At 63.8% G+C, this 897518-nt stretch carries 888 protein-coding genes, 13 tRNA genes, 1 other RNA gene and 1 pseudogene (2 of these 903 only partly in view); 475 read left to right on the top strand and 428 right to left on the bottom strand.

What is annotated here, in order from left to right; all coding sequences use genetic code 11:
* Together RVU70_RS14970 and RVU70_RS14965 are read right to left on the bottom strand one after the other, a co-directional pair.
* Positions 1-648 carry the 5' portion of an alpha/beta fold hydrolase gene (locus RVU70_RS14970; RefSeq protein WP_363347664.1) on the bottom strand. 225 nt of this gene lie to the left of the window's left edge, so the window shows 648 of its 873 coding nt (coding positions 1-648); the start codon lies at positions 646-648; its stop codon lies off the left edge, out of view.
* Positions 645-869, bottom strand: coding sequence for a zinc ribbon domain-containing protein (locus RVU70_RS14965; protein WP_363347662.1), 225 nt, complete (start codon positions 867-869; stop codon positions 645-647). Before RVU70_RS14965 ends, RVU70_RS14970 begins: the two co-directional genes overlap by 4 nt.
* A 138-nt stretch (positions 870-1007) precedes the next feature.
* Here RVU70_RS14965 and RVU70_RS14960 point away from each other — a divergent pair, with 138 nt between their 5' ends.
* Positions 1008-2741: an acyl-CoA dehydrogenase gene (locus RVU70_RS14960; RefSeq protein ID WP_363347660.1), complete on the top strand. Its 1734-nt coding sequence runs from the start codon at positions 1008-1010 to the stop codon at positions 2739-2741.
* A 24-nt stretch (positions 2742-2765) separates the two neighbouring features.
* Here the strand turns inward: RVU70_RS14960 and glpD are convergent, their stop codons facing one another.
* Positions 2766-4223, bottom strand: a complete 1458-nt coding sequence (glpD, locus tag RVU70_RS14955) for a glycerol-3-phosphate dehydrogenase (protein ID WP_363347658.1) — start codon at positions 4221-4223, stop codon at positions 2766-2768.
* A 187-nt stretch (positions 4224-4410) separates the two neighbouring features.
* Here glpD and RVU70_RS14950 point away from each other — a divergent pair, with 187 nt between their 5' ends.
* Positions 4411-4680 (top strand): hypothetical protein, encoded by a 270-nt coding sequence (locus tag RVU70_RS14950; protein WP_363347656.1) that lies wholly within the window; start codon positions 4411-4413, stop codon positions 4678-4680.
* Positions 4681-4783: 103 nt separating this feature from the next.
* Here the strand turns inward: RVU70_RS14950 and RVU70_RS14945 are convergent, their stop codons facing one another.
* The gene (locus tag RVU70_RS14945; RefSeq protein WP_363347654.1) at positions 4784-6130 is read right to left on the bottom strand and encodes a DEAD/DEAH box helicase; all 1347 of its coding nucleotides are present in this window, start codon (positions 6128-6130) and stop codon (positions 4784-4786) included.
* A gap of 368 nt (positions 6131-6498) precedes the next feature.
* Here RVU70_RS14945 and RVU70_RS14940 point away from each other — a divergent pair, with 368 nt between their 5' ends.
* Complete coding sequence (locus tag RVU70_RS14940) at positions 6499-6870, top strand: hypothetical protein (protein ID WP_363347652.1); 372 nt, start codon at positions 6499-6501, stop codon at positions 6868-6870.
* Positions 6871-6939: 69 nt separating this feature from the next.
* On the opposite strand, the gene RVU70_RS14935 is transcribed toward RVU70_RS14940, so the two are convergent.
* Positions 6940-8868 (bottom strand): porin, encoded by a 1929-nt coding sequence (locus tag RVU70_RS14935; RefSeq protein WP_363347650.1) that lies wholly within the window; start codon positions 8866-8868, stop codon positions 6940-6942.
* Between the two features lie 310 nt (positions 8869-9178).
* On the opposite strand from RVU70_RS14935, the gene RVU70_RS14930 reads away from it, so the two are divergent.
* A complete protein-coding gene (locus RVU70_RS14930; protein WP_363347648.1) occupies positions 9179-9373 on the top strand; it encodes a hypothetical protein in 195 nt (64 codons plus the stop codon).
* A gap of 171 nt (positions 9374-9544) precedes the next feature.
* Here RVU70_RS14930 and RVU70_RS14925 read toward each other — a convergent pair whose 3' ends face one another.
* Together RVU70_RS14925 and RVU70_RS14920 are read right to left on the bottom strand one after the other, a co-directional pair.
* Positions 9545-10264 (bottom strand): tetratricopeptide repeat protein, encoded by a 720-nt coding sequence (locus RVU70_RS14925; protein WP_363347646.1) that lies wholly within the window; start codon positions 10262-10264, stop codon positions 9545-9547.
* 86 nt (positions 10265-10350) lie between these two features.
* Positions 10351-11967: a porin gene (locus RVU70_RS14920; protein ID WP_363347644.1), complete on the bottom strand. Its 1617-nt coding sequence runs from the start codon at positions 11965-11967 to the stop codon at positions 10351-10353.
* Positions 11968-12310: 343 nt separating this feature from the next.
* Here RVU70_RS14920 and RVU70_RS14915 point away from each other — a divergent pair, with 343 nt between their 5' ends.
* The 4 genes from RVU70_RS14915 (at position 12311) to RVU70_RS14900 (ending at position 16164) form a co-directional block, all read left to right on the top strand.
* Complete coding sequence (locus RVU70_RS14915) at positions 12311-13567, top strand: TCR/Tet family MFS transporter (protein WP_363347642.1); 1257 nt, start codon at positions 12311-12313, stop codon at positions 13565-13567.
* A gap of 54 nt (positions 13568-13621) precedes the next feature.
* Positions 13622-14986: a hypothetical protein gene (locus tag RVU70_RS14910; RefSeq protein WP_363347640.1), complete on the top strand. Its 1365-nt coding sequence runs from the start codon at positions 13622-13624 to the stop codon at positions 14984-14986.
* 59 nt (positions 14987-15045) lie between these two features.
* On the top strand, positions 15046-15879 hold the full coding sequence (locus RVU70_RS14905; protein WP_363347638.1) for an RNA methyltransferase: 834 nt from the start codon (positions 15046-15048) through the stop codon (positions 15877-15879).
* 69 nt (positions 15880-15948) lie between these two features.
* Entirely contained in the window at positions 15949-16164 is a 216-nt protein-coding gene (locus tag RVU70_RS14900; protein ID WP_363347636.1) for a hypothetical protein, read from the top strand.
* A 12-nt stretch (positions 16165-16176) separates the two neighbouring features.
* Here RVU70_RS14900 and RVU70_RS14895 read toward each other — a convergent pair whose 3' ends face one another.
* Complete coding sequence (locus RVU70_RS14895; protein ID WP_363347634.1) at positions 16177-16572, bottom strand: nuclear transport factor 2 family protein; 396 nt, start codon at positions 16570-16572, stop codon at positions 16177-16179.
* 65 nt (positions 16573-16637) lie between these two features.
* On the opposite strand from RVU70_RS14895, the gene RVU70_RS14890 reads away from it, so the two are divergent.
* The 18 genes from RVU70_RS14890 to RVU70_RS14805 all read left to right on the top strand — a co-directional run bounded on the left by RVU70_RS14890 (position 16638) and on the right by RVU70_RS14805 (position 32386).
* The gene (locus RVU70_RS14890) at positions 16638-16865 is read left to right on the top strand and encodes a hypothetical protein (RefSeq protein ID WP_363347632.1); all 228 of its coding nucleotides are present in this window, start codon (positions 16638-16640) and stop codon (positions 16863-16865) included.
* Between the two features lie 96 nt (positions 16866-16961).
* Positions 16962-17522, top strand: coding sequence for a NifU family protein (locus tag RVU70_RS14885; RefSeq protein WP_363347630.1), 561 nt, complete (start codon positions 16962-16964; stop codon positions 17520-17522).
* 65 nt (positions 17523-17587) lie between these two features.
* Positions 17588-18358 (top strand): tRNA (adenosine(37)-N6)-threonylcarbamoyltransferase complex dimerization subunit type 1 TsaB, encoded by a 771-nt coding sequence (tsaB, locus tag RVU70_RS14880; protein ID WP_363347628.1) that lies wholly within the window; start codon positions 17588-17590, stop codon positions 18356-18358.
* A 10-nt stretch (positions 18359-18368) separates the two neighbouring features.
* Positions 18369-18857, top strand: a complete 489-nt coding sequence (locus RVU70_RS14875) for a GNAT family N-acetyltransferase (RefSeq protein WP_363347626.1) — start codon at positions 18369-18371, stop codon at positions 18855-18857.
* A 214-nt stretch (positions 18858-19071) separates the two neighbouring features.
* Entirely contained in the window at positions 19072-20475 is a 1404-nt protein-coding gene (gene miaB, locus RVU70_RS14870) for a tRNA (N6-isopentenyl adenosine(37)-C2)-methylthiotransferase MiaB (RefSeq protein ID WP_363347624.1), read from the top strand.
* Complete coding sequence (locus tag RVU70_RS14865; RefSeq protein WP_363347622.1) at positions 20472-21512, top strand: PhoH family protein; 1041 nt, start codon at positions 20472-20474, stop codon at positions 21510-21512. Before miaB ends, RVU70_RS14865 begins: the two co-directional genes overlap by 4 nt.
* The gene (gene ybeY, locus RVU70_RS14860) at positions 21509-22009 is read left to right on the top strand and encodes an rRNA maturation RNase YbeY (RefSeq protein ID WP_363347620.1); all 501 of its coding nucleotides are present in this window, start codon (positions 21509-21511) and stop codon (positions 22007-22009) included. Before RVU70_RS14865 ends, ybeY begins: the two co-directional genes overlap by 4 nt.
* Before the next feature lie 9 nt (positions 22010-22018).
* Entirely contained in the window at positions 22019-22951 is a 933-nt protein-coding gene (locus RVU70_RS14855) for a hemolysin family protein (RefSeq protein WP_363347618.1), read from the top strand.
* A gap of 79 nt (positions 22952-23030) precedes the next feature.
* Positions 23031-24665 (top strand): apolipoprotein N-acyltransferase, encoded by a 1635-nt coding sequence (gene lnt, locus RVU70_RS14850; protein ID WP_363347616.1) that lies wholly within the window; start codon positions 23031-23033, stop codon positions 24663-24665.
* 278 nt (positions 24666-24943) lie between these two features.
* Positions 24944-25306, top strand: coding sequence for a helix-turn-helix transcriptional regulator (locus tag RVU70_RS14845; RefSeq protein WP_363351354.1), 363 nt, complete (start codon positions 24944-24946; stop codon positions 25304-25306).
* Positions 25307-25453: 147 nt separating this feature from the next.
* The gene (gene metK / locus RVU70_RS14840; RefSeq protein WP_363347614.1) at positions 25454-26644 is read left to right on the top strand and encodes a methionine adenosyltransferase; all 1191 of its coding nucleotides are present in this window, start codon (positions 25454-25456) and stop codon (positions 26642-26644) included.
* A gap of 71 nt (positions 26645-26715) precedes the next feature.
* Positions 26716-27396 (top strand): tRNA (guanosine(46)-N7)-methyltransferase TrmB, encoded by a 681-nt coding sequence (gene trmB / locus RVU70_RS14835; RefSeq protein ID WP_363347612.1) that lies wholly within the window; start codon positions 26716-26718, stop codon positions 27394-27396.
* 20 nt (positions 27397-27416) lie between these two features.
* Positions 27417-28310, top strand: a complete 894-nt coding sequence (locus RVU70_RS14830) for a co-chaperone YbbN (protein ID WP_363347610.1) — start codon at positions 27417-27419, stop codon at positions 28308-28310.
* Positions 28311-28336: 26 nt separating this feature from the next.
* Entirely contained in the window at positions 28337-29002 is a 666-nt protein-coding gene (locus RVU70_RS14825; RefSeq protein WP_363347608.1) for an LON peptidase substrate-binding domain-containing protein, read from the top strand.
* A 21-nt stretch (positions 29003-29023) separates the two neighbouring features.
* The gene (locus RVU70_RS14820) at positions 29024-29251 is read left to right on the top strand and encodes a Trm112 family protein (RefSeq protein WP_363347606.1); all 228 of its coding nucleotides are present in this window, start codon (positions 29024-29026) and stop codon (positions 29249-29251) included.
* Positions 29252-29352: 101 nt separating this feature from the next.
* The gene (locus tag RVU70_RS14815; protein WP_363347604.1) at positions 29353-30216 is read left to right on the top strand and encodes an acyl-CoA thioesterase II; all 864 of its coding nucleotides are present in this window, start codon (positions 29353-29355) and stop codon (positions 30214-30216) included.
* A 324-nt stretch (positions 30217-30540) separates the two neighbouring features.
* Positions 30541-30879: a P-II family nitrogen regulator gene (locus tag RVU70_RS14810; protein ID WP_363347602.1), complete on the top strand. Its 339-nt coding sequence runs from the start codon at positions 30541-30543 to the stop codon at positions 30877-30879.
* Between the two features lie 34 nt (positions 30880-30913).
* Entirely contained in the window at positions 30914-32386 is a 1473-nt protein-coding gene (locus RVU70_RS14805; protein ID WP_363347600.1) for an ammonium transporter, read from the top strand.
* A gap of 707 nt (positions 32387-33093) precedes the next feature.
* On the opposite strand, the gene RVU70_RS14800 is transcribed toward RVU70_RS14805, so the two are convergent.
* Positions 33094-34317, bottom strand: coding sequence for a penicillin-binding protein activator (locus RVU70_RS14800; RefSeq protein ID WP_363347598.1), 1224 nt, complete (start codon positions 34315-34317; stop codon positions 33094-33096).
* Between the two features lie 193 nt (positions 34318-34510).
* Between RVU70_RS14800 and rsmI the strand changes: the two genes are divergently transcribed.
* The 4 genes from rsmI (at position 34511) to RVU70_RS14780 (ending at position 37735) form a co-directional block, all read left to right on the top strand.
* Positions 34511-35425, top strand: coding sequence for a 16S rRNA (cytidine(1402)-2'-O)-methyltransferase (gene rsmI, locus RVU70_RS14795; RefSeq protein ID WP_363347596.1), 915 nt, complete (start codon positions 34511-34513; stop codon positions 35423-35425).
* 71 nt (positions 35426-35496) lie between these two features.
* A complete protein-coding gene (locus RVU70_RS14790) occupies positions 35497-35877 on the top strand; it encodes a YraN family protein (protein WP_363347594.1) in 381 nt (126 codons plus the stop codon).
* Between the two features lie 51 nt (positions 35878-35928).
* A complete protein-coding gene (locus RVU70_RS14785) occupies positions 35929-36759 on the top strand; it encodes a transketolase (protein ID WP_363347591.1) in 831 nt (276 codons plus the stop codon).
* Positions 36752-37735, top strand: coding sequence for a transketolase C-terminal domain-containing protein (locus tag RVU70_RS14780; RefSeq protein WP_363347588.1), 984 nt, complete (start codon positions 36752-36754; stop codon positions 37733-37735). Before RVU70_RS14785 ends, RVU70_RS14780 begins: the two co-directional genes overlap by 8 nt.
* On the opposite strand, the gene RVU70_RS14775 is transcribed toward RVU70_RS14780, so the two are convergent.
* Positions 37732-38490: a metallophosphoesterase family protein gene (locus RVU70_RS14775; protein WP_363347586.1), complete on the bottom strand. Its 759-nt coding sequence runs from the start codon at positions 38488-38490 to the stop codon at positions 37732-37734. The two genes, RVU70_RS14780 and RVU70_RS14775, sit on opposite strands and share 4 nt — an antisense overlap.
* A 153-nt stretch (positions 38491-38643) precedes the next feature.
* Between RVU70_RS14775 and RVU70_RS14770 the strand changes: the two genes are divergently transcribed.
* Positions 38644-40356 carry a multiheme c-type cytochrome gene (locus RVU70_RS14770; protein WP_363347584.1) on the top strand — a complete coding sequence of 571 codons (1713 nt, stop codon included), beginning with the start codon at positions 38644-38646 and terminating at the stop codon, positions 40354-40356.
* Between the two features lie 124 nt (positions 40357-40480).
* Positions 40481-41446 carry a hydroxylamine oxidation protein HaoB gene (gene haoB, locus RVU70_RS14765; RefSeq protein WP_363347582.1) on the top strand — a complete coding sequence of 322 codons (966 nt, stop codon included), beginning with the start codon at positions 40481-40483 and terminating at the stop codon, positions 41444-41446.
* Between the two features lie 108 nt (positions 41447-41554).
* Here haoB and RVU70_RS14760 read toward each other — a convergent pair whose 3' ends face one another.
* Positions 41555-43084 (bottom strand): PLP-dependent aminotransferase family protein, encoded by a 1530-nt coding sequence (locus RVU70_RS14760; RefSeq protein WP_363347580.1) that lies wholly within the window; start codon positions 43082-43084, stop codon positions 41555-41557.
* Positions 43085-43378: 294 nt separating this feature from the next.
* On the opposite strand from RVU70_RS14760, the gene RVU70_RS14755 reads away from it, so the two are divergent.
* Positions 43379-43585 (top strand): hypothetical protein, encoded by a 207-nt coding sequence (locus RVU70_RS14755; protein ID WP_363347578.1) that lies wholly within the window; start codon positions 43379-43381, stop codon positions 43583-43585.
* 281 nt (positions 43586-43866) lie between these two features.
* Here RVU70_RS14755 and RVU70_RS14750 read toward each other — a convergent pair whose 3' ends face one another.
* Complete coding sequence (locus tag RVU70_RS14750; protein WP_363347576.1) at positions 43867-44961, bottom strand: alpha/beta hydrolase; 1095 nt, start codon at positions 44959-44961, stop codon at positions 43867-43869.
* A 748-nt stretch (positions 44962-45709) separates the two neighbouring features.
* On the opposite strand from RVU70_RS14750, the gene RVU70_RS14745 reads away from it, so the two are divergent.
* On the top strand, positions 45710-46513 hold the full coding sequence (locus RVU70_RS14745; RefSeq protein ID WP_363347574.1) for a hypothetical protein: 804 nt from the start codon (positions 45710-45712) through the stop codon (positions 46511-46513).
* Here RVU70_RS14745 and RVU70_RS14740 read toward each other — a convergent pair whose 3' ends face one another.
* On the bottom strand, positions 46514-46768 hold the full coding sequence (locus RVU70_RS14740) for a hypothetical protein (RefSeq protein WP_363347572.1): 255 nt from the start codon (positions 46766-46768) through the stop codon (positions 46514-46516).
* A 254-nt stretch (positions 46769-47022) separates the two neighbouring features.
* Here RVU70_RS14740 and RVU70_RS14735 point away from each other — a divergent pair, with 254 nt between their 5' ends.
* Positions 47023-47262, top strand: coding sequence for a hypothetical protein (locus RVU70_RS14735; protein WP_363347570.1), 240 nt, complete (start codon positions 47023-47025; stop codon positions 47260-47262).
* A gap of 11 nt (positions 47263-47273) precedes the next feature.
* Entirely contained in the window at positions 47274-47516 is a 243-nt protein-coding gene (locus RVU70_RS14730; RefSeq protein ID WP_363347568.1) for a hypothetical protein, read from the top strand.
* Here RVU70_RS14730 and RVU70_RS14725 read toward each other — a convergent pair.
* Positions 47495-47569: transfer RNA gene (locus RVU70_RS14725), tRNA-Val, on the bottom strand. The genes RVU70_RS14730 and RVU70_RS14725 overlap by 22 nt on opposite strands.
* A gap of 286 nt (positions 47570-47855) precedes the next feature.
* Here RVU70_RS14725 and RVU70_RS14720 point away from each other — a divergent pair.
* The 4 genes from RVU70_RS14720 (at position 47856) to RVU70_RS14705 (ending at position 50224) form a co-directional block, all read left to right on the top strand.
* Positions 47856-48035 (top strand): DUF465 domain-containing protein, encoded by a 180-nt coding sequence (locus tag RVU70_RS14720; RefSeq protein ID WP_363351352.1) that lies wholly within the window; start codon positions 47856-47858, stop codon positions 48033-48035.
* A 126-nt stretch (positions 48036-48161) separates the two neighbouring features.
* Positions 48162-49589 (top strand): protein adenylyltransferase SelO, encoded by a 1428-nt coding sequence (locus RVU70_RS14715; RefSeq protein ID WP_363347566.1) that lies wholly within the window; start codon positions 48162-48164, stop codon positions 49587-49589.
* Positions 49590-49671: 82 nt separating this feature from the next.
* The gene (locus RVU70_RS14710) at positions 49672-49890 is read left to right on the top strand and encodes a DUF465 domain-containing protein (protein ID WP_363347564.1); all 219 of its coding nucleotides are present in this window, start codon (positions 49672-49674) and stop codon (positions 49888-49890) included.
* 94 nt (positions 49891-49984) lie between these two features.
* Positions 49985-50224, top strand: a complete 240-nt coding sequence (locus RVU70_RS14705; RefSeq protein WP_363347562.1) for a hypothetical protein — start codon at positions 49985-49987, stop codon at positions 50222-50224.
* Here RVU70_RS14705 and RVU70_RS14700 read toward each other — a convergent pair.
* Complete coding sequence (locus RVU70_RS14700) at positions 50218-51420, bottom strand: sodium:proton antiporter (RefSeq protein ID WP_363347560.1); 1203 nt, start codon at positions 51418-51420, stop codon at positions 50218-50220. The two genes, RVU70_RS14705 and RVU70_RS14700, sit on opposite strands and share 7 nt — an antisense overlap.
* Before the next feature lie 157 nt (positions 51421-51577).
* On the opposite strand from RVU70_RS14700, the gene crcB reads away from it, so the two are divergent.
* Together crcB and RVU70_RS14690 are read left to right on the top strand one after the other, a co-directional pair.
* Positions 51578-52009 carry a fluoride efflux transporter CrcB gene (gene crcB, locus RVU70_RS14695; RefSeq protein ID WP_363347558.1) on the top strand — a complete coding sequence of 144 codons (432 nt, stop codon included), beginning with the start codon at positions 51578-51580 and terminating at the stop codon, positions 52007-52009.
* A gap of 45 nt (positions 52010-52054) precedes the next feature.
* On the top strand, positions 52055-53404 hold the full coding sequence (locus RVU70_RS14690) for a 4Fe-4S dicluster domain-containing protein (RefSeq protein ID WP_363347556.1): 1350 nt from the start codon (positions 52055-52057) through the stop codon (positions 53402-53404).
* A gap of 9 nt (positions 53405-53413) precedes the next feature.
* Here RVU70_RS14690 and RVU70_RS14685 read toward each other — a convergent pair whose 3' ends face one another.
* Positions 53414-54400, bottom strand: coding sequence for a helix-turn-helix domain-containing protein (locus RVU70_RS14685; protein WP_363347554.1), 987 nt, complete (start codon positions 54398-54400; stop codon positions 53414-53416).
* Positions 54401-54561: 161 nt separating this feature from the next.
* Here RVU70_RS14685 and amoC (RVU70_RS14680) point away from each other — a divergent pair, with 161 nt between their 5' ends.
* From amoC (RVU70_RS14680) to RVU70_RS14670, 3 genes are all read left to right on the top strand, one after another.
* A complete protein-coding gene (gene amoC, locus RVU70_RS14680) occupies positions 54562-55332 on the top strand; it encodes a bacterial ammonia monooxygenase, subunit AmoC (RefSeq protein ID WP_363347552.1) in 771 nt (256 codons plus the stop codon).
* Between the two features lie 225 nt (positions 55333-55557).
* Positions 55558-56022: a 5-(carboxyamino)imidazole ribonucleotide mutase gene (gene purE / locus RVU70_RS14675; RefSeq protein WP_363351350.1), complete on the top strand. Its 465-nt coding sequence runs from the start codon at positions 55558-55560 to the stop codon at positions 56020-56022.
* Between the two features lie 2 nt (positions 56023-56024).
* Complete coding sequence (locus RVU70_RS14670) at positions 56025-57098, top strand: 5-(carboxyamino)imidazole ribonucleotide synthase (RefSeq protein WP_363347550.1); 1074 nt, start codon at positions 56025-56027, stop codon at positions 57096-57098.
* On the opposite strand, the gene nhaR is transcribed toward RVU70_RS14670, so the two are convergent.
* Complete coding sequence (nhaR, locus tag RVU70_RS14665) at positions 57095-58030, bottom strand: transcriptional activator NhaR (RefSeq protein ID WP_363347548.1); 936 nt, start codon at positions 58028-58030, stop codon at positions 57095-57097. The two genes, RVU70_RS14670 and nhaR, sit on opposite strands and share 4 nt — an antisense overlap.
* Before the next feature lie 478 nt (positions 58031-58508).
* Between nhaR and RVU70_RS14660 the strand changes: the two genes are divergently transcribed.
* From RVU70_RS14660 to RVU70_RS14650, 3 genes are read left to right on the top strand one after another with little or no spacing between them, the layout of a single operon-like run.
* On the top strand, positions 58509-60107 hold the full coding sequence (locus RVU70_RS14660) for an MFS transporter (RefSeq protein WP_363347546.1): 1599 nt from the start codon (positions 58509-58511) through the stop codon (positions 60105-60107).
* Positions 60108-60118: 11 nt separating this feature from the next.
* Positions 60119-61693, top strand: coding sequence for an efflux transporter outer membrane subunit (locus RVU70_RS14655; RefSeq protein ID WP_363347544.1), 1575 nt, complete (start codon positions 60119-60121; stop codon positions 61691-61693).
* A 2-nt stretch (positions 61694-61695) separates the two neighbouring features.
* Positions 61696-62937, top strand: a complete 1242-nt coding sequence (locus RVU70_RS14650) for an HlyD family efflux transporter periplasmic adaptor subunit (RefSeq protein ID WP_363347542.1) — start codon at positions 61696-61698, stop codon at positions 62935-62937.
* Here the strand turns inward: RVU70_RS14650 and RVU70_RS14645 are convergent.
* The 5 genes from RVU70_RS14645 to RVU70_RS14625 all read right to left on the bottom strand — a co-directional run bounded on the left by RVU70_RS14645 (position 62934) and on the right by RVU70_RS14625 (position 67710).
* Positions 62934-63089 (bottom strand): hypothetical protein, encoded by a 156-nt coding sequence (locus RVU70_RS14645; protein ID WP_363347540.1) that lies wholly within the window; start codon positions 63087-63089, stop codon positions 62934-62936. The genes RVU70_RS14650 and RVU70_RS14645 overlap by 4 nt on opposite strands.
* A gap of 262 nt (positions 63090-63351) precedes the next feature.
* Positions 63352-65361 carry an acetyl/propionyl/methylcrotonyl-CoA carboxylase subunit alpha gene (locus RVU70_RS14640; RefSeq protein ID WP_363347538.1) on the bottom strand — a complete coding sequence of 670 codons (2010 nt, stop codon included), beginning with the start codon at positions 65359-65361 and terminating at the stop codon, positions 63352-63354.
* Between the two features lie 90 nt (positions 65362-65451).
* A complete protein-coding gene (gene clpP / locus RVU70_RS14635) occupies positions 65452-66084 on the bottom strand; it encodes an ATP-dependent Clp endopeptidase proteolytic subunit ClpP (RefSeq protein WP_363347536.1) in 633 nt (210 codons plus the stop codon).
* A gap of 109 nt (positions 66085-66193) precedes the next feature.
* Complete coding sequence (gene tig / locus RVU70_RS14630) at positions 66194-67543, bottom strand: trigger factor (protein ID WP_363347534.1); 1350 nt, start codon at positions 67541-67543, stop codon at positions 66194-66196.
* 82 nt (positions 67544-67625) lie between these two features.
* Positions 67626-67710: transfer RNA gene (locus tag RVU70_RS14625), tRNA-Leu, on the bottom strand.
* Positions 67711-68025: 315 nt separating this feature from the next.
* On the opposite strand from RVU70_RS14625, the gene RVU70_RS14620 reads away from it, so the two are divergent.
* Positions 68026-69360, top strand: coding sequence for a multicopper oxidase domain-containing protein (locus tag RVU70_RS14620; RefSeq protein ID WP_363347532.1), 1335 nt, complete (start codon positions 68026-68028; stop codon positions 69358-69360).
* 324 nt (positions 69361-69684) lie between these two features.
* The gene (locus RVU70_RS14615; protein ID WP_363347530.1) at positions 69685-70254 is read left to right on the top strand and encodes a hypothetical protein; all 570 of its coding nucleotides are present in this window, start codon (positions 69685-69687) and stop codon (positions 70252-70254) included.
* A gap of 79 nt (positions 70255-70333) precedes the next feature.
* Here the strand turns inward: RVU70_RS14615 and RVU70_RS14610 are convergent, their stop codons facing one another.
* The 4 genes from RVU70_RS14610 to RVU70_RS14595 form a co-directional block, all read right to left on the bottom strand.
* Positions 70334-71017: an ABC transporter ATP-binding protein gene (locus RVU70_RS14610; RefSeq protein WP_363347528.1), complete on the bottom strand. Its 684-nt coding sequence runs from the start codon at positions 71015-71017 to the stop codon at positions 70334-70336.
* Between the two features lie 17 nt (positions 71018-71034).
* The gene (locus RVU70_RS14605) at positions 71035-72324 is read right to left on the bottom strand and encodes a lipoprotein-releasing ABC transporter permease subunit (protein WP_363347526.1); all 1290 of its coding nucleotides are present in this window, start codon (positions 72322-72324) and stop codon (positions 71035-71037) included.
* Entirely contained in the window at positions 72321-73664 is a 1344-nt protein-coding gene (gene proS / locus RVU70_RS14600) for a proline--tRNA ligase (protein WP_363347524.1), read from the bottom strand. The genes RVU70_RS14605 and proS overlap by 4 nt, the downstream gene beginning before the upstream one ends.
* Positions 73665-73813: 149 nt before the next feature.
* Positions 73814-74395, bottom strand: coding sequence for a hypothetical protein (locus tag RVU70_RS14595; protein WP_363347522.1), 582 nt, complete (start codon positions 74393-74395; stop codon positions 73814-73816).
* Between the two features lie 201 nt (positions 74396-74596).
* Here RVU70_RS14595 and RVU70_RS14590 point away from each other — a divergent pair, with 201 nt between their 5' ends.
* Positions 74597-75676, top strand: a complete 1080-nt coding sequence (locus tag RVU70_RS14590; protein ID WP_363347520.1) for a polyamine ABC transporter substrate-binding protein — start codon at positions 74597-74599, stop codon at positions 75674-75676.
* A gap of 121 nt (positions 75677-75797) precedes the next feature.
* On the opposite strand, the gene dnaA is transcribed toward RVU70_RS14590, so the two are convergent.
* The 6 genes from dnaA to coaBC form a co-directional block, all read right to left on the bottom strand.
* Positions 75798-77291: a chromosomal replication initiator protein DnaA gene (dnaA, locus tag RVU70_RS14585; protein ID WP_363347518.1), complete on the bottom strand. Its 1494-nt coding sequence runs from the start codon at positions 77289-77291 to the stop codon at positions 75798-75800.
* A gap of 934 nt (positions 77292-78225) precedes the next feature.
* Positions 78226-78495 (bottom strand): 30S ribosomal protein S20, encoded by a 270-nt coding sequence (gene rpsT, locus RVU70_RS14580; RefSeq protein ID WP_363347516.1) that lies wholly within the window; start codon positions 78493-78495, stop codon positions 78226-78228.
* A 138-nt stretch (positions 78496-78633) separates the two neighbouring features.
* Positions 78634-79407 (bottom strand): enoyl-CoA hydratase, encoded by a 774-nt coding sequence (locus tag RVU70_RS14575; protein ID WP_363347514.1) that lies wholly within the window; start codon positions 79405-79407, stop codon positions 78634-78636.
* Positions 79408-79434: 27 nt separating this feature from the next.
* Positions 79435-79872, bottom strand: a complete 438-nt coding sequence (locus RVU70_RS14570; protein WP_363347511.1) for an Rrf2 family transcriptional regulator — start codon at positions 79870-79872, stop codon at positions 79435-79437.
* A complete protein-coding gene (gene dut / locus RVU70_RS14565; protein WP_363347509.1) occupies positions 79869-80330 on the bottom strand; it encodes a dUTP diphosphatase in 462 nt (153 codons plus the stop codon). Before dut ends, RVU70_RS14570 begins: the two co-directional genes overlap by 4 nt.
* Entirely contained in the window at positions 80327-81577 is a 1251-nt protein-coding gene (gene coaBC / locus RVU70_RS14560) for a bifunctional phosphopantothenoylcysteine decarboxylase/phosphopantothenate--cysteine ligase CoaBC (protein ID WP_363347507.1), read from the bottom strand. The genes dut and coaBC overlap by 4 nt, the downstream gene beginning before the upstream one ends.
* A 222-nt stretch (positions 81578-81799) precedes the next feature.
* Between coaBC and RVU70_RS14555 the strand changes: the two genes are divergently transcribed.
* Genes RVU70_RS14555 through RVU70_RS14545 form a run of 3 tightly spaced genes read left to right on the top strand, consistent with a single transcriptional unit; the run spans position 81800 to position 83655 of the window.
* Positions 81800-82315 (top strand): DUF3124 domain-containing protein, encoded by a 516-nt coding sequence (locus tag RVU70_RS14555; RefSeq protein WP_363347505.1) that lies wholly within the window; start codon positions 81800-81802, stop codon positions 82313-82315.
* Between the two features lie 12 nt (positions 82316-82327).
* The gene (recF, locus tag RVU70_RS14550; protein WP_363347503.1) at positions 82328-83443 is read left to right on the top strand and encodes a DNA replication/repair protein RecF; all 1116 of its coding nucleotides are present in this window, start codon (positions 82328-82330) and stop codon (positions 83441-83443) included.
* A 23-nt stretch (positions 83444-83466) separates the two neighbouring features.
* Positions 83467-83655 carry a hypothetical protein gene (locus RVU70_RS14545; protein ID WP_363347501.1) on the top strand — a complete coding sequence of 63 codons (189 nt, stop codon included), beginning with the start codon at positions 83467-83469 and terminating at the stop codon, positions 83653-83655.
* Here RVU70_RS14545 and RVU70_RS14540 read toward each other — a convergent pair whose 3' ends face one another.
* Positions 83656-84825, bottom strand: a complete 1170-nt coding sequence (locus RVU70_RS14540) for a zinc-dependent alcohol dehydrogenase (RefSeq protein ID WP_363347499.1) — start codon at positions 84823-84825, stop codon at positions 83656-83658. It lies immediately after the preceding gene.
* Positions 84826-84950: 125 nt separating this feature from the next.
* Between RVU70_RS14540 and recQ the strand changes: the two genes are divergently transcribed.
* The 6 genes from recQ to RVU70_RS14510 all read left to right on the top strand — a co-directional run bounded on the left by recQ (position 84951) and on the right by RVU70_RS14510 (position 92461).
* Positions 84951-86750 carry a DNA helicase RecQ gene (gene recQ, locus RVU70_RS14535; protein ID WP_363347497.1) on the top strand — a complete coding sequence of 600 codons (1800 nt, stop codon included), beginning with the start codon at positions 84951-84953 and terminating at the stop codon, positions 86748-86750.
* Positions 86751-86806: 56 nt separating this feature from the next.
* On the top strand, positions 86807-87412 hold the full coding sequence (locus tag RVU70_RS14530) for a glutathione S-transferase N-terminal domain-containing protein (protein WP_363347495.1): 606 nt from the start codon (positions 86807-86809) through the stop codon (positions 87410-87412).
* 192 nt (positions 87413-87604) lie between these two features.
* Positions 87605-90037, top strand: a complete 2433-nt coding sequence (gyrB, locus tag RVU70_RS14525) for a DNA topoisomerase (ATP-hydrolyzing) subunit B (RefSeq protein ID WP_363347493.1) — start codon at positions 87605-87607, stop codon at positions 90035-90037.
* 28 nt (positions 90038-90065) lie between these two features.
* On the top strand, positions 90066-90860 hold the full coding sequence (locus RVU70_RS14520; protein ID WP_363347491.1) for a HEAT repeat domain-containing protein: 795 nt from the start codon (positions 90066-90068) through the stop codon (positions 90858-90860).
* Positions 90851-91144, top strand: a complete 294-nt coding sequence (locus RVU70_RS14515; RefSeq protein ID WP_363347489.1) for a (2Fe-2S) ferredoxin domain-containing protein — start codon at positions 90851-90853, stop codon at positions 91142-91144. The genes RVU70_RS14520 and RVU70_RS14515 overlap by 10 nt, the downstream gene beginning before the upstream one ends.
* A gap of 84 nt (positions 91145-91228) precedes the next feature.
* Positions 91229-92461, top strand: a complete 1233-nt coding sequence (locus RVU70_RS14510) for a L,D-transpeptidase family protein (protein ID WP_363347487.1) — start codon at positions 91229-91231, stop codon at positions 92459-92461.
* A 46-nt stretch (positions 92462-92507) separates the two neighbouring features.
* On the opposite strand, the gene RVU70_RS14505 is transcribed toward RVU70_RS14510, so the two are convergent.
* Both RVU70_RS14505 and RVU70_RS14500 read right to left on the bottom strand, forming a co-directional pair.
* Entirely contained in the window at positions 92508-92975 is a 468-nt protein-coding gene (locus RVU70_RS14505; RefSeq protein ID WP_363347485.1) for a DUF2269 domain-containing protein, read from the bottom strand.
* Entirely contained in the window at positions 92976-94229 is a 1254-nt protein-coding gene (locus RVU70_RS14500; protein ID WP_363347483.1) for an SDR family oxidoreductase, read from the bottom strand.
* A gap of 91 nt (positions 94230-94320) precedes the next feature.
* On the opposite strand from RVU70_RS14500, the gene hemW reads away from it, so the two are divergent.
* Positions 94321-95487 carry a radical SAM family heme chaperone HemW gene (gene hemW, locus RVU70_RS14495; protein WP_363347481.1) on the top strand — a complete coding sequence of 389 codons (1167 nt, stop codon included), beginning with the start codon at positions 94321-94323 and terminating at the stop codon, positions 95485-95487.
* A 68-nt stretch (positions 95488-95555) separates the two neighbouring features.
* Positions 95556-95846: a hypothetical protein gene (locus tag RVU70_RS14490; protein WP_363347479.1), complete on the top strand. Its 291-nt coding sequence runs from the start codon at positions 95556-95558 to the stop codon at positions 95844-95846.
* Between the two features lie 2 nt (positions 95847-95848).
* Here RVU70_RS14490 and ligD read toward each other — a convergent pair whose 3' ends face one another.
* From ligD to RVU70_RS14450, 8 genes are all read right to left on the bottom strand, one after another.
* Positions 95849-98311 (bottom strand): DNA ligase D, encoded by a 2463-nt coding sequence (gene ligD, locus RVU70_RS14485; protein WP_363347477.1) that lies wholly within the window; start codon positions 98309-98311, stop codon positions 95849-95851.
* A gap of 3 nt (positions 98312-98314) precedes the next feature.
* The gene (locus RVU70_RS14480) at positions 98315-99244 is read right to left on the bottom strand and encodes a Ku protein (RefSeq protein ID WP_363347475.1); all 930 of its coding nucleotides are present in this window, start codon (positions 99242-99244) and stop codon (positions 98315-98317) included.
* 116 nt (positions 99245-99360) lie between these two features.
* On the bottom strand, positions 99361-100314 hold the full coding sequence (locus tag RVU70_RS14475) for a tyrosine recombinase (RefSeq protein WP_363347473.1): 954 nt from the start codon (positions 100312-100314) through the stop codon (positions 99361-99363).
* A 10-nt stretch (positions 100315-100324) separates the two neighbouring features.
* Positions 100325-100468: an oxidoreductase gene (locus RVU70_RS14470; protein ID WP_363347471.1), complete on the bottom strand. Its 144-nt coding sequence runs from the start codon at positions 100466-100468 to the stop codon at positions 100325-100327.
* 73 nt (positions 100469-100541) lie between these two features.
* Complete coding sequence (locus tag RVU70_RS14465) at positions 100542-101270, bottom strand: L,D-transpeptidase (protein ID WP_363347469.1); 729 nt, start codon at positions 101268-101270, stop codon at positions 100542-100544.
* Positions 101271-101430: 160 nt separating this feature from the next.
* Positions 101431-102057, bottom strand: coding sequence for a septation protein A (locus RVU70_RS14460; protein WP_363347467.1), 627 nt, complete (start codon positions 102055-102057; stop codon positions 101431-101433).
* A gap of 3 nt (positions 102058-102060) precedes the next feature.
* Positions 102061-103134 carry a signal recognition particle-docking protein FtsY gene (gene ftsY / locus RVU70_RS14455; RefSeq protein ID WP_363347465.1) on the bottom strand — a complete coding sequence of 358 codons (1074 nt, stop codon included), beginning with the start codon at positions 103132-103134 and terminating at the stop codon, positions 102061-102063.
* Between the two features lie 230 nt (positions 103135-103364).
* Positions 103365-104348 carry a beta-ketoacyl-ACP synthase III gene (locus RVU70_RS14450; protein ID WP_363347463.1) on the bottom strand — a complete coding sequence of 328 codons (984 nt, stop codon included), beginning with the start codon at positions 104346-104348 and terminating at the stop codon, positions 103365-103367.
* A 475-nt stretch (positions 104349-104823) separates the two neighbouring features.
* Between RVU70_RS14450 and rimO the strand changes: the two genes are divergently transcribed.
* From rimO to RVU70_RS14435, 3 genes are all read left to right on the top strand, one after another.
* Entirely contained in the window at positions 104824-106170 is a 1347-nt protein-coding gene (rimO, locus tag RVU70_RS14445; protein WP_363347461.1) for a 30S ribosomal protein S12 methylthiotransferase RimO, read from the top strand.
* Positions 106171-106269: 99 nt separating this feature from the next.
* Positions 106270-106587: a hypothetical protein gene (locus RVU70_RS14440; protein WP_363347459.1), complete on the top strand. Its 318-nt coding sequence runs from the start codon at positions 106270-106272 to the stop codon at positions 106585-106587.
* 104 nt (positions 106588-106691) lie between these two features.
* Positions 106692-106985, top strand: coding sequence for a hypothetical protein (locus RVU70_RS14435; RefSeq protein ID WP_363347457.1), 294 nt, complete (start codon positions 106692-106694; stop codon positions 106983-106985).
* On the opposite strand, the gene RVU70_RS14430 is transcribed toward RVU70_RS14435, so the two are convergent.
* Both RVU70_RS14430 and RVU70_RS14425 read right to left on the bottom strand, forming a co-directional pair.
* Positions 106986-107591 (bottom strand): nicotinate-nucleotide adenylyltransferase, encoded by a 606-nt coding sequence (locus RVU70_RS14430; RefSeq protein WP_363347455.1) that lies wholly within the window; start codon positions 107589-107591, stop codon positions 106986-106988. It abuts the gene before it with no gap.
* Positions 107592-107620: 29 nt separating this feature from the next.
* Entirely contained in the window at positions 107621-108916 is a 1296-nt protein-coding gene (locus RVU70_RS14425) for a glutamate-5-semialdehyde dehydrogenase (protein WP_363347453.1), read from the bottom strand.
* Positions 108917-109032: 116 nt separating this feature from the next.
* Here RVU70_RS14425 and RVU70_RS14420 point away from each other — a divergent pair.
* Both RVU70_RS14420 and RVU70_RS14415 read left to right on the top strand, forming a co-directional pair.
* Positions 109033-109108: transfer RNA gene (locus tag RVU70_RS14420), tRNA-Glu, on the top strand.
* Positions 109109-109375: 267 nt separating this feature from the next.
* A complete protein-coding gene (locus RVU70_RS14415; protein WP_363347451.1) occupies positions 109376-109585 on the top strand; it encodes a TOBE domain-containing protein in 210 nt (69 codons plus the stop codon).
* Positions 109586-109968: 383 nt separating this feature from the next.
* On the opposite strand, the gene RVU70_RS14410 is transcribed toward RVU70_RS14415, so the two are convergent.
* From RVU70_RS14410 to RVU70_RS14400, 3 genes are all read right to left on the bottom strand, one after another.
* Positions 109969-110748, bottom strand: coding sequence for a hypothetical protein (locus RVU70_RS14410; RefSeq protein ID WP_363347449.1), 780 nt, complete (start codon positions 110746-110748; stop codon positions 109969-109971).
* A gap of 872 nt (positions 110749-111620) precedes the next feature.
* Positions 111621-112283, bottom strand: a complete 663-nt coding sequence (locus tag RVU70_RS14405; protein WP_363347447.1) for a hypothetical protein — start codon at positions 112281-112283, stop codon at positions 111621-111623.
* A 313-nt stretch (positions 112284-112596) separates the two neighbouring features.
* Positions 112597-112824, bottom strand: a complete 228-nt coding sequence (locus tag RVU70_RS14400; RefSeq protein ID WP_363351348.1) for a NepR family anti-sigma factor — start codon at positions 112822-112824, stop codon at positions 112597-112599.
* Positions 112825-113082: 258 nt separating this feature from the next.
* Here RVU70_RS14400 and RVU70_RS14395 point away from each other — a divergent pair, with 258 nt between their 5' ends.
* Complete coding sequence (locus RVU70_RS14395) at positions 113083-113565, top strand: hypothetical protein (protein WP_363347445.1); 483 nt, start codon at positions 113083-113085, stop codon at positions 113563-113565.
* 966 nt (positions 113566-114531) lie between these two features.
* Here RVU70_RS14395 and RVU70_RS14390 read toward each other — a convergent pair.
* Positions 114532-114741 carry a hypothetical protein gene (locus RVU70_RS14390; RefSeq protein ID WP_363347443.1) on the bottom strand — a complete coding sequence of 70 codons (210 nt, stop codon included), beginning with the start codon at positions 114739-114741 and terminating at the stop codon, positions 114532-114534.
* On the opposite strand from RVU70_RS14390, the gene RVU70_RS14385 reads away from it, so the two are divergent.
* Complete coding sequence (locus tag RVU70_RS14385) at positions 114740-115150, top strand: hypothetical protein (protein WP_363347441.1); 411 nt, start codon at positions 114740-114742, stop codon at positions 115148-115150. The genes RVU70_RS14390 and RVU70_RS14385 overlap by 2 nt on opposite strands.
* 839 nt (positions 115151-115989) lie before the next feature.
* Here the strand turns inward: RVU70_RS14385 and RVU70_RS14380 are convergent.
* From RVU70_RS14380 to RVU70_RS14330, 11 genes are all read right to left on the bottom strand, one after another.
* Positions 115990-116325: a hypothetical protein gene (locus RVU70_RS14380; protein ID WP_363347439.1), complete on the bottom strand. Its 336-nt coding sequence runs from the start codon at positions 116323-116325 to the stop codon at positions 115990-115992.
* Positions 116326-116441: 116 nt separating this feature from the next.
* Complete coding sequence (locus tag RVU70_RS14375; protein WP_363347437.1) at positions 116442-116741, bottom strand: hypothetical protein; 300 nt, start codon at positions 116739-116741, stop codon at positions 116442-116444.
* 565 nt (positions 116742-117306) lie between these two features.
* Positions 117307-118113 carry a hypothetical protein gene (locus RVU70_RS14370; RefSeq protein ID WP_363347435.1) on the bottom strand — a complete coding sequence of 269 codons (807 nt, stop codon included), beginning with the start codon at positions 118111-118113 and terminating at the stop codon, positions 117307-117309.
* 53 nt (positions 118114-118166) lie between these two features.
* Complete coding sequence (locus RVU70_RS14365; RefSeq protein WP_363347433.1) at positions 118167-118745, bottom strand: hypothetical protein; 579 nt, start codon at positions 118743-118745, stop codon at positions 118167-118169.
* 31 nt (positions 118746-118776) lie between these two features.
* Positions 118777-120237 carry a hypothetical protein gene (locus RVU70_RS14360; RefSeq protein WP_363347431.1) on the bottom strand — a complete coding sequence of 487 codons (1461 nt, stop codon included), beginning with the start codon at positions 120235-120237 and terminating at the stop codon, positions 118777-118779.
* Positions 120234-120695, bottom strand: coding sequence for a hypothetical protein (locus RVU70_RS14355; RefSeq protein ID WP_363347429.1), 462 nt, complete (start codon positions 120693-120695; stop codon positions 120234-120236). The genes RVU70_RS14360 and RVU70_RS14355 overlap by 4 nt, the downstream gene beginning before the upstream one ends.
* 741 nt (positions 120696-121436) lie before the next feature.
* Positions 121437-124226, bottom strand: a complete 2790-nt coding sequence (locus RVU70_RS14350; protein WP_363347427.1) for a toprim domain-containing protein — start codon at positions 124224-124226, stop codon at positions 121437-121439.
* A gap of 143 nt (positions 124227-124369) precedes the next feature.
* The gene (locus RVU70_RS14345; RefSeq protein WP_363347425.1) at positions 124370-124558 is read right to left on the bottom strand and encodes a hypothetical protein; all 189 of its coding nucleotides are present in this window, start codon (positions 124556-124558) and stop codon (positions 124370-124372) included.
* A gap of 280 nt (positions 124559-124838) precedes the next feature.
* Positions 124839-125723: a hypothetical protein gene (locus RVU70_RS14340; protein WP_363347423.1), complete on the bottom strand. Its 885-nt coding sequence runs from the start codon at positions 125721-125723 to the stop codon at positions 124839-124841.
* Positions 125724-126143: 420 nt separating this feature from the next.
* Positions 126144-126650: a hypothetical protein gene (locus tag RVU70_RS14335; protein ID WP_363347421.1), complete on the bottom strand. Its 507-nt coding sequence runs from the start codon at positions 126648-126650 to the stop codon at positions 126144-126146.
* Positions 126647-127909: a site-specific integrase gene (locus RVU70_RS14330; protein WP_363347419.1), complete on the bottom strand. Its 1263-nt coding sequence runs from the start codon at positions 127907-127909 to the stop codon at positions 126647-126649. Before RVU70_RS14330 ends, RVU70_RS14335 begins: the two co-directional genes overlap by 4 nt.
* Before the next feature lie 127 nt (positions 127910-128036).
* Between RVU70_RS14330 and RVU70_RS14325 the strand changes: the two genes are divergently transcribed.
* The 6 genes from RVU70_RS14325 to RVU70_RS14300 all read left to right on the top strand — a co-directional run bounded on the left by RVU70_RS14325 (position 128037) and on the right by RVU70_RS14300 (position 132465).
* A tRNA-Glu gene (locus RVU70_RS14325) sits at positions 128037-128106 on the top strand.
* A gap of 471 nt (positions 128107-128577) precedes the next feature.
* On the top strand, positions 128578-129873 hold the full coding sequence (locus tag RVU70_RS14320; RefSeq protein ID WP_363347417.1) for an FAD-dependent oxidoreductase: 1296 nt from the start codon (positions 128578-128580) through the stop codon (positions 129871-129873).
* Positions 129874-129916: 43 nt separating this feature from the next.
* Positions 129917-130819, top strand: a complete 903-nt coding sequence (locus tag RVU70_RS14315) for a glycosyltransferase family 2 protein (RefSeq protein ID WP_363347415.1) — start codon at positions 129917-129919, stop codon at positions 130817-130819.
* A gap of 253 nt (positions 130820-131072) precedes the next feature.
* Positions 131073-131372 carry a hypothetical protein gene (locus tag RVU70_RS14310; protein ID WP_363347413.1) on the top strand — a complete coding sequence of 100 codons (300 nt, stop codon included), beginning with the start codon at positions 131073-131075 and terminating at the stop codon, positions 131370-131372.
* A 123-nt stretch (positions 131373-131495) separates the two neighbouring features.
* Positions 131496-131834 (top strand): hypothetical protein, encoded by a 339-nt coding sequence (locus RVU70_RS14305; RefSeq protein WP_363347411.1) that lies wholly within the window; start codon positions 131496-131498, stop codon positions 131832-131834.
* A 220-nt stretch (positions 131835-132054) separates the two neighbouring features.
* Positions 132055-132465, top strand: coding sequence for a hypothetical protein (locus RVU70_RS14300; RefSeq protein WP_363347409.1), 411 nt, complete (start codon positions 132055-132057; stop codon positions 132463-132465).
* A 98-nt stretch (positions 132466-132563) separates the two neighbouring features.
* On the opposite strand, the gene RVU70_RS14295 is transcribed toward RVU70_RS14300, so the two are convergent.
* From RVU70_RS14295 to RVU70_RS14270, 7 genes are all read right to left on the bottom strand, one after another.
* Entirely contained in the window at positions 132564-133244 is a 681-nt protein-coding gene (locus RVU70_RS14295) for a response regulator transcription factor (protein ID WP_363347407.1), read from the bottom strand.
* Complete coding sequence (locus RVU70_RS14290) at positions 133241-135919, bottom strand: sensor histidine kinase KdpD (protein WP_363347405.1); 2679 nt, start codon at positions 135917-135919, stop codon at positions 133241-133243. The genes RVU70_RS14295 and RVU70_RS14290 overlap by 4 nt, the downstream gene beginning before the upstream one ends.
* A 19-nt stretch (positions 135920-135938) precedes the next feature.
* Positions 135939-136538, bottom strand: coding sequence for a potassium-transporting ATPase subunit KdpC (kdpC, locus tag RVU70_RS14285; protein WP_363347403.1), 600 nt, complete (start codon positions 136536-136538; stop codon positions 135939-135941).
* Positions 136539-136549: 11 nt separating this feature from the next.
* On the bottom strand, positions 136550-138598 hold the full coding sequence (kdpB, locus tag RVU70_RS14280; protein WP_363347400.1) for a potassium-transporting ATPase subunit KdpB: 2049 nt from the start codon (positions 138596-138598) through the stop codon (positions 136550-136552).
* A 10-nt stretch (positions 138599-138608) separates the two neighbouring features.
* Positions 138609-140318 (bottom strand): potassium-transporting ATPase subunit KdpA, encoded by a 1710-nt coding sequence (gene kdpA / locus RVU70_RS14275; RefSeq protein ID WP_363347398.1) that lies wholly within the window; start codon positions 140316-140318, stop codon positions 138609-138611.
* A gap of 30 nt (positions 140319-140348) precedes the next feature.
* On the bottom strand, positions 140349-140435 hold the full coding sequence (kdpF, locus tag RVU70_RS21605; protein WP_405044885.1) for a K(+)-transporting ATPase subunit F: 87 nt from the start codon (positions 140433-140435) through the stop codon (positions 140349-140351).
* A gap of 693 nt (positions 140436-141128) precedes the next feature.
* Positions 141129-141350, bottom strand: coding sequence for a hypothetical protein (locus RVU70_RS14270; protein ID WP_363347396.1), 222 nt, complete (start codon positions 141348-141350; stop codon positions 141129-141131).
* A gap of 162 nt (positions 141351-141512) precedes the next feature.
* On the opposite strand from RVU70_RS14270, the gene RVU70_RS14265 reads away from it, so the two are divergent.
* The 3 genes from RVU70_RS14265 to RVU70_RS14255 all read left to right on the top strand — a co-directional run bounded on the left by RVU70_RS14265 (position 141513) and on the right by RVU70_RS14255 (position 142466).
* The gene (locus RVU70_RS14265) at positions 141513-141779 is read left to right on the top strand and encodes a hypothetical protein (RefSeq protein WP_363347394.1); all 267 of its coding nucleotides are present in this window, start codon (positions 141513-141515) and stop codon (positions 141777-141779) included.
* A gap of 150 nt (positions 141780-141929) precedes the next feature.
* Positions 141930-142061 carry a hypothetical protein gene (locus tag RVU70_RS14260; RefSeq protein WP_363347392.1) on the top strand — a complete coding sequence of 44 codons (132 nt, stop codon included), beginning with the start codon at positions 141930-141932 and terminating at the stop codon, positions 142059-142061.
* 150 nt (positions 142062-142211) lie between these two features.
* Entirely contained in the window at positions 142212-142466 is a 255-nt protein-coding gene (locus RVU70_RS14255) for a hypothetical protein (protein WP_363347390.1), read from the top strand.
* 225 nt (positions 142467-142691) lie between these two features.
* On the opposite strand, the gene RVU70_RS14250 is transcribed toward RVU70_RS14255, so the two are convergent.
* Both RVU70_RS14250 and RVU70_RS14245 read right to left on the bottom strand, forming a co-directional pair.
* Positions 142692-142916 (bottom strand): hypothetical protein, encoded by a 225-nt coding sequence (locus RVU70_RS14250; RefSeq protein ID WP_363347388.1) that lies wholly within the window; start codon positions 142914-142916, stop codon positions 142692-142694.
* 389 nt (positions 142917-143305) lie between these two features.
* Positions 143306-143761, bottom strand: coding sequence for a hypothetical protein (locus RVU70_RS14245; RefSeq protein WP_363347386.1), 456 nt, complete (start codon positions 143759-143761; stop codon positions 143306-143308).
* Here RVU70_RS14245 and RVU70_RS14240 point away from each other — a divergent pair.
* A complete protein-coding gene (locus RVU70_RS14240; protein WP_363347385.1) occupies positions 143761-143994 on the top strand; it encodes a hypothetical protein in 234 nt (77 codons plus the stop codon). The genes RVU70_RS14245 and RVU70_RS14240 overlap by 1 nt on opposite strands.
* On the opposite strand, the gene RVU70_RS14235 is transcribed toward RVU70_RS14240, so the two are convergent.
* Entirely contained in the window at positions 143984-144187 is a 204-nt protein-coding gene (locus tag RVU70_RS14235; RefSeq protein WP_363347383.1) for a hypothetical protein, read from the bottom strand. The genes RVU70_RS14240 and RVU70_RS14235 overlap by 11 nt on opposite strands.
* Positions 144188-144309: 122 nt before the next feature.
* Positions 144310-145806, bottom strand: coding sequence for a S10 family serine carboxypeptidase-like protein (locus RVU70_RS14230; RefSeq protein ID WP_363347381.1), 1497 nt, complete (start codon positions 145804-145806; stop codon positions 144310-144312).
* A gap of 334 nt (positions 145807-146140) precedes the next feature.
* On the opposite strand from RVU70_RS14230, the gene RVU70_RS14225 reads away from it, so the two are divergent.
* The gene (locus RVU70_RS14225; RefSeq protein ID WP_363347379.1) at positions 146141-146878 is read left to right on the top strand and encodes a DUF1614 domain-containing protein; all 738 of its coding nucleotides are present in this window, start codon (positions 146141-146143) and stop codon (positions 146876-146878) included.
* Positions 146879-146928: 50 nt separating this feature from the next.
* Positions 146929-147180, top strand: coding sequence for a hypothetical protein (locus RVU70_RS14220; protein WP_363347377.1), 252 nt, complete (start codon positions 146929-146931; stop codon positions 147178-147180).
* A 7-nt stretch (positions 147181-147187) separates the two neighbouring features.
* On the opposite strand, the gene RVU70_RS14215 is transcribed toward RVU70_RS14220, so the two are convergent.
* Together RVU70_RS14215 and RVU70_RS14210 are read right to left on the bottom strand one after the other, a co-directional pair.
* Positions 147188-147982, bottom strand: coding sequence for a DUF1217 domain-containing protein (locus RVU70_RS14215; RefSeq protein WP_363347375.1), 795 nt, complete (start codon positions 147980-147982; stop codon positions 147188-147190).
* 116 nt (positions 147983-148098) lie between these two features.
* The gene (locus tag RVU70_RS14210; RefSeq protein WP_363347373.1) at positions 148099-148917 is read right to left on the bottom strand and encodes a cell envelope integrity EipB family protein; all 819 of its coding nucleotides are present in this window, start codon (positions 148915-148917) and stop codon (positions 148099-148101) included.
* 104 nt (positions 148918-149021) lie between these two features.
* Here RVU70_RS14210 and RVU70_RS14205 point away from each other — a divergent pair, with 104 nt between their 5' ends.
* A complete protein-coding gene (locus RVU70_RS14205; protein ID WP_363347371.1) occupies positions 149022-149504 on the top strand; it encodes a RidA family protein in 483 nt (160 codons plus the stop codon).
* Positions 149501-150271: a glycerophosphodiester phosphodiesterase family protein gene (locus RVU70_RS14200; RefSeq protein ID WP_363347369.1), complete on the top strand. Its 771-nt coding sequence runs from the start codon at positions 149501-149503 to the stop codon at positions 150269-150271. Before RVU70_RS14205 ends, RVU70_RS14200 begins: the two co-directional genes overlap by 4 nt.
* Before the next feature lie 92 nt (positions 150272-150363).
* Here RVU70_RS14200 and RVU70_RS14195 read toward each other — a convergent pair whose 3' ends face one another.
* The 3 genes from RVU70_RS14195 to RVU70_RS14185 form a co-directional block, all read right to left on the bottom strand.
* Complete coding sequence (locus RVU70_RS14195) at positions 150364-151926, bottom strand: SulP family inorganic anion transporter (protein WP_363347367.1); 1563 nt, start codon at positions 151924-151926, stop codon at positions 150364-150366.
* A gap of 34 nt (positions 151927-151960) precedes the next feature.
* Positions 151961-152596: a carbonic anhydrase gene (locus RVU70_RS14190; RefSeq protein WP_363347365.1), complete on the bottom strand. Its 636-nt coding sequence runs from the start codon at positions 152594-152596 to the stop codon at positions 151961-151963.
* Positions 152597-152791: 195 nt separating this feature from the next.
* Positions 152792-154330: an NAD(P)H-hydrate dehydratase gene (locus RVU70_RS14185; protein WP_363347363.1), complete on the bottom strand. Its 1539-nt coding sequence runs from the start codon at positions 154328-154330 to the stop codon at positions 152792-152794.
* Positions 154331-154453: 123 nt separating this feature from the next.
* On the opposite strand from RVU70_RS14185, the gene RVU70_RS14180 reads away from it, so the two are divergent.
* Positions 154454-154969: a transposase gene (locus tag RVU70_RS14180; RefSeq protein WP_363347361.1), complete on the top strand. Its 516-nt coding sequence runs from the start codon at positions 154454-154456 to the stop codon at positions 154967-154969.
* A 4-nt stretch (positions 154970-154973) separates the two neighbouring features.
* Here RVU70_RS14180 and RVU70_RS14175 read toward each other — a convergent pair whose 3' ends face one another.
* Together RVU70_RS14175 and RVU70_RS14170 are read right to left on the bottom strand one after the other, a co-directional pair.
* The gene (locus RVU70_RS14175) at positions 154974-155858 is read right to left on the bottom strand and encodes a neutral zinc metallopeptidase (RefSeq protein WP_363347359.1); all 885 of its coding nucleotides are present in this window, start codon (positions 155856-155858) and stop codon (positions 154974-154976) included.
* A 67-nt stretch (positions 155859-155925) separates the two neighbouring features.
* On the bottom strand, positions 155926-156750 hold the full coding sequence (locus tag RVU70_RS14170; protein WP_363351346.1) for a TIGR00282 family metallophosphoesterase: 825 nt from the start codon (positions 156748-156750) through the stop codon (positions 155926-155928).
* Positions 156751-156918: 168 nt separating this feature from the next.
* Here RVU70_RS14170 and RVU70_RS14165 point away from each other — a divergent pair, with 168 nt between their 5' ends.
* From RVU70_RS14165 to RVU70_RS14155, 3 genes are all read left to right on the top strand, one after another.
* Entirely contained in the window at positions 156919-158103 is a 1185-nt protein-coding gene (locus RVU70_RS14165; RefSeq protein WP_363347357.1) for an aminodeoxychorismate synthase component I, read from the top strand.
* On the top strand, positions 158052-158807 hold the full coding sequence (locus RVU70_RS14160; RefSeq protein ID WP_363347355.1) for an aminotransferase class IV: 756 nt from the start codon (positions 158052-158054) through the stop codon (positions 158805-158807). The genes RVU70_RS14165 and RVU70_RS14160 overlap by 52 nt, the downstream gene beginning before the upstream one ends.
* Positions 158808-158907: 100 nt before the next feature.
* The gene (locus tag RVU70_RS14155) at positions 158908-159057 is read left to right on the top strand and encodes a hypothetical protein (protein WP_363347353.1); all 150 of its coding nucleotides are present in this window, start codon (positions 158908-158910) and stop codon (positions 159055-159057) included.
* On the opposite strand, the gene RVU70_RS14150 is transcribed toward RVU70_RS14155, so the two are convergent.
* A complete protein-coding gene (locus tag RVU70_RS14150) occupies positions 159030-160379 on the bottom strand; it encodes a cell wall hydrolase (protein ID WP_405044807.1) in 1350 nt (449 codons plus the stop codon). The genes RVU70_RS14155 and RVU70_RS14150 overlap by 28 nt on opposite strands.
* Before the next feature lie 191 nt (positions 160380-160570).
* Entirely contained in the window at positions 160571-160987 is a 417-nt protein-coding gene (locus RVU70_RS14145; protein ID WP_363347351.1) for a secondary thiamine-phosphate synthase enzyme YjbQ, read from the bottom strand.
* 111 nt (positions 160988-161098) lie between these two features.
* On the opposite strand from RVU70_RS14145, the gene RVU70_RS14140 reads away from it, so the two are divergent.
* Complete coding sequence (locus RVU70_RS14140; protein ID WP_363347349.1) at positions 161099-161773, top strand: cyclic nucleotide-binding domain-containing protein; 675 nt, start codon at positions 161099-161101, stop codon at positions 161771-161773.
* 139 nt (positions 161774-161912) lie between these two features.
* Here the strand turns inward: RVU70_RS14140 and ppdK are convergent, their stop codons facing one another.
* Both ppdK and RVU70_RS14130 read right to left on the bottom strand, forming a co-directional pair.
* Positions 161913-164591 (bottom strand): pyruvate, phosphate dikinase, encoded by a 2679-nt coding sequence (gene ppdK, locus RVU70_RS14135; protein WP_363347347.1) that lies wholly within the window; start codon positions 164589-164591, stop codon positions 161913-161915.
* A 149-nt stretch (positions 164592-164740) separates the two neighbouring features.
* Entirely contained in the window at positions 164741-165244 is a 504-nt protein-coding gene (locus tag RVU70_RS14130) for a hypothetical protein (RefSeq protein WP_363347345.1), read from the bottom strand.
* A 118-nt stretch (positions 165245-165362) separates the two neighbouring features.
* On the opposite strand from RVU70_RS14130, the gene RVU70_RS14125 reads away from it, so the two are divergent.
* Together RVU70_RS14125 and aspS are read left to right on the top strand one after the other, a co-directional pair.
* Positions 165363-165548 carry a DUF1192 domain-containing protein gene (locus RVU70_RS14125; RefSeq protein ID WP_363347343.1) on the top strand — a complete coding sequence of 62 codons (186 nt, stop codon included), beginning with the start codon at positions 165363-165365 and terminating at the stop codon, positions 165546-165548.
* A gap of 120 nt (positions 165549-165668) precedes the next feature.
* Complete coding sequence (gene aspS / locus RVU70_RS14120) at positions 165669-167450, top strand: aspartate--tRNA ligase (protein WP_363347341.1); 1782 nt, start codon at positions 165669-165671, stop codon at positions 167448-167450.
* 835 nt (positions 167451-168285) lie between these two features.
* On the opposite strand, the gene RVU70_RS14115 is transcribed toward aspS, so the two are convergent.
* The 6 genes from RVU70_RS14115 to rpmI form a co-directional block, all read right to left on the bottom strand.
* Positions 168286-168843, bottom strand: a complete 558-nt coding sequence (locus RVU70_RS14115) for a peroxiredoxin (RefSeq protein ID WP_363347339.1) — start codon at positions 168841-168843, stop codon at positions 168286-168288.
* A gap of 4 nt (positions 168844-168847) precedes the next feature.
* Positions 168848-169402, bottom strand: coding sequence for a hypothetical protein (locus RVU70_RS14110; RefSeq protein ID WP_363347337.1), 555 nt, complete (start codon positions 169400-169402; stop codon positions 168848-168850).
* A 78-nt stretch (positions 169403-169480) separates the two neighbouring features.
* Positions 169481-170917 carry a dihydrolipoyl dehydrogenase gene (lpdA, locus tag RVU70_RS14105; protein ID WP_363347335.1) on the bottom strand — a complete coding sequence of 479 codons (1437 nt, stop codon included), beginning with the start codon at positions 170915-170917 and terminating at the stop codon, positions 169481-169483.
* A 235-nt stretch (positions 170918-171152) separates the two neighbouring features.
* The gene (locus tag RVU70_RS14100) at positions 171153-171296 is read right to left on the bottom strand and encodes a hypothetical protein (protein ID WP_363347333.1); all 144 of its coding nucleotides are present in this window, start codon (positions 171294-171296) and stop codon (positions 171153-171155) included.
* A 139-nt stretch (positions 171297-171435) separates the two neighbouring features.
* Entirely contained in the window at positions 171436-171801 is a 366-nt protein-coding gene (rplT, locus tag RVU70_RS14095; RefSeq protein ID WP_363347331.1) for a 50S ribosomal protein L20, read from the bottom strand.
* Positions 171802-171841: 40 nt separating this feature from the next.
* Positions 171842-172042: a 50S ribosomal protein L35 gene (gene rpmI, locus RVU70_RS14090; protein WP_363347329.1), complete on the bottom strand. Its 201-nt coding sequence runs from the start codon at positions 172040-172042 to the stop codon at positions 171842-171844.
* A 258-nt stretch (positions 172043-172300) separates the two neighbouring features.
* Between rpmI and RVU70_RS14085 the strand changes: the two genes are divergently transcribed.
* The gene (locus RVU70_RS14085) at positions 172301-173413 is read left to right on the top strand and encodes an amidinotransferase (protein ID WP_363347327.1); all 1113 of its coding nucleotides are present in this window, start codon (positions 172301-172303) and stop codon (positions 173411-173413) included.
* On the opposite strand, the gene RVU70_RS14080 is transcribed toward RVU70_RS14085, so the two are convergent.
* On the bottom strand, positions 173410-173730 hold the full coding sequence (locus RVU70_RS14080) for a multidrug efflux SMR transporter (protein ID WP_363347325.1): 321 nt from the start codon (positions 173728-173730) through the stop codon (positions 173410-173412). The genes RVU70_RS14085 and RVU70_RS14080 overlap by 4 nt on opposite strands.
* 142 nt (positions 173731-173872) lie before the next feature.
* Here RVU70_RS14080 and RVU70_RS14075 point away from each other — a divergent pair, with 142 nt between their 5' ends.
* The gene (locus RVU70_RS14075; protein ID WP_363347323.1) at positions 173873-174763 is read left to right on the top strand and encodes a pirin family protein; all 891 of its coding nucleotides are present in this window, start codon (positions 173873-173875) and stop codon (positions 174761-174763) included.
* Here RVU70_RS14075 and RVU70_RS14070 read toward each other — a convergent pair.
* Positions 174706-176445 carry an ATP-binding protein gene (locus tag RVU70_RS14070; protein ID WP_363347321.1) on the bottom strand — a complete coding sequence of 580 codons (1740 nt, stop codon included), beginning with the start codon at positions 176443-176445 and terminating at the stop codon, positions 174706-174708. The two genes, RVU70_RS14075 and RVU70_RS14070, sit on opposite strands and share 58 nt — an antisense overlap.
* Complete coding sequence (locus RVU70_RS14065; RefSeq protein ID WP_363347319.1) at positions 176442-177980, bottom strand: YifB family Mg chelatase-like AAA ATPase; 1539 nt, start codon at positions 177978-177980, stop codon at positions 176442-176444. The genes RVU70_RS14070 and RVU70_RS14065 overlap by 4 nt, the downstream gene beginning before the upstream one ends.
* A 170-nt stretch (positions 177981-178150) precedes the next feature.
* On the opposite strand from RVU70_RS14065, the gene RVU70_RS14060 reads away from it, so the two are divergent.
* Positions 178151-178945: a lytic murein transglycosylase gene (locus tag RVU70_RS14060; protein ID WP_363347317.1), complete on the top strand. Its 795-nt coding sequence runs from the start codon at positions 178151-178153 to the stop codon at positions 178943-178945.
* A 53-nt stretch (positions 178946-178998) separates the two neighbouring features.
* On the opposite strand, the gene RVU70_RS14055 is transcribed toward RVU70_RS14060, so the two are convergent.
* Entirely contained in the window at positions 178999-179787 is a 789-nt protein-coding gene (locus tag RVU70_RS14055) for a hypothetical protein (RefSeq protein ID WP_363347315.1), read from the bottom strand.
* 493 nt (positions 179788-180280) lie between these two features.
* Between RVU70_RS14055 and RVU70_RS14050 the strand changes: the two genes are divergently transcribed.
* Positions 180281-181051 carry a Bax inhibitor-1/YccA family protein gene (locus tag RVU70_RS14050; protein ID WP_363347313.1) on the top strand — a complete coding sequence of 257 codons (771 nt, stop codon included), beginning with the start codon at positions 180281-180283 and terminating at the stop codon, positions 181049-181051.
* A gap of 69 nt (positions 181052-181120) precedes the next feature.
* On the opposite strand, the gene RVU70_RS14045 is transcribed toward RVU70_RS14050, so the two are convergent.
* Complete coding sequence (locus RVU70_RS14045) at positions 181121-181537, bottom strand: DUF2794 domain-containing protein (RefSeq protein ID WP_363347311.1); 417 nt, start codon at positions 181535-181537, stop codon at positions 181121-181123.
* A gap of 440 nt (positions 181538-181977) precedes the next feature.
* On the opposite strand from RVU70_RS14045, the gene htpG reads away from it, so the two are divergent.
* From htpG to RVU70_RS14030, 3 genes are all read left to right on the top strand, one after another.
* On the top strand, positions 181978-183876 hold the full coding sequence (gene htpG / locus RVU70_RS14040) for a molecular chaperone HtpG (RefSeq protein WP_363347309.1): 1899 nt from the start codon (positions 181978-181980) through the stop codon (positions 183874-183876).
* 6 nt (positions 183877-183882) lie between these two features.
* Positions 183883-184782: a peptide chain release factor N(5)-glutamine methyltransferase gene (prmC, locus tag RVU70_RS14035; RefSeq protein ID WP_363347307.1), complete on the top strand. Its 900-nt coding sequence runs from the start codon at positions 183883-183885 to the stop codon at positions 184780-184782.
* Positions 184783-185287: 505 nt separating this feature from the next.
* Positions 185288-186169, top strand: a complete 882-nt coding sequence (locus RVU70_RS14030; RefSeq protein ID WP_363347305.1) for a DUF4167 domain-containing protein — start codon at positions 185288-185290, stop codon at positions 186167-186169.
* Positions 186170-186214: 45 nt separating this feature from the next.
* Here RVU70_RS14030 and RVU70_RS14025 read toward each other — a convergent pair whose 3' ends face one another.
* The gene (locus tag RVU70_RS14025; RefSeq protein WP_363347303.1) at positions 186215-186970 is read right to left on the bottom strand and encodes an MOSC domain-containing protein; all 756 of its coding nucleotides are present in this window, start codon (positions 186968-186970) and stop codon (positions 186215-186217) included.
* 343 nt (positions 186971-187313) lie between these two features.
* Here RVU70_RS14025 and RVU70_RS14020 point away from each other — a divergent pair, with 343 nt between their 5' ends.
* A complete protein-coding gene (locus RVU70_RS14020) occupies positions 187314-188006 on the top strand; it encodes a toll/interleukin-1 receptor domain-containing protein (protein WP_363347301.1) in 693 nt (230 codons plus the stop codon).
* Positions 188007-188339: 333 nt separating this feature from the next.
* Positions 188340-190967, top strand: a complete 2628-nt coding sequence (gene clpB / locus RVU70_RS14015) for an ATP-dependent chaperone ClpB (protein WP_363347299.1) — start codon at positions 188340-188342, stop codon at positions 190965-190967.
* Between the two features lie 133 nt (positions 190968-191100).
* Here the strand turns inward: clpB and coaA are convergent, their stop codons facing one another.
* The 7 genes from coaA to hisB form a co-directional block, all read right to left on the bottom strand.
* A complete protein-coding gene (gene coaA / locus RVU70_RS14010) occupies positions 191101-192060 on the bottom strand; it encodes a type I pantothenate kinase (protein ID WP_363347297.1) in 960 nt (319 codons plus the stop codon).
* A complete protein-coding gene (locus tag RVU70_RS14005; protein ID WP_363347295.1) occupies positions 192057-192380 on the bottom strand; it encodes a phosphoribosyl-ATP diphosphatase in 324 nt (107 codons plus the stop codon). Before RVU70_RS14005 ends, coaA begins: the two co-directional genes overlap by 4 nt.
* Positions 192381-192519: 139 nt before the next feature.
* Complete coding sequence (gene hisF, locus RVU70_RS14000) at positions 192520-193299, bottom strand: imidazole glycerol phosphate synthase subunit HisF (RefSeq protein WP_363347293.1); 780 nt, start codon at positions 193297-193299, stop codon at positions 192520-192522.
* Complete coding sequence (gene hisA, locus RVU70_RS13995; RefSeq protein WP_363347291.1) at positions 193299-194048, bottom strand: 1-(5-phosphoribosyl)-5-[(5-phosphoribosylamino)methylideneamino]imidazole-4-carboxamide isomerase; 750 nt, start codon at positions 194046-194048, stop codon at positions 193299-193301. The genes hisF and hisA overlap by 1 nt, the downstream gene beginning before the upstream one ends.
* A complete protein-coding gene (gene hisH / locus RVU70_RS13990) occupies positions 194045-194695 on the bottom strand; it encodes an imidazole glycerol phosphate synthase subunit HisH (protein WP_363347289.1) in 651 nt (216 codons plus the stop codon). Before hisH ends, hisA begins: the two co-directional genes overlap by 4 nt.
* Positions 194692-195111 carry a DUF2628 domain-containing protein gene (locus tag RVU70_RS13985; RefSeq protein ID WP_363347287.1) on the bottom strand — a complete coding sequence of 140 codons (420 nt, stop codon included), beginning with the start codon at positions 195109-195111 and terminating at the stop codon, positions 194692-194694. Before RVU70_RS13985 ends, hisH begins: the two co-directional genes overlap by 4 nt.
* 44 nt (positions 195112-195155) lie before the next feature.
* Entirely contained in the window at positions 195156-195752 is a 597-nt protein-coding gene (gene hisB, locus RVU70_RS13980; protein ID WP_363351342.1) for an imidazoleglycerol-phosphate dehydratase HisB, read from the bottom strand.
* A 174-nt stretch (positions 195753-195926) separates the two neighbouring features.
* Here hisB and RVU70_RS13975 point away from each other — a divergent pair, with 174 nt between their 5' ends.
* The 4 genes from RVU70_RS13975 to trpS all read left to right on the top strand — a co-directional run bounded on the left by RVU70_RS13975 (position 195927) and on the right by trpS (position 200003).
* Entirely contained in the window at positions 195927-196841 is a 915-nt protein-coding gene (locus tag RVU70_RS13975) for a hypothetical protein (protein ID WP_363347285.1), read from the top strand.
* Positions 196842-196986: 145 nt separating this feature from the next.
* Entirely contained in the window at positions 196987-197550 is a 564-nt protein-coding gene (gene hslV, locus RVU70_RS13970; protein WP_363347283.1) for an ATP-dependent protease subunit HslV, read from the top strand.
* On the top strand, positions 197550-198857 hold the full coding sequence (gene hslU / locus RVU70_RS13965; protein ID WP_363347281.1) for an ATP-dependent protease ATPase subunit HslU: 1308 nt from the start codon (positions 197550-197552) through the stop codon (positions 198855-198857). The genes hslV and hslU overlap by 1 nt, the downstream gene beginning before the upstream one ends.
* A gap of 111 nt (positions 198858-198968) precedes the next feature.
* Entirely contained in the window at positions 198969-200003 is a 1035-nt protein-coding gene (trpS, locus tag RVU70_RS13960) for a tryptophan--tRNA ligase (protein ID WP_363347279.1), read from the top strand.
* 106 nt (positions 200004-200109) lie between these two features.
* Here the strand turns inward: trpS and glcF are convergent, their stop codons facing one another.
* The 3 genes from glcF to RVU70_RS13945 are packed head-to-tail and all read right to left on the bottom strand — an operon-like array spanning position 200110 to position 204115.
* Complete coding sequence (gene glcF, locus RVU70_RS13955; protein WP_363347277.1) at positions 200110-201399, bottom strand: glycolate oxidase subunit GlcF; 1290 nt, start codon at positions 201397-201399, stop codon at positions 200110-200112.
* 1 nt (position 201400) lies between these two features.
* Positions 201401-202618, bottom strand: a complete 1218-nt coding sequence (gene glcE / locus RVU70_RS13950) for a glycolate oxidase subunit GlcE (RefSeq protein WP_363347275.1) — start codon at positions 202616-202618, stop codon at positions 201401-201403.
* 3 nt (positions 202619-202621) lie between these two features.
* On the bottom strand, positions 202622-204115 hold the full coding sequence (locus RVU70_RS13945; RefSeq protein ID WP_363351340.1) for an FAD-linked oxidase C-terminal domain-containing protein: 1494 nt from the start codon (positions 204113-204115) through the stop codon (positions 202622-202624).
* A gap of 144 nt (positions 204116-204259) precedes the next feature.
* Here RVU70_RS13945 and RVU70_RS13940 point away from each other — a divergent pair, with 144 nt between their 5' ends.
* Positions 204260-204670 (top strand): heme-binding protein, encoded by a 411-nt coding sequence (locus RVU70_RS13940; protein ID WP_363347273.1) that lies wholly within the window; start codon positions 204260-204262, stop codon positions 204668-204670.
* A gap of 6 nt (positions 204671-204676) precedes the next feature.
* On the opposite strand, the gene RVU70_RS13935 is transcribed toward RVU70_RS13940, so the two are convergent.
* Complete coding sequence (locus RVU70_RS13935) at positions 204677-204970, bottom strand: DUF3572 family protein (RefSeq protein ID WP_363347271.1); 294 nt, start codon at positions 204968-204970, stop codon at positions 204677-204679.
* Between the two features lie 94 nt (positions 204971-205064).
* Between RVU70_RS13935 and RVU70_RS13930 the strand changes: the two genes are divergently transcribed.
* The 5 genes from RVU70_RS13930 (at position 205065) to RVU70_RS13910 (ending at position 208699) form a co-directional block, all read left to right on the top strand.
* Positions 205065-205439, top strand: a complete 375-nt coding sequence (locus RVU70_RS13930) for a response regulator (RefSeq protein ID WP_363347269.1) — start codon at positions 205065-205067, stop codon at positions 205437-205439.
* Between the two features lie 9 nt (positions 205440-205448).
* Complete coding sequence (locus RVU70_RS13925) at positions 205449-206810, top strand: PleD family two-component system response regulator (protein ID WP_363347267.1); 1362 nt, start codon at positions 205449-205451, stop codon at positions 206808-206810.
* A 126-nt stretch (positions 206811-206936) separates the two neighbouring features.
* Positions 206937-207012: transfer RNA gene (locus RVU70_RS13920), tRNA-Ala, on the top strand.
* Positions 207013-207095: 83 nt separating this feature from the next.
* Complete coding sequence (locus tag RVU70_RS13915) at positions 207096-208100, top strand: site-specific integrase (RefSeq protein WP_363347265.1); 1005 nt, start codon at positions 207096-207098, stop codon at positions 208098-208100.
* A 362-nt stretch (positions 208101-208462) separates the two neighbouring features.
* Positions 208463-208699, top strand: coding sequence for a hypothetical protein (locus RVU70_RS13910; protein WP_363347263.1), 237 nt, complete (start codon positions 208463-208465; stop codon positions 208697-208699).
* Between the two features lie 70 nt (positions 208700-208769).
* Here RVU70_RS13910 and RVU70_RS13905 read toward each other — a convergent pair whose 3' ends face one another.
* Positions 208770-210443 carry a DUF4435 domain-containing protein gene (locus RVU70_RS13905; RefSeq protein ID WP_363347261.1) on the bottom strand — a complete coding sequence of 558 codons (1674 nt, stop codon included), beginning with the start codon at positions 210441-210443 and terminating at the stop codon, positions 208770-208772.
* 490 nt (positions 210444-210933) lie between these two features.
* Positions 210934-211776 carry a UPF0489 family protein gene (locus RVU70_RS13900; RefSeq protein WP_363347259.1) on the bottom strand — a complete coding sequence of 281 codons (843 nt, stop codon included), beginning with the start codon at positions 211774-211776 and terminating at the stop codon, positions 210934-210936.
* A gap of 152 nt (positions 211777-211928) precedes the next feature.
* Here RVU70_RS13900 and RVU70_RS13895 point away from each other — a divergent pair, with 152 nt between their 5' ends.
* Positions 211929-212501 carry a recombinase family protein gene (locus tag RVU70_RS13895; RefSeq protein WP_363347257.1) on the top strand — a complete coding sequence of 191 codons (573 nt, stop codon included), beginning with the start codon at positions 211929-211931 and terminating at the stop codon, positions 212499-212501.
* Between the two features lie 304 nt (positions 212502-212805).
* Here the strand turns inward: RVU70_RS13895 and RVU70_RS13890 are convergent, their stop codons facing one another.
* Positions 212806-213066 (bottom strand): hypothetical protein, encoded by a 261-nt coding sequence (locus RVU70_RS13890; protein ID WP_363347255.1) that lies wholly within the window; start codon positions 213064-213066, stop codon positions 212806-212808.
* Positions 213063-214201 (bottom strand): IS3 family transposase gene (locus RVU70_RS13885; protein ID WP_363347253.1). Its coding sequence is split into 2 segments (ribosomal slippage): positions 213063-213940 and positions 213940-214201, totalling 1140 coding nucleotides; the frame shifts between segments, so codons are not numbered across the junction. The genes RVU70_RS13890 and RVU70_RS13885 overlap by 4 nt, the downstream gene beginning before the upstream one ends.
* 1551 nt (positions 214202-215752) lie before the next feature.
* Here RVU70_RS13885 and RVU70_RS13880 point away from each other — a divergent pair.
* Complete coding sequence (locus tag RVU70_RS13880) at positions 215753-217039, top strand: DEAD/DEAH box helicase family protein (RefSeq protein WP_363347251.1); 1287 nt, start codon at positions 215753-215755, stop codon at positions 217037-217039.
* Between the two features lie 161 nt (positions 217040-217200).
* Positions 217201-218205 (top strand): HNH endonuclease, encoded by a 1005-nt coding sequence (locus tag RVU70_RS13875; RefSeq protein WP_363347249.1) that lies wholly within the window; start codon positions 217201-217203, stop codon positions 218203-218205.
* A 697-nt stretch (positions 218206-218902) separates the two neighbouring features.
* Here the strand turns inward: RVU70_RS13875 and RVU70_RS13870 are convergent.
* The 4 genes from RVU70_RS13870 to RVU70_RS13855 form a co-directional block, all read right to left on the bottom strand.
* Positions 218903-221374, bottom strand: coding sequence for a fimbria/pilus outer membrane usher protein (locus RVU70_RS13870; protein ID WP_363347247.1), 2472 nt, complete (start codon positions 221372-221374; stop codon positions 218903-218905).
* The gene (locus RVU70_RS13865) at positions 221349-222476 is read right to left on the bottom strand and encodes a spore coat protein U domain-containing protein (RefSeq protein WP_363347245.1); all 1128 of its coding nucleotides are present in this window, start codon (positions 222474-222476) and stop codon (positions 221349-221351) included. Before RVU70_RS13865 ends, RVU70_RS13870 begins: the two co-directional genes overlap by 26 nt.
* 180 nt (positions 222477-222656) lie before the next feature.
* On the bottom strand, positions 222657-223595 hold the full coding sequence (locus tag RVU70_RS13860; RefSeq protein ID WP_363347242.1) for a spore coat protein U domain-containing protein: 939 nt from the start codon (positions 223593-223595) through the stop codon (positions 222657-222659).
* Positions 223596-224077: 482 nt separating this feature from the next.
* The gene (locus RVU70_RS13855; RefSeq protein ID WP_363347240.1) at positions 224078-224521 is read right to left on the bottom strand and encodes a hypothetical protein; all 444 of its coding nucleotides are present in this window, start codon (positions 224519-224521) and stop codon (positions 224078-224080) included.
* A 250-nt stretch (positions 224522-224771) separates the two neighbouring features.
* Here RVU70_RS13855 and RVU70_RS13850 point away from each other — a divergent pair, with 250 nt between their 5' ends.
* The 3 genes from RVU70_RS13850 to RVU70_RS13840 all read left to right on the top strand — a co-directional run bounded on the left by RVU70_RS13850 (position 224772) and on the right by RVU70_RS13840 (position 228012).
* Entirely contained in the window at positions 224772-225113 is a 342-nt protein-coding gene (locus tag RVU70_RS13850) for a hypothetical protein (protein WP_363347238.1), read from the top strand.
* Positions 225114-225412: 299 nt separating this feature from the next.
* Positions 225413-226729 carry a family 1 glycosylhydrolase gene (locus RVU70_RS13845; protein WP_363347236.1) on the top strand — a complete coding sequence of 439 codons (1317 nt, stop codon included), beginning with the start codon at positions 225413-225415 and terminating at the stop codon, positions 226727-226729.
* 47 nt (positions 226730-226776) lie between these two features.
* On the top strand, positions 226777-228012 hold the full coding sequence (locus RVU70_RS13840; protein ID WP_363347234.1) for a glycoside hydrolase: 1236 nt from the start codon (positions 226777-226779) through the stop codon (positions 228010-228012).
* 308 nt (positions 228013-228320) lie between these two features.
* Here the strand turns inward: RVU70_RS13840 and RVU70_RS13835 are convergent, their stop codons facing one another.
* Both RVU70_RS13835 and RVU70_RS13830 read right to left on the bottom strand, forming a co-directional pair.
* The gene (locus RVU70_RS13835) at positions 228321-228812 is read right to left on the bottom strand and encodes an ABC transporter permease (protein WP_363347232.1); all 492 of its coding nucleotides are present in this window, start codon (positions 228810-228812) and stop codon (positions 228321-228323) included.
* A gap of 247 nt (positions 228813-229059) precedes the next feature.
* Positions 229060-229863, bottom strand: coding sequence for a sterol desaturase family protein (locus tag RVU70_RS13830; protein WP_363347230.1), 804 nt, complete (start codon positions 229861-229863; stop codon positions 229060-229062).
* A gap of 208 nt (positions 229864-230071) precedes the next feature.
* Between RVU70_RS13830 and RVU70_RS13825 the strand changes: the two genes are divergently transcribed.
* Positions 230072-230545, top strand: a complete 474-nt coding sequence (locus RVU70_RS13825; RefSeq protein WP_363347227.1) for an SRPBCC family protein — start codon at positions 230072-230074, stop codon at positions 230543-230545.
* Between the two features lie 29 nt (positions 230546-230574).
* Positions 230575-231027: a PAS domain-containing protein gene (locus tag RVU70_RS13820; RefSeq protein ID WP_363347225.1), complete on the top strand. Its 453-nt coding sequence runs from the start codon at positions 230575-230577 to the stop codon at positions 231025-231027.
* Between the two features lie 133 nt (positions 231028-231160).
* Here the strand turns inward: RVU70_RS13820 and RVU70_RS13815 are convergent, their stop codons facing one another.
* Both RVU70_RS13815 and RVU70_RS13810 read right to left on the bottom strand, forming a co-directional pair.
* Positions 231161-231910: a molybdopterin-dependent oxidoreductase gene (locus RVU70_RS13815; protein ID WP_363347223.1), complete on the bottom strand. Its 750-nt coding sequence runs from the start codon at positions 231908-231910 to the stop codon at positions 231161-231163.
* Complete coding sequence (locus RVU70_RS13810; RefSeq protein ID WP_363347221.1) at positions 231907-232551, bottom strand: cytochrome b/b6 domain-containing protein; 645 nt, start codon at positions 232549-232551, stop codon at positions 231907-231909. The genes RVU70_RS13815 and RVU70_RS13810 overlap by 4 nt, the downstream gene beginning before the upstream one ends.
* 196 nt (positions 232552-232747) lie before the next feature.
* Here RVU70_RS13810 and RVU70_RS13805 point away from each other — a divergent pair, with 196 nt between their 5' ends.
* The 3 genes from RVU70_RS13805 (at position 232748) to RVU70_RS13795 (ending at position 237065) form a co-directional block, all read left to right on the top strand.
* Positions 232748-233053, top strand: coding sequence for a c-type cytochrome (locus RVU70_RS13805; RefSeq protein ID WP_363347219.1), 306 nt, complete (start codon positions 232748-232750; stop codon positions 233051-233053).
* 130 nt (positions 233054-233183) lie between these two features.
* On the top strand, positions 233184-236030 hold the full coding sequence (locus tag RVU70_RS13800; RefSeq protein ID WP_363347217.1) for an AMP-binding protein: 2847 nt from the start codon (positions 233184-233186) through the stop codon (positions 236028-236030).
* Between the two features lie 24 nt (positions 236031-236054).
* Positions 236055-237065 (top strand): MBL fold metallo-hydrolase, encoded by a 1011-nt coding sequence (locus RVU70_RS13795; RefSeq protein WP_363347215.1) that lies wholly within the window; start codon positions 236055-236057, stop codon positions 237063-237065.
* Positions 237066-237086: 21 nt separating this feature from the next.
* Here RVU70_RS13795 and RVU70_RS13790 read toward each other — a convergent pair whose 3' ends face one another.
* Both RVU70_RS13790 and lldD read right to left on the bottom strand, forming a co-directional pair.
* A complete protein-coding gene (locus RVU70_RS13790) occupies positions 237087-238730 on the bottom strand; it encodes an adenylate/guanylate cyclase domain-containing protein (RefSeq protein WP_363347213.1) in 1644 nt (547 codons plus the stop codon).
* Positions 238731-238821: 91 nt separating this feature from the next.
* Positions 238822-239970, bottom strand: coding sequence for an FMN-dependent L-lactate dehydrogenase LldD (lldD, locus tag RVU70_RS13785; RefSeq protein ID WP_363347210.1), 1149 nt, complete (start codon positions 239968-239970; stop codon positions 238822-238824).
* A 265-nt stretch (positions 239971-240235) separates the two neighbouring features.
* On the opposite strand from lldD, the gene RVU70_RS13780 reads away from it, so the two are divergent.
* Entirely contained in the window at positions 240236-240991 is a 756-nt protein-coding gene (locus RVU70_RS13780) for a response regulator transcription factor (RefSeq protein ID WP_363347208.1), read from the top strand.
* Positions 240992-241041: 50 nt separating this feature from the next.
* Here RVU70_RS13780 and RVU70_RS13775 read toward each other — a convergent pair whose 3' ends face one another.
* A complete protein-coding gene (locus RVU70_RS13775) occupies positions 241042-244605 on the bottom strand; it encodes an outer membrane beta-barrel protein (RefSeq protein WP_363347206.1) in 3564 nt (1187 codons plus the stop codon).
* A gap of 323 nt (positions 244606-244928) precedes the next feature.
* Here RVU70_RS13775 and RVU70_RS13770 point away from each other — a divergent pair, with 323 nt between their 5' ends.
* Positions 244929-245228, top strand: coding sequence for a hypothetical protein (locus RVU70_RS13770; protein ID WP_363347204.1), 300 nt, complete (start codon positions 244929-244931; stop codon positions 245226-245228).
* Between the two features lie 19 nt (positions 245229-245247).
* The gene (locus tag RVU70_RS13765; protein WP_363347202.1) at positions 245248-245622 is read left to right on the top strand and encodes a hypothetical protein; all 375 of its coding nucleotides are present in this window, start codon (positions 245248-245250) and stop codon (positions 245620-245622) included.
* Between the two features lie 76 nt (positions 245623-245698).
* Here RVU70_RS13765 and RVU70_RS13760 read toward each other — a convergent pair whose 3' ends face one another.
* Positions 245699-246235 carry a hypothetical protein gene (locus tag RVU70_RS13760; protein ID WP_363347201.1) on the bottom strand — a complete coding sequence of 179 codons (537 nt, stop codon included), beginning with the start codon at positions 246233-246235 and terminating at the stop codon, positions 245699-245701.
* A gap of 276 nt (positions 246236-246511) precedes the next feature.
* Between RVU70_RS13760 and RVU70_RS13755 the strand changes: the two genes are divergently transcribed.
* The 4 genes from RVU70_RS13755 to RVU70_RS13740 all read left to right on the top strand — a co-directional run bounded on the left by RVU70_RS13755 (position 246512) and on the right by RVU70_RS13740 (position 249792).
* Positions 246512-247207 (top strand): response regulator transcription factor, encoded by a 696-nt coding sequence (locus RVU70_RS13755; protein WP_363347199.1) that lies wholly within the window; start codon positions 246512-246514, stop codon positions 247205-247207.
* Positions 247208-247448: 241 nt separating this feature from the next.
* Positions 247449-248423, top strand: a complete 975-nt coding sequence (locus RVU70_RS13750) for an outer membrane beta-barrel protein (protein WP_363347197.1) — start codon at positions 247449-247451, stop codon at positions 248421-248423.
* 124 nt (positions 248424-248547) lie between these two features.
* Positions 248548-248859 carry a hypothetical protein gene (locus RVU70_RS13745; RefSeq protein ID WP_363347195.1) on the top strand — a complete coding sequence of 104 codons (312 nt, stop codon included), beginning with the start codon at positions 248548-248550 and terminating at the stop codon, positions 248857-248859.
* A gap of 132 nt (positions 248860-248991) precedes the next feature.
* Positions 248992-249792, top strand: coding sequence for a cyclase family protein (locus RVU70_RS13740; RefSeq protein WP_363347193.1), 801 nt, complete (start codon positions 248992-248994; stop codon positions 249790-249792).
* Between the two features lie 10 nt (positions 249793-249802).
* Here RVU70_RS13740 and RVU70_RS13735 read toward each other — a convergent pair whose 3' ends face one another.
* The gene (locus tag RVU70_RS13735) at positions 249803-250573 is read right to left on the bottom strand and encodes a hypothetical protein (RefSeq protein ID WP_363347191.1); all 771 of its coding nucleotides are present in this window, start codon (positions 250571-250573) and stop codon (positions 249803-249805) included.
* A gap of 185 nt (positions 250574-250758) precedes the next feature.
* On the opposite strand from RVU70_RS13735, the gene RVU70_RS13730 reads away from it, so the two are divergent.
* On the top strand, positions 250759-251076 hold the full coding sequence (locus RVU70_RS13730) for a NepR family anti-sigma factor (protein ID WP_363347189.1): 318 nt from the start codon (positions 250759-250761) through the stop codon (positions 251074-251076).
* Between the two features lie 2 nt (positions 251077-251078).
* Here the strand turns inward: RVU70_RS13730 and RVU70_RS13725 are convergent, their stop codons facing one another.
* Positions 251079-251777, bottom strand: a complete 699-nt coding sequence (locus tag RVU70_RS13725; RefSeq protein ID WP_363347187.1) for a L,D-transpeptidase — start codon at positions 251775-251777, stop codon at positions 251079-251081.
* A 480-nt stretch (positions 251778-252257) separates the two neighbouring features.
* Between RVU70_RS13725 and RVU70_RS13720 the strand changes: the two genes are divergently transcribed.
* The 5 genes from RVU70_RS13720 to RVU70_RS13700 all read left to right on the top strand — a co-directional run bounded on the left by RVU70_RS13720 (position 252258) and on the right by RVU70_RS13700 (position 255251).
* Positions 252258-252971 carry a response regulator transcription factor gene (locus RVU70_RS13720; protein WP_363347185.1) on the top strand — a complete coding sequence of 238 codons (714 nt, stop codon included), beginning with the start codon at positions 252258-252260 and terminating at the stop codon, positions 252969-252971.
* Between the two features lie 317 nt (positions 252972-253288).
* Complete coding sequence (locus tag RVU70_RS13715; RefSeq protein WP_363347183.1) at positions 253289-253588, top strand: hypothetical protein; 300 nt, start codon at positions 253289-253291, stop codon at positions 253586-253588.
* A 40-nt stretch (positions 253589-253628) separates the two neighbouring features.
* Entirely contained in the window at positions 253629-254219 is a 591-nt protein-coding gene (locus RVU70_RS13710) for a hypothetical protein (protein WP_363347181.1), read from the top strand.
* Positions 254220-254335: 116 nt separating this feature from the next.
* Entirely contained in the window at positions 254336-254671 is a 336-nt protein-coding gene (locus RVU70_RS13705; RefSeq protein WP_363347179.1) for a hypothetical protein, read from the top strand.
* A gap of 145 nt (positions 254672-254816) precedes the next feature.
* Positions 254817-255251, top strand: coding sequence for a hypothetical protein (locus tag RVU70_RS13700; RefSeq protein WP_363347177.1), 435 nt, complete (start codon positions 254817-254819; stop codon positions 255249-255251).
* A 92-nt stretch (positions 255252-255343) separates the two neighbouring features.
* Here the strand turns inward: RVU70_RS13700 and RVU70_RS13695 are convergent, their stop codons facing one another.
* From RVU70_RS13695 to RVU70_RS13680, 4 genes are all read right to left on the bottom strand, one after another.
* The gene (locus RVU70_RS13695; RefSeq protein WP_363347175.1) at positions 255344-256042 is read right to left on the bottom strand and encodes a response regulator transcription factor; all 699 of its coding nucleotides are present in this window, start codon (positions 256040-256042) and stop codon (positions 255344-255346) included.
* A 222-nt stretch (positions 256043-256264) separates the two neighbouring features.
* Entirely contained in the window at positions 256265-256510 is a 246-nt protein-coding gene (locus RVU70_RS13690) for a hypothetical protein (RefSeq protein WP_363347173.1), read from the bottom strand.
* Between the two features lie 75 nt (positions 256511-256585).
* Positions 256586-256720: a hypothetical protein gene (locus RVU70_RS13685; RefSeq protein ID WP_363347172.1), complete on the bottom strand. Its 135-nt coding sequence runs from the start codon at positions 256718-256720 to the stop codon at positions 256586-256588.
* A 133-nt stretch (positions 256721-256853) separates the two neighbouring features.
* Positions 256854-257855 (bottom strand): glycosyltransferase family 2 protein, encoded by a 1002-nt coding sequence (locus RVU70_RS13680; protein WP_363347170.1) that lies wholly within the window; start codon positions 257853-257855, stop codon positions 256854-256856.
* Between the two features lie 772 nt (positions 257856-258627).
* Between RVU70_RS13680 and RVU70_RS13675 the strand changes: the two genes are divergently transcribed.
* From RVU70_RS13675 to RVU70_RS13615, 13 genes are all read left to right on the top strand, one after another.
* Positions 258628-259944, top strand: a complete 1317-nt coding sequence (locus RVU70_RS13675; protein ID WP_363347168.1) for a site-specific integrase — start codon at positions 258628-258630, stop codon at positions 259942-259944.
* A 106-nt stretch (positions 259945-260050) separates the two neighbouring features.
* Positions 260051-260638, top strand: coding sequence for a hypothetical protein (locus tag RVU70_RS13670; protein WP_363347166.1), 588 nt, complete (start codon positions 260051-260053; stop codon positions 260636-260638).
* 15 nt (positions 260639-260653) lie between these two features.
* Entirely contained in the window at positions 260654-260860 is a 207-nt protein-coding gene (locus RVU70_RS13665; protein ID WP_363347164.1) for a hypothetical protein, read from the top strand.
* Positions 260853-260996 (top strand): hypothetical protein, encoded by a 144-nt coding sequence (locus tag RVU70_RS13660; protein ID WP_363347162.1) that lies wholly within the window; start codon positions 260853-260855, stop codon positions 260994-260996. Before RVU70_RS13665 ends, RVU70_RS13660 begins: the two co-directional genes overlap by 8 nt.
* Before the next feature lie 154 nt (positions 260997-261150).
* Positions 261151-261498, top strand: a complete 348-nt coding sequence (locus tag RVU70_RS13655) for a hypothetical protein (RefSeq protein WP_363347160.1) — start codon at positions 261151-261153, stop codon at positions 261496-261498.
* Between the two features lie 97 nt (positions 261499-261595).
* Positions 261596-262306 (top strand): hypothetical protein, encoded by a 711-nt coding sequence (locus RVU70_RS13650; RefSeq protein ID WP_363347158.1) that lies wholly within the window; start codon positions 261596-261598, stop codon positions 262304-262306.
* 69 nt (positions 262307-262375) lie between these two features.
* Positions 262376-262606, top strand: coding sequence for a helix-turn-helix domain-containing protein (locus RVU70_RS13645; RefSeq protein ID WP_363347156.1), 231 nt, complete (start codon positions 262376-262378; stop codon positions 262604-262606).
* 4 nt (positions 262607-262610) lie between these two features.
* Positions 262611-262883 carry a hypothetical protein gene (locus tag RVU70_RS13640; protein ID WP_363347154.1) on the top strand — a complete coding sequence of 91 codons (273 nt, stop codon included), beginning with the start codon at positions 262611-262613 and terminating at the stop codon, positions 262881-262883.
* Complete coding sequence (locus tag RVU70_RS13635; protein WP_363347152.1) at positions 262880-263113, top strand: hypothetical protein; 234 nt, start codon at positions 262880-262882, stop codon at positions 263111-263113. Before RVU70_RS13640 ends, RVU70_RS13635 begins: the two co-directional genes overlap by 4 nt.
* Complete coding sequence (locus tag RVU70_RS13630; RefSeq protein WP_363347150.1) at positions 263110-263325, top strand: hypothetical protein; 216 nt, start codon at positions 263110-263112, stop codon at positions 263323-263325. The genes RVU70_RS13635 and RVU70_RS13630 overlap by 4 nt, the downstream gene beginning before the upstream one ends.
* On the top strand, positions 263318-265033 hold the full coding sequence (locus RVU70_RS13625) for a DUF3631 domain-containing protein (RefSeq protein WP_363347147.1): 1716 nt from the start codon (positions 263318-263320) through the stop codon (positions 265031-265033). Before RVU70_RS13630 ends, RVU70_RS13625 begins: the two co-directional genes overlap by 8 nt.
* Positions 265030-265314, top strand: coding sequence for a hypothetical protein (locus RVU70_RS13620; protein WP_363347145.1), 285 nt, complete (start codon positions 265030-265032; stop codon positions 265312-265314). The genes RVU70_RS13625 and RVU70_RS13620 overlap by 4 nt, the downstream gene beginning before the upstream one ends.
* Positions 265311-265808, top strand: a complete 498-nt coding sequence (locus RVU70_RS13615) for a hypothetical protein (protein WP_363347144.1) — start codon at positions 265311-265313, stop codon at positions 265806-265808. Before RVU70_RS13620 ends, RVU70_RS13615 begins: the two co-directional genes overlap by 4 nt.
* 273 nt (positions 265809-266081) lie before the next feature.
* On the opposite strand, the gene RVU70_RS13605 is transcribed toward RVU70_RS13615, so the two are convergent.
* A complete protein-coding gene (locus RVU70_RS13605) occupies positions 266082-266420 on the bottom strand; it encodes a hypothetical protein (RefSeq protein ID WP_363347140.1) in 339 nt (112 codons plus the stop codon).
* A 371-nt stretch (positions 266421-266791) separates the two neighbouring features.
* On the opposite strand from RVU70_RS13605, the gene RVU70_RS13600 reads away from it, so the two are divergent.
* The 8 genes from RVU70_RS13600 to RVU70_RS13565 all read left to right on the top strand — a co-directional run bounded on the left by RVU70_RS13600 (position 266792) and on the right by RVU70_RS13565 (position 273247).
* On the top strand, positions 266792-267010 hold the full coding sequence (locus RVU70_RS13600) for a hypothetical protein (protein ID WP_363347138.1): 219 nt from the start codon (positions 266792-266794) through the stop codon (positions 267008-267010).
* Complete coding sequence (locus tag RVU70_RS13595; RefSeq protein ID WP_363347136.1) at positions 267007-267456, top strand: hypothetical protein; 450 nt, start codon at positions 267007-267009, stop codon at positions 267454-267456. The genes RVU70_RS13600 and RVU70_RS13595 overlap by 4 nt, the downstream gene beginning before the upstream one ends.
* Positions 267456-268079, top strand: a complete 624-nt coding sequence (locus RVU70_RS13590; RefSeq protein WP_363347134.1) for a terminase small subunit — start codon at positions 267456-267458, stop codon at positions 268077-268079. Before RVU70_RS13595 ends, RVU70_RS13590 begins: the two co-directional genes overlap by 1 nt.
* Entirely contained in the window at positions 268069-268734 is a 666-nt protein-coding gene (locus tag RVU70_RS13585) for a hypothetical protein (protein ID WP_363347132.1), read from the top strand. Before RVU70_RS13590 ends, RVU70_RS13585 begins: the two co-directional genes overlap by 11 nt.
* On the top strand, positions 268734-268976 hold the full coding sequence (locus RVU70_RS13580) for a hypothetical protein (protein ID WP_363347130.1): 243 nt from the start codon (positions 268734-268736) through the stop codon (positions 268974-268976). The genes RVU70_RS13585 and RVU70_RS13580 overlap by 1 nt, the downstream gene beginning before the upstream one ends.
* 165 nt (positions 268977-269141) lie before the next feature.
* A complete protein-coding gene (locus tag RVU70_RS13575) occupies positions 269142-269339 on the top strand; it encodes a hypothetical protein (RefSeq protein ID WP_363347127.1) in 198 nt (65 codons plus the stop codon).
* 863 nt (positions 269340-270202) lie between these two features.
* The gene (locus RVU70_RS13570) at positions 270203-270586 is read left to right on the top strand and encodes a hypothetical protein (RefSeq protein ID WP_363347125.1); all 384 of its coding nucleotides are present in this window, start codon (positions 270203-270205) and stop codon (positions 270584-270586) included.
* Positions 270587-272923: 2337 nt separating this feature from the next.
* A complete protein-coding gene (locus tag RVU70_RS13565) occupies positions 272924-273247 on the top strand; it encodes a DUF5132 domain-containing protein (RefSeq protein WP_363347123.1) in 324 nt (107 codons plus the stop codon).
* A 416-nt stretch (positions 273248-273663) separates the two neighbouring features.
* Here RVU70_RS13565 and RVU70_RS13560 read toward each other — a convergent pair whose 3' ends face one another.
* A complete protein-coding gene (locus RVU70_RS13560; RefSeq protein WP_363347121.1) occupies positions 273664-273888 on the bottom strand; it encodes a hypothetical protein in 225 nt (74 codons plus the stop codon).
* 152 nt (positions 273889-274040) lie between these two features.
* A complete protein-coding gene (locus tag RVU70_RS13555; protein WP_363347119.1) occupies positions 274041-274172 on the bottom strand; it encodes a hypothetical protein in 132 nt (43 codons plus the stop codon).
* Between the two features lie 305 nt (positions 274173-274477).
* Here RVU70_RS13555 and RVU70_RS13550 point away from each other — a divergent pair, with 305 nt between their 5' ends.
* Positions 274478-274714 carry a hypothetical protein gene (locus tag RVU70_RS13550; RefSeq protein WP_363347117.1) on the top strand — a complete coding sequence of 79 codons (237 nt, stop codon included), beginning with the start codon at positions 274478-274480 and terminating at the stop codon, positions 274712-274714.
* A gap of 39 nt (positions 274715-274753) precedes the next feature.
* Here RVU70_RS13550 and RVU70_RS13545 read toward each other — a convergent pair whose 3' ends face one another.
* Positions 274754-275185: a hypothetical protein gene (locus RVU70_RS13545; RefSeq protein ID WP_363347115.1), complete on the bottom strand. Its 432-nt coding sequence runs from the start codon at positions 275183-275185 to the stop codon at positions 274754-274756.
* A 241-nt stretch (positions 275186-275426) separates the two neighbouring features.
* Between RVU70_RS13545 and RVU70_RS13540 the strand changes: the two genes are divergently transcribed.
* Together RVU70_RS13540 and RVU70_RS13535 are read left to right on the top strand one after the other, a co-directional pair.
* A complete protein-coding gene (locus RVU70_RS13540) occupies positions 275427-275708 on the top strand; it encodes a hypothetical protein (protein ID WP_363347113.1) in 282 nt (93 codons plus the stop codon).
* On the top strand, positions 275705-275896 hold the full coding sequence (locus RVU70_RS13535) for a hypothetical protein (RefSeq protein WP_363347111.1): 192 nt from the start codon (positions 275705-275707) through the stop codon (positions 275894-275896). Before RVU70_RS13540 ends, RVU70_RS13535 begins: the two co-directional genes overlap by 4 nt.
* 47 nt (positions 275897-275943) lie before the next feature.
* Here RVU70_RS13535 and RVU70_RS13530 read toward each other — a convergent pair whose 3' ends face one another.
* From RVU70_RS13530 to RVU70_RS13515, 4 genes are all read right to left on the bottom strand, one after another.
* Entirely contained in the window at positions 275944-276204 is a 261-nt protein-coding gene (locus RVU70_RS13530; protein WP_363347109.1) for a hypothetical protein, read from the bottom strand.
* A gap of 855 nt (positions 276205-277059) precedes the next feature.
* Positions 277060-277323 carry a hypothetical protein gene (locus RVU70_RS13525; RefSeq protein ID WP_363347107.1) on the bottom strand — a complete coding sequence of 88 codons (264 nt, stop codon included), beginning with the start codon at positions 277321-277323 and terminating at the stop codon, positions 277060-277062.
* A gap of 1273 nt (positions 277324-278596) precedes the next feature.
* A tRNA-Glu gene (locus RVU70_RS13520) sits at positions 278597-278672 on the bottom strand.
* 114 nt (positions 278673-278786) lie between these two features.
* A complete protein-coding gene (locus RVU70_RS13515) occupies positions 278787-278909 on the bottom strand; it encodes a hypothetical protein (RefSeq protein WP_363347105.1) in 123 nt (40 codons plus the stop codon).
* 204 nt (positions 278910-279113) lie between these two features.
* Between RVU70_RS13515 and RVU70_RS13510 the strand changes: the two genes are divergently transcribed.
* The gene (locus RVU70_RS13510; protein WP_363347103.1) at positions 279114-280961 is read left to right on the top strand and encodes an ABC-F family ATP-binding cassette domain-containing protein; all 1848 of its coding nucleotides are present in this window, start codon (positions 279114-279116) and stop codon (positions 280959-280961) included.
* Between the two features lie 68 nt (positions 280962-281029).
* On the opposite strand, the gene RVU70_RS13505 is transcribed toward RVU70_RS13510, so the two are convergent.
* Together RVU70_RS13505 and RVU70_RS13500 are read right to left on the bottom strand one after the other, a co-directional pair.
* Complete coding sequence (locus tag RVU70_RS13505) at positions 281030-281314, bottom strand: GNAT family N-acetyltransferase (RefSeq protein ID WP_363347101.1); 285 nt, start codon at positions 281312-281314, stop codon at positions 281030-281032.
* Between the two features lie 88 nt (positions 281315-281402).
* Positions 281403-281558 carry a hypothetical protein gene (locus RVU70_RS13500; RefSeq protein WP_363347099.1) on the bottom strand — a complete coding sequence of 52 codons (156 nt, stop codon included), beginning with the start codon at positions 281556-281558 and terminating at the stop codon, positions 281403-281405.
* A 177-nt stretch (positions 281559-281735) separates the two neighbouring features.
* Here RVU70_RS13500 and RVU70_RS13495 point away from each other — a divergent pair, with 177 nt between their 5' ends.
* The 3 genes from RVU70_RS13495 to RVU70_RS13485 all read left to right on the top strand — a co-directional run bounded on the left by RVU70_RS13495 (position 281736) and on the right by RVU70_RS13485 (position 283456).
* Positions 281736-282008, top strand: a complete 273-nt coding sequence (locus RVU70_RS13495) for a hypothetical protein (protein ID WP_363347096.1) — start codon at positions 281736-281738, stop codon at positions 282006-282008.
* A gap of 139 nt (positions 282009-282147) precedes the next feature.
* Positions 282148-282573, top strand: coding sequence for a hypothetical protein (locus RVU70_RS13490; RefSeq protein ID WP_363347094.1), 426 nt, complete (start codon positions 282148-282150; stop codon positions 282571-282573).
* 139 nt (positions 282574-282712) lie between these two features.
* Positions 282713-283456 carry a class I SAM-dependent methyltransferase gene (locus tag RVU70_RS13485; protein ID WP_363347092.1) on the top strand — a complete coding sequence of 248 codons (744 nt, stop codon included), beginning with the start codon at positions 282713-282715 and terminating at the stop codon, positions 283454-283456.
* Between the two features lie 19 nt (positions 283457-283475).
* Here the strand turns inward: RVU70_RS13485 and RVU70_RS13480 are convergent, their stop codons facing one another.
* Positions 283476-283904, bottom strand: a complete 429-nt coding sequence (locus RVU70_RS13480; RefSeq protein WP_363347090.1) for a metallopeptidase family protein — start codon at positions 283902-283904, stop codon at positions 283476-283478.
* 148 nt (positions 283905-284052) lie between these two features.
* Positions 284053-285471 (bottom strand): 3-isopropylmalate dehydratase large subunit, encoded by a 1419-nt coding sequence (leuC, locus tag RVU70_RS13475; protein WP_363347088.1) that lies wholly within the window; start codon positions 285469-285471, stop codon positions 284053-284055.
* Positions 285472-285666: 195 nt separating this feature from the next.
* On the opposite strand from leuC, the gene RVU70_RS13470 reads away from it, so the two are divergent.
* Together RVU70_RS13470 and RVU70_RS13465 are read left to right on the top strand one after the other, a co-directional pair.
* Positions 285667-286665 (top strand): small ribosomal subunit Rsm22 family protein, encoded by a 999-nt coding sequence (locus RVU70_RS13470; protein ID WP_363347086.1) that lies wholly within the window; start codon positions 285667-285669, stop codon positions 286663-286665.
* Complete coding sequence (locus tag RVU70_RS13465; RefSeq protein WP_363347084.1) at positions 286662-287069, top strand: glyoxalase/bleomycin resistance/extradiol dioxygenase family protein; 408 nt, start codon at positions 286662-286664, stop codon at positions 287067-287069. The genes RVU70_RS13470 and RVU70_RS13465 overlap by 4 nt, the downstream gene beginning before the upstream one ends.
* Positions 287070-287169: 100 nt before the next feature.
* Here the strand turns inward: RVU70_RS13465 and rplS are convergent, their stop codons facing one another.
* A complete protein-coding gene (rplS, locus tag RVU70_RS13460) occupies positions 287170-287553 on the bottom strand; it encodes a 50S ribosomal protein L19 (RefSeq protein ID WP_363347082.1) in 384 nt (127 codons plus the stop codon).
* 226 nt (positions 287554-287779) lie between these two features.
* On the opposite strand from rplS, the gene RVU70_RS13455 reads away from it, so the two are divergent.
* Entirely contained in the window at positions 287780-288169 is a 390-nt protein-coding gene (locus RVU70_RS13455; RefSeq protein ID WP_363347081.1) for a hypothetical protein, read from the top strand.
* A 63-nt stretch (positions 288170-288232) separates the two neighbouring features.
* Here the strand turns inward: RVU70_RS13455 and RVU70_RS13450 are convergent, their stop codons facing one another.
* On the bottom strand, positions 288233-288454 hold the full coding sequence (locus RVU70_RS13450; protein WP_363347079.1) for a dodecin: 222 nt from the start codon (positions 288452-288454) through the stop codon (positions 288233-288235).
* Positions 288455-288536: 82 nt separating this feature from the next.
* Positions 288537-290267 (bottom strand): nif-specific transcriptional activator NifA, encoded by a 1731-nt coding sequence (gene nifA, locus RVU70_RS13445; RefSeq protein WP_363347077.1) that lies wholly within the window; start codon positions 290265-290267, stop codon positions 288537-288539.
* A gap of 453 nt (positions 290268-290720) precedes the next feature.
* Here nifA and nifB point away from each other — a divergent pair, with 453 nt between their 5' ends.
* The 14 genes from nifB to RVU70_RS13375 are packed head-to-tail and all read left to right on the top strand — an operon-like array spanning position 290721 to position 298255.
* Positions 290721-292289 carry a nitrogenase cofactor biosynthesis protein NifB gene (gene nifB / locus RVU70_RS13440; protein WP_405044804.1) on the top strand — a complete coding sequence of 523 codons (1569 nt, stop codon included), beginning with the start codon at positions 290721-290723 and terminating at the stop codon, positions 292287-292289.
* 24 nt (positions 292290-292313) lie between these two features.
* The gene (locus RVU70_RS13435; RefSeq protein ID WP_363347075.1) at positions 292314-292538 is read left to right on the top strand and encodes a 4Fe-4S dicluster domain-containing protein; all 225 of its coding nucleotides are present in this window, start codon (positions 292314-292316) and stop codon (positions 292536-292538) included.
* The gene (locus tag RVU70_RS13430; RefSeq protein ID WP_363347073.1) at positions 292539-292880 is read left to right on the top strand and encodes an iron-sulfur cluster assembly accessory protein; all 342 of its coding nucleotides are present in this window, start codon (positions 292539-292541) and stop codon (positions 292878-292880) included.
* A gap of 11 nt (positions 292881-292891) precedes the next feature.
* The gene (locus tag RVU70_RS13425; RefSeq protein ID WP_363347071.1) at positions 292892-293428 is read left to right on the top strand and encodes a hypothetical protein; all 537 of its coding nucleotides are present in this window, start codon (positions 292892-292894) and stop codon (positions 293426-293428) included.
* Positions 293418-294218 carry a 4Fe4S-binding leucine-rich repeat protein gene (locus RVU70_RS13420; RefSeq protein WP_363347069.1) on the top strand — a complete coding sequence of 267 codons (801 nt, stop codon included), beginning with the start codon at positions 293418-293420 and terminating at the stop codon, positions 294216-294218. The genes RVU70_RS13425 and RVU70_RS13420 overlap by 11 nt, the downstream gene beginning before the upstream one ends.
* Positions 294215-294508, top strand: a complete 294-nt coding sequence (locus RVU70_RS13415; RefSeq protein ID WP_363347067.1) for a nitrogen fixation protein NifZ — start codon at positions 294215-294217, stop codon at positions 294506-294508. The genes RVU70_RS13420 and RVU70_RS13415 overlap by 4 nt, the downstream gene beginning before the upstream one ends.
* Positions 294508-294741 (top strand): nitrogen fixation protein NifZ, encoded by a 234-nt coding sequence (locus RVU70_RS13410; RefSeq protein WP_363347065.1) that lies wholly within the window; start codon positions 294508-294510, stop codon positions 294739-294741. The genes RVU70_RS13415 and RVU70_RS13410 overlap by 1 nt, the downstream gene beginning before the upstream one ends.
* 42 nt (positions 294742-294783) lie before the next feature.
* Entirely contained in the window at positions 294784-294981 is a 198-nt protein-coding gene (gene nifT, locus RVU70_RS13405; protein ID WP_363351336.1) for a putative nitrogen fixation protein NifT, read from the top strand.
* 8 nt (positions 294982-294989) lie between these two features.
* Complete coding sequence (locus RVU70_RS13400) at positions 294990-295262, top strand: hypothetical protein (RefSeq protein ID WP_363347063.1); 273 nt, start codon at positions 294990-294992, stop codon at positions 295260-295262.
* Positions 295259-296410, top strand: a complete 1152-nt coding sequence (locus tag RVU70_RS13395) for a DegT/DnrJ/EryC1/StrS family aminotransferase (protein WP_363347061.1) — start codon at positions 295259-295261, stop codon at positions 296408-296410. The genes RVU70_RS13400 and RVU70_RS13395 overlap by 4 nt, the downstream gene beginning before the upstream one ends.
* A 35-nt stretch (positions 296411-296445) precedes the next feature.
* Positions 296446-296751: a 2Fe-2S iron-sulfur cluster-binding protein gene (locus RVU70_RS13390; protein WP_363347059.1), complete on the top strand. Its 306-nt coding sequence runs from the start codon at positions 296446-296448 to the stop codon at positions 296749-296751.
* Between the two features lie 19 nt (positions 296752-296770).
* A complete protein-coding gene (locus RVU70_RS13385; protein ID WP_363347057.1) occupies positions 296771-296983 on the top strand; it encodes a hypothetical protein in 213 nt (70 codons plus the stop codon).
* A 45-nt stretch (positions 296984-297028) separates the two neighbouring features.
* Complete coding sequence (locus RVU70_RS13380) at positions 297029-297913, top strand: SIR2 family protein (RefSeq protein ID WP_363347055.1); 885 nt, start codon at positions 297029-297031, stop codon at positions 297911-297913.
* Between the two features lie 9 nt (positions 297914-297922).
* Positions 297923-298255, top strand: a complete 333-nt coding sequence (locus tag RVU70_RS13375) for a (2Fe-2S) ferredoxin domain-containing protein (protein WP_363347053.1) — start codon at positions 297923-297925, stop codon at positions 298253-298255.
* A gap of 158 nt (positions 298256-298413) precedes the next feature.
* Here the strand turns inward: RVU70_RS13375 and RVU70_RS13370 are convergent, their stop codons facing one another.
* On the bottom strand, positions 298414-298830 hold the full coding sequence (locus RVU70_RS13370) for a group III truncated hemoglobin (RefSeq protein WP_363347052.1): 417 nt from the start codon (positions 298828-298830) through the stop codon (positions 298414-298416).
* Between the two features lie 15 nt (positions 298831-298845).
* Positions 298846-299334, bottom strand: coding sequence for a response regulator (locus tag RVU70_RS13365; RefSeq protein WP_363347050.1), 489 nt, complete (start codon positions 299332-299334; stop codon positions 298846-298848).
* A 303-nt stretch (positions 299335-299637) separates the two neighbouring features.
* Between RVU70_RS13365 and nifH the strand changes: the two genes are divergently transcribed.
* From nifH to RVU70_RS13260, 21 genes are all read left to right on the top strand, one after another.
* Positions 299638-300519, top strand: a complete 882-nt coding sequence (gene nifH, locus RVU70_RS13360; protein ID WP_363347048.1) for a nitrogenase iron protein — start codon at positions 299638-299640, stop codon at positions 300517-300519.
* Between the two features lie 63 nt (positions 300520-300582).
* On the top strand, positions 300583-302049 hold the full coding sequence (gene nifD, locus RVU70_RS13355; RefSeq protein WP_363347046.1) for a nitrogenase molybdenum-iron protein alpha chain: 1467 nt from the start codon (positions 300583-300585) through the stop codon (positions 302047-302049).
* A 69-nt stretch (positions 302050-302118) separates the two neighbouring features.
* Positions 302119-303678: a nitrogenase molybdenum-iron protein subunit beta gene (gene nifK, locus RVU70_RS13350; RefSeq protein ID WP_363347044.1), complete on the top strand. Its 1560-nt coding sequence runs from the start codon at positions 302119-302121 to the stop codon at positions 303676-303678.
* Between the two features lie 84 nt (positions 303679-303762).
* Positions 303763-305430, top strand: coding sequence for a nitrogenase iron-molybdenum cofactor biosynthesis protein NifE (gene nifE / locus RVU70_RS13345; RefSeq protein ID WP_363347042.1), 1668 nt, complete (start codon positions 303763-303765; stop codon positions 305428-305430).
* 7 nt (positions 305431-305437) lie between these two features.
* Entirely contained in the window at positions 305438-306832 is a 1395-nt protein-coding gene (nifN, locus tag RVU70_RS13340) for a nitrogenase iron-molybdenum cofactor biosynthesis protein NifN (RefSeq protein WP_363347040.1), read from the top strand.
* Positions 306833-306848: 16 nt separating this feature from the next.
* Positions 306849-307259: a nitrogen fixation protein NifX gene (gene nifX / locus RVU70_RS13335; RefSeq protein ID WP_363347038.1), complete on the top strand. Its 411-nt coding sequence runs from the start codon at positions 306849-306851 to the stop codon at positions 307257-307259.
* Positions 307252-307719: a NifX-associated nitrogen fixation protein gene (locus RVU70_RS13330; protein WP_363347036.1), complete on the top strand. Its 468-nt coding sequence runs from the start codon at positions 307252-307254 to the stop codon at positions 307717-307719. The genes nifX and RVU70_RS13330 overlap by 8 nt, the downstream gene beginning before the upstream one ends.
* 12 nt (positions 307720-307731) lie before the next feature.
* Positions 307732-307932, top strand: coding sequence for a CCE_0567 family metalloprotein (locus RVU70_RS13325; protein ID WP_363347033.1), 201 nt, complete (start codon positions 307732-307734; stop codon positions 307930-307932).
* A complete protein-coding gene (fdxB, locus tag RVU70_RS13320) occupies positions 307932-308249 on the top strand; it encodes a ferredoxin III, nif-specific (protein WP_363347031.1) in 318 nt (105 codons plus the stop codon). The genes RVU70_RS13325 and fdxB overlap by 1 nt, the downstream gene beginning before the upstream one ends.
* 5 nt (positions 308250-308254) lie before the next feature.
* Positions 308255-308917: a nitrogen fixation protein NifQ gene (locus tag RVU70_RS13315; protein WP_363351334.1), complete on the top strand. Its 663-nt coding sequence runs from the start codon at positions 308255-308257 to the stop codon at positions 308915-308917.
* A 161-nt stretch (positions 308918-309078) separates the two neighbouring features.
* Entirely contained in the window at positions 309079-309399 is a 321-nt protein-coding gene (locus tag RVU70_RS13310; RefSeq protein WP_363347029.1) for an iron-sulfur cluster assembly accessory protein, read from the top strand.
* A gap of 16 nt (positions 309400-309415) precedes the next feature.
* Positions 309416-310396 carry a Fe-S cluster assembly protein NifU gene (gene nifU / locus RVU70_RS13305; RefSeq protein WP_363347027.1) on the top strand — a complete coding sequence of 327 codons (981 nt, stop codon included), beginning with the start codon at positions 309416-309418 and terminating at the stop codon, positions 310394-310396.
* Between the two features lie 10 nt (positions 310397-310406).
* Complete coding sequence (nifS, locus tag RVU70_RS13300) at positions 310407-311609, top strand: cysteine desulfurase NifS (protein ID WP_363347025.1); 1203 nt, start codon at positions 310407-310409, stop codon at positions 311607-311609.
* Between the two features lie 9 nt (positions 311610-311618).
* Positions 311619-312758, top strand: coding sequence for a homocitrate synthase (nifV, locus tag RVU70_RS13295; RefSeq protein ID WP_363347023.1), 1140 nt, complete (start codon positions 311619-311621; stop codon positions 312756-312758).
* A complete protein-coding gene (gene cysE, locus RVU70_RS13290) occupies positions 312755-313504 on the top strand; it encodes a serine O-acetyltransferase (protein WP_363347021.1) in 750 nt (249 codons plus the stop codon). Before nifV ends, cysE begins: the two co-directional genes overlap by 4 nt.
* Positions 313501-313836: a nitrogenase stabilizing/protective protein NifW gene (gene nifW / locus RVU70_RS13285; protein ID WP_363347018.1), complete on the top strand. Its 336-nt coding sequence runs from the start codon at positions 313501-313503 to the stop codon at positions 313834-313836. Before cysE ends, nifW begins: the two co-directional genes overlap by 4 nt.
* Positions 313837-313851: 15 nt before the next feature.
* Positions 313852-314703 carry an electron transfer flavoprotein subunit beta/FixA family protein gene (locus RVU70_RS13280; RefSeq protein WP_363347017.1) on the top strand — a complete coding sequence of 284 codons (852 nt, stop codon included), beginning with the start codon at positions 313852-313854 and terminating at the stop codon, positions 314701-314703.
* Positions 314704-314716: 13 nt separating this feature from the next.
* Positions 314717-315811 (top strand): electron transfer flavoprotein subunit alpha/FixB family protein, encoded by a 1095-nt coding sequence (locus RVU70_RS13275; protein ID WP_363347014.1) that lies wholly within the window; start codon positions 314717-314719, stop codon positions 315809-315811.
* 55 nt (positions 315812-315866) lie between these two features.
* A complete protein-coding gene (locus tag RVU70_RS13270) occupies positions 315867-317174 on the top strand; it encodes an FAD-dependent oxidoreductase (RefSeq protein WP_363347012.1) in 1308 nt (435 codons plus the stop codon).
* 76 nt (positions 317175-317250) lie between these two features.
* Entirely contained in the window at positions 317251-317541 is a 291-nt protein-coding gene (locus tag RVU70_RS13265) for a ferredoxin family protein (RefSeq protein WP_363347010.1), read from the top strand.
* Between the two features lie 9 nt (positions 317542-317550).
* Positions 317551-317916: a 2Fe-2S iron-sulfur cluster-binding protein gene (locus tag RVU70_RS13260; protein ID WP_363347008.1), complete on the top strand. Its 366-nt coding sequence runs from the start codon at positions 317551-317553 to the stop codon at positions 317914-317916.
* A 93-nt stretch (positions 317917-318009) separates the two neighbouring features.
* On the opposite strand, the gene RVU70_RS13255 is transcribed toward RVU70_RS13260, so the two are convergent.
* The 6 genes from RVU70_RS13255 to RVU70_RS13230 all read right to left on the bottom strand — a co-directional run bounded on the left by RVU70_RS13255 (position 318010) and on the right by RVU70_RS13230 (position 326754).
* Complete coding sequence (locus RVU70_RS13255) at positions 318010-319539, bottom strand: YcjX family protein (RefSeq protein ID WP_363347006.1); 1530 nt, start codon at positions 319537-319539, stop codon at positions 318010-318012.
* A 70-nt stretch (positions 319540-319609) separates the two neighbouring features.
* Positions 319610-320896 carry a citrate synthase gene (locus RVU70_RS13250; RefSeq protein WP_363347004.1) on the bottom strand — a complete coding sequence of 429 codons (1287 nt, stop codon included), beginning with the start codon at positions 320894-320896 and terminating at the stop codon, positions 319610-319612.
* A 225-nt stretch (positions 320897-321121) separates the two neighbouring features.
* Positions 321122-322540, bottom strand: coding sequence for a glutamate--tRNA ligase (gene gltX / locus RVU70_RS13245; protein ID WP_363347002.1), 1419 nt, complete (start codon positions 322538-322540; stop codon positions 321122-321124).
* A gap of 133 nt (positions 322541-322673) precedes the next feature.
* A complete protein-coding gene (locus tag RVU70_RS13240) occupies positions 322674-322979 on the bottom strand; it encodes a hypothetical protein (protein ID WP_363347000.1) in 306 nt (101 codons plus the stop codon).
* A complete protein-coding gene (locus RVU70_RS13235) occupies positions 322976-325663 on the bottom strand; it encodes a DUF3772 domain-containing protein (protein WP_363346998.1) in 2688 nt (895 codons plus the stop codon). The genes RVU70_RS13240 and RVU70_RS13235 overlap by 4 nt, the downstream gene beginning before the upstream one ends.
* A gap of 41 nt (positions 325664-325704) precedes the next feature.
* Entirely contained in the window at positions 325705-326754 is a 1050-nt protein-coding gene (locus tag RVU70_RS13230) for a lysine-2,3-aminomutase-like protein (protein ID WP_363346996.1), read from the bottom strand.
* Positions 326755-326937: 183 nt separating this feature from the next.
* Between RVU70_RS13230 and RVU70_RS13225 the strand changes: the two genes are divergently transcribed.
* Positions 326938-327141: a hypothetical protein gene (locus RVU70_RS13225; RefSeq protein ID WP_363346994.1), complete on the top strand. Its 204-nt coding sequence runs from the start codon at positions 326938-326940 to the stop codon at positions 327139-327141.
* A gap of 3 nt (positions 327142-327144) precedes the next feature.
* Here the strand turns inward: RVU70_RS13225 and epmA are convergent, their stop codons facing one another.
* Positions 327145-328182, bottom strand: a complete 1038-nt coding sequence (epmA, locus tag RVU70_RS13220; protein ID WP_363346992.1) for an EF-P lysine aminoacylase EpmA — start codon at positions 328180-328182, stop codon at positions 327145-327147.
* Between the two features lie 168 nt (positions 328183-328350).
* On the opposite strand from epmA, the gene efp reads away from it, so the two are divergent.
* Entirely contained in the window at positions 328351-328920 is a 570-nt protein-coding gene (efp, locus tag RVU70_RS13215) for an elongation factor P (RefSeq protein ID WP_363346990.1), read from the top strand.
* A gap of 58 nt (positions 328921-328978) precedes the next feature.
* On the opposite strand, the gene RVU70_RS13210 is transcribed toward efp, so the two are convergent.
* From RVU70_RS13210 to RVU70_RS13110, 21 genes are all read right to left on the bottom strand, one after another.
* Positions 328979-329284, bottom strand: coding sequence for a hypothetical protein (locus RVU70_RS13210; protein WP_363346988.1), 306 nt, complete (start codon positions 329282-329284; stop codon positions 328979-328981).
* Positions 329285-329401: 117 nt separating this feature from the next.
* The gene (locus RVU70_RS13205) at positions 329402-329812 is read right to left on the bottom strand and encodes a very short patch repair endonuclease (RefSeq protein WP_363346986.1); all 411 of its coding nucleotides are present in this window, start codon (positions 329810-329812) and stop codon (positions 329402-329404) included.
* 15 nt (positions 329813-329827) lie between these two features.
* Positions 329828-330973 carry a DNA cytosine methyltransferase gene (locus RVU70_RS13200; protein ID WP_363346984.1) on the bottom strand — a complete coding sequence of 382 codons (1146 nt, stop codon included), beginning with the start codon at positions 330971-330973 and terminating at the stop codon, positions 329828-329830.
* A gap of 63 nt (positions 330974-331036) precedes the next feature.
* On the bottom strand, positions 331037-332710 hold the full coding sequence (locus tag RVU70_RS13195) for a ribonuclease J (RefSeq protein WP_363346982.1): 1674 nt from the start codon (positions 332708-332710) through the stop codon (positions 331037-331039).
* Entirely contained in the window at positions 332707-333483 is a 777-nt protein-coding gene (locus tag RVU70_RS13190; RefSeq protein WP_363346980.1) for a biotin--[acetyl-CoA-carboxylase] ligase, read from the bottom strand. The genes RVU70_RS13195 and RVU70_RS13190 overlap by 4 nt, the downstream gene beginning before the upstream one ends.
* Before the next feature lie 13 nt (positions 333484-333496).
* Positions 333497-334933, bottom strand: coding sequence for an NADH-quinone oxidoreductase subunit NuoN (nuoN, locus tag RVU70_RS13185; RefSeq protein ID WP_363346978.1), 1437 nt, complete (start codon positions 334931-334933; stop codon positions 333497-333499).
* Between the two features lie 13 nt (positions 334934-334946).
* Entirely contained in the window at positions 334947-336455 is a 1509-nt protein-coding gene (locus RVU70_RS13180) for an NADH-quinone oxidoreductase subunit M (RefSeq protein WP_363346976.1), read from the bottom strand.
* Positions 336455-338539, bottom strand: a complete 2085-nt coding sequence (nuoL, locus tag RVU70_RS13175; RefSeq protein ID WP_363346974.1) for an NADH-quinone oxidoreductase subunit L — start codon at positions 338537-338539, stop codon at positions 336455-336457. The genes RVU70_RS13180 and nuoL overlap by 1 nt, the downstream gene beginning before the upstream one ends.
* Before the next feature lie 9 nt (positions 338540-338548).
* On the bottom strand, positions 338549-338857 hold the full coding sequence (gene nuoK, locus RVU70_RS13170) for an NADH-quinone oxidoreductase subunit NuoK (RefSeq protein ID WP_036287502.1): 309 nt from the start codon (positions 338855-338857) through the stop codon (positions 338549-338551).
* A 13-nt stretch (positions 338858-338870) separates the two neighbouring features.
* Positions 338871-339473 carry an NADH-quinone oxidoreductase subunit J gene (locus RVU70_RS13165; protein ID WP_363346971.1) on the bottom strand — a complete coding sequence of 201 codons (603 nt, stop codon included), beginning with the start codon at positions 339471-339473 and terminating at the stop codon, positions 338871-338873.
* 55 nt (positions 339474-339528) lie between these two features.
* Positions 339529-340017 carry an NADH-quinone oxidoreductase subunit NuoI gene (nuoI, locus tag RVU70_RS13160; protein ID WP_363346970.1) on the bottom strand — a complete coding sequence of 163 codons (489 nt, stop codon included), beginning with the start codon at positions 340015-340017 and terminating at the stop codon, positions 339529-339531.
* Positions 340018-340026: 9 nt separating this feature from the next.
* The gene (nuoH, locus tag RVU70_RS13155; RefSeq protein ID WP_405044884.1) at positions 340027-341049 is read right to left on the bottom strand and encodes an NADH-quinone oxidoreductase subunit NuoH; all 1023 of its coding nucleotides are present in this window, start codon (positions 341047-341049) and stop codon (positions 340027-340029) included.
* Between the two features lie 31 nt (positions 341050-341080).
* Positions 341081-343141 (bottom strand): NADH-quinone oxidoreductase subunit NuoG, encoded by a 2061-nt coding sequence (gene nuoG / locus RVU70_RS13150; protein ID WP_363346966.1) that lies wholly within the window; start codon positions 343139-343141, stop codon positions 341081-341083.
* Between the two features lie 37 nt (positions 343142-343178).
* Positions 343179-344483, bottom strand: coding sequence for an NADH-quinone oxidoreductase subunit NuoF (nuoF, locus tag RVU70_RS13145; RefSeq protein ID WP_363346964.1), 1305 nt, complete (start codon positions 344481-344483; stop codon positions 343179-343181).
* Between the two features lie 18 nt (positions 344484-344501).
* A complete protein-coding gene (gene nuoE, locus RVU70_RS13140) occupies positions 344502-345110 on the bottom strand; it encodes an NADH-quinone oxidoreductase subunit NuoE (RefSeq protein WP_363346962.1) in 609 nt (202 codons plus the stop codon).
* Positions 345110-346330, bottom strand: a complete 1221-nt coding sequence (locus tag RVU70_RS13135) for an NADH-quinone oxidoreductase subunit D (RefSeq protein WP_363351332.1) — start codon at positions 346328-346330, stop codon at positions 345110-345112. Before RVU70_RS13135 ends, nuoE begins: the two co-directional genes overlap by 1 nt.
* Before the next feature lie 11 nt (positions 346331-346341).
* Positions 346342-346944 carry an NADH-quinone oxidoreductase subunit C gene (locus RVU70_RS13130; RefSeq protein ID WP_363346961.1) on the bottom strand — a complete coding sequence of 201 codons (603 nt, stop codon included), beginning with the start codon at positions 346942-346944 and terminating at the stop codon, positions 346342-346344.
* Between the two features lie 68 nt (positions 346945-347012).
* Entirely contained in the window at positions 347013-347597 is a 585-nt protein-coding gene (locus tag RVU70_RS13125) for an NADH-quinone oxidoreductase subunit B family protein (RefSeq protein ID WP_363346959.1), read from the bottom strand.
* Positions 347588-347953, bottom strand: a complete 366-nt coding sequence (locus tag RVU70_RS13120; RefSeq protein WP_363346957.1) for an NADH-quinone oxidoreductase subunit A — start codon at positions 347951-347953, stop codon at positions 347588-347590. Before RVU70_RS13120 ends, RVU70_RS13125 begins: the two co-directional genes overlap by 10 nt.
* A 183-nt stretch (positions 347954-348136) precedes the next feature.
* A complete protein-coding gene (locus tag RVU70_RS13115) occupies positions 348137-348958 on the bottom strand; it encodes an ATP12 family protein (RefSeq protein WP_363346955.1) in 822 nt (273 codons plus the stop codon).
* Positions 348959-349075: 117 nt separating this feature from the next.
* Positions 349076-350134 carry an RluA family pseudouridine synthase gene (locus tag RVU70_RS13110; RefSeq protein ID WP_363346953.1) on the bottom strand — a complete coding sequence of 353 codons (1059 nt, stop codon included), beginning with the start codon at positions 350132-350134 and terminating at the stop codon, positions 349076-349078.
* 85 nt (positions 350135-350219) lie between these two features.
* Between RVU70_RS13110 and RVU70_RS13105 the strand changes: the two genes are divergently transcribed.
* From RVU70_RS13105 to RVU70_RS13080, 6 genes are all read left to right on the top strand, one after another.
* Positions 350220-350426 (top strand): hypothetical protein, encoded by a 207-nt coding sequence (locus tag RVU70_RS13105; RefSeq protein ID WP_363346952.1) that lies wholly within the window; start codon positions 350220-350222, stop codon positions 350424-350426.
* 77 nt (positions 350427-350503) lie between these two features.
* Positions 350504-352279, top strand: coding sequence for a sodium:solute symporter (locus RVU70_RS13100; protein ID WP_363346950.1), 1776 nt, complete (start codon positions 350504-350506; stop codon positions 352277-352279).
* A 172-nt stretch (positions 352280-352451) separates the two neighbouring features.
* On the top strand, positions 352452-352721 hold the full coding sequence (gene rpsO, locus RVU70_RS13095) for a 30S ribosomal protein S15 (protein ID WP_363346948.1): 270 nt from the start codon (positions 352452-352454) through the stop codon (positions 352719-352721).
* Between the two features lie 204 nt (positions 352722-352925).
* The gene (pnp, locus tag RVU70_RS13090) at positions 352926-355082 is read left to right on the top strand and encodes a polyribonucleotide nucleotidyltransferase (RefSeq protein ID WP_363346946.1); all 2157 of its coding nucleotides are present in this window, start codon (positions 352926-352928) and stop codon (positions 355080-355082) included.
* A 72-nt stretch (positions 355083-355154) separates the two neighbouring features.
* Positions 355155-355721, top strand: coding sequence for a hypothetical protein (locus RVU70_RS13085; protein ID WP_363346944.1), 567 nt, complete (start codon positions 355155-355157; stop codon positions 355719-355721).
* 60 nt (positions 355722-355781) lie between these two features.
* On the top strand, positions 355782-356855 hold the full coding sequence (locus tag RVU70_RS13080) for an AI-2E family transporter (protein WP_363346942.1): 1074 nt from the start codon (positions 355782-355784) through the stop codon (positions 356853-356855).
* Position 356856: 1 nt separating this feature from the next.
* On the opposite strand, the gene addA is transcribed toward RVU70_RS13080, so the two are convergent.
* The 8 genes from addA to RVU70_RS13040 all read right to left on the bottom strand — a co-directional run bounded on the left by addA (position 356857) and on the right by RVU70_RS13040 (position 374048).
* Complete coding sequence (gene addA / locus RVU70_RS13075; RefSeq protein ID WP_363346940.1) at positions 356857-360288, bottom strand: double-strand break repair helicase AddA; 3432 nt, start codon at positions 360286-360288, stop codon at positions 356857-356859.
* Positions 360285-363392 carry a double-strand break repair protein AddB gene (gene addB / locus RVU70_RS13070; protein WP_363346938.1) on the bottom strand — a complete coding sequence of 1036 codons (3108 nt, stop codon included), beginning with the start codon at positions 363390-363392 and terminating at the stop codon, positions 360285-360287. The genes addA and addB overlap by 4 nt, the downstream gene beginning before the upstream one ends.
* Positions 363393-363395: 3 nt before the next feature.
* Positions 363396-364088 carry a nucleotidyltransferase family protein gene (locus RVU70_RS13065; RefSeq protein WP_363351330.1) on the bottom strand — a complete coding sequence of 231 codons (693 nt, stop codon included), beginning with the start codon at positions 364086-364088 and terminating at the stop codon, positions 363396-363398.
* A 28-nt stretch (positions 364089-364116) separates the two neighbouring features.
* Positions 364117-365655 carry a tRNA (adenosine(37)-N6)-threonylcarbamoyltransferase complex ATPase subunit type 1 TsaE gene (gene tsaE / locus RVU70_RS13060; protein ID WP_363346936.1) on the bottom strand — a complete coding sequence of 513 codons (1539 nt, stop codon included), beginning with the start codon at positions 365653-365655 and terminating at the stop codon, positions 364117-364119.
* On the bottom strand, positions 365652-368168 hold the full coding sequence (locus tag RVU70_RS13055) for an ATP-binding protein (RefSeq protein WP_405044803.1): 2517 nt from the start codon (positions 368166-368168) through the stop codon (positions 365652-365654). Before RVU70_RS13055 ends, tsaE begins: the two co-directional genes overlap by 4 nt.
* 378 nt (positions 368169-368546) lie before the next feature.
* Complete coding sequence (ahcY, locus tag RVU70_RS13050; protein ID WP_363346933.1) at positions 368547-369953, bottom strand: adenosylhomocysteinase; 1407 nt, start codon at positions 369951-369953, stop codon at positions 368547-368549.
* Positions 369954-370123: 170 nt separating this feature from the next.
* Positions 370124-372034, bottom strand: coding sequence for a methyl-accepting chemotaxis protein (locus RVU70_RS13045; RefSeq protein ID WP_363346931.1), 1911 nt, complete (start codon positions 372032-372034; stop codon positions 370124-370126).
* 295 nt (positions 372035-372329) lie between these two features.
* On the bottom strand, positions 372330-374048 hold the full coding sequence (locus RVU70_RS13040) for a SulP family inorganic anion transporter (protein ID WP_363346929.1): 1719 nt from the start codon (positions 374046-374048) through the stop codon (positions 372330-372332).
* A gap of 183 nt (positions 374049-374231) precedes the next feature.
* Here RVU70_RS13040 and RVU70_RS13035 point away from each other — a divergent pair, with 183 nt between their 5' ends.
* Entirely contained in the window at positions 374232-374726 is a 495-nt protein-coding gene (locus RVU70_RS13035; protein ID WP_363346927.1) for a TerB family tellurite resistance protein, read from the top strand.
* Between the two features lie 9 nt (positions 374727-374735).
* The gene (locus RVU70_RS13030) at positions 374736-375539 is read left to right on the top strand and encodes an SDR family oxidoreductase (protein WP_363346925.1); all 804 of its coding nucleotides are present in this window, start codon (positions 374736-374738) and stop codon (positions 375537-375539) included.
* Positions 375540-375601: 62 nt separating this feature from the next.
* Here RVU70_RS13030 and rpmF read toward each other — a convergent pair whose 3' ends face one another.
* Entirely contained in the window at positions 375602-375790 is a 189-nt protein-coding gene (gene rpmF / locus RVU70_RS13025; protein WP_363346923.1) for a 50S ribosomal protein L32, read from the bottom strand.
* 226 nt (positions 375791-376016) lie between these two features.
* Between rpmF and RVU70_RS13020 the strand changes: the two genes are divergently transcribed.
* On the top strand, positions 376017-376757 hold the full coding sequence (locus tag RVU70_RS13020) for a DUF2628 domain-containing protein (RefSeq protein WP_363346922.1): 741 nt from the start codon (positions 376017-376019) through the stop codon (positions 376755-376757).
* Between the two features lie 29 nt (positions 376758-376786).
* On the opposite strand, the gene RVU70_RS13015 is transcribed toward RVU70_RS13020, so the two are convergent.
* Positions 376787-377818: a GH25 family lysozyme gene (locus RVU70_RS13015; protein WP_363346920.1), complete on the bottom strand. Its 1032-nt coding sequence runs from the start codon at positions 377816-377818 to the stop codon at positions 376787-376789.
* Positions 377819-377871: 53 nt separating this feature from the next.
* Entirely contained in the window at positions 377872-379281 is a 1410-nt protein-coding gene (gene mgtE, locus RVU70_RS13010; RefSeq protein ID WP_363346918.1) for a magnesium transporter, read from the bottom strand.
* A gap of 69 nt (positions 379282-379350) precedes the next feature.
* On the opposite strand from mgtE, the gene RVU70_RS13005 reads away from it, so the two are divergent.
* Entirely contained in the window at positions 379351-380235 is an 885-nt protein-coding gene (locus tag RVU70_RS13005) for a polysaccharide deacetylase family protein (RefSeq protein ID WP_363346916.1), read from the top strand.
* Positions 380236-380241: 6 nt separating this feature from the next.
* Here the strand turns inward: RVU70_RS13005 and RVU70_RS13000 are convergent, their stop codons facing one another.
* Positions 380242-381198, bottom strand: coding sequence for a hypothetical protein (locus tag RVU70_RS13000; protein WP_363346914.1), 957 nt, complete (start codon positions 381196-381198; stop codon positions 380242-380244).
* 576 nt (positions 381199-381774) lie between these two features.
* Positions 381775-381859, bottom strand: a tRNA-Leu gene (locus RVU70_RS12995).
* Positions 381860-382265: 406 nt separating this feature from the next.
* Here RVU70_RS12995 and lipB point away from each other — a divergent pair.
* Positions 382266-382994, top strand: coding sequence for a lipoyl(octanoyl) transferase LipB (gene lipB / locus RVU70_RS12990; RefSeq protein WP_363346912.1), 729 nt, complete (start codon positions 382266-382268; stop codon positions 382992-382994).
* Between the two features lie 437 nt (positions 382995-383431).
* Here lipB and RVU70_RS12985 read toward each other — a convergent pair whose 3' ends face one another.
* On the bottom strand, positions 383432-383689 hold the full coding sequence (locus RVU70_RS12985) for a hypothetical protein (RefSeq protein WP_363346910.1): 258 nt from the start codon (positions 383687-383689) through the stop codon (positions 383432-383434).
* Positions 383690-384105: 416 nt separating this feature from the next.
* On the opposite strand from RVU70_RS12985, the gene RVU70_RS12980 reads away from it, so the two are divergent.
* Complete coding sequence (locus RVU70_RS12980) at positions 384106-384591, top strand: restriction endonuclease (RefSeq protein ID WP_363346908.1); 486 nt, start codon at positions 384106-384108, stop codon at positions 384589-384591.
* A gap of 680 nt (positions 384592-385271) precedes the next feature.
* Here the strand turns inward: RVU70_RS12980 and RVU70_RS12975 are convergent.
* From RVU70_RS12975 to RVU70_RS12925, 11 genes are all read right to left on the bottom strand, one after another.
* Complete coding sequence (locus RVU70_RS12975) at positions 385272-385631, bottom strand: hypothetical protein (protein WP_363346906.1); 360 nt, start codon at positions 385629-385631, stop codon at positions 385272-385274.
* Positions 385632-385679: 48 nt separating this feature from the next.
* On the bottom strand, positions 385680-386222 hold the full coding sequence (locus RVU70_RS12970) for a chemotaxis protein CheD (protein ID WP_405044802.1): 543 nt from the start codon (positions 386220-386222) through the stop codon (positions 385680-385682).
* Positions 386222-386608, bottom strand: coding sequence for a response regulator (locus RVU70_RS12965; RefSeq protein WP_363346904.1), 387 nt, complete (start codon positions 386606-386608; stop codon positions 386222-386224). Before RVU70_RS12965 ends, RVU70_RS12970 begins: the two co-directional genes overlap by 1 nt.
* A 1-nt stretch (position 386609) precedes the next feature.
* Complete coding sequence (locus RVU70_RS12960; protein ID WP_363346902.1) at positions 386610-387641, bottom strand: chemotaxis response regulator protein-glutamate methylesterase; 1032 nt, start codon at positions 387639-387641, stop codon at positions 386610-386612.
* Entirely contained in the window at positions 387638-388474 is an 837-nt protein-coding gene (locus RVU70_RS12955) for a protein-glutamate O-methyltransferase (RefSeq protein WP_363351328.1), read from the bottom strand. The genes RVU70_RS12960 and RVU70_RS12955 overlap by 4 nt, the downstream gene beginning before the upstream one ends.
* A 79-nt stretch (positions 388475-388553) precedes the next feature.
* Complete coding sequence (locus tag RVU70_RS12950; RefSeq protein ID WP_363346900.1) at positions 388554-390728, bottom strand: chemotaxis protein CheA; 2175 nt, start codon at positions 390726-390728, stop codon at positions 388554-388556.
* Positions 390729-390743: 15 nt separating this feature from the next.
* Positions 390744-391109, bottom strand: coding sequence for a response regulator (locus RVU70_RS12945; RefSeq protein WP_363346898.1), 366 nt, complete (start codon positions 391107-391109; stop codon positions 390744-390746).
* Positions 391106-391411: an STAS domain-containing protein gene (locus RVU70_RS12940; RefSeq protein WP_363346896.1), complete on the bottom strand. Its 306-nt coding sequence runs from the start codon at positions 391409-391411 to the stop codon at positions 391106-391108. The genes RVU70_RS12945 and RVU70_RS12940 overlap by 4 nt, the downstream gene beginning before the upstream one ends.
* A 32-nt stretch (positions 391412-391443) precedes the next feature.
* Entirely contained in the window at positions 391444-391917 is a 474-nt protein-coding gene (locus RVU70_RS12935; RefSeq protein WP_363346894.1) for a chemotaxis protein CheW, read from the bottom strand.
* A 2-nt stretch (positions 391918-391919) separates the two neighbouring features.
* Entirely contained in the window at positions 391920-393377 is a 1458-nt protein-coding gene (locus RVU70_RS12930) for a methyl-accepting chemotaxis protein (RefSeq protein ID WP_363346892.1), read from the bottom strand.
* A gap of 272 nt (positions 393378-393649) precedes the next feature.
* Positions 393650-395179: a methyl-accepting chemotaxis protein gene (locus tag RVU70_RS12925; RefSeq protein ID WP_363346890.1), complete on the bottom strand. Its 1530-nt coding sequence runs from the start codon at positions 395177-395179 to the stop codon at positions 393650-393652.
* 360 nt (positions 395180-395539) lie between these two features.
* Here RVU70_RS12925 and RVU70_RS12920 point away from each other — a divergent pair, with 360 nt between their 5' ends.
* On the top strand, positions 395540-396448 hold the full coding sequence (locus RVU70_RS12920; RefSeq protein ID WP_363346888.1) for an isoaspartyl peptidase/L-asparaginase family protein: 909 nt from the start codon (positions 395540-395542) through the stop codon (positions 396446-396448).
* A gap of 49 nt (positions 396449-396497) precedes the next feature.
* On the opposite strand, the gene RVU70_RS12915 is transcribed toward RVU70_RS12920, so the two are convergent.
* Positions 396498-396788 (bottom strand): hypothetical protein, encoded by a 291-nt coding sequence (locus tag RVU70_RS12915; RefSeq protein WP_363346886.1) that lies wholly within the window; start codon positions 396786-396788, stop codon positions 396498-396500.
* Positions 396789-397053: 265 nt separating this feature from the next.
* On the opposite strand from RVU70_RS12915, the gene RVU70_RS12910 reads away from it, so the two are divergent.
* From RVU70_RS12910 to RVU70_RS12900, 3 genes are read left to right on the top strand one after another with little or no spacing between them, the layout of a single operon-like run.
* Positions 397054-397986, top strand: a complete 933-nt coding sequence (locus tag RVU70_RS12910; RefSeq protein ID WP_363346884.1) for a polyprenyl synthetase family protein — start codon at positions 397054-397056, stop codon at positions 397984-397986.
* Between the two features lie 11 nt (positions 397987-397997).
* Positions 397998-398750 carry a DUF1345 domain-containing protein gene (locus RVU70_RS12905; RefSeq protein WP_363346882.1) on the top strand — a complete coding sequence of 251 codons (753 nt, stop codon included), beginning with the start codon at positions 397998-398000 and terminating at the stop codon, positions 398748-398750.
* 1 nt (position 398751) lies between these two features.
* Positions 398752-400044 (top strand): MFS transporter, encoded by a 1293-nt coding sequence (locus RVU70_RS12900; RefSeq protein WP_363346880.1) that lies wholly within the window; start codon positions 398752-398754, stop codon positions 400042-400044.
* A 32-nt stretch (positions 400045-400076) separates the two neighbouring features.
* On the opposite strand, the gene RVU70_RS12895 is transcribed toward RVU70_RS12900, so the two are convergent.
* The 5 genes from RVU70_RS12895 to nikR form a co-directional block, all read right to left on the bottom strand.
* Positions 400077-400256: a hypothetical protein gene (locus RVU70_RS12895; protein ID WP_363346878.1), complete on the bottom strand. Its 180-nt coding sequence runs from the start codon at positions 400254-400256 to the stop codon at positions 400077-400079.
* Positions 400257-400300: 44 nt separating this feature from the next.
* The gene (locus tag RVU70_RS12890) at positions 400301-400444 is read right to left on the bottom strand and encodes a hypothetical protein (protein ID WP_363346876.1); all 144 of its coding nucleotides are present in this window, start codon (positions 400442-400444) and stop codon (positions 400301-400303) included.
* Between the two features lie 39 nt (positions 400445-400483).
* Positions 400484-402496, bottom strand: a complete 2013-nt coding sequence (gene rpoD, locus RVU70_RS12885; protein WP_363346874.1) for an RNA polymerase sigma factor RpoD — start codon at positions 402494-402496, stop codon at positions 400484-400486.
* Between the two features lie 199 nt (positions 402497-402695).
* On the bottom strand, positions 402696-404603 hold the full coding sequence (dnaG, locus tag RVU70_RS12880) for a DNA primase (RefSeq protein ID WP_363346872.1): 1908 nt from the start codon (positions 404601-404603) through the stop codon (positions 402696-402698).
* Positions 404604-404752: 149 nt separating this feature from the next.
* Positions 404753-405214 (bottom strand): nickel-responsive transcriptional regulator NikR, encoded by a 462-nt coding sequence (gene nikR, locus RVU70_RS12875; RefSeq protein ID WP_363346871.1) that lies wholly within the window; start codon positions 405212-405214, stop codon positions 404753-404755.
* A gap of 155 nt (positions 405215-405369) precedes the next feature.
* Here nikR and RVU70_RS12870 point away from each other — a divergent pair, with 155 nt between their 5' ends.
* Entirely contained in the window at positions 405370-406479 is a 1110-nt protein-coding gene (locus RVU70_RS12870) for a HupE/UreJ family protein (protein WP_363346869.1), read from the top strand.
* 63 nt (positions 406480-406542) lie between these two features.
* Here the strand turns inward: RVU70_RS12870 and RVU70_RS12865 are convergent, their stop codons facing one another.
* Together RVU70_RS12865 and RVU70_RS12860 are read right to left on the bottom strand one after the other, a co-directional pair.
* Complete coding sequence (locus RVU70_RS12865) at positions 406543-407136, bottom strand: hypothetical protein (protein ID WP_363346867.1); 594 nt, start codon at positions 407134-407136, stop codon at positions 406543-406545.
* A 184-nt stretch (positions 407137-407320) separates the two neighbouring features.
* On the bottom strand, positions 407321-407596 hold the full coding sequence (locus RVU70_RS12860) for a hypothetical protein (protein ID WP_363346865.1): 276 nt from the start codon (positions 407594-407596) through the stop codon (positions 407321-407323).
* A 229-nt stretch (positions 407597-407825) separates the two neighbouring features.
* Between RVU70_RS12860 and RVU70_RS12855 the strand changes: the two genes are divergently transcribed.
* The 3 genes from RVU70_RS12855 to RVU70_RS12845 are packed head-to-tail and all read left to right on the top strand — an operon-like array spanning position 407826 to position 410814.
* Entirely contained in the window at positions 407826-409664 is a 1839-nt protein-coding gene (locus RVU70_RS12855) for a HAMP domain-containing sensor histidine kinase (protein WP_363346863.1), read from the top strand.
* Complete coding sequence (locus tag RVU70_RS12850; protein ID WP_363346861.1) at positions 409657-410427, top strand: peptidoglycan-binding domain-containing protein; 771 nt, start codon at positions 409657-409659, stop codon at positions 410425-410427. Before RVU70_RS12855 ends, RVU70_RS12850 begins: the two co-directional genes overlap by 8 nt.
* 45 nt (positions 410428-410472) lie before the next feature.
* On the top strand, positions 410473-410814 hold the full coding sequence (locus RVU70_RS12845) for a DUF1491 family protein (protein ID WP_363346859.1): 342 nt from the start codon (positions 410473-410475) through the stop codon (positions 410812-410814).
* A gap of 3 nt (positions 410815-410817) precedes the next feature.
* On the opposite strand, the gene RVU70_RS12840 is transcribed toward RVU70_RS12845, so the two are convergent.
* A complete protein-coding gene (locus tag RVU70_RS12840; protein WP_363346857.1) occupies positions 410818-411879 on the bottom strand; it encodes a DUF2336 domain-containing protein in 1062 nt (353 codons plus the stop codon).
* Positions 411880-412022: 143 nt separating this feature from the next.
* Here RVU70_RS12840 and RVU70_RS12835 point away from each other — a divergent pair, with 143 nt between their 5' ends.
* Positions 412023-412211 (top strand): hypothetical protein, encoded by a 189-nt coding sequence (locus RVU70_RS12835; protein ID WP_363346855.1) that lies wholly within the window; start codon positions 412023-412025, stop codon positions 412209-412211.
* Positions 412212-412268: 57 nt separating this feature from the next.
* Positions 412269-414524, top strand: coding sequence for a ComEC/Rec2 family competence protein (locus RVU70_RS12830; RefSeq protein ID WP_363346853.1), 2256 nt, complete (start codon positions 412269-412271; stop codon positions 414522-414524).
* 118 nt (positions 414525-414642) lie between these two features.
* Here the strand turns inward: RVU70_RS12830 and lexA are convergent, their stop codons facing one another.
* The 3 genes from lexA to RVU70_RS12815 form a co-directional block, all read right to left on the bottom strand.
* Positions 414643-415353 carry a transcriptional repressor LexA gene (gene lexA, locus RVU70_RS12825; protein ID WP_363346851.1) on the bottom strand — a complete coding sequence of 237 codons (711 nt, stop codon included), beginning with the start codon at positions 415351-415353 and terminating at the stop codon, positions 414643-414645.
* A gap of 464 nt (positions 415354-415817) precedes the next feature.
* Positions 415818-416987: a murein L,D-transpeptidase family protein gene (locus RVU70_RS12820; protein ID WP_363346849.1), complete on the bottom strand. Its 1170-nt coding sequence runs from the start codon at positions 416985-416987 to the stop codon at positions 415818-415820.
* A 195-nt stretch (positions 416988-417182) separates the two neighbouring features.
* Positions 417183-418148 (bottom strand): acetyl-CoA carboxylase carboxyltransferase subunit alpha, encoded by a 966-nt coding sequence (locus RVU70_RS12815; RefSeq protein ID WP_363346847.1) that lies wholly within the window; start codon positions 418146-418148, stop codon positions 417183-417185.
* A gap of 169 nt (positions 418149-418317) precedes the next feature.
* Between RVU70_RS12815 and RVU70_RS12810 the strand changes: the two genes are divergently transcribed.
* Positions 418318-419184, top strand: a complete 867-nt coding sequence (locus RVU70_RS12810) for an alpha/beta hydrolase (protein WP_363346845.1) — start codon at positions 418318-418320, stop codon at positions 419182-419184.
* On the opposite strand, the gene RVU70_RS12805 is transcribed toward RVU70_RS12810, so the two are convergent.
* From RVU70_RS12805 to RVU70_RS12795, 3 genes are read right to left on the bottom strand one after another with little or no spacing between them, the layout of a single operon-like run.
* Positions 419185-420486 (bottom strand): TolC family protein, encoded by a 1302-nt coding sequence (locus RVU70_RS12805; protein ID WP_363346843.1) that lies wholly within the window; start codon positions 420484-420486, stop codon positions 419185-419187. It lies immediately after the preceding gene.
* On the bottom strand, positions 420483-423596 hold the full coding sequence (locus RVU70_RS12800; protein ID WP_363346841.1) for a CusA/CzcA family heavy metal efflux RND transporter: 3114 nt from the start codon (positions 423594-423596) through the stop codon (positions 420483-420485). Before RVU70_RS12800 ends, RVU70_RS12805 begins: the two co-directional genes overlap by 4 nt.
* Positions 423597-423605: 9 nt before the next feature.
* Positions 423606-424760, bottom strand: coding sequence for an efflux RND transporter periplasmic adaptor subunit (locus tag RVU70_RS12795; protein WP_363346840.1), 1155 nt, complete (start codon positions 424758-424760; stop codon positions 423606-423608).
* A 260-nt stretch (positions 424761-425020) separates the two neighbouring features.
* Here RVU70_RS12795 and pepN point away from each other — a divergent pair, with 260 nt between their 5' ends.
* Positions 425021-427672 carry an aminopeptidase N gene (pepN, locus tag RVU70_RS12790; RefSeq protein ID WP_363346838.1) on the top strand — a complete coding sequence of 884 codons (2652 nt, stop codon included), beginning with the start codon at positions 425021-425023 and terminating at the stop codon, positions 427670-427672.
* A 135-nt stretch (positions 427673-427807) separates the two neighbouring features.
* Positions 427808-430246, top strand: a complete 2439-nt coding sequence (locus RVU70_RS12785) for an ATP-binding protein (RefSeq protein ID WP_363346836.1) — start codon at positions 427808-427810, stop codon at positions 430244-430246.
* Here the strand turns inward: RVU70_RS12785 and RVU70_RS12780 are convergent.
* Entirely contained in the window at positions 430144-431556 is a 1413-nt protein-coding gene (locus tag RVU70_RS12780) for a HAMP domain-containing sensor histidine kinase (RefSeq protein ID WP_363346834.1), read from the bottom strand. The genes RVU70_RS12785 and RVU70_RS12780 overlap by 103 nt on opposite strands.
* A 162-nt stretch (positions 431557-431718) precedes the next feature.
* On the opposite strand from RVU70_RS12780, the gene RVU70_RS12775 reads away from it, so the two are divergent.
* Positions 431719-432225 (top strand): hypothetical protein, encoded by a 507-nt coding sequence (locus RVU70_RS12775; RefSeq protein WP_363346832.1) that lies wholly within the window; start codon positions 431719-431721, stop codon positions 432223-432225.
* A 34-nt stretch (positions 432226-432259) separates the two neighbouring features.
* Here RVU70_RS12775 and RVU70_RS12770 read toward each other — a convergent pair whose 3' ends face one another.
* From RVU70_RS12770 to RVU70_RS12755, 4 genes are all read right to left on the bottom strand, one after another.
* Positions 432260-432943 (bottom strand): response regulator transcription factor, encoded by a 684-nt coding sequence (locus RVU70_RS12770; RefSeq protein ID WP_363351326.1) that lies wholly within the window; start codon positions 432941-432943, stop codon positions 432260-432262.
* Between the two features lie 206 nt (positions 432944-433149).
* Positions 433150-434661: a Do family serine endopeptidase gene (locus tag RVU70_RS12765; protein WP_363346830.1), complete on the bottom strand. Its 1512-nt coding sequence runs from the start codon at positions 434659-434661 to the stop codon at positions 433150-433152.
* A gap of 143 nt (positions 434662-434804) precedes the next feature.
* A complete protein-coding gene (locus RVU70_RS12760; RefSeq protein WP_363346828.1) occupies positions 434805-435371 on the bottom strand; it encodes a nucleoside 2-deoxyribosyltransferase in 567 nt (188 codons plus the stop codon).
* 2 nt (positions 435372-435373) lie between these two features.
* Positions 435374-436135, bottom strand: coding sequence for a hypothetical protein (locus RVU70_RS12755; protein WP_363346826.1), 762 nt, complete (start codon positions 436133-436135; stop codon positions 435374-435376).
* Between the two features lie 166 nt (positions 436136-436301).
* On the opposite strand from RVU70_RS12755, the gene RVU70_RS12750 reads away from it, so the two are divergent.
* On the top strand, positions 436302-436592 hold the full coding sequence (locus RVU70_RS12750; RefSeq protein WP_363346824.1) for a hypothetical protein: 291 nt from the start codon (positions 436302-436304) through the stop codon (positions 436590-436592).
* A gap of 63 nt (positions 436593-436655) precedes the next feature.
* Complete coding sequence (locus RVU70_RS12745) at positions 436656-437624, top strand: hypothetical protein (RefSeq protein WP_363346822.1); 969 nt, start codon at positions 436656-436658, stop codon at positions 437622-437624.
* A 7-nt stretch (positions 437625-437631) separates the two neighbouring features.
* Here RVU70_RS12745 and corA read toward each other — a convergent pair whose 3' ends face one another.
* From corA to RVU70_RS12720, 5 genes are all read right to left on the bottom strand, one after another.
* Positions 437632-438621: a magnesium/cobalt transporter CorA gene (corA, locus tag RVU70_RS12740; RefSeq protein WP_363346820.1), complete on the bottom strand. Its 990-nt coding sequence runs from the start codon at positions 438619-438621 to the stop codon at positions 437632-437634.
* A gap of 30 nt (positions 438622-438651) precedes the next feature.
* Positions 438652-439257: a nucleotide exchange factor GrpE gene (gene grpE, locus RVU70_RS12735; RefSeq protein WP_363351324.1), complete on the bottom strand. Its 606-nt coding sequence runs from the start codon at positions 439255-439257 to the stop codon at positions 438652-438654.
* A 69-nt stretch (positions 439258-439326) separates the two neighbouring features.
* On the bottom strand, positions 439327-442140 hold the full coding sequence (locus tag RVU70_RS12730; RefSeq protein WP_363346818.1) for a [protein-PII] uridylyltransferase: 2814 nt from the start codon (positions 442138-442140) through the stop codon (positions 439327-439329).
* A gap of 6 nt (positions 442141-442146) precedes the next feature.
* A complete protein-coding gene (gshB, locus tag RVU70_RS12725; RefSeq protein ID WP_363346816.1) occupies positions 442147-443103 on the bottom strand; it encodes a glutathione synthase in 957 nt (318 codons plus the stop codon).
* Positions 443104-443226: 123 nt separating this feature from the next.
* On the bottom strand, positions 443227-444951 hold the full coding sequence (locus RVU70_RS12720; RefSeq protein ID WP_363346814.1) for a hypothetical protein: 1725 nt from the start codon (positions 444949-444951) through the stop codon (positions 443227-443229).
* A gap of 154 nt (positions 444952-445105) precedes the next feature.
* On the opposite strand from RVU70_RS12720, the gene RVU70_RS12715 reads away from it, so the two are divergent.
* Entirely contained in the window at positions 445106-445642 is a 537-nt protein-coding gene (locus RVU70_RS12715) for a histidine phosphatase family protein (protein ID WP_363346812.1), read from the top strand.
* 27 nt (positions 445643-445669) lie between these two features.
* Positions 445670-446809, top strand: coding sequence for a hypothetical protein (locus tag RVU70_RS12710; RefSeq protein ID WP_363346810.1), 1140 nt, complete (start codon positions 445670-445672; stop codon positions 446807-446809).
* Here the strand turns inward: RVU70_RS12710 and RVU70_RS12705 are convergent.
* Positions 446794-447048 (bottom strand): hypothetical protein, encoded by a 255-nt coding sequence (locus RVU70_RS12705; RefSeq protein ID WP_363346808.1) that lies wholly within the window; start codon positions 447046-447048, stop codon positions 446794-446796. The two genes, RVU70_RS12710 and RVU70_RS12705, sit on opposite strands and share 16 nt — an antisense overlap.
* A 109-nt stretch (positions 447049-447157) precedes the next feature.
* Between RVU70_RS12705 and aroC the strand changes: the two genes are divergently transcribed.
* Together aroC and RVU70_RS12695 are read left to right on the top strand one after the other, a co-directional pair.
* Complete coding sequence (gene aroC / locus RVU70_RS12700; protein WP_363346806.1) at positions 447158-448234, top strand: chorismate synthase; 1077 nt, start codon at positions 447158-447160, stop codon at positions 448232-448234.
* 202 nt (positions 448235-448436) lie between these two features.
* Positions 448437-449432, top strand: a complete 996-nt coding sequence (locus tag RVU70_RS12695) for a histone deacetylase family protein (RefSeq protein WP_363351322.1) — start codon at positions 448437-448439, stop codon at positions 449430-449432.
* 172 nt (positions 449433-449604) lie between these two features.
* Here RVU70_RS12695 and RVU70_RS12690 read toward each other — a convergent pair whose 3' ends face one another.
* Together RVU70_RS12690 and RVU70_RS12685 are read right to left on the bottom strand one after the other, a co-directional pair.
* Positions 449605-449733 (bottom strand): hypothetical protein, encoded by a 129-nt coding sequence (locus RVU70_RS12690; protein WP_363346804.1) that lies wholly within the window; start codon positions 449731-449733, stop codon positions 449605-449607.
* A complete protein-coding gene (locus RVU70_RS12685) occupies positions 449730-450476 on the bottom strand; it encodes a phosphodiester glycosidase family protein (protein ID WP_363346802.1) in 747 nt (248 codons plus the stop codon). The genes RVU70_RS12690 and RVU70_RS12685 overlap by 4 nt, the downstream gene beginning before the upstream one ends.
* 133 nt (positions 450477-450609) lie before the next feature.
* Between RVU70_RS12685 and ribB the strand changes: the two genes are divergently transcribed.
* Entirely contained in the window at positions 450610-451692 is a 1083-nt protein-coding gene (ribB, locus tag RVU70_RS12680; RefSeq protein ID WP_363346800.1) for a 3,4-dihydroxy-2-butanone-4-phosphate synthase, read from the top strand.
* Here ribB and RVU70_RS12675 read toward each other — a convergent pair whose 3' ends face one another.
* Together RVU70_RS12675 and RVU70_RS12670 are read right to left on the bottom strand one after the other, a co-directional pair.
* Complete coding sequence (locus RVU70_RS12675) at positions 451693-452676, bottom strand: tyrosine recombinase XerC (RefSeq protein ID WP_363346798.1); 984 nt, start codon at positions 452674-452676, stop codon at positions 451693-451695.
* Between the two features lie 153 nt (positions 452677-452829).
* Positions 452830-453153 (bottom strand): DUF1476 domain-containing protein, encoded by a 324-nt coding sequence (locus RVU70_RS12670; RefSeq protein WP_363346796.1) that lies wholly within the window; start codon positions 453151-453153, stop codon positions 452830-452832.
* A 341-nt stretch (positions 453154-453494) separates the two neighbouring features.
* Here RVU70_RS12670 and purC point away from each other — a divergent pair, with 341 nt between their 5' ends.
* From purC to purQ, 5 genes are all read left to right on the top strand, one after another.
* Positions 453495-454289: a phosphoribosylaminoimidazolesuccinocarboxamide synthase gene (purC, locus tag RVU70_RS12665; protein ID WP_363346794.1), complete on the top strand. Its 795-nt coding sequence runs from the start codon at positions 453495-453497 to the stop codon at positions 454287-454289.
* 51 nt (positions 454290-454340) lie between these two features.
* Positions 454341-454877 carry a Uma2 family endonuclease gene (locus RVU70_RS12660; RefSeq protein WP_363346792.1) on the top strand — a complete coding sequence of 179 codons (537 nt, stop codon included), beginning with the start codon at positions 454341-454343 and terminating at the stop codon, positions 454875-454877.
* 89 nt (positions 454878-454966) lie between these two features.
* On the top strand, positions 454967-455413 hold the full coding sequence (locus tag RVU70_RS12655; protein WP_363346790.1) for a DUF3429 domain-containing protein: 447 nt from the start codon (positions 454967-454969) through the stop codon (positions 455411-455413).
* 75 nt (positions 455414-455488) lie between these two features.
* On the top strand, positions 455489-455725 hold the full coding sequence (gene purS, locus RVU70_RS12650; protein WP_363346788.1) for a phosphoribosylformylglycinamidine synthase subunit PurS: 237 nt from the start codon (positions 455489-455491) through the stop codon (positions 455723-455725).
* Positions 455726-455734: 9 nt separating this feature from the next.
* Positions 455735-456424 (top strand): phosphoribosylformylglycinamidine synthase subunit PurQ, encoded by a 690-nt coding sequence (gene purQ, locus RVU70_RS12645; RefSeq protein ID WP_363346786.1) that lies wholly within the window; start codon positions 455735-455737, stop codon positions 456422-456424.
* A 54-nt stretch (positions 456425-456478) separates the two neighbouring features.
* On the opposite strand, the gene holA is transcribed toward purQ, so the two are convergent.
* The 5 genes from holA to RVU70_RS12620 form a co-directional block, all read right to left on the bottom strand.
* Positions 456479-457501: a DNA polymerase III subunit delta gene (gene holA / locus RVU70_RS12640; protein ID WP_363346784.1), complete on the bottom strand. Its 1023-nt coding sequence runs from the start codon at positions 457499-457501 to the stop codon at positions 456479-456481.
* A gap of 30 nt (positions 457502-457531) precedes the next feature.
* Complete coding sequence (locus RVU70_RS12635) at positions 457532-458065, bottom strand: LPS assembly lipoprotein LptE (RefSeq protein WP_363346782.1); 534 nt, start codon at positions 458063-458065, stop codon at positions 457532-457534.
* Positions 458066-458120: 55 nt separating this feature from the next.
* Positions 458121-460757, bottom strand: coding sequence for a leucine--tRNA ligase (gene leuS / locus RVU70_RS12630; protein WP_363346780.1), 2637 nt, complete (start codon positions 460755-460757; stop codon positions 458121-458123).
* Positions 460758-460843: 86 nt separating this feature from the next.
* Positions 460844-462607 carry an AIPR family protein gene (locus RVU70_RS12625; RefSeq protein ID WP_363346778.1) on the bottom strand — a complete coding sequence of 588 codons (1764 nt, stop codon included), beginning with the start codon at positions 462605-462607 and terminating at the stop codon, positions 460844-460846.
* Between the two features lie 61 nt (positions 462608-462668).
* Positions 462669-463256 (bottom strand): HdeD family acid-resistance protein, encoded by a 588-nt coding sequence (locus tag RVU70_RS12620; RefSeq protein WP_363346776.1) that lies wholly within the window; start codon positions 463254-463256, stop codon positions 462669-462671.
* A 160-nt stretch (positions 463257-463416) separates the two neighbouring features.
* On the opposite strand from RVU70_RS12620, the gene RVU70_RS12615 reads away from it, so the two are divergent.
* A complete protein-coding gene (locus RVU70_RS12615) occupies positions 463417-464091 on the top strand; it encodes a YggS family pyridoxal phosphate-dependent enzyme (protein ID WP_363346774.1) in 675 nt (224 codons plus the stop codon).
* A gap of 6 nt (positions 464092-464097) precedes the next feature.
* Here RVU70_RS12615 and RVU70_RS12610 read toward each other — a convergent pair whose 3' ends face one another.
* The gene (locus RVU70_RS12610) at positions 464098-464628 is read right to left on the bottom strand and encodes a L,D-transpeptidase family protein (protein WP_363346772.1); all 531 of its coding nucleotides are present in this window, start codon (positions 464626-464628) and stop codon (positions 464098-464100) included.
* Between the two features lie 57 nt (positions 464629-464685).
* On the opposite strand from RVU70_RS12610, the gene RVU70_RS12605 reads away from it, so the two are divergent.
* The 5 genes from RVU70_RS12605 (at position 464686) to RVU70_RS12585 (ending at position 469432) form a co-directional block, all read left to right on the top strand.
* Positions 464686-465270 carry a helix-turn-helix domain-containing protein gene (locus tag RVU70_RS12605; RefSeq protein WP_363346770.1) on the top strand — a complete coding sequence of 195 codons (585 nt, stop codon included), beginning with the start codon at positions 464686-464688 and terminating at the stop codon, positions 465268-465270.
* A 72-nt stretch (positions 465271-465342) separates the two neighbouring features.
* Positions 465343-465789, top strand: coding sequence for a cyclic nucleotide-binding domain-containing protein (locus RVU70_RS12600; RefSeq protein WP_363346768.1), 447 nt, complete (start codon positions 465343-465345; stop codon positions 465787-465789).
* Positions 465790-465931: 142 nt separating this feature from the next.
* Complete coding sequence (locus tag RVU70_RS12595; protein ID WP_363346766.1) at positions 465932-466318, top strand: hypothetical protein; 387 nt, start codon at positions 465932-465934, stop codon at positions 466316-466318.
* 109 nt (positions 466319-466427) lie between these two features.
* On the top strand, positions 466428-468056 hold the full coding sequence (locus RVU70_RS12590) for an alpha-D-glucose phosphate-specific phosphoglucomutase (RefSeq protein ID WP_363346764.1): 1629 nt from the start codon (positions 466428-466430) through the stop codon (positions 468054-468056).
* Positions 468057-468115: 59 nt separating this feature from the next.
* Positions 468116-469432: a DUF3422 domain-containing protein gene (locus tag RVU70_RS12585; protein ID WP_363346762.1), complete on the top strand. Its 1317-nt coding sequence runs from the start codon at positions 468116-468118 to the stop codon at positions 469430-469432.
* On the opposite strand, the gene RVU70_RS12580 is transcribed toward RVU70_RS12585, so the two are convergent.
* Together RVU70_RS12580 and RVU70_RS12575 are read right to left on the bottom strand one after the other, a co-directional pair.
* A complete protein-coding gene (locus RVU70_RS12580; protein ID WP_363346760.1) occupies positions 469433-469693 on the bottom strand; it encodes an exodeoxyribonuclease VII small subunit in 261 nt (86 codons plus the stop codon). It abuts the gene before it with no gap.
* A 56-nt stretch (positions 469694-469749) separates the two neighbouring features.
* A complete protein-coding gene (locus RVU70_RS12575; RefSeq protein ID WP_363346758.1) occupies positions 469750-471150 on the bottom strand; it encodes a cation-efflux pump in 1401 nt (466 codons plus the stop codon).
* Between the two features lie 108 nt (positions 471151-471258).
* Here RVU70_RS12575 and RVU70_RS12570 point away from each other — a divergent pair, with 108 nt between their 5' ends.
* The 3 genes from RVU70_RS12570 (at position 471259) to RVU70_RS12560 (ending at position 473213) form a co-directional block, all read left to right on the top strand.
* Positions 471259-471699: a VOC family protein gene (locus RVU70_RS12570; RefSeq protein WP_363346756.1), complete on the top strand. Its 441-nt coding sequence runs from the start codon at positions 471259-471261 to the stop codon at positions 471697-471699.
* A 284-nt stretch (positions 471700-471983) separates the two neighbouring features.
* The gene (locus tag RVU70_RS12565; RefSeq protein ID WP_363346754.1) at positions 471984-472451 is read left to right on the top strand and encodes a hypothetical protein; all 468 of its coding nucleotides are present in this window, start codon (positions 471984-471986) and stop codon (positions 472449-472451) included.
* A 108-nt stretch (positions 472452-472559) separates the two neighbouring features.
* Positions 472560-473213, top strand: coding sequence for a DedA family protein (locus RVU70_RS12560; protein WP_363346752.1), 654 nt, complete (start codon positions 472560-472562; stop codon positions 473211-473213).
* On the opposite strand, the gene RVU70_RS12555 is transcribed toward RVU70_RS12560, so the two are convergent.
* Positions 473206-473697 (bottom strand): DUF2244 domain-containing protein, encoded by a 492-nt coding sequence (locus tag RVU70_RS12555; protein WP_363346750.1) that lies wholly within the window; start codon positions 473695-473697, stop codon positions 473206-473208. The genes RVU70_RS12560 and RVU70_RS12555 overlap by 8 nt on opposite strands.
* 49 nt (positions 473698-473746) lie before the next feature.
* Here RVU70_RS12555 and nth point away from each other — a divergent pair, with 49 nt between their 5' ends.
* Positions 473747-474445, top strand: a complete 699-nt coding sequence (nth, locus tag RVU70_RS12550) for an endonuclease III (RefSeq protein WP_363346748.1) — start codon at positions 473747-473749, stop codon at positions 474443-474445.
* Positions 474446-474457: 12 nt separating this feature from the next.
* On the opposite strand, the gene recN is transcribed toward nth, so the two are convergent.
* On the bottom strand, positions 474458-476143 hold the full coding sequence (gene recN / locus RVU70_RS12545; protein ID WP_363346746.1) for a DNA repair protein RecN: 1686 nt from the start codon (positions 476141-476143) through the stop codon (positions 474458-474460).
* 97 nt (positions 476144-476240) lie between these two features.
* On the opposite strand from recN, the gene RVU70_RS12540 reads away from it, so the two are divergent.
* Positions 476241-477128: an alpha/beta hydrolase gene (locus RVU70_RS12540; protein ID WP_363346744.1), complete on the top strand. Its 888-nt coding sequence runs from the start codon at positions 476241-476243 to the stop codon at positions 477126-477128.
* Here the strand turns inward: RVU70_RS12540 and RVU70_RS12535 are convergent.
* The 19 genes from RVU70_RS12535 to rnpB all read right to left on the bottom strand — a co-directional run bounded on the left by RVU70_RS12535 (position 477125) and on the right by rnpB (position 500003).
* Complete coding sequence (locus tag RVU70_RS12535) at positions 477125-478012, bottom strand: outer membrane protein assembly factor BamD (RefSeq protein WP_363346742.1); 888 nt, start codon at positions 478010-478012, stop codon at positions 477125-477127. The genes RVU70_RS12540 and RVU70_RS12535 overlap by 4 nt on opposite strands.
* Positions 478013-478180: 168 nt before the next feature.
* Complete coding sequence (gene lpxC / locus RVU70_RS12530) at positions 478181-479095, bottom strand: UDP-3-O-acyl-N-acetylglucosamine deacetylase (RefSeq protein WP_363346740.1); 915 nt, start codon at positions 479093-479095, stop codon at positions 478181-478183.
* Between the two features lie 191 nt (positions 479096-479286).
* A complete protein-coding gene (gene ftsZ / locus RVU70_RS12525; protein ID WP_363346738.1) occupies positions 479287-480993 on the bottom strand; it encodes a cell division protein FtsZ in 1707 nt (568 codons plus the stop codon).
* Between the two features lie 156 nt (positions 480994-481149).
* Positions 481150-482463, bottom strand: coding sequence for a cell division protein FtsA (gene ftsA, locus RVU70_RS12520; RefSeq protein ID WP_363351320.1), 1314 nt, complete (start codon positions 482461-482463; stop codon positions 481150-481152).
* Positions 482464-482467: 4 nt separating this feature from the next.
* On the bottom strand, positions 482468-483457 hold the full coding sequence (locus tag RVU70_RS12515) for an FtsQ-type POTRA domain-containing protein (protein WP_363346736.1): 990 nt from the start codon (positions 483455-483457) through the stop codon (positions 482468-482470).
* The gene (locus RVU70_RS12510) at positions 483424-484347 is read right to left on the bottom strand and encodes a D-alanine--D-alanine ligase (RefSeq protein WP_363346734.1); all 924 of its coding nucleotides are present in this window, start codon (positions 484345-484347) and stop codon (positions 483424-483426) included. Before RVU70_RS12510 ends, RVU70_RS12515 begins: the two co-directional genes overlap by 34 nt.
* Before the next feature lie 152 nt (positions 484348-484499).
* Entirely contained in the window at positions 484500-486053 is a 1554-nt protein-coding gene (locus RVU70_RS12505; RefSeq protein WP_363346732.1) for a hypothetical protein, read from the bottom strand.
* Entirely contained in the window at positions 486054-486971 is a 918-nt protein-coding gene (gene murB, locus RVU70_RS12500; protein WP_363346730.1) for a UDP-N-acetylmuramate dehydrogenase, read from the bottom strand.
* 9 nt (positions 486972-486980) lie between these two features.
* The gene (gene murC / locus RVU70_RS12495) at positions 486981-488390 is read right to left on the bottom strand and encodes a UDP-N-acetylmuramate--L-alanine ligase (protein WP_363346728.1); all 1410 of its coding nucleotides are present in this window, start codon (positions 488388-488390) and stop codon (positions 486981-486983) included.
* Between the two features lie 11 nt (positions 488391-488401).
* Positions 488402-489499 carry an undecaprenyldiphospho-muramoylpentapeptide beta-N-acetylglucosaminyltransferase gene (gene murG, locus RVU70_RS12490; RefSeq protein ID WP_363346726.1) on the bottom strand — a complete coding sequence of 366 codons (1098 nt, stop codon included), beginning with the start codon at positions 489497-489499 and terminating at the stop codon, positions 488402-488404.
* Position 489500: 1 nt separating this feature from the next.
* Entirely contained in the window at positions 489501-490661 is a 1161-nt protein-coding gene (locus RVU70_RS12485) for a putative peptidoglycan glycosyltransferase FtsW (RefSeq protein ID WP_363346724.1), read from the bottom strand.
* Positions 490662-492083: a UDP-N-acetylmuramoyl-L-alanine--D-glutamate ligase gene (gene murD / locus RVU70_RS12480; RefSeq protein ID WP_363351318.1), complete on the bottom strand. Its 1422-nt coding sequence runs from the start codon at positions 492081-492083 to the stop codon at positions 490662-490664.
* A 2-nt stretch (positions 492084-492085) separates the two neighbouring features.
* The gene (mraY, locus tag RVU70_RS12475) at positions 492086-493168 is read right to left on the bottom strand and encodes a phospho-N-acetylmuramoyl-pentapeptide-transferase (protein WP_363346722.1); all 1083 of its coding nucleotides are present in this window, start codon (positions 493166-493168) and stop codon (positions 492086-492088) included.
* A gap of 13 nt (positions 493169-493181) precedes the next feature.
* Complete coding sequence (locus tag RVU70_RS12470; protein WP_363346721.1) at positions 493182-494600, bottom strand: UDP-N-acetylmuramoylalanyl-D-glutamyl-2,6-diaminopimelate--D-alanyl-D-alanine ligase; 1419 nt, start codon at positions 494598-494600, stop codon at positions 493182-493184.
* The gene (locus RVU70_RS12465) at positions 494597-496051 is read right to left on the bottom strand and encodes a UDP-N-acetylmuramoyl-L-alanyl-D-glutamate--2,6-diaminopimelate ligase (protein WP_363346719.1); all 1455 of its coding nucleotides are present in this window, start codon (positions 496049-496051) and stop codon (positions 494597-494599) included. The genes RVU70_RS12470 and RVU70_RS12465 overlap by 4 nt, the downstream gene beginning before the upstream one ends.
* On the bottom strand, positions 496051-497844 hold the full coding sequence (locus RVU70_RS12460) for a peptidoglycan D,D-transpeptidase FtsI family protein (protein ID WP_405044801.1): 1794 nt from the start codon (positions 497842-497844) through the stop codon (positions 496051-496053). The genes RVU70_RS12465 and RVU70_RS12460 overlap by 1 nt, the downstream gene beginning before the upstream one ends.
* A complete protein-coding gene (locus RVU70_RS12455; protein WP_363346717.1) occupies positions 497841-498317 on the bottom strand; it encodes a hypothetical protein in 477 nt (158 codons plus the stop codon). Before RVU70_RS12455 ends, RVU70_RS12460 begins: the two co-directional genes overlap by 4 nt.
* Entirely contained in the window at positions 498318-499358 is a 1041-nt protein-coding gene (gene rsmH, locus RVU70_RS12450) for a 16S rRNA (cytosine(1402)-N(4))-methyltransferase RsmH (protein ID WP_363346715.1), read from the bottom strand.
* A gap of 255 nt (positions 499359-499613) precedes the next feature.
* Positions 499614-500003, bottom strand: an RNA gene (gene rnpB / locus RVU70_RS12445) — RNase P RNA component class A.
* A 135-nt stretch (positions 500004-500138) separates the two neighbouring features.
* Between rnpB and RVU70_RS12440 the strand changes: the two genes are divergently transcribed.
* Positions 500139-500540: a hypothetical protein gene (locus tag RVU70_RS12440; RefSeq protein WP_363346713.1), complete on the top strand. Its 402-nt coding sequence runs from the start codon at positions 500139-500141 to the stop codon at positions 500538-500540.
* Here the strand turns inward: RVU70_RS12440 and RVU70_RS12435 are convergent.
* Entirely contained in the window at positions 500537-501079 is a 543-nt protein-coding gene (locus tag RVU70_RS12435) for a hypothetical protein (protein ID WP_363346711.1), read from the bottom strand. The two genes, RVU70_RS12440 and RVU70_RS12435, sit on opposite strands and share 4 nt — an antisense overlap.
* A gap of 98 nt (positions 501080-501177) precedes the next feature.
* On the opposite strand from RVU70_RS12435, the gene RVU70_RS12430 reads away from it, so the two are divergent.
* Together RVU70_RS12430 and RVU70_RS12425 are read left to right on the top strand one after the other, a co-directional pair.
* Positions 501178-503424 carry a primosomal protein N' gene (locus tag RVU70_RS12430; protein ID WP_363346709.1) on the top strand — a complete coding sequence of 749 codons (2247 nt, stop codon included), beginning with the start codon at positions 501178-501180 and terminating at the stop codon, positions 503422-503424.
* Between the two features lie 146 nt (positions 503425-503570).
* A complete protein-coding gene (locus RVU70_RS12425; protein ID WP_363346707.1) occupies positions 503571-504152 on the top strand; it encodes a hypothetical protein in 582 nt (193 codons plus the stop codon).
* 24 nt (positions 504153-504176) lie between these two features.
* On the opposite strand, the gene RVU70_RS12420 is transcribed toward RVU70_RS12425, so the two are convergent.
* Entirely contained in the window at positions 504177-504848 is a 672-nt protein-coding gene (locus tag RVU70_RS12420) for a DUF6496 domain-containing protein (protein WP_363346705.1), read from the bottom strand.
* On the opposite strand from RVU70_RS12420, the gene RVU70_RS12415 reads away from it, so the two are divergent.
* From RVU70_RS12415 to RVU70_RS12405, 3 genes are all read left to right on the top strand, one after another.
* Entirely contained in the window at positions 504729-505508 is a 780-nt protein-coding gene (locus RVU70_RS12415; protein WP_363351314.1) for a tryptophan 2,3-dioxygenase family protein, read from the top strand. The genes RVU70_RS12420 and RVU70_RS12415 overlap by 120 nt on opposite strands.
* Positions 505505-506707: an aminotransferase class V-fold PLP-dependent enzyme gene (locus RVU70_RS12410; protein WP_363346703.1), complete on the top strand. Its 1203-nt coding sequence runs from the start codon at positions 505505-505507 to the stop codon at positions 506705-506707. Before RVU70_RS12415 ends, RVU70_RS12410 begins: the two co-directional genes overlap by 4 nt.
* 95 nt (positions 506708-506802) lie before the next feature.
* Positions 506803-507369 carry an HPF/RaiA family ribosome-associated protein gene (locus tag RVU70_RS12405; protein ID WP_363346701.1) on the top strand — a complete coding sequence of 189 codons (567 nt, stop codon included), beginning with the start codon at positions 506803-506805 and terminating at the stop codon, positions 507367-507369.
* Between the two features lie 52 nt (positions 507370-507421).
* On the opposite strand, the gene RVU70_RS12400 is transcribed toward RVU70_RS12405, so the two are convergent.
* Genes RVU70_RS12400 through RVU70_RS12390 form a run of 3 tightly spaced genes read right to left on the bottom strand, consistent with a single transcriptional unit; the run spans position 507422 to position 510874 of the window.
* On the bottom strand, positions 507422-508189 hold the full coding sequence (locus tag RVU70_RS12400) for a glucose 1-dehydrogenase (RefSeq protein WP_363346699.1): 768 nt from the start codon (positions 508187-508189) through the stop codon (positions 507422-507424).
* Between the two features lie 22 nt (positions 508190-508211).
* The gene (locus tag RVU70_RS12395; RefSeq protein ID WP_363346697.1) at positions 508212-509783 is read right to left on the bottom strand and encodes an FAD-dependent oxidoreductase; all 1572 of its coding nucleotides are present in this window, start codon (positions 509781-509783) and stop codon (positions 508212-508214) included.
* 14 nt (positions 509784-509797) lie between these two features.
* Positions 509798-510874: a LuxR C-terminal-related transcriptional regulator gene (locus RVU70_RS12390; protein WP_363346695.1), complete on the bottom strand. Its 1077-nt coding sequence runs from the start codon at positions 510872-510874 to the stop codon at positions 509798-509800.
* 126 nt (positions 510875-511000) lie between these two features.
* Here RVU70_RS12390 and RVU70_RS12385 point away from each other — a divergent pair, with 126 nt between their 5' ends.
* From RVU70_RS12385 to RVU70_RS12335, 11 genes are all read left to right on the top strand, one after another.
* Complete coding sequence (locus RVU70_RS12385; protein WP_363346693.1) at positions 511001-511807, top strand: alpha/beta fold hydrolase; 807 nt, start codon at positions 511001-511003, stop codon at positions 511805-511807.
* Between the two features lie 218 nt (positions 511808-512025).
* Positions 512026-513156 carry a cobalamin-independent methionine synthase II family protein gene (locus RVU70_RS12380; RefSeq protein WP_363346691.1) on the top strand — a complete coding sequence of 377 codons (1131 nt, stop codon included), beginning with the start codon at positions 512026-512028 and terminating at the stop codon, positions 513154-513156.
* A gap of 318 nt (positions 513157-513474) precedes the next feature.
* On the top strand, positions 513475-515067 hold the full coding sequence (locus RVU70_RS12375; protein WP_363346689.1) for a GMC family oxidoreductase N-terminal domain-containing protein: 1593 nt from the start codon (positions 513475-513477) through the stop codon (positions 515065-515067).
* Complete coding sequence (locus RVU70_RS12370; protein ID WP_363346687.1) at positions 515067-516026, top strand: CoA-transferase; 960 nt, start codon at positions 515067-515069, stop codon at positions 516024-516026. Before RVU70_RS12375 ends, RVU70_RS12370 begins: the two co-directional genes overlap by 1 nt.
* Positions 516023-516880 carry a CoA-transferase gene (locus RVU70_RS12365; protein ID WP_363346685.1) on the top strand — a complete coding sequence of 286 codons (858 nt, stop codon included), beginning with the start codon at positions 516023-516025 and terminating at the stop codon, positions 516878-516880. The genes RVU70_RS12370 and RVU70_RS12365 overlap by 4 nt, the downstream gene beginning before the upstream one ends.
* Positions 516877-517803, top strand: a complete 927-nt coding sequence (locus tag RVU70_RS12360) for a hypothetical protein (protein WP_363346683.1) — start codon at positions 516877-516879, stop codon at positions 517801-517803. Before RVU70_RS12365 ends, RVU70_RS12360 begins: the two co-directional genes overlap by 4 nt.
* On the top strand, positions 517800-518681 hold the full coding sequence (locus RVU70_RS12355) for a phosphosulfolactate synthase (protein ID WP_363346681.1): 882 nt from the start codon (positions 517800-517802) through the stop codon (positions 518679-518681). The genes RVU70_RS12360 and RVU70_RS12355 overlap by 4 nt, the downstream gene beginning before the upstream one ends.
* Positions 518678-520192: a lyase family protein gene (locus RVU70_RS12350; protein WP_363346679.1), complete on the top strand. Its 1515-nt coding sequence runs from the start codon at positions 518678-518680 to the stop codon at positions 520190-520192. Before RVU70_RS12355 ends, RVU70_RS12350 begins: the two co-directional genes overlap by 4 nt.
* Positions 520189-521550: an adenylosuccinate lyase family protein gene (locus RVU70_RS12345; RefSeq protein ID WP_363346677.1), complete on the top strand. Its 1362-nt coding sequence runs from the start codon at positions 520189-520191 to the stop codon at positions 521548-521550. The genes RVU70_RS12350 and RVU70_RS12345 overlap by 4 nt, the downstream gene beginning before the upstream one ends.
* Entirely contained in the window at positions 521547-522551 is a 1005-nt protein-coding gene (locus RVU70_RS12340) for a pyridoxal-phosphate dependent enzyme (protein ID WP_363346675.1), read from the top strand. Before RVU70_RS12345 ends, RVU70_RS12340 begins: the two co-directional genes overlap by 4 nt.
* The gene (locus RVU70_RS12335; RefSeq protein ID WP_363346673.1) at positions 522548-524617 is read left to right on the top strand and encodes an acetate--CoA ligase family protein; all 2070 of its coding nucleotides are present in this window, start codon (positions 522548-522550) and stop codon (positions 524615-524617) included. The genes RVU70_RS12340 and RVU70_RS12335 overlap by 4 nt, the downstream gene beginning before the upstream one ends.
* A gap of 4 nt (positions 524618-524621) precedes the next feature.
* Here the strand turns inward: RVU70_RS12335 and minE are convergent, their stop codons facing one another.
* The 3 genes from minE to minC are packed head-to-tail and all read right to left on the bottom strand — an operon-like array spanning position 524622 to position 526543.
* A complete protein-coding gene (gene minE / locus RVU70_RS12330) occupies positions 524622-524909 on the bottom strand; it encodes a cell division topological specificity factor MinE (RefSeq protein ID WP_363346671.1) in 288 nt (95 codons plus the stop codon).
* Positions 524906-525721: a septum site-determining protein MinD gene (gene minD / locus RVU70_RS12325; RefSeq protein ID WP_363346669.1), complete on the bottom strand. Its 816-nt coding sequence runs from the start codon at positions 525719-525721 to the stop codon at positions 524906-524908. The genes minE and minD overlap by 4 nt, the downstream gene beginning before the upstream one ends.
* A 15-nt stretch (positions 525722-525736) precedes the next feature.
* A complete protein-coding gene (minC, locus tag RVU70_RS12320; protein WP_363346667.1) occupies positions 525737-526543 on the bottom strand; it encodes a septum site-determining protein MinC in 807 nt (268 codons plus the stop codon).
* Positions 526544-526748: 205 nt separating this feature from the next.
* Between minC and RVU70_RS12315 the strand changes: the two genes are divergently transcribed.
* On the top strand, positions 526749-526991 hold the full coding sequence (locus RVU70_RS12315; RefSeq protein WP_363346665.1) for a hypothetical protein: 243 nt from the start codon (positions 526749-526751) through the stop codon (positions 526989-526991).
* Here the strand turns inward: RVU70_RS12315 and phaC are convergent.
* The gene (gene phaC, locus RVU70_RS12310) at positions 526988-529000 is read right to left on the bottom strand and encodes a class I poly(R)-hydroxyalkanoic acid synthase (protein WP_363346663.1); all 2013 of its coding nucleotides are present in this window, start codon (positions 528998-529000) and stop codon (positions 526988-526990) included. The two genes, RVU70_RS12315 and phaC, sit on opposite strands and share 4 nt — an antisense overlap.
* 281 nt (positions 529001-529281) lie before the next feature.
* On the opposite strand from phaC, the gene RVU70_RS12305 reads away from it, so the two are divergent.
* The gene (locus RVU70_RS12305) at positions 529282-529635 is read left to right on the top strand and encodes a hypothetical protein (protein ID WP_363346661.1); all 354 of its coding nucleotides are present in this window, start codon (positions 529282-529284) and stop codon (positions 529633-529635) included.
* A gap of 113 nt (positions 529636-529748) precedes the next feature.
* Entirely contained in the window at positions 529749-530087 is a 339-nt protein-coding gene (locus RVU70_RS12300; protein WP_363346659.1) for a hypothetical protein, read from the top strand.
* A 7-nt stretch (positions 530088-530094) separates the two neighbouring features.
* Here the strand turns inward: RVU70_RS12300 and RVU70_RS12295 are convergent, their stop codons facing one another.
* Positions 530095-530508, bottom strand: coding sequence for a PilZ domain-containing protein (locus RVU70_RS12295; RefSeq protein WP_363346657.1), 414 nt, complete (start codon positions 530506-530508; stop codon positions 530095-530097).
* 142 nt (positions 530509-530650) lie between these two features.
* Here RVU70_RS12295 and RVU70_RS12290 point away from each other — a divergent pair, with 142 nt between their 5' ends.
* The 13 genes from RVU70_RS12290 to RVU70_RS12230 are packed head-to-tail and all read left to right on the top strand — an operon-like array spanning position 530651 to position 540462.
* Complete coding sequence (locus RVU70_RS12290) at positions 530651-531883, top strand: flagellar hook protein FlgE (RefSeq protein ID WP_363346655.1); 1233 nt, start codon at positions 530651-530653, stop codon at positions 531881-531883.
* Positions 531884-531895: 12 nt separating this feature from the next.
* The gene (flgK, locus tag RVU70_RS12285) at positions 531896-533368 is read left to right on the top strand and encodes a flagellar hook-associated protein FlgK (RefSeq protein WP_363346653.1); all 1473 of its coding nucleotides are present in this window, start codon (positions 531896-531898) and stop codon (positions 533366-533368) included.
* Between the two features lie 7 nt (positions 533369-533375).
* On the top strand, positions 533376-534422 hold the full coding sequence (locus tag RVU70_RS12280) for a flagellar hook-associated family protein (protein ID WP_363346651.1): 1047 nt from the start codon (positions 533376-533378) through the stop codon (positions 534420-534422).
* Positions 534423-534433: 11 nt separating this feature from the next.
* Positions 534434-534781, top strand: coding sequence for a flagellar biosynthesis regulator FlaF (gene flaF, locus RVU70_RS12275; protein WP_363346649.1), 348 nt, complete (start codon positions 534434-534436; stop codon positions 534779-534781).
* Between the two features lies 1 nt (position 534782).
* Positions 534783-535193, top strand: coding sequence for a flagellar biosynthesis repressor FlbT (gene flbT, locus RVU70_RS12270; protein WP_363346647.1), 411 nt, complete (start codon positions 534783-534785; stop codon positions 535191-535193).
* A 10-nt stretch (positions 535194-535203) separates the two neighbouring features.
* Positions 535204-535605 (top strand): flagellar hook assembly protein FlgD, encoded by a 402-nt coding sequence (gene flgD, locus RVU70_RS12265; RefSeq protein ID WP_363346645.1) that lies wholly within the window; start codon positions 535204-535206, stop codon positions 535603-535605.
* A 2-nt stretch (positions 535606-535607) separates the two neighbouring features.
* Positions 535608-535874 (top strand): flagellar biosynthetic protein FliQ, encoded by a 267-nt coding sequence (locus RVU70_RS12260; RefSeq protein WP_363346643.1) that lies wholly within the window; start codon positions 535608-535610, stop codon positions 535872-535874.
* A 25-nt stretch (positions 535875-535899) separates the two neighbouring features.
* Positions 535900-537990, top strand: a complete 2091-nt coding sequence (gene flhA, locus RVU70_RS12255) for a flagellar biosynthesis protein FlhA (RefSeq protein ID WP_363346641.1) — start codon at positions 535900-535902, stop codon at positions 537988-537990.
* The gene (locus tag RVU70_RS12250; protein ID WP_363346639.1) at positions 537987-538739 is read left to right on the top strand and encodes a flagellar biosynthetic protein FliR; all 753 of its coding nucleotides are present in this window, start codon (positions 537987-537989) and stop codon (positions 538737-538739) included. Before flhA ends, RVU70_RS12250 begins: the two co-directional genes overlap by 4 nt.
* Before the next feature lie 2 nt (positions 538740-538741).
* On the top strand, positions 538742-539116 hold the full coding sequence (locus tag RVU70_RS12245) for a hypothetical protein (protein ID WP_363346637.1): 375 nt from the start codon (positions 538742-538744) through the stop codon (positions 539114-539116).
* 40 nt (positions 539117-539156) lie between these two features.
* Positions 539157-539603 carry a hypothetical protein gene (locus RVU70_RS12240; protein ID WP_363346635.1) on the top strand — a complete coding sequence of 149 codons (447 nt, stop codon included), beginning with the start codon at positions 539157-539159 and terminating at the stop codon, positions 539601-539603.
* Between the two features lie 8 nt (positions 539604-539611).
* Entirely contained in the window at positions 539612-540019 is a 408-nt protein-coding gene (locus RVU70_RS12235) for a hypothetical protein (RefSeq protein ID WP_363346633.1), read from the top strand.
* Entirely contained in the window at positions 540016-540462 is a 447-nt protein-coding gene (locus RVU70_RS12230; protein ID WP_363346631.1) for a flagellar basal body-associated protein FliL, read from the top strand. The genes RVU70_RS12235 and RVU70_RS12230 overlap by 4 nt, the downstream gene beginning before the upstream one ends.
* A 36-nt stretch (positions 540463-540498) precedes the next feature.
* Here RVU70_RS12230 and RVU70_RS12225 read toward each other — a convergent pair whose 3' ends face one another.
* Positions 540499-540768, bottom strand: a complete 270-nt coding sequence (locus tag RVU70_RS12225; RefSeq protein ID WP_363346629.1) for a hypothetical protein — start codon at positions 540766-540768, stop codon at positions 540499-540501.
* Positions 540769-540932: 164 nt separating this feature from the next.
* On the opposite strand from RVU70_RS12225, the gene RVU70_RS12220 reads away from it, so the two are divergent.
* A complete protein-coding gene (locus RVU70_RS12220) occupies positions 540933-541376 on the top strand; it encodes a hypothetical protein (protein ID WP_363346627.1) in 444 nt (147 codons plus the stop codon).
* On the opposite strand, the gene RVU70_RS12215 is transcribed toward RVU70_RS12220, so the two are convergent.
* The 3 genes from RVU70_RS12215 to ald form a co-directional block, all read right to left on the bottom strand.
* Positions 541357-541755 (bottom strand): hypothetical protein, encoded by a 399-nt coding sequence (locus tag RVU70_RS12215; protein ID WP_363346625.1) that lies wholly within the window; start codon positions 541753-541755, stop codon positions 541357-541359. The two genes, RVU70_RS12220 and RVU70_RS12215, sit on opposite strands and share 20 nt — an antisense overlap.
* A 76-nt stretch (positions 541756-541831) precedes the next feature.
* Entirely contained in the window at positions 541832-542539 is a 708-nt protein-coding gene (locus RVU70_RS12210) for a response regulator transcription factor (protein WP_363346623.1), read from the bottom strand.
* Positions 542540-542711: 172 nt separating this feature from the next.
* Positions 542712-543824 (bottom strand): alanine dehydrogenase, encoded by a 1113-nt coding sequence (gene ald / locus RVU70_RS12205; RefSeq protein ID WP_363346621.1) that lies wholly within the window; start codon positions 543822-543824, stop codon positions 542712-542714.
* A gap of 123 nt (positions 543825-543947) precedes the next feature.
* Between ald and RVU70_RS12200 the strand changes: the two genes are divergently transcribed.
* The 3 genes from RVU70_RS12200 (at position 543948) to RVU70_RS12190 (ending at position 546282) form a co-directional block, all read left to right on the top strand.
* Entirely contained in the window at positions 543948-544349 is a 402-nt protein-coding gene (locus RVU70_RS12200; RefSeq protein WP_363346619.1) for a DUF3775 domain-containing protein, read from the top strand.
* 79 nt (positions 544350-544428) lie between these two features.
* On the top strand, positions 544429-544767 hold the full coding sequence (gene smbP / locus RVU70_RS12195) for a small metal-binding protein SmbP (protein ID WP_363346617.1): 339 nt from the start codon (positions 544429-544431) through the stop codon (positions 544765-544767).
* Between the two features lie 96 nt (positions 544768-544863).
* The gene (locus RVU70_RS12190; protein ID WP_363346615.1) at positions 544864-546282 is read left to right on the top strand and encodes an amino acid permease; all 1419 of its coding nucleotides are present in this window, start codon (positions 544864-544866) and stop codon (positions 546280-546282) included.
* Between the two features lie 12 nt (positions 546283-546294).
* Here RVU70_RS12190 and RVU70_RS12185 read toward each other — a convergent pair whose 3' ends face one another.
* The 4 genes from RVU70_RS12185 to RVU70_RS12170 all read right to left on the bottom strand — a co-directional run bounded on the left by RVU70_RS12185 (position 546295) and on the right by RVU70_RS12170 (position 548696).
* Positions 546295-546489 (bottom strand): hypothetical protein, encoded by a 195-nt coding sequence (locus tag RVU70_RS12185; RefSeq protein WP_363346613.1) that lies wholly within the window; start codon positions 546487-546489, stop codon positions 546295-546297.
* Between the two features lie 131 nt (positions 546490-546620).
* Positions 546621-546893, bottom strand: coding sequence for a hypothetical protein (locus RVU70_RS12180; RefSeq protein ID WP_363346611.1), 273 nt, complete (start codon positions 546891-546893; stop codon positions 546621-546623).
* A gap of 516 nt (positions 546894-547409) precedes the next feature.
* A complete protein-coding gene (gene gpt / locus RVU70_RS12175; protein ID WP_363346609.1) occupies positions 547410-547925 on the bottom strand; it encodes a xanthine phosphoribosyltransferase in 516 nt (171 codons plus the stop codon).
* An 18-nt stretch (positions 547926-547943) separates the two neighbouring features.
* Positions 547944-548696: a molybdopterin-binding protein gene (locus tag RVU70_RS12170; protein ID WP_363346607.1), complete on the bottom strand. Its 753-nt coding sequence runs from the start codon at positions 548694-548696 to the stop codon at positions 547944-547946.
* Positions 548697-548941: 245 nt separating this feature from the next.
* Between RVU70_RS12170 and map the strand changes: the two genes are divergently transcribed.
* Genes map through RVU70_RS12155 form a run of 3 tightly spaced genes read left to right on the top strand, consistent with a single transcriptional unit; the run spans position 548942 to position 551948 of the window.
* A complete protein-coding gene (gene map / locus RVU70_RS12165; RefSeq protein WP_363346606.1) occupies positions 548942-549781 on the top strand; it encodes a type I methionyl aminopeptidase in 840 nt (279 codons plus the stop codon).
* Entirely contained in the window at positions 549778-550509 is a 732-nt protein-coding gene (radC, locus tag RVU70_RS12160) for a DNA repair protein RadC (RefSeq protein WP_363346604.1), read from the top strand. Before map ends, radC begins: the two co-directional genes overlap by 4 nt.
* Positions 550506-551948, top strand: a complete 1443-nt coding sequence (locus RVU70_RS12155; protein WP_363346602.1) for a DHA2 family efflux MFS transporter permease subunit — start codon at positions 550506-550508, stop codon at positions 551946-551948. Before radC ends, RVU70_RS12155 begins: the two co-directional genes overlap by 4 nt.
* A 50-nt stretch (positions 551949-551998) precedes the next feature.
* Here the strand turns inward: RVU70_RS12155 and RVU70_RS12150 are convergent, their stop codons facing one another.
* Positions 551999-552454: an MgtC/SapB family protein gene (locus tag RVU70_RS12150; RefSeq protein WP_363346600.1), complete on the bottom strand. Its 456-nt coding sequence runs from the start codon at positions 552452-552454 to the stop codon at positions 551999-552001.
* A 149-nt stretch (positions 552455-552603) separates the two neighbouring features.
* Here RVU70_RS12150 and RVU70_RS12145 point away from each other — a divergent pair, with 149 nt between their 5' ends.
* Entirely contained in the window at positions 552604-553623 is a 1020-nt protein-coding gene (locus RVU70_RS12145; RefSeq protein ID WP_363346598.1) for an adenosine deaminase, read from the top strand.
* Here the strand turns inward: RVU70_RS12145 and RVU70_RS12140 are convergent.
* From RVU70_RS12140 to RVU70_RS12110, 7 genes are all read right to left on the bottom strand, one after another.
* Positions 553599-554321 (bottom strand): RlmE family RNA methyltransferase, encoded by a 723-nt coding sequence (locus tag RVU70_RS12140; RefSeq protein ID WP_363346596.1) that lies wholly within the window; start codon positions 554319-554321, stop codon positions 553599-553601. The two genes, RVU70_RS12145 and RVU70_RS12140, sit on opposite strands and share 25 nt — an antisense overlap.
* The gene (locus RVU70_RS12135; protein WP_363346594.1) at positions 554318-556417 is read right to left on the bottom strand and encodes an ABC transporter ATP-binding protein/permease; all 2100 of its coding nucleotides are present in this window, start codon (positions 556415-556417) and stop codon (positions 554318-554320) included. The genes RVU70_RS12140 and RVU70_RS12135 overlap by 4 nt, the downstream gene beginning before the upstream one ends.
* A gap of 88 nt (positions 556418-556505) precedes the next feature.
* Complete coding sequence (locus RVU70_RS12130) at positions 556506-556841, bottom strand: integration host factor subunit alpha (protein WP_363351312.1); 336 nt, start codon at positions 556839-556841, stop codon at positions 556506-556508.
* A 221-nt stretch (positions 556842-557062) separates the two neighbouring features.
* Positions 557063-557887: a carbon-nitrogen hydrolase family protein gene (locus RVU70_RS12125; RefSeq protein ID WP_363346592.1), complete on the bottom strand. Its 825-nt coding sequence runs from the start codon at positions 557885-557887 to the stop codon at positions 557063-557065.
* Positions 557888-558012: 125 nt separating this feature from the next.
* Positions 558013-558627, bottom strand: a complete 615-nt coding sequence (locus RVU70_RS12120; protein WP_363346590.1) for a TetR family transcriptional regulator — start codon at positions 558625-558627, stop codon at positions 558013-558015.
* The gene (locus RVU70_RS12115; protein ID WP_363346588.1) at positions 558624-561743 is read right to left on the bottom strand and encodes an efflux RND transporter permease subunit; all 3120 of its coding nucleotides are present in this window, start codon (positions 561741-561743) and stop codon (positions 558624-558626) included. Before RVU70_RS12115 ends, RVU70_RS12120 begins: the two co-directional genes overlap by 4 nt.
* A 15-nt stretch (positions 561744-561758) precedes the next feature.
* A complete protein-coding gene (locus RVU70_RS12110) occupies positions 561759-562862 on the bottom strand; it encodes an efflux RND transporter periplasmic adaptor subunit (protein ID WP_363346586.1) in 1104 nt (367 codons plus the stop codon).
* Positions 562863-563181: 319 nt separating this feature from the next.
* Here RVU70_RS12110 and dnaK point away from each other — a divergent pair, with 319 nt between their 5' ends.
* The 5 genes from dnaK to pyrF all read left to right on the top strand — a co-directional run bounded on the left by dnaK (position 563182) and on the right by pyrF (position 568110).
* Positions 563182-565074 (top strand): molecular chaperone DnaK, encoded by a 1893-nt coding sequence (dnaK, locus tag RVU70_RS12105; protein ID WP_363346584.1) that lies wholly within the window; start codon positions 563182-563184, stop codon positions 565072-565074.
* Between the two features lie 126 nt (positions 565075-565200).
* Positions 565201-566322, top strand: coding sequence for a molecular chaperone DnaJ (gene dnaJ, locus RVU70_RS12100; RefSeq protein WP_363346583.1), 1122 nt, complete (start codon positions 565201-565203; stop codon positions 566320-566322).
* An 11-nt stretch (positions 566323-566333) separates the two neighbouring features.
* On the top strand, positions 566334-566627 hold the full coding sequence (locus RVU70_RS12095; protein ID WP_363346582.1) for an HNH endonuclease: 294 nt from the start codon (positions 566334-566336) through the stop codon (positions 566625-566627).
* A gap of 182 nt (positions 566628-566809) precedes the next feature.
* On the top strand, positions 566810-567421 hold the full coding sequence (locus RVU70_RS12090) for an rRNA adenine N-6-methyltransferase family protein (RefSeq protein ID WP_363346580.1): 612 nt from the start codon (positions 566810-566812) through the stop codon (positions 567419-567421).
* Complete coding sequence (pyrF, locus tag RVU70_RS12085; RefSeq protein WP_363346578.1) at positions 567421-568110, top strand: orotidine-5'-phosphate decarboxylase; 690 nt, start codon at positions 567421-567423, stop codon at positions 568108-568110. Before RVU70_RS12090 ends, pyrF begins: the two co-directional genes overlap by 1 nt.
* Here pyrF and RVU70_RS12080 read toward each other — a convergent pair.
* On the bottom strand, positions 568107-568247 hold the full coding sequence (locus RVU70_RS12080; RefSeq protein ID WP_363346576.1) for a hypothetical protein: 141 nt from the start codon (positions 568245-568247) through the stop codon (positions 568107-568109). The two genes, pyrF and RVU70_RS12080, sit on opposite strands and share 4 nt — an antisense overlap.
* A gap of 90 nt (positions 568248-568337) precedes the next feature.
* On the opposite strand from RVU70_RS12080, the gene RVU70_RS12075 reads away from it, so the two are divergent.
* The 6 genes from RVU70_RS12075 (at position 568338) to RVU70_RS12050 (ending at position 573389) form a co-directional block, all read left to right on the top strand.
* Positions 568338-568550 carry a ChaB family protein gene (locus RVU70_RS12075; protein ID WP_363346574.1) on the top strand — a complete coding sequence of 71 codons (213 nt, stop codon included), beginning with the start codon at positions 568338-568340 and terminating at the stop codon, positions 568548-568550.
* Positions 568551-568640: 90 nt separating this feature from the next.
* Positions 568641-569795, top strand: a complete 1155-nt coding sequence (locus tag RVU70_RS12070) for a glycosyltransferase (protein WP_363346572.1) — start codon at positions 568641-568643, stop codon at positions 569793-569795.
* Positions 569796-569852: 57 nt separating this feature from the next.
* On the top strand, positions 569853-570731 hold the full coding sequence (hpnC, locus tag RVU70_RS12065; protein ID WP_363346570.1) for a squalene synthase HpnC: 879 nt from the start codon (positions 569853-569855) through the stop codon (positions 570729-570731).
* Positions 570728-571594 (top strand): presqualene diphosphate synthase HpnD, encoded by an 867-nt coding sequence (hpnD, locus tag RVU70_RS12060; RefSeq protein WP_363346568.1) that lies wholly within the window; start codon positions 570728-570730, stop codon positions 571592-571594. Before hpnC ends, hpnD begins: the two co-directional genes overlap by 4 nt.
* A complete protein-coding gene (hpnE, locus tag RVU70_RS12055; RefSeq protein ID WP_363346566.1) occupies positions 571591-572835 on the top strand; it encodes a hydroxysqualene dehydroxylase HpnE in 1245 nt (414 codons plus the stop codon). The genes hpnD and hpnE overlap by 4 nt, the downstream gene beginning before the upstream one ends.
* A 101-nt stretch (positions 572836-572936) precedes the next feature.
* On the top strand, positions 572937-573389 hold the full coding sequence (locus RVU70_RS12050; RefSeq protein ID WP_363346564.1) for a VOC family protein: 453 nt from the start codon (positions 572937-572939) through the stop codon (positions 573387-573389).
* A 58-nt stretch (positions 573390-573447) separates the two neighbouring features.
* On the opposite strand, the gene RVU70_RS12045 is transcribed toward RVU70_RS12050, so the two are convergent.
* Both RVU70_RS12045 and RVU70_RS12040 read right to left on the bottom strand, forming a co-directional pair.
* Positions 573448-574200 (bottom strand): hypothetical protein, encoded by a 753-nt coding sequence (locus RVU70_RS12045; protein ID WP_363346562.1) that lies wholly within the window; start codon positions 574198-574200, stop codon positions 573448-573450.
* A 10-nt stretch (positions 574201-574210) separates the two neighbouring features.
* The gene (locus RVU70_RS12040) at positions 574211-574582 is read right to left on the bottom strand and encodes a Rieske (2Fe-2S) protein (protein ID WP_363346560.1); all 372 of its coding nucleotides are present in this window, start codon (positions 574580-574582) and stop codon (positions 574211-574213) included.
* A 175-nt stretch (positions 574583-574757) separates the two neighbouring features.
* Between RVU70_RS12040 and RVU70_RS12035 the strand changes: the two genes are divergently transcribed.
* From RVU70_RS12035 to RVU70_RS12025, 3 genes are all read left to right on the top strand, one after another.
* Positions 574758-575048 (top strand): helix-turn-helix transcriptional regulator, encoded by a 291-nt coding sequence (locus RVU70_RS12035; RefSeq protein WP_363346558.1) that lies wholly within the window; start codon positions 574758-574760, stop codon positions 575046-575048.
* Positions 575049-575080: 32 nt separating this feature from the next.
* On the top strand, positions 575081-577054 hold the full coding sequence (gene shc, locus RVU70_RS12030; protein WP_363346556.1) for a squalene--hopene cyclase: 1974 nt from the start codon (positions 575081-575083) through the stop codon (positions 577052-577054).
* 183 nt (positions 577055-577237) lie between these two features.
* Positions 577238-577972: a phosphorylase gene (locus tag RVU70_RS12025; RefSeq protein WP_363346554.1), complete on the top strand. Its 735-nt coding sequence runs from the start codon at positions 577238-577240 to the stop codon at positions 577970-577972.
* Here the strand turns inward: RVU70_RS12025 and hpnH are convergent.
* The gene (hpnH, locus tag RVU70_RS12020) at positions 577913-579064 is read right to left on the bottom strand and encodes an adenosyl-hopene transferase HpnH (protein ID WP_363346552.1); all 1152 of its coding nucleotides are present in this window, start codon (positions 579062-579064) and stop codon (positions 577913-577915) included. The two genes, RVU70_RS12025 and hpnH, sit on opposite strands and share 60 nt — an antisense overlap.
* Before the next feature lie 263 nt (positions 579065-579327).
* Between hpnH and RVU70_RS12015 the strand changes: the two genes are divergently transcribed.
* Entirely contained in the window at positions 579328-581529 is a 2202-nt protein-coding gene (locus RVU70_RS12015; RefSeq protein WP_363346550.1) for a hypothetical protein, read from the top strand.
* Positions 581530-581657: 128 nt separating this feature from the next.
* Here the strand turns inward: RVU70_RS12015 and RVU70_RS12010 are convergent, their stop codons facing one another.
* Positions 581658-582581: a 50S ribosomal protein L11 methyltransferase gene (locus RVU70_RS12010; RefSeq protein WP_363346548.1), complete on the bottom strand. Its 924-nt coding sequence runs from the start codon at positions 582579-582581 to the stop codon at positions 581658-581660.
* Between the two features lie 108 nt (positions 582582-582689).
* Between RVU70_RS12010 and RVU70_RS12005 the strand changes: the two genes are divergently transcribed.
* From RVU70_RS12005 to RVU70_RS11990, 4 genes are all read left to right on the top strand, one after another.
* Positions 582690-583685 carry a hypothetical protein gene (locus tag RVU70_RS12005; protein ID WP_363346547.1) on the top strand — a complete coding sequence of 332 codons (996 nt, stop codon included), beginning with the start codon at positions 582690-582692 and terminating at the stop codon, positions 583683-583685.
* Between the two features lie 39 nt (positions 583686-583724).
* The gene (locus tag RVU70_RS12000) at positions 583725-584525 is read left to right on the top strand and encodes a hypothetical protein (RefSeq protein ID WP_363346545.1); all 801 of its coding nucleotides are present in this window, start codon (positions 583725-583727) and stop codon (positions 584523-584525) included.
* A gap of 38 nt (positions 584526-584563) precedes the next feature.
* Positions 584564-586378 carry an aminopeptidase P family protein gene (locus RVU70_RS11995; RefSeq protein ID WP_363346543.1) on the top strand — a complete coding sequence of 605 codons (1815 nt, stop codon included), beginning with the start codon at positions 584564-584566 and terminating at the stop codon, positions 586376-586378.
* A 114-nt stretch (positions 586379-586492) separates the two neighbouring features.
* Positions 586493-587098, top strand: coding sequence for a phosphatase PAP2 family protein (locus RVU70_RS11990; protein ID WP_363346541.1), 606 nt, complete (start codon positions 586493-586495; stop codon positions 587096-587098).
* Between the two features lie 51 nt (positions 587099-587149).
* Here the strand turns inward: RVU70_RS11990 and RVU70_RS11985 are convergent, their stop codons facing one another.
* Both RVU70_RS11985 and RVU70_RS11980 read right to left on the bottom strand, forming a co-directional pair.
* A complete protein-coding gene (locus RVU70_RS11985; RefSeq protein WP_363346539.1) occupies positions 587150-587734 on the bottom strand; it encodes an N-acetyltransferase in 585 nt (194 codons plus the stop codon).
* Positions 587735-587861: 127 nt separating this feature from the next.
* The gene (locus RVU70_RS11980) at positions 587862-589007 is read right to left on the bottom strand and encodes a type III PLP-dependent enzyme (RefSeq protein WP_363346537.1); all 1146 of its coding nucleotides are present in this window, start codon (positions 589005-589007) and stop codon (positions 587862-587864) included.
* Between the two features lie 702 nt (positions 589008-589709).
* On the opposite strand from RVU70_RS11980, the gene RVU70_RS11975 reads away from it, so the two are divergent.
* On the top strand, positions 589710-591281 hold the full coding sequence (locus tag RVU70_RS11975) for a glucan biosynthesis protein (RefSeq protein ID WP_363346535.1): 1572 nt from the start codon (positions 589710-589712) through the stop codon (positions 591279-591281).
* Here the strand turns inward: RVU70_RS11975 and RVU70_RS11970 are convergent.
* The 4 genes from RVU70_RS11970 to RVU70_RS11955 all read right to left on the bottom strand — a co-directional run bounded on the left by RVU70_RS11970 (position 591278) and on the right by RVU70_RS11955 (position 593880).
* The gene (locus RVU70_RS11970; protein ID WP_363346533.1) at positions 591278-591526 is read right to left on the bottom strand and encodes a hypothetical protein; all 249 of its coding nucleotides are present in this window, start codon (positions 591524-591526) and stop codon (positions 591278-591280) included. The two genes, RVU70_RS11975 and RVU70_RS11970, sit on opposite strands and share 4 nt — an antisense overlap.
* A 123-nt stretch (positions 591527-591649) precedes the next feature.
* On the bottom strand, positions 591650-592489 hold the full coding sequence (locus RVU70_RS11965) for a hypothetical protein (protein WP_363346531.1): 840 nt from the start codon (positions 592487-592489) through the stop codon (positions 591650-591652).
* Between the two features lie 65 nt (positions 592490-592554).
* Complete coding sequence (locus RVU70_RS11960; RefSeq protein ID WP_363346529.1) at positions 592555-593352, bottom strand: creatininase family protein; 798 nt, start codon at positions 593350-593352, stop codon at positions 592555-592557.
* Positions 593353-593382: 30 nt separating this feature from the next.
* Positions 593383-593880 (bottom strand): Spy/CpxP family protein refolding chaperone, encoded by a 498-nt coding sequence (locus tag RVU70_RS11955; protein ID WP_363346527.1) that lies wholly within the window; start codon positions 593878-593880, stop codon positions 593383-593385.
* Between the two features lie 178 nt (positions 593881-594058).
* Here RVU70_RS11955 and RVU70_RS11950 point away from each other — a divergent pair, with 178 nt between their 5' ends.
* Positions 594059-594532 carry a DUF411 domain-containing protein gene (locus tag RVU70_RS11950; protein WP_363346525.1) on the top strand — a complete coding sequence of 158 codons (474 nt, stop codon included), beginning with the start codon at positions 594059-594061 and terminating at the stop codon, positions 594530-594532.
* Here RVU70_RS11950 and RVU70_RS11945 read toward each other — a convergent pair.
* Positions 594460-595833 (bottom strand): TIGR03862 family flavoprotein, encoded by a 1374-nt coding sequence (locus tag RVU70_RS11945; protein ID WP_363346523.1) that lies wholly within the window; start codon positions 595831-595833, stop codon positions 594460-594462. The two genes, RVU70_RS11950 and RVU70_RS11945, sit on opposite strands and share 73 nt — an antisense overlap.
* A gap of 82 nt (positions 595834-595915) precedes the next feature.
* On the opposite strand from RVU70_RS11945, the gene RVU70_RS11940 reads away from it, so the two are divergent.
* Both RVU70_RS11940 and RVU70_RS11935 read left to right on the top strand, forming a co-directional pair.
* A complete protein-coding gene (locus tag RVU70_RS11940; RefSeq protein WP_363346521.1) occupies positions 595916-596938 on the top strand; it encodes an RluA family pseudouridine synthase in 1023 nt (340 codons plus the stop codon).
* Between the two features lie 79 nt (positions 596939-597017).
* Positions 597018-597278: a hypothetical protein gene (locus RVU70_RS11935; protein ID WP_363346519.1), complete on the top strand. Its 261-nt coding sequence runs from the start codon at positions 597018-597020 to the stop codon at positions 597276-597278.
* 587 nt (positions 597279-597865) lie between these two features.
* Here the strand turns inward: RVU70_RS11935 and typA are convergent.
* From typA to RVU70_RS11910, 5 genes are all read right to left on the bottom strand, one after another.
* A complete protein-coding gene (gene typA, locus RVU70_RS11930) occupies positions 597866-599686 on the bottom strand; it encodes a translational GTPase TypA (protein WP_363346517.1) in 1821 nt (606 codons plus the stop codon).
* Positions 599687-599862: 176 nt separating this feature from the next.
* Positions 599863-600471 (bottom strand): TPM domain-containing protein, encoded by a 609-nt coding sequence (locus RVU70_RS11925; RefSeq protein WP_363346515.1) that lies wholly within the window; start codon positions 600469-600471, stop codon positions 599863-599865.
* On the bottom strand, positions 600471-601292 hold the full coding sequence (locus RVU70_RS11920) for a TPM domain-containing protein (protein WP_363346513.1): 822 nt from the start codon (positions 601290-601292) through the stop codon (positions 600471-600473). The genes RVU70_RS11925 and RVU70_RS11920 overlap by 1 nt, the downstream gene beginning before the upstream one ends.
* Before the next feature lie 3 nt (positions 601293-601295).
* Entirely contained in the window at positions 601296-601718 is a 423-nt protein-coding gene (locus RVU70_RS11915; protein ID WP_363346511.1) for a transcriptional repressor, read from the bottom strand.
* Between the two features lie 45 nt (positions 601719-601763).
* Entirely contained in the window at positions 601764-602261 is a 498-nt protein-coding gene (locus RVU70_RS11910; protein ID WP_363346509.1) for a hypothetical protein, read from the bottom strand.
* A gap of 140 nt (positions 602262-602401) precedes the next feature.
* On the opposite strand from RVU70_RS11910, the gene RVU70_RS11905 reads away from it, so the two are divergent.
* Positions 602402-603640, top strand: coding sequence for an argininosuccinate synthase (locus RVU70_RS11905; protein WP_363346507.1), 1239 nt, complete (start codon positions 602402-602404; stop codon positions 603638-603640).
* 269 nt (positions 603641-603909) lie between these two features.
* Here RVU70_RS11905 and purD read toward each other — a convergent pair whose 3' ends face one another.
* Complete coding sequence (gene purD / locus RVU70_RS11900; RefSeq protein WP_363346505.1) at positions 603910-605187, bottom strand: phosphoribosylamine--glycine ligase; 1278 nt, start codon at positions 605185-605187, stop codon at positions 603910-603912.
* 143 nt (positions 605188-605330) lie between these two features.
* Here purD and ettA point away from each other — a divergent pair, with 143 nt between their 5' ends.
* Together ettA and RVU70_RS11890 are read left to right on the top strand one after the other, a co-directional pair.
* Positions 605331-606983 (top strand): energy-dependent translational throttle protein EttA, encoded by a 1653-nt coding sequence (ettA, locus tag RVU70_RS11895; RefSeq protein WP_363346503.1) that lies wholly within the window; start codon positions 605331-605333, stop codon positions 606981-606983.
* 136 nt (positions 606984-607119) lie between these two features.
* Positions 607120-610836 carry a DNA methyltransferase gene (locus RVU70_RS11890; RefSeq protein ID WP_363346501.1) on the top strand — a complete coding sequence of 1239 codons (3717 nt, stop codon included), beginning with the start codon at positions 607120-607122 and terminating at the stop codon, positions 610834-610836.
* Here RVU70_RS11890 and RVU70_RS11885 read toward each other — a convergent pair.
* Positions 610743-611030, bottom strand: coding sequence for a DUF3175 domain-containing protein (locus RVU70_RS11885; protein WP_363346499.1), 288 nt, complete (start codon positions 611028-611030; stop codon positions 610743-610745). The genes RVU70_RS11890 and RVU70_RS11885 overlap by 94 nt on opposite strands.
* A gap of 286 nt (positions 611031-611316) precedes the next feature.
* On the opposite strand from RVU70_RS11885, the gene RVU70_RS11880 reads away from it, so the two are divergent.
* Entirely contained in the window at positions 611317-611814 is a 498-nt protein-coding gene (locus RVU70_RS11880; RefSeq protein WP_363346497.1) for a lytic transglycosylase domain-containing protein, read from the top strand.
* 33 nt (positions 611815-611847) lie between these two features.
* Here RVU70_RS11880 and lptA read toward each other — a convergent pair whose 3' ends face one another.
* From lptA to RVU70_RS11860, 4 genes are all read right to left on the bottom strand, one after another.
* Positions 611848-612372, bottom strand: coding sequence for a lipopolysaccharide transport periplasmic protein LptA (gene lptA, locus RVU70_RS11875; protein ID WP_363346495.1), 525 nt, complete (start codon positions 612370-612372; stop codon positions 611848-611850).
* Between the two features lie 7 nt (positions 612373-612379).
* Complete coding sequence (gene lptC, locus RVU70_RS11870) at positions 612380-613150, bottom strand: LPS export ABC transporter periplasmic protein LptC (RefSeq protein ID WP_363346493.1); 771 nt, start codon at positions 613148-613150, stop codon at positions 612380-612382.
* Between the two features lie 66 nt (positions 613151-613216).
* Complete coding sequence (locus RVU70_RS11865) at positions 613217-613831, bottom strand: ribonuclease D (protein WP_363346491.1); 615 nt, start codon at positions 613829-613831, stop codon at positions 613217-613219.
* Positions 613832-613897: 66 nt separating this feature from the next.
* On the bottom strand, positions 613898-614149 hold the full coding sequence (locus tag RVU70_RS11860) for a hypothetical protein (RefSeq protein WP_363346489.1): 252 nt from the start codon (positions 614147-614149) through the stop codon (positions 613898-613900).
* A 276-nt stretch (positions 614150-614425) separates the two neighbouring features.
* Between RVU70_RS11860 and RVU70_RS11855 the strand changes: the two genes are divergently transcribed.
* A complete protein-coding gene (locus RVU70_RS11855; RefSeq protein WP_363346487.1) occupies positions 614426-615574 on the top strand; it encodes an AI-2E family transporter in 1149 nt (382 codons plus the stop codon).
* Between the two features lie 7 nt (positions 615575-615581).
* On the opposite strand, the gene RVU70_RS11850 is transcribed toward RVU70_RS11855, so the two are convergent.
* The 4 genes from RVU70_RS11850 to RVU70_RS11835 form a co-directional block, all read right to left on the bottom strand.
* Positions 615582-616757, bottom strand: coding sequence for a lytic murein transglycosylase (locus tag RVU70_RS11850; RefSeq protein ID WP_363346485.1), 1176 nt, complete (start codon positions 616755-616757; stop codon positions 615582-615584).
* 130 nt (positions 616758-616887) lie between these two features.
* Positions 616888-617478, bottom strand: coding sequence for a hypothetical protein (locus RVU70_RS11845; protein ID WP_363346483.1), 591 nt, complete (start codon positions 617476-617478; stop codon positions 616888-616890).
* 135 nt (positions 617479-617613) lie between these two features.
* The gene (locus tag RVU70_RS11840) at positions 617614-617895 is read right to left on the bottom strand and encodes a hypothetical protein (protein ID WP_363346481.1); all 282 of its coding nucleotides are present in this window, start codon (positions 617893-617895) and stop codon (positions 617614-617616) included.
* 122 nt (positions 617896-618017) lie between these two features.
* Entirely contained in the window at positions 618018-622253 is a 4236-nt protein-coding gene (locus tag RVU70_RS11835) for a peptidoglycan-binding protein (protein WP_363346479.1), read from the bottom strand.
* 389 nt (positions 622254-622642) lie between these two features.
* On the opposite strand from RVU70_RS11835, the gene RVU70_RS11830 reads away from it, so the two are divergent.
* The 6 genes from RVU70_RS11830 (at position 622643) to RVU70_RS11805 (ending at position 630990) form a co-directional block, all read left to right on the top strand.
* Entirely contained in the window at positions 622643-624436 is a 1794-nt protein-coding gene (locus tag RVU70_RS11830) for an acyl-CoA dehydrogenase C-terminal domain-containing protein (protein ID WP_363346477.1), read from the top strand.
* A gap of 151 nt (positions 624437-624587) precedes the next feature.
* The gene (locus RVU70_RS11825; protein ID WP_363346475.1) at positions 624588-625796 is read left to right on the top strand and encodes an acetyl-CoA C-acetyltransferase; all 1209 of its coding nucleotides are present in this window, start codon (positions 624588-624590) and stop codon (positions 625794-625796) included.
* A gap of 106 nt (positions 625797-625902) precedes the next feature.
* Positions 625903-628110 (top strand): 3-hydroxyacyl-CoA dehydrogenase NAD-binding domain-containing protein, encoded by a 2208-nt coding sequence (locus RVU70_RS11820; RefSeq protein WP_363351310.1) that lies wholly within the window; start codon positions 625903-625905, stop codon positions 628108-628110.
* A 187-nt stretch (positions 628111-628297) separates the two neighbouring features.
* Complete coding sequence (gene lgt / locus RVU70_RS11815) at positions 628298-629122, top strand: prolipoprotein diacylglyceryl transferase (protein ID WP_363346473.1); 825 nt, start codon at positions 628298-628300, stop codon at positions 629120-629122.
* Positions 629119-630198 carry a class I SAM-dependent methyltransferase gene (locus RVU70_RS11810; protein ID WP_363346471.1) on the top strand — a complete coding sequence of 360 codons (1080 nt, stop codon included), beginning with the start codon at positions 629119-629121 and terminating at the stop codon, positions 630196-630198. Before lgt ends, RVU70_RS11810 begins: the two co-directional genes overlap by 4 nt.
* Before the next feature lie 12 nt (positions 630199-630210).
* Positions 630211-630990 (top strand): polyphenol oxidase family protein, encoded by a 780-nt coding sequence (locus tag RVU70_RS11805; RefSeq protein WP_363346469.1) that lies wholly within the window; start codon positions 630211-630213, stop codon positions 630988-630990.
* A 12-nt stretch (positions 630991-631002) separates the two neighbouring features.
* On the opposite strand, the gene RVU70_RS11800 is transcribed toward RVU70_RS11805, so the two are convergent.
* On the bottom strand, positions 631003-632031 hold the full coding sequence (locus tag RVU70_RS11800; protein WP_363346467.1) for a TonB family protein: 1029 nt from the start codon (positions 632029-632031) through the stop codon (positions 631003-631005).
* A gap of 230 nt (positions 632032-632261) precedes the next feature.
* Between RVU70_RS11800 and RVU70_RS11795 the strand changes: the two genes are divergently transcribed.
* Positions 632262-633923 (top strand): multicopper oxidase domain-containing protein, encoded by a 1662-nt coding sequence (locus RVU70_RS11795; RefSeq protein ID WP_363346465.1) that lies wholly within the window; start codon positions 632262-632264, stop codon positions 633921-633923.
* A 219-nt stretch (positions 633924-634142) separates the two neighbouring features.
* Here the strand turns inward: RVU70_RS11795 and RVU70_RS11790 are convergent, their stop codons facing one another.
* The 3 genes from RVU70_RS11790 to RVU70_RS11780 all read right to left on the bottom strand — a co-directional run bounded on the left by RVU70_RS11790 (position 634143) and on the right by RVU70_RS11780 (position 638995).
* Complete coding sequence (locus RVU70_RS11790) at positions 634143-635036, bottom strand: Spy/CpxP family protein refolding chaperone (RefSeq protein WP_363346463.1); 894 nt, start codon at positions 635034-635036, stop codon at positions 634143-634145.
* A gap of 135 nt (positions 635037-635171) precedes the next feature.
* Positions 635172-638726 (bottom strand): transcription-repair coupling factor, encoded by a 3555-nt coding sequence (mfd, locus tag RVU70_RS11785; RefSeq protein ID WP_363346461.1) that lies wholly within the window; start codon positions 638724-638726, stop codon positions 635172-635174.
* On the bottom strand, positions 638723-638995 hold the full coding sequence (locus RVU70_RS11780) for a succinate dehydrogenase assembly factor 2 (protein WP_363346459.1): 273 nt from the start codon (positions 638993-638995) through the stop codon (positions 638723-638725). Before RVU70_RS11780 ends, mfd begins: the two co-directional genes overlap by 4 nt.
* A gap of 355 nt (positions 638996-639350) precedes the next feature.
* On the opposite strand from RVU70_RS11780, the gene RVU70_RS11775 reads away from it, so the two are divergent.
* Positions 639351-639427, top strand: a tRNA-Asp gene (locus RVU70_RS11775).
* A gap of 203 nt (positions 639428-639630) precedes the next feature.
* On the opposite strand, the gene RVU70_RS11770 is transcribed toward RVU70_RS11775, so the two are convergent.
* Complete coding sequence (locus tag RVU70_RS11770) at positions 639631-640653, bottom strand: class I SAM-dependent methyltransferase (RefSeq protein ID WP_363346457.1); 1023 nt, start codon at positions 640651-640653, stop codon at positions 639631-639633.
* Between RVU70_RS11770 and RVU70_RS11765 the strand changes: the two genes are divergently transcribed.
* Both RVU70_RS11765 and RVU70_RS11760 read left to right on the top strand, forming a co-directional pair.
* Positions 640646-641056, top strand: a complete 411-nt coding sequence (locus tag RVU70_RS11765; protein ID WP_363351402.1) for a hypothetical protein — start codon at positions 640646-640648, stop codon at positions 641054-641056. The two genes, RVU70_RS11770 and RVU70_RS11765, sit on opposite strands and share 8 nt — an antisense overlap.
* 351 nt (positions 641057-641407) lie before the next feature.
* Complete coding sequence (locus RVU70_RS11760) at positions 641408-642658, top strand: amidohydrolase family protein (protein WP_363346455.1); 1251 nt, start codon at positions 641408-641410, stop codon at positions 642656-642658.
* Positions 642659-642684: 26 nt separating this feature from the next.
* Here the strand turns inward: RVU70_RS11760 and RVU70_RS11755 are convergent, their stop codons facing one another.
* Positions 642685-645177, bottom strand: a complete 2493-nt coding sequence (locus RVU70_RS11755; protein ID WP_363346453.1) for a TonB-dependent receptor domain-containing protein — start codon at positions 645175-645177, stop codon at positions 642685-642687.
* Positions 645178-645837: 660 nt separating this feature from the next.
* Between RVU70_RS11755 and RVU70_RS11750 the strand changes: the two genes are divergently transcribed.
* On the top strand, positions 645838-646518 hold the full coding sequence (locus RVU70_RS11750; protein WP_363346451.1) for a TetR/AcrR family transcriptional regulator: 681 nt from the start codon (positions 645838-645840) through the stop codon (positions 646516-646518).
* A 100-nt stretch (positions 646519-646618) separates the two neighbouring features.
* Here the strand turns inward: RVU70_RS11750 and RVU70_RS11745 are convergent, their stop codons facing one another.
* The 4 genes from RVU70_RS11745 to RVU70_RS11730 all read right to left on the bottom strand — a co-directional run bounded on the left by RVU70_RS11745 (position 646619) and on the right by RVU70_RS11730 (position 650755).
* A complete protein-coding gene (locus RVU70_RS11745; protein WP_363346449.1) occupies positions 646619-649084 on the bottom strand; it encodes a TonB-dependent receptor domain-containing protein in 2466 nt (821 codons plus the stop codon).
* 77 nt (positions 649085-649161) lie between these two features.
* Positions 649162-649548: a hypothetical protein gene (locus tag RVU70_RS11740; RefSeq protein WP_363346447.1), complete on the bottom strand. Its 387-nt coding sequence runs from the start codon at positions 649546-649548 to the stop codon at positions 649162-649164.
* A 172-nt stretch (positions 649549-649720) separates the two neighbouring features.
* Positions 649721-649909, bottom strand: a complete 189-nt coding sequence (locus RVU70_RS11735) for a hypothetical protein (RefSeq protein WP_363346445.1) — start codon at positions 649907-649909, stop codon at positions 649721-649723.
* A 465-nt stretch (positions 649910-650374) separates the two neighbouring features.
* A complete protein-coding gene (locus RVU70_RS11730; RefSeq protein ID WP_363346443.1) occupies positions 650375-650755 on the bottom strand; it encodes a response regulator in 381 nt (126 codons plus the stop codon).
* A 475-nt stretch (positions 650756-651230) separates the two neighbouring features.
* On the opposite strand from RVU70_RS11730, the gene RVU70_RS11725 reads away from it, so the two are divergent.
* The 5 genes from RVU70_RS11725 to RVU70_RS11705 all read left to right on the top strand — a co-directional run bounded on the left by RVU70_RS11725 (position 651231) and on the right by RVU70_RS11705 (position 655712).
* Complete coding sequence (locus tag RVU70_RS11725; RefSeq protein ID WP_363346441.1) at positions 651231-652073, top strand: histidine kinase dimerization/phospho-acceptor domain-containing protein; 843 nt, start codon at positions 651231-651233, stop codon at positions 652071-652073.
* Positions 652070-652699: a response regulator FixJ gene (fixJ, locus tag RVU70_RS11720; RefSeq protein ID WP_363346439.1), complete on the top strand. Its 630-nt coding sequence runs from the start codon at positions 652070-652072 to the stop codon at positions 652697-652699. Before RVU70_RS11725 ends, fixJ begins: the two co-directional genes overlap by 4 nt.
* A gap of 127 nt (positions 652700-652826) precedes the next feature.
* Positions 652827-653612: an SDR family NAD(P)-dependent oxidoreductase gene (locus tag RVU70_RS11715; protein ID WP_363346437.1), complete on the top strand. Its 786-nt coding sequence runs from the start codon at positions 652827-652829 to the stop codon at positions 653610-653612.
* Between the two features lie 11 nt (positions 653613-653623).
* Positions 653624-655144: an FAD-dependent oxidoreductase gene (locus RVU70_RS11710; protein ID WP_363346435.1), complete on the top strand. Its 1521-nt coding sequence runs from the start codon at positions 653624-653626 to the stop codon at positions 655142-655144.
* A 1-nt stretch (position 655145) separates the two neighbouring features.
* Positions 655146-655712 (top strand): diguanylate cyclase, encoded by a 567-nt coding sequence (locus RVU70_RS11705; protein ID WP_363346433.1) that lies wholly within the window; start codon positions 655146-655148, stop codon positions 655710-655712.
* Positions 655713-655751: 39 nt separating this feature from the next.
* Here RVU70_RS11705 and RVU70_RS11700 read toward each other — a convergent pair whose 3' ends face one another.
* From RVU70_RS11700 to pdhA, 6 genes are all read right to left on the bottom strand, one after another.
* Positions 655752-656627, bottom strand: a complete 876-nt coding sequence (locus RVU70_RS11700; RefSeq protein ID WP_363346431.1) for a manganese catalase family protein — start codon at positions 656625-656627, stop codon at positions 655752-655754.
* A gap of 74 nt (positions 656628-656701) precedes the next feature.
* Positions 656702-657838: a UDP-galactopyranose mutase gene (glf, locus tag RVU70_RS11695; RefSeq protein WP_363346429.1), complete on the bottom strand. Its 1137-nt coding sequence runs from the start codon at positions 657836-657838 to the stop codon at positions 656702-656704.
* Positions 657831-658901, bottom strand: coding sequence for a glycosyltransferase (locus RVU70_RS11690; protein WP_363346427.1), 1071 nt, complete (start codon positions 658899-658901; stop codon positions 657831-657833). Before RVU70_RS11690 ends, glf (RVU70_RS11695) begins: the two co-directional genes overlap by 8 nt.
* A gap of 223 nt (positions 658902-659124) precedes the next feature.
* Complete coding sequence (locus tag RVU70_RS11685) at positions 659125-660225, bottom strand: dihydrolipoamide acetyltransferase family protein (RefSeq protein ID WP_363346425.1); 1101 nt, start codon at positions 660223-660225, stop codon at positions 659125-659127.
* On the bottom strand, positions 660222-661202 hold the full coding sequence (locus RVU70_RS11680) for an alpha-ketoacid dehydrogenase subunit beta (protein WP_363346423.1): 981 nt from the start codon (positions 661200-661202) through the stop codon (positions 660222-660224). The genes RVU70_RS11685 and RVU70_RS11680 overlap by 4 nt, the downstream gene beginning before the upstream one ends.
* A gap of 10 nt (positions 661203-661212) precedes the next feature.
* The gene (gene pdhA / locus RVU70_RS11675; protein WP_363346421.1) at positions 661213-662289 is read right to left on the bottom strand and encodes a pyruvate dehydrogenase (acetyl-transferring) E1 component subunit alpha; all 1077 of its coding nucleotides are present in this window, start codon (positions 662287-662289) and stop codon (positions 661213-661215) included.
* A 190-nt stretch (positions 662290-662479) separates the two neighbouring features.
* Here pdhA and RVU70_RS11670 point away from each other — a divergent pair, with 190 nt between their 5' ends.
* Complete coding sequence (locus RVU70_RS11670) at positions 662480-663601, top strand: Glu/Leu/Phe/Val dehydrogenase (RefSeq protein WP_363346419.1); 1122 nt, start codon at positions 662480-662482, stop codon at positions 663599-663601.
* On the opposite strand, the gene RVU70_RS11665 is transcribed toward RVU70_RS11670, so the two are convergent.
* From RVU70_RS11665 to maiA, 9 genes are all read right to left on the bottom strand, one after another.
* Positions 663598-664782, bottom strand: a complete 1185-nt coding sequence (locus RVU70_RS11665; RefSeq protein ID WP_363346417.1) for an acetyl-CoA C-acyltransferase — start codon at positions 664780-664782, stop codon at positions 663598-663600. The genes RVU70_RS11670 and RVU70_RS11665 overlap by 4 nt on opposite strands.
* Before the next feature lie 65 nt (positions 664783-664847).
* On the bottom strand, positions 664848-665906 hold the full coding sequence (locus tag RVU70_RS11660; protein WP_363346416.1) for an enoyl-CoA hydratase/isomerase family protein: 1059 nt from the start codon (positions 665904-665906) through the stop codon (positions 664848-664850).
* Entirely contained in the window at positions 665903-667072 is a 1170-nt protein-coding gene (locus RVU70_RS11655) for an acyl-CoA dehydrogenase family protein (RefSeq protein WP_363346414.1), read from the bottom strand. The genes RVU70_RS11660 and RVU70_RS11655 overlap by 4 nt, the downstream gene beginning before the upstream one ends.
* Positions 667073-667080: 8 nt before the next feature.
* Positions 667081-668016, bottom strand: coding sequence for a hydroxymethylglutaryl-CoA lyase (locus RVU70_RS11650; protein ID WP_363346412.1), 936 nt, complete (start codon positions 668014-668016; stop codon positions 667081-667083).
* On the bottom strand, positions 668013-670010 hold the full coding sequence (locus tag RVU70_RS11645) for a biotin carboxylase N-terminal domain-containing protein (RefSeq protein ID WP_363346410.1): 1998 nt from the start codon (positions 670008-670010) through the stop codon (positions 668013-668015). Before RVU70_RS11645 ends, RVU70_RS11650 begins: the two co-directional genes overlap by 4 nt.
* A gap of 1 nt (position 670011) precedes the next feature.
* Positions 670012-670803 carry an enoyl-CoA hydratase-related protein gene (locus tag RVU70_RS11640; RefSeq protein ID WP_363346408.1) on the bottom strand — a complete coding sequence of 264 codons (792 nt, stop codon included), beginning with the start codon at positions 670801-670803 and terminating at the stop codon, positions 670012-670014.
* 7 nt (positions 670804-670810) lie between these two features.
* Positions 670811-672418, bottom strand: a complete 1608-nt coding sequence (locus RVU70_RS11635; protein ID WP_363346406.1) for a carboxyl transferase domain-containing protein — start codon at positions 672416-672418, stop codon at positions 670811-670813.
* 16 nt (positions 672419-672434) lie between these two features.
* Positions 672435-673604: an isovaleryl-CoA dehydrogenase gene (locus RVU70_RS11630; RefSeq protein ID WP_363346404.1), complete on the bottom strand. Its 1170-nt coding sequence runs from the start codon at positions 673602-673604 to the stop codon at positions 672435-672437.
* Between the two features lie 63 nt (positions 673605-673667).
* On the bottom strand, positions 673668-674321 hold the full coding sequence (gene maiA, locus RVU70_RS11625) for a maleylacetoacetate isomerase (protein WP_363346402.1): 654 nt from the start codon (positions 674319-674321) through the stop codon (positions 673668-673670).
* A 103-nt stretch (positions 674322-674424) separates the two neighbouring features.
* Here maiA and hppD point away from each other — a divergent pair, with 103 nt between their 5' ends.
* From hppD to RVU70_RS11610, 3 genes are read left to right on the top strand one after another with little or no spacing between them, the layout of a single operon-like run.
* Positions 674425-675528 carry a 4-hydroxyphenylpyruvate dioxygenase gene (hppD, locus tag RVU70_RS11620; RefSeq protein ID WP_363346400.1) on the top strand — a complete coding sequence of 368 codons (1104 nt, stop codon included), beginning with the start codon at positions 674425-674427 and terminating at the stop codon, positions 675526-675528.
* Position 675529: 1 nt separating this feature from the next.
* On the top strand, positions 675530-676837 hold the full coding sequence (gene hmgA, locus RVU70_RS11615; RefSeq protein WP_363346398.1) for a homogentisate 1,2-dioxygenase: 1308 nt from the start codon (positions 675530-675532) through the stop codon (positions 676835-676837).
* Complete coding sequence (locus RVU70_RS11610; RefSeq protein WP_363346396.1) at positions 676834-677841, top strand: fumarylacetoacetate hydrolase family protein; 1008 nt, start codon at positions 676834-676836, stop codon at positions 677839-677841. The genes hmgA and RVU70_RS11610 overlap by 4 nt, the downstream gene beginning before the upstream one ends.
* Before the next feature lie 3 nt (positions 677842-677844).
* On the opposite strand, the gene phhA is transcribed toward RVU70_RS11610, so the two are convergent.
* On the bottom strand, positions 677845-678717 hold the full coding sequence (gene phhA / locus RVU70_RS11605) for a phenylalanine 4-monooxygenase (RefSeq protein WP_363346394.1): 873 nt from the start codon (positions 678715-678717) through the stop codon (positions 677845-677847).
* 186 nt (positions 678718-678903) lie between these two features.
* Between phhA and RVU70_RS11600 the strand changes: the two genes are divergently transcribed.
* The gene (locus RVU70_RS11600; RefSeq protein WP_363346392.1) at positions 678904-680397 is read left to right on the top strand and encodes a CoA-acylating methylmalonate-semialdehyde dehydrogenase; all 1494 of its coding nucleotides are present in this window, start codon (positions 678904-678906) and stop codon (positions 680395-680397) included.
* A 17-nt stretch (positions 680398-680414) separates the two neighbouring features.
* Positions 680415-681341 (top strand): 3-hydroxyisobutyrate dehydrogenase, encoded by a 927-nt coding sequence (gene mmsB / locus RVU70_RS11595; protein ID WP_363346390.1) that lies wholly within the window; start codon positions 680415-680417, stop codon positions 681339-681341.
* On the opposite strand, the gene RVU70_RS11590 is transcribed toward mmsB, so the two are convergent.
* The 5 genes from RVU70_RS11590 to RVU70_RS11570 form a co-directional block, all read right to left on the bottom strand.
* Positions 681338-681604 (bottom strand): hypothetical protein, encoded by a 267-nt coding sequence (locus tag RVU70_RS11590; RefSeq protein ID WP_363346388.1) that lies wholly within the window; start codon positions 681602-681604, stop codon positions 681338-681340. The genes mmsB and RVU70_RS11590 overlap by 4 nt on opposite strands.
* A 350-nt stretch (positions 681605-681954) precedes the next feature.
* Positions 681955-682185 carry a hypothetical protein gene (locus RVU70_RS11585; protein ID WP_363346386.1) on the bottom strand — a complete coding sequence of 77 codons (231 nt, stop codon included), beginning with the start codon at positions 682183-682185 and terminating at the stop codon, positions 681955-681957.
* 80 nt (positions 682186-682265) lie between these two features.
* Positions 682266-682496: a hypothetical protein gene (locus RVU70_RS11580; RefSeq protein ID WP_363346384.1), complete on the bottom strand. Its 231-nt coding sequence runs from the start codon at positions 682494-682496 to the stop codon at positions 682266-682268.
* Positions 682497-682600: 104 nt separating this feature from the next.
* Entirely contained in the window at positions 682601-683428 is an 828-nt protein-coding gene (locus tag RVU70_RS11575) for a ParA family protein (protein WP_363346382.1), read from the bottom strand.
* 245 nt (positions 683429-683673) lie between these two features.
* Complete coding sequence (locus RVU70_RS11570) at positions 683674-684252, bottom strand: DUF308 domain-containing protein (protein WP_363346380.1); 579 nt, start codon at positions 684250-684252, stop codon at positions 683674-683676.
* Positions 684253-684533: 281 nt separating this feature from the next.
* On the opposite strand from RVU70_RS11570, the gene RVU70_RS11565 reads away from it, so the two are divergent.
* Positions 684534-684932 carry a hypothetical protein gene (locus RVU70_RS11565; RefSeq protein ID WP_363346378.1) on the top strand — a complete coding sequence of 133 codons (399 nt, stop codon included), beginning with the start codon at positions 684534-684536 and terminating at the stop codon, positions 684930-684932.
* 478 nt (positions 684933-685410) lie between these two features.
* Positions 685411-686106 carry an extensin family protein gene (locus RVU70_RS11560; protein ID WP_363346376.1) on the top strand — a complete coding sequence of 232 codons (696 nt, stop codon included), beginning with the start codon at positions 685411-685413 and terminating at the stop codon, positions 686104-686106.
* Here RVU70_RS11560 and RVU70_RS11555 read toward each other — a convergent pair.
* Positions 686100-687287: an acetate/propionate family kinase gene (locus RVU70_RS11555; RefSeq protein WP_363346374.1), complete on the bottom strand. Its 1188-nt coding sequence runs from the start codon at positions 687285-687287 to the stop codon at positions 686100-686102. The genes RVU70_RS11560 and RVU70_RS11555 overlap by 7 nt on opposite strands.
* A 247-nt stretch (positions 687288-687534) precedes the next feature.
* On the opposite strand from RVU70_RS11555, the gene RVU70_RS11550 reads away from it, so the two are divergent.
* Positions 687535-687741: a hypothetical protein gene (locus RVU70_RS11550; RefSeq protein ID WP_363346372.1), complete on the top strand. Its 207-nt coding sequence runs from the start codon at positions 687535-687537 to the stop codon at positions 687739-687741.
* A 26-nt stretch (positions 687742-687767) separates the two neighbouring features.
* Here the strand turns inward: RVU70_RS11550 and RVU70_RS11545 are convergent, their stop codons facing one another.
* A complete protein-coding gene (locus tag RVU70_RS11545; protein ID WP_363346370.1) occupies positions 687768-688295 on the bottom strand; it encodes a hypothetical protein in 528 nt (175 codons plus the stop codon).
* A 165-nt stretch (positions 688296-688460) separates the two neighbouring features.
* On the bottom strand, positions 688461-688859 hold the full coding sequence (locus RVU70_RS11540) for a hypothetical protein (protein WP_363346369.1): 399 nt from the start codon (positions 688857-688859) through the stop codon (positions 688461-688463).
* A 443-nt stretch (positions 688860-689302) separates the two neighbouring features.
* Here RVU70_RS11540 and RVU70_RS11535 point away from each other — a divergent pair, with 443 nt between their 5' ends.
* From RVU70_RS11535 to RVU70_RS11515, 5 genes are all read left to right on the top strand, one after another.
* On the top strand, positions 689303-689605 hold the full coding sequence (locus tag RVU70_RS11535; protein WP_363346367.1) for a hypothetical protein: 303 nt from the start codon (positions 689303-689305) through the stop codon (positions 689603-689605).
* 112 nt (positions 689606-689717) lie between these two features.
* Positions 689718-690062, top strand: coding sequence for a hypothetical protein (locus RVU70_RS11530; protein WP_363346365.1), 345 nt, complete (start codon positions 689718-689720; stop codon positions 690060-690062).
* A 214-nt stretch (positions 690063-690276) separates the two neighbouring features.
* Positions 690277-690522, top strand: coding sequence for a hypothetical protein (locus RVU70_RS11525; protein ID WP_363346363.1), 246 nt, complete (start codon positions 690277-690279; stop codon positions 690520-690522).
* Positions 690523-691513: 991 nt separating this feature from the next.
* On the top strand, positions 691514-691813 hold the full coding sequence (locus RVU70_RS11520) for an antibiotic biosynthesis monooxygenase (RefSeq protein WP_363351308.1): 300 nt from the start codon (positions 691514-691516) through the stop codon (positions 691811-691813).
* Between the two features lie 157 nt (positions 691814-691970).
* Positions 691971-692492, top strand: coding sequence for a cupin domain-containing protein (locus tag RVU70_RS11515; RefSeq protein WP_363346361.1), 522 nt, complete (start codon positions 691971-691973; stop codon positions 692490-692492).
* A gap of 292 nt (positions 692493-692784) precedes the next feature.
* Here the strand turns inward: RVU70_RS11515 and RVU70_RS11510 are convergent, their stop codons facing one another.
* On the bottom strand, positions 692785-693288 hold the full coding sequence (locus RVU70_RS11510) for a hypothetical protein (protein WP_363346359.1): 504 nt from the start codon (positions 693286-693288) through the stop codon (positions 692785-692787).
* A 533-nt stretch (positions 693289-693821) separates the two neighbouring features.
* Positions 693822-694016 carry a hypothetical protein gene (locus tag RVU70_RS11505; RefSeq protein ID WP_363346357.1) on the bottom strand — a complete coding sequence of 65 codons (195 nt, stop codon included), beginning with the start codon at positions 694014-694016 and terminating at the stop codon, positions 693822-693824.
* Between RVU70_RS11505 and RVU70_RS11500 the strand changes: the two genes are divergently transcribed.
* Positions 693996-694964, top strand: a complete 969-nt coding sequence (locus RVU70_RS11500) for a hypothetical protein (protein WP_363346355.1) — start codon at positions 693996-693998, stop codon at positions 694962-694964. The two genes, RVU70_RS11505 and RVU70_RS11500, sit on opposite strands and share 21 nt — an antisense overlap.
* Before the next feature lie 658 nt (positions 694965-695622).
* On the opposite strand, the gene RVU70_RS11495 is transcribed toward RVU70_RS11500, so the two are convergent.
* On the bottom strand, positions 695623-695841 hold the full coding sequence (locus RVU70_RS11495; protein ID WP_363346353.1) for a hypothetical protein: 219 nt from the start codon (positions 695839-695841) through the stop codon (positions 695623-695625).
* Positions 695842-696180: 339 nt separating this feature from the next.
* On the opposite strand from RVU70_RS11495, the gene RVU70_RS11490 reads away from it, so the two are divergent.
* On the top strand, positions 696181-696612 hold the full coding sequence (locus RVU70_RS11490; RefSeq protein WP_363346351.1) for a hypothetical protein: 432 nt from the start codon (positions 696181-696183) through the stop codon (positions 696610-696612).
* Between the two features lie 91 nt (positions 696613-696703).
* Here RVU70_RS11490 and RVU70_RS11485 read toward each other — a convergent pair whose 3' ends face one another.
* The 16 genes and pseudogenes from RVU70_RS11485 to RVU70_RS11410 all read right to left on the bottom strand — a co-directional run bounded on the left by RVU70_RS11485 (position 696704) and on the right by RVU70_RS11410 (position 711763).
* The gene (locus tag RVU70_RS11485; protein WP_363346349.1) at positions 696704-696949 is read right to left on the bottom strand and encodes a NepR family anti-sigma factor; all 246 of its coding nucleotides are present in this window, start codon (positions 696947-696949) and stop codon (positions 696704-696706) included.
* A 1867-nt stretch (positions 696950-698816) separates the two neighbouring features.
* Positions 698817-699224, bottom strand: a complete 408-nt coding sequence (locus RVU70_RS11480; RefSeq protein ID WP_363346347.1) for a hypothetical protein — start codon at positions 699222-699224, stop codon at positions 698817-698819.
* A 13-nt stretch (positions 699225-699237) separates the two neighbouring features.
* Positions 699238-699840, bottom strand: a complete 603-nt coding sequence (locus RVU70_RS11475; protein WP_363346346.1) for a hypothetical protein — start codon at positions 699838-699840, stop codon at positions 699238-699240.
* A 146-nt stretch (positions 699841-699986) separates the two neighbouring features.
* Complete coding sequence (locus RVU70_RS11470; RefSeq protein WP_363346344.1) at positions 699987-700976, bottom strand: site-specific integrase; 990 nt, start codon at positions 700974-700976, stop codon at positions 699987-699989.
* A 20-nt stretch (positions 700977-700996) separates the two neighbouring features.
* Positions 700997-701122: pseudogene (locus tag RVU70_RS11465) on the bottom strand (helix-turn-helix domain-containing protein); the annotation flags it as partial.
* A gap of 70 nt (positions 701123-701192) precedes the next feature.
* Positions 701193-701459: a hypothetical protein gene (locus RVU70_RS11460; protein WP_363346342.1), complete on the bottom strand. Its 267-nt coding sequence runs from the start codon at positions 701457-701459 to the stop codon at positions 701193-701195.
* Positions 701460-701495: 36 nt separating this feature from the next.
* Positions 701496-702005, bottom strand: coding sequence for a single-stranded DNA-binding protein (ssb, locus tag RVU70_RS11455; protein ID WP_363346340.1), 510 nt, complete (start codon positions 702003-702005; stop codon positions 701496-701498).
* A 10-nt stretch (positions 702006-702015) separates the two neighbouring features.
* Entirely contained in the window at positions 702016-704199 is a 2184-nt protein-coding gene (locus RVU70_RS11450; RefSeq protein WP_363346338.1) for a ParB N-terminal domain-containing protein, read from the bottom strand.
* A 239-nt stretch (positions 704200-704438) separates the two neighbouring features.
* On the bottom strand, positions 704439-704705 hold the full coding sequence (locus RVU70_RS11445) for a hypothetical protein (protein ID WP_363346336.1): 267 nt from the start codon (positions 704703-704705) through the stop codon (positions 704439-704441).
* Between the two features lie 23 nt (positions 704706-704728).
* The gene (locus RVU70_RS11440) at positions 704729-704890 is read right to left on the bottom strand and encodes a hypothetical protein (RefSeq protein WP_363346334.1); all 162 of its coding nucleotides are present in this window, start codon (positions 704888-704890) and stop codon (positions 704729-704731) included.
* 9 nt (positions 704891-704899) lie between these two features.
* On the bottom strand, positions 704900-705136 hold the full coding sequence (locus tag RVU70_RS11435) for a hypothetical protein (RefSeq protein ID WP_363346332.1): 237 nt from the start codon (positions 705134-705136) through the stop codon (positions 704900-704902).
* Positions 705137-706067: 931 nt separating this feature from the next.
* Positions 706068-707254 (bottom strand): IS3 family transposase gene (locus tag RVU70_RS11430; RefSeq protein ID WP_363346330.1). Its coding sequence is split into 2 segments (ribosomal slippage): positions 706068-707002 and positions 707002-707254, totalling 1188 coding nucleotides; the frame shifts between segments, so codons are not numbered across the junction.
* A 217-nt stretch (positions 707255-707471) separates the two neighbouring features.
* Positions 707472-707726, bottom strand: coding sequence for a hypothetical protein (locus RVU70_RS11425; protein WP_363346328.1), 255 nt, complete (start codon positions 707724-707726; stop codon positions 707472-707474).
* A 355-nt stretch (positions 707727-708081) separates the two neighbouring features.
* Entirely contained in the window at positions 708082-709218 is a 1137-nt protein-coding gene (locus RVU70_RS11420; RefSeq protein WP_363346326.1) for a hypothetical protein, read from the bottom strand.
* A gap of 205 nt (positions 709219-709423) precedes the next feature.
* Positions 709424-710902 (bottom strand): exonuclease domain-containing protein, encoded by a 1479-nt coding sequence (locus RVU70_RS11415; RefSeq protein WP_363346324.1) that lies wholly within the window; start codon positions 710900-710902, stop codon positions 709424-709426.
* 12 nt (positions 710903-710914) lie between these two features.
* Positions 710915-711763: a S24 family peptidase gene (locus tag RVU70_RS11410; RefSeq protein WP_363346322.1), complete on the bottom strand. Its 849-nt coding sequence runs from the start codon at positions 711761-711763 to the stop codon at positions 710915-710917.
* Between RVU70_RS11410 and RVU70_RS11405 the strand changes: the two genes are divergently transcribed.
* The 32 genes from RVU70_RS11405 to RVU70_RS11250 all read left to right on the top strand — a co-directional run bounded on the left by RVU70_RS11405 (position 711653) and on the right by RVU70_RS11250 (position 737809).
* The gene (locus RVU70_RS11405) at positions 711653-711973 is read left to right on the top strand and encodes a helix-turn-helix transcriptional regulator (RefSeq protein WP_363346320.1); all 321 of its coding nucleotides are present in this window, start codon (positions 711653-711655) and stop codon (positions 711971-711973) included. The two genes, RVU70_RS11410 and RVU70_RS11405, sit on opposite strands and share 111 nt — an antisense overlap.
* Positions 711974-712284: 311 nt before the next feature.
* A complete protein-coding gene (locus RVU70_RS11400; protein ID WP_363346318.1) occupies positions 712285-712674 on the top strand; it encodes a hypothetical protein in 390 nt (129 codons plus the stop codon).
* Between the two features lie 21 nt (positions 712675-712695).
* Positions 712696-713118 (top strand): winged helix-turn-helix domain-containing protein, encoded by a 423-nt coding sequence (locus RVU70_RS11395; protein ID WP_363346316.1) that lies wholly within the window; start codon positions 712696-712698, stop codon positions 713116-713118.
* 624 nt (positions 713119-713742) lie between these two features.
* Positions 713743-714957, top strand: coding sequence for a DNA primase (locus RVU70_RS11390; protein ID WP_363346314.1), 1215 nt, complete (start codon positions 713743-713745; stop codon positions 714955-714957).
* On the top strand, positions 714954-716567 hold the full coding sequence (locus tag RVU70_RS11385; protein WP_363346313.1) for a primase-helicase family protein: 1614 nt from the start codon (positions 714954-714956) through the stop codon (positions 716565-716567). The genes RVU70_RS11390 and RVU70_RS11385 overlap by 4 nt, the downstream gene beginning before the upstream one ends.
* 378 nt (positions 716568-716945) lie before the next feature.
* Complete coding sequence (locus tag RVU70_RS11380) at positions 716946-717527, top strand: transcription termination/antitermination protein NusG (RefSeq protein ID WP_363346311.1); 582 nt, start codon at positions 716946-716948, stop codon at positions 717525-717527.
* 254 nt (positions 717528-717781) lie between these two features.
* Positions 717782-718381 carry a hypothetical protein gene (locus RVU70_RS11375; protein WP_363346309.1) on the top strand — a complete coding sequence of 200 codons (600 nt, stop codon included), beginning with the start codon at positions 717782-717784 and terminating at the stop codon, positions 718379-718381.
* A 15-nt stretch (positions 718382-718396) separates the two neighbouring features.
* The gene (locus RVU70_RS11370) at positions 718397-720436 is read left to right on the top strand and encodes a terminase gpA endonuclease subunit (protein WP_363346307.1); all 2040 of its coding nucleotides are present in this window, start codon (positions 718397-718399) and stop codon (positions 720434-720436) included.
* The gene (locus RVU70_RS11365; protein WP_363346305.1) at positions 720427-720657 is read left to right on the top strand and encodes a phage head-tail joining protein; all 231 of its coding nucleotides are present in this window, start codon (positions 720427-720429) and stop codon (positions 720655-720657) included. The genes RVU70_RS11370 and RVU70_RS11365 overlap by 10 nt, the downstream gene beginning before the upstream one ends.
* Positions 720657-722186 carry a phage portal protein gene (locus RVU70_RS11360; RefSeq protein ID WP_363346303.1) on the top strand — a complete coding sequence of 510 codons (1530 nt, stop codon included), beginning with the start codon at positions 720657-720659 and terminating at the stop codon, positions 722184-722186. Before RVU70_RS11365 ends, RVU70_RS11360 begins: the two co-directional genes overlap by 1 nt.
* Before the next feature lie 14 nt (positions 722187-722200).
* On the top strand, positions 722201-724276 hold the full coding sequence (locus RVU70_RS11355) for a prohead protease/major capsid protein fusion protein (protein ID WP_363346301.1): 2076 nt from the start codon (positions 722201-722203) through the stop codon (positions 724274-724276).
* An 81-nt stretch (positions 724277-724357) separates the two neighbouring features.
* Complete coding sequence (locus RVU70_RS11350) at positions 724358-724978, top strand: DUF2190 family protein (RefSeq protein ID WP_363346299.1); 621 nt, start codon at positions 724358-724360, stop codon at positions 724976-724978.
* Between the two features lie 9 nt (positions 724979-724987).
* On the top strand, positions 724988-725344 hold the full coding sequence (locus RVU70_RS11345; RefSeq protein ID WP_363346297.1) for a hypothetical protein: 357 nt from the start codon (positions 724988-724990) through the stop codon (positions 725342-725344).
* The gene (locus RVU70_RS11340) at positions 725326-725985 is read left to right on the top strand and encodes a DUF6441 family protein (protein ID WP_363346296.1); all 660 of its coding nucleotides are present in this window, start codon (positions 725326-725328) and stop codon (positions 725983-725985) included. The genes RVU70_RS11345 and RVU70_RS11340 overlap by 19 nt, the downstream gene beginning before the upstream one ends.
* A complete protein-coding gene (locus tag RVU70_RS11335; protein ID WP_363346294.1) occupies positions 725982-726446 on the top strand; it encodes a hypothetical protein in 465 nt (154 codons plus the stop codon). The genes RVU70_RS11340 and RVU70_RS11335 overlap by 4 nt, the downstream gene beginning before the upstream one ends.
* Positions 726446-726652: a hypothetical protein gene (locus RVU70_RS11330; RefSeq protein ID WP_363346292.1), complete on the top strand. Its 207-nt coding sequence runs from the start codon at positions 726446-726448 to the stop codon at positions 726650-726652. Before RVU70_RS11335 ends, RVU70_RS11330 begins: the two co-directional genes overlap by 1 nt.
* A gap of 16 nt (positions 726653-726668) precedes the next feature.
* On the top strand, positions 726669-727640 hold the full coding sequence (locus RVU70_RS11325) for a phage tail tube protein (RefSeq protein WP_363346290.1): 972 nt from the start codon (positions 726669-726671) through the stop codon (positions 727638-727640).
* A gap of 29 nt (positions 727641-727669) precedes the next feature.
* Entirely contained in the window at positions 727670-728188 is a 519-nt protein-coding gene (locus tag RVU70_RS11320; RefSeq protein WP_363346288.1) for a hypothetical protein, read from the top strand.
* Positions 728185-728406 carry a hypothetical protein gene (locus RVU70_RS11315; RefSeq protein WP_363346286.1) on the top strand — a complete coding sequence of 74 codons (222 nt, stop codon included), beginning with the start codon at positions 728185-728187 and terminating at the stop codon, positions 728404-728406. Before RVU70_RS11320 ends, RVU70_RS11315 begins: the two co-directional genes overlap by 4 nt.
* The gene (locus tag RVU70_RS11310) at positions 728387-730828 is read left to right on the top strand and encodes a phage tail length tape measure family protein (RefSeq protein WP_363346285.1); all 2442 of its coding nucleotides are present in this window, start codon (positions 728387-728389) and stop codon (positions 730826-730828) included. The genes RVU70_RS11315 and RVU70_RS11310 overlap by 20 nt, the downstream gene beginning before the upstream one ends.
* Entirely contained in the window at positions 730825-731493 is a 669-nt protein-coding gene (locus tag RVU70_RS11305; protein ID WP_363346283.1) for a hypothetical protein, read from the top strand. The genes RVU70_RS11310 and RVU70_RS11305 overlap by 4 nt, the downstream gene beginning before the upstream one ends.
* Entirely contained in the window at positions 731494-732090 is a 597-nt protein-coding gene (locus tag RVU70_RS11300; protein ID WP_363346281.1) for a hypothetical protein, read from the top strand.
* On the top strand, positions 732087-732440 hold the full coding sequence (locus tag RVU70_RS11295; RefSeq protein WP_363346279.1) for a hypothetical protein: 354 nt from the start codon (positions 732087-732089) through the stop codon (positions 732438-732440). The genes RVU70_RS11300 and RVU70_RS11295 overlap by 4 nt, the downstream gene beginning before the upstream one ends.
* On the top strand, positions 732433-734388 hold the full coding sequence (locus tag RVU70_RS11290; protein ID WP_363346277.1) for a phage tail protein: 1956 nt from the start codon (positions 732433-732435) through the stop codon (positions 734386-734388). Before RVU70_RS11295 ends, RVU70_RS11290 begins: the two co-directional genes overlap by 8 nt.
* A 19-nt stretch (positions 734389-734407) precedes the next feature.
* Positions 734408-735244 (top strand): hypothetical protein, encoded by an 837-nt coding sequence (locus RVU70_RS11285; RefSeq protein ID WP_363346275.1) that lies wholly within the window; start codon positions 734408-734410, stop codon positions 735242-735244.
* A 3-nt stretch (positions 735245-735247) separates the two neighbouring features.
* Positions 735248-735442, top strand: a complete 195-nt coding sequence (locus RVU70_RS11280; protein ID WP_363346273.1) for a hypothetical protein — start codon at positions 735248-735250, stop codon at positions 735440-735442.
* Positions 735443-735485: 43 nt separating this feature from the next.
* On the top strand, positions 735486-736304 hold the full coding sequence (locus RVU70_RS11275) for a lysozyme (RefSeq protein WP_363346271.1): 819 nt from the start codon (positions 735486-735488) through the stop codon (positions 736302-736304).
* The gene (locus tag RVU70_RS11270) at positions 736305-736739 is read left to right on the top strand and encodes a hypothetical protein (RefSeq protein WP_363346269.1); all 435 of its coding nucleotides are present in this window, start codon (positions 736305-736307) and stop codon (positions 736737-736739) included.
* Entirely contained in the window at positions 736696-736923 is a 228-nt protein-coding gene (locus tag RVU70_RS11265; protein ID WP_363346267.1) for a hypothetical protein, read from the top strand. Before RVU70_RS11270 ends, RVU70_RS11265 begins: the two co-directional genes overlap by 44 nt.
* A 137-nt stretch (positions 736924-737060) precedes the next feature.
* The gene (locus RVU70_RS11260) at positions 737061-737291 is read left to right on the top strand and encodes a hypothetical protein (protein WP_363346265.1); all 231 of its coding nucleotides are present in this window, start codon (positions 737061-737063) and stop codon (positions 737289-737291) included.
* Positions 737288-737425 (top strand): hypothetical protein, encoded by a 138-nt coding sequence (locus RVU70_RS11255; protein WP_363346263.1) that lies wholly within the window; start codon positions 737288-737290, stop codon positions 737423-737425. Before RVU70_RS11260 ends, RVU70_RS11255 begins: the two co-directional genes overlap by 4 nt.
* A gap of 132 nt (positions 737426-737557) precedes the next feature.
* Positions 737558-737809, top strand: coding sequence for a hypothetical protein (locus tag RVU70_RS11250; protein WP_363346261.1), 252 nt, complete (start codon positions 737558-737560; stop codon positions 737807-737809).
* A gap of 118 nt (positions 737810-737927) precedes the next feature.
* On the opposite strand, the gene RVU70_RS11245 is transcribed toward RVU70_RS11250, so the two are convergent.
* Positions 737928-739952, bottom strand: a complete 2025-nt coding sequence (locus RVU70_RS11245; RefSeq protein WP_363346259.1) for a hypothetical protein — start codon at positions 739950-739952, stop codon at positions 737928-737930.
* A 1352-nt stretch (positions 739953-741304) separates the two neighbouring features.
* On the opposite strand from RVU70_RS11245, the gene RVU70_RS11240 reads away from it, so the two are divergent.
* Positions 741305-743050, top strand: a complete 1746-nt coding sequence (locus RVU70_RS11240; RefSeq protein ID WP_363346257.1) for a hypothetical protein — start codon at positions 741305-741307, stop codon at positions 743048-743050.
* Between the two features lie 387 nt (positions 743051-743437).
* Here RVU70_RS11240 and RVU70_RS11235 read toward each other — a convergent pair whose 3' ends face one another.
* Positions 743438-743839: a hypothetical protein gene (locus tag RVU70_RS11235; protein ID WP_363346255.1), complete on the bottom strand. Its 402-nt coding sequence runs from the start codon at positions 743837-743839 to the stop codon at positions 743438-743440.
* Between the two features lie 458 nt (positions 743840-744297).
* Between RVU70_RS11235 and RVU70_RS11230 the strand changes: the two genes are divergently transcribed.
* Positions 744298-744792 carry a YqhA family protein gene (locus tag RVU70_RS11230; protein ID WP_363346253.1) on the top strand — a complete coding sequence of 165 codons (495 nt, stop codon included), beginning with the start codon at positions 744298-744300 and terminating at the stop codon, positions 744790-744792.
* A gap of 419 nt (positions 744793-745211) precedes the next feature.
* Here the strand turns inward: RVU70_RS11230 and RVU70_RS11225 are convergent.
* Both RVU70_RS11225 and RVU70_RS11220 read right to left on the bottom strand, forming a co-directional pair.
* Positions 745212-745286 (bottom strand) — tRNA-Val (locus RVU70_RS11225).
* Positions 745287-745336: 50 nt separating this feature from the next.
* Complete coding sequence (locus tag RVU70_RS11220; RefSeq protein WP_363346251.1) at positions 745337-746032, bottom strand: HAD family hydrolase; 696 nt, start codon at positions 746030-746032, stop codon at positions 745337-745339.
* Between the two features lie 118 nt (positions 746033-746150).
* On the opposite strand from RVU70_RS11220, the gene RVU70_RS11215 reads away from it, so the two are divergent.
* From RVU70_RS11215 to RVU70_RS11195, 5 genes are all read left to right on the top strand, one after another.
* Positions 746151-746546, top strand: a complete 396-nt coding sequence (locus RVU70_RS11215; protein ID WP_363346249.1) for a hypothetical protein — start codon at positions 746151-746153, stop codon at positions 746544-746546.
* Between the two features lie 41 nt (positions 746547-746587).
* The gene (rpiA, locus tag RVU70_RS11210; protein ID WP_363351306.1) at positions 746588-747286 is read left to right on the top strand and encodes a ribose-5-phosphate isomerase RpiA; all 699 of its coding nucleotides are present in this window, start codon (positions 746588-746590) and stop codon (positions 747284-747286) included.
* The gene (gor, locus tag RVU70_RS11205) at positions 747283-748659 is read left to right on the top strand and encodes a glutathione-disulfide reductase (RefSeq protein WP_363346247.1); all 1377 of its coding nucleotides are present in this window, start codon (positions 747283-747285) and stop codon (positions 748657-748659) included. The genes rpiA and gor overlap by 4 nt, the downstream gene beginning before the upstream one ends.
* 175 nt (positions 748660-748834) lie before the next feature.
* Complete coding sequence (locus RVU70_RS11200) at positions 748835-750214, top strand: class II 3-deoxy-7-phosphoheptulonate synthase (protein WP_363346245.1); 1380 nt, start codon at positions 748835-748837, stop codon at positions 750212-750214.
* Positions 750215-750287: 73 nt separating this feature from the next.
* Positions 750288-750725, top strand: a complete 438-nt coding sequence (locus tag RVU70_RS11195) for a DUF1810 domain-containing protein (RefSeq protein ID WP_363346243.1) — start codon at positions 750288-750290, stop codon at positions 750723-750725.
* 173 nt (positions 750726-750898) lie between these two features.
* Here the strand turns inward: RVU70_RS11195 and RVU70_RS11190 are convergent, their stop codons facing one another.
* Positions 750899-752041, bottom strand: coding sequence for a ceramide glucosyltransferase (locus RVU70_RS11190; RefSeq protein WP_363346242.1), 1143 nt, complete (start codon positions 752039-752041; stop codon positions 750899-750901).
* A gap of 209 nt (positions 752042-752250) precedes the next feature.
* On the opposite strand from RVU70_RS11190, the gene gltX (RVU70_RS11185) reads away from it, so the two are divergent.
* A complete protein-coding gene (gene gltX / locus RVU70_RS11185) occupies positions 752251-753609 on the top strand; it encodes a glutamate--tRNA ligase (RefSeq protein ID WP_363346240.1) in 1359 nt (452 codons plus the stop codon).
* Between the two features lie 41 nt (positions 753610-753650).
* Positions 753651-754958, top strand: coding sequence for a chromate efflux transporter (gene chrA, locus RVU70_RS11180; RefSeq protein ID WP_363351304.1), 1308 nt, complete (start codon positions 753651-753653; stop codon positions 754956-754958).
* A 1-nt stretch (position 754959) separates the two neighbouring features.
* Here chrA and RVU70_RS11175 read toward each other — a convergent pair whose 3' ends face one another.
* Positions 754960-755535 carry an NnrU family protein gene (locus RVU70_RS11175; protein ID WP_363346238.1) on the bottom strand — a complete coding sequence of 192 codons (576 nt, stop codon included), beginning with the start codon at positions 755533-755535 and terminating at the stop codon, positions 754960-754962.
* A 91-nt stretch (positions 755536-755626) separates the two neighbouring features.
* A complete protein-coding gene (locus RVU70_RS11170) occupies positions 755627-755959 on the bottom strand; it encodes a hypothetical protein (RefSeq protein WP_363346236.1) in 333 nt (110 codons plus the stop codon).
* 161 nt (positions 755960-756120) lie between these two features.
* On the opposite strand from RVU70_RS11170, the gene RVU70_RS11165 reads away from it, so the two are divergent.
* From RVU70_RS11165 to RVU70_RS11145, 5 genes are all read left to right on the top strand, one after another.
* Positions 756121-756702, top strand: coding sequence for a hypothetical protein (locus RVU70_RS11165; protein ID WP_363346234.1), 582 nt, complete (start codon positions 756121-756123; stop codon positions 756700-756702).
* A 133-nt stretch (positions 756703-756835) separates the two neighbouring features.
* Complete coding sequence (locus RVU70_RS11160) at positions 756836-758140, top strand: winged helix-turn-helix domain-containing protein (RefSeq protein ID WP_363346232.1); 1305 nt, start codon at positions 756836-756838, stop codon at positions 758138-758140.
* A 71-nt stretch (positions 758141-758211) separates the two neighbouring features.
* Positions 758212-758616: a methylmalonyl-CoA epimerase gene (gene mce, locus RVU70_RS11155; protein WP_363346231.1), complete on the top strand. Its 405-nt coding sequence runs from the start codon at positions 758212-758214 to the stop codon at positions 758614-758616.
* 4 nt (positions 758617-758620) lie between these two features.
* The gene (locus RVU70_RS11150; RefSeq protein ID WP_363346229.1) at positions 758621-758860 is read left to right on the top strand and encodes a DUF1467 family protein; all 240 of its coding nucleotides are present in this window, start codon (positions 758621-758623) and stop codon (positions 758858-758860) included.
* A gap of 134 nt (positions 758861-758994) precedes the next feature.
* Positions 758995-759070, top strand: a tRNA-Lys gene (locus RVU70_RS11145).
* A gap of 78 nt (positions 759071-759148) precedes the next feature.
* On the opposite strand, the gene RVU70_RS11140 is transcribed toward RVU70_RS11145, so the two are convergent.
* On the bottom strand, positions 759149-759865 hold the full coding sequence (locus RVU70_RS11140; RefSeq protein ID WP_363346227.1) for a glutathione S-transferase: 717 nt from the start codon (positions 759863-759865) through the stop codon (positions 759149-759151).
* A 301-nt stretch (positions 759866-760166) separates the two neighbouring features.
* On the opposite strand from RVU70_RS11140, the gene RVU70_RS11135 reads away from it, so the two are divergent.
* Entirely contained in the window at positions 760167-761537 is a 1371-nt protein-coding gene (locus RVU70_RS11135) for an ATP-binding protein (protein ID WP_363346225.1), read from the top strand.
* Between the two features lie 45 nt (positions 761538-761582).
* On the opposite strand, the gene RVU70_RS11130 is transcribed toward RVU70_RS11135, so the two are convergent.
* Positions 761583-762389: a methyltransferase domain-containing protein gene (locus RVU70_RS11130; RefSeq protein WP_363346223.1), complete on the bottom strand. Its 807-nt coding sequence runs from the start codon at positions 762387-762389 to the stop codon at positions 761583-761585.
* Complete coding sequence (locus RVU70_RS11125; protein WP_363346222.1) at positions 762386-762619, bottom strand: hypothetical protein; 234 nt, start codon at positions 762617-762619, stop codon at positions 762386-762388. Before RVU70_RS11125 ends, RVU70_RS11130 begins: the two co-directional genes overlap by 4 nt.
* Positions 762620-763401: 782 nt before the next feature.
* Here RVU70_RS11125 and RVU70_RS11120 point away from each other — a divergent pair.
* Positions 763402-763845, top strand: a complete 444-nt coding sequence (locus RVU70_RS11120) for an SRPBCC family protein (protein ID WP_363346220.1) — start codon at positions 763402-763404, stop codon at positions 763843-763845.
* A gap of 236 nt (positions 763846-764081) precedes the next feature.
* Complete coding sequence (locus tag RVU70_RS11115) at positions 764082-764315, top strand: hypothetical protein (RefSeq protein ID WP_363346218.1); 234 nt, start codon at positions 764082-764084, stop codon at positions 764313-764315.
* A 104-nt stretch (positions 764316-764419) separates the two neighbouring features.
* Here the strand turns inward: RVU70_RS11115 and RVU70_RS11110 are convergent, their stop codons facing one another.
* The 5 genes from RVU70_RS11110 to RVU70_RS11090 form a co-directional block, all read right to left on the bottom strand.
* Complete coding sequence (locus RVU70_RS11110) at positions 764420-766903, bottom strand: TonB-dependent receptor (RefSeq protein ID WP_363346217.1); 2484 nt, start codon at positions 766901-766903, stop codon at positions 764420-764422.
* Between the two features lie 314 nt (positions 766904-767217).
* Positions 767218-767934, bottom strand: a complete 717-nt coding sequence (locus RVU70_RS11105; protein ID WP_363346215.1) for a response regulator transcription factor — start codon at positions 767932-767934, stop codon at positions 767218-767220.
* 20 nt (positions 767935-767954) lie between these two features.
* Positions 767955-768101, bottom strand: a complete 147-nt coding sequence (locus tag RVU70_RS11100) for a hypothetical protein (RefSeq protein WP_363346213.1) — start codon at positions 768099-768101, stop codon at positions 767955-767957.
* Positions 768102-768218: 117 nt separating this feature from the next.
* Entirely contained in the window at positions 768219-768515 is a 297-nt protein-coding gene (locus tag RVU70_RS11095) for a hypothetical protein (protein ID WP_363346211.1), read from the bottom strand.
* A 248-nt stretch (positions 768516-768763) separates the two neighbouring features.
* Positions 768764-768937: a hypothetical protein gene (locus RVU70_RS11090; protein WP_363346209.1), complete on the bottom strand. Its 174-nt coding sequence runs from the start codon at positions 768935-768937 to the stop codon at positions 768764-768766.
* Positions 768938-769065: 128 nt separating this feature from the next.
* Here RVU70_RS11090 and RVU70_RS11085 point away from each other — a divergent pair, with 128 nt between their 5' ends.
* On the top strand, positions 769066-769296 hold the full coding sequence (locus tag RVU70_RS11085) for a hypothetical protein (protein WP_363346207.1): 231 nt from the start codon (positions 769066-769068) through the stop codon (positions 769294-769296).
* Here the strand turns inward: RVU70_RS11085 and RVU70_RS11080 are convergent.
* Both RVU70_RS11080 and RVU70_RS11075 read right to left on the bottom strand, forming a co-directional pair.
* The gene (locus RVU70_RS11080; RefSeq protein ID WP_363346205.1) at positions 769286-770707 is read right to left on the bottom strand and encodes a hypothetical protein; all 1422 of its coding nucleotides are present in this window, start codon (positions 770705-770707) and stop codon (positions 769286-769288) included. The genes RVU70_RS11085 and RVU70_RS11080 overlap by 11 nt on opposite strands.
* 272 nt (positions 770708-770979) lie before the next feature.
* Complete coding sequence (locus RVU70_RS11075; RefSeq protein ID WP_363346204.1) at positions 770980-771726, bottom strand: L,D-transpeptidase; 747 nt, start codon at positions 771724-771726, stop codon at positions 770980-770982.
* A 232-nt stretch (positions 771727-771958) separates the two neighbouring features.
* Between RVU70_RS11075 and RVU70_RS11070 the strand changes: the two genes are divergently transcribed.
* The 3 genes from RVU70_RS11070 to RVU70_RS11060 all read left to right on the top strand — a co-directional run bounded on the left by RVU70_RS11070 (position 771959) and on the right by RVU70_RS11060 (position 773871).
* The gene (locus RVU70_RS11070) at positions 771959-772357 is read left to right on the top strand and encodes a carboxymuconolactone decarboxylase family protein (protein WP_363346202.1); all 399 of its coding nucleotides are present in this window, start codon (positions 771959-771961) and stop codon (positions 772355-772357) included.
* 92 nt (positions 772358-772449) lie between these two features.
* A complete protein-coding gene (locus RVU70_RS11065; RefSeq protein ID WP_363346200.1) occupies positions 772450-772986 on the top strand; it encodes a hypothetical protein in 537 nt (178 codons plus the stop codon).
* Between the two features lie 243 nt (positions 772987-773229).
* A complete protein-coding gene (locus RVU70_RS11060) occupies positions 773230-773871 on the top strand; it encodes an alpha/beta hydrolase (RefSeq protein ID WP_363346198.1) in 642 nt (213 codons plus the stop codon).
* A gap of 13 nt (positions 773872-773884) precedes the next feature.
* Here RVU70_RS11060 and kdsA read toward each other — a convergent pair whose 3' ends face one another.
* Positions 773885-774721: a 3-deoxy-8-phosphooctulonate synthase gene (kdsA, locus tag RVU70_RS11055; protein ID WP_363346196.1), complete on the bottom strand. Its 837-nt coding sequence runs from the start codon at positions 774719-774721 to the stop codon at positions 773885-773887.
* Positions 774722-775064: 343 nt separating this feature from the next.
* Here kdsA and rfbB point away from each other — a divergent pair, with 343 nt between their 5' ends.
* The 8 genes from rfbB (at position 775065) to RVU70_RS11015 (ending at position 783591) form a co-directional block, all read left to right on the top strand.
* Complete coding sequence (gene rfbB, locus RVU70_RS11050; RefSeq protein ID WP_363346194.1) at positions 775065-776117, top strand: dTDP-glucose 4,6-dehydratase; 1053 nt, start codon at positions 775065-775067, stop codon at positions 776115-776117.
* A gap of 27 nt (positions 776118-776144) precedes the next feature.
* Entirely contained in the window at positions 776145-776699 is a 555-nt protein-coding gene (rfbC, locus tag RVU70_RS11045) for a dTDP-4-dehydrorhamnose 3,5-epimerase (RefSeq protein WP_363346192.1), read from the top strand.
* Between the two features lie 68 nt (positions 776700-776767).
* Positions 776768-777640, top strand: a complete 873-nt coding sequence (rfbA, locus tag RVU70_RS11040) for a glucose-1-phosphate thymidylyltransferase RfbA (RefSeq protein ID WP_363346190.1) — start codon at positions 776768-776770, stop codon at positions 777638-777640.
* A gap of 131 nt (positions 777641-777771) precedes the next feature.
* Positions 777772-778053 carry a hypothetical protein gene (locus tag RVU70_RS11035; RefSeq protein ID WP_363346188.1) on the top strand — a complete coding sequence of 94 codons (282 nt, stop codon included), beginning with the start codon at positions 777772-777774 and terminating at the stop codon, positions 778051-778053.
* 242 nt (positions 778054-778295) lie between these two features.
* The gene (locus RVU70_RS11030) at positions 778296-780239 is read left to right on the top strand and encodes a PrkA family serine protein kinase (RefSeq protein ID WP_363346186.1); all 1944 of its coding nucleotides are present in this window, start codon (positions 778296-778298) and stop codon (positions 780237-780239) included.
* Between the two features lie 40 nt (positions 780240-780279).
* Entirely contained in the window at positions 780280-781572 is a 1293-nt protein-coding gene (locus RVU70_RS11025) for a YeaH/YhbH family protein (RefSeq protein WP_363346184.1), read from the top strand.
* Positions 781569-783086: a SpoVR family protein gene (locus RVU70_RS11020; protein WP_363346182.1), complete on the top strand. Its 1518-nt coding sequence runs from the start codon at positions 781569-781571 to the stop codon at positions 783084-783086. The genes RVU70_RS11025 and RVU70_RS11020 overlap by 4 nt, the downstream gene beginning before the upstream one ends.
* Before the next feature lie 22 nt (positions 783087-783108).
* Entirely contained in the window at positions 783109-783591 is a 483-nt protein-coding gene (locus tag RVU70_RS11015; RefSeq protein WP_363346180.1) for an MEKHLA domain-containing protein, read from the top strand.
* Here the strand turns inward: RVU70_RS11015 and RVU70_RS11010 are convergent, their stop codons facing one another.
* Genes RVU70_RS11010 through RVU70_RS11000 form a run of 3 tightly spaced genes read right to left on the bottom strand, consistent with a single transcriptional unit; the run spans position 783592 to position 786991 of the window.
* Positions 783592-784185, bottom strand: a complete 594-nt coding sequence (locus RVU70_RS11010) for a hypothetical protein (RefSeq protein ID WP_363346178.1) — start codon at positions 784183-784185, stop codon at positions 783592-783594.
* Positions 784176-784772, bottom strand: coding sequence for a DUF1214 domain-containing protein (locus tag RVU70_RS11005; protein ID WP_363346176.1), 597 nt, complete (start codon positions 784770-784772; stop codon positions 784176-784178). The genes RVU70_RS11010 and RVU70_RS11005 overlap by 10 nt, the downstream gene beginning before the upstream one ends.
* A 2-nt stretch (positions 784773-784774) precedes the next feature.
* Entirely contained in the window at positions 784775-786991 is a 2217-nt protein-coding gene (locus RVU70_RS11000; RefSeq protein WP_363346174.1) for a PBP1A family penicillin-binding protein, read from the bottom strand.
* Positions 786992-787126: 135 nt separating this feature from the next.
* Between RVU70_RS11000 and RVU70_RS10995 the strand changes: the two genes are divergently transcribed.
* From RVU70_RS10995 to RVU70_RS10860, 28 genes are all read left to right on the top strand, one after another.
* On the top strand, positions 787127-787615 hold the full coding sequence (locus RVU70_RS10995; RefSeq protein WP_363346172.1) for a YcgN family cysteine cluster protein: 489 nt from the start codon (positions 787127-787129) through the stop codon (positions 787613-787615).
* Between the two features lie 236 nt (positions 787616-787851).
* Positions 787852-788382, top strand: coding sequence for a hypothetical protein (locus RVU70_RS10990; RefSeq protein ID WP_363346170.1), 531 nt, complete (start codon positions 787852-787854; stop codon positions 788380-788382).
* Positions 788348-789667, top strand: coding sequence for a terminase large subunit domain-containing protein (locus RVU70_RS10985; protein ID WP_363346168.1), 1320 nt, complete (start codon positions 788348-788350; stop codon positions 789665-789667). The genes RVU70_RS10990 and RVU70_RS10985 overlap by 35 nt, the downstream gene beginning before the upstream one ends.
* A gap of 78 nt (positions 789668-789745) precedes the next feature.
* Complete coding sequence (locus RVU70_RS10980) at positions 789746-791032, top strand: phage portal protein (RefSeq protein WP_363346166.1); 1287 nt, start codon at positions 789746-789748, stop codon at positions 791030-791032.
* Positions 791033-791542: 510 nt separating this feature from the next.
* Positions 791543-791827 carry a contact-dependent growth inhibition system immunity protein gene (locus tag RVU70_RS10975; protein WP_363346164.1) on the top strand — a complete coding sequence of 95 codons (285 nt, stop codon included), beginning with the start codon at positions 791543-791545 and terminating at the stop codon, positions 791825-791827.
* A 435-nt stretch (positions 791828-792262) separates the two neighbouring features.
* Positions 792263-792607: a hypothetical protein gene (locus tag RVU70_RS10970; RefSeq protein WP_363346162.1), complete on the top strand. Its 345-nt coding sequence runs from the start codon at positions 792263-792265 to the stop codon at positions 792605-792607.
* A 243-nt stretch (positions 792608-792850) separates the two neighbouring features.
* Positions 792851-793132, top strand: coding sequence for a hypothetical protein (locus RVU70_RS10965; RefSeq protein WP_363346160.1), 282 nt, complete (start codon positions 792851-792853; stop codon positions 793130-793132).
* Between the two features lie 715 nt (positions 793133-793847).
* Positions 793848-794432 (top strand): HK97 family phage prohead protease, encoded by a 585-nt coding sequence (locus tag RVU70_RS10960; protein WP_363346158.1) that lies wholly within the window; start codon positions 793848-793850, stop codon positions 794430-794432.
* A gap of 132 nt (positions 794433-794564) precedes the next feature.
* A complete protein-coding gene (locus RVU70_RS10955; RefSeq protein WP_363346156.1) occupies positions 794565-795791 on the top strand; it encodes a phage major capsid protein in 1227 nt (408 codons plus the stop codon).
* Between the two features lie 60 nt (positions 795792-795851).
* Positions 795852-796418 carry a hypothetical protein gene (locus RVU70_RS10950; protein WP_363346154.1) on the top strand — a complete coding sequence of 189 codons (567 nt, stop codon included), beginning with the start codon at positions 795852-795854 and terminating at the stop codon, positions 796416-796418.
* Entirely contained in the window at positions 796415-796744 is a 330-nt protein-coding gene (locus tag RVU70_RS10945; RefSeq protein WP_363346152.1) for a phage head closure protein, read from the top strand. The genes RVU70_RS10950 and RVU70_RS10945 overlap by 4 nt, the downstream gene beginning before the upstream one ends.
* 10 nt (positions 796745-796754) lie before the next feature.
* A complete protein-coding gene (locus RVU70_RS10940) occupies positions 796755-797165 on the top strand; it encodes a DUF3168 domain-containing protein (protein WP_363346150.1) in 411 nt (136 codons plus the stop codon).
* Positions 797166-797184: 19 nt separating this feature from the next.
* Positions 797185-797595 (top strand): phage major tail protein, TP901-1 family, encoded by a 411-nt coding sequence (locus RVU70_RS10935; RefSeq protein WP_363346148.1) that lies wholly within the window; start codon positions 797185-797187, stop codon positions 797593-797595.
* A gap of 11 nt (positions 797596-797606) precedes the next feature.
* Complete coding sequence (locus RVU70_RS10930) at positions 797607-797960, top strand: gene transfer agent family protein (protein WP_363346146.1); 354 nt, start codon at positions 797607-797609, stop codon at positions 797958-797960.
* On the top strand, positions 797957-798181 hold the full coding sequence (locus RVU70_RS10925) for a rcc01693 family protein (protein WP_405044883.1): 225 nt from the start codon (positions 797957-797959) through the stop codon (positions 798179-798181). The genes RVU70_RS10930 and RVU70_RS10925 overlap by 4 nt, the downstream gene beginning before the upstream one ends.
* A 19-nt stretch (positions 798182-798200) precedes the next feature.
* Positions 798201-798782, top strand: a complete 582-nt coding sequence (locus tag RVU70_RS10920; protein ID WP_363346145.1) for a phage tail tape measure protein — start codon at positions 798201-798203, stop codon at positions 798780-798782.
* A 14-nt stretch (positions 798783-798796) separates the two neighbouring features.
* Positions 798797-799435, top strand: coding sequence for a DUF2460 domain-containing protein (locus tag RVU70_RS10915; RefSeq protein WP_363346143.1), 639 nt, complete (start codon positions 798797-798799; stop codon positions 799433-799435).
* Between the two features lie 11 nt (positions 799436-799446).
* Positions 799447-800334: a DUF2163 domain-containing protein gene (locus tag RVU70_RS10910; RefSeq protein WP_363346141.1), complete on the top strand. Its 888-nt coding sequence runs from the start codon at positions 799447-799449 to the stop codon at positions 800332-800334.
* Positions 800331-800765 carry an NlpC/P60 family protein gene (locus tag RVU70_RS10905; protein WP_363346139.1) on the top strand — a complete coding sequence of 145 codons (435 nt, stop codon included), beginning with the start codon at positions 800331-800333 and terminating at the stop codon, positions 800763-800765. Before RVU70_RS10910 ends, RVU70_RS10905 begins: the two co-directional genes overlap by 4 nt.
* Positions 800766-800793: 28 nt before the next feature.
* Positions 800794-804660 carry a glycoside hydrolase/phage tail family protein gene (locus RVU70_RS10900; RefSeq protein ID WP_363346137.1) on the top strand — a complete coding sequence of 1289 codons (3867 nt, stop codon included), beginning with the start codon at positions 800794-800796 and terminating at the stop codon, positions 804658-804660.
* Positions 804661-804667: 7 nt separating this feature from the next.
* Entirely contained in the window at positions 804668-806260 is a 1593-nt protein-coding gene (locus RVU70_RS10895; RefSeq protein ID WP_363346135.1) for a DUF2793 domain-containing protein, read from the top strand.
* A 33-nt stretch (positions 806261-806293) separates the two neighbouring features.
* Positions 806294-806788 carry a M15 family metallopeptidase gene (locus tag RVU70_RS10890; RefSeq protein ID WP_363346133.1) on the top strand — a complete coding sequence of 165 codons (495 nt, stop codon included), beginning with the start codon at positions 806294-806296 and terminating at the stop codon, positions 806786-806788.
* Between the two features lie 39 nt (positions 806789-806827).
* Positions 806828-807049, top strand: a complete 222-nt coding sequence (locus RVU70_RS10885; RefSeq protein WP_363346131.1) for a hypothetical protein — start codon at positions 806828-806830, stop codon at positions 807047-807049.
* Positions 807050-807064: 15 nt separating this feature from the next.
* Positions 807065-807265 (top strand): hypothetical protein, encoded by a 201-nt coding sequence (locus RVU70_RS10880; protein WP_363346129.1) that lies wholly within the window; start codon positions 807065-807067, stop codon positions 807263-807265.
* A gap of 107 nt (positions 807266-807372) precedes the next feature.
* The gene (locus RVU70_RS10875; RefSeq protein ID WP_363346127.1) at positions 807373-807738 is read left to right on the top strand and encodes a hypothetical protein; all 366 of its coding nucleotides are present in this window, start codon (positions 807373-807375) and stop codon (positions 807736-807738) included.
* Between the two features lie 35 nt (positions 807739-807773).
* Positions 807774-808457, top strand: a complete 684-nt coding sequence (locus tag RVU70_RS10870) for a response regulator transcription factor (protein WP_363346125.1) — start codon at positions 807774-807776, stop codon at positions 808455-808457.
* A 5-nt stretch (positions 808458-808462) separates the two neighbouring features.
* Entirely contained in the window at positions 808463-809848 is a 1386-nt protein-coding gene (locus tag RVU70_RS10865; protein WP_363346123.1) for an ATP-binding protein, read from the top strand.
* A 168-nt stretch (positions 809849-810016) separates the two neighbouring features.
* On the top strand, positions 810017-810646 hold the full coding sequence (locus tag RVU70_RS10860) for a hypothetical protein (RefSeq protein WP_363346121.1): 630 nt from the start codon (positions 810017-810019) through the stop codon (positions 810644-810646).
* A gap of 7 nt (positions 810647-810653) precedes the next feature.
* Here the strand turns inward: RVU70_RS10860 and RVU70_RS10855 are convergent, their stop codons facing one another.
* Positions 810654-811049, bottom strand: coding sequence for a DUF3126 family protein (locus RVU70_RS10855; RefSeq protein ID WP_363346119.1), 396 nt, complete (start codon positions 811047-811049; stop codon positions 810654-810656).
* A 126-nt stretch (positions 811050-811175) separates the two neighbouring features.
* Positions 811176-811721 carry a hypothetical protein gene (locus RVU70_RS10850; protein ID WP_363346117.1) on the bottom strand — a complete coding sequence of 182 codons (546 nt, stop codon included), beginning with the start codon at positions 811719-811721 and terminating at the stop codon, positions 811176-811178.
* Between the two features lie 230 nt (positions 811722-811951).
* Here RVU70_RS10850 and RVU70_RS10845 point away from each other — a divergent pair, with 230 nt between their 5' ends.
* From RVU70_RS10845 to RVU70_RS10820, 6 genes are all read left to right on the top strand, one after another.
* Complete coding sequence (locus RVU70_RS10845; protein WP_363346115.1) at positions 811952-812536, top strand: DNA-3-methyladenine glycosylase I; 585 nt, start codon at positions 811952-811954, stop codon at positions 812534-812536.
* Positions 812533-813159, top strand: a complete 627-nt coding sequence (locus tag RVU70_RS10840; protein ID WP_363346113.1) for an HD family hydrolase — start codon at positions 812533-812535, stop codon at positions 813157-813159. The genes RVU70_RS10845 and RVU70_RS10840 overlap by 4 nt, the downstream gene beginning before the upstream one ends.
* Positions 813160-813180: 21 nt before the next feature.
* Entirely contained in the window at positions 813181-813699 is a 519-nt protein-coding gene (locus tag RVU70_RS10835; protein ID WP_363346111.1) for a protein tyrosine phosphatase, read from the top strand.
* An 8-nt stretch (positions 813700-813707) separates the two neighbouring features.
* Positions 813708-814691, top strand: a complete 984-nt coding sequence (locus tag RVU70_RS10830) for an NrtR DNA-binding winged helix domain-containing protein (protein ID WP_363351300.1) — start codon at positions 813708-813710, stop codon at positions 814689-814691.
* A gap of 80 nt (positions 814692-814771) precedes the next feature.
* Complete coding sequence (locus tag RVU70_RS10825; protein ID WP_363346109.1) at positions 814772-815557, top strand: hypothetical protein; 786 nt, start codon at positions 814772-814774, stop codon at positions 815555-815557.
* Between the two features lie 373 nt (positions 815558-815930).
* Positions 815931-817583: a DUF882 domain-containing protein gene (locus RVU70_RS10820; RefSeq protein ID WP_363346107.1), complete on the top strand. Its 1653-nt coding sequence runs from the start codon at positions 815931-815933 to the stop codon at positions 817581-817583.
* Between the two features lie 230 nt (positions 817584-817813).
* Here RVU70_RS10820 and RVU70_RS10815 read toward each other — a convergent pair.
* Positions 817814-817898 (bottom strand) — tRNA-Tyr (locus RVU70_RS10815).
* A 367-nt stretch (positions 817899-818265) separates the two neighbouring features.
* Between RVU70_RS10815 and RVU70_RS10810 the strand changes: the two genes are divergently transcribed.
* Entirely contained in the window at positions 818266-819861 is a 1596-nt protein-coding gene (locus RVU70_RS10810) for a phosphoenolpyruvate carboxykinase (protein WP_363346105.1), read from the top strand.
* 3 nt (positions 819862-819864) lie between these two features.
* Here the strand turns inward: RVU70_RS10810 and RVU70_RS10805 are convergent, their stop codons facing one another.
* The gene (locus RVU70_RS10805) at positions 819865-822594 is read right to left on the bottom strand and encodes a sugar-binding domain-containing protein (protein ID WP_363346103.1); all 2730 of its coding nucleotides are present in this window, start codon (positions 822592-822594) and stop codon (positions 819865-819867) included.
* Positions 822595-822799: 205 nt separating this feature from the next.
* Between RVU70_RS10805 and galK the strand changes: the two genes are divergently transcribed.
* Positions 822800-823960, top strand: coding sequence for a galactokinase (galK, locus tag RVU70_RS10800; protein ID WP_363346101.1), 1161 nt, complete (start codon positions 822800-822802; stop codon positions 823958-823960).
* Positions 823961-823972: 12 nt separating this feature from the next.
* On the top strand, positions 823973-825001 hold the full coding sequence (locus RVU70_RS10795) for a UDP-glucose--hexose-1-phosphate uridylyltransferase (protein WP_363346099.1): 1029 nt from the start codon (positions 823973-823975) through the stop codon (positions 824999-825001).
* Here the strand turns inward: RVU70_RS10795 and RVU70_RS10790 are convergent.
* The 7 genes from RVU70_RS10790 to RVU70_RS10760 form a co-directional block, all read right to left on the bottom strand.
* Positions 824980-825477 (bottom strand): hydrogenase maturation protease, encoded by a 498-nt coding sequence (locus RVU70_RS10790; RefSeq protein WP_363346098.1) that lies wholly within the window; start codon positions 825475-825477, stop codon positions 824980-824982. The two genes, RVU70_RS10795 and RVU70_RS10790, sit on opposite strands and share 22 nt — an antisense overlap.
* A gap of 6 nt (positions 825478-825483) precedes the next feature.
* Positions 825484-826776, bottom strand: a complete 1293-nt coding sequence (locus tag RVU70_RS10785) for a Ni/Fe hydrogenase subunit alpha (RefSeq protein ID WP_363346096.1) — start codon at positions 826774-826776, stop codon at positions 825484-825486.
* Positions 826751-827542, bottom strand: coding sequence for an oxidoreductase (locus RVU70_RS10780; protein ID WP_363346094.1), 792 nt, complete (start codon positions 827540-827542; stop codon positions 826751-826753). The genes RVU70_RS10785 and RVU70_RS10780 overlap by 26 nt, the downstream gene beginning before the upstream one ends.
* A gap of 1 nt (position 827543) precedes the next feature.
* Positions 827544-828401: an FAD/NAD(P)-binding protein gene (locus RVU70_RS10775; protein ID WP_363346092.1), complete on the bottom strand. Its 858-nt coding sequence runs from the start codon at positions 828399-828401 to the stop codon at positions 827544-827546.
* Positions 828394-828855 (bottom strand): cyclic nucleotide-binding domain-containing protein, encoded by a 462-nt coding sequence (locus RVU70_RS10770; RefSeq protein ID WP_363346090.1) that lies wholly within the window; start codon positions 828853-828855, stop codon positions 828394-828396. The genes RVU70_RS10775 and RVU70_RS10770 overlap by 8 nt, the downstream gene beginning before the upstream one ends.
* A complete protein-coding gene (locus RVU70_RS10765) occupies positions 828842-829999 on the bottom strand; it encodes a 4Fe-4S dicluster domain-containing protein (RefSeq protein WP_363346088.1) in 1158 nt (385 codons plus the stop codon). Before RVU70_RS10765 ends, RVU70_RS10770 begins: the two co-directional genes overlap by 14 nt.
* Positions 830000-830227: 228 nt before the next feature.
* The gene (locus tag RVU70_RS10760; RefSeq protein ID WP_363346086.1) at positions 830228-830617 is read right to left on the bottom strand and encodes an HU family DNA-binding protein; all 390 of its coding nucleotides are present in this window, start codon (positions 830615-830617) and stop codon (positions 830228-830230) included.
* A 277-nt stretch (positions 830618-830894) separates the two neighbouring features.
* Here RVU70_RS10760 and RVU70_RS10755 point away from each other — a divergent pair, with 277 nt between their 5' ends.
* Positions 830895-831344, top strand: a complete 450-nt coding sequence (locus RVU70_RS10755; RefSeq protein WP_363346084.1) for a (2Fe-2S)-binding protein — start codon at positions 830895-830897, stop codon at positions 831342-831344.
* A gap of 11 nt (positions 831345-831355) precedes the next feature.
* Entirely contained in the window at positions 831356-833521 is a 2166-nt protein-coding gene (locus RVU70_RS10750) for a molybdopterin cofactor-binding domain-containing protein (protein WP_363346082.1), read from the top strand.
* Here the strand turns inward: RVU70_RS10750 and RVU70_RS10745 are convergent.
* The 6 genes from RVU70_RS10745 to RVU70_RS10720 all read right to left on the bottom strand — a co-directional run bounded on the left by RVU70_RS10745 (position 833508) and on the right by RVU70_RS10720 (position 837568).
* Positions 833508-834116 carry a nucleotidyltransferase family protein gene (locus RVU70_RS10745; RefSeq protein ID WP_363346080.1) on the bottom strand — a complete coding sequence of 203 codons (609 nt, stop codon included), beginning with the start codon at positions 834114-834116 and terminating at the stop codon, positions 833508-833510. The genes RVU70_RS10750 and RVU70_RS10745 overlap by 14 nt on opposite strands.
* On the bottom strand, positions 834113-835192 hold the full coding sequence (locus RVU70_RS10740) for an XdhC/CoxI family protein (protein WP_363346078.1): 1080 nt from the start codon (positions 835190-835192) through the stop codon (positions 834113-834115). Before RVU70_RS10740 ends, RVU70_RS10745 begins: the two co-directional genes overlap by 4 nt.
* A 72-nt stretch (positions 835193-835264) precedes the next feature.
* On the bottom strand, positions 835265-836086 hold the full coding sequence (locus RVU70_RS10735; protein ID WP_363346076.1) for a DNA-binding domain-containing protein: 822 nt from the start codon (positions 836084-836086) through the stop codon (positions 835265-835267).
* Positions 836083-836928: a DUF692 domain-containing protein gene (locus tag RVU70_RS10730; protein ID WP_363346074.1), complete on the bottom strand. Its 846-nt coding sequence runs from the start codon at positions 836926-836928 to the stop codon at positions 836083-836085. The genes RVU70_RS10735 and RVU70_RS10730 overlap by 4 nt, the downstream gene beginning before the upstream one ends.
* An 84-nt stretch (positions 836929-837012) precedes the next feature.
* Entirely contained in the window at positions 837013-837240 is a 228-nt protein-coding gene (locus tag RVU70_RS10725; RefSeq protein ID WP_363346072.1) for a hypothetical protein, read from the bottom strand.
* 85 nt (positions 837241-837325) lie between these two features.
* Positions 837326-837568: a hypothetical protein gene (locus RVU70_RS10720; RefSeq protein ID WP_363346070.1), complete on the bottom strand. Its 243-nt coding sequence runs from the start codon at positions 837566-837568 to the stop codon at positions 837326-837328.
* 405 nt (positions 837569-837973) lie between these two features.
* Between RVU70_RS10720 and rpsA the strand changes: the two genes are divergently transcribed.
* From rpsA to rpsD, 4 genes are all read left to right on the top strand, one after another.
* Complete coding sequence (gene rpsA, locus RVU70_RS10715; RefSeq protein WP_363346068.1) at positions 837974-839719, top strand: 30S ribosomal protein S1; 1746 nt, start codon at positions 837974-837976, stop codon at positions 839717-839719.
* Positions 839720-839911: 192 nt separating this feature from the next.
* Positions 839912-840850, top strand: coding sequence for a hypothetical protein (locus tag RVU70_RS10710; RefSeq protein WP_363346066.1), 939 nt, complete (start codon positions 839912-839914; stop codon positions 840848-840850).
* Positions 840851-840929: 79 nt separating this feature from the next.
* Positions 840930-841292, top strand: a complete 363-nt coding sequence (locus RVU70_RS10705) for a hypothetical protein (RefSeq protein ID WP_363346064.1) — start codon at positions 840930-840932, stop codon at positions 841290-841292.
* Positions 841293-841573: 281 nt separating this feature from the next.
* Positions 841574-842191 carry a 30S ribosomal protein S4 gene (gene rpsD, locus RVU70_RS10700; protein ID WP_363346062.1) on the top strand — a complete coding sequence of 206 codons (618 nt, stop codon included), beginning with the start codon at positions 841574-841576 and terminating at the stop codon, positions 842189-842191.
* Between the two features lie 79 nt (positions 842192-842270).
* Here rpsD and RVU70_RS10695 read toward each other — a convergent pair whose 3' ends face one another.
* From RVU70_RS10695 to RVU70_RS10670, 6 genes are all read right to left on the bottom strand, one after another.
* Entirely contained in the window at positions 842271-843638 is a 1368-nt protein-coding gene (locus RVU70_RS10695) for an ATP-binding protein (protein ID WP_363346060.1), read from the bottom strand.
* 11 nt (positions 843639-843649) lie between these two features.
* Positions 843650-844369 (bottom strand): response regulator transcription factor, encoded by a 720-nt coding sequence (locus RVU70_RS10690; protein ID WP_363346058.1) that lies wholly within the window; start codon positions 844367-844369, stop codon positions 843650-843652.
* Positions 844370-844475: 106 nt separating this feature from the next.
* A complete protein-coding gene (locus tag RVU70_RS10685; protein ID WP_363351298.1) occupies positions 844476-846011 on the bottom strand; it encodes an efflux transporter outer membrane subunit in 1536 nt (511 codons plus the stop codon).
* Positions 846012-846043: 32 nt separating this feature from the next.
* On the bottom strand, positions 846044-849217 hold the full coding sequence (locus RVU70_RS10680; protein ID WP_363346056.1) for a CusA/CzcA family heavy metal efflux RND transporter: 3174 nt from the start codon (positions 849215-849217) through the stop codon (positions 846044-846046).
* On the bottom strand, positions 849210-850238 hold the full coding sequence (locus RVU70_RS10675; RefSeq protein WP_363346054.1) for an efflux RND transporter periplasmic adaptor subunit: 1029 nt from the start codon (positions 850236-850238) through the stop codon (positions 849210-849212). Before RVU70_RS10675 ends, RVU70_RS10680 begins: the two co-directional genes overlap by 8 nt.
* A gap of 479 nt (positions 850239-850717) precedes the next feature.
* The gene (locus tag RVU70_RS10670) at positions 850718-851101 is read right to left on the bottom strand and encodes a hypothetical protein (protein WP_363346052.1); all 384 of its coding nucleotides are present in this window, start codon (positions 851099-851101) and stop codon (positions 850718-850720) included.
* A gap of 195 nt (positions 851102-851296) precedes the next feature.
* Between RVU70_RS10670 and RVU70_RS10665 the strand changes: the two genes are divergently transcribed.
* From RVU70_RS10665 to RVU70_RS10620, 10 genes are all read left to right on the top strand, one after another.
* The gene (locus RVU70_RS10665) at positions 851297-853150 is read left to right on the top strand and encodes a PQQ-dependent dehydrogenase, methanol/ethanol family (protein WP_363346050.1); all 1854 of its coding nucleotides are present in this window, start codon (positions 851297-851299) and stop codon (positions 853148-853150) included.
* 10 nt (positions 853151-853160) lie between these two features.
* Positions 853161-853985: a substrate-binding domain-containing protein gene (locus RVU70_RS10660; protein ID WP_363346048.1), complete on the top strand. Its 825-nt coding sequence runs from the start codon at positions 853161-853163 to the stop codon at positions 853983-853985.
* A gap of 17 nt (positions 853986-854002) precedes the next feature.
* Positions 854003-854707, top strand: coding sequence for a c-type cytochrome (locus RVU70_RS10655; protein WP_363346047.1), 705 nt, complete (start codon positions 854003-854005; stop codon positions 854705-854707).
* Positions 854707-855675, top strand: a complete 969-nt coding sequence (coxB, locus tag RVU70_RS10650; protein WP_363346045.1) for a cytochrome c oxidase subunit II — start codon at positions 854707-854709, stop codon at positions 855673-855675. The genes RVU70_RS10655 and coxB overlap by 1 nt, the downstream gene beginning before the upstream one ends.
* Before the next feature lie 10 nt (positions 855676-855685).
* Positions 855686-857629, top strand: a complete 1944-nt coding sequence (gene ctaD, locus RVU70_RS10645; protein WP_363346043.1) for a cytochrome c oxidase subunit I — start codon at positions 855686-855688, stop codon at positions 857627-857629.
* Complete coding sequence (locus tag RVU70_RS10640; RefSeq protein ID WP_363346041.1) at positions 857622-858212, top strand: cytochrome c oxidase subunit 3; 591 nt, start codon at positions 857622-857624, stop codon at positions 858210-858212. Before ctaD ends, RVU70_RS10640 begins: the two co-directional genes overlap by 8 nt.
* Before the next feature lie 4 nt (positions 858213-858216).
* Positions 858217-858663 carry a hypothetical protein gene (locus RVU70_RS10635; RefSeq protein ID WP_363346039.1) on the top strand — a complete coding sequence of 149 codons (447 nt, stop codon included), beginning with the start codon at positions 858217-858219 and terminating at the stop codon, positions 858661-858663.
* On the top strand, positions 858651-859919 hold the full coding sequence (locus RVU70_RS10630) for a cytochrome c oxidase assembly protein (RefSeq protein WP_363346037.1): 1269 nt from the start codon (positions 858651-858653) through the stop codon (positions 859917-859919). The genes RVU70_RS10635 and RVU70_RS10630 overlap by 13 nt, the downstream gene beginning before the upstream one ends.
* Before the next feature lie 61 nt (positions 859920-859980).
* Entirely contained in the window at positions 859981-860268 is a 288-nt protein-coding gene (locus RVU70_RS10625) for a hypothetical protein (protein ID WP_363346035.1), read from the top strand.
* On the top strand, positions 860265-860540 hold the full coding sequence (locus tag RVU70_RS10620; protein WP_363346033.1) for a hypothetical protein: 276 nt from the start codon (positions 860265-860267) through the stop codon (positions 860538-860540). The genes RVU70_RS10625 and RVU70_RS10620 overlap by 4 nt, the downstream gene beginning before the upstream one ends.
* Here the strand turns inward: RVU70_RS10620 and RVU70_RS10615 are convergent.
* The 6 genes from RVU70_RS10615 to RVU70_RS10590 form a co-directional block, all read right to left on the bottom strand.
* Positions 860476-862173, bottom strand: coding sequence for an amidase (locus tag RVU70_RS10615; RefSeq protein ID WP_363346031.1), 1698 nt, complete (start codon positions 862171-862173; stop codon positions 860476-860478). The two genes, RVU70_RS10620 and RVU70_RS10615, sit on opposite strands and share 65 nt — an antisense overlap.
* Before the next feature lie 9 nt (positions 862174-862182).
* Positions 862183-863613, bottom strand: a complete 1431-nt coding sequence (locus RVU70_RS10610; RefSeq protein WP_363346029.1) for a SagB family peptide dehydrogenase — start codon at positions 863611-863613, stop codon at positions 862183-862185.
* Between the two features lie 2 nt (positions 863614-863615).
* A complete protein-coding gene (locus RVU70_RS10605; protein WP_363346027.1) occupies positions 863616-865868 on the bottom strand; it encodes a TOMM precursor leader peptide-binding protein in 2253 nt (750 codons plus the stop codon).
* 210 nt (positions 865869-866078) lie between these two features.
* A complete protein-coding gene (locus RVU70_RS10600; protein WP_363346025.1) occupies positions 866079-866444 on the bottom strand; it encodes a hypothetical protein in 366 nt (121 codons plus the stop codon).
* A gap of 162 nt (positions 866445-866606) precedes the next feature.
* Positions 866607-868286 (bottom strand): carbamoyltransferase C-terminal domain-containing protein, encoded by a 1680-nt coding sequence (locus tag RVU70_RS10595; protein WP_363346023.1) that lies wholly within the window; start codon positions 868284-868286, stop codon positions 866607-866609.
* A gap of 210 nt (positions 868287-868496) precedes the next feature.
* A tRNA-Ser gene (locus RVU70_RS10590) sits at positions 868497-868586 on the bottom strand.
* A gap of 207 nt (positions 868587-868793) precedes the next feature.
* Between RVU70_RS10590 and RVU70_RS10585 the strand changes: the two genes are divergently transcribed.
* Positions 868794-868883: transfer RNA gene (locus tag RVU70_RS10585), tRNA-Ser, on the top strand.
* Between the two features lie 6 nt (positions 868884-868889).
* Here RVU70_RS10585 and RVU70_RS10580 read toward each other — a convergent pair.
* The 7 genes from RVU70_RS10580 to RVU70_RS10550 form a co-directional block, all read right to left on the bottom strand.
* Positions 868890-869045 (bottom strand): hypothetical protein, encoded by a 156-nt coding sequence (locus RVU70_RS10580; protein WP_363346021.1) that lies wholly within the window; start codon positions 869043-869045, stop codon positions 868890-868892.
* A 118-nt stretch (positions 869046-869163) separates the two neighbouring features.
* A complete protein-coding gene (locus RVU70_RS10575) occupies positions 869164-869505 on the bottom strand; it encodes a response regulator (RefSeq protein WP_363346019.1) in 342 nt (113 codons plus the stop codon).
* Positions 869493-870530, bottom strand: a complete 1038-nt coding sequence (locus tag RVU70_RS10570; RefSeq protein WP_363346017.1) for a PAS domain S-box protein — start codon at positions 870528-870530, stop codon at positions 869493-869495. Before RVU70_RS10570 ends, RVU70_RS10575 begins: the two co-directional genes overlap by 13 nt.
* A gap of 202 nt (positions 870531-870732) precedes the next feature.
* Entirely contained in the window at positions 870733-871158 is a 426-nt protein-coding gene (locus tag RVU70_RS10565; RefSeq protein WP_363346015.1) for a hypothetical protein, read from the bottom strand.
* Positions 871159-871273: 115 nt separating this feature from the next.
* On the bottom strand, positions 871274-872611 hold the full coding sequence (locus RVU70_RS10560; RefSeq protein WP_363346013.1) for a hypothetical protein: 1338 nt from the start codon (positions 872609-872611) through the stop codon (positions 871274-871276).
* A 41-nt stretch (positions 872612-872652) separates the two neighbouring features.
* Positions 872653-874689 (bottom strand): glycosyl transferase, encoded by a 2037-nt coding sequence (locus RVU70_RS10555; RefSeq protein ID WP_363346011.1) that lies wholly within the window; start codon positions 874687-874689, stop codon positions 872653-872655.
* A 107-nt stretch (positions 874690-874796) separates the two neighbouring features.
* Complete coding sequence (locus tag RVU70_RS10550) at positions 874797-879209, bottom strand: hypothetical protein (RefSeq protein ID WP_363346009.1); 4413 nt, start codon at positions 879207-879209, stop codon at positions 874797-874799.
* Between the two features lie 523 nt (positions 879210-879732).
* Between RVU70_RS10550 and glf (RVU70_RS10545) the strand changes: the two genes are divergently transcribed.
* Complete coding sequence (gene glf, locus RVU70_RS10545; RefSeq protein ID WP_363346007.1) at positions 879733-880884, top strand: UDP-galactopyranose mutase; 1152 nt, start codon at positions 879733-879735, stop codon at positions 880882-880884.
* A 27-nt stretch (positions 880885-880911) separates the two neighbouring features.
* Here the strand turns inward: glf (RVU70_RS10545) and ftsH are convergent, their stop codons facing one another.
* The 3 genes from ftsH to RVU70_RS10530 all read right to left on the bottom strand — a co-directional run bounded on the left by ftsH (position 880912) and on the right by RVU70_RS10530 (position 884389).
* On the bottom strand, positions 880912-882765 hold the full coding sequence (gene ftsH, locus RVU70_RS10540) for an ATP-dependent zinc metalloprotease FtsH (RefSeq protein WP_363346006.1): 1854 nt from the start codon (positions 882763-882765) through the stop codon (positions 880912-880914).
* Positions 882766-882966: 201 nt separating this feature from the next.
* Positions 882967-883983, bottom strand: a complete 1017-nt coding sequence (locus RVU70_RS10535) for a fatty acid desaturase (RefSeq protein WP_363346004.1) — start codon at positions 883981-883983, stop codon at positions 882967-882969.
* Positions 883940-884389 carry a hypothetical protein gene (locus RVU70_RS10530; protein ID WP_363346002.1) on the bottom strand — a complete coding sequence of 150 codons (450 nt, stop codon included), beginning with the start codon at positions 884387-884389 and terminating at the stop codon, positions 883940-883942. The genes RVU70_RS10535 and RVU70_RS10530 overlap by 44 nt, the downstream gene beginning before the upstream one ends.
* Before the next feature lie 256 nt (positions 884390-884645).
* On the opposite strand from RVU70_RS10530, the gene RVU70_RS10525 reads away from it, so the two are divergent.
* Positions 884646-885950 (top strand): UDP-glucose/GDP-mannose dehydrogenase family protein, encoded by a 1305-nt coding sequence (locus RVU70_RS10525; protein ID WP_363346000.1) that lies wholly within the window; start codon positions 884646-884648, stop codon positions 885948-885950.
* A gap of 31 nt (positions 885951-885981) precedes the next feature.
* On the top strand, positions 885982-886620 hold the full coding sequence (locus RVU70_RS10520) for a YdcF family protein (protein WP_363345998.1): 639 nt from the start codon (positions 885982-885984) through the stop codon (positions 886618-886620).
* 57 nt (positions 886621-886677) lie between these two features.
* On the opposite strand, the gene RVU70_RS10515 is transcribed toward RVU70_RS10520, so the two are convergent.
* Positions 886678-887553 (bottom strand): FecR domain-containing protein, encoded by an 876-nt coding sequence (locus RVU70_RS10515; RefSeq protein ID WP_363345996.1) that lies wholly within the window; start codon positions 887551-887553, stop codon positions 886678-886680.
* 282 nt (positions 887554-887835) lie between these two features.
* On the opposite strand from RVU70_RS10515, the gene flgF reads away from it, so the two are divergent.
* From flgF to fliP, 6 genes are all read left to right on the top strand, one after another.
* Positions 887836-888558 (top strand): flagellar basal-body rod protein FlgF, encoded by a 723-nt coding sequence (gene flgF, locus RVU70_RS10510; protein ID WP_363345994.1) that lies wholly within the window; start codon positions 887836-887838, stop codon positions 888556-888558.
* Between the two features lie 6 nt (positions 888559-888564).
* Entirely contained in the window at positions 888565-889884 is a 1320-nt protein-coding gene (locus tag RVU70_RS10505) for a FliI/YscN family ATPase (protein ID WP_363345992.1), read from the top strand.
* Between the two features lie 89 nt (positions 889885-889973).
* Positions 889974-890474, top strand: coding sequence for a hypothetical protein (locus tag RVU70_RS10500; protein WP_363345990.1), 501 nt, complete (start codon positions 889974-889976; stop codon positions 890472-890474).
* A complete protein-coding gene (locus RVU70_RS10495) occupies positions 890471-891199 on the top strand; it encodes a flagellar basal body L-ring protein FlgH (RefSeq protein WP_363345988.1) in 729 nt (242 codons plus the stop codon). Before RVU70_RS10500 ends, RVU70_RS10495 begins: the two co-directional genes overlap by 4 nt.
* Before the next feature lie 14 nt (positions 891200-891213).
* Entirely contained in the window at positions 891214-891819 is a 606-nt protein-coding gene (locus RVU70_RS10490) for a flagellar basal body-associated FliL family protein (RefSeq protein ID WP_363345986.1), read from the top strand.
* Positions 891816-892544 carry a flagellar type III secretion system pore protein FliP gene (fliP, locus tag RVU70_RS10485; protein WP_363345984.1) on the top strand — a complete coding sequence of 243 codons (729 nt, stop codon included), beginning with the start codon at positions 891816-891818 and terminating at the stop codon, positions 892542-892544. The genes RVU70_RS10490 and fliP overlap by 4 nt, the downstream gene beginning before the upstream one ends.
* A gap of 309 nt (positions 892545-892853) precedes the next feature.
* On the opposite strand, the gene amoB is transcribed toward fliP, so the two are convergent.
* The 5 genes from amoB to folP all read right to left on the bottom strand — a co-directional run.
* Positions 892854-894113 carry a bacterial ammonia monooxygenase, subunit AmoB gene (amoB, locus tag RVU70_RS10480; protein ID WP_363345982.1) on the bottom strand — a complete coding sequence of 420 codons (1260 nt, stop codon included), beginning with the start codon at positions 894111-894113 and terminating at the stop codon, positions 892854-892856.
* Between the two features lie 166 nt (positions 894114-894279).
* Entirely contained in the window at positions 894280-895038 is a 759-nt protein-coding gene (gene amoA / locus RVU70_RS10475; RefSeq protein ID WP_363345981.1) for a bacterial ammonia monooxygenase, subunit AmoA, read from the bottom strand.
* Positions 895039-895369: 331 nt separating this feature from the next.
* Positions 895370-896137: a bacterial ammonia monooxygenase, subunit AmoC gene (gene amoC, locus RVU70_RS10470; RefSeq protein ID WP_363345979.1), complete on the bottom strand. Its 768-nt coding sequence runs from the start codon at positions 896135-896137 to the stop codon at positions 895370-895372.
* 562 nt (positions 896138-896699) lie between these two features.
* Positions 896700-897179 carry a 2-amino-4-hydroxy-6-hydroxymethyldihydropteridine diphosphokinase gene (gene folK / locus RVU70_RS10465; protein ID WP_363345977.1) on the bottom strand — a complete coding sequence of 160 codons (480 nt, stop codon included), beginning with the start codon at positions 897177-897179 and terminating at the stop codon, positions 896700-896702.
* Positions 897180-897182: 3 nt separating this feature from the next.
* Positions 897183-897518, bottom strand: the 3' portion of a protein-coding gene (gene folP, locus RVU70_RS10460; protein ID WP_363345975.1) for a dihydropteroate synthase. It continues 519 nt past the right edge of the window; 336 of the gene's 855 nt are visible here — the last part of the coding sequence; the start codon falls outside the window, past its right edge; its stop codon occupies positions 897183-897185.

Here is an 897518-nt window from a genome sequence, read left to right as displayed (position 1 = left end):
GCGATACCAGTTGAGCATGGCGGTCGCGCCGCCGGGGGCGGCGGCGTTATCGCGGTAAAGCGCCAGCACTTTCGGCGGAATCGCTTCGGCGCGGCGGGCCGCGACGCGGACGAGAAGCCCCGTCAGATAACCCTGTCCGGCGGAGAGCAGCCAGTCGGGCAGAACGGGAATCTGGAAGAAAGCGGCGTAGGCGGATTTCAGCTTCTGCCGAAAGCCCCGCAGCGCGGCCCGGAAACAGAGCGGATGCGGAATATTGATGACGACAAGCCGGTCTAGCGGCCGCAGCTTGCGGATCGCCACGACCCAGGCGACCATGCCGCCCCAGTCGTGGCCGATGAGCGTAACCGACGGCGCCCCAGAGGCGTCGATCAGCGCCGCGACGTCGCCCGTGAGCGCGGCCAGTGCATAGTCTTCGCGACTGCGCGGCCGGGTGGTGGCGCCATAGCCGCGCTGATTGACGGCCCAGACCCGGTAACCCTTGGCGACGAGCGGCGCGACGAGATGGCGCCACATCACGGCTGTTTCGGGAAAGCCGTGCAGCAGCAGCGCCAGCCGCTCCCCCTCCCCCGCCTCGAAGACCTCGAAGGTCAGCCCATTGGCGGAAACGAGGATGCGGCGCGCGCCAAGCAGGCTCTCCGCGTCCGTCAACCGGCGAGCGCCGGACAGCTCGGACAGGGCGCGCCCCCGCTCATGGCGGCGCAGCTCTCGCCGGGTCCGGCGTCACCGCCAGCGGCGGGCTTGGCGATCAGCGACAGCTGGCGCTCGACATGGGTCGCGCCGCAGGCCGGGCAGGCCGGGGTCTCCTCGAAACGCGCCAGCGTTTCAAATTCATGAGCGCAGTCCTGACAACGAAAAGCGTAGAGCGGCATGCAAGCGGCCTCGAAGCGTTGACGAAGTCTCGCACTTTACCGCGCCGACGCCGTCCGAAAAAGCCGGGGCGCCGCCGCAGGCGCGCGCAGGGCGCCGGCGCCCTAAATTCACCGCATGATTCGCTTCGAGAGGCAGGAATGACTTACCGCGCGCCGCTTCAGGACCTCATCTTTTCCCTGCGCCTCGCCGCCGGCCGGGAGGCGCTGCAAGCGGACGGGCTCTACGCCGACATTTCCGGCGGCGTCGCCGAACAGACGCTTGCCGAGGCGGCGAAATTCGCCGAGGGACAATTACTGCCGCTCGACCGCGCCGGCGACCGGATCGGCGCACGCTTTTCGGACGGAGTCGTCACGACAGCGCCCGGCTGGCGCGAGGCCTATGCGCAATGGCGGGAGGGCGGCTGGAACGCCATCGCCGCGGCGCCGGACCATGGCGGGATGGGGCTCCCCGCCCTCCTCAACGCCGCCTGCACGGAAATCTGGAACGGCGCCAACATCTCCTTCGCGCTCTGCCCGCTGCTCAGCCATGGCGCCATCGAGGCGCTCGAGGCGCACGCCAGCGCCGCGCTCAAAGAGGCCTATCTGCGCAAGATCGTCAGCGGCGAATGGACCGGGACGATGAATTTGACCGAGCCGCAGGCCGGCTCCGATCTCGCGCTGTTGCGCACGCGCGCCGAGCGCAACGGCGACGGCTCCTACCGCCTCACCGGCGAGAAGATCTACATCACTTATGGCGAGCACGATCTCGTCGACAACATCATCCACCTCGTGCTGGCTCGGCTGCCCGATGCGCCCGCCGGCGTGAAAGGCATTTCGCTCTTTCTGGTTCCGAAATTCCTTCCCGAGGCGAGCGGCGCCTTCACGCGGCGTAACGCGTTGCGCTGCGCCGGCGTCGAGCACAAACTCGGGATTCATGGCTCGCCAACCTGCACCATGCTCTATGAGGACGCGACCGGCTTCCTTATCGGCGAGGAGCACAATGGCCTCGCCTGCATGTTCACGATGATGAACAACGCCCGCCTGTCGGTCGGTCTGCAGGGCGTCGCCCTCGCTGAGCGCGCGAGTCAGGCGGCCCTCGCTTACGCCCGCGAGCGCCGGCAGGGTCGCGCGCCGGGCGCCAGGGAGACGAGCGCCATCGTCGATCACCCCGACGTCGCGCGCATGCTCCTGACCATGGCGAGCCTGACGGCGGCCGCACGTGCGATCTGTTTCGAGACTACGGCCGCGCAGGACCGCGCCCATCGCGACGACGACCCCGCGCGCGCCAAGGAAGCCGACGAGCGCGCGAGTCTGCTGACCCCCGTCGCCAAGGCGTTTTCCACCGACATCGGCGACGAAGCGACGTCGCTTGCCGTACAGGTCTTCGGCGGCATGGGCTATATCGAAGAGACGGGCGTCGCCCAGCTCATGCGCGACGCCCGCATTTGCGCGATCTACGAAGGCACGAACGGCATTCAGGCGATTGACCTCGTCGGCCGAAAACTCGCCATGTCGGGCGGCGCCGCCGTGCGTCGGGAGATCGAGGACATGCGCGCCCTTGCGCGGGAGAGCGATTACGCCAATGTCGCCGAAGCTGTGGAGTCCTTCGCGCAGGCAAGCGACTACATGGCGCAGGCGATGAAAGCGTCGCCTGCGGAAGGACTGGCCGGCGCGACGCCCTATCTCCGACTTTTCGCGCTCGCGCGCGGCGCGACGCTTCTGGAGAAAGGGGCGAAACGCGCCCGCCGCGAGAACGACCCCAACGCCGAGCGCTACGAAGCGCTTTCGCATTTTTTCGCCAAGAACGTCGCCGTCGCCGCGCCGGGACTGGCCCGCAGCGTGACGGAAGGCGGCGCTTCCGTGACGACTGCGGCTGGAATGTTGAAGGGTTAACGCTGCGAAGAGCGCGCGCTCGAATTACGCGGCCATGAACGTCCGCAACGCCGCCTGCTGGCCCTCGCCCAAATGTAAGCCGAGCTTCGAGCGCCGCCATAACACGTCCTCGGCCTTGCGCGCCCATTCGTTTTCGACGAGGTAACGCACTTCGGCTTCGGTAAGGCCGCAGCCGAAATCGCGGCCGAGATCCTCCATCGACCGCGCATGTTTGAGAAAACGCTCGGCGCGCGTCCCATAGGCGCGCGCGAGGCGCCGGGCGAGCGCATGTCCGAGAAACGGCTTCTCAGCCGACAAATGCGCGAGGAACTCGTCGAAGGCCACGTCGCCGCCGGGAAAGACGCCGCGTTCCGTCCACGCTCCGCCATGCGGCGGCAGAAAGGCCGCAAGATCGTCGAGCGCATGTTCGGCGAGGCGTCGCGACGTCGTGATCTTGCCGCCGAAAATCGACAGCGCCGGCGGCGCGCCCTCGGGAGCGTCGAGATCGAAGGCGTAGTCGCGCGTCACGACCGAGGCGTTGAGCGAGCCGTCGTCGTAAAGCGGCCGAAGCCCCGAATAGCTCCAGACGATGTCGTCGCGGTTCAGCGGCCGGCGCAGAAAGTGATTGATGGCGGCGATGAGGTAATCGGTTTCCGACGCGCTGATGTCGACCTGCCCTGGCGCCCCGTCAAAAGCGACGTCGGTCGTGCCGACAAGCGTGAAGTCCTGCTCATAGGGAATTGCGAAAACAATGCGCCCGTCGGGATTTTGCAGAATATAGGCGTGGTCGCCCTCGTAGAGTCTTCGCGTAACGAGATGCGAGCCTTTAACGAGCCGCACATGCTTGCGCGAGCGCAGATGCAGGGCGCCGTCGATCACCTGCGACACCCAGGGTCCGGCGGCGTTGACGAGGACGCGCGCTTCCACTCTCACGCCGTTGTCGAGGGCCGCGGTCCAATGTCCGTTCTCTCGCCTGGCGTCGATCAGCCGCTCGCCCACGCTGATCGTTGCGCCGCGTTCCTTGGCGTCGAGCGCATTGAGCACGACGAGGCGGGAGTCGTCGACCCAGCAGTCGGCGTAAGTGAAACCAACAGAATAAGCGTCGCGCAGCGGCGCGCCGAGTTCGTTGCCTTTGAGCGACACCATGTGCGAGCCCTCGAGCCGCTTGCGCCGCGCGAGATGATCGTAAAGAAACAGGCCGACCCGCAGCATCCATACGGGACGCAGGCCCTTCTCGTACGGCAGAACGAACTTGAGCGGCCAAATGACATGCGGCGCGGCGGCCAGCAAAAGTTCGCGCTCGGCAAGCGCTTCGTGCACGAGTCGGAACTCGTAGAGTTCCAGATATCGCAGGCCGCCGTGGATCAGTTTGGTCGAGGCGGATGACGTGCCGCTCGCGAGATCGTTCTGCTCGACCAGTCGTACAGAAAGCCCCCGCCCCGCCGCGTCGCGCGCGATGGCGCAGCCGTTGACGCCGCCGCCGATGATGAGAAGGTCGTACATGCGCCCGCCGCTCTTTTATGTCTCAGGCTCAATCTAAGGCGGTTGGCGGCTTGTGCAAGAAAACGCTCTCGAGACGACAAGCCTGCGTTTTATCGGAATAATCGATAAGCTAGATTTTTGCCCTCTATTGGACAAGGGATCGTCGCCGTCCCATCCTCGTAGTTATCGAAGCTGGGAGGATGCCGACATGCGATCTAAATTGATGCTTGCCCTTGTCGTGGTGGCGAGCCCCTTGTTTGTCATCAGCGCCGCTCAGGCGGATTTCGGCGATGATCTGTCGCCCCCGCTTCCGTGGCTGCAAGACGATCAGCCTGCCGCCGAACGTCCAATCTCAAAAAGGCCGAGAGTCGCCGTCGACGCCGATCGTCCTCGGGACAGGATGCACCGCGGCGTCCATCGAAAGGTCTATGATCACCACTCTTACCGACATGGCCCCGATTTTCATGAATACGACTGAAACGGGCGATGCGCTCCCCTCGCGCCGAGACGCCGACTTCGGCGGTCCTTGGCGCGAGGGGCTCATTATGCGTTGATGGAAGCCGTTGTATGGCTCCCGCTCCTCACCCCTGCGTGGGGTGCGGACGATGGGTACCGCCCTGCGCGCGGCGCTTCTGACCGGCGCCGGAGCGCGGCGGGCGGCGGCCTTCGGCGCGCGGGCCATCGCGATGCGGCCCCTCGCGGCGAGGATGTTTCTGCGCATGGCGCGCGCCGCCGTTGGCCTTGGGGGCGCCGCCGCGCGCGCCGCGGCGAGCCGGGGCGGTCTCATCATGGCGCTCGCCGTCGCTGCGGCGGTCGGTCACGGGCAGCGACTGGCGGGTGAGTTTCTCGATCTGGCGCAGCAGCGGCCGCTCGCCGTTGTCGCAAAGCGAAATCGCACGGCCCGAGGCGCCGGCCCGCGCCGTGCGGCCGATGCGATGGACATAAGCTTCCGGCGTCTCCGGAAGTTCGAAATTCACCACATGCGTCACGCCGTCGACATCGATGCCGCGGGCGGCGATGTCCGTTGCGACGAGCACGCGCGTACGGCCCTTGCGGAAACCGTCGAGGGCGCGAATGCGCTGGCTCTGGCTCTTGTTGCCGTGGATCGCCTCCGCGCCGACGCCGGCGGCGTCGAGATGCTGCGCCACGCGATCCGCGCCACGCTTGGTGCGCGTGAAGACGATGGCGCGCGAGATGTCGACGTCATTCATCAATTCGAGAAGCACGTCCCGCTTCGCCCCGCCGTCGACGAGGAACACATGCTGCGCGACGCGCTCCGCCGTCGTCGCGACGGGCGTCACGGCGACCTGGGCGGGATCGTTCAGCATGTCCTGCGCGAGGCCGGCGATCTCCTTCGGCATGGTGGCGGAGAACAACAGCGTCTGGCGCTTCTTGGGAAGCTTGGCGACAATCTGGCGGATCGGGATGATGAAACCGAGATCCAGCATGTGATCGGCTTCATCCAGAACCAGCACTTCGGTCTGCGCCAGCTTCATGCGGCCGCTGGCGACATGATCGAGCAAACGGCCCGGCGTCGCGACGAGCACGTCCAGCCCGCGCGCCAGCATGTCGATTTGGGGACGATGCGACACGCCGCCGACGATGACGCCGACGCTCGGCCGCAGAAATTGGCCGTAGGAACGGAAGCTGTCGGCGATCTGCGCGGCGAGTTCGCGCGTCGGGGCCAGCACCAGCGCCCGCGCGGTAAAGGGCGCCGGCCGGCGCCGGTCGGCGATCAAGCGTTCCAGAATCGGCAGGGCGAAGGCCGCCGTCTTGCCGGTGCCGGTCTGGGCGATGCCGAGGAGATCGCGGCCCTGCAGAAGATAAGGAATCGCCTGGGCCTGAATGGAAGTCGGGGTCTCATAGCCTTCGCGAGCGAGGGCGCGAAGCAGAATCTCGGCAAGGCCAAGATCGGAAAAATTGGTCACTGAGCGTCTTTCATAAGGGAATCGCGCCGCGGCGGGCGTTCAAGCGCGCGGTGGGGTCGATCCGGTAAAAGGGAGACCTGCCCCGCGTATCGGGCCGTCGTCTGGGAATGTGAAGGAGGCTCGACAGCTGGTCGGACGCCCGAAGGCGTTTGTCCGATCTACGCGGCTGGAGCAGCCTCATGCTGCGGCGCAGCGGTTTGTTGCTACAGGAAGCGCGCGCCGCGGTCAACGGTTTTCGCCAAGGTCGACTTTTGTGGCCTTAGATCAGTCCATCGGCGCTTCATCGCTTCTGAGGGGCGCGAAAGGGAGATAATGTGGCCTCATCTCAACCCCCTTGGCTGTCCGGCGCAACAATCCGGAGTGAGCGTATGAAAAAACTCGGGCTGCTGACATGTGCTGTGTTTATCGCTTTCGCCTGCCCTGGCGTCAGGGCCCAATCTGCTCAGCAAAAGCCGGCCGATGAGCCGATTGCAGGTTGCGTCGATCGCGCCAAAGCGGAGAAATATATTTCCGACCACAATTACGCGGAGCTGCTGCGGGGAACGAGTTCGGATGGAAGAACCCATGGGGTCTGGACCAACGGCCGACAGGTCATGATCATCGATTACGCCAGACCTGCCGATGACAGAATGGACCAGCTCAAAACCATTTGCGTCAGCGGGATTGTCTCCAACGTCAGCTTCAATCTCTATGTCATCGAGAAGCTGGTGAGCTCCGCCGCGTCCTCGGACAACAAATAAGCAACCGCCATTGAGGTTGAAAAACTGCGCCCCCCGGGAGGGGGGCGCAGGTTTCGGGGACAAGGACGACTAGAAGTACACCTTGGCGCGCATTTCGAGGAAGGTCGGATGCGAGCCGCCCTCATAGGATGATTGCGGGTTCCAGTTCAGCGGCGACTTCAGCGACAGCACGTGCGTGGCGTTGAACTGGAAGGCGACGCCATTATCCGGATACCAGTTCACGCCAGCCGTGATGTTTTGCTGATAGCCGCCGTAGATGCCGGAATTGGCGATGGCGTTTTGCAGAAGCGTCGCATTGGCGATCTGCGCGGGGGTCCCCGGCAGAGGGCCGAACAAGCCGAAGCCGTTGTTCGCGACGAACAGGGCGTTGTTGATATTGCCTCCAGAGAACGGACCGTTGTTCAGGTTGAGAACGCTCCACCGGCCGACCAGACCCCAGGCGCCCCATCCGCCCATGGAGAAGGGGTTTTTGATCTTCAGCTGACCGAAGGTCACGCCGTTCTTGTCTTTCAGATCATACGACCGAGATTTTTCTTCGCCGGTGATCCACCACTCGCCCTGGACATAGCCGCCGCTCGCGATGTAGCGCGAATTGCCAGGCGAGAGGTAGATTCCTTGGGCTGGCGAGGCCGCACCCAGCTGAGTCAACTGAGCTTGCGCGAACTCAGCCGCCGCAAAGGTGTTGCGGTTGTAGTTTGCGAGCAACCATTCGCCCTGGACGAAGAAATTATTGTAGGACAGGGCGGCCTCGAGGTCGAGCTTTTCGATATTGTTAATGCAGTTTCCAGCGGCGTTATACTGGTTCCAGACCGTGCCGGCGGTCTGGAAGACGGTCGGCTGAAGGAAGCGGCCGCAGGAAAGATCGGGCGTTCCAAGGAAGTTGCTCCCGAGAACGTTGGCTTCCGACCCGAGCCGATTCCCCGGCGCCGAGTTACGGTCATCACTGTAAGCGGTGGCGCTATTCGGCTGATGATAGCTTCCAGCCACGCCAATATGAACGAGCCGATGTTCATCGAAGATCGGCGCCCAGGTTACGCGGCCGGTGGCCTCCCAATAAGCGCCGCCGCCCCAGGGCTGATACCAGTTGGCGTTTCTGACGCCGTAGCCGCTGTAGGCCGGCACATAGACGCCGACGTTTCCTGACGACGTATTGACGGGGCGCGCATTCAGATCCTGGAAGCTCAGCGAATATATGCCGAAATGAGCCGTCCAATTGTCCTTGCCGATCATGCCGGCGGCTATGCCGATGTGACGAAAGGGCGCAATCGCGTCAACGGCCAGCGGCCGCTCGATGGTGTCGCGATATTTCGACGACGCCAGGGCCTCCAGGCTGAATGACTCGTACTGGCTGCCAATCTTGAAATAGACCGGTTCGGCGAGCCAAGGCGCGGACAACCGCGGATCTTGCAGACCGACATAGGCGTCACGCCATCCGCCCCAAAGGAAGTTGCGGTCGGTAACATAGTTGCGCGACCAGAACGCCAGTCCGCCGACAGTGTTTGCGTTCGGTAGATTGGTATTCCAAAGCTGAGTCGTGGGGTTCGCGAAATCGAATTGAAGCTTGTAGAACCAGGGCTTCATACGACCTTCGACTTCAAGTCGCGCCTGACCAAAGCCGACGTTCGACTGCCATGCGTTACCCGGCGACCCAGCGGTGCCGCCGCCATCGACAAACAGGCGACCGCCGATCTTGAAGGCGTACGCCTTGTCTTCCGTCTCGACGAGAAGGCCGCTCTTCAGGCTGACGAAGACGGGCGGTGGCGGCGGGGGCCCATTGTCGCCCTTCACATGCGCGGCGTTGGCGACATTGGTCGCCTTCGAGGCGGCGGCGGCGGCCTGCGCCTTCGCTTCCTTCGCCTCCTTGCGCAATTTTGCAATTTCCGCCTCGAGCGCGCGCAGGCGTGCATCGATGGCGTTGACGTCGACGGCCTGAGCGCTCGTCGCCACGAGCAAGGCGCCAAGCGCCACGCCGCCAATTGCCCACTTTGCAGTCAACATTTCAATCTCCAGCCTGAGAATTCAGGAATGCCTATTTTTTAGGCTACACTTATACAATCGACCCGACCTCCACGACAAACACGTGACAAACTACGTCTTCGCAGGCGCTGCCGAAGTACAAGTCTCACTCCGTTGTACAAATGCAACATTGACACAAGGTCAAATAATAGATTCTGATAATTTTTCTCTTTTGTTTCTAGTATTTCTGACCTATATATACATAATCTGTACAGAAATACACTGGAGACATTAGCTGAAAATTGCCATTTTTTCCACGTTATGCATATAACTCAAAAATGAAACCGCTCTAATGGAAAAACTTCTGAAACAAACGCCACTCAAGGTGCCGATTGCGCTCTGGGTTTTCCAGGCGCCGCCAGGCCAATTTAACGGGGGAAAACTCTCGGAGTTGGCCGGCCAGCCTTGGATCCGGCCCGCCGTCCAGTGGCTTGATGAACGGGCGCAAGGCTTATCACCTGAGGGGCGTGGTGGCGGACTTGGCTGAACGGGGCTGAAACAACCCTCGTCGATCAGCCCCTCGCAAGAAATGAGAGCTTGCGAGCGCTCCCGTGAGCGACAGATCGGGAGGGTCCATATAGTGAAAAAAGAAAACGCCCCCGGAGACGTCCGGGGGCGTTTCTAACTGAGGCCGTTGTGGGGGCGCAGGCCCCCTCGATCAGTCGCAGTCTTTAAACTTCGACTCTCTGCACTTCTTCGCCATCGCCTCGGCCTTGGGAAGCTCCTCCGCCGATAAGGTCTTGGCGGAGAGGTCGTGCACGGATTTCTTCTCGCTTTCGGTCATGCCGAGCGCCGGCTGCTCGATCGCCAGATGCGTCCACATGTAGCCGCGCAGGAAATCCTGGGCGACGCCCTGGCCCTGGGCGTACATCGTGCCCAGGTTCAACTGCGCCTCCGGGTCGCCCTGCGCCGCCGCGAGCCGCACCCACTTCGCCGCCTCCCCATAATCCTGCTGAACCCCGGCGCCTTCATAATACATGCTGGCGACGTTCATTTGCGCCGCCGCAACGCCCTGACCGGCGGCGAGAAGGCTCCACTTCATGGCTTCTTTGTAATCGCGCGCGACCAACTGCCCTTCGAGATACATGGTGCCGAGGTTGTATTGAGCGGCGGCGTTGCCGCGCTCGGCGGCGAGCTTTGTCCACTTGATCGCTTCCCGGGGATCGCGCGGCGCGCCCTTGCCGATCATATACATGGCGGCGAGTTCGGTCTGCGCGCGGGCGTCGCCCTTCTCGGCGAGGGGCTTCAGCAACTTGAACGCCGCGGCGTAATCGCCCTTGCGGGTCGCCTCGGTCGCCGCCGCGTAATCATCCGCGCTGGCGAGCCCCGCTGGCAGGAGCGCGAGGAAGAGGACGAGACACCGGACCCAATTCAGCATGAGAGACGCCTTTCTACCCTGCAAACGGTAATGAGCGCCCCCGGGAGACCCGGGGACGCTCGGAGCCAAACCTGATCTACTTTAGATCAGTAGTTCCACTGCAGCTGCATGCGGAGCAGATCGCCCTGCCACTGCCGGTACGGCGCGAGCGCCAGGTTCGTTCGGTTCATATGCGCATAGGCGGCGGTGAACTCGACCTCCGGAAGCGGTTGCCATTCGACGCCCACCTCCAGTTCGTTGACCCTGTTGTACGGCGCGTTGACCTCGGTCTTCGCGCCGCCCCGATACTGCTGCCACTGGACATAGGGGAAGAAGGTGCCGAGACCGAATTCCTTGTCGTCGTATTTGTAGGTCACGATGACGTAGCCGCCGTTCAGCTTGCCGTCCTTGACGACCAGCTGGTACGGATCGAGCACCGGGCCGCGGCCCCAGTTCCATTCCGCGAAGACGCCGAAGGGCTGCGGATAGATGATGCCGGTGACGGCGACGCGCTCGTCCTTGACGCCGACGCAGCCGTTGACGCAGGACGGGTTCCAGACGCCCGCGAGCGGCGTCGGGTAATAGGTCGTGTTGAAGTTGCCCGGGTTGTTGTAACCGGGCGCATTGACGAAAGGCGCCACCGCGCCGGTAAAGGGCGAGGCGTTCCATGGATACTGGTTCGGCCGGTAGCCCGCCCAGTTCGTCGCCATGCCGAGCGAGGGAATGATCGCCGAGGTCGCCGGCACGAAGCGGCCCGTATAGCCCTGGATCGACGCTTCGACGACCTGGCCGTTTTCGAAGACGTACGGATAGGTGAAGCGTGTGACGAGATGAACGCCCTTGTTCAGCTCGACGCGGTTTGCGCCCTGACCATTGTAGACGCCGAAGGCGAACATGCCGTAATCGCCCGAACCCTTCAGGTTGTTCTTGACGAGATCCCGGAAGAGATGACGCATGTGCTCGGGCGTATAGTAAAAGAAGATGCCGAGGTCGCGCTCGTCCTTACAGCAGGTGTTGAGCCCGTCGGGGCGGTCGAGCGTCAGACGATTCTGCGACGACTGCATGTTGGTGAAGCCGTAGGGAATCTTCGACTGACCGACGCGGAAGCGGAATTCCTTCTTGTCGTCGACCGAAATGTCGGCGTAGGCGTCGCGCAACTGCGCGAAATTGCCGGCGTTCAGGTTATACGTGCCGACCTGGTAGTTGTAATACCCGTAATAAGGAACGCCGGAGACGACGGAGGACGGCGAACTGCTGAACGTGCCGGAAGGCGATGAGGCGAAGTCCGGCTGCAGGTAGAGATAGAGGTGGTCGGAGATGTCGCCGCTGAAGATCAGGCGGATGCGGCGAAGGAAGAAGTTCTGACGCGGGCCGACCGAGCGGTCGCCATAGGCGTAAGCGTCATTGAAGTTGTGGGCGGACAGGATGTCGTTGTAGCGCATCTGCGTATAGCCGCGGATGCTGATCTTCTCGTACCAGTGCTTCGGCGCCGGCGGCGCGCCGGCGATCACGACCGGAGCGGGATGGGCGGCCGCGGCCGCCGCCTGCGCCGCGGCGGCCTTCGCCGCGCGCCTAGCCTCGGCCTCCTGCGCTTCGAGTTTGTTGAGGCGCGCCTTCAGCGCGCGGATTTCATCGGCGGTGTCCGCCGCCGCAGGAGCGGCGAAGGCCACCCAGACACCCAGCGCCGTCAAGGCGAGGAGCCGATGCCCAAAAGACGATTTCATTTGTGGACCTTCCCCGAACGTTAAGTTCCGGGAGCGAGAGAATCCGCCGCCGCATGACAGAGCCGTGACAAAAGCGTCGTGACCGGCCCGGAGTTCGATTGTGACGATGAACTCCCCGGCAGCTGTGTCTCCGTTGCCACAGTTTATCCCGCTATGGCGTTGATTCGGGCGGCCAATCCAAGATGGTCGGGTTCAACGGCGATGGGGCTCCGGGAACGCGGTGGATGGCGGCGACTCATTTTGGAGCGCTTGCGCCGCGCCACGTCATTTGCGCCCGGCCTTCTTGCGGGGCCGGGACTTTGCGGCTATCGCAACCGCGACAAACTCCAGTCCAGGTAGGGTCATGACATCAGCGCCTCAGCCTCGAAGAGAGGCGGCGTTTCTCTTCATTCTCGTCACCGTCGTGCTCGACATGCTGGCGCTCGGCGTCATCATTCCGGTGCTGCCCAAGCTTATCGTTCAGTTCGAGGGCGGCGACCTGCCGTCGGCGGCCCGCGTCGTCGGCGTCTTCGGCGTCGCCTGGGCGGCGATGCAGTTTCTCTTCCAGCCGGTCCTCGGGGCGCTTTCCGACCATTACGGCCGCCGGCCCGTGGTGCTCGCCTCGAATTTCGGGCTCGGGATCGACTATATATTCATGGCGTTGGCCCCCTCCCTGCCCTTTCTCTTCGTGGGCAGGCTCATCTCCGGCGCGACCGCAGCGAGCGTCGCCACCGCCAACGCCTACATCAGCGACATTACCCCGCCCGAGAAGCGCGCAGGGCGCTTCGGCATGATCGGCGCGGCCTTTGGCCTGGGTTTCATCCTTGGGCCGGCGATCGGCGGCGCGCTCGGCGCCTATGACCTTCGCTTGCCGTTCTGGGCGGCGGCCGCCTTCAGCCTCGCCAATTTCCTCTACGGCTACTTCATCCTGCCGGAGTCGCTCGCCCCCGAGAAACGCACCCCGAACGTCGTCTGGCGCAGCGCCAATGTGCTGGGCTCGCTCGACTTCCTGCGCCGGCGGCTGGCGTTGACGCTCCTCGCGGCGGCGCTCTTTCTCTCCTATCTCGCGCATGAATCGCTCCCGGCGCTGTTCGTTCTCTATACGCAGCAGCGCTACAACTGGGACGCGAGCACGACCGGCTGGGCGCTCGCGATCGTCGGCGTATCGCAGACCATCGTGTCGGGCGCGCTGGTGCGCCCCGCCGTGGCGCGGCTCGGGGAGAAAACGACGCTGACCATCGCGCTCGCTTGCGGGGCTCTCGGCTTCGTCGCTTACGCCGTCGCGCCCACAGGCGCGGCCTTCATGGCGGCGCCGCCCCTCATCGCCATGTGGGGCATGGCGAACCCGTCCTTTCAGGGTCTCGCGACGCGGCTCGCCGGGGCCTCTGAACAGGGCCGCCTCCAGGGGGCCCTGGGCAGCCTGCGCGGCGTCTCGGGGATGATCGGACCGCTGATTTTTACGCAGATCTTCGCGTTCTCGCTTGCCGTCGACGTGTTCGCGGGCGCGGGCTTCTTCGTGGCGGGGCTCATGCTCGCGACAAGCCTCGCGATCGCTCTGGCGGCGATCAGGCGCGAGAAGGGCCAAAACGTCCCTGCGGAGGCTGGCCCGGATCGCCGTTAATGTCAGATTGATGGCTCACTGTTAAGCTGAGGGCGTCCTGCCTGGAAACCTAACATGCTCGACAGCGCCTCCGGCTTTCTCGCCCAATCCGTTCCGGCTCTTCTATGGTTCTTGCTCTTCTCGGTCCCTCCCTTCGCCGGGTGGTGGCTGCTTTTCCGATTGCCGCTCGGACGCCGGCGCTTCGCCTGCCGGATAACGGTCGACGCTCCGGCGGCGTTGATCTGGCGCCTTTTGGACCCACGCGGACCGAAAGGCGGCTTCAACCTTCTCCACGAGACGCGGGATAAGCGCCGCGCGCCTCATAGCGAGAAGCCTTTCGTCCGCCTCGTAGAGGAGCGGGAGGCAGGCGAGGGTAAGGGGCGGATCGTGTGCGAAGCGGCCGGCGCGCGCGTCGTAGCGGACGTCGACGGGACGGGCGACAGGACGCAGCTTACCGTCCTTTACGAAAAGCCAGTGACCGGACTGCTCGATTACGAACTGACGCGCCTCGCCCTGACGCGCGAGCTCACCGCGCTCGGAGACGCCGCGCTCGGCCACGGCGTCGAGACCGCCCCCCTGTTTCGCTTCGCGGGCTGGCGCCTCGCCCTGCTCGGCGTCGTCACCGGTCTCGCAATGGCCGCGCTTCTCCTGGCGCCGGCTTTTTATCTGGCGTTGAACGCCCTGGGCGTTTCGATGGACGCGCTTCTCGCGACCCCGGAGGCGCTGGCGCTCATCCTGCAGCTCGCAGGGGTCGCGACGCTGCTCTTGTTCGGTCTGCTCCTCGCCGTGACGCTCATACACGAGTTCGGTCATGCGCTGGCGCTCGCGGCCTTCGGCCATCGGGAAATCGTGATCAGCCTCGCGCCCTTCGGCGGCGGCGTTTCGATCGGCGCTCACGACCACGCCGACGCTTTCGAAGCGGGGGTCGTGGGCCTCGCCGGCCCGGCGCTGTCGGCGCTCGCGGCCTTCGTCGTGCAGCCTGCTCCTTCGGAGCTTTCCGAGTTGGCGCGCGGCCTCGCAAGCGCCGAGCCCGACTACGCCGCCGCGCTCGTCGGCGTCGCCAGACAAGCCTTCGTGCTGCTGACGCTCCTCTACAATATCCCCAACCTTCTGCCCTGGGCCGGCTCAGACGGGGCGCGGGCCGTCGCCGCGTTATGCAGGCCGGGCCGTGCGCAGCAGGTCGCGGCGGGGCTGCTTACAGCGCTGCTCGCGCTGCTTTTCGCACGGGCCGACGATCTCGTGGCTTTCGGGCTGATGTTTCTCGCCTTGGAATGGTTCAATCGCAGACCCGCGCTCGCCATGGACTCGCCCGACAGCCCTGGCCGGCGCCGTCTCGCCGTCGCGGCGGGGCTCGCCCTCGTCGTCGGCCTCTACGCGCATGAAGCGGCGCTGCTGCGACAGATCGACTTGCCCGCCGCGCTTTCCGTCACGCGCGCGTAACCCCTTCCCCCGCGCGCCGCTTCCGCCTAATTAGCGATCCTTGGCGAAAGGACGCGACAGTGGTCGGAGCGGGGACGGATCATACCAAGACGGCGCTCACCGGCGGGCCAGCCATTATTCTGGTGCGGCCGCAGCTCGCCGTGAACATCGGCATGTGCGCCCGCGCCATGGCGAATTTCGGCCTCTCCGACCTACGGCTGGTGTCGCCCCGCGAAGGCTGGCCGCGCACCGGCGCCTATCGCAAGGGCGCTTACGCCGCCGCCGCCGGGGCGACGCATCTGCTCGAGAGCGCGAAGCTTTACGATAGTGTCCGCGCGGCGATCGCCGACCTCAATTTCGTCTACGCGACAACGGCGCGTGGACGCGGTCAGATGAAGCCCGTCGTCACCCCGGCGAAAGCGCTCGGCGATACCGCGGCGCGCCTGGCTGTGGGCGAAGCGCATGGCTTTCTTTTCGGCCCCGAGCGCACCGGGCTCGACAATGACGACGTGGCGCTCGCCGACGCCATTCTCACCTTCCCCGTCAATCCGGCCTATGCCTCGCTCAATCTGGCGCAATCCGTGCTGCTCGTCGGCTATGAGTGGTTTCGCGCCGCGCATGGCGACGCCGTCCCTTACGAGATCGAGGAGCGCTCGCCGCCGGCGACGCGGGAGATGACGCTGGCCTTTTTCGATTTTCTCGAAGAGGAGTTGGACAAGCGCGGATTTTTCCGGCCGCTCGACAAAAAGCCTGTGATGTCCCGCAATCTGCGCAATATGTTCCACCGCATGGGCCTCACGCAGCAGGATGTGCGCACGCTCTGGGGCATGGTGGTGAGACTGGTGGAAGGCCCGCGCCGCGACCCGAAGAAAGTCTGGCGGCGGAAGAAATTGACGGAAGACGGGCAGAGCTGAGGGGGCGGTTGCCGCGCCGACCGCGCCGAAATCTGCTAGGCTGCGCCGTCACCCCAAGGGAGACGCCAAATGCGCTATGTGCCTACGATCATCCTATTGTGCGCCCTCGCCGCGCCGGCCGCCCAGGCCGTGCCGGCCCCCCGCTTGTTTGAGCCGTCCGTCTCCAAGGCCAGTCGGATCGTCACGATCGCCAAGCGCAGCAAAGCGTCGGCTCAGCGACAGAGTCGCGGCGGCGGCGGCGGGACCGGCGGCATCCATCCGCTGGTCGGAAGCGGCGGCTACTAATAAAAGGCCCGGTCAGTGGAATGAGGGCTTCACGCCCCGCTGCGCCGGCGGCGGCGGGGAGAGCGGGCTCGCCTGATGGTGCAGCAATCGCCAGCGTCCCTCGACGAGCCGAAACCAATTGGTCGCCAGCAGAAGCCCGCCGCCGACTTCCTCCACGCAAAACACCCGGCCGTCGGCGCCGTCGACGACGAGCTTTTCCTCGCGCGCCGTCACCGCCTCCTGCGACGGATTGCGAAAAATGTCGCGATAGGACCCGAGGATTGGCGCGCGGCCGATGAGTACCGGCCATCCCGGGTGCACGCAGGTGACGTCGGCCTCGGCCCACAGCGCCTCCATGGCGGCGAAGTCGCGCGCGGCGAAAGCGCGATAATAGGCGGCGTTGGCGGCGAGAAGGGCGTCTTCGTCCATGGCCCGAAGAACTTGGGGCATTTGCGCTGGTATGGCAAATGCAACGTCAGCTTCGGTGAAGGAAAATGGACGCTCTGACCCTCTTCGGCCTTTTCGCCGTCAGCGCCATGCTCGCGACTTACGCTCTGGAAGACCGCAGTCCGTGGTTCGTGCTGGGCTTCGCGGCCTCCTGCGCGCTCGGCTCGGCCTATGGGTTTCTGCAGGGCGCCTGGCCCTTTGGCCTCGTCGAAGCGATCTGGGCCCTCGTGGCGCTGCGCCGATGGCGCGAGCGGGCCTTTCGAGGACAGGATTGAATGCCCATCTAAAAAGACGTTCCATATCGCCCAGACCGAAACCGTGCTAAGCACGCGCCAATTCCCCGGCCTTGAACCGGGCGCAGGAGGCCAACCATGTTCATCCAGACCGAAGCCACCCCCAACCCTTCGACGCTGAAGTTCCTTCCCGGCCAGACCGTCCTCGGCCAGGGCGCCATGGAGTTCCGCTCCCCAGAGGCGGCGGCCAACGCCCCGCTCGCGCAGGCGCTGCTCGCCATCGACGGCGTCGAGGCGGTGATGTACGGCGGCGACTTCGTCTCCGTGACCAAGAACGGCGCCGACTGGGCGCATTTGAAGCCCGCAATCCTCGGCACGATCATGGAGCATTTCGCCTCCGGCGCGCCGCTGTTCACCGAGGGCGGCGCCGTGGCGCAGGACCAGGGCGGCGAGTTCTATGATCCCGCCGACGCCGAGACGGTGGCGACGATCAAGGAGCTCATCGAAACGCGCGTGCGCCCCGCGGTCGCCGGCGACGGCGGCGACATCGTGTTCCGGGGCTTCCGGGATGGAGTCGTCTATCTCGCGATGAAAGGCGCCTGCTCGGGCTGCCCCTCCTCCACGGCGACGCTGCGCAACGGCATCGAGAACCTGCTCCGGCACTTTCTGCCGCAGGTCAGAGCCGTAGAGCCGGCCTGAGCCGCGGGCCTTGGCGCTTCGCCCTTTGTTGCTTGGGCGCTCAAAAGGGTCATATTCTGGCGACCATGCGAATCCTTGCGATTGACACCGCCCTGCCCGCCGTCTCGGCCTGCGTCCTCGACAGCGACGCGGAGGAGCCCATCTCCGCCGAGTCCATTGACATGGAGCGCGGCCATGCGGAGGCGATCATGCCGCTCATCGAGCGGGTCATGAGCAAGGTCGAGGGCGGCTTCTCCACCATCGACCGGGTCGCCGTGGCGGTCGGACCGGGGTCGTTCACCGGCATCCGTATCGGCCTCGCGGCGGGTCAGGCCATCGGACTCGCCTGCAAGGCGGACGTTGTGGGCGTCTCGACGCTCGCGGCGCTCGCCGCTCCGCTCATCCTCGAGGAGTTCGACGGCGTCGTCGCCGCGGCGATCGACGCGCGTCACGGCAAGGTCTATGTCGCCGCCTTCGGCCCGGACGGCCGCGCGCTGTTGACCCCCCGCCGCGCCGGCGCCCATGAGGCGCTGCGGGCGCTCGGCGACGGGCCGTTTCTGCTCATCGGCTCGGGCGCCGACCTTCTCGCCAAGGAAGCGCGCGCGAACGGCCTGGCCCACAGGATCGTCAGCGATCGGGCGTCCCCGGACATCGCCTATGTCGCGCGCCTCGGTCTCGCGGCGAAGCCGGAAAGCGCCCCGGCCCGGCCGCTCTACCTCAAAGAACCCGACGTGACGGTTTCGGGCAAGCCGCCGCAGGAGGCCGCCCCCGCGCCCTCGGGCGACGCCGCCCGCGCAGAGGCCTTGCCGGACAGCCCCGCGACTGCGCCGCTCGCCTCCGAGCCCGCGCAGGCTTAAGTTTCCTGTCATGAGCCTTCTGACGAGTTTTTTCGCGAAGCCGAGCTTCATCGTGCAGCCCATCGGCGCCGAACGCGCCGAGGAGTGCGAGGCGCTGCATGGCGCCTCCTTCGCCTTCGGCTGGTCGAAGATCGACTTCGAGAGCTATCTCACCGACCCCCATGTCATCGCCGACGGCGCCGTGACCGAAGGGGCCAAGGGCAGGCTCGGCGGCTTCATCCTGTCGCGCCTGTTGCCGCCAGACGCCGAAGTGCTGACCTTCGCCGTCGACCCGGCCCGGCGCGGCGCCGGGCTCGGCTGGATGCTTTTGGACAAGCATATCGAGAATCTCGAACGCGGCGGCGCGCGGCTCGTCTTCCTCGAGGTCGCGGACGACAATGAGGCTGCGCTGAAGCTTTATTCCCGCGCCGGGTTCCGGGAGATTGGCCGGCGCGAAAACTATTATCAGCGCGCCGACGGGACGAAGCGCGCGGCGGTGAATATGCGGCTGGAAATGTAAGCGACGCTCGCCTGCACAGTCGCGCCGGCGCGGATGACCGGGCCGGACGACGGGGAGGTTGCGTTGTCCTGCTCAATTCGCCGTTCCGCCGAAAGAAATGGATTCGGCCCGACGGCTAAATGCCCCTATAATGGCGATCAGACTGTGAGCGCCGCCGAGTCGGGCGCTCCAGCGTGAGGGAGCAGACACGATTTCCAACCCGGTTTTGAATGCGGTGGCGACGCTCGACGACGCGCCCGAGGGCGCGCCTGCGCGGGGCGGCAAGGTTCTGGTCAAGTCCTATGGCTGCCAGATGAACGTCTATGACGCGACGCGCATGGCGGATTTGCTCGGCCGCGAGGGCTACGCCGAGACCGCCGAGGAAGCCGACGCCGACCTCGTAATCCTGAACACCTGCCACATCCGCGAGAAGGCGGCCGAAAAGATCTATTCCGAACTCGGGAAGCTGGCGCTCGAAAAGCGCGCGCGCGAGGCGCAAGGGCGCGAGATGAAGATTGTCGTCGCCGGCTGCGTCGCGCAGGCCGAGGGCGAGCAAGTGCTGAAGCGCCAGCGCGCCGTCGATCTGGTCGTCGGTCCGCAAAGCTATCACCGCCTGCCCGACCTTTTGCAACAAGCCAGGCATGGCCGCCGCCTCACCGACACCGAGTTTGCCGTCGAGGACAAATTCGACGCCCTCCCGCAGCCCAGCCGCGCGCAGATCCGCGCCCGCGGCGTCTCCGCCTTCGTCACCGTGCAGGAAGGCTGCGACAAATTCTGCTCCTTCTGCGTCGTACCCTATACGCGCGGCGCGGAGGTCTCGCGGCCCGTCGCCGACGTGCTCGCCGAGACGCAGCGTCTCGTCGAGGCGGGGGTGCGGGAGATCACGCTCATCGGCCAGAACGTCAACGCCTATCGCGGCGCGGACGACGAGGGCCGTGACTGGAGCCTCGCCCGCCTGCTCGCCGAGATGGGGCAGATCGAGGGGATCGACAGGCTGCGCTACACGACCAGTCATCCTGTCGACATGGCTCAGGACTTGATTGACGTGCATGAGTCGATCGAAAAGCTCATGCCCTATGTCCACCTTCCCGTGCAGTCGGGCTCGGACCGCGTGCTCAAGGCGATGAACCGCAAGCACACGGCCGCCGACTACCTCGACATCATCGCCCGCCTGCGCAAGGCGCGGCCGGACATGGCGTTGTCGTCCGATTTCATCGTCGGCTTTCCGGGCGAGACGGATGAAGATTTCGAGGACACGATGGCGCTGGCGCGCGCCGTCGGCTTCGCCTCCAGCTTCTCCTTCAAATATTCGCCCCGCCCCGGAACGCCGGGCGCCGAGCGCGACGACCAGATCGACGAAGAGGTCAAGCGCGCGCGCCTCGCCGCCCTGCAGGCGCTGCTCGAAGAGCAACGCCAGGCGTTCAACGCCGCCACGGTCAGCAAGACGGTCGACGTGCTGTTTGAAAAACCCGGCCGCCACGAGGGTCAAATCGCGGGGAAAAGTCCCTATATGCAGGCTGTGCATGTCAGCGGCGCCGCAGACAGGGTGGGGCGCGTGGCGCGCGTCGAAATAGTCGCGGCCGGCTCCAATTCGCTGGCGGGGCGGCTCATGGACGAGGGCGAGGAGGCGAAGGCTTGACGACGATTGACGACCTGCGGATCGGACGCCGGGACGAGGCGGCCGAACCCGACGCGGAAATCACCCTGGCCTTCGAAAACAACCGATATGCGTCCCTCGTCTTTGGCCATTACGACCAGAACCTCGCCAAGATCGAGCGCCGGCTGAAGATCGCCTCTTTCGCAAACGGCAATCACGTCACTCTGAAAGGCAAATCGGAGGCCTGCGAACACGCGAGGCGCGTGCTCGAAGCGCTTTACGAACGCATCTCAAAAGGGCAAACCGTCGCGCTCGGCGACGTCGACGGCGCCATCGAAGAGACGGCGCGCCAGCGCAGTCTTTTTCCCGACGCCGAGCCGGCGCGCGGCGCCTTCGAGCAGCTCATCACCCGCAAGCGCGGCCTCGTGCGCGCACGCAACGCCGCGCAGGACCAATACCTGCGCGCGCTGAAACGCTACGAACTCGTTTTCGGCGAAGGTCCCGCCGGCACCGGCAAGACCTGGCTCGCCGTCGGCCACGCCGTGCAACTCATGGAACAGGGCGCGGTGGAGCGGCTGATCCTGTCGCGCCCCGCGGTGGAGGCGGGCGAGCGGCTCGGCTTCCTGCCCGGCGACATGCGCGAGAAGGTCGACCCCTATCTGCGCCCGATCTACGACGCGCTGCACGATTTCATGGATTCGCGCATGGTGGAGCGCGGCATGCAGACCGGCATCATCGAGGTGGCGCCGCTCGCGTTCATGCGCGGCCGCACGCTCACCCGCGCCTGCATCCTGCTCGACGAGGCGCAGAACGCGACTTCGATGCAAATGAAGATGTTCCTCACCCGCCTCGGCGAAGGGTCGCGCATGATCGTCACCGGCGACCCCTCGCAGACGGACCTTCCGCCCGGCCAGACCTCGGGCTTGTCGGAAGCGGTTGCGCTGCTTTCCGAAATCGACAGCGTCGGACGGGTGCGCTTCTCGGAGGGCGACGTCGTGCGTCACGATCTCGTGCGCCAGATCGTGGGCGCCTATGACCGCGCCGCCCGCGCCAAGAGCAAGGCGCGCAGCGACGCATGAGTCTCGAGATCGACATGATCGTCGCCGCCGCGCCCTGGGACGGCCTCGACGGATTGGAGCGGCTTACGCGCGCCTGCGTCGACGCGAGCCTTGCCGAGAGCGGCGCCAGGCTCGTCGACGACTGCGAGATGAGCGTGACCTTTTGTGACGACGCCGAAATCCGGGTTCTCAACGCGCAGTGGCGCGGCAAGGACAAGCCGACGAATGTCCTGTCCTTCCCGACCCCGGGCCCGCTCGACGCCCGCCCGCTTCTGGGCGACATCGTCATTGCCTATGAAACCGTCGCGCGCGAAGCGGCGGAGCAGGAGAAAACCCTCAGCGATCACGCCGCTCACATGGTCATCCATGGATTTCTGCATCTGATCGGCTATGATCACGAGACTGCCGCCGAGGCCGAAGAGATGGAGGGCCTCGAAAGACGGATCGCGTTGCGGTTGGGCTTGCGCGACCCTTACGCCGGAGAAGCAGCCGACGAAGTGGACGAGCGGGCGAACTGAACGAAAGTCATGTCGATACGATCTGAAAACGAGGAGCCGTTAAGACGCAGCCACGAGGCGCGCGGCAACCTTCTCGACCGGCTGCGCGGATTGCTCGGCCTCGCCCCCGCCTCCGTGCGCGAAGACATCGAAGACGCGCTCGAGGAAGCCGCCGGCGACGTGACGCCGCATGAGCGCGCCCTGCTCAAGAACGTGCTCGGACTGCACGATCTGCGCGTCGAGGACGCGATGATTCCGCGCGCCGACATCGTGGCGATCTCGCAGGACGCGACGCTGCGCGAAGCGCTCGCTTTGTTCCGCGACGCCGGCCATTCGCGTCTGCCGGTCTATGTCGATACGCTCGACGATCCGCGCGGCATGGTGCACATCCGCGACTTCGTGAATCACATCGCTTTATGCGAGGACCAGCGCGAGGCCGCCGACGGGGCGGCGACGCACAAGATCATCGATTTCGACGCGCCGCTTTCGCAGGCGGAGCTGTTGAAGCCCGTGCTGTTCGTGCCGCGCTCCATGCCGGCGCTCGACTTGCTGATCCGCATGCAGACGACGCGCACCCATCTCGCCCTGGTGATCGACGAATATGGCGGCACCGACGGCCTCGTCACCATCGAGGACATTATGGAGATGATCGTCGGCGACATCGAAGACGAACACGACGTCGCGGAGCCGCCGGAGATCGTCGAACTCGAAAACGGCGATTTTCTCGTCGACGCCCGCGCCGATCTCGACGAGGTGACCGCGCGGCTCGGCGTCGATTTCCGCCTCGAGGACACCCCGGCGGAGGTGACCACCATCGGCGGCCTGGTGGCCTGGCTCGCCGGCCGCGTGCCGATGCGCGGCGAGATCATCGCCACGCCGGTCGAGGCCTATGAGTTCGAGATTGTCGAGGCCGATCCACGCCGGGTCGGCAAGCTGCGCGTGCGCGCGCGTCGACATCCCTAGCCGGCCCCAACGCGCTCCCCGCCTTAACCGTGACAAGCGGAGGCCGCTAAAGTCGGTCCGCTGATTCGCAGGGGCGCCCATGGCTCAACTTTCGCAATCGACCGCCGCGCGGGGGGGACTGACCTCTCTCCCCGAGCGCATCATTTTGGCCGACGGCTGGACGCGGCGCCTGGTCGCCTTCACGGCCGGCGCCGTCGGGGCGCTGGCGCTGCCGCCCTTCGACTTCGCGCCGGCCATGGTCGCGCCGCTCACGACGGCGGTCTGGCTGCTCGACGGCGCGGCCGGGCGCGGCGCGGGCCTGCGCGGCGGCGCTTTCCTGTCCGCCGCCGGCGCAGGCTGGTGGCTCGGATTCGGCTATTTCCTCGCCGGCCTCTGGTGGCTCGGGGCCGCCATGCTCGTGGAGGCGGACCAGTTCGCCTGGGCCCTGCCGCTCGCCGTGCTGGGACTGCCGGCCGCGCTCGCCCTCTTCCCGGCGCTGGGATTCGTCCTCGCCCGCGCCCTCTGGTCCTCGGGAAGCCTGCGCATTTTCGCGCTCGCCGCCGGCCTCGGCGCCGCCGAATGGCTGCGCGGCCACATGCTCACCGGCTTTCCCTGGAACGACTTCGGCATGGCGCTCGCGCAGGCGGGTCCGCTCGGACAGGGCGCGGCGCTGATCGGTCTGCATGGCCTCGACCTCGCGGCGATTTTGATCTTCGCGGCGCCGGCGACCATCGTCGACCGGGGGCCGGGCGAGCGTTTTCTCTCCAACGGAGCGGCGCGGACGGCCGCGGCGCTGCTCGTGGCCCTGACCGCCTATGGGACCTTGCGCCTCGCCGCGCATCCGACTGAATATGTCGACGGGGTGAAACTGCGGCTGATGCAGCCCAATCTGCCCCAGGACGCGAAATTCCGCCCTGACAACGGCCCGCAGATTCTGCATGACTATCTTGGCCTGTCCGACCGCGCGACGGCGCCGGACCGCACCGGAATCGCCGACGTCACCCATCTGATCTGGCCGGAATCGGCCTTTCCCTACATCCTCTCGCGCGAACCTCAGGCGCTTTCGGCGATCGCGCGGGCGCTTCAGGGCAAAATCCTTATTACCGGCGCCGCGCGCGTCGAAGGCGACGGCGACGGACGTCGCGGGAAAATCTTCAATTCGATCGAGGTTTTGCAAGGCGCCCGCCTCCTCGCCTTCTATGACAAGGCGCATCTTGTGCCCTTCGGCGAATATCTTCCGCTCGAGGGCCTGTTGCGGCCGCTCGGCGTCTCGCACCTTGTTCCGGGTATTTGGGATCAGGGCCAAGGGCCGCGCGCCCTCGTCGCGCCGGGCCTGCCTCGGATCGCGCCGCTGATCTGCTACGAGGCGATCTTCTCCGGGGAAGCCGCGCCAATCGACAAGGACGGGAAGCGGCCCGAGCTTTTGCTCAATCTCACCAACGACGGCTGGTTCGGGCGAACGCCGGGGCCGTATCAGCACTTCGCTCAGGCGCGGCTGCGCGCCATCGAGGAGGGTCTGCCGCTCGTCCGCGTCGCAAATACTGGAATTTCGGCCATAATTGACGGTTACGGACGAGTTCTGGAGTCGCTCCCGCTCGGCGAGAAGGGCGTCGTCGACGGGCGTCTGCCGACCGCCGCCGCGGAGACGTTTTTCGCGCGGCTTGGCGGCTTTGTTTTTCCCATCCTGTTGGCCCTGATTCTGGCCCTTGCCGCCAGAGGATGGTGGCGGGGGTAAAATGTTTTTAGCTACCTTGAGTTTAAGAAGCGCAGCCGTTCAGCGGTTTCAAAATAACGAGACTGGCTAATCCTGGATGAACGCCAAAAACATAAGCGGTCCGGCCGCCGCTATGTTTCGTTTCTACTGGAGGAATAAGAACTTTTTGCGGTTTTGGCCAGTAAACGATTAATTCTGTTTGCATTTGAACCATGTTAGGCTAAAACGTGGCAGGAGGGTGGTTGAACGTGAAGAAGACGCCAGATCCGATCGACCGTCACGTGGGCAGCCGTGTACGCATGCAACGCATCCTGATGAAAATGAGTCAGGAGAAGCTTGGCGAGGCCCTGGGCCTCACCTTTCAGCAGGTCCAGAAATACGAGAAAGGCCTGAACCGCATCGGCGCCAGCCGGCTCCAGCAGATCTCCAAGACCCTGAATGTTCCGCCGTCGTTTTTCTTCGAGGGCGCGCCGAGCCTGACGCCGGTGGACGGCGTCGGCTTCGCCGAGGAGTCGTCGTCGCAATATGTCGTCGATTTCCTCTCGACGGCCGAGGGCCTGCATCTCAACCGCGCCTTCGCCCGGATCAAGGATCCCAAAGTCCGAAAGCGAATCCTCGACCTGGTGACGACGCTCTCGGAGCAGGAGGAGAGCGAAGTCTAACGACTTCGCCTCAGCGACGGAGTTCTCTATAACGAACGCTTTGCGCCCTTCTGGCTTGACGGAACGAACGGCGGCTGGCACATCAACCAGCCGCACCATCGCAAAAACGTGCGAAATTCGTCGCCGGCGGCCATTGGGAGATTCGAAGTGACCCGGAAAAATTATCTGTTCACCAGCGAGTCAGTTTCAGAAGGCCATCCTGATAAGGTTTGTGATCGTATTTCAGACGAGATTGTCGACGAGTTCTTCCGTGAGGGCGCCAAGGCGGGGATCGACCCCTACGCCATCCGCGTCGCCGCCGAGACCCTCGCCACCACGAACCGCGTCGTCATCGCCGGCGAAGTCCGCGGGCCGCATATCTCCTTCGACCGGATCATCCAGATCGCCCGCAACGCGATTCGCGCCATCGGCTACGAGCAGCGCGGCTTCCATTGGAACACCGCCAATATCGAGGTGCTGCTGCACGAGCAGTCCGTCGACATCGCGCAGGGCGTCGACGCCAGCGGCAATAAGGACGAGGGCGCCGGCGATCAGGGCATCATGTTCGGCTACGCGACGAACGAAACGCCCGACCTGATGCCGGCCCCGCTGTATTATTCGCACAAGATTCTGGAGCTGCTCGCCCAGGCGCGCCATTCCGGCGAGGAAAAGGGACTGGGTCCCGACGCCAAGAGCCAGGTCACGGTCCGCTATGAGAACGGCAAGCCGGTCGAGGCGACGCAGATCGTGCTGTCACATCAGCATGTCGACGAGAGCCTGACCCCGGCCGACATTCGCCGCATCGCCGAGCCCTACATTCGCCGGGCGCTCCCGGAGGGCTGGATCACCAGCAACACGGTCTGGCACGTCAATCCGACCGGCAAGTTCTTCATCGGCGGCCCGGATGGCGACACCGGACTTACGGGCCGCAAGATCATCGTCGACACCTATGGCGGCGCGGCGCCGCATGGCGGCGGCGCCTTCTCGGGCAAGGACCCCACCAAGGTCGACCGTTCCGCCGCCTATGCCGCCCGCTATCTCGCCAAGAATGTCGTCGCCGCCGGCCTCGCCGACCGCTGCACGCTCCAGCTCGCCTACGCCATCGGCGTCGCCGAGCCGCTGTCGATCTATGTCGATCTGCATGGCACGGGACAGGTTCCGGAGGACAAGCTCGAGGCGGTCCTGCCGCAACTGGTGCGCCTCACGCCGCGCGGCCTTCGTGAACATCTCCAGCTCAACCGCCCGATCTATGCGCGCACCTCCGCCTATGGCCATTTTGGCCGCGCGCCGGAAGCGGACGGCGGGTTCTCCTGGGAAAAGACCGACCTCGTCGATCAGCTGCGGTCGCATTTCCGCTGACGCCAGTTGGCGCCATTGACACCGCAATGGCCGGGCGCGTCCCGGCCATTGGCTTTCATTGACGACTGAGCATGACCGAAGAGGCTCATCCGCCGCGGCGCCGGCTCTATGGCCGCTCCAAGGGCAAGGCCCTGCGCCCGCATCAGACCGATCTGATCGCGACGTTGCTGCCGAGGCTCGCGCTTGATCTGTCGCAGCCCCTGCCGCTGCGTCCGGACCATGAAACGCGACTTGAAATCGGCTTCGGCGGCGGCGAGCATCTGATCGAGGCGGCGGCGCGCGAGCCGCAGGTCGATTTTCTCGGCTGCGAGCCTTTCGTCAACGGCATGGCCAAGCTGCTCTCCCGCATCGCGGCGCGCGGGGTCGACAATATCCGGCTCTACCAGGGCGACGCCGCCGAGGCGCTGGACCGCCTGCCGGACGCGTGTCTCTCGAAGGTCTACCTTTTCTACCCCGATCCCTGGCCCAAGCGGCGCCATCGCAAGCGACGTTTCGTCTCGGAAGAGAATTTGGCGCGGCTGGCGCGGGTCTTGCGGCCGGGCGGCGAACTGCGCTTTGCAACCGACATCGACGACTACGCCGCCTGGACGCTGGCGCGGCTGCGCGCTTGCGACGCATTCCGCTGGCGCGCGCAATCGGCCGAAGATTGGCGCACGCCTTGGGAGGGCTGGACGCAAACCAAATATGAGGCCAAAGCGATGGCGGCGGGTCGCCGCCCGGTCTATCTGACATTCATCAGAAAGGCCGACTGATCAGGCAAGGGAGCGGCAGGATGGTCGATTTGGCGAATACGGCGGTCGGTTCGACGAAAGTCGTCGAGACGACGGTGGAGCGTTTTCGCGCGGATGTGCTCGAACCCTCCATGCGCGCTGTCGTGCTGGTTGATTTCTGGGCTCCCTGGTGCGGCCCCTGCAAACAGCTCGCGCCCGTGCTCGAACGGGTCGTCGCTGCGACGGGCGGCAAGGCCCTGCTCGTCAAGATGAACATCGACAACGAGCCGGAGATCGCCGGCCAGCTCGGCATCAAGTCGATCCCGGCCGTGGTCGCCTTTCAGCGCGGGCGGCCCGTCGACGGCTTCGTCGGCGCCTTGCCGGAGAGCCAGATCAAAGGCTTTCTGGAGCGCATCGTCGGACCGATCGAGGACGCGACGGACGCGCTCGAGGCGGCGCAGGCGCTGATCGAGGCCGGCGACGTCGCCGCTGCGCACGAGCTTTTGTCGCAACTCGCGAATGAGGAGCCGCTCAACCCCAAGGCCGTGGCGATGCTGGCGCGCCTTTATGTCGGCGCCGGGCAGCTCGACCCGGCGCGCGCGCTGCTCGATCGCCTGCCCGAATCGGCCCGTAAAGACACCGACGTCGCGGCCGCCCTGGCGGCGATCGAAAACGCCGCGGCCGCGCAGGATCTCGGCGAAATCGAGGACCTGAAGACGCGGATCGCTTTTGATCCCAATGACTTGCAGGCCTATTTCGATCTTGCGCTCGCGCTCAACGCCAAGGACCGGCGCGATGAAGCGGCCAATGCGCTTCTTGAAATCATCCGGCGGGACCGTAGTTGGAACGATGACGGGGCGAGAAAGCAGCTCGTCCAGTTTTTCGAGGCGTGGGGACCGATGGACAAGGCCGCGATTGCAGCGCGGCGTCGCCTCTCCACGATGCTCTTCGCTTGAGAGGGAGCGGCGTTACGCCTGCCCACATGAGCCTGAATTGCCCCTACACGGACATCAGGGAGTTGCCGGAAATCCTTCCGGTCTTTCCGCTCGCGGGAGCGGTGCTCCTGCCGCGCGGCGAACTCCCGCTCAACGTTTTCGAGCCGCGTTACGTCGCGATGATCGACGCCGCCATCTCGGATGAGCGGCTCATTGGCATGATCCAACCGCTCCAGAGCGGCAATGGCGCCACGCCGCCGCAGCTCTTCCAGATCGGCTGCGCCGGCCGCATCACCCGCTTCGCGGAGACGGGCGACGGGCGGTATCTCATCACGCTCACGGGCGTTGCGCGCTTCCGCATCGGCGAAGAAGTCACCGAGCACACGCCCTATCGGCGCTTCAAAGTCAATTACGAGGGTTTTCAGCCGGACTTATTGCCCGGCGCCGGCGAAAACGCCGTAGATCGCGAAAGCATGGTGGCCATGTTGCGCAGCTTCGCCGAATCTTCGAAACTCGAGATCGATTGGGCCAGCATCGACGCCGCGCCCACGGAAACATTGGTCAATGCGCTGGCGATGATGTCTCCGTTCGGCGCCAATGAAAAGCAGGCGCTGGTCGAGGCTATCGATTTGAAGACCCGTGCGGAAACCCTCGTCGCCCTCGCCAAGCTCGATCTGGCGCAACGCGAAGGCGAAGGGCAACAATGGCATTGACCACAACAAAAGGACTCTACGATGAACTATAGCATCCCGGCCGGCGACGAGGCCGCGGAGAACAAAGCCCCCGAGGGGACGAAAGTCGACCCGCGGCTGCTGGAGATTCTCGTCTGCCCGTTGACAAAGACGTCGCTGGATTATGACCGCAATCGGCAGGAGCTGATTTCGCGCTCCGCCCGGCTCGCCTACCCGATCCGCGACGGCATCCCAATCATGCTGCCCGAAGAGGCGCGCCAGATTGACTAGAGCTTTGCGACCGAGCAGGATCAGAGCCGCGTAAGGAAAGGCGTCAAACCGGAAAGCGTGCTCCGAGCGGGCGCTTGCGGCTCGGAGAAAGGCGGATCGGCATGGGTGACGCGCCTGCGCGCGAGCTTCTCGCGCTTTTGGACCTCGAAACTCTCGGCGCGGACCGCTTTCGAGGCCATAGTCCGGCCTCGGCGGGCCATCACCTTTACGGCGGACAGGTTGTGGCGCAGGCGCTTGTCGCCGCGACGCGGACCGTGCCCGCCGACCGTCCGGCGCATTCGCTGCACGCCTATTTCGTGCTCGCCGGCGATCCCCAAATTCCGATAGATTATACCGTCGAGCGCATCCGCGACGGACGCAGCTTTACCACGCGGCGCTGCGTGGCCGCGCAGCGCGGACGTACGATCTTCTCGCTCGAAGCCTCCTTTCAACTGCGCGAGCCGGGTCTCGCCCACGCCGCTGAGATGCCGCAGGCGCCCACGCCTGAAAGTCTCGAGCCGATCAACGAGCTGGTGGAGCGCTTTCGCGCCTTTCTGCCGACGCCCTCCGAGCCCTGGATGCAACGGGCGAGCGCGCTCGACATGCGCGTCGTCGCGCCGGAAACGCTGCTGTCGGCCAGCCGCGCCGGGCAGTTGATCTGGTTCCGGGTGCGGGGCCCGTTGCCCGAGGACGAGCCGGTTCACGCGGCGCTGCTTGCCTTTCTTTCAGACATGACGCTGCTCAATACGGCGCTCGCCGTCCACGGCCGCAATATTTTCGATCCCTTGATTCAGGTCGCGAGCCTGGATCACGCGCTCTGGATTCACGAGGCCCCGCGCGTCGACGGCTGGCTGCTGTATGTGCAGGAAAGTCCGGCCGCCGCTCATGCTCGCGGCCTAACCTTCGGGAAGATCTATGCGCGCGACGGGCGCTTGCTCGCCTCTGTGGCCCAGGAAGGCCTCATTCGCCTGCGCACTAAACTTTAGGCGCCTGCTTAAATCCTAGGCGCAAAAAGTAAACAGCCAGGCCCCGCCTATTTCCAAAGCAAGCACAGTGGCGAGGGCAATGACTCGCCTGATGATTTCGACGCTCACGCCCGGGCCGGGAGGCCCGTGTCGAGTTCCCCCTCTCGACGCTCAATGACCGCAAATCCGTTGGTTTTCCAGCGGGGAAGACGGGTGGCATGGCATTTGAAGGCGAAGGGCGCGAGCACGTGACGTGCTCTCTCCAACGACCGCGCCGCTGCGGCGTCCCGCTTTGCGCAGAAGCGGCGCCCGTCCAAGGGGTCGATAACAAAACAGGATTGGCAGATGAAAATCGTGACAGCGATCATCAAGCCGTTCAAGCTCGATGAGGTCCGCGACGCGCTGACGAATATCGGCGTGCACGGCCTCACCGTGACGGAAGTCAAGGGCTACGGACGGCAGAAGGGGCACACGGAAATCTATCGCGGGGCTGAATACGCCATTAGTTTCTTGCCGAAGCTCAAGATCGAGGTCGCGGTGGGCGCCAGTGTCGTCGACAAGGTCGTCGAAACGATCACCGCCACGGCCCGCACGGGACAAATCGGCGACGGCAAGATCTTCGTGAGCCCCCTCGAGCGGGCCATTCGCATCCGCACCGGCGAATCCGACGCCGACGCGCTCTGATCCGCCCCCTCCCCGTCCATTCTGGAGCCTCCACATGAAACTTCTCATGCCTCGAAGCGCGTCTGCGGCTTCGATCCTCGCGGGAGCGGCGCTGATCGCGCTGGCGGGGCCGGCTTTCGCCGGCAACGATCCCACGCCGCACCCGGGCGACGTCGCCTGGATGCTGACGTCGACCCTGCTCGTGCTGATGATGTCCGTTCCCGGTCTGGCGCTGTTCTACGGCGGCCTGGTGCGCACGAAGAACATGCTGTCGATCCTGACGCAGACCTTCGCCATCGTCTGCCTCGTCGGCATCATCTGGTCGATCTACGGCTATTCGCTCGCCTTCGGCGACGGCGGCGGACTGAACCATTACATCGGCGGCTTCAACAAGCTGTTCCTGAAGGGCGTCACCGCCTCCAGCAACTCGCCGACGTTCACGCCCGGCAAGGTCATTCCGGAATATGTCTATTTCGCCTTCCAGATGACCTTCGCGATGATCACGCCGGCGCTGATCGTCGGCGCCTTCGCCGAGCGGATCAAATTCTCGGCGGTTCTGCTCTTCGTGGCGCTCTGGGTCACCTTCATTTACTTCCCGATCGCCCATTGGGTGTGGGGCGTGGCCGATCCCAACGCGCTCGTCGACGCGGCGACGCAGCTCGCCGCCGCGGGCGATGAGACCGCCAAGGCCGCCGCGCAGGCGAAGATCGACGAGATCGCCGGCAACGTCGGCTGGCTCGCCGGCAAGGGCGCGCTGGACTTCGCGGGCGGCACGGTCGTCCACATCAATGCGGGCATCGCGGGCCTCGTCGGCGCCATCATGGTCGGCAAGCGCATCGGCTACGGTAGGGAAATCCTGGCGCCTCACTCGCTGACGCTGTCGATGGTCGGCGCCTCGCTGCTGTGGGTCGGCTGGTTCGGCTTCAACGCCGGCTCCAACCTCGAAGCCAATGGCGTGACTGGCCTCGCCTTCGTCAACACCATGGTCGCCACCGCCGCGGCGGGCCTCTCCTGGATGCTCACGGAGTGGCTGGTCAAGGGCAAGCCCTCGCTGCTCGGCCTGATCACCGGCGCGGTCGCCGGCCTCGTCGCCGTCACGCCCGCCTCGGGCTACGCCGGCCCGATGGGCTCGATCATCCTCGGCCTCGCGGTTTCGCCGATCTGCCTGTTCTTCGTCGAGTTCGTTAAGCACAAGCTCGGCTATGACGACGCGCTCGACGTGTTTGGCGTGCACTGCATTGGCGGCATCACCGGCGCGCTGGCGACCGGCCTGCTCGTCAACCCCGCCTTCGGCGGCGTCGGCATCACCGACTATACGAACCTCGAGAGCTTCGTGGGCACATATGACATGGCGGCCCAGATGAAGGCGCAGGCCACCGCGGTCGTCGCGACCCTGCTCTTCTCCGGGATCGGTTCCGCGATCCTCTACAAGGTCGTGGATATCATCGTCGGTCTGCGCCCGGCCCCCGAACAGGAGCGCGAAGGCCTCGACATCGCGGACCACGGCGAGCGCGCTTACAACTACTGAGGAACTGGTCTTCTCCCGGACCGAGACCGGAAGCGGCGCCCACGGGCGCCGTTTCTTTTTGGCGGCCGAAACGGTCGGGCGACGAAATCCCGGGACTCGACTCTCCTCCACTCCGGGAAGATGGCTACCGCTCCCTGTCGCCTGAAGCAGGAGGTGGTCCTGGCCCCCTTCTCCCTCTCCCCGCAAGCGGGGAGAGGGTTGGGGTGAGGGGCGCGGGGCGTGACGACACGCGGACCCCGCGACATGCCTGACGCGGGCCGCGGGACCGCGAAGAGGCCGGACATCCGTCTAACGTCGCGGCTCAGCCTCCCGGCCCCTCACCCTGCCCTCTCCCCGCGAGCGGGGAGAGGGTTCTGCTCCCGCAAAGTGAAAAAGGTCCTGGCCGGCTTCTCCCTCTCCCCGCAAGCGGGGAGAGGGTTGGGGTGAGGGGCGCGGGGCGTGACGACACCCGGACCCCGCGACATCCCTGACGCGGACCGCGGGGCAGCTAAGAGGCCGGACATCCGTCTAACGTCGCGGCTCAGCCTCCCGGCCCCTCACCCTGCCCTCTCCCCGCGAGCGGGGAGAGGGTTCTGCTCACCCGAAGTGGAGAAGGTTCTGGCCGGCCTTCTCCCTCTCCCCGCAAGCGGGGAGAGGGTTGGGGTGAGGGGCGCGGGGCGTGACGACACCCGGACCCCGCAGAGAGGAAAGCTACAGATCGCGGCCGATCAAGCGCCGTTCCCGGTGAAATTCCGCGGCGCCGGCGAGATGATCTTGGCCGAGCCGCCGCCGATCTCCAGAATGGACAGGCCGCGCTCATTGGTGCCGTCGGGCTTGAAACGGAAAACGCCGTCGGCGCCGTTGAAGCCGGAAGGGTTGGTCAGCACGTTCTCGGAATAGCGCTGCGATCCCTGCGAACGCGACAGCGCGATGGCGAGCGACACGGCGTCATAGGCAAGGGTGGCGATACGCGCCGGCTCCGAGCCGAATTTCGCCTTGTAGCGCTGCGCGAAAGCGTTGAAGCCGGCGTTCTCGGGCGCCGTGAACCAGGCCCCCTGCAGGGCCTGCAGGCCCAAGGTGCGCGAATCATTCCACAGGCCCGTGCCGATGATCTGCACTTTCTTCGAATCGAGCCCGTTCGCGGCGAGATCCTTCGACAGGGCGGTCATGGCGTCGGCCTGCTCGGGAATAAACAGCGCGTCGAACTGGTCGCGGGCGGCCGCCAGGCGCTGAACGGATTCGCCAGCCGCTCCCGGCTTATAGCGCTCGATCAGCGGCACGCGCAGGCCTGCGTTGGCGGCGCTCTGCTGGAACTGAGCCATGGCGAGCGTGCCATAGTCGTTCTCCGGCACCAGCGCCGCGACGGATTTCTTGCCCTTCTGGGCCGCGTAGGCGAGGCCGCGGTCGACATGCCCCTCGACGAGGAAGGACAGCAGATAATTGCCGCGCCCGGCCGCCGAGGTGTCGGTCGAAAAGGCGATGACGGGCTTGCCCGCCCCGCGCGCGACGCGTCCGACCTCCCGCACGTCCGGCGCGAAGACCGGGCCGAGAATGATCTCCGCCCCCTCGTTGATCGCCGCCTGCGCGGCCGCGGCGGCGCCCGCCGGGGTGGAGTTGTCGTCCTTTACCAGAATAGTGACGTCGCTCGTCCCGCTGTCGGCGTAGGCGAGCTTCGCCGCGTTGCGCAACGACGCGCCGACTGCTGACGGCCCGTTCGGCCCGGTGAGCGGCACGATGAGCGCGACCTTGACGGCCCCGTCGCCGATCCGCTCGCTGGCGTCGGCGACGGCGACCTGACCGGCGGAGCCCGGCGCCCCGACATTCAGATTCTTCGCGCCCCGCATGCCGGCGGGATTGCAGGCCGCGAGCGCCAGCGCCGCAACGCCAGCCAGGAGGCCCCAGTTGCGGATGCGCTTAAAGACGCCAGAAAGGCCTGCCGGGTAAATATTCATCCAGATTAACCCCCTCCGCGCGCGCCAAACGAGCCTCGGCGCGCGTTAAGCTACGCATAGGGTCCGTTTCCAGAACCGAAAGTCAATAGACCCTTTCTGGGCAAAAATTTGAGGCCTTGCCGGGGCGGCTCTGTCTGTTCCATATTCCGAACGATCGATCGACAAAACGAACGACACAAGGAGCGATCTATCCATGGCCAGCGAAGAGGCCCCCTTGCCCGCCGCGGGCTACACGGCCTTCGGCTTGCGCGCCGAGGCGGAAAGACTGGAGCCGGGACTTCACGTCGTGGCGACGCCCATCGGCAATTTGAAGGACATCTCTTTCCGCGCGCTCGCGACGCTCGCCGCCGCCGACGCCGTGATCGCCGAGGATACGCGCGTCACCAAGACGCTTCTCGCCCATTACGGCATAGCGACGCCGCTCGTCGCCTACCACGAGCACAACGCCCGGCTGATTCGCCCCCACCTGCTCGCGCGGCTCGAGTCGGGGGCGACGCTGGCGCTCGTCTCCGACGCCGGCACGCCGCTCGTTTCCGATCCCGGCTTCAAGCTGGTGCAGGAGGCCCTGGAGAAGGGCGTGCACGTGACCTCGGTGCCCGGCCCTTCAGCCGTTCTGGCGGCGCTCGTCGTCGCCGGCCTGCCGACCGACCGGTTCTTTTTCGAGGGCTTCCTGCCCCATAAAAGCGGGCCCCGCCGCGCTCGGCTTGCGGAACTTGCGCCGGTGCCGGGCACGCTGGTGTTTTTCGAAAGTCCCCGCCGCCTCGCCGAGACGCTGGCCGACTGCGTCGCCGTGCTCGGCCCACGCGACGCCGCCATCGCCCGCGAACTCACCAAGATGTACGAGTCGGTGCGCCGGGGACGCCTCGACGAGTTGTCGGAGGCGCTCGCACATGAGGAGCCGCCGAGAGGCGAGATCGTCCTGCTCGTCGCGCCTCCCGAGGAAGGCGCGACCGCCCTGGCCGAGGCCGATCTCGACGCCAGGATCGGCGAGGCGCTTGGCTCCTATTCCGTGAAAGACGCGGCCAGCGTCGTCTCGGCGGCGACCGGCCAGCCACGCCGGCAGGTCTATGCGCGGGCCCTGCAACTGGCGGCGGAGAAGGGGAAATAAAGCCCCTTCCTCCCCCGCTTTGTGCGAGAGGGCCTTAGACGGCGGGACGCGTCAGGGTTAAGCTTGGGCGCATGGACAGACGCCGCGCCGCCTACGCCTATGGCCTCCGAGCCGAGACCCTCGCGACCCTGTGGCTGCGCGCGCGCCTCTATAAGATACTCGATCGCAATTACCGCGTGCACGGCGGCGAGATCGACATCGTCGCGCAGCGCGGGCGAACGATCGCCTTCGTTGAAGTGAAGGCGCGCGGGGCGTTCGAAGACGCCGCGATCGCCATCACGCCGCAAAAGCAGCGGCGCTTCCGCCGCGCCGCGAATCGCTGGCGCGCGACCCACCCCTGGGCGGCCGGCTATACGCTGCGCGCCGACGCGATCTTCATCGCGCCCGGCGGATTGCCGCGCCATGTCGAAAACGCCTTCGCGCTCGAAGGCGACATGGCTAACGCTTTCTAAACAAGCTTGAGCGAGACTTTTCTTTCGTACGATTCCAAGCGCGGAGACCCTATGCCTTTGCCCCGAAACTTCGACACGGTCGCGCTCGCCAAGCGCATCCGCCTCGACGTCGTCCGGATGACCAGTCGCGGGAGAAGCTCGCATGTCGGCTCTGCGCTCTCCATCGCCGACATTGTGGCGACGCTGTATGGCGCGGCTCTCGATGTCGATCCCGCACATCCAAAAAAGCCCGACCGCGATCGCTTCGTGCTTTCCAAGGGCCACGCGGGCGCGGCGGTCTATGCGGCGCTGGCGGAAACAGGCTTCTTCGACCCCTCGCTTCTCGATCAGCACTACCAAAATGGCTCGATCTTCTCCGGCCATGTCTCGCACAAGGGCGTGCCGGGCGTGGAGCTTTCGACCGGCGCGCTCGGGCATGGGCTGAACGTCGCGACCGGCATGGCGCTGGCGGCGAAGCGCGCGGGCGAGAGGTGGCGCGCCGTCGCCCTCCTCTCGGACGGCGAATGCGACGAGGGCTCGACCTGGGAAGCCGCGATGTTTGCGGCGCATCACAAGCTCGACAACCTCGTCGCCGTCATCGACTACAACAAGCTGCAAAGCCTCGCCTCCGTCGCCGAGACGCTGGCGCTCGAGCCCTTTGCCGACAAATGGCGGGCCTTCGGCTGGTCGATCGCAGAAGTCGACGGGCATGACCACCCGCAACTTCTCGCCGCCTTCGACCGCCTGCCGTTTGCTCAGGGACGGCCGAGCCTCGTCATCGCCCATACGACGAAGGGCAAGGGGGTTTCCTTCATGGAGAACGAGGTGGCCTGGCATTATCGCGCCCCGCTCGGCGCGCAATTCGAGGCGGCGATCGCCGAGCTGGAGAGCCCCGATGCGTGACGCCTTCATCGAGACCTTGACGGAGATCGCCGCGGATGATCCGCGCGTCATGCTCATTACTGGCGATCTGGGTTTCGGCGTCATCGACAGATTCGCCGCGCGTTTCCCCAGCCAATTTCTCAACGCCGGCGTCGCCGAGCAGAACATGACGTCCATCGCCTGCGGCATGGCGCTGTCGGGCTGGCGCGTCTACACTTATTCGATCGCCAATTTCCCGACTTTGCGCTGCCTCGAACAGGTGCGAAACGACGTCTGCTACCATAATTGCGACGTGACGATCGTCGCGGTCGGCGGCGGCTTTTCTTACGGGCCGCTCGGGATGTCGCATTTCGCGACCGAAGACCTCGCCATCATGCGCGCGCTGCCGAATATGCGCGTCGTGGCGCCGACCGAGACATGGGAGGCGCAGGACCTCGTCCGCGATATCGCCCGGACGAAGGGTCCCGCCTATCTGCGCATCGACAAGGACGCCGGGGGCGTCGCGCGGCGCGACGGCGAGCGCGCGCATCTGGGCAAGGCGCGCCGCGTGCGCGACGGCGCCGACGTCACCCTCATCGCGACAGGCGCGATCCTGCGGGAGGCGCTTGTCGCCGCCGAGCGTCTTGCCGCGCAGGGCGTCGACTGCCGGATCGAGGCCATGCATACGGTCAAGCCGCTCGACGAGGCGGCGATCCTCGCGGCGGCGCGCGAAACCGGCGGCATTGTGACGATCGAAGAACACAGCCGCATCGGCGGGCTCAAAGGGGCCGTCGCCGAAACGCTGATCACGGCCGGCGTGCGCGCAAGCTTCTTCAGAAGCATTGCGCTCTGCGACGCATTTCCGACGATCGTCGGCGATCAGGCCTATTTACGGGGACGCTATGGGATGGACGCCAAAGCGGTGGAGGCGGCGATCGTCGCGGCGCTCGCCGAAGGCGCGCCTTTGGCGAGATTGGCTGCGCAGGCGAAGTGGGAGACCGCTGGAGAGGGCGCCTAATGCGCGGTGTTGATGAAACGCCGCTCCTCGCCCTCGAGCGCGACGGCCGTCAGCACGCCGCTCTTGAAAGCATGCGTGTCCAGATTGATCCGGTTCTCGAGGCTTTCCGGCTTCATATGCGGCGTATGGCCGTGGACGATCACTTTGCCGAAATCGCCCTTGTATTGAAGAAACTCGTAGCGAATCCACATCAGATCGCCGGGGTCCTGCCGCTCGAGCGGCACATGCGGCCGCACGCCGGCGTGGCAGAAGAAATAATCTCCATATTCCGCCGAATAAGCCGTCTCTTCCAGAAAGCGGCGATGTGAGTCGGGAAACCGCGCGAGAAAAGCCGCCTGAACCCCCCGCGCCCCGCCGCGCCGCATTTCATCGCCGGGATCGAGGCCGTAGGAGACGAGCGTCATCAGCCCGCCGAAACTGACCCATTGCGGCAATGACGGCGCGTCGTCGAGGAAGCGCAGCATGGCGTCCTCGTGATTGCCGCGCAGCGTCACGATGCGCGTCGGAAAATCCGCCCGAGCCAGACGCTCGACCACGCCGCGCGAGTCGAGGCCGCGATCGACATAGTCGCCGACAAAGACGGTCAGCGCGTCCCGGACCGGACGCGCCGATAGATCGGCGTCGATCCGCTGCGCCAGTCGGGCGAGAAGATCGGCGCGGCCATGGATGTCGCCGATGGCGTATATCCTCGTGCCCTCGGGCGCTTTTGCTTTCGACATGCTGCGTTCCGTCTCGACCGCGGGCCACTCTCTCATTTATTCTCCAAATCGGCTGGCGGCGAGCGGCGCAGCGCTGGAAGACGGGAGCTCGAGTGGCGCCATTTGCGTCCGAAGCTGTGGTCCTTCCCTCTGGATGCTCCGCTATTCGACAATGCGGCCACAGGGGGATTCTCGCGCGCCGAGGGGAATATGTTGAATTTTGGAGCGGTTATCCGCCGTCGCTTTGGCGTCGGCCTTTTTGCGCTTGTCGGCGCGATCATGGCTGCGCTTGCGCCAGCCTTGGCGGAAACGCCTGACGAAACCTACAAGGCGCTGGGCCTCTCCAAAACAGCCACGCCCAAGGAACTCTATGACGCGCTGGAGAAGCGCTATCACGACGAGGCCCAAGGCGCCGGGAAGGGCTCGCTCTCCAAATATTGGGAGCCCATTCCGATATCGAAATACCTAAACCCACAGAGCTTCTACAAGCCGCCGCAGACAATCGACGTCGACGCCTCGCGCGCGCAATGCGTCGAGTGTCACCAGCAGACGACGCCCGGCTGGGCGCATAGCTGGCAAAAGAGCGTCCACGGCAATCTCGACGAAATCCGCAAGCTGCCGGACACGGATTCGCGCGCCTATAAAAAAGAGATGATCAAGGAGGTCGAGGCGAACCTCCACTCGATGGGCGCGCTCAAGGCCGGCGAAAACTTGAAGGAGGTGGGCTGCATCGACTGCCACATTGGCGTCGGCAAGGATCACGGAAGCCATAAGGCCGAACTGAAAATGCCGGATGCGGCCGCTTGCGGGCAGTGCCATGTGCAGCAGTTCGCCGAACGCGAGTCGGAACGCGACACCTTCACCTGGCCGCAGGATCAGTGGAAACCCGGCCATCCCTCGCACGCGCTCTCCTACAAGGCCAATGTCGAGAACGCAATCTGGGCGGCGATGGAGCAGCGCGAAGTCGCGGAAGGATGCACCTTCTGTCACACGCCGCAGACGACCTGCAACTCTTGCCATACGCGCCATGAGTTCTCGGCCGTCGAAGCCCGCAAGCCGCAGGCCTGCGCGCAATGCCACAATGGCGTCGATCACAATGAATTTGAGGGCTATATGCTCTCGAAGCACGGCACGGTCTATCAGGCGCGCGGCGATCAATGGGACTGGAACGCCCGCCTCGCCGACGCGCTCGAGAAGGGCAATATGAACGCCCCGACCTGCCAGTTCTGCCACATGGAATATCAGGGCAAGTTCACGCACAATATGGTGCGCAAGGCGCGCTGGGCCTTCATGCCGATGCCCAAGATCGCCGACAATCTGAACCATCCCTGGTTTACGCAGCGCAAGGAGTCCTGGGTCTCCACCTGCTCCAACTGTCACTCAGACAGTTTCGCCCGCGCCTATCTCGACGGCATGGACAAGGGCGTGATTTCGGGCCTCGAGATCACCGAGAAATCGCGCAGCGTTCTCGTGAAGCTCTTCAACGACAAGCTGCTGCCCGGCCAGACGACCAACCGCCCCGCGCCGCCGGCGCCGGAGAAAGACGAGGCCGGCGGCTTCTTCCAGCTGTTCTGGCAGAAGGGCAACAACCCCTCGGCTGTGGAGTATGAATTCGCCGAGATGTGGGAGCACCATCAGATCAAGCACTATAAGGCGCTCGCCCATATGAACCCCGGCGGCTACACCTATTCCGAAGGCTGGTCGCAGCTCATCAAGAGCGCCGCGCGCATCAATGACGAGGACACGCGTCTGCGCGAGGCGGCGGCGATCCGCGCCGAACTCAAGCGCATCTCCGGGACGAAGCATGGCGAGCTTTATGATCTCGACTCGCCGGCGCGCCGCGCCTGGGCCGCGGGTCTGGGCGTGCTTGCCGTGCTCGTCGGCGGCGGCCTGCTCATGAAGCGCGATCGGAAGAAGGCGTGACTTTGCCCCCTCTCTGTCCCTCCCCCGCTGACGCGGGAGAGGGAACGCTTGCGATCTACGTTGCTAGAAAAGGCCACGCTCTGCTCCGTCTCCCGCGAGGCGGTGCAGGGTTGGGAAGGGGGTTATGAGGAACATCATTGGCGCGGCGCTGCTCGTCGCGGGCCTCGGCCTCCTCGGCTGGGCCGGCTATTCCGCCTTGCGGCCGGCTTCGCATTACGCCTTGACCCTCGCCCCTGCCCCGACGGAAGACGCGAAAGAAATCGGGGCTCTCAACCTGCCTCCCGCAGCGCTGCAACGCATCGAGATTACGAGCCCCGAAGAGCGCCGCCCGGTCGCACAAGGTCTCGTAGCGCGTGATGGCGAACGGCTGGCTCCGATCGTTTGGCGCAACGAAGTAACCGAGCCGATCCTCTTCGCCGACGTCTCCGCCTCGGACGCCACGAAAGTGTTGACTGCGATCGCCGCGCATGTGCCCGAGGGCGCCGTCGTGCTCGCCTGGTGGGATCTCTCGCGCGGCATTCGCGCCGCGGCCAAGAAGGATGCGCCGCTCGACGATCCGCAAGCGAGGGGTCTTCTCATTCCGCGATCTTGGACGGAAGGCGCCGCCGCCGAACGCCAGCGCTGGGGCGCCGGAGCGGCGCCGCAGGCGGCGGAGAGCTTCGGCCAATTCATCGACGCGCTTCTTTCCGACGAGCAGCAGGGCGCCGCGGCGCTGGCGAAGCTGGCGCAAGGCAGGCCGGCCTATGTCGCCGTGCATATTTCCGATGTTTGGAAGGCGGCCGCCGCGCGACCGGAGCGCCTATCGGTCGCTTATAAGGATTTCCCCTCCGCCGGCGTATCGCATGGCGTCATCAAAACGGCGACGCAGTGGATGCGGGAACAGAAGATCGACGGCGGCTTCGCGGTCGAGCCGATCGGCGGCGCGACAAGGCTGCATTATTTTCAGCGGAAGGGCGACAGCGACACGCTGCTGGCGAAGCTCCTGCCCTTCTCGACCTCGAATCCGATGCAGTTGGAAAAACTGGAGCTCGTCTATCAGCACAAGGGCTGGTGGGTTTACCGTTTGAAGCAGGATGGCGGTTTGAATTAACGCTCCGGCGAACCCCACCGGGCGCCGGCCGCCCTCCCCCCGTCAATGGGACAGGGGCGACCCTTCTTGCGGAAGGGTCTTCGCCTTCAAGCTGCGGACGGGTCCGCCTTACCCCTTCAACGCCCCTGCGAGCCGCGCAATGCCGTCCTCGATCTCCTTCTCGGAGAGCGCGACGAAGCCCAGCATCAGCAAACGGTCGGCCCCGTCGTTCTTATCGAAGCGCAGAGCGGAGCCCGTCGCGAGGGAACAGACGCCGACGCCAGCGGCAAGGCCCTTCGCCTCGACCTCCTCGGCGCTGGGAAAGCCCTCCGGCAATTTCCAGACGAGATGCATGCCGGCCTGCTCGCCATAGACTTCGCATTCGCCGAAATGCTTGTGCAAAGCGCCGAGCAGCGCGTCGCGGCGTTCGCGGTAGAGCTGGCGGATGCGGCGCAGATGGCGGCCGAACTCGCCGCTCGCCATGAAATCCGCCATGGCCGCCTGCTCCAGCCAGCTCTGGCCGTTGTTCATCAACATTTTCATGCGGCGGAAGCTCTCGACGAGGCGGCGCGGCGCCACCACATAGCCGAGCCGCAGCCCCGGCCCCATGCATTTGGAGAAGGTGCCGAGATAGATGACGCGCTCGTTGCGATCGAGACCCTTGAGCGCGGTCAGCGGCGAGCCCACGAAGCGGAAGTCGCTGTCGTAGTCGTCCTCCATGATGTAGGCGTCATATTGCGTCGCCCAGGACAGAAGCTCGATGCGCCGCTGCAGGCTCATCGTCACGCCGACCGGATATTGATGCGAGGGCGTGACATAAGCGACCGCGCCGTTCACATGCGGCAATTGCGTGACGTCGAGCCCGTCCCTGTCGATCGGCACGGGATGCAGCTTGGCGCCAAGACTTTCCAAAACGAAAGCCGCGCCCTGATAGCAGGGGCTCTCGACGACGGCCGTGGAGCCCGGATGCACAAGAAGCCGCCCGACGAGATTGAAACCATCCTGGCAGCCGCCGACAATGATGATCTGTTCCGGATCGCAAACCACGCCGCGCGCGGGCGCAAGATGTTTGGCGATGGCCTGACGCAGCTCGAGCAGGCCCGCAGGATCGCTGTAACTCGTCAACTTGGATCCTGCGGACTTGAGCCGCGCCTTGATGTGTTGCGACCACGCCTTCATCGGGAAAGTGCGGGCGTCGGGACGGCCGACCCAGAAATCCGCGGCGAGCCGGCGGCGGTTCGGGTCCGCGAGCCGATGCGTGCGCAGATGCGGCGCCTCCTCGCCGGCGCCTGACCCGTCCGTCACCTGCATCGGCGGGGGCGTCGCCGTCGTCTCGCCGGCGGAGAGGAACGCCGTGTCCGGAAGATCGGGCGACACAAAGGTCCCGACATAGGGCTTGGTGCGAATATAGCCTTCGGCGATCAGCCGCTCATAGGCGAGCACGGCCGTGTTGCGGGAGACGCCAAGCTGCACGCTCAATTCGCGCGTGGTTGGCAAGGGATCGTCGCCCCGCAGCTGGCCGTTGAGAATCATGGTGCGGATCTGATCGAAAATCTGCGTCTGCAGCGTCGATTTCTCTGACTCTCTCAAGATGATCGACAGCTGCACATGGCCGCTTCTGATGACCGGAGACGTACGACCGAGTGTGGCGATGCTCATCATGTGCTTTGTTCGTCCATGGTTAACGCAAGCGATCTGGACTGCCGTGACTGCAGGGTTAAGGCGGCCTAACGCAACCGCATAGAGCCACGACGCATGGTTCCAGTGGAACCACAACCGCAAAGACCGCGACCAAAAAGCGCAACCAACGGCTGAATGCGCGAAATCGTCAAAAAATCGCTAATCCCCCCACTGGCTCCACCAACAGGCGCGCGGCTGGCGCTTTCCAAAGCCGCCGTCCTGCGAAAAGCTGCGAACCACATAAGAACCCGAACAAACGCCGGGGAGGGGACAGTGTCGCTCGCAAAATCGAAAATCGTGCCGACGGCCTTCTGGGTCGGCTTTCTCGCCCTCGGCTTTGTCACGAGCGTCGGCGCTCCCGCCAAGCATCGCGTCGAACACGCCTCGCGCGCAGTAAAGGCCCTCCAGGCCGACGAGGCGGTCGTTGCGCAGTCCGAGAAGCCGTCGCAGCTCGAGCTCAAGGCGGCGGCGCGAGATTGACCCGGGCGTGGCCAGCGCATGGCGGCCACTGAAGCCCCGATCCAGCAAGCGCGTCGCAGGCTGCTTGTCAGCCGCCGCGCGACTCCCTATTTCTGCAAAACGGGCGAGCCTTCAGGGTCGCCGGAACGAGCGGCCCGAGCGCGGATGGAGCGACGGGCCGTTTTGCTGAGAGGGAGAGGGCCAATGCCCGACGGGCTTTTCAGAGTTGTTCTTATCGGCTTCATCGGCTTCTTCATCGGGGCTGTGCTCGTCGGCTGGATGTACGGCTGACCGGTCGGAGGTCACTGCCCCAGCCGCGCGTCGAAAAAGCGCGCGATTTCTTCGAAGATCTCGCGGGACTCAGGCACATCCGGGCCGGCGAATTGTCCGTGGCTCATGCCTTCATAGACATTGAGATCGGCGAAGACGCCGGCGCGGCGCATATTACGATGGACGCGCACGGTATTGGATAAGAACAGATCGCGGGTCCCAGCGGTCAGGATCGTCGGCGGGAAGTTTTTGAAATCGCCATAAACAGGCGAAAGATAGGGATCCTTCAGGTCGTGGCCGTTGGCGTAGAGCTGCGCCGAGGCGGCAAGCCATCCGTCCCACGTCACCAGCATGTTGTCGACATATTCGTTGGCGTAATAGCTGTCGCCCACCTTGTTGAGGTCCGACCAGGGCGTCAACGCGGCAACAGCCGCCGGCAGCGGCAGGCCCTCGTCCTTGGCGCGCAAGACCGTCGCGAGCGCCAGCCCGCCCCCGGCCGACGCCCCGAAGATCGCCATATTCTGCGGCTTCACCGTCTGCGCGAGGGCCTCCCAGACGGTCAGCGCGTCGTCCAGAGCAGCTGGAAACGGCGCCTGCGGCGGCATGCGATAATCGATTGAAATGACCCGGAAGCCGCCGATCCCGGCCATCACGATCGCTTCCGTGGTCGCCGCTTCGCCGCCGCCCGCGACAAAGCCGCCGCCATGCAGATGAACGAGCAGCCGATTGCGGTTGCTGGAGGGCAAAGCGGCGGGCGTCACGATATAGGCTTTCACGCCCGCAATTGTCGCCGGCTCGACGCTGACCTTGAGCGACTTGCGCAACTCGGCGAGCGTCTTCGACCAATCCATATTGAATTGCTTGTCTAGCGCCGCCCACGCTTCATTTGTATTCGGCGGCGGCGTCAGCACATTTGCGGGATAAGGCGCGCGGATGAGGGCCTGCAATTGCTTGCTCACGTCGCCCGGCACAGGAAGGACGCGGGCGGGAACCCGACGCGGCCCGGCCACGGCGTTGTCGGCGGCGGCGGATTGGGTCGCCCCCGAGGGCAAAAGAATTTTGCCCCACGCGACGGGCGCGAGCGCGATTAGGCCGCACAGCAAGAGGGAAACGGGGATGGTCTTCACGCCCGATCCTAACAGTCTATCGACCACCATACGCGGCCCTTGCAGAACCCCGCGCGGCCGTCCGGAACCCTACGACGATCTGCGGCAAATCTGCGCCAAGCGAACAAAGTGGCAGCGCAATCAAAGATGTAGCGCCAAGCAACCTCATGATTCCATGTCCAATTCCACCTTATCCTAAACCTTAACGGAAGGTTGACGCTTGGTACGCGCAAGGTCCCTCGCTATAGTCAAGCTCAAGCCGCTCGATTCTCTGCCCGTTTCGAGTGGTCAGGTCCGGCGCGTGGGCCCCCCATGCGCCGGACCGCGCCTCGCCTGCCGCGCAGGCGCGCTTTTCTTCCCTGCCCTGCAAAATGATGACTTGCGGCCCTTTTGCAATGGGCTCGCGATGGTTCTTGGAACGCGGTTCGAAACCAAGGCCTGTTTTCGACTCTCAGCGTAGCGGGAGGTCCGGCTTCCGCCGGGGCGACCGATCGGCCGTCTCTCTCCTGGGGGGCCGAAATTCCCCTTGTCTGGCGCTGATCGGGCGGGCATCCTTCCGCCTGCGGCGTGGGGGAGAACGCCTATGCATTCCGATCCGCGTTTCTGGGCCGTGTTTGTGGCGATCTTTATGGGCCTCGGGCTGGCCGTCATCAACATCGCTGTAAAAGTGCACATGTTTCTCGACCTCACGAGCGTCGAGTAGCCTGGCCATGGCGGCGTTGGCTGCGCGGCGATAAAGTTCCGGCCATAGAGGTTGGGGCATAGAGACATGTTCGAAGACGCGCCGCTTTGGGCCATCTTTTTGCTGAGCGTCGCGCTCTTCGGGATTGCTTCTGAAACCGGCCACTGGCTTGCCCTGGGCAGTCGGCGGGAAGCCAACATCGCCACGATCGAAGCCTCGATCCTGGGCCTTCTCGCGCTGATGCTGAGCTTCTCCTTCGCCATGGCCGTCACGCGCTTCGACGAGCGGCGCGCGGCGACGCTCAAGGAGGCCAACGCCATCGGCACGGCCGCCCTCCGCGCGCGGCTTCTGCCTTCCCCCTATGCCGCCGAGAGTCTCGACCTGCTGCGGGACTATGTCGCCATACGATCCGACGCCGCGAATGTCGCGTCGACGCCCACCGAGGCCGCGATAGCGCGATCGAATGAGCTGCAGGAGCGCCTTTGGCGCGTTGTCCGGGCCGCGGCGGCCAGGGACAACGCCATGGTTCCGACGGGGCTCTATATTCAGGCGCTCAACGACATGGTCGACGCCCACGAAGGCCGGCTCACCGCCTTCCGCCACCGGGTGCCGCACGTCATCATCGTTGCGCTCTACGGCATGGCCGCCCTCGCCATCGGCTTCACGGGATATGCGAGCGGCCTGGAGCGGAAGCGCTGGCGGCTTCCGGTCTATCTCGTCACGATCCTCGTCGCCGCGGTGATCCTGCTCATTCAGGACATCGACCGGCCGGACTCCGGGTCGGTTCGGGTCAGCGCGGAGCCGCTGTCTAACGCAGCCGCGTCGATCGCCGGCTACGCCAGGGCCGCCGCTGGGGCGCCGGAGCGGGTCCCGCCCCTCCCGGCGCGCTGATCAGCTCACGCGTCTTTCGTCCGAGGATTGCGAGCCCGACCCGCGGGAGCGCTCGGCTTCATACTGCTCCAGCATATCGTCGAGCTCTTCCATATGGAGCTTCAAACGGGAGAGCGTCGCAGCGGTGACGTCCGCCCACCCATGGCCGCGGTCCTCTCCGAGCCGGCACCGCCCCGTTTCCAGCGAGACGATCAGCTTTCGCGCCCGCTGCCGCTCCTGGCGGCACCACTCTACGATTTCCAGCAATGCGTTCATGGCCTTTCTCCAAATTGGAGCCAAGAACGACATAGAGCCGCGCTCGCGAAGGTCTAACTTTTTGGTCTAGTGGGACGACTGGACGCCGCTGACAGAAACGCCAACGCCCCGGCTCAGAACGCCATGCACGCGGTAGGGAAACGACGTCACCCCCATCTCGATTATGGCGATCGACGCCAAAACGTTCCTCTTCGACCCCGGAACAGGGAAACGCCCCGGGCGGTTTTTCGATCGGGGAACAGGGAGGATTGGTCGTGTTCCGTAAGTGTCTGATGATCATTGCCGCGACGGCGGCTTTGGCGGTCTCTTTTTCGGCCTCGGCCCAGCCGGTCGACGAATGGTATGTCGTGCAGGACCCACGCACGAAACGGTGCTCGGTGGTGGAAAGGAGGCCGACGACTGAAAGCATGGTTGTGGTCGGCCCCCACGGCTATCCGAGCCGCGTGGAAGCCGAGACTGGCATGAAAACCGTAACCGTCTGCGAGACTCGCTGAGGCGGTCGCCTGTGAGCGGATGGGATCTGTTTTTCTCGCCTCCGGGCGGAACAATCCTGATGCTCGACGGTTCTGCTTTTGACCAGCGTCAGCAACTGGTTCCTTATCTCCAAACTAACCCGGCGCCCGTCGCCGGGTTTTTTGTGTCTCGCAGACGCAGCGGCGCGATGGCGCGCAACAGACTCGCGACGAGCGAGCTTGCGTTCAGATGGCGGTGCATTTTGATTGCTGATGGTGGGCGCGACAGGGATTGAACCTGTGACCCCTACGATGTCAACGTAGTGCTCTCCCGCTGAGCTACGCGCCCCCTGCCGGGGTCCGCCTCGGCGGCGGTTCGGGTGGCGTGTGTATAGTGGCGGACGCGGCGGGGCGCAAGCGCCTTTGTGATGAAAAATCATTCGGCCGACGGGGCGCCCGAGAGCGGCTTCCAGCCCGTCTCGTCCAAGGCGGGCTCACCAATTGTTAAGCGTCTGTGGCGCCGCAGCGAAAGTTTTGTGACGCCCGCGACAATTCATGCCTTGCAGGCGGCTCCGGATGTGTCATGCTTGACCGTGCCGCCCCTCGCAGGAGGGGGGCTAAAGAGGAGGTTCCGCATGTCCTTACAGGGTCATATCGTCGAACTCCAACGCCGCCACGAGGCGCTCGAAAAGGAAATCGAAAAAGAGCAGCTGCATCCAAACGCCGACGACGCGAAGATCATCGAATTGAAGCGAAAAAAGCTGCAGATCAAAGACGAATTGGCCAAGCTGGAGATTAGCGAAACGCGCCATTAGCGGGCGTTCCCGCTCTCGCAGCCTCTCAGGATAAGGGTATCTCGATATAGGCGGAGGGGTCCCTCCGCCTTAATTTTTTGGCGCGCCCCTTGCTCGCGGGCCACGACGCCCCTACGAGACCCTCCCATGCCCCTCACCGAGACCTATTGTCCAGAGACTCTTCACGAGAGCCTGGGCGACCCCTTCTTCGACCGGGTTGAAGCCGCCCAATTCCCCAAGACCCTGCTGCGCTACCGAAACCAGCGCTGGGCGGCGCGCGTCGGCCTCGACGGCCTGACCGACCCCGAATGGATTGCGCATTTCGGGCGCTTCGAGCCGCTGCCGGGCAGTCTGCCCCAGCCGCTCGCCCTGCGCTACCACGGCCACCAGTTTCGCGTTTACAATCCGGAACTCGGCGACGGCCGCGGCTTTCTCTTCGCCCAGCTGCGCGACTGCGCCGATGGTCGGCTGCTGGACCTCGGCACCAAGGGCAGCGGCCAGACTCCCTGGTCGCGGCGCGGCGACGGACGGCTTACCCTGAAGGGTGGCGTTCGCGAAATTTTGGCGACGGAAATGCTGGAGGCGCTCGGCGTCGACACCTCCAAGACCTTCAGCCTGATCGAGACGGGCGAGGCGCTGCTCCGCGGCGACGAGCCCTCACCCACGCGCTCGAGCGTGATGGTGCGCCTGTCGCATTCGCATATTCGCATCGGCACCTTCCAGCGCCTTGCCTTCCATGACGACAAGGCGGCGATCGACCGGCTGCTCGAGTATGTCTGTCGTCATTACTTCCCCGCGCTCGCCCCCCTCCCGCCGCCGGAGCGGGCGCGCGCCTTTCTGGAGGAGGTCGCCGAGCGCGTGGCGCGGCTCGGCGCCGGCTACATGGCGGCGGGCTTCGTCCACGGGGTGCTCAATTCGGACAACATCAACGTCACCGGCGAGAGTTTCGATTACGGCCCCTGGCGCTTCGCGCCCACTTATGATCCGCAATTCACCGCCGCCTATTTCGACGAGAGCGGCCTCTACGCCTTCGGTCGCCAGCCGAGCGCGCTGGCCTGGAACCTCGCGCGGCTCGCCGAATGCCTGCTGCATTTGACGGGACTGGAGGCGGCGCAACGGACGCTCGACGGCTTCGCCGTCGCAATCCAAAAGGCGTTTCGCGTCGTCCTGCTCCGCCGCCTGGGCCTCGTCTCGGCTGGGGAAGAGGCCGACGCCCGCCTGTCCAAGGCCTTCACCGATTTTCTCATGTCGACCCGGGCCCCCTTCGAACAGGCCTTCTTCGACTGGCGCGGCGGCCTCGCCAGCGCCGGGCGCGCCAAGGCCAGCGCCTCCGCCGCCTTCTATGAGACGCCGGAATTCGTCCCCGTGCGCGACGCCTTCGCCGAGCATGAGACCGCCGCCGACGCGCGGCTGGATCACCCCTATTTCCGCCGGTCCGCGCCCTGCTCCATGCTCATCGACGAGGTCGAGGCGATCTGGAGCCCGATCGCCGAGGCGGACGACTGGTCGGCGCTGACGAGGAAGCTCACGGAGATTGCAGACATGCGCGAAGCCTATGGCTTTGCTTCGAGCTGAGGCGTTTTCCGCTTGAACCAGGCTGGGCCCCGGCGCGATAATCGAGACACTGATTCTGGACGCCTTCGGCGGTAGTTGCGGCATGAACGACAATCCCAGCGAGGCCGATCAGGACGCCATCCGCGCCGAAGTGGAGCGTCTGAGGCTGGAGCATCACGATCTCGAGGCGGCGATCGAGGCGCTTATCGCCGTCGGCGCGCCGGACCAACTGCAAATCCAGCGGCTGAAAAAGCGCAAACTCGTTCTGCGCGACCGCATCGTCTTCCTCGAAGACCAGATTACCCCCGACATCATCGCCTGACGGCACGCGGCTTGAAGCCTGTGACCGAGAGCGGTCCGAATGTCCCCATCCGGGACAGAGCGGCCCCGCTCCGGTTCAAAAGCGGGAAACAGCCATGCCGAGTTTCAACCTTTCGCTCCACTCCGGCTTCAACAATGCGCCTGGCCCGCGTCGCCGCCCGCCGGGGGGTTCCGCCGATCGCTTCGAGACCCGTCTGGGAAGGATCGCCGGCCACAGACACGCCGGCGCGGCGGCGGAGGGCGCTCGCACATTTTTGGTCGTGAGAGCGCTGCTCGGCGTTGCAAGCGTCGCGTCGACCCTGACGATCTTACGGTTCTTTCTCTTCCGTCACTGAACGGGGCCGGGCATGAAGCCCAGCGCGCGCAGCAGCAGCGGCATGGTGAGGCCCTGCACGACGATGGAGAAGGCGACGACCGCAAAGGTCGATACGACGATCATGTCGCGCAGCGGCAGCGTGTCCGGAAGGGACAGCGCGAGCGCGAGGCCAAGCGCCCCGCGCAATCCGCCCCACCACAGCACATGCTGCTCGGGGAAGCTGATCCGCCAGCGCGAGAACAGGAACAGCGCGCTCAGCGGGTAGACGGTCAGCGCGCGGGCGGCGAGCACGATGGCGATCACCGAAAAGATGAGCGGCGCTCCGTAATTCAGGAACGGAGTTGAGGCGACGTCGACGCCGATCATGAGAAAAACCATGGAGTTCGCCAGGAAGGCCGCGAACTCCCAGAAGCCGTGCACGAATTCGCGCCCCTTGTAGGAGAGATAGCTGCGATTGTCCTCCCGCAAGAGGCCGAGATTGCCCATAATTAGCCCCGCCGTCACCGTGGCGAGCACGCCCGAGACATGAAGGCGCTCGGCGATCAGGAACGAACCGAAGGCGGCGATGGTCGTGAGCGCCGCCTCGATCATATGCTCGGCGGTGCCCATGGCGATGAGGATCGCGGCGCCCCCGGTGAGCGCGCCGACGGCGACCCCGCCCAGCACGATGCGCCCCAAGGTCAGCGCAATATCTCCGGCCCCCTCGCCGGCGCCGTGGCCCTCGGCCCAGGCCAGCGCCATCACGAACAGCACGGCGGCGGCGCCGTCGTTGAGCAGACTCTCGCTTTCGACCAGGAGCCGCAGCCGCCCCTTCACGCCATTGTCCTTGAACATGGCGATGATGGCCACGGGATCGGTCGCCGCAATCAGCGCGCCGAAGACGAGGGCGGACGGCAAGGGCCAATGCAGCAGCGCTACGCTGGCCCAGGCGACGAAAGCCGCCGAGATCACGGTGCCAAGACCGGCGAGCGTCAGCAGCGGCAGAGAGTCGCGCAAGAGCTCCCGCCAGGAAAGCGACAGGGCGGCCTCGAAGAGGAGCGGCGGCAAGATGAGATCGAAGATGACCTCATGCGTCAGATGCGGGCCGAAGTCGGGCCTTGACAACGTCAAGACGGCGCCGACGATCACGAGGCCGACCGTATAGGGAAGCTTTACGCGCCGCGCCGCAATGGCGACGATCATCGCCACCGCCAGCGTGGCGACGGCTTGGGTCAATTGCTCGTCCATAGGCGAAAAATCTGCCTCAGAGAATAGGAGAGGCGGTTCTAGCGCGAGCCAGACGTCGCCGCGATGAAAATCGGCGCAGATCGGCCGCGCCGGTCGAACGGGGCGAGGGCGCAAGAGGTTTCACCATCTCCGTTGCGAGGCGCGGATGTCGCTTGTCACCTGTCTCCTGATCATGCTCGGCGGCGCCGTAGGCGCGTTGGCGCGCTACGCGCTGGCGCTGTGGATGCTTCCGATCAGCGAGACGCTGCCGCTCGGAACGATCCTCGTTAATGTGACAGGCTCCTTCGTCATCGGCTTTTTCGGGACGCTCACCCTCTCGGAGGGACGCTTCCCCGTGTCGGAGGATCTCCGCCTGTTCGTGATGATCGGGCTCTGCGGCGGCTTCACCACTTTCTCCTCCTTCAGCTTGCAGACGCTGGACTTCCTGCGCAGCGGCGCCGTCATTCGGGCCGCGATCAACGTGGCTGCCTCTGTGCTGCTCTGCGTCGCCGCCGTCGCCGTCGGGCATTACGTGGCCGCTTGCTTCAACGGCGGGGCGGTCAAGATCGCTCAGATCGCGATCGAAGAGGAAGGATAAGAGGGCGCAGATTTTGCTTCGCCGCGGGCGGAGACCGGACCCCGCATGAAAACCTTCCTCGATTGGTCGGCTTACGACACCTACGGCGTGGGCGACGCTTATTCCGGCATCCCCGCGACGGGCGGCAATTACGCCAAGGCCGTGGCGGTCTGCATGCACAGCCGCGATTGTCAGAAAACCGGCAAGGGCGTGATGTGCCCGAGCTATCGCATCACCGGGGATCGCGCGCATTCGACCGAGGCCCGGGTCGCGGCCTTCAAGGCGGCCTTGAATGACGGCGCCGACGCGCGCGCTTTCGCCGACCCGCGGCTCGATGAAGCGATGGATCTCTGCGTCTCCTGCAAAGCCTGCAAGAAGGAATGCCCCAGCGCCGTCGACATGACGCTGATCAAGACCGAATATCTCGCCCAGCGCCACGAGATCCGGGGCGTCCCGCTGCGCACGCGCCTTTTCGGCGGCGTGCCGGAATTGACGGGACGCCATCGTGAACTGTTGCGCCTCGCGATCCGCTTGCGCAACCGCTTCCGTCCTCTCGCCAAATTCGCGGAGACATGGCTTGGCGTCACCGCCAGCCGTCCCCTGCCCGAGCTGCCGAAGAAGCCCTTCGCGCCAACCGCGCCGACGACTGGCGCAACGGGAGCACGCGGCGAGGTCATCCTGTTCGTCGACACGTTCTGCCACCATTTCGAGCCCGACGTCGCCGAAGCGGCGACGGAGGTGCTGCTCCACGCGGGCTACAGCGTGCGCATCGCCAAGCCCGCGCCGACCGACGCCGAGCCCGACCGGCCGCTCTGCTGCGGGCGCACCTATCTGACGACCGGCATGGTGGAAAAGGCGCGCGGCGAGGCCAAGCGCGTGCTCGCCGCCTTCCAGGACGCCATCGCCGCCCGCACGCCGATCATCGGGCTCGAGCCCTCGTGCCTCTTATCGCTGCGCGACGAACTATACAGTCTCGGGCTTGGCCCGCAGGTCGGCGAACTCGGTAAGCAGCTCTATCTTTTCGAGGAGTTCCTCGCCCGCGAGCATCAGAACAAGGGCCTGCGCCTCACGCTGAAACCTCTGAACCTGCCCAAGGCGCTGGTGCACGGCCATTGCCACCAGAAGGCCTTCGGCGTGATGAAGGCGACCCGCAGGGTCTTGAGCTGGATTCCGGGCTTCTCCTTCGATGTCGTGGAGTCGAGCTGCTGCGGCATGGCCGGCAGTTTCGGACTCGAGGCGGAGCATTACGACGCCTCCATGCAGATGGCGGAACTCTCGCTGTTGCCCGCCGTCCGCGCGGCGGCGCCCGACACGCCGGTGATCGCCAATGGCTTCTCTTGCCGCCACCAGATCGAACACGGCGGCGGCCGCCCCGCCCGACATCTGGCGCTCGTGCTGCGCGACGCGCTGGCCTGACAGTCGGCTTCAGGCCTTCACGCCGCGCCGCGCTTGCGACCAGGAGCGATAGGCGCCGGGCGTCATGCCGGCATAGCGCCGAAACGCCCGCCTGAAACTCGTCTCGTCCGCATAGCCGGAGGCCGAGGCCAATTGCTTGACCGAGCTGTTCGTGGTTTCGAGCAGCATGCGCGCCGCCTCGAAGCGCACGCGGTCGATGAAATGCTTGGGGGTTTCTCCCGTCGCGTCCTTCAATCTGCGGTGCAACGTCCGTTCGGAAAGGCCGAGCGCCCGCGCGAGCTGCGCCGAGGTGAGCGCGCCGTCGCCCGCGCCCCGCACGACATGTTCCGCCTCCAAAAGGAAGGAGTTGGAAGCAGTCAGATAGCCCGGCGGGATATAGATCGTTTGAGTCGCCGGAACGGTGTCGACGACGGTGAAGTCGGCCGCCTTCTTGGCCGCCTCGGGACCGCACAGCGCGCGGATGACGTTGAAGGAGAGGTCGATCCATGACATCGGCCCGCCGGCGGTGACGACTCGCCCATCCTCGATCAGGGACGCGCCCCGCGCGGCGTCGGCGCGCGGATAGCGGGCCTTCAATTCGTCGTGCCGCCACCAGGTCGTCGTGCAGCGGCGCCCGTCGAGAAGCCCCGCTTCGCCGAGGAGAAAAACCCCGTTGCAGGACGCGGCCAGAATGGCGCCGAGCGCGTGCTGGCGCCTGAGCCACCCTGCGGCGGCGCTGATCGCCGGCGTCGGCGGCATGACGTGCTCGCCGTCGCAGAAGAAGGGCGGCACGATCACGGCGGCGCAGTTGTCGAGGGACGCAAAGGAGGCGTCGACCGCATGGCTGCGTCCGAACCCGTCGCGAATGGGCGCGCCGTCATAGCTGACCGTCACAACCCGATACGGCTCTGGCGCATCCTTCTTTTTCAACATGCGGCGCGAGAGGAGCAGAAGGTCCGCCGCGCCGATGAAGCCGAGGCCCAAGCAGTCGTCGTAGCCCAGAATGGCGATATCCATGACGGCCCTCGTGGCAGAAATTGCCTGGAAATTGGCAATACCATTGTCTGACTTTGCCACAGTAATGGCAAATCCGCCAGGCTTGCAAGCGCGCAGCGCTCTTTATCCTCGCCGTGGCTGGCGACGTTCTGGCGTCGCGGTCAAAATGAAAGGGATACAAAATGAGCGTATCAGCACATACGGCGGCAGGCGCCGTCGCGGTCGACAAACCCATCGTCGATCTCAGGGGCATGTGGATCGGGCTCGCCCTGCTCAACGGCTTCTACCTGATCGTGCGCATCTACGAGCAGATCTACGGCTGGCGCGCCGGCCTCGATTCCTTCGCGCCGGAGTTCCAGACCTATTGGATGTCGATCCTCTGGTCGGAGATTCCACTGGAGCTCATCTCGGGCCTGGCGCTCGCCGGCTATCTCTGGAAGACCCGCGTGCGCGACATGTCGACCGTGACCCCGCGTCAGGAAATGCGCGCCATCGTGGACAATGTGAAATGGCTCGTCTGCTATGCGGCGGCGATCTACTGGGGCGCGTCCTTCTTCACCGAGCAGGACGGCACCTGGCATATGACGGTGATCCGCGACACGGATTTCACCCCGTCGCATATCATCGAGTTCTACATGAGCTATCCGATCTACTCGATCCTGGCGGCGGGGTGCTTCTTCCACGCGAAGACGCGCATTCCCTATTTCTCCAAGGGCTATTCGCTCGCCTATCTGATCGTCTCGATCGGCCCCTTCATGATCATCCCGAACGTCGGCCTCAATGAATGGGGTCATACCTTCTGGTTCATGGAGGAGCTGTTCGTCGCGCCGCTGCACTGGGGCTTCGTCTTCTTCGGCTGGATGGCGCTCGGCGTCTTTGGCGTCGTGCTGCAGCTCCTGCTGAACGTCCATCGTCTGCTCGGCAAGGACGGTGTCGCTCTCCTGACCGAATAAGTCGGGCTGCGGCTGCGCCAGAGGCCAAGCCCCCTTCCCGCTCTGTCGTTGAAGCGCGCGCCTCCCGATCCCAGTCGGGGGGCGCGTCTGGCTGTTTGCAACCCCTGCCCGATGGGGCTGCGCGGCTATTGCATCCCGCCCCCCCTTCGTCTATGCGGCATGGCTTCCCACGCTCGAGCCGATGGATATCAAGTGGCGAAGCCGAAAACCCCCGTCGCGGTCATCATGGGGTCGCAGTCCGACTGGGCGACCATGCGCCACGCCGTCGAGACGCTGGCCGCGCTCGAGGTCGGCTGCGCGGCGCGGATCGTCTCGGCCCATCGCACGCCCGACCGGCTCGTGGCCTTCGCCAAGGGGGCGGAGTCCGAGGGCTTCGACGTGATCATCGCCGGGGCCGGCGGGGCGGCGCATCTGCCCGGCATGACGGCCTCCATGACCAATCTGCCGGTGCTCGGCGTGCCGATCGAGTCCGCCGCGCTCAAGGGGATGGATTCGCTTTTGTCGATCGTGCAGATGCCGGGCGGCGTGCCGGTCGGGACGCTGGCCATCGGCAAAGCGGGGGCGATCAACGCAGCGATCTTGGCCGCGAGCATTCTCGCGCGTTCGGACAAGGCGCTCGCGGCGCGACTCGCGGCCTTTCGCAAGCAACAGACGGAGAGCGTGGCGGAGACGCCGCGCGACGAGGCGTGACCATGCTGAAACCCGGCGCAACCATCGGCATTCTCGGCGGCGGGCAGCTCGCGCGCATGCTGGCGCTGGCCGGCGCGCGGCTGGGGCTGAAGTCACACGTTTTCTCCCCTGTTGCCGACGATCCGGCCTTCGACGTCTGCGCGGCCCATACGAAAGCGTATTTTCTCGACGAGGCGGCCCTCGCCGCTTTCGCCGAGTCGGTCGACGTCGTGACGTACGAGTTCGAGAATGTTCCTGCCCGCACCGCGGAAGTTCTGGAAGCGCATCGGCCCGTGCGACCCAATCCGAAGGTTCTCGCGCTCACCCAGGACCGGCTGATCGAGAAGGAATTCGTGCGCGGGCTGGGCGTCGCGACCGCCGATTTCGCCGATGTGACGAACGCAGAGAGCCTGGCGCGCGCCGTGGCGCGGCTCGGACGGCCCTCGATCCTCAAGACGCGCCGGTTCGGCTATGACGGCAAGGGCCAGACGCAAATCCGCGAGGGGGTCGATCTCGCCGAGGCCTTCGCCGCGCTCGGCGGCGCACCCTGCATTCTCGAAGGCTTCGTGCCTTTCTCCAAGGAGGTTTCGGTCGTGGCCGCGCGCGGGCTAGACGGAGAGTTTCGCGCCTATGACGTCTGCGAGAATGTGCACGAGCGTCATATTCTCGCTGTGACGACCGCGCCCGCCGCGATGAGCGAGGCGACGGCGCGCGCGGCGGTCGAGATGGCCCGGAAGATTGCCGAAGCCGCGGATTACGTTGGCGTCATCGCGGTGGAGATGTTCGTCGTCGCCGACGGGTCCGGGGAGCGGCTCGTCGTCAATGAAATTGCGCCGCGCGTGCATAATTCCGGGCACTGGACGCTCGACGGCGCCGTGACCTCGCAATTCGAGCAGCATATGCGCGCCGTTGCGGGCATGCCGCTCGGCGCCACGACCCGCCATGGGCGGCAGGTGACGATGCAAAATCTCATCGGCGCCGACGTCGACAGATGGGCCGACATTCTCCGCGAAGACGGCGCCTGCCTGCACCTCTATGGCAAGACGGAGTCGCGCCCTGGCCGCAAGATGGGCCATGTCACCCGGGTGAAGCGCTAAGGGGTGACGAGCCAGTCCCGCGCGTTCTCCAATATGGTCGTGATCGCCGGATGATCCACTTTTCGGCGCAGGGTGATCGCGTAGAAACTTTCCGTCACCCCGTCGAGCTCGCCAATATTCACCACGCCATATTGACGCTCGATCGCCTCCGTGACGGCGACGGGCGCGACGAAAAGCCCTGCGCCGGCTGCGGCGAACGTTTTCAACAACGCGCTGTCCTCGATCTCCGCCCGTACTGCGGGCGCAATGCGCCTCTGCTCGAACCACAGATCGAGCGACCGGCGCAGCGCCGTGGCAGGCGTCGGGAACAGGAAAGGCGCGCCCTCGAGCGAATTCGGGAAGTTTTCGCAATATCGGGCGGCAAGCTGCGGCGCGGAGAAGACGGCCACGCCGCATTCCCCGAGCAAATGGTTGAAGACGCGCCCGCCGATTGCGGTGGTCGCCGGCGTGTCGGCCAGCACGAGATCGACGCCATGCAGCGTGAGTTCCGCGAGCAGCCGCTCGACCTTGTCCTCATGGCAAACAATTTGAGTCTGCTGCTCCTGGTTGAGCGCCGGCTCGATCAAGCGATAGACGATGAGTTTTGGCAGCGCATCGGCGATGCCGACGCTCAATCTCATGCCCATGGCCCCGGCATGGCCCTTCAGCGTATTGGTGAGTTCGCGCCCTAAAGCGAAAATTTCATCCGCATAGTGATAGACCGTGCGGCCTTTTTCGGTAAGCGTCAGTTTGCGGCCTTCCTTTCGCAGGAGCTGCGCGCCGATCGCGTCCTCGAAGACCGCGAGCTGGCCACTGATCGTCGGCTGCGCCAGTCGCAACTTCTCGCTGGCCCGCGTCACGCTGCCTTCGCGAGCCACGTTCCAGAAGTAGAAGAGATGCTGGTAATTGAGCCGGTCCATGCTGAGCCCATCGGAAATACCTATGCTTTGCACAGAAATATTCTATTTTTAAAATAGCGCAACGTCTGGATAATAAAATTTGCTTTGCCTCCCGACCCCCACACTGGCAAATGACGGGACGGGAAGCGTCGAGAGGTCCGAGAGCTGCATGTATCCTGTATCGCCCAGCGGGCGAAAGTGGTCTCGCGTCTCATCAATCCGCCGACGCTTCCCGGTTCTTCGCGCCGCCTGCGGCGTCTCCTGCGCGCGTGGCGCATCCGTAAAACCTCTCGATCATATTTGTTCTGGCTATTTCCCCTCGGCAAAGCCTCTCTCTATGTTCGGGAAAGTCGCACGGAATTTACGTTGAACGCATGGCCGAGACGCTTGTCCCGAAGTCACTCTCTGGCCTGACATTCCGCGCGCTTCGCCTTTGGGAGGAGACGAAGCCGGCCGAGCAATCCAGCGCTATGTCGTCGGGCGGGGGCCGCTTTGCTGCGCCTGAGACGGTGCGCAGGCTTTCAGCGGCGCCATGACGGCCTCATTCGACCGGCTGACCGGCGGCAGGCTTCTGCTGCTCCTCCTCGCGCTCGGCGTGGGATATGTCGACGTCTTGTCCAATGTCTCGGGCCACAGCGTCCTCACCCCCTATTCGGCGGGCTCGCTCGAGGGCGTAACGCCGAGTTACGCCGCCTGGGGAACGACCTTCTACCTCATCGGCGTCGCGCTCGGCGTGCCGTTGGCGCGCATCCTCTCGGGCCGTTACGGCGACTATCGCGTTCTCACTCTTGGCTATCTCGGCTACGCGATCACCTCGCTGATCTGCGTCTCGAGCTTTTCGGTCTTCATGTATGCGCCGACGCGTTTCGTCTTTGGCGTCTTCGGCGGCTTCCTCGCCGTCGTCAGCCAGGCGGCGGCGCTCGGCGAACTGCCCGAGAAGCAATACCGGATCGGCCTCGGCTATTGGGCCGCGCTCGGCATTCTGCCCTATACGCTCGCCGTTTTTCTGGGTGGCTTCTGGGCCGAATATTTTTCCTGGCGCTGGCTCTTTTACGCCAATGCGACAATCGGCTTTCTGATCTCGGCCACTGTCGGCGCGCTGCTCTATGGCCGCAGCTACGAGCGCAAGATCGTGCGTTTCGACGCCGTCGGCTTTGCGCTGCTCGCCGTCATATTGATCTGCGTGCAGATGATCTTCAGTCTGGGCAACGACTTCGACTGGCTCGACTCGTCGCTTTTGTCGGCGGACGCTATTCTCGTCGCCGTCGCAATTCCGGCTTTCGTCGTCTGGGAATGGGGCGAGCGTCATCCGATCATCGACGTGCGCCTGTTCGCGCGGTCGAGTTACGCCATGGGAGTGCTTTCGGGCTTCTTCGGCTTCCTGACCATTCAGGGGCTGATGTCGCTTCTTTCCGTACAGATGCAGATCCTGCTCGGCTACACATCGTCGATCGCCGGCCACGTCTATCTGACCATGATGATCGCCGGCCTGCCGCTGGCGGCGGTCATGTATGAAATCTCCAAGAAGATCGACGTTCGGCTCGTCATCTGCCTCATGTGCATGTGTTCATCGGTGGTGTTGACCTGGCTCGGCCTCTTCGACAAGCACGCCTCGTTCGACGCGCTGGTCATCCCGGTCATTTTCCTCGGCTTTTGCGTCGCCGCGCTCTCAGCCCCGACGTCGACGCTCGCGACCTATGGGCTCACCGGCAAGACCTACAAACGCGCCGCCGAGGAGTTTCTGCTGTTTCGCCTCGTCGGCGGCGCCATCGGCATCGCCTTTCAAAGCGTGGTTTATTTTCGCCGCACGCCATGGCATCAACTCAATTTGTCGGAATATCTCGGCGGCCGGCGTTACGCGTCTCTGGACACGCTCTCCGCCCTGACCCAACAATTACAGTCGCTGGGCATGTCCGAATCGGTCGCCCGCCGGCAGATTGCGCGATTGATCCGCCAGCAGGCGGGCATTCTCGCCTTAAACGACGCCTTCCTTCTCGGCGCCTGTATCATGTTCCTGTTGGGCGTCCTGGTCTGGTTCGCCCGGCTCAAAAAGGAGCCTTCGGCCTATGCCGCGCAAGCGACGGCCAAAACGAAGATCGAGAGCAGAGCGGCCGTGACGGCGGACCACTGATGCGCGCGCGCATGCGACTTTATCAACCACGACGCCCGTTGGCGCGGCGCGGGGCCCTTGCCGCCGCGCCGCTGGCGCTCGCGCTCGCCGGCTGCATGCCGACCGCCCAGGACCAGCGCGCGGAATTCATGGAGGTCCCCTCCATGAGCCGCACCATCGCGGCCTCCGGCGTGAAAAGCGTCAGCAGCGAAAAAGGCTGGCCCGGCCAGCAGTGGTGGCGGGCTTTCCGCAGCGCGGACCTCGACCGCATCATGGAAAAGGCGCTCATCGACAATCAGAACCTTCGCAAAGCCGCCGACACGCTCAAAGAGGCCGAGGCCGCCGTCGACATCGCGAGTTCGCGTTTAACGCCCTATGTCGAGGCCGATCTCACCTACAAGCAATATCGCTACGCCGAGCGCGGCGTCGCGGCCGGGCTCAATCCCCGCCAGGGCGGACTCGAGAAATCGGCGGCTTTCCTCAACCCCATTTCGGCGAAATGGGAGCTGGATTTCTGGGGCAAGAACCGCGCCTTGCTCGACGCCGCAATCGGCGACGCGCTGGCGCAGGCGGGCGAATTGGAGCAGACCCGGCTGCTGCTCACGACGAGCGTCGCGCGGGCCTATCTGCGTGGATTCGTGCTCGCCGAACAGCTCAAGCTCGCAAAGGAGCTGACCGGCCTGCGGCGCGAACTGCGCCAGCTCGCCGAGACGCGCTACGCGACCGGCATCGAGGCGCTCGACTTCGTCCAGATCGCCCGCAGCAACGAGGAAGCCGCGGTGCGGCGCGAAGCGGCGCTGACAGCGGCCATTTCCATTCAGGAGAACGCCCTCGCCCGACTGATGGGCGAAGGCCCGGACGTCGCGCGCGGCCTCTTCGAGGCCAGGAAGAAGGTCGCCCCGGTGCAGCCGGCGCTGCCCCAGCGTCTGCCGATCGAGCTTCTTGCGCATCGCCCGGATCTGATGGCGGCGCTGCGGCGCGCAGAGGCCTGGGCCGATCGCATTCATGCGGCCAAGGCGCTGTTTCTGCCCTCAATCGACCTTTCCGTGTCGGCGGGGCTCGAAGCCTCGGTCACGTCGACCCAATTCGCCAAGCTCGGCGGCTACCTCTTTAACCCGGGCGCCATGGTCTATAGCGTCACGCCCGGCCTGCATCTGCCGATCTTCCAGGGCGGCAAGCTGACCGGAAATCTCGAAGTGCAGCGGGCGGATTACGATCAGGCCGTGGACACCTATAACGAGACGCTTCTAACGGCCGCGCAGCAGGTCGCCGACGCGCTGGTCAATCTCAAACGCTTCAAATCCGAATACGAGTCGCAGTCGCGGTTCATCAAGGCCCGTCGCGCCGAAGTCGAGCTGGCGCGCATCAGGCTGCGCGACGGGCTGCGCGACCGGCGCGAATATGTGCAGGAATACGCCGACATGCTCGACGCCGTCTTTATCCAGCGCGGCCTCGAGGGCGACAAATTCGTCTCGACGGTGGACCTTTTCCAGGCGCTCGGCGGCGGCTATGACGCGGGACCGCAGGCCTATGAGCCCAGACCCGCGCCGGAGACCGATCCGATCACACCGGTCGTCGACGCCGTGCAATCGCTCGGGGGAGGCTGAATTTGGCTTCAGAAGAGACAGACGCGCCGCGGGCGATTGGAAGCGCCCCGCCCCTGTCGCGCAAGACCATCCGCGCACGGCGCGCTTTCCTGCTCAAGGCGCTGGCCGTCGGCGTCGGCATCGGGGTTTTGGTCACGGCCTTTCGCTGGTTCACTTATGACCGCGACTGGGTGACGACCGACAACGCCTTCGTCTCCGGCAACATCATTCCCGTGCAGGCGGACGCGACCGGCGTCGTCGCCAAGGTGCTCGCGGAGGAAACGCAGCTCGTCAAGAAAGGCGACGTGTTGATCCAGCTCGACGCCCAACGTGCGCGGGCCGCGCTGGGCCAGGCCGAGGCCGAGCTTGCCCGCGCCGTGCGCAATGTCGGCGCGCTCTACGCCAACCGCCGTCAGGTCTGTCAGAAGATCGGCGCGCGCGCCGCGGTCCGCGAGCGGACGCGCCACGATCTCGCGCGGTATCGCAAGGCCGCGACGAGCGGCGCCGCTTCGGGACAAATTCTGCAGAACACCGAGGATACGCTCGCTGCGCAAGAAGCGGATCTGCGCGAGGCGCGCGCCGAATATCAGGCGATCGAATCGCGCGTCGGCGGCGTAGAGCTCGTCAAACACCCGGACATCGAACTCGCCAAGGCGCGCTTCAATGACGCCTATATTGAATATTTGCGCCAAAACATTCGCGCTCCGGCGACGGGTTATGTCGCCAAGCGGCGCGTGCAGGTCGGCCAGCGCGTGCGCCCCGGCGACCAGATCATGAATATCGTGCCGCTCGACCACCTCTGGGTCGAAGCCAATCTGTGGGAAAACCGCATGGAGCGGATTCGCCCCGGCCAGCCAGCGCTGATCAAGGTCGATCTCTACGGATCGAGCGCGCTGTTCCATGGCACGGTCGAGGGTCTCGTGCCCGGCTCGGGCAGCGTCTTCGCGACCCTGCCCCCGGACAACGCCACCGGCAATTTCATCCGCATCGTGCAGCGGGTGCCGGTGCGCATCGCCATCGATCCCGAGGAGCTGAAGAAAACCCCATTGCGGCCGGGGCTTTCGACGGTCACCTCGATTAATGTGAGCGCCGAACCCAAGACGATGAACGAGTCCATCGTGAAGACGGCCGCCGGCGAATATGCAACCGAGGTCTTCGACAAGGACCTCGAAGAGGCGCGCGCGCGCGCGCAAAAGATCGTGCGGGAAAATCTCGTCGGCGGGGCTAACGCCGGCGACGGCGCATGCGCGGCGGCGGCGGATTAATCCGCAGCCCTGCCGCTTCTCGGCTCGGTTTCGGCGACAACGTCACGCGGCGACGCCGGCTGCTTGCTCGGACCGCCGAGGCTGGTCACGAAGCCGAGCGCCAGGAAGCAAATCCAAAACGCGATCGGCACGATCTTCGAAAAAGGAACCACATCGCCCCCCTGTCAATTTTTTTGTCCACTAATCTTATAGACTAAAAAGAATGTCTTTGAAAGGCGCCCGCAACCGTCCTGGCGGCCGACCTGGCGGAAGCCTCAGGTGGTCTGCGCCGGTGACTGTCCGGTATATGGCGCGTTCATTTCGACGGTTCGCGTCGCGTGGATGACGCTCGCCCCGCTGACGGAATCGGTGATGGACCGCTGACAAATCGCAACAGACGCCCTCGTGCTTCGAGACGCCTGCCGCGCAGCCGCCTCAGGCGAATTCCATGATCACCGCGTCGACGGCGAGACTGTCGCCGGGCTTGGCGAGGATCTTCTTGATGGTCACGTCGCGCTCGGCGCGCAGCACGTTCTCCATCTTCATCGCCTCAACCATGCAAAGCGCCTCGCCCGCCTTGACCTCCTGCCCTTCCGTTACATCCACGGTCTTGACCAGACCCGGCATGGGGCAAAGCAGATGCTTGGAGGCGCCGGCGTCCTTTTTCTTGGGCATGAGCGCGGCAAGCTCCGCCTCGCGCTGCGTATAGACGCGGGCCGGAACGCTGACGCCCTGATGAGACAGTTCGTAGCCGTTGAGGATCGCCCGCGCCTGCACATAGACCGTGTGGCCGTCGACGTCGCCGACGAACAGCTCGTGGCCCGGCCGCCACTGCGACGAAATACGATGGGCGCGACTGTCGCCGTCGGCGAAGCGAACGACGAGGGCCTCGCCCTGCTCCTCGAGCTGCACGTCGAAGCGGGCCTCGCCCAACATGCAGACGCGGTCACGGGTAAATTCGACCGGCCGGCCGTTCATCAGCTGGCCGCTGATCTGACGCTTGCGCGCGTTGCCGATGTGATCCATCAGCGTCGCCACGGCGGCGAGCGTCCAGGCGACGTCGCCGATCGGGGCCGGCGCCGAGAAGCCCTCGGGATATTCCTCGGCGATGAAGCCCGTCGACAGATTTCCCGAGCGCCAGCGCGCGCTCTGCATCAGCGACGACAGGAACGGAATATTGTGGCGGATGCCGTCGATCACGAAACGATCGAGCGCGTCGGCCTGCGCCACGATGGCGCGCAGACGATCCGGCGCGTGAGTCACGAGCTTTGCGATCATCGGATCGTAATGGATCGAAATCTCGCGGCCCTCGGTGACGCCGGTGTCGTTGCGCACCGTGATTCCGCCGTCCTTGCGCTCTTCCGGCGGGCGATACTTCACAAGTCGGCCGATCGAGGGCAGGAAGTTGCGCGTCGGGTCTTCGGCGTAAATGCGGCTCTCCACCGCCCAGCCGTTGATCTTGACGTTCTCCTGCTTGATCTGCAGCGGCTCTCCGGCCGCGACGCGGATCATCTGCTCGACGAGGTCGATGCCGGTGATGAGCTCGGTGACCGGATGCTCCACCTGCAGGCGGGTGTTCATCTCGAGGAAGTAGAAGCTCTTGTCCTGGCCCGCGACGAATTCGACCGTGCCGGCCGAGTCGTAATCCACCGCCTTGGCGAGCGCGACGGCCTGGGCGCCCATTTCGGCGCGGGTCGCTTCGTCGAGCAGCGGCGACGGCGCTTCTTCAATAACTTTCTGGTTGCGGCGCTGAATCGAGCATTCACGCTCATTCAAGTGAATGACGTTGCCGTGCTTGTCGCCGAGCACCTGGATTTCGATGTGGCGCGGATTGACGATGAATTTCTCGACGAAGACTCGGTCGTCGCCGAAGGAGGACGCCGCCTCCGAGCGCGCGCGCGTGAAGCCCTCGACGACCTCGGCGTCGTTGAAGGCGATGCGCATGCCCTTGCCGCCGCCGCCGGCGGACGCCTTCAGCATCACCGGATAGCCGATGTCCTTGGCGATCCGCACGGCTTCTTCGGGCGTTTCGATCACGCCGAGATAGCCCGGCACGACGCTCACCTTGGCGGCGGAGGCGAATTTCTTCGATTCGATCTTGTCGCCCATCGCCTCGATGGCGCGCGGATTGGGGCCGATGAAGACGATCCCCGCCTCTTTCAGCGCATTGGCGAAAGCCGCGCGCTCGGAGAGAAAGCCATAGCCCGGATGAACAGCCTCGGCGCCGGTCTGTTTGCAAGCGGCGACGATCTTGTCGATCAGGAGATAGGACTGCGCGGCGGGCGGGGGGCCGAGATGGATCGCCTCGTCCGCCATTTCGACGTGGAGCGCGTCAGCGTCGGCGTCCGAATAGACGGCGACCGTGGCGATGCCCATCTTCTTCGCGGTCTTGATGATGCGGCAGGCGATTTCGCCACGGTTGGCGATCAAAATTTTGCGAAACATGCGAGCCCCAATTGCCCTTTCGATCCTCGGACGCTCCGGCGCGGCGGCTATTCTGATCGATAGCGGTTCCGCGCCTCTCCCTTTTGAATTTTACTTGGCTTCTGTCTCGCTCTCGGCGCGCTTCTCCTGCACGCTGTCGACAATGCCGAACGCCTTGGCCTCCTCCGCCGACATGAAATGATCGCGGTCGAGCGTGCGCTCGATCAGGTCATAGTCCTTGCCGGTGTGGCGGACGTAGATGTCATTCAACCGCTTCTTGACCTTGAGGATGTCCTCTGCGTGGCGCTGAATGTCGGAGGCCTGGCCCTGAAAGCCGCCAGACGGCTGATGCAGCATCACGCGGGCGTTCGGCAGCGCGAAGCGCAGCCCCGCCTCGCCGGCGCAGAGCAGCAGCGAGCCCATCGACGCCGCCTGCCCGACGCAGAGCGTCGAAACCTTGGGCTTGATGAACTGCATCGTATCGTAGATGGCGAGGCCCGCCGTCACCACGCCGCCCGGCGAGTTGATGTAGAGCGAGATTTCCTTCTTCGGATTTTCCGATTCCAGGAACAAGAGCTGCGCGATGATCACCGAAGCCATATGGTCTTCGACCGGCCCGGTAAGAAAGATGATCCGCTCGCGCAGAAGACGCGAATAGATGTCGAACCCGCGCTCGCCTCGCGACGTGTTTTCGATCACCTGGGGAATGAGATACTGGTTGTAGACCTCGATCGGATCACGCATCGCATCGCCTTCCTAAGACCGCCGCACGGCCTTGCCGGCGGAGGCCGCCCCCCGCCGTCCATATCATTGTCCCGTCATATGCCGGAGCGCGACGGGACGCAAACGAAGCTTACGCTTCATCCTCTTCCTTGAAGAGCTCGTCCTTGGTCACGGGCTTGTCCGTGATCTTGATCAGCTTGGAGATGTGATCGACGACGCGCTCTTCATAGATCGGCGCGCGCAGCTGAGCGAGCGCCTGCTCGTTGTTGCGGTAGAAATCCCAGACCTGCTTTTCCTGGCCCGGGAACATTCGGGCGCGCTCGACCAGCGCCTCGGTCAGATCCTTGTCCTCGACCTTCACGCCGGCGTTCTGGCCGATTTCAGCAAGAACGAGGCCAAGGCGCACGCGACGCTCGGCGATCTTGCGGAACTCGGCGCGCGTCTCTTCTTCGGTCTTGCCTTCCTCAGCGAGCGGCTGGCCGCTGCGGCGGGCCTCGGCCTCATGCTGCTGCCAGATGTTGTTGAACTCCTGCTCGACGAGCGTTTCGGGCAGTTCGAAAGAATAACGGCCGTCGAGCGCGTCCAGCAGGGCGCGCTTCAGGCGGTCGCGCGAGACCTTGTGGAAGTCCGCTTCGAGATTGCCCTTCACGGCGGTTTTCATCGCCTCGAAATTCTCGAAGCCGTATTTCTTGGCCAGGTCCTCGCCGATCTCCATCGCCTTCGGCGCGGCGACGCCCTTGACCGTCACGTCGAACTCCGCGTCCTTGCCGGCGAGATGGGCGGCCGAATAGTCGTCGGGGAACTTGACCTTGACGAGCCGCTGGTCGCCGACGCCGGCGCCCTCGAGCTGCTCCTCGAAACCCGGAATAAAGGTGCCTGAGCCGAGCACGATGTCGATGTCGCCGCCCGTGCCCCCTTCGAAGGGCACGCCGTCGAGCCTGCCGGTGAAGTCGATCGTGAGCTTGTCGCCCTTTTCGGCCTTGGAGCCTTCGGCGCGCGGCTCGAACTCCTGAACCCGGTCCGCGAGATTCTTGAGAGCGGCGTCAACGTCGTCATCGCCGACCTCGGCGACGGGGCGCTCGAGCGCAATGTCGTCGAGCGCGCCGACTTCGAACTTCGGCAGGGTCTCGAAGGTGACGGTGAAGGCGAAATCGCCCTCGGCGGCCAGCGCGCGCTCCACCTCGTCCTGTCCGCCGGGGAAATCGAGCTTGGGTTCGACCGCGATTCGCAGCCCGTTATCCTCGACGATCTTGCGGTTGGCCTCGTTGACCGCCTCCTGCAGCACCTCGCCCATGATGCTCTTGCCATAGAGCTTCTTGAGATGGCCGATCGGCGCTTTGCCGGGACGGAAGCCCTTGATCTGGGCCTTGGCCTGCACCTCGGCGAGTTGCGCCCCGAGCTTGGCCGCGAGGTCCGCCGCCGGCAGCACGACCTTGAATTCCTGCTTCAAACCCTGCGAGGAGGTTTGCGTCACTTGCATTGTCGATCGCCTTCTACAACTTCAATGCCGCCGGCGCGCGCCCGGGCGGTTATGTCGATAATTTCCGCGAAACTGCGGCCTTTGGTGCGGGCGGAGGGAGTCGAACCCCCACGACTTTCGTCACCGGAACCTAAATCCGGCGCGTCTACCAGTTCCGCCACGCCCGCGAGAGCGGCCCCATTCGGACCCGCCGCGAAACCCGAACGCCCGCGAGCGCGGGCGCCGCTCTATAGCATGGTCGGCGCAGGATGCTCGAAAAAAATACGAGGCGTTTCGGGGTCTGGCCGCTAAAGTCCGCGCTGGCCGACCGGCGCGGCGCGGAAGCGGGGCGAAGCTGAATTCCGGACGACGAACACGCAAGCGATTCTCGGTTTGCCGGGCAAGCGGAGGCTGGCCTGCGCGCTCCTGGAAGCGCGGTTAGGTTGCCCCCTCTCATTTCGTCGGTCATAGGGAAATCCCGCCAAGATACGGAAGAACCGCCCATGCCCTCGCTCGATCGCCGCGCCTTCCTCTCCGGCGCCGCCGCCACCGTCCTGGCGCTCCCGGCCGGGGCCACGGCGCCGCTCGGCCCCCGGGCGCTCGAGGCGCGGCCGGGAATGGCGGCGCTGGCGCCAGCCGGGGAGACCGACATTCTCGGCTTCGACGGCGTCTCGCCCGGGCCCGTGCTCCGCTACAAGCAGGGACAGGAGCTGAACGTCCACTTCGTCAACAAGCTCGATCTCCCCGCCTCGATCCACTGGCACGGCCTGCGCGGGGAGAACGCCATGGATGGCGTCGCCCCCCTGACTCAGCCCGCCGTCGCGCCGGGCGGCTCCTTCGACTACCGGCGCAAGCTTACGGAGCCCGGCCTCTTCTGCTACCGGCCGAGCGTCTACGGCAAGACGCCCGAATTGATGGGCCGCGGCCTCAAGGGCCTGTTGATCGTCGATGAGCCGGAGCCCCTGCCCGCCGACCATGACCTGCTGCTCGTCCTCGACGACTGGCGGCTCGACGCCAAGGGGAAGATCGAAGGGGCCTTCGGCGATGCGGCGGCCGCGCAGGGCGCGGGGCGCATCGGCCCGCTCCTCGCCGTCAACGGCAAGGCGGCGCCGGCGACCTACGACTTTCCAGCCAATTCCCGCGTGCGGCTGCGCCTCGCCAATCTCGCCAACGCCCGCATCATGATTTTGACCTTCGATGGGGTGCAGCCCTTCGTCGTCGCGATCGACAGCCAGCCGTGCGACGCTTTCGAGCCGGTGCGCCGAAGCATTCCGGTCGCGCCCGGCGCGCGCTTCGAACTCATCTTCGACATGCCGCCGACGGAAGGCGCCAAGGCGCGCGTCATGTTGCGCGGCGGGGGCGGCGCGGACAGCGACTTGCTCGTGGCGACGGCCAAGGGAGCCAAGGCCGAACGGCGCGGCCTCATTTATTCCTTGCCGCAAAATCCGACGCTGCCGCCGGAAATCAAGCTCAACAACGCCAAGAAGGTCGACCTCGCCATCGACGTCGGCGCCGGCGGCTGGACGATCAACGGCGCCGCAACCAAGGGCTACGAGGGGCCGCCGCTGTTCCGGGTGAAACCCGGAACGCCCGTCACGCTCGGCTATGTCAACAAATCCAAGGTTCCGCTCGCTATGCATGTGCACGGGCATGCGATGCGGCTTCTTCACGATCTCGACGACGGCTGGGAGCCGTACTGGCGCAACGGCGTCATCATTCCCGCAGGAAAGACGAAGCATGTCTCCTTCATCGCCGACGCCCCAGGCAAATGGGCGATCCACGACGACATATTGGAGCATGAAGCCGCGGGACTCGCGACCTGGTTCGACGTCGGCTGACGCCGTTTGGTGTGGCGAAAGCCCGACTTGACCTTTACATTAAGGCTTCGCGTTGGTCCACTGGGCGAAACGTCTGCTGCGGGGCTTTGCGTTGCGTATAAGAACCCGCCGCCGCTTTTACCCTTTTGGCGCATTCGTGTGTGGCTGAAGGTCGCAAGACAGGCGCCCTTGAATTGATATATGCTAACCACAAGCTGCTAATCAGGCGGCTCCCCGCCCGCCCGGGCAAGGGGTCGTCCTGCGGTTCGTCCCGTGGCGACGATCACGTAAAGGAGCGCCCGCTGGCCAAGAAGCGGCAAATAATTGGTAAGGGAGAAAACTAAGATGAAAATGCGCTTTCTCGTCGCCATGACGTTGGCGACGGTCGGTTGGGTGGCTCAGGCGCACGCTCACGGCGACGTCGGCTCCAACCAGGGGCAGTGCCTGATGAAAATCGGGCCGGACACGATGAGCTTCACGGGCTATCAGCCGCTCAAGTCGCGCGAGCAGTTCTGTGACGACATCCCCGATGCGGGCCCGACCATCATCACCCTCGACGCGCAGCAGGACGAATTGCGTGATATGAACCTCGAGATGCGCGTGTTGCGCGACGTCGGCCAAAAGGACGACAACGAGAACCTCGAGGCGAATACCGAATATTATTCTCCGCCGAAGAAGTACAAGACCGGCACGCTGACCTTCGACCACAATTTCGTGAACGAAGGCAAATATATCGGCATCGTCAAGGCGAAGAGCGACGACGGCAGCAAAGAATATGTCGCCCGCTTCCCCTTCTCCGTCGGCCTCACCGCCAACAAGGAGTTGATGACCTTCCTCGTGCTCGGCGCCGCGGCCGCGGTGGGCTTCGGCTTGTGGTACAAGCACTTCATCCACGACAAGAAGAAGGCCGCCTGATCGGCAGGCCCCCCCGCTGAGGAGCCGCCACGGCGGCGCCTCCACCGCGAGGGGGTCGACCGCGCAGCTGGCAGAGGCCTTACGTCAGTTCTTCGATGCGACCGTCGCGTAGCGTTACGCGGCGGTCCATTTGTTTGGCGAGGTCGAGATTATGGGTCGCGATGAGCGCGGCGAGTCCGGAGTGGCGGGCGAGAGTCATCAGCGTCGCGAAGACATGTTCCGCCGTGCGCGGGTCGAGATTGCCGGTCGGCTCGTCGGCAAGGAGAAGATGCGGCGCATTGGCGACCGCGCGGGCGATGGCGACGCGCTGCTGCTCGCCGCCCGACAACTCGGACGGCCGATGCGAGGCGCGCGGCCCAAGCCGCAGATACTCCAGCAACTGCTGCGCGCGGGCCTCCGCCTCCTTGCGGGCGAGACCGCAGATCATCTGCGGCACGACGATATTCTCCAGCGCCGTGAATTCCGGCAGCAGATGATGGAACTGGTAGATGAAGCCGATGGCGTCCCGGCGCAGCCTCGTGCGATCATTGTCGCTCATGCTGGAGGTCGGCGCCGAATTGATCAGGGTTTCGCCGCTGTCTTGCCGCTCGAGCAGGCCGGCGATATGGAGCAGCGTCGATTTTCCCGCGCCCGAGGGCGCGACGAGGGCCACCGTCTCGCCGGGATAGATGGCGAGATTGGCGTCGACCAGAATGTCGAGACGCGCCTCGCCCTCGCGGTAATGCCGGGCGATGTTGCGCAATTCGAGAACGGCGTCGCTCATGCCTTGGCCTTCTGCGCTCATTCGTGCCGGAGCGCTTCGATCGGATCGAGCGAGGCGGCCTTCCAGGCGGGATAGATCGAGGCGAGAACGGCGAGCGCCAGAGTCATCGCGACGATCATCGTCACCTCCCGCATGTCGACGATCGCCGGCAGCCGCGACAGGAAATAGAATTCCGCCGGGAAAAGATTGGCGTCGAAAGCCTTGTTCAGCGCCACCCGGATCGTGTCGAGATTCTTGGCGATCAGCAGGCCGAGCAGGAAGCCCGCGAGGGCGCCCATGACGCCGATCGACGCGCCGATGATGAGGAAAACGCGCAGCACCGCGCCGCGCGACGCCCCCATGGTGCGCAGAATGGCGATGTCCTGCGTCTTGTCCTTCACCAGCATGGTCAGGCCGGAGATAATGTTGAAGGCGGCGACGATGACGATGAGCGTGAGGATGATGAAGAGGATGTTTTTCTCGACCTGCAGCGTGTCGAAGAAGGTCTTGTTGCGCTGACGCCAGTCCGTGACGATGAGCGGCCGCGCGACCGCCTTGTCGAGGCGCGCGCGAAAGAGGTCCATCTCGTCGGGATCGTCGACGAAAGCCTCGACGACCGTCGCCTCCTTGGCCTTGTTGAAGAAGAGCTGCGCCTCGGCGAGCGGCATGTAGACGAACACATTGTCGAATTCCGACATGCCGATCGAAAAGATCGCCGCCACCGTATAGGCCTTGATGCGCGGCGCGACGCCGAAGGGCGTCTGCGCGCCCTTGGCGACAAGCAGGCTCACCTTGTCGCCAACGGAGACGCCGAGCGTCTCGGCGAGACGCTGGCCGATGGCGACGCCCTCGCCCTTGTCAAATCCTTTGAGAGCGCCGCTTTTCACATTGCCGGCGATGCCCGGCAGGCGGGAAAGATCGTTTTCTCGCACGCCCCGCACCAAGACGCCCGACTGGCCGAACTGCGTCGAAATGCCGGCCGCGCCCTCGACCATCGGAACGGCGAGCTTGACGCCCTGCACGGCCGAGGTCTTCGCGGCGACCTCTGACCAGTCGGTGAAGGGCGTCTCGACGGCCTGCAGAAAGGCGTGGCCGTTGACGCCCATGATCTTGTCCATGAGCTCGCGGTGAAATCCATTCATCACCGAGGTGACGACGATCAGCGTCGCGACGCCGAGCATGATGCCGAGGAAGGAAAATCCGGCGATGACGGAGACGAAGCCGTCCGCGCGGCGGGCCCGCAGATAGCGCAGCGCCACCATCCATTCGAAAGGCGAGAAGGCCCTGGCGCCGTCCTGCGGCGTCGGGGCGGCTCCGCTCTCGCTCATGCGCCCGCCTGCTTGACCGCGGCGACGACTCGCGCCGCCGCCTCTGCGGGCGACAGCAGCTCACGCTCGCCGGTGCGCCGGTTCTTCACCTCGACGCGGCCGTCGGCGAGCCCCTTGGGGCCGACGAGAATCTGCCATGGCAGACCGATGAGATCGAGCGTGGCGAACTTCCCGCCCGGCCGCTCGTCGCGATCGTCATGGAGCACGTCGAGCCCGGCGTTTTCGAGCTGCTCGACCAGTTCGGCGCAGACCTTTCCGGTCGTCGGGTCTCCGACCTTCAGATCGGCCACGCCGACATGGAAGGGCGCGACCGTTTCCGGCCAGATGACGCCCGCGTCGTCGTGATTGGCCTCGATGATCGCGGCGACGAGACGCGAAGGGCCGATGCCGTAGGAACCCATCTGCACGACGACCTCCTTGCCGTCGGGGCCGTTGACCACGGCCTTCATGGGTTCGGAATATTTGGTCCCGAAGTAGAAAATATGGCCGACTTCGATTCCGCGCGCAGAAACTTGCGACTCCGCCGGCACGGCGGCGAAGGCGCCCGCGTCATGCATCTCGCTCGTCGCGGCGTAGCGGCTCGTCCATTGGCCGACGATCCCTTCGAGCGCCGTAACATCGTCGAAATCGATGTTTGCGGGCGGCGGCGGGAAGGACAGGAAATCCTTGTGGCAGAACACCTCGCTCTCGCCGGTCTCGGCGAGAATGATGAATTCGTGGCTCAGATTGCCGCCGATCGGGCCGGATTCCGCGGCCATCGGAATGGCGGTGAGCCCCATGCGCCCGAACGTGCGCAGGTAGGCCACGAACATCTTATTGTAGGAATGGCGGCCGGCTTCGGCGGTGAGGTCGAAGGAGTAAGCGTCCTTCATGAGGAATTCGCGCGAGCGCATGACGCCGAAGCGCGGGCGCACCTCGTCGCGGAACTTCCACTGGATATGGTAAAGATTGAGCGGGAGATCCTTGTAGGAGCGCACATAGGCGCGGAAAATCTCCGTGATCATCTCCTCGTTGGTCGGGCCGAACAGCATTTCCCGGTCATGCCGGTCGGCGATGCGCAGCATCTCCTTGCCATAGGCGTCGTAGCGGCCGGATTCGCGCCACAGATCGGCCGACTGGATCGTCGGCATCAGCAATTCGACGGCGCCCGCCCGGTTCTGCTCCTCGCGGATGATGCGGTTGATGTTGTTCAGCACTTTGAGGCCCAGCGGCAGCCAGGCGTAAATGCCGGCCGACTCCTGCCGGATCATGCCCGCCCGCAGCATCAGCCGATGCGAGACGATCTCGGCCTCCTTGGGCGTCTCGCGCAGGATGGGCAGGAAGTAACGGGACAGGCGCATGGGAGCTTCCACTCAACGATTCGGACGGGTTGGCGAGCATAACGGCCGCTCGCGGGCGGTTGAAGCGCCTAACCACGCAAAAGGCAAGCGCCTCGGGCGTGGCCGGCAGGTCGACGGGGGAGCAATTCAAGCGGGAGCTTGGCCGCCTGCTAGGTGAGGGCGCTCTCTGCGTCCGGAATTTTCTCTACGTCCGTCTCATATTTGCTGAACCAATATCCCTCCGGCGCCTTATCGCCGTGCCTGTTGAAGCACCGGCATGGGAGGTCTTTGATGGTCTTCAGCTCGCGCGCCGCCTCGTCGCCGAGGGCGTCGGCGAAGGCGCGCTCGATTTCTTCCTTTATCTTCTTTGCGGCGGCATAGCGGTCCCTATAGGTTTCCGCGCCCCCGCCCTTGACGAAGATAAACCCGCATTTCTGCATTTCCTTCATGCATAGAATATACTCGACGTAGTTCTCCTTCATGTTCTGGATTGTCGCGGGGTCGTTTTGGTGCTTCAGGCTCAGATATTTGAACCACGACCGGATCAGATGAAGATAAATGTAGAGGTCTCTCCCCGAAAAGGCGGTCGAGTCGTTCTTGCTGTCCTCGATATGCCGTTGAAACTCGACGACCGCGCGTTCGAAAGGGTCGCCAATCGTCGGCTCGCGCCTGTCGGAAAGCGGCGGGGCTGCGCTGCGCGCCCCGCCCGGAAGTAAAGAACTGAAGTAAATGAGCTTGGCTATTACTGACATCTTTTCGTCCTTATGGACGTCCTTTCGAAGGCTTCAGCAAAACTGCAATTTATTAAAATAGTTTGAGTCGTTGTTTACATTGCGGGAAGCGCGTCCGGGTCCAGAAACGGCATGCCTGCGCCCGTCGCCAAGCCCTTGGCGGGCGTGATAATCTCTCTCGATCGTCCAGCGGCGCGAGCCGCCTCAACAAGCCGCCGCCTCATGAAGAAGTTTTTCGCCGCTCTGCTTTTCGCCCTCGCCTGCGCGCCCGCCTCCGGGGCCGAGCGCGTCGTCAATATTTTCAACTGGAGCGACTATATCGATCCGGGCGTGCTGGAGAATTTCACCCGCGAGACGGGGATCAAGGTCGTCTACGACACCTACGACTCCAATGAGATGCTCGAGTCGCGGCTTCTCGCCGGCGCCACCGGATATGACATCGTCGTGCCCTCGGCGACCTTCCTGGAGCGTCAGATCAAGGCGGGCGTGCTGCAGCCGATCGATCGCAAACGGCTCGCAAACGCGGCGAATATCTGGAGCGAGATCGACGGCCGGCTGTCGCGTTACGACCCCGGCAACGCGCATGCCGTAAACTACATGTGGTACACGACCGGCGTCGCCTATAATGTCGCCAAGATCACGCAGCGCCTCGGCAAGCCGATCACCAGCTGGGACCAGGTGCTGCGGCCGGAAGCCTTGAAGAAACTCGCCGACTGCGGCGTCTATGTGCTCGATAGTCCCGAGGACGTTTTCGCGATCACGCTCAATTATCTCAAGCTCGATCCCAATTCGAAGCGCGAGGCCGATTTGAAGCGCGCGGCCGACCATCTTTCGGGACTGCGCCGTTACATCAAGAAATTCCACTCTTCGGAATATATCAACGCGCTCGCCAATGGCGACATTTGCCTCGCCATCGGCTGGGCGGGCGACAGCCTGCAGGCGCGCAACCGCGCGCGCGAGGCCGGCGCCGACGTCGATATCGCCTACGTCATCCCGACGGAAGGCACGCTGATGTCAATGGACAATTTCGCCATCCCCATCGACGCGCCACATGTCAAGGAGGCTTATCAGTTCATCGATTACATGCTGCGGCCGGACGTCGCGGCGCGCAACACCAAGGCGACCAATTTCGCCAATGGCGTCGGCCCCTCGCGCCCGCTCATCGACAGATCCATCGCCGACGATCCGGGCGTCTATCCGCCGGAATCGACCATGCGCCGCCTCTTCACCGTGACGACGCCCAATCAGCCCGAGCAGAAATTCATCACGCGCCTCTGGACGACGGTGAAGACCGGCAAATAGCCGCAACGCCAGAAGCGCTGTCGATAACTGGCGCGGCCGGCCCCGTCCGGCCGTCAACGCCGGGACGCAGATGCTTCAGAGTCCTACGCTTTTCCTTGCGGGCGGGACGAACGCCTGCGCATTACTGCTCGCTCAGAATCCGCTTCAACAAATCGACGACTTCGGCGAGGCTCTTGTCCTTGGAGACAAGCTCTTCGATCTTGCGCACCGCATGTAGCACGGTCGTATGGTCGCGGCCGCCGAAGCGCCGGCCGATCTCGGGCAGCGAGCGCAGCGTCAACACTTTCGACAGATACATGGCGATCTGCCGCGGGCGCACGACATTCGCGGTGCGACGCGAGGAAAGAATGTCGGCGCGCGAGATATTGTAATGCGACGCGACGAGCTTCTGAATGTCGTCGATCTTGACGCGCTTGGGCTCCTGCGTGCGCACGAGATCACGGATCGCCGTTTCGGCCGTGTCGACCGTCAAGGGCGCGCCATTGAGCGTCACATGCGCGAGTAGGCGGTTAACCGCGCCTTCGAGATCGCGGCCGTTTGTGATGATGGTGCGCGCGACGTAAGAGACGACCTCCGGCGGCACGTGGAAACCGGGATTAGCCTCCTGCGCGGCAAAAATGCGCGCCGATAAAATCTTGACGCGCAGCGCCTCGTCGAGCGGTCCGATATCGACGCAGAGCCCGCCCTTGAATCGCGAGAGAACCCGCTCATCGAGCGTCTCCAGGTCGGACGGCGGACGGTCCGCCGCAACCACCACCTGGCGGCCGGCGTCGATCAGCGCGTTGAGCGTGTGACAGAACTCCTGCTGAATGGACTTGCCCTGCAGAAACTGCACGTCATCGATGATCAGCATGTCGATCGCGCGCAGTCTTTCCTTGAAGGCGATCGAGGTCTGTGAATTGAGCGACGCTACGAAGCCGCTCATGAAACGCTCCGCCGTCAAATAGACCGCCCGGCGGCGATTGTCGTTGGTCGCGTGGGCGAGCGCCTGCAGCAGATGGGTCTTGCCGAGCCCCACCGCGGCGTGCGCGTAAAGCGGGTTGAACATCGGCGTGTCGCCCGGACGCGCCTCCGCTACGCGGCAGGCGGCGGCGTAGGCGAGTTGATTGGAGGGTCCGACCAGGAAGGTCGAAAAAGACAAACGCCGATCGAGCGGAGAGCCGATCAGCGCGTCGCCGTCGGCCCTGGCGGGCGCGCGCATCGTGCGGCGCGGCGCCATGACGACGTCAGCCGCCTCGGCGCCGTTCGCCTGCGCAGGCGTCTTTTCAAAAATAAGCGTCGGCGCGTCGGGCTCGCGCTCCGCCGCCGCCTCTCGCAACTTCGGCTTGCGCGCTGTCGACCGGACGTCGATCACGACACGTTCGATCTTGTCGAATTCATTGGCCGCGCGCGCCTTGATTCGCGACGCATAGTGGGACTGCACCCAGCTCTTCAAGAATTTGGTCGGCACCGAAAGGTGCAAGGCGCCGCTCTCGACGCGATCGAGTTCGAGGCGCGTGAACCAGGAATTATAGACAGCGTCGCCGAGTTCGGCGCGAAGTCGCTGGCGAACGCGTTCCCATCGATTTTGGTGCTCCGCGGGGATTTCGTCAGCCCGCATCTCTCGGTTCGACATTGTGCTTTCCAAAAATTGCGCACGGCGCCAAATCCCCGCGTCACAAAACGCGAGCAGCGCCCTTTCCTGAAGTCAGATACGTGTCGCCGCGGCGGAACGCCGGGTGTTGGAAAAAGCTAGCGCGGCGGTCCCACCGCGCACCCCACGCCGCTGGCGTTTGGCTTGGAGTCGTCTTTACTGAAACCAACGCAAAAAACGGAAGCAACACAAAGTCGCGCGACGCCATCGCGCTCGGTACGCAGCACGCCAATCACATTGGTTCGCCGCAGTTCCGTCATGACAAAGCCCCCGGTTCCCGGGATCGAACAGAACCCGGATTTGCACTAGATTACACACAGAGCGCACGCGCCCTGAACTCAGACTGTTTGAATCAGGTCGAACGGGAAGGGAGACGATCAGACGCCTGAAGCCTTGGCTCTTTGAGGCAGGATACCGACACGACGTCGCTCCTTTGATGCGCTCAGCCGAAAGCTGATCTGGTCAGGCGTCGATCTCTTTCGTTCGACACAAAAGAACCTACACGCGAGGCTGTCTTCTCGCAACGACCCCGGCGCCCCAGCGTCGCGCTTTTGCCGCGTCTTTGGCGCCATCCTGCGCGCGCCTTCGACTAATGTCTTTCTAAATTTATGATTCGACGCGTGTACGATCGAAACGTCGCAGGCGGCGCGATCGCGCGCTTAAGCGGCGCAATTTCGCCGGGGAGGCCTGTCAAGAGGGGCGCTGACGACGCCCTCTCGGGGTCTTGGTTGCAACAGATTGAATCATGGCGAATTTGCCTGATCACAACTTTCCCGTGAAAAAAATTATACGGCTTGTGTCTTTCCTGCTGCAGGCGCGAGACGAATAAAAAAAGGCCCGGCTGAGCCGGGCCTTTTTTGTGGGCTTTGTAACCGCGAACGAGGCATTTTGCGCGCTAAACTTGCACAATGCCCGCCTACTTGGCGGCAAGCGCCTTAACGCGGGCGCTGAGGCGAGACACCTTCCGCGACGCCGTGTTCTTGTGAAGGACGCCCTTCTGCGCGGCGCGCATCATTTCCGGAACGGCGCTCTGCAGGGCGGCGGCGGCGACCGACGCGTCGCCCGAGGCGATCGCCTCTTCGACCTTGCGCACGAAGGTGCGCATGCGGCTGCGGCGCGCGCGGTTTACCGCCGTGCGGCGCTCGATCTTGCGAACGGCTTTTTTGGCCGAAGCAGTATTGGCCATGTTCTATCTGTCCTCGAAGCTGTGGGCGGCCGCGATGGCGGCCAAAAACCGTTGCGGCCGCGAAATCGCGGCCACGTCGCGCGCCTTATAAGCGGGAGGCCTCATTTCGTCAATGGCGGCCGCCCGCCTCCGCGTCCCTTACCGGTGGCGAAAGCCGGCTTTGCGCTTTTCCACGAATGCGGCCATGCCCTCTTTCTGATCCTCCGTGGCGAAGAGAGAGTAGAACAGCCGCCGCTCGAATCGCACGCCCTCGGTCAAAGTGGTCTCGAAGGCGGCGTTCACCGCCTCCTTGGCCATCAGCGCCGCCGGCAGCGACATGGCGGCGACGGCCGCGCCCGCCTTGAGCGCCTCGGAAAGGAGGTCGGCGGCGGGGACCACCCGCGCCACGAGCCCCGCGCGCTCGGCCTCCTCCGCCCCCATCATCCGCCCTGTAAGAACAAGGTCCATCGCCTTGGCTTTGCCCACGGCGCGGGTCAGCCGCTGCGTGCCCCCGGCGCCGGGAATGACCCCGAGCTTGATCTCGGGCTGGCCGAACTGGGCCGTATCGGCGGCGATGATGAAGTCGCACATCATGGCGAGCTCGCAGCCCCCGCCGAGCGCAAAGCCCGCTACGGCGGCGATGGTCGGCTTGCGGAAGCGCGCCAACGTGTCCCAGCGGCCGATGAAGTCGCTCAAGAAGGCGTCGGCGAAACTCTTGTCGGCCATTTCCTTGATGTCGGCGCCGGCGGCGAAGGCCTTCTCCGAGCCGGTGATGACGACGCAGCCGACGCCCTCGTCCGCCGCGAAGCCGGCAAGCGCGCAATCGAGTTCGCTGATGAGCAGCGCATTCAGCGCATTGAGCGCCTGCGGCCGGTTGAGCCGCACCAGGGCGACGCGGCCGTGCGACTCCAGTTCAATCGTCTCATAGGTCATGCGGGCCTCCTCATGCGCCGGGGCGCTTTAAATCTCGAAATCGCTCGTCGGCTGTTTTTCGCCGAAGCCCTGGGCGACGGCGCGGGCGTAAAGGTCTTCGAGCGTGATGTCGTCGAGCCGGGCGAGCGTCGCCTCCTCGGTTTCGGCAATCAGCGGCTCGAGCACCGCGACGAGCAGCGCCGGCGCCTCGTCGGCTTCCTCCTCGGCGCGCAAGGCGACGCGCACGATCTCGCCGACGCAAAGGCGGCGCCGCTCGCGGGCGAGTTCATAGCCGCCGGCGGGGCCGCGGACGCTCTTCAAGATCCCCGCGCGCACCAGCGCCTGCAGCAGCGTCTCCAGACGCCGCGGCGGCAGATCGTGGCGCGCCGCGAGCTCTTTGGACGAGACCGGCCGGCCGCGCGCATGGAGCGCGACGTCGAGCGTCGCCATGAGGGCGAATCGCGCGGGCCGCGGCAGAAGCTTCATTCCCCGCGCTCTCCGAGCCCGGTCGAGCCGAAGCCGCCCGCGCCGCGGGCGGTCTCCTCGAGCTCTTCACATTCGACCAGGGCCGCATGCGCGACCGGGGCGATCACGAGCTGGGCGATGCGCATGCCGCGCGTGATCTCGAAGGGCTGGCCGCCGTGATTGATGAGCAGCGCCTTCACCTCGCCGCGGTAATCGCTGTCGATCGTGCCCGGCGCATTGAGCACCGTCACGCCAAATTCGACGGCCAGTCCCGAGCGCGGCCGCAGTTGCGCCTCGAAGCCGGCGGGCAGCGCAATCTGCACGCCGGTTGGAATCAGGTCGCGGGCTCCCGGCTCGAGCACGAGTTTCTGTCCGGCGGGCAAGGCCGCATAGAGATCGAGTCCGGCGGCGCCGTCGCTCGCATAGGCCGGTAGCGGCAAGCCCTCGCCATTGGTCAGACGGCGGATGGAGAGTTTCATTCGGGGGCCTCGCTGTCGGCGATGATTTCAGCAATGCGCCCGACAAGGCGCGCGGCGACCGCCTCCTTGCTCATGCGCGGCCAGCTCTCGACGCCGCCGCTGGAGACGAGATGCGCTTCATTGGCGTCGCCGCCGAAAACGCCAGACCCCTCGGAGACGTCGTTGGCGACGATGAGATCGCAGCCCTTGCGGTTCAGCTTCTGTCGCGCGTGGGCGATCACGTCGCGAGTCTCGGCGGCGAAGCCGACGACGAGGCGCGGGCGTCGCGACGCGCGCGCGACGCTTGCGAGAATGTCGGGGTTCTCGACCAGAGAGAAAGCCGGCGCCGAAGCCCCCTGCTCTTTCTTGATCTTGTGAGCGGCGGCCTCGACACGCCAGTCGGCGACCGCCGCCGCCCCAATGAACACATCGGCCGGCAGCGCGTCGTTGACCGCGGCGAACATTTCGCGCGCGCTTTCGACGCGCACGACCGCGCAGCCTTTTGGATCGGGCAGCGTCACCGGCCCGGACACGAGCGTCACCCGCGCGCCGGCGGCGGCCGCCGCCGCGGCGATCGCGTGGCCCTGCTTGCCGGAGGAACGGTTGGCGATATAGCGCACTGGATCAATCGCCTCATGGGTCGGGCCCGAGGTCACGATCACGTGGCGGCCCGAGAGCGGGCCTGCCTTGACGAGCGGCAGCGGCAGACGCGCGTCGCCTTGGAGCGCGGCCTCGACCGCGGCAGCGATGTCCAACGGTTCGCTCATGCGGCCGGGCCCATACTCGCCACAGGCCATATCGCCCTCCTCCGGCCCGACGAACAGGGCGCCATCCTGTTTCAGCGTCGCGACGTTGCGCTGCGTCGCCGCCGCGAGCCACATGCGCAGATTCATCGCGGGCGCGTAGAGCGCGCGCTTGTCGGTGGCGAGCAGAAGCGTGGTGGCGAGATCGTCGCAAAGCCCCTGCGCCGCGCGGGCGAGAAGATGCGCCGTCGCCGGCGCGACGACGATCAGATCGGCCGCGCGCGAGAGCTGGATATGGCCCATCTCCTGTTCGTCGGTCGGCGAGAAAAGGTTCTCGTGAACCCTCTCGTTCGTCAGGCTGGCGAAGGCGAACGGCGTGACGAATTCCTTGGCGGCGGCGGTCATGACGACCCGCACCCGCGCGCCGCGCTCGCGCAGCCGGCGCACGAGATCGAGCGACTTATAGGCCGCGATCCCGCCGCCAACGATCAGCAGAATCGTCTTGCCATCAAGGCTTTGCCTCAAGTTAAACCCCGCCGAGCGCGCAAATTTCCTCTCCCGTAGGGCGCGGAGAATACAGATTTTGGGCGCGGCGCCAAAGCGGCGATAGGGGACGTCGTCAAAGCGGGGGTTTGGCGTTGGACCTTTGGCGTCGACGCGTTTAGGTTTACGCGCGTTTGGCGCCACGACCTGCCTTCAGGCCTTTCCTCAATGATGTACATGACAGTTTCAGAAAGAAGCCGGCGCTTGCTCGCTCTCGGCGCGGCCCTCGCCGCGCTTTTTGCCGCCGACGCTGTCTCTTCACGCGACCGGGACCAATCCGCGGTCATCGTCAGCCCCGAAGCGACCGCGCCCGCGCCGGAGCAGAAGCTTTCCAACCTCGGACGCAGCTTCGTGCCGCTGCACTCGACCCTCATCGGACAAGGCGGCGTGACGCGGCTCAATTTCTCGGCGACGCTCTCGATCCACAATGCGTCGGCGACTCACGTGCTCGCCGTGCAGCAAATCGACTATCGCAGCGGGTCGGGCCAGCTTGTCGAGAGCTATCTTCCCGCGCCGATCTATCTGAAGCCCTATGCCTCCCTGCAGGTCATCATCGCCCAGGACGACGTGCGCGCCGGCGTCGGCGCCAGCTTCACCGTCGACTGGGGCGCCGCAGCGGGCGCTGACGAGCCCGTGGTCGACGCGCTCATGGCGTCCTTCGTCGGAACGCGCAGCTATAGCTTCCTCTCGCCGGGCCGGCGCGTGTCGCGCCCGCAATGACGCGCTGACGCGATGACTCTGCCCGCGCCGCGCCTGCGGCGCCTGTCGCTTTCCGATTATCGTTCCTATGCGCAGGCGCGCTGCGAGATCGACGCGCAGCTTGTGGCGCTTGTCGGGGAAAACGGCGCCGGCAAGACCAATGTGCTCGAGGCTTTATCGCTGTTCTCGCCCGGCCGGGGCCTGCGTCGCGCCGAGCTCGGCGACTGCGCGAGGCGCGGCGGCGCCGGCGGCTTTGCGGTCTCGATCGAGATGGAAACCGATGGCGCGGCCACGCAGCTCGGACATGGCCTGACGCCTGAAGGGGAGCGGCAATTCCGCATCGATCGCGCCCCCGTCGGCTCTGCGCGCGCCTTCGCCGACCATCTGCGCGTCCTATGGCTGACGCCCGCGATGGACGGATTGTTCAATGGCCCCGCCGGCGAGCGTCGGCGTTTCCTCGACCGCCTCGCGCTGGGCGTCGACGCGGATCACGGCGCGCGCGTCAACAAGCTCGAGCGCGCTTTGCGCAATCGCAACCGCCTGCTGGAGGACGGCGTCTCCGACCGCCGCTGGCTCGATGCGACGGAACAGGAAATCGTCGCGCTCGGCGTCGCCGTCGCCGCCGCGCGCCGCGAGACCGTCACCCGTCTTACCGCCTTGATCGTGACCCGAGAAAGCGCCTTTCCCTGGGCCGAGGCGTCGATCGACGGCGAGATCGAGAACATGCTGGCCGAAGCGCCCGCGCTTGCCGTCGAAGAGCATTTCCGCCAGACGCTTTCAGCGACCCGCCGCCGGGACGCCGCCGCGGGCCGAACGCTCACGGGGCCGCAAACCAGCGACCTCCTCGTCCGCCATGGCCCGAAGCAAGAGGCCGCGCGCGACTGTTCGACTGGCGAGCAAAAGGCGCTGTTGATGGGGTTGACGCTGGCGCATGCGCGTCTCGTCGGCGAAATGACCGGCAAGGCGCCATGGCTCCTTCTCGACGAAGTCGCCGCGCATTTCGATCCGAAGCGGCGCGAGGCTTTGTTCACCGAATTGGAGGCGCTCGGCGGGCAAGTATGGATGAGCGGCGCCGATCCGCTGCTCTTCGCTTCGCTGAGGGGCCGCGCGGAAATATTTCAAGTGACGCCGGGAAAGCTTACGCGCTAGCCGGAGCCAGGACAGGAGACGCCATGCATTGGTACGTTTATGCAATCATCGCCGGCGTTGCGGCGCCTTGGATCATCCTCGGCAAAAGCCTGCGCAACACCTTCAAGGAAGGCGGCGTCGTGACCGGCCTCTCGGTCTGGGCCGGCATGTCGGTCTTCACGACGCTCGTCGCGCTGCTAATCGGCTGGATCGCCGCCAAGCTTATCGGCTGACTACGGCTGCAGCATCACCTTGATGCAGCCGTCTTTATGATTGCGGAAAGTCTTGTACATCTCCGGCCCTTCCTCGAGCGCGGCGCGATGCGTGACGATGAAGGAGGGATCGATGTCTCCCCGCTCGATGCGCTCCAGAAGACGCGGCAGATAGCGCTGCACCGGCGTTTGCGCCATGCGGAACGTCAGGCCGCGATTGATCGCCGATCCCATGGGGAATTTGTCGATAAAGCCGCCATAAACCCCGACGACGGAGACCGTACCGAAGTTGCGGCAGCAGTGAATCGCTTGCCGCAAGACATGCGGCTGATCGGTGCCGAGGAAGGTCGCGACCTTGACGCGATCGATCATCGAATCGATGCTGGCGGTTGGATCGGGCTCGGTGCCGACCGCGTCGATGCAGGCGTCGGCGCCGCGGCCATTGGTCATGCTCTGGATGGCGTCGTAGATATCGGCTTTTGAGAAATCGAGCGTCTCCGCGCCGGCCTTTTCCGCGAGCGCCAACCGCTCCGGCACGTTGTCGATGGCGATGACGCGTTCAGCTCCGAGCATGAAGGCGCTGCGGATGGCGAACTGCCCGACGGGGCCGCAGCCCCATATGGCGATGGTGTCGCCGGGTTTGATGTCGCAGAACTCGGCCGCCATGTAGCCCGTGGGGAAAATATCCGAGAGGAACAGCGCCTGATCGTCGGCAAGCGACTCCGGCACCTTGATCGGCCCCGAGTCAGCGAAGGGCACGCGCAAATATTCCGCCTGGCCGCCGCGATAGCCGCCGAGCAGATGCGAATAGCCGTAAAGGCCCGCGGGCGAGTGGCCCCAGAGAGTCTCGGCCTTCTTATGGTCGGGATTGGTGCGCTCACACGCGGAATAATAGCCATGCTGGCAGAACCAGCAGTCGCCACAGGAGATGGTGAAGGGAACGACGACGCGATCGCCGACCTTCAAATTCTTGACGGACGAGCCGACTTCCACGACTTCGCCCATGGTTTCGTGGCCCAAGACGTCGCCGTCATGCATCTGCGGGATGACCCCGTCATAGATGTGCAGATCGGAGCCGCAGATCGCGCAGGCGGTGACCTTGATCACGACGTCGCGGGGATCTTCGATCCCAGGGTCCGGGATGCTCTCGCAGCGAATGTCTCCTTTGCCGTGAAAGGTGAGCGCTTTCATGTGCGAAGCTCCGATTCGGCCAGATGGCCGCGCGCCAACGCGCGCCCCCCGTGGTCAACGTATCCGGATGGCGATCGTTCCAGGGCCCGGTATGGCGCGGTCCACGCCTGTGCTATTGCACGCACATGCCCCAGCTTCCCCCGCAGGCGCGCGCGCTTCTCAAATCCGTCTTCGGCTACGACGACTTCCGGCCTGGCCAGGCGGAGATCATCGCCGCCGTGCTCGAGGGCGGCCCGGTGCTCGCCGTCATGCCGACCGGCAGCGGCAAATCCATGTGCTACCAGCTTCCGGCGATCATCGAGGAAGCGCTGACCGTCGTGGTCTCGCCGCTCATCGCGCTGATGCGCGATCAGGTGCGGCAGATGCGGGCGCTCGGCGTCGCCGCGGCGACGCTCAATTCGACGAACAGCGCCGAAGAGAACGAGGACGCGCGCCGCGCCATGCGCGCGGGCGATCTGCGCCTGCTCTTCGTCTCGCCGGAGCGTCTGCTGATGGACGGACTCATCGCCGATCTGCGCCGCGCGCGGCCGCGCCGCCTCGCCATCGACGAAGCGCATTGCGTCTCGGAGTGGGGCCACGACTTCCGCCCCGAATATCGCGACATCGGCCGCGCCGCGGAAGCGCTCGGCAAATTGCAGGTCATCGGCCTCACCGCCACCGCCGACGCCGCGACGCGCGCGGACATCGCCGCGCGTCTCTTCCCGTCGTCGCCGCAACTCTTCCTGCACAGCTTCGACCGGCCCAACATTGCGTTGAACTTCGCCGTAAAGGACCAGCCGCGGCGGCAATTGTCGCGCTTTCTGGAACGCCACAAGGGCGAGAGCGGCATTATCTATTGTTCGTCACGCCAGCGCACGGAAGACCTTGCGCGTTACTTCGCCGATCAGGGCCATGACGCCCTCGCCTATCACGCCGGCCTCGATCAGGAGACGCGCAACCGCAACCAGGACCGTTTCCTTCGCGAAGACGGCGTGATCGCGGTCGCGACCATCGCCTTCGGCATGGGCGTCAACAAGCCGGACGTGCGCTTTGTCGCCCATGCCGACATGCCAGGCTCCGTCGAAGCCTATTATCAGGAGATCGGCCGCGCCGGCCGTGACGGGCTGCCCGCAGATACGCTGACGCTCTACAGTCTCGACGATATGGCGTTCCGCCGCCGCCGGATCGACGAGAAGGAAATCGGCGAAGAGCGGCGACGCATCGAGCATGAGCGTTTCTCCGCGCTGGCCATGCTCTGCGAGACGCCGCGCTGCCGGCGCCAGACGCTGCTCGCCTATTTCGCCGAGGAAGCGTCGCCCTGCGGGCGCTGCGACCTGTGCGAGGGCAAGGTTGCGGTTTTCGACGGGGTCATCCCCTCGCAAAAAGCGCTGTCCGCGGTCTATCGCACCGGGCAACGCTTCGGCGCCGGCCATATCGCCGAGGTGCTGAGAGGCGAGCCGACCGAGGCGGTGCGCCGCCATGGACATGACGCAATCAAGACCTTCGGCGCCGGCAGGGAACATTCAAAACCGGAATGGGCCTCGATTCTGCGCCAGCTTTTCGCCGTCGGGGCGCTGCAATCGGCGAGCGCGGAACACGGCGGCTTCGCGCTGACGTCGAAGGGCGAGGACATTCTCTTCGGCCGCGAGACAATCCTTCTACGCAGCGACCCGCTGACGCCGCGCGATCGCCGCCGCCGCAAAGAGGCGCCGAGCCTCGACGAAGCAACTGACCGCATTCTCGCCGCGCTGAAACGCAAGCGGCGCGAACTCGCGCAGGAGGAAGGCGTCCCGGCTTACGTCATCTTTGCCGACCGCACGCTGATCGACATGGCGGAAAAGCGTCCGGCGACGCTCGACGAGATGCTGAGCGTTCATGGCGTCGGCGAGAGAAAACTCGCGCGCTACGGCGACGCTTTTCTGGAGGCGCTGAACGAGGCGCTGTGAAGCACGATTCTCTGGCGCCACTGTTGCAAAACGGGCGCAACAGAAAGGCTGCTTGCATGAAATTCTACATGACCCCCGGCTCCTGCTCGACGGGCGTTCACATCCTGCTCGAAGAGATCGGCGTCGTTTTCGAAGCCTATGTGCTCAACCTGCCGCGCGGCGATCATCTCAAGCCCGACTATCTCGCCATCAATCCGCACGGGACGATCCCGACGCTGGTGCGCGACGACGGCGTGGCGCTCACGGACTTCGTCAGCATTGCGACATGGCTGGCCGAAACCTATCCGCGCCGCAAGCTCATGCCGGACGATCCGGCGCTGGCGGAGGAGGCCCGCGCCATGCTCGAATTCTGCACGCGCCACATTCATGGCGAAGGCTTTCGCCGCGTCTTCACGCCCGAACGTTATGGCGGCGACCGCGAGACGACGATCGCGGAAGGCCAGGCCATCGCGACCTCCGCCTTCGACGCCGTCAACAGCGCGCTCGCGGGCCGGGATTATGTCGCCGGCGGCTTTTCCATCGCCGATGCGGCGCTGTTCTATGTCGAGTTCTGGGCGGCGAAGACCGGCATGACTCTGCCGCCCAATTGCCTGGCGCATTACGCGCGCATGAAATCGCGACCCGCGGTTGTCCAGGTGCTGGCGGAAGAAGGCTATCGCTGAGAGCGGGAAACAAAAGCCTCGCAAGTCAACGGCGGCCCCTGTAGAAACGCGTGGAGGACCCAGAAACCACGTTTACAATCAATCGTTTGTAAACATCGAAAATCGCTTTTTCCGGCGTGCATTTGGCTTGCAAAACAGCGTAAAATGCGCTCTACGAATCATGAGAGGCCAAGCCTCCGGAAAAGCGGGCAGATGAGCGAGAACGACCAGATCAGAGACCCTTCGGAATATGGCGCTGAATCCATCAAGGTGCTGCGCGGCCTCGACGCCGTCCGCAAGCGTCCGGGCATGTATATCGGCGACACGGATGACGGCACCGGCCTTCATCACATGGTCTATGAGGTCGTCGACAACGCCATCGACGAGGCGCTCGCCGGCCACGCCACGCGCGTCACGGTCACGCTGAACGCCGACGGCTCCTGCACCGTCACCGACAATGGCCGCGGTATTCCGACCGACATCCACCCCGAAGAAGGCGTGTCGGCGGCCGAAGTCATCATGACCCAGCTCCATGCGGGCGGCAAATTCGACCAGAACTCCTACAAGGTTTCGGGCGGCTTGCACGGCGTCGGCGTTTCGGTCGTCAACGCCCTCTCGGTCTGGCTGAAGCTGCGCATCTGGCGCGGCGGCAAAGAACATTTCATGGAGTTTGCGAACGGCGACGCCGTGGGCAAGCTCGAGATCGTCGGAGACGCCCCCATCGAGGACGGCGCGCCCAAGCGCGGCACGGAAGTCACCTTCCTGCCCTCGTCCGCGACCTTCACCATGGTGGATTTCGATTATGCGACCATCGAGCACAGGTTGCGCGAACTCGCCTTCCTGAACTCCGGCGTCCGCATCATCCTCACCGACGCCCGCCACGCCGAGGTGAAGCGCGAGGAGCTTTTCTACGAAGGCGGGCTCGAAGCTTTCGTGCGCTGGCTCGACCGCGCCAAGCAGCCGCTGGTCTCTTCGCCCATCCTCATCAAGGGCCAGCGCGAGCACATCAACGTCGAAGTCGCGCTGTGGTGGAACGACAGCTACCACGAGAATGTGCTGGCCTTCACCAACAACATTCCGCAGCGCGACGGCGGCACGCATCTCGCGGGGTTCCGTGCGGCGCTGACCCGCCAGATCACGGGCTATGCGGATTCATCCGGCCTCACCAAGCGCGAGAAGGTCGATCTCTCCGGCGACGACTGCCGCGAGGGGCTCACCTGCGTCCTGTCCGTCAAGGTCCCCGACCCCAAGTTTTCGTCGCAAACGAAAGACAAGCTGGTCTCCTCCGAAGTGCGTCCGGCGGTCGAAAACGTCGTGAACGAACTTCTCGGCCAGTGGCTCGAGGAGCATCCGGCAGAGGCGAAAAACGTCGTCTCCAAGGTCGTCGAGGCGGCGGCCGCGCGCGAAGCGGCGCGCAAGGCGCGCGAACTCACGCGCCGCAAGGGCGCGCTCGACGTCGCAAATCTGCCCGGCAAGCTCGCCGACTGTCAGGAGCGCGATCCGGCCAAAGCGGAACTCTTCATCGTCGAGGGCGACTCGGCCGGCGGCACCGCCAAACAGGGGCGCGACCGCGCCTTCCAGGCCGTCCTGCCGCTGCGCGGCAAGATCCTCAACGTCGAGCGCGCGCGCTTCGACAAAATGCTGTCCTCGGAACAGATCGGCACGCTGATCACAGCGCTCGGCACCGGCGTCGGACGCGACGAATTCAACGCCGACAAGCTGCGCTATCACAAAATCATCATCATGACGGACGCCGACGTCGACGGCGCCCATATTCGCACGCTGATCCTCACCTTCTTCTACCGGCAAATGCCGGAGCTGATCGAGCGCGGCCACGTCTTCATCGCCCAGGCGCCCCTCTACAAGGTGACCAAGGGCAAATCGACGCAATATCTCAAAGACGAGCGCGCGTTGGAAGATTATCTCATCGACAGCCTGCTCGACGGCGCGGTGCTGCGCACGGGGACGGAAGACCGCGCCGGCTCCGATCTGCGCAAGGTGCTCGAGGATGCGCGGGCCTTCCGCACCATCATGGGCGCCCTGCACTCGCGCTATGATCGCAACGTCGTGGAGCAGGCGGCGATGGCCGGCGCCCTCGCGCCGCAGACCGACGAGGCGGAGGCCACGCGACTCGCGACGCTCGTGGCGCAGCGTCTCGACGCCATCGCCGAGGAGACGGAACGCGGCTGGAGCGGCGAGGTCCGCGACGGCGGCTATGTCTTCCGCCGCACGTTGCGCGGCGTGGCGCAAGCGGTCGTTCTCGACGCGGCGATGCTCAATTCCTCCGAAGCGCGCAAGCTGCATGAACGGACCGAGAGTCTGCGCGACGTCTTCTCGGCGCCGGCGACGTTGATCCGCCGGGGCGACGAGGCGCCGCTGTCCGGTCCGATTGCGCTCTATGACGCCATGGCCCAGATCGGCCGCAAGGGCCTCACGGTCCAGCGCTACAAAGGTCTCGGCGAGATGAACGCCGAGCAGCTCTGGGAAACGACGCTCGACCGCGAAGCGCGCTCGCTGCTTCAGGTGCGCGTGAAGGAAGCGGCCGAGGCCGACGATATCTTTGTGAAGCTCATGGGCGACGTCGTCGAGCCCCGACGCGAATTCATCCACGAGAATGCTTTGAATGTCGCCAATCTAGACGTGTAGCGGGGCTTCGGCCCCCGAGTATTGAGTTATGAAAAAGCAAGACCTTGTTACGCTCTTCGAGCGCACGCTCGCCTGCGATTACGACGACGACAGCGCATGGGAGGCGGTCAATGCGCTCAGAAAGAGGGGCGGTCGAGAGGTCTTCGGCACAGCGGCGCAATGGCTCAAATCCCCGCGACCCTTGGAGCGCGCGCGCGGGGCCGATATTCTGGGCCAGATCGGGGTCGGTCCCGGACGCCCGCACGAATCGCCAGCGGAAGCCTGCGAACTGCTCATCGAACTGTTGCTCAACGAGCAGCACCCGCGCGTGGCGGCTTCGGCGCTCATCGCGCTCGGCCATATCGAGGATTCGCGGGCGTTGCCCGTGATCTACAGGTTTATCGGGCATGAAGACGCGGTGTTGCGGCACGCCGTCGCCTTTGCGCTGGGCTGCTTCGTCAAAGACCCGGCCAGCCATCCCGGGCTCATGCTGCTCATGATCGACGCCGACCAAGATGTGCGTGACTGGGCGACTTTCAGCCTTGGCGATCTGGGCGATCTCGATTCGCCGCGCGTGCGTGAAGCGCTCGCCGCGCGGCTCGACGACGCCTTCGAAAGCGTCCGGATCGAAGCCATCGCCGGCCTGGCGAAACGTCACGACCTTCGGGTGCTTTCAGTGCTGATCGAAACGCTCGAGTCGCAAGAAGATCCCGAGCAGAAGCTCATCGACGCCGCCTGCGCCCTGCTGGGGCTCGGCAGAGAGCCCGCCGGCTGGACGGGCCTCGATTACGCCGAGGCCCTGCGCGCGCGCTTCAACGGCGAGGCCACGCCAAAGTGGCAATAGCGGCCGCAAGTCAAACCATCCGCCTTCTTATTTGCGTCGGGCCGCGCTGTGACGCCGAGGGACGCGGGCGCGCGCTGCTCGACAAGGCGCAGGCTTCTCTGAACGAGCGCTTCGCGGAGGCGTTTGCAGAGGGGCGGCTCGCGATCGCCACGCGCGACTGCCTTCGGCTCTGCACCCGCGATCCTGTCGTGCGGCTCGAGCCTTCGGGCGAGGCGTTCTCCAGCCCCGATTTGGAAGATCTCTTGCGCGACGTGACGTGCGCGCTGGAGGCGACGCAAAAATAACCCGCGCCGCCGCTTCCGCCTTTCGTGCGGGCGCTAAATAGAACGGCGACAGTCGGCGCAAGTGGCGCCGGCGGAGCGCCTCCCATGAGAATGAAGTCTTACGCCGCAGCCATTGGGCTGCTGGCCGCCGCAATTTTCTCCATGCCCCTGGCCCCGGTCTGGGCTGAGCCCGCCGAAGGGCCGCCCGCGGATGCGCGCGAGGCGGAAAGACCAACGCAGGCGCTTCCGAGCTACGGGCCCGAAACCGAAAGCGCGACGCTTCAGGCCGCGCGGCGATATGCGGATATCGCGGCGTCCGGCGGCTGGCCGCGCATCCTGCGCCCGGTCGGCCCGGACTCCCATGGCAAGCCCGTCGCCGATCTTCGCAGGAGGCTTGCGCTCGAAGGCTATCTGCCTGAGGCCCAAGCCCGGGACGGCGACGAGAACTGGGACGACGAACTCAGCGACGCCGTGAGGCGCTTCCAGGCGCATGTTGGACTTGAACAAACCGGAGAGGCGTCGCGTCAGACCCTGCGCCAGCTCAACGTTGCGCCTGCAGCGCGCGCCCGCGCCCTCTCTGCGACGGCCGCGCGGCTCTCAAAAATGCGATTCCGCTTCCCCGAACGTTACGTGGCCGTCAATCTTCCCGCCGCCTCCGTCGAGGCGGTTGAAAACGACGAAATGCAGGCGCGCTATGACGCCATCGTTGGCGGCAAGCGCAACCGCTCGCCGCAGATCACGGCGCGGATCGTCTCGGTCGACATCAATCCGACCTGGACCGTCCCGGCCTCGATCATCCGCAAGGAGCTGGCGCCGAAACTGCGGCGCAACCCGAAATATTTCGAGCGCGAGAACATCAAGGTGCTCGATGGCCGCGGCCGTGAAGTCGACCTGCAGCGGCTGCGGCGCCTCTCAGCCGCGCGCGCGGCGAATTTTACCTTCCGCCAGGAGCCCGGCCCCAAGAATGCGCTCGGCTCGCTGAGGCTGTTCATGCCGAATAAGGAGCAGGTGTTCATGCACGACACGCCCAGGAAGGATTTGTTCGACAAGAACTATCGCTTCCTCTCGCATGGCTGCGTGCGCGTGGAGGGCGTTTACGACCTCGCCGCCTGGCTTCTCGACGACGGCTCGCAGCAATGGGACGAAGCGGCGTTGCGCGACAAAGTCGACGAGGGCGATAGCGAAAAGATCGACCTCAACGAACCAACCGCCGTGGCGTGGGTCTATATGACCGGCTGGGCCACGGACGACGGCCCGGCTCATTTCCGCCGGGACATCTATAACCTCGACAAGGGCGCAAAGCCGCCGCCGCGCGGGAAGGCCTTCGCGAGCCGATGAGGGCTCCCCGTCTTGGCCGGGCTCGTTCCGGCCATCCACGCCTTGGTCAGAACTGCGGCTTCGCGACCATCAGCCAGAAAATAACCAGCATGGAGATGAAGGCGGGCCAGCCGAGCGCGAACCACCACCAGAAGTAACGCTTGTATTCCCGCGGCAACGGCGCGCCTGTCTCTAAGCAGGCCTCGGCGATCTTCGCCATGCGCATCTGCAGCCACACGACCGGCAGCCAGCAGGCGCCGACGAAGATGTAGAGCGCAATCGACGCCAATATCCAATGGCTGTCGAGCGGCCAGCCCTCCTGGAGCGCGAGCGCGACGCCGGTCGCGGGCTGGACGATGACGGCCGGAGTCGTGAAGATCCAGTCGGCCAGCACCACGTTCTTGTTGCCGACGACAATGGCGCGCAGATCGCCGCGAAGATTGCTCGCGAGCCCGTGAAAAGCCGTGCCCAGCCCGGTGCCGAACAGCACCGTGGAGCTGATGATGTGAATCAATTTTAGTAAGTCGATATCCATTCAACCCGCCTCCATCGCGATCATCACGAGGATCGCCGCCGCGATTGGCAAATTCTTCACAATCGGCGCGAACGGATGCAGCCAGTAATCGGCGGGAAGGCCGAACGCGAGCAAAGTGAAGGCCGCCATGCTCGCCAGCATCAGCCAGCCGATGAGCGCCGGGCGCCAGCCGCGCAGCAGGAGCAGCCCAAGCAAAAGATCGAGCGCCGCGCCGCCATAAAGCGACAGCGATGCGACAAGCCCCGTAAGGCCAAGCGTCGCGAGCATCTCGTAGCTCTTCTCCACGGGATAAAGGCCAAAGGACAACAGGCCGGTGACGATCCACAGGATCGCCAGGCTCCAGCGCAACACGGGCTTGAGAAGGAAGAGGCGCGCCGCCAAGCGATCGGCGTCGGACGCCGGCTCCATGGCGAGCGCAGTTCGGATGCTCCTTGGCGGACGCCCCAGCGCCGCCGTCAGTCCCGCCGGATCCGAGACATTTCCGCCCGCCAGCATTTTCATCACATCTGGATTGAGCGGGCCGCTGGTGAAGCGGCCGCCGATCGTGGTCGCCATCTCGAACAGGCGGTCGGGAATGCGCACGGAGCCCGTCGGGCGCAGGCGCAGCCAATTCCGCAAAATCCGGGTCAGTTCATAGGCCGTCATGGGCTCTGGCCCCACGACGTCGATCATCCGTTGCGAGCTGGCGCCTTCGGCGAGCCGCATCACGAGCTCGGCGAGATCATCGACATGGACCGGCTGGAACTTCCAGTCCTCGCGTCCGATGCGCGGCAGGACTGGCAAGGCGGCGGCGGCGAGAAGCCAGGTCGTGCTCGCCCCGCCCCGCCCCACCACGACGGAGGGGCGCAGCACGCGCCAGTCGAGGCGTTCGCCATCTGGATCGGCGTCCATGAAAAAGGCCTCGGACGTGCCTTTGCTGCGCTGATAATCGGTCTCGCCCTGCGGGGCCGCGCCCAGCGCTGAAAGGTGGATGAAGCGCACGACGCCCGCGCCGATACAGGCAGAAAAGAGGCGCATGGCGCCTTCCGCGTGCACGGCGTCCATGGTATTGCCGCCAACGTCCCGCACGAGGCCGGCGCAGTTGACGACGACGTCGAAGCCCGCGACCTTGGCCTGAAGACGGGCGGCGTCGTCGCGGGCGAGGTCGACGTCGCCGCGTCCGGCGGCCATGACCGAATGGCCCGCGGCTGCAAGCCGCCCGGCGATATGGCGGCCGATGAAGCCGGTCCCGCCAACGATGAGAATCCGGGCCAAGCTCTCCTCCCGCACGGCGCCACCGGCGGACATATAGGCGTTCCGCCGGCTGCGCCCTGCGTTTAGGGCGATTTCATGCGATAAGGGGACTATGGCGACGATTCGGAATGCTTTCGACCCTGGCTTCGGCGTTTATGTCCACTGGCCGTTCTGCCTGTCGAAATGCCCCTATTGCGACTTCAACAGCCACGTCCGCCGCGGCGACGTGGATGAGGACCGCTTTGTCGAGGCCTTCGCGGTCGAGCTCGCCCATCGCGCGCGGCTCGCGCCGGGGCGCGAGGTGCGTTCTGTGTTTTTCGGCGGCGGCACGCCCTCGCTGATGTCGCCCTCGACGGCCGAAGCGATCCTGGCGCAGATCGCCAGCCACTGGACCCTGGCCAAGGATGTCGAGATCACGCTCGAAGCCAATCCGACGAGCGTGGAGGCGTCCCGCTTCAGGGGCTTCAAGGCGGCCGGGATCAATCGCGTCTCGCTCGGCGTCCAGGCCTTAAACGACATCGACCTCAAGGCGCTCGGCCGCCAGCATTCCGTCGCCGAGGCGCTGATGGCGGTGGATATCGCCAATTCGGTCTTTGACCGCACCTCTTTCGATCTGATCTACGGCCGCTCGGGCCAGACGCCGGCGGCCTGGCGCAAAGAGCTCGACCTCGCGCTCGCCCGCGCGCCCGAGCATGTGTCGCTCTACCAATTGACCATCGAGCCCGACACCATGTTCGAGCGCATGGTCAACACCGGCAAGATGGCGATTCCCGACGCCGACACGCAGCGCGCGCTGTGGGACGTGACGCAGGAGATCACCGCGCGCCACGGCCTGCCGGCCTACGAAGTCTCGAACCACGCGCGCCCGGGCGCCGAGTGCCGGCACAATCTCGTTTATTGGCGCTACGGCGAATATGTGGGGGTCGGACCCGGCGCGCATGGCCGCATCGTCACCCCGCGCGGACGGCGCGCGCAGGCCTGCGAACGCCATCCCGAGATGTGGCTCACCTGCGTCGAGACCGAGGGGCATGGCCTCGTCGAAGACGAATTGCTCAACGCCGAGCAGGAAGGCGACGAGTTTCTGCTGATGGGGCTGCGCCTGCGCGAGGGGATCGATCCGCAGCGCTATTTCCTGCTGACCGGCAAGAAGCTCGCCCAGTCGCGCATCAGCGAACTGGTCGGCGACGGCCTCGTCGAGGTCACGCGCGAAAACCGGCTTCGGGTGAGTTCGGAAGGCTTCCCCGTGCTCGACGCCGTCGTCGCCGATCTCGCCGCCTAGCAACGGAACCAAAGCTCGGACTGAGGAATTATCCTTTGTGGATGATGACTTGGTCTGGAGCTTTCTCAATGTCGATTACCGATATTCTCATTCAGGTCGTCGCCGGCGCGCTCGGCGGCAAGGCGGCTGGCAAGGCGACGAAGAGCGATAATGCGCTGGGCGATCTGATCAGCGGCGCGCTCGGCGGCGGCATTGGCGGCCAGATCCTCGCCGCCATCATCCCCTCGCTCGCGAGCGCCGCGAGCGGCGGCGGCGCTTTCGATCTCGGCGTGCTTCTCGGACAGGCGGCCGGCGGCGGCGTGACGGGCGCCGTCGTGACATTGGCCTATAACGTCCTCAAGAAGCGCTTCTTCGGATAGGGTCAGAGCGCATTCTCGCGCATGAAGGCGAGCGCGCCGGGTGCGATGGTCTGGCTTGTCTTGAAGAAGCCATTCCAAGCGTCTTTGACCTTGAGCGCGCTGCGAATGTCGAAGGCGCTGGCGCTCTCGACCGATTGCAGCGCTTCCCATGACAAGGGCGTCGCCACGGTGGCGCCGCGCCGGGCGCGCAGCGACCAGGGCAGAATGGCCGTCGCGGTTTTCTTGTTGCGCAGCCAGTCGATGAAAATGCGCCCCACGCGCCGGCGCTTGCTCATAGTGGCGACGAATCGATTGGGCTCCTGCTGCGCCAGACCGCGCGCAAAGCCCGCGGCGAAGACTTCCGTCTGGGCGTAGGCAAGCGAGCGGTCGAGCGGCAAGACGACATGTATGCCCTTGCCGCCCGTGACCATTGGCCAGCTCTTGAGGCCGATCGCCTTCAGATAGTCGCGAATGTCGGCGGCCGCTTTGCAGACCTCCCTGAACGGCAGCTCCTCGTCCGGATCGAGGTCGAAGACCATCCGGTCCGGCCGGTCGAGATCGGCTGCGAGCGACATCCAGCCATGAATCTCGATGGCCCCGAACTGCGCCGCCGTATGCAGGCCGAGCGCGCCGTCGAGCGCGATATAAGGTTCGCCGCCTTCGTCCTCGACCTTGAGAATCCCTTTCGTCATCCCCTTGAGCGGATGTCGCTGGAAAAAGAGGTCGCCGATATTTTCCGGCGCCCGCAGCAGGCTGATCGGGCGGTCGGCGAGATGCGGGGCCATACGGGGCGCAACAGCGTCGTAATAGGCGGCGATCTCGCCCTTGGTGACGCCATCGTCGGGGAAAACCACGCGGCTCGCATGGGTGATGCGCGCCAGCTTCGGCGGCTCTTTCGACTGCGAGGCCGCGGCATTTGGCTTTACGTCTTCGCGCACGCCCAGGAACCGCGCCTGCCGCATCTGTCCGTCCATGGTCCAGCCTCCGAACCGCACTTCCGCCGGAAAGGGGTTTTCGAGAAAGACTATGCCTCTTGGAATTAGGTTCGCGGCGGCGATCGGTTGGGGCGGCTTGGCGCCGGCGCGCTTGGCGAGCAAAGGTTCGAGCGCGCGGCGCGTCGGCCCGCCATAGCCGGTTCCAATTCGGCCAACATAGCGCAGCCCCTCCGGCGTCTCCTTGGCGGCGACGAGCGACGCGAAGCTCTCCCCCTTGTCCGAAGGCCGATAGCCGATGATGACCACGTCCTCGCGGAAATCGCCCTTGATTTTCAGCCAGTCCGAGAAGCGCCCGCTGCGGTAGGGCGCGTCGCCGCGCTTGGCGATGATCCCTTCGGCCCCGGCCTGCGTCGCCTGTCGAAAGACCGCGGCGCCGTCGCCCTCGATGTAATCGCCGTAACGCAGCGGGCCGGAGGCGCCGGAGAGAAGCTTCTTCAGCATCGCCTTGCGCTCGCGCAAAGGCTGGCGCCGCAAATCCTTCTCGTCGAGCATGAGCAGGTCGAAGGCGACGAACTCCACCCGCTCGCTGCGGCCGGCCTCGAGCGCCGAGACGAGCATGGCGAAATCGGAAAGGCCCTTCTCGTCGAAGACCACCGCCTCGCCGTCGAGAAGCGCATTGCGGCAGGGAAGCGCGAAGGCGGCGCGGGCGAGCCCCGGAAAACGATTGGTCCAGTCGAGCCCCGAGCGCGTATAGACCACCGCCCCATCGGCGCCGGTCGCCAGCTCCAGACGGTAGCCGTCGTATTTCAGCTCGAAAATCCAGTCGGCGCCCGCTGGCGGCGTCTCGGATGTTTCGCAAAGCTGCGGGGCGACGAATTTCGGCGTGGGCGCGCTCGCGAGCGGCTTATCCGACCAATAAGCGGCTTTGGCGCGGGCGGCGGGAGCTCTCTTTCGCCTGGCCTTGGCGCCGCGTTCAATCTCCTCGCGCGTGCGGCCAGTGGCGACGCTCGTCGTAAAATGCTCGGCAAGGTCTTCATCCGGGTCGGCAAATTCGTCGCGCTCTTTTATCAGCAGCCAGTTCTCGTGCTTGTCGCGCGTTTTCATGCGCACGAGCACATAGCCGCCCTGCATTCTCTCGCCATTTACGCGGAACTTGACCTCGCCCTTGTCGAGCGCCGCGAGCGGATCGCCGTTCGTCGGCGCATAGGTCGTGTCTTCCCAGAGCATCACCGTGCCGCCGCCATATTCGCCCTTGGGAATCAGGCCTTCGAAATCGCCATAATCGAGCGGATGGTCCTCGGTGCGCACGGCGAGGCGTCGATCGGCGGGATTGGCGGAGGGGCCGCGGGTCACGGCCCAGCTTTTCAGCACGCCGTCCATTTCGAGGCGCAGGTCGAAATGCTCCCGCCGGGCGAAGTGGCGCTGCACGACCAGTCGCGGCGCTCGTCCGCGCGAGGCGCCGCCCTGCGGCTCCGGCGTGACGGAGAAGTCGCGTTTCGCGCGATAGGCGGCGAGCGCGCTCTCGTCCGTGCCTCGCGCGCGCGCCGGCATGGATCAGGCTCGCCGGCGCGTGGGCGCCTTGGCCGATTTGGGCTTGGCGGATTTCGTCGGCGGCGGCTTTTTCGCCGGCGCCCGGCCTTTCTTCGGCGGCTCGCCCTTGCGGGGAGGCTCTGGCGGCGCCTCGCCGCCACCGCTCGCCGCGACCGAGCGTTTCAGCGCCTCCATAAAGTCGAGAACCTTGGCGCCGCCCGGTTCGGCCTGCTCTTCGACCGGCACGGTCTCGCCGCGCCCGAGCTTCGCCTTCACCAGATCGCGCAGCGCCTCGGCGTAATGATTGCGGAATTTCGCGGCGTCGAAAGGCTCGCTACGCCGCTCGATCAAATCCTCCGCCATCTGCACCATATCTTCGCGCGGCCTCTCGCGCCCGATGCCGGAAAAGATATCGTCGGCCGCTTTGAGCTCGGTTTCGTAGCGCAGCGTATCGAGCGCGAGCCCCTGCCCTTCTCCCGTCGGGTAAAGCGCGACGAGATGCTCGCGTCCGCGCAACGTGAGCTGGCCGATGCCGACCTTATGCTTCGCCCAGAGCGCGTCGCGCAACACGCGATAGCCTTCCTCGGCGACCTCGCCGTCCGGCAGAACGAAATAGGGCCTGTTGTAATAGACCGGCTCAATTTCGTCGGCGTCGACGAACTGGGACAGTTCGATGGTGTGGCGAGACGAGAGCTTGAGCGAGTCGAGCTCCTCGTCCTCCATGAAAACATAATTGCCGGGCTCGACCTCGTATCCCAGCACAATGTCTTCCTTCGCCACCTCGCCCTTGCCGGGCGCAACCTTGAGATAGCGGATGCGCTGCTTCGAATTGCGGTCCACCTGATGAAAGCGGATCTCGGATTCGGCCTTCTCCGCCGCGACCAGACGCACGGGGATCGAAACGAGGGCCAGACGCAAGTGGCCCTTCCAGAAAGTGCGCGCCGACTCGGCCATTACTCGCTCCTGCACGCGCGGTGGGAATTCGTTTTTAGATAAGGCGCGGCAAATGGCGCACAGCCCCCGGCCACGAAAAAGGCTGCGGCCGCGAAAGAACCGGCCTTCGACGAACTCTACTCGCCTTTTGCGGGCGGGTCGGAGAGCGGATGCAGGTCGCGCACCATGGCGCGCATCCGCTCGTCGAGGACATGCGTGTAAATCTGAGTCGTGGCGATATCGGCGTGGCCAAGCAGCTCCTGCACCACGCGCAGATCGGCCCCGTTCTGCAGAAGATGGCTCGCGAAAGCGTGGCGTAACGCATGGGGATGAACTTGGGCTGCCGAGAGACCGGCGGCGACGCCGAGGGTTTTCAGTTCACGAGCGAAAGCCTGGCGGGTGAGGTGGCCGCTATCGCTGTCAGCGGGAAAAAGAAAGGGGCCTTCGGCAAGCGCTGGCGTCACCGCTTCGAGAAGGTCGCGATAATCAGCGAGCGCGCGCTTGGCCCGGCCGGTCAGCGGCGCCAGCCGCTCGCGGCCGCCCTTGCCCTTGATCGTGACGAAAGGATCGCGCGCCCGCGCCGCGCTTTTTGGCAGGGAAACAAGCTCCGAGACGCGCAGGCCGGTCGCATAAAGCGTTTCGAGCAGCGCGTGAAGGCGCGCGGCGCGCAGCCGTTCGCGCAAGGGGCGCTTCTCGTCGTCGAGCCCCTCGCGCGCCGTGGCGAGCAGACGATCGACCTCCGCGATCGACATGACGCCCGGCGCGCTTCGCCTGAGCCTGGGCCCCTCGAGGGCGGCGGCCGGGTCGTCGGCGCGATGGCGGTCGACATAGAGGAATTTGTGGAACTGCCGCAGCGCCGAGAGCCGCCGCGCAACCGTCGCGGCGGACATGCCGCGCGCGTCGAGCGCGGCGAGATAGGCGCGTAGATCTTCTGTCGCGGCGTTGCCGGGATCGCGCCCCTGGCGGGCGAGAAAGTCGACGTAATCGGAAAGATCGCGGCGATAGGCGTCCTGCGTATTATGCGCCGCGCCGCGCTCCGCCGCCAGCATGTCGAGGAAGGCGTCGAGCTGGCGGGCGGCGCGCGCCTTCATGGCCATCGCCTCACTTGTTGAGGCGCTGGGCCGGGATCGTATAGGTCATTTCGCGCGGCTGCGGCGTCACGTAGGAGACGACCGCGACCATCGCGCCGTAAACGAGCGCAACGATTGCCGCCACGATGGCGAGGAAACGAAGAAGACTCGGCAAGGAAAGAGCTCGTCAGCAAGAATCCTTCTCAAGTCTATCGCGCGAAGCGCGGCCGAATGCAACCGACGGGAGTCTAGCGAACGACGACCCTCGTCCCCACGGGCGCGCGATCATAGAGGTCGATCACGTCCTCATTCATCATGCGGATACAGCCCGAGGAGACATTTTGGCCGATGGTGCCGGGCTCATTGGTGCCGTGGATGCGATAGAGAGATGAACCCAAATAAAGCGCCCGGGCGCCGAGCGGATTGGCGGGGCCGCCGTCCATGTGCCGCGGCAGGTCGGGGCGCCGCGCCAGCATTTCGGCAGGGGGCGTCCAGTCCGGCCATTCCGCCTTGCGGCTCACCGTCTTCACGCCCGACCACTCGAACCCTGGCCGGCCGACGCCGACGCCGTAGCGGGTCGCCCGGCCGCGACCGTTGATGAAGTAGAGAAATTTGCTCGGCGTATCGACGACGATTGTGCCCGGCGCCTCGGGGCCATCGTAGGCCACATCGGTCCGCGCATAGCTTGGATCGAGCGCGCGCTGCGGCTGCTGCAGGGGCGCCGCCGGCGCATAAGCCGCGACATGTGCGCCCGGCGGCGGCGCGGCGGAGCGCACCCGCGGCGCGCCGGCCCCCACGAGCGCCTCGATCAACCCGCCGCCGAGCGCGCTCTGCTGGGGGTAATAGGCCTCGGGATAGGGCGGCGCGGCGGTGAGCGCCGGATTGGCGCCGGCCGGGTCGGCATAGGCGGCCCCAAGCAAAAGCACCAGGAAAGCCGCCGGCGCGGCGCGGCGAAAGAAAGCGGATCGGTCAGCCATGTTGGAAACCATTGACAGGCGCGCGGCCCTCTGCGGGCTTGTGCGAATGACGATGGCGACCACTCTGCTATGCTTAAGCTATACCGTAAACGCGCGTCTAGTTACATGGTTACGCGCAAGTGTCGCTTAACCATGAATCGTTTCTTGCGCTTCCGCCGGCTCAGAAATGCGACTCCGTGTCTTCCTCCTCCGGCGCGATCTCGTGGCGCATGATCAAGGGCGCCTGGGCGACGGCGAAGAGGATCGTCAGCGGCAAAATGCCGAACACCTTGAAGTTCACCCAGGAGTCTGTCGAGACCATGTGGCGGACGACTTCATTGAGCCCGGCGAGGAAGAAGAAGAACAAGCCCCAGCGCCAGGTGAGCTTGCGCCAGCCGGCGTCGTCGATATGGATCGCCATGTCGAAGACGATCGGCAACAATAGCTTGTTGAAATAGAGCGCGCCGATGAGCGCCGCGCCGAACATGGAATAGAGGATCGTCACCTTCAGTTTGATGAAATCCTCGTTTTGCAAAAAGACGGTGAGCCCGCCGAAGACGAGCACGAGGATCGCCGTGACGACCGGCATCGCCGGCAGATGTTTCGTGATCGCCCAGGACACGGCGAGCGTCAGCAGCACGCCGGCCATCAGCACGCCGGTCGCGTAGAAGATGCCGAACTTGCTGTTGACGACGAAGAAGACGATCAGCGGCCCGAGTTCGAGCGCGATTTTCAGTCCGGGGTTGAGTTTTTTCTTTTGCCTCGCCGCCGGCGCGGTCTTGATCGAGGTCGTCGTTTCCTGGGTCATTGCTTAGCTTTCCGGCGCCGCCTCCGGCGCGTCTTCTTCGTCGAGGCCGGCGATCGCACGGGCGAAGTCACGGGCGGTGAAGGGCTCCAGATCCTCGGCGCCCTCGCCGACGCCGATGAAGTGGATCGGCAGGCCATAGGCTTCCGCGATCGCGACCAGAATGCCGCCGCGCGCCGTGCCGTCGAGCTTGGTCATGACGAGTCCGGTGACGCCGGCCGTGCGCCCGAAAATCTCGACCTGCTGCAAGGCATTCTGGCCGACTGTGGCGTCCAGGACAAGCAGCACCGCATGCGGCGCCTCGCCCTCCGCCTTCTTCATGACGCGCACGATTTTCTCGAGCTCGGCCATGAGTTCGGCGCGGTTCTGCAGACGTCCGGCCGTGTCCATCAACAGAATGTCGGCGTCAGTCTCGCGGGCGCGCTTGATGGCGTCGAAGGCGAGGCCGGCGGCGTCCGCCCCTTCATTGCCCGAAACCACTTCGGCCCCAAGCCGGGAGCCCCAAATTTTCAGCTGATCGACTGCGGCGGCGCGGAAGGTGTCGCCCGCGGCCAGCACCACCTTCTTGCCCTCGCCGGTCCATTTGGAGGCGAGCTTGGCGATGGTCGTCGTCTTGCCGGAGCCATTGACGCCCACAACCAGAATGATGAACGGCTTCTTGGCCTCGTCGAGTTCGAAAGGCGTCGCGACGGGCGTCAGCACGGCCTCGACTTCGCGGGCGAGAATGGCGCGGACTTCCTCGGGAGCGATGTCTTTTTCGTAGCGCGCCTTGCCCACCGCCTGGGTGATGCGCGTCGCGGCGCCGACGCCAAGGTCCGCGCGCAGCAGCACATCCTCGAGTTCCTCGAGCGTCAGGGCGTCGAGCTTGCGCTTGGTGAAGATGTCGGCGACGCCCTGGGTGATCGCCTGCGAGGTGCGGGCGAGGCCGCCGGACAGCCGGCTCCACCAGGAGCGTTTGGGCGCTTCCGGCTCTACAGCGGCTTCGGGCGCCGCAGGCTCCTCGGCCTCCGGCTCCCCGCCCCTGCCGAACAGGCGCGAGAACATGCCGCGCTTCTTAGACCCGTTTGCGTCCGTGCTCATGCATCCCTCTTGCGGCGGCATGCCTACACTAGTCGCGCATAAAGGGCCAGCGCATCTCCCGGGGAGGCCGCCCTTTTGGGCTGGAAGCTGCGATGAATCGCCGCGCCGCGCTTCTCTGGAGGGCGCGGGACCCTACCTCCCTGGCGAGGGATCGCGTTGCGGCGGCGTAGAGTCGTATTGATCCCCACAAGGGCGAGCGGCCACAGCGGCTCGCCCTTTCGGCGCGGGCGTCACCAGCGCAGCACCGCCCCGCCCCAGGTCATGCCGGCCCCGATGGCCATCATGGCGATGACGTCGCCTCTTTTGAGCTTGCCGGCGCGATGGGCCTCGTCGAGCGAGATCGGCATGGAGGCGCTCGACGTATTGCCGTAGCGGTCGATGTTGATCCAGCACCTCTCGCGCGGGACGCCCAAGGAATCCAGGGCCGACTCGATGATGCGCTGGTTGGCCTGATGGCAGATGACGTGATCGACGTCGTCGGGCGACAGCCCTGCCTTCGCCAGCGTGTCGGCCACAACCTCGGGCAGCAGCCGGGTCGCCACTTTATAGACCTCGCGGCCGCGCATTTTGATTTTATTGCCATTGTCCGCGAGCATTTCCGACGAAACCGGGCGGCGGCTGCCGCCGCCGAAAATGCCGAGAATGCCCGTCATCGAGCCGTCGGTGCGCAAGGTGGCGGCGAGCAGCCCGTGCCCTTCCTCCTCCGTCCCGCCGAGCAGGATCGCCCCGGCGGCGTCGCCGAACAATACGCAGGTCTCGCGATTGGTCCAGTCGACGAAGCGGCTCAAGGTCTCCGCGCCGATGACCAGCGCGCGCTTGACCATCCCCGAGCGGATGAACTGGTCGGCGATGGTAAGCCCGTAGATCGATCCGGCGCAGGCGGCGGCGACGTCGAAGCAGAAGGCGTTCCGGGCGCCGATCAATTCCTGCACATAGGCCGCGCAGGAGGGCGTCGGCGTGTCGCCGGTGACCGTGCCGACGACGATCATGTCGACCTCGGCGGCCGAGACGCCGGCGTTCGCAAGCGCCTGCCGCGCCGCAGCGGCGGCGAGGTCCGAGGTCGCCTCGCCGTCGGCCGCGACATGGCGCTCCATGATGCCGGTGCGGCTGACGATCCACTCGCTGTTGGTGGCGACGATTTTCTCGAGATCGGCGTTGGTGAGAATGCGCTCAGGCGCATAGGAACCGGTTCCGAGAACGATCGAATTCGGCAAGGCAGGGTCTTTCTGAAAAAGCCGCCGTCCAACGCGGCGTTAACGAGCGCCAGCGCCTCGAGGCGCCCGGCGGGCTCCGGCGCGGCTATTCATATCGGCGCGGGCAGGAAGCGCAAACGGTTTTTGCGGCGCAAGATAATCATCTGATTTCAAAAAGCCTTCTAACCGGCCCAGTCGTGCGCGGGAGAATCGGCGTCCGGATTTCGCACAGTCCGGCGCAGCGCCGCGCAAGCATTCCTTAAGAGGGTTCATTTATTAACGGGAGCCAAGGCATAGGCCGTCGCCTCGCCTTACCTCGTCGTCATTTGTCCTTGCTTCGTGACGGGCCGCCGCCCGCCGCAATAGGAGATTTTGCCCGTGATCCACGCCTTGATCTTTGCCGCTGTGGCGCTCTACGCCCTCGTCGGCGCGCTGACCGCCTGACTTTTCTGCGGTTTCGATTGCCTTCCGCGTCGCGCCGTGGCAATCGGGCGCGATGCAGGAAGACCTGAAGCGCACCGGCCCGCGCGTTTCCTTCGTTTCGCTCGGCTGCCCCAAGGCGCTCGTCGACAGCGAGCGCATCGTCACGAGATTACGCGCCGAGGGCTATGAGCTCGCCCGCCATCATGCCGGCGCCGACGTCGTCGTCGTGAACACCTGCGGCTTTCTCGACAGCGCCAAGGCCGAGTCGCTCGACGCCATTGGCGCGGCCCTCGCCGAAAACGGCAAGGTCATCGTCACCGGCTGCATGGGCGCCGAGCCCGAGGCGATCAGCGCGCGCTTTCCCGACGTTCTGGCGATCACCGGCCCGCAGCAGTATGAAAGCGTGGTCGAGGCCGTGCACCGCGCCGCCGCGCCGGCGCATGACCCCTTCCTCGATCTCGTGCCCGAGCAGGGGGTGAAGCTCACCCCGCGCCATTACGCCTATCTGAAAATCTCGGAGGGATGCGACAATAGCTGCTCCTTCTGCATCATCCCGCATCTGCGCGGGCCGCTCGTGTCGCGCCCAGCCGCCGACGTGCTGCGCGAGGGGGAGAAGCTCGCCCGCGCCGGCGTGAAGGAATTGCTCGTCATCTCCCAGGACACGAGCGCCTACGGCCGCGACCTGCGCTACGCCGAAAGCCAGTTCGGCGACCGCGTCATTCGCACGCGCTTCCTCGATCTCGCGCGTGAACTCGGCGACCTCGGCCTCTGGGTGCGCCTCCACTACGTCTACCCCTACCCTCACGTCGACGAGGTCATCGGCCTGATGGCGGACGGCAAGGTCCTTCCCTATCTCGACATCCCCTTCCAGCACGCGGCTCCCAATGTGCTGAAGGCGATGAAGCGCCCGGCCAATGAGGAAAAGACGCTGGCGCGGATCAAGGCCTGGCGCGCCGCCTGCCCCGACCTTACCTTGCGCTCGACCTTCATCGTCGGCTTCCCCGGCGAGACGGACGCGGATTTCGAGACGCTGCTCGACTGGCTCGACGAGGCCGAGATCGACCGCGCCGGCGCCTTCAAATACGAGCCTGTCGCCGGCGCCCCGGCGAATGACCTCGGCCTCGCGCTGGTTCCGGACGAGGTGAAGGAGACGCGCTGGAAGCGATTCATGGAGAAGCAGCAGGCGGTGAGCGCCCGGCTGATGAAGCGAAAGATCGGCAAGAGGCTCCAGGTCATCATCGACGAGCCCGGCGGCGGCCCGTCCGGCGCGCTCGCCAAGGGCCGCACCAAGGCCGACGCCCCCGAGATCGACGGCTCGGCCTTCGTCTCGTCGCGCCGCCCGCTGCGGGCGGGCGACGTCGTGACCATCAAGGTCGACCGCGCCGACGCTTATGACGTTTACGGCGGCGCCGCCGGTTAGCCGCCCATCTTGGCGGATATCCGTTCCGGTTTGGCGGACACCGCCGCTTCCCTGCCGGCCTCGCGTCCGTATCATCCGCGAACAACGCGAGGAAACGTCATGTTAGAGAACGAAAGCCAGCAAAACAAGCTCACGTCGCAGCGCCGCCGCGGGGAGGAGCCTCAGTTCATTTTCCCCGTGCCGAAGAACATGGTCTATGGGACGGTCGCGGTGGTGGTCGCCTCGCTGCTGGTGACCTTCTTCGTGCGCAACCCCTATACGCAGGCGACCACGGAAGGCAGCCTCTACTACGAGCGCGGCATGGAGACCAATATGGCCCTCTGGGTCGTGATCTTCATTGGAATTCCGGCAAGCTTCCTCGCCTATAAGCACTGGCTCCTGCCAATGCTCGAGCGCCGGGCGAAGGCGCGGCGGTAGGCCTTTCGGCACGTTGCGGAGCGGGGCGCGGGGACGCTCTATGGCGCGGGCTTTCGGTCTGATCCATATTAGACGCCGAAAGCCACGCCTTGAGGAGCGACCCCATGACCGACGACCGCAACGACCGCCGCGAGCCACCGCAAAAGCAGAAGCCGGGGCAGCCGGTCATGCTGATCCCGAAAAGCTTCATCTATATCGTCGGCGCAATCGTCGTCGGCTCCTTTCTGCTCACGCTGTTCGTGCGTAACCCCTACACCCAGTCTGTGCACGAGGGCGGCACCTTCTATGAGAACGGCGTCGACAACTCGGCCCTGATGTGGGTCGCCATCTTCATCGGCATTCCGGCGAGCTTCTGGGCCTATAAGCGCTGGATTCTGCCGCTGTTCGAGAAGAAGTGATCAAGGCGCTTTCCGCCGCAGCGCCGTCGAAGACGAGGCGCTGCGCGGGCCATGCAGATACACCAAGGCCGGGGGCGCAGCCGTTGGAAGGAGACGCGCGTCTCTCTCGTCGAGGCGCGCGCGCGGAAACCGTTGCATCGCCTTGGCGCTTGCGGCCTTGGCTGTCGCGCCGGGTCGGTCGATGATCGCGACCGGCGTCGTGCGCATGATCTCCTCCCAGTCGCGCCAGCGGTGGAATTGAAGCAGATTATCCGCGCCCATGATCCAGACGAAATGGACCCCCGGGCAGCGCTTGCGCAAAAAGCGCAGCGTGTCCGCGGTATAGCGCGCGCCGACGTCGGCCTCTAATCCCGTCACCACGATGCGCGGATCTTGAGCGATCCGGCGCGCGGCGGCGATCCGCGACGCGAGCGGCGGCAAGGCGCGCGTGTCCTTCAGCGGATTGCCGGGCGTCACGAGCCACCACAGCCGGTCGAGTCCAAGCCGGGTGAACGCCAGGCGCGCGACGAGCGCATGGCCTTCATGCGGCGGATTGAAGGAGCCGCCAAAGAGCCCGATGCGCATGCCGGGCGCATGCGGCGGCAGGCGGACCGGCTGCGCCGTCATTCACGCGCCGCCTGCATTCAAAGCCGCGCTCACCCCCGCACCTGTCCGGCGCCACGCACGCGATATTTGAAGGAGGTGAGTTGCTCGACCCCCACCGGCCCGCGCGCATGCATGCGACCGGTCGCGATGCCGATTTCGGCGCCGAAGCCGAATTCGCCGCCATCCGCGAACTGCGTCGAGGCGTTGTGCAGCACGATCGCCGAGTCGACTTCGTTCATGAACCTCTGGGCGACCGCGTCGTCGCGGGTGATGATGCAATCGGTATGGTGCGAGCCATAGGTCTCGATGTGCTCGATCGCCGCGTCGACGCCGTCGACCACCTTCGCCGCAATGATGGCGTCGAGATATTCCGCGCGCCAGTCGTCTTCGGCTGCGGGCTTTACGCGCGCGTCCGCCACCTGAGTCGCCGCGTCGCCGCGCACCTCGCAGCCCGCGTCGATGAGCATGGAGACGAGCGGCGCGAGATGCGTCGCCGCGCAGGCCTTGTCGACGAGCAGCGTCTCGGCCGCGCCGCAAATGCCGGTGCGCCGCATCTTGGCGTTGAGCAGAACGCGTTTCGCCATGTCGAGATCGGCGTCCTCGTGCACGAAGACATGCACTATACCTTCGAGATGCGCGAACACCGGCACGCGCGCCTCGTGCTGGACGCGCGCGACGAGGCTTTTGCCGCCCCGCGGCACGATGACGTCGATGGCGCCGTCGAGGCCGGCGAGCATGGCGCCGACGGCGGCGCGGTCGGGCGTGTCGATCAGCGCGATCGCGGCTTCCGGCAGGCCTGCGGCCTCGAGCCCCGTGACGAGGCAGGCGTGGATGGCGCGCGACGAGCGCAGGCTTTCTGAGCCCCCGCGCAGAATGGCGGCGTTCCCGGCCTTGAGGCAGAGCGCTCCGGCGTCGGCCGTAACATTGGGACGACTCTCGTAGATCACGCCGATGACCCCGAGCGGGGTCGCGACGCGCTCGATGACGAGCCCGTTCGGCCGCTCGAAGCGCGCCAGCACTTTTCCAACGGGATCGGGCAGATCGGCGATCTCCTCGACGCCCCGCGCAATGGCCTCTACCCGACCCGGATCGAGCGTGAGCCGATCGATGAAGGAGCCAGCCGTGCCGCGCGCTTCAGCGTCGGCGACGTCGAGCGCGTTCGCTGCGAGAATCGCCCCGCTCTGGCGGCGTATCTCCGCGGCCGCGACCCGCAGCGCCTTGTTCCTGACCTCCGCCGGCGCGAGCGCGACAGCCCGCGCCGCTTTGCGCGCGGCGCGCCCGAGAGCGACAAGCGAAGCCTCGAGGCGCGCTGCCTCCGGCGTATTGTTGATGAGCGGCTGCGTCATGATCGTTAGGTCCAAGACAGGAAGGACATCCGCTATCACGCCGCAGGCAGGCGCGAAAGTCGCCCCGCCGGGGCCTTGCGAAGCCGACCCGGCCAGTCTATAGAACCGCAGCGCCCGCTCCCTTCGTCTAGCGGTCTAGGACGTCGCCCTCTCACGGCGAAAACAGGGGTTCGAGTCCCCTAGGGAGCGCCAATCTTTTCAATGCATTACGAAATTGCTGCACGGATTTGTGTAAATCTGTGTAATATACGCCCGTGGAAGCGGATGGATTTTGATGGGCGGGAGTGGATGTTTGCGCCCCCTGCCCCCGCGTCAACGGGCGTCGGTCATGGCTTGGCGCTTCGCCCAAAGGTCAGGCACGCGTGCGGCTCGCTGTCCCTTTTCTTTTCTTCTTCGGGCGATTAGCTGAGCGCTATTCCAAAGTGACAACCGCTTTGGCTTTCAGCGGAGGAGGCGCATATGAAGAAAATTTCAGCCCGCAACGTGCTCGAAGGCACCATCAAAGAAATTAAAAAAGGCGCGACCACTTCGCACGTTCTGCTCGACGTGAAGGGTGCCACCATCACAGCATCGATTACTAATGAATCCGTGGATGAACTTGACCTTCAGGTTGGAAAGAAGGCTTACGCAGTCATTAAATCTTCCGAAGTCATGGTTGCGGTCGATTAAAGAAGCCAACGCCCCGTGCGTCTATCAGGCGTCGGGGCGTTTCTGCGCGCCCTTCCCGCGTCCAAAACCAAACGTCGCACATGCCCCGGCGCTCGCCCCGATGCGGACTGGCGCGCTTCGCTTGACGGTTGAGTTTTGGCTTTGGTTGATTGGAGGGCGAGTCCCTCGCTCATGCCCGGCGCTGACCCTTGGCGGTCCCCGGCTTAAAGCTCGCCCTCGGGCTTGGTGGTGGCCGCTTGGTGAGGTATTTATTCCTCGACGCGGGCGTGTGATCCCAGCACCCCGAAACGCCCCGACCGTGGATGTATCGGCGGGGGGCGTTCTTCGCGCTTACGACGCAATGCGGCGATGCCGAAAATGCCACACCCGGCAGTTTTGCCGTATTAGGCATCGCCTTTCTGCTTTAGCTCAACGCTCAAGTTCGCCGCGTTCTCGGCGATGCGGTCGTAAACTAGAGGCAATCCGAGTATCCCAAATGCAATGTCGTGGACGAAGACCAAAATTGCATAAACTCCGACGAGGTAGGAAAGCCAAGTAAATTTTGATGGGTCATTGAAAATCGTGTATATAGCATAGCTGATTAAACCAAGTTGTATAGAGATCGCGGCCATACCAAGAATAGCAATTACACACATCAGAGTGACACCCGAAAAAACTTGCATTAATATCGTAAAAATGGTCGGGGTAAATTGATCGTCTGTCTTTTTCATAAATACAATGGCGAATGGCATGTAAATATAAGCCGCTCTAAACAGGTGGAAGCTATCCTGATTCAACCTTGACTTATAGCGACTGTCCAAGATCGAGATTAAAGTCATTCTGTATCTGTATAAATATGAAATCAGAAGACATGCGTTCAGGAAGAAAAAGAAAATCACGTCTCTTATAACCTTGTCTGATTTACTAAATGACAATCCACCAATACTGAAGCTTATCTCCTCATTTATAAAAACCAGAAACATGACCAGTCCAATGACGATTGTCGACAAATAAATGCTAGTAAGCTTCCCTGTTACCTTATCAAGTTGAGTTTCGATCCGGGCGAAGTATGATTCGCTGAATAAATCGCGATTTGACTCGTCCCCTAAGAGCTGCTCTATCCGATCGGAGCTTTCCATAAAGATCGAACGTCGAACTGTGCTGGTCGGTGATTTCAGATTCATGTAGTTCGCTCGATTCGACTGATGTTGTGTATTATTTGGCAGGCTCATTCGTATAAAGTCTTCCGCAAGAGAAATTACATGATCTCCACTGGGTCCAACTGTAGGAAATAATCATTTTTGGCGCGGCGGGTGGGGTCGTGACTTCCGACATTTAGAGTTGTCCCCGATTACGAATCATATACGGCACGCCGAGATTCTTTTTTTCTCGGCAAGCTCGCAATCAAAAGCTTTTGAGATTCACAAGGCAGGACAAACGGCGAAGGTCGCCTGCCTGCCGCCCCTGCCGCCGGGCAGGGCGCAAGGGGCAAAATCTGGGGGCACGGACTACCGGCCGGTTCGCTTTCGCGCACGTAGGGGGCCTTAGTATTGCAGCGGTCCGCAGTCAAGTTAGCGTATCAGAGTCCGACGCTGGACCTATGCGGGAGAAAATTGGACATAAGGCGTCGCCGGGGTTCAAAACCAAATCGTCGCCCATGCCCCGGCGCTGATCCTTTGTGCGAAGCGGCGGGCGTCAGGGTGATGCGCGATCTTGGTGCGAGCCCTGAATTCAGCAGAGGCGGCTCGTCGGAGAGCTAGGCCAACGAGCCGCCAGCCGGGTGCGGGAAGTCGGCGGACCCGCACACTCTCGGCGGCGCTATTAGACGCAAGGTGACGCGGCGACATTGCGGCGTGCCCGCTCCGGCCAGTAAGACCAAGCCAAAGAACTTTGTTCATATGCGCGGAACGGGTGGGGGCGGTAGGTAAGCGCCCCCCCCGATTCAGCGAGCGCCCCCTGCCCCGCGTCCCTCAACGCATGTCGATCATGTTCGGGCGCTTGGCCTATTGCGCGATCAGGTGACTCTCTCTGGCGGAACCAGCCTCTCTCGACTGATCTACTGCGCCAACTCCAGCTCGTGCAAGGCCGCAAGGGCGTGTTTCGTCACGGCTTCCAAATGACCCAGTTTCTGCTGCTGAAGAATTTTCTGTAGGTGATCGGCTGCGTTTGCCGCGTGAGGGCTGATCCTCGCCCTGTCGGCTGCTTCGGTATCCGCCAGCGCGAGATCGGCGTGAAAGGAAAGGATCCTGAAGAGCTTTGACAACTCTTGTGCCATTGGCTCAAAAGCCCGAAGCGCGGCAAGCGCCTCGTCATGGGCTTTCTCAGACTTACTGTAGGCGAGCCTGCGATTTCTCTCGGCGCTTTCAGCCGTTGCATCCAGCGCATTTCCCGCAGCGGCGTCATACATTTCCTGCGCACCTCGCAGCCTAGTTTCCTGGGCATCAACCGCCGCCGAGGCAATGCGCTGGACGCTTTCACTGCCATGCGCGAGAGACTCCACGAACGCACTTTCCGCCTGCGCGAGCCCGTCAATCGCTTGCGCCAGGTTAATGCGCGACTCCTCCTTTGCCGATTCGAGAGCGGGCGTGTCTAGAGCAGCTCTTATTATGTCGCGGAGCGCATCCTTTTTTTCGCACGGCGGTCCTTCAGGCGGGCCTAAGAAATCAAGGACCATTTCCGCGGCCTCCCGACTGATGCTCACGTCCCAATTTTCTTTCATTTCATCCTCTTCTTCGTTCCAAAATAGGGCGAGAGGACCAAATTGAAACGGCTACGCGGTAAACCGCCGATGTTTGGCAAAGTCTGAATGTCGAACACTCATCGAACTGGCGGCCCGTAGCCGAAGGTTCGCACCGCCAGTCCGACACTCTGCTCGCGCAGAAGGGCCGACCCTAACGGCCAACAATGCCAAAACAATGAGGGAAAATACGCATTTGCGCTTTGGCAGGCACGGGCTACCGTGCTTGTGTTTCAAGAGAGCTTTTCACGGGCAATTGGATGGCTCGCCTTGGAAGCACCTCCGGGCGAGCCGTCTATTTCCGACACACACAAAACACGACGTTAACCACACAGCCCGGAAGGCCCGTCCTCGTCGCGTCCCCGCAACGCGCCTCCGTCTCTTCCAACTGCTTTAGCAGCGCCTCGAATTCAGCCGGTAGAGGCTCACGAGCGACCGGGCCGTAGTATGAGCGAAGACCGTTCTCGATTTCGCGTTCAATGAGCGCTTTGTCCTCTCGAGCAAGTTGAGTGGTGCGTGACATTGCGAGGGGAAAACCAGTTGTAGTCTTTCGAGCAACGCACGCCGTTCGAGCCGTGATCCAACAAAATTCCTGAAAATATTTCTCAGGGCTCACCCTAACGCTCTGCCGCCTGCTCCTTCTCTTCTTTGTCCAGCAAGCGATGAAGGTTAGCGTTCTAGCAACGCTGGAAATCAGCTAAGCAACGCTACCTAACGGCGCTAATGGGATCGGACCGAAGGGCCTTTCTACATGCTTTCCCTGTCAATCAGGAGCGAGTTTATGATGAAGCTGCCAGCTACCATCAATCGACACATCGTCGGTGCTTCCGCACTATTGGCCGCTCTCGCGGTATTGGGCTACGCCACTACCGCAGCAACGCCGCGTCGTGTGGCAAGCCTTCCAGAAGAAGGCTTCGCGATTGCGCAACAAGCGCCAGCCCCGAACGCTTCGATCTGGAATATGATGGATCAACCTAAGCAAATCCCTCAAAATGCGTATGGATCGGCGCGAGGTTCTGAACAGTCAATCGGCGAGAAGATAACGAGCGGCATCAAGGCAGTCCTGCCTTCCATCGGTTCGAAGTCGGCCAAGACGGACGCGAAAAATTGGAGCGATGAAGATTGGCGCATTGCCGAACAGGCAGTCGCCGAAAGTCGGCGCGGTTCGAAGAACGCCAACAGCTCCAGCGCCAACGCACACTTGGATACCGTTTGGCAACCGCCGGAGGAAATTGCGGGACGCCCCGCGAACCAATCGCGCTAAGCCGGGTGACGCTCAGAACCGGCCATCCCTCCACTGGCCAAGGGTAGGCGCTTTTCTAGGGCCTACGCGGCGGTCTGAGCGACAAGCGGCCCGGCCGATGAATTCATGGTCGGGCCGCGAAGCCAGAAGCGAACGCGACTCCCTTCGTCCTCTTTGGCAAAAGCCACAAGTCCAAGACGGTAAGCCTCTATTAACGGATTGAACGTCGCATGTTCCCGCAACGTCGGGGAATTTCATCCGCCAGCGTCAGCACCCTTGGCGAAACCAAGCTTGGCGTTGCACGAGCCCCGTCTGAACATTACTGGCGTGCGGCGAATCACAGTCAAGCTGCACCCCGCCATATCGGCGCTCATCGGACTGGCAGCCCGTAGCCAAAGGTTCGCGCCGCCAGCCCGACTCGTCTGCTTGCGCAGAAGTGACCGAATCTATCGGCGATAAAATGCACCGGCAAATAAGGGAAAATACGCATTTGCGCTCTGGCAGGCGCGGGCTACCGTGGTTGTGTTTTCAAGAGGTTTCTTTGAGAGGCGACGGCTCGCCCACAGCGCTTGGGTGGGCCGCCTGTTCTGTTTGAGAAGAACCAAAACTTGGCGGGCGCGCTTTCAAAGGCGGTGCATCGCAGCCCATGCCTTTTTATCCATGGCGCAGCGCCTTTCTCTCGCTGCAAGCTTATCAAGAAGCACCCTTATTTGCGGCGGCAATGGCTCACAAATGATCGGGCTAAAGAATGATCGAAGGGCGCTCCCCAATTCGCGCTCAATGAGCGCCGTATCTTCAACGCCGGGAGTAGACATAGCGCCACCCTTTTTGTTTGCTCTCGGACCTTTCAATTAACGCGTGAGGAAAATGGTTTCTGTGCGGCAATTTTTCACGCCAACCACAAAGGGGGGCGGTTGCACGGAACGAAGAACGAAAAGCGGATCAGAGGGTCTTTGGTCAACGGCGAAAGAAGGGGTGCGCCCCCGTTTACTTTTGTCCCCCGCCTTCGTCCTCCGGCGTGCTTTTGACAACTTCGGCCAGCGCCAGCCGCATCAGCAACAGCGCGAAATCGCGAGGCAGTGCCTCTTCGGCAATCCTCGCGTGTGAAAACCGTAAAGCGACGCCAAGCGCGTGCTGAATTACCAGAGCGTCACTCGACTCGGTCTGTGCCACAAGGCTGAGTTTCGGGGACGGCATGATTATACCTTTATTTTTGCTTTACGTGCTTAACTTGCCGCTCGACATAATCGTTCGCGCCGACTGCAATTTTTCGCGTCCCCCACAAAGACAAGCGGAAGCGAAAACAAAGTCCAATGGCGTGAATCATATTAATGCCGTTCACAAGTTTCTCTCTGTGCTGTGCGTGCCCGCACATACGGGCTTCGTAGCGATCAGGAGACATGCCACGGTCTTTAAAGCCCCCCTGCCATACGCGCCGACACGAAGCCGCCGGAGTCTTGAAACCCCTCTCGGCGGCTTCACCTTCGTTTTCTCGGAAGCGCAGTCGGAAGGCCGCCCGCCCGATGGCTTTTGGAAGATCGAGCCGCCCCCCGCCGGGTTCCCTCCTCCTGTTCACAATATCGTCGCGCGCTCAAACGCGGTGTAGCAGAATTCTCGGCATTGGCGATGGCATTGGCGTAGCAAAACGAAGCCCGGGAGTGATCTTGCCGCCCCTCCCGTGCTGTTCATGGATTCCTCGCCGCAGCGGCGGGCGCTGGCGCAGGGGTGAAATATGGGAGGGTTAACCTATGCCTCGTCCGTTTCGCGTACCACGGGGCTTCCCATCTGGTAACTCGGCAGAAGAAGAGTTAAAGCTGACCGTCGCCTTTAACATGACGGTGAGGGGCTGCGGAAGCCCGCGCGGCTTACGACTTGTGCCGCCGCGAGGGCCGGAACGTCGCCCTACGCCCGCAACATGCTCCCGGTCAATTGCTCTGGGAACGTCATGAGCTCACTACCGAATTATAGCTCGAGTACAATAGGAAGCCTCTCGCGTCGCGCTCTCGCGACGCCCTCACTTGAACGCCCTAGCGGGAAAGGCTCAAGTTGTTGCGGCGCGCCAAAAAAGGCGCAAACCTCGGGCGGAACTACTCTGAGCTTTTCATTGAGTGCTGATATCGCGAGGGAGACAACTTCCGCGATGTTAAGCCCAGGAAATTCACCCCAGCCCACCCCCAGACAGGCCGAAAGCTGTTCAAGTTCGTTGGCCGCGGAGTCGGTCGGTTCTAATCGAATGTTCTGCGCCGAAACGCCCAGAGCCCGGGCGAGGGCGTCCAGCGGCGACTCCCCCTCGCGCCAGCCTCCGACGTGATAGGCTAGAATAGCGCGTTTACAGTTGCGCCATTCGTGGTCGATATGAGGCCAATCTGATGCAAACATGGCCCACCCCCACACGCCATCGTCAGCGATATTTCCTGCGCCCCGTTTATTGGACCGCCGCGCCAACTAGGGTTGACCGGATGGCAAAGGAGGCAACGACTCAATGTGCTGGCCAACGCCCGCGTAGCTTTGTTTCCCGACTTGAGTGACCGTCGTATCGTTACTGAGGGAGCTGCCTGCCTTGCCAATGGCGACTTGTTGGACGCCGTAGAAATTAACGCGGCTGGTCTGGGTGGTGTTGTCGGTGTTGTGTTGGCCCAGCGACACCCCGGCCTTGGCGCTCAAAAGCGGGTTGTTTCCGAAGTTGACGCCGATGAAGCTCGGCTTGACGCTGATGAAATCGCCCGCGTGCGCCTGGCCGACGCCGATGCAAGCAAGAACGGGAATAAGCCAATATTTCATTTTCTATTCCCCCGCTTTCGTCGTCGATGGCGATGACAGATCGCCATTCAATCGCTTTTGGAGGTGAGATCGCGGCCATATTGACCGCGATCTACTTCAAGACCGCAGAGCTATTCTCACGGAGCGCCGAAGTTCAGCGGAACCTGAGCCTGGATCACGGTCGCCTTGTTGATGGCATCGCCACCCTTGGAGGTGTCGCCAATCGACTGTTTGACGCTCGCCTTCTGCGAAAGATCGCCATTGTATTGGTTCACCGGGACCTGTGCCTGCACGACGAACGCCTTGTTAAGCGCGAAGCCGCCCTTCGAGGTGTCGCCAATCGACTGTTTGACGCTCGCCCACTGGCTCAGATCGAGCGCAAAGGCGAAGCTCGTTGAAAGGGCCAGAATGGTGGGAATGAGAAGGAGCTTCCTCATGAGCAAATACTCCATGGTTTGTACGAAGCTGCCTTTCGGCGCTTCAGGTCAGGAAATAAGGCGGTACGAAGGCGCTGCCAGGCGCCTTTTAGGATGGGTGTTCAAGAGGATTAAGTATCTTTAGGATTAAGTATCTTTACTGATTCCCTGTCATGTTCACGCCTATCGTGGCGGCGGCGCTCTTCTTTGCCGTGGCGATATCGTGATCGCTTTGAACTGGCGATGAGGGGCAATCTTATTTGTTACTAGGAAGAACGGCTAAGCGAGCTCCGCGTCGTTCGTTCACCAAGTGATAGGGCGAGCCCCGCGCAATCTAATGGATCACGCGGAATTCTGGGCGACGCGATAGAGATACTGGCAACCATGTCCGCGCCGCTGTTCAAATATGTGGGAATCGCAGAGCGCCGCATCCCGAGACGCCCCACGTCTCCCAGCTCGCGCAGGGATGCAAGACAGGAAGGCTTGCGTTCCGCGCGTCCGTTGGGAAAAGCGCGAAAGCCCAACGGGACCGAATTGGAATACGACGCTTTCCGTATCGTGGATACGTGAGATAGACAGCGGCCAGTTATCCCGCGCCTGAAACGTCGGAAGCGTCGGATACATTGGACCGAACGCGAGACAGAAACAGCCCCTCTTTTGTCTCCGCGCTGAGAGTCGCATTCGGATCATTTCGCAACGCGCCCCACCATTCCGAGACGGCGGCGGCGATTTCATTCTTGCGGGCGGGAGGCGTCTTTCGATCGAAGTTTCCCATTATGGGCTCGGCGACAGCTTCGAGGACGCTCGGAGGCATGGGAATCGTGGTGCTTCCGCCCCCATAGTATGGACCGTCAGAACGTTGCACGGCTGGATTGCGTTTCATCGGGCGGTTCGCCATCGCCGCCAAGCGGATGCTTGCAAGCCGCAGGTCGTGAAGGCGCTCGTGGAATTCGATGGCGAGCTTTTCGGCCTCATAAGCGAACACGGCGGCGCGGGCTTGATCCAAATGGAAGTCGGCCATTTCAGCCGCTTTGCGCGCTTCGATCAGTTCTGATTCCAGCGTCGGCAGGCTGGCTTCGACCGCCTGAATCTTTTCGTCTAGTTGCTCACGCGCGATCTTCGCAGCGGCGAAGCCTTGCGGCTCTTGCGTCAATAGGTGCGCCTCTTCATCGCCCCCTTCGAGAACGCGCTTCAAGTTGGCGGCGCGCGCCGACGCAATGGAGTTGTCGAGATTCGTAAACGCGTCCGCCTTCTGCGCCAGTAGCCCGCAATGCAGGTCGCGCGCCTTTTGCAGGGTTAGCTCCACACTGTGCATGGCGGCGAGCGCCTCGGCGTTGATTTCGATGGCCGCTGCAAGAGTTTTACGCGGGTTTTGGATTAATGTTGTGCCCATGGGGGCGCTCCGGGGTTTTGGCTTACAATCGCCCGATTGTAAGCCAGCCTTTGTCAACGATGAATCTGTGCACTGCGCTCTTTCATGGCGGCGGCGATGCGTTCGTTCCGGGCATATTGCTCGGCGGTAAAACGCTTGGCGTCAGCGGTCATCTGTTTGCGTTTTTCGGCAAGGCGCACGGCGAGTGCTTTATCGGCGGCGTGAGTCTGCGGCTCGAAACGCCCCTTGGTCGCGTTCTCGCGTTCATGCGAACGCGCTGAGCCCTTGGCGAATTCCTCGCCCGCCACTTGACGATACGGCGCTTCGCCCGCTTCTGTGGTGATCTTACTGGTATCGTCGCGGCGCTTCTCTTCGCGGCCGGGGTTGTGCCAGCCCTCGAAGTTCGTTTCGATGGTCACATGCTCGCCTTCGTCGGTTACGGACACATGCTTACTGCCCCCGTTCAAATCGACGATTTCCATCTTTCCATCCGCGCCCCAAAGCAAAGCGATTCCGCTCTTGTGGCCGCGAGCGATGGCGTCATACACTCTGGCGCAGTCGCGGGTGTAAGCGCCTGCGTCGCGGAGTTGGGATTCGAGCGCCATACTCGTTTCCTGCATTGCACGAACGTGTTTGAGCGTGTCGAGAGTCATTGCATTTACCTTTCAATTTTGGGAAGCTGCGTTATCGTTCTCCTGCTTCCCATCTTCGGACGATGTCGTCTGTTCCATATGCGCGGACATATTCATCGAGATTGAAGTCGTCGGCCCAACCGCCAGCCAACGCCAATGCCCCACAAGCGGCGTTCGCCGCGTCGTCATGCCCCGAAGGCGGATGGTCGATTGATTGACGCCCGCCGCGAGAGCATTTGCGTTCAAGCGACGAGAGCTGCGAGATAAGCTTCTGTGAGTCGAGCAACTCACAACGCTGGCCCATGAGAAGAGGGAGCGCCTGCACATAAATCTCATTCTTGGTTTTCTCGGAATGAACGTAGTTGATCCCATGCGCGCTGAAACGCTGTGAAGGCCATTCGCCGCCATAGCGGTCGCCTAGCACAGACATGCAGCCATAAGCTTTTAGGATTTGGGCAAACTCGTATGTCGCCTCGTCGGGATTGAACGGCGGTTTGATCGTGCGCAGAACGTCGAGGACCACGACATTGTTTTCACGGTGCGCGATGGCGAGCGCCATATCGTCGCCACTGCCGCCGCTCGGGTCGCAGAACGCGTGGTAATATGCCAATGGCGTCTTCGGCAGTTCGAAACGATTGGGGATGACGCAAGCTTCGACAACTTCGCGCGAAATGAAGGCTTCAACATCCTGCCTCCACTGGCCCAACCATTCGCTTTGCGCTGCTGCCGGATCATCCTTGATGGCGCGGTCGATTTCGCGTTGTGGGATCGTGCTGTTGAAGTCGAGGGTCGCACCATTGGCGACGAGAACCTGCGGGTCTTCGCCGTGCGGACCGAAATGCTTGCGCCATGTGTTATAGCCGAAGCCAGTCTTGCTGTAGGGGCTTCCAATCGTGATTAGCTGCCCGCCGGTCGTGATCAGACCGGGGCGCACGGCGATGATGATTTCCTCTGCCGGGTTGCTGCTGTAGTCGCTGCGCCAGTGACAGATTTCGTCGCCGATAGCGCAAATGAGCGTGAGGCCGCGCAGCCCGCGAAAGTCAGCTGATCTAACTTCAATGTCGATACGATTATTGAGCGACAAGCTCGTTTGGGTGCGACCGACGATCAGCTTCGAGAGCGCGGGCGAGCTATCGAAAATGCCGACGATGTAGTTAAGCAGGATCTTGGCTTGCTTCTGATTTTCGGCGATCAGCAAGACGACGCCGCGCTCGCCGGGAGACAGGCGGTCGCTGTAATCGCAGAGAGCAGCCGCGTAGACGGCAAGCGCCGCGCAGCCGGAGCTTTTGCCCGACCGCCTGCCTGCGAAAATGTGAAGCTCGGAAACCGGCTCGGTCGGCGAGGCGTCGCGTGACGTCAGTTTGCGGTAGTGCTCGCCTTCGGATTCCGTCAGTTCTTCGCCTTGTGACGCGAGTAGCACGGCGCGCATTGCCTCGCGGGAAACGCCGCCCATAACGCGGCCAAGTAGATGCTCGCTTTCGAGCGCAAAGCGTAGATCGACAAGCGGCGTCATTTCCCTGCCTCCGCAATGGGCTCAGGAGCGCCGTGGAGCGCCTGGGCCGGTTCCGCCTCAATGACGGTAGCGGGTTGTCTCGGCGCACAAGCGGCCTTTCTGGCGGCGTTGTGATGTGGGTTGGCCGAGTTGGCGACGATATCGGCGAGCGAGGGCGTTACGTCTTTTACGGCGCGGTCGAGACCGAGCGTTTCGGCGACGCGGCGCACGTGGCCGATGAGGCGGCCCAATAAATCAAGATCCACTTCGCGGCCTTCCGCGATATCGGTTTCGAGCCTCTCGCAAGAGAGCATCAGGGTCGCGGCCCGGCGGATCAGACCGAGCTTCAATTCGGTTAGGCCCGCCATGCCCCCAAGGTCGTCGATCAGGAGCGCCACAAGGTCCTTGTAGCGGCGCGCCCATGCCGTGCGGCCGTCCGTTTCCATCAAGAGGGCGCGCGAACCAATGCGCGGGCGCATACGCGCATTCGTGATCTTTGAGCGTTGCGACGCTGTTGGTGCGATGGCAGTTTGAAAATCCGACATGCATCTGCCCGATATGCTGGGATGAAATGGTATCTAATTACCACAAGGCTCGACGGCAAGGCGGCCAGTTTTGTGAGGTAACAAATCACCACATCGAGGGTTGGAAACGGGTAGGTTTTGGGTAGGTTTTTAGGCGCTACTAAGTGATAATGAGAGTCAACCAGCGGCAAGCACTTTATGATTCAAGGCGTTACCGGGATTAGTTATGTCCGATAAGCGGGTGTTATCGGACATGGACGCCGCGCTCATTGCCGCGCTCATCAATGTGGGCCAATTGGCCCGCGCGGTAGTCTCGCCGGGTATCAGCTGACACCGCGAAGCCTACTCAGCTTTCGTCTTTCGACGACTCGCGCGCAGGTGGCGGCGGGCGGCTCGGCGAGAGCGAGAAAAAACCATAAGGCGAGCGTCTCTGTTTGCTCGCGATCTGATGCGACGACACACCCGAGATAACGCTGAAAGCCAATTGGGGGGATGGGGCGATTTGGGGTGGTGTTACGCCCCTGCTACCCTAAGTTTATGCTGCACTGCAGTATGTTTTTTCTCGCGGGGCGGGTAGGGCGTCCCCCTAAATCTACCCATCCCCCCAAGCGACAAGCTCCAGTCTTTTTTGGCTGAGTCGGCAAAAAACAAACGCCAAAGGTCGTGCTTCCTGCCTCCCCCCTCCCCCCCCCCGGATCACATAAGGCCATCATGGCCCCCATATCCGTGAGCGCGAATCTCATCCTCCTCCTTAATCGTGACCAAGTGATACACCTTGCCGCTGCCCTTATGTTTCCCTTGCGGCGGTGAATAAAAACGAAGGTCGCCAATCACCACGCCGACATTCTTCTTCAACCATTTCCCAAACGAGACGGGACTGACACCGCCGCGTGTGCCTGCCGCCACTTCTGATATTGCAGCAAGGAATTCTCCATTGGCTTCGCGAACGGTCTCCCTGCTCCCGCCTTCGTCCTTATATTCGCCTTTCGCCATATCCTCGGCATATTTGATCGCGTCCGCTGCGGTCTTTGGACTTATGCCGAAAGCCTTATGCCAGTGCTCCATAATTGTTTCCAAACTGCCTCTCTGCGGATCACTCTCTCTGATGGCTTTCATCGACTCACATGGATCAGCGCGATTGAGCCATGCAAGCCCAGCGCGCACGAACTTGCTCCACTCCTCGAAGCCGCCGACAGGTGAAAGTTCATCTGACTTCGGATAACCGGCGAGCGCATGGGCCCGTAGGACTGTAAGGCAGAGGCGCACATATTTCGCCCGATCGGCGCGGACGACTTCAACCGGATCGAAATCAAACTTGCGTTCGCCGGGGAATTCCATCTTGGCGTCGAGGCGGCACAGGCATGTGCGCTCAGTCATGTCAGCGCCGACCCCAATATTATTGCCGTTCGCGACAACAGTTGCGATGTTAGGCAGGACAATCATCTTGTCGTTTGTGCAGAATGCTCGGACCTCGACGCGTTCCTGCGTCAGCATTTGGCACAGTAGCTCACTCTCTAACGCTTCGCCGTTCGGCAGATTATCGAGCGTTATGGTTTGAGAGCCGCCCCTAAGCGCAGAGACAAGCTGCTTTGCGCGCTCATCCTTATCATCTGTGGCGCTGATCACTGGCGCTTCATGCCCAGAAATGATCATGCTGGCGATATCATTCAGCTTGCTCTTGCCTGTGCGCGGTGCAGGCGCATCATACAAAAACATCATCGCGACCTTCATGGCGCTGCGCGCCACTCCTGTGAGGATGCGCGCGAGCGCCACGGATCGAGACGCTTCATCCTTGAACGGGAAGTCTTTGATCAGCACCTCTAGCTTCTGCAAAGCGGTTTCGGCGTCCGCCATGGTGGCGTCATGGGGCATGTCGCCGAAGTCGATCCCTTTCGGATCGTAGTATATGCCGGTCGCCGGATCATAGCCGGGCTTGTCCAATATGGTGCCATCGGCGCGGATGATTGGAATGCTCGTCAGACCGCGCAAGATCGGAAAATGCCCGATCAGCGGCGAACACTTCGCCAGCGCCGCCGCCAAATTCAGGGGCGGATAACATTTGACATAAAAGCCTTTCTTGCCGAGCCGATAAAAGTCGGCCGCCGCCGCCAGCACGACGCGCAGGCTTTCGGTGCAATGGGTAATAATCGCATCGTCGTGCAACTCTGCTCCGGTGTGGCTCTTCCCTTTAATGATACCCCGCATGACGAGAGATCCGCCGCGTTGGAAGATTTCCACTCGACGTGATTCAATCAGCGCCTTGGCGCAGGCGATAAGATCTACATCCATGTCGGCGCTGATATAGATGGTCGCCTTGCCGTCTGGATCGTCAGGCGGCGTCTGATCGCCAGGAGGGGGAGGCGGAGCGTCATCAGGCGGCGGCGGAAGCAGATCGCGCGGCGGAGGCGGCGGCGCGGGCGGCGGATCATCCTCGCGATGCTGCTTCGCCTCTTCGACCGTCTGCCGGAAGATCTCGGCGAGCTTATCCTTGCCGATCAGCGTCGCTAGATCATTCCAGTCGCTCGGCTCGTCGCCGTCCTTAGCGCGGTCGAAGGGCGGGAAAACCGCCACGCCGCCAACGGCTTTGGCGGCTGCTTTCGCGCTTTCCACGCCGGTGTTATTCCTAAGTTTAAGTTCGGTTTTGTAATCATCGTCGCCCGCGATGATTATCAACGCGTTCGGATATTTCGCTGCGATCTTCTTCGCTACGGCTTCGAGGTTTCCCGCATTGAACGCAACGATCACAGGAAGACCGCTCGTTTCATGGATCGTCGCGCCGGTCGCGTAGCCTTCGACAACCACAATCAAGTTTCTATTCGGTGATTGCCGTAAGCCAATCTCGAACCAGCAACCTTTGATTTTGCCATCTGGAAGAAAGCGTTTGTCGCCTGTGGCCGTTATATATTGCAGCGAGACTAGAGTCGTGCGAGCATCTTCGTGATCATAGATTGGGATCGCGATTTTGTTCACGTCAATTTGAGCGACTCCACTGTGCGCTTGCACATTTTTCCTTCTGAAATATGGGAATTTGGCGAAAAGCGCGTCGCCGTAATACTCCTGCCCCTTGCGATGAATCTTTTCAGCCTCGCGCGCCGCCGCGCGTTGCTTCTTAGCCTCTTCGCTATTGCGCTCGGCGCGCTGCCTATCACGCTCCGCGCGTTCCTCTGGCGTCAGCGGGCGCGTCTCTTGCCCGCGCCATGGGTATTTCTCGCCCGTGCGCCAGTCACCGAACATGCCAAAGGGCTGCGGATCGTCGGCGTGGAGGACATACCAGCCGGGTTGTTTGCCCCATTCGCCGCTCTCGCCAAAACGATGGATTTCGCCATCCGCAATGATTTCGTCCGGCCCATATTCCAATTTAGCTTCAATCGCGGCGGCGAAGGCTTCCTCAACCGATAGCGTCGTGTGGCCATTGCCAGTGCCGCCGTATCCACTCTCCTTGTGCGGCTCATCCTGCGGGTGCTCTGGGTGCAGTTCCTCAGTCATCTTTTGATCCTGTCCGCCGCTCGCCGAATTGCGAAGGGCGCGTGCTTGTTCTCGATACGGCGCTATGCGCCGGGGCGATTTTTGGGGGCTCTCACATCGGCGCTGCTCCGCGACGGTCTGAGTCGCTCGTCGAAAAGCGCACGTCACTTCCGCGCATTCGAGAGCGCGGTTGCAAGCGACGAGCAGAACGCCCGCGCCAGCGCGATGGCGTCGTCGATTTCTTTTTGGCTGTTGAAGCGTTCCACGATCAGCGCCGCGAACTTATCAATCGCGAAGCGCGGCGGCGGTCGCTTGGTCTCGGTCCGTGTCGTTTTGGTTGGCGTGTCCAACATTGCTCTCTCCCCTGTTACGCGGCGTCGTCCGGCGGCGCGACGCGGCGCACGCCTGGACATTCGACCGCCATGCGCCGCTCGAACCCGGCGAGAACCTCGTCTCGTGGGAGCGGCTCGCAACCGTCGCAGACGGCGCGCCAATACCAACGGCCGTGGCGCGGGTGTCGAAGCCGATGATCCACCTTGAACAGAAGCAGTCCTGGCGAGAGGCGTGCAAAGCATGCACGGCGACGGCCTCGCGCCGGGCCTGGCGAACTTATCGGGCTAGCTTGATAAACGGTCATTCCTCCGCATTCCCGGCAAGCATGGCGGCGAGTTCCATGAAGTGCTCCCGCTCACTCTCTTCAGCGGCTTTGAGGACTGCCAGTTCATCGGCGGGAAGGTGCCGTTCGATAGCCTCGCGAACAAGCTCGCGCAGCATATTCGGATCAATGGCGTCAAGTTCGACGCTGATGTCACCATGGCGCTTGGCGCGCGTGTCTGTCATCTTCGTCGGGCGCGTGGGAAGGTTCCAATCACGGATTTGATCAGGTGTGACAGCTAGGCGCTCGAAGTAAATGTCGGCGTCAGGCGCAAGCTCGCGGAGAGTTTGTTCGATCTTTTCGCCTGCGTTGACGCCAGACGGGTCATAGTCGCCAAGGTGATAGATGTATGCCGGAATATCTAGGTCGGCGATTTGCTCGGCGGCGCTATGGAGGAACGAAAGGCTGGCATAGCCACGTGCGACCATGAGCGGCACATCATACTCGGCGGTCACTGGTAAAATGACACCGGACAGGGCGTCCTTTTCGAGCCAGATTTCAGCGTAGCAGTCAGCACTTGACCACAGACTCTTGCGATAGAGGCGCGCCGTCTCGACCAACGCGTCGGCCACAGAGTCGAAGGTCTTAGGACGGCGCTGCCAGCGGGTATTATCGGCGAGCCAGTTATAAGGGAGGCGACCCGCGCGTCGCATGATGGTGAGATCGGTCTGGACCTTCTGATATCCGGCCTCGGTCTTCTCAATGAAACCCTGGACAGTCGCCTGATAGAAGACTTGGCGGACGGTCATCGGTCGCCCGTCGCGGACGATCTCATAGAGGCGGTCGCGACGGGTCTCTACCTCGTCTTTCGTGGCTCGATGGCGCTTTATAGGGCTAGGGTGATAAATGCCGTTGGGGGTCATTTGCCACCCCCCCTGACCGCGTGAGCCATAGCAGCTTTGCTGTCGTCTGCACGGCGCTCCATGGCCTTTCGCCAATCGGCGGCGCTCTCAACGGTAATCAGCACACGGCTGCCGACGCGCATTTCGCGCGGGGCAAGTCCTTGAGCGGCTAAGTTGTAGAAAGTGCCCCTACTAATCCCGTGCGCCTTGCAGAATTGGGCAATGGAAAAGGCGCATAGCAGCTCTGTCATTTTGGTCCTCGTGGGTTCGGTTGAACGTCACTGGACCTTCCTAGTAGACACAATTTTTAGGCGTCGAAACCGCCAAGAAAAGAAGGTTATGTGGGCGGCAGAGGCACAACTGAAAATCACGGCGCTCAGCGTAAAGAGAGCCGCCCAAAGGGCGGCTCCTCATTACAACGCGTGGTGCGCTGAGACGCTTTTATGAGGACATCTTCCGCCGTTTAAGGCGCGCTCTCATCCGTTGCATTGCGCCAAGCTTGCCCTTGTAAGCCGCAGTCATAGTCTCAGCACTCAGGTCTCTTTGTTTCGCTACAAGATCAATAGCCTCATCGGCGTTCATTCCGTCTTCAACCAATTCTTTCACCTCATCGCATGCCAGCAAGAGTGAAACTTCTTTATAGGTCAGCTCATAGAGTGGCGTGCGGCGCTTATCTCCTCGGACGCCGCTAATCAATCCATGCCGTTCGAAAAGGTCCCGCACATACGGCATGGCTGCCGCAGGAACCTGTCGCCCCGATTGCAGAAGTTCAAGTAGCGGCTGGAAGTCGCGCCCGATGTCAACGGCTATGCACATTTCCAGCCACGGGGCGCATTCTGGACTTTCGACGTTTTCGAGATGACCGAACGAATATAGGCTATTCAAGATTTGACTGGGCGACGCGAATTCGTCTTCATCGTAGATAATCGGCAACTGGCGCTTAGTCATGATGCGCCCTCTTGGTCTTCTCTGTTGAAGCCGAACGTCGGTAGCTTTTCCCGAACTGTCTCAGCAATGTAATCGTCGGACAAATGCGCGTAGTGCCGCGTGGTCATGCGCACGTTGGCGTGCCCCAGCTGGGCCGCGATGACACCCAACGGCGCGCCAGATTGAGCCAAAGCAGAAGCGTAAGTGTGACGTAAAATGTGGAACGTGGCCGGAGGATCAATCATAGCGCGCTCGCATGCGCGAGCCAGCGGACGGGCTTGGTGAGACGCTCCCCAAGGCGCGCCATTCGGCCGCAGGAACATCACATCTCGTAGCGGCCGCCCTGCGGCCAGCTGAGAGAAGAAAGACCGGCCCTCACCGGTCAGCGCGACGTGGCGCGGCTTGCCCGATTTAGATTTGCCAACCGTCAGCCGGTTCGCAGTGGGGGTAAAATCGCCGCAGCGCAGCCTCGTCAGTTCGCCGTATCGCAGGCCGGTCAGAAGAGCGCCTTGCACAAGCTCGGCGAAGCCCGGTTCGCAAGCCGCTACGAGGCGCGCAGCTTCCTCGGGCGTGAGGAAATGGACTTTGGCGGTGTCGGCTTCCCGAAACGGCTTTACTGCGCGCCAGGCCGTGTCGTTGGCGACGCGCCCTTCGGCAAACGCATAGTTGAGCGCCGCTTTTAAAATCGTGAGTGTTCGGTTCGCGGTGGACCGCCGCCGCCGTATCTCTTCTTCAGTTTCTGGGCAGGCCAAGGCGCGGGCGGGTTGGCCTTTTTTGCCTCTCGTCAGCCGCGGACGGGCGGCGAGCGCCGAGAGCCAGTCTCGCAAATCTTTTGCGGTCAAGCTGTCTACCCGGCGATGGCCGAGCGGCGGAACGATGTCGTTCTTCGCCCGGTTGCGGGCGGTAGCGGCGCTTTTGCGGTGGGCTTCGAGGAATTTAAGGTAATCCTCGACCGCCTGCGCCACGGATAACGGCGCGCCCGGTTCTGCCGCAAAGGCGTCGTCGCCGCCTGCCCACCGCCGGGCGGCGTCTTGCGCCTCTGTCCAGCTTAGGATTGTTTTTCCGTTGGCCGGGTGAATGTCGTCGGCGTCGGCGAGGGTCTCGCCCATATACTTTCCAGCAACGCGACGCCGTGCAACCCAAACCCCGCCTTTCGTGCCCTTTCGATAGCCGAGATGCAGGTCCCGCCCTATCGAGGCGTAATAGGGCACGCCGCGCGGCGCGAGCTTAGCGCGCTCGCTTTTGCTGTCGAGGCGCACGGCCTTCGTCTTGTTCGCCACTGTAGCGGGCTCCGCTGTGTAATTTTGTGTAATATACGCACCTACACAGCCCTAAACAAGGGCGGGCGGGATTGGAGCCATCACGAATATATCGAAGTAACATCAATGTCTTATATTGCATAAGGATGGATCTCAATGGACGCCGACAACGCCCTCTCACGGCGAAAACAGGGGTTCGAGTCCCCTAGGGAGCGCCAGTAAAATCAGCCCTTTGCCGCCTTCGCCGCACGAATTCCGGCTCCCCATACGGAGAATTTACGGAAAAGGCGTTGTTGGACAGGCGCGCACAGGGCCCACTCTTGCGCCGTCAGCTGAGCAGCCTTACCCGCCGTTACGCCCCGCCAGTCCCTCGCCCTGTGTTGCGGCCAGGCCGCACGCCCTTCGAAGGCAGGCGTCCTCAATCCGCGTAAAGCTACCGCTCCCGCTTATCTCCAGTGAACGCAACGCTTATGGCCGAAACCGTCCGATGGGTGATAACGACGCGTCCACTTGATGCATTCCTTGCTCGGAGGGGCATATAAAGCCTCGCCTCTTGGACAAGCGACCGCATCCTGCCGCGACGGCGCACTTGGCCCGCCTGATAGCCCCGCGCATTGGCGACGTTCTTCGATGAGAGCGTTCTCAGCGTCGTAGTTCAACTGGTTCGCTTCGTTTACAAGTGCTAGGAGATGCAAAGCAAGAAGTTGCAGCGAGGCCTCTCGCTACCTGTGACTGACCGCAATTTAGAAAGCTCTAGCATGAGGTCTACTGAGGGAGGAGGGCGCCGGGTTGCTATCCTTGGCGCAGGAATTATGGGCGCAAGTCTAGCGCTCTTTTTGGCCAGGCACGGTTTTAGAGTATCTCTTTTCGATAGGGAGAACGTGCCGCTTGCGGGGGCCAGCCGGTGGAACGAAGGAAAAATCCACCTCGGCTATTTGTACGGCGCTGACCCCTCCTTGGATACGGCTCGCCGCGTCATTCCAGGGGGCTTAAATTTCGGACCGTTGATTTCGAAGCTTATCGGCGCCGATATTTCCCCTGCAATCACGGAGCAGGACGACATTTATCTTATACATCGCGACTCGGTCGCCACTCCGGAAGCAGTCGCGGCAACCTTCGAGGGCGTTAGCGCGCTCCTTAGAGAACATCCAGATTCTCGCCGGTATCTGGTCGACGTGTCGCGCGCCAATTTCCGCCGCATGTCTCGCAAGGAGGTGGGCAATGTTGCGAATGATGACCTGCTGACCGCGGGCTTTGTCACGCCAGAGCGCTCCGTGGATACGCGATGGATTGCGGATCGCCTTTGCGATGCACTTTTGAATGAGTCTCGCATTTCTTTTTGCCCCGGCATCGCCATTAAAGCGGCTACTCCGGTGGATTCGGTAAACGGTCCTTGGCGCGTTCGAGGAACGCCGGATGTCGATGACCGCTTCGATATTGTAGTGAATGCGCTGTGGCATGGTCGGCTGGAAATTGATCTGACGGCAGGGGCGCCGGCTCCAGACCAATGGTCAAATCGGTTTCGACATTCCCTTTTCATCCAGACCCCAAATGATCTCGACCTTCCTAGCGTCGTAGTCGCTTTCGGCCCCTTCGGAGACGTTAAGAACTATAACGGACGCGATTTTTACGCTTCATGGTATCCTGCCGGTCTTATTTTTGAATCTAACGAGATCAGCCCGCCGGCGCTGCAGCCCTGGACCACCTCGCAACAGAAGGAGTTGATTGCGAAGGTGCGGGCAGCCTTGGGAGAGCTTTTGCCCTGGACGAGCAAGATTTTCGATTCCGCTGAAACGATCGTCGTTCAAGGAGGCTTCGTTTTTGCTCAGGGCCGGGGTTCGCTTGCAGACCCGCGGTCAACGCTGCATAGGCGAGACCGGTTCGGTATATTGAGGCGCGGGCGCTACTACTCGGTAGACACTGGAAAATATTCGACAGCGCCTTGGCTGGCTTGGAATTTGGCGCAGGAGCTTATAGGAAATTGACGCGCAACCAGGCGCGCCAATCGACAGATTGAGGGGGTGACTATTGACTGATGGCGGCAATGCGCCTGGCCCTGTCGGCGAGATGGAGTGGCGCCCGAAGGTTACGGCGCTCGTCCCGTGTTACAATGCAGAGGACTTCATCCAGCGCACCCTTGACAGCCTAGCCGCCCAAACTTGGCCGAACCTCGAAATCCTCATCGGCGACGATTGTTCGACTGACTCGACGCTGAAAATCGTCGAGCGCTTTGCCGCCACACGAGCGAACGTGCGCGTCGCGCCTCGCGACTCGAACTTGGGGTGGTTGCGGAACTCCAACGACCTGATGGCGCAAGCCCACGGCGAGCTGATGTTCTTTGCTTTTCACGACGATGTTGTCGCGCCCACATATGTCGAGCGACTGGCGCATGAGCTATCCGCCCGGCCGAACGCGATCATTGCGTTTAGCGACGTAGAGGTAATAGACCTTGACGGCTCTTCCAGCATCTATGCTTTCACCAGCTTGACCAACGTGACTGGCGCAATCAGGCGAGCAGCCGCGTTTCTGACAGGCGCGAACTGGTGGGTCCCGAATCGTGGCCTTTTCCGCGCTGAGGCTTTCCATCGCATTGGCGGCATCATGCCAAACGATTGCGGGGAGTACTCTGCTGACCATACTTGGCTTCTTCATATGGCGCTTTTGGGAGACTTTGTCCGTACGCCAGAAGTTCTTTGCTGGAAATTCTTCAAGAGAGGCAGCTTAAGCAAGCGGTGGGCTTGCGGCTCAGAACAAAATGCTGCGATTCGAAAAGCTACGATGAGAGAGATCAGGCGAAGCGACCTGCCCCGATATCAAAAATGGCTTATCGCTTCTATTATCACAGTGTACCACCGCTTGCCACAGAACACGCGATCTACGCTTAAGTCCGCAGCATTACGTCTGTTATCTGCCGGCGATCCTAAACCCTGAAATTCCCCTTTGAGCGCCTGCGAGTGACGCGATCTGCGCGATCCGCGGAAAGCGCCTTTGAACTCGCGTTCCTCTTGATATGCGGACGCGACGATCTCTTGAGCCTCGCAGGGTCTACCGCAGAGATTGTAAGTAATAGCACTTAACCCCTATGGACACCTATCCAAAGAGGCGCCTGTGCGTGTGCTTGCCACGGCCTACTTCCTCACCTGAAGCGCCAAAAGGCAGCTTCAATTAAGTATGGAGAATACTCATGAGGAAGCTCCTTCTTATTCCTGCGGCTCTGGTTCTTTCCACTAGCTTCGCATTTGCTCTCGATCTGACCCAGTCGCTCACGCTGAATCAGTCGATCGGCAACACCTCGAAGGGCGGCTTTGCGCTCAACAAGGCTTTCGTCGTGCAAGCGCAGGTCCCGGTCAACCAGTGGCATGGCGATCTGTCGCAGTCAGCGACCATCAATCAGTCGATTGGCAACACTTCGAAGGGCGGCGACGCCATCAACAAGGCGACCGTTATCCAGGCGCAGGTTCCGCTGAACTTCGGCGCTCCATGAGACGTCGCTGCTCTCCTGGCTTGAAAAGGATCGCGGCCAACGGCGGCCGCGGTCTTCTCTTCGAGGGAGCGCGCGTCCTGCCTGTCGCAATCGGCGTATCAGCGGAAAATCGAGGAGCAGAAGATGAGATATTTCACAATTGCCGTTCTTGTCTCGATCGCAGCCGCTCAGGCGCAAGCGCAAAATTTCATCAGCGTCAAGCCGAGCTTCATCGGCGTCAACTTCGGCAACAATCCCCTTCTGAGCGCCAAAGCCGGTGTGTCGTTTGGTCAGAACAACGTAGATAGCACCACGCAGAACAGCGCCGTGGACTTTTACGGGGTGCAACAAGTCGCCATCGGGAAGGCAGGCAGCAATCTGAGTAATAGCGCGACGGTCAACCAACAGGGCGCGTCGACTTATGCAGGTGTTGGCCAGGCGATTCGATCCTTGCCCCCCATGCCGTCCTTGGGCGGGCCTTAATCGGTTTTCGGCTCACATAAACAGCGCGATCGGCTGCGCTTAGTTACCTTCCAGGCTGAGCGCGGCCCCTTGAGGATCGCTGTGACGCGCCGAAGATGACGTCGCCCTTCCGAAGGTCATTTTCGAATCTTGGCTGCAACTCAAAATCAATGGAATCGACAGCTAGTCGCCGATAAAGTCTTCCAAGGGCGAACCAAGATCTGAGATAGGCAGGCTCGCTATGCAGACGCGCTGGTGCTTGGACCAAATCAGACCAACTCCCAACATCGACAGCGAGTGGAGCGCCTCGAAGCACGCAATTATAGCTCATTACGTTGGGAGATGGCGCAAAGGCGAGTCGCCGCTCGACGCCCTCGCACGCGCGCTGGGTATCCCCTCTGCAGACCTTCTGGCGGAGCTACTCACTCATAAAGCCAAGCACGACGAACTCGACTTGCTTTCTGAGTGCTTGGGAGCTGGATGGGTTGAACTGCCGGGGCTTGATGTCAGGGGCAGCGTCACCCAAGCGATCACCCTCGTTAACGAAAAACTTGCGCGTGTTCCGCCCGAGGTTCGTGGTTACTTTGGCGCGCCGAAGAAGCTTTCCGCCGCCGGCGTCGACTGGCTGCCCGGGATTCCCGCACCGCACTGAGCACCAGTTGCGCCTTGCCGTAGCTTTCGGAACTCTTTCACCTCGGCGCCCAAGCAAAGCCGATGCTTGAGCGGGGGTCATGACCCGTCGACTCCAGCTTAGCCTGCGAACCGATATCCCACACCCGGTTCCGTTGTCAGAAGGCGCGGATGCGCTGGGTCGTCCTCGATCTTTCCTCTCAGCTGTCCCACGAAGACGCGCAAATACTGGCCGTCGTTTTCATGAGCGGGTCCCCAGACGGCTTTCAGGATTTCTCGCTGCGACACGGCTCGTCCGGCGCGTCTAGCAAGGAAGATCAGCAGATCGAATTCTTTCGGCGTGAGCTTTATCGTCCTGCCTTTCTTGAGGACGAGGCGCTTGCCGACATCGATCACGAGCTCCTCGACGTTGATTTGCTCGGGCTCGACGTCGCTGCGGGCGCGCCGGAGCGCCGTGCGCATGCGGGCCAGCAATTCGTCCATGCCGAAAGGCTTTTCGACATAGTCGTCGGCGCCAAAGTCGAGGGCCATGACCTTTTCCGTCTCCCGGTCGCGCGCGGACAGCACGATGATGGGCGTATTGGTCAATATGCGCATTTTCCGAAGCGCTTCCTTTCCATCCATGTCGGGAAGACCCAGGTCGAGGATGACGATGTCCGGCATGCCGTCGCGCAATGCGGCGAAGGCTTCCGCAGCCGTGGCGGCGCCGACGACCTGGTAGCCCGAGGCGATCAATGCCGGGCGCAGCACGCGCAGAATTTGCGGCTCGTCGTCTACGACGAGAACCCTCTCGCCGCTCATGGCCTTGCTCCGCCCGGGGCTTCTTCGACGGCCGGGAAACGCATGACAATTCTCGTTCCGCGCCTGCGGATCGCGGGACTCTGGGCGACGATCTCTCCGCCCATCGCCTGCACGAGCCCGCGACAAATGGAGAGGCCGAGGCCCGTGCCGGCCTTGCGCCCGTCTGTGCGCCCGCCGCGGTAGAATTTCTCGAAGATGCGTTCGAGATCCGCGGGCTTCACGCCGGGCCCTTCATCCGTGACGGTAATGACCACATCCGCCCCTTCCCGACGCGCATGTACGATTACGCCCCTTGGACCGCCATATTTGTGCGCATTATCCAGAAGGTTGAAAAGGACTTGTCCCAGAAGGCTGGCGTCGCCGCGTATTGGAGGCAGGTCGGGAGAGACGCTGATCGCCGTTTTCTGCTCCGGATAGGCTTTCCGGACGCGCTCGACGGCGGTGCGAACCGCAGCCGCGACATTGACGAGATCGCGGGTGGGTGCGAGGCCCCCCGCTTCTATGCGCGTCATGTCGAGCAAATTGGCGATGAAGCCGCCGAGCCGCGCGGCCTCCTCCTCGATCGACGCCATGAGGTCCCGGCGGTCGTCGGAGGGCAGCTTCTCTCCGAGGCTCCGAAGGCTCGTGATCGCGGCGGTGATCGAGGCGAGGGGCGTGCGAAGATCGTGCGAAAGCGACGCGAGCAGGGTGGTGCGCAATCGTTCATTCTCTGCCAGCGCCGCCGCCTTTATCGAGCCGTCGACGAGGCGTGATCTGTCAATAGCAATCGCGGTCTGTTCGAGAAGCGCGGTCAGCATGCGCTCTTCCTGCCCGGTGAAGGCCTCGTCTCGTCGCTTGGGTTCGACGCCGCAGACGGCGACGACGCCTCGCGGGGTTGCGAGCGGACGAAACTGGAAGCGTACGTTGGGCAGGGTGCCGGTTCGCCAACCGGCCGCCTCCCCCTTTTCCAGCGCCCATCTGGCCGCGCCTTCCTCGCCCGCGTCGAGTTGGTCGAACGGGGGCCATGACGCAGAGATCGCAAGCTCGCCGTCGTCGGGCGCGAGGAGAACGACGCGCGGGGCCTCCAGCGCCTTCTGGACCTGGGTCATCGTCGCCCACAAAATATCTTCTTCACTGGTCGCGGCCGACAGTTTTCTCGAGAAATCGAAGAGGGATTGCGCTGTTTCGGCTCTGCGCAGCATGGCGTGGGATTGCTCGCGCATGCGGCTCGCGAGCATCCCTGTGGCTGTCGCGACCGCAAGCGAAACCAGAAGTTCGATGAACTCCTGCGGCTTCGACACGGCGAAACCATAGCGCGGCTCCACAAAGAAGAAGTCGCAGGCGAAGAACGACAGGACGGCGGCGGCGATCGCGGACGAAAGGCCGAGCCAAATGGCGCAGACCATCACCGGCAGCAGAAAGATCACCGCTATGTTCGGGATCGGAAGCCAGTGATCGAGCAAGACGCCAAAGCCGACGGTAAGGAGAACGGCCCCTGCGGCGGCGGCGAAGTCCGCCGAGAGCTGAGAAGGCTTGGGCGGCTTCCATTCGAACTGCGCCGGGGCGCCTTCGCCGACGCCGGCGAGAAGCACGGCGATGTCCTTCGCGCGCCGAGCAATCTCGTCCGGCAGCGAGCGTCTGAAAAGCTTGCCCAGAAAACCCGTGCGGGATCGGCCGAGGACGATCTGCGTGATGTTTTCCTGACGCGCGAATTTCAGAATTTCCCCCGCGAGATCGTCGCCGGAAAGCCGCGCGATCTCGGCGCCCAGTCTTTCCGCCAGACGCAGGGCGTCATCCACTTTCCGAACGGCTTCGGCGGTTTGCGCTTCATGCCCCGTTCGTTCGACAAAGGCTGCGACCCAGGAGGCGTTGAGCGCGCTCGCGAGGCGGGCGGCCTCCCGCACCACGCCCTCAGACCCTTCGGCCCCGACGCAAACGAGGAGCCGCTCGGCGGTCGCCCAGGGCCCCTCAATGGCCCCTTGCCGCAGGAACGCAACCATCTGATCGTCGACGCGCTCGGCGGTACGTCGCAGCGCGAGTTCGCGCAGGGCCGTCAGATTTCGTGGGGTGAAGAAATTCTGCGTCGCCCGTCGTGCGGTTTCGGGAACATAGACCTTCCCCTCCCGCAATCGCTGGAGAAGCTCGTCCGGCGTGATGTCGACGACGATGACGTCGGCGCCTTGCAGGATGCGGTCGGGCACGGTCTCGCGAACCGCGACGCCGGTGATCCGCGAAACGACGTCTGCGAGACTTTCCAGATGCTGAATGTTGAGCGCGGTCCAGACATCGACGCCGGCGTCCAGAAGCTCTTCGACGTCCTGCCAGCGTTTGGGATGCCGGCTGTCCGGCGCATTGGTATGAGCGAGTTCGTCGACGACGATGAGCTGCGGCTTGCGCGCCAGAGCCGCGTCGATGTCGAATTCATCGATAAGGCGACCGCGATAGGCGATCTTTCGCCTCGGCAGAATTTCGAGGCCCTCGACCAAAGCCTCTGTCTCTTTGCGGCCGTGGGTTTCGACAAGCCCGATGACGACGTCCTGCCCGTTGGCGCGCGCCGCGCTGGCGCGCGCGAGCATCGCATAGGTCTTGCCCACGCCTGGCGCGGCGCCAAGAAAAACGCGAAGCTTTCCCTGTCCGTCCTTGCCGGTCAGGGCAAGGAGCGCGTCAGGATCGGGGCGGCGCTCTCCGAGGCTCAAGCTCGACGCTTCTCCGATGTTATCTCAGCGTGTCCAGCGCCATGTTCAGCTTTAGGACATTCACGCGCGGCTCTCCGAAGACGCCGAAGATGCGGTTGTCAGAATGCGCTTCGACAAGGGCCTGGACACGATCCTCGGCAAGGCCGCGTGCCTTTGCGACGGCGGCGACTTGCGCCAGAGCGTATTGCGGCGAGATGTCCGGGTCGAGACCCGAGGCGGAGGTCGTGGCCGCGTCCGCCGCAACCATGCCAATTCGCCCTGCGGCGAATTCGGCTTCGATCGCCCCATTCACGCGATCCACAAGCTTCTTCGATGTCGGCCCGAGATTGGAGCCCATGGAATTTGCCGCATTATACGGCGCTTCGACCATCTTGGCTGGATCTGCGGGATCGCTCCCGAGCGTGGCGGAAGGGCGTCCGTGAAAATACCGGTCGCTGACGAAGTTCTGCCCGATGAGCGCCGAGCCGACGACCTTGCCGTCGCGCTCGATCAGCCCGCCATTGGCCTGGACCGCGAATGCGAGCTGGGCGATGGCGGCGATCGCCAGGGGATAAGCGAGGCCGGTGAAGGCGGTGAACAGCAGGATCATGAAGATCGCGGGACGAAATTGCGACAACATGGGTAGCCTCCTCAGGCGAGATGAAGCGCGGACACGATCAGGTCGATCGCCTTGATCCCGACGAAGGGGACCACGAGTCCGCCGAGCCCGTAGACGAGCAGATTGCGGCGTAAGAGCGCGGCCGCGCCGACGGGACGGTATTCGACGCCCCTCAAGGCGAGCGGTATCAGGGCGACGATAACGAGCGCATTGAAGATGACGGCGGAGAGGATCGCCGACTGGGGCGAGGCCAGCTTCATGAGGTTGAGCGCGTCGAGTTCTGGAAATGCGACCACGAACAGGGCCGGAATGATCGCAAAATATTTCGCGACGTCGTTGGCGATCGAAAAGGTGGTCAGCGAGCCGCGCGTCATGAGCAATTGCTTGCCGATCTGAACGATCTCGATGAGCTTCGTCGGATCGCTGTCGAGGTCGACCATATTGCCCGCTTCCCGCGCCGCCTGCGTGCCCGTCTGCATCGCGACGCCGACATCGGCCTGCGCCAGCGCGGGCGCGTCATTGGCGCCGTCGCCGCACATGGCGATGAGACGCCCGCCCTGCTGTTCCTTGCGGATATAGGCGAGCTTGTCCTCAGGCTTCGCTTGCGCAATGAAATCGTCGACGCCTGCTTCGCCGGCGATGGCGGCCGCGGTGATCGGATTGTCGCCCGTCACCATCACCGTCTTGATTCCCATCGCCCGCAGCGCAGCGAAGCGGGCCTTGATGTCCGGCTTAATAATGTCCTTGAGATGGATCACGCCGAGCAGGCGCCCGTTCTCGGCGACCGCCAGGGGCGTTCCGCCCGAGCGTGAAATGCGCTCGACCGCCCGTTCGAAATCAACGGGGACAGACGCAGCCTGCCCGACGATTGCGTCCACCGCCCCCTTGCGCAGCGAACGGCGAGGCAAATCGACGCCGGAAACGCGTGTGTGCGCCGAGAAGGGAACGATCGTCGCCTCCGCGCCGAGCGGCGGAGCCGCTACGCCGTAACTCGACGTCGCGAGCGAGACGATGGAACGCCCTTCCGGCGTCTCGTCCGCAAGAGAGGCGAGCAGCACCACCTCCGCCAGGGCCTGATCGGTCGCGCCGCCGACGGGGACGAACTCGTTTGCCATGCGATTGCCGAAGGTGATGGTGCCGGTCTTGTCGAGCAGCAGCGTGTCGACGTCGCCCGCAGCCTCTACGGCGCGTCCGGAAGTGGCGACGACGTTGAAGCGGACGAGACGGTCCATGCCGGCGATACCGATCGCCGACAGCAAGCCGCCGATGGTCGTAGGGATCAGGCAGACGAGCAGCGCGATCAGGACCGTGATCGACAGGGTCGTTCCCGAATAGAGCGCCAACGGCCACAGCGTGACGCAGACGATCAGGAATACGATGGTCAGGCCCGCCAGCAGGATCGACAGAGCAAGCTCGTTCGGCGTCTTCTGCCGTTGCGCGCCTTCCACGAGCGCAATCATCTGGTCAATGAAAGTGGAGCCCGGCGCCGCCGTGATCCTGACCCTGATCCAGTCGGATAGAACGGTTGTGCCGCCCGTCACCGCCGACCGGTCGCCGCCAGCCTCGCGGATGACGGGCGCGGACTCGCCGGTGATCGCCGATTCATTGACCGAGGCGCAGCCTTCGACGACTTCGCCGTCGCCTGGAACAAGGTCTCCCGCTTCGACGAGAACCATGTCGCCGATCTTCAATTCGAGAGCGGAGACTCCCTGATAGACTTTCTTCATCCCGGCGGCGCCCTCCGGGTCGATCAGCCGTTTTGCGTGGGTGTCGGAGCGCGTTTTTCGCAGCGCGTCCGCCTGCGCCTTGCCACGTCCTTCCGCGACCGCCTCGGCGAAATTCGCGAAGAGAACGGTGAACCACAGCCAGGCCGCAATCTGGCCTGAGAAAAAGGCGACGCCATTGTGGGCGAGGAGATCGCGGACGAAGAAGCCCGTCACGACGAAGGACACGATCTCGGTGACGAAGATGACGGGATTGCGCGAAAGCTTTCTCGGGTCGAGTTTGATGAAGGCGTCGATGCAGGCGCGCTTGACGACGTCGGGATCGAACAGGCCGGGAGCGGCGACTTTTGGAGACATGATCGGCTCCTTAGAAGCTCTTGCCGGCGTGCATGAGAAAATGCTCGACGATGGGGCCGAGCGCGAGCGCCGGGAAATATTGCAGCAGGTAGAGGATGACGATGACGCCGAGCAGCAGGCCGACGAAGAGCGGCCCATGCGTCGGAAACGTGCCGACCGAAGCGTGCGCCTTCTTCTTGGCGGCGAAGGAGCCTGCAAGCGCCAGAACCGGCACGACGAAGAAGAAGCGCCCGACGAACATGGCGACGCCGAGCGTCGTATTGTACCATGGCGTATTGCCGGCGAGGCCCGCGAAGGCCGAGCCGTTATTCGCGTTGGTCGAGGCGAAGGCGTACAGGACTTCCGAAAGCCCGTGCGGTCCGGCGTTGCCGAGGCTGTCGAGGCCGGTCTTCAGCATAAGCGACGCGGCGGTGAAACCGAGCACCGTGAGCGGGTAGATCAGCACAGCAAGCATGGCGAGCTTCATCTCCCGCGTCTCGATCTTCTTGCCGAGATATTCCGGCGTCCGGCCGACCATCAGCCCGGCGACGAAAACGGCAATCACGGCGAGAACGAGGAATCCGTAGAGCCCGGCGCCGTCGCCGCCCGGCGAGATGCAGCCCAGCAAGATGTTGAAGAGCGGAACGAGGCCGCCGAGCGGCGTGAAGCTGTCATGCATCGCGTTGACCGAGCCCGTGCTCGTGCCCGTCGTCGCCGCCGCGAACAGCGCGCTGGTTGCGACGCCGAAACGCACTTCCTTGCCCTCCATGTTTCCAGGCGACGGATCGACGCCGATCTCGGTAAGAAGCGGATTGCCGGCGGCTTCCGCCCAATAGGCGATCAGCGCGCCGGCGACGAGCACGATACCCATCGTGACCGCGATCGCGCGTCCCTGCCTTGGATCCAGGACGGTCTTGCCGAAGGCGAAGACCGAAGCGAAGGGAACAAGAAGCAGCGCGAAGATCTCCAGCATGTTGGACAGGGCGTTGGGGTTCTCGAAAGGATGCGCCGCATTTGCGTTGAAGAAGCCGCCGCCATTCGTGCCAAGCTCCTTGATCGCCTCCTGACTGGCGACGGGCCCGATCGATATGATCTGCTTCGCCCCTTCGAGGGTGGTCGCTTCGACGGAGCCCGCAAGAGTCTGCGGCACGCCAAGCGAGACGAGGACGAGCGCAAAGACAATGGAGAGCGGCAGCAGCACGTAAAGCGTCGCGCGCGTGAGATCGACCCAGAAATTGCCGACGGTCGCGGATTCGGAGCGCGCGAATCCGCGCACGAGCGCGAAAGCCACGGCGAGGCCCGTCGCGGCCGAGACAAAGTTATGAACCGTCAGGCCGAGCATTTGCGTGAGATGACTCATCGTCGTCTCGCCGCCGTAGTTCTGCCAGTTGGTGTTGGTGATGAAGCTCAGAGACGTATTGAAGGCGAGGTCGGCTGGGACGCCGGCGAAGCCCTGCGGATTGAGCGGCAGAACGCCCTGCAGCCGTTGCAGGGCGTATAGCGAGACGAAGCCGATGATGCTGAAGGCCAGCATGGCGAGCGTGTAGGCGAACCAGCCTTGCTCCTGCGCGGGATCGACGCCGGCGATGCGGTAAAAGACTCTCTCCACCGGGATCAGTGGGGAAGACAGCAACGTTCTTTCGCCCGCAAGAACGCGAGCGAGATAGCCGCCAAGCGGAATTGCGGCCATGATGGCGGCAATAAGGACAATGGTGATCTGGGCCAATCCGATCAGAGTCATGGCGTCAGCCGGACGCTGCCGGCCCTTCGATTAGAGTTTTTCGGGGCAAAGTAGCGTGTAGAGGAGATAGCAGCCGAGCAGCACGGCGACGATCAGGCCGATGACGGGTTCCGACATTGGCGAGCCTCCTCTAGAACCGCGCGCAAGCGCGCGCATAAACGGCGACGAGGCCGAAGAGGAGCAAGCCGAGTCCAAGAAAAGCGAGGTCGTCCATGAGCGCGATCTCCAATTGGATGTCGGCCGGGACAATGCACGCGTTCGATGTAAAGGCTCTATTCGGATTTTTTGAAAGTCGATCGAGGGGGATCGCCTGCGGGCCGCTTCCTCTCACTCAAACGGGGAGAAAAGCTTAGACGGCGCTTCGCCTTGCCCTTGAAATCAGCCACTAATTTGTGCGGCCACGCGGACGGTTGAAAGTCCTTTCTGTAGCTGCGCAACGCTTTGCTCCAAAATCAGGTCAGCGCCTCTACAAAGGTTTTGTGACGGCCATATAACCATCCGGTCGGTGTGCTCTCACACCGCGTCTTGCCGGGAGGATGGCGTGTCCAGGACTCTCCTTTTTGCGTGCTCGTTCGCCTTGCTTTGCGGGGCTCAGCCTTCTCTCGCGCATGGTTACCGTTGCTCTTACGGTCAGCCGCCACTCGCGTGCGCGCCTCCCCCCTACTACGCTCGCGGCTATGTTGTTTTGCCCCGGTGGGCGTCGGCCCTGCCCTTCGCGTATCCGCAAGATCCGTCAGGCAACATTGTTCTCGAGGGCGCCGCTGGCGCGGGCGCCCCCCACGGCGATTGAGCGGGCGAATCTGGGGAGAGTTAAAAGGGCCTGCGTCCCCGCCGGGGCGCAGTCGGCCCAATGCCTTTGCCCAATAGCTCCAGGGCGTCCTCCGCGATTTCCTCGGGCTCGCCTTGAGCGTCCCCTTCCCCGGCGACGGCGCGCACGGCGCGCATGAGCGCGTCGTCAGAAACGTTCATGTTGCGATCCGTCGCCATTCGCGTCGCGGCGCGGAAGGCCTCGTCGATCAATTCTTGATTCATTCGGGCTCCTTGCGCGCCGTCTCCGCACTGCCTTGTTCCATCGCCGCCGAATAAGCAAGACGCGGCGTCGCGTCTTTCGTGTGCCCGACCGCACATTCAGGGCGCTCGCTCCCCTGTAGCTTCCTCTCATCGACAAGGAAACAGCGTTCCATGGAGGGAGCAATGACCAACTTCGGCAAGATCTTCACAGGCTCGATTGTGGCTCTGGCGCTGGCCAGCACGATTGCGGCGACCCCGGTGTCAGCGGGCGGCTACTACTACCGCTCCGGTCCGAATGCGGGCGCCGTGGCTGGCGCCGCCATCGCTGGCATGGCGATGGGCGCGATGATCGGCGCGGCGGCGAGCCAGCCGCATTACTACGGCTATCGCTATCCGGCCTATGGCTACGGCCCGGCTTACGGATATCGCGGCGGCTATTACGGCTGGTGAACCGGATCGGCCGCGCGAACGTCGCCAAAACTGCGTGACGCGCAATCCTGCAAGCGCTTCGCCGATCATGTGCGCCATCGCACCTACGACCCGAGGCGCATGGTCTAACGTCTGACCATCGAAACGGAACACGAACCGAGGGAGCTGAACATGAGGAAATCCGCCGCCATCATCGCCGCCATTGCGATCGCCCTGAGCATCGGCTTCGCCAGCGCAGCTTCTGCGGCTCCCGAAGGCTTCAACAACTTCGACGGCGGCGCCTGCTACTGCATGGACCCGTGATTTGACTTTCTGCGGGGGCGGAAAACCGGAAAGGGGGCGCGTTCATGCGCTCCCTTTTTTCGTCTCCCTCTCATGCGACGGGCGCCCACTCGCCTGCGCCGGTCGGCGCGCTAAATAGTGGCGCTGCGGCGTAGATAAGAGGGGGTCGACATGACTCACGACGACTCGAAAAAGCCGGACGCCCGCACTTCAGGCAAAGAGGTTGATAAATATGGGGGCATGGTCGAGTTCGACATGGCCTTGACGCCGAGCGTCATCATCTGCGGCGTCGCCGGCGCCGTCCTCGGCGCGATCCTCGCCATGTGGGGAACGACGGAAATTCCGATCATAATCGCGACAGTCATCGTCTTTGCCGTGCTGTCCGGCATCTTCGGCTTTTTCGTGCCCTGGTATAAGCCTCGGTGAAATCGTCGCACGCGCAGCGACTGCGTTAACGCTCTTCGAGGAAAGCGGCGGCGAAGCTAAGGATATCACTGGCTACGAAAAAACAATTCGGGCACGATGAACGCGTTTAAGGACGGATTTTCATCTTGTGCACGCGCGTGACGGCGCGGCTTCATTCATAGAGCCCGATCCTGAGCGCCTACTGGAGCGAGGCCAACGCCTCGCTCTTCTTTTTCGCACTTGAACCTAAAAGAAAATCGAGGTCAGGCGCGCTGTAAGGACGATGCAGGCGCCAGTGAGGACCAAGCCGATCCTTGTCGCCTCCCAGTCGCCATCCCTTGCAACCCTATAGGTCGAGAAGGCGAGGAGAAGGCTCGAGAGTTGCGAACAAACGCCAAAGAGCAAGGCGCACATGCCGAGGGCGACGATGCCCGCGGCGGCGAAGAATTGGTGGATCAGGGACAAAGTCATGGGTGACCCCGCGACAGGCGCCGCGCGCATCCGCGCCGTGGCGGCCGGACAGCACGAGGGTGGTTGAAAAAGCATCTACGCGCAAACGGCCTCTTTTACGTTTTGGTTGCCCGCCACGACTTTTCCAGCCTTCCGGCACAAAAATAGGCAAGCTTCCGAGGCGCGTCGGGTTGGCGGGCGCAGTTTCAACTGATCCCGCGATCCGAGACGTTCACGCAACGACTACGTAGTTTCCACAATGCGCACCGGGATAAGCAAGTCAAGCTTGACCATTGCGGGGCGCGAAAATTCAGCCGCGCTACGGCTCTGCCGTCACGGGCGAGGAGGGCAATGGGCTTTTCGCGCGCGACCGCGGAGAAGAGATTAACGGGAGCTCGACAGCGATTGGCTTAAACGTGATCTTTCAACGCTCTCACGAACTTCACAATTCGTTTCATTTCACGTTGCCACTCGTGGGAATATTGGGTCCGGATGACGGGCTGTCCGTCTCTCACGGCCACCCGCCATTCGTCGCGCGGGCCTTTCTCCAGCAGGCCCCTGCTCCCGAGCTGGTGAAGTTTCCGTCGAACTGTTTCACGCGGCAGGCGGGTGGATTCGGCGACTTTCGAAGCTGTCAGGCCGCCACGCTGATCGACATCGTCCTCGTCGGGCGACAGGCCGAATCGCTCGTCCCGCAAATAATGGCGGGATATGGCCGTGTAGACCAAAAGGGAATCCAAGTCGTTTCCGAATATGGGCCGCTCATCGACGAGGACGCCGAACAAAAGCTCCAGGAACTCGTGTTTGAACTGCGCATAATTTCCCGACATGACGGTTTGAGGAAACTTTGCCTGCGCCTGGGACATTGTTTCTCCTGCAAGAAAACTTCGCCGCCGCAACCATCCCCGCCGATTCACGCGCGCTCGGCAATCGCGGGTCTTCGCACAACGATCAAGCGGGACAGATGTTGCTTTGCGTGCCTCCTGATCGCCTCGCCGTCAATCCCGTTCAGCGCATTCTCAAAGATTTAGCCCGCGCGGAGCTGAAAGAGCTCCCGCGCGAGGCGCTAAGAAAAGGAATAGGGTTTCTTAAAAACTGAACAGACCGAAAAGGCTCTTCGATTTGCGCTCGAGCTTCTTCACGTCGTTCTGCAGGCGCCGCACCTGCGAACGAAGCTCGAGAAACTGCTCGTCGGGGATGCTGAAATCCATCGCCGCGAGCCCCATCTGGCGACGCGCGTCCTCGAATCGCGCCTGCTCATGTTGCAAGAGGGATTTCTGCTTGGCACCCATGCTTCCGGCTCCAGTCCTCGAGCGCGAGATCGCGTCGATCCAAAAGTCAGCCGCGCGAGCGGCTCCCTTGCAATCTACTCAAAGAACCTGCCGCGCTGCAACATGACATGCGCGGGATCCGCTCAGCGCGTCTCCAGCCACGCCTTTGCGGCGTCGCGCATGGCTTTACGGGACTCCTCGTAGAGATAGGGCATATGGCCGCCCTTGAGCACGATCAGCCGCGCCCGCGAAGCATCGCCGAAATCCGGCAACTGATCGAGCATGAGCTTGGTTGCAAAATAGGGGGTCGTGAGATCGTAGAGGCCGTGCACGACGAGCAGCTTCGCTTTTGGATCCAGCGCGAGCGCCTCGCGCAAACCAGAGATTACTTCGGCGTTGGCGCGTCCTTCGTCGCCATAGCGCCATTGATGCGAAATCTGGCTGCTCAAGACAGAATAGCGCGCTTCGCCAATGGGCCAGCCGAGCTTCTCGATCGTCAAGCGCGTCATCGCGGCGCCGAGCGGCGCGCGCCAGGACTCGAGCAAAGGATCGGCCCAGTCGCTATCCGGGGCGAAGGGCTGCGGATCGTAACCCGAGATCTCGGCGTCATAGACGCTGAGGACACGGCCCGCGTCCCGCGCGCGTTCACGAGAGAAACTCCTTGCGTCGATGCGAGCGCCGAGGCGCGACACGAACTCCCGGTCGAGCCCCGTGAACCGCGCAACGGCGGCGCTCATGCGCGCTAGCGCGGGCGCATCTCTCGCGCCCTTGAGCAGATCGGTCACATACTCTCCGGCGGCGTAAGCCTCTGCGTCCGTGACATCCGCGCGGTCTTTCGCGTGACGGGCGACCGCTGCGAAAGACGGCAGCAACGCGGCCCGCGCGAGCGGGTTGCCGCCAGCGAGCAGCCAGCTGAAGTCGAGCGCCGGCGAGACCAGAAAGAGCCCCTCGACGCCGATGTTTTCATGCTCTCTCAGCGAATTCGCAAGCTTCACGCCACGAAAGCCGCCGTAACTCTCGCCCACGAGGAATTTCGGCGAGGCGAGGCGCCCGTGTGCGGTCAGCCATTTGCGGATGACGACGGCGAGCGCGTCGGCGTCGCCCTGAGCGGAATAGAAGCGCTTTTTCACCTCATCGCTATCAGAGAGGATTTTGCTGAAGCCCGTTCCCGGCGGATCGATAAACACGAGATCGGCGAAGGGTATCCAGCTTTCCGCGTTCTCCACGAGCGCCGGCGGCGTCGAAGGAGAGACTGTCTCGGGCGAAAAGCGCAGCCGCCAAGGCGACAAGGCCCCGAGCGCGAGCCAAGCGGAGGCCGCCCCCGGGCCGCCATTGAACACGAACAATATCGGCCGCGTCGTCTGATCGACGCCGGCGCGTTCATACGAAATACAAGCGACCTCCGCCTGCGGCGCCTCGGTTTGGGCGTCACGCAGACGCACGGAGCCAGCGCGGGCGGTGAAGCTGATTTTCTCGCCCTGCAAGGTGACGACGTGGTTGGTGACGCTCTCCACGGGAAGGCCGCGCGCTTGTTCGTCGGGGCCTTTACGATTGGGCGGGGTCTCTTCAGCGACGCCGGGGTGCGCGAAGGCGCTCATCGACAGGATCAGCGCAGCGAGCGCCGTATGCAAAGAGTTCATCAGTGTCTTTCGCTTATTGGAAAACGCCAGCCTTCCTGGCTGCTCGACTGAATATAGGGCTGCGGCCGGAACGCGTACATGTTAACGGCCCGCCCCTCTTTTGGAGGGGACGGGCCGTTTGCGGTTGTCAGCGGATCGCGAATTAACGCTTTCCTCGAACCGCACCAATAAAACTGCCAGATCAAAGACCTGTTCCCCCGTGGTGAAACTTTTTTGACGTTCTTTTGACGCGCCGCGATCGGCTCGAGCTTTGCGAAGCCTGCGGCTGCTGGGCAATTGTGGACGATCGCCCCTCGCCGCCCCATTTCCCGACAGAACGCCAGGGGAAGAGCCCATGCATTTCGGCGATACCCAATATCTGCCTGTCGCGCCGCCCTTCTTCATGCTGCTCGTCGGCATTGTCGCGGTTCTCGCAGTCCTGATCCAGTTGCGCATTCTGCAGTACGTCTATGTGCAACTTGGCGTCAGCCCCGGGACCGCAGTTTACCTCCTCCTCGCCTCGCTGATCGGCAGCTACATCAATATCCCGCTCGGGACGCTCGGCAGCGAAAGATATCTGCGGCAAGAAGAGATCATCTATTACTTCGGCGTTCCTTATGTCGCGCCGAGAATTTCGGCTGCGCCGGAAGTCATCCTCGCGGTGAATGTCGGCGGCGCGGTCATCCCGACGGTGCTGTCCATCTATCTTCTGTCGAAAAACAAGCTATGGGGGCGCGGCCTCATCGCCGCCGCCTGCGTTGCGGCGGTTTGCTACGCCTATGCGGAGCCCGTGCGCGGCATCGGCATTGCCCTGCCGATCTTCGTCGGACCGCTGGCTGCGACCCTCGTCGCCTTGCTGATATCCTGGCGACATGCGGCGCCGCTGGCCTATGCCGGCGGAAGCCTCGGCGTCCTGATCGGCGCTGATCTGATGAATTTCGACAAGCTCACGCGCCTCGGCGCGCCCGTGCTGTCGATCGGCGGCGCAGGAACCTTCGACGGCATTTTCATGACCGGCGTTCTCTCCGTACTGCTTGCAAGCCTGATCGGCGGTCTGCTCGGAAGGCGCCATGAAAGCGTCAGCGCGGGCTGAAGCGCGCAGCGCCGCTTGCGCATCGCGCTCAGCAATGGCAGGAAGGGCGAATGACCATTGAGCCGCGCATGGGACGCCTGCCGGTAACCCTCCTGACCATTCTCGCGATGGCGCTCGCCGCGCCCATCGCGGCGGCGGGACGCGAGCCTGCGGCGAAAGCCGCAACCGCGAAAAAGACCCACGGCGGCGCGTTCATCCAGAAGCCGATCGAGCCCGCGCCCGAGCGTGAGGAAAAGCCCCGCGGCGGGTGGAACGGCTTTTACGGCGGCTTGAACGGAGGCGGCGCCTCCGGCGATCGCTGAGCGCGCCCTAAAAGCCCCGCGCGGCATTCTGACGCCGCAAGAGCAAGGACACATCCACGCCGACCGGCTGGTCCAGGAACGAAGCGCCGTAGAGGATGGCGTTGGCGTTCGCGGACGCCGCCGTTCCGGCGCCAGGATTGTTGAGATCGTACATCGCCGCGAAGCGCGCAATGAATTTCTCGAGCTTCTTGGGGTCCTTGAAGTCCTCGACATTCAGCTTCGCCTTGAGGAGGCGCGCCTGCGTGTCGATCGGCTGCGCCGCCGACGCGGCGGGAATGTTGAGCGTCGTCTGCACGACTTCGAGAAGGTTCTTGTCGGCGAGCACGCCATAGACGCTCGAAAGCTGCGGCGCGCGCGCCTTGAAATAGAGCGCCCGCTCCACGCCAGGGTTTGTCTCCCCCTGCTGGGCCTGTAAGGCCTGCTCGACATAGCGCCCCGTGATTGTCTTGACGAAATCGCCAGACGTCACATCTGCTTTGCCTCCCGCATAGTCGAAGGCTTCGGCGAAGGCGAGGATATTGGCGTTGCTGAGCGTACGGGCCAGATCCCTCGAATTGTCGACGCCCTGCTCCAGCACCTTTCGCATCATGCCGAGGGCGTTGGTTCGGTCGCCGAGTCCGAAGGCCTTCATGGCGTAATTGAACAGCCGGCGGTCCTTGAGCAGCGCGTCGATCGACGTCGCCCTGCCAATATTGGCCTTGAAATATTTCGTCTCCAGCGCAACCGTCGGCTTGTTCGCGGCGATGGCGCGCCAGCGGTCGAGATTTCTGGATACCGACAGATAGGCGCCGGCCGTCGTCATCGCAGCTTCCTTTCACGACAGGCGCGCGGCGCGCTCATCGTCACGGAAACATGCTACACGAGGTTTGCCGCAGGCTGTCCCCTTTGCCCGGACATCCGTGCGTCGACATTAACAGGCTATTTCTTGCAGGCCGTCGCGGGCTGCAGCGCAAGCTCCTTCATCTCGCCCTTGAGAACAAAATCGCCGTAGTCGAGCGACAGCGCGCGGGAGATTCCATTCTCGTAGAGATCGAAGGAGAGAACGTAGATCGGCTGGCCGTCGCGCTTGCCGGTCTCGAAATAAGACACGGCGACCCGCCACCGCTTCAGGCCCTTGAGCGACTCCGTCGCCTTTTCCGAAGCTGGCGTTTCAATGGCCTTGCTGATGACGGTCAACGTATCGAAGCTCTTGTCGCCGCGGCCGGTGCCGTCGTAAACGCGCGCCTCCAGGAGTTGCTGTCCCGCGCGCGCCGCCTCGATGATGTGAATGAGATGTTCGCTGGGGAAGAAAACCTGCCCCTCGAGATCGACATGCGCGCGCTTTGGCTTGGTGAGATCGATGAGGATCTTTCCGTCCTTCTCTCGGCGCGCTTTGCCGTCGGTTGCTTCGCTGACGCGATTGTCGACCTTGGTCTCGACCTTGAACCTCATGTCGCTCGCATCCAATGATTCGAATGTCGCGGAGATCATGTCGGACAGCTTGGTCGCGCCTTCGGCCGGCTGAAGCTCGGTTATCTGCCGGAAATTCTGCACATAGCCCTCGCAGGAGGCTGCAAATTCGAAAACGATGCGGCCACGCGCCTGCGCCGGCGCCTTCGAGCCGGAGGCCTTGTCGAGGGTGAGTTCGTAGATTGCGCGGTGGCTCGCGAGCGGCGGTTCGCCTTGGGCGAAAGCTGGAGCGGCGGGGGTCAGAGGGGCGGCGAGAATGGCGGCGAAAAGCGCGCGCGTCGAATTCATGAGACCCTTTCACCGTCTGGACAGCGCCGCCATTGCGTCGCGGGACGGCTGAAATTAGGGTCAGGGTGGCGCCGGAGCAATTCTTTTCTCGGGGAAGCACGAACATGACGAATCCAACCGACGGGACTCCTGACGCGCGTCTCGCCGCCCTCGGTCTCGCGTTGCCGGCGGCCGCCGCGCCGGTCGCCAATTACGTCCCCTTCGTCCGCACAGGCGCGCTGCTCTTCATTTCCGGCCAATTGCCGATGGGCGCCACCGGGATCGATCCGGCGCACAAGGGCAAGCTCGGCGCGGAGGTCTCGCTCGAAAACGGGCAGGCCGCGGCGCGGCAGGCGGCGTTGAACGTCTTGGCGCAGGCGCGGGCGGCGGTGGGCGATCTCGCTTTGCTCAGGGCCGTGCGGATCGGCGGCTACGTCAACGCGCGCCCCGACTTCGGCCAAGTGCCCCAGGTCGTGAACGGCGCCTCGGACCTCTTCGCCGCCGTGCTCGGCGAAAACGGCAAACATGCGCGCTTCGCGGTCGGCGTCGCGCAATTGCCGCTCGACGCCGCGGTCGAGGTCGAAGCGATATTCGAGATCTTCGGATGACCATCCGCGCGCTCGATTGGCTGATCGCACGGCCGATCGCGCATCGGGGCCTGCATCAGGCGGCGGCCGGCGTCATCGAGAATTCGGTGGGCGCCGCCCGCGCCGCCATCGCCAGCCGCTATGGCGTCGAATGCGACGTACAGGCGACGCGCGACGGGGACCTCGTCGTCTTCCACGATGACACGCTGGAGCGCCTAACAGCCGCGAGCGGCCGGGTCGACGCTCTCGACGCGCAAGCGCTCTCGCGCTTGGTGCTGAAAGGCTCGAAGGAGACGATCCCCACCTTCGCCGAATTTCTTCACGCCATCGCCGGCCGCACGCCCCTGGTCGTCGAACTTAAAAGCAATTTCGACGGCGATCTGACAGTAGCGAAGCGCGCCGCGGCGCTTCTTGGCCCCTATTCGGGTCCCGTTGTCATCGAGAGCTTCGACCCGACGCCCATCGCCTTTCTGCGCGCCAATGCGCAGGCTCTCGGCGTCGCCCATATTCCCCTCGGCATCGTCGGCGAGGCGACTTATGGCGACAAAGACTGGCCGATGCTGAGCCCGGCGCAACGCGCGGAGATGACGGAGTTTCTGCATTTCCCGCGCACCCGGCCAGATTTCCTGTCATGGCGCGTCGCCGATCTGCCGCATGCGATCCCCTTTCTTGCGCGGCAGGCGTTGCAGTTACCCGTGACGGCTTGGACCGTGCGTTCGCCCGCGCAGGCCGAAGCGGCGGCGCCATGGGCGGATCAGATCGTCTTCGAAAATTTTACGCCGACCTAGCAAACAGCCAGCGAAGCGAAGCGATCAGGGCGAGCCATGGCCGCCCTGATTCGCTTGGTTACGCCGATGCAGGGGGCGCGAAAATCGCCCCCTCAGGCCGCGACCATCACAGGCGCTGGCGCAAGGCCGCGAACATTTTTCAGCTCGACGCGGATATTATTGTCGCCCGCAGCTTTCATGAAGTCCTCGAGGGTCTCCATGATGTCGTGATCGATGAAGGTCGCGCGCGTGCCGTCGATGACGACATAGCTGTCTTCCTCGATGTCGGCGAGCAAGTTGCGCAAGGGCGCCCTGTTGAGGAAGGACACGTCCTTCTGCAGACGGAGCAGGTAATTCTTGTTGTCGCGCGTGAGCGTGAAAGCGGAATGGTAATTGCCGTAGAGCACGAAGAACAGGCCCACCGCCATGCCGATGGCCATGCCCTTCAACAGGTCCGTCAACAGGATCGCCGCGATGGTGACGGCAAAGGGCGCGAACTGGGCGAAGCCTTTCTCGAACTGCTCGATGACGAGTTTCGGCTTCGCGAGCTTGTAGCCGGTGAGCAGCAGCACGGCGGCGAGACAAGCGAGCGGGATCATGTTCAGCACGGCGGCGAGGAACATCACGCTCAACAGCAGCAGCACGCCATGCACGATGCACGCGACCTTGGTGTGCGCGCCGGCGTTGATGTTGGCCGAGCTGCGGACGATCACCGCGGTGATCGGCAGGCCGCCCATCATGCCGCTGATGAAATTGCCGACGCCTTGCGCCTTGAGCTCCTGATTGGTGGGCGCAGTGCGCTTGAGCGGGTCGAGCTTGTCCACGGCCTCGAGGCTCAGCAATGTCTCGAGACTGCCGACGAGAGCGAGCGTCGCCGCCGTGACGTAGATATGGTAGTTGGTCAGCAACCCGAAATCTGGGAACCGGATTTCCGCCGCAAATTGCATGGGACCGAAGATCTGCGGCAAAGTAACGAGATGTTGCGGCGCAATGCCAAGGGCGGGCGCCAGGCTCTGGGCCAAAACATTGAAGAGAACGCCGAAGACGACGGCCACGAGCGGCCCGGGAACGAGCGAAAGAAACCTGTTTTCCTTCACCCTCTCCGTTTCCCAAAACAGCAGGATCGCAAGCGACGCCAGCGCCACGATCGTCGCGCCGGGCGAGATCGAGCTCATCGACGACCAGACGAAGGAAAAGGTCGCGTTGTTGTCGTCCTCGAGGAACGAGAGGTCGCTTTCGGCGTCCGCGTCATAGCCGACCGCATGCGGCAACTGCTTCATGATCAGGATGAGGCCGATCGCGGCGAGCATGCCCTTGATGACGGCCGAAGGGAAATAGGCGCCGATCACGCCGGCGCGGGCGTAGCCCATGCCGATCTGGATGAGGCCGGCGAGCGCGACGGCGAGCAGCATGCCGCCGAGGCCGTGTTTGTCCACGGCGGCCGCCACGATGACGGTGAGGCCGGCCGCCGGGCCGGAGACGCTCAGCTGCGAGCCGCTGACGACGGAGATGACGAGCCCGCCGACAATCCCCGCGATGACGCCGGAGAAGGGCGGCGCGCCCGAGGCGACGGCGATGCCGAGACACAGCGGCAGCGCCACGAGAAACACCACGATCCCGGCCGGGATGTCGTGGTCGAGATAGCGCATGTAATAGTCGAGATGCTTGCGCAGCACGGCTTGACGTCTCCTGTTCAACCGCTTGGGGGGATCAAGCGTCCCACTCGTAGATTCTGTCGACCTGGCTTTCGGGTCCCAGGGTGACGAGCTGCTTCAAGAGGCCGTCGTCGAGCGCATACACCCAACCATGCACGAGGGGACGTTGTTCGCTTTTCCAGGCGTTCTGCACGATGGATGTATAGGATAGATGATTGACTTGTTCGATGACGTTGAGCTCGACGAGGCGGTTTACCTTGTCGTCTAAGGAATTGATGGCGTCCAACTCGTCCCGGTGGAGTCGATAGACGTCCTTGACGTGCAGCAGCCATTTGTTCAGCAGCGTGTAGTCCGAACGCTGATGGGACAGCGCAGCCTTGACGCCGCCGCAATTGTAATGGCCGCAAACGATGATGTGCTTCACCTTCAAGACCTGAACGGCGTATTGCACGACGCTGAGGCAGTTGAAGTCCGTCGCAATGACCTGATTGGCGATGTTTCGATGCGCGAAGATGAGACCCGGCTCGGCGTTGACGATGATGTCCGCTGGCACGCGGCTGTCTGCGCAGCCGATCCATAAGAACTCCGGCTGCTGGCCATGGGCGAGGCGTTCGAAATAATCGGGCTCCCGATGCTTTTTTTCGTCGGCCCAGGCTTTGTTTTCGAGCAGAAGCTTCTCGTGTGACCGCATTCGACGCCTGTCTTTATCGTCCCGAGATTGGCGCGGGAGCTTCGCCATAAACCGCGTCCGCGCGGGACTCTCTGCAGTCTAGTCACGCGTGACTGCCCGCACAAGGCGCAGCGGCCGCAAGCTATAGTTCCACAGCAAGTTTCTTTTCTGACGCCAGCTTAATCACTGTTTTGTGACGGGCCGGCCCACCCGCGGTCAATCGCTGGCGCCGCAGAGTTCGCGCCACACCTGCGGCAGCGTAGCGATAATGTCGTCAGCGATAAGGCCGGGGCCGAAAATCTCAGCCGCGCGCGCATGCATCCAGACAGCGCAGGACGCGGCGAGAAATCCGTCCATCCGTTGCGCCAGCAGCCCCGCGACGACTCCAGTCAGCACGTCGCCAGAGCCGGCCGTGGCCAGCCACGGACTCGCCCAGCTCTGGATCGAGACGCGGCCGTCAGGCGCGGCGACGACCGTGTCCGGGCCCTTGTAGAGCACAACGGCCCCGCTCACCCGCGCCGCGTCGCGCGCCTTGTCGAGTTTGGAGCGATTGGCGCGATCATTGTCGCATTCGGCGAACAGCCGCCCGAATTCGCCCGCGTGCGGCGTCATGACAACCGGCCCCGGCGCGGCGCGGGTGGCGCGCCACAGGCGGAAGGGATCGCTCTCGAAGCTCGTCAGCGCGTCGGCGTCGAGCACGGCGGCGCGCCGATAGGCCTGCGGCGTCAACGCCGCCTCGACCTGCTCGCAGCTCGCTTCGCTCACGCCGAGGCCAGGGCCCAGCGCCACCGCGTTCTTGCGCTCGTCGGCGAGCACGGCGGCGAGGCCTTTGGCGCCGTCGGCGGGGCGCACCATCACTGAGGTGAGCGCGCTGGCGTTGACGAGCAGCGCGTCGCTGGGGCTCGCGAGGGTCACGAGTCCGGCGCCCGATCGCAGCGCCGCCGCCGCCGAGAGCCGCGCCGCGCCGGTGAAAGAGGCGCCGCCGGAGACGACCAGCGCATGGCCGCGCGTGTATTTGTGGCCCTCCACCTTGGGCCGTGGCAGCGCCGAGAGCCACAGCGCCGGCGCGTTGACGAAGGTCCTTACGCCGAGCGTTTCGAGCGTGCTCGAGCGGATGCCGATATGGGCGCAGGTCAGCCGCCCGCAGCGCGATCGTCCGGGCAGCAGCAAATGGCCCGTCTTCACCCGGAAGAACGTGACGGTTTCGTCAGCTTCGACCGCCGCGCCGCGAATCGCGCCCGTCGTGCCGTCGACGCCGCTGGGGATGTCGACGCTGACGACATTCTGTTTGGTTTCGCGCCGCCATTGGTTGAGGCGGTTGACCAGCGTCTGCGCGGTGGGATCGAGATCGCGCGCCAGCCCCGTCCCGAAGAGCGCGTCGATCACGAGGTCGACGCCGTGAAAATCGCACTCCTGCGCCGGCAGCAGCGTTCCGGTCCATCCCGCCGCCGCGCGCGCCGCGTCGCCGCGCAGCTGGTCGGGCGGCACGAGCGAGGCGACGCGCACCTTGTAACGCTGCGCGCGCAGAAGCCGCGCCGCCACATAGCCGTCGCCGCCGTTGTTTCCGGGCCCGCACAGCACGAGCACCCGCCGTCCGCTGGTGCGCTGAAGAATGCGGCTCGCCACGCGCGCGATCGCCACGGCCGCGCTCTCCATCAGCTCAATGCTCGGCACGCCGCTCTCGATCGTCATTCGATCGGCGCGGGCCATTTGCTGGGTCGTGAGCAGTTCGAGCGGGAAAGGGCTGAGCGGCATGGCGGCCGGATGGTGACCGATGGCGGCTGTCCGCGCAATGGCCGGCGCCCGGTCCTTAGCTCCGACGCCTCAATATTTGGCGCCGCATTCCGCCGCAGCGCGCTTTCGGCTATGTGATGCGCAATGCTGACCGCTCTTCTCCTCGCCCATGGACCGTCCGCCGCGCCGCTGCGGCGCGACGCGATCGCGCGCAGTCTCGCCTCTCTCGTCGAATCATGCGTGCAGGGCCTCGTGGCGGACGCCGTGCTGATCGGCGCGCCCCAACGCGGCCTCGAGACCATCGCCGACGAAGCCGGCTGCGCGCTCGTCGAGACCGCGTCGGCGGAGGAAGGGCTTGCGCAGGGCCTCGACGTCGCGCGCCGCGACCACATCCTGCTGCTCTCGGCGGGAAGCGCGGTCGAGCGCGGCTTCGTCGACGAAATCGACGACGTGTTCGCCTATGGCGCACGAGACCGCGCGCTCGTGCTCCGCCTCGCGCCGCATTCATTCTGGACGCGGCTGGCGCCGGGCTTTTCTGAGCCGGTCGGCATTATCGCGACGAAAAGCGCGCTCCGCGCGGCGGCGACGGCCGATCTCGCGCGCCTCGCTAAGAAGCTCGGCTGCGCGGAACTCGCCTGTCGCGCCCGTCGGACCTTTTAGACCTTTACCGGCCGAAGGTGTTGCAATCGTCGATTCGGCCGCTCTTCAGGCCGCGCAACAGCCATTCGGTGCGTTGCGCCGACGAGCCGTGCGTGAAGCTGTCGGGGACCACCATGCCGCGCTGCGCGCGCTGAAGGCGGTCGTCGCCGATCGCCTGGGCCGAGGCGACCGCCTTTTCGAGATCGCCCTCCTCCAGGAAATTCTGGCTTCTGTTGCCGTTGTTGGCCCAGACGCCGGCGAGACAATCGGCCATCAGCTCGACGCGGACCGAAAGCGAATTGGCCTCGGCGCGGCTGCCCGCGCGCGCCTGGGCGCGCTGCACCTTGGGCAAAAGGCCGAGAAGATTTTGGATGTGATGCCCCATCTCATGGGAGATGACGTAGGCATAGGCGAAGTCGCCGCCGCCGCCGAAGCGCTGCTTCATGTCGCGGAAGAACGAGGTGTCGAGATAGATGCGTTGGTCGAGCGGGCAGTAAAACGGCCCCATCGCCGACTGCGCGGTTCCACAACGGGAGCTCGTCGCGCCGTCGAACAGCACGAGCCGCGGCGCCCGGAAGGCCACGCCCTCCTGCTGCGGCAGGATCTGCGACCAGACCTGCTCGTTGGAGCCCACGACCTTGGCGACGAATCGCCCGAGCTGGTCGGTCGGCTGCGACGTGTCGCGTGTGCGATCCTCCCGCTCGATTCGATGGCCGCCGCCCATACGGCTCAGCATGTCGGCGCCGCCGATCAGCAGCGACGGATTGATGCCGAGCGCCCAGCCGATGATGCCGAGAACGACTATGGTGCCGAGGCCGATGCCACCGCCGCCAACCGGTCCGCCGAACCCGCCGCCCTCGCCCCGGCGATCCTCGATGTTTTCAGAGGTCTGCAGATCTTCCCATTTCATCTGTCGCGCTCCGCCGTCCCGTTCCGCCTTATCTAATGGACGCAAGCGCGGCTGAACAGAGATGAAATCAGGGCGCGCCCCATTCCTGGGGCCACTCCTGCCGCAGCCGGCCCCCGAGCCGCACCGGGGCGATCATGCCGGCAAGCCCGTCCTGCCCCACCTCGACGGCCACGCCGCACAGCGTCGCCTCGCCATTGGCCGGCTCGTAGCGCGAGCCCGGCGTCTTGCGGATGAAGCGGCGCACCGGCTCTTCCTTGTCCATGCCGATGACGGAATCATAGTCGCCGGTCATGCCGGCGTCGGTGAGATAGCCGGTGCCGCCCGGCAAAATCTGCGCGTCGGCCGTCGGCACATGGGTATGGGTGCCGACGACGAGCGACGCCTTGCCGTCGACGAAATGGCCCATCGCCATTTTCTCGCTCGAGGTTTCGGCGTGCATATCGACCACGACGGCGTCGCAGCCCACGCCCAGCGGACACGCGCCGAGCTCCCGCTCCATGGCGGCGAAGGGGTCGTCGATGGCGTCCATGAAGACCCGGCCCATGGGATTGACGACCAAAATCTGCTGGCCGCGCGCCGCGGTGAAAAGATTGGCGCCCCGCCCCGGCGTGCCGGGCGGATAGTTGATCGGCCGCAGGAGGCGCGGCTGGCGCTCGATGAAAACCAGCGTTTCGCGCTGATCGAAGGCGTGGTTGCCGAGCGTGACGCAATCCACCCCGGCCCCGAGCATTTCCTCGCAGATCGCCTCGGTGATGCCGAATCCCCCGGCCGCGTTCTCGCCGTTGCAGACCACGAAATCGAGCGCCCATTTTTCACGCAGGCGCGGCACATAACGGGTCACCGCCGCACGGCCGGACCGGCCGAGCACGTCGCCGATAAAGAGAAGGCGCAGCGGCTGCGCGGGTTGCGAGGCGGTTGACATGGCTCTCCATAGCTCGCGCCGCCCCCAAGATCAAAACCTGTATCGCGCCCGGCGGAAATCGAGATTGCGCAATTGCCCCGCCTTTCATAGGTGAGGGCGGTTGTTGTAACATCCCGCGTGAAACGAGCCCCGCCCCAGATGCCAGACGCCGCCGCCCGCACCGACGCCCCGACGCAGACCGACGCGCCGGCGCGGCCCTACATCGTGTTCGAGGACGGGCGCGACGGCGGCCGGGCGCAGCTCTTCGACGCGCCGGAGGAGATCATCGTCGCCCGGGAAGCCGCCGACGTCGGGGACGCTTTCGCCCGCATGGAGGCCGCGTCGCGGCGGGGTCTCTATCTCGCCGGCTACGCCAGCTATGAGCTGGGCTATGCGCTGGAGCCGAAATTCTGGACCCAGACGACGCCGCGCTCGCGCACGCCGCTGCTGCTCTTCGGCGCCTTCCGCGCGGCCCGCCCCTGGACCCTGCCGCCGGCCGAAGGCCCCGCCCCGCGCGTGACGCTGACGCCCGCCTGGAGCGAGAGCGAGTATGCCGAGCGTTTCCGCGCGTGTCGGGACTATATTTTCGCCGGCGACGTCTATCAGATCAATCTGACCTTCCCGCTTTACGGGCGCTATGACGGCGATCCGCTGGCGCTCTACCGCGCGCTGCGCAAGCGCCAGCCCGTCGCTTATGGGGGCGTCGTGGCGCTCGGCGAGGAGACGGTCGTCTCTCTCTCGCCGGAGGTTTTCTTCGAGGCGCAGGGCCGCGCCATCCGCGCCCGGCCGATGAAGGGGACGGCTCAGCGCGGCGTCATGCCGACCGAGGACATGGCGCGCGCCCAATATCTCGTCGAGGACGAGAAGTCGCGCGCCGAAAATCTCATGATCGTCGATCTTCTGCGCAACGATCTTTCCAGGCTCTCGGAGGTCGGCTCGGTGAAGGTCACCGACCTCTTCACGATCGAGACCTATCCGACGCTGCATCAGATGACGTCGGGGATCGAGGCCAAACTGCGCGACGACGTCTCGCTCGCCGATCTCTTCACCGGCCTCTTCCCCTGCGGCTCGGTGACCGGCGCGCCGAAGATCCGCGCCATGGAAATCATCCGCGACCTCGAATGCGCGCCGCGCGGCGTCTATTGCGGCTCGCTCGGCGTCATCGCGCCCAGCGGCGACATCCGCTTCAATGTCGCAATCCGGACGTTGACCATTTTCCCGGACCACGAACTCGTCTGCAATGTCGGCTCGGCTGTCGTCGCCGACTCGCGCGCCCGCGAAGAGTATGAGGAATGTCTGATCAAGGCCCGGTTCCTGACCGGCGCGCCGACGACTTCGGGCTGATCGAAACGCTGCTGTGGACGCGTGCGGGCGGGTTCGACCTCCTGCCCGAACATCTCGCCCGCCTCGCAGCGTCGAGCGCCGCTCTGGGGTTTCGCTACGACGAAGCGAAGGTCTGCGCTGCGCTGGCCTCGGCAACCTCTGCCGTTACGCCGATCATCGCTCCCCCTTGCGGGGAGGGATTAGATGGCCCCAAGATCCGCGAGTCCGACGGTTTGCAGGAAAGCGAGCAGCGCGTCGCCCTCCCTGAGAGGCTCAGGGTACGGCTGGTGTTGTCGCGCGACGGCGCGATCGAGACGAGCGCGACCCCCATTGTCCCCGTTCCGCCCGAGACAATCTGGCGGGTCGCCATTGCGGCGCGCCGCTTTTCCTCATCCGATCCGCTGCTGCGCCACAAGACGACGCGCCGCGCGCTTTACGAGGACACGCTTGCCGCGGCCATGAAAACGCGAGGCGCCGAGGAGGTTCTCTTCCTCAACGAGCGCGACGAACTCTGCGAGAGCGCGCGTTGCAATCTCTTCGTCCCGCAAGGGGACGTCCTGCTGACCCCGCCGCTTTCCTGCGGATTGCTGCCCGGAACGCTGCGCGCAAAGCTCATCGCCGCGGGCCGGGCGCGTGAGGCGATCCTGCGTCTCCAAGAGCTGCCGCGCGACTTCTATCTCGGCAATTCCGTGCGGGGCCTCGTCCGCGCGCGGCTGATCGACTGATTAACCACGCCGGCAGGCGCGCGACGCGCGCTCGCGATTTGTTAAGTCCTCTCTCTGGACGCTTGCCTCACGCGCGACGGCGACGCGAGGAGGACGACAGGTGGACTTTCTTTCCGAATGGACGGCCGCGCATCCGATTGTTTCGACCTGGGCCGCGCTGGCGATCTGGACCCTGCTCATCACGCGCAAGGCGACGAGCGACTGGCGCGCCCTCTGCGCGCGTTACGTCTGGCCGGGCTTCAGCCGATAGAAGATGTGACGGCCAATCATGTCCATGCGGGTCAGCGCCCGCGCCCAGCGCGGCTTGACGTAGGTCGCGTGGTAATGCGTCGAGCGGCCGACGTCGGTGATATAGGTGCGCCCGTCCATGACCTCATTGGCGATGCGCACGGCGGTCGCCCATGACTCCGTTTCGGTGATGCGCAGCGACTTTCCTTCGCAGGCGAAGGAGAACTGGCACGCCTTGTAGTGACTGCGGTTTTGGTACACGACGCCACAGACGCTCGATGGGTAAAGCCCGCTCTGAACGCGATTGAGAACGACTTGCGCCACGGCCGCCTGCCCCGCCTCCGGCTCGCTGCGGGACTCGAAATAAACGGCCTCGGCGAGGCAGCGTCTTTCACGGTCCATATTGTCGCGGCTGGCGAGCGCCCCGTAATCGGGTCGCGCATCCTTGCCGAGCGCCAGCGTGGCGCGCGGGAAGGACGAGACCTCGATCGGCAGCGCGTCCGGCTGCGCGGGCGTCGATGAGCTCAGCGCCACGGCGCGCGCGACGGCGGGCGTCGCGCCATGCAGGACTCGCTCGGCAAGATCCTTGGGGCCTGTGTCGCGGGGCGTTTCGCTCGCGCTTTTCGTCACCGGCTTGTCGGCGCTTGGCTCGGCCGCAGCCGGGGTTTCGTTTGACAGCGATGGCGGCGTTGAGGTCGAGGCGTTCTGCGCCGGCGAGGCGGCGGCGGTCGATTTCTGCGTCTGCGTCGTCGTCAGCGCCTCGGCGCGCGCGGCCTCGGCCTCGTAGATCGCCTCGTCGCCGGGCACGGGACCGCGGGGCGCAAGCGCGAGATTGGCGCGAGCGCCATGCTTGCCCTTTATGCTGAAGGTCAATTGGGCCGGCTCGGCGAGGCCGAGCGCAGCGGGATTGATGACCCGCGTCTCGAAGCCGGGCCGCATGGCGACGATGGGGTCGCCCTTATGCGTGCGGTCGACCTCGGGGAAGTTTCTCACATCGGGCTTCAGATCGACATGCGGCTCGCTCTCGTCGGGGATGGAGCGCAAATCGTCCGGCGCGCCGACCATCAGGCGGGCGCTCTGAACCAGCGCCCGGCTCTGGCCGGAAAGCCCCAGATCGCCCGACGCCGCTTCGCCGAAAGAGGCGAGCTGAAAGGTCGCGGGCTTGGCGGCGGCGCGGGCGCGGGCGGTCAACGGCGAGACGTTCCAGTCGCCGACGGGGTCTTGCCCTGCGCTCGCCGTGAACGAGACCAGAACCCCGACGCCGAGCGCCCAGGGCGCCATGACGCTCAACGCCCAGGGCGCCCTGGCGTCCCCACTCCGGCGTCTTTTCGACTGTCGACGCATAAGCGAACCCAAATCCCACGGGGCGCGGACAGGGACGCGGAGTTGCCGCGCGCCCACACGCAAAGACTTTTGCTGATCGTGATTATCGACCCGTTATGCTTGCAGAAGCGTTGCAGCTCAGCTCGAGGTCGCGTGTCAGAATGAGGCGCCCCGCAGTCCTCCCCCGCTTCGCACAATGAGGAGCGGACCCGTCACTCCCCCATCAGATGCAGGGCGATTTCGCGCCGGTGCGGGCGGCGGCGGTGTTCGAAGAGATAGACGCCCTGCCAGGTTCCGAGCGCGAGCGCGCCGCCGATGACGGGAATGGAGAGCTGCGTTTGCGTCAGCGCGGCGCGAATATGCGCCGGCATGTCGTCTGGGCCTTCCGTGTCATGGGCATAGGCCGCCCCCTCCGGCGCGAGCCGCGAGAACACGGACTCGAGATCCCGCAGGACGCTCGGATCGGCGTTCTCCTGAATGAGCAGCGAGGCCGAGGTGTGCCGGCAAAAGACCGTGAGCAGCCCCTCGCCCATGCGCGCGCCGCGCAGAAAATCGGCAAGCGTCGCCGTGACGTCGTAGAAGCCCCGTCCGCCGGTCTCGACCCTGATGATTCTTGTCGTCTGTCGCATGGAGCTCCAATGTGCGCGGACGCGCATGAATGTCGAGCGTCGCGGGCTCTTATAAAAACGCTGGAGCGGGCTTAAGGAAGCAGCGGGCTCCAAATTTGCAGAGGAGAAACGATGACTGAAACCCTGATCGACGCTGTGACCAGTTGGGCCGCGTCGGAAAGCGGAAAATATGTCGGGGCCACGGCCCTCGCAGCGCTCGCCTGGTCCGAGGCCGCGGCGATCGTAGGATCCACCTATTTCAAGCGGATGATCCCGCTGCGCGCGGCCGCGATGGTCGCCAATGTGCTCGGCGTCACCCTTGGGCTCGTGACCGGCAATCTGCCGACGATCACCAAACACGCCATCAATTTTCCGCTCAATTTCAGCCGCTTGCGGGAAATGCGCCGGCTGATCGCCAGCGTGCGCGAGGCGAGCGTGACCGATTTCAATTTCGAGTGGCTCAAGCCCTTCATGCATCCCGAAAGCTTCCGCGCGACCGACTTCGTCTTCGAGAAGGGGGCGGTCGCCAAAAAGGCTTATCTGGTGGTCGAAGGAAAAATCGAAATTTCGGAGCGCGGCGTCATTCTCGAGCCTGGCGCAATTTTCGGCGAGATGGCGCTGTTCACCAAGAGCGGCAAGCGCACGGCCTCGGCGAAATGCCTCACCGACGTAAGCCTTCTCGCCATCACCTACGAGCAGTTCGAGCAGCTTTACTTCCAGAACCCCGAGTTCGGCCTCTATCTCGTCCGCCTGATGGTGCGCCGCTTCGAAGCCAATCATCTCGGCGAGGAATTGGAAAGCGCGTGAAAAAACACGTGGCGACGCCTCTCGTGCTTCGAGACGCCGCCCAGGCGGCTCCTCAGCATGAGGGGCTTTCTGCATCCTCACCCTGACGAGCGCGCGAAGCGCGCGTCTCGAAGGGCGAGGCCGCTTCGCAATGAGACCCTTACGCCGTCCCGTCCGCCTTGCGCCCCAGAACCGCCTGAGCGGCAGCGAGGCGCGCAATCGGCACGCGGAAAGGCGAGCAGGAGACGTAATCGATGCCGATCGTCTCGAAAAAGGCCACCGACGCCGGATCGCCGCCGTGCTCGCCGCAGACGCCGAGCGCAATGTCCGGGCGCGCGGCGCGGGCGCGCTGGCAGCCGAGCGCGACGAGTTCGCCGACGCCCTCCTGGTCGATCGAGACGAAGGGATCATGCGGCAGCACGCCCTGTTCGACATAGGCCCCCAGGAAGGAGCCGGCGTCGTCGCGCGAGATGCCAAGCGTCGTCTGGGTGAGATCATTGGTGCCGAAGGAAAAGAAATCGGCGGAGGGCGCGATCTCGTCGGCGCGCAGCGCAGCGCGCGGCAGTTCGATCATCGTGCCGACTTCGAAGCGCGGGCGAACGCCCGTCTCCTGCTCGACCAGCGCCGCCATCGCCTCGATGCGCGCTTTCACGAGATCAAGCTCGGCGCGGGCGAAGACCAGCGGGGCCATGATTTCGATGCGGGCGGGCTCACCGGTCGACAGGCTCGCCTCAATGGCGGCTTCAAAAATCGCGCGCGCTTGCATATCGACGATCTCGGGAAAGACCACCGCGAGGCGCACGCCGCGAAAACCCAGCATGGGGTTGAACTCGGAAAGCTGTAGCGCACGGCGCCTCAGCTTCACAGGATCGGCCCCCATGGCGCGGGCGACCGCCGCAAGCTCTGTGTCGTTATGCGGCAGAAACTCGTGAAGCGGCGGATCGAGCAGGCGGATCGTCACCGGAAGGCCCGCCATGATCTCGAAGAGATGTTTGAAGTCCTCGCGCTGGATCGGCAGCAGCTTGGCGAGCGCCGCGCGGCGCCCCTCGGCGTCGTCGGCGAGGATCATCTCGCGAACCGCGACGATGCGTTCGCCCTCGAAGAACATGTGCTCGGTGCGCGCAAGGCCGATGCCCTCCGCGCCGAAGCGGCGCGCGGCGCGCGCGTCGGCGGGCGTCTCGGCGTTGGCGCGCACCTTGAGCCGCCGGATCTTGTCCGCCCAGCCCATCAGCACCGCGAATTCGCCCGTCAGCTCCGGGCGTTGCATCTTAACTTCGCCGAAGATCACATGGCCGGCCGAGCCGTCGATCGTCAATTTGTCGCCCTTGACGAAACGCTTGCCGGCGACTGTGAAGCTTTGATCCTCGTAGTCGATGCGCAGCGCGCCGGCGCCCGTGACGCAAGGCTTCCCCATGCCGCGGGCGACGACCGCCGCATGCGAGGTCATGCCGCCGCGCGCGGTCAGAATCCCCTCGGCGGCGTGCATGCCGTGGATGTCCTCGGGGCTCGTCTCGGTGCGCACGAGAATGACCTTGCGGCCCGACGCCGCGAGCGTCTCCGCCTCTTCCGGGTTGAACACGATCTCGCCGAAGGCGGCGCCGGGCGAGGCCGGCAGCCCCGTCGCCAGAATGTCGCGCTTCGCCGCCGGATCGATGGTCGGATGGAGCAACTGATCGAGCGACGTCGGCTCGACGCGCAGCAACGCCTCCTCGCGCGTAATGAGCCCCTCATTGGCCATGTCGACGGCGAGCTTCAACGCCGCGCGCGCGGTGCGCTTGCCGTTCCTCGTCTGCAGCATCCATAATTTGCCTCGCTCGACGGTGAACTCCATGTCCTGCATGTCGCGGTAATGGCGCTCGAGCTTGTCCGCGACCTGCGTGAACTCCGCGAAAATCTTCGGCATGGCCGCTTCGAGCGAGATTTTCTCGCCGGGCGAGGCGCGGCTCGCGACCTCGGTGAGCGGCTGCGGCGTGCGCAGCCCCGCGACGACGTCCTCGCCTTGCGCATTGATGAGATATTCGCCGTAAAGCTCCTTGACCCCCGTCGACGGATTGCGCGTGAAGGCGACGCCGGTCGCGGAATTGGCGTCCATATTGCCGAACACCATCGCCTGCACATTGACCGCAGTGCCCCAGCTCTCGGGAATATTGTGCAGATGGCGGTAGACGATGGCGCGGTGGTTCATCCAGGAGGCGAAGACCGCGCGGATCGCCCCCCAGAGCTGCGCGCGCGGCTCCTGCGGAAAGCTCACGCCGGCGTTAGCTTCGACGATCGCCTTGAAGCGCGCCACGGCCGCGCGCCAGTCGTCGGCGCAAAGCTGCGTGTCGAGCGTGAGGCCCTTCGCCTCTTTGATCTCCTCGAGCGCCTCCTCGAAAATGTGGTGCTCGACCCCGAGCACGACCGAGGAATACATCTCGATGAAACGCCGGTAGCAGTCCCAGGCGAAGCGGGCGTCGCCCGAATAGCGGGCGAGGGCCTCGACCGTCTTGTCGTTGAGGCCGAGATTGAGCACCGTGTCCATCATGCCGGGCATGGAGGCGCGGGCGCCCGACCGGACCGAGACTAAGAGCGGCCATTTGGGATCGTTGAAGGCGTGGCCCGCGATCCGGCCGATCTCCTCCATGGCGGCGTCGACCTCGGCCTCGAGGCCCTTTGGAAAGGCGTGGCCGTTGGCGTAGAAATGGGCGCAGACTTCGGTGGTGATGGTGAAGCCTGGCGGAACGGGAAGGCCCAGCGCGGCCATTTCGGCGAGATTGGCGCCTTTTCCGCCCAACAAGTCCCGCATGGCGGCCGATCCCTCCGACCGGCCGGCGCTGAAACGATAAACCCACTTTGTCATTGCACCTATCTTCCCGCCACGCCGGGTGAGCCCTCTGCGGCCGAACCCGGTTCGGGTTCGCGGGCGCACAATAGCAGATAGGCGGGACAATTGTGGCGGCGAGGGCTCTTTTTTCAGGCGCGTGACGCGGGGCGCGCCTGGCAGGCCGGTCACCTGCTTCGGTGGATGACGGCTTCCCGGCGGGCGGAGGCCCTGTTCTTCGTGGTCGAAGCGTCCTCCAGGATAGGGACGACAGCGATCCTGGCGACGCTCGCCGCGCAGGCGCCGCCCAGCAGGAGCATGAAGCCGACGCCCGCCGCAAAGCAGATCGCGGCGACGCTAACAGGCCCTTCTGCAGGCACGAGCGACACCCAGCCAAGGGCGACCGCCCCGACCTCGAGCAGGCTGACAAAGCCCTTCGAGACGATCCCCCGGTCGGCGAATTGCGGCGCCGAGACGACCGCCCCCAGAATGGCCAGGCTCGACGTCGTCAAGCCGAGGAGAACAAAGCGCGTTGAGTCAAACCCGACGGCGTCGGCCGACTGCATCATTGCATAGGCTGCGCCTCTGATCCGACCCTGCACCGTCAAGGCGAAGGGGCTCGACAGCAGGCTCGACAACCTCTCGACGGACAGGATCGGCAGAAGCGGGACAAACCAAAGCATGAGCCTCATGACCGTACTCCTTCCAATCCAAGTCATCGCATCCGGTCAGAAGCGCATTAGACTCAATTGAAGCGAACTTTGACAATCAACTTGACCTCGAGAGGTAAAGCATTCGTAGGAGAAATACATGAGCGACGAGGATCCTCCCCGCCCCCGCCCGGCCGGGCAACTCAGCCAGCCGCTTGACCTTCTTTCGATCGCGGAGCTCGAGGAGCGCATCGCGGCGTTGAAGGCGGAGATCGCCCGGCTCGAGCAGGCCGCGCAGGCCAAACGCGCCGCGACCGCCGCCGCCGAGGCCTTTTTTCGGAAATGACCCGTCGCGCCGAGGCAGAGGCCGGCTCGGCTTGACAGCGGGGAGGCCATTGCGCTTCTTGGCGCAAATCCGCCGGTCGTCCCGGCGATTTCCGAGGCTTTTCCAAACCGAAAGCGGCCCATGCATCGCTACCGTTCGCATAATTGTGGAGAGCCCAACGAGGCGCTCGCGGGTCAGAAAATCCGCCTCTCCGGCTGGTGCCACCGCATCCGCGACCACGGCGGCGTGCTGTTTATCGACCTGCGCGACCATTATGGCCTCACCCAATGCGTCGTGGACCCCGATTCGCCGGCCTTCGCCCAGGCCGAGAAACTGCGGTCGGAGTGGGTCGTGCGCCTCGACGGCGAGGTCCGCCGCCGTCCGGCCGGCACCGAGAACCCCGACATGCCGACAGGCCAAGTCGAGGTCTATGTGAGCGAGATCGAGGTCTTGGGGCCCGCGGGGGAATTGCCGCTTCCCGTCTTCGGCGACCAGAACTACCCCGAGGACACGCGCCTCAAATATCGGTTCCTCGACCTGCGCCGGGAAAAGCTGCACGCCAACATCATGCTGCGCGGGAGGATCATCGATTCGATCCGAACGCGCATGAAGCAGGGCGGCTTCTTCGAATTCCAGACGCCGATCCTGACCGCGTCGAGCCCTGAGGGCGCGCGCGACTTTCTGGTGCCGTCGCGTCTGCACCCAGGCAAATTCTATGCGCTGCCGCAGGCGCCGCAGCAGTTCAAGCAGCTGCTCATGGTCGCGGGCTTCGACCGCTATTTCCAGATCGCGCCCTGCTTCCGCGACGAGGACGCCCGCGCCGACCGCTCGCCCGGCGAATTCTATCAGCTCGACGTCGAGATGAGCTTCGTTACGCAGGAGGACGTGTTCGAGGCGATCGAGCCCGTGTTGCGCGGCGTCTTCGAAGAGTTCTCGAACGGCAAGCCGGTCACGCAAAGCTTCCCGCGCATCCCCTATCGCGAGGCCATGCTGAAATATGGCTCCGACAAGCCGGATCTGCGCAATCCGCTCGTGATCGTCGACCTCTCGGCGGAGTTCGAGGGCGAGAGCGTCTCCTTCAAGGCGTTCCGCGGCAAGACCGTGCGCGCCATACCGGCGCCCGGCGCCGCGAGCCAACCGCGCAGCTTCTTCGACAAGCTCAACGACTGGGCGCGCTCCGAAGGCGCGCCGGGGCTCGGCTATATCATCTTCGAAGCGGAAGCCGGCGCGCTCGTCGGCAAGGGGCCAATCGCCAAGTTCATCCCCGCCGACGTGCAGGCGATGATCGCCGCCAAGGCGGGCGTCAAGGCGGGCGACGCGGTCTTCTTCTCGGCGGGAGAGGAAGCCGCCGCCGCCAAGCTCGCGGGCATGGCGCGCCTGCGCATCGGCCATGAACTCGGCCTGTCAAAGCCCGACGTTTTCGAATTCTGCTGGATCGTCGATTTCCCCATGTACGAGTGGAACGACGAAGACAAGAAGATCGACTTCTCGCACAATCCCTTCTCAATGCCGCAAGGCGGCATGGAGGCCTTGGAGACGAAAGACCCGCTCGACATTCTCGCCTATCAATACGACATCGTCTGCAACGGCGTGGAGCTGTCGTCGGGGGCGATCCGCAACCATCGCCCAGAGATCATGAAGAAGGCCTTCGAGATCGCCGGCTATGGCGAGGACGTGCTGATCGAGAAATTCGGCGGCATGTATCGCGCTTTCCAATATGGCGCGCCCCCGCATGGCGGCATTGCGCCGGGCGTCGACCGCATCGTCATGCTGCTCGCGGAGGAAGAAAATCTTCGCGAGGTGACGCTCTTCCCGATGAATCAGCGCGCCGAGGATCTGCTGATGGGCGCGCCGTCCGAAGCGACGATGAAGCAGCTGCGCGAACTGCATATCCGGCTGAACCTGCCGGAGAAGACGGCATAGGCCAGCCGTATGCAGGAGGATCTCCTCATCCTGAGGGCGCGCAGCGCGCGTCTCGAGGGACGAGGAAATCCGATAGTCCCAAGCGGCCCATCCTTCGAGACGGCCCTCCGGGCCTCCTCAGGATGAGGGGGAAGAGACCGCCAACGGCTCTAAGCGCAGGCGAACAACCGTCCCAACGCTGGCAGGAGGATTTCCTCATCCTGAGGGCGCGCGAAGCGCGCGTCTCGAAGGACGAGGAAATCTGTCAGTCACGTCTTGCCGGCCGATCCTTCGAGACGGCCCTTCGGGCCTCCTCAGGATGAGGGGGCTCTCGGGGCGAGGCGCCAAGCAAGAACGCCCGCGAGCGCAGTCCGCGCAGGAGGATTTCCTCATCCTGAGGGCGCGCGAAGCGCGCGTCTCGAAGGACGATGAAGTCCGTCAGTCACGTCTTGCCAGCCGATCCTTCGAGACGGCCCTTCGGGCCTCCTCAGGATGAGGGGGCTCTCGGGGCGTCGCTCCAAGCAAGCGCGCTGCGAGCGCAGTCCGCGCAGGAGGATTTCCTCATCCTGAGGGCGCGCGAAGCGCGCGTCTCGAAGGACGAGGAAATCCGTCAGTCACGTCCCGCCAGCCGACCCTTCGAGACGGCCCTTCGGGCCTCCTCAGGATGAGGGGGCTCTCGGGGCGAGGCGCCAAGCAAGAACGCCCGCGAGCGCGGTCCGCGCAGGAGGATTTCCTCATCCTGAGGGCGCGCGAAGCGCGTCTCGAAGGACGAGGAAATCCGTCAGTCACCTCTTGCCAGCCGACCCTTCGAGACGCCCCTTCGGGCCTCCTCAGGATGAGGGGGCTCTGGCGAGCGCTACTTTTGACCAGCCTTCCACTTCTTCACGGTCTCTAGCGCGCTTTCAATGTGCTTCGTCGCGCCAGAGTCGGACACCGCCGACAAGATCTTTCCCTCAGGCGAGATCACGTAAGAAATACGGTTCGCGAACACCGACCCCGCGATCGGCAGGCTGAACGACGCGTCATAGGCCTTGATGACGTTGAACTGCGGGTCCGCCCCGACAGGAAATTTGTCGCGGCACTCCTTCGTGGAAAACTCGCGCTGCGTCTCGATCCCGTCCCCCGACACGCCGATGACCGACGCGTTCATGGATGCAAATTGATCCATGGTTTCCGCGAATTCATGCGCCTCCTCGGTGCAAACGCTGGTGAAGGACTTGGGGTAGAAATAAAGCACCACCGGCCCCTTCTTCAGCGCCTCCTGCAACGAGAAAGTGAAGTCCTTCCCGCCTTGCGCCGCCTTGATGGAAAAGTCGGGCGCGTCGGCGCCCGGCTTCAGCGCGGCGAGCGCCGCGGTGGCCACGAAGCACAAGGCCAGAGAAAGAAGCGCGCGTTTCGCGGGAGGATAGGTCATCGGATCAAAGCCCGCCTTCATTCGTTTGCGACATGACGTCCGCGACGACGCCGCGCTTCACCAGACAGCGCCACGGCGCGCGCTCGGGGCCAACGCCGATCGTCACAGTATTGTTCGCTTCCGAGGAAATGGCGTCGACCACCGTCACTTTCGGGTTGTTGGTTTTCTTCTTGACCGCGCGCAGGCAGGCGCCTTTGTCCCGCGCAGGCACGCCGTCATCTGCCCTGGCGGGCGCCGGCGCCGCGCTCTCGAGCGTCTCTTGTTCCGTGACCTGGCAAACGCCGTTTGCCCCGTGAGCGCCTGTGTAGGTCACGATGAGCGAGCCTGCGTCACGCGCCACGCTGATGGTGACGCCGGCGCCCCTCACTTCAAAATAGTTTGCGTTTTTCGAACGCACCGACGCCTTTTTCCCGCTGACGTAGGCCCGGCCAGCGCGATCGGTTTCGACAACGATGTCCATCGGGCACTTGGCGGCGAAGGGGGGAACCTTCGCCAAAGCCGGCGCCGCCGTTGCGATGACGGTCGACGACGCCAGAACGGCGAGAACAAAAAGTTTCATTTTTGAAACCTCCGACGAAGGCTATCTTCGCCTCCATGCTAACCAGCTCAACGAGCAAACGCCAAGGTCAAGCGGCCGTCATACATGGATCGCCCGCCCATAGGCGTCGAGCACGCTCTCGTGCATCGTCTCGGACAGCGTCGGATGCGGGAAGATGGTTTTCATCAGTTCCTCCTCGGTCGTCTCGAGATTCATGGCGATGACGAAGCCCTGAATGAGCTCCGTCGCCTCCGCTCCCACGAGATGCGCGCCGAGCAGGCGCCCCGTCTTCTTGTCGAAAATCGTCTTGACGAGACCCTCTGGCTCGCCGAGCGCGATCGCCTTGCCATTGCCGAGATAGGGGAAGCGGCCGACCCGGATCTCGAAGCCGGCGGCCTTCGCCTTCTCCTCCGTGAGCCCGACAGAAGCGACTTGCGGATGGCAATAGGTGCAGCCGGGAATGAGCGCTCTGTCGAGTGGATGCGCCGGCAGGCCGGCGATCGCCTCGACGCAGGAACCCCCCTCATGTTCGGCCTTGTGCGCCAACATCGGCCCGCCCGCGACGTCGCCAATGGCGTAGACGCCCGGCGCCGACGTCCGGCCGAGGCCGTCGATTTTGATCACGCCCTTTTCCAGCGCCACGCCGGCCGCCTCGAGCCCGAGATTTTCGACATTGGCCACCACGCCCGCCGCGGACAGGACGCGCTCGACCTCCAGCGTCTCCGTCGCGCCATCGGGACCTTTCAGAGTGGCGACGACGCTGTCCGCCTTCCTCTCGAGCCCAGCGACCATCGTCGCCGTCCGTATGGCGACGCCCTGCTTCTCGAAGCTCTTGCGCGCGAGCGCGGCGATTTCCGCATCCTCCGCGGGGAGGATCTGCGGCAGCGCCTCGACCAGCGCGACCTCGACGCCGAAGGTCCGGAAGAAGGAGGCGAATTCCACGCCGATCGCGCCAGCGCCGACGACGAGCAGCGACTTCGGAAAGCGGTCCGGCTTCAATGATTCGAAATAGGTCCAGACCAAGCGCCCGTCCGGTTCGAGGCCGGGCAGGACGCGCGGGCGCGCGCCGGTGGCGATGATGATGTGCTTGGCCTGATAGACGCCCTCCCCCAGCGTCGTCTTGGGGGCCGGGAGTTGCGGCGTGACGGGCGGTTTGGTCGGGGCGCCGACCTTGACGTCGCCCTTGCCGAGAAGCCGCGCCTCGCCCCAGATGACGTCGACCTTGTTCTTCTTCAACAGGAAACCGACCCCGGCGTTGAGCCGCGCCGCCGCCTCGCGCGAACGCGCCACGATGCGCGCGGCGTCAAAGCTCAGGCCGGCGCCCGTGACGCCGAAATGCGCGCCCTCTTTGGCCAGTCGGTAGACTTCCGCCGATCGAAGCAGCGCCTTGGTGGGAATGCACCCCCAATTGAGACAGATGCCGCCGAGGTGCTCGCGTTCGACCACTGCGGTCTTCAGGCCGAGTTGGGCGGCGCGAATCGCCGCGACATAGCCCCCCGGCCCGCCGCCGATGACCAGAACGTCGTAAGCGCCCATCGATGCCTCGCCTGTTGCCGCCGCACGCTGCCGCAGTGTTAGCCGCGCGCACGCGCCTCGTCGAGGCCGCCCTCGCCATTGGGTTCAGAGTCGGGAGCAGAAGGCGGCGCGCCGCCGCCAGCCTTCAAAGTGTGGGGAAGACGCCTGCGTCGGCCGGTGAGTGGGTCTTCGCGAGAGTCGTGAAGACAAGGCGACGCCGGCGCAGGCGCGAGAGGTGTATGAAAAGGGACATGTCCTAATACGGGCGCGGGATGGTGGGCCGGCGCACCGGGACCGGAACCGGCCTCAACACGGGGGCAGGTCCGGGGAGAGCGCGCACGGCGTCCAACACCTTGCCGAGCGCGGCGGCGACCATGCCGCTTTTCTGTTTGCCTTTCATGAGCGTTACTCCTGTCGACCTCCTCTGACAGGTGCAACACTCCAGCCGCTTCTTTTGATCCGCCAAAAATTGGAATAAATCAAAAAAGCGCCCGCCGGGACTCGGCGGACGCTTTCAAAAATCTATTTGTTTCAGCGTGTTACGCAGCCGCCGGCAAGGCCGCCTTGGCCTGCGCGACGATCGCCGCAAAGGCCTCCGGCTGCTCGATAGCAAGCTGGGACAGAACCTTGCGGTCGACGCCGACGCCCGCCTTGGCGAGGCCGTCGATGAAGCGCGAATAGGTCAGGCCGTGCTCGCGCACGGCGGCGTTGAGGCGCTGGATCCACAGAGCGCGGAAGGTGCGCTTCTTGGCCTTGCGATCGCGCGTGGCGTATTGCATCGCGCGGTCGACTGCGGCCTTGGCGGTGCGAATCGTATTCTTGCGGCGGCCATAAAAGCCCTTGGCGGCCTTCAGCGTCTTTTTGTGCTTGGCGTGGGACGTAACGCCCCGTTTCACGCGAGCCATGACGAAACTCCTCGAAATTCTGCGTTAGATTGCGGGACGATCAGCCGTTCGGCAGGAAATATTTCTTGACGTTGTCGCCGTCCGTCTTGAACAGAACATTCGTCCCGCGCAGATTTCGGATCTGCTTGTTCGTGCGCTTGATCATGCCGTGGCGCTTGCCCCGGTGGGCATAGACCACTTTCCCGGTTCCGGTGATCTTGAAGCGCTTCTTGGCGCCGGATTTCGTCTTCAGCTTGGGCATTTTGCTCTCCTGGGCCGCTGGCCCCGTTGTTTTTGACGCGCCCTGGCCTCTGATGGACCTTGCGGGCGCTTTTCGCGCGAGCGAAAAGAACCGCCACGGCAGCCCATCACTGGCCGGGCGGTTCAGAAGCGCCGCATATAGAGGGAAAGCCGCGGCAATTGCAAGAGGCGGTGGACAGACGCCGTTTCGGAGACATATTCAAGTCGACCCCGGCCGGCTGAAGCCGGGCAAGAGGAGCATGACCGAGGGCTTTTTACGATGAATGTCTACGCGCCATTGCCTGCTTCCGTCACGGCCGAATGTCCCGTCAACTCTCACAATGAGTGGGACCCACTCGAGGAAATCATCGTGGGCCGGCTCGAAGGCTCGACGATCCCCTCCGACCATCCCGTCGTGACCTGCAATATTCCCGGCATGGCGGCGCGCGCGCAGGCGCTGGCCGCGGGCTTTCGTTTTCCCAAGTTCATGATCGAGCCGGCCCAGGAAGAGCTCGACAATTTCATCAAGGTTCTCGAATCACTGGGGGTGAAGGTCACCCGGCCGGAGCCCTTCAATCACAAGGCGAAATTTTCGACCCCTTACTGGTCGTCGCGCGGCTTTTGCAATTCCTGCCCGCGCGATTCGATGCTGGTGATCGGCGACGAAATTCTCGAAACGCCGATGGCCTGGCCCTGCCGCTATTTCGAGACCCACTCTTATCGGCCGATTCTGAAGGAGTATTTTCGCCGTGGCGCGCGCTGGACTTCCGCCCCCAAGCCGCAACTGACCGACGAGCTTTTCGACCCGAATTTCAAGCTGCCCGAAAAGGGCGAGCCGATTCGCTACATCCTGACCGAGTTCGAGCCGGTCTTCGACGCGGCCGACTTCTTCCGCTGCGGTCGGGATATTTTCGTCACCCGCTCGAATGTGACCAACGCCATGGGCGTCGACTGGCTGCGGCGCCATCTCGGCGACGGCTATCGCATTCACGAGATCAAGAGCCGCTGCCCCAACCCCATGCATATCGACACGACCATCCTGCCGCTGGGCCCGGGCAAAATCCTGATCAATCCGGAATACATCGATCCGGACGAACTGCCCGACATCTTGAAAAAGTGGGACATTCTCGTCGCGCCGGAGCCAGACCCGATCGAGGACCGCATCCTCAAGATCACCTCCATGTGCGGCAAATGGCTGAGCATGAACATTCTGATGGTCGACGAGAAACGCATGATCGTCGACCCGCATCACACCAAGATGATGCGGCAGGTGGAGAAATGGGGCTTCGAGCCGATCCCGGTCCCCTTCCTGCATTACGCCGCCTTCGGCGGCGCCTTCCATTGCGCGACTCTGGACGTGCGCCGCCGGGGGACGCTTGAGCGCTATTTCTAATTCACGCCGCTCAATCTGAGGCCGATCATCCCGGTGACGATCAGGGCGATCGACGCCAGACGCATCGGGGTGGCCGGCTCGTTGAAAAGATAGACGCCGACGACGGTCACGGCGGCGACGCTGCCGCCCGTCCAGACGGCGTAGGCCGTTCCGGCCGGAATATATTTCACCGCGATCCCGAGACAGCCGACGCTGGCGATCATGAAGAACAGCATGATCACGGTCGGCCACAGCCGCGTAAAGCCTTCGGCGTATTTCATGCCGACGAGCCAGCCGACTTCGCACAGGCTGCCGATCAGAAGAATGATCCAGGCCATTGTAGAAAATCCCCGACGAAACGCTCCCTTGAGGCCTTGTTCGTGTTCCCGCGCTCCGCGTCAAGGCTCTCCGGGCCGCCGGCGCAGGCGCGGCGTTTGAATTTCGCGTGCGCGGACCAAAATAAGCTTTGAGGAGTCGCGCATGAGGAAAATCATTGGCGTCTATCCGCCGCCAGAGACGATGCACTGGGTCGGCGACGGCTTCCCCGTCCATCGGCTGTTCTCCCACGCCGAGCATGGCGCGCGGGTGAGTCCCTTCATTCTCCTGGATTACGCCGGGCCCATGGATTTTGCGCCCACAGACCACAGGCGGGGCGTCGGCCAGCATCCGCATCGAGGTTTCGAGACCGTGACCATCGTCCTCGACGGCGAGGTGGCGCACCGCGATTCAACCGGCGCTGGCGGATTGGTCGGCCCGGGCGACGTCCAGTGGATGACGGCCGGCTCGGGCGTGCTGCACGAGGAATATCATTCGGAGGCCTTCTCACGGCGGGGCGGGCGGCTCGAAATCCTGCAGCTCTGGGTCAATCTGCCGGCGCGGCTGAAAATGGCGGCCCCGCGCTATCAGACCCTCAAAGACTTGGACATTCCGCGCGTCGATCTGCGCAACGACAGCGGGCTCGTCCGGGTGATCGCCGGAGAGTTCGAGGGCGTCAGGGGTCCGGCGCAGACGTCGACGCCGATGAACATCTGGGATGTCCGCCTCGACGCCGGAAAGACAGCCGCCTTCGTTATGCCAGAAGGGCACAATTTGGTCCTCGCGGTGCTCGACGGCCCCGTCGTGATCAACGGCGAGGGCCACGCCCGTTCGGGCGAAACGGTCGTGTTCGACCGCTATGGCGGCGAGGCGATCTTGTCGGCGCAGGCCGACGCCAAGGCGCTCCTGCTCAGCGGCGCGCCGATCGACGAGCCTGTCGAGCAGCAAGGCCCCTTCGTGATGAACACCAAGGAAGAAATCCGGCAGGCGGTCGAAGATTACCGGTCCGGCGGCTTCGGCGCCATCGCCCCCGCGGGCGCGCAAGCGACGGGTTGAATGCTGGCGTTGACGCAGGGCGTGAGCCTGAGCTCCTCGACGGTCGCGGCGAGCGCCGCGAGTTCGACAGGCTTCGTCAGATAGGCGTCGACGCCGGCGCGCCGCGCCGCGCGCGAATCGTCTTCCTGAGCGCTCGCGGTCAGCATGATGATCGGGGTGCGGGAGGCCCGCGCGCGGAACTCGGCGTCCCGTATGCGGCGTGCGGCCTCGCGGCCGTCCAGCTCCGGCATGAACAGATCCATAACAATGAGGTCGTAAGCTTCCGCGCCGCCATCGATGGCGTGCAAGGCCATGGCCAGCGCTTCCGCCCCGTCTCGCGCGCGCGCCGCCCGGGCGCCGAGCTTTTCCAGGCTGCGCGTCAGGATCAGCGCGTTGACGTCGTTGTCCTCCGCGACCAGCACGCTCAGACCGTCGAGCATGGCGATAGGCTCGACCGTTTGGATGGGGGCCTGTTGGCGAACCGTGGCGCGCGCCAGTCGCGCCGCCAGGGAAGCGCGACGCACCGGCTTGACCAGCCAGCCGTCGAAATCACGCAGCGCCGCTTCGCCGAAAGCGCGCCGCTCCAATGGCGAGAAGAGCAGGAAAAGCCGGCCCGCGCCTGCGGCGCGCGCCGCCCTGGCGAGACTGGCGACCGAGTCCGCCCCGAGCGCACAATCGATGATCACGGCGTCGAAAGGTTCCTTTTTCGACAGGCGCAGGCCTGCGTCGGGCGCCGTGGCGACGGTCGCTGAGGCGCCCGACGCCTGGAGCGTCTCGGCGATATAGGGCGCCTCGAACCGGCTTCCGCCCACGATCAGCGCGCTTTGGCCCTGCAAGGGGCGCGAGGCCCCGGTTGCGAGACCGAGGCGCGGCGCCGGCAAGGCGACCGAGAAGGTCGACCCCTCGCTCGACGATTTTGCAAGGAGAAGGGAGCCGCCCATCAGCGCGACGAGCCGCCGTGAGATCGCGAGGCCGAGCCCGGTTCCGCCCTGCCGGCGCGTCGCGGAGGGATCCACCTGCGTGAAATCCTCGAAGATGGCCTCCCGCGCCGCCGCGGGCACGCCCGGGCCCGTGTCGCGCACGTCGATCCGCAGCGTCTCGCCGTCGCGCCACAGCCGCACGCCGACGCCGCCTCGCTCGGTGTAATTCACGGCGTTGCCGACAAGATTGATCAGAACCTGACGCAAACGCGCCGGATCGCCCGTGATCTCGCGCGGGGCATCGGGCGCGACGACGCTCGCGATTTCCAGTCCCTTCGCCTGGGCGCGTGGGGCCAGTAATTCGACGACGCTTTCGACGAGCCCGGCGGGCGCGAAGCTGTCGCGACGCAAGGCGACCCTGCCGGCCTCCAATTTCGAATAATCGAGAATGTCGTCGATCAGTTGAGCGAGCGCCCTGCTCGAGTCGCCGATCGCTTCGACGTAACTCGCCTGCTCGGCGTCGAGCCGGGTCATGCCGAGGAGCTGGGCCAACCCCATGACGCCGTTGAGCGGCGTCCGGATTTCATGACTTACGACCGCAAGAAAGCGCGACTTGGCGACAGTCGCCGCCTCCGCCTTCCTGCGCGCCGCCGCCGCCGCGCGCAACTCCGCGACTTCGATGTCGAGCGCGACGCTGCGCCGATGGGCGCGGAAAGCCACGAACGCGGCGGCCGTCAACAGGACGCCGGCACTGAAGAGGAGAAGGAGGGCCAAAGCGGTCACGCCGCGATTCGTCCCGACGAGAGTCCCGAACGATAGGCGAGCGCCTCGGCAAGATGGGGGCGCGACACTTGGTCTGCGCCGTCGAGATCGGCGATCGTGCGGGCGAGTTTCAAGACCCGATGGAAGCCCCGCGCGGTGAGCGCGAAGCGGTCGGAGGCCTCGCGGATGAGCGCCGCCCCCGGGGCGTCCAGCTCGGCGACGCGTTCGATGACCGCGGCCGGCGCGGCGGCGTTGGTCGTAACGCCCGGGAGGCCCAGCGCGTCAAATCGATCTCGCTGTACGGCGCGGGCATGGGCGACGCGCGCGCCCGCCTCTCTCGATCCCTCGGCGGGCGGCGGCAGGACGAGATCGGCGGCGCTGACGGCCGGCACTTCGATCTGCAGGTCGAAGCGGTCGAGCAGCGGACCCGACAGGCGCGCCTGATACTGGGCGACGCAGCGCTCGTTGGGCTGGCGCCGGCAGGCGTAGCCCGGGTCCCGCCCATGCCCGCAGCGGCAGGGGTTCATCGCCGCGACGAGCTGGAAACGAGCCGGATAGACGGCGCGATGATTGACCCGCGAGACGGCGACTTCTCCCGTCTCGAGCGGCTGTCGCAGACTGTCGAGAACCTGCGGCTGGAACTCCGGCAATTCGTCGAGGAATAGAACGCCGTGGTGGGCAAGCGAGATTTCGCCCGGCCGGGCGTGCGTCCCGCCGCCGACGAGCGCCGCCATCGAGGCCGAATGATGCGGGGAGCGAAAGGGCCGCCGATCGGTCAATTCGCCACCGGCGATCTGCCCCGCCACCGAATGGATCATCGAGACTTCGAGCAGCTCGCGGGGGGTGAGCGGCGGCAGGATCGAGGGCAGCCGGGCCGCCAGCATGGACTTTCCCGCGCCCGGCGGACCACTCATCAAAAGATTGTGTCCGCCCGCGGCGGCAATCTCCAGCGCGCGCTTGGCGCTCTCCTGTCCCTTGATGTCGGCAAGGTCCGGCATGTCGACGGCGCGGGCGCGAATGGCGGGCTCCGGGCGCGCCAGGGCCTGGACGCCCTTGACGTGATTGACGAGTTGAATGAGCGAGCGCGGGGCGAGAACGTCCATGTCGCGCGACGCCCAAGCCGCCTCCGGGCCGCATTCCTTCGGACAGATCAGCCCCTGCCCCCGTGCGTTCGCCGCCACCGCCGCCGGCAGGACGCCAGCGACGGGCGTGAGCGTCCCGTCGAGCGCGAGCTCGCCCAGGACCACGAAGCCCTCGAGCGCATCAGAGGGAATCGCGCCGATCGCCGCCATGACGCCCAATGCGATAGGCAGATCGTAATGACTGCCCTCCTTGGGCATGTCGGCCGGCGCCAGATTGACGGTGATGCGCTTGGCGGGCAATGCGAGGCCGGAGGCGATCAGCGCCGCGCGCACGCGCTCCCGCGACTCGGCCACCGCCTTGTCGCCCAGCCCCACGACGTTGAAGACGACGGCCCCAGGCGAAATCTGCACCTGCACATCGACGGGTCGCGCCTCCACCCCTTCGAAGGCGACCGTCGCCACCCGCACCGCCATGACCGCGCGCTCCTGGAACTGTCGAAAGACGATAGCTTGACCTTAGCCTGAGGCTCTCCCCTCGGCAAGAACAATATGCGAACATAAACCAGCCTGTTCGCCGAGCAGTTGCCGCCGGGACAAAATTGGTTAGGCTCGCGGCATGTCGAACGAGCCCCGGAGGAGGCCCGATGAAAAGGTTTTTCTTGAGCGCCGCGGCGCTGGCTTTCGCCGCGGGCGCGGCTGGCGGGGCGGCGCAGGCGGCGCAATGCGGCAATGGCCCGGGCGGCTTTGAAAACTGGAAGCAAAATTTTGCGCAAGAAGCGCAGGGGCGCGTCGGCCAGGCCGGCATCGCCGCATTGATGAACACGCATTACAACGCCGCGACCATTTCGGCCGACCGGGGTCAGAAGAGCTTCCGACTGTCGCTCGACCAGTTCATGTCGAAACGCGGCGCCTCCGCCATCGTCGCGCGCGGCCGTCAGCTGAAGCGCTCTCAGGGGGCGTTATTTTCGTCGATCCAGCAGCGGTACGGCGTGCCGCCGGGACCGCTCATCGCCATCTGGGGCATGGAGACGGGATTTGGCGCAGTGCACGGCAATCAGCACGCGCTCTCGGCCGTCGCGACCCTCGCCTATGACTGCCGCCGTTCAGATTATTTCACCGATCAGCTCTACGCCGCCCTCAAGCTGATCGACAACGGGACGCTGTCCCCGAACGCGCGCGGCTCCATGCACGGCGAGATCGGCCAGACCCAATTCCTGCCGAAGAACATCCTGAACTATGGCGGCGGCGGCAATCTCGACAACGCCGGGGCGGCGCTGGTCGCGACGGCGAATTTCCTGCATGCCCATGGTTGGCGTCCCGGCGCAGGCTATCAGCCCGGGGAACCCAATTTCGAGGCGATTCAGGCCTGGAACGCCGCCTCGGTCTACCAGCGCGCCATCGCCATTATCGGCCGCCAGATCGACGGCGGAGACGACTAAGAAAAAGAGGCGGTCCCGCTGTGTGACCGCCTCGCCTTCCTTAAAGGAGCGCCTTACTCCGCCGCCGTCCTGTATTTATCCGTATCGTCGTGGTCGTCGTCGCCTTTGCCAGCGGCAGCCTCGTCCTTGGGTTCGCCGGCCGCCTCGCCCTCGTCCGGCGCCGGCGCGTCGGGGTCGTCCGGCAGGTCGAACGTCTGCTGAGGCGACTTGAACGCCGCGGCGGCCGTCGAAATTTGCGGCGGCGGAGTCCGGCGGCGATGGATCAGGTAGATCACAAAGGCCGCGATGACTCCCAGACCCATGGTCAGATAGACGGGAAGGTCGCGGAAAAAGGTCCGGTCCACCGAGAAGGGGAAGCGGGACACCCAGCGCTCGCCGTGGTCGCCCGTGACGGTCACGATGCCGACGAAATAGCCGCCCTCTTTGAAGTTGTGCTCGAAATTAACCGTCCCGGTCGGGTAGCTCTTGGGCGGCTGGTAGGCCACGGTGACCGCCTCGAGGTTCTCGCTCTCCTTGTCCTCGCCGCCGACGTCCTTGACGATTCGCAACTCGATTTTCATGTCGCGCAGTTCGTCCTGCTCGGCGTCGAGCACCATGATCATCGGTCCCGTGGAGGGAATGTCCTCGCAGAACTCGTTCTTCGAGGCCTCCGGCAGATAACCGGTGAAGTTCATGGTGTCCGGCCCGATGAACAGGCGGCAGCGCCCCTCGGCCGCACCGAGCCGGCCATGCGCCTGGGCCGGGACCGCCGAAAAACCGGCGACGGCGGCGAGCGCCGCGGCGATTGCCAAGCGCTTGAGGGGCCTCATGTAAAGCAACAAAGTTGAACCGTCGCCACTCATGCTGTCCTCCTGGTCTCCGTGTGACAAGGACACGCGACTCTCAGGATAAATTGGTTGAGCGCCGCCCGTCCGCGGAGCGCGCGACGCCATTTGGTCGATGTTAGCGTATTCCCCTCGTACAGCAAGGGTGCGACAATCGGTCATCTATGCGGCTTTGCAGCATGCCGCGCAGTCGCCGTGGCGGCTCCAGAGGGGCTGTGGGTCGGCCTCATCGAGCGACGCACGGGCGCCCGCCGCGAGGTCGAAACGCCCTTCGCAACTGCGAAAAGCCGCAAGCCGAAAGCGTGACCTCGGCGCGCCGCGGGCCGCCGACCCGCCGCAGGGACGTCTTTTTCCCGCCGTTAAGCAAGGCGCCACCTTAACAAGAGTTCATCCGCGCCCGCCTTGCCACCCAATTCGGGCCAAGCCATATTGCTGGAAGCCATAATGGTTGAGGCCACGAGCGAGGGCGAGTCCGCACGCGCGTAAGGCCTCGGAGATCGAGAGGATCGCTATGTCTCACTACGACCGCAACTCGAGCTTCGGCTACGGCCGCGGGGTCGCCCGGTCGACCACGGCCGAGATCGACGAGGGCCTGCGCGCTTACATGCTCGGCGTCTATAATTACATGACGCTCGGCCTCGCCGTGACGGGCCTTGTCGCGCTCGGCACCTTCATGCTGGCGAATCCGCAGTTCGTCGGCGGCAAGCTGGTGGCGCTGTCGCCCTTCGGGCAGATGCTCTACACTACGCCGCTGCGCTGGCTCGTCATCCTGTCGCCCCTCGCCTTCGTCTTCATGATCGGCGCGCGCGCCAACACCATGTCGGCGGCGACGGCGCGGAACCTGTTTCTCGCCTTTTCGGCGGTGATGGGCCTGTCGATGTCCTCGCTGTTGCTGGTGTTCACCGGCGCCTCGATCGCCCGCGTGTTCTTCATCACGGCGGCGGCCTTCGGGGGCCTGAGCCTCTACGGCTATATGACGAAGCGCGATCTGTCGGCTTTCGGCTCCTTCCTCGTGATGGGCGTCTGGGGTCTCGTCATCGCCGGCCTGGTCAATCTGTTCCTGCAGTCGAGCGGCCTCCAGTTCGCCCTCTCCATCCTGTCGGTTCTGATCTTCTCGGGCCTCACCGCCTGGGATACGCAGAACATCAAAGACATGTATTACGAGGGCGACGGCTACGAAGTTGCGCAGAAGAAGAGCGTCTTCGGCGCGCTTTCGCTCTATCTGGACTTCATCAACATGTTCCAGTCGCTGCTGTTCCTGTTCGGTCAGCGCAACGACTAAGGGCGCAACGACTAAGCGTCATCGTCGAAGCTTGGAAAAAGCCCCGCCCCGCGGGGCTTTTTTTGTCGCCTATTCGGCGCCGACGAGCCTCAGGCCGCGGTCGAGCGCGCGCAGGACGCGCGACAGATCATGACCGCGCCGCATGACGAGGCCGGAGGCGGCGACGACGGCATAGGCTCCCTGTTTGCGCGCGAGCTCGGGATCTTTCTCGACCCGGTAGAGCGGCGCCTCGCTGGAGCGCCGAAAAATCGAAAAAACCGCTTTGGCCGGCGTGAAATCCAGGGCGTAATCCCGCCATTCGCCGGCGGCGACCTTGGCGCCGTAGAGGTTGAACAAAAGGTTCAGCTCGCGGCGGTCGAAGGAGACCGGAGCGGCCACCCGGGCTTGTGACCTCGCTTGATCGCCCTGCCCTGCATGGCCCGAGCCGGCCACGACAACGAAGGCTGGGCGAGAACGACTCGGCTCCGTCGTCTCCGACTCCGCCATGAAGCATCTCCCGCTGTGTTCTGTCATGTTTGCGCGATGACGGCCTCAGGGCAAGCCCCCTTTGTCAGGAGAGCGTCACAATATGCCGCTTAGCGCGCATAAGCTTGGCTGTAACAATGAAAATTCACAATTCCGCCTGCATTGGGCCCCTTGCATGTCAAACGCCTTGGACAATATTTTCTCTCATTGCCGCGACAGGTCTGGACGCGCTTTTCCGGTTTTCGTCAGCCCCCCAGCCCCCCGGGATCGTGCGGTTCAGACCATAAAATGTCGTAGCGATGGACGGGTCGGCCGGGAGAAATCCCGAGCCGACCTTGTCTTTTGGGGGCTCTTGTATTTCGCCGGCGAATGACGAACTTGGAAAGCGCGGCTGCACGGCCGCTCCCATTCGCAATTTGATCGAAGGCTCCACGGGAGCCGATTCGCATTTTGGAGACCTCATGACGAACGACGCTGCCACCGAAGCGCCGCAAGCCGCCCAATTCGGCTTTGAAGCGGATGTCGCGCAGCTTCTGGAACTGATGACGCACTCCGTCTATTCGGAGCGCGAGGTGTTTTTGCGCGAGTTGATTTCGAACGCCGCGGACGCCTGCGAAAAGCTGCGCTATGAGTCGCTCTCGAACGAAAAGCTCGCCGCTGACGCCGGCGCGCCCCTCATCATCCTTACGCTCGACAAGGAGAAGCGGCGGCTGACGGTTGCCGATAATGGCGTCGGCATGTCCCGCGAGGAGCTCATCAGCGCCTTGGGCGCCATCGCCAATTCGGGCACCCGCGCCTTTCTCGAGAGGCTCGGCAAAGACGGGGCGGCGGAGGGTTCGTCGCTGATCGGTCGCTTTGGCGTCGGCTTCTATTCCGTGTTCATGGTCGCCGATCTCGTCGAGGTGGAGACGCGCCGGGCCGGCGAGAGCGAAGCCTGGCTGTGGTCCTCGCCGGGCAAGGGAACCTATTCGATCGCGCCGCTGCCGCTTTCGGACGCGCCGCAGGTCGGGTCGCGCGTCACGCTCCATCTCAACGCCGAGAGCGACGAATTTCTCGAGCCCTGGCGAATCGAAAGCGTCGTTCGCGAGCACTCGGGCGCCGTCTCGACTCCGATCGACCTCATCGAGGAGCCGGGCAAGGAGCCGCGGCGCATCGCCGATGGCGTGGCGCTCTGGACCAAGCCCAAGTCCGAGATCACGAACGAGCAATATACGGACTTCTACCGGCAGCTCGCCGGCGCCTTCGACGAGCCGGCGCTCGTCGCGCATTGGCGCGCGGAAGGGCGCATGGAATATACGGTGCTCGCCTTCGTGCCGGGCGCGCGGCCTTTCGACCTGTTCGAGCCGAGCCGCAAGAGCATGTCGAAGCTCTACGTGCGCCGCGTGCTGATCTCGCGTGACGTCGAACTCCTGCCGGCGTGGCTGCGATTCGTGCGGCTCGTCGTCGACAGCGCCGACATTCCGCTCAATGTCTCGCGCGAGATGGTGCAAAAAAGCCCCGTCCTCGCCGCGATCGGCAAGGCGGTCGCGACGCGACTGCTGCAGGACCTCGGCAAGCTCGCCGAGAACGAGCCCGAGAAATTCGCCTCCGTCTGGGAGAATTTCGGCGCGGTCATCAAGGAAGGCCTGCACGAGGACCCGAGCCGCCGCGACGGCATTTTCGAGATCGCGCGGTTTGCTTCGACCAAGGCTGAGGGCAAGACGCGCACGCTCAAGGACTATGTCGCTGATCTGCGCGAAAATCAGACGGCCATTTATTACATCACCGGCGACGACGCCAAGCGCCTCGCCACGAGCCCGCAGCTCGAAGGCTTCCGCGCAAGGAGCGTCGAAGTGCTGTTGCTCGACGACGCGGTCGACGCCTTCTGGGTGACGAGCGCGCTCGGTTTCGACGGCAAGCCGTTCAAATCGGTGACGCAGGGACAGGCGGACATTGATCTCATCCCGCTCGCCGAAGAGGCGAGGACGGACGAGGCGCCGCAGGCCGAAAACATCGGCGATCTGGTCGGGGCGCTCAAGGAGACGCTCACGGACGAGGTCGAGGACGTGCGCATCTCGACGCGCCTGACCGAAAGCGCCGCCTGTCTCGTCGCTTCCGAGAAGGGGCTCGACCGGCAACTGGCGCGGATTCTCGCGGAAAGCGGGCAGAAGTCCATGCTCGGCAAGCCCATACTGGAGATCAACGCCAAGCATCCGGCCGTCGCCGCGCTCGCCGCGAGCTTGCGCGAGACGGGCCGCGACGGCGCCGCGGACGGGATGCATCTGCTGTTCGATCTGGCGCGCGTCGCCGACGGCGAACCGCCGGTCGACCCGGCCGCCTTCGCCCGCCGCCTGAGCGCCCTCATCGCCAGGAGCGCGTAAGCGAAAGTGACCGCCGCCCCCGCAAAGGCCCAGACCCGCTCTCCTTCCCGCGCCGACGCGCTTGCGCGCGTCGCCGCCGCTCTCGTCGAGAGCGGGGTAGAGGCGGCGCAGGCGCAGGAGGAGTCACGGCTCCTGCTGCGCGCGGCCGCCGGATTGACGAGGCTCGAGCTGACGATGTCGCCGGATGCGCCGCTGACCGACGAGCAATCGCAACGGCTCTCCTCTTACGCAGCCCGCCGGGCGGCGCGGGAGCCGGTCTCGCGCATTTTGGGCGCGCGGGGGTTCTGGACGCTCGATCTCGCCGTCGCCCCCAATGTGCTCGATCCACGCCCGGACACGGAGACGCTGGTCGAGACGACGCTCGCGCTGATCGAGAATCGCGACGCGCCGTTCTCGATCTTGGATCTCGGCGCCGGCTCGGGCGCAATTCTCTGCGCGCTGCTCAGCGAAATGCCGGGCGCGTTCGGCGTCGCCGTCGACCTTTCGCCGGACGCCTGCGCCGCCACGCGCGCGAATCTGACGCGCTGCGGCTTGAATGCGCGGGCGCAGGTGGTGCGCGGCCGCTGGGGCGCTGCGCTGAACGGGCCCTTCGACGTCATTGTCTCGAACCCGCCCTATATTCGCGCCGGCGATCTCGCGACGCTCGACCCGGAGGTGCGCCTCCACGATCCCGCGCTCGCGCTCGATGGCGGCGCCGACGGTCTTGCCTGTTATCGCGACATTGTCGCCGACCTCGGGCGCCTGCTGGCCCCTGACGGCCTCGTCGCCTTCGAAGTCGGCTTCGATCAGGCGGCGAGCGTCGCCGCCCTGCTCGGCGCCTCGGGTTTCGCCGTCGCCCGCATCGCGCGGGACGCCGGCGGCCATCAGCGCGTCGTGGCGGCCAGGCCCGTGCAGCCGAGGTCGTGACATATTCGCTACAGTGCTCGGTTTTTCTCCGCATCAATGCGACGCCGCACTTGGCGCAGGGGGGTCAAGCCACTATAGTCTTTGTAAATACAGCTGACCGACATTCGAGATGAGGATCTCGATTATTTGCGGGTCCGCCTCGCAAGCGGAAACCCCGGCAAGGCCGGCAAGGGCTGGCGTGTAAGCTGCATGATCCCGGTGGATTAAGGCGACGGTGATTGTCGTCGCGCGCGTCCCTTGAAGATGCGCGACCGTTGAAATCCGCCGGCTGCATCGGACGATCGAGTCGAGGCGATGTCGAACGTCGACTGATGAGAATCGCGCAGCCAAAGACGGCAGATTTGAACGGGCGCGGCCAGGCGCCCTTGTAAGCAATCCGTCCGAGTGCGCGGCCGCGAATGGCCGCCGGCCGGGCGATTATCCTTCGGCGGGAAGGAGCGGCGCGTCGCGGACGCGGCCTTAGCGTCATTTGCGCCTGTAGCGCGCGAAGCTTTCGGGGGAGTGGATGAGACCAGGACAGAACAAGCGCATGCGGGGGCGCAGCGGCCGCAAGGGCCCGAACCCGCTCACCCGTTCTTATGAGTCGAATGGTCCTGACGTAAAGATTCGCGGCACGGCCCAGCACATCGCCGAGAAGTATCTGCAGCTCGCCCGCGACGCGCAGTCGTCCGGCGACACGATCATGGCGGAAAGCCTGCTTCAGCACGCCGAGCATTATTTCCGCCTCATCGCTGCGGCTCAGCAGGCGCAGCAGCAGGCGAACGGCTTCGGCCGCCCGCCGGTCGAGGCGGAGATCGAGGTGGAGGAGGACGACGATTTCGCCGCCCTGCCCGATCGCTTCGCGCCGCTCTCGGAGCGCTTGCCCCAGCCGGTCTATCAGCCGCAGCCCTATAATCAGCCGCAGCCTCAGCCGCATTTCGCGCAGCCGCAACCCCAGCCGCAGCCCTATGAGGAGCGGCCCATCGGCGAAATGCGCGGGGAGCGGCCCGAACGCATGGAGCGGCCGGAGCGCGGCGAACGCCCGCCGCGGCCGGAGCGGCCTCCCTTCCGTGAGCGCGGCGGCGAAGGCGAGCAGCAGCCGCGCCGCGGCTTCCGCGAGCGCCGCTTTCAGCGGCCGGAGACGAGCGACGAGCCGGCGCCGACATTGCCGTCCTTTATCACCGCCCCGCCCGCGCGCGGCGCGGCCGGCCCCGGCGAGACGGAGGCCGTCGACGTGGCCTTCGCTCCCGCCGAGCGCCCGCAGGCCCGCGAGCACGAGGGGGTGAATTTCCACCTGAGTTCGCGCCGTCGGCGCCGCCCGCGCCAGCAGGTCGAGGAAGCGGCCGGCGAGGTCCGGGAGGAGGCGCCGCAGGCGACCGAGCTTCCCTTCGAGCCGGATCGTTTCTGATAGATAAAATCGATGAGAGCCGCCCCTTGGGGCGGCTCTTTCGTTTCAGAGCAGCGTCAGCGCGTCGCCTTGGGCGATGCGGCCGCCGGTCTCGATTCGCGCGTAGACGCCGCAATCGATGTGGCCGAAGGTCTTGCGCAGCGTCTGCACCAGATCCATGTCGCGCCGGCCCGTGCCCGGCTCGACGCCCGTCGCGGCGCAGCGATCGGTCATCTTCAGGACGGCGAGGGTCACGCCGCCGATCTGCAGCCGGCGACCGGGCCACTCGGCTTCCGCCCAAGGCTCCGCCCCCTCGACGTAAAGATTGCCGCGAAAGCGCAGCGGATCGACCGGCGCGCCCTGCGCCGCTTCGATCGCGGCGACGCTCGACAGATTGATGAGCGAGACGAAGCCCGAGGCCGAATCGGTGAAGCGGAAGCCCTCGGGCGCTTCGAGGAGTTTGACCGGGCCGCGAATGTCCGCCCCGAGATAATCGGTCAGGAAAGCCTCGATCACGGCGCGGCCCTCGGGCCGCCGCAGATCGCCCCGCGCGACGTCGCGCCCATCCTGTTCGATGGTCAACACGCCGGAAGCCTCATCGTATCGAGTCGCAAGTCCGGCGAGCGCGCCTTGCCTCATGAGCATGAGAAACTTGATTTTGGGCTGATGCGCCGGCGCGGTCGGATCAAAGCCCGAGGGTCCGTTCTCCAGCGCGAACAGCCGGTCGCAGGGGAAGTAGCCGCCGGTCGGAAGATCGGCCGACGGGAGCGGCTCGGGCGAGAGGCCCTTAACGGGATAACGGTAGAGACGAGCGAGGCGCATGGCGGCTCCAAGGGCTGCGACAGCTGGCGCCTCATGGCCGGTAGCGGACGCTATTTGTCAAGCCGGCTAGCGTGTGGTTTGCCGATGCGCCATCCCGCCTGATCCATTTCAACGGTTAGCGGATTTTGGGGCCTTTAGTGAACCGTCTCCCGTCACCGCCTCGTGACCCCTGCTAGGGGCCCTGGCATAATGGCCCACCACTCCCTTTCTTCAGGCTCCGGTGCGGTGCGCAGCGGCGGGCTGGACGTTCGGCCCCCTCTCAGGGGATGTAAGTTCTGCATCTTTGACGACGGCCGCGCCTGCGGCTGTTGCCAATTTGTTCCGACTCAGCTAGTCATAGTAAATGGCAAGATGCACAGCACCAGTAGAAGGCCATCGCTCAGCGAGCGCTGCAGCGGCCTGCCCTGCATGCCGTGGCCGCTATGGCCGCTACAGCGGCTACGGGTCGTACTCGCCCCCTTCCTATTCTGCAACGGCGATCAGCGGGGGCGGCCGGAGCAGCGGCGGCGGATCCAGCGGCAGCGCAAAGCCGCGCTGGTCGCGACCCGGTTCGTCCGTGGTGTACACGGTTGCCGAGGTGCGAGCGCTCTCGCCGGTCCGCGAGGGAGTCGAGAAGCGAGCGTCCCTTGACCTTCGGGACATCTTTCTCTGCCATGCGTGGGACGACCGGCAGGGGCCCGCCAAGGAGCTGCACGATCTGCTTGAGTCGCTCGGGGTCAAGGTTTGGTTCAGCGAGAAGGACGTTGGCCTTGGTACCCCGTTGCTCCGCGCCATCGACAAGGGCTTGGCCAATTCGCGGATTGGGATCGTGCTGGTGACCCCTGCGCTGCTGCGCCGCCTCCCAACCGAAGGCATCGCCGACAAAGAACTTTCGGCGCTCCTCGCGGGTGAGCGGCTCGTTCCCATCGTGCATAACACTACGTATGAAGCTCTTCGCGAGGTCAGCCCTCTGCTGGCCTCGCGGAGCGGCCTGAGCACCGCAGAACAGCCGATGGCAGAAGTCGCGAGCAAGCTCGCCGAGCTAGTCACCCTCTAGCTCTATTGCCGGGGTGGCCGGCCCAACGACGCACAAGCTGGTGAATAATTCTTGATGCACCATGCAAATACCCTGGCACGGCGACCCGGTGATTGCCCCCGCGTCGGCGACTCGGACCCGCCCGCCGGGCAGCGGCTGAAGCGATTGCCGCGCAAGCCTGGGCCACGCCGCTTTGTCGCGGCCTTTTGTCCCAGCCACGCTCCGGCGCGCCGCCCTCTTTAACGCCATCGAAGCCTCCCCATATCGGACCCGAGGGCCGCCGCAAGGGGCCGAGATTCCATGACTGAGGCGCGCTGCTTTATTGGGCCCGCCTCAAGGTCGAGAGGGGAACCTATGAATTTCGAAAAATACACCGAACGCGCGCGCGGATTCGTGCAGAGCGCGCAATCCCTCGCCACCCGCGAGGGGCATCAGCAGTTCACGCCCGAGCATATTCTCAAGGTGCTGCTCGACGACGAGCAGGGCCTGTCGGCCGGTCTCATCGACCGCGCGGGCGGCAATTCGCGGGAGGCGTTGGCGAAGACCGAGGCCGCCCTCGCCAAGCTCCCCAAGGTCGCGGGCGCCGGCGCCGGGCAACTTTACCTCGCGCCCGCCACGGCCCGGCTGTTCGCCAACGCCGAACAGATCGCCCAGAAGGCCGGCGATTCTTACGTCACCGTCGAGCGGCTGCTGCTGGCGTTGGCGCTGGAGAAGGATTCCGACGCCGCCAAGATTTTGCGCGACGCCGGCGTGACGCCGCAGACGCTCAACGCGGCGATCGAAGATCTGCGCAAGGGCCGCACCGCCGATACGGCGTCCGCCGAAAATCAGTATGACGCGCTCAAGAAATACGCCCGCGACCTCACCGAAGCGGCGCGCGAGGGCAAGCTCGATCCGGTGATCGGCCGCGACGAAGAGATTCGCCGCACCGTGCAGGTGCTGTCCCGGCGCACGAAGAACAATCCCGTGCTGATCGGCGAACCCGGCGTCGGCAAGACGGCGATCGTCGAGGGGCTTGCGCTGCGCATCGTCAACGGCGACGTGCCGGAATCGCTCGAGGACAAGAAACTCCTCGCGCTCGACATGGGCGCGCTGATCGCCGGCGCGAAGTATCGCGGCGAATTCGAGGAGCGCCTGAAGGGGGTGCTCAACGAAGTGACTGCGGCCGAGGGCAAGATCATCCTCTTCATCGACGAGATGCACACGCTCGTCGGGGCCGGCAAGGCGGATGGCGCGATGGACGCGTCCAACCTCCTCAAGCCGGCGCTCGCGCGCGGCGAATTGCATTGCGTCGGCGCGACGACGCTGGACGAATACAGGAAGCACGTCGAGAAGGACGCGGCGCTGGCGCGTCGCTTCCAGCCCGTCTTCGTCGACGAGCCGACGGTCGAGGACACGATCTCGATCCTGCGCGGTCTGAAAGAGAAGTATGAGCTGCACCACGGCGTGCGCATCACCGACTCGGCGATCGTCGCGGCGGCGACTTTGTCGAACCGCTACATCTCGGACCGCTTCCTGCCCGACAAGGCCATCGACCTCGTCGACGAAGCCTCGTCGCGCCTGCGCATGCAGATCGATTCCAAGCCCGAGGAACTGGACGAACTCGACCGCCGCATCATCCAGCTCAAGATCGAGCAGGAGGCCCTGAAGAAGGAAACCGACGCGGCGTCGAAGGATCGGCTGGCGAAGCTCGAAGGCGAACTCGCCGATCTCGAGGAGAAATCCGCTGCGCTGACCGCGCGCTGGAAGGCGGAGAAGGACAAGCTCGGCAGCGCCCAGAAAATCAAGGAGCAGTTGGAGACGGCGCGCAATGAACTCGCCCAGGCGCAGCGCCGCGGCGAATATCAGCGCGCGGGCGAGCTCACTTATGGCGTAATCCCCGACCTCGAGAAGAAGCTCTCCGAAGTGGAGGCGAGCGAGGCCAAGGGCGCGCTGATAGAGGAGGCCGTGACGGCGAACGACATTGCGCAAGTGGTGTCGCGCTGGACGGGCGTGCCGGTCGACAAGATGCTCGAAGGCGAGCGCGAGAAGCTGCTTCATATGGAGGACGAACTCGCCAAGCGCGTCGTGGGGCAGCGCGAGGCGGTGGAGGCGGTCTCGACCGCCGTGCGCCGCGCCCGCGCCGGCCTGCAGGACCCGAACCGGCCGATCGGCAGCTTCATCTTCCTGGGCCCGACGGGCGTCGGCAAGACGGAGCTGACCAAGGCGCTCGCCGCTTTCCTCTTCGACGACGAGACGGCGATGGTCCGGCTCGACATGTCGGAATATATGGAGAAGCACTCGGTCGCCCGCCTGATCGGCGCGCCGCCCGGCTATGTCGGTTATGAGGAAGGCGGCGCGCTGACCGAAGCGGTTCGCCGCCGCCCCTATCAGGTCGTGCTGTTCGACGAGATCGAGAAGGCGCATCCGGACGTGTTCAACGTGCTGTTGCAGGTGCTCGACGACGGGCGTCTGACCGACGGACAGGGCCGCACGGTCGACTTCAAGAACACGCTCATCATCATGACGTCGAATCTCGGCGCCGAATTCCTGGTCATGCAGCAGGAGGGCGAAGACTCGACCGCCGTGCATGACGAGGTGATGCAGGTCGTGCGCGCGCACTTCCGGCCGGAGTTCTTAAACCGCGTCGACGAGATCATCCTGTTTCACCGCCTGCGGCGCGAAGACATGGGCGCGATCGTCGACATCCAGATCAAGCGCCTGCAGAAGCTGTTGGAGGATCGCAAGATCACCCTGCATCTCGACGCCAAGGCGCGCGAGTGGCTGGCGGCGAAGGGCTACGATCCCGCCTATGGCGCACGGCCCTTGAAGCGCGTGATGCAAAAAGAACTGCAGGACGCGCTCGCGGAACGGCTGCTCGCCGGCGAGATCGTCGACGGCGCGACGGTGGCAATTTCCGCCGAGGGCGGCGTGCTGACGATCGACGGCAAGCCGACCCATGGGCCGGCGCGGCCGGTGTTGCGAACGGTGGGGAACGCGTAAGGCGCGTTGCGCAGGCGGCGCCGCGCCCTCGCCCAAGTAAAGGTGATATGATGCAAAAGCCCCTCATGCTGAGGAGCCTGCGCAGCAGGCGTCTCGAAGCACGAGGGGCGGAGCACCCGCGCCCCCAACCTCGTCACAGCTTCCGCAGCGCCACTTCCTCGATCTTGTGATCCGCGCCCTTGGTTAGGATCAGGCTCGCGCGTGGGCGCGTGGGGGCGATATTCTGGCGCAGGTTTTCGAGATTGATGCGCGTCCAGATGTCTTTTGCGACGCGCACCGTCTCCTCGTCGGAGAGGTCGGCGTATTTCCCGAAATACGAACGCGGATCGCGGAACGCCGTTTCCCGTAGCCTCAAGAAGCGGTCGACGTACCAGCGTTCGAGCAGTTCCTCGCTCGCGTCGAGGTAAACCGAGAAGTCGAAGAAATCCGAGACGAAGGGAATTTCCTTCGGCTGACGCGAGGTGCGCGCCGCGAGCACATTGACGCCTTCGACGATGAGAATGTCGGGACCGTCGACGCAAGTCGTCTCACCCGGCAGCACGTCATAGACGAGATGCGAATAGACCGGCGCGCAGACATGACGCTGTCCGGCCTTGACCGCGGAGAGGAAGCGCAGCAGCGTCTTGTTGTCGTAGCTCTCCGGAAAGCCTTTCTTCTCCATCAGACCGTCGCGTTCGAGCACGGCGTTGGGCAGCAGAAAGCCGTCCGTGGTGATCAGTTCGACTTTCGGCGTATTGGGCCAGCGCGAGAGCAGCGCGCGCAGGATGCGGGCTGTCGTGGATTTACCCACGGCGACCGAGCCGGCGACGCCGATGATGTAGGGAACCTTGCCGTCCTCGGCGCCGAGGAAGCGCTGCGTCGCCTTGAACAGGCCCTGCGTCGCGGCGACGTAAAGCGCCAGCAGGCGCGATAGCGGCAGATAAATCTCGATGACTTCTTCGAGCGAAATCGGGTCGCCCACGGATTTCAACCGGGTCAGATCGTCGAGCGTCAGAGTCAGCGGGGTGTCGGCGCGAAGCGACGCCCATTCGGCGCGCGAGAAATGGCGGTATGGCGAGATCGCCGCGTCATTTTCGGCGCCGGGTAAGGTCATTGTGCCGCTCCGCGCGAAGCCTTCTCGGCTAGTCCCGATTGCGCCGTGCGGCGGCCGAGTTCGGCGAGCACCTCGCTGAGCGCCACGTCGCGCGCTTCGAGCAAGACCAGCAAATGGTAGAGAACATCCGCCGCTTCGCTGGTCAGCGATTTGTTGTCGCCCTCCATTGCGGCGATGACCGCTTCGAACGCCTCCTCGCCGAACTTCTTCGAGATACGCGGCACGCCGGCGTCGAACAGGCTCTTGGTGTAAGAGGTCGAGGCGTCGTCCGCTCGACGCGACTTGATGAGCGCAGCGAGATCGTCGAGGGTGAAGGTCATCACAATCTCCCGAGATCGCACGTCACGGCCGCGCGCGTCGCGGCCATCCACGGCGGAAGGATCCGGCGAATGGCTAGGCGCGGACGCCCGGGACAGGCCCGGCCATGACGCGCCTGAGTGATGTTGGGAAGGAGCCCCCTCACCCCACCGCCTCCAATCCATCGAGCCGCACCGGCAGCCCCGCCGCCGCCATGTGCCGCTTGGCCTGCGGGATCGTATATTCGCCGAAGTGGAAGATCGACGCCGCGAGCACCGCGGTGGCGTGGCCGTCCCGAATACCCGCGACCAGATGATCGAGATTGCCGACGCCGCCCGAAGCGATGACGGGAACCGAAACTGCGTCCGCCACCGCGCGCGTCAAGGCGATGTCGAAACCGATCTTGGCGCCGTCGCGATCCATGGAGGTCAGCAGGATTTCCCCCGCCCCGAGCGCGGTAACCTCGCGCGCGAAATCCACGGCGTCGACGCCGGTCGGACGACGACCGCCATGCGTGAAAATCTCCCATTTGCCGGGGCCGACCTGCTTGGCGTCGATGGCGACGACGATGCATTGCGCGCCGAACTTCTCGGCAGCTTCGCGCACGAACTGCCGGTTGGCGACGGCGGCGGTGTTGATCGAGGCCTTGTCGGCGCCGGCGAGCAGCAGCTTGCGGATGTCGTCGAGCGTGCGCACGCCGCCGCCGACGGTCAAGGGCATGAAACAGGCTTCCGCCGTGCGCTGCACGACGTCGAGGAGAATGCCGCGGTTCTCGTGACTTGCGGTGATGTCGAGGAAACAGAGTTCGTCGGCGCCGGCCGCGTCATAGGCGATCGCGCATTCGACCGGATCGCCGGCGTCGCGCAGATCGACGAAATTGACGCCCTTGACGACGCGGCCTTCCTTCACGTCCAGACAGGGGATGACGCGGGCTTTCAGCATCAGGCCTTCTCAACCTTTCCCCGCGCCTCGCGAATCAGCGCCAGCGCCGCCTTCGGATCGAGCCGGCCGTCATAGAGCGCGCGGCCGGTGATGGCGCCGGCGAGCCTGGCGCAATCGGGCTGCAACAGGCGCTCGATATCGGCGAGCGAGGCGAGGCCGCCGGAGGCGATGACCGGAATTGTCAGCGCATGGGCGAGCGCCAGCGTCTGTTCGATGTTGAGGCCCGTGAGAACGCCGTCTCGCGCGATGTCCGTATAGATGATGGCGGAGACGCCGGCGTCCTCGAAGCTCTTGCCGAGATCGAGCGCCGACATGCGCGTCGTGCGCGCCCAGCCCTCGACGGCGACCATGCCGTCCTTGGCGTCGATGCCGACTGCGACGCGGCCGGGATAAACCCGCGCTGCCTCGCGCACGAAGGACGGATCTTTCACCGCCGCCGTGCCGATGATGACGCGCGTCACGCCCTTGTCCAGCCAGCCGGAGAGCGTGCGCATGTCGCGAATGCCGCCGCCGAGCTGCACCGGAATGGTCAGCGTCGAAAGGATGGCCTCGACGGCCGCGGCGTTGCGCGGCGCGCCGGCGAAGGCGCCGTCGAGGTCGACGACATGGAGATATTCGAACCCCTGCGCTTCAAAGGCGCGCGCCTGCTCCGCCGGATCGTCGTTGAAGACCGTGGCGCGATCCATGTCGCCCTGCGCGAGGCGGACGCACTGGCCTTCCTTCAGATCGATTGCCGGAAACAGAATCACGGGCGCCACCTCAGGAAATTGGCGATGAGCGCGAGGCCGAGCCTCTGGCTCTTCTCGGGATGGAACTGAACGCCGACCAGATTGTCGCGCGCGACGGCGGCGGTGAGCGGGGCGCCGTAATCCGTCGTCGCCAGCACATGACGGGGGTCCGCCGGCGTCAGGTGATAGGAATGCACGAAATAGGCGTGAAGCCCCCTCTCGCCCGTCGCTATGCCGGAAAAGACCGGATGGTTACGAGAGAGCGTCAGCGTATTCCAGCCCATGTGCGGGATTTTGAGGGACGGGTCGCCCGGCTCGATGGCGACCACGTCGCCGCCGACCCAGTCGAGGCCGGGCGTCTCGCCATGTTCGAGGCCGCGCGCCGCCATGAGCTGCATGCCGACGCAAATCCCCAGGAAAGGCCGGCCGCGCTCGATCACGGCCTCCTGAAGCGCCTCATAGAGGCCCGGCAGCGCGAGCAGTCCGCGCCGGCAATCGGCGAAGGCGCCGACGCCCGGCAAGACGATGCGCGCGGCGCGGCGCACGGCCTCGGGGTCGTTCGTCACGGCGATCTCGCCCGTCTCCCCGGACTCGCGCGCCGCGCGCTCGAACGCCTTCTGCGCCGAGTGCAGATTGCCGGAACCGTAGTCGATGATCGCCGTCGTCAATTAACTTTCTCCACGGCGGGGGGCGTCGTTTCGTTGCGCGCCTGCAGGCGGCCGAAATAGACCGCCTCGGCGTCGTCTTCATTGTCGCCGATCACGACATCGCTCTCGACATAGCCGCGCCGCTGCAAGGACCATGCGAGGATGCGGACGCCCTCGAAGCCGAGGAAGAGCGAGACGGCGAAGCCCGCGAGACTCATGGCGTCGGCCGGGATTTTAAAGAGCGCCCCCGCCCCGGCGACGGCCGCGAGCAGCAGCGCCCACAGGACAGCCGGCAGCCAGGCGCGCTTCCACGCGAACCAGAGCGGCCCGAAGACGAAAGCGGCGGTCGAAAAGCCGTCGCGCAGAAAGATGATCTTTTCCGCCGCGGGCTCTCGGCCCGGCGCGGCAGGGGGCACATGAACTGTAAATGACGTCATCGGCCCTCCCTCCTCCTTGCAAGGCCCTTCTCGCGCGCCGCCCTTCAGGCGGTGAGCGTGCCCTTGGTGGAGGGCGCCTCGCCTTGCGCCCGGCGGGGGTCGAGCGACACGGCCTTGCCAAAGGCGCGGGCGAAACCCTTGAACGCGCTTTCGGCGATATGATGGCTGTTGACGCCCTTGAGGCGATCAATGTGCAGCCCGATGCGCGCCTGCACGGCGAAAGCCTGAAAAAACTCCCGCATCAACTCGGTGTCGAAAGCGCCGATGCGTTCCGCCGGGAACGTCACGTCATAGACCAGAAACGGCCGCCCGGACACATCCACCACGACGCGGGTCAGCGCCTCGTCGAGCGGCACGTGAGCGTCGCCATAGCGAGCGATTCCCTTCCGGTCGCCGAGCGCGCGATCCACCGCCTGGCCCAGGGCCAGGCCGACGTCCTCGACGGTATGGTGCCCGTCGATATGGAGATCGCCCTTGGCCAGCACCGTCAGATCGAGGGGCGCGTGGCGCGCAATCTGGTCGAGCATATGGTCGAAAAAGCCGATTCCCGTCGAAATGTCAGACTTTCCCGCGCCATCGAGATCGACGGCGACGGTGATCGTCGTTTCCTTGGTTTTGCGCTCGATCGTGGCGCTGCGCATCGAGAAAAGGCCTTCCGGAAAGACGCAGCCGGAAATCCCCGGCCGCGAGCGGCCAGCTTGTAGCAATTTCGTCGCCCGTTCGCCACCGATTCCGCCCGGCTGGCGGATTGGCGCGCGCGAGCTTAATCTTGACGCCTGCTGCGATCGTCGCAACCGGATTTTGGAGGGCTTTCCATGAGACCAGCGCCACTCGCCCTGCCGCTGCTGTTTGTCGCGTTCTGCGCCGTGCGGGCGGCCACGCCGGAGGAAGAGTATATTTCAGCGCGCGACGACGCCATCGCGAAAGTGAAGAAGTTCGAGGCGAAGAACCCGTCCGCCGACCCTGGCAAGATCGAGAACAAAGCGCTCGCCGAGCTCAACGGGCGGCTCCAGGCGATGATCGGCCCGCTCTCGGCAAAGCCGTACCCCGCAACCGGAAAGATCGCGCTCGAGACCCTCTCCGAAAACAACGTCGGCTTCGGCGCGCTCGACGCGTTGCGCTTCGCCGAGGACGGCGGCGGCGCGCAGGCGGCCGACGGTCCGCAGGTCTATGTCACGACCGACGGCCTTTTTTCCCACTGGGTGAGCAAACCCCAGGAATGGTGGACGAAAACCCGGAAAACGCCGCCCGGCTTCGAGGAGGCGCTCGCCAACCCGGAATTCTACACCTTCGCCCTGGGGCTGGACGCCGCGCTCGATAAGACGATCAACCTGCCGATCAAGAAACCGGCGGGCGTAACCTACGCCTATGCGGCGCTCGGCGGCTGGGCGCAGGATGTCGGCCCCCACCCCGAGCAGGACATCATCGTGGCGCTGCGCCGGGACGGAAAGGTCTATATCGCACGGGAGGCGGCGAAGAAATTCTCGCCGATTCCCGCTTGCGAGGCGATCTGGACCGCAGCGGAGCGCAAGGTGGAGGCGGCCGTCGAGGAGTCAGCCAAGGCCAGCGCCGCCAAGAGCGCGCAGATCGCGAAGGAGACCGAAGCCGTTCAGCAAAAGGCTGATAAGGATTACCACGCCTGTTACGCCGAACGGACGCCGAAGGCGGCCTTTTTCCCAGCGCTGGCGAATGAGGCGCAGGCGATCGCGGATCGGTTCGCCGGACAGTAAAGCGACTGTCGGGGCGGCGATCGGCAGCGCCCCAGCCTGTCGCCTCAACTCCCTCCCCATGGAGGAAGCGGCTCGCGGCCCCGCCCTTGCTCGAACCGCGCAAAGTTCCTACATGCGCCTAACCTGTTGCGCGGGAAGGCTTGGAATGGAAAGCGAACGAGAGAAGTCGCCGCAAATGCATGCGACCACAATCATATTGGTGAAGAAAAGGGGCGAGACCGTCATCGCCGGCGACGGGCAGGTGAGCCTCGGCCAGACAATCATGAAAGGCAATGCGCGAAAGGTGCGACGCCTCGGCAAGGGCGACGTGATCTCGGGTTTCGCCGGCGCGACGGCCGACGCCTTCACCCTGTTCGAGCGACTCGAGACGAAGCTCGAACAATACCCCGGCCAATTGATGCGCGCCTGCGTCGAGCTCGCCAAGGACTGGCGCATGGACCGCTATCTGCGCCGCCTCGAGGCCATGATGCTCGTCGCGGATAAAAACGTCGGCTTGGTGCTGACGGGGTCGGGCGACGTGCTCGAGCCGGAAGCGACTGACGGCGGCGCCGTCGCGGCCATCGGGTCGGGCGGCAATTATGCGCTGGCCGCCGGCCGCGCGCTCATCGACACCGAAGCCGACGCCGAAACGATTGCGCGACGCGCGATGAACATCGCCGCGGACATCTGTGTCTACACCAACCACAACATCGTGGTGGAGAAAATCTAATGGCTGATTTCTCGCCGCGCGAGATCGTCTCGGAACTGGACCGCTATATCGTGGGCCAGAACGACGCCAAGCGCGCCGTCGCCATCGCCCTGCGAAACCGCTGGCGCCGTCTGCAATTGCAAGGGCAGATGCGCGAAGAGGTGATGCCCAAGAACATCCTCATGATCGGTCCGACGGGCTGCGGCAAGACCGAGATCGCGCGGCGCCTCGCCCGCCTCGCCAACGCCCCTTTTCTCAAGGTCGAGGCGACGAAATTTACCGAGGTCGGCTATGTCGGCCGCGACGTTGAGCAGATCGTCCGCGATCTGATGGAGGTCGCGATCGTCATGGTGAAGGAGCGCCGCCGCAAGGAAGTCGAGGCGCGCGCCGAAAAGGCCGCCGAAGAACGCGTGCTCGACGCCCTCGTCGGCCCCGCCGCCTCGCCCGCGACGCGCGAGACCTTCCGCAAGCGGCTGCGCGACGGCGAACTCGACGACAAGGAAGTCGAAGTCGAACTGCAGCAGACGGGCGGCGGCATGCCAATGTTCGAATTGCCCAACATGCCGGGGGGCGGAAGCGTCTCGGCCTTCTCGCTCGGCGATCTCTTCGGCAAGGCGATGCAGCGCGGCAAATCCCGCAAGCTCAGCGTGAAGGAGGCGCGCGGCCCGCTGCTCGCGGAGGAAAGCGACAAGCTCATCGATCAGGAGGCGAGCGTTCGCGAAGCGATTCACGAGGTCGAAAACAACGGCATCGTGTTCATCGACGAGATGGACAAGATCTGCGCCCGCGAAGGCCGCAGCGGCGCTGACGTATCGCGCGAGGGCGTGCAGCGCGACCTCTTGCCTCTCATCGAGGGCACGACGGTCGCCACCAAGCACGGGTCGGTGAAGACGGACCATGTGCTGTTCATCGCCTCGGGCGCCTTCCATGTCGCCAAGCCTTCCGATCTGCTCCCGGAACTTCAGGGCCGCCTGCCGATCCGCGTCGAGCTCGCCTCGCTCAATGAAGAGGATTTCCGGCGCATTCTCACCGAGACCGAAGCCTGTTTGACCAAGCAATATGTGGCGCTCTTGGGCACGGAAGGCGTGACGCTGGAATTTGCGCCGACGGCCATCGACGCCATCGCCAAGGTGGCCGTCGCGGTGAACACGTCGGTTGAGAACATCGGCGCCCGCCGGCTGCAAACGGTCATGGAGCGCGTGCTCGACGACATCAGCTTCTCGGCCTCGGACCGCGCCGGCGACAAGATTGTGATCGACGGCGACTATGTCGAAAAGCACATCGGCGATCTGGCGAAGAACCGCGATTTGAGCCGGTTTATTCTCTGATCGCAGCCTCGCCCTCTCCCTGAACCGGGAGAGGGCCTCCACACTGCACTTGCGCCCGCGCCCGCGCATTGTCATAAGTCCGGCCAAAGTCCTTCAACCTTTGGCGTGACCATGTCGACCTTCCCCCAGCGCGTCTTCTCGGGCGTGCAGTCCACCGGCAATCTGCACCTCGGCAACTATCTTGGCGCGATCGTCAAATTCGTCGAGCTGCAGAAAAGCTTCGACTGCCTCTATTGCGTCGTCGACCTGCACGCCATCACCGTCCCGCAGGACCCGATCGAACTGCGCAACAACACGCGCGAGATCGCGGCGGCCTTCATCGCCTGCGGCATCGATCCCAAGAAGAACATCGTCTTCAATCAGAGCCAGGTGCCGGAGCACGCGGAGCTCGCATGGGTCTTGAATTGCGTCGCCCGCATTGGCTGGCTCAATCGCATGACCCAGTTCAAGGACAAGGCCGGCAAGGATCGCGAGAACGCCTCCGTCGGCCTGCTCGACTATCCCGTGCTCATGGCGGCCGACATTCTCATCTATCGCGCCACGCATGTGCCGGTCGGCGACGATCAGAAGCAGCATCTGGAGCTGGCGCGCGACATCGCGCAAAAGTTCAACAATGATTTCGGGTCGTCGATCGAGCGCAACGGGTTCGGGGGCGCTTTCTTCCCGCTGCCGGAGCCGCTGATTTCCGGCCCCGCGACCCGTGTGATGAGCCTGCGCGACGGCACGAAGAAAATGTCGAAATCCGACGCGTCGGATTATTCGCGCATCAATCTTTCGGACGACGCCGACCAGATCGCGCAGAAGGTGAAGAAAGCCAAGACGGACCCCGAGCCGTTGCCGTCGGAAGAAAAAGGCCTCGAAGGGCGCCCCGAGGCGGACAATCTCGTCGGGATCTTCGCCGCGCTCTCCGGACGCGCCAAGCCGGATGTGCTGAGCGAATTCGGCGGCGCCAATTTCTCGACGTTCAAGAGCGCGCTCGTCGATCTCGCCGTCGCCAAGCTCTCGCCGATCACGGCGCAGATGCGCCGTATTCGCGAGGATGAAAGCTATATCGACACGGTGCTGCGCGACGGCTCGGAACGCGCCCGCGCCATCGCCCGCGAGAATATGAACGCGGTGAAGGATATCGTGGGGTTTTTGAGGTAAAAGCCTTACCTTCCGTTCTGCCGGTCGTTTGCGATTACACCCCGACATGAATGAGATCCACGCCCCAAGAGGCGTGGATCAAACGTTTGCAATGGGGATGATCTTTTCAGGCCACAAGGCCCTCCGGCCTCCGTCCGCCCGTCGCCCAGTCCAATAGCTCCACCGTATGGACGACCGGGATCGAAGTCCCGACTCGAATCTGCGCCATGCAGCCGAGGTTGCCCGCCGCGATCGCGTGGGGCTGCACGCTCTCGATATTGGCGACCTTTCGCGCCCGAAGCGCGTCGGCGAGCTCCGGCTGCAAAAGATTGTAAGTCCCCGCCGAGCCGCAGCAGATGTGGCCCTCCGGAACGGCACGAACCTCGAAGCCCACGCGCGCCAGAGCCGCCACGGGCTCTCGGGTGATCTTTTGGCCGTGCTGGAGTGAGCAGGCGGCGTGATAGGCAACGCGCAGAGGCGGCGCGGCGCCTGTCGGGGCCAACGGCAATTTGTCGGCGAGCTCGCTCACGTCACAGGCGATCGCCGAGACGCGCGCGGCCTTCTGCGCCAGCGCCGCGTCGTTACGGAACATGAAGCCATAATCCTTCACGCTGGTCCCGCAGCCCGAGGTATTGATGACGATATGGTCGAGCCCGCCGCTCTCGATCTCACGCGTCCAGGCCTCGATGTTGCGGCGCGCCAATGCATGCGACTGGGCGGCCTTGCCGAGATGATGCGGGAGCGCGCCGCAGCAACCTGCACCCTGCGCGACGACCACCTCGACGCCATGGCGGGTGAGCAGGCGCACCGTGGCTTCATTGATGCGGGTGTCGAGAACCGTCTGCACGCAGCCGTTCAGCAGCGCGACGCGCATCCGCTGGCGGCCCGATGCGGGAAAGACCTGCGGCCGGTCCACCTCCGAGGGCGCCGGCGCCTGATCGGGCGCGAGCGTCAGCAGCGGACGCAGAGACGCCCGCAAATGGCCCGCCAGCGGCTTCATCCGCGCCGCGGCGCGCAGCGCCAGGCGGAACAAAGCGGGCCGCGTGAGCACGAAGGCGAGCAGCGCGCGCAGCGCACGGTCTGCGAAGGGGCGGCGATACGTCTTCTCGATATGGGCGCGCGCATGATCGACGAGATGCATGTAATGCACGCTCGACGGACAGGTCGTCATGCAGGAAAGGCAGGAGAGACAGCGGTCGACGTGCCGCGCGGTGCGCGCATCCGCGGCGCGATCGTTCTCCAGCATCTCCTTGATGAGATAGATGCGCCCGCGCGGGGAATCGAGTTCGTCGCCGGTGAGCAGAAAGGTCGGGCAGGTCGCGTTGCAAAATCCGCAATGCACGCAGGCGCGCAGGATTTTTTCGCAGGACGCCGTGTCTGGATCGGCGAGCGCGGTGAGCGAGAAATGCGTCTGCATCTCAATACTCCGCCCGCATGCGGCCCCGCTCCAGAACATGCGCCGGATCGAAGCTCTCCTTCACCCGACGCGTCAGCGCGGCGAGCGGCGAGGGCTGGGGATGGAAGACGTCGACCTTGGCGCGCGTCTCGTCGGCGGCGCGGATCAGCGTCGCATGGCCGCCATAGCTGTCGACGGCGGCGCGCACGGCGGCGGCATGCGCGTCCGGCGCCGGCTCGAGGCAGAGCCAGACGAGCCCGCCGCACCAATCGTAGAAATAAGCAAGGATCGGCGCGCCGGCTTTGCGCAGCGCCTCCACCGCCTTGCCCCCGTCGGTCGGCGCCAGCGACAGACGCCAGACCTGGCCCGAGTGGCCCGCGATTGGCGTGGCGTCGCGCAACGAGGCCCAGAGCGCCGCCGAATCTTCCTGCGTAAGCGTCTCGAACTCAGCGCCGCTGTCGGCAAGCTCGGTGATGAGCGCGTCGCGCCGGGTCGCCACCGAAACCTCCGGTCCTTCCAGTCGCAGCGCCGCGACATTGCCATCGTAACCAAGCGGTTCGGCGCCGGCCGGCAGCATGGCGAAAGCCGACGCCTCGTGCGGCGTCCCCGAAGCGCGGCGCAGTTGCGCGAGGCTTTGCGCCTCATCGAGGCCGATGACGAGCAGCGTCTGCTCCGTCTCCGCCTTGGGCAAGACTTTCAGCGTCACTTCCGTGAGCAGCGCAAGGGTTCCATATGAGCCGCAAATGAGCTTCGAGAGATCGTAGCCCGTGACGTTCTTCATGACGCGGCCGCCGGATTTCACCTTCTCGCCGCGCCCGGTGACACATTGGAAACCGAGAAGATGGTCGCGCGCCCCGCCGGCCTTGATGCGGCGTGGCCCTGAAGCGTTGACGGCGATCACGCCGCCGATCGTGGCGCTGCGCGTCGCGCCGCCGAAGAGCGGCGCATAGTCCATCGGCTCGAAGGCGAACTGCTGGCGATGCGCGTCGAGCAACGCCTCGATCTCGCGCAGCGGCGTGCCGGCGCCGGCCGAGAGCACCAGCTCCTCGGGCTCATAGAGGGTCACGCCGGCGAGGGCGCGCGTCGACAATTCGCGCGACGCCGGCGCGTGTCGGCCAAGACGCTTTTTCGATCCCGCGCCGACGATGGCGAGCGGCTGATTGCGCGCAGCGGCGCCGCGCAGCGCCTCGATGGCGTCGGCGGCGTCACGAACGTCCAGCGAGTCGAACGTCGCGTCCATCCTTTAAAACCTCGGCAGGTCGGGGAATGGCGCCTTGCCGCCCGAAACATGCATCATGCCGAATTCGGCGCAGCGATGCAGGGTCGGAAACACCTTGCCGGGGTTCAAGCGGTTCATCGGATCGAAGGCGCATTTCACCCGCATCTGCTGCTCGAGATCAGTTTCAGTAAACATCTCGCCCATCAGATCGCGCTTTTCGACGCCGACGCCATGCTCGCCGGTAAGCACGCCGCCGACGGCGACGCACAGGCGCAGAATGTCGAAGCCGACTTTTTCGGCGCGTTCGACGTCGCCTTCGATGGCGGCGTCGTAAAGGATCAGCGGATGCAGATTGCCGTCGCCGGCGTGAAAGACATTGGCGACCTGAAGGCCCTGCGCCTTTGCGATCTCGTCCATGCCCGCGAGCACCTCGGGCAGGCGCGCGCGCGGAATCGTGCCGTCCATGCACAGATAATCGGGCTTGATGCAGGAGACCGCGGGGAAGGCGTTCTTGCGGCCGGCCCAGAATTGCAGGCGTTCCGCCTCGCTGATCGAAATCTTCGTCGTGGTCGCGCCCTCGTCGCGCGCGATCCCCTCGACGACGCGAACGAGATGATCGACTTCCGCCTGCGTGCCGTCCAGCTCGACGATGACCAGCGCCTCGGCGTCGAGCGGGTAGCCGCAGGGCTGGAAGCGCTCGACCGCGTGAATGGTCGCCTTGTCCATCATCTCCATGCCGCCGGGTATGACGCCGCCCGCAATGACCGCCCCGACGAAGCGCGCGCCGGCGGCGACGCTCGGAAAACCGACGAGAAGACAGCGCGCGACCGCGGGCTTTTGCAGAATGCGGACGGTGACTTCAGTCACTACGCCCAAGAGCCCTTCAGAGCCGGTCATGAGGCCCAGCAGGTCGTAAGCCTCGCTGTCGAGATGCTTGCCGCCGAGCCGCAGGATCTCGCCGCCCATCAGCACGACTTCGAGGCCCAGAATATTATTGGTCGTCAGCCCGTATTTGAGACAATGCACGCCGCCGGCGTTTTCGGCGACATTGCCGCCGATGGAACAGGCGATCTGCGAGGAGGGATCGGGCGCGTAATAGAAGCCCCTGCCCTCTACGGCCCGCGTGATCGCCAGATTTTGGACGCCGGGCTGCACGCGCGCGCAGCGGTTTTCGTAGTCGATCTCGAGAACGCGGTTGAACTTCGACATGCCAAGCAGAATGCCGTCTTCGAGCGGCATGGAGCCGCCCGAAAGCGACGTTCCGGCGCCGCGCGGCACGATCTTGACGTTCATTTCCGCCGCCAGCGCCATGATCGCGCTCACCTGAGCCACGGTCTCCGGCAGCGCCACGACGAGCGGCAGCGCCCGATACATGGTGAAGCCGTCGCATTCATAGGCGCGGCGCGCCGTCTCGTCGACGATGAGACCGGGCTCCGGGAGAATGGCGCGCAGCCGCTGGATCAATAGCTCGCGGCGGGCCAGAATCTCGGGCTCCGGCGCGGGCATGATGAGCGTCATGGCGAGCGCCTCCTTGCGCCGTTGTTGAAGGCGGCGCGCCATTGCGCCCGTCGCCTCGTCATGGGATTTCCCTAAGGATTTTGCCCGGCTTTGGGAAGTCCCAAGCCCGGCGGAACGGCCTGTGACGACAAAAGAGGAGCGCCCATGAAAATGAAATTCGCCCTGACCCTCGCCGACGCCAAGCGCGTCGCGGCCGCCGCCGCGGAAGAAGCCCGCCGCAACGATTGGGCCGTGGTGATCGCCATCGTCGACGACGCCGGCCTGCTCGTCTACCTCGAGCGTCTCGACGACGTGCAGCCGGCCTCCTGCGACATCGCACAAGCGAAGGCCCGGGCCGCGGCGCTGTTTCGCCGCCCGACCAAGGCTCTCGAGGAAACTGTGGCCGGCGGCCGCGTGGCGCTCCTCAGCCTGCCGCACATCACCCCGGTCGAAGGCGGGCTGCCGCTCATGCATGAAGGGCAGGTCGTCGGGGCCATCGGCGTCTCCGGCGTGCAATCCTTCGAGGACGGCGCCGTCGCCAAGGCTGGGGCGGAGGCGCTCGGGGCGGAGGGTTGAGAACCCCTAAACCTCCCCGCCCCCGAGCGCGCGCCGGGCTCGGCCCACAGCCTCGGGCGGCAGGGATTTTTCCGCGACGAAGTCCATCAGCAGGGTTTCGTCGCCGGCGAGATGATCGAGGACGGCGAGCTGGAAGCCGCGATCGCCGAGAAGCCCGGCGACATCGCCCGCATCGAGCCCGGTGAGGGCGAGGAAGCGGGCAACCCGATCCTCGTCCCCGGCGAGATAAGCCAAAGCCAGCAGCGCCAATTCGGCGGCCGCCGGGCCTTCGCCCTCGGGGTTGCGGCGACCGGGTGACATGAAACCGGCTTTCATTAAGATTCCCGTGCTAATTTACGGATTCAACGGCCTTCTGCGAAGCCTATCCGAGGCGCGGCCGATCGAGAGTCGCCCCATGAAGAAAACCGTCCTCATCGTAGAGGATAACGAACTCAATATGAAGCTCTTCAACGATCTGTTGGAGGCGAACGGATATGCGACGCTGCGCACCAAGAGCGGCGTCGAGGCGGTGGCGCTCGCCCGCGAGCACCGGCCGGACCTCATCCTCATGGACATTCAGCTTCCCGAGGTCAGCGGCCTCGAAGTGACGCGATGGCTGAAAGACGACGAAGAGTTGCGCGACATCCCGATCATCGCCGTCACCGCCTTCGCCATGAAGGGCGACGAAGAGAAGATCCGTCAGGGCGGCTGCGAAGCCTATCTGTCCAAGCCCATCTCTGTCGCGAAGTTTCTGGAGACCGTGAATTCCTTCCTCGCGGAAAAGGCCTAGGAAGCGCAGATGACCGCCCGCGTCCTCATCGTCGATGATCTCCTGCCCAACGTCAAACTGCTCGAAGTCCGCCTGACGGCTGAATATTTTGACGTCGTCTCCGCCACCAACGGCCCGCAGGCCCTTGAGCTCTGCCGCAGCGGCGCCTGCGATATCGTGCTGCTCGACGTCATGATGCCGGGCATGGACGGTTTCGAGGTCTGCACGCGGCTCAAGGCGGACCCTGCCACAATGCATCTCCCCGTCGTGATGGTGACGGCGCTGGATCAGCCGGCCGACCGCGTCCGCGGCCTGCAATGCGGCGCCGACGACTTCCTCACCAAGCCGGTGGATGAACTCGCGCTGATCGCCCGCGTTCGATCGCTGACGCGCCTGAAGATCATGCTCGACGAATTGCGGGCCCGCGCCAGCACCTCGGCCAATCTCGGTCTCGCCTCGCGCGAGCCCAACGACGGCGCGCGCAGCCGCATCCTGCTCGTCGAAGACCGCGCAAGCTCGGCCGACCGAATCACCGCCACGCTGCGCGACTATCATGACGTGGACATCGAGGCGCAGCCCCAGGAGGCGCTGTTCCGGGCGGCGGAAAACACTTACGAACTCGTCGTCGTCAGCCTGAATCTCGCCGATTTCGATTCTTTGCGTCTATGCAGCCAGTTGCGCTCGCTCGAACGCACCCGAGCGATCCCGATCCTGCTGCTCGCCGAGGCCGAAGACCGGCCGCGCATCCTGCGCGGGCTCGACCTTGGCGTCAACGACTACATCGTGCGGCCCATCGACCGCAACGAACTGCTGGCCCGCGTGCGCACGCAGCTGCGTCGCAAGCGCTACGCCGATTCGCTGCGCGAGAACGTCCAGGCGGCGATTGAGCTCGCGGTGGTCGACGCGTTGACCGGGCTCAACAACAGGCGCTTCCTGGAGACGCATCTCGCGCAGGCTCTCGACAAGGCCGCGCACAAGGGCCGGCCGCTGTCGCTGATGATCCTCGACATCGACCATTTCAAGTCGGTGAACGACACCCATGGCCACGACGCCGGCGACGAGGTGCTCAAGGTCTTCGCCCGGCGCATCAAGCGCGTCCTGCGCGGCGCCGATCTCGTCTGCCGGCTGGGCGGCGAGGAATTCGTGGTCGTCATGCCCGATACGCCGCTGGCCATGGCCGAACGGGTGGCCGAGCGCGTGCGCGCGGCCGTTGAAAGCGAGCCCTTCCCCATCGACCCCAAGGGCAGCCGGACGATTGCAATCACGACCTCGATCGGCCTCGCCGAGCGTGGCGCCGACGCCAACGCCGACGCCCTTCTGCGCCGCTCGGACAAGGCGCTCTACGCCTCGAAAACCGCCGGCAGAAACCGCGTGACGGCGGTCGCAGCGTGACGCCCGCGCGGGCGGATGCATAAAATTTCCAGGCGGGCTTGCAGGGCGCGCCCGGCTGAACTATACAGCGCCCGTCGACGCCGCGCGTCGGCCGAAGCCTCCCCCCAAGAGGCCCGTAACAAAGCTGGGGCCATAGCTCAGTTGGGAGAGCGCTTCAATGGCATTGAAGAGGTCGTCGGTTCGATTCCGTCTGGCTCCACCAATCAAAACAACGGGTTAAGCAACCCGTCTCCTCCCTGAAAACCAATCTATCACACCGCTTGTCACAGCAAGCGAGTGAAGGCTATGGCTACGTTCAGGAAGCGGGGAGATAAGTGGCAGGCTCAGGTCAGGCTCAAAGATCAGGCTCCTATCAGCCGATCATTTGACCGCAAGAGCGATGCTGAGGCATGGGCAAAGCGAACCGAAGTCGCATTGCAATGCCAGCCTAAGCGTGAGACTAGCATAGCCAAGCTCACCCTGTTCGACCTGCTAGACAGATACGAGCGGGAGGTAACGCCCAATAAGCGAGGCCACTCAGCCGAACGATATATGCTGAGGACGCTCAAGTCTCATCGGATAGCGTCGCTCGTAATTGATAAGCTGACCCCTGTTCAGGTCGCCGCCTACAGGGACGACAGGCTTGCGAAAGTGAAGGGTTCCTCGGTCAGGCGTGAGTTGGCCATCCTCCAACATTGCCTGCACATTGCAGCCTCCGAGTGGGGCATTGCGTCCCTTCTGAACAAGAACCCTGTCGCAGGAATCGCCAAGCCCTCATCAGGTAGAGCTAGAGACAGGCGTTTGACGGATGAGGACGCTCGCAAGATTGCCGAGGGTCTACAAGCCACTCGAAACCCTTACGTCAAACACGCCATCACGTTCGCCATCGCTACAGGGATGCGCCGTGGGGAGCTTCTCTCGCTCACTTGGGTCAACGTCGATTTGACGAACCGAGTGGCGTTCCTGCCTATGACCAAGAACGGTGAAGCTAGAGCAGTCCCCTTGTCTTCCCTCGCAATCAGCGTCCTTACTGACCTGCGGGGAATGAGGGTTGAGAGAGATACCCCTGCCCACGTCTTCCCGCTGTCTGCGAACGCCCTCAGGCTTGCGTGGGAACGAATGAAGCGTAGAGCGGGAATAGAAGACCTCCGCTTCCACGATCTAAGGCACGAAGCCATAAGTAGGTTCTTCGAGGTTGGTCTATCAGTTCCAGAGGTAAGGCTGATAAGCGGCCATAAAGATGTAAGGATGTTATTCCGATACACTCACCTTAAGGCCGAGGATGTGGCTAAGAAGCTAAGCCAGATGTAATACTTGCACTAACGCCTACCAAGCAGATCGTCAGTATTGCGTATCTCTGTTCAATCTCACCAAGAAACTAAGAAGGTTACTACAAGTGGCGAACGGGTATCTGACTGTTGAAGAATACGTGAAGGCTTATGAACCTCAGTATGCCGATGAGATTGAGATACAGGCTGCTGACCTTGAGCCGTGGATGCAGGAACGGGAGCGGGAGTTAGACCTGTTGCCTGCTTATAACGATGCAGGGCAGAGGGTTTATCAGAAGGGTTTAGTCGCGTGGGCGTTCAGTAGGTAATGACGTGAGGCTGGCAGGGCGTGGTCTTGATCACTCCTTGCTTACTTCAAGCATTGATAAATAAGGAAATCTATCCATGAAGAAGTTCAAAGCCGCCACAGTAGCAGTAGTGATGTTGGCCTCGTTCCCGGCAATGGCAGAACCTGTGTTCGGCACGTCGGAACCACGCGCTCCTACTCCTTACCGTAGCTCTGGCCTCTATGACGATTGCGAGTCGTGTCAGGCTTCGGAGAAGATGGAACGTCAAAGGTTTGACCGGGAGTATGAGCGGTATTACGACTACCAGACCTACGGGCGTAAAATTCAGGAATAAGGTGTATGGCAGGGCGTGGAGTTCTTCCTACGCCCTTGCTAGCCGTTGTTTGATGTTACCTGCGACTTACTCAAGCGATGGTCGGCAAAACCGCATTGATTGCTGCTTTAATCGGCGCATCATTCCGAGCTAGTAAACGGCTCAATAGGTCAGCCAGCTCCTCACGACTTTTGTATCCCAAAACTTGCGCAGCGATACTGAGCAGCCCTTTGTTGTCGTAAAGCAATAGGACTTTTTCGAGTTCCTTCGACTGGATGGCGGTCGAGAGGCGAGCCTTATAATCGTTCGCTAACGCTGCGGGATCAAGTGACTGGACACTCGCCTGGAACTTTTGGCTCAACTCAGCAATGGTCTTTGCGGCCGGAGCGAGTTTCTTGAGTTCGGCATCCAACTTGCGAACTGCGAAACGAACGGAAGCCTTTTCCAAGTCTTTTGTTGCTTCCTCCATCACGGCAATTGTCAGCTTTGCGAGCAAATCCCCTGCTTCCAAGTCTGAAAAATGTAAGGCTAATGCTAGCTCTTTGAAGACGCTTGGCAAAAGCAGCAGATTTTCAACTTCCGCAACGGGCAGAATGAAGACCCCTCGTCCCTTGAGGTAAGCGATTTGATCCTCGCTACGTCCGTCTGCATCGACAATCCCCTGAGCAGATACCCGGTGCAAACTTGGGTTGGTCCGAAAGGAAGTTACTGCGTGCAATACCGCCTCGCATGGGCCGATTGGCTCGACTGTATAATGCGGGAACACGCTCTGATAGATCGTAGTATCCAAGCTGCCCCGCCTTCCTTCAACGAAAAGGATAGGCTGTCTGCTTCCCACCAACTCTGACAAAACCCGTTCGGGCAGGCCGGTGTCATTAGGCAGACTCTCAATCTGCCAGCGAGGCTCCGCAGAGTAAGCGGTAACGAGGAGCTTTGTTGCGGTAGGTCGGCTGACTAGAAAATCCAAATCGTGCGTAATGTATACAAACGAGCAGTCGTTTCGCTCTGCTTCGATGGCGTCCCACAGACGACCAAGGATTGCTTTGTGAATGTGCAGTTCTGGTTCGTCAACAATGATTATTGAACCGGGCGCGATTAGCAAGCACTGTCCCAGCATATAGAAGATTACCCGCTCTCCATCACTCATTTCTGAGCCAGGGTATTCTGAGGTCGAGTCAGAAGTTGAAGCAGCGTCGGGGACGACTAAGATACCAAGCTCTTGCAGACGGAGCTTGCGATGAGGAAGCAATCTTTCCCAGATGGTTTTCAATCTCCACAATACTGTTTCCGGCGGAGGTTCGTTTGGGCTGGTCCTGCGAGACTCAAGGTGCTGGATTGCGACTCGGCTGGTCTCAGCAAAAAGAGCCTGTAACAGAAATTCGAAATCATTAAGCAGTGCAACAGCGGGCTTATTCTGCCAACGATGGCCTGTCCGATGACCCGCTTCGCCGTCAATGTATCCAAACTGCAACCCCTTCATAGCTCGGTCGAGGCTGATCGCTGAGATTTTGTCAGATAGAACTAACGACCTGTGGGCGGCGATACGCCTAACCTTATCAGCGGGGCAAGCTGCTTCTAAAAACACGCCAAGCCTAGTTTTTCCTGCACCATTTGCTCCGGCCAAGACGATCGAATTACCCGCCTTTAACTCAAGCGGGAACTTGCCGGTGGGATTAGGAATGTCGACTTTTGCAATCACTTCGTTTCCGCTGGGCATGTCAAAGCTTCCCGCAAGTTCCCAATCAGTCGAGACTAAGACGTTCATTTTTTGCTACAAAATGTGAAACCTCAACGCTATTGCCGAAGGCAAATTTTACCCCCCTGCCGCCGGGCCGATCCATCGTATGCGAAGGGGACGGCTCTCCCAATCTGGTTAGGTGGCGAGCGGATACAAGCCAGCGATACCAATGCTTCTTATTTGTAAAAGCGCTCGTCATCAGGGTGCGGTGTGCTGTCCCATATCGACAAGCTTTTCGAGTTTGACTCCTGGCATTTCGTAGGGTTTGCGGCCTTGCGGCAGATGACATACGCCCAAGATACGGCTCTAACCCCAAAGCGATAGCACAGGTCTAGTTCTTGTTGACTGGCAAAGAGGCGACCGCATGTTTCGAGTTTGTAAGCTCTATGCCTGTTTCCCTCCCCACATACTTCCTTTTCGTGGGGAGTTACCGCGTATCGTTCGCAGTCTGTTTGAGCGTTAGCGCAGTCAAGCATTACCAGAAACGTGGAAGCCGCTATTAAAACCTTCAGCGTTTTCATTGCGGACTAACTCTCATTGCTAGTTCAATATGTCCAAGTAGTTTCTCTAACAGATAGTCGGCCTTCAAGGGCTCTAAGCTGGTGCCATCTTCCTGCTCAACGATCTTTGTTTCCCTAGCTATTGTTATTGCTCTTGCTCCTCTGATCAGGTCGTAGAACGTCGCAGGGTCGCTCGGGGAAATTGATTTAGCGGTTGAAAAAACATCCAGGTCAACATCGAGGATGTAATCAAAGGTTCCGATGGCACCTCGCTCCGCCTCGATCCGATTAATTTTTAACGAAAGCTTCCCACTCTCAATCACTGCATCGGCTCGCTCACGTTCACAGTCGCCATCGGGGGGAAACTTTTCAAAGCTTACGAGACGCGGTTCAAAGCTGAGGACAGTTGCTTGAGGGTGCCGCCCGACAGCACTTGTGTATCCCAGCACGACATAAGCATGTTCAAAAATTCCAGCCTTGATTGCCAGATCAATATGCTCATCGTGCTGGAGCATTCCGACCGCCGCACGAGCCGATTGTAGGTTGTCAGGATTAAACTCAGCAACCAACTCTCTTTGCTTTCGCGTCGCTTCCGTCTCGTCAACGGGGGAGCCAAAACTACGGGAGGCGCTCTGATGCGAGTGACGGAGAAACGCCGCTTGTAAATCTGTGTGATGGTCCAACGTGATCAGAACTCGTCCACTCAGGCCGTTTAAGCGACACGCGACCCAAGCCTCAATCACTTCTTGATGCTTCTCTACGATAAAAACCGGCTTACCTCCGTAAGATACTTTTTGCACGAGCTTGGCCCTTACCCAGTTTGACTTTCCTGCTGTTTGTAGGGGCAACGAGGCGCTCAAGTCACCATCTGTCCTCTGCCGTCTACTATGACTCTTGACCATTGGAGTCGAAGCGTCTACTAATTCATTATGAACCCACGGTAGACGCTTTTAGGACTCTGAGTAGACACATACCAAGGGTGAACCCAGAGTGGACACAGAGAGACAGGACGATGACGGTTATCGGCTATGCGAGGGTCAGCACCAATGACCAGAAGACGGACACTCAGGTTGACCGATTGAAAGCGGCAGGGTGCGAGGTCATTCGGCAAGAGAAAGTCTCAGGGCGATCCAGAGAGGGTCGCAGCGAGCTTGAGACAATCTTGGACTTCGTTAGGCCGGGCGACCAGTTGGTTGTGGTCAAGCTGGATAGGTTGGGGAGGTCTACGAGAGACGTTCTCAATCTGGTTCACGAACTAGAACAGAAAGGCGCAAGCCTGAGGGTGCTAGAGCCTGAGGTGAATACGGCTGGCCCGATGGGGCGCATGGTCCTCACGGTCCTCGGCATGGTGGCCGAAATGGAACTCGGATTTATCAAGGAACGCCAGAGGGCCGGGATCGAGAAGGCGAAGGCCGAAGGCGTCTACAAGGGACGACCGGCAAAACTTGACCACGCCCTGATCCGAAAGCTCAAAGCTGAGGGTGTTGGTGCGACTGAGATTGCAAAGCAGGTCGGTTGTGGAAGGGCTATGGTTTATAAGGTGCTGAACGCTACCGTTTGTATAAGTGCAGCCAGACATGATTAGTAACGTCCCAGATCACCACGAATTAAGGTCGCTGGCCGTGCGAGCCTATTTCGTGGCCTGGAAGGAAGCTTCCTCACTTTTTGAATCGATTGAGCATACTGGTGTCATAAGGTTCGAGGTAAGAGACGAGAAACTTGTCCCTGTCGCTGGTCCAGACAACGAACCTACCCTCCAAGAAAGTAGGGAAAACCTCTCGAAATATGAAAAAATTATGCAGCCAAGGTTGCAACTAATTTACTCGCTAATTCAGCACAGCCAGGAGTTGGCGCTCAAGAGCTATATCTGTGAGGAAAGCCCGTTTCTTCTACTTCTTGGTTCGGACGTAAAGACCTGGACGCGAGAGAATGTCGATTTTATGGATTGCAAAACTATCGACGCGAGCGATCTGGTGAAGGTAGTCACTGCGATCGGCAATAGAGCTGGCCCCGGTTATCTGGACAGCTCCCCGCGGATTTTGAGTGGATCTCTGCCGGGGTTTGCTGAACGCGGGGCGTTTCGATTTTGCCGCGGCGTCGGGAGGGCGTAGCCCGACCAGAGCTGCGGCAAAATCGACGGCGACGGTCATGCGGCCATCGCCGTTTCCTTAATGTCGAAGTAGGCCTCGTCGGGCGTGCGCCCGTCAAGGCTCGAATGCGGGCGCCGCTCGTTGTAAAAGGCCAGATACCGGCCGATCGAGGCGCGAGCTTCCGACACGCTGTCGTAGGCGCGCAAATAGACCTCCTCGTATTTCACACTGCGCCACAGCCGCTCGACAAAGACATTGTCTCGCCAAGCGCCTTTCCCGTCCATGCTGATCAAGACCTTCGCATTGATAAGCACCCCGGTGAAGTCAAGACTGGTGAACTGGCTGCCCTGATCCGTGTTGAAAATCTCCGGCTTGTCGTGTTTCGCCAGCGCTTCTTTCAAGGCTTCGACGCAGATCTCCGCTTCCATCGCGATCGACACGCGATGCGAAAGAACGCGCCGCGTGAAGACGTCGACGACCGCCACGAGATAGACGAAGCCGCGCCGCATCGGGATGTAGCTGATATCCGTCGCCCAGACCTGGTTTGGTCGCTCGATCTTCACCCCGCGCAGCAGATACGGATAAACCTTGTGTCCCGGCGCGGGCTTGCTCGTGTTCGGCCGACGATAGATCGCCTCGATCCCCATCCGCTTCATCAGCGTCGTGACATGCCGGCGGCCCACGGCGACGCCCTCGCGCCGCAACAGATCGCGCAGCATCCGCGCGCCCGCAAAGGGATGTTCGAGATGCAACTCGTCAATGCGGCGCATCAGCTTCAGATCCTCGGCCGAAACCGGCCGCGGCTTGTAGTAGACGGAGCTGCGGGCAACCCCCAGCGCCTTCGTCTGCCTGGCGATTGGAAGATCATGATCGCGGTCGATCATCTTTTTGCGCTCAGCAATCCCGCTTTTGTGAGCGCGCCGGACAAAAAATCGTTCTCCAGCGTCAGTTCGCCGATCTTCGCGTGAAGCCCCTTCAAGTCAACGGCGGCTTCCTTTGGCTCCGTCTTCTCCTTCTCCTGCCCGAAAACGCCGGCCGCGCCTTCAAGCAACTGACTTTTCCACGTCGTGATCTGGTTCGGGTGGACGTCGAATTGCTGCGCCAGTTCGGCCAGCGTCTTCTCGCCCTTGATCGCGGCCAAAGCCACTTTTGCCTTTAGGGCCGGAGAATGCGTCCGGCGGCTCCGTTTCGTCATCGAATGCTCCTGATTCGCAGCAAGAATCCTCGCCGCTGTCAGGCAGAAAATCCACTCAAGCTACTGTCCGAATTTCCGGGGCCAGCTCTAATTTAAAAATTAGCGATGATTTCAAAAGAAAGATTGAAGACGTTCGCCGAGGACGCAATACGATACAGCACCTCGGCAAACACCACGATATAGAACTTTTGGAACCAATCCGCATTCTAACGAGGCAATATGTCGAGCTTTTTCCCGGTCGAAACTGGCTGCGAGACCTAGATGGGATAGAAGATGATGGATTGGCTAATATATTTCATTTTAGCGAGGGGACACGTTCGCTGGTTCTGCATGAGCTTTCGATGCTCCATCGCCTGACGAATAAACGCCTAGCAAAACGGGTTCTTGGCATGGAGCCGTCGTCAACTATCTATGAATGCCTTGAATGTATTTCCGCGTCTGACCACGATCATCAGGGGACTAGCGTAGCATCCATTGAGCGAAAGAAAGGGACGCTAAGCGGACACTGCCATCTGTGCCAGACCACGTTCAAGATGCATCGCCAAAAGTGCATGAGTTGCGGCTGCGATGTGGTTTTCGCGACCGGAGAGCATGAAGGTCATTGTTGTGGGTGCGGAGAACTGCATTCCAAGCGTTAGATTTGCTCGCTTCCTGGTAGCTGAAATGATTAGCAAGCGGACTAAAGCCGCTAAAGCGAGAGGCGTGAAGCTTGGCGGGGATGGAGGCAAACTTAACAGCAAGCACCGCTCGAAAGGCACAGCCGCTAGCATCGTGGCGAGGAACGCCAAGGCTGATAATCGGGCCAGAGACCTAGCGCCTATCCTGTGGGAGCTTGCGGGATTGAGCTATTGCCAAGACGCTCGCAGCGGTCAGCAACGACCGATAGCGAGAGGTAATGAGGCTCAATGGCCGAGGCGCTACCATGTTACACACCAGGTAATAGGGACGCTTTCCCGCCTGTAAGCATCCGGTCAGGCATCGGTTGACGTGACCAGGCCAAGACCCACCTCTTGAGCGCCCCTGGATCGACCTGCGAGACTCGCCAACACGCCCCTTCCGCTCGCCCGCTACCCCACTAGCGGAAATCCATCTCGTTTAGGGAAGACCCATTTCTGTCCGTTTAAACGGCGTTGCACATCCCCCTAACGCTGCGAGGGCTTTCGACGCCTGCTCAACGGCACCGGATGCCGACAAACAGGATACCTCGACTCGAACTTCCAAGAGTTTGGGTAGGGGCTATCAGGTCGTTCGCCCTCGCCAGCACGCGATGTTGCACACACCCCTGACTGATGTTCGCAAGACACCCCCCGAACCGCTCAGAGACCTCTGACGGAGCCATTCAAGTGTGTTTAGCAAAGAGCAATCAGGATCAAGCCCCTCGCTAGGGGGCTACTCATGAGTGTGCGGAAAAAGCACCCAAAGAAATTTCCGCATCACTCTCTAAAACCCTTGTTTTACAAGGCTTCTAGCTCGTCTCCCTTAAAGAGAGAGGAGGTTAGAAGAGGCGTGAGACAACCACCTTAAAATCCCTAAACAGGAACACTCCCTAACATGACAACTATCACTGTCCTCGACTCCATCATGGGGTCGGGTAAGACCACCTATGTCATCAACATGATTAACACTCAGCATACTAAGGATTTGGCTCAGTCTTTCGCTAACGCAGACCACGAACCAACTAGGTTTCTGGTGGTGGTTCCCCTACTAAGTGAGGTTGATAGGTTCACTCACTCATGCCCTGACTTAAGATTTAAAGACCCTCAGCCTGTTCACTCAAGAAAGCTCTATCACCTTGAACGCCTGATTGATGACGGTGAGAACGTCGTCACGACTCATGCTCTTTTCAGGATGCTTGACCGAACCATATACGGGAAGCTCAAGAGTAAAGGCTATAAGCTCATAGTCGATGAGGCTCTTGAGTGCGTGGAAATGTTTGACAAGCTATCAGAAAAGGACCGCAAACTCCTATTCGACAATAACATGGTCTACGTCGATAAGGATACGAGACGCCTTCGCTGGAACTATGAAACTCACCCTGATTACTCAGGTAGGTTCACCGACTTCAAGCATCTGTGTGACATTGGAAGCTTGGTCTTCATCAAGGATAAAATCCTCCTATGGGAGTTTCCGTCTGAGTTCCTTACCTGCTTCAACGAGGTGCTTGTCTGCACCTACTTATTCAAGGGGTCTCCATTCTATGCTTACCTGCAAGCAGAAGGGTTCGACATTCACATGAATACTATCATGGATGGGTCTCTGTGTGAGTGGGATGAGGGCAGAGGCGATGAGAAAATAAGGTCTCAGCTAAGGTCTCTGATAACCATCTACGAGGGTCCAATGAACCGCAGAGGGGATGCTAATGGACTAAGCAATCCCTTATCATCGACGTGGTTCGGTAAGGCCTCTCCTGAGGAGCTAAAGGGACTAAGGTCGTCTACTGAGACTTTCTTCGCTAGGGTCGCTAAGTCTCCTTCTAAGGTGAATGGTTGGACCACCTTTGCAAAGGTCAAAGCTAAGCTCGCGGGTAAGGGCTACACAAGGGGCTGGATACCTAACAATGCCAAGGGAACCAACGACTATGTCGATAAGCAAGCTATGGCCTACTTGTGCAACTGGTTCTATCATCCGGTCATCAAGGGCTATTTCCATGAGCGAGGTATAACGGTTGATGAGGACATGTATGCGCTGTCAGCTATGATCCAGTGGATTTGGAGAAGCCGTATACGGCGGGGCGAACCGATCCATGTCTTCATTCCTTCGGAGCGAATGAGAGGGCTTCTTCGTGAATGGCTAAACCCAGTTGTCTATCATAGCAACTCGTTCAAGCGGGCTGCATGACCTCTGCAATGACTGAGTGACGCAAAGAAAGATCACTCCCACCTTTCAGTGACCAACGAAGCTCGACGCAATAGCAGAGCAACAACGGGAGCGGCGGATTGACTGCCTCTCCCTCATGCCTTCTTATGTCCCATTGCTGAGGTATTTTTTTCGAGGGCATTATGGGGCTGCGTGATTTGACACGGCAAGCGGTAGAAGCGGCGATCACGGAGTTCGACTCCTTAGGGCGCTCAACGTTCCTCAAACGCTATGGGTTCGGAGAGGCGAAGACTTTCTACATCAAGTGGAACGACAACCTTTACGACAGCAAAGCAATTGCAGGGGCGGCACATGGAAAACTTCCAGGCCAACTACCGCTCCGTTCGGATGAGTTCTCGGGCGGCGAGAATACTGTGAAGCGAGCATTGGAGAACTTAGGGTTCATCGTGGTTGACGAACGTAGTGCCTCGGCCCGCAACCCTACATGGGCCAGAGACGAGCTTATCCTGGCCCTCGACCTCTATGTGCAGTTCAAAGGCAACCCGCCAGGAAAGGGCAGCTCAGAGATTGTCGAGCTTTCCACCTTACTCAACAAGATGGGGTCACAGTTTGCGGGTGTCACCAGAGAGTTTCGCAACGCCAACGGCGTCTACATGAAGATAATGAACTTCCGCCGCTTCGACCCCGCGTATTCGGCGCAGGGTAAGGTCGGCCTCCAAAGAGGCGGGAAGGACGAAGAGTTTGTATGGAACCAATTCGCCCAACATCCGGTAGAGCTTCATGCAGCGGCAAAAGCAATCCGCTCACACATCGGGGGTGGCTCAGCCCCGTCGATCGACGAAGAGAGCGACATTGCAGAAGCCCCAGAAGGGCGACTTCTAACCCGACAGCATCAGATCAGGGAACGAAGCCGGGCGATCATCGAGGCTAAGAAGCGAAAAGTCTTACAGTTGAGAGGCAAGTTAACCTGCGAAGCCTGCGGGTTCGACTTCGAGGAGCATTATGGGGAACGAGGGAGAGGCTTTATCGAGGTGCATCATGTCAAGCCAGTTCACACGTTGACAACTGGAAGCAAGACCAACCTGGAAGACCTCTCCCTGCTCTGCTCGAACTGCCACAGGATGATCCACGTAAGGTCACCTTGGCTGACGGTCGCTCAGATTGCTGGGATGTATAAGCGGCAATGACCAAGGAGGAAGTTAGGGAGTTAGGGAGGGGGTAAAAAGAAGCCGACCTCCCCCTGTGTAAGGAAGGCCGGCGAGTGCGGGAGGAAAGTATGTCAGGAGGATTTCGCGGGGGTTTAACCATGTCCTACGTAGTTTCCGCGAGTTGACAATTCGTCGCAGACGGCTGTGGGGCTGACTGACGAAGGCGGAGGTTTGGAGGCTCAGAGAGAGCCATGGAAGGCTGTAGAGGCGTCTAAGAGTGTTGGTGGTCGCAAGAGCCGTCCTGCCGGTAAGGCCAATGAGTGGCCTTGCCAGCCCTAGAAATATACGTGGCAAGCTCTGTCTAGACCTCGCCTATAGCAGGCTTTCTGTCACACCGCTTGTCACACTGAAAGGCCGAAAACGCCTCTTGAACCTCCCCCTGCCCTGCCTGTAGGTTCAGAGGGTCAACGGATCAAGCAGTGTGTAAAAGGCTGGAATTGCAGGGAAATAGGTAGGCGTTGGGAGGTAGTTCAAACAGGATGCAAACGACACTCTTAAGCCTTGCGCTTCAATGGCATTGAAGAGGTCGTCGGTTCGATTCCGTCTGGCTCCACCAATCAAAACAATAAATTAGCTGTGCGCTCGCCACATCGTGGCGTTCGGCGAAGCTGCGCTGTTCCCCTCTCACGCATCGAGGGCCGCCACTTCGCTGTTGGCGAATTCGAGCAAAACAGGCTCACTCGCACGCCACCGGCCCGATCGCGCGGCCATTCTCCGGCGCGTAAGTGAAACTTGCCCGGCACTCCTTAGCGTCGAGCGAAACGACGACCTCATTTTCCGCCTGCGGCTCCGGCACATAGAGACGCCCGTCATAGCCGACGACGGCGGCGTCGCCTGCGCCGCTGAGGACGGCGCGCGAGCCGGGCGGGAGGAAGGCGCCGCTGGCGTCTTTCATGATCACCGTGACGCCGGCCTGACGCCGCTTGCCGACGAAATCCACCGCCACGCCGGCATTGCGCGCGGGCCGCACGAGGCGTTCTGTCTGCGCGATCGAACGATCGAGCGGCAGGGTCTCGACGTTGAGCGACAGACGATTCATTTCATAAGCGCGTAAGTTGGGCGCGACGATAGTTCCAAACATGTTCGTGCGCCCGATTGGGCGATTTTCCGCAAGAACCTCCACGCCCGGCGCGCCGGCGTTGACCATGGCGAAAGAGTCGCTGATCGGATTGCCAAGACCAACGCCCGCGTTCCGGATCGCCGCCACCGACCCTTCCGCAGCTGCGTAGCCGCCCAAGTTTCGGCCCATTTGCGAGGCCCCGAGGTCGATGCGGCCGTATTCGTGCCGATAGCCGACGGACGCTTCGCGATAGGCGGCCTGGCCGGTCAAGCCAGTGTTGCGCACCCGCCAGCCCCAAGAGCCCGGCTCCTGCCCGACCATGCGCCCCACGTCCGCCGTCACCGACGACGCCGTGTTTTGTGGCGAGAAGGACGTCGACATCACGGTTTCGCCGCCGAGCGGGATGGACAGGCCGGCGAAAACGCCGCGCTGGTCGGCGTTGGCGAAATCATAGGTGGCCGCGAGATAGGCGGTTACGTCGTCGAAGAAGGTGCGGGTGAGGCCGAGCGTGAGCATGCGCGAATTGTTCACTCCTCCGCTCCGCGTCACATTGGCGAAGGTAAGATTGACGGCGGTTTTCTCATCAAAGGGCGCGGGGAAGCTGAAGGAGACGCGATCGAGCGCCCGCGACGGACGCAAGCCGTCGTAATAAGTCCGGTAGAAAGCGGCGGCGGCGCCTGGGATCCACGGAGAACTGTAGAGTGCGGACGCGAGCGGCTGATTGTAGGCGTTGGTGGTCGGCGCGGTCACGGTGGCGAGATCGTTGAACAACCCGAACGCGCGCTGCGACGACGCCGACACCGACACGCCGAAGAGACGCGTCTCCAGGCTCGCATAGACGAGGCCGCCGACCTCGCCGCGCCAATAGCTTCCGCCCCCCGCCAACGTCGCCACGGCGCGATCGAGAATGCGGAAGCTCGCGCCCGCGCTCGCATTGGCGAAGCGAGAAGAAGAAGTCTCGCCATGGGCCTGGAGAGTCAGCCAGTCCGTCAGCCCGCCGCGCATCGAGCCGGAGGCGACCGCGACGTGCGCATATTGGTTCGACTGGATCGCGTAATACTGGCGCGGCAGGCCGGCCTCGAACGACCAGTCGAAAGCCCCCTGCTTCAATATTTTGCTGCTGACCATGAACGGCGTTGAGGTCTCGATCACCCGGCCCGTCGCGTCGCGCGTCAGAACGCGCGTCGTGCCGTCGCCCGCGACCGGAATGGCGTCGATGCGATAAGGCCCCGCGTCGACAGGCTGCGAAATTGTCAGATTGTTGTTGACGTAGACGTCGACGGTGGATGGCACCGCCGCCGAGCCCGAGACCGAGGGAAGCGCCGCCGTGACGAGGTCGGGGCGCAAGCCGAAGTTGCGCTGGATCTGCACGCCGGCGAGCCGGATCGACCGCGACCAGGCCGGCCCCGGGGCGATCGTGTCGCCGACCACGTAGTTCATCAGGCGGCTGTCGTCGGCGTAAGTGTAATTGGTGTCGAGGCGCACCTGAGTGAAACGGTTGGCGACCGTGGAGCCGACGATCGCGCCGGATTTCACCACGCCGTAATCCGAGAAAACGCGCGCGTCAAAGTTCGCCGACGCGCCCTGATAGTCGAAACCGCCACGGGGATCGCGCATCACCGAGCTGCGCAGGTGATAATTGAGGAGACCGCCGAAGGAGGACTCGAGCGGCGACTCCTGTGTTTTGTCGCTCCCCGGCGTCGCCTTGTAAACGCGCTCGGCCATCGCCTGGGGCGCGAGCGTCAGGCGGATTTGTTGCTTCGCGACGTCATATTCGTAAGAGAGGCCAGGGATGGCGTCGAGCGCGACCTCCTCTTCCTCCGAGCCGCCTTCCTTGGGCGTCCGCACGCCGATCTCCGAGAGTTCGGACGACGGCGACGCGAGGCGGCCATCCGCGCGCTCGCTGAATTTGGCGATAAGATTGCGGGGATGGCCGTTGACGAAAACCTCGAGTTGCAGCGACCGCGCGGCGTCGCGCGCCTCTTGAGCGGCGAGGGCGTGAGGGACGAGCGCCGCAAGCCCCCCGATCAAGCGCAGGATCGCAACGACGCGGATGCACGCGTCAGCGTTCCGCCGTCGCCTCGCCATCGATCGGTCCCTGGTCGCTCACAGCGCTCAAGGCGACCGTGTCGCCGGCAAGCCCCTTCGCGGGCTGCGACGTCCATTGGGCCTCCGAGTGCGCAAGCGCGTAGCCGATCAGGCCATTGCCAAACGAAACCACGGCGCCGGAGCGGTCTTTCAGCTTGAGACCCGATATGCGCACGTGGCGCCCGCCGTCGTTGCGCAGCGTCACGACGATGCGGCCATTGGCTTTACGAAAGCGCCAAGTGAGCTTGGGCGGCTCTGCGTCGGGGGCGTAGAAAAAGACGGGGATTGAATAGCGCAATTGGAGATTGACGGATTTCGACCCCGCGGCGGCGGCGGACGGCAGTTCGTCGACGATCAGACGGTAGCTCTCCTCCTCGACGACGGGAGACTGGTCGGCGCGCACGATCCGCACCGTGTAGCTCTGATTTCCGGAAAGTTCGGCCAGCGGCGGACTGGCGACGACGGCTTCGGTCGGCTGGTAATCGTCCTCGCCTTCGACCTGGCGCCAGCGGACTACGCGCAATTGCGCCGTCAACGGGCGGTCGCCGCCGTTTTTCAACGTGACAGTGGTCGTCGCGCCCGGCGGCGGAATTTCGAGCGTCACCGGCGCCACCTGAAGGTTGGCGGCAAGGACCGGAGCCGCGGCGAAAGCAAGGAAAAGACTCGAGAGAGCGCCAGTGGCGTAGTTCATGTGTCGTCCGCTGCCCGTGCCGGTCAGCGTGTCCGTGCCAATCGTATTGCCCCACACCTGGGTGCGGGCCGGGTCGCGATACATCGTGTAATCGATGGTCGGCGCGCCGGCGCCCGTGCCGTTCCTCATCTTGCGGATGGCGACAGTCCCGCCGCCGCTTCCCACATCGAGACCGACGTTATACGGCGTGCCGGACGTGCACTGGACGTTGAACACCTGCGCCGCGTCAACGTTGCTGCTCAAATTGCCCGACACGGGGAAGGCCAAGGAGGGGTTGGGCGTCGTGATGGCGCATGTCGACTGGATCGTCATCGACACGCTCAATGTGGCGGTGCTGGTCGCCGCCCCGGCGACGTCGACGCTCCCGGCCACGATCCCGGCCGCAAGAACCAAACGAAAAAAGCTCTTCATCTTCAACTCCTGTGTCCGACGCCGTCATAGCGTCGGTCAGGAATAGTCAAGTTCAAGTATTAAAATGTTGTTAACCAAGAAATAAGTTGTGTCGCCCAGTTTATACAACTCAGCTTGCGCAGAGCTTGACATCCGCTCCAAGATCAACGTGGCCGACGTCGTCCTGGGACGCCGCGCGGCTCAATAGGTCAAAGTGACGATGATCGTATCCGTGTAGAGGCCGGGCGCGCCCATCGCCTGCGCAGGCGCCAGACCATAGACGGTCAACGTCTGCGCCCCGCCGGCGCCGACGCCCGACAGTTTGAAGCCGGCGGCGTCGCCCCACGGCAGCGCATGGGCGGGGTCGCGATAGAGATTGTATCCGATCGTTCTGCCTTCCGGTCCGGTCATCTTTCGCGCGGTCGCCGTCGCGCCGGCGCCCATGCCGGCCGAGAGGCCGACCTCATAGGGCGTATCCTTCGTGCAGACGACGGCGAGCCTCGACGTGGCTTGCGCCGACGCAGCGGGAGACGCGGCGCTGGCAAAGACCATGTTGCTCGCGCTGATCGTGCAGGAGGCCTGCAGCGTCACTGCGACGGTAAGCAACGGCGCATCGCTGGACAGCAGACCACTCAGGCACGCATTGGAGACGCCGTCGTAACCGCTGTCGGCGACGATCGCCGCTCCGGAGATATCGTCCGTGTAGGTCCCCGCCGGCAGGCCGGCGGTTGCGGAAAGGATTTTCGCATAGACCGTTCCCTGCACGCTGGCGCCGCTGTTCGTGTCGTATGGCGTCGACAGAAACACCGTTTCGGACTCCCCGAGCCAGGGGACGGTCATCTGCGGATCATGATAGAGACCATAGGCGATCGAGTTTCCGGCGCCGTCATTCATCGCCCTGTTGAACTCGCCGCCGCCGGCCGCGCTTTTTCCGAACCTGGCGCACACCCCGATCTGATCGGTCTGCAGTCCGGGCAGGCAGGATTCGCTGAACCGACCCGTCGTCGTGGCGCCCTGCAGATTTGAAACCCCCAGCCTCCCAAACGAAAGGGTTATCGGGCGTGGAGAGAAGGAGCAGAAGGCGCCGGCGCGCGCCACGTCAGGAAACGAAGCGGCCAGCGCGAGAAATGCGGCAAGCAAAGGAACCGGGCCTCGCCGACTGTCGCGACCACTGTCGCCTCGGCGGAGGGCCGAGCCTTTTCGCCGGCGCCTAAATGACAAATGTGCTCCTCGGCCGCCCCTCGTCACCGCTGCGAAGGCGCAACGGGACAGCCTAAGCTAAAGCTTAGACCGTGTAATTCAAGCGACAAATTTTCGGAGGGAAGCGCGGCCGCCGGAGCTCTGCTTTTGACTGGCTCCAATCGCTCGGCAGGAACGCTCTCAGCCCGCAAGCGGAGCGATCAGAACCGCCCAGCAAACGCCCATCATCGCGACGGCCATCACGGTCGCCACAGTCGCTTCATCGTCGAAGTTTTTCATCGCTCCCTCCCCGTTACTGGTGAAAAAGATACCGGCGAGAGGCCGAAGGCGATGTGTGTGAACGCACGGGTCGTCACAGGGAGGCTTGAGCGCGAGCGAGGACTTAAGGCGGCCCTGTCGCGCAGGGCGAAATTGGCCGCGCGTCAGGAATCCAGGCTTCGAGCAACCTTTTTCAGTCGCTCCAGAATGCTGGGCGGTTCGGGTCGCTTTTGGCTGCCGCGCCGCCTGCGATGCTTCTTCTCGACGTCCTGGTCCGGCGTGGCGGAAGATAACGATTGCACGCTCGCTGACGCAGACGAGGCCGCGCTCCTGGAGAGACTCTGCCGATGCCGCCGCGCCCATTTTTCCAAAATCTCCGGGGGAACTCGCTGTGGCGTCGAAGCTTGCGGCGCAGCCTCCGGTTCGTCCCGAGCTTCCTCCGGCTCGGAAGCGACTGTGGTTTGCGGGCTGCGAAATCTCCAAAGGAGGAGAAAGGCCGCCACGCCGAACGGAGCGCCGATGTAGGCCTGTGGACCGTAGCCGAACATCTCGGCGAAGACGTCGATTGCAAAAATCACCGACAAAAACAGACCGATGTAAAACAGCATGCTTTGCTCAGGGGGCTCGTGGGGACTCAAGTTTATAGAACAAAAGACCGGCCCCGTCGCGAAAATCAGCGCTGCGTGAAGCCTTCATCAGGCTCAGCCATAGAAGAAGAAAGGGCTGGCGCGCTCAAGATCTCGTCTATGTCCATCTCAGCCCGACGGGAATGCTTTCGATACGGCGATTAGCAGATTGCCAAACGCAGGGAATCACAGCAAACCCGTGTTTGCCTTCCTGTCGTCGAAAGGATTACCCATGAAGCGCGTTCTGATCGCCGCCGTCGTACTCGGCGCCGTTGCTTACGCTGTATACGCCGGCTGGCTCCGGAAACCTGAATCCGTGGACAGCGCCGGCAACGCGCCGACCTCTTCCGAAGCGCCCGCCACAACCCCGGCGTCCACCGCCGTTCCAGAAGCGACGCCGGCCGCCGAAGCCGCTCCGCCGGCCGCCTCCGCGCCGGAGCCTGCGCCCGCCGCGGCGCCGGCCGCCAGTCCCGCGCCTGAAAAGGCCGCTGAAACGGCCCCCGCGTCCGCTGCGCCGAAGCCTGCCCCGGCGCATCACGCGCCCCATGCAAAGAAGCCCGCGAAGCAGCACTGACGACCGCAAGCGCCCCGCTCAATCGCGGGGCGCTTCGCTTCTGCGAGGCAAAGGCATAAGCCAGCGCACTCGGAAGGCCGGCGCGCGAGCGAGCGTTCGGGCTTCGAGAGGTCCAAGCGCCGGCGAGAGCTCGACGGCGAGACAGGCTCGAGAGGAACCGCGCCCGCTCATCAGGGTTATCTCTGCTCGATGTTTTGATCCCGTCCTGCAGAGACGGAGGCGCCCTTGCGGATGAGTGCGAAAAGACGGCTCCCGATGCCTGGCCACTCCCCGCCCGCCAGGTCCCGCGCGCGTGGCCCGTGAGCGCCCTCCCCTCCGCCTCGGACCTTGGGCGGCTGGCGGCGCCCGACGCCTTTCTGTGGGCCGTCGGCATCGAGGACACCTTCATCACGGCGCCGCATCCGCGAACCGGCCGCACACTCGACGAATATGAACTGACGGGACACTACGATCGGTGGCGCGAGGACCTGGCGCTCATCGCCCAGCTGGGGACGCCCTGCGCGCGCTATGGCGTGCCCTGGCATCGCGTGCAGCCTGCGCCGAACGTCTGGGCCTGGGGCTTTGTCGACGCCGCGCTGGAGCGCATGCTCGCGCTGAAGATCGACCCCATCGTCGACCTCGTGCATTACGGGCTGCCGCCGTGGATCGAGCGCGCCTTCCTCAACCCCGATTACCCCTATTACGTCGCCGAATATGCGGCGCGGCTGGCGGAGCGATTTCGCGGACGCGTGCGATGGTATACGCCGCTCAACGAACCGCGCATCACCGCCTGGTATTGCGGACGGCTCGGCTGGTGGCCGCCCTATGAGAGAAGCTGGCGCGGCTTCGTCGCGCTTATGATCGCCATCTGCCAGGGCATTGTCGAGACCGTGCGCGCGCTGCAACAGGTGGATGCGGAAATCGTTCCGTTCCACGTCGATGCAACTGATATGTTCGACACGGACGATCCGACGCTCGTGGCGGAGGCGCGCCGCCGCCAGGAAATCGTCTTTCTCGCGCTGGACCTGATCAGCGGTCGCGTCGACCGGAACCATGCGCTTTGGGACTGGCTCATCAGCGAAGGCGCAGATGAAGACGTTCTCGAGAACTTCCTCGACCAGCCGCTGGACCTGCCCATCATCGGCGTCAATCTCTATCCGATCTTCACGAGCAAGAGACTTTTGCGCGACGCCGCGGGACGTCTGCGGATCAGAATGCCGCACGCGTCGGGCGATCTGGTCGAAAAGATCGGGCGCATGTATTTCGACCGCTATGGCGCGCCGCTGATGGTTTCCGAGACCGCCGACAAAGGCTCGGCGGCGCGACGGTTGGACTGGTTGCGCCAGTCGGTCGCCGCCGTGAGACGCTTGCGCGTCGACGGCGTGCCGATGCTGGGTTACACTTGGTGGCCGATGTTTGCGCTGGTGACATGGGCCTATCGCCAGGGTCGCCGCCCGCTGCACGATCATCTGCTGCAAATGGGCCTGTGGGACCTCGACCCTGATCCGAACGGACAGCTTGCCCGCCTGGAGACGCCGCTGGTCGGCGCCTATCGCGATCTGGTTCGCGGCGGGTCTCAGTCGGTCGGTCCGCTGGCGGCGAGCGGCGCTCCCCGCAGCCCGATGCGCGCGGGATAGACGACGCTTTCTTTTTTCGCCCTTCAGACGATGCGAGAGGAACAGGCATGTTTCGCAGTTTCTTTTTTGCCGGCTTCGAAGGCTCGACCGGCTATAACCGACACGGGGAATGGTTCGACCAGGTTGCGGCGACCGGCCACGACAGGACGCTCGACCAGGACTATCGTGAGATTGCGGGTCTCGGCCTGCACGCCGCGCGCGAAACGATACGCTGGCCGCTCGTCGACCAGAGAGGCCGGCATGACTTTTCGACTGTGACCCCCTTCATCGAGGCGGCGAAGCGCCACCGCGTCGATGTCATCTGGGACCTGTTCCACTACGGGTTTCCCAGAGACGTGGATCTCTGGTCGAGGGGCTTTCCGACCCGTTTCGCGGACTACTGCCACGCCGTGGCGCGCTTCATCATGTCCCGCTCGGAAGGGCCGTTTTTCTTCACGCCCGTCAATGAGCCTTCCTTCATGTCCTACGCTGCAGGCGAAAAAGGGCTTTTCGCTCCTCACGCCACGGGGCGCGGCTGGGAGCTCAAGGTCGCGCTCGCGCGCGCGGCCATCGCCGGGATCGACGCCATCCGCGCCGCCTGCCCGCGCGCGCGCTTCGTCAACGTCGATCCGTTGTGCCGCGTCGTCGCGCCTCGCGATAGGCCCGATCTTGCGGAGGAGGCCCGGGATTTCAACGAACGGCTGGTTTTTCAGTCGTGGGACATGCTGTCCGGCCGTCTGCTGCCGGAACTCGGCGGAAGTCCAGACCATCTCGATATCGTCGGGATCAATTACTACTGGACCAATCAGTGGGAGCTCAACGGTCGCCCGAACGGCCATGGCGTTATTCCCCCGCTCGCCGACGACGACGCGCGCCGCGCGCCGCTGGCCGACCTCGTCCGGTCCGTCTGCAAACGCTATGGACGGGAGGCGATGATTACCGAGACGAGCCACATTGGCCACAACCGCGGGCCATGGCTTCGCGAAGTCGTGGGGATGGCGGAGGCGTTGCTCAGCGAGGGCGAACCCCTCAGGGGCGTCTGCCTCTATCCGATCCTCGGCATGCCAGAGTGGCACGACCGCGACATCTGGACCCCAATGGGCTTGTGGGACCCTCTGTGCCATCGGGACCCTTCCGCCGGCCGTCTCGTCTGCACGCCGATGCTCGACGCGCTTCGTTCGGCCGAGAAGGTGGAGGCGCTCCACCGGAGAGCGCTGTCGAGACTCGTGAAGGCTGCGCCAATTCGGCTGAGCGCCAGCGAAACGCCGCGGGCCGCTATGCGAAACGCGTCGCGTCGGCGCTAGGCCGTGACGGCGCGAAAAACAAACCCGGCTCGAGGCCGGGTTTGAAGTTGGTCGTCTCGTGTCGTCGGCAAGACAACCTTCATCTTGGCTATAGGAAGCGCGCCGTTGACGGAACCCACTTTCCCGCCCTTCCACGGACTGTTTTCGCCAATGGCTCTCGCGGTCGAAAATAAGCCCGAGTCCTAAGGGACCCGGGCAAGTTGGAAGGGGAACCGACTGTCGAAAAACTACACGCGGCTCCCACGGCTCTGTCCCGCAAACGCCGCCATTCTGCGCGCATTAATCGCCATCTTCCCCGAAGGGGCCCTTTAGCCGCCGCTGACAGAAAATTCGCGGCGAATAGCCTCGACGATTCTCTGAATGGACCCCTCGGAGTCGGTCCCGCGCTGTTCTGCGTTGACGGCGCGATTCTCCGTTGCGGCGAGTTCGGCCTCTTTGGCGCCGATGTAGGACTGCAGGAGCTCGATGTCCTTGTGAGCCTGGGCGACTCTCGCCGTCAGCTCGGCGAGTTCGTTTTCGGCCTGGCGGAGGACCGCTTCCGCGCGTTCAGCGCGGGCCTCGGCGCTTTGCAGCTGCTGCTTCACGGCTTTCGCCGCATTGTGGGCGCGCGCCACGGCGTTCGTCGCCTGTTGTTCCCGTTGCCGTATCGACGCCGCCGCCTCTGAGACCAACTCCAACACGGAGGTCGCGCCCTCCTCGCTCTGACCGAGCCGGCGCTTCGACCCCGGCAGCGGCCGGGGACTTGAATGATCCTTTTGAACCAACCTGTTGACGACTTGGTCGAGGTCCAGCGTGCCCACGACTCCCCCCGGGTTTCTGCAAAAATCAGATTCTGTTACGAGACTCGAAACTTTAAGCATTTGGCAAGAAAAGCGGAAAAATCTCAACCCGGACGCGAGGTTAGCGTTGCCTCGGCCGCTGGTCTGCGCGGCAAAGGCCTATAAGATCATTCAGTTGCGCACATTGTGGATAAATCCGCCCGCGGCGGTTCACCTCTGGCGTAACAAGGTTGCGTCAGGGCGTCCGCGAATCGCGGCCAAAGGGAGCCTAGTTCCGCCGGCGCGGCACGAGGTGCAGGAGCCGCGCCAGCCGCCGCTCCGTGAGAAAGGCGAGGCTGAACAATTGGACGAGATTCTCCGCCTCGATCAGCTCCAAGCCGATGGAGGCTGGCGTGAGGTCCTTCCTCGTCCCGAAGATCATATCCCAGACCGAGAGGACGATGCCGTAATTACTGTCGTGCTCCGCCCGAAGCGTCGAATGATGGGCGCGGTGCAGTTGCGGCGTGATGATGACGTACGACAGCAGCCGCTCGCCGGGGAAAGTGAAATTCCCGTGATGGAACAGCACAAAAAACATCCGCACGATCTCGCAGACGACCACGATGCTGGCGGGGACCCCGAACAACACCACGCAGGCGCATTTGACCAGCACTTCGAGAAACTGGTCCAAAACGTGAAACCTCAGTCCCGTGGTGACGTGGTAGCTCTTGTCGCTGTGATGGATTTTGTGGAAACGCCACAAAAACTCGGACTTATGGCCGAGGTAGTGCCACACGTAGACCGCGAAATCGAACAGGACGAAACTCAAAATCCACTTCGCGGGTCCGTCCTGCATTTTCCCCAATAGGCCATAATGGGCGTAATTGGAGGCGACGAGCAGCAGACTGGAAATAGAGAATGCGCTCATAATCAAATTATTGGCCAGGAACGCGCCCGTGTTCGTCGCAAAAGACTTCTTCAACTCATGTTTTGGAACCTTCACGTAAGGAAACTTCTTCTCCAGGACGAGAAGGGTGGCGAACAGCAGCCCGGCGACTCCAAAAAGGTAGCCTTCGATCCCCGACGCGCTCATTGCCCACTCCAAATTCGCAAGACCGTCCCGGATGGCGATCGCATGATCATGGGTTTTCACAATCAGGGGTTTTCACACCGCCCCGGACCGCTGCGGCTTCGTTCGCAAACCGTCCGGAGATTGGCCAGGATTGATCGGTCACGACCATGCATCGATGAACTATATGAGATCATAGTTTGCGGCGATCAAGATCGTCAGGAGGGGTGATATGCTCGGGATCGGGGCGTCAAAACCGGTCGCCGGTCGATCGGAGGAGATCGTCGAATGCCCCGTCAGGAGGGCATACTCTTTTATTGGCGACGCGTTTTTCGAGAACTATCCGAAGTGGTGTCCTCAGGTCGTCGAACTCGAGGAACTCTCGCCGCCGCCCGTCCATGCGGGAACGAAAGGGCGGCAGGTGACAAGGGACCGAGGCATCGACAGTGAATCGACATTTCAGATCGCCACCTTCTCTCCCGCCAGCGTGCTTGAAATCGAAGGGCTCTCGGAGCCTTTCCGATCGTCTTACGAGTTCCAGCCGGAAGGCGAAGGAACGACGCGCATCGTCTTCACTTTCGAGCTGAAAGAACTGGATCTCGTGATGCGGCCCTTTCAGAAACTCATTCGTACCGCTTTACAGGAAGGAGCCGAGCAAACCGTCGAAAACATCAAACGCCTGCTCGAGGACGGCGCTCCGTCCTAAGAAGGCGACACAAAAAGCGGAAAGGGGAAATGATGTTCATCGTGCAAAAAGACAAGGGGGTCATCCCGCATGTGCTCACGCAGATATTAGACTCTTGCGTCAACGGCGTTACGCTCAGCGATCCGGACCTGGAGGACTCCCCCATCGTCTACGCCAACAAGGCGTTCGAAAACATCTGCGGCTATCCGCAGGATGAGATCATCGGCCGCAACTGCAGGTTTCTGCAGGGGACCGATCGAGACCAGGCTGAGCTCGATCGCCTGCGCGCGGCGATCAAGAAAGGCGAGCCGGTCGAAGTGACGCTCCGCAATTATCGGAAAGATGGCGCGCTCTTCCACAATCGACTGGTCGTCAAGCCGCTCTTCGATGAGCGCGGCAATGTCGTCTATTTCCTGGGGGTGCAATATGACATTACCGACCAGGTCAAAGCGCAGGAAGAGATCAAGACCTTGAACGAGAAACTCACGCTCTCGGGCGTGTAAACGCCGGTCTCATCAGGCCGAGCCGGTCGCGCATTCCAATGCAGCGGGGTTCTGAAAAGCCGGCTGCAGCGATCTTCGAGACTCGGGTCAACTTTGCATGCGCTGCGCGGCGACGCCCGGCGCGGCCTCCAAGCTACGTGCCGCTAAACCAGTTGTAACCCTGCTTTTCCCAATAACCGCCCGGATTATCGTTTGTGACGAAGATCTCGGTCACGAACTTCGGATTCTTGAAGCCGAGTTTCGTCGGCATGCGAATTCTGACCGGATAGCCGTATTTCGTCTCGGGGAAATCCAGCACGAGGAGGGTCTGCGGGTGGAGCGCCGTGGGCATATCGATGCTCGTCCAATATTTATCGGCGCACTGAAAGCCCACATATTTCGCGGTGAGGTCAGCGCCGATGCGCTCCAGAAACGTCCTGAACGGCGCGCCGGTCCATTTGCCAACCGCACTCCAGCCCTCGACGCAAACGAGGCGGGTGATCTGCGTGGTCTGGGGCAGCGCGCGAAGCTCCTGAAGCGTCCAGCCGCGCTTATCCTCGACGAGCCCGGAAAGATGCAATCTGTAAGTCGTCCCGTCGACGACGGGCGCGAGCGCCTCCTCATAATAGGCGTTGAACGGAAATGGCGTTACGACGTCGGCTTCGGAATAGCTCGGGGCGAGCTTGTCGGGATTGAACAAGGCGGCCTGGACGCGATCGTTCCATCTGGACATCGCCCACAGCAGCCGATCGACCGCATCGTCATCCTTCAAGGTGCACCCCGACAAAAGCGTCAGGGCGCCGAGCGAGAGACCCTGCTTGAGAAAGAGCCGGCGCTCCATGCGCTCCAGCTGGGGCTTGAAGTCAGTGAGCGACGCGCCGCCAAGAGCTTTTCGGGTTTTCATCGGCTCTGCCGCTCCTTTGCATACGCCTTGGTTAAGCGTCCCGTCACCATGGATGCGATCGTCCCCTTCACGGCAAGAGCGACGCCGCCGTGGATCACGATGAACGACGCGAGGATCGCCATGCCGGCAAAATGGATATGGCGCGCCTGATCATAGCCGCCGAGGAGTTTAGTCAGTTCGTGCAACTGAACCGGCTTCCAAAGGGCCAGCCCCGAGAAGAAAAGCAGTAACATGTCGCCGATCGCGAGGACATAGAGAACGCGCTGCACGATATTGTAGTCGCCGGTTCCATGGAGCAGAAGATGTTTCATCTCCAGTTTGACGTTGCGGTACGCGGCGATGGGCCGGACGTCGAGGATTCTGCGCAGGAAGTGGCCAGAAAAGACCCCATAGCCAAGATAGGCGAACCCGTTGAGAAGCAAGAGCCACATCGCAGCGAAATGCCATGCGAGCGCGCCGGCCAGCCAGCCCCCGAGCGTCAATTCGCCTGGAAAGCGCACCTCATACAGCGGGGCCGCGTTGTAAATCCGCAAGCCGCTCATCAGCATGGCGATCGCGGCAAAGGCGTTGATCCAATGCGTCACGCGCACGAAGAGCGGATGAACGAGCTTCCCTCTCCTTGTTGACGCCTTCCGCAACATCGCGCTCCTCTTGAGAATATTTACCAGAAGCGCTACCGTGCCGGCGCAGTTCTTCGGCCAAAATGGCCGTGAATTTCGCCAGGATACGATGGCCGGCAAAGGCGATGCTGCGTTGCAATAGCGCGTCGGACCGCCCGTGACTGTGTTGAAATTTGAATCGGCGCGACTGCAGCGCCAGCCTTGACAGCGGCCTAAAATGAAACGTCTCGCGCGCCTATCCGTCCTGGTCCCGATCGCCATGTCCCCGGCCTTCGCCGGCGACAACGAAAGCCTCGCCGGGCTGCGGATGGAGTGCGACACCTGCCACGGCGTCGACGGCGTTTCGGTCGTCCCGGATCAGACGCCGACGATCGCCGGCAAAAGCGAAGCATATCTGTTTCGTCAGCTCCAGGCCTTCGAGACCGGCAAGCGACGGCACGAAACAATGCTGATGATGGGCCAGAAACTATCGGACCAGGAGATGAAAGCGCTCGCCCGCTATTATTCCCGCGTAAAGCGTTAAAGCCTCGCCGTCCGGGCATGCGCCGCCTCCCCGGCTGTCTGCGGCCCGATGTTGAATTAAATAGAAAGGGCGCAGCTTTTTCGGCGGCGTCGGCCTGCCCGTTCAAGACAGGCCCGGAGCCGAGCGTCACATGGATGATAAGGCGAGAGATCACGGGCCTGAGAAGCCGCAGGAGGGCGCCTCGAGCGCAGGCGCCCTTGTCGCGCTGGTGCAGGCGCTGTTGCGCGACTTGCGGCCGAGCCAGGGTCAGGCGGTCGACATTTCTCTTGCCAGCCGCCTCGAACAGGATCTTGGCGTCGACAGTCTGGCGCGCACCGAGCTGACCGCCCGCATCGAACGGACGTTCCACCTGCGTCTGCCGCTGGACCGCGTCAGCCAAGCTGAAACTGTCGGCGATCTCCTTGCCGCGATCGAACATGCGCGCCCTCGCGACACAGGCGTGCGCTACCGCGCCCCGACGGCGCAGCCGCTGCCGCCGGCTCAGGCGCCCGGCGACGCGCAAACTCTGGTCGAGACCCTCGAGTGGCATGTCGCGCGTCACCCGGACAGGCTTCATCTGACGGCGCTGGAAGACGACCGCACGGAGATCGGCGCCCTCACCTATGGGGAGCTGGCGGAGCGCGCCCGCGGCGTCGCGGCCGGACTCATTGCGCGCGACGTCGCGCCTGGCGACAGGGTTGCGATCATGTTGCCGACCGGACTTGAATTTTTCGCCGTCTTTTTTGGAATTCTTTATACCGGCGCCGCCCCCGTGCCGATCTATCCGCCTTTGCGGCTCGCCCAGATCGAGGACCATCTGCGCCGCCAGGCCGGGATCCTGCGAAACGCCGGCGCGCGGATACTGGTCACCATGCCGGAAGGTCTTGCGCTCGCTGCGCTGCTGCGGGCCCAGGTCGAGACGCTCGAGTCCGTGGAAAGCGTGGCGACCCTGCAGTCGAAGACGGACGTCGCCCCGTCGGGCGTTCGCGACGCGTCGCAGACCGCATTGATCCAATACACCTCGGGGAGCACCGGCGACCCCAAGGGCGTCGTGTTGACCCACGCCAATCTCCTCGCCAATGTGCGCGCCATGGGAGAAGCGATCAACGCCAGCTCTTCCGACGTCTTCGTGAGCTGGCTGCCGCTTTATCACGACATGGGCCTCATCGGCGCCTGGCTGGGCAGCCTGTATTTCGCCGCCCCGCTTTACGTGATGTCGCCGGTGAGTTTCCTCACACGCCCGGCAAATTGGCTGTGGGCCATCCACCGCTTCCGCGCGACGCTGAGCGCCGCGCCGAATTTCGGCTTCGAACTCTGCGTCAACAAGATCGACGCGGCGAGCCTCGAAGGGCTGGACCTTGCGTCGCTGCGCATGGTCGCCAATGGCGCGGAGCCGGTAAGCGTCTATACGCTGCGCCGCTTCATCGAGAAATTCGGCCGATATGGCTTCAGGCCCGAGGCGATGGCCCCGGTGTATGGCCTTGCCGAAAACGCCGTGGGTCTCGCCTTCCCGCCGCCCGGCAGGGCGCCCGTGATCGATCGCGTCGATCGGGAGGCCTTGACGCTCAAGGGCCTGGCGCAGCGCGCCCGCGCCAATGACGCGAGGGCCATGGAATTCGTCGCCAGCGGACAGCCCCTGCCCCGGCACGAAATCCGTATCGTCGACGCCAATGGCCGCGAACTCGCCGAACGCCGCGAAGGGCGGCTGGAGTTTCGCGGCCCCTCCGCGACCGCCGGCTATTTCCGTAACGAAGCGAAGACACGCGAGCTTATTCACAACGGCTGGCTCGACAGCGGCGACCGCGCCTACATGGCCAACGGCGACATTTTCATCACCGGCCGGATAAAGGACATTATCATTCGCGCCGGACGCCACCTCTATCCGCAGGAGATCGAGGAGGCCGTCGGCCTCATCCCCGGCATTCGCAAGGGCTGCGTCGCGGTCTTCGGCACGCTCGATCCGCGCTCGGCCACCGAGCGCGTCGTGGTCGTCGCCGAAACTGCCGAGACTGACCCGGCGGCGCGTGAAAAGCTCGTCGCGCGCGCCCATCAGGTCGTCAGCGAAGTCAGCGGCGCGTTGGCGGATGAGATCGCGCTCGTCCCGCCCCGCTCGGCCCCGAAGACCTCGAGCGGCAAGATCAGGCGCAGCGCGGCCAAGGCGCTTTACGAGCAAGGCAGCCTCGGCGCCCCGGGACAGGCAGTCTGGCGCCAGCTGGCGCGGCTCGCCTTGGCGGGGCTCGGCCCACAGTGGCGGCGCGTTCTCGCGTCGATCTGGAGCCTCGCCTATGCGGTCTGGTGGTGGACCGCCGTCGCCCTCGGTTATTCGGCTGCCTGGCTGGGCGTGATGACGCTGCCGGGATTGCGCCGCCGCTGGGCCTTCGTCAGAAAAGTCGCAGGCGCGACGCTCGCCGCCCTGCGCGTCCCCGTGAAAGTCGAAGGCCTCGAATACATCCCCGAAAGGAACGCCGCGCTCGTCTTCAATCACGCGAGCTATGCGGACGTCATCCTGCTCACGACCTTCCTGCCGGGCGAGCCGGTCTATGTCGCGAAGAAGGAGCTCGCCGGACAGGTTTTCGCCGGACCGTTCCTGCGCCGCCTCGGCGTGCAATTCGTCGAGCGTTTCGACGTTGCGGCGAGCGTCGCCGACGTCGAGGCGCTGCTTGCGGCCGCGCGCGAGGGGCGCAATCTCGTTTTCTTCCCGGAGGGGACCTTCACGCGCCGCGCCGGACTAACCGGATTTTACCTCGGCGCCTTCAAGACGGCGGCGGAAGCTCATCTCGACATTGTTCCCGGCGCTTTGCGCGGGACCCGCTCGATGCTGAGAGGCGGACAATGGTTCCCGCGATGGTCCGCGCTCGGACTCAAGATCGGCCCGCCGCTGCATGCCGGCGGCGCGGACTTCACGTGCGTCGTCAGATTGCGCGACGAAGCTCGGCGCTTCGTGCTCGAACATTGCGGCGAGCCGGATCTCGATCAGCTCGTCAAACCCAAAGTCTGAAAGCCCTCACCCGCCCGCCTCTCGATGCCTCGCCATTTCGATCCCACGCTGGTCAACGACCGCTTCGACGATCCGGGCCTTTATGTCGACCTCGCCTTCGAGCGGCGCGCGCTGCTCTTCGACATCGGCGATATCGCCGGCTTGCCGACGCGGAAAATTCTGCGCATCAGCGACGTTTTCGTCAGCCATCGACACATGGATCATTTTGCGGGCTTCGATCAGCTCCTGCGCCGGGTATTGGGGCGGGAGAAAGTCATCGGCATCTATGGACCTGCCGGCTCCATCGAGGCGATCGGGCATAAGCTCAAGGCCTACACCTGGAATCTCCTGGATGGATATGACGGCAATGTAAGCTTCCGCGTCACCGAGATGGACGCCGTCGGCAACATGACGAGCGCCCTTTTCTCAGGGCGCGAGAGTTTTTCCCGCCAGCACGCTGAGCGCCGCGCAGAAGCCGATGGGCTGCTCTTGAAAGAACCCGGCATACAGGTCCGCGCCACCACGCTCGATCATGGCGTGCCGGTTCTTGCCTTCGCGCTGGAGGAGCGGGCGCAAATTAACGTCTGGCGCAATAAGCTGGAGGCGGCGGGGCTGGCCGTCGGCCCCTGGCTACGCGATTTCAAAGAAGCGGTATTACACGGCCGCGCGGATGCATTTCCGATTGAAGTCTCCTGGCAAGCGCCCGACGCTGACACGCCGAAGACTCTTCCGCTCGGACAACTCAGGAACGAGATCATGCGTGTCTCGACCGGGCGCAAGATCGCCTATGTGGTCGACTGCGCCTTCACTCGAGCAAATGTCGAAAAGATCGTCGCGCTCGCCAAGGACGCAGACACGCTCTTCATCGAGGCGACATTTTTTGAAGCCGACGCCGCCATCGCGGCGCAACGTCGTCACCTGACCGCGCATCAAGCGGGGACGATCGCACGGCTCGCCGGGGTCAAACGACTCGTCACCTTCCATTACTCCCCGCGCTATCGCGGCGAGGGAGAACGCCTAGCGGAAGAGGCGCAGCTTGCCTTTCTCGGACGCTGAGAAGAAGACCCTTTCGGCTCATTAGTCCGACATCGCCCTTCTCTTGCGCAGCTCGATGACCTCGGCCGAGGCCGCCCTTTCCCCGATCAGGAACCAGGAATGCTCGGCCCCATGCCCTTTGAGCTCCACATGGCCGGCGTCCTCGAAGGCGAAGTCGTCCGCGAGGCGCAGATGAACCGCATCGGAAACGTGAATCTTGTTCGGCTGACCCGTGGATTGGTAGCGGCTCGCCATATTCACCACCTCGCCCCAGAGATCGTAGGAAAACTTCCTCTTTCCCACCACGCCGGCGACGACCGTTCCCGTGTGGACGCCAATACGAATTTGCAGCGGCATCGGAAATGTCTTCGAATAAGCGTCGACGGTCTTGATCGCCTCCAGCGCGAATTGCGCGATACGCTGGCAATGCAGAGGCGTGCGGTCGGGCACGCCGCCGACGACCATGTAGCAGTCGCCAATAGTCTTGATTTTTTCCAGCTGGTAGCTTTCAACGAGTTCGTCGAAGCGCCCGAAAATATCATTGAGCATACGGACGGTTTCGTAGGGACCGAGCTTTGCGGCGAGACCGGTGAAGCCGACGATATCGGCGAACAGCACCGTGACCTCCGGATAGGTCTCCGCAATCATTTCCTCGCCGTTTTGCAAGCGCGCGGCGATGACGGCCGGCAATATATTGCGCAGCAACTTGTCCGATCGGTCGCGCTCCTGTTGCAACTCCGAGGACGTTTCCTCGACCGTCCTGACTTTGTCCTCCAGCCGCGTGAAAGCCGCATGCAGGCGGTCCGCCATCGTATCGATGGCGCCGCCGAGCCTCCCGATTTCATCCGAACCGGTCACGCCTGTCTTTCGCGTCAGCGCGCCCTCGCCGATCGCTTCGACCGCAGCCATGAGTCTGGCGCCGCGACGCAGGAATCTGAAAAGGAGAACGGCCGCGGCGGCGATGATTGAAAGGACGAATAGAACAGCAACGACGGTGTTGGCGCGCACGAGCTGATCCGACCGCCCATTCAGGGTCTCGAGCGTCAATTTGTGGCGCGTGTCCACCGCGTCCAGAAAATCCGCGACCGGCTTCATGATCGCGGCCTTGCCCTTACTGTAATTTTCGTCATTCAGGAGGCGGATGGCGGTCGCCTGATCGGGGGCGCCTTTTCTCGTATACTTCCCTTCGCCGTCCTCGAATTCTCCCTTGGCGGCGTGCATCGCCCGAAGCTCCAGCTCCGCCAGCTTGTCAGACCGGATTTTCGCGTCCTTGAGGAGGTTGAATTCACGCGCGGTGATGCCCGTCTGCAAAAGCCGGTCTTCGAGCGACTGCGCGCCGCGCGACGACAGCGCCGGTTCCGCAATCAGCTTGCCGGTGACGAGGTCCCAGTAAACGCTGTTGTAACCCGCCGGGGCTGCAAGCTTGCCGTCGCGAATGTCGAGAATTTGCTGGTAATATTTGACGAGCGACTCATCCTTGGTCACCGTGAACTTGCGTGCGAAGCGCGTGAGATACTCCGAAGATGCGCGAAGCTCATCAGCAAGTTTATATGTCTGGAAATAACTCGCCTGCTCCTGTTCCAGGCCGTCCTGGATATGCTCGAGGAGAACGCCAATATAGAGATTGGCGCCGGCCAGAGCGATCTCCGCAGCGAAAAAAGCAATGAAGAAATGTCGTAACTGCATGAGCGCTGGTTTCCCGTCTCGCTTGGTCAGCGAAGGCTATCAGCCAGTCAAGGCTAGGGCAAACCTTACGAACGCCGCGTTGCCGGCATTTTCACTTTCCGATGTCCGTTAAGGCCAGAATGCTTTCGTCGATCTCGCCGATTGAGGCTACGCCCGTCAGCGTCATAGAGACCCGCATCTCGTTCGCCAGGATCGACAACATGTTCTCGACCCCCGGCCGCCCGCGAGCGGCGAGCGCGTAAGCAGCCGCGCGACCCAGCAGCACCCCCTTCGCCCCCAAAGCCAGCATGCGCAAAACGTCGAGGCCCGAACGGACGCCGGAGTCCGCAAACAAGACGACGCCGTCGCCGACCGCTCGGGCGATTTCCGGCAAGGCGCGCGCTGTCGAGATGGCCCCGTCGAGCTGCCGGCCGCCATGGTTCGAAACGACGATCCCATCCGCGCCGAAGCGCAAGGCGTCCCGCGCGTCCTCGGGGTCGAGTATCCCCTTGACGATCATCGGGCCCTTCCAAAAATCGCGTATCCATTCGAGATCCGGCCAGCTGATCGCCGGATCCATATTGGCGGTGAGCCAGCCGATATAGTCTTCGAGCCCGATCCGCCGTCCCATGTAAGCGGAAATATTGCCAAGGTCATGCGGCCGCCCCATCACGCCGACGTCATAGGCCCAGCCCGGCCGCGTCAGCGCTTGAAACAGACGACGCAGAGAGGCGTAAGGGCCCGACATGCCCGAATGCGCATCGCGATAGCGGGGCCCCGGCGTCGGCAGATCCACCGTGAAGACGAGAGTCGTCACGCCGGCGCCGCGGGCGCGCTCCAGGACGTCGCGCATGAATCCGCGGTCTTTCAAGACATAAAGCTGAAACCATAACGAATGTGGGCAAGTCGCCGCGACCTCGTCAATCGAACAGACAGAGACCGTCGATTGAACAAAGGGAATTTTGCTGGCGGTGGCGGCGCGAGCCAACTGGACTTCGCCGCGACGCGCGAACATGCCGGCCAATCCCACGGGCCCGAGGATGAGCGGAAGCGCCGACTGCTGCCCGAACCATTGGGTCGACAGCCTGATTTCCGCCGCGCCACGAAGGGCGCGCTGTCTGACCGGGATGGCGGCGAGGTCCGAAATATTGGCGCGAAGGGTCATCTCCGACCCCGCGCCGCCGTCGATGTAGTGAAATAGAAACGGCGGGATTTTCCGGCGGGCGGCCTCGCGATAATCCAAGGCGGAAGAAATGATCACGCGCGCCTCCGTGAAGAACTCGGCTTCGCGATGAAGACTTGCGCCTGGCGACGATTAGGAGTTGGGTGATTATGCAATCGAGCGCTCGCGAGACATTGGAATCGAAATCAAAAGACGCCGAGCGCTTGCCCTGCTCTGAATAAGCATGCGTCTCGCCGCATGGTCACGTTGTAGTTGTTAACGCCTTTCTAACTCCTTACTTGAAAAGCGGATCATCGAGATACAGGTTAATCGGTTGTGTTAGTGCTTGCGTGGGGAGGTCGATATGACGGATGAGACGCAAGAGTTTTTTTCAAAAAGTTTATTCTCAGGTTCATGCCGGGACAAAGCCTTCCAGTCGCCTTCCCTCGTCGTCGTCGAGAACAGAGCTCTGATTGGGGAATGCCTCGCGCTCTGCCTCCAGAACAAGCTGAGACTGCCGGTTCTGACCTATCCGGACGTGAAGTCCTGGGCTGAAGACCCGCTCGGCTCGTCTGCATGCGCCATCATCTTGAGCGGACTCGAGCGCCAGATCAGCGAGCAATTTGAAATCATCCGGGAGCTGTGCCGGAGGCAAACCGGCGTTCCCGTCGTCATCTTCTCTGATACGGAGAAGAAAGACCAAATCGCCAAGAGCCTGCGCTGTGGGGTGAGGGGCTATATCTCGAGCGACACCCCCCTCGAAATCGCTGCGCGCGCGATAAAGCTGGTCATCGTCGGGGGCGTATTCATACCCGCCGCTTTGGTCATGGAGGAAGACGACGATGTCGAGCCGGAGGCGCTCGGGAGCGCAAAGTTCGAGTTCACCCCGCGGGAATATGACGTCGTCAGGCGACTGCTGAAAGGCGAGTCCAACAAGCTCATCGCTCATGAACTCAATTTGAGCGAAAGCAGCGTGAAGGTGCACATCCGCAATATCATGCGCAGATTAGGGGTGCACAACCGAACCGAGGCGGTTATTGCGCTCGGCTCGATCGTTCAGAGCAAGACGGGTCACATGGAAAACCCGCCTGGTTTTTTTGCGCTCGGCCCCGCTCGATAATCCTCGATAATACTTGCGTGAGCTGCGGCGAGAAAACTCGCCGCCCGCGGTCACTTGACGATCAACTGCATCGCGACGGTCGGATCGAAGTGGTAGTTGAAGCCGAGCCGCGCGATTTGTCCGTTGAAACGTGTGCTTGCAGTCACGTTCGCGGTATTAACGAACGCAGGGCTGGCTGGCCCAATTCTGAAAGCGTCCGTAATGGCTCCGGTCGCGTTCGCCTGGCCCAGGTCGTAATAGAGATACTCGGCCTTCAGGCTCATATCGGGCGTGAACTTCCATTCAAAGCCGCCGCCGAGAGTCCAGCCGACGCGCGCCGTAGAAATGTGGCCAACGGAACTGTTCGACTGGGCAAAGGCCCAAAGCAAGGGAAGCACGTCCGTCGTGTGACCGACGCGATTTTGCAGGGTCATACCGCCATAGGCAAAGCCGCCGCTGGCGAAAGCAAGGATCGACGGCGTGATAAGATAGCCGGCCCGCGCGCGCACCGTGCCGAACCAATCGAGGGTTTTCTCGACGGCGACCGACGTTCCAGTCGTCCCGAGGGGCGCGCCGGCGATCGTATAGGGCGCAATGGCGGCGAAACCTCCCTGGCCCTGCTGGCTCGCACCCTGCAAATCAAACTCGACGCCGCCGACATAACGGCCCAGGACGTAATTGTAACCCGCCTGGCCGCCGCCCAACGCGCCATTTGCATTTGCCTTCAAGGCGCCGGTCGCGGTGAGCGCCGCGGCTGAGCCGAGATTTGACGCCAAAGCCTGGTCGAGCGTGTTCTGCATCGGAACGACGCGCGAGGAGACGGTGGGCGTCGCGTCCCAGCCATACCCAACGTTCAGACCGGCGTAGAAGCCGGACGTGAAGACCGCCGGGGGCGCGGAAGCCGTCTCCACGGTTTTGCCCGCGCCGAAATGATAGTTCAGCCCCATGCGTGCGATGTCGCCCCTGAACTGCGTATAGGCGTTCACGCCGAGCACGTTGCTGAGAGCGAGCGGCTGCAAAATCGTCGCAAGCGGCGAAATTGCATAGTTGGTGCTGCCGAGGTCGTAATGCAGATATTCGGCTTTGAGGCTGGCGTTCGGAGCGAACATCCATTCGAGACCGGCGCCGATAGTCCAACCAGCGCGCGTTCCCGAATACTGGCCCGCTCCGCCGGAGGCCTGCAGCAGCGCCGGCACCCCCAGGACCGCGCTCATCAATTCTCCGCCCCAGCTCTGCAAGGCGACGCTGCTCGCGCGGGCGCCGCCATAGGCGACGCCGCCCGTCGCGTAGCCGAGCAAGGTGGGCGTAATCAGATAGCCGACGCGCGCGCGCGTCGTGCCGAGCCAATCAACAGACTTGGTGTTGTGGATCGACGTGCCGGCGTAATCGACCCAGGGCGCGCCGAGAATGCCTGCCGGGTTGAAGCTCTGCAATACATGCCGCGTGCGCGTGTTTGCGCCCTGCATGTCTGTCTCGATGCCGAGCACGAAACGATTGACCTGCAGATTGAAGCCGAGCTGCCCGCCGCCGAAAAAACCGCCGCCCGCGGCAAGAGATTGGCCATTGACGCCGCGCGCGGAAGCCTCCCAGTAACCTGGGAAAGGAATGAGCGAGGGCGGCGCCATCAGCCAATTGTCAATTGACGTCTCCGCCGGCCAAGACAAAGTCGTGACCGCCGGGCGCGGATCCCAAGTGTAACCGGCGTTCAAGCCAGCATAGAACCCCTGCCAAAGCAAAGGCGGCGGCGCATCGGGCAGACCGCTCTTGAGCACGCCGGTACGCGACGCCGGCGTCGCGTCGGGCGCCAGCGGATTGCCGGCGAAACGCATGGCGTAGCTCACATTGGTGCGATAGCCGGTCTCGCGGAACGGAATGTTCGAAAAATCGCGTCCGAACTCGATCGCGAGCGACTCGCCGAATGGCGTGTCGGTGAAATTGGTGTCCGTTCTCAGGCCGCCGCCAAAGGTCTCCGCCCAAATGTTGCGGAGCTGACCCGGCGCGCGATTTTCGTGCACGCCGCTGCCCCAGGCGCCGAAAATGTAAGGGGCGACGACATGATTGAAGCCCAGGAATTCGAGATTGACGGGGCGCATAAGCTCGGCGCGCGCCGTCACGCCACGGTCCACGTTGAGCGTGCCGGACGCATAGCCGGACACGGCCTCGGAACCATCGAGAATGAAGTTTTCGGGGAGCATCAGCGGCTTGCCGAAGCTCGTCTGCATGCGGCCGATCGCGGAGAAATAGAATTGCTCCGGCAAGCCGATGTCAATGCGACCCTTGAGGTTCAACCTGTTGAAGACGGGACTCGCGTAGAGGCGCGAGAGCGGCGGACCAAACATATAGTTGTCGCTGCCTACGCGGCCGCCGAGGCCGAGACCGTAAAGAATAAGACCGCTGGCCGTCGCATTTTCGAGCCACGGAAGACGGTAGCTGCCCTCCGCTCCCAATCTCGTGACGGTGTAGCGGTCGCGGCTGACGTCGTTAATTGGAAAAAGCGAAAGGCTCGGGAACACGAAACCGAGCGGTAAGGGCTCATAGCGGTTGCGGTTGTTGATGTGCTCCAGCGAGACCTGCGTGCGAAGCGTCAGATCCGAGCGGAGAATGAGCGGATAACCGACCTTCACATTGACGCGATCGAACCTGCCGGTCGACCGTTCGCCTGCGTTGAGCAGGTCGGCTGGCAGCGGAGAAAACAAAGGGGTGGCGCGGGAACGCGCAGAGAGATAGCCGCCGCCGATAGCAAGACCGTCGATGCCGACGGGAATCGCCACATCGACGCTATAGGCCTGACTTTTTGCCGTGCCGTCGAAAAAGCGGTCCACATCCGGGCTCGACGATACGGCCCCGGAAATCTGCTCGCCAAAGCCAAAGGCGTTGTTCACGGCCAGAGCTTGCGCGAACTCCCAGGGCCCGAATTCTTTCGGCAGTCGGTTTGTGATGACCGAGGCCCCGGCGACGCGGTTTTCGGTAATCCCGATCGAAAGAACATATCTGTCGTCGCCTGCGCCAGGCTTTGCGGTCGCCACGCCGCTCACGCCGGCGATCATGCCAACGAGAATGGTTCGCCGATCATATTCGGCGGCCGTCAGATGGCGCTGGCCAAGGAGCGGTTCGAGACGGGAGCGAACAAGCTGTTGGGTGCCCTCTGACGCCCCGACAATCTCGATATCCTCGATGACTCCATCGATGACCGCGAGGCGGACAACCCCTCCGTCGAACTCCGGCCGCGGAGCAATGAGAGTCGTGAGCGGGAACGCCTTTGCATAAGCGGCCTGAAGCTCGAAGGCTGCCTGATAAATTTCCGCAACGCTGAGCCGCCTTCCCTGCAGTTTCCGCGCAAATGCGGCGTTCTGCTCGGACAGCTCGGGGAATGCGCCCTCAATCGCGACGCTTTGAACGGTGACAAACTTATTTTCAGCTCCGGCCGGCGCGAGGAGGGCTTTACGGTCACGCGCAATCGTCGCTTTGACTTCGCGAGCTGGCGGAAGCTTCGCCGCAGGCGCCAGCACGGTCGGATTGAAAGCCTGCGCCTCCGCCCTCGCCGTGAACTGAGTCGCACCCGCAACGACCGCAGCCAGGAAACAGCCGCCGCGGCGCACATGCCGGTTCTGGAAACGTTTTTTTTGCGTAGCCAAGGAACTGCGCCCGATTCAATTCGTGATCTCAGCAAGACGGTAATCAGAACATCCTGACTAAGGCTAGCTTCCTGTTCAATTCGGATGAAGTTCGCTGTGCAATGCGGTTTTTCTGCAACACATCTTATTGCTAAGCTATAGTTAGTTACACCGCATAGCATGAGCTTAGCAATTGGCGTCACCCATTTGGGCGCCCGCACTTAATCCTTTTGGGGGCGAAACCATGTTTCCTCTTAGCCGAATTGGCGTCTGTTCACCTCGTCGACGGAGCCGTAGAATGTTTTCGAAGCCTTCATTGGCTTCCCAAAAACCAGGAGGGTCATATGAAAAAGCTCATTATTGTTCCCGTTGTTCTTGCTCTTTCGAGCAGCTTTGCCTTTGCTCTCGACATCAGCCAGTCGCTTAAGCTGAACCAGTCGATCGGCGACACCTCGAAGGGCGGCTTCGCCCTCAACAAGGCTTTCGTTCTGCAGGCGCAAGTTCCCGTGAACACGACGTCGGGCAACGTCACGCAGAAAGCGGACATCGCGCAGTCGATCGGCGACACCACCAAGGGCGGCGAAGCCAAGAACAAGGCCGTCGTGATCCAGGCCCAGGTTCCGCTGAACTTCAGCGCCCCCTGAGATTAAACTTCGAGGCTGGATGACAAGCAGATCGCGGCCGCTCGGCCGCGATCTCATCTTGGAAGGCCACGCCCATCGTTCTAATATCGAGCCCTACCGGGCTTTGGGCATCCATGGCCTCATGAACAGGCGCAGGCCGATGAATCGCCTCCATGCTTCGCTTTTCGTGAGCTTGATCGGCATGTCGCACCCAACTTATGCGAATGAGATCAACGTCGTCACCGAGTCCGGCGGCTCCAGTAGCTCCGTGACCATCATTCAGACGAGCCCTGGTGAGACGAAAGCCGAAACGCATGTGCAATCCGCGCCAGGCTCTGTCGTCGTCAAGCAGCGCGGCCAGAACAGCAGCGCCGTTATTATCCAGCGCACTGGCCCTCAGGAGAGAAACAAGTAGCCGGAGAGCGCCGGGTCAATCAATGTGATTGAGCGATCCCGTTTTTCGCAGCGTGCGAGACGCCGCGACGGATGAGCTATTTCGAGGCTGACAAATGTGCGAGGTCGGCATGGCGCTTGCCCATGCCCCGCTTCATTTGGACATGCGTCGAGCGCATTGGTCGCCAATGCTTTTCAACGCTCCGCTGGGGCGGCAGGCTTTTTGCAAAATAAGGCCGCCGATTGTTCGCCGTCGGGCACGACAATATCAACATGCATCCCCTCGGGATCAACTTACGCGCCGAGGGCGCGAGAACTGTCGGATTGATCGTTTGCTCCGCGGCGATCGTCGCAATCTGCGCCGGCGCGAGGAAGCTGCTCGCCGATGCAGCCGACGGCGTCGCGGCTGCCGGACCTTCGGCAAGGGCCGCAGAAGCCTGAAGAGGCGCGGCTCCTTGCAAAGCGAAGGCGCCCTGCTTTAGCGCCGCCTGTGGGGCTGTATGAACAGATACAGGCGCAAGCACTTGGCCAAACGCACTTGTAAACGACAGCAAGCCACCGATAACGAAGAGCCTGCGCCAGCAAATATTGTTGTTGTTGCTGGTCATCGCAAGCTTTCCTTCCGGTTTGGCCACATGCGGCCTCCCGTGCGGAAAGCGACGCTTGAAGAACAACGCGCTGGCCTATGTATTCGTTCCTTAGCTTTTCGACCTCCCAGCCAGGGCCTCGCCTAGCAAAATCCAGTTGGCTTCAGCCCAATTGGATCGCACAGGCGCGAGCGCGCTTGTTCCTCTTCAGGCGTGCGCTCTCATCCTCTTAAGCGGATGATTGGTAAAATCTTAGCGTTTGTCTCAAGGCTTATTTGGACTCCTCGCGCGTAGCCTTCCTATTGCGCGCCCGTGGGGGACCCAATGGTTGAAACGGCTGAATTTTACGTGAAGACAGATCGACCAGTCGATATGGAGCCGACGGTCGTCTTAATCGATAAGAGGACGCTCATACGCGAGTGTCTGGCGCTCGGTCTTCAAGAAAAGCTTCTGCTTCCCATCGCAACCTATTCCGATCTCCAAAATTGGAGCCATAGCGCCTCCACCTTTGCCAAATGCGTGATTGTCGTGAGCGGCCAAGGCGTGGCGAGCGCCCTGTGGCATGAACTCCTCCGGGAGCTTTCGGTCTTCGAAAATGCCCCGCCTGTCATCATCCTCGCCGAGGCTCCGAGCGCACAGAACGTCGCCGATGCGCTTCGTTGTGGCGCGCGCGGATTTATTCCAATGGAGATGTCGCTCGACGTGGCCGCCGAAGCAATTCAGCTGGTGCTCGCTGGCGGCTGCTTCATCCCGGCGAATGTCATGGACCTGGAGGGGCCGCAAGACGGGGCCAACCCTCCACAAACGAGGGCGTCGACTGATTTCACGCAGCGGGAACACCAGGTTGTCGAAGCCTTATTGAAAGGCAAGTCCAACAAAGTCATCGCCTATGACATCGGGTTGGCGGAAAGCAGCGTCAAATATCATATCCGAAGCGTTTTCCGTAAGTTGCGGGCCCGAAATCGCACAGAAGCGGTCACCAAGCTTTCTCAGATTATTCGCTGCACTTTTTCGCGGTGACCACTGCGACGAGTTCCGTTCAAAACGCCCTTTGCCTGACGTGAGCGCAGCTTTAAATCGTCGCCCCACAAGCTGTATCTTTACAATAAGCGCGCGCGATAGTGTGACCTCGAGAACACGCATGCTCAGAAACGAGTGCAGTGCGGCGTGAATCCAGTTTGCTTTGAGCTCTTTCAGGGGTAACCGTTCTTGGAACGAGAAAGCTATGCGTTTATGCGCTGTGTGAGGATGGGTTACTGAAATGAAGAAGATCGCTCTCTCCGTCGCCGCGCTCGCGCTGACCGCTGGGTCAGCGCTGGCCGCCGATCTCCCGTCTCGCAAAGCCCCGCCGGTCCTTCCGCCGCCGCCGCCGCCGCCGCCGACCTGGACGGGATTCTACGTCGGTCTCAACGCCGGCGGGACTTGGGCGAATAGTAATCAGCAAACCATCGCCGTCAGCCCCCTCGGAGCCGGTCCTTTTTGGGCGCTTCCGTCCGCCTTTGTTTTCGACCAAGGCAATTACCTGGCGGCTTTCAGCACGGCTGCGTCTGCCGGCGGCGTCAACTCCGGCAACAACGGCGGCTTCATCGGCGGCGGCCAGTTTGGTTACAACTGGCAATTCTACAACAATTTCGTCATTGGCCTGGAGGCGGACTTCCAGGGCGTCGCGGCGAGCAACGGCTCGCGAACTGTCCTGACGAATGTGGCCGTCCCCGGTCTGCTCGGCCCGCTCGTCGGCGATGGTTACGCGGGCGTCACGGCCGTTCGCGGTAGCCTGAACTACCTCGGCACAGTGCGCGGCCGCCTTGGCTGGGCTGTGATCCCGACCCTGCTCGTCTATGGCACCGGCGGCTTCGCCTATGGCGGCGTCAATGTGAACACGCTGACCTCCGTCGCGCCGACGGGCCCCACGCCGCTCAGCCCTGGTAATTTCTTCACTGGCCCTGGCGCTGGCGGCGTGAACATCTCGACGGTGCTGACCGGATGGACGGCCGGCGGCGGTCTCGAGTGGATGTTCCTCCCGAACTGGTCGGCAAAGGTCGAGTATCTCTATTACGACCTGGGCTCGTTCTCGGACGACTTCGTGATGAGTTCGGTCAACCCTGCATCGTTCCTTCCCGACCCGGCGATTTTCGGCGGCCAGGTGCGCGCCCGGCTCAACGGAAACATTGTCCGCGCGGGCGTGAGCTACCACTTTAATTGGGGCGCGCCAGTTCCGATCGTCGCGAAGTATTGACGACGAGACCGGGCGGCGCCGGACATCGCTGAGAATTGCGGGCCCAATCGGCCCGCAATCAGATGCAGCGATTGCGACGATGCGTAGCGTTGAATATCGTTGCCAGGAAGTGGGAGTTGAAAACATGAAATACTGGCTTATTCCCATTCTCGTCTGCATTGGGGCCGCTGAGGCGCAGGCGCAGGTTTACACTTACAGCACCCCCTTTGTGACCGTAACGACCGGCGTGCAGGCGGGTCAGAACAACGTCATTTCCACCCAGCAGAGCGCCCCGGTGAATATTTTCGCCGTGCAGCAACTCGCCGTCGGCAAACCGAATGAAAAGCTCAGTAACGACGCCACGGTCGTACAGACGGGGCCCAAGGACTTCGTAAATCTGGGCCAGCATATTGTGACGTTCAATAATTTGTCCCCATTTTCCACCTCCCAGCCCTGATCTGACTCGACAGGCGGCGCATTGAGCGCCGCCGCTCGAAGCTCACGTCGCATATGCCTGGAGTTGGCAGAACCGGCGCAATAGGGCACTCTCCCCTTCTGGCTCATTGCCGCGGGCGATCTGGGGGGAGAGATGGAGCGTCGGGTCATCAGGATCGTTTTCGCGGCTGCTGCAGCGGGCTGGCTGGCGGGCGCACAGGCGCAGACCATCGACCTCGCCGCGTCCAAGGTCATCGACCTCAGCCATCCCTATGACGCCAACACAATTTATTGGCCGACCGAGCCCACCGGCTTCCAGCTCAAGCAAGAGCACAAGGGGCTTACAAAGGGCGGCTTCTTTTATTACTCCAACGCCTTTTGTTCTCCAGAGCATGGCGGCACGCACATCGACGCGCCCATGCATTTTGCAGAAAATCACTGGACCAATTCGGATATTCCAATCGACCGGCTCATACGCCCCGCGGTTGTCATCGACATCGCCGCCAAGGCGGCGAAGGATCCCGACTATGCGTTGAGCCCCGCCGATATCGAGGCGTGGGAGAATAGCTACGGGCGCATTCCAGACGGCGCCATCGTGCTGTTGCGCACCGGCTGGAGCGCGCGTTGGCCGGATCGCAAATCTTATCTTGGCGACGATACGCCTGGAGTCGCGACCAACCTTCATTTCCCGTCTTTTGGGCCGGAGGCGGCCACGTTGCTCGTCAGCGCACGACACGTCTCGTTGATCGGCCTCGATACGGCAAGCGTGGATATCGGGCCCTCGCGGGACTTCATGGTCCACCGCATCATTGGCGCCGCCAATGTCCCGGGCCTCGAAAATCTGACCAACCTCGACCAGTTGCCGCCAACGGGCGCGCTGGTCATGGCCATGCCGATGAAGATTGCGCAGGGGTCCGGCGCGCCGGCGCGGGTCATCGCCTTCGCGCCACGTTAGCGCCTGCTCTTCAGCCGTCGCCGAAATCCTCGAGAAGCGTGCGAATTGCATGAGGATGGATGGAAACGTCTCCTGTGAAGGGACGATCGTAGGAAAGGATGATGAAAAGACCGAGAAAGACCACAAAGGACAGAGCGCCTGTCATTGTAGTTTGAGCGCGCAGGTTCTCCATGCCGAAATAGTAGGTGAAGCCGATCGTCACCAACGCGCCGGAAAGGAGCATCGCCCAAAGCGCCGGCGGCACAACGCCGATCGAAAGATGGAGCCGTCCCCGACGCGCTTCTGTGATGGCCCCAAGTTCTTTCATGACCTCCACGCCGACGGCCGGTCGCCTGCCGTCGACAAGACGAATCGCCGCCGCATAGAGCGCATCGAGCGCCCTGGTCGCATCGCGGCCTTCGGTCCCTATCGCCATCCGCGGCCAATCGTCCTCGACGACCGTCGTCAGATATTGGCGCAAGGCGGCGCGAGTCGCGACGGCCTCCGCCTCCTCTCCCCTCGCAATACGAAAAATTGTCGCCGACGCCCCCGCTTCCTGCAAGACGCGCAATTCGGCCTCGCTGAATTTCTCCCAAACTGAAACGATCGCAAAAGCCAGGATCACCGCGTAGATGACGCCGATCGTGGCGAATTTGAAGCCGGCGATTTCGTTGTTCTTCACGAGGACAGACAGCGGATACCGCTTGCGCACGAGAACTGGGCCCAGCATGGCGAGCGCCGTCGGCGCCAGCACGGTGAAAAAGGCGCCCAGCCATAGGGGCAGGGAACATAAAAACAGCAAGTCGCCTCTCCAGTAGAACGTCGCTTGAGCAAATCATGGAGCCAGGGGGGCCCAAAAGTCAAAAAACCAAAAACTTAAGAGCTTTTACGGTTAATTAACGCTTTTGCGGTCTCATCATGCTTCCGTGAGCGTTTGCTTTTGCTTCCTCTTTTGGAAGCGCCCGTGCAACAGACTCGAGGCGCCCGATGAACCTTCTCGAACTCGGAAAAACTGGCCCGAACGATCTCGGCGCCGCCAGAATCGCGAAGCGTCCCACAGCGCTCAAGTCCTATGACAGCCTCGCCGGCTCCGCGATGCTGCGGCGCGCCGGAAAAGCCGGCGGATCGAATCCGCCCCTGCACGGCGACCCGGCCTCGAAGCTTCTCGCCTCCCGCTACAAGGAAGTGGCCACCGATCACCTCAGCCGCCAGCTCTCGGATTTCTATGAGGCCATGCTGCGCCAGCCGGTTCCGGAGCGTATCCTCGCTCTCGTTGAGGCGCTCGACGCCCAGCAGAGCCGCTGAGGTCAGCGCACGACGACCTGCGTTCCCTTGGCGACGCGGCCATAAAGATCGATGACATCCGCATTGAGCATGCGGATGCAGCCTGAAGATACGGCCTGCCCGATTGTATCCGGTTCATTGGTGCCGTGGATGCGAAACATCGTGTCCTTGGCGCCGGCGAAGAGATACAGCGCCCGGGCGCCGAGCGGATTCTCGAGGCCGCCCTCCATGTGTAAGGGGAGGTCGGGACGCCGTAGCAACATTTCCTTGGGCGGCGTCCATCCTGGCCAGAAGGCCTTGCGACCGATTTGCGCTTTGCCCTTCCAGGAGAACCCCTCGCGCCCCACGCCGACGCCATACTGAATCGCCTGTCCTCCCCCGAGCGACAGATAAAGCTTGCGCGCCCGCGTATCGATTGTGATTGCGCCGGGCGGGGCCCCTGTCGGGTCGCGCACTGGCTCGCGCGTGGATTGACCGGGGTCCACGAGGTCGTCGAAATCCAAGGGCGTCGAATAGGCCGGGTCGGCGTCGCGGGGAAGCGCGGCGACGCGCGGTTGGCGCGGACCCCCGCGCGGCGCTGATTCGATCTCGCCGTAGGAGGGATCGACGCCCCTGCCCGGCCGCTCGAGTGGGAAATCTCGACGGGGATAGGCCCGTGTCGGCCGGTCGAAGCTCTCGTAAGGAATCGCTTCACCATCATCGTCGTCGGACCAAGAATCCACGACATAAGAGTCCCGTGAGTCCCTGTAGCTCTGCGCGGACGCGGCGCGAGGGCCGGACGCGAGGACCGCGGCCAGGATGAGAAGAAACGGTGCGAGCCTGCGCATCATCTTGTTTTTACTTCCTCCCTCGCGCTTTTTTGTAAGCCAATTTCGGCAAAACGGGGGCTGGTTGCGGCGGCGCGCCAAGCGGCCCCGGGGGGCGTTGGCGAACTTCATCGGGCGATCGTCAACCGAAATCGGCCAGAACCGGCAACCGCTTAAGATGTTGCAACACCGCAACATCAACGATCGAACGTTGTTCATGAGCGAATGCTTCCTTGGCAGATCGCCACAAGAGTAGTTAGCGTGGATCGCGTTATAAAAGCGACATTACACGGACGTGCAGAATAGCAACGTAGAGGCTTAGCATTTCTCTCAACGCCTACTGTGCGGAATCCTTGCAATTACTCTGTGAGAGACGCGCGTCCGAAGGGGGGTTATATGATCGCTGAGGTTCAAGAACAGATTCGCCTTAATGAGGTAAGCGGCCTTGGGCTGCCTCTATTGACGGCTCCCTCGGTCGTCATCATCGAAGCGCGCTCCCTGATCCGCGAATGCTTGGCGCTGAGCCTCCAAAAAAAGCTGGCCCTTCCCGTATTGGCCTATCCGGATATGGGGAGTTGGAGCCGGGATCCCACGGGGTCCTCAGCCTGCATCATCATCCTGAGCGGCCGAGAGACGGAGATCGACGCACGGCGTTCGGAGATCGTGCACGAGTCCTCAGGCGAACAAAAGCCCGTGCCGGTCATCGTTCTCTCGGACGATTTCAGCCTGGACCACATGAGCGACGTTATTCGCAACGGCGCGAAGGGCTATATCCCGAGCAACACCCCTTTAGAGGTCGCGGCGCAGGCGATCAGGCTCGTGCTGTCGGGTGGCGTCTTCGTCCCCGCGCAGGCGGCGAAGGAAATGTGGAAAACCGCGCGCACCGACTCCACCGCCAACGACCCAAAGGTGGATTTCACCGCTCGCGAGAACGACGTCGTAAAAGCCTTGTTGAAGGGCAAGTCCAACAAAGTGATTGCTTATGAACTTGGCATGAGCGCAAGCAGCGTAAAAGTCCATATCCGAAACGTGATGCGGAAACTGCAGGTGCGCAATCGCACTGAAGCTGTCGTAAAAATCGCGGAACTGGTCGCAAAGCCCGCCAAATAGTCGCTGCTTCAGCGTCCGCGTTCGCCGGTTTGAAAAGAGTATCAGCGCATTTGGCCCGCTTCCTGCACAGGGCCAGGGAAGAGACCACGCAGACGACGTCCGATCGAAATAGACCCGAGGAGGGAGATGCGGATCGCCCACCGCTCTCCTCCGCGGATAAGTACGTACGCCAAACGGGCGCCTTCACCCTGTCCTTTTGTTGCCAAAGCTTGCCTTAATTGAGCCGAAATGGCGCCTATCGGCATATCCACCGCCCAGTTACATTCGCAACTGTAAGCTCGCAGTAGAGCTTCCTTGTGGATTCTGGGAGAATTCCTATGAAAAAGCTGCTTCTCGTTTCGGCCGCGGTGGCCCTTTCGACCAACTTCGCCTTCGCTCTCGACATCAGCCAGTCGCTGAAGCTCAACCAGACGATCGGCGACACCTCCAAGGGTGGTTTCGCCCTGAACAAGTCCTTCCTCGTGCAGGCGCAGGTTCCGGTCAACGCCGGCTCCGGCAACATCTCGCAGAAGGCGGAGCTTGGCCAGACGATCGGCAACACCTCCAAGGGCGGCGACGCGATCAACAAGAACGTCGTGATCCAGGCTCAGGTTCCGCTGAACTTCGGCGCCCCGTGAGAATTGACGCGCTAGTTCGCTAAGAGAGGATCGCGGCCAATTGCCGGCCGCGATCTTCGCACCGGACCCGGCGGCGTTCCCGCCCATTGCATTAAGCATTGCTGATACAGCGAGTAGGAAGTGGGCCGCTGCTTTTCGAAAACTAGGCAGCCAAACAGGCGCCAAACCTAGTGCTGCCTCCCAAATAGATCCCTGGTGCGCCTCTCGGCGTCAATTCACAGGGACATCAGGAGGAATCAAGATGAAGAAGTTTCTTCTCGTCCCCGCCATCATGGCCCTCTCAAACAGCCTCGCCTTCGCTGAGATAACGATCACCTCTTCGACCCAATCGGCCGGCGGCGCGCCCCTCGCGCCTTTGGCGCCCTTGACGCCGCCCGCATCGCCGCCGACGCCTTCGGTCACACAGCAACTGAAATTGAACCAGCTGACCGGCGACACGTCAAAAGGCGGCTTTGCGCTGAATAAGGCGTCGGTCTTGCAGGTGCAGATCCCTGTCAACGCGGGAAACAAGTCCCTCTCGCAAGAATTGACGATCAATCAGTCCATCGGCGACACCTCCAAAGGGGGTGACGCCATTAATAAGGCGACGGTCATTCAAGGCCAGGTTCCGCTGAACTTCAGCGCGCCCTGACAACTTGCTCCTGGCTGGAGTCGAACCAGGTCGCGGCTTCCTTAGCCGCGACTCTATCCTCGAATGCGGCCACGTCCCTGCCCGACGGGATCGCCGAAGATGAGCGGAGCATGAAAATGAAATATTGGCTTATTCCACTTTTGGTCTGCGCTGGAGCAGGCCAGGCCCAGGCGCAAGGCTTCATCAGCGTCAGCCCGAGCTTTATCGGCGTCAACATCAACAATCCGCTGCTGGGCGCCGTCGCGGGCGTGCAGTTTGGCCAGCACAACGATCTCGACGTCAAGCAGAACAGCCTGACTAATTTTGTCGGCGTGCAGCAGGTCTCCATCGGCAAAGCCGGAAGCTCACAGTCGAACACTGCTGGCGTCACCCAGGTCGGCAATCAAAGCTACACGGGTCTTGGCCAGCATATCGAATCCCTGCCGCCCCTGCCGGGTCTCGGAAATCCCTGAGGAAAGGCGAGAGGGCTGCTGCAAAAGCCAAGCATCACGGCAGATCTCCCGAGCCGCGCGTCGGCTCGGGACCTTGCTGGGAAAATCAGGCGAAAAACGCCTGCGCCATTATTATTGAGAGCGCCAGAAGCAACAGGGCTCCGAAATGGAACAGGACGGTCGCGCTGCTGAGCGGATCACATCCCAGGAAGATTGGGGACGCATCGACCGTGAGTGGCGCAGCTCCAAACGCGCTATTCTAGCCTATCATATCGGAGGTTGGCGCAAGGGGGAGTCGCCGCTTGACGCCCTCGCCCGAGCGCTCGACGTCGCTGCAGTGGACGTTCTATCGGAGCTGACTGACCCTAAGGCAGGTCGCGCTGAGCTCGACCAGCTCTCATCCTGTTTAGAAACGGGCCACTTCGAACTCCCCGGCCTTAATATCGAGGAAAGCGTCGCGCTCGTAATCGAACTTCTGAACGAAAAGCTCGCCTATGTTCCTAATGAAGTACGGAGCTTTTTCGGCGCGCCGCAGATGCTGGAGCCTTTGCTCGCTCATGGCCGCAACGAGCGCCGGGCTGTTTTGCGCCGCTTCAATTAGTAAAAGACGTTTGCCCGCTCCCCTGGATCGCGCGCGTTCTCACTGCCTGGGAAGAAGCCGTCCCCGGCTTCTCCTCCAAAGCGCCCGCCGGCTCACGGCGACAGGATGTCTCCTAGTTTGATCGCCGCCTCGGTGCGATTGCGAACCTGCAGTTTCCTCATCACGTTTCGGATATGCAGTTTCACGCTGCTCTCGCTCACGCCGAGTTCATGAGCAATGACTTTGTTGGACATCCCTTTCAGCAGCGCCTTCGCGACCTCGAGCTCGCGCGCGGTAAAGCCCGGCGCCTTTTCAGACTGAGCGGTATTCGGCGCAGCGCCCTGCCACATCTCGATGGCTGCGTCGGCTGGGACGAAGACGCCGCCGACGAGGACGAGCTTGATCGCGCGTGCGACGATTTCGAGCGGGGTGTCGCTCGGGATGTAGCCTTTCGCGCCGCCAAGCAGGCTGCTCGCCACGCGATCCGAGCTGACCTTTTCCGATATTACGATGACCGGAACGTCCTGCCCCCAGCTGGAGAGCTCAGAAACCAACGGAGCCTGCTCGACGTCGCTTTCCTCGACGCCGCCGAGAAGGATCACGCCCGCCGGAATAGCGTGCCGACTTTGGCGCCAATTGCTCACGCTGGAAAAGGTCAGGACTGGAAGGCCGAGCTTCTCACGCAGGCACATCGCCAGACAATCGCGGATAAGGGCGCGGCTTTCGATGATAACGATGGTCGGCGGTAAGACTTCCGCTTTCGAGTTCGCAAGAAAGGTTTCACAGAAAAATTGGTCTTGAACGTCTCCCACGGCGATCCTCAAGTGAGTGTCAGAATCAAACGCTGCCAATTAAACGCAATATAACGCTCACAACGCACCTTGTCAGAATGTCGCAGATTTTCTGCAAAGCTTTGGCTCATAGTCAAGTCAGCGGTTGAGAAAGGCTCGCAGCGCGGGCGTTAAGTTGACGCGCGTCGATTTCCCGACCCGAGACGCCCACGCACAAGCTTTACGGAAAAGGAAATTTGCTAACTACAGCTGAGCAGCCCAGGGCCAGTCAAAGGGCGACCCTTCGTCTTCGGTGAATCCTCTCGGGGGAAGCTTCGATCGCTTCTGTTTTGCATATCGAATTGTTCGCTGAGAGACGATCGTCACCTCGCCTTGTGGAAGCGCAGCACGTGCGGCGGGAGCCAGCACGATCGGGTTGATGACCTGCTGCGCAACAGCGACATTGGCGTAAACGACGCCACAAGCAACACACAAAATCTTCATTCGCATCGGCCGGCCCCCTCGCTGGTCAACTATCGGCTTTGCGATAGCACGGACCCCCGACACAAACTAGAACGGCAGTTATTACGGATCCGTGCAGTAGCAGGCGCGGGCGTCAAAATTGTCGAAGCCTTCAACAGCAGCCGCAGGGGCGACAAAGGCAAAGCTGAAGCTCAGCAGCAGGGCGATCGTCGTGAGGATTTTGGCGACCTTGGTCATGTTCAACTCCCGTGTTTCTCTTCTGATGTTTCGACGGTAGCCCAGGGCGATGAGACGGTAAGTGCGCGAGCGCACGTCACCGGCTTCACGCGCGCCGTATCACGCGCCGATAGAATCGCGAGGTAAGTCGAGGCTACCGGAGGGTGAAGGAAGGCGGCGGCTCCTCGGCGGCTTGCGTGCGAGGGGCTAGAAAATCGCGCAGCGCGCTCTTCCAACCCTTGGCCGCGCCATACGAGCCGGAAGTCAGCAGGCTTATTATCAACGGAGCGCGCAGAATTCTCGACTTGGACACCGCCATAAGGCGTCCATCCAATAACCGGATTTCGCTTTCAATCCGTCGCAAACTGCGTTCGACATCGGATGGCTGCATGTGCGGCGGCGACTTATCAGCCAGTCGATCGCGAACTGATTGCGCAAGGATACGCGTCCTCGTCCATCCTGAAGAACTATCAGCAAAAAGGTGATCCATGATCACCTTGAGTAAGGAAGGCGGCTTTGCGCTACTGACAGTCCAGTCAGTGGCGGTGCTTTGGTGCCTTCGATAGTATTGGAGCGGCCGCTCAAGTACGAGCCGCTTGTCCGTATAAAAGGAAGCAATGTTTATCCAAAGATCATGGGCGACATCGTCACTGGGGAGTGGTAGAATGAAATCTCTCCACTTTCTTGTAATTGTCGTACAGCAGCCAGTGATAAAAAGGCGATCATTCAAGCCGGCTCTTCTCATATTTGAGAGCATTGTTGCGCCGCTGGGATGCAACTGGGCGTCGGCTACTTCCGCGTCGTTGATCACGACCTCGATTTCTGGGTGAGAGACAAAGGCGTCCCGAACCAATTTGAGCTTCTCAGGGAACCAGACGTCATCCTGGTCGCTGAGGAAGATGAGGTCGTTTTCACATAGCGACAGCGCCTTCTCGAAATTTCGCGCGTAACCAAGCCGCTTTTCGTTGCGGTGCACGCGAACCTTGAACGCCGCCCCTCTTGCAAGAGCCTCGATGATATCGAGAGTACTATCGGTGGAGCAGTCGTCGCAGACTACCAATTCGTCCGGCAATAATGTCTGAGCCGAGAAACTCTTGAATTGTTCTTCAATGTACTGCGCGCCATTATACGTCGCCATAGCAATAGATAATTTCACGGCTCCTCCACACATCCATGACACGCGAGCCGTTTGTTTAAACGGCATAGCTTCGATTGTTGGACGCCGATCGCCTTGCTACCAGCGCTCCGCGCGAGGCAAGTTGCGCGGGGCGGCGACGCTTTCATTGTTTTCCAGTGATTTTACCCCGCGCTTAGACAGGAGGAGCCTTTAACCGAGCGCTGGCTCTAGCCTATTCAATCCTGATGTGAACAGCAATGTCCGCCGCTCGAGCGTCAAGGCTCCGCACGTAAAGCCGCCAAGCCCGCGCTGACTTGATCTTACCCGACCTCCGCCTCACCAAATCTCAGGCAGAAGTGGGGACCTGCAGTGGGCCAGACGAAAGCGTCAGCGCGCTTCCGCAGCGACTTTGGGGTCGCTGGCATGCTGAATGCCTGGACCGCTGGAGCCGAGCAAGTCTAAGGGTGAGCGCCAGGTCCTTGAGCATCGGGCCGGCCAGGAAGACAACCTCGCCGCAGTATCCAATGGCTTGAGCGCGAGACGTGAACAGCTCCGCCCATTTGAATGCGTCTAGCATCCGTAGACGCGCACCCATCCCGCATTCATTGGCATTGATTTGGCGCGCCCAAGGGGATTCGAACCCCTGTTTTCGCCGTGAAAGGGGGAAAACATAGACATTAGCGGATGCTGGCGGACGGCTGATTAGCCATAACTGGCTGGAAAACACTAGTTTTCTCTCCATAGCAGTCCGCGCTTGTCTACGCACGCCTTTTCCGTATATTATCCGCATACGGAAATCGAGGGTGCGCCGATGGCCCGGACAGTCAAGAACGCCAAGATCGACACGCGGTCGGCCCGTTCGAAGCTCCCGCAGCGCCGGGAGCCCTATTGGACCGTCATCTCGGCCGGCTGCGCTATAGGCTATCGGCGCGGTGCGCTTGGCGGGACCTGGATCGCTCGCCATCGGGCGGACGACGGAAAGCAGCATTACGAATCGCTCGGCGCGGCGGATGACGCCCGCGACCCTGACGGGCTGACCGTCTTCTCCTTTGCGCAGGCTCAACAGCGAGCGGCAGAGTTCTTCAAGCGCAAGGCGCGTGAGCTGGCTGGCGAATTCGCCCCGGAGGATGGGCCGTATACGGTCGCCAAGGCCATGGACGCCTATTTCGGCGAGCGAGAGCGGAAAGGCTCGAAGGGGCTGGACAAGGACCGCGCCGCCGCAAGGGTGCGCATTCTGCCTGAGCTTGGGGATATAGAGTTAGCCAAGCTTACGACTAAGCGGTTACGTGACTGGCAGGCCCGGCTCGCCAAAGCCCCGAAGCTGGCGCGGGCCGGCCGCTTCTCAGAGAAGCCAGCTGGGCGAGAGATCGATGCCGAAGACGACGACGCCGTTCGGGCGCGCCGTGCGACCGCCAACCGGACGCTGACCGTTCTCAAGGCCGCGCTGAACCACGCCTTCCACGAAGGGCGCGTCGCCTCCGATGACGCTTGGCGGAAGGTGAAGCCGTTCCGCGAAGCCGATTCAGCAATCGTGCACTTCCTGACTGACGACGAAGCCCGCCGTCTGGTCAACGCCTGTGACGGGGCGTTCCGCGATCTTGTGCGGGCGGCGCTTCTAACAGGATGCCGCTATGGCGAGTTGATTCGGATGCGGGCGAGTGACTTCGGCGCTGAAGCTGGCACCGTCACCGTTCGGGAATCGAAGGCCGGAAAGCCGCGCCATGTGGCTCTGACTGACGAGGGCCGGCAGCTGTTCGCGAACCTAACCGCCGGGAAGGCGGCGCGTGATCTGATTTTCGTCCGCGACGACGGCAAGGCCTGGGGAGCGTCGCATCAGCAACGCCCTCTCGACGCCGCGAGCAATCGTGCGAAGCTCGAACCTGCTGCGACCTTCCATATCCTGCGCCATACCTATGCAAGCGCTCTCGCCATGCGGGGCGTCCCGATGGGCGTCATCGCCGCGCAGCTTGGTCACGCCGACACGCGCATGACTGAAAAGCATTATGCGCACCTCGCGCCGAATTATGTCGCCGAGACCGTCCGGGCGGCGCTGCCGTCACTTGGGATTGTGGATCAATCGAACATCGCCCCCTTGGGGCGGAAGAGATCGGGCGGCGCATCCGCCTGATAAGCGGCCGGAGAGGGATGGCCCCCTCCCCGGCCTTCGTCACAACGCGAAGAATTGGGAACCCCGCATTATGACTGGAGATATAGATACACCAACCCGTCGGACAATGCTCGTCGGCCTCGCCGCAACGCCTGTCGCCGCACTTCCAGCCGTGGCAGACTCGCTCGCGTGGCAGGGAGACGAATTGGAGCGGCTTATCGACGAGCATAGAGAAGCGCGCCGGACATGGCTCGCCGCCCTGAAACGTGCTGATGCCGTTGTTTGTCCAGTGGTGCCCACCGGCCTAGGAGACCCGCTCCCCGACTACGAACCCCTTACTCGTGAAGTCTGCAAAAGCGTGCTCAAGGGCCTTTACCACATGGAGCGCCGCCGCATCGTGATGATGGAGTTTTGGGATGCTGATTTAGCTCGCCAGGCGTCTGAAAAGCTGGATGCGCGAGAGCAGGAATACCTCGCGAACGTCGACAAGATTTTTGACGAGGACGACCGGGCGCACGAAGAGGAGAATGCTGCGGCTACTGCGGAGACGGCTGCGCTACTCGCGCTTGCCGCCTGTCCCGTGCGCACCCTCGACGAGGCGCGGCGTAAGGCTGCATATCTCCTCGACGAGGACCTCCAGGATTGCCCCCCGTGCGGGGAATCGCGGAGGCGCTGCTGCGGTCGTGCGTCAGTGCTCATGTTTGACCCATTGTGAAGAAAGGTTTTTTCCATGTCTGACGCTACCATTACCGAAACGCACGCCCCCAAGTCGTTCGCCGAACTAAGGCAAATCACCCTGCGGATCGCTCAGCAACTGCCCGAAAATCCGGACGACGCCAATGCCGTCGCTGGGCTTCTGTGCGATCTGGTCGAGTGGCTGCATCCACGCGATTTCTCCGCCGATAAACGGAGTATGGAGAGGCGCGGCAATGACTGAGCGCAAGTCTCTCCTCGATCTGTTCCTTCACGTCCAGCGTCTGCGCCTTGCTCGTTTGCTGCTCCGGATGGCGCGGACAACGTCGCGTTTCGAAGACGCCGCCCAGGCGTATGCGCAGCGCGTCTTGAGCCGCTGAGCACACGGCGCGCGCAGCGACATGTTGTCGTTCCGGGATGATATGAGCGGCTCGCCAATGGCGGGCCGTTTCTCCCTGTGGATAAAGGAGCCTTCGGGCTTGATCCGTTACTAACAGCCACCACATCCGCGTTAGTAACAATGGCAGGTAGCAAATGGCTTTGACGAACAAGGAACGGCAGGCGCGATGGCGTGAGCGCGTGAAGGCGCGGGCCTCGATGCCGATCGCCGAAGCGTTCCGTGAATATATGCGCGCCGAGATGACAGACGGCTGGCTCGGTTCGGACGAAGACGCCGACGCCGCCTGCGCCCGCGCAGCACGAGACGCGGTTCTCGGCAAGACTGACGACGAACTCAGCAACATTCTCGACGATGCGTTCTCTCGGCTCTTCGAAGCGGAGTATATCCGGCTCGCGAAGGCAAAGCGCCGGTCTGAGCGCTCGAAGCGCCGCCTGGATGAGGCTGTCGTTACTGACGAGGACTGGCCGCAGGATATCGCCTGAGGCCATCGAGACGCGCAGGGATAGGCCGACGGGCCGACAAGCGGGTAAAGCCCACCCGTTTCCCTGCGCACCATTTGGGCTTCGCGAGGGCTCGCGAATGGGATCGGACGAGAAAGCTTCCTATTCTTTGGCGAGGCTAGCTGAGGAATTGGGGACGACTTTTCACGGACAGAAGCGGTTTACAGGTGCCTTGCGATCCAGAAAACGCTTTGTCCACGCTCTGCGCGAGATTGTGGATTACTTAGACGCAAATGGCGTGCACCCATTAATCTGCTTGGAGTTGAACGAGCTTGCTCTTGGCTTAATTGAACTCGACCGAGGCACTGTTCGTCACTTTCTGAAACCCAGCAAGGCTGGGGGAAAGACAGTTGACCCAGATGATATTTGGCGGGCTCGGGCATTTCTGGCGATAGCCGTAGACCTAAAGGTCATTGAGGGCAGCTCGCGAAGGGCGGCGGCGAGAGAAATCGCAGCGCTCACCAAATCGCTGGCAGGCGTGGTCTCGAAACCGGCAAGCGGCAGCCTGAAAGTCGGAGGGAACTACGCTGCCGCGTTAGAAAAATGGCATGCGGCTTTCGAAAAAGAACAGGTTAGCTCCCGTGGAGCACTTTTGGTTTTCAACGACCGCCAGCGCGTTGCCGACATCTACCGGAAGAAGATCAAAGACCGTGGCGACGCGCCAGAAATGATGGAAAAGCGTGTCATTGACAGCTTTCTTAGAGACGCCACAAATGCGGCCGTTCGCGCTGCGGATGACAAGCAGCTGGAGATTATCGCCAAGGGCGTGCGAACAAAGGGCATATTCTAGATCGCACGCCCTTAGGCCATCATCCGTCCTTAGCCGCCCCCGTCGTGGTGCGGACGGAGATAGCCTTATATGTCATCTGCAAATCCGCAAATTGCCGGCCGCAAGATTGGCGCTGGCGTGCCAGTCGAGCCTTTGGCCTACCGTGTGAATGACGCATGCCGCGTGCTATCCGTCAGCCGCAGTCACCTCTACGCGTTGGCCGCGAAAGGCGAAATCAAGCTGACGCATATCGGCAATCGCACGCTGGTCAGCTTGGCAGAAATCCACCGTCTTCTCGGCGAGACGCCCGAGGCCGCTTAAGGGAATGGTCTTCCAAAATGCGGAGACGCCCGCCCCTGATGTCGCAGGGAACGGGCGTCATGAAATTGCGATGCATGGCGGCTCGCGGATTTCACAATACGCTACCCTCCCTCCATTTCAAGCCAAATCACACTGGATCGCCCTGGGCGATGCTGCCGACGACGTCGTGACCGACGCTTGCCGGCTTCGGGTCACGCGACTGCGCCGGCAGTTTGGCCTTTCCGGGCCGATGGCCGAATTGGTCGCCGGTCTCGCCTTCGGAGAGGGCCGCCAGTGATCAGCCCCGACGAAACCACGCGTCGCCCCCCAGAGGGGCGTGATCTCGACGCCGCCTGGCTGCGCTGCGACGCCATGCGCGAGCTTGCCGAACTTCTGGAGAACCTCGCGACAAGCCTTCGCCTAGCCGCCGCGCGTGGCTCGATAGAGGGTTGCGGCGTCCATCTCAAGCAGCTCCGCGCCACCCTTGTGGAAGCTATCGCCCTTTACAAAGGCGAGGGCGTCGAATGACTCCAAACCCAAAGACGACGGCGGCGCGCGAGAGAATCCGCGCCGAGTTCGCCGACGAATACGACGCCGGCGCAAGGGCCGGCTTCACGGACTCCCCCGATTATCCTGTTGGCTTTCACTCCTGGCCACTGGAGCGCCGCGATGCATGGTTCGCGGGCTTCAACGTGGGCCGTTGTGATCGCCTCAAAATGAATGATCTACGCAATGGCTGACAACGATCTTGATCTCCCAGATTATTTCGAAACTGGCTCAGACGAGGAGCGCGCCGACGCCAGGCGCAGGCTAAATGGCGAAGGTTGGAACGCCTCAGCCGTCGTCGCCGACTGCAAGGAGGCAGTGCGCCACAAGGCTGCTGGCGTAAGCCGCCACGGCGGCGACCTTGCGGGCATGGCAGAGATTGAGCGCCTCGCGGCGCTTGATCCGATCTCCTACGACGCAGAGCGTGATGCGGCAGCGACGCGCCTTGGGTGCCGAGTCTCAACACTCGATAAGCAGGTTTCCTCCAAGAAAGCGGAAACTACGCTTTCCGAAGCGGTCGAACTTTGCGCTGATACGGAACCTTGCGCATATCCTGTCAGCGTCGCCGAGGTTCTCGACGCCGTGCGCGCCACCATCAAGCGATTCATCGTGTGCGAGCCGGAGACAGCTACGGCGGCTTCTCTGTGGGTCGCTTTCACTTGGGTCATCGACGCAGTCCAGGTGGCTCCGCTGGCTATCGTCACGGCCCCTGAAAAGGGCTGTGGCAAAACTCAGTTGCTCGACGTGATTGGCCGCCTGTCGCGCCGAGCGCTGTTCGCCTCGAATATCTCGCCGGCCGCAACCTTCCGCGTGATCGAAGCGAAGGCCCCGACGTTGCTTATTGACGAGGCGGACGCCTTCTTCCGCGAGAATGAGGAGCTTCGGGGCGTTATCAACAGCGGCCACACCCGCACGAGCGCATATGTCATCCGCACGGTCGGCGACAACCACGAGGTCCGCCAGTTCTCGACCTGGAGCGCAAAGGCAATTGCCGGCATTGGGCGTCTGCCTGGGACGGTCATGAGCCGGGGAATTATTCTGAACCTTCGCCGTAAACTTAAGGATGAGAAGGTCGAGCGCCTTCGCCACGCTGAGCCGGCTCTCTTTGAAATGCTGGCCCGCAAGTTGGCCCGCTTCGGATTGGACTACGGGCCGAGCATAGGGCGCGCCCGTCCCGATTTGCCGGATGCACTTGGCGACCGCGCGCAAGACAATTGGGAGCCGCTTCTGGCCATTGCAGACGCCGCCGGTGGTAACTGGCCGAAGGAAGCGCGGCGCGCGGCCCTGGCTCTTTGTGGCGCGGAACAGGACGCGGTTTCTGCGAACGAAGAGTTGCTCAAAGATATTCGTGACGCCTTCGACGTCGAGCGCGTCGACCGCATGGCAATGGCGGAACTGCTTCGCCGGCTGGTCGAGGACGAAACTGCGCCTTGGGCGACCTGGAACCGTGGGAAGCCGATGACGGCGCGGCAACTGGGCGCGAAGCTCAAGGAGTTTGGCATTCACGCCGGAACGGTCCACGTCAGCGCATATGATAAGCCGAAGGGGTTCAAGCGGGAGCAGTTCCGCGACGCTTGGGCGCGTTACCTGGATGGCCAAAATTGTCCCGGCCTGAATGGCGATATGCTTTCGCCAGATACCCCCCTTCCGTCGGTCACTCGGTCACCTTCCTACAATTCCTTGGGTTTCGAGGTGACCGAAGAGGTGACCGAGGGAAATTCGCTCAGTCACCACCTCGTTCAGTCACCTGTCGAGGGTGAGGTGACCGACGGGGCTGGTGACCGACGCAAAATCGTTCAGTCACCTCTTCGGTCACCTGAAAAGCCGATGTTTTCTGGGCAAGGTGACCGAGTGACCGACGGAACCCCCCTCTCTGGCGAGAAAGGGGTTATCCGCTTATGAGCGCGCGAAAGGCCCTCTCTTATCTTCGCGAGCACGGTGTATCGGTCAGCCTCGACGGCGGCGACGTCTTGCTCGTGGGAGCCGAGCACCTGCCGGAAAAAGCGATAGCGAGGCTGCGGGAGATCAAGCCGCAACTTGTCGCCGAATTACGGAACGAGATGGCTGATTGGTGGACCGCCCCAGTGGAGGGGTGGCCCTGCCAACTGACCATCCGCAATATCGTGTCGGATCGCACGACAACCATCGACTTGCGCCGCGTCCCGGCAAAGGGGGTGGCATGAGCAACATCATTGGCGTCGACATCGGGGCCAAGGGAGCGCTGGCGCTGCTCTCGGCGGCTGGCGATCTGTTCGAAGTCGCCGATATGCCGATACTGCGCGACGGCCCCGCCAACCGCCCGAACGTGAACGCTCCGCTTCTCTCGGCCATAGTCTACCGCTGGCAGGCGTCTAAGGCTTTCGTCGAGTTCGTCGCTGCGCGCCCCAAGGAAGGCCCCACAGGCGCTTTTGCCTTCGGGAGGTCTAAGGGCGTCATCGAGGGCGTCTGCGCCGCTGTTGGCCTCCCGGTGGCGTTCCTGACGCCATCCGCCTGGAAACGGGAAGTCGGGATTCCGCCGGGCAAGGACGGGGCGAAGGATGCGGCGCGGTCGGAAGCAATCCGGCGCTGGCCGAGCAAGGCGGAGTTCTTCGCGAGGGTCAAAGACGATGGGCGGGCGGAAGCCGCGTTGATTGCCACCGCCGGTCTACTGCGAGAAGGGCGTGACAATGGAAGATGACCACATCTTGCGCCCATTCAATTCCGCCGAAGCAATCCGGGTGAATGTCGCCGCGCGTCTGGCGGGAGTTGCGCCCAGGACAATCCAGCACTGGTGTGCCGTGCATCGGATCGGACGCCGCATCAGTGGAGGGCACTGGCGTGTGTCGAGGGTGGCTCTCGCCATGCATCTCGACGGGGATGAAGAGGTGTTGCGGCTGTATCTGAGCGGCGACCGTGTAAGCTCGCGGGTCGCAGGGTATTTCCGCCGCGCGGGACTATAGCGGTGTCGGCGTCAGTCTTTCCGGAACGGGCACCAGACCTGAAATATCTCGTGGAAGGAATGTAGCATCTCGAAGGTATTGACGGTCTTGCCGTCCGGAGACTTGGCTGCGATCTGATCTAGGGCCGGCCCTATTTTGCTGATGGCGTCTCGCTGCACCTCGGCCAAGGCTTCTTCCATGGTCGGCCATGGCTCCATGCCTGAGGGCAAACGCCAGCCAGGATGCGGATCGTAGACAATCGCACGCACGGTGGAGACGATTATCTGCTTGCCTTGTTCAGATATCTTCCCACCCGTGCAAGACTCCCAGCTTGTGATCGCCGCGTGAATTTTTTCTGCGATATCGACCACGGAACCCAGCTGTCGGTCTGAGCGGATTTTCAGAGTGCGAACTTACCTGAAGCTCCCAGATAAGCTCGCGAGGGAATCGCGGGAGCACGGCCTAAGCCATTTGAGGGGAAGCCACAACCTATGAAGATGGACCCTACCTGAGCTTTCCTACAACTCGATAATCGTAGAACTGCGCGAATGCAGCTTTGTTTCGTGGTTGTGAGTGGATTTCGTGTTGTTCCAGGGACAACTCAGGACAACGCCAGCAAGGAGGGCACGGGCTCAGATGGCTGATCAGCGATCATGTTTCCGTCAATGAAAAACACCGCATAACCCGCAAGGGCCGCAAAAGCGACGTGGCGTCATGAAATCGGCGCGCTTAAGATTCTCACATGACGCCGCATGAAATCGAACAGATTGCCGTCGCTCTCGCCGCCGTCGTTGACGCAAGCCTGGCGTCGCTCGATCCGTCGGGCGGGGCCCTTCGCCGGGTGGGCTGGCACCTGCGCGAAGGGCTGAAGCTCGCGAAGCAAATGAACGCCGCCAACAACGACGCCGCCAAAATCGTTCGCGCATTCGTCGAGAACATTGAGGAGACAGAGAACCTATGACTGACGCCCCCACCATTCGCCTCCCCCGTTTCCAGCTCGCTGAAAGCCAGCGCAGTCAATTTTTCGCGACGGTCGAGGAGCACATCAAGCCGGAGGACGTGCTGGAGCCGGGCTTCTGGATGCATGTCGTCTCGCAGTTGCGGCCTTACGACGAGATCATCGTCGCGACGGACTCGTGCGAATGGCGAGCGCTTTTGCTGGTTGCCGACGTTTGGCACAAAGGGGCTCGCATGGTGGAGCTATCCCGGCACAACATGGCTTCCGCCGATGAGGAAGCCGATAACAACGCCGCTGCTGATCTGAAGGCCCGCTGGCGTGGCCCGGTTAACAAGTGGTGCGTGGTGAGATCGGATGGCGTCATCCTCAAAGCAGGATTGCCTGACCGCAACAGTGCTTTGGCAAACCTCGCGGCGCTTGCGGCAGAGCGAGCGCGGGTCGGTTACTAATGCCCGTCCTGCATAACCCTCGCCATGAAATCTTCGCGCAAGAGATCGCCAAGGGCGCGTCTCAGCGCGAGGCTTATCGTGCGGCTGGTTACGAGGGCGAAAATGAAGACGCGGTCGACGCCAGCGCCTCTCGACTGCTAACCGATGCTAAGGTTGTGCTAAGGGTCCAGGAGATTCAGGCCAATGCCGCCAAGCGCGCCGAGATCACAATCGAGCGCACGCTGTTGGAGCTTGCGAAGATCGGCTACGCGGACATTCGGAAGGCTGTCCGATGGGGTGAAGGCGTCGCCGTCAGAGACGCGGATGGCAATGAGACTGTTAGTAATGGCGTCTCGATGCTGGATAGCGCCGCGATCGACGACGACACGGCTGCGGCCATCGCGGAAGTCGCCCAAACCCGCGACGGCATTCGGGTTAAGTTCCACGACAAGCTCGCGGCTTTGGACAAGATCGGCAAGCATCTCGGCATGTTCTCGGAGAGGGTGGAACTGACGGGCAAAGATGGCGGGCCGATAGAGACCAAGGGCGACCAGGCGCTGACGATCGAGACGGCTCGCAAGCTCGCGTTCCTGCTGGAGACCGGCCGGCGGGCGATGGAAGGGAAGGCGAAAAATGGGGTTTGACCCTCTTACGATGGCAGCCGCGGGAATATCCGCTGGCAGCACATTGCTTAGCGCCTATGGCGAATACAGTTCCGCGAACGAACAGGCGAGCGCACTCGACGCGCAGCGCTACTTTGACATTATGAACGCTCAGAACAAGGCCAAGGCGCTGAACTATGCGGCGACAACCGCGATGGCCAGTTCACAGCGCGAGGCGATGGCGCGCGTTGAGGATAAGAACCTCGCTTTATCCAGGGCGCAAGCGGTTAACGCCGCGTCGGGTGGCGGGACCACGGATGCGTCCTACGTCAACACCGTCGCCGGCATTGAAGAGCAGGGCGAATATAACAAGGCCGTCGCATTGTTCGCGGGCGAGACGGAGATGCGCCAACTGAACTATGAGGCCCAGAACGCCATGATCGAGGGTCAGAATGTCGCGAACGCTCGCAGCGATCAAGCGGGCCAATTGAGGCGGCAAGGACGAATGAAGGCGGCGGGGACTCTGCTTTCGGGTGCTGCTTCGACGGGCAACTATCTACGGCGAAAAGCGCCTGCCGGCCTTGGTCTCGCGTCGGATGCGGACCTGGAGATTGCCGACGCGAAGGCGAAGTCGGCGCGCGACCTGCTCGACTGGCAAACCCGTATGTCTCTGCGGCGCTACTACCGGGACGATTGATGGCGCGCGACATGTTCAAATCGGCTGAGGCGCGCGAGGCGTTTAAGACGGCGTGCCGGTCTGCGTTCAATGCCAACAAGGCGCTGCTGGATTTCCTTGAGTCCGTAATGCAAGGGGAGTCCGCGCGGACCCTGGACGCCATCGAGGAAGCGGCGGAGGAGGCCCGAGAGGCGGCGGCGGCGTGGGAGTTGTTCACGCGCCTGTCGGGGGCGGCGCTGGATGAGGGGGTGCGGCTGAATTGATATCCTTCGGGCGGCGCAACGTGCACTGCTGCTGCTAAACGACGTTCAAGCGAAAAAGACTGTCCCAACATCGCCTTTCTCGGATGTGAACATCGAAAGAAGGGGTTTGGCGGACTGTCAGGGAAGAGTTCACCGCCGCGTCTGACTCCGCAAGGTGGATGCTTCATGGCCGAAGATGAAAAACCCAGGCAACTTGTTACGCCGCTCGAAGAGCTAGAGGCGAGACTGGCAAAAAACCCCCGAGCGCAGCGCATTGTCGCGAGCATTCTTGCGGATTTGAACCCGCCCAAGAAATGGGAGGGCGCAGTTCGCGAGGCAATCCTGCGAGAGTTGGAAACCCACGGCGCTTTAAGGCGGTGCTAGCCAGCGGACAGGGCACGTTGATTGGGAATTCTACAGCGCAAGCCCCGTTAAAAGCGAAGCTGATGAATCAGCGGACGCGGATGAAGTAGCGCCTCGTCGTCTCTGCGCTGCCGCGCATCCGCGAAGGCGGATTTATGCCATGCGGTTTCCATCGTGTTGGATTTGGTCAGCTTGGTAGCTGGAGCGTTTAAAGCCTGTGATTCCCATCCTTCTTTCCCTCGGCGCTGCGGCGTTCGGCGTCTCGGGTTTAGTCCTCGCCGTCGCCACCTACAAAGTCGCCAAGGATCGCGATTGGGAGGCCGTGCGAACCGGAATAGTGCTCGCAACCATCTGCTTTGTCTTTGCGGGCGGGTTGGGGATGGCATCTATTGTCTTGATGGCGGGCTCTTCGGCCTTCCTTGGCGCGATCTACAGGCCATCGAGCGAACTGCCACGCCCGCCCCGCTTAAAGACGGGTCGCGCAAGGCTCTCTCTAGCCTTGACGATCCAGCGGCTCGGTTCTGCCGACGTTTCGTCCGCCGCATACGATTGCTTGCATCGTTGCCGTCTCTTTTAGCTGCTTTCTGCTACACTAGCGGACGCTTCCCTCCCTGTCGGTGCGGCAGCGCACGTCGATTAAGACTCCAGCAACGCGAAGTCGTGAGCTCTTCCAGCGTGACGCGGCCGCAAAAGCAAGAGCGGAAGAACGCGACGAGGTCGAGCCCCGCATTCGAACGCCGGAAGGCGGACGAAAGCCCGTTGAAAACGACCCACACATCTCGACGAAGCGACGGTATCGTCCAAATGAGAAGTCAGTCTTGACGCGAGGCGAATAGTTGACAGATACGCTGCCGCTTTTGTCTCCGTCAAAAAAGGAGACGGACATGAAGACGTCAGGAAAAGTCAGCGTGGCGTTGGCGGCGTTCGCGGCTTTGACGATCGCGGCTCCTCTGAGCGCAAACGCCGGCGTTATGAGCATCCCCGATCGGGCGACAATCAGCCCGGATTCGCCGCTTGAACAAGTCCACTATCGGTATCATCACCACCACCATTGGCGATACGCCCATACGCATCGTCATTGGCACTATGCGCGCTACCATCGCCATTACGGCTACTATGGCTACTATCCACGCCGTTACGGCTACTATGGCTACTATCCCCGTTATGGCTACTATGGCTACAATCCGGCTGGGGCTTTGGCCGGCGCTGCGGTGGGCTTAGCGACAGCGCCGTTGTGGGCGCTCTTCGGCGGCCCTTATTGGTGGTAGCTTGAAACGCAAAGCGCCCCGACTGTGGATGTATCGGCGGGGCGTTTTCGTTTTTAGGCGCGGTTGGGACCTCGCGTCACCTCGCCGATGACGGTCCCAATCTTAGTTTTAACCAAGCAACCGTCTGCCACTTTGCCGTCAAAACTAACGTTGCCGATGGTACCGCGCGCATAAGCTATCGCTAATTCCGCCGTCTTCGTGTTCGCTTTTCGACAGCAACAAAGAAGCGCTTCGGGTGGCTTTCACCGCCGGTCGGGCTCTTACCGATTTTCTGGAGATAATGTTGCAGGATGCCGTCGAGCCTATGGACGCCATCGAAGAAGCGGCGGCTGAGGCTCGGAACGCTCAGGCGGCTTGGGCGCTGTTTGCGCGGCTTTCTGCTCCGGCGCGGGGCGAGGGGTCGAGGCTGAATTAGCCGTCGCAGCACGATTGCATAGGGTAGCGGATGAAGCCACCTTCCTGCAGTTCTGCGCGGCCTACCAGCATCTGTAACTCGTGACTACGCCGCGAACATCCTCATGGTCTACAAGACCAAAGGAGCACGTCATGGTTAACCAGCGCGCTCGCTGGGTCAGCGTTTCTTAACGAGTGTTGCCTTGGCAGCTCCGCATTCGACTTTGTGAGTCTCGATTAGCTCATTTAGTCGATCATGTATTTGGGGATCGTTAAGGTCGATGCTCATCCCCGCCAACTTCAACTCTGTCCTAAATTGGCTTGGACCAATGTTAATCTCTCCGGGCGGCGAATTTGGTGGCACAGTAAGGAGAGCGGAAATATTTCCATCTGTGTCATGAACTGCAAATATCTTCATTTCAACCTCCCTCCCCACTCAGGTCTAGGGCGAAACGACGCACAGGTAGAGTGACCAAAATTTCATTCCCTCTGAGCTTGTGTTCTTATACGTGCAATCGATGAAATGCTCGCCGTTTGGCCGTTTTCGAGACACAACGCTTTCCAATGAAATGCTTTTCTCGCGAAATTCATCACGAGTAGGGTGTACCGAAACTGTAACCGCTGATTCGCCAAAGGGAGGCCACGGTCCAAAAGTATAGCCCCTGACCTGTCCTGGCTGGAAAATGTCCCCGAATCCAAGGGAGACAAGGTAGGGCCCGTAGCGGTTAACAGTTGCCATGGCGAACCCTCCACTATGAAAACAGTCGCGGTACGAATTATTACGGATCGCGACCCTCTTACTTCGTTAAATCCACCTCGATCGAAACCAACGCTTTGCGACCCCCAAAGTTCCGCAAGAAGCTCGCACTCTCGAAGGCACAGGCCGCCTTAGGCCGGGGATGACCCACCAGATGGATGCGCCGCCGTCCGGGCTCGATATTGACCTGGGTCTGTGATGACCCTTCTCTGAAACGTCGGCTACGCTGCTCCGCCTACAAGCCTTCGGCAAATTCGCAAAAGGCGAAACTGAGGAGGGCTGTTCGCCCCTATGTGCTTGACCGCTCTACAGCCACTCCCATCTGCATCTGTGTAGCTTACCGGAAACACATGGGAGGACCTGCAATGCTTACGTCAATAAGGGCCGCGTGTCTCGTGACCATCTGCGGTGCATTTTCCCTCGCCAACACATCGCAAGGGTCCGCTGGTCCTCTGAGTGTCGCGGTTTCGCCGGAAAGCCGGTCGCTGGTCCAAGAGGCTAGGCACTATTTGCCCCCTCCGGGCAAGGAATGCATCAAGTGGACGCGTCGCTTTCACCCGTCGCACGGTTTCGGCCACAAACGTTGCGTGCACTGGAGATAGAGCGGGAAAGGTCGGCTTTGCGTGGTGTCGTCTGCCCCCGGCATTGGCTGGGGGCTTTCCTCAGACAGGGAAGGCCTATTATAGAGGTGCCCTGGCGGATCATTCGGCTACTTCGGGTGGAACGAGGGCCACAGTCGGATGGTTGTTTGGATGTCCGTTCTTCTCCTTGGCCCGGCCGCGCGCCGGGCTTTTTGTTTGAGGGTAAGCGATTGGAAGGGGAGCGGCGGCCCACCGGGGTCTGAATGGTGAGCCGCCAGTTGAGCAGGTGCGCCTTCGCGGGACGCATCCTGGGCGATCATGATCGCCCAGCGTCATGACCGCCTGGTTAACGCTCGAAGACCGCGAGGGTTGCGGTGCCTTTTTGTTGCACGCGTCGCCGAACACCTGCGTCGCGACAGCCCCGCCCCCGCCCCCGCTGCGCGGCGTATTCTTCCGTGCGCGTGTTGCAAGCCGGAGAGGCTTTCAGCTGTTCCCCGGCTATAGGGGGTGCCGAAGCCATCTCTAAAAATCAGCAGCGATGGGCGGGCTTGATTGAACGGCACAAGCCACAATTTGACGCTCCTGTGACAGCAAGCGGAGGCCGAAATGGCACTGTTCGAGGACCTTTTCAAAATGGAAGGCGCTGCGGGGCCAGCGGCGCTTGGGTTAGGGGCGGTTCTCTTGGGCCCGACCTTGCTGCGTATACTAAGGCCCGTCGCCAAAGAACTCATCAAGACCGGAATCGTGATCTACGATGAGGCTCGTGGAGCGGTTTCGGAGGCGTATGAGGCTGCGGGCAACGTCGTGGCGGAGGCCCGCGCTGAGCGAGATGACGAGGTGGAAGCGCATAGCCGCGAAGAGGAAACCCCTCATAGGACTGTTCGCACCCACGCGCCGCATCATGAACCGCGCGCTCGGCCAGCGCATTAGCTGAGTAACGGGAACCAGCCGGCGGCTCCGCGCCGGGTTATGCGACGGGAAGCCGCCGAGACGCGACGCAGGCTAGCCGCAAGGCAGAGACGGATAGTAAAGTCTCCACAGCGCGGCTTTCGGTCTGAGGCGGCTTCTCATGAAAGTATCCCTTGAAGAAGCGATAGAAATCCATGCCAAAGTCCTCAGGGCTCGTCATAAACACAGAGCCCCCAGGAAGGCTCGGGACCACGCCCTGCATCTAAGGCGGAACGGTGATCATGACGGGCATGACGTTTGGCTTCGAGTAGCCGAGGTCGCGGAAATGCTCGGCTCGGGCGACTCGGAAGGAAGAGCAGTGGACCGCCTGAACGGCGAGCCGCACAAATAAATGCGGCCGCTCAACGGCGGCCGCACCGCATGCTGACGCATAAGGACTACTTCGCGTCTTCTGTGCGTTTCATTTGGTAGCCGCTGCCGTATTTCAAATCTTTAACGGGGCGCGGCGCACGCACCTCCTCGACCTTTTGCGGCTCCTTATAGCCGGGTTGGCCGGGGACGTTCGGCGAGCCCCATTTGACGTCTCCAGCCATCACGCTTCCAGCAACAACAAAAGCCGGAAGCGCAACGAGAGTAGCGAACGCAGTGTGCTTTAATGCCATCGTTCCCTCCTCAGTTCACGCCGCACAGCCGTCAGATAGGGCGCAGGCAAGGGGGAGCCAGAGCGGCTTACGGGCAGGCCTCCTGGAGGGCAGAAGGCACACTGGAGGCAAGAGGGAAACGCGCCCCCTTTGCGCCCTCTGCAAGAATGCGATCACGGGTCCATGCAATAGCAGGCGGTGCCGTCGAAGTTGTTGAAGCCCTCGGGAGCGGCAGAAGCCGTGCTGGCGAAGCCGATGCTCAGGGTCAGAGCGATCGCGGCGCAGATGGTGATCAGCTTGGTCATGATCGGCTCCCGTCAGGTCTTGTCTGTGTTCTCGACGGTCTGACGGTAGCTAATGGAGGTTCGGCCGTACGTGCGCCAGCGCACAAGAGGAGAGGGCGACTTGTCGACCGCTGCCGAGTGAATTTCGGGGTTTACGGAACTGAAAGCTGCCCACTTTCTCGCTCTGATGCGCATTGGCGACCAGGCTTTTTTCTCGCCGGCTGCATCCCCATCGAATAGGGGTATTGTTCAGCAATTGGACTGGGTCTCTCTTTGCCAATTTCAAAGGCCAGCGGCGCGTTGAGAGCCAAGTGGGGATCGGACGAATGGCAATCGATCTAAGTGGGGATTGGCACACGCTGACAATTCAACAGGTCGGCAATCGCGTCATCGCAATTGCAACTGTTCCCAACCCGCATTTTACGCGCGGCGAAAGCACGCTGGCCGGGGATACTTTGACGATGACGTTTACCGGCGGTGCCTTTGCTCAAACACATACGGGTAAGGTTAGCCCCGATGGGCGAGCCATCTCTTGGTCAAATGGCACGGTCTGGGTCAAATAGGCAGCGGTGGGGGCGGGCCGCTTTCGCGATTCGGGAGGTTCAAACGTCAGGACGGGCGCGTGCCGTTTTTCCCATGAACCCCGATAAGTATGGCATCGCGGCCCTCATCTTCGCGACGCCCTCCGGACCAACTAGAGATTCGGCGTAAGCGAAAACTTCTCCCAAAAGCGCAGCCACTTGCTTCTCGTTAAGTCCAAGGTTTGCCAGCTTCCCGGTCAAAACGTTTAGGTTCGTCTGGCCAAAACCGAATAGGCCCTTCACTGCCGCAATCGCCGCAGTCACGCCGGCGTCCGACGTCGCGGCGGCGGCCCTGATGCCTTGATGAGCGTCGGGTATTTGGTTGATCAGCTGCGTGACTATCTCTGCCGGCGCGTGGTCACGCATGAACTGGAGCGCATGTCCGATTGCCGGAAGGGCGGCGGTCTCGTCCAACCCGGTCGCTGCCCATACGCGCCTCAAAAGTTCTTTCATGGCGCTTCTCCGTTGTGTGGCCGCGTCGAAGTTGACCTGTCGCGCGTTTGGGCGAATGCAAGCTTAGCAGGTTGGTGATTGAAAGCCAGGCTTGTGCCGGTTGGTCGGCCGGTCGCAATACCGGGTAAGCGTTAGACGGAGTTGGTAGAGGCAACCCTAAGTAGAAGACACAGCTACTCAACGGGCTGTCTGTCTTGTCAGATTTGATCTGCGGCAGCCGGTGGAGGGCTATAAAGTTTTGATGTCGGCCCTGCTGTTCCTCGGCGCTGTCGCATGCACCGTCTCGGGAACGATTCTCGCCATAGCGACCTGGAAGGCCGCGGAAGCTCGCGACTGGGAGGCCGCGAGGATTGGCATAGCGCTCACGCTCGTCTGTCTGATTTTCGCAGGCGGGCTGGGCGTGACGTCAATCGTCCTGGCGGCAGGTTCGCGAGCCTTCATTCGGGCCATTCTGAGGCCGTCGGAGACGACGGCGGTCATCAACCTCGATAGGGGCTTATCGCCCTCGCAGGCGCAGCCGTGACCCTCACCTTCACCCAGCTCTCCACCGTGGCGCTCGGCTCGGCCGGGGCGCTTCTTAGCCTTTCCCTCGCCCTTTCCACCTACAAGGCCGCGCAAGCTCGCGACTGGGCGGGGTTCGGAATCGCTTTGGCCTTTATCTGTGCTTTCATGTTCGCAGCAGCCAGGCTCATCTCTGCCTTCTTGTTTTAGCGCGTGAGATGCCCGTATCCGGTGGGGCCGCGGCGTGGATGCGCGGGTTAGTAACCGTCAGTGTTGTCCTCTGCCACCGGAAAGGCTGGAGCGGCTGGCCTAGCCGGAATATCCACAGAGTAGCCCTCGTCATTCGCCGCATTAGGTGCCTCTAGCAAAATGCGGCGCATCAGCTGCTTGGTGTCAGTAATCGCAATCTTAGACCCGGCGATCAGCATGTCCGAATGCGCTTGCAGCTTTTTGGCGCGCGCTTGGAAGTCCGTGAGTTCGCGTGAGCAAGAAGCGAGTGCGTCAAGATGGTTTTGCATCGCGTGCTCCTGTTCGCTGTAAGCGGGAGCACGAAGAGTCTCTCAGCCGCCGAAGCGCCCATGGGTCGGCGATAACCTATAGGTAGGCTCGGCTCGGCTGCTCACAACGTATCCGGTCGCGCGGGGAATAGTGCCGCCAGTAGGCTCGGCCATGGGCGTGGGTTCGGCTTCGACTAACGTGCGCCACGAGAATGTGCATCGCACTCCTCGTCGGATGCTGTTCGCACAACCTCTGCTAAGGCCAGCTGCATCAGCAACAGCGCCATGCTAGGCGGCAGGGATTCATGTTCCGTCGGCCCCAAAGAGCGTCGCAATGCGTATCCCAATTCATGCATGACCAGGATTGCATCCCGCGTCTCTTGCAAGACCTTCCGATCAGCGGGCTGCATCTTCCCTTCCTCGTCATGAGATATTCTGCTTGTCCGAGTCGAAACAGATGCTGCTCGGCGATGTTCCTAAACTTTGCCTCGATATATCAGCCATATATGCGAGCGGACGGATGCCCAATTGTCTTGCGCGCCATTGAAATGAGCGGCTGGCCGCCAAAGCGTAACCAGTGTGTCCCGCTCCTCGACTGCATCCCCTGGAACATCGTTTCGCCTCGGCGCGTTTGCTCTGCATCCCCCTCCCAGGGGAACTCTTCTCCTTAGCCCGGCCGCGCGCCGGGCTTTTTTTGACGGCGTAGTCATTAGTGGCGACCAACCGTGCCTGGCTATTTCGCTCGGCCACAAGAGATAACGTTCGTGGTGCCGTAGAATCCACAATAGCGGGGAGCGAGCCCATACTTAACCATAGGGCTGTCCGTCTAGGCGGACGGGGGTTGGCGGCGCGAACCAACTTCTTGGCTCCGGGTCGTCAGCCCCTTCCTCGATCTTCAGCTCGCTTGTCCATCGCTATTACCGGGCGTCTTTCGGGTGGAAAAAGGCCAAGGGGGTCATCGATCCAGACCACTGCTATCCCTTCGCGCTCGGCATAGGAAAGAGCGTGCAGAAACCCTTCCTTGACCGGCAGCCGCTCTGGGAAAGCGTCTGGGGCCGGGCTCCGCCCAAATACCTCGATGGCCACCCTGGCGAATACGGACGGCTCGGCGTTGGCGTCGCGGCGGACATGCAGGGCCATAATAGGCCCTTCCGGTAGAGCGCTGCAGCGTTCAACGATCCTGACCGACTTAGACCCCAATAACTTTCACTCGCCGGACATTGGGGACAGACATAGGCTAGCTCCCGGCAATGCTCGCATATGGCGATCCTTGGGGCGTGGCGGCACCACAGAAGCGCGCTGCAATCTCGTCGGTACAGCCAAGCGGGAACTTACAACATCCGTCGCGCAATTTTTCGAAGGGAATGCCCTTCTTGTGGACGTTGGGCGGGTGGCGCTGAGCGCGCCAACCATCGCGATGCACCATACCGATGCGTCAACCGGAGCTAAAAGTCGGCCTTCCCGGCTACGCGGTTGAGTCACCTTCTTCGCCGAACGACCACCCTACCTCGTGCCGGGAGCCTTGCTATACTTAAGGAAAGACTTCTCGACGAACCTTAGTTTGTAAGGGTCCTTCGGCGGGCCGATAATAGGCCCTTCGATTTGGCATGGATGAGCGTTCCCTTCACTGTCCGTGCAACTGCCGCTGCACGAGGGATGCTCTGGGTTATCGTTCTCAGTTTTGCACGAGCTAGTCGTCGCACCGACGCACCCGCAGGCCATGTAGCCGCCGAGGCCCCCGTTATCTCTTAGCAGCACGAAGCCTTGGTTCTGCCCGGCGTTACCTTCAAACTGGAGTTTCACACGAGGAGACAGTTTGAGTTCTCTGGGGGAGATCACTTCATAATCGGGCGTTTTTGTCCCAACCTCCATCGGAGCCATCAGTATTTCGATGGCGGGTGACGAAGATTTGTCACTACAGCCGGCCAGCGTGCAAGCCGTTGCCATGATTGCAACGAGTCTTCTCATAATGACCTCCGAAGCTAGAAACTGGGCGGTAATCAAACGACTGCGATCTAGTGACTTAGGGGCTTCGCACTAAAGGTCAAACAAACAGGAGATCCATTGACGCCCCTGCCTGAGCGTCTCAATTGACAGCGATGCCCTGCAATTCTGATCGGAGAAGCGCTGCTTACCAGCCATCTGGCGTGAGCGCGGAGGACTCACGACACGGCGACTGCTTGCGTAGCGCACCTTAGACTTGTCTTTTTAAGCTTAGCTTTGCCTGCAAGCCGCAAAGTCACACTTGTTGCCAGAGCGCCCCCACCGTGGATGTATCGGCGGGGCGTCATGTGTGGTTACAGGCCGAAAAACGTCGCGTTAATACAAGCTTGTCCAACCACGCCTTTTCCGTAAATTTTCCGTATGAGAAGAAATGGAGCCAGCTGACGCCCGCGTAAAGTGTTGATTTTCTTGGCGCGCCCAAGGGGATTCGAACCCCTGTTTTCGCCGTGAAAGGGCGACGTCCTAGGCCTCTAGACGATGGGCGCGGGCCTGCGCGGCGCGAAGCGGCGCAGCGAGGGCTGTATAGAGGCGCGCGGCGCGCAAGACAAGCCTTGTCGGGAAGACATTTTGCCCCGCCGCGCCGGCGCGCTTCGACGGTTTCAAATCCCCCACGTCATGGCTTCGTAGGCGTAAAGACCAATGCGCGTGGCGTAGATTCCCACGAGCGCAAAACCAAAGGCTTTAACGGTGATCCACAGATAGGCTTCCATGTCAGGGTGCATGACGCCATGCCTCCTCGTCTCTGGTTGATCTGCCTCGGGCTCCCTCTTTCTTGACCTCGTCGCAGACGAAGCAAACCGTGGGCCATTCTGGCGCGGCGCGCCTTGCCCAGGACTGACGCGGGTTGTTCGAATCGCCGCCGCGAGGCCGCCAGTCCAACTCAAGTCTGGCGGCGCCAGCCCTGGCCTGTTACTGGGCTCTCAACCATGCTCACGATCAACGACCTCACCTACCGGCTGGGCGACCGCCTCATTTTCGATCACGCGGGCGTCTTCCTGCCAGGCCGATGCCGCGCCGGCTTTGTCGGCCGCAACGGCGCCGGCAAGACCACGCTTTTCCGTCTGATCGCTGCGGAAATTTCGCCGGAGTCCGGGACTATCGCCCTGCCCGCGCGCACGAGGCTCGGCCGGGTCGAGCAGGAAGCGCCCGGCGGGCCGACCAGCCTGATGGACTTCGTATTGGCCGCAGACCGCGAGCGCGCCGAGCTTCTTGCCCGAGCCGAGAACGCGCACGACCCTCACGACATCGCCGACATCCAGACCCGCCTGGCGGACATTGACGCCCATTCCGCCCCCGCCCGCGCCGCGGCGATTCTCCACGGGCTCGGTTTCGACGCCGCCGCCCAGCGCCGGCCCTTGTCGGAATTTTCAGGCGGCTGGCGCATGCGCGTGGCGCTCGCCGCGGTGCTGTTCTCCCAACCGGATCTGCTGCTGCTCGACGAGCCCACGAATTATCTCGATCTCGAAGGCACGCTCTGGCTCGTCGACTATCTCGCGCGCTACCCGGCGAGCGTTGTGGTCATCAGTCACGATCGCGACCTCCTCGACGCCGTCGCGACGCATATTTTGCACCTCGAACGCGGCAAGCTCGCCCTCTACAAAGGCGATTACTCGGCTTTCGAGAAGCAGCGTCGCGAGGCGCAGCTGCTCGCGGCAAAGGGCGCCCGGAAGCAGGAAGAGCGCCGTAAGCACCTGCAGGCCTTCGTCGACCGCTTCCGAGCCAAGGCCACCAAGGCGCGGCAGGCGCAGTCGCGGCTCAAAATGCTCGAGAAAATGGAGCCGGTCGCCGCGATCGTCGACGACAGCGTTCTGCCAATTCACCTGCCCTCGCCGGAGAAGCCGCTTTCGCCGCCGATCATCGCGCTGGAGCGGGTCTCTGTCGGCTATGGCGAGCGGGTGGTTCTCTCGCGTCTGACGCTCTCCCTCTCCAACGACGACCGGATCGGGCTGCTCGGCGCCAACGGCAACGGCAAATCCACCTTCGCCAAGCTGCTCGGCGGGAGGCTCGCGCCGATGGACGGGAAGATGGTGCGCGCCGCCAGGCTGGAGGCGGGGTTTTTCGCCCAGCACCAGATCGAGGACCTCAACGAGCAGGACACGCCCTATCTCGTCTTCTCACGGCTGATGCCCGACGCGCCAGAGGCGCGGGTGCGGGCGCGGGCGGCGCAGACCGGTTTTTCAGGAGCCCGCGCGGACACCAAGGTCGCAAATCTCTCCGGGGGCGAGAAAGCGCGGCTGCTGCTCGGCGTCGCCTCGTTCAACGCCCCGCACCTCCTTATCCTCGACGAACCGACGAACCATCTGGATATCGATAGCCGAGCCGCCCTGATCGAAGCGGTCAATGAATACGAGGGCGCGGTGATTCTGGTCTCACACGACCGCTATCTGCTCGACGCCTGCGCCGACCGGCTCTTGCTCGTGGACGAGGGAACGGTACGCCCCTTCGACGGCGACATGGACGATTATGCGCGCGTGGTGCTGTCGAAGACCAAGGGGGAGGAGCCCAGGCCCGCGCCGGCGGCGCCCTCGCCCGAGGCGCCGAGGCGCCGCGATGCGGGGCAGATCAGGCGCAAGCTCGCGGCCGCGGAGGACAAGGTCGAAAAATTTACTGGCCTGCTGGCCCGCGTCGACGAAGCGCTCGCCGCGCCGGACGCCTTTGTCCGCAACCCGCAGGAGGCCGCCAAGCTCGCGGCCCAGCGCGAGGATCTCGCCAAGGCGCTCGCCGCCGCGGAAGAGCAATGGCTGGAGTTGGCCAGCGAGGCGGACGGCGCATAAGGCGCGAAGCCATTACAGAGCGCCGCGAGGCATTTGCCGACACGCCGGAGAATCGCTTCAGCGGGGGTTCAGCCCTGCAAGTCGGCGAACTCGGGATGTCGTGCGAGATAGTCCACGACGAAGGAACAGCTCGCCCGCACCTTCAGCCCCTGCTGTCGCGCCGAGAGCAGCGCCCCCTCTATCAGGGCCGAGGCGATTCCTCGCCCCTGCAGAGCGGGCGGCGTTTCGGTGTGGGTGAAAAGCATCACGCCGTCGCGCAGGACATAATCGGCAAGCGCGACCTCGCCGTCGACCGGCAACTCGAACCGGCTCTTCTCGACATTCTGTCGCACCGCACGGCGTTGCAGGTTCATCGCGTCCTCCTTGTTCCCCGACTGGGCGTCGAGAAGGAAAGGCGCAAACCGCTCCGACAGACAAGCGGATTTGTCGACGCCACCGCTGTTAGCGGCCACGGCTCAGTCTGGCTTCTTTCAGCCTTATGCCGCGGATGATCAAAAAGGCTCCCGCGAGCAACAGAATTTGCGCCTCGAGGTCGCTGACCCTTGCCGCCTCGAGTCCGTGCAGCAACAGCGCCGAGCCCATTAACTTGCTGATCATGCGCCCTCCGGATCCTGCCGCGCGAGATGCGCCGCGCTTAGCGCCTAGTCTTCAAAAGAGACATTAGCTTGGCCCGGTTACGTCATTGTTGCGGCCGGCGTCGAAAGGCCCTGTTGTCCGGGTCTCCCGCCGCCCCATTTTTTTGGAAGAAGGCGTCTCCCAGAAAAGGGCGAAGCCATGCACGCGCTCCTGAAATTCAGCATAGTCGTCGCTATTGTGATTTGTGCGGCGAACTTCGGTTTTGGGGTGGAGTTCGTCATCGCGCTCAGCGCCGCGATCTCTGTCTACATGCTATGGGTTTCGCGGCTGAGGCCCGAGCTCATGCTGTATTTCGCCGACCTCCCCAACAACCTCCTCTACTGGATTTGCGTCGGCTTCCCGGTCGGTCTCGTCATCAGAACGCTGGCGTTATCCCTTGTCCTCGTCCCGATCTATGTCCTCAGTCCTTAGACAGATCGGTTGGGGCGGAATTTAACAAATCCTTACCTTGCGAAGATCGGCGCAAGCTCCGCGCAAGCTTCGCGCTTGACGAGTGAAAGCCAACTAACTGAAATATAACTAGCTTAAGTCTGCTTTGGGCGATTCGTCGATGTCCAGGACAAATGCATCCGCCGTCCCGGCCCGGATGGTGCGCGCGGGCAGATATCGCGGCCTTGTCGTCTTTGCTCTCTTCCTCGCGCCTCCTTGGGTCGCGGTCGCGGCGCCCCAGGGGAAATCCTATCCCGGCGCATCTCGCAGCGCCTGCATGGCGTCGCGCGCTTCCGGCGCCCGTGACTGCGAGCGCTATTCGCCGAGCGGGGCGCGACTGGTTCAAGCCACGGCGCCGCAAGAGAAAGCCGCCATCCTTTCGCCCGACCGCTTCGTCCCCTTCTCCAAGCGCCAGCCTTTTACGGGCGAAGTGACATTCGCGGCCGCGGCGCTCGGCGACATCGACGGCGCGACGATAGAGCCGGCGAGCGAAACGCGTGAAGAACGTCGGCGGCGGCTGAAAAACGCGCCGTTCATCGAGTATTGAGGCGCCCCGCCCGAGGCGGGGAAGCCGCCAATGCGCCGCCGAAAACAGTCGGGCACATTGACGCCGTCAGGCGCGCGCAATGATTGCAAACGCGCATGCCAACCGCCTAAGCTGGCGCACTTGCGGGAGGCAGGGCGCCATGACGACTGATTATGATCCGATCGCCGAAGAGTATCAACGCGCCAAGCAGCATCCCTGGCGAATCCATATTGAGGCTTACACGCTCGATCAGCTCATTCCCGCCCTCGACGGCCAGTCGGCGCTCGACGTCGCTTGCGGCGAGGGCCATTATACGCGACGCCTTCGCGCAAGAGGCGCGGCGCACGTCATCGGGGTGGACCTCTCGGCGCGCATGATCGAACTTGCGCAGGCGCAAGAAGCAAAGCGGCCGCTGGGGGGCGTCGAGTACCGCATCGGCGACGGAAAGGACCTGCCTTTCGAGGGCGCCTTCGATCTCGCCTTCGCCGCCTATTTTCTCAATTACGCCCACGACCGGCGCGAACTGCAACAGATGTGCGACGCAGTCGCGCGAAGTCTCAAGCCTGGCGGGCGTTTCGTCACGGTCAACAGCAGTCCGATGCTGGACTTCGGCGCCGACCGATCCTACCGGCAGTATGGTTTCGAGGCGAAGATCAATGGCGGCGTGAAAGAAGGAGCGCCGATCATTTGGCGCATCTTTCAGGAGGACGGGACTTTCTTCGACATCGAGAACTACTTCCTCGACAAACAGATCCACGAGGACGCGTTCCGCGCGGCCGGTTTCTCGCAGGTTCACTGGCGCGCGCCGCGGCTCTCCCCGGAGGGAGAGAAAGCGTTCGGGCGCGACTTCTGGAAGTTATTTCTCGACCATCCGACAATCGCTTTCATCGAATGCGTGAGATAGTTCGCGATATCGTCGACCCCTAATCCCGCTCGGACGCCTGCCGCTCGATTTCTTCCATATCGGCGTCGGACAGGCCGAAATGATGGCCGATCTCATGCACCAGCACATGGGTGACGATATCGGCCAGCGTATCCTCGCTTTCCGCCCAGAAGTCGAGAATCGGGCGGCGATAGAGCCACACCATGTTCGGCTCGGCGCCGGTTTCGGCGAGGTGCTCGCCCTCGGTCAGCCCACGGCCTCGAAACAGGCCGAGAAGATCGAAGTCAGTTTCGCACGCCATCGCGTCCATCGTCTCCTCGTCGGGGAAATCCTCGACGCGAACGACGACGCCCTCGCACAGGCGCGTGAAGCGCTCAGGAAGGGCTTTGAAGGCGGCGTCGGCGAGCGCCTCGATGTCGGCAAGCGACGGGGCGGTCCGCCGGCCCCAGTTCACGGATGATTCGTTCATGGGCCGGACTATGGCGCCGGCCGCGTCGCTTCAACAAGTCGCAAGGCCAGGTAAGTCGTTAGCCGCGGGCCCCAGGGCCACGCTGCGCCAGTCCCGCGAATGCTTGCGGCCGAAGCAAAAAAAAGGGGCTTTGCAGCCCCTTTCGTTTTTATCGCCAGTTTCGCACGTCGACGAAGCGGCCGGCGACCGCCGCCGCCGCCGCCATGGCCGGCGATACGAGATGGGTGCGGCCCTTGAAGCCCTGGCGGCCCTCGAAATTGCGGTTGGACGTCGAGGCGCAGCGTTCGCCGGGCGCCAGACGGTCCGGGTTCATGGCGAGGCACATGGAGCAGCCCGGTTCGCGCCATTCGAAGCCGGCGGCGCGGAAGATCCTGTCGAGCCCCTCCGCTTCGGCCTGCTCCTTCACGAGACCCGAGCCCGGGACGACCATGGCGTTGACCCGCTCACTGACCTTCTTGCCCTCGACCATTTTGGCGGCGGCGCGCAAATCCTCGATGCGGCCATTGGTGCAGGACCCGATGAAGACGCGGTCGATTTCGATGTCTGTCATCCGCTCGCCGCCCTTGAGGCCCATATAGGCGAGCGCGCGCTCGATGGCTGCGCGCTTTTGCGGGGTCTTCGCTGAATCCGGCGTCGGCACGAAGCCGTCGATGCGGGCGACGTCTTCGGGGCTCGTGCCCCAGGTGACGATCGGCGGCAGATTGCTCGCGTCGAGGCGAATGATCTTGTCGAAATGCGCGCCCTCGTCGCTAAAGAGCGTCTCCCAGTAACGCCGCGCCATGTCGAAAGCCTCGCCCTTCGGACCCTTGGGGCGGTCCTCAAGATAGGCGAAGGTCTTCTCGTCGGGGGCGACGAGACCGGCGCGGGCGCCGCCCTCGATCGACATATTGCAGACCGTCATGCGGCCTTCCATCGACAGATCGCGGATGGCTTCGCCGGCATATTCGATGACATGGCCGGTGCCGCCGGCCGTGCCGATCTCGCCGATGATCGCGAGGATGATGTCCTTGGCCGTCGCGCCGTCGGCGAGCTTGCCGTCGACCTGCACCAGCATATTGGCGGCCTTCTTCTGGATCAGCGTCTGGGTGGCGAGCACATGCTCGACCTCCGAAGTGCCAATGCCATGCGCCAAAGCGCCAAAGGCGCCGTGTGTCGACGTATGGCTGTCGCCGCAGACGATCGTCATGCCGGGGAGCGTGAAGCCCTGCTCCGGCCCGACGATATGCACCACGCCCTGGCGGCGGTCGTGCTCGTTGTAATATTCGACGCCGAATTCCTTGGCGTTGACGGCGAGCTGCTCGACCTGCGCCTTGCTCTCCGGGTCCTCGATCGGCAGAGAGCGGTCCGTCGTCGGCACATTGTGGTCGACGACGGCGAGCGTCTTCTGGGGCGCGCGGACCTTGCGGCCGGTCATGCGCAGGCCTTCGAAAGCCTGCGGGCTCGTCACTTCATGGACAAGGTGGCGGTCGATATAAAGCAGGCAGGCGCCGTCATCCTGGCGGTCGACGACATGGTCGTCCCAGATCTTGTCGTAAAGCGTGCGCGGCGCAGACGAATTGGCGGACATATCTCTTTCCTTCAGAGCCGCAGGCTGCGGCTGTCCCGCATTCCCCGCGAGGCGGAGAGGATTGGGCCGCCCGGCCTCTCCGCGTCGGGCGGAGGAAGCAAAGCGCCCCTTGAATTGAGGCTCTTCTAACCGTAACGCAAGCCGCATGGAAGAGAGATCGCGCCGCCCGCCCGCCCCGACGCCACCCTGCCCGGCATGAGCGCAGCTTCCCTGCCCGCCGGACTTGCCGCCGCAATGGTGGCGCAGCTCGAGCGCCGGCCGCGCAAGGCCCTCGCCGAGAGCGCGCGCCGCCTGTCGGAGAGCTACCGCGCCCATAAGCCCACGAGCGACGCGATCCGCGGCGAAACCGACGCCCTCGCCTATGCCTTGACCCGGATGCCGGCCACCTATGCGGCCGTCTCCGCCGCGCTCGGGCGCTTCGCGGCGGAACAGCCGGGATTCGCGCCGAAAAGCCTGCTCGACGTCGGTTGCGGGCTCGGCGCCGCCGCCTATGCCGCGACCGAAGTCTGGCCGGAAATTAAGGCCGTCGAGATGATCGACCGCAGCCCGGCCTTCCTTGCGCTCGCCGGAACGCTCGCCGCCGAGAGTGGCGTGGCGCAGGTCGCGCGCGCCAGTATCGTCGCCGCCGACATGACGAGGCTCGGCAGGGAGGCAGCTGCGCCGCGCGACCTCGTCGTCGTCGCTTATGCTCTGACCGAACTTGCCGACGCCGCTCTGGCGCAGGTGACGGACGCGCTCTGGTCGCTGACTGGCGGCGCCCTCGCCTTGGTCGAACCGGGGACGCCGCGCGACCATGCGCGGCTCATGCAAGTTCGCGCCCGCTTGATCGAGCTTGGCGCGACCATCCTCGCCCCCTGCCCACATGGGCTGCCCTGCCCGCTCGCGCCGCCCGACTGGTGCCATTTCTCGGTGCGGCTGCCGCGCTCGCGCGATCACAAAGCGTTGAAAGGCGCCGAGGCCCCTTTCGAGGACGAGAAATACGCCTACCTCATCGCGGCGCGCGCGGGGACGCCGCCTGCCGGGCGCATCCTCGCCCCGGCGCGTCAAAGCAAGGCGGGAATCGCGTTGAAAAGCTGCGAAGCCGCGGGCCTGCGCGAAATTTTCCTGCCCAAGCGGGACAAGGCTCGCTATGAAGGGAATCGTAAGAAAGACTGGGGCGACTCATGGGCCGCCCTTCCGGAGGCAGATGGATGAACCGACCAAGGGTTGCGCCTTATCTGACCGTCAGCCCGGCCGCCGCCGCCATCGCCTTCTACACAGGCGCCTTCGACGCCAAGCAGCGCGCGATCATGCCTTCCGTGGACGGGCTGCGCATCGCGCATTGCGAATTGGTGATCAACGGCGGCTCGGTGATGCTCGCCGATTTCTTTCCCGAATTCGGCCAGACGCGCGTGCCCATGCCGGGCGACAGCGCCACCGTCTCGGTCAGTCTCGAATATGACTCGGCCAAAGAGGTCGACGACATTTGCGCCCGCGCGGCGAAGCTCGGCGCCAAGATCGAGACGCAGCCGACAAATTCCTTCTGGGGCACCCGCTACGCGAGCCTGCGCGACCCGTTTGGCCACCGCTGGATTTTGAACGGGCCGCTGGACAAGTAGGCCCCTTCCCCGCTGTGCGTGACCGGCTTGGGGAAGGGCAAAACAAAACCGCCCGGGGCCTTGCGGGCGCCGGGCGGCACATAATCCAGCCGAGCGAAGATTACGCGTTCGAGGCCTTGGCCTTGTGGTCCACGCGCTCGGCGATGCGGGCGGACTTGCCGCGGCGGTCGCGCAGATAATAGAGCTTGGCGCGGCGCACCTTGCCGCGACGGACGACCTTGATCGAGTCGATCAGCGGGCCATGGATCGGGAAGACGCGCTCCACGCCCTCGCCGTAAGAAATCTTGCGAACAGTGAAGCTCTCGTTGAGGCCGCCGCCGTTGCGCGCGATCACGACGCCTTCATATGCCTGAACGCGCGTGCGCTCGCCTTCCTTCACCTTCACGTTCACGATGACCGTGTCGCCCGGGCGGAAGTCGGGGATATTCTTGCCTTCAATAAGCTTGGCGGCCTGTTCGGCCTCGAGCTGCTCGATGATGTTCATGATTGTAACTCCAGCCGTTTCGTCTGTAGCCTTGCGGCCGACGAGCGTTTCGGAACGCTGTTTTAGTTGAGGCCGCTCCCCATACAGCAGTTGGCGGGCTTTGTCGAGTGTCCGCCGCGAGCTTCAGCGCAAAGAAAGACGCGCGCCGGGGGAGTCCGTCGCGAACAATACGTCCTATATAGCCTTGCCGGGGCGGCTGGCCAACTCGACTGAAGAGGAGCGGGACATGTCTCAACAGGAAGAGCGCCAAGCGGATCGCGGCGGCGCCACGCCGAGGGCTTCCGAGTTCATGGCCGAAGGCCGGCAGCGTCTGGAGGATTTCGCCGACGCCCAGTCGCAGTTCTGGGACCGGCTGCAGAGCTCCAACCGCCAATGGCTGGATCGCTTTCAAAACGAAGCGTCAATGGCTGCGGATTTCGCCAACAGGCTGACCTCGGCCAGGTCCTTCACCGAGACCGCGAGTCTGTTTCAGAACTGGACAGTCAAACATATGGAGATGGCCAGCGAAGACGCGCGACGCGTGATCTCGGACACGCAGGACATCTTCGCAGCCGGCGCCCGCTTCTGGACAAAATTTACGGCGGGCGGCGGCGACGGACATAGCCGGGGTCATTGACGACCCGAAGAAGCGCTGGAGCCGGCCATCATCAGGCTCCAGCGACGCTCGGGTCCGTAGCCGCTATCCGCCGCCTTCCATGTCGTGGGCGAAACCGACCTTTATCGTCACCTGATATTTCTCGACATTCCCCTTGTCGATGCGCCCGCGAACCTGGACGACCTCGAACCACTGGAGATTGCGCAGGGTCAGTCCGGCGCGCTGAATCGCCGATCCGATGGCGTCCTCGATGCTGTCCGGCGAGGAGCCGACGAGTTCGACAACCTTGTAAACCGAATTTTCCATGAACCGCTCCCACTGCATCAATGCACGTTGAGATGTAGCGCGGCGGCGCTTCTGGTCATCACGGACTCGGCAGGCCGGGCGACTAGAATTTCTTCACCTCGATCCCGTGCTTTTGCAGCGCATAGCCGATCTGGCGGGGAGTCAAGCCGAGAAGACGCGCCGCCTTCGCCTTCACCCAGCCAGCGCGCTCCATCGCGTCGACGAGTTTCTCATAGTCGGTGCGCGGGTCCTTTTCGATGACCGTGCAGTTCTCGGCGCCCGGGCAGGCGTCGCCCGGCGCATGGGCGACCGGCGGCGCCTCCGCGGGCGCCGGCATGGGGCCCCGCGCCGCCTGCGGCGCGACGATCGGCAGCGGCGTCACGCCCGCCGGCCACTTCGAGGAGGAGCCGCTCCACAGGATCGCCGAGAGGCAGCCGTCCTTGCGGCAGGAGAAATCCTTGTCGACGATCACATCGCCATGGGCCAGCGTGGCTGTGCGATAGATGCAGTTCTCGAGCTCGCGAATATTGCCCGGAAAGCCACATTCGTTGAGCACGCTCATTGCGGATTCGGACAGTCTCAGCTTGCCGCCCTGCTCGTCGTTGAATCGGCGCAGGAACTCATTGGCGAGTTGTTCGAGGTCGCCCTTGCGATCCCGCAGCGGGGGCAGGAAGATCGGCACGACGCTGATGCGATAATAAAGATCCGCCCGGAACTCGCCCTTCTGAACCGCTTCTTCGAGATTGCGGTTCGTCGCGCACACGAGACGCACGTCGACTTTGAGCGTGCGCGAGCCGCCGACGCGCTCGAACTCGCCTTCCTGCAGAACGCGGAGAAGCTTGGCCTGGAAAGACGGCGTGATTTCGCCGATCTCGTCGAGGAAGAGCGTTCCGCCATCCGCCAATTCGAAACGGCCTTTGCGGAGAGTGGCCGCGCCCGTGAAGGCGCCGCGCTCATGGCCGAAGAGTTCGGACTCGAGCACGCTTTCCGGCAGCGCCGCGCAATTGAGCTTGATGAAGGGCTTATTGCGCCTCGGCGACTGATCGTGGATCGCCGCCGCAAAAAGCTCCTTGCCAGTGCCGGACTCGCCGCGCAGCAGCACCGTGGATTTCGCTTTGGCGACGATGCGAATCTTCTCGATCACCGCCCGCACCGCCGGACTGTCGCCGACGATGCCCTTCAGCCCTTCGGCTTTCACCTCGGGGGGAATGGCGCGGTCCGCCTTTTCGCGCCAGGCGCTTTCCTGCATGAGCCGCTCGCGGTCGCGCGCGATGAGCTTGTGCAGGCGCAACGTCTGACCAACCATATTGGCTACCATGGTCAGGAAGCGCACGTCATGGTCGAAAAGCACGGAGGAGCGATCGCAGCGGGCGCGATCGACCGTCAGCGTGCCGACAACCGTGTCGCCCTCCTTGATCGGCACGCCGATCATTGAAAAGGACTGCCCGTCCTCCGTCCCCCAACCCGAGAGATCCATGCCCTCGAACAGGGGCGAGGCGGCGACGTCCTCGACGATGATCGGCATTTTGGTGGCGATGATCTGGCCGACGGCGCGCTCAGGCAGGCGATCGAAGAACAGTTTCGCAGCCCCTTCGCTCCAGCCGGCGCCCACGACGACCTCGGGCGCGCCCTTGACGTCGAGCAGCGCGATCAGCCCGTGCCGCATGTCGAGAAAGCTCGACAGCAGGGTGAGCACGCCCGCGAGGACGTTCTCGAGGCGGGCGGGGGAAGCGAGCAGTTTCGATATTTCGTAGATGCCAACTAGCGCGGTTTCACCTGAGACCGTCGCGCGCGGTGGGGCGGCGCTCAACGCGCCACCGATTTGAAGACCCATTTGGGAGCCTCATACAGGCGTTGTTTTGTGTTTTCATTGCAATTGTCGCGCCAGATCGAAACCATTCCAAAAAGCGAAGAAAGACGAGCATTTAGGCTAGGAGCCGCGAGCGCCGCGCTCGGGCTGCCGACCCTGCATTGATCAAATTTTGCCCAGGCGCCGAATTCACTGGCGCCCCTTCCGGGCGTTCCCCTTTTTCCCACCGGGGTCGGACTCAGACCGCGTGGGTGAATGTCGCCTTGCGGACACAGCTCCGACGTCTTTGCGACAAGCCGCCACAGGACGTCCGGCTCACGCAACAGGCCTATTTTTTACTTCTTTTTCAATGCACTAAGGAAGTTTTTGACGCATGGCACGCTTGTTGCGGACCTCCCGCCAACGCCGCCGGCAAAAATTGGAATTGTTCCAGACACCCCCACAGGGGTCCAACGACAAGCCAGAGAGGTTAACGCAATGGACGACTCTCGCTCCTTCGACGCCTATGACTCCGAGCCCGCGCCGGCGCAGCTCGACGACATCATGCAAAAAATCGCCGAGCACAAAGGCTGCGGAACCTCCGGCGGCAGCGGCAAGGCGAGCTGCGGCTCCGGCGCCGGCGCCGGAGACATGCCCGCCGAGATCTGGGAGAAGGTCAAGAACCATCCCTGCTACAGCGAGGAAGCGCATCATCATTACGCCCGCATGCATGTCGCCGTCGCGCCGGCCTGCAACATTCAGTGCAACTACTGCAACCGCAAATATGATTGCGCCAATGAGTCGCGTCCCGGCGTCGTCAGCGAGAAGCTGACGCCCGAACAGGCCGCCAAGAAGGTTCTCGCGGTCGCTTCCGCCATTCCGCAGATGACGGTGCTCGGCATCGCCGGCCCCGGCGACCCGCTCGCCAACCCGGGCAAGACCTTCAAGACCTTCGAACTGATTTCCGAAGCCGCGCCCGACATCAAGCTGTGTCTCTCGACCAATGGTCTCGCCCTGCCCGACCATGTCGAGACGATCAAGAAATTCAACGTCGATCACGTCACGATCACGATCAACATGACCGATCCCGATATCGGCGCCGAAATCTACCCCTGGGTCTTCTGGAAGCATAAGCGCGTCACGGGCAAGGAGGCGGCGAAGATCCTCACCGACCGCCAATTGCAGGGCCTGGAGATGCTGACCGCCAACGGCATCCTCTGCAAGGTCAACTCGGTGATGATCCCGGGCGTCAACGACGATCACCTCGTGACCGTGAACCGAGAGGTGAAGTCGCGCGGCGCCTTCCTGCACAACATCATGCCGCTCATCTCTTCGCCGGAACACGGCACGGTCTTCGGCCTCAACGGCCAGCGCGGCCCGTCCGCGCAGGAGCTGAAGGCCCTGCAGGACAGCTGCGAAGGCGAGATGAACATGATGCGCCATTGCCGTCAGTGCCGCGCCGACGCGGTTGGATTGCTCGGCGAAGACCGCAGCGCCGAATTCACGACCGACAAGATCATGGAGATGGAAGTCAACTACGATCTGAGCGCGCGACAGGCCTATCAGGAGAAGGTCGAGGAAGAGCGCCTGGCGAAAGTCGCCGCGCGCAACGCCGAGCTCGAGAGCCTTGCCGGCGAGAACGCCGATCTCAAGATCTTGGTCGCCGTCGCCACCAAGGGCAGCGGCCGCATCAACGAGCATTTCGGCCATGCGACGGAGTTCCAGATCTACGAACTTTCCAGCGACGGCGCGAAATTCGTCGGCCATCGCCGCGTCGACCTCTATTGTCAGGGCGGCTATGGCGAAGATGACGCGCTCGAGACGGTCATTCGCGCCATCAACGACTGCACCGCGGTGTTCGTCGCGAAAATCGGCCATTGCCCGAAAGACGACCTCATCAAGGCCGGCATCGATCCCGTCGATCAGTACGCCTATGAGTTCATCGAGCAGTCGGCCATTTCCTACTTCAAGGATTATCTCGCCCGCGTGAAGAGCGGGGAGATCACCCATGTCACGCGCGGCGACGCCGACATCCGTCAAGGCGCCTACGTCCCGGTGAATGCGTAAAAACCAGCAAAAGGAGCTTGACCCATGACCTACAAGATCGTCGCTTCTCAATGCACGTCGTGCTCCGCCTGCGAGGCGGAGTGCCCGAACGTCGCCATCTCGGAGAAGAACGGCACCTTCGTCATCAATCCCAAGAAGTGCACGGAGTGCATCGGCTATTTCGACGTGCCGCAATGCGTCGCGGTCTGCCCGGTGGACAATACCTGCATCATCGACACCTCCTATCCTCGCTATCAGCCGAGCGCCTAAATGAAGATCGAATTTACTCCCGCCGCCGAGAAGTTCATCCGCCGCCTCGTGACATTCGACGGCGGACCGGGCTACGGCCTTCGTCTCCTCGTCTCGCCGGGTGGATGCTCCGGCATGTCGGCGGAGTTCTCCGTCGAGCCGGCTCCAAAAGACGGCGAGCAGGTCTATGCGCATGGCGCCTTCAAGCTGTTCCTGCCGGCGCAGAGCCGCCTGCTCCTCGACGGCGTGACCATCGACTTCAAGGAAACGGCCACGTCGACCGGCTTCGTTTTCATCGACCCGAAAGCAAAGAGCTGCGGTTGTTCGACGACCGACGCCCCCGCTTTCGAGGAGACAGCCTGAAAGAGCCTGACATGACTGGTGACGCGGCGATGCAGACAGTCGAAATGGCGACGCAGGATTTCCCTGCCGCCGCCATTCTCGGCAAGGGTCTTCCCGAGGAAGCCGAACGCCTGCTGCGCGCCGCGGCCATGTCTTACGACCAGGATGACTTGGCGCTCAAATATTTGATGGAGGCGCGTCTCCTCGCGCCGACTCATCCAGCGACGCTCATCGGTCTTTATCGCTTCTATTTCTACAAGGGGCGCCTCGCCGAGGCGCGCGGCATCGCGGAGACCTGCCTCACACGCGCCGCCATTGACAATTCCCTGCCGCTCAATTGGCGCGACGTCGCGCCGCAGGACGCCGCCTTCGGCGACTACGACGCGGTCGGACCCCGCTTTTTCATGTTTTCGTTGAAGGGCTACGCTTATCTGAGCATGCGGCTCGGCGACCTGGACGAAAGCGCCGCCGCGATTAACAAGCTGCTGGAGCTCGACCCCGCCGACAAAGTCGGCGCAAAAGTGCTCCTGGAGGTTTTGGAGCGTCGAGGACTCGAAGATGTCGACTGACGACATCGACGAAGCCATCGACTGGCAGGGGGTCTCGGTCGATTGCGCGCCGTGCGCGCATAGAGACCGCCTCGCGCAGGGACGCTGCAAGCCGCTGCGGGCCTGCGTGCATGATCGTTACGCCCGGCGCATCGACCGCTTCTTCGACTGGAACCCCGACCTCGCGCGCATTTATGTGGCGCATCCCTATTTCGAGGTTCGCGCCTGCGCGGCCAAGGCTGCGGAGATCTTTCTGCTGCCGGCCATGCTCGACGATCCGGAAGAAGCCGTGCGCTGGAGCGCCGCCCGTCGGCTGCCGCGCCGTTACATTTTGAAGCTGCGCAGCGATCCGCATCGCGAAGTGCGCATCCGCATCGCGGGAAGACTGGAGGGCACGGACCTCCTCCCGATGATGACCGACGAGGATTACGCTGTCCGGCAAGCGGTCGCCAAGCGTTTGCCGCCAGACTTGCTGGTGCTGATGATCAATGACGCCGACGCGAGCGTCCGCCGCGTCGTGGCGAGCCGCATCGAGCAGGCGGCGCTGATGCGTCTCGCGAAGGACCCCGATCCCGTGGTTCGCCTCGAAGCCGCCAAGCGCATGGAGCCCGACGATCTGAAGGCGCTGGCGAAGGACGCCGATTGGCGCATTCGCTATGAAGTCGCGCAGCGCGCGGCTCTCGTCGTCATCTCGCCGCTCGTCAATGACGAAGACCCGCTCGTGCGCGAATGCGTGAGCGAAAGGCTGTCCGCCGCCGGGATCGAAACGCCCAGCAATGTCATTGTCGCACAGACACGGAGCGATTCATGACCAACATCAGCCGCGACAGCGATCACGTCGAACTCGATGGACCGCCGTTTTTCGACTACGGCGACAAGGTGCGGGCTCGTCGCACCATCCGAAACGACGGCACCTTCCCCGGCAAGGACATCGGCGAAATCCTAGTGACGAAGGGCGAGGTCGGCTATGTCGTCAACATCGGAACCTTTCTCCAGCAGTTTTACATTTACGGCGTGGAGTTCGAAAGCACCGGACACCGCGTCGGCATGAAGCGCAAGGAGCTGGAGCCCATCGAACTCGCCGGCGAGGAGGATGAATAATGAGCGGACCCGCTAAATTCGACTGGGGCCTGCGCGTGCGGGCCATCACCGACCTCGTCAACGACGGGTCCTACCCGGATCGCGCGGCGGACGAGCTTCTCGTCAAGACGGGCGATACGGGCGAGATCGTCAACGTCGGCATGCATGTTGAATCAGAAACGCCGGTCTATCTCGTCGAATTCGCGCCGCAGCTCGTGGTGGGATGTCTCGAAGACGAGATCGAGCCCGTCTGATCGTTCACAACCGGCCAAAGAAAGAGGCGCAACGTGAAAGTCATGATCCGCAGAGATTCCGAAGGTGTCCTCTCGGCCTATGTTCCCAAGAAGGATCTGGAAGAACCGATCGTCGAAGTCGAAACCCCGGAAATGTGGGGCGGCTCGGTGACGCTCGCCAATGGCTGGAAGCTGCAGCTTCCGGAGATGGCCGAGGGCACGTCGCTGCCAATCACTGTAGAAGCCAAGAAGATCGCGTGAGGCGAAACATGACGATTGCTCCCGCGCAAGTCTCGCAGATCGACGCAGCGCTGGCGACGGCGCAGGCCGACCCGCAAACGCTCGTCGCCCTCCGACAACTTGCGCCGGGGCTCGCCGTCACGCGCTGCGACGCAATCGACATGCGCGACGAGACGCCGTTCCGCATCTACGAGAAGGTCTCGCTCTATCTCATCGACGGGCGCGACCACTGCTGGAAAATCACTCAGGATCCGGGCTGCGCGACCGGAATGGCGCTGGCCCCGAATGGAGGCGCTGCATGAAGACCACGCTTCTGCCGTTGAACGATCCGGACCTGACGCAAAGCGATCTCGAGGCGGTGCTCGAGATTCTACAGTCGCCGCGCATTTCCATGGGCGATACGGTGCTCGCCTTCGAGGAAGAATTCGCGCGCTACCTCGGTCGCAAGCATGCCGTCGCCGTCGCCAGCGGCACGATCGGCCTGCTGTTGATCTTGCGCGCGCTCGGCGTCGGCCCGGGCGACGAAGTGATCACGTCCGCCTACTCCTTCCGGGAAGCGACGCAAGCCATCGCGCTTTCCGGCGCGCGTCCGGTTTTTGGGGACATTGATTACTGGGCCGGCACGCTCGATCCGGAAAAGGCCAAAAAGGCCATCACGGAGAAGACGCGCGCCATCGTCGCCTCCAACACCAACGGACACCCTGCCCCGTGGGGTCCGTTGCGCGCGCTTGCGACGGACGCCAATGTCGCCTTGATCGAGGACTCCACGGAAGCGATCGGTTCCGTGTATCAGGGCAAGCTCGTGGGCTCGTTCGGCGATTGTTCGCTCTTCGACTTTTCGCAGCCTGGCGGCTTGATCTGCGGCGAAGGCGCGATGATCGTCACGGACAATGACGAGACGGCGGCCATGCTGCGTCGCTTGCGCAGTCGCCGAATAGAGGAGCGTTCCTCCGTCGTGCTCGGCGCCTGGCCGGCCCTGCAAGCGGGCCTGAGCGACATGGCGGCGGCGCTCGGCCTCGCGCAGCTGCGCCGAGTCGAACTTTTGCTCGCGCGCCGCAAGCGGGTCGAACGCTGGTTCCTGGAATATGTCCGCTCCTTCGAGGGCATCAAGGACCCGTATATCGCTCCCGAAGTCGAGCAGTGTCACTGGTTCCTTTACGTCGTGCATCTCGGCACGCGCTTCACGCGATCGAGCCGGGACGCCATCGTCGAGGATCTGCGCCAGGAGAAAATCGAGGCTTGCGCCTATGCGCAGCCGCTACATCTCCAGCGATATTACATTGATCTCGGCTATCGACGCGGCGATCTCTTCGTCACCGAGAAGGTCGCCGAGCGCGCCGTCGCTCTGCCGTTCCACGCCCATCTGACCGAAGAGCAGGTCGCCTTCGTCGTCGGGACGATGAAGGACGCGTCGATCAACGTCGGCGCGGGCACGGCCATCTACCTTTGACGGCCTTCGCCGTCTCAAAACGCAAGGAGCAACTCATGCCGACTGTTACGATTCTCCCTTCAGGCAAGACAGTGGAGGCGGCGACCGGGAGCCGCCTGCTCGACGCCATTCTGGCTGCTGGCGAGAAGATCATCAGCAAATGTGGCGGCGAGGCCAAATGTGGTCAGTGCCATGTCTTCGTCACGGAGGGCAAGAAGAGCCTTTCGAAAACGACTCGCGTAGAAAATGAGAAGCTCGACACGATCGTCGGCGTCGGATCCAAGTCGCGGCTTGCCTGCCAGGCCCTGCTCGGCGCCGAAAATGTAACCGTGGAATTGCTGGGCTTCGATTCCGGCTTCTAAATCGACAAAGGAGACAAAGATGACCGACAAAATCCTCATCCATGTTCGCTTCAATAACGACGGCTCTGTGTTGGAGATTGCGGAGCGCCCCACGAGCCTGACGCCTCAGCAGTGGTTCACCAAGCTCTCCGAGAAGGCCGGCAACGCCTTTCAGGCGCTGACCGGCGGCCGCGGCGTCTTTCGGATTTCACCGGACGAAGTCGCGGCGCTGAAGGCGGCTGTTCTTCAGTAAGCGCTCCGTCAGTGACGCCTTCGCCTGGCAAAAGGATTGAACAACATGATCGGTGAAATTGCAGCGGCCTTTCGTCAAGGCGACGTCATACCTTATCTCGGGCCGGGCGTTACCGGCCTCGCCGGGGAAGCGGCGCCGCCGTCGCTTCCCGAAAAACTCGTCGCCGAGCTCGTCGCCGGCGCGACCGTGCCGCACAAAATTCGCAACAACCTCACCGCGGCCGCGCAATATATCGAGAACTTCAAACACCGGAAAACGCTGACCTGCCTCATGGCGAACGCCTTTTCCGCCTCTCCGGACCCAAGCCTTTTTCATGCCTGGCTTGCGGCGCAGGACAAAATGCCCTTGCTCGTGCATGCCTGGTACGACGATCTCGTGCTGAAGGCCTTCGCTGGACGCAGCGGCTGGGGCCTTGTCCAGGGCGTGACGCAAAGCGAACATTTTGGCGATTGGGTCAACTGGTATCGCCCCGACGGCTCCGTCGCGCCAACGAAGGACTTCATCCGTGACGGCTCCGGGGCCAAGGCGCCTGCCGAGGCGCCCGAAGAGGCGCTCAAATGGCGCACACTCGTCTATGAGCCGCTCGGCTCCGCCAAGCCCGCCTCCAACTTTATCGTGTCCGACTCCGACTATGTCGAAGTGCTCACAGAGATAGACATCCAGACGCCGATCCCGGATCTCGTTCAGACGATTCGTAAAGGCCGCAGCTTCCTCTTCCTCGGCTGCCGGTTCGCCAACCAACTCGAACGCAGTTTCGCACGCCAGATCATGAAGCGTTCCTCAGACAAGCATTGGGCGGTCATCGAGGGCGCGCTCACGCGCAACGAAGAGAAGTTCCTGCGCGAACAGAACATCACGCGCATCGACGCTAATCTCGCGGATTTCGTCACGACGCTGACCCAGTCCGATCTCGCGGCCGCAGCGGCTTAAAGGATAAGAATGCTCGAGGATCTTCCCACCGTCTTCAAATATCACGTCTTCACATGCTTTCAGCAACGCCCGCCCGGACATCCGCGCGGGAGCTGCATGACCTCCGGCGCCAAGCCGCTCTGGGATCGGCTGCAGGCGAAGCTCAACGCACAGCCGAACCCCGATGTCGCCGTGACGGCGACGGGCTGCCTTGGTTTCTGTCGCGCGGGGCCGCTGATGGTCGTTTATCCGCAGGGCGTCTGGTATACGCCCCGCACGGAAGCTGACATCGACGAAATCTTCCAGTCGCACTTCATCGATGGCAATCCGGTCGAGCGCCTCATAATCGTTCCGCAGCTCTGAGCCTCCAAAGCTCGATACAAAGCCCCTCGTGCTTCGAGACGCCCTTTCGGCGGCTTCCCTGCATGAGGGGCTTTTTTAACAGCGGTAATAAAACGTGACGGGCAAGCCTCTATCTGGCGCGATGACTGGCTCATCCTGAGGCGCGCGCGCCCGCGCGCTCAAGCTGGCGCTTTTGAGGGGCGCCCTTGCGAGTCCTTGAACGGAAACAGCCCCGACTGGAAACACTGGGTCATATGTTCGGCCCGTGCGACAGCCGCTGAAGCGAGCCGCTCCGGCATCGTCTCTTTCGCGGTTTCGGTAAACAGCGCGAGCCAGCGCGCAAAATGTTGGGGCTCGATCGGCAGATTGACATGAACGCCGAAGGGCGTCCCCTGATAGCGCGTCGTCCCCAGCAGAGCGTGCGACCAGAAATTCGCGACGATGTCGAGATGCGGCTCCAGCTCTGAAATGGATTTCTCAAAGATTGGCCCGAGAAGGCTGTCCGCCCCGCCCTTCTCATAGAAACGCTTCACGCAGGCGCGGATCGCCGCCTCCGCCGCGTCGTCCGCCGCCGCTTCCTTGACTGCCGCTTCCATTATCGCCTCCTCTCACTACCGCACATTGAGCACAGTCAGCGGAATTGTCACGCCGCCCGTACTGCGACCAAGCATCGCGTCGGCTTTCTGACGCACGAATTCGATTTTGAGCGGCTTGGCCAAGAATCCATGCGCGCCGGCCGATACGCATTCCTTCCCGAAGGCGTTCGCGCCCGCCTCTACGACGACGAGAATTTTTGCCTGCGGCATCTCCGTGCGGATCTTCTGCAAGAGCTCCACGCCTTCCGACTTCACCAGGCTTTCGGCGAGAAACAAAAGGTCCGGCGGCTGCGTCTTGGCCTTTTCGAAGGCAATAGCGGCGCTCGCCACTTCATGCGCTTCAAATTCGTCGTGCAACATGAACTGCAGCGCTGCGCGAATGATCTCATTGTCATCGACAATGAACACGCGCTTGTTCTCCAGCGCCTTCGACATCTCAACGCCGATCTGCATATCCCACCTCTTCTCCGGTAGATCGTTGCCCATTTCGAAAGCAATCGACATGCCGTCTCTCTCCCCGAGGCTGCGCCGACGCCGGATGAGTTCGCTTGCGAACATGACTGTCGGGTTTGACACACGTGTTCACCCGACCTCCGGGTCTGCGCCAATTATATGATTTTATGGGCGCTTCAACGTTTTTTGATCTTTGGCACGCCCCTTGCGCAACAGGGCTCGCAAGGCTTTTGGCTGCCGTCCCAGATGATCATGGGGAAACGTCCGGTCGCCGGCGCCTGGTCGCAAAGTGAGTAAATCTCGGCCTGCGTGTGGCGCGCGCCGATCATGCTAACGGTCCAACAGGAGAATGCAATGTCGCTTCGACAGATCGCTTTCTACGGCAAGGGTGGCATCGGTAAATCGACGACCTCCCAGAATACCCTCGCGGCGCTCGCCGAGATGGGACAGAAGATCCTCATCGTCGGCTGTGACCCCAAGGCCGACTCGACCCGCCTGATCCTTCACGCCAAGGCGCAGGACACCATCCTGTCGCTGGCGGCTGAAGCCGGCTCGGTCGAGGACCTCGAAATCGAAGACGTGATGAAGGTCGGCTTCCAGGACATCCGCTGCGTCGAATCCGGCGGTCCGGAGCCAGGCGTGGGCTGCGCCGGTCGCGGCGTCATCACCTCGATCAACTTCCTCGAAGAGAACGGCGCTTATGAAGGCGTCGATTACGTCTCCTACGACGTTCTCGGCGACGTGGTGTGCGGCGGCTTCGCGATGCCGATCCGCGAGAACAAGGCGCAGGAAATTTACATCGTCATGTCCGGCGAGATGATGGCCATGTATGCGGCCAACAACATCTCCAAGGGCATTTTGAAATACGCCAACTCCGGCGGCGTGCGCCTGGGCGGGCTCGTCTGCAACGAGCGCAAGACCGACAAGGAGCTGGAGCTCGCGCAATCGCTCGCGAAGAAGCTCGGCTGCGAGCTGATCCACTTCGTGCCGCGCGACAACATCGTCCAGCACGCCGAGCTGCGCCGCATGACGGTCATCGAATACGCTCCCGACTCCAAGCAGGCTGGCGAGTATCGCACCCTTGCGACGAAGGTCCACGGAAACAAGGGCAACGGCATCATCCCGACCCCGATCACGATGGACGAGCTCGAAGACCTTCTCATGGAGCATGGCGTCATGGCTCAGGTCGACGAGACCCAGGTCGGCAAGACCGCCGCGGAGCTCAACGTCGCCTAATACGACAACCGCCCGGCCCTTTAGAGGGCCGGGCCTACCCCGAGATCATGAAAGGCCTCCGTCATGAGTGTGGCGCAAGCTGAATCCATCGAAGACATCAAGGCCCGCAATAAGGAACTCGTTCAGGAAGTCCTGAAGGCCTATCCGGAGAAGACCGCCAAGCGTCGCGCCAAGCACCTCGGCACGTTCGAAGACGGTAAGCCGGATTGCGGCGTCAAGTCGAACATCAAGTCCATTCCCGGCGTTATGACCATTCGTGGTTGCGCTTACGCCGGCTCGAAGGGCGTGGTGTGGGGTCCGATCAAGGACATGATCCACATCTCGCACGGCCCCGTCGGTTGCGGCCAGTATTCCTGGGCGTCGCGCCGCAATTATTATATCGGCACGACCGGCATCGACACCTTCGGCACGATGCAGTTCACCTCCGACTTCCAGGAGAAGGACATCGTGTTCGGCGGCGACAAGAAGCTCGCCGCGATCATCGACGAAATCCAGGTGCTGTTCCCGCTGAACAAGGGCATCTCCGTTCAATCCGAATGCCCGATCGGCCTCATCGGCGACGACATCGAGGCCGTCTCGAAGGCGAAGTCGAAGGAATACGAAGGCAAGACCATCGTTCCGGTTCGCTGCGAAGGCTTCCGCGGCGTCTCGCAGTCGCTTGGCCATCATATCGCCAACGACGCGATCCGGGACTGGGTCTTCGACAAGTCCGAAGGCAAGCCGGCTCGCTTCGAGTCGACGCCTTATGACGTCGCGATCATCGGCGACTACAACATCGGCGGCGACGCCTGGTCTTCGCGCATTCTGCTCGAAGAGATGGGCCTGCGCGTCGTGGCGCAGTGGTCGGGCGACGGCACCATCGCGGAACTCGAAGCCACGCCGAAGGCGAAGCTCAACGTTCTGCACTGCTACCGTTCGATGAACTACATCTCCCGCCACATGGAAGAAAAATATGGCATTCCGTGGTGCGAGTACAACTTCTTCGGCCCGTCCAAGATCGAAGAGTCGCTGCGCAAGATCGCCTCGCACTTCGACGACAAGATCAAGGAAGGCGCCGAGCGCGTTATCGCGAAATATCGTCCGCTGATGGACGCCGTTATCGCGAAATACCGCCCGCGCCTCGAAGGCAAGAAGGTCATGCTCTATGTCGGCGGCCTGCGTCCGCGCCACGTCATCGGCGCCTACGAAGACCTCGGCATGGAAGTCGTCGGCACGGGCTATGAGTTCGCGCATAACGACGACTATCAGCGCACGACCCATTATGTGAAGGACGGCACGCTGATCTACGACGACGTCACGGGCTATGAGTTCGAGAAGTTCGTCGAGAAAATCCAGCCGGATCTCGTCGGCTCCGGCATCAAGGAAAAGTACGTCTTCCAGAAGATGGGCGTGCCCTTCCGTCAGATGCACAGCTGGGACTATTCAGGCCCCTATCACGGCTACGACGGCTTCGCGATCTTCGCGCGCGACATGGACATGGCGATCAATGCGCCGGTCTGGAAGATGGCCAAGGCCCCTTGGGCGGCCTGATCCCGCAACAAACAGGTCTCGCCTCCTCCCCCGAGGCGAGACCGGCTAGCGGAAACATGAGGAATAGCCATGCCACAGAATGCTGACAACGTTCTCGACCACTTTAATCTGTTCCGCCAGCCGGAATACAAGGAGATGTTCGAGAACAAACAGAACAACTTCGAAAACAAGGTTCCGGCGGATCAGCTCGAGCAGATCCGTGAATGGACCAAGACGGAAGAGTATAAGGAAAAGAACTTCGCCCGCGAAGCTCTGACCGTCAACCCGGCCAAGGCCTGTCAGCCGCTGGGCGCCGTTTTTGCGGCCGTCGGCTTCGAAAGCACGATCCCCTTCGTGCATGGGTCGCAGGGTTGCGTCGCTTACTATCGTTCGCACTTCTCCCGTCACTTCAAGGAGCCGACGTCCTGCGTCTCCTCCTCGATGACCGAAGACGCGGCGGTGTTTGGCGGCCTGAACAATATGATCGATGGCCTCGCGAACACGTACAACATGTACAAGCCGAAGATGATCGCGGTCTCCACGACGTGCATGGCGGAAGTCATCGGCGACGATCTCAACGCCTTCATCAAGACGTCAAAGGAGAAGGGCTCGGTTCCGCAGGAGTTCGACGTTCCCTTCGCGCATACCCCGGCCTTCGTCGGCAGCCACATCACCGGCTACGACAATGTCATGAAGGGCGTGCTGGAGCACTTCTGGGACGGCAAGGCCGGCACGGCGCCCAAGCTCGAGCGCACGCCCAACAACAGCATCAACTTCCTGGGCGGGTTCGACGGCTACACCGTCGGCAATCTCCGCGAGATCAAGCGCATCTTCGAGTCGATGGGCGTGGAATACACCATCATCGGCGACAACAGCGACGTGTGGGACACGCCGACCGACGGCGAATTCCGCATGTATGACGGCGGCACCAAGCTCGAGGACGTCGCGGCGGCGCTGAACGCCAAGGCGACCATCTCGATGCAGGAGTTCTGCACCGAGAAGACCCTGCCCTATATCGCCACCAAGGGCCAGGAAACCGTCGCCCTCAACCACCCGGTTGGCGTCGCGGCGACCGACAAATTCCTCATGGAGATTTCGCGCCTCACCGGCAAGCCGATCTCCGAGGAGCTCACCAAGGAGCGCGGCCGTCTCGTCGACGCGATCGCCGACTCGTCCGCCCATATCCATGGCAAGAAGTTCGCGATCTACGGCGATCCGGACCTCTGCTACGGCCTCGCGGCCTTCCTGCTCGAGCTCGGCGCCGAGCCGGTCCACATCCTCGCCACCAACGGCGGCAAGGGCTGGGCGGAAAAGGTGCAAAAGCTGCTCGACTCCTCGCCCTTCGGCAAGGGCTGCAAGGTCTATCCTGGCAAGGATCTGTGGCATATGCGCTCGCTGCTCTTCACGGAGCCGGTCGACTATCTCATCGGCAACACCTATGGGAAGTATCTCGACCGCGACACGGGGACGCCGCTCATCCGCATCGGCTTCCCGATCTTCGATCGCCACCACAAGCATCGCTATCCGGTGTGGGGCTATCAGGGCTCGATGAACGTGCTGGTCTGGATCCTGGACGCGATCTTCGAGGATATCGATCGCAACACGAATGTCGTGGCGAAGTCGGACTACTCCTTCGACATCATTCGCTAAACGACAAAGCGCTCGCCGGGCCATCTTGGCCCGGCGAATGCATAGTTGCGCGATGAACGCGCGAAAAGCGGCAGGAGGCTTGGAATGTCGACGCTCTCGGAAAAGGTACAGGACGTCTTCAACGAGCCCGGCTGCGGAAAGAACCAGAACAAGTCCGAGAAAGAACGCAAGAAGGGCTGCACGAAGCAGCTCGCGCCCGGCGCCGCCGCCGGCGGCTGCGCCTTCGACGGGGCCAAGATCGCCCTGCAGCCCATCACCGACGTCGCGCATCTCGTCCACGGTCCGATTGCCTGCGAAGGCAACAGCTGGGACAATCGCGGCGCAAAAACCTCCGGCTCGTCTCTCTATCGCACGGGTTTCACGACCGACATCAGCGAGAACGACGTCGTCTTCGGAGGCGAGAAGCGGCTCTACAAATCGATCAAGGAAATTATCGACAAATACGATCCGCCGGCCGTTTTCGTGTATCAAACCTGTGTCCCCGCGATGACCGGCGACGACATCGAGGCGGTTTGCAAGGCTGCGGCGGCGAAGTTCAACAAGCCCGTCATACCCGTGATCTCACCCGGCTTTGTGGGTCCGAAGAATCTCGGCAACAAGCTTGCGGGCGAGGCGATCCTCGATCATGTGATCGGCACGCAGGAGCCGGAATACACCACGCCCTACGACATCAACATCATCGGCGAATATAATCTCGCCGGCGAATTGTGGCAGGTGAAGCCGCTTCTCGACGAGCTCGGCATTCGCATCCTCGCCTGCATCTCTGGCGACGCCAAATATCACGAAGTCGCGTCGTCTCACCGCGCCCGCGCGGCAATGATGGTCTGCTCAAAGGCGATGATCAATGTCGCCCGCAAGATGGAGGAGCGCTACGGCATTCCCTTCTTCGAAGGCTCGTTCTACGGCATCGGCGACATGAGCGACAGCCTGCGCGAGATCGCGCGTCTGCTCATCGAGCGCGGCGCCCCCGCCGAGCTGATGGCGCGGACCGAAGCCGTCATCGCCCGCGAAGAGGCCAGGGCCTGGGCGCGGATCGCACCCTATCGCGCGCGCCTCGAAGGGAAGCGGGTCCTTCTCATCACGGGCGGCGTGAAGAGCTGGTCGGTGGTCGCGGCGCTGCAGGAGGCCGGGCTCGAGATCGTCGGCACCAGCGTCAAGAAATCGACCAAGGAAGACAAGGAAAAGATCAAAGAGCTCATGGGCCAGGACGCCCATATGATCGACGACATGACGCCGCGCGAAATGTACAAAATGCTGAAAGAGGCGCGCGCCGACATCATGCTTTCGGGCGGCCGCTCCCAGTTCATCGCGCTCAAGGCGAAGATGCCCTGGCTCGACATCAATCAGGAGCGCCACCACGCCTATGCGGGCTATGAAGGCATGGTCGATCTCGTTCATGAAATTGACAAGGCGCTCTTTAATCCGGTTTGGGACCAAGTGCGCCGCGCCGCGCCCTGGGAAGAAAAGACCTGGGAAGAGCGCGCATCGGAGGCGATCGCCGCCGAAGCCGCGGCGCTCGCGGCCGACCCCGTCGCCGCAGAAACCGCGCGCCGCGACAAGCAGGTCTGCGCCTGCAATCTCGTCACGGTCGGCGCGATCGAGGACGCCATCCATGACGGCGCCGACACGGTCGAGGCTGTTGGCAAAGCCACGAGCGCCGGAACGGGCTGCGGCGGTTGCCAGGAGCGCATCGCCGCCGTTCTCGAAGCTTCTTCTCAAGCGCGTGCGGTGGCCGCGCCGCAAGCCGCGTGAGGTCATCATGGCGCGCGTCACCCTCTCGAAAAAGGCCTGCACAGTCAATCCGCTGAAGATGAGCCAGCCGATCGGCGGCGCGCTCGCCTTCATGGGCGTCTCCGGCTGCATGCCGGTCCTCCATGGCTCGCAGGGCTGCACGTCCTTTGGCCTGGTGCTCTTCGTCCGTCACTTCAAGGAAGCGATTCCGCTGCAAACGACGGCGATGAACGAAGTCGCCACCGTCCTCGGGGGGCTCGAAAACATCGAGCAGGCCATCCTCAACATCGTGAAGCGCGCCAAGCCTTCCGTGATCGGCATCTGTTCGACGGGCGTTACGGAAACAAAAGGCGACGACGTCGACGGCTATCTGCAGCTCGTCCGCAAGCGCCATCCGGAGCTCGACGATCTCGGCATCGTCTATGTCTCGACGCCGGACTTCAAGGACGCGTTCCAAGACGGCTTCGGAAAGACAGTGACGAAGCTCATTCAGACTTTCGTTCCCGACGAGATTGCGTCTCGCAGAGCGCCGCAACGCGTCAACGTCCTCGCCGGATGCCATCTCACGCCGGGCGACATCGATGAGCTTCGCGACATCATCGAGGCCTTCGGTCTGGAGCCGACGTTCCTGCCCGATCTCTCGGGCTCGCTCGATGGACATATCCCGGAGGATTTCACCCCGACGACCCTCGGCGGCGTGACCAAGGAAGACATAGCCGCCATGGGCGGAGCCGCCTGGACCATCGCGCTCGGCGAGCAGATGCGCGGCGCCGCTAAGGCTCTCGAAGCGCGCGCCGGCGTTCCGTTCGAACTCTTCGAACGCCTGACCGGCCTCGGCCCGAACGATGAGTTCGTCAGCTTCCTCTCGCGCATCAGCGGGCGTCCAGTCCCGCTCAAATACCGCCGCCAGCGCGGTCAGCTCGTGGACGCGATGCTCGACGGCCACTTCCATTTCGGCGGCAAGAAAATCGCCCTCGGCGCGGAGCCGGACCTTTTGTTCGCTATCGGCCAATGGCTGACCGAGATGGGCGCGGAAGTGACGGCCGCCGTGACCACGACCCAATCACCGCTGCTTGAAAGGCTCATGACAGAGGAGGTCGTGATCGGCGACCTCGAAGACCTCGAAAATCGCGCCGTCGGCTGCGACCTGCTGATCACCCATTCGCATGGCCGCCAGGCCGCGGAACGCCTTGGAGTTCAGCTTTATCGTATGGGACTTCCGATGTTCGACCGCATCGGCGCGGCCCATGAAACATCGGTCGGCTACCGCGGCACGCGCGACCTCATCTTCAAGATCGGCAATATTTTCATCGACCAGATCCACGAGCCGACGCCCGACACCTGGGTAGCCAATGAACCCGCCGGCCAAGACGGCACGACGCTTGCGACGGCGACGGATATTCCTCTCTCGAGCGCGCACTGACCGCAAAGGAGGCATCATGAAAGTTGCATTCGCCACACAAGACCTCGAGCGGGTCGACGCCCATTTCGGCTGGGCGAAAAATATCGCGATCTACGACCTCCAGCCCGACTCCTACACATTCGTCGAAGCGATCCAGTTCGCCGGCGATCTGCAGGAAGACGGCAATGAAGACAAGCTGCAGCCCAAGCTCGAAGCGATCAAGGATTGCGCGATTCTCTACGTCGCGGCGATCGGCGGCTCCGGCGCCGCGCGCGTCGTCGCGCAGAACATCCACCCGATGAAAGTGCCACAGCCGGAGAAGATCACAGACCTGATCGAGAAGCTGCAGGTCGTTCTCAGAGGGTCGCCGCCGCCGTGGCTGCGCAAGGTTTTGTCGAAGAGCGGCGAGCGCTCCTTCGATTTCGAGGAGGAGACCGAAAATGCCTGAGGCCGTCGCCGAAGCCGAACACAAACCCGAAGACAGCCTGTTCATCAAGGAGCTGATCAAGATCTGGCGCGCGCAGGATACGCATGGGACCTGGGAAAAGAAGACCGACCTCAGCCTTCTCGACCCTTACATCGTCACCAAGGAGCAGCGCCGCGAAATTCCGATCATTGGCGACCCCGATCCTGAGATCCTGTGGCGTCTTGAACTCTTCTACAACGCGGTCGGTCTCGCGATCGAGCGCCGCACCGGCTGCATGGTGCAGCCGATGATGAAGATGAGCCATGAGGGCTTCGGGCGGATGATCCTGACGACCGGCCGCCTGATCGTCGTCAACAAGCATCTGCGCGACGTTCACCGCTTTGGCTTCGAGTCGCTCGAGAAACTCGCCGCGGAAGGCGCGAAATTCGTCGACGCCGGCGTGGAGATGATCGAGAAATTCCCCGAAGTCGCCCGTTACTGATGGAGGCTGGAGATGAGCGGCGTCGACGAACTGAAGGCCGAAATCAAGAAGCTTTCGGCCAAAGCCATGAATATGAAGATGAACCTGCACGACCTCTCCGAGGAGCTGCCGGTCAACTGGACCACGATCATGACGGTCGCTCAGGAGACCTATGACGCCTATGCGGCCTTGGAGGCCGCCCGCAAGCGGCTCAAAGAACTCGAGGCGGCGTGATGTCCGACTTCAAGACGCGAGACGGCTCGCCCTATACGCCGCTCTATCTCACCGACATCAACGCCGAGACCTGCATCGGCTGCGGCCGATGCTTCAAGGTCTGCCCGCAGAGCGTCATGGCGCTTTACGGCGTCAATGACGAAGGCGAGATCCTCGGCATCGTCACGGAAGACGACGAGGATGATTTCGATGGCGATCTCAATCGCAAGATTATGAAGGTCGAGCACCCCGGCGCCTGCATCGGCTGCAACGCCTGCGCCCGAGTCTGTCCGAAAAATTGCCAGACTCACGTGCCGGCGGACAAAGTTGCGGCGTGACCCCGATGAGCCTGCTCGCGCCCTCTCCGAGTAAAGAGGTGGGCGCGCGCCCGGCGTCGCTGTGTCCGGAAACCATCTATCGCGCCATTTGCAGCGAGCCGACGCCTCTGGCGCGCGCAGAGCCTTTCACGGCGCATGTCCTTGCCTGCGCCCTCACTGTCGGGATCGTTGAAGCGCGAGCAACGGGCGACACATTGTCCGCGGCGCTCGGCCTCAACCGCGCCGCGCTGGAGACGCTCACGGCGCAATGGGCGCCGGGCGTGCGGCTGCTTTTCAATATCTATGACGCGCCGGAGCATCTGCCTCTCGACGAAGAAGAGACGCAGCTCCACGAATTGCTGTCGCGCTTCAAGGCTGACTCCTCCCCCCTCTGCGCCTGGATCGCCGCCATCGTGTGTCGCCGCGCGATGGCGCCGCGCCACCTCTGGCAGGACCTCGGACTTTTGGAGCGCAGCGAGCTGACGCGTTTGATGAACAAATGGTTCCCGGCGCTGGCGGCCGCCAACGTCGACAATATGAAATGGAAGAAATTCTTCTACCGGCAGCTTTGTGAGCTCGAGGGTTTTTCACTCTGCGCGGCGCCGACCTGCCGAGAATGCGGCGACTTCGACAATTGCTTCGGCGTCGAGGACGGAACGAGCGTTCTCGCCCACCTGAACCGCCGTTGATCCTCTCCTTTAAGGTTCGGAAAGCCCTTTGTCAGTTCTCCGACAATGGCGCTTTACAGACAAGTCGAGCCCCGGGAAATCCAAGGATTTTCATGACTTTTTGAGCTGGCACATCGGTTGCTACTTCCTGGACGAGACATCTTAACCAGGGAGCTGTCGAGATGATCCAGCTGACGGATAGCGCTGTGACCGCGGTGCGTACGGCGATGGCGGGGGCAGGCCAGGAGGTCGAGGGACTGCGCATCATGGTGGAGGCCGGCGGCTGTGCTGGCCTGAAATATATGATGGGCCTCGTCAACGAGGCCGACCCCAACGATCACGTGTTCGACACCGACGGCGTAAAGGTTTTCGTCGAAGAAGGCTCGCTCGCCTATCTCGATGGCACCAAGATCGACTTTGTCATCGGTCTCGAAGGCTCTGGTTTCACCTTCGACAATCCGCAAGCCAAATCGAGCTGTTCCTGCGGAAAATCTTTCGGCTGAGCGCGAGGAGGCGGCGATGTGGGACTATTCTGACAAGGTCAAGGACTACTTCTTCAACCCCAAGAACGCCGGCGCCCTCGTGGAGGCCAACGCCGTCGGCGAAGTCGGCGCGATTTCCTGCGGGGACGCGCTGAAGCTGATGCTGAAGGTCGATCCGGAGACGGAGGTCATTCAGGACGCGCGGTTCCAGACCTTTGGCTGCGGGTCCGCCATCGCATCCTCCTCCGCGCTGACCGACATGATCATCGGCAAGACGCTGCAGGAAGCAATCACCATCACCAATCAGGACATCGCCGATTTTCTCGGCGGCCTGCCGCCCGAGAAGATGCATTGCTCGGTGATGGGCTATGAAGCGCTGCAGGCGGCGATCGCGAACTTCCGCGGCGAGGAATGGCATGACGATCATGAGGAAGGCGCGCTCGTCTGCAAATGCTTCGGCGTCGACGAAGGCATGATCGAACGCGCCGTCCGCATGAACAAGCTGACGACGATCGAGCAGATCACGGATTACACCAAGGCCGGCGGCGGCTGCCTGACGTGCTTCGACAAGCTCGAAGAAGTGCTCGCCAAAGTAAACGCGGAGTTGGTCGCCGAGGGCATTCTCGCGGCGCATGAGGCCTATTCGCTTGGCGCGGCGGACGCTGCGGAAATCAAGGCGAAGGCGAAAGCCAAGAAGGATGCGGAACGAGAGGCCGCGCCGCCGACCTCGCCGCTCGCCCCTGCTTCGCCGCTGCCGCCGCCTTCGGCCGGCATGACCAATCTGAAGAAGATGCGCCTGATCGAGGAAGCGATCGAAGAGCTGCGTCCGTATCTGAAAAAGGACGGCGGCGACTGCGAGCTCATCGACGTCGACGGCAATAATGTGATGGTGAGCCTGACCGGCGCCTGCACCGGCTGCCAGATGGCGAGCGTCACCGTCTCCGGCATTCAGGAGCGGCTGATTGCAAAGCTCGGCGTGCCGGTTCGCGTCGTCCCCGTCAAGTCTCACGTCCACTAGAGGAACGGCCATGCGTCCAGTCTATCTCGACAATAATGCGACGACGCGGGTCGATCCGGCGGTCGTCGAGGCGATGCTGCCGTTCTTCACCGAGCAGTTCGGCAATCCGTCGTCGATTCACTCCTTCGGGGCGAGCGTCGGCCAATCGGTCAAGAAGGCCCGCCAGCAATTGCAGCAGCTGCTCGGCGCGGAGCACGATCACGAGATCATCTATACGGCGAGCGGCACGGAAGCCGACAATACGGCCATCCTGTCGACGCTGGAGGCGATGCCCGGACGCAACGAGATTATCACCAGCGCCGTCGAGCATCCCGCCGTTCTCGCGCTTTGCCAGCATCTCGAAAAATCCGGCCGCGCCAAGGTGCACTACATTGGCGTCGATTCACTCGGCCGCCTCGATCTCGAAGCCTATCGCTCCGCGCTCTCGGATAAAGTCGCGCTCGTCACCCTGATGTGGGCGAACAACGAGACAGGCACGATCTTCCCCATTGAGGCGCTCGCTGAACTCGCCAAGGAAGTCGGCGCGCTCTTCCATACCGACGCCGTGCAGGCCGTCGGCAAAGTGCCGATCGTCCTGAAGGGGAGCGCCATCGACATGCTGTCGCTTTCAGGCCACAAGCTGCATGCGCCCAAGGGCATTGGCGCGCTCTACGTAAAGCGCGGCGCGCGCTTCAAGCCGCTGCTGCGCGGCGGCCATCAGGAGCGTGGCCGCCGCGCCGGCACTGAGAATACGCCCGGCATCGTCGGTCTCGGCAAGGCCGCGGAACTCGCTATCACTCATATGGCCGACGAGCAGACGCGGGTGAAGGAGCTGCGCGATCGTCTCGAAAAAGCGATCCTGCAGCGCGTTCCGAACTGCTTCGTGAATGGCGACGTTCGTGAGCGGCTGCCGAACACGACGAACATCGCCTTCGAATATGTGGAGGGCGAAGCGATCCTGCTGCATCTCACGCGCCAGGGCATTGCTGCCTCGTCGGGCTCCGCCTGCACGTCGGGCTCCCTGGAGCCGTCGCATGTGATGCGCGCCATGAATGTGCCGTTCACAGCCGCACATGGTTCGATCCGCTTCTCGCTTTCGCGCGACAATGTGCCGGAGGACGTTGATCAGGTGATCGAGGCGCTGCCGAAGATCCTCGAAAACCTGCGCGAGCTGTCGCCGTTCTGGGCGGGCGCCAATAAGGGCCCGACAGAATTCAAGCCCGTCTATGCGTGAGTTGACGCCGTGAACGCTGACCACCCCCGCGTCTTTATCAATGACACGACGCTCCGCGATGGCGAGCAGGCGCCCCGCGTCGCCTTTACGGCGCGCGACAAGGTCGTCATTGCGCGCACGCTCGACGCCGCGGGGGTGGATGAAATCGAAGTCGGCACGCCGGCGATGGGGCGCGACGAAATCGAGGCGATCGGCGCCGTTGTCGCCGAGGGCCTTTCCTGCCGCGTGATGGCGTGGTGCCGCCTCAACAAAGCGGACGTCGACGCTGCGCTCGCAGCCGGGGTCGCGCATGTGAACATTTCCGCGCCCATGTCGCGGTTGCAAATTTCGGTCAAGCTTGGCGTCGACGTCGCTGCGGTGGCGGATCGCGTGCGCAACATTGTCTCCTATGCGCGGGAGAAGGGTCTCACTGTCGCGCTCGGCGGCGAAGACTCGTCTCGGGCGGACCCCCGCGACATTGGAGCCGTTCTGCGCGCTGCGGCGGATGCGGGCGCCTGGCGGTATCGCTTCGCGGATACGCTCGGCGTGCTCGACCCCTTCTCAGCCTATGACGCCATCTCGCGAGTCCGGCAGGAAACCGATCTGCCGATTGAATTTCATGGCCATGACGACGTGGGCCTCGCGACGGCCAATACGCTCGCCGCGCTGCGCGCCGGCGCGACCCACGCCTCCGTCACCGTACTCGGCCTCGGCGAGCGCGCCGGCAACGCGCCGCTCGAAGAAATAGCGGTCGCGCTCGGGCATGTCGCGCGCGGACGCTCCAATGTGAAAATCGACAAGCTTCACGCCCTGTCGAAACTGGTGGCGCGAGCCGCGCGGCGCCGCATCGGCCGCGCGAAGGCGATCGTCGGCGCCGATGTGTTCACCCATGAGTCTGGCATTCACGTTGCCGCGCTGCTGAAGGATGCGCGCACCTATCAGGGCGTCGATCCGGCGCGCCTTGGGCGCCGCAACACCGTCGTGCTCGCCAAACACTCCGGCATGGCGGCGTTGCAGCGCAAATGCGCCGAACTCGGCTTCGACATCGACCGCGACACGGCGGCCGAGTTGCTGACGCAGATTCGCCAGCGCGCCAATGACAAGGCGGCGCCGATGACGCGCCGCGAGCTGAAAAGCTTCTTCAAAAGCGCCTGTGGAGGATCGCCATGAGCCTCGCCGCCTCTGCCGCCATGACGCAGCCTGCGCCCGCCCGCCCCAATCTGCTTGCAAGGCTGCGCGGCGACGTCGCCTGCGTGCTGCAACGCGACCCGGCGGCGCGCAACATCTTCGAAGTCGCCCTGCTCTATCCGGGCGTTCATGCGCTCGTCCTCTATCGTATCGCCAACAGTCTCTGGCGACGCGGGTTCAAATTCCCGGCGCGTTTCCTGTCCTGGTTCGCGCGCCTCGTCACGAACATCGACATTCATCCCGGCGCGACGATCGGCGAGCGGCTGTTCATCGACCATGGGGCGGGCGTGGTGATCGGCGAGACCGCTGTCATCGAGAATGACGTGACGCTCTATCATGGCGTCACGCTCGGCGGCACCTCATGGGCGCCGGGGAAGCGGCATCCGACGATCGAAAGCGGCGCGCTGGTCGGCGCCGGCGCGAAAATTCTGGGCCCGATCACGGTCGGCGCGCGGGCGCGCATCGGCGCCAATTCCGTCGTCATCGACGACGTCGCGCCGGAAATGACGGTCGTCGGCATCCCTGGCCGCATTGTGAAAGTGGAGCGGCGGCGCTCCGGCGCGGATGGGCGCATCGATCTCGAGCATCATCTGATCCCCGACCCCGTCGGCGACGCCATATCGGTGCTGATCGACCGCATCGATTTTCTCGAGGCGCGTCTCGCGCATCTCCAGGCGCGCAAGACAGAGGCGCTCGCAACGAATAGCCAGAAGGAGACGAAACCATGAGCGTATTCGACGATTTGCGGAAGCTGTCCTCCGCCGAGGATTTCTTCGAAACGCTCGGCGTCGACTACGACCCGGCGGTGGTGCGCGTGGCGCGTCTCCATATTCTGCGCCGCATGGGCGAATATCTCGCCAAGAACGATCTCGACGGCGCGAGCGACGAGGAAGCGCGCGCCGCCTGCAAAGAGACGCTGACCAAGGCCTATGAGGACTTCGTCGCCTCGTCGCCCATCGCCGAGCGCGTCTTCAAAGTGCACAAGGACGCCGTCAAGCCGAAGGCCGAACCGGCCAAGCCTTTCGTTCCGCTCACGACGCTGACCGGCAATCCCGGCTGATCGAGGCAAAGACACATGAAAATCCTCGTTTGCATCAAGCAGGTCCCGGACAGCGCGCAGATCCGCGTGCATCCCGTCACCAACACGATCATGCGGCAGGGCGTGCCGACGATCATCAACCCATATGATCTGTTCTCGCTGGAGGAAGCGCTTCGTCTGCGCGACAAATTCGGCGGCGAGGTCACGGTGCTGACCATGGGGCCGCCAATGGCGGCGGACTCGCTGCGCAAGGCGCTCGCCATCGGCGCCGACCGCGCGGTGCTGTTGACCGACCGCTTCTTCGCAGGCTCCGACACGCTCGCGACGACCTATGCGCTCTCGGCGGCGATCCGCAAGATTGAGAAGACCTTCGGCAAGCAGGACATCGTCTTCGCCGGCAAGCAGACCATCGACGGCGATACGGCGCAGGTCGGTCCCGGCGTCGCCAAGCGGCTCGGGCTGCTGCAATTGACCTATGTGTCGAAGATCGTCGAGTGTGACCCGGAGAAGGGCGAGCTCGTCGTCGAGCGGCGCGCCGAGGGCGGCGTGCAGGTGCTCAAGACCGCAACCCCCTGCCTCGTCACCATGCTGGAAGGCTCCAATGAAGTGCGCCGCGGCGCCTTCGACGACGCGCTGCGGGCGGCGCGCGCCGAGGTCGTCACCTGGAGCGCCAAGGACGCCGAGATCGAGGATCTCACCAAATGCGGCCTCAAAGGGTCGCCGACGATCGTGAAGAAGGTGTTCGCCCCGGCGCCGCGCTCGGAAAAGGCGGCCTTTGTCGAGCCGGAAAAGACGGCGGCCGATTCCGCTGAGGCGCTCATCGCCGCGATCTTCGCGCGCCATCCGGCGCTCGAAGCCGACATGACCAAACTTGCCTCCGGACTCTAAAGGAGAGCCGCAAATGTCCGCGACCCCCCCGCCCGCCACACGCGCCAGCGCGAAGAAAGAGCTCCCCGAACATTTCCGCGACTATAAGCACGTCTGGGTCTTCGTCGAACTCGAACGCGGCGACGTTCATCCGGTCTCCTGGGAGCTTCTGGGCGAAGGCCGCAAGCTCGCCGACAAGCTCGGCGTGGAGCTCGCGAGCGTCGTGCTCGGCGGGCCGGGCGACGCCGCCAAGGAAGCGGCGGCGGAGTCTTTCCGCTATGGCGCCGACCTCTGTTATCTCGTCGAACATCCGGTGCTGGCGGACTATCGCAACGAATCCTACGCCAAGGCGATGACCCAGCTGGTCAACACGCACAAGCCGGAAATCCTGCTGCTCGGCGCGACGACTCTCGGCCGCGACCTCGCGGGCTCGGTGGCGACGACTCTGCTCACCGGCCTCACCGCGGACTGCACGGAGCTGGCGGTTGACGCCGACGGCTCGCTCGCGGCGACGCGCCCAACCTTCGGCGGCTCGCTGCTCTGCACGATCTATACCCTCAATTATCGTCCGCAGATGGCGACGATCCGTCCGCGCGTCATGGCGATGCCCGAGCGCGCCGCCGACCGGGTTGGCCGCATCGTTCCTTTCACGCCCGATCTGTCGGAAGACGAGATCATCACCAAGCTCCTGCGCTTCGTGCCGGATCGCGACTCCAACAAGAGCAATCTGGCTTTCGCCGACGTCGTCGTCGCGGGCGGCATGGGCTTGCAGAGCGCCGAGAATTTCCAGCTCGTGAAAAACCTGGCCTCTGTGCTCGGCGCGGAGTTCGGCTGCTCGCGGCCCGTCGTGCAGAAAGGCTGGCTCTCTTCCGATCGCCAGATCGGCCAGACCGGAAAAACTATCCGGCCGAAGCTTTATATCGCGGCGGGCATTTCCGGCGCAATCCAGCATCGCGTCGGCGTCGAAGGGGCGGATTGCATCGTCGCGATCAACACCGACAAGAATGCGCCGATCTTCGACTTCGCGCATATCGGCATCGCGACGGACGCGATCCGGCTGCTGCCGGCGCTGACCGAGGCTTTCCGGCAGAAACTGTCGCCCCATCAGCGCGACCGGCTTGCAGGCTAATGAGACACATCCCAACGCCTGGCGAGGCGCCGGCGGAACGTAAATGGAGACTGCCATGATCGAAGAACGGTTCGACGCGATCGTGATCGGCGCCGGGATGGCCGGCAACGCCGCGGCGCACACCATGGCGTCTCGCGGCCTCAAGGTCCTGCAACTCGAGCGCGGCGAATATCCGGGCTCGAAGAATGTCCAGGGCGCGATCCTCTACGCCGATATGGTGGAGAAGATCATCCCGAACTTTCGCGAGGAGGCGCCGCTCGAGCGTCATCTCGTCGAGCAGCGGTTCTGGATGATGGGCGACCGCTCCCACACCGGCCTGCAATATCGCAACGACGACTTCAACGAAGACAAGCCCAACCGCTACACGATCATCCGCTCGCAGTTCGACCGCTGGTTCTCCAAAGAGGTCCAGTCGCAGGGCGCGCTCGTCATCTGCGAGACGACGGTGATGGAACTTGTCTCCGACGCCTATGGCAAGGTGATCGGCGTGCGCACCGATCGAAAGGGCGGCACGCTCTTCGCCGACGTCGTGGTGCTGTGCGAGGGCGTCAACGGCCTGCTCGGCGCGCGCGCCGGCCTGCGCGCGACCCCCAAGCCGGAGCATGTCGCGCTGGCCGTGAAGGAAATGCACTTCCTGCCGCGCGAGACGATCGAAGCGCGCTTCAATCTCCACGGCGACGAGGGCGTCGTCATTGAAGCCGCGGGCGTCATCTCCAAGGGCATGACGGGCATGGGCTTCGTCTACACCAACAAGGAGAGCGTGTCCGTCGGCATGGGTTGTCTGGTTTCCGACTTTGCGACGAACAATGACACGCCTTACGGCCTATTGGAGATGTTCAAGAACCATCCGTCCATCAAGCCGCTGCTCGAAGGCTCGGAAGTGAAGGAATACGCCGCCCATCTCATCCCGGAGGGCGGATATAAGACAATTCCGGAGCTTTTCGGCGATGGTTGGGTGGTTTGCGGCGACGCCGCGCAGCTCAACAACGCCATCCACCGTGAAGGGTCGAACCTCGCGCTGACCTCAGGGCGGCTCGCGGGCGAGGCGATCTTCCAGATCAAGTCGCGCAAGGACGCGATGTCGAAGCAGAATCTGGCGCTTTACAAAAAGCTGCTCGACGACAGCTTCGTGATGAAGGATCTCAAGAAATACAAGGATATGCCGGCGCTTCTGCACGCCAACTCGCAAAACTACTTCCTGGCCTATCCGCAGCTCGTCTCCAAAGCGATGGAGAACTTCCTGCGCGTCGACGGCACGCCCAAGATCGACAAGGAAAAGGCCACCATCGCCTCGTTCGTCAAGGAGCGCAAATGGACCGGCCTGTTTGGCGACGCCTGGAAGTTGGCGCGCGCATGGCGATGAGTTGGCGATGAGTTGGCAATGAGTTGGCGCTGTTCTTGCGTAACAGCAGAAAGAACGAAGCGACAGGAGAAATCCCATGTCCTTGGCAGCCCGAGTTGAAGAGAAACTTTACCAAAACCGCTACATCGTGGACGCGGGCAAGCCGCACATCGCCATTCGTCCGCATGACAAGCCTTCCGAGAATCTGCTCGCCATGACTCGTATCTGTCCGGCGGGCTGCTACTCTGAAACGAGTTCGGGACAGGTGGAGATCACGCCGGACGGCTGTCTCGAATGCGGCACGTGTCGGGTGCTGTGTGAAGCGTCTGGCGACATCACCTGGAACTACCCGCGCGGCGGTTTCGGCGTGCTGTTCAAATTTGGCTGAGAGGAAACTATGCCCAACGTCACTTTCCAGTCGCCGCTATTGCATAGGAATGTCACCGTCTATGCGGTCGCCGGCGACACGGCGAGCATTCTCGCCGTCGCGGACGCTCATAAAATCCCGATCCCGCACGATTGTCGCGACGGCGAATGCGGCTCCTGCCTCATCGAGGTGGTGACGCTTTCCGGCAAGACGATGGGCTCCGCGCTCACCGAGAAGGAGAAGACGCAGTTGAAGTCGCTCGGCAAGATCACCAGTGACGAGATCCGTCTCGCCGAGGTCGACGATATTGCGCCGAAGTATCGTCTCGCCTGTCAGTACATTGTGCGCGACCAGGACATTCTGGTGAAATTCACGGGCGAGCCGGGCGGCGCATAAGCAACCCGACGAGTCGCCCCTGTCGCTGGACCGACGGACTTCGCGCCCGTCGGTCTTTATGCTGAAGGGATAACCGACCCGCGACGTGAGCGGTCAGGCGAGCTTGTCGCCCAACAGAAACTCCATCGCTCGGTCGAGACGAATATGCGGGAGGGGCAGCGGCTCGCGATCCTTGCCCATCTTTGCGACGGGCGGCCGGAACTTCAAGAAGCGGTATTCCGCCTCCTCCTCGTCCAGCGCCAGCGCATCGCCACGAAACACGAGCTTCGGATCGTCGGGGAGTTCGCCAGGGAAGATCGCCCCTTCGGCAATCCCGTCGAAGACGTCGTCGCCAATGCGCTCGCCTTCGAGCGGCGTGCCGACGATGGCGGAAAGTTTCTCCCCCTCATGGCGAACGATCGCCTCTCGCGTCGCGCGCACCGCCGCCATGGCGATGACGTCGATCGTCGCTCCGACGCCTTCGGCGCGGGCGATGGCGCGGCTGGTCAGATGACGCAGGATCGCCTCCAAGCGGTCGTGGCAGCTATGGTGGAGATGATCCGCCTTGGTCGCAGCGAAGAGGATACGGTCGATCTTGGGGCGGAAAATCTGCGCGATGAGATTGGAGCGCCCGGTGCGAAAGGCGTTGAGCACGTCGGTCAGCGCATTTTCGAGGTCGCGGACCGCCGCCGGGCCGGAGTTCAGCGCCGCAAGCGCGTCGACGAGCACGATCTGGCGATCGAGCCTCGAAAAATGATCGCGGAAGAAGGGCTTGACGACGTGGGTCTTATAAGCCTCGTAGCGGCGCTCCATCTCGCGCCCGAGACTGCGATAGGGCAAATCCTCGCCCGGTTCGACGGGAAGCGGCGCAAAGGTGAGCGCCGGCGAGCCTTCGAGATCGCCGGGCATGAGAAAGCGGCCGGGAGGCAAGGTCGAGAGCGCAAATCGCTCCGCCTTCGCCGAGCGCAGGTAATCCGTGAACAGTCTCGCGAGTTTCTGCGCGGTCTGCTCCGAATAGCGCGCCTTTGGATTCGCCATCGCGGTCGCGCCGCGCCAGTCGGCCGCAATAGGCGCGCGCGCTGCGGCGCCCGCCGCCTCCAGCGTCTCCTTCGACCATTGCGCATAGGATTTCCCGAGCAGCGGCAGGTCGAGCAGCCATTCGCCCGGATAATCGACAATATCGATATCGAGCCGGGCATGTTCCTGTCCGATATGGCGCAGCGACCAGGCCTTGGAATTGAACTCGATCGAGACGCGCAGTTCCGAAATGCGCCGCGTCGACTGCGGCCAGTGGCGTTCGGGGCCGCTGACGAGCGCCTCGAGATGCTCCTCATAGGCGAAGCGCGGCACGTTGAAATCGGGCTGCGGGTCGAGATGGGCCGAGAGAATGCGGCCCTCCGACAACGCGCGAAAGACCGGCATGTGGGCTTTGCGACCGGCCGCCACCGCTCGGGTGAGATGGTGCACGAGGGAGGTGATGAAAACGGTTTTGCCGGCGCGCGACAGGCCGGTGACGCCGAGCCGCAATCGCGCTCCGGCCACGAAATCGGCCAGGCTCTCCGCGGCGACCCGCGTCTCGAACCAGATATCTGACAATTGGGAGGACAAAAGCGGCTCCGGACAGAGACGAGACAGGCCCCTCATCTAATCCATGAGCCGCCGTTTTGGGAGAGCGGAGAAGCGCTTCTCCGCCGCGCCGCGTCGACGCCTGCCGTTACCGCTTGGACATCGGCACATAGTCGCGCCGCTTCTCGCCGGTGTAGAGCTGGCGCGGCCGGCCGATCTTGGAGCCCGAATCCTCGATCATCTCCTTCCACTGGGCGATCCAGCCGACCGTGCGCGCCACAGCGAAGAGCACGGTGAACATGGCGACCGGGAAGTTCATCGCCTTCAAGGTGATGCCCGAGTAGAAGTCGATATTGGGATAAAGCTTCTTCTCGATGAAATAATCGTCCGACAGCGCGATGCGCTCGAGCTCGAGCGCGACGTCCAGCAGATCGTCCTTCACGCCAAGCTCGTTCAAGACCTCGCGGGTCGTGCGCTGCATGATTTTGGCGCGCGGGTCGTAGTTTTTGTAAACCCGATGGCCGAAGCCCATCAGCCGGAACGGATCGTTCTTGTCCTTGGCGCGGGCGATGAACTGCGGAATGCGGTCCGGCGTGCCGATCTCGGCCAGCATTTTCAGCACCGCCTCATTGGCGCCGCCATGCGCCGGCCCCCACAGCGAGGCGATGCCGGCGGCGATACAGGCGAAGGGATTGGCGCCCGACGAGCCCGAAAGCCGAACCGTCGAGGTCGAGGCGTTCTGCTCATGGTCGGCGTGCAGGATGAAGATGCGGTCCAGCGCCCGGGAGAGAACCGGATTGACCTTGTATTCCTCGCAAGGCACGGCGAAGCACATGCGCAGGAAGTTCGAGGTGTAATCGAGATCGTTCTTCGGATAAACGAAGGGCTGGCCGATCGAGTATTTATAGGCCATGGCCGCGAGCGTCGGGATCTTGGCGATCATGCGCGTCGAGGCCACCATGCGCTGCACGGGGTCGGCGATATTGGTCGAGTCGTGATAGAAGGCCGAAAGCGCGCCGACCGAAGCCACCATCACCGCCATCGGATGCGCGTCGCGGCGGAAGCCCTGGAAGAAGCGCGCCATCTGCTCATGCACCATGGTGTGGCGCGTGATGCGATAATCGAAATTGGCCTTTTCCGCCGCAGAGGGCAGCTCGCCGTACAGCAGCAGATAGCAGGTCTCGAGAAAATCGCCGTGCTCGGCGAGTTGTTCGATCGGATAGCCGCGATAGAGCAGCACGCCCGCGTCGCCGTCGATGAAGGTGATCTTCGATTCGCAGGAAGCCGTTGAGGTAAAGCCAGGGTCGAAGGTGAACATCTCGGTCTCTGAGTAGAGATTGCGGATGTCCACGACGGACGGCCCCATCGTCCCTTCTTTTACGGGAAGGTCTATCTCCTTGCCGCCAATCGTAAAGGAACCTTTGTTATCGGCCATTGCGCACCTCGTTTGTCGGCCCGGGCGCGCGAATCGACGGCGCCGGCCCAGCCCGGACAACGCTTAACCAGAAATGCGTCGCTACGCTGGCAGGCCTGGAATTATGCACATATCGGGCGGCGTGCGCCGTCTTGTGCACTGCAAAAAGCTATCGCAACCGCGAAGTCTGTCAAGCTTCAAAAGACTGCCGAACGCCGATAGTTAAGCCAGTGCAAGGCGTCTGGCTCAGGCCGACTGGTCCGCGATACGCCCGAGACTCTCTTCGCGTCCAAGGATTTCGAGCACGTCGAAAATGCCGGGCGAGGTCGAGCGGCCGGTCAGCGCCGCGCGCAAAGGCTGGGCGAGATCGCCGAGCTTGACGCCTTGCTCCACCGAGAGATCGCGCACCACGGCTTCGGTCGTCGCCGCTGTCCAGTCGGGCAGCGCGGCGAGCTTCGGGCCGAGCGCGCCGAGCCGCGCCTTCGCCTCGGGCGACAGCAGCTTTGCGGCCTTGTCGTCGAGCGGCAGCGGGCGTTTGACGAAGAGGAAAGCGGCGCCGTCGACGAGTTCGTTGAGCGTCTTGGCGCGCGCCTTCAATCCCGGCAGCGCGGCGCGCAGCTGCGCGCGCTTCCTCTCGTCGAGCGCCGCCAGCACAGCGCCGCCGCCGTCGAGATACGGCAGCGTGTCGAGAAGGATTGAAAACAATTCGTCCTCGGGCGTGTCGCGGAGGTAATGCCCGTTCATGTTTTCGAGCTTGGCGAAATCGAAGCGCGCGGGCGAGCGATGCACCTGGGCGAGGTCGAAAGCCGCGATCATCTCCGGGAGAGCAAAGAATTCCTTGTCGCCCTGGCTCCAGCCGAGGCGCACGAGATAATTGCGCAGCGCCGCCGGCAGATAGCCCATGGCGCGATAGGCGTCGACGCCGAGCGCGCCATGTCGCTTCGAGAGCTTGGCGCCGTCCGGCCCGTGGATGAGCGGAATATGCGCGAAGGCCGGCGTCTCCCAGCCCATGGCCTCGTAGATGTGTTTTTGACGCGCCGCATTGGTGAGATGGTCGTCGCCGCGGATGATCTGGGTCACGCCCATGTCGTGATCGTCGACGACGACGGCCAGCATATAGGTCGGCGTTCCGTCGGAGCGCAGCAGCACGAAATCGTCGATGTCCTTGTTGGGGAAGACCACCTTGCCCTGCACGGCGTCCTCGATCACCGTCTCCCCGTCGAGCGGCGATTTCAACCGGACGACGAATGGAGCGCCGCTCGGCGCCTCGGCGGGATCGCGGTCGCGCCAGCGGCCGTCGTAACGCGGCGGGCGTTTCTCGGCGCGGGCGAGCTCCCGCATCTCCTCGAGCTCCTGCGCGGTGGCGTAGCAGCGATAGGCCTTGCCCTGGGCGAGAAGCGCCTCGGCCACCTCGCGATGCCGCGGGGCGCGCGAGAACTGGTAGACAATCTCCCCGTCCCAATCGAGGCCGAGCCATTTCATCCCGTCGATAATCGCGTCGATCGCGGCCTGGGTAGAGCGCTCGCGGTCGGTGTCCTCGATGCGCAGCATCATCCGCCCGCCGTGGCGCTTGGCGTAAAGCCAGTTGAACAGCGCGGTGCGCGCCCCGCCGATATGCAGAAAACCGGTGGGGGACGGCGCGAAACGGGTGACGACCTGCGGCATTTGGCGGGGGATATCCTGAGAAGCTTCGGGAGCGCCCCTCTAACACGCGCGCCGCGCCGGGGAAATAAGGACGAACGCCAGGAACGCCGTCGTCCCGCCCGTTTTCGGCCACGGCGCGCCCCCTCGCTCGAGATCAGGGCCGGCCGCGTTCGACCAGGCGACAGCTCGTGGCCGCCCGGCCCGCCATGCGGAACGTCACGACGCCGCCGTCGCCGCGCAGCTCTCCGCCGGCGGACGCATAAGAGGCGCCGCGCTTCCTTAATCTCACGGCGCCGCCGCCGGTCATGACGAGAACCGTCCCGCCGCGCTCGTTGATGACCGTCAGCTTCTGCCCGTCCCCGCATGAATAATTCGCATAGGGCTGGTCGCGCCCAAGGTCGGCGCCGGCGACGCACGCCAGCGCCGCCACAAGGGCTGCGACCGGTCGTGAAGCGATCAAACTTCCTCCCTGACCTCCGCCTCTGCCGGCTTTCTCCGCGCCTCCTCCGCCGAAGAGTCGTCCGGCGAGGCGAGCTGCACGATTCCGCTCTCGATGGCGAGCGCGCTGGCCGCGGCGGCGGCGGCGAGCTTGTCGAGCTCGGGAAGCTGCAGGACGGTCCTGGCCGGCTCCGCCGTCGCCGCCATTTTAATGCCCGCTTCGGAGAGCCGCCGGTGCAGATCGAAATGCAGGTCGCTGCGCACGCGCGACGATTTCTCGACGTCGGCGACATAGCACCAGAGCTCGAATTTGAAGTTCGACGCCTCCATGCCGAGGAACATCACCTGCGGGGCCGGTATGCGCAGCACGTCCTCCTGCGCCCGGGCGGCGGCGAGCATGATGTCGCGCATCTGTTCGGGATCGACGCCGGGATGCGGCGACAACGCCACTTTGATGCGCCCGACCTTATCGCCGCGCAGCCAATTCTTCACGACGCCGCTGACGAGGTTCGAGTTCGGCACGATCATGGTGGCGCGGTCGAAGGTCTCGATCTCCGTGGAGCGCACATTGATCCGCTTCACATAGCCCTGCTCGTCGCCGACGACGACCCAGTCGCCGACCCTAATGGCGCGCTCCCAGAGCAGGATGAGGCCGGAGACGAAATTGCCCACGATCGACTGCAGGCCGAAGCCGATGCCGACCGACAGCGCGCCGGCGACGATCGCGAGCCGCTCCAGGCCAATGCCCAGGCTCGACATCGCGACCATGGCGGCGGCGATGACCCCGAGATAGCCGAGCGTGGCGTTGATCGAACTGCGAAGCCCGACATCGAGCCGGGTCAGCGGCAGGACGCGCGTGTCCAGCCAGCGGCGCAGCCCCTGGGCGGCCGCCAGCACAACGAGAAACAGGCCGATCGCGGCGACGGCCGACGACAGCGAGATGGTGACGTCGCCGACCTTGAAGGAGAAGAAGCCCGAGCGAATGGTGGCCACAAGGTCGTCGGATTCATAACCGAAGGGGGCGAGGGCGACGAGCGCCGCGACGCCCCAGGCGAGGATCGTGACTACGCCCGAGAGCAAGACCCCGATCGGCGCCAGCTGCTCCCGCCGCACGCCGAGCCCGTAGATGAGCGTGCGGCCGAGAATGCCCTTTTCGGAGAACGCGTGTTCGACGCCGCCCGCCGACAGCACCACCACGACATAGAGCGCAAAGGCGACGGTCGCCGTCCAGGCGGTCTGAAAGATCACGAAATTGGCGAAGGTGACATAGCCGAGGGCGCAGGCGCCCACGATGACCATCAGGCCCAGCGCGCCGAAGAGGCGCGTGACGGCGAGCCAATCGCGGCCCTCGTGCGTCACGCCCGGCTCTCCCGCCGCCGTCGCCCGACGCGGCGACAAGGAGACGACGGCGACGAGCTGCAGCGACGCGACCAGCATCACCCCGACGCCGCGCGTCACCACGACGACCGGCAGGCTCGCCTGCACGACTTCGGCGATGTGCTCGGCGAAGCGGGTCAACGACAGGACGACGGCGGCGGCGGTCAGTAGCCACACGAACAGCCTCGCCAGCCTGTCGCCCGGATCGATGACGCGCCAGGCCGGCTGGTTTGGAGCGAAAACGGCGCGCGCCGCGCCATAGACGAAGGCGATGCGGGCGACGCCGTCGAAGATGCTTCGCCAGATCGGCTCAGCCGCCGCGTCGAGAAGATCGAACCCCTCCAGCGCGGCGCCCAGAGCGGCGGCCGCGCCGACGGGAACGGCGGCGGCGACGATCGCCGTCCACCCCGCCCCGGCCGCGCGACGCAGCGGCGAGGGCGATTGCCCGGAATGATTGCGGGTGAGCACCCGCCGCGCCAGAAAAACAGCGGGCGGCAAAGCGAGAAGAATCGCCAGCGCCACGGCCAGGAACTCCGCCCGCCGGCTTTCGAGCCGACTGGCGAAATTGGCGAAACGGTCGGACAGGAACGACGCGCCGTCGGACAGGACGTCCGGCGCGTCGGCGAGCGCCGCGCGCCACAGATCGACCGAGAACAGCCCGTTCGTGCGCAGGAAGAGCGTCCGCGCGAAAAGCGCCCGCTGGCGGGCGACAATGACGACGGAGAGCTGACGCGTCTCGAGCAGCATGGCGCGGGCGCGCTTGAGCGTGGCGTCGATTTCGTCGAAGACCTTGCGTTGCTCGACGAGCTCGGCGCTGGCGCTGGCCTCGGCCGACCCCGGCTGCGATTCGGCCGCCGGGGCCTGCGGCGGCGGCGCTGGCGGGGGCTGCGCCTTGGCGGCGTCGGGCTTCGTCTGCGGCTTCGCCGCGGCGGGCCGCGTCGGCGGCAGCGGCGCGGCCTTCTGCGGAGCCTGGGGCGTCGGCGCCGCCGCCGGCGCGGCCAGAGCCGGCGCGGGCTGCTCGGCCGGCTTGTTCGCCGCCGGGGCCAGCTCCTTGAGCCGCGCTTCGACGGCGGAGAGGCGCGGGGTGAGCAGGTCGATCGATTCTTCGAGCTCCCGCCGCATCGGCTCGAGACGGTCGCGCAAATGGCGCAACGCTCGGTCCGAGAGGTTATTGTCTTCGAGGCTCTTATGAATTTCATCGAGCGCGGCGCGCGAGCGATCGAGCCTCGAATTGACCTGCTCGAGCGTAGTCGGCGCCTCGTCGGCGCGAGCGTCGAGCGAGATCAGCGCGCCAAGGAACAGAATCAGAAAAAGCGTCAGTCTGCGCAACGCAGGTCTCCAAAGGAACTCGAATCGCGTTGATCTTAAGGCTAAGCCTGGACGTCGTCCCGATAGACATGCACGCGTCCGGCGCGGTCCGTCACGCGCCAACCGCCAGCCCCATCCGGCTCCATCCCCGCGACCGGCGTCTTGCCGAAGCCGCCGGGAATGTCGAGCACATAGGCCGGCGCGCCGATCCCCGTCATCCGGCGTGCAAGCTCGGCGTGAAGACGCTTTCCTGCCTCAATATTGAGGCGAAAATGGCGCGTGCCGGGGGCGAGGTCCGGGTGATGAAGGTAATAGGGCTTGACGCCCACCCTTAATAGAGCGCGCATCAGCCGTTCCAGGACGTCGGGGTCGTCGTTCACCCCGGCGAGCAGCACGGTCTGGGAGAGGAGCGTCGCGCCCGCCGCCCGCAGGCGCAAGATCGCCGCACGAGCGGCGGCGGACAGTTCCCGCTCGTGATTGACGTGCAGCGCGACGTAAAGCGCCTTGCCGCTTTCGTTCAGCGCCGCGAGACGCTCCGGCGTGACGAGATCGGGCGCCGCCGTCGGCGCGCGGCTGTGCACGCGCAAAACGGCGACATGCGAGATCTCGGCAAGCCGGCGCGCGACGGCCGATAATCGGCGCGCCGAGAGCATCAGCGGATCGCCGCCGGTGAGGATGACCTCAAAAATCTGTGGCGTGCGAGCGATATAATCGAGCGCCGCCTCGACCTCGGCGTCGCCGAGGACATCGCCCTTGCCGTGTCCCACCGTCTCGCGTCGAAAGCAGAACCGGCAATAGACCGGACAGACAGTAAGAAGCTTCAAGAGCACGCGATCGGGATAACGGTGAACGATCCCTGAAACCGGACTATGCGCCGCGTCGCCGATGGGATCGACGCGCTCTTGCGGCAAGATCACGAGCTCGCGCGCGTCGGGCAGGAATTGACGGGCGATGGGATCGGCGGGATCGGCGCTGTCGACCAGCCCCGCAACCTCGGCCGTCACGGCGACGCTGTAGCGCGCCGCGACCGCGCGCAAATCCTCTTTCCCGACAGAGGTCAGCAGGCCGGCGGCTTCAAGATCTAAAAGGGAGCGGAGGGTTTTCGTCGTCATTCGCCCAAGGCCGATGCGCCGGCGGGGCGCTTCGTGACCCCAAGCCTCTTAATGACAATCCGGCCCTTTCTCCACCTCTCTAAACAACAGAAAAACTGCGTTGTTTAATTCCAAAAAACACCGATTGACCTGTGATATTTAGTCTATTAAAATGATGGACTGTTAGTACAAAGGCGACAGGCCATGACATTCGACTCTTTCACCTCCAACCCGGCGCCGCGACGGATGCGCGTCCGAAACCCAGCAAATCTCATGATCGAGCGGCAGAATTCGAGCGCGGCAATTCACCCGTCGGCCTTCGTGGCGTATCTGGAGGCCGTGTGGCTCGCCTGCGTCATCGTGGCGGTTGCCGGCGTCGTGCCGCTGGTGATGCTGCTTCACCGCTGAGCGTCAACTGCCCTGTTCCGCGACGGGGCACCAAAGCACTTGCTCGATGCGCTCGGCGCCGGTCGCCAACATGACCAGCCGGTCGAATCCGAGCGCTGCGCCCGACGCCGCCGGCATCGCGGCCAGCGCCCTCAGGAAATCCTCGTCGATCGGATAGCGCTCGCCGTAAACCCTGGCTTTCTCAGTCATTTGCGCTTCGAAGCGGCGACGCTGCTCCTCGGGGTCGGTCAGCTCGCCGAAGCCGTTCGCGACTTCCACGCCGCAGATATAAAGCTCGAACCGGTCAGCGAAGCGCGGATCGTCGTCGCTGACGCGCGCAAGCGCCGCTTCGCTGACCGGATAATCGGTCAGAATCGTCGGCCGCTCGCCGCCCAGCCGGCCTTCGACTTTTTCGGACAAAATCTTGCTGAACAGATCCGACCAGCTGTCGTCTTCCGAGACGCGAATCCCATCCCGCGCCGCCGCCCGGGCAAGGCCGTCGCGGTCGCCCAGCAAGGCCTCGAGATCGATACTCGCATGCGCGGCGAAAGCCTCGCAAACAGTGACAATCTCGGGCTCCGCGAAGGGATCGCAGACGCGCCCGCGCCAAGTGAAATCGCTCACTCCGGCCGCGCGCGCCGCGGCGGCGAGGAGCCCGGCGCAATCTTCATAGAGCCGCAGCGTCGGCTCGCCGGCCCGATACCATTCGAGCATGGTGAATTCGGGATGGTGAAGGGCCGAGCGTTCGCGGTTCCGGAACACGCGGGCGAGAGCAAAAATCCGCTCTTCGCCTGCGGCGAGCAGCTTTTTGCAGGAAAACTCCGGCGAAGTGTGGAGATAGAGGCGGCTCCTCGCGCCGTCCTGCCCGATCAGTTCGGTCGCAAAGGCGGAAAGGTGGGTCTCGTTGCCAGGCGAGATCTGCAACGCTGCCGTTTCCACCTCGGTAAAGCCTTCGGCCGCGAAAAATCGCCGCGTGGCCGCCGTTATCGCGCCGCGCGCCTTGAGAAAAGGCTTGCGATCGGCGTAAACATCCCGTGCCCACCAGGGCGAAGCGAGCGTCATGAAGCCTCCCGAGCGCGTCCCGGTCGCGACAAAATGCGATCGTGCTGCTTGCGGCGGGATTTGCCGAGGCGCGCGAAATATGGTCTTACCCCGTTCATAGACCAGCCCGGCCGTGGCCGGCAATGAACGCGAGCCGGCGCGGCCGCCGGCAATGAAGGAACCGAACCTGTGAAAGTCATCGCCAGCTCGATTCGCAAGGGCAACATTATTGAGCGTGAGGATGGGCAGCTCTACGTCGTTTTGACCGCCGAAAGCTTTTTTCCCGGCAAGGGCACGCCGACGACCCAGATCGACATGCGCCGCCTCTCGGACGGCGTGAAGGTCTCCGACCGCTACAAGACCACGGAGCAGGTCGAGCGCGCTTTCGTCGAGGATCAGGACTACAGCTTCCTCTACAATGACGACGACGGCTATCACTTCATGAACCAGGCGAGCTACGAGCAGGTCGCGGTGCCGGCGGACGCGATCGGCGATCAGGCGCAGTGGCTGCAGGAAGGGATGCAGTGCATCCTCTCCATGTTCAACGGCCAGGCGGTTGCGATCCAACTGCCGCAGCGCGTGACGCTCGAGATCGTCGAGACGGAGCCCGCCATGAAGGGCCAGACGGCGTCATCCTCTTACAAGCCCGCGAAGCTCTCGAACGGCGCTCGCGTGATGGTCCCGCCGCATATTCAGAGCGGCACGCGCGTCGTCATCCAGACGGAAGACGGCAGCTACGTCGAGCGCGCCAAGGACTAAAGGCGCCTCTTTATCGGCTTTCGGACAAGCCGCCGCGCCTCATGGCCCGGCGGCTTTTTCATTCGTCGTTCAGCATGCCCGGAGCCATCGCGGCCAGGAGCTGCGCTTTCGCCGTCTGCGCGCCGCGCGTCTCTTCGATCGGATCGAGCTGCGTGTTGTCGACTGCGCCAACGAACACGCCTCTGCTCAAACCGGCGATCGACGGGTCTGCGTGCTTATCGTCGACGCTCGGCACTTTATAAATTTGCGCTTTGTCCGCCTCCGTCGACGGCGTCATGGCCGCCCGCGCCAGCGCGTCGGACATGCGCGAATAAGTCAGCAATCTCTGGCTGACTCCAAATGAGGTCAAAGCCAAAACGAACATGGCCTCCACTCCTGCCATCAGGTTGCGCGAACCATAGCAACGCGCGCGCCGCGCCGCCCGAGTAATCGGCGCGCAGCGTTAAGGTCGATCGCAGGGAAACATTCAAATTTTACGCCTTCAGGCGCGCAGGAAGGCGCGCAGCTTCTTTTCCAACGCGCCTTTGTCTTTCAATTCGCATTCCCAGACGGTGAGCGCGCGCCAGCCGAGTTCAGCCAGACGCGCGCCATGCGCCGCGTCGCGGGCGCGATTGCGCGCGATCTTGGCGCGCCAATACTCGGCGTTGGCCTTCGGCATGCGCGCCCCGCGTGCGCAGTCGTGTCCGTGCCAGAAACAGCCGTGCACGAAGATCGCCTGTTTGCGCCCGAGATAAGCGATGTCCGGGTTCCCCGGAACGTCCTTTCGATGCAGCCGGTAACCGGGGGCAAAAGCGCGCAACAGCTTGCGCACGGCGCGTTCGGGCGAGGTGTCGCGCGATTTCACCGCGCGCATGACGGCGGAGCGTTGGGCGGGGGTTTCCTTGGCCGCCATTGTCACAGCGCAGATCTACGCCGCTTCCCGCGCGACGCTGGCGAGGAGCAAGGGTTCGATCAAATGCGCCGCAATGTGCCGCACGACTGGGACGGCGACTCCGTCTCCCGTCAGATGATAAGTCTGGTTATACGTCCGGGGCAACGCGTACTCGTCGGCAAGGCCCATCAGCCGCGCGGTCTCGCGCCCCGACATGAGCCGTGAACGCACTTTGCCCGCCTCGACCAGCAACACGAACTGCCGGCTGGAGCCGCCCGCCGGGGTGCGCAGGCAGCCCGCAATATCGTCGAAACGCGCCTCCGCCCGCTGGAGCTTCTTGCCGGCCTGATAACGCGTGCGCCGATAGAGCGTGCCCACCATTCGACGACCCGCGCGCTTGGCCTCCTCGATCTTCGCCAGATTGACCTCGCTCATCATCCCGATGAGGGCGCGCGTCTCCGCCGCGCTATGCCACGACACATCGGCAGGCGCATCTTCGATGATCTCCAGAAGCCTCGTGTTTCTTATCGGCGGCTCTGGCAAGCGCCACCACAGCCAGACGGCCCTTAGCCTGGCGTCCAGATGCGCATGAGCCGTTTGCAGCGCCTTCGTGTGGAAGGGCGGCTTTGGCGCATGGCCCGTCAACGCGGCGGGGATCGCCACGTCGTTGCGCACGGCGATGATAAACAACCTCGGCCGCGATTGCGGAAGAAACAGCGCGGCGTCGATAACGAGCGCGCCGAAGCGATAGCCCGCTTCGGCAAGTGCCGCGCAAATCGACTGAAAATCCTTCCCCTTATGCGAGGTCAGCGCCCCGCAGACATTTTCGAGAACGATGGTCTTGGGTCCCCGGCCCTCGGCGCGCAGCGCCGTCATCAGTCCCCAAAACGGCCAGAACGTTCCCGAGCGCTCGCCCTTGAGCCCCGCCCCCGCCCCCGCGAGCGACAGATCCTGACAAGGGAAAGACGCCCAGACGAGATCGGCCTGCCCCGGCAACTGTTCGGTCGTGACCTTGGCCACGTCGCCGACATGCAGCGCTTCGCCGCCCCAATTGAGCCGATAGCTCGCGGCTTTCTTCGCGTCGAAATCATTGGCGAACAGGCAGGTCCAGCCCGGCCCGAGCCCGGCGCGCGCCATGCCGCCGCCGGCGAAGAATTCGTAGAAGCCCGGTTTGCCGCTCATGCCCCGACTCGTCTGTCCCGGGCGCAGTTTAGCCCTTGGGCTGAAAAACCCAAACGCAGGCGATCAGGCCGAGACCACCATCACATGCACGATCGGCTTCTTGCCCCACACCGAGCTCACCGCGCCGCGCACCGAGCGCTCGATCGCGGTCGACACCGAGTCGGGGTCGCGGCGGCGGGCGCGCGGCAGGCCTTCGAAGGTCGCGAACAGCGCCTCGTCGATGACCTCGCCCATCTCTTCGCCGAACTTGCCTTTCTTTGGCACGCCGGCGAAGACGACGTCCGGATCGCCGACGAGCTCGCCTTTTTTGTCGACGGCCAGCGCGATGGACACGACGCCCGCAAAGGCCAGCTTGTTACGTTCGCGCACCGCCCCGTCGTCTTCCTTGACGACGACGTCGCCATCCTTGAGCAGGCGGCCATGCGGCACTTCATCGATGATGGCGGGCGGCCCCGGCAGGAGCTGCACCATGTGGCCGTCGCGGGCGGAGACCACATGCGCCACTCCGCAGGATTTCGCGAAGGCGACATGCTGGGTGAGATGATGGGCCTCGCCATGCACGGGCACTGCGCTTTTCGGGCGCACCCACTCATACATCTGCCGCACCTCTCCGCGGCGCGGATGGCCCGAGCAATGCACCAGATGGTCGTGGTCAGTAATGACCTCGACGCCCAGATTGCAAAGATTATTGATGACGCGATGCACCTCGCGCGCATTGCCGGGGATGGTGCGCGAGGAGAAGATCACGCGATCGCCGGAGACGAGCTTGATCGAGGGGTGATCATTTTGCGAGGCGCGCATCATGGCGGCGCGCGGCTCCCCCTGGCTGCCCGTGGCGATGACGACGGTTTTCTCGCGCGGCAGATTCGGGAGCATCTCCGGCGCGTGAAAACCCGGCAGTCCGTCGAGAAAACCGCAGTCGCGCGCGACCTGTACGACGCGATCCATGGCGCGCCCGGCGACGACGACCGTGCGGCCGCACGCTTGCGCCGCCTCGGCGATCGCGCGCAGGCGCGAGACGTTGGAGGCGAAGGTCGTCACCAGCACGCGGCCCGGCGCCTCGGCAATGAGCGGCTTCAGCACGCGGGCGACGTCGCTCTCCGAGAAACTGTCGCCTTCGCGCAGGATATTGGTCGAGTCGCAGATGAGAACGTCGACGCCCTCGTCGCCGAGCGCGCGCAGCCGCGCCTCGTCGATGCGATTGCCGACGCCGGGTTCGGGGTCGATCTTCCAATCGCCCGTGTGCAGCGCCGTGCCGAGCGGCGTGCGAATGGCCAGCGCATTGGCCTCCGGGATGGAATGCGCCACGGCGATATATTCGACCGTGAACGGCTCGAGGTCGAGAACGGCGCCGGCCTGCACAGTGAGAATATCGATCTTCGGCGCGCCCGGTTCGTTCAGCCGTCGCACCTCGAGAAGCCCCGCCGCGAAGGGCGTCGCATAAACCTTGCACTTGAGCTTGGGCCAGAGCGTGGCCAGCGCGCCGATATGGTCCTCATGCGCATGGGTAATGCAGATGGCGACGAGATCCCTGGCGATTTTCTCGACGAAGGCGATGTCCGGGAAAACCACGTCGATGCCCGGAAGGTCGGCGCCCGGAAAGCCCAAACCGCAATCGACCATCAGCCATTTGCGCGCCCGCGGCGGCCCATAGCCGTAAAGGGCGAGATTCATCCCGATCTCGCCGACGCCGCCGAAAGGGACGAAAACGAAATTTGCTTCGGCGGTCGCGGTCATGCGCGCGCTCCTTGGGCCGCGCGCGGGCCAATGAGCACGTCTCCCGCTTCGATGACCCGGCGCCCGTCGGCCGTCTCCAGCACGAGCCGCCCCGCGGCGTCGATCGTGTCAAATCGACCTTCGACGATCTCCGACGTCAGCGCGACCCGGATGGTTTCCCCGAGCCCCGACGCCGAGCGCAGCCATTCGTCGCGGATCGCCGCAAACCCTTCGCCGCCCTGCCAAAGGTCGAGCGCCTCGCAGAGCGCGTCCGAGAACGCGGCGAAGACGGCGCCCGCGGATGGCGCCGCCGCGCCGAGGGCGGCGAGCGCGCGCGCAGGATAAGGCATATCCTCCGGCGCCTGAGACACGTTGAGGCCAACGCCGATAATGGCGAGGGGCGCAACGCCCGCGCCGACGCCCTCGAGGAGAATTCCGCCGAGCTTGGCGCCGTCAAAAAGCATGTCGTTCGGCCATTTCAATTTGAAATCTCTCTGCCCGGCTGTCGCCCGCAGGGCTCTGACGACAGCGACGCCTGTGACGAAACCCAGTTCCGGCGCGAGGCGGGTCTGCGAAAAATCCCCGAAAATGAAACTCGCATATAAATTGCCCGGAGGCGAAATCCATTCGCGTCCCAGCCGCCCGCGGCCTTTCGTCTGCCGCGCAGCGACGATCCAGAGCGGGCCGCGCTCGCCGGTCTCGATCAGCCGGCGCGCTTCGTCATTGGTGGAGTCGATCGCCTCGAGCGCCAGAAGTCGGACGCCCCGCGCGCGCGCAATGGGACCCAATTGCACGCGCGCGCCTCGTTTAGAACAGCGACTTGGCGGCGGCGCTCGCGGCGTCCATGAGCGGAGCCGGATAGAGCCAGAAGCCAAGCATGGCGATGGTGGAGACCGCGAGCACGCCGCGAATCGCGAGCGGCGAGCGATCGAAACCGGGGGCCGGCTCGTCGAAATACATCACCTTGACGACCCGCAGATAATAGAAGGCGGCCACGGCGCTCGCGAGCACGCCGATGACGGCGAGCGGATAGAGGCCGGCGTCCACGGCGGCGAGCAGCACGTAATATTTCGCGAAGAAGCCGGCGAGCGGCGGAATGCCCGCGAGCGAGAACATCAGCATGGCCAGAAAGAAGGCCATCACGCCATTGGTGCGCGACAGGCCGGCCAGATCCGCAATCTTCTCGACGTTTCTGCCATTGACGCGCATGGCGAGGATCGCCGCGAAGGAGCCGAGCGTCATCACCAGATAGACGGCGAGATAAATGATCACGCCCTTCACGCCCGCCTCATTTCCGGCCGCGAGGCCGATGAGCGCGAAGCCCATGTGGCCGATCGAGGAATAGGCCATCAGCCGCTTGATGTTGTTCTGGCCGATGGCGGCGAAGGAGCCGAGCAGCGTCGAGGCGATGGCCAGGAACACGATGATCTGCCGCCACTGCACGGTGATCGCGGGGAAAGCGGTGATCACCACGCGGACGGTGATGGCGACGGCGGCCATCTTAGCGGCCGAGGCGAAGAAGGCCGTGACCGGGGTCGGCGCGCCCTCGTAGACGTCGGGCGTCCACATATGGAACGGCGCAGCCGACATTTTGAACGCGAGGCCCGCAAGCACGAAGACAAGGCCGAAGATCACGCCGACCGGCGGCGAATTGGTCACCGCCTGGGCGATGCCTTCAAAGGACACGGTGCCGGAAAAGCCATAGAGCAGCGACGAGCCATAGAGCATCATGCCGGAAGAAAGCGCGCCGAGCACAAAATACTTCAGGCCAGCCTCGGAGGCGCGTCCGTCGTCGCGCGCGAAGGCCGCCATCACATAAAGCGCGAGTGACATCAGTTCGAGGCCGAGATAGAGCGCGATCAGGTTGTCAGCCGAGATCAGCAGCATCATGCCGAGCGTCGAAAGGATCACGAGGACCGGATATTCGAACTTCTCGAGGCCGTTGCGTTGCAGCCAGTCGACGGACATCAGGATCGACGCCATGGCGCCGATGAGCGTCAGGGCCTTGACGAAGCGCGAAAAGGCGTCGTCGATAAAGGCGCCGTCGAAGACCGCCGTATCTCCCCCCTTGGTGGAGAGCACGATGGCGAGCAACGCAAGGCCGAGAACCCCGACCGCCAGTTCGTCGACGAGGCTGAAGCCGCGCTCGCCGCGCCAGGCGCCAATGAGGATCAGGACCATCACGCCGACGGCGAGGATGACCTCGGGAAGGAAGTGAAGCGCGAGTTCTGCGAGGAAAGACATTTGAGGCTGTCCGTCAGTGGCCGGCGGCGGCGAGCTTCACCGCATCGAGCAGCGCCGTATGCGATTGGATGAGATTGTCGACCGACGCTTGCGTCGAGGCCAGGATCTGCCCCGGCAGCACGCCGTAGTAGACCGTCAGCAGCACGAGGGGGGCGAAAATCGCGATCTCGCGGGGCGTGAGGTCCACCATGTCCTTCAGGCTCGCCTTCTCCAGCGCGCCGAAGACGACGCGGCGGTAGAGATAGAGCGCATAGGCCGCCGAGAAGATGACGCCGCTCGTCGCGAAAAGCGCCACCCAGCTATTGGCTTTGAACGCTCCAGCGAGCGAAAGGAACTCGCCGATGAACCCCGTCGTGCCCGGCAGGCCGACATTGGCCATGGTGAAGAGCATAAAGACGAAGGCGTAGATCGGCATGCGGTTGACGAGCCCGCCATAGGCGGCGATCTCGCGGGTGTGCATGCGGTCGTAGATGACGCCGACGCAAAGGAAGAGCGCGCCCGACACGAAGCCGTGCGAGATCATCTGGAACATCGCGCCCTGCACGCCCTGCGCATTCATCGTGAAGAGGCCCATGGTCACATAGCCCATGTGAGCGACCGACGAATAGGCGATGAGCTTCTTGATGTCTTCCTGCACCAGCGCCACGAGCGAGGTGTAGACGATGGCGATGACCGACATCGCATAGACCAGCGGCGCGAAGGAGACCGACGCGTCGGGGAACATCGGCAGCGAGAAGCGGATGAAGCCGTAGCCGCCCATCTTCAGTAGGATCGCCGCCAGGATCACCGAGCCTGCCGTCGGCGCCTCGACGTGCGCGTCAGGGAGCCAGGTGTGCACCGGCCACATCGGCATCTTCACCGCGAAAGAGGCGAAGAAGGCGAGCCACAGCCAGGTCTGCATTTCCTTGGGGAAATCGGTCTTGAGCAGCACCGTGATGTCGGTGGTGTGCGCCTGATTGTACATCGCAAGGATCGCGATGAGCATGAGCAGCGAACCGGCGAGCGTGTAGAGAAAGAACTTGAAGCTCGCATAGACGCGGCGCTTGCCGCCCCAGATGCCGATGATGAGGAACATCGGAATGAGGCCGCCCTCGAAGAAGAGGTAGAACAGCACGAGATCCAGCGCGCAGAACACGCCGATCATCAGCGTCTCGAGCACGAGGAAAGCGATCATATATTCTTGCACACGCTTCGTGACCGACTCGAAGGACGCCAGGATCGCGAAGGGCATGACGAAGGTCGTGAGCAGCAGCAGCGGCATGGAGAAGCCGTCGACGCCCATCTTGTAGCTCAGCCCAGAGCCGAACCAGTTCTTCTCCTCGACGAACTGGAAGGCGGCGTTCGACGGATCGAAGCCCATCCAGACATAGAGGGAGAGCGCAAAGGTCGCGAGCGTCGTCAAAAGCGTCGCCCAGCGGATATTCCGCAGCGTCGCTTCATCCTCGCCCCGCTGCGTCAGCAGGAACGCGGCGCCAACCAGCGGCAGAAAGGTAAGGCCGGATAGAATGCCGAACCCGAACATCAGCGAAGCCCTCCGGCGACGAACCAAGTGACGATGGCGGCGACGCCGATCAGCATGGCGAAAGCATAGTTGTAGATGTATCCCGTCTGCAGGCGCACCGCGATGCGCGCGCCGTCGGCCACGCGCGCGGCGACGCCGTCAGGGCCGAGCCCGTCGATGATGGCGCCGTCGCCGCCCTTCCAGAACAGCCGCCCGATCTTGAAGGCGGGCCGCACGAAGATGGCGTCGTAGAGCTCGTCGAAATACCACTTGTTGAGCAGGAACCGGTAGAGGCGCGGCAGCGCTTCCGCCAGCTTCTGCGCCGTGCCGGGCGCGAGGATGTAGACGTAAAGTGCGACGAGGAAACCGAGCGCCATCATCGCCGACGGCGCAAAGCCGACCCAGCCCGGGATCTCGTGACGGGCATGGAGAATGTGGTTGTGCTCGCCCGTAAACAGCGCGCCCTTCCAGAATTCATTGTAGTCGTGGCCGGCGAAATAGGGCTCGAAGAGATAGCCTGCGCCGATGGCGCCGAGCGCCAGAACGGCCAGCGGGATCAACATGGCGACCGGCGACTCGTGTGGCGCATGATCGCCATGGCCATGATGGCCGTGGTCGTCTTGATGCGCATGGTCGTCGTGATGCGCATGGGCGTGGCTATCCGCGCCCTGGGGATGAGCGAGGGCGGCTGCGGTCGGCTCGTCTTCCGCGTGACTCTCCGGGATCTCATGGGTCGCGCGGTGACCGAAGAAGGTCATGAACACGAGACGCCAGGAATAGAAGGACGTCAGACCGGCCGCGACCACCGTCGAGACGAAGCCGAGCCATGCCGCCGTGCTGTGCTCGCCCGCGGCATAGGCCGCTTCGATGATCCCGTCCTTCGAGAAGAAGCCGGCAGTGCCGATCTCGGTGTGCGGGATGCCGAAGCCGGTGAGCGCCAGCGTGCCGATCGTCATCATGGCGAAGGTGAAGGGAATGTCCTTGCGCAGCCCGCCCATGTTGCGCATGTCCTGCTCATGGTGCATCGCATGGATCACCGAGCCGGCGCCCAGGAACAGCAGGGCCTTGAAGAAGGCGTGGGTGAACAGGTGGAAGATGCCGAGGGAATAGGCCCCGACGCCTTCGGCGACGAACATATAGCCGAGCTGCGAACAGGTCGAATAGGCGATCACGCGCTTGATGTCGTTTTGGACGAGGCCGACCGTCGCCGCGAAGAAGGCGGTGACCGCGCCGATCAGCGTCACGAATTCGAGCGCGGCGGGCGCATGTTCGAAGATCGGCGACAGCCGCGCCACCATGAACACGCCGGCGGTCACCATGGTGGCGGCGTGGATGAGCGCGGAGACCGGCGTCGGGCCCTCCATCGCGTCCGGAAGCCAGGTGTGCAGGAAGAACTGCGCCGATTTGCCCATCGCGCCGATGAACAGCAGGAAGGCGGCGATCGTCAGCGCGTCGACGTCGAGGCCGAAAACATGAATCGGCTTGCCCTCGAGGCCCGGAACCGCGGCGAAAACTTCGTTGAAGCTCAGCGACTGCGTGAGCTGAAAGACGAGGAAGATGCCGAGCGCGAAGCCGAAATCGCCGACACGGTTGACGACGAAGGCCTTGATCGCGGCGGCGCAGGCCGAGGGCTTTTCGTACCAGAAGCCGATGAGCAGATAGGAGGCGAGACCGACCCCCTCCCAGCCAAAGAACATCTGCACCAGATTATCGGCCGTCACCAGCATCAGCATGGCGAAGGTGAAGAGCGACAGATAGGCGAAGAAGCGCGGCCGCGACGGATCTTCGTGCATGTATCCGACCGAATAGAGATGCACGAGGCTCGACACGGTGGTGACGACGACCAGCATGACGGCCGTCAGCGTATCGACGCGCAACGCCCAGTCGACCTTGAGGGCGCCGACGGTCATCCAATTGCCGAGAACCGGCGTGAAGCCGTGATTATGACCCAGCGCCACGTCGAAGAAGACGATCCACGACATCGCGGCCGAGGCGAAGAGCAGGCCCGTCGTGACGAGCTCCGAAGGGCGCGGCCCGATCTTCCGCCCGAAGGCGCCAGCGATCAGGAAGCCGAGCAGCGGCAGGAAGACGATTGCTTGGATCATCGCTTTGGATCAGCCCTTCAAGGAATTGATGTCTTCGACCGCGATGGTGCCGCGGTTGCGATAGAAGGCGACGAGGATCGCGAGGCCGATGGCGGCCTCCGCAGCGGCGACGGTGAGCACGAAGAGCGCGAACACCTGGCCGACGAGATCGCCGAGCGACTGCGAGAAGGCGACGAAGTTCAGGTTCACCGACAGAAGGATCAACTCCACCGACATGAGGATGACGATGATGTTCTTCCTGTTCAGGATGATGCCGGCCACGCCGAGCGTGAACAGGATCGCGGCGACGACGAGGTAATGCGTGAGGCCGATGGTCATGTAAGCTTCCTCGTTAGACGCCGGTCCGGAACGGGACCTTCTTGATCTCGATCACGTTCTTGCGGTTGCGCGCGTTCTGTTCGTCGATCTTCTGGCGCTTGACGTTGGGCTTGTGATGCAGCGTCAGCACAATTGCGCCGATCATGGCGGTGAGCAGCACCAGCGCAGACGCCTGGAAGAAGATCACGTATTTTGTATAGAGCACCTGCCCCAGCGCCGCCGTGTTGGAGACATTGGCGGCGATCGGCGTCTCCAGCAAAGCCTTCGCATTCTCGGCTGGTTGCCAGCCGACCGCGACCATGCCGAGTTCGGCGAGCACGACGACGCCAACTGCGGCGCCAACCGGGAGATATTTGGCGAAGCCCTGCTTGAGCTCGGCGAAGTCCACGTCGAGCATCATGACGACGAAGAGGAACAGCACCGCCACGGCGCCGACATAGACCACGATCAAGATCATGGCCAGGAATTCCGCGCCCGCGAGCAGGAAGAGACCCGCGCCGTTGCAGAAGGCGAGGATGAGAAACAGCACCGAATGCACCGGATTGCGGGCGAAGATCACCACGCTGGCCGACGCGATCATGATCGTCGCGAAGATGTAGAAAAATACAGCCGCCACGGCCTCATCCTCTCGTATTGAGCGCGCGGCGTGAGCCGCGGCTCGCGTTCGTTTGTTACCGGTAGGGCGAATCCAGCGCGATGTTGCGCGCGATCTCGCGTTCCCAGCGTGCGCCGTTCTCGAGCAGGCGCTCCTTGGTGTAATAGAGCTCCTCGCGCGTTTCCGTCGCGAATTCCTGGTTCGGCCCCTCGACGATGGCGTCGACCGGGCAGGCCTCCTGGCAATAGCCGCAATAGATGCACTTCACCATGTCGATGTCGTAGCGCGTCGTCCGGCGGGTGCCGTCATTGCGGCGCGGGCCGGCCTCGATGGTGATCGCCTGCGCCGGGCAGATCGCCTCGCAGAGCTTGCAGGCGATGCATCGCTCCTCGCCATTGGGATAGCGGCGCAGCGCGTGCTCGCCGCGGAACCGCGGCGACTGCGGATTGCGCTCGTGCGGATAGTTGATCGTCGCCTTCGGCTTGAAGAAGTAGCGCATCGACAGCAGGAAGGCGCCGACGAACTCGGAGAGGAAAAGCGACTTGGCGGCTTGGTCTAGTCTCATGACGGGCCCTTAGCTCGCGACAGCTCCGCCGCCAAACTGCAGCACGGCGGCGACGATAATCACCATGGCCAGCGAGATCGGCAGGAAGACCTTCCAGCCCAGACGCATCAGCTGATCGTAGCGGTAGCGCGGGACGAAGGCCTTCACCATGGCGAAGAAGAAGAAGAAGAAGCTGACCTTCAGGATGAACCAGATCACGCCCGGCACCCAGGTGAAGGGCGCGATGTTGGCCGGCGGCAGCCAGCCGCCGAAGAAAAGGATCGTCAGCAGCGCGCACATGGTGCAGATCGCGACATATTCGGCGAGCATGAACAGCACGTAAGGCGTCGCCGAATATTCGATCATGAAGCCCGCGACGAGCTCGGACTCGGCTTCGACGAGGTCGAAGGGCGGTCGGTTCGTTTCAGCGAGCGCCGAAACGAAGAAGATGATGAACATCGGGAACAGGCGCAGCCAATACCAGCCGGCCATGCCATAGGGCGTGTCCTGCGCCCGCACGATCTCCGTCAGATTCAGCGACCCGGCGCAGAGCAGCACGGTGATGATGACGAAGCCGATGGAGACTTCGTACGACACCATCTGCGCCGCCGAACGCAGCGCCGACAGGAAGGGGTATTTCGAGTTCGACGCCCAGCCGCCCATGATGACGCCATAAACGCCGAGCGACGACAGCGCGAAAATATAAAGAATGCCGACATTGATGTCGCCGACGACCCAGCCGTCCGCAACGGGCATCACCGCCCAGGCGGCGATGGAGAGCGTCGCCATGATGAAGGGCGCGAACAGGAAGACGCCCTTGTTCGCCGTGTCCGGAATCACCGGCTCCTTCAGCGCGAACTTGATGAAGTCGGCGAAGCTCTGCAGCAGTCCCCAGGGGCCGACGACGTTCGGGCCGCGGCGCAGCTGCACGGCCGCCCAGATCTTGCGGTCCGCCAGAATGACGTAGGCCACATAGATCAGCAGCACGACCGCGATCAGCACACTCTTGATGATCGCGAGCAGAACGGGGCTCTCCGCGAGATAGGCCGTTATGGCGTTCCAGGCTTCTGACACGTGATCGCTCCTATTCCGCCGCCTGCTTCAGCCGGCCCTGCGCGAGGGCCGAGCATTCCGCCATGACCGCCGAGGCGCGCGCGATCGGATTGGTGAGATAGAAATCGCCGATCGCCGCAACGAAGGGGTCCTTCATGGCGACCGCGGGATGATTGGCGAGCTTGCCGATATCGCCCGCCTGGCCGGCCTCGATCTGGTCGATGCGCGCGAAATGCGGGTGCTCCAGGACGAGCTTCTTGCGCAATTCTGCAAGCGAGTCGAAGGGCAGCGCCTGACCCAGGACCGCCGACAGCGCGCGCAGGATCGCCCAGTCTTCGCGGGCCTCGCCCGGCGGGAAGACGACGCGCGACGCAAGCTGCACGCGGCCCTCGGTATTGACGTAGAGACCCGACTTCTCGGTATAGGCGGCGCCAGGCAGGATCACGTCCGCGCGATGCGCGCCGCGGTCGCCATGCGTGCCGATGTAGACGACGAAGGCGCCCGGGGCGATCGCGATCTCATCGGCGCCGAGGTTGAACAGCAGATCGAGCGCCCCCGCCTTGGCCATGGCCTCGGCGTCCAGGCCGCCGGCGCCGGGCGTGCAGCCGAGATCGAGCGCGCCGACGCGCGACGCCGCCGTATGCAGGATGGAGAAGCCGTTCCAGCCGTCGCTGACGCCCCCGAGCTTTTGCGCAGCCTGGGCGGCAAGGGCCAGAATGGCGTCGCCGTCGGGACGCGAAATGGCGCCCTGCCCCACGATCACCAGAAGCTTGCCGACGGGCTTGCCTTCCTGAATGAATCGCAGCAGCGAGTCCGCGCCCGCGCCGAGGTAATCGTAGTCGTAGGTGAGATCCGCCTTCTCGCCGATGACGGAAATCTTGAAGTCGCCTTTCAGCCAGCGCTTGCGGATGCGGGCGTTGAGAACGGGCGACTCCTTGCGCGGATTAGCGCCGACGACGAGCAGCGCGTCCGCGTGATCGATGCCGGCGACAGTCGCATTGAAAAGATACGACGCGCGGCCGAATTTCGGATCGAGCTTGGCCCCGTCCTGCCGGCAGTCCAGATTGGGCGAACCGAGCTGCTGCATGAGCAGCTTCAGCGCAAAGGTCTCTTCGACCGCCGCAAGGTCGCCAACAATCGCGCCAGTCCGCGCGGGCGCCGTCGTCTTGCGCTTCGCGGCGATGGCGGCGAAGGCCTCCTGCCACGTCGCCGGACGTAGCCGGCCGTTCTCGCGCACATAGGGGCGATCCAGACGCTGCGTCTTCAGACCGTCGACAATCTGGCGCGTCTTGTCTGAGATCCATTCCTCGTTCACGAGGTCGTTGACGCGCGGCAGAATGCGGATCACTTCGCGGCCGCGCGAGTCGACGCGGATCGCCGAGCCGAGCGCGTCCATGACGTCGACGGTCTCGGTCTTCTGATATTCCCACGGACGCGCGCGGAAGCTCTGCGGCTTCGGCAGCAGCGCGCCAACCGGGCAGAGATCGGCGACATTGCCCTGAAGCTCCGAGGTCATCGCGCTTTCGAGGTAAGTCGTAATCTCCATATCCTCGCCGCGGCCGATGGCGCCCATGTCGCCCGTGCCCGCGACTTCGGCGGTGAAGCGGACGCAACGCGTGCAGTGGATGCAGCGGTTCATCTCGGTCTTGACGAGAACGCCGATATATTTGTCCTCGACGGCGCGCTTGTTTTCATGGAAACGCGACGAGTCGCCGCCGAAGGCCAGCGCCTGATCCTGAAGATCGCATTCGCCGCCCTGATCGCAGATCGGGCAGTCGAGCGGATGGTTGACGAGCAGAAACTCCATCACGCCTTCGCGCGCCTTCTTCACCATGGGCGATTTGGTGAAGACTTCCGGCGGCGCGCCGTTCGGGCCGGGACGCAGATCCTTGACCGACATGGCGCAGGAGGCCTGCGGCTTGGGCGGACCGCCCTTTACCTCGACGAGGCACATGCGGCAATTGCCGGCGATGGACAGGCGCTCGTGATAGCAGAAGCGCGGCACCTCGGCGCCCGCCTGCTCGCAAGCCTGGAGAAGCGTGAACTCTCCCGGAACGTCCACTTCGACGCCGTCGACGAGAATCTTTGTCACTTCGCTCTCTCCGAAGTCGTAATGCGCTTGTTCATGATCATTCCGCCGCCTCGCGCACGGGCTCCGGATGCGGATTGGCCGAATATTGATCGATGCGTTGCTCGATCACGTCGCGGAAATGCGCGATGAGGCCCTGGATCGGCCAGGCGGCCGCGTCGCCGAGCGCGCAAATGGTGTGGCCCTCGATCTGCTTCGACACGTCGAAAAGCATATCGATCTCTTTTTTGTGGGCGCGGCCTTCGACCATGCGCTGCACGACGCGATACATCCAGCCGGTGCCTTCGCGGCAGGGCGTGCACTGGCCGCAGCTCTCGTGCTTGTAGAAATAAGCGAGCCGCGCGATGGCGCGGATGATGTCCGTGGATTTGTCCATGACGATCACCGCCGCCGTGCCGAGGCCCGAGCCGAGCTTCACCAGGCTGTCGAAGTCCATCGGGCAATCGATGATCTGATGCGCCGGCACGCAGCGCACCGACGAGCCGCCCGGAATGACCGCGAGGAGATTGTCCCAACCGCCGCGGACGCCGCCGCAATGGGCGTCGATCAATTCGCGGAAGGAGATCGACATCGCCTCTTCGACATTACAGGGCCGGTTGACGTGGCCGGAAATCGAAAAGAGCTTGGTGCCGGTGTTGTTGGGCTTGCCGATGCCGGCGAACCAGGCCGGACCGCGCCGCAGGATGGTGGGGACGACCGCAATCGATTCGACGTTGTTCACCGTCGTCGGGCAGCCGTAAAGGCCGACATTGGCTGGGAACGGCGGCTTCAGGCGCGGCATGCCCTTCTTGCCTTCGAGGCTCTCGATCAGCGCGGTCTCCTCGCCGCAGATGTAAGCGCCGGCGCCATGATGAACGTAGAGGTCGAATGGATAGCCGTGGACATTGTTCTTGCCGATGAGGTTGGCCTCATAGGCCTCGTCGACCGCCTTCTGCAGCGCGACGCGCTCCGCGATGAATTCGCCGCGCACGTAAATATAGCAGGCGTGCGCGCCCATGGCGTAGCTCGCGACCAGCGCGCCCTCGACCAGCGTATGCGGGTCGTTGCGCATGATCTCACGGTCTTTGCAGGTGCCGGGCTCCGACTCGTCGGCGTTGATGACGAGATAATGCGGGCGCTTGGGGTCGACGTCCTTGGGCATGAAGGACCATTTGAGGCCCGTCGAGAAGCCGGCGCCGCCGCGGCCGCGCAGGCCCGACGCCTTCACCTCTTCGATGATCTTGTCGCGGCCCCTGGCGAGCAGCGCCTTGGTGTTGTCCCACTGGCCGCGCGCCCGGGCGCCCGCCAGCGACCGGTCGCCGAGGCCGTAAAGATTTGTGAAAATGCGATCTGAATCGGAGAGCATGATGTCTTTCCCCTCCGCTTATTTCTGGCTGTAGAGCGAGGTGAGGCTCGTCAGCCCGCCCTCGGGCTCCGAGGAAACGCGGCCCTTTTGGGAGCCGGTCTTCACCGGGCGGCCGGCGGCGAGATCGTCGAGCAGCTTCTCGAAGCTCTCGGCGGTGAGGTCTTCGTAGTAATCGTCGTTGATCTGCACCATGGGCGCGTTGCAGCAGGCCCCCAGACATTCGACTTCGAGCCAGGAGAACAGACCGTCGGCCGTCACCTTGCGCTGCGGGCCGACTCGGCGTTCCAGGACCTTGATGAGATCGTCCGAGCCGCACAGCATGCAGGGCGTGGTGCCGCACAGCTGGATGTAAAATTTGCCAACCGGCTCGAGGTTGAACATCGTGTAGAAGGTCGCGACCTCGAGCACGCGGATCTTCGGCATGCCCAACGTTTCAGCGACCTTCTCGATCGCCTTCTGCGGCAGCCAGTAATCGTTCTGCTTCTGCGCCTGCCACAGGGCCGGCACGACCGCGGAGGCCTGACGGCCGTCGGGATATTTGGCGATCTGCTTTTCGAGCCACGCCTTGTTTTCAGGCGTGAACTCGAAGCTCTCGGGCTGGTTCTCGGCGAGACGACGGACGGACATTAGCGATCGACCTCCCCGAAGACGATATCGAGCGAGCCGAGGATCGCCGAGACGTCGGCGAGCATGTGGCCCTTACACATGAAATCCATGGACGCGAGATGCGCGAAGCCCGGCGCGCGGATCTTGCAGCGATACGGCTTGTCGCCGCCGTCCGACACCAGATAGACGCCGAATTCGCCCTTGGGGGCTTCGACCGCCGCATAGACCTCGCCGGCGGGCACGTGGAAGCCTTCGGTGAAAAGTTTGAAGTGATGGATGAGCGCCTCCATGGAGCGCTTCATCTCGCCGCGCGAGGGCTGCGTGATCTTGTGGTTGGGCGTGAGCACGGGGCCACGGCCGTCGGCGCGCATCAGCTTCTCGACGCACTGCTTGATGATGTAGGTCGACTGCCGCATCTCCTCCATGCGGATCACCGCGCGGTCGTAGCAGTCGCCGTTCTTGCCTACGGGGATGTCGAATTCCATCTCCTCATAGCACTCGTAGGGCTGCGCCTTGCGCAGGTCCCAGGCGGCGCCGGAGCCGCGCACCATGACGCCCGAAAAGCCCCACTTCCATGCGTCTTCGAGCGAAATCACGCCGATGTCGACGTTGCGCTGCTTGAAGATGCGGTTCTCGATGAAGAGCTCTTCGAGATCGTCGCAGACCTTGAGGAAGGGATCGCAGAAGGCGCCGATGTCCTCGACGAGCTGGTCGGGCAGATCGCGCGCGACGCCGCCCGGACGGAAATAATTCGCGTGCATGCGCGCGCCGGAAGCGCGCTCATAGAACACCATGAGCTTTTCGCGCTCTTCGTAGCCCCACAGCGGCGGGGTCAGCGCGCCGACGTCCATCGCCTGCGAGGTGACATTCAGGAGATGCGACAGCAGGCGGCCGATCTCGGCGTAGAGAACGCGAATGAGCTGACCGCGGCGCGGAACTTCCACGTCGAGCAGGCGCTCGATCGCAAGGCAGAAGGCGTGCTCCTGATTCATCGGCGCGCAATAGTCGAGCCGATCGAAGTAAGGCACGTTCTGCAGATAGGTGCGCGCCTCCATCAGCTTCTCGGTGCCGCGGTGCAGGAAGCCCACATGCGGATCGACGCGCTCGACGACTTCGCCGTCGAGTTCGAGGATCAGGCGCAGAACGCCGTGCGCAGCCGGATGCTGCGGGCCGAAGTTGATGTTGAAGTTGCGCAGACCCTGGGAGTCGGGCTTGGCGGGGGCGGCTGTTAGATCGTTCATCTGCGACGCGCTCACTTGCTCGCCTTCTCGTCGCCGGGCAGGTCGTATTGCACGCCCTCCCACGGCGAGAGGAAATCGAAGTTGCGGTATTCCTGCTGGAGGCGCACGGGCTCATAGACGACGCGCTTGCGCTCGTCGTCGTAGCGCACCTCGACATAGCCCGTCATCGGGAAGTCCTTGCGCAGCGGATGGCCGTCGAAGCCATAGTCGGTCATGATGCGGCGCAGGTCCGGATGGCCCGAGAAGATCACGCCGAATAGATCGTAGGTCTCGCGCTCGTACCAGTCGGCGCCGGGAAAGAGCGGGACCAGCGAGGCGACGGGCGTCTCTTCGGCCGCCGGCGTCTTGATGCGGATGCGGCGATTGTGTTTCGGCGACTGAAAATGCGCCACGACCTCGAAGCGCTCATCACGCTCGGGATAATCCGCCGCCGTCACGTCGATGAAATTGACGAAGAGGCATTCCGGATCGTCGCGCAGATAGGTTGCGACGTCGATCCAGCGGTCACGCGCGATCGTGAGCGTGAGTTCGCCGTAAGCGACCTTCGCGCCCGTGACCGCGCCGGGAAGAGCGCCGCTGATCCGCGCGCCGAGAGTTTCCAGTTCAGCCGACATCCGTCACTTTCCCTTAAGCCCGCGCGTCGCCACGCGCCCTCTTCCCGCCCGCGGGAAGAGGGAAACACTCACCGCTCGATCGTGCCCGTGCGGCGGATCTTCTTCTGCAACAGCAGCATGCCGTAGACCAGCGCCTCCGCCGACGGCGGGCAGCCCGGAACGTACACGTCGACGGGAATCACGCGGTCGCAGCCGCGCACCACCGAATAGGAATAGTGGTAATAGCCGCCGCCATTGGCGCAGGAGCCCATGGAGATGACGTAGCGAGGCTCCGGCATCTGGTCATAGACCTTACGCAGCGCCGGGGCCATCTTGTTGGTCAGCGTGCCGGCGATGATGATGCAGTCCGACTGGCGTGGGCTCGCGCGCGGCGCGAAGCCGAAGCGCTCGAGATCGTAGCGCGGCATGGCCGCCTGGATCATCTCCACTGCGCAGCAGGCGAGGCCGAAGGTCATCCACATCAGCGAGCCCGTGCGCGCCCAGTTGATGACGTCGTCCGTCGCCGTGACGAAGAAGCCCTTGTCGGCGAGCTCTTCGTTGATCTGCAAAAAGAACGGGTCGTCCGAGCCCACCGGCTTGCCGGTGCGCGGATCGATGAGGCCCTTGGGCTGCGGGGCGACGAGCGTCCCGCCCTGGTTCGTGATCAATCCCATTCCAGCGCTCCCTTGCGCCACTCATAGACGAATCCGACGGTCAGCACGCCGAGGAAAACCATCATCGACCAGAAACCGAAGGCCCCGGCCTCCTTGAAGGCGACGGCCCAGGGAAAGAGAAAGGCCACTTCGAGATCGAACACGATGAAGAGCAGCGACACGAGATAGAAGCGCACGTCGAATTTCATGCGCGAATCGTTGAACGGATTGAAGCCGCACTCATAGGCGGAGAGCTTCTCCGGATCGGGCGCCTTGAAGGCGAGCAGGAAGGGCGCGACGAGCAGCGCGCCGGAGATGATCGCGGAGAGCGCGATGAAAATCACCAGCGGCATGTATTGTTCGAGCAGCATCGGCATGGGTCGTGTCCGGTCGGTCCGACGGTGCGGCGGGGCGAGGGCCGCTTTCTTGGGAGCTCCACCTTAGAAAAGCTCCAGGCCGCGGGTTCCGTAACAAAGCCCCTTGTGCAAAGCAAGAGACAAGGACGGCTGGTCCGCAGTTATGTCGATTTCGTCGCAGGGTTGGCCCGCGCCGGCGGCGGCTTACGGCTCCCGGCCTTCCGCGAGGGTGTCCGCAAGGAAGGCGGCCGCCGTCATCTCGGCGAACCGCGCCTCCCGGCGCGCCAGCGCCTCAGGGTCGGCGCCCCAGGCCCGCATCTGAAAGTCCTCGTCGATATGGGCGGCCCCCCAGGCCGTCGCAAGGTCTATTTCATTCAATGCCTTGGCGAGCGCGAGAATCAGCGAGCCGGTCAGAGTCGTCATGACGTGCAGCGCCGCGAGCCGCAGCGGGGCCCCCTGCCCCTCGCCGACAAAGGCGCGCACGGCGCGACCGAGCGCGGCGACCGATTCTTCGGGCTGCGCCGTAAACATCACCCCTTCCGCCAGCGCCAGCCTTGCGCCGAGCTTGTCGCGGGCGAAGGCGAGCAGCGGGTCCCAGGCGGCCGACTGCGCCGCAACAAGGCTCTCCGGCTCCCCGGCGCGGTAGCAGAGCATGTCGGAGCCCGCGTATCTGACGAGTTCGGCCTCGACTTCGGCCATTTGCTGCGCCACGCCGTCGAGCGCCGTATTCACCAGACGGGTGAGCGGCATGCTCGCCGGGTCGATCGTCTCCCCCTGCGCGGCCCATTCCGCGGCCATGGCCTCGGCGAGCCGTCGCGAGGGCACGACGAGCCGGCGCTTGGCCGGCGTATTCACCGGGCGCCCGTCGAGCAGAATTGAGAAGCCGTTCGCCTCCGCGCCGACGGTCGCCTCCTTGTAGAAGCGCTTCGGCAACGGCCGCGCGGGGTCGCGCGCCGCCTTCACCGGGTCGCGCTCGCTCTCGGGGACGAAGAAGTCGGCGTCGAAGCCGGTTGGGTCTTGGGGCATTTCTCAGCTCCTGGAAGCGAGGGTCGGGGGCCCGACCGCGCCATGTCCGCGCTCGTTGAGGGCGTCCACGCCCGGCCCGAAGTCGGCCATGACGCGGCTCAGCGAACCGGGACGTCCTCACGCGTCGGGCGCATCCTCGATCGGGTCATAGTGTTTCAAATCGAAGCCGAAGAGGTCCCAGCTCTTTTGCATATGCTCGGGCAGCGGGGCGGTCACGTCCAGCGTCCCGCCCTTCGGGTGCGGCAGAACGAGCCGCCGCGCCAGCAAATGGAGCTTGCGCTCGAGCCCGTCCGGCATGGCGCGCAGCGGGTCGCGGCGGCGCACGTCGTCCTCGGGGCGGCGCCCATATTTCGGATCGCCGAAGATCGGGTGGCCGATCGCCTCGGCATGGGCGCGCAGCTGATGCGTGCGGCCGGTCAAGGGCTTCATCGACAGCCAGGCGCAGCGCGGCGCCACTTTGTCGACGATGGCGTAATAGGTCAGCGAATGCTGGGCGTCGGCGTCGCCATGTTTGGCGATCCGCATCTTTTCCAGATCGCGCCCGGCCCCGCGGGTTTTCTCCATGCCGGGCCCTTTGGCGAGGTAGAGCGAAATCCGGCCCTGCGCCGGCTTGGGCACGCCCTCGACCAACGCCCAGTAGATCTTCTTCGCCTGCCTCGAGCGAAAAATCTCGCCGAGATCCGCCGCCATGCGCCGACTCTTGGCCACGAGCAGCACGCCGGACGTGTCGCGGTCCAGGCGGTGAACCAGGACCGGGCGCGAATCGCCCTTGGCCAACGCTTCCAGCATGCCGTCGATATGGCGTTTCTGGCCGGAGCCGCCCTGCGTCGCGAGGCCGAAGGGCTTGTTGAGCACCATCAAGTCCTTGTCCTCGAACAAGGTCATCGCCCGAATCGCCGCGACGTCCTCGGGCGCCGCGCGCTTGACGGCCGGGCTCGCGGGCGGCTCGATCTTGAGCGGCGGCACGCGGACCTTCTGGCCGATCTCCAGCCGGGAGGAGGTCTCGACGCGTTTGCCGTCGACGCGCACCTCGCCCTTGCGGCATATTTTGGCGAGATGGGACAGGGCGAGCGTGGGGTAGCGTCGCTTGAACCAGCGGTCGACGCGCATCCCCGCCTCGTCCTCGGTGACGGTCGTCGTGGTTACGCCCACGCCTTTGGTCTCGGGCGCGCTCATGCGGCCTCTCGCTTCGCGGTGAGAAATAACGGCATGCCGCCTTATGGCCCAAAGCCCGCCCTATTGTCGATGGCGAGGAAATCGGATGCACAAGGCGCTCGCGGCGATTGCCGGACTTATCATGGGCTACCTCGCCGGCGCGGTCGGCGGCGCCTTGCTGGTCGACGTCTTCTCCGGCAACACACATGACCTGGCCTTGGAAGCCGTTATGACCGGCGCCTTCGTGACCGGCCCGGTTGGAGCCGCGTTCGGGATGACCGCCGCGCTCTTTTGGGCGCGTAGGACCCGTTGATAGGGCGCCTTAGCCGCGCTCTTCCCCCATCGCGCCGCCTCCGGTAATCTCGCCGCAACCATCCCGCGAGAGTCCCCATGCAAGAGCGTTCCGGCGAAGTTGCCCTGTTCGACCGCGCGGTTCTGGATTCGCGAATAGCCTTTGTCTCGGCGAGTTTTCTGCTGGCCTATGGGTTCGCGGCGCTGCTCGACCGCGTCGGCGCGCCGGAGCGGTTCGTCGCCGCCGCGCCGCCCTGGTTTACGGTCGTGGCGCTGGCGGCGCTGGGCTTCTTGCTCCATTCCATGCGGGTGTCTTTCTATTACGCCGGCGGGCGCGCAATTCCGGCCGCCTATGCGGGCTTCGCCAACGCCGCCGTCGTGGTTGCGCTGCTTTTGCCTTTCGCGACGCGGCTCGCCGGCCACAGCTGGGGGATTGGCGTGGTCTGCGGCGCCTTTCTCGGGCTTACGGTTGCGGCGCTCTATCTGGGGCCGCTGTTGCGCCGAACCGGCGTCTTCTCGCTCTCCGGCTTTCTCGCGGCGCGCTTCCGACGCACGCTGCCGCGTTTCGGCCTGGTTGCGGCCGTCGGCTTCTCCTCGGGCCTGCTCGCCGTCGCCGGAAGCCAGATGGCCGTCGACGCCCTCGTCGATCTGACAGGCGCGGGCCGGGTCTCCTCTGCCTTCACCGTTGCGGCGGCGGGCCTCGTTATTGCCGGACCCGGCGGGCTGGGCGCCGCGGTCTGGGCCGCGGCCGCGGCGGCGGGCGTGGCGTTGCTCGGCTTCGGCTGGCCGGTCGCCGCGCTCGAGGTTCAGGGCCGACTGCCTGTCGAGCTGTTCGGCGGCGCGGGCTGGCGCGAGGCCGCCGAGTTGTTCGCCGCCTGGAAGCTCATGCCGGACCCGATGGGCGTTTTCGTCGAGATCGGCGCCACCATCGCCATGGCGCTCGGCGTCGCCTCGCTCGCCCCGGTGCTCGCGCCGGCGGTGACGACCGAAAACGCCTCTTCGGCACGCTCTGCCGGCATTCTCGCCATAGGCTGGACGTTCCTCTTCGCCCTGCTCGTCGCAGCGGCCATCGCGGCGTCTGCCCTGAGCCTGGCGGCTTCCGTCTCGGGCCAGAGCGCCGAGCGTCTGCCCGCCTCGGTCTATGCCGCCAGCAGCCGAGGCCTTGTCGCCGTCTGCGACGCGCGGGCGCCCAGTCCCTCTCAGGCGCAGCGGGCCTGCGCTGCGCAAAAAATTGCGCCGGGCTCGCCGCTGACGCCGGCCAACGTCCGACCGATCGACGGCGATTACCTGCTCGGCGCCCTGCCCGGCGCCACCGATCTCGGCGCCGCCGCGGCGGGCCTCGTCGCCTCGGCGCTCGTCGCCTTCGGACTGCTGCTGGCGGCGATGGGCCTTCAGGCCTGTAGCGCCGCCCTGGGACATGACGCGCTCTATCGGCTGCGCGGAGAGATCGATCTCACGAGCCGCCGGCTCGCCCTCACCCGGCTCGCGCTCGTCCTCTTGGCCACCTGCGCCTATGTCGCGGGCGTGACGCAGATCGTCTCGCCCGGCGGGCTGATCGCGCTGGCGCTGGCCGTCGCGGCGTCCTGCGTCGCCCCCTCGCTCGCCCTCGCCTTCTGGGATCGGGCCGAGGATCGGGAGGCTTTTGCGGCGCTCATCGCCGGCGCCCTGACGCTCGCCGCCACGCTGGCCCTCGCCGGGCCGGCCCGCAAGATCGAGGCCTACGCCCTGGCCGGTCTCGCCGGCGCCGCGGTCGGCATGACGGCGGGCGTCGTTTCCGCCCTCGCCTCGGGCCAGGAGAAGCCATTGGCCCAGTCCTTCGTCCGCCGCATGCTCCATGGCGACGGCGAGATCGTCGCGCCGGACAAGGGCGCCTAGGCGGGAGCTTTCGCGCCCCTCCGCCGCCCCCTATCCTTTCCCGCGATTTCTGCTATATGGGACCGCGCACGCCCGGCCCAGCCGGGCGGCGCCGCTTTGAGGCGACCTCGCTGGACGACATCCCGGCCAAGGCCGCCCGCAGCGGACCACTCCCAACCAAAAGGAACGACGGATGTCGATCACGGCCGAGCGCAAGCAGGCGCTCATTAAGGAATATTCCACCAAAGCCGACGATACGGGCTCGCCCGAGGTCCAGGTCGCGATCCTGACGGAGCGCATCGTCAACCTCACCGAGCATTTCAAGACGCATGTGAAGGACAATCACTCGCGTCGCGGCCTGCTGAAGCTCGTCTCCCAGCGTCGCCAACTCCTCGATTACGTGAAGAAGCGGGACGAAGCCCGCTACAAGACGCTGATCGAGCGTTTGGGCATTCGCCGCTAAGAAGCCTTGCGAAAGCGGCGCGACGACAGGCGCCGCTTTCGCCTTTTGAAAGGGGGCCGACGCGCCCCAAACAGACCCAGCGCGAACACCGTCAGGGCAGGATCGCCGGACGCTGCGGGGCCGGACCACAAAGACCAACGCTTCCGCAGCCTCTCGCCGTCTTGCTCATGACGAACCGTCGGGTTCATCAGAGAAAGACCAAATATGTTCGAAGTGCACCGCGAAGAACTCGACTGGGCCGGGCGCAGGCTCGTCCTCGAGACCGGAAAGGTCGCCCGCCAAGCCGACGGAGCCGTGATGGCGAGCTGGGGCGAGACCACCGTCCTCGCCACCGTCGTTTCCGCAAAGGCTCCCAAGCCTGGCCAGGACTTCTTCCCCCTCACCGTCAATTATCAGGAAAAGGCCTTCGCCGCCGGCCGCATTCCGGGCGGCTATTTCAAGCGCGAAGGGCGTCCCTCCGAGCGCGAGACGCTCGTGTCGCGCCTGATCGACCGCCCGATTCGCCCGCTGTTCCCGGACGGCTACCGCTGCGACACGCAGGTGATCCTCACCGTGCTCTCGCACGATCTGGAGAACGACCCCGACATTCTGGCGATGGTCGCGGCTTCGGCGGCGTTGACGCTCTCGGGCGTGCCCTTCATGGGCCCCATCGGCGGCGCGCGCGTCGGCTATGTCAACGGCCAGCTCAAGCTCAATCCGACGATCGAGGAGATGAAGCTCTCCGACCTCGATCTCGTCGTCGCCGGCACCCAGGACGCCGTGCTGATGGTCGAGTCCGAGGCCAAGGAGCTTTCCGAAGAGACGATGCTCGAAGCGGTGATGACCGGCCATCGCGGCTTCCAGCCGGTGATCGACGCGATCATCCGCCTCGCCGAACGCGCCGCCAAGGACCCGCGCGAGCTGATCATCCCCGACACCTCGGAAATCGCCGCCGCGGTGGCGAAGCACGCCGAAGCCGGGCTGCGCGAGGCCTATAAGATCACCATCAAGCAGGACCGCTACGCCGCCGTCGACGCCGTGAAGGCGAAGGCGATGTCGGAGCTCTTCCCGGAAGGGTCGGAGCCCCTCTACACCAAGGAGCAGGTCGCCGAGGTTTTCAAGGAGCTTCAGGCCAAGGTCGTGCGCTGGAACATCCTCGACACGGGCGTGCGCATCGACGGCCGCGACGTGAAGACGGTGCGGCCGATCGTCTCCGAAGTCGGCGTGCTGCCGCGCGCCCACGGTTCGGCGCTCTTCACGCGCGGCGAGACGCAGGCGCTGGTCGTTGCGACGCTCGGCACGGCGGAAGACGAGCAATTCGTCGATTCGCTCGAGGGCACCTACAAGGAGCGCTTCCTGCTCCATTATAACTTCCCGCCCTATTCCGTCGGCGAGACCGGCCGCATGGGCTCGCCGGGCCGCCGCGAGATCGGCCACGGCAAGCTCGCCTGGCGCGCCATCCGTCCGATGCTGCCGGCGGCTGCGGAATTCCCCTACACGCTGCGCGTCGTGTCGGAGATCACCGAGTCCAACGGCTCGTCCTCCATGGCCACGGTGTGCGGCACCTCGCTGGCGCTGATGGACGCGGGCGTGCCGATCAAGGCGCCGACCGCCGGCATCGCCATGGGCCTCATCCTCGAAGGCGAGCGCTTCGCGGTTCTCTCCGACATTCTCGGCGACGAGGATCACCTCGGCGACATGGACTTCAAGGTGGCGGGCACGGCCAACGGCGTGACCTCGCTGCAGATGGACATCAAGATCGCCGGCATCACCGAAGAGATCATGCGCGTCGCCCTCGCCCAGGCGAAGGACGGCCGCCTGCATATCCTCGGCGAGATGGCGAAGGCGATCACCAGCTCGCGCGCCGAACTCGGCGAATTCGCGCCGCGCATCGAGACGATGAAGATCCCCACGGACAAGATCCGCGACGTGATCGGCTCGGGCGGCAAGGTGATCCGCGAGATCGTCGAGAAGACCGGCGCCAAGATCAACATCGAGGACGACGGCACGGTGAAGGTCGCCTCCGCTGACGCCAACTCGATCAAGGCCGCGATCAACTGGATCAAGTCGATCGCTTCGGATCCGGAAGTCGGCATGATTTACGAGGGCACGGTGGTGAAGACCGCCGACTTCGGCGCCTTCGTGAACTTCTTCGGCGCCAAGGACGGCCTTGTCCACATCTCGCAGCTCTCGAAGCAGCGCGTGGCCAAGACGACGGACGTGGTCAAGGAAGGCGACCGCGTGAAGGTGAAGCTCCTCGGCTTCGACGATCGCGGCAAGGTGCGCCTCTCGATGCGCGTCGTCGACCAGACGACCGGCGAGGACCTCGAAGCCAAGGAGAAGGCCGAGCGCGAAGCCGCCGCCGCGGCGGAGAGCGAATGAGCTGACACCTCTCGGTCAAACAAGCGCAAGCCGTCCGACACAATCGGGCGGCTTTTTTGCAAGGGGACGCGCATGCTCAGAACAATGGTTTTTCTAATTGCGCTTAGCGCCGTCTCGACCGCCCAAGCGGAGCCGGATTATTCCCGCGTTCTCGACGTCGAGACCTTTTCCTTGGAAAACAATGGCGATACGGACCGCGCCGTTCTCGTGGACAACGGCGATTCAGGCGCCGACCTCTACATCTACCGGGCGCTCGAGCCCGCCTTCGATCCGGCCAAGCCGCCAAAGCCCGCATTGGTGAAAAAGAACGTCGCCTGGAGCGGCGGCATATGGGGCTCGCGCCCTTCGCTCGAAACCAGCGCCAAGGGCTCCCTTCTCGTCAAATCCGAGAATACCGGCATAGGTCGCGACAAGTGGACACAGACGCTGACGGTCGTCTACCGCAACAAGGAGTTCATCGTCGCCGGCCTGACGCGCGACGCCTATGATTCGCTCGAGCCCAACGCCTCGCACAGCTGTGATCTCAACTTCCTGTCCGGAAAGGGCAAGAAAGATGGAAAGGCGGTTGAGGCGAAGTTTCCGGTCAAGAAGCTCGCCGACTGGTCCGACGGCGATCTGCCCAAGGAATGCGCCTTCTAGAGACATGTGCCCGCGTCGGCCTCGCCTTATCTAGAAACGAGGCGGAGACGCGGGCAGAACATGACGGACACCCGAAAGAACGGAGACGCGCCGGTCGGCGAAGTCTTCACGACTGGCGAGCCAATCGATATTTTCCTCCTGGCGCGTCTCGGCTTCACCTTCATCTTCGTCGTTCTCACGGCGCTCGTCGCGGCGCCTTATCTCGCCAGCGTCACCTGGGCGCTCGTGTTGGCGGTCGTTTTCATCCGCCCGCATCGCTGGTTCGAAACCTTCCTCGGGCCAAACAAAGCCGCCGGGCTCTCGGTCGCCTTTGTCGCCCTCATCATCGTCGCGCCGCTCCTTTTCATCTTCCAGCGCCTTCTCCAGGAAGCGCTGGCGGGCGTCGACTACGTTCAGAGCGCCGTCTCGGCGGGAAGATGGAGCGACTTTCTCGCCGCGCATCCCTGGCTCGCCTGGATCGGCGACCGCGTCGACGTGCCGACCACCGCCGCGCGGCTCGGTGAATTCTTCACCAACCTCGGGGCGTCGGTCTTGAGACAGTCCACCGGACAGGCCATCACCATCGCGCTGGCGTTTTACATGTTGTTTTTTTTCTTGCGCGATCGCAGCGCGGGGCTCGACGCGGTGGTTCGGCTCTCGCCCTTTTCCAATATCGAGACGGGCAAGCTCATCGTGCGCGTGCGCGACACGATCTACGCGACGATCTTCGGAACGCTCGCCGTGGCCGTGCTGCAGGGCGCGCTCGGCGGCGCCATGTTCTGGTGGCTGGGCTTTCCCTCGCCGGCGCTCTGGGCCGTGGTGATGACAGTCATTTCGATCATTCCGGTGCTGGGCTCTTTCGTGATCTGGATCCCTGCGACGATCTACCTTGCGCTCGAAGATCGCTGGGCGGACGCCGTTACGCTCGGCATTTGGGGCAGCGTCGTGATCTCGACGGCGGACAATGTCGTGCGTCCGCTGCTCGTCGGCGAAACCTTGCGCCTGCATACGGCGCCGGCCCTCATCGCCATGCTCGGCGGACTGCAGCTCTTTGGCCCGTCGGGGCTCATTCTCGGACCGGTCGCCTTCACCATGACCTTGCTCATGCTCGAATTCTGGCGGCGCCGCTCGGACCCGGACCTGCAGACGGAATAAGTTACGTCGTCGTGGCGACGAGGCGTGTGAACGCGTCGTCCAGCGCTGCATCCGACGCCTCGACGATGGCTGCGTTTTGCGTGAAGACGATGAAGCAGCGCAGCCGCTTGCCGGGATAGAGCGGGCGCAGCGCGGCGCGGTACAGCGCGAGCTGGCGAAGCTGCGCGGCGTTCGGGGTCTCGTGCGGCCGGCCTGTCTTGAAGTCGGCGATGAGCACGCTGTCCTCAGTCTCCGCCAGTCGGTCGATCCGGCCCGAGACTGTAAGCCCTTCATCGAGGGCGGCGTAGACGTCGGCCTCAGCGATGGAGCGGGGCCCGAACAGATCGGCAAGCCGCGGGTCATCGATGGCGCGCAGCGCCGCGTCAATGATGTCGCCCGACGTCTTCTCGTCCAGATTTGCGCCGCGCAGAGTGAGAAACCGCCGCGCGGCCTCTTCCCGCCGACTTGCCGGGCAGGCCGGAAGATATTGCAGCAACGCATGGGTGAGACGCCCGATCAGAACGCGTAGGGCGTCACGGCTGTTCGGCGCGCCGCTTTCAACCGCCGCAAACGCGTCGGCGCCGGCGAGCGCGTTCGACGGGCGCAGCGGCGGCGGCGGCGACGGCTCGGCTGGCGCAGGCGTGCGCGCGAAGTCGGGGATCGCCGGCGCGCGCGTTGGCGCCGCGCCGAAGCCAAGATCGTCACGCAAAGGCGCATGGCCGCGACGCAGGATATAGCCGTCGGCGTCCGAAAGCCTTTCGCAGTCCCCTTCGAGCGCCGCCTCGACCATTCTATGCCAGCAACCTTCCGCCGGCGGGGTCTTCCCGTGATAGCCGGCGATATAAAGCCGCTCCTCGGCGCGCGTCATGGCGACGTAGAGCAGGCGCCGATGTTCGGCCGCTTCCGCGGCGCGATGCGCCACGCGCGCCTGCGTAAGCGCGTCCGGGTCGTTGTCCTTGCCGCGCGACCAGACGAGCGACAGTTCATCACCGACGCCCAGCGTGAAAAGCTTGGGATCATGCTTGCCGGCCGGCGCGCTGCAGGTATCGGGCAGGAACACGATTTTGGCTTCCAGCCCCTTGGCGGCATGGGCGGTCATCACGCGCACCGCGGAGCCGGCGGCTTCCATGTCGCGCTTGATCGAGAGATCGAGCCCCTCGATCATCGCCAGAAATCGCACGAGCGATGGCGCCTCCTCGCGCTCATGGCTCATCGCCAGCCGCAGAAACTCGTCGATCGCGTCATTGGCCTCGGGCCCGAGCCGCGCCACCAGCCGGCGCCGGCCGCCGCCGGGCCCAAGAACGAGGCTGTAGAACTCATAAGGCGCAAGCCGCGCCGCCTCCCTGCGCCATGTCGAAAGTTTCTCCGCGGCCATGCGATGGCGCGCCTCTGGCGACTGCCTGAGCGCGTCGACGAGCGCGCCCCGCCGCTTTGGCGCAAGAGCAATGAGATCATCGTCGTCCAATCCAATCAGCGGCGACTTCAACACGGTCGCCAGCGTCAGATCGTCATCGGCGAGCAGCAGAGCGCGGCCCAGCGCCACGAGATCGTTGACGGCGATATGCGTGGCGAGATCGAGCCGGTCGGCGCCGGCGACCGGCACATCTTCCGCCTTCAGCGCGCGGATCAGCGCCTCGAAAAAGGCGCCGCGCTTGCGCACCACGATGAGAATGTCGCGCGGCTCGATCGGACGCGGGCCGAACCGGTCTTCGACATATTCGCCGCTCCCGGGCGCCAGCAGGGATTTGATCTTCGCCGTGATTTTACGCGCGAGCCTTTCGCCCGGATCGGTCGCCTTCGCATAATCGAGCGGCAGCCGCCAGTCCTCGGGCTCCTCCTTGTCGATCGGGCCGATCGGCTCCCAGACTTCCACGAGCGCATGCACGTGCGGCTTGGTGGATTCATGCGTCAGCGGCGGCCGGTTGGGATCGGGGTCGCAAGTGAGGCCCTCGCTATTGCCGGCGAAATTGAAGACGGCGTCAACGGCTGAAAGCACGCCGGGCGCCGAGCGAAAAGATTGCGTGAGCTGCACATATTCGAAACGCTGCTCGACAGCGACAAAGCGGCTGGTCAAGACGCGCCGCATGGAGTCGAATTTGTCGGGCGCGGCGCCCTGAAAGGAGAAGATCGACTGCTTGTCGTCGCCGACGGCGAAGAAACTACGCGCAGCGCGGCGCGCGCCGAGGCCCGCGCAAAATTCCTGCACGATGGCGGTGAGTATTTCCCATTGCCGCGCGCTCGTATCCTGCGCTTCGTCGAGCAAAATGTGGTCGATTTGCGAGTCGAGCTTGTAAAGCACCCAGGACGGCTCGGATCGATTGAGCAGGCGCCAGGCGCCTTCGATCAAATCATCGTAATCGAGGGCGTTGCGATAGCGCTTCGCCTGTTCATATTGGCTGACAATCGACTCGCCCAGTTGCGCGAGCGCAAGCGAGCGCTCTGCGGCGGCCGCCGCCTTGCGCTTCTCGATGAGCCCCGCCAGACGATCCTGCTCCGCCTGCATTTCTTCGAGAAGTCCAGGAGCTTCATCACGCAGGCCCTTTGTGATGATGGCGCGTTTGTCGCCGCCGCGCGCGTCGCCGTCCTTGGTGAAGAAGACCGAGAGGTAGCATTCGATGCAGTCCGTCCCCGGCGCGAGCGCGATGGCCCGTTCGAGATGCGCGAGGAGCGCCTTGTCCTTCGGCGAGCCCAGCCCGAGGCGGTTCGCCAACTCCGGCCATTGCTCCCGCCCCTCGATCATCTCCGCTTCGATCTGTGCGAGCGTCTCCCCTGCCTCCAAACCCAGCCGCGCCCGCAGCCGCCTCTCGTAACTCTTCCATTGATGCGCCTGCGCCAGCGCCTCGCGCTTTTGCAAGATCGCTGCGCATAGTTCGTCGAAGCCCTGCTCCGTCGTCTCCGAAGCGACGCGCGCGAGGGCGTCATGCAGCGGACCCGGTTCGCTTTTCGCCTTTTCGATCGCACGCCGCTTCGCCGCCTCCAGCAGCTCCGCGCGCCCCGCGTCGTCGAGCACGCTGAAGCCGGCCGGGGCGTTGGCCTCGAAGGGAAAGCTGTGCAAAAGCCTTTCGCAGAAGGCGTGAATCGTCTGGATTTTGAGCCCGCCGGGCGTCTCGACCGCGCGCGCGAACAGGCTGCGCGCGAAGTCGAGCTGGCGCGGCGAGGGCGCTTCGGCGCCGGTCTCGACGATTTTCTGGGCGAGCGCGCAATCGTCGAGCACGGCCCATTCCGCGAGCCGGGCGAAGATGCGCGCCGACATATTCGCGGCCGCCGCTTTTGTAAAGGTGAGGCAGAGGATCTGCGACGGGCGCACGCCTTCGAGCAGCAGCCGCAGCACGCGCTGCGTCAGCACATAGGTCTTGCCCGAACCCGCATGGGCCGAAACCCAGGCGGAGGCCTGAGGATCGGCGGCCTTGTGCTGCTTCTGGATCGTCAGCGAAAGATAGGCGCGATCGCTCATGCCTCGTCTCCGCCGCCGCGCGCCCATTCTTTCACGCGCGCGAGATGGTCATAATCGCCCTCGTGCTTCACGAAGGCGACATAAGGGCGCGACGGATAGGGCGTCGCGGGATCGCGATATTGCGAGAGCATTTTGACGAGCTCGTCGCGGTGTTTCGCGACGACGTCCTCGAAACTGTGCTCCTTCCAATGAAGCGGCTGCGTCTTGCCGCCGTTCTTGAGGCCGACATAGGCCGCGCCGGCGACGGGCCGCGCGCCGATCTCGGCGAAGGCGCCGGCCGCAATCATCGCCGCCTCGAGCGTCAACTGCGGAGACCAGCCGGCGAGAACCTGCTTGTTGGAGGGCGGTTCGCCGGTCTTGTAATCGAAAACGCAGGCGTTTCCCTGTGCGTCGATCTCGATACGGTCGGCTTTCGCCGTGAGCGAAAATAGCGCGCCATCGGCAAGCGTGACGACCCATTCGCCTGCTTTCTCCATATGAATGACGCCGCCTTTCGCCCGCTGCGCCTGCTCAAAGGAAAAAGCGTGCTGGAGCCCGGCCTGGACGCGGGGCCAAGTAAAACTTTCGAATGAGGGATCGACGAGAAACGGGCCGAGCGCCTCTCGTGCAATTTCCACCAGTCGCGCCTGCCCGTCCGGGGGAAGCGGGCCTTCGGGATAATGTCGAACAAACGCCTCCAACGCGGCATGGATCGCCGTGCCCATCTCGCGCGCGCCAATGTCGACCCCGAGCGGCGCGAGCGGTTTGAGCTTGAGAATTTGCTCGGCGAAGACCGCATAAGGATCGCGCCGGAGCGTTTCTATGCGCGTGACGCTCAGTCTCGCGGGCCGCAACTCGATCGGCGGCGTCGGGGCGGGGCGCTTCAGCGTGATGATTTCATGCGCGTGCGGCTGATCGAGCGCCGCGGCGATGTCGAGCATACGAACGCCGCGGGCCCGACAGGCGCTCATCACATCCGCGCTCGCGAGCGCCTCCAGCCGCGTGAGAAAGCGCGAGGCGACGGTCGGCGATCCGTCGCGCTTGGCGGCGCGGCTGAGCACGACCTCCTTGGCCCCTAACGCCATCACGAAGTCATGGGCGCTTTGGCCGATGCGGCGCTCGGGCGGCGACAGGCCCAATTGCGCGCGCATCGAACGGTTGAGAAAGGCGCCGGTTTCGGCCTGCGGCGGCCAGACGCCCTCGTCCAGCCCGGCGAGCAGCATGAGGTCGGCGTCCATCAGGCGCGCCTCCAGCGGACCGAGGATCTTGAGGCGCGGATGGGCGCGGCGCGGGCCGCGCAGCGTCGTTTCGAAGGCGATGCGATCGAACAGCGCCGCATAGCCTGACGCGTCGAAGCCCGCCGGCGCCTCTGCGCGCGACAGCCGCTCCAAAATATCGAACAGCGCCAGCGCGCCTTCGTCCTCGCCGCTCTCGACGCCCTTCGTCATCGCCTCGAACGCGGTACGATGGGCGCAGGCGAAATTTTTCAGATCATGCTTGCCTTCGAGCGCGACAAGCGGCGCGACCGCCGCTTCGACGTCGCGCAGCAGCCGCTCAATCTCGTCCCACTGCGTCGGGTCGATGCGGCGCGCCGCAGGATGCGCGTGAGCGTCCCGCGCTGCGAGGCGCGCCCGCGCGACGCACGCCGCATAGCCCTGCGCTGCGCGGGGCGTCGCCCTCAGGACGCCGATTTCAACGAGCGGGGCGAGCGTTGCGATTTCTTCCGCTGTGCGGCCGAAACGGGCGAGCGGATGTTGCAGCAGCGCCGCAATGGCGACAGCGTCGAGTCCGGAGGCGCCGATTGCCGCCGCCTGGCGCGCCAGCGCGCCGGCCGGCGTCGAGGCGAGAGAGGCGCCGCCCGAGTCGTCGATTTCGATCGAGAAGCGCCGCAGCTCCGCCGCGACGCGGCGCGCGAGATTTCGATCGGGCGTCACCAGCGCGGCGGTGCGCTCGGGCGTCTCCAGCGCCTCGCGCAGAAAAAGCGCAAGGGCGAGCGCCTCCATCTGCTCGTCCGGCGCCTCCAGCAGCGTGACGCCCTCGAGCGCGGCGGCAAAGCGCGCGCCTTCCGACGCGCGAAAGTCGCGCCAGCTCGCCGTCGCGCCCGCGGGCGTCATCGCCTGCGAGACAAGGCGGCGGCGTTCGGCCTTCGCCGGCGCCAGAACCGCAAGCTCGCGCACGTCGTCGCGCTTCAGCTTCATGACGCCGAGCAGGCGCTTCAGGACCGTCTGCGGATGGGTGAAGGCAGGCTCGTCGCCGCTGTCGCCGACATGCGCCCAAGCGACCTCATCCATCGCCAGATCGAGACCGGGCAGGATGACTGCGCCATGATCGAGCGCAGCGATGGCCGAGAGCAGTCTCGCGGTCGCCGGCTGCGCGCCTGTCGAACCAATGGCGACGACGGGCGCATGATCCTGGGTCTCGCCAAGACGCTGCACATGCGCCTCGAGCATGCGCTTTCGCCGCGCGGCGGCGTCAATGCGGCCGATTTCCTCGAGCATGTTGGGCCAGACATCGACGACGATCTGAAGGAAGGTGGTGGTGATCGCCCAGTATTTGTCGAAAGCGCTGTCGTCGATCGCAGCGGCGATTTTGTCCGGCGCTACGCCTTCGATGATCAATTCATCAATGAGCGCTCCGAGCTCGGCGGCAAGCGCATAGGCGCCCGCGGGCGACGAAGCGACGAGAAAAGATTCACTTTCATGCAGCACCAGGCCGCCTTGCCCGTCGGCGGCGAGGATGGCTCTGTCGACCGACGCGGACCATTTGGCGACAAGCTGCGCAAGAAGCAGACGGCGTTCGAGCTCTTCGATCTGCGGCCGCGCGGCGGCGTCGAAGTCCCCGGAGAAATCGCCAAAAACTGTCGCGGTTTCCTGCTCCTCCAATCCGCCGAGCGGAAGGATGCGCGGCAGGAAGGTTGCGCCCTTGCCGATGGCGCGCGCGAATTCCACGGTCAGCGCGCGGCCCGCGCGTTGGGTCGGCACATAAATCGTCGCCCGCGCCATTTCGAGCGGCGGCGTCTCGCGCGACAGCTTTGAAACAATCTTTCCAGCGAGAAGCGCGTCGACGAATGTTGCGAGAAAGGGCGCGCCTGGCGCGATGGTGAAGACATTGCGTTTCACGCCCATGCGTCACCTTCCCGTCGCGGCGATCGCTTTCTCCGCGTCGTCAATCGCGGCCACTGTGCCGACATGCAGCCAGAGCCCGCTGGAGACGACCCCGAACAGGCGCCCCTTTTCCGCCGCTTCAAACAGGAAGGGCGCGAGCTTGAAGACGTCCTGCGTTGCTTTCGCGAACAGTTGCGGCTTGATGAGGCCGACGCCGGAATAGACGTAAGGCTTTGGTCCCGGTCGCCGAACGATGCGGCCGTCCGCCGCGAGATCGAAGTCGCCGTCCCAATCGACGCCAATGCTGCCCTGCGTCGGCGAGAGCAGCAGCGCCGCGTCCATTTCCGCAGCGCGCCACGCCTGCGCCAGGTCGATGAGATTCGAGCGCGGCGCGCCGTGCCAGAAGGCGTCCGTATTGCAGATGAAGAAAGGATCGTCGCCGAGAAGCGGCAGCACCTTCTTGACGCCGCCGCCCTGATCGAGGAGCAAGGCGCGCTCGTCCGAAATGACGATGCGCGGCGCCGTGCGGGAGATGAGATGCGCCTCGATCTGATCGGCGAGATGATGCACATTGACGATCGCCGTCTCGACGCCCGCGCGCGCGATGTCATCGAGCGCGCGATCGATCAGCGCCTGTCCCGCAACGCGAACGAGCGGCTTTGGCGTCTTGTCGGTCAACGGCCGCATGCGCGTGCCGAGGCCGGCCGCGAAAACCATGGCGGTTCGCGGCATGACGGCGCCGCGCTCAGGCGTCGTGGAACAGTCCTGGGAGATTGGCTTCATACCAGGCTTTTATCTCCGCCAGCGCCGGATGTCTCAAGGATTTGCGCAGATAGGATTCGACCCGCGGCAGATGCGCCAGATATTGCGGCTTTCCGTCGCGCTGATTGAGCCGCGCGAAGATGCCGAGAACCTTTGTCGCCCGCTGCGCCGCGAGGATCATATAGGCCTTGGCGAAGGCCGCCATATCGAAGCTTTCGTCGGCTTCGCGTCTGAGCCTGGCGTAATGCGCAAGGAGCTTCAGTTCGAGATCGTCGGAGACGGTCACGCGCGCATCCTGCCCGAGCGACGCCATGTCATAGGCTGGGTGTCCGAGCACACAATCCTGGAAATCGATCACGCCGACGCGTTGCACGCCCTCGCGCTCCGCGAGCCACAGCAGATTGGGCGAGTGATAGTCGCGCAGCGTCCATGTCGGCGGCGCGCCGACCACGTCGATCAAGGCGGTGCGCCAGAGATTGGCGAAGATGGCGCGCGCGCCGGAAGCGACGTTGCTCTTGATATGACCCACGTACCAGTCGAGCAGCAGGTCGGCCTCGATGAGCAGCGCATCGAGGTCGTACGGCGGAATATGATAATTGCCCGCGCCGTCGACGGGCAGCGTATCGGGCAGCGCCTGCGCATGCAGATGCGCAAGCGCGCCGGCGGCCTCGAGATAGCGCTCGGGGATGGGTCCGTTTGCGTCGACGACGCCCTCGCGCCCGAGATCCTCGACGATCAGCAGGCCCGCGTCGAGATCCTGCCCGAAGATTTTCGGCGCCGAAAGCCCGTGCGCGCGCAGACCATTCGCAAGGGCGACGAAAGGCTTCACATTCTCGGCGAGGCGCGCAATGGCGCTGTAGGGCTTGCCATAGCGCACCGGCGGGCCATCCGGACGCGGCGGCGAGATCATCAGAATCGCGCGCGCGCCGTCAGGCTTTTCGAGGAGTTCATAGGCGCGCGTCGAGGCGTCGCCCATGAGAAAGCGCCGACTGGCCTCGCTCCAGCCCTCTCTGCGCAGGAGTTCGCGCAGCGACTTGAATGAGCTGAGCCGCGCCGCGAACGCGCCGTGACCCGAGACGGTGATGCGGCGCGCGTCGCGATTTTCGCCGTCGACGAAGCTCAAGCGCAAATCGATCCGATCCTGCGGCAGCGCCTCGGGCGCGCGCTCCGCCCATTCGACGAGGACGATTGCGTCCTCGACCTCTTCATCCCAGCCGAGACCCGCCAGTTCGGCGCCGGATTCGATGCGATAGAAGTCGGCGTGAACGATGCGAAGCGCATCATTCTCGTAGATCTGCATCAAGGTGAAGGTCGGGCTCGGCGCCTCCACGGAAGGGTCGTTCATCAGCGCGCGGATGATGGCTCGCGCGAATGTCGTCTTGCCTGCCCCGAGATCGCCGGCGAGCGTGAGCGTGTCGCCGCTCTTGAGCAGCGTCGCGAATTCCTTGGCCAGCGCCAGCGTGCCCGCTTCGTCGGCGACGTCGATGCGCCAGACGGTCTTCGCCGCCCTGTCCTCGCTCATGACGCGCCTCCCTCGCTTGCGGCGGGCCGCGTTTCTGGTTTCGACTCACTTGCGGGAAACACGCAGGTGACGGACGTGCCCTCGCCTGGCGCCGAGTCGATGAGCACCTTGCCGCCATGCAGCTCCATGAAGGCGCGCACGATAGAGAGGCCGAGCCCGACGCCGCGGTGACGCGAACCCGCCGTATGCGACTCGAAACGGTCGAAGACGCGCGCCAGAACCTCCGGGGGAATGCCGCGGCCGCGATCCGTCACCTTGAAAACGACCTCCCGGTCCCGCCGCAGCGCGGCGAGCGTCACGGTCTGGCCGGGGCTCGAGAAGCCGATGGCGTTGGAGAGGAGATTGAAGAGGACTTGCCGCACGCGTTTGGCGTCGCCGCGGAAGGACCCGACATTGTCCATCGCGACGATCTGCACATCGATCGAGTTCTCCTCGAGCCTGTCTTGCACGCCCTCGATCGCCGCATGCATGGTGGCGACAACGTCCACGTCCGAGACTTCGAGCTCCAGCGCGTCTTCGTCGATCGTCGCAAGATCGAGAATATCGTCAATGATCGCGAGCAGCGCCGCCGAGGACTTGCTGACATAGCCCAGATATTCGAGCTGCCGCGGATTGAGCGGGCCTGTCGACTCCTCTCCGAGCAGATGCACGAAGCCATTGATGTTGTTCAGCGGAGAGCGCAGCTCGTAACTGATGTGGTGGATGAAGTCGTTGCGCAGCTTCTCCGCGGCGAGCAGCGCCTTGTTGCGGTCGGTAAGGGCGCGCTCGACGTTCACGTCCGCCGTCACGTCGACGAAAGTGAGAAGCGCGGCGCCGTCGAGCAGCGACTGGGCCGTGCAGTCGAGCACGACGCCGTCGCTTCTCTCGATGCGGCGCGTGAAGCCTTCGCGCATATCGTTGAAGCTCGTGACGAACCCCTTCAACGCCGCCCAGGTCTCCGCACTCTCGTGCAGCATCTGGCAGCGCGCCGCGAGCGCCTCGAAGCGGGGCTTCTTGGCGAGTTCCTCGGGGTCGAGCCGCCAGAGTTTGATGAAGGCCGGGTTACAGAAGCTCAGGCGCCCATCCGCGCGGAACACCGCCACGCCCTCGCGGAGAGTGTCGAGCGTCTCGCTCTGCGTGCGGTTCAAGGCGTTGAAGCGCGTTTCGAGATCATAGGCCTTCGTGATGTCCTCGTAGAGATAGGTCACGCCGCCCTGCGCATTGGGATGCGCGACGACGTCGAGGATCCGGCCGTCGGGCAGATGCCAAGTGTGCCGAACCGGCTCGGTGGCGCGATAGGCCTCGAAAAGCCTTTCTTTCCAGGCCCTGTAATCGGGCTCCGCGGGCACGCGCTCGTCTGCGCGCAGCCGGTCGAGAAGCTCGCCGTCCGTCGGCTTCTGGTCGAGAAATCTGGCGTCGAGCTGCCAGAGCTTGGCGAAGGCCTCGTTATTGTAGATCAGGCGCTTCTTGCGATCGAACAAGGCGACGGCGGTCGGCAGTTGATCGAGCGTGCGCACATAGCATTGCATTTCCTGTTCGAGCTCGGCCCGCACGCTCTCGACGTCGTGGCGGTCGATGGCGATCGCCGCCGTCAGCGGCGCGGTCGTCTTGGTCACGTCGAGCAGATGCCGCGCGCCGGCCACAACCGCCAAAACGCGATCTCGCCAGACCGCGCCCTTGGCCAGCGCCTTTGCGGCGTCGCTTCGCGCCTCTCGATCGAGCAGTTCGACGCCGCGGGAAATCGCGTCTTCCTTGTCCTTGGCCTCGACCGCGGCCACATAAGCCTTGTTGACGAAGGAAAGCCTGCCGTTTTGGTCGCGTAGCCACACAGGGGTCGGCGCGGCGTCGAGCAAGGCCTGCAACCCCGCGAGCATGCGCTGCGTCTCGGCATGGCGCTCGCGCAAGCTGATCAGCTCCAGCCGATCGCCGGAAACCTCTCGAATTCTCAGGACGGCGCTGCCGCCGACCGCACGGCCCTCGGCGTCGTAGTAGCGCCCCGCGACGCCCGCCAGCGGCAGACGGAACGCTTCGCCATTCTTGCGCAGCCGGTCGATGGCGGCCTCCAACGCCTGCGCGTCCTTCGGGGCGAGCCAGGTTCCAAAGGCCAGAAGCCGGCGCTGCGCGCCCTCAGCGTCGATGAGCAGCGTCGAGGCGCTGACGTCCGGATCGCCGTCAGGAGAGGACCAGGCGACAAAAGCTTGCGGCTCGCTCGCGAGGAAGGTCCGGGCGCGGTCGAAACGCGCGCGTAGGTCCTCGAGCTCGGCGGCCATCAGGCTCTCGCGGCGGCGCCAATGGTTGCGCTCCCCGATATGGGTGAGGGCCACGACGGCGGAGAACAGCGCGAGCCCGCCGCTGAAGGCGAATCCGACGACATCGGCGTCAACCGGCAGAGATAATGTCTGAGCCGCCGCCGGCGCGCCGAAAAAAACGACGCCGACCAAGGCCGCGGAGCCTCCCCACGGGCGCAAGCGCGGCCGTTGAAACCGACGCGAGGCCGCCTCAACGACGAAATGCAGTCGGCCGCATCGCATCATGAACGAGACATTTCCTTTCGCGCGCCATGCGGCTCGGGCGTCATCGAGAGCCGGGCTCCAGAGATAATTGAAAACGCTCACGACGAAACCGCACAGGGAACCTTGCGCAAGGACTCTTGCTCGATAATCGAGGACGAACAGCGGGGACACACGCAGGCGCCCGGCGGCGCCTCCGGAGAAGGCGGGTGGACCGGGTCCGGCCAGCTCGCCCGACCGTCGCGCCCACGCTCGGCACGCATACTACGAATCGTCCCAATCTAGAACGCGTTTCGAGAAAACGGAATCGTGTTTCTGACGAAGAGTCGCATAAAAAACGGCCCCGCTCCAAAGGAGGGGGCCGCAATTCGAGGCCGGCGAGCCGGACCGTCAGGCTAAAGCTCAGTAACGGTAGTGCTCGGGCTTGAAGGGACCATTGACCGGCAGGTTCAGATAGGTCGCCTGCTGCTCGGTCATCTTGGTCAGCTTGACCCCGATCTTGTCGAGATGGAGCGAAGCCACCTTCTCGTCGAGATGCTTGGGCAAGGTGTAGACTTCCTTCCCGTATTCGCCCTGCTTGGTGAAGAGCTCGATCTGGGCGAGGGTCTGGTTGGTGAAGGAGGCCGACATCACGAAGGACGGATGGCCGGTGGCGTTGCCGAGATTTACGAGACGGCCTTCCGACAGCAGGATGATCCGCTTGCCGTCCTGGAACTCGATTTCATCGACCTGCGGCTTCACATTGTGCCATTTGAGATTGCGCAGGGCGGAGACCTGAATCTCCGAGTCGAAGTGGCCGATGTTGCAGACGATGGCGCGATCCTTCATGGCGCGCATATGGTCGATGGTGATGACGTCGACGTTGCCCGTCGCGGTGCAGAAAATGTCGGCGCGCGACGCCGCGTCTTCCATCGTCGTCACCTCATAGCCTTCCATCGCCGCCTGCAGCGCGCAGATCGGGTCGATTTCGGTGACGAGCACGCGGCAGCCGGCGTTGCGCAGCGAGGCGGCCGAGCCCTTGCCGACGTCGCCATAGCCGGCGATGCAGGCGACCTTGCCGGCCATCATCACGTCGGTGCCGCGGCGGATGCCGTCGACGAGCGACTCGCGGCAGCCGTAGAGATTGTCGAATTTCGACTTGGTGACCGAGTCGTTGACGTTGATCGCCGGCCAGAGGAGCTTGCCCTCCTTCTGCATGATGTAGAGGCGGTGCACGCCCGTCGTCGTCTCCTCGGTGACGCCCTTGATCGACTCGGCGTTGCGCTTGTACCAGCCCGGATTTGACTTCAGGCGCTTCTTGATCGCGGCGAAGAGGACTTCCTCCTCTTCATTGGTCGCCTTGTCGAGGAAGGCTGTGTCGCCGTTCTCGGCGCGCAGGCCGAGATGGATCAGCAGCGTGGCGTCGCCGCCGTCGTCCAGGATCATGTTCGGGCAGCCGCCGTCGCCCCACTCGAAGATTTTGTGGGTGTAGTCCCAATAGTCCTCGAGGCTTTCGCCCTTGCGCGCGAAGACCGGCGTGCCGGCCGCCGCGATCGCCGCCGCGGCGTGGTCCTGCGTCGAATAGATGTTGCAGGAGGCCCAGCGCACATCGGCGCCCAGCGCCTTCAGCGTCTCGATCAGCACCGCGGTCTGGATCGTCATATGCAGCGAGCCGGCGACGCGCGCGCCCTTGAGCGGCTGCGACGGGCCGTATTCGGCGCGAGTCGCCATGAGGCCAGGCATTTCGGTCTCGGCAATGGCAATTTCCTTGCGGCCCCATTCGGCCAGGGAAATGTCGGTGACGGCGTAATCGTTGAAATGGGCGGTCATGCGTATCCTCTGCTCGGGCAGGCCGGCGTCCCGGCGCAAGCCGCGCCTATAACAGGGCGGACTTAAGAAGGCAATAAACATATAAAGATTTGTTTATGTCAATTGCCGACAGGCCTGGCCGGACGCTCTGCGCCGCTGGCGGAGGCTCGGCCAGCGGCGCGGGGAGAACGCTAGAACTCCTCCCAAGCCCCGGTCTGTTCCACCGGGGCCGCACCGCCCCGCCCAACGGTTTTCAGGGCGACGACAGGGGCCGCCGGCGCTTGTGCAGGAAGCCGTTCCGGCGCAAGTTTGCGCTCGTCTCGGGTGGTGGCGAACTCCCGCACGGTCTTGGCGAGATCTTTGGTCTCTTGCTGAAGCGCCTCGGTCGCCCTTGTGGTTTCCTCCGCCATCTTGGCGTTCGCCTGAGTGTTCTGGTCGACCTGCCCGACAACCGTCCGAATCTCCTGCAGCGCGCGCGCCTGCTCGGTGGCGCGCGCCGCAATGCTGGAGACCGCCGCCTCCAGCTCCTGGACCTGGGACACGATTTTCTGCAGCGCCTGGCCGGTCAGGCCGACGAATTCGACCCCCTGCCCCACCTCGACGCTGGACGAGGAGATCAGCGTCTTGATTTCCTTCGCCGCCTCCGCGGAACGCTGGGCGAGCGCGCGCACTTCGGATGCGACGACGGCGAAGCCGCGCCCCGCCTCGCCGGCCCGCGCCGCCTCGACCCCGGCGTTCAGGGCGAGGAGGTTGGTCTGGAACGCGATCTCGTCGACGACCCCGATGATCTGGCCAATGCTTTGGGATGACTTCTCGATGCGGGAGATGGCGTCCACCGCCTTGCGCACGACGGCCCCGCTGGCTTCCGCCTCGGTCCGCGTCGTCACCACGATCTGCGCGGCGCCGGTGGCGCCACTGGCGATCTGCTCGGCGCTGTCGGTGATCGCACGCAGCGTCGTCGAGGCGAGCTCGAGCTCGCCCGCCTGGCGCTCAGCCTGTCCGGCGAGATCGGCGGCGGCGGAAGCGATCTGACCGGCGGCCGGCGCGATCGTGTCCACGCCTTCCTTCACGGCGCCCAGGGCGCGCTCGAGCTGCTGAATCGCCGAGTTGAAGTTCGATTGCAGGCTGCGATAGCTTTCCGGGAAATCGGCCAGCAGCCGATAGGTCAGGTTCTTTTTGGAAAGCTCCGCCAGCCCGGCGCCGATCGCCGTCGACACCATCTCGCGCTCTTCGCTGATCGCTTGCTCGCGCTCTTCGGCGGCCCGTCCTTCCTCCTGCCGGCGCCGTTCCTCTTCCGCCTCGCGCGCCTGGGCCCTTTCCTGATCGATCAGCGCCTGTCGGAACACTTCGACGGCCCGCGCCACGTCGCCAATCTCGTCCTGCTCGTCCTTGTAGGGGACGGCCTTGTCGTAGCGCCGATGGATGAGGTCCTCGATATAGGCCCGCAGAACGGCGAGCCGGTCGGCGGATTTGCGGCGCAAGAAGCGGATCGCGCCCCAGATCGTCAGGAAGACGAGCCCGGCGGAGCCGAACATCAGCGACTTGAACACAGTCGCCTCATGGGCGGCGTCGGCTTCGGCCTTTGCCGAGAAGGCGTTCGCTTTAATGACCATCTCGTCGACGACAGCGCGATGCGCCTCGTAATGCCGGGCGAGATCCGCCATGGTCTGAGCGGCCCGCGCTGGATCCCCGGATTTTGCGGCCGGCGCCAGAGACGTCTCGACGACGGCCCAGAACTTCTGCGCCTCGGCGTCCGACCGCGAGACCAGCGTCTTGATATCCGACGGAAGAAGCTCCGACTTGTTCCAAAACGCCCGCCGGTCTTCGTAGCTGCCCTTCAGCTCCTGCAAGCGGGCGATATGTCGGTTCAGTCCCGCCGGCTCGCGAAGCGCCAGATGCGCCTCGAGATAGCCTTCGATGACATAGACGGGCGGCGGCAGAATATCAGCCACCAGATCTTTGCCCGCCATGATTTTGTCATAGGCCGGGCTGCCGATTTTCAGCCGCTGCAGCGCAAGCGTGCTGGTGACCAGCGAAAAGGCCATCCCCGCCAGGATAAGATAGCCGCCATAAGTAAACGCCTTCGAAATCGTGACCCGCATGTCGGTGGCCCTTCGCGTTCAGCAGTCGTAGGTGCGGGCGCGCGGCGTCGCGTCATGCGACCACGGTCATGCGCGCAGATCGGCTGGCATCGCCGAGGGCGACGGATCGATGGGGAGGACCAGACGCCTACGGAAGCAGGGACCTCGCCCGACGCATGAAACCGTCGTTAGCGTCGACGTTAGATAAAGAGCAAGATTTAAGGGTCCGTAAAAAAGACCACTTCTCGTAGAAATATGGCAATGATACAACTAGGCCGGGAGTTGGAGCCCCCGGCCCGCCCTCGCCCTATTCCGCCTAGGCGGCCGTGCGCTTGCGCGGCGCGAGCGGGTGCTTTGACCTCGCCGCGTGATGATCGAGGCCGAAGAGCTCCGCCATCCCGCCGGCGCGCTCGTAGTCTTCGCAATAATGGTGCAGGAACTCCATGACCGTGTGGTCGATGGTCGACGTTTCCGACAGATCGAAGACGACAGTCTTGCCGCGCGGCAGCAGCGCCAAATCTTTCTTGAGAGCCAGAACATTGGCGAAGAAGGCCGCGCCGCCGAGCCGCACGTGGAAGACTTCCGGCTCCGCCTCCTCGATTTCCAGACGCAGACGCAGCACGTCGCTCCAGTTGACGCTGCGATAAAGGTGGAAGGCGAGTTCGGCGAGAACGCCGATCCCGACGCCGATGATCAGATCGGTCGCCAGCACGCCGGCAATGGTGATGCAGAAGACGCCGAGCTGATCCCACCCAATGGCCAATGTCTTTTTGAACACGCTCGGCGAGGCGAGGCGGAAGCCGGTGAAGACGAGCAACGCCGCGAGCGAGGCGAGCGGAATCTCGTGGATGAGCTTGGGAAACAGCGCCACGAAGACGAGCAGGAACAGGCCATGGAAGAAATTGGCCCAGCCCGTCCGTGCGCCATTGTTGCAATTGGCCGAACTGCGAACGATTTCGGCGATCATCGGCAGGCCGCCGATCAGGCCGCAGAGAATGTTGCCGAGGCCCACGGCCGCGAGATCGCGGTTGAGGTCCGACGTGCGCTTGTAAGGATCGAGCTTGTCGACCGCCGCCGCGCTCAGCAGCGTCTCCAGGCTGCCGACGAGGCAGATCGCGAAAACCTGCTGCCAGAAGACAAGCGAGAAGATCGGCGCGAAATCCGGCAGGGCGAAGCTCGCGAGGAAATTATTCGGAATGGCGACGAGGAATTTCGGACCGATCGTGAATTCGTGATGAGGGAGAAAGGCCGTGTCGGGAAGGAACAGAAAGATGTGCTCGTCGTCGAGGTCGAAATATTGGCCGAGCGCCATGCCGACGATGACGACGACAAGCGGCGCCGGGATCATCTTCACATAGCGGTTCGTCACGAGCGACCAGCCGATCAGGATCAGCAGGCCGACCCCGCCGATCGTCGCTACTTCCGGATTCATGTCGCGCAGGCTCGCCGGGATGGCGGCGATTGTCTGGAGCAGCGTGTCCGCCTCGGGCTTGACGCCGAGCATGACGTGAAGCTGCTTCGACATGATGATGATGCCGATCGCGGCGAGCATGCCGTGCACGGCCGAGGACGGAAAAAAGGCCGAAAGCTTGCCGGCGCGACAGAGCCCCATGGTCGTTTGCAGGACGCTGGCGCAGACGATCGCAGCCAGCGTGTAGCGGTAGCCAGCCATGGCGTCGCCGGCGCCGAGTTCCTGCACGGAGGCCAGCACCACGACGATGAGGCCGGCGGCCGGACCATTGATGGTGACGAAGGAGCCGTTGATGCGCGAGACGACCAGCCCGCCGACGATCGCGGAAATCACGCCCGCCTGAGGCGGAAAGCCAGAGGCCATGGCGATGCCGAGACACAGCGGCAAAGCGATCAGAAAGACGAGGAAACCCGCGACGGCGTCCTGCCGCCAATTCTGCTTCAATCCGGCGAGGCCCGTCAGCGGGAGCTCAGCCCTTGCAAGGGTGTTGGTCATAGGCGTGGAATGATCCCTCCAGGGACGACGCGCGCTCGCAATGCGGATGGCGTTCATCTCGGCCGTCACTGTCACCTCTCTGTCATAAACGGGCGCCGCACGAGGGGGGCGCTCAAAACAGCGGCGGAATGCCTAAATATTAGACTCCTTCCCGGCGACCTCCGGCGGTCGGCTGCTACGGATCGGCTACCCTTCGGGTCCCCGCTGTTCTATAGCAAGGCAGACGCCACCCGCCGGCAGGCCGGAAAAGACATGCTCGACCTTTTGAAAACCTTCATCGCGGACCTGACCGGCGAAGCCGAGCGGCCCAAGCCGTTCGAAACCGCCGATTATCAGCTCGCCGCCGCCGCGCTCCTCGTGCACATCGCCTCGATCGACGGCGACTTCGACGCGGACGAACGAGCCCGTATCCAAGCGCTCGTCGAAGCCCGGTTCGGCCTCTCGTCCGACGCGGCGCAGAAGCTTATCGCCGAGGCCTTTGAAAGCGAGCGGGAGGCCGTCGACCTCTACCGCTTCACCAGCGTCCTCAAGCGGCGTCTCGACGAAGAAGGTCGCCGGCAGGTTGTCGCGATGTTGTGGGACATGGCCCACGCCGACGGCGAGGTGCACGAATTCGAGGAGAATGTGGTCTGGCGCGTGGCCGAACTGCTCGGCGTCTCGACGCGCGAGCGGGTCGAACTTCGCCGCGAGGCGCGGGAGAACCTTGCGACGCCGCCGCAGGAGACCTGGTATCGCCCCAAGGAGTGATCGTCGGACATGAGCGAACTGCACAAAGGCCGGCCGGCGGCCGTGATCACCGGCGCGTCCGAGGGGATCGGCGCCGAACTCGCCCGAGTCTTTGCAGAAAAGGGACATGAGGTGGCGATCGTCGCGCGCCGGGGCGACCGGCTCGAGGCGCTCGCCGATGAGATCGCGGCCAAGGGGCAAAGCCGCCCCGCCGTGATCGAACTCGACCTCCTCGCCGACGGGGCTTCGCGGACCCTCGAAAAGCGGCTGGCCGAGGCCAATCTTGGCCCCCAATATCTGGTCAACAACGCCGGGTTCGGACTCATCGGGCGCATCGCCGACCTCGATGAGGCCGAGCAGCTCGACATGATCGATCTCAATATTCGCGCTCTGACCGAGCTGACCCTGCGCTTCCTGCCGTCGCTCACCGCCACGCAGGGCGGCGTGCTGAACGTCGCCTCGGTCGCCTCCTTCATGCCGGGACCGGGATTCGCCGTCTATTACGCGACCAAGGCGTTCGTGCGCTCCTTCAGCGAGGCGATCGCGCATGAATTGAAGCCCGCCGGCGTGAAAGTCTCCTGCCTCTGCCCCGGGCCGGTCGAAACGGGCTTTCAGGCCCGCGCCGGGATGAGCTTCGACGGCATCATGTCCGCCGTAAAACCCGCGCTGGTGCCGGCGTCGGAAGTCGCACGGCAGGGCTATGAGGGCCTGATGGCCGGCAAGCGCGTCGTAGTGCCCGGCGCGGCCAACAAATTTCTGGTGTGGGGCGCAAGGCTCTCGCCCCGCGCCCTGCTGCTGCCGCTTCTCGGCGCGGCGCAGATGAAGCGAAACTAAACGTCCCAAACAAAAAAGCGGGCCCAGAGCCCGCTTTTTTCAAAAAATGAGCGCCAAGCGCCTTATTCCTCGGTCGACTTCACCTTCAGAACCTGACGGCCGCGATACATGCCGGTCTTGAGGTCGATATGGTGAGGGCGGCGCAGCTCGCCCGAGTCCTTGTCCTCGACATAGGTCGGGGCCTTGAGGGCGTCGGCGGAACGACGGAAGCCCCGTTTCATCGGGGAGACTTTTCTCTTCGGAACGGCCATTTGCTTCTCTCTACTAAACGGCGAAGGCCGCGCGGGTTCGCCCCGGCACGGCGGAAACTGATGCGGCCCTATACGCGAATTTGACGCGCTTGGCTAGCCGTCGCGCGCCACAGCTTTACCCGACCGTCGACAGCTCGAGCTCAAGCATATTTTTCACCAAGAATCTAAGCGCGGATTTAACGCCTCCTGCTGAAAACATTGTTGAATGTAATCATGGAGGCGTTGTGTGAATCCAGAGCGAGTCGTCACTTTCGGCCGGCGCGGGTCACAGAAAACCCCGCGCGTCCCCGCGCGAGACCACCGCAAACAACCGCTCGCCGACCCGCCCCGGCTATCCTACGCCGACCTTTCCAGGGCCGGCGAGGAGGAGGCGGAAATAGGCCGCGACCAAGCGCCCCTGACAGAGCTTCCCTCTCCTCGCCGCGGGAGCGCCGCCTATGGCGCCAATGAGACTCAGATGCGGTGGTTCATCGGACCGGGCTGGGAGGATTATCGCGACCTCTGGCTCCAGATGAAGCACGACGGCGCGCTCAGGCCGGGCTTCTCCTTCGACGCGTTTTTCTTTTCCTCGCTCTGGCTTTTTTACCGGCGATTATACGCGCCAGCTCTCGCAGCGACCGGATTCGAGTGCGCGGTCATGGGCTTGTCGCCGTCCAACTTCTCGGTTTGGCAATTTCTCCTCAGCCTCGGCGTCGGCTTCTTTGGCAAGTCGCTGGTCATCCGGCGCGGCATGAAGACGATCGGAGCCCTTGCCGAGTCGGGCCGTTCAAGCGGTCAGACGGCCTTGCGAATCGAGCAGGCCGGCGGAACTCGATTGCTCGCGCCCGTGGCGTCAACCGCACTGCTCGCCTCTGTCACATTCGCTCTCGACGTCGGCCGCCAGATCGATGGCTCGACGCCCCCCACGGCCTCGTGGCGGATGATCGCCACCTCGCTTGACGTCGGAACAAAGAAAACGGCGCCCTGAATCGGGCGCCGCTTGTCTCTTTCCCCAGATCAACCTTTGTCGGGCTGGCCGTCGACGGCGGCCGGGGGAGTCGGCGAGGCGCCGTCCTTTTCATAAGAGCCCTTTTCGGCGCCCTTGAGCATTGCCGGATCGTCCTCGATAAGCTTGTTGGCGCCCCGATCGTCCGCATGCCGCGCCGTCGCGGCCACGGGCGCGGCCCTCATCCCCGTCTGCGCGGCGAGCCAGCTGCGCCACTGTTCATGCGAGCCGTTGAACGTGTTCTGGTCGACGGCGCCGACGATGCCGGGCACGCGGCCGTCCGAGCGATATTGCCAGAAGGTCCACCTGCGGTCGCCGTAGCGCACCTTCGGATGATATTTCGTCGAGCGCACCCAGATCGGATATTCCGATAGGGCGTCGGGCTGGAGAATCGCCTGATAGAAGTCGACCGAGGAATAGATGACCGGCTTCTTGCCGTAGTGACGCTCCATCGCCTCGAGCATGATCCGCATGTCGCGGATCGCCTCTTCCCGATAAAGCGTGCGCTTGCAGCTCTTGGATTCAGGGGTCGGCTCGACGTCGAGAACGGGCGGCAGGGCTTCCGGGTCATTGGGGACGGCGGAGGCGAAATTGGCGATTTCTTCGTGTGGCGGGCGGCACCAGTAGACAAAGTGATAGGCGCCGCGCGGCACGCCGGCCGCCTTGGAGGCCGCCCAATTATACTGGAATTTCGAGTCGGTCTTGTCGCCGCCCTCCGTCGCCTTGATATAGGCGAAGGCGACGCCCGAATCCCGCACCTGCTCCCAGTCGATGTCGCCCTGATATTTGGAGACGTCGATGCCGTGGACGGCGAATTCGGCGCTGCGGGTCGCGGGGAAGAGGTGAAGGTCGGTCTCCGGCACCGCATAGGCGAGGAAGGTCGGGTCCTTCTTGGCGTTGACCAGAGGGGCGCTGGTGGCGAAGCGCGGGCGCCGGGCGTAGCCGGGGTCGTAGGCGCTGCCGCAGGCGGCGAGTGTCACCGTGCTGGCCGCAACGCAAGCGAGCGCAGTGAAACGCAAAACAGAAAAATTCAACGAGCGCATTTCGTCAAATTATCCCCTCAGCCGGTAACGAAGCGTTAATGGCCGCCGCCGACTCAGCCCAGATGAAACCAGATGCTGGCGATTGTAAGGAAAGCCCCGTAGCCCACAACGTCGGTGATGGTGGTGACGAAGGGGCCGGAAGAGACCGCCGGATCGAATTTGAAACGGTCGAAGACGAGCGGCACGATAATGCCGCCAAAGGCGCCCGCGACGAGATTCGTAAACATCGCCAAAGCCATAACAGGCAACAGCCCGACATTGTGGAACCAGTTGGCCGCGACGACTCCGGTCACCATTCCGAACGCCGCGCCATTGACCGCGCCGATCGCCAGCTCGCGGAAAATAATTTTCAAGGCGTTGGCGCGGTTGAGCTCGCGGGTGGCGAGGGCCCGCACGGCCACGGTCATGGTCTGGGTCGCGGAATTGCCGCCCTGTCCGGCCACGATCGGCCCTAGAACCGCAAGCGCGACCATTTGCTCGAGCTGCGACTGGAAGGTCTTGAGCACGCTCGAGGTGATGAAGGCGGTGAGCATATTAACGAAGAGCCAGGCGAACCGGCTGCGCGCGATCCACCAGAAATCGTCGGTGAGCTCCTCCTCGGGGTTCACGCCGCCGAGCGCCTTGATCTCCTCTGAGGCCTGCTCCTGGATGACGTCGACGATGTCGTCGATGGTCAGCACGCCGACGAGACGCTCGGATTCGTCGACGACGGGCGCCGACACGAGATTGTAGCGCTCGAACAGACGGGCGGCCTCGGCGCCGTCCTCGGTCGCCTTCACCCGCCGGCGATCCGCCTGCATGATCTCGTCGAGCCGGGCGTTGGGCTTCGCCCGCACCAGCGCGTCGAGAAAGACCGTGCCGAGCAGGTGATAGCCGGGATCGACGACGAAGACCTCGAAAAAGCTGTCCGGCAGCTCGTCGCCTTCCGTCTCGCGGAAGAAATCGAGGACGCGGCCGGCGGTCCAGAACGGCGGCACCGCGATCAGCGTCGTCTGCATCAGACGGCCGGCCGAGTCTTCCGGATAGTCGAGCGACCGGCGCAGGACGATCCGCTCTTGCGCGGGCAGCGCGTCGAGAACCTCCGCCTGCTCCGCCGGCTCCAGCGTTTCGAGCAGCGCGACGGCGTCGTCGCTTTCGAGTTCGCGCACGCCCTCTACGAGCGTTTCGACCGGCAGCTCTTCGAGAATATCTTCCCGGGTGGCTTCCCCCACCTCCATGAGCGCGGTAAAGTCGAAGTCGGCGCCCATCAGCTCGACAAGGCGCGGACGCGCCTCATGGCTCAAGCGTTCCAGCAGCGCGCCGACATCGGCTTCGTGCAGCCCGCCGACGAGTTCATGAACCCGGTCGGCGTTGCCGAGCGCAATGGCGGCCTCCACCTCGAAGACGAAATCGGCGTCCAGGCCGCCGCCTTCTTCGCGAAAACCCTCGGCGCCCGTCGCCGTTTCGTCTTGGTCGAGTGGCATGCCGATTCCCGCTACAAGGCTTCAGGCTCTTACCCCGCGCGCGCGCGGAAGCAAACCGGCAAAACCGACATGATCCACTTTTCCCGCGCCGCCGTTCTCTGCGTGGCGATCCTCGCCGCAACCCCCACTTTCGCCCGAGACTGCGGGCCCGACGCGCTCGGCGTCTCCCGCACCATCGCCATCGGCCCCAAAGGAGCCGCTCTCGGCTTACAAAGCTATCCGCGCACGCTCGATCTCGCGGATCGTGAAGTCGTTCTCACCTTCGACGACGGACCAGCGGCGCCGACGGCGCGCGTGCTGGACGCCCTCGCCAAGGAATGCGCGCGGGCGACCTTCTTCATCATCGGCCGCAACGCCGAGGAAACGCCTGCGCTGGTCAAACGAGCGGCGGCCGAGGGCCATACGATCGGCAACCACTCCTACAGCCACCCCGCCATGACGCTGCGGCTGCTCGAGGACAACGACGCAAAAGCCGACATCGAAAAAGGAATCAAGGCCGTCGAGCGCGCAATCGGCGACAAAACCGCGCCTTTCTTCCGCTTCCCCGGCTTCGCCGACACGCCCGCCCTCGTCAGCTATCTCGAGGGAAAGGGCTATACGATCTTCGGCTCGGACCTATGGGCGTCGGACTGGTCGCCGATGTCGCCAAAAGGCGAACTCGACCTTGTGATGTCGCGGCTGGAGAAGGCGGGCAAGGGGATCGTGCTCTTCCACGATTCGAAAGCCCAGACGGCGCAGATGCTTCCGGATTTCCTGCGCGCCCTGAAAGCGCGCGGCTATCGTCTCGTTCACATTGCGCCTGGAGAAGGCGAAACGCCGATTGTCGAAGCCGGGCCAGGCTGGAGCTCGACGACCGAGCCGATCATCGCCAAGACGCTCGCCGGCAAGAGCAAGCTGCCCCGGGGCGCCGACCCCGGGGCCGAAGGCCATCGCCACCCCGCGGGCGACGACTAATCGGTTTTAGCCGTTCTCACAGGCATAGAAGCCATGCGCGCCCCAACAGGCGCCGTTACGGTAGACCTTGCCGAGATTGCGGCCGCCGAGCGTGGCGATCCACGTCCTGCCGTGCGCATGGGCGAGTTCGAGCGGCTTGCCCGGCAAATCGAGAATGACCGAATCATCCGTATGCCGCACCCGGCAGGAGCCGCTCGACTGCACGCGACCGGATAGTTTCAGATAGCAACGCGCCATCCGCCCGCGATCTTCCGATTTCGCCTCGACGCGGGGCGCCTGGGCCGCTCTCGGGGCGGCGGGCGCCGCCTCTTCGCCCGCCGACGCTTCGTTGGCGGGAGCCGGGGCGGCGTCGGCGACGGACGGCGGGCCGGCGTCTGCGACGCTCTCCGCCGGCGCTTCGCTCGGATCGGGGCCGCCCCGCATTGTTGCAGGCGGCGGCGCGAGCGGCTCCGGCGCCTTCGCCGACGCGGCGGCGATCTCGGTCAACGGCCGCGAATCGAGCAGGGAGGCAGACGGCGCGGCCGCCTCAGCCTTCTCCATTGGCGCAAGCGGCCGGGCCTCGGCAGGCGACGGCGCCGCGGGCTCGACGACGGCCGTCGCCGTCGCGGGCGGAGCGGCGGGCGCCGATATCGGCTTCACATCCGCCCGCTGTTGCGGCGCGGCGGCAGGCGATGACGCCGCCGGCCGCGACTCGACCTTTCGGATCTGTGGCGCGTCCGGCGCAAACAACCCGGAATTGAGGATCGCCGCCAGCCCGCCGACAATGCTGAAGGCGAGCAGCAGATGAATGACGCCCTCGGCGCGATCGTAGGAGTAGCCCCACAAGGGCGGGTCGTCCCGCTCCTTGCGATCCCGGCGGACCTGCCCGCCTCTGTCCAGAAACGCCGACACTTTGGATTCGCCCGGCAGGGCGTCCGACTCGTAGCCGCGATCGCGGCCGTGGTTTTCGAAGAATACGCTCATACTGTCTACTCCGGGCATCGGTCGGGAAACCGCGCGCGCCGCGCGTGCTCAGCGACGTCGAAGCGCCGCTACTCACCGACCTGCTACCGGGACCTACGCTCCCGGATGATTTGCCCCCAGCCCTGGCGGCAGGGCCAAGCTTAAGCCCTCCCATGCGCCAGTTTGACACACATCAGGAAACGCAAATGTGGCTGTATTTTGCCCAGGCGGCCGCGCGCCCGCCTGCCGGGCCCCTCGCCTCTCGTTTTTGCAGAATCATCGCGCCTGAAGGGGAACGGCCCGCCGGAGGGAGGGCGGGCCGTCGTTGGGGATGAAGCAAGGACAGACAAGCCGACGAGCAGAGGAATAAAACGTCGACCGGTCGTTTATAGAATACAAACTCAGTAGCCTTTGTCAACAAGTGTGCAACTATCGACGGGGAGCGGCCCTTGGCGCTAAGCGCGTAAGCAGCAGCAGCGGTCGGCGCGCATGTGGCGCGGGCCGGAGCCAGGGCGCGACGCGGCCGATCGCAGGCGTCCCGTGAGGGGCGAGTTGTCCCTTTGAGTGAGATGACGGGCGTTGATTTTCGCCTCGAACTGGTGCGGCCGAGAGGACTCGAACCTCCACTGGTCTCCCAACTAGCACCTCAAGCTAGCGCGTCTACCAATTCCGCCACGGCCGCACGGGGCGCTGAACGCAAACTGCGAAGCGCCGGCGCGCAGCCTGTAACAAATCGGCCGGGCGCTGACAAGGGCGTGCGCGCAGTGTTTCCTCAAACCGCCCGCGCGGCGGAAAAGCGCTTTGCCGTCGCGCCTGGGCGACTGACGCCAGCGCTGTCGGCGATCGCTTTTGCTTCCTAAATGTGGAGGTGGGACATTCGAGCGGCCTCGAAGGCGAGCGGCAGGCGCTGGATGGCGTCAGCAGCTCTGGCGAGCAACTTAAGTCGTTCGCCGAAACTCGATTGCGCTTGAGGTCTCGAACCGAGGAAGGTTGTCTCCCATGACGAGAAGAATTTCATTTCCGGTCGCAACGAGATCGACAGCGCCATCGAGCGCGGACGGCCGGGCGACGCTGAAAGACGCGATCGAATGAGCGCGCCCTGCTCCCTGCCAAGGAATTCGCTCAGCACAGCGTTCCTGCCTGAGCGGGACACGCCGCCCGTGGAATGGCGCGTAAGCGATACTCTTGTCGACTATGACGAGGCCGTCTCAAAAATGGAACGACGCGCGGCGCTTATTGCCGCCGGCGACGCGCCGGAATGCGTCTGGCTACTGGAGCACCCGCCCATCTACACCGCGGGAACGTCGGCCAAGGACACGGATTTGTTGGACCCGCGTTTTCCAGTCTATCGGACAGGGCGCGGGGGGCAATTCACCTATCACGGCCCCGGCCAGCGGATCGCTTACATCATGCTGGATCTTACCCGCCGCCGGCGGGACGCGCGCGCTTATGTCTGCGCGCTCGAATCCTGGTTGATCGCGACGCTTTCCGATTTCGGCGTCGCCGGCCAGCGGCGCGAGGCGCGCGTCGGCGTCTGGGTGCAGCGGCCGGACAAGCCGCTCGCGTCTACGGGCGAGACGGCGGAGGACAAGATCGCCGCCATCGGCGTGCGTCTGCGCCAGTGGGTGAGTTTCCACGGCGTGGCGCTCAATGTGTCGCCCGACCTTTCGCATTTTTCCGGCATTGCGCCCTGCGGCGTCCGCGAGACGCATCTCGGCGTGACGAGCCTCGCCGATCTGGGGCGTCAAGCGTCCATGACGGAAGTCGACGCTGCGTTGCGCAGGAGATTTGCGGATATTTTTGGCGACGCCGCCTGATTTCGGGCCGTTACCTTCACCCGGGCAGCTCACGCATCGTGCGACGCCGCTTATCTGTTGGCCGTCGAGCGAGACACATGACTGCGCGCCGCGCTGCTATTCACTCTCGAAAAAGACGCCTGGAGCTTTCAACTCCGTAATTCCACTAGTGCTCAATTTGAGCAGATGTCATGCTACGACGACAAAGTACCAGCTGTAGCGCATCACAATCTGAAAACTTATTGCAAAAATGCAGCACGCCGACCACACGTGTGCGCGCCTTCCTCAATAAGGACAGGCCAGAGACAATGGCGCAAAGGGGCTTAGCGCCAATGCTGCATTAAGAGATTTTAATGAGCGACTTGCCCAAAATGGCCCTTTGCAGCGGGAAAACCCCTCGACCGCTTTGATACGGCGGAGCCCCTTAGCCCCGCCATTTCCCTTACAGAATGTTAATATCAGCCCAACTGGTAGATGTAAGAAGGGCTGATGCCGTGCTTTTTCGCCAATTGGGCGACCGGAACGCCGGCCTTACGCTCAGCCTTCAGCATCTTGCGAAACGCCGCGAGCTCCTTGCCCGAGCGGCGAATTCTCGCGCCATGACTGGCATCGGAACGACCGCCTTTTTCCTGCGATCCACCGGCCTTTTTGAGCAGCGTCTCGGCGATCGCAATGATTTTCTTGAGTTGGACGGTGTCGGCAGACGTCAATTGCATTTCATCCTCTTGGTGTCTCGATGCTGTTGTAATAGGCCCGATCTATAAATTTGTAAATCACACCTTCCTTATTTTTTGCCAAGAACGGGCTCAACATTAGCTTTGGCCTATCACCTTAGATTGTTTTCCTGAGACTAATGTCAACTAGAGAGAGCAAAAATAGACGCTGTGACCTGACGTCGGCCCCACAAATTATCCCTTTAGGCAGAAGAGTTACTATTGCGGGCGTATAGTCGCCCGGCCGCGAGCTCGGGACGCGACGCACAGGCGACCATGCGGGCGCCAGTCGCTTCGACCACGGTTTATTAGAGATCAAGAAAATAGGTTTTGGGGACGTTTGCTTATTTCCCGCTCCAGGCACAAAAGGACGTATGTCGCGCCATAAAGGACAAAAGGCCAAAATAGCCCGATGGATCGTGTGGATAGCGTTCTTCACCGCTGTCGCCGGCCCCTACTGGCCCCATGCCTCGGGGACCGTCTTTATGGCCCTGGCGCTCTTCGGCGTCCTACACTTGGCGATCGTTGTTTACGATGAAATCAGCACGGCCCGCTTCGACGATCGTATGACGCCCCGGGAATTCGAGCACTTCTGCGCCGACGTGTTGAGAGAGAGGCGCTGGACCGCGCATGTCACCCAAGCCAGCGGCGATCAGGGGGTGGATATCGTCGCGGAGAAGCGTGGCGCCCGCATCGTTGTCCAGTGCAAGAAATATTCGAAACCTGTCGGTAACCGCGCCGTCCAGGAAATTGTGGCGGCCATTGCTCATGAAGACGCGCAGCGGGGCGTCGTCGTCGCGACCAGCGGCTATACGCGCGCGGCCGAACGGCTCGCCGCCTCCAACAAGGTGCTCCTGCTTCACCACTCGCAATTGCACCTCATCGACAGGCTCCTGCGGCAATGATGCGACCGCCGCTCTCGCCACAGCCGGCCTGCGTCGTTGCAGCTCGCGCTCTGACTGGACGCGCCGTCAGTCGGCGCCGATTGTGGCCATATCCAGCACGATGCCGATTTCGCCATTGGCCAGGAGAGCGCAGCCCATGACGTTTCGAATCGTGGAGAGATAGCCCTTCATCGGCCTGAATCACCAGAGCCCGCCGCCGATGCGCCAAAGACGACGTTGCCGCCGCGGTCCCGGATTGACGCGCGCACAGCGTCGACCGCCGCGCCTGCGCCTCGAGCGTCGAGACCCGCGCCGTCGTCTTCAATCGTCGCGACCACGCGGTCGAGGTAACGCGCTATTCCCAGCCGCATCTCGGCTTGTCCGGGCTTCCCCTTGCCTACGCGCCTTTGGCGGCTCGACACTATGTGAAATTGAAATCGAGATCAGCGAGCGCATGGGCTCCGACAGCCGATCCAAAAGATCCGCGTCGATGGCCTCGTTCTGGTTGGACGCTGCGAAGCGAAGCGCCCGCGAGTGACGCTGAGCTGCGGCGCTGCATAGTCGACGAAATATTGGAGAAGTTGCGAGGTCGGCCGCGTCCGCGCTGCTACAGTGTCCTCCTGAAGCTGCCGCAGTCGCTTTTCCAGCTGCGCTTCAATTTGCAGGAGCCGCTCGATCGGAGTTCGAACGCGACGAAGATCTCAAAACATATCGAGGTCCCCGGACGCATGCTGATCCGACGTCTCCGCGGCGCACATTTGGCTCAAACGATCCCGAAGGCGAGAGAGCTTGACGTTGCTCATCGCATCTTCACTTTCGATGCGCCACGAAGGCGGGATCGCATCGGACAGCTGGCACAGGAAATCAGCCAGGGCGGCGAGATGCTGTTGCAGAATATCGATTGTCTGCGCTTGGCGCATGAAAATGTCGGTCGTGCCGCCATTTGTCACCGTAGCCTCGACGAGGGCGTGCAGATCTTCGACCGACACAGCCGCTTCCGACAGTTCCACGCCGATACGAACAAGCACCTCCCCCAAGGGTCTCCCGTCCATGTCGCTCATCGCCAACTCCCACGTCGTTCGTAATGGCTGATCTGTGAATACGCAGCTCTAGAATAGCTCCAGCGTCCCATGGTTCTCGGCCTTCGGCGCGAGCTTTGGCGACGGCTCCACGATCGATGAGTTTTGCGGCAGCAGAATCTGTCGAGCGCGACCGGAAACGGGGAAAAACTCCAATCTCCTGCCATGCGTGCCGCCGAGGTTTTCAGCCAGGATGCGAATGCCCTCATTGGCCAGGAACTGTCTCGCGAAGGCGGCGTTCTGCGCGCCAATGTCCGACAGTCCCTGGAGCATGCGCGCGCCGCCGAATAGCTTCGCCTCGATGCGGTCGCGCCGCGCGCCGCGCTTCAACAGCCCATTGATCAACAACTCCATCAGATAAGCGCCATATCGCTCGGATTCCTGGTTTCGGGACGTATCTCCGCCTGGGAGCAGGAAGTGATTCATGCCTCCGACGCCAGCTCCGGGATCTCGCAAACAGGCGGCGACGCAGGACCCGAGCACAGTCGAGAGGACGACATTCGGCTCTGTCACCACCTGGCATTCGCCCTGTATGACGTGAATCTTGCGGATAGGATGAGAACTCTGCTCCATTAAAGCTTTCCGAAAATGGCTTCGATCGCGGTCTTGAGCTTCGGGACGGTTACTGGTTTCACGAGATAATTGTTGACGCCGAGCTTTGCGGCGGTCTCTACGATCGCCTTGTCCGCCTGCCCCGTCAGCACGATGAACGGAACCCGCTGCGTCGGTTTGTAGCCTCGGATCGCCTTGAGCAGGCCCATGCCATCCATCACCGGCATGTTGACATCGGAGATGACGAGATGGGCCGGCGTATCCATCATGAACTTCAAGGCTTTCTCGCCGTCGGTCGCGAAGAAGACCTTGTTCACCCCGATCTGGTCCAGCGCATCTCGCAGCAGGAGTCGGCTCGTGCTGGTGTCATCGACGATCAGCACGCGGAGTTGGTCTGCTACACTCATCTTACCTCATCCTCTTCTTATTCGTCATTGTCAGGATGCGATCCGCAATCGCGCTGAGTGGAAGCTGCTGAGAAACGCCGCCAAGCTCGAAGGCCGCCCGCGGCATTCCATAGACGAGCGAGGTCGCTTCGTCCTGCCCGATCGTTTCCGCGCCGGTTTGACGCAAGGCGGAGAGCCCCTGCGCGCCGTCGCGGCCCATGCCGGTCAGAATGACGCCGACGGACTTTGGCCCGAGCGTTCGCGCGACCGACTGGAACAAGGCGTCGACGGAAGGGCGATGTCCGCTAACGAGGTCGCCCTCCTGCAAACGACATCGCGGCCGATCTGCGCCCGCGACGAGGAGATGTCTTGCGCCGCCGGGAGCAATATAAACTTGCCCCGGCGACAGGATCGCGCCGTCTACGGCCTCCGTCACTTTCGGGCGGCACAGGCGGTTGAGTCTGTCGGCGAAGCTCTTCGTAAACATCGCGGGCATGTGCTGGGTGACGACGGTCGGCGGGCAGTTCTCCGGAAACCGCGACAGCAAGGAGCACAGCGCCTCGACGCCCCCCATGGACGCGCCGATGGCGACGACACGACCGTCAGAAAGATAGCTTGCCGCGTTCCTGACCGGCGCCGCATCGCCGAGGCGAGGCTTGCGCAGCTGCGCGCCCGCCGCCGCCTTGACCCGCGCGCCGAGGTCACCCAGTGAATCCTTGTTGCCCGGCGATGGCTTCGCGATGCAATCGACCGCGCCGATTTCCAGCGCGCGAATGCTCGTGTCGGTGCCCCGCTCCGTCAGACTGGAGATGACGATAACCGGCGTCGGACGCAGCCGCATGATGCGCTCGAGAAAATCGAGACCGTTCATCTTCGGCATCTCAATATCGAGCGTGACGACATCGGGGCTGAGTTGTTTGATTGCGTCTCGCGCTTCGAAGGCGTCGCAAGCCTCCCCGACAACGTTTATTTCCGGATCGGCGGAAAGCGTCGCCGCGATCAAAGATCGCATCGTGCGCGAGTCGTCCACGACAAGAACATTGCAACTTTTCACGGGCCGACTCCTTCGGGAAGGCGATAAGTTGTCACGCCGTCACTCACGAGAACGCTCGCCGCCGGCCCGGTCACGCGTTCCGAATGGCCGATGTAAAGCGCGCCGCCGGGATTGAGCAGCGGCACGAAGCGGCGCCAGATTTCCTGCTGGGTCTTTTCTTCGAAATAGATCGCAACGTTCCTGCAGAAGATGGCGTCGAATTTTCCCTTCATCGGCCACGGGCGGACGAGATTGAGCTTGCGGAAGGCAACGATGGATCCGAGCCTTTCGCTGATCTTCCACAGTCCTTCTCCTGCTGGAGAAAACCACTTGCGCCGCATGTCTCCGGGAACCGACTCGACTGCGTCCTCGCCATATTCTCCCGCGATCGCCGCCTCGATCATATAGGAGTCGATATCGGTGGCGAGCACGCGAATATTGAGGCTTTCAGCCTCTGGCAACACCGAGAAAATGGTCATGGCGATCGAATATGGCTCTTGACCGCTCGAACAGGCTGCGGACCAGACCCTTATGCGACGGCCCGTTCTTGCGGCTGGAGCGAGCCTCTCCAGGACATGCCTCCTCAAATCAGCAAAGTGATGTTCTTCCCTGAAAAATCTTGTGACGTTCGTTGTCAGAGCGGCGATCATCTGGTAGCGCTCGGTCTCACCGGAATCGCTTGCGATCAACGCGCAATAGTCGTGGAAGCTTTCCATGCCAAGCGCGCGAAGCCTCTTCGTCAATCGCGAATAGACGAAGGGCGCCTTTGCCTCCGACAGATAGATCCCTGCTTCCGAGTTGAGGATCCGCGAGATTTGGCGAAAGTCCCCGTCGGTGAACTTGAACGCTGTCATGATGTCGGGTTGGCTTGCCCGCGCCAACGGCTCCATGCTCCTGAACTCCCAATCAGCTGTATTTATACCGAGGCCCCGGCTAAACCGCCTCGAGCGGAGCGTCGCTCACCTGATAATAATCCCCGCGCGAAAGGCCGAGCACCGCGTCCACGTCGACGATCAGTGCGACGCGCCCGTCGCCGAGGATCGTCGCCGCCGCGATGCCTGGAACTTTTCCGTAGTTGGATTCCAGGCTCTTGATGACGACTTGGCGCTGGCCCTGTATCGCGTCGACCAGCAGCGCGCATTTCTCGCCGCTTTCCGACTCCACGAGAAGGGCGACCTGTGTCGTCGGGTCGACCTCCTGAAAGCGGTAGGACAGGATCATGCCGACGTCGATCAGCGGGATGAAGCTGCTACGATTGCCGATCACTCTGAGACCAGAGCTGAGAGCATGAATGTTTTGAGTTCTCGGCTGAAGAGTTTCGATGACAGCAGTCAACGGCAGCACAAGGATCTGTCCCGCGACATTGACCACCATGCCGTCGAGAACCGCCAGGGTTAACGGTAGACTCATCGAGAACGTCGAGCCGCGGCCCTGGCGCGACGAGATGGCGATGCGGCCGCCCAGCGCCTGGATCGCCCGCTTCACGACGTCCATGCCGACTCCGCGGCCCGAAATGCTCGACGCCGTGGCGTTTGTGGAGAAGCCTGGCAGAAAGATCAGCCCATCAGTCTCCTCATCGGAGAGAACCGCGTTTTCTGGTATCAGACCTTTTCGGATCGCGATCTCACGTACGCGCGCGCGGTTGATCCCCGCGCCATCATCGGTGACTTCGATGATGATGCGTCCGGATCGATGGGTCGCCGAGAGCCGTAAGGTGCCTTCCTCCGGCTTTCCCGCCACAATGCGGTCTTCCGGGCTTTCAATTCCATGGTCGACCGCGTTGCGCACCATATGGGTCAACGGATCGGTCAAACGCTCGACGACAGTCTTGTCGACTTCAGTGCCTTCCCCGTCGACGACGAGTCGAACGGACTTCTTGGTGATCGCCGCCACCTCGCGCACGATGCGGGACATGCGTTGAAAGATGGGCTTTACGGGCTGCGCCCTTATCGCCATGACGCTGTCCTGGATATCGCGGGTCAACTGCTCGAGCTCCTCCAGACCAATCATCACGGAGGAGCCCCGGGGCAGGCCCGCTTCGGACACCCGCTGAGACAGCACGGCCTGATTGATCACAAGCTCGCCAACGAGATTGACGAGGCGGTCGATCTTGTCGAGATCGACGCGAATGGTTTCCTGCATCGGCGGCGGCTGCTGCTCGAAGCCCTGCGGCTTGCTCGCCGGCGCTGTAGCCGCTTCCGCGATGATCTTTGGCTCAGGCTGCGGCGGCGGCGGAGGCGTTTGCGACGGTTGTTCCTCGGCGCAGGAGGCTTCGACGCAAGGCGGGTCGGGTGGATCCTCAGGGGCCGCTTCCGCCACGCGCCGCTTCTCCGCTGGATGTACGGAATAGTCGCAGTCGGCGGAAACGAAATCGAAGATTTGCTCGATGTCGGAAGCGGGCGCCTCCGTTTTCAGCTCGACAGTCCAGGAAAAATACGCGCCTTCCGCATCGAGTTCGGTCAACAGCGGCAGTTCAGAACAGTCGCAGGAAACACTGGCCTCGCCAGTCGCCTTAATCTCGCGCAGGATGCGTAGCGCCTCATTCGCTCGCGCGTAAAGCGTCGGCTTTGGGCGGAAATAGATCGTGAACCGGCCGTCGGACGTCTCCTCGTCCTCCCCCTCCTCGCCGAAAATCGCATCGAGCGATATCGCGACGGGTTGGAAGTCGATTTCATCTTCGGCGTCTGGGGTCGCGGCGCTGTGAGACGCTTGACGCTTTTTCGGCTCGGCGCAAACCCCCTCCAGTCCGGATTTGGCTGACGCGACTTGTTCGACGTCCCAGGTGGTTTCATTCCGGACGGCGCGGATCAAGTCGGACAAAACGTCGGACGAATGCAGCAAGACCTTGGTGATCTGCGGAGTCGGCGTCAACACTTCGGAGCGGAGCAGATCGAGCGTCGTCTCGAAGACGTGGACGAACTCCACGAGTTCGTCATATCCGAAAGCGGCGGCGCCGCCCTTGATCGAATGAACAGCGCGAAACACCGCATTGATGATTTCGGGGTGGTGATTGCCGTCCTCGATCGAGAGAAGACCGCTCTCCAATTCGGAGAGCTGTTCTTCGCATTCCTGGAAGAACGTCTGCTTGATGGCTTCCAAATGGTCCAAGGCCGCCTCCGACGTCTAGGCGCTCACGCGCTTGATCGCGCTCACCAGCTTGGCTGGATCGAAAGGCTTCACGATCCACCCCGTCGCGCCGGCCCGCCGTGCGCGCTCCTTCTTTTCCGCGTCGCTTTCGGTCGTCAGGACGAGGATCGGGATCGCCCGATGCCGCTCATGCGTACGAACGCCCTCGATGAATCCGAAGCCATCCATCCGAGGCATGTTGATATCGGTCACGATCACGTCCGGAGTCGTCATCTCTAGCGTCTCGAGGCCTTCGAGGCCGTCGCCGGCTTGCACCACCTCGAAGCCGGCCGCTGTCAGCGCCACTTCAAGCATCTGACGCATCGTCTTTGAATCATCAACGGTAAGAATTTTCTTGCTCATTTGCCTTGTTCACCCTCTACCAAGCCTTCGATGCTCAACCCCGCGTCGACGAATGCGTTGAGAAGATCCTCGGTGGGATTGATGATGGTAAGCGGAAGCCCGTCGCGTTCCCACGTGTGGCGCGCGGATAAAATGACCTGCATGCATTGCGCGCCGACGGTTTTGACCTGCGAGCCGTCCAGCCTGATCGCCCCGCCTCTCGCCGAGAGCAGTGAGTTGGCGAGGGGAAGCGCGGCCCTCAGGTCGAGGGCTTCGGGCAAAGTGACTTCATAGAGCGAGGCTTGTGCGTGTTCTGCGTCCATACCCTTCTCTCCGACTTTGTTAAGCTTTCACATCAGGCGGCGAAGGGCATGGAATCGGGCAACAGATTCTTGACAATGAGCACGCTGATGACCTCCTTGTCCGCTGCGACGATGCCTTTGATGAAGGATCGCGACAAATCTGATGCGACCTCCGGCGTCGGCTGGATGGCGTCGGCGCTGATGGTCATGATGTTGGAGACAGCCTCGACGAGCAGACCCACGATCTGCCCGTTGCTCTGCACGACGATGACGGCGTGCCGAGCGGTCGGCTCCTTGATCGGCAGGCCCAGCCGCGCCGCGAGGTCCACAACCGGAAGCACCGAGCCGCGCAGATTGATCACGCCGCGCACGAAGGGCGGCGCGTGGGGGAGCGGCGTAGCCGGGGTCCAGCCCCTGATCTCGCGCACCGCGATGATATCGATGCAGTATGTCTGCTCGCCGACATGAAAGGCGATAAATTCCTGCGGTTCGACGCCCTGCGCCGCCTGAATGGGTGCGCCGCTCATCTTCAGAATTCCTCCCAGCTTTGCGTATCGGGAACGGTCTCGAGTTTCAGCGCGGCCCCGCCTCTCTGCTGTGACGACACACGCTGAATGAGGCGCTCGGGCCTCCGCTTCTGCGACGGTTGGACGCCTTTCATCCGGGCGAGCGTGAAAATCGAGACAGCCTTGATGACGCCGCCAATCTCCTCTTCGAGACTGCGGGTCGCCGCAGCCGTTTCCTCGACCATGGCGGCGTTTTCCTGCGTGAACTTGTCCATCTCGCCGAGTGCGACGTTGACTTCGAGCAGCGCGGCCGACTGTTCTTTTGCGCCGCCGGCGATGTCTGCGGCGATGTCATTGGCGCCGACGACCTGCGCGACAATCTGCGCGAGGACATCGCCTGTCTGTGAAACGAGCTGAACGCCGTCGCGCACCTGAATGGTGGACCCCGCGATGAGACTCTTGATCCCTTTTGCGGCCTCTGCGGATCTTTGCGCCAGCGCGCGCACTTCGGAAGCCACGACCGCAAAGCCGCGCCCGGCTTCCCCTGCGCGCGCGGCTTCGACGCCGGCGTTCAATGCGAGCAGATTGGTTTGGAAAGCGATCTCGTCGATCACGCCGATAATTTTTTCTATTTCGGCTGAGGATCTTTCAATCCGTTCCATCGCGCGGATCGCCTCGCGCACGACCTCGCTGCTCGCCTCCGCATTGCCGCGAATATCCGAGACGAGCGCGCTGGCGCTTTGGGCATTCTCCGAGATCTTGCCGACGGTCGTCGTGATATGGCGCAGCGCGGCCGTCGTTTCCTCCAGGCTCGCGGCCTGCTGCGACGTGCGCTCGGAGAGCGTATTGGCGGCGGAGGCGATCTGATCGGTCGACGAACCGAGCCTGTGCATGCTTGCAAGCGTCTTGCCGAAGGTCTGGTTCAGCCTGTCGACGCTCTCATTGTAGCATTCGCGCAGCTTTTCGTAGTCACGGGAGAAGCTCGTTTCCAGGCGAATTCCAAGATTTCCATGCGAGAGTTCGACGAGCGCGTTGATGAAGGTTCTCATGAAAAATTCATGAGCCTCGATATAGCCGCGGGATATTTCCTCTTCCTCGGCTTTCCGCTTCTGGGCCGCTTCTTTCTCGCTGCGAAGCTCCTTTATCGCCTGCTCGGCGCGCCCATTGAGCGTCTTCCGCATCCTTTCGATGGCTTCCACGATCGGAGCGTCGCTGGCGATCGACCCGAGCTCGATCGGAGTCGCATATACCGCGCCTTCGCAGGCGAGAAGCGCTTCGGCGATGGCGCCGTCTTGACCCGCGCGCTCATCCTGCACCACAGAGGCGAGGACATAGATGGAAAACGCCGTCGTCAGACCGACAAGCGCCGCGAACCACGGATAGGCGAGGAGCGTGCTGGCGGAATAACCCATGCCAAGCAGCAGCCAGGGCGTAATCGACAGGCCGATGACCGGCGCAAGCAGTCTGCGCAAAAGCCGCATTTCTTCCTCTTTCGGATCCGATGACGCACGGCGCTCCCATGCGCCCACTGCAGACGAAGGTCAGAGGGGTCGAGAAGACCTGCCGTTCGAAGGGGCGCTATTGATATGAGGGAATTCCGGATCGAACCGGCCTATCGGTCGCGGCTTCATGCCTTTGGCCGCCGCTCGGGCGCCAATGCCGATAGAACGCTTTATAACCGGCGGAGGTTAAGCGAACCTTAGGCTTCACCGCTCGAGCCGTTCCCCGCTCGCCGCATGTCACGTCGCTGCGTCTAGCCGGCGCTCTCCATGCGCGCGCCGAAGGCGTCGGCGATCGCCGCCTGCGACTGCGCGACAGGGTTTTTTGTCTCGCGCGCTGATCGCCCGGCGCGAAACCGCGCGACCCTCGTCGCCAATTGGCTCGACTCCGACTTCAGATTCGCCGCAGCGGCGGTCGTTTCCTCGACCATCGCGGCGTTTTGCTGCGTCACCTGATCCATCTGCGTGACGGCCTGGTTGATTTCGTTGAGGCTCGAAGCCTGATCCTCGGATGAGGTCGCGATTGCGCCGACGAGTTTGTCGACTTCAGTCACTCTTGCAACGATCCCCGCGAGCGCTTCGCCCGTATCGGCGACCGACTTTACGCCCCGGTCAACGTGCGACGACGAGCTTTTGATGACTTTCGCGGCCTCCGCGGAACGCTGCGCCAGCACGCGCACTTCCTGCGCAACAACGGCGAAGCCCCGCCCCGCCTCGCCGGCGCGCGCGGCTTCAACGCCGGCGTTGAGGGCGAGGAGATTTGTCTGGAACGCAATCTCGTCAATCATGCTCAATGTGCCGCTGATCTTCTCGAAGCTCTGCTTGATTTCGGCCATGGCGACATTGGCGTCCTGCATGACTTCCGACGAGCGGGACGCTTCAACGCGCGCGCCGGCGACGATTGTTGCGACCTTCTTGGCGCCGAGGGCGTTTTGCTTCACCGCATCGGTGATCTGATTGAGGGCCGCCGCCGTCTCTTCGAGACTGGCCGCCTGCTGCTCCGTGCGGTTGGAGAGATTGTCCGAGGCGACGGCGATTTCCTGAGAGGTGCCGCGAAAACTGTCGGCGGCGGCGGCGATCGACGACATCGCCTCGTCGAGACTGTCGAGCGCCTTGTTGAAATCGAGCCTGAGCTTCTCGTAATTGCCAGAGAACTCCTTGTCGATCTTCGCCATGAGATCGCCCTGCGCAAGGCGCTGGAGGCTGTCGCCGAAATCGAGTAGCATGCTGCGCTGATCCGATTCCAATACGGCGCGCGCTTTGTCCGCCTGCAGCCGGCGTTCTTCCAACACATCGAGATAGACGGAAACGCCCACATCCATGTCGAGCAAGGTGGGCTTGATCAGTGCGCTAATCTCTTCGGCGACCTGCTTGCCGTTCGTCGCGCGCGCGCCGAAGACGGCCTTCGGCCAGCGCGCTTCGATGACCTTCGCGGCCAGCATGGTGAGGATGAGCGCGTAGCCGCCGATATACCAGCGTGGTGCGATTCCCATTCGCGCATGTGCGCGCCCCACTGCGGCGCCGACCTCTACGAATTGTTGACCAAAGTCGCCGCTGGCGATGCCCAGCCAATGCTGAATCTGCTTCTGCTTCGCAGCCTCGGCGCGTGAGGCGTCGGAAAATAGCCCCCGCATTTTGGGATGAGCGGTTACGTGGCGATAGAATTCGTCCAGGCCCGGCGAAAGTTCCTTCTCGAGGATGGGCCGGATCGCCACGAGACTCTGTCGAGCGGCGTCATTCAGGCCGATAAATGCCAGCCTGTCATTCACATCAAGGTCGGTCATGGCGTCTTCCTCTGACAGGAAAGTGCAAAGGGGTCCGACACCAATAACGTTACGTGGATTGCGCAAGGGTTGCGCCGCCTCGCCAATGATCGCGCCTGCATCGGGGTTCGAGAAGGAGCCGATGGCGCGCTTCGCCGAAACAGCCTTCCGTCGGCTCTCCCCTTTCCCTGCCGGCCGCGTCGCGCGCCCGATAAAAGGACGCCCGGGCGAGCCCGGGCGAGTTGGAAGAAGGGAGGTTCCTATGCTTCCTTTTCGCAGGCGCGCCATGTTCGCGACAGTGCGCTGGCGGCCATTCATCGCGCGTTTTTTGCCATTCGGCGCCCTAGTTGTTGTCCATCGCCCGCCGTGGAATCCTGGTTCATGGCCTATTCTTTGATGATTCATGGGGGCGCCGGCGCCATTCGCGCGCCCGAGCGCTACGCCGCTTCGCTTCGACGCATCGTCGGAACTGGAGCGGCGCTATTGGAGGAGGGCGTCACCGCCCTCGACGTCGTCACGCGCTGCGTCGCCCTGCTCGAAGACGATCCCCTTTACAACGCCGGCCGCGGCTCGGTGCTGAATGCGGACGGGGAAGTCTGTTGTGATGCGTCCGTCATGGACGGCCGCGACCTTTCGGCGGGCGCCGTCGCGGGCGTGCGGGGCGTGCGCAATCCCGTGCTGCTCGCACGCCTCGTGATGGAGAAGACCCCGCATGTCTTGTTGATCGGCGCCGGCGCGGAGGCCTTTGGACGCGCCGAGGGAGTCGCGTTCGAAGAACAGGCCTATTTCGTGACGCCGCAGCGGGAGGCGCAATTCGCCAATCTCAAAGCGCGCCGGGCGGTGGCGCTCGATCATTCGCAGCCGAATGAGGGCAAGCTCGGAACGGTCGGAGCCGTGGCGCGCGACAGCGCGGGCGCTCTGGCCGCCGCCACCTCGACGGGCGGACTGACTAATCAAATGAGCGGTCGCGTCGGAGATTCGCCGATTATGGGCGCGGGTGTTTTTGCCGACAACGCGTCTTGCGCCATTTCCTGCACAGGTGTGGGCGAAGATTTTCTGCGCGTCTCGCTCGCCCGCACCGCCGCTCTGCTGGTTGAAACGCAGGGGCTTACGGCGCAGGAGGCGTCGCGCGAGGCGATCGTCTATCTGGTGCGGAAGATCAACGGGTCGGGCGGGCTGATCATGGTCGACCGAGCCGGACGCTGCGGCGCCGCCCATTCCACTCCGGGCCTGCTGATGGCGCAGGCAGAGAACGGGATTGTCAAAGTGGGCTCAAGCAACCAGATCTGAGCGCGGCTGGGAAGCCGCGCCGAGAGCGCGGCTTCGCCTGTCTTCGTCGTTAGTTATTGTAAAAGGCGACGCATACCCGGCGTCCCTCGTAATCCCAGCCCCACTTCGCGCAACGCTGGGGCGGAGCCGTCGCGGCGCCCACCACGGCGCCAGATGCGGCGCCGATCGCCGCGCCGGCGAGCGTGCCGCCCGCGCTGCCATTGGAGGCGAGCGCGCCAATGCCCGCGCCGCCCAGACCGCCGATCACGGCGCCGCCCGCAGCGCGCTCGCCCGGCGAATTGCAGCCCATCAGCGGCGCCGACAGGACGACCGCCGCCGTCAGCAGCAGAACTTTCTTCATACCTTGTCTCCTGTTGGAGGATGACCTTCGGCCCGCCGAAGCAGGCCGGCGAAGCGCGGGCGTCAGGTTAATGAAGGCGAGCGCCTCCTGCTGTCGCCGAAATGCAACAGCCCGGGATTTTCCTTTCAGCTCAAGCCTTTGAATAGCCGCAAATTCGCCGCTGCGGGGCGAACTTCGCCCCGTCACGGCGCAGCCGTCGGGCTTGGGCTTCGAGGCCAAATTTGCTAGCAGCAGAACTCGGGAAGTTTTGACCAAAGGACGACAAATGGACGCCGCCACTCGCGCCGAGGAGTTCCGCCGCCGCCTTGACGCGGCCGCCGAGGCGACGGAAGCCGCGCTCGACGCGCTTCTCGCCCCGACGCCGCTGCCGGGCGAGATCACGCGGCCGGCGCGTTTGCTCGAGGCGATGCGCTATTCGACGCTCGGCGGCGGCAAGCGGCTGCGGCCCTTTCTGGTGATCGAGAGCGCGCGACTGTTCGGCGTCGAGGGCGCGAGCGCGCTGCGCACCGCCTGCGCGCTGGAGATGATCCATTGCTATTCGCTGGTGCATGACGACTTGCCGGCGATGGATGACGACGACTTGCGGCGCGGCCGTCCGACCGCCCACAAGGCCTTCGACGAAGCGACCGCCATTCTCGCCGGCGACGGGCTGCTGACCTACGCCTTCGACGTCGTCGCCGACCCCGCGACCCACGCCGACGCCAATCTGCGCGCCGACTTGGTGCTGGCGCTCGCCCGCGCCGCGGGACTCGGCGGCATGGTGGGCGGCCAGGCGCTCGATCTCGCCGCCGAGACCGCCGCAACGCCGCTCGATCAGGCCGCAACTCTGGAAATGCAGGCGATGAAGACGGGCGCGCTGTTGCGCTTCGCCGTGGACGCCGGCGCCATTCTCGGCGCCGCCGCGTCCGAGCAGGCCATGGCGCTGCGCCGCTATGGCAAGGCGCTGGGCGCCGCCTTCCAGATCGCCGACGACATTCTCGACGCCGAAGGCGACACCGCGGCGCTCGGGAAGCGCGCCGGCAAGGACGCCGAGCGCGGCAAGGCGACCCTCGTCAGCCTCCTCGGCCTCGAGGCCGCAAAAGCGCGTTGCGACGCCCTCGTCGACGAAGCGACGACGGCCCTTGGCGACACCGGGCTCGGCCCCCGAACTGAAATCCTCGCGGAAGCCGCGCACTTCGTCGCCGCAAGACGAAATTGATGCGGCGGCCAATGTCGGGGACGCAGGCAAAGGACGACAAGCGCAGATCGCAGCTGCTTGCGCCCTTGCGCGTCCTTCGCGCGCATTACCGACTGGCGGTCTGTGGCGTCGCCGGCGTCGTCATCGGCTGGGCGCTGCCGGCGACAATCGACCGGACGGCGCTCGCCTTCGAATGGATTCCCATGGAGCTCAGCGCCGTCACGCGCGGGCTGATCGGCTGGAACGCCGCGGTGGTGATGTATCTCTTTGCGGCGGCGCGCATCATCATGCGCTCGACGCATGCGTCGATCCGCCGCCGCGCCATTCTGTCGGACGAGGGCCGCACCGCGGTGCTCCTCCTCACCGGCACGGCGACCTTCGTGGCGATCGGCGCCATCCTCGCCGAGCTCGGTCAGTCGAAAAATATCTTCGAGGATGAAAAAATTGCGCACATCGGGCTGGCGATCGTCACGGTCTTCAGTTCCTGGGCGTTCATGCATCTGATCTTCGCCTTCCATTACGCCCATGAATTTTACAGCGACGCGGCCGCCGCGCCGCGTGCGGCGACGACCCGCGGGGGCCTGCGTTTCCCCAGCACGCAGACGCCGCAATATATTGATTTCCTCTATTTCTCTTACGTCATAGGCGTCGCCTGCCAGACGGCCGACGTCGAGATCTGCTCGCGCTCGATGCGCGCCGTCGCCTTGGTGCACGGGGTCGTGGCCTTCTTTTTCAATACGACCATCCTTGCGCTGATGGTGAATATCTCGAGCCAGTTCGTCTGACATGCTCTCGCCGGAAAAACCCTTGCTCGACGAGAAGGCGCGGATCGGCGCCATTCTCGTCGGCTCCGCCGGCAATCTGGTCGAATGGTACGACTTCTACGTCTATTCGGCCTTCTCGCTTTATTTTGCCGACGCTTTTTTTCCAGGCGACGATCCCGTCGCGCAAATGCTTTCGGCCTCCGGAGTCTTTGCGCTCGGCTTCTTCATGCGTCCACTGGGCGCTTATATTTTCGGCCGCATCGGCGATGGCCGCGGGCGACGCGCGGCGCTGATGCTCTCCGTCTTCCTGATGTGCGCCGGCTCGCTCATCATCGCCTTGGCGCCCACTTACGCTGCGATCGGCGCCGGCGCGCCGGCCCTGCTGCTCTTCGCGCGACTTCTGCAAGGCGCGAGTCTCGGCGGCGAATATGGGTCGAGCGCCGTCTATCTCGCCGAAACGGCGACGCCGTCGCGACGCGGCTTCTATTCGAGCTTCCAATATGTGACGATGATCGCCGGGCAATTGCTCGCGCTGCTCGTGCTGCTCCTGCTGCAAAATCTCCTACTCGACGACAGAGCGCTGCGCGACTGGGGCTGGCGCATTCCTTTCGCGATCGGGGCGTTGCTCGCTATTGTCATCTTGCTGATGCGCCGCGATCTTGCCGAGACTTCCGCTTTTGAAGCGGTCAAGCGGGAGGCCGAGAAGGGCTCGCTCGCCGCGCTCGTGGCGCATAAGCGCGAGACGGCGACGGTGGTCGGACTCACGCTCGGCGGCACCATCGCCTTTTACGTCTACACCACCTACATGCAGAAATTCCTGAAGCTCTCCGCCGGTCTCTCCGCCGCCGAGACAACCTGGATTTCGGCGGGCTCGCTTCTCTTCGCGCTTCTGTTGCAACCGCTTTACGGCGCGCTCTCCGATCGCGTCGGGCGTCGGCCCATGCTCATCGCCTTCGGCGTTCTGGGGGCGCTCTTCACGACGCCGCTGTTGATGGCGATCGGAGAGACGCGCAACGCCTGGACGGCCTTCGCGCTCGTCTGTCTCGCCTGGTTGATCGTCGGACTTTACACTTCGATCAACGCGGTGGTGAAAGCCGAACTCTTTCCCGCCGCTATTCGCGTGACCGGAGTCGCCTTGCCCTATGCGGCGACCGTCTCCCTCTTCGGCGGCTCCGCGGAATACGTCGCGCTGTGGCTGAAGGCGCAGGGCCATGAGAACTGGTTCTATTGGTATGCGAGCGCCGCGATCTTCGTTTCGCTTGTCGTTTATGCGACCATGCCGGAAACGCGAAACAGCGCGCAGATGAAAAGCTGACGGCGGCTCTTAGAAAGCAAAGCCGGCGTCCTCTAGCCTGCGAGCGGTCTCACCCCAATCTCAGACAGGCTGAGCGCCAGTTCGGGCGCGAGCATGGGCGAAACGCGCTCGTCGCCACCCTGTTCGAAAACTTCCGCATAGCCTTGAGCGCCGAGATGACGATGAACCCAGATTGTCGCGCGCTTCGCGTCGATCACCCAGACTTCCCGCACCCCATAAGCGGCATAGACTCCAATCTTTCGCCCTTTGTCATAACTCAGGCTGGAATCCGTTCGTCCTCGTCGATAATGCCGGCGCGGACCATCTCTTCGATTTCCGCGACGCTGAAACAGCGACGAGGCAATCCGTCGGCCGCCTGTGTGACGAGGGGGAGATCGTCGGGGCGTAGATGAGAATTCATCGCGCAGAACCTAAACAAATCCCGCGCGATGGCGCGTCATCAGTTATCCAAAAAGCTTCTGAGTTTCCGACTCCGGCTCGGATGCTTCAGTTTCCTGAGCGCCTTCGCCTCGATCTGGCGGATGCGTTCGCGCGTGACGGAAAACTGCTGACCCACCTCTTCGAGCGTATGGTCGGTGTTCATGCCGATGCCGAAACGCATGCGCAGCACGCGCTCTTCGCGCGGCGTGAGCGAAGCGAGCACGCGCGTCGTGGTCTCGCGCAGATTGGACTGGATCGCCGCCTCGATCGGCAGCACGGCGTTCTTGTCCTCGATGAAGTCGCCGAGATGCGAATCCTCTTCATCGCCAATTGGCGTTTCGAGCGAGATCGGCTCCTTGGCGATCTTCAACACCTTACGCACTTTCTCGAGCGGCATGGCGAGCTTTTCGGCGAGCTCTTCCGGCGTTGGCTCGCGGCCGATTTCATGCAGCATCTGCCGCGAGGTGCGCACGATCTTGTTGATTGTCTCGATCATATGCACGGGAATGCGGATCGTGCGGGCCTGATCCGCGATCGAGCGCGTGATCGCCTGTCGGATCCACCAGGTCGCATAGGTCGAGAACTTGTAGCCGCGGCGATATTCGAACTTATCGACCGCCTTCATCAGGCCGATATTGCCTTCCTGAATGAGGTCGAGGAATTGCAGGCCGCGGTTGGTGTATTTCTTGGCGATGGAAATCACGAGGCGCAGATTGGCCTCGACCATTTCCTTCTTGGCCTGACGCGCCTCGCGCTCGCCCTTCTGCACCATGTGCACGATCTTGCGGAACTCGGAAATTTCGAGCCCCGTTTCGGTCGCCAGCGCATGGATTTCGGCGCGCAGATCCTTGATGCGGTCCTTCTCCTCGGCGACGAATTCCTTCCAGCCTTTCGAGCCGAGCTTGGCGACGCGCATCACCCACTTCGGATCGAGCTCCGACCCGTGGAACTTGTCGATGAAGTCGTCGCGCGCGACGCCATGGCCGTCTGCGAGGCGCAGAAGCTTCGTTTCATAGCCGATGAGGCGCTTGTTGATGTCGTAGAGCTGCTCCACCAGCGCCTCGATGCGGTTCTGGTTGAGCGACAGGGACTTCACGTCCGTGACGATCTCTTTCTTGAGCTGCTTGTATTTACGCTCCTGCGCGGGCGTTAAGGTCTCATTCTTGAGCTTGTTCTCGACATTCTGGTCCTGGAGGCGGCGCAGCTTCTTATAGGCGTCGGCGATGCGCGCGAAGGTCTCCAGAACGCGGGGCTTCAGCTCCGCCTCCATGGCCGAGAGCGACACGGAATTCTCCATGTCCTCCTCTTCCTCGAAGGATTCCTCGGGCGCCGCGCCCTCGGCGAGTCCCGCCGGCGGCGTGCTCGGGGCGGTGGCGGGCGCCATTTCGTCGCCCTCCTCCTCTGTCCCGGCCTTGGCGGAAGCCTTACCCTCCGGCCCGGCGTAAGTCGCCTCGAGATCGATAATGTCGCGCAGCAGGACCTTGCCGGCCTCGAGCTCCTCGCGCCAGATGATGATGGCCTGGAAGGTCAGCGGGCTCTCGCACAGGCCCGCGATCATGGCCTCGCGGCCGGCTTCGATGCGCTTGGCGATCGCGATTTCGCCCTCGCGGGAGAGCAGCTCGACCGAGCCCATCTCGCGCAGATACATGCGGACGGGATCGTCGGTGCGGTCGGCGGGCTCGGACGCGCGCGTCGCGACGGCGGTCGCGCGCGTGTTCTCGACGAGGTCGCCGCCTTCGGCTTCCTCCTCCTCGGCCGCCTGTTCCTCCTCGACGTCCTCCGGATCGTCGCCCTCGGAGACGGTGATGCCCATCTCCGACAGCATGGCGTAGACGTCCTCGATCTGGTCGGAGGAGACCTCTTCGGAAGGCAAAACGGCGTTCAACTCGGCATAGGTGACGAAGCCGCGCTTTTTGGCGAGCTTGATCATCCGCTTGACGGCGGCGTCGTTGAGATCGAGAAGCGGCCCGTCGGCGGCGTCTACCGCTGCGGCGGCCTCATTTTCGATCTTGTCTTCGTCTTTCTTCGCCATTCACAGCTCCACATCCCCGGCGGCAAGCCCTTGCGGGATTGCGACGCGCGGGGCCTCGAATCTCGTCGACATTTCCCGGAGCCGCCGCCTCCGACCCCTCCCATCGGCGGCGCGCTGCGCCTTGCCGATGCACCAACATTGTCCTCGGGGTCTTAACGCCCCGCTAACCACATTCAGATCGCGCTCTAGGGCCAGAAAGTCAAAGCGCGCGCGTCGACCGTCCTGAAGGGGCGCCAAAACCCTCCACCGCCGCTTCGGCGCCATCTAGGGCGGTAAGCTGCGTTTGAATATCCCTGAGTCGCGCCAAATCCTGCTCGCTGGAATTTTCGGCCAAACGGGCCTCCACCGCGCGAAGCTCCTTATTTAGCGCCCAAAAACGCCGATGCAAGACCAAAGCCTGACGCAGGCTCTCCGCCGCGTCGGCGGCGGCCGCGTCCGGGCGCACGCTCCACAGCGCCGCATGCGCGACCATCTCCGAGAGGCGCGTGGCGACGACGCCGAGCCCCGCCTCTTCCAGCGCGTGCAACAAATCGGCCCGTTCGCCGCCGCCCGCCTCGGCGAAACGCAGGAGCGCGTCGCGCAGCGCCGTCGCTTCGGGCGAGGCAAAGTCGAGCCCGGCCACCTCTTCCACCTGAGACGCGAGCACCTCCGGATGATTGATCAGAATGAGCAATATCAGGGCGTCTCGGGGCGCGATCGGCGCCTTGACGCCGCGAAAGAGCGGTGAATTGGCGAGCGCCGAACTGATCCGCACGGGCCCGGCTTCGGGCTCGCCGCGGCGTGAGACGCCGCGGCGGCGAGGCGAAAAGTCGCGGCGCCAGCCGGGCGTCGCGGCCGGGCCGCCCAGAAGACGCGCCAGCCGGTCGCTCAACTCCTGGTCGTAATAGCGGCGCAGTGTCCCGTCGCCGATCTGCGCGGCGACCTCCCGCAGGCGCCGCTCCAGCCCCGCCCGGCGCTCCGGCGTATCGAGGGCGGCTCCGTCGATTTCGCGCATCCAGACCAGATCGACCAGAGGCAGCGGTCGCTCCAGCGCCTGCGCCAACGCCGTCGGCCCGCCGGCGCGGAGAAGCTCGTCGGGGTCCTGCCCGCCCGGCAGCAGCACGAAGCGCAGCGTCCGGCCGGGGCCGAGGAGCGGCAGGGCCGTGTCGACGGCCCGGTAGGCGGCCTTGAGCCCCGCCTTGTCGCCGTCGAAACACAGGATCGGCTCCTCGGCCATGCGCCACAGGAGCTGACACTGATCCGCCGTCAGCGCCGTGCCGAGCGGCGCGACGACATGCGGAAAGCCCGCCGCCGTCAAGGCGATGACGTCCAGATACCCCTCGACCGCAATGACCGCGCGGGCGTCGTGGGCGGTCTTGCGGGCATTGTGCAAATTATAAAGCGTCGCGCCTTTGTGGAAGAGCGGCGTCTCGGGTGAGTTCAGATACTTCGCCTGGGCGTCCGCCTCCAGGGCGCGCCCGCCGAAGGCGATGACCCTGCCAGCGCGGTCCGCGATCGGAAACATCACCCGATGACGGAAACGGTCGTAGGGGACCGCGATGTCCGGACCGTGGATGAGCAGCCCGGCCTCGACCATGACCTCGACGGTCACGCCCTTGCCGGCGAGATGATCGCGCAGGGCGTGGCGATCCGGAGGCGCGTAGCCCAGGCGGAATTTCTCGCGCGAGGCGAGGGAAACCTGCCGGCGGTCGAGATAGGCCCGCGCCTCGCGTCCGGCCGGACCCGCGAGCTGCTTTTGGAAGAATTCCGCAGCCCACTCGAGCGCGTCGCTCAAGGTCGCGCGCCGCTCGTCCTGTTCGCGCTGCTCCGAGGTCTCGACCGGCATAGGCAGACCCGCCAACGCCGCGAGCCGCTCCACCGCCTCGGGAAAGGAAAGCCCTTCCGTCTCCATCAGGAAGGCGAAGCCGTCGCCATGCTTGCCGGAAGAGAAATCGTGAAAAAAGCCCTTCTGGTCATTCACATAAAACGAAGGGGTCTTCTCGGCGTTGAAGGGCGATAGCCCGCGCCACTCGCGGCCCTGCTTCTTGAGCTTCACCTTCTGGCGCACGACCTCGGACACGGGCACGCGCGCCCGGATCTCGTCGAGAAAGGAGGGAGAGAAGCGCATGAGCTTTTCGATAACCGACAAGCGGCCGAACGACTAGCCATTCCTCTCGGGTCCCCCCGGCAACGGCCTCGGCGCGCCCTTGAGTGGGTCAGCGCAACGCGGGGCGCCAACGCAAGACAGGGCGAGCCCCAGCAAGAAAACGGGGAGCCTCACCCATGCGCGTGCGGATGTCCCGCCGCGAGCTGGCCGGGCGTCTCGTCTCCCTCTTGCGCCTCGGCCGGGACCACGACCAATTGCCCATAGCGCACGCCGCGCTCGCCGATGAGATGGCTGGCGAAATGCTCGACCTCGGATTTCTGCCCCTTGAGGAGCGACACTTCCAGACAGCTCGAGACGTCGAGATGCACATGCAGCGTTGCGATCGACATGTCGGCGTGGCTGTGGTGGTCGTGAACGAGCTTCTTCGAGAGCTGGCGCGTCTCGTGGTCGTAGACATAGACGAGCGCCGCGACGCAGGGCCGCGCGCCGTCGTCGACCTTGGGCTCCTTGAGCAGCCCCGCCCGCACCAGATCGCGCACGGCCTCTGAGCGGTTCTGATGGCCGCCCGCCTCCATATAGCGGTCGAGCGCGCTCATGAGCTCGTCGTCTATCGTCACCGTCACGCGCTGCATCGCCGCCCCCGCCCGGCTTGCCTAGACCGCCGACCCCTGCTTTTTACCCGCCCGCGCCGCCTCGGGCAATGCAGCCTCCGCGCGAGGCTGATCTTGTCCCCGCCCCGCGCCTTTGGCATGGTGCGCGCCAACCAAAACAAAAGGAAACGCTGAAGATGACGGGGTTCTGGAGGAGGCTCGCCGCCTTTGTAATATTGTGCATGGGGGCGAGCCTCGGCTTGGCGGCGCCCGCGCTGGCGCATACGCCCGATATTTCGACCGCCAAGATCGCCCCGCAGGGCGAGCGGGTCTATGTCGTCGAGGTCGGCTTCCTCGCCACCGACCTCGAGCGCATGTTCCAGGAGACGATGGACGAGCGCGCGGGCGTCGACCTCTCGCCGCCCGGCGCGTTGGAGGAGGAAATTGGCAAGTTCGTCGGCAAGCGCGTCGCCATGCGCGACGAGACAGGCCGCGCCTGCGTGGCGAAGGTCGACAAGGCCGGCGAAGACCCGACCAATCAGGACAGCGCGCTCATCGTCGTGCGTTTCGACTGCTCCGGGACAAGCGGCAAGGTCTTCTATGACCCGACCAAGCTCCTCGCCGCGCAGGGCTCGAAGGGCAAGCATCTCATCACGTTGACCGGGACGCCCAACGCCGGCGAGACCATGCGTTATCCGCAGGACCCGCCGCTCGACCTCGCGCAGCCGATGGAGACGACGGCGCAACTGATGAAAAAGTTCTTCGAAGCCGGCGTCGAACACATCGTCACCGGCTACGATCACCTGTGCTTCCTCTTCGCGCTGATCCTCTGGGCGCATCGCGTGTGGCCCGTGGTGAAGATCGTCACCGCCTTCACCATCTCGCATTCGATCACCCTGTCGCTGGCGGCGCTCAATATCGTCACGCTGCCTTCGACGCTGACCGAGGCGCTGATCGCCCTGTCGATCATCTACGTCGCGGCCGAAAACTTCTGGTCGAAAAACGTCGACAAGCGCTGGCGCAACACCTTCCTGTTCGGCTTCATTCACGGCTTCGGCTTCGCGTCGGCGCTGACTGAAATGGGCGTGCCGCAGGGGGCCGTCGTGCCGGCGCTGGCGGCGTTCAACATCGGCGTTGAGGCCGGCCAGATCGCTATCGTGGTCGCGGTGTTGCCGGTGCTGCTCTACATCGATCGCCACACGGACGGAAAACGCCACGACAAACTCGTCTACGCGCTGTCGATTTTGATCGGCCTCGCCGGCGCCTTCTGGTTCCTGCAGCGCATCGGCGTCATCCCGGGCGCCTGATCGGGCAAAAAAGGAGCGCGGCTGTGCGCCAGCCGCGCTCTAACATCGACGCAAGCCCGGCGCTTACTTTTTCGCCAAAAGCTCCTCGACCTTCGCCGCGCCCTGTTTCGAGAGCGCGATGACCCGCGGGGTCGCCCAGGCGATGAACTCCTTGGTCAATTTGACGGCCATGCAGCCCGCCCGCGTCACCGTCTCGACCGTCTTGTCGAAATAAGGCAGCGCAGGGCTGTCGGCCGGGATCTTGGACCGTAGCCAGGCGACGCCGGCCTTGCTTTTCTCGGTCGCCACGGCGCCGAGCAGCGCCAGCGGATCCGCCGCCGGCGCATTGTCGATCGCCGCGCGCAGCCGCGCGACTTCTGCTTCCGCCTCGCCGGCGCGGCGGTCCGCCTCGTCGGCCCGGCGGGTGAGATTTTGCAACAGCGCCGAGGCGGAGGCCTTCTCCTGGGCCAGCCGGTCGCGTTCGCCGACGGCCGCGGCGAGCCGCTCTTTCAGCTCGTCGCGCTCCTTGGCGAAAACATTGGCCTTGGCCACGATCTCCGCTCTCTCGAAATTCTGGCGGTCGCGGTCCGCCCGGATCGATTTGAGCTGCTCCCGAAGGGTCTCCAGTTCCGCGCGGGTGACGGTCTCTTCGGGCTGCGCCAATGATTCGTCGGACATGACCGTCTCCTTGATTCGGTTGCGCAACGCGAGAGGTTGCGGCGGAAAGGCGGGGATCGTGGTTCGGCTGAAGCGAACGCGCGTTAACGACATCGACGAATATGGTTAATTTTTTGACTATCGCCAAATCGTCTTTTTTCGGAACGCCCAGGCTTTCGTCAGCCCCTCGGCTCGGCTCAAAAGGTTAACGCCTGCGCTCCCCGCCCTGATAATGTTGCAGCAGAGCGGCGCAGTCGCGTGGCGCGGCGAGGCATTTGTCGCGGGCGGCGGCGGCGAGCGCATCGGCGGCTGCTTGCGCCATTTCCCGAGCGCGGGCCTCGAGTTCGGGACGCTGGGACGACCTGGTCGACACGACGCGGACCCGCGGGTCCGCGACGTTCGACGGGGCGTCGACGCCGCGCCAGCCCAGCGCAAACAGCACGAGCGCAATGCAGGCGAAGCATTTCAGAAGAAAAAACACGGGCGAGTCTCCCGCAGGACCGAGCGCCCGGCCCCGCGGGCCGCACGCCCGTTTGTCGCGCGCAGGGATTGAACAGAAGTAAACGCTCCCCCCGTCTCACGCGGCGGAGGCGAACAACCAAAATAAAACCATTGCGCCTCCGGTAAAGCTGCGCGCGTCGGCGCGCTCTGGCCTGCTCAGCACTCATTAAGACTGCTGAGCGACGCTCCCTTCGAGCAGGAGCGCGCCATTGCGTAGTTTTGTGTCCAAATTAATATCGCTGGATCGTCCATCGCGTTTTCTCGACCAGCTTGTGCACGAGACCGCGTCTGAAGGCCGCCTCGACCGCGCGCGCCATCGCTTCTTCATGGCGCCGCGCCTTGTTTTTGCGGGCGCCGCGCTGCTCCTCGCGCCGGCCTGGCTTTTCCTTTACGGGGCGCCGTCGTCGCAAGAGGCGCTGATCTTCTTCCTTGCGCAGACGCCGCTGGTCTCCGTTGCGATCTTGGCGCGCACGGGCCGGCTGTCCCTTGCGCGACGCGTCTCCGTCGTCGGCTGGCTCGCCCTCGCCGCGGCGCTCTACGCCTTGCCCGCGAATGATCTGGCCGTCTGCGCCGCGCTTGCCGTCGCGCTTGTCGAAGCGGCGGTTGCGCCCGACTTGGCTCTGGTCGCCCTGGCGGCGGCGGCGGCCGTCGGCGCCGTCGCACTCGCGGCTGGAGCAGCCGTTGGACATTCCGCCGCTCTTCTTGCGACGGCGGCGTTTCTTTACGTCGCCTTCCTCGCCTTCTGCGCGGTTCGCGCCGAAAGCAGACCCCGCGGGGCGGATATGTCGAGCGCGCGCGACCTGCGCCTGCTGACCGACGCCCTCGGCGACATCGTGCTCCATCTCGACCGCAGCGGCGCGGTCGCGGCGCTGATCGGCGAGACCCACATGACCTATGGGCTCAACCGGGGCGACCTCATCGGGCGAGGCTTGTTCCAGCGCGTTCACATCGGCGATCGCCCAACCTTTCTCAAACTCGTGTCCGACGCCGCCGAGCGCTCGGCGCCGCTCACCGCCATTCTGCGCGTTCAGGTCGGTCTGGCGGCCTCGGCTTCGGGCGCTTACGCCGAACCGGTCTTCAGGGACTTCGAAGCGCGCATGCGCCGCGGCCGGCGAGGGTTCGAGACGGCTGACGCGGCCCCCGAAAATCCCGCTCCGGTCGTCTGCGTGCTGCGTGACGTGACGGCCCAAAAAAACGCCGACGAAGCGATCGCTGCGGCGCGCGCCGAAAGCGAGCGCGCCACGGCGATGAAGGAGCGCTTCCTCGCCAACATCAGCCACGAACTGCGCACGCCGCTGAACGCCATCATTGGCTTCTCGGAAATGCTGGCCAATCCGGCGCTCGCGCCCGCGGACCCCGTCAAGCAACGCGAATATGCGGCGATCGTCGCCAACTCCGGCAATCATCTGCTGCAGATCGTCAACACCATTCTCGACATGTCGAAGATCGAGGCCGGCGCCATGCAGCTTTACCCGGAAAACTTTTCGCTGCCTGAGCTCATCGACCAGTGCTGCGACATGGTCCAGTTGAAAGCCGATGAGGGCGGCGTGCAGCTCATGCGTGATTACCGCGGGGAGATGGAGGAGCTTGTCGCCGACAAGCGCGCCTGCAAGCAAATCATGCTCAACCTTCTCTCCAACGCGGTGAAATTCACGCCGGCAGGCGGCCGCGTCGGCGTGCGAGTCGCGCCCGAGGGCAATCTTCTGGCGCTGACCGTCGCCGACACGGGCATCGGCATCGCCGCAGCCGACCTCTCGCGCCTCGGCGATCCGTTCTTCCAGGCCAACGCCACCCACAGCCGCGCCTATGAGGGCACAGGCCTGGGCCTCTCGGTCGTTCGCGGCCTCGTCGGATTGCATGGGGGCGGCATCGTCGTCGAAAGCGCGCCGAGAAAGGGCACAACGGTGACGGTGCGTTTGCCGCTCGACTGTCGCGCCCGCGGCGGGGTCGGAAACGTCGCCGCCCGGATCGAAACTATTCCGCGACATGGCGCCGCTTTTGGCGCGGATATTCGCCACGACGAAGAGACGGTGAAGAAAATTGCGTGACGTTTCGCTCAGCGACCCCAGGTTCGACGATTTTCCAGACGAACGCGCCGCGACGCCGAAGCGCCGCGGCGCCGCCTCTCCCGCGCCGAAGAAAAAGGGCGGGCGCGGCGGGATGTTCGAGCGGCGCCGGCTCGGCGTCATGACGCTCGTCGCGATTGGCGGGCTCGCCTTGATTGGCGTGCCGATGAATGCGCTGTTCTTCCAGGACGGACGCCATCCGGCGCCGCTGTTCTCGACGCGCGTCGTCACGCCCGAAAAGCTCCAGACGGCGCAAACGCCGACGCCGCCCGCGCGCCCGGCCAAGATTGACGCCCCGGCGCGCGACGCCGAGAGCGTCAAGGGCGACGCCGCCGCGTCGCGGCCCGTCCCGAAAGTCGCCGTCAAGATGGAGCCGGCCAGAACCGACCCCCTGGCGGCGCTTCTCAAGAGCGACGCCGCGCCGGCGTCCAAGCCCGAGAAAAAGCGCGAGGTCGTGAGCCGCGACCAGATCGGCGCGCTGCTCGGCGGCGAACCCAAGAAGCCCGTCGCGGCGCCCGCCGACGCGGCGTCGCCCGCGCCCCCGGTTCCTGACCGTAACGTGCTCTCGGCGCAGCGCGCGCTGCAGAGGCTCGGCTATGTGGTCAAGCCGGACGGAGTGGCCAGCCCGGGCTTGCGCAAGGCGATCGAGAAATTCGAGCGCGACAATGGCCTGCCGGTCACAGGCGAGCTCACCCCAAAGGTGGGCAAAGCCATCGCGCAACGGATGGCCGCGGGGCGCCAGTGACGACAGGCTTAGACCCGCGGCGCATTTCGCACTAGGTTAGGGGCGATGCGTCTTAGATCGGATATTTTCGCCGCCGCCCTTATTCGCCGCGCCGAAGCGCAAGGCGCCGTGGCCATGTTGCGTCGACGCGGCTCGGCCGAAGCCGGCGCGCTGTTCATCAAGCTCGACCGGCTCGACGGCCGGGCCGCGGTCTACGGCCCCGCGCCGCAGACCGAGGCCCTGCCGGAGGGCGTTGATCGTCTCTTCTCCAAGGTTCACGCCAACGACTGGGTCGATCCCGCAGAGGCCGAGGCGCGTCTCAAGCGCGAAATGATGTTCGACCCGGACCTTTGGATTATCGAGATCGAAGACCGAGACGGCCGCGTCTTCGTCGATCTGGCCGCCTGACGCTCAGGCGCGGTCGGCTTTGCGCAGCGGCGCGGAGCCGCCCTGTGGCGTGACGCGCCGCCGGGCGGGCGGCGAAGGGAGGTCGTCGCGCTTGCCGGCGCGTCGCATCGTCTCGCGCTCGCCCTTCGCGTTCCCCGTCATCGCCGCGACGATCTCTCTGGCGGCGCGCTGCGGGATCGCGCGCACGAGCGCGGCGAGGGTCGGCGCCCGGCGCCCCTGCTCGGGGAGCGCCAGAAAGATGCGCGAGGCCGCGTCGGCATCGACGCCGAGCGCGGTCAGCGCCAGGGCGAGGGCTTCCCCCTGGACGTCGCCCAGAATGGCAAGGGCGCGCGTCTTGCGGCAGTCGAGCGCTTCGGCGAGGGCCGCGGCCATGGCCCCCGAGTCATCGTCGAGCGCAGCCCTTTCGAGCTTTGTCGTCACGGCCGGATCGGCGGCGGCGCGCTCCGCCATCCCGGCGCAAAGCGCGCGCCGGCAAGCGTTCAAGATAATCTCGGTGCGCTCGTGGCGCGTCGCCGCGAGAAAGAGCCCCTCGCTGTCGGCGCTGAAATCGTCGCGGTCGAGCAAGATGCGCGCGAGGGACAAGTCGTCGCGGGCCGCCTGCGCCAGCGCGCGCCGCGCCGCCGGCTCGAAACGCAAGCGCCAGTTTGCGGCAAGGGCGCGCAACGTCTCCGCCTCCCCGCGCTGGACGAGCGCCTCCACGATATCGCGTTCGAGACCGCCGCGCCGCGCGACCGCGCAGGCGAGCGCCGGAGGGCCTCCTTGTGCGACGGCGCGTAAATCAGCGTGGGAAAGGTCGGGCGCAAACTGCAGGGCAAGCTCCGCGCAAGCCCCGCCCTTGGCGAGCAGACAATCGAAAATTGACGCCGGCGTCTCGGGATGAATGCAGAGCGGCCTGACGATGGGGGCCGCCGAGTCGGCGTCGACAATGTCGATGAGACCGAGCGCAAGCTGTTCGAATTGCTTGACGTCCCCGACCGGATGCATCTGCCGCTCTACGAACTGATCCACGATGGCGCGCAAGAGCGCGGCATGGTCGATCCGCCGCTCTGACTTATCTGGCTGCATGGATGGGCTGCTCGCTCGAACGCATACGCGACTTGAGCATCGAGACTAGCCCGCGGTCGTTGACGGAACATTAACCCTCGCCGACCCCTAATCCTGTTAACGCCTGATTCATTTTGGGCCAGAGCCGCCGCAAAGAGGTCGATATGGGGGAGGTCGTCGCCTTCCAGATGCGCGAAAGGAGCCCGCGCCGCCCAAGCGAGCCGCCGATTGGCGACGCGCAAATCCTGTTTTTCCTCGGCGTGCGCTACATGCGCGCCGAGGACCTGCCGACCCACGCGCCGGACCAGGGGCCGCGGGGCGGCAGAAAGCGCAAGAGCCGCGCGAGAGCGTAATCTTGGCGTTGGCGCGCGCCCGCCATCGGCATTACAGTCGCCCTTGCGGGGGCGGGGATGAGCGAGGCGCGGGCGGCTGAACATCGGGAGCTTGGCGGGCGAGCGCTGTCACTTGCGCCGTGGCTCGACCGGCTCGCCGCGGCGCTGCGGGACGCCTATGCCGAAGAGACGGAGCTCAGACGGCCGTTTCTGTGGCGCGCCGTCGCGGGCATCGCGGGCGTCGTCTTCTATTTCAGCGCTAATCGCGAGCCTTCGCTCGCTCTCTGCTTCGGCGCGCTCGCCGTCTTCGCTCTTCTCGCCGTCGTCACGCGCCGCCGCCATGCGCGCGCCCATGCGCTCTTCCTTGCCCTTGCCTGCGTCGCCGCGGGGTTCGGTTCCGGCGCATGGCGCACGGCGCGCGTCGCCGCGCCCGTCGTGCCGCGAATCGGCGTGGGGGAACTGACGGGCTTCGTCGAGGAGCTGGACCTGCGCCCGACCGGGGCGCGCTTCGTTCTGCGCGTCGCCAGCGCCGAAGGCCTGCCGGGCGACGTCGTCCCGGCGCGCGTGCGCCTCACCACGCGCGGAACGCCGCGCTTCGCCGCCGGCGACTTCGTGGGCCTCAAGGCGCGCCTGATGCCGCCCGCCCGCGCGGCGCTGCCCGGCGGGTATGATTTCGCCCGCGACGCCTATTTCGCGCGGTTAGGGGGAGTCGGCAGCGCGCTCGGCCGCGTCGAGACCTTGCCGCCTCCCGACCCCGCGCCAGCGTCGCTGCGCTTCTTCGCCGCGGTGGACCGTGTCCGCAACGACCTCGCGCTGCGCATTTATAAGATCATCGGCGACGACGCCGGCGCCATTGCGGCGGCGATGGTGACCGGCAAACGCGATTTCCTGTCCGAGCACGCCAAGGACCTGATCCGTCGAGCCGGAATTTTTCATATCGTCACAATTTCAGGCATGCAGATGACGCTCGTCGCCGGCATCTTCTTCGTCGGCTTTCGTCGCCTGCTCGCCGCGTCGCAGACGCTCGCGCTCAATTACCCCATTAAGAAGTGGGCGGCGGCGCTCGCCATGGTCGGAGCCGTTCTCTACGACATCGGCACGGGCTCGCGCGTCGGCACGGAGCGCGCGCTCGTCATGACGCTGATCATGCTCGCGGCCGTTCTCGTCGATCGTCCGTCGCTTTCGATGCGCAATCTCGCGCTCGCCGTCTTCTTTGTCGTCGCCTTCGAGCCTGAGGCGATCCTGGGCGCGAGCTTCCAGCTTTCCTTCGCCGCGGTCGCGGCGCTCATCGCCGTCTATGAATGGCGCGGCGCGGCACTGGCGCGAAGCCATGCGAAGCGTCGGATTATCTCCACCCCGGGCCGCTTTTCGGAATGGCGGGAGGCCCTCCTCGATCGTCTGCTGCACGGGCCCGGCGCGCCGCTCGTCGCAACGCTCTGCGCGACGTCCGCCACCGCCTCCTTCATGGCCTATGATTTCCACGAACTCAGCCCCTATGTGCTGATCGGCAATCCGCTGACTCTGGCCATTATCGAATTCTTCGCCGTGCCCTGCGCGCTGCTCGGCGCGACGCTGTACCCTTTTGGCCTCGACGGCCTCATTTGGCGCTGGCTCGAGATGGGCATTCATCTCGTCACCTGGCTCGCCGGGCTCATCGCCAGCGCGCCGGGGGCCAGCCTGCAGGTGAAGGCTTTTGCGCCCTGGGCGATCGTCTTTCTCGCCCTCGCCGTCCTCTCCGCCGTGCTGTGGCGGACATGGGCGCTGCGTGCGAGCGCCATTCCCTTGGCCCTCATCGGGCTCATCGGCGCAAAGAGCGGCGCAGGCTTCGATCTGGCGGTGGCGGCGACGGGAGACGCCGCAGCGATCCGCCTGCCTTCGGGCGAACTGGCGCTGCTCGGCAAGAAACCCGGCGCCTTCGCCGCTGAACAATGGCTGCGCGCCGACGCCGACGGCCGCGCGGCCGTTGAGGCGAGAGGCGGGATCGCCTGCGACGATTACGGCTGCGTCGGCCGTCTCGTGGACGGGCGCTTCGTGGCGCTCGTTTCCGCGCGCGCGGCTTTCCTCGAAGATTGCGCTCGGGCGGCGATCGTCGTCACGCCGCTGCGGGCGCCGGAAGGTTGCGCCGCGCCGCTCATTATCGACCGGATCAGGCTCGCTGATACAGGCGCGGTCTCGTTGCGCTTCCCGAAGGAAGGCGGCGCCCTGTGGACGACGGCGCGCGGCGTCGACGAGGATCGCCCGTGGTCTCCTCGCCCGCAGCAAACGGTCAAACTCGCCGCCGCGCCCGAGGATGAGGAGAGCGACGAGGCGGAGCTAGCGGAATCGATGGAGTGAAGCGACTCGCGGCTATGGCGCGGTTTTCGATCTCCTCGCCGCTTGCGATGCGTAGTTATGTGCGAGCCGGGAAAGCCTCGGCCCATGGCAAGCTCCCGCGCACGCGATGCCGCTCCGGTCAATATTTTCGCAGCAGGCTCACGAGCTTCCCCTGGATTCGCACCTTGTCGGGTCCAAAGATCCGGGTCTCATAGGCGGGGTTGGCCGCCTCCAGCGCGATGGAGGCGCCGCGTTTGCGCAGGCGCTTCAGCGTCGCTTCTTCATCCTCGATCAGCGCCACGACAATGTCGCCGGTGTCGGCGTGGTCCTGCTTCTTGATGATGACCGTGTCGCCGTCGAGAATGCCGGCCTCGATCATCGAGTCGCCGCGCACTTCGAGCGCGAAATGTTCCCCATTGGACAGCATGTCAGGCGGAAGGCTGATCGTATGGCTGCGGCTCTGGATCGCTGAAATCGGCGTGCCCGCGGCAATGCGGCCCATGACTGGGATGGCGACCGGCTGATTCCCCTCCTCCTCACGCTCGGCAAGGGGGCGCACGCGGCCGAGATTGCCTTGAATCACCGATGGGGCGAATTTGCCTCCGCGGGCGCCGCCCCCGCTCCGCGGCGTCGCGGACTCCGGCAGGCGCAGCACCTCGAGCGCGCGGGCGCGGTTGGGCAGGCGGCGAATGAAGCCGCGCTCCTCGAGCGCCAGAATGAGCCGATGGATGCCGGATTTGGACCGGAGGTCGAGCGCGTCCTTCATCTCGTCAAAAGACGGCGGGACGCCCGTTTCTTTCAACCGCTCGTGAATGAAACGGAGCAGATCACTCTGCTTTCTCGTCAGCATGAAACGCCCCTGTCCGCGGAAGAACCGCCCGCGCGTCGACCGATCAAGGTCCCGGCCCCGCGCTACAAACAAATCATGAACACCTTAGACGTTCTCTTTGCGTTCCGCAAGCACAAATGGGGGAGGAGCGCGCGAAGACCCCGCCGCTGTTGGAGCGGATTTTGCTAAATTCCGAGCGCGTAAATCGCGTCGGCGCGGTCCTTTCCAGCATGGCGGGGAGGCCTCGGCGGGCGAAGGGGCGCGGAGCCGTCGACCTTTCCTTGAACGCGCCGCCGGCAAAGCCTATGTTGGACGAGCGACGGTCCTAAATCGGGTGGCAGGCGCTTCAAGTTTGTGGAGGGGTGCTCGTCCTCCCCGTCGCACGCCCCGCTCCTTCGCGCCATCGTCCTGGCGTCGCCTGGCGCCGTGCCCGGACAGCTGTCACGGGCGGACTTCTGTCACGGCAGGGCGCCGGGGCCGCCCCACTATTTCTTCAGCTTCAGGGCGCGCTTGATGGATGACGTCGGTCCGTCCTCGGCCGTCGCCGCGAGCGCCGACATCTCCCGGCGCGTGTCCGCCGATAGCGCCCGCGCAACGCTCGTCGTCTCCGTCGGGCGGGTCGGCGCCGCGGCCTTGGCCGCCGCCATGGTCACGACAGGCGACTTCGACGCGATCTGAGCGGCTTTGCCGCGCCCCGCCTTGTCGTCGAGCGCAATCTCTTCCGGCGGCGCGACTGCCTCCGGGCGGCTCGTTTCGGCGACCTTGGAGAGGAAGCTCGGATGCATGCCGCCATCCTGATAGACGACGCGCACCGGCTTTACGCTTTGCGACAGCTCGGCAATTTTCTCCTCGTCCTTGGCGGACTTGGCCGAGACGCTCGCCACGATCTCGGGGTCCTGCTTCAAGGGCGGACAGGCCGCGAGCGGGTCCATGCGGCCGTCCGCCGCGGCGTTGAAGACATAGCGGCGGCCGCAGAAGGCGACCTCCGGCTCCATCTTCGTCACCTCGAAGTGATCGCTGCCTTCCTTGAGGTTCCTCCAAAAGCCGATATTCGAATCGAGGCGGTGCTTGGCCAGATTTTCGGCCGTCATGCGGAAGGGAAGGGACTGCATCTGAATGGACTGCTGGCCGCCCTCGAAGGACGCGCGGGCGATGGCGTAGATCTCGGCGATTTGCGCGTCGGTCATGGAGAAGCAGCCGGCCGAGGAGCAGGCGCCGTGCACCATGATCGTGCCGCCCGTATGGCCGAGCGCCTTGTCGAGCTGGTTGGGGTAGCCGACGTTGAAGGACAGGTAATAGGAGGAGTTCGGATTCATCTGCGCCGGGGTGATGGAATAGAAGCCCTCCGGCACCTGACGATCGCCCTCCCGCGTCTTCGGCCCCAGCTGGCCCGACCAGCGGCACATGGGGAAGGTTTTGAGGTGGACGTATTTGCCGTCCGACCCCATTTTCCAGATCTCGAGCTCAGCCTCTTTCTTATAGGCGCGAATCAGCATCGGCGCGTCCTTGCTGGTGCCGAGCTTCTCCATCAAGGCGACCGTCTCGCGCGGAACCGGCGCAAGCGAGCGATGCGACAGGCCGCTGTCGTTGCAGGCGGCGAGGGACAGCGCGGCGAAAGCGACGGCCGCGGCCGGCTTCAAGACCCGAAATGTCATGCGCTCAAGCTCCCCTCTCGCGTCCCGGCCCGCCGGTCACGCCGAACGGAACGTCTATCCGATCCAGCGTAAGCCAATCCTTACCAAGGGCTCGGGACGTAGAAACACATTGTGCTGCTTAGTCCCGACATTGGGCGATATGGTGTCCGTGGCGCCAGCGCGGGGGGTCGAAACCGCGCATTTTAGCGAACGCGGTTAACGCTTCTCGTCAAGCTTACGGCCCATGTTGAGAAACTTCTCTGCGCGGGCGTTGCGCAGTTGCTCGCGAGAGAGGTTCGTCAGCCTGGAAAGCTCCGACCAGACAGCGTCGCCCACGGCTGAGATCGCGGCGGGCGGATCGCGATGGGCGCCGCCGGCCGGCTCGGTGACGATCAGATCGATGATGCCAAACTTCAGCAGATCCTGCGCCGTGATCTTCATGCTCGTCGCCGCGTCCTGGGCCTTGGCCGAATCGCGCCACAGGATCGAGGCCGACGCCTCGGGAGACGCGACGGTGTAGACCGCGTGCTCGAGCATCAGCACCTTGTTCGCCGCCGCGATGGCGATGGCGCCGCCCGAGCCGCCCTCCCCGACCACGACCGCGACATTGGGAACGCCGAGCTGGAGCGAGGCGTCCGTCGAGCGGGCGATCGCCTCGGCCTGCCCGCGCTCCTCCGCGTCAATGCCCGGAAAGGCGCCGGCCGTGTCCACGAGCGAAATCACCGGCAGGCCGAAACGATCGGCAAGCTCCATGAGGCGCACCGCCTTGCGATAGCCCTCGGGCCGCGCCATGCCGAAATTGTGATGCAGGCGGCTCGCCGTATCCGAGCCCTTTTCCTGACCAATGATGCAGACGGGCTCGCCCCGCAAGCGGCCGAACCCGCCCACGATGGCGGAATCCTCGCCGAAAAACCGGTCGCCGGCGAGCGGCGTGAATTCGGAGACGAGCTGTTTGACGTAATCCGAGAAATGCGGCCGCTGCGGATGGCGTGCGACTTGGATCTTCTGCCAGGGCGTCAGGCCGGCGTAGAGATCGGCGAGCGCCTTGGCGGCTTTGGCCTCCAGCTTGGTCAATTCCTCGGCGATCGAGACGCCCTCGCCTTTCTCGGCCAGCGCGCGCAGCTCCTCCACCTTGGTTTCGAGTTCGGCGACGGGCTTTTCGAAATCGAGATAGGAGCGCATGGACGAGGGGTGTTCCTTCAAGCGTTCGAGGCCGCTTTTGTCGGCTCGGGCGGGCGCAAACTCGCCGCTCGGGGCGGCGAAGTCAAGGAAGGCGACTAATGCGGGAAAGCGCAATTTTGCTCGCCGGCCCGCGCCTTGTAGAAAAGACCAAAGGAAAAGGAGCCGCTGCTTGAGCTCGACCCGACCGGCTGAAAGCCGCTTCATCGCCGCCGCCGATGGCCTGCGCCTGCATTATCTCGATTACCCCGCGCCCGACGCGATGCGTCTGCCGCTCGTCTGCCTTCCCGGCCTGGCGCGCACGGCGGACGATTTCTGGCGCGTGGCCGAGACGACCGCGGACCGGCGCGTGCTCGCCCTCGACTATCGCGGACGCGGGCGCTCGGCGTGGGATACGGACTGGCGCCACTACGACCTCGACGTCGAGCAGGCGGATATTTTCGCCGTTCTCGCCGACGCGGGCGTGACGGAGGCGGCGTTTCTCGGGACCTCGCGCGGCGGGCTGCATACGATGCGCATCGCCAAGGCGCGACCCGCGCTGGTGCGCGCGGCGATCCTCAACGACATTGGCCCCAAGGTCGAAAAGGAGGGGCTTTTGCGCATCAAGCGCTATGTCGGCAAGTTGCCGCCGCTCTCGCGCCTATCCGAGGCGGTCGCGCTGATGCGCATGACCGCAGCGCCGCAATTTGCCGGCGTGAGCGCCGAGGAATGGGAAACCTACGCGCGTCAGACCTTTGTCGAGACGGAAAGCGGCGTCGAGCTGCGCTACGACCCGGCGCTCAACCACACGCTCGACGTCGTCACGCCCGACGCGCAATTCGAAGAATTCTGGGAGCCCTTCGCCGTGCTCGCCCGCGTACCGATCCTCGCCCTGCGCGGCGAGACGAGCGACATTCTCTCCGTCGAGGTTTTCGACGAAATGGCCCGCCGCGCGCCACTTCTCGAGCGCCACACCGTCCCCGGACAGGGCCATGCGCCGCTGCTCCTCGATCAGCCGACGCTCGACCGCATCAAGGTCTTCCTCAACGCCTGTCCCTGATCAGGGCGCATATCCCTGCGCCTGATTGAGCCGCGAGATGGCCGCGCCGACGGCGACGGCCGCCGCCGCCTGCGATCGCTGCGCGTCGAGCTGAAGCTGACGGATGCGGTAGAAATCGAGGCCGCCGATCTCGCCGAGCGCGAAGGCTTTGCGCGACAGCTCGAATTGCTCATTGGCGACGGCGAGCCTTTGGTTGGCGAGGCCCGCGGCGCGGCGCGCGGCGGCGAGATTGGCGCGCGCCGCCGCGATGTCGGCGAGCACGACGCGCTTGGCCTTCTCGTAATCGGCGGCGGCGCGGGTCATCTCCGCGATGGCCTCCGCCCGGCGCGGCTCCTGGCGGCCGTCCGTCGGCAGAGGAATGCGCACGCGCACGCCGACCGTCGTGGCGTCGGTCCGCTGGTCGGTGATCGGCTGCGAAAGATCGGTCGAATATTGCCGATTATGCTCCTGCCGGCCGAAGACGGCGACGTCGGGACTGTCGATCGGCGTCGCCTCGACGAGCTGGAGCTGCGCCTCGGCGCGGCGCAGCGCGGCGATCGGCGTGCGCAAGGCCGGATGGTCCTCGATCGGGCAGGCGGGCTTCAGGGTTTCGAGCGTTCCGTCGGGCGGCGCGCCGCCGGTGAGCGCCTCATAGTTCACGCGCGCCACCTTTACGGCGCCCTCCGCCTGCGCGAGCTCCGTTTCGGCGGCGAGCAATTCGTTTCTCGCCAGCAGCGCGTCGGCCTGGGCGGCGTCGCCGAGTTCGACGCGCCGCGTCATATCGGCGCCGATCTCGCGCGCCGTGGCGACGCGGTTACGCGCCACGCCCGCCTCGCGCGCCGCGCGCTGGGCGTTCCACCAGGCGTCGCGCAAGAGGCCCGCGACCTCGAGGCGCCTGAGCGCAATGCGCTCCTCGACCTCGATGGCGCCCGTGGCGACGGTCGTCTCCATGGCGTCGCGCTGGCCAGGCAGCCACAACGGCAGGCCCGCCTCCACCTCCGTTTCATTGTAATTGCGTAAGTTGCCAGCGACCGCGTTGCGCTGCAGGCCGCCGACATAGGGCGAACCGGGCGTGATCGACCGCGTCGTGGCGAAGCGCGACGTCACCGCGCCGAATTGCGCCCCGAGCCCCTGGCTCTGCGCGTCGATCGCCACCGCCATGTCGAGATGGCGCACGAGCACATGGCCGAGCGGCGACTTGCCGCGCTTCTCTAACGGCTGATCGCCTTTCACCGTTACTTCGCCGCGCGCCTTCGGCCCGGCGAGCGCCGGCGCGGGGGGCGCGAACAAAGCGGCGGCCATGACGAGCACCAGCCGTCTCATGCGCGAACCATGCGGTTGGCGAGCCTGCCGCGCTTCGAGCGCAGACGCCAGCCGGTGGCCCGATCGTAGAGGATCGGCAGGAGCACGAGCGTCAGCACTGTCGCTGAAATCAGGCCCCCGATCACCACGATGGCGAGGGGACGCTGGATTTCGGCGCCGGGGCCCGTGGCGAACAGGAAGGGAATGAGGCCGAAGGCCGCGATCGTCGCGGTGAGCATGACGGGACGCATGCGCCGCCGCGCGCCCTCGACGACCGCCTCGCGGGTCGTGCGGTTTCCTTCTGAAACAAGCTTGTTGATGTAGGAAATCAGAACCACGCCGTTCAGCACGGCGATGCCGATGAGCGCGATGAAGCCGACCGAGGCGGGCACCGAGAGAAATTCGCCGGAGAGCCAGAGGCCAAGAATGCCGCCGATCGCCGCGAAAGGGACGTTGCAGAACACGAGCGTCGCCTGCACCGCCGAATTGAAGGTGAAATACAGCAGCAGGAAGATCAGCGCCAGCGCGATGGGGACGACGATGGCGAGGCGCGCGGAGGCGCGCTGCTGGTTCTCGAACTGGCCGCCCCATTGATAGCTGTAGCCTTTGGGCGTCTTCACGTGATGCGCCACGGCGGCTTTCGCCTCGTCGACGAAGCCGACGAGATCGCGCCCCTCGACATTGGCGAGAACGGTCGCGAAGCGGCGTCCGTCCTCGCGGATGACCTGGATGGGGCCGTTCTCGGCCTGCACCTCGGCAAGCTGCGACAGTTCGACGACCTTCCCGTCGTTGGAGACCATCGGCAGGCGCGCGAAATCCACGGACGAGCGGCGCGACGTCTCGGAACCGCGAATGACGAGCGGCGTGCGGATCGGCCCCTCGAGCACGATGCCGACCTGCTGGCCGTCGACCCAGACGCGCAACGCGTCCTGAATTTCGCCCGCGTTGAGGCCGAAGCGTCCGGCAGCCAGCCGGTCGACGCGCGCGGTGAGATAGCGCATGCCGTCGTTTTGCAGGCCGAAGACGTCGCGCGCGCCGGGGATCTTCTTCAGTTCTGTCGCCACTTCGCGCGTCAATCGGTTGAGCTCGTTGATGTCGTCGCCGAAAATCTTGACGACCACGTCGCCGCGCGCGCCGATGATCATCTCCTGCACGCGCATGTCGATCGGCTGCGAGAAGGCGTAGGAAATGCCCGGGATGGCGTCGAGCACCTGGCGAATCTCTTCGGTCAGCCATTCCATGTTATGGCCGCGCCATTCGTTTTGCGGCGCGAGCGTGAGAAAATTATCCGTTTCGTTGAGTCCAACCGGGTCGATTCCCAATTCATCGGCGCCGGCGCGGGCCATCATGCCCTTTACCTCCGGCACTTTCTCCATGATCTCGCGCTGAATGAGCTTGTCGGTCTCCGCCGCCACGGCGACGCTGATCGTCGGATGCTTGCGCACGGTGATCACGGGCGTGCCTTCGTTCATCACCGGCATGAAGGTCTGGCCGATTCGCGAATAGGCGAGCCCCGCCGCGATAAGCCCGCAGACGGCGAGGCCGCCGACGGCCAGCGGACGCGCCAGCGCCATTTCGAGCAGAGGCTCGTAGATCGCGGCGATCTTGCGCACGAGCCAGGGTTCGTCGGCGGCGCCCGGTCGCAGGAGGCTGGCGCTCAACGCCGGCACGACCGTCAGCGACAGGATGAGGGCGGAGCCGAGGGCGAAGGCGATGGTGAGCGCCACCGGGGCGAACAGCCGGCCCTCCAGACCTTCGAGCGACAGCAGCGGCAGGAAGACCGTGACAATGATCACCACGCCCGAGGTCAGCGGGGTCGCGACTTCGCTCGTCGCCTCGAGTGTCATGAAGATGCGGTCGGCGAGCGTCGCGTCGTGAGCATGCGCGAGCCGGTGCTCGACATTTTCGACGACCACCACCGCGCAGTCGACGAGGAGGCCGATCGCGATGGCGAGGCCGCCGAGCGACATGATATTGGCCGACAGGCCCCATAGCCGCATGATCCCGAAGGTTGCGAGCGCGGCGAGCGGCAGGATGACGGAGACGACGAGCGCGGCGCGCAGATTGCCGAGAAACAACGCGAGCAGGATGACGACGAGGACGATCGCCTCGATCAGCACCTTCTGCACCGTCCAGACGGCTTTGCCGATCAGTTCGCTGCGATCGTAGAAAATCTCGATCTTCGCGCCCTTGGGCAGCAAAGGCTCGATCTCGGCGAGGCGCGCCTTCACGCCGTTGACGACCATGCTCGCGTCGGCGCCGCGCAGACCGAGCACAAGGGCCCAGACCGCCTCGGACTCGCCGTTGCGGGTCACGACGCCGTTGCGCGGCAACGCGCCGTTGCGCACTTCCGCCACGTCGCCGACGCGCACCACGCCGGTCTTGCGCGAATCGATGACGACGGAGCGAATATCCTCCAGCGAGCGCAGCCGGCCCTCGGCGCGCACCAGCAGCGCCTCCTCGCCGTCGCGGACGCGGCCGGCGCCGTCGTTGCGGTTGTTCTTGGAGAGGGCGGTTTCGAGCATGGCCACCGTGACGCCCCGCGCCGCCATGGCGGCGGGCGACGGCGCCACCTCGAAGGTGCGCACGAAGCCGCCGAGAACGTTGAGGTCGGCGACGCCGGGAAGGCCGCGTATGGCGGGGCGGATCGTCCAGTCGATGAGGCTGCGTTGCTCGGTTGGAGTCAGATCGCCGCCGACGAGCGTGAACATCAGCATCTCGCCGAGCGGCGTGACGATCGGCGCCAACCCGCCGGAGACGCCGTCCGGCAGCTGGTCCTGAACCTGCGACAGGCGCTCGTTGACCTGCGCGCGCGCCCAATAAATATCCGTCCCTTCCGCAAATTCGAAGGTGAGCAGCGCCACCGAGTAGCGGGTCGTCGACCGCATGCGAATGAGCGATGGAATGCCCTTGGCGGCGATCTCTATCGGCGCGGTCACCCGGCTTTCGAGCTCTTCCGGCGTCAGACCCGGCGCGCGCATGGCGACGAGCACCTGCGCCGGCGCGACGTCGGGGAAGGCGTCGATCGGGAGCTTGAGATAGCTCACCGCGCCCCAGGCGGCGACGAACAGGGCGCCGAGGAAGGTGAGCAGCCGCTGACGAAGCGAGAAGTGGATCAGGCGCTCAAGCATGACGGAGGATCACTTGCTCTCGATCTCGGCGAGTTCGGCGAGAAGCGTCAGCAGGCCGCGCGTCGCCACCTTCTCGCCGGCCTTGAGCGCCCCCTGCACCGAGGCGTATTGCGGCGTCTCCGAGACCAGGGTCACCGGAACGGCGCGGAAGCCCTCGGGAACGCGCAGGAAAACCCAATTGTAGTTGCGATGGCTGACGACTGCGTCGGCCGGCACGCGCCATTGCGAAGCGCCCCCGCCCCGGACCCGCAGAATCGCCTGAACCGCCTGGCCCGGCCGCAACGGGCTGCGTCCGGGCCGGAATTCCGCGACAGCCGTCACCGACTGGGTCGCCGAGTCGACCGTATGGCCGACGCGGATGAGCCGGCCCTCGAGCCCCGCCGAGGGCAAATGCACTTTTTCGACGCTGTCGAGCGCGACCGCGCGGCTGAGCGGCACCTGGAGATTGACCCAGATCGGGTCGAGCCGCGCGATGGTCACGAGCGGCGCCGAAGCCTGCACGCGCTCGCCGGTCGTGCCGTGCCGCTGGAGAATCGTCCCGCCGATCGGCGCGCGAACCAGCAGCGAGCTTGCGAGCTTGCGCTCCTTTCGCAGTCCCGAGATCTCGCCGTCCGTCATGCCGGCGAGGGCGAGGATCTGGGCGCGCTCGTCGAGGGCGGCGCGGGCCTGCGCCGCCTCGGCACGGGTCACGATCAGCCGGCGCTCGGCGATGATCTTCTCCTTGAAGAGCTGCTCGTCGCGCCTGAGCTTCTCGGACGCGAGATTGGCCTCCGACAGCGCGTGGAGAAAAGCCCGCTGCGATTCGACCAGGTCCGAGGATTTCAGCGTCGCGATCGGGTCGCCCTCCTTTACATCCTCGTCGGGTGCCACGAGCAAAGTCTCGACGAGCCCCGCCGCCGGGGCCGCCACGATGCGCAACTGCTGTGGCGGGACCGTGACGACGCCCGGCACGACGATCTCGCCGACGCCCGCCTCCGGCTCGACCGGCTGCGTCTCGATGCCGGCCGCGCGAACCTGCGCCTCCGTCAGCGGCGCAACGATCTCCGGCGGAACGGGCAGCGGATTGGGCGCGGGCGCGCCGGGCGCAGCGCCGGGCGCAGCGCCAAGGGCCCGCGCAGCGACGCTCGAGGCGAGGACAAGGCTGAGAAAAATCATTCGCCGCATGAGGGGAGGCATGTCTCCAGGGAGCGCGGGTGGCGGCAGTCCAGGGTGACAGCGCCCGCGAAGAGCCGCGACGACGCCCGTCGGCGTCCAGTCTCTTGATTTTGGCCGCCCCTGCGGGTGGGCTCAAGCCCCAACGGACAATTAATACGCCTTTCCAACGAAAAATAGTTCCGCCCCGCCTCGGCGAGAGCGCGGCCGGTCGCAAATCCCTCGCGCCTCCCTATATTTGCCCACAGCAACGATTCGTCCCCGAGGATTTCATGCGCCACCCCGCCAATGTCGCCGTCCGCCTCGTCGATTACCGCGCCCCCGATTTTCTCATCGACGCCGTCGCGCTCGATGTCTCGCTCGACCGGAGCGCGACGAGAGTGGTCTCGAAGCTTTCGATCCGCCGCAACCCGCGGGGCGTTCCCGGCGCGCCGCTCGCGCTCGACGGCGACGAGCTGACGCTGATCGGCGTCAGGCTCGATGGCCGCGCCCTTGGCCCGCAGGAGTATACGGCGACCCCCGACGCGCTGACGCTGACGGCGGTTCCCGACGCGGCCTTCACGCTCGAAATCGAAACGCGCGTCGATCCCGCCGCCAATACGCAGCTCTCGGGCCTTTACCGCTCGGGCTCGGCCTATTGCACCCAATGCGAGGCGGAGGGGTTTCGCCGAATCACCTATTTCCTCGACCGGCCCGACGTGCTCAGCGTCTACACGACGCGGATCGAGGCGGAAAAAAGCGAGGCCCCGGTTCTGCTCGCCAATGGCAACCCCGGCGAATCGGGAGATCTTCCCGGCACGGGCCGCCACTACGCCATCTGGCATGATCCCTTCCCCAAGCCGTCCTATCTCTTTGCCCTCGTCGGCGGCGATCTGGGCGTGCTGCGCGACAATTTCACGACCATGTCGGGGCGCGAGATCGCGCTCGCAATCTACGTCGAACACGGCAAGGAAGAACGCGCCGCCTACGCCATGGACGCGCTGAAACGCTCCATGCGCTGGGACGAGGAGAAATTCGGCCGCGAATATGATCTCGACGTGTTCAACATCGTCGCCGTCTCCGATTTCAACATGGGCGCGATGGAGAACAAGGGCCTCAACATCTTCAACGACAAATATGTGCTCGCCTCGCCGCAGACGGCGACGGACGCCGATTACGCGGGCGTCGAGGGGGTGATTGCGCATGAATATTTCCACAACTGGACCGGTAATCGCATCACCTGCCGCGACTGGTTCCAGCTGTGCCTCAAAGAGGGTCTGACGGTCTTTCGCGATCAGGAATTTTCAGCCGACATGCGCTCGCGCGCGGTGGAGCGCATCAGCGACGTGCGCGGCCTGCGACTGGCTCAATTCCCCGAGGACGCGGGTCCGCTCGCCCATCCCGTGCGCCCGGATATCTATCACGAAATCAACAATTTCTACACGCCGACCGTTTATGAGAAGGGCGCGGAGATCGTGCGCATGCTCCGCACGCTGATCGGCGACGAAGATTTCCGCCGCGGCATGGACCTCTATTTCGAGCGCTTCGACGGCGCGGCGGCGACGGTCGAGGATTTTCTCTCCTGTTTCGCCGATGCGACCGGCCGGGACCTCTCGCATTTCGCGCTCTGGTACAGTCAGGCGGGAACGCCGATCGTATCCATCGAAGGCGCCTATGACCCCGACGCCAAGAGTTTTGCGCTGACCCTGCGGCAGGCGACGAAACCGACGCCCGGCCAGCCGGAGAAGAAGCCCGTCGTCATCCCGGTCGCCCTCGCCCTCTTCGGCGAAAACGGCGAAAAGCTCGATCTCGCAAGCCCTGACGCGCGCGCCGACGAATTGGCGCGCGGCCTCTTCGAACTTTCCGAGAGCGCGCGCCGGATCGTGTTCGAGAACGTCCCCTCGCGCCCGGTGGTCTCGCTCCTGCGCGGCTTTTCCGCGCCGGTGCGCCTCGAGCCGGCGCCGGAAAGGGCCGACCTCGAGCGGCTGCTCGCTTGCGACGACGATCCCTTCAACCGCTGGCAGGCGGCGCAGAGCCTTGCGCTGCGCGCCATTTTTGCGCGCGTCGAAGCCGCGCGCGCGGACTCCCCCGCGCCGCAGGCGCAGGGCTACGTCGCGGCGTTGCGCACGCTGCTCGCCGGCGCCGACGCGGATCCGGCTTTCGCCGCGCAAGCGCTGTCGCTGCCTTCCGAAATTGACCTCGCCCGCGAATCCGGCAAGGACGTGGACCCCGACGCGCTGTTTTCGGCGCGCATGGGTTTGCGCGCCGAAATCGGCCGCGCCCTCCTTCCCGACGCCGAAGCCGCTTATGGGCGCTTTTTTGAAAGCGGGCCCTATCGGCCGGACGCCGAAGGGGCCGGACGCCGGGCGCTGAGGGGCGTCGCGCTCGACCTGATCGCCGCGGGCGATCCGCAAAAGGGCGGCGCGCTGGCGCAGCGTCAGTTCGCCGCGGCAGGCAATATGACAGACCGCCTGTCCGCATTGTCGACGCTCGCGCTGCTCGGCGGCGACGCGCGCGAGGACGCCTTCGACGCCTTCTTTCGCCAGTTCGCCGGCGACCACCTCGTCCTCGACAAATGGTTTGCGCTTCAGGCGACGATCCCGGAGCCCTCGACCACCGAGCGGGTCATCCGGCTCATGTCGCATCCCGACTTCGCCATGACCAACCCCAATCGCGTGCGGGCGCTCATTGGCGCCTTCGCCAACGCCAATCTCACGCGTTTCCATGCGCTCGACGCATCGGGCTACGACCTCCTGACCCGCGTCGTCCTCGAGCTCGACCCGAAGAACCCGCAGCTTGCGGCGCGGCTGTTGTCGTCGTTGCGGGCCTGGCGGACGCTGGAGCCGCGCCGGCGGGCGTTGATCGAGCCGCGGCTGCGGCATATTGCGGCGCAGGAGGGCCTCTCGGCGGACACGCGGGACATTGCGACGCGGGCGCTGGCCTGAGGCCCGCGCCGCATTTTTCAACCCCCGTTAACCGACAATTAAGGTCTGGACAATTCGCGCCTGAAAGATTCGAATGAAGGTGATTCGGGCGCGTCCCTGCCCATTCCCAGGATCGCCAGATATCGGAGACAATGGATGGCGCGCGACCCCGCAGCTCGGGCGATGAGTCACGCGGAAACGGTTTGGGGCGCCTATCGTTTCGACGGTCCGGGCGACAAGGATTCGAAAGAGAGTCTGTGGCTCAAACGGGCCGCGTTCATCGTATCCGCCGTCTGCCTCGTCTCACTCGCCACCTTCGCTTTCGCGCTGACGAACGCCATGCAGGATCGCGTCGTCGAGGAGGCGACCGCCGATTTCGAGCTCTTTGCGCGCGCGGTGTGGCACGATCTGCGCGACAAGATCGAAGCCGACGCGCGCAAACATCTCGGCGAGCCGTTGGACAAAATCCTGCCCGGCCGCGCCACGGCGCGCGGGCGGCGCATCGTCATCACCGACGACCATGGCCATGTGGCGGCGGCCTTTCCGCCGCTCGACTCGAAGAGCGTCACACTCACGGACGTGCTCGGAGCCGAGCAGGTGCTCACCGAATTCGCCGACAAGGCCGGCGTGATGCGCGTTACGCTCGCCGACGGAACCTACGCGCTCGCCACGGTGCAAAAACTGCCCGCGCCCTATGGTCAGGTGGCGATGATCTATCCGCTCGACAATGTGCTCGGCGAGTGGCGCGCCGCCGCCGCGCATTACGCCATTGTCTTCGCCATCACCACGCTGATGCTGCTCGCCATCGTCTACGCCTATGTCCGGCAGTCGCGCCGGCGGCAAGCCGCCGAACAGGTAAACAGCGTCATTCGCCGCCGGCTGGACGCGGCGCTGTCGCGCGGCCGCTGCGGCCTGTGGGACTGGGACATTGCGCGCGGGCGCATCTATTGGTCCGACTCCATGTATGAATTGCTCGGCCTGCCCGCGGAGCGCCGCTGCCTCTCCTTCGGGGAGCTCAACGGGCTGGTGCATCCCGAAGACGGCGATCTCTCCGTTATCGCCGACATGGTGTCGTCCGCGCGCAGCCGTAGCGTCGATCACGAGTTCCGCGCGCGTCACGCCGATGGCCGCTGGATCTGGCTGCGCGCCCGCGCCGAGATCATGCAGGACCTCGACGGCCGTCATCTCGTCGGCATCGCCGTCGACGTTTCGGAACAAAAGGCGCTTGCCCAACAAACGGTGGCGGCGAATATGCGTCTTCGCGACGCGATCGACGCCATTTCGGAAGCCTTCGTCCTGTGGGACGCACAAAACCGGCTCGTCGTCTGCAATTCCAAATTCCTCGATCTCCACGGATTGTCCCAAGACGTCGCGCTCGCGGGCGAAAGCTACGCGCAGATCATGATGCGCGCGACGGCGCCGACGGTTCAGACGGAGACCTCGCCTGCCGAACGGCCCCGGCAGGACGCGCGCACTTACGAGGCGCGACTGGCCGACGGCCGCTGGCTGCAGGTCAATGAGCGGCGCACCAAGGACGGCGGCTATGTGTCCGTCGGCGCCGACATCACGGCGCTCAAGCGCAATCAGGAAAAGCTCATCGAGTCGGAGCGGCGGCTGACGGCGAGCGTGACCGATCTCACCCGCTCGCGCCAGACTTTGGAGATGCAGGCTCAGCAACTCGCGACGCTCGCCGAGCAATATCATCACCAGAAGGCGGAAGCGGAAGCCGCCTATCTCGCCAAGTCCGAATTTCTCGCGAACATGAGCCATGAGCTGCGCACGCCGCTCAACGCCATCATCGGCTTTTCGGAAATGATGCTGGCCGAGCCCTTCGGCGCGCTCGGCTCGCCGAAATATATCGAATATTGCAACAATGTCCGGCAGGGCGGGGCCTATCTCAACGAAGTGCTCTCCGACATTCTCGACATGTCGCGGCTGGAAGCCGGCCTTGTGCGCCTCGCCGAGCGCGAGGTCGACGTCGCCGACGCCGCGCGCCGCGCGATCGACGCCTGGCGACCGCGCGCGGAAGAGAAGAAAATAACGCTGATCCTCGAGGCGGACGCGAAGCTGCGCTGCGTGGGCGACGAGGCGGCGATCGTCAAGGCGCTCAGCGTCTTGCTCTCCAACAGCGTCAAATTCACAGACGCCGGCGGCTTCGTGCGGCTGCGCGCGCGCCATCATGGCGAGTCCATCGCTTTCTTCGTCGAGGACACCGGACGGGGCATCGATCCGCACGTCCTGCCGAAGCTCGGACGTCCGTTCGAGCAGAGCGCCGGCGTCATGGAAAACGGCATGAAAGGCTCGGGCCTCGGCCTCGCCATCGCGCGCGCGCTGATCGATCTGCATGGCGGCGCGCTGCGCATCCGCTCACGCGTTGGCCTCGGCACGGTTGCGATGATGCGCCTCGCCTGCGCGCATTGCGCGGGCCACAACGTCACGCCGCTGGTGACGCGGCCCGCTGAGGCGGCTTCTTCCGTCGCGAAAGGCCCGGCCTATGCGCGTTCGCGCGAGACGGTCGCCGCCGCGCGGGTCGCCGGCAGCGACAGCACGACGCGCAGGCCCGGCGCATTGTCCTCGATTCGCAGCGCGCCGTGATGCAGACGCGCCACCGCCGAAGCCATCGACAGGCCAAGGCCTGAACCCGGCCGGGACCGCGAATTCTCGAGCCGCACGAAACGCCCGACGACCCGCTCGCGATCTTGCGGGGAAATTCCGGGACCATGATCGGCGACGGTGATTTCAATCCGATCGGCGACGCGCCGCGCCGTGACGTCGACGCGGGCGTCTTCGCTCGATGCGCCGTATTTGAGCGCATTGTCGACGAGATTGACCACCGCCTGGCCGAGCAGCTCGCGGCTGCCCGTCACGGCGAGGCCGGGCTCGGTTTTCACATCGAGCCGCACGCCCTGCTCTTCGGCGACGGGTTCGTACATTTCGACGATGTCGCCCACGACCGCATCGGCGTCGAAGGCCGTAGGGTTGTCGCTACAATAGCCCGCCTCGGCGCGCGCGATCATCAGCAGCGCGTTGAAGACGCGGATCAGACTGTCCGACTCTTCGATCACGGTCGTGAGCGCCTCGCGGTGCTCCCCATTTCCCGAGGCGCCGCGCAAGGCCGCTTCGGCGCGGTTGCGCAGGCGGGTCAGCGGCGTCTTCAGGTCATGGGCGATGTTGTCCGAGACTTCCCGCAGCCCGGTCATCAGCTCCGAGATGCGTTCCAGCATCGCGTTGAAATTTTCAGCGAGACGGTCGAGTTCGTCGCCCGCCCCGGAGACCGCCAGCCGCTCGTGCAGATCGCCCGCCATGATGCGGCGCGCCGACGCCGACATGACGTCGACGCGGTCCAGCATGCGCTGCGCGACGAAGAGCCCGCCCAGCGCGCCGACGAGGGCGAGCCAGAACAACGACACCCCCAGCGCGCGGCGCAAGATATCGCGCAGCACCTCATGGTCCTCGATGTCGTGGCCGATGAGCAGCCGGAAACCGCCGGGAATGAGGAACAGGCGCATGAGCGCCGGATGGGTTTGGCCGGGCTCGCCGCGCCGCTGATAGGGCGTTTCCACGAGCTTGGAGCCCCCGACCGGACCCGACGTCGGCGGCTCGATGTTCCCGACGATGACTTCGCCGGAATGGGTGGTCAGCAGATAGAGCGAGCCGCCCGGCGCGCGCACGCGGCGCTCCAGCGCGCTCGTGAGCTGATGCAGTCCGCCTTGTGAATATTGTTCGGAAAGCGCGCGGATCTCCGCGTCGACCGTCTGTTCGATCTGTTCGTCGAGCACTTCCTTCACCCGCGCGCCGACGCGGGTCAGCACCAGGCCGGCGCCGATGGAGAAGAGGACGAGATAGGCAAGCGACAATTTGAAGGCGGTCGTTCGAAAGAGCTTGCCGACTTTTCCGGTAAACACGGGCGCTGTCCTGTCTCATCGCCGGCCCCTCGGGCCTTTCGGTCAAGATATGGGCGTTCCTTGGCGATTTGTCCCCACATTGCGCGTGAGCGCCGAGCGGCGGGAACTCCGCGCGCAGGCCGACGTTGAATCGCCGAGAGGGGCAGTCAAGGTTCTATAGCCATGAAAAAGAAGCTGAAATCCGCTCTACTGGGGCTTCTCTGCGCAACGACCGCGCTAAGCGCCCTACCGCCCGAGGCGCTAGCGGGGCCGATGAGCGTCGCCTCGCCGGAGACGATCGGCCTGAAAGCGCCGATCGAGGATGTCCACTATCGCGCGTATCGGGGCTACCGGCACTGGGGCTATCGCCCGTATTACCGCCATTGGGGGTATCGCCCGTATTACCGCCATTGGGGGTATCGTCCCTACTACCGCCACTGGGGCTTCTATCGCCCCTATTACCGCCCCTATTACCGCCCGTGGGGCTACTATCGGCCCTACTATCGGAGCTATTACCGGCCGTACTACGGCTATCGATATGACCCTGCCGGAGCCATCTTCGCGAGCGCCGCGCTGGGCCTGATGGGCGCCGGCATCGCGGCGGCGACAGCCCCGCGCTGGGGCTGGGGCTGGGGTCCCGGCTGGGGCGGCTGGGGCTGGGGCGGCGGCTGGGGCGGCGGCTGGTGGTAAGTCGCCAGGCCTTAAATCCCGCGACGGCGTGCGGCTAACGCATGCCGTCGCGGATCATGTAGCCCGCGCCGCGGATCGTATGCAGCAGCGGAGTTTCGCGCCCCTTGTCGATCTTGGCGCGAAGCCGCGAGATGTGCACGTCGATGACGTTGGTCTGCGGATCGAAGTGATAATCCCAGACATTCTCGAGCAGCATGGTCCGCGTCACGACCTGCCCCGCGTGCTTCATGAGATATTCCAGGAGCCGGAACTCGCGCGGCTGCAGGATGACCTCCTGCCCGCCGACCGTCACCTTGTGCGAAAGCCGATCGAGCTCTAGATCGCCGACCCGGTAATGCGTCTCCTCGCCGCGCGGGCCGATGCGGCGGCGAACCAGCGCTTCGACGCGCGCAAGCAGCTCGGAGAAGGCGTAAGGTTTCGGCAAATAGTCGTCGCCGCCGGCGCGCAGGCCCTTTACTCGGTCGTCGACCTGTCCCAGCGCGGAGAGGATGAGCACGGGGGTCTCGACCTTCTGCTCGCGCAGGCTGGAGATGAGCGACAGCCCGTCCATCTTGGGCAACATGCGGTCGACGATCATCACGTCGTAATCGCCTTCGCGGGCGTTCGCATAGCCCTCGAGCCCATCCGCCGCATGGTCGGCGACATGGCCCAGTTCACGGAAGGCCTTGACGAGATAGTCGGCTGCTTCCCGGTCGTCTTCGATAATCAGAATGCGCATCGCGCCCATAATAGCCGACCTTCCGAAAAAACGGCAGGCCGGCGCGGGGGCGCCGGCCTGCCCGCGACGGGCCAGGAGGGGACTGGCTTCCGTCGCTCTCCTTTGCGTGGGACCGTCTGCGGGCGGGTGCAGTTTGCTGGTCCACGGCGCAAGAAGCTTTTTCCAATTCACCGCCTCATCTCCAGATGACGAGGCCCCCCATTCGCCTAGCCGGCGCCCTGCTTCACGGGCACGGCGATGAATTTGGACCCGTCGGCGGATTTCACGCGCAGCAGCACCGAGCGTCGGCCTTCCTTGCGCGCACCGTCGATGGCGCTCGAGAGATCGGACCGGGTATGCACGGGCTGGCCGCCGGCCTCGACGATGACGTCGCCCCGACGCAGTCCCTTCTGGGCGGCCGCGCCGCCCGGATCGATGTCGACCACATAGAGACCCTCGCCGCCGCCGCCGCGCATTTCAGACGCGGGCGCCACCTCGATGCCGAGGCTTGCGACATGCGAGCCGCCGCCGCCGCCGGGTCCGCCCATATCCTCTTCATCCGCGCGGGCCTCCCGCTCCTCCGGGAGCTTGCCGAGCGTCAGCTTTGCCGATTTCTCAGACCCATTCCGGAGATAGGTGATGTCGACGGTCTTGTTCGGACCCATCGCCGCGATGCGGCGGGCGAGCTCGCGCGGCCCGTCGATCTTCTCGCCGTTAACTGCGACGATCACGTCGCCCGACTTGAGACCCGCGGCCTCGGCCGGCGCGCCCTTTTGCGGCTGCGCGATCAGCGCGCCCTTGGTCGACTTCAGTCCGAGACTGTCGGCAATGTCTTGCGTCACCGGCTGTATCTTCACACCGATCCAGCCGCGCGACACCACGCCCTTGTCCTTGAGGGCGGCAATGACGTCCTTCGCCACTTCCGCCGGAATAGCGAAGCCGATGCCGATCGAGCCGCCCGAGGGCGAATAGATGGCCGTGTTCACGCCGACGACGGCGCCGCGCTCGTCGAAGGCCGGGCCGCCCGAGTTGCCGCGGTTCACCGGCGCGTCGATCTGCAGGAAGTCGTCATAGGGGCCGGCGCCGATGTCGCGCCCGCGCGCCGAGACGATGCCCGCCGTCACCGAGCCGCCGAGGCCGAAGGGATTGCCGACTGCGATGACCCAGTCGCCGACGCGCGGCGGCGTCGCCGTCCATTCGACGTAAGGAAGCTTCGCCCCGTCGTTCACCTTGAGCAAGGCGAGGTCCGTGCGCTTGTCCGTGCCGATCACTTTCGCCGACAGGGAGCGGCCGTCCTCCAGCGCGACCTCGACCTCGCTCGCATGTTCGACCACGTGGTTGTTGGTTACGACATAGCCGTCGGCGCTGATGATGAAGCCCGAGCCCTGAGACTGCGTCATGCGCTTTTGCGGCATCTCGCCGCCGAAGCGCTTGAAGAAGCGATACATGGGGTCGTCGGGAGACAGTTCCTGTCCTTCAAAGGGATTGTGCGACTCCTCATAGGCCTTGACCTTGATCGCCACGACGGCGCCCTTCACCCGCTCGACGACATCCGCAAAGGATGACGGACCGGCGGGCGCGGACAGCGTCGCCGGCGCTTCGGCGAAAGCTCCCCCGACGGGCGCGACGACGGCGCCGAATGCGAGCGCCGCAGCGGCGCCCATCAGCGCGAAGCGCGAGGCGCGCCGGCGCGACGGCGCCGGGATGCGTGAGCTGCGCTCGATAATCGGATGCTGCATGTCAAAAACTCTCCATTCCGGCGGCGAAGGCTCCAGGGGGCCCGGAGCGCATCGGCTCCTGTCGCCGCTGCAACAGGAAAATGGAGGCGCCTCGCTTGCCGTCCAATGGCCGCGGCATGAAACTTTCGTAAGGAGCGCGTTCTTCAGCGCATCTGGAACGCGGCGGCGCCGCGCGCGTAGAAGGCCTCAGCCTGGCGCAGACAAAGCTCGAAGCCCGACAGATTGGTGTAGCGCTGTTCACGAGGCGCATCGGTCGAGATGACGTCGCGGCCCTGCGCGCGAATGGCTTCAGCAATCATGAGATTGTCGAAGAGACCGCAATCCTCGACGCTCAGCCCGTCGTCGGCGACGAGCGGCGCGGCTGCGCGCTGCGCCCCGCAGACGCGCGCCGCATAGACGTCCGTGACATTCGTATAGGCAAAGATCGGCTTCTCCAGCGCGAAGGCCATGCCGACTTCGAACACCGCGCCGACGTCGGCGCTGGGGCTGCGGAAGGGCGTCAGATTGGCGATGATCGCGTCGCAGCGACGGATCATCGCGGCGTTGGCCTCGAAGATCGACCGCGACGGCGCGTGTGCGAGGGAGAGCTCTGCATCCAGCGGAAAGAGGCCCTGAAACCCATGGGCTTCGCAGAGTTTTTTCTTTTCCTGTCCGATCGCGACGGCCTCGGCGAGAAAGACCTCGGGGCCGGCGAGATAGAGCGCGCGCAAATTCACCTCTGCCGGTAGAGCGGCGCGCCCAGGGGCCGGGGCGCGCCGGGGGCAGTCGGATGCAGAGCGGGATCGAAGGCGTCGCCACGCCGGCGACCATGCTTCCATCCGGCCTCGACATGGGCCGCGACATAGGGGCTCCTATGTGCGTTGTCGCCGCGACCGGCGGCGCGCCGATCGGCCGGCTCGGAAGCCGGGCGGGTTTCCTCGGCTTTCTCGTCGCGGGTCGCTTGACGCTTCGCCTCGGCCTCGCGCTGAACCTCCTTGATCTGGCCAGCCAATGCGCCGAGTTCAGCGTCGAGCTGGGCTTTCACGTCGTCGAGACGCCGGTTCGCCGCATCGACCGACGCAGCGTTTTTGGCCTCGGCGCCATGCGCCTTCTCAATCGCGTCGAGCCTGGCCTGCAGCGAGGCGATGTCGGCCGCCATCTTCTGCGTCACGCGCAGCATCTCGGCCTGCTCGGCCGCTTTCTGCGACGATCCGAAGCTCAAGACGTCGCGCCAGTCGATCGGCGCTGCGATATCATAGAGATGCCAACCGATGAGCCCAGCGAGCGCATAAGCGGCGAGGGCGCGCCCGGCTCTGCCGGCCTTGGCGGCGAAATGCGATTGCGGCTCGTTGCTGGCGCCCGCCGTCGCCTCTTCCACCCGCGCGCCGCCTTTCGGCGCGTCGGCGGCGCTCAGTCTGATTTCGGGAATCGCCGCTGCGCTCATGGCCGGCGCCGCGCCGAGCGGGACGATGGCGTGATCGTGTTCGGTCAACATGCGTAAAGGCCCGCGACGCGTGAGCAAGGAACGCAAGCCTCGGTCCAATATCACTAAAATTAGACTAACGCCTCACCGGCCGCGCGGCGGAGAGTCCTTTACCATCCGTTCATCTTCTCGCGCCTAGCCTCCATTCGGGGCGAGGGCGCGTCGAAAGTTTCGCATCATGAAGAGGATGCTTGTCGTGGCGGCCGCCGCGCTCGCCTGCGCGCTCGCCGGATGTTACTCGCCAACCGAACGCGCGATCGGCGGCGGGGCGATCGGCGGCCTTGGCGGCGCGGGGATCGGCGCGGCGCTTTCCAATGGTTCGACGACGGGCACGCTGGCTGGCGCGGCCATCGGCGCGGCGAGTGGCGCGGCGATCGGCGCCGCCACCGCGCCGCCGCCGCCGCCGCCCCCATGCGCGCAATGGGGCTGGGACGACTACGGAAATTGGGTCTGCGTCGGCTACTATTGATTGCAGCCTTTTTACAAGAAGCCGCCCACGGCGGCGGCGCAACAAGCCTGATGGGAGCGCGTGATGGACGAGGCCGCCGCCTTAGCTTTTCTCGCCTCGGCGCATGAAGCGGCCGAGCCGCAACGCGATACGACGGCGAGCGACGAGCCCCGGAAAATCGCAGACGCCGCGCCAGCGACGGCAGAAGAGGCCGATGCGAAGAAGACGATCGAAATTCGAATTACGCTCGGCCCCAACGATAGCGCGCTCCAAAAAATCCTGGCGGCGCTCGAGCCGCAGCATCGCTTCCCGGCGCCGGCGCTTCCGAACAAGCTGGATTTGGCCGCCCCGGCCCGTGACGACGCTCTTGCTCCTGCGCCAAGGGTGGAAAGACGCCGCCCTCGCCGATCCCTGATTTCCCCGCTCGCCCTTCTCGCCGTGCTGGCGATCGGCTTTGCGCTGCGGGCGCATCTCAAGGACATCCATTTCTCGATCACGCCCCCGCAGGAAGCGGGTTGGATGAAGGGTCTGATCAACCAAATCGTCAGCGTGGAGTCGCATGGGGAGGCCGTGGCCAAGAACGCTTATTCTTCCGCGATGGGCGTCGGGCAGTTCGTCGAAGCCACCTGGCTCGGCCTCATCAAGAAACACCGCCCGGACATTGCGTCCTCTCTCAACGAAAAGCAGATTCTGGAGTTGCGCAAAGACCCCGAGCTTTCCCGCTTCATGGCGGGCCGATACGCTGAGGAGAACACCTCCCTGCTGGCGCGACGCGGCCTGCCTGTGACGCCCGGCTCTCTCTATCTGGCGCATTTCGCCGGCCCTGCCGGCGCAGCGGCGATTCTGACGGCGCCCGAGGGCGCCGATGCGGCGTCGGTAATCGCCAATGTCGATGCGAGGCCGGGGATCACGCGCGAAAAAATCGTCACCGGGAATCCCTTTATGAAAAGCTTTACCGCCAGAGACTTGAAAAACTGGGCGGAGGTGAAAATGCAGGGCCTTGCCTTCGCGCCCGTCGCTCACGACGAAAAAGGCGAGGCCAAGCGCGATTAGACGCCGCTCAAAGCCAGCCGGCCCTGCGGAAGCGCCAGTAGAGAAAAGCGCAAATCGAGAAAGTAAAGGCGAGTATCACGTAATAACCATACGCCCATTTCAGTTCGGGCATGTGTTCGAAATTCATGCCGTAAATGCCCGCGATCGCGGTCGGCACGGCGAGAATGGCGGCCCAGGCCGCGAGGCGGCGCGAAATATTCGTCTGCTGCATTTGCGCGTTCATCAGGCTCGCCTCGAAGGCGAAGGCGAGCGTTTCGCGCAGCGTGTCGATGCGCTCCTCCGCCCGCCGCAGATGATCGCGAATGTCGCGGAAATGCGGGCGCATGACCGGATCGATGAAGACGATGTCGGTGCGCTCCAGCCGGCGGCAGACGTCGGCGAGCGGCATGACCGCGTTGCGCAGGCGCAGGAGATCGCGCCGCAGCATATAAAGCTGCTCGATTTCCGCCGGTCCCATCGTCGTCGTCAAGACATGATCCTCGATCTCCTCGACTTGTTCGTTGATGCTGTCGAGAACCGGGGCGTAATTGTCGACAATGAAATCGAGAATGGCGTAGACGATGAAATCTTCGCCCTCGGACAGGCGATGAGCCCGCGCCTCGCAACGCTCGCGCACTTCCGAATAGCTGCGCGAGGGCCCGTGGCGCACGCTCACCACATAGCCCTCGCCGATGAAAAGATGGGTCTCGCCGAAAACGATGCGGCCGTCGACCATCTGCGCCGTGCGCGCGACGATGAACAGGCTGTCGTCGAACTCCTCGAGCTTGGGAAATTGATGCGCCTTGGCGGCGTCCTCGACGGCGAGCGGATGCAGCGCGAATTGTTGTCGCACCCGCTCGAGCAGCGCCACGTCCGGCTCATAGAGGCCGATCCAGACCACATGGTCCGGCTGCTTCGCCCAGTCGCCAGCGGCCTCGACGTCGATGTCGGCGACCTTGACGCCCTTGCAATAGGCGACGGCGGCGACGAGCCCGCCGGACTCGGCCGCTCGCCTCATGAGGGGCGCGACGTCGACCATCCTGGCCGATCAGGCCTTCGGACCGCCGCGGGTCACGCCGACCTTGGCCGGGCGCAGCACGCGCTCGCCGATCGTGTAGCCCTGTTCGACGACCTGGGCCACCGTGCCGGCGGGCTTCGACTCATCGGGAATCTCGTACAGCGCCTCATGGAGATTGGGGTCGAATTTGGCGCCCAACGCCTCGATCGGCTTCACGCCGAAGCGGCCGAGTCTCGACATGAAATCGCGCTCGGTGACCTCCAGCCCCTCGAGCAGCGCCGCGGCGACAGGGTCGAGTTTGGCGCGCGCCTCGGCCGACACACTGTCGGCGGCGCGGCGCAGATTGTCGGCGAAGGGGAGCATCTCGCGGGCGAAATTGGCCACGCCATAGACGCGGGCGTCGGCGACCTCCTTCTCGGCGCGGCGGCGGGTGTTTTCCGCCTCGGCCATGGTCCGCAGCAGCCGGTCCTTCAGGGCGGCGACTTCAGCGTGGAGATTTTCCAGTTCGGTGAAGGGTTCGGGCTCGTTAACGCTCGATTCCGCCGAGGGTTGCGCCAGGGAGGACGCTTGCGCCGCCCCTTCCGCGCCGGGCGGCGGGGTTTGGGCGTTGTTGTCGGCGTTGCTCTGGTCGCTCATGCTCATGTCCGTCTTTTGTTCAAGGGACGCTCAGTGAAAGGCCCGATATCAGCGCTTGAGCACACAAAATCAAGTCGCCGCGACATTCGGCGCCTTCGCCTGACGCTTTTCCGGCTGGGGCGCGAAGACGTCGAGCAGTTGCCGTTTGATGGCGGCATGGCGCTGTTGCGAAAGGATTTTCGCCCCCGTCAGATCGGTGACGTAAAAGGTGTCGACCGCCCGCTCGCCGAAGGTGACGATATGGGCGGAGGCGATATTCAGATTGAGTTTCGAGATGGCGTTCGTCAGGTCGAAGAGCAGCCCCTCGCGGTCGAGGCCAGAGACTTCGATGACCGTATAGACATTCGACAGGCTGTTATCGACCACGACCTCGGGCGGGACCGAAAAGGCGGCGTTCGCCGCGCTTTGCTTCGCCCGCGCCTTGACCGCGTCTGAGACGAAGACCTCGCCCCTAAGCGCCTTGGCGATGAAATCGGCGATGCGCCGGGCGCGACGCATCTCGTCCTCGTCGAAATCGAAGGCGCGCGAGAAGAAGATGGTGTCGAGCGCGAGCCCGTCGGCCGTGGTGAAAATATGCGCGTCGACGATATTGGCGCCACTCGCCGCGCAGCCGCCGGCGATGATCGAGAGCAGGCGGCGATGGTCGGGCGCGATGACCGTCAGTTCGACGGCGCCGCGGGTGCGGTCGAGCTCCACGGCCGTCGCGAGCGGGGTTTCAGCGCCTGTGAGTTTGGCGAGCATCTGGGCGTGGCGAAGCTTGCGGGCGACGTCGACCTTCAGCCAATAGGCCGGATAATGCCGGCGCGCATAAGCGTCGAATTCCTCATCGCGCCAATCCGGCAGCGCCGCCCGCAATTCTGCGATGGCCGCGGTGACCCGGCTCTTGCGGTCCGCGGAGGAATGCCCGCCGCCGAGCACCACCTCGGTCTCCCAATAGAGCACGCGCAGAAGCTGGGATTTCCAGGCGTCGAGCACGCCGGGCCCGACGGCGTTGATGTCGCAGACCGTGAGGACGAACAGCATTTTGAGCCGTTCGATCGTCTGCACGAGGGCGGCGAAGCTTTCGATTGTGACGCGGTCCGAGAGGTCGCGGCTCTGCGCGAAGCTCGACATGGTGAGGTGATGTTCGACGAGCCAGGCGACCGTCTCCGTCTCGCCCGGAGTGAACCCCAGACGCGGGCAGAGCGTGCGCGCCACCTCCATGCCGGCGAGCGAATGATCCTCCTTGCGGCCCTTGGCGATGTCGTGGAGAAAGAGCCCGAGATAAAGAACCTTGCGATTGACGATCGTCGGCAAGATCTCGGCCACGAGTCGCTGATGCTCCGGGAGGCGTCCGGCCTCGAGATCGGAGAGCCCGCCGACCGCCCGCAGCAGGTGCTCGTCCACCGTATAGTGATGATACATGTTGAACTGCATCATCGCGACGATGCGGCCGAAGTCCGGAATGAAGCGGCCGAGCACGCCCGTCTCGTTCATCCGCCGCAGGATGATTTCGGTCATATTCCGCGACAGCAGGATTTCCAGGAACAGGCGGTTCGCCTCCCTGTCGGCGCGAAGGTCGGCGTCGATCTCGCGCAAGGACAGCGTCACCGCGCGGAGCGCATCGGGATGCAGCGGCAGGCCGTGATGGTCGGCGAGCCAGAAGAGACGAATGATGTTGACAGGATCGCGATGAAAGACGCTCGCGTCGGCGACGCTGATGCGGTCATGCGCGATGAGGAAGTCGCCCTGCGGACCCTTGCCGCGCCGGCGCCGGAAGGGCTGCAGGAAGCGGTCGAAGATCGCGCGCGGCTTGGCCTGCCGCTCCTCGAGCGCCGCGCAGACAATCGCCGTCAGATCGCCGACGTCCTTGGCGACGAGGAAGTAATGTTTCATGAAGCGCTCGACCCGCGAGAGGCCGGCGCGGTCGTGATAGCCGAGACGACTCGCCATCATCGGCTGCACGTCGAAGGAGAGGCGCTCCTCGGCGCGGCCGGTCGCGAAATGCAGATGGCAGCGCACCCGCCACAGGAATTCCTCGCAGCGCTCGAACAGGCTCAGCTCAGCGGACGTGAAAAGCCCCGCCGCCACCAGCTCCTTGGGGTCGCGCACGCGATAGACGTATTTGGAGATCCAGAACAGCGTGTTGAGGTCGCGCAGCCCTCCTTTGCCTTCCTTGACATTGGGCTCGACGAGATAGCGCGAGGCGCCGGCGCGGCGCACGCGCGCGTCGCGTTCGGCGAGTTTCGCGGCGACGAATTCACGTGCGTCGGAGCGCGCCACCTCGCGGTCGAACGCGTCCTGCAATTCATTGAAAAGCTCGTTGCTGCCGAGGATGAAGCGCGATTCGAGCAGGGTCGTGCGGATCGTCATGTCGGCGCGCGACTGCTTCATGCATTCGGCGACCGAGCGCGTCGCGTGGCCGACCTTCTGACGCAGATCCCAGAGGATATAGAGGATCGCCTCGACGACGCTCTCGCCCCAGGGCGTCTGCTTGTAGGGAAGCAGGAACAGAAGATCGATGTCCGACCCTGGCGCCAGCATGCCGCGCCCATAGCCGCCGACGGCGACGATGGTCAGGCGCTCCGCAAAAGTGGGGTTGTCGGCAGGATAGACATAACTGACGACGTAATCATAGATCGCGCCGATGAGCTCGTCCTGAAGGTCGGAAAGCTGCCGTCCGCAGGCGAGCCCGGAGCCGCGCGCTTCGAGATGCGCGCGGGCGCGTTCGCGGCCCTCGGCGAGCGCGGAGCGAAAGAGATCGACAACCGCTGTGCGGCGCGCGTGGCCCTTCTCCGCCTTGCACAGTTCGGCAATCGGCGCGGCCAGCGCCGTCCGCAGCCCACGAAAGCCGTTGGCGGCGTCGAGTCCGTCAAAAAGAGGCGCGCAGACGGCTTCGTTCATTTCTGATCATCCCGCGGCGCGCAGCGCCTTCAGACGGCTTTCAATGGCGTCGAAAAGCGGAACCGCGAGATCGGGCCCGCCAACGCGCTTGAGCGCGCGCAGCCCCGTGGGCGACGTGACGTTTATCTCGGTCAGCCGCCCGTCGATTACGTCGATTCCGACAAAAATCAGCCCACGCTTTTTAAGCTCCGGCCCGAGGCGGGCGCAAATCTCATTTTCGCGGTCGTCGAGTTCGGTGGCCGCCGCCGCGCCGCCGCGCACCATATTGGAGCGAATGTCGTCCTGCGCCGGCACGCGGTTGATCGCGCCGAGCGCCTCGCCGTCGATTAAAATGATGCGCTTGTCGCCCTTCGCCACCTCGGGCAGGAACTGCTGCGCCACCCAGGGCTCGCGAAAACTCGTGCTGAACATGTCGAACAGCGAGCCGAAATTCGGGTCCCGCGGCGTCACCTTGAACACCGCGGCGCCGCCGTGGCCGTAGAGGGGCTTCATGACGATGTCGCCGTGCTTGGCGCGAAAGCGCTCGATCGCCGCGCGATCCCGGGTGATGAGCGTCGGCGGCATGAGATCGACGAAATCCATCACGAAAACTTTTTCGGGCGCATTGCGGACATGGCCGGGGTCGTTGACGACCAGCGTCCGCCCCTGGATGCGCTCGAGGAAATGGGTCGAGGTGATATAGGCGAGATCGAAGGGCGGGTCCTGCCGCAGCAGCACCACGTCCATGCTCGAAAGATCGAGCTCCGTGGCCTCGCCGAGGGCGTAATAGCGGCCCGGCTCGTCGAAGACGTCGATATGATGGGCGCGGGCGGTGAGGCGGCCGCCTTCGAGAGAGAGCTGATCGGGCGTGTAGAACCACAGGCGATGCCCGCGCCGCTTGGCCTCCAGCATCAGCGCGAAGGTTGAATCCCCGGCGAAATTAATTCGCTCCAACGGGTCCATCTGCACCGCGATTTCCAGCATCGCCCCTCCCGCCGCTACGGCGCGCAAAAGCTATAGCGCCAGCGGCGCCGTAAGACCAATATCTATCCTGCCCGCGCTCCAATAGCAGGAGACGCGGCCCGATGCGTGTTTTATTGCATCCGGCTATCGCTCGGCCACGGCCTCGACCTCGACGCCTTCCAAAATTTCCGAAGGCTTGCGCGACATCACGTCGAGCGCGTTGACGCCGGCGGGGGCCGCCAGCCGCACCTGCAGCCGCTTGGGTCGCAGGACGTAGGCCGAGACCGCCTCGGCGATCTTTTTGGCCTTCTCGCCGCCGCCGAGCACCGAGGCCACCGCGAGCCCCGCGCCCTTGGCGTATTCGGCTCGGGCCTTCTCGACGCTCCCTTTCTGCTCCCGGGCTTCGAGCGTCAGCAGCCGGTCGATGAGCCCGCCCCCTTCGACGACGAGCTCCACGGATTTGAGCGAAGCCGCCATCGCCGCCGCCTTGGAGACCACCGCCATGGAAGAAAAGATTGCGCCCGACACATTGCCAAAGGTGACGCTCAGCGTCGCCGCGCCCATGTCGCGCCCCTCGATGCGCAGCGGCGCGAAAACGGCCTCCTGCGTCTGCTCGCGCCATTCGCCCGCCACCGCGGCCGAAAGATCCAGATCGCGGTAGCCGAGCGCCAGGAACTGGGCGGTCGAGGGCGCCTCGCCGCGCGCCGCGAGATCGATGTCGAGACGGTCCATCCGGGCCGAGAGTTTCGCGGGGGCGATCTCGCGGTAATCCGCGAAATTCGCCTCCACATCGGCGAGGCTGAACTTCATCCGCGAGGTTTCGCCGATCCGGGCGTCCGGCAAATCGCCCTGAAGCCCCTTGAGTTCCACGCGCGAAAGCTGCGGGAAAGGGGCCTCGAGCAGCGCGGCGAGCCGGGCGTCGCGCAGGCCGAAACGACTGAGGGTGAGAAGGCCGCCGTCCGAGGACTGAAGGGAGAAATTCTCCATGGCGAAATCGCCGACCGCGGCGCCGGACATTTTCGTCGCGGCGATCCGGCCGACCTTGATGGCGTAAGGCTTGTCGGCGGGCTCTCCCTTGCCGGTTACGGCGATGTCGCGCGCCTCCAGCGCGCCGACGTCGAACGAGGCTATGGCCTCGATGACGTCCTTCAGCAGCGTAGGATCGGCCTCCGTCTTGTCGGGATCGACTTTCTGCACCCGTTCCAGAAGCGCCGTCGGCGACACGGGCAGGGCCCTGCCCTTCACGCCGGCGAGCGTCAACGGGCCGGTCCTCGCCGTCATCCGCCCGACCCTGTCTTCGAGGGTGAGCGACGCGACGCGCTCCTCCTCGATGACCGGCTTCAGCGCCTCGTCGCGGTCGCGCTGCACGGCGAGCGCCAGATGGGCGAGTTGGCGGAGATCGATCCCCTTGGCGAGGCTCGCGCCCCAGACGAGCCGCTGCGACTGGCCATCGGCTTTGTCGATGGTCTGCTCGGCGCCCCCGGCCTTGAGAGACGCAATGCGGCCCGCAGCAATGCCCTCCGCCGCGAGATCGCGATACACGGCGCGCTCGGTCGTCTCGCCGACCTTGCGCTCGGTCGTCAACGTCGGGATGACGAGGCCTTTCGCCGAGAGCCGCGCGAGGCGGCCATCCACAGCTTTCTCGTCGCCCGTGAAGAGCTGCGCCAGCTCGAGGGCCGTAAGCGACGCGCCTTTCAGCTCCAAATGCGGGACTTTATAAACGACCCCGCCAAGCGAGAACGTCAGATTGTCGAGGCTCAGGTCGCCCTCGGCTGCCTGGGTGATGGCGGGGAGGGTCCCGACCGCCGCCGCGGCCGCGAACCCGAGCACGCCCGCAATAAGGGCGTTACGACTGATAAGCTTTTGCATTGCTTGAGACTTTGCGCCATTCGCGGGGAGAAGGAGAGGAAGGAACTTGCACCCGCATTGCGACGCGGTAAAGGCCCCGAGTTTTTTCGTCGCAGCTTGGCCGCGACGCCGCTCCGCGGATGGCTTTCCGCGCGTCGCGTGTTAGAGAGATTCTATGCGACGTTTACTTCTATTGCGCCACGGCAAAGCCGACCGTCACTCAGCCGGAGGGGATCGCGAGCGCCCGCTGACGCGGCGCGGCGAGGAGGACGCGCGTCGCGTCGGCGAGTTTCTGCGCGAAGCGGGCATGACCCCCGAACTCGCCGTCGCCTCCAACGCGCGGCGCGCCAAGCAGACGCTCGAGCGCACGCTCGAAGCCTTCCCCGGTCACGTCACGCATCTCATTGAGAACACGATCTATCTTGCAACAGTCGATCATCTGGTCGACGTGCTGCGGCAGACGCCCGATAAAGTGCACACGCTCCTCGCCGTCGGCCACAATCCCGGTTTCGCGGAGCTTGCGATCTGGCTCGCGGGCGGCGGCGAACCCAGTGATCTCGACCATATGCGCGCCTCCTATCCGACCGCCGCGCTTGCGATTTTGGACTTCGACACCGAACATTGGGCGGAGGTCCGAAAGGGCGCCGCCCGTCTCCATCGATTCGTGACGCCGGCGGCCTTGCGCGGCGACGTCGTCGACGACCCGGACTAAGGGTTATTCTCCGGGAGCGCGCGGGGCATGCTGCTCGAAACGCTCGTGATGCTGATGACGGCCGCAGCGCCCGCCCGGCCGCCGGCTGTCCTTGTCGCGCCGGCGGCGCTCTTCTGGCGCACGCCGGCGCCGTCCTACCTTCCCGACAAGCGCGCCGTCGACAATTGGCGAAGCGAGAGCGCCCTCTGGCTCGAGATGGGCCCCGCGGACGCGGCCAAACGCGCGCTCGGCGCCGAAGACGGCGACCCGGCGCGCTGCGTGAAGCTGAATAATTACTGGTGCGTGAAGCGCGCCGGCTGGACCGGCGAGATCGCCTCGGACGCCGACGGGCATGTCGCCTTCGCTTCGGCGGAGGAAGGCGCCGCCGTCGCCGCGCTGCTGCTGCGCCGCTATTACGTCGATTACAAACGCCATAGCGCCCGCGCCATTGTCGAGCGCTGGGCGCCGGCCCAATGTTCGCCCATGATCGCCCGCCCGACGCCCGGGCCGCCTGCCTCGCGCGAAGGTCTGGCGCAGATGATGCCGCAACGGGTCGTGCCGATGGGACTCGCGCCGCGGGGCCTTCAGAATACGCTGCGCGCCCGCTGGCTCGCGGCCCATGGACGAGGCGGCGTCGGCCCTGCGCCGGCGCGGCCCGTGGGGACGCCCGACCTCATCCCGGCCCCGTCGATCATGGCGGGCGTCTCAGAGGCGCGGCCCCGGCGCGACAAGCCGAAGCCGCCGACGCGCGACTTGGACACGGAGACGATCTCGGGGCTGAAGCTTCTGCCGCCGCCCGCTCCCCTGTCCGGGCCGCCCTCAGCCTCGCCGCCATCGCTCGGCGGCGTGGCGGACTGCTCGGCCGAGCTGGCCCGTATCGCAAATTACGCGTCGCATCTGGCGGCGGGCGTCGCCGCCTCGCCCAACGACGACCTTCTGCTGTTCGACGCCGCCGGCCTGCCGACGGGCAATCTCGCCAAAGCGCTCGCCAATATGGCCGCCGTCGAGATCGGGCCAGACCGGCCGCGCATGGCCCTCGTCACGGCCGCCGTGTCGCAACTGCGCCGCCTTCTCGAGGACCCGGCGAAAGCGGCCGCCGCCGCCGCGCCGCAGCCGGAAAAGAGCGCGCCCGAAAACGCCGAAGCGAAAACCGGCGCGTCAGCCGAGGCGGCTCACCAGCCCCAATGATGGCCGCCCTGCCCACGCGGGCTGAAATGGCCATGCCCGCCGACCCAATGGCCGCCGTGCGGCGCGCCGTGATGGCGGCGATTGTCGTCGATCCACGCGCCGCTGCGGCTGCGTTTGCCATGTTGCGCATGGTTGGGAGTGTTGCGGCCGAGGCCGCCATAATCGACGGTAAAGTCACGGGCCAGCGCCGGCGCGCAGAGGAGCGCCGCAACGGCGGCGACGGCAATCTTCTTGAGCATTCTCGCCTCTCTATAACTCGAACCCTGCTGTTACGACGGTTTGGTCCGTTGCGAAAGTCCCGCCGGCGGCGCGTTTGACCCGGGCGCCCGCGCGGCCTAGAAGCGCCGCATGTCGCATAACAGCTTCGGCCATCTCTTCCGCGTCACCACTTTCGGCGAAAGCCACGGCCTTGCGCTCGGCGCGATCGTCGACGGCTGCCCGCCGGGGATCGCGCTGACCGAGGCCGACATCCAGGGCTTTCTCGACAAGCGCAAACCCGGCCAGTCCCGCTTCACCACGCAGCGCCGCGAGCCGGATGCGGTGAAAATTCTTTCCGGCGTTTTCGCGGGCCCCGACGGCGTGCAGGTTACGACCGGAACGCCGATCGCGCTCGTCATCGAAAACGCCGACCAGCGCTCGAAGGACTATGGCGAAATCGCCAATAAATACCGCCCGGGCCACGCCGACTACGTCTACGACGCGAAATATGGCGTCCGCGACTATCGCGGCGGCGGGCGCTCATCGGCGCGCGAGACGGCGGCGCGCGTCGCCGCCGGCGCCGTCGCCCGCAAGGTCGTCCCCGGCGTCACGATCCGCGGCGCGCTGGTGCAGATCGGCCCCCATAAGATCGATCGCGCCCGCTTCGACTGGGCGGAAGTCGAGCGCAATCCGCTGTTTTGCCCGGACGCCGTGATGGCTGAGCAATGGGCGGCCTATCTCGACGAAGTGCGCAAGAAAGGCTCTTCGATCGGCGCCGTTGTGGAGGTCGTCGCGGAAGGCGCGCCGCCCGGCTGGGGCGCGCCGCTTTACGGCAAGATCGACGCGGATCTCGCCGCGGCGATGATGTCGATCAACGCCGTGAAGGGCGTGGAGATCGGCGACGGCTTCGCGGCCGCGGAACTCTCTGGCGAGGAAAACGCCGACGAGATGCGCGCCGGCCCCACATTTTTGTCGAACCACGCGGGCGGCGTGCTCGGCGGCCTCTCGACCGGCCAGCCGATCGTCGTGCGCTTCGCCGTGAAGCCCACCTCCTCCATCTTGACCCCGCGCCGGACCATCGACCGCGACGGCCAAGAGACGGAGATCGTCACCAAGGGCCGCCACGACCCTTGCGTCGGCATCCGCGCCGTGCCGGTCGGAGAGGCCATGATGGCGTGCGTTCTGGCGGATCATTTCCTGCGGCATCGGGGACAGATTGGCGGGTAGCCCCACCCGTCGCCGCTTCACGGCGACACCCTCCCCGCAAGGGGGAGGGATTGAAGCGCCGCAGTTGAAACCAACCGGCAAAGCAGGAATTTTCGAGGGTTATCGGCGCCGGCGCAGCGATCCCCTCCCTCCCCTTCACGGGGAGGGTGGCCCGCGAAGCGGGCCGGGTGGGGTCCAAGCAACGCCTAACAATCCCGGCGCGCTGACCCGCCGCGCCGCCCTCGCCGGCGCCGCCAGCCTTGCCGCCTTCCCCGTCCGCGCGGCGACGTCAGGAACGCTTTTCGTCAGCCACCCCGCCGCCCTCGCCCATGACCCCGGCCCCGGATGGCCCGACGCCCCCGCGCGGCTGCGGGCGCTTTTCACCGCTTTGGACGATCCGCGCTTTCGCGCCCTCCTGCGCCGCGACGCGCCGCTGGCGCCACGCGACGCGCTGCTGCGCGTCCATGCGGCCGCGCATCTCGACCGACTCGCGGCGCTCGCCCCGAAGGCGGGACGAACAGAGCTTGGCGCCGACGTCGTCATGAGCGCCGGAAGTTATGAAGCCGCCCTGCGCGCAGCCGGCGGCGCTGTCGCCGCGGTCGACGCCGTCATGCGCGGAGAGGCGCGCAGCGCTTTCGTCGCGACGCGCCCGCCCGGCCATCATGCGCGCCCCGACGGGCCCATGGGCTTCTGCTTTTTCAACAACGCCGCCGTCGCCGCGCGCCACGCCATCGCGGCCCATGGCGCAGAACGCGCGGCGATCATCGATTTCGACGTGCATCACGGCAATGGCGTGCAGGAGATTTTCTGGGACGAAAAGAAGGTCCTTTACTGCTCGACGCATCAGTCGCCGCATTATCCGGGCACGGGCGCCGTCACGGAGACCGGCGCCCATGACACTATCGTCAACGCGCCGCTGACGAAGGGCGACGGCGGCGAGGCCTTCCGCGAGGCGCTGAAGGGCCGCATCCTCCCGCGCCTCGACGCTTTCGCGCCCGACGTCATCCTGCTCTGCGCCGGCTTCGACGCGCATGTGCATGACCCGCTCGGCGGGCTGCGTCTCGTGGAAGAAGACTTTCGTGACGTCACGCTACGCGTCATGGAAATTGCGGCGCGGCGCTGCGACGGCCGCATCGTCTCGATGCTCGAAGGCGGCTATGCGCCAAAGGACCTCGCAGCGAGCGTCGCCGCGCATGTCGGCGCGCTCATGGAGGGGTGAGTCCGGTTTTCTGCCTCTCGTGCTTCGAGACGCGTGCTTCGCACGCTCCTCAGGATGAGGGGCCTTCGAGACGCGTGCTTCGACGCTCCTCAGGATGAGGGGTCTTCGAGACGCGTGCTGCGCACGCTCCTCAGGATGAGGGGTCTTCCCGGACGCGTGCTGCGCACGCTCGTCAGGACGAGTGGCCTTGCATCGCTACGGCCTGCGGGTCGAGCGGCTTCGACAAGCCGTCCTCATCCTGAGGAGCCGCCGAAGGCGGCGTCTCGAAGGACGAGGACGGCGGCGCCGGGTCGGGAATCATTTTTTCTCGACCACCCCGATCAGCGGCCCCATCGGATGAAAGCGGTCGTGCCGCGAGAGCGACGGCGCATACATCCCCGAGGCGGTCCCGCCGTCGAGAAACAGCGCGTCGGCGCATGCGAGCCGGTCCTGGAAGAAGCTCGCAAACTGGTGGAAGGTCACAGGCTGGTTGGAGATGGCGAAACGCGCCACATGCCCGCCCCGCACGCAGACGCCGTTGCGGAACCTTTGCGAGGTTCCGCTTTCGTGAATATGCGGGTTGATCCGGCCGCCGATCAACAGCATCGGCCCCGACTGCGTCGCATAGGCGGGCTGCGCCCGCGACTTCAGAAAGCGCTGGGTGTCCGTCACCCCCGCCTGCCCGCCGTCGACCCAAAAGACGCCATTGGGCTTCATGTGGAAATTGCCTTCGCCGGCGGCCGTGTTGGCGGAATGGAGCGAGCGCCCTCCCTCCACATACAGTCCCACGGGCGAGAAATCGGGGGCATACATGCCGGCGTTCATAGCGAAGGCGAGCGTCTCGCCACGCCGCGCCAGCGCCTCGGCAAGGGCGGAGAAGCCGCCGTAAAGGTCGCCCGCGCCGTCGCGCAGGTAAAGGCGGATCGACGCCTTTCGGGCGTCGACGTCGCAGACCGTGTAGGACGCCCCATCCTGCTCCATATCGGCGCAGGACGGCGCGGCCCCGGCTCCGGCGCAGAAGAGAAAGGCGGCGAGCGCCGCAGACAGCCGAACCACATGCGCCATCCCGTTCCTCCACGGCTCCTCGGGGCCAATATGGATACGCTGAAAATGGCGGCGTCCGGGCGGATTTGAAACGGCGCGGCGGGACGGCTAGATATGCGGCGACAGCGCCTATCGGCGCCCCCCGGAGACCCGCTTGCCCCATTCCATCACAGAGGCCATCGAGGCCATTGCGCACGGCGAGATCGTCGTCGTCACCGACGATGACGACCGAGAGAACGAAGGCGATCTCGTCATTGCGGCGTCGCTGTGCACGCCGGAGAAAATGGCCTTCATCATCCGCCATTGCTGCGGCATCGTCTGCGCGCCCGTCACGCTCGAGGACGCCCGCCGCCTGCATCTCGCGCCCATGGTCGCCCAGAACGACGCGCCGCTCGGCACCGCCTTCACCGTCTCCGTCGACGTGAAGCACGGCCTCACCACCGGCATCTCGGCCGAGCAGCGCTGCAATACGGTGCGCGCGCTCGCCAACAGCAATATGGGCGCCGCCGATTTCGTGCGTCCCGGCCATGTCTTCCCGCTCATCGCGAAGGACGGCGGCGTGCTGATGCGCTCCGGCCATACGGAAGCGGCCGTGGACCTTTGCAAGCTCGCCGGCCTCCCGCCCGTGGGCGTGATCTGCGAACTCGCCAATGACGACGGCACGGTGATGACGGGCCAGCAGGTCTCCGATTTTGCGAGGACGCACAATCTCAAACTGGTTTCGGTCGCGGATCTGATCGCCTTCCGGCAGGGGCGCGAGAAGCTCGTGGAGCGCGTGGCGACTTTCCCGGTCTCGACGGAGGTCGGCGACTTCACCGGCCACGCCTATGTGACGCCCTTCGACAGCGTGCAGCATTTCGCCTTCGTGCTCGGCTCGATCGGCGACGGCCGCGCTGTGCCGACGCGCCTGCACCGCGCCGACATCGTTTCGGACGTGATGGGCGGCGCGCCGACGATCAAAAAGACGCTCGCGCGCTTCGCCCGCGAGGGGCGCGGCGTGCTCGTCTATCTGCGCGACGGCGCCGCCGGCGTCCCCACGAATATTGTCGGACGTGAGCCGGAAAACGCCGAAGAAAGCCGCAAGCGGCAATGGCTGGACGTCGGCCTCGGCGCGCAGATCTTGAAGGATCTGGGCGTCTCGTCGATCCGCCTGCGCTCTTCCTCCGCCAAACCGCGCGCCTTCGTGGGGCTATCGGGCTTCGGAATCGAGATTACCGCGGTGGAGCCGGTGGAGTAATCAATCCGCCCGCGGATGCGCCGACTTATAGGCGTCGAGCAGGCGCTTCTTGTCGACGGCGGTGTAAATCTGCGTCGTCGACAGCGAGGCGTGGCCCAAAAGTTCCTGGATCGTGCGCAGATCGCCGCCGCGCCCCAGAAGATGGGTGGCGAAGGAATGGCGCAGCGCATGCGGCGTCGCGCTGTCGGGGAGCCCGAGCGCCCCGCGCAGACGCTGCACCGCGAGCTGCACGATTCGCGGCGACAACGGCCCGCCCTTGACGCCGACAAACAGCGGCCCGCCGGAAAGCTCATAGGGGCAATGCGCCAGATAATCTTCGATCGCCCGGCGCACCGGCTCGATGACGGGAACCGTGCGCGTCTTTCCGCCCTTGCCGAGGATGGTCACGCGATCCCGGCCGCCAGTGGGCGCGTCCGCATAAGCGATCGACAGGGCCTCGGAAATGCGCAGGCCGACGCCATAGAGCAGAGCCAGAACCGCGGCGTCGCGGGCGAGAATCCAGGGCTCGCGCGCTTCGCCGGCGCGCTGCGCTGGGTCGATGAGGTCGCGGGCGTCGCCCACCGTGAGCGCCTTGGGCAGGCTGTGCGGCTTCTTGGGCGGGCGCACCGCGGCGAAGAGATCGGTCTTGGCGAGGCCCTTTTTCTCCAGAAAGCGCAGGAAATTGCGGATCGCCGCAAGCGCGCGCAGCAGGGAGCGGCTCTCCAGTCCCTCACTGCGTCGCCGCGCGAGAAAGGCGCGCAGATCGGCGGGCGCCAGGGCGATGAGCGCCGCCGCGTCGGGCTTTTCGCCGAGGTGCTCGGTCAGAAAGGCAAGGAAGGCTGCGAGGTCGCGGGCATAGCCGTCGAGCGTGTGGCGCGAAGCGCGCCGTTCTCCCGCGAGAGCCTGGAGCCAAAGCAAAGCTTGCGCAGCGATTTCCGGCGCGGCGCTGAAGCGGCCCGCTTCGGGAAGGGCCTTTCGGGGACGAGAAAGGGAATAATCGCGCATGGCGCAAGCTTGCGCGAGAAAACTTAAAATTCGCCGCTGGCGGCGGCTTCGTCCATCATCGCGCGCCTTGGCGACGCAATCCAGCGGCCGCCAAGGCGGCCCTCGAGCGCGTCGTCGCTCAAGCGCTTTGCAAAGACGGCGGCTGCCGACGCCTTACGCGCCCGCCTTGATCTCGGCCTTGGCCTTGGCGAGCATTTCTTCCATGGTGCGACGGATCTGGTGCTCTGACTGATCGACGCCGGCCGCCTCGAAGTCCTTCTTGACCGTCGCCACGACGCGCTCGTCGGCGTCGGCGGAGACCTCCGCCGCAACCAGAGCGGCGGCGTAGGCCTGGGCCTCGGCGCCGGTCTTGCCCAGCTTCTCGGCCGCCCAGAGGCCGACGAGCTTGTTGCGGCGCGCCTCGGCGCGGAACTTCAGCTCCTCGTCATGGACGTAGCGTTTCTCGAAGGAATCCTCGCGCTGGTCGAAAGTGCTCATGTCCATCCTCAGCCGGGTTGCTCGAACTTTGTCTCGCGGGCGAATCCGCTGCCGCATCGCACGCGCCGCACGCATATAGGCGAAATTCGACCGCGGCGCCAATGCCAAGCCGCCAGCCTGCGACATTCGCGCGCGGGCGCGCGCAAGACGCCGATCTTGCGCGCGTTGTGCCAGCTTCCATATTCGGCTAAAGTAAGGCGCTCCCTGGAAGGGTGAGCGCTGGCTTGTCACTGGCCCCCAAAGACGTTACGACCGCCCCTGTTGCGGTCGGCGACCTTGACCTGCCTCCCGGTGCGACTTCGGACGCGGTGGGCAAAATCGGAGGAGCCGCGGCCGACCACATGGATTTTCTCAAGCCCCGGTTGATCCCAATGAACCGCCGTCGCCGTATCTACGAAGGCAAGGCCAAGGTCCTTTACGAGGGGCCGGAGCCTGGCACGTTGATTCAGCATTTCAAGGACGACGCCACCGCCTTCAACGCCAAAAAGCATGAGGTGATCGATGGCAAGGGCGTCCTGAACAATCGCATCTCGGAATATATCTTCCAGCATCTCAACAACATTGGGGTGCCGACGCATTTCATCCGCCGGCTGAACATGCGCGAGCAGCTCATCCGCGAGGTGGAGATCATTCCGCTCGAGGTCGTGGTGCGCAATGTCGCGGCCGGCTCGCTGGCCAAGCGCCTCGGCATCGAGGAGGGCACCCAATTGCCCCGCTCGATCATCGAGTTCTACTACAAGAACGACGCGCTCGACGACCCGATGGTCTCGGAGGAGCACATCACCGCCTTCGGCTGGGCGACGCCGCAGGAGATCGACGACATCATGGCGCTCGCCATCCGCGTGAACGACTTTCTCTCCGGCCTGTTCCTCGGCGTCGGCATCCGCCTCGTCGATTTCAAGATGGAGTGCGGCCGGCTCTGGGAAGGCGACATGATGCGAATCGTCGTCGCCGACGAGATTTCGCCCGACAGCTGCCGTCTGTGGGACATCAAGTCAAACGACAAGCTGGACAAGGACCGCTTCCGCCGCGACCTCGGCGGGCTGGTGGAGGCCTATACGGAGGTCGCGCGCCGGCTCGGCATCATGCAGGAAGGCGAAAACGTCCGCGTCGGCGCCCCCAAGCTGGTGCAGTAGGAGCCACGACAGGAGGCGGCTTTGGGCGTCCCCTTCCAAGACCCTCGCCCGATGAACGCGGAGGAATTCTTCGCGTTCACGGCCACGCGCCCCGATGAAGAGAAGTGGGAGTTGGTCGACGGGGAGCCGATCTTGAACGCTTCGGCAAGTTTTCTGCATCAACTCATCGCGCGCAATCTGATCGTCGTCCTTGATCGCGCGGCGGCGACGAGCCAGGCCTCATGGGTCGTCGTACCGGGACTCGGGGTGCGTGTTTCTGAGATTGGCGTTCCCGTACCAGACATCCTGGTGCGCCCGAGCGGCAACCCCATTGTAACGGAATGCGACGATCCTTTGATCGTTTTCGAAATTCTTTCCCCGTCAACCGCGAATCGTGACCTGCGGTGGAAGCGCAAGGCTTACGCCACGCTGCCGAGCCTTTCGCAATATGTCGTCGTGGCGCAGGACGCGGTCGAGGTCGTATCCTACGACCGGAAGAATGGCTTCGCCGAACGCCGCTTCGAGACCGCCGACGGCGAAGTCGACCTCCCCGTCATCGGCGCGCGGGTCGCTCTGCGCGACATTTATCGGGACACAGGTCTCCTTTAGACGGCTGGCGAATTTCAGGCGGCCTTTGACCGCCGCGCGCCTTGTGGCCGCCAGCCGCCACGCTCACTTTGCTCCAAAAGGAGGCAGTGATGCGCACAAGAGAATCCCTTCCGGAAGCGGCGAAATGGCTCGGCTATGCAGGCGCGATTCCCTTCTTCGCCGGCGCCCTCGCCTCGATCCCTTTTTTTGCTGGGACGCTGCGGCCTTTCGGCTTGACCCTCCTGCTCGGCTACGGCGCCATCATCCTGTCCTTCATGGGCGGCGTGCATTGGGGCGCGGCCATGCAGCGCGACGACCCCGGACCAGGGCCGCTCGGCCGCAGCGTGGCGCCGTCGCTACTTGCCCTTCCGGCCCTGCTCATCGGCGGGGTTTCGGGCCTCATCCTGCTCGCAGCGGGCTTCATGGGCCTGCTTTTCTACGACCTCGCGGAGACGCGGGCGGGGCGCGCCCCACAATGGTATCCGAAGCTGAGGCGTCCGCTGACGGCGATCGTCGTCTCCTGCCTGGTGGTCGGGGCCGCCGCCCAGTCGTTCTGAGGCCGCATCCGACGCTTGCCCTTTGCGCGCCGGGCCGTTAACCGTGAGGCGGCTCCCACACGGAACTGAAGGCTCATGAAAGCACGCGTCGTCGTCACCTTAAAGAACGGCGTCCTCGATCCGCAAGGCAAGGCGATCGAGGGCGCGCTGAAGTCGCTCGGCGTCGAGGGCGTCGAGAGCGTGCGCCAGGGCAAGGTTTTCGATGTCGAGGTGACGGGCGCGGACGCGGCCGCGGCGAAGGCGCAGCTCACCGCCGCCTGCGAGAAGCTGCTCGCCAACACCGTTATCGAAAATTACCAGATCGACGTTTAAGAGAACGCCATGAAAGCCGCCGTCATCGTCTTTCCGGGCTCCAATCGCGAAGGCGACATGGCGCGCGCGCTCGAGCAGGCGACCGGGCAGAAGCCCGCCATGCTCTGGCACGCCGACCATGAGCTGCCGGCGGGGACCGATCTCGTCGTCCTGCCGGGGGGCTTCTCTTACGGCGACTATCTGCGCTGCGGCGCCATCGCCGGCCGCGCAACGATCATGGACGCGGTGCGGGCGCACGCCGCCCGCGGCGGCCTCGTGCTCGGGGTCTGCAACGGATTCCAGATCCTCTGCGAAAGCGGCCTGCTGCCCGGCTTGCTCATGCGCAACGCCAATTTGCGCTTCGTCTGCAAGATGCAGCATTTGCGCGTCGAGCGGAACGACACGGCCTTCACGCGCCACTACGCCAAGGGCCAGGTGATCGAGGTCTGCATCGCCCATGGCGAAGGCAATTACGAAGCCGACGACGCGACCATCGCGCGGCTCGAGGGCGAAGGCCTCGTCGCCTTTCGCTATTGCGCCGCCGACGGCGCCCTCGGCGGCGACGCCAATCCCAATGGCTCGCGCAACGACATCGCCGGCATCTATTCAGAAAAGCGCAATGTGCTCGGGCTGATGCCGCATCCCGAAAATCTCATCGACCCGCTCGTCGGCGGAATCGACGGCCGCGCGCTGTTCGAAAGCCTCGCCAGCGCAGCGTAAACGCCGCGGCGCTTCGCCGCCGGCGAGGGCGAGGGCGGAAAATCCGGCCCGTGATCATCGCTTCCCCGCCGCTCTCGCCACCCGCCAGAGCGCGCGTTCGGCCTCCATTTGCGCGATATTCGCATTGGCGCGGGCGCGGGTCTGGGCGTCGCGCAGGGGCTCGATCAGGGCGCCGAGACGGGCGGACGTCCAGCTCTTGAGCTGCTCCTCCATCAAGGCGCGATGCATGAAGCCGAAGCCGGCGCGATAGAGCGCGGTGACGCCGGCGTCGGCGCGCCCGCCCTCGCGCTCCATGGCGAGCCGGGCGCGATGGAGCGCCAAAGCGTAGCGCAGGGCGCCGAAGAGCAGCGCGCCGGCGTCGCCTCCTTGCGCAAAATAAGCGTCGAGCGTCTCGCCCGCGCGGCCCGCGAAAGCGGCGGCCACGACGCGGTCGGAGGCGATGCTGGAGGCATGGGCGACGATCGCCTCGACATCCGCGGCTTCGACATGTTCACGGCCATGCACATAGAGAACGAGCTTGGAGAGCTCGGCGCGGCTCATCAGCCGATCTTCGCCGAGGGCGGCGAGGAGCAGCGCCCGCGCCTCGGGCGTCGCCACGAGATTGGCTTCGAGCAGCGTGCGGTCGACCAGCGCATGAATGTCCTGCTCCGTATCCGGGAGGCACTCGAGTCCGGCCCCTTGCTTCGCGCCCTCCACGAGCTTGCGCAACGGCGCATCTTTTTTCAGCGCGCCGGCGGTCAGAACGATCGTGCAGGCGGCCGGCGGCGCGGCGATCAGCGACGCAACCGCGGGGATGACCGATTTCGCGCCCGTCTCGACCAGAATGGCGCGGCGGCCGCCAAAGAGCGGCGTGGTGTTGGCTTCGTCGAGCAGCGTCAACGGATCGGCGGACACGGCGTCGCCGGAGAGCTCGACAAACTGAAACGGATCGCGCCGGTCGTCGACGCGCTGAGTCACGATCGCGAGCGCCCGCTCTCGCACCATGCCGGCGTCGGAGCCGTGGATCAGGAAAAGAAAGACGCTCTCCGGCGGAGACGCGACGAAGCGCTCGGCGTCGCGGTGCGAGACGGCGACCATCCAGCCCCTCCCTGCCCGCCGCGCCGCGGCTCAGCGGACGAGCGTCGGGGCGGGCTCGCGCATCGCCATTTCCGTCGAAATGCGCGTACGGATCGAATCCGCGATCACCCGGGCGTCGCGGATCTCCGCGTCGCGGGCGGCGCGCACGTTGGAAAAGCGGTTCGAGAAACGGTCGTAGCTCGCGATGTTGAAGGCGGTGCCCTGCGTCACCACCACATTCTGCGGCCAGGTGACGAGCCTGTAATCGGCGTCGACGATAACGGTCGCAGAGGTCGCGCGGCCGGTGACCGTGTCGAGGATCGGCGTCTGCACGCGCTCGCGCAGAACGACGCTCAGGCGATAGCGCGGCGCAACCGACGAGCCCGTGCCGTTGAAGCCGTAAATCAGATCGTTGCGCAGATAATGGCCGATGCGGCCTGGAATCTCGTCGACCTCGATGGCCTGCAGCTCGGAAGCCAGCGGCGAGGCGTCGAAGGCCCCATTGGCCCCGTAGAGCGGCTGGATGCAGCCGGCGAGCGGAACCGCGCCCGAAAGGGCAAATGCGGCGAGCAGCAGCGCCCTCATCCGGTCGCGCCCGCGCACAGGGTGAGGGACGGCGTGGGCGTTCCGCTGCGCCTTGTCACACGACCACATTGACGATCCTCTTCGGCACGAGAATGAACTTCTTGAGCGGCTTGCCTTCCATGGCGCGGAGGACGCCATCCTGCGCCAGCGCCTCTTTGCGAATCGTTTCCTCGTCGGCGTCATGCGCGACAATAATTTCCGCGCGTTTCTTGCCGTTGACCTGCACCGGCAGGGTTATCGTCTCCTGGGCCACCAGCGCCGGGTCGGCCACGGGCCAGGCCGCCTCGGATACCAGCCCTTTATGGCCAAGATCGGTCCAGCATTCTTCCGCGACATGCGGGGTCATCGGGGCGACGAGGCGGATGAGCGCGTCCGCCGCCTCGCGGAAGGCGAAAGCGAGATCGGCGCCGACGGGGGTCTCCGTCACCGCGTCGAGCGCCGCGGTCAATTCGCTGACGAATTCGCGGATGCGGGCGATGGCGCTGTTGAAGCGCAGGCGCTCGATGTTTTCGCTGACCTGCGCGACCGTCTTGTGCGTGGCCTTGCGCAGCTTCAGCGCCTCGGCGCCGATCTCGGCGGGCGAGGGCGCGCCCGCCGGGGCGGCGACGCGGCCGAGTTCTCCCGTGATGCGCCACAGGCGCTGCACGAAGCGCCAGGCGCCCTGGGCGCCTTCGTCCGACCAGATCACGTCGCGGTCGGGCGGGCTGTCGGAGAGCACGAAGAGCCGAGCCGTGTCGGCGCCGTAGCTTGCAACAATGTCGTCGGGGTCGACCGTGTTCTTCTTCGACTTTGACATTTTCTCGATCGGGCCGATCTCGACTTCGCCGGCGCCGTCGATCAGGAAAGCCCGGCGCTTGCCGCCCTCCCCCGCCTCGATGCGGATGGCCGCGGGCGAGACCCAGCCGTCGGGCCCCTTATAGGTCTCGTGGACGACCATTCCCTGCGTAAAGAGGCCCGAGAAGGGTTCGGCCGCGGCGGCGTGGCCGGAGTCGCGCATCGCGCGGGCGAAGAAGCGCGAATAGAGCAGATGCAGGATCGCGTGCTCGATGCCGCCGATATATTGATCGACCGGCAGCCAGCGCCCGAGCGCTTCCGCCGAAGCGGGCTCCCTGTCGTTGTGGGGGTCCGCGAAGCGCGCGTAATACCAAGACGAATCGACGAAAGTGTCCATGGTGTCCGTCTCGCGGCGCGCGGGCTTCCCGCAAGACGGACAGGGGACGTCCTTCCAGGTCGGATGGCGGTCGAGCGGATTGCCCGGCTGATCGAAGGTCACGTCCTCCGGGAGCGTGACCGGCAAATCGGCCTCGGGAACGGGCACGGGACCGCAGGTCTCGCAATGGATGATCGGGATCGGGCAGCCCCAATAGCGCTGGCGCGAAACGCCCCAGTCGCGGAGCTTGTAATTGACCTTGCGAACGCCCTGCGGCGCGTTGAAGAGCGCCGTCGTCTCCAGCCGGCTGGCGACATGCTCCTTCGCCTCGGGAACCGTGAAGCCGTTCAAAAACTCGGAGTTGACGAGCGTACCGTCGGCGTCGAAGGCCTCGCCGCTCTCGGCAATCTTCCTTTCGAGCCCCGCCGCGTCCTCGCCCGCCGGGCAGACGACGACTTTGAAGCCGAGCCCGTATTTGGTCGCGAAATCGAGGTCGCGCTGATCATGCGCCGGGCAGCCGAAGATCGCGCCCGTGCCGTAGTCCATGAGGATGAAATTCGCGACGTAGACGGGGAGCGTCCAGTTGGGATCGAAGGGATGCACGACGCGCAGCCCCGTGTCGAAGCCCTGTTTTTCGGCCGTCTCGATCGCCTCGGCGGACGTGCCGCCGCGGCGGCATTCCTCGCAGAAGGCGGCGAGCGCCTCATTCTTCTCGGCCGCCGCTTTGGCCAGCGGATGGTCGGCGGCGAGCGCGACGAATTTCGCGCCGAAGAGCGTATCGGCGCGGGTGGTGAAAACCTCGATCTCCTGCGCGTCGTCGAGCGGCGCTGCGAGCGCGAAGCGGACCAGCATGCCCTCCGAGCGGCCGATCCAGTTGCGCTGCATGAGCCGCACCTTCTCGGGCCAGCGGTCCAACGTGTCGAGCGCAGCGAGCAGCTCCACCGAATAGCTCGTGATTTTCAGGAACCATTGGGTCAGCTCGCGCTGTTCGACGAGCGCGCCCGAACGCCAGCCGCGTCCGTCGATGACCTGCTCATTGGCGAGCACGGTCATGTCGACCGGGTCCCAGTTCACCTTGGATTTCTTGCGGTCGACGATGCCCGCTTTCAGAAAATCCAGAAACAGCCGCTGCTGGTGCTTGTAATATTCAGGGTCGCATGTTGCGATCTCGCGCGACCAGTCGAGCGACAGGCCCAGCGTCTTGAGCTGGGCGCGCATGGCGGCGATATTGGCGTAGGTCCATTTGGCCGGATGCGCGCCGGTCTGCGCCGCCGCGTTCTCGGCCGGTAGGCCGAAGGCGTCCCAGCCCATCGGATGCAGGACGTCGAAACCCCGCCCGCGCATGAAGCGGGCGATGACGTCGCCCATAGAGTAATTGCGGACATGGCCCATATGGAGACGCCCCGACGGATAGGGGAACATCTCCAGCACGTAATATTTGGGCGCCGCGGGCTTGGCCCCCGCCTTGAAGACCTGCCGCTCCTCCCAGATTTTCTGCCACTTCGGCTCGGCTTCGGCGAAATTATAGCGGTCGGGTCTCATGCGGGGCGGCTGTCCGGTCGGAGCGGTCGAAATTCGCGCTCCTAAATGCCGGTCGGGAGGGGGGATGTCAAAGGGGCCGCGGTCTACTAGGCGACAATCTTTTCACGTATAGGCTTGAAAATTGGCTCATATGGTTGTTTGAGGCTCGCCACGAGTTGCGAAAACGAACGGAGTGTTTCCCTAACCTTGGTAGAATTCTTGAGGCCGTCACTTAGCGCTTCCACTAGATTAGCGTTGAGATTTGAGAGTGTTTCGACAGCAGGCAACCATAGTTTCGCTGCTTGCTCAGGTGTAGAATTTCCAAAGCTAAGCCTAAATCGGTTGGGTATCACTCGGTCGGATACGGTCTCCAGACATTCCCCGATAGCGGCAACTACGAGAAAAACTGAGCCGCGCCGCCGATAAAACTCAAGCTTTCCATTATCAGCAGCAGACATAGCTCCACCGGCCTCTTTGAGCCGCAGATTGAGCTTTTCCATTTCAACTGCTTTCAGGATAGAATAACAGAAGACTACATGTGCCGCCGTTAGGTCGTCATTAAAATACTTGCTGTATAGAACATCTTTCGACCATATTGCCGATTTTTCATTATAAGCGACGGTCGGGTCACCGTGGACAGCCGCGATTGCTTGGCCAACCGAATACGAAGGCAACAACTTTGGCCGTCGCTTAATTGCAGCCGAAATCCCTCCGCGCCTTCCCCCATCATACTCGGCGTCCGAGATCGCCTTCATTTCCTTTACTAAGCGCCTTTGGATTGGGTCAGTGCTTCTGAAATCGGATGCAGTAACCGCGTTCTGGCTATTGTTGTAACGCACTACATCGGCAACGAGGTCCTCGCTTTTAGTAGATATAAAGCGTGCCAGGACGTAGGCATTCCCTGGCGGATTACTTTCAGACGTTCCGATCGTGCCTGTAGTCTGAGCGCCATTCACAACCGAGAAGCCGTGAATCTTAACTTTCTTTTTCCCTTCGTCCTCGGCCACTTCGATATTATGGGTAAGAATAGTAAGACCGTTATTATAGACAAAGAAGTTATCAGGCGAAGATGCTAAAGACTTCTGCGTCTGATAGTTAATATTCGATTCTCTCGCTCTCATTCCAAGGAAGTCACGAACATTAGCTGAAAAGAGTTTTGTATTGTGTTTATCATACAGACTCTTTAGAAGAGCGAGTTGAATTGGCGCTACAAAACACCTCCACTCTCCTTCTTCGAACCGAAACCCGCTCGGGGTAGCGAATTCGACAGGCTCATCAACGAGAATGGGTGTACTTGTTTCGGTGTACAAGCGTTCAAGTACTTCCGAGGAAATTTCAACGGCTGTAACATTGGGCTTGCCATAATCAATGTAATGCGCTTTGAGGATCGAGTTCGCCGTAGACTCGACCGCCCTCAACTCAGTCTTTACATTTGTCGATCCGGGACAATTATGGACAAACCATATATAGACGCTCTCAATCTCGCCTGCTCTCAAAGATGCGCGGACCGCTTCCGCGCTCGCTTTGAGACGAGTTGGAACCATTTTGATATCGGCCTCGACTAAATAGGAAATCGCCTGACGAAGAGATGCCGCTTTCGATGCGCTCGCTTCTTTGCGTGTCTTTGTTGAAGTGTAAGCTTGGGCTACGATAAGCTTACCCTTATCCTTATCTATATATACGACGTCGCACCCTCTATCATCGGGGCCATCCACCACTGCGTCTGCGCCGATCGTATCAAGGTCGTCATACCCGAATTCCAAGGCCATCGCGAATAGTGCTAAGCCTGCGCTGCCAAACGCCTCTAGGTCGGACCGCTGCTCATACGCCGCGACCCAAGTTTCTCCAGCGGATGCCACTTTCGTCTCCATGCCGAATCTGGAAACTCAAAACCTAACCGAGCCGCTGCTGGAGACACAAGTTCGTTGACTGCTACCCGAACGCCCGCCGCTCCGCAGGCTTCGCCGCGAGCCCCATGGCGACCCAGCCGACCCCCTCGAAGAGCAGGTTCACGCCCAGAAACAGGCCGAGGACATAGAGGCCCGACGTCGGCCATTCGGCGAGAATCAGAACGCCGAGGACGAGGCTCAGCGCCCCGGCGACGGCGATGAGCTCCCATCGCGCCAGATGCCGAAGGTGGTAGGCGAGCGCAAGTTTGGCCACGCCGCAGGCGATGAGCAGCGCGCCGATCAGCGCCGTGAAGGAAACGGCGGCGAGAACCGGGAAGCGCGCGGCGGCGACGCCCGCCAGCAAGGTGAGCGCTCCGACGGCGCTCAGGAGCGCCGCGCGCCCCCAGGGGCGGATCTGAAAGGCGGTGATGATCTCCCAGCCTCCCGCAACCACCAGCGCCGCCGCGATATAGACGATGGCCACGACCGTGGCGGCGAAGACGTTGAACAGCGCGAAGACGCCGCCAATGATGAAAAGCGCGCCCAGCGCGACGACCCAGCCCCACTTGCGGCGGAAATGCGCCGTCGCCAGCGCCGGCGGATGGGTGTTGAAAGCCTCGCTGCTCGTCATGGTCAACCTCCCGCGCGCGCCGCCCCGCTGGGGACGACGGAGATTTACGCAGAGCTAACCGCCGCCGTGGCGACCGGTTCCACGGCGCGGACAAGTTCGTCCAGGGTCGCCGCCGCCACGCGGTCTTGCCCTCGCCGCGCGCGCGCCTTAACCAGCTTGCATGAGCATCATCGATCGCCTCAACGACACGAAGGCCGCCATTCGCCGCGCCGCCGACGATTGCGAACGGGACCCGGCGAGCGTCACGCTGGTCTGCGTGACGAAGACCTTTCCGGCCGAGGACATCGTTCCGCTGCTGGAGGCCGGGCATCGCGTCTTCGGCGAAAACCGCGTTCAGGAGGCCATGGGCAAGTGGCCGGGGCTTCGAGAGAGATTTGCGGGGGTCGAGCTGCATCTCATCGGCCCGCTTCAATCCAACAAGACCCGCGAAGCCGTCGAGACCTTCGACGTGATCCAGAGCGTCGACCGCGAGAAGATCGCCGCCGCGCTCGCCGAGGAGATGAAGAAACAGGGGAAGCGCCCGCGCCTCTTCGTGCAGATCAACACCGGCGCGGAGCCGCAGAAGGCGGGCGTTTTGCCGCAGGACGCCGACGCCTTCATCGCCGCCTGCCGGGAAAAATACGGCCTCGAGATCTCAGGCCTGATGTGCGTGCCCCCCGTCGACGAACAGGCGTCCCCGCATTTCGCCCTGCTCGCCGATATCGCCGCGAGGAACGGGCTCGAGGAGCTCTCCATGGGCATGAGCTCGGATTACGAGTTCGCCATCCAGCTCGGCGCAACCTATGTGCGCGTCGGCTCGGCGATCATGGGGACGCGGGAGTATGCGAAAAGCTGACGACGCCTAGCTCACGACGATTCGAGCGCCCCGTCCCAATCTCGACAGCAGCCGGCGCATGTCGCGCGCCCGCAGCGCAACGCAGCCGGCCGTAGGTCCGAGTTCCTCGGTCGCGATGTGGAAGAAGATGGCGCTGCCGCGGCCGCGCACGCGGGGGACGATATTGTAACCCATGACGCCGACGACGTCGTAAAGACCGTCTTCGCGCCACATCGCCTCGTGGCTGAGCCGCAATGGCGCACGCATCTTCCGGTTGTAGAGAAAGGCGCGCGGATCGTCGCACCAGACGTCTTCCCGGCGGATCAAGCGCCAGGGACGAGGGGCTGGCGCGGCGCGGCGCAGAAAGAATGACAGCAGCCGCCAACCTCCCGCCGGCGTCGCGCCGTCGCCCTCGCGCTTGTCGCGGACGATTCCGGCGCGGCCGATGGCGCAGGGGATGACAACGCCGCCCGCGCACATGCGCGCCTCATGCTGCTTGCCGCCGATGCGCCGCGCGACGCGTAGCGTCGTCAGTCGTCTTGCGCGCAGAAACTCCATGGAGGAAGATCGGGCCCTTCTGCTTTCTTGCCGTCATAGCAGAGAACGCCCCGTTCCATGACCCAAATTTTATTCGTCGCCGCTGGCCCGCAGCTTTTGGCGAGTCTCGAGGAGCAGATCGCTTGTTTCGGCGCTTATGCGCTTCATCCGCTCGGGGCCAGGGAAAGTTTCGCGTTTCCCCCTGACGCCCGCGATTCCGCAGCCGCGCTTCTCGACGCCGACTTCTGCGACGCCGCCGCGCTGGCCCGCGGCCTGCGGGCGCAGGGCTTCGCCGGTCCGATCATTCTCATCGGCGCCGCGTCTGACGACGCCGACGCGACGCTCACGCGCCCCTTCCGTTTCGCCGAGCTCTTGGCCCGCCTTGCCGCGCCTCCGAAAAACGCCAATGCAGGCGAAGACTTCGGCGCGCGCCTCACGGAAAAGGAGGCCGCGATCCTCGCACGGCTCGCACAAGCGCGCGGCGCCATTCTCACCAAGCAAGCCTTACTCGCCGACGTCTGGGGTTATGGTCCGAATGTCACCACGCGCACGCTGGAAACCCACATTCATCGCCTGCGTCGTAAGATCGAACAGGACCCTTCGCGCCCGCAAAGGTTGTTGACAGAAGACGGCGGCTACCGCTTGGCGAAGCCCGCGCGATGATGCGCAAAAAAGGCTGTGGGCGCCGCCACGCTTGCCACAAAAAAGCGACAGAATCCGCGCTTGAAAGACGCAATGACTCTCGATGACGAAATCGACAATTTAAGGCGTATTCCGCTTTTTGCCATCTTCGAGATCGGCGCTTTGCAGATGCTGGCCTTCGCCGGAGAAACGCGTCTGCTTCGTTCGGGCGATTTTCTGTTCCAGCGCGGCGAGGAGTCGGACGGCGGCTTCATACTGATGTTGGGGGCGATCGCCCTGGCGCCCCGCGAGGCGCGCCTGCCGGCGCAGGTGCTGCGGCCGTGGGCGCTGATCGGGGAAATGGCGCTGGTCGCCCCCTCATTGCGCCCGATCACGGCGCGCGCCGTGGAGCCGAGCACCGTGCTGAAAATCCGCCGCGCGCTTTTTCTGCAAATTCTCGAGCAGCACCCGTTGACCGCCGCGCGGGTGCGGGAGTTTTTTCGCGAGCGGCTCGTCGATTTTACGCGAGAGGCGGCCTCGGGATACGAGGGGCGCGACTGAGCGCGTTTACGCTACGCGTCGAAAAGACACAGAAATGCCTCTCGACGCGAAACGATTCCGGTTTAGATTTGGTTATTGACGCGTTAGCTCGGCGGGCGACGCGCCTCGCGTCAACGGCGCGCCCGCCAAGGGAGGTATGTCTATGCGTAAATGTCTCAAGCTGGCGCTTTCCGGCGCGCTTCTCGGCGCCATGACGGCGACCGCCATTCCGACAGACGTTCTCGCCGGCCCGATGGGCGTGGCCCCGCCCTCGACGGTCGGGCTCTCCGCCCCGGTCGATCAGGTCTGGTACCGCCGCGGGGGCTATGGCTACCGACGTCCGTATTATGGCGGCTACTATGGCGGTTATTATCGCCGCGGCTATAATCCCGGCGCGGCGGTTGCGGCGGGCGTCGGCCTCGGCCTGCTCGGCGCCGGCCTCGCGGCGGCCAACAGCAGCTACTACTATGGGGGCTATTACCCCTATTATAACTACGGCTACCCTTACTACGGATACGACTATTACAGCTATCCATCCTGGGGCTGGTGAGGTTCCCAAGGATCGAGAGTTTCGGCGGCGCGACAAAGCGCCGCCGTTTTTTTATCTGGTTCGGTCCATAGATAAGAGCACGATTGGCCAAGAGGCGCTCAGAGGCAGGATGATTAAAGAAATTGCGACGACCCCCTATGCGGACCAGCGTCCCGGCACCTCGGGCCTGCGCAAGAAGGTTCCGGTCTTTCAACAGCGCCATTATGTCGAGAATTTCGTCCAGTCGATCTTCGACTCCCTCGACGGCTTTGCAGGCCAAACCCTCGTCGTCGGCGGAGACGGCCGCTACTACAATCGCGAGGCGATCCAGACGATCCTGAAAATCGCGTCGGCCAATGGCTTCGGCCGAGCCGTCGTCGGCAAGGGCGGCATTCTGTCCACGCCGGCCGTCTCGGCGCTCATCCGATCGCTGAAGGCCTTCGGCGGCGTCGTTCTTTCCGCGAGCCACAATCCCGGCGGCCCCGACGGCGACTTCGGCGTCAAATACAACGTCGCCAATGGCGGGCCGGCGCCCGAGAAAGTCACCGAGGCGATCTACCAACGCACGAAGACGATCACGTCCTTCAAGATCGTGGAGGCCGCCGACGTCGACATCGACACGTTCGGCGCAACGCAGCTCGGCGACATGCGCGTCGAGATCGTCGACAGCGTCGAGAATTACGCCGCTCTGATGCAGACGCTCTTCGATTTCGACCGCATCCGCGACGCCTTCCGCAGCGGCTTCGCCATGCGCTTCGACGCCATGTCCGCGGTGACCGGCCCCTATGCGCACGCTATTCTCGAAGGCATGCTGGGCGCGGCGCCGGGCAGCGTGCTCAATGGCGCGCCTCTGCCCGATTTCGGCGGCCATCATCCCGACCCCAATCTGGTCCATGCGAAGCATCTCTACGATCTCGCGATGTCGCCGGCGGCGCCCGACCTTTGCGCCGCCTCCGACGGCGACGGCGACCGCAATCTCATCATCGGGCGCGGCCGCTTCGTGACGCCGTCGGACAGTCTCGCCATTCTCGCCGCCAACGCGCATCTCGCGCCGGGCTACAGGAGCGGCATTGCCGGCGTGGCCCGCTCCATGCCGACGAGCGGCGCCGCTGACCGCGTGGCGGAAAAACTCGGCGTCGCCCTTTACGAGACGCCGACGGGCTGGAAATTCTTCGGCAATCTGCTCGACGCGGGCCTCGTTACGATCTGCGGCGAGGAAAGCGCCGGCACCGGCTCGAATCATGTGCGCGAGAAGGACGGGCTCTGGGCCGTGCTGCTCTGGCTCGACATTCTCGCCGCGCGCAAACAGAGCGTCGACGCGATCGTGCGCGACCATTGGGCGACCTATGGCCGCAATTATTATTCGCGCCACGATTACGAGGAGGTCGACAGCGACGGCGCTCATGCGCTGATCAAGACGCTGCGCGACCGGCTGCCGGCGCTGAAAGGGAGGAGCTTCGGCGCCCTTCACGTCAAAGAGGCCGACGACTTCGCCTATCACGACCCGGTCGACGGATCTGACTCTTTGAACCAGGGTCTGCGCGTGATGTTCGAAGATGGGGCGCGCATCGTCTACCGCCTGTCCGGCACCGGCACGGCGGGCGCGACGCTGCGCGTCTATATCGAACGTTACGAGGCCGATCCGGCCAAGCAGTTCGGTGAAACGCAGCAGGCGCTCGCCGACCTCATTGCGCTCTCGCGCGAGATCGCGGAGATCGAGCGCTTCACAAAGCGCCGCGCGCCGAGCGTGATCACCTGACGCCCTCCGCTCGCCTTCTCTGGCCGCTCGACCTATAAGGACGGCCAAAGGGGGCGCGAATGAACGAAGCGGCAGCTGTCACGCAGTGGGTCGAGCACGAATCGCGCGCGCAGATTCTCGCCGAGCTGCACGCCCGGCCGTTTCTGCCGCTCGAGGTGCCCCGCCGCATCTATCACTTCGCTTTCGCCACCAATCACGAGGAGGCGGCGGCCGACCGTGCGGCTCTCGCGCATGTTGCGGCCGCGGGCAGCGTCGACGCGCCGGCGCCGGACGCGAAGTTCCACTATTTCCGCTTCCGCGACTGGCGCCTGCGCTGGGAGCAGCACACGGAATTCACGACTTACACCTGGTCGACAGGCGTGGACGCCGCAACGCCCTTCAGCCACCCGGATCCGGTGGCGACGGGCGAGATTTCCTTCCGCCCGCCGGGGCGGCTCATCGTCGCGGCGCATCTTTGCGTCGTGGACAGGGAGATTTCCCTCGAAGAGCTTGCGGCGCTCTTCAGTTCGCAAAGCCTGTGCGTGATCGGCCTCGGCAAGGAGGCGGCGCACGCCTTTGCCGATTTCGCGGTGGACGCCAAGGGCTTCACCCGCATGGCGATCCGCCTGCTGCATGCGCCGCCCTTGGAGGCCGGCCGCCTCGCGCAGCGGCTCCTGGAAGTCGAGACCTATCGCAGCATGGCGCTTCTGGGCCTGCCGCTCGCCCGCGCCATATCGCCCGACCTCGCCCGAATGGAGGAGGAGCTTTCCGAAATCACCCATGCGCTGCGCGCCACGCAGGATTCGCGAAGTAATCACGACCTCTTGAAACGCCTCTCCGACCTTCTCGCGGCCAATGAGGCGCTCCTCACGCGGTCCGCCTTTCGTTTCGGCGCGAGCCGCGCCTACCACGCGCTGGTGAAGAACCGGCTGGATCTGTTGCAGGAGACGAAGGAGGGGCAATATCCCACCATCTCCAATTTTCTCAACGCCCGCCTCGATCCGGCGGTTGAAACCTGCAACGCCGTGGAGGCGCGGCAGTCGCGCTTTTCGACCGACGTCGCGCGCACGACCAATCTCATGCGCACCGGGATCACGCTCGACATGGAGCGCCAGAACGGCGCGCTGCTCGACGACATGGTTCGCCGCACGCGCCTGCAGATGCGCCTGAACCGCATGGTTCAAGGCATTTCCGTCGCGGGCCTGGCTTATTATCTCGTGGGTCTCTTCGCCTTCGTCGCCAAGGGGCTGAAAGAGGCCGGCGTCATACCGGCCGCGCTTTCTGCCGACATGGTCGAGGCCATCGCCGTGCCCTTCGCCATTCTCGCCTCATGGGCTTTCATGGCCCGCGTGCGGCGCCTGTCAAACCGGGCGGCGAAAGAAGAGCAGGTCGACTGACTATTCGACGTCGAGCGGCGCGACGCCCTTTGGCGCGCCATTTTCGCCCAAAGTGATCTTCTCGACCCGCGCCTCCGCCTCGGCCAAGAGCTTCTCGCAGCGATCCTGCAGGGCCTTGCCGCGCGCATAGAGCCGCACCGAGTCGTCGAGCGAGACGGAGCCTTTCTCCAATTCGCCGACGATGCGCTCCAGCTCCTGCATCGCCTTCTCGAAAGGCAGGGCGGTGAGGTCTTCGGCGGCGCCTGGGTTTTCTTGGGTCATGGCGGTTTTCTAACCCAGCCGGGCTCCCTTGGCTATTGTAGAGAGCGCGCGCCGCGTCAGTGGTCGGCCGGCTCTGCATGACCGACGATGCGCAGGATTTCCGGGAACGCCTCCCTCACGCGGCGTTCGAGTTCGTCGACGGCGGCATGGACGACCTCGACCGGAACCGCAGCGTCCACGGCGCAGTGAAAATTCACCACGAGGCCGCCGGAGGTCTCCCGCACCCGCACGTCGTGGATGTCGGCGATATAGCCGACGTCGCCGCCGTAGCGGTCGAGCGCCTCGGCGATCTCCTCCGCAAGGAGGCCGCGCAGGTCGCGCCCGATGAGCACATGGGCGGTCAGCGGTTCGATGTGGGTCTCGATCTCGACGTCGGACCCGAATTCGTCGCGGATGGCGCTTTCGAAATCCGTCGCGATGGCGTGGGCGCGGCCGATCGGCATCGCGCCCTCCACTTCGATGTCGAGCCCGATGGAGAGCCGGTCGCCGATCTGCTGGACGATCACATGATGGGCCATGAGATGGCGGCGCGCGGCGACGAGCATGATGCGCTCGACGACCGTCTCGTCGTCGACGGCCAGCGCGTCAGCTGTGACGGTGATGCGCGCATGCGGCGCGACCGCGCGGATTGCGTCGCAGACGCCCGCCTTGATCCGCGCCGCCTGCTCCACGCGCAATGTGCGGGCGACGCCGATCGTCGCCTCGCCGATCACCTCGGGGCCGGCGCTGCGCAGGCGCAGCGTTTCGAGCCTCATCACGCCCGGCGCGTCGAGGATCGCGCGCTCGATCTGCGGGCTGAGCTCGCGCGGGGCGGCGTCGAGCAGCGTGTCGATGGTGCGCCGGCCGAGGCGATAGCCGGCGATGGCGATAAAGCCCGCGACGCCGAAAGAGGCGAGCGCGTCGCCCTGGGGAAACCCGTATTGAGCCGCGGCCACGCCGATCAGCGCGAGGACCGAGGAGACGAGATCGCTGGCGAAATGAATGGCGTCGGCGGCGAGCGCGTCGCTGCGCTCTTCTTTGGCGATGGCGCTGAGCTGCCGGGAACGGACGAAATCGACGACGATCGAGACGACGAGCACGCCATAGGCCGGCCAGCCGGCCAAAATCTCGACATTGGCCTCGCCCAGCCGGCGGATCGCTTCGCCCACGACGATGAGCGCCAGGCCGAAGAGCAGGCCGGTCTCGACAAGCGCGGCAAGCGCCTCATATTTTCCGTGACCGTAGTGATGCTCGGCGTCGGCGGGCTTCTCCGCTTCCCGCACGGCGTAATAGGTCAGCGCGGTCGCGCCCGTGTCGACAAACGCATGGCCAGCTTCGGATAGAAGCGCGAGCGAGCCCGACCAGAGCCCCGCCGCGAGCTTGGCTGCGGCGAGAACGGCGCTGGCGGCGATCGAGGCCCGGGCGGCGGCGAGCTTGCGGCTGGCCCCGGCGGCGTGGAACGCTCTGGCTTCGGTCATGCTGGCCCTCTATAGGCGCAAGGGTTCACAGCCGCTGCCTAGCAAGACCGCCGCGAGACGGCAAACCGGCCGACCGTCGACAAAGGCCGCTCGATGAGGAGTTTTAGGATGAAGTTTCTGCATTCGATGATCCGCGTGGGCGATCTCGACCGCTCCCTGCATTTTTTTTGCGACATTCTCGGCCTTCGGGAAGTGCGCCGCACCGAGAATGAAAAGGGCCGATATACGCTCGTTTATCTTGCGGCGCCCGCCGATTTCGAAGAGGCCAAGCGCAGCGGCGCGCCGACCGTCGAATTGACCTTCAATTGGGACGAACATGAATATGGCGGCGGCCGCAATTTCGGCCACCTGGCCTTCGCCGTCGACGACATTTACGAGGTCTGCGAACGGCTTCAAAAAGCGGGCGTGACCATTTCCCGGCCGCCGCGCGACGGCCATATGGCGTTTGTGCGCACGCCCGACGCGATTTCGATCGAATTGCTGCAAAAGGGCCAGCCGCTTCCCCCCAAGGAGCCCTGGGCCTCCGCGGCGAATGTCGGCGTCTGGTGACGCACAGACGGCGCTGCGTCGCACAAGCTTGATGGGCTGCTTGCCTCTTCGCATGCGCAGCGACAATTTTTCCGCGCGCGTATGAAACTTCGACGCGAGTGGCGCGTTGAGCAATCAGAGGCGCTGCAAGGGCCGCGGCGTCTCGTCGCCATACAACTTGTCGCTGCTCGTCGTCACCCGGTCACAGTCGGAGCGTAAGAGCAGAACCGCATTGCGGGCCGTGAGCTCAAAGAGCCTCATGGCTCAGTCGATGCGCCCGGGCTGGATGTCCAGGCCGGGGTTGGATGGGCGGTTCATCGGCGGTTAAGCCGGCGCCGTCCAGCTTTTCATCGAAGCGCGCAACGACGCGCCAAAGAAGAGGGTTAAAGAGGCTGAAACAACAAGCGGAGGACAACATGCTGGTTGCGGATCTCATTCATTCCTGCTCCAACGAAATGGTCGCCCAGGCTGCACTTTCGTGCATTGGCGGCCGCTTCGCAGAGCGCGTGCGCACCGCCGCGCAAGAGAAGGGCATGAGTGTCGGGAGATTCGTCGCCGCGGTTGTACGTAATTTCGCGCGTCGGGCGGATGAAGGAGTCCGCGACGCGCTGCGTGAGAGGATTAATGGCGTCGACCAGCCTTTGCTGATGGGCCTGCGCGCGGTGCTCGAACCCGCGCTCGAGGACGGCGCGCTGTTTGTCGACGACGATCTCATTCTCACCCGGCCCGTGCCGGTCGGATTGAACTGCGCGGCCGTGCATCAATATCAGTAGCAGCCCTTCGGCTTTACGCACCGAAAGCGACATCGCCCCAGGCGGTGTCGCTTTCTTGCTTTTGGAGCCTATATCTGCCGGTAGCGGGGCGTTTCGCATCGGTGGAAGATGGGCCATTTTCTCGATCAGGCGCAAATCGCCTCCATCCTTTCGACTTACGGCTACTGGGCGATTTTCATCATCGTGGCGCTGGAAAGCGCCGGCCTGCCCTTGCCCGGCGAAACCATGCTCGTCGGCGCCTCGATCTACGCGCGGCTCACGGGCGCGCTTTCAATTGAAACGATCGTGCTCGCCGCAGCCGGCGGGGCGATTGTCGGCGACAATATCGGCTATTGGATCGGCCGGGAGTTCGGCTATCGCTTCCTCGAAAAGCATGGCTGGCGCGTGGGGATCGGCGCGAACAAGCTGCGGCTCGGACAATATCTCTTCTATAAATGGGGCGGAGCCATCGTCTTCTTCGGGCGCTTCGTCGCGCTTTTGCGAATTCTCGCGGCCCTGCTCGCCGGCGCCAATCATCTTCCCGCCGGACGCTTCTTCTTTTTCAACGCCGCGGGCGGCGTCGTCTGGGCGATGGTCTTCGGCTTCGGCGCCTATTACCTGACGGCCGGCTTCGAGAAAGTGCACGGGTCGCTGGCGACGTTGGGCGTCGTTGCGGCCGTCGGGGGCGCGTTCGCGCTATGGCGCTTCTACAAGCTCAACGAGGCGCGGTTGATGCGCGAGGCGGAGAATGTGATGACCCAGCGCCGGAGCGGTTCTAGCTGAACCGCGGACCGAGCCGCGCGGCGGCAAGCGCGCGCGACAGGTTTTCGGCAAGTTCCGCCTTTTGGTCGGGCCCGAGAAAACTGCCCACCTCGACCGCTTCGCCGCGAAAGACCAGCACGAGGCTTTGCATGCCGAATTCCTCGTGCACTTTCTGTTCGAGCCGCACCCAGGAAGGGTTGAATCGCCACTCGCGGCGCCGCCCGCCGGCGCCGACCTTCGCGAAGACGAGTTCGAGCGGCGTGACGTCGAGCGTCTCATAGGCGCGGGCGTCGCGGAAATTCACGCGGAAGGCGATGAACAGCGCGAGCGCGTCGAGGCCCATGAAGCCCGCGACCGGCCACGCCCCCATGACCAGAAAGGGCACGGCGAAGGCGCCTTGCGCGACGCAAAAGACCGCGATCAGCAGGTAGAAGCCGCGGGGCGTCAATGAGCGGTGCGGCGTCAGGCGCGTTTGAAAGATCGGTTCGTCAAAAGGGTCCAGCATGGATGAACGGCGTCTTTCGCCCCTCCAGACGTAAAGATATAACGCGGCGATGACAGGAAGGAACAGCGCAGGCTCAAAGAGCCCGGCAAGGGGGCGCAAGCGTGCTTTGCCGGCCGCGGAGGCGGCGCGAATCGCGGCGATCTTCGCCCGTCTCGCGGAGGCCAATCCGGAGCCCAAGGGCGAACTTCGCTACACGAACCCGTTCACGCTGCTCGTCGCCGTCGTGCTTTCCGCACAGGCGACGGACGCCGGGGTGAACAAGGCGACGCCGGCGCTCTTCGCCCTGGCCGACACGCCCGAGAAGATGGTCGCGCTCGGCGAGGAGCGGGTGCGCGAGGCGATCAAGACCATCGGCCTTTTCCGAAACAAGGCGAAGAATGTCGTGGCGCTCTCGCACATGCTGATCGAACGGCACGGCGGAAAGGTGCCGCAGACGCGGGACGAGCTCACCGCCCTGCCCGGCGTCGGCCGCAAGACGGCGAATGTCGTGCTCAACATCGCCTTCCATCAGCCGACCATCGCCGTCGACACGCACATCTTCCGCGTGTCCAACCGCCTGCCGATCGCCAAGGGCGCGACGCCGGAGGCGGTCGAAGCCGGCCTCGAGGCGGTTGTGCCGGAGAAATATTTATTGCACGCGCACCACTGGCTTATTTTGCACGGCCGCTACGTGTGCAAGGCGAGAAAGCCCGAATGCGCGCGGTGTCTTCTGTTCGATCTGTGCAAGTTCAAGCAGAAGACGGCGTAGCGCCATTTCGCCTCAGCGCAGGTCGGATGAGGGCTCCAGCAACCGCATCGCCGCCGCGCGGGCCTCGTCGGTGATCGCCGCGCCCGACAGCATCCGGGCGATCTCCTCGCGCCGCTCGCCCTCGGCGAGAACGGCGACGCGCGTCGCGACGCGCTTCTCCTTGCCTTTGGTCGCCGCCCCCTTGCTGATGCGCAAGTGCCGGCTGGCGCGCGCGGCGACTTGCGGCGCATGCGTCACCGCCAGCACTTGCGCGCGGCCGGCGAGCCGCGCGAGGCGCTGGCCGATGGCGTCCGCGACCGCGCCGCCGACGCCCGTGTCGATTTCGTCGAAGACAAGGGTGGGCGCCGAGCCGCGGTCCGCGAGAACGACCTTCAGGGCCAGCATGAAGCGCGCGAGTTCGCCGCCCGAGGCGACCTTGGTCAGCGGCCCCGGGCGTGAGCCCGGATTGGTCTGCACCCAGAATTCGACGCGGTCGATCCCCTCCGGCCCCGCGCTTTCGGGATCGCTCGTCACCTGCGTGGCAAAATGCGCTCCTTCGAGCTTCAAGGGCTTGAGTTCGCCGTCGACCAAGGCGTCGAGCTTCTTGGCCGCCTTGTGGCGCGCGGCGGAAAGCGCGCGCGCGGCGTCGTCATAAGCGGCCTTGGCCGCATCGAGGGCCTTGCCGAGCTGAACGCGCCGCGCCTCCGAAGCGTCGAGCGCGGCGATGTCGTCAGCGAATTTCTGAGCGAGCCTTGGCAACTCCGGCACGCCCACCTGATATTTGCGCGCGGCGCCGCGCAGCGCGAACAGCCGCTCCTCGACGCGCTCCAGCTCCGCCGGGTCGAAGCGCGTTTCGGCAAGCGCCTGCTCCAGCGCCTGCTCGGCGAGGCCGAGCGCGTCGACCGCCTGTGACAGGGCGCGCGCCGGCGGCTCCAGAAGATTGGACGCCTGCGTCACGCGCCGCTCCAGCCGCCGCGCGGCATGAGCGATCTCGGCGGCGGGCGCGCGCTCGTCGGCGAAAGCCGCCAGCGCGTCGCGGATGTCGGTCGCAACCTTCTCGGCGCGTTGCATGAACAAGCGGCGCTCCGCCAACGCCTCCTCCTCGCCCGCCTCGGGCGCGAGTTTGGTCAGCTCGTCGTGGGCGTGGCGCAGATAATCGGCGTCGGCGCGCGCCTTGGCGATGCGCGCCTCCTCCTCGGCGAGGGCGCGGCGCGCCGCCTGCCAGGCGGCATATTTGGCGCGCACGTCGTTCGCTTGCGCGGCGAGGCCGCCATGCGCGTCGACGAGCGCGCGATGGGCGCTCGGATCGACCAGGGCGCGGTCGTCGTGCTGGCAATGGATCTCGACGAGTTCGCGGCCAATGGCGCGCAGCGCCTGCGCCGTCGCCGGTTGATCGTTGACGAAGGCGCGGGTGCGCCCGTCGGCCGCCTGCACCCGGCGCAGCACCATCTCGTCGTCGCTGGCGAGTCCGAATTCGCGCGCGGCGAGATGCGCCGGATGATCGGCCGGCAGGTCGAAGACCGCCGTCACCTGCCCCTGTTCGCAGCCGGCGCGCACGAGCGAGGCGTCGCCGCGCCCGCCGAGCGCCAGGACGAAAGCGTCGAGCAGGATCGACTTGCCCGCGCCCGTCTCGCCGGTGAGCGTCGTCAGCCCCGGCCCGAAGTCGAGATCGAGCGCGTCGATCAGCACGATGTCGCGGATGGACAGACGGACCAGCATGACGCTTAACTCTAGTCGCTTGGCGCGCGCGGGGGGCGGCGCGGCGCTCATAATTCTGTGGACGGAAAGACGATTCGCCGTTTTCCAGGAGGTTGGCATGGCCGATGACGAAATCAACGGAATTCGCGCCTTGCTCTCCAGCAAGCCCCGGCCTGTCGGCTGGGCGGAGCGGCGCGCGCGGATCGAGGAAGTCGGCGCCCACTGGGCGGTCGCGCCGGATATTTCGTTGACGCCCGTCAGCATCGGCGGGCTTGCGGCCGAGTGGTCGCGCGCGCCGGGCGCCGACCCGTCCCGCGTTCTGCTGTTCTTTCACGGCGGCGGCTATTGCTCGGGCTCGATCGTGAGCCACCGGCGCATGGTCACCGAGGCGGGCCGCGCCGCCGGCGTGCGGACGCTCGCGGTCGCCTATCGGCTGGCGCCGGAGCACCCCTTCCCCGCCGCCTATGACGACGCCTTCGCAGCCTGGCGCTTCCTGCAGGCGCAGGGGATTCCGGCGACGAAAATCGTGGTCGGCGGCGACAGCGCGGGCGGCGGGCTTTCTCTGGCGCTCTCGATGCGGCTGTGCGATCTGGGCGAAGCGACGCCCGCCTGCCTGTGGCTTTCGTCGCCCTGGACGGATTTGACCATGTCGGGCGAGACGCTCGCGACCAAAGACGCCGTCGATCCGTTGATCCACAAGCCCTATCTCGAGGAGCTTGCGAGCGCCTACGTTCCCGCGGGCGTGGATCGGAGAGACCCGCGGCTCTCGCCGCTCAACGCAGACCTCAAGGGTCTGCCGCCCGTGCTCATCCAGGTGGGATCGGACGAGACCCTTCTCTCCGACTCAACGCGTTTCGCGGCGGCGGCGGGCGCAGCCGATGTGGCGGCGACGCTCGAAATCTGGCCGCATATGATCCACGCGTGGCCGCTCTGGAACGCGGGGCTTGCCGACGGCCGGCGCGCGCTGGCGCAGGCCGGCCGCTTCATGCGGACGCATATGGCTTAGATGGCGTGCAGCGTCTTGCCGATCTTGGAGAGCCAGCTGTCGGTATATTCGTGGGGGGCCAGCCCGTCGGTCTTCAACAGCGCGACGGCGTCCTTGTACCACTGCGAATCCGGGTAATTGTGCCCCAGAATGGCGGCGGCCGTCTGCGCCTCATTGGTGACGCCCATGGCGAGATAGGCTTCGGTAAGGCGATAAAGCGCCTCTTCCGTGTGGCGGGTCGTCTGATATTTGCCGAGCACGTCGTGGAATCGGTTGATGGCGGCGGGGTAATTCTTGCGGTTCAAATAGAACCGCCCGACCTGCATTTCCTTGGCGGCGAGCTGGTCGCGGGCGACGCCCATCTTGTAACGCGCGTCGGCGACATATTCCGACTTTGGATATTTCGTAATGAGCTCGTTGAAAATCTGCAGCGCCTTCTCCGCCGAAGACTGATCGCGCATCACGTCCGGCACCTGATTATAATAGGACATGCCGGCGATGTAATAGACGTAGGGCGTGTCCGCCGAGTTCGGATAAAGGCCGATGTAGCGCTGCGCCGACTGCACCGCATCGTCGTAAGCGGGCTTTTCGAACTGCGCGTGGAGAGTCATGAGCAGGCCCTTGCGCGCCCATTCCGACGAGGGATAGCTCTTTTCGAGCTCCGAAAACTTCTTCGCCGCGGCCTCGTAATCCTTCGACTTCAGCTTGGCCAGGCCCTGATTGTAGAGGGTGTCCGCCGGGATGTCGGGCGTGACCTCCATCTTGTATTTTTCGCCGCCGCCGAAGAGGCCGAAGCCGCTGGTGAGCGAGTCCATGATGTCGGCGCGGGCAGGCGCGGCGGAGAACGCGAGCGCGGCGGCCGCGGCGAGCCAAGCGGACGAACGGACGGAAACAAAAAACGACATATCGAGAGCCCCTTGCGGCCGGGAGCAGCTTAACGCTGCCGGGCGCGTTCTAGCCTAATCCGCCAAGCCCCGCCACTCGCGGCGCCGGGACGGCCCGCGTCGTCGCGGCGCTGGCGGCGCGCGGCGACGGACAATGATGGTTAAGGGAAGGCTTTTCTTCTGGCGAGATTATGGCGAGGGCCGAAGCATGGGGGGCTCGCCCGTCGCCGTCGCCGCCTCCCGCACGAGCGCCCCTGCCTGCATCGCCGCCTCGAGCAGCGCCAGATTGAGCCCGTGCCCACCCCTGAAGGAGCGGAAAGCGCCGACGATCGGCGCGCCGGCAAGGGCAAGGTCCCCCACCACGTCGAGCATCTTATGGCGCAGGCATTCGTCGGCGTAGCGCAGGCCTTGGGGGTTCAGGACGATCTCGCCGTCGAGCACCACGGTATTTTCCAAAGTGGCGCCGAGGGCGAGCCCCGCGCGCCAGAGACGCTCCGCGTCGCGCAGGAAGCCGAAGCTGCGGGCGCGCGCCAATTCCACACGAAATGTCTCGGGCGTCAGCGCCAACCTGCGGCGTTGCCGGCCGATCGGTCTCTCGAAGGCGATTTCGACATCGAGAGTGAGGCCGTGCGCGGCCGGAGCCAGCTCCGCCCAGCCGGCGCCCTGCGAGACCCTTACGGGCTCGACGACGCGCAGCGAGGTCCGCGGGGCGGCAAGCGCGACGACGCCCGCCTCGTCGATCGACTCGGCGAAGGCCTGCGCCGATCCGTCCATCGCGGGGATTTCCTCGCCCTCGACGAGGACGAAGGCGTTGTCGACGCCAAGACCCGCAAGCGCGGCCAGAAGATGTTCGACGGTCGAGACGCTCGCCTGGCCGGACGACAGGCGCATGCGCATTTGGGTCGCGTCGACCCCGCGCCAGTCGGCGTGCAGCTCGACGCCGTCGACGCCAAACACGATCCCGGAACCGGCGGCCGCGGGGAGAAGCGTCACACGCGACGGGCGATCGCTATGAACGCCCCGGCCAGCAAGCGTCGCCGGGCGAGCGAGCGTGGTCTGCGCCGCATATGCGGGGCGGCATGGAACCGCTGAGGGTCGAGACATCGGGCGAATGAGAGAAATCCTCCCGCGTGAGGCCGGGCCGACGGTCCGCTTGTCTACGGTCGAGATTAGCCCAATCCGACCGCCGGGCTCCAGTAACGCTTTTTTACAGTTTGTGACAACCGGCCCAACGGGGCCAAAAACAAAGGCCCGCGCAAAGGCGGGCCTTCGACGAGGGGCCGGAGCCCGGCGCGTTAGTGGCTCGACTGCCGGCGCAGGAAGGCCGGGATTTCGAGATGGTCGTCCTCCACCGGACGCTGCGCCGGCGCGCGGCGGCCGTGCGGATCGAGCGCGGCGTGCGACGGCTGAGGCGCGGCGGCGGGGCGCTTGCCATATTCCGAAACGGTCGAGGGCTGCGGCGCCGGGGCGCGCGGCGCTTGCGGCTGCGGCTGCGGCGCGGCGCCGGGCTGCATCGAATCCTCCTGGCGGCTCGCGCCGAACGAGGCCAGACGCTCGAAGATCGACTTGCGACGCGGATCATGGCTCGCTTCGCCGCGGTGCTGGCGCATCTGATCCTGGACCGGCTGCGGGAAATCCTCGATCGACGGCATGCGCGGCGTGCGCGGCATTTCCGGCGGCGGCGGCACATAGCCGGTCGCCGACTCGGCCATCATGCGCGGCGCGGGCTCCGGCATGCGCGGCTCGCTATAGGTCGAGCGCGCGCCCACCGGCTCCAGATAGACGCCATTCGTCGTCATCTGAGCGGGAGCGGCCGCGGGCTGCTCGGCGTAATAGGAGGTCGGCGCCGGCTCGCGGAGTTCCGCCTGATAGGCCGGAGCGGACGCGCGTTCGGGCATGGCGTAGACCTGCGCCGAGGTTTCGACGACAGGGATCGCCGACGGCTGCGGCCGCGCCTGCTGCTGCAACTGGGCGCGCATGCGCTCCGCCGCCTCCGCCATGCGCGCCGCGCTGGTCGGATCGTCGGCGGTGATCGCCGCGAGGTCGATGCCGGTCGCCACGACCGAGACGCGCACGACGCCCTCGAGCGCGGAATCGAAGGTCGCGCCCAGGATGATGTTGGCGTCCTCGTCCACTTCCTGACGGATGCGGCTCGCCGCCTCGTCGACTTCATAGAGCGTGAGGTCGTGGCCGCCGGTGATGGAGATCAGCAGGCCGCGCGCGCCCTTCATCGACACTTCGTCGAGAAGCGGATTGGCGATCGCCGCCTCGGCCGCGAGATTGGCGCGGCGCTCGCCCGTCGCTTCGCCCGTGCCCATCATCGCCTTGCCCATGCCGCGCATGATTGAGCGCACGTCGGCGAAGTCGAGATTGATGAGCCCCTCCTTCACCATGAGGTCGGTGACGGAGGCGACGCCCGAATAGAGCACCTGGTCGGCCATGGCGAAGGCGTCCGCAAAGGTCGTCTTCTCAGTGGCGATGCGGAACAGATTCTGGTTCGGGATGACGATCAGCGTGTCGACGCATTTCTGCAGTTCGGTGATGCCCGCCTCTGCGATGCGCAGGCGGCGCTGCCCTTCGAAGTGGAACGGCTTGGTCACGACGCCGACCGTGAGGATGCCCATCTCGCGCGCGATCTGGGCGATGACGGGCGCGGCGCCCGTGCCGGTGCCGCCGCCCATGCCGGCGGTGACGAAGCACATATGCGCGCCCTGAAGCTGCTCGCGGAGCTCCTCGCGCGCCTCCTCGGCGGCGGCGCGGCCGACCTCCGGCTGGGCCCCGGCGCCGAGACCTTCGGTCACCTGCAGGCCCATCTGAATGACGCGCTCGGCCGGCGACGAGGCCAGCGCCTGCGCGTCGGTGTTCGCGACGAGGAAATCCACGCCGGAGAGGCCCGACGAGATCATGTTGTTGACGGCGTTGCAACCGCCGCCGCCGACGCCGCACACCATGATGCGGGGCTTCAATTCCCTCAATTCGGGCGCTTTGAGATTAATCGTCATTTGCCAGGCCTCTCGGAATGTACACTGCTCGTCGGCGTCGGTTGTTCCCATCCTTGGACGCCCCGTCGCCGAACGCTTCGTCCTCGGTTATTTGCGCGCGAGGCCCGGCGTTTCAGGCCGGATCGCCTCAGTTGAAAGAATCACTGGAGCGCGATTCTAGAAGCTTTCCTTTAACCATCTACCCACTCGCCTCATGTAGCCGTCCGTTCCCGTCGCCGTCCGCTCGCCACGGTGGGGCTCGAAATATTCGCGCGCCGCGACTTGCGGATAGACGAGCAATCCCGCCGCCGCCGCAAAGGCCGGCGAGCGCGCGGGATCGGGAAGACCTTCGACGCCGATCGGGCGTCCGACGCGGACCTGGCCGCCGAGAATGCGGCGTGCGGATTCCGCCGCGCCGGTGAGCTGGCTGGCGCCGCCGGTTAAAACGATGCGGCGGCTCGGACTGGATTGAAAGCCGGCCCGCGCCAGGCGATCGCGCAGGAATTCAAAAGTCTCTTCAACGCGCGGGCGGATGATTCGCACGAGGTGGGATTTTGGCGCATGCGCCTTGTGGTGGCCGTGCTCGCCGACGTGCACGAAGGAAACCGTTTCGCGCTCGTCCGACGTCGAGGAGATGGCGGAGCCATGGAACGTCTTGAGGCGCTCCGCGTCGGCGAGCCGCGCGTCGAGGCCGCGGGCGATGTCCATGGTGACGTGATTGCCGCCGAGAGTCACGGCGTCGAGATGCGTCATCTCGCCATGGGAGAAGACGGCGAGCGAGGTCGTGCCGGCGCCCATGTCGACGACGATGACGCCCATCTCCGCTTCATCGGGCTCGAGCGCCGAAAGGCCGGCGACATAAGGCGCCGCAGCCACGCCCGCGACGCCGAGATGGCCGCGCTCCACCGCGAGGAGAAGATTGCGCGCCGCCGCCTGATCGCAGGTCGCGACATGCAGATCGACGCCGAGCTCCTCGCCGATCATATCCTTCGGCTCGCGAATGCCGCCGACGCCGTCGAGCGAAAAGCCGGTCGGCAGCGAATGCACGGCGATCCGGCCCCGATGCAGATGATGCGCGGCGGACGCCTCGAGCACGCGATGAATGTCGGCCGCCGCCACTTCGCGGCCGCCAATGGCGCGCTTGGCGGTGAAATGTTCGGACGCCAGCCGCCCGCCGGAGGCGGTGATGATGACCTGGTCAATTTGAACGCCAGCCATGCGCTCGGCGGCGTCGACCGTCTGGCGAATGGCGCGCTCCGCCTCGTCCATGTCGACGACGAGGCCGTTCTTGACCCCGAGCGAGCGCTGATGGCCGATCCCCAACACGCGGATGCGATGCGTGCGCCAGTCGCCGGACGCCGCCTGGCTCGCCGGCGTGACGCGGGCGATCAGGCAGGCGATCTTCGACGTGCCGACGTCGAGCGCCGCGAGGGTCGCGGAGCGGCGCGGCCCGAGAGGCTTCAGACGTGGCGGAACGAGCTGAGGCTTCATAACGCTAACCACCCGTTTTCTTTGTCTTGTGCGGCAGCGCCGCCTCACGCGCGGCGGCGGCCTCCTCCGTGAGGCGCACCGCGACGCGGTCCGGCGCGCGCAGGTCGATCGACATGATGTCCTTGTCGAGAATGCGGGACTCGCGCTGGAGGCGCAGCAGCGTCGCGACGGCGCGCGCGGGGTTTTCCTCGGGCAGCTTGACCAGCATGCCGCTGGTCATGTCGAGATCCCAGCGCCGGCCCGAGACGAGCACGCCGGCCTTTACGCGCTGCGCCAGATCGCCGAGGCCGGCCAGCAGTTGGAGATACTCGGGCAGCCGCTTCTGCGCGCCCTCGCCAACGACAAAAGGCAGGCCGAGATATCTTTCGTCGCGCAATTCGTCGATGGCGACGCCATCGTCGGCGACAACCGTGACGCGACCGTCCTGTTGCCACAGGGCATGTGGACGGCGCTCCTCGATCGCGATCACGAGACGGTTCGGATAGAGCTTCATCACCCGGGCGGATTTCACCAGCGGGACGGCCATCAGCCGCTCGCGCACGCCGGCGGCGTCGAGGAAGGGCAGCGAGTTGCGCGCGTCGACGCCCGCGGCCCGCAAGAGCTCCTTTTCCGTCATGCGCGACTGACCGGTAATGGTCACAGCGGCGATGTCGAATCCGACCGTGCGCGCGACGATGTCCCAGGGCTGGCCTTCGCGCGAGACGAATGCGTCATAGCCGCCGTTTTCGACCAAGCCGCCGAAGCCGACGCCGCCGAAGAGCAGGAGGAGACCCAAGAGGCCGACTCCGGGCCGTCCAAGAAACGCAAAACGGGTAAAGAGCGGGTGATCGATGCGGCGGCGCGGGATGGCGCGGGGGGCGGCGTGGGCGGCCGGCGCCGCGGCGGGAATGGGCCCGCCGGCGCCCGCGGGCTGGGGCTCGGCCGCAGGAAAATGAACGAGCGGAAGGGCAGTCGTCTCCCCTAACGATCGCAGGATGCGTCTTCCACCATCCATTTGACTAGCTCGCCGAACGAAAAACCTGCAAAAGCCGCCATTTCTGGCACGAGCGAGGTCTCCGTCATTCCCGGCTGCGTGTTCACCTCCAGAACGACGAGCGCGCCCGTCCCGCCAGGACGATCGTCGTATCGGAAGTCCGCGCGACTGACGCCGCGACAGCCGAGAGCTCTGTGAGCCTCGATCGCTAAATGTTGGACCTCTTGGTAAATTTTCTCTTTAAGATTTGCCGGAAGAAGGTGTTTGGAGCCGCCTTTCGCGTATTTCGCGTGGTAGTCGTACCAGCCCCCGTCCGCGGCGAGGATTTCGATAACGTCGAGCGCACGTTCGCCCATCACGGCGCAGGTGAGCTCGCGCCCGTCCACGAACTCTTCCGCGAGCATCAGATCGCCATGCGCCCAGTCCGCACAGGTCAGCTCCAGCGGCGGGCGCTCCTGGTCCGCCTTGACGATGAAAACGCCGAAGGAGGAGCCTTCCGAGACCGGCTTCAAGACATAGGGCGGGGGCAAGACATGCGCTTGCGCCGCCTCCAGCCGATGCACGACGCGGCCCTTGGGGACCGGCACGCCCGCCGCCGCCATCAAGACCTTGGCGACCTCCTTGTTCATCGCCGCCGAGGAAGCGAGCACGCCGGAATGCGTGTAGGGGATGCGCAGCAATTCCAGCACGCCTTGAACGCAGCCGTCTTCGCCGAACTTCCCGTGCAAGGCGTTGAAGGCGACGTCCGGCTTGAGCGAAGCGAGCAGGCTCGCGACGTCGTGGCTCACATCGACCGGCGTCACCCGATAGCCCTGCTCTTCCAACGCCCTCGCGCAGGCCGTTCCCGAGCGCAGCGAGATCTCGCGTTCGGCGGACAGCCCGCCCATCAGCACGGCGACGTGTTTGGTCATATCGGTCTCACTGAACTCGAAGGTGGATACGAGGGGGCGCCCAAAGGACTGCCGGGCGAACCGGCTACGCTTTCTCAACAGGCGGGCGGCGGCGCAGGCGCCGGCGCGAATCGTTTAGAGGCTACGTTGCGTCGCCCGGTGGCGCAACGCCGTCAGGGCGACCTGCGGGTCCAGATCTCGATCGCCTCCGCCTGGCCGGTCTTTTCGTAGCCGTCGAGAGCAATGGCCGTTTCGGGCTGTTTGAGCGCCCACTCGCGCGTCTCCCTGTCCTCGACGATGATGGCGTCGGGGCGACCGGCGCGCACGTCCTCGGCGAAGCCGGCGAGGTCTCGCCGTCGATAGCTCTCGAGCCGGGCGCGCTGGGCTGGGTCCTTCGAGTCGCGAAGCAGATGGCTGGCGAAGCTTGCGGTCCACAGCGCATTGGGGCGGCCAACCCATATTCCGCCGAGTTGGCGCGTCACGGGATGGCCGAAGTCGAGCTGGCGCGCCAGCGCGATGAGTCGCGGCTGGGCGGGGGCGACGCGCGCGATCTCGGCCCGCAAACCGGGATGCTCCTCCTCGTCACTCAGCAGTCGAGCGGCGCCAAACATCGCCGGGGCGGCGAGGAACAGGGGCAGAAAGACAAATTTGAAGAGCCGGCCATCCCGCGCCGCGCGGGCGCGCGGATGCGTGTCGAGCGTGAAAAAACACCAGGCGAGCAGCGCCAGCGCAAGGCCGGGATAGGCGTGGTTCATCCAGCCTTTCCCCTGAAGGAGAAAGGCGGCGAGAAAACCAATCGACGCAAAGGCGCAGACCCGAGCCGCCGATGGAACGACAAAGCCCGGCGCCGCCGGCGGATGCGCGAAGCCTTGCGCCGAGGCGATGGCGAGCGCCGCGAGAACCGCGATATTTACGGGCGCGAGGGTCAACGCGAGACGCGGCCAGGTTTCGCGGGCGGGCTGGTAGACGTCCACGATCACCGGCAGCGCATAATCCCCGTAGGCGGGAAACAAGACGAGCGTAACGGCGCCATAGAGGAGGAAAATCCCGGCGGCGGCCGCATTCTCGAGCGAGAGCAACAGGCGCGGCGAGCGCTCCCTTATGGCGACCGCCAGCGCCGGGAGCAGAATGGCGAGCGCGAAAAACGGCTTGAAGCAGACGGCGAGGCCGCCGCCGAGCCCCGCGACGATGCGCAGCGACCTAGGGACGCGCCCGCCTTCGGCGCGGGCTGCGAGCGTCGCCAGCAGCGGCGCAAGCGCCAATAGCGCCAGATGCTCGCGCTCGGCGAAGACGAGCGCCGGCGCAAGCAGCCACAGGAAAACGGCGGCGTTCAGCAACAGCCCCCAATCCTCGCGCGAGCGCGGCGCGCCGTAGCGCAGGATCGCGGCGCTCGCCGCGAGGGAGAGGAAGCCCGCGAAAAAGGCGAGCGCGGCGACGACGGTTTCGACGGCGAGACCCAGCGCCCGCGCCAACATCACGGCCGGGGCGAGCGCCAAGAAGGCCGCCGGCGGGTTGGGATCGGTCACGTCGACATAGGGCGTGGCCCCGTCGAGCGTCTTTTCCGCGAAGGTAATGAACCAGGAGACGTCGCTGTCGATGTGACCCGCCGCCTGCATCGCGATCGCAGCGGCGAGGAGCAAAATCGTCGTCCAGGGGCCGGCGAGAAAGGCGGCGAGGCGCGGCGACTCGCGGTCGACGAACAGGCTGCGCGACGTCAAGAAGCTCATTTAAGGAATTCCGATCCGCTTGATTTCCCAGTGCAGCTCGACGCCGCTCGTCTCCTTGACCCGCCGCCGGACCGTCTCGCCGAGCGTCTCGATGTCGGCGGCCGTCGCCTGGCCACGATTGATGAGAAAGTTGCAGTGCATCTCGCTCACCTGCGCGTCGCCGACGATGAGTCCGCGACAGCCGGCGGCGTCGATCAGCCGCCACGCCTTGTGGCCTTCAGGATTCTTGAAGGTCGAGCCGCCGGTCTTTTCCTTGATCGGCTGCGAGGCCTCGCGCGCCTGCGTGATGCGATCCATTTCGGCAAGGATGGTCTGCGGATCGCCGGGGCGTCCCTGGAAGAGCGCTTGCGTGAAGATGATCTCTTCGGGGGCCGAGCAGTGGCGATAAGAGTACCCCATCTCAGCGTTGCTGAAGACCCGGATATGGCCGTCGCGATCGACGCCGCGCGCCTCGATGAGCGCGTCCTTCGTTTCGCCGCCATGCGCGCCGGCGTTCATGCGCAGCGCGCCGCCGATGGCCCCGGGTATGCCGCGATAAAAGGCGAGCCCGTCGACGCCCGCATCCGCCGCCGCCCGCGCCGCCTTGACGTCGGGCACGGCCGCGCCGACGCGCAGGCGCGCGTCCTCAACGACAATATCCCCAAAGCCCTTTGCCGAAAGGCGGATCACGACGCCCGCGACGCCGCCGTCGCGCACGATGAGATTGGAGCCGAGGCCAATGACGACGACCGGAATGTCTCTCGGCAAACGCGCGAGAAAATAAGCTAGATCGGCCTCGTCCGCCGGCATGAAGAGAAGCTGCGCAGGTCCGCCGACGCGAAACCAGGTGTAAGGCGCGAGCGGCTCGTTTGCGGACAGCTTGCCCCGCAGGTCGGGCATGCGCGCGGCGATGTCGGGGGTGAGGTCAGCGAAGGTCATGGGGGCGTCTCATGCTGCTCCGCCCGCCGCGAGCTGCTCCGGCAACGCATAGGCCCACTGCGTAATATTGCCGGCCCCGAGGCAGACGACGTAGTCGCCCGGCGCCACGATCTCGCGCACCATGGCCGGCAACACCTCCGGCGAGGGCAGACCCATGGCGCGGCGATGGCCATGCGCGCGGATGGCGTTCACGAGCGCGTCGCGGTCGACGCCCGGGATCGGCTGCTCGCCCGCCGCATAAACGTCGGCGACGATGACGACGTCGGCGTCGTTGAAGGACGTCGCAAAGGTATCGAACAGCGATTGCAGGCGCGTGTAGCGGTGCGGTTGCATCACCGCCACCACCTTTCCCTTGGTCGAGGCGCGCGCGGCGCGCAGCACGGCGGCGATCTCGACGGGATGGTGGCCGTAGTCGTCGAAGATCTGCACGCCGTTCCATTCGCCCGTGCGCGTGAAGCGGCGCTTGACGCCGCCGAAGCCCTCGAGCGCCTTGCGGATCTGGTCCGGAGAGAGGCCGAGCTGATAGGCGACCGCCACGGCCGCCGTCGCGTTCAACGCATTGTGATGGCCGGGCATGGGCAGCAGGAGATTTTCAAGATAGGTCGCCTGCGCGGTCTTGCGATCGCGCAACAAGATATTGAAGCGCGAGACGCCGCCTTCCAAATTCACGTCGAGCAGCCGGACGTCGGCCTGCGGGTTTTCGCCGTAGGTGATCACGCGCCGATCTTCGATCTTGCCCACGAGCTCCTGCACCGTCGGATGATCGAGGCACATCACCGCAAAGCCGTAAAACGGAATATTCTCGATGAAGGCGCGAAACGCGTCCTTGATCGCGTCGAAGGTATGAAAGTGATCGAGATGCTCCGGGTCGATATTCGTCACGATCGCAATATCGGCCGGAAGCTTTAAGAAAGTGCCGTCGCTTTCGTCGGCCTCGACCACCATCCAATCGCCGGCGCCCAGTCGCGCATTGGTGCCATAGGCGTTGATGATGCCGCCATTGATGACGGTCGGGTCCAGCCCGCCGGCGTCGAGCAGCGTCGCGACGAGCGAGGTCGTCGTCGTCTTGCCATGCGTGCCGGCGATGGCGACGCATTGCTTGAGGCGCATCAGCTCAGCAAGCATTTCCGCCCGGCGCACGACGGGCAGACGCTTCTCGCGCGCCGCCGCAAGCTCGGGATTGTCGCGCTTGATGGCGGTCGAGACGACGACCACCGCCGCCTCGCCCAAATTCTTGGCGTCATGACCGACGAAGACAGCGGCGCCCTTTTCCGAAAGCCGCTTGACGTTGGCGTTCTCGGTCGCGTCGGAGCCCTGCACCTTGTAGCCGAGATTGAGCAGCACCTCGGCGATGCCGGACATGCCGATGCCGCCGATGCCGACGAAATGAATGGGGCCGAGATCGCGCGGCAGTTTCATGAGCAGCTCCGTTACGCGCGGCTTTGCGCCACGCTCAAAATAAGGTCGGCAAGTCTTTCGGCGGCGTCCGGAACGCCGACGCGCTTGGCCGCCTCGGCCCGCTGTGCGAGCGCCTCGGGCGATTCCATGAGCTCAGCCAGGCGCGCCGTCAGAAAGGCGGGCGAAAAGTCCGCCTGCCTGACCGTCTCCGCCGCGCCGGCCTGTTCGATAAAGGCGGCGTTTGCCGCCTGATCGCCGTCGAGCGAGTGCGGCAGCGGCACGAACAGCGCCGGGCGGCCAATGACCGCAAGCTCCGAGACCGTCGAGGCGCCGGAGCGCGAGATGACGAAATGCGCCTGTGCGATGCGCAAGGGGAGATCCTTGAAGAAAGGCGCGATGTCGACAGCGACGCCGGCGCTCCGGTAGATCGCCTCGACGCGGGCGATGTCTTCCGCGCGGGTCTGCTGCACGAGACGAAGGCGCGACCGAAGATTATCGGGCAACGCCGCAATCGCTTCGGGCACGATATCCGCCATCACGCGCGCGCCCTGCGAGCCGCCGGTGACGAGAAGACGAAAGGCGCCGTCATCGAATGACGGATAGGGGATGTTCGCGGCGTCGAGCACCGCCGGGCGGACCGGGTTGCCGGTGACGACGATCTTGCCCTGCAGCGGCGCGGGCGCAGCGAGATTGGGCAGGCCGGCGGCGATCCTGTCGACATGGCCGGCGAGGAAGCGGTTGGCCTTCCCCATAATGGCGTTCGACTCATGCAAGACCGTTGGGATCTTGAGGAAGGCCGCGGCGAGCAGCGGCGGCACGGTCGGATAGCCGCCGAAGCCGATGACCGCCCTGGGCTTCAGCGATCGAAACACTTTCGCCGCCTGCGCCGTTCCATAGGCGAGGCGCGCCACCGCTTGCGCCTTGGCGATGAACGAGCCGCCGCGCGGCGTCGCGGACGGGATGCAATGCATCGCGCGGGCCGGAAAGCTCCCGCCATAGGCGAGCGCGCGCTCGTCGGTGACAAGCTCCGCGGGAACGCCGCGCGCGGCAAGCGCATGGGCGAGCGCCTCGGCTGGAAAGAGATGGCCGCCGGTGCCGCCGGCGGCGAGAAGGATCGGGCTTTCCGTCATGTCACGCAGCTGCTGGAACAGGTTGGCCGCTGGCGGCGACCTCGGTCAGGACGCGGGTGCGCGGGCGCTTACGCGTGACGGCAAGCAGAAAACCCATGCCGAGCGACAGCGAAATGAGCGACGAGCCGCCATAGGAGACGAAGGGCAAAGTCATGCCCTTCGCCGGCATGAGGTGCACGTTCACCGCCATATTGATGCAGCTTTGCAGGCCGAACAGCATGACGAGCCCGGCGGTCGCGAAGCGGCAGAACGGGTCTTCGTTACGCGCCGCGAGGAAGAGGCCGCGCACCACGATGAAGGCGAAGACGAGCGCCAGCGCGATGCAGACGAGGACGCCGAACTCCTCGCCAATCACGGCGAAGATGAAGTCGGTGTGCGAGTCCGGCAGGATGCGCTTCACCGTGCCTTCGCCCGGCCCCTTGCCGAACCACGATCCAGCGATGAAGCTTTCGAGCGCGGTCTCGGACTGGAAATTGGCCGGCACGCCCGCGACAGGCGGCGGCGGCTCCAGAAAGGCCTCGATGCGCGCATGCACATGCGGCACGAATTTGTAGGCGAGCAGCGCCGCAAGCAGCGCCACGCCGCCCAATCCGACGACCCAGATCACATGCAGGCCGGCCATGAAGAACAGCGCGCCCCAGACGATTGAAACGAGCATGGTCTGGCCGAAGTCCGGCTGCAGCACGAGCGGGCCGATCGTCAACGGAAAGAGCAGCAGCGCGATGAGATTGCCGGGCACGTCCTTGCGACGCGCGCCCTCCGAAAAGGCCCAGGCGACGACGACGACGAAGGCGGGCTTCAAGAACTCCGAGGGCTGAATGCCGAAGATCCAGCGTTTGGCGCCCTTCACCTCCTGCCCGAAGAACAGCGTGCCGACGACAAGCGCCAGTGAGACGATGAAGACGACGAGCGCCGCGCGGCGCACGAGCCGCGGCGAGAGGAACGACGCGCCGATCATGACGGCGAGCGCCGGCAAAAGATAGGCCACCTGCCGGTTGACGAAGTGGAAGGTCGGCAGATGCAGACGCTCCGCCACCGGCGGGCTGCCGGCCATCGCAAAGACGAGACCCGCGATGATGAGCAGGCCGATGCCCGCAAGCAGCCATCGGTCGATCGTCCACGCCCAGTCCGAGAATGCGGTTCGCTCGGCGCGCGAAATCATTTATGTTCCTCCTCTGGCGGAGAGTTTCGTCGGCAATCCCTGAACATGCTTGCGGAACGCGTCGCCGCGCGCCTCGAAATTGGGGAACTGGTCGTAGGACGCGCAAGCCGGCGACAGCAGCACGATCGGCTCGGCGGCGTCGCCCGCGAGCGCGTCGCAGGCGGCGCGGAAAGTTGCGACGTCGAGCGTCTCGCAATGCTCATAGGGAAGAGCCCCCTCGAGCGTGCGCGCGAAATCGTCGCTCGCGGCCCCGATGAGATACGCCTTGCGGATTCTCGAGAAATAGCCGCGCAGCGGTTCGATGCCGCCTTCCTTCGGCTTGCCGCCGATAATCCAATAGATGTCGGCGAAGCTCGCGAGCGCCTTCTCTGCGGCGTCGGCGTTGGTCGCCTTGGAATCGTTGACGAAGAGCGCGCGCTCGATCCGCCCGACCTCCTCCATGCGATGCGGGAGACCGGGATAGCTTTGCAAGCCGCGCGCGATCTCCTCGTCTTCGAGGCCGCATTCCCAGCCGGCCGCGGCCGCGAAAGCCGCGTTCTGCGCATTATGCGCGCCGCGCAACGCCCGCGCGCCGGTCAACACGCCGAGAAGCTCGGCCTCCTCCGGCGGGTGACCCTGTTCGCGGAAATAGACCTCGCCTTTCTCGGCATAGAAACCCCAATCGAGCGCGCGGGCGCCGGAGACCGGGACGACGCGTTGACCCTCGCGCGCATTGGCGGCGAGGCGTGCGCCGATCGCATGGGTGTAAGCGTCGTCGACGCCGACGAGCGCGACTTCTGCGCCCGCGACGAGCCGCTCCTTTACGGCGGCGTAATTTTCCATTGTCCCATGCCGGTCGATGTGATCGGGCGTCAGATTGATCAAAATGCCGATCGTCGGGTTGAGCGAGGGCGTGAGGTCGATCTGGAAGGACGAGCACTCGATGACGTGAATGCGCTCATCCGACGGCGGCTCGAGATCGAGGATCGGCACGCCGATGTTGCCGCCGAGCTGCACGTCGCGACCCGCTTCGCGCAAGATATGCGCGATGAGCGCTGTCGTCGTCGACTTGCCGTTGGTGCCGGTAATGGCGATGAACGGCGAGCCGCCGGTTTGCGCCGCCCGCTCGCGGCAAAAAAGCTCGATGTCGCCGATGATCTCTACGCCGGCGGCGCGCGCGAGCGGCACGGTCCAATGCGGCTCCGGATGCGTCAAAGGGACGCCCGGCGTCAGAATGAGCGCGGAAAAACGCGACCAGTCGCTCTGCGAGAGATCTTCGAGCGGCACGCCCTGCGCAACGGCTTTCAGCCGCCCGGCCTCGCCGTCGTCCCAGGCGCAAACTTGGGCGCCGCCGGCGATCAGCGCCTTGGCGGTGGAAAGCCCCGAGCCGCCGAGGCCGAACAGGGCGACAGTCTTGCCCTTGAAGGTCGTGACCGGCGTCATGCTCACCTCAGCTTCAGCGTGGCGAGGCCGATGAGGGCCAGCACGAATGCGATGATCCAGAAGCGGATGACGATCTGCGGCTCCTTCCAGCCCTTCTGTTCGAAGTGATGATGGATCGGCGCCATGAGGAAGATGCGCTTGCCGGTGGTCTTGTAATAGGCGACCTGGATGATGACCGAAGCGCCCTCGAGCACGAACAGGCCGCCGACGATCGCGAGCACGAATTCCTGCTTCACGGCCACCGCCACCGTGCCGAGCAGACCGCCGAGCGCGAGCGAGCCGGTGTCGCCCATGAAGATCTGCGCCGGCGGCGCGTTGTACCAGAGGAATCCGAGCCCCGCGCCGACAAAGGCCGCGCAGACGATCGTCAATTCGCCGACGCCCGCCACGTAATTGACGCCGAGATAGTTCGAGAAAATCGAATTGCCGACGAGATAGGCGAAGATCGCGAAGGTGCCGACCGCGATCATCGACGGCACGATCGCCAATCCGTCGAGACCGTCGGTAAGATTGACGCAATTGCCGGCGGCGACGATGACGAAAGCGCCGAAAACGAGGAAAAACATTCCCAACGAGCCGATGTATCCCTTCACCATGGGAATGGCGAGCTTCGACATATTCTCGCCGCCGACCTTGGTGAGGAAATAGCAGGCGACGCCCGCGATAAGGAATTCGAGCGCGAGGCGCGCCTTCCCGGAAAAACCCGCGTGCGACTGTTTGGTCACTTTCAGGTAATCGTCGTAGAAGCCGATCGCGCCGAAGGACACGGTGACGAAAAGAACGATCCAGACATAGGCGTTGCTGAGCTTCGCCCAGAGCAGCGTCGCGACGATGAGGCCGGAGAGGATCATGAGCCCGCCCATCGTCGGCGTGCCCTTCTTGGTCACGAGATGCGATTGCGGCCCATCGGTGCGGATCGGCTGTCCCTTCCCCTGCCGCACGCGCAGCGCCGCTATGGTCTCAGGCGCAAAGAAGAAGACGCAAAAAAGCGCGGTCGCCGCCGCCATGGCGGCGCGGAAGGTGATGTAGCGGAAGACGTTGAGCGGACTGAAATAGGGTGACAGTTCCGCAAGCAGCGTGAGCATAGATCTTACTTCCTCAGCTGGCCGTCTCGGCCGCGAATTTCTCTTTCAACGCCGCGACGATTCGCGAGATGCGCGACCCGTTGGAACCTTTGACCATGACGACGTCGCCCGGCCGAATTGCGGCGACCGCCGCCTCCTCCAGTTCGAGCGGCGTGGCGCGATGGGCGCCGCGAAGCCGCTCCGGCGCCGCGTAATACAGCCGCGACATCAACGGGCCCGCCGTGAACAACAGATCGACCTTGGCGCGTTCCACATCTTCGGCGAGGCCGGCGTGGAGTTCGCCCGCCTGCGGGCCAAGCTCCAACATGTCGCCCAGCACGGCGATGCGGCGGCCGCCCGGGCTCGGCGTCGTCGAGCACAGCAGATCGAGCGCCGCGCGCATGGAGGTCGGATTGGCGTTATAGCTTTCATCGATGAGGGTGAAGACGCCGTCGCCCGTATCGAGCGTCTCGCGCTGTCCGCGGCCCGCCGTCGGCGTGAATTCCACGAAGGCCTCGGCGGCCTTTGCGACGTCGATGTCGAAGGCGACCGCCACGAGCAGAGCGGCGAGCGAATTCAGCGCAATATGCTTGCCAGGGGCGCCGATGCGATAGACGAGTCTGTTGCCGAGAATATCAGCGGTGATTTCATACGCGTCGCCGACGCTCCTGTAATCGAGGAGCCGCGCCTGCGCGCCTTGGGATTCGCCGAAATCGAAGATATGGCCTGCATAGGGAGACGCCGCCTCGGCGAGCCGCGCATAATGGTCGTCGTCGCGGTTGATGATGGCGACGCCGCCCTCGAGCCCCGTGAAAATTTCCGCCTTCGCGTCGGCGATGCCTTCGACGGAATCGAAGAATTCGAGATGGACGGGAGCGACGCGCGTAATCACGGCCACATGCGGGCGCACCTGGGCGACGAGGCCGGCGATTTCGCCCGCATGGTTCATGCCCAGTTCGAAAACGCCGTAGCGCGTCGAGGCCGGCATGCGCGCAAGAGTCAGTGGCACGCCCCACTGATTATTATAGGAGGCGACAGAGGCATGGGCGCCGCCGAAACGCGACAGCATGAGGCGCGTCATGTCTTTTGTGGAGGTCTTGCCGACCGAACCGGTGATCGCGGCGATGAAAGCGGCGGTGCGGTCGCGCGCGCGCATGCCGAGGAATTCGAGCGAGCGCTGCACGTCCTTCACGACGAAGAGCGGTCCGACGCCGGCGAGATCCAGCGCATGCGCTTCGTCGATGACGGCGGCGGCGGCGCCCTTCTCGAAGGCTGCGCGCACGAACTCATGGCCGTCGCGCGCCTCGCCGCGAATGGCGACGAATAGATCGCCCGGCTGCAGCGTGCGCGTGTCGATCGAGACGCCCGTCGCCTCGCGCGCCAGCGCGCCGCTGACGCGGGCCTGAAGGGCGCCGACCAGCGCGAGTCCCGACCAAAGGGGTTCCTGCCTCATGAACCATGCTCCTGCAGCGCCTTTACGACCGCCTCGTGATCTGAAAAGGGCAATATGCGATTGCCGACAATCTGGCCAGTCTCGTGGCCCTTGCCGGCGACGACAAGCGCGTCGCCGGCGCAAAGATCGGCGACGGCTCTGGAAATGGCCTCGCCCCGGTCGGCAATTTCGATGATCTTCGCCGGCCCTGCGCCGCGCGCGCCCGCGATGATTTCGGCGCGGATCGTCCCCGGCTCCTCGCTGCGCGGATTATCGTCCGTGACGATGGCGACATCGGCGCCGCGCGCGGCGATCTCGCCCATCAGCGGCCGCTTGCCCTTGTCGCGATCGCCGCCGCAGCCGAAGACGACGATGAGCCGCCCGGGCGCCAGGGGACGCACTGTCGCGAGCACCTTTTCCAGCGCGTCGGGCTTGTGGGCGTAATCGACGAAGACGGGCGCGCCATGGCGCGCGCCAATGAGTTCGAGACGACCCGGCGCGCCTTTGAGACCTCCGAGCGTCGCGAAGACGCGGGCCGGCGCGTCGCCCGCGGCGATGGCGAGACCGGCGGCGACGAGCGCATTGGCGACCTGAAAGGCGCCCGCGAGCGGAAGCTCGACTTTATACGCCGTCCCTGCGTGGACGAGCGTCAGGCCCGTCGCAAGCGCGCTCGGCCGCGCCTCCTTCAAAACGATCGCCTCGCCCTTCCTGCCGACGCTGAAGATTTGCAATCCGCGCGCTTGGCAGACCGAGGCGACGCGCGCGGCAATATCGGCGTCGGCGTCGATGACCGCCGTCTGGTTCGGCTGCAGCAGCGTGTCGAAGAGACGCATCTTCGCCGCGAAATACTCTTCCATGTCTCGGTGGTGATCGAGATGGTCTCGCGAGAAATTGGTGAAGCCCGCCACGGTCAGGCGCACCCCGTCGAGCCGCCGTTGATCGATGCCGAGCGACGAGGCCTCCATGGCGACATGCGTGACTCCGCGCCTGGCGAGTTCGTCGAGGATCTTATGGAGCTCCACGGGCCCCGGCGTGGTCAGCGCGCCGTAATGGGCGCCTTTCGAATCCACGACGCCCACTGTCCCGAGAGAGGCGGCCTCGTGGCCGAGCGCCGCCCAGATCTGACGCAGAAACGCGACGACGGAAGTCTTGCCGCTGGTGCCGGTGACGGCGACGATCGTTTGCGGCTGGCGCGGATAGAAGCGCGCCGCCGCCTGTGCGAGCGCCGCGCGCACGTCCGCGACGACGAGGAGCGGCAGCGGGCAATCGGCTTCGCGCTGCGCAATAACAACGACGGCGCCGCGCGCCCTGGCGTCCTCTACATAAGAAAGACCATCCCCGGCGTGGCCGGGGATCGCGAAAAAGGCAAAGCTCTCGTCAACCGCGCGGCTGTCCGCCGTGAGGCCGGCGATCTCGAGCTCCGCAAGGGCGGGGTCGAGGTCGTCTCGGGCGAGGAGCTGATCGAGACGCATCAGTGGCCATGGCCTCCGGTCGCAGGGACATTGGCCATGCCATAGCCGAGTTTGGCCAGCAGCGGGAAGGGCAGATGCGGCGGCTCGAAGCGCGGCGCGAGCCCCAGGATCGGGCCGACGCGCTCGATAATCTGCCCCGTGACATGGCCTGAATTATAGGCGGCCGTCGCATAGCCGCCGGTCTCGGGCAGGCCCTGCGGCTCGTCCATGATGGTCAGGAACAGATATTTCGGCTTGTCGGCCGGCGAGACCGCCATGAAGGTCGTGAACAGGCGGTTCTTGGAATAATGGCCGCCGATCACCTTTTCCGCCGTGCCCGTCTTGCCGCCCACGTAATAGCCGTTGACGTCGACCCTCTTCGCGGTGCCAATCTCGGCGTTGAGCCGCATGAGATAGCGCATGGCTTCGCTCGTCTCGGGCTTGATCACCTGAACGGCGTCCTTCATCGCCTCTTCGGGCGTGCGCTTCAGAAAGGTCGGGGTGATGAGATAACCGCCGTTCATCAGGGCGCCGACGGCCATCATCGCCTGCAGCGGCGCGACGGCGAGTCCATGGCCGAAAGCGATCGTCATCGTATTCAGCTCGCCCCAGTTTCTGGGCACGATCGGCTCGGCGCTCTCCGGCAATTCGGTGCGCATGCGCGTGAGCTGCCCCATCTTGCGCAGAAAGGCCTTATGCTTCTCCACGCCCTGCCCCATCGCCATGCGCGCGGTGCCGACGTTGGAGGAATAGGTAAAAACCTCGGGCACCGTGAGCGCGCGGTTCTGCGCGTGATAATCGTGGATCTTGAAGCGCCCGAAGGACAGCGCGCCCCGCGCGTCGAGGCGCGAGTTCAGATTGACCTTGCCCGAGTCGAGCGCCATGGCGATGGTCAGCGCCTTGAATGTCGAGCCCATCTCGTAGACGCCGACATTCATGCGGTTGATGTGGATCGGATCGAGCGCCTCGGTCGGCTTATTGGGATCGTAATCCGGATAGGAGGCGAGCGCGACCAATTCGCCCGTATTGACGTCCATGATCGCGGCGGCGCCGGCCTTGGCCTTGAAATGCTCGACGCCCTTGACGACTTCGTCGCGGAGCGCATGCGTCGCCCGGATGTCGAGAGACAGGGTCACCGGCTGAAGGTCGTCCGGCGTCCCGCCGAAACCGAGATTATGCAGATCCGCGAGGCCCTGCCCGTCGATATACTTCTCGATGCCGGCGATGCCCTGGTTGTCGACATTGGCGAAGCCTAGCACATGGGCCCCGATCGGACCGTTGGGATAGACGCGCTTGTTTTCGGCGATCAGGCCAACGCCCGGAAGCCCCAGATGGAACACCTCGTCGCGCTGGTGGGGCGAGACTTCGCGCTTCACCCAGACGAAACCCTTTTTCGAGCCGAGACGTTCGCGCAGCTCCTTGGAATCCACATCGGGCAGGACGGCGGTGAGCAGCTCCGTCGCTTCGTCCTTGTCGACGAGTCGGCGCGGCTCGGCGAAGACCGACATGACCTTGACGTCGCTCGCCAGCACTTCGCCGTTGCGGTCGAGAATGTCCGGGCGCGAGGCTGCGACGGCCTCAGCGGCGGCGCGGCGGGTCGTCGCCGGCTCCGGCTTGAAGCCGAGATAGACGAGCTTGGCGCCGATGACGCCGTAAAGCGCCAAAAAGCCCAGCGCCGCGAGCCGCATGCGCGGCGCGCTCGAGTCGAGGCTCGTCGTAAAGACGCGGCGGATCATCGCCCGCCATTTCGACGGCTTTTCCGCCGCACGGGCCGAGGGCGTCTCCGGCTCCGGCATAGGCGAGGGCTCTGTCATGGCTTTTTCGGCTCCTGGCTCGAAGCGGATGGGCCGGCGCTCGGCGCCTTGGCGGCGGTGACTTTCGGCGTCGCGCTTTTTGCTCTCGCCGGTTCGGATTTCGGCGTCGTCGTCGGCGCGGCGGGAACCGCGGGCGGCGTCGCCGAGGCGCTGAGGCCAATCTCGCTGAGCTTGGCTCCGATCGAGTCCGTGCGCGCCTTTTGCGGCAACGCTTGCGCCGGGACGAGCTGCGTCACCTGGAGCGGCTTCATCTCGGGCAGATACTGATCCGCCAGCGGCTGCAGCCGTTCGGGCCGGGTCATATAGGCCCAATCCGCCCGCAATACGGCGATCGCGTCGCGCTCCGCCTTGATGTCGATCTTGGTCTTGGCGATTTGCTCCGCGCGGTAGCTCGTCTGATATTTGATCGAATAGGCGTAAACCGCCGAGCCGACGAGCGCGGTGATCGCGAGGATGTTGAGGAGCCGCAGCATTCAGGCTTTTCCCTTGTCGCGCGCCGGGAGGCGGGCGAGCCGCATGAGTTGGTCGCTTAAGGGCAGCGGCGGCGCGGCGGTGCGCGTCGCATGGCGCAGCTTGGCGGAGCGGGCGCGCGGGTTGGCGGCGATCTCCTCGCGCGCGGGCGCTATCGGCTGGCGCCCTTCGCATATGAAGCTCGCGGGCGGCGGCGCGGCCTCGCCGGGAAGACGGCGGGAGCCGGTCTCGCCGCGTCCGCAACGCGCGGCGAGAAACTGCTTCACGATCCGGTCTTCGAGCGAGTGGAAGGTGACGACGGCGAGGCGTCCGCCTTCGATCAGAACCCGCTCGGCCGCGGCGAGGCCGTCGAGCAATTGGCCAAGCTCGTCGTTGACGGCGATGCGCAGCGCCTGAAAGCTTTTCGTCGCGGGATGAATGTCGCCGGGCCGGCCGGGCGCGACGCGCGCAATCAGCTCGGCGAGCGGTTTGGTCGAGAGGAAAGGCGCGAGCTTGCGGTCATGTGCGATGGCGCGGGCGATGCGGCGCGCGGCGCGCTCCTCGCCGTAGAAATAGAAGATGTCGGCAAGCGTCTCTTCGTCGGCCTCATTGACGAGGTCGGCCGCGCTCGAGCCTGTCCCTTCCATGCGCATGTCGAGCGGCCCGTCGCCGCGAAACGAGAAGCCGCGTTCGGCCTCGTCGAACTGCATCGAGGAAACGCCGATGTCGAAGACGACGCCGTCGAGCGGCGAGAACCCTTGCGCGGCGGCGACCCTCTCGAGCTCCGAGAAACGCGCCTCGACGAGCGTCAAGCGACCGCCCGAGGCTTGGACGAGATCGGCGCCGGCGGCGATCGCAGTCGGATCGCGATCGAGCGCCAGCACTTTCGTGTCGTCCGCGGCGAGAATGGCGCGCGTATAGCCGCCGGCGCCGAAGGTCGCGTCCAGATAGCGGCCGCCCGCACGCGGGCGCAGCGCCGCAACCGCCTCAGCGAGCAAGACCGGAACATGCCGGACCCCGCCGCTCTGCGCCGGGTCGAGATCCGCGCTGTTGTCGCCGCCCATCGCCCTCATCCTCGCATTCGCCGTCGCCGCCCGCCCGAGGCGCCGCGCCGCGGCCGGGCTATCCTCGGCCCGTCTGGCGGTGGGGGTGCGTCGCGGCGAAATCGTCTGGCGGGCCATGTTTGTTCTAAGCAAAGGGCTCAAGCGGCGGCGCGCCGCAGCGCCTGCCTGAGACGCCGAAAGCCATTAAGCTTTGTTAGTCTTAAGGGAGGGTTTACGCAGGAGCGCCGCGCGCGTCGAACCCAAGACAAAAAAGCAAAAGCCAGCCGGCCTGTAAGCCGGGTTCTGTATGGCGCGCGCCCGGTTTCCCGAGAACGCGCGTGACGGCCATTCCTCTGGGACGGTCGTCGCCGACCGCCTCGAGCAACCAACCCGGACGACATCCCGGAGACGGGTTGAAAGCCTCGAAAGAGGCTTTCGTCGTCCCTATTCGGTTTTGCTCCCGGCGGGGCTTGCCATGCCCTGAGCGTTGCCGTTCAGGCGGTGCGCTCTTACCGCACCCTTTCACCCTTACCGGGCGCGAGGCCCGGCGGTTTGCTTTCTGTGGCGCTTTCCCTGGGGTCGCCCCCGCCGGACGTTATCCGGCGCCGTGTCTCCGTGGAGCCCGGACTTTCCTCTGCATGACGCAGCGGCCGTCCGGCCGACTGGCTTTGATCAGGGATAGGGAGCCCGGCGCGGAAGGTCAAGGCGGCGCACGCTCTCTCCTGTCCGGAAGTTGATGTCGCGCGAAGCGCGATGACCGGGTAATGTGACGCGTTCGCTTTTTCAACGGAGAGCTTTCGGATGACCGGACCATTGCGCATCTTCGCAGGCGTCATGCTCGCCGCCCTGCTCCTGGCTGACGCCGCGGCTTACGCGGTTCCGCTGGCGGCGCCCCCGGCGACGGGTCCGGCGGCGACCTTGGCGCGCGGCGGGTTTTATGGCGGCGTCGGCCGTCCGGTCGCAGGCTACCGTGGCGGCTATTATCGGCCGGGCGGCTATTACCGTGGCGGCTACTATGCCGGCTGGCGACGCCCCGCCTATGGTTGGGCCCCTGGCGGCGCGATCGCCGCGGGCGCGGCGATCGGCGTGCTGAGCGCCGCCGCGGCGGCGTCCTATGCGACCTCCGCCGCGCCGGCGGACGGTCTATGCTGGTTTTACACGGACGCAACCTACAGCGCCGGCTTCTGGGACGCCTGCCCCTAGCTCTGCATGAAGCGCGGCAGACGGAGCGGGCCCGCCCCTTTCCATGTCAGCCGCGACGATTCCCGCAGGCGATCGGAAGCCATTGCGCCGCCGGCAAGGCCCAGGGTGAAGGCGAGATAGGCGAGCAGCATGCCGCCGGTCGAGAACAAGAGCTCCCAACCGGGGGTAAACCGCTTGGGCGTCGCGCCGTAATCAACGACGGCTGCGACCCCCGCCATCGCCGCGGAGTCGCGCAGCAGCGTCGGAAGCGAGCGCGGCGGATTGAACGCGAGCCAGGCCTCGAAGGGGGCGGCCCAGAAGATTGCCGAACCGAGATGCGTGAGAAACCCCACGAGCGTATGCCGACCCGTCGGCAGCTCGACATTGGCCGCCGCATCGCCGTTGAGCCAGTGACTCGTGGCGTTGATCGGCTGCAAGGCCCCCTTCCCCTGCATTTTTGCAAGCGCCATGAGCGCGGCGGATGAGACAAGCGCGGCGACGACCCCCGTCACCACGGCCGACTGGCCGATCCTCGGCACATTGCTGTTTGCTTTGTTCATCTGAACCTCCGGGGCGCCTTCTGTGGCAGATGCAACCGCGCGCGGCGGGCTTCGTTCCGCCGCTTCCGGCGCGTCCCGTTATGCTTTAAGCCCGCCTCATGAGCGTGGCGGAGGATCAATCGACAGGCGCCCGGGTGGTCGATGTGCTGGCGCCCGTCGCCGTTGACGCGCCCTATTCCTATCTGGCTCCGCCCGCCCTCGCGCTTGCGCCTGGCGACAGCGTCAAAATCCCCCTGGGCGCCCGCGAAGCCTATGGCGTCGTCTGGTCTGTGGCCGAGACGCCCGCGCCAGCGCATGCAAATCTCAAGACTGTCGCGGCCCGGCTCGACCGGCCGCCGCTGCCGCAGACGCTGCGCGACTTCATCGACTGGCTGGCGCGCTACACGCTGACGCCGCGCGGCATGGCGCTGCGGCTCGCAACGCGCGCGGCGGAAGAGGCCGCGCCCGAGGCGCTGCGAACGCTCTACCGCGCAACCGGCCAGGCCCCCGAACGTCTTACCCCGACCCGCGCGCGCGTGCTGGCGGCGGCCGAGGGCGGCATGGCGTTTTCGAAGAAGGCCCTCGCGGAAGCCGCCGGCTGCGGCCCGACCGTGATTGACGCGCTCGTCGACGACGGCGCGCTTGTCGCAATGACGGCGCCGCCGGACCCCGTGGCGGGGGCGCTCGATCCGGCCTATTCCCCGCCCAGTCTCGAACCCGCCCAGTTCGACGCCGCGAAAGCGCTGGTCTCCGCCGTGCGCGCGAAGGCCTACGCGCCCTTCCTGCTCGAGGGCGTCACCGGCTCGGGAAAGACCGAGGTCTATTTCGAGGCCATCGCCGCGGCGCTTGAAGACGGCGGGCAGGCGCTGGTGATGATGCCGGAGATCGCTCTCACCGCGCAATTTCTCGAACGCTTCGCCGCGCGCTTCGGCGAAAAGCCAGCCGAATGGCATTCGGGCGTGAGCGCAAGAAAACGCGCCCGTATCTGGCGCGCGGCCGCGACGGGCAAACTCAGCGTCGTCGCGGGCGCGCGCTCCGCCCTGTTTCTCCCCTTCTGCAATCTGCGGCTCATCGTCGTCGATGAGGAACATGAAGCGGCCTATAAGCAGGACGATGGCGTCTGCTACCACGCCCGCGACATGGCCGTCGTGCGCGCGCGTTTCGAGCACGCCGCCATCGTGCTTGCTTCGGCGACGCCTTCCATCGAGACGCGCGTCAACGCAGAAAGCGGACGCTATCGCCATCTGCGCCTGCACGCCCGCGCCGGCGCGCGTCCCATGCCGCTGCTCGAGCCGATCGACATGCGGCGCGAAGGGCCGTCGCGGGGCCGCTGGATTGCGCCGCGGCTTGCATCCGCGGTTGCCGAAACGATTGCGCGCGGCGAGCAGACGTTGCTCTTTCTCAATCGCCGCGGCTATGCGCCGCTCACGCTCTGCCGCGACTGCGGGCATCGCTTCCGTTGCCGGCAATGCGACGCCTGGCTCGTCGAGCATCGGTTCCGCCGCGCGCTCGTCTGCCACCATTGCGGCCATGTCGAAAGACGGCCGGACACATGCCCCGAGTGTCACGCGACGGACTCGCTCGCCGCCTGCGGTCCCGGCGTCGAGCGTCTCGCCGAAGAAGCCGCGACGCTTTTTCCCGACGCGCGCGTTCTGGTTCTTTCGTCGGATTTTCCAGGCGGCGCGGAACGGCTGCGGCGCGAACTCGATGACATCGCCAAGGGCGCCTTCGACATCGTTATCGGGACGCAGCTTGTCGCCAAGGGCCATAATTTTCCGCAGCTCACCCTCGTCGGCGTCGTGGACGCGGATCTGGGTCTGGGCAGCGGCGATCCGCGCGCGTCCGAGCGGACTTTCCAATTGCTCAATCAGGTGACAGGGCGCGCCGGGCGCGGCGACAAGCCGGGGCGCGCGCTGATTCAGACGTTCCAGCCCGAGCATCCGGTCATCGCCGCCTTGCTCTCGGGCGACGCTGAAAAGTTCTACGCGCAGGAAATCGCCCTACGCCGACGCGCGGGCCTGCCGCCCTACGGGCGCCTCGCCGCGCTCATCGTTTCCGCAAAGGACGCTGCGACGGCCGAAGCGCACGCCCGCGCGCTGGCGCGCGCCGCCCATGATTTGCCGCCAGCGCCGCGTTATCGCGTCGCCGCGCCGGGCAGCCTGCCGGAGGCGGAGGACATCCTGCTGCTCGGCCCCGCGGAAGCGCCGATTGCGCTCATTCGCGGGCGGTTTCGTTACCGACTGCTGGTCAAGGCGCCGCGAAGCGCCGACGTACAGAGCTTCCTGCGCGATCTGATCGACGCGGCGCCGAAGCCGCGCGGCGGCGTGCGCGTGCAGATCGACGTCGACCCCCAGACGTTCCTGTAGCTCATAATAACTTCAGCTTAACAATAAGATTAACTACAAACCGTCGGATGAGCGCCGGCAAGCGTGAACCGCAGCAACCGCAGCTTGATCGGAGTCGTTCGGATATGTTACCGAAGTCTTAATTTACGTGTGAGGGGCTCCGAGCCGTGCGTATTTTCCGGTTTTCCAAGAGCGTCGGCCTTGTCGCCGCCTTCACCCTCCTCCTCGCCAGCGCGCCTGCAAGCGCGGATTTTCTCGACGACCTCTTCGGCGGCGGCGAAAGCGCCGCGCCGCCCCCGGCTCCTGTGCGCGCGAGGCCCCAGCGGAAAGCGCGCGATGGCTTCTCCATCCGTTCGCTCGATGAGCGCAAGTCTGCGCGCGTCGCGAAGGATAAGAAGGACGAGGACGAAGACGCCGGGCATGGGCCCTATGTTGCGGGATCGCGCCCTGTCAGGGCCGCGCTTTGCGCCTCGCCCGGCGCCGCGAAAGTCGACAACGCGACCGCCTATCTCCGGGACGAAACGCTGCGCGCCGGCGATAGCGTCGTGACCGACGGCGCGATCGTCGTCTTCAAGGGGAACCGCGGATGTCCGCATGGCGCATCCGACTTCGTCTCCGTCGCACGCGCCGATCTGCCCAAAGTAAAACGCAACGCCTTGGCTGCTCTGGAACAGAGCATGCGGTCGCCACAGCGCAGTTTCACCATCGAGGACGACCAGCCGAAGGTCGCGGGCCACGATCCGCACTGACGCGAAGCGGCGTTCTCCTTCAGTTTACTCGCCTCGTAACGTGCGGTCCTGCGCTGCCTTGCCCTCGGCTTCCGCCTCGGCCGTCTGCCCCTTTCTCTCCTTCTCCTTAGTCTTGCGCAGGGTCGCCTTGTTCTTCGCCGGGCTTTCCTGTTTCGTAGCGCCTGCCTCGTGCAGAGCGATGGCAATCGCCTGCCGCGAGTTCTTGACCTTCGCGCCGGAGCCGGCCGTTTTGAGCTCGCCATGCTTATACTCGTGCATGACGCGGTGGATGGTTTCCTTCTGATCTTTGCTTTCTCTTGGCATGACGAGCGCCTCCAGACCGTGGTGGTCCAGAAATGGCGCGCCGCGGCGCCATGTGAAGCGGCCGGCCCAAGGCGTTGAATCCAGCGGCCGGCGTCGCGCCATGACAAAAATATCCGTCGCTGCGACGCTTCGCTCGACGCGGCCGCGCTCTACCATCACATTCGACGCCTCCGCTTCAAGGAGCGCACCGCCATGGCTGACCCGCGACATCTGGACCGCCTGGAACCGGGAGTCCGCCGCGACCTCGCGGGAAAACTCGACTATGCCCGCTACCTGCAGCTCGACCAGCTCCTGAGCGCGCAGCAACCGCTTTCCTCTCCCCCACACCACGACGAAATGCTGTTTATCATTCAGCATCAGGTCGCCGAGCTGTGGTTCAAGCTCATGCTGCACGAATTGCGCGCCGCCCGCGCGCATATTCGCCACGACGACATCGAGCCCTGCGAGAAGATCCTTTCCCGCGTGAAGGCGACGCAAAAGCAGTTATTCGAACAGTGGTCGGTGCTCGAAACCCTCACCCCCAGCGAATATGTGCAGTTCAGACATTTGCTGGGACCGGCCTCGGGTCTCCAGTCGCGCCAGTTTCGCCTGGTCGAATTCATACTAGGCAATAAGCAGGGCGATATTCTGCAACTCTACGCGCACGACGAAACGTCGCTTATCGAGCTCCGCGCGGAGCTCGAGTCTCCCAGCCTCTATGACGAATTTCTATGTTATCTCCACAGATCGGGGCACGAGGTGCCGAGCGCTAGCATCGCGCGCGATTGGACCAAGCCTCATGAACGAAGCGACGACCTCGTCAAGGTTTTCCAGCGCATCTACGCCGAACCGAGCGCCTATTGGAAAGAATACGCCCTGTGCGAGAAGCTCGTCGACATCGACGAGCATCACCAGCTCTGGCGCTTCCGCCATATGAAGACCGTCGAGCGGATCATCGGCTACAAGCCGGGCACCGGCGGCTCGTCCGGCGTCGCATTCTTGAAAAAAATCGTGGATCTGACTTTCTTCCCCGAGCTTCTCGACGTCAGAACCGCAATCGGAGCGCCGCCATGAAGGCGATCGAGGCGGCCGTCCGCGCACTCGGAGACCGAACATTCGAGGAGCAGGATCTCCGCCGTCATATCGATCCTTTGTTCTCCCGGGTCTTGCACGGAAGGCCGTCTATTTATCTCGCGAACCATTCGCTCGGGCGTCCGCTCGACCGAACGGAAGACGACGTCGAGGAGGGCCTTGGTCTCTGGTACGCCGATCTGGACGCCGCCTGGAATGGATGGGAGGCGGAAATGCTTCGTTTCCGGTCGCGCGTCGCGGACTTGATTCATGCGGCGGGCGCCCACTGCATCGTTCCCAAGACGAGCGCGGGCCAGGGATTGCGCGCTGTCTTGAACCGCCGTGACAAACCCCTGCGGGTGATCGCGTCACGCAGCGAATTCGCTTCGATCGACGTAATTCTCAAAGCCTACCGGGCCCACGGGCGCCTCGCCGTTCATTGGGTCAGCCCGAGCGAGGGACGCCTCTACCGCGCCGAGGATTTTTTGGACGCGTTGCAAGGCGAAGCTGATCTGCTCGTACTGTCCCTGGTGTTTTTCGACACCGGACAGCTTCTCGATAATGTCGAAACGATTATCGACGCTGCAAGAGAGCGGCGGGTCGAAGTCCTTCTCGACCTCTATCACGCCGCTGGGGCCCTTCCCGTCGACGTCGCCGGTCTTGGCGTCGACTACGCCATCGGCGGCTCCTATAAATATCTGCGGGGCGGACCTGGCGCCGCATGGCTCTATGTCCATCCACGCCGCCTCGACGAAGCGCCGAGGACGCTCGATACGGGGTGGTTCGCATCGGCGACGGCGTCAAGCTTCGAGCGGACTGACACGGTGCGATTCGCACAAGGCGCAAACGGCTGGCTCGAATCGACGCCTGCAATCCTGCCCTTTTATCAGGCGCGGGCGGGGCTGGAATTTACGCTCGCGATGGGAGTCGCGCGCCTGCGCGCCTATTCATTAGCGCAGCAGAAGCTCTTTAACGCTGAACTCAATGACCGCGGCGTCGCCTGCTTTGCGCCACAAAGCCCGCGAGGCGCCTTTGTCGCAGTTCCCCATAATGATGCAACGGCCGCAATCGAACGTCTTGCCGCGGAGGGCGTGGTCGCCGACGCTCGGGAAGGCTTGCTGCGTTTCTGCCCCGACATATTGACGTCGTCACACGAACTCTGCGAGGCGGCGCAACGTATTGCGCGTGTGGTGCGACGTTGAGGAAAGGCGGCGCAGACGATGAAATCAAGTAACATTGCTCTGGGCGAGCGGCGCTGACGCTGACGCCTGTCCCGGTAAAAGAAGGGAGTCGCACGATGAAAACCCAGCCGCAGATCGATTTTCAAGGCATGGATCCCTCCGAGAGCTTCCGGCAGCAAATCGTCAGCCATATCGAGCGGCTCGAAGACCGCTATGGGCGAATGACCTCCTGCCGCGTGGTGGTCAAGGCGCCAGGCGGCCATCATCGGACCGGCGGCCTTTATGAAATAAACATCTACCTCAGCCTGCCTGACGAACGCGAGGTCGCCGTCGAGCGCACGCCGCATCAAGACGAACGCTTTCAGCGCTTCGAATTCGCTCTCGGCGACGCCTTCGCCCGGGCGGTGCGCCAACTGCAAGATCAAGTCGCACGCATGCGCGGAAAGGTGAAGCAACACGACGAACCGCTGACGGGCGTGGTCAGACGGCTGATGCGCGAAGAAGGTTACGGATTTCTGGAAAGCGCGGACGGCCGAGAAATTTATTTCCATCGCAACAGCGTCCAGGAGCCTGGCTTCGACCATCTTGAGCCTGGCGTTCGCGTGGGATTCAAGGAGGAAGAGGGAGATGAAGGCCCGCAAGCAAGCCGCGTGTCTCCCCTAGGCGAGCACAGTCCAGAGTAGCTTGACGGCGGGGGCGCCGATCGGGGCGCCTCTCATTATCCTTGTGCGCGCGTTAATACGCTGTCATCCCGCCATCGACTGTCAGCACAGTCCCCGTGATGAACGACGCGTCATCTGATAGAAGAAAAACTGCCGCCTTCGAAATCTCTCCGGCTTCTGCATATCGCCCCAGCGGATATTTCGCCAAGCGGCGGGCCTGGGCCTCTGGCGTGAGATCGCTCCCGAGCAGCGCCGCTCCCATGCGCGTCGAACCAATCGTGCCCGGCGCAATCGCATTCACACGGATGCCTGATCGAGCGTAATCGATCGCCATCTGGCGACTGAGAGCGATAATCGCCCCTTTCGAAGCGCAATAGGCCGCCATGTTGGGAACGCCCACCAAACCAGCGATGGACGCGATATTGACAATGGCGCCTCGCCCGCGCGCCTGCATGGAGGGAAGGATCGCCCTGCAGGCATAGAACACACCGTCCAGATTGACGTCCATCACGCGGCGCCATAGTCCGTCATCCGTGTCATGGACGGCCCCGAGAACGGCGACGCCGGCATTATTGACAAGCCCCTCTATAGGACCGAGCGCATCCTCGATTTGTTTCTTAGCGTCCGAAAGCTCCCCACACTTTGAAACGTCCGCGCCGACGCCGAGGGACCGGCCTCCCGCCGCCCGAAGCGCTTGCGCTTCTCGCTCCGCACATGCGCCATCTATGTCAACGATGGCGACCGTGGCGCCCTCGCGCATGAGATCACGCGCAATAGCGAGCCCAAGCCCCGACGCGCCGCCTGTAACCATTACGACTCTGTCGGACAATCCTTTCGTCACGCGCTGCCTTTCGCGACTTCTCTTAAGCTAGATTCGTTAGGTTCGGCTGGCCTGCCCTGAGCCGCGCGAGCTGGATGAAATAAGTGGGATTGAGAAACAGCTCGTCCATCTCTGCAAGCTGGTCGATCGTGAGCCCGCCGCGAACGAGCGCATTCAAATACTGAAAACCATCCTTGGCCCCATAACCCACATGGTGCGCCCCGAGGACGCGTCTGCTGTCGCCATCCAGAATAAGCTTCTGAAAGCCTGACATATGCGGCCGCGCCATTGCGTATAGCATGGTTCGATCGCTTGCCGGCAAGCCGATGTTCAGACCGTCGGGGTTGTCCGGCGGCAGCTTCATAACCACGACGTTCTTGAATTTTTCGCGCGCATCTTCCTCTCCGAGGCCAAGCCAGCTCACCTCGTAATGGGTATGTAAAAAGTCGGGCCAGTCGCGCGGCCGGTAACTGACCTTCTCGCCCATGACCGCGCGCGCCGCATAGGCTCCGCTCTTGCGCGCCTTGAACATCTCCATGGGCGAGCCGATGAGATCGCCCGCAGCAAAAACGCCCGGCGCAGACGTTTGCAGAGCCTCGTCGACAATCACCGCGCCCTTCGCGTCGATCTCGACCCCTAAGGCCTCGACCGCCATTCGTGAGCGCGGTCGCTCGCCGAGCGCATGAAAGACAAAATCCGTCTCGATCTCGATCGGTCCATCCGGCGTCGCGGCGACCACTCGGGCGACACGACGCGCGCTGTCGCCCACAATCTCGACGACATCGGCGCCTTCAATGATCTCGATCCCCTGCTGCAGCATACGCTCGAGGGCGTAGGCGCGCGTCTCCCGATCGGGGATCATATCGAGCGGCCTATTGCGCACCAGCATGATGACGCGGCGGCCCGTCGCATTGAAGAAACAGCCATATTCGACCGCAGTCTTGCCGCCGCCGATCACGACGACGGTTGCGCCTGGTTCGCGGTCGAGCGTCTCAACGAGGGTCGCATAATTATGGACGCCGACGAGTTCGCTTCCCGGCGCCTCGAGGGGCGCCGCCTCGGCCCCGAGCGTCAAAACGAGATGTCTGGCTCGAAAGATCTCGCCGCCCGCCTCGACCGTATGTCGATCGAGGATGCGCGCAGGCGCATTGAGGAGGAATTCGATATCGAGCTGCTCCCTGCTTTGATAATTCATCACTGCGTGCGGGCCCGTGCGGCCCTTGCGGAACAGGTCGACGACCTCCTTGATCGAGGTCAGCTTTTCGCGCAAATCCGGAAACCACAATTCCCCGGAAAAGCTGCGCGCCAACATCAGCTCAGCTGCGCAGTCTGAAAACACATGATGAGGCACGCAAGCACTATGCGGGCACGCACCCCCGAGAAACGGCCAGCAGTCAATGACGAGCTGGCGCCCGCCCATTGCACGCAAATAGGCGGAGCCAAATCGCCCCGCAGCGCCTCCCCCAATGAAAATCGCATCGAACGGGCGGGGATCTTCGTCCTTTATGTTTCTGATCGGGCCAACCGCTTGAGGACAGGCAAGCGCGCGTTCGATTTTTTCCTTCCACTGAGCAACCGACAGGGCGTCCGCACGATTCCGCCCTGGCTCAGCCATGAGACCCTCCATCCTCAGAGACCAAGCCGAACGCGGCTGAGCAGCAAGACCAGTTCCGCCTGGCGCGCGCATCCGGTCTTCTCCAAAACCACGCGGAGCTGAGAGCGGACCGTATTGAGAGACACGTTTCCAATAGCGGCCAGCTCATCCAGCGTGGCTCCGGCGGCCAAACCATGCGCGACGCGCGCCTCCTTCGGCGTAAGACGGAAGAGCGTTATGAGCAGCTCGACTGGCGGCGTCCTCGCCTCCTGGAGCGGAGAAAACAGCACGAGCGCGACGCCGGCCGCGAACACGTCCCGGGCCATGCCCGTGACGGGAACGACATTCACAACCATGAGGCCATTCGCCTCCGAGCGGGCCGGAAACGCGCACGCAGCGCCCGGATTGGTCGACGTGACATCCGCAAGCGCCTTTCTCAGCAAGGCGTCGGCTGTCTTGTCTTTCAATCCCAACTGGTCCTTCGCGCGCAGCTGCACGAAGTCCGACAGAGCTTCGGCGAGATGGTTTACTGCGAGCGCGCGACGCTGGCGATCGACGACCGCCGCAGGCAAACCGATGACAGCAAGCGTCTCGCTCGCGACACGCGCCCGCTCCCACTGCAGACGACTCGCGACGAGCGCGCTACGCGCCAAATGGGGATGAAGTTCATTTAGGCGCCGCAAGGTCGACGGCTCGACCGGGCCGCGCGCATAATCGCGCTCGAGCCCAAGCGTCACATTCGCGCCCGAGGCCACGGGCAGGAGCGTCGCCGCGCCCCAGCCATATCCCCGCGGTCGGAGAAAATCGCGATAGATGGGGTCTGCGTCGAGTTCGTCTTGAGAAAACAGCTCCCTTTCTCCAACAAATCCATTTTGCCGCGCGGCGCGAATTCGCGCCCGTCTGCGTCCGCGGCCGACCCAGCCTCCCGCGACATATTCAGCAACGAGCTCCTTTAGGCCTTCAGACGCCATCCAGCGCAGGCCCTCGGAATTTGGATAATAAAGCGCGCCTCCTCTGGCGCCGGCGACATCCGAAAGGCTGTCGAGAACTTTCGTCCATAGCGCCGGCTCAAAAGCGCTCTCGTAAATGAGAGCCAGCAAGTCCTCATCCATAAAGCCTCGTTGAGGGTTACCTCAGAAGCCGCATCCGATCCTAATATGTCCTTCCGCCAAACGTCAAAGGGTCGCGTCCTTGATTGAAGCTGGAACGCTGGCCTTAGCAATTAGAAAGGCAGCCAGATGCAATCCTTTTCTCTTGATCGCTACAATTGCTTCGAGTTCCAACATGGCGGCTGGACGCGCGCCGTCTTCAAGCGCGGCGCAGGCCCTGCGGTCATCGTCATCCATGAACTGCCCGGTCTTCATCCGCTCGTCGTCCGTTTCGGCGATCGCCTCGTCGACGCCGGGTTTACATGTTATCTGCCAAGCCTGTTCGGCCACCCCGGACGGCCGGTTTCGTCTGCATATGCGCTTTCGTCCTTCGCCTCGACGCTGTGCTTGCGGCGGGAATTCTCGTTTTGGGCCGCGGATCGCTCGAGCCCCATCGTCGATTGGCTGCGCGCGCTGGCTCGTAAGGCGCATGAAGATTGCAGGGGAAACGGAGTCGGCGCAATCGGCATGTGTCTGACGGGGAACTTCGCCCTCGCCATGACGACCGAACCCAGTGTTGTGGCGCCTGTTCTCGCCGAGCCCTCGCTGCCGCTTCCGCTCGGCGCCGCGCGTCGCGCCGCCCTTGGAGCCTCGCCCGAAGAAATTGCTTGCGTCAAAGAGAGGCTCGCTAATGAGGACCTCTCCATTCTCGGCCTGCGCTTTAAGGATGACCCTTACGTTCCGCAAGAAAGATTCGACGCGCTTCGTCGAACCTTCGGCGATCGCTTCGAAGCGATTGAACTCGACCCGCAAAGCGCAAAGCAAGATGCGCCAAAGCCCGCCCACTCCGTTCTCACAATCCATCTGCGCGACGACGATCCCCGCGGCGAGACGCGAATGGCCGAGGCTCGGGTCATTGAATTTTTCAAAGAACGCCTAGGTCAAAGCGCGGTCTAGGCACGAAAGACCGCCGTTCGCTTCACCCATTTGGATGATGATGGTCATGGGTCTAAGCAACTAATCTCAGATAGTGGCGCATCGCCAACGCATTGCCACGTAAACGCTTGCCAGGTTGTGTGGAACTCGGGGAAGATTCAGGACGTTCATCATAGATATTACGTGTCACAGGGGGGCCGGTCAGCTCAAGCGCAAAAAAGAAATTGAAAGGGGAGAGCATGAAGATCGCCGGGAAAGACATTCTCATACCAACCAGCATGGTCGGCAACTACCCGAATCCGCGCTGGTGGGACGCCTCTTTTGCGCGCTATTTCGCGGGAGATCGCGAGCCGCCGGATTCCTTGAGCCGCGAAGCTCTCGAAGACGCCATTGGCTCCATTGCGCTCGATCAGGAGCGCGCCGGCCTGGATATCGTCTCAGACGGACGTATCCACGGCGACAACTATGCTGACACGGCGGTCTACCATTATTTCAGGCGACTGGGCTACGACCTGCGCGGCGGCCATCTCGGCTTCCCGATCTACAGCCGTCTGCATACGGGAACGATCGAGCATGAGATCAAGCGCCGCGGCGCGATCATGGTCGAACAGGCGCGGGCGCTGAAACGCGCGACAACCAAGCCAACCAAGGTGCAATACACGGGCGTCCAGGTTTTGGCGCAATGCACGAACGATCTCCATTACAAGAGTTCTCGTGACCGCGCGCTCGCCATTGCGAAGGCGATAAACGAAGATATCCGCGAAGTCGACGCGCTTGGCGTGGATTTCATACAGCTCGATGAGTTCACCTGGCCTTATTTCTTTGAGGACTGGGCGATCGAGGCCTTCAATACGGCCGTCGACGGCGTCAAGAACGCGCGCATCGTGGTGCATGTCTGCTGGGGAAATTGGGGCGGGACGCCAGCCTATTATCCCGACGAGACCGGCAAGCCTGGCGAAATCTACGATCTGGCCAAGCGCAAGACAGACGCCAGGGCCCCGGCCGCGACGCGCTCGATCGTGCCGAAGGCCTATGAAGCGCGGTTCGACGTCCTCAATCTCGAGAACTGCGGCCGCCGGGTCGACGACATGTCCGGCCTCGACGCATTCAAAGAGTTTCCCTTGCCCGACAATGTGGATTTCTGGGCGGGCGTCATCGACGTGAAAAGCACCATCACCGAGACGGCGGCGCAGGTGGCCGACCGGATCAACGCGCTCCTCAAAGTCATACCCGCCGACCGGCTCGGCGTTACGACAGACTGCGGCCTCATCCTCTTGCAACGCTATATTGCGCAGGACAAGCTTCACGCTTTGGTGGAGGGCGTCAAGCTTGTGCGCGAGCAGGCAGGACGCGCCGTCGCCGCGGAGTAGTCAAGATTTGGCGCGTCGCCAGGCGACGCGCCTCTCACGCGGGAACGCCGGCATGCCTGTCTATACGATCGCTTGCCCCGATTGCGGAAACGTCTCCCCGACCTTGGTTCTGGCGGGATGCCAAATGCCGAGCGAATGGGTTTGCGGCGCCTGCGGCGGAAGACGCGCGCAACTTGACGCCTCCAAGCTTGTCCAGGCGCATCCGTGGGAAGAGGGACATGGCGCGAACTGCCTCTGCTGCGCCTCGCCCGCCCCTTACGTTTGCTCCGCCGTCGATTGAATCGGCGTCCGCCGAGAACGATCGAGAATGCATCAAGAATGAAGACGCAGCTTTACGATTACATCATCATCGGCGCAGGATCGGCTGGATGCGTCTTGGCGAGCAGGTTGAGCGAAGACCCTGCGGCTAAAGTTCTCCTACTGGAAGCGGGAGGCGAGTGCCGCTCGCCGATTGCGTCGACGCCGGCGCTTTATGGCGAGCTTCAAGACAGCCCGTACGACTGGGGCGACCGCACTGCGCCACAGACCGGACTGAACGGCCGACGCATCTTCTTGCCGCAAGGTCGGACGCTGGGCGGCTCGAGCGCCATAAACTACATGATTTACATTCGCGGCAACCGCTTCGACTACGACGAATGGGCCGAGCGCGGCGCGGAGGGTTGGTCTTACGAGGAGGTCTTGCCTTACTTTCTCCGTTCGGAAGGCAACAGGCGCCTCTCCGATCGCTTTCACAGCAGCGATGGTCCGTTAATCGTTTCAAGCCACAAGCCCAACCCGCTCGTGGAGCGCTATCTCCGAGCCGGCCAGGAGATCGGGCTTCCTTTCAATCCGGACTTCAACGGATGCTCACAAGATGGGTGCGGGCCGCTGCAAGCCACGCTTGCCGACGGCGCCCGTTGCAGCGTCACTGAAGCCTTTCTTTCCCCGGCGCGTCGGCGACCCAATCTCACGGTCCTCACCCATGCGCGCGCGTTGAAGATACGCCTGGAAGGCCGACGCGCGCTCGGCGTCGACTATCTGCGCCTCGGCGCTGCGGAGAGCGCTCGTGCGGCGAATGAGGTCATTCTATCCGCCGGCGCCGTGCGATCTCCGCAATTGCTCATGCTCTCCGGCATCGGACCGCGCGCCGCGCTCGAAAGCTGCGGCGTCGACGTGCGCGTCGATTTGCCCGGCGTTGGGAAAAGTTTGCAAGATCACCTCCATACGCGCGTCAGATGCGCAATTACGGCGCCGCTGACCTTTGGGGGCCTTCCCGAAGCAGAGAAGGAGGCTGCAAGGCGACAATACCATAAGGACCGCAGCGGTCCGCTTGCGTCGAACTTTCTTGAAGCCGGCGCCTTCGTGAAAATCGACAGCTCGGAGACCCGACCGGAGCTTCAGCTTTTCTTTTTGGCCCAACTCGCGCCGGATTTCCCCGAAGCCGGAGCCCTCAGCCGTCATGGCTTGACCTTTACTGCCTATATTAATCGTCCCCGTAGTCGTGGCGCCGTCCTGCTGGCCTCTGCTGATCCGCTCGACCGGCCCATTATCGACTTCAACTATCTGAGCGTCGCCGAGGATCTGAGGTGCGCCGTCGCCGGCGTTCGCTGCAATCTCCAGCTCCTTTACGCCAAGGCCTTCGACGATATTCGCGGCGAGGAGATCGCGCCCGGCGCTCACGCGCGAAGCGATGCAGAGATCGAAGCCTTCGTGCGCCGGACGGCTTCGACGACATGGCACCCGGCAGGCTCCTGCAAGATGGGGAAGGACGACATGTCTGTCGTCGACAGCGCGCTTCGCGTCTATGGCGTCGAAGCGCTGCGCGTCGTCGACGCATCAGTGATGCCGACGATCGTAAGTGGGAACACGAATGCGCCCGTCATTATGATTGCCGAAAAGGCGGCTGATCTTATTAGAAGGGGGATCGTCTAATGCCCGCCTCGCCCCGGCCGATATACACCGACCCCGACAAGCGGCGGGGTCTCGATGAACTTGCCGCGATGGTCCCCAATGGGGCCACCGTTGCAATAGGCGGCGGCTTGTCATCGCGCGCGCCGATGGCGCTTCTGCGCGCGATCTTAAGGCGAGGGATCAAAGGCCTGACGGCGGTCGGGTCAGCGCATGGAATCGACATCGATCTCCTTTGCGCAGGCGGCGCACTTGTGCGCTCAATGGAAAGCTATGTGGGCTTCGAGCAGGATTTTGGATTAGCGCCAAATTTTCGTCGCGCGTGCGAGTCGGGGGCCGTCGAGGCAAGCGATTCATGTTGCTACACTCTGGTTCAGCAGCTCCGCGCCGCGATTGAAGGCCTGCCCTTCATGCCCATCCGGTCTGTTCGCGGCACAGACTTCGTAGCTCTTCATCCCGAATATAAAGTGATGACCTGCCCTTTCACGGGAGACGAGTTGCTCCTGGCGCCGGCGATCGAACCCGATGTCGCGCTTATCCACGCCCAATTCGGCGACGCGGCAGGCAATCTTCTGATACAGGGGCCGCCGGTTGCCGACATTCTGTTTGCAAAGGCGTCGAAAGCAGTCGTTGCAACGGTCGAACAAATTATTCCGCCAAGCGAATTACGAAGCCTGCCGGGAAAAAACGTCCCTTATTTTTATGTCGCCGCCCTCGCCGAAGTCCCAATGGGCGCTCACCCGACGGCCTGCTATCCGTTTCATGCTTATGACCGGGCTCATATGTCGCTCTATCATCATGCGGCCCGGCAGGGTCCCGCCGCATTCAAAGCGCATTATCTGGATCTCTATGTCCACGGCGCATCGACCCACGAGGCCTATCTCGATCTGATCGGCGGCGAAACGATTTGCACTCGTCTGCAATCATGGCGTGACGGCGAGGAGGCCTGGATGCGGCTCTATGACGAAGAGGCGCAGGCATGACGCTATACTGCACGCTCGGCGAGATGATGATAGCGGCGCTCGCGCGCACGATCACAAATGGCGAACTGGTTTTTCACGGCTTCGGCTCTCCGCTGGCCCAGCTCGCCATGCATGTGGCGAAGCGTACGCATGCACCGCAAATGGTTCTCATCGCCGGCGCAACTTACGGCGTCGATCCGCAACCACCGTTTTTGACGCCGACCACGAACGACTGGGTCGTCGATCGCGGCGCTTCCTGCTCTCTCGACATAGAAGAGCTTTTCGATCTCGCCGCGGCGGGCCGAATGGGACGCATGTTTCTTTCGGGGCTTCAGATCGACAAATGGGGAAACTGTAATGTTACCGCGCTCGGCGGCCGACGCGTCACAATGAAACTGCCTGGCGGCGGCGGCGGCGGCAATCTCTCCTGCGACGCGCAGCATGTGACGCTGTGGACCCCGGCGCACCGCTCTCCCCCTGATGCAGAAGGACGCCGCCGCTTTCGCCTCGTGGAGCGGTGTGATTTCATTACGAGCTTCGGCCATCGCGATTCCGAGGGCCGCCCGCGGGCTGCTTACGGGCATGTGGGCCGAGGGCCGCAATTTCTCGTAACCGAGCTTGGGCTCTTCGATTTCGACGCGGAGGGCCATATGCGGCTGGCGGCGACATACCCGGACGTGTCGGCCGACGAGATTCAAGACAACACAGGCTTCGTGCTGCGGATGTCGGACAGCATTGGCGTCATTGCGCCGCCATGCCGCACAATCGTGGAGATGATCCGCGCGATGGACCCGCTTCGGATTCACGAGAAGGAGATTCGCGAACAGGATTTGCGGCGTCGCTTCGAGATCCAAGCGCAGAAGGAGACGGCATGAACGCCCCTGTTGAGCCGAGCCGACGATCGCTGCGCGGGAGGCCGAATGTCGTTCCCCTGCCCTATCGCGGCGTCAGCGTCCAACCCTATGACGGCACGATGAGCGAGGACGCCATTATCGGGCGTTTCATGGATCGGGAGGCCTATCGCCGTACAGAATTTATCGTCTTGCGCTCCCCGCGGGGCGAGCATGCCGTCGTCGCCGTCGAATTGATCGACCGCGAGCCTCTGTTTTCGCCCATTCGACACGTGGAGGTTCTGGCGTTGCCCGAAAGCTGCGTGTTTCTGCGCGACCCGGATACGGACTGCGGGAACCCCTCGTCGCTCGCCGCGCTCGCAACTCGCATGGGGGTGGGCGCGGATCGCACCTTGATTTGCGAAGGCAAATTCGACCACGTCAATTTCATTCACCGACCCAAGCCGCTTGTTGTAACCGTCGTGGAGGTTACGCCGCCGGAGCCTCCGAAGCTCTTCGAGCTCGTGCGTCACGTCCTCAGCTACGCTGACTTGCCGCCCATTGTTCCGATCCTGGAGCGAATCGAGTTGAAGGCGCTCGTGCGGGATCGCGCGGCGCCTGCCTTTCTCGTCCCCTGCCGTTCTGGCGGGCTCGATGATCTTGGCGTCCCTGTTCATTATTTGGACGAGCGTCCGGCCGCGCGCCAAGATTGGACGCTGATCGGCTGCGCGCGCAGCCTTCAATTTCACCGCCATTATTACGGCGATGAACCGCCGCGCATTGAAATGTGTCCGCGGGCGATTGCGGGGCGGCGCGAGGAGCCGACGCTTCTAAAATGCTGTCTGCTCGAATTCGACATCGAGCGCGACGGGAATGTCATGGTGGTTCCCTGGGGCGCCGATCTACCGATGATCGAACGCGCATTGCGCAGCCTCGCCTCTAGTGTCGACGAGGAGCGCCCTGCATGAGCGCGACCGACTCGGCATGGCGCGGCGTCTGGTCCCTCGACGCCATCGTCGATCGAAGGCTTCGGCGCCCGCGCCCAGTCGGCGTGACGATGGTCATCGACACGGGCGTGGGGCTCGCCGCCATGCGCGATATTCTCGACATCTCCGCCGCACATATCGATCACTGGAAATTCGGCTTTGGAACAACCGCGCTCATGCCGCGCGCCTGCCTTGAGGCAAAGCTCGACATGCTGCGCGCGCATGACATTCTTGCTTATCCGGGGGGCACGCTTCTCGAGGCCGCGGTGGTGCAGGAGCATTGCCGCGTCTTCATGACGCGCGCGGCTGCGCTGGGCTTTGGCGCCGCGGAAATTTCCGAAGGCACAATCAGCTTGCCTGGCGAGCGGCGCCGCCGCATGATCGATTGCGCGCGAAACGCTGGTCTTCAGCCGATTACGGAAGTTGGAAGAAAGGATCCGTCGCGCCAGCCGGAGGCCGGCGAACTTGCCGCGCAAATCATTCAGGATCTCGAATGGGGCGCGGGCTGGGTCATTGTCGAAGGCAGGGAGAGCGGTTGCGGCGTCGGCATTTATGATGAGGGCGGAGAGATCCGCGGGCCGTTCCTCGATGAAATCATGCGCCGCGTTGGCGATGCGGGCGCTCGTATCATCTGGGAGGCGCCACTGCGCGCCCAACAAGCCTATCTCGTCTGCCGGTTCGGCGCCAACGTCAGCCTCGGCAATATCCCGCCCGAGGAATGTCTCGCGCTCGAGGCGCTGCGTTGTGGGCTCCGCTATGAAACCTTCGACGCCGTTGCGCGTCGCTCTAAAGAAGCCGGGTTATGGGATCCTTCGCGGATCGAGAACGGACCTCTCGATGAAACGAGAGGCCCGGAATGAACCATGACGCACGCGTTGCGGCCTTGGAGATTGGCGAACGCCTCTTGCAGGAGCCTTCCGAGCGGTTGGTGAATACGGCGTTTGCAAGCGAGCTGACAGCGCAGACAGGCCTTGTCAGAGCGGTGGGATGGGTCGACCTCGCGCATACCTTGCGCCTGGCGAGTGATGGGGTCATTCCAGCGCCGGCGGCGCGAGAGCTTGTCGCCGCGCTGCTAGACCTGCAGGTCGCGCCCGAGAGCTTCGCCCCTCGCGCGGAATTCGGCGATCTCTACACCAACCGCGAAGCCTGGCTCACTGGCAAAACGTCTTCGGCCGCATGGCTCGGCGTCGCGCGCGCGAGGCGCGAAGCGCTGACCACGGCCTTTCATCTCACGCTCTGCGACGCGTTATGCGGCCTGGGCGATGCGCTGTTGACGAGCGCCGAGACCTTCAGCGAAACGTCTTTGAGACACAAGGGCAGTTTGATGCCCGACTACACTTATCTGCAAGCGGCGCAGCCGACGACCTTCGGTCATTACTTGCAGACTTTCGCCTTTCCTGTCCTGCGCGATGTCGATCGCGTCGTAGCTCTTCATGCGCGCGCCGATCAGTGCCCAGCCGGCATCGGCAGCTCCAATGGATCGACAATTCGGCAGGATCGCTGGGCATTGGCCGCGTCGTTGGGATTTCCCGCGCCGGTCCGCCACGCCCGCGACGCCATGTGGCTGCACGACCTTTCGATCGAAGCCTGTTCGATCGCCGTCGCGGCAAGCGTCAACCTCGACCGCCTCGCGGAAGATCTGATGATTTTTGCAAGCGCCGAATTTGGATTCGTCCGCCTTGCCGACCGCCATGCGCGCGCCAGCAAAATCATGCCGCAAAAACGCAACCCCTTCGCGCTCGCCTTTGTGCGCGCGACCGCCAACCGCCTCATCGGCGTTCAGACCGGGGTGAGCGCCGCCGGACGCACGCCCTCTGGCCAGATGGACAATCGCCTCTTCGTCTATGCCGCGGCGCCCGACGCCGTGACGTCGGTCGCGGAAGCCGCCCTGCTCGTCGCCGAATGTCTCAAAGACTTGACGTTCGACGCGGCGCGCGCCGGCGCTGCGCTTGCCGACCGCAGCGTCTGTGCGACCGATCTCGCGGAACGCCTCAGCGCCAAAGCCAAGATCGATTACCGGCGCGCGCATGGGATTGTTGGCGCGCTTATGAGCGGGCTCGAAGCGACGGGGCAAACGCTGGCCGACGCGACGGTCGACGACGTTCTCGCGTCATTACGGGCGGCCGACGTTTTTTTGGACCGGAAGCATATCCAGCAGGTCGTCTTCACCGCGCTGGATCCCGCCGCCTGCGTAGCGGCGCGCACCGACTACGGATGCGCAGCGGAGACAGAAGTGGCGGCGATGGCCGAAGAGCTCAAGAGCGAGATTCGCGTAAAGCGCGACGCGCTCCAGGCGCTGCGCGGTCGTCGTGAAGAGGCGATCGACCGACTTCTCGGCGAGGCCGCCGCCTTCGTATCGGAGGCGGGATGAGCGACTGGTCATTCGGCTCGCGAATTTACGGCGACGCCTGGGCGACGCCGCCGACGCAGGCGCTTTTCACCGACGCGGCGCGTACGCGGCGCTGGGTGGACTTGCTCGGCCTGCTCGCATCGATCGAGGCGGAGCATGGGCTCATCCCGGCGGACGCCGGGCGCGACATTGTCGCGGCCTGCGCGTCGCTCCGCATCGACGACGATTTCCTGCAAGAATGCCGTGCAGGATATGAAGCGACCGGCCACTCGACGGCAGGCTTGATCGACGCCGTCGCGCGCCGATGCTCTGCTTCCGGCGCGGAATGGTTCTATTTCGGCGCCACGGTCCAAGACATTGCCGACACCTGGCTCGTTCTTGCTCTCCGGGAGGCGCGCACGCTCATCGTCCAAGACCTCGAGCGCTCGATCGCCGCCTGCGAAACGCTCTGCCGGCGTCATCGCGACACGGTGATGGCCGGCCGCACGCATGGGCAGCAGGGACTGCCGATTACTCTTGGCTTCAAGGTCGCAGGCTGGCTTGCAGAGTTGCGCCGCCATCGCACGCGCTTCAATGAGACGCAGGCGCGCATGAACGTCGGCCAATTATGCGGCGGCGTCGGCAGTCTGTCGGCGCTGGGCGCAACGGCGCTCTTGGTTCAGCGCGATTTTTTCGAACGCCTTGGCCTCGACGCGCCAGACCTGTCCTGGACGTCGAGCCGCGACATTTTCGTCGAATGGGCGCAGCTGCTGGCGCTTGCCGCCTCGACATCCGATCGCATCGGCCATGAAGTCTATAATCTTCAGCGCAGCGAAATCGGCGAATTGCGCGAAGCCCCGCTGGCGCAAGGCGTCGGCAGCATCACAATGCCGCACAAGCGCAATCCTGAAATCGCCGAGCATTTGGGAACGTTGGCGCGGGTCGTCCGCGCCAACGCCGGGCTGCTGAGCGAAAGTCTCGTGCACGATCACGAGCGCGACGGACGTTCGTGGAAGGTTGAATGGCACGCGATCCCGCAACTCACCATGGCGGCCGGCAAGGCGATCGCCCTGGTCGCTACGCTGCTCGAAACTGTCGAAGTGGATGCGAACCGGATGCGCGCCAATCTTCTCGCCGACGGCGGCTTCGCGCTGTCGGAAGGCGTGATGCTTGCGCTTGCGCGACGCGTCGGCAAACAGACCGCCCATCGGATTGTCCACGCGCTCTCCGCTGCGGCGCGGCGGGAGGGACGTACTTTTTCTGACGCAGTCGCACGTGACAAGGATATTCGAGCGCATCTCTCCGCAGAAGAGATTGCGCGCTTGCTCGACCCTTCGGCGCAGATCGGGCAATGTCAGGAGCTCGTCGACCGGCTTCTCCAGGAGGGAGGCGCGACGTGACGGAATGGGCTGCGAAGCTCGATGCGCTTCCGCGCCTGTCGCTCTTGGCGCAGGCCACGCCCCTGCATGCCGCGGAGCGTCTCTCCGCGGCCGTCGGCGGACCGCGTCTGTGGCTCAAGCGTGACGACCTCATTCCAACGGCGTTCGGCGGCAACAAAGTGCGCGCGCTCGATCTCGTCGTTGGCGACGCCGTGAGCCGCGGCGCCGACGCTTTGATAACGGGAGCCGGTCCCCTCTCCAACCACGTTCGCGCCGCCGCCGGGATCGCAGGGCTCGCTGGTCTCGATTGCATCGCCGTTTATTGGGGCGCCAAGCCGAGGCGCGCGGAAGGCAATTATCGACTCGCTGTGACGCTCGGCGCACAGGTTCATTTTACCGACGATCCGGATCGCGCTTCCGTCGACCGCGAGATTTCGCGCAAGGCCTTTGAAATCGACGCGCGGGGCGGCCGGCCCTATGTCGTGCCGCGCGGCGGCGCTTGCCCGCTTGCGGCGCTCGCACATGTGCTGGCGACGCAGGAGACGCTCGCTCAATGCGCGGCGCTCGGCGTTGCGCCGACCCGCGTCGTCATGGCGGTTGGCGGCTCCGCCACGCTCGCCGGTTGGCTCCTGGGAACGGCGCTCTTGGGCGCCCCCTGGCGCATCGAGGCGATAAGTGTCAGCCGCCCTGCGGAGGAAGCCGCCGCGCGCGCCCATGCGCTCGCTGAAGACGCCGCGGCGCTGATCGGCGCCCGCCCGAATTTAAACGCCATCGACTGCCGCGTGCATGGCGCATTCATTGGCCCCGGCTATGGCGTCCCGTCGCCTGAAGGCGAGGAGGCGATCGCCGCTGTCGCCCGCGCCGAAGCGATCTTTCTCGACCCTGTCTACACGGGGAAGGCGATGGGGGGCTATCTCAATCTGCTGGGGGGCGGCGCCTTTGCCGACGTCGACGACGTGCTTTTTCTCCATACGGGCGGCGCGCCGGCGCTGTTCGCGTCTTTCCCGGAGCAGGCCTCATGAGCAACTGGCGAAACGCACTGTTCGCTCCGCGCTGCGTTGCCGTGGTCGGCGCTTCTGCGACGCCCGGCAAGGCCGGAACTCTTTTCTTGAAGAACCTCACGGCGCAGGAATCCGGCTTTAAGGGCCAGGTCGTCGCCATCCACCCATCGGCCCGCGAATTGCTCGGCGCGCCCGCCTATTCACGACTCGACGCCGCGCCGACGGGCGTCGATTTGGCCGTCATCGTCACGCCGGCCGCGAGCGTGCCCGGAGTCATCGAGGATTGCGGCAAGGCGGGCGTTCCCGTCGCCGTCGTCATTACCGGCGGCTTTGCCGAAGTTGGGCCACAAGGCGCGGAATTGCAGCGTCGAACGCTCGAGGCGGCCGCGGCCCAAGGCGTGCGTCTCATCGGCCCCAATTGCTTCGGCGTCATCAGCGCCGGTTGCGGCCTCAACGCCTCCCTTTCGATTGGCCTGCCAAAGAAGGGCGGCGTATCGCTCATCACCCAGAGCGGCGCTTACGGAATGGCGGCTTATTCGCGATCTATGGATGAAGGCGTAGGATTTTCGAAAATCGTCGCGCTCGGCAACAAGGCCGACCTCAATGAGACGGACATATTGGCGTATCTGGCCGACGATCCGGAAACGACGGTCATTGCCTTGTTGCTCGAATCAATCCGCGACGGCAGGCGCCTCTTCGAGGCTCTTGCAGACATTACCAAACGCAAACCCGTCGTCGTGTTGAAAACCGGGCGTCGTCCCGCAGGGCAGCGCGCCGCCGCGAGCCACACCGCCGCGCTGTCGACGGACGCGGTCGTCGTCGAGGCGGCTTTGCGGCAAGCCGGCGCGCATGTGGTCGAGGATGGCTACGCCCTGCTGAATGTCGCCGCCGCGCTCGACTGGCAGCCGCCGCTGCGCGGGAAGAACGTCGCGGTGATCACCAACTCTGGCGGCGTCGGCGTCGAGCTGACCGATCTTCTCGAAGAGAAAGGCCTCGCCGTTCCTGCCCTCTCGCGAGAGCTGCAAGAGGCGCTTGCGCGCGAGCTGCCCGCGCATGGTTCGGCCATCAACCCGATCGACGTGACGACCGACTGGGCGCGCTTCTCACGCATGTATGGGGCGTGTGTCGCCCAATTGATGGAAAGCGACGAAGTCGACGCGGTCGTCCCCGTGCTCCTGCAGCGTTCCGCGCTGATGGAGGAAGTCAGCGCGGCGATCATCGACGCGCAAGCGACGGCGCGCGCAGGCGGCTCGCAAAAGCCGCTGCATATTTGCTGGGTGGCGCCGCGCGCGGCCGATTCCAATCGCGCTCGTCTGCTCTCCGCCGGCATTCCATGCCATCTCTGGCCAGCCGGAGCCGCGACGGCGCTCGCCGCTCTACGAACCCGACCGGCCGCCGATCTCCCGCCGCCGTTGGACGCAATCGCCTCTCCCGGCGCCGTCGGACCGGACGGCTGGATCGCGACGGCGGACGCGTTTTCCCTCCTCGCGCGGCAGGGCTTTTCCGTCGCGCCTTTCGTCATGGCGGCGAGCGCGAAGCAAGCGTGCGCAGGCGCGGCGGAACTCGGCTTTCCCGTCGTCGTGAAGGCCGAGCGCGCCGGATTGACGCATAAGAGCGATCAGGGCGCGGTGCGTCTCGGCCTTTGCGATGAGGCAAGCGTCGCGCGCGTCTATGAAGATTTTTGCGCGCGGCTCGGGCCGGGTCCCGCGCTTGTGCAAAAGCAATCGCCGGCTGGCCTTGAACTCGTCATCGGCGGCCGTCGCGACGCGTCCTTCGGGCCGCTCGTGCTTTTCGGGTTGGGCGGCGTTTGGGTGGAAGCGCTGAATGACGTGGCGCTGCGGCTCGCGCCCTTTGGGGTCGCAGAGGCGCGCGCCATGCTCGACGAATTGAAGGGCGGCAAGCTTCTCGACGGCTACAGGGGCGCGCCGCCAATCGACAGGAACGCCCTCGCGGGACTGATCTCGGAGTTGTCGCGCTGGTTCGCCGCGGCCGGCTGGGTGTCGGAATTCGACCTCAACCCGATCATCGGCGTCGGCGAAACATTCACGATGGTCGACGCGCGCATGCGCGCCGTGAGCCCCCGATAGACGATCAGGCGGCCCTGTCGTCTGCGAGGGCCGCCGGGATCGTCATCGCTTCTCCGTCGATCTCGATCCCGATTTCGAGGACCGACATCTCGTCTCTGCGATGGACTTTCACCTCGACCTTGTCCGGCTCGACCGCGACATGTTTGGAGATGGCCGCGAGCACTTCCTTATGGAGGATCGCGAGAAGGTCCTGTTTGCTCGCGGCGGTGCGCTCATGCGCGAGCAGGATCTGCAAACGCTCGCGCGCAACGGGCGCGGTGCCGCCGCGATTGAAGATACGAAACAAATTCATGCAGCCCTCCTGCCGAACAGGCGCCCAAGAATGCCCTTCCTGTCGCTTGGGATATTCATGGGCAGGTCCGCGCCGCAGAGCCTTTGGGCCGCGTCGCCATAGGCCCGGGCGGGAGCGCTGCTCGAATTATGCAGAACGACGGGGGAGCCCATGTTGGACGCGCGCAACACGTCTTCGCTTTCCGGCACGATGCCGATCAAGGGAATGGACAGAATCTCGAGAACGTCATCGATGCTCAGCATTTCGCCCCGACCCGCGCGGCCCGCGTCATAACGGGTGAGCAGGAGATGCTTCTCGATGCGCCCGCCTTTCTCCGCCTGCTCGGTCTTGGCGTCGAGGAGGCCGATGATGCGATCCGAATCGCGCACCGAGGAAACCTCGGGATTGGCGACGACGATCGCGACATCGGCAAATCGCATGGCGAGCGTCGCGCCCCGCTCGATCCCAGCGGGGCTGTCGCAGAGCACCCAGTCGAATTTGTCGCGCAGCTCGCCGATCACGGCGCGCACGCCGTCTTCAGTGAGCGCGTCCTTGTCGCGCGTCTGCGACGCCGGCAGGAGGAACAGATTGGGCAAACGCTTGTCGCGAATGAGCGCCTGCTGCAGTTTCGCATCGCCCTGGGCGACATTGATCAGGTCATAGACCACGCGCCGCTCGGCGCCCATGACGAGATCCAGATTTCGCAGTCCGACGTCGAAATCGACGACGGCGACCTTCTTGCCCTGCTGGGCGAGCGCCGCGCCGAGCGCAGCGGTTGACGTCGTCTTTCCGACGCCGCCCTTACCCGAGGTGACCACCACGACTTTGGTCATTTCAATTATCCTCTCTCAATCCAGCCGCGCAACTTTCACGTCTTCCGAGTCGAGCCAGATCTGAACGTTCTGGCTCAACATGTCTTTGTCGATTTCGTCGGCGGTAAGGTAGACGCCTCCGACCGCGAGCAGTTCGGCCTCGAGACGGCGGCAGAAAATACGCGCGCTCATCTCGCCATAGGCGCCAGCCATCGCCCGCCCGCGCAAGGTTCCGTAAACATGGATCGACCCGCCGGCGATCACGTCGGCGCCGGAACTTACCGAGCCGATGACGATCACGTCGCCCTGCGGATGGAAAATGGTTTGGCCCGAACGCACCGGCGCATCGACGACGAGCGGCGTCACGGGGCCTTGATCGGGAGTCGCGGCGGCCGGCTTCTCCTGACCTTCGGTCGGATCGCGGGACGCGGCGAGCGCGCCGGCGATCTGCTCGAAGGCGGCGCGCTCTTCAACCGTCAGCTCAGCTTTTTTCTTGGGCTCGTCCCCATCCGGCGCCGACGCCGCGCGTCCGCCGGTCAGAATCGGCGGAAGATCATCCGCAGCCCAGCTCGGATCGACGCCGGCGATTCCCAAAATCCTGATGCCCCGCTGGGTAAGCTCTTGCAGAAGCTGGACGAGGCTGCTGCGATCGAGTTCGAGCCTGGCCACGTCGATGACGATGGGCTTCTTCGCAAAGAAGGCGGGCGAGCAGGCGAGATAGGCGTCGAGCCGGGCCATCCAGTCGGCGAGCGGGGCCTCGAGTTCAAGCGCGAGTGTCGGGTAGGAACGGCCCCGAAAGCGGATGTGGCGGGAGGCAGTCTGCGTCACGGCGAACTCGTTCAATTAATTGAGTTTTCCTTAATGCCTGCAGATGGTTAACGAAGCATTAACTTACGCCGCGCGCTTTATGAAAAATTAACGGTTGCGTTTACGTTTGCCGCAGGGGCGACGATCGTCGAGCCCTTAGGCGATGGCGGGGAATTCCGGGGTCCGGAGTTCACCGCTGCGGGGAGCGCTCTAAATCCCCTCGATCACGGGAGATGGGACCATGACCGCGTCCAAACTGAGCGCCCCGCAGACCGACGACTTTCGCGTGGAGCGTAAGGACGGCGAATGGGTCGTCACTTTCACCCCCACGGGGGCGAGATATTATTTCGGCGACGACGGCATGGAGACGCGCGCGAGCGACTCCGACGTGCCGCCCGAAGACCTGCCGATGGATTACGATCCGCTCGAGGTGGAGCGCATGGCTGCGCTCGTCGCCTATGCGGCCCGCGGCCACGCCACCTAGCCCTTCACCCGCACATATTCCCCCGGCGCGTCGCAAAGCGGCGTGAGCTTGCCGCCGCCGGGCTGCCGCGCAGGAACCTTGCGCGGCGCTTGCGCAGTAATCCACAGCAGCCAATGCGGCCACCAGGAGCCTTTGGTCTCCTTGGCGGTCGCGACCCATTGGTCGAAGCTTCCCTTCGCGGGGCCGCCGGTCAGATAGTTATACTTGCCCCTCGAGGGCGGATTGATGATGCCCGCGATATGGCCCGAGCCGCCGAGCACATAGGTCACTTCGCCGCCGAAGAACTTCGCCCCCCGAAACACCGAGCGCGCGGGCGCGATATGGTCTTCCCTGGTGGCGATCTCATAGACGGGGATCTTCACCTGGCGCAGATTGAGACGCACGCCGTCGATCACCATCTCGCCCCGCGCCAGCCGGTTCTCGAGATAGCAGCTGCGCATGTAGAAGGAGTGATTGGCGCGGGGAATGCGCGTCGAATCCGAGTTCCAATAGAGCAGATCGAAAGCCGCGGGTTCGACGCCCTTCATGTAATTATTCACCACATAGGTCCAGATCAGCTCATTTGGGCGCAGCATGTTGAAGGCGTTCGCCATCTTCACGCCTTCGAGATAGCCGGTCTTCGCCATCGCCTCGTCGAGCGCCGCGAGCCGCGCCTCGTCGATCAGGATCTGGAGGTCGCCCGCCTCGCTGAAGTCGACTTGCGTCGCAAAGAAGGTGACGCTGTCGATGCGGTCGTCGCCCTTGGCGGCCATATAGGCGAGCGTCAGCGCCAGCAGCGTGCCGCCGACGCAATAACCTGCCGCCGCGACCTTCCGCTCTCCTGTCGCCTTTTCGATGACGTCGAGCGCGGTGAGCACGCCTTCGTGCATATAAGCCTCGAAGCCCTTCTCGGCCTTGCTCTCGTCGGGGTTGATCCAGGAGATGATGAAGACGGTGAAGCCCTGCTCCACCGCCCAGCGCACGAAGCTTTTCTCCGCATTGAGGTCCAGCACATAGAACTTGTTGATCCACGGCGGCGTGATGAGCAGCGGGCGCGCATAAACCTCCTGGGTCGTCGGCGCATATTGGATGAGCTCCATCACGTCGTTGCGCCAGACGACCTTGCCCGGCGTCGTCGCGAGATCGACGCCGAGGCGGAATTTCGTGTCGTCGCTCTGGCGAATCTTCAGCATGCCGCCGCCGGCGCTGATGTCCTCGGCCAGCATTGTCATGCCGCGGATGAGATTTTCGCCCTTGTTCTCGATCGTGGCGCGAAGGAGTTCCGGATTGGTCGGCACGAAATTCGACGGCGACACCGCGCTCGAGATCAGCCGCGTGTAAAAGGCCGCCTTGGCGCGCGTATGAGGGTCGACCCCCTCGGCCTTCTCCACCATCTCGCCGGCCCAGCGCGACGCGTAGAGGTACGACTGACGCAGCCAATCAAAGAACGGGTTCTGCTCCCATTCGGGCGAGTCGAATCGCTTGTCCCCCGGCTCCGGCGTCACGACCGGCGGCACGTCTTCGCCCGTGTAACGGCGCATGGTCTGGCGCCAGATCTCGCTCAGGCCGCCGTAGAGCTCCGCCTGCGCAACCGCCGCACGCTCCGGCTTCGCGAGCCAGTATTCGGCGACGACGCCGAGGGTCTTGGTGGCGTCGGCGACATTGGCGGCAAGCTCGCTGCGCGGCCCGCCGGCTTCGACATTGCCGATCGCCGCCGCCAGCGCCTTGCGACCCTGATCGACAAGTTGGGCCATGTTCTCCGCCATGGCCTCGAAATCGACGGCCGTGAGCGGGGTCGGAATCGGGGGCGCGAGCACCGTTGGCGCAGCCTTGGCCGCCCGCGATTTCGGGGCCGGCGGCTTTTCCGCATTCCCTGTCGCCGGCGGCGCCACAGACGGCGTTTGAGCCTTCTCCGTGGATTTCCGGGTCCCCTTTCGGGCCGCTTTGGCCTTGCGCTCCGAACCTCCCTCGGTCTTCGGCGGGACCTTCCGCCCCTTGACCGTGGGCTCTTCGTCGCGGCTGATCGTCATGCTCTTTCCTGTCCCTTTTTCAAACCGATCGGACGTGTCGACAGTATGCCCGTACCGGTGCGCCGCGTCTTGGCCAAATCTGTTTCCGCGGTGAAAAAACCGGCCGGGCGCAACCCGGCCCCTGCCGGCGCCCGATAACGACAGGTCCTTATACGCCACAGGCTCACGACCGGAAAAGCGCCGGGAGGCGGCCACGATGTCGCGGCGGACCCGAAGGCCTCGCGCCAGCCTCTTTGCTCAAGACTGAAACGGCCGGAGACCCGCTCCTGGGCGGAGGAAGAATGTTCGAAACCACGCGCGCGCCAATCACGCTCTGCATCCTCTTGTGCCTCGCGGCCTGCGCGAAGCGGCACGACGAAATCGCCCCGGAGCTCATCGAACCCGGCGCCTATGCGCAGGCGAGTTGCCGGGACCTTGCGCGGATGCATGCGAAGACGACGCGCGCCCTCATTTTCTCCGAACTGGTCCAGGACAAGCATTACCACGACGATCGCATCCGGACCTTTGGCGCGCCGACGCTCATGGCCACGCTCTTCGATGAGGATGCGGCGCCCGAGGTCGCGCGATTAAAGGGCGACGCCCTGGCGCTCGCGGCGCAAATGCAGCGCGCCGGCTGCATCCTGCCGGTAAGATGAGCCTAAAATTGCGCAGGGCTTGCGCAGCCCTGCGAGGCGTTCAACCTGGCAAGCGTTTGTTTAGAGGCGGCGCGGAAAGTCGCCGGCGCAATCCGCGTATCGGAGAGGCCAGCATGAGTATCGGAAAAGGCGCCCGAATGACCGTCATGTCCATTGAAGAATGCCAAAAGCTCGACAAGCCGCTTCGCCAGGACCTCGAAGTGCTCGACTACGAGGTGCGCAGCCTCGTCGCGCGCATTCGCAGCGAGGCCCGCGAGGCCGGCGCCGACGACGCAGTTTTCGTGAAGGCGTCGACGACCGTCCTGCTGTCCATCGCCGCCGGCCTGCTCGCCCGCGCAGCTGAAGACCACCGCGCGCCCTTCGATGCGAATTCCTTCGCCGCGAGCGCCAATAGCGCCGCAATATGGGCCGCCCAACGCCGCCTTCGCTATTTCGTCGGCGGCGAGGCGTAAAAAATTATTACACCGCGTAGTAGCGGCCGCTCATACGCTTCACGACTTCCTGCTTGTTGCGCAACGGCGACAGCGCCAAACGGCAACCGACGAGATCGCCCTGGCGCCAGACGACTCGGGCGTCATAGAGCGCCTTTTCGGCGTCGTCGAAGAAATGAAACCTCAAAGGCAAACCGATCCTGCGGGCCAGTCGGACGCGCGCGCCGCCGCGCGAACGATTGACGACAAGACATTCACACAAAAAACGATCCGAAGCGTCGAGCGCCTTCCCCCAATTGAGGCGCACGCCGCGCCGCCTGTCCTGCCGCCGTTCGGCGGCGACCAAATTTGACGCCGCTCCAAGGGGAAATCCCTGCTTGCCGGGGCGTGGCGCGGCCGCCAGCTGGCGGCGGACGCCATGGGGCGCAAATTCGTCAAACATGGCGTCGCTCCTTTGCAACGGGCGGAAGCGCAGTCTTAATCCGCCGCAGGGACGCGGACAACGCCGCGAGTCGCCAGCCTGAAAGCTTCAGACAAGCCGCTCGGCGTTTAATTCCACCGGGTTACTCTCTCGGACCGACGCGATGACGATTTTTGGACTCTTCAACACCTCCATCATGGGCATGTCAGCGCAATCGAATGCGCTTTCGAATCTGTCCGAGAACATCGCCAACGTCAGCACGACTGGCTACAAGCGCGCGACGACGCAGTTCCTAACAGTCCTCAACGGCTATCAGGACGCCAATCAATTTGGCGGCGGCGTGACAACGCGCAGCCGTTACGACGTGTCGTCGCAAGCGACAATCGCCACGACGGGCAACGCCTCGGACCTCGCCATACGCGGCAAAGGCTTCTTTGTCGTATCGGACTCCGCCGGCGGCGTCTTTCTTACTCGCGCGGGGTCTTTCGCGCCAGATTCGCAGGGCCGGCTCGTCAACACCGCAGGATACTATTTGATGGCGGCGCCTACCGGCACACAGCCGGACGCCTTGAGCAATCTGCAGGTCGTACGAATTCATAACGACCGACTCTACTCCGCTCCCTCAACCTCGGCGGTCCTCTCCGCCAATCTGCCGGCCACTTCCGCGATCGTCGCGGCCGCGGATCTGCCATCGGCCAATGCGGCCACGTCTACCTTTACAGCCAAATCGTCTTTGACGATCTACGACAACGTCGGCGCCGCCAAGGTCCTCAACGTCTACTTTGCAAAGACCGCCGCCGAAACATGGGAAATGTCGATCTATGACGCCGCCGATGCGACAAGCGGCGGCTTCCCGTACGCGAACCCCGCGCTACTCACGCAGACGCTCACCTTCGATCCGGCCAACGGTTCGATCCTGACAGGCGGGACCGCAACGATCACGCCGACTGGCGCGAGCACAATCACCGTGGATCTGAGCAACACGACCCAGCTCGGCGCTCCGTTTGTCGTGAATTATGTGAATAGCAACGGCAACGCAGCCGGCGCGGTGCGTCTCGTGAACGTGGGGTCGGACGGCGTATTGAGCTATCAGCTCGATAACGGGCAGTTGGTCTCCGCTTACACGATTCCCCTGGCCGAGGTCCGCGCCCCGACCGAGCTCTTCAATTTCACCGGCAACGTCTATGTGCCCAATCGCGACTCGGGCGAAATTTCCGTTTCGTCCCCGGGCGCCGGCGGCCGCGGCACCATCGTCGCCTCATCCCTGGAATCCTCCGCCGTCGATCTTGCAACCGAGCTTTCGGCGATGATCATCGCCCAGCGGTGCTACACGGCGAACACGCAGAGCTTCCAAACCACATCAGAGATCTTGCAGGTCCTGAACAACATCAAGTAACGGAGCGGCGCGATGTCTCTCAGCTCGGCCGGTGCGATCGCCTTGCGGTCGCTCGGCGTCGTCTCGAACCAGATCAACGTGACCTCCCGCAATATCGCGGGAGCCGGCGTGACCGGCGTCAACGTGAAGCACGCCCTTCTCGCCTCCGATGAGGCTGGCGTCGAGTTCCTCGGCGTCGGACGCGCGACCAACGTCGCGCTGTTTCGCAATCTCCTTTCGGCGAGCGCTCATGAGGAGGCGGCGACCGCCGTCTCGGATGCGCTCTCGCGGATCGATCAGGCGCTCAACCTCTCGGATTCGTCGAACAGCCGTTCCGCTTCCACGGTTATATCAAAGCTGAAAAGCGCGCTACAAGCGTATAGCGCAACGCCCCAGAACGAAACCGCCGCGGAACTCGCGATTTCCGCCGCTCGGAACGTCGTCGCGGCCCTCAATGACGCGACCGCCGCCACGCAGAAGGAGAGATTCACGGCGGACGAAGGGATCGCCTCGGCGGTCTCGGAGGTCAACTCGCTTCTCGAGAAGTTCGCGACTTACAATACGGACGTCGTCGAGGGCACGGCGGCCGGCGCCGACGTGACAGACATCCTCGACCGTCGCGACGCCTTGCTGACGGAGATCTCCAAGCGAATCGGCGTCACGGCCGTGAGCCGCCCGAATAACGACGTGGTGATTTACACCGATAGCGGCGTCACCCTCTTCGAGACGACGCCCCGCAAATTGACTTTCCAGCCAACTCCCACATTGACCCCCAGCGCCAATGGCGCGGCGGTCTATGTCGACGGGGTACAGGTGACGGGCGCCGGAGCTCCCCTGGCCTTGCGTTCCGGCTCGATCGTGGGAATGGCTCAGATTCGCGACGAAATTGCGCCTCTCTATCAAAGCCAGCTGGACGAAATTGCGCGTGGTCTCGTGGTCGCCTTCGCCGAAAGGGACCAAAGCGGCGGCGGCGGGCCGGATCTTCCGGGCCTTTTCACTTATCCGGGCGCAACCCAATCCCCCGCCGCAACGCTCCTTCCCGGACTGGCTGGTCAGATCGTCCTTAATGCAAACGTCGATCCGATTCAGGGGGGCGATCTTGCGAGGCTGCGTGACGGCGGCGCCTCGGGAAATCCAGCCTATGTCTACAATACGACCGGCGCGCCCGGCTACGCCAATCGGCTCATCGAGCTCGTCAATGCCCCGTCGGAGAACCAGAACTTCGATCCTGCGGCGGGCCTGGGCCCCTCGGGTTCCGTTGAAGCGCTTGCAACCGACTCCAATGGCTGGATCGCGGGAAAACGCCAGCAGTTGGAAAGCACGACGACCTATTACGAAGCTGTCGTCTCCCAGACCACGCAGGCCCTCTCCAACGCAACCGGCGTCAATCTCGACGATCAGATGTCGCAAATGCTCGCGCTCGAAAATTCATACCAGGCCTCAGCCAAGCTGCTCGAAGCCGTTAACGCCATGTTCACCGCGCTGTTCTCGGCGCTTCGCTCCTGAGGCGACCATGCTGCTCAAGACCTCTACTTATTCCATCACAGCCTCCCTTAGGCAGACCGTCGCCCTTCTACAGAGCCAGCTGGCCAGAGGCCAAAAGGAAATAACCACCGGCCGTCACGCCGACCTCGCCATTGCGCTTGGCGTTCGCGCAAGCGAAAGTTACGCCATCAACGACATCCATGACGCCCTGGAAGCGACCCTTGGGTCCAACAGAGTTGTGTCGACGCGGCTCGATACGACGCAGGCGGCGCTTTCGGCCCTGCTTTCAGACGCACAACAAATGCGATCCTCGCTCGTCGTGACGCGGACCACCGGCGGGGAACGCGCTGCGATCATCACCCAGGCAAGCCAATCGCTGACGACCTTCATCGGCAAACTCAACAGCTCTAATGCTGACGGCTTTCTTTTCGGCGGGGTCAGCACCGACCAAGAGCCGATCGCGAATTACGTCGCCGTTCCTCCGTCTGCGGCCAAACTCGCGTTGGACGCCGCCTTCTCCGCAACTTTTGGCTTTACCCAGTCCGATCCAGCCGTGGCGTCGATTACATCAGCGCAGATGCAAAGCTTTCTGTCCGGCCCGTTCGATGCGCTGTTTTCCGATGCAGGGTGGAAGAGCGACTGGTCCTCGGCGTCCGACGTAGTGCTCCACAGCCAGATCGGGCTCTCCGTGAGCACTGACGCGTCGATCAGCGCAAATGAACCAGCCATGCGAAAAATCGCGTCGGCATACGCCATGTTGAGCGACATCGGCGCGCAGCAGCTGAGCAATGACGCTTATAATGTTCTGGTTGAAACAGCGATGGATACGCTGGACTCGGGGATTCGAGATTTGATGAAGACCCGAGCGCGGGTCGGCGTGATGCAAAATACAGTCAAGAACGCGAGCGATACGATGGCGACTCAGAAAGACTATTTTGACGCACAGCTGCAGGATCTCGAAGCCGTTGATCCCACCGAAGCAACCACCAGGGTGAATAACCTGATGACCAGGATCGAGACCGCCTATACGCTCACTGCTCGTATTAACCAGCTCAGCCTCACCAAATATCTGTGAGGCGGCGCGCAATGTATCAGCAACGCTACGTGCAAATGGCAAGCGAGTCGTCGCAGACCGCTCGGGCGCGAGAGAAGGAGGCGCTCGAAAAGGCCGTCTTAAAGCTGACCGCCGCAAAATCGAAGGGAGCCCTCTCGCCTGAGGCGTTCGAGGCGACGGATTTCGTGCGTCGATTATGGTCAATCTTCATCTCGGATCTTTCGAACGACGAGAACGGCCTCCCGCACGATCTTCGCGCTTCGCTCATTTCCATCGGATTCTGGGTCCGCCGCGAGACCGATCTGATCGATCGCGGCGAGTCGGTCAACTTCGACGGGCTCATCGACGTCAACAAGCTCATCGCCGACGGACTGACTTAACATGAACATCTCCCTTCGCCGTGGCGAACGCATCTTCATCAATGGGGCGGTCCTCAGAGTCGACCGAAAAGTATGTCTGGAACTTCTCAACGACGTGACTTTTCTGCTCGAGAACCATGTCATGCAGGCCGAGAGCGCGACCACGCCGCTCAAGCGGCTCTACTTCGTCATCCAGGCGATGCTTATGTCGCCGAACGACTGTGAAGCTGCCCTGCAGCTTTGTCGGGAGATGTTCGTCTCTCTCAGCAGCAACGCGCTCGACCCTCGAATTATGGAAGGATTGAGAGCGGCCGTCCGGCACATAGAGGACAAAAGAATGTTTGACGCGCTCAAAGTCGTTCGCGGGCTTTTTCCCATCGAAGAACAGCTCACAACGACGGCGGAGGCGGAAAACGCTCGCGAAGTCGCTTAAGGATCCACATATGACCGTTTCCCCTGTCCAGGCGGCGACCGCCGCATCCAGCTCCTCGGTAAGCAAGGACGCAACCAAGGCGTTCGGAGACTACAAGACGTTCCTCCAGCTTCTCGTGACGGAGCTGAAGCATCAGGATCCGACAAAGCCAGTCGATCCAACGCAGACCGTCACCCAGCTCGCCACGTTTTCCTCGCTGGAGCAGGCGGTCAAGACCAATGATTTGCTTACGTCCCTTTCCCAGCAGTCCTCCCTTACCCAAGGCGCCGCTCTCATCGGACGCGTGGTCACATCCGCGGACGGCTCCGTGACCGGTAAGGTAGCTTCCGTCACGCTCGCTGCAAACGGAATGGCCGTCAATCTTACAAGCGGCGGTCAGCTGCCTCTTCAGCCAGGCGTGACGATCTCCTAGCAATGAATGAAGCGGACGCACTCGAAATCATTCATCGTACTCTCGTGACGATTTTGATGGTCTCCGGCCCCTTGGTGGGCGCCGCCATGGCCGTGGGAATCGTCGTCGCGCTTTTCCAAGCCCTCACGCAGGTTCAGGAGATGACCTTAACCTTCGTGCCCAAGATCGTGGCCATGATCGCGGTCCTCGGCTTCGCAGCCCCGTTTGTGGGTTCACAAATCAACGTGCTCGCTCAGTTCGCCTATTCGAAGGTCGAGAAGGGCTATTGAGCCGTCGCGCGATGGAGCGCATTGAATGACGGATGTCGCTGGCGCCAGCAGGCCCAAGCAGGCAGAGGGAAGTTCGAAAGACATTGGCTTCGCCATGTCGATCGTCTTCATCCTCTGCGTATTTTTTCTCCCGATTCCCGCCTTCCTGCTCGACGCGGGGCTCGCCTTCTCGATCGGCCTTTCAGTGCTGATCCTGATGGTGGCGCTCTGGATTCAAAAGCCACTCGATTTCTCCTCTTTTCCAACCGTTCTTCTCGTCGCGACGATTTTGCGTCTGTCGCTCAACATTGCGACCACGCGCCTGATCCTTTCGCACGGGTCGGAGGGCGCAACGGCCGCGGGCTACATCATCAGCGGGTTTTCCAGGCTGGTGATGAGCGGCGATTTCGTGATCGGCCTCACCGTCTTTGCGATCATCGTCACCGTGAATTTTCTGGTGATCACCAAGGGCGCCACGCGTATCGCGGAAGTGGGCGCGCGTTTCACGCTGGACGCCATTCCCGGCAAGCAGATGGCGATCGACGCCGATCTCTCGGCGGGTCTCATCGACGAACGTGAAGCGCAGCTGTGTCGCCGTGAACTCGAAGAGGAAAGCGCCTTCTTTGGCTCGATGGACGGCGCGTCGAAATTCGTCCGAGGCGACGCAATCGCTGGCCTCATCATTCTCGCCGTGAATGTTTTCGGCGGAATCATCATTGGCGTCACGCGCCATGGCATGACCCTCGCGTCGGCGGCGGATGTTTACACTAAGCTGTCGGTCGGCGATGGTCTCGTCTCGCAAATCCCCGCGCTGATTGTCTCGCTTTCCGCCGGCCTCCTCGTCTCGAAAGGCGGCACGAGGGGCTCCGCCGAGCAGAATATCTTGCGCCAGCTCGGCATGTATCCGCGCGCGCTTTTTGTCGCCGCTTCGCTGATGTTCATTCTCGCTCTTATCCCCGGCCTTCCCCTTGCGCCGTTTGGCGCGCTCGGCGGGGTCATGGCCTTTGTCGCTTACCTCATTCCCAAACAGGCCGAGAAGGCGCGTCTTCTCAAGGATGAAACCGAGCGGTCGCTCGAACGGCAGGCCAAGCAGGACGCGAAGGAATCGGCGCGCGATCTCCTCCGCATCGCCCCGGTTGAACTGCTGCTCGGCAAGCAGCTCTGGGCGGGGCTGCTGCCTTATCAGGCGGAACTAGGACAACGCGTGCTACGCATGCGCCGCAATTTCGCTCGCGACTACGGCTTCGTCTTTCCGGACATAAAATTGTCGGATGACCTCGACGTGCGTCCAAAACATTATCAGATCAGAATCCAGGGAGCCTTGGTCGCCACCAACGAATTGCAGCTCAAGCGTCAACTCGTCATTCTCGGGCGCGGTTCGGCGCCGGACCTTGCCGGGGAAGAAACCACCGATCCCGCCTTCGGCATGCGCGCCATGTGGATTCCGGACGCGATGATCGAAGAGGCCCGACGACTGGGCTATATGCCGATTGATCCCGTCTCCGCCCTGCTGACGCACGTTTCCGAAACCTTGCGCAATAACCTGGCGCAGCTCTTGACCTATAAGGACATGCGCGCGCTCATAGAGCGGCTCGAGCCGGAATATCGCAAGCTGGTCGACGATATGGCGCCGAGCCTGATCACACAGTCGACGCTGCAAAGCGTATTGAAGCTTTTATTGGCCGAGCGCGTTTCTATTCGCAATCTCGAATTGATCCTCGAAGCCATAGCCGAAATTGCGCCCTTTGCCCGGCGGGCCGAGGCGATCGTCGAGCATGTGCGCGTGCGGCTAGGTTCGCAGATTTGCAGCGACCTCGCGGTCGAAGGGGTGCTTTGCGTCCTGCGCCTCGGACCACGCTGGGATCTGTTTTTTCATGAAAGAATGAAGCGCGACGCCAAAGGAGAAATAATCGGCTTTGACGCTGATCCGGCGCAAATCGAAAAATTTTCGCAGGAAGCCGGGGCCGCCATTCGCGAGCGCATGGAGAGAGGCGAGTCCTTCATCGTTCTCACGACGCCCGAAGCCAGGCCCTATGTCCGCCTCTTGCTGAGCCGGCCGTTCCCCTCACAGGCGGTCTTGTCGCACATGGAGGTCGGCGGCGGCGTGCAGGTAAAGTCCGTCGGGGCGATTTCGTGATCGATCTTGCAGTTCCCGTCTATCCAATTTTCATCCTGTTCTGTCGCGTCGCTGGTTGCCTCATGACCGCGCCGGGATTTTCGAGCGAACGCGTCCCCGTGCAGTTCCGCCTTTACATGGCTATTGCGGCGACGCTCGCCCTCGCCCCGCCGCTTCTCGAGCGACATCAGTCTGCCTTCGTGGAAATTGGTCCGCAACGCCTGCTGGCGACGATCCTCGCAGAGCTTGGCGTCGGCGTCACGCTCGGCTTGCTCGCGCGCTACTATTTCTTCGCCTTGGAGACGCTCTCCACCACGGTCGCCATGACGATCGGCCTCGGCAACATCTTCGGGACCGCGCTCACGGAGCAGGAGCCGACGCCGAGCCTTTCCTCCTTCGTAATTCTTGGCGCCCTCCTGCTCGTCTTCTGTGCGGATCTTCATCTCGAGCTCATTCGAGCGCTGTACCTTTCCTACGACACGACGCCCTTGTTCTCGACGCCGAGCGCCGGCGCCTTTCTCGAGGAGCTGTCGCGTATCCTGACGGAATCTCACTTGCTGGCGTTAAGAATTTGCAGTCCTTTCCTGCTATTTGGCCTCGTCGTCAATGTCGCGCTCGGCCTTCTCGCGCGCCTCACTCCCCAGCTGCAGATATATTTCGTCTCCGGTCCGCTGGCGATCTTTCTGGGAGTTTCGGCGCTCTTCGTTTTCGACTGGGATTTCTTCTCGGCGTTCGTCTCCCATTACGGCGCCTGGCTGATCAAGGGGTGAAAGTGCAGAATCGAAAGGACCGTCTCGCCCGCGCCAAGAGCATCGGCGACAAGCTGTGGCGCTTGCAGCAAATGCGCCTGTCGGCGGCGGAGCGAGAGCTTGCCGCTGTCCAGGCGAGGGAGGCCGCCGCTTTCGACTCTCTCGATCGCCTCGAACCCTCTCTGATCCTCCCTCACATCGCTGAACTTGCAAAAGCGCGCCGCGAAGCGGAGGCGGCGCTCGCCGACGCCCAGGCGCGCGCGAGAGACTATGGACGGCGCGCAAAACTGACGGGAAAACTGCACAAGGAAGCCACTGAGCGCGCGCAGAGAGAAGAAGCCGAGGCGCTGCTTCGCTCCGCCGCAATACGCGGCGACGTCGACGTCAGTGTAGAGTAAGGCGTCATTAATAGGATAGCGGCTAGCGAAGGAGAAGGCGATGTCCATTTTCCCTGCAACCGACATCATAACCGACGTAGCGCGCGCCGCTGACCCGGAGAAGCTCAGAATCGCAACGAAGCGGCTCGAGGATATCGGGGGCCAAAAGGCTTTCGGCGTCGGCCATGCGTTCGCGCTCCCGCCTCCCGCGGCGCCCCACGCGACGTCGACAAGATCTGTTGCGACCAACGACATCGGCGCGCCGCGCCTTGGCGGGCGCTTGGAGACGCTTTCCCCCACGCAAAAATTCGAGGCGTTTCTCCTCCAGGGATGGCTGGAAAACATTCTGCCGAAATCCGGCGGCGGCGCCTATGGAACGGAGGCGGGCGCCGACATCTGGCGTTCGATGATGGCCGAGCAGATCAGTTATCAGCTTGCCCGCGCCGATGTCGCTGGACTGCGCAAGCTCATCGAAGCCGAGAACAGCCCGCTTTCGAAGCCCATTTGACGAGCGACATGACGCTACCGCGGCTCACCAATGATGATAGACGTCAGCCCAACGAGAGCGCAGGCGCGCCCGAGGATGCGTTCAGCCTCTGTATCGGACGACTGCAGGACATCATCAGAGTGGAAACGGGCGTTCTAAAGGAGGGCAAGCGCCTTGACTTCGACGCGCTCAATCAGCGCAAGACGCATGCGCTGCTGGAATTCTTGCAGGTCTCGAGAACCGCCCCTCCTGACGCCGTGCGACGCGCTTCCGGCCGAATAAGGGATCTGCAAAGGCTTTTGGCGGAGAATGCGCAGCTTCTCGAGCGCCGCCTGCAGGCGACGCAGGAGATCACCAACCTGATCGTCCACCATATTCGCGAAAGCGAGTCGGACGGAACATATTCGATCCGCTCGCGGGGAGTGAAGCCGAGATGAAGCAAGCGCTGATTGTTGGCGTATGGGCCCGCGCCGTCACTCTCGGGGCCGCCTATGGCGCAGCGGCGTGGCGATCCCGCCCTGTCGCAGCCCCACAGCCGGCACATGAGGAAAAGCTTGAGAGCCGCAGGATCAGGCCGTTGACTGTGCCGATCATCGCGGACGGGGTCTTGAAAGGCTATATTTCCGCCGAATTCAGCGTGCTCGGGCCGAAGGCCGAAGGCCACGGAGAAATCGATCCCGAAAATTACTTCATGGATGAAGCGTTTCGTCTGATCTATGCCGAAAACAAAATCGACTTTACACAGATGCAGAAGACCGATCTCGCCGTCTTGACGAGCCGCATCACCGCCAATGTGAATAAGCGCACCGGCAAGAATGTTATTAAGGAGACGCTGGTAAAAAGCTTTGCGTTCATACCACGCGACGAGATGCAACACTGACTGGCGCGCGGCCTTCACCGGCCGCGCGCACAGTGTTCAGGCGACGCGGTGGACCGGCAGATAGCTGCCATTCTTGACGATCGACGCCGCGCTCGCTTCGCCTTTCAGGTGGTTTTCGATCGCCTGCGCGATTTTACGATTGGGCTCGTCGCTTCTGGGCGCGTGCGCCTCGCTCGGTCCTTCGTAGATTGCGGAAAGATCCGCAATGAAACGCTCCGTGGCTTTCAGAGCGCGATATTGCGGAATCTGGGTTAGTTCTTCGGCCATCTGGCGGCGGAGCTGGTCGAGTTGCGTCAAGGGATTCATTTAGCAGCCTCTCGTTTCCTTGCAGTCATACGCTAGCTGCCGAAGCTTTCATGAGACTTGCAGAGTTTAATACCTCATTTACTCCTCTCCACGGCGTGAAACCAGTTTCACACATTATGGGAAACATACGCTGAGCGAAGAGAACTTGAATTCTGGAACGAGTGATGCGCGCCCCGCAATTACCGAAGATCGATCCTTGGGAGACCGGCCTGAGATTGACCGGTCTGGCGCTCGCGACGAGCAGCATCGGCTTCGCCGCTCACATGATGTCCGATGACAAGGCGGAGCCACGAATCAACGGCATCGAACATCTTGCTATTTACGCGAGGCCCGCAACGCATGTGGCCTCGCGTCAGCGGGCCACGCCAGGCGTCGACTACATGCCGGTCGGCTCGACCGCAAAGAGCGATCCACGCCGAGCGCCGACTAACTATGAGATTCTCGAAGCGTCGCGCGATTGGGCGCTCGTCCGCTTGCCTCAGGGCCGCATTATGCGCGTCACGCCCGGCGGCGGCGTCCCCGGGCTCGGCAGCGTCATCGCCATCGAGCGACGTGGGGATAAATGGGCGCTTGTAACGGAAGCGGGCGTTATTCCCGCCGCCCGCTAGAAGAACAGCGCGCGAGGGCCGCATCGATCGTGGCGTTGATCTCCGACAACGACAGCGACGGCGTATCGTCTGTCGCGGCGCCTCGGTCCGGGTGCAGGCGCCAGGCCAGGCGCCGACGCAAAGACTTCAGATCACGCGCTGAATGTCGCGCCTGCGACAAGAGTTCGGGAAACGGGTCGTCGACGGCGCGCCCTGCCGGCGCGGGCGGCTGCTCCTGCTGAAAGCGCCGGTAGGCGGCGATGACCTGCCGCGCCGCCCTTGCATTCGCCTCGAAGGGCGGAAGCGGCTCGGTAAAACCGACATGCAGCGGCGTAAAGGGCCGCTGGACTTCTTCGGAGCGTCTTTCGACTTCGATGAGGACACTGACAAACGCGACCATGACTTGCTTCGCCAACAAGAGCAAAAGCAGGATATGTCCGTCGCGCTGAAAAATTGGTTGCGTTTCGTGCGGACCGTCAGCTGGCGGCGCGCAAATGCTGCGATTCGCCGGCTGGCGGCGCGACGAGGAGATAGCCAAGGAAGCGCTGAGAGTCGATTGGATCGTAACCGAGCCGCGCGCGAAGTTTTTTGCGCAGCTTGCTGATGTGGCTTTCGATGACGTTTTCTTCAACGTCATCGTCGAAGAGACCATAGACGGCGTTGAAGATCTGCGACTTCGTCAACCGGCGTCCCCGATTGACGAGAAGATATTCCAGGATGCGCCGCTCCCGGCGCGGAAGGGACAAAACTTCGCCGTTGACGATTGGATCGCTGCCGTTGAAAAACACCTGGATGCCGCCCACCGTCGCACATTCCTGGCGCGCCTCGGCGCGTCGGCGGATCGCGTTCACGCGGGCCAATATCTCACGCACATGCACCGGCTTGCGGACGACGTCGTCGACGCCCGCGCTGAACAGGCCGAGAGTCTGCTCGAGTGATGGCGCGTCATTCATGGCGATGACGGGCGCCTGTGAGCGGCGGCGAATGAGACGCGGAATCTCTTCGCGCTCTGGACATTCGCCGATAAGAAAAGCCTCGATCGCCTGGACGTCGCCTTCGACAGCGGAAGCGACCCAATCCCGGAACTGGCCGGGGCGAAACCCCGTCGAGGCGATGCCTTCCTGACCAAATCGGCTGGCGTATCCACTCGTTACGAGATCGCGCTCATCGACGATGATGAACATGCTGTGCCTCCTGATGGGGAATGTCGAGACGCCGCGTCGAATCGGCCGGTAACCTCAGTTAAAATCCGGCGGTCCTCGGGGTCAACTGAATACTGATAGTAGACGCGCCGATGATTTATAGTTGTTTCTCTTTCAAGACAGTCAATTGTCAACCTTTAACACTTTATTAACCTTATTTAACATCGTCGTTCAATGTAAAACTAAGGCCGTGCGCCGCCGCGACTGGCGCGGACACGACAGCGCCGGCGCTGATCTCGAGGCCAGCGCGCAAGTATGGATCGTCCTTCAACGCTTTGCGCCAACCCTTGTTGGCGAGAGCGAGGACAAAGGGCAGCGTTGCATTGTTCAACGCGAAGGTCGATGTGCGCGGCACGACGCCTGGCATATTTGTCACGCAGTAGTGCAACACGCCGTCGACAGTATAGACGGGGTCCGAATGACTCGTCGGCCGCGACGTTTCGCAACAGCCGCCCTGGTCAATCGCCACATCGACGATCACCGCGCCACGCTTCATCGTCTTCAGCATGTCTCTTGTGACGAGGATGGGCGCGCGCGCTCCGGGCGTCAGCGCCGCGCAGATGACGACGTCGGCGCGACGGATCGACTCGGCGATGGAGGTCTTCGTGGAATAGATTGTTCTAATTGCCGGGCCGAGCGTCGCGGACAGGCGGCGCAACGCGTCAGTGTTGCGGTCGGCGGCCAGCACATTCGCGCCCATGCCCATGGCGATCGCCGCCGCCTGCGCGCCGACGCTGCCGGCGCCCAGAATCAAGACCTCGGCTGGCGGCACGCCGGGCGCGCCCGAAAGCAAGACGCCCCTGCCGCCCTCTTGTCGCTCGAGGAAGCGAGCGCCCATCTGGGGCGCCAAACGCCCGGCGATCTCCGACATGGGCGCGAGCAGCGGCAGGCCGCCATTGGGCGACGTCACCGTCTCATAGGCGATGCAATGCGCGCCGCTGGCCATGAGCGCGCGGGTCAAATCCGCGCTCGCTGCAAGATGAAGGTAAGTAAAAAGGACCTGCTCGGGACGCAGTAAGCGTATTTCCTCGGGCTGCGGCTCCTTCACCTTGACGACGAGATCGGCGCGTTCGTAGAGCTCGGCGGCCGCCTCGACAAGCGTCGCGCCCACGGCGAGATACTCTGCATCGGAGACGCCGGCGCCTTCTCCAGCGCCCTTTTCCACGAATGTTTGATGGCCGGCGTGAGACAGTTCGGCGATTGAAGACGGGGTGAGTCCCACGCGAAATTCGTTGTTCTTGATCTCTCTCGGCGCGCCGACCCGCATTTGCCGCTCCCAATCGTCTTCTACGAGCCCTTCGAAACTTGTTTGCTGTCTTTATATGAAAGGGGCGGCGGCGCCGGACAAGTGCGACCGCGAAGCCGAAGCCAGCGCATTGGGAGGAGGCTCATGCCGACCATCAATACGGACAAAGTCTGCTTCATCGTCGTGAAGGCGCGGGAGCTCGAGAGCGAGGACGAAGGGATCGACGCCGACGCCTCCAACCCGACGGACGATCGTTTCGTCAGCGTTCTGACCGAGGACGCCTTCGATACGGTGCGGACGGAAATCACGTCCTTTATCGACGGCATGGACGAGGAAGAGCAAGCCGAGCTTGTCGCTCTCGCCTGGGTCGGACGCGGTGACTTTTCAGCGGACGAATGGGACGATGCGCTTGGCGAAGCGCGGGCGCGGCGCGAGGGACCGACAGCTGCTTACCTTCTGGGATTGCCCTTGCTCGCCTCCTATCTGGAAAACGGCTTGGGCGAATTTGGCGAAAGCTGCGCTCTGTACGCGGCGGACCGACAGTAAAATCTTCAAAGCCACTGGAATCGTCGTTCACGGACGCCCATATATAGAGCGGCGGACCATTGTTTCGAGGAGAATATCGATGAACCGTCGCGTTTTCGCTCTTGCTCTTTCTGTCGGCCTCGGCCTCTTCTTGGCGCCCCGGCTGGCGCTCGCCGAAAACCATGTCGGGGAGGCTATCACCCATACAAAGCAGGCTATCGAACACGGGAAAATGGGTCACGCGGATGTGCTCGTCACCCATGCCCAAGAGGCGCTGAAACACGCCAACGCCGCCGAGAAGGAAAAGGCGAACCCGCATGTCAAGGAGGGGATCACCCATCTCGACCAGGCGATCGAGCACGGCAAGATGAAGCACGCCGACGTGGCGACGACGCATGCCGAAGAGGCGCTCAAGCATCTCGAGGCGGCAGGCAAGTAACCAGCTGGAAAAGCGGCCGCAAGGCCGCTTTTTTTTACCCGCATGACAGCGCCCGCCCGATTGCTTATGTGAAGCCCTAGACAGAGGGGGCGACACATGAGGCTGCGAGAGCTTGGACGCGTCAAATCAATCGACGCTCTGTCATCGAACGCCGGCTCGGGCTTCCGCCGCGTTCTCGGGGTCTGGCAGCTCACCAGCATCGGACTCGGCGGGCTCATTGGCGTCGGCATCTTCGTGCTCACGGGCGTGGTGGCGGCGACGCAGGCCGGCCCGGCGGTGGCGCTGTCCTTCCTCATCGCGGGCGTCGCCAGCGGCGCGGCGGCGCTGTCTTACGCTGAATTCGCCGGCCTCATTCCGGCTGCGGGCAGCGCCTACACTTACGCCTACGCCGTGCTCGGCGAATTTGTCGCCTGGATCATCGGCTGGGACCTGCTCCTCGAATATGCGCTGGTCGTCGCGGTGGTCTCGATCGGCTGGTCCGCTTATTTGCAAGCGCTCCTCGCGCAACTCGGCCTCCCCCTGCCCGACTGGGCCGCCGGCGCGCCCGGGACCGGCCCCGGCCACAGATTTGATCTTCTGGCGGCCCTCGGCGCGCTCGCCGTCGGCGGGTTGCTGACGCTGCGCATCGAATGGGGCGCCCGCTTCAACGCGGCGATGGTCGTCCTCAAGGTCGCCGCCGTGATCTTCGTGATCGCCGTCGGCTTGCCCTATATCCGCGTCGAGAACTGGCGGCCGTTCATGCCCTTCGGCTTCTCTGGCGTTACGGAAGGCGCGGCGGTCGTGTTCTTTGCGGTCTTCGGCTACGACACGTTGACGACTGCGGCCGAGGAGGCGCGCCATCCGCAGCGCGACCTGCCGCGCGCCGTGCTGCTGTCGCTCGCCATATCCCTTACGCTCTACGTCGCCATGGCGCTGGTTCTGACCGGTATCGTTCGTTACGACACGCTCGATAATCCCGCGCCCGTCGTCACCGCCTTCGAATCGATCGGCCTGCCCTGGGTCGCCTTCATCGTGTCCCTTGCCGCAGTCGCCGGCATCACGAGCGTAATGCTCGCCTTTCTCCTCGGCTGCGCGCGCATCTGGTTCGCGATGAGCCGCGACGGCCTGCTGCCCGCGTGGTTCGCCGTCCTGCATCCGCGCTTTCGGACGCCGCATCGGCCAACGCTGATCGCCGGGGCGGCGACGGCGGTCGTCGCCGCGCTCTATCCGATCAAGGAGGTCGCCGAACTTGTGAATATCGGCACGCTCTCCGCCTTTGTCGTCATCTGCGTGGCCGTGATCGTCCTGCGCCGCACCCGGCCCGACGCGCCGCGCAGTTTCCGCGCGCCCTTCGTGCCGGTGACGCCGCTCGTCGGAATTGGTTTTTCGCTTTGGCTCTTGTCACGCCTGCCCGCGATCGCCTGGGAACGCTTCATCATCTGGCTGGCGATCGGTTTCGCCGTCTACTTCTTCTACGGCCGGCGCCATAGCCGCCTTGCGCGCGACATGTCCGGCGCGGCGCCGCCGTCGGAATAGCCGCGGGGCGGATTATCTCATGATGCACCGCACCCGCGCATATTCGCCCTCCTTCACGCCGGCCTCGCCGGTCAGTTGCGCCATGTATTGGCTGGGCACGCCGCACATCACGCTCTCGACCTGACGCTTGATGACTGCGCGCGCCGTTTCGTCGTTGCACTGATCGCGCGCGATGGCGTTGGCGCAAATATAAATGACGATGAGCATGCCCTTCGCCTTTCTTCCCCAAACTCGTTTTTCGGGAAGTTAAGGCGCAATGGGCGGCCTTGCTGCGCATCAGCCGCCAAAGACCGCGGGGATTCCGGCCACGGAACGGGGAAGAACGGCAAGCGTGGCGCTCAATGGGGCGACGGGTGGGGATGATGCGGGCGGTGGTGGCCGGGATGATAAGGATTGAGGTGCTTGCGCTCATGGTGCGGACAAGGGCTGCGCCAATGGCGGATGCCCTTGGTGTTATGCGTCGGCGAGGTGGTGACGAAGCAGCCCGAAGCGCGGTGATGGGCGCCGTGATGGCTTTCGTGCAGAAAGGCGGCGGCGGGCGATGCGCTCACGGCGGCGGCGGCCAGAGTCGCGGCGCCAAATCGCAGCGTCGTGGAAGAAAGCTTCTTCATGTCTGTCCTCATGTGTGCAGGTGACGGTTCACCTTCGCCTCAGCTAGGCGCCGCGCGGCCGCAGGACATCAAGCCACGCCAACAAAATCCGATGGAGCCAGGAACTCGCCTGGTTGCGCGCAAAGGGAGAGGTTTCTGCAGCAGGGCCGGCTTGGTGCGGGCGGCCGGAATCGAACCGGCACAGGCCTTGCGGCCCTACGGATTTTCTTACCCGCCACGGCTTTCGCCGCCCCGCTGACGCGGGTTTGGGGTCTGGACTATCCCTTCGCCCTAGCGCTCATCGCGCCTTAGGCGCCGCCCGTCTAGTCTCTACACCTTCCCGCCTAACGGCGGGCTTGGCTCGGGATCGCCACTTTTTCAGAGGTTTCCCCGACTTTGAGCGGTTCTACTCCGGCGGTTTCCCACTGGAGCACTCAAATTGCTTCAAGTCCGTTGCGTCTACCAGTTTCGCCACGCCCGCTTGCACGCGACGCGTCTCTTATAGGGCGCGCCCGGCGAGGCCGACAAGCTTAGATTTCAGCGTCGGATTTTCTCGCGCAGGTCCTGCGTCTTGCGGATCGGCGCCTGAAAGGACAGGCCAGTGTCCCAGGGAAAATAGATCCAGGTGTCCTGCGAGACTTCGGTGACGAAAGTGTCGACCATCGGCAGCCCCTGCGGCTTGGCGTAGACGGTCGCGAAATGCGACCGCGGCAGCATCTCCCGCACGGCCCTGGCGGTCGCGCCCGTGTCCACCAAATCATCGACGATCAGCACTTCTTCGCTTGGCCGCGACAGGATCGTCTCGGTCAGGGGCTTGAGCACCTGAATCGCATCGCGCTCCGTCTCCTCGTGGTAGCTCGCCACGCAGACGGTCTCGATGACGCGAATGCCGAGTTCGCGGGCGATGATGCCAGCCGGCACCAGGCCGCCGCGGGTGACGGCGACAATCGCCGAGAAGCCGCCGATCGAGGCGAGCCGCCAGGCGAGGGCGCGCGCGTCCCTGTGGAACATGTCCCAGGAGACGGGGAAGGTTTTTTCCGGCAAGGCCTTCATATCTCCGCGCTCCCTTTGTCAGGCGGCTGCGAGTTTGGCTAGAAGCGCGCGCACGGCCTTGGCCGCCGCGCCGAGTCGCGCCGCGTCCCGGCTGCGCAAGACGATCTGGTTGTCGAAGCCTCTGCTGGTAAATTTCGGATAGGAGCCGATGCTGACCGCCTCATGCGCGCGGGCGATGTCCTCGAGCCCCATCGCATAGCTCCCCTCGGGGATCGCCCCCGCCTCGATCGTTTCAACGAGCACGCGCGCGCCGCCCTTAAGCTGCGGGCCAACCGTGTCCATCATCGACTGCATGATGCTCGGAACGCCCGCCATGACGATGACATTGCCGATCCAGAACCCGGGGGCCTTCGAAGCCGCGTTGCGCACGAGCTCCGCGCCGCTGGGGATTCGGGCCATGCGGCGACGGGCGGGGTTGAGTTCTTCCTCGGTGAAGCGCTCGCGCAGCAACGCGATGGCGCGGGAATCTTCGCCGATCTCGACGCCGAAAGCCTTGGCGACCGCATCCGCCGTGATGTCGTCATGAGTCGGGCCAATGCCGCCCGTGGTGAAGAGATAGGTATAGCGGGTCCGGAGCGCGTTCACCGCAGCGACGATTTCGGCCTCTTCGTCCGGGACCACCCGCGCCTCGCGCAGATCGACGCCGATCTCGGCCAGATAATTGGCGATGTAGCGCGTGTTGACGTCCTGGGTGCGCCCCGACAGGATTTCGTCGCCGATGACGAGAACCGCCGCCGTCGCCGGCGCGTCGCCCGTTCCGGTGTGCTTCATCTGCCCGCCTCCCTGGAGGCCATGATTATGGCGACGGCGGGCGCAAACGCCAAGTCTCGCGACGGCGCATGTGAGGCGCTCGACCCCGCCTCGCGGAAAAAATGCGTGCGCGCCGCCGGTTTAGAGCCTAACGGCGCCCGTCCGGCGCGCGCCCAAGGCGCAGCTTGATCGCCGTCCTTGCTTTGGCCGTTGAAATCACTACCTTGTCGATCAATCCCGTCCATTCCTGGCGAAAAAAGAGCCCTATGACCTTCATCGAATCCCATCTTGCTCCCGCCGGCCGCAAGAGCGGCCATATCAAGCTGCACGGGCCCGCGGATTTCGAAGGCATGCGCAAAGCCGGCCGCCTGACCGCCGAGGCGCTCGACATGCTCGTGCCCCATGTCAAGCCGGGAGTCACGACCCAGCATCTCGACGACCTCGTCTTCGACTTCGCCATCGCTCATGGCGCTTATCCCGCGCCACTGGATTACCGGGGCTATCGCAAGTCCATCTGCACCTCGATCAACCACGTCGTCTGTCACGGCGTCCCAGACGCAAAGCCGCTTCGCGACGGGGATATCGTCAATATCGACGTGACCTTCATCGTCGACGGCTGGCACGGCGACGCGAGCCGCATGTTCGCGGTGGGCGACGTCCCCCGCAAGGCGCAGCGGCTGATCGACGTGACCTATGAAGCGCTGTTGCGCGGCATCGCCGCGGTGAAGCCGGGCGCGACCACGGGCGACATTGGCGCGGCGATCCAGCAATACGCCGAGAGCGAGCGCTGCTCCATCGTGCGCGATTTCTGCGGCCACGGGCTCGGCCGGGTCTTTCACGACGAGCCGAACATTCTGCACTATGGCGCGAGGGGCCAGGGCCTGGAGCTGCGCCCCGGCATGTTCTTCACCATCGAGCCCATGATCAACCTGGGCAAGCCGCAGGTCAAAATTCTCTCCGACGGCTGGACGGCGGTGACGCGCGACCGCTCCCTCTCGGCGCAATTCGAGCACTCGATCGGCGTGACCGAGACGGGCGCGGAGATATTCACCCTCTCGCCCAAGGGACTGGACAATCCATCGGCGGCGCCGCGCGCGGCTTCATGAGGAAACGCGGCGACGGCATTCTGGATACGGCGCCGGCCGGCCTGGGGGAGGCCGCGGTCCCGCATTACCATGGCCATCGCCAACGTCTGCGCGAGCGTTTCATGGAGGCGGGCGAAGCGGCCCTGGCCGATTACGAGCTCATGGAGCTTCTTCTCTTTCGCGCCATCCCCCGCCGCGACGTGAAGCCGCTCGCCAAGGCGCTCGTCGAACGTTTCGGCTCTTTCGCCGAGGCGATCGCCGCGCGCCCGGAGCGGCTGCGCGAAATCCCGGGGTTGCCGGAGAGCGCCATTGTCGATTTGAAGGTTGCGGAAGCGGCCGCGCGGCGCCTGGCCCGCGGCGCTTTGGAAAAACGGACGGTGCTCTCCTCCTTTTCCGCGGTCATGGACTATTGCCGCACCGCCATGGCCTACGCCGAGCGGGAGCAGTTTCGCATTCTCTTTCTCGACAAGCGCAACGCCCTGATCGCCGACGAGGTTCAGGGCGTCGGCACGGTCGACCATACCCCCGTCTACCCGCACGAGGTCGTGCGGCGCGCGCTGGAGCTCGGCGCGAGCGCGCTCATCCTTGCCCATAACCACCCCTCCGGCGACCCGACGCCCTCGGCCGCCGACATTCGTATGACCAAAGAGATCGCCGTCATCGCGCAGCCCTTCGGCATTTGCGTGCACGATCATTTGATTGTCGGCCGCAATGGACAGACGAGCTTCAAAGGGCTGAAGCTGATTTGACGCCGCTCGCCGCCCTTACGAGGAAACAGCCCTCCTTTCTGGTCACCCCGCTCATCATCGCCACCGCGCTTTTCATGGAGCAGCTCGACGGCACGGTGCTCGCCACCGCTCTGCCGGCGATGGCCTCGGATCTTCACGAAGACCCGGTGGCGCTGAAACTCGCGCTCACGTCCTATCTTCTGTCGCTCGCGGTCTTCATTCCGCTTTCGGGCTGGGTGGCCGACAAATTGGGCGCGCGCCGCGTGTTTCGCGCGGCGATCGTGGTGTTTACAGTAGGGTCCATCCTCTGCGGCTTTTCGCACTCGCTCGTCGAGATCGTCGCGGCCCGCGTCGCGCAGGGAATGGGCGGCGCAATGATGGTGCCGGTCGGTCGGCTCGTCTTGCTGCGCACGGCGCCGCGCCATGAGCTCGTGCGCGCCATGGCCTGGCTGACGATCCCCGCGCTCATCGGACCGCTGATCGGGCCGCCGCTCGGCGGCTTCCTCGCCACTTATTTCGACTGGCGTTACATCTTCTGGATCAATGTGCCGATCGGCCTGCTCGGCGTCGCGCTGACGACGCGCTTTATCCCCGACCTCAAGGAAGAAGACGTGCCCCCGCTCGACGTGACGGGCGCGGCGCTGTCCGGGATCGGCCTCTCCTGCATCGTCTTCGGCGTCACGCTGCTTGGGCGCAACTTCGCGCCGGCGCCGCTCGTCGCGGCGATCATCGGCGTCGGCGCCGCGTCTCTCCTTGCCTATCTCCGACACGCCCGGCGCGCCAAATACCCGATCATCGATCTTGCGCTGCTGCGCATCCCGACGTTTCAGGCGGCGATCTATGGCGGGTTCCTGTTTCGCATCGGCCTCGGCGCGACGCCCTTCCTGCTGCCGCTGCTGCTGCAGGTGGGATTCGGCCTCAGCGCCTATGAGTCGGGATTCCTGACCTTCATTTCCGCAGCGGGCGCGATGGTGATGAAAACCACGGCGCAGCCGATCTTGAAGCGCTTCGGTTTCCGTCGCGTGCTGATCGGCAATGCGCTGATCGCCGTCTGCTTCCTCGCCGCCAACGCCTTTTTCACGCTGGCCACGCCGCATTGGCTGATCATGGCGGCGCTGCTCATCGGCGGCTTCTTCCGTTCGCTGCAGTTCACGGCGCTCAACGCGATCTGCTACGCCGACGTTCCGCGCGATTCCATGAGCAACGCGACGAGCTTCGCGGCCGTCGGCCAGCAATTGTCGCTCTCGACCGGCGTCGCCATCGGCGCGGCGGCGCTCGAGACGTCGCGGGCCTTGCACGATGGCGGCATGCTGCGCGCGGAGGATTTCGCGCCGGCCTTTTTCGTGGTCGCCTCCATCTCCGCCCTGTCGCTCTTCAGCTTTGTCCGGCTGTCGCCCAACGCCGGCGACGAACTGACAGGCCGCAATGCGCGCCCCCAGCAAGTCGCTCTGTCAGACTGAAGCGCCGCGTCCGCGCAGTAACCAGTCGTGCGGGCGCATGCGACGAAACGTTACTTTTGGCCTTCGCGCTTCGCCTGCGCCGATTCTTGCGCCCCTTCCTGTTTGAATGGCGTGATAACCTTCAGCGTCACGAAGGTCATGGCGGCGATTGCGATTGCAACGTCGTAGGTCCCCAGCGCAACGGCGGCGCCGACCGCGCCGGTCGCCCAGAGACTCGCCGCCGTCGCCGTGCCATGAACGGAAGCGCCGGTTTTGAGAATAGCGCCGCCGCCGATAAAGCCGATGCCGGTAACGACGCCCTCGACAATGCGGGCGATTCCTTCCGGGGAATTGACGAGCAACGCTTCGGCCGCCTGAATGAAGCCGCAAGATGCGATCGCGACCAGCGGAAAGGTTCTCAGCCCGGCGCTTCGGTCTTCCCTTTCGCGATCCCAACCAATGGGCAAAGCGAGGATATAGGCTGCGCCAAGGGCGGCGAGATGCGGGAGAATTTGAAATCGATCCATGAGGCGCTCGTTCGCTCGCCAGCCGCCCAGGGCTCAAGACAATATGGATCGCGCGCGCCGCAGAGGAAGCCATGCGCGAGCTTTGCTCCGCGGGACCTCGAGTGCGCCCTATATGCCTGATTACCTGCCAGACAGACGCGGAAGCCCGTATGCTTGATACTGAGCGCTTCATAGCCCGCCTCCCCAAGGCCGAACTGCATCTTCACATCGAAGGCGCGCTGGAGCCCGAGATGGTCTTCGCGCTGGCCGCGCGCAACGGGGTCGCCCTGCCCTACGCCTCGGTCGAGGCCCTGCGCAGCGCCTATGACTTCGAGAACCTCCAGGAGTTTCTCGACCTCTATTATCAGGCCACGCAGGTTCTGCTGACGGCGCGCGATTTTCACGATCTCGCGGCGAGCTATCTGCGCCGCGCCCGCGACGAAAATATCCGCCACGCCGAGATCTTTTTCGATCCGCAGGCGCATCTGCGCCGCGGCGTCGCGTTTGAGGCGATCATGGAGGGATTAACGGGGGCGTTCGACGCAGCGGCAAGCGCGGGCGGCCCGACGTCGCGTCTCATCATGTGTTTTCTGCGCGATCTCGACGAAGCGGACGCCCTGGAGACCTTCGACAAGGCGCGTTCCTGGCTCGATAAGATCGCCGGCGTCGGCCTCGACTCGGCGGAAGCCGGCAATCCGCCGTCCAAATTCGCGCGGCTCTTCGAGCGCGCCCGCGCCATGGGGCTCCATGTCGTCGCGCATGCCGGCGAGGAAGGGCCGGCGGCTTATGTTGCGCAGGCGCTCGACATTCTCGAGGTCGAGCGGATCGACCATGGCGTGCACGCGATCGACGACCCCGCGCTGGTCGAACGGCTCGCCCGTCATCGCGTCCCGCTCACGATTTGCCCGCTCTCCAATATCCGGCTCCGCGTCTATCCGGACATGCGCGCTCATCCCATTCGCCGGCTGATGGCGCAAGGCGTAGTGGCGACGGTGAATTCAGACGATCCCGCCTATTTCGGCGGCTATGTGAACGCCAATTATCTGGCGGTGGCGCAGGCTTTTGCGCTCACCCCGGCGGAGATCGCGACGCTGGCGAAAAACAGTTTCGAGGCGTCCTTCCTTGCGGAAGCGGAAAAGCGACAACTGATCGCCGACGTCGAGGCTTACGCGGTCTCGACGGGCGACTGATCGCCGCGGCCGCGAAACCCCGTCGCCAGCACGTAAAGCTCGGCGGAATCGGCCCGGCTCGCCGCCGGCTTCACATGCCGCACCACGGCGAACGCGCGCTTGAGGCGCGCGAGCAACTGCCCCTCGGTGCCGCCCTGCAACACCTTGGCGACGAAAAAGCCGCCCGGCGCCAGAACGTCCATCGCAAATTCCGCGGCAAGCTCGGCGAGCGCGACGATGCGCAAATGATCCGTCTGCTTGTGACCCGTGGCGTTGGCCGCCATGTCGGACATGACGCCGTCCGCTTCGCCGCCGAGCATGGCCTTGATGACGTCCGGCGCGTCGTTGTCGTTGAAGTCCTTCACCGCAAATGTCACGCCCGGGATCGGCTCCATGTCGAGCAGATCGACGCCGACGACCTTCCCCTTGCCGTCCTTCGCCTTCACGCGGTCGGCCGCCACCTGCGACCAGCCGCCCGGGGCCGCGCCGAGATCGACGATGCGACCGCCGGGCTTCAAGAGATGGCAGCGGTCGTCCATCTCGATGAGCTTATAGGCGGCGCGCGAGCGATAGCCCTCGCGCTTGGCGCGCGCCACATAGGGGTCGTTCAACTGGCGCTCGAGCCAGAGCGTCGAGGAAAGCGACCGCTTGCGCGCGGTCTTCACCCGCGTCTTCAGCGAGCGCCCGCCTTCGCGTCCCGACCCTTTGCCCTCGCTCATGCATGCACCTTGTCGCGCGGCGCGAACAGCCCGTCGGCCCGCTCTTCCATCTCGATCTGGCGCGCGTGATAGTCGAGCAGGGTCGAGCGGTGGCCGATTGAGACGATCGTCGTCTTCGGCAGCTGGTCCCGCAGCATGCGATAGATTTCGCCCTCGAGCTTCTCGTCGAGCGCGGAGGTCGCTTCGTCGAGGAACAGCCAATCCGGCTTGGCGAGCAGGGCGCGAGCGATGGCGACGCGTTGCTGCTCGCCGCCCGACAGCCTTTGCCCCCAGTTGTTGTTCACGTCCAGCTGGTCGACGAAAGGCGCGAGCCGCGCCGCGATGAGCGCGGCCTCTATGTCGCTGCGCACGAAATCCTCGACAGCGGCGGGATAGACGACGGCCGCGGCCAACGTCCCCATGGGGATATAGGGACGCTGCGGCGCGAGCATGAGGCTTGCGCCCTGGGGCAGCGCCACCGAGCCCGTCGCATGCGGCCAGATTCCGGCGATGGCGCGAAACAACGTCGATTTGCCCGAGCCCGAGGGGCCGGTGAGCAGCACGGATTGACCCGGCTCGAACGACAGCCTGTCGACCTGGACGATGCGGCGCCCGTCGGGCAGCGACAAGGTCAGATCGGCAAGCGCAAGCGCCTCCCCGCTCGCGCGAGAAACGACGCGGGCGCCCTCGCTTCGCGCGCGCGCGACGTCGATCGTCTCGTCGAAGGACGATAAACGATCGAGCACCGACTTGAACTGCGCCAGCGACGTGTAATAGTTGATGAAGAAGGTGAGCGCGCTTTCAACCCGCGCGAAGGAGCTGGCGGTCTGGGTCATGACGCCGAGCTGAATGCGCCCGGCGAAATAGAAGGGCGCCGTGATCACGTAAGGAATGATCGGCGACAGCTGGCCATAGGTGGCGGTGAAGATCATCAGCTGCTTGCGCTTGACGACAATCGACAGATAATTGAACACGATGCCGCGAAAGCGCTGCAACAGCGTCCCCTGTTCTGCATTTTCGCCGGAAAGCAGCGCGATCTGCTCGCTATATTCACGCAGGCGCGCCAGCGAGAAGCGGAAATCGGCCTCGCGCCGCTGTTTGTCGAAATAGAGGGTCGTCAAGCGCCGGCCGATGATATGGGTGATGACCGTGCCGAGCGTGGCGTAGGCCAGAACCACCCAGAACAGAAAGCCCGGGATATAGAAATTCGTGCCGGGAAGGGGGTAGTTTCCCGACAGCTCCCAAAGCACGAAGGAGAAGGAGACGAGCGAGCTGACCGTCGAGATCAGCAGGATGGAATAGGAGTAAATGCCATAACCCTCGTCGCCGCCATTGATGAAGCGGTTGACGTCTTCGGCGATGCGCTGGTCGGGGTTGTCGGCCGGGCCGCCCGCAAGCGTCATGCCGTAATGCGTATGTCCCCCGAGCCAGCGGGCCACGTAATGTTCGGTGAGCCAACGCCGCCAGCGAATGATGAGCATCGACTGGATGACGAACTCCATCACCGCAATCGCGACGTAGAAGAATGCCCAGGGCGTGAATACGAAGAGCAGCTGACGCCAGAATTCGGCGGCGTTCTTCTCCTGAATGGCGTTGAACCAGTCGCGGTTGAAGAAGGAGAGGCGGACGGTGATGCCGACCTGCCCCTGGTTGATGAGCACCAGCACGACAATCATGGCGATGGCGATGGCGCTTTCGCGCGCAGCAAAGCGCGGAAAGGGCCAGACGCGCCCCTCGCCGCGATCCTGCGAATCGAAATAGAGATCGGCGATGCGCGTCATCTCAAGCACGACGGGGATGCGCGACACGGCATAGACGGCGATCGAAAAGACGGCGACGGTGACAGCCATGCTCTCAGGCGGGGCATAGGCTGCGAGAGCGCCCGGCCAGCCGCCTTCCGCCTGCACGAGCCTGATCAGACCGAAGACAATGGTTTCAGTCGAGAAGATCGCCGCGAAGATCTTCATGAAGCTCGACATCTCCGCCCCGCGCCAGGTGGTGTAGGCGCACAGCGCAGCGGCGACGGCGAGAATAAAGAGGTCGGTGTCCGCCATATGCGCGCCCGACAGCGCGGCAAGCACGGCGAAGGCGGCGACAGCCGCGCTCAGTTTTCGCATCTTTGGCCCTTTGAGGATGGCGGCGCCGACGCTGCGGGCGACGGCGCGAAAGCGCTCCCCTCACCTTTGCACGGCCGGCGACTTCTTCTCAATCATCCTCTTCGGGGATGACGGCGTCGCCGTTCACATGCGCGACGAGCACGGGAGACGCCTTGAAAGTGAGCACACGGCGCGGCGTAATTGTGGCCTCGACGCCGGTTTTTGGATTTCGGCCGACGCGCTCGCGCTTTGCGCGCACATTAAATGTGCCGAATGAACGGAGTTTGACAGATTCCCCGCGCAGCAGGGCCTCGCTGATTTCCTCGAAAGTGGAATCGAGGATCTTGCGCGCTTCCGCCCGGGACAGGGTCGGGCAGCAGCTGTATACGGCCTCCCGCAGCGCGGCGCGCGTTAATGTGCTTCCGGACTCGTTCTTTCTTACCATGCGGGACAAACACGAACTCGAGGGAGCGCCGCTCTCAAGATGACCGAAGTGGACACGTTTTCACAACTCTCCAGCGACGCGGCAAAACGGATTTATGTACGCGAGCGCAACAGCTTACGGAGGCGCATACTATTCAGAAACAATGGATTTGACAAGGCCGCGGCGAAGCTTCGCCATAATAATGGCTCAGCCTCGCCTCAATTAAACAGTAAAGCTTTAGGTTAAACCGCCAGCTTTACCTTGTGCTGAGACACGGGGATCATCGTCCGGACTTTGCGGATGCGATCAACGTCGACATAGGACGAGACGAGGCCCGGCCCCTCGGACGCCTTGGCGACGACATGGCCCCACGGGTCGGCGATCAGCGAATTGCCGTATGTGAAGCGCGTCTCGTGCCCGGCCTTGTGCGCGCCGGTCTGCGCGGGCGCGCAGAGATAGGCTTGCATTTCGATGGCCCGGGCGCGGCACAGCACCTCCCAGTGGTCCTTGCCGGTCACGAGGGTGAAGGCGGCGGGAAGGGCGACAATGTCGACGCCCTTGTCGGCAAGCGCCTGGAAAAGATAGCAGAAACGCAGATCGTAGCAGATGGCGCAGCCGACCTTTAGCCCGTCGCAGTCATAGGTGACGACTTCGTCGCCGGGCTTGAAGGCGGCGCTCTCATGATATTTGGCGCCATCCGGAGCGGTAATGTCGAACATATGGATCTTGCGGTAGCGCGCGACCTCCTGGCCCTCGCGGTTGAAGGCGACGGTCGTATTATGCAGGCGCTCTTCGCCCGGGATTTTTTCGAGGATCGAGCCGGCGTGGATGAACACTTTGTGTTCGCGGGCGAGCCGGCTGCACATCTCATAGGCCGGGCCGCCCGGCAGCTCCTCGGCCGCCGCCATCTTCTCGGCGCGCGAGCCGCCAATAAAGTCGAACACTTCCGGAAGGCAGATCCAGTCCGGCTTCTCCTGCTCGACTGCGCGCTCGATGAGCGCCTTTGCATTGGCGAGATTGACGGCCTTGTCGCCAATCGAGTTCATCTGAACCAGGGTGACCTTCATAACGGCTCTGCTGTTCCTCTGCCGCGCGGGCGCGCGTTCTTTCGTTTCCTGCGCACATCATACACAAGCGTCGCCGGCCGCGTATAGCCCGCGGGCGCGTGGAAAGTGACCTTACGGCGAAGGTTCTAGCGGGAAACGCCGCGGCGTAGCGCGGCAAGGCAGAATTCGACCATCTGCACGCTCGCCGGCTCGGGGCGATCGGCGCATTCCACCATCAGGCGCGGATGGCAGAAGCGGATGCACGCGGTATGCACGAGCTTGGCGGCGAGACCAGCGTCCCCCTTCTCGAATTCGCCAGCGTCCATCCCCGCCGCGATAACGGCTTCGAACAGCGCGTCGATGCGATCGATATGCTCGTCAATCGTCGGCCAGTGCTGGTCGAGCGCGGCCTCGACCATATCGTGGAGTTTACGGTCGGCGATGTAACGATCCGCGTTCAGCGACTCGATCGACACAATAAGCGCCCGCAGGCGCTCGGCGGCCGAGCCCTGCCCGAAAGCGATCCGACGCGCCGCCGCCTCGACCTCGCCCATCAGCTGCCGGGCGACTGCAACGTGGATCTCCGCCTTGGAGCCGAAGAAGCGATAGACGTTGGCCGGCGACATGCGCAGTTCGCGCGCAATGTCGGCCACCGTCGTTTTCTGGAAGCCGATCTCCCGAAACAGCCGCTCGGCCGTCGCCACGATGCGCGCGCGCGTTTCCGCCTCGCGGGAGGCCGGCGCCTCGGTCACATTGCTCATTCGGCGGCCTCCTCGGCGAGCCTTTGGCCGAGCGCAACGGACTCCGCCGCGCTTGCCGGACGGGCGTCGAGATGCTTGCGGAACCAGAGGGCGTAAAGGGCAGGCAAGAATAGCACCGTCAGGAAGGTCGCGACAAACAGTCCGCCCATGATGGTCAGCGCCATGGGCCCCCAAAAGGCGGAGCGCGACAGCGGGATCATCGCGAGAATGGCGGCGAGCGCCGTCAGCGCGACAGGACGGACGCGCCGCACCGTCGCGCCGATGATCGCCTCGCGGTAATTGGCGCCGTTTTCGAGGTCCTGGCGCACCTGATCCACGAGGATGATCGAATTGCGCATATCCATGCCGGAGAGCGCGAACAGGCCAAGAAGGGCAACGAAGCCGAAGGGCGCGTGAGCGAGGTTGAGCGCGAGAGACGCGCCGATCAGGCCGAGCGGCGCGCTCATCATGACGAGCGCGACGCGGGTGAAATCCTGCAGCTGGAACATGGCGATCGTCAGCATGAACAAGATCACCACCGGAAACACCACGAAGATGGAGGCGTTGCCCTTGGCCGATTCTTCGATCGCGCCGCCCATTTCGATGCGGTAGCCCACGGGCAGGTTGTCCCGAATCCCGGCGAGCTTGGGCCAGACCCGCGTCGAAACGTCGGGCGCCTGAACGCCGTCCTTGACCCCCGAGCGTACGGTGATCGTCATATTGCGGTTACGCCGCCAAATGATCGGCTCCTCGTGCTCATAGGAGATCTTGGCGACCTGCGAGACGGTCACCGGCTTGCCGTCGCGCGAATAGACGACAAGATCGCCGAGCCGCCCGAGGTCGCCGCGCTCGCCCGGAACGGCGCGCGCGATCACGTCGATCTGATCGATGCCGTCGCGCAGCGTCGTGACGGTGACGCCGGAAATCGCCATGCGCAGACGGTTGGAGACGTCCTGCGGCGTCACGCCGAGCAGGCGGACGCGGTCCTGGTCGATGACGAGCCGCACGCTCGGGCTCTGTTCGTTCCAGGAAAGATGCGGATCGTCGACGCCCTCGTCCTGCTCCATCACGTCGCGAATCTGATAGGCGATGGCGCGCACCTTCTGCGGATCGGGTCCGATGACGCGAAACTGCACGGCGAAGCCGACTGGCGGACCATAGGAGAAGCGGTCGACGCGAGCCCGCGCCTGTGGCACGGCGCCGTTGGCGATCGCCGCTTCGAGCCTTTTCTTGAGGCGCTCGCGCGCCGGGATGTCCTTCGCAACGATCACCATCTCTGCGTAGGATTCATTGGGCAGCTGCGGATTGAGCCCCAGCCAGAAGCGCGGCGGCCCCTGGCCGACATAGGTCGTGTAAAAGGCGGCGTCGGGATCGTCCTTGACCAGCGCCTCAGCCTGTTTCGCCGCGTCGAGCGTCGCCCCGATCGCCGAGCCTTCGGGCATCCGCATCTGGAAGAACAGCTCCAGCCGCTCGGCATAGGGGAAGAACTGCTTCTGCACGACGACCATGCCGAATGTCGCAAGGCCGAACACGCCCGCCGTCGCGCCGATCACCAGCAGGCGATGATCCACCGCCCAGGCGATGACGGCCCGCAGGCGCGTGTAGAAAGGCGTCCGATAAATTTCGTCGGGGTCCTGGTGAGGATGGAGCTTGCCGAAATCGGGCAGGAGCTTCACGCCGAGATAAGGCGTGAACATCACCGCGACCAGCCAGGAGGCCAGGAGGGCGCTGAGCAGCACCCAGAACATCGAGCCCGTATATTCGCCGACGCCCGAGGCGGCGAAACCCACGGGCAGGAAGCCCGCCGCCGTGATCAGCGTTCCGGTGAGCATGGGAAAGGCCGTCGACTCCCAGGCGAAGGTCGCGGCTTTGATGCGAGTGTAGCCCTGCTCCATCTTCACCATCATCATCTCGACCGCAATGATGGCGTCGTCGACGAGAAGGCCGAGAGCGATGATGAGCGCGCCGAGCGAAATACGCTGCAGGTCGATGCCCATCAGATACATGAAGATGAACACGAAGGCGAGCACCAGCGGCACGGAGAGCGCGACGACAATGCCCGTGCGGAAGCCGAGCGAGACGAAGCTCACGCCGAGCACGATGACCAGCGCCTCGATGAACGAGCGGGTGAATTCGCCGACGGCCTCCTCGACGACTTTCGGCTGGTCGGCGATCTGGTCGATCTCGATGCCGATCGGCGTCTTGGCGCGAACTTCTGCGACGGCCTCCTCGACCGAAGCGCCGAATTTGAAGACATTGCCGCCCTTGGCCATCACCGCGCCGACGATAATGGCGGGCTGGCCCCTGTAGCGCGCGATGAAGGACGGCGGGTCCTCGAAGCCGGCGTAGACATTGGCGATGTCGCCGAGGCGGATAATCTTGCCGTTCGCCGGCACCGGAATGGCGGCGATGGCGTCGGACCCTTTCAGCTCCTCGGTGACCTGGACGCGGATACGGTTCGAGGAAGTCTCGAAAACGCCCGCGTCGGTGACGGCGTTCTGTTTGGCGAGCGAGTCGAAGATCGCCTGCGGCTCGACGCCGAGATTGGCGATCTTCGCTTCGCTGAACTCGACGTAGATGCGGCGCATCTGCTCGCCGTAAACGTCGACTTTCATCACCTCCGGCGTCTCGATGAGACGCTGGCGCAAAACCTCGACGACCTTGTCGAGCATATTGTAGTCGGCGCCGTCGCCGGTCACCGCGTAAAGCACCGAGTCGACGTCGCCATACTCGTCGTTGATCTGCGGCCCGCGCACGCCCGCCGGAAGATCGTTCTTGATGTCGTTGAGCTTCTTGCGCAGCTGGTAGAAGAGCTGCGGGATTTCCTTGGGCGGCGTCGTGTCCTTGAACGTCACCTGCATCGCCAGGAAGCCGGGCTTGGTATAGGTCTCGATCTTGTCGAGAAAGGGCAGCGTCTGCAGTTTCTTCTCGTAAAGGTCGGCGACCTGGTCGCGCATCTCCTGCGCGGTCGCGCCCGGCCATTGCGCAGAAATATTCGCGACCTTGATGGTGAAGGACGGATCCTCGGCGCGTCCGAGCCGCAGATAGCAATAGACGCCCGCCGCGCTGATCGCGAACATCAGGAACAGCATCAGCGCCGGGCGCGAGACCGCCCACCGGGAGAGATTGAAGCTCATGCGCCCCTCCTCTCCTTACAGCGTCTCGCGCGTCATCACGCGAACCTTGCGGCCGGCCTCCAGCTTGTGAACGCCGAGCACGACGATCTGGTCGCCGGGGGCGACGCCCCCCGAGACGAGAGCCGCGTCCGAATCGAAGCGCACGAGCTTCACCGGGGCGAGCTGGAGCCGCCCGTCGACGTCGACTTTCCACACCGCCGGACCCTGGCCCTGGTTGTAGAGAGCCGAGAGCGGCACGCTCATCATCTGCTCGGCGCCGTTCGCGGCGATTGAGAGCGTGGCGCTCATGCCGAGCGCGACCGCGGAATCGGGGTTGAGGATCGCGTAACGCGCGGCGAAAGTGCGGCTCGCGGCGTCGGCGGAGGGGCTCAGCTCTCTGAGCTTGGCGCGGTAGCTTTTGGCCTTGTTCGACCAGAGCGTGAGCGTCGCCGCGCCCTTGTCGGCGAGCGGCGCGAAATCCTCCGGCAGCGCCACCGCCGCCTCCAGCTCGCCCGAATGCGCGAGGCGGATCGCGGTCTGGCCCGCCGCCACGACTTGCCCGGGTTCGATCAGCGCCTGCGTCACGACGCCGTCGCCGTCCGCTCGGAGCGTCGCGTAATTGAGGGAATTGCCCGCAAGCTCCAGCGCGCGCTCGGCGCGCTGGAGACGCCCGCGCGCCTCCTGCGCCGCGGCGCGGATGCGGTCGAGCGTGGCGTCAGTCGTCCAGCCGTTCTTGCGCAGGGCGAGCGCGCGCTTCTCGTCGCCCAAGGCCTGCGCCACCACCATTTTGGCCGCCGCGTGTTCCGCCTCCGCCTGCTCCTTCTGCAGCCTGAAGTCGTTCTCGTCGAGGGAAGCGAGCGGCTCGCCGGCCTTCACCTTCTGGCCGGTCTGGACAAAGCGCTTCACCACCTTGCCGGTTACGCGGAAGCCGAGATCCGATTCGACCCTGGGGCGGATCGTCGCGACGAATTCCCGCGCCTGCGACTGCGCCGCGAGGCGGGGATTCGTCACCAGGACCGGCCGGTCGTCTTGCGCGTCCCCGCTGCCTTCGCCCGATTTCCCGCAGGCGGACAGGCTAAAGCCGGCGAGCGCCGCCACGATGAGCAGGGGCGAGAAAACCGATTTGGAAAATTGGGTCATGGCCGCGCGGCGCCTCCTGCGCCAGAACGGATGCGACAACTGACGACTTTTAAAAAATATCACTCATCACAAAATGGTCAAGGCGCCGTCCAGGCAAAGTTGCGCCCATAATGGTTACCAGAAGCTTGGCGGCGTGGCGGCTTGTCGCGGCGGATTCCTTCTTCTATATGCGGCCAGCCCTTGCGGCAGAGTGGGGCAAATACAATCTTGGGATCGACAGCGCCTTTGGATCGCGCGGCGGGCTCATGGCGAGCCGCCGTCCTGAGGCGTCGAAGGGACCGCTTCGGGGTCCAGATTCGAAAGCGAAAGGAAGAACAATATGGCCAAAATTATCGGCATCGACCTTGGCACGACCAATTCCTGCGTGGCCGTCATGGAGGGGTCGACCCCAAAAGTCATTGAGAATGCGGAAGGCGCCCGCACGACCCCGTCGATCGTCGCCTTCACCGACGACGGCGAGCGCCTCGTCGGCCAGCCGGCGAAACGTCAGGCGGTGACGAACCCCGACAAGACTTTCTTCGCCATCAAGCGCCTGATCGGCCGCACCTTCGACGACCCGATGACCAAGAAGGACATCGGCCTCGTTCCCTATAAGATCATCAAGGCCAACAATGGCGACGCCTGGGTCGAGGCGGCGGGCAAGCAGTATTCGCCCTCGCAGATCTCGGCCTTCATTCTGCAGAAGATGAAGGAGACCGCGGAGGCTTTCCTCGGCCAGACCGTCACTCAGGCCGTTATCACCGTTCCGGCCTATTTCAACGACGCCCAGCGTCAGGCGACCAAGGACGCCGGCAAGATCGCGGGTCTCGAGGTTCTGCGCATCATCAACGAGCCGACGGCGGCGGCTTTGGCCTATGGCCTCGACAAGAAGCAGTCCGGCACCATCGCCGTCTACGACCTCGGCGGCGGCACGTTCGACGTCTCGATCCTCGAGATCGGCGACGGCGTTTTCGAGGTGAAGTCGACGAACGGCGACACCTTCCTGGGCGGCGAGGACTTCGACAACCGGCTCGTCGAATATCTCGCGGGCGAGTTCAAGAAGGAGCAGGGCATCGACCTGACGAAGGACAAGCTCGCGCTCCAGCGTCTCAAGGAAGCCGCCGAGAAGGCCAAGATCGAGCTTTCCTCCGCCACGCAGACCGAGATCAACCTTCCCTACATCACGGCCGACGCGACGGGTCCGAAGCATCTGACCCTCAAGCTCACCCGCGCCAAGTTCGAGGCGCTGGTCGACGATCTGATCCAGCGCACGGTCGAGCCCTGCCGCAAGGCGCTCAAGGACGCGGGCCTCTCCGCGGCCGAGATCGACGAAGTGGTGCTCGTCGGCGGCATGACCCGCATGCCGCGCGTGCAGGAAGTCGTGAAGCAGTTCTTCGGGAAGGAGCCCCACAAGGGCGTCAACCCGGACGAAGTCGTCGCCATCGGCGCCGCCGTGCAGGCGGGCGTTCTGCAGGGCGATGTCAAGGACGTGTTGCTGCTCGACGTGACCCCGTTGTCGCTCGGCATCGAGACGCTCGGCGGCGTGTTCACGCGCCTCATCGACCGCAATACGACGATCCCGACCAAGAAGAGCCAGGTGTTCTCGACCGCCGAAGACAATCAGCAGGCCGTGACCATCCGCGTCTTCCAGGGCGAGCGCGAAATGGCGGCGGACAACAAGCTGCTCGGCCAGTTCGACCTGATGGGCATTCCGCCGGCCCCGCGCGGCGTGCCGCAGATCGAGGTGACCTTCGACATCGACGCGAACGGCATCGTCAACGTCACCGCGAAGGACAAGGCGACCAACAAGGAGCAGCAGATCCGCATCCAGGCTTCGGGCGGTCTGTCCGACGCCGACATCGACAAGATGGTCAAGGACGCCGAACTGCACGCCGCCGAGGACAAGGAGCGGCGCGAACTTGTCGACGCGAAGAACCACGGCGAAGCCGCGATCCACGGCGCCGAGAAGTCGCTCAGCGAATTCGGCGACAAGGTCTCGGGCGCCGACAAGAGCGCCATCGAGGCGGCCGTCGCGGCGCTGAAGACGGCGCTCGAGGGCGACAACGCCGAGACCATCAAGGCCAAGACCAATGAGCTGGCGCAGGCCTCGATGAAACTGGGCGAGGCGATGTACAAGGCTCAGCAGGCGGGCGCCGACGCCGGCGCGACCGATGCTCCGAAGGACGACGTGATCGACGCCGAGTTCAAAGACGTCGGCGACGACAAGAAGTAAGCGCCAATGGCGCTGGCTTTGCATGGCCTGAAGGGCTAGCCAACAGAAGCCCGGCGTGGGAGCGCCGGGTTTCCTTGCGTTCAGGCCTTCCCCGCCGATGCACCCTTTGGATTCGACGACCTGACCATGTCCAAGCGCGACTATTACGAAGTTCTCGGCATATCGAGGACGGCCACCGAAGTTGAAATGAAGATCGCCTTTCGAAAGGCGGCGATGCAATGTCACCCCGATCGCCACCCCGGCGATACGGAGGCGGAAGCGCGTTTCAAGGAGCTGAACGAGGCCTACCAGTGCCTCTGCGATCCGCAGAAGCGCGCGGCCTATGACCGTTTCGGCCATGCGGCCTTCGACCAGGGCGGCGGCTTTGGCGGCTTCGGCGCCGGCGAGGGCTTCGGCGCCTCCATGGCCGATATTTTCGAGGATCTCTTCGGCGACGTCATGGGTCGGCGCGGGCGCTCCGGCGGGCGCGAGCGCGGCTCCGACCTGCGCTACAACATGGAGATCACGCTCGAGGAGGCCTTCAACGGCAAGACCGCCTCGCTGAAGATACCCACCTCCGCCACCTGCGAGGCCTGCGCCGGGACCGGCGCCAAGAAGGGCTCCAAGCCCAAGACCTGCACGACCTGCGCCGGGCATGGCCGGGTGCGGGCGCAACAGGGCTTCTTCGCGATCGAGCGCACCTGCCCGACTTGCCAGGGACGCGGCGAGATCATCGAGAACCCCTGCCCGTCCTGTTCGGGCTCCGGCCGCAAGACGGTCGAGCGTTCGCTCTCTGTCAATGTGCCGCCCGGCGTCGAAGACGGGACGCGCATTCGCCTCGCCGGCGAAGGCGAAGCCGGCGTTCGCGGCGGGCCGTCGGGCGATCTCTACATCTTCCTCTCGGTCAAGCCGCATCCCTTTTTCCAGCGCGACGGCGCCGACCTTTACTGCCGCGTGCCGATCTCCATGGTCCGCGCCACGCTCGGCGGCGAGATCAAGGTTCACGGGATCGACGGCTCGGAGATCAAGGTGAAGGTCCCGGAGGGCGCGCAATCCGGCAAGCAGATCAAGGCCAAGGGCAAGGGCATGCCGGTGCTGCGCGGCCGCGAGCATGGCGACCTCCATGTGCAGCTTTCCGTCGAGACGCCGCAGAAGCTCACCAAGCGGCAGAAAGAATTGCTCCTGGAGTTCGAGAAGGAGTCCTCGCACGAGACGCATCCCGAGGAGCATGGCTTCTTCGCGCGGATGAAAGATTTGTTCGGAGGATAGGCGCGACGACAATGTCGGCCCCGATTCGAGAGACCTGTCCCTTATGCGCGCGCGAGCTCGGAGGCGCGCGCATCACCGAGCATCATCTGGTTCCTCGCCGCTATAAGGGCAGAGAAACGCGGCTGATGCACGCGATCTGCCACCGCAAGATCCACGCGACGTTTACCGATCAGGAGCTGCGCGACCGCTATCACAGTTTCGAGCGGCTCCTCGAGCATGAGGACATTCAGTCGTTCGTCGCATGGGTGCGCGGCAAGCCGCCGGGTTTCTATGTCGGCACGAAGATGAGCCGGCGGCGAAAATAGGGGCAGATGGCCTGGTCCCGCCATGACGCGCGAGAACGCGCGTCTGGAGCGTCAGGCCAGCCACCTCGTGCAACGCTTCCTCGCGTTGTCTTTCACCAGCGCCTCCCCTATTGTCGCGCCGCGGCCCCGTGAACGGGGCCGTTTGTATAGGCCACAGAAGCCTTTTTTCAGGGAAGCCGCCCTTGCCGGACCAGAAAAGCTCGCTCGCTGACAACGCCCGCTTCATCAAGCAGTGGCTCGAAAATCCGCGGCTCATCGGGGCTGTTTCTCCCTCGGGTCCGGCGCTCGCCCGGACCATGGCGAGCTTCGTCGACCTCTCACGCGACGGACCGATCCTCGAGCTCGGTCCCGGCACCGGGCCGGTCACCAAGGCGCTGCTTGCGCGCGGCGTTGCGCCCGAGCGGCTGGTGCTCGTCGAATATGAAGGGCGCTTCTGCAAAATGCTCGGCGAGCGCTATCCGGGCGTGCGCGTCGTGCAGGGCGACGCCTACAATTTGAGGAAGACGCTCGACGGCAGGATCGACGGCCGCGTCGCGACGGTCGTCTCGAGCCTGCCGCTGCTCGTGCGGCCCGAGCGCGACCGCGTGACGCTTCTGCATCAGGCTTTCGAACTGATGGGCGACGAGGGGCTCTTCATCCAGTTCACCTACGGCCTCACCAAATCGCCGATGCCCCTCCACGCTCATGACGTCAGCGGGGCGTATGTCGGCAAGGGCTCGGCCCCGATCCTCATGAACATTCCGCCCGCCCGCGTCTGGCGCTACCGCAAGGCCGGCCACGGCGGCAGGCCGTAATGGACGACAAGGCCCGGGACCGGCTGATCGTCGCCCTCGACGTCGACACGGTCGAGGCCGCGCGCGCGCTCGTCACGACGCTCGGCGACGCTGTCTCCTTCTACAAGATCGGGATGGAGCTCGCCTACGGCGGCGGGCTGGCGCTGGCGCAGGAGCTCAAAGACGCCGGCAAGCGCGTCTTCATCGATCTCAAACTTCACGACATCGGCGCGACCGTCGAGCGCGCGACGCGCCAAATCGCGCGCATGGGCATGGATTTCCTCACCATCCACGCCTATCCGCAAACGATGGCGGCCGCCCGCGCCGGGGCGGGGGATTTGAAGCTCCTCGCCGTGACGGTGATGACGTCCTATGACGACGCGGACCTCCAGGAGGCGGGCTTCGCCTTTGGCGTCGCGGATCTCGTCGCCCGCCGGGCGGCGCAGGCGAAGGCCGCGGGCGTCGACGGGCTGATTCTCTCGCCGCTGGAGCTCTCCGCGATTCGCCCGCTCGTCGGGCCACAGATGCTCCTCGTCACCCCTGGCGTGCGTCCCGCGGGCGCCGACGCCGGCGACCAGAAGCGCGTCATGACGCCCGCTCAGGCCATCGCGGCGAGCGCCAACCATATCGTGGTCGGCCGTCCGATCACCCGCGCCGCCGATCCGCGCCGGGCGGCGGAAGCGATCGTGGCGGAGATCCACGGACTTTAGCGGCTTCCGCGCTCGCCGAAATAGGGCGCCTCCGGCGTGCAATCGGGCGTCGAGCACCTTGGCTTGTAGGCGTAGGGAATCATTGCGGCGATGAACAAGCCGACCCCCAGGGCGATGATCGCGACTTTGTAATTCATGGCGGTCTCCTCTAACGTCTCCCTGTTTCAACCAAGGGAGCGTCCTCGCGTCCGTGACAATGTCGCTGCCGGACGCGCCGCCTTTCGACCTTGCCCTACCAGACCAACGCCGACTTGCCCGAAAATCTCCAGCGCCTGCTGCCGCCGCATGCGCAGGACATTTACCGCGCCGCCTTCAACAACGCCTATTTCGCCCATGAAGGCGACCCCCGGCAGGAGGAGGCGGCGCACCGGATCGCCTGGGCCGCCGTGAAACGTAGCTATGTCCGCACGCCAGAGGGGTGGCGGCTGCGCGACGACTAAAGAGCGTCGAGACCCGCTGGCCAGGGTCGCCGTGGAGTGCTAGAAGGCGCGAGCGGGCATTGATCTCTTTAGCATTCCTCGACGCACGCCATGCTCCTGACCCTCATCGCGCTCATCGCGCTCGCCGCCTGGCTCTATCTGCTGATCTTCAATTCCGGCTTCTGGCGGCTGACCGAACACGACAGCAAATTCGTTCCCCAAGGCGCGAGCGTCCCGGAGGGAACTCATGTGATCGCCATCGTCCCGGCCCGGGACGAGGCGGAAGTCATCGCAACGAGCCTCGCCTCGCTCCTGCGCCAGAATTTTCCCGGCCGCTTCGAGATCGCGCTCGTCGACGACGCCAGCACGGACGGCACGGCGGATCGGGCGCGCGCCGCCGCAAAGACCGAGGCCGCGGCGGACCGCCTCACGATCCTCTCCTCCGGCGGCCCCGCCGGGGGATGGACGGGCAAGATCGCCGCCATGCATCGCGGCTTCACTTATGTTCGCAGCCTGCCCGAGCAGCCGGACTTCGTGCTCTTCTGCGACGCCGACATCGCCTTCGAGCCGCATGTGCTCTCGCGGCTTGTCGCGGGCGCGACGGCGCGTGGGGCGGTCCTCTCCTCTCTGATGGTCAAGCTGCGCTGCGAGAGCCTCGCCGAAAAATGGTTCATCCCGGCCTTCGTCTTCTTCTTTCAAAAGCTCTACCCCTTCCGCGCGGTCAACAATCCCAAGAGCAAGGTGGCGGGCGCGGCGGGCGGCGTGATGCTCGTCCGCCCCGAGGCGCTGGCGGCCGCTGGCGGCCTGCCGGCGATCCGCGACGCGCTTATCGATGATTGCGCCTTGGGGGCGCTGATGAAGAAGCAGGGTCCGATCTGGCTTGGCCTCACCGACGACGTCTACAGCCTGCGACCCTATCCGCGCCTCAGGGACATCGAGCGGATGGTGACGCGCTCGGCCTATGCGCAGCTCAACTACTCGCCGCTGCTGCTCGCCGGCGCGGTCCTCGGCATGGCGCTCGTCTATCTCGCGCCTCCGGCCCTCGCCTTCACCGAATCGCCGACCCGGGAGATTGCGCTCGTGGCCTGGCTGATCGGCGCCCAGGCCTATATGCCCAGTCTGCGCTTTTACGGCCTGTCCCCGTTGCGCGCCTTCGCTTTGCCGGCGGTCGCGGCGTGCTATACGTGGTTTACCGCCGTCTCGGCCTGGCGGCACATCCGCGGCCGCGGCGGCGAATGGAAGGGCCGTTACCAGGCGCCTGCGTGACCGTCCGGCTCTTTGCGGCGGCGGGCGGCGCGGACTCGAGGGGCATTGGCTGCGTAAATGATCGACATTGCCGACACGAGTTCGGGCAAGACGCATCGCGACGAGAATTTCCCCGTCGCCTCGGTTCTGATCGCGCCGCAAAACCGCGCGCCGATCATGGCCTTCTATGACTTCGTGCGCGCCGCCGACGATATTTCCGACCATCCGACCCTAACCCGGCAGCAAAAGCTCGACCTGCTCGAGCGGCTCGATCTGGCGCTGATGAACCGCGGCCCCGAAGAGCCCGTCGCCACGCGTCTGCGGGACGCGTGTCGCGCCCGCCGGCTCGACCCGCAGCATGCGCGCGACCTCATCACCGCCTTCATGCGCGACGTGACCTATCTGCGCTATCGGGACTGGGACGACCTCATTTATTACTGCCGCTATTCCGCCATGCCGGTCGGCCGCTTCGTCTGCGACGTGCATGGCGAAAAACCCGAACGCGTCTGGGCCGCGAACGACGCGCTCTGCGCCGCGCTGCAAGTCATCAATCACCTGCAGGACTGCGGCAAGGACTATCGCAATCTCGACCGCGTCTATGTCACGGCCGAATCGCTTGCCGCCCATGGGGCGCGGGTCGAGATGCTCGCGGAAGCGCGCGCGCCGGCGCCGCTTCTCGCCGCCATCCGCGACCTGAACGAAAAAACCGAGGCGTTGCTCGCGCAGGCGCGTCCCTTCGCCGATCTCATCAGCGATACGCGCCTCGCCATGGAAGTGGGCGCGATTCAAGTGCTGGCGGAAACGCTGACCGCGCGGCTGCGCGTGGCTGATCCGCTTTGCGACAAGGTGCACGCCGGCAAGCTCGGCTTCGCGTTCGCCGGCGTCCGGGGCGCGCTCGGCGCGCTGGTGCGGCGCGCCGTGCGTCCGCGCCGGGCTGCCGCGGACGCAACGTCATGACGATGGAAACCATGACCGACATCGCGCCCCTCAAGACGCAGACCGTTGCGGTCAAGAGCTCCTTCTACCTCGCGATGCGCATTCTCGAGCCGGCGCGCCGCGACGCCATGTTCGCCATCTACACGTTCTGCCGCGCCGTCGACGACATCGCCGACGACGAGGGCGACCGCGCGGCGCGGCGCGACGCGCTCGATCAATGGCGTTACGATCTCGACGAACTTTACGCGGGACGCATTCGCCCGCGCAGCGCCTTTCTCGCTGACGCGGTGCGCCGCTTCAGACTCGACCGCGCGGATTTCGAGGCGGTCATCGACGGCATGATGATGGACGTCGAGGAGGATATACGCGCGCCGAACTGGGAGACACTCGAAATCTACTGCGATCGCGTGGCGAGCGCCGTGGGCCGTCTGTCGGTGCGCGCCTTCGGGCTTGTCGAGGACAACGCCGCCGAGCTTCCGACGGGGCCGAAGCTTCTCGCCTATCATCTCGGCCGCGCGCTCCAGCTCACCAATATTCTGCGCGACCTCGACGAAGACGCCGCGCGTGGACGCCTCTATTTGCCGCGCGAAGCGCTGGAGGAAGCGGGCGTCGCCACGCATGCGCCGCATGCGGCGCTCGCCAGTCCCTCCCTCGACGCCGCCTGCGCGCCGGTGCTGCATCGCGCGCGTGAGCATTTCGAGCAGGCCGATCTGGTGATGACGGGCCTGCCGAAATCCGGCGTCAAAGCGCCCTATCTGATGGCCGCCGGCTATCGCTCGATCCTCGACCGCCTCGCCGAGCGCGGTTTCTCGCCGCCGCGCGCCCCGGTGCGCATGTCGCGCGTCAAGCTTATCGGCGCTTTGCTCAGACACGCCTTCCTGTGACCGAAACGATCCACATCATTGGCGCGGGATTGGCCGGCCTCTCCTGCGCGGTGCGTCTTGCCGACGAGGGGCGGCGCGTCGTCCTTCATGAAGCCGCCCGTATGGCGGGCGGGCGCTGCCGCTCCTATTTCGACGCGACGCTCGACCTTGTCATCGACAACGGCAATCATCTGTTGCTTTCGGGCAATAAGGCCGCGCGCGATTACGGCGCGCGCATTGGCGCGAGCGATGCGCTGGTCGGCCCGGACGAATGCGAATTCGCTTTCCTCGACTATGAAACGGGCCGACGCTGGCGGCTGCGGCCCAACGCCTCGCAAATCCCCTGGTGGATTTTCTTTGCTGACCGACGCGTGCCGGGAACGGGTCCGCTCGATTATCTAGACGCCGCCAAGCTGCTCTTCGCCAAGGATGGCGCGACCATCGGCGAGACGATGCGCTGCGACGGCGTTCTTTACGACAAGCTCTGGCGGCCGGTGATGCTCTCCGCGCTCAACACCGAGCCGCGCGACGCCTCGGCGACGCTTGCGGGCGCCGTGTTGCGCGAGACGCTCGCCGCCGGCGGCGCCGCCTGCCGGCCGCTTGTCGCCAAAGCCGGGCTCGGCCACGCCTTCATCGAGCCGGCGCTGGCCAAATTGCAGGCGCAAGGCGTCGAACCCCGCTTCGGCGCGCGACTGCGCGAAATTGTCTTTGCCGAGAATTGCGTCTCTGCGCTGCGTTTCGGCGACGCTGAAATCGCGCTCGGCGACAAGGATCGCGTCGTGCTCGCCGTCCCGCCGTGGAGCGCGACGGAACTCGTGCCGGGCCTCATGGCGCCCAATGACTATCGCGCCATTCTCAACGTTCATTTCAAGATCGCGCCGCCGCCGGGCCAACCATTGCTCTTCGGCATGGTCGGCTCGCTGTCGGAATGGCTCTTCGCCTTCGACGACAGGCTTTCCGTGACGATCAGCGGCGCGGATCGGCTGATGGACGAGGCGCGCGAAGAACTCGCCGAAACAATCTGGACCGAGGTCGCCGCCGCGACGGGCCTGCCGCAGACGCTGCCGCCCTGGCAGATCGTGAAAGAAAAGCGCGCGACCTTCGCGGCGACGCCGGCGCAGGAGGCCCGCCGGCCGGGCGCGCAGACGGCCTGGCGCAATCTCTTCCTCGCCGGCGATTGGACGGCGACGGGACTGCCGGCGACGATCGAGGGGTCGATAAGGTCGGGTTACAGGGCGGCCGAATTGAGCGGCCGCCCTTAATGCTCATTACTGCGCCACTGTGTGGACAACGGCAGCAGCAACGCTAATTCAAAGACGCCTGACGAGGCGCAGAAGCGCAGGTCACGCTCGTGAAGTTCTAAGTGCAAAGGACGGCCGAGATGGTGAAGAATTTCGATCATCTCACGATCGTCGTACGGGACGTCGAGCGCGCAAAAGCCTTCTTCGGGATTCTCGGCTTCGTGGAAACGGTCTCCACGGTCATCTCGGGCCCTCCGTTCGACAGTTACATGGGCGTGCCCGGGATAGAGGCCGAGCACGTCACCTTGGTGCTGCAAGATGCTTTGCCGCGCACCGAAATCCAACTTCTGCGTTATCGACACCCGGAACCGCTCCCAGACCCGAATATCCGCGACCTGCACAAACTCGGCTTCAACCATGTCTGCTTCGCCGTCGACGACATCGCGGCGGAGGTCGCCAAGCTGCGGGCGGGAGGCTACTGCACGAGAAACGAAATCATGGACTTCCACTTCCGCAAACTTGTTTTTGTCGAGGGTCCGGAGGGGGTCACGATCGAGCTCGCGCAATGGGTTTGACGGGTTTCCAAATTAGACGCCGCCGAATCGACGCGCGCGTCTCCCCCCTCGCGGCGCTCTACCCTCTTCTCGCGAGAGACCGCAAAAATCCCTGCGTATCGTCGCTCAAATCCTGCTCGATGGCGGGCGCCATTTTCAAGAGCATATTGGCGACAAACGCCTGATCGTTGCGCGCCTCGGCGAGCGCTTCCTGCAGCGTCGGCACGCTGTCCTCGATATGGGCGAGGAAGGCCACGCCCTTTTCCAAGGTTTCGCTCCACTTCGCCCGCGTCCAGACCGCGAGCGGATACATGATTTCCTGCACGAAGTTCGACTGCCGCGCTTTTTCGAAAAAGCGCAAGCCGGCGTTCCAGTTTTCGCGCGCCCGCATGGGAGGCGGCGGGATGTCGCCGGCAAGCATCTTATAGGCGGCGGCGCCGACATGGTCTTCGAGGCTGATGGGCGATTCATTCGCCGAGCGGAAGCTCCAGAAGGCCACGGAGCCGGGGAAGTCGGGCCCGAGACTTTCCGCCAACGCCGTTTCGACCTTCTCGACCGCGGCCTTGTCGCCCTTCAGCGCCGCGGTCATGCAGAAGGCGAAGACGGCGTCATTGCCGTAACTGGCGGCGACGCCGCCTTTCAGCTGCTGCGGCGTGAGTTTCGGGGTCACGCCGTCGGCGGGCGCCGCGACGTCGCCTGCGCGCAGCGCCGTGATGAAGGTCGTGATCTCCAGCCAGCCGAGATAATTGGCGACGAAGGCGTCGGGATCGACATAGACGATGGCGAGATTGATGAGCTTTTTGCGGCGTTGCAGTTCGGCCATATCGGTCATGCGCGTTCCCTCACTCGTCGGCCAGCATCACGCCGGTGACGCAGACGTCGCCGTCGTCGATCACGAGCTTGATGGGGGTCAGGTGGGCGCCCTGGCAGGGGCCGATGAAACATTCGCCGGTGTCGATGTCGAATTGAGCATGATGGCGGCCGCATTCGAGGAAATTGCCCTCATCGTCCATGAACCGCCCCGGATCGACGTCGAGCCGCGTCCCCTCGTGTGGACAGGCGTTTTCGAAGCCGTAGAAATTATTGCCTTTCCGCGTGATGAGAATCGGCCAGGGCGCGGTCTCGCCGCTCTCCTCCGCCTTCATCAGCACGAAGCCATGGGCCTGCGCGTCGTCGATCTCGACTGTCCGACAAATCACAAAAAGCTCGTCCATCGGTCTGCCTTTCGAACAAAGTCGAGCGCCCAAAGCCAAATCAGGCGTCGCCAGCGAAAGAGGTAGCAATCGATGCGCCAAGGCCGGCGCTTGACGCTATGGTTAAATCACTATATCCGAAACGACGTTCGGCGCGTTGCGCCAAGTCCGAGGCGATAATCCCCGGAACCTGCCAGTGACGGACCCGCAGCATTCTTCGCAACGAGCCGCCGAGGACCAATTCCTCAAGGCGCAGCTCGTTCGCAAAATCGACGCGCTGCTGAAGGAGCGCGGCCTGAAGCAGATCGAGGCCGCGCAACTTTTTGGCGTGAAGCAACCCGATGTCTCCAAGCTCCTGCATGGCGACTTCAGGCAATTTTCCATGGAGCGGCTCTTGCGCTTTCTCGTCGCGCTGGGACAGGACGTTGAAATCGTCGTGAAGCCCCCTGCCGGCGCCGGAAAGACCGCTTCGCTGCGCATTGCCTGACATCGCGCCAGATGATCGAAGAAGGATGAACGATGACCGCAGTCGCGCGCATTGACACCTATGCCCCCGTTGGCGCCGAGGCGCTGGAAGCGAGCATCCAGAACGCCAAGCGGGCGCTGCTCGAGCTCGGCAAGAACGACGGCCATTGGTGCTTCGAACTGGAAGCCGACACCACCATTCCCGCCGAATATGTGCTGATGCGCCATTTCCGCGCCGAGCCGGTCGACGCCGAACTCGAACGCAAGATCGGCGTCTATCTGCGCCGCACGCAAAGCGACCGCCACGGCGGCTGGCCGCTGTTCCAGGACGGCGACTTCAACGTCAGCGCCAGCGTCAAAGCCTATTTCGCGCTCAAGATGATCGGCGACGACGTCGACGCGCCGCACATGGCGCGCGCGCGGGCGGCGATCCTCGCGCATGGCGGGGCGGCGACGACCAATGTCTTCACCCGCTCCCTGCTGGCGCTTTATGGGGAAATTCCCTGGCGCGGCGTCCCGGTGATGCCCGTCGAAATCATGCTGCTGCCGAGATGGTTTCCCTTCCATCTCGACAAGATTTCCTATTGGGGCCGCACGGTGCTCGTGCCGCTGCTCGTGCTGATGACCCGGAAGCCGCAGGCGAAGAACCCCAAGGGCGTGCGCATCCAGGAGCTTTTCGTCACCCCGCCCGAGGAGGTGAAGGTCTGGCCGAAGGGCGAGCACCAGACCTGGCCCTGGGCGCATATCTTCGGCGAGATCGACAAACTGTTGCGGCTGCTCGAGCCTTACATGCCCAAGCGCTCGCGCGAGCTTTCCGTCGAGCTTGCAGAAAAGTGGACGACGGAGCGCCTCAACGGCGTCGACGGCCTCGGCGCCATCTTCCCGGCGATGGTGAACAGCCTGCTGATGTATGACGTGCTCGGGATCCCCGCGACGGATCAGCGGGTGAAGGACGCCCGCGAATCGATCGAGCGCCTGCTCGTCGTCAATGAGACCGAGGCCTATTGCCAGCCCTGCGTCTCGCCGGTGTGGGACACGTCGCTCGTCGCCCATGCGCTGCTCGAAACCGGCGACGAGGATGCGCGCGAACGCGCCCGTCAGGCGCTCGACTGGCTCGCGCCGCTGCAGGTGCTCGACGTGAAGGGGGATTGGGCCGTCCAGCGCCCGGACCTGCGTCCCGGCGGCTGGGCCTTTCAATACGCCAACCCCTATTATCCCGATGTCGACGACACGGCCGTCGTCGCCACCGCCATGGACCGCCTCACCGCCAATGAGAGCGCCAAGCCCTATGCCGAGCGCATCGAACGGGCGAAGGAATGGATTGTCGGCATGCAATCCAAGAACGGCGGCTGGGGCGCCTTCGACGCCGACAACGCCTACCACTATTTGAACCACATCCCCTTCGCCGATCATGGCGCTTTGCTCGATCCGCCAACGGTCGACGTCTCCGCCCGCTGCGTTTCCATGCTCGCCCAGCTGGGCGACACCGTGGAGACGAGCGACTGCCTCAAACGCGGCGTCGACTACATCGTCGACGATCAGGAGAAGGACGGCAGCTGGTTCGGCCGCTGGGGCGCGAATTACATTTACGGGACCTGGTCGGCGCTCTGCGCGCTCAACGCCGCCGCCCTGCCGCATGAGCACGCCGCCTATCGCCGTGCGGCGAACTGGCTCGTCGCCATTCAGAATCCGGACGGCGGCTGGGGCGAGGACCTGTCGAGCTATAAGCTCGACTACAAGGTCTATGAGCCTGCCCCCTCCACGGCCTCGCAGACCGCATGGGCGCTGCTCGCCCTGATGGCCTCGGGCGACGTCGAGCATCCGGCGGTCGCGCGCGGCGTCGCCTATCTGCAGGCGACGCAGGCGGAGCATGGCCTCTGGAACGAGGCGCGCTTCACCGCGACCGGCTTCCCGCGGGTTTTCTACCTGCGCTACCACGGCTATGCGAAATTCTTCCCGCTGTGGGCGCTGGCCCGCTACCGCAATCTGGTGCGCGCGAACAGCAAGCAGGTGACCGTGGGGCTGTAAGCCCCTTGCCAGCTCGAGGCGAGGCAAGCCGAGTGGATAGGCGGGAGACCCTGCCCGCCTGTCACGGAGAGCGCGCGTCGCGCCGCCGTGCGCTCGCCAACCACGCCCCTTACCCTGGTCACCGTTGACTTTGCCTCCTGAACCGGGGGAGTAAAGGCGACGGTCACAAGCAGGGAGAGGTCCATGACGCTGGTTGAGAGCCGCCGCAGAGAGGCGGCCCGCGTCTCGGCGCCTGGTCCCATCCTCGTTCTGACCGGCATGAAGCGGGAAGCCGCCTGCGTCGCCGGCGAGGGCGTCGTCGCGATTTGCAGCGGAGCCAATGTCCCGAGGTTGCGGACCGAGCTCCATCGGCTAAAGGAGCGTCGCTTTTCCGCCGTCGTCAGTTTCGGACTCGCCGGGGGGCTCGATCATTCGCTGCGACGGGGCGACGTCGTTATCGCCGATGCGGTGATCTCCGGCCATGAACGCCATGAGACGCACGGACGCCTCTCCGACGCGATTGCGGAAGGGGCCGCCGCCAGAGGCTGCAGGACCATCCCCGGCGCCGTCGTCGGCGTCGATCAGCCGGCGATGGATCGTCACGCCAAGAAACGCCTGCGCGAGCAGGCGCAGGCCGCCGCCGTCGATATGGAATCGCATCTTGCCGCCGAATTCGCCCGCGAGCGGCGACTTCCCTTCGCCGTCGTGCGCGCGATCAGCGACCCGGCCGTGCGCGGCCTGCCGCCGCTCGCCGCGAGGGCGCTGACCCCCACGGGCGACGTCTGCAAGAAAACAGTGGCGCGCGAACTCATTCGCGCGCCCCGTCAGATCGGCGGATTGGTGATGGCGGGGTTGGATTCCCGCGCAGCCTTCGTCTCGCTAGGCCGCTGTGGACCGCTCCTCGGACCGCTTCTTCGCCTCGTGCTCGCGGATCTCTGAGAGCTTGGCGATGTTCTCGTCATAGACATATTCGGCCGGACGCTGATTCTCGAACGAGACGTCCGGCGCCATCGGGCCTTCCGTCCGCACGCCGAAGAGCGCGATCCAGGCCGCCTTCCAGGGGCGGCGCACCGAATCGGCGACCGCGCTCGGCTCGAAGCCCGAATGGACCATGCAGTCGGCGCATTTCTCGTAATTGCCGACGCCGTAGGCGTCCCAATTCGTCTCTTCCATCAGCTGCTTGAAGGTCGGCACATAGCCTTCGCCCAAAAGATAGCAGGGACGCTGCCAGCCGAAGACCGTACGCAGCGGATTGCCCCAGGGCGTGCAGAGATAGCTCTCGTTGCCCGCGAGGAAATTCATGAACAGGCCGGACTGCTGGAACTCCCAGGCCTTGCCGCCGCGGCCGCGGCGCAGAATGGCGCGGAACAGCTCTTTCGTCTTCTGGCGGTTGAGGAAGTGGGTCTGGTCCGGGGCGCGCTCATAGGCGTAGCCGGGAGAGACCGTCATGCCGTCGACCCCGAGCGCCGTGGTGTCGTCGAGGAATTTGGCGACGCGCTCCGGATCCGCCCCCGCGAAGAAAGTGCTGTTGGTGGTGACCCGGAAGCCCTTGGACTTGGCGAGCTTGATCGCCTCGACGGCGCGCTCGTAGACGCCTTCCTGGCTCACGGCGTGGTCGTGCATCTCCTTGTCGCCGTCGAGATGGATCGACCAGGTGAAATAGGGCGAGGGCTTGTACTGATCGATTTTCTTGGCGAGCAGCAACGCGTTGGTGCAGACGATCGCGAATTTGCCGCGCTGGACGATGCCCTCGACGATCTGCGGCAGCTCCTTGTGCAGCAAAGGCTCGCCGCCGGCGATGACCACGACCGGCGCGCCGCATTCGTCGACCGAGGCGAGGCATTCCTCGACTGACAGGCGCTTGTTCAAAATATGGTCGGGATAGTCGATCTTGCCGCAGCCGGCGCAGGCGAGGTTGCAGCGAAACAGCGGCTCCAGCATCAAAACCAGCGGATACCGCTTCCGGCCCAGGAGGTGCTGCTTGACAATATAGGCGCCGATCTTCGCAACGTAACGGAAAGGTATGGACACAGCTTGTTCCTGTTTGTTGCGCGAACCTTCAAGGGGCCGCGAGACAAGAGGCGCCGGCGCGCGTCCTGCCGCGATCGTCGCGCCGTCTTGGCCCTCTAACACGAAAGGCCGGAGAGGAAAACCCGGCCTGCCAGCCCCTCTCCCGCCCCGACGCCGCCGCGCCGGTCGGCTTGCGAAAAAATTGAAATGGGTCTCATTTCGGTCCCATCAGCCGGGAAAGCTTCGGGCAGCAGGGCGGCAGATCAAAGGAGCGAGCACTTTTCATGACAGTCGCCAGTCCTCCTGCGCGTCCCGAAAGCCCCGCCGCCCGCCGCTTCGTCTCTCAGCGGGCGCTCGTCGCGCCCTTGAAGCGATTCTGGACCGGGGACATCGATCTCGGCCGCGTCGGCATGGCGGTGACGCTGCCGGTGCTGGCCTGGGTCTTCTATACGACCTCCTCCGGCATGATCGACATCATGCAGAAGGAGCCGGGCGACATCGTCGGCGTCGCCGGCACGCTCGTCGCCACCACCGCCATTCTCGTCATGCTCGCCTCGACCTCCTGGTCGCTTGGCGCGGATCTCGCCGCGCTGATCGCGAGGCGCCGCATGGCGCGCGAGCGGATGATTGTGAAGACGCTGGTGACGGCGGCGGTCTTTCTGTTCGTCTTCTCGATCTCGGTCTTTTTCTCGTTCACCTACTACTACAACAATATTTTCAAGCTCAGCTCCCGCAAGATCGTCGCCGAGCTGCAGCCCATGGAGCTCGCCGCGGACGTCATCCTGCCGGCGACGAAGCAGATCGGCGCCGCCTATGTGGCGGCCTCCGCCCGGATCGTCGCCGACCCCTCTTTCAGCGCCTATCTCGGATCGCTGGACGGGCTGATCGACACGGCGCAATCGGCCGGCCCCGCGCTACGTGAGGCGATCCGAAAGAGTCAGGAGGCGCAACAGGCGATTCTCGCCAAGGCGGCGCAGCAGGCGGCGGCGGAGCTCGAGAGCGCGCAGGCGGCGAGCCGCCACTATGACGAGGCGCGGGCCGAGATCGCCGCTTTGGAAAAGACCGTCGCCGACCTCGACGCCATCATCAAGGCCAAAGAGGAGGAGATCGCCGCCCTTGCCGCCACCGCGCGTCAGGAGGAGCAACTCGCCGTCGACGCCGAGCATGGCCTCGATAACCGCGGCGCCTCCTGCGGACCGAACTGCCGGGCGCATCAGACGAAGGCGGAAGCCGCCAATCGTCGCGTTGCGACGATCCGCCAGACGCTTGCCGGCCCGATGAGCGAACGCGCCGGCGCGCTCAAGAAACGCGACGCCCTCGCGGCCCAGTCCATCGCCCTGAAGCAGAAGGCGGAGCTCGCCGCCGCCGCCGCCAAAAAGCCAATCCCCAAGGGCGAGGCGGCGCTCGATCTCGACGCCAGCTTGCGCGATCTCACCGCCCTGCGCGACCAGTTGCGGGTCGAGCCGAGCTGGGCGAAAGCGCGCGACGCCAAGCCGCTCTGCGAACCTATCCTCGCCGCGGCGCGTCAATCGAACGCCCTGCCCGCCTCCGTGCCGCGCGATTTCGCCTGCGAGCCGCAGGGGGCGGCGCGCGACCTTCTGTCGGCGCGCGACGAGACGATCGCCGCCCGCGCCGCCTTCGACGTCAAATGCAATCTCGAAGGCGGTTTGCGCGACGAGCTCAACGCCATCGTCGCCAAAATCCGCGCCGCGCCCGCTTCCGACAGAACCGCCGCGGCCGACGGCTTCAACGCCGCGAAGGGGCTCGTCGACGCCTGCATGGTCGCCGGTAAATCCGTGGGCCTGACGGACGACGACGTGCGCGAGCTGTTGAAGCGGAGCGACGCCTATCTGCGCGCGCACTCGACAGAGCGCAACAAGTTCGAACTGGCGCGCGAAGCCTTCTGGAGCTTTACGCCCGACTCCACCATGGCGATCTGCGTCGCCATGGCGCAGGACGCCTTCCTGTTCATCATGAAGTTCCTGTCCGAAATCTTCAAACGCGGCTTCGAAGCGCGCGAGCGGCGACAGTTCATGACGCCGATCGACCTGACGGACGAGGAGGAGGAGCCCGTCGAAATCCGCGCGATGAAGGCGATGCTGCGCGTCGCGCGGCCCGTTCACGGCGACATGAGCGAGATCGATCCGCAGGAGCCATCGCTCCTGCTGCTCGCGCCGAATGTGCGCGACAATCTTCTGGCCATTCTCAACCGCCTGGTGCGCGACGAGATCGCCCATGTCGACCGCAGGGGCTGCTATGTGGTCGACAACGTCACCATCTCGCAGGTCGAGGCGCGGCTCCATGCGGCGATGAAGCCCCGCGCCCGCGCCGCGCGCTTCGGACTCGACGGCCTCGCCGGCAACCCCAGCGCCTATTACAGCGACCCCGTTCTGGCCCGCGCGCGGCGGCGGCGGCCCACGGCCCTGGAGCGTTATCTCGCGCCCGAGGCGGCCTCGGCCGAAGAAGGAGCGGAGGCGACCCCTTGAGACGACCGCGGCGCGGCCTCGTCATTCGAGACGCGCCCGCTCGGATGAGTCAGTGCTGCAAGTAAGGCACCCTCACGTTGAGGAGCGGCGCAGCCGGGGCCTCGAAGCAGAAGGGCGCCAGCGCGACGTCAGCGCCACCGCGACAAAGACGGACAAGCCCCGCCCCGGCGCAGCGCCAGCGTCGCCCAGCCGTCGATATCTTCGCGCTCGGCGAGGAAAAAACCCTGCGCGCGATAGGCCGAAAGGACGCCGGGGACGTCCCGCGCCAGCAGGCCTGAGACGACCAGCTCCGCATCCGGCGCGGCGGCGGCGGCGATCGACGGCGCGAGCAGCCGCAACGGCTTGGCGAGGATATTGGCGAAGATCAGATCGTAGCGCCCGGCCATGGCCGGGTGGCGCAATCCCGTCGCCACCACCGGCTGCACGAAGGCGACCGCGCCATTGGCGACTGCGTTGGCGCGGGCGGTGGCGACGGCCACCGGATCGATGTCGCCGCAGGCGACGGTCTGACGCAGGAGCTTGGCGGCGGCGATGGCGAGCACGCCGGTGCCCGTGCCGACGTCGAGCACGCGCCGCGGCCTCCGGCGCTTGGTGACTCTGTCGAGCGCCCGCAGGCAGCCGAGCGTCGTGCCGTGATGGCCCGTGCCGAAGGCCAGCGCCGCCTCGATCTCGACGCCAATGTCATTGGGCTTCAGCCGCGGGCGGTCATGCGCGCCATGCACCAGCACACGGCCGGCGCGCACCGGCTCGAGGCCGGCGAGCGACTTCTGCACCCAGTCTTCCTTGGCGATTTCGGCGAATTCGGCGCGCGCCGCGGTCTCGGCGTCGCTGACCGCCTCGATGAGCGCGCGGATATCGTCCTGGTCCGGCGCCTCGGCGAAATAGACCTCGACGCCCCAGACCGGGCCGTCGTCCACCTCGAAGGCGCCGGCGGCGGTTTCCGTGGGGTCGAACGTCTCGACGATGATGTCGGCGACGGCGCGGGCGCGGCGTTCGTCGCAGGAGAGGCGCAGCACATGGCTGGCGCCATTGGGGGGGAGGCCTTCGAGCATGCCGCGCGCTTAGCATAGAGTGGCGCCGGCCGTCACCTTTTGGACCCTTTCCGCGCCTTTCCTGCGCCGCTTGCGCCCTGTATGGTCCCGCGTCGCAAGGGAGCGCCAATGACCGAGAAAGTCGCCATTTGTCTGGTTGGGCCGAAGAAAGGCGGCAAGTCGTCGCTGCTCGCCTCGCTCACCGATTGCGTGGCGCAGAGCGCTTTCGGCTATTCCCCGCGTTTGCGTCCCTCGCTGCAGGCGATCTCCCAGGCCGAATTTGCGGCCGAACCGGCCGACCTCAAACGCGCCGACCTCTTCTCGATCGACGAGGGCGACTATGAGCGCCTCAAGCACGATTTTGCGGAGGGCGGCGTCGCTACCGACACGCTCAACACTTACGAATATTATTTCCGCCTGTCCGTGAACGGCGAGGCCCCGCCGGAGGTCGTCACGCGCGGGCCGTGGCTTCTCGAGGTCGTCGACTCGGCTGGCGAGATCGCCGTGCCGCCCGACGGCGGCGCGGTCGCGATTTTGAACGACGTCAAGGCGAAACTCGCCCGCCAGCTTCTGGAATCGGAAGCGCTCGTGATTGTGCTGCCGCTGGTCCGGCTCGAAGATTCCGCCTGGACCGGCGCGCTGTCGCGGCTCATCGATCGGATGGCGCTCACGAAGGGCAGGAAGCTCAAGCGCGTGGTCGTCGTTTTTTCGCAATATGAGCGGCTGTTCACGCGGCTCGGCCCCAGCGCCTTCACTTACGCGTGCGATCCGGCGATCGCCCTGCATGTGCTGCGCAAATCGCTGCGCGCCGCGCCATGGCTCGACCGCCTGCGGGCCTTGGAGCAACCGGGCGGCGGCGTCTCCGTGCGCTATACGGTCTGCTCCGCCTACGGCTTCACCAAACGCTTCCAGAACCCGAATATGGACCCGCATCAGCCGGGCGAGCGCCGCTTCCGCCGCGCCGGGATCGAGGGCCACCGCGCCTACAGCGAATATTGGCGCCCTTTCCTCACCGCCGAGCCGATCCTTTACGCGGCGCTCGGGCTCGACAGCGCCTTCACCTTCTCCCACGCGCAACTCGATGCACGGACGGAAGAAAAATCCGCCTTCTCAATTCTTGCTTAAGAAAACCCTCCTAATTTCTCCTATAGCGAAAAGACTTTAGTGAGGGTTCGGGTGATGACGACGGGCGTGCCGGCGGGCGACGAGACGAACGTCCTGTGCTTCCATCGCCTGCATTACGGCAAGCTCGCGGAAGGCGAGGATCGCCGCGTCCCGGCCTCCGCGGGTTATGCGATCACCCGCCGCTCCAGAGGCCTCGATCCGGCATGGGACCCCTTTCTCTCGCCCTTGCGTCTGACCGAGCTGCGCCGTTTCGAGCCTGACGCGATCGACATCGACGCGCGCGGCGACGGCTGTCTCGTGGCGCGGGCCATCGGCGCCTGCATGGCCTTCATGCGGGCGCGCTTTCGTCCCGAGGACGGCGAGCGGGGCGTCGGCCGGCTGCATCAGCAATCGGCGATCTGGCTCGGGTCGCTCGACGACTGGCGGCACCACCCGGCGGCCTGCCTCTCCATCGCCGGCCGCGAGTTGCAGGCGCGGCCCGATCTCGTGAGCGAGAACGAAGCGGCGCGCCTCAACGACGCGCCGCTGCGCTGGCGCGTATCGGCGCCGGACGCCGCCGCCGTCCGCCGCATCCTCGAGCGCGCGCCCTGGGCCGTTCCGATGATCGAGACGCTGCTCGACGGCGCCGAAAGCGGCGCGGACGCCGTTTGCGAATTCGGCGCGCATGATTTTGCGCAGGAATCAGATTTTCTCACGGCCGTCGGCCTTGCGCTGCAGGCGCTGCCGCCCTCTTATCCGCGCTGGCGCGACATCAGCATCGTGTCTGGGCTGGCGACGCCGATCGGCGGCCTGTGCCTGCGCTACGCGCCCTCATGGAGCCGCAGGCTGGCGGCGGCATAGCGGTTGCCGTTCGCCGCCACGCGGACTAGCTTTGCTCCATGTTCGAAGCAAAATTTCAATCCTTCGCCGACGCCAGCTCGTCCGAGGACAGCGCCGCGCGCGTCGCCGCGCTGCGCGCCGAGCTGAAGCGCCAGAACCTCGACGGCTATCTGCTGCCGCGCGCCGACGCGCATCAGAACGAATATGTCCCGAAAAGCGCCGAGCGGCTCGCCTGGCTCACCGGCTTCACCGGTTCGGCCGGCTTCGCCGTCGTCCTCGCGAAGGAAGCGGCGATTTTCATTGACGGCCGGTACGTGATCCAGGTGCGTCACGAGATTGACGGCCGGATCTTCAAGCCCATCGACATTGCGGAGACCTCGCCCGCGCAATGGCTCTCGGCGCAGGGGCGCGAGGGCGCGCGCATCGGCTATGACCCCTGGGTGCATACGAGCGGGCAGATCGAGCGCTTCGCCAAGGCGGCGGAGGCAAAGCGCATCGAACTCGTGCCGCTGGAGCGCAATCCGATCGACGCGCTCTGGACCGATCGCCCGCCCGAGCCCGTTGGTCCCGTCTCGCTGCAGCCGCAACGCTACGCCGGCGAGACGGCGGCGGCGAAGATCAAGAAGCTGCGCGGGAGCCTCAAGGGCGCCGACGCGATGCTCATGTCGGACCCGCACGCCATCTGCTGGGCCTTCAACATTCGCGGCGCCGACGTCGCGCATACGCCGATCGCGCTGTGTTTCGCGCTGCTGCCGAAAGACGGCGCGCCGCGGCTCTATATCGACGACGCCAAACTCGACGCCAGGACGCGCGCCGCCCTAGAGAAGCTCCTCTCCGTGCAGCCGCCCGCAGCGCTCATCGACGATATGATCGACGCCGGAAAGCGCGGCGACGCCGTGCTCTTCGACGCCGCAACGGCGCCCGTGAAGCTTATCGAGGCGCTGCGAGAGGCCGGCGGCAAGGCGCGCGTCGCCGACGATCCCGCCGCCTTGCTGAAGGCGGTCAAAAACAAGGCGGAGCTCGCCGGCGCGCGCGCCGCGCATATTCGCGACGGCGCGGCGCTGACGCGTTTTCTGGCCTGGTTCGCCGAGGCCGCGCCAAAGGGCGGCCTAACTGAAATCACCGCCGCCGAGGCGCTGGAAACGTTCCGCCGCGAGACCGGCGCGCTGCGCGACATCTCCTTTCCGACGATCTCCGCCTTTAGCGAACATGCGGCGATCCCGCATTATCGCGTCACGGAAAAGAGCAATCTCAAGATCGGCAAGGGCGTCTATCTCGTCGACAGCGGCGCGCAATATCTCGACGGCACCACGGACGTCACCCGCACGGTCGTCGTCGGCCGCGCCTCCAGGCAGCTGAAGGATCACTTTACCCGCGTTCTGAAAGGCCACATCGCCATTGCGCGCGCCGTGTTTCCGAAAGGCGCGTCCGGCGCGCAGCTCGACGCCTTCGCGCGCCGTCCGCTCTGGGAAGCGGGCCTCGACTTCGATCATGGCGTCGGCCATGGCGTCGGCGCCTATCTCTCCGTGCACGAGGGGCCGCAGCGCATTTCGAAGCTCGGAACGACGCCGCTGCAGCCGGGCATGATTCTCTCGAACGAGCCCGGATATTACCGCGCGGGCGAATATGGAATTCGCCTGGAAAATCTCGTTATCGTCGAGACGAGGGAGATCGCCGGCGCCGAACGTGACATGTACGGCTTCGAGACCATCACGCTCGCGCCTTTCGATCTCAACTGCGTCGACGCCAGATTGATGAGCGCGGAAGAAATCGCCTGGCTCAACGCCTATCACGCCCATGTGCGCAAGACGCTGTCGCCGCTCGTCGACGCCAGGACGCGGAGATGGCTGCGCGAGGCGACGCGGGCAATTTGACGGCTCAGCTGTCATCGAAACATCATCCGCCCGTTACATCGCGTCCATGTAACCGTCATTGAACCGCAGCCTCTCCGTCGCGAAAACGCAGCGCAGGGCACCTAGCCTTGCGTCATGGCGTTTACGACGGATTGGTCGGCGAAGCTGACGCGCGACGCGTCATCCTTCCCGCAAACCGGCCTTCAGGGCCGATGGCTCCAACGGCTTCTCGACGCCGATCTCGCGGCGGTTCATCTCTTTTCCCGCTCGGCCCGGCCGCGTGCGATCCGCCCGCTCGCGATCGGCGTGAGCAAACTCGGCAATGGCTGGATCTACCCGATCCTGCTCGCCATCGTCTTTTGCGGAATGGGCGTGCAGGGCTGGCGCGTGGTCGTCCTCGCCGGGATCAACGCCGCGTTGCTGCATAGTCTCTATCCGATCATCAAGCGCCGCTTTTGCCGCAAGCGTCCTTTCCATGTCGACGCGCGCCTGCCTTCGCTCTTGAAGACGCTCGACGAGCATTCCTTCCCGAGCGGACACGCCATGACAATCACCGGGGTGCTGGCGCCGATCATCCTCGCCTGGCCGGCGATGACCGTCTCCGCCCTTGTTCTGGTGCTGTCGATGGCCTGGTCGCGCGTCGCCACGGCCCATCATTATCCGAGCGACGTCGTCGCCGGCGTGGCGCTCGGCGCCGCGCTCGCCTTCCCGCTGTCGCGCTACGCGCTGGGGATTTTCTAGCGCCTTGTCACGGGGAAGGCGGATCGTCTCCCCCTCCCCCAGCGCGACGCGTCACGCCGCTCTCGGCAACGCAATCGGCGCAACCGCCGCCGCCGTGACGCGGCCCCTCGCGCCCGCGAGCGCGCCGGGCGCGAGCTCCAGACCCAGAAAGCGCGCCCGCTCCACCGGCCCCGGCAGGGTCAGCTCCTCGGTAAACCGGCGCTCAAAGCCGAAGCGGCGATAATAGGGCGCATCGCCGACGAGCAGCACGGCGCGATGTCCGAGCGCCTCGGCGCGCGCGAGCGAGTCGCGAATCATCGCGGCGCCGAGCCCGAGCGAACGCGCATGCTCGGCGACCGCAACCGGCCCCAAGAGCAGCGCAGGGCGGCCGCCGGCAAGGATCGGCCACAGGCGAATGGTGGCGATGAGTTCGCCCTCGTCGTCCTTGGCGACGCGCGCGAGGCCCGGCGCCGGCGTGCGCCCGTCGCGCAGCCGCTCGCAGGTCTTGAGAAAACGCGCCGGCCCGAAAGCCGAATCGAGCAGCGCCTCGCGCGCCGGAATGTCCACGGCGGTCTCGTCGAGGATTTCAAAGGCGCGCCGCAGCGGCCGGACGGGCGCGGCGGCGACGGGGTGGGAGAAGGCAAGTTCAAAGGTCATCTGTTCCTCCTTCGAGAGGACAAGCGACCCTCGCGCCTGGCGCGTCGAACGCGCCCGCCGTACGGGGCTGGTTACAGGGAGAGCTATTCATTCCCTCTCCCGCTTGCGGGAGAGGGCGGAGACCCGCTCAGATGATGAAGGTCTCGAGCGGCGGGAAGCCGTTGAAGCCGACCGCCGAATAGGTGGTCGTATAGGCCCCCGTCCCCTCGATCAGCACCTTCGCGCCGATCTCGAGCGACACCGGCAGGTGATAGGGCGCCTTCTCATAGAGAACGTCGACCGAATCGCAGCTCGGCCCGGCGATGACGCAGGGCGACGTCGGCGCGCCATCCGCCTTCGTGCGAATCGGATAGCGGATCATCTCGTCGATCGTCTCGGCGAGGCCGTTGAACTTGCCGATGTCGAGATAGACCCAGCGCAGTTCGCCTTCGGCTTCCGACTTCTTCGAGATCAGCACGACCTCCGCTTCGATGACGCCGGCGTTGCCGACCATGCCGCGGCCCGGCTCGATGATCGTCTCCGGAATGCGGTTGCCGAAATGCTTCGACAGCGCGCGGAAGATCGCGTTGCCATATTGCTTCACCGCCGGCACGTTCTTCAGATATTTGGTCGGGAAGCCGCCGCCGAGATTGACCATCTGCAGCGTGATTCCGCGCTCCGCGAGGTCGCGGAAAATATCCGCCGCCGACTTCAGCGCGCCGTCCCACTTGCGCGGGTCGGTCTGCTGCGAGCCGACATGGAACGAGACGCCGTACGCCTGCAGGCCGAGGCGATGCGCATGCTCCAGCACCTGCGTCGCCATCTCGGGGACGCAACCGAACTTGCGCGACAGCGGCCATTCCGCGCCGGAGCCGTCGCAGAGAATGCGGCAGAACACCTTCGAGCCGGGCGCGGCGCGCGCGATCTTCTCGACCTCCTCGACGCAGTCGACCGCGAAGAGGCGGATGCCGAGCTCATAGGCGCGCGCGACGTCGCGCTCCTTCTTGATCGTGTTGCCGAAGGAGATGCGGTCGGGCGTCGCGCCGGCGGCGAGCGTCTGCTCGATCTCGACGACCGAGGCCGTGTCGAAGCAGGAGCCGAGAGAGGCGAGCAGCGACAGCACTTCAGGCGCCGGATTGGCCTTCACGGCGTAGAACACGCGCGTGTCGGGCAACGCCCGTGCGAAACCGAGATAGTTCTCGCGCACGACGTCGAGATCGACGACGAGGCAGGGGCCCGTGTCGCGGCCGGCGCGGCGACGTTCGGCGAGGAATTCGTGGATACGGTCGGTCATTGCGGCATCCCCTTCGAAGGGCGCGCTGCGTGGCGCGCCAGGAACCAGTTGCTTCGGCGGATGCACGACGTCCTTCGCTCGCGCGTGGTGGAGACGCGACGAACGGCGATGCGCCAGCAATCCAGGATCGCGCCGCGCTTGCGCGCTAAACGATCCGGTGATGCGCCGTTGGCCTTTCGGGACGACGACGAACACGCGCGCAAGCGCATGTCGCTTCGATCCGATCAGCCATCGATTGGAAGGGGAATTTCCCTTTCCGCACGCCCGGCAAGAAAGACAAGCCTCTTCGGTAAGCCGACCTTTGGAGGGCCGACAGAGACCAAAAAAGCCCGGTCCGTCGTTGCTTTAAGTCGCGATCCTCCGCTGAGGGCGGAGTTCGCCGGTTCGCCTCCGGCTGCCGGTTTTTCTCGGGCGGTTGACCGGCCTCTTGTCCGGATCCCCGCCGACCGACACACGACCACAGGCACGTGCGATTTGGGCAAAACTGTAGATACGCGCTTTGCCAGCGAAGACAAGAAGTTTTTGACCGGCGTCCTGACTTTTTTGTCCTGCGTTGCAGCGAGGGCGCGGCTGGCTGTATGTGCCGTCGGAGCGTCCAGACCGTCGAGGCGCCTATGCTTGCGCAACCGGAGCGTTCTCGCTAGAGCAGCTTAAGGCGCCCGCATCAATCTGCGTGCAAATTAGGCATTCTGGTATACGAGCATGAGCGACATCACCCGGCGACAGATGATTGGCGCCCTCGCCGCGACGGGCGCGACTCTCGTCTTGCCTGCCTACGGCCAAAGCGCAGCGGGGACGAGCCCGGCGCCGCGATTCGGTTTCGACGACGTGATCCTGCGCGCCCGCGCCCTTGCCGCGGCCCCTTTCGAGGATGCGACGCCGCGCCTGCCCGAAGGCTTTGATTCGCTCGATTTCGACTCCTGGCGGGACATCCGTTTCAAGCGCGATCACGCGCTATTTTCGAACCTCTCGGGCGGCTTCCGGCTCGAGACGTTCCACCTGGGGTTTCTCTATCGCCGCTCCGTGACGGTGAACACGATCCGCGACGGCATCGCGGCGCCCATCCCCTATTCCACGGGGATGTTCGATTACGGGCGCCTCAAACCCGGCGCCAGCCTTGGCGTCAACACCGGCTTCGCCGGCTTTCGTCTGCATTACCCGGTCAACGACCCGCACGTGCATGACGAGGCGATCTCTTTTCTCGGGGCGAGCTATTTCCGCTTTCTGGGCCGGGACCAGCAATATGGGCTCTCGGCGCGCGCGCTCTGCGTCGAGTCGGGAACGGATCGAGAGTCCTTCCCCTTCTTTCGCGAATTCTGGATCGAGGCGCCGACGCAGGGCGGCAACCGCGCGACCATCTATGCGCTGCTCGACGGCGAAGCCGCCACGGGCGCCTATCGCTTCGACCTCACGGTCGGTCAGGAAAGCACGCTCGACGTGCAGGCGACGCTGTTTCCGCGCCGCGCCGGCGTGAAGTTCGGTCTGGCGCCGCTGACTTCCATGTATCTCACCGGCGAGAACGACCGCAGGGTGCGTGACGGATTCCGCGACGAAATCCACGATTCGGACGGCCTTCTCATCCACAATGGCTCCGAGGAGTGGCTGTGGCGCCCGCTCGGCAATCCGGCGCGCGAGCGCATGTCGCTCTTTCTCGACCGCAATCCGCGCGGCTTCGGTCTGTTGCAGCGCGACCGGACGTTCGAATCCTATCAGGATCTCGATCTCGCTTATCAAAACCGGCCAAGTTATTTCGTGGAGCCCGTCGGCGAGTGGGGCGCGGGAAGCGTCGAACTCATCGAACTGCCGACGCCGGACGAAACCAACGACAATATCGTCGCGAGCTGGACGCCGGCCGCGCCGCCTGAGCCCGGCAAGCCCTTCGCGTACGCCTATCGCATCACCGCGGGGCTCGACATGCCGCGCCTCGCGCCCAACGGCCGGGCCTTGCACACATTCGAAGCGCAGGCGCGCGCCCTTGGATCGTCCGAGCCTTACGATCCCGGCGCGAGACGTTTTCTCGTTGATTTCGCGGGGGGCGATCTCGCCTATTACGTCAACGATCCGTCTCAGGTCGAAGCGGTGGCGACATGCTCGAAAGGGCGCGTGCTGCGCGCCAGCGTCATCGCCAATCCGCATATCGAAGGGCTGCGCGCACAATTCGACGTGAGGGTGAAACCCGGCGACACTGCGGACCTACGCCTCTTCCTGCGCGCCAATGGCCGCACGCTCACCGAGACATGGACTCTCCCTTGGTCGCCGCCCTCCGCGACCTAACGGTCCTTGGAGTTCTCCCAGTCGCGCAGCCGGTTGGCGAGGAGAAAGCCGTCGGCCTCGCCGGATTCCTGCAAGAATTCCTCGGCGGCGGCGGTCAGCCTGTCGACCGTCTGGGCGTTGTACTTTTTGCTCTCGGGATTGAGCTCGGCATTGGTGACGATCACCAAAATGCGCTTGGCTTCGCCGCTTTCGAGCTGGGCCTTCCAAACCTTCGCGCCGCGCGCTAGCGGATGGATGAAGTCCATGGAAACCGTTCCCTCTCACGATTGCCTGTGCGACGCATTCGCCGACAAAGCTTTGTCATAGTCAACGTCGCGGGGCTTATCAGGAAAGTCGCCAACGCGGGCTTGGCCGCGTCTGCGACCGCGTCAACGCCGCTCCGATCCCCATGCGTAAAGCGCGAGAGCGGTGAGAAGCGTTGCGGCCGCCCAAGAGACATATTGCGCCAGGAGGAGCGCGGCCGCGGCGGCGAGGGCCGGATAAAGCAAGGCGCGCCCGGCGGCGGCGGGGAACAAGGCCGCCCGCGCCGCCGTCTCGAAACCGGAAGCCCCCATCTGCTGCGCAACGCAGGCCATGACGAGCCCCGTGGCGGGATCGATCAAGAGACGCCGCGTTTCGACGGGCGGCGTCGCGCGCGGGAAGACTTGGCCCGCGCGCGACGGATCGCGGTCGAAGACGGCCGCCTCCCATTGTCGAGGGCCGGTTCGGGTCAGGTACAGATCGAAGAGCTTCAGCCTGCCTTCGTCATCGGCGGCCGCGAGCCTGCCCCTGAAGGTGAAGCGGGCGTCCTTCACATTGCGGGACGGCAGGCGACCTTCGGGCGTTTCCTTGCTCTTCTCGATCAGCCGCGTCACATCCAAGCGCCGCGCTTCGGCCTGACGCCGTAGCAGCGTCTCGACCTCGCGGCGGAGAAGGGCGTCTGGCAACAGGCCGTCGACGAGCGGCTCGATTTGCGCGCGCGCCGCCTGCGTCCTGTAGAAATGATTGACCAGCGAGGACGGGAGGCGAGGATCGTCCGAACCCGCGCCCTCAGGGATCGGCAGGACAAGGCTGTCGTAGAGATGCGGCGCGGCCTCAATCGGGGTTTCGGGCGGCGGGAAGGGTGGCGGCGGCGAGCGACCATGATCCGGACCGGCGCCGCCGACCACGCGCATGAAGGCGGCGTCGGTGGCGGCCTGGCCCAGCGGCGCGATCCTCTCGACGCTCATGGCGGTCTCCTTGCGGTGGGAGACTATCCGGCCGCTCTTACGCCAACCTTGCCCTGCAAGAAATCCTAATCTGTCTTGAGGCGCGCCAGATCGAAAGCCTCGACGTCGCGCAGCAGTTCGATGAAGGCGGTGGCCCAGTAATCGGCGATGGCCTCGCCCTTTTCGGCCGTCGCCCTGGAGGCGTCGCCCATGGCGCCGGCGGGCGAGAGATCCTGCGTCATCCAGCCGAAGCCGGCCGGGCGGTCAGCGCGCAGCCAGGCGAAGTCGCGCTCGAAGTCGAGCGTCGCCGGCGGGAAGTTCTTGGCGCGACCCATATCGACGAGGCCGGGCCGAAAGGCGAGCATCAGCGATGTTTCGATCTCGCCGCCGTGAATGCCGTGGCGTTGCTCGGCGGCTGAAAAAAGCCCGTCCGGATAGCCGAAGCGCGCCCAGGAGCAGGTCACCGCGAGCATGCCGAAACGCGCCCGCAGATCGAGCGCGACGGTGGCGAGGAGCGCCGAATTGCCTCCGTGCGAATTCATCAGCACGAGCTTTTTCACCCCCGCGCGCGCCACGCCCTCGACGATGTCGGCGAGCATGCGCGCCGCCGTGTCGAAGGTCAGCGAAAGCGTCCCGGGAAAGTCGCGATGTTCGAGCGAGACGCCGACGCTCTGCATTGGCAGAAAGACAGCGTCGAGATCCGGCGGGAGACGCAGCGCGACGCGCTCGATGGCGCCCTCCATGATCATGGCGTCGACGCCGAGCGGCAGATGCGGCCCGTGCTGCTCGACGGCGGCGATGGGCAATATGGCGATCACGCCCGACATGTCGTGGGCGCGGATGTCGCGGATCGAGAGCTCCGACCAGAAGCGCGAAGGCAGCATGCGCGATTAAAGCCCGATCGGCTCCGGACGTCAAAACGCCGACGTCATGTCGCCGCCGCGCCGCGCGCCGGGCGCGCCGCGCATGCGCTCATGCAGCGCCGATGCGAGCAGCGGGCCGAAGCGGCGCTTCTGGGCCTCGTCGAGGACGTCATAAAGCGGCTTGGCGGCGGCGGCGATCTTGTCGAGTTCGCCGCTGCGCGCCGCCATATAGTGCGCGCGTCGTTGCAGGGCGCCGATCGGGTCGGCGCTGAAGGCCGCGGCCCCGCTGTTGCGCGTCTCCTCGATGCGCGCCACGCGGGCCTTGGCGGCGTCGCGAAGCGCCGTTTCCAGCGCCGGCCAGTTTGTCTCCTGCTCCGCCTTGAGCTGGAGCCCCGCCTTCAGCGCGACGATTCTCGCGTCGGCGAAGGCGGCGATATCCTGCGCCGAAAAGCGATGCGGACGCGTGAAGGGCTCCGCTTCCGTCGCTTGCGCGAGCGGAACCGCGCCGAGCGTCGCGCAAACGAGGCCGCCGAGAAAAAATATGCGCATGCTCTATAAATCCTCTGTCAAAAACATCTCGACCAAGGGCAAAGCTAAGTCCGCCATCGGGCGAAGCGCAAGCGACGAGGCGCGGGCGCCTCCCTCTTGCCGCGCGACGGCGCCATGCAAACATGATCTTTGTCCCGCTATGGTTTGCGCCGACAGCTGAAAAGAAATGGACCCTCTCATGTCGCAGTCGTTCTCCCGCCGCGAGGCGGGCTTGCTTCTCAGCGCCGCGGCGGCGGCGCTCTTTTCGGGCGCGGCCTTTGCGGAGGACGCGAAGAAAATGGTCGTGCACAAAAGCGCAACCTGCGGCTGCTGCGGCGGCTGGTCGAAGCGCATGCGCGCGGCGGGCTTCGTCGTCGAAGAAATCATCGAGCCTGACATGAAGGCGGTGAAGGCGCGGCTCGGCGTGCCCGAGAAAATGGCTTCCTGCCACACGGCCGAGATCGACGGCTATGTGATCGAGGGCCACGTGCCGGCGCAGGCCATCGCGCAAGTGCTGAAAGAGCGCCCCAAGGCGATCGGGATCGCCGCGCCCGGCATGCCGATGGGATCGCCGGGCATGGAGATGGGCGAGCCGGAGGTTTACACGCTGTATTTGTTCGACGCTTCCGGCGCGCGCGAATTCGGCAAATGGCTCGGCGACAAGCCAGCCTGATCGCCTGCGTCCTTGATGAGGCCCAGATATCGCGCGGCCCCCGCGCCGGCGGCGCGGCCCGTGGCGAAAGCCGCCTGCAGCAGATAGCCGCCCGTCGGCGCGTCGAAGTCGAGCATTTCGCCCGCGACGAACACGCCCGGCAGTCTGGCCAGCATCAGATCGGCGTCCACTTCCTCGAAGGAGACGCCGCCGGCCGTCGAAATGGCCCGCTCCAGGCCCGCCACTCCCACGAGCTTCAGCGGCGCGTTTTTGATGAGCGCCGCGAGCGCCTCCGTGTCGCGCGGCAGGCCGGCGGCGCCGGCCGCCTCGCGCAACAGGCCGATTTCCGCCTTGGAGAAGCCGGCGCGGCGCAGGAAGGTGGCGTGCGACTGCTTCGCCGGCCGGCGCGAGAGCTTGCGGACGAGGCAGGCGGGGCTCGTGTCGGGCCGCAGATCGACGCCGAGCGTGGTTTCGCCGCCTTGGGCGGCGGCGTCCCGCAGCCGAGACGAGAGCGCATAGACCGGCCCGCCTTCGAGCCCCGTGCGCGTGATCACAATGTCGCCGCGCGCCACGGCGTCGCCATGGCGCAGCAACACGGTCTTGATCGGCTGGCCCTCGAAATCGCCGCGAAAGATCGGGCTCCAGTCGATGAGCGCGCCGCTGTTGGCGGCGGCGAGCGGCGTCACCGCGACGCCGGCCGCGCTCAGGAAGCTGGTCCAGCCGCCCTCCGAGCCGAGCCGCGGCCAGGAGGCGCCGCCGAGCGCGAGCACCACCGCATCGGCGCGGCCGACGATCTCCGCGCCGTCCGGCCCCTTGAGCCGAATAGCGTCGCCGCTTGGATCAAAGCCGAGGAAGGCGTGGCGGGTGGCGATCGTAACGCCCAATTCGGCGAGACGCGCGAGCCAGGCGCGCAGCAGCGGCGAGGCTTTGAAGCTCGCCGGAAAAACCCGCCCGCTCGAGCCCACGAAGGTCGCCTCGCCGAGCTCGGCGCAGAAATCTCTCAGCGCCTGGGGCGGAAAGGCGCGAATCAAGGGGCCGAGCCGCGTCGCCGCCGCCCCATAGCGGGAAATGAAGCGTTCGAGATTCTCGCTGTGGGTGATATTGAGGCCGCCGCGGCCGGCCATGAGGAATTTGCGCGCAGGGCTGGCCTTGTGCTCATAGATGGTCACGCGCGCGCCGGCGCGGGCGAGCGCTTCGGCCGCGAAAAGCCCGGCGGGCCCCGCGCCGATTACGGCGCAGAACGGAGCGACGGCGTCGTTAATGTGAGCGGCCTCCACTCGAGCGGCGGCGACAAAGGCGAAAGGCGGATGGCGTCGTCCCATCTCTTGTCCACGCTTCTGGTCGGCGTTTTCTTCGGCGGAACAGTTAGCACGAGCGCGCCCATGGGCAAAAGAAGACTTTGAAATGAGCATGAAGGATATGCAGCAAAAGGACGCAGCCGGCGCGCGCTTCGCCTTCACCGTGGCGGAGGGCGAGGCCGGCGCGCGGCTCGACCGCTACCTGGCCGAGCGCCCCGAGCTCGTCTCCGCACATCTCTCGCGCAGCCGGATCAAGTCGCTGATCGAGGGGGGCCGCGTCGCCCTTCGCGGCGCCGCAATGCGCGACCCGGCGAAGAAACTCACGCCCCTCGACGAGATCGTGCTCGACGTGCCGCCCCCGGAGCCCGCCGAGCCGCAGGCCGAGGCTATCGCGCTGAACATCGTTTACGAGGACGCCCATCTCATCGTCATCGACAAGCCGGCGGGTCTCGTGGTGCATCCCGCAAGCGGCCACGAGAGCGGCACGCTGGTCAACGCCCTGATCGCTCATTGCGGCGAGAGCCTCTCCGGCGTCGGCGGCGTGAAGAAGCCCGGCATCGTGCACCGCATCGACAAGGACACGACCGGCCTGCTGGTGATCGCCAAGACCGACGCGGCGCATCACGGCCTCTCGGCGCTCTTCGCCGATCACGGCCGCACGCTGTCGCTGACCCGCGAATATCTCGCCTTCGTCTGGGGCGTCCCGGACCGCGCGCATGGGACGATCGAGACCCACCTCGGCCGTCATTCCATTCAGCGCGAGAAAATGGCGGTCGTCTCCCAATCGCGCGGCCGCGAGGCCATCACCCATTGGGAGAAGGTCGCCGATTACGGGGTGGCTTCGCTCATCCGCTGCCAGCTGGAGACGGGCCGCACGCATCAGATCCGCGTGCATCTCGCCCATATCGGCCATCCGCTGATCGGCGACGCGACCTATGGCGCGGGTTTCAAGACCAAGATCGCCAAGCTGCCCGAGGGGGCGCGCGAGGCGGTCGAGGCGCTCGGCCGGCAGGCGCTGCACGCCGAAACGCTCGGCTTCGAGCATCCGATCACGCGCGAGGAGATGATGTTTGAAAGCGAACTGCCGGACGATCTCGCGGCGCTGAGGGCGGCGCTGGAGGAGGTTTAGCGCGCCTCCCCCCGCGCTTGGGTGGAACCCGCCAGCGCGTGCGGGGTTCTGCAAAGCGGCAGTTTGCGGGGAGGGATAGATGACAACCACCGGCCGGAACCCTCGGCGGCTCGTTACGGCGGTCGCGCTCGCGCTTCTGTTCACGATCCCGGCCGCGGCGCCCTCCTTCGCGCAGCGCCGACCGCTCGCGCCGCCGCCGCCAGCCTGGGCGCAAAAGCCCATCGTGCCCTACGCCGGCGACTGCGGCGACAATCCGCCGCCCGGCTACCGCTACGATCTGCAAGGGTGGCGGACGGGGTTCAACCGGGACTTCTACTGCTACATGCTCGATGAGGGCTGAGCGCAAACGCCCCGAAGCTCGAACCTCGTCCTTCGAGACGCCGGCTACTCAGGATGAGCTGCTTGCGACTGCCCCCACCCGACCCCGCTTCGCGGGGCCACCCTCCCCGCAAGGGGGAGGGATTTCGTGCACGTAGATTATTCGCGCCTCTGACACGCTGCAATTTGAGAGCAACCTCGATGCAGGCTCATCCCTCCCCTTCACGGGGAGGGTGGCGCGCGGAACGCGCGACGGGTGGGGTTCGCCGAGCGAGAGCCCGCGTGTGTCTCTGAAGCCTTGAATTCAACAGGCGTGGCCCCACCCGACCCCGCTTCGCGGGGGCGCCCTCCCCGCAAGGGGGAGGGATTTCGCGCACGTAGATTATTCGCGCCTCTGACACGCTGCGGTTTGAGAGCAACCTCGATGCAGGCTCTCCCTCCCCTTCACGGGGAGGGTGGCGCGCGGAACGCGCGACGGGTGGGGTTCGCCGAGGAGAGCCCGCGTGTGTCTCTGAAGCCTTGAATTCAACGGGGGTGGCCCCACCCGACCCCGCTTCGCGGGGCCACCCTCCCCGCAAGGGGGAGGGATTTCGCGCACCCCGCCCCTCTTTAAGCCACCAGCGCGGCCTTGCCCCTGGCCTTTTTGCGGTCGTTCGGATCGAGAATCGCCTTGCGCAGACGGATCGACTTCGGCGTCACTTCGACGAGTTCGTCGTCCTCGATATAGGCGAGCGCCTTCTCCAGCGTCATCTTGATCGGCGGCGTGAGGCGCACGGCCTCGTCCTTGCCAGCGGCGCGGATATTGGTGAGCTGCTTGCCCTTGAGCACGTTGATTTCGAGATCGTTGTCGCGCGTGTGCTCGCCGACGATCATGCCGCGATAGACCTTCCAGCCCGGCTCGATCATCATCGGGCCGCGGTCTTCGAGCTTCCACATGGCGTAAGCCACCGCCTCGCCCTGATCGTTCGAGATCAGCACGCCGTTGCGCCGTCCCTGAATCTCGCCCTTGAAAGGCGCATAGTCGTGGAACAGGCGGTTCATGATCGCCGTGCCGCGCGTGTCGGTGAGCAATTCGCCCTGATAGCCGATGAGGCCGCGCGTCGGCGCATGGAAAACGAGACGCAGGCGATTGCCGCCCGAGGGGCGCATCTCGATCATCTCGGCCTTGCGTTCGGACATTTTCTGCACGACGACGCCGGAATGCTCCTCGTCGACGTCGATCACGACCTCTTCGATCGGCTCCAGAATTTCGCCGTCGTCATCCTTGCGGAAGACGACCTTCGGGCGCGACACGCCAAGCTCGAAGCCCTCGCGGCGCATCGTCTCGATGAGGATCGCAAGCTGCAATTCGCCGCGGCCCGAGACGATGAAGGCGTCGCCCATCGGCGCGTCCTCGACGCGCAGCGCGACATTGCCCTCCGCCTCCTTGAACAGGCGCGCGCGGATCATGCGGCTCGTCACCTTGTCGCCTTCGGTGCCCGCGAGCGGGCTGTCGTTGACGAGGAAGGTCATGGAGAGCGTCGGCGGATCGATGGGCTGCGCCTGCAGCGGCTCATTCACCTCGAGCGCGCAGAGCGTGTCGGCGACATTGAACTGCTCGAGCCCCGCGATCGCGATGATGTCGCCGGCTTCCGCCTCCTCGATCGGCTGGCGTTCGATGCCGCGGAAGGCGAGGATCTTCGAAACGCGGCCCTGCTCGACGATCTTGCCGGCGCGATCGAGCACCTTCACCGGCTGGTTCGGCTTCACGCTTCCGGCGAAGACGCGGCCGGTGATGATGCGCCCGAGATAGGGATTGGCTTCGAGCAGCGTGCCGAGCATGCGGAAACCGCCCTCCTCGACCTTGGGCTGCGGCACATGCTTCACGACGAGATCGAACAGCGGCGCCATGTCGTCCTTGGGGCCGTCCGGCTCCTCGGCCATCCAGCCCTGCTTGGCGGAGCCGTAGATAATCGGGAAGTCGAGCTGCTCGTCGCTGGCGTCGAGCGCGGCGAAGAGGTCGAACACCTCGTTGACGACTTCCTGCACGCGCGCGTCGGGCTTATCGACCTTGTTGACGCAGACGATGGGCTTGAGGCCGATCTTGAGCGCCTTGCCGACGACGAATTTGGTCTGCGGCATCGGGCCTTCGGCGGCGTCGACGAGCACGATGGCGCCGTCGACCATGGAGAGGATGCGTTCGACCTCGCCGCCGAAATCGGCGTGGCCGGGCGTGTCGACGATATTGATGCGGACATCCTTCCAGACGACCGAGGTCGCCTTGGCGAGGATGGTGATGCCGCGCTCTTTTTCGAGGTCGTTGGAATCCATCACGCGCTCGGCGACGCGCTGGTTCTCGCGGAAGGCGCCCGACTGACGCAGGAGGCAGTCGACGAGCGTGGTCTTGCCATGGTCGACGTGGGCGATGATGGCGATATTGCGCAGCTGCATGGAACCGGCCGTTTTAAAACAGCCGCGACCCGTTCCGACGGCCCGCTTGGCCCGGACGCTCTGAGGCGGCTTTTTTGTTGCGATGCGGCGCGTTTTACAGGAGCGCGGTCGGAAAGGGAATAGAAAAGGCGGGTGGGCGCAAGCTGAGGCTCAGCGATCGGGACGCGCGCGCCGGGTTAGCTCACATAAATCCGGTCCGGCAGCTCGTCCCCATCCGGCCCCGGCGGAGCGACCGGGGCCAGCAGGCGGGCGCATTCGTCGATCGCCGCGACAAAGCCGTCGGCGCAGCGCTCCTCCCCCAGGCAGGCGAGCAGAGGCTCGAGCGCTATCTTCCATTGATCGTTGCTGATTTTGCCGTTGAGCCCCTCGTCGGCGATGATCCGCGCGTAACGTTCGGCGAAGGAGACGAAGATCAGGACGCCGGTGCGGCCCCGGGTTCCGCCCACCCCTCGCGTGAAAAACTGCTCGATCGCCGCCCTTTCGGCGCGCCGGCGCTTGACCAGGCGGGGCGTCAGCAGCAGCCGTATCGGCGGCCAGAAAATGATGAGCGCGGAAACGACGAAGACCGCGAGTTGCGCCGCATAGATCGCGCGGGCGGAGAGATCGGTGAGAACGGCCAGCGGCCAGGGCGTCACCAGCGCGAAGAACGCGGCCCAGAGCGGCGGCACATAGGCATAGTCGGAGGAGCGGCGCGCCAGGGCGCAGACGATTTCGCCCGAGGTCCGCCGCTCGGCGCGGCCGATGGCGTCGACGATGCGATCGAGGTCCGCTTTCGTCAGCCGCATCACCAGTCCCCCGAGGCGCCGCCGCCGCCGGACGAACCGCCGCCGCCGGAGAAATCGTCGAACCCGCCGCCGCCGCCGCCCCAGGACGAGCCGCCCCCAAACGAGCCCCCGTCGCTCCAGCCGCCGCCGCTCGGCGGCAGGATGATGATTGGCGGACCGCCGCGGCGATAGCGGCGATATTGGCCCGGGCGGCCGGCGCTGCGCGCCATCATGACGAAGATGAAAATGAACAGCGCAAAGATCAGCAAGGGCAAAAGCTCGTCGAAGGCGGTCGGCTGCGGCCGGACTTTTTTCACCCACTCCGCCGAGTCGCCGCTCAGGACCTCGATGATTCCGTCGACGCCCCGTTCGATCCCCGCTCCGAAATCCCCGGTTTTGAATTTGGGCGTGACGGCGGTCGCCAGAATGACCTTGGACAGCGCGTCCGTCAGCGTCCCTTCGAGCCCATAGCCGACCTCGATGCGCATTTTGCGCTCGCTCGGCGCGACGAGGAAAAGAACGCCGTTGTTCTTCTTAGCCTCGCCGAGTTTCCAGGCGCGGAAGAGGCCGTTCGCGTAGGTCTCGACGTCATAGCCGTCGAGCGATCTGATCGTCGCCACGACGAGCTGAATGCCCGATTTGTCTTCGAGGTCCTTCAGCTTCTTTTGCAACGTCACGCGGTCGGCGTCGGGAATGACGTTCGCCTGATCGACGACGCGGCCGGTGAGCTCGGGATAGTTCGGCGCGGCGAAAGCCAGCGTCGCGACGAGCAGCAGGAGGCAGGCGACTAACGCGCGAAGGATATGAAAGCGGGCCGGCTGGGGTTCGAGCGCGGATTCCATCAGTCACCCGGCGCAGCGGGCGCAGCGGCCGGCGATCTCGACGACGCGGGTGCGCGCCTTGAACCCCGCCTCCGCGGTCAGCGTCGCAAGCTCGCGCGCGAGATCCGGGGAGGTCGCTTCCTTCACCTCGCCGCATCCTTCGCAGATCATGAAGACGACCGGCTCCTCCGCGCCATGCGCATGGCCGCAGACGACGAAGGCGTTCTTCGACTCGAGCCGATGCGCGAGCCCGTGGTCGAGGAGAAAGGCCAGCGCGCGATAGACCGAGACGGGCGCGGGCCGCTTGCCGTCGGCGTCGGCCATCAAGTCGATCATCTCATAGGCGCCGACCGGGCGGTTGGCCTCGATGAGAATGTCCAGCGCGCGCTGGCGCGCTGGCGTGAGGCCGGGGATTTTCCCGGCGTCATGCGGCGGATGGCTGCTCATGCGCACATTCTAGCGGCCGGACGGCGGAAAGACGAGGCCGTGCGGTTAGGGTTTGGCGCAGGCGGCGTTGAACTTCGCAAACTTCTCCGCCGCGCCTTTCAGGGTCTCCGTATCCGTCGAAGCGCCGACCGTGATGGCGAGCGTCGCGGCGCCGCCCGCGAGGGCCGCGAACAGGGGCTCCTTGGCCGGCAAGCTGCCCTCGAAGCTCGGGACGCCCGCGTCCTCATTGACGAGAAGCTTGCCGGGAAAGGTCGCCTTCGCCTCTCCGGCGGCAAGAGTCGCCGTGGCCTTTCGGCCGGGCTTCAGCTTTTTGTTCGTCTCCGAAATGAAGACGTCCACCGCGCCGCTCTTCGGCTTGCAACTGAAGACGATGGTTATGTAATCGGATTCCGGCACGCTATAGTCCAGGGAGACGGTCTCGGACTTTTTCTTGTCGAGCCCGGAAAGCGTCCAGACCCGCTCCTCTTTCTCTTTGGCCGCGGCCGGGGCCGCAACGCCCGCCGCGAGGGCGAAAATCAGCAAAATCCAGGGGCGGACGCGCATTTCAAATTCCCTTTCTGAAATGACTTGCCGAAGTAAAGGCCAAGCCTCGATCCGCGTCAATCCAGCGCTGTCCGGGCGCGCTTGCTTGCCGCGTCCGCCCGTTTATAACGTCGCCAACCCAGCGTAGAGCCCGAGCCCCCATGACCCGCCAGAAGAAAGACATCAAGAAAGTCGTCCTCGCCTATTCCGGCGGCCTCGACACCTCCATCATCCTCAAATGGCTGCAGACCACCTATGGCGCGGAGGTCATCACCTTCACGGCGGACCTCGGCCAGGGCGAGGAGCTCGGCCCGGCGCGCGACAAGGCGCTGCTGCTCGGCGTGAAGCCCGAAAACATCTTCATCGAGGATCTGCGTGAGGAATTCGTCCGCGACTACGTCTTCCCGATGTTTCGCGCCAACGCCCAGTATGAGGGGCTCTATCTGCTCGGCACCTCCATCGCGCGGCCGCTGATCGCCAAGAAGCAGATCGAAATCGCCCGCAGGATGGGCGCGGACGCCGTCTGCCATGGCGCCACCGGCAAGGGCAACGACCAGGTTCGCTTCGAGCTCGGCTATTACGCGCTCGAACCCGACATTACGGTGATCGCGCCCTGGCGCGAATGGGACCTCGCCTCGCGCACGGACCTCATCGCCTTCGCCGAGGCGCATCAGATCCCGATCGCCAAGGACAAGCGCGGCGAGGCGCCCTTCTCGACCGACGCCAATCTTCTGCACACCTCATCGGAAGGCAAGGTGCTCGAAGACCCGGCGCAGGAGACGCCGGATTACGTCTATTCCCGCACCGGCAATCCCGAAGACGCGCCCGACGCCCCGCAATATGTGACGGTCGACTTCGAGAAAGGCGATCCGGTCGCCGTCGACGGCGCGGCGCTCACGCCCGCGGCGCTGCTGGCCAAGCTCAACGATCTCGGCCGCCTGCACGGAATCGGCCGTCTCGATCTCGTCGAGAACCGCTTCGTCGGCATGAAGTCGCGCGGCATGTATGAGACGCCCGGCGGCGCGATCCTGCTCGTCGCCCATCGCGGGATCGAGAGCCTCACGCTCGACCGCGGCGCGGCGCATCTGAAAGACGAGCTGATGCCGCGCTACGCCGAGCTGATCTACAACGGCTTCTGGTTCGCGCCCGAGCGCGAGATGCTTCAGGCGGCGATCGACCATTCCCAGCAGCACGTGACCGGCAGCGTGCGGCTCAAGCTCTATAAGGGCTCCGCGACGCTCGTCGGCCGCGAGAGCCCGTGGTCCCTCTATGACCAGGACCTCGTCACCTTCGAGGAGGGCGGCACTTACGACCAGCGGGACGCGGAAGGCTTCATCAAGCTCAACGCGCTGCGGCTGCGCACGCTCGCCAAGCGCGCGGCGCGCGGGGCGAAGAAGTAAGTACGCCTGATCACCAGGCGCCGTCGCTCCTCATGCTTCGAGACGCCGCCTTCGGCGGCTCCTCATGCTTCGAGACGCCGCCTTCGGCGGCTCCTCATGCTTCGAGACGCCGCCTTCGGCGGCTCCTCAGCATGAGGGGCTTTTAACGAAGACTTAGGCCTCATCCTGAGGAGCGCGCTGAAAGCGCGCGTCTCGAGGCCTCATCCTGAGGAGCGCGCTGAAAGCGCGCGTCTCGAAGGACGAGGCCGCCTCGGGCGTGATTGACCCGCTCACCCCCGCTCCCGCTCAACTTCCCGCCATCCGATATCGCGTCGGCAAAAGCCCCCGGGCCAGTCGATCTTATCGACCGCCGCATAGGCTTTCGCCTGCGCTTCCGCGACGCTCGCGCCGAGCGCGGTCACATTCAGCACGCGCCCGCCCGCCGCGAGCAGCCGCTCGCCCGCTCGACGCGTGCCGGCGTGGGTGACGATGACATCCGGCGTGGCTTCGGCCGCGGCGACGCCCTTGATTTCCGATCCGGTGAGCGGCGTGCCCGGATAGCCCCTGGCGGCGAGCACCACCGTCAGCGCAGCCGTGTCGGAAAAACGCGGCCGCGTCCCGTCGAGCGCGCCGCGCGCGGCGGCGAGCATGATCGCCAGCAGGTCGTCCTCGAGGCGCGGCAGGATCGCCTGCGCCTCGGGGTCCCCGAAGCGGTTATTGTATTCGATGAGCTTCGGCCCATCCTTGGTCAGCATCAGCCCGGCGTAAAGCACGCCCTTGAAGGGCGCGCCCTTCTCCCGCATGGCGCGCATCGTCGGTTCGATAATGTCGGCCATGACCCGCCGCTCGATCTCCGGCGTCACCACCGAGGCCGGCGAATAGGCGCCCATGCCGCCGGTGTTCGGCCCCGTATCGCCGTCGCCGACGCGCTTGTGATCCTGCGCCGTGGCGAAGGGCACGGCGCGCTCCCCGTCGCAGATCGCGAAGAAGGACGCCTCCTCGCCTTCCAGAAACTCCTCGACCACCACTTCCGCGCCCGATTGGCCGAAGAGGCCGGCGAACATGGCCTCGACCGCGCGCTCGGCCTCGTCCAGCGTCGTCGCGACGACGACGCCCTTGCCGGCGGCGAGCCCGTCTGCCTTCACGACGATCGGCGCGCCTTTCTCCCTAACATATGCAAGCGCCCGGTCCTTTTCGGAGAAGCGCCCATAGGCGGCGGTGGGGATGGCGTATTCCCGGCAGAGATCCTTGGTGAAGCCCTTCGACCCTTCTAGCCGCGCCGCCGCCTGCGTCGGCCCGAAGGCCAGAATCCCGGCGCGGTCCAGCGCATCGACGAGGCCGCCGATCAGCGGCTGCTCGGGGCCGACGACGACCAGCGCGACGCCCATGTCCTTGCAAAAGCGCAGCACGGCGGCGTGATCGCCGGCATCGAGATCGACATTCTCGGCCGCCTGCTCTGTTCCGGGATTGCCCGGCGCTACGTAAAGACGCGTCAGAAGCGGGCTTTTGGCCAGCGCATGGGCGATGGCGTGCTCGCGCCCGCCCGATCCGATGAGAAGCACGTTCATTTATAAGGCCCGCTCGATCCGCGCCTGACCTATCGGCGCGACCGGGAATTAGCGCGCTTTGGGCCAAAAAGGAAACCGCTTCCCTCTCGCGTCGCAAATGCTCTAAACACGGCCCCAAGATTTCCCGAACCGAGACGGAGCCGATGGCGCGCCAGTTCATCTATCACATGCAGGGCCTCACCAAGACCTATCCGGGCGGCAAGAAGGTCCTCGACAACATTCATCTCTCCTTCTACCCCGACGCCAAGATCGGCGTGCTCGGCGTCAACGGCGCGGGCAAGTCGACGCTTTTGCGCATCATGGCCGGCATCGACAAGGAATTCACCGGCGAGGGCTTCGTCGCCGAAGGGGCGCGGGTCGGCTATCTGCCGCAGGAGCCGCAACTCGATCCGGCGCTGAACGTGCGCGACAACGTCATGCTCGGCGTCGCCGAGAAAAAGGCGATCCTCGACCGCTACAACGATCTCGCGATGAATTATTCGGACGAGACCGCTGACGAGATGACGAAGCTGCAGGACGAGATCGAGGCCAAGGGCCTGTGGGATCTCGACAGCCAGGTCGATCAGGCCATGGACGCGCTCGGCTGCCCGCCGGACGACGCCGACGTCACCAAGCTCTCGGGCGGCGAGCGGCGCCGCGTGGCGCTCTGCAAGCTCTTGCTCGAGCAGCCCGAGATGCTGCTGCTCGACGAGCCGACGAACCATCTCGACGCCGAGACGGTGAACTGGCTCGAAGGCCATTTGCGCGCCTATCCGGGCGCGATCCTGATCGTCACCCACGACCGCTACTTCCTGGATAATGTCACGGGCTGGATTCTCGAACTCGATCGCGGCCGCGGCATTCCCTACGAAGGCAATTACACGAGCTGGCTGAAGCAGAAACAGAAGCGCCTCATGCAGGAGGCCTCTGAAGACAAGGCCCGCCAGCGCGCGATCGAAGCCGAGAGCGAGTGGATCTCGGCCTCCCCCAAGGCGCGCCAGGCCAAGAGCAAGGCCCGCATCCAGCGCTATGAGGAGCTCGTCGCCAAGCAGAACGACAAGGCCCCGACGACCGCGCAGATTGTCATTCCGGTGGCCGAGCGTCTCGGCGACAATGTCATCGACTTCGAGCACATCAGCAAGGGCTTCGGCGACACGCTTTTGATCGACGATTTGACCTTCAAGCTGCCGCCCGGCGGCATCGTCGGCGTGATCGGCCCGAACGGCGCCGGCAAAACGACGCTGTTTCGCATGATCACCGGACAGGAGACGCCCGACAAGGGCGCGATCACCGTCGGCGACAGCGTGCAGCTCGGCTATGTCGACCAGTCGCGCGACGCGCTGCACGCCAACAAGACCGTCTGGGAGGAAATCTCGGAGGGCAATGACGTGATCTATCTCGGCAAGCGCGAGATCAACTCCCGCGCCTATTGCTCGGCCTTCAACTTCAAGGGCGCCGACCAGCAGAAGAAGGTCGGCCAGCTCTCCGGCGGCGAACGCAATCGCGTGCATCTCGCCAAGATGCTCAAGAGCGGCGCCAATGTGCTGCTGCTCGACGAGCCGACGAACGACCTCGACGTCGAAACGCTGCGCGCGCTGGAAGAAGCGCTGGTCGATTTCGCGGGCTGCGCCGTCATCATTTCGCACGACCGCTTCTTCCTCGACCGCATCGCGACGCACATCCTCGCCTATGAAGGCGATTCGCACGTCGAATGGTTCGAAGGAAACTTCGCCGATTACGAGGAAGACAAGAAGCGCCGCCTGGGCGTCGACAGCGTCATCCCGCACCGGCTGAAATACAAGAAGTTTACGCGGTAAGAGCCGCGAGCCCGGAGGTCGCGTCCCCACCCGACCCCGCTTCGCGGGGCCACCCTCCCCGCAAGGGGGAGGGATCGAACGCAATAGCCAAGCTTCCGCTATAGCCCGATCGGAATCCGACAGCTAAGCTCGGGCTATGCCCAAGGGCGTAGCTGATTCGGACGGGTCCGCGCTGGAGCGGTTCATCGAAAAATGGCTTGGCCGCGAAGGCGGGCAGGAGCGGGCGAATTACGCCCTTTTTCTTACCGAATTTTGCCTTGCGCTGAGCCTCCCGAGCCCGGAGCCCGCCGGCGCGGCGCGCGACACGAACGACTATGTGTTCGAGCGAAGGGTGCGCGAGACGCGGCGCGACGGCCAGGCGGCGCATCGGCGCATCGACCTCTATAAGCGCGACTGTTTCGTGCTGGAGGCAAAGCAGTCCCGCCAACAGAAGGGCGGCGAGAAGGAAATCGCCCAGCAAGGCCTTTTCGTCGAGGAGGCGGCCCCGCGCGGGCGGCGCGGCGCGGAGCGCGCCTGGGACGTGCTGATGGTGAACGCCCGCGCCCAGGCGGAGGGCTATGTGCGGCTTCTGCCCGAGGGGCACGAGCCGCCGCCTTTCGTCATCGTCTGCGACGTCGGCCACTGTTTCGAGATTTACGCCAATTTCCGCCGCGACGGAAAAGCCTTCGACCAGTTTCCCGACCGCCGCTCCTTCCGTATCCATCTTGAAGAGCTGCGGGAGCCCGAAAAGCGCGCGCTGCTCGCCGCGATCTGGACCGACCCGCTGTCGCTCGATCCGGCGCGCAAGTCCGCCCGCGTCACCCGCGAAATCGCGGCGCGGCTCGCCGCCGTCTCGAAAGCGCTGGAGGCCGCGCGCCACGCGCCGGAGATCGTGGCGATGTTTCTCATGCGGTGCCTCTTCACCATGTTCGCCGAGGACGTGGGCCTGCTGCGCAAGGAGGCTTTTTCCAAAATTCTCGACAGCTGCGCGAAAAAGCCCGACACCTTCCCCCACAAGGTCGGCCAGCTCTGGGAGGCGATGGACAGCGGCGGCTACGCCCATGCGCTCGAAGAGCGCGTCGCGCGCTTCAACGGAACCTTCTTCAAAAACCACCGCGCGCTGTCGCTGGGGCGCGAAGAAATCGGCGAACTGGCGCAGGCGGCGCGTTACGACTGGCGCGAGGTCGACCCGTCGATTTTCGGCGCGCTGCTGGAACAGGCGCTCGACCCGCATGAGCGGCGCCGGCTCGGCGCGCATTTCACGCCGCGCGCCTATGTCGAGCGACTCGTCGTCGCCACCGTCATCGAGCCCTTGCGCGAGGACTGGGCGGCGGCGCTCGCCACCGCCGAGCGGCAGAAATCGGAAGGACGGTGCGAGGCCGCCGTCGCCACCGTCGCCGCCTTTCACGACCGGCTCTGCGCAACGCGCGTGCTCGACCCCGCCTGCGGCACCGGGAATTTTCTCTATGTGGCGCTGGAGCTGTTGAAACGTCTCGAAGGCGAAGTCCTGGAGGCGCTCGCCGATCTCGGCGGGCAGGAGGCGCTGACCGGGCTCGAAGGCCACAGCGTCGGCCCGCAGCAGTTCCTGGGGCTCGAGATCAACGCGCGGGCGAAGGCGATCGCGGAGCTCGTTCTCTGGATCGGCCATCTGCAATGGCACGTGCGCACGCGCGGCGGCATGCCCGGCGAGCCGATCCTGCAGGCCTTCGACAACATCGTGACGAAGGACGCCGTGCTCGAAGCGGAAAAGGTCTTGAAACGGGACGCACGCGGCAAGCCGGTGACGCGGACGGGGCCGGACGGCGGAGCGATGGAGGTCTACGAGTACAGGAATCCGCGGCGGCCGGCGTGGCCGGACGCGGAGTTCATTGTCGGCAATCCGCCGTTTATCGGCGGCAAAGATGTCCGCGCGCGGCTCGGCGACGATTATGCGCAGGCGCTCTGGGCCGCGCATCCGCAGATGAACGAGTCTGCAGATTTCGTCATGTATTGGTGGGATCACGCCGCCGAACTGTTGACGCGCAAGGCAACGACGTTGCGGCGCTTCGGCCTCGTCACCACCAATTCGATCACGCAGGTGTTTCAGCGCCGCGTGGTGGAGCGGCATCTGAACGCCAAGGCGCCCGTGTCGCTCGTCATGGCGATCCCCGATCATCCATGGACGAAGGCGACGAAGGACGCGGCTGCGGTGCGGATTGCGATGACGGTAGTGGAAGCCGGAGCGAAAGAGGGGCGGTTGCTGGAGGTCGTGAAGGAAAACAGCCTAGAAACGGACGCGCCTTTGGTCGACTTTGCTGAAAAATACGGAAGAATAAACAGTGATCTCACTAGCGGAGCAGACGTGACGGGAGCCCTCGCACTTAAGGCAAACAAAGGTATTTCGTTCCGTGGAATTACTTATATGGGAAGCGGATTTATCATTCAGGAAAACGAAGCAGCTCTCTTCAGAACGGCAGGTGAAGATTATAACAAGTTTATCAAGCCCTATATAAGCGGTCGCGATTTGTCATCACGCCCTAGAGGGGTTTTCGCGATTGATTTATTCGGATTGCGTAAAGATGAAGTGGCAAGAAGAATGCCCCGCATCTACCAGCACCTTCTCCGGAATGTGAAGCCGGTGAGAGACCACGACCGGAGAGCCTCTTACCGTGAAAACTGGTGGATTTTTGCTGAGCCTCGCTCAGAATTCCGATCAGCAATCGATGGACTTCCGGCGTATATTGCTACTACTCAGACCGCCAAGCATCGTGTCTTTACAAGACTAGATCGACACTGGTTACCCGATCAAACTCTAGTTTTGATAGCCTCCGACGACGGGTTCGTGCTCGGGGTTGTATGCTCGCGCATTCATGCGATCTGGACAAAAGCCAATTCAGCCTCTCTTGGTGTCTATGTCGGAGACGTTCGCTACACAAACTCGCGCACCTTCGACCCCTTCCCCTTCCCCGACGCCGATGATCTGCAAAAGCACCGCATTCGCCAAATCGCGGAAGAACTCGACGCGCATCGAAAGCGCGTTCTCGCCGAGCATCCGCATCTCACGCTGACGGGGCTTTACAATGTGCTCGAAAAATTGCGCGCGGGCGGCGGGCCCTGCGTGTTTTCCGGCGCCGAGCGCAAGATTTTCGACGACGGGCTCGTGCTGATTTTGAAAGAACTGCACGAGAGGCTCGACGACGCTGTGGCCGCCGCCTATGGCTGGCCGGCCGATCTTGCGGAGGACGAGATTCTCATCCGCCTCGTCGCGCTCAATCGCGAGCGGGCGCGGGAAGAGGCGCAGGGCCATGTGCGCTGGCTGCGGCCCGACTATCAAATCCCCCGCTTCGGGCAGGCGCAGGAGCGCGCCGAACTCGCGCTCGGCGACGGCGCCGCCCGCCCGGCCCAGGCTGCGTCGAAGCCCGCCTCCCCGCCGACGACCACGGCCAGACGGCGGCCGTCGTCCTCGCCCTCGCCGCCGCCGAGGCGCCGCTCGACGCCGAGGCGCTGGCGAGCCGCTACAAGCAGGGCCGCCGCGTCGCCGCCAAGATCGCCGCCGTCCTCGCGGCGCTGGCCCGCACCGGCATGGTCGCCACGCTCGACGGCGGCCGCAGCTTCCTGCTGCGCCGAGTCGCGTAAGCCGCCGCCGGTCGCGAGCCGCGTCCCCCTCTCCTTTTGCGGCGAGGCGTTGGGGGGTCGACAACCTCGCGGCGTGATCTCCGCCCCCACCCGACCCCGCTTCGCGGGGCCACCCTCCCCGCAAGGGGGAGGGAGGGAAGCGGCGCGGTTCTTGGAAAATCTGCGTCAGCGCCCGAAAGCCTTGCGCAACTCGGCCTTCGCCTGCTCCAGCACGTGGCGGCGTTCGTCCGGCAAATCGCGGCCGGCGCGGTTGATGTAGAAGGTGAGCATCGACATGGCCGAGCGGAACGGCGTCGATTTTCGACGCTCGCTCGCCTCCGCCGAGCGCTTGAGCGAAAGCGCGATTAGCTTCGGGTCGTCCCAGGTGAAGACGCCCGCCTCGAGGTCGAGCGCATTGCTGCCTCGCGTGACCTCCTGCGACCAATAAGCGTCCTTCTCTGCGCCGCGCGCCATCTGTTGCCTCTCCGCAACATCCTTAAACGAAAAAGCCCGGCCACCGTTCGCGGCCGCGCTGACGCGCGCGCGACAATGTCCTTGAAAAGCAACTTCCCAGCGGCCGCAACCGCTTGTAAGAACAAGTGAAACTTAACGCTTTATTTACCCTGTCCGCATTCCATGGCGCAGATCGGGCGCCCGCGCGCGCGGCAGCTTGGCTGGCTTCCCGCCACGATTTCGCCATGTCTCTCTGGCGACTTAGCCAGGTTCATCGACCGGACGATTTGAAGGGAAAAATCTGAGCATGAAATCAACCGCTTGCGCCGCAGCCTTGGCGGCTCTCGCTCTTGCCGGATGCGCCGGGACAGAGTCGCCGATCGCCTCGGCCCCCGAGTCCTACGTCAATGAGCCGCGCAGCGATGAACCTGTGGCGGGAAAGGAGGCGCTCCATTCCCATATTGCGCGCTTCGCCCGGATGTATGATATCCCCGAATCTCTCATCCACCGGTCGGTGCGGCGCGAGAGCAATTACAATCCCGCGGCGCGTCACGGCCCCTATTGGGGCCTCATGCAGATCCGTCACGACACCGCTAGGCACATGGGCTACAAGGGCCCGGCGAACGGGCTGCTCGACGCCAAGACCAATCTCACTTACGCCGTGCCCTATCTCGCCAACGCCTACAAGCTCTCGGGCGGCAATGAAGCGCGCGCCATCAAGCTCTACGCCGGCGGCTATTATTACGAGGCCAAGCGCCGCGGCATGCTGGATCTCCTCCATAAGGAGCCGCTGGAGACGGAATAAGGTCCGTGACGGCGCGCGCCTGTCGGACGCCCGTTACTGACCTTTCGGGGTGAATGTCGAGCGCACCCGGCCGCCTTGTCCGCCGCCGCCCTGCACGGTCGCAATCCCGCTCGTCACGTCATAGACCAGCCGATCGCCCTTCACGATATTGTCGCCCTGCGTCAGGGTCACATTGCCGGTCAGATAGACCTTGTTGTCGGCCTTGTCGTAGCTGCCGCGGTCGCCGGTGCCGATCTGGTCCTTCGACACCAGCGTGACCGGCCCGTCGGCGTCGATATGCTTCACCCGGTCGTTATTGGCGCCAGCGTCGGGCGCGCCCTTGCCCTCGAGGAAGATGACGAGCCGCGATGCTTTGAGCGTCGACGGGCCGTTCGTGACGATGACGCTGCCGGAATAGACGAGCTTCTGGTCGGCGTCGAAATAATCGAGCTTGCCGGCGTCGATATTGAGCGGGTCCTTGGCCGTGGCCCCTGGCAAAACGCCTCCGGAACGACCCTTCGCGGCGACGGGACCAGCGAGCGCAAGCGCCGCAAGGGCGCAGATAATCTGGCGTTTCATCTTCATCTCACTGCGCCGCGCGCAACCCCCCTGGCGGCGCGCCGTCCTCTCCATACAGCACGGAGCGGACATTGCCGGTGAAGGTCGCGCGGCGTTCCTTCTGCGCGAATTCGACACGCTCTGAGTGGACCTCGCCGCCCTGGATCTTCAGCGTGACAGGCTTCTCGGACGTCATGACGCTCGCCTTGAAATCCATGGCGGCTGTCTCTGTCGTCAGGTCGAAGTTTTTTGCGTCCGTGATCTGGACGCCGCCGCTCATGTCGGCGCGGTCGACCTTGGTGCTGTAGACAGCCTTCGGCGCCGTCAACGTGACGGCGCCCTCGCCGGCCGTCTCGACGCGCACTTCCAGGCCGTCCAGATCAAAGACGTCGGGCTTGGCGATGTCCTGCACGCCGACGCGCGCCCGCACCTCATAGGGCCGGCCGTCCTTGCGATAGCCCACGAGCTTGGGGCTTTCGATGACGATGCGCGTCCCCTGAAGCGCGACGCGGGCGAGATTGAGGTCAACGGGCAGAAAGCGCAGCGACCCGATGAGCAGGCCGAGCCCGACGAGGCCGACCATGCCGCCGACGCCCCAGACGATCCAGCGGCGCAGCTTGGCGACCCGCGCAGTGTGACGCAACGCTTCGGGAAACGCGCTTTCTCGGCGCGCGGTGAGCCCGGCGAGCCGGTCGCGGCCAGTGGTCGGCATGGGGCCGACGCGCCCGTTCATTCCGGGCGTCGCAGGCGCGGCCGGAGGCGGAACGGGTGAAGCGTCAGCGGCGCTGCCGTCTGTCATGCGCGGCTTTATCCGGCTCCCAAGTGGCGAATTCGAGGCGCCGAGGCGCCATCCCTCATGCGCCGGTCACTCGTGGGAAAAGACATCGATTTCCGGCCAACCGCTTAGATCGAGCTCTGCGCGCGTCGGCAGGAAATCGAAACAGGCCTGCGCCAACTCTGTCCGCTCCTCGCGGGCGAGCATGGCGTCGAGCTTTTCCTTGAGCTGATGCAGATACAGAACGTCCGAGGCCGCGTAAGCCTGCTGCGCGTCGGTCAAGCTCGCCGCGCCCCAGTCGGAGGACTGCTGCTGCTTGGAAATCTCGACGCCCACGAGCTCGCGCACCAGATCCTTCAAACCATGGCGGTCGGTATAGGTGCGCGTGAGCTTGGAGGCGACCTTGGTGCAGTAGACCGGCGCCGGCATGAAGCCGAAAGTCTTGGCGAGGATCGCCAAGTCGAAGCGCGCAAAATGAAAGAGCTTCAGCACGCTCGGATCGGCCAGCAGCTTTTCGAGGTTGGGCGCGCGGGTCTGGCCGCGGGCGATCTGCACGAGTTCGGCGTCGCCATCGCCAAACGAGAGCTGCACGACGCACAGGCGGTCGCGGTGGGGATTGAGCCCCAGGGTCTCGGTGTCGATTGCGACAATGGACGAAAGAGCGGCCCCCGAGGGGAGGTCGCCCTGGTGCAGGCGTATCGTCATGGCGTCCGATTCGTTTAGTGCGGTTCCGCTCTCTTAGCGAAAAGCGGAAAGCTTGTCGAAACCGCGTTATTTCTGACGGCGGGCGGCCCCCTTGAACGGGCTTTCCCCCGCCTCCAGGCGATCCTCGATGAACTTCGCCCAGGCGATGAGCGGCTCGCAGACGGTGGCCGTGATTTGCCGAAAACTGAAGTCGGGATCGCCAGCGAGGCTGCGCAGCGAATGGCCGAGATAATAGGCTTCGACCAGCGTCTGCTCCAGCCGCACGCGCCCGCCGTCAGCGGCCTCGGAGCCTCCCGACTCGTTGACATCCATCATCATGCTCACGCTCCCCCAGCTTTCGTTCCCGGACGCGTCATCGCGGCCCTGCCCGGCCCGCCCGGCCTTGCCGGACGCGGGAATTCAACGACGACGTTTAGAACCCATAAACTCTCAACGCCGGGATATCGGAAACAGGCGCATTTTAAGGACACTATGCTACAGCTTAAGCGCATTCGAAAATCCGAGCCGCCGCGATCGGTGCGCGCCCCCGCCTCTTGCCAGCGGGAAAGGGGCCGTTCACTGTAATTTCAACGCAGCGCACAATGGACAACCCGAGTGACCGAGGAACAGCTTAGCTTCAGCGGCGCCGAGCGGCGCTTCAACGCCGTCTTCATCGAATTGTCAGTCCGCCTCTTCGTCATAGGCTTCCTGGCCTATTGGACCTTCGCAATCGTCGCGCCCTTCGGCGCGATGATCGTCTGGAGCGTCGTGCTCGCCGTGGCGCTTTACCCGCTTTTCGACCGGCTCGCGGCGGCGCTCGGCGGGCGCCCCACTGTCGCCGCCGCGCTAATCACGCTCGCGGCGCTGCTTCTCGTCATCGGGCCGGCGACATGGATGGGCGTCGGCTTTATCGATCCGGTAAAGGGCCTGATCGCCGGATTCGACAATGGCGACATCGCCGTTCCACCGCCGCCCGAAGCGGTCAAGAACTGGCCGATTGTCGGAGAGCAGATCTTTACTTTCTGGGCGCTCGCCTCGACCAATCTGCACAGCGCCCTGGCGCAAATTCTGCCGCAGCTCAAACCGGTCGGCGAATATCTGCTCGGCATGGTGCGCAACGCCGGCGTCGGCACGCTGAAATTCCTGTTGTCGATGATCCTGTCCGGCTTCCTGCTCGCCTATGCCGCGCCGCTCATGGTCGGGGTGCGGGCGCTGGCGCGGCGCATCGATCCGTCCAACGGCCACAAATATCTCGATATCGCCGGGGCGACGATCAACGCCGTCTCACGCGGCGTGATGGGCCTTTCGATCATGCAGGCCGTCGTCGGCGGGATCGGCATGTTCCTGGCGAATGTGCCCGGGGCGAGCCTGCTGACAATCGCCATTCTCGTCCTCGGCATTGTGCAGATCGGTCCGCTCATCATCGTCGCGCCGGTCGTGTTCTGGGCCTGGACCGTGCTCCCCACCGCCGGGGCGCTGGCGCTGACGCTCTGCATGCTGACGGTGAACTATATGGACAATGTGCTGAAGCCCTTCATCTTCGCGCATGGACTCTCGACGCCCATTCCGGTGATCTTCATCGGCGTCATCGGCGGCGTTCTGGCGCATGGCGTCGCGGGACTGTTCGTCGGCCCGGTCGTGCTCGCCGTCGTCTGGGAGCTCGGGACCGCCTGGATCGCCCAGGAAATCGCCGCCGGCGCGCAAAAGGCGCCGCAGCCCGAACCGCTCGTCGCGCCGCAGCAGGAGCAGATCGAAGCCTCCTGATCGACCCTTATCCGCCGCGCAGCGCCTTGAGCACTTTGAGGCTGGCGCGGCCGTTGCGCGGCAGACCGACGCGGCTCTGATAATCGGCGATCGCCTCCTTGGTCTTCGTGCCGATCACGCCGTCGGCGTCGCCGACGTCATAGCCCGCGCGCGTGAGCAGCGCCTGCAATTCGCGCCGTTCGGCGCGTGATAATCCCGGATCGTCCGTCGGCCAAGGAGTCTGAATGCCGGGGCGCCCCCGCAGCATGTCGGAGAGGACGGAGATCGCCAGCGCATAGGACTCCGCCGCGTTGTAGGAATAAATGGCGTCGAAGTTTTTGGTCACGAGGAAGGCCGGGCCGTTGCGCCCGGCGGGCAGCATCAGGCCGGCTGATCCGCCGCCGAGGCCGCCGCCGTCGAGCCGCGTGATTCCGCGCGCCTCCCAAAACGACATGGGCTGTTTGTGGGTGCGGCCGGAGGGTCCGGAATAGCCTTCGGGCAAGCGGACCTCGAAACCCCAATGTTCGCCGGCGCGCCAGCCGCTCTTTCTGAGGAAATTGGCCGTCGAGCCGAGCGAGTCGGCGGCGGAGCTCGCGATATTGCGGCGGCCGTCGCCGTCGAGATCGACCGCCGTGCCGAGGAACGTCGAGGGCATGAACTGCGTATGGCCGAAGGCGCCGGCCCAGGAGCCCATGAACTCGTCGCCGCGGATGTCGCCATTGTCGAGGATCTTGAGCGCCGCGACGAATTCCTTGCGCCAATAGTCGTTGCGGCGCGGCGCCTCGCAGGCGAGCGTGGCGAGCGACTGCACGACCGGCCGCTTGCCGAAACTCTTGCCGAAATCCGACTCGACGCCCCAGACCGCGACCACCGTCGCCGGATCGACGCCATAACGGGCTTCGGCGGCGTGCAGGGCGCTGGAATATTTCTGCAGCAGGACGCGCCCTTCCGCGACGCGCTCCTCGTCGACGAGGCCCGCGACATAGTCCCACACCGGCGTCGTGAACTCGGGCTGCTTGTCCATGAAGCTCACGGCGTCGTTGGGCTCGAGCCCATCGGTCGCCGCGGCGACGGTCTGTTGGCTGACGCCCGCCCCCGCCGCCGCATGGCGCAGGCCCCCGAGACAGGAGGACCACTCGCCGCGCGCCGGAGCCGCGAAAAGCACGAGCGCGGCCGAGGCCGCCAGCAGATGATTCGTCTTCATTGCCAAAGCCTATCGCAAGAAGACGTTTTTTTCACGGAAAGCGCGGCGCTCCCGAGCCAAAGGAGACGCGCGCGCGAGACCGCGCCGCCCAAAGCCGGGGGCCTCCGCGGCCGAGAGGCCCGGCGCCTCCTCAGACCGGCCGGTTGGCGTTCCGGTTGCGCACCGGGCCCATGCGCTCGACGCCTTGCGCGTAGCTGATCACGTCGAAGCGCGCATTGAAGCCCAGCGCCGCGTCGGCGACCGCATCGGTCTTGCCGCCGGTCGACAGCTTCTTCAGATCGCCCTTGTCGAGATAAAGAAGTTCGAGAAGCTCGTTATAGACCGTCGCCTCGTCGATCGGGAGCACGTGATAGGTGACGCCGTCGATCTCGACCTCATATTTGGCGAGAAGGTCGATGTTGTTGCAGAAGATGAAATATTTTCCTTCAGGCGAGAACAGGCCCTTCGTCACCTTAGCGAGGTCGGTCAGCCATTCGAAGGAATGAAGATAACAGGCGAAGAACGGGATTGTCGGTTCTCCGACATTCGCGATGGCGATCACCTGATCGACCGAGCGCTCCGGCGGACGCTTCTCGTCGGCGAGCTGCTCCTGGAAAATAAGCGCCAATTCGCCACGGAAACCAAAGCGGCCGGGCTTTTCGGTCGGGCCTTTCAGCACCGCGTTGAGAAGGCGGCCCTGCTCTTCCAGCGTCTTGAAGGCGGTGTCGGCAATACTCGTCATGTCGTCTCTCTTCGCCGTTTGGAATTCTTTGGCGGGAACGACTGAGCAACCGACATGCCAGCGGGTAAGAAACATGCGCCGGACAGCCTGCGGCGATCCGGCGCATGTTGAGCTTTTGGAACTGTGGCGGCCGCTTTACTGCTCGCAGATCCGGCGCGGACGCGAGCCAATGACGTCGCCATATTCGTCGAACACCGGCCGGCGCTCGGTCCAGCAGCGGACCGGCGGCGGCGGCGGCGCATAGACGACGGGCGGGGCCGACTGAGCCAGCGCGCCGCCGGCAATGGCGCCGAGCGCGAAGCCGCCAATGCCGGCGGCGATGGCGGGCCCGGCCGAGTCGGCCCTTGCGGGCGCGGCCGGAAGCGTCAGGGCCCCGATCGCCGAAGCGGCGAGAATCGCGGCGAGGAACTTGCGCATGGAAAACTCTCCCAAAGGGCGATGGGGCTTGGACGAATAGCCTTCCATCGCGACGTTAGCCACCGATGGTCGATGAATCGTAAATGCGCGGCGAAATGGTGACGCCTTTACGTCCATCTCCTTCAAATTGCGGAGATTTTCGGCTTCGCAGGCGGCCGCGTCGCAGGACCCGGGGCGCCTGGGGCCTTCGCCTTCTCCCAGCCGCCGGCGGGCGCCGGCGCCTCGTTGGCGGCGCGCGGCGGCTCCTTGGCGTGGAAGGCCGCGGCGGCGGCCTTCGCCGCGGCCAGCTCTTTGGAGTCGAGCCGGGCGGCGACTTCGTCCCGCTTCTTGGCGGCGTCGGCGTCGCCCTGTTCGGCGGCGGCGGAAAACCAGACATAGGACTGAACGAGACTCTGGCCGACGCCGAGCCCGCGCGCGTAGAGGATCGCCAGATTGTACTGGCTGTCGCGCACGCCATATTCGCCCGCCCTGCGGAACCACTCGGCGGCCACCGCATAATCCGGTTTGCCGCCGTCGCCGCCTTCGGCGAGCAGCACGGCGAGATTATGCATGGCGCGGGCGTTCCCCGCCTCGGCGGCGGATTGATAGAGCTTGCGGGCGCGCGAGTAGTCGCGCGCGACGCCTAGTCCCTTCTCATAGAGAGAACCAAGCCGGTATTGCGCCGGCGCGACGCCCTTCCCGGCGGCCTTTTCGAACCATTGCGCGGCGGTCGCCGGATCGCGCGGCACGCCGCGCCCCTCGGCCATGCGCAGCGCGAGTTCATATTGCGCCCCCGGATCGCCGCCCTCGGCGAGCGCCCGGATGGCGACGACGGCGTCCGGCGGCGGCAGCGGATTGAGGCCCGCTCCGCCAATCGAGCCGACGGGGGTCTTGTCGAGAGGCCCCGGCGTTTCGGCCTGCGGCGCGAGCATCCTGGGCGGCGGAGCGGCCGGAGGGCGGGGCGCCGCTTCCGGCGCGTTGGCGGAGGGGCGGGCGGGCGTCGCCGGCGCGAGCGCGGGCGTCTTCGCCGCGCCCTGGCTGGCGCCCGTACGCGCGGGGGCGCCTGGCCCCGGGGCGGCTTCGGGCTCGGCGTCGCTCTCGGTGTGGGCGGCCTCGGCATGGCGTCTGTCCTGGCGCCATTTATCCGCGCCCTCGATTCCGACGCGGGCGATCTGATAGGCGCCGATCATCAGCACCAGCGCGCCGAGGCCGAGCAACAACGGCCGCTTGCGTTCTTGAATGGCCGCGAGAAGGCCGCCGCTCTTTCCCTCTGGCGCCCGCTCGCCGCTCTCAGCGAAGGCTTCGGCGCGCAGGGCGGCGTTGCGGCGTTCCTGATACGCCGTTTCGGCGGCGGCGGCGTCGCGCGCAGCCTGCTGAGCGGCGCGGCGCGCAGCCGCGATGAAATCCATCTGCGCGGATTCCGGCGCCGCGGCGAAGGCGGTCTCGCGTCGCTGCGGGCGGGGCGCGCCGGGCGGCATGAGGAAATCGCCGAGTTCGTCGTCATCCGTGAGACGCGACGGCGGACGCGGCTCCGCGGCGGACGCCGGCTGCGCGGCTGCGCCAGCTTTTGCGGGCGCGGTCACGCCGGTTCGAATTTCGGTCAGCTCGTCCTCGAACATCGCCAGACGATCGACGACGCGTTCGAGGGTTTCGTGCACCGCGAGCAGCGTCTCATGGGTGCGCTGGCCGCTTGCGTCCTGCTTGTCCCGAATGTCGGCGAGCTCGCGCTCAAGCGCCGCGCGCAAGGCGCCCGGGCCGGGGCTCGCCTCGCGCAGGATCTCCTGCGTGGCGCGACGTACGGCCTCCTCGGCGGCTAAAGAGGTGGCGCTTTTGGTCTCCTCCATCTGCGCGACGAGGGCGGCGATCTTCCCTTCGACGGCGGCGAGGGCGGCGCCATTGTGGTCGTTGCGGTCGAGACGTTTCGACAAGGCGCCGATCTGCGTCTCGAGCGCCCTGAACGCCTCCGCGTCGCCTTGCGAGTCGGCCGCCTGATTGATGCGCGCCGCGAGCTGTTCGACAAGCTCGGCCATTTCGAATTGGCGCGCCGCCGGCGAGGCTTCCTCCACCCGATGCGCCAGCGCCGATTGCATGCGGTCGAGCCGCGCGGCGATGTCGTCGAGCTGCGGATTGCCCGTCCCCGCCGCGCTCAGCGTCGAGTGGGCGCCCGGATCGTCGAGACGGTCGATCTTTTGCGACAATTGTTCGAGCTGGCGGCGGAGCGGCTCGATGTCCGGCGCGTGCGCATGCGCGGCGAGCGCCGTCTCCACCTTGCGATCCAGTCCGCGCACCAGATGTTCGATGGCGCCGATGGCGGGCCCCTCGGCGCCCCCCTGCTCGAGCCGTTGCGCGAGCGTCTCGCGCATCCCGTCGATACGTTGAGCGAGATCGCGAAACTGCTTTTCCGCGGGAGGACTCGCGAGCATGCCCTCGATGCGCGCGATCGCCTCGGCGGAGACGGCGTCGGGCAGCAAGCGCGTTCCGAGCGTGTCGAGCTTGCGGCCAATTTCCTCGAGCGCGGGCGTCTCCGGTTTTTGCTCCAACGCCGTATCGAGCTTGCGCGCGAGACCCGCCACGAGCTTCTCGAGCCCGGAGGTGTCGACGCGTTGCGCCGCGCCGTTCTCGAAGCGCTTGGCGATCATCTGGCCGAGATCGTCGATGCGCTTGCCCAATTCGTCGATGCGCTTGCCGCCGGCGCTGGCGACGAGCGCGTCCACCTTGCCGGCGAGCTGTTCGAGGCGGCCGTTGAACGTGTCGAAACTCGCGTTCGTCTCGGTGGAGACGATCGCGCGGATCGAGCGCGCGACTTCGCCCATGTCCAGGGCGGCCGCGGCCTTGGCGGCGACGCCGACCCCCGTGCGCGTCAACGCGTCGACGCGCTGGGCGAGGTCGACCAGGCGCGTCTCGATCTTCTCGAGCGGCAGCGGACGGGCGGCGAGCGCTGCGAGCTGCTCGCGGATTTCGCCGACCCGCGCGACGAGGTCGCGGACGAGCGTGGCGTCGCCGGGGCTCGGCTGCTGAAGCGAGTCGAGCCGGCGCCCGATGGTCAGCACGTCGGCGTGGAGATTACGGACGATCGGGCTCGGGTCGAGATCCCGGATGGCGGCGCGCAACTCGCCGGCGATCCGCTCGGCCGGCGCCAGCAGATCATCGGCGACGCCGCGGCAGCGCTGCGTCTCGACACGGCGCGCGAGATCGTGCAGCGCCGTCTCGATGGCGGCGACCGAGGCGCGGGGCGCGAGGTCGCCAATCGCCCCGGACATCTCCTCGAGGTCGCGGCGCAGGCCCTCGATCTGACGCATCGCCACCAATTGCTGATCGGCGCGCTGCGCGGCGCCCTGCCGCACCGTTTCGAGCTGCGACGAAATCGAGTCGAGCGAGGCGTGAACCGCGGCGAAACGCTCTGCCGGGGGCGCGCCGTCCCAGACATCCGGCGCGGGCGCGGGGGGCGGAACGACGGGCGCGGCGGGCGACGGGACAGCCGGCGCCGGCTCGGGCCGCTTTGGCCCCTGCGTCGGCTCGGCGGCGTTGAGCGCGCGCTGCCGGCGGGTGATCTCGGCGATCGCCGCGTCGAGCGGGCGACGGGGCGGCGGCTCGGCATGATCCGCGGCCGGGCTCGGGGCGCGGCCGCGCGCGCGGGGCTCGGGGTCGAGCCGACGGGCGATCTCCTCCAGGCGCCGGTCGAGCCCCTCGAGCGCGCGCTCGACGTCGGAGACGCGGTCCGCGTCGGAAAGCTCGTCGAGCCGCGCCTCGAGCCGCGCCAGCGCGGAGCGAATGGGGCGCGCGTTCGCGCCCGCGGACGGCTGTTCAGATAGGCGCGACTCGATGCGCCCCAGCCGCTTCGCCAGGAACGCCAAGCCCTCTTCTGCGCTCTCGCGGCTCAATTCGCCGTCTTCGACCAGGCCAGCGAGATTGTCGAGGGCGCGCGCGGTCTGACGCTCGCTCTGGGCGATGCGACGGCCGAGGACCGCCGCCGCGTCGGCGAAAATCTCCTGCTGGTCGCGGCGTGGGGCGCGACGCCCGCGCGACTCGCGCCGGGGCTCGTCATCGTCTTTCTCGTGAAATGCTTCGTCGCGGCGCCGGCGGGGTTCCGCCCTGAGCTCCCGCGCGTCGTCGCGCCAGCGGCGCGGCCGAGGTTCATCGGCGCGCTCACGGTCGTCCCGCGCGCCGCCGCCGCGCGCGAGCCGTCGCGCGATCGTTTCGACCCGATCGTCCTCATCGTCAGTGTCGAACGCCTCATCGTCGAACGCCTCCGCCTCCGCCCGAATCACATCGTCCAGCCAGGCGCCGAGGCGTTTCCCGGACCGGCGCGCTTCCGCGCGGGCCGAGCCGCCGGCGTCGTCGTCGAGTCCACGGTGTTTGCGGGAAAGTGCCTTGGTCATGTGCGTATCCGGCAAGCCCGTCTGTTGCGGATGGCTCGAGAGAAGAGTGAACGAAAACAACCCGTGGGTCGGCTCGACAGCGCCCGCGAATCGGGGCGTTAACCATAGATGGCCGAGACGGCGCCGTGAGCGACTTTCCTCTGTTTGCGGTAAACAAGCCGTTAAAGCTCCGGCAATCTGTCAACCTTCGTTCATGTTTACGAAACAAATGATTAGCCATGCTCGCCTTATTCCGTTTCGGGCAAGCCGCCGCGCCTATCCGTAAACCACTTGAGCTATGTTCACGCCCCTATTGCGCGCGCCACGCGCCCTCTCTACCTAAGACGCGAACGGCGTCTCCTCCGGGCCGCGCACAGCGACTGGGAGTCGACCTTTGGCGGGAGAAATCGATGCCGAGCTATAGAGCGCCTGTTGACGACACGCTTTTTCTCCTCAACGACGTGCTGCAGTTTCAGCGTTTCGGCAATCTGAAAGGGTTCGCCGACGTCAGCCCCGACGTTCTCGCCCAGATTCTCGGCGAAGCCGGCAAGATTTGCGAAGAGATCCTCGCCCCGCTCAACCAATCCGGCGACGCCAATGGCTGCCGGCGCGACGCCGACGGCGGCGTGACGACGCCCGCCGGCTTCAAATCGGCCTTTCAGGCCTACGCCGAGGGCGGGTGGATCAGCCTGCCCGTGCCGGAGGAATATGGCGGTCAAGGCCTGCCCTTCACGTTGTCGACGCCGATGAGCGAATATGCGTCTGCGGCGAATATGGCGTTCGCCATGTATCCGGGCCTGACGCAGGGCGCGCTGGCCGCGCTGCTCACGCATGGTTCGGAAGAGCAGAAGCGGCTTTACGTTCCCAAAATGGCCGAAGGCCGCTGGACCGGCACCATGAATCTGACGGAGCCGCAGTGCGGCACCGATCTCGGCCTCTTAACCACCAAGGCGGTTCCGCGCGGCGACGGCTCCTATTTGATCACGGGACAGAAGATTTTCATCTCCGCCGGCGAACACGACCTTGCTGAAAACATCATCCATCTCGTGCTCGCGCGCATCGAGGGCGCGCCGGCGGGCGTGAAGGGGATATCGCTCTTTATCGTGCCGAAGATCTCCGTGAACGCCGACGGTTCGCTGGGCGCGCGCAACGGCGTCTCCTGCGGCTCCATCGAAGAGAAGATGGGCATTCACGGCAACTCGACCTGCGTGATGAATTACGACGGCGCGCAGGGCTTTCTCGTCGGCGAAGCCAATCGCGGCCTCAACGCGATGTTCGTGATGATGAACGAGGCGCGGCTCGGCGTCGCCATTCAGGGCCTCGCGCAGTCGGAAGTCGCCTATCAGAACGCCGTCGCCTATGCGAAGGAGCGCCTGCAGGGCCGCGCCCTGTCGGGGCCGAAGAATCCCGACAAGAAAGCCGATCCCATCATCGTGCACCCGGATATCCGCCGCATGCTCATGGAGATCAAGGCGTTCAACGAGGCGGCGCGCGGGTTGACGCTCGCCGCCGCGCTCGACAGCGACGTCGCGCATCGCTCGGAAGACGCCGCGGCGCGGCAGGCGGCGGAAGATCGGCTGAGCCTGATGACGCCGGTGCTGAAGGGCGTGTTGACGGATATCGGCTTCGACAATGCGGTGAAGGCGCAGCAGGTCTTCGGCGGCCATGGTTACATTCGCGAATGGGGCATGGAGCAGTTCGTGCGCGACGCGCGCATCGCCATGATCTACGAGGGCGCGAATGGCATTCAGGCGCTCGACCTCGTCGGCCGCAAATTGCCGCGCGAGGGCGGCCGCGCGATCATGGCCTTCTTCAGGGACGGCGCGGAACTGCTGCAGTCGCATGGCGACAAGGAGGCCATGAGGCCCTTCGTCGCGCCGACTCAGGCGGCGCTGAACGACTTGCAGAAAGCGAGCATGTGGCTCATGCAGAATGGGCTCGCCAAGCCCGACAACGCCGGCGCGGCGTCCTATGACTATATGCATCTCCTCGGCCGCGTCGCGATGGCGCTGATGTGGGTCAAGATCGCCGCCGTTGCGCTGGACAAGAAGGCGCGTGAGCCCGATCAGGCCGCACGCATGGACGCGAAGCTCGTCACCGCGCGCTTTTACATGGAGCGGATGCTGCCGGAGACGTCCCTGCGCCTCGCGCGCATTGGCGCCGGCGCCGACACGATGATGTCGCTTGCGCCGGAGATGTTTTGAGGTCGAGCGGCCCCTACCCGTCGCTCCTTTGGAGCGGCGCCCTCCCCGCAACAGGGAGGGAAGTTAGACATCGCCAGCCCCTCCCCTCCCATCGCGGGGAGGGCGGCCCGCCGATCGGGCCGGGCGGCGAACAAGAACGAGAGGAAACGTCATGCCCGAGGCTTATATTTACGACGCCGTCCGGACGCCGCGCGGGCGCGGCAAGCCGGATGGTTCGCTGCATGAAGTATCCTCGCTCGGCCTCGCCAATACGGCGCTGACGGCGATCAAGGCGCGCAACAATCTTCAAGGCCCGGAAGTCGACGACGTCATTCTCGGCTGCGTCGATCCCGTCGGCGAGGCGGGCGGCGACATCGCGCGCGCCGCCGCCATCGCTTCCGGCTACACGTACAAAGTCCCGGGCGTGCAGATCAACCGCTTCTGCGCCTCGGGCCTCGACTCGGTGAATTTCGCCGCCGCCGAAATCATGTCCGGCCAGCACGAGCTCGCGATCGGCGGCGGCGTCGAATCGATGAGCCGCGTCGGCATCGGCGCCTCGGGAGGCGCCTGGCCGGTCGATCCGACGATCGCCATCCCCTCCTATTTCATGCCGCAGGGCGTCTCCGCCGATCTCATCGCGACGAAATACGGTTTCTCGCGCGACGACGTCGACGCCTATGCCGTCGAGTCGCAAAAGCGCGCAGGAGTGGCGTGGCGGGAGGGCCGCTTCGCCAAATCCATCGTGCCGGTGACGGATGTGAATGACGTTACGCTGCTCGATTACGACGAGCATATGCGCCCCGACACCAATATGCAGGCGCTCGCGAGCCTGAAGCCGTCTTTCGCCTTCTACGCCGAACAGGGCGGCTTCGACGCCGTGGCGATCCAGGCCTATCCGGCGATCGAGAAGCTGAATTACGTCCATCACGCCGGCAATTCGTCGGGCATTGTCGACGGCGCGGCGGCGGTGCTCGTCGGCTCGAAAGAAGCGGGCGACAAGATCGGCGCCAAGCCCCGGGCGCGCATTCGCGCCTTCGCCAACATCGGCTCAGAGCCCGCGATCATGCTGACTGGCCCCGTCGACGTGACGCGCAAGGTGCTCGACCGCGCCGGCATGACGCTCGACGACATCGACCTTATCGAAGTCAACGAGGCGTTCGCCGCCGTCGTGCTGCGCTATCTGCAGGCCTTCGATCTCGATCCGGCGAAGGTCAATCCCAATGGCGGCGCCATCGCCATGGGCCACCCGCTCGGCGCAACCGGCGCGATGCTCGTCGGCGTGGCGCTCGACGAACTGGAGCGCACCGGCAAGTCCACCGCGCTGGTGACGCTTTGCATCGGCGCGGGCATGGGCACGGCGACGATTATCGAACGGGTGTGATGGAACATGCGCAGGCGGCAGTGCGAACAAAGCGCAGCCATCCAACGTCGCCCAGGAACATCGTCGCCTTCTAGAGTGACGAATGGATCGAATTGAGGACACTGAAATGACCCTCGCCAATTTCCGCTTCGAGACCGGCGCCGACGGCGTGGCGCTCCTCATCTGGGACATGCCCGGCCGCTCGATGAACGTCATCACGCCCGAGGTGATGAGCGAACTCGAACAGGTCGTCGACACGGTCGTCGCCGACGCTGCGATCAAGGGCTGCGTGATCGCCTCCGGCAAGAGCGCCTTTTCCGGCGGCGCCGATCTCTCCATGTTGCAGCAAGGCGCGGCCGAATATGCGAAAGCGCGCAAGGAGCAGGGCGAGGAAGCGGCGAACAAGCTGTTTTTCGAGACCTCTCGCAAACTCTCGAAGCTCTATCGCAAGTTAGAGACCTGCGGAAAGCCCTTCGCCGTCGCGATTCAGGGCGTCTGCCTGGGCGGCGCGTTCGAGCTGGCGCTCGCCTGCCATTATCGCGTGATGGCGGACGACGAGAAGACCAAGGTCGGCCTGCCGGAGATCAAGGTCGGACTCTTCCCCGGCGCCGGCGGCACGCAGCGCGTTTCGCGCATCATGCAGACCGGCGACGCGCTGCAATTCCTTTTCCGCGGCGACCAGCTCAAGCCGAAAGCGGCGCTCGGCGCCAAGCTCGTGCACGAAATTGCGCCGCGCGAAGAGATCGTGGCGCGCGCGCGGGCGTGGATCGCCAATGGCGGCAAGGCGCAGGCGCCGTGGGACGCCAAGGATTTCAAAAACCCCTCCGGCAAGGTCTTCTCGCCGACCGGCATGATGATCTGGCCGGCAGCCAACGCCATCTACCGCCGAGAGACCTACGATAATTATCCGGCCGCCAAAGCCATTCTGCATGCCGCCTATGAAGGGCTGCAATTGCCGATGGATCAGGCGCTCGACGTCGAGTCGCGCTGGTTTGCGCATATTCTGCGCTCGAAGGAAGCGGCGGCAATGATCCGCTCGCTGTTCCTGTCCAAAAACGAACTCGAGAAGGGCGCACATCGGCCTGCTGAGATTCCGCCAACGACGCTCAAAAAGATCGGCGTTCTCGGCGCAGGCTTCATGGGCGCGGGCGTCGCCTATGTCAGCGCGCTGAACGGGATCGAGGTCGTGCTGATCGACCGCGACCAGGAAAGCGCCGACAAGGGCAAGGCGACGATCGACAAGCTCATCTCCGGCTCAGTCGCCAAGGGGCGCGCCACGCAGGCGGATAAGGACGCGCTGATGGCGCGCGTGACGGCGACCGCGGATTACGCCGCGCTTGCGGGCAGCGACCTCATTCTGGAGGCGGTCTTCGAGGATCGCGCCGTGAAGGCGGAAGCGACCGCGCGGGCGCAAGCGGTCGTCGGCGGCGACGTCGTTTTCGCCTCCAACACCTCGACCCTGCCGATCAGCTCGCTCGCCGAGACCTCGATGAGTCCGGAGAACTTCGTCGGCATTCATTTCTTCTCGCCGGTCGAGAAGATGCTCCTCGTCGAAGTGATCATGGGCAAGGAGACGGGCGACCGGGCGCTGGCGGCCGCGCTCGACTTCATCCGCGTCATCAAGAAGACGCCGATCGTCGTGAACGATTCGCGCGGCTTCTATGCGAACCGCTGCGTGCTGAATTACGTGCGCGAAGGCCAGATCATGCTCATCGAGGGCGTGCCGCCGGCGATGATCGAAAATGTCGCGCGCATGGCCGGCATGCCGGTCGGGCCGCTCTCGCTCAACGACGAAGTGGCGCTCGATCTCGGCTGGAAAATCCTCAACGCCACCAAGAAAGATCTGGGCGACAAGGCCGTCGACCCGCGCCAGGAGCGCGTGCTGCGCTTCATGGTCGAGGAAAACGGCCGCTATGGGCGCAAGAACGGCAAGGGCTTTTACGACTACCAGCCCGACGGCAAAAAGAGCTTGTGGCCTGGGCTCTCGGCGCTCGCCCAGACCCATCTCGACCCCGACACGATCGATGTGACGGAATTGAAGCAGCGCTTCCTCGTCACGCAGGCGGTGGAGGCGGCGCGCACCCTCGCCGAGGGGGTCGTCACCGACCCGCGCGAAGCCGACGTCGGCTCCATCCTCGGATTTGGCTTCGCGCCCTTCACCGGCGGCACGCTCTCTTACATCGACGGCATGGGCGCGAAGGCCTTCGTCGCGCTCTGCGACGCGCTCGCCGCCCGCCATGGCCCGCGCTTCGAGCCGCCGCAACTGCTGCGCGACATGGCGGCCAAGGGCGAGACGTTTTACGGGCGATTCCTGCCGCAGAAGAAGGCGGCGTAACCCCTTCCCGGCTGGCCGTCTTTCGGGCGGTGACCGCGCGCGTTCCCTCTCCCCCTCGCCGGGGGAGGATAGGGAGGGGGCGCGCGCTCCACGCGGCCCGCCTCACAGGGCATGACATCCCCTTCAGCCGCCGCTAAAAGATTAACGCGGCGCGGGCCTGAGTCGCGCGCCCGTCCGGACCCTTTTGATGCCCTTTTTCGTCCTGCCCTTCCCCATCGTCGATCCGGTCGCGGTTCAGCTGGGACCGTTGCCGATCCGCTGGTATGCGCTGGCCTATGTCGGCGGCTTTGTTTGCGCCTGGATGGGCATGCGCCTGCTCGTCAGCGACGACGCGCTGTGGGCGCCGGGGCAGCCGCGGCCAAGTCAGGCGGGCATAGACGATCTCATCGTCAACACCGCGCTCGGCGTCATTATCGGCGGGCGGCTCGGCCATGTTCTGTTCTATGATCCAGCTTTCTACCTCTCTCACCCGCTCGAAATCTTTCAAACCTGGAAAGGCGGCATGGCCTTTCACGGCGGGCTGATCGGCGCCGTGATTGGCATGGCGCTCTTTGCGCGCAGCCATGGCGCGCCCTTCCTCACCGTCGCGGATATTTGTGCGGCGGTCTCCCCCATTGGCCTTTTCTTTGGTCGTCTCGCCAATTTCATCAAGCCGGAGATGTGGGGGCGCGAGACCGACGTTCCCTGGGCCATGGTTTTTCCGCCCGCGGGCGACGCCCCGCGCCATCCGAGCCAGCTTTATGAAGCCGGACTCGAAGGCCTCGCGCTGTTCGCGCTGCTGTGGCTGGTGGCCCGCGCCGGCGGCCTGAAGCAACCCGGACTTGTCACCGGCCTGTTCGGGATCGGCTATGGATTCGCCCGAATTTTCTGCGAATTCTTCCGCGAGCCGGACCCGGTGCAGGAGGCGCTGCCGCATGGCCTGACCATGGGCATGGTCCTCTCCCTGCCGCTCATCGTCGCCGGCGCGGCCATCGTCCTCTTTTCGCTGCGCCGTAGGAGCGCGCCCGCATGAATCCGTTGAAACAGGAGATTGCGGCGATGATCGCCCATGACGGGCCGATCTCGCTCGAACGCTACATGGGCCTCTGTCTCGGCCATCCGCGCTACGGCTATTACATGACCCGCGATCCCTTCGGAGCCGGCGGCGATTTCGTCACGGCGCCGGAAATCAGCCAGATGTTCGGCGAGCTTCTCGGCGTCTGGGCGAGCGAGGCCTGGCGCCTGTCGGGCGCGCCCAATCCCGCGCGGCTGATCGAACTGGGTCCTGGACGCGGCACGCTGATGTCCGACGTGCTGCGCGTCGCGCGCATCGCGCCCGACTTCCTCGACGCCATCACCGTCCATCTCGTGGAGATGAGCCCGGCGCTGCGCCGAATTCAGGAGCAGACGCTCGCCCGGGCGGCCAAGCCCGTGAGTTGGAGCGCCGACATCGCCGACACGCCGCCCGGCCCCGCGATCATTCTGGCCAATGAGTTCTTCGACGCGATGCCCGCGCGTCATTTCGTGCGGACCATCACCGGCTGGCGCGAGCGGCTTGTCGGGGTCGACGCCTCCGGCGACCTTGTTTTCGGACTGTCCGACCAGACCGAGCCCTCTCTCCGTATTCCCGCCCGCGAGGGGTCGATCATCGAAGTGAGCGCCGTCGCGCAGCGGATCATGGGCGAGATCGCGGCGCGGCTCGTGCGCGAGGGCGGCGCGATGCTCGTGATCGACTATGGTTATACCGAGACGTCGCTCGGCGACAGTCTTCAAGCCGTCGCGCGGCATGCGTATGTCGATCCGCTCGCCGAACCCGGCGAGGCGGATTTGACCGTCCATGTGGATTTCGCGGCGCTCGCCCGCGCCGCGCGCGCCGAGGGCGCCAAGGTGATGGGGCCGGTCACGCAATCGCATTTCCTGCTGCAACTCGGCATCGAGCGACGCGCTCAGTCGCTGATGAAGAAGGCGACGCCCGAACAGGCGCAGGGAATCGTCGACGCGCTCGACCGGCTGACAGGCACGAAGGAGCCCCGCCAGCATATGGGCGGCTTGTTCAAGGTCATGGCGGTGACGCACCCCGACATGCCAGACATGCCGGGCTTCATCTAGGGAGGATGCATCATGACGGCGCCGCCCGCGCTTCAGGCCGCCAACCTCGATCTGCCCGGCGTGCGCCACGCCTTCTTCACCCGCGAGGGCGGCGTCTCCGAGGGAGTCTATGGCTCGCTCAATGGCGGCGTCGGCTCGAAGGACGAGCCAGCCCGCGTGCAGGAGAACCGCGCCCGCATGGCGGCGCGCGTCGACGTGACGCCGGAACGGCTGCTGGTTCCGTTCCAGATTCACTCCGCAGACGCCCAGACCGTGCGCGAACCCTGGCCCGCCGAGGCGCGGCCGCGCTGTGACGGGCTCGTGACGCGCGAAGCGTCGCTGGCGCTCGGCGTCACCGGGGCCGATTGCGGCATGCTGCTGTTCGCCGACGCGCGGGCGGGGGTGATCGGGGCCTGCCACGCGGGCTGGAAAGGCGCCTTCACCGGCATGATCGAGGCGACCATCGCCGCCATGGAGGCGCAAGGCGCGCGGCGCGCCGATATCCACATTGCGCTCGGGCCGGCGATCGGCGCCGCGAGCTATGAAGTGGGACCGGAGTTTTCGGCGCGCTTTCTCGACGCGGATCGCGGCAATGCGCGCTTCTTTTCTCCGTCAGAGCGCGTGGGACATTCCTTCTTCGATCTGCAAGGCTTCATCGCGGCCCGCGTCGAACGGCTGGAGGTCGCCTCCTTCGAGGCGCTGGGCGTCGACACTTATGGCGACGAAGCCCGCTGCTTCAGCTACCGGCGCAGCGTCCATCGGCAGGAGCCCGACTACGGGCGGCTGGTTTCGGCGATCGCGCTGGCCGGTTGACGGCGAGGAGCGCTACTTCGTCGCGTAGGTGAACAGCATCGCATGCGGCAGGCCGCGCGGCGGCGCCGGGAAAGGCGCGGCGGCGCGGACGGCGGCGAGCGCGGCGGCGTCGAGGTCTGGCAGGCCGCTGGTCTTATAGACGGCCTGATGGGTCAGATTCCCCATCTCGTCGATGTAAAAAGCCACGACGCCCCGGCTCGACATCGGGATTTCGCGCACCCGCGCCGGAATCCGCATATGCGGCATGATGAGGCCGTAGAGGATCGACAGATAAGTGGTCTTCGCCTGGCCGCCGCCCACCGGCGAGGTCTTCGGCGGCGCGGCCAGTTTGAAATCGGGAAGCGGCGCGAGCGCCGCCACCTGATCGGCGATGGTGTTGGACTGGCCCTTCTTCGCCGCCTTCGTATCCTTCGTCACCGGCTTTTCCGTCGGCGTGGGCGTCTTTTCGGCGCGCTCGATGATCTCGGCGTCCGGCTTGTCCTCGATCGCCTTTTCCGGCGCGGGCTCGGGCGTCTTGTCGCCATCTGCCTCGTCGGTCGCGTCCTTCAGGCCCTCGGGCTTTTCGTCCTTGGGCGCGACCTTTTCCGTCTGCGGCTCGTTGCGCGGCGTCTTCGCCTCTTTCTGCTCTTCGGGCGAATCCTGTTCGCTCTTGGCCTTGCTCTCGAGCTTGGGCGCGTCGGTCGCCGGCTTCTCGTCCTCCACGGGCGGAGGCGGGGGCGGCGGCGGCTTCTGTTTTTCCTGCTCAGGCTGCGGCGGCTCCGGCGGCGGAGGCGGCTCCTCCTTCTTCTCCTCCGGCGGCGGCGGCGGTTCAGTGATCACTTCGACCGGGGTTTCCTCGACGGGCGGCGCAAATTCGGTGCGCCGATCCTCCCACAGCAGGAAGGCGACGATCGCAAGATGGAGGAGAAGGCAGAGAAGAATGAACGCCAGAAAGCGCGGACGCGGCGTCACGCCGCCGCGCAGGCGCGGATCGAACAGCCGTTCCATTGCGACAGCGGCGATCGCTGCGCCACGCGGCTTCTGTCTAACCGTTTCGTTCATCTCGCAGGAGAAACCCTTCACCCTGCCGCCGCCCGTACCTCAGCCGAAGGTGAAATCGTGGGGTCGAATGTGCCACAGCCCGCGCCATTCGCAAACCTTCTGGGGTTTTTTGCGGCGCGCGCCTGCGCCCATGCCGCCTTATGACGCAGGCGCCGGGGCCGCGAGAATGCTTATATTCAAGTCAGCTAATAAAAAAGAGCGGGCCACGCCCGCGAGAGGGAACGCACTGAATGGCCAAGAGCTTCGAGATCAACCGACGTATCTTCCTGTGGTCTGGAGCGGCGCTCGCGGCGTCGGCGACCAGTCTCGCGCAGACCCCGGCCCGACGTGCGCCGCGCGCCGCGAGCGAGACGTTCAAGCCCGATGTCGACATCGAACTCATCTGCCGCCGGGACCAGGTTCCGATTCTTCCCGGCAAACCCACCCAGGTCTGGCGCTATGCCGGCAATCTGCTCAACGGTCCCCCCCAGACGCTGACGCCGATGCCCGACAGCTACCTTGGGCCGCTGATGCGCTTTGTAAAAGGCCAGAGGGTGCGCCTCCGGCTGCGCAACGAGCTCCCGGAACAGACGATCACCCATTGGCACGGCCTGCACGTCCCGATGGAGGCTGACGGCCACCCCATGGCCGCGATCGAGCCCGGCGAGACTTATGTCTACGAATTCGACGTGCGCAATCGCGCGAGCCTCAATTTCTATCATCCCCATACGCATGAGACGACGGCGACGCAGGTCTATCACGGGCTTGCCGGCGGCCTCATTGTGGAGGACGAGGAAGAGCGCGCGCTCGGCCTACCCTCGGGCGCATATGAAATTCCCCTCGTCCTCCAGGACCGTTCCTTCGACGACAATAACCAGCTCGCCTATTGGGGCGGCATGCATCGCGACATGTTCGGCTTTTATGGCGAGCGAATTCTCGTCAACGGGCGGCCGGATTTTCGGCTGGAGGTCGACAGCCGCGCCTATCGGTTCCGAATTCTCAACGGCTCGAATGCGCGCATCTACAAGCTGCTCTGGGACGACGGAACGCCGCTGACCGTCATTGGCGTCGACGGCGGGCTCCTGGAGAAGCCGGAGCGGCGCCCTTATGTGATGCTCGCCCCCGCCGAGCGCGTCGATCTGTGGGTCGACTTCAGCGGACGCGCGGTGGGCTCCAAACTCGTCATGCGCAGCGGCGCATTCGAGGGGCTCGTGCCGCCCATGGCGCAGCGGATGATGGGAAGCGGCCTCTTCGTTGGCGACGAATACCCGCTGTTCACGGCGACTGTCGCGCGCGCGGTGAGCGACAGTCCCAAACTGCCCGAGAAGCTCTCGACGATCCGGCGCTATCGGCCCGACGACATCGCCAATCGCGACACGCCCCGGCCGATCGAATTATCCATGGGCCATATGGCCGTCATGCTGAATGGCCGCGTCTATGGGCATGACGACGTCATGGATATCGAGCGCATCCCCGTTGATACGGTGCAGCTCTTCGAAATTTACCACGCGCAGGGCGGCGGCATGGGCATGGGCATGGGAATGGGAATGGGAATGGGAATGGGCGGCAGGGGCATGGGCGGCATGGGGATGCGCCGCATGGGAATGGGCGGCGGCATGATGGGCGGCGGCATGGGGATGATGGGCATGATGAATATGGCCCATCCCATACATCTGCACGGCCAGCCCTTCGAGATTTTGAGCCGCAGCTATGAGGGCGATGACCCCGAAGCCTATGCGACGATCCGCGAGGGCCTCATCGACAGCGGACTGAAAGATACGGTGCTCGTCGCGCATGGCGAGACGATCCGCATCGCCAAGCCTTTCAGCGATTTCAAAGGCCGCTTCATGTATCACTGCCACAACCTCGAACATGAGGACATGGGCATGATGCGGGAGTTTTCAGTGGAGTAAGAACGCGAGTAAGAGCCCGGAAATCAGCAATTGTTCTGAGCTTAAGGGGCCTCGTCCTTCGAGACGCGCGCGTTGCGCGCTCCTCAGGATGAGGCCCTATGTTACTTTTGCAAAAGGAGAAGCCCCTCATGCTGAGGAGCCTGCGAAGCAGGCGTCTCGAAGCACGAGGGGCGTTGTCGGCGGCTTATTTATCTCGGCGCGTCGACATTGGTTTTTAACTCAGTGCTGCATGCCGCCGCCGCTGCCGCCGCCATGGCTCATGCCGCCCATCATGCCGCCCATTCCACCCATCATGCCGCCCATGCCGCCGCCCATCATCGACATGCCGACCTTCATCATGCTGGTCATGGTCTCGCTGGCGATTTTCTTCTGCTCGTCCGAGAGCGTGGTGAAGAGCGGCTCGATCGCGGCTTTCTGCGCGCGCACGATGTCGAGATGGTCGGCCATATGGTTTTCCATCTTGTCGAGCTTTTGCAGCACCGCCGGCCTGGACGAGTCGGGACGGTCGTCGGTCGCTGCGCATTTGGCCTTGGCCTTCTGCGCCACGGCGCGCCAAGCGTCGGCAAAATTGCTCCAGGCCGTCGTCTGCTGGTCGGTGAGCTTCAACTCGGCCTTCAGATAGGCGAGCCGGCCTTCGAGATGTTCGGTGAAGCCGCACATCATGTGCTGCATCATGCCGCCCATTCCGCCCATGCCGCCCCCCGAGCCGCCATGATCCATCCCGCCGGAGCCGCCGCCGTGGCTCATGCCGCCCATCATGCCCCCCATGCCGCCGCCCGAGCCGCCGTGATCCATGCCGCCTGAACCGCCGCCATGGCTCATGCCGCCGCCCATCATGCCGCCCATGCCGCCCATCATGCCACCGCCGGCGCCCCCGCCGTGATGGCCCGCGTGTTCGTCAGCCTTGGGCGCCTCTCCGCTCGTTGCGGGGGGCGTCGCCTGCGCCTTGCCGGGATCCGCCCATTGCGTCGCCCCGGCGCCATGCGCGGAATGATCCATCGCGCCGTGGTCCATCTTGCTGTGGTCCACATCTTCCGCGCGGGCCGAAATGAGACCCAGCGCCAGCGCCAGCGCCGCAAAGCTCGTCGTCACAGAAAAGGCCCGACCGGTCATGCTCCCTCCAATATTTTGTTGTCGCTGCGACAGCCGTCGCGCGGCGTTTGCAAGGCAAAGTGTAGCAGACTAGAAGGCGAAAACACCAAGCCAATTGTCGCGCCTCGCTTTCGCAAGCCCGGCGTGGCCAATTGTTTACGAAGCTTTTTGCTCGGCTATATCGACTAGCGCCCGCAGAATGCGGCGCGTGCCAGCGAGGCGCTGCTTCATTGTCTCGAATTCGCGGATGAAGACGATGCGCATGTCGGGGCGAACCTTCGCCTGTGTCCCCTGCTCCGCGACATAGCGCACCAGCGCGGCCGGATTGGCGAATTGATTGTCGCGGAAAGATATGATGACGCCCTTGGGTCCGGCGTCGACCTTTTCGACATGAGCGCGGCGACACATGGCCTTGATGGCGACGATTTCGAAGAGCTGCTCCACTTCCGGCGGAATCGGGCCGAAGCGATCGATCATCTCGGCGGCGAAAGACTCGATGTCCTGATCGGTTTCGAGGGTAGACAGGCGCCGATAAAGCTGCAGACGCAGCGTCAGATCGGGAACGTAGTCTTCGGGAATGGTGACCGGCGCGCCGATCGCAATCGTCGGCGACCAGACTTCCTCTTCGGGCTCTTCGACGCCGGCCTTCAGCATGGCGATCGCATCGCCGAGCATCTGCTGATATAGTTCGTAGCCGACTTCCTTGATATGGCCGGATTGCTCCTCGCCGAGCAGATTGCCGGCGCCGCGGATGTCGAGATCGTGGCTCGCCAGCTGGAAGCCCGCGCCGAGCGTATCGAGCGTTTGCAGCACCTCGAGGCGCTTTTGCGCCTGGGGCGTAATCGTGCGGTTCGCGGGCGTGGTGAAGAGCGCATAGGCGCGCGTCTTCGAACGTCCGACGCGGCCACGCAGTTGATAAAGCTGCGCAAGGCCGAACATGTCCGCGCGCCAGACGATGAGCGTATTGGCGGTCGGAATGTCGAGACCCGATTCGACGATCGTCGTGGAGAGCAGAATGTCGAATTTGCCGTCGTAGAAGGCCGACATTTTGTCTTCGAGCTCGCTCGCCGACATCTGGCCATGGGCGACGACATATTTCGACTCGGGCACATTCTCGCGCAGGAAGGCCGCCGCCTCTTCGAGATCCTCGATGCGGGGGCAGACGAAGAAGGCCTGTCCGCCGCGATAGCGCTCGCGCAACAATGCCTCGCGGACGATCAAAGGATCGAAGGGCGAGATGAAGCTGCGCACCGCGAGGCGATCGACCGGCGGCGTTGTGATGAGCGAGAGCTCGCGCACGCCGGTCATGGCGAGCTGCAGCGTGCGAGGGATTGGCGTCGCCGAGAGCGTCAGCACATGCACTTCGGCGCGCAGCTCCTTCAGGCGCTCCTTGTGCGCGACGCCGAAATGCTGCTCCTCGTCGATGATGACGAGGCCGAGATCGCTGAAATTGACGCCCTTGCCCAGGACCGCATGCGTGCCGATGAGAATCTCGATTTTGCCTTCGGCAAGCTCACGCTTGGTCTCGCGCGCCTCGGCGGCGCCCACCATGCGCGACAGCCGGCCGATCTTGATGGGCAGGCCCACGAAACGCGCGCAAAAGGTTCGGTAATGCTGGCGCGCGAGCAACGTCGTCGGCGCGACGACGGCGACCTGCCTGCCGTTGATCGCCGAGCAGAAGGCGGCGCGCAGTGCGACTTCCGTCTTGCCGAAGCCGACGTCGCCGCAAACCAGCCGATCCATCGGGCGGCCGGCGGACAAATCGTCGAGCACCGCGTCGATCGCCGCGAGCTGGTCCTCGGTCTCGTCGTAGGGGAAACGCGCGCAGAATTCGTCGTAAAGGCCTTCCGGCGGAACGAGCTTGGGCGCCTGCCGAAGCTGGCGCTGCGCCGCAATCGCGATGAGGCCTTTGGCCATTTCGCGGATGCGGTTCTTCATCCGCGCCTTGCGCGTCTGCCAGCCGACGCCGCCTAACTTGTCGAGCTGCGCCTCGGCGTCCTCGCCGCCGTAGCGGGTGAGAAGCTCGATGTTCTCGACCGGCAGATAAAGCTTGTCGCCGCCGGCGTAATGCAGCTCGAGACAGTCATGCGGCGCGCCGGCGGCGGCGATCGTCTCGAGCCCGACGAAGCGGCCGATGCCGTGGTCGACGTGAACCACGAGATCGCCTGCCGTGAGCGCCGCGACTTCGCCGAGCAGATTCTCGGTCGCCTTGCGCTTGCGGCGGCGGCGCACCAGACGGTCGCCCAGAATGTCCTGTTCGCCGACCAAGGCGTAATGGTCGGTCTCGAAGCCATGTTCGACGCCGAGCACGGCGAGCGCGAGCCCGCCCAGGCCCTTGTCCGCGCCCTGCCCCAGCGCGGCCGGAAGCGAAGCGACGGGGCGTAGGTCGCGCAGGCCGTGTTCCTGCAGCACATGGCCGAGACGTTCGCAGGAGCCGTCGGACCAGCCCGCGACAATCACGGTCTTGCCGGCGCCGCGCAGCGCCTGCACGTGATCCGCCGCCGCTTGAAACACATTGACCTCTGGCTCATTACGCTCCGGCGCGAAGTCGCGGCCGGGCGCGACGCCGCAATCGATGGCGTCGGCGCTCTCCGAGGCGAAAGGCGAGAAATGCGCCGCGCCGCGCGCCGAAAGGGCGTCCCGCCATTCCTCGCCCGTGAGATAAAGCGCGCCGGGCTCGAGGGGTTTGTAGCTGGAATTCGCCGGATCGAGGTCGTTGGCTTCCTTGCGCGCGTCGTAATAATCCGCGATCTGCTTCAAGCGCTCGCCCGCCGACTCCTCGACGAGCGCGTCGAACATCAGCGGCGCGTCGCCGAGATAATCGAAGAGCGTATCCATCCGATCGTAGAAGAGCGGCAGCCAATGCTCCATGCCGTGATAGCGCCGGCCTTCGCTCACCGCCTCGTAGAGCGCGTCGCCCCGCGTCTGTCCCCCGAAGCGCGCCGCGTAATTTTGACGGAAGCGGCGCATCGTGTCGCTCGTGAGCCGCAATTCGCTCATCGGCGTGAGGTCGAGCGCGCGAAGCTGGCCCGTGGCGCGCTGAGTCTCGGGATCGAAGCTGCGGATCGATTCAAGCGTATCGCCGAAGAAGTCGAGACGGATCGGGGCCGGCAGGCCGGGCGGAAAAAGATCGATCAGACCGCCGCGCTGGGCGTATTCGCCGGTTTCGCGCACGGTGCTGGCGCGCAAAAAGCCATTGGCCTCCAGCCAGTGGGCCAATTCGTCGAGCTTAACCACATTGCCGGGCGCCGCCGAAAAGCTTTCCGCGGCGATCATCTTCCTCGGCGGGACGCGTTGCAGCAGGCAATCCGCCGTGGCCGTCACGATGCGCGGGCGCTCGGCCGAGGAGCTGGCGCGGGCGAGTCGGGACAGCGCCGTCATGCGGCGCGCGACAATGCCGGCGTGGGGCGAGACGCGGTCGTAGGGCTGGCAGTCCCAGCCCGGGACGTCGAGGACCTCGACCTCGGGATTGGCGAAGCGCAGCGCTTCGCGGAAGGCGGCCGAGCGGGCGGCGTCGCGCGCGACATGGACGAAGACGGCTGGGCGCCCCTCCGCCTCGCGCGCCAGCGCCCGGGCGAGATCGGCGCAGAGAAAGGCGTCGAACCCCTCCGGCGCGCGGGAGAACAGCAGCCGCTCGCCCCCGGCGAGGCGCGCGCGCGCCGTCTCGAGCGCGCCGGCCGCGCCTTTCGTCTTCGCTGCCGCCTTGTTCAATGGATGGGTCCGTCGTGGGTGTGGAAGGCGATAATGGCTCTAAGTAGGGCCGTGTCCCGCTCGGGCGGCGGCGGCGCGCCGCCGGCGAGCCAGCTCAAGAGCTCGGCGTCGGGCAGATCGAGCAGCGCCTCCAGTTCGACGAGTTCCGGCTCCGCCAGCGCGTCGACTCGGGCGTCGACGAAGCCGCCCATCAAAATGTCGAGTTCGCGCATGCCGCGCCGCCAGGCGCGAACCCTGATGCGCCGGCGGCGGATGTCGAGATCGTCCAAGCGACACAGCCTTTCACGGGTTGAGCGGCCTGAAAGGCCTTGGATGGTCCCGGAGCCCCGCCCTGCGTCTGGACCCGAAACGCGTTCCTTGTCTTATGTCGCGGTCGGAGAGCGTTCAACTTTTTTGGCTTCCGGCCGGTTCGCGCGGCCTGTCCGATGGCCCGCTCCGAAGGGACGGCGCGCACGCCCGGGCGAGTCGGGCGCCCGGCCTTTCCCACGATTTTCAGCATGGCCGGGCTCCTGGCGGTTGACCTGCCCGCGCGTTCACGACCCCCGCCGCATCCGAGTCGAACCGCCTTGACATTGGTCTGCGGCTGCCCTATCCCGCAGTCCTCGCGCGAACAACGCGCCGCGCGGGGGAGTAGCTCAGTTGGTTAGAGCGCCGGCCTGTCACGCCGGAGGTCGCGGGTTCGAGCCCCGTCTCTCTCGCCATAGAAATCAAGCGCGTCCCGTCTGATAATGTCCCAGAGCCGGAGCGGCCCGGCTGAACGTCGGAATTTGTTGCGCACTCGCGCGCCCATTTCCCCGCTCTTCGGGGATCCTCTCGCGCTCTGACGGCTCGGCCGGCGTGTTTCCATCCGACCCGACATCCAAGCCGAACCTTTTATGCGTTCGGCTGATTCACTCGTTCCCGTTCACGAAACAGGTTTCTCCAAAACAATTCTATGCAGCTTGGCTTCTTCCAGCTGAAAAAACAGCCATGAAACCGGGAAGAAGATCATATAGCGGTTATACGTTCGCAGATCGACCAACTTCAGCGCTTCTTCTTGTTTTCCAGTAAGCCTTTCGTACCACGCTCTCAGGGTGGGTCTATAATCATGAATTGAGTCGCGTCTCACCGTGAAACCGGCCTTCTCTGCGGCTTTGACATGGACGTCGTGCATAACAAGGAGAGATCCTGGAAAAAATAGCTGTGACGCCACCATTGCGCTGGGGTATGGCTCGAGCTCCAGCGAGAAGAATTGATGCACCGAGAGACCTCCTGGCCTAAGAGCGTCATAAATCTTCTGATACAAGCCCTCCAGCTCGTCAGGCTTTACATGTTCAATAGCGCCGATCGAGTAGATTCGGTCGTAAGGCGCACCTTCAAATGGATCTGTAACAAAATCCGACAAAGACGCATCAAGGCCGAGCGTGTCCTTGACGTAACTCAGCTGTTCCTTGGATAGCGTGACGCCCTTCAAGTGGCCTCGATGCCCACGGTCGCGCAAGAATTTGAGCATCGAGCCCCAACCACACCCCAGCTCCAGAATTTTTTCGTCTCCTTCCAGATCGAGAAGTGAGCGAATATGTTCAGCTTTTCTCTCTTGGGCCTTCTCTAGCGTATCTTCACCGTTTTGAAATTCGGCGCAGGTGTAGAACCTGTATTTCTTATCGAGGAATAAAGCGTAAAAATCATTCGAAACATCGTAATGCGCTTCGATTCCTGATGCATGGTCCGCCTTAAGCATCGACGTTAGATATTTCTCTCGTGTGGATTTCAGTGGATAGGAACGAGCGAACCGAAGCCCGACCGGCGACTGTTTCGTCCAAAAATTCCAGTTGGCTTCTCCTCCCAATGGAGCGGCAGAGTCGATCGAATAGGCAATTTGCGCGTAAATCGGTCCGCGAGCTGCGAGATTCCCTGCGAACCGGGACAATCGTTGCAGATTGATCATTGATTTTCCTCTTCTCTTCAAACGATCTTTGTTTCCTGCCACGATATTCATCAAAAATAGTTTTTGCATGACGTTCGATGAGCCGACGCTGGCGTTGCAATATTTTCAATCACGGTGCAATCCCCAGCAAAGCAAGACTCAGCTGCACCAGCCGCAACCACATTCGCAATATGGATACAACGATTGCATCAAAAGACCATTTTGCAAATACCCTGAGAAGACAATATTTCGCTGTTCTCTTGACCGTCAGTATATTGCAATCGTTCAACAGCGACGATCTCTGCATCAAATCGAGCAGAAGCAAACGGCCGATGAGCCACGTCGTCTCGATATTGCGAGCGCCCTCGCGCAGGAGCCGCCGGCTGGACTGCACACCGTTCAGGCAGTCGTAGATGCCGAATGACAGCTCGGGAGGGAGGGGTCTCATCGGCATCAGTAGCCCAGTCGTCCGGATGGTCGAGGCGGCGGCGAACAAGACGCTGCGGCGTGTTGCTTCGCTCTTCTTTCGCTTCTATTCCTCGACGTCGAGATGGGCCCCGAATGGGGCAAGCGGCGGTTTGGATCTTGAAAAGAAGCCCGAATGCACTCAAGGCGGAGTTAGAGCGGCTCGCCTTGCTAAAACAGTGGTGGCGCATGGCCGTCTCCGGCCTGTCGCGCCGGTCGCCGCTTCTATCTCATCTCTCTCGCCATCAGCGAGCCCCGACACGCCGACGTCATTGCACCGCCGGTTTCAAACCCTGAAAGTAAGCGAAGGATGTTCACTTCCAAGAAGCATCAGCATGGCCGCTCGAGCATCAAAGCTCGCCTCTGCTCCCTACTCGCCTTTGCTGCCTTGATCGGCGCCTCCATTCCGGCTCGCGCGGAAGATCAAACGCAGGTCGGCGAACGAATTTTGGTTGTGGGGCGTAGATTGTTCGACGGAGTCGACTTTCAGTCCGAAAAAGCGATTCTGATCGAGGGTCCCGTCATTGTCGATGTCGGCCCCCGCGAAGTTCTCAAAGAGCGCGCGAGCAGGATTATCGATCTCGGCGATGCGACAATCCTGCCGGGGTTCATCGAGCTCCACGGCCATTCCCTCGTCCGAAACCTGCCGCAGGAGGTCATACTCCGGCATGGGATCACAACCTTGCGGGACGTTGGCGGACCGCTCTCGCCGCCTACGGGCGGAATAGGCAGACTTCGAGTCCTGACAGCCGGCCCGATCATCACGGTTCAACAGGGCTATCCGCTCTCCGTGTTCGGGAAGGGCTATCTTGCCGAGACCGTTCAGACGGCTGAGGACGCGAAAGCGCTCGTTCGAAAGCTCGTCCAAGGAGGCGCCGCGGTGATTAAAGTCGCGCTGGAGCCAGGAGGTGAGCCTGGCGCGCCTTGGAGTCACGAACATGATGGAGCCGTCCCGCCTCCCTGGCCCATCGCGTCCGTCGACATCATTGCCGCCGTTGTCGAGGAGGCGCACCGACTCCACAGGATCGTCACGGCTCATGTCAGCGAAAATAAAGGCGCGTCTATTGCACTCGCGGCCGGCGTGGACGAATGGGCGCATGTGCCCTGCTCAGAGCTCGATGAGGCGCTTGTTCAGCAGGCGGTAAAGCAGAAAGTGAAGATCGTCACGACTCTCGACACGCTGTCCTCGTGCCAGGGCGCGTTCGCCAACGCCCGCGAGCTCGCAAAAGCCGGCGCGTCTTTCCTTTACGGCGCCGAAATCGCGCATCTGGAAATTCCCTGGGGCATCGACGCCCGGGAACTGCAGCTCATGCGACATATGGCCGGAATGTCCGATGTGGAGATATTGAGGTCCGCCACCTCGGAAGCCGGGAAGGAACTGGGCCTGGCGCCGCTTGGCGCCTTGCGCGCGGGGGCGCCAGCCGATCTCATTGCAGTCAAGGGCGACCCCCGGACGAATTTCAAAGTCCTGGAATATCCCGATCTCGTCATTTCCGGCGGAAAGACAGTCGTCGACAATTTTGCCAGCCCTCGGTCGCCTGCGGATTTGCCGCCGCCTTGAGCGGCGGCGGCTTTGTCTCCCATAACCTAAAAGCGGTATTTCAGGCCTGAATAGATCGACGCGCCATTCCCCGGATAAAAGGCCTGCGGATTTCCGGCGGGAAAAGCGTTGTCGACCGGCCTCTGGGCGTTCGCCACGCTGATGACGTCGCTGACGTAGTGAACATTGCCGAGATTTCGCGCATCGACATAGACCTCCAGACCGTTGGGGGTCTTTATGCCCGCCTGTAGGCCAATCAACGCATAGCCTGGCGCCCGCAGCGTATTGGCGTAATCGACATATGCCCCCGTGGGAACCCAATCCACCTGCGGCCCGATGTAAAATCCATCGTTGGAGTTATAGCTCACGATGGTGCGCAAGACGTTACGCGGAATCGCCGGGAGCCAGTTGCCGCCATAGACCCTGTCTCCAACGAAGGAGAAGAGATTGAGATCCCAGATCTGGGAGATCTTGACATAGTCGCCGGCGTCCGGTCCTCGCAGATTGCGGAGGACCTCTACGCCGCCGCCCAGCTCGACGCCCTGATGAACGGTGTTGGGCGCGTTGAGGGTGGTCGAGAAAACGCCGGACGCGGGATCGACGTTGAACTTCAACAGTTCGTCCCAAATACGGGAATAGTAGTAAGTGATATCCCAGGTGAAGCGGTCCCATTTGCCGCGCGAGCCGACTTCCCAGGTCCAGGCCTTTTGCGCCTTGAGCGGGTTCATCTGGTAGCCGAATGTCCCGTTCGGATTTGCGATCCACGGCGGCCGGGGCGGGAAGATCGTTTGAGTGAGGTCGATCAGGTCAGGCACGTCCCTGGCGAAGGTCAGATCGGTAAAGGCCTGGATATCGGGCGCGGCCTCGAGCATCAGGCCGACCTTCGGCATCACGCCATGATACGTGCGCGACGCGTTGCCCGGTATCGGCTCGAACGGGATGCCGCCCAGCGCCGCCGAACTTCTGCGGTCGCTCATATATTTGAGCCCGACCATGCCGACGAGGTTCGGCAGGATATGAAAGCGATCTTCAAAATAAGCCTCGGCGTTGAACGCCCCGAAGACGTTGTTACGCAGCTGCGGATTTTGGCCGACGTTTACAAATCCCGGACAGACCTGATTCCCTGACGGGAACTGGAATGCGCCCGGAATACACGTGTTCAAGACGCCAAGTTGCGACAGGGCGTTCCAGGAAAAAGGCGGAAAACCCAATTGATAGGGGGTGAAGCCCGGCGGGCCGAAGAGATTGGCGACGCCGCTTGGGCCAAGCGGATTCGCCATAACGCCGTTGATATTCGTCCACCATTTGTCCGTGCCGCTCTCGCCCCAGAATCGGGCGCCGGCGATCAGTTCGTTCTTGTGGCCCAGAATGTCGTGCGTCGAGGTGAATCTCGGCGTCACGCCCCAGTTGTCGGTATTTTGCTGAAGCACCACGAAAATGGGGTGATAGAGATACTGTCCGACGTACCAGCTGTTGACGTCGAGTCGGCCGAAGTCGAAATCGAAAGTGGTCTTGTTGGCGATTCGATAGTTTTGCTGATAGCGGCCTTGATTACCGGAAAAGCCGCCTTGCCATGGGCTGGCGATGAAGGGCGGCAGGCTCGTCCAGGGCGCTGTGAGAGTCTGGTTGAGATCGAGCGTTCCCGGAATCTGCTGGCTCGTGTCATACACACCGAAATAAAAGCGCGTTTCGATCCTGTTTCCGAACCGGTAGCCGACATTGCCGTTTACATGAAGGTAATTCGAGCTCGAGTGACCGCGAAATCCAGTCGAATGGCTGTACGACCCGTTCAAGAGAACGTCGAAGTCGCCAAAAATGCGCGACGCCTGAGCTTGGCCGCGTATCGTATCGAAGCTGCCGCCTTCGACATTCAGATAATTCGGCGAAATCGCCGTGTAGGCGGTTGGCGATATGAAATTGATCGCGCCGCCCAATGTCGAAGATCCATAGGTGAGGCCGTTGCCGCCCTTGTAGATTTCGATTGCACGGTAATAGTGCGGATCGATGGAATAAGTATCGCCGCCGCCGTCGGCGAAAGTCATCGGAATGCCGTCCTGCAGAAGCTCCAGCCCGCGCATATGGAAGTCGCGCGTGAGATTCGAGCCGCGGATCGACAGGCGAAGCTCTTGCCCATAGCGCGACTCGGCGAAAACGCCGGGAGCGTCCTTCAGAGCGTCGCGCAGATCGGAGATGTAGCGCGTCTGCTGTTCCGGGGTATTTGCGTCGATAAAGCCGATCGAGCCGACGTTGCGTCGCAGCTCTGCACGCACTTTCGGGATCGAAGGCGCGACAAGGGAGCCGCCGCCTCTCGTGAAAAGCGGCGCGCCTTCCAGATTGGAGCCCGGCAGTCCGGAGCCCGGTTCCGCCGTGACGCTGGGCGTGGAGGCGGGCGCGTCTCCGGGGCGAGGCGATCGACCGGCCCTCTGTTTCTGTTTTCCAATCTCGATCGTCGGAAGGGTCTCTTGGGCGTCGGCGTGAGACGCTTGGGCAAGGACAAGGGCGATGACGGAGGCGCCGAGCGCCAGGCGATTACGGGGCATCTCATGTTCCAGTGCGAAAAGAATGGACGCGCGCCAAGGCTCGTTCGAGCTACCGGGCCGAATTCGAGCGGGCTCGCAAGAGTCCTGCTGCACAATCAGCGCTCGACCGATGCATCAGCTATTGCGGCGATAATCGAGAAAAGCGTCTCAGATCTTTGAGCGCGGCGGCGATGTCGCCGACCAATTTGCGATTAATCCCGGGGCCGGGGCTCTGGCCGTCGCGTCGACGGACCACGCTGGCAGGCTAATGTGCGATTCTGGAAAGAGATCGAGAATGCGGGCGGCGATGACGACATCGAGAAGCACAGCGTCTCGCGCCCAGGCGCATGAGACGCAGCATGTCGAATGATCTCGCCGCGCCGGGTCCGTCTTTTTGTCGTCGCTGTGACACTTCTCGCCGGCGGTCATTGCAAGAAACGATGCTTTCGCGGATCCTGCTGGACCGGCGGCCAGAGACGCGACCATTTCAATGAAGCCGACGCCCCGCAAAACGAACAGGCACAGCGCGACAACTGCAATGCTCTTGACGAGCAGCGAGCGTCTATGAGCCTTAACGTTGAGCATCGCACTTCGCTTTTCGTCCATGAGCGACGAGGGAATCGGCCTCATCCGCCCTTGCTTGACAGGAACGATTGGTAGGTCACCAATTCATCGAATGCAATGGTCCGCTCGGGCGGGAGCTCCGCCTTCGGCATAATTTCGCGCGTTGTTGCAAACATGACACGCTTTGAAGGCTTGGCTGTTCGGCCGTGGCGAAAGCCGGCGGATTTTGTTACTCGTGGCGACGCGGCGGGTGAGGAGCCCTTGCGAGAGCCAATGATTGTGCGCGACGAAGTCAACACGGAACAGCGCATCCTGGATGCGGCGATAGAGATCGCGACCAAGAGCGGCATCAAATCGCTGACCCAACCCAAGGTCGCCAAGGCGGCGGGCGTTACGCAATCACACCTGACATATTACTTCCCGCGAAAGGCCGACTTGTTGGCGGCGGTGCTGGAGGCTTCTCACCAACACGGGCAAGCGACTCCTCCGAAAAGCCTCGATGAAGCGTTCGCGTTTCTCGAGGCGCTCATCTTCGACGCCCACCGGATGCGCTTCTTCCTCGCAGCCGTCATCGAAGCTGGAGACGAAGACGAGTTGCGCCGGGTGCTCGCCCGACACGCCAGCACATTGGCGGATCAAATCGCTCCCTTTTTCGGCAAGAGCCGCGACGATCCCGCCGTCTCGTCTTTCATCGATCGACTCCGGGGCTTGGGCATTCGCTTTCTGCTCGAGCCCGAACAACGCGGACGGCGCGGGAAGGACTTGAGGAAGATTGCAAAGGAATGTGGGCTGTTGTGACCGGAGGAGGCGTCCACGGCGCTGTTTCCGGAGCGGGCGACGTCCGTAAACGTCTCGTGGAGAAGAGGCGACGCCGAGGCGCCGCCTCCCATGATCGCCATCAAAACTTGACCGTCAGACCGGCATAAAAATTCCGGCCCATTCCAGGTACGCCAGAGTTGGCGCCAGCTCGCTTGTAGCCGGAATAGTAGAAGCCGCCCAAGGGAAGCGTATAGAGCGTATTCGTCACGTTCTGTACCCCGAGGTCGATGCGCAGATTCGACCATTCATAACCGGTGCGCAGATTGAGCAGCACATACCCATTGGTGATCTGCTCATAGCGCGGGATGCTCACGACATTTTTGCCGGCGACGATCTGAACGTCGGCCCCGCTGAACCATCCGCCATACTTATGTTCGAGTCCGATGCGGGTATTGAACGGCATGATATGATAGATGCCGGTATGGCCTTTGACGAACAGGTTCGCATAGGCGTAGCAGGCGTTGTCGAAGAAGGCGCAGTTCTGTACCTGCCCCATCTCCAGGTTCTGGCCATAGGTGTAATTCGCGACGATCGTGCCATCGAAGCGGCCGAACATCGGGTCTTCGAGCAGCTTCAACCGACCGGAGAGGTCGGCGCCGTAGATGATCGCTTTGTAGTTGCGAAATTGCAGCATCTGGAAGACGTAGGGCTGCGTCGGCGTGGGGGTCGGCGAATTGTAGAGACGCGCCGCGTCGATGAAATTCTCGATGTAGCTGAAGTAGGGCGCGATCCGCGCCTCCCAGTCGCCTTTCGGATCCGCGTAGAGCGCAGTCAGGCCGACCGTGTGAGCGACTTCCGGCTTGAGATTGAGGTTGCCGACGTAGCCGTTGGCGTCCCCAAACCAATTGTTCATGAACATCGCCATCGGGGTCGGCGCCCAGGCGTAGAGTTCGTAGAGGTTGGGCGACCGCGTCTTCCGGGAGTAGCCGAACTCATATTTGCTGAAATCGTTCGGCTGATAGCGCACCAGGGCCGTCATATCGAAGTTGACGTTGGTGCGAGACCGGTTCTGGGCGTTGAAGGCGTTGGCCGCGGGCACGTCGGGGTTATTCATCGCCATCATGGCGCTCGGGCCGCAGGGCAGGATTTGTCCCATCATGACGGGACAGATCGTCATCGGCGTCGGGTCTCGCCAATCGTAAGGCGATACGGTCCCGGTGTTGAACCAGACAGTGTCGTTGCGGACGCCGAGCAGCGAGGACCACCGGTCATTCCATTGCGCGTCCCATTCCGCATAATGGCCGAGGCGGTTGCGCTTGCCGTTATTGATGTTCCAGAACGCCCCCGGCCCCATCATGTTCATCGAGGGCATATACGAAACCATGCCCATCATGGACATGAATCGTCCGGGCTGCCAATTAGCCGGCACCGGCTCCCACCAGTCATTCAGTTGGAAGCCGTGGAACTCGCTGCCGATGCGCAGAATGTCCCTTTGAGAGAATTTCTGGAAAGGAATCTCGGCCTTGACCGCATAGCCGTAGTCCGTGCCAATCGTCGCCATCGGCATGTTGGCCGGCTGCTTGTCCTGCAGAAATCCCATCTTGTGGTTGACATTGTTCCAATAGATGCGCGCGTCGACGGCGCCCCAGTCGAGCAGGCCTTTGTACCTGCCTTCGAAGCTGTAGGCCTGGTTGCGCGTCATATCCATGCGCTGGTTCGGGAATCCCTGATAGGGAATGTTCTGAACGGCGCCGCGCAGCGAGAGGTACTGCCCGTTGTTTTGAAAGGCCAGGGTCGCCGAGTGGTTCTCTGAGATGAAATTGGTCGAAAGGATTTTCTCGCCGACCGCGCCCGCATGGTAGTTGGTCGCGCGCTGCCAGTCGCCGCTATAGAGCAGGCTCCAATTCTTGGTCGCCACATTGGCGACGCCTGAAACGCTGATCCCGTTGTTGTTGCCGCGAAAGAAGCTCGAGATCATGCCCGTGACGAGAACGGCGCCGTTTTCTCCGAAACGGAGTTGTTCGGGCCCGGGCAGATTCAGAATGGGAAGCGGGATAAGCGCTCCTTGCGGGATCGCCAGCTGAGAAGGCGGCGGCGCATCCGGCGCGAAGACCGGTCCGCGTGGCTCGGCGATGATCGTGCCGCCGATCGAGTCGCCGCCGCGGCTGACGGGCATGACGCCGGAGTAGACTTCGATCCGCTCGACATTGCTGGGGCCGAGATAGGAAAGTGGCGGATTCATGTGGTTGGCGCAGGCGGACGTCGTCTGGACGCCGCCAACGAGGATCTTGATTCGGTCGTCCGCCATGCCATGGATCGCTGGCAGACTGGAAACGCCGCCGGCCTCGTAGGTGCTGACGCCGGGCACGTCGCGAAGGAGCCGCGCCGTATCGGCCGTTGGCGGCAGTTCGCGAACGATTTGCTTTTCGTCGACGACCTCGGCTTCCTTTTCCGGCGTCGGAACGTCGGTCGGATTTAACGTTTCGCTCGTCCTTTGAGCGGAGATGGTGATCGGTGGCAAGGCCACCTGAGCGTTCGCGCTCGAAAGTACGACCAAGCTCATTGCGCCGGCGCTCGCGCCGCGCATCAGATAAGTGCGAATCATGATTCTCCCCCTCGCGGCGACGAATGCGCGCGCGTTTGGTGACGGTCAGACGTGTCGTTAAGGCTTAGGCTGAGACGTCAGGAGGAAAAGGGAGGCGCCCGCGGCGAATGCGAGGAGAACCATTCGACGCCCGCCATAGGGACCGGCAGGGGCAGATCGAATGTCAGGCTCTTGGGCGCCAGCAGCCGCAATAGGACAGTGGTCGGCGGATGGCTGATCCATTGCTGATCGACGGCGAACAGGCAATCCACGCAGGCTGGAATATGCAGCCGCTTTACCGGAAACCCGTCTTCATCGACGTGAAATGATAAGCAATTTTGTAGGGTGAACGCCTGATCGCCCGACAGGAAGACCTGCGTCGGCGCGTGAACCTCATGGGACGCGCGGGCGACGCTCGCCAAGCCAAGCACCGTCGCCAACGCCAAGGCCAGAGAGAGTCTTGCGAGCTTGAAGGACATGCCCATGCGGTCGCCGCTTTGTTCGTCTTCTTATTTTGCGAGTATGAAGGCGGGCTTGCGATAAACAAGGGCTCAGCCTGTCGCACCCCTGTCGCACCTCTCTGATTTCGCTTAACCTGTTGCTCAGCCGCAACTTCCTTGATCAAAATTAAACCGGCGTCGCGCCCGCCATGCGACATTATCCCTGGCGGGCCTGAACAGAGGGACGCCGCGGCTGACGCCGTGCTTCCAACGCCTTGGCGAGAAAGCGCATGAAAATATGCCTGCTGTGTCCGCCTGGAAACACCAGTTCGATCCGCTCTGTCGAGGTGAGGTAGAACAAGGCGGCCCGCTCGCCTAAGGCGTCGATGCGCGAGATGTCGCGCAAGGCGATTCGCCGTCGCCAAAGCGTCGGAAAGCCTATTCGGGGCAAAAGCCGGCGGGGGAATGAGATGCTGGCGGAGTCGCAGCGAAACCCCAACAACTCGGCGACACAAGCCTGCCCGCAGAAAAGCGCGATCAGACCAGCCAGATCGCGCGCGGCCTCAGCGCCTCGAAACACATAGAGGCTAGCGAGCGCCCCCGCCAGACCGAGCCCCCAGAGGCCTACAGCAAGTAAAGACCGAACCGCGATCGAGGCGCGTTGCGCCCTACCCCCCTGCCCATCCATAACAACCCCAAGGCGAATCCCCAAATATTTCTGCCTCATTACAAGTCAGTGGCCGGAAAATGCAAGCGCCTCGGCGCTCGGCGCTAATTTGGCCCCAGTCTTAATGTAAATGAGCAGGATCCGCCTTAACCGGAGGCGTTTCTTTCGCCCGAGATGCTGCGACGCGCCGCAAAATGCGACGCGTCACGAGAGGGAGTCGAGCATGCGCTGCAGATCCTCGAATGCGGCCGGCTTGGTCAGCTGGAAATCGAAGCCGGCGTCACGCGCGCGGTCGCTGATCTGATCCTGTCCCCATCCCGTGAGCGCCACAAGCTTGACTGTGCGTCCCTCAGGCATGTCGCGCAGCCGCCGTGCGGTTTCGTATCCGTCCATTTTCGGCATGCCGAGATCGAGAAAGACGAGTTCGGGCTTGAATTGACTCAAGGCGTTGAGACCGGCTTCCCCGCCATAGGCCACGCGCACGTCCACGCCGAACGTCTCGAGGAGCATCACCAGACTGTCCGCGACGTCGTGATCGTCGTCGATGACCAGAATGCGATGAGCCGTGGTTTCGGAAGCGGTCATTGAGAGGGGCGCTCCATTTCGACTATCCGCCTCGCATCGAGCCCGTCCTTCGTCCGCGCAAGGCGACGCCCATGCGCACGTCCTGTACGATAACGACCCCCTGAACGCCGGCAAGCATAGCCGTCAAACTCATCGCCCGATGATTCGGACCCTGGCGACGATCTGACGGGTTTATCTCACCCGAATCGGCAGCTCAGCCAAAAACCCACGCGTTCCCACGGCCCCTGCCGCAATGCGCTCAAATACTGCAATAAATCTTCGAGAGATCCCGACGGGTTGCTCTCTAGGGGATTTCACTTAATTTCCTGAAGATCTCTGATCGAACTGGCTTCAGGAGCCGGGACTTATGCAGGGTCACGCGAACAGGTGGGCCTTTTCGAAGACATTGCGGTCGACTCTTTACTTTTCCTGCGGCAAAATGTCGCTTGACAGGTGAAGCAAGAGCGAGGCCAAAGAGGTCGGCTCGAGGCCAGCAGTGACGATCCCGTTTGCGGCGACGCGGGAAGACGACAAGAACTCCCTAAGGGAGCCGAGGCTTCCCGCCGCGGGAACAGGATGGGATTCGAGTATCGTGTGTAGCGGGCGCCCACCGGTCAAGCTTGCAAACCTCGATGAGGAGCGCCTCCGCCACCGCCTCGAGGCGTTCAGCTATGGCGCTGCGGCTTTCGCCCATGAGATCAACCAGCCCCTGGCTGCGACCGCCACCTATCTCAGCGTCGCAGGCCGCATGCTGAGTAAGTCGGGCGACCGGGAGATCGCCCAAATCTTGGAAAAGGCGACGGCCCAGACGCAACGGGCCAGCCGGCTCGTGGCGAACCTGCGCGATCTCCTGCCATGCGGAGAAGCAGACAAGACACTGGCGAGCCTGCATGCTTTGCTTGAGGAAAGCCTGGAGTCGCTTCGCGCCGACGGCGCGCCGGACGCGGTCGGCTTCCGCCTGGAGCCCGCCGCCCTGCGCGACAATGTCATGGCCGACAGGTTGCAGATCAGGCTGGCCCTGTGCAATCTGCTACGCGCCGCCGCCGCAGCGACGCGGGCGGCCGGCGGGCGGGACCTTGCCATCCGGACATCCAACCTCGACACGGACGTTATCCGAGTGGAAATGAGTGACGCAGGCTCCAACCACCCGGAACCATTCAGAGAGCCAGATTTTGAAGTGTTGACGCTAAAGAAGGCCAAAGACATCGGGCTCGGGGTATTGTCGAGCCTCATCATACTCGAAGATCACGACGGACGGATTTGGACCGCCCAGACGCGCCAGGGCGGCGCTCTATTTAGTCTCATATTGCCGCTTGAGCACTTGGACGTTACTTCATGAATGATCAGCGCGTTGTGCACCTCATCGACGATGACGCAGCCTTGCGCGACGCGGTCGGGCTCCTGCTGCGCACCGAGGGGTTCAAGGTTAACGCCTACGAATCAGCTTTGTCCTTTTTGAAGGCTGTGTCTCCGAGCGCGGAAGGCTGCGTCGTCACCGACGTGCGCATGCCGGAAATGAACGGGATCGAGCTGATCGCCAAAATGAAGGAGGAGCGCATTTCCATTCCCGTCGTGGTTCTGACCGCCCATGCGGACGTGCCGCTCGCGGTCGAGGCCATGAAGCTCGGTGCCGTCGATCTTCTTGAAAAACCTTTCGAGGACGAAGCGCTCATCACGGCGGTCGGCGCCGCGCTGGATCGCCGCAACGCCGAGGTTCATCGCAGCCGTGAATCACAGGCGATCAAGAGCCGGCTTGCGACCTTGACACGTCGCGAAAACGAAATTCTCGCGGGCCTGCTCAAGGGCTTGTCGAACAAGGTGATCGCACACGATCTTGGAATCAGCATTCGCACGGCCGAGGTGCATCGCGCGAATATTATGGCCAAGATGCGGGCGGGCAATCTCGCGGAGCTGGTAAAGATGGCGCTCGCCGCCGAAGCGCCGAGCGCTACCGAAGATAAATAGCGCCCGTCGCCTCGCCAGTTTCGACGCGAGGCTGATGGCGGAACATCTTCATCGCCCCCCGGTTCATCCACCGCCCATGGACTCGGTCCATCGGGCGACGCTTTCTGCGCAAGGAAAGAGCCAAGCGATGAACCCGCGTCCTCTCGCCGTGGTGACCGGCGCCTCCACTGGAATCGGCTTCGAACTCGCCAAGCTCTGCGCCGAGCGTGGCTATGACCTCGTCATCGCCGCCGACGAACCAGAGATTGAACAGGCCGCGAACTCCCTGCGCAAGGGCGAAACGCGCGTCGTCGAGATCGAAGCGGATCTCGCAACGGCGGCCGGCGTGGAAGCGCTTTATGACTGCGTAAAACGTGTCGCGCGCCCTGTCGATATCCTCATCGCCAATGCGGGCCGCGGACTCGGCGGCGCTTTCCTCGACCAGGAATTCGAGGGAATCCGGCGCGTGCTCGACACGAATGTTACGGGCACAGTGTATCTCACGCATCTGATCGGCCGCGACATGCGGGCGCGGGGAACCGGAAAAATCCTTATCGTTGGATCGATTGCCGGCTTCATTTCAGGCTCATTTCAAGCCGTCTACCATGGCGCGAAGGCGTTTATCTATAATTTCTCCACGGCGCTCGCCGACGAGCTGAAGGGGACGGGCGTCACCATCACCTGCTTGATGCCCGGCGCCACGGAGACCGAATTTTTCCGCCGGGCGAATATGCTCGACACAGAAGCGGGCCGATCCAAAAAGGCCGACCCCGCCGAAGTGGCGCGCGACGGCTTCGACGCCCTCATGGAAGGCCGCCAGGAGATCGTCAGCGGGTGGCAAAACAAGCTGCTCGCGCTCGTTTCCCATGTCACGCCGGCGTCCATTCTCGCTTGGCGCAATCGCCAATTCTCGGCGCCCGACAAGCGAATGTAGGAGCGCTCGAGATGAATGTCACAGCCGAGCGAACCACACCGATCTGGGGCGCGCCCGACATCGATGCGGAACCCTTGCAAGGCGACCTTGAAACCGAGGTCGTCGTCATCGGCTCGGGGATCGCCGGCATGTCCGTCGCTTACGAACTGGCGAGCGCCGGCAAGCAGGTGACGGTGCTCGATCGTGGCGTGATTGCCGGAGGGATGACGGCGCGAACGACCGCCCATCTCTCCTCCTATAGTGACGACGGCTTCCAGGAACTCATCAAGATGCGCGGGCTCGATAATGCGAGAGGCTGGCAATACAGCCAGGCCGCGGCGATCTCCCGTATCGAGGCTATTCAACGCGATCTCGGCGCAAACTGTGACTTCCGCCGCATCGACGGCTACCTTTTTCTTGCGCCGGAGACGGACCCCTCCGTGATCGACGCCGAGCTGGTGGCGAGCGCGCAAGTTGGCATGCTCGCCGTACGCCAAGAAGGCCTGCCTTTCGCCGGGGAGGAAGCCACGCCGGCGCTGCGCTTTCCCGATCAGGCGACCTTTCATCCATTGAAATATCTTGCCGCCCTCTCGACCGCAATCAGCAAGGCTGGGGGACGCTTTTTCGCCTTTACGCCCGTTGTCTCCGTGGAAGAAAAGAACGGGGGCGTCGACGTCGCCACGGTTGGCGGCGCGCATATCAAAGCACAGTCCGCCGTTGTGGCCACCAATGCGCCCGTCAACGATCGCTTCTCGATCCACACCAAGCAGGCGCCGTATCGCACCTATGCGGTCGCATTCGAGATTCCGCGGGGCAGCGTTCCAGACGCGCTCTACTGGGATACGCTCGACCCCTACCACTATGTCAGATTGCAGCCCGGCGAGGGCGGCGTCGACCTGCTGATCGTCGGCGGCGAGGATCACAAATCCGGTGAAAGCGACAATGGTCAGGAGCGCATCCTCTCGCTTGCGCGTTGGATGCGGGAGCGCGTGCCCTCTTTGGGCCAGGAAGTGACCCGCTGGTCGGGCCAGGTGCTCGAGCCGATCGATTACATTGGCTTCATCGGGCGCAATCCGGGCGAGAAGAATGTCTATGTCGCCACGGGGGACTCGGGCCAGGGCATGACCCATGGGGCCGTGGCCGGCATGCTGATCGCCGATCTGATTTTGCGCGGCGACAGCGCCTGGGCGCCGATCTACGAGCCGGGCCGCAAGCCGCTCCGCGCCATGGGCGAGTTCCTCAAGGAAAACGCCACGGCTGCGAAGAACTACGCTCAATATCTGACCGGCGCCGGAGAGCGATCCTCTGTCGACGATTTGCTGCCGGGGGAAGGCGCAATCATCCGAAGCGGCCTTGCAAAGATCGCCGCCTATCGCGACGAGGACGGCACGCTTTGCCAGCGCTCCGCCGCTTGCACCCATCTCGGATGCCAGGTCCATTGGAACAGCTTCGAGCGATGCTGGGACTGTCCCTGCCATGGCTCGCAGTTCTCACCCCAGGGCGAAGTGCTCAACGGACCCGCAATTTCTCCCCTCGGGAAGATTGAAAGCTAGCATGCCGCAGGACCCGACCGCACTGATACTGATGTATTTCGTCGTGCCCTTATGGCTCTTGGCTGGGCTTTGCGACTACCTTTGCCATCGCGCCACCCACATTGCGTCGACGAGCGGATCGAAGGAGTCTTTTATTCATCTGCTCATGTTCGTCGAACTCGGACTGCCGCTGCTCGCGGCAATCTTTCTCGAGGTGAACGCTCTCATCATCGCCTTCATGATCGTTATGTTCTTGCTACACGAGGTTACGGCCTTCTGGGACGTCAGCTACGCGGTTTCTCGGCGACGCGTGACGCCGCTCGAACAGCATGTGCATAGTTTTCTGGAGATCGTCCCGCTGCTCGGCCTGACTCTTATCGCTGCGCGCCACTGGCCGCAGTTTCTCGCTCTGTTCGGCGTTGGCGCCGAATCCGCCAGACTGAGTCTGGGATGGAAGTCGGAGCCGCTGCCGCCTGCCTACGTCGTCGCCGTCCTGACCAGCGCCACTTTGTTGGGAGCTTTGTACCTCGAGGAACTGGCGCGGTGCCTCCGAGCGGAACGCAAGGCGCCGCTGGCCTTGCATCCATGAATGTGTCAGGCCGCGCTACATTCGCGCGGCCCCTGGAATTCAAGCCGAGCCCGACTGGCCGAGATCAACGCCCGTCGTCGGATTGGCCGTCGGATTTGACATGGTGCGGGCCGTAAAGCTCGACAAATCGCTTTGCTCAGAGGTCGTCAAGCCCACACTCGCGTCACCCTCGCCGCCATCGACCGGAATGCCGCCGATGACGTCGTCCATCCGCCGCCACTGATCGCCGGAGTTCCACGGACCCTCCGCATCGCCCTCTCCTTGCGAGGTGTTGACGTAAAGATTGGCGTATTCCGGCATGCCGCGCAGCTTGCCGGGCGGGAAATTCGCTTCGATGGAGTAGAGCGCCTTTTCGAAGGATTTCTGATGCGCGATTTCGCGCGTCATCAAGAAGCCGAGCGCTTCCTTTACGCCCGCGTCATCCGTGACGTTGATGAGACGTTCGTAGATGATCTTCGCCCGCGCCTCTGCGGCGATGTTGGACCGTAGATCGCAAACCGGATCTCCGATCGTGTCGATATAGGCCGCGGTCCAGGGCACGCCTGAGGAGTTGGTCAGGGCCGGTCCGCCGCCATAAAGAATAGCCTGCGTATGGCTGTCGCCCCCCTGGGTCAGAGAGCGGTAAAGATCCGCCTCTGTCTGGGACGCCTCGGCAAGCTCGCCTTTAACGCCCTTGTTGAGCATGGCGACAATGCTGCCGATCACTTCGAGATGACTTAACTCTTCCGTTGCAATGTCGAGCAGCATGTCCTTGCGGCCCGGGTCGTCTTCGGCAAGCGCCTGGGTGAAATAACGCATGGCGGCGGCCAGCTCGCCCTGCGGCCCGCCGAATTGCTCGAGGATCAGGCTCGCCAGCACGGGGTTGGGTTCGGAGACGCGAACGGTGTATTGAAGCTTCTTGTTGTGGGTGAACATCCTCGACTCCTGTCGGAAGCGTTAGTCGCTAACGCTTGACGACAGGCGAGGTTCCTCATCGGGGGTGCGGCGCGTTACTCTGCGGCGACCTGAGGCAGGCCCGCGACTTCAGGAAGCGGAACCTCATGACAGATGCGCCTGAAGGTCGCGAGCGCTTGTCCGACGACCTGATCCATATTGTAATAGCGGTAGGTCGCCAGCCTGCCGACGAACCAGACATTCTCCTGCGCCAGCGCCAATCTTTCGTATTTTTTGTAAAGCTCCATATTTTCCGCACGGGGCACCGGGTAATAAGGATCGCCCGCATCGCTGGGGAATTCATAGGTCACGCTGGTCTTCTCGTGACTCTGGCCGGTAAGATGTTTGTATTCGGTAATCCGCGTGTACGCTTCTGTCTGCGGATAATTGACGACCGCGACCGGTTGCAGCCATTGCTGGTCGAAGGTCTCGTGTTTGAATTGCAGCGAGCGATATGGCAACTTGCCGAACCGGAATTTGAAGAACTCGTCGATCGGGCCGGTATAGATCACGCGCCGAAAAGCGATTTCCTTGCGGATGTCCTGAAAGCTCGTCTGCAACATCACCCTTATGTTGGGATGCGCCAACATCCGCTCGAAGAGCCGCGTATAGCCGCCCTCGGGCATATATTGGAACGAGTCGGTAAAGTATCGGTCGTCTCTGTCGATGCGCGTCGGAACGCGGGCGGTTACAGACTTGTCGAGTTGAGACGGATCGACCCCCCACTGCTTCCTGGTGTAACCCTTGAAAAACTTCTCGTAGAGTTCGCGACCTACCGCGCTCACGACAACGTCTTCGGACGTTCGAATTTCATCTCTCTTCTCCGCGCGCGCGGCAAACCACGTGGCGAGCTCCTCAGAAGTGAGGTTCAGCGCGAACAGGCGGTTGACCGTATCGAGATTGATCGGGATCGGCACCAGCATGCCGTCGACATCCGCCAGCACGCGGTGTTCATAGGGACGCCAGCGGGTGAATTTCGACAGATAGTCGAATATCGCCTGCGAATTCGTGTGAAAGATGTGCGGGCCGTATTGATGGATTAGGATCCCCGCATCGTCGTAGCGATCATAGGCGTTCCCACCAATATGGGGCCGCTTGTCGATGACGAGGACCCGTTCCCCGCGCTGCGACGCGAGTCGCTCCGCGAGCACGCTTCCGGCAAATCCGGCGCCGACAATCAGCCAGTCAAACACGACGCGCCTCCGCATTCATCTGACGAACAGGCATCTTTCGGTCAGGGATGAAGGCGTCCAACTGTCGTCTCATGCCGGCCCAGGTTTCGTCCCACGACATTCCCTCGATGAATGCGTCGACGCGCTTGATCCAGGGCGCCCGCTTGCGGCGCAAAATCATCTCGACGCGCGCGATCACGGCGTTCGCATCGTCGGCGATTTCGACCAGCCCCTGCGCGCCGTATGGCTGCTCGACGTCCCTAATCGGCGTCGACACGACCGGAACGCCGGCGGCCAAAAACTCCGGGGTCTTGGTGGGGCTGATGAAGCGCGTCGCCTCATTGATCGCAAAGGGCATGAACCCGATGTCCCAGCCCGCGAGATAATGCGGAAGCTCGCGATAATCCTTGCAGCCGAGCCAATGAATGTTATCCGCGCGCGGCAGAGACGCCGGGTCGATCTTCGCCGTCGGCCCGATCATCACCAAATGCCACTGCGGCCTGAGAGCGGCGATGCGGCGCACGAGCTCGAGGTTCATGCGTTCGTCGATGACGCCGAAAAATCCCAGTCTCGGGTGAGGAATAGCCGCCTGGTCGGCCGGATCCTCCAAGATCGTCCGCGCCTGGCGGAAGTGCGCGGCGTCGACGCTGCTCGGAAAGACGTGGACGTTTTCGTGCCTGTTGCGTTTGGCCTGATAGAGCGAATGGCCTCCGACATAAACGACGTCGCATCTCGACAGCAGTTGTCGCTCCATTTCCAGGATGCCTGGCGGCGCGCCGACGAAAGTCGAGAGCTCGTCCATATTGTCATAGACGCAACGATGCGGATTGAGGTCGTCCGTGAACCGCAGCGCCATCGGGGTATAGTACCAGGCGATCAGCCGCTTCGGCTCCACTTTCGCCACGAGCCGCGTTAGCATCGACTTAAGCTGCGCAGCCGTGTCGACGTCTTGTCCGCGTGGCAACATTGGCGTCACGACCGAAACGCCGGACTCGTCGCGTTCTATTCTGAGAACGGGCGGGCCTTCGAAATATTCAGGCTCCTCGACGTACCAAGTTCTGAATTCGCGCGCCGCGCGGCTCATGAGATGCTGAGGACGCTGGTAAACGAAGCTCCATCGTAGATGTGAAAAACAGAATAGATGCGTTGAAAACTCGGAACTCCTATTTGCAACATACGCCATCTGCTTACTCCCGGCCGCGTCTTGCTCGCGCCCACGGCTTTTCCCCTTGGCGTAACGGGAATGAACGCGCTTTGTTCCAGCTGTGCTTTTCTGTGTCGCTGGCGCAAGGCAGGTCGGGCCTGCGTTAGGCGGCGCGTTCGAGATCCGCGACGACTGCGGCAAGGAATCTGCCGGCTTCGCCTCCCGAGACGACACGATGGTCGAAGGTCAAGCTGAGCGGAATGACACGGCCAACGCGAATTTCCCGGTTCTTGACGACGGGCTCTTCGCGCATGCGTCCTGCGCCAAGAATAGCGACCGTCGGCGGCAGGACCACCGGCGCCGCGTAGCGCCCGGAAATCGTGCCGAAATTCGAAAGTGTTATCGTTGCGCCGCGCATTTCCTCCGGAGGGATGCGCCGCGCCGCGACGTCTGCGCGCATGCGGTTGAGCCCGTCTCGAAGATCGGCTGGGCTGCGGTTGGCCACGTCGCGCAGGACGGGGACGAAAAGCCCGTCCGGCGTGTCCACGGCTATGCCGAGATCAATCTTGCTGAGAACCCGACGCGACAGCGTGGCGCTTTCGAACCAGCAATTCAGCACGGGCTCGGCGCGGCACCCTCTCACGAGAGCCTGCACGAGGCGTATCGTGATGTCCTCTCCCGCCACCCATGCGTCCACAACAGCGTCGTCCATGATGGTTGCCGCCGCGACCTCCGCCTGTGCGAACGCCATGTTCTGCGCCATTGCGCGTCGGAAGCCGCGCAGCGGCTCCGCCGGCTCGGCCTCGCTCAGGACGCGCGCGACGCGTTGAACGTCTTCCGCCGTAATGACGCCGTCCGCGCCCGAGGGCGTGACCATCGACAGATCGACGTTCAATTTGCGGGCGAGCGCGCGAACCGCAGGGACGGCCCGAATGGCGGCGCCGCCGCGCGCAACCGTCGCCGGCGCGTCGCTGACGACGCTCGCCCCCGTTTCCATTGCGCCGACCACCGTTCCGGCGTCATCTTCCTTCTCGCCTTCAAAGGCGAGGAGCGGCGCTCCGACTCGGATGATGTCGCCCGCCTTGCCGAACATGCGCTCGATGACGCCCGCCTGCGGCGAGGGTATTTCCACGACGGCTTTCGCGGTTTCAACCGCCAGAAGCGGCTGATCGGCTGAAACCTCGTCGCCTGGCTTCACACGCCATTCGACGAGCTCGGCTTCCTGAAGACCCTCTCCGAGATCCGGCAAACGAAAGGTTTTCATGCTCCCTCCATCAGCCCCCGCACCGCGTCGACCATGCGCTCCACGCTCGGAATGTATTGCTTCTCGAGCCGTGACAGCGGCACCACCACATCATAAGCCGTGACGCGCTTTACCGGCGCGAGCAGGGAATAAAGCGCGCGCTCGGCGATTTCCGCGGCGATTTCCGCGCCGAATCCAGCCGTGCGCGGGGCCTCGTGGACAATGACGCAGCGTCCCGTCTTTTCGACGGATTGCAAAATCGTTTCGATATCGTAGGGCTTCAAAGTCGCGACATCGACGACTTCGACGTCGATCCCCTCCAGGGCGAGCGCATCGGCCGCACGCATGGCTTCCGAAATCATCGCGCCCCATGCGATCAACGTCGCGTCGCGTCCTTCCCGGCAGATGAAGCACGTGTCGAGCGGCAGGCTTTCGCCATTATCGGCGACCTCCTGCTTGAACAGACGATAGAGTCGCGTCGGCTCGAGGAAGACGACGGGGTCGGGATCGCGGATCGCCGCCAGCAACAGCCCATAGGCGCGCGCCGGCGAAGAAGGGATCACGACGCGCAATCCCGGCATGTGTGCGAAAATCGCCTCGGGACTTTCCGAATGATGTTCGGGCGCATGAATGCCGGCGCCATAGGGCGAACGCAGCACCATCGGGCAGGTAAGTCTACCGCGCGTCCGATTGCGAAGCCGAGACGCATGATTGATCATCTGATCGATTGTCGGGTAGATGAACCCCGTGAACTGTATCTCGGCGATGGGCTTCAAACCCATGGCCGCCATGCCGACCGCAACGCCCGCAATTCCGCCTTCGGCGAGCGGCGTGTCGATCACCCGGCCGCGGCCAAAGCGCGCCTGCAGCCCGATGGTGGCGCGGAAGACGCCGCCGTTGGCGCCAATGTCTTCGCCGAGGAGAAGCACGTTGTCGTCGCGCGCCATCTCGCAAGCGAGGGCGGCGTTAATCGACTCGACGAGATTGAGTTCTGCCATTTGGGAAGCTCTATTTTGCGGGAGCGAAGCGCCGCGCGATTTCGCGCTGATCTTTAAGCAACTGCGGCGGTTCTTCATAAAGATAATCGAACATGGCGTCGCTCGAGGCGACGGGGGTAGAGGTATAGGTCGCCACGGCTTCGGCGACTTCCGCCCCGCATTGCTTCAGGAGTTCAGCCTCCTGTTCCTTCGACCAGAGGCCCTTGCAAAGAAGATAGGCGCGCAGACGGGCGATGGGCTCACGCGTCCATTCACGCTGGACGACTTCCGGATCGCGATAGCGCGTCGCGTCGTCGGCCGTCGTATGATCGCCGAGGCGATAGGTCAGCGCCTCGATCAATGTCGGCCCGTCGCCCGCTCGCGCCTTTGCAATAGCCCGTCGGGCGGCTTCAAAAACCGCGACGACGTCATTGCCGTCGACCTGCTGGCAGGCGACGCCGGCCGCGACTCCCTTTTGCGCCAGAGTGGCGGCGGCGCTTTCGAGCGCACGCGGCGTCGAGATGGCCCAGCCGTTGTTGTTGATGACCATGACGACCGGGGCGTTCCAGACGCCCGCCATATTCAGCGCTTCGTAAAACGCTCCATTGGAGGTGCCGCCGTCGCCAATGAAGGTCACGGCGACGCGCTCCTCTTTGCGCAGTGAGAAAGCATAGGCCGCGCCGACAGCGTGGGCGACTTGCGTGGCGACCGGGACGCAATTCGGAAAGTCGTCCCTCGAATTCGTGAAATCACTGCCGCGCTCGTCGCCGCCCCAATAGAGCAAGCATTCCGCCATGCTCATGCCTCGCAGAAACTGCGCCGCATGGTCGCGATAAGAAGGAACGAGAACGTCGCGCGCCTCCATGGCGCACGCCACGCCCACGCCGACTGCTTCCTGGCCAAGCGCCGAGGCAAAGGTTCCGAGCTGCCCCGTCCGCTGCAGCGCGATCGCTTTTCCGTCGAAAGCGCGCGTGCGGGTCATGGCGCGGTAAAAGTGCAGCAAGGCCTCGTCGCTCACCGGCAATGGCGTGTTCTCGCAAAGCTCGCCGTCCGGGGTGAGAAAGCGGATCAGATCAATCCTTGAGTCGATGATGGTGTGCAATCCCATGGAGATACTCCGCGGTCCCGCCGCATGCGGACGCGTCATCAGCGTAGCGAGGCAGTTGGCAGGTAGCGCGCCGTTACCGGAAGTCACGCGGGCGAACCTAAATTAAGCCACGCGCGCTTAAGCCCCGAACGGGCGGCAATCTGGCTGCAGAGAGACTTGAAAGAACGCGAGCGCGTCCAACGTAGCTCTCATGGTCGCTCTGACTTCCTCTGACCCACTCGCTTTTGGCGACGACATCGGCCCCGAGAAAATCGTCTATCTGCGGACCCACTCGGTCGGCCTTCGCGCAATCGTCGTCATCGACAACACAGCCGCAGGACCCGCGATCGGCGGAACGCGTATGGCGCCTGACGTGAGCGCCGTCGAATGCTTCCGGCTGGCGCGCGCCATGACTTTGAAGAACGCCACCTGCGGACTGCGTCATGGCGGCGCCAAGTCCGTGATCTTTGGCGAACCCGGAATGCCGGCGGAACAAAAGGAGCAATTGATCCGCGCCTTCGCGACGGCGATTGCGCCGCTTCACGATTATATTCCAGGCCCCGACATGGGCACGGACGAAACGGCGATGGGCTACGTCCACGACGAAATCGGCCGCGCCGTTGGATTGCCGGCGGAAATTGGCGGCATCCCGCTCGACCAGATCGGCGCGACCGGCTTCGGCGTCGCTATCGCCGCAGAGGTCGCTGCGCCTTTCGCCGGGCTGTCGCTTGATGGCGCGAGAATTGTGCTGCAAGGCTTTGGCGCAGTCGGGGAGCACACGGCGCGCTTTCTCGAACGCAGGGGCGCCCGACTCGTCGGCGTCGCCGATATTTCCGGCGCTATTGCAAATCCCGAGGGGCTCGACATAGAGGCGCTTGCGCGGCTCAAGAGAGCTGGAAAAAGCGTCGTTGAATACCCTTATGGGCGCGTCCTCCCCAATGAGGCGCTCGTCGCCGTGCCATGCGATATTTGGATACCGGCGGCAAGACCAGACGCCTTGCGCGCGGACAATGTCGAACGATTGAATTGCAGGTTAGTGGTCCAGGGCGCGAATGTCCCGGTTACGCCGGAAGCTGAACGCTACATGTTCGAGCGCGGGATCATCAGCGTCCCGGATTTCATCGCCAACGCCGGGGGCGTCATCACGGCCGCTGTGGAATATGACGGCGGCGTCAAAGCCACCGCGTTCGCGGCAATCGAGGAGAAAGTGGGCGGCAATACGCGCCTGACCCTCGAGCGCGCCCGCGATATGAAGGTTTCGCCTCTCGACGCCGCCATGACGTTGGCGACCGACCGGCTGCAAAAGATCATGCAGTTGAGACGCTGGCGCTAATCGAGACGCTCTACGGCGATCGCCGTCGCTTCCCCGCCGCCGATGCAAAGCGATGCGACGCCGCGTTTGAGGTCGTGTTTCCTGAGCGCGGAGAGCAACGTCACGACGATGCGGGCTCCGGATGCGCCAATTGGATGGCCAAGGGCGCAAGCGCCGCCGTGGATATTCACCTTTTCGTGCGGAAGCGAAAGCTCCCGCTCCGCGGCCAAAACAACGACGGCGAAGGCCTCGTTGATTTCGAACAGGTCAACATCCGTTAGTTCCCAGCCGACCTTTTCCATCAGCTTGTTGATGGCGGCGATCGGGGCGGTCGAAAATTTTGCGGGGGCGGCGGCGTGCGTCGCATGGCCGACGATCCTCGCGAGCGGTTGCGAGCCGAGCGCCTCAGCCTTCGAGAGGGTCGCCACCACGAGGGCGGCCGCGCCGTCGGAAATGGCGCTCGAATTGGCCGCGGTGAGCGTCCCGTCTTCACGGAATGCCGGACGCAGCCTCGGAATAGCTTCCGCCTTCGCCTTGCGCGGAAGCTCGTCCGCGGAGGCAAGACGTTCTTCTTTTCCTTGCTTTACCTTCACGGGAACGATCTCGGCTGCGAAACTTCCGTCCTGCGTCGCTTGCTGTGCGCGCCGTAGCGACTCGAGGGCGAATTCATCCTGCCGGTCGCGCGTGAACTGGTAGGCTTCGGCGCAATCCTCCGCAAAGGATCCCATCAAGCGACCGTGCTCATAGGCGTCCTCGAGACCGTCTAAAAACATGTGGTCGACGATGCGCCCATGACCGAGGCGATAGCCCGCCCGCGCGCGGTCCAGGAGATAAGGCGCATTGCTCATGCTCTCCATTCCCCCCGCAACGACCACGCCCGACGTCTCGGCGCGCAGGCGGTCATGCGCGTCCATAAGGGCCTTCATGCCGGAGCCGCACATTTTATTGACCGTGACGCAGCCGGTCGCCTCGCTCAAGCCGCCGCGGAGCGCCGCCTGACGCGCCGGCGCCTGGCCGAGACCGGCGCTCAACACACAGCCCATGATGCATTCGTCGACATTGTCGACAGGCACGCCGCTTTGCGCCACCGCGGCCTCTATCGCCCATGCGCCCAATGACGGAGCCGACATCTCTTTCATTTCGCCCAGAAATGCGCCGATCGGGGTCCGCGCGGCGCCGACGATCACCACTTGGTCTTGCATGGGGGCGCCCTTTTGAAATGAATTCTGATTCACTAACTGGCGCAGCGGTGAGAGAGGAAAAGCAGCTATCCCGATCCGGGGAACGCGGGCTCGGGCGACCCGTCGCCGGCGAGAATCTCCGCGACCGCAGTCTGGGAGACCTCCTCGAGCGTCGCCGGCGACCATTTTGGCGACCGATCCTTATCGATGATCGCGGCGCGAATGCCCTCATAGAGATCATGGCCTTCCAAGAGGCGACAGGCCGCGCGATATTCGTTGACGAGGCACGCCTCCAGGCAACTCTCGCGCGATGCGCGCTGCAACAGGGCATGCGTCACCTTCAGGCTCGTGGGCGAATTCTTTCTTATCTCTGTCGCGGCCGAGCGCAGGAACGCCGAGCCGCTCGCGTCGAGCCTCTGCAGCATCTCTTCAACGTCGCCGACGTCTGCGGCTTCATCAAGTTCCCTTCTGTACTGCTCGAGCTGGCCTGGCCCCGGCGAATGATGAAGACCGCCAAGAATTGCAGCGACGTCCGCCGCAACGTCGATGGCGCACAGACGCTCGACGAGCTCCGGGAGACGGCGCGAATCGATCCAGACATCAGCCAAACCAAGGCTCAGAGCGTCGGCGCCTGTCACGGTCGCGCCCGAAAGCGCCATATAGACGCCAGGGCCTTTCGCGCGTGAGAGCAGCCAGGTGCCCCCCACGTCTGGAATGAAGCCAATGGCGGTCTCGGGCATCGCAAGCCGTGTTCGCTCGGTGACGACGCGGCAATCGCCATGCGCCGACACCCCAACGCCGCCGCCCATCACGAGTCCATCCATGAGCACGACGTAGGGCTTGCCGAAAGACGCAATGAGAGCGTTGAGTTGGTACTCCTCGCGCCAGAAGGTCCTGTAATAGCTCTTGTCCCCATCGCGCATTCGATAAAGCGTGCGAATGTCTCCGCCTGCACAAAGCCCGCGCTCCCCCTCTCCGGTCGCCAGAACCGCGGCGATCTCCGGATCGGCCGCAAACTCTTCCAGCGCCCGCGTGAAGCGCCGCACCATGTCGAGCGTCAGGCTGTTCAGCGCTTTCGGTCGGTTGAGCCGAATGCATCCAAGCCGCCCAACGCGAGAAACGAGAAGCTCTTCTTCCTCGATCATGCTCTCTGATCCTTGAGGAGTTCACGGGCGACGATGACGCGCATGATTTCATTCGTGCCCTCGAGAATCCGATGCACGCGCAGGTCCCTCAGAAGCTTCTCGATTCCATAGTCGGAGAGATAGCCGTAGCCGCCGAAGAGTTGGAGCGCATTGTCGACGATGGAAAAGCCTGTATCGGTCGCGATGCGCTTCGCCATGGCGCAGAGTCGCGTTGCATCCTGTTCGCCTCGATCCAAGGCGGCGGCGGCGCGCCAAAGCAAGGCGCGCGCCGCCTCCAATTCGGTCGCCATATCAGCCAGGCGGAATTGCAGGGCCTGATATTCAGCGAGCGCGCGGCCGAAGGCCTGGCGTTCGCGCACATAGTCAAGCGCCGCCTCCAGCGCTCGCGCGGCGCCGCCAAGCGAACAGGCCCCTATGTTGAGCCTGCCTCCGTCGAGCGCGGCCATCGCGATCTTGAACCCCTCGCCTTCCCTCCCGAGGAGATTCTCGGCCGGCACCTCGCAGTCGTCGAAGGTCACCGTGCGCGTGGGCTGGGCGTTCCAGCCCATTTTTCTCTCATTGGCGCCAAACGCGACGCCCCTGGCGGCGCCCTCCACGAGAAAGGCCGAAATCCCGCCCGCGCCGCTTTCGCCCGTCCGCGCCATGACGATGTAGAGATGCGCGTCGCCGCCGGCGCCGGCGCCGGATATGAACTGCTTCTGACCGGTCAAATAAAAGCAGTCGCCGCGCCTCGCCGCGCGCGTGCGCAACGCGGCGGCGTCGGAGCCGCAGCCGGGCTCGGTGAGGCAATAACTCGTCAGCCTTTCCATCGTGACGAGGTCCGGCAGCCAGCGCTGCTGTTGAGTCTTTGACCCGAACGCGCCGATCATCCAGCCGCACATATTGTGAATCGAGAGATAAGCGGCGACCGTCGGACATCCGGTCGCCAGCGCCTCGAAGATCAATGCAGCATCGACGCGGGATAGCCCTGAGCCTCCAAGCTCTTCTCCAACGTAGATCGCCGCCATGCCGAGGGCCGCGGCCGAGCGGAGGGTGTCGACAGGAAAGATTTTGTCCCTGTCCCAATCGAGGGCATGAGGAGCAAGCGCTTCGCGCGAGAATTTGCTCGCCATGTCTCGAATGGCGATTTGCTCCTCGCTCAACCCGGCATTCGAGCAGACCGACATGACGTCCCCTATCGTTGCCCTGGGACACAGGCGCGCAAAGCGCCTTCCCGCGCCGCACGCGCGAGCGCAACCCTGCCCCGCGGCGGCTGACCCAGAAACTTGCAGATGAAGTCGCCCGCGTCCAGCAAACGGTCGAGGTCGACGCCTGTCTCGACCCCGCAACCATTCAGCATGTAAACGACATCCTCAGTCGAGACATTGCCAGTGGCGCCTGGCGCAAAGGGACAACCCCCGAGCCCCGCGACCGAGCAATCGAAGACGGCGAGACCAGTCTCCAGACAAGCGAAGACATTCGCCAGAGCCTGACCGTAGGTGTCGTGAAAATGCCCCGCGAGCCGCGGCAAGGGAACGTCTTTCGCGACGCGCTCCACAAGTCCGCGCGCCGCGAGCGGCGTTCCCACGCCAATCGTATCGCCAAGCGAAATCTCGTCGCATCCCAGTCTGTGCAGTTCAACCGCGATCTCCGCCACGCGTTCGGCCTCGACATGTCCCTCGAACGGACAACCGAGGACGCAGGAAATGTAGCCGCGCAGGCGAATGTCCGAAATACGCGCTGCGGAGGCCAGCGCGCGGGCGCGCTCGAGGCTTTCAGCAATCCCACAATTCATGTTCCGTTGGGAAAAACTCTCGGAAGCAGCGGTCAATATCGCGATCTCCTTTGCGCCTGCCGCGACTGCGTCTGTGAAGCCGCGCGAGTTGGGCGCAAGAACGGAAATGCGCGCGCGGACGTGCGGCTTTAGGGCCGCGAGAACCGCCCCGGTTTGCGCCATTTGCGGGATGAGCTTTTCGGGAACGAAGCTCCCGGCTTCGATATTTTGTAGTCCGGCTTCCGCCAGCATTTCGATCAACCGCACGCGCACTGCGACAGGCGCCGCAACCGCCTCATTCTGCAAGCCGTCTCGCGGTCCGACTTCGACCAAGCGAACGCGTTGCGGAATCGTCATGCCCCCTCCGCCATTGCGACGAGCCTTTCTCCTTCACGCACGGATTGGCCCTCGCTGCAAAGCACTCTCTCGATGACGCCATTGTGGGGCGCATTCATGGGGATTTCCATCTTCATGGCCTCCAGCAAAAGGATCGGCGCCCCTTTTATCACGCGCTCGCCGCCCTTCACGAAGATCCGCGTGACGCGGGCCGGCAGAGGGGCGAGAAAGCTCCTTTCCTTGTCCGCGGTCCGCGGTGGCGGCGCGAGCGGATCAATCCATTCGAATGCGAAATTGCGTCCTTTGTCGATGATGACAAAGCCGATCGGCCGGCGAATGAGCGAAAACTCCCGCCGTTCGTCATCGACGCAGAGCGCGAGCCTGTGTTCTTCGACTTCCGCCGACACGACCGAGCGCCGGCCCGAGGCCTCCATCCAGAACCGACGAGGGTCGAGAAGACCCATGCGACACGACAGAAGCTCTCCGTCGTGACGGAAGGCAAGCTGCATTTCATGACGCCCCGCCAGTCGCCAGGCGTCGGACGTCGTCCATGGCGACCACTGCTCTCCGAGCTCCGCCGCAGTCGCCCGCGCTTTTTGAGACGCCTGCGCACGCCAGGCGGAAACCGCCGCTGCGAGAAGCCATCGCTTCATGTCCTTGTCCGCAGGCGGCGTTGTCCTCGCTATCGTTTGCACGAGTCGCGTGTCCAGCTGGCCGCATACGAAATGCGGATCAGAGACGATATTGCGCAGGAAGTCGAGATTGGAGGCGACGCCGACGAGCGCCACCTCTTCAAGCGCGCGTTGCATCTTCCGCACGGCGCCCTCCCGCGCCTCGTCCCAGACGATAAGCTTGGCGATAAGAGAGTCGTAGTAAGGCGGGATCTCGTCGCCCGTCCTGACGCCTGTCTCGACTCGCAGCGACCGGCTCTCCGGCGGGAAGGCGAGATGTAAGAGCAATCCCGAGGACGGACGGAAATTTTCCGCGGGATCCTCCGCGCAGATGCGCGCCTCTATCGACGATCCGCGCATGCCGATCTCATCCTGTGTCATTGGAAGCGCTTCGCCAGCGGCGACGCGGAACTGCCACTCGACAAGATCGACCCCAGCGATCATCTCGGTTACAGGATGCTCGACCTGCAAGCGCGCGTTGACTTCCAGGAAGTAGAAGACGCCGTCCTTCACCAGGAACTCGACTGTGCCGGCGTTTGCATAGCCAGAAGCGCGCGCGATCTCCGCCGCCGCCATGCGCAGGTCGCGTCGCAAGTCAGGCGAGAAGTCCGGCGCCGGCGTCTCTTCGACGAGCTTTTGATGATTTCGCTGAAGCGAGCAATCCCGCTCCGGGAAGGTGACGACGTTTCCGAAGCCGTCGGCGATCAGTTGCACCTCGACATGCCGAGGGCGGTCGAGATATTTTTCGATCAGCAAGCGACCGTCGCCAAAGGCGAGCAACGCCTCGCGCGAGGCGCTTTCCATTGCAAGCGGCAGCTCGTCTGCGTTCCAAACAAGCCGCATTCCGCGGCCGCCGCCTCCGGCTGAGGCCTTGACGACGACTGGAAAACCGACGTGCTCGGCGGCGCTCAGAAAAGTCTGCGCATCCTGCGCGTCGCCATGGAAGCCAGCAAGCGTTGGAACGCCAATCTGCCCCACGAGTTTCTTGGCGCCCGACTTACTCCCGACCAAGCGCATCGCGTCGGCCGACGGCCCGATAAATACAAGGCCAGCTTCTGCGCATCTTGCCGAGAACTCGGCGGCTTCAGAGAGGAATCCATAGCCTGGATGGATCGCTTCGGCGCCGCTCCGCCGTGCAGCCTCGAGCAGCCGGTCAATCGAAAGATAACTCTCCGACGGTGGGGCCGCCCCGATCGCAAAGGCTTCGTCGGCTAGTCGCACATGCAGGGCGTCTCGATCGGCCTCCGAATAAACCGCAACGGTCTTGACGCCCATCCTCTTTGCCGTTCGGATGATCCGGCAGGCGATCTCGCCACGGTTCGCAATAAGGACCTTGCGGAACATGTCAGGAGGTCCGCAGCGATCGCCAGTCCGGCGGGCGCTTTTCCAGAAACCCGTTCAGCCCCGCGGCGCCTTCGGCAGACGCGCGGCGCTCGGCGAGAAGACGCGCAGTTTCCTTTATCAGCGCCGCGTCGATCTTCCGCTCTTCACATAGCGCGACGAGGCGCTTGGCCTGCGCCTGCGCGCCGGGCGCCCCGAGAAGAAGCGCCTCGACGAGACGATCGCGCACGGCGGTCAACCCGCCGTTGGCCGCGACCTCGTGAACGAGCCCGATTTGCAACGCGCAATCCGCGCCGACGATTTCGGCCGAGAGAAACAGAGCCCTGGCGCGGCGTGCGCCCACGGCCTTGACGACATAGGGTCCGACCACTGCGGGAATGAGTCCCAGCCTGACCTCGCTGAGGCAGAATTTCGCGCTTCTCGCGGCAATGGCGATATCGCAGCAGGCGACGAGCCCGACGCCGCCGCCGAACGCCGCGCCCTGAACAAGCGCCATTGTTGGCTTTGAGATCGTGTCGAGCGCCTCGAACATGGCGCCGAGCCCTAATGCGTCGCGCTCATTGCTTTCCGGCGCCGCGCTCGCCGCTTCGCGCATCCAGTCGATGTCGCCGCCCGCGCAGAAATTCTCCCCCGCCCCGGTCAAAATGACGAGACGCGCGTCGGCGTCCGCATCCAGGCGACACAAAGTTTTGGTCAACAATGCAACCAGCGCGGCGTCGAAGGCGTTGCGCTTATGAGGGCGGTTCAGGGTCAGCGTCACCACGCCGCGCTCGTCCCGGAATTCCATCAGATCCATCGCGCCCTCACATGCGAAAGAGGCCGAAGCGCGTCTGTTCGACAGGCGCATTGAGGCTTGTAGATATGGCGAGCGCCAGCGTGCGGCGCGTATCCAGCGGGTCGATGACTCCATCGTCCCAGAGCCGCGCGCTCGAATAAAGAGCGCTTCCCTGCCGGTCATATTGCGCGCGCATCTCGGCGGCGAAAGCCTGCTCCTCTTCCGCAGACCAGGATTGTCCCCGCGCCGCAATCGCGCTTGCGCGCACCCGGGTCAGCACCGTCGCCGCCTGCTCTCCGCCCATGACGCTGATCCGGGCGTTCGGCCACATCCACAGGAAACGCGGCGAATAGGCGCGCCCGCACATGGCGTAGTTTCCGGCGCCGAAACTTCCACCGATCACAACAGTGAACTTTGGCACCGCGGCGGTGGCCACCGCCGTCACCATCTTTGCGCCCTCCTTGGCGACGCCTTGCGCCTCATATTTCTTGCCAACCATAAAGCCGGTCGTATTCTGCAAAAACACAATCGGCTTCTCGCGCTGGGCGCAAAGCTCTATGAAATGTGCGGCCTTCAAGGCGCTTTCGGGGAAGATGACGCCGTTATTGGCGATAATTCCCACTTCATGGCCCCAGATCCGCGCAAAGCCGGTCACCAGCGTCTGCCCGTAGAGCGCTTTGAATTCGTGGAAATCGCTGGCGTCGACGAGCCGCGCGATGATCTCGCGGACGTCGAACTGCTTACGCAGATCAACGGGAATGATCCCATAAAGTTCTGTTTCTGCGAACAGCGGCGCAACAGGCTCTCTCGCCGCGACGTTGCGCGTGCGGGGAAGCGCAAGACGGCCGACGGCGTCTCGCGCAAGCGCCAGCGCATGGGCGTCATTCTCCGCCATATGGTCCGCCACGCCGGAATTCGCGCAATGAACTTGCGCGCCGCCAAGCTCTTCCGCCGATACGCGCTCGCCCGTCGCCGCTTCCACGAGGGGCGGACCGGCGAGAAAGATCGTTCCTTGATTGCGAACGATAATCGTTTCGTCGCACATCGCCGGCACATAGGCGCCGCCCGCCGTGCAGGAACCCATAACGACGGCAATTTGAGCGACGCCGTCGGCGGACATCTTTGCCTGATTATAGAAGATGCGACCGAAATGATCCCGGTCCGGAAACACTTCGTCCTGAGTCGGGAGGTTGGCGCCGCCGGAATCTACGAGATAGATGCAAGGGAGGCGATTCTGCGCGGCGATTTCCTGCGCGCGCAGATGCTTTTTCACGGTCATCGGAAAGTAGACGCCGCCCTTCACAGTCGCGTCATTGGCGACGATCATGCACGCGCGGCCATGGATCCGGCCGACGCCAGCGACGACGCCAGCGGAAGCAAGGGCCCCGTCGTACATTCCATGCGCGGCGAAATGCCCAATCTCCAGGAAAGGCGAGAGCGGGTCGACGAGCGCCTCGATGCGCTCACGGGCCAGCATCTTGCCGCGCGACAGATGGCGCGCCCGCGCGGTTTCTCCACCGCCCTGGCGAACGGCGGCCGACGTCTCGCGCAAATTGTCGACAAGCGCCTGCATCGCCTCGCTGTTCTGGCCGAAGGCTACGGCGTGCGCGTCAACCGACGATTCCAAAATCGTCATTCATCCTCACACAAAACTAACGGGTCTCCATGAAAAGCTCTCGCCCGATCAGCATCCGTCTGATTTCGCTCGTGCCGGCGCCGATCTCATAGAGCTTGGCGTCGCGCAGCAGCCGCCCTGCCGGATAGTCGTTGGTGTAACCATTGCCGCCGAGGCACTGGATCGCCTCGAGGGCCATCCATGTCGCGCGTTCGGCTGCGAATAGGATGGCCGCGGCGGCGTCCTTGCGCGTGCTTCGTCCCTGATCGCAGGCCCTGGCCACGGCATAGACATAAGCCCGTGCGGCGTTCAGCGCCGTATACATGTCCGCGAGCTTGCCCTGCATCAGTTCGAATTCGCCGATAGGTCGGCCGAACTGCTTGCGGTCGTGGACATAGGGCAAAACGACATCCATGCAGGCGCGCATGATCCCGATCGGACCGCCGGCGAGCACGGCCCGTTCGTAATCGAGGCCGCTCATCAGAACGGCCACGCCGAGCTCCGGCTGTCCGAGGACGTTCTCCGCGGGAACGACACAGTCTTCGAAAACGAGTTCGCTCGTATTGGAGCCGCGCATGCCGAGCTTGTCGAGCTTTGCGCCCGCTCGAAAGCCCGGAAAGCCGCGCTCGACAAGGAAGGCCGTAATGCCATGCGCGCCCGCCTGTGGGTCCGTCTTGGCGTAGACGATGACGACGTCAGCGTCCGGTCCATTGGTGATCCACATTTTCGCGCCGTTGAGAACATAGGCGTTCCCGCGCTTCTGCGCCGTAAGTCGCATGCTGGTCACATCCGACCCAGCCCCCGGCTCGGACATCGCCAGCGCGCCGACATGTTCTCCGGAAACGAGCTTCGGGAGATAACGGCGCTTCTGTTCAGGCGCGCCGTTACGGTGGATCTGATTGACGCAGAGATTGGAATGTGCGCCGTAAGAAAGGCCGACCGAAGCGGAGGCGCGGCTCAGTTCCTCCATCACAATGACATGCTCGAGATAACCGAGCCCTGCGCCGCCATACTCTTCCGCGACCGTGACGCCGAGCAATCCGAGCGCGCCCATCTTGGCCCAGAGATCGCTCGGAAAGGCGCTGGCCGCGTCCATCTGCGCGGCGCGCGGCGCGATCTCCCTGGCGGCGAAACTCTCGACCTGCTGACGCAGAAGAGTCGCTGTTTCGCCGAGATCGAAGTCCATCACAGGCGTAAAGTGGCGCATCGCGCGCGCTCCAAAACGCCGCAGAGCGGCACAAGCGGCTATATTTGCCAGCGCTTGAGCGTTTCAAGGTCCCGCCGCCGCCTCGGCGGCGTCCGGCTGCGCGGCAGGATGCGCCGCCTGAAAGGCCGGGTGCTCGGCGCAAACGGCGGCGACCGCGCGGATGTTCGGGTAGGGATCAAGACTGACGCCGAAACGCTCTGCGTAGAAAACGTGCGGGGCAAGACAGACGTCGGCGATCGTCGGCGTCACACAGAAGCAGAAGGGCGCGGGTCGTATCAGGGCTTCGACGGCCTCGAGCCCCAAACTTGCCCAATGGCGGCGCCAATCGAGAACGGCGCGCTCGCTCTGACCGAGCTGCTGCTGGAGATAAGAGACAACGCGGAGATTGCCGAGCGGATGCGCGTCGCAAGCGATGGCGAGCGCAGCCGCCCGCGCGCGGGCGGCGCGGATCGGGTCTGCCGGAATGAGCCGCGGCTCGGGCTGGAGCGCTTCCAGATAATCGATAATGGCGAGCGACTGGGTCAGGACCGTCCCATCGTCGAGCTCGAGCGCGGGCACGAGGCCCTGCGGGTTCTTCGCGAGATACGCCGGCTGCTTCTGTTCGCCGCCGTCGCGCAGGAGATGCACGAAGCGACGTTCGACGGGGACGCCCTTGAGCGCCAGCGCAATTCGAACGCGGTAGGCCGCCGACGAACGAAAATAATCGTAAAGCAGCATGAAGTCCTCCTGATGCAAAAGTTTTGCGCGCTGAAGATTGAGATAGGGCTACCCGCAGGGCTCGGCCGCAATATCTTCCGCCTAACGACAAGGTAGATCGGCGATGACGGCGCTTGTTTCCGACCCTGCCGCCCATGGGTCGCTCGACAACCCGATGGGAACGGACGGCTTTGAGTTTGTCGAGTTCGCGCATCCCGAGCCGGCGCGGCTCGCCGACCTCTTTGGGACCATGGGCTTCGCCGCTGTTGCGCGTCACCGCTCGAAGGATGTGACGCTCTATCGGCAGGGCGACATCAACTATGTCCTCAACGCCGAGCCCGACAGTTTCGCGGCGCAATTCGCGCGTGAGCACGGGCCCTCGGTTTGCGCCCTGGGTTTCCGCGTGAAAGACTCGGGCGTGGCTTTCCGCCGTGCGGAAGAGTTCGGTGCGAGGCTCGTTCCGTCGCGCGCGGGCCCCATGGAATTGCATATCCCCGCGATCGAGGGCGTGGGCGGCGCGCTGATCTATCTCGTCGATCGCTATGGCGAGAAGGGCTCCATCTGGGATATCGACTTCCGTTGGACAGGCGCGCCAGATCCGCGGCCGGAGGGCGTGGGGCTCACCACGATCGACCATTTGACCCATAATGTTCGGCGCGGCCGCATGGACGCGCTCGCGGACTGGTATGCGCGCCTCTTCAACTTCCGCCAAATCCGCTATTTCGACATCGAAGGCCGATTCACCGGTCTCTATTCCCGGGCAATGACGAGCCCGTGCGGGAAAATTCGTATTCCGATCAATGAAAGCGCCGACGAGACGAGCCAGATAGAGGAATTTCTCGAGGCCTATAACGGCGAGGGCGTCCAGCACATCGCCTGCGCCTGCGGCGATATTTACGCGACTGTCCGAAGGCTGCGCGAACGCGGCCTCGACTTCATGCCCGCGCCGCCCGACAGTTATTATGACGCCATCGAGAAACGCCTCCCTGGCAATGGTGAGCCTGTCGACAGGCTGAAAGACCTCGGCGTTCTTATCGACGGCGCGAGCGACGGCGGCAAGCCGCGGCTGTTGCTACAGATATTTTCAAAGACCGTGGTCGGTCCGATCTTCTTCGAATTCATCCAACGCAAGGGCGACGAAGGCTTCGGAGAGGGCAATTTCCGCGCTCTCTTCGAGTCGATCGAAGAGGATCAGCTGAGGCGCGGCGTTCTGAAGCCGGCAGGTTGACATGACAGGGTACATGAGCGGCTTCGGCAATGAGTTCGAGACCGAAGCCTTGCCGGGCGCGCTGCCCAAAGGACGCAACTCGCCGCAACGCTGTCCCTATGGCCTCTATGCCGAACAGCTTTCGGGATCGGCTTTCACCGCGCCCCCCGGCGCCAACAAAAGGTCCTGGCTTTACCGTATCCGCCCGTCCGTGCTGCACGCGCGGCGCTTCTCTCTCGCGGACGCGCCCTTGTGGAAAACCGCGCCCGCGCGGGCGGAGACGGAACGGCCTCTCGCGCCGTTGAGATGGGGAGCGATTCCGCTGACCGAGGAAAGGCTCTGTTTTGTCGATGGCGTGAGGACCATGACGACTTGCGGCGACGCGGACGCCCGCGTCGGCATGTCGGCAGGGGTCTTTGTCGTTACAGAATCGAAAGGCGACCAGTATTTCTACGACGCTGACGGCGAACTTCTCATCCTTCCCCAGCAGGGCGCGGTCCTCTTCGAAACCGAGTTCGGCGCAATCGATCTCGCGCCGGGAGAAATCGGCGTCATCCCGCGCGGGGTGAAGTTCAGGACGCGACTTCGCGACAGCCCCGCACGTGGATATTATTGTGAAAACTACGGCGCGCCCTTTACTTTGCCGAACCGCGGCGTCATCGGCGCGAACGGCCTGGCCAATCCGAGGGATTTCCTTACGCCGACGGCCGCCTTCGAGGATGACGCCCACCCCTGCCGCCTCACGGTGAAATGGGGCGGACGCTTCTACGACTGCGATCTCGATCATTCACCGCTGGACGTTGTCGCCTGGCACGGCAATTACGCGCCCTACAAATATGATCTCCGCCGCTTCTCGCCGGTGGGCGCCTTGCTCTTCGATCATCCGGACCCATCGATCTTCTGCGTGCTCACCTCGCCTTCGACACAGCCGGGCGTTGGCGACATCGACTTCGTTATCTTCCCTGAGCGCTGGCAGGTCGCCGAGGACACGTTTCGGCCGCCGTGGTTTCATCTGAATGTGATGAGCGAGTTCATGGGGCTGATCTTCGGCGCCTATGACGCCAAGCCCGAAGGCTTCGCGCCCGGCGGCGTGTCGCTCCATAACGCCATGCTGCCGCACGGCCCGGACGCGGACGCGGTCGCAGCCGCGACGCAGGCCCCCTCGACTCCCGCCAAAATGGAGAACACCCTCGCTTTCATGTTCGAGACGCGCCTGCCGCAGCACCCCACGGATTATGCGCTTACGCTCGATGCGCTCGATGAAGATTATGCCGAGTGCTGGTCGGCGTTGCCGAAACGCTTCGATGGGACGCCCGGAGGCGCATCATGAAACTTGCATCGCTGAAGGGCGGCCGCGACGGGCGGCTCGCGGTCGTTTCGCGGGATCTCACGCGCGCGGCTTACGCAGACGATATTGCGCCGACGTTGCAGGCGGCGCTGGACGACTGGGCGAAGGCCGCGCCGCAACTCGAACTGCTCGCCGAACGGGTGGAAGCCGAGACGACGACGACGTTCCGGTTTCGCGAAAGGGATTGCGGCTCTCCCTTGCCCCGCGCCTTTCAGTGGGCGGACGGCTCGGCCTATGTCAATCACGTCGCGCTCGTGCGGCGCGCGCGCGGCGCCGAGGCGCCGGCGTCGTTTTGGAGCGATCCACTGATGTATCAGGGCGGCTCCGACAATTTCCTGGGGCCACGCGATCCGATCCCCCTGCACGACCCGGCCCATGGGCTGGATCTCGAAGCAGAGGTCGCCGTGATCACGGACGACGTGCCGATGAATGTCACGCCGCAGGTCGCGCGCCATCACATCAAGCTTGTGATGCTGGCAAACGACGTGACGCTGCGCGGGCTCGTTCCTGACGAGCTTGCAAAAGGCTTTGGATTCTTTCAGTCCAAGCCCGCCTCGGCTTTCTCGCCGGTCGCGGCGACGCCCGATGAGCTGGGCTCCGCCTGGGACGGGGCGAAACTGTCGCTGCCGCTGCTCTCGTCGATCAACGGCGCCCCGCTCGGCCGTCCCGACGCCGGCATAGACATGACGTTCGACTTTGGCCAACTCGTCGCTCATGCTGCGCGCACGCGGCGGCTCGCGGCCGGAACGATCATCGGCTCGGGCACGGTCTCCAATCGCTCGGCCGACGGCGGGCCCGGTCTGCCCGTTGCGCAAGGCGGCGTCGGCTATTCCTGCATCGTCGAACAGCGAACGGTCGAGACGCTTGTCAGCGGCGAACCCCGTACTCGCTTTCTCGAAGCTGGCGACGTCGTGCGCATCGAAATGCTCGACGTCAATCGGCATTCGATCTTCGGCGCAATCGAACAGACCGTGAGGCCCTGTTGAGGGTCAGGCCGCAAGGCCCTTGGCGCGGAAATAATGCAGGTCTCCCCTGGTAAGGATCCGATCGCCAGGACGAAGCTGGTGCGGCTCGATATCGGGTTGCGTCAGCAGATCGTCGTAGAGCGCGCCGAAGTCCTGATAACACTCCTGAAGCAGTTGCTCAAAATTTTCGATGACGAAATACGTCTGCTGATAATCGCTGATGATGTATTTGGTTTGCATGATACGCTCGAGATCGAAAGCGACGCGGTTTGGCGAGGAATCCTCGAGCGCAAAAACGCTCTCGCCGGGCGAGGACAGAATCCCCGCCCCGAAAATGCGAAGACCCTCGGGCGTCGCGATAAGCCCGAACTCCACCGTATACCAATAGAGCCGCGCGAGATTGTGAAGCTGGTTCCTATGCAGCGCCCGCTGACCGCCCTTGCCGTACGCTTCGAGAAATTGCGCGTAGACGGGGTCTGCAAGAAGCGGCACATGCCCGAAAACATCGTGGAAAACATCCGGCTCGGAGAGATAATCGAGCTCATGCTCGGGCCGGATGAAGGCTCCGGCGGGAAAGCGGCGATTGGCCAGATGATCGAAGAAGGCGTCGTCAGGGATGAGGCCCGCCACGGGAACGACGCGCCAGCCGGTGAGGCCGGACAGGCGTTCGCTCAATTCGGCGAAATCGGGAATGCCGCCGCGCGACAATTCGAGCTTCTGCTTCGCCGCAAGGAAAGCTTCACAGGCGCGACCCGGCAGAACCTTCGCTTGCCGAGCATAAAGCCTGTTCCATCGGTCGTGCTCTTCGGGCGTATAAGAAGGCCAATCCTGGTCAATCGTCCAATCCGCATTGCGGCGCGCATGGGCGTAGCGGTTCTTCTCCAAAGCTTCGGTCATAACGGACCTCGCTTGCAACCCCCATCCACCGTTTGCGGTCTCCCCTGAGATCGCGCGTTGCGCCAGCGGGGGCCGGATGAGGGCGATGCTCGTCTGATATTATAAGTCACGCCGTCACCGCTTGAAGGCGCGCCGGGAGGCCGCGCCAGCCTGTGCCGCGCGGCGCCGCGCCCTAGATGGGAAATCATGTCTGAGCTCGCCCATTTCATCGGCGGCCGGCGCGTGCAGGGCGCCGGGCGCCACGTCGACGTTTATGAGCCCATGACCGGCGCGGTGGCCGGGCGCGCGCCAATGGCCACTCCCGCGGAAGTTCGCGCCGCGGTCGAGAATGCTCGCGACGCGCAGCCCGCCTGGGCCGCGACCAATCCGCAGCGGCGCGCGCGTGTGTTCTTGAAGTTTCTCGAACTGGCGTCGCGCGAGATGGACGAGCTCGCGACGATTCTCGCGCGCGAGCATGGCAAGACTGTCGCCGACGCGCGCGGCGATCTTCAGCGCGGTCTCGAAGTCGTCGAGTTTTGCGTCGGCGCGCCTTATCTGCTGCGCGGCGGATTCACCGACTCGGCGGGACCGGGAATAGACACCTATTCCATGCGGCAGCCGCTCGGCGTCGCCGCCGGAATCACCCCGTTCAATTTCCCCGCGATGATTCCGCTCTGGATGTCGGCCCCGGCCATCGCCTGTGGCAACGCCTTCGTGCTCAAGCCGTCGGAACGCGATCCTTCGACGCCGCTGCGTCTCGCCGAGCTGATGATCGAGGCTGGACTGCCGCCCGGCGTCTTCAATGTCGTCAATGGCGACAAGGAAGCGGTCGACGCGCTGCTCGACGACGGCGACGTGAAGTCGATCGCCTTCGTCGGGTCGAGCCAGATCGCCGAATATGTTTACGCCCGCGCCTGCGCCCACGGAAAGCGCGCGCAATGTTTTGGGGCTGCAAAGAACCACATGGTCATCATGCCCGACGCCGACATGGGCCAGGCGGTCGATGCGCTGGTCGGCGCGGGATACGGCTCGGCGGGCGAACGCTGCATGGCGATATCCGTCGCGGTTCCGGTCGGCGAGGCGACCGCGCAAAAACTCATGGAGCAGCTCGTCCCGCGGGTCGAAAGCCTGAAAATCGGCCTCTCTACCGATCCTTCGGCGGATTTCGGGCCGTTGATCTCCAAGGCGCATCTCGCGCGCGTCAACGATTACGTCGCTCTCGGCGTCGAGGAAGGCGCGAAGCTTCTCGTCGACGGCCGCGGTTTCAAGATGCAGGGCTATGAGGAAGGCTTCTTCATGGGCGGCTGCCTGTTCGACGAAGTGACGCCCCGGATGCGCATCTACCGGGAGGAAATTTTCGGCCCTGTCCTGAGCGTCGTGCGGACGAACGCTTATGAAGAGGCGCTCGGCCTGGTCGATTCCCATGAATATGGCAATGGCGTCGCGATCTTCACCCGCGACGGCGACGCGGCGCGCGACTTTGCGTCACGCGTTCAGGTCGGCATGGTCGGCGTCAACGTGCCCATCCCAACGCCGCTCGCCTATTACACATTCGGCGGCTGGAAGCGCTCGGCCTTTGGCGATCTCAACCAGCACGGCGACGACGCCTTCCGCTTCTACACGAAGACCAAGACCGTCACCTCCCGATGGCCGAGCGGCGTAAAGGAAGGGGCGAGTTTCGTCATCCCGACGATGTCCTGACGCGAAAGGAAGCCGCAATGGCCCGCATCGCCTTCATCGGATTGGGCGCGATGGGCGCTCCCATGGCCGCCAGTCTCGCCGCCGCCGGCGAAGCGGTGATGGGCTTCGACCGGCTTGATGGAGCGGGCGCCGCCGCGGCGGCGCTGGGCGTGCCCGTCGCCGCCGCGGCGGAAGAGGCGGCGACGCAGGCTGAGGTCGTCGTCACCATGCTGCAAACCGGTGAGCAGGTGCTCGACGTCTGGCGCACGCTGCTGCCGGTCGCAGCCAAGGGGGCGCTCTTCGTGGATTGCTCGACGATCGATCTGGAAAGCGCCCGCAGCGCCCATCTGATTGCCCGAGCATCGCAGGCGATGGCGATCGACGCGCCAGTTTCCGGCGGCGTCGTGGGCGCGCGCGGGCGCAGCCTCACCTTCATGTGCGGCGCGGAGGCTGACGCCTACGCGCGGGCCAAACCCTTGCTCGAAACGATGGGCGCGCGGATTTTCCACTGCGGCGGACCTGGCCTGGGCCAGGCGGCGAAGCTTTGCAATAATCTGATGCTGGGCGTGACGATGATCGCCACTGCGGAAGCCTTTGGGCTGGCGTCGCGGATTGGTTTACAGCCCGAAGCGCTGTTCGAAGTCGCCGCCGTGTCTTCCGGACAATCCTGGTCGTTGACGAGCTACTGCCCCGTCCCGGGGCCCGTGCCGAGCGCGCCCGCCAACAGAGATTACCGGCCCGGCTTCGCCACCAGGCTCATGCTGAAGGATTTGCGTCTCGCCGAAGCCGCCGCCGGAAAAGCCGGGGCCGTCACGCCGCTCTGCGCGGCCGCCGCGCAGCTTTACGCGCTTTACGAAGCACAGGGCGGCGGCGCAAACGACTTTTCAGGCGTGTACGAAATGATCGCCGGCGCGCATGGAGAAAGAGGCGCGGGCCCACGCCCGCGCCGCTCTGTTCCGGCTTAGTGCTTACGCTTCTTGCCGCCGGTCGGAGGGGTTTCGGCCGAGGCGGCGGTCGCCATGCCGAGCTCGGCGCGGCACGCCGGCGAAATGGAGGCCACGCTGGCCCTCAGGCATTTTTCAATGGCGATCGCGTCCGGCACCTGAGCCTGACAGAAACGATAGGCGTCGTCCTCGCAGGCGGCGCGCTGGGCGGCGGTGCCCTGAGCCATGGCCGGCGCGGCGACACACAACGCCAGCAGAGCCGAGAGGCGGATAAAGATGCGCATTCACACGTCCCTTCATAAATGGCCGTCGATTTCCTGCGAGATTTGCGCGCAGGCTCACAGGAGCATACGCGATCGCCGCGCGCCGAAAAACCGCCGGGATTACGGTTTGCCTCTAATCCGCCTCGCAGAACAGTGTTTTAGGCAAGTTCTCCACAGGCCAAAACACCAGCGCCCGCGCGCGGACAAAAAAGGAGCCGCTGGTTGGCCAGCGGCCCAAGTTCAGGGAGGAAATGCCCAAGGAGAGCACGCATGAATTGGAGGCGCGAGCTGTGGCAAAACTGTGTTCAACCATCGGACGAGGACACGAAGCGCCTCAGCTGTGGCGCCCAGGACACAACCGAGGGTGTGGATCAGCGCGCCTTATTCCCTTCGATACTCCTCAATTCGGCCGTCGACGGGGCCTTGATGCTGGCGTTCAGCTTGCGCAGCATCGTGAGGCACAGGTCCTTCACCGCCTCGTCCTGAACCGTGTCGGTGAGTCGGGCGACATGGTAGAAGGCCATCGCCCGCTGGGAGACGAGATCCTCGTAGCTAAAGGGGTCGGACAGGCCGTCCATGTCGTCATTTGTGTTGTCTGTCATCAAGGAACCCCTTCCGTCGTGGCCTGCATATCGGGTCTAGGGCCCGAGAATTAAAGCCCTTCGCGCGGCGCCCGCCGCGCTCAAGGCTCCCCGCCGTAGACCGTCTGTCGCGCTTGCTCATGGGGGCTTACAGCATAGAGGAAAAATGACCCGAGCGCGGCGACGCTCGCCGCGACAATAAGTCCCGCGAGAGCGCCCCTCATCGTGGTGGAGCCGCGGGCCTGCGGGCTGGCGAAAGCCAGGAACGCCACAATGCCGATAAAGGCGCTCAGCAGGGCGGTCAGAAAAAGCGTCTCGACGGCGACGATCATCTCGCTCCCTCCTGCCCCCGGCGGCGCGGGGGTCGCGAGCCAACAGCAAATAAACGCTGGGGACGAAAAGAAGGTCCGCGCGCCGGGACCCTCCGAGAAGGTCGTCAGCTGCGACGGCGCGGTCGGACGGTCTCCTCCTCCTCTTCGTCACCCGCGGCCCTGCCGGGCCGCTGCTGAGCAAGGGGCAGCATGGCCCTGAAGAAATCAGTGTACAGATCGCCGACTCTGGCCGCTTGGTCGAAGATTTCGCGGTAGGAGGCAAGGACGGGGTTGGATGCGATGACCCGATCGTCCAGCCTCTGCCTTTCGCGCTCCTCCAGCCGCGTTTTCACCCCTGCCCAGAGGGTCGCCATCTCTCGCGCGGCCGCCCCTCTGGGTCTCAACTCGCAGGCCCCGAGACCCAGCAGAACAGCCTCCTGGTAATCGACGCGCGTCGAGATCATCGGCGCGAGCAGGGCGCCCAACTCTTGCAGCACCTGCGCGCCGCGCGCGACGCGCCCGCTCTGCTGGGCGGGCGGACATTGGTTGAGCAGAAAGGCGAAGTCCTTGCGGGCGGCCTTGATCGTGGCGACGGTTTCCTCGCTCGCCCAGATATCGAGAATATTCGGCCGCGCCGGGACGATGCAAAAATCGGCCACGCGAACGGCTCGCAGCGACCCCTCCGAATGGGCGCCCGGCGTGTCGATCACGGCGACGGTCACGCCGTCCCTGCCGAGGGAATGAAGCGCGAGCTCGAGCTTGTGAGCGGGAATGTGCTCGACAGGAATATCGACGGCCTTGCGCAGCCTCGACCATTTCACCAGAGACTGGAGCGGATCGAGATCGCAAATGAAGACGCGCTCGCCCGCGAGATGGGCCGCGACGGCGAGATTGCTCGCGAGCGTGCTTTTTCCCGCTCCGCCCTTCTGCGTCACGAATGCGACGATATGCATGCTTTCGCCTGCCTGGCTCGGACCCGAATTCGCGCACGCGCGGATAATGAAAGGCCGTCGACGAGACGCGGCCGTTGGCATTTGAAAAAACATACAGGCGCAGCCGCCCGCTCGGAAGGCAAAAAACGGTAGAGCAAGCTCGCTTGCAGCGCAGTGGCGCGGCCGTAGCCAGAGCGAACGGGGACAGCCCGCCCCATTTTCGGGGACGCCGGATGCTCGCAAACCGGCGTCCCGTTTTTTGACGCTCAGAAAAGCGGCCCTTCGGAGATCGCGCGCAGGCCCAGCGCCAGTGCGATGATGGACCAGCTCTTAAAGAGCAGATCAATCCCCACGAAGGTCCCGATCGCCCAGTCGCCCGTAAACGGCCATCCGGTCAGGAGGAGCAGGCCGAGGAGCAGATCCACGCCGCCCTGCAGCAAATAAACCCACAGCCCGTCGAGATGCGCTGAAAAGGCGTAGCCGATCGTCGAGAAGCCGCTGATGAGGAAATAAAAGGCGATCATCAGCGTGAGCGCCTCGGCGCTGAGCATCGGCCGCGTCAGCAGAATGACGCCGACGACGCCGACGAGAACGCCCCAAAGGACGTGCACGAAGAAGTCGCTCCACAGGCCGGCGACGGAAACGCTGAACAATAGAATGGCGGCCGCGGAGGTGATGAGCAGAATGCCTAGAAAGCCGACCGCGATCTTGGTCGCTGCGGTCGCCCGAATGATCGCCAGAATGCCGAGGACTCCGATGGCGACGCCCAGCGCGAGCGCCCAACCCCAATGCACGGCGAGCGCGTCAGGCGCTTCCAAGACAAAAACATCAAAAGGCTTCTGCATATCCTGAACTCCTTCATGCCCAGCGTGGGCACGGGCGAGGCTATAACGCAAGCGCCTCGGCTTCGAGAAGTTTTTATTCGCACAGGCCTTTGCGCTCTTCCAACTGCCTGTGGCGAGAACTCTGCCAACCAAACGCGACGGTTTTTTTGCCGCTTCGCTTGACATGACGGCAGGCAGCCCAACTTGCCCGCGATATCGACCGCCTGTCAGTCGCGGCGCCAAGCGAAAGGCAGACCGATTGCGGGGGCGCTGGCCGCGGTCTTTTCAAGCAGGAGGGCACTATGAATCTCAAATGCATCAAGACGATCGCTTTGGCGACCGCCATCGCCGCGGGCGCGGGGCTCACTTTCACCAGTACAGCCCAGGCGGGTCATCGGCACTTTGGCTGGCACGCAGGATGGCACAAGGATTGGCATCGTCACGCCGGCATCCATCGCCATTGGGGCTACGCAGGCCGGGCCGTTTATGGTTATGCCGCTCCCGCCGTTTATGGTTACGGGGCGCCGGCGGCCTATGGCTACGGCGGAGGATGCTGCGCGGGTTGCGGCACTTATGGCTATGCCGGCGACGTCTACGGGGCGGCTTCGCCTTGCGGAACTTATGGCTATGGCGGCGGCGGCCTGTTCGGGCTCGGATTCGCTGGAGGCGGCTTGTTAGGGCTGGGCCTTGGTCCGTTCTAAGCAGGTTCCTGACACTCTGGAACGCCCCACGCGGTCGCCGCGTGGGGCGTCTTACTATAGGATTAGTTCAATCGGCGTCATGGCGCCTTCGAGTGCAAGCGTCTCTCCGTCAACCACGAATCGACCGCGGCTTTGACCGCTTCCAGACCGAAAAGACAGTAGTCGACATCGCGTCCGGAGCAATTGTCGATTGCAACGACCCTCTCAGCGAGCCTGACGTCGGGTATCGCGCTGACGCACTGTTTCGTCGTCCGTAGCGCTGTAACGCTGTGATCGCGGTCGCTCACGACGCAGGCGATCAGGGCCGGCTGGAATTCAGAATCGCGCGCGTCGTTGCGTCAAAATCTGGCGCCTCGCAACGCGAGGCCCCGCCTCGAGCAGGGGCGGGCGTCGCCGCCGCTCCGCTTGAAGCGCCAACCGCCCGCGAGAATTAGCGCAAAAGCGACATGTTCAAGATGACAACAAGAAAGACGGGCGAATGACGCCATGCGCAGCGAGGACCTTTGCGGCCGCCCTCGTTTTCACAGGCGCCGCCGCCTCGCAGCCATTGCCGCCCAGGGCGCCGAACGATTTGTATTCCCCACCCTCCAAGCCTGAGGGAGCCGATGAGGATCGAAGGGCCTGCCTTGCGCGACTGACCGCGTTGGGGGTCGAGTATGAGTCTTTGACGCGGCATGAGGAGGGTGCTTGCGTCATCGACGCACCGATCCGGTTAGAGGCCGTAGCCGCCAGCCGCGGCGCCGGGACGCCAATAACTTTCCCGCAACGCCCCATGATCGAGTGTCGGCTTGCTGAGCGCTTGGCCGATTGGCTGCGAGACGCCGTCGCGCCGCTGTTTCAGGCTGAATTCGGCGCCGCCCTGACGTCCGTCGTCACCGGTCCGGGCTATGAGTGCCGCAGGCGCAATCGCGCGCCCGACGCCAAAATGAGCGCGCACGCTCTTGGTCTGGCGCTGGACATTTCCGCTTTCAAACTCTCCAATAGACGCAGCGTCTACGCCGACGAGCCAGACGATCAGCGGTCAAAAAACCTCTTCGACGTTGTCCGTCGCACAGCCTGTGGCTGGTTTACGACTGTGCTGGGGCCCGGCTCCCCCGATGGGTTTCATGAAGACCACCTGCACGTCGATCTGCAGCCGCACGGCTCTCGCGATAGCTACAGAATCTGTCAGTAGCGCCCCGCTGCGTCGCGGCCGAACTCCCACGCGCTCCGCGCGATCTCCACCTCTTCGTCTGTGGGAATGACCAGCACGGCGACCGCAGAGCCCTCAGTGGAAATGCGCAGCGCATGGCGCCTGTTGGCCTCATCGTCCAAAGAGACGCCCAGCCAAGCGCAGCCGGCCGCGACCGCCGCCCGAGTCTCCTGATCGTTTTCGCCAATTCCACCGGTAAACACGAGGGTGTCGAGGCCGCCGAGCGCCGCCGCAAGCGAGCCGATCTCGCGCAAAATCCGATAGACAAAAAGTGCGATCGCCTCCTTCGCCTCGGGTGCGCCGGCGGCGCGCAAGCTTCGCATATCCGATGAAAGGCCCGATACGCCGAGCAGGCCGGATTGTCGATAGATCAAATCCTCGAGATCGCGAGCGCCCATCCGATACTGATCCATCATATAAATAAGGACGCCCGGGTCCAGCGCGCCGCAACGCGTGCCCATCATCAGGCCGTCGACGGCCGTAAAACCCATCGTGCTTGCGACGCTGCGGCCGGCGCTGACCGCACAAAGACTTGCGCCATTGCCAAGATGGCCGACGATGACCCGGCCCATCGCGAGATCCGGGGCCGCCTCCTTCAAGCGTCTGACGACATACTGATAGGAAATGCCGTGGAACCCGTAGCGTCTGACGCCTTCTTCTGAATATTTCCGCGGGATGGCGAAAGCTTGCGCGATTTGCGGCTGGCTGCGGTGAAAAGCCGTATCGAAACAGGCGATCTGCGGCAGGTCAGGATAGGCGGCGAACATGGCGCGGATCACCGCGAGGTTGTGAGGCTGGTGGAGCGGCGCGAGCGGAATGAACGTCATGAGACGGTCGACGATAACCGGCGTGAGCCGCAGCGGCGCCGAGAATTCGGGGCCGCCGTGAACGACGCGATGACCGACGGCGACGATGTCTCCTCCGTCGAGCCAGGGCGCCGCCATGCGCATCATCGCCTGCGTCGCGGCGGCGTGATCGAAGCCCTCCGGCGGCGGCTCCTCTCTCAGCAGCGTCTCCCCTTTGGCGTCGGAGAGACTCGCGCGCGGCGTCGCGCCAATTCCCTCGATCAGCCCTCTCAGCCTCAATTTGGGGGTCGACGCAGCGCCGAAAACAGCGAATTTGATGCTGGAGGAGCCCGCATTAACGACGGCGATGCTGGTCATGTCGAGATTCCGTCTGGCGAGGTTAGGCTTGGGCTCTGTCTGTCATATTCTGGGAGAGCCGGCCGCTCAAGTTCGGCGCGGCCGAAGCTGATTTTGGAAAAACACCGCTTGCATGGCTGCGATTTCGCCATGCAAGCGCCCTATTGCGGGTCGATCGTGACTTCCAGTTCGTTTGCGCGTGAGCCGGGGTCTTTTAATGCGTTTCAGTCAAACATCTCCGCGGCGGCAGATTGAACCCGGCGTCGCTGTGAGGACTTGGCCCGACCCCGCGTTTAGCCTCTCCACAAGCTTGCGCGCCCAGACCGCCGCCTATGGCGGTTTCGCCCTTGCGGAGATCAGCAAGGGGATCATCATCCTCTGGATCGGCGACTTCGCAACCGCGGACGCGGTCGGCGATCTGGTGGGCGCGCTCGCTTATCCCACTGTGGCGTTATGTCAGGCAGCGACGACCTGACGCTTCAATTTTTTTCTCTGTCAGGGTTAGCGATGCGCATAATGCGCATGCGTCGCATGCACCGCTTCTTCGAGTTTCGCAAGCGCGCTTCGCTTGCTCTTCGAAAGATCGGCGGCTCCAGGCGTGATGAAATCTCGCGCCGTATGCGGGCAGGCCCCGTGGCCTTCGAAGACCAATATCCCCGCCTCCGTTACGACAATGTCGCCGGAACGCAGCGTCTTGTCGTTCAGCAATTGGCGAGACCTCGGCGCGTCTTTGAGCATGCGACCGCAAAACGCCGGCCTGACGGGGCTGCTTCCCGTCGCGGCCTCGCCGCCGGGTTCGCCATTGCGGCGATTTGGCTCATAGGCGATTTGAGGTTTTCTCAGCCGCTCGTGAAAGATCGGCGCATAGCTGACACGGGATTTTATCCGAGAGCTTTGCCAATGGCCGAGCGACCTTGGCGGACGCCGAGCCATTCGCGGGGCGATCGGCTGACGCACATAAGCGTCGAAGCCAAAAAGCTCATCGAAGAAATCAGCCCTGGTCGGCGGCGCGCACAAAACAGCGCCCATGAGCGAGCCCGCGAAGGAGGCCAGCAGTAAAAGCCGGTTGCCCAAGACATCGCAAGGCATCTGAGTGACTCGTCACGCACGAAAGGGCTAACTTGCTCAAATGTTGAGCCCCGTCCGTTCGTCAAGCCCTCCCGCGCGCTCTTGCTCCAGCAAAGCTACGCCGGATCAAGCCACCGCTTGCAGCGGGCGTGGCGTCTTTGGAGAGGGCGAGCGACGGTCGCAAGCGTCGATCGCCTCGGCAAGCTGGGGGGCGATGCGGCGCAAACTCAACTTGGCTCGGTCGCTGTCGAAGCGAAGCGTCCGGTCGCCCTTGAGCGCCTTGGCTAACCCCATCGACCGAATAAAGGCGGCGAGCGTCGCATAGCTCTCGTCGACCTTGCTGTGCGGCGTCGGCGACGCGACGAGCCTCGCCTGCAACTCCGTCAAACGACCTTCGACGTAGCCGACGAGTTGCGTTCGGGGCACGTCGTGGAGCGCCTGGCAGGCGACGAGCGCAGCAAGAGCGTAGCGCTTATCCTGGCTGAGACCATACCGCAGAACGCATATGACCAGAATGTCAAACATCCTTCGCCTCTGCTCGGTCATATGCTGACGCCCCTATGGATGGTCGGCGGTTCGAATGAGGCGGCAAGGATCGGTCGTTATGGTTAATGAAAACTAAAAATTACCTCGCAGATGGAGCATCGTCTCGCGCACGGATTAATATTGGGCGGATGTCGCCGTCACGTAAGATCGCAGCAGTTAAGCGCGGCATTATGCGAAGGGCTCTGCATCGTCTTGGGCGACAACAAGGACCGCAGACCTCTCGATCCCACGCGAGCGATCGGCGAGGCGTTGAGCCGACGAATCACCAAAGGGAGCGAGGGAGGCTAGTGACTTTGCGCAAAGAGGTCTCCTCACCCATTTGGACAGATTCGATGGCCAAACTGGCGTCTATTCCGGATGCGGCTTCCGAAGGTAGACAGGTTTCGAAGCTGAAATCAACGCTTCACCTTCGGAGAATAGATATGAAGAAGCTGCTTCTCGTTTCGGCCGCTCTGGCCCTTTCCACCACCTACGCTCTGGCTGGCGGCCTCGATATCGCCCAGTCGCTGAAGCTCAACCAGACGATCGGCGACACCTCCAAGGGCGGCTTCGCTCTCAACAAGGCTTTCGTCCTGCAGGCGCAGGTTCCGGTCAACGCCAACGGCGACGTTTCGCAGAAGTTGGAGCTCGGGCAGACGATCGGCGACACCTCGAAGGGTGGCGCGGCCATCAACAAGGCGACCGTGATCCAGGCTCAGGTTCCGCTGAACTTCGGCGCTCCGTGATCCTTGCGCTAAGCCGGATGGTTTAGACAGATCGCGGCCGTCATCGGCCGCGATCTTATCTCGGGCCATAGCGTCCGTTGTTGACAAAGCCTCTAAAGATCGGAGCCGACAAATGAAGTATTGGCTTATCCCAGTTCTGGTCTGCATTGGCGGCGCTCAGGCGCAGGCGCAAGCGCTCGGAGGCTTCATCAGCGTCAGCCCAAGCTTCATCGGCGTCAACATTAATAACCCGCTGCTGAGCGCCGTCGCGGGCGTGCAGTTCGGCCAGCACAACGACCTCGACGTCAAGCAGAACAGCCTGACCAATTTTGTCGGCGTGCAGCAGGTCTCCATCGGCAAGGCCGGCAGCTCGCAGTCGAACAACGCCGGCGTCACCCAGGTCGGCAATCAAAGCTACACGGGTCTGGGCCAGCACATCGAATCCCTGCCGCCCATGCCGGGCTTGGGCCAGCCCTGACGGGCTGAACACGGGCGGTCGACGCCACGACAAAACCGCGTGATGACGGCGTGTGGGATGAGCCGTGTTTAGATCTTACTGGGGTCGCAACGACCGAGAATGGCGCAGTTCCAAGCACGCCATTTTGGCCTACCACGTTGGGGGCTGGCGCAAGGGCGAGTCGCCGCTTGACGCCCTTGCCAGAGCGCTCGGCGTAGAATCAGAAAAAACTCTGTTGGAAGACGGCGTCGCTGAGCGGGACGAACTTGATCAGCTTTCAGCCTGTCTGGACGCAGACTGGTTTAACCGGCCCGGGCTGAACATAGAGGAAAGCGTCGCGCTCGCCATTTCGCTGCTCAGCGAAAAACTCGCGGAAGTGCCGCCAGAAGTTCGCGCTTTCTTTGACGCGCCGCGCAAGCTGGAAATTCTGCGTAGCGCCCGCTCCGCCGAGGCGCAGAACGATCCTCGCCACTTCAATTAGCGAGCGCGCCTTCGTCGCAGGCTTCGCGCCAAAGAATATTTGCTCTGCTCGGATGGTTGGCTCGACGGGGCCGTAGTTGGCAGGCGGCTCGTCCACGCGTAAAAACGGGCCGCCCCGTCGATTTGGCAAATAAGCGGCTCCCCTATCCTCCAACTCCTAACGCCGCGCGTCTCGGGTCTAGGATCTGGATCGGATGGACGCTTCCTTGCCGGTCTCAGTAGGAACCGCGGCGGATGGCGCGGCGTTCGGCGCGATGAGCGTAACGCTCCGAGCGGCGCTCATAGCGGTGGACTTGCCTCTCAGCTCGACGCGCCGCACGACGTTCCATTCCGACCGTAGCGTGAACAGTGGCGGCGGAAAGTCCAACAGTTGGCGGCATCGCGGCAATAGGGGCTGCGTTTGCCTCTAAGCCCAAGATCATCACTGCTCCCAGGGCCAAGCCCAAAAATCCAGATTGGGTCATCGCAGTCGCTCCGGTTTGAGGAAGCCAGCTAACTAATTTTGCGCCTTCGTTTCGCAACCCTTGCGAGATCTGTTTCCGCCAATTCTGTCCACCGCGGCCATCGCTTCACCCAATTGATTCAATCGGGCGCCGAAGGTTGCCGCTGGTCGTTCGACAAGCCGGCGTTCGGCTGAGCCCGCAGCGCCTCTGCTTTCGCTCACACGACAGTCAAATCTGTAGCGACTTGACAACTTCGTAGTACCGCGACCTTCTGCCTCGCGCACTTGAGGCCGCGAGTTTCCCGGAACGGATACGAGGCCGGCGCATTGTCTAAGCGCCAGCCCGAGAGGCGGATGCAAGGGGGCGTCATGGAAAAGGAGGAAATGGTGCTGTTCGTGCTTGCGCTGTTGTGCATCGGCGCGATCTCGACTTTGTTGCCCATCTGAAGAGAAGCTGAACGTCCATAAGGCGAAGCTGATATTCAGGGCTGAGCGTGCTGGAGACGCGCTCGCCCCTTACCAGATGGGCGTAGTTGTGAAGGAGGGCGTGATGGTTAAGTTCGGAATTTTGGCGACGCTGGAAGCAAAGGTCGGCAAGGAGCATGAAGTCGCTGCATTTTTGAAATCTGCGCTGCCGCTCGTCGAAGCGGAGCCGGAAACGATGGCGTGGTTCGCGATCCGGCTATCGCCAACCACCTTCGGTATTTTCGACGTCTTTCGAGACGAAGCAGGCAGAGACGCCCATCTTGCCGGCGAAGTGGCGAAGGCTCTCATGGCAAAGGCTCCGGACCTTTTCTCTCTGCCGCCCAAGATTGAGAAGGTTGAGGTCCTGGCGTCCAAGTTCAGCTGACTGGCTGGAACAACCGTCTACTCGGGCGTCGGGGCCTTCTGCTACAGCGAAGGTAATGCCGCTTTTGCTGCGCCCGCCGCCGCGGCCTAGGCTTCCCAAGGGTCGAAATAGCGGAATGGAGGCATAGTTACTACCCTCTCTACTTTTGGAGGGGGCCATGAAACCCAAAGCTGCGGTTGTGATTATTGGCGTTGCTATCGCCACCGGTAGTTCGCTTGGCTCGATCGCTCGCTCAGAGACAGACACCCGAGCGATTATCTCGCCCAAGGATGTTAAATGGGCGCCAGCTCCAGCCTCACTCCCTGCAGGCGCCGAGGCGGCGCTCTTATATGGAGACCCCACGAAGGAGGGCTTGTTCGCGCTTCGGGTGAAGGTTCCAAAAGACTATTACATCCCGCCGCACACGCACCCGAAGGCTGAAGTCGTAACTGTTCTAACCGGCAAATTCAGCCTGGGAATGGGTCCGAAGGCGGATCGGACCTCCGCCAAGCCCATTGACGCGGGCGGCTTCATGGCCATGCCGCCTCAGGCCGCGCATTATGTCTTTGCAGACGAAGAGACCGTCCTGCAAATAACCTCAGTCGGGCCCTGGAGCATTGATTATATCGACCCGAGGGACGATCCTCGTCTCAACATAGCGCCGGATGGAAGACGCGGCGCGGCGCAACGGGAAGATTAACTTCTCACAGGACAGCAAGTAGCGGTCTGCAGCGAGGCTGGCGGCCATCTCGAAGCTTGAGGGGCTGAAATGGCCGCCAGGCCCGCGCCTGTCGGCAGAGGCGCGCACGAGGAGCCCCGCCCGGTCTCTCTCGCGCCATCAGAGCTTACCTCGCACAGCATCAGCGGATAGCTGTGGAAAATACTGGAGAGCCCCCTCCAGTATACGCCGCGACCCCGACCGCCGCGCCGAAGACTGATAAGTCTCCAACGCGAGGCCATCTTGTTTCGCTGCTTGTGCCTGGCGCGCTCAGTTAGCGAGACGCGCCCGAAGTCTGATCGGCAATTTCTGCCGGCGGCTGCCAAATCAAATCTGACAAGGCGCTCGGGCTCAATCCTTTAACCACCTTGCCAGTCTTACGATAAGCGTTAACAGCCGCGGTCGCGAGCCGCCATTCTTCTTCCGTCCAGTTCTTCGCTTCAGTCGGACCTGTCTTATCCGCCTGTTTCAGCGAAGGCGCCACCGCGCTCGCGCCGCTCTGAGTGTTTCGCTGAATCGGCTCAGGCTGCGCGGATCCGTAGGCGTTCGGAGGCACTCGGCGCAACTCAGCCAGGAAGTTAGTATTTGAATCGGGGTTGGCTGCCTGTTGATCGGCAGGATTGACCCACGATTGTGTAGTCCGGGCGCTGTCGATTTCGGACAGGTTCCGCGCGTTACGCTCGAACCAAATATTTCCGGCAACCGCGACCCCAACGATCGCTAGCGCCAGAGACGGAATAGCAATCATGTGGCGGTTGAGTTCGGGGAACTTAAACATGCGCATACTCCTGGCTTGCACAGGTGGTAGCCTTTGACTTTTCCGAGGAAGTGGCGCGGGACACCGGGACGACTTACGCTTTGGGAAGAAGCCGCCCCGGATTGGCATGAGGCGACCACCCTCGGGCCGTATCCCATAATTCCCTGAGCGGACGTATGTTTCTGTAACGCACCGAAAATTCACATGGTGGAGACAAGGGCATATGCGCCCAGACTACCTTGAAGGCCTAAACGACCATACGAAAGCGAAGCTTTTTACTCGCCAGATAGATCGCCTTCCTGGACTTAACCCGTGGAATTGCGAGCGCCCATGAAGAGCCCAGATCAGTCGGCGACGGCGGCCCCCGAGAAAAAGGCCGGCTGATGTGACATCGCCATGATGAGAGGATCGCCCGGAAGGGGTGTTTCCAACGGATAAAAAATAAGCTTGAAATGCGATGACCGTTGTCTTCATCGAAGACAAGTCGTCTGCGCGGCGAAAGCGCTCTTTCGCGGATTGGCCACCGCTCGTTGCGAGGTCTAATGGGTTTGGTCTCAGGCATTGCGAACTTCTCGTTGCTTGGCGGCCCGCTGCACCGACTGAGCGCGCGGTGCGCTCTTGTGCGCGGCGACACGAATACGATCCCGCTGGGATTGACGCTGGGCTGGGTTTCCTGGCTCATTCTTGTCGCTCTCGCCTTGGCTCAGGGTACGACGAAAATCTTTGCTTTGCCCGTCATAGCGGTTCATGCGCGGCTCCTTCTGGCTCTGCCGCTGCTCTTTGTCGCGGAAACGGCGCTAGACGCCCAGTTCCGGAAGTTCATCGTGCTATTGGTGCGCTCGGGAGTTGTCGGCGCGCGCGCTTTGCCAGAACTGGAGACGGCCGCCGGCCGGCTCTTGCGTTGGAGGAACTCATGGGCGCCGGACGCGACGAGCCTCGTCGCAGCCGCCGCTCTGTCCCTGCTTTGGGTGCGGATGCGGCTGACAGAGGAGAGCGCGCATGAATTCATCCAGGCGCTCGGCGCCACTCCTCTCGCCGCGGCCTGGTATTGGTTCGTTTGTCTACCGCTCTTTCGTTTTTTGATGTTTCGCTGGGCCTGGCGGCTCGCTTTCTGGTATGTGCTCCTGTGGCGGCTGAGCAGGATGGACCTCCAATTGGCGCCCGACCATCCTGACCGCGCCGGGGGGCTCGGCTATCTCGAGATCGTGCACACGCATTTCGCGACTCTCGTTCTCGTGATTTCAATCATCGTTTCAGCGACCTTCGCCGGGGACATTGCTTCCGGCACAACTAGTCTGAACGCTATCTTTCCCGCGTTGTTCATGACGCTGCTTATCGACGTGGCGTTATTCATCGCCCCTCTCTCCGTCTTCGCCTTCAAGCTGCGGGCGTGTCAGGAAAAAGGACTGCTCGACTATACTGCGCTTTCGTCTCGCTATGTCGGCGCGTTCGAACGGAAATGGATCAGGGGCGAGGGCCCGCAGGAGGAGCTGCTCGGAACGCCCGATCTTCAATCCCTTGCAGATCTTTCGAACAGCGTCACAGTGGTGCGCAACATGCGCCTTGCCCCAATGAGCCTGCGCCTTTTCGTGATTATTGGAGCGGCAGCTCTAGCGCCAATGGCGCCGCTTCTTCTTTTCGACTATCCTTTCGCGCAGCTGGTTCAGATGCTTTTGCGAAAGCTCGCCGGCATATAACCGACTAACTGAAATAGCCAATCCGCGACGGGAAGATCATTTTTCGGCTTGGTTTCGCGGGCCTGCAAGAAAGGCGTGGCCGCGGCGAAGATCGAAACTATTGAAGTCCGGACGAGCTCGCGGTGCGCGCGAGGTCCACGCATTGGCGCGGGCGCAACCTCGGGCGTTACCGTACGACGCGTGAACGGCGAGGCGGCGGCGGCAGAAGAGCACATTGGCAAGGTCGTAGATTCCGCAAGTAGAATTTATAGCCCGTCCTCGTATAGTGCTTCGTCGCCGCGCATGCATCGCCGGCCTTTCTTCCTAAGAACCACGAGCAACCTGGGAGAAAATCATGGATTTTCATCCTTCGCCCCATCGTGTCCTCAGGTTTTGCCGCGCTGGAGAAGGATCCTTGCGGCCTAGAGCGGCGCTTGTCGTGAGCGCCGATAGTTTCGCCTCTCAGCCACGGGTGCGCCGGTTGATAAACCTCGAGCGGCGAGCGTCGTTTGGGACGCTAGAGGCCTCTGTTGGCGACGTCCGCGCGCAGCGCCTCCCCGAGCTGCGCAAGTAACCTTCCTGCGAGCCAGCGCCGGTCGCAAATCCGTCTCCAGCGTCTCCGGATAACAACGACGCCGTCGGAGCGGTTTCCGCAACGCGCGGCTTCTTTGGCGCCCCCTTAGACCAGCAAGATCCCGGCGGCGAAAATGACGCAGATAGCGGTGAGCGCTAAGCCGATCAGCGCCGCCGGCCAATCCCTGTCCTTCGCCGCCTTGTAAGTCGAAACGGCCAGGATGAGGCCTGATACCGAAAACGCCGCTACGCCCAGGATTGGCAATGCGGAGATCACGCGCGCCGAGACAGGGCGAGCGACTGGAGTAAGCGCTACGAAGGACATGGATTGGACTCACAGGAACGTGTGCACCCCTTTCACCGAAGCTGTCGCTGTCGGCTCCAGCGGTTGATCGCAGCAAAAAAGCGGAAGGGCCTGTCCGGGTCCGTATGGCGGCGCATCGCATAGGTCGCTCGGGCGCGGTAGAGAGTCCCGGGGGCGGTCCGTCCCCCTCTTCTGGCGCACGGAAACATCGCCGATAGCCGCCTGCATCCGCACGGCCCACACAGGTTTCCGCAACGCGCGGCCGAATAGCCCTCTTTCGCCGAGGGAACAACCCGATGGGCCTCGCGTTGCATGGGCTGGCCGAGGGGCTTTGTCAGGCAAGGACCCGGAGACGCGGCAATGAGAAACTCACACAAACTGCTCACGACGGCGCTGGCCGCAGTTACGCTGGTCGGAGCGTTCTCGATTTCCACTCCCGCTTCCGCATGGGGTCGATACGGTTGGGGCGGCGGATGGGGCCGCCACATTGGATATGGCGGCGGATGGGGCCGTCATTGGGGATATGGCGGCGGATGGGGGCGCCATTGGGGCTATGCGAGACCTGGCTGGGGTTACGCCCGCTGGGGGTATGCGAGGCCTGGCTGGGGCCGCTGGGGATATGGCGGTTTGGGGTTAGGAGCCGGCCTGGCGACCGGCTTGGCTCTCGGCGCCGCGCCGTTTGGTTACTGGGGCGCCGCAAGTCCGGGTTATTGGGGCTCGGCGGGCTGTGGCGCTTACGGCGCCGCTTACCCGGTCACCTACGGCTACGGCGGCGGTTGCACCTGCTTCTAGCCCACTTTGCTCGGCTCAGTTCCACATCTCCGCTGAGTTGAGTCAAAGGCATGCAACCGCTCCAAGGCGGTTGCATGCCGAGCTCTTGCAATCAGAAGCCGGGCCTTCGGGGTGGGAAAGCTGGGCCGCCTGGCCAGCCCAAACGCCCTTCTTCCTCGCCTCCGAGCTTCAGGGCTTGCGCGAGGGCTAGCTGTATAAGCAAGTTGGCAATCCGCTCCGGGAGCGGCTCCTCAACCACTGCCTCGAACGAGCGGCGAAGTTCCTGCCCAAGCCTCTCATGGATAGCGAATTCCTCTTGCGACGGCTTGGCCGCGCCCGCTTTGTCGTCTACCGCCATTGCGCGGCGCCCCCTCCCGCTTGGTCTCCGCTCCTATTTAGTTTTGCTCGCGGGATTTCCAGTCTTTGCCAGGCCAAGTCGTCTAATCGCGACGGCGACGGCCGCGGGCGCGCCGGAAGCGTCGATCGACCCGGACTCGGCGGGGAAGAGGCACGTTGTATTGCGGGGAGCCGGCTTAAACCCTAAGTGTAACGTCGCACGTTGCGAAACGCCTCGCATCGCAGCGGCTGTCCGCAGCCCAAACGCCACGCGAAAACCGGCGCAACGTGGGGCCCGCCTGAGGGCGCCCTCGGCGGGCCTTCTTACTGCCATCTCTGTTTACCACCGACCCGCGTACGTTCCGTAGCCTTGCAGGGTGATTGGCGCGCGACGGCCCCCCGTGGCTGAGGTCGTCGCCCTGATCAAGCAAATCGCGGCGGAAAAATAGAGCGTCGAAGTCGTGCGTAGCGCGTCGGCGGGGCGGGCTCGTTGATCCGATAAAATCTCCTCGCGACCGCCTTGTGCACACGGGGAACTATTGAAACGGCGGGAGTACGGCGCGGGGACCCCGACAAGCCTATCTGATCGCCATCTGTCAGGATCTTCGACGCCACCGGCTACGCCGTTTCGTGGACGACGTGCGTTGCGGCTTTCTGCAGGGTTTTCTCGCGGCCGCTCAATCAAAAACGCCGGCCTCGCGACGAGGCCGGCTTTGCAAGCGACGATGGAAATTAACGGGCGCGCAATTGCCTCAATGAGGCGACGGACATTTTCTGCTGTGATCGCATCCTGGAGGCGGCGGAGGATGGTCGGGATGCTCCGGATGTTCAGGATGTACGGGATGCAATGGAGGTTTAGGCGGTTGAGCCGCTTGGGCGAGCGCCGGCGTCATCATCGATGCTACCAAAAAAGCTAACGTCAATTTTCTCATTTGTTACTCCAAGTATGTCCGCCGCTGTGCAGGTTTCATCCTGGCGGGGCAACCCTTAGAGCAAAAGCTGCGCAACTTCCAGCGCAGGGACGAGCGGCGAGCGGCGCGGCATTTTTCACCTTTCCTAGGCGCTAAAGACGGCGCGCCAGTCTGGCGAAGTCCAATGAAATTGTCGGACGTTCTTTCTTCCTCATCAATGTTTGAAAGCCGGCGCCAGCTACACTGTTTTGCGATCAGTTCGAAGTGATGATGGCGACCACAGTTCGTCAATTGGCGCCGCAAGTTTTGAAAAGCGCGTGATGTCCAAAGGGCCCTGACAATTTTGTCGCCTGAGCTCCCGCGGGTGTGTTTTATTAACAACGACCCAACGCCACACTTTATTTCTGCGCCGAAACCGGCAAGGCTCCTGCGATGGATCGGCCGTTACAGGGAGAATACAAAACGCGGCTTTCTGAATCGCCTCGCAATCGGCATCCAATAGCCGGCATGTCAATTCGTCGTGCGCCATCGTTACGCCCTTGCGCCTTCTCGGCCTTCGTGGGGCTTGCTATCCCGACCGCACCCGTCCGATCGGACGATCCAGGCGACTTTCTTTGCTCGTCTAGGGTCATCAACCAGGCGCTCCCGTTCTAAGGAGCCAAGCAGTCATACTCGCGCGCGAGCAATCCAAGGTTAAGTGTCGGAGCAGGAAGACTTCGCACGGATTTTCCGCGGATAGAAAGCACACGTTCGTGGGCCGTTCTGCGCCGAGGCGCCCAAGTCCTGAAATCAGGATTTTTGAAGCCTGATGGTTTTCAAGAGGCTTAATGGTGGGCGGCACAGGGATTGAACCTGTGACCCCTCCCGTGTGAAGGGAGCAGCTATCCATTTTAAAACAATTGGTTGCGCACTTCTCCACGGATTTTTCCACGTTCTCTCGCGCGTGGCCTCAAGTCGGTGCCAACTACAGACGAGTGATCAGGGAGAGCCATTGTCCTTTTCCTGATCGAATAGAGAACCTTGTGATGGCTGCCGGGCTGCCACAAACTTTATCACCTCAATGATCTTGTAAGTCGGCTTGCCCATCTTCCCAGACTTGTCTTTTGGTGTGCTGATTTGGAGGCGCACGTAGTAAGCGTCTTCTGCAAATGAACCGCCACGCGTCAACGTATCCTTGGCGATTTCAGTATCCGAAATATCGACGTAAACTGGGTCTTTGCCAAGTTTGAATCGCCATTTGTCAGCGCTGATGTCAAAGACTGGGGAATAAACGCTTAGCCAAGCATGCGTTTCTTCGACTTGCGGCGCCTCCTCGCCCAACTCTTCTAAGGCTGTGTTGCAAGAGGAAATGATTTCATCAATCTCCTCTCCTTCGAATTTGTCCACGGGCCGCCCAGCCTCAACGCGTCTCTAGATTATCAAAACCATCTCTGCCGATGGGTGAGAACGCGTCGCGGGTAGCCCTAAGGGCCCTTGGGTTTAAGGATAGATTGTACACATGGTGATGCACGGTGATTGGATTGTGGTCGCCCTCCACCTGAACGCTTACGAAGCCGGATTTGTCCTGATCTGTCAGCGTAGTAGTATTTACTAGTTTGCGCCCGCGTCGCCATCTCAAATAGCCAAGGTAACTGATCCCTCCGACCCCACCGGCGGCGATTGGCTTCAATAAACCAATCCATTCCAAAATATTCTTGGCCGTTTCGACGTGGTCATCCCCAAGCAAGGTCTTGACTTGCTCAAAAATGTTCATCACGACTTCGAAATTGATATTAAAGCACTTGTGCTCGAAGTCAGATATAACAAGGACCTTAGCCGTTGCCTTCTTGCCGTTGAATTCACTGTTTGCCTCACGGATAAGGCGACCAAACGCAATAAGAGCGGGGCCGAGCGCTTCAACGTCTATCGAATGATCGTCGGGGCGATCTTTGCCGCTATAAGCGACCGAAAATTTTTGGCGGCTCATATCAGCGCCCTCGCCACCAGAAACCACGTCGGCCATCTCTAACCCTCAAATCGTCATACGAAATGAGGCAAGCAATAGCACACGCCATCGATCTTGAGGAGAAGAACGATTTCACCCGTCTCGCCGCTGAAAATCTCGCCATTCGACCGTTGCGGCGCCACCGTCTGGATGCATGTTTTGCTTCATGTGGGCGCCTTCCAAACCTGGGGCAGAAAATCTGCTTTTCGCGCCTCCTCAGTCTGGACCAGGTGCTCATAAACTGACGCCGCCTGGCGGGAGCGCCAAGCCTGTGTCTCGACCAACCCGGCAGTATCGAGGCCGCCGTAGCGGCGCATCCAGGTCGCCCAAGTGTGGCGGAAGGCGTGGAAGGCCACGCGCGGCGGGATATCGACGCCAGCTGCCCGCGCAGCCTCGTCTAGCCACGCGTAAAGCCGCCCATTCTTCCCGAACCTGAATAGCTTGCCCTTGCGGTCGAGACCGCGGGGGTGTCCTGCAAGGGCCGCGACAAGGACGGGCGGAAGGTGGGCGAGCCGTGGCGCCTCCGTTTTTGTTATCGGGATGTATGCCCACGCCTCTGGCAGATTAACGCGCTCGACATCGAGCGTCAGCGCCTCGGATAGGCGGCAGCCGGTGTAAAGCAAAAAGGTAAGGAAGACTCCGAATTCCGGATCCCGCTCCCCAGCGGCCGCGAGCAACCTCTCCGCCTGCTCAGGAGTGAGCCAGAAAATGCGGCGGCTTCCGCGGCCTCCCTTCGGCCGCCGGAGGCGATCGTCAACGCCAGCGAGTTTCAGGATCGCTGAAACCGGGGAATAAACCTGCCGGTTGCGCGTCGCCATGGACGCGCGAGGATACAAAGTCACTGCGGCTTCGTCTATCGCGGCCTGGTCGATACGCTCGAGCGGCGTCTCACCGAAGTGCTCGGCGAGCTTTAACACGAACCGCGGTTCACCCCCGGTCCGGACATATTTCAGAGCGGCGTTCGCGAAGGTCGCCTTCTTTGGCCCGGAAAAGGAGCCACGTTCGATCTCGTCTCGGATTTGGGCGAGGACTTTGCCCGCGAGCTTTTTGTCAGAAGCCCCCGTAGTTCGGTCAACGCGGACCCCGAGGTGTGTCCCGCGAACCGTCCAGTTCGGACTTTTTCCGGCGCGTGGCGGGATGAGCTTGAGGGGCATGGCAAATCCTCAATAATTTGAACAACATCGCTTTCAGTAAACAGCCGCTTCCGCCCGGCCATGCGACCATAAGAGCGGCTTCGCAAGAACCCCTGCAGCCAGCGCCGGGAGACGTGAAGCCTATCGGCGACCTCATCAATGGTCAAAAGGCTTTGCGGCGGCTTGCTCAATGCTGAGATCTCCTCGCTCCGTCAGCCTGCTCACGAACCGTCTCGGTTAGTGACGGTCTACAAACTTGAATGGCCCAAGGTGCTCCTCGAGGATCTCGAGGGCCTCCTTTGCGACAGCGGCCTTCTCTGGTTTCGTTGGGCCGTTCAGATAATTGACGAGAAGGCAATGCGCCGCGACGAGTAGCAGCGTCGGCGAGCAGTTTGCGTCGAGGTCGTAAGGAAACCCCTCGGGGATCGCCTGCATCTTGAGGTCACGATACTGCATCGCCGCTGTTTCCCCGGCCGCGTCGGCTGACTGTTGATTGCTGCTCATTGGCCTCGTTTCTCCATTGGGCGTCTTCCAATTTGATTAGAACGGAATGTCGTCGTCGAGCTGATCGGAGAGGCGCTGCGAACCGGGCTTCTCGTCCATCGCGATGCGTGGATCATCATAGGTCTTTGACTGCTGCGCTGCGCCGCGAGTGGACTCAGAGCCGTAACTACCCTCTTCGGGCGCCGGACGCGCGCCGGCGCTGTCCAGAAGGCAGAGCTCGCCGCGGAACTGCTTCAGCAGAACCTCGGTGACCTTACGCGCATGTCCGTCGCGATCGGTGTATTCCCGGGTGCATTGCATGCCCTCGACGTAGACGCGCGAGCCTTTCTTGAGATCGTTCTCGGCAATCTTCGCGAGGCCTTCGTTGAAAATCACGACGTTGTGCCATTCAGTGCGCTGCTTGCGCTCGCCCGACCCCTTGTCGATCCACGTTTCGTCCGTCGCGATCGAGAAGCTCACGACGATTTGCCCGCCCTGGGTCGCCCGCGTGTCGGGGTCGCGGCCGAGTCGACCGACCAGGATTACTTTGTTAACGCTGCCCGCCATTGGCCCCTCGCTATGCTGCCGTCGCCGATGCGGCGACGCCGCGAAGAGCGATGTTGAGATAATGCACGCCGTTCTTCAGGCGCTTCTTCTCAACGCCGATCTGTGAAATGATGTTGCCGAACTCGCGGAGGGACGCAGCTTTTCTCTGGGCGCGTTCGCAAAATGAAAGATAGGCGTCGTAAAGATCCGAAGCCTTCACGCGGCCAGCATCGAGCGCCTCATTCCCAAAGTGCACGTTTTGGCGAAGAAATTCGGCAAGGCCGGGATAGGCCGAAGCGGCCTCCGAGATTTTCTGCTCGAGGGCGTCCTGCGCCCCTGCCCTCGCCGCTTCATCGACCTCGATCGCGTCCCGCATGGCTTCGGCGGTCGAACGCGTGTCCGGATCCGGCGCGGCCACCTCTCCGGATTCTGCGCCTAGAGCCTCGGCAAAAACCACAGGAAGCCAATCGCGGTCCTGAGCGAGGATAGCGGCGCGCTTCGCCAACTCGGGCTTTCTGAGCTTCCCGGCGTCGCTCGACGCCCCTTGGCCGTCCATGGCGCGGATGGCGTCGATCGCCTCGTCGCGAGGCTCGGCCTTGAAATAGGCCTCGAAATCCATGTGTCGGCGCAGGTCTCCGGCGATGTCGCAAAACCGCGAGCAAGCCGCGAGAGAGATGCGCGCGGTGTCGAATTCCGCGACGCGATCGGTGCTGACCAGGCCGCCCACGAGCGTGGCGAACGCGACGGGCAGCGTCGCCGGATCTTCGATCTCGTGTCGCGCGCAGATCGCCAGCGCCTTTTCGAAGCCCCCATGACGGATTTCAGCAAGCAAGGCGTTCTCCGGCGCAAAGCCAGATCTAGCCGTCCCCGACGCATGGAGCGGCGAGGCGCCGTAGCCGCAGCCCAAGGCGGCGACCATGAAGAGCATCGCCAGCCGCGGATTGCGCGCGAAGGCGTCGGAAAGCGCCGCGGTCGCCGCCTCGTCGAGAATGGCCCGCGTCGTCCGGCCGATCGGCTCGCTGGGCTTCACTGGCGGCGGTGTCGGCCCCGCAGACGCCCTCTCGCCGCGGGTCGTTCTGGCTTCGGGGGACTGATCGCCCTCTTCCTCTCGCGTCTGAGCTGTGCCCTGCCGAAGGGCGTAAGAAACCTCAAATTCGCCCTCACCGCCGATTTCGACAAAAATGCCGAGCGTCGCCCGCTCTTCCGCTGGAATGGCGCGTAGACGGGCGCGGCCCTGGATCTCGCGCACCTCCAGATCGAGGCTGGCAATCGTGGCCTCGTCGTCGGCTTCTTCCGCCTCGTCGCAGAGGTCCTCGATTTCGTCGAGACGGGCTTGCTCGTCGTCCGTCAGATCGAAGCGCTCGACCCGATCGAAATCGAAGAACTTCGCTTCGCCGTAAGAGGTCTCGAACCAGCCCCAGCCTTCGGCGGCGCAGAGCGCCTCCGCTCTCGCGACGAGGGCGTCGCGCGCCACGGCGTCGAGAATGGGGACGTCGAGAATGAGGCTTTCTTCCTCGAAAAGCTGCTCGTCGAGGCGGCCGCCGGCTGCAACATAGGCGTCGAGCCCGGCGAAGATCACGCGCGCGTCGCGCGTCAAGACGTCATTTCCGGAAAGCGTCCGCGCGATCCAACGCGCACCTACGGTCGCGTGGAACTGGTTGCCCGTAAGAAACGCGTCCTGCGCCTCCTGATTGTCGGTAGCTGAGAAGGCGCGCGCCTGGTCGGCCGTCAGCTCGCCCTTGCGCCAGGCTCCGCGGACCTTCGGCGATAGCCGAGCAAGCCGCAGGCGCCCTTTTACGAAGGCGACCGTCTTGCCTGTCCGCGCGGCGATCGCCTGGGCGTCGAGTCCGAAGCGCTCCTGCAATTCCACGAAGCGCTCGAATTCCTCGACCGGGTGCAAATCGCGGCGATGCACGAAGGAAATCAGAGAGACTTCGGCCGCCGCCTCGTCATCGCCTTCGAAGAAGGTCACTGGGACGGGATAGGCCTCGCCGTCGGGCAGCCTGCTTTCGGCGACGAGGAAGCCAAGTGCGGCCAGGCGCCGGCCGCCGTCGAGCGCTCGCCAGGCTCCGTCCTCCATTCGGACAGTGAGAGGCGTCGTCACGCCGCGCGCAAGGATGCTCGCGGCCATTTCCTCGATTTCTTGTTGGTTGGGCGCGTCCTTGCGCGCGTTGAACTTGGAGACGCCGAAGATTTCAGAAAGCCGTAGAGTCATTGCATCGTCTCGACTGGCGCGAGCGCGGGCCCGCGGGTTGAACTTGCTTTCGCTAGATGGGAAGCATGTGCGCGAAGGCCCACACGGCGACGATCGCGGGCGGCAAGGTCAGGATGGCCCCGGCGCACGCCGGCGAAAAATGGCGGTCCCTGGCGAACAAATAGCTTGCGCGGGCCAAGAGGATCGCGCTGACCGCGCACGGATAGAAAATGACATGAAGCACGGATCCATGGGCGGTCTCATTTCGGGAGGAAGTAGAGGGCGAGCGCGTGGCCCTCAATGGCGATCAAGCCAAATCCGAGAAGCGCGAGACAGGCGAATTTGTTCGCGCGAGTCTTCGCGCCGCGAAGCGCCTTGCGCGTTTGGCTCAACGCGGTCTCTTGCTGGTCGACCACGCTGCGAAGATCTCTGTTTGCGTCGGCGAAGAATCCGATCGTGTCTAGCAGCTCGTCGTCGCTAAGGGTTTTTGGGGCAAGGAATTCGATTACGCTGGTCAAAACTGACATTGCTTTTCCTTCATGGTTTCTGGTCAGATGCTCAGGCTGAATACGAAGGCGCTCACTGCGAAAATGAAGAGTGTCCAGGCGATCAGCAAAAGGATCGCGGCCTTTCTTGCGTATCCTTCCCCGCGCGCTCCCTTGGCTCGTTGCAGGACGATGTAGGAGAGCGCGGCGAGCGGGAGAGAAATCATTGCCGCCCTTCAGAACTGCGCCGCTGTCGCGGCTATGTCGAGAATTTGGTTTCGGGGCGAGGGGTCGGCGTGGTCAGCGCGCAGCGTCCGGGCCATGTCGATGATCAAAGGCAGGTCGTCGCCGATCTCGGCGCCACGGTAGCCTTTGTGGACCAAGGCGAGGGCGACGGCGGCGCGGTCGTCGAGGTTAATGTAATCGGGTATGGCTTCCGCCATCGCGGATAAGACGCCTTCTCGAGTACGCATCTCTAATCTCCTTACCTTGAATGCAGCGGCGGGCGCAGAATGGTCCGCCAACGCCCGCCGCCTTCGCCTGCTACGCGTGACCTTGCGAAGGCGGTGTTGGGTCGGGCGGCGAGAGGCGCTGATGAGACGAAAAGGAAGTCGCGGGGCTGCGCTCGCCGGCGATCGGCAATGCGATGTGGCGCGGGCGCTTGCTGGCGCTGATGAGCAGCCGCCCAGGCGGTGCGGAGGCATTGCGCGAACGACCAGCCCATTTGCAGCCGCACGCCCTGGCGGTAGCGGAGATGCGCGTCTTTAAAGACGACCGACCTGTCGCGTTTCTGGGGCTGCTTGTTCGCCCGGTGGCGACTTGGCGGACGGACTGGGCCCCTTGTCCGTCGACGCCGGAGACCGGAAAAGCGCCGGTACGAGCGGTGATTACCCCAGGGGCGGATTCTTTGACCCTGGTTAGTCTTAGCGGCGGTAGCACTGTAGCGGCCATGCCATTCTCCATCGCCGGAATGACGATGGAGGAAAGCGATAAACCATTCCGGTATTCCCAGTCAATACCCTTTTGGTATTTCAGTACACCATTATGATCTAACGCTTGCGGGGAGCGAGTGGAACAGTTGCCGGTTTACTGCTTATGACCCCAAAGCGGTCATTCGTGGGGGTAAGGGCGCGGCCGTCGTGTAAAGGGGGCTGATTTTCGCGCGGTCTATCCGACTGGCCTAGTCACGCACTATAGTACACGCGGCGGTCCGAGGAAGGGGATACAATGAATTACGCACGGTTGCTTACGGAAGGTGTAGGATCATGGCTTCACTTCGAGACCGCCTGCGATCGTAGCGGTCTATTCAGCGAGAAGTATTTGACCCATCCGATCGGACAGATCCTAAGCGCACGGAGTGGGAATCGAGCGATCGCTGAGTATAAGTGACCTGCCACTGAAGTTTCATCCAGCGGCGATTGGAGCCCCGTGGAGTTTTACGCCGTGAGGCGCGATGTGAGCAACATGCGATCGGCGAAGCTGGTCGGGGTTGCGCAGCCGATTGCATGTTGCGGGGAGCGAGGCGGCGTAGGCTGCCGGGGTTAGGTAGGCGAGCGCGGAATGCGGTCGCCGGTGATTGTAGTCATCGACCCAGGCCGCGATCTTCTCTCGGGCGTGGTCTAGCCCGAGAAACAGCGTCTCGTTTAGGAGTTCGTCGCGCATCCGCCCATTGAAGCTCTCACAGAAGCCGTTCTGCATGGGCTTGCCCGGGGCGATGAAATGCCAAGCGATCCGATGCTCCTCTGACCAGGAGAGCATCGCGTTCGAGGTGAACTCCGTGCCATTGTCGGAAACGATCGTCCCTGGCTTGCCGCGCCTGCCGATCAGCGCCGTAAGCTCCCGCGCGACGCGACGGCCCGAAATCGACGTGTCGGGGATTGCTGCGAGACATTCACGCGTCGCGTCGTCCACGATGTTCAGAACCCGGAAGCGGCGACCGCTAGCGAACTGGTCGTGAACGAAGTCGAGCGACCACCGCGCATTGGCCTTTGCCTCAATTGGAATTGGCCCCCGTGTCCCGACGGCGCGTTTTCGCGATCGTCGTTTGCGCACGCTCAGGCCCTCCTCGCGATAGAGCCGGTAGATGCGGTTGACGCCCGAAGGCTCGCCCGCCTGGCGCAGCAAAATGAATAAACGCCGGTAACCGAAGCGCTTGCGGGCGTTGGCGAGATCGCGGATCTGCTCCCGCAGCTCTATGTCCGGCGAACGCCGAGAACGATAGCGGATCATCGTGCGATCCGCGCCGACAAGGCCACAGGCCCGCCGTTCCGACAGGCCCATCGCGGCCCGCAGATGCGCGACTCCCTCGCGCTTGGCGGCGGGCCCTACCATTTTTTTGACAGAAGCTCACGGAGCGCGGAGGCGTCGAGCATGGCTTCCGCCAACAGCTTCTTAAGCTTTACATTCTCCTCTTCCAGCGCCTTCAGACGCTTAGCCTCCGAAACGTCCATGCCGCCGTATTTGGCTTTCCAGTTGTAGAGCGTCGCTTCGGAAACGCCGTGCTTGCGGGCGAGATCGGCGGTCTTCGCGCCTGCCTCATGCTCCCGCAGCACGCCGATAATCTGCTCTTCAGTGAAACGTGCACGCTTCATTCGTCCGTCCTCTCAAAGGCCGGACTCTAATCGGTCGTGGAGGAACTTTGCAGTGCCAGGTCATAAGCACCCTGTAATTGCTCCACTCACTAAGGGGGCTGGCCGTAGGCCAGAAATTGACTTCGTCGTTTGCGAGCCCTATCCAAAAGTCTCTATTGCTGTGGAGTCAAAATGGATCGGTCGGACAAAACCGTCTGTCAAAAGCATTCTCTGGGATCTAATTCGCCTTGAACTGATCGCGCATCACGAGAAGGCCAGATGTTTCTTTGTACTTGGAGGCAAGCGCGCTGATTTGAATAGTTACTTTTCCATTGAAGCCTTTTCGGACGCCTCGACCAAACCACATCGAAAGCCTCTTCTTAGGCACGATAAGAACCTCCTTCACAAAACGAATTTGGTCCCCCTCGATAAAGTTCGGATTCCCATTTTGAGGGAAATCTTTGTACCTTATCTTGATCTTGAATTTCCTCATAAAATAGTCACTCGGCGGAGTGCGCCTTTCCCATCGGACCCAAAATCAGGTATGTTCCAAGTGTACACTTGGGAAGTGATGTCGGCGCCTAGACGAGACACGTTTCGGCCTCGCAACTCGAAGCATTATGCTTGCATCAGCCGCAAGCTTAGCACATAGGGACCATTTGGAACCCTGCGCGAGGGTCAGGTAATAGCGCATAGCCGTCGAACGCCCAAGGGCGTTTTTGACCGTTTTTGACCCTAATCTGACGTTCCTCCCTTCGAGGTACTTATACGACTTGTTCAGCCTTGCCGGTTCCGCGCCGGGTTCGAGCGCGTCCGTTCTCGTAGCCAACTAATGCGAGGAACCAGAGCTAGGATTCTGGCTTTCGAAAGGCCTCTTGGAAAAACTCAAACATGCGTTTTTGGTGGGCGTAGTAGGGCTTACGCACCTCGGCAGGATTGAGCGCGAGTAGCGCCGCAGTTAGCGTCGCTGCATCAGCAAGTGCGCTCAGCACACGTGGCTTGTCCTGGTCGGTGTGTAGGCCCGCATTGAACTCTTTGATAAGGCGATCGACTTCTTTGCCAAGCGCGGTCATCCGCGCCATGTTGCCTGCGGAGTTGACTGCGATGAACGCCCAAAGCCGATTCTTATATTGTTCCTTCCCAACTTTACGGCCATCGAAATCTGACCCTCGTGCTGGGAAAAGCACATCGGCGAGCCTTTCCATGTATCGCCGACATGAAACAGCTGCTTGAGCGATGTCCTCCTCATTCTGTGCGCGCTCCAGCGCGGCGACTGCGGACCCCAATGCGTTAAAAAGCTGAGGATTCAGGTCTTCCAAAACCATGACGAGTTCAAATGCTTCGTCCGCGCCACCTTGTAGGTGAGGCGTTATAGCCTCTCGGAAGTTGGATACGCGTTCGAAATGTTCGATCGTGTCAAAGTTGTCAAAGATTGTGCCATGGGCACCTCGATTTTCCCAAGCAACATCGGTGTAACCGAGCTTCTGCATTTCAATGGGCTGTTGCTCGTCCCGGTGGTCCTCATCACCCATCGAAAAGAACACGCGACAGCTAGAGCCCTCAATGCGGTAGCGAGCAACCGTCGAATTCCTGAAAAGCGCGAGGTGAGGTCCGTAGGCGTAATCGACCTCCATCAGGCCGAGGTAACTCTCTTCAGGAGTGAGAGCGGCGTGAAGCTGTCTCGCAATCTCCTGCGTCATGTTCTCAAAAATAAGCGCATAGACCGTAGCAGTCCCAAATGTTGCGCGGAGGCGCTGTTCATGAAGAAGAGACCAAGTTCCCGCGAAATAGACCCGTTCGGTGAGTTGGTCATAGCCTTCCGACGTCTCGTTGTAGCTATAGATCGCGATGTCACCCACCGAGACCTTCATATGGCGCTTAGAAGCCTGAAGGATGCCGAGCCCAAAGACGATCTCCCTGATGGGATAGCCGTAGAACCCTTTGAACTTGGGGACGTCTGAGTTGAAGAGTAAGGTGATATTCATCTTGCTCCTCCGCGCTCGTGCCGCGGGTATAAGTGGGGTTAACGCAACAAGACCTCGCCGGATAGAGAAGAAATTGCCAAAGTATAGCCGGGCCTCTCCCTCGCTCCGATAAATATCGGCTTTAGATGAGACGCCAACGTCAGTATGGCGGATTTCTGACTCGTAGGATTTCGCCGTCGTGACAAGGGCGCCAAGATTTGGACCACTAGTCCGAAGTTTTGACCGCGTCATGGAAGTCATTCTCATGAACGATCAGCACCCGGGCGCCGGCCTTTCTGAGCTCCACAGCCTTTTCAACTTTTCGCCCATAGCAGGCATACATCCAGCAAGGGTTGCCATCAGAGCCGACTATAAGATAGCCAACCTTCGAAGACATAGACGATACGACGCGCCCGCCGCGGTCCTTGATCAACCCTGTGAACTCTTCGCGAGAATACCGAAAAGACTTCCCCGTCAGGCAAAACGTTTCGCTGCCGAACCTTATTTTCGGTTTAACCGCGCATACACCAACCAACCGTTGACCGTCATCGAAGGCGGTGGGCTGTCTGATCGTCCGGTCATCGAGGATCGCGGTGAATTCTTGGAAGAAGCTGAGCAGCATCCTGTGCTCGGCTTCTTCAATTTTTCCGTCTGACAAGACGTCGGTGACAACACTCTTAATTTCGTCATATGGCCAGATCGTTGCTAAATGTTCGTGCTCCGAGAGCCAAGCAGATAGGCCTATCAGCTCTTGGGTGGTGATGCGCCCATCAGAGGCGATGCCACTCAAAATTGCGTGCAGCCTCTGCATATGTGCCGCTGTTCTATCGGCATATTCCGTGGACTGAAGCCTTCCAAAAACCCAAGTAAGATCTTCTTTCTCATCTTCTGTTATGACGCCATCCAGCAGGATTCTATGCACAATAGGGATGACCTCATTGAACGGATGACGCTCCGCCAGGAACCTATGGTCCTCTAGCCATCGATGTAAAAACTCTATTTCTTCGGGATTAATTTCGGCATCTATGGTTATCCCATGTATTATTCCGCTGAGCGTGTTTATCGCCTTATCAATCCGCGACTTTTTTGTGAATGCAAAATAGCCTCTATGATCCGCATGTATTAGCGCATTACCGTCAGTTGGCTGTTTATTACTCTTCTGGCGAATGGGAGAGCCTGTCCGACTGATCCATTCGTTTAGGCTTAAACCAGACTCGGTCAACGCTTTGACAAGAATCAACCCGGCGGCCCGCGCGTCCTCTCTAGGATCGTGGTGCTGAAATTCAATTCCCAAATCTTCAGCAAGATTCCCGAGGCCGTAGCCGGAACGGGCGTAGCGATCCCATGTGCCTCTTACTACTGCCGCGGTGTCAACCCAGGTGACGGGGAGTTCTGGAAATCCATACATCTGAGAAATTTTTTTCAGGGCGGATCGGTCGAAATGCGTGTGGTGTGCAATTACATGCCCATCTAGAACGGTCAAAAGTAATGGAAAAATCTCTCTCATTTTAGGCTTTCCGACTACATCCTCCGGTCTTATCCCGTGGATAGAAATATTCTTTCGGCTGAAGTGTGTTTCTGGATCCACAAGGAAACTTAGAGAGTTGAAAAGCTGGCCGCCCTTGAAATGTACAAGACCGACGGCACATATGCTAGAAATATCAGAGTTAGCTGTCTCTATGTCTATGACAATGAACTCTGGCATGTCCCCCGCCCATCAGTCTGTCGTAAATCTGCCGGCATATCGGCCAATGATGTTCACTTCGTCAGCCAGAACCTCATACGGCTCATATTGCGGGTTAAGAGATAAAACGCGGAGTTTTAGCGGCTCACTCTTATGAACAATCTGAAGTTGCTTCACGACGACGGAGTAACCGTCCCATAGAACGAAAATTCCCTCTGGGTTAGGGAAGATCATTCGCTTATCAACGAAGACGCGATCCCCTTGCTTTAGGCGCGGCTCCATTGAGTCACCGATCACTTCGAAGACAAGAATGTCCTTGGGTGACGCTCGCAGAAGCCCAGTGACAACAGGCCCCGGGAGAGACCATTCGCCTGCGACGCCCTCAGCCGCATAGGTGTTGCCGTTGTGGTCAAATGTGACCCGTTCCTCGCTTCTAATGCCGCCGCCGCCAGCGCCGCCGCGGACATCCGCTTCAAAAATTACCTCTCTTTTGCTGCGTTTGAGGTCGCCGTCGACAGACGAGACCACCGTAGCCTTTGCGCTGTCGTCTCCCTTTGATTGCCTGGGTTCGAACAGCAAGTCGGCCGGTGTGACACCAAGGGCTGGCGCGATCCGCTCGGCCCATTCCTTGGTCATCTTACGGGAGTTCTTCCCGGCTGGGTAATTTATTAACCGCCAGATTTGGGGCTGCTGCACACCGACACGGCGCGCAAGCTCCGCTCCTGTAATCCCGGCTTCCTCCAACAACTCGGCTAACCTGTTCATACCAAGATGGTAATTGTCCGGCCGGCGGCGCTCAAAAACCATTTTGGAATTTTCTCTTGCCAAATAATACCCTTCTGGTATCCATGCGGCATGAAGCTTCAGCACTTCCTTGAGCATAACAATATGAGCCGCGCCGATTTCGCGAAGGCTGTCGGTGTCTCTGAAGTTGCAATCACCCGCTACGTCGGCGGCAAGAGGATGCCACGGCCCGATCTTCTTGTGAAAATCAAGGAAGCCACGAGAGGGGCCGTTACCGCGGACGACTTCCTTCCGTCTTCCGCATCACCTGAGGGATCGAGTCCTTTTTCCCCAGAGGCCGCTGAATGACCCGGAATGCACAGAGCGCATTGTTGAAGAGCTTCGCGCGGTTCACTCCCGCGCGGAGGACGCAGCGTGAAAGGAGTCGAAGACTTTCCCGCTCCGTAGCCCTCCTTGGGCGTTTCCTCCCTTGACTGGCCGGCGCCCCAGCGCCGGCCCTTTTTCGGAGGGTGAGTTTGGTAAGCATGAAGCTGTTCTCGTGCTGAGTTTTTAGGTTTCGCGGCGACGCGTCCGGTTGCAGCCGAAAGCGTCGTTCATGTGTCGGAGTCGTTTGTTGTTCGCCTGTCCATGCCCAGAGGTTGGCATGGAAGGCTTCGGAAATGTCCGAAAAATCGTCGGAGACAAAATTGGCCGCATTGATCGAGGTCCAGGCGCTTGTTCGGGACATCGCCGGCGTCGAGCCGGGCGACACGATCAAGCGCCAAATCTCCCGCGCTGCGCGTCGCATCGGCTTTATGTCCGCCTCGCGGGTCAAAGACTGCTGGTATGCAGACGAAAGAATAAGGGTCCGCGCCGACGAGTTGCGTGGTCTGCGCGAAATCGCCAACGCCAATGACAAGGCAGAAGAAGCCCGTGAGGAATTCGCCAAACTCGAAAAAAGGGTTCAGCTTCTTGAAGCTGCCCTTCGCCTTTCGGACGCGGACGCATATCGCGCTTTGGTTGATCCGCAGTGGGCAGGCTCTCGGGAAGATCGTGGCGTGGTGGATTGATCCGTCCGGAGCGGCGAAGCGATGATCGGCAACCGCCATCCCCAGCCACGCTCTGCCCGTCGGTCAGCCGGTCCGGAGCCGCTGCGCGCGCCGCTCCGTGAAGATCGTTCTACGGTAGACAGCGAAGCGGATGACCGCTCCAACCTCTATTTCGCGCTCCGCAATCTTTCCTCTGGCCGCCTGACGCATATGGAGGCCGAGATTGCCTCCCTGCTCTACCGGCGCGCCCAGGTTTCGAAAGAGGCACTGCTTGCGGCGACCCATGATCCGAGCAAGGGCGACGACGAGCGGACCGTCGATATCGTCAAAGTCCATATATCGGCGCTCCGTCGGAAGCTCGCCCCCGCGGGGGTGAGAATCGAGACTATACGACCGGGTTTTTATCGCTTCGACGCGCAAGCAAAGGCGCGCCTGCGACAGCTCCTGGGAGCCGCCGAAGCATGACGGCCCGGACCCAAAACCACAAAGGCGGGGATCTGTTCGCGCGCCCTGCTTCGCGCAACGAAGAAAAGGCGGCGCCAAGGCGACCGCTTTCTCTAGGACCGCGCATCTGCGCCTTCTGTGGGCATCTGGCGCCATTCGGCAAAGGCAATGTCCGCGCGCCAGAAACAATTGTCTGGGCCTGTCGGGAGCATCGCAAAAATCTTGGCTGAGACTGACGACCAACAGCCGGCTTCGACCGGCCCTCCTTCCGATCGGTGAAACTGCGAGTCAGATCGTGAGCGAATGCGCGCGCCGGGACAAGCTGCCTCAACGTCGGGGGTCTGAATCCTTCGAAACGTGGTTTGAGGGCCAGCAATTCGTCGTCACCTGCAGCAGCTTTGAAGGCGGAAGGCTTGCGGAGGTCTTCGTCAGCGCCATCAAGACGACGACGCTCTTCGATCACCTGGCTCGCGATACGGGGCTATTGCTCTCTCTCGCCCTTCAGTATGGCGCTACGGCCGAAACCCTGGCGACGGCGGTTTCGCGTGACAGCGATGGAAAGCCGCAAGGGCTCGCGGGCCACGTTCTCGACGCCATCGAGAGGGGCAAAGATGTCGCGCCAAGGAACGTTGAGAGGCCGTTGATATGAGCGTCTCGGAGGATTTTGCCTGGCGCGAATGGATCGACGAAGCGCGGCGTGTGACCGTCGCAAGCTATTGCGCCGCGCGCGGGCTCAAGATCAGGCCCGGCGACGCCGGGCAGCCCTGCCCCGGCTGCGGCGGCCGCGATCGCTTTTCCGTCAACACCCGGAAGAACGTCTGGAACTGCCGAGCGTCGGGGTTTTCCGGCGACGCGATCGCCCTGGCCCAGCATATCGACGGTCTCGACTTCCTCGGCGCCTGTGAGGCGGTGACCGGCCGCGCGCCCCCGGGCCGTGACGCGAGGGAGACGCCGGAGGAGCGGCGGGAGCGAGAGGCGCGCCTCGCCGCGCGGGAAGAAAAACGGATCGCTGAGGAAGCACGGCGAGCCCGGGAGCAGAACGCCTATCGTGAAGCGGAGCGTCGTCGCGCCTGGGGCTTCTGGCAGCGCTCTATCCAGATTGAGGGGACGCCCGCGGAGGCCTATCTCGAGCGGCGGCGAATCCGGCCGCACGCGACCTCACGACTGCGTTTCGCGGCCGAAATGGAGCTCTGGACGGAATCGAGACGCACGGTCGCGCGCAGGGGGCCGGCGATGCTCGCGGCGATCGAAGGCGTCGACGGCCGTTTCACAGGCGTGCACGTCACCTGGATTGATCTCGACGCGCCAAAGGGCAAGGCGGAAACGATCGATCCCGAGACGGGCCTGATGCTCCCGGCAAAGAAGGTGCGGGGCTCTCTCAAGGGCGGATCAATCCGCATGGTCTCCGCCGGGCACAAGCCGAGGCGCTGGTTTCTCGGCGAAGGCATCGAGACCGTCCTTTCGGTCTATTGGTCCCTCGTCGAGGCTGGCTCCGCCCTCATAGAGGGCGCGGAATTCCGCACAAGCGTGGATCTCGACAACCTTGGCGGCAAGGCCAAGGGCCGCGTTCGACATCCGACGAAGACCTTCGTCGACTCCAAGGGCCGCACGCGGCCGGTCATCGCGCGTGACGACACGCCAGTGGACCCCGAGCTGGATTGGCCTGTCATCTTTATCCCGCCGAGCGTCGACGAGCTCGTCCTCCTCGGCGACGGAGACAGCGATCCTTTCACCACCCGCCTGGCGCTGTTGCGCGCGGCCAAGCGATTTTCGCGGGAATATCCCGCTCTCGCCATAAAACTGGCGATGAGCGAGGAAGGTCTGGATTTCAATGATATGCGTATGAGGCAGCGCTGGTGAGCGAAAAGAAGGATATCGCCACCGCCGTCGAAGGCGCCGAAGTCGTGATTTTTCCGGGCGTCCGTCGCTCGCCCGCTGCACAAGGCGAGGACGCGGACTTTCCTGGCGACAGGCCCGCGAGCGACGGCGGCGGATCGGAACCGCCTGAAAGCGACGCGCCGCCGCCTGAAGACGATGGTGGCTCTGACGGCGACGTGATTGACGATATGAACGGCGAGTATAGCTTCGTGCTTATGGGCTCGCGCGCGGTGATTATGCGCGAGACGCCGCATGCCCCGATCGAGGACCGCACCCGCGTCCTTTCGATCGATGCGTTCAAAGCTTACTTTCAAAACCAACTACGCCCCGTCAAGCGGCGGGAGCGGCAGGAAGACGGGTCTTACAAGACGGTCACCCGCCATATGGCGATCGCCCCCTATTGGCTCCGGCACAAGCGGCGGCGCACCTATGACGGAATAGAGTTTTTCCCCGACGCGAAGAATGCTTCTGGCACGCCTGGCTATTTCAATTTGTGGCGGGGCTTTTCTGTCTCGCCCGACGCGGAGACGGAGCCGGGAGAGCGCTGGAAAAAGTATTTCACCTTCCTCGACCATGTGAAGGCGAATATTTGCGACGGCGACTACCAGGTTTTCAGGTGGGTCTGGCACTGGTTCGCGCATATTGTGCAGCGACCGCGCGAGCGCATCGGCACGGCGATCGTGCTGCGCGGGAAGATGGGAACCGGTAAGACGATCGTCGGCGACGTCATAGGGTCGCTATTTGCCTCGCATTATTTCCTTGTCGACGATCCCCGGTATCTGGTGGGTCAGTTCAACGCGCATATGGCGAGCTGCCTCCTGCTCCAGGTCGACGAAGGCTTCTGGGCTGGCGACAAGGCCGCTGAAGGCCGGCTAAAGGGGCTTGTCACTGCGCCAAAGCAAATGATCGAAGCCAAGGGCGTTGACCCAATCCGCCTTGATAACTATGTGCGGTTGCTTTTCTCTTCGAATGAAATCTGGGTTGTTCCCGCCGGCATGGATGAGCGGCGGTTCGCGGTGTTCGATGTCGCCGACCATTGGAAAGAAGACCATGGCCGGTTCGCACAGCTCTACGCCGAGCTCAACAGCGGCGGGAGAGAGGCGCTTTTAGCGGATTTGCTCGCCGTCGATCTCGACGCGCCCGACGCGCCCAATGTTCGGGTCATTCCAAAAACGGAGGCGCTGCTCGAGCAGAAAATCCGCTCTCTCGACCCGATCGCCGCATGGTGGCTCGGACGCCTCGTCGATGGCTCTCAAACCCATCGCGCCGCCGGTTGGCGCGAGAGAGTGCCGTCCTCGACGATCTTCAACGATTACCTTCGAACGGTCGAGAAGCTCGGCGTCCGACGCAAGTCCGCGGAGATAGAGTTTGGGATGCAAATGCGCCGGCTTTTGCCGGATCTGAAGCGGGTGAAGTCGACCGAAGAGGTCGAGGTCTTCGATGAGCAAAGCGGCGCCCATCACACCGTGATCCGGCGCGTGTGGTGTTTGGAATTCCCGAGCTTGGTCGACGCTCGCGCCGCGTTCGACGCGGCGCTCAAGCAGCAATTCAAATGGAATGAGCCGGGAGATGGCGAGGCGGAGGCCGAATGACGATCAAGCGAACAAAGAACATATGCGGACCGCTTCGTTCTTCGCATGCGTGTGCTGGTGGCGCGCGCGTGCGAATTGCAACCGAAAGCATCTGAAAGTGTCCCATGTGTCCCATGTCTGGTTTCAACATGGGACGCGGTAAGGCGCTGAACTTACAGAGGTTGCCCCATCTGTCCCATGTGTCCCATCTTTTTCTCGCGCGCGCATTGAGGTCACCAAATGGCGTAGGCGCGACCGTTCAACCCTTGAGGTCGCGACGGCAAAATAGATGGGACACATGGGACACATGGGGCAACGCGTTTGTGATCATATACTTAGAGTGTCCCATCTTTACATCAAAGATGGGACACATGGGACAGAAGGCTTTGGAGCGGCGAGATGGCGGAACGCTGGTATGTGGTCGAGTGCTTCGAGGGCAAGGACAGGGAAGTCTACGGTCGCCTGGCGGCGCTTGGATTTGAGGTATGGCGGCCCGTGCTGAAGGTCCGCTCAGCATCGCGTTGGGAGGGCCGGCCGTTAGAGGCCAAGCAACGCCGGTCACGATACGTCGCGATCTTCGGGCGCTATCTCTTCATCCGGGTAGACATGAGCGATTCGGTTTACAGCGCCATCAAAGAACAGCCTGGCGTCGATGCTTGGCTCTGCTTTGCCGGATCGGATGAGCCGGCGACAGTCCCTGACGCGCTGATATTGCACTACCGCCAACTAAGGCTGGATCGCGCTGATGTATCAATTGTTTTCACTAAGGGCGACGTCGTTCGCGCCTTGCAGGGGCCGTTTGCAACCTTCCAGGGCGTCGTCAGTCGGGTTGACTCTCGAGGCGTGCTGTGTGTTGAAATGAGCATCTTCGGCAGACCGACGCCCATAATCTTTCCAGTCGGTCACGTCGAGCTCGTGGAGCATGGCCTACGGCTTCCGATCGGGCGCGACGTTAAGCAACGTCTGCAAAAGCGGGCGTGATGGCGAAGCTTGTCTAACATCATCTGAGCAACGGGCAGCGGCGCCGCGGCACGCCGCCCACGCCCGACATGGGCGCGTCTCCCCATAAGATCGCCCTATGGGTGACACTCATACGAGGCGTTTCCGGGTCCTTCCCGCCACTTACAACCACGGAGGAGGCGGGGTCCCGGGGGTGGAGGCGAAATCGTTATTTTCATTAGGGTTCGCAATAGTGGGGTTCGCGATCGCGCCCCGGTTCGCGATCAAGGTTCGCAATGCAGGCGATTGACGATCAGGATTGGATTGCGGTTGACGCCCTCGCTGATCGCTATGGCGTCTCCAAACGGGCAGTTCAAAAGCGCGTCGCCAAGTTTCGCGGCGCGGGCCGGTTGAGCGTTCGCCAGGACGGAAAATCGTTTTTGGTCCACGCCCCGACCTATCACCAGCTCGTCGCCGACACGCTCGATCCCGCGCAGGAATTGCGCAACCGCCACGTCAAGCGCCGCGCCGGCGAGGCGGTTGAGTCGCTCCCGATCGAGCCGCGCCAAGAGATCGGGCCTGAGCCGTCGCGCTTTAACGACGCCGCCGCCCGCGAGAAAAACGCCAAGGCGGAACTCGCCGAAATGCAGCTCGCCCAAAAGCGCGGCGAGCTGATCCCGGTCCGCGAGATCGAGGCGGCGGCGATCGAGACCGGAACCAAAATCACGCAGCGCCTTAACGCCATGAAAGCAGTTTCCGGCCGGCTCTACGCCGCAGCCAAGGGCGGCGAAGAGGCGCTGCATATCGAACTGCTCGCCGTCGTCAATGCGGCAATCGCCGCCGTCGGCGAAGACATGGCGCAGCTCGCCGCGCGCGGCGCGAAAGAAACCGACTAAGGCCCTTCCCGACCCATGGCTCACCCCTTTGCCTCGGCGCTCGCGATCATCGCGGGCGCGATCGCTCAAGCCGTCACGCCGCCGTCGACGCTCACGCCGACGCAATGGGCGGCGCAAAAGCTTGTCCTCGTAGAGGGGCCGCGCGCCGGCCAGATTTGGGACCCCGCCCAGGCCCCCTATATTTGCGCCATCCTCGACGGCGTTTTTTGTGGCCCTTACACCAAGGGAACCGTGCGCAAGTCGGCGCAAGTCGGCTATACGCAGGGCTTGACCGCGCTCGCCGGTTGGATTGTCACGCAAAGCCCGGCCCGCACGCTCATTGTGCTGCCGACGAGCGCCATGGCGCTTTCGCTCAACCGCGAGAAATTGCAGCCGGCCTTTGACTCGACGCCGGACCTCAAGCGCCGGCTGGCGGCGACCTCGGCCCGCGCGTCGATGGGCTCGTCGGCGCTCTATAAGGCGTTTCCAGGCGGCTCGATCTCGATCACCGGCGCGAATTCGGCGGCCGAGCTGCAAATGCGCACGATCAAATTTGCGCTCTGCGACGAGATCGACCAATGGCCGAAGGATTTGGAGGGCCAGGGCTCGCCCATGGCCATGGTGGACGGCCGTCAGATCGCCTTTCACGCAACGCGCGACTATCGCAAATTGCAGGGCGGCACGCCGACGTTGAAAGGCGCATCGCTCGTCGACGCGGAATTCGAGGCCGGCGACCAACGTTACCAGCGACTCCCCTGCCCCCATTGCGGCGAGCGCATACGCTTGCTCTTCGGCGGTTACGCCGACGAGGCCGGCGGAACCGGGCTGCGGTTCAATCGCAAGCATCCGGTCGACGCGCATTATGTGGCGCAATGCTGCGGCGTGCGAATTGAGCATTGGCAAAAGGCCGGGATGATCGCCGCCGCGCTCGATTTACCCGATTATGGCTTCGTCGCCGAAAAGCCTGAGCCGGGGCGCGCCCCGTCCTGGCATATCGACTCGATTTCGTCGAATTTTACGACTTGGGACAAGATCGCCGAAACCTATCTCGCCGCCGGCGACGATCCGCAAAAGCTCAAGAGCTTTTATAATCACTGGCTCGGCCTGCCTTACGAGGAAGCGAACGACATTCCCGATTGGGAGGCGTTGTTTCGCCGCCGCGAATCCTACGCCGAGCGGGTCATTCCGGCCGACGCCTTGCTCGTCACGATGGGCGTCGACGTGCAAAAGCGCGGACTTTATGTCGAGATCGTCGGCTGGACGCCCGACCGGCGCTCTTACACGCTCTTTGCGGCCTATCTGCGCGCCGGCGGCGGCGATCGGCTCGGCGATACCGCCGACCCCGAAGACATTTGCTGGAAGCGCCTCTCCGAATTGCACGGCGAGAGCCTCCCCGACGCCTTCGGCGGCAAGCGCCGGATCGACGCGACCGGCGTCGACTGCCGCTATAACGCGCCAGTGGTTTACGATTGGGTGCGCCGCCATCATAACGCCTATGCGATCCGCACCGAAGAGGGTTGGGGCCGCCCGGCGCTCTCGGCGCCGCAGCTCGTCGATTTCGACTGGCGGGGAAAGCGCGTTCGCAAGGGCGTCCAACAATGGAAAGCCGGCTCCTACAATCTCAAATCACGCTTTTTCGCCTATTTGAACCGCGAGACGACGATCGAAGGCGACGAGGCGCGCTCGCCAGGCGGCTTCTGCCATTTCGGGAGCTTTCTCGACGAAGCTTATTTTCGGCAAATCACCGCCGAGCATGTCGGGTTAGACAAAAAGGGCAATCGTGTCTGGAAAGCCCATTATGATGATAACCATTGGCTCGATTGCCGGGTTTTGAATATGGCGCTCGCCTTTGGCGCGCCGGTTTTCGACATTGGCAACCGTTCGGACGGCTTCTGGCGCGATCTCGCTTATGAGCGCGGCGCGGGAAGCGCGATCGCACCACTCTTGCGACCCCTCGGGCGAGCGACAAGCCAAGACGTTCCAGCAGAAGACGCGGCGGCGCAGGAAGCAAACCAACCGAACGTGGACGACCTGCCAGCAACCGGCTGGGGATTTACGGGGGGCGAATGGCTCTAACTGTCCAAGAAATCGACGCCCGCATCGCCCTTTTGCAAGAGGCGGTCGCTTCCGGCGAATTGACCGTCGAATATGACGGCCGCCGCGTGACCTACAAGGACACGAAAAGCCTAACCGACGCGATCAATTATTTCCAGCGCTTGCGCGCTCAGATTCCCTCGACGGGTCCGGCCCCGTCTAGCGCCGATCGCGGCTCTTACGCGTCATTCGTGCGGGACTAATGAGCTTCAAGCCCTCCTTTCTTGACCGCGCCTGGCTCGCCATCGCGCCTCAATCCGGCTTGCGCCGCCTCCACGCGCGGGCGGTCGCTTCGCAGCTTATGCGCGCCTATGACGGCGCGTCGCGTGATCGCCGGCTCGGCGGCTGGATCGCGACCGGGAATTCCGCGAACGCCGAGCTTTTCGGCTCGAACGAGCGCGTGCGCAATCGCGCCCGAGACTTGGAGCGCAATAACCGCGTCGTTTTCTCGGCGATTTCGCAGTTTTCGGGACAAGTCGTCGGAACCGGAATCACGCCGCGGGCGGTCGATCCAAGGAAAACCGTGCGCCAGGCCGCGAATGACGCCTGGGCGCGATTTGTCGACACGTGCGACCCCGAGGGCCAGCTCGACTATTATGGCCTGCAAGCGCTCGCCGCGCGCACAATGTTTCGCGACGGCGAGGTTTTCCGAGTCTGGTTGAAGGACGAAAGCGGCGTCGTCAACGGTCGTATCGTGCTGCGCGAGGCCGATTACCTCGACCAGACTCGCGATATTTTGACCGGCGCTGACGCCGAGAAAAATCTCGTCGTGCAAGGCGTCGAATTTGACGCATATGGACGGCGCGCCGGTTATTGGATGTTTCCAATTCATCCGGGCGAGTTGGGCTCGATCGCCATTGGTGGCCTGTTGCGCGGTCAATCTAAGCGCATGCCCGCCGAAGACGTTGACCATTTTTACCAGACCTTGCGTCCTGGCCAGACTCGCGGCGTTTCGTGGCTCGCGCCTTCGATTGTCGCCTTGCGCGGCCTCGACGACGTGACCGAGGCAATGATTTGGCGCAAGCGGATCGAGGCCTGCATCGGGCTCATGATCCGCTCGCCGGAATCACAAGGCTCAGTCCCAATTGTCGGGCAACAAAAAACCGACGCGCGCGGCCGAGTCGAAGAAACGATGGCGCCGGGCAAAATTTTGCGCTTTGGGCCTGGCGAAGAGGCCTCGACCCTCGACCCCTCGACCTCGGGAGACACGGTCGACTTTGTTCGCTCACAACTTTACGCCTTCTCGGCGACGACAGGGATTCCTTATCACGCCATCACCGGCGACGTGAGCCAGGCGAACTATTCCAGCCTGCGCGCCGCTACGCTCGCCGGGAATGTCTTGCTCGACGCCGTGCAATGGCTCGTTTTCGCCCAGCGAGAAAAGCGCGCATGGCGGCGCGTCATGCAGCGGGAGAGCCTGTTGCGCAATGAGCCGCGCCTCGCCGACGTGCGTTGCGAGTTTTCCATGCCGGTTCGCCCCTGGGTCGACCCGGTCAAGGAAATCACGGCAAAAATCATGGAAATTCGGGCCGGTTTGCAATCCCAGCCCGACGCGCTCGCCGAGCGCGGCCTGAATTGGGAGCAACAGCTTTCCGAGATCGAGGCTTTTCTCAAGGCTCTCGACCAGCCTGGCATCGTTCTCGACACAGATCCGCGCAGGATCAATCACTCGGGCGCTCTGCAAATCGCACAGGCCGCGCAAGGCGTCTCTGACGGCAATTCGCAAACTTAAAGCGGGGTTTTTCCATGCAACGCAGTAACGGCGCGGCTGGCCCGGAAGGGTTTCAGCCTGGCGGAACTTTGGCGCGCGAGCTGCGCTTTGCGCCGACGAGCTATGACGCAAAGACGAGGACGGTTCGCGGCGTCTTCGCCGCCGGCTCGCCTGTCCGCCGCTACGCTTATGTCGAGACGCTCAGCATGGACCCCGCTTCCGTCGATTTGACGCGGGTTGAGCAAGGGCAATGCAAGCTGCTCGACTCGCACAATTCCTATTCGATCGACGCAATTCTTGGCGTAGTCGAAGAGGCGAAGATCGAGGGCGGCCAACTCGTCGGCGTCGCCCGCTTCGCCGACACGGAAGCCGGGCGCAAGGCCGAGGGCATGGTCTCGCGCGGCGAGCTGACGGGCTTCTCTGTCGGCTACTCCGTCCAGAAATGGCTCAATATTTCTCAAGACGACACGGGGCTTGAAACCTGGCGCGCCGATCAGTGGGCGCTCTTAGAGGTGACGCTCTGCGCCGTTCCCGCCGATCCCGTCGCGACTGTCCGGGCAGTCGAGACAAACGGGCTTAACGCTCCCGGTTCGCAAGAAAGTGAGCAAGATATGACTCGATCCGCCCAGGCGGCGGCCGTTGCGGCGGCCGTCGAGAATCCGCCGGCCCCTGCCCCGGCCAATCTCGCGCCGGCCGCCCCCGCGAGCGAGGCGCGTTCCGCTGCGCCGGCTCCCGCGCCCGCCCCGGCGCCCGCCCCAACGGCCGAGAGCGACGCCCGCGCGTCGACGCTCAGCGCCGCCGACATTCGCGGCCTCCAGCGGCTCGCCGATGGCGCTGGAGGCGACGCGCGCAAGCGGGTCGACGGTTGGATCGACGAGGGCCTGACGCACGCGCAGATTTTCGACAATCTCACCCAGCATTTGGGCTCGCGCCAGGCCGACGCGCGCGAAATCGTGGTTCCCAATGCGCAGGTGACGCGCGACGAAGGGGACACGCTGCGCCGTGCGATCGAGTCGGCGATCACGCTCCGCGCGAATCCGCAGGCGTTTGACCGAAGCGCGCCGGAAGGCTGCGCGGCGATCGAGATGGCGAACGAATGGCGTGGCCACGACTCTATCCTCGCAATGTTCGGCGAATATGTTCACCGGACCCAGGGCAAGAGCGTTCGCACCTTGAACAAAATGGAGCGCGCGACGCTGGCGCTCGGCATGAACGATCCGGGGGTGCTTTATCGCGCGGGCCTGTCGACCTCTGACTTTTCGAACTTGCTGGCGAACGTCGCGTCCAAGCGGCTGCGCGACGCCTATTCGACCGCGCCGCAGCCTTGGCGCATGCTCGGCCGGCAGTCGAATTCGCCCGACTTCAAGTCGAAATCGGTGGTGGCACTCTCGGGCCTGCCGACCTTCGAAAAGGTTTTGGAGGGAGGCGAATTCAAATACGGGAAATTCTCGGATAGCGGCGAGACTTATGCGCTCGCCACTTACGGCAAGATCGTCCCTATCACGCGGCAAGCGCTGATTAATGACGATCTCGGCGCGTTCGATCGTATCCCGCGCCTCGTCGGCCGGGCTGCCGCCGAACTGGAGAATTCGGTCGTTTGGGGAATTTTCACCGCCAATGCGGCGCTTTCCGACACAGTCGCCCTTTTCCACGCCACCCATGCCAATCTCGGCACAGCCGCCGACGTGACGGAAACGTCGCTCGCCGAAGCCGAGAAACTCATGCTGGAGCAGCTCGACGCGGCGGGCCAACCCTATTCCGGGCTCATCCCGAAATTCCTCGTCGTGACGCCGAAACGCAAGGTTGCCGCGCAGAAGCTCTTGACCGCCGTCCAGGCGACCGCGACCTCCGGCGTCAACACCTTCGCCGGTCGAATGGAACTGATCGTTGAGGCGCGTCTCAAGCCTGCGACCGGCGCCGAGCCGTGGTTCGTTGTCGGCGATCCGAATGTGCTCGACACGTTCGAATTCGCGTACCTCGACGGCCAGGAAGGCGTTTACACCGAACAGCGCGTCGGCTTTGAGGTCGACGGGCTCGAGATCAAGGGCCGGCTCGATTTCGCAGCCAAGGCGATCGACTATCGCAACATGGTCAAGAACGCCGGGACCTAACCCCGCCACGGGATTAACCCCGCGCCCGCCGCCCAACTCGACGGCGGGCGTTCCTCGGCTTGAAAATCAGGAAGCAATCACATGGCGACGAATAGGATTCAGAAGGGCGACTCGCTCACCGTTCCGGCCCCTTACGATGTGGCCTCGGGCGCTGGCGCGCAGGTCGGCGGCATTTTTGGCGTGGCGCAGAACGCGGCGCTCTCCGGCGCCGACGTAGTGCTAGCGCGCGAAGACGTTTGGGAGCTGAAAAAGAACAGCGCTGAAGCATGGGCGGTTGGCGACCGCATTTATTGGGACAATACCAATAAGCAGGCGACTAGCTCGCCTGGCGCGAAGCCGGGGGCAAATATGTTTATCGGCTGGGCGACCGAGGTCGCGGCCAATCCGACTTCAACGGGTAAGGTTCTGCTCTCGGAGGGCGGAACGGGGCTGCGCCAAGTCGCGGGCCAGGCGACGACCGTCACGGCCGCCGACACGATCGCAACCGGCTTGTCGTCGGTCTTGGGCGTGATCGCCTCGCTTGATAGCGACCCTGGCGACGACCCTGAATGGGTTTCTGCGACGGTTGGCGATCAGAACGGCGCGCCGGTCGCTGGCTCTTTTATTCTCAAGACGTGGAAAAACACTGGCGGCACCGATCCGACGCCGGTCGCCGCGACGACCTTCTCGAAGAAGGTCAATTGGTTCGCCTGGGGCTATTAAGGGCGCGCCGTGTCGGATTTCGACCCGCTCGCCGCGAGAGCGCTTTCGAGCGCCTTCGCACGCTTCGGCAAGTCGGCGCAATATCAGCCGCTCGCCGGGGTACCCGTCTCTTGCCGCGTCGTTGAGCGACGAGACGACGAGCAATCCGTGCTAGGCGACACGCCGATCCTCGCGCCGCAACGCGTGCTGGAGGTTCGCGCCTCGGAAATCGCCAGGCCTGAAAAGGGCGCGCGGTTCCTCGTCGGCTCCTATCATTATGTCATTGTCGCGCAGCCGAGGCGCGACGATCCCGACGGGCTCGTTTGGACGTGTCTTTGCCGGCCCGATCCCGCTGACGGTTCGACCCCATGGCTCCCCTTACCTTAAGCGTCGACCCGAAAGAGATTGACGCCGCGCTCGACGCCGAATTCAAGGCTCTGTCGGGGCGTGTGCGCGCGGCGACAGAGAAAGCCGGCCGCGCCACGGTGCTTATCCCCGTGCGCGACGCCACGCGCCAGGTGCTCAAGTCGAGAAAGCTCCCGACGACATGGCGGGGACAAATCCAGCCGAAAGAAAGCAAGCCGACGCTGTCGCCGGCGTTTTTCACTTGGTCGAAAGCCCCCAAGATCATGGCGGCGTTTTCGGAAGGCGCGACGATCGCGCCGACGGGCGGGCGCCGGTATTTGTGGATTCCAACCGAAAACGTCCCGGTTACGAGCGGCGGATCGCGTCTCAAGCCCGCCGCCGTCGAGCGAAAATTCAAGGGCTTCACTTTCGCCCGCGCGCGCAACGGAAGCCTTGTCGCTTTGGTTATGGCGCGCCAAGGCTCGAAGCGCTCCAAAGCAAGGGGCCGGCCGCTCAAAACGACCTTCCGGCGCGCGACAAAGAAAGACCCTGGCAAGAAGGTCGCGATGTTTATTCTCGTGCGGAAAGTGCGGCTCAAAAAGCGTCTTGACGTCGCCTCGATCGCCAACGCCGCCGGCGCGCGCTTCGCCGTCGCTTACCAAAAGGCTGCGAACTCGCAATGACTGCCTCCGCGACAGAAGCCGCAATGCTCGCGCTGATCGGCGCCTTGAACGCCCCGGCGAGCCTGCCCGACGTGCGCCGCGATCCCGTCTTTGACGACGCCGTCGAATTGCTCGCCGGCGACCCCTCCATCGGGCGCATTCTCGTCGTGCGGACCGGCGACCCGGTTAGTACAGAGCGCGCTTTCGGCGCGCCGAGCGACCAAAAATTCGAACTCGTGCGCAATGTCGACGTCGAATTTTACGTCGCCGGCGCGGAAGGCTCGGCGCTTTTCACGAAATTCGACGACGACGTCTTGGCGATCTTCGCAGCGATCGAAGCCGATCCGACGCTCGGCGGCGTCGTCTCGATTGCCGAGGTCGTCGACCAGCCGGAGATTTCGGCCGAGGGGATCGGCTCGATCGCCTTTCGAACTGCGCTCATTCGCGTGCAACTCACTTACGTTTCGCCGAGGGCCTACTAATGACAGAACCGAAGAAACAACCGCCCGCGCCTGCGCCCTCCTCCGCGCCCATCGCGACGGGCTATCTCGTCGTGACCGACGACGTCGGTCGGTATCGCAAGGGCCAGGTTCTCCCCAACGCCCCGGATCTTGTCGAAGAGCTTCACGGGAATTTTCGCCACGCGACGGAATTCGATCTCGGCGTCGCCGGGATCATGACGCGCTAATAGGAGCTTCGAAGACATGGCGACCTCTGCAATTGCGCTCGGCCAGCTCGCGAGAGCGGCCTTTGCGACGGAATCCGGCTCCTATGGGACGCCGGCCGCCGGCTCCTATCGTTACGCGCATTACTACAAAGCCAATTTGCGCGAGACGAAACCGATCGAGAGCGACCCGATCATCGGCTCGGGCCTCAATAACTATCGCGACAATGGCGACGTCGCGCCGACCTTGAGCGAGCATGGCGGCTCGCTCGAGTTGCCGCTCTGCCTCAATCAAATCGGCGATTGGCTGCGGCTCGTCTTCGGCGCGCCCGCGACGAGCGGCGCGACCAATTTCACGCATGTCTTTTCGTCCGGCGCTTTGACGCTTCCCTCGGCGACGATCGAACTCAATCCGGCGACGAACGATTTCCGCCAGCATGTCGGTTGCGCGGTGCGCTCGATGAAGCTCGACCTCGCCGACGCCCCCGGTTATCAGCGCGTCATGCTCGATATGCTGGGCTATGGCGAAAACATGCTCGGATCGACCGGCGCCGGAACGCCGGCGGCTGGGAAAACCTACGATCCGCAGGGCGCGGCGCTCGCCGAGGTTTTGCTCGGCGGCGCGGCGGTCGGCGTCTTGATGGCGGCGAGCCTCACCTATGAGACGGGCCTCATTCAAGATCGCTATATCGACGGTTCGGGCAAATTCGGCGGGGCTGTTCTGGCCGAGCAAGCGCAATTCTTTGGCGACTTGCGGGTGCGCTATACCGGGCCGACGCTTGACGCCGCTGCGCTCGCGGGAACCTCACAAGCGCTGCAAATCCGCTTCGTCAAGGGCGCGAACAATTCGATTTCCTTCGACGCTCCTTCGTGCATCCTCGGCCGCGCCGGCGTCGCGATCGAGGGGCCGGGCGGGATCGAGCAAACGCTCCCGTTCCGTTGCAAGCAAACCAGCGGCGCAGCCATGCTCGCCGTTACCCTCAAAAACCAGATCGCGACCTATCCGGCATGATAAAACTCGGCACCGCTCCCAAAGAGCCCTTGCGCCTTCCCCTTGGCGCAGGGGCGGTTATCACCTATCGCCCCATGACGGCGATCGACCGCGAGGCGGCGCTTGCTGCTTCCCGGCGCTTTTTCGAGGAAGCGAAGGCGGGCCTCGCCGCCTTTTCGCGCTATGGCGTCGAGACAAAGTCGGAATGGGCCGAGGACAGCGACTTGACGCTCGGCGTCGCGTCGCTCGTCAATCTCGTTGAAATGGCTCTGCGCGTCTTTGTGTCTTGGGAAGGCATTGGCGACGCCGACGGCAAGCCCTTGCCGTTGACGCGCGAGAACATCGCCGCGCTTTTGCGCGAGCCGCTTTACAATACGATCGTCCAAGAGGCCATCACGCGGCCCGCCCTCGAAATGGACCTTGAGGGAAACGGGTTCGCGCCCTCGCCGAATGGCGCGCGGGAGGGGGCGGCGACTACTGCGCAGGATGCGCCAGACTCCGCGCGCCTTGCGCCGACGGAAAGCCCGGCGCCAACGGCAAGCGCTGCCCGGAGCGCGAGCGGCCCTTGAGCGTCGAGGGCGAGATCGCCCTCGCGCTCGTCTTTCGGCCCGGCCTCATTCGCCGCGCCGGCATGGCCGGCGTCGCGGTCGGGATCGACTATCAAGGGGCGCTCGCCCTGGCGCCGCCCCAATGCGATCGGGAGGCGCTCGCTTTCTTGCTGATGCGCGCCGAAGACGGCCTGCTGGCCGGATTCCGTAGAGCGGAAAATGACCATGGCGGCAAATAGCGTCACCATTCGCCTTGGCGTCGACGGAAACGTCAAGGTTGAAGCGGCGATCAAGAAAATTGGCGAAACGACCAAGCGCCAGTTTGACGACGCCTCGAAATCGGTCGGCCTGGCGCGCCACGAGATGATAAATCTCGGCCGCCAGGCGCAAGACATCGCCGTCTCGCTCGCCGGCGGCCAGTCGCCGCTTATGGTGCTGATGCAGCAAGGAACGCAGGTCGCCGACATTCTCGGGACTGCGAAGGGCGGCGCCGGCGCGGCGGTCGCCGATTTGGGCTCGCGGCTCGCCTCGCTCGTGACGCCGGCGCGCGCCGCCGGCGCGGCGATCGCCGGCGCGAGCGCAGTCGCCGTCGAGGGGCTCTTACGATGGCAGCGGGCGCAAGACGCGCTCACCGTCTCTTTGAACGGGTTGGGGCGCGCCTCGGGCCTCACGATCGGCCAGGTTAACGCCGTCGCCGGCCGGTCGGCCGCCGCCTCCGGCATGTCGATTAACGCCGCCCAGGGGCTCGCCGCGCAATTCCTCGGGGCGGGCGTTCCCGGCGGCGCGCTTGGCGGCGCGATTGGCGTCACGCGCGACTTTGGGCGAAAGCTCGGGCTCTCCCAAGAGGACGCGGCCGGAACGCTCGCCCGCGCCCTCGCCGATCCCGCCAAGGGCGCACAGGAGCTTGCCGATAAATTCGGGCTCCTGACGCGCGCGCAGCGGCTCCAGATCGAGCAAACCGCCGGCATGGGCGATAAGGCCGCCGCCGCCGCGAAGCTCGTCGAGACGCTCCGCAGCCGCCTCGCCGAGCTAGAGGACCCGACATGGCGCCTCTCGCGCATTTTCGAGGACATGGGCGCGCGCGTGTCGAATTTCGTGACACGCACCGGCGAGGGGCTCGCCGGCCAGCCGAGCGCCGAGACTGTCTTCGGCCGCATGCGGCGGGCCTCGGGCGCGCAGCAACAGGCCTTGCGCGACAATGCGACCGATCGGCTCTCGGCCTTGCTCAATCTCGCTCAGGACGCCGAGCTGGCGTCGAAGGCGATTACCGCGACGACCTACGCCGAGCGCGAGGCAGTGCTCATTGAAAAGGCCCGCGTCGAGGCGCTGCGCGACTCCGCGAACGCGCTCAAGATCAATACGCAGGCCGAGGCCGAGCGCACGCGCATGCTCGCCGAGGCGACGGCGAAGGCCGAGGAATATTCGCGCCAGGCGGCGCGCACGATCGCGGGCTTCGGCAAGACTTCATACGAGCGCGGCCTTCTGCAAATTCGCCAAGAGCGCGACGACATGCTGCGCCAGGTCCCGGTCGACGCCGCTGCGCCGGCGCCGCGACCGCGCCGGGCGGCCGCCGCGCGCGGCCCGTCGCAGATGGACATTCTGCAAGACGAGCTGGCGCGGCGCGGCCTGGAGCCGACGCAAGCCAATTTCCAGCGTTTAATTGACGAGGGCGTCGGCGGCCGCATCGGGAGGGGCGTTATCCCGATCGACGAGCCGGCCGCGGCGCCGGCGCGATCCGCCGGCGGCGGCGGCCTGTCGCGGCGCGTGCGCGCCAGCTCCGGTGGCCTGGAGGCGGCCTATACGGCGGAAGCCCAGGCCGCGCCGCTGCGCCAGGCTAACGACGATTTGGCGATCTATAACCGGCTCCTCGACGCCCAGGCCGCAGCCTTCGGCAAGTCGGCGGGCGAGGCGGCGCGGCTGCAAAGAGAGCAAGAGCTGCTCAATCAATACACGCGCGAACATATCCCGATCACGAGCGACATGCGGGCGCAGATCGCGCAGACGGCCGAGGAATGGGGTCGCTATGTCGAAAGGCTGCAACGCATCCAAGAGAAAAACGCCGAGCTGATCCAAAGCCTCGACCAGGTTCGGGGGACCGCTTCTTCGGCGCTCTCGTCTTTCGTCGGCGATCTCGTGCGCGGCGAAAGCGCCGGCGCGGCCCTCAACCGCGTTCTCGATCAAATCTTGCAAACCGCAATCAATATCGCCGCGCAGAAATTGACGGAAGGGCTTTTCGGCAAGGCCGGGACCAACGGCTCGGACAGCGTCGGCGGCGGCTTCCTGGGCAGTCTCTTCTCGGCGGCGAAATCGCTTTTCCCCTTCGCCGAGGGCGGCGTCATGACCGGCGCCGGCCCCTTGCCCCTCAAGCGCTATGGCTTCGGGGGCGTCGCCAATACGCCGCAGTTCGCCATGTTCGGCGAGGGCTCGCGTCCCGAGGCTTATGTCCCCTTGCCCGACGGCCGCTCGATTCCCGCCGTCGTCGATCTCAAAGGCCTTAGCCAAGAGTCGGCGCCGCGCATCTCGATCCAGAATTATGCCGGCGTGAATGTCGAGTCGCGCGTCACCCGCGCCGAAATCCGCTTCATGATCCGCGAAGAGCAAAACCGCTTCGCCGATCGCCTGCCACGCATGTTTACAGCCTATGAAACCGGCCAGCCATGAGGGACCCGCGCTATAAGCTCTGGCCGAAAGAGCTGCGGCCGCGCGACGTGACGCCGGCCATGGTCGACCCGACGATCTCGGGCGGGCCGACGATTTCGAGCGCGCCGCAGCTCGTCGCCTCGGCGAGCGGGAGATGGCGGCTCGTTTATCACGAGGTGCGCTTTCGCGAAGAAAACATCCTCAAGGCGCGCGCCTTGCTCGCCTATCTCGCGCGATCGGGGAGACTCTACGTCGGCCCCATGAACGGGATTTATTCGCCGGCGGGGCGCGCCAATGTCGCGACGCCGACGCTCGCGCAATTTTCAAACGGCTATAAGCTGTCGAGCGGCTATAAGCTCGCGCAACGCATTTGGGATTGCACGCTCGACGACGACGTCAAAGCGGGGGACGTGCGAATCCCGGTCAATAACTCTCCGACCGCGCCCTTGAGCGCGGGCGACTATTTCGAAATCGAGGGTCGCTTGCATGTGATCCAAGAAATCCGCGGCGACAAATGGACGATTTGGCCGGAGCTTCGCGCCGATTACACTTTCGGAACCGTCCTCGAAATCGACGATCCGCGCATGCTTGCCCGCCTCGACCCCAAAAGCCAGGCGCTTGCCTGTCAAATGCAGCTTGGTTGGACCGGGCTTGCGACGTTCGAATTTCTCGAAGAGCGTTGGTGAATGCCGCAACCGCCCCTCGCCTTTTCCGCAACCGCGCAAGCGCTTCTCGACGAACATGTCGTGCGCGCGGTCTATGGCGTCAAAATCGAGATGGCGTCGGAAACCGTCTATCTCTGCCAGGGCGATTCCTTTGTCGATCGCGTCGGGCAACGCTGGCTCGGTCTCGGGATTTTAGGCGCGATCTCCGGTTTGCAGGTCGGCCCCGAGGCGGCGACGTCGCCCCTCGAATTGACGCTCTCCGGCCTTGTCGGCGACGAGAAAAGATTTCAAAGCGTCTATGCGCCGATCCGCCGCGCGATCGCGGACAGTCATGCGGAGATCGTCGGGGCGACGGCGACGGTCTATGCGCTCATCTTCGATCGCACGCTCGGCCGTGCCATCGACTTTCCCTACATGCTGCAAATCTACCAGCTCGGGCGGCCGTCGCTGCAATATGAGAACGGCGAAATCACCTTTACCGTCGTCGGCGAGCCGCTCTTTGGCGGAAAGCATATTCCGCCGCTCAATCTCGTGAGCGACGCCGATCAGCAAGCCAAATATCCCGGCGACCGGATTTTCGAACGCATCGGCTGGAAAAAGACCGTCGTCACGCAATGACGCCCGATCCCATTTCCTTCGCCCGCGGCTGCGGAACAAAGGGGCCTTGCGCGCAATTTGTTGTTCAATGGCTTTTCATCCACGGCCTTTCAGGCGGGCCATCCACGCGTGAGATTTACCGCGACTGGCGGCGGCTCGGCGTCGAGGCCGGCGTCTCTTCGTGGTGCGAAAAGCTGGGGCTCACGCCCTGCGCGCCGCAGCCGCATGCAATTGCGCTCGCGCGCCAACCGCAAGACGCTGAAGATCCATTGCTCGGGATTTTGACCGAGGACGGGCTCTTCGTGACGCGCAGCTTTGCGAAGGTTCTCATTGTGCGCGACGTAGATATCGTGAAGGCCTGGCGTGTCTAAGATCGCTTCAAGCTTCTTCGGCGTCTTCGGCGCCGTTGCGTCCTTCATGGGCTTCCCGGCGGTCGCGCTCGCAATGTTCGGCGCGCAAGCCGGCGTCGGCTATCTGACGCGAAGGAAGCAACGCACCGGCGACCAGCCGATTTCGCACCAGGCTCCGCCGCCGGACTATAAGGTCGCCGTCGAGCATCCGATCGCCCCGCGCGTCTATTCATACGGACTTGTACAAAACCCAGGCGCCTTCTTCTGGAAGGAAGCTGGCCCGGCAAAGATAAATCTCACCTATGGGCTTTATCTTTGCGACGGGCCGATCTCCGGCATGGTTTCGATTAGCTGCGACGACGAGCTGATTGACTGGGTGAATTCCGCGACGCTGATCGCCCCGACGGCGCCGGACGCCGGCGCCATATGGGGGCCGAACGGCGGCACGAAATATGTGCAATGGTCCGCCGGCGTCTTTGGTCCTCTGGTCTTTGTCGAGATTTGCAACGCAAAGGCCGACGGCACGCGTTCCTATTTGCTTGGCACATTCCAGTCATCGGGAACGGTTTGGGGCGTCAATGCCTATGATATTGGCATGCTCGGCTTTTGGGACGATTCGCACAGGGGGAAAGGCGCCACCTGCGCCTATGCCTGGGCCTATTTCGCGTCCGTCTATAATGGCGCCAACCGCCAGCAATATTACCCGAACAATTGGCCGCTCTATAATTTCGTCTATCGCGGCGCGCCGGTTTACGATCCGCGCGAGCCTGGGCAAACCGAGTTAGAGAACGGGGCTTATTCGCTCTACAATTCGACATGGAAATGGAGCGAAAACCCGGCGCTGATCGCCGCGGATTATATCAATCGCCTTATTCAAAGCGGACAAACCGCCATCAAGGGAATTGATTGGGCGTCGATCGCCGAAGCCGCCGACGACTGCGACAGGCTTGTGCCGTGCTTCATTCGTAGCTTTGGCGACGGCGGCCTGTGCTATGAGCCGTTCGCGCGCATGAGCGCCAATGTTTCGCTCGATCTCGAGCCCCGAGACGTGCTGGCGAAAATCATGGCGGTCTGCGACGGCGCCTACGGGCTCGATCAGCGCGGCTTCTTTTCCATGTGGATCGGCAAATGGGAGGAGCCGAACGTCGTCTTTACCGATCGCGACGTCGCGACGTTTCAGGAGGAATTCGGCGCGGCGATCAGCGAGGAATCCAACTATTTCAACATCACCTACACCGAGCCGCGCCAGCGCTATTCGCCGGTCCAGGCGCCCGTTTACGAGGACGTCGAGTCGCAAGCCAAGATCGGCCGGCGGCCGACAAGCATTCAGCTCGACTATTGCCCGTCGCCGGCGCAGGCCTGGCGCATGGTGCGCCGCCACGCGCTGCGCGAAAGCCGGCGGCGTCGCATAACCGTTCGCTTAGGCGCGCGCGGCGTTCTCGCCATGGGCCAGCGCGTCGTCGGGCTTGATTGCCGCAAGTTTCAGATCGTCGGCACATTCCGGCTCGTGCAATTGAAGCCCGGCGCGTCGCTCGCGGATTGGACGGCGCATCTCGTCGAGATCGAGGAAAATATTTTCAGTGATCCCGCGCCGCCGCCGGACCCGGTCAAGAATTTTGAAGTCGTCAAAGCGCCGACGCTTCCCCAGCCGGTCCCGTTTCTGTCGGCCGTCTATGACGAAGAGACGGGCGGCGCCGCCATTCGGATCGACTATGCGCAAAAGACGTCGGTTGGCGGCCTGATCGTCAATCCGCTCGTCTATCTCGTCGTCGATCCTAACCTCATGTGGGACGCGCGTTATTCGACCGACGGCGGGACGAATTGGCGGCAAGTCAATGTGCTGATTTCGCAATTCACGGTGCAAACGCCCGTGCTCCCCAAAGGAACGACGGTCACGGTGCAAGCCCGCTACATTCCCAACAATGGGACGCCGGGCTCCTGGGGATCGTCGGTCGCAATCACAATCTAAGAGCTAACGCGAGGCTGAAATGGCCGATATTGACGGCGCCTTCAATAATGCCTTCCCGCTCGTCGGTGACGCGGACATTGATCTAATCCGCGAACTCGGCTTTGTTATCGAGGACTTTCTCGCCGCCCCCTATCGGGTTAACGCCGAGCCAGACATTGCGCCGAACGTGCCTGACGGCACGGTCCAGCATTGGCAATCGAGCGACAACTACAATAAGAATCTCTTGGTCTTCGACGGCTTTACCGAGCCGCCCGAGATATGGTTGCGCTACGCGGACGGTTGGGCCGGCGGTCCTGGCGCGACCTTCAGTGGCGATGTTATCGGCCGCTTGGTTCTGTCCGGCTATTACACGACGGGGGGCGCGGCCTACGCCTTGCGTCCGACGTCGCTGCGCGCCGAGGCGACCGAAAACTGGTCCTCGACGTCACAGGGCTCGCGCGCCGTCATTGCGACGACGCCCAACGGGACGGCGACGCCGGTCGACGCGCTCTTTGTCGATCAGGACCAATCGGTTCTCGCTAAAGGCGGGATCGGATATGTCTCGGGCAAGGGCGCCGGCGGAACCGTCACGCAATTGACCAGCCGCACGACCGGCGTCACCCTCAACGCGAAGAGCGGGCGCATTACACTCTTTTCCGGGGCCGGCTCGTCGGCCGGACAAACTTTCGCGCTCACGAATAACAAGATCAAGGCGACGAGCAATCTGAATATGAACATCGCCGGAAATCCGGCGGGCGTCTATTATTTCGGCGTGAAGATCCAGGCGGGCGTCGCCCAAATCACGGTTTTCAACCCCGGCAACAATAACGAGCAACCCGTGTTGCAGTTCGCGGTTATCGAAACTGCCTTTGACTAGCCCATGCCCTTGACGCGCGCGCAATTTCTCGCCGAGGCGGCGCGCGCCTTTGCGGCCGCGAAGACGCTGCAAGAGCTGGATGCCGCCTGGCGACGAAGCGTCGCTGGCGTCTATCCGTGGCTCTGCGGCGAGCTGCGCGTCAAGGTCGAACAGCTTCACGCCCGGCGGCTTCTAAGCCTCGCATTCGCGCTCGATTAGCGCGCCTTTTTCCGCTCACAAACCAAAGGCAGAAAAGATGAAAATGAGCGCGGCCGGCCGCGCGCTGCTCATACAGCGCGAGGGTTTCAAGACGAAGGCCTACACGGACACGAAGGGCATTTGGACGATCGGCGTCGGCCACACGGCCGCCGCCGGCCCGCCGTTCCCGGCGCCGGGAATGACGATCACTCGCGCCCAGGTCGACGAAATCCTGGCGAAGGATTTGCCGCACTATGAGCAGCTCGTCGAACGGAACGTCCGCGTTCCGCTGACGCAAGGGCAATTCGACGCGCTCGCTTCGCTCGCCTTCAACATCGAGGCGGCGGTTTCGCAGAAGTCGACAGTCGTCAAACGGCTCAACGCCGGCAATTATCGCGGCGCCGCCGACGCCATCCTCATGTGGAACAAGCCCCGGGAGATTCGCAAGCGGCGCCTGGGCGAGTATCGGCAATTCCTCGCGGCGACGTCGGCGGAAGCGCCTGGCGCGCCGGTGCGCTTCGTGGCGACAGAGGAGATGCACGAGGGCGAGAGCGTCTCGCTCGACTATCTGCGCGCGGCCGGTTCGCGCACGGTCACGGCCGCCGACAAGATCAAATCCGGGGCGCTGACGATCGGCGTAGGCGACGCCCTCGACATGGCGACCCAGGCCAAGGGCTACGCCGACCAGGCGCGAGACCTCGCCCAGGGTTGGGATTCGGGCGCGCCGATTTCCGAGCTGATCGCGACCTATTCGCCGCTTCTGCTCGGGATCGGCGCCGGCCTGGTGATCGCCGCCCTCGCCTATCTCGCCTATCGGGCGGCGCAGCGCATTCAAGCGGCGCGCCTCGAGGACGCCCTGCTCATGACCGAGGTCGCGGTCTAAATGGGCGCGCTCTCGATCCTCTCGGCGGCCTGGTCGCTTGCAAGCTCGCGTATCGGGCTTGCGGCGATCGGTGGCGCGCTGTGCTTCGCCTGGGGCCACCATCGAGCCTCGAGCGCCTGCGACGCGCGTGAGGCTGCCCGCGAGGCCGCCAGCCTCCGCGCTCAAATCCAGGAGCGCGCCCGCCAGGCCGCGGCCGCCGACGCCATCGCCGCCCAGGATCGCCAGCGCGCCCAGGCGGCGGCCGGCGCGGCCGCCGCGATGCAGGCCGAAATTGACCGTCTGCAAGCCGACCTCGCCGCTCAGGCGGCGTCCAATCACAAGAAAGACGCGCCCTATGCCCAGCCGAAGCCGAAAGCCGTTGTCGTCGACGCTTGCGCTCTTGACGCCGCTTTTGCTCGCCGCGTGCGCCGGCTCGACGCCGCCGGAAAGCGTTAGGCCGGCGCTGCCGCCGCTCGCCCCCTCGTGCAAGGGGGCCGAGCTGCCCGAGCCGACGCCGGGTAAGGACGCGCGCGTCTTCGCCCTCCAGAACCGGGCGGCGGCGATCAAGGCCAATCACGGGGTCGAGAATTGCCAGGCCTTCTATTCGAGCGTGCGCCGGGACTTCTCGGCGACCCCTTAAGCGGCCTACGCCGCCGCAACGCAATCCGTCGGGCGCGCCTGCCGCGCCCGGCGCCGGCGTCTCCCTCGCCGGTGGATTTTTGGCGCGCCTGGGAGCAGCTCGAGGAGCTGGAGGCGTGCGCGGAGAGGGAAGAAACAATGGCGCAAATTGACGATCTCAAGTCGGCCATGGACCGGCTCATCACGGCGAATCGCCAGCTCGTGTCGGCGGTCGGGGCGATCCGCCAGCACAATGGGAATCTGGCGGCGCAGCTCGCCGCGCAGCCGGACCCGGCGGCCGTGCAAGCCATGATCGTCGAGGCGACGGCCGCCGCCGACGAGGCCGAGCGCGCGCTGGCCCCGCCAGCGCCCGAGGAGCGCCCGTCGTGATCGTTGGCCTCAAGATCCTCGGGACGGCGGCGGCGCTGTATCTGTTTCCTGCCGAAAGCGCTTGGCCGCCGCCCTGGGCGGGCTGGGCGCGCCTCGCCGCGCTCATTGTTGCCTGGACGGCGATCTGGGCGTGAACCTCCGACGACAAGCGAGACACGCGGGCATTGAGTCCTGCCCGCGCGCCTCTGGCCGCCAGAATGTGGCCGCTTCTGACGGTTGCGCCAGCTTTTGGCCAAACCCCTTAATTTTCTGTCATGGGTTCGAAAATGCCGACACCGCAGCATCATTTGCACAATGCAGTAGAAACTTTCGCGAGCCCGGCGGCCGAGAAAATCGGCTACATCGTGGCGGGAGGCATGATCACCACGCCGCTTTGGCGAGACAGATTGCACGATTGGGCTGGCATCGCGACTGACGTCGCACCCTTTCTGGGCTGTGCGTGGCTCGCAATGCAGATGACCTTTAAGATTCTCGACCGACGGCGGGTCCGCCAGGGAATGAAGCACAAAAATGGCTAAAATCGACAAGCACGACACTTGCCGTGTCAAGAGCAATGCGGGGCTACAGAAGCGCCAAAGGTTATTCATGGCAGTCACAGGCCTCGCTCCTCGAGGCACTGTGACTGCCACGGTGAGATTAGTTGCAGGTCTTCCCCGAAGCCGTTTCAGCCCGCATCTTTGCTTCGGCGTATTTATTTGCTCCTAGGCCAATTACGATCACACACTGATCCCCACACTTAAAATTATATGGTGGGCAGTCCGCAGGGGGACACATCCCGCCGTAACCCGCACTAACTTTCAAACAGGGTTTCTCTTTTGGATCATCATCACTGATCGTCAGTAAACGCAGTAACGACGATGCAGATCGCCGGTCTTTACCTTGTCCAAACATTTTTATTAATCTCGTGACTTGCTCTACCGGGCTTGGGGGCTTGAATAAAAGCTGAAAGCAACCGTTTTCTGTGCCAACGATAGCATCATCCTTGCTAGTAACGATATTAGTTACTCGACCACCATATTGATCATTTATGACGCGATCCGATATCTGTAAGAGAGCGAGCTCTCCCGTGAAATCGACCGAGTATGCGTCGCTGCTCTTCTTTCGAATGTTACCGCTCAAAATTTCAGGCACATGAAGCCAGAGCATCCGATTAGAGTTATCTCCCGCCTGGATTGTCGATGGCTTTCCTTCGTTAATGAGCTTATCTTTATCGACGTATGTTGTTCCCCTCAATCCAACGGATGGGTCGCTCGTCATATCAAATATTTGCCCCAGTCTAGAAGGGGTGATCTCGAAAGGTTGCCTGCGTAGTAGCTCCTGCTGCAGTTTCTGGAGTTGGCTCAATCGCTTTTCGCCAAGGTAAGTGACAGGAAGGCATAGTGGACTTGCAGCGTCACATTCTGACCTGCAATTCGGCCCCTCGGAGGCAGCGACTTGCCCAAAATCGACAGTCTCCTCAGGTATAGACGAAAGTTGTGCACTCAAACTATTGCTGACACTAGGCGCTGGCGATAACAGATCTGCAGCAAAAGATGGTTTAGTCGCGAGAAACTCTGAAAGAACGGCTTGAAGGAAGATACTCTGAAAGAACCAGACTGAGCTAGCGGGAGCGTTTAGCAGGTTTCTCCCCTGTCGTATAGCATCGGTTGCGCCATTCCCTAGGCAAGGATAGTATTCAGCGCCAGTCGGGATGCTATCAACATAACTAATCAAAGGGCTATTGCCTCCCGTGATCGGAGGCGTGTTCTTATTTGCAAATCTAACGAGAGTCACTCCGGGACGAGAGTTCAACTCGACCGTCGCAAAATAGTCGCCCACGCCCGGCGGATGAGTAACCTCGATTGGTGAACCAGGCGAAACCGCTAGCAAGCTTCCCGTTGGTGCGCTTCCCCATAGGGCGGGATTGAACCCCGAAGCCGAACATGCGAAAGCATCCATTCCTACCGCAGGAGAACCCAAAGCCTGCCGGAAACGAGGCAGCAAGTAACCGAACGTAGTTGTCATTCTAGAAACGACTACATCGTCGACTTGAGTGACCAAAATCTTGGATTTGTCGGATCCAACATAATAGGGCCACACGAATAGTAGTTTCCCCCCCGGAAATATCCCTCCCGGAATGTCGGCCAACTTTACCAGAATCGAGCTTTTCGCGAGTTCACGCCCGAAGTCCATCAATGAATATAAATAAAACCCGTACTTAAGCATGCCTTGGCCAGCCTCAGTTGGTGCTTCCTCCCATCGAATTCGCAGCAGGCAATCCGGGTTCACACTTTCTGCACAACAATTCGATACGTCGATCGGCTGACCCGTACAAATCTTGGTAGGAGCAGGGTACGGTTTTTCTATATTTGCAATTGTTGCAGCTTGAAGTGTTTTTACCTGCTCCGGAGGTGTTTGACCAGGTTTAGGGTTATATAATACTAATTTACTTATCTTCTTATCAATAGTTTTATCGGTATCGACAGTTTTCAGATACGCGAACCTATCCTGCATAAGAGCCCAAGCGACCAAAATAGGGTCTGCAGCTTTCAACAACTCTGGTTCGTTGCTTACGGCCTCACTGATACCTCGATTCTTATTTTCTTGCCTGAATTCTTCCCCGCTAGCGGACTGACAAAATAGCAACGTTATAGCCAAAAACGTGCCTGCCTTTCGTGACATTTCTCTTCTCCCTTAAATTGGTTGTTAACGGCAGCCTAATGGTCAGCCAATCGAGGACTGCAGCGCGAAAAGGAATAAGGGAATTGACAGTCGCTGCAGACCCGCGCACGAACTCACGGCGAAGCGCGTTTTTTCTGCCCACCGCCTCGTAAGGGCAGAGAAGGGAACGCTACACCGGCAGAACGCGCAAATTAGGTTTGCAAGCTACGAACAGTCTTGTCCCTGTGTATACGAGATAAGCTTACCTTCGGCCTTAGCTACGATCTGCTCACAAGTCTCCCTGTTGCCAACATTACTCAACCCGATAATCGTTCCATTTTTCACAAACGTGCAGCATCCTGGGCCAAGGACAGGCTCCTGATCATCTCCCAGCGTTCCACTCGCTGCCTTCAATTCCATGAATAGTGCTGGATCGGCTTTCTTGGACGTCGTCATTGATCCTCTTCCTCTCCTTATGTACTAGCACAAAAGCAAATAATATAAAGCCGCGAGACGGGAGTGTGCTATGGGATATGCTCCGTCATCTTGGCGCATCCTCGCGGAGAGCTTTGCTCGCGCGTCTTGAGTTCATCGTTGTCATTTTACGAGAGCCGCTTCAGGAGGAGGCAAACCCCTGCGATTTGGCGGGAACAGTGCCTCCGCAGGGGCAGGGGCAGGGGCAGGGGCAGAAGGAAAAGGCTTTGTCCAAGTAATTATTACTGTTAAATTCGCGTCGTGCGCGTAGCATGAGAGCAGCATAATTTCCTGTGGCCTTGAATACGCGTATGTTGCTGATAGCCGCGCCTGGAGGGGTTGGTTGCATATCCGTTCTTCCCTTAATGCATTCTGTTTCAGCAATCGCATTCGACGCTAGAAGAAGAGAGACGATTAGCGTCCCCGCTAACGTTCGCTGCTTTGGGCTATAAGGGCTTCCGAAATTTGTGGCTCCGTCAAAATGCGCGGTGAAAAGTCCGTCAGATCTGAAACCCAACATCTTCGCCTCCCTTTGGCTAGAAGGGCGTCAAAAAATAGCAACCATATCTCGACGGTAAATGCTCGAAGCGTATCCATCGTTCCAAAAATTTTGCTATGATCCGCAGGACATGGCCGTCGGAGAAGCACCAAATTCATCATTCATGAGACCAGTCTCGTTACGCAGGCGATTGCGTCCAAGCGAAAATAAAGCTTGCCGAAGTGGGCAGGCCGCCGCCAAAGCGGCTCGAGTTTCTCGCCGTATAACGCTCAAAGGGCCTGCCGAGTCTACTCCGTCGCGGGGCTTTTTTCGCTTTCCTTCCGCTGCCTTATCTGTCTTTTCGATATCTTTCATGAACGCTTGTAGGGCCCCGCGAAATCCCCAAGCTTAAGGAAGGTCAATGCGCACCCTTCAGTCGGTTATTGATGAAATTCGAAACCTCCACATAATTGATTCCGCTGCCGCCAATTGTGTGACGAGCATATATTCTTCTGTGATTCGCGCCTTTCGGGATTGGGATGGCTTTCAAATCGAACCGGCTACTTCGGATACTTCAAGTGTTTTCGGCCTAGCGCAATTCCTGTCAACGCTCGCCTTACTTGTCGTCGTGTTTAACGTGTCCGATTTTCGTTATCGCTATCGACTCCACGTTACGCGCTACGATGTACGCAGGATTGCCATTCTGACTGCTAGCACTATAGCCTGTATTTTGCTGCTAACCGAATTCTGGTTTCAAAATGCGCTGCCCCTGCCCCATTTCCTTAATCATTACGGCAACATCAAAATTATACTAGCCGCATTTTTTCTTGGCCTCGTAATCTATATCGTTTCGGTATGCTTTCTCCGACCGGCACAGCTTCGGCGAGCAAACGCGGTGCAATTTTTCAACGCGACGACTCGCTTCATTCATCAGGGAGACAAAGATCGGCTTCAGGCGATCGCCGAAGACTTAGGCTTCACAATGGACGATATCTTTCGCCTAGCTGCGCAAGTCAGTTCTCACCGCAACCCTTCAAAGTTGTCCATTGATCAAGCTTGTGCGCATGATCTGCTGTTATCGCTCGCTGATCGGCGGTTTTGCGATCTCATCGTTGAACGCGATCCCGCTTTTGCAATTCGATGTTTCATGCTCGCGGCTGAATATCCTGACGCTCCGTTCGCTCAATTCTCTCGAAATGTCGGCGAAGAATTCATCGTCAACACAGGCTCGGCGTTTTACCAAGAGGAGAGCGGCTATAGTTCTGGATACTTTGGCTATGCAAAACCAATCACGAGCGCAGTCTTTGGATCTTACGAGTTAGTCGAGCATTGCGCTAGGAAAAGCGTCTCACCCTTGGATTTGCACTATTTGGTTATAAACACCCTTGACGCCATCCAAATGGAAGGCTTCAAAAGGGCTAGCCTAGCGTTCTTTAAAGCGTATCTCGAAAAAAATCCCTATCAAACCCATTCTTACGCTTTTGCGCGGCTGCTTGGATCTCTCAAGAGCTGCGCTAATGAGGTTTACAAAATAAATAGCCTAGCAGGCGCTAGTTGGAAGTCACCGGAATATGCGCGATTCGAGGCGGTTGCGGATTTTTTGAAAGAAGCTGTTACTCTGCTTGGTAAAAGTGGCATCAAAGCGCGTTCCCTTAGACCGAGCAAAGAGAAGTATCACGATGTTTATGACGCACTGGCTCATGCCATCTTGAGTCTAATTTCGCAGGCGGGAACCGTCGATGTTTCGTCATCTCTTTGCTGGAACGTGCAGCACAACATCGCATGGGATGTTCTATTCTCATTCCGCGATGGTTACACGTATTCCGTAATTAGATTTAAAGTGCGCCGCTTAATATACGACGAAATTATCCGGCATTCCGGCAATTTTAGGGGCGCTCGTTATCTTGGCTTTTGCCTGCATGTTCTCGGGTTGACGCCGGGTGATCGGCGTCACCTATTCGATCGCAACGAATACGCGTTGCGTGTCTGCGTGATAAAGTGGACAAAGAAAAATTATAAGACGCTTCTGGCCGAACATCCAAAGGTGGCACAAGCCTGCTTGCACGGCTCTGTAACCTATGACCCCGAAAAGCACCAACTCGTAAAGACTTTTAATAATGAGACGCGCAAAGAAGTAGCGAGGGAGGCTTTAGTTCTCGATCGGTAATAGAACTCACTTTGAAGGCCTACCGCGCTGGCGGTGTAGCTGCGAATCGTGCGTGGCGTGCCGCGTGATGTCCGCGCATTCGCGCGTTTAGGATGCCTGGCCCTTAATATTGGGCGAGCGTCTGCGCGGCGTCGAAAGCGTCCTTTGCGCCAGGCTCGTCGGCGCAGTTCGCGAACTCTCTGTGATAAGTGCGTTACTCGCTCCAGTTTTCATTGAAATCGTGGGGCAGGCCCTTTTTGCGGGGTTTCGTCGCGCAGGGGGAATCCCAGTCGCCGCTTGTAATCGTTATAAATCAGACCTTGCAGACTCGACCGGAAGCCATCCTTGTCTTCCACGTCGGCTAGCGCACCGCAACGAGCGCTACACAAGCCCGGAACCCCTCCGTTCCTATTTCTGTAAAGTTCCCTTGAGGACCCCGATTATCGTCTCCGGGTCTGCTCCGCCCATCTCAAACAGATATTCGGCGAGCCTCTCAATTTGATCCCAGTTAGCCTGCAAGACCTTCGGGACCAAGCCCTCCAATCCGCTTATCTCATCGAGCACCCCGGCCGTCGCGAGTTCTTGCCGGAGTAGCTCATAATCAGGTTCCGCACATTGCGGGTTAGGCGTGAGGCTCGCATCTCTTTCCGCTGCGATCCGCTCTGCCGCGAGACCTGCGACAAGAACCATACCCAAATCGAGCGCAACTTCGGGGTCACTGGCCGACGTTGCCGTTGGCGGCTTGCCTTTAGCGGTCAGCTTCGCGCGGCTGAGAGAAATGTAAAGCTCGCCCGCGCCGTAATTCTTCAAGTTTATCGGGCCACGTAAGGCGTGAAACTGAGAAGATGCGCCATGAGGGCGTGAGCTGCCTCATGATATGCCGCCTCTCGTTTTATTGTCATGTCAAAGTCTCCGTGCCCTACCCGGACGGAAGCTGATGCGCTAATTTTGTGTATCAGTTTGACACATACGCTAAAGCAGCAGCCCAAACACCAATGTCCAAGTGCGCGTTGGCGGCGCTGCTGTTCCGGAGCCCCGCAGACGGGTCGCGACCCCTGTTCGGCAATCCGCCAATCCTCGTCATTCCAGTTCTTTGTGTCTGTTTGCGCGGAGCCTAAGCCCATGGCAGGCAAGACCGCCTTGATGCTGCTCGTTACTTACGCATTCGCACCAATGCGATCCTTTGTGTGCGCAAGGAATCGCTTTTGCGGAGCGCCCCACCTGATAAGATGCTTAGATATCTTCTAACAGACCGGTAGAGGCATGCTATGTTTAGACGACTATTCGAGAGTTATATATTCTCTATTCGCTGGCTGCTGCTTCCGTTTATTTTGATGCTTAGCATCGGCGTGGTTGGCCTCATGCTGAAAGGGGCGAAAAATACGCTGAGTCTCATTCAAGAAATATACTCTGGCAAAAATGAATACATGAAAGGCACGGTGCTAGAGCAGATTGACCTAACTCTCATTGCTGCGCTGGTCATCTTAGTTGCGATTTCGGTTTACGGCAATTTCGTTTCCGCTCTTAGCCGCGAAGGTTTAGGCGGAAAACCAACCTGGATGACGGACGTTGATTTTACGAATCTAAAATTGAAGCTTCTGACCACACTTGTTGTAATATCGGCTGTAAGGCTTCTTGAAGTTTTTATGGACGTCCAGCAATTCGACGACCGCGATCTATATTTTTACATCTTCCTGCATCTAACCCTAGTAATTTCTCGGTTAGCCATGGGATTCTCCCAGCAGACAAGTGACAAGGGGTGATCCGAGCAAGGATTTTCAGAATTTCAAAAATCAGTGGGGATTGCTCCTATCGGGCAATAGATTTTTCCGTGCCCCTGTCCTGGCACTTGCGTCCTCCGCGCTCTTCCCCGCCCCGGGCTGTGAACGGGGAGTAAGGTCAAGCATAGCACGGGATATCTGGCCGGACGATGGATTGCCTACAGCCTCAGATTGCAAACTGAGACACTACCTCGGCGCGCTTGCAACCAGGCCCGATCTAATCGCCTTCAGCCTACCGGCGGCGCGCGATGATTAGGTGGATAAAGAGAAAGGACGGAGCAGGAACGCTTTCCACTGATTTTCCACGAGTCGAACGCGCATGTTCCTGCGCCGTTCTGCGCCGACCTGCGCGGAACGCGAAAATCAAATTTTCAAACACGCTTGTTTTTCAGAGGCTCGAATGGTGGGCGGCACAGGGATTGAACCTGTGACCCCTCCCGTGTGAAGGGAGTGCTCTCCCGCTGAGCTAGCCGCCCGTCGCGATCGACGCGGAACGCTTCCCTGTAAGAGACGCGCCGCCCTCCCGTCAAGTGCGCCGGAAACAAGAGGGGTCGAGCAGGGCCGTCGCGGCCGTCCACAGATCGTCGAAATGCGAGATGACCCGGTCGGGCGCAAACGCCGCCACCGGCGTGTCCGTATAGCCGAAATCCACCGCCACGACCGGGGCGCCGGCGGCCCTGGCGGTGTCGATGTCGGTTTTCGAATCCCCCACCATCACCACGCGGCGAGGGTCGCCCTGCGCCGCCTCGATCGTCAGCGTCAGGGTGCGCGGGTCCGGCTTGTGCATGGGGAAGGTTCCCCGCCCGCAGATCGCCGCGAAACAGTCGGCGGCGTCGAGCTTTTCGAGCAGCAGCCGCGCCAGACGCTCCGGTTTGTTGGTGCAGACGGCCAGGCGGAAGCCGGCCTGCGAAAATCGCTCGAGCGCGGGGCGCGCGCCGGGAAAAAGCGCGCTTTCGTCCGCGATATGCGCTTCATAATGGACCAGAAACTCCTCGACCAGCGGGTCGATCCGCTCTGGCGGAAGCGGGGCGCCGGTCAGGGCGAAGCCGCGCTCGATCAAGGCCCGCGCGCCGGCGCCGACGAGGCTGCGGGCCGCCGAAGGCGCAACCGTCGGCAGGCCCTCGCGGGCCAGCAGGACGTTGAGGGTCGCGATGAGGTCTTGGGCGGTGTCCGCCAAAGTGCCGTCGAGATCGAAAACAAGGATGGGCGGGCGCTGAATCATGTGACATCGGCGTAAAGGCCCGGGCCTTCGAGATCAAGCATGCGCGGCTGTATGTTTGGCGCGGCGCGCAGGCGCCGCGTATAAACGACGCAACCGATTCGCGGACGAGGAGGGACCAATGTGTCTTTCGCAGTATTGCCATGGCTGGCGACGCCTTGCGCTGGCGACGCCCCTGCTGGGGGCGGGCGTCGCCGCCACGGCCTCGGCGGCGGGCAATTACGAATTTCTGGCCGCGCCGCAGACCGACCTCAACCGCGTCTTCCGCCTGGATAAAGCGACGGGCGAGGTCGGCGCCTGCCAATATGGGCTGAAGGAGGGCTCGTCCATCGGCGTCACTCTGTGCTATCCGCCGGGCGAAGGCGCCAAGGCCGGGACCTTCAGCGAATACGCGCTCGTCGCCTCGCGCCACACGGGAGAGGGCGGCGTCTTCCGCGTCGATCTGCGCTCGGGCATGATGTCGATCTGCTTCGTTCTCAACGAAAGCTCCGTCGTCTGCACCCCCCAGGCCAAATAGGAATTCGCTCCGCCTTGACCGCAACTCTATCCGCCGACGCCATGAAGCGGGCCGCCGCACAGGCCGCGCTCGAGTCTGTCGCCCCTGGCATGCGTCTCGGCCTCGGGACCGGCTCGACCGCAGCGCATTTCGTCGATCTTCTCGGGGCGCGGGTGCGGGACGGGCTGGACGTCGTCGGCGTGCCGACGTCGGAGCGCACGCGGCTTCAGGCCGAAGGGCTCGGCATCCCGCTGTCGACCCTCGACGAGACGCCGGAGCTGGACCTGACCGTCGACGGGGCCGACGAGTTCGACGCCTCTTTGCGGCTCATCAAGGGCGGCGGCGGCGCGCTGTTGCGCGAGAAAATCGTCGCTGCGGCGTCCAAGCGCATGTTCGTGATCGCCGACGCGACCAAGGAAGTCGGCACGCTCGGGGCCTTTCCCCTGCCCGTTGAAGTCGACCGATTCGGCGCGCGCTCGACGCGGCTACATATCGAGCGCGCAGCGCGCGGGCTCGGGCTCATCGGCGCCATCTCTCAAAGAATGAGCGCGCCGGACGCGCCCTATCTCACAGACGGCGGACATTATATCTTTGACTGCGCCTTCGGCGCCATCGACGCTCCGGAGGCGCTTGCCGAGCGCCTCTCGACGATACCGGGCGTTGTCGATCACGGTCTCTTCATCGGCCTCGCCACTGCGATCTTCATCGCCGGCGCGACGGGCGTGCGCATTCTCGGCGACGTAGCGGGCGGCGCGGCATGAGCGATTACGACTACGACCTCATCGTCATCGGCGCAGGCTCCGGCGGCGTCCGGGCCGCCCGCGTCGCGGCGAGCCATGGGGCCAAGGTCGCCGTCGCCGAGGAGTTTCGCGTCGGCGGCACCTGCGTGATCCGCGGCTGCGTGCCGAAAAAGCTCTATGTGCTGGCGAGCCGCTTCAAGGACGATTTCGAAGACGCGAAAGGCTTCGGCTGGCGCGTCGGCGAGACCGCCTTCGACTGGTCGGCGCTGGTTTCCGCCAAGGAGAAGGAGATCACCCGCCTCTCCGGGCTCTATGAGCAGACGCTCGGCACCGCCAATGTCGAACTGATCCGCGCCCGCGCCACGATCGCCGGCCCCAACGCCGTGCATTTCTCGGACGGCCGCACGGCGCGCGCCCGTTACATTCTCGTCGCGACCGGCGGCGCGCCGGTGCTGGCGCCGCATATTCCGGGCCTGGAATGGGGCGTCTCGTCCAATGAGATCTTCGACCTGCCGTCCTTCCCGCGGCGGCTCCTCGTCGTCGGCGCCGGCTATATCGCCGTCGAATTCGCCAGCATTTTCACGCGCCTGGGCGCAGAAGTCGCGCTCGCCTATCGCGCCGATCTGCCGCTGCGCGGCTTCGACGCGGACCTGCGCCAACGCGTCTCCGAGGCCCTGACGGCCGCGGGCGTCGTTCACCGCGCCGGCGCCCTGCCGACCCGCGTCGACAAGAGCGCTCACGGCTATAAAGTCGCCATGAGCGACGGCGAAACCCGCGAGGTGGACGCCGTGCTGGTGGCGACCGGCCGTCGCCCGCTCACCCAGAATCTCGGCTTGGAGCGCGCCGGCGTCGCCACCCGCGAGAATGGCGCGATCGTCGTCGACTCCCAGTCCCGGACCAATGTGCCGTCGATCTACGCGGTCGGCGACGTAACCGACCGGATCAATCTGACCCCGGTCGCGATACGGGAAGGCCACGCTTTCGCCGACACGGTCTTTGGCGGCGCGCCCACGACGGTAGACTACGATTGCGTGGCGAGCGCCGTCTTCACCACGCCGGAAGTCGGCACGGTGGGGCTCACCGAAGAAGCCGCGCAACAGAAGTTTGCGTCGGTCGACGTCTACGAAACTTCCTTCCGGCCGATGCGCGCGACTTTGTCTGGCCGCGCCGAGCGAATTTATATGAAGCTTCTGGTCGACGGCGACAGCCAGCGCGTGCTCGGCGCCCATATTTTCGGACCCGAAGCCGGCGAGATGGCGCAGCTCATCGCCATCCCGATGCGCATGGGGGCGACAAAACACGATTTCGACGCCACCATGGCCGTGCATCCGACGGCGGCTGAGGAGCTGGTGACGATGCGCACGCCGGCGCGCAGGCTCAGGCGCGAGGGCTAGCGCCTCTGGGCTGCGCCCGTCGCGCCCGGGCTCGTCGCGGGCGTCCCCGACGCGGCCTGGAGCAGCCAGGCGAAGGGGTCGCGCCCGCAGCAATTTTCCTCTATAAGCGCCTCTCGCGCCGAGCTGCGGCGTCGGGGCCCGTCCATCCGGGCTGCATTTTCGCGGAGTTTGAGAAGTGGAACGCTGGACGCCAGGCAGTTGGAGAACCTTGCCGATCGAGCAGACGCCGGTCTATCGCGACCAGAAGGCGCTCGCCGATGTGGAGGCCCAGCTCGCCGGCTTTCCGCCGCTGGTTTTCGCCGGCGAGGCGCGCAACCTGAAACGCCAGCTTGCCGACGTGGCCGCCGGCAAGGCTTTCCTGCTCCAGGGAGGCGACTGCGCGGAGAGCTTCAGCGAGCACTCGGCCGACAACATCCGCGATTTTTTCCGGGTATTCCTGCAAATGGCGGTGGTGCTGACCTATGCGGCGGGTTCGCCCGTGGTCAAGGTCGGCCGCATCGCCGGCCAGTTCGCCAAACCGCGCTCCTCGCCGGTCGAGAAGAAGGGCGACCAGGAGTTGCCGAGCTATCGCGGCGACATCATCAACGACATCGACTTCACCGAGAAGTCCCGCGAGCCCGACCCGCAGCGCCAGCTCCTGGCCTATCGGCAGTCGGCGGCGACGCTCAATCTGATCCGCGCCTTCGCGGCCGGCGGCTTCGCCAATCTCGAAAACGCGCATCGCTGGATGCTCGGCTTCGTCAAGAGCAGCCCGCAGTCGGAGCGCTATCAAAAGCTCGCCGACCAGATCACCCAGACGCTTTCCTTCATGCGCGCCATCGGGCTCGACCCCGAGCACCATCCCGAGCTGCGCCAGACGGATTTCTATACGTCGCACGAGGCCTTGCTCTTGTGCTACGAGCAGGCGCTCACCCGCGTCGACTCGACAACGGGCGACTATTACGCGACCTCCGGCCATATGTTGTGGATCGGCGACCGCACCCGCCAGGAGAACGGCGCGCATGTCGAGTTCATGCGCGGCATCCGCAACCCGATCGGCCTGAAATGCGGCCCGAGCCTGACGCCCGACGGGCTCATGCGCTTGATCGACGCGCTCGATCCCGAGAACGAGCCGGGCCGGCTCACGCTCATCTGCCGCTTCGCCGCCGACAAGATCGGCGATTCGCTGCCCGCGCTCGTGCGCGCCGTGGCGCGCGAGGGCCGCAATGTCGTCTGGTCCTGCGATCCGATGCATGGCAACACGATCAGCGCGGCGGGCTACAAGACCCGGCCCTTCGACCGCATCATGTCGGAGATTCGCGGCTTCTTCGGCGTGCATCAGGCGGAGGGGACCTATGCGGGCGGCATCCATCTCGAGATGACCGGCAAGGACGTCACCGAATGCACGGGCGGCGCCCGCGCCATCTCGGAAGACAATCTGCGCGACCGCTACCACACCTATTGCGATCCGCGCCTCAACGCCGAGCAGGCGATCGAAGTGGCCTTTTTGGTCGCGGAGCTGCTCAAGGCGGAACGCGTCGCCCGCGGCCTGCCGGAGCAGCACGCGGCGGAGTGAGCGGCTGAGGTCATGAGTTTCGAGAAGCGCGGCGCCGGAAATCGCCGCGCTTCTTGTTTGTTGGGGACCGAAGATGGGCGACGCTTGTGACCCGTTCAACCTCCAACGCTTCGTCGAGGCGCAGGCGGCCAGCTACACGCGAGCGCTCGCCGAACTGCACGCCGGTCGCAAGACCAGCCATTGGATCTGGTATGTCTTTCCGCAACTGAAGGGGCTGGGCTTCAGCGAGGCCAGCCGGTTCTATGGCCTCTCCGGGCTCGACGAAGCCCGCGCCTATCTCGCGCATCCGGTTCTCGGCCCGCGCCTGCGCGAATGTGTCGAGGCGTTTCTGAACAGCGGCGCGGCTTCGGCGAGAGAGGGGCTGGGCGCCACCGACGCCTTGAAATTTCGCTCGTCGCTGACGCTCTTCTCCTGCGCGGCGCCCGGCGATCCGCTGTTCGCGCGCGCGCTCGCACTTTACTTTCCGGAAGGAGCGGATGCGGACACGCTCGCGCGGCTGAGAAATGATTAGAGGTCGCGGGCACCCCGCTGTTGCAGAATGCGATCACGCCCCTCGTGCTTCGAGACGCCTGCTGCGCAGGCTCCTCAGCATGAGGGGCTTCTGCATTTCGCGTCGCTCATTGACGCCTTACGCCGAGTAGCTGTCGAAGCGCCGCGTCTGAAGCGACGAGGCGCCGCCCGGCCTCAGCCCGCCGTATCCTCGACTTCGCGCACCGTCATGGCGTTGCCGTGCCAGACGAAGTCGTCGAAGAGCAGCGCGTCGACGAACATCACCGGCAGCAGCAGGTCGCGCATCAGCAGCGCCAAGGGCTTGCGCCAGTCGAGCGGAAAGCCGCAGACTTTCGCGAGCCACAATTCGCCGCCATGCAGCGCGCCGACGATTGCCGCCGCCGTCAGGCCCGCGATCGTTGGGTCGCCGCCGAATTCCAGCGCGGCATAGGCGCCGAGCACGACGGCGACGAAGCTGCCGTTCATGAATTCCGGCGCATAATGGGCCGGGAAGGTCACGCGACGCAGCCGCGCCCAGCGCACATGACGCGAATAGACCTCATGCGCCGTGCGTTTGCCGAGCGGCTGCTCGAAGGGCATGTCGACGAGCCGCACCTTCATGTTCTGGGCGCGGATGATTTTGGTCGAGGCGGCGTCTTCCGCGATCTCCGCGCCGAGCGCGCGAATGCCGCCGGCCCGATCGAGCACCTCGCGCCGCCACATCATATTTTTGCCCTGCGCGAAGCCGACGCCGATCGCCTCGGCGCCATATTGCCAGCGCGCCTGGAACGTATTGAGAATGGCGCATTCGACCATCGCCCAGAAGCCGGTGGGGCGCGATCCGATCGGCATGGATACGGTCATCGCCGTATTGGGCCCGAAGGCGGCGAGCATGGTCTGCACATAATCGCGCGGCGGCAGGGCGTTGGAGTCGGCGAGAATGACGTAGTCGTAACGCGCCGCCTGCCAGCCCTTGACGCAATTATTGAGTTTGGGATTGGCGCTGACGTAATCGTCACCGATCAGCAGCCGCGCCTCGCGCGCCGGATGTGTCGCGATCAGCCGCTCGACGAGCGGAATGATCGGATCGCTCGGGGACTGGACGCAGAAGATGATCTCGTAATGCGGATAGTCGAGATCGAAAGTGGCGCCGAGGGTTTCTTCCGAGAAAGGTTCGAGACCGCGCAGCGGTCGGACGATGCTCACGGGCGGCGTGTCCGCCGGCGCCGGCAGGGTCCGCGGCCGGGCGCGGCATTTGCGTCCCATCAGCCACATGCTGGCGAAGTTCATGACGAGGATGAAGGCGCACCAGCCGGCGCAGATATAGGCAAGGATCATGGAAGCCTTTAGGTCAGGCGCCGTGGGAGAGCGAGTCGCGGCGCAGCCGGAGGCTCGCCGCGACATGCCGGTCGCGGCGGCGCGCGAGGCCCGGACGCGGCCAATTCGATATTCCACCTGACAAGCACGCCGACACTTGGCAAAAGGGCTGCGGCGCGAGAATCTTTTCGCGACGTTCGTTTTGCGAAAACTCCTGACGAAGCTTCCTCATGACCTCTCCGATCGTTCGTTTCGCGCCATCGCCCACGGGCCGCATCCATATCGGCAACGCGCGCGTGGCGCTCTTCAACTATCTCTTCGCCGCAACGCACCATGGACGATTCATACTGCGGTTCGATGACACTGATTTCGCCCGCTCCAGCGAGGAGTTTGCGGCTGCGATCGAGGTGGACCTCGCCTGGCTCGGGATCACGCCGGACGCGACCTTCCGGCAATCCCAGCGCGTGGCGCTCTATGAGGCGGCGGCGGCGAAACTGCGCAGCGCCGAACGCCTCTACCCCTGCTACGAGACGCCCGAAGAGCTCGAAAAGCGCCGCAAGATGCAGCAGGCGCGGGGGCTCCCGCCCGTCTACGACCGCGCCGCGTTGCGCCTGACCGAGGCCGACCGCTCGAGGTTCGAAGCCGAAGGCCGGCGCCCGCACTGGCGTTTCAGGCTCGACCCTGGCGTCGTTGAATGGAACGACCTCATTCGCGGCCCGGCGCATATCGATTGCGCCGCCCTGTCCGATCCGGTGCTCATCCGCGAGGACGGGAGCTTCCTCTACACCTTGCCCTCCGTCGCCGACGACATCGACATGAGCGTCACCCATGTGATTCGGGGCGAGGATCATGTGACGAATACGGCGGTGCAACTGCAGCTCTACGCCGCGCTCGCGCCGCAGGCCGCGCCGCCGCTCTTTGCGCACCACAATCTGCTGATCGGCGCGGGCGGCGAAGGCCTCTCCAAGCGCACCGGCTCGCTCTCCATCGCCTCCTTGCGCGAGGAAGGTTACGAAGCCATGGCCGTCGCCGCGCTGGCGACGCTCACCGGCTCCTCCGACAACGTCCACGCCGTTCGCTCGCTCGCCGAATTGGCGCAAAGCTTTGACATTGCACATGTGTCCCGCAATCCGGCGCGTTTCGATCCGGACGATCTCGAGACGCTTACGCATCGCACTCTGGCGCTCTTCGACTTCGAGGACGTGCGCGACCGGCTCGCGGCCCTCGACGTCGTCGGCCACAAGGCCGAACCGCTGTGGCGCGCGGCGCGCGGCAATCTCGCGCGCTTCGACGATATTCTGGAGTGGTGGCGCGTCGTCGAAGCCGAGATCGAGCCGACCCGCGAAGATCCGGCCTTCCTGAAGGAAGCCGCCGAGCTTCTCCCCGCCGAACCCTGGGACGAAGCGAGCTGGGCCGCCTGGACAGCCGACGTGAAGACTGCGACCGGGCGCAAGGGCAAGGCGCTGTTTCACCCGCTCCGTTTGGCGCTGACCGCGAAGGAAAGCGGGCCGGAGCTCGCGGCGCTGCTGCCGCTCATCGGGCGCTTCAGGGCCTTGTCACGGTTGACCGGCGAGAGCCGGATCGCTTGACAAGCCTTGCGCCCAGAGGACGCATCGTGTCGTCTGTCTCCATGCCTGATGAGTTTCAGACGACGCCGACGATGACGCTCGCGGCGGCGAGCCGGGTCTGGGCGCGCGTCGCGCTGTTGAGCTTCGGCGGACCCGCCGGGCAGATCGCGCTGATGCACCGTGTGCTCGTCGACGAGGAGAAGTGGATTTCTGAGCGCCGCTTTCTGCATGCGCTCAATTTCTGCATGCTGCTGCCCGGCCCCGAGGCGCAGCAACTCGCGACCTATATCGGCTGGTTGATGCATGGCGTTCCCGGCGGCTTGATCGCGGGCGGGCTCTTCATCCTGCCCGGCGTCGTCGCCATCATGGCGTTGAGCGTCATCTACGCCGCCTATGGCGAGACGCCGGCGCTCGACGGGGCCTTCTTCGGACTGAAGGCCGCCGTTCTGGCGCTTGTGTTTTCGGCAGTCTGGCGGCTCGGCAAGAGAGCCCTGCAGACTCGCGCGCAAAAAATCATCGCCGCAGGCGCCTTCCTTGCGCTCTTCTTCCTCGACGCCCCCTTCCCGCTCATTGTCCTTGGCGCTGGGATCGTCGGCTTCCTTGGGAGACGCTTAGGCCTCCCCACGGCCGCCGCTGCGATGTCGACGTTCGAAGGCGAAGCGCGCGCAGAGCCGGACTCGCGCTCGGCGTTCTTCGCCGCAGCAGTCCTTGCGGCGCTCTGGCTCGTGCCGGTCGCCGGGCTCGTGGCGGCCTTTGGACGCGATGACGTCTATGCGCGGATCGCGGTGTTTTTTTCCAAAATGTCGGTTGTCACCTTCGGCGGCGCCTATGCGGCGCTCTCCTATGTCGCGCAAGAGGCGGTGGAGCGTTTTCACTGGCTGACGGCGCCGGAAATGCTCGATGGGCTCGGCATGGCGGAGACGACGCCGGGCCCGCTGATCATGGTGCTGCAATTCGTGGGCTTCATGGCCGCCTTCCGCGAACCCGGCGCAACGGCGCCGCTGGCGGCCGGCGCGCTCGGCGGCTTGTTGGCCACCTATGTGACCTTCATTCCCTGCTTCTTATGGATTTTCGCCGGCGCGCCTTTCGTCGAGCGGCTGCGCGGCGACAGGGCGCTGGCCGAGGCCCTGGCCGCCATCGCTGCGGCGGTCGTCGGCGTCATCGCCAATCTGGCGCTGTGGTTTGCAACGCACTTTCTGTTCCGGGGGCAATGGACGCTCGCGCCCCTGCCCGCGCAATTGCCGGATATCGCCACGCTCGACGCGACGTCGCTGGCGCTCTCCCTTGCCGCCGGCGCGCTTCTCCGCTTTGGCCTCGCGCCGGCGCTCGGCGCGAGCGTCGGCGCCGGACTGCTGCTCAAACTACTGTAAATTACCCGCCGAGCGCCGACACGCCGAAGAGATAAGGGTGCAGCACGAGGAAGAGCGCATAGAGCGCCGTGCCGGCGCCAAGCGCAATGGCGTCGCCCCTGGTGAAGGCGCCGAGCCGGGGCGCGCCGAGATCGCCCCGCCGCTTGACCGCGATACGGTCATAAACTCCAAAACCCAGCAAGGAGCCAAAGAGCAGCATCCCGCCGAGGTCGCCATTGGCCAGGAGATGCCCGAGGGCCCAGCTCTTGAGCGCGACGAGCGTCGGATGGCGCAGCCATCCCCTGATGCGCGACGCGGGCGCGCGGCGGCTCGCCAGCGCGACGAAGGCGACCCAAACGAGCGGCATGGTGAGATGGCGCGTCCAATGCGGCGGCTCCCAGACCGGGATCAGGCCCTCCGCCCGATAGCGGGAAAAGCCCCAGATGATGAAAACCAGCCCCAGCAGCGCCACTGCTGAATAGGCGCCCTTATAGGCGTTGGCGCCATATTTCTCGACGAGCGCGGCGCGCGGGCCGCGCAGGGTCGAAAAGACATGGACGCCGACGAAAAGCACAATTCCAAGAATAAGAATAAGCATGCCTGCCTCGCCGCCGGTCGAATCGTCCTCGAAGGGACGCTTGCTGACCTATAGCACAGGCATGACGCGAGGCCGCGCTCGCCAAGCAAGGCTAGAAGCAGCGGACCTGCGCTTCCGCCTGGGCGCGGCGAAGCGTCTCCAGCATGTCGCGCGCGGCGCCGGTGTTGCGCATCAGCGAGCCGACCTGCCCCGCCTGCTGATTGAGGCTCGCCACCGTCTCCGCGGAAACGTAGCTTTCATAGGGCAGGATGCTCGCGATCACGTCGACGGAGCAGGAACATTGCTCGAGCGACAACCGCGTGTCGCCGTTGGCCTTCATGCAACCGAAGACATAATCGGCGCGGGCCGAGGTCGGATAGTCGTTGACGTCGGCCGCGGCCGCGGGCGCGGCGGCCAGCAGCAGGGCGACGAGCATGAGGCGCATGGCGCTCCCCTTGTTGAAAAATCGGCGACTTGAGCCACTCTACCCTCTCGCGGCGCAGGCGTGAACCATCCCTCCCGCCCCGCTTGATCTTTGACGAGCAGGCCGCAATTTCAATCGGGACGCCGCGCGACGGCGGTCCGCTCGGCGTCGACCGGAGAGTTGTGAGCGTGCGCCCTCTGTTCGTCGCCCTGTCCGCATTTCTCATCGTCATGGCGACCGTGGTCGGCGCCCCGGCGGCGCGGGCCCACGGCGCGATGCAGCGAACCCAGAACGCGTGCATTTTGAAGATCGGCCCCGACCTTATGTATTTTTCGGGCTACCAGCCGGCCGCCTCGCATCGCAAATTCTGCGAAGACGCGCCGGTGACCGGCAAGACGATCTTCGTGCTGGACTACGCCCAACCAGAAATGCGCGAGATGACGGCGGATTTCCGCATCGTTCGCGACACAGGGCGCGAAGAGGACCCGGAGCAGCTCGCGGATATCACGGTCGCCTATCTGCCGCCGAAGGTCTATCCGCACGGCACGCTGAGTTTCGAGCATAATTTTCGCGAAGCCGGCTATTTCGTCGGCATTATCACCCTCGACGGTCCGCGCGGCGAGCGCTGGGTGTCGCGCTTTCCTTTTGGCGTGGGGCGACTCTTTCCGGCGCGGGCCCCCTATTACCTCCTTGCCGCGGCCGCGGCGCTCGCCCTGCTCGTGCTTCTGTGGGGCAAGGAAGAAAATGTCACGACGCCGCGCTGACCGAGCGCGACGCCGCCCGAAATGGGCGACGCACAACCAACCTGGGCGGCGAGATTCTCGCGTGGCGCGAAGTCCAAAAGATTTGTCATTCTAAGGGCTTGCGCAGGGGAAAAGGAAACATCATTGTGCGCTCATGAACGATCTCGGCTGGCGCTTTGCAGGATTCGAATACTCGCCTCATACCGGGTTGCGGCGGGGTGGAGTCCAAATCCCAGTTGGCCCTCAGGCCCGACAACTCTTGGAGCTGCTGCTCGAGGCCAAGGGCGGCGTCGTTTCGAAAGCTGAGATCGGCGCGAGACTTTGGCCCGGTCGTCCGCCTTCGGATGATTCGATCGACCGCTGCGCCTATCTGCTGCGCAAGCCCCTCAGAGAAGCCGGTTACGGCGATCTCATCGCCACGGCTTACGGACGCGGCCTCTCCCTGCGGGCCAAAGTCGAGGTCGTCGATTCCGACCTCGAGACGGCGCGACCGCCGGAAGAATGCCTCAGCAGCCGCACGCTGGATCTGTGGCAAGCAACCTATGAGCTCGCCGGCAACTGCACGCGGGACGGTTTCGAACGCGCGCAGGAAGCCGTGGCCGCCGCTGCGCAGCGCGACGAAACCTCGCCGGCGGTCTGGTCGCTGTCCGCCATCATCGCCGCGAGCCGCGTCTCCGCCGGCTATCTGAGGCCGGCCGAGGCCGCGGAGATCATCGAGAAGGACGCGGGCCGCGCGCTCGTCCTGGCGCCGGGCTTTCCGGCGGCCCTGGCGGTCCTCGGCTGGGCGCGGGCGACATTGCTGGCTCGGCCCGCGGACGGTCTCGCGATGCTGGACCGGGCGGTGGCGCGGGACCCTCGCTATGGCAGGGCGCGCGCCTTTCGCAGTTGGGCCTTCGTCAGCCTCGACCGTCTCACCGACGCCATTGACGAAATCGAGGCAGGTCTTCACGTCTCCCCGCACGACCGCGCCCATCTGAACATGCGCGCCTGGCTCGAGCTTTGTAATGGCAATCTCGACGGCAGCGCGACGCTCGCGGACCAGGGGCTTCGGACGCGGCCCGACGCAACCTATCTGACGAGCGTGCTGGCGATTGTGGCGAGCCTTTCCGGTCGTCACCAAGAGGCCGAGAGAACGGCGCGCGACGCCCTCATGCTTTCTCCAGGCCACCCCATCTTGATGGCGGTTCTCGCCTATGTCCTGGCCGTGGCGGGAGATAGGAGCGCCGCCGAGGCGACGCTCGCCGCCGCGCATGACGGCGAGCAGGTGGCCCCGCCGCATCTCTTCACGGCGGCAGCGCAGTTGGCGCTCGGCAAGCCTGACGACGCGGCGCAGACGTTGCGCCGCGGCCGCGACGAGGGCTGTCCCTGGTTCGCCTTCGCTCCTTACGATCCGCGCCTCGCCGCCCTGCAGGAGGACATCGGTCGGCTGCGGGCGGAGCGGAACAGCTTTGCCGGTTGAAATTGCCGGCGGCATGGCCTTAATGCCCCATTGAATCGCGGATCGCCGCATGCACATGGGGAAAGCCTAAAATGATCGGTCGTCTCAACCACGTCGCCATCGCCGTCGACAGCGTCGAAAAAGCGTCGCAGGTCTATCGCGGCGCCTTGGGCGCGAAGGTGTCCGCCCCCGAGACCGTCGCCGAGCATGGGGTTACCGTGGTTTTTGTCGAGCTGCCGAACACCAAGATCGAGCTTCTCGAGCCCTATGGCGAGAATTCGCCGATCGCCGCCTTCGTCGCGAAGAATCCGTCGGGCGGCATCCACCATGTCTGCTACGAGGTGGACGACATCCTTGCCGCCCGCGACAGGCTGAAAGCCTCCGGCGCGCGCGTGCTGGGCGACGGCGAGCCCAAGATCGGCGCACATGGCAAGCCCGTGCTCTTCCTGCACCCAAAGGATTTCTGCGGGACGCTCGTCGAACTCGAGCAGGCCTGAGCCGATGCCCTTCCCCCTCCCCCTCGCCCTGGCGATCTATGTGACGATCTGGTGGATTGTCCTGTTCGCGGTCCTGCCGCTCGGGGTCCGCTCGGCGGAGGAGGCGGGCGAGGAGCGTCCGGAGGGAACCGATCCCGGCGCCCCGGTCGCCCCGCAGCTGGGCAAGAAGGCGGCGCTCACGACGGTGATCGCGGCGATTGTCTTCGCCCTCGTGGCGGTCGCCGCCAAATACCTCATCCCATAGGAAAGCGGCTCCGCTCCGCGATCGGGGTTGACCAGCCGGACGAGGGCCGGTAGTTGATCGAAGCCCGCGCGAGCGAAGAAGCGAGCGGACCGACCCGCCCGATTCTTCGCCTCGCCAAGCGGCGGGCATGGAACGAGCGCGTAGCTCAGTCGGTAGAGCATCTGACTTTTAATCAGGGGGTCCTGGGTTCGAGTCCCAGCGCGCTCACCAACAACCCCACATATGAGCATTGTGAGAACGGTTCTCGGAGCGGTTCAACGACCGAGGACGTTTTCAAAAGCGCTTTCGCTATCGGTCGAGTTCGGCATAGTGGCGGAATATGCCGCTCTCGTTGAAAGCGGTGCGCCGGTCGCTCTCGAGATAACTGCGGATGCGCGGGCGTTGCGCAACCGCTTGACGCAGAGCGGCCACTCCCGGGCAATCCGCGAGCACGGCGTTGGCGGCTCGTGGAAATGCATAGAGTAAGCCCTCTGTGACCTGGAACAGCGAAAGATCCGCATAGGTCACACGATCACCGACAAGATAGGGCCCGTCTTCTCGCTTACGTGCGGTAATTTCCTCGAACCAGCGGAGGTATTTTTCGATCCTGTTTTCACGAAAGTCGCGCGCCCGGCGCAGCGCCTCGGGCTTTTGTTCTTCATAATATAAATGAGCGCCCAGGGGATGGTGCGTGTCGTGAGCCTCGCTGACGAGATCGGCGATCGTGAGCTGGATTTGATGCACCCAAAGCCTCTCCGCCTGGTCTGTCGGCGCCAAGCCATGACGCTCGCCGAGGTAGAGAAGGATCGCCGCCGTCTGGCCAATGAGGACATTCCCATGTTTCAGGAAGGGCGGCGCAAAGGGCGGGTGGAGGAGATCCGACCGCTCGAGCAAAGCAAGGAGGGTTTCTTCGGCGCCGGGCTCACGCGCCTTGTCGACGTAAGCGACCCCCGCCTCTTCCAGAGCCAGCCGGACAAACTCCCCGCGCCGCGCAATGCCCGGCCAATAATAAAGCTCATAACTCATCGCTCGACGCGCCGACGATTGCGAACCCAGCAATAAACGCGGCGCGCCCGCCCTCCGTTCCTGCGAGCGGTTAGTGAGAACGCGCTCGAACAATTGCTGCGCCTAATCATCCGCTTGCGGTCGAACGTAAGGCGAATGGAAGGGGTTGAAATTAGACACGCGCCGACGATGAATAAGGGGCAACGTCGCGGTAGAGCAGCGCCGCACCAAGCGCGGGATGCTGTGATCAGGTTAGCAAAAATCAGATTTTGGACATAACCTTGGCGTAAGAGGGTCGGCGCTCCGCTGCAAGCTACTGAAAATGACCCTCGAAAAAGACAATCGCTCGCCTCTTTCCGCCTCCCACCAAATCGAGCGTTTGCGTGCGGAGCAATTTTCTCACATTGCCCGGCACACGCCCGGGGTGATGCTGGCGAATATTTGCAACGCCACTGTCTTTATGGCGGCCTCGTGGGATCGACCCTACCGCATTGCCGCCTTGTGCTGGGGCGCGCTTGTCATCGCGATTGCGTCCTTCGTCTTCCTGCGCCGCAAGACCCGGCGGACCTCGACTTACAGGCCGGCCGCTTCATCATCCCGACGTGGCGTCTACCGGGCCGTAGGCTACGCGGCGGCGCTCGGCTCTTGTTGGGGGGCCCTTCCCTTACTGTTTTTGGACCAGGCAAGCGTGGGCGGCAAGCTGCTGATTGCTTGTCTGTGTTCCGGGATGTTGGGCGGCGGAGCTTTTGTTCTGGCAAGCATACCTCCAGCAGCGGCGGCGTTCTCCGGGCCGATTGCGCTCGGATCGTTCGCAGCCTTGCTCGCTAGCGGCGATAGAGACTATCTGCTCACCACCATCGTTCTTGCGGTTTACAGTGCGGTCTTGATGCGGGCCGTCTGGAATTATGCAGAGGGGCTCGAGCGTCGGGTGAAGACTCAGGTCGAGGCGGAGAGCAAGGCAAGCGAACGATTGGCGAGGCTGCATGCGTCTGGCTTGCATGCGCTCGGAGGCATGGCCAGCGGCTTGGCGCATGAAATCGCGCAGCCTCTGGCGGCCGCCTCCGCCTACGTCGAAACCTCCAAACGCCTCCTGCGCGAGCCCACCTCCGAGGCGCTGCCTTTAGTCGAGCGCAATCTTCAAGGCGCTTCGGAGCAAATTGGACATGTTGGCGACATCGTCGACCGCCTTCGTCACTTTCTCTTGGAGGGAAAGCCCTCTTCGAGCCTTGTCCACCTGCGCTCGCTCATCGAGGAGGCGTGCAGAGCCAATCGTCGCGCCCTGGAAAACGCCAATGTGCGCGTGCATCTCCGGCTCGAGGCGACCAAGGACGCCGTACAGGCCGACCGCGTCCAGATCACGCAGGTCTTGGCAAACCTTCTCAGAAACGCCATCGACGCAATGGAGGGCGTCTCGGACCGCTCGATCATGATCGCCTGCGTCAACGAGGACGACTGGGTGCGAGTCGACGTTGCTGATTCAGGAGCGGGCGTCGACGAGGGCGTGCGAGAAAGCCTTTTTGAACCGTTTATGACGACGAAGCCTAAGGGGATGGGCGTCGGCCTCGCCATGAGTCGCTCTATTGTCGAGGCGCACGGAGGCCGCATCTGGATGGAGCCGAATGCAAAAGCGGGATCAACCTTCAGTTTCGTCCTGCCGTGCGATCGTTGCGCAGAAGCGTCGATAACGACTTAACAAGCAGACATCGTGCGGCGGCCTCCAGAAGATGACAGAAAATCGTTACTCTGTCGTTCCGCTGACTTCCATGATGCAAAGGCTTGCAAAGAAAGTGTCTCTTTCAGAAGCCTGCTTCGAGAGGGCCCACCAAGTGTCGGCGTCGTCCTGCGTCATCATGCCTGCGGCCGCGCACTGGTCTTTGACTTTGTTAAGATCGAAAATGACGTCGGCGTCATTTAATTTGTTGGTCCAGAAAGTATGGACGTGGGCGTCAAGATGTTTGACGCCGCACTCGTTCATCAGCGACGCCAGCTCGCGCCCGATAAACGGGTTTCGAATCGAGCGCTTGAATAAACCGGCGATTTTGCTGCTATCGTCAAATTCGCCGTTGAACAGAACAAAGGTTTCCCAGTCGGGCTCGCAGGTGACAATGCGACCGCCCCTCTTGGTGACGCGGACCATTTCCGCCAATACGGCCTCGGGATTTTCCATATGTTGCAGCGAACGATCAATTCGCGCAGCGTCTACCGAGTGATCGACGAGCGGCAACCGATGGCCGTCGCCAAGCATAAACTTGAGATTAGCGGCGCACGCCGCACGCTCTCTGGCAATGGCCAGGAACTTCTCGCTGTTATCGACGCCGACAAAATTTGTGTTTCGATACGCCTCGGCGAGGTGGATCAGGTCCGAGCCCGTTCCGCATGCGACATCCAGGATGACCTGCTCGGGGGCAATGAGCAGTGATCGCCACGAATGGGATTTATACGCTTTGAAAAACGCCAGCTCGTTCATGAAGTCCAAACAGTGGAGAAGCTTGCTGAACAGCTCCCCATCCACGCTACGAAACCCGCTGCCTATGTTTCCGGTCATGAGTTGATGTGCTGATTGTCTCGACGAGCTCGATGGTCGAACAGTATCAGCGCCGCCGCAAGAAGATTGGCGTAGGCGGTGGCGCCCATTTCAATAAAGCGGTCTATGTCCTGAGTCATGAGCCGGCGAAGCGTCGCAGTGTCTCGGTCGATGAGGAGATAGCTCGCAAGCAACTTACGGCACTGCGACGAATCCAAGATTCTGGGGTTTGAACTTGTAAAAGCCTTCATCTTTAAAATTCCAGTATAGAAAAACAATATGCAGTAATGGAAAGTCTCGTTTACAGCTTGCCTCGTCCGGCGTCAATCGTGATGTCGCCGGGGCGAGGTTGAGCCGCCGCTTCTCTTTCGGGATAGCGGCAAGTCATTTCCGAAAGACCTGGTCCGGTCGATCCGCAGGCCTGGAACGGTCGTTGGTTGCGGCATGCTCCGCACCCCGCCGCAGCTGTCGGATCGATCGCGTCCTCGATCAGGACGGCCTGCCGCTGATCACCTTCGCCGAGGCTGCGTCGGCCTAAACCAATGAAGCAAGGAAAGTCCGGCCGAGAGCAGGCCCGAACCATATACCAGCCTGCCGAGGCTTTCATCCTTGATCGCATAGCTAAGAACGGCCAGGAGCATCCCTAGGATTGCTATGGCCAAAGGCGTCGAACTGCGCTCGCTCATCCTTCCGATCTTTCATTATGATTTCATTTTGAACCGCCGAGGAGAACCGCGGCCGCGCCAAGCGAGCGACGATGTTGCGGATCAAGTTGGCGCTATTGCGGCGCCTCGCGGCGGAAAGCCTCTTCGAACGGCTTTCACCGAATTGATTTATGGATCGCCGCATGAGAACGGCTCATGCTGCGGGGTTCAGCGGCGCCGAACGCTCCTGTGCGCCCCGGATAAAGTGTCGGATCCGGCGCGGCCCAGCTATGCTGCGAGCGGCCGACGGGCGCGTCGGCGCCAAGCGCGCTACCTCAGTCGTATGCTCAATAGCGACGTGCGCTTGCAAGCCGCAGGGAGAAGAGACAATGCCGAACACCGTTCGCCTCCATAGGGTCCTCGCCACGACGCCGGAGAAGCTCTATCGCGCTTTTATCGAACCGGACGCGCTCGCAAAGTGGCTGCCGCCGAATGGCTTTGTATGCACCGTGCATCGCTTGGAACCCAAGGTCGGCGGCGCCCATCGCGCATCCTTCCGGAATTTCACTACGGGAGAAAGCCACGCCTTCGGCGGGGAATTTCTCGAGCTGTCGCCGAACGAGCGCCTGAGGTATACGGATAGGTTCGACGACCCCAACATGCCGGGCGAGATCCACGTCACGGTGATGATCAAGAAAGTCTCGGTCGGCGCCGAACTGAGCATTGTCCAGGAGGGCGTTCCAGACGTCATCCCGCCGGAAGCCTGCTACCTCGGCTGGCAGGAATCGCTCGAAAACCTCGCAAGGCTCGTTGAGCCCGAGATCAGCGGGTAAGTCGCACGGCGGCGCGCTCGAACGGAGAAGCCCGCCTCACGGCGTCAAGCTGCTTCGTTTCGAGCTCGAACATGACCGTCAACGGCCACACCCCGCTCGGTCTCGCGAGACTAGGGTTGGACAAGGGCGCCTGGGCATCCCTCGCGAATGGGGCCAACTCGAGCGATTCAGCCCTATTTGAACCGAAAGTTCGTTCCTGAAGCAAACTGCCAAGGCTCCAGCTGAATGAGGGTGCCATGCCGTCCGAGCCGCCCAACAGGATTAGTCTGAAGACGGCGCTGTTTATCGCAAACGTTTTCGGTCCCGCGACGGCGACGCATTACCTCTTGCGGGGCCAACTTCACGAGGAAAGCCTGAAGGATCCGCTTCCCGAAGAGTTTTTCACGCTCCTCGCCAAATTGAGCGCCGCCTCGGAGAAGAACCAATCGACCGACGACGAAGAAGGACAAAGCGACGAACCGAACGCTTAACCGGTGGATCGACGACTGCGAACACGGCCAGACGCAAATCGGCGGCGCTCCACGGCGGCCCGGCTGGGCGCCTTCGTCTCGTCAAGGCCTGGAAGAGGCGGACGTTACTCCCAGAACTTTATAAGCTGGAACGGCTCCGTCAGATCGGGCCCTCTGCTCGTCGCAGGGTCGAAATCAAGCGGCCCGCCGAAGGTCAGGCGCCATGACGGCCGCTCGACCGGATGGCCGACGACGCCCATCTGGCCGACGCCGCACACCGCGTCGGTGGTCGGAGCGACAATGGTTCCGGTGCAGGCGCGAAAGAGCGGATCCTGCGGAATGAACGATCCATAGCCATAGGCGATCTGCTGCGACCTGGAATTGAACATATTGAAGACATCGAGCTGAAGCTTCCAGCCCTCCTTCCAGCGATAGCCGACGCGCGCATTCACCGTCCCGATCGCCGGGCTTTTTAGGAAACCGTCCTCGGTGAGCGCGCGGGGCGCAATGTAACGGTATTTGAAGTTGCCGAACCAGCCGGTCGCCTCGCCCAGCTCGAGGACGGCCGTCGCAATGATCGGCGTGGCGTTGACCAGATAATTGCCCGGCGCGTTGCTCTGCCACGCGCCCCATTCGAAGGCCCCTGGCTGAAGCAACTCGCTGTAGAGGTCGGCCTGTTCCTGGTTGAAGCCCCTGAAGCGAGCGCGGACGGCGGTCAGATCGCCCTCGAAAGCGAGCCAGGAGAGGGGGCGATAGTGGTTGGTGAATTCGACGCCGATGCGATCGGCGCCCCGCGCGATCACGGTGTTGCCGCTGTCGCCCTCGAAGATGTTCTCTTGCGCGGTCTGGATGAAGAACAGCGTCGCGGCGCTCTCGAGTTTGTCGATCGCTCTGGTCTTCACCCCGACCTCCGCTCCGGTCGAGGGCGAGAGAAGTCCCTGCCTGCGGACACCGACGTAGCCGAGATCGTCCGTCGCTTCCGTGGCGGCGACGCGCTGCGTGGTGGCGCGGAAGTCGTTGGAATGAAAACCGCGCCCGAAGTTGAGGTAAAAGTCGGTCTTATCGTCCCATGGGTTGATGATGACCGACGCCTTCGGGCTCAGGAGCTGCGCGTTGGACGTTCCGCTGTTGATGGGCCCGGTCCACAGGCGAAACGGATTGGTGGGATCGAAACCGGGGGCGTCGAGGCCGGGAATCAAGGGCGAATCCCAATAGGCCTGGAGGCCCGTGTTGCTGCCCCAGTAGTAATCCCAGCGGGCGCCGACGATGGTCTTGAGCCACGGCGCCCATCTCGTTTTCACGTCGGCGAGCAGCGCAATGCTGCCTTCGCCGACATGGTCGTTGCGGGTCGTGGCGTAAGGCACGCGACGGAAGCTGTCCTGCAGGCCGAGCCTTATGTCGTCGTAGCGCGACTGGAAGCCGACCTTGATCTCGCTTTCCCTGTCGAGCAGGCTGAACTTGATCGCATGATAGGCGTTGCCGCCGATCATCGTGCGGCGGTCGAACTGGCGGAACTGGTCGCCGATGACCGGGTGCGCCAGGAAGTAAGTGAAGTCGTTGAAGAGATTGAGCGTCGAATGCATGGCGAAGGCTTCGACCTTCGACCAGTAATTCGCCGTCTCCTGCGCCCAGCGACCCGAAAGGCTGAACCGAGTCGTGTCGCCGCCGTCTGTCGGGTTGATGCTTCCCCAGCGGGAAAAACCCCAATCCAATATACGCAGCGGGATTTGGTCGGTCGAGTTCCAGCGGTTGGCGTAGGCCATGCCGGTAATCGACATTCCGTCGTTCTCTTCTCCACGCGACCACCGCAGCACCGCATTAATCTTGCGGGCGTTGTTGGGAATGAGCCAGGGGCCGTCGTAGGTCGAAATTTCGCCGCCGCCCAGAATGTCGCCGCCGGCGAACTCCCAGGATTTCATGCCAAAGACGCGGCCATAGTTGAACGCGCCCCCGGTCGTCGAAAAAACGCCTTGCGGGACCTTCCGCAAATATTGCATCCGGATCGTGCCGGCGTTCGAAAAATCGCCATCCTCGACGTTGTAGGGCCCCTTGCGGGCGTCGATATAGGCGAGCATCTCGGGAATTACGAAATTGGCGTCGGCGTAGCCCTGCCCGTGCCCGTGGGTGCGCATATTGAGCGGTATGCCGTCGAGATAAAGGGCGAGGTCGGTGCCGTGGTCGAGGTCGAAACCGCGCAGGTAATATTGATTGGCCTTGCCTTCGCCGCTGTGCTGCGTGACCGCAAGTCCGGGCACGATCTCGAGCGCTTCGCCCGGCCGGAAGGCAGGGATCGTGTTGACTTGACCGCCAGTGAAGAAGCGCTGGCTCGAGGAGGGCATCTCTTTCGGAGGCGCCGGATAAACAATTCTCGGACCGAGCGCCGTGTTCTGCTGCGCGGAGGAATCGAAGCCGTCGCTGGCGTCCGCCACGAAGGTGGACGGCGGCGCAACAAGAGGCGTCGCACGGACCGCGCGCGGAGCACGCGCGACCTGTCGACTCGCCGTGCGCCTCGTTTGTTGTCCGCCGACGTTGATCGTCGGCAACCTGGCCTGAGCTGCGGCGTCGCCGGCAATCATCGCCGCAAGCATTGCACTCGCGGAAACTTTCAAGAACCGATCCGATGACATCTCGCCAACCCCGGGACGACCGCATTTGATCGCCGATTTTTAACGAAAGTCACAGGATGAGCCACCTCCTAGTATGACGTAGGTGTAGTTTCTGCATATCTGTGGCTTTTGAGTGACAGTCGGCTTCGCAGGCGCGGCCCGGCACGCGGAGACCAACCCCGCTCGAGCCAAGCGAAAACCTGTCCCAGGGCCAAAAGCGCCGCTCCCGACGTCTGCCGGCTTTGGAGGATACACACCGGACTCAAGAATGCCGATAGGGGGCGTCCGCGGCGCGCCCACTGCGGCAAACCGAGCGCTCAATCTTCCACTTCTCGAACAAGCTCCTTTATTCTGACGACCGCTTCGGTGCGCGACCGGACATGGAGCTTCCGCATGACGCTGCGGACATGCGACTTGACCGTGCTTTCGCTCAGGTCGAGCTCGTAAGCGATCGTCTTATTGGGTTTGCCTTTCAATAAGGCTTCCACAATGTGATGCTCACGCTTCGAAAAGCTGCTGAGCGGATTTTTGCGGCCAGCTTCCGGCTCGACCTGTGACATCACGACGTTTGCCGGAACAAAGACGCCGCCGGTCAGGACAAGTCGGATCGCCTCAGCGGCGACTGTGAGCGGCGTCGCGCTCGGAATATACCCGTGCGCGCCCGAGCGCAGGTAATTTCTGATATGGCTCGCGCTCAGATCGTCCGAGCAAATGATGATGGGGATCGCCTTGTGGTCCTGGCGAAGCTCACGCAGGATCCTCGGTTGTTCGTCATCTGTATCGGCGCAACCGCTCAGGATAAGCACCCCCGCAGAGGCGCTCGCGCCGTGCTCTCTCCAGCTTTCCAGGTCTGGAAAAGTCAACACTGGACGCGCCAGACTTTTCTGCAGGCACAACGCCAGGCACTCGCGAATGAGAGTCCTCCTTTCGATAACGACGACCAATTCTGAAAATGTTTCCGGTCGGCTCATTTCGAGATCTGCAATTGGAGTCGAGCGACGACTCTGCTCCGAAGCTTCGGCGATCATTTCCATCCCCCGATCTTTTCACGGATTTACGACGCGGCGCGCGTGTGTTCGCTCAGGGGTCCCATGCCTGCGCCGGCGCGCCTGTGGAGGTTGTCGAAGCCTCCGGCAGGAGCAGTCGTCGGTACGACGGCGCTGTTGAGGGTTGCTGAAATAGCTGCGACGATGGCGGTCATTGTCGGCTCCTGCCCGTTCTTGGCGCTTCGAATAAACCGTAGCGGAGGCCGCATGAGGCGTACGTGCGCCAGCGCACGCACAGGCATGCGCGCTCGCTTTTCTGACGGGTAGATCGCTCAACGTTCTCGCTTGATGTGCCCAACCCGCGTCGCCAGCTCGACGAAAGACTGGCCGCCCCCCTCTTCGGAGGAGTGCAGCGCTTGCCTGAGGTATCTTGCGGGGAAGCAAATCGCATCGACGTTGGCGTCGCGCAGCTGCGCGTTTCGCTCGGGATCGGACGCTAACCGTCTTTCCGTCTCGACCAGAATCGACTCAAGCTCGCGGCTCTCGAAAACGCCTTTGTCCCGCAGCGAGACCAGAAGCGCCGAGAGCACGACATAAAGACCCTCTAGTTGGAGATTTGCGGTGTTCATCTTGCAAACGCTTTCCCTTGGATCAACGCGCCGAGAGCCCCCCGACGTTACCTAGGGTGACGCATATCCGTCGTCGCGCGCGAAAAGGAGAGAAACAGGGGCGCTGCGGCAAGACGATGTGAGAAGCAAGTGCAGGCGGCCTCAAGCGTGAAAGTAAAGGCGTGAGCATGCGCGCCGAAGCGTGACAGCCTTTGCCGAGGAGGCTTGGCCCGAGCAGTCCGCCCTCTCTCTCTCTCTCTCTCTCTCTCTCAATGCATGGGCCGGCGTCGCGCGGTTCCGGCGCGGGTCTTCTCTGAAAGCCCCGGGCGCAAGCGGGCAGGCATGCCGCACTTGCCCGTCTCCGCCTGCAAGAATCCGGTCGTCGGAACCAGGCTCTCGAGAAACTTGCGGATGGGATCTCGAACTTCCGAAACCTTTTTCATCGTGCGTCTCCTCGACAGCGACGGCGGTGCAATCAAGTAAGCTAAGCGTCACCCCAACTCGCGGGCGGATCAAGATCTGGGCCTGCAAAGATGCCCCTTCGCGGCGAGATTTCGCCACGACGTTGCCGATGGGTGACAGCACGCCGCGTTCGCTGCAATGCAGCGTCAGATTTTTGCAGAAGCTAATGAAAACGCGCCTAAATGCGAATTATCTCTTGTTCCGCCAACGCGCCGACATGACGCGCTGCGATGAATTCGGATTTGCATTCTGGCGCCTGCCCCTATCCACCGCAGGCGACGACTATCTGGCGCAAGTAACGAGATGCGCGCGTTTCGATGAAGCGTGGCTCAATGAATAGCGGGACGATCGCCTTTTATGAACGACACGAGCTCTCTCGCCCGATCGGTGTAGAGTTGCAATTTGTCCAGGTCCAAAGGGTCGCTCAGAAATTGGAGCATCAGAATATCTCTGTCGTCGAAAAAGGCAGGCCCGACGCCGCAAAAGAAAAAGCCGCGTTTGCGCCCCTCCTCCGCCAGAAGCGGCAGACCCGGATCGTCGACGGGCGCAGAAAGTTGCACCGCGCGCGCGCCAAGGCCGAGAATATCCTGAAAGGCCTGGTTGAGCTCGATTGCTGCCTTTGCGCCCACCTGCTCGAAGTGGATTTTCCCGTAGCCGCGCGTGTCGATCGATACTTTGGTTTTCGAATTCTCGGCGGCCGGGGCGCCAGACTGAGACGCGGCCGCCTTGGCCCCCAGGCTCTCGTAGATCCCGAGCATGACGGCGCGATAGGGTTCAGGCGCATAAATCCTGCGTTCGGGCGGCTCCTTGAGGAAACGGAAGGTCATCAGGTAACTCTGGCGCTGTCCATGCGTCGGATAATTTGCGTCCTTCGGATGAGAGGTTTCCGGAGCCGCGCCAAGCAGGACGGCGCAGACCGGCATGCCCGCCCGCTCGTCGTTGCGCTGAGAGAATGTGTGGATCGTGACTGGTAAGGCATAGATCCCCGTCAAGCCGAGCTTCTGCGCCTCTTCGGATAAGCGCTCTGTCATCTGCTCGAGCAGATGGCGCCCGCGGTAGGCGTTCACCACAACAGCCTCGCCGCGTTCGGCTATAATCGCGCCGGGTTCGCGCTCGAGCGCGACATGGCCGATGACTTCGTCCTTTTCATTTCGAGCCACGACGGGGATCAGCGCGCCGTCCTCAACTTTGCTCCAGTAGCGCTGCGGCGAGAAGACTTCCGTGTGCACGTAATTGTGGCCATAGACGTCCAAAAAACATCGCGCAATCGCCGCGGCATCCTTTCGCGTCGGCAGATCGATACGAACCTCCGCGGACGCCGCCGTGGCGGCCTCTTGCGGAATCGCCAAGTCGAACCGCTCGAGCTGCTCGACTTCCTCCGCGATCTTTCTGTGAAAGCTCAACTCCCATCCATCGATCCCACGTTCACGAATGGAGAACCCGGCGTCAGGCCGAACAAGATCGCCCAGCGACTGCGCAAGCCGAGAGAATCTCGCATGGCCTTTGACGAGGATTCGACAATGAACGTCTCGACGCCAGGACGAGACAATCAGGCTGGCGTTGTCCGAGCCGTTCGCGAGAGCGCAGAGCACCGCCCAAGCACGGAGCGAATCTTCGGCGGTTTGAGTGGCGATCGAGGGAAGCGCCCCTTCCAACAGCGCCGCTTCGCGCACGAAGGCGCGGACGAGCTCGCTGCGGCTCAGCTCGAGCGGCAATCTGATTTCACTGAAGCGGGTCTGCTTCTTTTCCACGTGAGATCCCTCCTGCGGCGCGCGTGATTCGGCCAAAGCTTAGAGCGGCGAAGCTGACCGAGAAAGACGCGCCCTCACGCCGCCGGCGCCAATGCGTCGCCTGACGCGTGGCGAACGCTATCAGCCGCCTTCGAGACGGAGGGAATCTGCCTCGTTTCGGGGGAAGCAGCCTGGCGCAGCGCAGGAAAATTTTCACGACGACTGGCGTTTGCCGGCGACGGCGCCACGCGACATTGGAGCCTGTTTACAAAGTTGCGCGCTACGCTGGCGATTCACCGTCTCGCCACCTCGGCGCGCAGCACGACGACCCGGGTCCCGGCCGGCGTCTTTTGATAGAGATCCATCACGTCCTGATTGATCATGCGAATGCAGCCCGACGATTGGCTTTGTCCGATCGTCCATGGCTCATTCGTGCCATGTATCCGAAACAATGTGTCTTTATCGCCTTGCCAAAGATACATCGCGCGCGCGCCAAGCGGATTGGCTGGGCCGCCGTGCATGCCGAGACCGCTTTGCAGTTCGACGAGTTGCTTTTTGAGATCGGGCCGGCGTTCGACCATTTCCTTTGGCGGATACCAATCCGGCCACTCTTGCTTACTCTTGATCGTCGCTTCTCCGGCCCAGGCGAATCCCTCCCGGCCAACGCCCACGCCATAACGCGTCGCTCGTCCGCCTTCCTCTATATGATAGAGGTAGTGATTGGCCGGATCGATGACGATTGTTCCCGGAGGCTCCTTCGTCGCATAGGCCACGTTCTTGCGAAGAAATGCCGAATCCACTTGTCCGGCTTTGACGGCTGCGACGGTGAAACCGGCGTCCTTGACTTCGGCGTAAAGATTGCCTTCAGGAGGATCGCCAGGCTCCCTCGGCCGGACGCTCTCGGCCGGCGGATTCTGCGGCGCCGCGGCGATCGTGGGGACGTTCGAGACGTGAGTAGACTGCGTGCTGGCGCATCCGGCAAGGGACACGCCCGCCGCTGACGCGAGCAACAGGCCGATACGGCGCGCGACGAGAGACATCAGGCAACAACCCTTTCGGTAAGGAGAGCGGCGCGCGTCCCTGGACACGGGCAGCTGTCGACAAAACCATCTCCGAACCATGGCGCTCGACGACGACCCCTTCGTTCAGCGCCACGCATCAGGCTCCAAATAGACGCCTGTTTATGTGTTGGAAACGCACGTTTACCATATCATCGAAAAGGGAGCCGGCAAATACGTCGGCAAAACGCAACCCCAGGCTCAGGAGAAATGCATGGCGACCGTTGAATTGCTTTCGGATAGCGAGCTCTCGGCCGAGGCAAGAGCCGTGTTCGACGATATCCGCGCCACGCGGAACAGCGACTACGTCAACAATTTTTGGCGCGCCCTCGCCCATGACCCCGCGACTCTCAAGCGGACATGGGAGAATCTCAAGGCGATCATGGGACCCGGCGCGATCGACCCCAAGGTCAAAGAAATGATCTATATCGCCGTGTCAGTCGCCCATGGTTGCCCCTACTGCGTCCATTCGCACACGGCCGCCGCCCGGACAAAAGGCATGTCGGAGGCTGAATATCACGAGCTCCTCGCCGTCATTGGGATGGCCTCGATGACGAACAGACTGGTCACGGCTCTCGGGGTTTCCATCGACGACGCATATCAGGTCCCGTGACGGCCTCGCCGCGGCCGCCATGGTCGAGGTAAACAAAAATTTAACCGCGTGCACTGCAATATCGATCTTCCCCTAGCGGTGGAGCGTGACCCATGACCCAGGAAATGCAAATCGACGTCGCCTTGGCCAATCTGGAAGCAGGGAAATTCTCATTCCGCACTGCTGACGCCATCAGGACCCATATTGAGAAATTGGAAAGGGAGCTGGCGACCGCTCGGGCTTCCGAGCTCGATCTTGGCAGAAAACTCCAGCTGAGAGAATACGCCAACGCCAGGCTCGAGGCGGAGCTGAGAAAATCGAACGCGACAATTCACGCGCTTCTGCGCGCCAATAAACTTACCGAAACGGCTTGCACATATACCGCCGTGCTGGCGGAGGAGGCCAAAAAAAGTCTGGAGGCCTTTGCGCAATACGCCGCCCAATCCTCGAAGCGGGCCGCAATACTGTTGAGCGACGAGAAATTCTGGCTCGGCATGCGCCAGCGCGCTGAGCGCGCGGGAGAGAAGATTGCGGCCGGCGTTCGGGACCTTCAAGCAAGCGATGTCTGGCAGGGCCGCCATCGCGGCATGCAAGTGAACTGGGGCCTCGACGACGTCAAGAAGTTCGTTGCAAAGCTCCAAGCCCGGTAGGCTCATGTCCCGTTGTCGCGCGAGAACCTAAAGATTGATCGTGTGTGGTCCAATCGGTCGCGCGGCGACGCCGGCCTCGACGCTTAGGGTCACGGGAGCCGGCGCGCGCGTTTGGCGCAGCGGCCTGCTGCGTCCGTGGCCCGCCGTTTCCGGGCCCTGACGGCCTTTCTTGGCGCTTCCTTACCCGGCTTCGAGACATAGATGCCGGCGCATCCGCGCGCTCGTCGTAAGGGAGCTTGAGCGATGCCTTATCACTCCACAAACAGGCGCGTTTGGGTTGGACCCCGCCGCCTGCCCGGAACTTTGTATTGCCCGCAACGGCCGTCGGGGCTGATCATCTTCGCCCACGGCAGCGGCTCATCCCGCTTAAGTCCGCGCAATATTTACGTTGCAGAACAACTTGTCGCGCGGGATCTCGCCTGCCTGCTGTTCGATCTTCTGCAAGAGGAGGAGGCGCGAGATCGGCACAATGTCTTCGATATAGCCCTGCTGGCCGAAAGAGTTATCGAGGCTATTGCTTGGGCGCCGCAAGAAGAAGGGATTGGCGGCCTTCCGCTTGGGCTGTTTGGCGCGAGCACCGGAGCCGCAGCGGCTCTGGTCGCGGCCGCCGAGCAGCCCAACGCAGTCGCCGCCGTCGTCTCGCGTGGCGGGCGCCCGGACCTCGCCGGCGCGGCCCTGCCACGCGTCCGGGCGCCGACGCTGTTGCTTGTCGGCGGTGAGGATTGGGACGTGCTCGAACTTAACCGTGAAGCGCTCGCTCTCATGGCCTGCGAGGCGCGTCTCGAAATCGTGCCCTGCGCGACGCACCTTTTCGAGGAGGCCGGCGCGCTGGAGGAGGTTGTCGTCCGAGCCGGCGCATGGTTTCTCGATCATCTTACGGGTTAAGCGGCTCGCGGCGCTAGATCGGCGCCAAACGCCTTTTCGTGATTTCGTCGAACGCCAAGAGGGTTTCAATAAGCTCTGGCATGGCGCGCAGGGGCAGCATGCTCGGACCGTCGGACGGCGCATGGTCCGGATCGGGATGCGTCTCAACGAAGACGCCGGCGACGCCGATTGCGACAGCGGCTCTCGCAAGAACCGGCGCCATGCGTCGATCGCCGCCCGACGCGCTTCCCTGCCCACCCGGCTGCTGCACTGAATGGGTCGCGTCGAAAATGATCGGATATCCGGTCTGCGCCATGATCGGCAAGCCGCGCATGTCGACGACGAGCGTGTTGTAACCAAAACTTGCGCCGCGCTCGGTTAGCAGAATGCGCTGGTTGCCGACGCTGGCGACTTTTTCCGCCGCGTGGCCAATATCCCAGGGAGCCATGAACTGGCCCTTCTTGATGTTGACGGCGGCGCCCGTCGCGCCCGCGGCCAGAAGCAGATCGGTCTGCCGCGAAAGAAAAGCGGGAATTTGCACTATATCGACGACCTCAGCGACTGGTTTGCACTGAGCTTCGCAATGGACATCGGTCAGCAAGGGAATATTGAAACGCGCCTTGACATCGGCGAACACGGGCAGCGCCTTTTCGAGGCCGAGCCCGCGCGGCGCCCGCGCCGACGTCCTGTTCGCCTTGTCGAAAGACGTTTTATAAACAAGCCCCACGCCCGCCGCGGCGGCCATTTCCACGAGAGCCGCGGCGCATTCGAAAGCGTGGTCCCGCGACTCGAGCTGACAGGGTCCGGCAATGAGCGTCAAAGGCAAGTCATTGCCGAGAACGATGTTTCCGACGGTCACGTGGCGCTGCATGCGGGTCCGGGCCTCTTCATCGATCTACCAATGAGTCGACAAAGACTTGAAAATCGACACGCCCGCCGTTCCGCCAGAACCCATGCAAGCGTCGCGTTGCACGCTAGCGTCGCGCTCGGAAGGCGTCAACAAAGCTTGTCCGCGCCTGCGCCCGCCGTTCGGTTTTTTGTGTATGCGACAACTGCAAGCGCAAGGATCGATAAAGACGCCGGCGCGAACGGCGGAGGTTTATCTTCGCAACCTTGTTTGTTCTTGGGCTGAATGCTACTAGCAGGCTGGCAGCCTTGGCTTTTCGCGGCTTCACGAGCCGCCTGGGGAGAAGCGACGTTATGGAAGCGACGTTATGAATGTGCTGATTACGGGCGGCGCTGGTTTCATCGGGTCTGCGGTCGCCCGGCGCTTCATCACGCAATCCGAGGATAATATTCTTGTTTTCGATAAGCTGACCTATGCCGGCAATTTGGATTCGCTCGCGCCCATTGCTCAAAATCCCCGTCACGCCTTCCGGCGCGCCGATATTTGCGATCGCGCCGAAGTGGCCCGCGCCTTTGCCGAGTTCAAGCCCGACGTGGTCATGCATCTTGCCGCGGAGAGCCATGTCGACCGTTCGATCGACGGACCGGCCGCGTTCATAGAGACCAACGTCGTCGGCACTTTCACGATGCTTGACGCGGCGCTCGAATATTGGCGCGCCCTACCGCAGGCGCAAGCAGACCGCTTCCGCTTCATGCATATTTCGACCGACGAGGTTTTCGGCACGTTGGGCTCGGAAGGGCTATTTCGCGAAGACACGCCTTATGCCCCGAATTCGCCCTATTCGGCTTCCAAGGCAGGGTCAGATCATCTGGTGCGCGCTTGGCGTGAAACCTACGGGCTGCCGACCATCGTCACCAATTGCTCGAACAATTACGGCCCCTATCACTTCCCCGAAAAGCTCATTCCGCTCATGATTCTCAACGCCGTCGAGGGTAAGCCGCTGCCAGTTTACGGGCGCGGCGAGAATATCCGTGACTGGCTCTATGTGGAGGATCACGCCGCGGCCTTGATGCTCGTCGCGCGCAAGGGCGTCGTCGGGGAATCCTATAATGTCGGCGGACGCAATGAAAAACGTAACATCGACGTTGTTCACGCCATTTGCGACATTCTCGACGAACTGCGTCCCAGCGCCGAGGGCTCTTACCGCCGACTGATTGCTTTTGTCGACGATCGCCCCGGCCACGATCTGCGCTACGCCATCGACTGCTCGAAGATCGAGCGCGAGTTGGGATGGCGGCCCGAGCAGACCTTTGAAACCGGCCTGCGTCGCACAGTGCAATGGTATCTCGACAATCCAGCCTGGTGGCAGGCCATTCGTTCGGGCAAATATCGCGGCGAACGACTCGGGCGCATCGCTTAGCCCCTTCCATTTACGCGAGTTCTTCTCATGCAGTTCGAAGACGCTGAAATAAGCGGGGTTAAGATCGTCACGCCGAAAAAACATGGCGACGCCCGCGGTTTCTTCTCAGAGGTCTACAAACAATCCGAGTGGCGGGCAGCGGGTCTGGATTACACTTTCGTCCAGGACAATCATTCGCTTTCGGGGCCCGTTGGCACCCTGCGCGGCCTGCACTTCCAGACGCCTCCATTCGCGCAGGACAAGCTCGTGCGCGTCGTGCGCGGGCGTATTTTGGACGTCGCCGTCGACATCCGCCGATCGTCGCCGACCTTCGGCAAGCACGTGGCCGTCGAACTCTCCGCACAAAACTGGCGCCAGCTTTTCATCCCGGCCGGATTCGCCCATGGCTTCGTTACGCTCGAGCCAGATACGGAAGTGCTTTACAAAGTGACGGCGTTTTATTCCGGGGCGCATGACAGAGGCCTCGCTTTCGACGATCCGGAACTCGGCATCACCTGGCCAACGCCGCCCGGCGGTCTCCTGCTGTCCGAAAAGGACAAGCATTGGCCGCGCCTGCGCGATCTCGCTGAGGCCTTCGCGTGAACGCGATGGGTAGCCAGGACGCGCGGCGCGGGTCAGTCTGACAGCCTAATTGTTGAGGAACACCGAATATGCGCGGCATCGTTCTCGCCGGAGGGTCCGGCACCAGATTGCATCCGATGACGCTTGCGGCGTCAAAACAGCTGCTGCCTGTCTACGACAAGCCGATGGTCTATTATCCTCTGTCGGCGTTGATGCTCGCGGGCGCGCGCGAAATCCTCATCATCTCGACGCCGGAGGATTTGCCATCCTTCAAGCGTCTGCTTGGCTCCGGCGCGCAATGGGGCATCGCGCTTTCTTATGCGGAGCAGCCGCGCCCCGAGGGGCTCGCGCAGGCCTATATTATCGGCGCGCCCTTCGTCGAAGGCCACAATTCCGCGCTGGTGCTCGGCGACAATATTTTTTACGGCCATGGGCTGACCGAGGCGCTGAAGTCGGCGCGCAGGCGCGAGGGCGCGACAATTTTCGCCTATCATGTCCGTGACCCCGAGCGATACGGCGTCGTCCAATTCGACGCCAACGGCAAAGCGGCGTCGCTCGAGGAAAAGCCCGCCAAACCCAAATCGAACTGGGCGGTGACGGGCCTCTATTTTTACGACGGGCGCGCGCCGGAATACGCAGCCTCGTTGAGGCCGTCGCAGCGCGGCGAACTCGAGATCACCGACCTCAACCGCATCTATCTCGAGGCTGGCGCGCTCAACGTCGAGCGCCTCGGACGCGGCTTCGCCTGGCTCGATACGGGCACGCCCGCGTCTCTCCTCGAGGCTGCGCAATATGTGCAGGCGATCGAACAGCGCCAGGGGCAACGCGTCGCCTGCCTCGAAGAGATCGCCTTTACGCAAGGCTGGATCGACGCAGGCGCAATGCGCGAAGCCGCGGCCCGTCTCGCGAAGAGCGGATATGGCGCGTATCTGTTGCAGATTCTCAACGAGCGCGAAGATTGAAAACTTAACCGAATCTGTGGCGGCGCCATGAACAGTCGCGGCCATTGTAATGGCGCAAAGCTCTGGTTTGCGTGGCGATGCGCGTAGGGGCGTCGCCCCGACGCGACTTCATCACCAAACAAAGGTCTCCCATGCAAAGCATCGCGCTCAGCCGCCCGGCAAAGAAAGCATTTCTCGTCGCCGCCGTCCTTACCGCCGCCTTGCCGCTCTATGGCTGTTATACGCCGGGCGAACGCGCCGTCGGCGGCGGCATCATCGGCGGTCTCGGGGGCGCAGGCATTGGCGCTCTTGCCTCCGGCGGCCTGGCGGGTCCGACCCTGGCTGGCGCCGCCATTGGCGCCGCGGGCGGCGCGCTGGTCGGGGCCGCCACTGCGCCGGCGCCGCGTTATTATCGCCGCCGCTACTATTATTAAGAGCAGCCGCCTGCGGTTCGGCGTCGCATGCGCCGAACCGCGCTCCCGCGCTGAAGCTCCGCTTCAGCATTCTCGATTGCGAGCTCGGACTGAACCTTAAGGCCCGAAAACCGCCAGGCGCGCCGCCGAAGAGCCTGCCGACCTTCTGACTTATCGCTCCCGATATTGAAATCAGTTCGCGCTTGCTCAGGTACCTCTTGTTAGAACGCGCGTCGCCGCGTTCGGAGGAGAGGCCTTAACCTATGGCGAACACCGACGTCTTCGCTGACTTTGTCCAGTTTTACCGTGAGCGGCAGGCGAGCGAGATGTCGCTCGATTCCTACCTCGAACTGTGCCGTGAGGATCAGAAAACTTACGCGAGCGCAGCCGAACGAATCCTTGCCGCGATTGGCGAGCCTGAACTTGTCGATACTTCTCGGGACCCGCGTCTCGGCCGCATTTTCATGAACCGGACCATCCGGGTCTACCCGGCCTTTGCGGAATTTTACGGCATGGAAGAGACGATCGAGCGCATCGTCAGTTTCTTCCGGCATGCGGCGCAGGGCCTCGAGGAGCGAAAACAGATCCTTTATCTGCTGGGTCCGGTCGGCGGGGGCAAGTCGTCACTGGCGGAGCGGCTCAAGGCGCTGATGGAGGCCAATCCGATTTATGTGCTCAAAGCGGGCAATGAGCTCAGCCCGGTTTTCGAGAGCCCTTTGTGCCTTTTCGACCCCGTGGAAGCCGGACCGATTCTGGAGACCCGCTACAATATCCCCCGGCGCAGGCTGAGCAGCATCATGAGCCCGTGGTGCCTCAAGCGGCTCGATGAGTTTGGCGGCGACATCACGCGGTTCAAGGTCGCGAAAATCTCCCCGTCGCGGCTGCGCCAGATCGCCATAGCCAAGACAGAGCCGGGTGACGAGAACAACCAGGACATCTCCTCGCTCGTCGGCAAAGTCGATATCCGCAAGCTGGAGGCGCATGCGCAAGCCGATCCGGACGCGTATAATTACTCGGGCGGGCTCAACCGCGCCAACCAGGGTCTTCTCGAATTTGTCGAGATGTTCAAGGCGCCGATCAAAATGCTGCATCCGCTGCTCACGGCGACGCAGGAAGGCAATTATATCGGAACCGAGAACATCGGGGCGATTCCATTTTCTGGCATCGTCCTTGCTCACTCGAACGAGGCGGAGTGGCAGACCTTCAAGTCCAATCGCAACAATGAAGCCTTCATCGACCGCATCTATGTCATCAAGGTGCCGTATTGCCTGCGCGTGACGGAGGAGCAGCGCATCTACGAGAAGCTTCTGAGAGAGTCCGAGCTCGCCAACGCGAGCTGCGCGCCAAATACGCTAGAAATGCTGGCGCGTTTCATTGTGCTCTCGCGGTTGGCGCCGCATGAGAATTCCAACCTGTTTTCGAAGATGCGGGTTTACGACGGCGAGAGTTTGCGCGAGGTCGATCCCCGCGCCCGCAGCATTCTCGAATATCGTGAAGCCGCCGGCGTCGATGAGGGGATGACGGGCCTGTCCACCCGCTTTGCCTTCAAAGTGCTCGCGGCGACGTTCAACCACGACACTGTGGAAGTCGCCGCCGATCCGGTGCATCTGATGTATGTCCTCGAACAGTCGCTGCGCCGGGAACAACTGCCGCCCGAGATCGAGAAACGCTACATTGAATTCATCAAGGCCGAGCTTGCGCCCCGCTACGCCGAATTCATCGGGAAGGAGATCCAGAAAGCCTATCTCGAATCCTACCAGGACTATGGCCAGAACCTCTTCGACCGCTACATCGATTATGCGGACGCATGGATCGAGGACCAAGACTTCAAGGACCCCGATACGGGCCAGATGCTCGACCGGGAACTGCTCAATCAGGAATTGACCAAGATCGAGAAGCCGGCGGGCATCGCCAATCCAAAAGACTTCCGCAACGAGGTCGTAAAGTTTGCGCTGCGCTGGCGCGCTTCCAACAAGGGACGCAACCCCTCCTGGGCAAGCTACGAGAAGATCCGCGACGTGATCGAGAAGCGGATGTTCTCTCAGGTGGAGGATCTTCTGCCGGTTATCAGCTTCGGCACCAAGAAGGACACCGAAACCGAGAGCAAGCACGGGGAATTCGTCAGCCGCATGGTTGCACGCGGCTATACCGAGCGGCAGGTTCGCCGCCTGGTCGAATGGTATATGCGCGTGAAGCAGGCGGGATAACGCTGGGAGCGACGCGCGCGCAAGGATAGCGAAGGGGACCATGCGTATCGTCGATCGCCGGCTCAATCCCGGAGGCAAGAGCTTCTCAAATCGGCAGCGCTTCCTTCGCCGCGTGAGGGATACGGTGGAGCGCGCCGTTCGCGAGGCGAGCCGCGAGCGGGCCATTGAGGACCTGGAAAACGCGCAGGAGGTCACCGTCCCGGCCGACGGCGCGCGCGAGCCCGTGTTCCGCCACACGGCGGGAGAGCGGCGCGATTTCATCCTCCCCGGGAACCGCGAATATGTAGAGGGCGATCTCATCGACCGTCCGAGCGGCGATGGCGGCGGCGGCGGAACCGAACCCGGCAGAGGCCACGGACAGGAGGACGCTTTCCGCTTCGTGCTGACGCGAGAAGAGTTTTTGAGCATCTTCCTCGACGACCTCGAGCTTCCCGATTTCGCCAAGCGCGGACTTGTCGATGCGCAAAAGCTTGGATCGCGGCGCGCCGGCTATACGGTGAGCGGCACGCCCGCCAATCTCTCGCTGGGCCGCACGATGCGCATGTCGCTCGCGCGGCGGATCGCCATGGGACGACCGAAGCAGCAAATCGTGGAGCGGCTCGAACGGGAGACCGCCGGCGCGACCGAGAAGGACATCGCCGATCTCCTCGAGCAGGAACTCAAGTCGGCGCGCGCGCGTCGTCTGCGCATCCCCTTCCTCGACCCCGTCGATCTGCGTTATCGCCGTTTCGAACGTTTTCCGCGGCCCGTCGCTCAGGCTGTCATGTTCTGTCTGATGGACGTGTCCGGTTCGATGACGGAGCATATGAAAGATCTCGCAAAGCGCTTCTTCATGCTTTTGCACGTGTTTCTTACGCGCCGATACCAGCGCGTCGAAATCGTGTTCATTCGTCACACCGACGAGGCTCAGGAAGTAGACGAAGAAACGTTTTTCCGCTCGACGGAAACCGGCGGCACGACGGTTTCGTCGGCGCTCGTCGAAATGGATCGCATCATCACCGACCGCTATGATCCGGCGAACTGGAATATCTATGGCGCGCAGGCGTCCGATGGCGACAACATGCTGAGCGACAACGACAGGACGCGAATGTTGCTTCAGGAGAAGATCCTGCCGCGCTGCCAGTATTTCGCCTATCTCGAGGTCGCCAACTCGAACGAGACGTCCCCGATCTCCTACATCGGCGGCAGCTCCTTGTGGAACGCCTACGCGCCCCTCGCGACAAGCGCGCGCAATTTCCAGATGCGCCGCGTCTCGCGACGGGACCACATCTATCCCGTCTTCCGGGAATTGTTCCAGCGCCGCGAGGGCGCCAATGCGGAGGCGGCGAAATGAGCGGGGAGCTGCTCTTCGAAGGCAAGGACTGGAGCTTCGAAACCCTGCAGATGATTCATGACGCCGCCGAGGTGGTGGCCAAGCAGGAGCTCGGGCTCGACACTTTTCCCAATCAGATCGAGGTGATCACGACGGAGCAGATGCTCGACGCCTATTCCTCGACCGGAATGCCCCTGCTCTACCGCCATTGGTCTTTCGGCAAGCGCTTTGCGCAATATGAAGGCGTTTATCGCGCCGGTCTTCAGGGGCTCGCCTATGAGATCGTCATCAACTCTAATCCCTGCATCAGTTACGTGATGGAGGAAAACAGCGCCACGATGCAGGCGCTGGTGATCGCTCACGCTGCGTTTGGGCATAACCATTTTTTCAAGAACAATTACCAGTTTCGTCAATGGACGGACCCCGCTGGGATTTTGGACTACCTCGCTTACGCAAAGAACTATATCGCCGCCTGCGAAGAGCGTTACGGCTACGCTGAGGTCGAGCGCCTGCTCGACGCCGCCCATGCGTTGTCGGCGCAGGGCGTCGATCGCTATCCGCGCAAACGGCCGATGAGTCTCGCGGATGAGGAAAAGCGCGATCGCGAGCGCAGAGAAGAACGCGAACGACTCTACGACGACCTCTGGCGCACCGTGCCGCGCTCGGGCGAGAGCGCGCGCAAGGCTGTCGACCACCAGCGCGCGCTGCTGCGTCTTCCTCAAGAGAACGTTCTTTATTTCCTCGAGAAGGCGGCCCCGAAGCTTCATGCCTGGCAACGCGAAGTCTTGCGGATCGTACGCCTCATTGCGCAATATTTTTATCCCCAACAGCAAACAAAGGTAATGAACGAAGGGTGCGCAACCTATTGCCACTATCGCATCATGAGCCGGCTGCACGAAAAGGGGCAGATCAGCGACGGCAGCTACCTCGAGTTTCTTCAGTCTCACACCAACGCGATCCGCCAGCCCACTGCTCATGATCCAAGCTATAGCGGAATCAATCCTTATGCGCTCGGCTTCGACATCATGCGCGATATCGCCCGGATCGTCGGGGAGCCGACGGAGGAAGACCGGCACTGGTTCCCGCAAATTGCGGGAACAGGCGACGAAATGGCGGCGCTAAGGGACGTCTGGGCGAATTACCGCGACGATAGTTTCATCGCCCAGTTTCTCAGTCCGCATCTTATGCGCAATTGGCGGCTGTTCCACATCGTCGACAAGGAGGACGCGCCGAAGCTACGCGTCGAGGCGATCCACAATGAGCGTGGCTACCACGATCTGCGGCGCAGCCTTGCCAGCGATTACGAAGTGGGCCGCCATACTCCCGACATTCAGGTCGTCGACGTCGACCTGGCCGGCACGCGCCGACTCGTGCTCCATCATCGCGTCTTCGAAGGTAAGATCCTGGACGTGGTCGACACGGCGCTGGTGCTGCGCCACCTGACGGCGCTCTGGGGCTACGACGTCGTGCTCGAGGAGGTCGACGCCGTGACGAATGAAGTGCTAAAGGCCCATATGGCGTCGCCCGAGGCGTGAGTCGGCGCCGTCGAGAGGCACGATGTCGAGTTTCAGCGCTGAGCTTCCGGGCGATCTTTGGCGTAACTGGATTATTCATTCCACCGCCCTGCTCAACTCCTACCGTGACCGCACTGGCCGCGAGTTAATCGAGCGCGGGGGCGACTCCAAGCTCGACGCCGAGCGGCTCCTTGGCGCGCCCTTCGTGGTCGTCTCGCACGGCGTGGAAGCCGACCCGATCCTCAATTATGGCAATCGCGTCGCGCTCGCGCTGTGGGAAATGAGCGCGGCGGAGCTCATCCGCACCCCCTCGCGATTGACGGCCGAGCCGATGCTCCGCGAGGCGCGTGAAAGACTCCTTGCCCAAACGACGCGGGAGGGCTTCGTCAGCGGTTATGAAGGGGTGCGCATCAGCGCAAAAGGCCGACGCTTTCATATTTCCAACGCGACGATTTGGAACATCACGGACGGCGCCGGCAAACCCGCCGGACAAGCCGCGACATTCGCCCGATGGACCTTCCTCTAGTCAGTCTTTCGGCGGATCGAAGCGCGCGCAACTGACTGCTTTGAGGCGCTCGCGCGCGCGCGCCTGATCCGCCGGACGCTTGGCAAGGGAGCGAATGAGAACGAACCCGCGCTTGGTTGGCGAGGTGAGCCTTACTTCCTGCGGCGGCGCCTCGTCTGCTGCGCTCTGCAGCGCGTCCATCTGTTTTTCGTCGCCGATCACAATATCGATCTTGCCTTTGATCGCCGCGCGGTCGGTGATGGCGTGATAGAGCCGGCCGCCGCCGGAGTGAAAGGAAAAGGCCAAGAAATCCTCTCCGTCCGCGGCGGTCGACACGTGCAAGAGGCCCTTGGACAAATCATAGACGCACACGCCCTCTGCAAAGGCCGGATCCTCGAAGGGCAATGTCTCGCCGCCCGGCGCGGCAGGCGGGAGCGCAATCAGCGTTTCGGACGGCGCCTTGCCCACCGCGTCCAGCACCCGCGCATAGGCGGTGCGCGGGGCGACAGCCGGCATCAACAGCACCGAGACGATATGGACGACGCCGGCGACGAGCAGCATCGCGGCCGCCCAGGGGAGATAATCGAAAATGCGGTCGGGGAGCGTCAGGCGCACTTCAGTTTCACAATCTTGGGAAAGTTCGTCGGATCGGGACGAGCGTCAGTGTCGAACGGCGTGTCGTAGAGACGCAACAACAGCACAAATCTCCGGGCGTCGCCCGGCGACAGCCAATTCCCGGCGCGGGCGTTGCGCGAAATGGAAATCGTAAAGGCCCCGCCTTCCCGCCGCAGCAATTCGGCTGAGGAGAAACCGTAGCGGCCGGTCGAATTGTCGATGAGCCCGCCATTCGGAGTCGCAAGCGACAAGGTCCAAAAGCGCGCCGTCGGGACCGGATCGACGATCGAATATTCGCAGGCGCCGTCGAGCGGCGCGCCGCTCGCATCCTCCGCCGCGGTGAACGCCAGCCCTTGATCGCGCGCCAGCGGCGCCTCGCCGGAGCGTGCGATGACCGCCCGCGCATAAGGATCGACGTCGGACCCGCCGATATTGGGCCAGGCGATCCAGGACCCGGCGCGCAGGGCCCCGAATCCGTAGCCCGAGTTCAAGGAGATCAACGTCGCCAGCAGGCCGATGACAAGCCCGCCGATCATCACGGCGGCGGCGCGAAGATATTTTGCGTAAGGCCGGTTCAAGCGGAACACCCTTATTGCGCGGCGCCAATGGTCGGGAAGTCGACGCCGCGCGTTTCGGCGACCGTCGCCGGCGCGGCCATGCTTTGTTTGCCCACGCCAGTGGCCTTGGCCTTCTTCTCGATCGACTCCAGCGCCTGCACGGCGCCCTTGGTCAGCGTAGCGGGGCGCTGCGGGCCGCCGAGTTCGAGCGGCTTCACGGCGCCGCCCTCAGTCGAGGCGACGGCGGGCTTGGCTTCCGGCTTCAATCCGACAATGGGTTTCAGGGGGATGCCCTGGTGCGCATAAGCCATGACGTCGTGCCAGGTGCCGGCGGGCAGCGTGCCGCCGGTCATATTGTTCATCGGTTCGTTGTCATCGTTGCCATACCAGACGCAGCCGCCCATCGTGCCCGAATAGCCGCAGAACCAGGCGTCCTTGTAGCCGTTGGTGGTGCCGGTCTTGCCGATAACGTCGATGCCCTCGCCGAGAATGGCGCGCTTGCCTGTGCCTTCCTCCACCACTTTTTTCATCATGGTGGCGAGATCGACGACTTTGTCGAGCGGCAGCACCTGCCGCTGGGGCGGCGCGTCGCGGTCGTGACGGTAGAGAAGATCCCCCTGCCGGTTGCGAATCTCGACGGCCGCATAAGGAATGGTGCGCTTGCCGCCATTCACAAAGGCGGCATAGGCGGCGGAATGTTCCAGCAGGATCACATCGCTCTGGCCGACCGGCAGAGAGGGGGTGTCCTCGAGCGGCGTGCTGATGCCGAGCTTGCGGCAGGTTTCGATGATCTTGGCGCGGCCTTCCCTCGCATTGCCATTGCCGATCGCAATCGACAATTGGATCGCCACGGTATTGAGCGACCGCGCCAGCGCCATGGCGAGCGGCATCGAGCCCGCATAGCCGCCGCTGTAATTGTGGACGCAATAATTGCCGATGCAGGTCGGCCTGTCGGTGACGATGGTCGTCGGCTTGAATTTGCCGCTCATCAGCGCGGTCAGATAAACATAAGGCTTGAAGGACGAGCCCGGCTGGCGCGAGCCGTCCGTCGCGCGGTTGAACTGGCTAGCGCCATAATCCCGTCCGCCGATAATGGCGCGCAGAGCGCCGTCGGGCTCCATCACGACCATCGCCGATTGCTTGACGTGGAAAGACCGTCCCTGCTCCCGCAGATTCCGTTCGACCACTTCCTCGGCGCGTTTCTGCACGTTGGAGTCGAGCGAGGTGCGCACGGTCAGCACGCGGTTATCGCCGAGCTTGCCGCTCGCTGAAAGCTTCCTGATCTCGCCATAGGCATAGTCGAGGAACCAGTCCGGGCTCTCCTCGCGCTGGCGGTCCACCGGCGTCGCCGGGCTCCTCTGCGCGGCGATGATCTGGCTCTCGCTCATGAAGCCCGCGTCGACGAGATTGTTGAGCACGTCATTGGCGCGCGCGCGCGCGGCGGGAAGATTATTGTGCGGGGCGTATTTCGTCGGCGCCTTGAACAGACCCGCGAGCATCGCCGCTTCCGCGAGCGTGACGTCCTTTACCGACTTGCCGAAATAGAACTCCGCCGCCGCCTGGATGCCGAAGGCGCCGCCGCCCATATAGACGCGGTCGAGATAGAGCTGGAGAATCTCCCGCTTGGTGAGATGGTGCTCCAGCCAGAGCGCCAGAAAGGCTTCGTTGATCTTTCGCGTGATGGTGCGTTCATTCGACAGGAACAGATTCTTGGCGAGCTGCTGCGTGATGGAGGAGCCGCCCTGCACCACGCCCGATGAGCGGGCGTTCACGGTCACAGCGCGCAGCGTGCCGATCACGTCGATGCCGAAATGTTCGTAGAAGCGCCGGTCTTCGGTGGCGAGCACCGCCTTGATGAGATAGTCGGGATATTGTTCGAGCGGCACGGCGTCGTCGTGCTTGATGCCGCGTTGGCCGACTTCGTTTCCGTAGCGGTCGAGGAACGTGACGGCGAGGTCGGTTTGCTTCAGCCAGTCGCCCTCGCTGGTCATCTGGAAGGCGTTGCCAGCCAGCGCAACCATGACAATAAGACCGCCGAGACCGAGAGTGAGACCCTCGCAGGCGATCTCCACCGCCACCCGCGCGAAGCCGGAGACGTGGAACCTCTGCATGAAGGCGGAGTAATTCTCGTAAAGCTCGCGCGTGCGGCGTCCGCTGTCGAAGACGCTCGAATCGATGAGCGCGTCGGCGGACAGAAGGATGCGCTTGATGCGCTTGACGAAAGGCGAGGACCAGAAACGCTCGAACAAGGCTCGTGAACCCCCCGGCCGCCGGGAACGATGCGGCAAGTTTAGCACCTTTTAAACCATCTTGACGACGCCCGACGACGCGCGCATTGCGGTTATGGTTTCCATCGCGCGGCGGGACAGCCGTATGGACAGAAAATGGCGGAAAAAAAAGGCGAAAGCGGCGCGGCCCCGTTCTGGGAGAAGCCCCTCTCGGAACTGACCCGGTCTGAATGGGAGAAGCTCTGCGACGGCTGCGGCCGCTGCTGTCTGGTCAAGCTCGAGGACGAAGACACGGGCGCGATTCATCACACGAGCATCGCCTGCAAGATGCTGGACCATGAAAGCTGCCTGTGCAGCGACTATCGGAACCGCCGCGCGCATGTGCCGGACTGCATCCGCCTGACCTTGACGAAATTGCAGGAGATCGCCTGGCTGCCGCCGACCTGCGCCTATGTGCTGCGAAATGACGGCAAGCCGCTGCCACCCTGGCATCCGCTGATCTCAGGCGATCCCGAAAGCGTCCATCGCGCCGGCGTCTCGGTGCGGGGCAAGGTCGAAGCGAGCGAGGAAGAGGTCGAGGACGAGGACACGCCCGACTTCATCCGGATCTGGCCGAAGCGTTGGCCGAAGAAGGCGCGCTTCTAGACGGGGCGCGCGGCGCTGAATTTTTTCCGGCCAGCGGGGAATATATTCCTTGACAGCCGCACGCTGCTCAGCTAGATAAAGGCCATGCTCCACAATTGCGCTTGGGCGGCGGGGCAAATCCACCGAAGCTGAAGGGACGCGCCAGTCTCTCGCCGCGAGAGAAGAACGGTTCGCCGCGAAAAAAGCGCGGCCGCCTTTCGTCGGCTTCGCCGCACCTGAGACGGCGCAACAGCGTCATGGCTGTCATGCACAAAAAGACATCTCCGGCGTCGCGCGCGAAAATCACGCAGGCGAAACTTCTCTATGACGCAGGCGCGCCCATCGCCGAGATTCTCGCTCTTCTCTCGATGAGCGCCCCGCAATTCCGCCGCTTTCGCGAAGCGAACGGCTGGCCGCTGCGCGCCTCCGCCTGCAAGCGGAAGGCCGACCCGCCCGACGCGCCGACCGCTGGCCCCGCCGCTGACCCGGGGCGTCTCATCCTGCGGCTCGAAGACGCCGTCGAACGGGAGTTCGCCCGCGCCGAGGCGGCGCTGGAAAAGCACGCGCCCAAAACGCTCGAAGCCAGCGCCCGCACGATCGCGACGCTGGTGAAAGCGCTCGCCGAATTGAAACGCATGCGGCGCGAAGCCGATGCGCCAAGGGAGACTGCGACCAGCGCCGATGACCATCCAGACGCCGACGCCGAGCCGCCCCGCGAATTGGCCGAACTCCGCGCGGAGCTTGCTCGACGGCTTGAGCGACTGCGCGGCGAAAGGCCTTCTCAATGAGGCGCTGGAAACTATCAGCGCGCGCGAGCTCGCGCGGCTTCTGAGCGACTGGGAGCTTGTGGCCCGCAAAGATCAGTGGCCGCCGGATTTCGCGCCGAACGGCCTGCCCTGGCGGGTGTGGCTCATTCTCGGCGGACGCGGCGCGGGCAAGACCCGCGCCGGCGCCGAATGGGTGAAGGCGCTGGCGCTCGGGCGCGCACAATTCACCGCCGCTCCGGTCGCGCGCATCGCCCTCGTCGGCGAAACCGCGGCCGACGTGCGCGACGTGATGATCGAAGGCGTCTCCGGCCTTCTCGCCGTGCACGACAAGCGCGACCGCCCGCGCTGGGAGAGTTCGCGCCGAAGGCTCACATGGGAAACGGGCGTCGTCGCCCAGACCTTTTCCGCCGAAGATCCGGAAAGCCTTCGGGGGCCGCAATTTCACGCCGCCTGGTGCGACGAACTCGCCAAATGGCGCTACGCCAGGGAGACTTGGGACATGCTGCAATTCGGCTTGCGTCTCGGCGACTGGCCGCGTCAGCTCGTGACGACGACGCCGCGTCCCACGCCGCTTCTCAAGGAATTGCTCGCGCATCCGGCGACGGCGCTGACCCGCGCGCTGACGCGCGAGAACGCGGCTAATCTCGCGCCCTCCTTTCTGGAAAGCGTCGTGGCGCAATATGCCGGCACGCGGCTCGGACGACAGGAGCTCGATGGCGAAATGGTCGAAGCGCGCAAAGACGCGCTGTGGACGCGCGAGATGATGGAGACGGCGCGCGTCGCCGCCGCGCCGGCGCTGTCGCGCATCGTCGTCGCCGTCGATCCGCCCGCGACCTCGGGCAAGCGCGCCGATCAATGCGGCATCGTCGCCGCCGGGGAGGACGCGGCCGGCCTCGTCTACGTGCTCGACGATCAGACCCTCGCGGCCGCGCGGCCGGCGCAATGGGCCCGCGCGGCGATCGCGTTGTATCACAAGCTTTCGGCCGACTCGCTCATCGCCGAAGTCAACCAGGGCGGCGAAATGGTGCGCGCCGTGCTCAATGAAGCGGACCCCGCCGCGCCGGTGACCATGGTGCGCGCCACGCGCGGCAAATATCTGCGCGCCGCGCCGGTCGCGCAGCTTTACGAACAAGGCCGCGTAAGACATGTCGGCGCCCTTCCGGCGCTCGAAGACGAAATGTGCGATTTCGGGCTCGACGGCCTCTCCTCGGGCCGCTCGCCCGATCGCCTCGACGCGCTGGTCTGGGCGGTGACCGCGCTGGCGCTGACGCCGAGATCGCCCGAACCGCGCATGCGGCGCGTGTAAACAGCAAGCAAGCCCGCCGTTTCAGCGCCGCGCCCCTGGGCGCGGCAGCGTCTCATCTCTTCATTTCAGGGCCAACGCATGACTCCTTTTCTCACGCGCCTCTTCGGCGCGACGGCGCGGGCGCGCGATCTCAAAGCGTCGCGCGCGGCGAAACTCCTCGCCATGCATTCGATCGGCGCCCCGCATTGGACGTCGCGCAACAGCGCGGCGATGACGCGCGAAGGCTATGAGCGCAACGCCGTCTGCCATCGCTGCGTGCGTATGGTGGCGGAAGCGGCCGCCTCCGTTCCCTGGCTCGTCTACGAAGGCCGTGAGGAAGTCCCCGAGCATCCGCTGCTCGCGCTGATCGAGCGGCCCAACCCAACAAACACCAGCGTCTCCTTCATCGAGACGATCTGCGCCAATCTCTTGCTCTATGGCAACGCCTATATCGAGTCCGTCGCGCTCGACGGGCAGTTGCGCGAGCTTTACGCGTTGCGTCCGGACCGCATGAGCGTCGAGCCCGGCCGCAACGGCTGGCCCGCGGCCTTCGTCTATCGCGCGCAGGGCGCCGACGCCCGCTACGAGATGCAGGGCGAAGGGATCGAGCCGATCCTGCACATCAAATTCTTCAACCCGCTCGATGATTATTATGGCTTCGCGCCGCTCGCCGCCGCGCAAGTCGCCCTCGACACGCATAACGCCGCGAGCTTCTGGAACAAGGCGCTGCTCGACAATTCCGCGCGACCTTCCGGCGCGCTCGTCTACGCCGGGCCGGACAACGCCCATCTGACCGACGAACAGTTCACCCGGCTGAAGCAGGAACTGGAGGAAAACTTCTCGGGCGCCGATAACGCCGGACGGCCGCTGCTGCTCGAAGGCGGGCTCGACTGGAAGGCCTTGTCGCTCTCCCCAAAAGACATGGATTTCGCCGAGTCGAAGGCTACCGCCGCGCGCGAAATCGCCCTCGCCTTCGGCGTGCCGCCGCTGCTCCTGGGCCTGCCCGGCGACAATACGTTTTCGAATTACAGCGAAGCGAACCGCGCCTTCTGGCGCCAGACCGTGCTGCCGCTCGTCACCCGCGTGCAGAAGAGCTTTCAGGCCTGGCTGCAACCGGGCTTCACCCCTTTTCGCTTCGACTACAACGCCGACCGGCTGGAAGCGCTCGCGGCGGAACGGGCGAGCGAATGGGAGCGTGTCGGCCGGGCGGCTTTCCTCACGCTGGACGAACAACGCGAGGCCGTCGGCTACGGCCCGGCCCCGAAGGATGGGCCTCTCGCGAAGGGCTTCGAGGCCCGCTACGCACCCGACCAGCCGCGCGTGCCGGCGGGGTCGTCGACCGGTGGGCAGTGGACGGGGGGTGGGGGTGGAGGAGTGGTAGCGTGACTGGATCTGTCTCGCTGCTCGACGCCCCGAAACAGGTTGCAGTCAACGTCGACGCGAATGTCGCGGACGATCTCGGGATCGGGAGACTCTTCGAGTGAATTGGCGAGCTCGTTATTAACCTGTTGGATGAAGAGGGTGGCGCGCACGAAGGTCGCGCAGCTAAAGAATGCAACTCGAAACACTGTCAAGAAAATATTGGGTATTTGGGTTTGGAAGGATCAAATCGGTTCGTTTAGCTCATTGACCGCAGCAAATAAACTGGTAAACGCTACGTTAGTGAATAATCGAGCTCTGATAAAAGACATTATAGAAGGACGGATCGGGCGGTATCGCAGAAGCATGGTTCGACGCTCCAACAGGCTATCAGTCTTATCTTTCGAAGCCCGAAGCAGAAATTCAAATCCGCACGACCTACGGCGTTCGAGTTGTTCTCGTAAGAGATGGGAGCGCCAAGCAAGGCTTTCGCATCAAGACGGCTTATCCAATCTACGAACCCGGGAAACTCTAAGCATGGTTATTCCAGAAGAATTCCTGACCTTCACGGCGTTCTTTCACCAAGACTTTGATCTGCTGTTTCCAAACGGCGAAGGCTTGATCGAGGATGCAATTTCACACACCAAACTCGAACACCAGAACATCATCAAATCGTTCATCGATGATTTGCTGAGTGGAAAATTTACCGAAGACGAGCTGAGAATGATCTGGCGGAGCACCAGGGCGGAGATATCGCCCTTTCGCGGAACAGAGGGAAGCTGCACGGAATTTCTGAAATTGATCCGTTCGTTTCTCGCATAGGCCTGACACTTGCTCCGGAGGTCCTGATCGGGCGCCCATGCGAGCGCCCACAGCCGCTGCTGCTCGAGGCTAAGTCGACTGGAAACCCTTTTTCGCATTACGGCGAAGCGAACCGCGCCTTCTGGCGCCAGACCGTGCCGCCCCTCGTCACCCGCTTGCAGAAAAGTTTTCAGGCCTGGCTGCAACCGGGCTTCGCGCCCTTCCGCTTCGACTACAACGCCGACCGGCTGGAAGCGCTCCCATCCGGCTGGATAAATGGTTCTCTTCCCCAACCGGTTTTGAAGCATTTACGGATCGTCCTTGGGACGTTAGTGCGCCAATAGCCTTTCGCGCGATATTCGGGGTCGCTGTCGTTATCTTTAAGAACACCAGAGTTCCAAAAGGTTTTTCTATCATCACGGCGTTCCCGTTCTTCGACCGAAAGGAGTAGACCCAATGAGCACACCTCCTCTCGATCAGCTAGAAGGTTTTTGTCTGGGCTTTGATGTGGCTCTCTACAGGGATCATCCCGCCACGGGTGATGACGGATTCGAGGCATACATAGAGCGCGCAATCGACTATGGACTCAGCTGGTGTGAGCGAAGCGACCTAGTCGTTCTGAAGGACTTCCTGGCCAAAACGCTGAGCGAGCCGAACGCCGCGGAAAAATTGAGCACGCTGTGGGAAAATACGCGGCCCCATACTGCGTTTTTCTCCGGGCCAGACGCGAGTCGAGATCAGCCGGCAATTGTGCAAGTTTTCGCGCGGGCGCTTGCTGCTATAGAAAAAAAGCTCGGTTAGCGCTGTTCGTGAACTCAGCGCCGCGACGAAACCCAAAGGTCAAAAGAGGAGATTTGGTTATCACCGCGTTCCCGTTTTTTCAAGGCTGCTTTGAGAGCGGTAGAGCAGAAACTAACCTGATCCGGTGACTGGAAAGCTTGGTTGCTTTCGCCGAAGGAAGGTCGTGTTTATTAAGGGAACCGTCCTCGAAAAATGGATTTCGCGTAAAGACTGCGTACCCCATTTCCTGATAGGGAGATCAAGATGCGCATCCCGGCCGAATTTTTGACGTTCACAGTTTTTTTTCATCAGGATGTACATTTGTTTTTTCCGAACGGCGGATTGATAGAAGATGCGATAGCCAACACGCCAGAAGAGAACCTGGGCGTCATAAAACAGTCTCTGGAAGAGCTGAACAGCGGAAGATATGATGAGGCTCAGCTCAGAAGCATATGGCGGGAAACGAAGGCGGAGATATCTCCTTTCAGAGGCGAAGAAGGTAGTTGCACGGAGTTTCTAAAAGAGTTGCGCACATATTTTGATTAACCGCTTCTCTTTCGGGCGCAAGTCGCGCTCGACACGCATAACGCCGAGAGCTTCTGGAGCAAGTCGCTGCTCGACAACTCCGCGCCGCCCTCGGGCGCGTTGGTCTACGCTGGGCCCGAAGCAGAAATTGAGAATGATCTGGCGGAGCACCAAGGGCGGAGATATCGCCATTTCGCGGACCAGAGGGAAGCTGCGCGGAATTTCTGAAACTGATCCGTTCTCATAAGCCTGACGCTTGCTCCGCAGGCCCTGACCGGACAATGCCCATCTGACCGACCCACGGCCGTTGCTGCTCGAAGGCGGCCTCGACTGGAAGGCTTTGTCGCTTCGTCAAACACACCGATCCCACTTGGGAAGGAGGTCGCTTCGCTGTCCGACATTCTCAACGCCATTCTCGAGCGCGGCGATCTCGCCCATCTCGCGCTCTTTCTATGGGCCTGCGTCGCCACGGCGCAGGCGCATCTCGCCATGCGCCAAGTAAGCGAGGCGACGCGTCGCCTCGACGCCTTTGTGCGCGAACTCGCCCGATTCAACCGACGCTGTGGGAGTGATCCTTGATACATCTGAGACTGCGTCTGCCATTTTCAGCAAATCCCCGCCGCAAGACGACGCGACGCCGCGAGGAGTCCGCGCAAGTCTTCAAGACTTTCGTGCATGTGCTCGCGCAATTACAGGCGCATTCGCGAAACCCTGCGGGCGCCGATCTGGGCAGAGGATGACAACCTTGCGAGAAACCAAGCGCATAAGCCTTCCACTCGGCCAGGCGACGTCAGCTGGCGTTATCGAGGGCTATGCTTCGCTCTTCGGCGTCGCCGATACGGGCGGCGACATTGTGATGCCCGGCGCCTTCGCGCGCACGCTCATGAAGCGGGGCGCCGCGGGCGTCAAACTGCTGTGGCAGCATAACGCCGCTGAACCGATCGGCGTCTGGACCTCGCTTATCGAAGACTCGAAGGGCCTGAAAGCCGCTGGCCACCTCGATCTCTCGGTGGCGCGGGCGCGCGAGGCGCTCTCGCTCATTCGCAGCGGGGCGGTCGATGGGCTCTCGATCGGCTTTCGCGCCAAGCAGGCGGCCATCGACAAGACGAGCGGCGTGCGCCGACTGAGCGAAATCGATCTTTGGGAAATTTCCGTCGTGACGTTTCCTATGGCGCCGCAGGCGCGCATCGACGCGGTCAAACGCACGCCTCTCGCGACGACCGACACACAACGCGCCATGCTCTGCCGGCTCAAGGCCCAGGAGGCGTCGTTGCGTCTCCAGCATCGACTGCAAAGCCTCGCGTTACGAATAGGCTGTTAAGAAAACCGTTCCGCTCACGCCGTCGACGCGGAACACGCATTGGCCAGACGGCTTTCACCCCCGCGCACAGACGAAAACCCACGGCGATCGCCGGTGGGACGTCCTTTTGCGCGCTCACCCCCGAGGCACTTCATGGCGTCCACTGAAATGAAATCTGCAAGCGACGGCGTCATCGCCGACCTGAATTACGCCTTCTCGGCCTTCAAGGAGGCAAATGACGAGCGTCTCGCCCAACTCGAAACGCGCATGGGCGCCGATGTCGTGACCGAGGAGAAGCTTGCGCGCATCGACCGGGCGCTCGATGAAACGAAGAGCCGCCTCGATCGGCTCGCGCTCGACTTGTCGCGTCCGCGACTGGGCGGCGCAACCCCTGAGGATCAAGGCGGCCGCGAGCACAAATCGGCCTTCAATCACTATATGCGCTCGGGCGAAGCGGCCGGACTGAAGGCCCTCGAAGCCAAGGCGATGTCGCGGACGTCTGGACCGGACGGCGGCTATCTCGTGCCGGTTCCGGCCGAACGAGAAATTCTGCGTCGCCTCGCCAAGCTTTCGCCGATTCGAGCCATCGCCAGCGTGCGCGAGATTTCGACGCAGTCATTACGACGCGCCTATTGCACCTCTGGCCCTGCGGCCGGCTGGGTGGCGGAGGCCGACCCCCGCCCGCAAACGGCCAACCAGCAGATCGCCGACATGAACTTCCCGGCGATGGAGCTCTACGCCATGCCGGCGGCCACTCAGGCGCTCCTCGACGACGCCGTCGTCGATATTGAGCAGTGGATCGCGGACGAAGTGCAGGTGGCTTTCGCGGAGCAGGAAGGCGCCGCCTTCGTGTCCGGTGACGGCGTGAACAAGCCGAAAGGCTTTCTCTCCTACACGAACGTCGCCGATGCGGGTTGGACTTGGGGCAATATCGGCTATGTCGTCACCGGCGTCGCTGGGGCCTTCGCGGCCACCAATCCTTCGGACGCGCTATTCAATCTCGCTTACGCTCTGCGGGCCGGCTACCGACAGAACGCAAAATTCGTCATGGGCCGGCGCGCCCAATCTCTCGTGCGCCAGTTCAAGACAACGACCGGCGATTACATCTGGGCGCCGCCCGCGACAGCCGACGCGACCGCGAGCCTGATGAACTTCCCGATCGTCGAAGTCGAAGACATGCCCGATCCCGGCGCAAACACGATGGCGATCGGCTTCGGAGATTTCGAGCGGGCCTATCTCGTCGTGGACCGCATCGGCGTTCGCGTGCTGCGCGACCCCTACTCGGCGAAGCCGTATGTGCTGTTTTACACCACGAAACGCGTCGGCGGCGGCGTGCAGAACTTCGAGGCGATCAAGCTCTTGAAGTTTGGCGTTTCCTGACCGCTCCCGGCCTGCGGCGGCGACGCCGCGGGCTTTCCCCTCCTGATCAGGACCCCGCCCATGAGACCCATGCTGATCGGCGCGCCCACGATCGAGCCCGTTTCGCTTACGGACATGAAAGCCTGGCTGCGTGAAGACGGAGGCGACGAGGACCAACTGATCCAGGCGCTCATCGTCTCGGCCCGCATGACGCTCGAAGCCTATACGCGTCGCTTCTTCGTTACCCAGAGCTGGCGGATTACGCTCAACGCCTGGCCCCTCGATGCGCTCATGCTGTCTATCCCGTTCGCGCCGTTTCAAGCCGTTTCGGCTATTCGCATCTTCGACGCCAATGACATGGCGCAGACGCTTGCGCCGATCTCCTATCGGGCGCCTCCAGCGAGCGATGGCGCCCGCGTGACCTTCAAATCGGCGCCGCCCGCGCCGGGGCGAAGCGTCGACGGGATCGAGATCGACTTCTCGGTCGGCTATGGCGCGAGCGCCAGCGGGACGCCCGAGCCACTCCGACGCGCCATGATGGTTCTTGTCGCGCACTGGCGCGAAAAGCGGGGCGACGACGTCAACGACGTTTTGCCAAAAAGCGTCATCCAACTCGCAGCACCCTTCAGGCGCGAGCGCTTGTCGTGACCAGCGCCGCGACAATCGGCGCGTTGCGCCATCGCCTCACCTTGGAGGCCCCGGTCGACGTTCCGGACGAACTCGGCGGCTTTACGCGAAGCTTCGCGCCCGTCGCACAACTTTGGGCGCGAATCGAAGCGCTTGGCGGAAGCGAGCAGTTCATCGAGCAACAGATCGTTCAGACGCGACGCTACGCGGTTAAAATTCGTTGGCGCCCCGACGTGGCGAACGAGATGAGATTCGATTTTCGCGGACGGAAGCTTGTCATTCGCAACGTCGAGGACAGCGACGAAGGTCGGAGGTTTCTTAAATGCGTATGCGAAGAGTTTTCATGAGGCGCCGACCATGACCGCCTCGCCCGTCGTCGCCCTGCGCAAAGCAATCCGAGCTCGCTTGCTGATGGATGGCGCGCTCGTCGCCGCTCTCGGCGGCGCACGGATCTATGAAGAGGCGCCACGCGGCGCTGAAACGCCTTATGTGCTTTTCACGGATGCCGAGATGCGCGACTGGTCGACGACGCTCTCGCGCGGGAGCGAGCACTTTCTCACGCTGGCCGTCATTTCGACCGAACGCGGGCTCGGCCCCGCGTTGGACGTCGCGCAGCAGATCGTCGATCTCCTGGATAGCGCGGCGCTCACGCTCGACGACCATGAGCTCATTGATCTGCGCTTCGCTTCTATGAACACGAAGCGCGACGCCAGCGGCCGCTTCGCGCGCGTGGCCATGCTTTTCCGCGCGACGACGGAATATCTCTAACCTGAATTCGAGAACCGACATGACTGCCCAAAAAGGCAAGGATCTTCTTCTCAAGGTCAGCGACGCCTCCGGCGCCTTCGTGACCGTCGCCGGCCTTCGCACGCGACGCCTTGCGCTCAACGCTGACAGCGTCGACGTCACCGACGCCGAGTCGGCGGGAAGATGGCGTGAATTGCTCGGCGGCGCCGGCGTGCGCCGCGCGAGCGTTTCGGGCGCCGGGATTTTCAAGGATCAAGCCTCCGATGCGCTGTTGCGCCAGATCTTCTTCGACGGATTGCTGCGGGACTGGCAAATAATTGTTCCCGGCCTTGGAGCGCTTGCAGGGCCTTTTCAGATTTCCAATCTCGACTACCGCGGTGAGCACTCGGGTGAAGTGACTTTCGACATTTCGCTCGACTCCGCCGGCGCGCTGACGTTCACGGCGATTTGAGAGAGCTTCCCATGGCCAACGCCAAACGTGGAGAAATCGACGCGCTGCTCGACGGCAAGCGCTACACGCTTTGCCTGACCCTCGGCGCGCTCGCAGAGCTCGAGAGCGGCATGGGCGCGAGCGATCTCGTCGGGCTGGCGCAGCGTTTCGAGGCGAACCGGCTTTCGGCCCGTGACATTTTGCGCGTCATTGGCTGCGGGCTGCGCGGCGCGGGTCATGCGCTGAGCGACGAAGAGGTTTCAAGGATGAAAGCATCGGGGGGATTTGCAGGCTATGTGCAGATCGCGGCTGACCTCCTGGCCGCGACATTCGGCGACGAGCCGGAGCCGCACGCCGCAAACCCTCCGTCGCCGCAGGACGCCTGATCGCGAAAGGAAATTCGGCGCGCGCGCCCTCTCCGCGCCCGCCCTTTCCTTTTACGCGCGCGATGGCCTTTGGCCTCGGCGTCCTGCGGCTTGGTCCACGTGATTTCTGGTCTATGACGCCGCGCGAGTTGTTCCACGCTGCGGAGGGCGTCTACGGGCATGGCGGAACCTGCATGAGCCGCGCCGGGCTCGACGCCCTGATGCGCGATTTCCCAGATTGAGAACTGATGAGGACAGACGATGGGCATCGACTTCCCAGACTTTGACGGCCTGAGCGCGTCGCGGCCGATTGCGACGCAGGAGCTGACGTCCGCCAAGCATCTCCTCGACCAGATCGGCGCCTCGGGCGAGAAGGTCGCGAAAATTCTGGCGAACGGCTTTGGCGCTGCGGCGACGAGCGGCAAGAGCTTCAATGAAACGCTGCTGAGTATTGGACAATCTTTGACGAAGCTCGCCTTGCGAGACGGCGCGAAGGCAATGGTCGACGGCGTTTCAAATTCCTTGAGCGGCATGTTGAGTAACGCCTTCAGCGGCAATCAACGGATCACGCCCTTCGCTGAGGGCGGCGTTGTCGCAAGTCCTGCCTATTTTTCAAATGGCGGCGCAATCGGACTCATGGGAGAACGCGGCGCCGAGGCGATCATGCCGCTTGCGCGTGGCCCAGATGGACGGTTGGGGGTCGTTGCGCAAGGCGCTCAGGGGCGGCCTGTCTCGGTGACTGTCAATATCGCCGCGCAGGATTTCGAGAGTTTTAGGCGCTCCGAGGCGCAGATCACCAGCGCGCTCGCGCGAGCCGTCGGGCGCGGCCAGCGGCAACTCTGATCGACGGTCTCCAAATGAGCGACTTTCACGACATCCGCTTTCCCCTGGACGTTTCCTTGCAAGGGCGCGGCGGGCCAGAACGCCGCACCGAGATCGTGACGCTCGGTTCTAACCGAGAGTCGCGCAACGCACGCTGGGCTCATTCGCGTCGCCGCTATGAAGCAGGCTATGGCGTGAAGACGCTCGCCCAGCTTTCTCAGGTCATCGCCTTTTTCGAGGAGCGACGTGGGCGTCTCTACGGGTTTCGCTGGCGCGACCGTGCTGATTTCGCGTCCTGCGCCCCAGGCGCCGCGCCTGCGCCAACGGACCAGAATCTTGGAAAAGGCGACGGCGCAACACGGACATTCCAGCTGACCAAAGCTTATGGCGGAGTTTTCGCCGCATACGGGCGTAGCATTGCAAAACCCGTCGCCGGCAGCGTGCGCATCGCTGTCGACGGCGTTGAAAAGGCCGCGTCACAATTCTCAGCCGATGCGACGACCGGCGTCGTCACTTTCTCGCCCGGCGCGACCCCGCCGCCGGGCGCGTTCGTCACTGCCGGTTTTCTCTTCGACGTGCCGGTTCGGTTCGACACGGATTTCCTCGAGATCGACTTCGAGGCCTTCGAGGCGGGCGCCATCCCGAAAATCCCCATCATCGAAATCGCCGTCTGAAAGGTTTGGAAATGCTCGATATCTCTTCGTCTTTCCAGCAAAAGCTCGACCGGCAGGCGACGACCCTTTGCCATTGCTGGCGGCTCTTGCGGCGCGACGGCGCCATCATGGGGTTCACCGACCATGACCGGGATCTTACTTTCGACGGCGTCGTCTTTCGCGCAAGCACAGGGCTGTCGGCCACTGAAGCTGAACGCAGCCTCGGCCTTTCGGTGGCGACCTCGGAGGCGGCCGGGGCGCTCTCCGATGACAGCCTATCGGAAAGCGATCTCCTCAACGGCCTGTACGATAACGCCTCCGTCGAGACATGGCTCGTCGATTGGAGCGATCCTCAACTCCGGACTTTACTGGACGTCGCAACGATTGGTGAAGTGCGGCGCGGCGAAGGCGCTTTCAGCGCTGAGCTGCGCTCGAGCGCCCATTTCTTCGATCAAACCCAGGGCCGCGCGTTCCAGCGCGGCTGTGCGGCGGATTTCGGCGACGGCCGCTGCAAACTCAGTATCGGCGCTTTCGCTTCAACTGGCGTCGTCGCGGCGTTTTCAGGCGGCGTACTGACGCTCAATCTTTCCGGCGTTTTCGAATCGGGCTTCTTCACCGGCGGCAGACTGACCTTCACGGGCGGCGTCAACGGCGGCGCCAAAGTGACGATCAAATCGCACCGGCGGGAAAGCGGGTTGCGCGCGACAATCGCGCTGTGGACGCCGCCAGGCGCCGCCATCGTGAGCGGCGACGTCGTGTCGCTCACCGCGGGCTGCGACAAGTCGGCGACGACGTGTCGGACCAAGTTCGGCAATATCGTCAACTTTCGCGGCTTTCCGCATATGCCCGGCAACGATCTTGTCATCGCCTACCCCAGTTCGCGCTCTCAGGCGATGGATGGCGGGAGTTTCTTTCAATGAGCGTGAAGCGCGCAACGATCGTCGCCGCCGCGCGTCGATGGATTGGAACGCCTTACCGACATCAGGCGTCGCTTGTAAACGCAGGCTGCGATTGCCTTGGCCTCATTCGTGGCGTTTGGCGCGAAGTGATCGGCGAAGAGCCTGAAGAAGCGCCACCCTACACCCCCGATTGGGGCGAGGCTCTCGGCGTCGAGGTTTTGCTCGATGCGGCGAACCGGCATTTCCGGCCTGCGCCGCCAGACGATTTTCGCGCGGGGGACGTCCTCGTGTTCCGCTTCCGCGATAACCTCCCGGCAAAACATCTCGGGATCGCGACCTCCCCCACCCATATGGTCCACGCCCATAGCGGCGCCCGTGTCGCGGAAGTTGCGATCGGCCATTGGAGCAAGCGCATCGCCGCCGTCTTCGCCTTTCCGGGCGTCGTCGACTGACGCCTCCTCGAACCTCCAAGAGATTTGCATGGCGACGCTGGTCCTCCAAACCATCGGCTCCGCCGTCGGCGGCGCAATCGGCGGCCCGGTCGGCGGCGCTGTCGGACGTCTCGCTGGCGCCCTGGGCGGCGCGCTCTTCGATCAGGGACAAACCCACGGCGCGCCGCGCTACAGCGACGGGCCGCGCCTCAAGGCGATGGATGGGGTCGCCTCGACCGAGGGCGCGGGCATTCCGCGCGTCTACGGCCGGGCGCGAATTGGCGGGCAGATGATCTGGGCCACCCGCTTCCTCGAGCAGAGCAACGTAGCCATTCAAACCGCCGCCCCAAGCGGGGGCAAGGGCGGCGGCGGCGGGGCCGGCGCGCCACGGGTGGATGTTACCTACGCATACTTTGCGAACTTCGCGATCGGCCTTTGCGAAGGGCCAATCGCCTTCATCCGCAGGATTTGGGCCGACGGCGCAGAACTGGATCTGACGACGCTGCCGTTGCGCATCTACAAAGGAACGGAGGACCAGGAGCCGGATCCGCTGATCGTGGTCAAGGAGGGAGCGGAGAATGCGCCCGCCTATCGCGGGCTCGCTTATGTTGTCTTTGACAATCTCCCGCTGGCGTCGTTCGGCAACCGGATTCCGCAATTCACTTTCGAGGTCGTGAAGCCCGTCGCGGGCATTGGCGAGATGATCCGAGCGATCGATCTCATTCCCGGCGCGACGGAGGCTGGGTATCTCCCCGCGTTGAAGCTCAACTTCTGGTCAGCGGGGGCGACGAGCGCCGAAAACCGCCACCAATTGACTGCGCAGACGGACTGGCAGGCGTCGATCGACGCGCTCCAGGCGCTATGCCCCAATCTCGAAAGCGTGGCGCTCGTCGTCGCCTGGTTCGGCGACGATCTGCGTGCGCAATATTGCGCAATCGAGCCGTGCGTCGACGCGCCTTTCAAAACGATCGGCCAATTCAACTATCTGCTTGGCTCCTCATGGCCGGCCGACTGGAGCGTGGGCGACCGCACCCGCGCGACGGCGCGACTCGTCACCCAGATCGACGGACGCGCCGCATTTGGCGGCACGCCGAGCGACGCCTCGGTGCTCGGGGCGATCGCGGACCTCAAGGCGCGGGGCCTTTCGGTCACCTTCTATCCGTTTCTCATGATGGACGTTCCGCCGGGGAACGAGTTGCGGGATCCTTACAGCGGCGCAACCAGCCAGCCGACGTTCCCATGGCGGGGACGCATTACCTGCGACCCCGCGCCGGGGCGTCGCGGGTCGCCCGACAATAGCAGCGTCGCGGCGACGCAGATCGACGCCTTCGTCGCCCGCTACCGCAACTTCATTTTCCACTATGTCGACCTCCTGAAGTCGGCGGGCCTCGAGGCTTTTCTGATCGGCTCCGAACTGATCGGGCTCACGCGCGTGCGCTCAAGCCCGGGAGACTATCCCTTCGTCTCCGCGCTGACGTCGCTCGCCGCCGAGGCAAAGGCGATCCTCGGCGAAACGACAAAGGTCGGCTATGCGGCGGATTGGACCGAATATGGCGCGCATGTCCCCGAAGCGGGGGAGCTGCGCTTTCCGCTCGATCCTTTGTGGGCGTCGCCGGCGGTGGACTTCATCGGCGTCGACGTCTACTGGCCGTTGTCCGACTGGCGTGACGGCGACGCGCATTTGGACGCCGCGCAAGCGACATGCCCGCACGATCTCGACTATCTCATATCGCACGTCGCCGCCGGCGAGGGCTACGACTGGTATTACGCCGACGCCGAAGCGCGCAAGGCGCAGGTCCGGACGCCCATCACGGACGGCCTTGGCAAGCCCTGGGTCCATCGCACGAAAGACTTTGTCTCCTTCTGGTCGCAGCTGCATTACGAGCGCGTGGCGGGCGTCGAACTTGCGCAACCGACGGCCTGGGTCCCACATTCCAAACCGATCTGGATCGTCGAGACCGGCTGTCCCGCCGTGGACCGGGGAGCGAATGCGCCAAACATTTTTCCAGATTCTCGCTCGAGCGAAGGCGGCCTGCCCTATTTCTCGCGCGATGGTCGGGACGACCTCATCCAGTCGCGCTTCGTCGAAGCGATGCTTACCTATTTTGATCCGTCTCGCCCCGGCGGGTCGTTGGCGAATCCGCGATCGGCTGTCTACGGCGGCCCAATGGTCGATCCCGCGCGCATTCATATCTGGTGCTGGGACGCACGGCCATTCCCCGCCTTTCCAACGCAAGGCGACGCCTGGAGCGACGGGCCCAATTGGGAGACGGGACACTGGCTCAACGGGCGGCTGGAGGGCGTTCCCCTCGATCGTCTCGTGACGACGCTGGCCGAGGCCGTGGAGGCCCCGGGCCTCGCGATCCAGCGGCCCAGCATCGGTGGGTTTCTGGATGGCTATGTGCTGGATCGGCCGATGTCGCCGCGCGAGGCCATCGACCCGCTTGCGGCGCTTTATGGATTCGACGCAGCCATCGGCGCCGGCAGGCTCGACTTTGTCGATCGGCGCCGCAAACCGGTGCGCGAGATCGGCGATGGTGATCTTGCATTGGGAAAGGACATGTCGCTCGTCACCCTGACGCGGGCGCAGGAAAGCGAGCTGCCGGGCGAAATTGCGCTCACCTACGCCGACTCGGAAAGTGGCTATCAGCTGGCGCGGGCTCTCTCACGTCGACTCGAGTGCCGCTCGGCCAGAAAGAGCGACGCTCAGGCTGCGGTGATCACCCATCAGGCGGAGGCGCAGAGACTTGCAGACGTCTGGCTGCAAGACCTCTGGGTCGGACGCGAAACTGCGGAGTTCACTCTGCGGCCAGGCCTTGTCGGCCTCCAGCCGGGCGATGTGCTGCGCCTCGACGCGCGCCAATTCCAGATCCAGCGTATCGCCGACGGCGCCGCCCGACGCGTCATCGCAAGGGCGGTCGACGCATCGGTTTATGACGCGGCGGCGCCGAAGATTGAACGCGTCGCCCAGGCGACGCCACAAATCCTCGGGCCGCCGAGAGTCGTTGTGCTTGATCTTGCGATCCTGCGCGGCCCTGAAGCGCTTTCCTATGTCGCCGCCTTTGCCGATCCTTGGCCCGGCGCACTGGCGCTTGTGAAAACCATCGGCGCAGCGTCGGAAGCGATCGGCGTGATCGAGAAGCGGGCGATAATCGGCGACACGCTCGACATTCTGCCTCCAGGCCCTGTCGGCCGCTTCGATCGAGGATCGAGCCTGACAATACGCTTAGGAGGGGGAGAGCTTGCCTCGGTCGACGATCTGGCGGCGCTCGCTGGCAGGACCGCCATGGCCATCAAAGGCGCGGACGGCGAGTGGGAGATCTTCGCTTTCGCGCGCGCGGAGCTCGTCGGCGAGGGAACCTATCGTCTTTCGAGGCTCATCCGCGGCCTGGGCGGCTCGGAGCATCTCGCACGCCGAGCGGCGCCGGCCGGCTCCACCGTCGTGCTGCTCGACGACGCGCTCGTTCCGCTGGCGCGCAAAGTCGAAGAAATCGGCGCCCCGATCACTTACGCCATCGGCCCCACCGATCGAGACGTCGCCGATCCGCTTTACGTTCGCGCTACCGCCACGGCGACGCGTTTGACGCTGATGCCCTATGCGCCGACGCGCCTTCGCGCGGTTCGCACCGCTGAAGGAATTGTGATCCGCTTCTTGCGTCGCGGCCGCATCGACTCGGATAGCTGGGGGATGCTCGACGTTCCGCTCGGCGAGTCCAACGAGGCCTATGAAGCGGAGATTGTCCTGCCGACGGGCAAACGCGCGCTCTCCGCGCAGACGACCTCGATTCTCTACCCCGCCGCTCAAGAGCTCGCCGATTTCGGCGCGCCGCAAAGCGCTCTGACGCTCTCCCTCTATCAAATGAGCGCCGCTGTGGGGCGCGGGTTTCCTTTCACCGGCACGGTGACCATCGAATAGGCGAACCATGACCGAGACGACGCATCTGGCGCTGCCGCTCATCGACGCGGCTCAGGCGCAGAAACATATCACCCACAATGAAGCGCTGGCGATGCTCGACGCCAGCGTGCATCTTGCTGTGAACGCGCGCAATGTCGCCACGCCGCCGACCGCGCCCGCTGAAGGCGACCGCTTTCTCATCGGCGCGGGGGCGACGAGCGCCTTCGCGGGCAAGGAAAAGCAGATTGCGGCCTTTCTCGCCGACGGCTGGACGTTTTTGCGCCCGAGCGCGGGATGGCGCCTTTACGTCTCCGCGGAATCACTGCTGCTGTTTTTTGACGGCCTCGATTGGGTCGATCTCGGCCGCGGTCTGCGGGAAGTGCAAAACCTCTCGCGGCTCGGCGTCGGAACCACGGCCGACGCAGGCAATCCGCTCTCGGTGAAGACGAACGCGGCGCTGTTTTCAGCCAGAACTGTCTCCGAAGGCGGCGGCGGCGATCTGAGGGTGTCGCTGAACAAGGAGGCGTCCGCCAAAACAGTCTCGCACCTCTACCAGTCGAACTACTCGGGGCGCGCCGAGACGGGACTCGCGGGAGACGACAACTTTCGCATCAAGGTCTCCGCCGACGGCGCATTGTGGCGGGACAGCCTTGTCATCGACCGTACGACGGGCGCCGTTTCCTATCCCAGCGGTGGGCCGACAAGAATTCTGACGTTCAGAGCGAGCGGGTTTTACACGCCCTCCTCCGGACTTCGTTTCGCTGACGTCATTGTGTTCGGCGGAGGGGGCGGCGGCGGTTCCGGGGCGCGGCAGACGCCGGGCTCTCCCGCTTCCGGCGGCGGCGGCGGAGGGGGCGGCGCGTGGATCAGAGGCTCCTTCCCCGCTTCGGCGATCGGAGCCGGACAGGCGGTGACGATCGGCGCGGGCGGAGCGGGCGGAGCCGCTCAAACGACGAATTCGAGTCCGGGCGCCAATGGCGCAGCCGGCGGGGACAGCTCTTTCGGGTCCCTAATGAAAGCCTATGGCGGCTGCGCAGGGTCGGGCGGCGGCCTTGGAAGGGCGTCAGGCGGCGGCGGCGGTTCAGGCCTTGCGAAGGGAACCGACGCTTCCGGCGCAACAGGCGGGGCCGGCGGCGGTGGACAGGGTGGGGGCGGCTCGGGGGCGGGCGGCGGCGTCTCCCAACTTCTGGGGTTCGGCGGCGGCGGCGGCGGCGGCCCCGCCGACGGCTCGGCCGGCTTTAGCGGCGGGACCACCTTTTTCGGCGCTTCAGGCGGGGGCGCGGGAGGCGGTCTCACGGCCTCGAACGCCGCGAGCAACGGCGCTATGGGCGGCGCTTTCTTCCCGAGCGGCTTCGACGCGCGCGGCGCGCCGGGCGTTGCAGGCGGCGCGATCGCCGGCGGCGCCGGCCCTGGCGATTTCGCGACCACGACGGGGGCGTTCACTCAAGCTGGCGGCGGCGGCGGCGGCGGCGCCTCCGGGACGGCGATTGGCGGCGGAGGCGGCGTAGGCGGCTTTCCTTCGGGCGGCGGCGGCGGCGGCGGGGCGCATCAAAACGGCGGTTCAGGCGGCGCCGGCGGGGCGGGCGCGCCCGGCCTCGCGATCATCATCGAATATTTTTGATTTTTTTTCCCTCAAAAAGGAAAGGGGAACGCCATGCACTGGCCGAACGAGCGTCATATCGAGGAGTTGATCGAATTTTACGGCGATCCAATCTTGCACAGCTCGGTCAATCCGAGTTGGGAGCGTGACAACATTGTTGATCTCGTGCCCCCCTATGCGATGCGCTACTCATGGGGCCCGCCCGTAACGAAGTTACGCTTTCATCGCAGATGCAGGGACGCGTTCGGGGACGCGCTGCTCGCAATCAAGCGCCTCTATGGGACGCAAAAAGACATCGAGGCTCATCGCTTACATCTGACGGGCGGGTCGCTCATGGTGCGGCTCATGCGAGGATCGACAAAGAGCTGGTCCATTCACAGCTACGGCGCGGCCCTCGACATCGATCCCGAGCGCAATCCCTTTCGGTCTAAGTGGCGGCCTGGCTTCATCCCGCTCGAAGCCGCGCGCGCCTTTCAAGACTGTGGGCTGATCTGGCGCGGCGCCAACGGCGACTGCGACCCCATGCATTTCCAGGCCGCCGCTCGGTGACGGGCGCGAAACCTCAAACGAAGGAAGGAGCAAAAACACATGTCAGCCCTTAATCGCCTCGCCGCGATCGTCGACGACTTGCGAAGCTTGATCGGCGTCGCGGCCGACCACATCCAAAATCTGTCCCATAGCCTCGCCTATGCGCAGGCGCAGGCGGCGGACGCGGCCGCCATCGAACAGATCGCCAACGACCTCCAGGCCACCGCCGACCAGTTGCGTGGCGCGCTCACGGCGGTGGATCAAAGCCAGACGCAGGCCTGAAGCAAAGGACGGAAAATGACCGGATACCGCACTTATCTCGCCGCCGCGCTCGTCGCGATCTTTGGCGCGCTCGCCTCAACAGACTGGATCGCCTTTCTCAACGACCCCAAAGCTGGGGCCGTCGCCATTGCTTCAGCAATCCTCATGGCCTTGATGCGAACGTTGACCACGACTCCGCCCGGCAGCCTTTCCGCTGCGTTGCGCATGAAACGCTAGATTGCGAAAGCCGCCGAAGGCCGCCATGATAATGATCTTTTCACGCCTCCGGCGGCGTTCACCTGCCGTTCAGACACGAGTTTGCTAAGAGAACCATTGTAGGAAAGATGCCGACCCGTATGTTCACCTTTCGCAGCGTCCTGGCGGCCGCGACAATCGCGGCGGCGTCGCTGACTCGCGCGCACGCGGAGGAACAGGCGGAACGCGCCGTCGAACGGGCAAGCCCAAGGATACAGTGTTTCTCGACGGCGCAAACCCGGGAGAAGATTGCGGCGCACGGGCTCGTTGATCCCTTCGCTTGCATGCGGGCGGCCGCTCGCGAGAATCACGGCGAGGCTCTGGGCGCCCGTCTCTGCCGGCGTGAGGAAACCTTCATCTACGAGATCAGCGTGCTGCTGCCGGACGGCCGCATCTCGAGGCTCGCATATGACGCCATAACCGGAAAGCCGCATTCTGGCCACAAGGATGATTGATTCGAAGCCGCGGGCTTTTGGGCGGGAGGAAGAAGGTGCGGCTGCTCGTCGTCGAAGACGATAAGGACCTCAACCGTCAGATTGCGCAGGCTTTGGAACAGTCCGGATACGCGGTCGACCGCGCCTTCGACGGCGAGGAGGGCCAATATCTGGGCGAGACGGAAGCTTACGATGCGGTCGTGCTCGACATTGGCCTGCCAAAAAGGGACGGCATCACAGTGCTCGAATCCTGGCGCGCGACTGGTCGCGCCATGCCCGTGCTCATACTCACCGCGCGCGATCGCTGGAGCGAAAAGGTGCAGGGCTTTGACGCCGGCGCCGACGACTACGTCGCCAAGCCCTTTCATATGGAAGAGGTTCTGGCGCGCATCCGCGCGCTGTTGCGCCGCGCGGCGGGCCACGCGACGAACGAAATCGTCTGTGGTCCCGTCTGTCTCGACACTAAGGCTGGACGCGTCGTCGTCAACGGCGCGCCAGTAAAGCTGACATCGCACGAATACCGACTCCTCGCCTATCTCATGCACCACAGCGGTCGAGTGGTTTCGCGCAGCGAGATCATCGAACACATCTATGATCAGGACTTCGACCGGGACTCGAATACAATCGAGGTTTTCGTCGGCCGTCTGCGCAAGAAGCTTGGAGTAGATGTAATCCAGACCATTCGCGGCCTCGGCTATATGGCCGCCGCCGCGCCGGAGAGCCCCGGCGGAAGACGTTAGCGAACATGCGGTTGCCCCGCGTCATCTCTCGCTCCATCGCGACGCGCCTGTTTCTCACTGCGGCGGCGCTGAGTTCGGTCGTGCTGCTTGTCGCCAGCATGTTCTTTACGGCCTATTACCGGCAGGAAGCCGAAGAAATTTTCGAGCGGCGGCTTGAGGTCTATCTCCGCGCCATCGTCGCAGACGTATCGGAATCGGGCCAGGAAGGAAGAACGGGACCTGGTCAGCTTGGCGACCCTCAATTCGAACTACCGGGCTCGGGCTGGTATTGGCAAATCACTCGGATGGACGACTCGGCACATGAAATAAAGGCGTCCCGCTCTCTCTTTGCCGAAAAACTGCCGAAGCTTTCCGATCTCGGTGTGCCGGCCGGCGTCGGCGGTTCCCGACGTGGCGACGCCCAGGGGCCTGATGGGCGGCGGCTGCGGATCGTCGAACGGGTGATCGACGCAGGCGACACGGGGATCTATCTTGTCCAGGTCGCTGCAACCACCGAGGAAATGGAAGAGCAGATCGGCAGATTCCGTTTCGAATTGACGATCGCTTTCGCGGCTCTTGCAATAGCGCTTGCGGGCGTCGTCGCCTTTCAAGTGCGCTTTGGCCTACGCCCCTTACGCCTGCTGCAGCGCGAACTCGTCTCCATCCGCCGCGGCGAACGCGATCGGATCGCGAACGCCTATCCAAACGAGATCGCGCCCCTCGCGGACGAACTGAATCTTCTCATTGGGGCCAATCGCGACATTCTGGAGCGCGCACGCACGCAGGTCGGCAATCTGGCGCACGCCTTGAAAACGCCGCTCAGCGTCATGGTCAACGAAGCAGACGCCGCGCCCTCCCCGCTCGCAGTAAAGATCAACGAGCAGGCGGGAATTATGCGCGACCAGATCTCGTTCTATCTGGACCGCGCGCGCGCGGCGGCGCGTGGCGGCGCGCTGGGCGCGGCGACGCAGGTTGCGCCCTGCGTCGACGCATTGCTGCGGACATTCACGAAAATATACGGCGATCGGGGCGTGACGTTCTCGGGAAGCGTCGGCGCGGAACTGAAATTTCTTGGCGAACGACAAGACCTCGAGGAAATGATCGGCAATCTCCTGGACAACGCCGGAAAATGGGCGAAGCGGGAGGTGATTCTGACGATTTTGGTGCAACCTTCCAGGCAAGCAAATCGATCCGAACTCCTTGTCATCATTGACGACGATGGGCCAGGTCTTGCCCCTCCTCTGCGAAGGCAGGCGACCGAGCGCGGGCGAAGGCTTGATGAAACCAAGCCTGGCTCCGGGCTTGGGCTCTCCATCGTGGTCGATCTCGCAGCGGCTTATGGCGGCGCTCTTGACCTTGGCGACAGTCCGCGCGGCGGATTACGCGCGCAACTCAAACTGCCAGGCTTTTGACAGCCCCCGACTGCTGCGGCATGAAAAGCACGAGATTCTCATAGGAGAATCGAGGGCAGCAAGCCGGGCACACGCGAAATTTTTGCAAAGGGGCGACCGCAGCAAGCAAAGGGCCGGGCCTTTGGCGAGAACGGAGATTGGCGGATTGCGAGCTGATTTTTCTCCCCGATGAGACTTGCCTTCGTCCTGCTTCTACCGGCAGTTGTGATCGCCGGCTTGCTACTGCTTCTCGCGCGGGACGACGCGCCGGATGCGCTGGTTCGAGCCGACGTCGCGGGCGTGAAACTCGCCTACCCAAGAGCCTATGCGCGGGATGATGCGACGGCTGCGGGCGGCCTCGCCGACCGCTTGGCTTTCATCGCGTCCTTTCCGGCTTTCGTCCCCTTGCCGGCGACATCTCAGGGCGCGGCGCCATCGATCGTCATGACCGTGACGCCAAAGGACGACAGCCTCGACCCGCAAGAGCGTCCGGCGAAGCTCTACGCGCGCTTTCTCACGCCCGAAAGCCTTGTCGGCCCAGGCGGGCTGGTGCTCCGGCGCTTCGAACGCGCCTCCCCTTACGACACGGAAGAACTATTCATTGCGCCGCCAGAGGGACGCAGCTTTTTCGCGCGCTGCGTGAGACCGCAGATCGGCGCGCCCGACGAGGGCTGTCTCTCTGTGTTTCGAGATGGCGGTCTCGATGTTGAGCTGCGGTATCCGGCAGGTCTTCTGGAACAATGGGACGCGCTTTATGAGGGCGCTCACGCCCTTTTGGCGCGGATGCGTGCGGCCAGGGCGCGCGCCGGCGTCCGGTGAGTAAGCCTCACTCTTCTTCGAGATCGAAATCGAGAATGGCGATCTGAAGGGTGAAACTGGACAGTTTTGGATCATCCGCGGAGATGACGCCGAGGAATTCCCCGTCGCTGTTGAGCTCCACGGAGTCGGTCTTACGCGCGCGCGCCACAATGCTCAGCCGGTCGTTTTCGAAGAGCTTGCGGAGATAAGATTGCAGAACTTCTCGGCCCACGGGAATTTTCATTGCGAAAGCGAATGAACGATCGCCGTCCTCGTCGTCCACAGAAATTGTCGCGATCTGGCGCTCGCCAAGATAGGCCGCGGCGTTCTCGGTGTTTTTTGGGTCGAGCGTGACGCGGATATCGTCATTGCCGAAGGAGCGGCGAAGAAACGCCTGCAGCTTTTGCAACTCGCTTTTGTCCACGCTGGGCCTCCATTGGCTCTCGAGCAGTCCTGTGGCATGAACCCGCGCCTCGAGCAAGATGGGTTCATCTAAAAAGAAACGCCCGGCGAGAGGTCGCCGGGCGTCCGGTTCGAACGAGGCGCGGACTTATTCGCCGGCGTCCTTGAGGCGCTTGTTGCAGGAGCTCCAGAACTTCGGCCAAGTCAGCTTCTTGTCGCTCTTAAGGAGTTCCGCCTTCTGCGCCTTCCATTCCGCTGCGCACTTCTTCTGGCGGGCCTGCGTCGCAGCCTTGGTGTCGGCGGCGGGCTTCGCGGCTTCGGCCGGCTTGGCGGGCTCAGCAGGCTTCGCCGCCTCGGCGGGCTTGGAGGTCTCGGCCGGCGCAGCGGTTTCAGCCGGCTTCGCCGGCTCCGCCGGCTTGGCGGACTCTGTCGGCGCCGCGGTTTCAGCGGGCTTCGCCGGTTCGGCGGGCTTGGCTTCCGCGGCCGGGGCCTCGGTCAGGCTCGCGCGGCACTCCTTCAAAAACTCTTGCCAAGTCTGTCCGCCGAGTTCGTTCGCAGCCTTCTTGGCCTGATAACGAGATCCGCATTCCTTGAGCACATTGGCCTGGGCGAAGGCTTCGCCCGACGCGGCCACGCCGAGGCCGACGGCGACGAGGCCCACCGCAGCGCGGGAAACAACGAGACGGATCACCATATAAATCTCCCCTTATGGAAGCCGCTTGAGAAGTTGGCAGCGACTTGCGACGGCGCGATCAAGCACGCCGCGCGCCACCCGGACGCGGAACGTGTCAGCGGCGGCGTAACGATAGTCCCAACAGGGTTGTGAACGCAATCTGAACGGGCGATAAAGCGCCGAAACTCGCCACGAAGGAGCTCGATGTCGTGCCCCCCGCCCGCAAACAACCTGCAAGCTGGGGGGAAGGCGTGCTCGTTCACCTCGATGGTCTGTCGCGCTGCCCCTGGCCCGGATACGACCCGCTTTACGTCGCTTATCACGACGACGAATGGGGGCGCCCCGAAAGAAACAGCCAGGCTCTCTTCGAGAAGCTAATTCTGGATGGTTTTCAGGCAGGCTTGTCCTGGATCACGATCTTGCGAAAGCGAGAGGCTTTCAGAAAGGCGTTCGACGGCTTCGACCCATCGCGAGTCGCCCGTTTCGACGCCAGGCGCGTGCATGAATTGATGCAGAACGACGGCATCGTGCGCAATCGCGCGAAGATCGAGGGCGCCGTGCTGTCGGCCCGCGCCTGGCTGGAAATCGAATCTGCGCAGGGCTTCTCCAACTATCTCTGGGACTTTGTCGACGGCCTGCCTGTCGTCAACAACCCCAAGAGCATTAGCGACGTACCGACCCAGAGCGCCACTTCCGCGCGCCTCTCCAAGGATTTGAAAGCCAGAGGCTTCAAATTCTGCGGCCCTACGATCGTTTACGCCTTTATGCAGGCGGTCGGGATGGTCGACGACCATCTGGTGGACTGCCACGTGCGGCTGACGAGGGGCTCCAAATGACTGGCGCGCGGGCAAATAAACGGCCATTCAAGGACGTCCCGCCGCGCGCATGGCAGCGCATGCTCTCGGGCCGGCGGCTCGACCTCCTGGATCCCTCGCCGCTAGATATCGAGATCGAGGACATTGCCCACGGCCTCGCCCGCGTCGCCCGCTGGAATGGCCAGACAATCGGGCCTCACATCTTTTCAGTTGCGCAGCACAGTTTGCTGGTCGAAAAAATAGCGGCCGTGATGGAGCCCTCCATCGGCCGCAGCGAGCGGTTGTTCATGCTGCTGCATGACGCCCCCGAATATGTGATCGGCGACATGATTTCGCCGTTCAAGGCAGCAATCGGGGACGCTTACAAATCCATTGAAAACAGGATTCTAGCGGCGATTATGCTACGCTTTTCGCTGCCGGCCGCGCCCGGCCAGGCGACGTTGAAGCTTGCTAAGCAGGCAGATCGGACGGCGGCTTTTTTCGAAGCTGTGTCGCTCGCAGGCTTTACACGGCGCGAAGCCGAGAGCATTTTCGGCCTCCCTGCGATCTCCCCGCAGGCTCTGACGGATGAGATGACGCCTGCCCCCGTAGAGACGACGCAGACGCGTTTTCTCGCACGCTTTCGTGAGATCGACCGCAGCTAGCGGAAGATTAAGAGGTTTTTGATGTCGAGCGGACGACTCTACGTCTGTTCCATGACCAAAGTGGTCGACACTGTGCGCAGCAGCGGCGCGCGTTCGCTGGTGACCATCTTGACGGCCGGCGCCTCGCTGGTCCGCCCCTGCGAGATCGCTCGGGAGCGTCATTTACGCATCGCCGTGTCCGACATTGACGCGCCTGTCGACGGGCACCTCCTGCCCGGCGAGGAACATATCGATCGGCTCCTCGCCTTCATGGAGGATTGGGACCAAGCCAACCCGATGGTGATCCACTGCTATGCAGGCGTGAGCCGATCTCCAGCGGCGGCGTATATCGCCGCCTGCGCGCTCGCGCCGCACCGCTGTGAATTCGAGGTGGCGCGCGAACTGCGCCGTATTTCGCCGACCGCGACCCCCAATCGGCGGATCGTTGCGCTGGCCGATCGTCGGCTCGGCCGCGAAGGACGAATGGTCGCCGCCATCGCCGCGATTGGCCGCGGCGCGGATTGCTTCGAGGGAGCGCCATTTGCGCTCGAACTGGCCTGATCGAAACAATTGAAAGGGCCAAGAGCCCGACGCTGTCTCCGCCGGTTGCGATCGGCCTGACGGCGGCGATTGTCGCCGTTCGGGGCGAAGAACCGCTCATCCTCACCACCCGCACCGACGAAAAATGCAGTGAAGCCGCCCTGCCGTCCGGGCCCTTCGACCCGATCCGACATCGGACCTTCGAGATTGGTCTGCGCGCCTGGGTCGCCGAACAGACCGGCGCGCCGCTCGGCTACGTGGAGCAACTCTACACTTTCGGCGACCGCGGTCGGCATGCGCGCGCCGGCGACCGGGATCCTCATGTGGTTTCCGTCGGCTATCTCGCCCTGACGCGCATTGGCGACGACAGTCAGCGCCCGGCGATGGGCGGCTGGCGCAATTGGCATGATTTCTTCCCTTGGGAAGATTGGCGTAACGGCCGCCCCGCGATCATCGAGACGACCATTGCGCCAGGGCTCCGTCAATGGGTGGAGGAAGCGCCCGATGCCATTTCATCCTCCGGTCTCTCGCGCCGGCAGCGCGTGGAGCTCCTGTTCGGCGCGCGCGGCTTCAACGAGGAAAATGTCCTCGAGCGCTATGAGCTGCTCTACGAAGCGGGCATGGTGGAGGAAGCGCTGCGAGATGGGCGCGAGGCGGCCGCCCGGCGTGGGGCGCTCGAACCCCTCGGCCATCCGATGCGACATGATCATCGCCGCATTCTTGCCACGGCCATGGGGCGGTTGCGCGCCAAAATGAAGTATCGGCCGGTGATCTTCGAGCTAATGCCGGCGGCGTTTACCCTCACAGAGCTTCAGCGAACAGTCGAAGCGATCGCCGGACGGCATCTTCACAAGCAGAACTTCAGAAGACTGGTCGAGTCTTCCGCCATCGTCGAGCCAACCGGCGAAATGTCTATGCAGACCGGCGGACGGCCGGCCGCTTTATTCCATTTTCGCCGCAATGTTCTGCAAGAACGGCCTTCGCCGGGCCTGCGCGTGGGCATAAAGAGCTGACTTCAGCCCTTTAAGCGACTGTTCACCCTATTTAGGCGAACCTTCCCAAGCGTCTGGCTCGTAAAGCGTAGGGGTGCGTCTTGGGATATCTTTCGCCGCCGCCGTCGCCGGCCCCCGTCATTGTCTACAAAGACGTAGGCGGGCTCGTCACCGACTATGAGGCGCAGACTGAACAATATCGGCGTGAGAATCGCGAGGTTCGTCTGCATGAATGCCGTTCCGCCTGCACGCTTGCGCTGAGCCTGCCCAACGTCTGCGTCTACCCCGACGCCCAGGTAAAATTCCACCAAGCTTATAATGCCCTCACACGAGAAGTGGACCTTGGCATCTCCGCCAAGCTTTTCGCCTCCTACCCGGCCGCCGTGCAGGCGCGGCTCGGTTATCTGACCCGCGAATACAGGATTTTGCGCGGAAGCGAGTTGATCGCGCTCGGCGTGCGCAACTGCAACGGCGACAATCCCGTGCTCATCGCTAACCGTCGCCAGCGCGAGGGAGCGCCCACAAGAATCGCCAATGCCGGCCCAACCGTTCCGGGGCCTGCCATGAACCCCTTTGGCGATCTCGCCCGCAAGGTTCAAACCGCCGTCGCCGGGGCTTTTTCAGCATCCGAGCAGCAGCCGAACGCCTCGATCCGCATCGCCGTGGCGGACCGCGAGCACATTCCCGATGGACGACCATCTTCGGATGCGGTGGCGCGCTCCGAACCGGCGACGAGCGTCGCCCGCGGGCTCGCCGACGCGCCGCCGCTGCCGCCGCGCCGCCCGCCGTCTGAGGCCTTTACGGCCCAGGACGCCGCTCCGATAGCGATGATCCCTGGGTCTCAGCCCATACTGAGCGCAAAATTCCTACCTGTCGCGACCCGCTAGACAGAGCAGCAAGCTTGGCGCCCGGTCGGCTCTCTGGCTATTTTTTGCCATGATGCTAACCTAACCCAGACGGCGTTCAGGGAAATCTGTCTTGAGGGGCGGCTTTCCGGCGTGACACGCGCGAACCAACCTGCGCCAGTTCAAAAGCGGCGCAATCAAACCCTGCGAAGAGTCGGGGTCGTCCAGAAGCTGGCCCCGCCAGTCTGACGGGCAAGGGACGGGGAACGGTCTTGGGCGGGTCCACCGACTGCCCCAAGCGAGACGGGGAAGCGACTTTTTGACGACGCCTCGCGCCTGCAATGGGAACTCGACCTCGCCGATCTCGTTTGCGCTCGGCTGCTTATGCGCCCTGGCGTCCGTCCTCGCGCCGAGCGTGACCGAGACCGCAATCGCCAACGGCGACACGCGGACAATCTATCTCCATCATGCGCATACCGGCGAGGACATCGCCGCGACTTATCTCGTGAATGGCCAATATGACAGTCGGGTTCTGGAACAGCTGAACTGGTTCCTGCGAGACTGGCGCCGCGACGAGCCCACGAATATGGACCCCCGCCTCTTCGACGTCGTCTGGGAGGCCTATCGCAGTGCGGGCGCGGGCAATCAGGTGATCAACGTCGTCTCGGCCTATCGCTCGCCAGAGACCAACGCCATGCTGCGCGCGCGCTCGCGCGCCGTCGCCAAATATTCTCAGCACATGCTCGGCAAGGCGATGGATACCACCATGCCGGGAATGCCAATGTCGCAAATTCGCGAAATCGGCATGCGCATGCAGCGCGGCGGGGTCGGATATTACCCGAACGCCAACACGCCTTTCGTGCATCTGGACGTGGGCAATGTGCGCTCCTGGCCGCGCATGACATACGAGCAGCTCGTCCGCCTTTTCCCCGACGGAAAGACGGTTCATCTTCCGACCAACGGCCAGCCGCTTCCTGGCTATGAGGAAGCAAAAGCCGAGATCGAAGCCCGCGCCAACGGAGCGTATGTGGCGGCTCCGCGCCGGACCTTCGGCGGCTTCCTCGCCGCCCTCTTTGGCGGCGGCGGGGGCGAGGACGAGGACGCGGAGATTGCGACGCCGCCGCCCAGCACCCGAAAGCAGTGGGCGGCGCTCGCGCCTCGTAACGCCCGTGAATCGCAAGCCGATTACGAGTCGGGCGGCGACGAGGGCGCCGCTGTCGAACGGCCCGCCGGCCGTCGCGGCCGTAATCAGATCGCGCGCGCCGAGGCGGACCTGCCGCGCGGCGAGACGGTCATGACGGCGACCGGCGCCGTAGCGGTCGCCCCGGACTCCGCCCGCGCGCTCCAGGCTGCCCCCGTGCCGCCAGAGAACGTCCTCGAAGCGCCGGTCGTGGGAGAGAAGCGGCGCCATCTCGCCAATGCGCCGCTGCCGCCGCGCGGCCGCCCAGCCTCCCTGGACGAAAGAGCCGTTGAAACAGCCAGCCTGGAGACAGGGGCGCAGGATGGGCGGCCAGCTGCCGCCCAGGATGGGGAGACGTCCGAAGACGCCTCGGCGCATCACTACGTGAAGGCCCCCGTCCCGCCACGTCGGCCCGCGAGCCTGACGGCCTCCCTGGAGCCCACGCCCCGATCTGCTGAAGAACGCGGCGACGGCGCCCGTTTGGCCAATTCGGCTGAGGCGCAGCCGAGCAAGGACGACCCCGCGCTTGCTTACGCCCCGGCCAGTTCCGACGAGACGGCGCAGGACCCGGAGCCGACCAAGCCCCTGCGCCGGGCCAGCTCCCAGAGGGACGATCTCGTTCCCGCGCGGCTCGATCGATCCAATTTCAACACGCTGACGGCGGCGACGCCGGCGGAACGCGCGGTCGGCCGTTCAGTTCTAGGCGCGCCAATCACGGCGGTGCGCTCGGCCGCCCGCGCCAGCGAAGCCAGCGTGCTGCTGCCCCCAGCGCGTCCCGCCCACCTCGTCGGCTTCGCCGCCCCTGCTTCGCCGCCGGCTGATAAATTCTCGCCAGCGGCGGCGCACACGCGTCCGAGCAGCCAAAAGGCCGAGACGTCGAAGAAGTGACCGCGGCCTGTTTGTGAAAGAGAGGACTCCTGCGCCGCTGTAAAGCGTGGGAAGTCATTGATCGGTCATAGGGGCAAGTTAAGGTCTTCCCCGTCGGCGTTAGACGCCGGCTATCGAACGCCCCGACGCCGGAGGTAAGCGCGGGGCGTTTTGCTTTCCTGCGCTATAACAGTGCAGCTGATCGCAAGAAGCAGATCCCTGCGGTCATCGGCCTGACTTTAGAGGTGAGATGGTGGGGGAAGTAGGACTCGAACCTACGAAGGCTTAGCCAGCGGATTTACAGTCCGCCCCCTTTGCCGCTCGGGACATTCCCCCATCTGCCCGCATTCAGTTCTTGGACCAAATTCCGGGCAAGGACTCGAAAGCAGGCGACTGGGCTTGCCGCCCGTTCGCCGCTTCGATTGTCCGCGACGCTGTGTAGATGAAAGAGCCAGCCCAGTCAAACCCTGCCCCATGAAGTTACAGGGAAGATTTTTGCGTCGGGATCCGCCCCCAGGACGGACAGGCTGACGCCGCGCGCCGGCGCGGCGCGCCGGCGCCTGCGGCGGCGCACTTCCTCGGGGCTGCGGCAGGCGCGTTGGCAACCTTGGAAAGGAGCCAAGCGGACGCATGGCAAAGCTGGAACATCGCGCACGGGAGGGCGTTTCGCTCAAAGGTTGGCTCGCCTGAGGGATTGCACGAAATGACGGCGCAGATGCGGGTTTTGGCCGACGGGCCGCGCGATCCTCTTACCCCCCGCGAATTGCAGCCGGCCTACCGAAATTTCGACGCGCCCCGCCTCTACGAGGAAGCGATAAAACGCGGCGAGGGCGCGGTCTCCGGCAGCGGCGCGCTCGTCGTCGAGACCGCGCCGCACACGGGTCGTTCTCCGGCTGACAAGTTCATCGTGCGCGACTCCCTGACCGAGGACAGCGTCTGGTGGGACAATAATCAGCCGATGTCGCCTGTGGACTTCTCGACGCTCCACGCGGACATGTCCGCGCACGCTCAAGGGCTTGCGCTCTTTTCACAGGATCTTCAGGTCTGCGCCGACCGGCGCTACAGCAAGCGGGTGCGCGTCTATAGCGAGTTCGCCTGGCACTCGCTGTTCATCCGCAACCTTTTGATCAGGCCATCGCAGCCAACCGACGGACCGGCGGATTTTACCATTATCGACCTGCCCACTTTCCGGGCGGACCCAAAACGTCATGGCTGCCGTTCGCATACGGTGATCGCGCTGGACTTCACGCGTCGCGTCGCGCTGATCGGCGGCACCCGCTACGCGGGCGAGATCAAGAAATCCGTGTTCACCCTGCTCAACTTTCTGATGCCGGCTCAGGGCGTGCTGCCGATGCATTGCGCCGCAAACGACCACGCGAGCGGCGCGGCGATCTTTTTCGGTCTATCTGGCACCGGCAAAACGACACTTTCAGCCGATCCCGAGCGCGCCCTTATTGGCGACGACGAGCATGGGTGGGGCGACGCCGGCGTATTCAATTTCGAAGGCGGCTGCTACGCCAAGGCGATCCGTCTTTCTCGCGAATTCGAACCCGAAATCTATGCCGCGTCGCAACGCTTCGGGGCCGTGCTGGAAAATGTCGCAATGGACGCCTCAACGCGGCGCGTCGACTTCGATGACGACTCGAAGACGGAGAATACTCGGATCGCTTATCCGCTCGACTTCATTCCCAACGCCGCGCGCGATGGCTGCTCCGGACATCCAAGAAATGTGGTGCTGCTGACCTGCGACGCCTTCGGCGTGCTGCCGCCGATCGCCAGGCTGGATGCGGCCCAGGCCATGTATCATTTCCTCTCGGGATACACGGCGCGGGTCGCCGGAACCGAGACAGGCGTTCACGAGCCGCAAGCGGTTTTCTCCACCTGCTTCGGCGCCCCTTTCATGCCGCGCCACCCCTCCGAATATGGCGCGCTGCTGCGCAATCGCATCCTCAAACACCAGGCCAATTGCTGGCTTATCAATACAGGCTGGTCAGGCGGCGGCTATGGCGAAGGCAAGCGCATGCCCATCGCCTTGACGCGCGCGCTCCTGCGCGCCGCCTTGCACGACGGCTTCGCTGGCGCGCCGTTCCGGCGCGATCCGCATTTCGGATTGTCGACGCCGCTTTCGGCGCCAGGCGTCGACGCTTTCCTTCTCGACCCCGCCGCGACATGGCGGTCACGCGAAGCGTTCGAGGCCACGGCTGCGAAGGTCGCGAATATGTTTTGCGACAATTTCGCAACTTTCGCGCCCTTCGTTGATAAGGACGTGCTGGAAGCGGGCCCCCGTCGCGCGCCGTAACCTTTACGCAGACTCGAATTTCGGCGTTTGCAACGTCGGCGTCGCGCTCTTGTTGAGAGCGGCTGTCACCAGCGCATCGAACAGCGCCGTCGCGGTCGGATCGACTCCCGGGGCGTCCCGCAGCAGGCGGAATGTCGAGATGACAATATGGCCCTCACCATAGTTGCGCTCCACTGCGAGACCGACGGGCTTGTGAATCCAGCCGACCGCCAGCGCCGCATGCACCCGGGCGTGGAAATCGAGCAGATTGCAGCCCGAAATCACATGAGTCGGAATCACGCGGTCGAAAGAATGGTCGATCAGTGGCCCGCCCGGCAGGCTGCGGAAAGCGCCGCGGCGGCGGAGCCAAGCGAAAGACGAGGCCCAGTCGCCGCGCCAGAGCGTGCCGTCCCGTGCAACGACCTTCACGTTTTGCCAGTGCGGGAAGAAGGGAGTCAGGGTCCCTTCCTCATCAGGCAGTAGGAGCGCCCGCCCGCCGCCGCGCACATAGGCGGCAAGCTCAGGCGCACTCTGCAGAGCGACGACGGCATCGGCGTCGCCGATATTCGCCGCGAGGCGGTAGCCCAGCGCCTGAAGGCGCACGCGAACGTCCGGCTCCGGTGACCAGAGCGACAGATTTGGGCTTTCCGAACGCCGAGGATGCAACGCGACCTCAATCTCGTTGCGCGCGATGACGCGGTCGCCGATCCGCAAATGGAACGAGAGGCGCCGCATGCACGGCTTGTCGACCTCCGGCAAGGCGATTGAGATTTCTCCGAGATCGAGCACGCTGGCCGCCTCGAGCCGCGCGAGAGAAATCGTCTGCGGCCAGTCGGACAAAATCTCGAGCGCCGCGCCTTCAACCGCGTCGCGACCGCCATGGGCGATGCGCAAAGGCAAACGCAGAGTTTCACCCGACCAAAAGGCGGCGCGTTCGAGCCGTGGCACGATCACCGTATCGTCGTTGATCGTGTGAAAAAGCTCGTGGAAGACGCGCGGATTCGAACGCATGTCGAGGAGGCCGTTGGACTCCCAATGGCAGTCGGTCAGCTCGGTGATCACGTAGCCGGCGATTTCCGGGCGGCGGCGCATCGCCTCGATCTCGTATTTCAGCGCGCGAAACTGCTGCCATTGCGCCGCCTCGATGAAAGCCTCGAAACTGCCAAACACGCGATCGAGGCTCCAGTCGTGGAAGCGGTTCTGGACGCCATGCGGATACATGACGCCTTCGCCCCAGTCGTGTCCCGTCTCGAACCACCAGGGCTCGCGTCCGTCCGAATCGCTCAGCTTGTCGGGATGCGGCAGGCCCCAATTGCCGAATTCCGAGCACAGCAGCGGCTCCTCGCCGGTGATCACGGCGTCGCCTTCCGGACTAAACAGCCAGTCGCCACGATCCGCGAGCGCGTCGACGAAACGGTCCCAATCGTGGCGACTGTCTGGGATTGCGGCGTAGAAGTGATAATCGGCGAGATCGCTTTGCACATGGAAACTCGGCGCGAGCGGCGAATTGTCGACGACGAGGCGCGTCGGATCATAGGCCTTAAGCCACAGGTACAGGCGCCGCAGCCAGGCGCGGTGCTTTGCGTCGTGGACGAGGTCCACGCCCCAGTTCTCGTTGATGAGCGTCCAGCAGAAGATCGAGGGATGGTTGCCGTCGCGATCGATAATACCCTTGAGCGTCGTTTCCTTGCGTTCGCGTGAGCGCTCGGTTGAATAGCCGCCATTGGGCAGCTCGGCCCAGACGAGAAGACCCAGACGGTCCGCCGCCTCGTAATAACGCGGGTCGGGCGCCTTGATGTGGCAGCGCAGCGCGTTGAGGCCGAGTTCCTTGGCCTTGCGGAACCTGTCCTCGATGAACTCGAGAGAAGGAGGCGTGCAGATCGTGTCAGGGTAGTAGTCCTGATCCAACGCGGCGCGCAGATAGAAGGGCTTGCCGTTGAGAAAGAGTTTGCCGGCCCGCGTTTCGATCTTGCGAAATCCGAAACTCGTCTCCTTTTCGTCGATCGTCACCCCATCGCGCATCATGCGCAGGCGAAGCCGATAGAGATTGGGCGCGTCCGGCGACCAGGGTCGCGGATCGTCGACCCGGGCGCGCATTGTCGCATGTTCGGCGCCAACCGCGAGTTCAGCCCGGGCTGTCGCGACGCAGTCGCCGTCAGGCCCAAGCGTCTCGAGGAGCGCCTCTGTGCGATTGCACAGCGCGCGCTCGAACCTCAGCTGTGCGGAGACTTCGCCGCTGTCGAGATCCGAGCCGACGCGCAGGCAGGTGACGCGATCCGGAATGTTGAGCTCGATAAACACCGACTGCCAGATGCCGGAGAGCGGGCCATACCAGCTCTGCTTGCCGAACGGCATCTCCGCGAAAGGCGTATGCGGAAACTCTGCAGGGTCGTCGGTAGGGCTTTCGACGCGCACCTCTATCTCAGCGCGACCCGGCGACAGGCGGTCGGTGATGTCGAAGTAGAAGGGCAAAAAGCCGCCGACATGGCTGCCGATCAAGGCTCCATTCACGAACACATGCGCTATATGAAACACCGCGCCAAAATGGAGGAAGACGCGCTGCTCGAGCCAGTCCGCGGGCACGTCGACGCCGCGGCGATAAACCGCCACGCCGCCGCGCATGCTCAGATCCGGGAACTGAGCCTGCCAGGGACTTGGAACGAGGATGTTCCTCATCCCAGCGAGCGCTGAGGCGCTCGCGCCGAGATATTGGAACTCCCAAATGCCATCCAGGCTGATACGCGCTTTCTTCACCGACGTCTTCCCTGGCCAGCAATCTGGCACACTAGATAGGGTCGAATGGAAGATGATGTTCGACTGCGAATATTACGATGTGCGCGATTTGAAAACTCCTACGCGAAACTACGTAAAAGCGCCAGCATTTTTCACGACGCCGCCTTGAGCGCGGCGGCTGTTTCTGTAAAGGAAAGCTAGGCGTTTCGCCCGCAGAAGGACTAATATGCGCACCTACGTCGCCAGCGAATTGCCCAAAGTCTTCAAGAGCCGCTTCGGCGGCGAACCCCAGCTTTTCCGCGCGCCAGGGCGCGTAAACCTGATCGGGGAACATACAGACTATAACGACGGCTTCGTTCTCCCGGCGGCGCTGGACCTCGCAACCTATGTCGCGATCGCCCCGCGAAGCGACCGCTTGATCCATGTTCACTCTCTCAACCTCGACTCGGATTTGTCATTCGACCTAGACGCCGTTCAGCAGCCGGCGCGGAACTGGGGCGATTATGTGCGGGGAGTCGCGGTCGAGCTTTCGAACTCCGGCTATCGGCTCATGGGCGCGGACGTCGCTGTCTTGAGCACCGTGCCAATGGGGTCGGGCCTCTCCGCTTCGGCGGCGCTCGAGGTCGCCTTCGGCTACGCCTTGCTCAGCGTGTCGAACGACCCGATCGACCGCTTGGAGCTAGCGAAAATTTGTCAGCGCGCCGAGAACGAGTTCGTCGGCATGCGATGCGGGATCATGGATCAATTCATTTCCTGCCATGGCGTCGCAGGCGCGGCTATGCTGCTGGACTGCCGAAGCCTGGAGGCGCGGGCGATACCCGTTGATCCAGCCGTGCGCATCGTCGTTTGTAATACGATGGTCCATCACGAACTCGCGAGCAGCGAATTCAATCTGAGACGCAAAGACTGCGAAGAGGCTGTCAGGCTGCTTGCTCCAAGGCTCGGCGGCGTCTCAGCGCTTCGTGACGTCACGATTGCGCAACTGCAGGAACATGCGTCCGCCCTGCCCGCGCTCATCTTCCGCCGCGCGCGGCATGTCGTGACAGAAAATGTGCGCGTGATCGAGGCGGTCGCCGCACTCGAGCGAAAGGACTTCGTCGAGGCAGGCCGGCTGATGAACGCCTCGCACGAGAGTCTGCGCGACGATTATAATGTCAGTTGCGCGGAGCTCGATCTGATGGTCGAGCTGTCGCGCAAGACCCCGGGCGTCTATGGCGCACGGATGACCGGCGGCGGCTTCGGCGGATGCACGGTGAGCCTGGTGGAGGCGGGCGCGGCCGAAGCCTTTGCCGACAGCGTCGGTCACGCTTATGAGAAAGCGACCGGCCTCGCGCCGATGGTTTTCTCCTGCTACCCCGGCGCGGGCGTTGGCCCAACGCGCCTATGAACGGACGCCGAGATGCTACGCCTGCAGCACGACTCACATCGCCGCCTCAATCCCCTGACAGGCGAGTGGGTTCTCGTCTCGCCCCATCGCACGAGTCGTCCCTGGCAAGGCCAGACGGAAGCAAAGGCGGAAGCCGCCATCCCTGCCTACGATCCGGGCTGTTATCTTTGTCCGGGCAATGTGCGTGCGAATGGCGAACGCAATCCCGCTTATGAGGATGTCTTCGCCTTCACTAATGATTTTGCCGCGCTCCTGCCCAACTCCCCGCATGATGAAATTGATAATAACGGGCTGATCGTCGCCCGCGGCGAACCAGGCGTTTGCCGCGTCGTCTGCTTTTCGCCCCGCCATGATCTCACGCTGTCGCAGATGAGCGTCGACGAGATCGAAAAAGTCGTAACCTTGTGGCGTGAGGAGTTTCAGCAGCTCGACCAGGATCCGATCGTGGGGGCAGTGCAGATTTTCGAAAACCGCGGGGCCATGATGGGTGCAAGCAACCCGCACCCGCACTGCCAGATTTGGGCGACGCATAGCGAACCCAACGAATTGGTCAAGGAGTCGGCGCGCCAGCGCGGCTATCATGCTGCGAGCGGCAACTGCCTTTTGTGCGATTATCTGACCCTCGAGCTCGAGCAGGAAGAGCGCATCATCTGCGCAAACGACGGCTTTGTCGCCTTAGTGCCCTTCTGGGCGACCTGGCCTTTTGAAACCATGTTGCTCCCGCGCCGGCATTTGAGCGCGCTCGACGCGTTCGACGCCGAGGATTCTCGCGCTCTTGCGGATATGTTGAGCCGGATCACGCGCTGTTACGACCGTCTTTTTGAAACGCCCTTCCCCTACTCGATGGGCTTTCATCAACGCCCGAGCGACGGTGACGAGCATCCGCACTGGCATTTCCATGGGCATTTCTATCCACCGCTGCTGCGCTCGGCGACCATTCGCAAATTCATGGTCGGGTTCGAATTGCTTGGTTCGCCACAGCGCGACATCACGCCCGAGAGCGCCGCCGAGCGCCTCCGTCACGCGCTACTGCAAGTCTGATGACGATTCTGGTCATGAGCGTCCAACTCTTCGAGCAAGGATGAAACAACATCGTCGACGGCGGCCGAAACCGTCGGCGAAACGGGCGCGCCCACGTCGAAATTGCGACCCTCGATCGCATAAAGAACGCAACGCCTTGGCAAGGTTCCCAGGGACGAGGCGAGCGAAACCGCCTCGGCGAGGCCGAAGCCATGGGACGATACGCCATATCGCGCTTCGGGCAATACAGAATGGGTCAGGTCGACGCGGCGAATCGTCCCCGGCGGCGCGCCGGAGACGCAGGCGTCGATCAGAAAAACGACCGCCGACTTTTCCATCAAGGCGAGCAAGGTCGTCGCTTCGCCCTCGGTCTCGAGGACCTGCGCCTTCGCAAAGCGCGACAATTTGAGACGGCGCGCCACCTCTCGTCCGGCCCGGTCGTCGCCGCGTTCCGGATTGCCGACGCCGATGATCATGACTGAATCAGAGGCGGGCAAGTCGCTTCAACTCCTGTCCATCTCGAGGCGCAGGAAATGCGTCGCGCAGGAGATACAGGGATCGTAATTACGCACCGTCTGCTCGCAGCGACGCCGTAGATCGTCATCGGGAAGGTGTAGGAAGCCGCCGACGAAATCGAGGAGATCCTCTTCGAGACACGCCTGGTTCTGCGACGTTGGCGGCACGATCTGCGCATCGAGAATCGTTCCCTGCGCATCGAGGCCGTAGCGGTGATACAAAAGCCCGCGCGGCGCCTCGGTCGCGGCGTAGCCGACGCCCGCACGGGGCTCCACAGGCGCAAAAGGCCGGTCCGGCTCCTCATACGTCTCAATGACGCGCAGCGCCTCGTCACAGGCGTAGATCGTCTCGATGGCGCGGACCATGATGCTGCGATATGGGTTGCGGCAGGTTGCGGCAAGGCCGATCTCGCGGGCGACCTCCCGAGCCAGCGGCGACAGCCGATCGAAATTCAGATTGAACCGCGCCAGCGGGCCCGTGAGATAGGAGCCGCCGTCCTCCCGAAGATGAGAATGCAGCGCCGTCGAATGAGAAACGTGGGTCTCCTCGAAATGCGCGTCGTAATCGGCGGCGGAGATGTCGAGCCCACGGTTCGAAACGATGCGTCCCGCATTGAACGGATATTCGTCCGCGGGCCGCAGCGAGACGAAGATGTAGTCACGCTCGCGCTCCGGGAAATCGAAGGTTGACACCCAGCGCGCCGTCTCGATCGCGGCCTCGCGCGCCCATTTCAGCTTTTCAGCCAGCGGCCTGAGCTCGCGTTTGCGCGGCGCGCGGTGGAAGCCGCCGACCCGCACATTCACGGGGTGGATTTCACGCCCGCCGAGCAGCTGCAGAATTTCGTTGCCGACTTTCTTGAGCTGCAAGCCGCGCGTTACCGCCGCGCCGTGGTCGCGCGCCATTTGCACGCCGCCGTCGTAGCCGAGGAAGTCTGGCGCATGCAGCATGTAGATATGCAGCACATGCGACTCGATCCATTCACCGCAATAGATCAGCCGGCGCAAGTCCCGCAACGGGCCGGAGACTTCGACGCCAAGCAGATTTTCGAGCGCATGCACGGCGCTCATCTGATACGCGATGGGGCAAATGCCGCAGATGCGCGCCACAATGTCGGGCGTCTCAGCGAAATGCCGGCCGCGCAAGAACGCCTCGAAAAATCGCGGCGGCTCGAAAATGTTGAATTCGGCGCTTTTCACCTTGCCGTCGCGAACGACAATCTTCAGCGCCCCCTCGCCCTCGACGCGCGCGAGAAGATCAACCTTGATGGTCTTGCGCGTCATGGCGTTGGCTTTCGTTACGGAAGGGTTCCGCGTTGGCGTTGAAGGTGCGGTAAACGCGTTGCAGCCCCTTCTCATCCACCCCCAGGCGCTCGAACCAGCCGCTCAAGGACGGCGCGTTGGGGGTCTCCTTTGGACCGAAGCATCCATAGCAGCCCCTGTCATAGGAGGGACATAAGGCTCCGCAGCCCGCGTGCGTCACTGGCCCCAGGCAGGGAACCGCGCGCGCGACCATAACGCAGACATTGCCCTTCAACTTACATTCGATGCAGACGCTTTGCGCGGGCGTATTCGGGCGGCGGCCGGTGAGAAAGGCCGAGACAACGTCGATCAGCTGGCCCTTGTTGATCGGGCAGCCGCGCAATTCGAAATCGACCGGCACGTGTTGTGAGATGGCCGTGGAGGTCGCGAGCGTTTCAATATATTCGGGATGCGCGTAAACAACCGATGCATATTCCCGCACATCGGCAAAGTTGCGCAGCGCCTGAATGCCGCCCGCCGTGGCGCAGGCGCCGATGGTCACGAGCTTCTTCGAGCGATGACGAACGTCCAGGATTCGCTCGGCGTCATGTGGGGTCGTAATCGACCCCTCGACGAGCGAAAGATCGTAGACGCCCGTCACGTCGCCGCGCGTAGCCTCGGGGAAATAGGCGATCTCCAGCGCCCCAGCGATGGCGAGCAGTTCATCCTCGCAGTCGAGCAGGCTAAGCTGGCAGCCGTCGCAGGAGGCGAATTTCCACACGGCGAGGCGCGGCTTTCGGTGCGCCATCTTAGAGCTCCTTGACGGCAAGCAGGGGGTTCAGACGTGTGAAAGTGAACACCGGCCCATCCCGGCAAATGAAGGTCGGGCCGAGCTGACAATGCCCGCAGTGGCCGATTGCGCACTTCATGTTGCGCTCCATCGAGAGATAGATGAAGTCCTCGGAAAGACCCCGGTCAACGAGCGACATCGCGACGAAACGCATCATCACTTCCGGCCCGCACACCATGGCGATTGTCGCCGACGGGTCGAACGCCTGTCTCGAAATCAATCCAGTGACGACGCCCACATGGCCGCGCCATTCGGGGCCGGCGTGGTCGACGGTCACCTCGACTTCCATGTCGAAACGCCCACGCCAGCTCTCGACCTCGCGGCGGAAGACAATGTCGTCCGGCCGACGGGCGCCAAAGAGAAGCGTCACCTTGCCGTAGCGCGCGCGTTCGCCGAGGAGACGGTAGAGCGCAGGACGCAGCGGCGCGAGGCCGAGGCCGCCGGCGACAAGAAGGACGTCCTTGCCCTCTGCCTGCGCCATCGGCCAGCCGACGCCGAACGGTCCGCGCACGCCGATCGGATCCCCTGGCGCAAGCTTGGTCAGGGCGCGCGAAACGGGGCCGACGGCGCGGATCGTATGGATGAGCGGGCCTTTGGCGGGGTCCCCGCTCACGCTGATCGCAGCTTCGCCGACGCCGAAGGCCGTCAGCATGTTGAACTGACCGGGCGCGTAATTGAAAGGCGCGCCGTCCGCCATTTCGAGTTCGAGGGTCCAGGCGTCGGGCGCATCGTGACGGCGGCGCCGCACATGGGCGACGCGCGGCGCCATTGGGGGCGCGGCGGAGGCGGGCTTGAGAACGCCTGCCGTGTCAGACATGAGCGCCGTAAAGGTCGAGGAACTGAAGCCGCGTTGCATGCAGGCGCTCGAGTAAGACGGGCATGAGACGCTTCATGATGGCGTATCCGAGGTCATGGTCGGCCTCGCATTTATTGCGCAGGCAAAGCGTGTCCATGGCGATGACGCGCGCGCCGTCGAGCGCCCTGGCGTCGCAGGTCCATCGATAGGGGGGCACAAGCCAATTAACGCCGAACACTTCGCCCGGGCCGAGCGTGAGGAAGGTGCTGGCGCCCCGCCCCGGCGCGGAAATTTGCAGCGCCACGCGCCCCTCTCGCAGCAAATAAAAATGATCCGCCGCCTCGCCTTCGTGAAAGATGAACTGCCCTGCCTCGAAACGCGCGTTTTTGGCGCAGCCGCAGGCAAGGGCGACAAAGCCCTTGTCGAGATCGGTGAAAAAGGGATGCTCGGAGAGGATGCGTTCAAGGTTCTCCAAGGCCGTGCCCTCCCGCTTTTTCGCTCGCGCTGATGGCGTGGGTCTCTTCGGTGATGTCGATGCCGACCGGGCACCAGGTAATGCAGCGGCCGCAGCCAACGCAGCCATAGGTTCCAAACTGTTCGTGCCAGGTGGCGAGCTTATGGGTCATCCATTGGCGGTAGCGGGACGACACGCTCGGCCGCACGGCTCCGCCGTGGATGTAAGAGTAATCCATAGTGAAGCAGGAGTCCCAGCGCCGATCGCGCGACGACTCGACGCCGAATAAATCATTGTGCTCCTCGACCGTCGTGCAGAAGCAGGTCGGGCAGACCATCGTGCAATTGGCGCAGGACAGGCAGCGCTGCGCCACCTCCTCCCAGCGCGGATGCTGAAGGTTGCGCATGAGAAGCGCGGGCACGTCTTCAGCCGGCATGTCGCGCCCCATGGTCGCCGCCGTATGGGCGACGACAGCCTCGGCGGCGTCAAGCTCTTCCTCGGTCGCCGCGCGGCCCGGGAGTTGCGCGAGCGCTTCCGCCCCCGCCTGGGACCCTGCTTCGACCAGGAAGAGATGGGCGCTTTCAAAAAGCAGTTCGGTGAGCACGAGATCGAAACCGCGCGTGACCTTGGGGCCTGCCTCCATCGACACGCAAAAGCAGGTTCCGCCCGCCTTGCCGCAATTCACGGCGACGAGAAAGGCGCCCTCGCGCCGCGCGGCGTAATGTGGATCGACGTAGGAGCCGCCTATTAACACCCGGTCCTGAATGGCGATGGCGGCGAGTTCGCAGGCGCGAACGCCGAGGAAGGCGACGTTCTGTGGGCTCGGGGCGTCAGCCTCGACCGTCACCTCGGTCCCTTTTCGCACGGCGCGCCAGAGGCGCAGCGCCGGGAGATGAAGAAATTTTTTCCACGAATGCGGACCGACCGCATAGCCGAACAACGCCCCGTCGTCGCGCTGCGCCAAGGCGTAGCGCCCCGGCTCCTGCTCGTCGGTAAAGCCTCTCGGCAGGTCGGCGACGCCCTCGATTTCGTCGTAGACGATCGCGCCGTCGCTCACGGCCGGGCCAATGACTCTGCGGCCCTGCTGGCGCAACAGGTCAATGAGCGCCTGTAGTCCGCCGGCGTCGATGACGCGCGGCTCCGGGCGGGGAGTGATCTCGTGCATTGGATCGGGATTCTGTGCGAAGGCGTCCTGATCGGCAAGTCGCTATCGGCGATTCGCGGCGAGAAATAAGAGAGGAGACCTTGCTTGCGCTTTGTTACGAAAGCTTGACGCCGGCGTGCGCCGATTGCGGGGGCGGCGACTCACAAAAAATCAGCGCCGCCGCCCAGGTTCGGGCGCCGGCGCGAAAATCTACGCCAATGCGACAAAGTCGCCCGGCGGACTGCATTCTTACTTCGAGGCCGCCGATTTCAACTTCGAAAGCGCGCGGATCTTAACGCGCACGCTCGCGGGCTTGGCGGCGGCCTTAACCATCTCGCCCGTCGCCGGGTTGCGCACGAGCGTGCCGGCCTTGCGCGCCGGCACCTTACGCAGCGTCACTTTCAGGAGACCCGGCAGGGTGAATTCGCCCACGCCTTTGGGATGAACCGAACCGAGGAAAACCCCTTCGAGCGTCGCATAGACGGCCGCGGCCGTCTTGCGCGGAAGGTCGTTTTGCTCGGCGATATAATTGATCAACGCCGATTTCGTCATGGTTTCCTTCACCGGACGAACGGCGGGCGCCTCGGCCTTGCTGACCTTCGTGGTCGCGGCAGCCTTGGTGGTTTTTGCCTTGGCCATCAGAATTCTCTCCTCGTCGCGATCGGCCGCCACATGCTGCGAGCCTGAGCCAACAGACCAAATTGCTAACGATTTACATAATGATTCGCAATCGAACCGTCACATTCGCTTATGTTTTGCCCTCATTTTTGCACGGCGCCGCGGGGCGCGCCGCTCTTACGCGGCTCAAAACAGGCGGTCTCGAGAGGCGGCGGCGCGCCCGCGCCTTGGCCCCATCCCCTTTGTTTGCTAGCCTTTCGCAGCAAATGACAGGCTCTGCGGCGGGGAGGCGGCGACAATGACAGTCCTGGTCGTCAACGGAAAATCGGTCACGTTGGACGTCGAAGAAGACACGCCGCTGCTCTGGGCGGTTCGCGAGAGTCTCGGGCTGACTGGCTCTAAATATGGCTGTGGGATCGGGGCCTGCGGCGCCTGCACCGTCCATGTCGACGGCGCGGCCGTCCGCTCCTGCGCCGTGACCGTCGGCGAGGTCGCCGGCCGTCGCGTGACGACGATCGAAGGCCTTGCCGAGAACGGCCTGTTGCATCGCGTGCAACAGGCTTGGATCGACGCCGACGTCCCGCAGTGCGGCTATTGCCAGAGCGGCATGATCATGGCTGTCGCCGCCCTGCTCGAGGAAAAGCCGCAACCCACCGACGCCGAGATCGACGCCGCCATCACCAATATCTGCCGATGCGGAACCTTCCAACAGGTGCGCGAGGCCATCCACGCCGCGGCCAAGGCCTGAAGGAGACCGGCATGAGCAACGCCTTCCCCATGAACCGGCGCAACTTCGTCGTCGGCGGCGCAGCGCTCGGCGGCGGCCTCTCGCTGGGCCTCGCAGAGCCTTTGCGCGCCGACGCAGCCGAGGCGCCGGAGATCAACGCCTGGATCGTCGTCAAGCCGGACGACACGGTCGTCATCCGCATCGCGCGCGCCGAAATGGGACAGGGGACGCTGACCGGCCTCGCCCAGCTCGTTGCGGAGGAGCTCGATTGCGACTGGTCCAAAGTCACGACCGAATTTCCGACGCCCGGCCAGAGCGCCGCGCGGGGCCGCGTCTGGGGCGACTTCGTGACGGGCGGCAGCATGGGCGTGCGCGCGTCGCAGGACTACATGCGCAAAGGCGGCGCCGCAGCGCGACACATGCTGATTCAGGCGGCGGCCGACGCCTGGAAGGTTCCGGCGGCCGAATGCAGCGTCGACAAAGGCGTCATCGTCCATGCCGCCTCCGGCCGCTCCACGACCTATGGCAAGGTGGCGGAAGCCGCGGCCAAACTCGCGCCGCCCGCCGACGTTCCGCTCAAGGATCCTCGCGACTGGAAGATCGCCGGCAAGGCGATGAAGCGTCTCGACACGCTGGACAAGACAACCGGCAAGACGATTTACGGGATCGACGTCAAGCTGCCGGGGATGCTGAACGCGGCGATTAAGGCCTGCCCCGTCTTTGGCGGAACGCTGAAAAGCTTCGACGAAAACAAGATTGCCGGGTTTAAGGGGATCAAGAAAGTCCTGCGCGTCGGCGACAATGCGGTCGCCGTCGTCGCCGACAGCTGGTGGCGCGCCAAAACTGCGCTCGACGCGCTGCCGATGGTCTGGGACGAAGGCGCCAACGCCAAGACCTCCAGCGCCGACACGGCGAAATGGCTCGCCGAGGGGCTCGATCCCGCGCAGCCCGCGGTCGTGGGCCACAAGAAAGGCGATGCGCCGGCGGCGCTCGCCGGCGCGGCGAAGATCGTCGAAGCTGTCTACAGCTATCCGCATCAGAACCACGCCGCGATGGAGCCGCTGAACGCGACGGCGCTTTATACGCCCGAGAAATGCGAGGTCTGGACCGGCACGCAGAACGAGGAAGCCGCCCGCCAGGCGATTGCCGAGGCCACGGGGCTTCCGATCGAGAAATGCGACGTTCATCGGGTGATGATGGGCGGCGGCTTCGGCCGGCGTCTCTTCATGGACAATGTGCGTCAGGCGGCGCTGATCGCAAAGGAATTTCCGGGTACGCCGGTGAAGCTCTTGTGGTCCCGGGAAGAGGATATGACCCATGGGGCCTATCATCCGGTCACGCAATGCCGGCTCGTCGGGGCGTTCGACGCCGACAACAGGGTGACCGGCCTTCGCATGCGCATTTCGGGGCAGTCGATTTCCGCGAGCGTCAGGCCCCAATGGGTCAAGGATGGCGTCGATCCAGCCGTTTTCCAGGGGCTGGCGGCGACGGGCGAGGCGCAGTTCGGCTACGATCTGCCCAATTTGCTGATTGAACACGCCATGCGTAATCCGCCCGTGCCGCCTGGATGGTGGCGCGGCGTGAACATCAACCAGAACGCCATTTATCTTGAATGTTTCATCGACGAGCTGGCCCATGCCGCGGGCGCAGATCCGGTGGCCTTCCGCAAACAGCTCCTGGCGAAACAGCCGAAGCAGCGCGCCGTCGTCGAGGCGGTCGCCGAGCGGGCCGGCTGGGAGCAGCCCGCGGCCGAAGGCGTCTATCGCGGCGTCGCCTGTTTCATGGCCTTCAACAGCTTTGTCGCCGCGGTCGCCGAGATCACGGTGTCGCCCGCCAACAAGATCAAGATCAGCCGCATCGTCGCCGCGACGGACCCGGGCCATGTCGTCAATCCGGCGCAGATCGAGCGCCAGATCGCCGGCTCCTTCGTCTTCGGCCTTTCCGCGCTCTTTTACGGCGGGATCACCGTCAAGAACGGGCGGGTCGAGCAGGAGAATTTCGATGCTTACGATTCGATGCGCCTCAAGGACATGCCGAAGGTCGAAAGCGTCTTGGCGCCGAGCGGCGGTTTTTGGGGCGGGGTCGGCGAACCAACGATCTGCGTTGCGGCGCCGGCCGTGCTCAACGCCTATTTTGCGGCGACCGGCAAACGCATCCGATCCGCGCCGCTAAAGGACCAACAGATCAGCTTCGCCTGATCTGGCCGCGGAGACGGTCGAGATCGCTTGGGACGTCGACGTCATTCAAGACGTCCTCGTCCACTGGGAGTTCGATCACGCCGTCCAGCTCGCTCAGCAGGCGCTTGGCGCCTTCGTCGCCTTCGAGCGCCATCAGGCGCGGGAACAGGCTCTTGGCGAGCAAAGCCGGATTGCCGCGGCGGCCGCCCTGCACCGGAACGATCGCTGGGGCCTCGGGCGCTTTCTCGAAGGCAAAAATCAGCCCGTCGATCAGCCCCGACGAAACGCCCGGCATATCCGCGAGCAGCACGATGACGGCGTCCGCAGCGGCGGCCGCGGCAAGACCCTTGCGCAATGAAGAGGCGAGGCCGCTAGCGAAGTCGGGGTTATGCGCAAAGGACAGCGGGAGCCCCGCGAGCGCCGCCTCGATCTCCGGCCGGCCATGGCCCGTCACGACGATCGTGTCGCGGGCCCGCGAAGCGAGCGCCGCCTCGGCCGCGCGCCTGACGAGCGGCCGCCCATCGAAATCGGCGAGCAGCTTGTTGCTCGCCCCGCCGAAACGAGAACCACGCCCGGCCGCGAGCAGAACGACGCTGATCCACGACGTCACGCTCATGCGCCGCAGCTTACGAGCCGGCCGGCCGGCTCCGGCGCCTGCACGCTGCGCAGCGGCTTTTGCCCGCGCGCGAGGATGAGCTCCGAGAGGATGGACACGGCGATTTCCGCCGGGCTCACGGCGGCGATGTCGAGCCCAATGGGGGCGCGGAGCCGCTCGATGGCGGCTGGGGGGACGCCGTTCGCCGTCAACCTTTGAAGTCGCCGGCCGTGCGTCGCACGCGAGCCGAGGGCCCCGACATAGAAACAGTCGGACGCGAGCGCGAGTCGCAAGGCCGAATCGTCTATTTTCGGGTCATGGGTCAGCGCTGCGACAGCGGTGTAAGCGTCCAGGCCGATCGCAGGCAACGCCTCGTCCGGCCAGCGCAGATCGAGCTGTGCGCCAGGGAACCGTTCTCGCGCCGCATAGGCGGCGCGCGGATCGACGATGACGACGTCGAAGCCCGCTATTGCCGCCATGGGGGCGAGCGCCTGCGCCACATGCACGGCGCCGATGAGGATGAGCCGGGGCCCAGGCCCGTAGAAACGCACGAAAAGCCGCCGTCCCCCCGAGTCGACCGGACCGCTCGCGCCAGCCCGCAACATCGCTCCGAGCGCGCCTTCCAAAGTGGCGTCGGCGATTTCCGCCACCCGCAGAAGGCGAGCCGCGCCGCCATCGGGCGAGACAAGCAGCGCGCAAGGCCGCCTCGCGGCGGTCTCGGCGATAATCTCGGAAAGCAAAGCGGACCGGGCGTCGTCGACGCGTTCGACATAGACGACGATCCGCCCCCCGCAAGAGAGGCCGGCGCGCCAAGCCGTCTCGTCGGCGACCCCAAATTCGAGACCGCGCGGCGCCCCGTCGGCAATGCAATCGAGGGCGGCGGCGATGACGTCCCCCTCCACGCACCCCGCGGAGACGGAGCCGCAAAACAGGCCGCCCTCCTCGACAACGAGATGCGATCCCGCCGGGCGCGGCGCGGAGCCGAAGGTCTCCGCCACTGTGGCGATGGCGACGCCGCGGCCTTCTCGCCGCCAGCTTTGCGCCTGGCGCAGGATCTCTTTTTCGTCGACAGGCGCGGACAGATTCGAGCGGGTCACGGATCGCCTCTACGGGCTGGCCAGCGGCTCTCGCCGCGGACCGTTATGGATATAGGGGATGCGCGGGACGACTCACGCCTGAAGCGTGGCGCCCGTGACCATGCCGTCCTCGAACCAGCTCGCGAGAAATTGCGCCAGCCGCTCCGGCTCGATGTCGCCGGCTTGTTGGAATGCGGCCATTTGGCAGATGTCGCCGAAGGCGCGCCCTGCCCGCGCCTCGTTCAGGGCCAAATACTCATCCGAATCAAGTTCGCGAAAAACCGACTCCTCGTCGCAACGCCAAACGGCCGCGGCTTCAAACTCTTCCCCGCCGCCGCGCTCCTGGGCCTCGGGCGCATCCTCGTCGCTCACTCGGCTTTCCCCGTTCATCGCCTGATAAGCGGCGAATGTGCCCGGGGCGAGCTGCAGCACGAACAGGCTCGGGTGAAAACCGAAAACGAGACGGGGCGACTGGTCGGCGGGGAAGCCGGCGAGCGCCTGAATGGTCAACGGCTCGGCGTTCGGCGCGTCAAAGGCGTCGACGATGGCCCGCTCGAAGAGCGCCATGGACAAGACCCGCCCATCCTCCCGCCATTGGGGATGCGCGCGAATGTAATCTGGAAGGCCGGTCGTATACCAGCGGGCGTTGCGATCCTTGGGCGGGTTGGCCGAGACATAGTCCCCGATGAGCGTCGCGAAGCGCTCCTCGCCCAAAAGGGCGCGCAGGCCAGGGTAGTCCTCGTGGAGAAAGCTTTCCAGCCGAACGCGGTAGCCCGACTGATAGACATGGAGCAGCTCGTCCCGCGCCGCGCCGCGCCGGGATTCTCGCAATTGGGCGATGAGCGGCGCGTCGCCCTCGCCCGGTCCGGCGAGCAGGCGCGCCTGGAACAGGGTCTGAAAGTCCGAAAGCTTCATGCGGCGCTCAAGGCCCTTTCCGCCGCCAGGCGGGCGTCGATGTCGCGCATGCGCTGCAACTCGTCGAGCAACTCGGAGAAGGGCGGGAAATTGTCGTCCCGCTCGATCATTGCGGAGACGTCGCCGAAACGGCGGCGCGCCCGTTCGTAAAGGGTCCAGACTTCGTCGCAGACCGGCTGGTCGTGCGTGTCGACGCGATGCGTGCCCTTGTCGGTGTGGCCGGCCATATGGAACTGCACGACGCGCTCGACGGGAACGGCGTCGACAAAGGCCTCGGCGTCGAAGCCGTGATTGAAGCTGGACACGAAGATATTGTTGATGTCGAGGAGCAGCAGGCAATCGGCGCGCTCGGCCATCTCCCGCACAAACTCCTGCTCGCTCATCTCGGAAGAAACAAAAGACACATAGGTCGAGGCGTTTTCGACGACGAGCGGGCGTTTCAGATAGTCCTGCACCCGGCAGATGCGCTCGACGATATGATCGAGCGATTCGCGTGTGTAGGGGATCGGCAGCAGGTCGTGGAGGTTGAGGCCGTGCACGCCAGTCCACGCGACATGGTCGGAGACCCAGGCCGGCTCGACGCGCTCGATAAGCTCCTTGAGCCGGGCGAGATAGGCGAAATCCAGCGGATCGGTCGAGGCGAGCGACATGGAGACGCCGTGCATGACGACGGGGTAGTCGGCGCGGATACGGTCGAGCATGGACAGCGGACGGCCGCCCTCGACCATGTAATTCTCGGAAATGATTTCGAACCAGTCGACCGGCGGTCGGGTCGACATGATTTCATCGAAATAGACGGGCCTCAGCCCGAGACCATATCCCAGCGGCGCAGGCTTTTGCATGCGAATTCTCCCGCCTGAAAAACCACTTCCCCGCCTCAGGCGAGAGAGCTTGCGCCGGACCCGCGGGGGTCCGGCGCACGACCGTTACTTGGAGTGGCACTTGCTCTTCATATTGCAGTGGCCCTTGTGGTGATGGCACTGCGCCTTGTGATGGCAGCGGGCCTTGTGATGGCAGGTGCCCTTGGCGCCGCAGTGGGACTTGGCGTGGGTGGCCGAGACATGCGCATGGGCCGGCGCGACCGCCGCGCCGTTGAGGGCGAGCGCGAAAGCGGCGGCGGCGAGCGCCGAACCGGAAACGACCTTGGTCTTCATAAGTTTCTCCTCTGCAAAACGCCCTCGTCCGGGCTGAAACGGCGCCCCTCCCGGGTCTCCGGGAAGACGTGGCGCCGAAAGGGAATTACTTGCCCTCGGCCGGCTTCGACTCCGCCGGCTTGGCGTCGGCGGGCTTCTCGGGCGCCGGGGCCTTGTCCTCAGTCTTGCTCATGGCCGGACAGCCGTTCTTGCCCCCGCATTTGTGTTTCTCGGCCGCCGCCTTGGGGGCGCGGTGCGCCTTGTGCCTGGCCTCCGCCGGGGGCGCGCCGAGCGCCAGGGCTACCGTGGCAAGGGCGGCCGCCGCGCCGCCGAATATCTTTGCCTTCATTGAGTTCTCCAGAGTGCGGCTGCATCGTTTCGCCGCTCGGGGAGATTAGCAGCTGGCGCCGCTTTCGCTAGCAGATTTTGGCCAAACGGCGAACGAGCTGGCGCAGGATGAATGCTAAGGCTTGTCGCACTGCAATAACTCATATTCTGCAATGCAGCAACAAAGCCGCGGCGGCGGCGCTTGCCGCGAGCGCCGCGCGCTGATAGATAGCAGGCGCGCGAAGGGTTTTTTCCCCCGCGCAAACCACTTGGTTTTCGTCCTTCGGGCCGCGCCGGCCAGTTCGCGACAGCGAACTTTTCGTCTCCTCGCGCCCTGCGCGGCGCTGAGACGTTCCGATCGTCGAAAACCGACCGTAACGCAAACCTTTCGCCGGCGCCGCCCCGACCGGGGCCCCCAGGAGAAAAAATGTCCGCCACGACCGATCGCGCCCCCACGCGCGAAGATTTTGCCGCCCTGCTCGAACAGAGCTACGGCGATAACGAGGCTTTCGAGGGTTCCGTCATCAAGGGGCGCGTCGTCGCCATCGAGAAGGACGTCGCCGTCATCGACATCGGGCTGAAGACCGAAGGCCGCGTGCCCCTCAAGGAATTCACCGGCTATGGCCGCGATCCCGCGCCGCAGGTCGGCGAGGAGGTCGAGGTCTATCTGGAGCGCGTCGAGAACGCGCTCGGCGAGGCCGTCATCTCGCGCGACAAGGCGCGCCGCGAGGAGAGCTGGGTCAAGCTCGAAAAGGCCTTCGAGACCAATGAGAAGGTCGAGGGCGTCATCTTCAATCAGGTCAAGGGCGGCTTTACCGTCGACCTCGACGGCGCCGTGGCCTTCCTGCCGCGCTCGCAGGTCGACATCCGTCCGATCCGCGACGTCGGCCCGCTGATGAACGTGCCGCAGCCGTTCCACATTTTGAAGATGGATCGCCGCCGCGGCAATATCGTCGTCTCGCGCCGCACGGTGCTCGAAGAGAGCCGCGCCGAACAGCGTCACGAGATCGTCGCCAACCTCGAAGAGGGGCAGGTGATCGACGGCGTCGTGAAGAACATCACCGACTACGGCGCCTTCGTGGATCTCGGCGGCATCGACGGCCTGCTGCACGTCACCGACATCGCCTGGCGGCGCGTCAATCATCCGTCCGAGGTTTTGACCATCGGTCAGACCGTCAAGGTGAAGATCATCAAGATCAATCACGAGACGCACCGCATCTCGCTCGGCATGAAGCAGCTGCTCGAGGATCCCTGGCAGGGCATCGAGGCCAAATATCCGATCGGCGCGAAGTTCCACGGCCGCGTGACGAACATCACCGACTATGGCGCCTTCGTCGAGCTGGAGCCGGGCATCGAGGGTCTGGTCCACGTCTCCGAGATGAGCTGGACCAAGAAGAACGTCCATCCCGGCAAGATCGTTTCGACCAGCCAGGAAGTCGACGTTCAGGTGCTCGAGGTCGATCCGGTCAAGCGCCGCATCTCGCTGGGCCTCAAGCAGACGCTGCAGAACCCGTGGGAGGCCTTCGCCGAGAAGCATCCGGTGGGCTCGACCGTCTCGGGCGAGGTCAAGAACAAGACCGAGTTCGGCCTCTTCATCGGCCTCGATGGCGATGTGGACGGCATGGTCCATCTCTCCGACCTCGACTGGAACCGTCCGGGCGAGCAGGTCATCGAGGAATACAAGAAGGGCGACGTGATCAACGCTCAGGTTCTCGACGTCGACGTCGAGAAGGAGCGCATCTCGCTCGGCGTCAAGCAGCTTGCGGGCGATCCCTTCGCCTCCGTGGGCGGCGGCGAAGAAGGCGGCGACGTCAAGAAGGGCGCCGTCGTCACCTGCGAAGTGATTGAGGTCAAGGATTCGGGCATCGACGTGAAGATCGCCGGCACTGATCTGACGACCTTCATCAAGCGCAGCGAACTCGCCCGTGACCGCGCCGACCAGCGCCCCGAGCGTTTCGCCGTCGGGGAAAAGGTCGACGCCCGCGTCACCCTCTTCGACCGCAAGGCGCGCAAGGTCGCCGTCTCGATCAAGGCGCTCGAAGTCGCGGAGGAGAAGGAAGCCATCGCTCAATATGGCTCGGCCGACTCCGGCGCGTCGCTCGGCGACATTCTCGGCGCGGCCCTGAAGGCCCGCGAAGAGGGGCCGAAGAAGGGCAAGAAGGGCGAGGAGTAATCCTCTCCGTCAGCGAGACCACAGAAAGCCTGCGCGGACCACGCGCAGGCTTTTTTTCTGCCTTGGCGCGATTTTACCTTGCGTTAACCACGAGGCGAGGCGGCGCCGCTCGTTAACCTTAGTTTTCTGAAAAGCACGCAACATACGGTTGTTGTAGACATGCGCTTGAACGCGCGACGCCGGAGTAGCGTGATGCGTGCGAACACTTTCGACCAAGACGACGCCACGGCGGCCCTCGGCCCGATCCGCGCGCGACCCATGGGCGTTCGCGCCGCGCTTGGCATGGGCGTCGGGGCCTCTCTCATTCTCGCCATGGCGGCGCTTTTTGCGCGCCACCCCGTCCCTTCCTCGCCTCTGGCCGACGCCGGCGCGCCCGCCACGGCGGAAGCGCCGGCCAAAATCTCGGCCAAGGCGAGCGTCGAGCCGGAGCCGGCCGGGGCGAGCGCCGTCGCCAGCCTCGATATCGAGGCCCCCGAATTCGCGCGGGAGAAAAAGATGGCCACGGTCGGCGACGCCAAGGACGGCGGGCCGCGAATCGACCGGCTGACCGTGGGCCAGTTCGCCATGGGCGCCCCCTTCCTGCGCGTCGACGTCCACCCCGAGCTCGATCCCGCGGCGACGCATACCGATTTCTTCCTCGACATGACCCGCCACGCCCGCGACGCGGGCCTCAATGTCGCGAAGATCGGTCAGCGCGCGACGCTTTCGACGCGCTTCGGCGCTTTCGAAGCCGCCGACATCCGCCTCTCGCAGCCCGGCGGCGAGGGCGTCGAGGCGGCCGAACGCGCCTGCCTTGCGGCGCGGCTCGTGGACGCCAAGGTTCCCCTGGAGATCGCGGGCGTCGTCTGCGGCTCGGCGGCGAAGCCGATCGACCGGGTCGCCTTCGCCTGCATCCTCGACGGGCTGAATTATTCCTCGGGAAGCGACAACAAGGCGCTGAACGACTTCTTTCTCAACGCCGAGATCGCGCGCGGCAAGGGCTGTAACGTGTCACGCGACGACATGACCGCCTCGATCCCGCGTAAGGCCGCCGTAAGCCGCGCAAAGCCGGCGAAGCCCGCGGCGCAGGCGAGAAAGGCCCGCCCCGTGGCGCAGGCGGGGGCCGCGCAAGCTGAAACCGTAAATAACTAAACCAAGGCCGAAGGCGTATCGCTTTGCCGTCCGATCCTATATGATGAGATCGAAGCGTTTGAGCCTGAAGAGGATGGAGATGCGCAAGGGACTTAAGCTTTCGGTGGGCCTCGCCTGCCTGGTCGCAATGGCCGCGGGCGGAGACGCGCTCGCCAAATCGCGCTATCGCCCGCCGGCCTACTCGGTTTCGAACGACGCTTTGCTCGCCTCGAACGGGCGCACGATCGACGTCGAGCGCCGCAGCTGGCTCGATCCGGGCACGAAGGTGCCGGTCGGCAGCACCAATCGCTACATGCTGCAGCAGACTTATTACAACAAGGATCCTGTCCAGACGGCGCAGCGCAGCTGGTACATGCAGGAGACCCTGCCGCAGCGTCCGCCTTACAACGCCGATATGATCGTCCCCTACGACGAAGGCTTTCCGATCGATTGGCTGCCATAAGACGGCGGATCTTCAGGGAATCGCTTGACTCGGGGAGCGCCTTCGTTTAGCTCCCCGGTCAGCCTGACGCGAAATATTCGCGCCGGGCGAGCACCCGTGGCGCTCCTACCGAGCGCCTGTCGGCCGGATATCCGGCAGAGGAGGGCGCGTTCCCAACCCCGGCGCAGCCGGGACCAGCGGGAGACGCGGTTCGATGAGGCGCCAGGGCAAAGGCCCTGACCGCGCGCTTTCGTCTTTTCGCCTCTCGCCGCTGGACGCGACCATGAGAGGACAAGAGTAAAGTGACGAAGCGCGCAGAAGCCAAATATAAGCTCGACCGCCGCCTGGGGCAGAACATCTGGGGCCGCCCGAAGAGCCCGGTGAACCGCCGTGAATACGGCCCCGGCCAGCATGGCCAGCGCCGCAAGGGCAAGCTCTCCGACTACGGCACGCAGCTGAAGGCGAAGCAGAAGCTGAAAGGCTACTACGGCAATATTTCCGAGAAGCAGTTCCGCAAATATTACGCCGAAGCGATCCGCATGAAGGGCGACTCGGGCGACAATCTGATCGGCCTCCTGGAGCGCCGCCTCGACGCGATCGTCTATCGCGCCAAATTCGTGCCGACCGTCTTCGCGGCTCGTCAGTTCGTCAACCACGGGCACATCCGCGTCAACGGCCGCCGCGTCAACATCCCGTCCTACCTCGTGAAGGTCGGCGATGTGATCGAAGTGAAGGAAGCCTCGAAGCAGGCGGTGACTGTGCTCGAATCGGTCGGCCTCGCCGAGCGCGACGTGCCCGAATATTACGACGTCGACCACTCCAAAATGACCGCCAAGCTTTCCCGCGTCCCCCATGCGACGGAAGTGCCCTACCCGGTCCAGATGGAGCCCAACCTCGTGATCGAATTCTATTCGCGCTGATCCTCCATCAGCGCACACAGAACGTCGGCGTCAGCATGGCGACATGCTGGCGCCTTTTCTTTTGCAGGAAGCCGCGCGCTCAGCCGTCTTGCAAGGGAAGCACGACGCGAACGATGAGCCCGTGCGGTTCGCGATCGAGAAGTTCGACCCCGCCGCCGTGATGCTCGACGAGCGCGCGAACGATCGACAGGCCGAGCCCGAAGCCGGTGTGATTGCTGATTGTCCTGCCCGGCTCGCCGCGAACGAAGGGCTCGAAGATCGCCGCCTTATCACTGTCCGGTATGCCGGGGCCGTCATCCATCACGTCGATCTGCAGACCTTCCTCGCCGATCGGGCGCACGTCGATCTCGACGGCCCCGGCATGGTGGATGGCGTTTTCGACCAGATTGGTGAAAACACGCTGCATTTCGGTTAGAGAGCCGAGAATCATATAATGGGCGCCGCCCCGATAATTCACTCTGTAGCCCAGGTCGGCGAACTGATCCGCGACTGTCTGGAGAACGCTGTCGATGTCGACGAGCGAATAGTCTGCGCGGTCGCTTTCGGCGCGCAAATGCTCGAGGTTTTTCCGAAGCATCGCGTCCATCAAGGAAATGTCGCGCATCATCCTCGCCCGCAGATCGGGTTCGGAGACGAGGTCCGTCCGCAAGTTCAACCGAGTGATGATGGTTTTGAGATCATGGCTGACGGCGGCGAGGACGCGGCTGCGCGCCGCGATCATGGAGCGGATGCGTTCCTGCATTCTGTTGACGGCGCGCGTCAGCTCCCGCACTTCCATGGGGCCGCGCTCGGCGAAGAGATCATCGCTTTCGCCACGATCCGGGAATTGTTCCGCGTGCCGCGCGAGTCTTACGAGGGGCGCGACGATTCCGTCCGACGCCCACACGACGAGAACCGTGGTGCACAGGAAAAACAGAATGGCCGACAACGCCCAAGGCGTCAGGAAGAAAGGCGTCCCAGGCTCCGGCTCCCAGAACCATCGCCACACCGATCGCGGCGGCTTGCGATGCTGATAAATCGAAATGAGCGCGTAACCCCCCTTGCGCAAGGCGGCCGCCAGCACGCCGGGCGCGCCGCCCTCTGGCGCTGACGCGGCGAAAACCTCAGCGTCGGCCCAAAGGTCCGATTTGACGGCGCGACTCTCGTTCGTGAGCTCCCGGTCGTCGAGGTCCACTGAGGCGGGACGCTCCTGCCGAATGTGAATATTGGCGAAAGGAACAGCGTGGGCGAACTCGTCCAGGAGATGGCGCCGCGCGTCGAGGGGGGCGGCGTCGACCGCGAGGATGATGCTGGCGACGAAATCCGTCTGATCGACGATATGGCGACGTCCCTCGACGTCGAGCAGGTGAAAGGCGACAAGCACGATCGTCTGAAAGGTCACGATCGCGCCGAGGATCAGCAAGGTAATCTGTCCGGCGAGCCGGTCGGGACCCAAACGCGCAACCATGCTTTGCAAATTCATGAGCGCGTCACCGAAGCCGCGAACATGTAGCCCTCCGACCGCACAGTGAGAATGATCACCGGATTTTTGGGGTCCTTCTCGAGCTTTTGTCGCAGCCGGCTGATCAGAACGTCCACGCTTCGCTCGAAAGGACCGGACGTTGGTCCATGTGTGAGGTTGATCAACTGGTCTCTGGTGAGAATGCGATTAGGGTTCTCGCACAGGGCATGGAGAAGATCGAACTCCGCCCCCGTCATCGCGACTTTGATCCCCTTGGGCGAAACGACCTCGCGGGAGAGAAGCTCTATGCGCCAACCTGCGAAATGATAGGTTTGGCGCGGAAGACCGGCGCCGACGCGGTTGCGCGTCTCGGCGCGACGCAAGACGGCGCGGATGCGGGCCAACAGCTCTCGGGAGTTGAACGGCTTCACGACATAGTCGTCGGCCCCCATTTCGAGTCCGAGGATTTTATCCACGTCTTCGCCCTTGGCGGTGACGATGATGATGGGAAGGGTCTGTTGGGCTCTGACGCGCCGGCAGATTGAAAATCCATCCTCGCCTGGAAGGTTAAGATCGAGCAGCAGGAGATCAAAAGCCCGGCTCGAAAGAGCCGTATCCATGGCGTCGCTGTTGGAGACGGCGACGACGTCCATGTCGTGCTTTTCCAAATACTGCGTGATCAGTTGGTTGATTTCGGCGTCGTCCTCGACGAGCAGAATGGAGGTGCGGGTGGTCATCTCATCGTCGCGCCAATTCTACGAGCTATGCCCCGCTATACCCCTTTCTGCAGGCGCATGTCCCCAAATTGTGGCGGGCGACCACGGTCGAGACACAAAGCAGAAACTAGTGAGCCCGTGCGACCTCTGGCTCCCGGTTCCACCAGCCGCCGCCCAGCGCCATGAACAGCCCGGCCGTGTCCGAAAGCCGGGTGGCCTCCGCTTGCACCAGCGACAGCGACGCCAGCAGATAGGCGCGCTGCGCGTAGAGGACCGCAATCTGCGAGACCTGCCCGTATTTCATCTGCATGCGCACGATGTCGAGGTTACGCTTGGCGGCGTCCTCGGCCTTGCGGGCGGTGGTGACGGCCTTGGCGTCAGATTGCAGCGCGCGCAGCGCGTCGGTGACGTTCTGGAAGGCGTTGATGACGGTTTCGCGGTATCTCGCATCGGCCTGCTGAAGCTGCGCCTCGGCCGCTTTCTGCTTGTTGAGAAGGGTCATGCCGTCGAAAATCGGCTGGGTGACGTTCGCCGCCGCCATGTAAAGGCCGGTGCCAGGCGTGAAGAGCTCGGCGACCTTGAACGCGCTCGCGCCAAGATTGCCGGACAGCGTGAGATTGGGCAGGCGGTTGGCGACCGCGACGCCGACCGCCGCAGTGGCCGAATGGAGATTGGCCTCGGCCGCCCTGATGTCCGGCCGCTGCGCCACGAGCTGCGAGGGAACGCTGACCGGAACGGTCGCCGGCAGAGCGAAGTGAGACAGCTCGAAGCTCTCGCCCGGCCCCTCGAAGGAAAGGCGCCCCGCGAGCGCGGTAAGAAGATTGCGCTGGAGCGCGAGCTGTTTCTCAAGCGGCGGGAGCGTCTGCTCGGCCTGGGCCAGCGCGGCTTCCTGGGCGATGACGTCGGCCTTGGCGATGGATCCGAAAGAATATTGCCGGTTGAGGATGTCGAGCGACTCGCGAAGAATCGTGAGGATGTTCTTCGTCGCCTCGATCTGCCCGCGGATCGAGGCCTCCTGGATCGCGGCGACGACGACATTGCTGGTCAGGGCAAGCTGCGCCGCCTCGACCTGCCAGCGCTGCTCCTCGGTCTGCGCAACGAGCGATTCCACCGCACGCAGATTCTGGCCCCAGATATCGGGGGTGTAGCTCACGGTGAATTGCTTGAGCAGCAGCGCATAATTGGCGGTCGGCGGGTTCTGGGTGTTCACCGAGGGCGCGTTGTAAAGAACATTGGCGGGGGACGGATAGAGCTGATTGAAAATGACCTGATTGATGCTCGAAAGCGACCTGTTGTTGGACTGAAGATTGGTGCTGTCGTTGGAGTTGAAGAGAAGCTGAGGGAAGAAGCCGCCTTTTTGCGCCTCAGCCGTGAAATAAGCGACGCGGACGGCGGCCTCGGCGGATTGCAGGCTCGGATTGTTTTGCAGCGCCTCGCGCACCAGCGCGTCGAGCGCCGGGGATTTGAACAGCCGCCACCACTCGGCCGGAATGTCCTTGCCTTCCGCAAAGCGCTGCCCGTCGCCAGGGGAAGCCGGGCGTTCCGGCGTGAGATGGCGCGCCTCGGGCGACGTCGGCGAGGCGAAGTCGGGGCCGACAGGAAAGCAGGCGGAAAGAGATCCAGCGCCAAGCGCGATGGCGCTTGCGAGCGCCGCGCCGCGCATCGACAACCAAAGCCTTTCGACCGGCCCTCGCCTCATCGCGCCGACGTCCCTTCCCGCACGACGAGCTTTTCGTCGCGCGTCCGGACGAAGCACTCGATCACGAAATAGAAGCTCGGCAGAATGAAAAGCGTCAGCAGCGTCGCGACGATGAGGCCGCCGACGATAACGGTCGCCAGACTGCGTTGAACGTCGCTGCCGACGCCTGTCGCCATCGCAGCCGGCAACATGCCGACGGTGGCTACTGTAGAGGTCATCAGCACGGGCCGGAACCGTTCCGCCGCCCCTTCCATCACGCCGGCTCTGATCGCCGCGAGGACATCGCGCCGCATGGCGTCCGGGCCGACCTCTGTGGCCACCCAGCGCGCCCGCGCCGAGGCGATGCGAACGGCGCTCGTGCGATTGAGATTGGCGACCATGATGATGCCGTTCTGAACGGCCACGCCGAAAAGCGCAAGGAAGCCGACGCCCGTCGCGACATTGAGGCTGTCGGTCCGGATGTGCAGCGAGACAAGGCCGCCGAGCGTCGCGAGCGGCACGACTGCGAGGATGAGCAACGCATGGCGCAACTTGCCGAAGCCGATGTAAAGGATCATCAGCATCAGCGCCAGAACCGCGCTCACGATGATCCGCAGCCGCGCCTGGGCCCGCTGCTGGTTCTCGAACTTGCCGCCCCAGACCAGTTTGTAGAGCGCGGGATCGAACGACACGTTTTTGGCGATGCGCGCCTGCGCGTCCGACAGATAGGATGAGAGGTCTCGATTGTCGTAATCGACGCGAACGGTCAGGGCGCGCTTGGTCTTCTCATGAGAAATGGCGCTCTCGCCGTTCTGCAGGGAAATCTTGGCGATCTGCGAAAGCGCAATCTGGGCTCCGGAAGTCGTGTTGACGAGAAGATTGCCGAGCGCCTCGGGGCTGTTGCGCGCCTCCGGCGGAAACCGCACGGTCACATCGTAGCTTCGGTCGTTCACATAGATCTGGCCGATCGGGCTTCCGCCGACGCCAGTCTGAATGAGATTGGCGACATCCGCGACATTGATGCCATAGCGGGCCGCAGTGGTGCGATCGACGTGGAAGGCGATCTGCGGAATTGGCGGTTCCTGGACGATTGAGGCCTGGGTCGTGCCGGGCGTCTCTTTCAGCGTCGAGACGATGTCGCTGGCGATGCGTCGCATCTCCCGCAGATCTTCTCCGAAGACCTTGACGACCAGGGCGCTGTGCGCGCCGCTCACGAGTTCATTCACATTATCGATGATCGGCTGGCTGACGCCGGCGTCGATTCCAGGCAATTGCGTCAACCGCTCATTCAGACGGCGGACGAACTCCGCCTTGGTCTCCCCCGAGGGCCATTCGCCATAGGGCTTGAGGCCGACAGGCGCCTCGATATGGCTCGTGGTCCAGGGATCGGTGCGGTCGTCATTGCGCCCGATCTGCGTGACGATGAACGAGACTTCCGGGAATTCGAGGACGGCGTTTCTGAGGTCGCGCGCCATTTCCTGCGCCTTGCCCACTGAAATGCCGCTCGGCAACTGCACCTGAAGCCAAAGCGAGCCTTCGTCGAGGCTGGGCAGAAACTCCCGCCCGATCGTCGCGCCCGCGACGATCACGCCGAACAAGGCGGCGCCGGCGGCCCCGTAAACGATTTTCGGCTTGTCGACGCAGGCGGCGAGCAGCTCGGCGTATTTTTGCTGCAGCCGCTCCAAAATGACATTGTGGAAGACCTGCGACGGCTTGTGGAAGGCGATATAGGCGAGGCCAGGCACGACAAAGAGCGAGCACAGCAACGCGCCGAACAGAGCGTAGGAGATTGTATAGGCCACCGGCGAGAAGAGCTTCGCCTCCACGCGCTCGAGGCCCAAAAGCGGCAGATAGGCCGTAATGATGATGACAGTGGCGAAGAAAATCGGATTGACGACCTGCCGGACGACGAATTGAACCGCGTCCGTCTCCAAGGGGCGCGTTGGATTGAGTTCGCGCACGCGCAGGATCGCCTCGGTGACGACGATGGCGCCGTCGACGATGACGCCGAAGTCGATCGAGCCGAGCGAGAGCAGATTGGCCGGCAGCCTGGTCAGGTTCATCAAAATGAAGGTGACGCTCAGCGCGATCGGGATCGTCACCGCCACGACGAGCGCGCTGCGCGCGCTGCCGAGGAAGAGCATCAGCACGATGAAGACGAGCGCGACGCCCTCCCCTACCGTATGGCCGACCTTTTCGACGGTCGCGTCGACAAGCTCGTTGCGGTCGAGATAGGGGACGATGCGCACGCCTTGCGGCGCCAGCTCGGCCTGCAGCTGCTCCAGCCGCTCATGCACCGCTTTAAGGACCTGCTGGGCGTTTTCGCCCTTGAGCATCTGGACCGTGCCCTGGATAGCGTCCGAATTGTGGTCCTTGCCGAGAACGCCTTCCCGTTCCTGGCTGCTCATGCGCGGCGTCCCGAGGTCGCGGGTGAGAACCGGCGTGCCCTTGTGCTCGGTGACGACGATATTGCCGAGGTCCTCGAGATCGCGCACAAGCCCGATGCTGCGGATCACATAGGACTGCTCGCCGCGCGTGATGCGGCTGCCGCCGGAGCTCGCGCTGTTGCTGGTGATGGCGTTGGAGATGTCGGAGAGCCCCAGGCCATAGCGCTGAAGCGCCAAAGGATCGACCTCGAGCTGGAACTGCCGGGTGAGGCCGCCGAAGTTCGCGACGCTTGCGACGCCGGGAACCTGATTGAGCGCGGGCACGACGATCCAGCGCTGAATCTCGGACAGTTCGTCCAAGCTCTTCTCGTCGGATTCGACTGAATATCGGAGAATCTCTCCTACCGGACTTGTCAATGGGCCGAGCGTCGGCTGGAAACTCGACGGCAGCGGCGCCTGGCTGACGCGCTCGAGAACGCGCTGGCGCGCCCAGTAATCTTCGACGCCGTCCTTGAACACCAGCGTGATGAGCGAAAGCGCGAAAGTGCTGGTCGAGCGCATCGTCACGAGGCCGGGCGTGCTCGCGAGCGCACGCTCGAGCGGCACGGTGATCTGTTGCTCGATCTCTTCCGCGGCGAGACCCCTGGCCTGGGTCGTGACGATCACCGTCACGTCGCCCACGTCGGGATAGGCTTCGAGCTTGAGCTGCGTCCAGGCGTAGAGGCCGTAGATGAAGACGAGGATCGTCGCCAGAATGACGACGAGGCGTCTCTGCAGACAGAATTCGACGGCGCGCTCAATCATTGAGCAGAACTCCGCCGCGCACGACGATGCGCTGACCCGGCTCGAGTCCCCGGACGATGGTCGACCCTTCGTAATCGCTCTCGATTACCACCGGCCGCCGCTGAAAGGTCCAAGGCGCGACTTCGATGAAGACGCTCGTCGTGTCGTTGACGATGAAGAGCGCGGAACGCGGGACGACGACGCTCTGGGCGGCGGGCGCGTAGAAACGCACCGTGGCGAACATGTTCAGCTTGAACAAGCCATAGGGATTGTCGAAGGAGATGCGCACCTTGTTGCGCCGCGTATCGGCCTCCAGCAATTGGCTGATGACTTGCACGCGACCGGTGAACACCTCGCCGGGATAGGCGAGCAGCGACACCTCGACGCGTTCGTCCTTCTGGACGAAGGCGAGGTCCTTCTCCTGAACGCTGGCGGTCACCCAAACTTTCTCCAGATTGGAGATGGTCATCATCGACTCGGTGGCGTTATCGATGAAATCGCCGGGCGCGGTATCGAGCGAGGTGATGGTCCCGTCGATCGGCGAGGTCAGGACGATCTGCCGCTGGCCGGAGACCGTCCCGCTGTCGCCGATCACTTCTAGACGCGCCTCCGCGCGCTTCAGTTCGGACGTCGCCTGATGGTAGTCGTTCTGCGCCTGTTCCAGCTCTTTGAGCGCCAGGCCGCCGGCCTTATTGAGGCCGACCGCGCGCTCCAGGGCGCTCTTTGTGAGCTTGACGGTGGCGCGGGCCTTCTCGGCGTCCGCGACAGCCTGGGCGAGGTCGCCAGAGTCGATCGTGGCGAGGCGCTGCCCTTTTTTCACGGTGTCGCCGAGCGAGACGTCGAGACCCGCGACGCGACCGGCCACCGGGGCCAAGATCTTCACCGTGCGGGTCGGATCGGCCTCGACGGTCCCCGTGACCAATTTGCTGCGGCTAATGCTTTTTTGCTGCGCCGGCGCAACGGCGACGCGCGCCCGATAGGGCGAGCCCTCCGGAATAAAGATTTTGCCTTGGCTTCGAATGATCTGGGCCCGCTCGCCCATTCCGCCGGCTTGATGAGGGGCGGTGGCGTTCCCGCCGCCTCCGGATCGAGTAATCCAGAGCGCGCCGGCCAGAACCCCGGCGGCGATGGCTCCCGCCAAGACACGTTGGTAGGGCGGCAGCTGGCGAAGGATTACAGCGAGCGACATGAAGGGGCTGCGCGTTCCACAATGTGCGAGAGCCGGTCGAGCATAGGCTTCTTTTTACGGCCGAGGTCAACTCGCGCGTCGCCATTCCTGCACTTCGGCGACGGTAGCCTGATCGCCCAGCCGGCGTATTTCCGGAGTATGACGGCGCGGCGACGGTTTAACGGCGTGAAAGGATAAGGAAAACGGGGATCATCGTCTTGGAGTCAAATTCGTCCCGGGTGGTTTCCCTCGTTTCTCAAACTTTGCTCAAAATATTTCTGGAGTTTTTCCGCCATGTCGGAGAGCCCGGACACGTCCGGGCCAATGTTTGCAAGAGCGCCGACGTCGTCCGTTCAGCGCGCCGTCTTCATGGCGTAATAGACGTCGAGCGCCGCGACGAGGCCGATCGCCAGCGCCGCTAAGCCATTCGCCTTCCGCACGCTCGCGTCGCGACTGCCTAGTTTTGGCGCGACGGTCGCCATGTCGACGACGTCGCCGAAGGCGCGCGCCCAGAGCCACGCCGCCGGCCGGCGCGACAGGAGAACGCCAAGGCCGGCGATCATTTCCCTGAGGCCGTACGTCTGCAGCAGAGTGGATTGCCGCTCCATGCCCAGCGGCCTGCCCACGCTTTTCGGGGCGAAGAATTCGAGAAGTCCGAGGCCGAGCGAAAACCAGCCGAGCCCATTGACGATCGCCTCTGTCGAGGCCGTCTGCCGCATCGCTTTCCGCCGCATCATCCTGTTCCTTCCAACTGCAATGGCGAACGCCCCCTTAACTGGCGGCGTCGCGGCGCCGGGACAATCCACTGAAAGGCGAGTCGAATCGCCGCGCCGCGCTATTGCTCTGCTCGCTCCCGTGGCGGCGCGCGCTACGTCCTGCCGGAGCCCCTTTCCAAATGGCCCCATTGCTTCGTTTCAATAAGAGAGGCGGCGATGCTGGAAATTCCCTCGCTTGCGACTGTTGTGTCCGCCGCGGCGGCGCGGCTCGGCATCGCGCTTTTAGCGAGCGCGTTCGGCGCACATGCCTTCGCCCAGCAGCCCCTCGACGCGCTTTCCTCAGACGCCCGCAACTGGCCCATGGCGCCGCGCGATTACGCCAATACACGCTTCAGCGCTCTCGATCAGATCAACGCTGGCAATGTTTCGAAACTGAAACTGGCATGGACGTTTTCGATCGGCGCCGATCGCGGCCAGGAGGCGGCGCCGCTCGTGATCGACGGCGTCATGTATGTCGTGGGCCCTTACGATGGTCCGCGCCCCAATCAGGTGTTCGCGATCGACGCGGCCTCCGGCGAATTGAAATGGTCCTATGCGCCAAAGCCCGATCTCGCCGCGAAAGGGGTCGCCTGCTGCGACGTCGTCAACCGCGGCCTCGCCTATGACAATGGCAAGATCTTTCTCAATACGCTCGACGACCACATGGTCGCGCTCGATGCGCAGAGCGGGAAAGAACTCTGGGTGACGAAGCTCGGCGACATCAATCTCGGCGAGACGATCACCATGGCCCCGCTCGCCGTCAAAGGAAAAGTCCTGGCGGGCAATAGCGGCGGCGAAATGGGCGTGCGCGGCTGGCTCACGGCCGTCGATCAAGCGAGCGGGAAAATTGTCTGGCGCGCCTACTCAACCGGCCCTGACGCTGAAACGCTGGTCGGCGGGGATTTCAAGCCGCACTATGACTGGATGAAGGGAAAAGACCTCGGGGTGGCGACTTGGCCCGCCGACCACTGGCGCACCGGCGGCGGCACCGTGTGGGGATGGCTTTCCTATGATCCCGAGACCAATCTGGTGTTCTACGGCACGGGCAACCCAGGTCCGTGGAACGCCAACCAGCGTCCCGGCGACAACCTTTGGACAAGCACGGTCTTCGCCCGCGACGTCGACAACGGCCACGCCAAGTGGGCCTATCAGATGAGCCCGCACGATCTTTGGGACCACGACGAAGTCAATGAAAATATCCTGCTCGAACTGGAGATCGGCGGCGCCTTGCGCAAGGTTCTGATCCATCCCGGGCGCAATGGATATATGTATGTTATGGACCGGGCGACGGGCGAGGTCCTGTCGGCGGACCCTTACGATACGGTCACGGTCTATAAGGGGGTCGACCTCAAGACGGGCCGCATTGCGCCCAATGACGCGTTAGCGCCTGTCCTCAACAAGACGGTTGAAAACATCTGCCCCGCGCCGCCCGGCGCCAAGGACTGGCAGCCGATGGCCTGGTCGCCGCGGACGAAGCTGCTCTACGTTCCGCATCAGCATCTATGCGCCAATTTCAATGCGAGCGAAGTGAGCTATATCGCAGGAACGCCCTTCGTCGGCGCGACCGTCGACATGTATGCCGGACCGGGCGGGCATCGCGGCGAATTCCTCGCGTGGGACCCGGTCAAACGCGCCAAGGCGTGGGCGATCACTGAAAAACTTCCTGTCTGGAGCGGCGCCCTCGCGACCGCGGGCGACGTTGTCTTCTATGGAACGATGGACCGGCTGTTCAAAGCGCTCGACGCGAAGAGCGGCCAGTTGCTCTGGCAGTTTCGCGGTCCGTCCGGCTTCATCGGTCAGCCGGTGACGTATGTGGGGCGCGACGGCGTTCAATATGTCGCCATTCTCTCCGGCGTCGGAGGCTGGCCCGGCGTTGTCGCCAACGCCGAGATTGATCCGCGCGTACGCAATGGCGCGCTCGGCTTCGTGGGCGCCACGCAGGATTTGCCCCTCTACACCGTCGGCGGCAGCACGCTGCTCGTCTTCTCGCTGGGCGACGCCGGCGCGCCGCCCCAGCAGCCCGCGCCATGAGGACCTTGGAATGCGGCTGAAAAATCCACTGTGCGCCACATGCGCCGCACTCGTTTTAACGCTCGGCGGCCACAACGCCGCAGGCGCTGATCCGAATGTGCTGCGCATCTGTGCGGATCCGAATAATCTCCCCTTTTCGGACGCAAGTGGAAACGGCTTGGAGAACAAGCTTGCCGAACTCGTGGCGCGCGAGATGGGCCGGACAGTCTCTTACGTCTGGTGGGCGCAACGCCGCGGCTTCATCCGCAACACGCTCAAGGCGGGGCTCTGCGACGTCGTCATGGGTGTTCCGACACAGTATGACCCGGTCGCGACAACGCGTCCCTATTATCGCTCGAGCTATGTCTTCGTTTCGAGAGAGGACCGCAACATCGACGTCGCCTCGCTGAAGGATCCCCGGTTGCGCAAGCTGAAAATTGGGGTGCCTCTCTTTGGCGACGACGGCATGAGCGCGCCGCCCGCCCATGCCTTGGGCGACCAGGGCATCGTCGGCAACGTGATCGGCTATTCGATTTATGGCGATTATCGCGACGCCGCTCCGCCGGCGCGGTTGATTGAAGCGGTGGAAAGGGGAGACGTCGAGCTCGCGGCGGCATGGGGCCCGCTCGCGGGCTATGCGGCGCTCAATTCGCCTGTTCCGCTACGCGTCGTCTCGATCGAGAACACCGAGGACTTCGCGCCGCTGCAATTTTCCTTCGACATCTCCATGGGCGTGCGCAAAGGCGACGCCGCGTTGAGACAGCGGCTCGATGACATCATCGCGCACAAGGGGGCGGAGATCGACGCGTTGCTCAAGCGTTACGGCGTCCCCATCGCGTCCAAAGGCGCTCGCTAGGAGAACGGGCCATGCACATGCGGCGTCTCTCTCGCTTCGCCGTTGTTACAGCCCTTAGTCTCGCCGCCGCCTCGGCGCCGGCGCGTCCCGTTCGTCGCCACGCGCCGCAACCTGCGCCGCCCGCGCAACAGGCGCCTCAACCCGCCGCGCCCGTGGCGCCCTCGCCCGAGGCGGAGAAGCCGCAGCCGCCGCCGACAAGTGGCCCAGCAGCGCAAGGCGCGCCTGTTCCGCCTTACGCCAGCCCTCGTCAAATACTGGAGGCGCCCGTCTCCACGCTCCTGCCCGGAAACACCGGCCCGAGCCCGACGATCAAAAACCCGGTTGGCGGCAATCCCGAAGCAATCCAGCGCGGGATGAGCTATTTCAATACGTTCAATTGCAGTGGTTGCCACGCGCCCAATGCCGGCGGCGGCATGGGCCCTTCGCTCAGCAACAAATTCTTCGTTTACGGCGGCGAACCGCAGAATATCTACCTGAGCATTTATCAGGGACGGCCGAACGGCATGCCCGCCTGGGGCGCCATGCTGCCCGAAAACATCATCTGGGATCTCGTCGCCTATATTCACAGCATCAGCCGCGAGCCGTCTTCGACATGGGGGCAGACCGTCTCGCATGAGGCGTTCAATATCGAACAGGTCCCCGCCGAATTTGCGGACACGGCGGCGCCCTGGAAGGAAACGCAGCGTTTCAGTTTCGGCCAGAAACCCAGCGAGAAACGCTGATGCCGACGCCCGCCGACCCGGCGATGAATTATCTTGAGGCTTTCGGCGAAAAGGCGGAGGCAATCTCGCTGCTGACCTGGGCGCTGCTGATCCTCTCAATTGCGGTCGTAGCCATCATCGCGTTGCTGACGGCGGCAGGCGTAACGATGCGACGGACGTCGCTCGCAGCCGAAGACGCGAAACGCGAACCGGTCCTTCGTCCCAGCGGCGGCCTCTCGTGGATCACCGTCGGCGTCGCGCTGTCGACGCTTGCGCTCTTCGCCTCCATGGCGTGGAACGCCTATACGATGGCTGCGGTCAACAGACCGCCGCGCGCCCCAGCGCTCACCATCGAAGTCATCGGCCATCAATGGTGGTGGCAGTTCCGCTACAAGAGCGACGATCCCGCGCAAACATTCGAGACCGCCAATGAAGCGCATATTCCGATCGGCGCGCCGGTGCGCCTGGAAGTCCGTACACAGGACGTCATCCATTCCTTCTGGATTCCAGCGCTCGGCGAGAAGATCGACCTAATTCCCAGTCAGACAAACGTAACCTGGTTCGAGGCCGAAAAGCCTGGCGTCTATCGCGGGCAATGCGCGGAATATTGTGGGCAGCAACACGCCCATATGGCGATCGCCGTCGTCGCCGAGACGCCGGAGGCCTTTCAGGCATGGCGCGTGGCGCAGCTGCACCCGGCCGAAGCGCAGCAAGGCGGCCTTATTGAAGGCGAGGCCCTGTTTCAGGCCCGCTGCAGCGCCTGCCACACGGTTCGCGGCACGCTCGCCGGCGGCAAGCTCGGACCCGATCTCACGCATGTTGCAAGTCGTCTCGGCATCGCAGCAAACACGCTGCAAAACACTACGGCGACTCTGAGCGGCTGGATTGCCGATCCGCAGCGGATCAAACCCGGAAACAAGATGCCGACGCTGGACTTGCAGGCCTCGGAACTCGGTGCGATCCGCCGCTACGTTCAAAGCTTGAAATAGGGAGACGCGCATGGCTGTCGCCGATTCTGACCGCTCCCTCGAGCTGCAGCAATCGGGCGCTCCGGCGCGCGAGCGGCTTGCTCGAATATGGGAAGGCGAGGCCGGTCTGCGCGGTTGGCTTTCGACCGTAGACCATAAGGAATATGGCAAGCGCTATATCGCCACCGCCTTCATCTTTCTGATCCTTGGCGGGCTCGAGGCGCTCGTCATGCGCGTCCAGCTCGCCGGCCCCAACAAGACGCTGCTCACGCCGGAGCAATATAATCAGCTCTTTTCGATGCACGGCCTCACAATGATTTTTCTCTACGCGCAGCCCGTTCTCTCCGGCTTCAGCGTTTATCTCTTCCCTTTGCTTCTCGGCGCGCGCGACATGGCGTTTCCGAGACTGAACGCCTTCTCCTACTGGATCTATCTCTTCTCGGGACTTTTCATCTACGCCGGCTTTGTTTTGGGTTACGGGCCCAACGACGGCTGGTTCAATTATCCGCCTTATGCGTCGATGCGTTACAATCCCGGCCCCAACATGGATTTTTACGCTATCGGAATGATCCTGTTCGGCGTCTCCTCCACGGCGGGCGCGGCGAATTTCGTCGTCACCTTCCTGCGCGCCCGTGCGCCGGGCATGTCGATCAACCGCGTTCCCATCCTTACATGGGGAACGGTGACGGCCTCCTTCGGGATTCTCTTTTCCGTTCCCGCGGTCAGCCTCGCCTTCTTTCTCTTGTGGACGGATCGCCAGTTTGGGACGGATTTCTTCAACTCCGGACAAGGCCAGCCGCTTCTGTGGCAGCATCTTTTCTGGATATTCGCGCATCCTTGGGTCTATGTCGTCGTTCTTCCGGCGATGGGCATCGTCTCCGACGCGCTGCCAATCTTTTGTCGTCGCCCGCTCGTCGGCTATACGGTCGTGGTCCTCGCCACTGTCGCGACCATGGTGATGGGGTTCGGCGTCTGGCTGCACCATATGTTCGCGACCGGCATTCCTTACCTCGCGCTTTCCTTCTTCAGCGCCGCCTCCTTCGTGATCACCATTCCGAGCGCGGTGGCGGTTTTCGCCTGGATCGCCACCATCTGGACCGGGCGGCCGGTGCTCTCCACCGCCTTTCTCTTCTTCGCAGGATTCATCGTGATGTTTACGCTCGGCGGCGTCTCGGGCGTGATGACGGCGGCCGCGCCCGCCGATCAGCAGCTCACCGACACTTATTTCGTCGTCGCCCATATTCACTACGTCTTGATCGGCATCAATGTGCTTGCCGTGATGGGCGGGCTCTATGTCTGGTTCCCGAAAATGACCGGACGTCTTCTCGACGAACGCCTCGGCCGCTGGAATTTCTGGACCGTCTTTCTCGGCTTCAATATCGCCTTCTTGCCCATGCACTGGACAGGCCTCGCGGGCATGCCGCGACGGATTTACACTTACCCCGAAGGTCTCGGCTGGACGGCTGTCAATGTGGTGACGACCATCGGCGCCTTCATTTTGGCGGCGGGCGTTTTGCTGCTTTTGGTGAATATGTATGTAAGCCGCCGTCATGGCGCCGCGGCGGGACCCGATCCCTGGGGCGGGCCGACGCTCGAATGGGCGACGACTTCTCCGCCGCCGACTTATAATTTCGCCGTCATTCCGGCCGTCGCGAGCCGCCATCCGCTTTGGGAAGGCAGCCTCGACGAGAGTGGCGAGCGTTCTTCCCTCCAGCGCGGCATGATTCTCGACGACGGCAAGGAGATGCTCACGACGACGGCGCTCGACGCCGAGCCGGACGCCATCCAGAAAATGCCGCCCGATACGCTGGCGCCGCTTCTTGCCGCGCTCGCGGCGACGGCGCTCGGAGCGGCGGCGCTTCTTCACGCCTGGATCGGCGCGACGATCTTTACGCTCCTGCTCTTCGCCGCCCTTCTCGTCTGGCTTTGGCCGCAACGCGCGATGGGACAAATCTCGGAGCAGGCGCATGTCTGACGAAGCGCTTCGGCGACTCCCGGTCGGCAGCGTCGGTCACAAACCCTTCGGCTGGTGGGGCATGCTGACCGTCGTGATGACGGAAGGCTCTCTCTTCGCTTATCTGCTTTTCACCTATTACTACTTCGTCGTACAATACGGCCGCATATGGATTCCCGAGGCGCCGAGCCTGCGTCTTGCGGGACCGAACACGGTCATCCTGCTGTTGAGCAGCGCCTTCGTCTGGTGGGCGGAGAAAAGCGCGGCGCGCGGCAAAACCAAGGCGCAATCGCTGGGGCTCGCGATCGCCCTTCTCCTTGGCGTCGTCTTTCTCGCCATCCAAGTCCTCGAATGGCGCGACAAGCCCTTCACGCTTGGATCCGGCTCCTACGGCTCCGCCTATTTTATCACGACGGGCTTCCACATGGCCCATGTCGTCGTTGGCGCGCTCATGCTCGCGGCCGTTCTGCTGTGGTCTTTGCTCGGCTATTTTGATCGGGAAAGGCACGCGGCTTTGTCGATCGCTGCGCTCTACTGGCATTTCGTCGATCTGATCTGGCTGACGATCTTCTTCACCTTTTATGTCACGCCTTACATAGGATGAGCCAATGCCCAGAGAGATCATGGACGCTTATGGAGTCGAGCATCCGGCGCCGCATCGGAGCCGCGTCTCCGACTCTGTGCTTTTTTCGGCGCTTCTCGCCGCGCCGCTCGCCTGGTCCGCACAGCTCCTCATAAACTATGGTCTCGCGAGCGAGGCTTGTTTTCCACGCGAGGCGCCGAAATCCGCGCCGATCTGGGGATCGCTGCACGCTGAACTCCTCGCCATCAATTTGCTCGCCTTGGCGATCGCGATCGCGGCGACCATCGTATCTTATGTGATCTGGCGGCGCGTGAGCGAAGAGGCGGCCGGGGGCCATGCGCATTTGGTGGAGGCCGGAGAGGGCCGAACACGCTTCTTCGCTATTTGGGGCGTGTGGTCGGGGGTGTGGTTCATCCTTCAAATAATTTTTGGAACCGTTGCGGCGGTGGGAGTTCCGGGATGCGGAAGCTAGCCGCGCTCCTTTGCCTCGTCGCCTTGGCGGCGCCCGGAGAAGTCCTCGCAGATCCCGGGCACGAAGCTGCGCCCGCGTTTCCCCATCCGCTCGCGCTTTTGATCCTTGCCCTTGTCGCTCTCGTCTACGGTCGCGGCGTCCAAAGAATCGCTGCAAAAGGCGCCTTCGGACGCGTCATTACGGCCCGGCACATCGGATATTGCGCAGTCGCGCTTCTCCTGTCTTACGCTGTCGTCGCTTCGCCAGCCAGCGCATGGGGCGAGCGTCTGTTTTCGACGCATATGGCGCAGCATCTCGCGTTAATGCTGGTCTGCGCGCCGCTGTTCGTCGCGGCAAAAACGTCACAGGCGGCTGTCTACGCCTTGTCGCCGACGCTTCCCGCCCCGGCGCTGTCCTCCGCCCTGAAAATATCGGCGGTCGTCGCGGCGCCCGTAGCGCTCTGGCTGTGGTTCACGGGACTCTTTCTGCTGTGGCATTTGCCGGCCCTCTACGCCTGGGGGCTGCGCAACGAGGCGGCTCATGCGCTGGAGCACGCCAGCTTCTTTCTTGGCGCCTATGGCTTTTGGTCCGTCGTTCTCGCGCCCGCGCGCGCACATGCGCTGGGCCATGGCGCGCGGTTGCTGTTTGTTGCGAGCGCGGCGCTGCTGAGCGGCCTGCCAGGCGCCCTCATCGCCCTGTCGTCGCGGCCGCTCTATCAGATCGACGCGGCGCAGGCCGCACGCCTCGGACTGACGCCGCTCGAAGACCAGCAGCTCGCTGGACTCGTCATGTGGATTCCGGGCGGGCTCGCCTATCTTATCGCTGTTCTGGCGCTGCTTTCGGGCTGGATCAGCGAAGCGGAGCGACGCGCGTCTCGTAGAAGCCGAGGCGGAGGGGCGGCCCTCGTCTTTGTCTTATGTTCCCTGTCGCTCGCCGGATGCGACGACGTCACGCCGAAGCGCTTCGCCGCCACGGCGGCGGCGAGCGATGCAACGGGCGGCGACCCGCAAAAAGGCGCGCAGGAGATTGCGGCGATTGGCTGCGGCGCCTGTCACACCATTCCCGGCGTCAATGGCGCGAACGGGCTTGTCGGCCCGCCGCTCAACCGCATTGGACGGCGGGTATACATTGCTGGCGTCTTGCGAAACACGCCGGAAAATCTCGAGGCCTGGCTGCAGGACCCGCAGAAAATCGTTCCTGGCAATGTGATGCCCAATATGGGCGTTTCCCCCGAGCAGAGCCGCGACATCGCCGCCTATCTTTATACGCTGAAATAATGTCAGCGCATGGGTTTCCGGCCTCGCCACATTAGTTGAGTGAGGGCGAGGCGCCTTATCCATGACAGAAACAAGAGCGATTGACGCCAGGCGTTCAGGCGACGCCGTCGATGTGACGGCGGAGGCCCCCGCGCAACGCACGCGGCGGCGCGCATTGGTCATCTTCCTGTCGGCAAATGTTGCGCAATCTGCAGCGGCGCTGCGCTTTGCGCAGCAGGAAGCCGAGCGCTCGCAGACCCTCGTGCAACGCGGCACAGGCACGGTGCAGCGCCAGCAGCAGGCATCCTCGACGCTCCAGCAGGAACAGGCGCGGCGCAAGAACGCCGTCGAGGGCGTCGAAGCTACATGAGCAGACTCGCCGACGCCGCGATCCCCTCGAATTTGCACTATCAGCAGACGCTGCAGCGCCTCATCGACTATTTCCTCTCGCTCGGCGGTTCGGCGTCGCTCGCGCAGCGGCAGGCGACACAATGGATCGGGCGGCAGCTCGAAATGCAGTCGTCGCTGCTCGCCTACATCGACGTCTTCCACACGCTGATGCTGCTCGCCGCCCTCGTTATTCCGCTCGCCATGATCCTGCGGCGCGCGCCGCTCGGCGCCGCCCCGCCGATGGCGCATTGATCCCATCTTTCGCGCAGGAAAGCCGCAACGTCTTCATCGTGGGCGGCGTAAAGCCGCCGAAGGCGCGTTCGACCAGCGTCGCGAAGGCGATGGCGGTTCGATCCTCGTAAGACGGACCAATGATCTGCACGCCGATCGGCAGGCCGGAGCCGTCCTGCGCGATCGGCGCCACGGTCGCCGGCAGTCCCGCGATGGTCGCCGGCGCCGCCCAGATCGTATGAGCGTCGAGATAGGAGACAGGCTTGCCGTCGACCCGCACGCGTCGCGCCTCGAGCGGCGTCGAATGGTCGTGTCGAAGAGCGGTGGTTGGAGCGGCCGGACAGAGCACGACGTCGACGTCGCGAAAGAGTTCGCGCCATTTTTGCTGCAGTTCAGCGCGCTCGGCCTCGAGGCCGCGCCATTCGCGAAAGCTCAAGACCGCGCCCCGCGCGCGTTCGGCCGCGAGGCTGCGATTGGACGGGGAAACGGCGTCGGCGGCGCCATAAAGCCTTCGGTAGGCGGCAACAGGAAGACCCGCGCCCCAATAGGCGGAGAGCAGACGCACGTGAAGGCGCGTCGCCTGCGCAAGGTCGGGCGCCAAGGCGCGCCTGTCGGCGAGGGCCGCGCCGGCGCGCCCGAGACGTTCGGCCAATGTCGCGAGCGCCAGACTGATGTCGCTTCCCGTTGGGCCGAGCGGATGACGATCGATGATGAGCACGCGAAAGTCGCTGAGCTTCTCATGGCGCGGCGGCGGCAAGGCGAGCCTGTAGCCGACGCCCGCGCCGATCTCGTCCGGCCCGGCGACAATGTCGAGCGCCAGCGCCAAATCGGCGGCGCAGCGCGCCATCGGGCCGATAACGGCGAGATCGTGCTCAACCGGCAAAGGGGGTGTATCGGGAAACGCATGGCCCCGGCGCGGGACGAGGCCCGGCGTCGGCCTATGGGCGTAGATCCCGCAATCATGCGCCGGTTCGCGCAGGGAGCCGCCCATGTCGGAGCCAAGCGACAGCGCGCCAAAACCCGCCGCCAGCGCCGCCGCCGAACCGCCCGACGATCCGCCCGGCGTGCGGCAGAGATGGAAAGGATTGTTGGTCGTTCCATAGACGCTGTTGTCGCTCTGCCAATCGCTCAGCCATTGCGACACATTGGTCTTGCCGAGGATGACGGCGCCGGCCTTTTTCAACCTTGCAACGGCGAGAGCGTCTTCCTTCGGCGTGAAGCGTCTGAAGCGCGGATCGCCCCAGCAGGTGGGCAGGCCGGCGACATTGAAGGACTCCTTTACAGTAACAGGAACGCCGAGCAAAGCGCCGGTTTCGCCCCGCGCCAGCGCCGCATCCGCCGCTCGCGCCGCTGCGCGAGCGCGATCGAAGTCGCGCACCGGCACGGCGTTGATGGACGCGTCCAGCGCCTCGATCCGCGCGATGGCGCCGTCGACGAGCTCCAGCGCCGAGATGCGCCGATCGCGCAGCGCCGCGGCGAGTTCGCCGGCGCAGCGGTAATCCCATTGCGACGAAGCCGTCTCGCTGGCCGCGGCCCGCGCAGGACCGCCCAAAGTCGCGGACGCCGCACAGGCGCCGGCGCTGACAAGAAAGCCGCGCCGCGTCTGGGCGTCTACGGCGCCCTGCGCAGATTGAGCCTTGTCTCGATTACCCATCTTCGCGCGTCATGGCGGGCCCTGCGCGGCGGCGCGGCCAATCGCCATCTGACCCACCGCGCCTTCCACATGGAACGGCAGCGCGGTCATCCGCGCGAAGAGGTCGATGTCGCCGACGCCGATGGCGCAGGCCCCGAGCTCCATCTCCGTCGCCATCAGATAAAGCGTCTGCATGACGACGCCCACATGCTTCAAGACCAGAGAATAGGCGAAGCCGCTATATTTCCATGACACGCGCCCGAAGCGCGCCGCCATCGTGATCATGATCTGCGGCCGCCGGGGCGCGCCCATCGCAAATTGTCCATCATCGATCATCGCGTCGAGCTGGCGTTCGGTCACCTCGATCGAGACCAACGCGTGTCGATCCGCGTCGTAGTGATAGAAACCCCGCGGCAGCCCCTCGCATGTGTCGACGGCGAGATAAAGCTCGAGCTCATAGCTGGCGCCGCCTGAAGGATAAGGCCGCGCGGCGATCTCCATCTCCTCGCCGTACGCCTCGCTCAGCTTCTGCCGTGCAACGATGCGCGCCGCGCCGTCGAGAAAGCGCGCGACCTCGGCGAGCGTGATGGGATGCGCGTCATCGAAGACGCGTTCGGACCGCCGCTGGCGCAGCAGCGCCGCAACGGCGGACCCTTTCGCATCCGCAATCGCCTCGAGGGCGATCGCCTGACCTGGCCATGCCGGTCGCACCGCAGGCGGCTGCGGGGCGAGATTCGCATGGGCGTAGAGGCCGCCCGTTGGATTGGCGTGGCGGCCGTTGGTGCTGCGCATATGAAAGAGGAGATCGTGGAATTCCCACAAAGCGAGATCGCCGTCGCCTTCGCTCCTGCGTAAGCCTTTGGCGGGATCAGGCGCGAAAGCCATCGCGCTGTGGACGAGCAGCGCGAGGAACTCTTCTCCAAAAAATTCCGGCGCGCCGCGAAGGTCGGCGAGCGTCTGTGGCGTCGCGAGGCGCGCAAGGGCGGTCGCGACACGCGGGTCGCACAGTCGAATCACAGCGCCGGCAAGAGGCGATTCCAGCACAAGATCCTCGCCCCGCCGCCGCAGGAAGGCAAAGCGCGACAGAACGTAGGAACGCGCCGGATCGAGCTTCTGGAGGCTCGGCTGGTAATCGCGCATCTGCGGTTCGATCACGACAATGTCCGGCGCCTCGGGACCGCGGGCGAGACGATATTCGACAAGGCCGTAGAGGGCGAGCCGCTGGATGAGCCCCCGCAGCTCTTTTTCCTCGGGAGTGTCAGTCTCGTGAAGGCGAGAGAGCGAGACGCCCGTGGCAAGCTGCCCGGCGCGGCGCGCAGCGTTGGCGCTGAACTTGCCCAGAACCAGCGACTCGCGGTCGAAACGCGCCTTTAGAACGCCGCCCGCCGCCTCCTCCAAGGAAACGCCGGGACCCAATTTGGCAAGGAGCAATGCGGGCGCTGGCGGCTGATCGTCGCTCAAGTTCAGGTCCGTGGATACAAAGGATTGAGATCGCGTTCCCGCGTCGGCCGCTTTCGTAGCCCGAGCGCGACCGGCGTGTCATAGAGCCGGCCCGGTCCGAAGCGACGATAGAAATGCCGCAAGCCCGGCGCGATCACCCGCACCACCGGAACCTCGATATCGGGCCGCGTCTGATCGAGGACGAGAAAGTCGAAGCCCTTCTTTGCCATATGCGCGACGCAGGCGCGCACCTGCTCGCGCCGGTCGTGCGTCACGAAATCCTTGAACGGCGAACGCTCAAAACCCGCTGTCCCCTCCGGGCGCAGATAGGCGTGCTTGCGCAGGGGCAGCGGATCGTTTCCGTAATCGTCGCCCGTCTCTTCCGGGCGGCCGCGCAGCCGCTCGATCGCGAGAAACTGGTTGAGTTCCGTCATCGCCCGCAGCGTCGCAATGCGCGGATCGAAATGCGCCCCCGCGGCGACTTCGATGAACTCGCGCCCGTCTTCCGTCCAATGCGCCACGGCGATGACGACCGGAATCCCGATGTCGTTTGTGACGTCCAGCGCCCAGACGTCACGACCCATCGCCGCAAAAGCGGCGCGCAGGTCGCAGACGTAGCTGTCGCCGAGCGCGTCGAGATCAATCCCGGGACGCCGCAAACGATTATACCACCAGATGGCGTACGCGTCCCGCTCCACGAGCTCCAAAAACCCCTGAAGGATCGCCTCTTCGATCGTATTGCCGGCCGCGCAGCCATTCGAGTCGGCGCTGAACTGGCTCGCGCAGCCAGATTCATGGAAGAAGTACAAAAGCCCGGTCGGGACATGCTTGAAGCGTTGGTCGCGCAGCGACCAGACGGGCGACCATTCCGTCTCGGCCAAGGGATCGAAACGGCGCGGCGCCCCGTCGCCGGAGCAGCATCCTTGCGCGCTCTCCTCATATTGCGCGTCGCTATAGTGAATGATTTCTTCGGGATGGATCGCCTCGCCGGCGTCGAAATCCACGAAGCGGCGCGTCATTCTGATCTCGTCGCCCTGGAAAATTCCACAATAGCGTTCGATCGCCTCCATGAGCGCGCTGGCTTCGCCCTGCTCCGCCGTGCTGCCCTTGCCATAGCTGTCGCCGCTCAATCCCGCCTGCAATGCGTCGACCGTCTCCGGACAAGGCGAGAAATTATGGCGCGCGACGAAACTCGCGTCGAGCGGCTGGTCGCTTCTGATCCGCTCGAGATGCGACACGACGCCCGTGAGCGGGCTGACATGCTTGCGATGGCGAGCGACCGTCTCCGCCGGCGTCATGGATCGGTAGCCGCCGCTCGTCACGATGATCCTGCCGCCGGCGCGCAGCCGAATGGGAACGGGCGTGCGTTCCGGATCACGCAGCGCCGCGCCGCCGCAGACCGGACATTGCGGGCGCGCCGGCACATAATGGCGCGCCACTTCGGAGCCCAGCATGTCGAGGCTCACGATATGCTCGCCAAGGTCGGTGCGAAAACCGCTGGCGATGGCCTTGCCGATTTCGGCGGCCGCGAGCGAGACGCCGCTTCGCCCGAGCGACGCTGCGCCAAGCGGCGACGCCGAGACGCAGCGCGCCGCCTTGCGATCCAGAAACGCCTTGACCTGACGGTTCCATTTCATCCGGTCGGAGAGGCATCTCCAGCAGGCGCTTTTACCAGGACTGAAAATCGGGCCGACGAGCGGAAACAGTCCTGTCGGCTGAACGGGCAGCCAGTCCCTCTTTTCCTCGAGCCGCCGGCGATTGAATTCGGCGAGCCGCTCGTCGAGATAATCGCCGACGAGCGCAACCGTCAGATCGCCCTCGCCGTCAGCCACCCTGACGCCGAAGCCGCGCAACGCCTCTGCGAATTCGTCTTTTCCATGGACTCCCAGCGGTTCGATCGCAACCCCGACATTCTGCAGATTCTCGACCGCAGCGGCCGGATTGAGACCCATGCTCGCCCAATAGGCGGCTGTTGCGTCCTGAGCGACGTCGGAAGCGACGACGAAGCGACGATCGATGAGCCGCCGAAGCGCTTCCTCGATCTTGGCGACCGGAAAGTCCGCGGCAAGCGCATGAACGATCGAGGCCTCATCCTCGCCCGCCCCGATCCGCTCCGCGAGCGCGCAATACAGCGCGCCGCGCAGGAAGAACTTCCTGTTCTCGGAATAGAGGCAGACGACGTCGGGCGGAAGGATATAGACCGAGTAATTCGGCGAAAACCTGAACGCTCCGCCGACACGTCCCTCGAATTGCCGCGCGGGCGCTTCCATCGTCATCTGTCGACCGCCAGCCCCCATTTGTTTCGCGACGCTTGGACCGAAAAAGCCTGGACCGGAAAAGCCTGTACTGAAAAAGTTCAGCGGCGAACGCGCGCCTTCTGGAGCCCCGCCCGTCAACGATGAGACGCGCCTGCCCGCCGCGCCGAGTCATTCCCAGCGCGACGCAGCTCTATCCAACGGCGATCTCGATCTATCCTGAGGCCGACCTCAGCCCGCGCAGCCCCTGCAGCCTCTGCAGCCCCCGCATCCCCTGCAGCCTCGACAGCCTCTGCAACCCCAGCATCCCCTGCAGCCGCGACAGCCCCATCCCCACCAGGCGACGGTTTCGGGCTTGGCTTCCTTGACGTCTTCGCGATCGAACAGACGGAAAGAGCTCAAGCCGACGTCGAAGACCTCCTGCTCGTGAAGATCCATGTCCATGAGGCGCGTATTGCTGGTCGTCGGCTCGGTCGCGGCCTCCGCCGGGCTGCTCTCGGCGCAGGCCGCCCCTGCGAGGGAGAAGGATACGCCGATGACGCCAAGGGCCTTTTTTCCTCGATGCGGGTTCCGAGAGTGGTCCGATGAACGCGCCATTGCCCTACCTCCGCAAAAAGATAAAAACCCGCGACCCCAACGAAGTTAGTCTAGCACCCGACCCCGCGCCGTCAATGCCCCTGCTCGGCTGGTTGACCAGGTTACGCTAGCGAATCAACATTTTGGGCGCAGCGACTTTCCGCAGCCCGAACCGCTTGCCGCTCAACTCTCGGACGTCACGCAAACGTCGCCGATGAACAGGGCGTCGAGACCCGCGCCCCGAAAAGTCGCGACGGCGTGCGCCGGCGTGCAGACGATCGGTTCGCTGTCGTTAAAGGAGGTGTTGAGCACGAGCGGCACGCCGGTGCGCTCGTAGAATCGTGAGATCAACGCGTGATAACGCGGGTTCGCCGCCCGCCGCACGATCTGAACGCGCGCGGTGCCGTCTTCGTGGACGACGGCCGGGATGCGCGCCGCGCGACCTGGCTTCGTCGGGCAGGCGAAGAGCATGAATTCGTGACTGGGCGACGGCGGGCCGATCTCGAACCAGTCGTCGGCGTGTTCGGCGAGGACGCTCGGGGCGAAGGGACGGAAGTCCTCACGGTGCTTGACCCGCTGATTGAGGATCGCCCGCGTATCCGGCCGGCGGGGATCCGCGAGCAGCGAGCGGTTGCCGAGCGCGCGCGGCCCGAACTCCATACGCCCCTGAAACCAGCCGACGATATTGCCGTCGGCGATCATTTCTGCAGCCTCCAGCGGCGCATCCTTGCATTTGCGGGGCTTCAGTCCGGCGGCGCGGATCGCCGCCAGCGCATCACGTTCGTCGTATTCGGGGCCCAGATAAGGCGTCGCGCCGCCGATCGGGCGCTTCGCCCCGGGTTCAGCGCAATGGGCGACGAGCGCCGCGCCAATCGCCGTCCCTGCGTCATGCGGCGCCGAGGGGATGAAGATGTCGCTGAACACGCCGGCGCGCGCGAGACGCGCATTCGTCACGCAGTTGAGCGCGACGCCGCCGGCGAGGCATAAGGCGCCGCCGCCTGATTCGCGCGCCAGACGGCGCGCCAGCGCGAGCATCGCAAGGTCCGTCGCGTCCTGCAGCGCGGCGGCGACGTTCATATGATGGGGGAGAAAGTCGCCGTCCGGCGCCCGCCTCGGCCCGAACAGCGCATCGAGGCCGCGGGGCTCGAGCGAATGGAATCCGATCGCCTCGCGATCCACGGCGTAGCCTTGCTCGCCAATCTGGATGATTGACCCAAAGGCGCGCCGAAAGACCGCCGGGTCGCCATAGGCGGCCAAGCCCATGACCTTTGCGGCGTCGTGAGGCGAAAAGCCGAGATAGACGCTTACATGCTCCCATACGAAGCCGAGCGAGTGGGGATAGGAGAGGCTCGCGATGACGCCGATATGATTGCCCTCGCCGCGCGCGAGCATCGAGCAATCGGCCTCGCCGATGCCGTCGACGACCAAAATGGCTGCCTTGTCGAAGCCCGACGGATAATATGCCGAGGCGGCGTGCGCGAGGTGATGAGGCACGAATTTGAGCGCCTTGCCGAGGCGCCGCCCCATCAACCGGGCGACGGCGTCGTCGATCTGGTCGAGCCCGCGAAGGAACGCCGCTTCGAGGCCGACGTCGGGCCACCATTCGGGATGAAACTTCCGGCGCCTCAGTCCAGGCTCGAAGGAATAGGCGACGATATCGACGTCGCAAGGACGCAGGCCCGCAGAATCGAGACAAGAGCGCACCGCCTGCTCGGGCATCTCATGCGGATTGTCGACCCGGGCCTCCTTAGCGTGCTTGATGCGCGAAAAGCGCTCCTCTTCGCACGCGGCCACAACCTTCCCGTCGACCACAAGCGCGGCCGCAGATTCGTGAAAGACGGAATTGATTCCGAGAATGTTCATTATGGCGGCAGGCTCTCTTTGCTCGCCTCGCCGTACGAAGCTCGAGCTTGTTCTTCTTGCAAGCCTGGGACGAGACCGCACCCTCGCGCCCTGGAGCGCCATCATGCCAAAAACCTGATGAGAAAGGAAAGGCGCAGACGAGCGCCGCCGAGGCCCGCCGCATGGGGCCAAGACGAGCGAAGGCAGCCTATCGGCGCGAGAGTCGGGACATGGCGGAGGGGGCGGGATTCGAACCCGCGATACGGTTTCCCGTATACACACTTTCCAGGCGTGCGCCTTCAACCACTCGGCCACCCCTCCAGTGGCGCGCACTATATTCATGACGGCCAAGAACGCAAATGCTGTTTCGAGGTCTTCAAAAAAAGCTTTAGGCTTTGGAAAAAAAGGCTGTTCGCCGGGCCTCGCCGCGACGCTGCGCGCCATCGGGGGAGCTTGATTGCGGGCGCCCCCGCATGCTATTGGCAGCGCACCACACAGGATCCCGCCGGTCACGCGGGATCGGGCCGCGGAGAGGTGGCTGAGTGGTTGAAAGCACCGCACTCGAAATGCGGCATACGGGCAACTGTATCGGGGGTTCGAATCCCTCCCTCTCCGCCACTAGCCTTAGCGCGAGGTCTTGTCCTTCGCCTCCTTTGCTGCCGCTTCCCGCAGCCCCTGGGCGATCATGACGCCGAAGGCTTCATGCTCCTCATCTGTCAGATCCTCGAGTTTTTTCCCGAGCGACTTCGCGAATTGGTCTTCGAGTTCAGAGATAGACACTTTGCCGCCTCCGGTATGTCGGGCGGGCCCTCCAAAGCACGCGCCGAAGGCAGAAAGCAAGTAAATTCAATAAGGTTACGGTTATTGTCACACCCGGCCGACGCTGCCGAGGCGGCGGTCATTTGTGCAGCGCGAGCACGGCCGACGCCAGGGAGTTGGGCTCGCTGGGTTTCGACAGGAAGGGGGCCTGCGCGAGCGCGCCCGTCATGTGGTCGGGCGCATAGCCGGACATCACGACAAAGGGAACACCCCGCTGCCGCAAGCGCGCCGCCACAGGCTCGGCGCTCACGCCGTTGAGATTTGCGTCGACAACGGCGGCGTCCCATCCGTTCCCGTCGATGAGGCGCTGCGCCTCCTGCACGGTCGCCGCGACGCCGCCGACCTCGCAGCCGGCGTCTTCCAGCACGGCCTCCGTGTCCATGGCGATCAGAAACTCGTCTTCCACAATCAAGACGCGCATGCGAGCGCTCGATTTTCGGGGGGCTGCGGATCTGTCTGTGAAGATTGTAGCCGGCAAACGCGGTCGACAGGAGCGACCATCGTCCACGTCAGGCCCGCGTCTGCGAAGCAAAGCGAAACCTGCGCGCCGAGCGTATGCTTGATCATGTCGACGATGACCGTGCGGCCAAAACCGTTTCGCTCTGGCGGCGTGACCTTAGGGCCGCCACGCTCCGACCAGCTCATCTGGAACGTTTCTTGACCGCTAACGTCGGCCTCGCGCCAATCCACGTCGATCGACCCCTGGGCATTTGACAGCGCCCCGTGTTTGCTCGCATTGGTGGCCAGCTCATGCAACGCCATCCCGATGGCTTGCGCCGCGGCAGGCGTCACCTGCACTTTGGGACCATTCAGGCGCACACGTTTGCCGATGACGTCGGCGAAATGCGTGAGTTGTGACGCGGCCAGGTCGCCCACGTCGACGCCCGCCCATTCGGATCTCACCAGCAGATCGTGGCTTGCCGCCAAACCCGCAATGCGTTCGCCAAAGGCTTTGGCGAACAGGCTCGGCTCCGATTTTTTCGCCGTCTGCCGCGCCACCGCCTGAACAACGGCGAGCAGGTTCTTGGCGCGATGATTGACCTCGGCGAGAAGGAGCTTGGCGCGCTGGTCCGCCTGCTTTCTCTCCGTAATGTCGCGCACGACGCCGATGAAGATGCGATTATTCGCGACCCTGACCTCGCTGATTCCGAGATCCATCGGGAAAGTGGAGCCGTCCTTACGCTGCCCGACCACCTCTCGCCCGATGCCAATGATCTTGGCCTCTCCCGTTTCGCGGTAACGCTTGATGTATTGGTCGTGGCTGCCGCGGTAGGGCTCCGGCATCAGCATCTTGACGTTTTGTCCGACCACCTGGTCGCTCGGATAGCCGAATAATCTGATCGCCGCGGGGTTTATTGATTGAACGATCCCGGCTTCGTCGATCGCGATGATGCCGTCGAGGGCGCCGTCGAGCACGGCTTTCAGGCGGGCGGCGGTGTCGCGCAATTCCTGCTGGTCGTCGCGCATGGCGAATCCCTGCAACGCGGTAAAGATGGAGACCTAGATAGTTCTACTTATAGTCTCGGCCAGTCATCCCCTGAACGCTGCGCGGCGCTCGGGAGAGAAGCAGGTTATCGCAAGGTGGGGTCGCAAGAAAGCAGCCCGGCGCAGAAAGCGCCAGACTGCCGGTCTGCGAGCGGCGCCGCGCTCACCGCGCGTCGTTACGACTCGCAATTTCCTCGGGCGGCCGCCACACGATGCCTGAGGCGCTGGCGTGGGCGGCTTGTTTGTTCGCGGGCTGGCCTTTGGCCCCCGAGCGCGCCCGCGCGACGGCGTCCGCCGCAACGCGCCATTCGTCTGGCGTCCAGTCCCCCGAGCTCGAGACGGACTTGTCCGAATTTCCGCCAGACGCAGCCGATCCGAATGCGTTGGGCGGAATGTTCTTGAGCATGGAGAGGAAGTTCGTTTCGGAGGGCGAAGTCTCATTAACCGGCATGGACGCGCCTCGGTCTAAGAGGCTCGCGACCCGACGATTGTCGCCCGCCATATTGGCAAGATAACCTAAGCCAAGCAGCGCCAACGCGATCGCCGAAACGCCCACCATGTGGCGGTTGAGTTCGGGTAGCTTCACCATGGCTCGCTCCTGCGTTTTCCAAGGTGCGGCCTTAACGCCGGCGAGGGAGCGTTGGTTTCGCCGGACGCGCGTAAGAAATGCCTTGACGCGCCAACTGCTCGTTTTTTGTCGCCTGTCAAGCGGCGTAAGCCGGCGCTTCGAGTTCCCGCGCGGCGAGTTGCCGATAGCGCGAGAGAACGGCGTCGACGTCCATCTCGGCGTCCTGTTTCCAGAAGGAGAGATGCGCGGCGACGAAGCGGGGGTAAATGCAATTTAGTTTCCGGGCCCGCTTGCGCACCCCGTAACAAAGGTCATGCTCGTCATCGGTCATGATGTCTGGAATGTGAACGAGATCGGCGCCGAGCCAGGAAACGAAGTTGATGCTGATCCTTTCTCGCCAAGGAATGGCCGCGCGGGCCGCGTCGCGAAAAGCGGAAGGATTGCTCAAGAAGAGGTCGTGAAGCCGCTGCGCTTTCGCCCCGCTCGCCCATAACGAGCCGCACATGCCGCCCGGCGGCATCTCGAAGACATCGAAATCTTGCGGGACGGCGCCGCTCATCTGCTGGAAATAGGCGCAGACGCCATTGTTGACGACATTGGCGCTGACCAGGAAAAACTGCGGATTGCGGCGGCGAAATTCAATGAACTCCCGAAGCCGCGCGAGGTCCATGTAGACGACGTCGTCATCGCATTTCAAAAACACGTCGCCGCCGTAGCGATCGCGATTGGCGCCATAATATTGATAGGCGTTCGTGTAGAACATGGCCCCGGGCGGATAATCGGCGGTCGGACCTCTGACAAAGAGACGCGCGGGCGACCTTTCTGTTTCGTTGAAGAGCCACTCGCCGTTCGAGCCGAAGCCGGTGCGATAGAGCAGCTCATAATCTCCCGGCGCGATCGCGATCTTGGCGCGCAAAGCTTCCTTTTCCTGCACCGAAACCCTGACTTCGTCGGCGTGGAGAGATAGTTCAGCGGCGGCGAATCCAAATTCCGGCAAGAGGCCCGGCGTCGCCGAGACCACGAGCGGCCGATGCAAGGGATCGCGCCTCGCCACATCGACGAGTTGCGCCGCATCGTCGAAAAGCCGCAGGGCGCTCGCCTGATTGTTCCAGCCGCCGAGCACGAATTCATAGCTTGGGCCGTCCCCGCCCAGGGGGCGCAAGGCTACGTGGACGTCGCTCTGGGCGTAGACAGAAAAACGCAAGGCGCATTGCTTTCCGGCAAGCGTCACCCGTTCGGGACGACGAAAATACTCCAAGCTATTGCTGGGCGTCGCCTGCGTCATCGGAAATTGCTGACGGAGCCACAGGCGGTCGGCCGCGTTGCGGCTGAAATCCCAGACATGCCATTCGTCGATCAGACCCTCGGCGATCGCGCGATCGACATAGCGCGTCAAGAGCGACATGCGGTCCCGCCTGCCGGCGAATGTTACGAGAATCGTCTTCGGCGGGCGCGGCGCAAGCGTCTCCAACATGCGAATCGTCCTTTTCTAGATGCTGGGATTTTTTTAAAGGATCAGCGCCGCCACAGCCGCGCATCCGGCGACAAAGGCGCGCGGCGCGACCATTCTTCGAGCTTTTCATGATAGGCGGCGAAATAAGCGGCGTCGTCGAGCAGATTCGCCCGCTCGATCTCGAGTTCGGCGCCGATCTCGTAATAGACGTCGAGATTGGCGAGGTCCGGGACGGGAAGCGCATCGGCGTCACGCGCGTCCCGCATGTCGCAATAGAGCTCCTCGAGGCGCCGCGCGGCGGCGTTCATGTCGCGCAGCACGCTCGCATCCCGGCCTTGCGCCAATTGTGCGCGATAACGCTGGGCGAGGCCTCGATCAGAGCCGATGGCGATCGCCTTTTGCACGTATTCGTCGAAGGTCGCGCACACCAGCGCGTCGAGGCCGGCCGCACGCGTGACGCTCGCGCAAAAGCGCGCAGCGAAACTGCGACCCGGGCGCGTCAGAACCGGCACGCCGGCGGTGAGCGCGTCGGCCGCCGTGGAATGCGCGCCATAGGGAAAACTATCAAGAAAGAGATCGGCAAGAGCCATGCGAGCCAGATGCTGCGCATTGGGCCGCTTTTGCGCAAACAGCAGGCGTTCAGGCGCCACCCCGCTTTGCGCAGCGAGCTCGCGCAGCCTGTCGTCGACCGCCTGCGCGCCCGTGAGCAGCCACAACACCGACTCCGGCGTTTCGCGCAGGATCGTCATCCAGAGCGAAAACATTTCCGGCGTGATCTTCTGCATGCCGTTGAGGCAGCAGAAGACGAAGGCGTCCTGCGGCAATCCTTCGTCGGCGCGCGTCAACGCGTCCCATGCGATCTTCCGCTTGCGGTCGAGCGGCTGATTGCAGGCGAGCCGCAAGACTTTTTCCGAATAGTAGAGCTCGTTTTCCGGCGGAACGATATGCGCGTCGGCAATGAGATAATGGTGATACGGGCTTCCCATCGTGCCGGGATAGCCGCACCAGTTCACGATAACGGGCGCCGGCCGCCGCGCGAAGACGCCGGCGCGGGCATGTTTGGTGTAGCCGTTGAGATCCACCAGAATGTCGATCCGGTCCTCAGCGATCTCCATCGCCGCGCGGTCGTCATCGAGTTTGGCGATGTCGGTCCAGTGATCCACGGCCGCCTTGAAACGCGCCTGCGTTTCATCGGCCGGCCTGTCGTCGCCGAAGTAATAGGCGAAAATTTCAAACTTGCTTCGATCATGTAATTCGAAAAGCTCCACCAGCGCGAAGCCGACGGCGTGCTCTCGGAGATCGGAAGAGACATAGCCGATGCGCAGCCGCTCCCCCGCGGTTTCTCCGCATTCCGCAGGCGAGCGCAGCGGGCGGATCGTCGGGCGTCCCACGAGCGTCTTATTATAACGATAGGCCTTGGCGAGCTGAAACAACGGATCGTCGGCGAAAAGCGCCAGCGAAATCGGCGACATTCCGTCGAGGAGCTGGCGCTTCGTGACATATTCGGACGGCGCGGCGACCGGCCATTTGCACTGCCGCTGACGCAGCGCCAGCCAGTGCTGGGTCGATTCGGTCAGATCGGGTCGGAGCTCCATCGCCTGTTTGAGCATGTGTTCCGCCGCGTCGAACCTTTCCGCCGCCTCGAGCACCCGACCCGACTGCTGGAGCGCGAGAAGTTTCAGCTTCAGCGTCTCGGCGGTCACGCCGGAAAGGCCGGCGACGGCGAGATTCCACTGTTCCAGCGCCTTGACGAGGAAGCCGCTGTCTTCGAAGACGCGGCCGAGATTTATGCGCGCCTGCCAGAACTTCGGCTCGAGACGCGCGCATTCGGCAAGCGCATTGATGGCGCCGGCGTGATCGTCGAGGCGGCGCAGAAGAATGGCGAGGTTGAAATAGGCCATATATGCGAGCGGATTGGCGTCGCTGAATGCGATCCAAATCTTGTAAAGCTCGACGGTGAGCCGAGGCTGGTTGGCCGAAGACAGGGTCTCGGCGGCGCCAAACAGCTCGGCGAGCGGCTGCTGGCCCGACCGCGCCTTTTCGGTTTCCTGCTGGAAGAATTGCGCGATAGCTTCGGGAGACGTTGCGGGCGCGAGCATGCGGTTCCCATCGTTTGGCGAAAGACGACCAACGCGACGCACGACGCTACAAGAGGCGCCGGCGGATCGGGTGCTCCGCCGGCGCTGCGATCTTCGCTAGAGGCGCGTCAGCCGTTGTAGAGCCTAAACAGCGCGTTCAGTATGTCGCCGTTCAGCGCCTGCAGCTGAGAAGACGTAAAGCCGTCGGCTTGCGCGGTGCTTAAGGCGCCGATGTCGTCCGTCGTGAGACCGGAGAGGCCCGAGGTGCTGATCGCGCCGAGCTGACTCGACGTCAGCGCGGCGAAATCCGCCGTTTCCAGCGCGCCGATCTGTCTGGACGACAGCGCCGCGAGGTCGGTCGTCTCCAGCGCGGCGGCCTGGTCCGTCGAGAGGGCCTCGACCTGCTCGGTGGTCAGCGCCGCCGCCTGAGCCGTGGTCAGGGCCACGACCTGGGAGGTGGTGACCGCCGCGATCTGGGTCGTCAGCAAGGAGGCGACGTCGGCTGCGCTGAAGGCGGCGAACTGAGCCGTCGACAGCGCCGCGATGTCGTCCGTCGTCAGGGCGGCCGCCTGCGCCGTGGAGAGCGCCCCAACCTGACCCGTGGTGAGCGCCGCTGCCTGAGCGGTCGAGAGCGCGCCGATCTGGTCGGTCGTCAGGCCGCCCACCGCCGCGGTGGTGACGGCGGCGATCTGGCCCGTCGAGAGAGCGGCGAGGCTCGCCGTCGACAGCCCGGCGATCTGCGCCGAGGACAATGTGGCGACCTGCGACGTGGACAACGCCGCGGACTGATCGGTGGTGAGCGCCCCGAGCTGGGTCGTCGTCAACGCGCCGATCTGGCTCGTCTTGAACGCCGCGAGCTCTGTCGTCGTCAGGGCGCCGATCTGATCCGTCGAGAGGATCGCCACCGCTCTTGTGCTCAGCGCGGAGACCTGCGCCGTTGACAAGACGGCGAGGTCGGCCGTTTCGATTGCCGCGGCCTGGGCCGTCGAGAGGGCGGCGATCTGCGCCGTGCCGAGCGCGGCGGCCTGATCGGTCGACAGCGCGACGACTTGATTCGTCGTCAATCCGGCAAGCGCCGAAACCGACACGGCGGCGACCTGGCTCGTCGACAGCGCCGCGACGTCGTCCGTCTCCAGCGCGCCGAGCTGGGTCGAGGACAGAGCGGCGACCTGCGCGGTCGTCAGCGCGGCGGCCTGGCCGGTCGACAGCGCGCCAACCTGATTGGCGTTGAGGCCGGAGAGCGAGGCGACCTTGACGGCGGCGACCTGGCTGGTCGAGAGCGCGGCCAGATTGTCGGTCGTCAGGGAGCCGAGCTGCGCCGAGGAGAACGTCGCGACCTGGGTCGTCGTCAGCGCCGCGGCCTGATCGGTCGAGAGCACGGCGATCTGCGCCGTCGTCAGCGCGCCGGTCTGGCCGGAGCTCAGCGCGGCGACCTCAGCGGTCGACAGAGCGGCGACCTGATCCGTCGTCAGCGCCGCGACGCTCCTGTTGCTCAAGGCGGCGATCTGGGACGTCGACAGCGCCACGAGGTCGGTCGTCTCGATCGCCGCAGCCTGCGCCGTCGAGAGGCCTGCGATCTGGGCGGTGGTCAACGCCGCCGCCTGGTCGGTCGAGAGGGCGACCACTTGATCGCTGGTCAGGCCCGGGAGAGCGCGCGTGCTCAGCGCGGCGACCTGCGCCGTAGAGAGCGCCGCGACGTCCGCCGTCGTCAGCGCGGCGAGCTGGCCCGACGACAAGGCGGCGATCTGGCTGGTCGTCAATGCGACAACCTGGTCCGTCGAGAGCGCGGCGACCTGAGTCGTTGTGAGCGCGGCGACCTGCGACGTCGACAGCGCAGTCGCGTCGGCGGTTTCGAGCGCGAGGATCTGCAGCGCCGAGAGCGCCGCGAGGCCCTTCGTCGTCAACGCCCCGATCTGGCTGGTGGAGAGGGCCGCGAGGTCGGCCGTTTCGATCGCGGCCGCCTGAGCCGTCGTCAGCGCGGCGATCTGGGCCGTCGTCAAGGCGGCGACCTGATCCGTCGAGATGGCGACAATCTGGTCCGTCGTCAGGGCGGCGAAAGCCTTGACGCCGACCGCCGCCAGCTGGGCGGTCGACAGCGCGGCGACGTCGTCAGTGGACAAAGCGCCAATCTGTGTCGACGACAGGGAGGCGACCTGCGCCGTCGTGAGCGCGGCGGCCTGCGCCGTCGAAATCACGCCGACCTGCGCCGTGGTGAGACCGGCCAGCGACTTGGAGTTGACTGCCGCGAGTTGATCCGTCGACAGCGCGACGACGTCGTCGGTCTTCAGCACGCCGAGCTGCTTCGACGAAAGCGTCGAAACCTGCGTGGTGGTCAGCGCGGCTGTCTGATCGGTCGAGAGCGCAGCGATCTGCACGGTGGTCAGGGAGCCGATTTGCGCCGTGGTGAGCGCCGCGACCTCCGCCGTGGTGAGCGCGGCGATTTGATCCGTGGTCAGCACCGAGACGCCCTTGGAGGAGAGCGCGGCGATCTGGCCGGTCGAGAGCGCGGCGATGTCGGCCGTTTCAATAGCGGCCGCCTGGCTCGTCGACAGGGCGCCGATCTGGGCGGTGCTCAGGGCGGCGATCTGATCGGTGGAGAAGCTTGCGACCTGAGCCGTCGTCAAGCCGGCGAAGGCCTTTGAGCTGAGCGCGGCGACCTGACCCGTCGACAGCGCGCCGACCCCGTCAGTGGTCAAGGCGCCGAGCTGCTTCGAGGACAGGGCGCTAAGCTGCGTCGTGGTCAGGGCGGCGGCCTGATCCGTGGACAAAGCGGCGACCTGCGCGCTTGTCAGCGCGCCGATCTGGCCCGTCGACAGAACCGCGAGATCGGCGGTCTCCATGGCCGCGACCTGGTCGGTCGTCAACGCCGCGACGCCCTTGCTGGAGAGCGACGCAATCTGCGTCGTGGAGAGCGCCGCGAGGTCGGCCGTCTCGAGCGCGGCGGCCTGCTTGGTCGACAGCGCGGCCACTTGCGCAGTCGTGAGCGCGGCGGCCTGATCCGTGGTGAAGGCGGCGATCTGCGCCGTGGTCAGGCCAGCCACGGATTTGGCGTTCACGGCGGCGATCTGGGCCGTCGACAGCGCGGCGATGTCGTCGGTGGTCAGCGCGCCGACCTGCGTGGAGGAAAACGCTGCGATCTGCGCCGTTGTCAGGGCCGCCGCCTGGCCGGTGGACAGATTGGCGATCTGCGCCGTGGTGAAGGCGGCGATCTGCGTGCTGGACAGCGCGGCGAGGTCCGTCGTTTCGATGGCGGCGATTTGCGACGAAACGAGCGCGGCGAGATCCTTGGCGGTCATGGCCGCGAACTGGCCCGTCGACAAAGCGACGATGCTGTCGGTCGAGAGCGCGGCGGCCTGGCTCGTCGACAGCACGGAGACCTGCGCAGTCGAGAGCGCCGCCGCCTGATCGGTCGAGATGGAGCCCACCTGCGCGGTGGTGAGACCGGCGATTGCGGCGGTCTTGATCGCGGCGATCTGGGCGGTCGAAAGCGCGGCGAGGTCCGTCGTCGTCAGGGCGGCGATCTGCTTGGACGACAGAGCGCTCATCTGGGTCGTCGTCAGCGCCGCGACCTGATCGGTCGAGAGCACGGCGATCTGCGCCGTCGTGAGCGCGCCGATCTGACCCGTCGAGAGGGCGGCGAGGTCAGCCGTTTCAATCGCGGAGACCTGATCCGTCGAGAGAACCGCAATGTCCTTACTGGACAGGGCCGCGGTCTGCGCGGTGGAGAGCGCCGCGAGGTCCGCCGTCTCGAGCGCGGCGGCCTGAGCCGTCGTGAGAGAAGCGACCTGCGCGGTCGTCAGCGCCGCCGCCTGATCGGTCGAGATCGCGACGATCTGCGCGGACGTCAGACCGGAGACGGTCTTCGACGCAAGCGCCGCGATCTGCCCGGTCGAAAGGGCCGCGACGCTGTCCGTCGTCAGGCCGCCGATCTGAGAGGAGGCGAAGGCGGCGATCTGGGTCGTCGTCAGCGCCGCCGCCTGGTCGGTGGAGAGCGCGCTGATCTGGGTCGAGGTCAGGGCCTTGATCTGCGTCGTTGTCAGACCCGCGATGGCGGCGGTCGTCAAAGCGACGACCTGGTCGGTCGACAGAGCCGCAAGGCTCTTGGCGCTGAAAGCGGCGGCCTGCGCCCCGGTCAAGACGGCGACGTCCGCCGTCTCCATGGCGGCGGCCTGCGACGTCGACAGGGCGGCGATCTGCGCCGTCGTCATCACGGCGACCTGATCGGTGGAGAGGTCGTCAATGTAAGAGGCGACGATCTTCGCGAGCTGCGCGGTCGAGAGCGCGGCCACCTCGGCGGTGGTCATGGCGCTGATGTGAACGCTGGTGAGCCCCGCGATCGCGCTGGCGCTTATCGCCGAGAACTGCTGGGTCGTGAAGGCGCGCAAATCATCCGTCGACAGCGCCGCCAGCTGCGTCGACGACAAGGCGGCGACCTGAGCGGTCTTCATTGCGGCGATGTCGTCGGTCGTCAGCTTAGAGACCGTGTCGGTCGAAAGAAGCGCGATCTGTTTGGCGGAAAGCGAGTTGATGATCGAGGTCATTGGCCAGCCCCTGAAAGGTTTGGATCTGCTCGTGTCGCAGCCCGGCCAGCCCATGCGGACGCGCGTCCGTCAGGCGGCATGGTCGGTCCGGCGCGAAGGGCCCCGCCGGAAACCGTTGCGGTGAGGGCTTCGAGCCACGAGTGCGGGTTTTGCGAAAACACCGTCGTGCGGAGCGGCGCCTTGTTTCGCTGTCGGGGGAAAAGCATCCCGACAGCGTCATGGGCCGAAAGGAGCAGATCATCTGCCCCGCCAACACGAGAGCCAGGCCGCCAATTAGCGGTCAATAGGAGCTGGTTTAAATCGAGCGCCTTAAGAGAAGATGAACACGTCGCGGTTCTACCGGATGATTACTTTCCTCCGCCTTGCGCCTCCTGAATGTATACTTACTTATGTGCGCGCTTCTTCTTGAAAAATTACCCCCACGACAGATCAGCCTCGCGCCAGCCTTGCGCGTCTAAGGTGGTTAAGAGGGCGTTGTCGCGCCCCATGCGCATTGCGCGCTGCAATCCGAAGGAGGCTGTTCTTGGCGCGATATTGTGTTGTCGGAGCCGGGCTCAGCGGCGCCGTGGTCGCCCGCGCCCTGGGCGAAGCCGGGCATGCCGTGCTCGTCGTGGACGAACGGACGCGCATCGGCGGGAATTGCGCAACCGAGCGCGACGCCGCGACCGGAATCATGGCGCATCTCTACGGACCGCATATCTTTCATACTTCCGACGAGGCGGTCTGGCGCTATGTGCAGCGCTTTTGCACGATGATGCCCTATGCGCACCGGGTTCAAGCGGTGGCCCGCGGGCGCGTCTATTCGCTGCCGATCAATCTCTTGACCATCAACCAGTTCTTCCACACGACGATGAGCCCTTCGCAGGCGCGCGCTTTTATTCAGGAGAGGGCCGTCAACAACTTGTCGCCGCGCAATTTCCAAGAGCAGGCGCACGCCATGATTGGCAAGGAGCTCTACGAGGCGTTCTTCGAAGGATATACACGCAAGCAATGGGGACTCGAGCCCGTCGACTTGCCGGCCTCGGTTCTCAAGCGTCTGCCCTTGCGCTTCGATTACGACGACAGCTATTTCGCGCATCGCTATCAGGGCATGCCGAAGGACGGCTACACCCCGTTTATCGCCGCGATTTTGGATGCGCCGAATGTCGAACTGCGCCGGGAGACGACCTTCGAGTCCCTGTCCGAAAGCTTCGAACACGTTCTTTACAGCGGCCCCATCGACCGCTTTTTCGACTTCCGTCTCGGCCGGCTCAACTACCGCACCTTGGACTTCGAAAAATTTCACTCACCGGGAGACTTTCAGGGAACGGCGGTGATGAATTATTGCGACGCCGGCGTCCCTTTCACGCGCATTACCGAACACAAGCATTTCGCGCCCTGGGAGAAGCAGAATTTCGAAAACACGATTTGCTACCGCGAATATAGCCGCGACTGCAGGCCGACCGACATTCCCTATTACCCGATCCGGCAGGCGAAGGAGCAACGACTGCTGCAGGATTATATCAGCCTGGCGCGGGAAACCCGCGGCGTCAGCTTCATCGGCCGTCTCGGGACCTATCGCTATCTCGACATGGACGTGACGATCGGAGAAGCCTTGTCGGCCGCGGGGGTGGTGCTGGAATGCATTGCCGGGGGCGCCGCTCCGCCATCCTTTTTCATCGATCCGGAGCATTGAGACGACGCCGGCGCGCCGGCGGCTTCGTCAAGAAGCCGCAGCATTGCGGCTTTGCATCGCGCCTCTCACCTCGGCGTAAATCTTGGCGAGATCGCTCTCGCCGAAGGTTTCCTGATCGAGCAGGCGCTCGGCCCAATCGACATGCACCGTCGCGCAGCCCGCGAGGATCTCCATCGCGCGACGGAAGGCTTGTTCGACGAGACTGTTGATGGCGCCGTCGATCCGCGCATTGGTCTCGTCGCTCATTTCGGATTGCTGCGGGCCAAGGCCCTGGAGATCGAGATAACGCGGGCGCTCGACGACGAACGACGCCTGGCCGATCTCCTGTTCCATGCCGTAGCGCGTGACCATGGCGCGCGCCATCTCCGTTGCGCGCTGCAAATCGTCGGCGGCGCCCGTCGTCGCCTCCTTGAAGACGAGCATTTCCGCCGCCCGCCCGCCGAGCAGCACGGTCATGCGATTCACGAGTTCGCTGCGCGTCATCAGATAGCGGTCTTCGGTCGGCATTTGCATGGTGTAGCCGAGCGCTCCGATTCCGCGCGGCACGATCGAGACCTTCTTGATCGGATCGACGTCCGGCAGCGCCATGGCGACGATGGCGTGGCCCATCTCGTGATAGGCGACGATGCGCTTTTCACGGGGATTGAGAATACGCTTGCGCTTCTCCGGCCCCGCGAGCAGACGCTCGATCGCCGCCGTGAAGTCTTCGAGCGTGACGGCGCTGGCCTTGCGCCGCGTCGCGAGCATCGCCGCCTCATTGACGAGATTGGCGATGTCGGCGCCCGTGAAACCCGGGGTCATGGCTGCGATTTTCGCCGGATCGACGTCTGGCGCGAGCTTGATGCGCGTCAGATGCACGCCGAGGATGGCGAGACGGCCGTTCTTGTCGGGTCGATCAACCGAAATCTGACGGTCGAAACGGCCCGCCCTCAAGAGCGCCGGGTCGAGCACTTCCGGGCGGTTTGTGGCGGCGAGGAGGACGACGCCGACCGTCGGGTCGAATCCGTCGAGTTCGCTCAACAGCTGATTGAGCGTCTGCTCCTTTTCGTCGTGCCCGCCGCTCAGCCCGGAAATGCCGCGGGCGCGGCCCAGCGCGTCGAGTTCGTCGATGAAGATGATGCAAGGCGCCGCCCCGCGCGCCTGATTGAACAGATCACGCACGCGCGCGGCGCCGACACCGACGAACATCTCCACGAATTCTGAGCCGTTGATCGAGAAGAACGGGACGCCCGCCTCTCCGGCGACGGCGCGCGCGAGCAAAGTCTTGCCGGTACCCGGCGGCCCGACGAGCAGGATGCCTTTGGGCACATGGGCGCCGAGACGCCCATAAGTGACGGGATCTTTCAGGAAGGCGACGATTTCCTGAAGTTCTTCCTTGGCTTCGTCGACGCCGGCGACGTCCTTGAAACCGACTTTGATGTCGGTCTCCACGAAGATCTTGGCGCGGCTCTGGCCGACCGACATCACCGAGCCGAGGCCCTGCCCGACCCGCCGAGCGAGATAACTCCAGATGAAAAAGAAAATGGCGGCCGGGACGACCCACGACAGAAGCGTCGAGATCCAGCCTTGCTGGACCTGTCCCGAATAGACGACTTTGGCGGCCTCGAGCTCCTGCGCGAAATTCGGATCGACCCGGACCGCAACCACTTGTTTCTTGCCATCGGGCAGCGGCGCTTTCAGCGTCGCGCGCACGGCTCGGTCGCCGACCTGGACGTCGGCGAGCTTGCCCTCCCGCAGGAGATCGTAAAATTCGCTGTAGGGGACGACGTTGGTTTCCCCATAGGTCTCCCAGAGTTGCTGAAAGACCAAAATGGCGATCGCGGCCAGGAGGAAATAGCCGAGATCGAAGCGCCACTCCCTTTTATTGTTCGCCTCCGCCATGGCCAGCGCCCTTTCTCCAGGAAGAAGGGCCGGAGCCGCTCGATCCTCTCAAATGCTCGCCCGCATGTTTTATTTGAAACAAGGGACGGCGTCCAAGGGACGGTCTCGTCGTCGCGCGGGGGGCGCGCGAAGCAAGCCGCGCCGCTCCGGCCGCGGATTGCCTCGCTGCGCTTGCAGGAAGGGCGGAGCGCCCGGCGCGCGTCAGGCCCTGGCCGCCTCGCCGAGCGCGAGGAGAACGGCGGCCATGGCCTCGCCGTTCTTCAACTCCTCGTAAACGTAGCCGCAATCGATCATGGCTTTGCGGGTGGCTTCGCGCATCTTGGGCAGATTGCGGCGGGCCATCGTGGGGTACATGTGATGTTCGATCTGGCTGTTGAGGCCGCCGGTCAGCCAGTCCAGAAAAGCGGAGGTCGGCGTGTTGCGCGTCGAGCGCGCCTGCCGGTCATAAAAGCCTTTCGCCTCTGTCGCGTCATAGACCTCCATCCCGGTGTGATTGAGGACGAAGACGAAGGCGAGGATAAATCCGCCGAGCAGTTGCGCGCAGAGAAACCAGAGCCAGCCCGTCCAGGCCGGGCCCGGCGTCAGAAAGCCCGCGAGCGTCAGTCCGAGCGCCCAATGGGCGACGCAAAGCGCCGCCTCGAGGTTCAGTCCCCGGCGCGCAGCGGTCTCGATGCTCTGCCAGCTCCAATTGAAACGGGCGAGCGAGAGCAGCGGGAAGAACAGCGGCACCTGAAAGCGCGGCATCACATAGGAGAGAAGCCGTTGCCAGGTCGATTTGCACGCCTTGCTGTTATAGTCGACGAGCGCTTTGTCCCAGACGATCCACGGCACGGAATCGATGTCGCCGTCGATCGGGACCAGCACGCCGTCTTCGCCCACGCGGCAGCCGTTGGGGAAAGAATGGTGCAATTCATGCTTCTCGATCCACCAGGCGGAGCCGAACCCCTGAAATAGCGCCACGACGCCGAGCATGAAGCGCGGTTTCGCGTCGTCTCGCGGTCCCCAGTGATTATGGGCGAGGTCGTGGCCGAGATAGGCGGTGCGCGGGTAATGCATCCCCAGGAGAAGCGCGCCGGCGAGGGCGAAGGCGCCGCCCTTCGAGAGCAGAAAAAAGGCAAGCGCCGGGACGGCCACGACTTCAACGCAACGGAGCGCCTGCTCCCATGCGGGCACTTTAAAATAACCCTTTTCCTTCGCCTGAGTTTTCAGTATTGCCATGCGCTGGGCCAGCGCTCTCGCGTCCGGACCGCTCTGGCGTCCGGCCGTTATGTCGATTGTCTCGGTCAATGTTTCCCCGCAGCGCCTGCTTCGGCTTGTTTTGATTTTTTGCCGCGCATTTCCATTCGGCTATAGCTCTGCGATTGTCAAATGCTTTACCCGAGAAACGATGGATGAAAGTAGGTTTTTTCGGTATCGAGCCGCTCTGCAGCCAGGTCGTCTCCGAAGAGGCGCGGCATAACGGCATTACTTCGCTCGCTTCACCCGCGAAGTCGCAAGTCGACGTCGCCGCCGCGCGCCCGCTTTTATTCTGCGTTGCAGCAAGACAGGATGGGCGGCGCCGGGGAGAGACTGTCACGATCTCCGATTTGGTCTTACGCAAGTCTTGAGGAACGCTTTCGCTCATGCGTGGTCATAAAAGCGTTGTGAACGACGCGCACTCCCTCGCCGAAACGATGAATGAACCCCCTCCCGCCCAAATGAGAAGACAAGCTCTACTGAAAAAGCGCCAACCGACACTTTGCGCGCCAAAGGCCCGGCCCGGATAAGCTTGCCGAACGCCTGCGGCTTTCGTCGGAACATTGACAAAAAACGCGGCAGAAACAATGACTATGCACGGCTTCCAACGGTTTTCCGTGCGCTCTCGAGAGGACCATTCCTAAATGAACATTACGATGATCGGCTCCGGCTATGTGGGACTCGTTTCCGGGGCGTGCTTTGCGGACTTTGGCCACAATGTGATTTGCGTCGATTCCGACGCCGGCAAAATCGAGCGGTTGAAGCGTAACGAGATTCCGATTTACGAACCGGGCCTCGACGAACTCGTCGCCAATAACGTCAAACAGGGCCGCCTCGCCTTCACGACCGAACTCGCGCCCGCCGTGAAAGGCGCCGATGCGGTGTTCATCGCCGTCGGCACGCCATCGCGCCGCGGCGACGGGCACGCCGATCTTTCTTACGTTTACGCCGCCGCCAAGACGATCGCCTCGGCGCTCGACGGGTTTACCGTCGTCGTCAACAAATCGACCGTGCCGGTCGGCACCGGCGACGAGGTGGAGCGCATCATTCGCGAGGTGAATCCGAAAGCCGACTTCGCGGTCGTCTCCAACCCGGAATTCCTGCGCGAGGGCGCCGCCATCGAGGACTTCAAACGCCCCGACCGCGTGGTGATCGGGGTCGAGGAGCCGCGCGCCCGCGAGGTCATGGAGGAGATCTATCGGCCGCTGTCGCTCAACGCGCCGCCGCTCGTCTTCGTCGGCCGCCGCACTTCGGAACTCACCAAATACGCCGCCAACGCCTTTCTGGCGACCAAGATCACCTTCATCAACGAGATTGCGGACCTTTGCGAGAAGGTCGGCGCCGACGTTCAAGAGGTCGCCCGCGGCATCGGCCTCGACAAGCGCATCGGCTCGAAGTTTCTGCACGCCGGGCCGGGCTACGGCGGCTCCTGCTTCCCCAAGGACACGCTGGCGCTCATCAAGACGGGACAGGACGAGGGATCGAGCCTGCGCATTGTCGAGACGGTCGTCGCCGTCAATGACTCGCGCAAGCGCGCCATGGCGCGCAAGATCATCCATGCGCTCGGCGGCTCGGTGCGCGGCAAGCGCATCGCGCTCTTGGGACTCGCCTTCAAGCCCAACACCGACGACATGCGCGACGCGCCGTCCCTGGCGATCGTCGCCTCGCTCGCCGGCGACGGCGCCGAGGTGCACGCCTATGATCCCGAGAGCATGGCGCAGGCGCGGCCGCTGATGCCGGAGGTGATCTTCCACGAGGACGCCTATTCGGCGATCGAGGGCGCCGACGCGCTGGCGATCGTGACGGAATGGGACGCGTTCCGCGCGCTCGATCTCGAGCGCGTCAAGCGCCTGCTCAAGCAGCCCATCCTCGTCGATCTGCGCAACGTTTACCGCCCGGCGGACGCCCGCAGGCATGGCTTCGCCTATGTGAGCGTCGGACGCAGGTGAGGTAGGGCTCCGGCGCGAGGGCTCGGAAGACATGTTCGTACGGATCGCCGGACGCGTCTGCCTCGCCGCCGCCCTGCTCAGCCTGCCCTACGGTTTTCTGGCGTTCGACGCCTTCAGCGCGCCGCCGGCCCAGTCCATCGAGTCTGCGGCGGCGGCCGTTGTTTTCACGGGCGCTCACGAGCGCATCGACGCCGGGCTCCAACTCGCCGCCTCCGGCGCGGCGCCGCGTCTGTTCATTTCCGGCGCAAACAGTCGCGCCGGCATTTTTCCCGGGCGGTTCGCGCCGCTCTTCGCCGAGCGCAACCCCAATATCAAAGACCTGCCGCGGCTCCTGGCCTGCTGCGTCGAGTTGGGCGAAATGGCCGACAACACCGCCGCCAACGCTCTTGAAACGCGGACCTGGCTGCAGCAGCGGAAAATCGAGGGTCCCGTGCTGCTGATTACGTCCCGCCTTCACATGGCGCGCGCGCTGGCGCTCTTATCGGCGACGCTGGGACAGCAGCGAATTATCCCCTATCCGGTCGAGGATGCGCTCAACGGCGATCCCCTGCGGGAGAGGGCCGAAGAATATGCAAAGTATCTGGCGACGCTTGTGCTGGTGAAGCTGCCCTTGCTGGTGAAGCTGCCCTGGATCTTCGACGCGAAGCGGCTTGCGAGCGATTCCGCTTAAGCCGCGCCCTCGCGGAGGCCCTGCGGCGCGGCGCGCTTGCGGCGCCGCGCGCCGTCTTTAGTTGTTCGGCTGCTGTTGTCCCGTCGACGTCGCAGGGTACGGCTGGTTGATCCGCGGCGGGAAGGTCAGCGGCGCGTTGTTGTTCTGCCCGGCCAATCCGCCCCCGATTCCGCCGCCGATCGCTGCGGCTGCGGCGGCGGGCGCGAGGATCGAGCCCAAACCCTCGCCGGGGATCCCCAGTTGCTGGGCCTCAGCAAAGGTCTCGGCCGTGCACATGGCCCCGGCGCAATCGATCATCTGGTTGGGCGGCCCGAATTGCGCCGCCGTCAGCGAACAGACGTGAACGACGCCATCGAGGACGTTGATCACCGACCTGCCCTCTTTGCCCTGAATGGTCGCGCTTTGTCCGGCGCCAATGTCCGAGCATTTCGATTTGCAGTTCTTGCCGCCGGCGCAGGTCTCTCCGACCGTTTCTCTGCGGCCGGAGCCGGAATAGGAGAATTCGAAGACGGTGCCGCGCACGCCGATGGTGGCGACCGGGGACTTTATCTCATAGGCGTGCTTGTCCGAACTGCCGGTCGTGAAGCGCAGCGCGCCCTTGGCGATATTGATCGTCGCCTTCTGGTAGCTCGACTCTCCCGAAAAGACGAATTTATCCAGCTTCACCACCGAACTCGGCCCGATGGACAGATTGGTGTTGTCGGTGAAAACGACCTTCGCCGCGCTGTCGGGGGTCGTCTTGATGATCTCGTCCCGGACGATGCCCTCGCCGACGTTGATCAGCGCCGTCCGGGTTGGCAGCACGCCATTAACGTCATTGCGCACATAGGAAGCGACGCCGATGCTGTCATAAGCCCAGGCGCCGCAAGCCATGACCGCGGCCGCGGCCGCGACGCTGGCGAAAAGCAATTTCTCACGAATATTTTTGAACATTGCAGCGCCCCTGCCCAAGGCGACGAACCAGGAACGCCGCTCATTGGGGCTGGGCGGCGCTTGCGCGAACTTTGCGTTAAATTGGTCTCGGATCAAGTAAAAATGTGTTCAAGCGCCGCCTAAAATACGTTTTGTCTGCAGTTTTTTTCAGCAAAGCTCAAAATTAGGCTCGGCTGGATCCGTCGGGAGCCCACAGCGGCGCTTTCCATGAGCGAGGCTGGCGCCGCTGGGACAAGCTTCGCGGCCCAACATCTTAAAAATTGGAAAACGCAAGGCTAAGCCATGCAACCGGCCTTTTACGTCACGCTCTCCTCCCAGGTCGCATTGGACAAACGGTTGACGACCATCGCCGAAAATGTCGCCAACGCCGCGACCATCGGCTACCGCGCCACGGGCGTGAGCTTCGACACCGTGCTGTCCAAGGCGTCGCCGACGCCGACCGCCTACGCCACGGCCGGCGCAGATTTCATCTCCCGCGCCCCCGGCGCATTATCGAAGACCGACAATCCCTTGGACCTCGCCGTTGTCGGCGACGCCTGGTTTGCGATCCAGACGCCCCAAGGGGTCGCCTATACGCGAGACGGCCGCTTCAAAATGCTGGAGACGGGCGACGTCCAGACCCTCCTGGGCCATCCGGTGCTCGACGCAGGCAATGCGCCCATTGTGCTCGATCCGACCGCTGGCGCGCCAATGATCTTTCGCGACGGCATGATCCAGCAAGGCGACCGCCAGTTCGGCGCCGTCGGCCTGTTCCAGATCGACGGGGCGGCGACTCTGCGGCGCGGCGAAAATTCGAGCGTCGTTCCGTCGATTCCGGCGACGCCGATCGTGAACTTCACGCTCAACGGCGTGGCGCAGGGCCATCTCGAGAACGCCAATATCAGCCCGGTGAGCGAGTTGACGAAGTTGATTTTGGCGCATCGCAGCTTCGATAACGCCGCCGCGGCCTACGACATGCTCGACGCCTCGCAGCGCGCCGCCGTCCGCACGCTCGGCGGCGCCTGAGCGTTTATGGCGGACGCGCTCACGCGGCTCGGCGACGCCGTCGCCTCCTTCGCCCGCAGGGGCGCGCGGCTTTCCGTCAGCGGCGTCGTCACGGAAGTCTCGCCGTCGCATTTCCGCGTCGAGGGATTGTCGAAGTTTCTGCGCCTCGACGATTGCGTGCTGCTAGAAGGCGCCGGACGCTCCTGCCACGGCCAGGCGATTCGCATCGACCGCGCCGGGGTGCTGGTGAAATCCTTCGAAAGCAACGCCGGGGTCGGCCTCGGCGCCCGGGTCACGCGGCTGGGGCCCATCGAAATCGCGCCGCACCTGGACTGGAAGGGCCGCGTCATCGACGCGCTCGGCCGCCCCATCGACGGGCTCGGCCCGTTGAACCAGGGGCCGACGCGCGGGCTCGATGCGCCCCCGCCCAACCCGATGTCCCGCGCGCGAGTCGACGCGCCGGCGCCGACAGGCGTCGCCGCCATCGACGCATTCACGCCCCTCTGCCGCGGCCAGCGGGTCGGCGTCTTCGCCGGTTCCGGCGTGGGCAAATCCACGCTTTTGTCGATGATGACGCGCTCTGCGGCTTTCGACTCGGCGGTGATCTGCCTCGTCGGCGAGCGCGGACGCGAGGTGCGCGACTTTCTCGCCGAGGCGCTCGGCCAAAGTGCGGCCAATGCGGTCGTCGTCGTCGCGACGGGCGACGAAAGCCCGATGATGCGACGGCTGGCGCCGCTGGCCGCGACGGCCATTGCCGAAAGTTACCGCGACCAGGGCCAGTCCGTCCTGCTGATCATGGACTCCGTCACGCGCTACGCCCATGCGCTGCGCGAGATCGCGCTGGCCGCCGGCGAGCCGCCCGCGGCCAATGGCTTCGCGCCGAGCGTCTTCGCCGATATCCCCCGCCTCCTCGAACGGGCCGGCCCCGGCCTCGACGGCGGCGGCTCGATCACTGCGATCTTTTCGGTGCTGGTCGACGGCGACAATCACAATGATCCGATCGCCGACTGCATCCGCGGCACGCTCGACGGCCACATCGTTCTGGAGCGCGAGATCGCCGAACAGGGCCGCTATCCCGCGATCAATATATTGAAATCGATTTCGCGCCTCGCGGACCGCGTCTGGAGCCCGCCGGAGCGCGAGATCGTGGCGAAGGCGCGCGCGCTCGTGGCGCGCTTCGAGGATACGCGGGACCTGCGGCTGCTCGGCGGCTATCAGCCGGGCGGCGACGCGGAGCTCGACCGGGCCGTGCAGCTGACCCCGGCGATCTACAAGGCGCTGCAGCAAGCGCCGGACGCGCCGCCCAAGCCCAATGTCATTCAGGAACTCGCCGCCGTTCTCTCCTGACGCGCGCACCCGCCAGTCACGCGTAAGCTTGGGTCGTCAATGCTTTTCAAACCATGACAAGTCGACTCGGACTAAAGCGAATCAAGCGCGTGGGCGCGCTGCGGCGCCAGGCGATCGCCAGCGCCATGATCCCCCTGCTCTTCTGGCTTGTTCGCGTGACGGACGCAGAAGCCGGTCCGGGCGCGGGCGTCCGCGACGAACAGCATTATTGCGCCGACATCGCCGCTTCCGTCGAGACCCTGCGTCTGGAGCGGCGCCGCCACGAGCTCGCGCGGCTCGAGACCGAAGTGACCTCGCGGCTGCAGGCGCTCGAGACCCGCCAGAATGAATTGCGCGTCATTGTCGACCGCCTTGACTCCTTCGAGCGCAATGCGAGCGAGGCGCTCGTTGGCCTTTACGCGCGCATGAAGCCGGAAGCAGCCGCCGCGCAACTGTCTGAACTCGATGACGACGTCGCGGCGGCGCTGCTGCTGCAGCTCAAAGGAAAGGTTTCGAGCGCGATCCTGAATGAAATATCGGTCGCCCGCGGCGCGGCCCTCGTCAAGAAAATCTCGGATTTGCGCAAGTCCAGCGCCGCGAGACAGCCATGACGCGCTTGACGCTCGCCTGCGCGCTCTCTCTTGCGGCCGCAGGCTGCGCGACCGACCCCCGCGACTTTGCGCGCGAGCCGCTGATGTCGCCGGTCGGCTCCGGCCTCAATTTCTACGATGACCAATTGCCTGTCGGAACGCTGCGCGGCGCCTCGCTCGGGCCCGGCATGCAGCTCGACGAAAACCGCGTGAACCTTTTCAAGGACGTCAAGGCGATGAGCGTCGGCGACGTCGTCACGGTGGTCATTTCAATGGACGACCGCGCAGTGCTCGGCAATTCGACCGACCGCTCACGGGAAGCCAAGATCAAATCCAAATGGACGTTCCTGCTCGATCTCGTTCCGGCGCTCGGCGGCCTCGCGTCGTCTCAGACGAAGCAGACGGGCGCCTGGCAAAACGATATCGACAACAAGTCCGAGACGCAGGGCCAAGGCACCATCAATCGCTCGGAGCAGATCAAATTCACGTTGGCCGCGGTGGTCACGGCCGTCATGCCGAACGGCAATCTCGTCTTGCACGGATCTCAGGAAATTCGCGTCAACAGCGAATTGCGCATCCTCACGATCGGCGGGATCGCGCGTCCGCGCGACATCAACAAGGACAATTCCATCTCCTACGACAAGATCGCCGAGGCGCGCGTCTCCTATGGTGGACGCGGGCGGCTGAGCGAAGTCCAGCAGCCCGCCTGGGGTCAGCAGCTCTACGACACTTTCGTTCCGTTCTGAGGAGGCGCGCCACAATGGCGGAGACCGATCGACAGTCGACAGACGCGCCAGCCGGATGGCGGCAATTGCTGATCCCACTCATCGCCGTCACCGTCGTGGGCGGCGGCGGCGGCGGCTTTCTCGGCTATGCGCTCTTGGCCTCGAAAGACTCCGCGAAGGCGGAACTGCCCGAGGCGGGCGGGCGCGCGCCCGCAAAGGAGCCGGCAGAGGCTGGAGCGGACGGACACGGCGCCCCCAAAGAAAGCGCCCAGGGCGACCATGCTGGCAAGGCCCATGGCCACGACGCGGCGAAAGGCAAGGAAGCAGCGCAGCCAGCCGCGCCGGCGCAGCTGAAGGTGAGGGAGTTGCCTCCCGTCGTCGCCAATCTGGGCGGCGAGAAGCGCGCATTGGTGCGCATCCAATCCGCCATCGTCTACGACGCGGGCGAGCTGGAACATCTCGATACGCTCATCCCCATGCTGATGTCGGACATGACAGCCTTCATCGGCACCTTGGACCTCCCGGCCATTGAAGGTCCCGACGGCTTACGGCGGCTGCAGGAAGAATTGACGGAGCGCGCCGCCACGCGTTCGGAACGCCGCATCCGGGAGCTGATCATCGAGGCTTTGGTCGTCCAATGAGAGCGGCGCTTCTCTTCGCCCTTCTGCTTGCGCCGAACGCTGGCCTCGCCGCCGACGGCTTCGATCTGAACGCGCTATTGCCAAATCCCGGCGGCGCGACGAGCGGACGCCTCATTCAGCTCATGGGCGCGCTGACGGTTCTGTCCATCGCCCCGGGCCTGCTGGTGATGGTGACGAGTTTCACGCGCTTCGCCATCGCCCTCTCCTTTCTGCGCGCGGGTCTCGGGTTGCAAAGCACGCCGGCCAATCTCGTGATGATCAGCCTCGCCCTGTTCATGACGTTTTACGTGATGGCGCCGAGCGGCGAGAAGGCCTGGGAAACGGGGGTCCGGCCCCTCATCGAGGGCAAGATCGGAGAAGCTGAGGCGTTCAACCGCATATCGCAGCCGTTTCGGCAGTTCATGCTCGCGAATGTTCGGGAGAAGGACCTTCGTCTATTCGAGGATTTGCGAAGGCCCGACGCCGCCGCGGCCAAGGATGGGCCGCGCCTGGATGTGCTCGTGCCGGCCTTCATGACCTCGGAACTGCGGCGCGGCTTCGAGATCGGCTTCCTGATTGTCGTTCCCTTCCTGGCCATCGACGTCATCGTCGCGATCATCACAATGTCGATGGGCATGATGATGTTGCCGCCGACAACGATCGCCCTGCCGGCGAAGGTGCTGTTCTTCATTCTGATCGATGGGTGGAATCTGCTTATCGGAAGCCTGATCCGCTCCTTCGGCTGAGTCGAGACCAGTCGGCAAGCGCATCCTTTTCGCTGGCCGAAACGCCGGTGTTTTTCTCCGCCGAGGGAAGTTGCGGCGTGCGCCCCTCGAGGCTCTCCGCGTTTTCTTGAGGCCAGTTTTTGCTTGCGCAGGGCAGAGGTCGATTCGCGGCTTTGGCCGGGCCGACGTTTTTCGGTGCAGATCGCGAAAGGATCGAGGCGTCCTTCGCGGCGAGCCCGAGCCGCTGGACTTTCTTCTGCCGGGCAAAAAGCGAAACCGGCCGGATCTTTCGATCCGGCCGGCTTTTTTAGGTTAGCGATCGTTGTTCGCTCAGGGCATGTCGCCGGCGACGAACTTCGGAATCACCGGGCCGCCGATTTCAGCCGCGAAGCGCTTGCCGTCGGGCGTGAAGAAGAACAGCAGGCCGCCGATCTGGCTGTCGGTGTCGTAAGCCAGGTCAGACAGACGCTCGATGTCCCAACGCGCGTCCTGGATCTTCACCGTGATCTCCTTCGACTCGCCGGGCGCGATCGTGTCGTCGTTCGACAGGCCGCGGTCGGCAAGCAGGTAGTCCGGGAAGTCAGGCTTCGAGGTGAACACCGACGGGTTCAGGAAGCGCAGGCCAGCGGCGGTGTATTCGCCGAGGCGCACCGGCTGAGACGTGCCGTTCTTCACCTTCACGTTGATCGTCAGCTCACGGCCCGGAACCTTGTAGACGCCGCCGTTCAGCTCGGTCGTCACCTGCTCCTTGCCCACGCCAGCCGTGCCTTCCGTCTCGATCGGCGTCAGCGGCTTCTGCAAGCCGGCCTGAAGCGGGATCGTGCGCGGGAAGGTCGAGTTCGTCACGGCGTAGCCGACGATGGTCGCCAGGATCGTCAAAGCGAGAACGATCGCGCCGATACGACGGTCGTCATCGCCGATGACGTCATCAGGACGGCCTTCCGCGACCTTGACGTAGGACGCGATGATGCCCTTCCGGATGAACCAGAACAGGATCCAGGCGGCGCCAACCGCCATCCACGGCAGATGCCACGCATAAACGCGGCTGATGCCGTAGTGCTCGAGGTCAATGGTCGACCCGTCGAGGAGCGTCACCGGGTCGGTGAAGTCCTTCATGTCGCCCTTGATCTCAATCCACTGGCCGGGGCCGATGATCGGACCGCCGCCTTCAACGTTGATCTGGGCGTGGACGTGCCAACGGCCCGCGCGACGGCCGCGCAGGTTGATCGAGAAGGCGTAATCCTTGCCGATCTCCAGCGACACCGAACGCGGCGCAAACTGCTCGCCGATGAACTGCGCCGTGCGAACCAGAACCGGGCCGGGCTCGCCGGCGTTCAGGAACGACACGCGCGGATTGGCGACCGCCTGCGGCCACGCCGAGAAGACGTGGACCTTGCCGGACAGAACCATGTCCTCGTTGACGTTGACCGTCGTCTTCGACCACTGAACGTCATACCAGTTCAGCGTGCGCATGCGAAGGAACGCCTGCTGCGACTTCTCGCCGTGCGCCGAAGCCGGAGCAACCGCTCCAAGCGTCGCCGCCACAGCAGCCGCCGCGCCAATGGCGGCGAGCTTGACTAGCTTTTTCATGAACAAACCTCCCAGGTTCCTCTTCCGGCCGGCGCCTCGCGCGCCAGCCGACTTTTTTCCTCGCAAGCCGTGAAGCCAAATCGTCGACCCGGCCGCATGCGGACTTGCGTTCTTTTCCTCTTCGAGACAGGCCGCGACCCGTTTCAAAACCGCGGCCCAGCCCGCATTAGATGGAGTCGATGACCTTGGTCGTGGAATACCAGCGACCCATGAACCACCACAGGAAATACACCATCATCGAGACGAAGCCCGAGAAGAACGCCGCAACCGGCACAACGTCCTTACCGAACGTGCGCAGCGTGCCGCGCTCGACCATGCGGATGTATTCCGGCATCGACGTGCGGACGTAGTGGAGGCCGATCAGGTCGGCGAGGGTCATCAGCTGACCATGCTGCTCGGTCGCCTGGTGGAAGGCGGCGATCGCCGGCCAGTTGTTCGGGTAGAACAGCAGACCCCAGCCCAGCGAACCGACAACCGCCGTGATCACATAGGAGCCCGACAGAAGCAGGATCACGTCGAGCCAGATCGCCGGAACGATCAGAGCGGACGGGAACACAAGGCTGATCGGGAAGTAGGTCCAGCCCCAGAAGTTGACGTAGCGGTTGATCCACTCGCCAATCAGGAGGCCGAGAGCCGCGAACACCGCGCCGAACGGCAGACGGAAGTTCACCCACCAGAAAGCCTGCGACGCCGCGCAGAAGGTCACGCCCAGAATCGGCACGACCGTCGGCCACATACGACGATCCTTCCAGTCAACCCAGAAGTCCCAGTCGCCCGCCGTCAGCATGAAGTGGACGTGATAGCCGCCCAGAACGGCGAAAAACAGCAACACAAGAAGCATCCAGTCCGTCGTCTGAACGCAACCCGCCGCCTCGGCGACGGAGTTGAACGGACCGACCGCCCCCCCGCTTTTCGATTGTGACATCACTCTTCTCCTTGGTGTTTCTCGGAAAGCCATCGTGGGCTCCGAGCTTTCTTTTTGCCGCAGGACGGAACGAAAGCCCCGGACCCGCGTCCAAACCCGATGCGCCCTCTCGAAACGCCCGCGTTCGGTTTTCTTTTGCGCAACGCGAAACGTGCGCCGCGAAACCTTCCCCTTCCCGAGCCGGGGGCGAACCCCCCGAGCCGCGACACGAAAAACCAGCCCCCGCCGAAAGTCACGGCAGATCAAAAGCCTTCTCGTGTCAGTGGTGTAAGCGAAAATCCCGCCGGAACCGTCCGCCCGCGCCAACCGGGCGCGGGCGGCCTTTGTCCGATTACTCGGTCAGGAGGGCGACGCCTTCCTTGCCGATCAGCGCATGAATGCGCATCAGGATCTGCAGCACGACGCCGAAGACGCCCAGGGCCATCCAGCCGAAGAACACGAAGCCCCAGTGCAGCGGAGCGACGAACAGCTCTTCCATGAACCAGAAGGTGTGGCCCCACTCGTTCAGGCCAACGTTCGGGATGATCATGAACGGGCCGATGGCGACGATCAGGAACGCCAGCGAGTAGCCATGAGCAAAATACGGAATGCGGGTCTTCGCATAGAAGAACGCGCCAACCGCGATCACCGAATAGATCGGATAGCTCATGTAGAACTCGATGATGTGCGACGGCGTGAAGTCCGTGTCGCGAATCACCGTCATGTGCCAGGTGCCGTCCTGCTCCGTGAAGAACGACGCGCCCCAGTAAATGGCGATGCCGTAAACGACAAGCCACTGAACCAGAACCACCAGGCGGCGCATCTCTTCGCGCGGCGTCACCGCGTCGACGTTGCGGTCGCGGGTCTTCCAGAGATAGCCCGCAAGGCCCAGACCAGAGACCAGCTCCAGCGGGATCTCGGTCCAAAGGATCGACATCCAGTAGGTCTGGAACTCCGGCGCGAACGAATCCAGGCCAGCGCGCCAGCCGTAGACCTGCTCGTAAATGCGCACGATCAGATAGAAGATGTTGAGGACCGCAAGGCCGATCCACATTCCGCGAAGATCGACTATTTGTACCTCAGCAGCTGCGCCAGCAGCTGCGCTCGTCGTCGAAGCCATATTAACTCCTCCTATGTGCTCCCAGGGATATGCGCGTGACCGGTATCGCTCCGCCTCCCAGAACAGAGCTGCTTCGTCCTCGTTTGTCTTAAAACGTTAGGCAGGGCCCCCTAAAGGTCGCCCCACGCCATACCGCCCTTTCTTGACGCGGCCATCGGACATGCAGCCTTCAGAAAAATTTCCCGAAAGACCGAACATCCAATCCTGCCGCTTGTTGTTATCGGACGAACACCGACGTCGCCGCCTAAACAAAGCCCACTAGGCCACCCTAAGGGAACAGCCCAGAAAACCCCGTTTAGCGTGGCCCAACCATTCCCCCTCACCAGCATAATGACAATATCCCTTGGTATAGCAAAATGCTGTCTATCGAATAGTAATAACAACCCCAGTGGATGGCTTTTTACCTACCCTATTCGGCGCGGCAACGGGCCTTCGGCCGTTTCCTTAGACAGCGCAATAAGCCAAAAAACGCCGGGTTTTACAGCGGTTTGGCAAGACTTGAGGCGAGCCGCCGGCCTTTGCATGCTGCGCTGCGGTAATACCACCATCGGGGGTAGGCGAATTAACCTTCCGTCCAGGGTCTGACCCCGGCGACGTCGACCGCCGTCAGCGCCTCTGCGACGGGCGCGCCGTCGAGCACGAGGTCTGGCGCGATCTCCGCCAGCGGCAGCAGCACGAATCCACGCCCGAAAAGCTCCTTGTGCGGCAGCGTCAATTCGGGGTCGTCGAGCGTGTGGTCGCCCAAGAAAAGAATGTCGACGTCAATGAGCCGCGGCCCCCAGCGGCGGGTAGGCTCCCGGCCCATGTCGGCCTCGATCGTCTTGACCGCCGCCAGCAGTTCATAGGGCGAAAGACTCGTCTCGCCGATGGCGCAGGCGTTGGCGAAATCGCCCTGGTCGAGCACGCCCCAGGGCGGCGTCCGGTAGATGCGGGAGACGGCGCTCAGCCGGGCGATTCCGCGTTCTTCCAGCAGCGCCAGAGCCTTGCGAATATTCTCGGGCTTGTCGCCGATATTGCTGCCTAGTCCAAACCCCACGCGCATGGTTCACCCTTTCGCGCCGCCCAAGGCCGTGAACACCTCGAAGGCCGCGCGATGCTCGGCGACGTCGTGAACGCGGAAAATCTGCGCCCCGGCGCCGGCGGCGATCAGATTCGCGGCGAGCGTGCCGACCAGACGCCCTTCAATCAATCCATCCGGCAGTCCCTTGAAGATCGACTTTCGCGAGACGCCGATCAGCAGCGGAAAGCCGAGCTCAAGTAGCCTCGAAGTGGCCCGCAGCGCGTCGAAATTCTGACTCCGGCTCTTGCCGAAGCCAATGCCGGGGTCGAGCGCCAGATGGGCCTCGCTCACGCCCGCGCGCCGGGCGATGTCGAGCGAGCG

This window comes from Methylocystis echinoides, assembly GCF_040687965.1.
Classification (GTDB): domain Bacteria; phylum Pseudomonadota; class Alphaproteobacteria; order Rhizobiales; family Beijerinckiaceae; genus Methylocystis; species Methylocystis echinoides_A.
The sequence above is the reverse complement of the archived record's forward strand: the minus strand, read 5'-3'. Positions and strand labels throughout refer to the sequence as shown.

What these genes read in the sequence shown, in the direction of transcription:
- RVU70_RS14965 (WP_363347662.1), bottom strand. Translation starts at nt 869, where the DNA reads ATGCCGCTCTACGCTTTTCGTTGTCAGGACTGCGCTCATGAATTTGAA.
- RVU70_RS14960 (WP_363347660.1), top strand. Translation starts at nt 1,008, where the DNA reads ATGACTTACCGCGCGCCGCTTCAGGACCTCATCTTTTCCCTGCGCCTC.
- glpD (WP_363347658.1), bottom strand. Translation starts at nt 4,223, where the DNA reads ATGTACGACCTTCTCATCATCGGCGGCGGCGTCAACGGCTGCGCCATC.
- RVU70_RS14950 (WP_363347656.1), top strand. Translation starts at nt 4,411, where the DNA reads ATGCGATCTAAATTGATGCTTGCCCTTGTCGTGGTGGCGAGCCCCTTG.
- RVU70_RS14940 (WP_363347652.1), top strand. Translation starts at nt 6,499, where the DNA reads ATGAAAAAACTCGGGCTGCTGACATGTGCTGTGTTTATCGCTTTCGCC.
- RVU70_RS14935 (WP_363347650.1), bottom strand. Translation starts at nt 8,868, where the DNA reads ATGTTGACTGCAAAGTGGGCAATTGGCGGCGTGGCGCTTGGCGCCTTG.
- RVU70_RS14930 (WP_363347648.1), top strand. Translation starts at nt 9,179, where the DNA reads ATGGAAAAACTTCTGAAACAAACGCCACTCAAGGTGCCGATTGCGCTC.
- RVU70_RS14925 (WP_363347646.1), bottom strand. Translation starts at nt 10,264, where the DNA reads ATGCTGAATTGGGTCCGGTGTCTCGTCCTCTTCCTCGCGCTCCTGCCA.
- RVU70_RS14920 (WP_363347644.1), bottom strand. Translation starts at nt 11,967, where the DNA reads ATGAAATCGTCTTTTGGGCATCGGCTCCTCGCCTTGACGGCGCTGGGT.
- RVU70_RS14915 (WP_363347642.1), top strand. Translation starts at nt 12,311, where the DNA reads ATGACATCAGCGCCTCAGCCTCGAAGAGAGGCGGCGTTTCTCTTCATT.
- RVU70_RS14910 (WP_363347640.1), top strand. Translation starts at nt 13,622, where the DNA reads ATGCTCGACAGCGCCTCCGGCTTTCTCGCCCAATCCGTTCCGGCTCTT.
- RVU70_RS14900 (WP_363347636.1), top strand. Translation starts at nt 15,949, where the DNA reads ATGCGCTATGTGCCTACGATCATCCTATTGTGCGCCCTCGCCGCGCCG.
- RVU70_RS14895 (WP_363347634.1), bottom strand. Translation starts at nt 16,572, where the DNA reads ATGGACGAAGACGCCCTTCTCGCCGCCAACGCCGCCTATTATCGCGCT.
- RVU70_RS14890 (WP_363347632.1), top strand. Translation starts at nt 16,638, where the DNA reads ATGGACGCTCTGACCCTCTTCGGCCTTTTCGCCGTCAGCGCCATGCTC.
- RVU70_RS14885 (WP_363347630.1), top strand. Translation starts at nt 16,962, where the DNA reads ATGTTCATCCAGACCGAAGCCACCCCCAACCCTTCGACGCTGAAGTTC.
- tsaB (WP_363347628.1), top strand. Translation starts at nt 17,588, where the DNA reads ATGCGAATCCTTGCGATTGACACCGCCCTGCCCGCCGTCTCGGCCTGC.
- RVU70_RS14875 (WP_363347626.1), top strand. Translation starts at nt 18,369, where the DNA reads ATGAGCCTTCTGACGAGTTTTTTCGCGAAGCCGAGCTTCATCGTGCAG.
- ybeY (WP_363347620.1), top strand. Translation starts at nt 21,509, where the DNA reads ATGAGTCTCGAGATCGACATGATCGTCGCCGCCGCGCCCTGGGACGGC.
- RVU70_RS14855 (WP_363347618.1), top strand. Translation starts at nt 22,019, where the DNA reads ATGTCGATACGATCTGAAAACGAGGAGCCGTTAAGACGCAGCCACGAG.
- lnt (WP_363347616.1), top strand. Translation starts at nt 23,031, where the DNA reads ATGGCTCAACTTTCGCAATCGACCGCCGCGCGGGGGGGACTGACCTCT.
- RVU70_RS14845 (WP_363351354.1), top strand. Translation starts at nt 24,944, where the DNA reads ATGCAACGCATCCTGATGAAAATGAGTCAGGAGAAGCTTGGCGAGGCC.
- trmB (WP_363347612.1), top strand. Translation starts at nt 26,716, where the DNA reads ATGACCGAAGAGGCTCATCCGCCGCGGCGCCGGCTCTATGGCCGCTCC.
- RVU70_RS14830 (WP_363347610.1), top strand. Translation starts at nt 27,417, where the DNA reads ATGGTCGATTTGGCGAATACGGCGGTCGGTTCGACGAAAGTCGTCGAG.
- RVU70_RS14825 (WP_363347608.1), top strand. Translation starts at nt 28,337, where the DNA reads ATGAGCCTGAATTGCCCCTACACGGACATCAGGGAGTTGCCGGAAATC.
- RVU70_RS14820 (WP_363347606.1), top strand. Translation starts at nt 29,024, where the DNA reads ATGAACTATAGCATCCCGGCCGGCGACGAGGCCGCGGAGAACAAAGCC.
- RVU70_RS14815 (WP_363347604.1), top strand. Translation starts at nt 29,353, where the DNA reads ATGGGTGACGCGCCTGCGCGCGAGCTTCTCGCGCTTTTGGACCTCGAA.
- RVU70_RS14810 (WP_363347602.1), top strand. Translation starts at nt 30,541, where the DNA reads ATGAAAATCGTGACAGCGATCATCAAGCCGTTCAAGCTCGATGAGGTC.
- RVU70_RS14805 (WP_363347600.1), top strand. Translation starts at nt 30,914, where the DNA reads ATGAAACTTCTCATGCCTCGAAGCGCGTCTGCGGCTTCGATCCTCGCG.
- RVU70_RS14800 (WP_363347598.1), bottom strand. Translation starts at nt 34,317, where the DNA reads ATGAATATTTACCCGGCAGGCCTTTCTGGCGTCTTTAAGCGCATCCGC.
- rsmI (WP_363347596.1), top strand. Translation starts at nt 34,511, where the DNA reads ATGGCCAGCGAAGAGGCCCCCTTGCCCGCCGCGGGCTACACGGCCTTC.
- RVU70_RS14790 (WP_363347594.1), top strand. Translation starts at nt 35,497, where the DNA reads ATGGACAGACGCCGCGCCGCCTACGCCTATGGCCTCCGAGCCGAGACC.
- RVU70_RS14785 (WP_363347591.1), top strand. Translation starts at nt 35,929, where the DNA reads ATGCCTTTGCCCCGAAACTTCGACACGGTCGCGCTCGCCAAGCGCATC.
- RVU70_RS14780 (WP_363347588.1), top strand. Translation starts at nt 36,752, where the DNA reads ATGCGTGACGCCTTCATCGAGACCTTGACGGAGATCGCCGCGGATGAT.
- RVU70_RS14775 (WP_363347586.1), bottom strand. Translation starts at nt 38,490, where the DNA reads ATGAGAGAGTGGCCCGCGGTCGAGACGGAACGCAGCATGTCGAAAGCA.
- RVU70_RS14770 (WP_363347584.1), top strand. Translation starts at nt 38,644, where the DNA reads ATGTTGAATTTTGGAGCGGTTATCCGCCGTCGCTTTGGCGTCGGCCTT.
- haoB (WP_363347582.1), top strand. Translation starts at nt 40,481, where the DNA reads ATGAGGAACATCATTGGCGCGGCGCTGCTCGTCGCGGGCCTCGGCCTC.
- RVU70_RS14760 (WP_363347580.1), bottom strand. Translation starts at nt 43,084, where the DNA reads ATGAGCATCGCCACACTCGGTCGTACGTCTCCGGTCATCAGAAGCGGC.
- RVU70_RS14745 (WP_363347574.1), top strand. Translation starts at nt 45,710, where the DNA reads ATGTTCGAAGACGCGCCGCTTTGGGCCATCTTTTTGCTGAGCGTCGCG.
- RVU70_RS14740 (WP_363347572.1), bottom strand. Translation starts at nt 46,768, where the DNA reads ATGAACGCATTGCTGGAAATCGTAGAGTGGTGCCGCCAGGAGCGGCAG.
- RVU70_RS14720 (WP_363351352.1), top strand. Translation starts at nt 47,856, where the DNA reads ATGTCCTTACAGGGTCATATCGTCGAACTCCAACGCCGCCACGAGGCG.
- RVU70_RS14715 (WP_363347566.1), top strand. Translation starts at nt 48,162, where the DNA reads ATGCCCCTCACCGAGACCTATTGTCCAGAGACTCTTCACGAGAGCCTG.
- RVU70_RS14710 (WP_363347564.1), top strand. Translation starts at nt 49,672, where the DNA reads ATGAACGACAATCCCAGCGAGGCCGATCAGGACGCCATCCGCGCCGAA.
- RVU70_RS14705 (WP_363347562.1), top strand. Translation starts at nt 49,985, where the DNA reads ATGCCGAGTTTCAACCTTTCGCTCCACTCCGGCTTCAACAATGCGCCT.
- crcB (WP_363347558.1), top strand. Translation starts at nt 51,578, where the DNA reads ATGTCGCTTGTCACCTGTCTCCTGATCATGCTCGGCGGCGCCGTAGGC.
- RVU70_RS14690 (WP_363347556.1), top strand. Translation starts at nt 52,055, where the DNA reads ATGAAAACCTTCCTCGATTGGTCGGCTTACGACACCTACGGCGTGGGC.
- RVU70_RS14685 (WP_363347554.1), bottom strand. Translation starts at nt 54,400, where the DNA reads ATGGATATCGCCATTCTGGGCTACGACGACTGCTTGGGCCTCGGCTTC.
- amoC (WP_363347552.1), top strand. Translation starts at nt 54,562, where the DNA reads ATGAGCGTATCAGCACATACGGCGGCAGGCGCCGTCGCGGTCGACAAA.
- purE (WP_363351350.1), top strand. Translation starts at nt 55,558, where the DNA reads ATGGGGTCGCAGTCCGACTGGGCGACCATGCGCCACGCCGTCGAGACG.
- RVU70_RS14670 (WP_363347550.1), top strand. Translation starts at nt 56,025, where the DNA reads ATGCTGAAACCCGGCGCAACCATCGGCATTCTCGGCGGCGGGCAGCTC.
- RVU70_RS14660 (WP_363347546.1), top strand. Translation starts at nt 58,509, where the DNA reads ATGACGGCCTCATTCGACCGGCTGACCGGCGGCAGGCTTCTGCTGCTC.
- RVU70_RS14655 (WP_363347544.1), top strand. Translation starts at nt 60,119, where the DNA reads ATGCGACTTTATCAACCACGACGCCCGTTGGCGCGGCGCGGGGCCCTT.
- RVU70_RS14640 (WP_363347538.1), bottom strand. Translation starts at nt 65,361, where the DNA reads ATGTTTCGCAAAATTTTGATCGCCAACCGTGGCGAAATCGCCTGCCGC.
- clpP (WP_363347536.1), bottom strand. Translation starts at nt 66,084, where the DNA reads ATGCGTGATCCGATCGAGGTCTACAACCAGTATCTCATTCCCCAGGTG.
- tig (WP_363347534.1), bottom strand. Translation starts at nt 67,543, where the DNA reads ATGCAAGTGACGCAAACCTCCTCGCAGGGTTTGAAGCAGGAATTCAAG.
- RVU70_RS14620 (WP_363347532.1), top strand. Translation starts at nt 68,026, where the DNA reads ATGCCCTCGCTCGATCGCCGCGCCTTCCTCTCCGGCGCCGCCGCCACC.
- RVU70_RS14615 (WP_363347530.1), top strand. Translation starts at nt 69,685, where the DNA reads ATGAAAATGCGCTTTCTCGTCGCCATGACGTTGGCGACGGTCGGTTGG.
- RVU70_RS14610 (WP_363347528.1), bottom strand. Translation starts at nt 71,017, where the DNA reads ATGAGCGACGCCGTTCTCGAATTGCGCAACATCGCCCGGCATTACCGC.
- RVU70_RS14605 (WP_363347526.1), bottom strand. Translation starts at nt 72,324, where the DNA reads ATGAGCGAGAGCGGAGCCGCCCCGACGCCGCAGGACGGCGCCAGGGCC.
- proS (WP_363347524.1), bottom strand. Translation starts at nt 73,664, where the DNA reads ATGCGCCTGTCCCGTTACTTCCTGCCCATCCTGCGCGAGACGCCCAAG.
- RVU70_RS14595 (WP_363347522.1), bottom strand. Translation starts at nt 74,395, where the DNA reads ATGTCAGTAATAGCCAAGCTCATTTACTTCAGTTCTTTACTTCCGGGC.
- RVU70_RS14590 (WP_363347520.1), top strand. Translation starts at nt 74,597, where the DNA reads ATGAAGAAGTTTTTCGCCGCTCTGCTTTTCGCCCTCGCCTGCGCGCCC.
- dnaA (WP_363347518.1), bottom strand. Translation starts at nt 77,291, where the DNA reads ATGTCGAACCGAGAGATGCGGGCTGACGAAATCCCCGCGGAGCACCAA.
- rpsT (WP_363347516.1), bottom strand. Translation starts at nt 78,495, where the DNA reads ATGGCCAATACTGCTTCGGCCAAAAAAGCCGTTCGCAAGATCGAGCGC.
- RVU70_RS14575 (WP_363347514.1), bottom strand. Translation starts at nt 79,407, where the DNA reads ATGACCTATGAGACGATTGAACTGGAGTCGCACGGCCGCGTCGCCCTG.
- RVU70_RS14570 (WP_363347511.1), bottom strand. Translation starts at nt 79,872, where the DNA reads ATGAAGCTTCTGCCGCGGCCCGCGCGATTCGCCCTCATGGCGACGCTC.
- dut (WP_363347509.1), bottom strand. Translation starts at nt 80,330, where the DNA reads ATGAAACTCTCCATCCGCCGTCTGACCAATGGCGAGGGCTTGCCGCTA.
- recF (WP_363347503.1), top strand. Translation starts at nt 82,328, where the DNA reads ATGACTCTGCCCGCGCCGCGCCTGCGGCGCCTGTCGCTTTCCGATTAT.
- RVU70_RS14545 (WP_363347501.1), top strand. Translation starts at nt 83,467, where the DNA reads ATGCATTGGTACGTTTATGCAATCATCGCCGGCGTTGCGGCGCCTTGG.
- RVU70_RS14540 (WP_363347499.1), bottom strand. Translation starts at nt 84,825, where the DNA reads ATGAAAGCGCTCACCTTTCACGGCAAAGGAGACATTCGCTGCGAGAGC.
- recQ (WP_363347497.1), top strand. Translation starts at nt 84,951, where the DNA reads ATGCCCCAGCTTCCCCCGCAGGCGCGCGCGCTTCTCAAATCCGTCTTC.
- RVU70_RS14530 (WP_363347495.1), top strand. Translation starts at nt 86,807, where the DNA reads ATGAAATTCTACATGACCCCCGGCTCCTGCTCGACGGGCGTTCACATC.
- gyrB (WP_363347493.1), top strand. Translation starts at nt 87,605, where the DNA reads ATGAGCGAGAACGACCAGATCAGAGACCCTTCGGAATATGGCGCTGAA.
- RVU70_RS14520 (WP_363347491.1), top strand. Translation starts at nt 90,066, where the DNA reads ATGAAAAAGCAAGACCTTGTTACGCTCTTCGAGCGCACGCTCGCCTGC.
- RVU70_RS14510 (WP_363347487.1), top strand. Translation starts at nt 91,229, where the DNA reads ATGAGAATGAAGTCTTACGCCGCAGCCATTGGGCTGCTGGCCGCCGCA.
- RVU70_RS14505 (WP_363347485.1), bottom strand. Translation starts at nt 92,975, where the DNA reads ATGGATATCGACTTACTAAAATTGATTCACATCATCAGCTCCACGGTG.
- hemW (WP_363347481.1), top strand. Translation starts at nt 94,321, where the DNA reads ATGGCGACGATTCGGAATGCTTTCGACCCTGGCTTCGGCGTTTATGTC.
- RVU70_RS14490 (WP_363347479.1), top strand. Translation starts at nt 95,556, where the DNA reads ATGTCGATTACCGATATTCTCATTCAGGTCGTCGCCGGCGCGCTCGGC.
- ligD (WP_363347477.1), bottom strand. Translation starts at nt 98,311, where the DNA reads ATGCCGGCGCGCGCGCGAGGCACGGACGAGAGCGCGCTCGCCGCCTAT.
- RVU70_RS14480 (WP_363347475.1), bottom strand. Translation starts at nt 99,244, where the DNA reads ATGGCCGAGTCGGCGCGCACTTTCTGGAAGGGCCACTTGCGTCTGGCC.
- RVU70_RS14475 (WP_363347473.1), bottom strand. Translation starts at nt 100,314, where the DNA reads ATGAAGGCGCGCGCCGCCCGCCAGCTCGACGCCTTCCTCGACATGCTG.
- RVU70_RS14465 (WP_363347469.1), bottom strand. Translation starts at nt 101,270, where the DNA reads ATGGCTGACCGATCCGCTTTCTTTCGCCGCGCCGCGCCGGCGGCTTTC.
- RVU70_RS14460 (WP_363347467.1), bottom strand. Translation starts at nt 102,057, where the DNA reads ATGACCCAGGAAACGACGACCTCGATCAAGACCGCGCCGGCGGCGAGG.
- ftsY (WP_363347465.1), bottom strand. Translation starts at nt 103,134, where the DNA reads ATGAGCACGGACGCAAACGGGTCTAAGAAGCGCGGCATGTTCTCGCGC.
- rimO (WP_363347461.1), top strand. Translation starts at nt 104,824, where the DNA reads ATGCAGGAAGACCTGAAGCGCACCGGCCCGCGCGTTTCCTTCGTTTCG.
- RVU70_RS14440 (WP_363347459.1), top strand. Translation starts at nt 106,270, where the DNA reads ATGTTAGAGAACGAAAGCCAGCAAAACAAGCTCACGTCGCAGCGCCGC.
- RVU70_RS14435 (WP_363347457.1), top strand. Translation starts at nt 106,692, where the DNA reads ATGACCGACGACCGCAACGACCGCCGCGAGCCACCGCAAAAGCAGAAG.
- RVU70_RS14430 (WP_363347455.1), bottom strand. Translation starts at nt 107,591, where the DNA reads ATGACGGCGCAGCCGGTCCGCCTGCCGCCGCATGCGCCCGGCATGCGC.
- RVU70_RS14425 (WP_363347453.1), bottom strand. Translation starts at nt 108,916, where the DNA reads ATGACGCAGCCGCTCATCAACAATACGCCGGAGGCAGCGCGCCTCGAG.
- RVU70_RS14415 (WP_363347451.1), top strand. Translation starts at nt 109,376, where the DNA reads ATGAAGAAAATTTCAGCCCGCAACGTGCTCGAAGGCACCATCAAAGAA.
- RVU70_RS14410 (WP_363347449.1), bottom strand. Translation starts at nt 110,748, where the DNA reads ATGAATCTGAAATCACCGACCAGCACAGTTCGACGTTCGATCTTTATG.
- RVU70_RS14405 (WP_363347447.1), bottom strand. Translation starts at nt 112,283, where the DNA reads ATGAAAGAAAATTGGGACGTGAGCATCAGTCGGGAGGCCGCGGAAATG.
- RVU70_RS14400 (WP_363351348.1), bottom strand. Translation starts at nt 112,824, where the DNA reads ATGTCACGCACCACTCAACTTGCTCGAGAGGACAAAGCGCTCATTGAA.
- RVU70_RS14395 (WP_363347445.1), top strand. Translation starts at nt 113,083, where the DNA reads ATGATGAAGCTGCCAGCTACCATCAATCGACACATCGTCGGTGCTTCC.
- RVU70_RS14385 (WP_363347441.1), top strand. Translation starts at nt 114,740, where the DNA reads ATGATTATACCTTTATTTTTGCTTTACGTGCTTAACTTGCCGCTCGAC.
- RVU70_RS14390 (WP_363347443.1), bottom strand. Translation starts at nt 114,741, where the DNA reads ATGCCGTCCCCGAAACTCAGCCTTGTGGCACAGACCGAGTCGAGTGAC.
- RVU70_RS14380 (WP_363347439.1), bottom strand. Translation starts at nt 116,325, where the DNA reads ATGAAATATTGGCTTATTCCCGTTCTTGCTTGCATCGGCGTCGGCCAG.
- RVU70_RS14375 (WP_363347437.1), bottom strand. Translation starts at nt 116,741, where the DNA reads ATGAGGAAGCTCCTTCTCATTCCCACCATTCTGGCCCTTTCAACGAGC.
- RVU70_RS14370 (WP_363347435.1), bottom strand. Translation starts at nt 118,113, where the DNA reads ATGGGCACAACATTAATCCAAAACCCGCGTAAAACTCTTGCAGCGGCC.
- RVU70_RS14365 (WP_363347433.1), bottom strand. Translation starts at nt 118,745, where the DNA reads ATGACTCTCGACACGCTCAAACACGTTCGTGCAATGCAGGAAACGAGT.
- RVU70_RS14360 (WP_363347431.1), bottom strand. Translation starts at nt 120,237, where the DNA reads ATGACGCCGCTTGTCGATCTACGCTTTGCGCTCGAAAGCGAGCATCTA.
- RVU70_RS14355 (WP_363347429.1), bottom strand. Translation starts at nt 120,695, where the DNA reads ATGCGCCCGCGCATTGGTTCGCGCGCCCTCTTGATGGAAACGGACGGC.
- RVU70_RS14350 (WP_363347427.1), bottom strand. Translation starts at nt 124,226, where the DNA reads ATGACTGAGGAACTGCACCCAGAGCACCCGCAGGATGAGCCGCACAAG.
- RVU70_RS14345 (WP_363347425.1), bottom strand. Translation starts at nt 124,558, where the DNA reads ATGTTGGACACGCCAACCAAAACGACACGGACCGAGACCAAGCGACCG.
- RVU70_RS14340 (WP_363347423.1), bottom strand. Translation starts at nt 125,723, where the DNA reads ATGACCCCCAACGGCATTTATCACCCTAGCCCTATAAAGCGCCATCGA.
- RVU70_RS14335 (WP_363347421.1), bottom strand. Translation starts at nt 126,650, where the DNA reads ATGACTAAGCGCCAGTTGCCGATTATCTACGATGAAGACGAATTCGCG.
- RVU70_RS14320 (WP_363347417.1), top strand. Translation starts at nt 128,578, where the DNA reads ATGCAAAGCAAGAAGTTGCAGCGAGGCCTCTCGCTACCTGTGACTGAC.
- RVU70_RS14310 (WP_363347413.1), top strand. Translation starts at nt 131,073, where the DNA reads ATGAGGAAGCTCCTTCTTATTCCTGCGGCTCTGGTTCTTTCCACTAGC.
- RVU70_RS14305 (WP_363347411.1), top strand. Translation starts at nt 131,496, where the DNA reads ATGAGATATTTCACAATTGCCGTTCTTGTCTCGATCGCAGCCGCTCAG.
- RVU70_RS14300 (WP_363347409.1), top strand. Translation starts at nt 132,055, where the DNA reads ATGCAGACGCGCTGGTGCTTGGACCAAATCAGACCAACTCCCAACATC.
- RVU70_RS14295 (WP_363347407.1), bottom strand. Translation starts at nt 133,244, where the DNA reads ATGAGCGGCGAGAGGGTTCTCGTCGTAGACGACGAGCCGCAAATTCTG.
- kdpC (WP_363347403.1), bottom strand. Translation starts at nt 136,538, where the DNA reads ATGTTGTCGCAATTTCGTCCCGCGATCTTCATGATCCTGCTGTTCACC.
- kdpB (WP_363347400.1), bottom strand. Translation starts at nt 138,598, where the DNA reads ATGTCTCCAAAAGTCGCCGCTCCCGGCCTGTTCGATCCCGACGTCGTC.
- kdpA (WP_363347398.1), bottom strand. Translation starts at nt 140,318, where the DNA reads ATGACTCTGATCGGATTGGCCCAGATCACCATTGTCCTTATTGCCGCC.
- kdpF (WP_405044885.1), bottom strand. Translation starts at nt 140,435, where the DNA reads ATGTCGGAACCCGTCATCGGCCTGATCGTCGCCGTGCTGCTCGGCTGC.
- RVU70_RS14270 (WP_363347396.1), bottom strand. Translation starts at nt 141,350, where the DNA reads ATGAATCAAGAATTGATCGACGAGGCCTTCCGCGCCGCGACGCGAATG.
- RVU70_RS14265 (WP_363347394.1), top strand. Translation starts at nt 141,513, where the DNA reads ATGACCAACTTCGGCAAGATCTTCACAGGCTCGATTGTGGCTCTGGCG.
- RVU70_RS14260 (WP_363347392.1), top strand. Translation starts at nt 141,930, where the DNA reads ATGAGGAAATCCGCCGCCATCATCGCCGCCATTGCGATCGCCCTGAGC.
- RVU70_RS14255 (WP_363347390.1), top strand. Translation starts at nt 142,212, where the DNA reads ATGACTCACGACGACTCGAAAAAGCCGGACGCCCGCACTTCAGGCAAA.
- RVU70_RS14250 (WP_363347388.1), bottom strand. Translation starts at nt 142,916, where the DNA reads ATGACTTTGTCCCTGATCCACCAATTCTTCGCCGCCGCGGGCATCGTC.
- RVU70_RS14245 (WP_363347386.1), bottom strand. Translation starts at nt 143,761, where the DNA reads ATGTCCCAGGCGCAGGCAAAGTTTCCTCAAACCGTCATGTCGGGAAAT.
- RVU70_RS14235 (WP_363347383.1), bottom strand. Translation starts at nt 144,187, where the DNA reads ATGGGTGCCAAGCAGAAATCCCTCTTGCAACATGAGCAGGCGCGATTC.
- RVU70_RS14230 (WP_363347381.1), bottom strand. Translation starts at nt 145,806, where the DNA reads ATGAACTCTTTGCATACGGCGCTCGCTGCGCTGATCCTGTCGATGAGC.
- RVU70_RS14225 (WP_363347379.1), top strand. Translation starts at nt 146,141, where the DNA reads ATGCATTTCGGCGATACCCAATATCTGCCTGTCGCGCCGCCCTTCTTC.
- RVU70_RS14220 (WP_363347377.1), top strand. Translation starts at nt 146,929, where the DNA reads ATGACCATTGAGCCGCGCATGGGACGCCTGCCGGTAACCCTCCTGACC.
- RVU70_RS14215 (WP_363347375.1), bottom strand. Translation starts at nt 147,982, where the DNA reads ATGACGACGGCCGGCGCCTATCTGTCGGTATCCAGAAATCTCGACCGC.
- RVU70_RS14210 (WP_363347373.1), bottom strand. Translation starts at nt 148,917, where the DNA reads ATGAATTCGACGCGCGCGCTTTTCGCCGCCATTCTCGCCGCCCCTCTG.
- RVU70_RS14205 (WP_363347371.1), top strand. Translation starts at nt 149,022, where the DNA reads ATGACGAATCCAACCGACGGGACTCCTGACGCGCGTCTCGCCGCCCTC.
- RVU70_RS14200 (WP_363347369.1), top strand. Translation starts at nt 149,501, where the DNA reads ATGACCATCCGCGCGCTCGATTGGCTGATCGCACGGCCGATCGCGCAT.
- RVU70_RS14190 (WP_363347365.1), bottom strand. Translation starts at nt 152,596, where the DNA reads ATGCGGTCACACGAGAAGCTTCTGCTCGAAAACAAAGCCTGGGCCGAC.
- RVU70_RS14185 (WP_363347363.1), bottom strand. Translation starts at nt 154,330, where the DNA reads ATGCCGCTCAGCCCTTTCCCGCTCGAACTGCTCACGACCCAGCAAATG.
- RVU70_RS14180 (WP_363347361.1), top strand. Translation starts at nt 154,454, where the DNA reads ATGCTGACCGCTCTTCTCCTCGCCCATGGACCGTCCGCCGCGCCGCTG.
- RVU70_RS14175 (WP_363347359.1), bottom strand. Translation starts at nt 155,858, where the DNA reads ATGAAATGGGAAGATCTGCAGACCTCTGAAAACATCGAGGATCGCCGG.
- RVU70_RS14165 (WP_363347357.1), top strand. Translation starts at nt 156,919, where the DNA reads ATGCCAGACGCCGCCGCCCGCACCGACGCCCCGACGCAGACCGACGCG.
- RVU70_RS14160 (WP_363347355.1), top strand. Translation starts at nt 158,052, where the DNA reads ATGTCTGATCAAGGCCCGGTTCCTGACCGGCGCGCCGACGACTTCGGG.
- RVU70_RS14150 (WP_405044807.1), bottom strand. Translation starts at nt 160,379, where the DNA reads ATGCGTCGACAGTCGAAAAGACGCCGGAGTGGGGACGCCAGGGCGCCC.
- RVU70_RS14145 (WP_363347351.1), bottom strand. Translation starts at nt 160,987, where the DNA reads ATGCGACAGACGACAAGAATCATCAGGGTCGAGACCGGCGGACGGGGC.
- RVU70_RS14140 (WP_363347349.1), top strand. Translation starts at nt 161,099, where the DNA reads ATGACTGAAACCCTGATCGACGCTGTGACCAGTTGGGCCGCGTCGGAA.
- ppdK (WP_363347347.1), bottom strand. Translation starts at nt 164,591, where the DNA reads ATGACAAAGTGGGTTTATCGTTTCAGCGCCGGCCGGTCGGAGGGATCG.
- RVU70_RS14130 (WP_363347345.1), bottom strand. Translation starts at nt 165,244, where the DNA reads ATGAGGCTCATGCTTTGGTTTGTCCCGCTTCTGCCGATCCTGTCCGTC.
- RVU70_RS14125 (WP_363347343.1), top strand. Translation starts at nt 165,363, where the DNA reads ATGAGCGACGAGGATCCTCCCCGCCCCCGCCCGGCCGGGCAACTCAGC.
- aspS (WP_363347341.1), top strand. Translation starts at nt 165,669, where the DNA reads ATGCATCGCTACCGTTCGCATAATTGTGGAGAGCCCAACGAGGCGCTC.
- RVU70_RS14115 (WP_363347339.1), bottom strand. Translation starts at nt 168,843, where the DNA reads ATGACCTATCCTCCCGCGAAACGCGCGCTTCTTTCTCTGGCCTTGTGC.
- RVU70_RS14110 (WP_363347337.1), bottom strand. Translation starts at nt 169,402, where the DNA reads ATGAAACTTTTTGTTCTCGCCGTTCTGGCGTCGTCGACCGTCATCGCA.
- lpdA (WP_363347335.1), bottom strand. Translation starts at nt 170,917, where the DNA reads ATGGGCGCTTACGACGTTCTGGTCATCGGCGGCGGGCCGGGGGGCTAT.
- RVU70_RS14100 (WP_363347333.1), bottom strand. Translation starts at nt 171,296, where the DNA reads ATGAAAGGCAAACAGAAAAGCGGCATGGTCGCCGCCGCGCTCGGCAAG.
- rplT (WP_363347331.1), bottom strand. Translation starts at nt 171,801, where the DNA reads ATGGCTCGCGTGAAACGGGGCGTTACGTCCCACGCCAAGCACAAAAAG.
- rpmI (WP_363347329.1), bottom strand. Translation starts at nt 172,042, where the DNA reads ATGCCCAAGCTGAAGACGAAATCCGGCGCCAAGAAGCGCTTCAAGATC.
- RVU70_RS14085 (WP_363347327.1), top strand. Translation starts at nt 172,301, where the DNA reads ATGAATGTCTACGCGCCATTGCCTGCTTCCGTCACGGCCGAATGTCCC.
- RVU70_RS14080 (WP_363347325.1), bottom strand. Translation starts at nt 173,730, where the DNA reads ATGGCCTGGATCATTCTTCTGATCGGCAGCCTGTGCGAAGTCGGCTGG.
- RVU70_RS14075 (WP_363347323.1), top strand. Translation starts at nt 173,873, where the DNA reads ATGAGGAAAATCATTGGCGTCTATCCGCCGCCAGAGACGATGCACTGG.
- RVU70_RS14065 (WP_363347319.1), bottom strand. Translation starts at nt 177,980, where the DNA reads ATGGCGGTGCGGGTGGCGACGGTCGCCTTCGAAGGGGTGGAGGCGCGA.
- RVU70_RS14060 (WP_363347317.1), top strand. Translation starts at nt 178,151, where the DNA reads ATGAAAAGGTTTTTCTTGAGCGCCGCGGCGCTGGCTTTCGCCGCGGGC.
- RVU70_RS14055 (WP_363347315.1), bottom strand. Translation starts at nt 179,787, where the DNA reads ATGAGTGGCGACGGTTCAACTTTGTTGCTTTACATGAGGCCCCTCAAG.
- RVU70_RS14050 (WP_363347313.1), top strand. Translation starts at nt 180,281, where the DNA reads ATGTCTCACTACGACCGCAACTCGAGCTTCGGCTACGGCCGCGGGGTC.
- RVU70_RS14045 (WP_363347311.1), bottom strand. Translation starts at nt 181,537, where the DNA reads ATGGCGGAGTCGGAGACGACGGAGCCGAGTCGTTCTCGCCCAGCCTTC.
- htpG (WP_363347309.1), top strand. Translation starts at nt 181,978, where the DNA reads ATGACGAACGACGCTGCCACCGAAGCGCCGCAAGCCGCCCAATTCGGC.
- RVU70_RS14030 (WP_363347305.1), top strand. Translation starts at nt 185,288, where the DNA reads ATGAGACCAGGACAGAACAAGCGCATGCGGGGGCGCAGCGGCCGCAAG.
- RVU70_RS14025 (WP_363347303.1), bottom strand. Translation starts at nt 186,970, where the DNA reads ATGCGCCTCGCTCGTCTCTACCGTTATCCCGTTAAGGGCCTCTCGCCC.
- RVU70_RS14020 (WP_363347301.1), top strand. Translation starts at nt 187,314, where the DNA reads ATGGCAAGATGCACAGCACCAGTAGAAGGCCATCGCTCAGCGAGCGCT.
- clpB (WP_363347299.1), top strand. Translation starts at nt 188,340, where the DNA reads ATGAATTTCGAAAAATACACCGAACGCGCGCGCGGATTCGTGCAGAGC.
- coaA (WP_363347297.1), bottom strand. Translation starts at nt 192,060, where the DNA reads ATGACCTTACCCGGCGCCGAAAATGACGCGGCGATCTCGCCATACCGC.
- RVU70_RS14005 (WP_363347295.1), bottom strand. Translation starts at nt 192,380, where the DNA reads ATGACCTTCACCCTCGACGATCTCGCTGCGCTCATCAAGTCGCGTCGA.
- hisF (WP_363347293.1), bottom strand. Translation starts at nt 193,299, where the DNA reads ATGCTGAAAGCCCGCGTCATCCCCTGTCTGGACGTGAAGGAAGGCCGC.
- RVU70_RS13985 (WP_363347287.1), bottom strand. Translation starts at nt 195,111, where the DNA reads ATGACGTCATTTACAGTTCATGTGCCCCCTGCCGCGCCGGGCCGAGAG.
- hisB (WP_363351342.1), bottom strand. Translation starts at nt 195,752, where the DNA reads ATGCGCAGCGCCACGATCGAGCGCAAAACCAAGGAAACGACGATCACC.
- RVU70_RS13975 (WP_363347285.1), top strand. Translation starts at nt 195,927, where the DNA reads ATGAGACCAGCGCCACTCGCCCTGCCGCTGCTGTTTGTCGCGTTCTGC.
- hslV (WP_363347283.1), top strand. Translation starts at nt 196,987, where the DNA reads ATGGAAAGCGAACGAGAGAAGTCGCCGCAAATGCATGCGACCACAATC.
- hslU (WP_363347281.1), top strand. Translation starts at nt 197,550, where the DNA reads ATGGCTGATTTCTCGCCGCGCGAGATCGTCTCGGAACTGGACCGCTAT.
- trpS (WP_363347279.1), top strand. Translation starts at nt 198,969, where the DNA reads ATGTCGACCTTCCCCCAGCGCGTCTTCTCGGGCGTGCAGTCCACCGGC.
- glcF (WP_363347277.1), bottom strand. Translation starts at nt 201,399, where the DNA reads ATGCAGACGCATTTCTCGCTCACCGCGCTCGCCGATCCAGACACGGCG.
- glcE (WP_363347275.1), bottom strand. Translation starts at nt 202,618, where the DNA reads ATGGACGCGACGTTCGACTCGCTGGACGTTCGTGACGCCGCCGACGCC.
- RVU70_RS13945 (WP_363351340.1), bottom strand. Translation starts at nt 204,115, where the DNA reads ATGACGCTCATCATGCCCGCGCCGGAGCCCGAGATTCTGGCCCGCCGC.
- RVU70_RS13940 (WP_363347273.1), top strand. Translation starts at nt 204,260, where the DNA reads ATGAAAATGAAATTCGCCCTGACCCTCGCCGACGCCAAGCGCGTCGCG.
- RVU70_RS13935 (WP_363347271.1), bottom strand. Translation starts at nt 204,970, where the DNA reads ATGTCACCCGGTCGCCGCAACCCCGAGGGCGAAGGCCCGGCGGCCGCC.
- RVU70_RS13930 (WP_363347269.1), top strand. Translation starts at nt 205,065, where the DNA reads ATGAAGAAAACCGTCCTCATCGTAGAGGATAACGAACTCAATATGAAG.
- RVU70_RS13925 (WP_363347267.1), top strand. Translation starts at nt 205,449, where the DNA reads ATGACCGCCCGCGTCCTCATCGTCGATGATCTCCTGCCCAACGTCAAA.
- RVU70_RS13915 (WP_363347265.1), top strand. Translation starts at nt 207,096, where the DNA reads ATGGCTACGTTCAGGAAGCGGGGAGATAAGTGGCAGGCTCAGGTCAGG.
- RVU70_RS13910 (WP_363347263.1), top strand. Translation starts at nt 208,463, where the DNA reads ATGAAGAAGTTCAAAGCCGCCACAGTAGCAGTAGTGATGTTGGCCTCG.
- RVU70_RS13905 (WP_363347261.1), bottom strand. Translation starts at nt 210,443, where the DNA reads ATGAACGTCTTAGTCTCGACTGATTGGGAACTTGCGGGAAGCTTTGAC.
- RVU70_RS13895 (WP_363347257.1), top strand. Translation starts at nt 211,929, where the DNA reads ATGACGGTTATCGGCTATGCGAGGGTCAGCACCAATGACCAGAAGACG.
- RVU70_RS13890 (WP_363347255.1), bottom strand. Translation starts at nt 213,066, where the DNA reads ATGACCGTCGCCGTCGATTTTGCCGCAGCTCTGGTCGGGCTACGCCCT.
- RVU70_RS13880 (WP_363347251.1), top strand. Translation starts at nt 215,753, where the DNA reads ATGACAACTATCACTGTCCTCGACTCCATCATGGGGTCGGGTAAGACC.
- RVU70_RS13875 (WP_363347249.1), top strand. Translation starts at nt 217,201, where the DNA reads ATGGGGCTGCGTGATTTGACACGGCAAGCGGTAGAAGCGGCGATCACG.
- RVU70_RS13870 (WP_363347247.1), bottom strand. Translation starts at nt 221,374, where the DNA reads ATGGCGAGGCGACGGCGGAACGCTGACGCGTGCATCCGCGTCGTTGCG.
- RVU70_RS13865 (WP_363347245.1), bottom strand. Translation starts at nt 222,476, where the DNA reads ATGAAGAGCTTTTTTCGTTTGGTTCTTGCGGCCGGGATCGTGGCCGGG.
- RVU70_RS13855 (WP_363347240.1), bottom strand. Translation starts at nt 224,521, where the DNA reads ATGCTGTTTTACATCGGTCTGTTTTTGTCGGTGATTTTTGCAATCGAC.
- RVU70_RS13850 (WP_363347238.1), top strand. Translation starts at nt 224,772, where the DNA reads ATGAAGCGCGTTCTGATCGCCGCCGTCGTACTCGGCGCCGTTGCTTAC.
- RVU70_RS13840 (WP_363347234.1), top strand. Translation starts at nt 226,777, where the DNA reads ATGTTTCGCAGTTTCTTTTTTGCCGGCTTCGAAGGCTCGACCGGCTAT.
- RVU70_RS13830 (WP_363347230.1), bottom strand. Translation starts at nt 229,863, where the DNA reads ATGAGCGCGTCGGGGATCGAAGGCTACCTTTTTGGAGTCGCCGGGCTG.
- RVU70_RS13825 (WP_363347227.1), top strand. Translation starts at nt 230,072, where the DNA reads ATGCTCGGGATCGGGGCGTCAAAACCGGTCGCCGGTCGATCGGAGGAG.
- RVU70_RS13820 (WP_363347225.1), top strand. Translation starts at nt 230,575, where the DNA reads ATGATGTTCATCGTGCAAAAAGACAAGGGGGTCATCCCGCATGTGCTC.
- RVU70_RS13815 (WP_363347223.1), bottom strand. Translation starts at nt 231,910, where the DNA reads ATGAAAACCCGAAAAGCTCTTGGCGGCGCGTCGCTCACTGACTTCAAG.
- RVU70_RS13810 (WP_363347221.1), bottom strand. Translation starts at nt 232,551, where the DNA reads ATGTTGCGGAAGGCGTCAACAAGGAGAGGGAAGCTCGTTCATCCGCTC.
- RVU70_RS13805 (WP_363347219.1), top strand. Translation starts at nt 232,748, where the DNA reads ATGAAACGTCTCGCGCGCCTATCCGTCCTGGTCCCGATCGCCATGTCC.
- RVU70_RS13800 (WP_363347217.1), top strand. Translation starts at nt 233,184, where the DNA reads ATGGATGATAAGGCGAGAGATCACGGGCCTGAGAAGCCGCAGGAGGGC.
- RVU70_RS13795 (WP_363347215.1), top strand. Translation starts at nt 236,055, where the DNA reads ATGCCTCGCCATTTCGATCCCACGCTGGTCAACGACCGCTTCGACGAT.
- RVU70_RS13790 (WP_363347213.1), bottom strand. Translation starts at nt 238,730, where the DNA reads ATGCAGTTACGACATTTCTTCATTGCTTTTTTCGCTGCGGAGATCGCT.
- RVU70_RS13780 (WP_363347208.1), top strand. Translation starts at nt 240,236, where the DNA reads ATGACGGATGAGACGCAAGAGTTTTTTTCAAAAAGTTTATTCTCAGGT.
- RVU70_RS13770 (WP_363347204.1), top strand. Translation starts at nt 244,929, where the DNA reads ATGAAAAAGCTCATTATTGTTCCCGTTGTTCTTGCTCTTTCGAGCAGC.
- RVU70_RS13765 (WP_363347202.1), top strand. Translation starts at nt 245,248, where the DNA reads ATGACAAGCAGATCGCGGCCGCTCGGCCGCGATCTCATCTTGGAAGGC.
- RVU70_RS13755 (WP_363347199.1), top strand. Translation starts at nt 246,512, where the DNA reads ATGGTTGAAACGGCTGAATTTTACGTGAAGACAGATCGACCAGTCGAT.
- RVU70_RS13750 (WP_363347197.1), top strand. Translation starts at nt 247,449, where the DNA reads ATGAAGAAGATCGCTCTCTCCGTCGCCGCGCTCGCGCTGACCGCTGGG.
- RVU70_RS13745 (WP_363347195.1), top strand. Translation starts at nt 248,548, where the DNA reads ATGAAATACTGGCTTATTCCCATTCTCGTCTGCATTGGGGCCGCTGAG.
- RVU70_RS13740 (WP_363347193.1), top strand. Translation starts at nt 248,992, where the DNA reads ATGGAGCGTCGGGTCATCAGGATCGTTTTCGCGGCTGCTGCAGCGGGC.
- RVU70_RS13730 (WP_363347189.1), top strand. Translation starts at nt 250,759, where the DNA reads ATGAACCTTCTCGAACTCGGAAAAACTGGCCCGAACGATCTCGGCGCC.
- RVU70_RS13720 (WP_363347185.1), top strand. Translation starts at nt 252,258, where the DNA reads ATGATCGCTGAGGTTCAAGAACAGATTCGCCTTAATGAGGTAAGCGGC.
- RVU70_RS13715 (WP_363347183.1), top strand. Translation starts at nt 253,289, where the DNA reads ATGAAAAAGCTGCTTCTCGTTTCGGCCGCGGTGGCCCTTTCGACCAAC.
- RVU70_RS13705 (WP_363347179.1), top strand. Translation starts at nt 254,336, where the DNA reads ATGAAATATTGGCTTATTCCACTTTTGGTCTGCGCTGGAGCAGGCCAG.
- RVU70_RS13700 (WP_363347177.1), top strand. Translation starts at nt 254,817, where the DNA reads ATGGAACAGGACGGTCGCGCTGCTGAGCGGATCACATCCCAGGAAGAT.
- RVU70_RS13690 (WP_363347173.1), bottom strand. Translation starts at nt 256,510, where the DNA reads ATGCGAATGAAGATTTTGTGTGTTGCTTGTGGCGTCGTTTACGCCAAT.
- RVU70_RS13685 (WP_363347172.1), bottom strand. Translation starts at nt 256,720, where the DNA reads ATGACCAAGGTCGCCAAAATCCTCACGACGATCGCCCTGCTGCTGAGC.
- RVU70_RS13675 (WP_363347168.1), top strand. Translation starts at nt 258,628, where the DNA reads ATGGCCCGGACAGTCAAGAACGCCAAGATCGACACGCGGTCGGCCCGT.
- RVU70_RS13670 (WP_363347166.1), top strand. Translation starts at nt 260,051, where the DNA reads ATGCTCGTCGGCCTCGCCGCAACGCCTGTCGCCGCACTTCCAGCCGTG.
- RVU70_RS13665 (WP_363347164.1), top strand. Translation starts at nt 260,654, where the DNA reads ATGTCTGACGCTACCATTACCGAAACGCACGCCCCCAAGTCGTTCGCC.
- RVU70_RS13660 (WP_363347162.1), top strand. Translation starts at nt 260,853, where the DNA reads ATGACTGAGCGCAAGTCTCTCCTCGATCTGTTCCTTCACGTCCAGCGT.
- RVU70_RS13655 (WP_363347160.1), top strand. Translation starts at nt 261,151, where the DNA reads ATGGCTTTGACGAACAAGGAACGGCAGGCGCGATGGCGTGAGCGCGTG.
- RVU70_RS13650 (WP_363347158.1), top strand. Translation starts at nt 261,596, where the DNA reads ATGGGATCGGACGAGAAAGCTTCCTATTCTTTGGCGAGGCTAGCTGAG.
- RVU70_RS13645 (WP_363347156.1), top strand. Translation starts at nt 262,376, where the DNA reads ATGTCATCTGCAAATCCGCAAATTGCCGGCCGCAAGATTGGCGCTGGC.
- RVU70_RS13640 (WP_363347154.1), top strand. Translation starts at nt 262,611, where the DNA reads ATGGTCTTCCAAAATGCGGAGACGCCCGCCCCTGATGTCGCAGGGAAC.
- RVU70_RS13630 (WP_363347150.1), top strand. Translation starts at nt 263,110, where the DNA reads ATGACTCCAAACCCAAAGACGACGGCGGCGCGCGAGAGAATCCGCGCC.
- RVU70_RS13625 (WP_363347147.1), top strand. Translation starts at nt 263,318, where the DNA reads ATGGCTGACAACGATCTTGATCTCCCAGATTATTTCGAAACTGGCTCA.
- RVU70_RS13620 (WP_363347145.1), top strand. Translation starts at nt 265,030, where the DNA reads ATGAGCGCGCGAAAGGCCCTCTCTTATCTTCGCGAGCACGGTGTATCG.
- RVU70_RS13615 (WP_363347144.1), top strand. Translation starts at nt 265,311, where the DNA reads ATGAGCAACATCATTGGCGTCGACATCGGGGCCAAGGGAGCGCTGGCG.
- RVU70_RS13600 (WP_363347138.1), top strand. Translation starts at nt 266,792, where the DNA reads ATGACGCCGCATGAAATCGAACAGATTGCCGTCGCTCTCGCCGCCGTC.
- RVU70_RS13595 (WP_363347136.1), top strand. Translation starts at nt 267,007, where the DNA reads ATGACTGACGCCCCCACCATTCGCCTCCCCCGTTTCCAGCTCGCTGAA.
- RVU70_RS13590 (WP_363347134.1), top strand. Translation starts at nt 267,456, where the DNA reads ATGCCCGTCCTGCATAACCCTCGCCATGAAATCTTCGCGCAAGAGATC.
- RVU70_RS13585 (WP_363347132.1), top strand. Translation starts at nt 268,069, where the DNA reads ATGGGGTTTGACCCTCTTACGATGGCAGCCGCGGGAATATCCGCTGGC.
- RVU70_RS13580 (WP_363347130.1), top strand. Translation starts at nt 268,734, where the DNA reads ATGGCGCGCGACATGTTCAAATCGGCTGAGGCGCGCGAGGCGTTTAAG.
- RVU70_RS13575 (WP_363347127.1), top strand. Translation starts at nt 269,142, where the DNA reads ATGGCCGAAGATGAAAAACCCAGGCAACTTGTTACGCCGCTCGAAGAG.
- RVU70_RS13570 (WP_363347125.1), top strand. Translation starts at nt 270,203, where the DNA reads ATGAAGACGTCAGGAAAAGTCAGCGTGGCGTTGGCGGCGTTCGCGGCT.
- RVU70_RS13565 (WP_363347123.1), top strand. Translation starts at nt 272,924, where the DNA reads ATGGCACTGTTCGAGGACCTTTTCAAAATGGAAGGCGCTGCGGGGCCA.
- RVU70_RS13560 (WP_363347121.1), bottom strand. Translation starts at nt 273,888, where the DNA reads ATGGCATTAAAGCACACTGCGTTCGCTACTCTCGTTGCGCTTCCGGCT.
- RVU70_RS13555 (WP_363347119.1), bottom strand. Translation starts at nt 274,172, where the DNA reads ATGACCAAGCTGATCACCATCTGCGCCGCGATCGCTCTGACCCTGAGC.
- RVU70_RS13550 (WP_363347117.1), top strand. Translation starts at nt 274,478, where the DNA reads ATGGCAATCGATCTAAGTGGGGATTGGCACACGCTGACAATTCAACAG.
- RVU70_RS13545 (WP_363347115.1), bottom strand. Translation starts at nt 275,185, where the DNA reads ATGAAAGAACTTTTGAGGCGCGTATGGGCAGCGACCGGGTTGGACGAG.
- RVU70_RS13540 (WP_363347113.1), top strand. Translation starts at nt 275,427, where the DNA reads ATGTCGGCCCTGCTGTTCCTCGGCGCTGTCGCATGCACCGTCTCGGGA.
- RVU70_RS13530 (WP_363347109.1), bottom strand. Translation starts at nt 276,204, where the DNA reads ATGCAAAACCATCTTGACGCACTCGCTTCTTGCTCACGCGAACTCACG.
- RVU70_RS13525 (WP_363347107.1), bottom strand. Translation starts at nt 277,323, where the DNA reads ATGGCCCTGCATGTCCGCCGCGACGCCAACGCCGAGCCGTCCGTATTC.
- RVU70_RS13515 (WP_363347105.1), bottom strand. Translation starts at nt 278,909, where the DNA reads ATGCACCCTGACATGGAAGCCTATCTGTGGATCACCGTTAAAGCCTTT.
- RVU70_RS13510 (WP_363347103.1), top strand. Translation starts at nt 279,114, where the DNA reads ATGCTCACGATCAACGACCTCACCTACCGGCTGGGCGACCGCCTCATT.
- RVU70_RS13505 (WP_363347101.1), bottom strand. Translation starts at nt 281,314, where the DNA reads ATGAACCTGCAACGCCGTGCGGTGCGACAGAATGTCGAGAAGAGCCGG.
- RVU70_RS13500 (WP_363347099.1), bottom strand. Translation starts at nt 281,558, where the DNA reads ATGATCAGCAAGTTAATGGGCTCGGCGCTGTTGCTGCACGGACTCGAG.
- RVU70_RS13495 (WP_363347096.1), top strand. Translation starts at nt 281,736, where the DNA reads ATGCACGCGCTCCTGAAATTCAGCATAGTCGTCGCTATTGTGATTTGT.
- RVU70_RS13490 (WP_363347094.1), top strand. Translation starts at nt 282,148, where the DNA reads ATGTCCAGGACAAATGCATCCGCCGTCCCGGCCCGGATGGTGCGCGCG.
- RVU70_RS13485 (WP_363347092.1), top strand. Translation starts at nt 282,713, where the DNA reads ATGACGACTGATTATGATCCGATCGCCGAAGAGTATCAACGCGCCAAG.
- RVU70_RS13480 (WP_363347090.1), bottom strand. Translation starts at nt 283,904, where the DNA reads ATGAACGAATCATCCGTGAACTGGGGCCGGCGGACCGCCCCGTCGCTT.
- leuC (WP_363347088.1), bottom strand. Translation starts at nt 285,471, where the DNA reads ATGTCCGCCAATTCGTCTGCGCCGCGCACGCTTTACGACAAGATCTGG.
- RVU70_RS13470 (WP_363347086.1), top strand. Translation starts at nt 285,667, where the DNA reads ATGAGCGCAGCTTCCCTGCCCGCCGGACTTGCCGCCGCAATGGTGGCG.
- RVU70_RS13465 (WP_363347084.1), top strand. Translation starts at nt 286,662, where the DNA reads ATGAACCGACCAAGGGTTGCGCCTTATCTGACCGTCAGCCCGGCCGCC.
- rplS (WP_363347082.1), bottom strand. Translation starts at nt 287,553, where the DNA reads ATGAACATCATCGAGCAGCTCGAGGCCGAACAGGCCGCCAAGCTTATT.
- RVU70_RS13455 (WP_363347081.1), top strand. Translation starts at nt 287,780, where the DNA reads ATGTCTCAACAGGAAGAGCGCCAAGCGGATCGCGGCGGCGCCACGCCG.
- RVU70_RS13450 (WP_363347079.1), bottom strand. Translation starts at nt 288,454, where the DNA reads ATGGAAAATTCGGTTTACAAGGTTGTCGAACTCGTCGGCTCCTCGCCG.
- nifA (WP_363347077.1), bottom strand. Translation starts at nt 290,267, where the DNA reads ATGGGTCTTCAAATCGGTGGCGCGTTGAGCGCCGCCCCACCGCGCGCG.
- nifB (WP_405044804.1), top strand. Translation starts at nt 290,721, where the DNA reads ATGGACGACTCTCGCTCCTTCGACGCCTATGACTCCGAGCCCGCGCCG.
- RVU70_RS13435 (WP_363347075.1), top strand. Translation starts at nt 292,314, where the DNA reads ATGACCTACAAGATCGTCGCTTCTCAATGCACGTCGTGCTCCGCCTGC.
- RVU70_RS13430 (WP_363347073.1), top strand. Translation starts at nt 292,539, where the DNA reads ATGAAGATCGAATTTACTCCCGCCGCCGAGAAGTTCATCCGCCGCCTC.
- RVU70_RS13425 (WP_363347071.1), top strand. Translation starts at nt 292,892, where the DNA reads ATGACTGGTGACGCGGCGATGCAGACAGTCGAAATGGCGACGCAGGAT.
- RVU70_RS13420 (WP_363347069.1), top strand. Translation starts at nt 293,418, where the DNA reads ATGTCGACTGACGACATCGACGAAGCCATCGACTGGCAGGGGGTCTCG.
- RVU70_RS13415 (WP_363347067.1), top strand. Translation starts at nt 294,215, where the DNA reads ATGACCAACATCAGCCGCGACAGCGATCACGTCGAACTCGATGGACCG.
- RVU70_RS13410 (WP_363347065.1), top strand. Translation starts at nt 294,508, where the DNA reads ATGAGCGGACCCGCTAAATTCGACTGGGGCCTGCGCGTGCGGGCCATC.
- nifT (WP_363351336.1), top strand. Translation starts at nt 294,784, where the DNA reads ATGATCCGCAGAGATTCCGAAGGTGTCCTCTCGGCCTATGTTCCCAAG.
- RVU70_RS13400 (WP_363347063.1), top strand. Translation starts at nt 294,990, where the DNA reads ATGACGATTGCTCCCGCGCAAGTCTCGCAGATCGACGCAGCGCTGGCG.
- RVU70_RS13395 (WP_363347061.1), top strand. Translation starts at nt 295,259, where the DNA reads ATGAAGACCACGCTTCTGCCGTTGAACGATCCGGACCTGACGCAAAGC.
- RVU70_RS13390 (WP_363347059.1), top strand. Translation starts at nt 296,446, where the DNA reads ATGCCGACTGTTACGATTCTCCCTTCAGGCAAGACAGTGGAGGCGGCG.
- RVU70_RS13385 (WP_363347057.1), top strand. Translation starts at nt 296,771, where the DNA reads ATGACCGACAAAATCCTCATCCATGTTCGCTTCAATAACGACGGCTCT.
- RVU70_RS13380 (WP_363347055.1), top strand. Translation starts at nt 297,029, where the DNA reads ATGATCGGTGAAATTGCAGCGGCCTTTCGTCAAGGCGACGTCATACCT.
- RVU70_RS13375 (WP_363347053.1), top strand. Translation starts at nt 297,923, where the DNA reads ATGCTCGAGGATCTTCCCACCGTCTTCAAATATCACGTCTTCACATGC.
- RVU70_RS13370 (WP_363347052.1), bottom strand. Translation starts at nt 298,830, where the DNA reads ATGGAAGCGGCAGTCAAGGAAGCGGCGGCGGACGACGCGGCGGAGGCG.
- RVU70_RS13365 (WP_363347050.1), bottom strand. Translation starts at nt 299,334, where the DNA reads ATGTCGATTGCTTTCGAAATGGGCAACGATCTACCGGAGAAGAGGTGG.
- nifH (WP_363347048.1), top strand. Translation starts at nt 299,638, where the DNA reads ATGTCGCTTCGACAGATCGCTTTCTACGGCAAGGGTGGCATCGGTAAA.
- nifD (WP_363347046.1), top strand. Translation starts at nt 300,583, where the DNA reads ATGAGTGTGGCGCAAGCTGAATCCATCGAAGACATCAAGGCCCGCAAT.
- nifK (WP_363347044.1), top strand. Translation starts at nt 302,119, where the DNA reads ATGCCACAGAATGCTGACAACGTTCTCGACCACTTTAATCTGTTCCGC.
- nifE (WP_363347042.1), top strand. Translation starts at nt 303,763, where the DNA reads ATGTCGACGCTCTCGGAAAAGGTACAGGACGTCTTCAACGAGCCCGGC.
- nifN (WP_363347040.1), top strand. Translation starts at nt 305,438, where the DNA reads ATGGCGCGCGTCACCCTCTCGAAAAAGGCCTGCACAGTCAATCCGCTG.
- nifX (WP_363347038.1), top strand. Translation starts at nt 306,849, where the DNA reads ATGAAAGTTGCATTCGCCACACAAGACCTCGAGCGGGTCGACGCCCAT.
- RVU70_RS13330 (WP_363347036.1), top strand. Translation starts at nt 307,252, where the DNA reads ATGCCTGAGGCCGTCGCCGAAGCCGAACACAAACCCGAAGACAGCCTG.
- RVU70_RS13325 (WP_363347033.1), top strand. Translation starts at nt 307,732, where the DNA reads ATGAGCGGCGTCGACGAACTGAAGGCCGAAATCAAGAAGCTTTCGGCC.
- fdxB (WP_363347031.1), top strand. Translation starts at nt 307,932, where the DNA reads ATGTCCGACTTCAAGACGCGAGACGGCTCGCCCTATACGCCGCTCTAT.
- RVU70_RS13315 (WP_363351334.1), top strand. Translation starts at nt 308,255, where the DNA reads ATGAGCCTGCTCGCGCCCTCTCCGAGTAAAGAGGTGGGCGCGCGCCCG.
- RVU70_RS13310 (WP_363347029.1), top strand. Translation starts at nt 309,079, where the DNA reads ATGATCCAGCTGACGGATAGCGCTGTGACCGCGGTGCGTACGGCGATG.
- nifU (WP_363347027.1), top strand. Translation starts at nt 309,416, where the DNA reads ATGTGGGACTATTCTGACAAGGTCAAGGACTACTTCTTCAACCCCAAG.
- nifS (WP_363347025.1), top strand. Translation starts at nt 310,407, where the DNA reads ATGCGTCCAGTCTATCTCGACAATAATGCGACGACGCGGGTCGATCCG.
- cysE (WP_363347021.1), top strand. Translation starts at nt 312,755, where the DNA reads ATGAGCCTCGCCGCCTCTGCCGCCATGACGCAGCCTGCGCCCGCCCGC.
- nifW (WP_363347018.1), top strand. Translation starts at nt 313,501, where the DNA reads ATGAGCGTATTCGACGATTTGCGGAAGCTGTCCTCCGCCGAGGATTTC.
- RVU70_RS13280 (WP_363347017.1), top strand. Translation starts at nt 313,852, where the DNA reads ATGAAAATCCTCGTTTGCATCAAGCAGGTCCCGGACAGCGCGCAGATC.
- RVU70_RS13275 (WP_363347014.1), top strand. Translation starts at nt 314,717, where the DNA reads ATGTCCGCGACCCCCCCGCCCGCCACACGCGCCAGCGCGAAGAAAGAG.
- RVU70_RS13270 (WP_363347012.1), top strand. Translation starts at nt 315,867, where the DNA reads ATGATCGAAGAACGGTTCGACGCGATCGTGATCGGCGCCGGGATGGCC.
- RVU70_RS13265 (WP_363347010.1), top strand. Translation starts at nt 317,251, where the DNA reads ATGTCCTTGGCAGCCCGAGTTGAAGAGAAACTTTACCAAAACCGCTAC.
- RVU70_RS13260 (WP_363347008.1), top strand. Translation starts at nt 317,551, where the DNA reads ATGCCCAACGTCACTTTCCAGTCGCCGCTATTGCATAGGAATGTCACC.
- RVU70_RS13255 (WP_363347006.1), bottom strand. Translation starts at nt 319,539, where the DNA reads ATGAGGGGCCTGTCTCGTCTCTGTCCGGAGCCGCTTTTGTCCTCCCAA.
- RVU70_RS13250 (WP_363347004.1), bottom strand. Translation starts at nt 320,896, where the DNA reads ATGGCCGATAACAAAGGTTCCTTTACGATTGGCGGCAAGGAGATAGAC.
- gltX (WP_363347002.1), bottom strand. Translation starts at nt 322,540, where the DNA reads ATGCCGCAGGTCGTCACCCGTTTCGCGCCGTCCCCCACCGGTTTTCTG.
- RVU70_RS13230 (WP_363346996.1), bottom strand. Translation starts at nt 326,754, where the DNA reads ATGACGACGAAAACCCTCCGCTCCCTTTTAGATCTTGAAGCCGCCGGC.
- RVU70_RS13225 (WP_363346994.1), top strand. Translation starts at nt 326,938, where the DNA reads ATGACATTCGACTCTTTCACCTCCAACCCGGCGCCGCGACGGATGCGC.
- epmA (WP_363346992.1), bottom strand. Translation starts at nt 328,182, where the DNA reads ATGACGCTCGCTTCGCCCTGGTGGGCACGGGATGTTTACGCCGATCGC.
- RVU70_RS13210 (WP_363346988.1), bottom strand. Translation starts at nt 329,284, where the DNA reads ATGTTCGTTTTGGCTTTGACCTCATTTGGAGTCAGCCAGAGATTGCTG.
- RVU70_RS13205 (WP_363346986.1), bottom strand. Translation starts at nt 329,812, where the DNA reads ATGGCGGCCAAGGAAACCCCCGCCCAACGCTCCGCCGTCATGCGCGCG.
- RVU70_RS13200 (WP_363346984.1), bottom strand. Translation starts at nt 330,973, where the DNA reads ATGAGCGGCAAACCGGGCTTCTACGAATTCTTCGCCGGCGGCGGCATG.
- RVU70_RS13195 (WP_363346982.1), bottom strand. Translation starts at nt 332,710, where the DNA reads ATGACCGCGACCGCCGAAGCAAATTTCGTTTTCGTCCCTTTCGGCGGC.
- nuoN (WP_363346978.1), bottom strand. Translation starts at nt 334,933, where the DNA reads ATGTCTTTCCTCGCAGAACTCGCGCTTCACTTCCTTCCCGAGGTCATC.
- RVU70_RS13180 (WP_363346976.1), bottom strand. Translation starts at nt 336,455, where the DNA reads ATGTTCGGGTTCGGCATTCTATCCGGCCTTACCTTTCTGCCGCTGGTT.
- nuoL (WP_363346974.1), bottom strand. Translation starts at nt 338,539, where the DNA reads ATGATCCAAGCAATCGTCTTCCTGCCGCTGCTCGGCTTCCTGATCGCT.
- nuoK (WP_036287502.1), bottom strand. Translation starts at nt 338,857, where the DNA reads ATGACCATCGGCCTCACGCATTACCTCGTCGTCGCCGCGATCCTGTTC.
- nuoI (WP_363346970.1), bottom strand. Translation starts at nt 340,017, where the DNA reads ATGAGACTAGACCAAGCCGCCAAGTCGCTTTTCCTCTCCGAGTTCGTC.
- nuoF (WP_363346964.1), bottom strand. Translation starts at nt 344,483, where the DNA reads ATGCTCTCCGATTCAGATCGCATTTTCACAAATCTTTACGGCCTCGGC.
- nuoE (WP_363346962.1), bottom strand. Translation starts at nt 345,110, where the DNA reads ATGTCCGTCCGTCGTCTCGCCGAGAACCAGCCCGAGAGCTTCGAGTTC.
- RVU70_RS13135 (WP_363351332.1), bottom strand. Translation starts at nt 346,330, where the DNA reads ATGAACGATCTAACAGCCGCCCCCGCCAAGCCCGACTCCCAGGGTCTG.
- RVU70_RS13130 (WP_363346961.1), bottom strand. Translation starts at nt 346,944, where the DNA reads ATGTCGGCTGAACTGGAAACTCTCGGCGCGCGGATCAGCGGCGCTCTT.
- RVU70_RS13125 (WP_363346959.1), bottom strand. Translation starts at nt 347,597, where the DNA reads ATGGGATTGATCACGAACCAGGGCGGGACGCTCGTCGCCCCGCAGCCC.
- RVU70_RS13120 (WP_363346957.1), bottom strand. Translation starts at nt 347,953, where the DNA reads ATGCCGATGCTGCTCGAACAATACATGCCGCTGGTGATTTTCATCGCG.
- RVU70_RS13115 (WP_363346955.1), bottom strand. Translation starts at nt 348,958, where the DNA reads ATGCCCCAAGACCCAACCGGCTTCGACGCCGACTTCTTCGTCCCCGAG.
- RVU70_RS13110 (WP_363346953.1), bottom strand. Translation starts at nt 350,134, where the DNA reads ATGAGCGCGCCCGAGACCAAAGGCGTGGGCGTAACCACGACGACCGTC.
- RVU70_RS13105 (WP_363346952.1), top strand. Translation starts at nt 350,220, where the DNA reads ATGCACAAGGCGCTCGCGGCGATTGCCGGACTTATCATGGGCTACCTC.
- RVU70_RS13100 (WP_363346950.1), top strand. Translation starts at nt 350,504, where the DNA reads ATGCAAGAGCGTTCCGGCGAAGTTGCCCTGTTCGACCGCGCGGTTCTG.
- rpsO (WP_363346948.1), top strand. Translation starts at nt 352,452, where the DNA reads ATGTCGATCACGGCCGAGCGCAAGCAGGCGCTCATTAAGGAATATTCC.
- pnp (WP_363346946.1), top strand. Translation starts at nt 352,926, where the DNA reads ATGTTCGAAGTGCACCGCGAAGAACTCGACTGGGCCGGGCGCAGGCTC.
- RVU70_RS13085 (WP_363346944.1), top strand. Translation starts at nt 355,155, where the DNA reads ATGCTCAGAACAATGGTTTTTCTAATTGCGCTTAGCGCCGTCTCGACC.
- RVU70_RS13080 (WP_363346942.1), top strand. Translation starts at nt 355,782, where the DNA reads ATGACGGACACCCGAAAGAACGGAGACGCGCCGGTCGGCGAAGTCTTC.
- addA (WP_363346940.1), bottom strand. Translation starts at nt 360,288, where the DNA reads ATGAGCGATCGCGCCTATCTTTCGCTGACGATCCAGAAGCAGCACAAG.
- addB (WP_363346938.1), bottom strand. Translation starts at nt 363,392, where the DNA reads ATGGGCGTGAAACGCAATGTCTTCACCATCGCGCCAGGCGCGCCCTTT.
- RVU70_RS13065 (WP_363351330.1), bottom strand. Translation starts at nt 364,088, where the DNA reads ATGGTTTTCGCGGCCGGCCTCGGCACGCGCATGCGGCCGTTGACCGAC.
- tsaE (WP_363346936.1), bottom strand. Translation starts at nt 365,655, where the DNA reads ATGAGCGAGGACAGGGCGGCGAAGACCGTCTGGCGCATCGACGTCGCC.
- RVU70_RS13055 (WP_405044803.1), bottom strand. Translation starts at nt 368,168, where the DNA reads ATGATGCGATGCGGCCGACTGCATTTCGTCGTTGAGGCGGCCTCGCGT.
- ahcY (WP_363346933.1), bottom strand. Translation starts at nt 369,953, where the DNA reads ATGACCGCCCATTTCAACGATTACGCCGTCACCGACATTTCCCTGGCC.
- RVU70_RS13045 (WP_363346931.1), bottom strand. Translation starts at nt 372,034, where the DNA reads ATGCGGGTCACGATTTCGAAGGCGTTTACTTATGGCGGCTATCTTATC.
- RVU70_RS13035 (WP_363346927.1), top strand. Translation starts at nt 374,232, where the DNA reads ATGCTCGACCTTTTGAAAACCTTCATCGCGGACCTGACCGGCGAAGCC.
- RVU70_RS13030 (WP_363346925.1), top strand. Translation starts at nt 374,736, where the DNA reads ATGAGCGAACTGCACAAAGGCCGGCCGGCGGCCGTGATCACCGGCGCG.
- rpmF (WP_363346923.1), bottom strand. Translation starts at nt 375,790, where the DNA reads ATGGCCGTTCCGAAGAGAAAAGTCTCCCCGATGAAACGGGGCTTCCGT.
- RVU70_RS13015 (WP_363346920.1), bottom strand. Translation starts at nt 377,818, where the DNA reads ATGCGCTCGTTGAATTTTTCTGTTTTGCGTTTCACTGCGCTCGCTTGC.
- mgtE (WP_363346918.1), bottom strand. Translation starts at nt 379,281, where the DNA reads ATGCCACTCGACCAAGACGAAACGGCGACGGGCGCCGAGGGTTTTCGC.
- RVU70_RS13005 (WP_363346916.1), top strand. Translation starts at nt 379,351, where the DNA reads ATGATCCACTTTTCCCGCGCCGCCGTTCTCTGCGTGGCGATCCTCGCC.
- RVU70_RS13000 (WP_363346914.1), bottom strand. Translation starts at nt 381,198, where the DNA reads ATGAGCGTATTCTTCGAAAACCACGGCCGCGATCGCGGCTACGAGTCG.
- lipB (WP_363346912.1), top strand. Translation starts at nt 382,266, where the DNA reads ATGAGCGCGCCCTGCTCCCTGCCAAGGAATTCGCTCAGCACAGCGTTC.
- RVU70_RS12985 (WP_363346910.1), bottom strand. Translation starts at nt 383,689, where the DNA reads ATGCAATTGACGTCTGCCGACACCGTCCAACTCAAGAAAATCATTGCG.
- RVU70_RS12975 (WP_363346906.1), bottom strand. Translation starts at nt 385,631, where the DNA reads ATGAGCGACATGGACGGGAGACCCTTGGGGGAGGTGCTTGTTCGTATC.
- RVU70_RS12970 (WP_405044802.1), bottom strand. Translation starts at nt 386,222, where the DNA reads ATGGAGCAGAGTTCTCATCCTATCCGCAAGATTCACGTCATACAGGGC.
- RVU70_RS12965 (WP_363346904.1), bottom strand. Translation starts at nt 386,608, where the DNA reads ATGAGTGTAGCAGACCAACTCCGCGTGCTGATCGTCGATGACACCAGC.
- RVU70_RS12955 (WP_363351328.1), bottom strand. Translation starts at nt 388,474, where the DNA reads ATGACAGCGTTCAAGTTCACCGACGGGGACTTTCGCCAAATCTCGCGG.
- RVU70_RS12945 (WP_363346898.1), bottom strand. Translation starts at nt 391,109, where the DNA reads ATGAGCAAGAAAATTCTTACCGTTGATGATTCAAAGACGATGCGTCAG.
- RVU70_RS12940 (WP_363346896.1), bottom strand. Translation starts at nt 391,411, where the DNA reads ATGGACGCAGAACACGCACAAGCCTCGCTCTATGAAGTCACTTTGCCC.
- RVU70_RS12935 (WP_363346894.1), bottom strand. Translation starts at nt 391,917, where the DNA reads ATGAGCGGCGCACCCATTCAGGCGGCGCAGGGCGTCGAACCGCAGGAA.
- RVU70_RS12930 (WP_363346892.1), bottom strand. Translation starts at nt 393,377, where the DNA reads ATGCGGCTTTTGCGCAGACTGCTTGCGCCGGTCATCGGCCTGTCGATT.
- RVU70_RS12925 (WP_363346890.1), bottom strand. Translation starts at nt 395,179, where the DNA reads ATGACCGACCTTGATGTGAATGACAGGCTGGCATTTATCGGCCTGAAT.
- RVU70_RS12920 (WP_363346888.1), top strand. Translation starts at nt 395,540, where the DNA reads ATGGCCTATTCTTTGATGATTCATGGGGGCGCCGGCGCCATTCGCGCG.
- RVU70_RS12915 (WP_363346886.1), bottom strand. Translation starts at nt 396,788, where the DNA reads ATGAAGAAAGTTCTGCTGCTGACGGCGGCGGTCGTCCTGTCGGCGCCG.
- RVU70_RS12910 (WP_363346884.1), top strand. Translation starts at nt 397,054, where the DNA reads ATGGACGCCGCCACTCGCGCCGAGGAGTTCCGCCGCCGCCTTGACGCG.
- RVU70_RS12905 (WP_363346882.1), top strand. Translation starts at nt 397,998, where the DNA reads ATGTCGGGGACGCAGGCAAAGGACGACAAGCGCAGATCGCAGCTGCTT.
- RVU70_RS12900 (WP_363346880.1), top strand. Translation starts at nt 398,752, where the DNA reads ATGCTCTCGCCGGAAAAACCCTTGCTCGACGAGAAGGCGCGGATCGGC.
- RVU70_RS12890 (WP_363346876.1), bottom strand. Translation starts at nt 400,444, where the DNA reads ATGAATTCTCATCTACGCCCCGACGATCTCCCCCTCGTCACACAGGCG.
- rpoD (WP_363346874.1), bottom strand. Translation starts at nt 402,496, where the DNA reads ATGGCGAAGAAAGACGAAGACAAGATCGAAAATGAGGCCGCCGCAGCG.
- dnaG (WP_363346872.1), bottom strand. Translation starts at nt 404,603, where the DNA reads ATGCGCTTCTCTCCCTCCTTTCTCGACGAGATCCGGGCGCGCGTGCCC.
- nikR (WP_363346871.1), bottom strand. Translation starts at nt 405,214, where the DNA reads ATGCAGCGCGTGACGGTGACGATAGACGACGAGCTCATGAGCGCGCTC.
- RVU70_RS12870 (WP_363346869.1), top strand. Translation starts at nt 405,370, where the DNA reads ATGACGGGGTTCTGGAGGAGGCTCGCCGCCTTTGTAATATTGTGCATG.
- RVU70_RS12865 (WP_363346867.1), bottom strand. Translation starts at nt 407,136, where the DNA reads ATGTCCGACGAATCATTGGCGCAGCCCGAAGAGACCGTCACCCGCGCG.
- RVU70_RS12845 (WP_363346859.1), top strand. Translation starts at nt 410,473, where the DNA reads ATGCGTCTTAGATCGGATATTTTCGCCGCCGCCCTTATTCGCCGCGCC.
- RVU70_RS12840 (WP_363346857.1), bottom strand. Translation starts at nt 411,879, where the DNA reads ATGCAGCCAGATAAGTCAGAGCGGCGGATCGACCATGCCGCGCTCTTG.
- RVU70_RS12835 (WP_363346855.1), top strand. Translation starts at nt 412,023, where the DNA reads ATGGGGGAGGTCGTCGCCTTCCAGATGCGCGAAAGGAGCCCGCGCCGC.
- RVU70_RS12830 (WP_363346853.1), top strand. Translation starts at nt 412,269, where the DNA reads ATGAGCGAGGCGCGGGCGGCTGAACATCGGGAGCTTGGCGGGCGAGCG.
- lexA (WP_363346851.1), bottom strand. Translation starts at nt 415,353, where the DNA reads ATGCTGACGAGAAAGCAGAGTGATCTGCTCCGTTTCATTCACGAGCGG.
- RVU70_RS12820 (WP_363346849.1), bottom strand. Translation starts at nt 416,987, where the DNA reads ATGACATTTCGGGTCTTGAAGCCGGCCGCGGCCGTCGCTTTCGCCGCG.
- RVU70_RS12815 (WP_363346847.1), bottom strand. Translation starts at nt 418,148, where the DNA reads ATGCGCTCCTATCTCGATTTCGAAAAGCCCGTCGCCGAACTCGAAACC.
- RVU70_RS12805 (WP_363346843.1), bottom strand. Translation starts at nt 420,486, where the DNA reads ATGAGACGGCTGGTGCTCGTCATGGCCGCCGCTTTGTTCGCGCCCCCC.
- RVU70_RS12800 (WP_363346841.1), bottom strand. Translation starts at nt 423,596, where the DNA reads ATGCTTGAGCGCCTGATCCACTTCTCGCTTCGTCAGCGGCTGCTCACC.
- RVU70_RS12795 (WP_363346840.1), bottom strand. Translation starts at nt 424,760, where the DNA reads ATGCGGCGAATGATTTTTCTCAGCCTTGTCCTCGCCTCGAGCGTCGCT.
- pepN (WP_363346838.1), top strand. Translation starts at nt 425,021, where the DNA reads ATGCGCCACCCCGCCAATGTCGCCGTCCGCCTCGTCGATTACCGCGCC.
- RVU70_RS12785 (WP_363346836.1), top strand. Translation starts at nt 427,808, where the DNA reads ATGGCGCGCGACCCCGCAGCTCGGGCGATGAGTCACGCGGAAACGGTT.
- RVU70_RS12775 (WP_363346832.1), top strand. Translation starts at nt 431,719, where the DNA reads ATGAAAAAGAAGCTGAAATCCGCTCTACTGGGGCTTCTCTGCGCAACG.
- RVU70_RS12770 (WP_363351326.1), bottom strand. Translation starts at nt 432,943, where the DNA reads ATGCGCATTCTGATTATCGAAGACGACCGGGAAGCAGCCGACTATCTC.
- RVU70_RS12765 (WP_363346830.1), bottom strand. Translation starts at nt 434,661, where the DNA reads ATGCAGCATCCGATTATCGAGCGCAGCTCACGCATCCCGGCGCCGTCG.
- RVU70_RS12755 (WP_363346826.1), bottom strand. Translation starts at nt 436,135, where the DNA reads ATGTTGACCGAACACGATCACGCCATCGTCCCGCTCGGCGCGGCGCCG.
- RVU70_RS12750 (WP_363346824.1), top strand. Translation starts at nt 436,302, where the DNA reads ATGAAGAGGATGCTTGTCGTGGCGGCCGCCGCGCTCGCCTGCGCGCTC.
- RVU70_RS12745 (WP_363346822.1), top strand. Translation starts at nt 436,656, where the DNA reads ATGGACGAGGCCGCCGCCTTAGCTTTTCTCGCCTCGGCGCATGAAGCG.
- corA (WP_363346820.1), bottom strand. Translation starts at nt 438,621, where the DNA reads ATGAGGCGAGCGGCCGAGTCCGGCGGGCTCGTCGCCGCCGTCGCCTAT.
- grpE (WP_363351324.1), bottom strand. Translation starts at nt 439,257, where the DNA reads ATGAGCGACCAGAGCAACGCCGACAACAACGCCCAAACCCCGCCGCCC.
- RVU70_RS12730 (WP_363346818.1), bottom strand. Translation starts at nt 442,140, where the DNA reads ATGAACGAAGCCGTCTGCGCGCCTCTTTTTGACGGACTCGACGCCGCC.
- gshB (WP_363346816.1), bottom strand. Translation starts at nt 443,103, where the DNA reads ATGCTGGAAATCGCGGTGCAGATGGACCCGTTGGAGCGAATTAATTTC.
- RVU70_RS12720 (WP_363346814.1), bottom strand. Translation starts at nt 444,951, where the DNA reads ATGCAAAAGCTTATCAGTCGTAACGCCCTTATTGCGGGCGTGCTCGGG.
- RVU70_RS12715 (WP_363346812.1), top strand. Translation starts at nt 445,106, where the DNA reads ATGCGACGTTTACTTCTATTGCGCCACGGCAAAGCCGACCGTCACTCA.
- RVU70_RS12710 (WP_363346810.1), top strand. Translation starts at nt 445,670, where the DNA reads ATGCTGCTCGAAACGCTCGTGATGCTGATGACGGCCGCAGCGCCCGCC.
- RVU70_RS12705 (WP_363346808.1), bottom strand. Translation starts at nt 447,048, where the DNA reads ATGCTCAAGAAGATTGCCGTCGCCGCCGTTGCGGCGCTCCTCTGCGCG.
- aroC (WP_363346806.1), top strand. Translation starts at nt 447,158, where the DNA reads ATGTCGCATAACAGCTTCGGCCATCTCTTCCGCGTCACCACTTTCGGC.
- RVU70_RS12690 (WP_363346804.1), bottom strand. Translation starts at nt 449,733, where the DNA reads ATGATTCCCGACCCGGCGCCGCCGTCCTCGTCCTTCGAGACGCCGCCT.
- RVU70_RS12685 (WP_363346802.1), bottom strand. Translation starts at nt 450,476, where the DNA reads ATGGCGCATGTGGTTCGGCTGTCTGCGGCGCTCGCCGCCTTTCTCTTC.
- RVU70_RS12675 (WP_363346798.1), bottom strand. Translation starts at nt 452,676, where the DNA reads ATGCGCGATTATTCCCTTTCTCGTCCCCGAAAGGCCCTTCCCGAAGCG.
- RVU70_RS12670 (WP_363346796.1), bottom strand. Translation starts at nt 453,153, where the DNA reads ATGAGCACTTTCGACCAGCGCGAGGATTCCTTCGAGAAACGCTACGTC.
- purC (WP_363346794.1), top strand. Translation starts at nt 453,495, where the DNA reads ATGGATTTTCTCAAGCCCCGGTTGATCCCAATGAACCGCCGTCGCCGT.
- RVU70_RS12660 (WP_363346792.1), top strand. Translation starts at nt 454,341, where the DNA reads ATGAACGCGGAGGAATTCTTCGCGTTCACGGCCACGCGCCCCGATGAA.
- RVU70_RS12655 (WP_363346790.1), top strand. Translation starts at nt 454,967, where the DNA reads ATGCGCACAAGAGAATCCCTTCCGGAAGCGGCGAAATGGCTCGGCTAT.
- purS (WP_363346788.1), top strand. Translation starts at nt 455,489, where the DNA reads ATGAAAGCACGCGTCGTCGTCACCTTAAAGAACGGCGTCCTCGATCCG.
- purQ (WP_363346786.1), top strand. Translation starts at nt 455,735, where the DNA reads ATGAAAGCCGCCGTCATCGTCTTTCCGGGCTCCAATCGCGAAGGCGAC.
- holA (WP_363346784.1), bottom strand. Translation starts at nt 457,501, where the DNA reads ATGGTCGCCGTCTCGCACCGCGACGCCGAGCGCTTCGTCGCGTCTCCG.
- RVU70_RS12635 (WP_363346782.1), bottom strand. Translation starts at nt 458,065, where the DNA reads ATGAGGGCGCTGCTGCTCGCCGCATTTGCCCTTTCGGGCGCGGTTCCG.
- leuS (WP_363346780.1), bottom strand. Translation starts at nt 460,757, where the DNA reads ATGAGACCCGACCGCTATAATTTCGCCGAAGCCGAGCCGAAGTGGCAG.
- RVU70_RS12625 (WP_363346778.1), bottom strand. Translation starts at nt 462,607, where the DNA reads ATGGAGACGAAAGTGGCATCCGCTGGAGAAACTTGGGTCGCGGCGTAT.
- RVU70_RS12620 (WP_363346776.1), bottom strand. Translation starts at nt 463,256, where the DNA reads ATGACGAGCAGCGAGGCTTTCAACACCCATCCGCCGGCGCTGGCGACG.
- RVU70_RS12615 (WP_363346774.1), top strand. Translation starts at nt 463,417, where the DNA reads ATGAGCATCATCGATCGCCTCAACGACACGAAGGCCGCCATTCGCCGC.
- RVU70_RS12610 (WP_363346772.1), bottom strand. Translation starts at nt 464,628, where the DNA reads ATGGAGTTTCTGCGCGCAAGACGACTGACGACGCTACGCGTCGCGCGG.
- RVU70_RS12605 (WP_363346770.1), top strand. Translation starts at nt 464,686, where the DNA reads ATGACCCAAATTTTATTCGTCGCCGCTGGCCCGCAGCTTTTGGCGAGT.
- RVU70_RS12600 (WP_363346768.1), top strand. Translation starts at nt 465,343, where the DNA reads ATGACTCTCGATGACGAAATCGACAATTTAAGGCGTATTCCGCTTTTT.
- RVU70_RS12595 (WP_363346766.1), top strand. Translation starts at nt 465,932, where the DNA reads ATGCGTAAATGTCTCAAGCTGGCGCTTTCCGGCGCGCTTCTCGGCGCC.
- RVU70_RS12590 (WP_363346764.1), top strand. Translation starts at nt 466,428, where the DNA reads ATGATTAAAGAAATTGCGACGACCCCCTATGCGGACCAGCGTCCCGGC.
- RVU70_RS12585 (WP_363346762.1), top strand. Translation starts at nt 468,116, where the DNA reads ATGAACGAAGCGGCAGCTGTCACGCAGTGGGTCGAGCACGAATCGCGC.
- RVU70_RS12580 (WP_363346760.1), bottom strand. Translation starts at nt 469,693, where the DNA reads ATGACCCAAGAAAACCCAGGCGCCGCCGAAGACCTCACCGCCCTGCCT.
- RVU70_RS12575 (WP_363346758.1), bottom strand. Translation starts at nt 471,150, where the DNA reads ATGACCGAAGCCAGAGCGTTCCACGCCGCCGGGGCCAGCCGCAAGCTC.
- RVU70_RS12570 (WP_363346756.1), top strand. Translation starts at nt 471,259, where the DNA reads ATGAAGTTTCTGCATTCGATGATCCGCGTGGGCGATCTCGACCGCTCC.
- RVU70_RS12565 (WP_363346754.1), top strand. Translation starts at nt 471,984, where the DNA reads ATGGGCGGTTCATCGGCGGTTAAGCCGGCGCCGTCCAGCTTTTCATCG.
- RVU70_RS12560 (WP_363346752.1), top strand. Translation starts at nt 472,560, where the DNA reads ATGGGCCATTTTCTCGATCAGGCGCAAATCGCCTCCATCCTTTCGACT.
- RVU70_RS12555 (WP_363346750.1), bottom strand. Translation starts at nt 473,697, where the DNA reads ATGCTGGACCCTTTTGACGAACCGATCTTTCAAACGCGCCTGACGCCG.
- nth (WP_363346748.1), top strand. Translation starts at nt 473,747, where the DNA reads ATGACAGGAAGGAACAGCGCAGGCTCAAAGAGCCCGGCAAGGGGGCGC.
- recN (WP_363346746.1), bottom strand. Translation starts at nt 476,143, where the DNA reads ATGCTGGTCCGTCTGTCCATCCGCGACATCGTGCTGATCGACGCGCTC.
- RVU70_RS12540 (WP_363346744.1), top strand. Translation starts at nt 476,241, where the DNA reads ATGGCCGATGACGAAATCAACGGAATTCGCGCCTTGCTCTCCAGCAAG.
- RVU70_RS12535 (WP_363346742.1), bottom strand. Translation starts at nt 478,012, where the DNA reads ATGTCGTTTTTTGTTTCCGTCCGTTCGTCCGCTTGGCTCGCCGCGGCC.
- lpxC (WP_363346740.1), bottom strand. Translation starts at nt 479,095, where the DNA reads ATGTCTCGACCCTCAGCGGTTCCATGCCGCCCCGCATATGCGGCGCAG.
- ftsZ (WP_363346738.1), bottom strand. Translation starts at nt 480,993, where the DNA reads ATGACGATTAATCTCAAAGCGCCCGAATTGAGGGAATTGAAGCCCCGC.
- ftsA (WP_363351320.1), bottom strand. Translation starts at nt 482,463, where the DNA reads ATGAAGCCTCAGCTCGTTCCGCCACGTCTGAAGCCTCTCGGGCCGCGC.
- RVU70_RS12515 (WP_363346736.1), bottom strand. Translation starts at nt 483,457, where the DNA reads ATGGATGGTGGAAGACGCATCCTGCGATCGTTAGGGGAGACGACTGCC.
- RVU70_RS12510 (WP_363346734.1), bottom strand. Translation starts at nt 484,347, where the DNA reads ATGACCAAACACGTCGCCGTGCTGATGGGCGGGCTGTCCGCCGAACGC.
- RVU70_RS12505 (WP_363346732.1), bottom strand. Translation starts at nt 486,053, where the DNA reads ATGAGCTTCTTGACGTCGCGCAGCCTGTTCGTCGACCGCGAGTCGCCG.
- murB (WP_363346730.1), bottom strand. Translation starts at nt 486,971, where the DNA reads ATGACCTTCGCTGACCTCACCCCCGACATCGCCGCGCGCATGCCCGAC.
- murC (WP_363346728.1), bottom strand. Translation starts at nt 488,390, where the DNA reads ATGAAACTGCCGCGCGATCTCGGCCCCATTCATTTCGTCGGCATCGGC.
- murG (WP_363346726.1), bottom strand. Translation starts at nt 489,499, where the DNA reads ATGACGGAAAGCCCGATCCTTCTCGCCGCCGGCGGCACCGGCGGCCAT.
- RVU70_RS12485 (WP_363346724.1), bottom strand. Translation starts at nt 490,661, where the DNA reads ATGATTTCGCGCGCCGAGCGAACCGCATTCTCGGACTGGGCGTGGACG.
- murD (WP_363351318.1), bottom strand. Translation starts at nt 492,083, where the DNA reads ATGACGCCGGTCACGACCTTCAAGGGCAAGACTGTCGCCCTGTTCGGC.
- mraY (WP_363346722.1), bottom strand. Translation starts at nt 493,168, where the DNA reads ATGCTCACGCTGCTTGCGGAACTGTCACCCTATTTCAGTCCGCTCAAC.
- RVU70_RS12470 (WP_363346721.1), bottom strand. Translation starts at nt 494,600, where the DNA reads ATGAGGCAGGAACCCCTTTGGTCGGGACTCGCGCTGGTCGGCGCCCTT.
- RVU70_RS12465 (WP_363346719.1), bottom strand. Translation starts at nt 496,051, where the DNA reads ATGCGTCTCGATCAGCTCCTCGCCCGAGACGACCTCGACCCCGCCCTT.
- RVU70_RS12460 (WP_405044801.1), bottom strand. Translation starts at nt 497,844, where the DNA reads ATGACAGAGCCCTCGCCTATGCCGGAGCCGGAGACGCCCTCGGCCCGT.
- RVU70_RS12455 (WP_363346717.1), bottom strand. Translation starts at nt 498,317, where the DNA reads ATGCTGCGGCTCCTCAACATCCTCGCGATCACCGCGCTCGTCGGCTCG.
- rsmH (WP_363346715.1), bottom strand. Translation starts at nt 499,358, where the DNA reads ATGGGCGGCGACAACAGCGCGGATCTCGACCCGGCGCAGAGCGGCGGG.
- RVU70_RS12440 (WP_363346713.1), top strand. Translation starts at nt 500,139, where the DNA reads ATGACCGGACCATTGCGCATCTTCGCAGGCGTCATGCTCGCCGCCCTG.
- RVU70_RS12435 (WP_363346711.1), bottom strand. Translation starts at nt 501,079, where the DNA reads ATGAACAAAGCAAACAGCAATGTGCCGAGGATCGGCCAGTCGGCCGTG.
- RVU70_RS12430 (WP_363346709.1), top strand. Translation starts at nt 501,178, where the DNA reads ATGAGCGTGGCGGAGGATCAATCGACAGGCGCCCGGGTGGTCGATGTG.
- RVU70_RS12410 (WP_363346703.1), top strand. Translation starts at nt 505,505, where the DNA reads ATGAAGGCGATCGAGGCGGCCGTCCGCGCACTCGGAGACCGAACATTC.
- RVU70_RS12405 (WP_363346701.1), top strand. Translation starts at nt 506,803, where the DNA reads ATGAAAACCCAGCCGCAGATCGATTTTCAAGGCATGGATCCCTCCGAG.
- RVU70_RS12395 (WP_363346697.1), bottom strand. Translation starts at nt 509,783, where the DNA reads ATGGCTGAGCCAGGGCGGAATCGTGCGGACGCCCTGTCGGTTGCTCAG.
- RVU70_RS12390 (WP_363346695.1), bottom strand. Translation starts at nt 510,874, where the DNA reads ATGGATGAGGACTTGCTGGCTCTCATTTACGAGAGCGCTTTTGAGCCG.
- RVU70_RS12385 (WP_363346693.1), top strand. Translation starts at nt 511,001, where the DNA reads ATGCAATCCTTTTCTCTTGATCGCTACAATTGCTTCGAGTTCCAACAT.
- RVU70_RS12380 (WP_363346691.1), top strand. Translation starts at nt 512,026, where the DNA reads ATGAAGATCGCCGGGAAAGACATTCTCATACCAACCAGCATGGTCGGC.
- RVU70_RS12375 (WP_363346689.1), top strand. Translation starts at nt 513,475, where the DNA reads ATGAAGACGCAGCTTTACGATTACATCATCATCGGCGCAGGATCGGCT.
- RVU70_RS12370 (WP_363346687.1), top strand. Translation starts at nt 515,067, where the DNA reads ATGCCCGCCTCGCCCCGGCCGATATACACCGACCCCGACAAGCGGCGG.
- RVU70_RS12365 (WP_363346685.1), top strand. Translation starts at nt 516,023, where the DNA reads ATGACGCTATACTGCACGCTCGGCGAGATGATGATAGCGGCGCTCGCG.
- RVU70_RS12360 (WP_363346683.1), top strand. Translation starts at nt 516,877, where the DNA reads ATGAACGCCCCTGTTGAGCCGAGCCGACGATCGCTGCGCGGGAGGCCG.
- RVU70_RS12355 (WP_363346681.1), top strand. Translation starts at nt 517,800, where the DNA reads ATGAGCGCGACCGACTCGGCATGGCGCGGCGTCTGGTCCCTCGACGCC.
- RVU70_RS12350 (WP_363346679.1), top strand. Translation starts at nt 518,678, where the DNA reads ATGAACCATGACGCACGCGTTGCGGCCTTGGAGATTGGCGAACGCCTC.
- RVU70_RS12345 (WP_363346677.1), top strand. Translation starts at nt 520,189, where the DNA reads ATGAGCGACTGGTCATTCGGCTCGCGAATTTACGGCGACGCCTGGGCG.
- RVU70_RS12335 (WP_363346673.1), top strand. Translation starts at nt 522,548, where the DNA reads ATGAGCAACTGGCGAAACGCACTGTTCGCTCCGCGCTGCGTTGCCGTG.
- minE (WP_363346671.1), bottom strand. Translation starts at nt 524,909, where the DNA reads ATGAATTTGTTTCGTATCTTCAATCGCGGCGGCACCGCGCCCGTTGCG.
- minD (WP_363346669.1), bottom strand. Translation starts at nt 525,721, where the DNA reads ATGACCAAAGTCGTGGTGGTCACCTCGGGTAAGGGCGGCGTCGGAAAG.
- RVU70_RS12315 (WP_363346665.1), top strand. Translation starts at nt 526,749, where the DNA reads ATGACCGCGTCCAAACTGAGCGCCCCGCAGACCGACGACTTTCGCGTG.
- phaC (WP_363346663.1), bottom strand. Translation starts at nt 529,000, where the DNA reads ATGACGATCAGCCGCGACGAAGAGCCCACGGTCAAGGGGCGGAAGGTC.
- RVU70_RS12305 (WP_363346661.1), top strand. Translation starts at nt 529,282, where the DNA reads ATGTTCGAAACCACGCGCGCGCCAATCACGCTCTGCATCCTCTTGTGC.
- RVU70_RS12300 (WP_363346659.1), top strand. Translation starts at nt 529,749, where the DNA reads ATGAGTATCGGAAAAGGCGCCCGAATGACCGTCATGTCCATTGAAGAA.
- RVU70_RS12295 (WP_363346657.1), bottom strand. Translation starts at nt 530,508, where the DNA reads ATGTTTGACGAATTTGCGCCCCATGGCGTCCGCCGCCAGCTGGCGGCC.
- RVU70_RS12290 (WP_363346655.1), top strand. Translation starts at nt 530,651, where the DNA reads ATGACGATTTTTGGACTCTTCAACACCTCCATCATGGGCATGTCAGCG.
- flgK (WP_363346653.1), top strand. Translation starts at nt 531,896, where the DNA reads ATGTCTCTCAGCTCGGCCGGTGCGATCGCCTTGCGGTCGCTCGGCGTC.
- RVU70_RS12280 (WP_363346651.1), top strand. Translation starts at nt 533,376, where the DNA reads ATGCTGCTCAAGACCTCTACTTATTCCATCACAGCCTCCCTTAGGCAG.
- flaF (WP_363346649.1), top strand. Translation starts at nt 534,434, where the DNA reads ATGTATCAGCAACGCTACGTGCAAATGGCAAGCGAGTCGTCGCAGACC.
- flbT (WP_363346647.1), top strand. Translation starts at nt 534,783, where the DNA reads ATGAACATCTCCCTTCGCCGTGGCGAACGCATCTTCATCAATGGGGCG.
- flgD (WP_363346645.1), top strand. Translation starts at nt 535,204, where the DNA reads ATGACCGTTTCCCCTGTCCAGGCGGCGACCGCCGCATCCAGCTCCTCG.
- RVU70_RS12260 (WP_363346643.1), top strand. Translation starts at nt 535,608, where the DNA reads ATGAATGAAGCGGACGCACTCGAAATCATTCATCGTACTCTCGTGACG.
- flhA (WP_363346641.1), top strand. Translation starts at nt 535,900, where the DNA reads ATGACGGATGTCGCTGGCGCCAGCAGGCCCAAGCAGGCAGAGGGAAGT.
- RVU70_RS12240 (WP_363346635.1), top strand. Translation starts at nt 539,157, where the DNA reads ATGTCCATTTTCCCTGCAACCGACATCATAACCGACGTAGCGCGCGCC.
- RVU70_RS12235 (WP_363346633.1), top strand. Translation starts at nt 539,612, where the DNA reads ATGACGCTACCGCGGCTCACCAATGATGATAGACGTCAGCCCAACGAG.
- RVU70_RS12230 (WP_363346631.1), top strand. Translation starts at nt 540,016, where the DNA reads ATGAAGCAAGCGCTGATTGTTGGCGTATGGGCCCGCGCCGTCACTCTC.
- RVU70_RS12225 (WP_363346629.1), bottom strand. Translation starts at nt 540,768, where the DNA reads ATGAATCCCTTGACGCAACTCGACCAGCTCCGCCGCCAGATGGCCGAA.
- RVU70_RS12220 (WP_363346627.1), top strand. Translation starts at nt 540,933, where the DNA reads ATGCGCGCCCCGCAATTACCGAAGATCGATCCTTGGGAGACCGGCCTG.
- RVU70_RS12215 (WP_363346625.1), bottom strand. Translation starts at nt 541,755, where the DNA reads ATGGTCGCGTTTGTCAGTGTCCTCATCGAAGTCGAAAGACGCTCCGAA.
- RVU70_RS12210 (WP_363346623.1), bottom strand. Translation starts at nt 542,539, where the DNA reads ATGTTCATCATCGTCGATGAGCGCGATCTCGTAACGAGTGGATACGCC.
- ald (WP_363346621.1), bottom strand. Translation starts at nt 543,824, where the DNA reads ATGCGGGTCGGCGCGCCGAGAGAGATCAAGAACAACGAATTTCGCGTG.
- RVU70_RS12200 (WP_363346619.1), top strand. Translation starts at nt 543,948, where the DNA reads ATGCCGACCATCAATACGGACAAAGTCTGCTTCATCGTCGTGAAGGCG.
- smbP (WP_363346617.1), top strand. Translation starts at nt 544,429, where the DNA reads ATGAACCGTCGCGTTTTCGCTCTTGCTCTTTCTGTCGGCCTCGGCCTC.
- RVU70_RS12190 (WP_363346615.1), top strand. Translation starts at nt 544,864, where the DNA reads ATGAGGCTGCGAGAGCTTGGACGCGTCAAATCAATCGACGCTCTGTCA.
- RVU70_RS12185 (WP_363346613.1), bottom strand. Translation starts at nt 546,489, where the DNA reads ATGCTCATCGTCATTTATATTTGCGCCAACGCCATCGCGCGCGATCAG.
- RVU70_RS12180 (WP_363346611.1), bottom strand. Translation starts at nt 546,893, where the DNA reads ATGAAGAAGCTTTCTTCCACGACGCTGCGATTTGGCGCCGCGACTCTG.
- gpt (WP_363346609.1), bottom strand. Translation starts at nt 547,925, where the DNA reads ATGAAGGCCTTGCCGGAAAAAACCTTCCCCGTCTCCTGGGACATGTTC.
- RVU70_RS12170 (WP_363346607.1), bottom strand. Translation starts at nt 548,696, where the DNA reads ATGAAGCACACCGGAACGGGCGACGCGCCGGCGACGGCGGCGGTTCTC.
- map (WP_363346606.1), top strand. Translation starts at nt 548,942, where the DNA reads ATGACCTTCATCGAATCCCATCTTGCTCCCGCCGGCCGCAAGAGCGGC.
- radC (WP_363346604.1), top strand. Translation starts at nt 549,778, where the DNA reads ATGAGGAAACGCGGCGACGGCATTCTGGATACGGCGCCGGCCGGCCTG.
- RVU70_RS12150 (WP_363346600.1), bottom strand. Translation starts at nt 552,454, where the DNA reads ATGGATCGATTTCAAATTCTCCCGCATCTCGCCGCCCTTGGCGCAGCC.
- RVU70_RS12145 (WP_363346598.1), top strand. Translation starts at nt 552,604, where the DNA reads ATGCTTGATACTGAGCGCTTCATAGCCCGCCTCCCCAAGGCCGAACTG.
- RVU70_RS12140 (WP_363346596.1), bottom strand. Translation starts at nt 554,321, where the DNA reads ATGAGCGAGGGCAAAGGGTCGGGACGCGAAGGCGGGCGCTCGCTGAAG.
- RVU70_RS12135 (WP_363346594.1), bottom strand. Translation starts at nt 556,417, where the DNA reads ATGCGAAAACTGAGCGCGGCTGTCGCCGCCTTCGCCGTGCTTGCCGCG.
- RVU70_RS12130 (WP_363351312.1), bottom strand. Translation starts at nt 556,841, where the DNA reads ATGGTAAGAAAGAACGAGTCCGGAAGCACATTAACGCGCGCCGCGCTG.
- RVU70_RS12125 (WP_363346592.1), bottom strand. Translation starts at nt 557,887, where the DNA reads ATGAAGGTCACCCTGGTTCAGATGAACTCGATTGGCGACAAGGCCGTC.
- RVU70_RS12120 (WP_363346590.1), bottom strand. Translation starts at nt 558,627, where the DNA reads ATGAGCAATGTGACCGAGGCGCCGGCCTCCCGCGAGGCGGAAACGCGC.
- RVU70_RS12115 (WP_363346588.1), bottom strand. Translation starts at nt 561,743, where the DNA reads ATGAGCTTCAATCTCTCCCGGTGGGCGGTCTCGCGCCCGGCGCTGATG.
- RVU70_RS12110 (WP_363346586.1), bottom strand. Translation starts at nt 562,862, where the DNA reads ATGACCCAATTTTCCAAATCGGTTTTCTCGCCCCTGCTCATCGTGGCG.
- dnaK (WP_363346584.1), top strand. Translation starts at nt 563,182, where the DNA reads ATGGCCAAAATTATCGGCATCGACCTTGGCACGACCAATTCCTGCGTG.
- dnaJ (WP_363346583.1), top strand. Translation starts at nt 565,201, where the DNA reads ATGTCCAAGCGCGACTATTACGAAGTTCTCGGCATATCGAGGACGGCC.
- RVU70_RS12095 (WP_363346582.1), top strand. Translation starts at nt 566,334, where the DNA reads ATGTCGGCCCCGATTCGAGAGACCTGTCCCTTATGCGCGCGCGAGCTC.
- pyrF (WP_363346578.1), top strand. Translation starts at nt 567,421, where the DNA reads ATGGACGACAAGGCCCGGGACCGGCTGATCGTCGCCCTCGACGTCGAC.
- RVU70_RS12080 (WP_363346576.1), bottom strand. Translation starts at nt 568,247, where the DNA reads ATGAATTACAAAGTCGCGATCATCGCCCTGGGGGTCGGCTTGTTCATC.
- RVU70_RS12070 (WP_363346572.1), top strand. Translation starts at nt 568,641, where the DNA reads ATGCTCCTGACCCTCATCGCGCTCATCGCGCTCGCCGCCTGGCTCTAT.
- hpnC (WP_363346570.1), top strand. Translation starts at nt 569,853, where the DNA reads ATGATCGACATTGCCGACACGAGTTCGGGCAAGACGCATCGCGACGAG.
- hpnD (WP_363346568.1), top strand. Translation starts at nt 570,728, where the DNA reads ATGACGATGGAAACCATGACCGACATCGCGCCCCTCAAGACGCAGACC.
- RVU70_RS12045 (WP_363346562.1), bottom strand. Translation starts at nt 574,200, where the DNA reads ATGACCGATATGGCCGAACTGCAACGCCGCAAAAAGCTCATCAATCTC.
- RVU70_RS12040 (WP_363346560.1), bottom strand. Translation starts at nt 574,582, where the DNA reads ATGGACGAGCTTTTTGTGATTTGTCGGACAGTCGAGATCGACGACGCG.
- shc (WP_363346556.1), top strand. Translation starts at nt 575,081, where the DNA reads ATGACCGCAGTCGCGCGCATTGACACCTATGCCCCCGTTGGCGCCGAG.
- RVU70_RS12025 (WP_363346554.1), top strand. Translation starts at nt 577,238, where the DNA reads ATGACGCTGGTTGAGAGCCGCCGCAGAGAGGCGGCCCGCGTCTCGGCG.
- RVU70_RS12015 (WP_363346550.1), top strand. Translation starts at nt 579,328, where the DNA reads ATGACAGTCGCCAGTCCTCCTGCGCGTCCCGAAAGCCCCGCCGCCCGC.
- RVU70_RS12010 (WP_363346548.1), bottom strand. Translation starts at nt 582,581, where the DNA reads ATGCTCGAAGGCCTCCCCCCCAATGGCGCCAGCCATGTGCTGCGCCTC.
- RVU70_RS12005 (WP_363346547.1), top strand. Translation starts at nt 582,690, where the DNA reads ATGACCGAGAAAGTCGCCATTTGTCTGGTTGGGCCGAAGAAAGGCGGC.
- RVU70_RS11995 (WP_363346543.1), top strand. Translation starts at nt 584,564, where the DNA reads ATGTTCGAAGCAAAATTTCAATCCTTCGCCGACGCCAGCTCGTCCGAG.
- RVU70_RS11990 (WP_363346541.1), top strand. Translation starts at nt 586,493, where the DNA reads ATGGCGTTTACGACGGATTGGTCGGCGAAGCTGACGCGCGACGCGTCA.
- RVU70_RS11985 (WP_363346539.1), bottom strand. Translation starts at nt 587,734, where the DNA reads ATGACCTTTGAACTTGCCTTCTCCCACCCCGTCGCCGCCGCGCCCGTC.
- RVU70_RS11980 (WP_363346537.1), bottom strand. Translation starts at nt 589,007, where the DNA reads ATGACCGACCGTATCCACGAATTCCTCGCCGAACGTCGCCGCGCCGGC.
- RVU70_RS11975 (WP_363346535.1), top strand. Translation starts at nt 589,710, where the DNA reads ATGAGCGACATCACCCGGCGACAGATGATTGGCGCCCTCGCCGCGACG.
- RVU70_RS11970 (WP_363346533.1), bottom strand. Translation starts at nt 591,526, where the DNA reads ATGGACTTCATCCATCCGCTAGCGCGCGGCGCGAAGGTTTGGAAGGCC.
- RVU70_RS11965 (WP_363346531.1), bottom strand. Translation starts at nt 592,489, where the DNA reads ATGAGCGTCGAGAGGATCGCGCCGCTGGGCCAGGCCGCCACCGACGCC.
- RVU70_RS11960 (WP_363346529.1), bottom strand. Translation starts at nt 593,352, where the DNA reads ATGCTGCCTTCGCGCTTCTGGTCGGAGCTCTCGATCCGCGACATCCGC.
- RVU70_RS11955 (WP_363346527.1), bottom strand. Translation starts at nt 593,880, where the DNA reads ATGCGCATATTTTTTCTCGGCGGCCTCGTTTGCGCGACGCTCGGCGCG.
- RVU70_RS11950 (WP_363346525.1), top strand. Translation starts at nt 594,059, where the DNA reads ATGTCGCAGTCGTTCTCCCGCCGCGAGGCGGGCTTGCTTCTCAGCGCC.
- RVU70_RS11945 (WP_363346523.1), bottom strand. Translation starts at nt 595,833, where the DNA reads ATGGGACGACGCCATCCGCCTTTCGCCTTTGTCGCCGCCGCTCGAGTG.
- RVU70_RS11940 (WP_363346521.1), top strand. Translation starts at nt 595,916, where the DNA reads ATGAGCATGAAGGATATGCAGCAAAAGGACGCAGCCGGCGCGCGCTTC.
- RVU70_RS11935 (WP_363346519.1), top strand. Translation starts at nt 597,018, where the DNA reads ATGACAACCACCGGCCGGAACCCTCGGCGGCTCGTTACGGCGGTCGCG.
- typA (WP_363346517.1), bottom strand. Translation starts at nt 599,686, where the DNA reads ATGCAGCTGCGCAATATCGCCATCATCGCCCACGTCGACCATGGCAAG.
- RVU70_RS11925 (WP_363346515.1), bottom strand. Translation starts at nt 600,471, where the DNA reads ATGCGGCTGACGAAAGCGGACCTCGATCGCATCGTCGACGCCATCGGC.
- RVU70_RS11920 (WP_363346513.1), bottom strand. Translation starts at nt 601,292, where the DNA reads ATGGAATCCGCGCTCGAACCCCAGCCGGCCCGCTTTCATATCCTTCGC.
- RVU70_RS11915 (WP_363346511.1), bottom strand. Translation starts at nt 601,718, where the DNA reads ATGAGCAGCCATCCGCCGCATGACGCCGGGAAAATCCCCGGCCTCACG.
- RVU70_RS11910 (WP_363346509.1), bottom strand. Translation starts at nt 602,261, where the DNA reads ATGCGCGTCCGCCCCTGGATTTTGCTGATTTTCGCCCTCGCGGCGGGC.
- RVU70_RS11905 (WP_363346507.1), top strand. Translation starts at nt 602,402, where the DNA reads ATGACCCGCCAGAAGAAAGACATCAAGAAAGTCGTCCTCGCCTATTCC.
- purD (WP_363346505.1), bottom strand. Translation starts at nt 605,187, where the DNA reads ATGAACGTGCTTCTCATCGGATCGGGCGGGCGCGAGCACGCCATCGCC.
- ettA (WP_363346503.1), top strand. Translation starts at nt 605,331, where the DNA reads ATGGCGCGCCAGTTCATCTATCACATGCAGGGCCTCACCAAGACCTAT.
- RVU70_RS11890 (WP_363346501.1), top strand. Translation starts at nt 607,120, where the DNA reads ATGCCCAAGGGCGTAGCTGATTCGGACGGGTCCGCGCTGGAGCGGTTC.
- RVU70_RS11885 (WP_363346499.1), bottom strand. Translation starts at nt 611,030, where the DNA reads ATGGCGCGCGGCGCAGAGAAGGACGCTTATTGGTCGCAGGAGGTCACG.
- RVU70_RS11880 (WP_363346497.1), top strand. Translation starts at nt 611,317, where the DNA reads ATGAAATCAACCGCTTGCGCCGCAGCCTTGGCGGCTCTCGCTCTTGCC.
- lptA (WP_363346495.1), bottom strand. Translation starts at nt 612,372, where the DNA reads ATGAAACGCCAGATTATCTGCGCCCTTGCGGCGCTTGCGCTCGCTGGT.
- lptC (WP_363346493.1), bottom strand. Translation starts at nt 613,150, where the DNA reads ATGACAGACGGCAGCGCCGCTGACGCTTCACCCGTTCCGCCTCCGGCC.
- RVU70_RS11865 (WP_363346491.1), bottom strand. Translation starts at nt 613,831, where the DNA reads ATGACGATACGCCTGCACCAGGGCGACCTCCCCTCGGGGGCCGCTCTT.
- RVU70_RS11860 (WP_363346489.1), bottom strand. Translation starts at nt 614,149, where the DNA reads ATGATGATGGATGTCAACGAGTCGGGAGGCTCCGAGGCCGCTGACGGC.
- RVU70_RS11850 (WP_363346485.1), bottom strand. Translation starts at nt 616,757, where the DNA reads ATGAAGACGAATCATCTGCTGGCGGCCTCGGCCGCGCTCGTGCTTTTC.
- RVU70_RS11845 (WP_363346483.1), bottom strand. Translation starts at nt 617,478, where the DNA reads ATGACGAGTATTGCCGACACCGCCTTCAAGACGCTGGAAGAGCAGGGC.
- RVU70_RS11840 (WP_363346481.1), bottom strand. Translation starts at nt 617,895, where the DNA reads ATGCGCAAGTTCCTCGCCGCGATTCTCGCCGCTTCGGCGATCGGGGCC.
- RVU70_RS11835 (WP_363346479.1), bottom strand. Translation starts at nt 622,253, where the DNA reads ATGACCAAGGCACTTTCCCGCAAACACCGTGGACTCGACGACGACGCC.
- RVU70_RS11830 (WP_363346477.1), top strand. Translation starts at nt 622,643, where the DNA reads ATGCCGAGCTATAGAGCGCCTGTTGACGACACGCTTTTTCTCCTCAAC.
- RVU70_RS11825 (WP_363346475.1), top strand. Translation starts at nt 624,588, where the DNA reads ATGCCCGAGGCTTATATTTACGACGCCGTCCGGACGCCGCGCGGGCGC.
- RVU70_RS11820 (WP_363351310.1), top strand. Translation starts at nt 625,903, where the DNA reads ATGACCCTCGCCAATTTCCGCTTCGAGACCGGCGCCGACGGCGTGGCG.
- lgt (WP_363346473.1), top strand. Translation starts at nt 628,298, where the DNA reads ATGCCCTTTTTCGTCCTGCCCTTCCCCATCGTCGATCCGGTCGCGGTT.
- RVU70_RS11810 (WP_363346471.1), top strand. Translation starts at nt 629,119, where the DNA reads ATGAATCCGTTGAAACAGGAGATTGCGGCGATGATCGCCCATGACGGG.
- RVU70_RS11805 (WP_363346469.1), top strand. Translation starts at nt 630,211, where the DNA reads ATGACGGCGCCGCCCGCGCTTCAGGCCGCCAACCTCGATCTGCCCGGC.
- RVU70_RS11800 (WP_363346467.1), bottom strand. Translation starts at nt 632,031, where the DNA reads ATGAACGAAACGGTTAGACAGAAGCCGCGTGGCGCAGCGATCGCCGCT.
- RVU70_RS11795 (WP_363346465.1), top strand. Translation starts at nt 632,262, where the DNA reads ATGGCCAAGAGCTTCGAGATCAACCGACGTATCTTCCTGTGGTCTGGA.
- RVU70_RS11790 (WP_363346463.1), bottom strand. Translation starts at nt 635,036, where the DNA reads ATGACCGGTCGGGCCTTTTCTGTGACGACGAGCTTTGCGGCGCTGGCG.
- RVU70_RS11770 (WP_363346457.1), bottom strand. Translation starts at nt 640,653, where the DNA reads ATGATCAATCTGCAACGATTGTCCCGGTTCGCAGGGAATCTCGCAGCT.
- RVU70_RS11760 (WP_363346455.1), top strand. Translation starts at nt 641,408, where the DNA reads ATGTTCACTTCCAAGAAGCATCAGCATGGCCGCTCGAGCATCAAAGCT.
- RVU70_RS11755 (WP_363346453.1), bottom strand. Translation starts at nt 645,177, where the DNA reads ATGCCCCGTAATCGCCTGGCGCTCGGCGCCTCCGTCATCGCCCTTGTC.
- RVU70_RS11750 (WP_363346451.1), top strand. Translation starts at nt 645,838, where the DNA reads ATGGTCCGCTCGGGCGGGAGCTCCGCCTTCGGCATAATTTCGCGCGTT.
- RVU70_RS11745 (WP_363346449.1), bottom strand. Translation starts at nt 649,084, where the DNA reads ATGATTCGCACTTATCTGATGCGCGGCGCGAGCGCCGGCGCAATGAGC.
- RVU70_RS11740 (WP_363346447.1), bottom strand. Translation starts at nt 649,548, where the DNA reads ATGGGCATGTCCTTCAAGCTCGCAAGACTCTCTCTGGCCTTGGCGTTG.
- RVU70_RS11730 (WP_363346443.1), bottom strand. Translation starts at nt 650,755, where the DNA reads ATGACCGCTTCCGAAACCACGGCTCATCGCATTCTGGTCATCGACGAC.
- fixJ (WP_363346439.1), top strand. Translation starts at nt 652,070, where the DNA reads ATGAATGATCAGCGCGTTGTGCACCTCATCGACGATGACGCAGCCTTG.
- RVU70_RS11715 (WP_363346437.1), top strand. Translation starts at nt 652,827, where the DNA reads ATGAACCCGCGTCCTCTCGCCGTGGTGACCGGCGCCTCCACTGGAATC.
- RVU70_RS11710 (WP_363346435.1), top strand. Translation starts at nt 653,624, where the DNA reads ATGAATGTCACAGCCGAGCGAACCACACCGATCTGGGGCGCGCCCGAC.
- RVU70_RS11705 (WP_363346433.1), top strand. Translation starts at nt 655,146, where the DNA reads ATGCCGCAGGACCCGACCGCACTGATACTGATGTATTTCGTCGTGCCC.
- RVU70_RS11700 (WP_363346431.1), bottom strand. Translation starts at nt 656,627, where the DNA reads ATGTTCACCCACAACAAGAAGCTTCAATACACCGTTCGCGTCTCCGAA.
- RVU70_RS11690 (WP_363346427.1), bottom strand. Translation starts at nt 658,901, where the DNA reads ATGAGCCGCGCGGCGCGCGAATTCAGAACTTGGTACGTCGAGGAGCCT.
- RVU70_RS11685 (WP_363346425.1), bottom strand. Translation starts at nt 660,225, where the DNA reads ATGAAAACCTTTCGTTTGCCGGATCTCGGAGAGGGTCTTCAGGAAGCC.
- RVU70_RS11680 (WP_363346423.1), bottom strand. Translation starts at nt 661,202, where the DNA reads ATGGCAGAACTCAATCTCGTCGAGTCGATTAACGCCGCCCTCGCTTGC.
- pdhA (WP_363346421.1), bottom strand. Translation starts at nt 662,289, where the DNA reads ATGGGATTGCACACCATCATCGACTCAAGGATTGATCTGATCCGCTTT.
- RVU70_RS11670 (WP_363346419.1), top strand. Translation starts at nt 662,480, where the DNA reads ATGGTCGCTCTGACTTCCTCTGACCCACTCGCTTTTGGCGACGACATC.
- RVU70_RS11665 (WP_363346417.1), bottom strand. Translation starts at nt 664,782, where the DNA reads ATGCAAGACCAAGTGGTGATCGTCGGCGCCGCGCGGACCCCGATCGGC.
- RVU70_RS11660 (WP_363346416.1), bottom strand. Translation starts at nt 665,906, where the DNA reads ATGATCGAGGAAGAAGAGCTTCTCGTTTCTCGCGTTGGGCGGCTTGGA.
- RVU70_RS11655 (WP_363346414.1), bottom strand. Translation starts at nt 667,072, where the DNA reads ATGTCGGTCTGCTCGAATGCCGGGTTGAGCGAGGAGCAAATCGCCATT.
- RVU70_RS11650 (WP_363346412.1), bottom strand. Translation starts at nt 668,016, where the DNA reads ATGACGATTCCGCAACGCGTTCGCTTGGTCGAAGTCGGACCGCGAGAC.
- RVU70_RS11645 (WP_363346410.1), bottom strand. Translation starts at nt 670,010, where the DNA reads ATGTTCCGCAAGGTCCTTATTGCGAACCGTGGCGAGATCGCCTGCCGG.
- RVU70_RS11640 (WP_363346408.1), bottom strand. Translation starts at nt 670,803, where the DNA reads ATGGATCTGATGGAATTCCGGGACGAGCGCGGCGTGGTGACGCTGACC.
- RVU70_RS11635 (WP_363346406.1), bottom strand. Translation starts at nt 672,418, where the DNA reads ATGACGATTTTGGAATCGTCGGTTGACGCGCACGCCGTAGCCTTCGGC.
- RVU70_RS11630 (WP_363346404.1), bottom strand. Translation starts at nt 673,604, where the DNA reads ATGCGCCACTTTACGCCTGTGATGGACTTCGATCTCGGCGAAACAGCG.
- maiA (WP_363346402.1), bottom strand. Translation starts at nt 674,321, where the DNA reads ATGCTGCTTTACGATTATTTTCGTTCGTCGGCGGCCTACCGCGTTCGA.
- hppD (WP_363346400.1), top strand. Translation starts at nt 674,425, where the DNA reads ATGACGGCGCTTGTTTCCGACCCTGCCGCCCATGGGTCGCTCGACAAC.
- hmgA (WP_363346398.1), top strand. Translation starts at nt 675,530, where the DNA reads ATGACAGGGTACATGAGCGGCTTCGGCAATGAGTTCGAGACCGAAGCC.
- RVU70_RS11610 (WP_363346396.1), top strand. Translation starts at nt 676,834, where the DNA reads ATGAAACTTGCATCGCTGAAGGGCGGCCGCGACGGGCGGCTCGCGGTC.
- phhA (WP_363346394.1), bottom strand. Translation starts at nt 678,717, where the DNA reads ATGACCGAAGCTTTGGAGAAGAACCGCTACGCCCATGCGCGCCGCAAT.
- RVU70_RS11600 (WP_363346392.1), top strand. Translation starts at nt 678,904, where the DNA reads ATGTCTGAGCTCGCCCATTTCATCGGCGGCCGGCGCGTGCAGGGCGCC.
- mmsB (WP_363346390.1), top strand. Translation starts at nt 680,415, where the DNA reads ATGGCCCGCATCGCCTTCATCGGATTGGGCGCGATGGGCGCTCCCATG.
- RVU70_RS11590 (WP_363346388.1), bottom strand. Translation starts at nt 681,604, where the DNA reads ATGCGCATCTTTATCCGCCTCTCGGCTCTGCTGGCGTTGTGTGTCGCC.
- RVU70_RS11585 (WP_363346386.1), bottom strand. Translation starts at nt 682,185, where the DNA reads ATGACAGACAACACAAATGACGACATGGACGGCCTGTCCGACCCCTTT.
- RVU70_RS11580 (WP_363346384.1), bottom strand. Translation starts at nt 682,496, where the DNA reads ATGATCGTCGCCGTCGAGACGCTTTTTCTGACCGCCCTGCTGAGCGCC.
- RVU70_RS11575 (WP_363346382.1), bottom strand. Translation starts at nt 683,428, where the DNA reads ATGCATATCGTCGCATTCGTGACGCAGAAGGGCGGAGCGGGAAAAAGC.
- RVU70_RS11570 (WP_363346380.1), bottom strand. Translation starts at nt 684,252, where the DNA reads ATGCAGAAGCCTTTTGATGTTTTTGTCTTGGAAGCGCCTGACGCGCTC.
- RVU70_RS11565 (WP_363346378.1), top strand. Translation starts at nt 684,534, where the DNA reads ATGAATCTCAAATGCATCAAGACGATCGCTTTGGCGACCGCCATCGCC.
- RVU70_RS11560 (WP_363346376.1), top strand. Translation starts at nt 685,411, where the DNA reads ATGACGCCATGCGCAGCGAGGACCTTTGCGGCCGCCCTCGTTTTCACA.
- RVU70_RS11555 (WP_363346374.1), bottom strand. Translation starts at nt 687,287, where the DNA reads ATGACCAGCATCGCCGTCGTTAATGCGGGCTCCTCCAGCATCAAATTC.
- RVU70_RS11545 (WP_363346370.1), bottom strand. Translation starts at nt 688,295, where the DNA reads ATGGGCGCTGTTTTGTGCGCGCCGCCGACCAGGGCTGATTTCTTCGAT.
- RVU70_RS11540 (WP_363346369.1), bottom strand. Translation starts at nt 688,859, where the DNA reads ATGTTTGACATTCTGGTCATATGCGTTCTGCGGTATGGTCTCAGCCAG.
- RVU70_RS11535 (WP_363346367.1), top strand. Translation starts at nt 689,303, where the DNA reads ATGAAGAAGCTGCTTCTCGTTTCGGCCGCTCTGGCCCTTTCCACCACC.
- RVU70_RS11530 (WP_363346365.1), top strand. Translation starts at nt 689,718, where the DNA reads ATGAAGTATTGGCTTATCCCAGTTCTGGTCTGCATTGGCGGCGCTCAG.
- RVU70_RS11520 (WP_363351308.1), top strand. Translation starts at nt 691,514, where the DNA reads ATGGTTAAGTTCGGAATTTTGGCGACGCTGGAAGCAAAGGTCGGCAAG.
- RVU70_RS11515 (WP_363346361.1), top strand. Translation starts at nt 691,971, where the DNA reads ATGAAACCCAAAGCTGCGGTTGTGATTATTGGCGTTGCTATCGCCACC.
- RVU70_RS11510 (WP_363346359.1), bottom strand. Translation starts at nt 693,288, where the DNA reads ATGTTTAAGTTCCCCGAACTCAACCGCCACATGATTGCTATTCCGTCT.
- RVU70_RS11505 (WP_363346357.1), bottom strand. Translation starts at nt 694,016, where the DNA reads ATGAACCGCTATGACGGGCAAAGCAAAGATTTTCGTCGTACCCTGAGC.
- RVU70_RS11495 (WP_363346353.1), bottom strand. Translation starts at nt 695,841, where the DNA reads ATGTCCTTCGTAGCGCTTACTCCAGTCGCTCGCCCTGTCTCGGCGCGC.
- RVU70_RS11490 (WP_363346351.1), top strand. Translation starts at nt 696,181, where the DNA reads ATGAGAAACTCACACAAACTGCTCACGACGGCGCTGGCCGCAGTTACG.
- RVU70_RS11485 (WP_363346349.1), bottom strand. Translation starts at nt 696,949, where the DNA reads ATGGCGGTAGACGACAAAGCGGGCGCGGCCAAGCCGTCGCAAGAGGAA.
- RVU70_RS11475 (WP_363346346.1), bottom strand. Translation starts at nt 699,840, where the DNA reads ATGGCCGACGTGGTTTCTGGTGGCGAGGGCGCTGATATGAGCCGCCAA.
- RVU70_RS11470 (WP_363346344.1), bottom strand. Translation starts at nt 700,976, where the DNA reads ATGCCCCTCAAGCTCATCCCGCCACGCGCCGGAAAAAGTCCGAACTGG.
- RVU70_RS11460 (WP_363346342.1), bottom strand. Translation starts at nt 701,459, where the DNA reads ATGAGCAGCAATCAACAGTCAGCCGACGCGGCCGGGGAAACAGCGGCG.
- ssb (WP_363346340.1), bottom strand. Translation starts at nt 702,005, where the DNA reads ATGGCGGGCAGCGTTAACAAAGTAATCCTGGTCGGTCGACTCGGCCGC.
- RVU70_RS11450 (WP_363346338.1), bottom strand. Translation starts at nt 704,199, where the DNA reads ATGACTCTACGGCTTTCTGAAATCTTCGGCGTCTCCAAGTTCAACGCG.
- RVU70_RS11445 (WP_363346336.1), bottom strand. Translation starts at nt 704,705, where the DNA reads ATGTCAGTTTTGACCAGCGTAATCGAATTCCTTGCCCCAAAAACCCTT.
- RVU70_RS11440 (WP_363346334.1), bottom strand. Translation starts at nt 704,890, where the DNA reads ATGATTTCTCTCCCGCTCGCCGCGCTCTCCTACATCGTCCTGCAACGA.
- RVU70_RS11435 (WP_363346332.1), bottom strand. Translation starts at nt 705,136, where the DNA reads ATGCGTACTCGAGAAGGCGTCTTATCCGCGATGGCGGAAGCCATACCC.
- RVU70_RS11425 (WP_363346328.1), bottom strand. Translation starts at nt 707,726, where the DNA reads ATGAGGAAATTCAAGATCAAGATAAGGTACAAAGATTTCCCTCAAAAT.
- RVU70_RS11420 (WP_363346326.1), bottom strand. Translation starts at nt 709,218, where the DNA reads ATGAATATCACCTTACTCTTCAACTCAGACGTCCCCAAGTTCAAAGGG.
- RVU70_RS11415 (WP_363346324.1), bottom strand. Translation starts at nt 710,902, where the DNA reads ATGCCAGAGTTCATTGTCATAGACATAGAGACAGCTAACTCTGATATT.
- RVU70_RS11405 (WP_363346320.1), top strand. Translation starts at nt 711,653, where the DNA reads ATGGTAATTGTCCGGCCGGCGGCGCTCAAAAACCATTTTGGAATTTTC.
- RVU70_RS11410 (WP_363346322.1), bottom strand. Translation starts at nt 711,763, where the DNA reads ATGCTCAAGGAAGTGCTGAAGCTTCATGCCGCATGGATACCAGAAGGG.
- RVU70_RS11400 (WP_363346318.1), top strand. Translation starts at nt 712,285, where the DNA reads ATGTCCGAAAAATCGTCGGAGACAAAATTGGCCGCATTGATCGAGGTC.
- RVU70_RS11395 (WP_363346316.1), top strand. Translation starts at nt 712,696, where the DNA reads ATGATCGGCAACCGCCATCCCCAGCCACGCTCTGCCCGTCGGTCAGCC.
- RVU70_RS11390 (WP_363346314.1), top strand. Translation starts at nt 713,743, where the DNA reads ATGAGCGTCTCGGAGGATTTTGCCTGGCGCGAATGGATCGACGAAGCG.
- RVU70_RS11380 (WP_363346311.1), top strand. Translation starts at nt 716,946, where the DNA reads ATGGCGGAACGCTGGTATGTGGTCGAGTGCTTCGAGGGCAAGGACAGG.
- RVU70_RS11375 (WP_363346309.1), top strand. Translation starts at nt 717,782, where the DNA reads ATGCAGGCGATTGACGATCAGGATTGGATTGCGGTTGACGCCCTCGCT.
- RVU70_RS11370 (WP_363346307.1), top strand. Translation starts at nt 718,397, where the DNA reads ATGGCTCACCCCTTTGCCTCGGCGCTCGCGATCATCGCGGGCGCGATC.
- RVU70_RS11365 (WP_363346305.1), top strand. Translation starts at nt 720,427, where the DNA reads ATGGCTCTAACTGTCCAAGAAATCGACGCCCGCATCGCCCTTTTGCAA.
- RVU70_RS11360 (WP_363346303.1), top strand. Translation starts at nt 720,657, where the DNA reads ATGAGCTTCAAGCCCTCCTTTCTTGACCGCGCCTGGCTCGCCATCGCG.
- RVU70_RS11355 (WP_363346301.1), top strand. Translation starts at nt 722,201, where the DNA reads ATGCAACGCAGTAACGGCGCGGCTGGCCCGGAAGGGTTTCAGCCTGGC.
- RVU70_RS11350 (WP_363346299.1), top strand. Translation starts at nt 724,358, where the DNA reads ATGGCGACGAATAGGATTCAGAAGGGCGACTCGCTCACCGTTCCGGCC.
- RVU70_RS11340 (WP_363346296.1), top strand. Translation starts at nt 725,326, where the DNA reads ATGGCTCCCCTTACCTTAAGCGTCGACCCGAAAGAGATTGACGCCGCG.
- RVU70_RS11335 (WP_363346294.1), top strand. Translation starts at nt 725,982, where the DNA reads ATGACTGCCTCCGCGACAGAAGCCGCAATGCTCGCGCTGATCGGCGCC.
- RVU70_RS11330 (WP_363346292.1), top strand. Translation starts at nt 726,446, where the DNA reads ATGACAGAACCGAAGAAACAACCGCCCGCGCCTGCGCCCTCCTCCGCG.
- RVU70_RS11325 (WP_363346290.1), top strand. Translation starts at nt 726,669, where the DNA reads ATGGCGACCTCTGCAATTGCGCTCGGCCAGCTCGCGAGAGCGGCCTTT.
- RVU70_RS11310 (WP_363346285.1), top strand. Translation starts at nt 728,387, where the DNA reads ATGACCATGGCGGCAAATAGCGTCACCATTCGCCTTGGCGTCGACGGA.
- RVU70_RS11305 (WP_363346283.1), top strand. Translation starts at nt 730,825, where the DNA reads ATGAGGGACCCGCGCTATAAGCTCTGGCCGAAAGAGCTGCGGCCGCGC.
- RVU70_RS11300 (WP_363346281.1), top strand. Translation starts at nt 731,494, where the DNA reads ATGCCGCAACCGCCCCTCGCCTTTTCCGCAACCGCGCAAGCGCTTCTC.
- RVU70_RS11295 (WP_363346279.1), top strand. Translation starts at nt 732,087, where the DNA reads ATGACGCCCGATCCCATTTCCTTCGCCCGCGGCTGCGGAACAAAGGGG.
- RVU70_RS11285 (WP_363346275.1), top strand. Translation starts at nt 734,408, where the DNA reads ATGGCCGATATTGACGGCGCCTTCAATAATGCCTTCCCGCTCGTCGGT.
- RVU70_RS11280 (WP_363346273.1), top strand. Translation starts at nt 735,248, where the DNA reads ATGCCCTTGACGCGCGCGCAATTTCTCGCCGAGGCGGCGCGCGCCTTT.
- RVU70_RS11275 (WP_363346271.1), top strand. Translation starts at nt 735,486, where the DNA reads ATGAGCGCGGCCGGCCGCGCGCTGCTCATACAGCGCGAGGGTTTCAAG.
- RVU70_RS11270 (WP_363346269.1), top strand. Translation starts at nt 736,305, where the DNA reads ATGGGCGCGCTCTCGATCCTCTCGGCGGCCTGGTCGCTTGCAAGCTCG.
- RVU70_RS11260 (WP_363346265.1), top strand. Translation starts at nt 737,061, where the DNA reads ATGGCGCAAATTGACGATCTCAAGTCGGCCATGGACCGGCTCATCACG.
- RVU70_RS11250 (WP_363346261.1), top strand. Translation starts at nt 737,558, where the DNA reads ATGCCGACACCGCAGCATCATTTGCACAATGCAGTAGAAACTTTCGCG.
- RVU70_RS11245 (WP_363346259.1), bottom strand. Translation starts at nt 739,952, where the DNA reads ATGTCACGAAAGGCAGGCACGTTTTTGGCTATAACGTTGCTATTTTGT.
- RVU70_RS11240 (WP_363346257.1), top strand. Translation starts at nt 741,305, where the DNA reads ATGCGCACCCTTCAGTCGGTTATTGATGAAATTCGAAACCTCCACATA.
- RVU70_RS11230 (WP_363346253.1), top strand. Translation starts at nt 744,298, where the DNA reads ATGTTTAGACGACTATTCGAGAGTTATATATTCTCTATTCGCTGGCTG.
- RVU70_RS11220 (WP_363346251.1), bottom strand. Translation starts at nt 746,032, where the DNA reads ATGATTCAGCGCCCGCCCATCCTTGTTTTCGATCTCGACGGCACTTTG.
- RVU70_RS11215 (WP_363346249.1), top strand. Translation starts at nt 746,151, where the DNA reads ATGTGTCTTTCGCAGTATTGCCATGGCTGGCGACGCCTTGCGCTGGCG.
- rpiA (WP_363351306.1), top strand. Translation starts at nt 746,588, where the DNA reads ATGAAGCGGGCCGCCGCACAGGCCGCGCTCGAGTCTGTCGCCCCTGGC.
- gor (WP_363346247.1), top strand. Translation starts at nt 747,283, where the DNA reads ATGAGCGATTACGACTACGACCTCATCGTCATCGGCGCAGGCTCCGGC.
- RVU70_RS11195 (WP_363346243.1), top strand. Translation starts at nt 750,288, where the DNA reads ATGGGCGACGCTTGTGACCCGTTCAACCTCCAACGCTTCGTCGAGGCG.
- RVU70_RS11190 (WP_363346242.1), bottom strand. Translation starts at nt 752,041, where the DNA reads ATGATCCTTGCCTATATCTGCGCCGGCTGGTGCGCCTTCATCCTCGTC.
- gltX (WP_363346240.1), top strand. Translation starts at nt 752,251, where the DNA reads ATGACCTCTCCGATCGTTCGTTTCGCGCCATCGCCCACGGGCCGCATC.
- chrA (WP_363351304.1), top strand. Translation starts at nt 753,651, where the DNA reads ATGCCTGATGAGTTTCAGACGACGCCGACGATGACGCTCGCGGCGGCG.
- RVU70_RS11175 (WP_363346238.1), bottom strand. Translation starts at nt 755,535, where the DNA reads ATGCTTATTCTTATTCTTGGAATTGTGCTTTTCGTCGGCGTCCATGTC.
- RVU70_RS11170 (WP_363346236.1), bottom strand. Translation starts at nt 755,959, where the DNA reads ATGCGCCTCATGCTCGTCGCCCTGCTGCTGGCCGCCGCGCCCGCGGCC.
- RVU70_RS11160 (WP_363346232.1), top strand. Translation starts at nt 756,836, where the DNA reads ATGAACGATCTCGGCTGGCGCTTTGCAGGATTCGAATACTCGCCTCAT.
- mce (WP_363346231.1), top strand. Translation starts at nt 758,212, where the DNA reads ATGATCGGTCGTCTCAACCACGTCGCCATCGCCGTCGACAGCGTCGAA.
- RVU70_RS11150 (WP_363346229.1), top strand. Translation starts at nt 758,621, where the DNA reads ATGCCCTTCCCCCTCCCCCTCGCCCTGGCGATCTATGTGACGATCTGG.
- RVU70_RS11140 (WP_363346227.1), bottom strand. Translation starts at nt 759,865, where the DNA reads ATGAGTTATGAGCTTTATTATTGGCCGGGCATTGCGCGGCGCGGGGAG.
- RVU70_RS11135 (WP_363346225.1), top strand. Translation starts at nt 760,167, where the DNA reads ATGACCCTCGAAAAAGACAATCGCTCGCCTCTTTCCGCCTCCCACCAA.
- RVU70_RS11130 (WP_363346223.1), bottom strand. Translation starts at nt 762,389, where the DNA reads ATGACCGGAAACATAGGCAGCGGGTTTCGTAGCGTGGATGGGGAGCTG.
- RVU70_RS11125 (WP_363346222.1), bottom strand. Translation starts at nt 762,619, where the DNA reads ATGAAGGCTTTTACAAGTTCAAACCCCAGAATCTTGGATTCGTCGCAG.
- RVU70_RS11120 (WP_363346220.1), top strand. Translation starts at nt 763,402, where the DNA reads ATGCCGAACACCGTTCGCCTCCATAGGGTCCTCGCCACGACGCCGGAG.
- RVU70_RS11115 (WP_363346218.1), top strand. Translation starts at nt 764,082, where the DNA reads ATGCCGTCCGAGCCGCCCAACAGGATTAGTCTGAAGACGGCGCTGTTT.
- RVU70_RS11105 (WP_363346215.1), bottom strand. Translation starts at nt 767,934, where the DNA reads ATGGAAATGATCGCCGAAGCTTCGGAGCAGAGTCGTCGCTCGACTCCA.
- RVU70_RS11100 (WP_363346213.1), bottom strand. Translation starts at nt 768,101, where the DNA reads ATGACCGCCATCGTCGCAGCTATTTCAGCAACCCTCAACAGCGCCGTC.
- RVU70_RS11095 (WP_363346211.1), bottom strand. Translation starts at nt 768,515, where the DNA reads ATGAACACCGCAAATCTCCAACTAGAGGGTCTTTATGTCGTGCTCTCG.
- RVU70_RS11090 (WP_363346209.1), bottom strand. Translation starts at nt 768,937, where the DNA reads ATGAAAAAGGTTTCGGAAGTTCGAGATCCCATCCGCAAGTTTCTCGAG.
- RVU70_RS11085 (WP_363346207.1), top strand. Translation starts at nt 769,066, where the DNA reads ATGGGTGACAGCACGCCGCGTTCGCTGCAATGCAGCGTCAGATTTTTG.
- RVU70_RS11075 (WP_363346204.1), bottom strand. Translation starts at nt 771,726, where the DNA reads ATGTCTCTCGTCGCGCGCCGTATCGGCCTGTTGCTCGCGTCAGCGGCG.
- RVU70_RS11070 (WP_363346202.1), top strand. Translation starts at nt 771,959, where the DNA reads ATGGCGACCGTTGAATTGCTTTCGGATAGCGAGCTCTCGGCCGAGGCA.
- RVU70_RS11065 (WP_363346200.1), top strand. Translation starts at nt 772,450, where the DNA reads ATGACCCAGGAAATGCAAATCGACGTCGCCTTGGCCAATCTGGAAGCA.
- RVU70_RS11060 (WP_363346198.1), top strand. Translation starts at nt 773,230, where the DNA reads ATGCCTTATCACTCCACAAACAGGCGCGTTTGGGTTGGACCCCGCCGC.
- kdsA (WP_363346196.1), bottom strand. Translation starts at nt 774,721, where the DNA reads ATGCAGCGCCACGTGACCGTCGGAAACATCGTTCTCGGCAATGACTTG.
- rfbB (WP_363346194.1), top strand. Translation starts at nt 775,065, where the DNA reads ATGAATGTGCTGATTACGGGCGGCGCTGGTTTCATCGGGTCTGCGGTC.
- rfbC (WP_363346192.1), top strand. Translation starts at nt 776,145, where the DNA reads ATGCAGTTCGAAGACGCTGAAATAAGCGGGGTTAAGATCGTCACGCCG.
- rfbA (WP_363346190.1), top strand. Translation starts at nt 776,768, where the DNA reads ATGCGCGGCATCGTTCTCGCCGGAGGGTCCGGCACCAGATTGCATCCG.
- RVU70_RS11035 (WP_363346188.1), top strand. Translation starts at nt 777,772, where the DNA reads ATGCAAAGCATCGCGCTCAGCCGCCCGGCAAAGAAAGCATTTCTCGTC.
- RVU70_RS11030 (WP_363346186.1), top strand. Translation starts at nt 778,296, where the DNA reads ATGGCGAACACCGACGTCTTCGCTGACTTTGTCCAGTTTTACCGTGAG.
- RVU70_RS11025 (WP_363346184.1), top strand. Translation starts at nt 780,280, where the DNA reads ATGCGTATCGTCGATCGCCGGCTCAATCCCGGAGGCAAGAGCTTCTCA.
- RVU70_RS11020 (WP_363346182.1), top strand. Translation starts at nt 781,569, where the DNA reads ATGAGCGGGGAGCTGCTCTTCGAAGGCAAGGACTGGAGCTTCGAAACC.
- RVU70_RS11015 (WP_363346180.1), top strand. Translation starts at nt 783,109, where the DNA reads ATGTCGAGTTTCAGCGCTGAGCTTCCGGGCGATCTTTGGCGTAACTGG.
- RVU70_RS10995 (WP_363346172.1), top strand. Translation starts at nt 787,127, where the DNA reads ATGGCGGAAAAAAAAGGCGAAAGCGGCGCGGCCCCGTTCTGGGAGAAG.
- RVU70_RS10990 (WP_363346170.1), top strand. Translation starts at nt 787,852, where the DNA reads ATGGCTGTCATGCACAAAAAGACATCTCCGGCGTCGCGCGCGAAAATC.
- RVU70_RS10980 (WP_363346166.1), top strand. Translation starts at nt 789,746, where the DNA reads ATGACTCCTTTTCTCACGCGCCTCTTCGGCGCGACGGCGCGGGCGCGC.
- RVU70_RS10975 (WP_363346164.1), top strand. Translation starts at nt 791,543, where the DNA reads ATGGTTATTCCAGAAGAATTCCTGACCTTCACGGCGTTCTTTCACCAA.
- RVU70_RS10970 (WP_363346162.1), top strand. Translation starts at nt 792,263, where the DNA reads ATGAGCACACCTCCTCTCGATCAGCTAGAAGGTTTTTGTCTGGGCTTT.
- RVU70_RS10965 (WP_363346160.1), top strand. Translation starts at nt 792,851, where the DNA reads ATGCGCATCCCGGCCGAATTTTTGACGTTCACAGTTTTTTTTCATCAG.
- RVU70_RS10960 (WP_363346158.1), top strand. Translation starts at nt 793,848, where the DNA reads ATGACAACCTTGCGAGAAACCAAGCGCATAAGCCTTCCACTCGGCCAG.
- RVU70_RS10955 (WP_363346156.1), top strand. Translation starts at nt 794,565, where the DNA reads ATGGCGTCCACTGAAATGAAATCTGCAAGCGACGGCGTCATCGCCGAC.
- RVU70_RS10950 (WP_363346154.1), top strand. Translation starts at nt 795,852, where the DNA reads ATGAGACCCATGCTGATCGGCGCGCCCACGATCGAGCCCGTTTCGCTT.
- RVU70_RS10940 (WP_363346150.1), top strand. Translation starts at nt 796,755, where the DNA reads ATGACCGCCTCGCCCGTCGTCGCCCTGCGCAAAGCAATCCGAGCTCGC.
- RVU70_RS10935 (WP_363346148.1), top strand. Translation starts at nt 797,185, where the DNA reads ATGACTGCCCAAAAAGGCAAGGATCTTCTTCTCAAGGTCAGCGACGCC.
- RVU70_RS10930 (WP_363346146.1), top strand. Translation starts at nt 797,607, where the DNA reads ATGGCCAACGCCAAACGTGGAGAAATCGACGCGCTGCTCGACGGCAAG.
- RVU70_RS10920 (WP_363346145.1), top strand. Translation starts at nt 798,201, where the DNA reads ATGGGCATCGACTTCCCAGACTTTGACGGCCTGAGCGCGTCGCGGCCG.
- RVU70_RS10915 (WP_363346143.1), top strand. Translation starts at nt 798,797, where the DNA reads ATGAGCGACTTTCACGACATCCGCTTTCCCCTGGACGTTTCCTTGCAA.
- RVU70_RS10910 (WP_363346141.1), top strand. Translation starts at nt 799,447, where the DNA reads ATGCTCGATATCTCTTCGTCTTTCCAGCAAAAGCTCGACCGGCAGGCG.
- RVU70_RS10905 (WP_363346139.1), top strand. Translation starts at nt 800,331, where the DNA reads ATGAGCGTGAAGCGCGCAACGATCGTCGCCGCCGCGCGTCGATGGATT.
- RVU70_RS10900 (WP_363346137.1), top strand. Translation starts at nt 800,794, where the DNA reads ATGGCGACGCTGGTCCTCCAAACCATCGGCTCCGCCGTCGGCGGCGCA.
- RVU70_RS10895 (WP_363346135.1), top strand. Translation starts at nt 804,668, where the DNA reads ATGACCGAGACGACGCATCTGGCGCTGCCGCTCATCGACGCGGCTCAG.
- RVU70_RS10890 (WP_363346133.1), top strand. Translation starts at nt 806,294, where the DNA reads ATGCACTGGCCGAACGAGCGTCATATCGAGGAGTTGATCGAATTTTAC.
- RVU70_RS10885 (WP_363346131.1), top strand. Translation starts at nt 806,828, where the DNA reads ATGTCAGCCCTTAATCGCCTCGCCGCGATCGTCGACGACTTGCGAAGC.
- RVU70_RS10880 (WP_363346129.1), top strand. Translation starts at nt 807,065, where the DNA reads ATGACCGGATACCGCACTTATCTCGCCGCCGCGCTCGTCGCGATCTTT.
- RVU70_RS10875 (WP_363346127.1), top strand. Translation starts at nt 807,373, where the DNA reads ATGCCGACCCGTATGTTCACCTTTCGCAGCGTCCTGGCGGCCGCGACA.
- RVU70_RS10865 (WP_363346123.1), top strand. Translation starts at nt 808,463, where the DNA reads ATGCGGTTGCCCCGCGTCATCTCTCGCTCCATCGCGACGCGCCTGTTT.
- RVU70_RS10860 (WP_363346121.1), top strand. Translation starts at nt 810,017, where the DNA reads ATGAGACTTGCCTTCGTCCTGCTTCTACCGGCAGTTGTGATCGCCGGC.
- RVU70_RS10850 (WP_363346117.1), bottom strand. Translation starts at nt 811,721, where the DNA reads ATGGTGATCCGTCTCGTTGTTTCCCGCGCTGCGGTGGGCCTCGTCGCC.
- RVU70_RS10840 (WP_363346113.1), top strand. Translation starts at nt 812,533, where the DNA reads ATGACTGGCGCGCGGGCAAATAAACGGCCATTCAAGGACGTCCCGCCG.
- RVU70_RS10835 (WP_363346111.1), top strand. Translation starts at nt 813,181, where the DNA reads ATGTCGAGCGGACGACTCTACGTCTGTTCCATGACCAAAGTGGTCGAC.
- RVU70_RS10810 (WP_363346105.1), top strand. Translation starts at nt 818,266, where the DNA reads ATGACGGCGCAGATGCGGGTTTTGGCCGACGGGCCGCGCGATCCTCTT.
- galK (WP_363346101.1), top strand. Translation starts at nt 822,800, where the DNA reads ATGCGCACCTACGTCGCCAGCGAATTGCCCAAAGTCTTCAAGAGCCGC.
- RVU70_RS10795 (WP_363346099.1), top strand. Translation starts at nt 823,973, where the DNA reads ATGCTACGCCTGCAGCACGACTCACATCGCCGCCTCAATCCCCTGACA.
- RVU70_RS10785 (WP_363346096.1), bottom strand. Translation starts at nt 826,776, where the DNA reads ATGACGCGCAAGACCATCAAGGTTGATCTTCTCGCGCGCGTCGAGGGC.
- RVU70_RS10780 (WP_363346094.1), bottom strand. Translation starts at nt 827,542, where the DNA reads ATGGCGCACCGAAAGCCGCGCCTCGCCGTGTGGAAATTCGCCTCCTGC.
- RVU70_RS10775 (WP_363346092.1), bottom strand. Translation starts at nt 828,401, where the DNA reads ATGTCTGACACGGCAGGCGTTCTCAAGCCCGCCTCCGCCGCGCCCCCA.
- RVU70_RS10765 (WP_363346088.1), bottom strand. Translation starts at nt 829,999, where the DNA reads ATGCACGAGATCACTCCCCGCCCGGAGCCGCGCGTCATCGACGCCGGC.
- RVU70_RS10760 (WP_363346086.1), bottom strand. Translation starts at nt 830,617, where the DNA reads ATGGCCAAGGCAAAAACCACCAAGGCTGCCGCGACCACGAAGGTCAGC.
- RVU70_RS10755 (WP_363346084.1), top strand. Translation starts at nt 830,895, where the DNA reads ATGACAGTCCTGGTCGTCAACGGAAAATCGGTCACGTTGGACGTCGAA.
- RVU70_RS10750 (WP_363346082.1), top strand. Translation starts at nt 831,356, where the DNA reads ATGAGCAACGCCTTCCCCATGAACCGGCGCAACTTCGTCGTCGGCGGC.
- RVU70_RS10745 (WP_363346080.1), bottom strand. Translation starts at nt 834,116, where the DNA reads ATGAGCGTGACGTCGTGGATCAGCGTCGTTCTGCTCGCGGCCGGGCGT.
- RVU70_RS10735 (WP_363346076.1), bottom strand. Translation starts at nt 836,086, where the DNA reads ATGAAGCTTTCGGACTTTCAGACCCTGTTCCAGGCGCGCCTGCTCGCC.
- RVU70_RS10730 (WP_363346074.1), bottom strand. Translation starts at nt 836,928, where the DNA reads ATGCAAAAGCCTGCGCCGCTGGGATATGGTCTCGGGCTGAGGCCCGTC.
- RVU70_RS10725 (WP_363346072.1), bottom strand. Translation starts at nt 837,240, where the DNA reads ATGAAGACCAAGGTCGTTTCCGGTTCGGCGCTCGCCGCCGCCGCTTTC.
- RVU70_RS10720 (WP_363346070.1), bottom strand. Translation starts at nt 837,568, where the DNA reads ATGAAGGCAAAGATATTCGGCGGCGCGGCGGCCGCCCTTGCCACGGTA.
- rpsA (WP_363346068.1), top strand. Translation starts at nt 837,974, where the DNA reads ATGTCCGCCACGACCGATCGCGCCCCCACGCGCGAAGATTTTGCCGCC.
- RVU70_RS10710 (WP_363346066.1), top strand. Translation starts at nt 839,912, where the DNA reads ATGCGTGCGAACACTTTCGACCAAGACGACGCCACGGCGGCCCTCGGC.
- RVU70_RS10705 (WP_363346064.1), top strand. Translation starts at nt 840,930, where the DNA reads ATGCGCAAGGGACTTAAGCTTTCGGTGGGCCTCGCCTGCCTGGTCGCA.
- RVU70_RS10695 (WP_363346060.1), bottom strand. Translation starts at nt 843,638, where the DNA reads ATGGTTGCGCGTTTGGGTCCCGACCGGCTCGCCGGACAGATTACCTTG.
- RVU70_RS10690 (WP_363346058.1), bottom strand. Translation starts at nt 844,369, where the DNA reads ATGACCACCCGCACCTCCATTCTGCTCGTCGAGGACGACGCCGAAATC.
- RVU70_RS10685 (WP_363351298.1), bottom strand. Translation starts at nt 846,011, where the DNA reads ATGCGCGGCGCGGCGCTCGCAAGCGCCATCGCGCTTGGCGCTGGATCT.
- RVU70_RS10680 (WP_363346056.1), bottom strand. Translation starts at nt 849,217, where the DNA reads ATGATTGAGCGCGCCGTCGAATTCTGTCTGCAGAGACGCCTCGTCGTC.
- RVU70_RS10675 (WP_363346054.1), bottom strand. Translation starts at nt 850,238, where the DNA reads ATGGGCGAGCGGGCCCAGATCATTCGAAGCCAAGGCAAAATCTTTATT.
- RVU70_RS10670 (WP_363346052.1), bottom strand. Translation starts at nt 851,101, where the DNA reads ATGATGCGGCGGAAAGCGATGCGGCAGACGGCCTCGACAGAGGCGATC.
- RVU70_RS10665 (WP_363346050.1), top strand. Translation starts at nt 851,297, where the DNA reads ATGCTGGAAATTCCCTCGCTTGCGACTGTTGTGTCCGCCGCGGCGGCG.
- RVU70_RS10660 (WP_363346048.1), top strand. Translation starts at nt 853,161, where the DNA reads ATGCGGCTGAAAAATCCACTGTGCGCCACATGCGCCGCACTCGTTTTA.
- RVU70_RS10655 (WP_363346047.1), top strand. Translation starts at nt 854,003, where the DNA reads ATGCGGCGTCTCTCTCGCTTCGCCGTTGTTACAGCCCTTAGTCTCGCC.
- coxB (WP_363346045.1), top strand. Translation starts at nt 854,707, where the DNA reads ATGCCGACGCCCGCCGACCCGGCGATGAATTATCTTGAGGCTTTCGGC.
- ctaD (WP_363346043.1), top strand. Translation starts at nt 855,686, where the DNA reads ATGGCTGTCGCCGATTCTGACCGCTCCCTCGAGCTGCAGCAATCGGGC.
- RVU70_RS10640 (WP_363346041.1), top strand. Translation starts at nt 857,622, where the DNA reads ATGTCTGACGAAGCGCTTCGGCGACTCCCGGTCGGCAGCGTCGGTCAC.
- RVU70_RS10635 (WP_363346039.1), top strand. Translation starts at nt 858,217, where the DNA reads ATGCCCAGAGAGATCATGGACGCTTATGGAGTCGAGCATCCGGCGCCG.
- RVU70_RS10630 (WP_363346037.1), top strand. Translation starts at nt 858,651, where the DNA reads ATGCGGAAGCTAGCCGCGCTCCTTTGCCTCGTCGCCTTGGCGGCGCCC.
- RVU70_RS10625 (WP_363346035.1), top strand. Translation starts at nt 859,981, where the DNA reads ATGACAGAAACAAGAGCGATTGACGCCAGGCGTTCAGGCGACGCCGTC.
- RVU70_RS10620 (WP_363346033.1), top strand. Translation starts at nt 860,265, where the DNA reads ATGAGCAGACTCGCCGACGCCGCGATCCCCTCGAATTTGCACTATCAG.
- RVU70_RS10615 (WP_363346031.1), bottom strand. Translation starts at nt 862,173, where the DNA reads ATGGGTAATCGAGACAAGGCTCAATCTGCGCAGGGCGCCGTAGACGCC.
- RVU70_RS10605 (WP_363346027.1), bottom strand. Translation starts at nt 865,868, where the DNA reads ATGACGATGGAAGCGCCCGCGCGGCAATTCGAGGGACGTGTCGGCGGA.
- RVU70_RS10600 (WP_363346025.1), bottom strand. Translation starts at nt 866,444, where the DNA reads ATGGCGCGTTCATCGGACCACTCTCGGAACCCGCATCGAGGAAAAAAG.
- RVU70_RS10595 (WP_363346023.1), bottom strand. Translation starts at nt 868,286, where the DNA reads ATGAACATTCTCGGAATCAATTCCGTCTTTCACGAATCTGCGGCCGCG.
- RVU70_RS10575 (WP_363346019.1), bottom strand. Translation starts at nt 869,505, where the DNA reads ATGCGCGTCTTGATTGTGGAAGACGAGTTTCTGATCGCCATGGACACG.
- RVU70_RS10565 (WP_363346015.1), bottom strand. Translation starts at nt 871,158, where the DNA reads ATGGTGAAGCTACCCGAACTCAACCGCCACATGGTGGGCGTTTCGGCG.
- RVU70_RS10560 (WP_363346013.1), bottom strand. Translation starts at nt 872,611, where the DNA reads ATGTTGGAGACGCTTGCGCCGCGCCCGCCGAAGACGATTCTCGTAACA.
- RVU70_RS10555 (WP_363346011.1), bottom strand. Translation starts at nt 874,689, where the DNA reads ATGCTCGCGCCCGCAACGTCTCCCGAAGCTATCGCGCAATTCTTCCAG.
- RVU70_RS10550 (WP_363346009.1), bottom strand. Translation starts at nt 879,209, where the DNA reads ATGACCTCGATCATCAACTCGCTTTCCGCCAAACAGATCGCGCTTCTT.
- ftsH (WP_363346006.1), bottom strand. Translation starts at nt 882,765, where the DNA reads ATGGCGGAGGCGAACAATAAAAGGGAGTGGCGCTTCGATCTCGGCTAT.
- RVU70_RS10535 (WP_363346004.1), bottom strand. Translation starts at nt 883,983, where the DNA reads ATGGCAATACTGAAAACTCAGGCGAAGGAAAAGGGTTATTTTAAAGTG.
- RVU70_RS10530 (WP_363346002.1), bottom strand. Translation starts at nt 884,389, where the DNA reads ATGAGCGAAAGCGTTCCTCAAGACTTGCGTAAGACCAAATCGGAGATC.
- RVU70_RS10525 (WP_363346000.1), top strand. Translation starts at nt 884,646, where the DNA reads ATGAACATTACGATGATCGGCTCCGGCTATGTGGGACTCGTTTCCGGG.
- RVU70_RS10520 (WP_363345998.1), top strand. Translation starts at nt 885,982, where the DNA reads ATGTTCGTACGGATCGCCGGACGCGTCTGCCTCGCCGCCGCCCTGCTC.
- RVU70_RS10515 (WP_363345996.1), bottom strand. Translation starts at nt 887,553, where the DNA reads ATGTTCAAAAATATTCGTGAGAAATTGCTTTTCGCCAGCGTCGCGGCC.
- flgF (WP_363345994.1), top strand. Translation starts at nt 887,836, where the DNA reads ATGCAACCGGCCTTTTACGTCACGCTCTCCTCCCAGGTCGCATTGGAC.
- RVU70_RS10505 (WP_363345992.1), top strand. Translation starts at nt 888,565, where the DNA reads ATGGCGGACGCGCTCACGCGGCTCGGCGACGCCGTCGCCTCCTTCGCC.
- RVU70_RS10495 (WP_363345988.1), top strand. Translation starts at nt 890,471, where the DNA reads ATGACGCGCTTGACGCTCGCCTGCGCGCTCTCTCTTGCGGCCGCAGGC.
- RVU70_RS10490 (WP_363345986.1), top strand. Translation starts at nt 891,214, where the DNA reads ATGGCGGAGACCGATCGACAGTCGACAGACGCGCCAGCCGGATGGCGG.
- fliP (WP_363345984.1), top strand. Translation starts at nt 891,816, where the DNA reads ATGAGAGCGGCGCTTCTCTTCGCCCTTCTGCTTGCGCCGAACGCTGGC.
- amoB (WP_363345982.1), bottom strand. Translation starts at nt 894,113, where the DNA reads ATGAAAAAGCTAGTCAAGCTCGCCGCCATTGGCGCGGCGGCTGCTGTG.
- amoA (WP_363345981.1), bottom strand. Translation starts at nt 895,038, where the DNA reads ATGTCACAATCGAAAAGCGGGGGGGCGGTCGGTCCGTTCAACTCCGTC.
- amoC (WP_363345979.1), bottom strand. Translation starts at nt 896,137, where the DNA reads ATGGCTTCGACGACGAGCGCAGCTGCTGGCGCAGCTGCTGAGGTACAA.
- folK (WP_363345977.1), bottom strand. Translation starts at nt 897,179, where the DNA reads ATGCGCGTGGGGTTTGGACTAGGCAGCAATATCGGCGACAAGCCCGAG.